This is a genomic window from Bradyrhizobium sp. URHA0013 (genome assembly GCF_000518345.1).
Classification (GTDB): Bacteria; Pseudomonadota; Alphaproteobacteria; order Rhizobiales; family Xanthobacteraceae; genus Bradyrhizobium.
This window is the reverse complement of the sequence record NZ_JADK01000003.1, coordinates 546,152-1,455,277: the sequence shown is the minus strand read 5'-3', so window position 1 is coordinate 1,455,277 and position 909,126 is coordinate 546,152. Positions and strand designations below refer to the sequence as shown.

Genomic DNA, 909,126 nt, shown 5'->3' with positions numbered 1-909,126 from the left:
CGCGGCAGGATTTCGCCGGCGTATTTGAACGTCATCTGGGTCTGCGGATGCAGCGCGGTGCGCATGTCGAGCGGAGAATTGTAGCCGTCCTTGTCGGCGCACTGGAACCAGACGTACTTTGCACGGGTGTCGGCGCCGATCAGCTTGAGGAAGTCGCGCATGGGCGTACCGGTCCAGCTGCCGATCGCGCTCCAGCCCTCGACGCAGATGTGACGGGTGATCTGCGTGACCTGCGGGAGCTTGTACAATTCCGGAAGCGTCCACGACTTCTTGTTGTCGACGAGGCCGCGGACTTCGAGCTTCCAGTCGGCACCGTCAACGTCCGGCGCGTCGTCGAGATCGTAATAGGCGTTGAACGGGAACGGCTTTGTGATCGCGCTCTCGGGAAACGTCGGCGCCAGTGCGTCGGGATTGAAGATGAAAGCCTGCACGGCATCGTTGAATTTCGAAACCGACTTCAGCATCTCCTCGGCGGAGGACGAGTCGATCACGTCGCAGCCGGTGAGCAGCGTCAGTGCGCCGAGGCTGGCGCCGCCCGCGATGAAGCGGCGGCGGCTGACCTCTGGCATCGTCTTGATGGAATCCTTGATCAGCAGCCGCTTGTCGACGCCGGGAATCAGGAATGAGCGCTTGGCCATGGTTCTTACTCCGCTCTAGCGGCCGATGATCATCGCGCGCAGGCTCTTCGGCACCAGCAGCGCGAGTAAAACGTGAATGACGAGGAACGCGCAGATCGCGGCCATGCAGAAGAAATGGATGTAGCGTGCGGTCGGATAGTCGCCGAACAGGGACACGAGCCAGTGCAATTGCACCGGCTTCCACATTCCCAGCCCCGACAGCACGATGATCACGCCGACCAGGATGATGCCGGCATAGAGCACGCGCTGGACGTAATTGTAGACGGTGAGATCGGCATGGCCGAGCTTGAAGGTCAGCGCAGCCCTGACATCGTGGAGCACGCCGGACGGGGTGATCGGCAGCAGTTTTTTCCGGAAGCGGCCGGTGGCAAAACCGGTGACGAGATAGGCAAGGCCGTTGATCATCAACAGCCACATCGCCGCAAAGTGCCAGAGCAGGCCGCCACCGAGCCAGCCGCCGAGCGTGTAGTCGCGCGGAAAGCTGAAACCGAACAGCGGCGAGGCGTTGTAGATCTGCCAGCCCGACAGGATCATCAGGATCATGGCGAGGGCGTTGACCCAGTGCATGACCCGGACCCAGGCCGGCTGGATTACTTTGGCCGGGGTGGCGCTGACCTGCTCGTCGGTGACTGTGAGGCTCGACATGGCGGTTCCGTCCTGAACATCGTCTGACAGCAATTATACGCCGATGCTTCCGCTTTCGTTACGCCCTGCCCGGCATCGAATCGATACCGGCGGGCTATCATGGTCACAATAAAGCGAGCCGGGGACCCCCGGCTCGCCATTTCGTCGCATCCGGTTCGGGGATGAAGCCGGGCAGCGCGGTGTTAGGTCGCCGGCATCAGCACGGTGTCGACCACATGGATCACGCCGTTCGACTGGTTGACGTTGGAGATCGTGACCATCGAGGTGCCGCCCTTGGCATCGACGATCCAGACCTTGCCGTCCTGCTTCTTGACCGTCAGCTCCTCGCCTTCGGCGGTCTTCATCTTCTTGCCGTCGGTGAGGTCGGAAGCCTCGAGCTTGCCGGGCACCACATGATAGGTGAGGATCTTGGTCAGCGTCGCCTTGTTCTCAGGCTTGACCAGGGTATCGACGGTGCCGGCCGGCAGCTTGCCGAAGGCGGCATTGGTCGGCGCGAACACCGTGAACGGGCCCTTGCCTTCCAGCGTCGGCACCAGGCCGGCCGCCTTCACCGCCGCCACCAGCGTGGTGTGGTCCTTCGAGTTGACGGCGTTCTGGACGATGTTCTTGGACGGGAACATCGCGGCGCCGCCGACCATGACGGTCTTTTCCTCGGCGCGGGCGGGCGCGACGACGGTCGCGGTGATGGCCAGCGCGCTGAAAGCTGCAGCGGTGAGATAGGCAATACGCTTCGACATGGAGGGTCTCCCGATTGGATTGTGACCGGCGATTGCCGGCGTTCGAGTTGGGCAACAACGGTGGCTGCGACCTGTGAGCGTGAAGCAGCAGCGACGTCGTTGGCTCGAATTACGGGAGGGTTTGCGAAGCGGTTTCGAACAAAACTTCTTTGTGATGGGTGAAACTAAGTGCGGGTGTGTTCGTGGGGGGCGTCATTGCGAGGAGTGAAGCGACGAAGCAATCCAGGCTGCCACCGCGGATGCATCGCTGGATTGCTTCGCTTCGCTCGCAATGACGAGCCTCGACGATCTACCTGCCGCTCAATCCCTGTTGTGCGGCGTCTGAATGAACCCGCGGTTATGCGTCGGGCTGATCAGCAGTTCGTTGATGCACACTCGCGCCGGCATGCTCGCGATGAACGCGATGGTGCGGCCGAGATCTTCGGATTGCAGCATCCTGGCCTGCTCCTCCTCGCTCGGCACCACCGGGCGCAGCTTCAGGATCGGGGTCGCCACCTCGCCCGGCATCAGGCAGCAGGCGCGCAGGCCGTTGACGCATTCGTCCATGTTGAAGGAATGGGTCAGCGCCAGCACCGCGTGCTTGGTCGTGGTGTAGGCCGGGCCCGGCATTTTCGAGACGTGGCGGCCGGCCCAGGACGAGACGTTGATGATGGAGCCGTCCTGCTGCTTGCGCATCGTTGGCAGCACCGCGCGCATGCAATAGAGCACGCCGTTGAGATTGACCTGGACCAGCTGGTCCCAGCCCTCCAGCTCCATGTCCTTCCAGCTCCGCTTGGGGACATTGATGCCGGCATTGTTCACCAGCAGATCGATCCGGCTGTGCTTCGCGACAATCTGATCGGCCGCCTTCTGGGCTGCGGCGGCGATCGACACGTCCAGCGTGACGGCCTCGGCGGCCCCGCCTGCCTTGGTGATCTTTGCGACCACTGTATCCAGGGCATCCTTGCGCCGGCCCGAGACCACCACCGTCCAGCCGTCGGCTGCCAGCGCCTCGGCGCCGGCCTCCCCGATCCCGCTGCCCCCGCCTGTCACCCAGGCCACGCGTTTCCCGTTTTTGGTCATGCAAACTGTCTCCGTTGCTTCATCGGGGCGGTTTTTGCTAATCCAGCCCTCGGTTTTGACCGGCCTTGTCTGACGAGCCTTGTGGTCAAGCCTTGCGGTCGAGGAAATCTTGCATGAACCAAGCTGCCAACGCCAATTTGTTTTCCCGCCTGTTCGACGGACTGGATGATCCGAAGCGCCTCGCCATCGAGACGCATGACGGAGGGCGCATCAGCTATCGCGATCTGATCGCCCGGGCCGGGCAAATGGCCAATGTGCTGGTCGCGCGCGGCGTGAAGCCCGGCGACCGCGTTGCGGTTCAGGTCGAGAAATCCGTGGCCAACATCGTGCTGTATCTGGCCACCGTGCGGGCCGGCGCGGTCTACCTACCGCTCAACACCGCCTATACGCTGAACGAGCTCGACTATTTCATCGGCGATGCCGAGCCCTCGCTGGTGGTCTGCGATCCCTCCAAGGCGGAGGGCCTCGCCCCCATCGCGGCCAAGGTGAAGGCGAAAATCGAGACGCTCGGGCCTGACGGCAAGGGCTCGCTGACGGACGCCGCCGACAAGGCGAGCAGCGAATTCACCACGGTGTCGCGCGCAAACGACGATCTCGCCGCGATCCTCTACACGTCGGGCACCACCGGCCGCTCCAAGGGCGCGATGCTGACCCACGACAATCTGGCGTCGAACTCGCTCTCGCTCGTCAGCTTCTGGCGCTTCACCGACAAGGACGTGCTGATCCACGCGCTGCCGATCTATCACACCCACGGCCTGTTCGTGGCGACCAACGTGACGCTGTTCGCGCGCGCGTCGATGATCTTCCTGCCGAAGCTCGACCCCGATCTGATCATCAAGCTGATGGCGCGCGCTACGGTGCTGATGGGCGTGCCGACGTTCTATACCCGCCTGCTCCAGAACGCTGCGCTGTCGCGCGAAACCACAAAGCACATGCGGCTGTTCATCTCGGGCTCGGCGCCGTTGCTCGCCGAAACCCATCGCGAATGGTCGGCGCGCACGGGGCATGCCGTGCTCGAGCGCTACGGCATGACCGAGACCAACATGAACACGTCGAATCCCTATGACGGCGAGCGCGTGCCCGGCGCAGTCGGCTTTCCGCTCCCCGGCGTTTCCGTGCGCGTCACCGATCCTGAGACCGGCAAGGAGCTGCCCCGTGATGAAATCGGCATGATCGAGGTCAAGGGCCCCAACGTGTTTAAAGGCTATTGGCGCATGCCGGAGAAGACCAAGGCGGAATTCCGCGACGACGGCTTCTTCATCACCGGCGACCTCGGCAAGATCGACGCCAAGGGTTACGTCCACATTCTCGGCCGCGGCAAGGATCTCGTCATCTCGGGCGGGTTCAACGTCTACCCGAAGGAAATCGAGAGCGAGATCGACGCCATGCCCGGCGTGATCGAATCCGCCGTGATCGGCGTGCCCCACGCCGATTTCGGCGAGGGCGTCACGGCCGTGCTGGTCTGCAACAAGGGCGCGGATGTGACCGAGGCCGCGGTGCTGAAGGCGCTCGACGGCCGGCTGGCGAAGTTCAAGATGCCCAAGCGCGTCTTCGTCGTCGACGAGCTGCCGCGCAACACCATGGGCAAGGTGCAGAAGAACGTGCTGCGCGATACGTACAAGGATCTTTACGCGAAGAAATAGGGGCTGTGTTTCGCAGCACTCTCGTCGTCATTGCGAGGAGCTCTTGCGACGAAGCAATCCAGAGTGCCGCCGCAGAAAGACCCCTGGATTGCTTCGCTTCGCTCGCAATGACGGAGTTTGGGGCGGTCACTGTCCGCCTAACAAACTCATCACAAACCGGCTGCCGACGATGAACAGATAGCACCCGAACGCGACCTCCAGCGTCCGCTTCGACATTGCATGCGCAGCCTTCACACCGAGCGGTGCTGTCACAAGGCTCATCGGCATCACCAGCACGGCGCCGATCAGGGAGACGTAGCCAAGCGCGAATGGGACTTGCAGGGCTGCAACGTCGGGATAGTGCGCGGCCGCAGGCCAGCCGGCATAGATGTAGCCGAGCGCGCCGGGGATCGAGATTAGCACCGCGAGCGCCGACGATGTCGCCACGGCCTGATGGATCGGACGGCCGTAGAACGTCATCAGCAGATTCGAAAACAATCCACCGCCGATGCCCATCAGCGTCGACAAAATGCCGACGCAGAAGCCGTAGAATCGCATCAGCGGCCCCTTCGGTAAATCATCGCCGAGCTTCCAGCTCTCGCGCGCGAAGATCAGCCGTACCGCGGCCGACCAGGCGACGGCGACGAACACGATCTTGAACAGCCGCTCCGGTGCGTAGCGCGCGACCACGCTGCCGGCGACGACGCCGACCAGGATCGGCAGCCACCAGACCCGAAGGATCGCAAGATCGACGGCGCCGCGTCTGTAGTGCGCCTGGAACGAACGGATCGAGGTCGGGATGATCACGGCGAGCGAAGTGCCGATGCAGAGCGGCATGCGCACCTCGAGCGGCACACCGGCGATGCGGAAGCACTCGTAGAACACCGGCACCAGAATTGCGCCGCCGCCGATGCCGAACACGCCGGCCAGAAATCCGGAGAGCGCGCCGGTTGCGATCAGCAACAGCGCGAGCTCGACGATCTCCTTGATATCGAGTCCTGCAATCACCCCTGACCTGCCCCGGCGGTGGGTCGCAGCTTCTCCGATGCATCGCTCGGACAGCTGCCCGCAATGCTCTAGGCGATCTGATTTGCCGGGTCGACCGCCGCATCGGCGGTCTGGGGTGGGATGCGGGTTGCGCATATCCGCCCGTCTCGCGAAAAATCGGTGCGCTTCGCGGAAATTGAAGATTGCTCGCCGATCATCCCTGCCGGTTCGAATGTCTTGGATGACTGGTTCGAACCCTGGTTGGCCTGCGGCGGCTTAGAGCCGTTCCAATAGTAATTTCAATGCGCCGCAGCTCTGCGGCAAGACATGAATTTGTGTTCGTTCTTTAGCCGGTGCGCCATGGCCCTGGTATACCAAGCCGCCGATTGGCCTTGTTACATCAAGGGCCTAGAGCTGAACCGAAGTTCGATCTATGGCGATTTGGTGATTGCGCAGGTGAAATCGACTCCGTAAATAGAGCCGACCTTTCGCGATCCCCGCGCGCCCATGCTGGGCCGCAATAAAGCAATCGAAGCCCATGACCGCACGGATCGAACGACCGCTTTCGCCGCACATGCAAGTCTACCGCTGGACGCTGACGATGGCGCTTTCCATCGTCCATCGCGCCACCGGAATTGCCCTCTACGCCGGAACGCTGCTGCTGGCCTGGTGGCTGATTGCGGCGGCCTCCGGCCCTGCCGCCTATGGCCACGTCCAGGCCTTCACCGGCAGCATCATCGGCCGGCTGATCGTGTTCGGCTACACCTGGGCGCTGATGCACCACATGCTCAGCGGCATCCGGCATTTCGTCTGGGACCTCGGCTACGGCTTCAAGGCCAATGAGCGCGAAGCGTTGACCTGGGGCGCGTTGATCGGCGGCATCGTGCTCACGGTCCTCGTCTGGATCATCGCCTACGCGATCGGAGGCGGCCGATGAGTTTTGACGAATCCCACGGCGCTCCGAAGGGCTCCTCCATGCGCACCCCGCTCGGCCGCGTGCGCAATCTTGGCGCTGCGCATTCGGGCACGTCCGATTTCTGGCGCCAGCGCATCACCGGCGTCGCCATGACGCTGCTGATGATCCCCGTGATCGTGATCGTGATGATGCTGCTCGGCCGCAACCAGGCCGGCGCCGCGCAGATCCTCGGCTCGCTGCCGATCGCGGTGATCCTGCTGCTCTTCATCTTCGCCAGTGCCTGGCACATGAAGATCGGCATGCAGGTCGTGATCGAGGACTACATCCATAACGAGAAGCTCAAGCTCATCTCGATCATGCTCAACAACTTCTTCTCGTTCGCCGTGGCGCTCGCCTCGACCTACGCGATCCTGAAACTTTCCTCCGGAGTCTAACCCATGGCCACAGAGACCAATGGCAAGGGCAACGGCGCTCCCGCCACCAACGGCAAAGCCTATCCGATTGAAGACCACACCTATGATGTCGTCGTGGTCGGCGCCGGCGGCGCGGGCCTGCGCGCCGTGGTCGGCTGCAGCGAAGCCGGTCTTCGGACCGCCTGCATCACCAAAGTGTTTCCGACCCGCTCGCACACCGTCGCGGCGCAGGGCGGCATCTCGGCGTCGCTTGGCAACATGCACAAGGACGACTGGCGCTGGCACATGTACGACACCGTGAAGGGGTCGGACTGGCTGGGCGACCAAGACGCGATCGAATACATGGTGCGCAACGCGCCCGAGGCGGTCTACGAGCTCGAGCACTGGGGCGTGCCGTTCTCGCGCACCGAAGACGGCAAGATCTATCAGCGTCCGTTCGGCGGCATGACGATGGACTACGGCAAGGGCCAGGCGCAGCGCACCTGCGCCGCCGCCGACCGCACCGGCCACGCCATGCTGCACACGATGTACGGCCAGTCGCTGCGCCACGCGGCCGAGTTCTTCATCGAGTTCTTTGCCATCGACCTGATCATGGACGACCAGGGCACCTGCCGCGGCGTCATCGCGCTCAAGCTCGACGACGGCACGCTGCACCGCTTCCGCGCCCAGTCCGTAATTCTGGCGACCGGCGGCTATGGCCGCGCCTATGCGTCCTGCACCTCGGCGCACACCTGCACCGGCGATGGCGGCGGCATGGTGCTGCGCGCCGGCCTGCCGATGCAGGACATGGAGTTCGTGCAATTCCACCCGACCGGCATCTACGGCTCGGGCTGTCTCGTCACCGAAGGCGCGCGCGGCGAAGGCGGTTATCTCGTCAACTCCGAGGGCGAGCGCTTCATGGAGCGCTATGCGCCCTCCGCCAAGGATCTGGCTTCGCGTGACGTCGTCTCGCGCGCGATGACCATCGAGATTCGGGAGGGGCGCGGCGTCGGCAAGAAGAAGGACCACATCTTCCTTCATCTCGACCATCTCGATCCCGCGGTGCTGGCCGAACGCCTGCCGGGCATCTCGGAATCCGCAAAGATCTTCGCCAATGTCGACGTGACGCGCGAACCGATCCCGATCGTGCCGACCGTGCACTACAACATGGGCGGTATCCCGACGAACTATCACGGCGAGGTCCTGACCAAGAAGGACGGCGACGACAACGCCATCATCCCGGGCCTGATGGCGATCGGCGAGGCCGCCTGCGTCTCCGTGCACGGCGCCAACCGCCTCGGCTCCAACTCGCTGATCGACCTCGTCGTGTTCGGCCGCGCCGCTGCGCTGCGCCTCGCCGAGAAGCTCACGCCAAACGCCAGCCAGCCGGAATTGCCGGCGAACTCGTCGGATCTGGCGCTCGGCCGGCTCGACCACTACCGCTACGCCTCCGGCGGCACGCCGACCGCGAAGCTGCGCGAAGGCATGCAGCACGTGATGCAGAACAATTGCGCGGTGTTCCGCACCGGCGACATCCTGAGCGAAGGCCAGAATCTGATCGAGAAGGTCCATAGCGGCATCACCGACATCGCCGTGTCCGACCGCTCGCTGGTGTGGAATTCCGACCTGATCGAGACGCTCGAATTCGACAATCTGATCGCGCAGGCGGTGGTGACGATGAACTCGGCCGCCAACCGCACCGAGAGCCGCGGCGCACATGCCCGCGAGGACTTCTCCGAGCGCGACGACAAGAACTGGATGAAGCACACGCTCGCCTGGCTGGAAGATTCCGGCAAGGTCAAGATCGAGTACCGCCCGGTTCACGACTACACCATGACCAACGACGTCCAGTACATCCCGCCGAAAGCTCGCGTTTACTAAACGGCGCGCGTGTACTGAACGAACAGCGAAAGCTTTATCGAAATGGTTGAATTCGCACTTCCGAAGAACTCCAAGATTTCAGGCGGCAAGACCTGGCCGAAGCCCGCGGGCGCGACTGAAACTCGCGAATTCCGCGTCTATCGCTGGAACCCGGACGACGGCAAGAATCCCAGCGTCGACACCTATTACGTCGACACCCATGATTGCGGGCCGATGGTGCTGGACGGCCTGATCTGGATCAAGAACAACATCGACCCGTCTCTGACCTTCCGCCGCTCCTGCCGCGAAGGCGTCTGCGGCTCCTGCGCGATGAACATCGACGGCCAGAACACATTGGCCTGCACCCGCTCGATGCACGACGTCAAGGACGGCGCGGTGAAGATCAATCCGCTGCCGCACCAGCCTGTCGTGAAGGACCTCATCCCCGACCTCACCAATTTCTATGCGCAGTACGCTTCGGTCGAGCCGTGGCTGAAGACGACCTCGCCGACGCCGCAGAAGGAATGGAAGCAAAGCCACGAGGACCGCGAGAAGCTCGACGGGCTCTACGAGTGCATCCTCTGCGCCTGCTGCTCGACCTCTTGCCCGAGCTATTGGTGGAACAGCGAGCGCTATCTCGGTCCTGCCGCGCTGCTGCAGGCCAACCGCTGGGTGTCGGATTCGCGGGATGAAGCCACCGGCGAGCGGCTCGACAATCTCGAGGATCCGTTCCGCCTCTATCGCTGCCACACCATCATGAACTGCGCCAAGGCCTGCCCGAAGGGCCTCAACCCGGCGGAAGCCATCGCCGAGCTCAAGCTCAAAATGGTCGAGCGCCAGATCTAGGCGTCATTCATGCTGCGATCCCCGGCCGGAAAGGCCGGGGCATTCTACGGCGGGCGCGTATTCGAGCAGATTTTGCCTCCGCCCCTGCGCGGGCAAGCCGACGGGTTGCAACCTCTGGTTCCCGCCACAAGCCGCTTCCTTCCCGGCGAGAAATTCAAGTAAGCTCTCCGGTGTGGGACCGGAGCGACCGTGCAGGGCGCACAACGCAATTCGCTGAGATTGCTGCAGTGGATGATGGCTGCGTCCCTGGCGCTGCCCATTGCACTGTTCGCGATCGCCGCCTCGATCTCCTACACCTCGACCAAAGCCATCGCCGACCGCGAGATCGAGCGCACCCTCGATGTCGCGCACGAGCACGCGCTCAAGGTGTTCGAGACCATCGACCGCAGCCTCGCCGAGATCAACGAGGTGGTGCGCGGCATGCCCGACGACATCATCCGCGCGCGCGAGCCGGCCCTGCACCGCCGCCTGAAGCAGCTGACCGATTCGCTGCCGCAGCTGAAATCGGCATGGATCTTCGATGCGGACGGAAAGTCGCTGGTCAACAGCCTGGCCTCGCCGCCGCCGGCACAGAGCTTTGCGGACCGTGACTATTTTGCGGCCCACGTCGACCAGAGCATCGGCAGCTACATCGGCGTTCCCCTGACGCCGCGTCAGCCCTATCAGGGCGCGCGCTTCTTCGGGGTCAGCCGCCGCCGCGGCTCCGACGACGGCAGCTTCATCGGCGTGATCCAGGCCTCCGTGCTGCCGGAATATTTCGAGAGCTTTTACGCCAGGATCGGCTCCGATGCCGGCAGCTTCCTCGCCATGGGACGCACCGACGGCGTGGTGCTGGCGCATCTTCCACGGCTGGACCGCGACCTCAGGCTCGATCCTAACGGGCCGGTCGGCCGGAGCATCGCAGCTCATCCCGAGCATGGCCTCATCACCATCGCCTGGCCATCGGACGAGGTCGAGCGGCGCATCGGCTACCGACGCATCGCCGAATATCCGATCTATGTCAGCGCGGGGTTGGAGACCTCGGCAATCCGCGCGCGCTGGTTCGCCACCATGGGCCAGCATCTGGTGTTCGGCATTCCGGCCACCGCGCTGCTGTTTCTGCTGCTGGCGTTCGCGTTCCGGCGCACCCAGCATCTCCAGGCTGAGGCCGCCGCGCGGCGCGAAGCCGAGGAGGCACTCAAGCACAGCCAGCGCCTTGAGGCGCTCGGCCAGCTCACCGGCGGCGTCGCGCACGACTTCAACAACCTCCTGACTGTGATTCGCGCCTCGGTCGACCTGCTGAACCGGCCGCAACTGAGCGAGGAGCGGCGCCAGCGCTACATCACCGCCATCGCGGACGCGGTCGGGCGCGCGGCCAAGCTGACCTCGCAGCTGCTCGCATTCGCGCGGCGCCAGACCTTGAAGCCGGAAGTGTTCGACGTCGGCGCGCGGCTGCAGTCGCTGCACGACATGCTCGCGACGCTGCTCGGGCCCGCAATCGAAATCGCGATGCGGCTGCCGGCCGAGCCCTGTCTCGTCAATGCCGATGCAAGCCAGTTCGAGACGGCGTTGATCAACATGGCGACCAATGCGCGCGATGCGATGCACGGCAAGGGCAGAATCGTTTTCGAGGTCGAGAACGCGGCGACCGTTGCGGACACGCGGGCTCCCGTCTCGGGCAACCCTGATCTTTCAGGTCACCATGAGCTTCCTGGCAAACATGGCTTCGTCGGCATTGCCGTCAGTGACACCGGCATCGGCATACCGGCTGCGCGGCTCGAGCGCATCTTCGAGCCGTTCTTCACCACCAAGCAGGTCGGCCACGGCACCGGTCTCGGCCTGTCGCAGGTGTTCGGCTTCGCCCGGCAGTCCGGCGGCGAGGTGACAGTCACCAGCGAGGTAGGCCACGGCAGCACCTTCGCGCTCTATCTGCCGCGCGTGGCGCCGCATTTGCTGCCGCAGCGGCAGGCACCGAACACGGCCCCCGCCGTGGCCGGCAGCGGCATGTCGGTGCTGCTGGTCGAGGACAATATCGAGCTCGCCAATTTCGCGGCCGACGGCCTTACCGAGCTCGGCTACAGCATCACGCTGGTCGACAATGCGACCGATGCACTTGCCGAGCTGGTCATGGATGCCGATCGCTTCGATGTCGTCTTCTCGGACATCGTGATGCCCGGCATGACCGGGCTCGATCTCGCGCAGGCGGTCCGCGACCGCGGTATCGGCGTGCCGGTGGTGCTGACCACCGGCTACAGCGAGGCGCTGTCCCAGGACGGCAAGGTCGATTTCGAGCTCGTGCAAAAGCCCTACGCGATCGATCAGCTATCGCGCGTGCTGCACCGGCTCGCACGTCGCCGCCGGGTCCGCAACGGCGCCGCCGAATGAACCGACACCTGGAACTCGCGGGAACCTTTTGATTTAGCTCGCGTTATCCGGCCATGCAAAAGCCGGCCGGAAAGCGCGAATCGGGCAAGAAGCCGCCCATTGTCGAAATCGTCGGCGAGACCGGCGAGGAAGTGGCTCCGCCGCCGCCCGAGCTGGTCGAGCCCGACCCGGCGCTGTCGCCCGAAGAGGCCGAGCAGGCCCGCAAGGACTATCTCCTCACCCGCTTCTGGATCAGCGGGCGCGGCTTCTGGGGCCGCAACGGCGACCGGCTGGCATGGCTCTACTCCATCGGCCTCGGCGTGCTGATCGTCCTGACTGTCGGTTTCCAATACGGCATCAACGTCTGGAATCGGGCGATCTTCGACGCGATCGAGAAGCGCGAGGCGTCCACCGTCTTCCATCTCACCGCGGTGTTCTTCCCGCTCGCGATCGGCAGCATCTTGCTCGGCGTGGCACAAGTGTTCGCGCGCATGGGCATCCAGCGGCGCTGGCGAGCCTGGCTGACGGCAAGCGTGCTGACGCGCTGGCTCGGCAATGGCCGCTATTACCAGCTCAATCTCGTCAGCGGCGACCACAAGAATCCGGAATACCGGATCGCGGAGGATCTGCGCGTCGCGACCGATTCGCCGGTGGATTTTCTCGCCGGCGTGACGTCCGCGCTGCTGTCGGCCGTGACCTTCATCGTCGTGCTCTGGACCATCGGCGGTGCGCTCACCGTCACGCTTGCGGGATCGTCGGTGACCATTCCCGGCTTCCTGGTGATCGCCGCGATGCTTTATGCGGGGATAGCCTCGGGCTCGATCCTGGTGATCGGCCGCCAATTCGTGCAGGTCTCCGAGGACAAGAACCAGGCCGAGGCCGATTTCCGCTACACGCTGACCCGCGTGCGCGAGAACGGCGAGAGCATCGCGCTGCTCGGCGGCGAGGAGGAGGAGCGCGACGGCATCGACCGCAATTTCACCAACGTGCTGCGGCAATGGGCGCGGCTCGCGGGTCAGCACATGCGCACCACGCTGGTGTCGCAGGGATCGAGTCTTGTTGCTCCCGTGGTCCCTCTCCTGCTCTGCGCGCCAAAATTCCTCGACGGCAGCATGACGCTGGGTCAGGTGATGCAGGCGGCTTCCGCCTTCACCATCGTGCAGAGCGCGTTCGGTTGGCTGGTCGACAATTATCCGCGGCTCGCCGACTGGAATGCCTGCGCTCGCCGCATCGCATCGCTGATGATGTCGCTCGACGGTCTCGAGCGCGCCGAGCAGGGCGACGGAATCGGCCGCATCAAGCGCGGCGAGACCAGCAACGACGCCATGCTGGAGCTGAACGATCTCTCCGTCACGCTCGACGACGGCACCGCCGTGGTCGGCGAGACCGAGGTGGTGGTCGAGGCTGGCGAGCGGCTGCTGGTGGCCGGCGAATCCGGCACCGGCAAGAGCACGCTGGTGCGCGCCATCGCCGGGCTCTGGCCGTGGGGCGGCGGCAGCGTCAATTTCCATCCCGACCGGCGGCTGTTCATGCTGCCGCAGCGACCCTACGTGCCGTCAGGCTCCTTGCGCCGCGCGGTCGCCTATCCCGGCGCGGAAGACGACTGGACCGTGGAGGAGATCGGCGAGGCCCTGCACAAGGTCGGTCTCGACCATCTCAAGGAGAAGATCGAGGAAGACGCACCGTGGGACCAGACGCTGTCCGGCGGCGAGAAGCAGCGCCTGGCCTTCGCGCGACTGTTGCTGCACAGCCCTGACATCGTCGTGCTCGACGAGGCGACCTCGGCGCTCGACGAGAAGAGCCAGGACAAGATGATGAAGATGATCACCGACGAGCTGCCGAAGGCCACCATCGTCAGCGTCGCGCATCGCGTCGAGCTGGAAGCCTTCCACAGCCGCAAGATCGTGCTGGAGCGCCGCAAGGGCGGCGCAAAGCTCGTCAGCGACATCGAGCTGATCCCGCGCAAGGGCAAGCGCAAGCTGCTCGGCCGCTTCCTGAGGCAGCGCAAGCCGCCGAAAAAGGCGGCGTGAGGTTCGGTCTCTTTTCTTCGTCGTCCCGGCGATTGTCGTCCGGATCGAGCGTTGGAGTCCCCGGCAAAACCGGCTATGCATGCGCCGCTTGCAACGAGGACTTTGACTTGGCGACCGACAATGCCCCTTCGTCCGCGCCGTTCGGCGCGTTTGCGCCGAACGCGGCGCAGGCCGCGATCATTCGCCTCGCGACACAATCGCGGCTGAAGCGCGGCGCGTTCCGGCCCTGGCTGTCGCGATTGGTGAACCTGCTGCGCGGTGGCCCCGTCGACGTGCAGTACCAGGGCGCATCGTTCCGCTTCTATCATCAGGGCAGCGCCACCGAGCGCGGCGCGCTGTTCAATCCCGATTACAATCTCGACGAGCTCGATTTCCTGCGCCAGCACACCGCGGAGGGCGGCGTGTTCGTCGACGTCGGCGCCAATGTCGGCACTTTCGCGCTGGTGATGGCGCGACAGGTCGGGCCATCGGGGAAAGTGGTCGCGATCGAGCCGCATCCGACGACGTTTGGACGGCTCTCGTTCAACCAGGCCGCGTCGCAGGCGACGCAGGTGCGCCTGGTGCAGGCGGCCGCCGGCGACAGCGACGGCGAGCTGATGATCGAGAGCGGGGGCGGCAATCTCGGCGCTACGCATGTCGTCACCGGCACGGCCAGCGCGGAGGCGATCAAAGTGCCCTCGCTGCGGTTGACGCGCATTCTCGATGAAGCCGGCGTCACCAAGGTGGACGCGTTGAAGATCGACGTCGAGGGGTTCGAGGATCGCGTGCTGATCGGCTTCTTCCGCGACGCGCCGCAATCGCTATGGCCGCGCGCGGTGGTGATCGAGCATTTGTCACAAAAGGATTGGCGGGAAGATTGTATCGCTGACATGGTCGCGCGCGGTTTTGTGGTTGCGCGCAAGACGCGGAGCAATACGTTTCTGTCGCGTTGACGAGACGAACGACGGAGGTTACGATGATCGACCATATGGGCTTCCCGGTCTCCGACTATGAGCGCGCCAAGGCGTTCTACGCCAAGGCATTGGCCCCACTCGGCTACAGCCTGATCATGGAGGTCACGCAGGAGCAGACCGGACATGATCCGGCCGCCGGCTTCGGCGCCGACGGCAAGCCGGATTTCTGGATCGGCGGCGAGGGCGCGCTGAACAAGCCGGTGCATGTCGCGATCCTGGCAAAGGACCGCGCCACGGTGGATGCGTTCTACAAGGCGGCGATTGCGGCGGGTGGGCGCGACAACGGGCCGCCCGGCATTCGGGCGCATTACCATCCGACCTATTACGGCGCCTTCGTGCTCGACCCTGATGGACACAACATCGAGGCGGTTTGCCACGCGCCGGAATAGATAAGTTCCATCTTCCGGCCGGAACCTCGTTCCGCGCGCGCCGTTGTCGTCCCTTGCAAGAAGGAGCACGACATGGCCAACGACAATGCCCGCGACGTCGATCGCGTATGGGATCTGATGAAGACGATCGGATTCGCGATGCTGGTGACGCGCGATGGCGACAAGCTCCGCGCGCGGCCGATGAGCGCCTATCTCGACCGCAACGCGGACACGATATATTTCCTCACCGACGCGCGGCGTCACAAGGACGAGGAGATCGCGCGCAATCCGTCCATCAACCTGTCGTTCGCGGATGCAGGCAGCCAGAAATACGTGTCGCTGACGGGCACCGCCGTCGTCTCCAACGACCGTGCGAAGATCAAGGAGCTGTTCTCGACACCGGCCAAGGCATGGTGGGACTCTGCGGAAGATCCCAACATCCGCGTGCTCAAGGTCACGCCCGACGATGCCGAGTTCTGGGACTCGCCCGGCACCGTGATCTCCTATGTGAAGATGGCGGCCGCGGCAGTGACCAACACGCGGCCCGATCTCGGCGACAACCGCAAGGTCTCGATGTAATGCCGATTGAACCGCCCGAGATTCCGCCGTCGACGCCGGGCACACCCACCGAGCCGCCGCCGGGGATTCCGCCGGGCAATCCGCAGCCTGAAATCGCGCCGCCAGTGCGCGAGCCCGGCTCGCCAGCGCCGCCCGACGAATTGCCGGGCCGCATGCCTGAAGAGATTCCATCACGCGGACCGAACGGACCGCTCACGCCGAATCCCGCGACGGATGCAAGTCCGCCGCGGGATCGCGCATGAGGCGACGCATCACATCCGAGGCAATTGCAACCTGCGTCTGAATGCGCAATGAACGTCACCATAGTGAGGTGATTTGCGTGCAGAAATAAATCGGGCCGCGTCCGCTTCGTCCGCCACAATCCGGCCTAACGCGTAGCTGTTCATCCCAACACTTCGTCAAAGAACCTTCCGGGGAAGTTCACCACATGACCAACCTTCGTTTCGTGCTGCTTGCCACCACGGCTCTGACCGCGATGCAATTCGCAAGCTCCGCATCGCATGCACAAGGCGCGCCGCCGCTCGTCGTCGCGCAGGCGCAGCCACAAGAGACCGGCCCTGACGGAAAACCGAAGCAGCCGCCGAAGGGACCGCCAGCGGCCGCGCCGCCTGCGGCGCCCGCCCGCCCGGCCGCACCGCCGCCCGCAGCTGCACCGCCCCATCCGCCCGCGGCACCTCCGCCGGCTGCCGCACCGCCGCGCCCAGCAGCTCCGCCGCCACCTCCGCCGCCACCTGCGGCCCGTCCGGCACCGCCACCGCCCCCACCGCCGCCTGCGGCCCCGAAACCGCCTTCGCCGCCCCCGGCTGCGGCTCCGCAACAGCATGCGCCGCCTCCTGCACCGCCCGCAGCACGCCCGGCTCCCACGCCCCCGGCACCGCCGCCCGCCGCGGCTCCGCAGCAGCACGCACCCACACCTCCGCCTCCGACGCCGCCCGCGGCTCGTCCGGCTCCCACACCACCGCCCGCTCCCGCTCCGCAGCAGCACGCACCGACACCTCCGCCGCCTCCTGCGGCCGGTCCTTCGGGACGGCCTGCGCCTGCGCCGACAGCAACGCCTCCGGCATCTGCTGCTCCCGCAGCGCGCCCGGCAACGCCTGCTGCCCCGACCGCCACGCCTGCTCCGACAGCAACGCCTGCACCGACCGCAACGCCAGCTCCGGGAAGCACGCCGCCGACTGGCCGCCCCGGTGCGCCGCCCCCCGGCGGACGTCCCGGCGCGCCTCCGGCTGCTGGATCAGCGACACCTGCTCCGGGCGCCACGCCCGCGCCGACGACTACCCCGACCCCCGGTGGCGCTCCGACGCCCCTGCCCGGACGTCCCGGTGCGGGACCCACGCCCGCTCCTGGCGCGACCCCGGCTCCAGCCGCGACGCCAACGCCAGGCCAGCAGGGAGGAACGCCTCCTGCCGGCGCGCCCGCTGCCGGAGCTCCGCCGACCCAGCCGCAGGCAGGCGCCCCGCCCCGGCCGCCGGCTCCCCCCGCTGGCGCGGCGGCACCGAGCACCGTCCCGGGCTCGGCGGCTGCGACCCCGCCACCCAACAGGGCACAATACGCGACGCCCACCGTTGCGCCGGCCTTCCGCGCCGCCCCGACCACGACCACGCCCCTGCCGCCACCGCCGCGTCCGCCGCAGCGTGACCTGACGCCGATCGCGATCGGTGCAGGTGTCGTCGCCGGTGCCGTGATCGGCGCCACCATCGCCGATTACCGCAACCAGCGCCGCGAAAGCATCGAAGGCGGTCGCACCGTCTACACCGAGCCGGACCGCATCATCATCCGCGATCCGGGCGGGCAGACATACGTCCGCGGCAACGATCTCTATCGCTTCCGCTATGGCGCCCGCGACATCCGCACCGAGACTGTCGGTGCCGATACCCGCACCGTGGTGATCCGTCCCGACGGCAGCCAGATCATTACGGTTGTCGGTCAGGATGGGCGGCTGCTGCGTCGAATCCGCAGGGACCCTGCCGGGCGCGAGCTCGTCATCATCGACAACAACTACCGCGATCCGCGGTCGGTCGGCGGCTTCTATGTCGACGCGCCGCCTCCGGTCGTCAACATGCCCTACGATCGTTATATCGTCGACGCCCAGGAAGCGTCGCCGGACGTGATCTACGAGACGATGGTGGCGCCGCCGGTGCAACGGGTGGATCGTCGCTACACGCTCGACGAGATCCGCTACAGCCCCAATGTTCGCATGCAAATGCCGAGCATCGACCTCAACACGATCAACTTCGAGACGGGATCGTGGACCATCCCACCGGACCAGGCGGCGAAGCTGCAGTCGATCGCCGACGGTCTCAACCGTGCGATCCAGGCCAATCCGCGCGTGGTGTTCCTGATCGAAGGTCACACCGACGCAGTTGGCAACGACGTCGACAATTTGTCATTGTCGGATCGTCGTGCGCAGTCCGCGGCCGAATTGCTGACCCAGCAATTCGGTGTGCCGTCTGAGAACCTGACGTCGCAGGGCTATGGCGAGCAGTATCTGAAGGAGCAGACGCAAGGGCCGAGCGCGATCAACCGCCGCGTCACCGTCCGCAACATCACGCCGCTGCTCAACGGTGGCCAGGCCTCGCTGCCGCCGCCCCCGCCCGGCACCGCGCCGCCGCGCTGAGGCGAAGCACAAAATGAAAATGGCCGGGAGCAATCCCGGCCATTTTTGTTTCTGTCATTGCGAGGAGCGAAGCGACGAGGCAATCCAGACTGTCGCTGCGGAAAGACTCTGGATTGCTTCGCTTCGCTCGCAATGACGAACGAGGCAGCAATCCCCGGGCGCGTCAGCCCTTGTCATTCTCCAGACGGAAGATCTGCGAGCCTTCACTGCCCGACAACAGGCCCGTGTCGCTGTAGAGCTTCAGCTTGGCGCGGGTGTCGTTGATGTCGAGGTTGCGCATGGTGAGCTGACCGATGCGATCGGCCGGCGTGAACGCAGCGTCCTCGACCTTCTCCATGCTAAGCCGCTCCGGCGCATAGGTCAGGTTCGGGCTTTCCGTGTTGAGGATCGAGTAGTCGTTGCCGCGGCGCAGCTCCAGCGCCACCTCGCCGGTGACGGCGCGGGCGACCCAGCGCTGCGCGGTCTCGCGCAACATCAGGGCCTGCGAATCGAACCAGCGGCCCTGGTAGAGCAGGCGTCCGAGGCGCATGCCGCTGATGCGGTATTGTTCGATGGTGTCCTCGTTGTGGATGCCGGTGACGAGGCGCTCATAGGCGATGTGCAGCAGCGCCATGCCGGGCGCTTCATAGATGCCGCGGCTCTTGGCTTCGATGATGCGGTTCTCGATCTGGTCGCTCATGCCGAGGCCGTGGCGGCCGCCGATCGCGTTGGCTTCGAGGAACAGTGCGACGGGATCAGAGAAGGTCTGGCCGTTCAGCGCGACCGGCTGGCCTTCCTCGAAACGCACCACGACCTTCTCGGCCTTGACGTTGCAGTCGTCACGCCAGAACGGCACGCCCATGATCGGGTTGACGATCTTGATGCCGCTGTCGAGGCTCTCGAGATCCTTGGCCTCGTGCGTCGCGCCGAGCAGATTACTGTCGGTCGAATAGGCCTTCTCGGCGCTCATCTTGTAGGCAAAACCCTGGGCGGTCATGAACGCCGACATCTCGGCGCGGCCGCCGAGCTCGTCGATGAACTGCTGGTCGAGCCAGGGCTTGTAGATGCGCAGGCCCGGATTGGTTAGAAGGCCGTAGCGATAGAAGCGCTCGATGTCGTTGCCCTTGAAGGTCGAGCCGTCGCCCCAGATGTTGACGCCGTCCTCCTTCATCGCCGCGACCAGCATCGTGCCGGTGACGGCGCGCCCCAATGGCGTGGTGTTGAAATAGGTGATGCCGCCGGTGGAGATATGGAAGGCGCCGGACTGGATCGCGGCGATACCTTCATGGACGAGCTGCGTGCGGCAATCGACCAGCAGCGCTTTCTCCGCGCCGAACTCCATCGCCTTGCGTGGGATCTCGTTGTAATCGGCTTCGTCGGGTTGGCCGAGATTGGCGGTATAGGCGTAGCAGCGCGCGCCCTTCTGCTTCATCCAGAGCAGCGCCGCGCTGGTGTCGAGACCGCCCGAAAAAGCGATGCCGACTTTCTCACCCTTGGGCAGGCTTTTCAGGATCGTGGTCATGGGGCTTCCAATCGGTCTCGAAGGGCGGGTGTCGTTTCACGGGGTTGACCGCGCGAATATCAAATTTCGCGGGGCTCGGCACCCCTTTAATGGCTCAAACTGACGGCTCGGCACTCGACTTGCTGCCGAACAGGCGCTGGCGCAGCCGGTAGGCGGGCATGTTCAGCCGGGTCAGGGCGGCATCGACCGCCTCGTCCGAAAACCGGGTCCGCGGCCAGCGGTAGATCAGCGCGTAGGCAAACCAGATCACGACGAAGGTGACGAGGCCAGCGATCGACACGTCGGTGAAGAAGTGGCCGCCAAAGGCCATCCGCAGCCCGCTGGTCACGAGGCCGAACACCACGGCTCCGGCATAAGCGAGCGGCCGCCACGGCGCCGGTGCCAATGCGGCCGGCGCCAGCGTCCAGAATGCGGTCGCGCCCTCGCCCGAGAAGAACGAGCAGTTGCGCGCGCAGCCGCCGCGCGGATCCCACCACGGCACGAATTGCTGGTCGCCGGCAAACTGCGTCACCACCACCGGGCGCGGCCGGCCCCAATAGGACTTGAAGGCGAGATTGGTAAGGATGCCGGCTGAGAGGATGATCGTGACCAGCAGGAAGACGATCGCGCGCCCGGATACCATCAGCGGGCGGTCGGGCCGGACCATCTTGACCACGAGCGCGACCAGCGCAGGCAGCACGAACGCCCAGGCGACCCACATCGCGGCGTCGCGCGCGAAGCCGGCCCAATCGTTCAACTTGAGCGGAAACGACTTGGTATCAGGGTCGAAGAACAGCGCAGCGAGCTTGAGATCAAGCTCGGGATAGAGGCCGAAAACGACGCCGATCACGAGCCACAGCGCCAGGGCAATGAAGAGTCCAGTCCGGTTCATGGCGCGCGGTTTAGCCGAGTGGGAAGGGGATGAAAACCCCGGGGCAAGTCAGAAACTCACCGCACGTCCGGTCTTGAATTCGACGGCAGCGGCGGAGGCGGCTGGCGCGGCAGCGGCGGATTGCGCCAGGCGCCGGCGTTGCGGCCGGCGACCAGCCAGTAGACGACACCGGCGACGATGCCGGCGCCGGTCATGATCTCGAGATGGCGGCGCACGATGCCTTCGAATTGCAGCGTGTCGGAATGAAACGGGACCAGGCCGAGATAGCAGGCGAGTCCCACGACGCCGCCGCCCACGGCATAGGCAAGCGCGCTGCGGATGTAGAGCGCCTCGGTGATCGCGACGATCACCGCCGCCGGCACCAGCGCAAAGCCGGAGACGAAGATGAAGCCGAACCCGAGCACGATATCGATCGTGCCCTGATCGACGGGACCGGCGCCGAGATCGGCGAATTCCGGAAACAACAGCGCGACGACGACGATCATGCCGCCGATGAAGCAGGCGGCGAGAAAGCCGATGAAGATGACGATGAGGCGGCCGATCAGGGACATGCAGAGGAAGCCAACGTTACCGTCATTGCGAGCGAAGCGAAGCAATCCAGAGATGCGTCCGCGGAGGCAGTCTGGATTGCTTCGTCGCTGCGCTCCTCGCAATGACGGGGAAGCAACACAGTGCACCTACCAAGCTAATCCGTCATCGCCATGGCTCGCAGCGTCTGGCGTTCCCTGGCGGAAAGCTTTTCCGTCTCCGACTTGAGCTGGCCGCAGGCGGCCAGAATGTCGCGGCCGCGCGGGGTGCGCACCGGCGAGGAATAGCCGGCGTTGAAGACGTATTCGGAGAATTTTTCGATCTGGTCCCAGTCCGAGCATTCATAGGCGGTGCCGGGCCAGGGGTTGAACGGGATCAGATTGATCTTGGCGTGAATGCCCTTGAGCATCTTTACCAGCAGCTTGGCATCGTCGAGCGAATCGTTGACGCCCTTGAGCATCACGTATTCGAAGGTGATGCGGCGCGCGTTCGAGGCGCCGGGATAATCGCGGCAGGCCTGCAGCAATTCCTTGATCGGATATTTGCGGTTGAGCGGCACCAGCTCGTTACGCAGCTCGTCGCGCACCGCATGCAGCGAGATCGCGAGCATCACGCCAATCTCCTCGCCCGCGCGCACGATGTTCGGCACCACACCCGAGGTCGACAGCGTGATGCGGCGGCGGGAGATGCCGATGCCTTCGTTGTCGCCGACGATCAGCAGCGCGTCGCGCACCGCGTCGAAATTGTAGAGCGGCTCGCCCATGCCCATCATCACGATGTTGGTGACGCGACGCGTACCGTCTTCGCGATCGGCCCAGTCGTTCAGACGATCCCGCGCGACCATCACCTGTCCCACGATCTCGCCGGCAGTGAGGTTGCGCACCAGGCGCTGCGTGCCGGTGTGGCAGAAGGAGCAGTTCAAGGTGCAGCCGACCTGCGAGGACACACACAGCGTGCCGCGATCGGTTTCGGGGATGTAGACGCACTCGACTTCATGCGCCTTTTCGACATTGTCGCCGCTCGGCAAACGCAGCAGCCATTTGCGGGTGCCGTCGTTGGAGATCTGCTCGGCCACGACTTCGGGCCGGTCGACGGTGAAATGTTGCGCGAGTTCGGCGCGAATGCCCTTCGAGACCGACGTCATCTCTTCGAAATTCTGGGCGCCACGGAAATACATCCAGTGCCACAGCTGCTGCACACGCATCTTGCGCTGCGCCGGTGCAACGCCGATCTCGCCGAGACGATCGGCAAGCTCGGTGCGCGACAGGCCGATCAGCGAGGGCCTCGCCGGCGGCACATAGGTTTCGAGCGGAGTCTTCTCCACCAGCGTTGCGTTGTGCGGCTCGGTCATCGGTTGCATTGAATAGACCTGGAATTTGTGTTCGTCGTTCCGGGATGGTCCGAAGGACCGGACCCGGAACCGCGAGATTCCAGGTTCGATGTTGCGCATCGGCCCGGAATGACGGGAGAAAACCTGGAACGCGCCCTATATAGCAACCGGAACCGCCGATTGCGACCTTATCGACCGCAGGCTTAACGCCTGCAATCCTGGGAGATCCGGTCAAGCGCCTGGGCGAGGCCCTTCAGCGAGAAGGTGTCGGTCGTCTCGGTCCCCTTGGACGAGATGCCCTTGACCACGAGATCGGCGGATTTGCGCATGGCCTCGACCATCCGCTCTTCCTCGGCCGCGTTCTTGATCCAGAGACCATCGCCCTGCGAGTACATGGCGAACGCGGCGCCGCCGACCTCGACCGAGGATTCAGAGCCCGGCTTCAGCGCGTAGCCGATCATGACCGAGACTTCGTTGTTGACCTTCTCCGCCGGGCGGGTGGAGACGAAGGCATAGGCAGGATCGCGCGGCCGGTTCGGCGGGTTGGTCTTCGACGACGACGGCTTGGCCAGCGCGAAGCAGACCTTTTTGCCATTGGGCGCGGCCGAATAGGCGCCCCAGGTGCCGAACTGACCGATCAGGGCTGGCTCGGCGCCGCCCGCAACCGCCGCGTGCGGGGCCGCCGGCTTGCTCTCGGGCTTGGCAACCGTCTTTCCGGTGGTATTGGCCACCGGCGCGGCCGGTTTCGGCGCGGGCTCTTTCGGTGCAGCCTTGGGCGCAGGTTGCGCCGTCTGCGCCCGCGCGGAATCGGTGATCCCACAGGCCGCCACGCCCGTCATCAAAGCTAAAATCAGCACCCGCCACATGCTGGAGTGGTTCCCTCAATATTGTGACTGGAAGATGGCCCGGTCGCGCATTGTCCCGGGGGCAGGGATAGCCGGGAAAGTCCAATTTGGGAAGGCAGTTAGCGAAGCTCGCGGCGACTAGGCCCTGGATCGCGCGGCACGCTGCTCCGCCCATTGCGCATCGGTCCAGCGCAACAAATCCTCGGCGCCGGAGCTGCGCAAATGCGCGCCACCGTCGATCACCACCATCTCGCCGTTGATGTAGCCGGCACGGTCGGAGACCAGGAAGCTGGCGAGGTCGGCAAGCTCGCCGTGCTCGCCGGCGCGACCCATCGGGTTGCGCGCGGCCCACCCTTCGTCGCGACCCTCGGGGCGGAGCTGACCCGAGGCGCCGGCGGTCGGGAACGGTCCCGGCGCGATCGCGACGGTGCGGATGCCCTTCGGGCCCCATTCCACGGCGAGACTTTTGGTCATCGCCAGCACGGCCGACTTCGCCATCGCCGACGGGACGGTGAAGGCGCGGCCGGTGATGGTCGAGGTCGAGAGGATAGAGAGCACGACGCCGCCATGCTTGGCGTCGATCCAGCGCTTGCCGACGGCAAGCGTGCAATACATCGCACCATGCAGCGTCGGGGCGAGGATCGCATCCGCGGCGCGGAATGAGAGATGCTCGCTCTGCGCAATGAAAGTCGCAGCCGCGTTGTTGACGAGGATATCGAGCGGCGCCTCGCGCCAGATGGCCTCCATCATGCTCTCGACGGCGGTGCCGTCGCGGATATCACAGGCGATCGTCGTGACCTTCCCGCCGGTCTCTTCGCGCATCTCGCTCGCCGCCGCCTCGAGCCGATCGACCTTGCGGCCGCAGATCACGAGGTCGGCGCCGAGCGCGAGGAAGCGGCGTCCTATCGCAGCGCCAAGGCCCGAACCGCCACCAGTGATGAGGATGCGCTTGTCCCTGAGCAGGCCTGTTTCAAACATGGTTTGAATCCTCCCTTTTCTTCTTCCGTCATTGCGAGCGAAGCGAAGCAATCCAGGCTATTTCCGCGGCACGGATTCTGGATTGCTTCGCTGCGCTCGCAATGACGAGAGGATAGGCCGGTGCGGTCCAATAGCCAAAGAAACCGGATTGTCGCCCGTCCCTAAATCCGGCAGAACCAGCCCAACTATAATTCTGCCTCGAAACGCCAAGTGCTCTCAAGAAGGTGCCGCCATGAAAGCCATCCTCTGCTCGCAATATTGCCAGCCCGACGATCTCGTTCTGGCCGACGTGCCGGATCCGGTGGCCGGTCCCGGCGAAGCCGTGATCGCGATCAAGGCTGCGGCGCTGAATTTTTTTGACATCCTGATGATCCAGGGCAAGTACCAGATCAAGCCGCCGTTCCCGTTCTCGCCGGCCGCCGAGGTGGCTGGGGTGATCGAGAGCATCGGCCCCGGCGTGACCGATCTGAAGGTCGGCGATCGCGTCGTTGCCTCCTGCGGCCACAACGGGGCGCGCGAAAAGATCGCGCTGCCGGCAGCATCGATCGTGAAGATCCCGGACAATCTCGATTATGACCGCGCGGCTGGCATCATCATCATCTACGGCACCGCGCTGCACGCGCTGGAAGATCGCGCGAGCCCGAAGCCGGGCGAGACGCTCGCGGTGCTCGGCGCCGCCGGCGGCACCGGACTTGCCGCGTGCGAGCTCGGCAAGCTGATGGGCCTGAAGGTGATCGCCTGCGCCTCGTCGGACGAGAAGCTCGAATTCGCCAAGGCGCACGGTGCAGAACTCACGCTCAATTACGGCAAGGAAGATTTAAAGGAAGGCTTGCGAAAGCTTACCGGCGGCAAGGGCGTCGACATCATCTTCGATCCGGTTGGTGGTACGTATGCCGAGCAGGCGCTACGCTCGATTGCCTGGGAAGGCCGCTTCCTCGTGATCGGATTTGCCGCCGGCGACATCCCAAAGATGCCGCTGAACCTCGCGCTGCTGAAGGGCTGCGATATCCGCGGCGTGTTCTGGGGCGCCTGGACCCGGCTCAACCCGGAAAAGAACCGCGCCAATCTCGAGAAGCTCGTGAAGTGGACAGCGGAAGGAAAGATCTCCTCGCATGTCGACCGCGTCTTCCCGCTGGCGCAGACGGCGGATGCGCTCAAGGTGCTCGCGGGACGTCAGGCCATGGGCAAGGTGATTTTGCGTCCGTGAGGGTGTCGGCGCGTAGAGTGTCGCGACATTGTCACCACACACTCAGCTGTCGTCGCCCGACTTGACCGGGCGACCCAGTACTCCGTCACGAGTGTTGTTGAATCGATAAGCCGCGGCGTACTGGATTCCCCGCCTTCGCGGGGAATGACAGTGGAGGATGCGGCAACAGCTACTGCGCGGCTTCCGCGTCCACCTCATCCACCCCGCGCTTCAGCACGGCGCGGGCGGCTTCGCGATGCTCGTTCGTGATGTGGCTGGCGACCATGCGGATCGCAGTGGCGAGCACGGCGGCGTCATCGGTGAAGCCGAGAATCGGCATCACGTCGGGAACGAAGTCGAACGGCAGGATGAAATAGGCGATCGCCCCGAGCAGCGACGCCTGGATATGGCGCGGCGTCTGCCGGTCGAAGGCGCAGTAATAGGCGGCGAGCAGATCCTCCGCGAACGGCAGTTGCGCGGCGACACGCTTCAGCTTGCGCCAGAAGCGGCGGCGCACGCTCTCACGATCTTCCGCGAGCCGGTCGGCCGGCTCGAAACCAACGCTGTGTTCGGCAGCCATGGTCGACAAACTCCCCGTTCAGCCAAGGGTGGCAGATCGCCGCATCCCGTGCTGAACACAAGATGGGGAGGCGGCAGCGCCTCGCAAGGCGTCAGCCTGGTGTCAGCTTGGCGATGGCGTTCATCGCCCTGGCGAGCTCGATGTCGAGCGCGGTGACGCCGCCGGCGTCATGGGTCGACAGCGCCACCTCCACCGTCTTGTAGACATTGCGCCATTCGGGGTGGTGGTCCATCTTCTCGGCGACCAGCGCCGCACGCGTCATGAATCCGAACGCCTCGTTGAAATCCTTGAAGACAAAGGTTTTCCCGATCGCCTCGCGTCCCTGAACCTCGGTCCAGCCAGATAGTCCGCCCAGCGCCTGCCTGCGCGCCTCCGCCGAGAGCCGTTCTGCCATCGTCGCCTCCGTCCTTTCAGGGGAACTTTACCCTAACACCGCACTGACGCCCCGGGTTCATACGGGATTAGACCCCATCCGCTAACCATGACGGAGATGTAACCCTGCCGGACAAGAAATTTGCTACACTTGCGGGCGTAAATCGCCGGCCAAGATGAAACTGAGCCTCAAGCGACTGTTCGGGAGATCGATGACCGGGGGATTGGACCTGGCCGAAGCGCCCACCCCGCCTTCGCCGCGATCAGCGGCGCGGAAGACGGCGCTCGTGTCTCTGGCACTCGTGCTTGCGATCGTGGGCACGCTTGCCGGCGGCTATTATTTCGCGATGCGGCCGGTGACGCTGAAGATCGCGGTCGGTCCCGCCAACAGCGATGACCTCAAGGTCGTGCAGGCGCTGACGCAGGCTTTCACTCAGAACAAAAGTCTTGTGCGGCTACGGCCGATCCAGACCGACGGCGCCACAGCCAGCGCCGAGGCGCTCGCGGAGGGCAAGGTTGATCTCGCCATCGTGCGCGGCGACGTCGACGTGCCTAAGAACGCGCAGGCGGTCGCGACCCTGCGCAAGAACGTCGTGGCGCTGTGGTCCGTGCCCGGCAAGGGCAAGAAGAAGGGCGCGAAGATCACCAAGATCGCGCAGCTCGCCGGCCATCGGGTCGGAGTGATCGGCCGCACCCAGGCCAACGTCAATCTGCTCAAGGTGATCCTCCAGCAATACGGCGTCGATCCTGCCAAGGTCGAGGTCATACAGTTCCCCGCCAATGAAGCCGCCGAGGCGATCAAGGCCCAGAAGGCCGATGCCTATCTCGCAGCCGGCCCTGTCAACAGCAAGATCACGTCGGACGCGATCGCCGCCACTGCCAAGGAGGGCGGGACGCCGGTCTTCCTCGCGATCGATTCCGCGGATGCTATCGCGCAGAACCATCCGGTTTATGAAGCCTCGGAGATTCCGGCCGGCACCTATGGCGGCTCACCCGTTCGCCCCGACGACGAGGTCAAGACGATCAGCTTTTCACACCACATCGTGGCGCGCAAAGGCGTATCCGAAACCAACATCGCCGCGTTCACGCGCCAGCTTTTTGCCGTGCGCCAGCAACTGGTGACGGAATTCCCGCTGGCGGCGAAGATCGAAACACCCGACACCGACAAGGACGCGGTGATCCCGGTGCATCCCGGCGCGGCCGCCTTCGTCGACGGCGAGGAAAAGACCTTCCTCGACAGATACAGCGATTACATCTGGTGGACGCTGATGGCGCTCTCGGCCATGGGCTCGATCGGCGCCTGGTTTGCGGGCTATTTGAAGAAGGACGAGCGCGACAACAACAACCATCAGCGTGAACGTCTGCTCGACATGATCGCGGCGGCACGCAAGAGCGAGACGACCGAAGACCTCGACCAGATGCAGACCGAGGCCGACGACATCCTGCGCAATACACTGCGCTGCTTCGATCACGGCGCGATCGAGGAAGCCGCGCTCACCGCCTTCAACATCGCGCTCGACCAGTTCCACGCGGCCGTCGCCGATCGCAAGGCGGTGCTATTCAGCCTGCCGCAGAACCTGCAGCGCGCCGGCGCACAGTTCAGGGCCGCCGGCAGCGCGTAAAAGCTTCCGCGCGTAATCGCGGCGTCACATTGTCTCAATATAGCGTCGGACTTCACCGTGCGGTCGCCTGAGCGATCGTCTCACGCGATATCGAGTCCGTCCCATGAACATCAAATTCTCCCGTCGCCGTTTCCTGACGACCAGTGCCGGCGCGCTTGGCGCGGTCGCAATGCCGCATCTCTCCCGCGCGGCCGACCGGCCGGCCGTGACCCATGGCGTGCAGTCGGGCGACGTCACCGTCGACGGTGGCGTGGTCTGGGCGCGCGCCGACCGTCCCGCGCAGATGCTGGTCGAAGTGGCGACGACGGAGTCGTTCAGGGATGCTCGCGCGCTGCCGCCGATCGCAGCGCTGCCCGAAAGCGACTTCACCGCGAAGATGCTGATCGAAAACCTGCCGGGCGGACAGGACATCTTTTATCGCGTCCGCTTCCGCGACCTTTCGCACACCGCGGTGGTGGGCGAACCGGTGACCGGCCGCTTCCGCACCGCGCCCGCCGACCGCCGTGACGTCAGCTTCGTCTGGGGCGGCGACGTCGCCGGCCAGGGCTGGGGCATCAACCCCGACGACGGCGGCATGTTCACCTTCTCGGCGATGCGCAAGCACCGTCCGGATTTCTTCCTGCACTCCGGCGACACCATCTATGCCGACGGTCCCATCCAGTCCGAGGTGAAGCTCGCCGACGGCAAGATCTGGAAGAACGTCACCATCCCCGAGAAGGCCAAGGTCGCGGAGACGCTGGACGAGTACCGCGCCGCGCACAAATACAATTTTACTGACGACAATCTTCGCGCCTTCAATGCCGAAGTGCCGATCTTCGTGCAGTGGGACGACCATGAGGTAACCAACAACTGGTCGCTTTCGAAAGAGCTGCCGGCGACCTACAAGGAGCGCGACATCGCACTGCTTGCGGCCCGCGCGGGCCGTGCCTTCCACGAGATGTATCCGATGCGCGAGAGCATCGTCGAGCCCGGCCGCGTCTATCGCCAGATCTCCTATGGTCCTCATCTCGACGTGTTCGTGCTCGACGAGCGCAGCTATCGCGGCCCGAACGGCCCCAACCTCGAAACCGCTTACGACCCGGCCAGCTATTTCCTCGGCCCCGACCAGATCGCCTGGCTCAAGCGCGGCCTGTTGAATTCGCGCGCGACCTGGAAGGTGATCGCCTCCGACATGCCGCTCAGCCTCGTCGTGTCAGATACGGCAAAGGGTGGATCGGAAGCCATTGCGCAGGGCGACGGCCCGGTGCGCGGCCGCGAGTTCGAGATCGCCGACATCCTGCGCTTCATCAAGATGGCGCCGGTCAGCAACACCGTATGGCTGACGGCGGACGTGCATTACGCCGCCGCGCACTATTACGATCCGAACAAGGCCCAATTCCAGGACTTCGAGCCGTTCTGGGAGTTCGTGTCGGGCCCGCTTCACGCAGGCACATTCGGTCCGAACGCGCTCGACAATACGTTTGGGCCGGAGGTGCGTTTCGTCAAGGCGCCGGGGAAAGACAACCAGAACCTGCCGCCGTCCGCCGGCATGCAGTTCTTCGGTCACGTCAAGATCGACGGCGCTTCCGGCCAGATGACGGTGACCTTGCGCGACCGCGCCGATGTCGCGCTGTGGTCGACCACGCTCGATCCGAAGCAGGCGTGACGCCGTATCGCTAGTCCGCCGCGCGTACCTGGAGCGCCGCCTCCAGCGCGTCGCTCGAACACGGCTTCTGCAATCGCGGTTGCCCGGCGAATTCCGGCGGGATGCGCGCGTCAGCGCCGTAGCCGGTGACGAAGACGAAGGGAATCTTCAGGGCCGCGAGCCGTTCGGCGACCGCAAAACTGTTTTCGCGACTTAATCCCACGTCGAGCAAGGCGAATTCGGGGGCATGCGCCGCGATTGCGGTCAGCGCCTGCGCGACTGAACCTACCGTGCGCACGCTCTTCACACCAAATCCGAGCAGGCGATCCTCGAAGTCGATCGCGATGATCGGATCGTCCTCGACGATGAGGACATCGGCGGGACAGTTTGAACCATCGGAAACAGCGGGTGCCATCATCGTAACTTGGAGCATGAGGTTCTCTGACTGGGATACCGGGTCACGACGCCTGTACCTAGCGCGAAGGGTTCCCGGAACGAAACCACCACATCACAGTTGTCAGGTCTGTCTACTTGTGCACACAGGACCTCGTCGGAACTCGCTAATGTGGAGGCGGATGGGAGTTTAAGATGGACGCGCGGACCAGCAACGCCACCGAGATCGATAGCCGGCCGACCAACAATCTGCTGCGGCGCTTGAGCCACGCCGACTACGCGCTGCTCGCACCGCACATTACCGTCGACACGGCCGGGGCGAGCGAGCTGCTCTACAATCCCGGCGACGACGTCCAGGTCGTCCATTTCCCCTGCGGACCATCGCTCGCGACTTTCCTCGTTCCCAATGAGGACGGCCGTGACGTCGAGACCATCCTAGTGGGCCGCGAAGGCGCAGTGGGCGGTATCGTCAGCGAGGGCTATCTGCCGGCCTATACCCGGATCTGCGTGAAATTCGGCGGACCGTTTGCGCGAATTCACGTCAGCAAGCTGGAGGCCGCCAAGCAGCGATCGTCCTCGTTGCGCCATGTCTTCGCTCGCTACGCCGACTGCATGCTGGCGCAGATCTTCCAGTCCACCGCCTGCAACGCCATTCACTCGATCGAGCAGCGCACTGCCAAATGGATGCTGGCGGCGATGGAGCGGACCGGCGACGAGAGCAGCGTGCCGCTGACCCATGAACAGCTCGCGACACTGCTCGGTGTCGGCCGCAGCTATGCCAGCCGCGTGCTCCAGTCGTTCAAGGCGGAAGGTGTGCTCGACACCCGGCGCGGATCGATTCTGGTCCGTAACCGCGAGGGCCTGCGCCTGCGCGCCTGCCGGTGCAACGAGGCCGTGAAGATGCACTTCGAGGAAGTGCTGCGCGGCGTCTATCCGACCGAGGAGCGGCAAGCCGGCTAGCCGCCCGCCTCGCTCCTCTTCGGGGATAAGAAGGGGCCGCACTATCCCGCCGGGCGGGAACCTGGGCTAATGTCCCCGCATGAGCGGGGCTTTCCTTCACACTCTCTTCGACGTGGCAGCATGGCTGGCTGCGGCCGTGGCGCTCTATTGGCTGTCGCGACAGGGCTTGCAGTTTCCGACGCAATCCTTCGAACGGTCCTACCTCGCCGCTTTGGTGTTCGGTGCAGGCCTCGGCGCCTATCTGTTCGGCTCCGCCAATCTGTGGCTGTCGGGCCAGAGCGGCATCGCGCGCTCCGTGGAAGGTGCACTCGCCGGGGGCATCGTGGCGATCGAGCTCTACAAATGGTCCGCAGGGATCACCGTCCGAACCGGCGCCCGTTTTGCGCTGCCGCTGGCGATCGGCATCGCGATCGGCCGGCTCGGCTGCTATTTCGCGGGCCTCGACGATTTCACCTACGGCACGCCGACGGCATGGCCCTGGGGCCACGATTTCGGCGACGGCATTCTTCGGCATCCCGTGCAGCTCTACGAAAGCGCCGCGATGGGCGTATTCGCGCTGCTCTACGTGCTGGCGGTCTTGAACCGGAGCGCGTTTGTGATCACCAATGGTTTCTACCTCGTCCTCGTCTACTATGGCGCACAGCGCTTCCTGTGGGAATTCCTCAAGCCCTACGGCACGCTGATCGGCCCCTTCACGCTGTTTCACCTGCTGTCGCTGTCCATCCTGCTCTACGCCGTCGTCATGCTGGCGACGGCGCCCAAAGCGAGACCCATGCATGAACGCGCCGTTGCGTAAGTCGCGCCCCTATATCTTCTGGGGCCAGACCCAATCTCTCTGCGAGACCTGCCTGAAGCTGGTGCCGGCCAAGATCCAGATCCTCGACAACGAGGTCTGGTACGAGAAGCGCTGCAAGGAGCATGGCGTCCAGTCCACGCTTGTGTCGACGGACGCAGCCTATTGGCGCCTGTGCAAGGATTTCATCAAGCCCGGCGACCGGCCGCTGGCCTTTCAACGGCATACCGAATTCGGCTGCCCCTATGATTGCGGCCTGTGCCCCGACCACGAGCAGCATTCCTGCCTGGCGCTGATCGAGATCACCGAGCATTGCAATCTGACCTGCCCGGTGTGCTTTGCCGATTCCTCGCCGGCGCGGACCAGCTTCACGCCGCTGGCCAAGGTCGAGCGAATGCTCGACGCGCTGGTCGCGAGCGAGGGCGAGCCTGACCTGGTGCAGATATCCGGCGGCGAGCCGACGCTGCATCCGGACTTCTTCGCGATCCTCGATGCCGTGCGCGCCCGCCCGATCCGCCATGTCATGATCAACACCAACGGCCTGCGCATCGCCCGCGAAAAGGATTTCGTGGCGCGGCTCGCCGAGAACAAGCGCGGGCTCGAGGTCTATCTCCAGTTCGACTCGCTCGAACGCGACGCGCTGATCAATCTGCGCGGCGCGGATTTGCGCAAGATTCGTCAGCAGGCGCTGGAAAATCTCGAGCATTACGGCGTGTCGACCACGCTGGTCGCGACCATCAAGCGCGGCGTCAACGATGCCGAGATCGGCGACATCGTTCGCCACGCGCTGACCTGGAAATGCGTGCGCGGCGTCACGCTGCAGCCGGTGCAGGATGCCGGCCGCAACGAGAATTTCGACAAGAACACCGACCGCATCATGCTGTCGGAGATTCGGAAACGCGTGGTCGAAACCGGCGTATTCGGCGACAAGGACATGATCCCGCTGCCCTGCAACCCCGAAAGCATCTCGATCGGTTACGGCCTGCGCAACGGCGAGAAAGTGCTGCCGCTGACCTCGCTGATCCCACAGGAGCAGCTCGTCGCATTGTTGCCCAATACGATAAGCCCGGAGAAGCATCCGGCGCTGAGAGAGAAATTCATCGACCTGTTTTCGCTGTCCTCGGGACCGCTGAACACGAGCGAGCGCGTCTGCGAATTGCTGTGCTGCCTGCCGAGCTTCGAGGTGCCGCAGGGCATCACTTACGAGAACGTATTCCGCGTCACCATCGTGCAGTTTCTCGACCGCTTCAATTTCTGCGTCGGCAACGTCAAGCGCAGCTGCATCCATTTCGTCACCGAGAACGGCGCGATCATCCCGTTCGACACCTACAATCTGTTCTACCGGAACGGAAAGATCGACGGCATCCGCGCCGAACTGGCGGCGCAGTCAACCGAAGGAGCCCTGCAGGCATGAGCATCAGCGACACGCCTTCACCAGCCCCGCCGGGACCGCCTCCTGCCCCGCCGAACAAGCGCAGCGGTTGCCTGACCGCGCTCATGGCGATCTTCGGGATCATCCTGCTGCTGCCCGGCGCCTGTGCACTCCTGTTCGGCGGAATCTCGATATCCGACAGAGGCCGGATCGATTCCGACGTCGCGCCCCTGGTGTTCCTGGGCCTGGTCGTGGGGCTGGGCGGGGTCGCCCTGATCTGGGCCGCCATCAAGGGCCGGCGCGGCTGAGCCCGGCTTTTTGCCTAACCCCCGGGAATCCCCGGACAAAATTCAATCAACCAACGGCCAAAGAACACATTGTTTTTTGGCCGTTTTTGCCTATATTGCGCCGCAACGCGTAGGGTGCCCGGTCGATATGCCGGGCTTTCCCTTTTGGGCGGAAAGCGCCCCGTTTCCAGTCTTCAAGCGTTGTTTCGAGAAGAGGTCCCGGTCTGACCGGCGAGATCGCGCTTAACCCATTGTCCGACCGCAAAGAAGCTCACTCATGAACCTTCGCAACATCGCCATCATCGCCCACGTCGACCACGGCAAGACAACGCTCGTCGACCGCCTTCTCCAGCAATCCGGCACCTATCGCGAGAACCAGAAGGTGACCGAGCGCGCCATGGACTCCAACGATCTGGAGCGCGAGCGCGGCATCACCATCCTGGCCAAGGCGGCCTCGGTGCAGTGGAAGGACACCCGCATCAACATCGTCGACACCCCCGGCCACGCCGATTTCGGCGGTGAGGTCGAGCGCATCCTCAACATGGTGGACGGCGCGCTGGTGCTGGTCGACGCCGCCGAAGGCCCGCTGCCGCAGACCAAATTCGTGGTCTCCAAGGCGCTCAAGGTCGGTTTGAAGCCGATCGTCGTGATCAACAAGGTTGACCGTCCCGACGCGCGGGCGACCGAAGTCATCAACGAGGTGTTCGACCTGTTCGCGGCGCTCGACGCCAGCGAGGAGCAGCTCGACTTCCCGATCCTCTATGGGTCGGCCAAGCAGGGCTGGATGGCCGAGAGCCCGGACGGGTCGCACGAAGCCGGCATGCAGCCGCTGTTCGACCTGATCGTGCGCCATGTCGCGCCGCCGACCGTCGAGGAAGGCCCGTTCCGCATGATCGGCACCATTCTGGAAGCCAACCCCTATCTCGGCCGCATCATCACCGGCCGCATCTCTTCCGGTTCGATCAAGCCGAACCAGGCCGTGAAGGTGCTGGGCGCCGACGGCAAGACCATCGAGACCGGCCGCATCACCAAGATCCTCGCCTTCCGCGGCATCGAGCGCACCCCGCTCGACGAAGCCGAGGCAGGCGACATCGTTGCGATCGCCGGCCTGACCAAGGGCACCGTCGCCGACACCTTCTGCGATCCGTCGGTCGATACCCCGCTCGTGGCGCAGCCGATCGACCCGCCGACCGTGTCGATGTCCTTCATCGTCAACAACTCGCCGCTCGCCGGCACCGAAGGCGACAAGGTGACCAGCCGCATGATCCGCGACCGCCTGTTGCGCGAGTCCGAGGGCAACGTTGCGCTGCGGGTGGTCGAAGCCTCCGACAAGGACGCGATGGAAGTTTCGGGCCGCGGCGAATTGCAGCTCGCGATCCTGATCGAGACCATGCGCCGCGAAGGCTTCGAGCTTTCGGTGTCACGTCCGCGCGTCGTGCTGCAGAAGGACGAGGCCACCGGCGCCACCCTGGAGCCGATCGAGGAAGTCGTCATCGACGTCGACGAGGAGCATTCCGGCGTCGTCGTGCAGAAGATGAGCGAGCGCAAGTCCGAGCTGATCGAGATGAAGCCGTCCGGCGGCAACCGTTTGCGCCTTGTGTTCTACGCGCCGACCCGCGGCCTGATCGGCTACCAGGGCGAGTTGCTCACCGACACGCGCGGCACCGCGATCATGAACCGCCTGTTCCACGGCTACGCGCCGTACAAGGGCGAGATCCAGGGCCGCCGCAACGGCGTGCTGATCTCCAACGACCAGGGCGAAGCGGTGGCTTACGCCATGTTCAAGCTGGAAGATCGCGGCCCGATGATGATCGAGCCGGGCTGGAAGGTCTACAAGGGCATGATCGTCGGCGAGCATACCCGCGACAACGACCTCGAGATCAACGTGCTCAAGGGCAAGCAGCTCACCAACATCCGCACCACGTCGAAGGATGAAGCGGTGCGCCTGACCCCGCCGATCCGCATGACGCTCGAAAAGGCGCTGGCCTATATCGAGGACGATGAGTTGGTGGAGATCACGCCGAAGTCGATCCGCCTGCGCAAGCGGCATCTCGATCCGAACGAGCGCAAGCGCGCGGAAAAGTCCAAGGAAGCGGTGGCTTAAGCTACCGCTCGCAACTCTGTCATGCCCCGGCTCGACCGGGGCATCCAGTACGCCGCGGCTCATCGGTTCGACCACAAATGTCTCTGGAATACTGGATCACCCGCCTGCGCGGGTGATGACAGCTGTTCTTGAGGCGGCTTCAGCACTCTTCGCGAACGTGCTAGAGCCCGCGCATGAGTTCCCTTCCCTCCTCGGTCGACGTCGCGATCATCGGTGCGGGCGCCGCCGGCCTCGGCGCGGCGCATGCACTGGCAGGCTCCGGCCTCTCCGTGATCGTGCTGGAGGCGCGTAACAGGCTCGGCGGCAGGGCCTGGACGGTGCAGGCCTCGCCCGAAGTCACCTTCGACGTCGGCTGCGGGTGGCTGCACTCGGCAGACAACAACTCCTTTGTCGCGGTTGCAAAGCAGCTCGATTTCGAGGTCAACAAGGACCTCCCGCCCTGGCGCGAGCGCGCCTATGGCAATGCGTTTCCGAAAGCCGAGCGCGATGATTTCATGCGCGCAATGGACGCCTTCTATGAGCGGCTGTGGAAGGCCGCCCAGAAGGGCAAGGACGTCCCCGCGAGCTTGAGCCTGGAGCCCGGCAATCGCTGGAATCCCATGATCGACGCGATCTCGACCTACATCAACGGTTGCGAACTGAAGGACATGTCGACGCTGGACTGGGACGCCTATGAGGACAGTGACCTCAACTGGCGCGTCCGCCGCGGCTACGGCGCTCTGATCGCGGCCTATGGCGCGCCATGCCCGATTGCGCTGAACTGCAGCGTCACGCTGATCGATCATTCGGACAAGCGCATCCGCATCGAGACATCGCAGGGCACGCTGACCGCGGACAAGGTGATCGTCACCGTGCCGACCAATCTTATCGCCAATAAGGCCATCCGCTTCTCGCCACCTCTCCCCGCCAAGGTCGATGCCGCGGCCGGCCTGCCGCTCGGGGTCGACGACAAGGTGACGTTGGCGCTCGAGGACGCCGAAGCCTTCCCGAAGGAAGGTAATTTGCGCGGCGCCACGATGCGCACCGACATGGGCACCTATCATATCCGCCCGTTCGGCCAGCCCTGCATCGAAGGCTTTTTCGGCGGCAGCTTTGCACGCGAACTGGAAGACGCGGGCGACGGCGCCATTGCCGCGCAAAGCATCGAGGAGATCGCAGGCTTGCTCGGCAACGACATCAGGCGAAAGCTGAAGCCGCTCTGCGAGTCGCGCTGGGCGCACGACCCGTTCGCGAGAGGCTCCTACTCGCACGCGCTGCCGGGCCACGCCGGCGACCGCGCTGTGCTGGCGGCGCCGGTGGACGGACGGCTGTTTTTTGCAGGAGAAGCGACATCGCCGAATTTTTTCTCGACGGCGCATGGGGCGAGGGATTCAGGGGAGCGGGCGGCGAGGGAAGTGCTGGGCGTTCTGGGCAAACCGTAACCGCACGCTCGTCATTGCGAGCGCAGCGAAGCAATCCAGAATCTTTCCGCAGCGGCAGCCTGGATTGCTTCGCTGCGCTCGCAAAGACGAATTACTCGATCACCCGCGCCCGCAAGTCGGCATCCGGTACGACGCACGAATCATACTTGCCGAAGATGCGGTAGCGGTTGCGCGCGACGAGGTTGTAGAGCGGGTCGCGCAACGCTTTCGGCACAGCGAATAGCATGCTCACCCAGCCCCAGCCGGGGAGCTGCGACAGCACCGTCAGCGCAGCGTCGGATTTCATGAACACCGCGCTGCCATGAACCACGGCATTGGTGTCGGGATCATCCGGATCGATGTCGAACGTGCGTGCGAGCCGGGCGCCATAGTCGGACTGGATCGGCGTGAAGCGAAATCGCTTCGCCCTATCACGTTTGGCGACGAAGCGGACCCAGCGCGAGCAAAAAATGCAGACGCCGTCGAACAGGATCACGTCGTCGTCAAGCCATTTGGGCATCAGCGATTGTCCAACATCAAAAACGCGACAAGCATCAGCACGATCGCCGGCCCAGTCTTCACCAGTGCGCCGAGCGGCTCGATCCAGAGGTCCGGCGTCAGGATCGCGGCACCAAACATATAGCCCAGCGAAGCCAGGATGCCCCCGACGAGTCCGATCGCAGCGGTGCGACGGACGGCAATCAGCACGCCAAGGCTCATATCCATCAGGCTGGTGCCGATGGTGATGGGATCGACCAGCGCCGACGGAAAATTGTGCGCAGTCAGGATCCCGGCGGCGGCGCGATAGGACACGAACAGCGCGATGCAGCCGGAGACGCACCAGAACACGACAAGGCTTGCGAAGATCAGCGTCTTGACCAGGAACAGCCGCGCGAACCACTTATCCTGGATCGTGGCGGGGTGGCGGCCGACCGTCTGAGCCAGTGATTTCGGCACGATGCCCGTGGCGGCGATCCATGCCGAGGGATCGCCGCGCACGCCGCGGCGCAGCTCGGCGATGGCCGTGGAGCGCATCGGCGGCATCCAGCCAAGATAGTTGGCGACGTCGCCGCCTTTCGCGCCGAGATCGAGCATGAAGGACAGCATCGCGACGCGCAACCAGCCGGCCGTGCCGAACGCGATACGAAACTGCTCGATGACGCCAGCCATTGTGATCGGTTCGACCTGCATCAGGTCCCAGTTCACAGCCTTCACCGAAGCGTCATCGATATCGCGCGCGGCAAGCCAGGCAATGGTGGCGGAAATATCCTCGACAGCAACGGGCTGGAACGGCGTCGCCATCTCCTTCTCCGGCAGGTCGAGCGGAAAGGCCGCAAGCGCGCGGAGCATCGCACTGCCGCCATAGGCCGACGGCGCGACCACGAAACCGGGCCGCAGGATGGCGTGGGGAAGGCCGGAAGCCGCGATCAAACGTTCGGCCTCACGCTTCGTTGTTGCGAACGCGGTTCGATCCTCGCCCGCGGTCCCGGGAATCGAGATGTGCACCAACCGGATCGCACGGCCGCTGCCGCCAATCGCCTGAAGCAATCGTGCGACGAGATCCCGATGCACCGCGTTGGTGTCGCTGCCGGGTCCGTCCTGGAGCACACCGAGGCAGTTCACGACGACATCGACCGCGTGCTCACCGAGGAGGTGCGTCAGAGCCGCCGCATCGAGGGAGAGGATCGGCAGCTCGATGTCCAGCGCGCTCATCTTCTGGGCGGGCGACAGGCTGCGCGCCACCCCGACGACGCGAAATCCCTGCGCGCGAAGATCGTCGGTGACGTAGCGGCCGATCAGGCCGGAGGCGCCGAGCACGAGAATGGTTCGCTGGCTCATGACCCTCCTCAAAACGGTTTTGCGATCATCAGCCAGAGAATCAGCATCGTGGCGCCAAAGCCGGGAAAGCCGAATGCGAACCAGCGGCGGAACAGAACAAAATAGCGCTCCGGAAGCGCGCCACGCTGCTCGGCGGCCTTCCGCGCGAGATCGCGCATCTCGATCTGCATGAAGATCACGGGGATCCAGAACAAGCCAGCAATTGCATAGAGCGCAAGGGAGGCGAGCAGCCAGCGCTCGGCGACCGACGTTGCCGAGAGCATCATCAGCAGGCCGCCCGTGACCGGCTGGAGGATCACGGCGGACAACGTGAAGATCGCGTCGGCGATCACGACTACCGAAGCGGTGCGCGCGATGAACGCCACGTCGTTCGTGCGATGTGCCATCAGCATGAAGAAGGCAATACCGGTTCCGGTGCCGAGGATGACGATAGCTCCGAGCACGTGCAGATATTTGATGAGGAAATACAGCGTCATGGCTTCTTGGTCACCACGGGCTTGGGCAGGTTCAACCCACGCGCAAGCTCGGCACTCGCGGCTTTGACGCCGGCCTCGGTTTCGATCATCCAGTGGCCCTCGCTACCGACGGCCGGCGTCGTCCGGAAGTCGACCTTGCCACCGCCACCGCGAAACGCATCGACCAACGCACGCGAAAATGCCGGTGCAAAGTAGCTGTCATTGGCGGCAACGAGCCACGTGATGGGGATGCGCGCGGCCTTGCCGAATTCAGCCGCCGCGGCGAGAAGCGTATGCGGCGCGCAGATCCGGTTCGGCTCGTCGTTGGCATGGCCGCCGCGGCCCGGCGCAATGGCGATGATGGCGGAGATCGCCTTCGGATCGGCATTCGCGAGCGCCAGCGCGCCCCAACCGCCGGCGGAATGTCCGATCACGAGCGCGGCGTCGTTCCGGATAAAATCCTGCTTTCGCACATAGTCCAGCGCGAGCGCGATTTCGTCGGCCGTTGCGCGGCCCGAGCGCGCATAGTCCGCCTCGTCGCAGCCACCCTGGTCCTCGACATAACGGCCGCCTGTTACGCCATGGCCGAGCCGTTCCGGCACCAGCACGGCGAAGCCGCGCGCGATGAGGAACGCAGCGAGCGCGCGGTATTCCGGCTGAGACATTTGCGCGCGCCGCAACCCATTTTGCGTCGAAGCATGCGCGATCACCGCAAGCCGGAACGGGCCGGCACCCGGCGGGCGAAACAGCAAGGCATGAGCGGCGATGTCGGTATCCGGCGACGGCACGTGCCATTGCTGACGGCGAAACGGATCGCCCTCCGCTCCGGACGAACCAAAAATGACCTGAGCGCACACAGGCGGCGCAGTCAGCAAGGCCAACAGAGCCAGGAGCACGAGAATGTTGAGGAGCCGCATGAATGGCCGGAGGCGAGAACAGCGACAGTTAGACTAGTAGGAACGAATCAATATCGGCAGACTTTCTGCGTTGCCATTGCCGTTCATTCGTTGCCGCAAAGCAGTTTTGCACCGACGCAGAGCACCCCGGTGCCATTCGAATCGGCGTCTTGTCTTTTTTCGGTACAACATGGTTCAAATACTGATGCAGAAAGTCCACAGGTTAACCGATAATTAAGGATAGGTCTTGCCGCCGGCGCGGCGACTTGGTTTGATCACGTCCATGAGCACAACCCTGATCGAGGTCCGGCCGGCCAAAGCCGCAGATGCAACTGCGGTGGCGTCCACCCATGACGAAGCCTGGCGCTCCGCCTATCAGGGCATCATTCCCGGCGCCGAACTGGAAAAGCTGATCAACCGCCGCGGTCCGCAATGGTGGGACAGCGCGATCCGCAAGGGCAGCCGCGTCAGCGTGCTGGTGTTCGGCGACAAGATCGCGGGCTACGCCAACTACGGCCGCAACCGCGCCCGCAGCCTGCATTTCGACGGCGAGGTCTACGAGCTCTATCTGCGTCCCGAATTCCAGGGGCTGGGCTTCGGCCGCCGCCTGTTCACCGCGGCTCGCCGCGACCTGATGCAGAGCGGCCTGAAGAGCATGGTGGTGTGGGCGCTCTCGGACAACGATCCGGCCACCGAGTTCTACCGCGCCTTGGGCGGCCGCATGGTGGCACGCTCCTCGGAGCGTTTCGGGCCGAAGTCGCTCGACAAGGTTGCCTTCGCTTGGACCAATTGAGCTGCTGAAGTCCGGCCGGCAGCATTTCCCTTCCGTCGATACCGCTGCCTTTTGAGCCGGTGATCGCCGGATTCATTATTTCACAAAAACGCGATGGATCAGCGGGCCAAGCCCGCGTATGACAGCGCCAAAATCGCTGCCGGGTGCGATTTAACCTCGGCAACAACGGAGCCTTGAATGCGTATCGATGCGATCTCGATCGGGAAAAACGTCCCCCACGACATCAACGTCATCATCGAAGTCCCCGTGGGCGGCGAACCGATCAAATACGAGATGGACAAGGAAGCCGGCACGCTGGTGGTCGACCGCTTCCTCTACACTCCGATGCGTTACCCCGGAAACTACGGCTTCATTCCGCACACGCTGTCCGATGACGGCGATCCCTGCGACGTCCTCATCATCAACACCCGCGCCATTATCCCAGGCGCGGTCATGAGCGTGCGCCCGGTCGGCGTGCTGTTCATGGAAGACGAAGCCGGTGGCGACGAGAAGATCTTGGCGGTGCCCTCGTCCAAGCTCACCCAGCGCTACGACAAGGTGAAATCGTATTCCGACCTGCCGGACATCACGCTCCAGCAGATCCAGCACTTCTTCGAGCACTACAAGGATCTCGAACCCGGCAAGTGGGTGAAGATCCTGCGCTGGGGCGGCCCCGAGGATGCGCACAAGCTGATTCTCGAAGGCATAGATCGCGAGAAGAAGAAGAACGGGTAGGTCTTGTGTCCCGGACGCAGCGCGGCATGAAATGACGCGACGCTGAGCCGGGATCATGGCGCCACCGTACTGGGCCCCGGCTCAGCATCGCACTGCGCTGCGTCCGGGACACGAGAGTGGCGTTACACCGCCGGTTTCGGCAGCCCTGCAATCGCGCAGGCCGCGCGCAACGTGTTCACGAGCAGGCAGGCGACTGTCATCTGACCGACGCCGCCCGGCACCGGCGTGATGGCGCCAACAACTGCGAGCGCTTCCTGATAGGCAACGTCGCCGACGAGACGCGTCTTTCCGTCGTCCTTCGGGATCCGGTTGATGCCGACGTCGATCACAGTCGCCCCCGGCTTCAGCCAGTCGCCGCGCACCATCTCGGACTTTCCGACCGCGGCGTAGACGAGGTCTGCGCGCTTGACGAGCCCGGGCAGGTCGCGCGAGCGCGAATGCGCGATGGTCACCGTGGCGTTCTCGTTCAGCAACAACTGCACCAGCGGACGGCCGACGAGGTTGGATCGGCCGATGACGATGGCGTTCATGCCTTCGAGCGAAGCATGCACGCTCTTGGTCAAAATGATGCAGCCGAGCGGCGTGCAGGGCGACAGCGCCTCGAAACCGCCGGCGAGGCGGCCGGCATTGTTCGGATGCAGCCCGTCGACGTCCTTGGCGGGATCGATGGCATTGACGACGGCCTCGGTGTTGAGGCCCTTGGGCAGCGGCAATTGCACCAGAATACCGTGCACGGCGGGATCGCGGTTGAGTTTTGCGACCAGCGCCAGGAGATCCGCTTGCGAGACGTCGGCCGGCAGCTTGTGCTCGAACGAGGCCATGCCGGCGGCCTGGGTCTGGGTGTGTTTCGAGCGGACATAGACCTCGCTAGCGGGGTCGCTGCCGACCAGGACCACCGCGAGGCCCGGTACCAGATTGTGCTCGCGTTTGACGCGTGCGACCTCGTCCGCGACGCGGGCGCGAAGTTCCGCGGCGATGACTTTTCCGTCGATGATCTTGGCGGTCATGTCAGTTCCCTCAATCCGTCGATTTGGCTGATGCGAGCTGGCGCAGGGCTTCGCCGAGCCGCGCCGGATCGCCGTCGACCGCGATCTGCTTCAGCCGCGAGGTCGCTCCCGACAGGAGTTTGACGCTGGCCTTGGGCACGCCCAGCGATTTCGCCAGCAGCACCAGAACGGCCTTGTTGGCCTCGCCGCCATCGGCGATGGCGCGCACACGCACCTTGAGCACGCTGCGGCCATCGGAGAGCTGCTCGATCCCGTCGATGTCGTCGCGGCCGCCGCGCGGCGTTACCCGCAGCGCGATGCTGATTCCTGCGGCCCCGTAACGCCAAGGTTCCTTGATGACAAGGTTCTTTGGCAACCCGGGGCGCTCCAGCCTGCTTAGATCACGTTCGGGTAGATGTAATACAGGATCACCCGCTCGATGAACATGATGAGCAGGATCAGGATGATCGGCGAGATGTCGAGGCCGCCGAGGCTGGGCAGGAAATTGCGAATCGGCGCCAGGACCGGCTCCGTGATTCGATACAGGAACTCCGCCACCGCCGACACGAACTGGTTGCGGGTATTTACGACGTTGAAGGCGATCAGCCAGGACAGGATCGCGGACGCGATCAGCAGCCAGACGTAGAGGTCGAGCACGATGATGACGATGTCGAGAACGGCACGCATGGCTTTTAAAAACTCTGGCTTCGGTCGGGATTGACGTCTTTTGCTAGATATCGGTTCCCCCCGGTCCAAACAAGGGAAGTCGGTGCCGGGATGGCTAAAACCGGGTTACAGCCGTCCTTGACTTGACCTTGGCGGGGACTTAAATGGCGCCCGGTTGTCGGCCGCATTGACCAGAGCGGCCTACAAAAGGGGCCATAGCTCAGCTGGGAGAGCGCGTCGTTCGCAATGACGAGGTCGGCGGTTCGATCCCGCCTGGCTCCACCAGCCTTCGCTCGCTTCGCGAGTTTCGGCTCGGCAAGCCCGTAAGGTCTCTCGCAGCGAAGTAAGCGAAGGCTGCCGCGGCGTAGCCCGAAGGGCGAAGCCGGGCTCCATCCGCCCCCCTACTTCCCCGTAAATCTCGGCGGCCGCTTCTCCATGAAGCTTGCGACCCCCTCCCGGAAATCGCTGCCGTTCAGCGCCACCATCATGTCCCGGTTGGCCGCGATCGTCGCCTCCGCCAGCGTCTGGAACGGCACCTCGTAGAGCTGCCGCTTGATCACGGCCATCGCGCTCGGCGAGACGAAATCGGCGAGGTCGCGCGCATAGGCATAGGTCTCCTCGCGGAGTTTCTCCGGCGAGCAGAGCCGGTTGACCAGCCCGATCCGCAGCGCCTCGTCACTCGAAACGCGCCGCGCCGAGAGCAACAGATCCATCGCGTTGGCGTGGCCGACGATTCGCGGCAGCATCCAGCTGATGCCGTGCTCTGCGATCAATCCGCGCCGCGCAAAGGCTGTCGTGAACACCGTGTTGTCGACGGCAAAGCGCAGGTCGCAATAGAGCGCGTGGACGAGGCCGATGCCGGCGGTCGCGCCGTTGAGCATGGCGATGACGGGCTTTCCGATCGACGGATAGAAGCCATAGCGCGTCTGCCAGTCGGGCCGCCGGTTCATGTCGAAGGGCGGCAGGTTCGACGCGCGCCTGACATCATCGGGATCGAGCCCCTTCAATGCGTCCATGTCGGCACCGGCGCAAAAGGCACGGCCCGCGCCGGTGATCACGATGACGCGGACATTGTCATCGGCGCTCGATGCTTCCATCGCATGGCGCACGTCGCGCTCCATGATCGGCGTCCACGCATTCATGCGGTCGGGACGGTTGAGCGTGATGGTCGCGACCTTGTCGCTGACCTCATAGAGAATGTGTTCGTAGGCCATGGCGCTCTCCCTTTGCTTGCCGGCACGCGTTCGCGCGCGCTCGTTGACAATGAGCCTAGCATACAAACGGATGAGAAGAGCTTGCGCTAAGGCGCGATCACTCGGCTGCTTGCGCCAGAACCGGTCGGCGCGTCAGCCAGCCGTCCATGAAGTGATCGAGCCAGGCGCGTTCGGCGGCATCGTAGACGGCACGATCCGCGAAATGATGATGCCGCTGCCGCGCGCCGGGCGCGCTGAGGCCGTCATAGCCGCGCGTGGTCCAGCAATGCATCATCGCGTAGGTCACGTCAGGATGGAACTGCACGCCGAAAGCGTTGCCGGTGCGGAACGCCTGCACCGGAAAATCATCGCCTTCCGCAAGCAGTTCAGTGCCGACCGGCAGTTCGAAACCTTCGCGATGCCAGTGATATACCCGCGCCGGCCAATTCGGGCAGAGCCGGTGTCCCGCTTCTGTCGGGCGGATCGGGTAGTAGCCGATCTGGGTCAGCGCATCGGCATGCGGCGCGACGCGAGCTCCTAATTGCCTTGCGAGCATCTGGGCGCCGAGGCAGATGCCGAGGAACGGCCGCTGTTCGCGGAGCGGAATTTCGATCCAGTCGATCTCGCGGCGGATGTAGTCGTCTGGATCGTTGGCGCTCATGGGACCGCCGAAGACGACCGCGCCGGCATGCTGGTCGAGGGTCTCGGGCAGCGGATCGCCGAAGCGGGGACGGCGGATGTCGAGGCGATGGCCGAGCGCGCGCAGCGCATTGCCGACGCGGCCGGGTGCCGAGGATTCCTGATGCAGGATGATCAGAACCGGCAACCGGGTTTCGGAGGCGGCAACGTTCGGCGTCCTTCTGGGGAAGGGCACCACTTCTGCGCCACCAAACCTGTTCGTCCGGAACGACATGGTCTCTGCGAGTGCTATCGGTTCAGACCGCCAGCATAACTAAGCGATCGTTAATTTCGTGTGAGTTTGCGCACACACACGCCCGATAGAAAGCAAGCTCCGGGCCACGACCGACCGAGAGCTCTCTTTACTGTCTTTGCCTCTGAAACCGGCTGGTAGCAGACAGGATGAAGCCGCGCGGGAAGAAGCGCAGCGCAAATGGCACGATCTTGATGCCCATACCAGGGAGCACTGCCCGCTTGTTGGCCATCAGGCCGCGATAGGCCTGCCGTGCGACATCGGCGGCAGGAACATTGAGAAGGGCCGTATCATGGCCGGACCCAACGCCGGCGCGCGCCTGGAATTCGGTGGGCACCGGGCCCGGGCAAAGGACGGTGACGCGAACGCCGTGCGGTGCAAGCTCCGCCCGCAAGGCCTCGGTGAAGGAAATGACATAGGCTTTGGACGCGTAGTAGACGGCCATGCCGGGTCCGGGCAGAAAGCCGGCGACCGATCCGACGTTGAGAAGACCGCCCTTGTTCTTGATGAGCTGATCGGCAAAGCGCAGCGACAGGTCCGTCAGGGCCCGGACATTGACATCGACGATGCCGAGCTGCTCGACGCGGTCTCGCTCGATTGCGTCACCGAATACGCCGAAGCCGGCATTGTTGACGAGATTGTCGAGCTCGACGCCTTCGGCGACGAGTGCGGCCGCGATCTTCTCGCCGGCATCCGCATCCTCGAGATCGCAGGCGATCACGATCGGCTTCTTGCCGCCCTTGGCGGCGAGCTCGTTCGCGAGCGCCTCGAGCCGGTCCGCGCGTCGCGCCGTCAGCGCAAGACGATGTCCGTTCGCGGCGAACACACGCGCCAGCTCCGTGCCGATGCCCGCCGAGGCACCGGTGATCAAGGTTACCCGCTCAGTCACGATCGAGATCTCTTCAATTGAAGTTTTTTGGCCCCGCAATGCTGGAACGAGAGCATAGGCCGAGCGCGACAGGCAAGCGGCGCTGGCAGCATGGCCACTTGAGCCGGTGACAGGGGGCGCAAAACCCCGGGATTTTACGGACGAATCCGGAGTCGAGACGGCCGGGGGCTACATTAAAGTTTCGTCATGTGTCGCCACAACCGCCAATTGGTTGTGCTGACGAGATCACCCACCGAGTGCGCTGTCCTTGACCTGACCACCGGCACGATCTGCGACCGCGTGCTTCAGGTCGATCCGGTCGCGCTGGGCGATCCCGAGCAGGTCGGAGGCGCGCCAGACCACATTATCCTCGAACTCGGTGACCTGGCCGTCGGCGTAGACCAGCTCCCACATCATCTGGACGACCCGCTTGCGGCCCTCTTCGTCGAGCGAGCGCATCATGATGCTGGTGAAGTGATAGAGGTCGACCGCCTCGCCCTCGACCTCCGTCGCATCCGCGATCAGACGATCGGCAGTGCCGCGATCGAGCCCGAAGTGGCTTTCGATCAGGCTATGCAATTTGCGCTGCTCGGCAGCCGTCGGCTGGCCGTCCAGCGAGATCACGTGAACCAGCAGCGCGGTCGCCGCCAGCCGGTAATCACTGTCACCGAATGCGCGGTCCTGGGCATGGGGAGCAACAATGTCGGCGATGAATTGGCGCAGGCCGTCGAGCATAAGGTCCTACCGAATCGATGAAGCCGCGGAGCGCGGCCGCTACCAGCATTATATGAGCAGGAAACTCAACCGGCGCAACGTGCGTCAGTTCCGCGCGACGCATTACGTTTCGGCAATCTGGAGCGTTTGCCGGGCTGACGACAGAGGTTTGGCGCAAATTGCCTCCACAACGTCATTGCGAGCGCAGCGAAGCAATCCAGGATCTTTCCGCGATGACAGTCTGGATTGCTTCGTCGCAAGTGCTCCTCGCAATGACGCAGACCATGGTGATCGCCGCCCCTCACGGTATCTCGTACACCACCATCTTGTCGGCGATGCCGCGCAGTGCGGCCTGCTTCTGGATCGGCCTGATCTCGCGCTGCTTGAGGACTTCGGCGACCGCCGGTGCATCCAGCACCGGGCCGGTGATGTGGATCTCCTGCGCGGTCGAGAGGCTCTGCACGCGGGCGGCGATGTTGACGGTCTGGCCGAAATAATCCTGCCGCTCGTTCAGCATCACCGCGAGACACGGACCCTCGTGGATGCCGATCTTCACGATCAGATCGGCAGTGCCGCGCTTTTTGTTGAGCTCGTCCATCGCCGCGCGCATCCGCAAACCCGCTGCGATCGCATGCTCGGGACGGACGAAGGTCGCCATCACGGCGTCGCCGATGGTCTTCACCACCGCGCCTTTCTCGGAGGAGATGATCTCGAGCAGCGCATGGAAATGCGCGCGCACGAGGTCGAAGGCGACTAGATCGCCGACGCGCTCATAGAGCGCGGTCGAGCCCTTCAGATCGGTGAACAGGAAGGTCAGCGAGGTGATCTGGAGCCGCTGGTCGAGACTGAGATTGTCCGCCTTGAAGACGTCGCGAAACGTCTGGTTCGACAGCATCCGCTTGGCGGTAAGAAACGGTTTGCGCTTGCCGATGAGGTGATGGAGTGCCTCGGCCGCGATGAACACCGACGGCAGCACGCGCACGCCGGCCTGGTTTTCCAGCGACAGCCGCAGCGGGCCCGGCCGCATGGTCGTGGTTCCCGTCGGCGCCTGCACCTTGTTGTACATGATGGCGAGCTGCTGACGGTCCTTGGTCGGCTCGCCCTGCACGTCGATGAAATGGGCGGCGTGCGTCACCGGTTCGAAGATGATGATGAAATCGTTCGGCAGTTGTAGCGACATGGTCGCCTTCTCGCCCGCCGGCAGCTCCATCGTATCCAGCGTCACCTCGTTGGCGAGCGTCGCAAACGATTCCTTGTTGAAGTCGACGCCGGAGCTCCAGAACACCTGCTTGAAATACTCCCACACCGGCAGCGTATCGGGATCATGCGCCGCAATGCGCCGGACACGTGAATTGACGGTGAAGGAGACTTCGACCTGATCGTCGACCGAGGTCTTGTAGCCGCAGGCGCAGAGCGCGCAGTGATACTCATCTGGCTTGAGCGCCTTGAGGGTCGAATGCGCGCCCAGCACGCCGCCGCAGCCCGGGCACAACACGTTCCAACCGAGATCGAACAGGCCGAGCCGCGCCGAATGCAGGAACGCCGAGATCACGCGCTCTTCGTCGAGATTGTGCTCTCTGGAGAAGTCCAGGACATTGACGCGGTTGAGCTCGTGATCCTCACCGTCTTCGATGAGGCGCGTGATCGCGTCGACCACTTTCGCATCGGCGGTCTGCTTCAGAACGGAAAACTGGGCCTGGATGTCGCTCATGGCGTAACTCTATCTGGTGTGGATCACGCCGTCGGCCAGGCGAATGCCTGTCACCGACGCGTGATGCGGAACAGGGGTGAACGGTCCGGCTGGGTCGTGACGACGCCGAGCGGAATGACAGGGCTGGTATCGGCAAGCTCGACACGGAACGCGCCGATCAGCCGGGCCAGCGCCAGCACGGATTCAGCTTGCGCGAATGGTGCGCCGATGCACACGCGCGGACCCGCGCCAAAGGGCAGATAGGCAAACCGATCGGGCGCTTCCGTCGACATGAAGCGTTTTGGAATGAACGCGTTCGGCTGATCCCACAGTTTCTCGTGCCGGTGCAGCAGCCACGGCGCGATCATGATGATGTCGCCCTTGCTGATCTCGACGCCGGCCGCGTTGTCCTTCTCGCGCGCGGCCCGGGCGATCAGGAAGGCCGGCGGATAAAGCCGCATGGTCTCCTCGATCGCGGCGCGGGTGAACTTCTGGCGATCGATGTCGGCCATGCTGTCGAGGTGTTCGCCACGGGTCTCGGAGGCGATTTCTTCCTGCGTGTCCGGGTCGAGCGCGAGCAGATAGAGCGCCCAGAATAGAGCGGTCGCCGTGGTCTCGTGGCCCGCGAGGATCATGGTCGCGACTTCGTCGACGAGTTGCTCGTCCGAAAAGCCCTTGCCGGTCTCAGGATCGCGCGCCTCGTCCATGAGATCGAACAGATCGCGCGGCGGCGCGCCGTCCTTTTTGCCCATCTCACGCCGCTCGGCGATCAGCATCGCGACGAATTCGGTCCAGCGCTTGCGGAAACGGGCGCGGGCAAAATCCATCGGGCTCGGCCAGGACAGGGGCAGCACCATGTCGAGCAAGTACGGCCGTCCGAGTCGGGCTCCATACTCCATGACGAAGTTGCGTAATGTCGGACCATGGCGGTCCATGCCGAACGAGAACATGGTGCGTCCGGCGATCTCCAGCGTCATCCGCTGCATGATCTCGCGCAGATCGACCGGCTCGCTCGTTTGCGCGTCGAGCTTCGCGATGGTCTCGTCGAGCACCGCCGTCATGTGCGGAACGAGATTTGCCGTCGCACGCGGCGTGAACGCCGGCGCGAGGGTGCGGCGCTGAAACGTCCACGAATGGCCCTCCGCAATCAGAAGACCGTCGCCGAGCACGGGACGAAGCATGCGGATGCCCGCCGGGGTGCGCGAATAATTCTCGTAATTGCTGAGCAGGACATGCCGGATCGCATCCGGCCGGTTCAGGATAAAACTGTTGCGGAAGAAAAAGCGGCCCTCGATGACGTCTTCCTCGTAGGCGCGCTGCCCCCAGGTCGCGATCATGTTCCGCTTGATCACGGCAAGCCGGCCGAGGAACGACATGTCGTCGGGCGCACGCGGCGGGGTCGGAGGGACGATGGGCCGACGCACGCTGGCGATGTTCATGGCTCGCTCCCGCAGAGGTGACGCAGGCAATTAGCTAATAAGTCAGCTCGGCAATCGCAATCCTGTTCTCGGAGGCAGGCCAGGCGCGTGCCACAATTCGTTCTTCGCCAAATTGGGCCACGATGTTACGCCCGACCTCGCCGGCCGAAAGGCGCAGTGTTGCTGTCGAATCCGTGGGCACACCCGATTTGACGTCCGCCGGCTCCTTGCCGTCGAGCAGCACCACGTCCCGTGGCAGGCCGAAATAACCGCGCGGGCGCGACATGATCACGACAGCCCCGGCGTCCTTGTCCGCGGGCCCGAGCGGACGCGCAGCACGCAGATGCACCAGGTCGGACGAGCGCGGGAAGGGCGAGCGGTAGATGTGCGTGGTCGGCGCATCCGGCGCTACGAGGGCGAATTCGAGCGACCAGGAAGGCTCGACCTGCGCCGGTCCCCAGCGGCCGTCGGCGCCGGTCTTCGCGCTGTACACGGCGCTACCCTTGCGCTCCCCGGTTTCAGGATCGACGCGAAAGACATCGACGGTTGCGCCGGCCACCGGCCGATTGGTCGGCGCGCCTCCCGGTGTGCCCGTCACGAGGCCGCTCAGCCTGACGCTCTGCTCCGGCACAATCGCGATCCGCGCGGGCTCGCGAGCGGCGATGAACTTATAGATCTCGCGGAAGGCCCGGGGGTGAAATGCCACCTCGCGATGATCGAGGGCGCCGAGCACGAGGTTGGTGGCCCCCTTCAACTCCGGACCTTCGACGCTGACGCCCGTTGGCGTACCGGGCTTGCCGATGAAACGGCCATCGGCCTGCGCGTATTTGTCCATGCCGTCACTGCGCAAGGTGAGGAAGGCAACACCCGGTGTCACTTCGCTCTCGCCCTCATTGAGGCTGCGCAGGAACGCGCCGCGACCGTTGAACTCGCTGTTCGGCTGGTCGTCGGTCGCGAACACGCCGTGATTGGGCGTGCCGCACAGCACGGCATGGCTGACATCGCCGGCGCCGCCGTTCTTGATCGCGTTTCGGATCGCGTAGCCGCCGCGCGAGCTGCCGACCAGTGCCACGCGGGCCGCGCCGGTGCGGCGCTTCAGTTCGGCTATGGCGGCGGCGAGCTCGCGGCGCTGGTCCTCGGTCGAGGAGCGGCCCGCCTGTTCGACCTTGTCGTCACTTCGTGCATTGGGATCGGTGAAATTGATCGCCGCCATGCGGTCGCGCGCGATACCGTTGGATTCCATCCGCCACAAGGTCGTCATCCAGAGCGCGTCGTAGTCGCCATTGCCGTGGACGAACAGGATCGGAGGCACCTCGCCCGGCCCGGCAGGTGAAGGTTGAGCCAATGCGCCCGTCCGCAGGCTCGCAACTGCGAAGGGCAAGCTGCCGGCCCCCTGCAAGATCATCCGTCGTGACAGCTTCATCTGTTCCTCCCCGGCAAAACCATCTCTTTGCACCGCTTATACCGGCCTAACCACTGGACAGCGAAGGACTTTCGCAGGCATCACTGAACTTGCCGGAATCGCCCAAAGACCGCTCCAAGACAACTTCAAGACCACTTCTGCCAGCCAATTTTGGAAGGGGACATGACCGAGCAGACGAACCGCCAGAAAATTGCGGCCGACGGCATCATGGCGCCGCTGCGGTACACCGTGTTCCGGCGCATCTGGCTCGCAAGCCTGCTCTCCAATCTCGGCCTGCTGATCCAGGGCGTGGGCGCCGCCTGGGCCATGACGCAGATGGCGGCCTCGGCGGACAAGGTGGCGCTGGTGCAGACCGCTCTGATGCTGCCGATCATGCTGATCTCGATGCCGGCCGGCGCCATCGCCGACATGTATGACCGCCGCATCGTGACCCTGATCGCACTCATGATCGCGCTGACTGGCGCGACAGCGCTCACGGTCCTGGCCTGGCTCAACTACATTTCGCCGGAAACGCTGCTCGTCTTCTGCTTCGTCGTCGGCAGCGGCAACGCACTGTTCGGTCCGGCCTGGCAGTCCTCGGTCAGCGAGCAGGTGCCGCCCGATGCCCTGCCGTCGGCCGTCGCGCTGAACGGCATCAGCTACAACATCGCGCGCAGCTTCGGCCCGGCGGTCGGCGGTGTCATCGTCGCCGCACTCGGTGCGGTGGCGGCATTTGCGTGCAATGCGATCCTCTATTTGCCGTTGCTGGTGGTGCTGCTGCTCTGGCGGCGCAACACCGAACCCTCGCGCCTGCCGCGGGAGAAGCTCAACCGCGCCATGGTGTCGGGCTTCCGCTACATCACCAACTCGCCGCCGATCAAGATCGTGCTGTTGCGCACGCTGGTGATGGGCTTGATTGGCGGCGCCATCATGGCGTTGATGCCGCTGGTCGCGCGCGATCTGCTGCATGGCGGCGCGCAGACCTACGGCATCATGCTCGGTGCCTTCGGGATGGGCGCCGTGGTCGGTGCGCTCAACATCCACGAATTGCGCAAGCGCATGAGCGGCGAAGCTGCGATCCGCGCCTGCACCATCTCGATGGCGTTTGCGATGGCCGCTCTTGCCGTGAGCACTGAGCCGGTGCTGACCGCGGCTGCACTGGTGCTCGCCGGCGCGGTCTGGATGGCCGCCATTGCGCTGTTTAATATCGGCGTGCAGCTCTCGGCGCCGCGCTGGGTCGCGGGCCGCTCGCTCGCGGCGTTCCAGGCCTCGATTTCCGGGGGCATCGCGATCGGCGCCTGGGGTTGGGGTCATCTCACCGACTATGCCGGCGTCGAGGTCGCGCTGCTGACGGCCGCCGGGCTGATGCTGATCTCGCCGGTGCTGGGGATCTGGCTCACGATGCCGCGCGTCGGCGCCCGTAACGAAGACGCCGACGTGCTGGCCGATCCTGAAGTCAAGCTGTCGCTCACGGCACGCAGCGGGCCGCTGGTGGTCGAGATCGAATACCGCGTCGCCCAAGAGAACGCGCGCGCCTTTCACAACGTGATGCAGGACGTGCAGCTCTCTCGGCAGCGCAACGGCGCCTATGGCTGGTCGATCGCGCGCGACATCGCCGATCCCGAATTGTGGACCGAGCGCTATCATTGCCCGACCTGGCTCGATTATCTGCGCCAGCGCAACCGTTCAACCCAGTCCGAACGCGCGCTGCATCAGGAGGCGATCGATTTCCACGTCGGCCCCGATCCGGTGCGGATCCGCCGCATGCTCGAGCGTCCGTTCGGCTCGGTGCGCTGGAAAGAGGAGACGCCGGACCAGGCCGCAAGTGAGGTGCTGCCCGTGGTCGCCACTGCGGCGGGAAGCAGCACGTAGGATTTTGCGAGTCCGTAACGACGCCTTATTGCCCGTGATCCGTCAGCACCTTGTCGCAGCCTTTGGTGAGCCGCGTACGGTTCTGCTTGAGGCAGGCGAGCACAGCCTGATCGCCATTGTTCATCACCGGGCGGCAGAAGCGCGTGACGTCGCGTGCGCAGGCGTCGTGACCGGGCTGCTGCGCTGACGCAGCCGATGCAAACAGGATCAATGGAATGATGAAAAGAAATCTGGTCATCGCGTAATGCCTCTTACCCGGAAGATGTGCGGGGGAAGCTAGAGCGACGATCCCGAAGCCGCAACGGCTTTATTGACAGGCGGGCCTGCGCCGCCGCGTGGCTCCGGCATTCACGCCGGGGCACATCGCGAGGGGAGCTAACCGACGCAACGAGCGATCGTTGCTGTTACTGACTGTCCTGGGCGTCAGCGACCTTGCGTGACGCGCCGCCCTTGGCGAGTTCCTTGTCCATCACGGTGCGGCAACCGGCGCTCAGATCCGAACGATGCTTCATCATGCACGCCGTGATCTTCGGGATGTTCGGGATTTCCGACGAGCACAGACGGAAGGCGTCGCCAGTGCACTGCTGCTGCGCTTCGGACGAGAAGGCGAAGCTCGAGCCGGTCGAGGCGATCGAGAGGATGGCGGCAAAGCCCAGAGCCAGGCTGATGTCGCGGATCTTGCTACTCGAGGACTTGGCGTTCAGAGACTTGGTGTTCAGAGACTTGGTGTTCAGCGAGTTGGTCATTTGAAGCTCCCATTGGCACCGCTGGAAGCGGGCCCGTTGTTGATGGGATCGATCATGCTCCAGCAAAACAGTTTCCACTGTGATGACGGTCACGGGAGGCCCACCCTCTGTGACTATGGTCACGTTGGCGCACCTCGCTGAAATTCCTTCGTATCCGCTGCCGTGTTGGTGTCACGTTAACTGTTCCTTCGCATTAATGGCTCGGCGAGCGGGAAATTCCGCCGGTTTGGTTGCGTAATTGGAAAGAATGGCGATGCGTAATGCGTTGGGCCTGATGCTGGCCAGTGTAGTTGCGGCGGTCGTGATTGCCGCCGGCGGTTGGTTTTATTATTCCTCGCGCGCCGACCAGGCCGCTCCCAAGACAATTGCCGCCCGTGCCGCCGATCCATTGCCGGCACAGGCGAAGCTCGCCGCCAAGGACGACGTCGCGACCACGGCGGCGATTGCGGCCAAGCCGGCAGCCGCCCCGGCGCCCGCACCCGCGCCGATGCCGGTTCAGCAGAAATCGACCTGCGCCAATCCCAACGCGCTCGGCGTCTCCCGCGTGGTCGAGATCGACACCACCGGCGGTCCGGGCTTCGGCTTCGATCATTTCAAGCAGTTCGACTTCCTCACCGACAAAGAGGTCGTGCTGACCTTCGACGACGGCCCCTGGCCGGTCAATACGCCCGCCGTGCTGAAGGCGCTCGCGGATGAATGCACCAAGGGGCTATTCTTCTCGGTCGGCAAGCATGCGACCTACCATCCGGAAATCCTGCGTCAGGTGCTGGCCCAGGGCCACACGGTCGGCGCGCACACCTGGTCGCACGTCAATCTGAACGGCAAGAAGATGACGGAGCAAATGGCCAAGGACGAGGTCGAGAAGGGCTTCAGCGCAGTGAGGTTTGCGCTCGGCACCAATCCCGCACCGTTCTTCCGCTTCCCGCAGCTTCAGCACAATCCGGCGATCGTGAGCTATTTCGGCACTCGCAACGTCGCGATGTTCTCGACCGACATCGACTCCTTCGACTTCAGGAAGGGCGCGACGCCGGAGAAGATCATCGAGACCGTGATGACCAGGCTCGACAAGCTCGGCAAGGGCATCATCCTGATGCACGACTTCCAGAAGCACACCGGCGAAGCCATGCCGGCGCTGCTCGCGCGTCTCAAGGCCGGCGGCTACAAGATCGTGCAGATGAAGGCCAAGACGACCTTCCAGACGCTGCCGGAATATGACGAGGCGCTGCTGAAGGACCTGAAGGTGCCGACCTCGAGCGCGCGTCCGATCGGGAGCGTGGTGCAGACGGTTTCGCAGTAACGCGTCAGTCCGATCCAAACTCTTGCGTCATGGCCGGGCTTTTCCCGGCCATATGCTTTTTGAGAGCAGGCATCTTACCAGTAGATGCCGTGGCGATGCAGCTCGCTGATGATGCGGCCTTCGGTCCAGGCGCGCTTGTGCTTCGGTTTATCCGCCTTGGCCGTCGTCTTCGCGGCGGGCTGGGTCGTCGTCGCGGGCGCTGAGGTCGTGGTGGTCGTCGGTGTGGGTGTGGCGGCCGCCGCAGGCGGAGTGAGCGAAACCGCCGGCGGGCGATCGAGATATTTCGGAGCTTCGGCGACTGGCGCTGCTTCGCTCACCTGCGTCGGCGCGGCAGCAAGCGCCGGCGCCGTTTGCTGAACCGAAGCCGGCTCGCTCACCGCGGACAGCGACAGGCTGCGCGGGCCTCCGGCCTGGGCAGAGGCAGAGACCAGCACCATGGTGGCCACCAGAATGATCTTGCGCATATGAAATCTCCCCGTGTTTGGCGTGAGCTGGACACTAGGGGAGCCGCGCTCGGGGTAATGTGACGCGAATCACGCCGGCGGCATCCCTCGCATCTTCATCGGCTACCGCCGAACGCTCAGCTCCCGGATCGCAAAACCGAGACCACGGGGATCGCCCGGAAAATGCGTGACGGCGTTGGTGTCCAATTCGACCACGAGCGTCTCGTCGCTTGCGAATCGATCCAACGGAAATGACAACGGGCCTGCGGGCACGACGCCTTTGTAGATCTCACGTCCATTGATCTTGACCAGGAATTCGTTTCCGGAGATCGGCATGGGCCACAATTCGAGCTTCAACGTGCGCGCCGGTATCAAAGGCTTGTTCGGAATCTCGAGGCGCGCGTTCGGCGATGCCCATTGAAGCGCACCGCCAGGGGTCATTTCCTTGCCGAAAAGGCCGCGCGTTGCGATCCCCGGCGGAGCTTCTGCGCCGACCTCAAGCACATTGCGTTGCCCATCCATGAATTCGCGCGAAGACCGGTCTGTGGCCACGGATATCAGCCGCTGCCCCGGATTGGCCGTGAGCCGTCCGGACGCCACCAGACAGTCGAACTTTTCAAAGCCTTCGGGAAAATACGGCCGCCCCGCGCTGTCGGGCCAGGACATGATTCGCGGCGCCGCCCAAGGCACACGAAGCTCCGCTGCGAGCCGGCGCAACAAATTGTGCATCATCGGATTCGCAACATCGATGACGAGTCCGTTGCAGCTCTTGATGTCCGCCGACAGGCGATTGTAGTCCCAGTCGAGAGACGTCGCCTTTTGCGCGTTGACCTGCGCGGCGGCGGTCGGAAGACCCGGAAGACCCGCGCCCACCGCTTGCATCACCAGCAGCGGCCGCAATATGCCGAGGCCGAGGTGAACAGCCACGACGACGGCAACGGCGGCAACGGCGCTTGGATTCCACTGCTTCGCAGCCAAGGGAGCCAAGGGAGCAACGACAAGAGTGAAGAGCATCGGCATCGCCATGGCCAGGCCCTTGCCCGCGGCCCAACCATGACCGGCCGCGAGGATGGCAATGGGTACGAGGCATCCGGCAAGGCTGCCTGCCAGGAGTCGAGCAGCGCTTCCGTCCGGATCGGCGCGCCAGATCGTCCACGCTGTTCTTGCAATCCCCCTCAACAGCACGAACAGAAAGCCATAGAGCAGCAATTTCCACGCGACCGCCACCGCGGCGGGCCAACCCGCCGACGGCAGCACCGCATAGAGGCCGAGACCCGCAAGCGCGGATTCGACGGGCAATGAGAACCAGGCGTTCGCCAGTTCTCCGATACGACTGTCGGGACTGGCGATGACAGCGAGAAAGTTCGCGTCGCTGCCAAATAGGTAACGCTGATAGTACTTCCACCAGTCGGGCGGGTTGATCGCTGCATGACTCAGCTGGCGGACGACATAGGCAACCGTGCCGGACCAGAGCGGGATGCACGCGAGCAGCGATATTCCCACACCCGCCGCCAAGCCTGACGCAGCCACGGGCAAGGCCTTGCGCGAGGCGCGTTGCCAGGAGCCCATCGCGGCCGCAACCGCCGCGGCGGGACCGTAGATCGTCAGCGATTCCGGGTAGAGAAAGAACGCGCCTGTCATCAAGGCCGCAAAGACCGCTCCCAACCGCATGATCGAGCCGGGCATCTGCCCAAAGCGATTGTGGTCGAAGGCGAAAGCCACGAATGCGAGCAGCAGCAGGAAGATCGGCTGCGTCGCAAGCTGCGACCAGGCGTTGATGTCGAAGACGTACTGCTCGAAGAATCCGATCGTAAGCGCCGCGGCGCACGCAAACCCCAGCCAGCGCCGCATCGAGAGCGCGTTGACAAAGACGAACAGCGCCGCAAACAGCATGTTGAGCTGCATGCCGACCATATACGGATAGGCGCAATCGACGACATCGCCGCGACTGATGGCGGCGATTGCCGCATGGATCATCGACACGGCGCCGCGATAGTCGACGAACTTCAGCGCCATCACTGAAATTGGATTGGAGTTGGCCTCGTCGGCGCCCTGGACTGCCAGGGTTGCGTGGTCGAGCACCCGATACGAAACCGAGGAGCCCACGTACAGCATGTGATCGTAGACGTTGGCCTGGAAAACGCGGAAGCGCGCGCCTCCGGTCCAGCCGGGAGCAAGACACACCATCGCAATCGCCGCGACCGCTATCGCCATCGCAAGCCGGCGTCCGAACGATGGCTCGGGCCGCCGACGCAGCGCCGGAAAGCGCATTGCGGCGGCAATGACAAGACCGGCGATTGCCATCGCAAGCAGCGTCACCCATGGAGCGACGCCGGAGAGATACAGGACCGCGGTTCCTGCGGCGAGAAGGCCGAAGCCAAGCGGCGGCGCGAGCGCCCAGCGCACAGCAAACTGGTCCGACGGCAGAAGCAGGGAGAACGGAAGACCAATGGCGCCGCTCGTGAGCGCGACGAGCCCAACCACCAGGATATCGTGCATGCTGCCTCGCGCCGCCGCATTGCCTTTAGTTTCGGCCGTCCGGACGCGCTGTCAATCCAAGGCAAATGACCAAAGCGCGCGGCACGCGGGCCGCGAAGCATTGTCAGCTTCATGCATGATTTGGGATATTTCGACCTGGAACAGAAAACCCTGCAACGTCTCGACTTAGGTCCGTTCCGCCACCAAAATCTTCGGGCCGGACGCTGGGGCGCTGGTGCCGCAAGAGGGATTCGAACCCCCGACCCCGTCATTACGAATGACGTGCTCTACCAACTGAGCTATTGCGGCGAACCTTGCCGGGGCCTGCGCGAGGCCGGTCCCGTTACGCGCGCTCCTGATATCGGGCATGGCCCGAATTGGCAAGGTGGCGCCGGCTCCCAAATGCCGCTCACCCGCCCCAGCGAGACCAGAATCCGCGCCAGCCGCCGGCCTGGGCCTTCGCGTGGTCCCTGGGCGTGCCGATTTGTTCCGTAAATTCATCGCTCGGACCCTCGTCGTCGATCCCTGGATCATCAGGGGCGCGGACGATCGGGATAACGGCGGGAATAGGTGCTGGTGTGGGCTTGCCGAGGTCGGCGCGGGTCCGGAACACCGGCGGTGCCGCCGCCGGCAATGATTCGACGATCTCGGGGGCCTGTTGGACCGGCTCGGCGGGCGTGACGACCGGCTCTTCCTTGGCTGTTTCCTTGACAGTTTCCCCGGCGATTTCCTTTGAGATTTCCTTGTCCTCAAGGGGCGGCGAATTGTCCTGCGGGGCAGGCACCGGATCCGGCGCCGTGACAACCGGTTCCGCCGGGCCTTCGCTCGGGGCCGCCGTCACCCGCTTCGGCGGCGGAGCCGCAAGCATGGCTTCCTCGAAGGCTGAGGATTCGATCATCGCGCCCCTGTCGGAAGGAAGACTAGCGACCGGCGTCTGCCACTGGAACGCGTCGAGCCGGCCGGTGACCGGGGACACCGGACGCCAGCGGTCGCTGACATAACCGTCCGCGGTCCAGGCCGGATCATGGCGGGCGCGCACCGCGCGCAAGGTCCAGGCGCGGGCCCGGCCGCCGTCACCATGCTCGGTACGCTCGATCTCGGCCATCAGCAGCGCCACGCGCTGGGTCGGATCGTTGACGTAAGGCGCCAGCACCGCGCGCGCACGGGCGAACTCGGACGCATCGATCGCGGCGCGCGCGATCGCCAGCTGGCCTTCGACATAACCGGCCTTGTCGGCAGGAATTTTGGCCGCAAGCGTCTCGACCCGCTGCAGACGCTGCCGCGCGGAATCGCCGAGCTTCACATGCGCATAGGCATCCGCGAGATCAGGATGCGGATTGGCGAGCCAGGCGGTTTCCACCAGCTTCATGGCGCGGCGTACCTGGTGCGCCTCGCTCTCGAATTTTGCGGCGAGCACTGCGGCCGGGACCAGGGTAGGCGCGAGCTTGACCGCCTGCATCACGCTCTCGCGCGCGACGTCGCGGTCCATCGTTTCCAATTCCAGCGCGCGTGCGGCGAGCAGCACGCCGCGCTGGCGGCGATAGGCCTGCTTGTCGATCAGACCCGCGGACAGATTCGAATCGAGGATCGCGAGCGCGCCGCTCCAGTCGCCGCGCGCGCAGCGGAAGCCGAGCACCGCATGCGAGGCCCAGGTCGAAGACGGCGACAGCTTGATCGCTTCCTCGGCGATCATCACCGCGCCGACCGCGTCGTCGGCGCGCTGCGCCTCGATGAACAGACCGCGCAGGCCGAGCAGGCGCGTGTCCTCGCGCTCGGCCATGGCACGGAAGACCCGCTGGGCCTCGTCGCGATTGCCCTCGAGCTGCGCCGATTGCGCATGCAAGAGAAGCGCGAGCGGATCGTTTGCGGCCAGCCGCCGCGCGGTATCGGCGTGACGACGGGCAAGCGCGGTGTCGCCATGGCCGATCGCAAGCAGGCCGTGGGTGATGGCGTGGCGACCGCGATCATGACGCTTTTCGTGACGACGGCGGCGCAGACGCCCCGGAGCGCGCCAGGCCATCGTCAGCAGGCTCCAGACCAGCACGACTGCCGCGGCAAAGAGGCCAAGCATGAACACGAATCTGGGAAGCGTCGTCGTGGCGCGGAAACTGCCTGCGGTCAGGACGAGATCGCCGGGCTGATCGGCAACCCAGGCCGCGCCGGCCGCCGCCAGCGCGATCAGGACGAGGAAGAGGACGATGCGAAGCATGACGATCCCTATACGCGCTGATTGTTGCGCGAACCTTTATTGACCAGGCTTGACGAGATCCGCCATGGCGGCGTCGGCGAATTTGCGTGAGGCGGCGAGCGCGGCGTCACGCGCATCGGCCTTGTCGAGCCAAGCTTGCGCCGGTGCACGATCGGCCTCCGGCAGCGTCTTCAACTCGCGCCGTGCCTCGACGAAATCGTTGCGCAGCGCAGCAGCCGTCACCCGCGCGACGATGGCGCCGCGATCATTGCCGACCCCGTCGGTACGCTCGATGCGGACGAGTTTCGACGCCCCTGCCTGAAGGCGCTCGACGATGCCGGTGCCGCTGGCCGGAGCTTCCGCCGGCGGCGACAATTTCGGCACGATGTTGAGGAGCTCGCGACTGAGCGCGACCGGCGTCGGAATGCCTGACGAAGCAAAGGTGTCGAGCGGCTTCAGCATATCCGGCTTTGCTGCCAGCGACCGCGCGGCGGCGAGCTGCGATTCGTAGGCGTCGCCGTGGCGAACGGCGACGTCGAGCAGGGCCGCCGCCACCACGTGGCGCAGCGGCTTGTCGTCCATCGTCTTCGCTTCGACGATCTTCTCGCTTTGCTGCGCGAGTTCCGCACGTTCGGTCTTGCTGGCACGCTCGAGCTGCGCGAGGCGGTCGTTGAGAGCGGCAAGATCGGGCGCGGCAGCGCGCGGCGCCGATGTCGCGTCGTTCAGGGCGCTCGCAGTCTTGTCGGATTGTGCGCGCAGATTGGCGATGTCGCTGCGCAGGATCGTTGCCGATTTCTCCAGCGCATCGATCCGCGCCACCATGGCCGGATCGGCGGCAGGCTTGCCCGCCTTGGCTTCGACCGCGGCCACGCGCCCGCTCAGCGCCTCGACGGTTGCGCCCGTCACTTGTGGAGCAGCCGGCGGCGCCTGCACCGCAGGCCAGCCCAGCATCCAGCCGACCGCGATCACAATGGCGGCTGCCACGGCGCCGGAGAACGGAGCGATAACCCAGGGTGAAATTGACGGCGATACCGACGCGGACGCAACGGAAGATTCTTCCTCGGCAGGCTCGGGCTGCGGCTCGGCATGAGCTTCTTCGGACTTTGCCTCTTGAGACTTCTCTTCTTGAGACTTGCCCTCTTCAGATTTGGCTTGCTCATGCGCGGCCTGTTCGGTCGCTGCCTCAGGCTCGCCCGCCACCTCCTGCGGCTGGGTCGAGACCTCGGTTGCCTGGAGGTCGATGGTGGGCGGGATGCGCTTGGCGCGGCCGGACTCGGGAGCCAATCCTGCGTCTTCAGGCTTGTCGTCGGCCATCGTGACGGTTCCTCACACTTACATGCCCTGAACGAACGGATCCGATTGCGTCGGATTCGGCCCGACCTCTTACGCCAAACGGGTGCGCAAAGCACGCTCCAAGGTGTCGAACAAGGCATTTTCGTCCGGCGTCGCCGCCACCAGAACCTGCGAGGCACCCGCCTCGCGCAGCACGCCCGCGACCGTCTCGGACAGGCAGCATTGCGGGATCGCCAGAGCCGAGATTTCGACACCTTCGGCGCGCGCGGCCTCCAGGAAAGCCCGCGCGCTGCGCCGGGAGTAATGCAGCACCGCCTCGATCCCATGGGCGGCAAAGCCCTCACAGACATCGCGCGGCAACAGCTTGACCGGCGCCATGCGGTAGGTCGTCTGCGTGACGACGTTGAAGCCTTCGGCGCCCAGCTCACCGCCGAGGTCGCGCGACAGGTCCGCGCCCGCGAGATAGAGCAACGTGCCCTTTTTCTTCAGCCGCTTGTCGCGCGCGCTCTGCATCACCTTGTCGCGCAGGGCAGCACCGTCGCCACCGGCGACGATCACCTCGGCAAAGCCAGCATCGCGCCCGGCGGCGGCCGTGTGCTCGCCGACCGCGAACAGCGGCAGCTCCAGGAGACCAAGGTCCGGCAATTGCGGCGCGACGGCACGGATTGCATTGGCCGACGTGACAATGACGGCGCTGTAGCTCGTTTCACTCTCGGCACGGAAGGCGACCGGCTCGAACTTGAGCACCGGCGCGAGCAGCACCGCATGCCCCCGTGCACGCAGATTTTCCGACGTCGCCTCATTGTCGGGATGCGGCCGTGTGACAAGAATGGACATCGCTTGTGTTCCCGAACCACGTGGCGGTGGCGCTTTCACGAGGAACGGCCGCGCGTGACGATTGCGTTGGCCGACCCCGGAATGCTACCGGACGTACCAGAACTCTGCTTTGCGGATGAGCGCAAGGGGCGAGAGAAGGGCGCAAATTGAATAACAATTCGCCAATGCTGGTACTGGGCATCGAAACCACCTGCGACGAGACCGCCGCGGCGGTAATTGAGCGTGCGCCTGACGGCAGCGGCAAGATCCTGTCCAATATCGTACGGTCGCAGGTCGAGGAGCATGCCCGTTTCGGCGGCGTGGTACCGGAGATCGCTGCCCGCGCCCATGTCGACCTGCTCGACGGCATCATCGACCGCGCCATGACTGAGGCCGGCATCGACTTCGCCCAGCTCGACGGTGTCGCGGCCGCCGCAGGCCCGGGACTGATCGGCGGCGTCATCGTCGGGCTCACCACCGCGAAGGCGGTCGCGATGGTGCACGACACGCCGCTGATCGCGGTGAACCATCTGGAAGCGCATGCGCTGACACCGCGCCTGACCGACGCACTCGAATTTCCCTATTGCCTTTTTCTCGCCTCTGGCGGCCATACCCAGATCGTTGCCGTCACCGGCGTCGGCCAGTATGTGCGGCTCGGCACCACCGTCGACGATGCGATCGGCGAGGCCTTCGACAAGGTCGCGAAAATGCTGGGCCTGCCCTATCCGGGCGGGCCGCAGGTCGAGCGTGTGGCAGTCAGCGGCGATCCCGCGCGATTTGCGTTTCCGCGGCCGCTGCAGGGACGCCCCGACGCCAACTTCTCACTATCGGGATTGAAGACGGCGGTGCGCAACGAAGCGAGCCGGTTGGCCGAGATCACACCGCAGGACGTCAGCGATCTCTGCGCGAGCTTCCAGGCCGCCGTGCTCGACTCCACGGCCGACCGGTTGAGCGTCGGTCTGAAACTCTTCCGCGAGCAGTTCGGTGCGCCACGTGCGCTGGTGGCGGCCGGCGGCGTTGCCGCCAATCAGGCGATCCGCGGCGCCTTGCATGAGGTTGCGAGCAAAGCCGGTACACAATTGATCATGCCGCCGCCGGCGCTCTGCACCGACAACGGCGCGATGATCGCCTGGGCCGGCGCCGAACGTCTCGCGCTCGGCATGATCGACACGATGGAAGCACAGCCTCGCGCGCGCTGGCTGCTCGATGCGAACGCGACGGCACCGGCCGGATACGGCAAGACACGCGCGGGATTTTAGCAATGACAGCGTTCCGATCTGTCGCGGTGATCGGCGCGGGCGCCTGGGGCACGGCCCTGGCGATGGTGGCGGCGCGGGCCGGACGGAACGTGACGCTGTGGGCGCGCAATCCCGAGCACGCGACGCGGATCGCATCGAGCCGCGACAATCCGCGGCTGCCCGGCGTGCGGCTTGCTCCGGAGATCATCGTCACGAGCGACCTGGCGCTCGCCGCGCGCGCGGATATGCTGCTGATCGCAGTGCCCGCGCAGCATCTGCGCGGTGCTGTCAACATGCTCGCCTCGCATCTGGCTAGACCGGTGCCGATCATTGCCTGCGCCAAGGGCATCGAGCACGGCACCCATAAATTCATGACCGACGTGATCGTCGAGGCCGCGCCTCACGCGCAGCCGGCGATCCTGTCGGGCCCGAGCTTTGCCGACGATGTCGCGCGTGGCCTGCCGACCGCGGTCACGCTGGCGGCGAGGGAAGAAACGCTGGCCAACCATCTGGTGCAGGCGCTGGGCTCGCCGACGTTCCGGCCCTATCACTCCACCGATGTCCGCGGCGTCGAGATCGGCGGCGCCGCCAAGAACGTGCTCGCGATCGCGGTCGGCATCGCGGTCGGGCGCAAGCTCGGCGCTTCCGCCCAGGCCGCACTCACCACCCGCGCCTTTGCCGAGCTGACACGCCTCGGCCGCGCGCTCGGCGCACGCAGCGAAACACTCACGGGCTTGTCTGGCCTCGGCGATCTGATCCTGACCTGCTCGAGCCCACAATCGCGCAATTTCGCGCTCGGCCTGGCGCTTGGCCGCAGCGAGCAGCCGCCCGCCGGCAAGCTTGCCGAAGGCGAATTCACCGCGCCGGTATTGATCGAGCTCGCGGCTTCACAAAGCATCGAAATGCCGGTATCGGAGGCCGTCGCATCGATCCTGACCGGCAGAAGCACGATCGACGCTGCGATCTCGGGGCTCATGACGCGACCTTTCAAGGCAGAGGAATGAACATGGCGTACTGGCTGGTGAAATCCGAGCCATCGGTGTGGTCCTGGGACCAGCAGGTGGCGAAAGGCGCCAAGGGCGAAGCCTGGACCGGCGTGCGCAATTACACCGCGCGTCAGAATCTCGTCGCCATGAAGAAGGGCGACAAGGCGTTCTTCTATCATTCCAACGAGGGCAAGGAAGTCGTCGGCATCGCGGAGATCGTCAAGGAAGCCTATCCGGATCCGACCGACAAGACCGAAAAATTCGTCTGCGTCGACATCAAGGCCGACAAACCGTTGAAGAGTCCGGTGACGATGGCCGCGATCAAGGCCGAGAAAAAGCTCGCCGACATGGCACTGGTGAAATATTCGCGCCTGTCGGTGCAGCCGGTGACGGCCGAGGAATGGAAGCTCATCTGCAAGATGGGCGGGATGTAGGCTTAGGTGCTGTAGCCCGGATGAGCGAAGCGATATCCGGGACTACTGCTGCGATCCCGCATGTCGCTACGCTCATGCGGGCTACGATATCGGAGCTTGTTTCTCCGGCAGCGCAAACACCTCGCAAGGCGCGGCGATGCCGCGCAGCGAATGCGATCCGAGCGCAACAAGAGGCATGTCGGTCTCCACGGCGAGCGCGCCCGACACCAGCACGGTTCTGCCGAGCGGCTTGCACAATCCTTCGAGCCGGCTGGCGAGATTGACGGCGGGGCCGATCGCCGTGAAGTCGAGCCGATTGGCCGCGCCGATATTGCCCCATAGCATCTCGCCAAGATGCAGCGCCGCGCCGAACGCGAGCGGCGGCAGATTTTGGGCACGGCGCTCCGCGTTGAGATACGTCATTCCGGCTTCGGCTGCGCTCGCGGCGCGCAGAGCCGCATCGCATGCTTGGCGCGCTGACGCCCCGACCACCGGAAAGATCGCGAGCACGCCGTCGCCGATGAATTTCAGCACCTCGCCGCCGAAAGCGTGAACCGCGCCGGCGATGCGATCGAACCAGGCATCGAGCGCCGCGATCACGCCGGCAGGCGGCGTGGTTTCCGACAGGAGCGTGAAGTTGCGCAGATCGGCATAGAGCAGCGCGGCCTGAATGGTCTCGCCGAGATCGCGCCGAAGGGGTGCCGCCAGCACCCGCTCCGCGCTGCGCTTGCCAAGATATGCATCCAGCGTCGCGCGCAAGGTTGCACGCGCGGCAAGCACCGCAAGAGGTGTCGCGGCAAAGCGCGCGGCCTGGCGCAATTGCTCGGTCTCGTCCGCGGTGAACGGACGCGGCCCAATCCAACCGAGCAACGGCCCGCCGGGCCGTCCGACCAAATCTTCGTGCACCTCACCGCCCGCGATGTCACGCAGCCAGCGGCGGCCGGCATCGTTGGGCGGGTCGGGCGCGAGGCCGCCTGGTGCGAAGCCGAGCGCCTCGATCACCCGGCCGTTCTCCGCGCGCCACAACCATGTCCGCTTCGCGATCAGCGGATGCGGCACCTCGAGTGTCAGGCTGCCTGCCGCAAGCGGCACGCCGTCGGCGACCAGATGTGCGCCGAGATCCGCGAGCAGGCGGTCGGCCCCGGTGCTATCGGCGGCGGCATCGATAAGCCAGGCGAGCGTCGGCGAGAGGTGCATGGCCCGATCATGACGAACGCAGGCGGTCTTTGTCACGGGCAATCCTTGACGGGCCGCTCGCGCGCCGCCATGTCCCAGCGTCAGCCCAGGATGATCGCCGATGACCGAACCGTTCATAGTGCGACGCGAGACCCAGATCGCCGCCCCACGCGCCACCGTTTTCGCTTACCTGACCGACCCCGAGAAGATTCTGAGCTGGATGGGTTCCGACGCGACCACGGAGCCACATCCCGGCGGGCTGTATCTGCTCAAAGGCATCGGCCCCCGCGGCGGCGTTGCCCGCGGCGCGTTCCGCGAAGTCGTGCCGGTGCATCGTCTCGCCTACACGTTTGGATGGGAGGGCGGCCAGGAAGTGCCGCCCGGCTCGAGCCTGATCGAGATCGACCTGATCGAACACGACGGCGGCACATTGCTGCGCATGACCCATAGCGGGCTGCCGACCGAGGAACAGGCTGCCGCACACGCGACGGGATGGGCGCATTATCTGGGACGACTCACGACCGCAGCCGCGGGCAGCAATCCCGGTCCCGACAACGGCGTTTCCACCAAGGCGTAACGACGCCAGGTCAGACCGCCGCGGTCGCCACCACCTGCTGCAAAAGTTGCTCGCGCCTGGCCTGCGAGCGCTGGCCCTTCATGGTCGCGGCGAAGCGTTCGAGGATGCCGTCCTCGAACGCGGTGACGATGGTATCGTGAACATAACTCTTGCGGCAGATCGCCGGCGTGTTGGAGAGCTGATCGGCCGCGCCGCGGATCGCCTCCAGCACCTGCTTCTTGCGGCCGCGCTGGCTGGTCGCCGGCGTGATCCGCGACAGCGATTCCACGACGACGGCAGAGGCCATCAGCGTGCGGAAATCCTTCAGCGAGATCTTGATGCCGGCGATCTCGCGCAGAAACGCGTTCACCTGCGTGGTGCTGACCGCGCGCACGATGCGATAGGGATCGCGATACTGGAACATGCGCTTGCCGGGAACGCCCTGCAAAATCCCGATGGCGCGCACGAGCTTGGCCGCGTCGCACTCCTTGCGCACCGCCTTGCCGCCCTTCGCCTTGAAGGTCAGCACGAAGCTGTCGTCTTCCAGCGAGACGTTGGACTTCAGCAGCGTGGTGGCGCCGCGGGTGCCGTTGAGACGGGCATAGGATTCGTTGCCGGGGCGGATCGCGGTGCGCGCAATCAGTTCGATGACGGCGGAGAGCGCGAACTCGCGGGTCGGCTCGTCGCCCGAGAGGAACGCCGAGACCTTGCGCCGGATCTTGGGCAGCGCGCCGACGAGCTTCTCCAGGCGATGCGCCTTGCGTTGCTCGCGGACCTTCTCCCAATCGGCGTGATAGCGATATTGCAGCCGGCCCGCGGCATCGCGTCCCACCGCCTGGAGATGCGTGCTCGGATCGGCCGAGTAGCGCACCTCGCGATACGCCGGCGGCACTGCCATTGAATGCAGCCGCCGAATGGTGCGGGCATCGCGGATGTGGACGCCGTTGGGCCGCACGAAGGAATAGCCCTTGCCGCGCCTGATGCGACGAATGGTCAGCTCGTTCTGGTCGCCGAGCCGCAGGCCCAGTTCCTTGGCGAGGGCCTCGACCGTCGCCGCAGGCGCCGTGTCGAACGCTTTTTTCGGGCTGGGACGGCCGGAACCGGCTGGTTTCGGCCATTGTCCGAGGGCTTTGGCCAGCGCAATGGCTGCAGGATCGGCTGAAGCGGGCCGCAAAGTCCCGAGATTCTGCTGATCCATCATAGTCTTATGCCTTAGCCCTGTCTGTTATCGGTCAATGCCGCTGTTCTGATTTTTGTTCCAAGGGGTCTCGTTGGGCCCGGGTTGGCCATTTAGGGTGTTCCGAACCGCATTGCGAGTCCCGAATCAGTGAGGGCGGTTTCTAAATACCGCTGCCGGGAGCATGGCGCTCTGCGCCGGCCCATTCCGAGGAGCTCGGTAAAGACCCGAAAGCCCCCGTCGTCCTGTTTCAAAACTGCGACAGTCGCACGAAGCGGCTTGATCCTCCGCATGGCCGACTGCTCGCCGAAGGTCCAGCTTGTGCACCTTGTCGGGTCCGGTTAGCCCGACGCATAATCGGTTCAACGATCAAGTCGGCTCGCCCGTGGTCTGTGCTCGGCTTGCCGTATGTGGAGGGAAACATGTCCGAGAAGATCTACGACGTCCCCGCGGAATGGGCGAAGCGCGCCTGGGTCGACCAGGCCAAGTACAAGGACATGTACGCCCGCTCGATCTCGGACCCGAACGGTTTCTGGGCGGAGCAGGCCAAGCGCATCGACTGGATGCACGCTCCGACCAAAATCGAGGACGTCTCCTTCGCGCCCGGCAACATCTCGATCAAATGGTTCGAGGACGGCATCCTCAACGTCGCCCATAATTGCATCGACCGGCATCTCCACAGCCGCGCCAACCAGACCGCGATCATCTGGGAAGGCGACGATCCCTCACAATCCCGGCACATCACTTACAAGGAGCTGCACGACGAGGTCTGCCGGATGGCCAACATCCTGCGCACCCGGAACGTCAAGAAGGGCGACCGTGTCACCATCTACCTCCCGATGATTCCGGAGGCGGCCTACGCGATGCTGGCCTGCGCGCGGATCGGCGCGATTCACTCCGTGGTGTTTGCCGGCTTCTCGCCCGACAGTCTCGCCCAGCGCATCAACGACTGCCAGTCCAAGGTGATCATCACCGCGGATGAGGGCCTGCGCGGCGGCAAGAAGGTGCCGCTGAAGGCCAATGTCGACGCGGCGCTCGCCAAGGCAGACGGCGTCGACTGGGTCGTCGTGGTCAAGCGCACCGGCGGCGCGGTCGAAATGAATCCCTCGCGCGACCTCTGGTACCACGACGCCGCCAAAATGGTGACGACGGAATGCCCGGTCGAGCACATGCACGCCGAGGATCCGCTGTTCATCCTCTACACCTCGGGCTCGACAGGCCAGCCCAAGGGCGTGCTGCACACATCCGCCGGCTATCTCGTGTTCGCCGCGATGACGCATCAATACGTCTTCGACTATCACGACGGCGACATCTACTGGTGCACCGCCGACGTCGGCTGGGTCACCGGCCACAGCTACATTCTCTACGGACCGCTAGCTAACGGCGCGACCACACTGATGTTCGAAGGCGTGCCGAATTACCCGGATAATTCGCGGTTCTGGAACGTCATCGACAAGCACAAGGTCAACATCTTCTACACTGCGCCGACCGCGATCCGCGCGCTGATGCAGAGCGGCGACGTGCCCGTGAAGAAGACCTCGCGCGCCAGCCTCCGCCTGCTCGGCTCGGTCGGCGAGCCGATCAATCCGGAAGCCTGGGAGTGGTATCACCGCGTCGTGGGCGACGACCGCTGCCCGATCGTCGACACCTGGTGGCAGACCGAGACCGGCGGCATTTTGATCACGCCGCTGCCCGGCGCCACCAAGCTCAAGCCGGGCTCGGCGACGCAGCCGTTCTTCGGCGTGGTGCCTGAGATCGTCGACGCCGACGGCAACGTGCTGGACGGCGAGACATCAGGCAATCTGTGTCTGACGCGGTCATGGCCGGGCCAGATGCGCACGGTCTATGGCGACCACGCCCGCTTCGAGCAGACTTACTTCTCGACCTACAAGGGCAAGTATTTCACGGGCGACGGCTGCCGGCGCGATGCCGACGGTTATTACTGGATCACCGGCCGCGTCGACGACGTCATCAACGTCTCCGGCCACCGCATGGGTACCGCCGAAGTCGAAAGCGCGCTGGTGGCGCATGAGAAGGTCTCGGAAGCCGCCGTGGTCGGTTACCCGCACGACATCAAGGGTCAGGGCATCTACGCCTATGTGACCCTGATGGCCGGCATCGAGCCGACCGAGGATCTGCGCAAGGAGCTCGTCACCTGGGTGCGCAAGGAGATCGGCCCGATCGCTGCGCCCGACCAGATCCAATTCTCGCCCGGCCTGCCCAAGACCCGCTCCGGCAAGATCATGCGCCGCATCCTGCGCAAGATCGCCGAGGACGAGCCGGGCAGCCTGGGCGACACCTCGACCTTGGCCGATCCCGGCGTGGTCGACGACCTCGTCAAGAACCGGCAGAACAAGAAGTCGGCGTAAGGCAGTCTCGTGCCCCCGGACGCAGCGCAGCGCTCTTTAGCGGTGCGCTGCTGAGCCGCGGCCCACGCAACAGCAGACTCTGTGGCGTCCTGGATCCTGGCTCTGCGTCGCACCTCTGCGCCGCGTCCGGGACACGAGACCGCATCGCCGCGTTAGCGTCTCCGGCATCAACCGCCGTTCACATCCTCACGCACTTGTCAGGCCGCGACCCGGCGCCCGGGCATCTTTCCGGCTGAGTGTTGTTTTCAGGTCATTTACTTTGTTTCGAACATTTCCTTTGTTCCCCCTGCTGGCCGGCCCTTGGCGGCCGTGCGTGGAAACCATCCGGTTAACAGGCGCGGTTAAGAATGTTCCCTGACAAGGACCTGTAACAAGGACTTGCAACAAGGACTTGGCGGGCCGGCGATTGCCGGTTTTGCGTAATTTTGGACGGTCCGTTCGGGGCAAGGGGAAAATCGATGTCGATGAGGATTGCTGTGGCGCTGGCCGCCACCGTCGGGGCTGGGGTCTTGATGTCGACGGCGGCGCAGGCACGGCCGGAAATGGTGGGGACGCACCTGGCTGACTATTCGCCGGGCACCATCGTGGTCAAAACCAACGAGCGTCGGCTCTATCTCGTCCTCGATAACGGCCACGCCGTGCGCTACCCGGTCGGCGTCGGCAAGTCCGGCAAGCAGTGGGCCGGCACCACCCGCATCGACGGCAAGTACCGCAATCCGGCCTGGGCGCCGCCTGCCGAAGTGAAGCGCGACAAGCCGAGCATCCCGGACGTCATCCCGGGCGGCTCGCCGCGCAATCCGATGGGCGTCGCGGCGATGACGCTGTCCGGCGGTGAATATGCCATCCACGGAACCAACGTGCCGGGCTCGATCGGCGGCTTCGTCTCCTATGGCTGCATCCGCATGCTCAACGACGACATCACCGATCTCTACAGCCGCGTCTCGGTCGGCACGACGGTGGTCGTGACGCGCTGATCGCCGGCATCAGGGCGAGACAACAAGAGCCGCGTCTTTCGACGCGGCTTTTTCGTCACCAGAAGCGCCAGCTCCGCGCGCACCAGCCGTCGCGATGGCCGCCATTGTAGCTCCGTGCGTAACCGCCCGCGAGCAACGCCGCCGAAACGTTGTCGGTTCGACTGGTCGCGACGTCGGCGAGAACGCGGCCGTATTTGTCAGGTCCGAGATTGGTGATCGTCACGCCACCTTGGCCGAGCAGGTCGCGGAGCGCGGCAGCGGCGGCTTCAGCCTTGTCGAGTTCTTCCTGGCAGGAGGCTTTCATCTCAGGTGCATCGATGCCGCGCAGGCGAACGCGCGCGACGAGATCGCGGCCATCGCGTTGATGCACGCGCGCAAGGAAGGTGTCGCCGTCGATAGTCCGGATGACGTCGACCGGCTCGCGACGATCGGGATGGCCGGCCTGCCGGAGCACGATCTCGGCATCGCCGGTGCGACCGTCGTCTACGTGCGGGACAAGCCAGTTCGTTCCGTCGCGGAAGGTGAGCACAATCGCCGCGACAACACCGACCACGAACATCCACGGCAACAGCCCCGAGAAACGGCGACCGAACGGCGAGCCGCTGTATGAAGGCCGATATGGGTGGCTTGGATCGAAACGCGACATCCGCGCACGCTAGGGCTGAGTCGGGCAGTCCGGCAAGCGAGCCTCAAAAGACAAGCTTCAGAAGTCGGAAGCGATGCCCTTGCGCTCCCAATCGCCATAGCGGGTCGGCTCGGGTCCTTTTGGCCCCTGCAACTCCTTTGGCGCCGCCTGGGCGTCGTTTTTGGCTCGGACTGCCGCAGCCTGCCGTCGCGCTTCGGCCTCGGCCAGCGCACGCTGGGCGGCCGGCGTGAGCTGCTTGCGGTCGGGAACGGAAGGCTGGTCACTCATCGTCGGCTTTCTAGCGCGGGGCGGCCCGCGACGCGACGCCCAATAACGCATTCCTGAAATGGCTCTGAAAGGGCTGAAAAACCCGGAAGCGATTCTTACATTTGGCATATTCGCGTGCCAGAGATCACCTCCTCAAGGCATGCGCCCATTACGGCGAACTGCCGCTCGCTCAGAACCTTGTTTCCGCATGCCTTCTCAACGTTTCGCTCCTCCATCCGAAGTGCCCGGTCTCGCGGCGCGGCGGATTGCCGCCGACATCGTCGACGGCGTGCTGCAAAAGCACCGCACGCTTGACGAGCAGCTCGACGGCAGCGGCGCCCATCCCGGACTGAAGACGCTCCCCGACCGCGACCGCGCGCTGATGCGCCGCCTGGTCGCCACCGTGCTGCGCCGGCTCGGCACGCTCGGCCATGTGCTGTCCCGCCTGCTCGACAAGGGCATTCCCTCCGACGCGCCGCGCGCGCAGAGCGCGCTGTTGATCGGCGCCGCCCAGATCCTCTGGATGGACGTGCCCGATCACGCGGCCGTCGATCTCTCCGTTCGCCTCGTGCAATCCGACCGGCGCGCCGCGCGCTATGCCGGCCTCGTCAACGCCGTGCTGCGCCGTTGCGCCCGCGAGGGCAAAGCGCTGGTGGACGAGGTTGCCGCACAATCGCTGGACCTGCCGCCCTGGATGGTCGCGCGCTGGCGCGCGCACTACGGCGAAACAGTCGCAAGAGACATGGCGCTCGCGCTCAGCCACGATCCTTCGCTGGATCTGACTGTGAAGTCGGACGCCGCGCAATGGGCGAGCCGCCTCCATGGCGAAGTCCTGCCGACCGGATCGGTTCGTACGGTGCTGCACGGCGCAGTGACCATGCTTCCCGGCTTCGCCGAAGGACAATGGTGGGTGCAGGACGCCGCCGCTGCGCTGCCGGCCCGGCTGTTCGGCGACATCAAGGGCAAATCCATCGCCGATCTCTGCGCCGCTCCCGGCGGCAAGACCGCGCAACTGGCGCAAGCCGGCGCCTATGTCACCGCCATCGACCGCTCGCCCGCCCGGGTGGCGCGCCTGCGCGAGAATCTGACGCGGTTGTCGCTCCAGGCCGAGACCGTCGTCGCCGACGCCGCGGAATGGTCCGGCCCTGCCGATGGCTTCGACGGCATCCTCATTGATGCGCCTTGCACATCGACCGGGACGATCCGCCGCCATCCCGACGTATCCTGGCTTCGGCAGGAATCTGACATCGCCGCAATGACCGCGCTCCAGCGGCGGCTGCTGCAAAAATCGGTCTCGCTGCTCAAGCCCGGCGGAACGCTGGTCTACTGTACCTGCTCGCTGGAACCCGAAGAGGGCGAGCATGCGGTCGCCGCGCTGCTGGCAGCAGAGCCTGGGCTTCGCCGGGTTCCGATCGATGCGTCCGAGGTGTCGGGACTCAGCGAGATCGTCACCGCCGAGGGCGATCTGCGCACTCTGCCCAGCCATCTGCCAAACGCTGATCCCAAGCTCGGCGGGCTCGACGGATTTTTCGCGGCCCGGCTCGTTAAATCCTGATTTTGCACTGGATTTTGCAACCACGGCGCTGATTCGCGTCGTTCAAGGTGGTGTCGGCCGTCCGATTTTGGGATTAATAAGGATTCGTCGGAATCCTCTCCCCCATCAAGGCAAGGCGTGTCGGTCGCTCAACGCAGACGTATCTCGACGCTGGTGATGAACCGCTTCGCGCGGAACATGCTCGCGCGCGCGAGCGGCGGTTCCGTCGCCCTGTCGCGGGTCTGGCCCGGCCGCGCCGACCGGTTGATCATCGCGCCGCATGATCTGCGCACCGCGGATGCGACCCGCGCCGCCGAGATCTATGCCGGCCGCTTCGTCTTCGCCGGCAAGATCGTCAATTGCCACGGCCGCTCGATCTTCGATCTCGAGCCGCCGTCGGAGGATTGGGAGGTTGCGCTGCTCGGCTTCGGCTGGCTGCGCCATTTGCGCGCCGCCGACACCGCGCTGACGCGCGCGAATGCGCGCTCGCTGATCGAGGACTGGATCGGCAACCCCGCCAGCAAGCGCCGTCCCGTCGCGCGACGCGCCGACGTGCTGGCGCGACGCGTGATCTCCCTGCTGTCGCAGGCGCCGCTGGTGCTCAACGATACCGATAACAAATTCTATCGTCGCTATCTGCGCGCGCTGGCACGCGAGATCCGCTTGCTGCGCTACACCATGGTCAACATTCCCGACGGAGTGCCGAAGCTCCAGGTGCTGATCGCGCTGTGCTATGCGGCGCTGTGCCTCGCCAACCAGGCAAGTCACATCCGCAGCACCTCGAAAAAGCTCTCGGATGAATTGCAGCGGCAGATCCTGCCCGACGGCGGGCATGTCTCGCGCAACCCGGGCGCGCTGATCGAGCTGTTGATCGACCTGTTGCCGCTGCGGCAGACCTTTGCCGCGCGCAACATCGCGCCGCCGCCCGCGCTGCTCAATGCGATCGATCGCATGATGCCGATGCTCCGCTTCTTCCGCCACGGCGACGGCAATTTCGCGCTGTTCAACGGCATGAGCGCGACGCCCTCGGACCTGCTCGCGACGCTGCTTGCCTATGACGACACCCACGGCGCGCCGATGTCGAACATGCCGCATACCGGTTTCCAGCGCCTCGATGCCGGCCAGACCACGCTGATCATCGACACCGGCCCGCCGCCGGCGGCCGGCGTCAGCCATGACGCCCATGCCGGCTGCCTGTCGTTCGAACTGTCCTCCGGGATCAGCCGCATCGTCACCAATTGCGGCATGCCGACCACGGGCCGCGACAATTGGCGGCCGTTCGCACGCGGCACGGCGGCGCATTCGACGCTGACCTATCACGACACCTCGTCATGCCAGTTCGTGGAGATGTCGGCGATGAAGCGGCTGCTGCACGGTGCTCCGGTCACCAGCGGCCCCGTCGAGGTCGAGAGCTATCGCGAAATCGTGCAGAATGGCACGCTGCTCACGACGTCGCATGACGGCTACCTCACAAAATTTGGCGCGATCCACCGCCGCGTGCTGATGATCGCCGATGACGGCGCACGCATCGACGGCGAGGACACGCTGTCGCCGCCGCAAGGCGGACGCTTCAAGGGTCCGGATGCCGATTTCGCGCTGCGATTCCATCTGCACCCGGCGGTGAAGGCGAGCCGGCTGTCCGACGCCCGCGGCGTCATGCTGGTGCTGCCGAACCGCGACGTCTGGACCTTCGAGGCGCTCGACGACAAGGTCGAGCTGGAGGACAGCGTATCCCTGGCCGGCAATGACGGCCCGCGCCGCACCGCGCAGATCGTGATCCGTCAGGATGCGCGGCAGGCGCCCTCGATCCGCTGGAGTTTTGTCCGCTCCACCGCCTCGCCGGCGATCACGAATGCCCGCAGAAATGCGCGGCGGGAGCCGGAACTTCCGCTGTAGACGCATGTGATTCGGCCCGATCTGAACGTTGTGAAAGCGACCGAAAACTGCTATCGAGCCCTCGCTCGCGCGACTGGCGACCTTGGATGGAGCACCATCGGGAAGCGCGAGACTGAGAAGCCGCGCGCCTGGGCATAGACACTCCTTCAGACAGAGGATCTTGCTCATGACTGACCATCCCCGCCGCGTCACCCGCGCCCTTCTCTCCGTTTCCGACAAGACTGGCCTGATCGAATTCGCGAAGGCGCTTGCCGCGCACGATGTCGAGCTGGTCTCGACCGGCGGCACCGCGAAGGCGATCGCCGCGGCCGGCCTCAAGGTGAAGGACGTCTCCGAACTGACCGGCTTCCCGGAAATGATGGATGGCCGGGTCAAGACGCTGCATCCGAAGGTGCATGGCGGCCTGCTCGCGATCCGCGACAACAAGGACCATGCGGACGCGATGACGGCGCATGGCATCGCGCCGATCGATCTCCTCGTCGTCAATCTCTATCCGTTCGAGGCGACCGTCGACAAAGGCGCGGGCTTCGAGGATTGCATCGAGAACATCGATATCGGCGGCCCCGCGATGATCCGCGCCGCGGCGAAGAATCATGACGACGTCGCCGTCGTGGTCGAGGCGCAGGACTATCAGGCCGTGCTCGACGAGCTCGCCGCCAACAAAGGTGCGACCACGCTGAAGTTGCGGCGGCGCCTTGCCGCCAAGGCTTACGCGCGCACTGCCGCCTATGACGCCGCGATCTCGAACTGGTTCAACCGCCAGCTCGAAATCGACGCGCCCGATTTCCGCGCCTTCGGCGGCCGGCTGATCCAGTCGCTGCGCTATGGCGAGAATCCGCACCAGACCGCGGCGTTCTATGCGACCCCCGACAAGCGGCCGGGCGTCTCCACCGCGCGGCAGCTCCAGGGCAAGGAGCTCTCCTACAACAACATCAACGACACCGATGCCGCCTATGAATGCATCGGCGAGTTCGACGCCAAGCGCACCGCGGCCTGCGTCATCGTCAAGCATGCCAATCCCTGCGGCGTCGCGGAGGGCTCCGACCTGGTCAGTGCCTATCGCAAGGCGCTGGCCTGCGATTCCACCTCGGCGTTCGGCGGCATCATCGCGATGAACCGCGCGCTCGATGCCGACACCGCGCGCGAGATCACGAAAATCTTCACCGAGGTGATCATCGCACCTGACGCAAGCGAGGAGGCGATCGCCATCATCGGTGCGCGCAAGAACCTGCGCCTGCTGCTCGCCGGCAGCCTGCCCGACCCGCGCGCGCCGGGCCTCACCGCCAAGACGGTGGCGGGCGGTCTCCTCGTGCAGAGCCGCGACAACGCCGTGGTCGACGACATGACCTTCAAGGTTGTCACGGAGCGCGCGCCCACTGATGCCGAGATGCGCGACCTGAAGTTTGCTTTCCGTGTCGCAAAACACGTCAAGTCCAACACCATCATCTACGCCAAGGATCTCGCCACCGTCGGCATCGGCGCCGGCCAGATGAGCCGGGTCGATTCAGCGCGGATCGCGGCACGCAAGGCTCAGGATGCGGCCGCCGAGCTGAAGCTCGCCGAACCGCTCACCAAGGGCTCGGTGGTGGCGTCGGATGCGTTCTTCCCGTTCGCCGACGGCATGCTCGCCTGCATCGAGGCCGGCGCCACCGCCGTGGTGCAGCCCGGCGGCTCCATGCGCGACGACGAGGTCATCAAGGCCGCCGACGAGCACGGCATCGCCATGGTGTTCACGGGCACGCGGCATTTCAGGCACTGATGGATTGGCATACGGGCCATTCGATCGAATTCGTCATTGCGAGCGCAGCGAAGCAATCCAGAATCTTTCCGCGGAGAAAACCTGGATTGCTTCGTCGCTTCGCTCCTCGCAATGACGGGAATGAATCGCGGTAGCGTGGCTACTCCCGCACCCGCATCAATAGCGCCAACCCCGCGACGAAGAACACCACCAGAACGGCCATGCCGGCCTTCTGGCTCGCCGTCACCGCGGTGATTACGCCGATCAGCAGCGGGCCGATGAAGGACGTCACTTTTCCCGTCAGTGCGAACAGACCGAAATACTGCGCGATGCGGTCCTTCGGTGCGAGACGGACCAGGAGCGTGCGTGAGGCGGCTTGCAGCGGGCCGCCGGCTGCACCGATCAAGCAGCCCAGCACCAGATAAGCGCGCTCAGCCGCAGCGGCGAACAATGCACCGCCGGGCGCGGGCGGCGCGACCTTGATGAAGAAGATCGAATCCTTGTCGACCAGCAGGATCGCCGCCAGCGCCAGCAGCAGGATCAGCATGCTGCCGGCGATCACGCGCTTCGGCCCGAAGCGATCGTCCAGCTTGCCGCCAAACCAGGCGCCAAACGCGCCGGCGATCGCGAGCATGATCCCGAACGTGCCGATCTGGATCGTGTGCCAGCCGAACGTGCCAGCCGCATAGATGCCGCCGAAGGCAAACAGCGACACCAGACCGTCGGTGTAGATCATGTTGGCGAGCAGAAACGCGGCAAGCGATTTCTGCTGCGGCAGCCCCTTGATCGATTGCTTCAGCTCCGACAGGCCTTCGTGCAGCGCCTCGCGCACCGGGCGCTTCGCCGGATAGTCGGGTGTGAACAGGAACATCGGCGTCACGAAAATGATGAACCAAAGCCCGGTCAACGGTCCGGCGGCGCGGTCGCCCTGATGGCTGACGGGATCAAGCCCGAACAGAGGCGTGAGACCGAGCAGCGTGCGGCCGGTCTCGGGATTGGCTGCGAGCAGGCCGAGCACGATGACCAGGCTGACGATGCCGCCGACATAACCCGTCGCCCAGCCGGTGCCGGAGAGCCGGCCGATCCGCTCCGGCGGCACCAGCGTCGGCATCATCGCATTGTTGAAGAGAGTGGCGAATTCCGCGCCGACGCTGGCGAGCGCGACCGCGGTGAGCAGTGGCGGAATGATCGAGGGATCGCCGGGCTTGCCGATCCACAGCGTGCAGGATGCCAGCACCAGCACTGCACCGAATCCGGCGATCCATGGCTTCCTGCGGCCCGAAGCATCGGCGATAGCCCCCAACACCGGCGACATCAGCGCGATCGCGAGGCCCGCGGCAGCCATCGCAAAGCCCCACAGCGATTGCCCGGTGGCGGGATTCGGCGCAATGCCGGTGGCGAAATAGGGCGCGAACACGAAGGTCGTGATCAGGGTGAAATAAGGCTGCGCGGCCCAGTCGAAGAAGATCCAGCTGACCACGGCGCCGCGCGGCGGATAGGTCCGCTGCGCGCCGGCGATGCGCGCATCCGGGGCGATCGTCGTCACTCCATAATCCTCATCACGAACAGTTTTGCCTCTGTCGGGGCAAACCGTATAGATTGCCGCGCTGCATGTGAACTGCCCATGGCCATTGCGGAAGTTTGATGATGTCGTCTTTCTCGACACGGCGGACATTTTTCGCCTTCCTTGCCACTCTGGCGTTCGGACTTCCGGCCGCGACTGCGCAGGATGCGCGGCGGGCCTATGTGCCGCCCGCGCTCGGCACGGTGCATGCCGTTCCCGCCGAACACGGCATGGTGGTGGCGCAGGAGAAAATCTCCGCGCAGGTCGGCGCCGACATCCTGCGGCGCGGCGGCAACGCCGTCGATGCCGCGGTCGCGACCGGCTTTGCGATGGCCGTGACCTATCCGCGCGCCGGCAATATCGGCGGCGGCGGCTTCATGGTGATTCATTCGAGCGAGCGCAACGAAGACATCACGATCGATTATCGCGAGACCGCGCCGGCTGCGACCACGCCGCAGATTTTCCTCGGCGCCGACGGCAAGCCCGATGCGGCGAAGTCGCGGGATTCCGCGCTCGGCGTCGGCGTGCCCGGCACCGTCGCGGGTCTTGCGCTGGCCCTGGAAAAATATGGCTCGGGCCGGTTCACGCTGGCGCAACTGCTCGAGCCCGCGATCGGGCTCGCCCGCGATGGCTTCCTCGTCGGCGACGACATTGCCGACACGCTGCCGGGCTGGCACAAGCGGCTGGTGCGTTGGCCCTCCTCGGCCAGGATCTTCTCGCGGCCCGATGGCACGCCGCTCGGCGAAGGCGACAGGCTGGTGCAGAGCGATCTCGCCGAAACGCTGTCGGCCGTCGCCGCACAGGGCCCGCGCGGTTTCTATGAGGGGCCGGTCGCGGAAAAACTCGCCAAGGCCGTGACTGACGCGGGCGGCATCATGACGCCGGCCGATTTGAAATCCTATCAGGCGGTCATCCGCGCACCGGTGCGCGGCACTTATCGCGGCTATGACATCGTGTCGATGCCGTTGCCGTCGTCGGGCGGCGTGGTGCTGGTGGAGACGCTCAATATTCTCGAAGGTTTTCAGCTCGCTGATCTGAAGCAGGGGTCGCCGGCCTCGCTGCATCTGCTGATCGAGGCCATGAAGCGCGCTTATGCGGACCGGGCGCGCTATCTCGGCGATCCCGCCTTCGTCAACGCGCCGATCGGGACGCTCACCGCCAAAGACTACGCCGCGAAGCTGCGGGCAACCATCTCCGCCGATCGCGCCACGCCGTCGAAACAGCTCGTTTCCACCGCGACCTCACCGCATGAGGGCAGCAACACCACGCATTTTTCCGTCGTCGACGGCAGCGGCAACGCCGTCAGCAACACCTATACGCTGAACTTCAGCTACGGCGTCGGCCTCGTCGCCGACGGCACCGGCGTGCTGCTCAACAACGAGCTTGACGATTTCACAGCGGCGGTCGGCGCTTCCAATGCCTATGGCCTTGTCGGCTTCGAGGCCAATTTGCCCGGGCCGGGCAAGCGGCCGCTGTCCTCGATGTCGCCGACCATCGTCCTGAAGGACGGCAAGCCGGTTCTGGTGACGGGCTCGCCGGGCGGCAGCCGGATCATCTCGACCGTGCTCCAGGTGATCGTCAACGTCCTCGATTACAAAATGGACGTCGCGGCTGCCGTGGCCGCACCGCGGCTGCATCACCAATGGTTGCCCGACGAGGTCCGGGTCGAGGGCGGCTTCCCCGATCATGTGCTGCTCGAGCTGAAGGCGATGGATCATCTCATCGTCGCGCCGATGGGGCAGACATCGGCGAATTCGATCGCGGTGACCGCCAATGGTCCGCTCGGCGCGCCTGATCCGCGTAGCCGAGGTGCGGAAGCAGCGGGGCAGTAACTCTGTCCTTGCATGGCGCGAAGGCCGGTGGCCGGCTTGCGCGCGCCGCCGCGCGTGCTACCACCGCGAGGCCAAAGAAACTACGAAAGAAAACACTGTCGGGAAACGCACATGACCACAGTTGATCCGAACCAGCGCATCGAACGCGCCGAGATCGAGGACACCAGCCTTCTTGCCTTCTACCGCGACATGAACGCGCCGGAGCGGCGGACGTTCTGGGCCTGCGCCGCAGGCTGGGCGCTCGACGGCATGGACTTCATGATCTATCCGCTGGTGATCGGCACCATCATCGCGCTGTGGAAGGTCGATGCGGGATCGGCCGGGCTCGCCGGCACCGTGACGCTGCTGGCCTCCGCCATCGGCGGCTGGCTCGGCGGCTATCTCTCCGACCATATCGGCCGGGTCAGAACGCTCCAGATCACCATCATCTGGTTCTCGTTGTTCTCGCTGGTCTGCGCGGTCGTGCAGAATTTCGAACAGCTCCTGATCGCACGCGCGGTGCTGGGCCTCGGCTTCGGCGGAGAGTGGGCGGCGGGCGCCGTGCTGATGGGTGAAGCGATCCGGCCGCAATATCGCGGGCGTGCGGTCGGCTCGGTGCAATCGGGCTGGGCGGTCGGCTGGGGCCTTGCAGTGCTGTCGCAGGCGATCCTGTTCTCGGCTTTGCCGGCGGAGACAGCGTGGCGCTGGATGTTCGTGATCGGCGCGCTGCCGGCGCTGCTGGTGTTCTACATCCGCCGCTCCGTGACCGAGCCGGAGATCGCGGCTGAGGCCCGCGCCAAGCAGGCCGCGAGCGGCAATCGTCCGGCGCTCTGGGAAATTTTCTCGGGCCCGATCCTGAAGACCACGATCCTGGCGTCGCTGATGGCGACGGGCTGCCAGGGCGGCTACTACGCCGTCACCTTCTGGGTACCGCAGTTTTTGACCAAGGAGCGGCATCTGTCGATCGTCGGCTCGACCGGCTATCTCTCGACGCTGATCATCGGCTCCTTCATCGGCTATCTCACCGGCGCCTGGCTCGCCGACCGGATCGGACGACGCAATCTCTTTCTGACCTTCTCGATCGGCGCGATCGCGGTTGTGCTGCTTTACACGCAGCTGCCGCTCACCAACGAAATCCTGTGGGTGCTCGGCTTCCCGCTCGGCTTTTTCGCCTCGGGCTATTTCTCCGGCGTCGGCGCGTTCCTGACCGAGCTTTATCCAACGCGACTGCGCGGCTCTGGCCAGGGGTTCTGCTACAATTTCGGCCGCGGCATCGGCGCGCTGTTTCCGTTCCTGGTCGGAGCGTTGTCGGCGACGACGTCGCTTGCGAATGCGATCGCGATGTTCGCGGTGGTGGCTTACGCGCTGTTCTTCATCGCCGCCTTCGCGCTGCCGGAGACGCGCGGGCGCGTGCTGCACGCGGACTGATGCAGGCTAGCTATCGTCCGACCTGATACGGCCCGCCCTTTTCGAGGGCGCGGCTGTATGCTGGCCGCGCATGAATGCGCTCCAGGAACGCCATCGCCTTGGGATGGCCGAGCTCGAGCCCGCCGCGCGCCTGGGCTGCTTCGAGCGGAAAGCTCATCTGGATGTCGGCGGCGGTGAACTCGTTGCCGGCGAACCACTCGCTCTTCGCAAGCTCGCCTTCCCAATAGTCCATGTGCTGCTTGAGCTGCGGATTGACCAATGCTGTGAGCGCCTGGTTCGAAACCTTGCGCACCAGCGGGCGGAGCAACGCCGGCGCGCGCTTCGGCATCAGGGTGAACAGCAGCTTGAGCAGCAGCGGCTGCATCGCCGAGCCTTCCGCATAGTGCAGCCAATAGGTGAAGCGCAGCCGTTCCGGCGTGTTCGGCGGCGGGACCAGCCGGCCGTTGCCGTAGGTGGCGATGAGATATTCGATGATCGCGCCTGACTCGGCGATAGTGTTGCCGTTGTCGGTGATAACGGGCGACTTGCCGAGCGGATGGATGGCGCGGAGCTCCTTCGGCGCGCGCATGTCCGGCTGGCGCTGATAGCGCACGATCTCGTAGGGCACGCCCAACTCCTCGAGCAGCCACAGCACGCGCTGCGAGCGGGAATTGTTGAGGTGATGAACGGTCAGCATTCGCATGGTCCCCGGGGCTAGGCATGGTCGATCGGCCGCGCGTTCGTGCCAGCCCGGGAACACAATGTCGAGCCATCCGGTCGGATATTTTCACCCGGGTATATTGACCTTTGTAATTCACCCGGATATTAAAGTCGCCACCGTGACCAATATGGCAATGATTCCAATGCAGAAGACTTTCACCGCTTTCCAAGGGCATCGCCGTCTGGTCTCCGGGCCAGCCGGAGAGGTCGCGCTGGTCATCAAGCGGATGGCGGAGCGGCCGGACGAGCCCATCGTCATCTTCGAGGACGCTACAGGCCGGTCGATCGACTTCGATCTGCGCGGCGGAGATCGCGAGGTGCTGGCGCGGTTGGCGAAGCTTGTCCCGCCCCCGGTCGAGGAGACCCCATCGCCGAGCGAACCGCGCGGCCGCGGCCGGCCGAAGCTCGGCGTGGTCGCGCGCGAGGTGACGCTGCTGCCGCGGCACTGGGAGTGGCTCAGCGCGCAGCCAGGCGGCGCTTCGGTCGCGCTGCGGAAACTCGTCGAAGAGGCGCGGCGCGCCAGCGGCGCCAAGGACCGCGAGCGGCAGGCGCGCGATGCGGCCTATCACTTCATGTCGACCATGGCCGGCAATCTGCCGCAGTTCGAGGAGGCATCGCGCGCGTTGTTTGCGGATGACCGGCGGCGTTTCACCGGACTGATCGCAGATTGGCCCGCCGACATCCGCGACCACATCGTCAAGCTCGCCTATAGTGATCGCGCTTAGGCGCGCGCCTTCTCCCAACCCCATCGACGGCCAGGCCACGCGCACTTCGCGTGGCGACAGTTTCGCACGCCCTGATGAAAGGCCAATCCATGTCCGCCGCCAAGCCGCTCTGGAAAAGTTTTCTGCGCTTCCTCGCACCGTTGATGCTGAGCAACGCGCTGCAATCGCTGTTTGGCACCGTCAGTAACGTCTATCTCGGCCAGATGATCGGGATCGACGCGCTCGCATCGGTCTCGGTGTTCTTTCCGGTGATGTTCTTCCTGTTCGCCTTCGTCATGGGGCTGAGCACCGGCGCCACGGTGCTGATCGGCCAGGCCTATGGTGCGGGCGAGCAGGGCCGGATCAAGCTCATCGTGGGCACGACGCTCGCGATCGGCCTGCTGCTCTCGATTGCAATTGCACTGATCGGCGGGATCTTCAGCCGCCAATTGATGACGATGCTCGCAACGCCCCCGGACATTCTCGACCAGGCCAGCGCCTATGCCCGCGTCATGCTGCTCACCATGCCGCTCGGCTTCGTCTTCTTGCTGACGACGGCGATGATCCGCGGCGTCGGCGACGCGCTTACGCCGCTGCTGGCGCTGGCCTTGTCGACTGCGATCGGCTTGATCCTGACGCCGATTCTGATCCGCGGGTCGTTCGGATTGCCGGCGGCCGGCATCACCAGCCCGGCCTGGGCCGCGGCGATCGCCAACGTTCTGACGCTGATCGCGCTGGCGGCCTATCTGCTGCGAAGAAAACATGCGTTGGCACCGGACGCTGCACTGCTGCGCCATCTGCGGCTCAATCGTGTGGTGCTGGGACAGATCCTCGGCATTGGACTGCCGAGCGCGATCGGTATGGTGGTGATGGCGATCGCCGAGCTGGTGCTGCTCGGCCTCGTCAACGGCTTCGGCTCGAACGCAACCGCAGCCTATGGCGCGGTCAACCAGGTGATGGGCTACACGCAGTTCACGGCGATGTCGATTTCAATCGCGGTCTCGATACTCGGTGCCCAAGCGGTCGGCCGCGGCGACAGAGCGGGGCTCGACGGCATCGTGCGCACCGGACTGGCGTTCAACATCGTCCTGACGGGCGGGCTGGTGGCGCTGATCTATCTCGCGCCGCGCGCCGTGCTGGGCATCTTCATCACTGACGACACCGTGCTCGATCTGGCGAAGGGCTTGCTCAACATCGCGCTGTGGAGCTCGGTGCCGTTCGGCCTGGCGACGGTGTTTTCCGGCGCGATGCGCGCTGCCGGCGTGGCACTGACGCCGATGCTGCTCGCGATCTTCGCCATCGGAGCAATCGAACTACCGTCCGCGGTGATCCTGAGCCGCACGATCGGCCTTGAGGGTGTGTGGGCCGCCTATCCGATCGTATTCTGCGCCATGTTCCTGTTGCAGATGGGCTATTACCTTCTGGTGTGGCGCAAGCGGACGATCCGGCGTCTGTTCTGACGAACATCAAGAGATTATGACCGTCATTAAAAGGTGGACCCACGGGCCGCGCTACGCCACAATGCGAAAAAGCGATGTCAGGGAGAATGATTTTGACCCGCACAGCCCCGCAATTCCTGTTCGATTTCGGCAGCCCGAACGCCTATCTCAGTCATCTCGCGATTCCGGCGATCGAGCAGCGCATCGGCGTCAAATTCGAGTACGTGCCGATCCTGCTCGGCGGCATCTTCAAGTCGACCAACAACAAGTCGCCGGCCGAGACGCTTGCCGGCGTCAAGAACAAGCGGGAATTCCAGGCGGTCGAGACCGAGCGCTTCGTCAAGCGCTTCAAGGTGCAGCCCTATGTCTGGAATCCGTTCTTCCCGGTCAACACACTGAACCTGATGCGCGCGGCAATCGCGGCGCAGCTCGAAGGCGTGTTCGAAACATACGTCGAGGCCGCCTTCCATCACATGTGGCGCGAGCCGAAGAAGATGGACGATCCGGAAATCGCGGCGAAGGCGCTGGCGTCCTCCGGCCTCGACGCGCAAAAGCTGTTCACCCGCGCCGGGGAACCCGAGGTGAAGGGCAGACTGATCAAGAACACCGAGGACGCCGTCGCGCGCGGCGCGTTCGGCTCGCCGACCTTCTTCGTCGGCGACGAGATGTTCTTCGGCAAGGAGCAGTTGCGCGAGGTCGAGGAGATGGTGTCGGGGAAGTGATTTTCGTAGGATGGACAGATCGAGCCATCATCTCCGATGTCGTCCTGGCGAAAGCCAGGACGACGGCAAGAAACAACGACGACGGCAAGAAACAATAAGGACGATCCCATGCGTATCCTCGTGGTCGGCGCTGGCGCCATCGGCGGCTATTTTGGTGGCAGGCTGTTGCAGGCCGGCCGCGACGTCACCTTCCTGGTTCGGCCGCGGCGCGCCAGCGAGCTCGCGAGCGCCGGCCTCGTCATCAAGAGCCCGAACGGCGACGTGACCTTGAAAAATCCGCCGACCGTTCAGGCCGACGCGCTCAAGGACAAGTTCGACGTCGTGCTGCTCAGCTGCAAGGCCTTTGACCTCGACGACGCCATCAAGTCGTTCGCGGCAGCAGTCGGGCCGAATACCGCGATCATCCCGATGCTCAACGGCATGAAGCATCTCGACATCCTCGACGACAAGTTCGGCAAGGAGCGCGTGCTCGGTGGCCTCTGCGCCATCGCCGCAACGCTCGACGAGAAGCGCGAGGTGGTGCAGCTCCAGCCGATGCAGTCGATCAATTACGGCGAGCGCGATGGCAAGCTGTCGGATCGGGTCAAGGCGATCGACGAGGCCTTCAAGAACGGCATCAATGGTGCCACGGCCAGCCAGAACATCATGCAGGACATGTGGGAGAAGTGGGTGTTCCTCTCCTCGCTGGCGGCGTCCACCAGCCTGATGCGCACCTCTGTCGGCAACATCCTCGCCGCTCCCGGTGGCAGGGATTTCCTGCTCGGCATGCTGGACGAGACCAGCGCGATCGCCGCCGCGTCTGGCTACACGCCGGGCGGGCCGTTCTTCGAGCGCGTGAAGGGCAACCTCACCACCGAGGGTTCACCGATGACGGCCTCGATGTTTCGCGACGTCAAGGCGGGTCTGCCGGTCGAGGCCGATCACGTCATCGGCGACCTCATCGCGCGCGCTGACGCCGCCAAGGTGCCGGTCCCGAAGCTGCGCATCGCCTACACGCATTTGAAGGCGTATGAGAAGCAGCGGGCGGGGTAGGCGCACCTTCCGCTATTTGAAGTACGCGAGATAGTGCGAGACCGCGGTGATTTCCTCATCACTCATGTGATAGGCGACATCGGCCATCGCAGCGCCTCCACCGCCGACGCGCTGGCTGCTCTTGTAGTCGTGCAGCGCCTTGACCAGGTATTCCTCGCGCTGGCCCGCGAGCCGCGCGACGGCCTTGGTGCCGGCAAAATTATCCGTATGACATGAGGCGCAGCGGCGGCCGACGGCAACTTGCGCGCCCTTTTTCGACAGGTCCGGATCCTTGTCTTCCGCCGCAGTCGGCGGCGTCAGCGCGGCGAAATAGGCGCCCAGATTGCGGACGTCCTCGTTGGTGGTCTCCTCGGCGATCGGCTGCATCTGATCGTTCTTGCGCGAGCCGGCGCGAAAGAACACCAGCTGCCATTGCAGGTATTGATCGGGCTGGCCGGCGAGCGAGGGAATGTTCTCGGTCTGCGAGATTCCGTTCTCGCCGTGACAGCCGGCGCAGACGGCGGCCTTCTCCTTGATCGCGGCATTGTCGGCGGCGCTTGCGGGGAGAGAGCCGAGTGCGAGGAGCGCAACCGCGCTGATTGCGTGCGAGATGAACTGCCGGCGCATGATTGGAATTTCCGATCTGTCGAACGCTCATTCCGGGGCGGCGAAGCGCGTGCCCGGAGTTCGATAACCCCCGTTCGTCACTATGGGTTCCGGACTTCTACGTAAGCAGGAACGACCGCGTGCGAAATTGAAATGAGAAAGGCTGCGGCGCCCCTCGGCACCGCAGCCTCGTGTCGTCTTAGGCTACTTCTTGCTGTAGCTGATGCGGTAGATCGCGCCGGCCCAATCGTCGGCGACGAGGATCGAGCCATCCTTGGCGAGGATGATGTCGTCGGGACGGCCGAGATAGCCCTGGTCACCCTCGATCCAGCCGGAGGCGAACACTTCCTGCTTGGCGTTCTTGCCGTCGGGACCGACGATCACGCGCATGATGCGGCCGCCCTGGTACTTGTGACGATTCCAGGAGCCATGCTCGGCGATCAGGATGTTGTTCTTGTACTCGGCCGGGAATTGGTCGCCGGTATAGAACTTCATGCCGAGCGGAGCGACGTGAGCGCCGAGGTTCAGCACGGGCGGCGTGAACTCGGAGCATTTGTGGCCCATCGCGAACTTGGTATCCGGCAGGTCACCCTGGTGGCAGTAGGGATAGCCGAAGTGCTCGCCGATCTTGCTGATCATGTTCAGCTTGTCCGAGGGCAGATCGTCGCTGATCCAATCGCGGGCATTCTCGGTGAACCAGAACTTGCCGGTGCGCGGATCGACGTCGCCGCCGACCGAGTTGCGAACGCCGAGCGCATAGATTTCCGCATTGCCGGTCTTGGGATCGACGCGGCGGATCTGCGACACGCTGGTCGGGGGAACGCCGATGTTGAAGGGCGGTCCGAACGGAATGTAGAACCAGCCTTCCTTGTCGACCGCGATGTACTTCCAGCCATGCGCGGCATAGGACGGCATGTCGTCATAGACGACCTTGCCCTCGCCGGGATTGTCGAGCTTGTTTTCGATGTCGTCGTAGCGGATCAGCTTGTCGACCGCGATGACGTAGAGCGCACCGTCCTTAACGGCCAGACCCGTGGGCATGTTCAGCCCCTTGAGGATGGTCTTGACCTCTTTCTTTCCGTTGTTGTCCTTGATGGCGTAGACGTTGCCGAGGCCGAACGAACCGACGAACAGCGTGCCCTTGTCACCCCAGGCCATCTGCCGCGCGGCCAGCACACCGGAGGCGTAGACCTCCATCTTGAAGCCCGGCGGCAGCTTGACCTTCTTGACGATGTTGGCGAGCTCGGAATCGGACGCGCCGGTCGGCGGACCGGACGGCGGCGCCAGGCCCTTCTGCGCCTCGGTCTCGTCGCCGAGGAACCAGTCGTCCGGCGGATGGGTCCAGAACTCCTTGGTGCCGGATTCGTATTTCTTCAGCGGCTTGTTCTTGTCCTGCTGCTGCGCGTGACCGGCGCTTGTCCCCGCGAGAAGGGCAACCGCTGCAAGCGCCAGGACGGATTGAAAGACGGATCGATGGAATTTCATCGCGTCACTCCCCTAAGGCAGCCGTCAGGGCTGCACATTTATTTTATTTTGCTATCGAGAGGCGAAGTTCGGACTCTGTCGAGAGGACAGACGCAGAAGGTTAGCACATCTGCGAGCGGTGAGAAGCGCGCCGCGTGCGCCGCGATAGCGCTCAGTAAAAATTGAGACGTAAAGTCAATGATGGCGAATGCCGCGACGACACCGCTCTCGCTGCAGCGCGGAATCAAGATCACGCGCGGCTAATTTGCAGGCAGCAGGAGGTCCGGAACAAAAAAACGCGAAAACAACCCCATGCACAGTAGAAATGCTCTGGCCGCCTTGCTGCCGGTGACGCCGGGTAGACATTTGACGCGTCGAGCGAATTCGCGAAGGTGGCGGCTAAGAGGCGACGGGGTAGGGACCATCGTCGAAAATCGTCTCATGATAGCCTTTCGAGCCGACATCGCGCGCGAGCGTGCTGCGAAAATCGCGCTCATCGCGAAGACAGTTCAGGACATGCGCGAAGTCGAATTCGGGCCGCCAGCCCAGTTCGCGCCGCGCACGCTCATTGACATAGACGCGGTCGATCGCAGGGAACAGCCGCCAGCCGCGCGCAGCAAAGAGCTCCGCACACTCCGGATAGAGCTCGCGCACGACACCGGCCGCGTCACGTGCCAGCGCCGCGAGATGGCGTTGCTCGAACGGGCTCGTGGCCGACAGGATGTAGCGGGCAAACCCGATGTCCGGCGCGCGCTCGGCGGCGAGGAGATCGGCGTTCACCGCGTCCGCGATATCCAGCCGGCGATAGAGCAGCTCGTTGGCCTGCGCGTTCTCCGGCGCGTAAGCCGACCGCATCGCCGGATCGTCATCGACTTCCGGGAAGAAGCGCGAGGTCCTCAAGACCACGACGGGCAGGCCGCGCTCGCGACAGAACAGCTCGCAGAGAGTTTCGGCCATCAGCTTGGTCGTGCCGTAGATGTTCTTCGGGATCGGGGGCAGATCCTCGGTGACCCACACCGCGGCTTGGCCCGCGTCGGAGCGGAGCTGCGAGCCGAACGCGCTGGTGGTGCTGGTGAAGACAAAACTGCGCACGCCGGCGGCCATGGCTGCTTCAAGCAGGTTGAGCGTGCCGGTGACGTTGGTGTCGATGAAGGCTTGCTTGCTGTGGGTCGCCACATGCGGCTTGTGCAGCGTCGCGGTGTGGATCACGGCGGTGACACCGTCCATCTGGCCCCGCACGAAATCGGGATCGACGATCGAACCGACGGCGTCGGTGAAGGGCGACGCCTTCAGGTCGATGCCCCGCGCAGGCGAACCGCGCCGGCGGAGCGTGCGGAGAAGGGCCTCGTCAAGATGGCCCGCGCTGCCGGTAACCAGAATCGTCATTCGTGACCCAATACAGCCGCCAGCGGCGTGGAAAACCACGTGCCCGTCCGGTCCGGCTGGATGCTTTGGGAAAAATTGGAGCGGGCGAAGGGGCTCGAACCCTCGACCCCGACCTTGGCAAGGTCGTGCTCTACCACTGAGCTACACCCGCATCCTGTGTCGGTCGCATGACTGCGCCGGCAACGGCTGTCGTATGCCAAAAGCGGGAGGGGAATGCAACAGCTACCGGCGGCATAGATTTGCAATCGGAGGCCGGATATGGACCCGAACGCGGCCAAATGACCCAAAAAGGTCCCGGAACCGCCGAATCGGCCCGCATGGATTGAAATTCGGCCGGCCCGGCCCAATTTAGGGCCAACAGCGAAGCATATGAAATGGCGACGTGCTAAAGACCCGCCAATTTCAGACATCAGACGAGGGGATCCCGTGACGATCATCGACCAGGGTAACGGAGCAGCGGGCCCGGCTGCCGCCGATCTGATCAAGGACACGACCACCCAGACCTTCGTGAAGGACGTCATCGAGGAATCGAAGCACCAGCCGGTGCTGATCGACTTCTGGGCGGAGTGGTGCGGCCCCTGCAAGCAGCTCACGCCTTTGCTGGAAAAAGCGGTCAAGGCCGCCAAGGGCAAGGTCAAGCTGGTCAAGATGAACATCGACCAGCATCCGGCGATCCCGGGCCAGATGGGCATCCAGTCGATTCCGGCGGTGATCGCCTTCGTCAACGGCCAGCCGGCCGACGGCTTCATGGGCGCGGTCCCGGAGAGCCAGCTCAACGCCTTCATCGAGAAGCTGACCAAGGGCGTGACCGCGCCGGGTGAGCCGAATGTCGCGGAAATCCTCCAGGAGGCCGAGGCCGTGCTCGCCGAGGGCGATGCCGCCGCGGCCGCCCAGATCTACGCGGAAGTGCTGCAGCACGAATCGACCAACATCGCAGCCCTCGCCGGGCTCGCGAAATGCTACGCCGTATCGGGCGCGATGGAGCAGGCCAAGCAAACGCTCGCCATGGTGCCGGAATCCAAGCGCAACGACCCGGCTGTGAAAGCCGTGCAGACCGCGATCGATCTCGCCGAGCAGGCCGAGCAGCTCGGGCCCGTCGCCGAGCTGGAACAGAAAGTCGCCGCAGACCCGCTCGATCATCAGGCCCGATTCGACCTCGCGATCGCGCTCAACGCGCAAGGCAACCGGGCCGCGGCCACCGAGCAGCTGCTCGCGATCGTCAAACGCGACCGCAAATGGAACGACGACGGCGCCCGCAAGCAGCTGGTGCAGTTCTTCGAGGCCTGGGGCGGCACCGACGATGCAACCGTCGAGGGACGCAAGCGCTTGTCGATCATCCTGTTTTCCTGACGATGATTGATCCATCACAGCCGGCGGAGCGTTAGGCATCATGACTTGATGCGGACAATGGGGACCAGATGCCGATCAACATCGAATATCGCGGGCCCGCCGACCTTCCGGAGATCCTTCCGGTGTTTCCGCTGCCGGGCGCGCTGCTGCTGCCGCGCGGGCAGATGCCGCTCAACATCTTCGAGCCGCGCTACCTCGCGATGATCGACGATGCCTTCCGCGACGGCCATCGCCTGATCGGCATGATCCAGCCCGACATCGCGCATTCGGCCAAGAACTCCGACAAGCCTTCGCTGTTCAGCGTCGGCTGTGTCGGCCGCATCACCCAGCTCGCCGAATCCGGTGACGGCCGCTACATCCTCGAGCTCACGGGTGTCTCGCGCTTCAAGGTGCTCGAGGAGCTCGAAGTGCTCACCGCCTACCGGCAGTGCAAGGTGGATTTCTTTGCCTTCGTCGACGACTTCACGCCGCGCATGGGCGAGGACGAGGTCGATCGCGAGGCACTGCTGACGGTGCTGGCGGATTTTTTGAAGGCCAACAACCTCAAGGTCGACTGGGAGGGCGTCGAGACCGCCCCCAACGAAGCGCTCGTCAACGCGCTGGCGATGATGTCGCCCTATGGCGTGGCCGAGAAGCAAGCGATGCTGGAAGCGCCCGACCTGAAGACCCGCGCCGAAATTTTGATCGCGGTGACCGAGATGGACCTCGCGAAGAAGCGCACCAGTGGCGATCCGCCGCTGCAGTGACAGGTGCCTGCGCGCCTGCTCAGGAATGATGCCGGATGCGCTTGCGTCCGGTGATCATCGCGCTGATCAGGTTCTCCCGCTGAAGACGCCCCATCATCAGCACGCCCAGGACGTGCAGCACGACCAGGACGATAACCGCGTCGGATGAATAGTGGTGGGTGTCCTCGACCCACCAGACGCCGAAAAAGGTCACGGTCACCGACATCGCGCCTGATATCGTCGAGACCGCGAGCGAGACCAGCAGCGCCACCAGCATCAACGTGCCGGCGGGATTGAGCCCGATATAGCGGCCGGTGATGCCGCGGCGCAGATTCCAGAGATAATTCGGCGCGGCCCGAAGCCTGACGCCGACCATGCGGAAGCGCGAATAGCGGCTTCCCCAAAGACCCCAGACCAGACGGAAGGCAACAAGCCCGAGCACCGTATAACCGATGATGCGGTGAAGTCCGTCATAGACGGTCGGCGTGAACCACGCCGCCAGAACGCAAGCCGCGAGCGCCCAGTGCCAGAGCCGCAGCGGCAGGTCCCAGACCGCGACTGTCCGCGAAACGGTTCGATCCGCGGGGGTCCGGTTGGACTCCCCGCGTGCGTGCGGCACCGTTTCTTCGATCAAGCGAGGACCACCCTCAGGCATGACTTTGCGCAGACCATTTGCGCGCAGACCATCTGGCGCGGTCTACTTCGCAATCGTGTGCTTCAGGCTGAGATCTTCGGGGCTGTAGAACAGCTCGTAAAGCTTGCCTTCCTTGACGCCGTAGACCTCGTAGCACGAGCCTTCGATCTTGGAGCGCCGCACTTCGTAGCCGAGCGCCTTGGCCTTGGCTTCCGCTTCGCTCGCCGGCTTCCACGACGCCTTGTCGAGCTTGGTGCAGTCCTTGAAACCGTCGGCCGAGGCGGCCGATCCCATCCCAATCCCGATCGTCAATGCAACGGCAACAACACGAATAACCTTCACGAACGTCTCCTCTTCTGTCGTGGGCGCTACGCCCTGGGGCGAAGCGGGACCGAAGGAAGCAAAGCACATGATGAAGTCAATGCGGTTCGCGGCCGGCTCGCTTTAGAGTTATTCTAACGATCCGAAAAAGATCAGCGGTCTCCGTATGCAGCGCGCATTCGAGACGACACTGCGGCCTTACGTCTCACGGTTTGCGCGCAGCCAATCCGACCAAGAGAGACGTCCTCTCACGCCGCGGCTGACGACAAAACCCATGCCCCGCGCCTTCGCATCCGAAAGGCCTATCGGCAGGATCCTTCGATGCAGTTTCCTCGCATCCTGATATTGGCGGGCGAAGGTAACGAGATCGAGCGCTTCGGGGCCGCCAATCTCCGTGCGCTCGTCGCGCAGCCCGTCGAACGCGCAAGTCACGACATGAGCGGCCACATCGGACGTGTCGACGGGATCGAACGTCGTGGTCGGCACCGGCCAGAGCGGAAGCCAGGCGAGGCCCGAGAGGAACTTGTCGAGCAAATAGTAGAACGGCATTGCGCGAACCACGGACCATGACAGGGCCGACGCACGCACCAGCCGCTCGCCGGCCAGCTTGACGCGGGCGTAAGGCAACGTCGCCTCTTCGAGGCCGACGATCGAGACGTGAAGGAAGTGCTGTACCCCGGCCCGCCCGCAGAGCTGCAACAGCCGCTCGGTGCCCTCGACGTCCACGGCAGAGGGCGACCTGTAGAAGTCTATCGGGCGAACGCCGCCACGCCGCGCGATCGGCGAATAGGTCGCCGCATTGATGACCGTGTCGACCTCCCTCAACGCCTCTCGCAGTCCCGCGCCTGTCGCGAGGTCTCCATTCGCCCATTCCACATCCGGCCGCGCGCCCGGCGTTCGCGCAAAAACCCGGACGCGTCGCCTGTCCTGAACGAGACGATCGACGATATCACGACCCAGGTGACCCGTGCCTCCGGTGACCAGCGTGACCGCCATATGTCAGCCCCCGCCAATCTTGCGCGGCGGCTCGCCGGTCGGAATGAGGACGGTCTCGCCCGTTGCGACGAGCGACAGTTCGCCATGCTCATCTGCTGCGAACAGCTCGGCACGGGCGAACGCCTGCCTGCGCCCGGCACGAAGGGTCATTCCCTTGGCGATGAAAAGGCGACCGATGGCCGGTTTGAGGCAGTTCATGGAAAAATGAGACGCGGTGACCGAGCCCGCCAAGGTCGCGGCAGCAAAGCCGCAGGCGGTGTCGAGCAAGGCTGCAATCAGGCCGGCGTGCAGATGCCCGGAATATTGGGTGAAGTCGTCACGCCATGTCATGCGGATGGTCGCTTTGCCGTTGCCGGCCGCAACCACTTCAAGGCCAGCGAGGCCGTTGAATGCCGCGGATGCGTTCACGGCGCCGAGCGTTGGCAGATCAAATCCGAAGCTTTCGCTCACGTCATGCTCCATCGTGGAGCCCGGTTGTCGAGATTGCTCGCCACGGCCTCTAAATGGTTGGCAGATCCGAGCAGGGCTGCCTGCTCGGCGGTCTCCGCAGCAAGCCCCGTCGCCACGTCGGAGGCCGCAGAAGGATTGAGCAGCCGCTTGGCCGCGCGGATCGCAGCGGGGCTGCGCCGGGCAATTTCATGCGCCGTTGCCAGCGCGGCCCCGACAGGATCTTCGGCGAGCTGCGTCGCAAAGCCATACGCAAGCGCCTGTTCGGCCGAGAAGACGCGGCCCGTATAGGTCAGCTCGCGAACAACGTCGTCGCGCGCAAGGTGACGCATCAATTGCGTGCCGCACATATCGGGCACGAGGCCCCATTTCGTCTCGATGATAGCGAGTTTCGTTGCGGGTGCGAGATAGCGGAGGTCTGCACCGAGCGCGAGCTGGAAGCCGCCGCCGAAGGCGACGCCATGCACCGCTGCGATCACAGGCACCGGCAACTCACGCCAGAGCCAGACCAGATGCTGGGCATAATTGGCGATGCCATGCGTTCGCCGCGTCAGGTCGATCGACGGAATCAGCGCTTCGCCGTTCGCGGTGGCGACGAGCCGATCGAGGTCGACGCCCGCGCAGAATGCACGCCCTTCGCCGGACAGGACGACGGCACGGATGTCGTCGCGCGCACCAAGCTGCGTACCGGTCTCGATGATCGCCGCGAACATCGCCGGGTCTAGCGCATTCATCTTGTCGGGGCGATTGAGCCGGACATGGGCGACGCCGATATCGATGGTCAGCCGGACACGATTTTCCATGACACTGCTCCGGTGGGTCCGTGGCTTGTCGGCGCGTCGCTCAGTAGCCGGCGACCGCCATGACGACGACGGCGCTGAGCGCCATCCATCCAAAATGCCGGCCGCGGGTGGCCCATGCGTTGGCGAGAGCAGAGAAGCCGAACACTCCGGCCATGGTGACGACGATCCAGTGGCGCGCCGACTCCGATTGCATCCAGGGCGCCGCGATCAGGAGCACACCGCCGCCAATCCAGGCGACGGTAGAGGCCTGCCAGACCAGGCGGATCAGGGTGCGGAGCCGTTCCGGCTCGATGCGAGCGCGGGCAAAGACCTTGGTCTCGCCGAGAATGCCATGAACGAGGGCCACGGCAATGGTCACGACCCCGGCGCACTGGAGCAAGAGATCACGCATCGTCAAAGCTCCCTGCAAATCTGATCCATACAGTTATGTATGGTGAGATAGGCGCTGGCCTGCCGGCTGTCAATACACTAGTGTATGGTTTGCACCCGGAACCCGACATGACCGAACAGCTGACCGCCGACGACTGGATCAAACAGGGCCTGAAGGCGCTCGCGCGAGACGGCTTCACCGCGGTGAAGGCCGATCCGCTGGCGAAAGCCATGGGGGTCTCGCGCGGCAGCTTCTATTGGCATTTCGCCGATCTCGGCGCGTTCCATGCTGCTCTCTTGAAGCGCTGGCGCGAGATCGCGGCCGAGCAGATCATCGCCGATGTCGAGACGGACAGCGACGAGCCGCTGAAAGCGCTGCTGCGCAGGACCTTTGGCGCGCGGCTCGAACTCGAGCGCGCGGTGCGGAACTGGGCGGCCTTCGATGCAGCGGCACAATCGGCGGTGCGTGCCATCGACCGGCGCAGGTTTGACTATATCGAGGAGCTGCTGAAGAAGCGCGGGTTCGAGGCGGCGACGGCGCGAGCCCGCGCCCAAATCCTGTACTGGACGTTTCTCGGCTTCGCCCTGTCGGGGCCGCCATTGCCCGCCGCACGGCTCGAGGGCCTGCTCGACGAGATCCTGCGGATGGTTTCCGCTTGAGGCGACGCGATGGGCTGCCACGATTTTTTATGCTAGAGGCAACCGACCGCCGGAGACCCCCATGAACGCGCCCACCGAACGCCCCGAAGCCAGCGTCGATCCGAAATTGCTGGAGATTCTGGTCTGCCCGCTGACCAAGGGTCCGCTGGAGTTCGATTCTGCAAAGCAGGAGCTGATCTCGCGCAGCGCCAGGCTGGCCTATCCGATCCGCGACGGCATCCCGATCATGCTGCCGGAAGAGGCCCGCAAGATCGATTGAGAGACTTGTGGCCCGTTGAGAGACTTGTAGCCCGGATGGAGCGCATCGAAATCCGGGCTACCAAAAATTCTACAGCGCTTCGCCCTTCAACAACCGCGGTATCTCACCGGTCAAACCCGCGGCCTGGCGGATGAACAGGTTCTTCAGCGGCGGGGCGCGATCGACCAGGCCGAGGCCGATGTCGCGCACAGTGCGCAGCAGCGTCGATTGGTTGGAGAACAGGAAGTTCAGCGAGTTGGTGGCAACGCCCATCGCCATGGTGTCGAAGCGGCGCCAGCGCTGGTAGCGCTCGAGCACGTCGGCGGCGCCGAGATCCATGCCGAGCCGCGCGGCATCCACGACGACCTCGGCCAGCGCGGCGACATCCTTCAGCCCCATGTTGAGACCCTGGCCCGCAATGGGATGGATGACGTGGGCGGAATCGCCGACCAGCGCGAGGCGCTGGGCAATGAAGGAGCGTGCCACGAAATAGGACAGCGGAAACGCGCGCGGCTTGTCGAGCGCCTTCACCTCGCCGAGATGCAGGCCGAAGCGCTGCTCGAGCTCGCCGTGAAATTCCTCGTCGCTCAACGCAACGATACGCGCGGCTTCGCTGCGGCGCTCGGTCCATACCAGCGAGGAGCGCTTGCCCGAAAGCGGCAGGATCGCGAACGGCCCCGCCGGCAGAAAATGCTCTTCGGCGCGGCCCTCGTGATCGCGCTCATGGCCGACGGTGACGACGATGCCGGATTGATCGTATTCCCAGCCATGGGTGGCGATGCCGGCGCGCTCGCGCAGTTTCGACTTCGCACCGTCGGCCGCGACCAGGAGGCTCGCTGCAATCACGCTGCCGTCGCCGAGCGTCACGTCGATACCTTCGGCCCGCGCGTCGTAAGACGACACGGTGGTTGCGCGGAGATCGATGCCCTCGGCCTCGGCGCGCACCACCAGCGCATCGATCAGGCGCCGGTTCTCGACCATATGCGCGAAGGGCTCGCCCGGCGCGACATCGCCGGCAAAGTTGAGGAACGCCGGGCGGGTGGCGTCTTCCAGCTTGGAATCGGTGACGACCATGTCGAGGATCGGCTGCGCCTCGCCCCTGACGTCGTCCCAGGCGCCGATTGCCTCGAACAAGCGGCGGCAGGCCGCCACGATCGCGGTCGCGCGCGGGTCCCGGCTCGGACGTGTCCCGAGCGCCGGGTCGGCGACGATGACGGGGATCTCGGGGCCGAGCCCCTGGCGCAGCGCCAGGGCTAGCGCCAGGCCCGCAAACGCGCCGCCACCAATGACAATGCTACCCTGTACCGACATACCCAATTCCCGGCTAAGTCTTTCGCGTTTTCTTGGTCTTGCTACCAGACTTGAGGTGGGCGAAACAGTGCGGTGAAACAAGGGCGGAACGCCCCCATTGTGTCGTTCCGGAGCAGCGAAGCCGGGGCGGCAAGGCGAAAGCTGAATTCCATGTCCAAGAGCCTGATCGACCTCATCTCGATCCTCGACCTCGAACAGCTCGAGGTGAACCTGTTCCGTGGCAACAGTCCGAAGACCAGCTGGCAACGGGTATTCGGCGGCCAAGTGATCGGGCAGGCGATGGTTGCGGCGTGCCGCACCGTCGAGGGCCGGCTGCCGCATTCGCTGCATTGCTATTTCATCCTGCCGGGCGATCCGCAGATTCCGATCATCTACCAAGTCGAGCGTCTGCGCGACGGCAAGAGCTACTCGACGCGGCGCGTCACCGCGATCCAGCACGGCAACGCGATCTTCTCGATCATGGTGTCGTTCCATGCCGAGGAAGAGAGCGCGTTCGATCACCAGGACAAGATGCCCGACGTGCCGCCGCCGGAGAAGCTCACGGCCGAGGAGGTCGCGAAGCAGCCGATGTTCAAGGAGATGCCGGAGTTCATCCGCCGCTACTATGAATCCGACCGTCCGATCGAGCTGCGCCCGGTCGAGCTCGGCCGTTATTTCGGTGACAGGATCGAGGACGGCCGCATCCATGTCTGGATCAAGACCGCGGCGACGCTGCCGGACGATCCGGCGCTGCACATGTGCGCGCTGGCCTACGCGTCCGACTTCTCGCTGCTCGATGCGATCATGGCGCGCTACGGCCGTACCCTGTTCGACAAGCGCATGATGCCGGCGAGCCTCGACCACGCGATGTGGTTTCACCGCCCGTTCCGCGCCGACGAATGGCTGCTCTACGCACAGGATTCGCCGAGCGCGCGAAGCGGCCGCGGCTTGACCCGTGGTTCGATCTTCAAGCCCGACGGCACGCTGGTGGCTTCCGTCGCGCAGGAAGGCTCGGTGCGCGAGCGGAGAGCCTAGGAGGCATAAGCACGATCGCCTCTCGCGGTCAGGCCCGGAGCGATCCCCGCGGAGCCAGGACGGTCTCCGACGCGAACCAGTTCATGATCCAGCGATACACCCACGGGATCGGGATGATGAAGCCGCACAGGAATGCGGCCACGATGCCGCGCCAGAGAATCCCGAGACCGCTGCCGTTGAAGACGATCTCGCGCCGCGTGCCTTCGATGCTGCGGCAGAACCAGCGGATCTGAGCCGCGGCGACCCAGGCCCAGCCGATGATGGTGATGATGGAGATCGCGAACAGCAGGCTCCAGCCGACATAGGCCCAGACCGTGCCGGTGAAGCTCAGGCCGAGCGGCTGCCCGTTGGAGGCGAGGTTCGCGACCATCCATTTGATCAGGAGCCAGTAGAGAGCGATCTGGGCGATGAACAGCAAATTGCTCAGCAAGGGGACACCGATCAACCCGATCACGATCGCCAGAACGATGAAGCCGAAATACCAGGGCACCAGCGCCATCGCATTCCCGGTGAAGCTGAGATTGGGCCGCCCGGGGACCTTCACGCAGGACACGATCCATTTCGTGTACCAGACGAACACCCACGGCACCGGGATGATGAAGCACATGCCGATCAGCATCACGATGCTGCGCCACGTGAACTCGAGGATGCCGAAATCGACCGCCAGCGATCCTCCGCCGCCACCGCCGCCGTAGCCTCCGGAGCCCATCATCGGCGGGCCGCCAGCGGGCATCATCGGGGGCGCACCGCCGCCGCCGATCAGGCCGGGGATTTCGGCGGCCTTCTGCCAGCCGGCCATGCCTTCCGACCACACCAGCGTATCCGGACGCACGACACCCTGGGCAACGAGATCGCGGAATTGCCCCTCCTGATAGGGTCCCTGCTGCTTACCCTCGGATGCGTAGAACCAACTCGCCATGAGACGTCCCCCTCGAACATAGTTTTGTACCGGCCGCGACGCTTGGGTTCATCGCATCCATTCCAAAAACGCATTGTGGAGGATGAACGGCTGCCCTGTACAGAGGCGGTCGTTCACATCGCCCAACGATTTTCCGCTTCAATCTGCAAGTTTTTTATGCCATTTGCCCGGAAAGATGCCAGATTGACGCTGCGCCGGGGACATACGGCGCAGCGCATCCCGGGGAATAGGCCTGACCATGAAACTCGTCGTCGCGATCATCAAACCCTTCAAGCTCGATGAAGTCCGCCAGGCGCTGACGGCGATCGGCGTCCACGGCATGACCGTGACCGAAGTGAAGGGCTATGGCCGCCAGAAGGGCCACACCGAGATTTATCGCGGCGCCGAATATGTCGTGAATTTCCTGCCGAAGCTGCGGATCGAGATCGCGGTTGCCTCCGATATCGCCGAGAAGGCCGTCGCCGTCATCACCGCGACCGCGCGCACCGGCCAGATCGGCGACGGCAAGATCTTCGTCACGCCAATCGACCACGCGACCCGCATTCGCACCGGCGAGACCGACAGCGACGCGCTCTAGATTTTTGCTTTGACGCGTTTTCTTTTCGCGAACCGGTATCCGCTTCGCTCGAAAACGCTCTTCTTCGATCGCACCGGGCAACGGCGCCACAGCGTGCGACGCAATCAATAGCTGGGGGAAACGACATGGCGGGATTGTTGCGCCGCGCGGCTGCTATCGCCGCGCCGATCGGACTTGTGTCGATCATGGCTTCGCCGGCGCGTGCCGCGGGCTCCGAGATCAACACTGCCGACACCGCCTGGATGATCGTCGCCACCGCGCTGGTGCTGATGATGACGATCCCGGGGCTCGCGCTGTTCTATTCCGGCATGGTGCGCAAGAAGAACGTGCTCGCGACCATGGCGCAGAGCCTCGCCGCGGTGACGATCATCTCCATTCTCTGGGTCGCGTTCGGCTATTCGCTGTGCTTCGTCGGCGACGGCCCCTGGATCGGCACGCTCGACCGCTGGTTTCTCGCCGGCATGACCATGGACAGCGTCAACCCGGCCGCGAAGACGATCCCGGAAGCGCTGTTCATGCTGTATCAGATGACGTTTGCGATCATCACGGTGGCGCTGGTCGCGGGCGCGGTGGCCGACCGGATGCGGTTCTCCGCTTATCTGCTGTTCTCCGTGGCATGGTTCATCTTCGTCTACATTCCACTGGCGCATTGGGTCTGGGGCGGCGGCTTCCTCGCCAGCATGGGCGTGCTGGATTTCGCCGGCGGCCTGGTGGTGCATCTGTCGGCCGGCACCGCCGGCCTCGTCGCGGCGAAGGTGATGGGACGCCGTCATGGCTACGGCACCGAAAATCTCTCGCCGTTCGATCTGTCGCTTGCGGTGATGGGCACCGGCCTGTTGTGGGTCGGCTGGTTCGGCTTCAACGGCGGCTCGGCGGGCGCAGCCAATTCGCGCGCGGTGCTGGCGATCATCGCGACCCATCTCGCAGCCTGCTCCGGCGCGCTGACCTGGGGTGCGATCGAATGGTCGACGCGGCGCAAGCCATCCGTGCTCGGCATGATCTCCGGCGCGGTCGCCGGCCTCGGCACCATCACGCCGGCCTCGGGTTTCGTGGCGCCCTGGCACGGTATCGTCATCGGCGTGATCGCAGGCCTCGTCTGCTATTGGGCCTGCACCTGGCTGAAGCACCGCTTCGACTATGACGATTCGCTCGACGTGTTTGGCGTCCACGGCATCGGCGGGATGACCGGGACCCTGCTGGCCGGCGTGTTCGCAACCAGCGCGATCGGCGGCACCGCCGGCCTGCTCGAGGGCCATCCGCAGCAGCTTCTGATCCAGCTGTACGGGGTCGCCGTCACCTTCGCCTGGTCGGCCGGCGTGAGCTTCGTCCTGCTCAAGCTGGTCGGCCTGTTCGTGCCATTGCGCGTCTCCCGCGAGCACGAGCTCGAAGGACTGGATATTTCGCAGCACGGCGAGGCGCTGCAGTAATTGGGCTTGCGCGACACATAAGCACATGCTTATGTGTCGCCATGATCGAAGCCGATATCTTCAAGGCGCTGGCCGACCCGACCCGCCGCAAGGTCTTTGAAAAGCTTGCCGGCGGAAGCCTGAATGCGAGCGCCTTGCGCGACGGATTGGAAATCAGCCAACCGGCGATGTCGCAGCATCTTGCGGTGCTGCGCGGGGCGGGCCTGGTGCGCGAACAGCGGCAGGGCCGCTTTGTGAATTACGAGGTCGATCCCGAAGGAATCGTCGCCATCGGGGCCTGGCTTGCGCGCTACCGCGCCTATTGGCCGAAACGCATGGATGCCCTCGCCGATCTCTTGAAGGAGATGGATCAATGAGTGACGCCGTGAAGCCTGATCCCTCCGACGCGGCGCTCGTGCTCGAATATGAATTCGAAGCGCCGCCGGCCAAGGTCTGGCGCGCGGTGACCATTCCGGCTTTGCGCGAGCGCTGGCTGCCGGATTGCGATCTTGCGGGCGCCGAGCCGGAGACATCGATCCCGGGTCAAGAGGTGCGCTATCGGCTTCGCGATTCCGAACCGCCGTTTCGCGAAAGCCATGTCATCTTCCGGATCGAGCCGAACGAGGACGGCGGCACCCGCTTTCGCATCATCCAGCAAGCCTGCGATATCGGCATGAAGCTGCCGCAGCCGGCCAACAGCAATGGCTGCCTGATGCGCGCGGCCGCCTAACACCGACACGACTTCATCACCCCGCAGAAACGGAGGTCGCCGATGCGCGACATGCTTCAGCTCGTCCCTATGGTCGTCGAACAATCCGCCCGCGGCGAACGATCCTTTGACATCTATTCGCGCTTGCTGCGCGAGCGCATCATCTTCCTCAACGGCGAGGTCAACGATGCGATGTCCGGACTGGTCTGCGCGCAGCTCTTGTTCCTGGAGGCGGAGAATCCGAACAAGCCGATCAATCTCTACATCAATTCCTATGGCGGCGTGGTCACCGCTGGCCTTGCGATGTACGACACCATGCAATTCATCAAGGCGCCGGTGCATACGCTGTGCATGGGTACCGCGCGCTCGATGGGCTCGTTCCTGCTGATGGCCGGCGAGGCCGGTCACCGCGCCGCCCTGCCCAATGCGAGCCTTCACGTTCATCAGCCGCTCGGCGGCTTTCAGGGCCAGGCGTCCGACATCCTGATCCATGCCACCGAAATGCAGGAAACCAAGCGGCGCATCATCCGGCTCTATGCCCAACATTGCGGGCGCTCCGAGCCGGACGTGGAACGGACCCTGGACCGCGACCACTTCATGACCGCGCAGCAGGCGGTCGACTGGGGGCTGATCGACCGGGTGTTCGCGGAACGCAGCGCCGCCTGACGGTCTCTGCCGGCGACCGTCCGGCAAGCCTCGCCTGGCCCAAGCTGGTTGGCCGGTTGCGCGTATTCCGTGAGCACAAGTGCGAAGGAGCCGATATTTCGCAGCACGACAAGCCCTGCAATAGGCGCCCGCCTTACGGAAATACCTTTTTGCTGCCCGACGCATGAGCACCAATGTGTCGGCAGCTTGACGTGCCTTTATTTTAATCAGCCGTGGTCAGGTATTGAGCGCGGCGTAATAGCGCACTGCACCGCAATACGCGTCGAGCGCGAAAACACCCGTTTTCATAGTCCGTTAGGCAACACGCCCGATCTGGCACGGCATTTGATTCTATGGGACCTGGCTGTGCCCGCGTAGTGAACTTTCTCCCTCGTGGCGAACCAGTCGAGAAACGCCCGGCCACGTCCGGACCGGGCCCAAGCGGGGATAGGACCCATGAAAATTGTTATGGCGATTATTAAGCCATTCAAGCTGGAAGAAGTCCGTGACGCCCTGACCGCCATCGGCGTTCACGGTCTCACGGTGACGGAAGTCAAGGGATATGGCCGCCAGAAGGGCCATACGGAAATCTATCGCGGCGCCGAATATGCCGTGAGCTTCCTGCCCAAGATCAAGATCGAGGTCGCTGTCGCCTCCGACCAGGTCGACAAGACCATCGACGCCATCACGACCGCCGCGAAAACCGGACAGATCGGCGACGGCAAGATCTTCGTCATCAATCTCGACCATGCGGTTCGTATCCGCACCGGCGAGGCCGATGCTGCGGCCCTTTGATTTCGCGCTCAATCAAAATTCAATCAGGAGTAAATGAAATGACGTTTAAGCGTCCCTATGGCGCGGGATTGGCGGCTCTCGCAGTCGGCCTGTTCGCTGCGACCGCAGCCTACGCCGAGCCAACGGTCAACAAGGGAGACAACGCCTGGATGCTGACATCGACAGTGCTCGTGCTGTTGATGACGATCCCCGGCCTCGCGCTGTTCTACGGCGGCCTCGTCCGCTCCAAGAACATGCTCTCGGTCCTGATGCAGGTGTTCTACACCGTCTGCGTCGTCACCGTGATCTGGGCCGTGTACGGCTACAGCCTCACCTTCACCGGCGGTTCCGACTTCATCGGCGGCTTCTCCAAGGCCTTCATGATGGGCGTCACCACCGACTCGAAGGCCGCGACCTTCTCGGTCGACGCCAACATCTCGGAGCTCATCTATATGTGCTTCCAGATGACCTTCGCGGCGATCACGCCCGCCCTCATCGTCGGCGCCTTCGCCGAGCGCATGAAGTTCGCGGCGCTCGCGCTCTTCGTCCCGCTCTGGGTCACCCTGATCTACTTCCCGATCGCGCACATGGTCTGGTACTGGCCCGGCCCGGACATGATCCAGGACGCTGCCAAGGCTCTGGCTGCTGCGGCTGATGGCGCGGCGAAGACCGCGGCGCAGGCCAAGCTCGACGAGATCAACGCCGACGCAGGCTGGATCTTCAAGAAGGGCGCGATCGACTTCGCCGGCGGCACCGTGGTGCACATCAACGCCGGCATCGCAGGCCTCGTCGGCGCCCTGCTGATCGGGAAGCGCGTCGGCTACGGCAAGGAGCTGATGGCTCCTCACTCGCTGACAATGTCGATGATCGGCGCCTCGCTGCTCTGGGTCGGCTGGTTCGGCTTCAACGCCGGCTCCAACCTCGAAGCCAACGGCGGCGCGGCGCTTGCAATGACCAACTCCTTCGTCGCCACCGCAGCCGCAGCGCTGTCGTGGATGTTCGCGGAGTGGATCATCAAGGGTCACCCGTCGGTGCTCGGCGTCATCTCCGGCGCTGTCGCGGGCCTCGTGGCCGTCACGCCTGCCGCCGGCTTCTCCGGCGTGATGGGTGCGATCGTCCTCGGCCTCGTGGTCGGCGTGGTCTGCCTGTTCTTCTGCACCGTCGTGAAGAACGCGCTCGGCTACGACGACTCCCTCGATGTGTTCGGCGTGCACTGCGTCGGCGGCATTGTCGGCGCCCTCGGCACCGGCATCCTCGTCAATCCGGCGCTGGGTGGTGCGGGCATCATCGACTACACCGCGATCCCGCCGAAGGTTGCCGATTACGACTTCGCGGCGCAGATGATCTCCCAGGTCTGGGGCGTCGGCACCACGCTGGTGTGGTCGGGTATCGGTTCGGCGATCCTCTACAAGGTCGTCGATGTGATCGTTGGCCTCCGCGCCAATGTCGAGAGCGAGCGTGAAGGCCTCGACATCACCGAGCACACCGAGCGCGCCTACAACATGTAAGTCTCCTCCCGGGCGCGGCCTCCTCGGGGGGCGCGCCCACAACTACGGTTTGGGGCACATACCCGGCAATGTCCCGACCGTTGAGGGGCTCCAGCGCAAGTTGGAGCCCCTTTCTTTTTGATTGGCGGAGCCGAAGAAAAAGATTGCCATTCCAGGTCGCCGGCGCAGAAATGTCGACCTCAAGAATAACAAATCGGGAGGTCGTCATGCGTTTGGAAGGCGGATGCTATTGCGGCGAGGTGCGCTATGTCGCCGAGGGCGACCCGATGATGCAGGCGCAGTGTCATTGCCGCGAGTGCCAGTACATCTCGGGCGGCGCGCCCAACACTTTCATCGCGATGCCGGCGGCCGGCTTCAGCTACATCACCGGGCAGCCCAAGCAATTCGCGCGCAAGGACCTGGAACGCGCCGTCACGCGCGAATTCTGCGGCGAATGCGGCACCCATCTGGTGACCAAGGTTCCCGGATTGCCGGCCGCGATCCTGAAGGTCGGCACGCTGGACGATCCCAAACAGTTCCATCCGCAGATGGCGATCTACACCTGCGACAAGCAGGACTTCCACGCGATCCCCGCAGGCATGGCGACATTCGAGAAGCTGCCGGCGCACTAGGTCTCGATGATGGCGCGCTCCCTCCCCCCATTGCGGGGGAGGGCTGGGGGAGAGGGTGTCTCAACATCGGGACAGTCCCTGGATGGAGAGAACCCTCACCCGGCGCTGCGCGCCGACCTCTCCCGCAAGCGGGAGAGGTGCAAGAACCAGCTCCGCCCCGTGGCCATGCATCCCGTTGTTATCCGGCCTCATTATTCCTGCTCTGGACGGAGCCGACGACCGATGGTTAATCGCGTCTTAACCTCGCCCTATCTATGGTGAACTGAACCGCTTCCCGCCGGCGCGTTGGTCGCGACCGGCTGTTCCAAGAGTGCTGGCGTCCAGAATGGCTATGACCGCTTCATCCCGTGCGCCGCAGGACAGCGGAAGCTCCGATAGCGAACGCTCTCCCTTCGTTCGGCTGAACGAACTGCTGGCGCCGCATCAGCCCGGCAAGCCTTTGATTTCGCTTGCCGTCGGCGAACCGCAGCATCCGGTGCCCGACTTCGTCGGCCCGGTGCTGGCCAAGCACATCGCCGATTTCGGCCGTTACCCCGCGAACAAGGGCACCGACCCGTTCCGCAAGGCTGCAGGCGCCTGGCTGTCGTCGCGCTTCAAGCTGCCGCGCACCCTCGATCCCGAGAGCGAGATTCTCGTCCTCAATGGCAGCCGCGAAGGCCTGTTCCTCGCCGCGATCGCGGCCGCGCGCTATGTCGGCCCGCGTCCCGGTAAGCCCGCGATCCTGATGCCGAACCCGTTCTATCCGGTCTATGGCGCCGGCGCCCGCGCCGCCGCTTGCGAGCCGGTCTACCTGCCGACCACGGCCGAGAACGGCTTCCTGCCCGATCTCGACGCCATCGACGAGGCGACGCTCGCGCGCACGGTGGCGTTCTATCTGGCTTCGCCCGCCAACCCGCAGGGCTCGGTCGCCTCGCGCGGTTATTTCACGCGCTTGAAGCAGCTCGCCGACCGCTACGGCTTCGTGATCCTCAGCGACGAGTGCTATTCGGAGATCTACACCCGCGAAGCGCCCGGCAGCGCGCTTGAATGCGCCGGCCCTGATTTCACCCGCGTGGTTGCGTTCCAGTCGCTGTCGAAGCGCTCCAACCTGCCGGGCTTGCGCGTCGGCTTCGCCGCCGGCGACAAAAAACTCATCGGCATGTTCCTCGAGTTGCGCAACATCGCGGCGCCGCAGGTGCCGGTGCCGCTCCAGCATGTCGCGACCGTCGCTTACGGCGACGAGGCGCATGTCGAGGAGAACCGCAGGCTCTACCGGATCAAGTTCGATCTCGCCGACCAGATCATCGGCGGTCGTTACGGCTATCGCCGGCCCGATGCCGGCTTCTGCGTCTGGCTCAACACGTCCGAAATCGGCGACGACGTGTCCGTGTGCCTCAAACTCTTCAAGGAAGCAGGCGTGCGCGTGGTGCCCGGCAGCTATCTGGCGCGGCTCCAGCCCGACGGCTTCAATCCCGGCGCAGGCTACATTCGCCTTGCGCTGGTGCAGGATGGCGAGACCACGGCGCAGGCGCTGCACCGCCTGGTCGAGACTCTGGGTTAGGCGGGGCCCGTGAGCATGTCGACAATCGAACGTGTCATTCCCCTGGTCGGCCATCTGCCGCCCTCGATCCGCGAGGGGCTGGCGCGGCGCGTGCGCGAGCTCGGCGGTCTCGGCCTGATCGCATTGTCGGGTGTCGCCTCGGCGGCGCTGATGACCTGGTCGGTGCAGGATCCCAGCCTCAGCCACGCAACGTCGCGGCCGATCCGCAACATTCTCGGCTATGCCGGCGCGATCGGCGCCGACCTTGCGATGCAGATTCTCGGGCTCGGCGCGATCATGCTAGTCCTGACGGTCGCGGTCTGGGGCTGGCGCATGCTGACCCATCGCCCGTTCGACCGCGAGGCACTGCGGCTCGGCTCCTGGATTCTCTGCACGGTGATCGCGGCGGGCTTCGTCAGCTGCTGGCCACATGGCGGCGCCTGGCCGCTGCCGACCGGCCTCGGCGGCGTTGTCGGCGATGCGCTGGTTCGCGCGCCTGCGGTGATCTTCGGACCGCCAGGCATGATCTATCGCATGGTGCTCGGCACGATCCTGTTCGCCGCGATGGCGGCGACCTTCCTGATCGCCTGCGGCCTTGGCGCACGCGAGCATGACGACGAACTCGCGGAGATCGAGGACGACGACAAGCCGCTCGACCAGGAAGATGAGAGCGATCGCGGTTCGGTATCGCTGGGCTGGCTGTTCCACGCATTGATGAGCACGAAGGCGCGGCTGATCTGGTTGCTTGGCGCGGCCTACCGCTCGCTGGTCTCGAGCGGGCCGAAGACCAAGGCCGTTGCATTCAGCCGCCAGGAGCCGAAGCTCGGTGGCGGCCGCGCCGCGCCGTCGATCTCGCCGCAGGCCCAGGACGAGGACTACGACGACGAGCACGAAGAGGTCGAGGAAGACGAGGAAGAGGAGGAGGAGCCCGCCGCCCGCGCGCCGCGCAAGAAGGCTGCGCCCAAGGCCGCTTCCAAGAAATCCTCCGACAAGTTCGAGCTTCCGTCCGTATCGGTGCTGGCCGCGCCGAAGGCCGGCGATCGCCAGCCGCTCAGCAAGGCCGAGCTGGAAACCAATTCGCGCGCGCTCGAAGGCGTGCTGCAGGATTTCGGCGTTCGCGGCGAGATCGTGAAGGCCCATCCGGGTCCCGTGGTCACGCTGTACGAGCTGGAGCCGGCGCCGGGTATCAAGTCGTCGCGCGTGATCGGCCTTTCCGACGACATTGCACGTTCAATGAGCGCGCTGTCGGCGCGCGTCGCCGTCGTGCCCGGACGCAATGCCATCGGCATCGAGCTGCCGAACGCGCATCGCGAAAAGGTCTATCTGCGCGAGCTGCTGGTCGCCAAGGAGACCGTCGATTCGGTTGCGAAACTGCCGCTCTGCCTCGGCAAGACCATCGGCGGTGATCCCGTCATCATCGACCTCGCACGCACACCGCACATGCTGATCGCCGGTACCACCGGCTCCGGCAAGTCGGTCGCCATCAACACCATGATTCTCAGCTTGGTCTACCGGCTGCGTCCGGACCAATGCCGCTTGATCATGGTCGATCCGAAGATGCTCGAACTCTCCGTCTATGACGGCATTCCCCATCTGCTCACGCCCGTCGTGACCGACCCGAAGAAGGCGGTGGTCGCGCTGAAATGGGCCGTGCGCGAGATGGAAGAGCGCTACAAGAACATGGCCAAGCTCGGTGTGCGCAACATCGACGGTTACAACACGCGCCTGCTCGAATTGAAGGCCAAGGGCGAAGAGCCGACGCGCACGGTGCACACCGGCTTCGACAAGGAAACCGGCAAGGCGATCTACGAGGAAGAGAAGCTCTCGCTCGACCCGCTGCCCTACATCGTCATCATCGTGGACGAAATGGCCGACCTGATGATGGTCGCCGGCAAGGACATCGAAGGCGCGGTGCAGCGCCTCGCGCAGATGGCGCGTGCCGCCGGCCTGCACGTGATCCTCGCAACGCAGCGTCCATCGGTCGACGTCATCACCGGTACCATCAAGGCGAACTTCCCGACCCGCATCGCCTTCCAGGTGACGTCCAAGATCGACAGCCGTACGATTCTCGGCGAGATGGGTGCCGAGCAACTCCTCGGCCAGGGCGACATGCTCTACATGGCCGGCGGCGGTCGCATCAGCCGCGTGCACGGACCTTTCGCGTCGGACGAGGAAGTCGAGAAGGTGGTGCGCCATCTCAAGACGCAGGGACAGCCGGAATATCTCGAAGCCGTCACAGCCGAAGAACCCAGCGAGGACGAGGACGGCGCGGTGTTCGACGCGTCCGCCATGGGCGCGGATGGCGGCGGCGATTTGTTCTCGCAGGCTGTTGCGATCGTCAAACGCGACCGCAAGGCCTCCACCAGCTACATCCAGCGTCGCCTGCAGATCGGCTATAACCGCGCCGCATCGCTGATGGAGCGCATGGAACTGGAGGGTATCGTCGGACCCGCCAACCACGCCGGCAAGCGCGAGATTCTGGTCGAGGAAGAAGACAGCCATATGTGAGGCGAACCGCCTCAAACCATCATTTCACGCAAAAACGTTATCTGCTTTCGGCCGAAATCACGCTAAAAGGGCGCCCAGCCACACAGGACGACGCGTTGATCAGACATCCGGACATTCGATTCGCTGCCATTGTCGCCGCGCGGAGCGCGCGCATGGCCGGCGTGATTCTCGTCACCGCCGCGATGGTGATCACGGCGTCGTTCGCGCAGACCGTTCCCGTGCCGAAGCCTGCGCCGAAGGGCCGCGATGGCGGTCCGGCCGGTGGAGGGCCCGCGGTCACCGGCGCGACCCAGACGCCGCCGAATCCGGTGATTCCGGATCCGCGCCGCAACGTGCCGAGCAGCATCTTCCAGACCTTCGATGCCAACCAGAAGGCCCAGGCCGCCAAGGTCAGCGCCTATTTGTCCTCATTGTCGACGCTGGTCGGGAATTTCGTCCAGGTCGGCCCCGACGGCAGCAAGACGCAAGGCGACTTCTACATCCAGAAGCCGGGCAAGGTGCGCTTCGAATATGACGCGCCGAGCCCGATCGACATCGTCGCCGACGGTTCGTCGCTGGTGGTGCGCGACCGCAAGCTCGCGACGCAGGACGTCTATCCGCTGTCGCAGACACCGCTGCGTTTCCTGCTGTCCGACCGCATCGACCTGATGAAGGACACCAACGTCGTCAACGTCTCGGCCGACGACGTCTTCGTCAGCGTCACCATCGAGGAGAAGCAGGCCCTGGTCGGCACCAGTCGCCTCCTGCTGATGTTCGGCGCCAAGGACGGTCAGTTGAAGCAGTGGACCGTCACCGACCCGCAGGGCTACGACACCACGATCGCGGTCTACAATCTCGACACGAGCAAGAAGCTCGATCCCGGCATGTTCAAGATCGATTTTACCAATTACGGCCCGTCGCCGGGCTGAGTGCCGTAGGGTGGGCAAAGGCGCACTTGCGCCGTGCCCACCATCTCTCATCCTCACGCCAGCTATGATGGGCACGCTTCCGCCTTCGCTCTTCGAGCTACGGCGGACAAGTCGCTTTGCCCACCCAACGAGACCTGTGGACACGCATTTGCGTACGCCCAATCCATGCTAAGACGCATCCCTCATGCGTTTTTCCCTGACAACCTGGAACATCAATTCGGTGCGGCTGCGCATCGATCTGGTCGCAAAATTTCTCAAGAGCGCGCGGCCGGACGTGCTGTTTCTCCAGGAGACCAAGTGTATCGACGACGCCTTTCCCCTGAAGCGCTTCAAGCGGCTCGGCTACGAGCATGTCGCGCTGAATGGACAGAAGGGTTATCACGGCGTCGCCATCGTCTCGAAGATACCGTTCGAGTCGAAGGACATCCGCACCTTCTGCGACAAGGTGGATTCACGCCACATCTCGGTATCGTTCGGCGAGAAGGCCGGGATCGCAAAGCCATTGGTGGTACATAATTTCTACGTGCCGGCCGGCGGCGACATTCCCGATCCCGCGCTGAACGAGAAATTCGAGCACAAGCTCCGCTTCCTCGACGAGATGAAGGCGTGCGAGCCGCTGCATCCGCGCGGCGAGGATCGCCACATCCTGGTCGGCGATCTCAACGTCGCCCCGCATGAGAACGACGTCTGGTCGCACAAGCAGCTTCTGAAGGTGGTGTCGCACACGCCCATCGAAACCGAGAAGCTGCAAGCCGCGCTCGCCGCCGGCGAGTGGGTCGACGTCGCGCGCGAGCGCATTCCGATGTCGGAAAAGGTCTACACGTGGTGGAGCTACCGCTCCGCCGATTGGACCGTCGGCGACCGCGGCCGCAGGCTCGACCACATCTGGGTCTCGCGCGCGCTGAAAGATGCGGTCAGTGATTTCAAGATTCTGCGCGAGGCGCGCAGCTGGGAGCGGCCGTCGGACCATGTGCCGGTTACGGTGACGCTGGATCTATGATCGTTGCCCTGGCGAAGGCCAGGGCCCATTACCACCAGTCTTCGTTGTTGCGCGAGGACGCCGGTAATCGCACCAGGCCGGAAACATTTGGGGTAATGGGTCCTGGCTTTCGCCAGGACGCCGTCAACTCGTCAGCTTCGCACCGGCCATCAATATATCGCTGGCGATCTGGCTGGAGCGCACCGCGAATTCATCGCGCAGACGAACGGCGGCGGCGGGGTCGCTTTCGAGCACGCGCTGAAACAGGCTGCGCGCGACGCGGATGACGGAGGCGTGCTCGATCGCAATCGCGCTCGACGGCCGCTTCATCGGCACGATCAGCGCGAGCTCGCCGATCAGCGCACCGGGACTCGCGATCATCTCCGCGCCGGCGCCGTCGTCGACCCGGAAGGCGCCGCGCTGGACCACGAAGCCGGCATCGGCATCGTCGCCGAGATTGAACAAGACGTCGCCGCGGACGAAGTCACGCTGCTCGGAGCCGATCGCCAGCATGCGCAAGGAAGCGTCTCCCAACAGGCGCAGTGTCGGGACACGCTCGAGAAGCGCTACATCGTCGTCGATTGACATTCAGGTCCGGGGCTCAAGGGCATGCAATCTCAAACGATTCGCACGCCCCAGAAGCGTATCACGGCACCAGCTTGTAGCCACCGGCTTCCGTGACCAGGATTTCCGGGTTGGCGGCGTCCTTCTCGATCTTCTGGCGAAGCCGGTAGATGTGGGTTTCCAGCGTGTGGGTGGTGACGCCGGAATTGTAGCCCCAAACCTCCTGGAGGAGGGTCTCGCGCGAGACCGGCATCTGGCCGGCCCGGTAGAGGAAGCGGAGGATCGCGGTTTCCTTCTCCGTCAGCCGGACTTTGCGCGCGTTGGCGGCGGTCAGCATCTTGGAGCCGGGCCGGAAAGAGTAGGGGCCGACCGAGAACACGGCGTCCTCGCTGGCTTCGTGCTGCCGGAGCTGGGCGCGGATGCGCGCCAGCAGAACGGCGAAGCGGAAGGGTTTTGCGACATAATCGTTAGCGCCGGATTCCAGCCCCAAAATCGTGTCGGAATCGGTGTCATGCCCGGTGAGCATGATGATCGGAGCCTTGAACCCGCCCTTGCGCAATGAACGGACCACTTCGCGGCCATCCGTGTCGGGCAGGCCAACATCCATCAGGACGAGATCGGGGGCATTGGCCTTCGCGGCGCTCGCGCCCTTGGCGCCGGTATCGACCGCGGAGGCTTCAAATTCTTCGTGCAGCGACAATTGCTCCACCAACGTATCGCGCAGATCGGTATCGTCATCCACGATCAGGATCTTGCGGGCATTGGCCATAGGGGGTCATCCTTTTGGGGTCCGGCGCGGCGCGCATCCATGCTGCACCCAGCCGAGAGGGAAGTTTAGGGGTCGCCGTTATTATTATTGTTCGTCTTGAAGTAGTGGGCTGTTACCGATTCACAAGCCAGAACCACTCTAACCCAGAATAGCAGGCCGTTTTGATGAATGTCCTGTAATGAATTCGACATCGCACGTTCACATGAAAACTAAAGCTGCTTCAGCTAGTTACACCATGAACCGAAGCGCCGGGCCGCTCTCGGCGATCCGCGTTAAGGCTGCCGCCGGGAATCCGCGCCGGGGCTGGCTAACCGCCGGGGCGCTGACGATTCCGGTGGCGCTCGGACGCGGCGGCATTCTGGCGAACAAGCGCGAGGGCGATGGCGGCACCCCGAGGGGCAGCTTCCGTCCCAGGCGATTGTGGTGGCGGGGCGACCGGCACAGCCGCCCGCAGACCTTTCTGCCGGCCCGGATCATCACCGGCGAGGACGCCTGGTGCGAGGATCCCAAAGACCGTCATTACAATCAGGGGATCCGGCTGGGCGAGGGGCAGGGCGGTGACCGGCTCAAGCGGGCCGACCATCTCTATGACTTCATCATCGAAATCGACCACAACACGAGGCCGCGGATCGCCGGCCGGGGCAGCGCGGTGTTCTTGCATCTCGCGCGCGACAATTTCGGTCCGACCGCAGGCTGCGTCTCGATGACCAAAGCGGCGATGCGACAATTGCTGCGGCGGCTGGGACCAAAAACAAAAATCATCATCGGGTGAGGACACATGCTCGACAGGGATCAGATCGCCGCTGCTTCGCAGGTCCTGATCAAACATTGGCGCGACGGCACCAAGCTTGACGCGCTGGAGCCGCGGTTGCAGCCACAGAGCCGCGCCGAGGGGTATGCCGTGCAGGCCGGGCTCGGCGGGACCTTGTTCGGCTGGAAAATTGCGGCAACGAGCGAGTCCGGACAGAAGCACATCAATGTCGCGGGACCGCTGGCCGGCCGGATCATGAGCGACACCGTGATCGCCGATGGCGGCACCGCCTCAATGAAAGGCAACGCGATGCGCGTCGGCGAACCCGAGTTCGCTTTCCGCATGGGACGCGATCTGCCGCCGCGCGCGGCGCCGTATACTGTCGACGAGGTGCTCGCCGCCGTGGACAGCTTGCATCCTGCGATCGAGATTCCCGATTCGCGCTTTGCCGATTTCGCCGGCGCCGGCGAGGCGCAGCTGATCGCCGACAACGCCTGTGCGCATCTGTTCGTGCTGGGCGCAGCAACGCATGCGAACTGGCGCGCCATGGATCTCGTCGAGGAGCGGCCGCAGATCACGTTGCGCGGCCAGCGCTATCTCGGCCACGGCAAGAACGTGCTCGGCGATCCCCGAATTGCCCTGGTCTGGCTGGCCAACGAGCTGTGTGGCCTCGGCATCACCTTGCGGGCAGGGGAGGTGGTGACCACAGGCACGTGCCATCCGCCGCTACCGATCCAGGCGGGTGATCATTTCACAGCGGATTTCGGCGTGCTGGGGAAGGTGTCGGTGAGTTTCTCTTGAGCCGCCCCATACACCGCCGTCATTGCGAGCGAAGCGAAGCAATCCAGAGTCCCTTCGCGGAAAGATTCTGGATTGCTTCGCTGCGCTCGCAATGACGAATTCGAGAGTTCGTAGGGGGCCCCGCCAACAATGACGGCTCTCACCGGTGCCCGAAGATCGCACTTCCCACGCGCACATGGGTGGCGCCGAGCATGATCGCGGTCGCATAATCCGCGCTCATGCCCATCGAGAGCTTCTTCAATCCATTGCGCGCGGCGATCTTGGCGGTCAGCGCGAAATGCGCCGCCGGCGGCTCGTCCACCGGGGGGATGCACATCAATCCCGAGATCGTCAGCCCGTAGGTGTCTCGGCAGCTCGCGATGAAAGCATCGGCCTCGCCGGGGGCGATGCCGGCCTTCTGCGGCTCCTCACCGATATTGATCTGGACGAACAATTCGGGGTGCTTGTTCTGGGATTCGATTTCCTTGGCTAACGCCTGGCAAATGCTCGGGCGGTCGACCGAATGGATGGCACCGAACAGCGCGACCGCCTCTTTCGCCTTGTTGGATTGCAGCGGCCCGATCAGATGCAGCGCGATATCGGGGTAAACAGAAGTTAACGCGGGCCACTTGCCTTTGGCCTCCTGCACGCGATTCTCGCCGAATACGCGCTGTCCGGCGTCGATCACCGGGATAATTGCATCCGCGGCGAAAGTTTTCGACACCGCGATCAGCGTCACGGAGGCACGTTCGCGCCGCGCATCCTTGCAGGCGCGCGCGATTTCGGCTTCGACCGCGGCGAGCGCGTTTGGTGAATGGCCGGTTAGCGGTGCGGCGTTGGCTTCGGTCATGATGTCGCATCGGAGCTGATTGTTGCGGAGCTAGTTCTAATTTTACCGAGTTCAAGAAAGAGTTTTTGAACCCTTTGCTTTACCTTAGCCGCGGGGTGGGCAGCGAAGATGGCAAACGTCAGTTTCAACCGCAAACGAGCGAAACTCAAGCAGGTTCTCGGAATCCGGGCGCGGCTTGCGTTGCTCGCGGTAATTCTGGTGACGCCTTTGATGTTCGAGCGCATCCGCTCGCTCGAAGACACGCGCACGCGGCAGATCGCGCAGGCCACGACCGAATTCACCACCGTTGCAAGACACAGCGCCGATGCGCAGCGCGAGGTGATCTCGTCGGTCGAGACCATCCTGAAATCGGAAGCTTTCATCCGCGCCTCCGCGGGCGGCATCAGCAAGAGCTGCGACGTCCTGCGCGCGAGCCTGCCGTCGAATCTCCCCTGGATCCGTACGCTTCTGATCGCCGGCCAGGACGGACGCATCCAGTGCGCCACCAACAACATGTATGTCGGCCTCGACCTCAGTGATCGGCCGTACTTCCAGCAGGCGCAGGAAACCGGCCGCTTCGTGTTGAGTGACTTCATCCTGTCGCGCCCCGTGCCGACACCGACCGTCATGGCGGTTTACCCGGTGTCCGCCTTCAGCGGCGTAGCGGATGCCGTCGTGCTCGCCACCGTCAACCTCGACTGGATGTCGAAGGTCATGAGCAATCTGGGTGGTCGCGCCGGCATCACGGCCGTGCTGGTCGACAGCGCGGGTACCGTGCTGGCCGCACCGGCCGACCAGCACAGCGCGATCGGACGTCCGCTCGACAACATGCCGCTGATGTCCGCGATCGCCGACAAGGCGCTGAGGTCTGACCAGGACGAAGGCTCACTCTCTTTCCTCGCAGCCGACGGCTCCCGCCGCGCGGTCAGCTTTATCCGCATCGCCGGGACCAATGCCCGCCTGATCGCCAGCATCGACGAGGACAAGGTGTCCGCCGCCGTGAGCCGCGACATCCGCACCGCCTATCTTCAGCTCGCTTTCGTCGTGCTGTTCGTGCTGCTCGGGGCACTGATCGCAGCCGAGAAATTGGTTATCAAGCCGATCAGGATGCTCGCCGACATGGCCAAGCGTCTGGGCGAGGGCGATCTGTCGGCGCGTGCCGCGCGCAATCGCCTGCCGTCCGAATTCGTGCCGCTGGCCCGCGCGTTCAACGCGATGGCCGCGCAGCTCAGCCAGCGCGAACGCGAGCTGATGGCGAGCAATGACCGGCTCACGGTGATGGCCTCGATCGACATGTTGTCGGGGCTTGCCAACCGCCGCGGCTTCCAGAGCCGCCTCGATTTCGAATGGATGCGCGCGCAGCAATATGGCAGCGACCTCGCACTTCTGATGATCGACGTCGACCACTTCAAGCTGTTCAACGACACCTATGGCCATCTCGAAGGCGATTCCTGCCTGACCAGGCTCGGCGAGTCGCTGTCCGGCATCGCCGCCGACACGATGGGCTTCGCGGCCCGCTACGGCGGCGAGGAATTCTGCTTGTTGCTGCCGAACACCGACGTCGCGCGCGCCGTCGAAATCGGCGAACAGGCGCGCGCGGCCGTGCTGAAGCTGTGCCTGCCGCACATCACCTCCGACCACATGATCGTCACCGTCTCGATCGGCGTTGCCGCGACCAAGCCCAACGAGAGCTTGCGTCCAGGCGATTTGATCGAAGCCGCCGATGCCGCGCTCTACGCCGCCAAGCACCGCGGCCGCAACAACGTCGTCGAGCACGGCATCACGGTGATCGACAACGGCGCGGCGGAAATGATGATGGCGGGTTGAGGGCTAACCCGCAGCCCCGGTGCAATCGAGTTCGCTCTCGGTGACCACGCGATTGCGGCCGCTGTTCTTGGCGAGATAGAGCGCGCGATCGCAGCGCTCGATGAAATCGGTGATCGCTTCGCCGGGCCGGTACTGCGCAACACCGATCGATACGCTGATATGGGGCAGGACCTCGCCGGTCGACCGGCGCGTGATCCTGCATTCCGCGATCGCGTGCCTGATGCGCTCGGCGATCTCGGCGCAGGCGGCGAGATCGGCATCCGGCAACACCGCGATCAGCTCCTCGCCGCCATAGCGGGCCGACAGGTCCTGCTCGCGGACCTTTTCGCGCAGCACCTTCGCCATCAGGCGCAGCACCTGGTCGCCGACGCCATGGCCGAAACTGTCGTTGAAGGTCTTGAAGTGGTCGATGTCGAGCATCAGCATGCTGAGCGGCTCGCCCCAGTCCGCAGTCGCCTGCGCCTTGCGCAGGAATTCATCGAGCGCCCGGCGGTTGGCGAGGCCTGTGAGCGTATCGGTCCGGGCACGCTCCTCGGATTTGGAAAGGGAGGCGCGGATCACGTCGAGCTCGCGGGCCTTTTCCGCAAAGCCTGCCTCGAGCCGCGTCGCACGGGTGGCGGCGCGTCCCAGCTCGTTCATGAGCTGGGCGACCAGCGTTTTGGGATCGACACCGGCCTTGCCCTGGTCCGCGACCTCGTTGATCGCCTGCATCTGGGAGTGATTGTCGGCAATCGCAGTCGCAAGAAAATCCTTCGCCGTGCCCATAAGGGTGTGGAGCCGCTCGGACGTGTCGACGACGACGGCACTCACCTGGGGCGCGACGTAGGTCTTGAACAGATCCTGATTGGTCCTGACGTCGAAGGGCCGATTGTGATCGATCAGGAGATCGATCGCGTTGCGCAGATCGTCGTGGCTTCCCGCGAAATACTGGAACCAGGCGGCGAAATTGGCCGGCGTGGCAGGGATCCGCTGTTCGGCCATGGTCCGCATCGCCCGTTCGGCAACGGACGCGGCATAGTCGTAATCGGGATCGTCGAAGCTGGCGTCCATCACAAGTCTTGAGAATTCTGGTTGGCCGCAAACTCGCATCGACCCCTTAATCACGCCCCAACGCGGCCTCAGTAGTTATGCGGTGCAGCGCTGAAGGTTCCCAAATTGCGGCAACCCATTGACCCCTTGAGGACTTCTATGGCCTAGTCCGCCGTCTTTAGACGGCCAGATCCACCAAAACCCAACGATTCCATGACCTCCGAACGCTACAACGCCCGCGACGCCGAACCGCGCTGGCAAGCCGCCTGGGACCAACAGGCGATCTTCGTCTCCAGGAACGACGATCCGCGGCCGAAATACTATGTGCTGGAGATGTTCCCCTACCCGTCGGGGCGCATCCATATCGGCCATGTCCGCAATTACACGCTTGGCGACGTACTGGCCCGCTTCATGCGTGCCAAGGGTTTCAACGTGCTGCACCCGATGGGCTGGGACGCTTTCGGCCTGCCGGCCGAGAACGCCGCGATCGAGCGCAAGGTGGCGCCGAAGGCCTGGACCTACGACAACATCGCCGCGATGAAGAAGCAGCTCCGCTCGATCGGGCTGTCGCTGGACTGGAGCCGCGAGATCGCGACCTGCGATCCCAGCTACTACAAGCACCAGCAGAAGCTGTTTCTGGACTTCCTGCGCGAAGGCCTCGCCGAGCGCGAAAAGCGCAAGGTGAACTGGGACCCCGTCGACATGACCGTGCTCGCCAACGAGCAGGTGATCGACGGCAAAGGCTGGCGTTCGGGTGCCGTTGTCGAGCAACGGGAAATGAACCAGTGGGTCTTCAAGATCACGAAGTACTCGCAGGAGCTGCTGTCGGCGCTGGATACGCTGGATCGCTGGCCCGACAAGGTGCGGCTGATGCAGCGCAACTGGATCGGCCGGTCCGAGGGGCTGTTGATCCGCTTCGCGCTCGACGCGGCGACGACGCCGTCCGGCGAGAGCGAGCTGAAGATTTTCACGACGCGCCCCGACACGCTGTTCGGCGCGAAATTCATGGCGATCTCGGCCGATCATCCGCTGGCGCAAGCGGCCGCCGCCAAAAACCCTGCGCTCGCCGCGTTCATCGGCGAGATCAAGCGGATGGGCACGGCGCAGGAGATCATCGACACGGCCGAGAAGCAGGGCTTTGACACCGGCATCCGCGCGGTCCACCCCTTTGATCCCTCCTGGAAGCTGCCGGTCTACGTCGCCAACTTCGTGCTGATGGAATACGGCACCGGCGCCATTTTCGGCTGCCCCGCCCACGACCAACGCGACCTCGATTTCGTCAACAAGTACGCTCTCGGCAACACGCCGGTGGTGTGCCCCGAAGGCCAGGATCCCAAGAGCTTTGTCATTACCGATACCGCCTATGACGGTGACGGCCGCATGATCAATTCGCGCTTCCTCGACGGCATGACCATCGATCAGGCCAAGGACGAGGTGGCGAAGCGTCTCGAGACCGAGCTGCGCGGCAACGCGCCGGTCGGCGAGCGTCAGGTCAATTTCCGCCTTCGCGACTGGGGCATTTCACGCCAGCGTTATTGGGGCTGTCCGATCCCCGTCATCCACTGTCCGAAGTGCGACGTGGTGCCGGTGCCGGATGCCGACCTCCCCGTGGTGCTGCCGGAGGATGTGAGCTTCGACAAGCCAGGCAACGCGCTCGATCATCACCCGACCTGGAAGCACGTGACCTGTCCGCAATGCGGCGGCAAGGCGCAGCGTGAAACCGACACCATGGACACCTTCGTGGATTCGTCCTGGTACTTTGCGCGCTTCACCGATCCCTGGAACGAGAACGCGCCGACGACGCCAGAGGTCGCCAACCGGATGCTGCCGGTCGACCAGTATATCGGCGGCGTCGAGCACGCGATCCTGCATCTGCTCTACAGCCGCTTCTTTACGCGCGCGATGAAGGCGACCGGGCACATCGCACTGGACGAGCCGTTCGCCGGCATGTTCACGCAGGGCATGGTGGTGCACGAGACCTACCAGAAGGCCGACGGCACCTACGTCCAGCCGGTCGAGGTGAAGGTCGAGACCGGCGCCAATGGCCGCCGCGCGACGCTGCTGACGTCAGGCGAAGACATCCAGATCGGCCCGATCGAGAAGATGTCGAAGTCGAAGAAGAACACGGTCGACCCCGACGACATCATCGAGACCTACGGCGCCGACGTCGCGCGCTGGTTCATGCTGTCGGATTCCCCGCCCGAGCGGGACGTGATCTGGAGCGATGAGCGCGTCCAGGGCGCCTCGCGCTTCGTGCAGCGGCTGTGGCGGCTGGTGAACGATTCCGTGGAACCCGGCAAGAGTGCGCCGGCGGCCCGGCCGGCCAGCTTCGGCCCGGACGCCATCGCTTTGCGCAAAGCCGCCCATGGCGCGCTGGACAAGGTCACCACCGGAATCGAGCGGCTGCACTTCAACGTCTGCCTCGCCCATATCCGCGAATTCAGCAATGCGTTTGCGGACGTCTTGCAGCGTCCCGGCCAGCCGGCCCCAGATTTGGCCTGGACGATCCGGGAGGCCAGCCAGATCCTGGTCCAGCTGTTCTCCCCGATGATGCCGCATCTGGCCGAGGAGTGTTGGCAGGTTCTCGGCCACAGCGGGCTGGTTTCCGAGGCCGATTGGCCCCAAATCGAACGCGATTTGCTGGTTGAAGACAGTGTGACCCTGGTGGTTCAGGTCAACGGCAAGAAGCGGGGCGAGGTCACAGTTGCAACAGCGGCCGAGAATCCGGAAATCGAGGCTGCCGTTTTGGCCCTCGATGCGGTAAAACTGGCCCTGGACGGCAAGCCCGTCCGCAAGGTGATTATCGTCCCCAAGAGGATCGTGAATGTTGTCGGCTAGGATCCGCATCGCAGCCCGCTTGCTGGCGGTCGCCGCACTGGCGGCCATGACGGCCGGCTGCTTCCACCCGATGTATGCCGAGCACACCGACGGCACGCCCGGCCTGCGCGAGAAGCTGATGGGGGTCGATCTGCCCCCGATCGCCAAGTCCAATGCCTCGCGCGAAGCCCGCGTCGGCGTCGAGGTTCGCAACGCGCTGGCCTTCAGGCTCTATGGCACCGCCACCGGCATGCCGCCGACCCACCGCCTGGAGATCCGCTTCACGAGCGGCAAGTCGTCGTTGATCGTCGACCCCAACACCGGCCTGCCGAGCAGTGAAAACTACGGCCTCGACGCCCAGTACAATCTGATCGAGGTCGTCAGCGGCAAATCGGTGATGACCGGCACCACCTTCTCCCGCGTGACCTACGACATGCCCGGCTCCTATCAGCGTTTCAGCCGCAACCGCGCGGTACGTGATGCCGAGGATCGTGCCGCCAACGAGATCGCCGAGAACATCACGACTCGACTCGCCTCGTTCTTCACCGCGGGCACTTAATTCACCCCGTCATCCCGGTTCGCCCGGACTGACGAATCCCAGGCACCATGGTCGCGCTGCGCGGAAAAGAGATCGACGCCTATCTCGCCCGCCCCGATGCGGGCCGTCCGATCATCCTGCTCTACGGTCCTGACGCCGGACTGGTCCGCGAACGCGCGGATGCGCTGATCGCCTCGGCTGTCGACGATCCCAACGATCCGTTCTCGCTAGTCAAGGTCGATGGCGACGAGCTCTCCGCCGAGCCGTCGCGCCTCGTCGACGAGGCCATGACGGTGCCGCTGTTCGGCGGCCGCCGCGCCATCCGCGTGCGCGCCGGCTCGCGCAGCTTTGCCAGTGCTATCGACACGCTGGCGGAGATGGGCGTCAGGGATTGCCGCATCGTGATCGAGGCCGGTGAGCTGCGCCCGGAATCGCCGCTGCGCAAGGCCTGCGAACGCGCCAAGACGGCCGTCGCGATCGCTTGCTATCCCGACACCGAGCGCGACCTCGCCAAGCTGATGGAAGACGAGCTCCGCATCGCCAATTTGCGCATCGCGCAGGACGCCCGCGCGGCGCTGATGTCGTTCCTCGGCGGCGACCGGCAGGCCTCGCGCAACGAACTGCGCAAGCTCACGCTCTATGCCCACGGCAAGGGCGAGATCACGCTGGATGACGTGATGGCCGTGGTCGCCGATGCGTCGGAGCTGAAACTCGATCCGATCGTCGATGGCGCCTTCGCCGGCCGGCCCGAGATCGTCGAGAACGAGTTTGCCAAAGCCATGATCGCCGGCACCTACCCCGGCGTGATCATCTCCGCGGCGCAGCGCCAGGCGGCGTGGCTGCACAAATCGGCGCTCGCGATCGCCGACGGCACCCCCGCTTCCGCCGTGCTCGACAGCGGTTATCCGCGCCTGCATTTTTCGCGAAAGCCCGCGGTCGAAACCGCACTGCGTAATTTCAGCGTGGCGCGGCTCGCCGTCATCATCGAGCAGCTCGCGACCGCCGCGCTCGACACCCGCAAGCAATCCACCCTCGCCGCCGCCATCGCCCAGCGCACGCTGATGGCGATCGCCGCAAACGCGAAGCGGCGGGGCTGAGCTTCCCGCTCTGTCCGCTCGTCATTGCGAGGAGCCCTTGCGACGAAGCAATCCAGAATCTCTCCGCGGAAAGATTCTGGATTGCTTCGCTGCGCTCGCAATGACGTGTGGATCGGCATGAGGTCCTGGCTTTCGCCAGGACGACACCAAGCGGCTACAGCGCGCCCTTCGCCAGCCGCCGCATCACCTCGTCGAGCTGATCGAGGTTACGGTAGTTGATCTGCACGGAGCCACCGGGGTCGCGGTGGCTCACCGTGACCTTGAGCCCGAGCGCGTCGCTGACGCGCTTCTCGAGGTCTACCGTGTCGGGGTCCTTTTCCTTCGCCCCCGTGCGTGCCTTCTGCGGCTTGCGCTCCGGCACGCCCTCTTCATGCGCCAGCGCCTCGGTCTGGCGGACGTTGAGGCCTTCGTCGACGATGCGCTTGGCAGCCGCGAGCGGATCAGGCACGCCGATCAGCGCGCGGGCATGACCTGCGGTCAGCTCGCCGCTCGTGATCAAGGCCTGCACCTCGGCTGGAAGCTTCGTCAGCCGCATCATGTTGGCGATGTGGCTGCGGCTCTTGCCGACGACTTTGGCAATGTCGTCCTGGCTGCGTTTGAACTCATTGGCGAGCGCGTGATAGCCGAGCGCCTCTTCCATCGGGTTGAGGTCTTCGCGCTGCACGTTCTCGACGATCGCGAACTCCAGCGCATCGCTGTCGCTGATGTCGACGGGAACGATCGGCACTTCGTGCAGGCCGGCCATTTGCGACGCGCGCCAGCGCCGCTCGCCGGCGATGATCTCGAAGCGGTCCTGCGCCCCCTTCACCGGGCGGACCACGATCGGCTGGATCACGCCGTGCTGCTTGATCGAATCGCTGAGCTCCCTGAGCTCGCCTTCCGAAAAGGTGCGGCGCGGGTTGCGCGGATTGGGCTTGATGAACTCGATCGGCACCTTGCGTTGCGCGCGCGGGCGATCGACATGCTGAGCCTCGCCGCCGACGTCACCGATCAGACTCGCAAGACCCCGGCCCAGTCGCGAACGCGCTTCGTCGGCCATCGCCAGCTCCCTTGGATTCACGGTGCAGCACTCCAGAACTGAATTGTCGCAGGGTGGGCAAAGCGAAGCGTGCCCACCAGTTAGTCATGTGCGGAAGATGGTGGGCACGGCGAAGACGCCTTTGCCCACCCTACGCACCTCTAATGCGTCGTCCGCAGCTCGCGCTCGCGCTGGATCACTTCGGTGGCGAGCCGCAAGTAAGCTTCGCTGCCGACGCATTTGAGATCGTAGACCAGCACCGGCTTGCCGTAGGACGGCGCCTCCGAGATGCGCACGTTGCGCGGGATCATGGTCTTGTAGACCTTCTCGCCCATGAACTGCCGGACGTCGGCCACGACCTGGTTCGAGAGATTGTTGCGCGAGTCGAACATGGTCAGCACGATGCCGTGGATCGACAGGTTCGGATTGAGCGTCGAGCGCACCTGCTCCACCGTCTGCAGCAATTGCGACAGACCTTCGAGCGCGAAGAACTCGCACTGCAGCGGCACCAGGATTGCGTCCGAAGCCGCCATCGCGTTCACGGTGATCAGATTGAGCGAGGGCGGACAGTCGATCAGCACGTAGGTGTAATCGGCGTCGGGAGAGACGTTGTTGTTGAGCGCGCTGATCGCGTCACGCAGCTTGTACGCACGACCGGGCGTGGTGCCGAGCTCGAGCTCGAGGCCGGAGAGATCCATAGTCGAGGGCGCGATATGCAGCCGCGGCACTGCCGTCGGCACCACCGCTTCCCGCAGGCTCGCCTCGCCTACCAGAACGTCATAGGTCGAGCAGGAGCGGTTGCGGCGATCAATGCCGAGGCCGGTCGAGGCATTGCCCTGCGGATCGAGATCGACGATCAGGACACGTTCGCCGATCGCAGCGAGCGCCGTGCCGAGATTGATCGCCGTGGTTGTTTTTCCCACGCCGCCCTTCTGATTCGCCAGCGCCAGGATGCGCGGATGGCCCTGCGGGACGGCGGCGGTCTGTTCTTGCTGCGGTTCGTCAATCACGCTCATCGCAAATTCCCCACTCGGCCCCTGACGCCTCACCCGCGCCGTTCGACGGAAGCCAGCTCAACGATCCAACCGTCGCCTGTACGGCTTTGGTGGAGCTGCGGCTGAATATTCCAATATTTAGTAGCTTCGGTCAATTCAGACTCTACATCTTGACCCTTGAGAAACAACGCTTTTGCGCCCTGGCGCATCAGCGGCTCCGCAAAGCCGATGAGTTGATGTAGCGGAGCCAGTGCACGCGCGGTGACGCAATCGACCGGGCCGGTGATTCTATCCACATTATCCCCGATCTCAGCGAGATGTACGACTCCCGGAGATGTAGTGACGCGGATGGCTTCGCGCAGGAAGGCTGCCTTCTTGGCGATTCGCTCGACCAGATGGACGCTCGTTCCGGCCGTCCCCGCCATGGTGCAGGCCAGGACGACGCCCGGAAAGCCGCCGCCGCTGCCGAGGTCAGCCCAGCGTTTGGCCGAGGGGGCGAGAGCGACGAGCTGAAGCGAATCGGCGATGTGCCGGGTCCAGAGATGCGGCAATGTCGAGGGCGCGACGAGGTTGGTCTTGGCCTGCCACTCCCGCAGCAGCGCGATGTAGCGATCGAGCCGGAGCTCCGTTTCATGTGAAACGGGTGCGAGCTTGAGTGCCGCAACCTTGTCGGCCGCGATGACGGCGTCCAACGATCGATCGTTGGCGCTGGCCTTGTCGATCTTCGGTCTGGTCGGCGCCGGTTCGGAGCGACGACCGGCGCCCTCACCCGCCGAAGGTTTTCCTGATGACGATCTGTCGCCGCCCGGCTCGCGCTGTTTCACGTGAAACCTATGCGATTGCTTTGGAAGTCTTCCGCGCTTCGCGGCGGAGATAGGCCGCAAGGATGCCGAGCGCGGCCGGCGTCATGCCGTCGATTCGACCGGCCTGGCCAACGGTGAACGGCCGCGCCTTCTCCAACTTGGCCCTCACCTCGTTGGAGAGACCGGGGACCTGCTGGAAATCGACCTCCGACAGCACCATCCCCTCGTCCCGCCTGAAGGCTTCAACGTCGGCGCTCTGTCGCTCCAGATAGACATCGTACTTCGCGTCGATCTCGAGATGGGTGGCAATGACGGGATCAATGGCAGCGAGCTCCGGCCAGATCGCACGGACCTGACTCCAACCGATGTCGGGATAGGCCATCAGCTCGAAGGCCGACCGCCGCTGACCGTCCCGGTTCAGGGTGAGACCCTGCTTGATGGCCTCGTTCGGGGTGATGGTCAGCGACTTCGAGAGCGCTTGAGCCGCATTCAGGGCGTCCATCTTGGCGCGATGATGCGCGGTCCGGGCGCTGCCGACGCATCCCAGTGCGATGCCCTTCTCGGTCAAACGCTGATCGGCATTGTCCGCCCGCAGTGTCAGACGATACTCAGCCCTGGAGGTGAACATCCGATAGGGTTCGCTGATGCCGCGGGTGACGAGGTCGTCGATCATGACGCCAAGATAGCCATCGGCGCGGTCGAACACCGTCAGCGCGGCGCCGCCCGCAGCCAATGCTGCGTTCAGCCCTGCAACGATGCCTTGGCCCGCAGCTTCCTCGTATCCGGTCGTGCCGTTGATCTGCCCGGCCAGGAACAAGCCGCGCAGACGCTTGGTCTGGAGGGTCGGATCGAGCTCACGGGGATCGATGTGGTCGTATTCGATGGCATAGCCCGGCCGGACCATCTGCACCCGCTCCAGGCCGGGAATGGTTGCGAGGATGGCGAGCTGGACTTCCTCCGGCAGCGAGGTCGAGATGCCGTTGGGATAGACGGTGCTGTCGTCGAGCCCTTCCGGCTCCAGGAAGATCTGGTGACCGTCGCGATCGCCGAAGCGAACGATCTTGTCCTCGATTGAGGGGCAATAGCGCGGTCCGGAGCTCTTGATCTGACCCGAGTACATCGGAGAGCGATGGACATTGGCCCGGATCACGTCGTGGGTGGCGGAATTGGTCCGGGTGATCCCGCACTGGATCTGTGGCGTCGTGATCCGCTCGGTCATCACCGAAAACGGCTCCGGAGGCTCGTCCCCCGGCTGCATCTCGACCGCCGTCCAGTCGATCGTCGTGCCATCCAGCCGCGGCGGGGTCCCTGTCTTGAGCCGCCCAAGGGTAAACCCGGCGCGCTCGAACGAGATCGAAAGGCCCATCGCAGGCGCCTCGCCAACCCTGCCGGCCGGCCAGTTCTTCTCGCCAAGATGGATCAGTCCGCGGAGGAAGGTGCCGGTGGTGACGACGACAGCCCCTGCCCGAAGTTCGCGGCCATCCGCCAGGCGCAGGCCGATCACCCGTCCCTCGACCACGATCAGCTCGTCCGCCTCGCCTTCGACCACGGAAAGACCCTCGGTCTCCCGGATCGCAGCCTGCATAGCGGCGGCATAGAGCTTCCGGTCCGCCTGCGCGCGCGGACCACGCACCGCCGGTCCCTTACGGCGATTGAGGACGCGAAACTGGATGCCGCCGGCATCGCCGACCCGGCCCATCAGGCCATCGAGCGCGTCGACCTCCCGAACCAGATGACCCTTGCCCAGACCGCCAATGGCGGGATTGCAGGACATGGCACCGACCGTGGAGAAACGGTGCGTGACAAGAGCGGTCGCCGCGCCCATCCGGGCAGAGGCAGAAGCGGCCTCACAGCCGGCGTGGCCGCCGCCAATCACGATGACGTCGAAGCTCTCTCGCTCTGTTCGCATGGGCGGACTTCTAACTCACAGGCAGGGAAGCCGGAAGCGGAAACTGGAAAGGCAGTTGTTTCACGTGAAACGGTGCAAAGCGGACCCAAGGTCTTTTCGCGAAAACAACCCCATGCACAGTAGAGTGGCCCTTGGAAACGTTGTCGTTTCTTGTGAGAGGAAAAGGGGTCACGAGGGGAAAAGGGTGGTCCGAAGGCCAAGACGGGTCGGCGCTCGGACCGCGACGGCAGGACCGTGCCCCAAGGCCTTGCGACCGGACAGACGCAATCCAGGACTTTTCCGCGCACCCGGTCCCAAGGTGTTACCGCTTGCAGCGGGCCCATGCGCAAACCAGCGACTAGTCGATGAGTGTTTCACGTGAAACATCTTGAACCGAGCCGGCTCTGTTTCACGTGAAACACAAGAAGTGGAACGAAGGCTAGTTCTACAATGAAGAACTAGGGCTACTTTCCAACACAGAATTTCTGGAAAATCGCCCCCAGGATGTCCTCGACATCCACCCGACCCAGCAGCCGGCCCAAGGCATAGGCCGCAGCGCGCAGCTCTTCGGCGGCAAGCTCCTCGCCCTCTTCTACTAGCTCAAGACTCCGGCGCAAGCTGTCCGCTGCGCGGCGCAGCAGATCCCGCTGCCGGGCCCGGGTCACCAACGCGCCCTCGGTCGTTCCGAAAAACTCGGCGGCGAATTTCACCAGGGCATCGACCAGCTCGGGAATGCCGTCACCCCGGCTGGCCGCGATTCCGAACTCACCACCCGGTCCGATACCCTCGACCCCGCCGAGATCGATCTTGTTGCGCACGATCCAGACCGAGCCGCCGGAGCGACTGCCTGCGTTGCCGGACTTCCCCTGCAACGGCATCGCGACCGGATCGACAACGCGCCCCGCCTCCACCAGCCACAACACGAGGTCGGCGTCTTCGGCTCGGGCTCGCGCCCGGCGAACACCCTCCTGCTCCACCGGATCGTCGGTCTCGCGAATGCCGGCGGTGTCGATCACCGTGACCGGATAGCCATCGAGATCGAGCTGCACCTCGATCACATCGCGTGTCGTGCCGGCATGCGGCGAGACGATCGCGACGTCGCGGCGCGCGAGCTGGTTGATCAGCGTCGACTTGCCGACGTTCGGCTCGCCTGCGATCGCAACCACCAGGCCGTCGCGCAAACGTTCAGCTTGTCCCTGTGCCGCAAGGACTTCTGCGATTTCGTCGTGCAGCGCATTGATCGCCTTGACCGCAGGCGCCATCAACTCGGCCGGCACATCGCCCTCATCGGAGAAATCGATGCCGGCCTCGATCAAGGCCGAAGCCTCGATGATGCGCTCGCGCCAGTCGCGCGCGCGATTGCCGAGGAGACCCTGCAACTGCCGTAACGCCTGGCGGCGCTGGCGGTCGGTGTCGGCATGAATGAGATCGTCGAGGCCCTCCGCCTCAGTCAGGTCGAGCTTGCCGTTCTCGAAGGCGCGCCGGGTGAATTCGCCGGGCTCGGCAGCTCGCATATTCGGAATTACGGAAATGGCGGCAAAGAGTGCGGCCAGCACCGCGCGGCCGCCATGGACGTGAAATTCGGCGACATCCTCGCCCGTCGCGCTGCCCGGCCCCGGAAACCACAACACCACCGAATCGTCGATCGGCTGGCCCACGCCGTCATGAAGGAGCCGGCGGCTGGCCTGCCTCGGCGCCGGCAGCTTGCCCGCCAGCGTCGTCAACACCACGCTGGCGCCTAGCCCGGAGACGCGCACCACCGCGAGCGCGCTTGGCGGACGGCCGGACGACAGCGCAAAGATGGTCTGGTCTCGCGGATGCATGACCTATTTGTCCGGCTGAAAGCGAAAAGGCAAACATCCGTTTCGGCAGACAAATCGCGCGATTTGCTGCATCAATTCCCGCAGCAAACCGTTGCTGCGATGCAATAAATTCGCGAACATCTGCTGCAAGAACCGCTTCCAACGGAATAAGCGACGTCCATCGATCACCATATTCGTAAATTATATCAAGATTTTATGCGACGTCCGCTCCAAGCGACAGACGCCCCACAATGCTGCATCTTCGCTGCAGCAGAGCCGCACAACGAAAAAGGGCGCCCGAAGGCGCCCTTTGATCATGCTGCACTGCAATCAGGTGTTCATCGAGTCGAAGAACTCGGAATTGCTCTTGGTCGAACGCAGCTTGTCGAGCAGGAAGTCGATACCATCCATCGTCCCCATCGGATTCAGGATGCGGCGGAGCACGTACATCTTCTTCAGGACGACCGGATCGGTGATCAGCTCTTCCTTGCGGGTGCCGGAGCGCGAAATGTCGATCGCCGGGAAGGTCCGTTTGTCCGAAACCTTGCGGTCGAGGATCAGCTCGGAGTTACCGGTGCCCTTGAACTCTTCGAAGATGACTTCGTCCATGCGGCTGCCGGTATCGACCAGCGCGGTCGCGATGATCGTCAGCGAGCCGCCTTCTTCGATGTTGCGGGCAGCGCCGAAGAAGCGCTTCGGCCGCTGCAGCGCGTTGGCATCGACACCGCCGGTCAGCACCTTGCCCGATGACGGCACCACGGTGTTGTAGGCGCGGCCGAGACGCGTGATGGAGTCCAGCAGGATCACGACGTCGCGGCCATGCTCGACCAGACGCTTGGCCTTCTCGATCACCATCTCGGCGACCTGGACGTGGCGCACCGCCGGTTCGTCGAAGGTCGAGGAGACGACCTCGCCCTTCACCGAGCGCTGCATGTCCGTGACTTCTTCCGGACGTTCGTCGATCAGAAGCACGATCAGATAGCACTCGGGATGATTATGCGCGATCGAGTGCGCGATGTTCTGCATCAGCACGGTCTTGCCCGTGCGCGGTGGCGCGACGATCAGCGCGCGCTGGCCCTTGCCGATCGGCGCGACGATGTCGATCACCCTTGCAGACAGGTCTTTCCGCGTCGGATCGTCGATTTCCATGCGGAAGCGCTGATTCGGAAACAGCGGCGTGAGGTTGTCGAAATTGACCTTGTGCTTGGCCTTTTCCGGGTCCTCGAAATTGAGCGTGTTGACCTTCAGCAGCGCGAAATAGCGCTCGCCCTCCTTCGGGCTGCGGATGTGGCCTTCGATTGTGTCGCCGGTGCGCAGGCCAAAACGGCGGATCTGCGAGGGCGAAACGTAGATGTCATCCGGGCCCGGCAGATAATTCGCATCGGGCGAGCGGAGGAAGCCGAAGCCGTCGGAGAGAACCTCGACGACGCCTTCGCCGACGATGTCGGTCTCGGCCAGCGCAAGCTGCTTGAGGATGGCGAACAGCAGCTCCTGCTTGCGCATGGTGCTGGCATTCTCGACCCCATTCTCTTCCGCGAACGAGACGAGCTCGGCCGGCGTCTTCGACTTGAGGTCCTGGAGTTTGATTTCCCGCATTGGGGTGGTCCTGTGGGGTAACCTGGGAGGGGGGTGCGAGGAGGCTCTGAAATGCGGACGCGAAAAGGTAAGGTCCGCAGGTCTGGCAAGGAGAGCGCCGGTGAGGCTTCAAACCTGATGGGGTGTCCGGCCTCTGGAAAGCTCAGACACGACCACATCCGCCTGCGTTGGGTGGGATATCGCTAATATAGAAAATCGCCTCACACTCCGCAAGCAGAAGCACTGAGCGATTGTTCGCGGCCGCTGCCTAGAACGGCTTCACGATCACCATGATGACGATCAGAATCATCAAGGCAGTCGGTACCTCGTTGATAATCCGATAGAATTTCTGGCTCCGGGGGCGCCGGTCCGCCGCGAAATCCTTCAACCAGCGCGAAAAAAAGCCGTGGACCGCGGACATCGCCAGGACCAGTGCCAGTTTTACGTGCAGCCAGCCGAAAGTGAACCAGTGGCCAGCCCAGGCGAGATAGAGCCCGGCGAGCCAGGTCACGATCATGGCGGGGTTGATGATCGCCTTGAACAGCCGCCGTTCCATGGTCTTGAACGTTTCCGACTGCTTCGAGCCGATTTCGGCCTCGCAATGATAAACGAACAGCCGCGGCAAATAGAGCATGCCCGCCATCCAGGAGATGACGGCGATCACATGCAGCGCCTTGATCCAGAGGTAGACGTCTTCAAACATGTCTGGGGTCCGGATTCCTGCCCAGCCGAGGGGAACGCTGGGGATAGTAAGGAGTCGTTAAGGTCTTGCCTGCACACATATCCGTCCGTAGCGCTCTTCTCCAATAAGAATCTTAGATTCTTAAGGTTTGAGTCTATGTGACGGTGAATTGGACTCACACATTTCCGTCCGCCCGTTCACACGCGCTTGTTCACATCCATCAACATATCCCTGATCGCTTTGGCGGCTTTCGATAAGTCGGTCAGCTTCAAAGGCTTGCGCGTTTCTGTCGGCAGCTTATCAAGAGGGTTATCAACGCAATCCCGTTTCCCTTTCGGCAGGGCATCGAAGTTGTTCTCAGGGGCAGTGGTGTGAAGAAAATTGGCACTTGTCCCGCCCCCGGTGTCGCACATCCCTTTCCAAGGGGTTAAGCTCCACAGAAATCCACAAACCACACCGGTTTCATACAAAGGGCTTTTGTGCCGACCTCGAGCAATTATTTCCATCTGCACCTCGTCTCCGACTCCACCGGTGAGACGCTGATCACGGTGGCGCGCGCCGTTGCCGCTCAGTACGCCAACGTGACCCCGGTCGAGCACGTCTATCCGTTGGTGCGCAGCCAGAAACAGCTTGATCGCGTGCTCGACGAGATCGAGGAAGCACCGGGAATCGTGCTGTTCACGCTGCTCGAGAAGGATCTGGTCGCCAGGCTCGAGGACAAGTGCAAGGGGATCAATGTTCCGAGCCTGTCGATCATCGGCCCTGTGATGCAGTTGTTCGAGGCGTATCTCGGAGCTGCCACGACCGGCCGGGTCGGCGCCCAGCACGTGCTCAATGCCGAATACTTCAAGCGCATCGACGCGTTGAACTACACGATGATCCACGATGACGGCCAGCATGTCGAAGGGCTCGATGATGCGGACGTGGTGCTCGTGGGCGTTTCCCGCACCTCCAAGACCCCGACCTCGATCTACCTCGCCAACCGCGGCATCCGCACTGCGAACGTGCCGCTGGTTCCAGGCATTCCGGTGCCCTCGCAACTGGAAACGTTGACGCGACCGCTGGTGGTGAGCTTGCATGCGACGCCGGAACGCTTGATTCAGGTGCGCACGAACCGCCTGCTCTCCATGGGCGCCGATTCCAGCAGCGACACTTATACCGACAAGCAGTCGGTCGCCGAAGAGGTCGCATTTGCCCGCAAGCTGAGCGCCAAGCACGATTGGCCGCTGCTCGACGTCACGCGGCGCTCGATCGAGGAAACCGCCGCGGCGATCATGAAACTCTACAGCGATCGCCAGCGTAACCGGCCTTCTGAATAGTTTGGGGAATAGTTCGCGATGAGTCTGTGGCTCGGCAAATCTTCGTTGATCCTGGCCTCGCAGAGCAGCGCGCGAAAGATGCTGCTGGCCAATGCCGGGCTCGAGTTCAAGGCGATCACGGCTGATATCGACGAGCGCGGTATCCAGGCCGCCTCCGGGCTTTCTGGTCCGCGCGAGATTGCGTTGCTGCTGGCGCGCGAAAAAGCCAAGGCAGTCTCGGCCCATCACGCTGGAAGCACCGTCATCGGTGCGGATCAAACGCTGGCGCTTGGTGATCGCCTCTTTAACAAGCCTGCGGGCCGCGCCCAGGCGTTGGCCCAACTGCGCGATCTCTCCGGCCATAGTCATGAGCTGAATTCCGCGGTGGCGATAGCACGTGACGGTGAGATCATCTTCGAGGACGTCTCGGTCGCGCGCCTCGCCATGCGGCAGATGACCGAGGCCGAGCTTTCGGCCTATCTCGACATCGCCGGCGATGCCGTCACCACCAGCGTCGGCGGCTATCAGCTCGAAAGCCTGGGCATCCACTTGTTCGAGCGGATCGAGGGCGACCACTTCACCATTCTCGGTCTGCCACTGCTGCCGCTGCTTGCGTTCCTGCGGCGCGAGCGGTTAGTTGCGGTGTGAATAGCAGAGATGGCTGGGCGTTGATGCGGATCCTGGGACTAACCGGCTCGATTGGGATGGGCAAATCCACCACCGCGAAATTATTCGCGGAGGCTGGCGTCCCCGTCTACGATGCCGATGCGGCCGTCCATCAGCTCTATGAGGGCGAGGCTGCGCCCGCGATCGAGGCCGCCTTTCCCGGCACCACCGCGAACGGCAAGGTCGATCGGCCAAAACTGTCGGCGCGTGTGGTGCATGACGCTGCCGCCATCAAGCAGCTCGAGCAGATCGTTCATCCGATGCTCGGCGCTTCCCGGAAAAAATTCTTCGCCGACGCCGAAGCCGCCGACGCGCCGGTTGTGGTGCTGGACATTCCGCTGTTGTTCGAGACGGGTGGCGAGACGCGGGTCGATGCCGTGGTCGTGGTGACGACGTCTCCGGAACTGCAGCGCGAGCGGGTGCTGGCGCGCGGCACGATGGACGAGGCCAAGCTCGACGCCATCATCGCCAAGCAGACACCCGATGCGGAAAAGCGCCGGCGTGCCGATTTCGTGGTGGATACGTCGCATGGACTCGATCCAGTGCGCGCCCAAATCGCGCACATCCTCGCCGAGGTCGTTAAGATGCCGCAGCGGCGCGCCTGATTCGCCGCCTGACACGGCTTATTTGATCATGCGCGAAATCGTTCTCGACACCGAAACCACCGGCCTCGACCCGCTGCGGGGAGATCGCCTGGTCGAAATCGGTTGCGTCGAGATGCTCAATCGCATGCCGACGGGGCAGAGCTTCCACGTCTACATCAATCCTGAAAGGGACATGCCGGCAGAAGCCTTTGCCGTGCACGGGCTGTCGGCCGAGTTTCTGGCGACCAAGCAGCTGTTCCATGAGGTCGTCGACGATTTTCTGGAGTTCATCGGCGACGCGCCGCTGGTGATCCACAATGCCTCGTTCGACATCAGCTTCATCAATGCCGAGCTCGACCGGATCAAGCGCCCGGCGATCCCGCGCGAGCGGCTGGTCGATACGCTGCTGCTGGCACGGCGCAAGCATCCCGGCGTGTCGAACCGGCTCGACGATCTCTGCTCGCGCTATGCGATCGACAATTCACGCCGCACCAAGCACGGCGCGTTGCTCGACGCCGAGCTGCTTGCGGAAGTCTATGTGGATCTGGTCGGGGCGCGGCAATCGCAGCTGCTGCTGGCATCGGAATCCGAGGAGACTCGCGCCAATGGGGCTGCCGATGCGCCTCGGCGGCAACGGCCGGCGCCGCTCACCCCGCGGATTTCAGACGCCGAGCGCGAGGCCCACCGGGCCTTCATCGCAACGCTCGGCGACAAGGCGATCTGGAACGAGTTTCTGCCCGCTCCAGCTGCCCCTTTGGCTGGTTAAGCCTGGCCGCTCGGCTGAGCGGCCATTTGCCGCTCCATGTTCTGGCGATAGAGGCCGACAAAATCGACCGGATCCAGCATCAAAGGCGGGAACCCGCCGTCACGCACGGCAGTGGCGATGATCTCACGGGCGAACGGGAACAGCAGGCGCGGGCATTCGATCATGACCAGCGGATGCAAATTATCCTTCGGCACGTTGGAGATGCGGAATACGCCGGCATAAGCGAGCTCGAACGAGAACATGATCTTGCCGGCGGTCTCGGCCTTGCCCTCGACCGACAACGTCACCTCGAACTCCTGTTCGCTGAGGTTGTTGGCGCTGACATTGATCTGGATGTTGATCTGGGGCGGCTGGCTCTGCTGCTGGAGCGAGCTGGGCGCGTTCGGATTTTCGAACGAGAGGTCCTTGGTATATTGCGCCAGGACGTTGAGCTGGGGAGCCTGGGCCGCCTCGGGAGGGGTGCCGTTACCGTTGGTCATAAGAGTGTCTCCTTACCCGATTGGGCTGAATTTCGCGGCGGTTGGCTAACATAGGGCTACCTCGTTCCACAAGGACGAACGGTCCTGGATGGGGAATTCCGGCCACGCCCACAACTATGGCGTTCACCCCGTCGATCCCGCGCAACTGCGGCTTAAACGATTGAAGATGCGCGATTTCCGGGCAGGATCGGGTTTCCCCTTAAGCATAAAACGCGCTACACTCGGTGCTGTGCCAAAAGGCGCCATTGGCCGGGCAAGATTTCGTGCCTACATCCCACGGACCTGACGCGCGGACCCGAAATGGTGATGTAGACTTGCCGTTCCGGTATGGAACGGTCTACTGGCCGGATCGATTTTCCCGGCACGACCCTTTCGAACGGCCCCTTCTACAGACGACCAGAAAGCGAATACGACGTGGACATCTACACCATCATCTTCCTGGCGCTGGCGGTCTTCATCTTTCTGAGGCTGCGCAGCGTGCTGGGGCAGCGCACGGGCAACGAGCGGCCGCCGTTCGACCGCAACGCGCTCCAGGGTGCCCAGGACAAGAACGTCGTCACCATGCCGGGCAAGGTCATCGACCAGGCCCCCTTGGCGCCGACGGCCGAGCCGACCCCGCCCTCCGACCGCTGGAAGGGCCTGACCGAGCCGGGCACCGTGCTCGCCCAAGGTCTCGACTCCATTGTCGAAAAGGATTCCACCTTCGATCCGCGCCATTTCATCTCCGGCGCCCGCGGCGCCTATGAGATGATCGTGCTGGCCTTTGCCAATGGCGACCGCCGCGCGCTGCGCGACCTGTTGTCGTCGGAGGTCTATGAAAGCTTCGATGCCGCGATCAAGGAGCGCGAGAAGAACGAGCAGAAGACCGAAACGCGCTTTGTCTCGATCGACAAGGCCGAGCTCGTCGGCGCCGAGCTGCGCGACCGCACCGCCCAGCTCACGATCCGCTTCGTCTCGCAGATGATCTCCGCCACCCGGGACAAGGCCGGCAACATCGTCGACGGCAGCGCCGACACGGTCGCCGACATCACCGACATCTGGACTTTCGCCCGCGACATCACCTCTCGCGATCCGAACTGGAAGCTGGTTGGCACCGGAAGCGCGAATTAAGGCTTTCCTGAAGACCAGCGCGACGGCGCTTTGCGCAGGTGCCGTCGCGCTGTCGTCGTTTTCACTCGGCGCCGAGGCGGCGCGGCGCCACTATCGCAGCCAGCACCATCATCTCCCGGAATTGCCTGCCGCGCCGCCGCGCGCCTTGCCGTATCCGCAGCTCCCCCTGCCGTTCGAGATTCCCGGCGCGCAATATCTGCCGCTGGCCTGGGCCGAGGTGAAGGGCTGGGGCGACGACAATCATCTTGCCGCCTACAAGACGTTTCGCGCCAGCTGCCGTCCGATCAGCGCGCAGACCGGCGCTCCCGAACCCAAGGCTTTGGGCGCCTCGCTGGCCGAACCCTGCCGGGTCGCCAAATCGCTCGAGGCTACCGACGACGCCAGCGCCAAAACCTTCTTCGAGGAGAATTTCGCGCCGCTGCGGATCTCTCGTCTCGGCGAGCCCGATGGTTTCGTCACCGGCTATTACGAGCCGGTGCTGGAGGGATCGCGCACGCAGACCGACGTCTACAACGTCCCGGTCTATCGCCGCCCGTCGAACCTTTTCGTGCGCGGCTACAAGCAGGATTCGGTCAGCCTGCCCAACAAGGGCCCGGTCTATCGCAAGATCGGCCGCCGCAAGCTCGTGCCCTATTACGACCGCGCCGAGATCGAGGACGGCAAGATCGCCGGCCGCGGACTCGAGATTGCTTGGCTGAAGGACCCGACCGATCTGCTGTTCGCTCAGATCCAGGGCTCGGCGCGGATCAAGTTCGACGACGGCGGCACGGTCCGGCTCAACTACGATGCCTATAACGGCTATCCCTATACGGCGGTCGGTCGCATCCTGATCGAGCGCGGCATCATTCCGAAGGAAGAGATGTCGATGCAGAAGATCAGGGAGTGGATGGCGCAGACCCCTGACGGCGCCAGGGAGCTGCGGCGCCAGAACCGCTCCTACATCTTTTTCCGCGAGGTCAATCTGTCCGACAAGGAGGAGGCGGTCGGTGCGCAAGGTATCCCTCTGACGGCCGGCCGCTCGATCGCGGTGGACAAATCGCTCCACGTCTACGGCACGCCGTTCTTCATCGAAGGCGAGCTGCCGATCGATTCCGAACGCGCGAAGACGCCGTTCCATCGGTTGATGATCGCGCAGGACACCGGCTCGGCCATCATCGGGCCCGCGCGCGCGGATCTCTATTTCGGCGCGGGTCAGGAGGCCGGCCGCGTCTCCGGGCGGCTGCGCCATGCCATGCATTTCGTGATGCTGGTGCCGAAGGGCGTAGATCCTACGGCGCGCGCCGCGCGGCTCCCCGTGCCGGACCCGCGGCCTTCGGAGAAGATCGCAAAACTGTTTCCGCAAACGGAGACCGCGAAGGACAAGCCGGCGGCAGCCGTGGCGCAAAGCACGAGCGAGACCGTCGCTGTCGCCGGTCCAGTCCCGCTACCGGTGCCGCGTCCCGTGATCGAGCCAGTTCAGGAGCCGCGGCGGCCGGTGAAAAATCGTTCCCATCGACAGCAATGAAGCGATCGTCCCGTCCGCCCGTGCTGGAGCCTCGTCCCTCGACGCGCCGTCGCGCGCTGAGCGAGGAAGAGCGCGCGCTGTGGGACAACGTCGCAAAGCAGGTCAAGCCGCTGAGGAAGCATCGTGTCGCCAAGGTGCAGCCCGCACCGCGCCCCGAGCCTTCGCTGCCCGCGCCCGCCACGCGGCCTGCGCACTCGCCACGCCCGATTGCCGCTGCCCCGGCACCGCGTGCAGCGAAGCCGACGGTGCCGCCGCTGGCACCGCTCGGCAAGCGCGAGCGCACAAAGCTGTCGCGCGGGCGCAGCGAGATCGAGGCGCGGCTCGATCTGCACGGCATGACCCAGATGCGCGCCCATCGCGCACTGACCGGCTTCTTGCACCGCGCCCATCATGACGGCCTGACCTTCGTGCTCGTCATCACCGGCAAGGGCCGAAGCGGCGGCGAAAGCGGCGTGCTGCGCCGTCAGGTGCCGGAATGGCTGAGCCTGCCGGAATTCCGCGCCTTCGTCGTGGGGTTCGAGGAAGCAGGCATCGGCCACGGCGGCGAGGGCGCGCTTTACGTGCGGATCAGGCGGGCGAGATATTAGGGAGCATGATCCCCGGAAAAGTGGGCCCCGGTTTTCCGACCGGATCATGCTTGGCTAGAAAGGCCGCACGATTCCGACGCGCGGGATCAGCGTGAGGATCAGGCCAAAGATATTTGTCTTCCGATCTTCCGCCGGAATCAGCGGCGTCTCGCGCGCGGCGGGCAGCATCTTCACCGCGTGCAGGATCAGGAACATGCAGACGGCCCAGTTCGAGATCCAGCGCGAATAGTCGAACACCATCGCGAACATCACGAGACAGCCGAGGCTGACGCCGGCGAGCGCCGCAACCACGAGACGGCGATGCGTGTCGTTTGCGAGTGCGCCGATCAAATTCGCAAAATAGCGCCACAGCGGTGTGTGCAGCCAGATCAGCAACACGAACACGGGCACGCCGAGGATGTTGTGCGGCAGGCGGCCCCAGGTGTCGGAAATCTCCCTCGCCAGCGGCTGATACCAGATGTAGGCGAACTGCAGCAGGTCGGCCCGCGACGGATCGGCCATCCGGCTCTTCAGGTAGGCAACGAAATCCGCCTCCGGGATCGGCATCGTTCCCCAAAATTGCGCGGCGAAGAACAGCGCGGAGACGGCAACCAAGGCAATGATGCCGAACGCGACATTGGTGCGACCGCAGCCGTGCGTCAGATAGTGCCTGATCACGACGATGGTGACGATGGTCGGCACATACATCAGGAGATGGATGTGGTGGATCAGGACGAGAATGATCGAGAACAGCGCAGCGAGCGCCACGAACAGCAGCGAGCCGGCCGGCACCAGCAGCAGGATGATCGCCAGCGCGCAGCCATAGATGTCGAAATGGCCGAGCGTGTGCATGAAATTCTTGAGGAAGAACGGCGAGCCCGCGATGAAGACGAACAGCGGCAACGTCTTCGCGGTGAAGCCGAACGTCCTCTCGAATAGCCTTACATAAAGCCAGAGCGTCGCCAGCCATGTCGCGCCGCCGAGCGCGAACACCAGCCATAGCGGCACCTTGTCGGTGAACAGGGCGACGATGGCCCCGATCAGCGCGCGCTTGATGAAGCCGAAATGATAGTCGACGAGGAGGTGGATGTAGGGGACGTAAGGCGGCAGCTGGATCTTGTGAACGAAGACGCCGACGATGGCCGCCGCGTTGATCGCGAGCAGGAGACGCCAAGGGTTTTGCAGGATGCGTGCGGTCACGCCGCATCCATAGCGCGGCCGCCCGGATTTACAAAATGAACCGGCTCAAATCCGCGTTCTTGGCGAGGTCGCCAACGTGCTTTTGCACGAAATCGGCGTCGACCCTGACGGTCTCGCCGCTGCGGTCGGGGGCGGTGAAGGAGATCTCGTCCAGCACCCGCTCCATCACGGTCTGCAGACGCCGCGCGCCGATGTTCTCGACGGTGGAATTCACGGCCACAGCGACGTCCGCAAGCGCGTCGATCGCGTTGTCGGTGATGTCCAGCGTGACGCCCTCTGTCTGCATCAGCGCGACATATTGCTTGATCAGCGAGGCCTCGGGCTCGGTCAGGATGCGGCGCATGTCGTCGCGGGTCAGCGCCTGCAGCTCGACGCGGATCGGCAGGCGGCCCTGCAGTTCCGGCAACAAATCGGACGGCTTGGCGACGTGGAAGGCGCCTGAGGCAATGAACAGGATGTGGTCGGTCTTCACCGCGCCGTGCTTGGTCGAGACCGTGGTGCCCTCGATCAGCGGCAACAGGTCGCGCTGCACGCCCTCGCGCGAGACGTCGCCGCCGGCGCGGCCTTCGCGGGCGCAGATCTTGTCGATCTCGTCCAGGAACACGATGCCGTTGTTCTCGACCGCACTGATCGCCTCCAGCGTCAACTGATCGCTGTCGAGCAGCTTGTCGGATTCCTCGTTGATGAGGATCTCGTGCGAGCTCTCCACCGTCAGCCGCCGCGTCTTGCTGCGTCCGCCGAGCTTGCCGAAGATGTCGCCGATCGAAACCGCGCCCATCTGCGCGCCGGGCATGCCGGGGATCTCGAACATCGGAAAGCCGCTGCCGCCGCCTTGCGTCTCGATCTCGATTTCCTTGTCGTTGAGCTCGCCCGCGCGCAGCTTCTTGCGGAAGGAGTCCCTCGTTGCGGCGCTGGAATTGGCACCGACCAGGGCATCGAGCACGCGCTCCTCGGCGGCGAGCTGCGCGCGTGCCTGCACGTCCTTGCGCTTGCGCTCGCGGACCTGGGCAATCGCGACCTCGACGAGATCGCGCACGATCTGCTCGACATCGCGGCCGACATAGCCGACCTCGGTGAATTTCGTCGCCTCGACCTTCAGGAACGGCGCGTTGGCAAGCTTGGCGAGCCGCCGCGCGATCTCGGTCTTGCCGACGCCGGTGGGGCCGATCATCAGGATGTTCTTCGGCAGCACCTCTTCGCGCAAGGAGCCTTCGAGCTGCTGCCGCCGCCAGCGGTTGCGCAGCGCGATCGAGACGGCGCGCTTGGCATCGGCCTGGCCGACGATGAAACGGTCGAGTTCGGAAACGATTTCGCGGGGAGAAAAGTCTGTCATGGGACCTTAGCTAGGGACAGATGCGGGGCGGGACAAGCCGCTTTTTTTGCCGTCAGATGATCGGCGGACCCGATTGCCATTGTTTCACGGCCTCGATCGGATGGATCAGCATCAGGATATTGAGCGTCAGATTGTCGCGAATATGGAGCGCCAGCATGATTTCGAAGGCGAGCCCGAGCAGGACGGTCACCGACACGGGCAGCAGGCGCGCCGCGAGGAAGCCCAGCATCATGGACAGATTGTCAGAAACCGAATTGACGATGCTATCGCCGAAATAATCCAGCGAGATCGTTCCGGCGCGGTAGCGTTCGATGATGAAAGGCGAGTTCTCGACGATCTCCCAGGCACCCTCGATCAGCATCGCGATGATCAGCCGCGCGGGCCAGGAAAGAGACACGAATGGCAGCCGCGCGAACAGCAGCCAGGTCAGTCCATAGAACAGGAAGCCGTGCAGGATGTGCGAGAAGCTGTACCAGTCGGCGATGTGCTGCGAATTTTCGGAGCTGTTCACCACGCCATGCCACAGCTTGACATAGCCGCAAGTGCAGATCGGCACCCGGCCCATCGCAAGCAGGATCGAGGCCTGCATCGCCAGCAGCAGCAGCGCGATGCCGACCCAGGCGAGCGGTGGAAACGCGGCCTTGGTTTCGTATGTGCTTGTCAGCGTCATGCCTCGCGCACCATCAGCAGCGCTGCTCCGTCGGGCGTCTCGACCATGCGGTCGCGGATAAAGCCGGCCTTCTCATAGGCACGCACGGCGCGCGCGTTGAGCGGATCAGGATCAGTGACGATGCGCGGCAGACCGTCTCGTAACTGCGCGTCGGCGAATTGGCGGATGAATGCCGAACCGTGACCGCGCGCGATCATGTCGCTTTCGCCGATGAACTGATCGATGCCACGGGTGGCCTCCGGTTGCGGCCCAAGGCCCGTATTCCAGGCGGTCAGGCGGTAGCATTGAAGATAGCCGAACGGCTTGCCGTCGGCCAACACGATGAACTGGTCCATGTCCGGCTCATCCAGATCGCCGCTCACGAGCGCGAACTGCTCGTCCGGATCGCCCCACCAGTCCCGCACATGAGCTTCGCCGAGCCATCGCCGGATTAGCGGCAGATCGGCCGCGGTCATCGGGCGGAAGGTGTAGGCGGGGGCCATGGCCTACCCGGCCGACAGCGCTTCGACAGTGACATTACGGTTGGTGTAGACGCAGATGTCGGCAGCGATGTCGAGGGAGCGGCGGACGATGGTCTCGGCGTCCTTGTCGGTGTCGAGCAAGGCGCGTGCGGCCGCCAGCGCGTAATTCCCGCCCGAACCGATCGCCATGACGCCGGCTTCGGGCTCCAGCACGTCGCCGGTACCTGTCAGCACCAGGGAAACGTCCTTGTCGGCGACGATCATCATGGCCTCCAGCCGTCGCAAATAACGGTCGGTGCGCCAATCCTTGGCGAGCTCGACGGCGGCCCGGGTCAATTGCCCCGGATATTGCTCGAGTTTGGCTTCCAAACGCTCGAACAGCGTGAAGGCGTCGGCCGTGGCGCCGGCAAAGCCGCCGATGACGTCGCCCTTGCCGAGTTTCCGGACCTTCCTGGCGTTGTGCTTGATCACGGTCTGGCCGATCGAGACCTGGCCGTCGCCGCCGACCACCACCGTGCCGCCCTTGCGGACCGTCAAAATCGTGGTGCCGTGCCAGACCGGCGAGCTGTTTGGGGAGTCCTGCATGAATGATCCTCGTTGTCCGGCCTGATTTAGGCGGTCGGGGCCAAGGGGACAACTGGCCCACAACGGGCCGCTCCGGGCCCAATTTCGCTCACCATAGGCAGAAGTAGAGGCCCGGCCAGCCGTTCCCGCAGTAGCGAAGGCGTCATTTGGCTGTTAAAAGACCGGCGTTTTCGGCCCCGAACGAGGATGAAAGCTAGTTTTGATGCGCACCGCGACGATCAAGCGCAAGACCAAGGAAACCGACATCGAGGTCACCGTGAACCTCGATGGCACCGGCGTGTCCAATATCGCGACCGGCATCGGCTTTTTCGACCATATGCTCGATCTCCTCGCCCGCCATTCCCGCATCGACCTCACGGTCAAGGCGGTCGGCGATCTGCACATTGATCATCACCATACCACCGAAGACACCGGCATCGCGCTCGGCCAGGCCGTCAGGCAGGCGCTCGGCAACATGGCGGGCATCACCCGCTATGCCGGCGTGCACATGCCCATGGACGAGACGCTGTCGCGCGTGGTCATCGACATCTCGGGCCGCCCGGTCCTGGTGTTCAAGGTCGACTTCCCACGCGATAAGATCGGCGAGTTCGACACCGAGCTGGTGCGCGAGTGGTTCCAGGCCTTCGCCATGAACGCGGGCGTGACTCTTCACGTCGAGACCCTATATGGCGATAACAGCCACCATATCGCCGAGTCCTGCTTCAAGGGTCTGGCACGGGCGCTGCGCACCGCCGTCGCGATCGATCCGAAGGCTGTGGGCGAAATCCCGTCCACCAAGGGCTCGCTCGGCGGCTGACATCTTTCGGCCCGCGGCCCGCGCCGTTTGCGGTATCACTGAATTCCTAGGGAACGGGGCATCGCCATGTCCGTCTACACAGTTCATGCTCCCTCACCTGCCGGAGCCGATCTGCGCGCGACCGACAAGTTCGTCTTCGTGCGCGACGGCTTCCATTTCTGGGCGATGATCTTCGGACCGTTCTGGCTGCTGTGGAATCGGCTGTGGCTGGCGCTGGTCGGCTGGCTGATCTTCGTTGCCGCCTTCAATGTCGGGCTGTCCAGCCTCGGCGTCGGCCGGTCGTCGATCTTCTTCGCCGACATCATCGTCGCGCTCCTGATGGGATTCGAAGCCTCCAGCCTGCGCCGCTGGACGCTGTCGCGCGGAAAATGGCGGCAGCTCGACGTGGTGATTTCCGACGACGAGGACACCGCCGAGCGCCGCTTCTTCGAGCGCTGGAGCCAGAAGCAGCGCGGCATCGTCAACGATCAATGGGCCGTCGATCGCGGCGGCCCGCCGCCGACCCGCAACGTGCCGGGTCAGCAATTTTCCAACCCGCCGCCAATGCCGGCGGGTGGCATCATTGGTTTGTTTCCAGAACCGGGAGGGTCAAGATGAGCGTCGCCATCATCGATTACGGTTCCGGCAATCTGCATTCGGCCGCCAAGGCGTTCGAGCGCGCCGCGCGCAGCATGGAGAACCCGCAAAAGGTCTTCGTCACCAGCGATCCGGACCAGGCCTACAGCGCCGACCGTCTGGTGCTGCCGGGCGTCGGCGCCTTCGCCGATTGCCGACGTGGGCTCGATGCGGTCAACGGCATGGTCGAGGCGATCACCGAAGCGGTGCGGGTCAAGGCGCGGCCGATGTTCGGCATCTGCGTCGGCATGCAGCTGTTCGCCACCCGCGGCAAGGAGCATGTCATCACGCAAGGCCTGAACTGGATCGGCGGCGACGTCGAGAAGATCACGCCGCGCGACGAGAGCCTGAAGATCCCGCACATGGGCTGGAATACGCTCGATGTGCTGCGCGAGCACCCGGTGCTGGACAAGCTGCCGCTCGGCCCCAAGGGCCAGCACGCTTACTTCGTGCACTCCTACCACCTCAACGCCGCCAACGAGGCGGACGTGCTCGCGCGCGCCGATTACGGCGGGCCCGTTACCGCGATCGTCGGCAAGGACACGGCCATCGGGACGCAGTTTCACCCCGAGAAGAGCCAGCGCTTTGGTTTGGCCCTGATCTCGAACTTTTTGCGATGGAAACCGTGATTCTCTTTCCCGCGATCGACCTCAAGAACGGCCAATGCGTGCGCCTCGAACAGGGCGACATGGCGCGCGCGACCGTGTTCAACCTCAATCCCGCCGCGCAGGCCGAGAGTTTCGTCGCGCAGGGCTTTGAGTATCTCCATGTCGTCGATCTCGACGGCGCGTTTGCCGGCAAGCCGGTGAATGCGCAGGCCGTCGACGCGATGTTGAAGACGATCACGATTCCGGTGCAGCTCGGTGGCGGCATTCGCGATCTCGCGACTGTCGAGGCCTGGCTCGAAAAAGGCATCACCCGTGTCATCATCGGCACCGCCGCGGTGCGCGACCCTGAATTGGTGAAGGCGGCTGCCAGGAAATTCCCCGGCCGCGTCGCGGTCGGGCTCGATGCACGTGACGGCAAGGTCGCGGTCGAAGGCTGGGCCGAGACCTCGCAGGTGACGGTGCTGGAGATTGCACGGCGTTTCGAGGATGCCGGCGTCGCCGCCATCATCTTCACCGACATCGCGCGCGACGGCCTCCTCAAGGGCCTGAATCTCGACGCGACCATCGCGCTTGCCGACGCCATATCCATCCCCGTCATCGCCTCCGGTGGCCTCGCCTCGATCGAGGACGTCAAGGCGATGCTGACCCCGCGCGCGAAAAAGCTCGCCGGCGCGATCGCAGGCCGCGCGCTCTATGACGGTCGGCTCGAGCCGGCCGCCGCCCTCACCTTGATCCGCAACGCGCGCGCCGCCTAGGAGCTGACACATGTTCAAGGTGCGCGTGATCCCCTGCCTCGACGTCAAGGACGGCCGCGTCGTCAAGGGCGTCAACTTCGTTGACCTGCGCGACGCCGGTGACCCCGTCGAAGCGGCGATCGCCTATGACGCTGCCGGCGCCGACGAACTCACCTTCCTCGACATCACCGCGACCCACGAGAATCGCGGCATCATGCTGGACGTGGTCCGGCGGACCGCTGAAGCCTGCTTCATGCCTGTGACCGTCGGCGGCGGCGTGCGTGAGGTCAACGACATCAGGACCCTCCTGCGCGCCGGCGCCGACAAGGTCTCGATCAACAGCGCCGCAGTATCGCGGCGCGAGTTCGTCAAGGAAGCCGCCGAGAAATTCGGCGGGCAGTGCGTGGTGGTCGCGATCGACGCCAAGCGAGTCAAACGCGCCGGTGGCGGAGAGCGCTGGGAGATCTTCACCCATGGCGGCCGCAACTCGACCGGCATCGACGCCATCGAATATGCCCAGGAGGTGGTCTCGCTCGGCGCCGGTGAAATCCTGCTCACCTCAATGGACCGCGACGGCACGCGGCAGGGTTTTGACATCCCGCTGACCCGGGCGATCGCCGACAGCATTCCCGTTCCCGTGATCGCTTCGGGCGGCGTCGGCAATCTCGACCACCTCGTCGACGGTATTCGCGATGGCCACGCCACCGCCGTGCTGGCCGCCTCGATCTTCCATTTCGGGGAATTCACCATCCGCGAAGCCAAGGAGCACATGTCCCGGCGCGGGCTGCCCATGCGCCTCGATGCCTGACGACTCCCGTCCATAAAAATGCTACATAATTGGCGGGGACCGGCTTATCCCGCCGGATAGACAGCCAATACCGGCCAAGGCGCGTTTTCCGAGTATTTTGTATGCCGCGTTTCACGATCCACGACCTGGCCGAGACCATCGACGCCCGCGCGGCAGCGGGTGGCGAGGCGTCCTATACCCGCAAGCTCCTCGACAAGGGCGCCGAACATTGCGCCAAGAAGTTCGGAGAGGAAGCAGTCGAAACCGTAATCGCAGCAGTCGAAAACGATCGCGCGCATCTGATCGCGGAAGGCGCCGACCTGCTCTATCATTTCCTTGTGCTGCTCAAGGCCCGCGGCGTAAAGCTGGAAGAGGTCGAGGCCGCATTGGACAAGCGGACCAATATGTCAGGGTTGGAAGAAAAGGCGTCGCGCAAGGGCGGCAGCTAGCCGAGGTGGAGAGTCGCGTCATGGATATCCGCGCACCCGAGCAGCAGTATAACCCGTACCGCGTCTATACGCGCGAGGAGTGGTCGCGACTGCGCGACGACACGCCGATGACGCTGGAGCCGGGCGAATTCGACCGGCTGCGCTCGCTGCACGACCGCCTCGACTTGCAGGAGGTCGAGGACATCTACCTGCCACTGTCGCGCCTGCTGTCGATCTATGTCGATGCGATGCAGCGGCTCTATTACGCGGAGCGCCAGTTTCTCAATATCCGCGACCGCAAGATGCCCTACATCATCGGCGTCGCCGGTTCGGTCGCGGTTGGAAAATCCACCACGGCCCGCGTGCTTCAGGCGCTGCTGGCGCGCTGGTCGCCGCGTCCCAAGGTCGAGCTGATCACCACCGACGGATTTCTGTATCCCAACGCCGTGCTGGAGCGGCAGGGCATCATGCAGAAGAAGGGTTTTCCGGAGAGCTACGACCTGCCGCTGCTGCTCAGCTTCCTCTCCGACATCAAGGCCGGCCGCCGCCATGTGCGCGCGCCGGTCTATTCGCATTTGACCTACGACATCGTGCCGAACCAGTGGGCCGAGATCGACCAGCCCGACATCCTGATCGTCGAGGGCGTCAACGTGCTGCAGACCGGCAAGCTGCCGCGTGACGGCAAGGCCGTGCCCGTCGTGTCCGACTTCTTCGATTTCTCGGTCTATATCGACGCCGATGAGGCCGCGCTGCGGCAGTGGTACATCAGGCGCTTCCTGTCGCTGCGCGACACTGCGTTCACCAATCCGAAATCCTACTTCAACCGCTACGCGCTGTTGTCGGACGAGGAAGCCACCGCCACCGCGATCGCGATCTGGGAACGCACCAACCTCGCCAATCTCGAAGACAACATCCTGCCGACCCGCCCCCGCGCGACCCTGATCCTGAAGAAGGGCGCCGACCACACGGTGGCAAGCGTGGCGCTCAGGCGGCTGTAACCGCTGCGGTCGACGGCTCTAGCCCGCGCGCGCAAAGTATCTTTTGTTGCAGACCGACAAAGGGTATTCGGCTATGAGCTCCGTAAACGCGAGGGACCCATGGTTGATCGTCTCAGAAACGCCGCCGAGCATCTCGAAGCACCGACCTGCCCGGACTGCCATATCGAGATGAAGTGGTTCCGTTCCGAGCTGCTGGCGGACGAGCCAACCCCGGTCATCGCGCATCTCTTCGTGTGTCCGCATTGCAAGCGCGCGGCCCAGGCAGATACTAAATTCAAGGGCACCGCGACGCCGCCGGCCAAGCTGTCCGCGCCGCGGTTTGCTGCTCACGCCTCATAGCATTCGGGGGGAACGGATTCGGCGCTCGGCTGACCGCCGGATAGTAACTCGACATGACGATCATTTCCGGACCTCCTGTCGCGCTTTCGAAGCGATGAAGATGTGCCACGCCGTGAGAAACATCGCGGCGACGAGTGGGCCGATGACGAACCCGTTCACTCCGAACGCCGCAAGGCCGCCTACGGTAGCGAGCAGCACGACATAGCTCGGCATTTGGATCGACTGGCCGACCAGGATCGGACGGAGAAAATTGTCCGCAAGACCGATCACGAAGATCCCGAAGGCGAGCAGGATGATCCCTTTCGTGACTGAGCCTGCCACAAGCAGGTAGAGCGCGACCGGAACCCAAACTAGCGCAGAGCCGAGCACGGGCAGAAGCGAGAGCAGCGCCATCAGGGCGCCCGCCAGCAGTGGGACAGTCAAGCCGAGCACCCAGAAAATCAGCCCGCCAAGCGCTCCCTGAATTAGCGCAACGAGAACGATCCCCTTGATCGTCCCGCGAACCGCCAGGGTGAACGCATTCAGAATCTCGCTGGTGTGGCTCGGCCGCAGCGGGAGCGCGTCGCGGATCCGTACGTTGAGCTCGTCACCATCACGGAGCAGGAAGAACAGCAGGTACAACATCACGAGCAAGCTTGCGACGAACTCCAGCGTCAACTGACCGATGTTAATGGCGTGTCCCGCCAGCTGTTGGCCGGCAGGGACGACCAGACTCGACAGACGTTCCTTCAGGGCCGAAAAATCGATGCCAGCCAGGCGATCCGACAGGGAAGTAGCCCAGGCGGGCAACGCGGATTTCAGCTGCTGCAGGGGATGAGCGAAACTGATCTCCCCACTCTGAGCGCGCTGATACAGCTCCCCACCCTGGTCGATGAGCGAGGCGATGACGACCGCCACGGGGATGAGGACCATGACGATCACGACGACGACAGTGAACGATGCGGCGAGGTTGCGCCGTCCCGGAAGCGTTTCGAGAGCGCGGCGATAGAGTGGCGCGAAGATGATCGCCAGAAGCGTGGCCCACAACAACGCGCCGGAGAACGGCCAAAGTACCCACCCGAATGCCAGCGAGATCGCGGCAAGCAAGACGAGGAATGAGCGGTCTTCCGACGTTCTCACGTGTTCCCTAGCCCTTCTGTTGCCAGAGCATGATCCGGACCCGATGTCCGGCCGTCACTTGTCTGCTTTCGCGGTCCAGTCGGCGAGCTTGATGCGTCCTGCAAGGGTTGCGGGACCCGAGCTGCCGGCCTTGTAGATGAAAGCTTCGCCCTCCTGCACGTCCCCGGCATCCTTGCCGAAGGCATCGGCGATGTTGGTCTTGTGGGTGACCAGGACCGTGTTGGTGCCGGCCTGGGGCGGCGCGTCGACGAGCTGCCGCACGGCCTGGCCCGCCTTTGCATTTGCACCGGTCGGATTTGCCATGCCCGACGCACTCGCGTTGCTGCTGTCCGTCAAGGCGTCGACCGGCTTGACCTCGCGGCCGGAGATCAGTCTGCCCGCCTCGATCGCGCGGTTCAGCCGGCTGGTGTAGACGTCGCCGATCGGGATCGCGAGTTCCTTGATGGCCGTTCCGATCTGGCGCGCCATGTCCCGGCCCTTTTCACTGAGCTGACGCTGGGCGCTCATGTCGTCGAATTTGAAAGGGTAGACATCTTTTTGACTGTCGTCGGTGGCGCTATGGCGAAACACCAGCACGTAGCCGCCTTGCTTGAGCGAGGCGATCAGTTGCGAGCTATCGGCCGCGGCGGCTTGAGTGGAACCACAGAGAAGGATCACGAAGGCGAGACGGCACAGCACGTTCATGCGAAGTCCTCTGCTTAAATGCCCCTGAGGATGGTGACGCGCGACGCGGTCGATTTCAATTGTCGATTGCCGTCCGAGATCGGGTTCCTATGGAATCCGGATCAAACCGCCAGCTGCCGCGCCGCCGCCAGTCCGGCCAGCGCCTCTTCCAGCTTCTCGCGATCGAGCGGCTTGATCAGGAACCCGTTCATCCCTGCTTCAAAGCAGGCGTAGCGATCCTCCACCAGCGTATTGGCGGTGAGCGCGAGGATCGGCGTGTGGTGGCCGCCTTTGGCTGCTTCATGCGCGCGGATTCGTTTTGTCGTTTCGATGCCGTCGAGCTGCGGCATCTGGATGTCCATCAGCACGAGATCATAGGGCGTGCCGGCCGATGACGCGCCGAGCCAGGATTCCAGCGCGGCCTCGCCATTGATCGCGATGACCACGCGGTGGCCGAGTTTCGTCAGCAGCGAGCGCATCAACAGCGCGTTGATCTCGTTGTCCTCGGCGACGAGAATCGACAGGCCTTTCGCCGGTACCGCGCCGGCGGGTTGAGCCGATGGCTCCGGCGCGAGATCGGGCGAGGCGACCTCCGGGGGCAGCGCGAGGCGTGCGGCGAGTGAGGCCGCGCGCAGCGGCTTCACCAGGAAGCCGGTGAAGGCCGGCGAGAGTTTCTCGTGGCGCGAGCCCGACGTCAGCAGCACGAGGCGTTGCGTCGCATGGCTGCGTGCGGCTTCGCCGAGGCGGTCGGCGATGGCAGCGCCGAGCGCGCGATCGATCAGCACCGAATGCCATGAGCGTTCCGGAAGCAGCGCTTCCGCCACCGCGGCGTCAGTCACCATGCAGGTCTGGCCGCCCCAGCGCTCCAGCCGCCGCGCGATCAGGGAGGCCTCGATGCCGTCGGCGATCAGCAGGATCGACTTGCCGGCGAGATCGGGGCTCGGGAATGTCGTCTGTTCGACGCCGGCGAGGGATGACGCCAGCGGTACCGCGACCTCGAAGGTCGCGCCCTTGCCCGGCTCGCTCGTAAGTGTGATGCGGCCGCCCATGCGCTTGACGATGCGCTCGCTGATGGCGAGACCGAGGCCGGTGCCGCCATGGGTGCGGGCGACGCGTTCGTCGGCCTGCTCGAATTCGCGGAAGATGCGCTGTTGCGCGTCGGCTGCGATGCCGATGCCGGTGTCGCGCACCAGAAAACTGATCTCGTTCGGCCAGATGCCGGGCTCGACGATCAGCGCGACGCCGCCGCTCGCGGTGAACTTGATGGCGTTGCCGGCGAGGTTGAGCAGCACCTGGCGCAGCCGTGCGGCGTCGCCGACCACTTCAAGCGGCAGCCGCTCGTCGACATAGGCGGCGATCTCGAGCTGCTTTGCCTGCGCGCGCGGCGCGAGCAGCTCGGTGATGTCCTCGATCAGGGCCGAGAGCGCAAACGGACGCTGCTCGAGATCGAGCTTGCCGGCTTCGATCTTGGAATAGTCGAGCAACTCCTCGATCAGCGCCATCAGCGCTTCGCCGGAGGTCTTCACGGCCCTGGCGTAGGTCGACTGCTCCGGCGTCAGCGTGGTGTCGAGCAGCAGCCCGCCCATGCCGATGATGCCGTTGAGCGGCGTGCGGATCTCGTGCGAGGCCATGGCCAGGAAGCGCGATTTCGCCCGGTTGGCGGCGTCGGCCTGGTCGCGGGCATCGGACAGCGCACGCTCCGTCTCGGTGCGGTCGGTGACGTCGCGTCCGACGCTCTGCAATTCGGCGGGCTGGCCGGCGTCGAGGCGGACATAGCCTTCGCGCCAGGCGATCCAGCGCGCGCCGAGCGGAGTTGCGATCTTCTGGTCGTGAATGCGCGTGCCGTTGCTCTCGCGGGCGCTGTCGCCCTGCTCCAGCACGTCGAAATCAAAGCGCGTGCCGACCAGCGCGCCGCGCGCCTGCCCGGCAAGCGCGCAATAGGCGTCGTTGGCGAAGGTGATGCGGCCGCTTGTGTCGCGCAGCACGATCAGATCGCCCTGCTGTTCGAACAGGCTGCGAGCGCGTTCTTCCGCTTCCTTCAGCTCCCAATTGCGGTCGATCAGCGTTTCGTTGTGGGCAGCCAGCGCACGCATCCGCTTGTTGACGAAGCGCAGGCGCATGCTGAGCGTGGCGAGGCCGAGGCAGGCGAGCGCGAACAGGAAGCTGACGCCGATCGCAAACGCATTGGGATCGTAGCCGGACGTCTCGGACCGGCTGCCGGAGACAAATCCATAGGCGCCGCCGAAGGTCGCCGAGAAGATCATGATGGAGCGGATTGCGAAGGCGATTTTTGGGTACTGTCGCCTGAAGCGGCGCATGCGCACCTTGATCCGGAACGTCCGATCCATCGCCACCGACCCGACTCTTTTTTTAAAACGCTGTGCTCGCTGTCAACGACGATGTGCCGTCGACCTTGCGAACAGTTTGAGGCCCTGCGACCGCCTCCAAACAGGGTTGACGAGGTGTTAACGGCGCAGAGCGAGGCGGTTCAAAGCGAAGCGGCCTGGAGATGGCGGTGGCCGCCGCGGGCGCCGACGATCAGCGCCGCCGCCTCGCGCTGGGAGAAGGTCTTCGAGCGCACATAGACGCGGTAATCCGCCGGCCCCTCGCTGGAGAGATAGATCACCTGACCGCCGTCGACGGGCTGCGCCGCAATCGAGATCAGGCGCGTCGAGGGGTTGGCCTGGCAGGACTCCAATTCCGAACCGGGGCCGTCGTCGACGACGGCGAAGTCGGCAGCGTCCGCATCCTCGGTAATCTGAACCCGCACCGTGGCGCGCGCGGGATCATCAGTGAAGGCGACATGCACGCCGGCGGTCCAGAACAGCGACGTCAGCTCGACGGAGGTGTCGCCGAGGGCGATGCAGGGATGCGAGACCGATCCGATCTCACTGCGGGCAAACACCGCGGCCGCCAACAGGGGAACAACCGAGGCCAGGATCTTGAAACGCAACATGACACGCTACTCGCCAGGCCCTGTACGGGAACTGATGGGCCTTATGGTTTGCAGAGCGTAAAGGAAACTCGTTACCGCCGGGTTGATGCCGGTATCGGGGGATGAGAGTCTCGGTTGGTTAGGCGCTTTTGTTGGTTTTTCGCTCGACTTCAGTGAGAACCAAATAGCTGTTCTTGCCAAAGCTGATCGCCCAAAGCGCCGCCCAGGCACCCCACCGGTTCCTGACCTCGATCTCGACGGTTTGGCCGGGACTGCTGCGAACGACGAGCGGCTGGCTCCTGCCCCAATCAATGCTCGCATCGATCGTGCAGGTGCCGGCCGGCAGCGTGATCTCCAACACGTCGTTGCGTGCAAGCTTCCCAACGCTGGTCCCGTTGACCCACAGCTCGTACGACCTCAGCCAATCGGCATATTGGGACGCACGAACAAATCTGATGGTGCAGGCATTCGCATCGGTCATGATCAATCTCGGGCATGGTGATGTTGTCGAGAAAGCTGCGGCGGCGCATCGCTCACGCCAGCTGCCGCACATCTTCCGCGAGCGCGCGGTAGGACAGCGCCTCGGCGAGGTGCAGACGGCCGATTTTGTCGGCGCCGTCGAGATCGGCGAGCGTGCGCGCCACCCGGAGCACGCGGTGATAGCCACGCGCCGACAGCCGCATGGTCTCGGCGGCGTCGCGCAGGAGCTTCTGGCCTTGCGCATCCGGCTTGGCGATCTCCTCCAGCACCGAGGCCGGCGCTTCGGCATTGGTGCGAACCTTCGGCAGGCCGGCATTCGCGTAGCGTGCGAGCTGGATGTCGCGCGCCGCCGCCACGCGCGCGGCGACTTCGGCTGAGCCCTCTGCCGGCGGCGGCAGGATCAGGTCGGCGGCGGTCACCGCGGGAACCTCGATGCGCAAATCGATGCGGTCCATCAGTGGTCCCGAGATGCGGGCCTGGTAGTCGCCGGTGCAGCGATCGATGCGGCCGCGCTTGCAGGCATAGCCGGGCTCGAACGCATTGCCGCAGCGGCAGGGATTCATCGCGGCGACCAGCATGAAGCGCGCGGGATAGGTGACGCGGTGATTGGCGCGGGACACCGAGACCTCGCCGTTCTCCAGCGGCTGGCGCAACGAATCCAGCACGCGCGGATCGAATTCGGGGAGCTCGTCGAGGAACAGCACGCCCTGATGCGCGAGCGAGATCTCGCCGGGCCGGGCGCGCATGCCGCCGCCGGTGAGTGCGGCCATGCTGGCGGAATGATGCGGCGATCGGAACGGCCGCCGCGCCGTCAGCGCGCCGCCCTCGATCTCGCCGGCAACAGAGGCGATCATCGAGACCTCGAGCAACTCGCCCGGTGACAGCGGTGGCAGGATCGAGGGCAGGCGTGCCGCCAGCATCGATTTGCCGGCGCCCGGCGCGCCGATCATGAGCAGGTGATGGCCGCCGGCGGCCGCGATCTCCAGCGCCCGCTTGGCGCTCTCCTGTCCCTTGATGTCGCGCAGGTCGAGCGGCGAGGCAGCGGCTTCATGCACCTTCGGCACAGGCCGCGACAGCACCTGCGTTCCCTTGAAGTGGTTGGCGATCTGGATCAGCGAACTCGCGGCGATGATCTGGATGTCCGGACTCGCCCACGCCGCTTCCGAGCCGCAAGCCGCCGGACAGATCAGCCCCTCCTCGCGCACATTGGCGCCGATCGCGGCGGGAAGAACACCGGCCACCGGCGCGATCGATCCGTCGAGGCCAAGCTCGCCCAGAACAGTGAAGCCGGTCAGCGCATCCGGCGGGATCGCGCCGATCGCCCCCATCAGCCCAAGCGCGATCGGCAGGTCATAATGGCTGCCCTCCTTGGGCAGATCGGCGGGCGCGAGATTGACGGTGATCCGCCGCGCCGGCAGCGCCAGCCCCGAGGCGATCAGCGCCGAGCGGACCCGCTCGCGCGCCTCCGACACCGCCTTGTCCGGGAGACCGACGATCGCGAAGGCTGGAAGACCCGGCGCGACCTGCACCTGCACGTCGACCGCGCGGGCCTCGATCCCCTCAAAGGCGACGGTAGAAACCCGCTGAACCATGCCCGAACCAGCCTGCCTTTTTGCACAATTAGGGGTAGCAGAGCGGGCCGGTTCTTGCAAGAACAATACAGGAACATGCTCAGGGGCCGGGAGGTCCTAACTGATCGTAAACACGACGAAGACACTACGCCTCGAATGCAAGCTGCTCTGCTCAGCACATCCCAACGAATGTCCGCTACTCCTAGGGGTGCGGGATGGGCCGTGGTCTAACGGGTGAACAATTCAAATGCTTGCAAATCGCCGGAGAAGCGAACGACGGATGTGCACGCGGCTCGCCAAGATTCACTTTGGCGCGGGTTCGCTGCCGCGGGACTGCACGATCACGGATATTTCGGATGGCGGCGTGAAAGTGGTGGCGGAGTTCCTGGAAGTGCCGCCGCAATTCACCATCATCTTCGCGCCCGACTATTCCCGGCAGTGCCGCCTGCGCTGGCGCATCGGCTGCGAGTTCGGCGCTGAATTCACCGACTGAGCCGCGCAAGCGCCCCGCCTTAACGGGACTTTAGCGTTAATCGGTAAGCATCTCTGATCAGTCGCCGAGTGATCAGAGTATGTCCAAGCGTTTGTCCGTCGCCTCTCCTCCGGCGAGATATCTGTTTTCCGCGCTTCTGATCCTGGCTCTTGGCGGCTGCCAGACCACTGGCATCGAGGACATCACCGGCGCGCTCGGCGGAAAGTCGGAAACGGCTGGCAGGGCCGACACCAAGCCGGACGTGAGGCCGGACATGGACGCGCTGCGCGAGCGCTATCGCGCCAAGCCTGGTGATCCCAACGTCGCGCTCGAATACGGCAAGGCGTTGCGCCAGACCGGCCAGCGCGCGCAGGCGCTCGCGGTGCTGGAGCAGGCCGTGCTCGCCCATTCCAGCAACAAGGCGCTGCTCGCAGGCTACGGCCGCGCGCTCGCCGACAGCGGCAGTTTCCAGCAGGCGTTCGACGTTCTCGGCCGCGCGCATTCGCCCGAGGATCCCGACTGGCATATCCTGTCGGCGCAGGGCGCCGCGCTCGATCAACTCGGCCGCAACGAGGAAGCGCAGCAATATTACGCCGCCGCGCTCAAGATCGTGCCGGACGAGCCGTCGGTGCTGTCCAATCTCGGACTGTCCTACATGCTGCAGAACAATCTGCCGCGGGCAGAGGAAACGATGCGCCGGGCGCACGCGCGCAATCCCGCCGATTCGCGTGTGCGCGCCAATCTCGCGCTCGTGCTGGGACTGGAAGGAAAGCAGGCCGAGGCCGAAACCATGGTGAAGGCGGACCTGCCGCCGGATCAGGCGGCGGCAAAGGTCACGGCGCTGCGGCAGTTGCTGGTGAAGAAGCAGCAGCGGGCGGAGAAGTAACCCGCCCTCGCGCGTCAGGAAGCCTTGCTCAGGATGCCTTGCGATGCGGGGGTGACCCGCGCCCCGAACGGCCCTTCAGCTTCTTCAGCAGCGGTCCGAGCAGCGAGCGCTTCGGCTTCTTCACCTCGCCGCGCCCGGCAAGGCGGTTCGCCATGTTCTGGAACAGTTCGGTGGTGCGGTGGCTCTTGGAGACCTCGGCGATCATCTGGCCGTTGTTGGCCGCGGTCGAGAACAGCTTCGAATCGAACGGGATAACCGCGATCGGCTGGCTCTCCATGGTCTTGGCGAAGGCCTTGACCTCGATCTCCGCACGCTTGGGCATGCCGACCTGGTTGATGCAGTAGAGCGGTGGCCGGTCGTTCGGCCGCGCCGCCTTCAACACGTTCAGCATGTTCTTGGTGTTGCGCAGGTTCGCAAGGTCGGGCTCGGCCACGATCACGATGTCGTCCGCGTTGACCAGCGCACGCCGCGTCCAGCCCGACCATTGATGGGGAACGTCGAGCACGATGCAGGGCGTGGTCATGCGCAGCGTGTCGAACACCGCGTCGAAGGCCTCCGCGCCGAAATCGTAGACGCGGTCAAGGGTGGCAGGCGCGGCAAGGAGGCTGAGACGCTCGGTGCATTTGGAGAGCAGACGCTCCATCAGGGCCGTGTCCGGCCGATCCTGCGACAGCACCGCATTGGCGATGCCCTGCACCGGGTCCTGGTTGTAGTCGAGACCCGCGGTGCCGAAGGCGAGATCGAGATCGATCACGACGGAATCGAGTGCGAGGTCGCGGGCGATGGTCCAGGCCACATTGTGCGCGACGGTGGAGGCGCCGACACCGCCCTTGGCGCCGACCACCGCGATGACGCGGCCGGTGATGATGGTTTCGGACGCCGAGAACAGGCTGCAGATCGAGCGGACGACGTCGAGCGTCTCGACCGGTCCCACCACATAGTCGTTGACGCCGCGGCGGACCAGCTCGCGATAGGGCGCGGTGTCGTTGGGATTGCCGATCACGACCACACGGGTGCCGGGATCGCAGACACCGGCGAGGTCGTCGAGGCCCTCGAGGATGTCGCGGGTGCCGTCGGATTCGATCACGATGACGTTCGGCGTCGGCATCGTTTCATAGACTTCGATTGCCGCAGCTAGGCCACCGTCCTTGGCGGTGAGATGCGCCTTGGCGAGGCGGCGATCCTGCCCGGCCGCGGTCACCGCGGCGAGCGTCTGCTCGGTCTCGCAAAAGGCCTGCACGGAGATGCGAGGAACCGGCGCAATGTGTTCCTCGGGGTGCTGCGGATCGTCCGCTTCTTCGTCGTGGACGCGTGTCATCTGCCTGTATCGCTGAGTTTGGCCTTGTCGGCGTCTGGATTCATGGTCGCGATCGGCGTGCCCTTGCGATAGCGCTCGAAGGCCACGTCACGCCGTGCGTTATAGGCCGGCGTCTCGGACCGCGGCTGCTCGAGGTCGGCCGGATTGTCGATCATGGCCGCGAGGTTGCGCTGGCTGGCGCAACCCAGATTGAAATAGGGCCGGTTCTCGTTGTAGCCGGGGTCGAGGATGGAGGGGCCGAGATCTTCCGGCCACAGCCCGCAGGGGCCCGCGACCGCGGCGATCCGGGAATAGCTCAGACGGATGGTGGGCAGCAGTCCGGGATCCTCGGGCCGATAGGGATGCTGGACGATGGCACGCGCGGGTACGCCGCCGGAGGCGAGCACGGAACGGATTTCGTGATAGGTCGCTGCCGCCGCGCGCGAATTCGCGGCGTTGACGGGGACGTCGACGACGACCGAGCCGGTACCTTCGCGCACCCAGTCCCGGGCAATGCCGGCGACGTCCGCGTGCTGCGCGGCCGAGAGGCCGCCGCGAGCCTTGCCGACGAAGATCACGATCGACTTCTTGGCTTCCTCGACCGCGATCGGGTGACGCTGGCGATAGTCGGTCGGCACCGTCTGGGTGACGACCTCGCCGGTGGTGTTGCAGGCGCCCAGCATGACGGAGAGCCCCGTCAGTGCCAGCGCGACGCTCAACTTGCGACGTCGATCGGCCATGGTCTTCGTCATCGCTTCATCCCCTCGTGCCCCGTCTCTCGCCGTCTCTCGCCGTCTCTTGCCCCGTTCCCCGAGCCGTCCGTTCGTCATCAGTCAATGATGAAGCCGAAATCACCGGGCGTGCCCGCGATCGGATCGACGCGGCGCGCGATGCCATAGAGGCGGTTCATGCGGCCGAGTAGCGCGGTCTGGGCATCGGACGCCGGCGCGAAGCCGTCGTCGGGTCGGGACAGCTCCTTCTGAGCCACCGCGCGCACCACATAGGGCGTCACGATCACCATCAGCTCGGTCTCGTTGTTGACGAAGTCCTGGCTGCGGAACAGCGCGCCGATGATCGGCACCTGGTCGACGCCGGGCAGGCCGTTGATCGCCTGTTTGGTCTGCTGCTGGATCAGGCCGGCCATCGCCATCGAGCCGCCCGAGGGAATTTCCAGCGTCGTTTCGGCGCGGCGGGTCTGGATCGACGGGATTGTGATCGAGTTGGTCGAGTTCGAGGACAGCGCCTGGGTGACCGTGATGGCGCTCTGGTTCGACAGCTCGGACACCTCCGTCATGACGCGCAGGCTGATCCGGCCCTCGCTCAATACCACCGGGGTAAAGTTCAGGGAGATGCCGAACTTCTTGTAGGTGATCTGGGTGGTGCAAACGTGGGTGACGGGATCGCAGGCATAGCCGGACGGAATGGGGAATTCGCCGCCGGCGATGAAGGTGGCGGATTCGCCGGAGATCGCGGTCAGGCTCGGCTCGGCGAGCGTGCGCATGACACCGGCACTTTCCATCGCGCGCATCGTGGCGCTGACGGTCGCGAAGCCCTTGGTGAGCCCGGCGACACCTAATCCGTTGTTGCTGACGATCGGTCCGCCGCTGACCGAGAACGGGTTCGAATTGTTGAAGTTCACCACCGCGGTGCCGGCATTCAGGCTGGCGCTGAGATCGACGCCCAACTGCTTGACGATATCGCGGCGCACTTCGCCGACGACGACCTTGAGCATCACCTGGTCGCGGCCGCGCACGACGATGTTGTTGACCACCTTCTCGGAGCCGCCGACCAGTTTGGCGGCGACGTCGCCGGCCTGCTGGGCCTCGACCGGGCTCGACACCGAGCCGGTGAGCATCACGCTGTCGCCGACACCCTCGATCTGCACGCCCGGCAGCGACTGACGCAGCGCCGTGCGCATGCCGTTGAGATCGCGCTTCACCGCGATGTCGTAGGCGGCGACCTGCTGGCCATCGGCGGCGAAGAACACGACGTTGGTCTGGCCGACCTGTCCGCCGATGATATAGGCGCGTTGGGCCGAGCGGATCACGGCATTGGCGATCTTGGGATCGGCGACCAGCACGTCCTTGACGTCGCGCGGCAGGTCGATGACGGCGGACTTGCCGACGCCGAGCGACAGGAAGCGCGTCTTCGCCGGTGCAATCGTCCCGACCGGGGACACATCGAGATCCGCTGCTTGCATGGGCGCCTGGTCGCCGACCGGCGCATCCGCGGCGCTGACGACATCGGGGGCTGCGAGCAGCCCCAGGATCAGCATCGTCCCCGTCCAGACCGAGCGCGCGCGATTCCCCCGAATGCGCATGCCCGTCCGATCATCCCCAAAGTTCATCATATCCCCATCACTTCTGTGACGTCAGTTGTCGCGCCTGTACGCCGTAGCGGATCACGTTGACCCCGCCGGACCGCTTGCTCGCCTGGTCCTCAGGCGCGCTGTCGACCGAGTTGACATCGACGATGCTGCGCAGCGCGAGTGTCAGCGTGCCGCCCTGGCGCGCTGCCGATAGCGTGGCGACCTGGTCGGGCCTGAGCTCGAGCGTGACGGTCCTGCCGACGACGGCGTTCTGGCCGTCCTTTTCCTTCGGCGCCTGGTCGATCGCGAGCACGCGGATATTGGTCAGAATCGCCTCTGACAGGATGAGGTCGTTACCGGCGGCCCCGTCGGGATTCTTCAGGCGGCGGGTCAGCACGATGTCGACGCGGTCATTCGGCAGGATGAAGCCGCCGGCGGCAGTCTCGGCTGAAATCTCGGTGGAGACGGCGCGCATGCCAGACGGCAGGATCGCGGCCATGAAGCCGGAGCCGTCGGCCTTGACCAGCTTCTGCTCGCGGATCGGCTCGCCCTGCATCAACGGCACGCGTGCGATCGAGCCTGCGATCTGGATCTGCGCCTCGGGCCTGTTGTCGCGGCGGATGAAGGCGCTGCTCGCGGTCGCCGCCGGCCAGACCTGCCATTGCAGGTCCTCGGGCTTCACGGCTTGACCGAGCTGGATGTCGTTCTTGGCGACCAGGACCTCGACCGTCGGCAGTTTTTCGGCGACGGGGAGAACGGGCGCGGGCTTGTTGTCATAGCCGCTCGCCAGATACGCAGCGACGCCGCCGGCGCCCAGTGCGATGACGAGAACGACAATGCGTGCGGTGTTCATACGCTTCTACTCTTACGCGGGGCACTCGAACCGCACCTGGCGGGTTCCCCGTGTCGATGAGTAGGCAGTAAAAGTATAAGCGGTGTTGCGAGGCCGAATGCGATCGACGGCCGCGCTGTGGTCTTTCGGCAGATGGTGAACGTCGCGTTAGCCGGTCGGCCACTGGCCCCGTAGTTTCACGCAGTTGCGGCCCGTGCGTTCGAATGATGCGCGCCGCGTCATGGTGAATGCGTGGTTAGTGATGTGGCGACGATGACATCGCGCCATCATTCCAGTGAGACGCAACGCAATGCCGCACATCTCCGGTGTCGTCCAGGCCTGGTGCGCAATTGCGCACGGAGGGGCCGGGACGACGCGGGAGAGATCGCCGACTACAAGAACGCGGTCATACAAACGCGGTTACTTCGCCCGCTTCTGCTCGATCACATCCCAAAGCTTTGCGGCAACGTCCGGTCCGCCGAGTCGTGCGATGGCGCGGATGCCGGTCGGCGAGGTTACGTTGATCTCGGTGAGGTTGCCGTTGATGACGTCGATGCCGACGAACAACAGCCCGCGCTCGCGCAGCGCCGGGCCGACGGTGGCGCAGATCTCGCGCTCGCGCGGCGTGAGCTCGGTCTCCTGCGCTGCTCCGCCGCGCACCATGTTGGAGCGGAGGTCGTCGGCGGCCGGCACGCGATTCACCGCGCCGGCGAACTCGCCGTTGATCAGGATGATGCGCTTGTCGCCGTGCTTGACCTCGGGGATGAACTGCTGGATCACCCAGGCTTCCTTGAATGTCACCGAGAACATGTCGAACAGCGAGCCGAAATTCATGTCCTGCGGCATCACGCGGAACACCGCCGCGCCGCCATGGCCGTGCAGCGGCTTCATGACCACGGCGCCGTGCCTGTCGCGAAATGCGTTGATCTCGTCGAGGTCGCGCGAGATCAGCGTCGGCGGCATCAGCTGCGGGAAGTTCATCACGAACAGCTTTTCCGGCGCGTTGCGCACCGAAGCGGGGTCGTTGACGACGAGCGTCTTCGGATGGATGCGTTCGAGAAGGTGCGTCGAGGTGATGTAGGCGAGGTCGAACGGCGGATCCTGGCGCAGCAGCACCACGTCGAAGCCGTTGAGCGCCTCGCGCCTGGGTTCGCCCAGGGTGAAATGGTTGCCGGGCTCGTCGCGCACGGTCAGCAGCTGGACGGGAGCGACGATCTCCTCGCCGACCATCGAGAGCTTGTCGGGCGTGTAATAGGACAGGCCGTGGCCGCGCTTCTGCGCCTCCAGGAGCAGCGCAAAGGTGGAATCGCCCTTGATGTTGATGCGGGCGATGGGGTCCATCTGGACGGCGACGTTCAGTTTCATGGTCTGCCTTTCAGGTCGAGGCGTCGAATGCCGCCAACACATGGCGTGGAAGTGACCGCGGCGCAATCAGCATGGCATCGAATCGCATTTCAAATTCCGCATGCTCGGGATGCGCAACGAGCCAGCCTTGCGCGGCGTCGATGATGCGCTGCTGCTGGCGCGGCGTCACCGCGAAGGCGGCGTCGTCCAGGGTCGCGCGCGCCTTGACCTCGACGAAGGCAATCAAATTGCGGCGGCGCGCCACGATGTCGATCTCGCCATGCGGCGTGCGGAAGCGCTTGGCGAGAATGCGGTAGCCCTTGGCCATGAGATAGGCCGCGGCGCGGCTTTCCGCGGAGATGCCGGTGCGAAACGCGGCGATACGCTCGGGCGATGCGATTTTCGGTTCCGCCGGCGTCTCAGTCTTCGCCATCGCCGCCCCGCAGATCTTTGGCAAGCTCGAGCGCGCGCGCATAGACCTCGCGGCGCGGCCGGCCCGAGAGCGCGACCGCATGTGCCACCGCATCCTTGACGCTGTTCGCGGCGAGCTGCTCGCGCAGGAGGTCGTCGAGCGCGTCCGATGTCAGCATCTCGGCATCGGCCGCAGGCGGAGCGATCACCAGCACGAATTCGCCGCGCGTCTCCAGCGTGTCGGCACCGCGCGCGAGCTCACGCAGCGTCGCGCGCGAAATCTGCTCGTGCAGTTTGGTCAGCTCGCGGCAGATCGCGGCTTCACGGGTCCCCATGATCTCGGCGAGCTCGGCGAGCGTGTCCTGCACGCGATTGCCGGAGTCGAACATCACCAGCGTCGCATCGATGCGCGCAAGCTCGGCCAGGCGCGACTTCCGCGCGGCTGATTTGGAAGGCAGAAAGCCTTCGAAGAAGAAGCGGTCGGTCGGCAGCGCTGCGACCGACAGCGCCGCCAGCACCGAGGACGGGCCGGGCAGCGCGTAGACCGCGTGGCCGGCGGCGCAGACCTCGCGCACCAGCTTGTAGCCGGGGTCCGAGATCAGCGGCGTGCCGGCATCCGACACCAGCGCGATCGAGTCGCCCTGCGAAAGCCGCTCCAGGATCCTCGGACGGGCCGCTTCAGCGTTGTGCTCGTGATACTGCTTCAGCTGCGCGGAGATGTCGTAGCGCTCGGTCAGACGCCGCGTGATCCGGGTGTCCTCGCAGGCGATGACATCGACCCCGGCGAGGGTCTGCAGTGCTCGCAGCGTGATGTCGCCGAGATTGCCGATGGGGGTCGCGACCAGGTGCAGGCCAGGCGCGGCCTTCGGCGCGACAAGCCGATGGGCGTCGATGGAGAAACCGCGCGAGGCGGGCTCCGTCGTCTCAGGTGTATTTATCGGGGACGGCTTTGCGCGCATAATCAGACGAACTTAGGCATGATCCCCGGGACTGGGAACCGGTCCCCGGAAAAAGATCGTGCCTGGGCAAGGGGCGAGGCAAGGAAGGACTGGAATGTGATCCATTCGGCATCACATTCCCCAGGGAATGAAGCGTCAGCGCCATATTCGCGGCGGAAACGCCGCCTTGATGCTAGGTGACGGACGGCGGACAGCTAGCCAGAACTTGAGAGGAAGCCGCGTTAAGCGGGCATTATCCTTTTGTTTGAGTTAACTATTTGCCGACAATATGCCTGAATTCACGACTGGTGTCGTGGAGTATCGTGAGCGGCTGGCGACGGTCGGTCAGAAGAGAAACTGTCATGACGGGCCCGCGTGATCCCAGATCTTCCCTTCCGGAGGAGTCTCCCGTTCCGGGGCCCCTGATATCAGGGGCGACCCGGCGAAGCGCGCTCGGCCTGTTGCTCGGCGCTCCGCTGCTGTCGGCCTGCGCCGGCGTGCAGCAGAGCCTGAGCCAGTTCTCCAATCCGTTCAGCAGCTCCTCCCCGCCTCCGGCCCAGCCGGCCGGCCCGCCGCAGCAGGCGACGACGGCCGGCACCGGCGGGGTGAAGGTTGCCGTGATCCTGCCGCTCTCGGCATCCGGCAATGCCGGCCTCGCCGCGCAGTCGATGCGCAATGCCGCCGAGATGGCGCTGGCCGAGTTCCAGAATCCCAACATCCAGCTCCTGATCAAGGACGACAATGGCAGCCCGCAGGGCGCGCAGGCCAGTGCGCAGCAGGCGGTCGACGAAGGCGCCGAGATCATCCTAGGTCCGCTGTTCGCGCAATCGGTGCCTGCGGTGGCGCAGATCGCGCGCACGCGCGGCATTCCGGTGATGGCGTTCTCGACCGATTCCAGCATCGCCGGCCGCGGTGTCTATCTCCTGAGCTTCCTGCCGGAGTCCGACGTCAACCGCATCGTCGAATATTCCGCCAGCATCGGGAAGCGCTCCGTCGCCGTGCTCGTGCCCGACAATGCCTATGGCAACGTGGTCGAGGCCGCGGTGAAGGCGGCGGTGCCGCGTCGCGGCGGGCGCATCGTCGCGTTCGAGAAATACGGCGCCGATCGCGCCACGCCGGCCCGGACCGTGGCGCAGCAGCTCGGCAGCGCCGATGCGCTGTTCATCGCCGATGATGGCGACGCCGTCGTCTCGGTCGCCGATGCAATGAGCGCGGCGGGTGCGAATCTGCGCAATATCCAGCTGCTCGGCACCGGCCTGTGGGACAGTCCGCGCGTCTATGCCAGCTCAAGCTTGCAGGGCGGCCTCTACGCCGCGCCCGATCCGGCCGGCTTCCGCGCCTTCTCCGGCCGCTATCGCACCAAATACGGCGCCGAGCCGATCCGTACGGCCACGCTCGCCTATGACGCCGTCGCCCTGGTCGCCGCGCTGGCGCGCACGCAGGGCACCACGCGCTTCTCGTCCGACGTGCTCACCAATCCTTCCGGATTCGCCGGCATCGACGGCCTGTTCCGCTTCCGCGCCGACGGCACCAACGAGCGGGGCCTTGCGGTGATGAAGGTCACGACCGGCGGCGGCGTGGCCGTGGCGGGCTCGCCGAAGAGTTTTGGAGCGTAGCTGTTTCCTCGACGTCGTCCTGGCTTTCGCCAGAACGACGATGGAGAGACCTTACGCCGCGAGATCGGCGACCACCGCGTCCAGCACCGGAAAACCGCTGCTGGTCACGCGCAGGCGGCCGGTTGCATCCACCGTGATCGCGCCTTCTTCGCGCAGCAGCGTGATGCGCTTGGGATCAAGCGAGCGGCCTGACAGCGCGCGGTAGCGCTCGGGGTCGATGCCCTCGACGAGGCGCAACCCCATCAGCAAAAATTCGTCGGCGCGTTCTTCGCTGTTGAGGAGATCGTCGGTGACGACGCCGTGGCCGTTGGTCTCGACCCGCATCAGCCAGGCTTCGGGACGCTTCTCGGTGGCGGTGGCGTGCCTGATACCGTCGATGTCGAGCCGGCCATGGGCACCGGGGCCGATGCCGGCATATTCCTCGCCGCGCCAGTAGACCAGATTGTGCCGGCACTCGGCGCCGCGCCGCGCGTGATTGGAAATCTCGTAGGCGGGCAGGCCGAGTCTGTCGCAGGTCTCCTGGGTAACGTCGTAGAGCGCGCGTGCGACCGCCTCATCCGGCGTCTTCAGCTTGCCGGCCTGATGCAGGCCGAAGAACGGCGTGCCTTCTTCGATCGTCAATTGATAGAGCGACAGATGTTCGGCCGCCTCGCCGATCGCGAGATGCAATTCATCGGCCCACATCGCCGGCGTCTGGTCGGGACGGGCATAGATCAGGTCGAACGAATAACGATCGAACGAGCGGCGCGCGATGGCGACCGCGTCGAGTGCCTCGCGCGCGCTGTGCATGCGACCCAGCGCCTTCAGCGAGGCATCGTCGAGCGCCTGCACGCCGAGCGAGACGCGATTGACGCCGGCGGCGCGATAGCCCGCGAAGCGCGTAGCCTCGACACTGGTCGGGTTTGCCTCCAGCGTGACTTCGACGTCTTTCGCCACAATCCAGTGCTTGCCGATGGCATCGAGCACAGCGCCGACGGTTGCGGGCTGCATGAGCGAGGGTGTGCCGCCGCCGAGAAAGATCGAGGTGACTTCGCGGCCGGGCGCGCGTTCGGCGGTCGCAGCGATCTCGCGCGCGAAAGCCGACGCAAACCGCGCCTCGTCGATCGCGGCGTGGCGGACATGGCTGTTGAAGTCGCAATAGGGGCACTTCGACAGGCAGAACGGCCAGTGCACGTAGACGCCGAAGGCTTCGGATTCTTGTTTTGACGCGTTTTCCTGGCGCGAACCGGTATCCACTTCGCTCGAAAACGCTCTAGCGCGGCTCAAGGCAGATCTCCGCCAGTTTCACGAAGGCGCGGGCACGGTGCGACAGGCCGAGACCGAGCGGCGGCAGGCCATGCTTCTCGATGCTCTCCATCTCGCCGAAGGTGCGGCTGTGGCCGTCGGGCAAAAACATCGGGTCGTAGCCGAAGCCGGCGGTGCCGCGCGGCGGCCACACCAGCGTGCCGTCGACGCGCGCCTCGACCTCTTCGAGATGATCGTCGGGCCATGCGACGCAGAGCGCGGAAACGAAATGCGCCTTGCGCTTGGCGGGCGTGGTCGCGCCGCGCTCCTGCAACAGTCGTTCGATCTGCGCCATTGCCGCGGCAAAATCCTTGTTCGGCCCGGCCCAGCGCGCCGAGTAGATGCCGGGCGCGCCGTCGAGCGCGTCGACCACGATGCCGGAATCATCGGCGAAGGACGGCAGCTTGGTCGCCTGCGCTGCCGCGATCGCCTTGATCGCGGCGTTGCTGCGGAAATCGTTTCCGGTCTCTTCCGGCTCCGGAAGGCCTAATTCGCCGGCCGACACCGCCTCGATGCCGTAAGGCGCGAGCAGCTCCTTCATCTCGGCGAGCTTGCCGGGATTATGGGTCGCGATGACGAGCTTTCCGGTGATTCGGCGATGCATCGGCCTATTGACTACGCTACCGCCAGTTTCTGCAAGTCCACGAGACGCGCCACGCCCTTGCGCGCCAGCGCCATCAGCGCCAGGAACTCGGCTTCCGTGAACGGCTCGCGTTCCGCGGTGCCCTGGACTTCGATGATGCGGCCATCGCCCGTCATGACGAAATTGGCGTCGGTATCGGCTTCGGAGTCCTCGGCATAGTCGAGGTCGAGCACGGGCGTGCCCTTGTAGATGCCGCAGGAGATCGCGGCGACGTTGTCGCGCAACACATTGGCTTTGACCATGTTGCGCGCCTTCATCCAGGTGATGCAATCGGCGAGGGCGACCCAGGCGCCGGTGATCGAGGCCGTGCGGGTGCCGCCGTCGGCCTGGAGCACGTCGCAATCGACCGTGATCTGGCGCTCACCGAGCGCTTCGAGATTGATGATGGTGCGAAGCGAGCGGCCGATCAGGCGCTGAATTTCGACGGTGCGGCCGCTCTGCTTTCCTGCCGAGGCCTCGCGGCGGGTGCGTTCCGAGGTCGCGCGCGGCAGCATGCCGTATTCGGCGGTGACCCAGCCACGGCCCTGGCCCTTGAGCCACGGCGGCAGGCGGTCTTCCAGCGTGGCGGTGACCAGCACGTGGGTGTCGCCGAATTTCACCAGGCACGAGCCTTCCGCATATTTGACCACGCCGCGCTCCAGCGTCACGGGGCGCAATTCGTCGGGCGCACGGCGGCTTGGCCGCATGGGAAATCCTCCAAAACTCTCGGAAAAGGGCTGTTGGCGGTGCTTGTAGGGGGGGTGAGGGTGGGCGGCAAGGGGGAAGATCGAGGCCTTATTCACCCCCGATTTTCAATCCGCGAACGCCACGCTTGTCAGAAGCCCCAGGGATAGACAAATTAGCTGTATCTGAGAGGAGTTACGGTCTGTGGCCCATCACGATCCGATCCATCTGATCGCGCCGCGCGCGGGCCTCGCCCAGCTCAACGAGCGTTCCCGAGACATCTTTCGTCAAATCGTCGAAAGCTACCTCGCGACCGGGGAGCCGGTGGGCTCGCGCAATATTTCGCGCCTGATCGCCATGCCGCTGTCGCCCGCTTCCGTCCGCAACGTCATGGCCGACCTGGAACAGCTCGGCTTGATCTACGCCCCGCACACCTCCGCCGGCCGGCTGCCGACGGAACTCGGCCTGCGCTTCTTCGTCGATGCCCTGATGCAGGTCGGCGACCTCAATGACAGTGAACGGCAGGCGATCCAGAGCCAGTTGACCTCCGTGGGCCACGCGCAATCGGTGGAGGCTGCGCTCGAGGAGGCATTGACGCGGCTCTCCGGCCTGACCCGCGCTGCCGCGGTCGTGCTGACGCCGAAATCCAATGCGCGGCTGAAACATATCGAATTCGTCCGCTTGGAACCGGAAAAGGCATTGGTGATCCTGGTCGGCGAGGACGGGCAGGTCGAAAACCGCGTTTTGACGCTGCCGCCGGGAGTTCCATCCTCGGCGTTGACCGAAGCCGGCAACTTCCTCAATGCGCGGATCCGGGGCCGGACCCTGGCCGAGGCGCGGCTGGAACTCGAGACCGCGCTCGGAGAGGCGCGCACCGAGCTCGATCAGCTGACGCATAAGGTGATCTCGGCCGGGATTGCCAGCTGGTCGGGCGGCGAGAACGAGGATCGGCAGCTCATCGTCCGCGGCCACGCCAATCTGCTCGAGGATTTGCATGCGCTGGAGGATCTCGAGCGCGTTCGCCTGCTGTTCGACGATCTCGAGACCAAGCGCGGGGTCATCGACCTGCTCGGGCGGGCCGAGACTGCGGAAGGCGTGCGGATCTTCATCGGCAGTGAGAACAAGCTGTTCTCGCTGTCGGGCTCGTCCACCATCATCTCGCCCTATCGGGACGCTGCCGGCCATATCGTCGGCGTTTTGGGTGTGATCGGGCCGACGCGGCTGAATTATGCCCGCGTGATCCCGACCGTGGACTACGCTGCCCGCATCGTCAGCCGGCTCCTGGGGGGCTGACCGGCGTCTCCCCCGATCACGGGAGCTTGATTTTCGGCGCCCGAAGCACGATATGCGGGCCAGAAACCCCCTGAGACGAATGCGAAAAGAGAGCCGATGACCGATCGAGACCGGCAACCCGAAGACACGAGTGCTGCGGCCGGCGAGCCCGTGGTGTCAAAACCCTACATCATGCCCGACGATCCCGAGCCGGGCTCGGTCGAGCTTCTGCAGAAGGAAGTCGCCGAGGCGCGCGACCGCATGCTGCGGACGCTGGCCGAGATGGAGAATTTGCGCAAGCGCACTGCCAAGGAGGTCGCGGACTCCAAGCTCTACGGCGTCACGGGCTTTGCCCGCGACGTGCTCGACATCGCCGACAACCTCCAGCGCGCGCTCGATGCCGTTCCGGCCGAGGCCCGTGCGGCGGCCGATGCAGGCCTCGCCTCGCTGATCGAGGGCGTCGAGCTGACCGAGCGCTCGCTGCTCAGCGCGCTGGAAAAACACGGCGTGAAGAAGTTCGACCCCCTTGGCCAGAAGTTCGACCCGAACTTCCAGCAGGCGATGTTCGAGGTGCCCGATGCATCGGTGCCCGCGGGCACCGTCGTGCAGGTCATGCAGGCCGGCTACACCATCGGCGAGCGCGTGCTGCGTCCTGCCTTGGTCGGTGTCGCCAAGGGCGGCGCCAAGGCCGCGCCCGCCAACAGCAACGAGCCGAACGGCGCGGCGAACTGATCGATCCTCATGGTGAGGAGGCGCGCTAAGAAGCGCGCTCCTCGGGATGAGGGTCTTGCAGTTCGGTCGCGCCTCTTACGCGCTCGCCGCGATATCCGCGGACTGAATCCGCTTCACGCCGGCCTTGGCCATATCGGCCCAGGCTTTTGCGAGCGAACCCTGATTGTCGATGCCGCGGCAGGCGTCTTCCACCACATAGACCTCGAAGCCCGCCTTGCGCGCGTCGAGCGCGGTCCAGGCCACGCAGAAATCCGTCGCCAGCCCCGCGACGAAGACACGCTTGATCTTGCGCCCCTTCAGATAGCCGGCAAGGCCGGTCGAGGTCTTGCCATCGGCTTCGAGGAAGGCCGAATAGCTGTCGACGTCCTTGTGAAAACCCTTGCGGATGATGAGCTCGGCGTGCGGGATCGCAAGGTCTTTCGACAGCGCGGCGCCGTCGGTGCCCTGCACGCAATGGTCGGGCCACAGCACCTGCTTGCCGTAGGGAAGATCGACGGTCTCGAACGGCTTCTTGCCGGCGTGGACTGATGCGAAGGAAACATGGCCTTGCGTGTGCCAGTCTTGCGTCATCACCACGTTCGAAAACGCTTTCGAGATCTTGTTGATGACCGGCACCACCTGCTCGCCTTCCTTCACGGCAAGGCTGCCGCCGGGCAGGAAGCAATTCTGCACGTCGATCACGAGCAGCGCGGATGCATCGTCCGGCTTGATCGATGTGGCCGCAAGAATCGCGGTTGGCGCGAGCGCCACGAGCGCGCTCGTCCCGAGCGCCGCCAAGACTTGTCGCCGATCCAGCATCATTCGCCTCCCTCCAGGATGAACTCAACGGAAGGGGAGCCTAGTTCCGTTCGTATACGAACAGAAGCCCGAAAATGCAGCCGGCTTTGGCGAGTGGTTGGGCTGCTGACCGGATCCTTCGCCGGGACGACGATGAGTGTCGGGCTAGCCCTTCGGCTGGATGCCGTCGCGGACCGCGCGGAAGCGGGTGAAGGCGGCCGGCCATTGCTCGCGCGGGGCGCTGGCGATGATGCGCAGCGAGGCGCCGCCGCTGCTGAAGCGGATCCACTGCACCACAGTCACCGGCGTCTTGTCCTTGCCACTGACGCCGTCGATCCGGGTCTCGAAACCCTGCTGGCCGCTGATGCGGATCGGCTCGGACATGGTGACGCGCGACTCGCGCACGCCGGGAATCTGGAGCGCCGCCTCCTGGGCGAAGCGGGCGCGGTCGTCGGCGGCTTGCGGGGTGGCGCCAATCACGCCGAGGATGATGAACGGCTTCGATTCATAGCCGGAGCTCTCGTCGCCGTCGGCCAGGATGATGCTCGAGCCCGGCGCCAGCGTGCGAACGTCCTTGAAGTCGGCGAGATCGGTGATCTTGAACGGCATCAGCGCGATCTGCTCTTCGGCCGAGACCTGCTTGCGGGTGACGACGCTCGCAAACATCTGCCGCACCGCCTCGTCGGTGTAGATCTTGATCGCATTCTCCGGGATCTGCACCGCGACATAGCCGGAGAAGCCGGCCCCCGGCACGATCATCGAATAGCGCCGCACCGGGGTCTCGCCGGCCTTGCCGCTCTCGGTCGTGAAATAGGCAAGACCCGCGGGCGTCTCGATCTTGTCCTGCTTGACGCCGTTGGCTCCGGCTGGATTGGAGTTGAAGGCGCTCACGACCTCGCCATAGGCCGCCGGCGGCAGTTCTGTGATCAGCACCTTGACGTTGCCGTCCTCGCTCTCGAAGCCGGGAAAGGTCTTGGCCGTGTTGAGACCGACCAATGGCACCATGCCGAGGCGCAAGCCGGGTGGGAAAACGGCGTCGGCAGCCAGAGCCGGAAGCGCAGAGGCAACGAGGAGGGCGAGCGCAGCAAGGGGGCGGATCAGCTTCATGGGCACTCTGATTGGTTCACATTGAGGCCGTTCGATGGTCGGCCACCGGGCCGCTTTGTCGCGCGACGCAGCCCGATGACGAGCCCGCCCGGCCGCCCGCCTTTTAGCGGGTTTGGTCTTGCCGCAACAGGGCAGGGCGGAACGCGGTAGCGGATGCCGGCCGATCGCGGGACCTGTTAATAATTCCTCACCCGCAAGGCGGTTCAGCCCGGATATGATCTTCCAAAACCCAATGTTTTCACGGCCGAAACTTGCGTTCGGTCCTTGCGGGCCCCTCCCCCCCTCCTATATGAGCGTCAACCATCGCAATATCGCGAATGTTTGATCTTAGGGGGTTTCGGTTCGGGTGCCTTCTGGGCCCAGCCAACCTGCCGCAAAAACAAGGATACAGGACCATGGGAAAGGTCATCGGGATCGACCTCGGCACCACGAATTCGTGCGTCGCCGTAATGGATGGCAAGAACGCCAAAGTCATCGAGAATTCCGAAGGCATGCGCACGACGCCTTCGATCGTCGCCGTGACGGACGACGGTGAGCGCCTCGTCGGCCAGCCTGCCAAGCGCCAGGCCGTCACCAATCCAGAGCGTACGTTCTTCGCAGTGAAGCGCCTGATCGGCCGCCGCTACGACGACCCGATGGTCGAGAAGGACAAGAAGCTCGTTCCGTACAAGATCGTGAAGGCTTCCAACGGCGACGCCTGGGTCGAGGCCGACGGCCAGACCTACTCGCCCTCGCAGGTCTCGGCGTTCATCTTGCAGAAGATGAAGGAGACCGCGGAAGCCCATCTGGGCCAGAAGGTCGACCAGGCCGTCATCACCGTGCCCGCCTACTTCAACGACGCCCAGCGCCAGGCGACCAAGGACGCCGGCAAGATCGCGGGCCTTGAAGTGCTGCGCATCATCAACGAGCCGACCGCGGCCGCGCTCGCCTATGGCCTCGACAAGACCAAGACCGGCACGATCGCCGTGTACGATCTCGGCGGCGGCACGTTCGATATCTCGATTCTCGAAATCGGCGACGGCGTGTTCGAGGTGAAGTCGACCAACGGCGACACCTTCCTCGGCGGCGAAGACTTCGACATGCGCCTGGTCGGCTATCTGGCCGACGAATTCCAGAAGGAGCAGGGCATCAACCTGCGCAACGACAAGCTCGCGTTGCAACGCCTGAAGGAAGCTGCTGAAAAGGCCAAGATCGAGCTGTCGTCGACGACGCAGACCGAGATCAACCTGCCCTTCATCACCGCGGACCAGACCGGCCCGAAGCATCTGACGATGAAGCTCACTCGCGCCAAGTTCGAGGCGCTGGTCGATGACCTCGTCCAGAAGACCGTCGAGCCCTGCCGCAAGGCGCTGAAGGATGCCGGCCTCACTGCCGCCGAGATCGGCGAAGTGGTGCTGGTCGGCGGCATGTCGCGCATGCCGAAGGTCCAGGAAGTCGTGAAGCAGCTGTTCGGCAAGGAGCCGCACAAGGGCGTCAACCCGGACGAAGTCGTGGCGATCGGCGCCGCGATCCAGGCCGGCGTGCTTCAGGGCGACGTGAAGGACGTGCTGCTGCTCGACGTGACCCCGCTGTCGCTGGGCATCGAGACGCTGGGCGGCGTGTTCACCCGCATCATCGACCGCAACACCACGATCCCGACCAAGAAGAGCCAGGTGTTCTCGACCGCCGAGGACAGCCAGAACGCGGTCACCATCCGCGTCTTCCAGGGCGAGCGTGAAATGGCGGCCGACAACAAGATGCTCGGCCAGTTCGACCTGATGGGCATTCCGCCGGCCCCGCGCGGCATGCCGCAGATCGAGGTGACCTTCGACATCGACGCCAACGGCATCGTCAACGTCTCGGCCAAGGACAAGGCCACGTCCAAGGAGCAGCAGATCCGCATCCAGGCCTCCGGCGGTCTGTCGGAAGCCGACATCGAGAAGATGGTCAAGGACGCCGAGGCCAATGCCGAGGCGGACAAGAAGCGCCGCGAGGCCGTGACTGCCAAGAACGACGCGGATGGACTGGTGCATTCGACCGAAAAGGCACTGGCCGAGCACGGTTCGAAGGTCGCAGAGACCGAGCGCCGCGCGATCGAGGATGCGGTCAGCGACCTCAAGGAAGCGCTGAAGGGCGACGATGCCGAAGCCATCAAGGCCAAGACCCAAACGCTGGCCCAGGCGTCGATGAAGCTCGGCGAGGCCATGTACAAGCAGCAGGCCGAGGCCGACGCCAAGAAGGATGCGGCCAAGGACGACGTCGTCGACGCGGAGTTCACCGAAGTCGACGACGACAAGAACAACAAGAAGTCCGCCTGAACCCCGCGAGGGTGATGATGCGGACGGCTTGGACCCCACACGCGCCAACGGCCTCCTCCCTCGCGGGGGAGGCCATCGTGTCGGGCTCGACGGGGCAAGGCCTTGCTAAAATCGGCCCCGTTACGATCGATCAATTCCCAGCCGTTATTCTGAATGCTGCCGTGCAATCCTCTGCCGCGAGGCGGAAGGCTGCCTATATCGTTGCATGGCGACGTTGCTTCGCTCCGACTTGAATCGCGATCGGATAGACTGAGCTCATCATGTCCACGTCCACCAAGCGCTGCTATTACGAAACCCTCGAAGTCGAACGCGATGCCGACGATTCCGTCCTGAAATCGTCGTTCCGCAAGCTGGCGATGAAGTTTCACCCCGACCGCAATCCCGGGGACGACACCAGCGAAGTCAAATTCAAGGAAATCAACGAAGCCTACGAGGTCCTGAAAGACAAGGACAAGCGCGCCGCCTATGACCGTTTCGGTCATGCCGCCTTCGAGCAGGGCGGCGGCGGTGGCGGCCCCGGTTTCGGCGCGGGCTTCGCCTCCTCCTTTTCCGACATTTTCGAAGATTTGTTCGGCATGGCCGGACAGCGCGGCGGCCGTGGCGGCCGCGAGCGCGGCGCCGACCTGCGCTACAACATGGAAATCACGCTCGAGGAAGCTTTTGGCGGCAAGACTGCGCAGATCGAGATCCCGGTCTCGGTCACCTGCGAAGCCTGCTCGGGCATCGGGGCCAAGGCCGGCACCAAGCCGAAGACCTGCTCGACCTGCGGCGGCGCCGGACGCGTACGGCAGTCGCAGGGCTTCTTCACGCTGGAGCGCACCTGCCCGGGCTGCCAGGGGCGCGGCCAGATGATCGAAGACGCCTGCCCGTCCTGCTCGGGTCAGGGGCGTGTCACCCGCGAGCGGAATCTGTCGGTCAACATTCCCCCTGGAGTCGAGGATGGCACCAGGATCAGGCTCGCCGGAGAGGGCGAGGCCGGGGTCCGCGGCGGCCCGCCCGGCGACCTCTACATCTTCCTGTCGCTGGCCCAGCACCAGTTCTTCCAGCGCGACGGCGCCGATCTGCATTGTCGTGTGCCGATCTCGATGGTGACGGCGGCGCTTGGCGGCGAATTCGAGGTGCCGACCATCGAGAAGGGCAAGACCAAGGTGAAGGTCCCCGCGGGGACCCAGTCCAGCCGCCGATTCCGCATCGCATCAAAAGGCATGCCGGTGCTGCGCTCGCGCCAGATGGGCGACATGTATGTTCAGGTCGTGGTCGAGACCCCGCAAAATCTCACCAAGAAGCAGCAGGAATTGCTGGCCGAGTTCGAAAAACTCTCCTCCGGCAACACCCAGCCGGAATCCGAGGGTTTCTTCACCAAGGTCAAGGATTTCTTCGGTAATCGCGCGAGTTGACGCGTCTTGACCGTGCCGCCTTCGGCCTATACGTCTTTATGACCATTTTCTGACACGCCGCGGTCACGCGGTCCCGGCCGGTCCCGACATGCCATTGCCATCGTCCGCGCGTGCGTTGAAGAAGCCCCGTCTCGATGACGAGGTGCGTTTTCTCCGGTCATGGATCGAAAAGCCCCTCCACATGGGCGCGGTGATGCCGTCGGGCAAGCTGCTGGCCCGGACCATGGCCCACTACGTCGACGTCAATTCGGACGCACCGGTGGTCGAACTCGGGCCCGGCACCGGCGCCATCACCTCGGCCCTGGTCGAGCGCGGCGTCGACCAGAAGCGCCTCGTCCTCGTCGAATACAATCCAGGCTTCTGCGCCCTGCTGCGCGACCGCTATCCGCAGGCCAAGGTGGTGCAGGGTGATGCCTATCGCCTGCGCGACACGCTCTGGAACGTGCTGAGCGCGCCGGCCTCCGCGGTCGTCTCTGGCCTCCCGCTGGTCACAAAACCGATGCTGACGCGGCTGCGGCTCATTCGCGACGCCTTCACGGCGCTGGCGCCCGGTGCGCCCTTCGTCCAGTTCACCTATGCGGTGGTGCCGCCGATTCCGAAATCGCTGCCCGGCGTGTCCACAGAGGCCTCGGAACGGATCTGGATGAACCTTCCGCCGGCCCGCGTCTGGGTGTATCGCAAGGACTAATTCCGCCGGCATTCCTGTTTGCGTGGCGGGCTCGTTTCGCCGAACGCATGGAAGCGGATGTCCGCACCGAAAGTCCTGATCATTCCCGGCTCACTGCGCACCGGCTCGCATAATGCGAAGCTGGCAGCGGTCGCCGCCTATGCATTCGACCAGGCAGGCGTCGACGTCACCCGCATCTCGCTCGCCGATTTTCCGCTGCCGATCTATGACGGCGATCTGCAGGCCAAGTCGGGTGTGCCCAAGCACGCGATCAATCTCAAGCGCATGATCGGCGCGCATCACGGCGTGCTGATCGTCTCGCCCGAATACAACGCCTCGGTGCCGCCGCTGCTGAAGAACGCGATCGACTGGGTCAGCCGCGTGCATGAGCTGCACGAGCCCCGTGGCGAGGTGTTCCGCAACCGTGTCTTCGCACTCGCCGGCGCCTCGCAGAGCCGGCTTGGCGCGGCTCGCGCGCTGCAGGCGCTGCGGCTGATCCTGACCTCCTGCCACGCCAATGTGATTGCCAGCCAGCTCACGCTCGCCTTTGCCGACCAGGCCTATGACGATATGGACAGGCTGAAGCACGAGGGCGATATCGCCGCGTTGAAGGAACTGGTGCGGCAGTTGATCGACATTTCCCAACGCATGATGTGAGGTGACATGACGCCAGCCGAGATTGCCCCGAAAGACCGCCTGATCGTCGCGCTCGATCTGCCCGGCATTGATGCCGCGGAAGCGATGGTCAACCGGCTCGGCGACAGCGTCACCTTCTACAAGATCGGCTATCGGCTGGCTTATGCCGGCGGCCTGCCGCTGGTCGGCAAGCTCGCCGACAAGGGCAAGAAGGTCTTTCTCGATCTCAAGCTGCACGACATCGGCAACACCGTGGCGCAGGGCGTCGACAGCATCACAAGACTCGGCGCGACCTTCCTCACGGTCCACGCTTATCCGCAGACCATGAAGGGTGCCGTCGAAGGTCGCGGCGGCTCGAACCTGAAGATCCTCGCCGTCACTGTTCTGACGTCCTACAACGAGGACGATCTGCACGCGGCAGGCTTCCGGCTCGGCGTCTCCGAGCTCGTCGAAGCGCGCGCGCAGCAGGCGCAGGTGCTCGGCATCGACGGGCTGGTATCGTCGCCCGAGGAAGTCGGAGCCTTGCGCAAGATCGTCGGCCACCAGATGAGCCTCGTCACCCCCGGCATCCGGCCGGCCGGCGCGGCGAGCGGCGACCAGAAACGCATCATGACGCCGGGCCGCGCGATTGCGGCCGGCGCGGACCACCTCGTCGTCGGTCGGCCGGTGGTGGAAGCCACGGACCCCAAGGCGATTGCCGAGGCCATCCAGGCCGAGATCGCGCAAGCGCTCGGCTAATCAACAACACAGGGAGAAGAACAATGGCAAAAGGCTACTGGATCGGACGCGTCGATGTGAGCAGCGACGAGGGCTACAAGCCCTATGCCGTCGCCAATGGTCCGATCTTCAAGAAATGGGGTGGCCGCTTCGTCGTTCGCGCCGGCAAGTTCACCACCGTCGAAGGCGCCAGCCGCACCCGCAACGTCGTGATCGAATTCCCGGACTACGAGACCGCGATCGCCTGCTACAACTCGCCGGAATACCAAGCCAACATCAAGGTGCGCCAGCCGCACTCCGTCGCCGACCTCATCATCATCGAGGGCTATGACGGCCCGCAGCCGTCAGACGGCTGAGGCGCGCTCAGCTCCGTCATGGCCGGGCCTGACCCGGCCATCCACGTCTTCGGTCTCATATGCGTGGCCGTTCGTGGATGCCCGGGACAAGCCCGGGCATGACGGTGGCGTTTGCCCCTCGGTTGCCGGAACTGCCTCCCCCCGCTACAACGACCGTGAGAGGATCGCACCATGTCCGACATGCGCTTGATTGTTGCTGGAGCCGGCGGCCGGATGGGCCGGGCGCTGACGCGGGCGATTGCCGAAAGCAAAGGCGCGGTGCTGGCCGGCGCGCTGGAGGCACCGGGCTCGGAGCTGCTCGGCAAGGATGCCGGCGTGCTCGCAGGCCTGCCGGCCAACGGCATCAAACTCTCCGGCGATCTCTGGGCGTTGTCAAAGGACGCCGACGGCATTCTGGATTTCACCGTGCCCGCGGCGACCTTGGCCAATGTCGCGATCGCCGCCGAGCGCGGCCTCGTGCACGTGGTCGGAACGACCGGGCTGTCGGGCTCCGACAACGCCGTGATCAAGAGCGTCACCAACCGCGCCGTCGTGGTGCAGTCCGGCAATATGAGCCTGGGTGTCAATCTGCTCGCCGCCGTGGTCAAGCGCGTCGCCAAGGCGCTCGACGAGAGCTTCGACATCGAGATCGTCGAGACCCATCACCGCATGAAGATCGACGCGCCCTCGGGCACGGCGCTGATGCTGGGCCAGGCGGCCGCTAGCGGCCGTGGCATCGCGCTCGACGAGCATGCAGATCGCGGTCGCGACGGTATCACTGGCGCGCGCAAGCCCGGCGACATCGGCTTTGCGTCGCTGCGCGGCGGCACCGCGGCCGGCGATCACAGCGTGAGCTTCCTCGGCGCGTTCGAGCGGCTGACGCTGTCGCATCACGCGGAGGATCGCATGCTGTTCGCCCATGGCGCGCTGAAGGCCGCGCTCTGGGCGCATGGCAAGAAGCCGGGGCACTACTCCATGGCCGACGTGCTCGGCCTGTCTGACATCTGAAGCATGATCCGGAAAAGTGTGAAGCGGTTTTCCGACACGATCATGCTTAGCCAACGAACGAAACGGAAAGCAGTCAATGAGCGAACGTCTTCTCGTGCTGGTGCGGCACGGCCAGAGCGAATGGAATCTGAAGAACCTGTTCACGGGCTGGAAGGATCCTGACCTCACCGAACTCGGCGTGAAGGAAGCCTCGGAAGCCGGCCGCAAGCTGAAGGCGCAGGGCCTCGTGTTCGACGTTGCCTACACCTCGGTGTTGACGCGCGCACAGCACACGCTCGATCTCATTCTCGGCGAGCTCGATCAGAAGGGCCTGCCGACGACGAAGAACCTTGCGCTGAACGAGCGCGACTATGGCGATCTTTCAGGCCTCAACAAGGACGACGCCCGCAAGAAATGGGGCGAGGACCAGGTGTTGATCTGGCGCCGCTCCTACGACGTGCCGCCGCCCGGCGGCGAAAGCCTGAAGGACACGCTCGCGCGCGCGCTGCCGTATTACGTGCAGGAGATCCTGCCCGGCGTGCTCAACGGCAAGCGCACGCTGGTCGCCGCCCACGGCAACTCCCTGCGCGCGCTGATCATGGTGCTGGAAAAGCTCTCGCCCGAAGGCATTTTGAAGCGCGAGCTCGCCACCGGCGTGCCGATCATCTACCGTCTCAATGCGGATTCGACGGTGGCCTCGAAGTTGGATCTGGCGGGTTAAAGACGTTCGCGCGCGGCGGAGCCGGCCAAACACTGGGCGTCGTCCTTGCCTTCGCCAGGACGACGATGTGGGGCAGTTTACGCGTAGTAACTATTACTGCATCCCGAGCTGCCCAGCCTCCCAGCCCAGCATCGCTTGCTTGCGGGTGATGCCCCAGTGGTAGCCGGTGAGCGTGCCGCTCTTGCCGAGCGCGCGATGACAGGGCACGACGAACGACACCGGGTTCTTGCCGACGGCAGCGCCGACGGCGCGTGAGGCTTTCGGGCTGTTGATGTTGCAGGCGATGTCCGAATAGGACACCGCGCGGCCCATCGGGATCTTCAGCAACGTCTCCCACACCCGGACCTCGAAATCGGTGCCGATCATCACCACGCGCAGTGGCTGGTCCGGCCGCCACAGTTTTGTGTCGAAGATGCGCTGCGCCAAGGGCGCGGTGCCTTCGTGATCCTCGACATAGGTTGCGTTGCGCCATCGCCGCGTCATGTCGGCGAGCGCCACCTGTTCCTCACCGGGATCGGCGAAGGCGAGTCCCGACAATCCGCGATCGGTCGCGATCACGATCGCGGTGCCGAACGGCGAGTGATGGAAGCCGTAGCGCAGGATGAGCCCCGCGCCGCCGTTCTTCCATTCGCCCGGCGACATCGCCTCATGGGTGACGAAGAGATCATGCAGCCGGCCCGGACCCGACAGACCGGAATCAAGCGCGGCGTCGAGGATGCTCGCGGAGTCCCTGAGCAAGCCCTTGGCGTGATCGAGCGTGAGCGCCTGCATAAAAGCCTTCGGCGTGATCGAGGCCCAGCGGCGGAACAGATGGTGCAGCTCGTCCGGCGTGACGCCGGCCGCATCCGCCATCGCCTCGATGGTCGGCTGTGCGCGCCAGTTTTCGGAGATGAAGGCGATCGCCCGACGCACGGAATCATAGTCGCGCATCGCGGCGTTCTGGGTGCCCGGCCCGGCCAGGCGCTGGTCATGTATCGCGAGTGTCATCATGATTGGAAATGTAGGAGAGGGCGGGGTGCGAAACCACCCGATTTCCGATCCGCAAATCAGGTGACCGGATTGTAGGTCGGGCCGCGCCGGGCGGCATTTAACGCCTCAACCAAACCTTTGTAAAAACGTGCCTTTTCGTCCGGTCCCAAGAAGCGGGCGATCTGGATCTGGTGACCTCGCGAGATCAGATAGAGGTGCTCGATGCCAAAATCCTCGTCGATTTCCATGTCGAGACGGACCCAGAGCGGGTTGAAGGTCCACTCGACCACCTGGCCGTGCTGGCTGACGCGACGCACGCGCAATTCAGATGGTGTGACCACGATCTCCTCGCTGGCCCGCGCCGCGCGGAAATTGGCTTTAAAGGCCCACCAGATCACCAGCACATCGAGGCCGAAGAAGCCGAACACCGGCCAGGCGCCCATCATCAGGAAGACCAGGCCGGTGACGAAGCTGACGGCGCTCAGGAACAGCATCACGGCGAGGAAGCCGGTGCGGTTCAGCGAGCGGTGCGGTGTCAGGCGCGCGGAAAAGATCTGAGGCTCGGCCTCGCTTCCGGATCGTTCGCGCTCAATTTCGTTGCCTGTGGTCATCGTCCCTCAGTATATCCCGATCATGGCGAAAATCACCCGCAAGCCGGTCCCGCGTAAAACGTCCGTGCCGAAGAAAAAGGCAAAGCCGGTCGCGGCCAAACCGAAGGGACCCGCGAAGAAATCGCTTAAGGCCATGAAGCCCTGGACGCCGCCCGAGGTCCACGAGGCCTTCAGCCGTTTCCGCAAGGCCAACCCGGAGCCGAAAGGCGAGCTCGAGCACGTCAATCCCTTTACGCTGCTGGTCGCCGTGGTGCTGTCGGCGCAGGCGACTGACGCCGGCGTCAACAAGGCGACGCGTGCGTTGTTTGCGATCGCCGACACACCGCAGAAGATGCTCGACCTCGGCGAGGAACGCCTGCGCGAGTACATCAAGACCATCGGCCTCTACCGCACCAAGGCGAAGAACGTGATCGGGTTGTCGGCGAAGCTGCTCAGCGAGTTCGGCGGCGAGGTGCCGCGCACGCGCGCCGGCATCGAGTCGTTGCCGGGTGCCGGGCGCAAGACCGCCAATGTCGTGCTCAACATGGCCTTCGGCGAGCACACCATGGCGGTCGACACGCATGTCTTCCGCGTCGGCAACCGGACCGGCCTCGCGCCTGGCAAGACGCCACTGGAGGTCGAGCTCGGTCTCGAAAAGGTGATCCCCGCCGAGTTCATGCTGCATGCCCATCATTGGCTGATCCTGCATGGCCGCTATACTTGCCTCGCGCGCAAGCCGCGCTGCGAGGTATGCCTGATCAACGATCTCTGTAGGTGGCCGGAAAAGACGGTCTGACTGGCGTTCGGAAAAGTGGTTTGGAGTCTATCGTGAGTCAGCAGGAACAAATCCCGTCGTCGCCACCTGCTGCCACACCGGCGCCGCCACCGAAGCCAACGCAGCGACCGGCGAGTTCGCTGTGGAGCCGGCTCGCGATTCCGCTGTTCGCGGTGATCGTCGCGCTCGGCTTCGTCGCGCTGGCAACGCAGCGCTTCGACGAATGGGTCGGCAATTCGGTGGTCCAGACCACCAACGACGCCTATGTGCGCGCCGAGCTGACGCGGCTCGCCAGTCGCGTCTCCGGCGAAGTGCTGAGCGTCGGGGTCACCGACTTCCAGCGCGTCAAGGCCGGCGATCTCCTGATCCAGATCGATCCTGCCGACTATCAGACGCAAGTCGCGCAGTCCGAAGCGGCGGTCGCCGCCGCGCAAGCCGTGCTCGACAATCTGGCCAACCAGATCGAGCTGCAATATGCGACGATCGCGCAGGCGCAAGCCGCGCGGCTCTCGGCCGAAGCCGTGGAGGTCGAGGCGCGGCAGGAGCAGGAGCGTCAGCAGTCCCTATCGCAGACCGAATCCGGTACGCGGCAGCGGTTCGAGCAGGCGGTCGCAGGCTACGCCAAGGCGCAGGCCGACGTGCGCGCGAGCCGCGCGGTGATCGCGGCCCAGCAGCACCAGCTCGAAGTCCTGCAAGGCACCAGGAAACAGCGTGCCGCCGATCTCGAAGCGACCAAGGCGACGCTGGCGAGTGCGAAGCTCAAGCTCGGCTACACCAAGATATCGGCGCCGTTCGACGGCGTCGTCGGCGAGCGCCAGGTCCAACCCGGCGACTACGTCAACATCGGCACCAACCTTATCAACGTCGTGCCGTTGCCGAAGGTCTACGTGATCGCGAACTACAAGGAGACCCAGCTTACCCACGTCGCACCGGGCCAGCCGGTCGAGATCACCGTCGATAGTTTCCCGCGTGAGAAGCTGCGCGGCCGGGTGGAGCGCATTGCGCCCGCAACCGGCGCGCAGGTCGCGCTGCTGCCGCCGGACAACGCAACAGGCAATTTCACCAAGGTCGTGCAGCGCATTCCCGTGCGCATCCAGTTCGACGACAACCAGCCGCTGCTGGCGCGGCTGGTGCCGGGCATGTCGGTCGTCACCAGCATCGACACCAAGGCCGGTAATGGCGGAAAATGACGATTCCAGCCGCGGGCCGCTCTCGCGCGGCGGCGTCGCCCCGCAGCCGCTGTTTGCGGTGGCGGCAGTGCTGCTCGGCTCGTTCCTCGCCAATTTCGACAGCCGCCTGACCACGATTGGCTTGCCGGACCTGCGCGGCGCGTTCTCGCTTTCGTTCGACGAAGGCGCATGGCTCTCCACGGCGGGCATCGGCTCGCAGATCTTCATCGCGCCCGCGGTGGCCTGGCTTGCCACCGTATTCGGTCTGCGCCGCGTGCTGGGCATCCCCAGCCTCGTCTATGCCGCGGTCTCGCTGATCATCCCGTTCGTGCACGATTATCCGACATTGCTCGCGCTCAGCGTCGTGCATGGCCTCTTGCTGGGCACCTTCGTGCCTGCGACGCTGATGATCGTGTTCCGCAATTTGCCGATCCGCTGGTGGCTCCCGGCGATCTCGATCTATTCGATCCGCGTCGGCTTCGCGCTGGACACCTCGAGCTCGCTGGTCGGCTTCTATGTCGACCATCTCGGCTGGCAATGGCTGTACTGGCAGAGCGTCGTGATCGCGCCCCTGATGGGCCTGATGGTTTATTGGGGCACGCCGAACGAGCCGGTGAATCGCGCTTTGCTGCGCGAGGCCGATTGGGGCGGCATGCTGCTGCTCGGCGCCGGCGTCTCGATGATCTATGCTGGGCTCGACCAGGGCAACCGGCTGGACTGGTTGGGGTCGGGAACGGTGATGGCGTTGATCATTGCCGGCGCGGTGCTGGTCGCGGGCTTCCTCGTCAACGAGGCCCTGGTGCGACAGCCATGGGCGCATATCAACGTGCTGTTCTCGCGCAATATCGGCCTGGGGCTGGTCCTGATTCTGCTCTACACGCTGACCAGCCTCTCCAACGCGTCGCTGGTGCCGAATTTCCTCGCCACCATCGCCCTGCTCAGGCCGGAGCAGAGTGGCTTGCTGCTGCTTACCTACGGCGCGTTGCCGATGTTCGTGCTGGTGCCGCTTTCGATCTGGCTGCTGCGGCATTTCGATACGCGGACGGTGGTGGTCGTGGGATTTGCCTGCTTCGCCGCCGCCAATCTCTGGGGCACGCAGCTCAGTCATGATTGGGCGCGCGAGGATTTCGCCGGCATCGTGCTGCTCCAGGCCATCGGGCAATCGCTGACCTTGCTGCCGCTGATCATCACGCTGCTGTCCAACTCCGATCCGAGCCGTGCCACCTCGTTTGCCGCCTATATCCAGATCATGCGGCTCGGCGGCGCCGAGATCGGCGTGGCGTTGATGGGGACGTGGCTGCGCGTCCGCGAGCAGATCCATTCCTTCTATCTCGGCCAGAATCTCGGCGTCGGTGACGTCGACGTGGTCCGCATGCTGAAACAGCTCGCCGACCATTTTGCGGCCCATGGTGCGGGTTCGGCCCAGGCCCGCGCGGTCGGCACGCTCGCGGGCTTGGTTCAGCGCGAGGCCAATGTGCTCGCCTATATCGACGGCTTCTGGCTGTGCTTCTGGGTGGCGATGGCCGCGCTCGGCGTCGTCGCGCTGGTCACCCGTGCGCCGCCCGGCCCGTTCACGCCAGCGCCGTTCGGCTTCGCCAGGATGCTGTTGCGCAAATGCGGGCTGTCGCTGACGTAGACGCCGTCACCGCATCTGCCGCGCTGGCTCGATCAGCTCTGGCCGCGGGCCTGAGAGCCGCTTGTGCATGTGGACCATGAAGGCCATGGCGAAGATCGGCGTCGCCAGGTTTACGATCGGGATCGAGACGAAGGCTGCGATGAACAGGCCCGCGGTGAAGATGGTTGCGGCATTGTCGCGCCGCATCGCCTTGGCTTCTTCCGGCGAGCGAAACCGCATCGCCGCGAGCTCGAAATATTCGCGGCCGAGCAGCCAGGCGGTGGCGAGGAAGAAGACCAGGAAACCGGCGCCCGCGAAAAGCACCAGCGGCAAGGCGATCAGGTAGACCAGGATCGTCAGCAGCGCGGTCTTGACACCCTCGTAGATCGCCTGGCTGAACGGCAGCGCGACGCCCGGCCGCTCGGCCGGATAGTGCTCGCGCTCGACGATGTCGGCGACGTCGTCCACGAACAGGCTCGCCACCACCGAGGTAATCGCGGGCATCAGGAACACAGCCCCGAACACCACGCCGAGGCCCGCGGCGATCGAAATGATCCAGGACAACACCTCGAGCGATGAGTGCCAGCCCGGACCGAGCAGGCCTTCCAGCCAGGCCTCGCCATAGGTCGCAAACCAGCTCAGGAGCCGCTGCAAGCCGATCGCCAGCACGATGATCAGCACCAGTGCGACGCCGATCGACCGCCACAGGATCGAGCGCATCGGCGGCGAAATCATTTGCGACAGCGCCTTGACGGCGGCATCCAGCATGGGAGTTCCTCTCACGACATCACCCGCGAGAGGTAGACACCCCGGGCCACTTCGGCAAGGGAGATCGGCGGCACCGCTTATGGCCGGATTGACCGCTCGCATCAACGAAGCCACGATGAATTCGGCAAGACCGTTGCTTCACCAACCCGGTTGACAGCACGCGGAACCAGCCGCGCAAAGGAACAGGCTTATATGGCGATGGAAGAATCGGCGGCCGGATTGCCGCTTGCAGGCGTCCGCGTCGTCGAGATGACCCACATGGTCATGGGCCCGACCTGCGGCATGATCCTGGCACAACTCGGAGCCGACGTGATCAAGGTCGAGCCGCCCGCGGGCGACAAGACCCGAAGCCTGGGGGGCATGGGCACCGCCTTCTTCCCGTTGTTCAACCGCGGCAAGCGCAGCGTGGTGCTGGATTTCGAGAAGCCTGAGGATCGCGACACCATGCACCGGCTGCTGGCGACGGCCGACGTGTTCCTTGAGAATTTTCGCGACGGCCAGCTTGAGAAGCAGGGGCTTGGCGCCGACGAACTGCGCCGCCGGCATCCAGAGCTGATCATCGCCGGCCACAAGGGTTTTCTCTCGGGTCCCTACGAGCACCGCCCCGCGCTCGACGAGGTCGTGCAGATGATGGCGGGCCTTGCCGCCATGACCGGCACCAGCGAAAAGCCGCAGCGCGTCGGCTCGTCCGCCAACGACATCATGGGCGGCATGTTCGGCGTGATCGCGATCCTCGCGGCGCTCTATCAGAAGCGCGGTGGAAAACGCGATGGCGCCGACATTCGCATCGGCCTGTTCGAGAACTGCCTGTTCCTGGTTGCCCAGCACATGGTCGAATACGAGATGACCGGCAACAAGCCGCGCTCGATGCCGGAGCGCGAGCATGCCTGGCCGATCTACGACATCTTCGAGACCGCCGGCGGCGAGCGCATCTTCATCGGCGTCGTCACTGAAGGCCATTGGCAGAGCTTTTGCCGCGAGTTCGGCCTGACTGAATTCCTCGATGATCCCGCCTTGCGCACCACGACCGATCGCATCCTGGCGCGCGGGCGGATCATTCCGCGCGCCGCCGGGATCATCAGGCAATGGGACGTGACAAAACTGTCGCAGAGGCTCGATGCGCTCAACATCTGCTTCTCGCCGATCAACCGTCCCGAGGATCTCTTCACCGACCCACATGTGCTGCGGCCGGGTGGGCTCGTCAACAATGTCACCGCCGACGGCAAGCCGTTCCGGGTGCCGGCGCTGCCGATCGAATGGAACGGCAGCCATATCGGCGAAGGCCTGAAGGTCGCGCCGCTCGGCGCCGACACTGCGGCCGTTCGCGCCGAGATCGACACCGAAAGCGAAGACGTCACGTCAAAAACAACAGGGAGGCGCGGATGAGCCGGATTCAGGGGATTTACCCCGCAGAGCGCGTCAGCCTGCGCGAAGTCGGCCTGCGCGACGGGCTCCAGCTCGTGAAGAAAATTCCGTCGACCGACGCCAAGCAGCGCTGGGTGCGCGAGGAATATGCCGCCGGCGTGCGGCATTTCGAGGTCGGCTCGTTCCTGCCGGCAAAGACGTTTCCGCAATTCGTCGATGTTCGTAATGTCATCGCGACCGTCGCTTCATTGCCCGGCGCGCATGGCATCGCGCTTGCGCTCAACGAGCGCGGCGTCAACGAGGCGCTGGAATCCGGCGTCGGCGAGATCGCCTCGGTGGTCTCGGCAACGGAAGAGCACAGCCAGGCCAATGCGCACCGCTCGCGCGAGTCCGCGATCGCCAATCTGAAACGCCTGTGCGAGCTGCGCGATGCCACCAGCCACAAGCCGCTCGTCAACGCGGCGATCTCGATGGCGCTGGGCTGCTCGATCACCGGGGCGGTTGACCCTGCGGAGGTGCTGCGGCTGGTCGACAAATGCCTGGAGGCTGGTGTCGATTTCGTCGGCATCGCCGACACCGTCGGTTATGCCGGGCCGAAGCAGGTGGCGGAGCTGACGCGCGCCGCCGTGAAGCTTGCAGGGTCAAAGCCGATCTGCATCCATCTCCACGACACCCGCGGCATGGGCATCGCGAACGCGGCCGCCGCGCTCGACGAAGGCGCGCGTATCCTCGACGGCTCGCTCGGCGGCCTCGGCGGCTGCCCCTTCGCGCCCGGTGCGACCGGAAATGTCGTGTTCGAGGATCTCGTCTTCCTGTGCGAGAGCAAGGGTTTTCCGACCGGCATCGACTTGGAGAAGTTGATCGCGGTCCGCAGGATCCTGCGCGAGGAGATGCCGAACGAAACGCTGTATGGCGGCATCGCGCGGGCCGGGTTGCCGGGCGGGAGTGCGAAAGCGGCTTAAATCCGCAAGCGGAATGCTCTTCCCTTCTCCCCTTGTGGGAGAAGGTGGCGCGAAGCGCCGGATGAGGGGTTTCTCTCTGCGGGCTCGAAGAGGAGTAGTCGCGGAGACATACCCCTCACCCGTCTCGCCGCTTCGCGGCGAGCCACCCTCTCCCACAAGGGGAGAGGGGAACGCACCGTCTATGCGGCAAATCTACTCATGCCGGTGCGCCTGCTTCCGCGCCTTCGCCTGCTTACCGTCCCCCGTCGGGATCATCACCACACGTCCATAACGCACGCCGCGTTCGGCGATGATGTGGTCGGCGAAATGTCTGACCTCACCAGCGTCGCCGCGCAGTGCCGTCATCTCCATGCAATTGTTGTCGTCGAGATGGACATGCAGCGTCGCCAGCGCGAGGTCGTGGTGACCATGGAATTCCTGCACCAGGCGTTTTGAGAGATCGCGGGCGGCGTGGTCGTAGACATAGACGAGACCGGCGACGCAGGGCCCGGCCTGTGCGGTGTCCTCGCTGCTCTGTTGCAAGCCGGCGCGCGCGAGATCGCGGATGATCTCGGAGCGGTTCTGGTAGCCGCGCGCTTCCGCCGCAGCGTCGATCTCCGCCAGCAGATCGTCTTCGATCGTGATCGTAATTCGCTGCATCAAGATGCTCCCTCCCGCGCTCGATGCCATTTTACACGGATTCCGCGACGCTCACAGCCGCGTTGCCCGCAGCCGCAGCGCGTTCCCGACCACGCTGACCGAGGACAGCGCCATCGCGGCCGCGGCGATGATCGGCGACAGCAGCACGCCGAAAGTTGGATAGAGGATGCCGGCCGCGATCGGAATGCCTGCGGCGTTGTAGATGAAGGCGAAGAACAGGTTTTGCCGGATGTTGCTCATCGTCGCCTGCGACAGTTTTCGCGCCCGCACGATGCCGGTGAGATCGCCCTTCAGCAGCGTGACGCCGGCGCTCTCCATCGCCACATCAGTGCCGGTGCCCATGGCGATGCCGACTTCGGCAGCGGCCAGCGCCGGCGCGTCGTTGACGCCGTCACCGGCCATCGCGACGCTGCGGCCGGCCTTCTGCAGCTTCGTCACCACCGCGCTCTTCTGGTCCGGCAGCACCTCGGCCTCGACATCGGCGATGCCGAGCCTGCGCGCCACGGCTTCCGCCGTGGTGCGGTTGTCGCCGGTCAGCATGATGACCTTGATGCCCTCGGCCGCCAGTGCCTTCAGCGCCTCCGGGGTCGAAGCCTTGACCGGATCGGCGATCGCGAACAGGCCGGCAAGCCGGCCGTCGACGGCCATGTTGATCACGGTCGCGCCATCGCCGCGCAGCCGTTCGGCCTCGCCATCGAGGGTTTTGGTGTCGACGCCGATCGACGTCAGATATCGGGCATTGCCGAGCACGATGGTTTTGCCATCGACCTTGCCGGTCGCGCCCTTGCCGGTCGGCGAATCGAATTGCTCGACCTGGCCCAGCGCGAGCTGCTTCTCCTTCGCCGCGCGCATGATCGCGTCGGCCAGAGGATGCTCGCTGGCGCGCTCGACGCTGGCGGCCATGCGGAGGATGTCGTCTTCCGCAAAACCGGCGGCCGGCACGATCGCGACCACCTTCGGTTTGCCCTCGGTCAGCGTGCCGGTCTTGTCGACCACCAGCGTGTCGATCTTCTCCATCCGCTCCAGCGCCTCGGCGTTCTTGATCAGGACGCCTGCTTGCGCGCCGCGGCCGACGCCGACCATGATCGACATCGGGGTCGCCAGGCCAAGCGCGCAGGGGCAGGCGATGATCAGCACGCTGACGGCGGCGACGAGGCCAAAGGCCAGCCGCGGCTCCGGCCCGAACCAGGTCCAGGCCGCAAAGGCAGCGACCGCGACCGCAATCACCATCGGCACGAACCAGCCCGCGACCTGGTCGGCGAGACGCTGGATCGGCGCGCGCGAGCGCTGCGCGTCCGCGACCATCTGCACGATCTGCGACAGCAGCGTCTCACGGCCTACCTTGTCGGCGCGCATGATGAAGCTGCCGGACTGGTTGAGCGTGCCGGCGATCACCTTCGCGCCGGTCTCCTTGGTGACCGGCATGGATTCGCCTGTGACGAGCGACTCGTCGAGCGAGGAACGGCCTTCCAGAATGACGCCGTCGACCGGCACTTTCTCGCCCGGACGCACGCGCAGGCGGTCACCGGCATGAAGTGCGTCGATCTCGACCTCGTGCTCGCTGCCGTCAGCATCGACGCGGCGCGCGGTCTTCGGGGCGAGCTGCAGCAGCGCCTTGATCGCACCCGAGGTCGCGTCGCGTGCGCGAAGCTCCAGCACCTGCCCGAGCAGCACCAGCACGGTGATGACCGCCGCGGCCTCGAAATAAACCGCGACCGCGCCTTCATGGCCGCGGAAGGTGGCCGGGAAGATCTGCGGCGCGATGGTGCCGATCAGGCTGTAGACATAGGCAACGCCCGTGCCCATCGCGATCAGCGTGAACATGTTGAGGTTGCGCGTCAGCAGCGACTGCCAGCCGCGGACGAAGAACGGCCAACCGGCCCACAGCACCACAGGCGTGGCGAAGACGAGCTGGATCCAGTTCGACAGCGTCGCATCGATCCAGTTGTGCGGGCCCGCGAAATGGCCGCCCATCTCCAGCACCACTGCCGGCAAAGCCAGCGCGCCGCCGATCCAGAACCGCCGCGTCATGTCGGCCAGCTCGGGATTGGGGCCGGTCTCCAGGCTCGCCACTTCCGGCTCCAGCGCCATGCCGCAGATCGGACAGCTTCCGGGCCCGGCCTGGCGGATCTGCGGATGCATCGGGCAGGTGTAGATCGTGCCCGCCGGCATCTCGGGCTCGGGCGTCTTGTCCTTGGCGAGGTACTTTGCGGGATCCTCGGCGAATTTGGTGCGGCAGCCGGCCGAGCAGAAATGGAAGGTCGCGCCGTGATGGTCGAAGCGGTGCTTGGACGTCGCGGGATCGACGGTCATGCCGCAGACGGGATCGCGGACCTTTGCCGCGGCGCCGTGGTCATGCGCGTGATCGCCGTGCGCGCCGCAGCAGGAGGCAGCGGCGGGCTTGTCGACCGGGGCAACTTTACTGGAACAGCCGCATCCGGAATGTGTTTCCGGCTTGTGATGGTGTTCGTGTTCGGCGTCGTTCATTGCCACGCTCCGGCCTTGCAAGTTATACCCTGGGGGGGTATATAGTCCGCATGCGCAAGGACATCAAGGCATCCGTCGGAAAACGGCTCGGCCGGATCGAGGGGCAGGTTCGCGGCCTCTCGAAAATGGTCGAGGAAGACCGCTATTGCATCGACATCGTCACGCAGATCTCGGCGGTGCGCGCCGCGCTGCGCCGGGTAGAGGAAGAGGTTTTGAAGGATCACGTCGCCCATTGCGTCGAGCATGCGATCGCGAGCGGCGACAAGGCCGATCAGCGCGAGAAGATCGCGGAGCTGATGGCGGTGATCGGGCGGGCGGAGCGGTAGGTCGCCGTCATTGCAGGGAGCGTAGCGACGAAGCAATCCAGACTGTTCGGGCAGAGACGGTCTGGATTGCTTCGCTGCGCTCGCAATGACGATGTTGGAGGGACGGCTAAGCCGCCATCTCCAACGCGTGTCCTCGCGCGCGGTACTTTGCGAGATCGTTCAGCAGCACAAAATGCTCGGAGAAGGCAACGCTCATCTCCGAAGCCGCCTCACGCATCACTTCTTCAGCCGAAACCGGCGCCTCTTCGTCAAACGCTTCAGGAACGAGCGGCGGCGCACTGAACGTTTCTGGAAACACACCGAAGGTGCCGGCTACCTCCTCGAGCGGCTTCTGCTTGTCGGCCCAGTGCAAGGCGGTGTAGTCGAAGCCGTGCACGATGGTGGGTTTGACGACTTCGAAATAGGGCGAGATGTCGAAGTCGCGGGGCATGTAGAGCGAGGAATCGCGGATGTGCAGGATCTCGCGGCGAGCAGCACGGCTGCCCGCCTTGGTGATCTTCGGCAGGATCGGATAGCGCACGGCGTCGAACGCCTGCGCGATTAGCGCCGAGCAGATGATCTTGGTGGGATCGCCCGAGCCGATCGAGATCATGCGGCGCCGCCAGCGCTGCGGGATCGGCAGCGGAAACAGAAAGCGCATCAGGTCGACGATGTTCTTGGTGTCGTAGCCGAAGCCGATGCGGTTGATCGCATAGCGGCAGACCGTGGTGCGGTCCTCATAGGACAGCCCGACCGGGCGGCAGACGCGGGTGTGATAGGGGAAATATTTCGATAGCGGCGCGGAGGTGACGCCTTCGCCGATATTGGCCTCGATCAGCACGTGCGGCTCGCCGTCGGGCTCTTCCGCGCCCTCGATCGGGCCGACATAGAGTGCGCCGTGGGACCAGGTCGACTGCGTCAGATATTTGATGATGCCCGAGATGCGGTTGTTGCCCTCGACCAGCAGCACGTCGCCCGGCTCGATGACGCCGCGCAGATGCTCGGGGTCGCTCGGCGTGAACGGCTCATAGCCCGGCACCTCCTTCGAGAGGTACGCGGCAATCAGCTTGCCGACTGAATCAAGGACCGTCCCCATTTCAAAACTCCCCCACGGCCTTTTCCGGCCGTCTTTTTCTCTTCTCTACCATGGTCTGAACGTGTTGCAATTCGGTTCATCGCTCTGTGACATCAAGCACGATTGATTCACCATGATGGTTGCCGCGCAACATCAGATACGGCAAGGTTCGCTAGCTGTTCCCGTTTGCTGCAAGTCTCCGGAAACCATGCCATGACAATCACGCGCCGCAGCTTCCTATCGGCATCGGCGGGCCTTGCCGCGACGCCGGTCCTGCGCGCAACCGCCGCAACCCTGCCGCGCGAGGCTGACATCGTCGTGATCGGTGCGGGCGCGGCCGGAATTGCCGCGGCGCGGCGCATCATGGCGGCCAATCGCAAGGTCGTGGTGGTGGAAGCTGCGTCGCAGATCGGCGGCCGCTGCATCACGGATACGACCACCTTCGACACGCCGTTCGATCGCGGCGCGCGCTGGATGCACAATCCCGACACCAATCCGATGATCCGGCTGGCGCGCAGCGCCGGGCTCGACGTTCTGCCGGCGCCGTCAGGCCAGAAGATGCGCATAGGTCGCCGCAACGCACGCGCCGGCGAGACCGAGGAATTCCTGGCGGCGCTGGTGCGAGCCAACCGCGCCATCGACGAGGCCGCGCGCGGCAAGCTCGATACCGCCTGCGCCTCGGTGCTGCCGAAGGACCTCGGCGACTGGGCCGGCGCGGCCGAGTTCATGCTGGGTGCGGGCTTCGCCGGCAAGGACCTGAAGGAGCTGTCTGCGATCGACAAGGCGCGGGCACAGGATCGCAACGCCGCGATCGCCTGCCGCCAGGGCCTGGGGACCCTGATCACCAAACTCGGTGAGCAGGCGCCGGTCGCGCTGTCGACGCCGGCGAGCCGGATCGTCTGGAGCAATCGCGACGTCAGCGTGGAGACACAGGCCGGCAGGATCGCCGCACGCGCCGCCATCATCACGGTCTCGACCAATGTGCTGATTTCGGGCGCGATCAAGTTTGGGCCTGACATTCCCAAGCGTACGCTCGATGCCGCGTCAAAGCTTACGCTCGGAAGTTATGATCACATCGTGCTGCAACTGCCGGGCAATCCGCTCGGCCTGTCGCGCGACGACATCCTGATCGAGCAGAGCAATTCGACGCGCACGGCGCTGATGTTCGCCAATATCGGCGGTTCCTCGCTATGTTCGATCGATGTCGGCGGCTCGTTCGGCCGCGATCTCACCCAGCAAGGCGAGAAGGCGATGACGGCCTTCGCCAGAGAATGGATCACGAAGCTGTTCGGCAGCGAGGTCGCCGCCGCCGTGCAGAAAGCCAGCGTGACGCGCTGGAACGCCTCGCCGTTCGTGATGGGTGCGATGTCGGCGGCCTCGCCCGGCGGTCAGCTCTCGCGAAGAATCCTTGCCGAGCCGATCGGCAACATGTTCCTCGCCGGCGAAGCCACGCACGAGACGCTGTGGGGCACCGTCGACGGCGCCTGGGAAAGCGGCGAGCGGGCCGCGGACGCGGCCTTGCGCAAGATCGGCGCGCTCAAGGACGAGCCGGCCGATGTCCCGACGCAGTCGACGAAGAAGCGCAGAGCGCCGCAGTCGCAGAGGAATTGATTAGTCGTCGTCCTGGACAAGTGCAGCGAAGCGAAGCGTAGATCCAGAACCCATTACGCCAGGGATTGGTTTGGCGGAGATTCTTGGTCACCTGCTCGCGCTACAAACGCTGACCGGGGTAATGGGCCCTGGCTTTCGCCAGGACGACAATGGATGGCTTACCGCAAAATTCCATCGAGCGCCGGCAGTCCCGCAATCACGGCTATCGCGATCAGCGCGTAGCAAATGGCGCGAAACACTTTCTCGCTGGCGCGGCCGAACAGCGACGCGCCAAAGGCGACGCCGATCGCATAGACCGGACCGACGATGAGCGAAAGCACCAGCGATTCGCGGCTGATCAGGCCGGTGGTCGCGTAACTGATCATCGAGAAGAAGTCCGACGCGCCGAAAAACAGCAGGATGTTGGCGCGCGCGACGATCGGGGCGATGGGGCGGCCGAGCCAATAGCCGACGATCGGCGGGCCGCCGGTCTGGGCGAGGCCGCTGCAGAAGCCGGAGAGGCTGCCGATGCCGACCGAAAGCCAAGCGTGGTCCTTGCCGCGATAGCGCCAGCCCGACAGCAACAGAAGCAGCAGCGCGGCGACGAAGCAGGAGATGATCCATCTCGTCGTGACGGGTTCGAGCACGCTGAGGAAATAGGTGCCGACGGGGACGCCGACCAGCGCGCCCAGCACGATCACGGCGGTGGCCTTGCGGTCGGCCTTGCGCCAGGCGTCGGGCAGCAGCGGCGCGGCCGCGACGAAGTCGATCACGAGGAGCAGCGCGGCAACCAAACGCGGCGCCGCGATGCTGCTCGCCAGCGGCATGAAGATCAGGGCCGAGCCGAAGCCGGAGAAGCCGCGCGCGGTGCCCGAAACGAAAGCGACGGCGCAGAGTGCCATCGCAACGGTGAGGCTGACGTCCTTTGGAAGAAAGTCAGTGAGACTCATGCTCTAGATTTCTCGAGCATGATCATGCTCTCAAAGTGCCGCCGGTCTTCTTCGTCACCTCCGCCACGATCTTCGCGGCGACGGCCTCGATCTCCTGGTCGGTCAGGGTCTTTTCGCGCGGCTGGATCGTCACCGCGATGGCGATCGACTTCTTGCCCTCGTCGATGCCCTTGCCTTCGTAGACGTCGAACACGTTCACGGCGGTGATCAGCTTCTTGTCGACGCCCTGAGCCGCGCGCACGATCTCGCCGCTCTTCACGGTGCGGTCGACGATGAAGGCGAAATCGCGTGAGACCGGCTGGAATGCCGACAGCTCGATCACGGGCTTGGCACGGGTCGGCTTCTTCTTCGCCTCGGGGATGCGGTCGAGGATCACCTCGAATACCATCAGCGGGCCGCCGGCACCGAGCGCCTCGAGTGCGCGCGGATGCATCTCTCCGAAATAACCCAGCACGTTCTGCGGCCCGATCTGGATCGTACCGGATCGCCCGGGATGCAGCCAGGACGGGCCGCCCGCGACGATCTGAAGCGCCTGCATCGGTGCCCCTGCGGCGGCGAGCACCGCGAGCGCATCGGCCTTGGCGTCGAACAAGTCAGCCTGCGCCGAGCCCGACCAATGCCGTCCCAGACCTTGCGACGACGCAAAGCCGCGGCGGGCGCCGCTTGCCGCCATGAACTGATCCTGCGGCCGATCGCCCTTGAACACCTGCCCGACCTCGAACAGCGCGACATCGCCAAAGCCGCGATCGGCATTGGCCTGCGCCGCCGCGATCAGGCCCGCCAACAGGGTCGGGCGCATGTCGGACAAATCCGACGCGATCGGGTTGGCGACCTCGAGTTCGCGCTGGCCGCCGCCGAACAGCTTTGCGGCGGACTTGGTGATGAAGGACCAGGTCACCGCTTCGATGATGCCGCGGCTCGTCAGCGCGCGCCTGGCGCGGCGGGTGCGGAGCTGGAGCGGGGTCAGCACGGGTTTGCGTGCGTCCTCGCCGCGCTCGAACGGCGTCATCGGCACCTTGTCGACGCCGTGGATGCGGACGACTTCCTCGACGATGTCGGCCTTGCCGTGCACGTCGGTGCGCCACGACGGCACCGCGACCTTCACGACCGGGCCCGGGCCCGCCATCATGAAGCCGAGATGGGTCAGGATGCGCTTCATCTCCGGCATCGGCACTTCGATGCCCGAGAGCCGCTTGACCTCGGTGACCGGAAAATCGATCACGCGGTCGTCGCCGAAGGTCTTGCCGACAACGACGTTCTCCGACGGCGTGCCGCCGCACATCTCCATCACCAGTTTCGTCGCGAGCTCCAGCCCCGGCACCATGAACGCCGGATCGACACCGCGCTCGAAACGATAGCGCGCATCCGAATTGATGCCGAGCTTGCGGCCGGTCTGGGCGATGTTGATCTCGTTCCACAGCGCCGATTCGATCAGCACGTCGGTGGTGGTCTCGTCGCAGCCCGAGGCCTCGCCGCCCATGATGCCGGCGAGCGATTCGACGCCGTGCTCGTCCGCGATCACGCAAATCGCGGGATCGAGATTGTAGCTGCGGCCGTCAAGCGCGAGCAGCGTCTCGCCGTCACGGGCGCGGCGCACCACGAGATTGCCCTTCACTTTCTTCGCGTCGAACACGTGCAGCGGTCGTGCACGGTCGTAAGTCATGAAGTTGGTGATATCGACCAGCGCGTTGATCGAGCGCAGGCCGATCGCGGTCAGCCGCTTCTGCAGCCATTCCGGCGACGGTCCGTTCTTCACGCCACGCACGAGCCGTAGTGCAAAGCCCGGGCACAGCGCGGCGTCCTCAACCGTGACATTCACCGGGCAGGGGAATTCGCCCTTGATCGGCTTGATGGTGGGGTCCTTGAACTTGCCCATGTCGGCGGCGGCAAGATCGCGCGCGATGCCGTGCACGCCGGTGCAGTCCTGCCGGTTCGGCGTCAGATTGATCTCGACCACGGGATCGCCGAGGCCGGCCCATGCGGCGTAAGCAGCGCCGATCGGCGCATCCGCGGGCAATTCCATGATGCCGTCATGGTCGTTGGAAATCTGCAATTCAGCCGCCGAGCACAGCATGCCGCGGCTCTCGACGCCGCGGATGGTGCCGACCCCGAGCGTGATGTCCTTGCCGGGAATGTAGGTGCCGGGCGGCGAAAACACGCTGACGAGCCCCGCACGCGCATTCGGCGCGCCGCAGACGACCTGCACCGGCGCGCCACCGTCGCCGGTATCGACCATGCAGACGCGCAGGCGATCCGCATTCGGATGCTGCTCGGCGGATATCACCTTCGCGATGGTGAAGGGCTTCAGCGCCTTCGCCTTGTCCTCGATGTTCTCGACCTCGAGTCCGATCATCGTGAGCTTCTCGGCGAGCTTGTCCAAGGGCTCGTCGGTGTCGAGATGTTCCTTCAGCCAGGAGAGGGTGAATTTCACGAGCTCAGCCCTCCCGCGAGCGTCGGCACTTCGAGCGGCTTGAAGCCGTAATGGGACAGCCAGCGGACGTCGCTGTCGAACAGCTGGCGCAAATCGGCGATGCCGTATTTCAGCATGGCGATGCGGTCGATGCCCATGCCCCAGGCGAAGCCCTGGTACTCGTCGGGATCGATGCCGCAGGCGCGCAGCACGTTCGGATGCACCATGCCGCAGCCGAGAATCTCGAGCCAGTCCTCGCCCTCGCCGAAGCGGATCTCGCCTTTGTCGCGGCGGCACTGGATGTCGACTTCCAGCGACGGTTCGGTGAACGGGAAGAACGAGGGCCGGAAGCGCATGTTGATGTGATCGACCTCGAAGAACGCCTTGCAGAACTCGTGCAGGATCCATTTGAGGTGGCCGAGATGGGAGTGCTTGTCGATGACGAGGCCTTCGACCTGATGGAATTGCGGCGTGTGGGTCGCATCGGAATCGATGCGATAGGTGCGGCCCGGGCAGATCACGCGGATCGGCGGCTTCTGGCTCAGCATGGTACGCACCTGCACCGGCGAGGTGTGGGTGCGCAACAGCATGCGGGAGCCGTCCTCCTTCGGATGGAAGAAGAAGGTGTCGTGCATCTCGCGCGCGGGATGGCCTTCCGGAAAATTCAGCTTGGTGAAGTTGTAGTCGTCGGTCTCGATATCGGGGCCTTCGGCGACCGAGAAGCCCATGTCGGCAAAGATCGTGGTCAGCTCGTCCCAGACCTGGCTCAGCGGATGGATGCGGCCGGCCTCGGCCGGCGCATCGCGCAGCGGCAGGGTGACGTCGATGGTTTCCGACGCAAGCCGCGCGTCGAGCGCCGCCGATTTCAAGACGTCGCGCCGCGCGGCGAGTGCCTCGGTGACATTGTCCTTGGCCTGGTTGATCGCAGCGCCCTGGGTCTTGCGCTCGTCCGGCGACATTTTTCCGAGCGTGGCAAGCAGCGCGGAGATCGAACCCTTTTTGCCGAGGGCAGCGACGCGCACCGCTTCGAGGGCGGCCTCGTCGCCGGCGGCGGCGATCTGGTCGAGGATGGATGTTTCGAGCATTGCGAGGTCGGACACGGTCAAATCCCTGCTGCCAAATTCGGCTGGGTTGTCGCCGCCCGAAGGCCGTAACGTCAAGCGAAAAGCCGGTCATTCGGGCTGACGAGCGGCTGGGTTGAACCTCGCGCGGGAGGCTGGCACCAAGGGGGATACGAGGAGGCTTTCGCGATGCTCTCAAGATCCGGTCTGGCTGCTCTCGCCGTCGTTCTCTTGGTCGCGAGCACCCCGGCGCGCGCCATGGTCTGCATGGAGAAGTCCATGACGCTGGACGAGGTCGTCGACAGCATCGCTGCCCAGAAGGGCTGCGAAAGCGCGATGAAGGTGTTTCAGGATTGCCAATTGACCGCGAGCGGCGATGTCCAGCTCGGCACCGCCGTCGAGAAGAAATGCGAGGCAGACTTCATGCCCGGCCTCAACATTGCGCGGAAACGGGCTTACCAACGCGAGATGCGCGTGTGCGACCGGAAGTACCGGAATAAATCCGGCACCATGTATCTGTCGTTCACAGCATTCTGCCGGGCGGAGATCGCCCAGCGCTACTCGCAACGCGCGCTGAAAGCCGGCGGAGCCGGCCGTTAGCGCGGGCGTGCTCAGGCCGCCAGAGCGGCTTTGGCCTTCTCGGCGATCGCCTGGAACGACGCGGGCTCGTTGATCGCGAGATCCGACAGCACCTTGCGGTCCACGGTGATCCCGGACTTGGCCATGCCGTCGATAAAGCGGCTGTAGGTCAGGCCGAACGGACGCACGGCAGCGTTGATGCGCTGGATCCAGAGCGCGCGGAACGTCCGCTTCTTGCGCTTGCGATCACGGAAGGCATACACGAGAGCCTTCTCGACCGCCGGCTTGGCGGTGCGGATCGTGTTCTTGCGGCGGCCGCGGAAACCCTTGGCGGCCTTGTAGACTTTCTTGTGCTTGGCGTGGGCGGTCACACCGCGTTTGACGCGAGCCATGACAAATATCCTTCGAAAGATGACTTGATGTTCGGATCGCCGCGAAAGCTGCGGCGCGGGTGGCAATGATCGTGGACGCGATCAGGCGTTCGGCAAGAAGTACTTCTTGACGTTGTCGCCGTCGGTCTTGAACAGCACGGCGGTGCCGCGCAGCTGCCGGATCTGCTTCTTCGTCCGCTTGATCATGCCGTGACGCTTGCTGCGATGAGCGAACATCACTTTGCCGGTGGCAGTCACCTTGAAGCGCTTTTTAGCGCCCGATTTGGTCTTCAGCTTGGGCATTTGGCTCTCCTAATGGCCATAGAAATCCGCCCGCGAAGGCGGCTGGCCGTCAAAATGCTCGTTAGAGCGTTGATTGTGCTCAGGTTTTGCGAACAAGCGCGAAACCCGCACGGACACCGCCACGGCAGCCCTTAATCAGCCGGGCAATGAAGGCTGGGCTTATGACAGAGGACGGGCGAATTGGCAACGATGAACCGGTGGAACCTAGCCGCCGACTATCCGGAATTGCTAACCTCATGTCCGAGCCGTGTCGCCCGGAGCAGGATTAAAATGCCCTATTTTTCCCAATCGCTTCCGTCTTTGACGGATGTCGCTCGTCCGCGCCGCCTGGCGCTGTTGGCTGTGCTCGCCATGGCTGCGTTTCCGTCGACTGCCGATGCTCGCATCCGCGGCTATGACGGCGTCTGGAACGTCACCTTCGCCACCACCCGTGGCAATTGCAGCTCCGGCTACAGCGTTCCCTTCACCGTCGCCGGCAGTCGGGTGTCGTCCGCCGGCGGTGGCCGGGTCTCCGGCAAGGTCAATCGCAGCGGTGGCGTCGCGGTCGAGGTTTCGGTCGGGGCGTCCCATGCCAGCGGCGGCGGCCGGCTCGCCGGCGCGGCCGGGACCGGCTCCTGGCACGGCATCATCTCCGGCGACCGCTGCAGCGGCATCTGGCAGGCGACAAGGACGTAACTCGAGCGAGCCATCTCCGCGATGGAGGTGCGCTCCCTCTCCCGCAAGCCGGAGAGGTCGCAGCGGTGCTCGCGGCTCGAATATCCGACAAAAAACAAAACGGCCCGCCGGAGATCCGGACGGGCCGTTGAATTCTTCAGCCTAAAGAACCGGCGTCAGCGCGGCGCCAGAACCATGACGACCTGACGGCCCTCGAACCGCGCGTCCTGCTCCACCTTGGCGAGCTCGGCGACGTCGGTCTTGATCTTGTCGAGCAGCTTGGTGCCGATCTCCTGGTGCGCCATTTCGCGGCCGCGATAGCGCAGGGTGATCTTGACCTTGTCGCCTTCTTCGAAGAACCGCTGCATGGCGCGCATCTTCACTTCGTAATCGTGGTCGTCGATCATCGGGCGGAGCTTGATCTCCTTGATCTCGACGATCTTCTGCCGCTTGCGGGCTTCAGTGGCTTTTTTCTGCGCGGCGTACTTATACTTCCCGTAGTCCATGATCTTGCAGACGGGAGGGCTGACGTTCGGCGAGATCTCGACCAGATCCATGCCGGCTTCCTGGGCCAAGCGGATAGCCGCGACGGTCTCGATGGTGCCCTTGTTGTCACCGGTCTGATCGATCAGCTGGATCTGCGCATTGCGAATATCGTCATTGATGCGCGGCCCGTCTTTGGCGGCAGTGGGCGGGGCTTTATTTGGACGGCGAATGGGTGGTTCTCCAAAGTTATGAAAAGAGGCGGCTATTTTGCAGGAAGATACGGTTGCCGGCAAGCAATCGCTCGTGCGGCGGTCGAAAAAGCCTCAAATGCGAGGCATTTTGGCCACGGCGGGGCACGCAGAGGGACATAGACACCTTGCTTCTGTTCCGCAAGCGTCCCAAAGGGCCAATGACGACGTCCAGCTGCGCTGCGGAGCACGTCCGGACAGCTCAAACCGCACAGCCAGAGTAAACGTTCCATGAATCACCCGATTCCCGATGCCGTGCTCGACTTCATCGATGTGGGCGAAGGCCCCTCCGCACGCCGGATCGCGGTGCGCCGCCGCGCGGCCCAAAAATCTGGTCAAGAATCTGATCAAGAATCTGGTCCAGAACCTGGTCAAGGACCGGGACTGGTCTGGCTCGGCGGGTTCAAATCGGACATGCGGGGCAGCAAGGCCGTGGCGCTGGACGAATGGGCCCGGGACCACGGCCGCGCCGTGGTCCGTTTCGATTATTCCGGCCACGGCGAATCCGGCGGCGATTTCGCCGACGGAACCATCGGGCGCTGGCTCGAGGAAAGCGTCGCGGTATTCGAGCGATTCTGCGCCGGCCCGCAAGTCCTGATCGGCTCGTCAATGGGCGGCTGGATGGCGCTGCTGCTCGCGCGCGAGATCAAAAAGCGTTCTGGCAAGGCCTCGCTGGCGGGCCTGGTGCTGATCGCGCCGGCGCCGGACTTCACCGAGGAGCTGATGTGGAAGAATTTTCCGGCCGCGGTGAAGAAAGAAATCGAGACCAAAGGCGTCTGGCTGAGACCATCGGATTATGGCGACGGCTCGCCCTATCCGATCACGCGAAATCTGATCGAGGAGGGGCGCAACCACCTCGTGCTCGGCAGCGCCATCGATCTCGGCTGTCCCGTCCGCATCCTGCAAGGTGCGCAAGATCCTGACGTGCCCTGGCAGCACGCGTTCGCGCTGACCCATCGCCTGCCGGCCGACGACGTCGTGCTGACCATGATCCAGGACGGCGATCACCGCCTCTCGCGCCCGCAGGACATCGCCCGCATTCTTGCCGCCGTGGCCGAGATCGGGTGAAATCGCCACCTAGCACTCGGTGTCATCGCCCGACTCGATCGGGCGATCCAGTATTCCAGAGGCGCTCGTGCTCAAGCCGAGAAGCCGCGGCGTACTGGATGCCCCGGTCAAGCCGGGGCATGACTGAGAATGGGAGGGGAGAATCGCCGATGACCACCACCGCCATGCTGCGCGCGTTCTGCGACGCCGTCGAACAACGCAACGGAAAAGCCTTCGCGGATCTCTTCACCGAGGACGGCGTCTATCACGACGTGTTCTATGGCGCCTTCGCCGGCCGCGAGGAGATCGCCGCGATGATCGACGACTGGTTCTATCGCACGGCAACCGACTTCCGCTGGGACATGCACGATCCCGTGTCGAACGGCACCACGCTCTATGCGCGCTACACGTTCAGCTATCGCTCGACCTTGCCGGAGGCCGATGGCGCGCGGGCGATGTTCGAGGGCGTGGCGATCATGACGCTCCGCGACGGCAGGATCGTCAGCTATCACGAGGTCGCCAACACCGCGCCGGCGTTTGTCGATCTGAAGTTTGCGCCGGAACGGATCGCGAAGATCGTCGCCAGGCAGGGCGCGGAGCTCAAGGCACGGCCGGAGATGCAGCGGCATTTTGGCTAGCCGTCGTTCTTGCGCACCTACCGCTTCGACGGATTTACCATCGGCTTGCGCTGCGCCAGCGCGGCGACCGTGGCTGTGCCGATCGGGCCCGCTTCGTCGTAGAGCCAGCATTCGCCGATCGCGACACCGTCGGTGGCCTGGTGGTTCACCACCTCGAAGCCGATCCAGCTCGTCACCGGCAGGCGGTGCAGATAGATCGTAACGTCGCTGTTGATGTAGCCGAGCCCCTTGTCGCCGGCGTTCGCGAACGGACTGGCGAAGTCGGCGCCGGTGGCGACATGGACGAACGGCGTCATCGGCACGCCCGCGACCAGCTCGCGCACCTCGCTCATCCAGAGCTTTCGCGGCCCGAGCGAGCCCATCTGGCCGACAATCGGTCGCGTGGTCCATTTGCCGTTCATGCCGAGCCTGGGATCGGTCGGCTTGGGAATGTCGGCCGGCTTCGGCACGTCCCAGTTCGGCGGCGACCAGACATTGCCGTCCGGATTCTGCGTTCGACGCAATAGCTGGCACGAGGCGCGCGCCATGCCGACGCCGCCGGAAAAGAACTCCGCTTCCACGACGCGGATGCGCATCCCGTCGCGCACCAGCCGTGTCGTCACCTCGATCGGCTTGTCGATGGTCGGCAGCCGAAACATATCCACGGTCAGCCGCGCCGGCACGAATTCGGGGCCGGAATGGCGCTCCTCGATGGCGAAGCCGAGAAGGCCGACGATGACGCGTCCGTGCAGCGATTTCGGATCCCACGGGCCGTTGGCGACTTCCGTCGGGTGGAATGTGTCGCCGTCGCGGGTGAAGAAAGGCATGTTTGTCATGATGCGCGAGCTTGAAGGAACGTGTGGGGAAATCAAGGGTGGCGAGAGCGTGCCTGCTCGCCACAACAACAGGTGTCATCGCCCGGCTTGACCGGGCGATCCAGTACTCCGAGCTGGCAGTGATTGAATCGATGGGCCGCGGCGTACTGGATGCCCGCTTTCGCGGAGCATGACAGCGGAGGATTAGGGGGCGGTGCGCCACTCCTCACGCACGCTTTCGTCGCTCTCGCCAGCAATCGCATTCGTCCTCATCGCCTCGAACTCGTCTCGCGGCACCAGCTGCCCCAGCGCCCACACCGCAGCCCCGCGCACCAGCGCGCTCTCATCCTCCAGCAACCGCCGCGCCTCGTCCGCCAGTGCCGCATCGCCGGAGTTGCCGATCGCGATCAGCACGTTGCGCAAAAAGCGGTCGCGGCCGATGCGCTTCACCGGAGACTTCGTGAACAGCGCACGGAACGACGCGTCGTCGAGCCGCGCGAGCTCGGCGAGACCTGGCGCGCGCAAAGCGTCACGTGCGGCGAGCTTGGCCTCACGGCCCTCCTGCGCGAACTTGTTCCAGGGACAGGCGGCGAGGCAATCGTCGCAGCCATAGATGCGGTTGCCGATGCTTTTGCGAAATTCGCGCGGGATCGGTCCCTTGTTCTCGATGGTGAGATACGAGATGCAGCGCCGCGCATCGAGCTTGTAGGGTGCGGGGAAGGCCGCGGTCGGGCAGATGTCGAGGCACGCCCGGCACGAGCCGCAATGATCGATCTCGGCGTCGTCGCGCGGCAGCTCCAGCGTGGTGTAGATCGCGCCGAGAAACAGCCACGAGCCGAATTCGCGCGAGACCAGATTGGTATGCTTGCCCTGCCAGCCCAGACGCGCGGCTTGCGCCAAGGGTTTCTCCATCACGGCCGCGGTGTCCACGAACACTTTCACTTCGCAAGGCGTCACCTCACGAGTTGCGGTCGCGACCAGCCATCGCGCCAGTGCCTTCAGGCGCTTCTTGATGAGGTCGTGATAGTCGTCGCCTTGCGCATAGACCGAGATCGCCGCGCGCGTGCGCTGTTGCAGGATCGCGAGCGGATCCTGATCGGGGCCGTAATTGACGCCGAGCATGATGACGCTGCGCACGTCCTGCCACAGCCCGCGCGGATCGACCCGGCGCTCCGGCTGCGCGGCGAGCCAGTCCATGTCGCCATGGCCGCCGGATGCGATGAATTCGAGAAAATGTTGTCCGGCGCTCTCGATCGTGCCGGGCTCTGTGATGCCGATGCAGTCGAAGCCGAGCGCGCGGGCCTCGTTTGCCAGCGCCGTCTTCAGTTCGGTCGGATCGGAGTTCAGAAGTCGAGGTCCACGTAGGTCCGCGACGCCGGCACTCCGGCCAGCCATTCGCTCAAGAGCGGACGGAACGACGGGCGGGATTTCACCCGTGCGTACCACGCCTTTGCCGCGTCGTCCTCGCTCCATGGCACGTCGCCCAGATAGTCGATCGCCGAGAGGTGCGCCGCGGCGGCGAGATCCGCGTAGCTGAGCCGGTCGCCGGCGAGGAAATTACGCGTCTGCGCCAGCCAGCCGATATAAGCCAGATGATAGCGCACGTTGGCCTTGGCGGCGCGCATCACGTCGGCCGAGGGCGGGCCGCCACCGTTGTCCTCGCTCATGAAGCGCTTGTAGATGCGCTCCGTGACGAGCGGGTGGGAGACTTCCTCGAAGAACTTTTCGTTGAACCAGGCCATGAGCCGGCGGACCTCGACGCGCTCGCCGATCGTGTCCGGCATCAGGCGCTTCAGTCCCATCTCGGAGCCATAGGCCTCGTCGACATATTCGGCGACGATCGCCGCGCCCGGGATCGGCGGCTGCTCGTCGTCCACCAGAACGGGCGTCGTGCCCGCCGCATTGAGCAGCAGAAACGCTTCGCGCCGCTCCCAGCTGCGCTCTTCGATCAGCTTCAGCTCAAGCCCGTATTCTCCCGCGATCAGGCGGATGAACCGCGAATGCGGGCAGAACGGATGATGAAACAGCGTAAACATGAAGCCTTTGACTATGTGATGGTGCTTAAGAATCCATCAATGTTTGTGCGGCGCCACACTAGTCATTCAAAACCGCGAAGCAAGGGCGCGCCGCCGCATTTTGCGATTGCAGCAAGGGAGCGGATGGGCGAGAAGAGCCCCGCTTTTCCAGCCGAAATGGACCGTAAATATGTCAGATGCAATACGGGCAGTGATCCTCGGCATCATCGAGGGTGTGACCGAGTTCCTTCCCGTGTCCTCGACCGGCCATTTGCTGCTCGCGGAGCGCTTCTTCCATCTCGGCGAGGGCGCGTTCTGGGATTCGTTTACGGTCCTGATCCAGCTCGGCGCGATCCTCGCGATCGTCGTGTTGTACTTCAAGAAATTGTGGGACGTCGCGATCGGCATGTTCACGGGCGACGCCTACGCACGCCGCTTCGTGATCGGCGTGCTGGTGGCGTTCCTGCCCGCTGTCGTCGTCGGTCTCGTCGCCGGCAAGTACATCAAGAGCATGCTGTTCAATCCGTGGGTGGTGTGCTTTTCGCTGATCGTCGGCGGCGCCATCCTGCTCTGGGTCGACAAGCTCGATCTCAAGGCGCGCGAGCACGACGCCACCCGGTTTCCGCTGCTGATGTATCTCTATATCGGCATCGCGCAGTGCATCGCGATGATCCCGGGCGTGTCGCGCTCCGGTGCCAGCATCGTCGCGGCTATGTTCCTCGGGGCCGACAAGCGCGCGGCGGCGGAGTTCTCGTTCTTCCTCGCCATTCCCACCATGATCGGCGCGTTCGCCTACGATTTCTACAAGAACCGCTCCGAGATGACGATGGACCACATGGGCATCGTCGCCATCGGCTTCGTGGTGTCGTTCGTCACCGCGATCATCGTGGTGAAGACGTTCCTGGAATACGTCACCCGCCACGGCTTCGTGGTGTTCGCGTGGTGGCGCGTGATCGTCGGCACGCTGGGCCTGATCGCGCTGGCGCTGGGGCGGTAGACCCGAACGTCAAACAACGGCAGTCCGGACGCTGAAGTTCGTCATGCCCGGATGACGGCGGGGATGGTTACGCGCTCTTGCGCTGGAATTGCCCGGCGGCGCGGAAGCGCCAGAGATATTGCGGGGCGATCGCTTCAAGCGAGTCGGGCGTGATGCCCAGGCCTTCCAGTGTCAGGCCTGCGGCCTTCGCCGCGTCCGACACGACATTGTCGCGCGCGAGCAGCGTGACCTGGTCCGGCGTCAGCTTCAGCGCGCCCGGCGCGAATTGCAGGAAGTTGGCCTTGAAGCGGGCGAGGCCAAACGGCAGCGGCATCAGCATCGGCTTGCGATCGGCAATCTCGAGAATGGCCTCGATGATCTCGCGCATGGTCAGCACTTCCGGGCCGCCGAGCTCGTAGGTTGCGCCCGCCTTGGCCTTGCCGTCGACGGCATCCGCGACCGCGGTGGCGACGTCGCCGACATAGACCGGCTGCATCTTGGTGTCGGCGCCGATCAGCGGCAGCACCGGTAACATCCGCGCCAGCGCCGCGAAGCGATTGGTGAACTGGTCCTCGGGGCCGAACATCACGGAGGGGCGGAAGATCGTCGCCGACGGCACCGCGGCCAGGACCGCGGCTTCGCCGGCCGCCTTGGCTCTGGCATAACGCGAGGGCGATTCCGCGTCGGCGCCGATCGCCGAGACATGGATCAGCTGTGCCCCCGCGGCCGCGGCCGCCTTGGCGATGGTCTCGGCGCCCTTGGCCTGGACGGCGTCAAAACTCTGCGCGCCACCCTCGGCGAGGATGCCGACCAGATTGACCACGACATGCGAATCACGCAGTGCCGCCTCGATCGAGGCCGGATAGCGCACGTTCGCCTGCACGGTGTGGACCTGCCCGACCTTGCCGGAGGGCTGGAGGTATCCGGCCAGCTCCGGCCGCCGCACCGCGACCCGGACCCGGTAGTCGCGCCGGCACAGTGCGCGGACCACATTCCGGCCCAAAAACCCCGATCCGCCGAAAACCGTGACGAGCGTGTCCAGATTCGATGCCATGGGATCCATTCCTGGGTCATTCCTGCGGGAAGAGTGCGTCTCGTCAGGCTTGTATCGGGCCGGTTTGCGATGCGCAATCCGCATCCCGAAGCGGGGTTCAAGCATGAATTGACAACCGCGTCACCGAACCGTAGTAACCGCCTCCGTGCCTAACCGGCATGCCCAGGTGGTGGAATTGGTAGACGCGCTGGCTTCAGGTGCCAGTGGCTTAACGGCCGTGAAGGTTCGAGTCCTTTCCTGGGCACCACCTCCTACTCAAGCGATTGAAATCGCTTTTGCAGGGAATTTGAGCTGCTGACCGGTACACAAAACCGAGGCACGGCGCTCATGGCTTACCGAATGGCCTACATCGCTTGTCGGGTCGGCTCGGATCGCAGGCGATCTGGAGGCGGCTGGCTTCAGTCGTTCAGGCAAGCGCTCCGCGCCGAAAGCCATTGCCCGGATGCTAGGTGAGCTATGAACGACGTCCACCGCGCTCGCGGCCGAAGCCGTCGTCGCTATGTGGGAAAAAGTCGGCAAAGCTGATGACCCCAACCGCCTAAGAGGTCTCAGTGCTCGTTGACCGCAGCGCCGAGCTTGATCAGGCTCAGCGAGCGGTTCGCGGTCTCGCGCAGCCGGCAGTAGCTCGCGCTGCCCCGGTACATGCCGGGATCGACTTTGTCGAAGACCGCGCAGAAGCCATCACGCGACGCGGCGAAAGTTTTCTGCGACTCATTGACCGCCTTGATCACGTCGGCGAACCCGCCGGCCTGAACCTTCTTTAGCGCCTCATTGGTTTTCTGCGTCCAAATGGCGAGTTCGCGCGCCGCGCAGGCTTTCCATTTGGCGACATCGTCATTCGCGCCCTCTGCCGCTTTGATGCAGGGGTCGGCGACGAGCCCGACGCACGCGCCGCCGAAACCGCCGGTTTTCTCCGCGGTCTTCAGGCAGCCATCGATCACCGCAAGTTCGGCTGGCGCGATGCCTTGGGCGAAAGCCATCGATGCGAGCGGGAGGCTTGCGGCGAGCATCGCGGCGGCAAGTTTGAGCTTCATTGGAGATCTCCGTTCGGCGCATCGAAAATATGGAACACAATACCACTGCGAGCACATGAAGCTCAGCGAGACGGTAGACCGGCGGCTGTGGCGGAAGGGCCGGACGGCGAGGGCGAAGGGAAAACGAGGGGGTATGCGGCTTCGGCTACGCCCTCTCCAATCAATGCCTTTGAATGCGCCTTGACCTGACTTACGAGATTTTCAACCAATAGGTGATACATGCAACTTTGGTCATCGAAGGCCCAGCGTTGGTTCACCTGAATGTGGAACAGGAGCTACGCTGAGGAATAATGACGGCGCGACCGGTTACGGCACGCACGGGCTCTGCCTCTTGGGTGTTAAAATTTTCAAGTCGGAACAGCCGCTTGGAGGCTTTCGAAGCCGGCCGTCGGGCCGATTTTCATTCCGCAAAACCCCATCGATTGCACCGTCGGAATTTACCCGACTTTAGACAAACTGGCCCTAAGTCAGCGGGCAGGCTGGCATCCGGCCGTCGGCGAGCACGGAGCCATCGGGCTCGCTTTGTCGTGAGGGAAACGGTGGATCAGCACCAGGTCTGGCACGAGCCGGCATTCGACAAGGTTGCGAACGCGATCAGCCCGTTCTTCCTGAGATCGGGAATTTATCTGTTCCTGATCTCGTTCATTTGTCTGTTCTACGTCTTGAACGCGCCGCTTCTGCTCGGTCATTACGATCTGGGCTGGCATCTCGCGGCCGGAGATCTCATCCGGGAACGCAACGCCATCCCGCTCCACGACCCCTGGTCGTTCACCCACGGCGACAAGCCGTGGCTCAATCTATCCTGGCTCTGGGACGCGCTTGCCAGTGCGACGCTTCAATACGCGGACTTCGGCGGCCTCGTCCTGTCGACGGTGGCCTGTGGTGCAGCGATTGCCGGCATCCTGACTGCGATCTCTCTCGGCTACGGTGCGTCGGCGATTGCGGTTTGCGTGGCAGTCTTCCTGGCCTGCCTGCTCTATCCCGCCTACGAAGTTGCGCCGAACATGTATCTCGCGGTCGCGCCGAATACATGCACGATGCTGTTATGCGTCGTCTTCTATCGCGAATGCCTGCGACGTACGCGATGGTTCGTGCTTCCCGTGTTGATGGCGTTTTGGGCCAATCTGCACGGCGGTTTTCTGCTCGGGTTTTTCGTGATTGGCGTCTTCTGCGGCGCCGCCTTCCTCAGAGGCGCCTGGGCCGATCTCAGGGTCCTTGCTCTCGCGGCGATCGGGTGCCTCGCTGCGACATTCGTCAATCCGCTCGGCTGGAATATCTATGCCGGTGCCGCCGCGACGATGGGGCACTTCGTCCAGGGTAATATTACCGAATGGCGGTCCTACTACGACAACATTGAAATACCCGGCAGCATTCCGGGCATCCTGTACATGCTGGCCTTCGTCGCGCTCGAGCTTCGCTACAGAAACTCCAGGCCAGTCCCGCTCGAACCGAGATTGATGTCCTGGCTGTTCCTGATTCTGGGACTGTGTCAGTTCAGGTACATCGCGTTCTTCTTCATCTTCTCGACTGTGCCGATGGCGCTTCACCTCAGCCGCTTGCTGCCTCGGCGTCTCACCGCTGTTGACGCGCGTGGAGCGTTGCTGGCCGCCGGCATCGTCGGTCTCGGCAGCCTGCCGCTGGCCTATTTGCGCGTTGCGCCCGCGCTCGCACTTCCGACGATGCTGTCGAGCGAAGATGCCGGCTATCTGCAAAAGCATCTCGCCGATGCGCGGGTCCTGAACCATTGGAATATCGGCGGCTACCTGATTTTCGGGACGCACGGCACCGTTCGCCCGTTCGTCGATGGCCGCGCCGCGACAGCCTATCCGGACGATTTGCTGCGCGATTATTTCAAGCTGGTGAGCTGGGAAATCGACGAGTCCGCGTGGGACATGGTGCTCGACAAATACCGGATTGACGCCGTGCTGTGGGTCAAGGCGCACGAACAGCTGCGGCAGTTCCTGGTGGAGCGGCGAGGCTGGCGCGAGCAATACACCGGCGCTTACGTGATCGTTTACGTCAGGCCCCAATCCAGTTTGGCTGGCGAAACCAAAACACAATGACGACCAGCGCCGCAGCTCTGCCCGCGATCGCGCCCGCCGCCAAAGCCGAAAGCTTCGCGACGCGGTACGGCGCCTTGTGCGCATTGCTGCTACTGGCTGCGGCAGTCCGGCTGCCGCTCGCCTTTTGGCCGAACATCGTTCACGTCGACGAGCTGTATCAATATCTGGAGCCGGCCTGGCGCCTGCTTGGCCACCAGGGTGTCGTCACCTGGGAATGGCGCGACGGCATCCGGAGCTGGTTTCTGCCGACCTTGTTCGCAGGGCCGGTCGCTCTCGGCGACTGGCTTGCGCCGGGCGGGTGGGGTGCCTTCGTCGTCCCTCGCCTGGCGGTCGGGCTTGCCTCGCTGTCGATCGTCGTCACGGCCTGGCATTTCGGCGAACGCATCTCGCGGTCGCATGCCGTCGTTGCGGCGTTTGCCGCCGCGGTCTGGTTCGAGCTGGTCTACTACGCGCCCCACACGCTGAGCGAACCACTGGCGACGGCCGTGATCCTGCCGGCGGCTTATCTGCTGACGGGCGAGCTCGCGCGCAACCGACTCTTCACCGCGGGCGCATTGCTTGCTCTCGCCTGCGTCTGGCGCTTTCAATATGTGCCGGCTTGCGCGGTGTTTGCGTTGGCGGCGTGCTGGCGCGACCTGCGAAACACGATCCCCCTTGTCGCGGGCGGATGCCTGGTCCTGGTGCTGTCCGGCGCCCTCGACCTGGCCCACGGCTCAGCGCCGTTTGCGTGGCTCGTCCGGAATATTCAGCAAAACCTCCTGCATGACCGCGCATCGGAATTCGGTGACGCGCCGGCGGCCGCCTACGTTCTGCAGGCTTCAATTCTGTGGTCGGGCACGACGCTGCTGATGCTGGTGGCGCTCTGGCGGGGCTGGCGACATGCCCCCCTTTTGATCGTCGCGGCCGTCGTCAACGTCGCGTTTCACAGCATGATCGTGCACAAGGAATACCGCTTCATTTTCCTGTCGATCGCCCTGCTGATCATCGCGGCGGGGCTTGGCTCCGCCGATTGGGTCCAGATGATGCGCCGGCAGAACCCGTGGCGCTCACTTGCCGTCGTATGTGGCGGCTGGCTGCTGCTCTCGCTCGGTCTGTCGGGCGCAACGCTCATCATGCGTGACAACTGGATGCGCGGCATCGGCGTGGCCCAGCTGATGGCGGAGCTCGAGGCCGATCCTGAATTTTGCGGTCTGGCCCTGTACGCGATCAACTATCCCTTTGTGCCCGGACGCGGGCAGCTCGCGGCCCGCCGACCGATCTATTCCCTTTATCGGGACGACCCCCTGGCCAAGGGGCGACTTCCGGCTGTGGTGAAGACGCACCAGGCCGGGTTCAACCGCATCATCGGCCCGGCGAGCCTGGCCAGCGAATTGCCGGCGGATTTCTCGCCACGAAGTTGCGCAATGATGAGCGATGACAAGCCGGCCTGCGTCTTCGCGCGACGCGGGGCTTGCGATACGCCCGCCAGCCCGTTCGGCGTCAACGACGTACTCGTGCGCCTGAACTACTAGCCGCGCCTGATGCTTGCGCCGGCGGCTGCCAGCGGATACATCGCGGCCGGCCCTCGCCAGCATCTGTCCCGGGGATTAGCCTGCAAAAGCGCACCGATTCGATTGAGGTTTGAAACGCCATGACCGTACGCCTGCACCGCGGCGACCTGCCCGATCTGTCCCGCTACACCGGAGCGGTCGCGATCGACACCGAAACCATGGGCCTGAACCCGCATCGCGACCGGCTCTGCGTGGTGCAGCTCTCGCCCGGCGACGGCAGCGCGGACGTGGTGCAGATCCCCAAAGGTCATACCGACGCGCCGAACCTGAAGGCGCTGCTGGCCAATCCCGCGAACACGAAAATCTTCCACTTTGCGCGGTTCGACGTCGCGGTGCTGTATCAGACGTTTGGTGTCATGACCGGGCCGATCTACTGCACCAAGATCGCCTCCCGCCTGATCCGCACCTATACCGACCGCCATGGCCTCAAGGACCTCGTGCGCGAGGTGCTCAATGTCGATCTCTCCAAGCAGCAGCAATCGAGCGATTGGGGTTCCGACAGCCTGACCGAGCCGCAGCTCGCCTACGCCGCCTCCGACGTGCTGCATCTGCACGGCTTGCGCGAGCGGCTCGATGCCATGCTGGCGCGGGAAGGCCGCACGGCGCTGGCCAAAGCCTGTTTCGACTTCCTGCCGACCCGCGCCTTGCTCGATCTCCAGGGCTGGGCCGAAGAGGACATTTTCGCGCATTCCTAGCGTTTCGCGTAGCGGCCGGGTGGGGCGGTCGCCCCGTTTCAGACACTTTCGTAACAGCCTGTCGCTGGCTGCATATTTTGGCGTTGCCGGCTACAATGGGGCGCCCGCCAGCCGGACAAGGCGGGCGACACCTCAGGAGCCCAGGTGAATTCGGCCCACAATGTCACCTACGACGCCGCGCTTGCGGCGAAGTTCGCCAGCGCGGCGCGCCACAGCCGCCTGGTGCGGATTCTGCGCGTCGCGGTGCCGGCGACGGTGGCTGCGGCAATGGGCCTGCTCGTCCTCATCTCGACCATCTTCAACCCGTTCCAGATCCCCGTGAAGCTCGACTCCGGAAATCTCGTGGTGACAGGCACCAAGATCACGATGGAATCGCCGCATATGTCCGGCTTCACGCCCGACCAGCGGCCCTATGAGCTCTGGGCCAAGACCGCGACCCAGGACATCACTGATCCCGATCATGTCGATCTCCATGATCTGCGCGCGAAGGTGCTGATGGAAGACCAATCGACCCTGTTCCTCGATGCCCGCACCGGACGGTTCGACAACAAGCAACAACAGCTCGACCTGCACAAGGACATCTTCCTGCGCACCTCGACCGGCTACGAGGCGCGGCTGAACTCGGCCTTCGTCGACATGGGCAAGGGTACGGTTTCGTCGGATGAGCATGTCGACGTCAAGCTGACCAACGGAACGCTGACCGCCGATCGGCTGCGGATCACGGAGGGCGGCGACGTCATCCGCTTCGAAGGCAATGTGGTGATGCACCTCGACAAGCTGGACGATCCCGCCGCCGCTCAGCCTGCGCCGGCCGAACCCGCGCCGGCGGCGAAGACACGTACGCCCCAGAACAAGTCCGCCAATTCAAAGTGATTTTCATGATCAGGTTTTTCCCGCGCAACGACGACAAGCGGCGCGTCATCCCCGGTGCGGCCGCGCTCGCCGTCGGCATCGCACTGATTGCAACGGGTGTGGCAAGCGCGCAGAGCACGATGCAAGGCGTGCCCAACGCGATGCAGGGCTTCTCGCAGAACCGCGATCAGCCGATCCAGATCGAAGCCGCCTCGCTGGAGATGCGCGACAAGAAAAAGGAAGCGACCTTCTCCGGCAATGTGAAGGTCATCCAGGGCGACACCACCATGACCTCGAAGACGCTGGTGGTGTTTTACGATTCGGGCGGCGACAAGCCGGCCACGCCACAGCCTGCGGCAAAGGCGGCAAAGGGGGCGCCGATGCAGTCGGCGACGCCGGGGCCGGGGGGGAACTCCTCGATCAAGCGGCTGGAGGCGCGCGGCAATGTCGTGGTCACCCAGAAGGACCAGGTGGTGACGGGCGAGACCGCCGTGTTCGACACCCGCACCAACCTCATCACCATGCTTGGCGGCGTCGTCTTGACGCAGTGCAAGAACGTGCTGCGCGGCGACCGGCTGGCGGTCGACATGACCACGGGCGTGTCGCGTGTGGAATCCGACAGCGGCCGGGTGCAGGCGCTGCTGCCGCAGGGCGGCAATGATTGCGGATCCGGAGGCGCGGGCAAGCCCGGCGCGGGACCTCTGCAATTGCCTGGTGCAAATAAGCCCAAATAAGCCCAGTTAAGTTCAAGCCAGGCAAAGTAAATTTGAAGAATGATTTCAGTTGCTTGGCTCGATCACTCCCGATCCGAGGTTGAAGCTTGCCCGTCGAGACTGTATCTAGCGCAAAGGGCTTCCGAAGCGGGGTTCGCCGCTTTTCGGGCGTGTTTCACTGGGCATGAGACATCCCTTCATTCATGCTGCGTCGGCGAATCCTGAGGCCGGCGCGGCAGATCGCGCGAAGACCGCGCAGGATCGTCGCGCAGAATCGTCGCGAAAGGCTAGAAGGCGGGGATGGTCGATCTCTTCAGCATGTTCCGTCGGCGCCCCGCCAAACGCGGCCGGCCAGGATTTGCGCGCCAGGACATCACTGCGCTCGGTGACAGCGTCGGCGGTCTCGTGGCCAGCCCGGTCAGGGACGCGCCGCCGATCGCCCGTAACCAACCGATGCATGCACCCGATCAATTCCAGGGCGACTATCAGGCCGAGCCGCCCCGGGCTCAGGCGGTTCACCCCGTGAGGGCTGCCAGCAGACCTACCGGTTCCGGCGGGCCTCAGCTCTTGAAGCGCCCGGGCTTTCTGGCTGTGCATAGCGTGGAAAAGAGTTTTGGCAGCCGCCAGGTCGTGCGCGGCGTCAGCATCTATGTGCGCCGCGGCGAAGCGGTCGGCCTGCTCGGGCCCAACGGCGCCGGCAAGACCACCGTGTTCTACATGATCACCGGCCTGATCAAGGCCGATCGCGGTGCGATCGAGCTCGACGGCCACGACGTCACCAAGCTGCCGATGTATCAGCGTGCGCGGCTCGGCATCGGCTATTTGCCGCAGGAAGCCTCGATCTTCCGCGGTCTCACCGTCGAGCAGAACATCCGCGCCGTGCTCGAAGTGGTCGAGCCCTCGCGCAAGAAGCGCGAGCAGCAGCTCGACTCGCTGCTCGACGAATTCAACATCACGCGCCTGCGGAAATCGCCGTCGATCGCGCTGTCCGGCGGTGAGCGGCGCCGCGTCGAGATCGCACGGGCGCTGGCGACGCGTCCGAACTACATGCTGCTCGACGAGCCCTTTGCCGGCATCGATCCGATCGCGGTCGGCGACATCCAGGACCTCGTCCGCCACCTCACCAACCGCGGCATCGGCGTGCTGATCACCGACCACAATGTGCGTGAGACGCTAGGCCTCACCGATCGCGCCTACATCGTCTATGCCGGTGAAATCCTGACCGAGGGGAGCCCGGATGAGATCGTGGCCGATCCGGACGTGCGCCGCCTTTACCTTGGCGAGGAATTCCGCCTCTAGCCCGTTTTTCCAATTCGTCAAGACGTGTACATCGGGCTTGGACTAGGATAAGCAAAAATCGGACCAACTTTTTGGGATCGGTTCTTGCTTCATGGCGCTTTCGCAGAGATTAGAGTTCCGGCAATCGCAGTCGCTGGTCATGACGCCGCAGTTGATGCAGGCGATCAAGCTGCTGCAATTGTCCAACCTCGATCTCACGACCTTCGTCGAAGAGGAACTCGAGCGTAACCCGCTGCTGGAGCGGGCCAATGACGAGCCGCCCGCGGGCGAGGGCCCGGCCGAGACCGGCCAGTTCAATGACAGCGACGGCGGCCATAACGACGAGCCCGGCGGCGGCCCGGGCGAAGCCTTCGAGCCCGGCCAGGAAGAGTGGATGAGCAAGGATCTCGGCACCCGCGCCGAGATCGAGCAGACCATGGACACCGGGCTGGACAACGTCTTCTCCGAGGAACCGGCCGAGGCGGCCGCCCGCACCGCCCAGGATGCGGCGCCGACCACCTATACCGAATGGGGCGGCGGCGCCTCCGGTGACGAGGACTACAATCTCGAAGCCTTCGTCGCCGCGGAGATGACGCTCGGCGACCATCTCGCCGAGCAGCTCTCGGTTGCCTTCACCGGGGCCGCGCAGCGCATGATCGGCCAGTATTTGATCGACCTCGTCGACGAGGCCGGCTATTTGCCCCCGGATCTCGGCCAGGCCGCCGAACGGCTCGGCGCATCGCAACAGGACGTCGAGAACGTTCTTGCCGTCCTGCAAAAATTCGATCCGCCCGGCGTCTGCGCGCGCAATTTGAGCGAATGCCTGGCGATCCAGCTCCGCGAGCTCGACCGTTACGATCCGGCGATGCAGGCCCTGGTCGAGCATCTCGACCTCCTCGCCAAGCGCGACGTCGCGGCCTTGCGCAAGCTCTGCGGCGTCGACGACGAGGACATCGCCGACATGATCGGCGAGATCCGCCGGCTCAATCCCAAGCCCGGCATGAAGTTCGGCACGGCCCGGCTCCAGACCATGGTGCCCGATGTCTATGTCCGTCCGGGTCCCGACGGCGGCTGGCATGTCGAGCTCAACAGCGACACCTTGCCGCGCGTGCTGGTCAACCAGACCTACTATTCGCAGCTCTCGAAGAAGATCGGCAAGGACGGCGACAAATCGTATTTCACCGACGCGCTTCAGAACGCGACCTGGCTGGTGCGCGCGCTCGACCAGCGCGCCCGCACCATCCTGAAAGTCGCAACCGAGATCGTGCGCCAGCAGGACGGCTTCTTCACCCATGGCGTGGCGCATCTGCGACCGCTGAATCTGAAGGCCGTCGCCGACGCCATCCAGATGCATGAATCCACGGTGTCGCGCGTCACCGCCAACAAATACATGGCGACCAATCGCGGCACGTTCGAGCTGAAATATTTCTTCACGGCCTCGATCGCCTCGGCCGATGGCGGCGAGGCACATTCGGCCGAAGCCGTGCGTCACCACATCAAGCTGCTGATCGATGCGGAGGCGCCGTCCGCGATCCTGTCCGACGACACCATCGTGGAACGCTTGCGCGGCTCGGGCATTGATATCGCCCGCCGCACGGTCGCGAAGTACCGCGAAGCCATGCGCATTCCTTCCTCGGTGCAACGCCGTCGCGACAAGCAGAGCGCTCTTGGTAACGTCCTCTCCACCGCCATGGCCGATCGCTCCCGCAATCCCGAACCGGCCTGATTGCGCCGGCGCCAAATCGCGCTACTCTCGATCTGCTATCGGGCCCGATCCTGGCCAGGCACGAACCAAGTGAGGTTCACATGACTCTCCGCATCTCGGGAAAGAGCGTCAACGTCGGCGAGGCCCTGCGCGGCCGTGTCACCGACCGGACTGAAGAGGTCCTGCGCAAATATTTCGACGGCAATTATTCCGGCCACATCACACTGAGCAAGGACGGCTTCGGCTTCCGCACCGACTGTGCGCTGCATCTTGATTCGGGAATCACGCTCGAAGCCGATTCGAACGCACCGGATGCCTATGCCAGTGCCGACCAGGCGCTGGTGATGATCGAGAAGCGGCTCAAGCGCTACAAGAGCCGGCTCAAGGATCGCTCCGCCCGCAAGGCCCATGTCGCCTCCGCGGCGCTAGCCGCGATGGATGCCACCAGCTACGTGCTGGAAGCCCCGGGCGAGGGTGAGGACGAGGACGAGATCACCGGCTACAGCCCCGTCATCATTGCCGAGGCCACGACCTCGCTGAAGCCGCTGTCCGTCAGCGAAGCGGTCATGGAACTCGACCTCAGCGGGGCGCCCTGCCTGGTGTTTCAGCACGGCTCCTCGGGCCGAGTGAACATCATTTACCGCCGGGCCGACGGCAATGTCGGCTGGATCGATCCCCCGGGGGCCAAGGCGGATGGCAAGGCCTGAGGCCGCGGGCGACGCCCTGGGGCCCCCGCGCCGGGGGCCCCTTTCCGCCTTAACAATGACCGGGGCAAAGCTGCACGCGGGAGTTGGCACCGGGATTGCGTTGGAGTAGAAGCCCCCCACATCAGGGGCGAGCTAAGTCCGCCTCCTGCTTCAACTTCTTGACGTCGGCCCGCCCAGGTTCTTTGTCCAGGCTGGCCAATTCGGAACCTGACGTTTTCATTCACCTCGGAAGACTTCCATGCCGATTACCGATCTGGTCGCGCCCGAGGCGATTCTCCCGGCATTGAAGGTCAACAGCAAGAAGCAGGCGCTTCAGGAACTGGCGGCCAAGGCCGCCGAGCTGACCGGGCAGAACGAGCGTTCCGTGTTCGAGGTGCTCCTGCAGCGTGAAAAGCTCGGCACCACAGCGGTCGGCTACGGCGTCGCCATTCCCCACGGCAAGCTGCCCAAGCTGGAAAAGATCTTCGGCCTGTTCGCGCGCCTCGATCGTCCGATCGATTTCGAATCGATGGACGGCCAGCCGGTCGACCTCGTCTTCCTGCTGCTCGCCCCCGAAGGCGCCGGCGCCGATCACCTCAAGGCGCTTGCCCGCATCGCCCGTCTCCTCCGCGACCAGGACATCGCCAAAAAGCTCCGCGCCTCGCGCGACGCCCAGGCGATCTATTCCGTGCTGGCGCTGCCGCCGGCGACGGCGGCGTAACCCTTTCTCTCTCGAACCGACGCAGCGCCGTCTGCGACTTATTGGGCAGCCGGGTGCTGCGATATTTCGTCTCCGGCACGGTTTCGGCGCGGGGATTTTGCGAGATGATTTGCGGTTCGATCGGCCGAGTTTTTGGTCTGCTTTGCTCCATCACCATTGTCGCCACCGCCGTGGCCCGCGCCGACGAGGCGTCCAACGACCGCGTCATCGCGGAGAAGACCGAGATCATCGCAGCCGACGCAACCAATGCGGTCGCTTACGAGCTGCGCGGCGAAGCCTACTACATCAAGCACGACTGGAATCGCGCCTTCGAGGATTGCAGCGCCGCGATCCGGATCGATCCGAATTTCGGGCGGGCCTATCACTGCCGCGGTCGCGCCTATTCTGCCAAAGGCGATCGCGAGCACGCCATGATCGACTACAACGAGGCCATTCGCCTCGACCCAAATTATGGGGCGTCCTACACCTCGCGCGCCGAGGCGTATTTCAACAGGGGCGATTTCGATCGCGCGATCGCAGGCTTCACCGAGGCCATCGAACGCAGCCCCAAGCAGGCTTACCGTGCGCTCGTCATGCGAGGGGAGGTGTATGCAGCGAAGGGCGACACCGATCACGCCGTCGCCGATTACAGCGAGGCGATGCAGCGCAATCCGGCCGCCGCCTGGCCCTACGAGTTGCGAAGCACCGTCCGCCTCAACAAGGGTGAGATCGATGCAGCTCTGGACGACTGCGACAGCGCCGTCCGCCTGGAGCCCGGAAGTGCCGGCGGCCACTATTGCCGGGCCATGGTGTTCCTGAAGAAGGACGATGCCGACAGCACCATCCGGGAGCTGGATGACGTTACCAGGATTAGGCCGTCTTTCGAAAAGGCCTATCTGGTTCGCGGCGTCGTCCTGCACGGGAAGGGCGACGACAAACGCGCCCTTGCCGATTTCGACGAAGTGATCCGATTACGGCCGGGGAATTCGGAGGCCTACAGCAGTCGCGCTGGTCTGTTTCGGGACATCGGACAGCACGATCGCGCGCTCGCCGACTACAACGAGGCGATCAGGCTCGATCCGAAAAGCCAGCTAGCCCTGGTCAACCGCGCTCTCCTCTACATGATGATGTCCGACGCCAAACATGCGCGCGCGGATTTCAACAGCGTGCTCGCGCTGCCACTGAGCGACAAATGGGCCGTGGACACAGCGCGCGAAGGACTTGGTTTTGTGAAGTGACGGCGGAGCCGCGCGCTCTCGACTCCGTCATTGCGAGGAGCTCTTGCGACGAAGCAATCCAGACTGCCTCCACGGAAAGATTCTGGATTGCTTCGCTGCGCTCGCAATGACGACGTGAAACTTCATCAGCCGAAATAAAAACGGGCACACCTTCCTGCGAAGGCATGCCCGCTTGAAACCCTATTCGTGCGACGTGCGACGTGCGTGCGCTCAGTGCACGCTCACCGCTTGCAGCTCGTTGCTCCAGGCGTTGGCGATCGCGGCTTCGCGGCTGTCGGTCAGCATAATCGGCGTGCCGTCGGCGGCGTGGAGCGCGAAGAGCTTGAGGCCTGGCGCGATCTTCGGCGCTTCGGGAAACAGGCCCGGCACATCCTCGGAGCGGATCTGCTTCACATAGGCGATATGGCCTTCGCCGAGGGTTGCCAGCGTCTCCGGCGAGACGTTCTTGGCTTCGTATTCGAACGCAACGTGACCTTCACTCATGGTCTCGACTCCTTCACAGAAACTAAGCGGTCGAGTCCGCTACTCGTTCCATTATTCGTGCTCATTGATAGCGATTGTCTTAACGATCCTCTCCGGTTCCGGCCGGGCAAGATCGATCGCCAGCAATCCGTTCTTCAGATCCGCACCCAGCACCAGCATCCCCTCCGCCAGCACGAAAGTGCGCTGGAAGTGGCGCGCGGCAATGCCGCGATGGATGTATTGCCGGGACTTGTCGTCCTGCTGCCGCCCGCGAATGACGAGCTGGTTTTCCTCAATGGTTACATCGAGTTGGTCGCGGGTGAATCCGGCGACCGCCAGCGTGATTCGCAACCGCTCGGGCTGGCCCTCCGACCGGTCGCACCTCTCGATATTGTAGGGAGGGTAACCGTCGGCGCCCTTGACGACCCGATCGAGCACGCGCTCGATCTCGTCGAAGCCCAGAAGAAACGGACTGGAAAGCGTGGGAACACGAGACATAGTTTACAAAGTCCTCTCGAAGCGACTTTGGTGCATCAGGGCCCGTACAGGCACCCCTTGATCAGCAATATGGGCATATCCGCGTGTGGGTTCAAGGACGTAGCCGGGGGCTGTGGATTGGTAGCTGACCCGCTCTGCCATGCAGAAAGGCTGACTTGCCGTCATGGCGCGAAACGCCTGCGACAAGCCCGGCACGACGAAATTGCGGCGCGATTTTTCTCAACGAAAACAAACCCCCTTCTACTGTGCATGGGGTTGTTTTCGCGTTTTTTTAATCGACGGCTCCGCGGAGCCCGGTCAGGCCTCGATCCGCGTCCGGCCGTCGCCGCTGAACAGATGCAGCTTTTGGCGCATCGCCGCGACGCGGATCTTCGCGCCGATCGGCGGCGCCTCTGAGCCGGGGATGCGGACGATGACCTCGCCGGGCGGCAGCTCGCCGGGATTGGCGGCGATGCGCTGCTCGTCCTGAGCGCGCGTGCCGTAGACGAAGGTTTCGGCGCCGACGCGCTCGATCGCTTCAACGGTGAGCGGGAGCGCGACGCCGCCGGCCGGGGTCTGGTCGGTGATCACGAAATCTTCCGGGCGAATGCCGAGGATGCCGGCGTCGGTGCTGCCGAGCTGCGACTTGATCTCGTCGGCGCGGATCGACATCAGATTCATCGGCGGTGCCCCGATGAAGGAGGCGACGAAAGTCGTCGCCGGCTTCTCGTAGATCGCCAAGGGATTGCCGACCTGCTCGACCTGGCCGCCATTCATCACCACGAGAATGTCGGCGAGCGTCATCGCCTCGAGCTGGTCGTGGGTGACGTAGATCGACGTGGTGTTGAGCCGGCGCTGCAATTTGCGGATCTCGACCCGCATCGCGATGCGGAGTTTTGCGTCGAGGTTGGACAGCGGCTCGTCGAACAGAAACACTTTCGGCTGGCGCACGATGGCGCGGCCCATGGCGACGCGCTGGCGCTGGCCGCCGGAGAGCTGGCGCGGCTTGCGCTCCAGCATCGAGGTGAGCTCGAGCACGCGCGCGGCTTCGTCGACGCGGGTCTTGACCTCGGCCTCCTTCATGCCGCGGTTGCGCAGGCCGTAAGCCATGTTGTTGAAGACGCTCATATGCGGATAGAGAGCGTAGTTCTGGAACACCATCGCGATGTCGCGATCGGCAGGCTCGATCTGGTTGACGATGCGGCCGCCGATGTCGATCTCGCCGCCGGTGACGGTTTCGAGCCCTGCGACCATGCGCAGCAATGTCGACTTGCCGCAGCCGGAGGGACCGACCAGCACGCAGAACTGGCCGTCGCCGACGTCGACGTTGACGCCCTTGATGGCCTCGAAGCCGCCGGGATAGGTCTTGCGGACGTTGCGCAGGGTGACGTTAGCCATGGGATCTACTTTTCCGTCTCCACGAGTCCGCGCACGAACAATTTCTGCATCACGACGACGACGAACACCGGCGGCAGCATCGCGAGCACGGCGGTCGCCATCACGATCGGCCATTCGGTTAGCGCGTCGGTGGTGGTGATCATCTTGCGGATGCCGACCTGGATGGTCTGCATGTCGTCGCGGGTGGTGATCAGCAGCGGCCAGAGATATTGATTCCAGCCGAGGATGAAGAGGATCACGAACAGCGCCGCCATGTTGGTGCGCGACAGCGGCAGCAACGTGTCCCAGAAGAAGCGCAAGGGGCCGGCGCCGTCGATGCGGGAGGCCTCCAGCAGCTCGTCCGGCACGGTCATGAAGAACTGGCGGAACAGCAGCGTCGCGGTGGCCGAGGCGATCAGCGGCAGTGAGAGGCCCGCATAGCTGTCGAGCATGTGCAGATCTGCGACGATCTTGTAGGTCGGATAGATGCGGACCTCGACCGGCAGCATCAGGGTGATGAAGATGATCCAGAAGATCGGCATCCGGAACGGAAAGCGGAAATAGACGATCGCGTAGGCCGAGATGATCGAGATCGCGATCTTGCCGACCGCGATCAGCAGCGCCATCACCAGCGAGTTCAGCATCATGTTGCCGACGGGCTCGCGGGTCGATCCGCTCGTGCCGACGAAAATGGTCTGGTAGTAGACCTCGAAGAAATGACCGCCCGGCAGCAGCGACATCTGCCCGTTGGCGATCAGCGCGTTGTCCTGGGTCGAGGCGACGAACGCGATGTAGACGGGGAAGGCGACGATCGCGATCCCGATCCAGAGGATGATGTGGGCGATGTAGCGCCGGAAGCCCTCTTCCTCGACCATCAGTAGGTCACCTTGCGTTCGACAAAGCGGAACTGGATTCCGGTGAGCACGATGACCATGACCATCAGGATCACCGACTGCGCCGCCGAGCTGCCGAGATTGCCGCCGAGCAAGCCGTCGGAATAGACCTTGTAGACCAGCGTGACCGTCGACGTTCCGGGACCGCCGCGGGTCATGGTGTCGATGATGCCGAACGTGTCGAAGAAGGCGTAGACGATGTTGACCACCAGCAGGAAGAAGATGGTCGGCGACAGCAGCGGGAAGGTCACGGTCCAGAACCGCCGCATCGGACGGGCGCCGTCGATCGCGGCGGCCTCGAACACGCTCTTCGGGATCGCCTGCAGGCCGGCGAGGAAGAACAGGAAATTATAGGAGATCTGCTTCCACGCGGCGGCGAGGATGATCAACGCCGCGGCCTGGTCGCCGTCGAGCAGCGGATTCCAGTCGATGCCCATGTTGCGAAGATAGCGCGAGAGCACGCCGAGCGAGGGATGCAGCATGAAGATCCAGAGCACGCCGACCACGGGCGGCGCCACCGCATAGGGCCAGATCAGGAGCGTGCGGTAGAGCATCGAGCCACGCAGCGGCTTGTCCGCCATCACGGCGAGCAGCAGCGCGAAGGACAGCGACGAGACGGCGATGGCGAACGAGAACAAGAAGGTTCGGACGATCGCCTCGAAATAGGCCGCGTCCTTGAACAGCTCGACGTAATTCTCGAACCAGACAAAGGTGGTCGACAGCCCGAACGCATCCTGGAGCAGGAAGGACTGGATCACCGCCTGCAGGGCCGGCCAATAGAAGAAAATCAGGACGATCGCGAGCTGCGGCGCAACCAGCGCGTACGGTAACAGCCTTGACTGGAAAATGGCTTGCTTTTGCATGATGCCAGCAGAGCGGCAGGCCGGGTCGCGGCCTGCCGCTCATTGCCTCACTTGACGGCGGTCTTTTCGAACTGCCGCAGCATCGTGTTGCCGCGCTCGACGGCGGCATCGAGCGCCTGCTTGGCGGTCTTCTTGCCGGCCAGCGCCTGCTCGATCTCTTCCGACCAGACGTCACGCAGCTGCACCATGTTGCCGAGGCGCAGGCCGCGGGAGTTCTCGGTCGGCTCCTTGTTGGTCAGCTCGAGCAGCGGGGTCTCGAGATAGGGCTGATCCTTGTAGAAGCCCTCTTCCTTCGCCTTGGCATAGGCCGCCTTGGTGATCGGCAGGTAGCCCGAGGCCTTGTGGATATAGACCTGGCGATCGGTGTCCGAGAGGAAGGTCAGGAACTTTGCGACGCCCTTGTATTCCTCGGCCGACTTGCCGCCCATCACCCACAGCGAAGCGCCGCCGATGATCGAGTTCTGCGGCGCGCCCTTGACGTCGGGATAATACGGCATCGGCACGGCGGTGAAGGCGAACTTGGCCTGCGCCTTGACGTTGCCGAAGAACGCCGACGATGTCAGGTAGATCGGGCACTCGCCGGAGGTGAAGCGACCCTCGCCGGTGTTGGTGCGGCCGGCGTAGTCATAGGTCTTGGTCTTCTGCAGCTCGACCAGGGTTTCGAGATGCTTGACCTGAAGCGGTCCGTTGAACTCGAGCACGGTGTCGAAGCCGTCGAGGCCGTTGGCCTTGCTGGCGAGCGGCACGTTGTGCCACGCCGAGAGCTGCTCGAGATTGACCCAGGTGATCCAGGAGCCCGAGAAGCCGCAGGTGTCGTGACCGGCAGCCTTCAGCTTCTTGGCGGCCTCGAACGTTTCGGGCCAGGTCTTCGGAATCTCGACGTTCGCCTTCTTCAGCTCGTCGAGGTTGACCCACATCACGGTCGAGGACGAGTTGAAGGGGAAGGACAGCATCTCGCCCTTCGACGTCGAATAATAGCCGGTGATGGCGGGCAGGTAGATCTTGGGGTCGAATTTCTCGCCGGCGTCGGCCATCAGCTTGTAGACGGGCTTCACGGCGCCGGTCGCGGCCATCATGGTCGCGGTGCCGACTTCGAACACCTGCATGATATGCGGGGCGTTGCCGGCGCGGAACGCCGCGATGCCGGCGTTCATCGTATCGGGATAGTTGCCCTTGTAGGTCGGGATCACCTTGTAGTCGCTCTGCGACGCGTTGAAGTCGGTGGCGAGCTTGACGATAACGTCGTTGTTGGCGCCGGTCATCGCGTGCCACCACTGGATTTCGGTCACGGCCAAGGCCGGTGAGGCCGATAGTCCAACCGTGAGTGCAATAGCGGCAGCCGCTCCAAAGTGTCGAAGAGCCATCAAGTAAACCTCCCTTGGGCCGTCAAAAATGATCGCTTGCGCTAGCAGCGCCATATGACGTTCACATGACTGTGTAAGCGGCCGAAACGAAAGCGGCAAGCGCTGGAAAAGGGAAGCTGTCAAATAGGCGAATGCCGCGCGCGCAGCGTCCTCCGTTCGCGATGCACAGAGCGCCCGCACCGCAGTGCGGCATTGCCGTCGGATGAGGAAGGCGAGGCGCTAGCGCTTGCGCTCGGGTCCGCAGACCGTGCCCTGCTCGACCATCGCGTCGATCTCGGACCTGGAGTAGCCGAATTCGCCCAGCACCTCGGCCGCGTGCTGGCTGAATTTCGGCGGCAGGCGCCGCAGGCTCGGCTTGCTGCGATCGAGCCGGATCGGGGATGCCACGCCCTTGTACCAATCCTTCTCGATGATATCGCCGCGCGCGATCGTGTGCGGGTTGGTCAACGCCTGGTCGATCTTCTGCACGGGGCCTGCGGGCAGGCCCGCGGCGAGCAGGCGATTGCACAGCGGCTCGGCCTCGTGCTGGCAGAACACCGCGGCGAGCTCGGCCCGCAGTGCCTCGCGATTGGCGATGCGGTCCTTGTTGCGCGCAAAGCGCGGATCGGTGCCGAGCTCGGGCTTGCCGATCTCCTTGGCGAGCTTGCGGAAGGTGCCGTCATTGCCGACGCCGATGAAGATGTTGTCGGTCTTGGTCGGGAAGATCGCATAGGGCACGAGGTTGGGATGCTCGTTGCCGGTGAGCGACGGCGGCTTGCCATGCATGAAATAATTCGCGGTGTGCGGATGCATGATGGCGAGACCGGTCTCGTACAGCGTGGTCTCCAGGAACTGGCCCTGGCCCGAGCGCTGCCGCTCCGACAGCGCCATCAGGATGCCGATCGCCGCATAGAGGCCGGTGCCGATGTCGACCAGCGGCACGCCGATGCGCATCGGTCCGCTCTCGGGCGAGCCGGTCGCCGCGATCATGCCGGTCATGGCCTGGATGATGGCGTCATAGCCGGGGTTGCCGCCGCGCGGGCCGTCGGCGCCGAAGCCGCAGATCCGGCAATGCACGAGGCGCGGGAATTTCTTGCTGAGCACCTCGTTCCCGATGCCCCATTTCTCCAGCGTGCCCGGCTTGAAGTTCTCGATCAGGACGTCGGCGCTCTCCAGCATCTTGAGCAGCACGGCCCGGCCGCCCTCGGAGGCGAGGTCGAGGCCGATCGAGCGCTTGTTGCGGTTGATGCCGATGAAATAGGCCGCGTCTTCTTCGTGGAAGGGAGGGCCCCAGTCGCGCACCTCGTCACCTGCGGGCGGCTCGACCTTGATCACGTCGGCGCCGTGGTCGGCGAGGATCTGGGTGCAATAGGGACCGCCGAGCACGCGCGTGAGATCGATGACGCGCAGGCCGCTCATTGCGCCCGTGGCAGCTCCAGAACTGGCGGCTTCAGTCATGCGTTCGCGTCCCTGTGTCGATGTGATCACAGGCCTAACGAGGTTCGTCCGGGCCGGCAATGGCTTCCCGCGTGGGGCGTCATGCAGGCCGCTCGCCGCAATCCCGCGGGATGGCAAATCAAGGGAAGCGGCCGGCCCGGGGGGGATCCCGGGCCAGCCGCTTCAGCTACCCGATCAGACGACCGTCAGGCGAACGTCGACATTGCCGCGCGTCGCGTTGGAATACGGGCACACCTGGTGCGCCTTCTCGACCAGCGCCTCAGCTTCTGCGCGGGCGAGGCCCGGCAGCGAGACGGCAAGGTCGATGTCGAGACCGAAGCCGCCGGCCGCGCGCGGGCCGATGCCGACGGTCGAGGTCACGGAGGCGTCGGGCGGAACCTTGGGGCCGCCCTGCGAGGACACGAACTTCATCGCGCCGATGAAGCAGGCGGCATAGCCAGCCGCAAACAGCTGCTCGGGATTGTTGCCGGCACCGCCGCCGCCGCCGAGTTCCTTCGGCGTGGTGAGCTTGACGTCGAGCGCGCCGTCGAGGGTCGCGGCATGGCCGTCGCGGCCGCCGGTGGCCTTTGCGCTGGTCTTGTAGAGGACGTTCACTGACATTTTCGTCTCCCTGTGTTTCTCGGGTGGGGTGCGATCCTTATCGCAAGCAATTAGATTGTGCGCAATTTAAATTACGGTGCCTCACATTTAATTGTTCGCAATTGAATATGCCGCCGGCCGGCCCCAGAATGGAGCAAGTCCCGTGAGATTCTCGATGCCCCGGAAACATTCGGCAGCGGACGCGCCGCTTCGCCTCGATAACCAGATCTGCTTCGCGGTCTATTCGGCCGCGCATGCCTTCAACCGCGTCTACAAGCCGCTGCTGGACCGGCTCGGCCTGACCTATCCGCAATACCTGGTGATGCTGGTGCTGTGGGAGCGCGACGACGTGCCGGTGAAGAGCATCGGCGAAAAGCTGCACCTGGATTCGGGCACGCTGACGCCGCTGCTCAAGCGGCTCGAGGCGGCCCACCTCGTCAAGCGCACGCGCTCGAGCGAAGACGAGCGTCAGGTGCTGATCGCGTTGACGCCGCAGGGCCACGCCTTGAAGGACAAGGCGCGCGCCGTGCCGCAATCGATCCTGGCGGCGACGGACTGCTCGGTCTCGGAACTGGTCGCGATGAAGGACGAGATCGTGGCGCTGCGCGATCGGTTGAATGCGGTGATTGGGGAGTAGGGGTTAGGTTTGCGTGCTTAGGACAGCCGCTTCTTTGTGAACGCCCGGCCGGAGTGAGACTTCAGGTACGCTTCAAAAGCGAGCGCTTTGTGCTTGTCAGGGAAGGCGCAGTACCAGATCAGCTTCCAAGGCCTGAACTTGGCGGTGTGGGTGGATTTGCCAGCATTGTGCTCTGGAATCCGGCGCTTCAGATCTTCCGTAGCCCCAACGTATTCCTGCTCAGGAAATTCGATGCTGCGGAGGATGTAGACGTACCACATTGACGATTATCGCCTGGGCAGCCGCTGTGTCGGAATCTCACCAGTCCGTCTTCGCCCTTCGGGCTTCGCCGGACACCACGCTTCGCCCTTCAGGCTGTGCGCGGCTGCGCCACGCGTAGCCCGAAGGGCGAAGCGTGGTGGAGCCAGGCGGGATCGAACCGCCGACCTCTTGCATGCCATGCAAGCGCTCTCCCAGCTGAGCTATGGCCCCTTAACCGTCCGACGCGCCTTGGGCGACGCGTCGGGAAAGACCCAGAACCACAGTTCTGGAATTATCTCAAGTCTCTTCGTCACCGCCGACATCACCAATGATGTCGGTCACGTCCTCATCGCCTTCCTCGTCGTCGGCGATAAAGGTCGAATCGTCGTCGTCATCGTCCTCGATGGTCTCATCGACTTCGATGTCGTCCTCGGATTCGGGTACGACGGCCTTGACCTTGCCGGTGTTCTCCTCGGCATCGGCCTCCTCGAGCGAGACCTCCTCGACCTCCGCCGGCTCCGGCGTGGCGTCGGCGGCAGCGGCTGCGTGGCGGGCTTCGGCGCCGCGGGGAGCGCGAGCCGGCGCGATGGGCGCGATCGGCACGACTTCACCGGTATAGGGCGAGATCACCGGATTCTTGTTGAGGTCATAGAACTTTTTGCCCGTGGTCGGGCAAATACGTTTAGTTCCGAGTTCGGACTTGGCCACGGCAGAGGAATCCTGGAAATGTCTGAAAAGCGGTGCTTCACTTGGCTAGTTGGCGGCCCGCTGTCAATAGCGCATTGCGGGAGAACGACATGCCCGTGACGGCGGGGAGACCATGTGATACCTGCCCCGCGAGTCCCGCAGGGATGTTCCGGGCCTATCCAAGGACACAAACTTGACCGATTCCGACAAGCCGACGCCGCTCCAGTCGCGCGCCAGCGGTCCCCTGACCGGGAAAGTACGGGTGCCCGGAGACAAGTCGATCTCCCACCGTGCCCTCATCCTCGGCGCGCTCGCGGTCGGAGAGACGCGGATTTCGGGCCTCCTGGAGGGCGAGGACGTCCTCAACACCGCCAAATCCATGCAGGCGCTTGGCGCCAGGGTCGAGCGCACCGGAGATTTCGCCTGGAAGGTGAACGGTGTGGGTGTCGCGGGCTTCGCGGAGCCCAAAGTGCCGCTGGATTTCGGCAACTCCGGCACCGGCTGCCGGCTCGTCATGGGCGCCGTCGCCGGCTGCCCGATCTCTGCGATTTTCGACGGCGATGCCTCGCTGCGCACCCGGCCCATGCGCCGGATTCTGGACCCGCTGGAAAAGATGGGTGCGAAGGTCGTCTCCGGCGGCGAGGGCGGCCGCCTGCCGCTGACCGTCCAGGGTGCGCGCGATCCGCTGCCGATCACCTACAAGACCCCGGTCGCCTCGGCCCAGATCAAATCCGCCGTGCTGCTCGCGGGTCTGGCCGCGCCGGGCACCACGACCGTCATCGAGACCGAGGCCAGTCGCGACCACACCGAACTGATGCTCAAGCATTTCGGCGCCGAGATCACCTCGGTGCAGGAAGGTCAGCACGGCCGCCGTATCACGCTCGTGGGGCAGCCTGAGCTGCATGGCGCCAATGTCGTCGTGCCCGCCGATCCCTCATCGGCGGCGTTCCCCATCGTTGCTGCGCTGATCGTCGAAGGTTCCGACCTCGTCCTGTCCGATGTCATGACCAATCCGCTGCGCACCGGTCTTTTCACCACCCTGCGCGAAATGGGTGCCTCGATCGAGGAAAGCGAAGTTCGCGGCGACGCCGGCGAGCCGATGGCGAAGCTGCGCGTACGCGCCTCGAAATTGCGCGGTGTCGAAGTGCCGCCGGAGCGCGCGCCGTCGATGATCGACGAATATCTGGTGCTGGCGGTGGCGGCCGCCTTCGCCGAGGGCACGACCATCATGCGCGGCCTCCAGGAGCTCCGCGTCAAGGAATCCGACCGTCTCGAAGCCACCGCCGCCATGCTCCGCGTCAACGGCGTCAAGGTCGAGGTCTCCGGCGACGATTTGATCGTCGAAGGCCGCGGCCACGTTCCCGGCGGCGGCGTTGTGGCCACCCACATGGACCATCGCATCGCGATGTCCGCGCTGGTGATGGGCTGCGCGTCGGACCAGCCGGTGACCGTCGATGACACCGCCTTCATCGCCACCAGTTTCCCGGATTTCATCCCGATGATGCGTTCGCTTGGGGCCGAGTTTTCATGATCATCGCCATCGACGGGCCCGCGGCGTCGGGCAAGGGCACGCTCGGCAAGCGTCTTGCCCACCATTACGGCTACCGTCATCTTGACACCGGCGTGATCTATCGCGCGGTGGCCTATTCCCTGATGCAGTCCGGTCATGATCTCCGGGACGAGGCAGCCGCGGTCGCTGCGGCGCTGGAACTCGATCCCGAGAAGTTCGGCAATCCCGCCCTGAAGACCCAGAAGGCCGGCGAGGGCGCCTCCATCGTCTCGGCGATCCCAAGGGTGCGCGAGGCCCTGGTCAGCTTTCAGCGGCAATTCGCCGCCGATCCGCCCGGCGCCGTGCTCGACGGTCGGGATATTGGAACGGTGATCTGCCCCCATGCCGACGTGAAGATCTTCGTCGTGGCCGACCCCAAGGTCCGCGCCCGCCGCCGGACCATGGAGGCCAAGGCGCGGGGCGAGGAGGCTGACGAGGCGGCCGTGCTCGCCGACATCATCCAGCGTGACGAACGCGACAAGAACCGGGCGATCGCGCCCCTGAAGCCGGCCGCGGATGCTTACTTGCTAGATAACTCCCAACTGGATATAGAAGGCGGCGTCCGGGCCGCCATCGACATTATCGAGGCCGTCCGAGCGGGCCGGTCGCGGGGTTAAGCCGCTGCCGTCATTGGAGGAAGCGCCCGCTCCCGCTCTTTGAGGTCGATACTCTCGGTCCCTGCTTGGGGCCGACGCGATCCAGGTTCCGGACAAAAGATTTCCACGTATCGAATGCGCGGGCCTCAGCCGGCCCGCTTCCGCTGTTCCGCCCTCCAGGTCGGAGCAGCGAGCGGTCGCTCGAAGGTTCTGCGGACCTTCCGACACTGCGCGTACGGTGCGCCCAAGAACCCAACGGCCGGCATGACATCCGCAACTGGAGAACAAATGGCTTCGACTTCTGCTGATACCTATAGCCCGTCGCGCGACGATTTCGCCGCGATGCTCGACGAGTCCTTCGCAGGCGGCAACCTGCAGGAAAGCTCAGTCATCAAGGGCAAGGTTGTTGCAATCGAAAAGGACATGGCCGTCATCGACGTCGGCCTGAAGACCGAGGGCCGCGTTGCCCTGCGCGAATTTTCCGGCCCCGGCCGCGACAGCGAGCTCAAGGTCGGCGACGAGGTGGAAGTGTTCCTCGACCGGATCGAGAACGCCCTCGGCGAAGCCGTGCTGTCGCGCGACAAGGCGCGCCGCGAAGAGAGCTGGGGCAAGCTCGAGAAGGCCTTCCAGAACAACGAGAAGGTCAACGGCGTCATCTTCAACCAGGTCAAGGGCGGCTTCACTGTCGACCTCGACGGTGCCGTGGCCTTCCTGCCGCGTTCGCAGGTCGACATCCGTCCGATCCGCGACGTTGCGCCGCTGATGAACAACTCGCAGCCGTTCCAGATCCTCAAGATGGACCGTCGCCGCGGCAACATCGTCGTGTCGCGCCGCACGGTTCTCGAAGAGACTCGCGCCGAGCAGCGTCAGGAGCTGGTGCAGAACCTCGAAGAGGGTCAGGTCATCGACGGCGTGGTCAAGAACATCACCGATTACGGTGCGTTCGTTGATCTCGGCGGCATCGACGGTCTGCTGCACGTCACCGATATCGCGTGGCGCCGCGTCAACCATCCGACCGAAGTGCTCTCGATCGGCCAGACCGTGAAGGTCAAGATCATCAAGATCAACCACGAGACGCACCGCATCTCGCTGGGCATGAAGCAGCTGTTGGACGATCCGTGGCAGGGCATCGAAGCCAAGTACCCGCTGGGTGCCCGCTTCACCGGTCGCGTCACCAACATCACCGACTACGGCGCGTTCGTCGAGCTCGAGCCGGGCATCGAAGGCCTGATCCACGTCTCCGAGATGTCGTGGACCAAGAAGAACATGCACCCCGGCAAGATCGTTTCGACCTCGCAGGAAGTCGAAGTGCAGGTGCTGGAAGTGGATTCCGTCAAGCGCCGCATCTCGCTCGGCCTCAAGCAGACCATGCGCAACCCGTGGGAGGTCTTCGTCGAAGGTCACCCGACCGGTTCGACGGTCGAGGGCGAAGTCAAGAACAAGACCGAGTTCGGTCTGTTCCTGGGCCTCGAGGGCGACGTCGACGGCATGGTCCATCTCTCCGACCTCGACTGGAAGCAGCCGGGCGAGCAGGTGATCGACAACTACAAGAAGGGCGACATGGTGAAGGCCGTGGTGCTCGATGTGGACGTCGAGAAGGAGCGTATTTCGCTCGGCATCAAGCAGCTCGAAGGCGACCCCTTCGCCGAGCCGGGCGATGTCAAGAAGGGCGCGGTCGTGACCTGCGAAGTGATCGAAGTGAAGGAGAGCGGCATCGAGGTGAAGATCACCGGTACCGACTTCACCACTTTCGTGAAGCGCTCGGAGCTCGCCCGTGACCGCAACGATCAGCGCGCCGAACGCTTCGCCGTCGGCGAGAAGGTCGATGCCCGCGTGATCCAGTTCGACAAGAAGGCCCGCAAGGTCCAGGTGTCGATCAAGGCGCTCGAAGTCGCCGAAGAGAAGGAAGCCATCGCGCAGTACGGCTCCTCCGATTCGGGGGCGACGCTCGGCGACATCCTCGGCACCGCGCTCAAGAACCGCGACACCAAGTAAGCGAAACGCAGGTTTCGCTGCATCAAGGCCCCGGCGCAAGCCGGGGCTTTTTTGTTGGGCTTCGCCGGGACGACGAGGAGCGTGTGGCAATGTCCCAGTCCTTCAGGGAAGACCGGCCAGCCGGCCTTGTTTTCTTCTAATTGCGCCGCAATTGATGTATCCAGATAAGCCAATGCTGACGCTGCGACGGCACAACGCGCTTGGCCTTTCATTTGGAGATATTGAGATGTCGCTCGATTCGGACATCATCGTCGATCGCCGCAGGATCCGCCGCAAGCTGACGTTCTGGCGCGTATTGGCCGCGCTGATCGCGGTCGCGGCGATCGCAGGTTTCGCGCTGGTCGCGACGCCGGGTGCGCGCGGCACGTTCGCGTCCGCCGGCTCGATCGCGCGGGTCCAGATCGACGGCCTGATCCGCAGTGATTCCGATCGCACGCAGGCGCTGGAACGGCTGGAGAATTCGCAGGCTGCCGCCGTCATCGTTCACGTCAATTCGCCGGGCGGCACCACCGCCGGCTCCGAGCAGCTCTATGATTCGCTGGTACGGCTGAAGGCAAAGAAGCCGCTCGTCGTGGTCGTCGAAGGCCTCGCCGCCTCCGGCGGCTACATCACCGCGATCGCGAGCGATCACATCATCGCCCAGCAGAGCTCGCTGGTCGGCTCGATCGGCGTGCTGTTCCAATTCCCGAACGTCTCGGAGCTGTTGAAGACCGTCGGCGTCAAGGTGGAGGAGGTAAAATCCACGCCGCTGAAGGCCGCGCCCAACGGTTTCGAGCCGACCAGCCCGGAGGCACGGGCGGCGCTCGATGCGCTGGTGAAGGATTCCTATGCCTGGTTCAAGGGATTGGTGAAGGAACGGCGTGGCATGGATGACACGCAGCTCGAGAAAGTGGTTGATGGCCGTGTCTTCACCGGACGCCAGGCCATCGATCTCAAGCTGATCGATCAGATCGGCGACGAGAAGACCGCGGTGACCTGGCTGGTCGAGCAGAAGGGCGTCAAGAAGGGGCTCTCCGTGCGCGATTACAAGCTGCAGCCGCGCTTCAGCGATCTGCCGTTCCTCAAGACGGCGGCCGCAGTGACGCTGGGAGCACTGGGTTTAGGCTCGATTGCGCATCAAATCGCGCAAACCGGCGTCGTGCAGGCGGTTGATCGGCTCGGAATGGATGGAATGCTCGCCTTGTGGCAGCCGGCGGCGTCGAACTGACCGGAACCGGGCGAGCCCCAGAGGTTTTTCCCGTTCGGCGCGTGCAGGGCCAGCCTGCTTTTTCGGCATTTGTCACGTATTTTCACGACGCTCAACCTTCATTTAGCGTCTTGACAGATCACGGTATTTTCACGGAAATGGTCGTCCGCACGCTCCCGGGTCCTATCTCTCGATGATCAAATCCGAACTTGTTCAGCGTATCGCCGAGCACAACCCGCATCTGTACCAGCGGGATGTCGAGAACATTGTGAATGCGATTCTCGAAGAGATCGTAGCGGCTCTCGCGCGCGGTGATCGCGTCGAGTTGCGCGGCTTCGGTGCCTTCTCGGTCAAGCATCGCCCTGCACGCGCAGGGCGCAATCCGCGCACGGGCGCCCATGTGCCTGTCGATCAGAAGAGCGTTCCGTTCTTCAAGACCGGCAAGGAAATGCGCGAACGGCTGAATCGCGACCATCCGGATCCAGGCGCGCCAGACTGAGGTCCACCTCAGGGTTTCCCGCGGTCGCGAGCGATGCGGCCGCAACCTTGATTCAAGGCGAGCGAGCCGTGATGCGAAAATTCCTGACCGCGCTGGTCGTGATTCCGCTGGGCCTGATCCTGATGGTCTTTGCCGTCGCCAACCGGCATTTCGTCACGGTCTCGTTCGATCCCTTCGTTTCCAACGACCCGTCATTCTCGGTCACGCTGCCGCTGTTCCTCCTCCTGATCGTGGTGGCTGCGCTCGGGGTGGTCGCGGGTGGTTGTGCCGTCTGGTTGGGCCAGCGGCACTGGCGGCGTGCGGCGCGCCGGCATGACGCGGATGCCCGGGCCGCGCGAGGCGAGCTGGCTGATCTGCGGGCCCAGTCTGCCGCAGCAAGGCCCGAGCCCCAGCGCCTCCCCGTTCCCTCCGGGGTGGGGCTTTACGGGTCCGTCGGGCGAGACAAGCAGCGCGCGACGTTGTAGAAGCGGCCGCAACCGAAAAGCCCGTTTTCCGGCCGCGGACCTGCGGCCTCCATTTGCTTTGAGCCCATATCCGTCGAGAACATGTCCTTGCTCGTCAAAATCTGCGGCCTGTCCACGCCCGAGACGCTCGAAACGGCGCTCGAGGCGGGTGCCGACATGGTGGGTTTCGTGTTCTTCCCGCCGTCGCCGCGACATTTGTCGCTGGAAGCCGGCCGGGAGCTCGGCCGGCAGGTGAAGCGGCGCGCGCTCAAGGTGGCGCTCACCGTCGATGCCGACGATGCCACGCTCGACAACATCATGGACGCGCTGTCGCCGGACATGTTCCAGCTTCATGGCACGGAGAGCGTTGCCCGGCTGCGCGACATCAGGCAACGGTTCGGTCGTCCGGTGATGAAGGTCGTGCCGGTCGCAACATCAGCCGATCTCGCCGTGCTGCCCGGTTACGCAGAGGTTGCCGAACGCATCCTGTTCGATGCGCGCGCACCGAAGGACGCAACGCGGCCGGGCGGCCTCGGTGCACCGTTTGATTGGCATCTGCTCGGAAACCTGGAGCTCGCGGTGCCGTATATGGTCTCGGGCGGCCTCAGCGCCGACAACGTCGCCGAAGCCGTTCGCGTCACCCGGGCCGGTGGCGTCGACGTCTCCTCCGGTGTCGAGAGCGCCCCGGGCGTGAAAGACCCCGAGATGATCAAGGCCTTCATTCGCGCCGCGCGCGCAAGCCAAGATGCAAGTCAAGAGTTGAGCGTCCGATGAATGTTGTAAAACCCAATTCCTATCGCAGCGGCCCCGACGAGCGCGGCCATTTCGGCATTTTCGGCGGACGCTTCGTTGCCGAAACCCTGATGCCGCTGATCCTCGATCTGGAGAAAGCCTACACCGAGGCCAAGGCCGACCCGGCCTTCCAGACCGAGATGAACGGCTATCTCAAGAATTATGTCGGCCGGCCCTCGCCGCTCTATTTCGCCGAGCGTCTGACCGAGCATCTCGGCGGCGCGAAAATCTACCTCAAGCGCGAAGAACTCAACCACACCGGCTCGCACAAGGTGAACAACGTGCTCGGCCAGATCATGCTGGCGCGACGCATGGGCAAGAAGCGCATCATCGCCGAGACCGGCGCCGGCCAGCACGGTGTCGCCACCGCGACGCTGTGCGCGCGCTTCGGCCTCGAATGTATCGTGTACATGGGCGCCGTCGACGTCGAGCGGCAGCAGCCCAACGTCATCCGCATGGAGATGCTGGGCGCAACGGTCATTCCAGTGCAGTCGGGCACGCGCACGCTGAAGGACGCCATGAACGAGGCGCTGCGCGACTGGGTCACCAATGTGCACAACACGTTTTACTGCATCGGGACGGTCGCGGGTCCGCATCCCTATCCGACGCTGGTGCGCGACTTCCAGTCGATCATCGGCAACGAGACCAAGGCGCAGATGCAGGAGATCGAAGGCCGCCTGCCGGATTCGCTGGTCGCCTGTATCGGCGGCGGCTCCAACGCGATGGGCCTGTTTCATCCGTTCCTCGACGATTCCACCGTCGAGATCTTCGGCGTCGAAGCTGCGGGCCACGGACTGACGCAATTGCATGCGGCATCGATCGCCGGCGGCCGTCCGGGCGTGCTGCACGGCAACCGCACCTATCTCCTGATGGATGCGGACGGCCAGATCCAGGACGCGCATTCGATCTCCGCGGGCCTCGACTATCCCGGCATCGGCCCCGAGCATTCCTGGCTGCACGAGATCGGCCGCGTGAACTATCTCTCCGCGACCGACGACGAGGCGCTCGCAGCGTTCCAGTTGCTGTCAAAGCTGGAAGGCATCATCCCCGCGCTCGAGCCGGCACATGCCATCGCCAAGGTGATCGAGCTCGCGCCGAAGCGGACAAAAGATCACCTGATGGTCGTCAACCTCTCCGGCCGCGGCGACAAGGACGTCCCGCAGGTCGGCGACATCCTGAGGGGCAAGAGCAAGTGACCACGCGTATCGACACCCGTTTCGCCGAGCTGAAGAAAGCCGGCCGCGCGGCCTTTGTCACTTTCGTGATGGCCGGCGATCCCGATCCGGCGACCTCGCTCGAGATCATCAAGGCGCTACCGAAAGCGGGCGCCGATGTGATCGAGCTCGGCATGCCCTTCACCGATCCGATGGCCGACGGTCCGTCGATCCAGGCGGCAGGCCTGCGCGCGCTCAAGGCCGGCATGACGCTGAAGAAGACGCTCGATCTCGTGCGCGGCTTCCGCAAGGACGACAGCACCACGCCGATCGTGCTGATGGGCTACTACAACCCGATCTACATTTATGGCGTCGACAAATTCCTGGTCGATGCGAAGAGCGCCGGCATCGACGGCCTCATCATCGTCGACCTGCCGCCGGAAGAGGACGACGAGCTCTGCCTGCCCGCGATGAAGGCCGGCCTCAATTTCATTCGGCTTGCAACGCCGACGACCGACGACAAGCGTCTGCCGGCGGTGCTCGCCAACACCTCGGGCTTTGTCTACTACGTTTCGATCACCGGCATCACCGGCGCTGCGGCCGCTGACTCCACGGCCGTCGGCGAGGCAGTTGCCCGCATCAAGCGGCACACAAAACTGCCGGTCTGCGTCGGCTTTGGCATCCGTACACCGGAGACCGCCCGCTCCATTGCCTCGCATGCCAATGGCGCCGTGGTCGGCACCGCGCTGGTCGATGCCCTCAAGAACAGCCTCGATGCGGACGGGCACGCCACTGGCAAAACCGTCAACGCCGTCGCCGAGCTGACGGCCGCACTGGCCCAGGGCGTCAAAGGCGCGCAACAGGCGGCGGAATAGGCCATAATTCCGCTGCCAAATCCGACGAGCAAGTCCGACGAGCAAGGCGGACGATACGGCGGCTTGCCGGGCCGGGTCCCGGCCGCCATATATCCCTTCAGGCGGTCCCCAGGCGGGATCGCACATCGGAGCAAACCATGAACTGGCTTACCAATGTGGTCCGGCCGAAGATCCGCAACATGCTGCGGCGGGAGACGCCGGAGAATCTGTGGATCAAGTGCCCGGATTCCGGACAGCTCGTGTTCTACAAGGACGTCGAAGCCAACCAGTTCGTCATTCCCGGCTCGAACTACCATATGCGCATGAACGCGGTGGCGCGTCTGAAGTCGGTTTTCGACAATGAGACCTGGTACGACGTCGCGCTGCCTGACGTCACGCCCGATCCGCTCAAGTTCCGTGACGAGAAGAAGTACGTCGATCGCATCAAGGATGCCCGCGCGCGGACCAATCTGAACGACGCGATCAAGGTCGGCTACGGCAAGCTCGAAGGTGCCGCCGTCGTCGTCGCCGTGCAGGATTTCGACTTCATGGGCGGCTCGCTCGGCATGGCCGCGGGCGAAGCCATCGTGCGCGGGCTCGAGCTCGCGGTCGAGAAGAAGTCACCCTTCATCGTGTTCGCCGCCAGTGGTGGCGCGCGCATGCAGGAAGGCATCCTGTCGCTGATGCAGATGCCGCGCACCACGGTCGCGGTGCAGATGCTGCGTGAAGCAAGACAGCCCTACATCGTCGTGCTGACCAATCCGACCACCGGCGGGGTCACCGCATCCTATGCGATGCTCGGCGACGTGCAGATCGCCGAGCCCGGTGCGCTGATCGGTTTTGCCGGCGCGCGCGTGATCGAGCAGACCATTCGCGAAAAGCTCCCCGAGGGTTTTCAGCGCGCCGAATACCTCAAGGAGCACGGCATGATCGACCTGGTCGTGCACCGCCACGAATTGCGTCCGACCCTGGCGCGGCTCTGCCGACTGTTGACCAGGGCGCCGGCGCTTGAGACCGCGTCAAAGCCGGTGCAGCCGGTCGTCAGTCCGGCGCAGATCGTATCGGCTCCCGAAACGGCGCCGGCCGCGCCGCACGCGTGAACGCTTCCTCCGACCGCGCAAAGCCGCCGCTCGACGAATTGATCGGGCGGCTGTCGGCCCTGCACCAGAAACGCATCGATCTCGGGCTGGAGCGGATGCACCGCCTGCTCGACCGGCTCGGTCATCCCGAGCGCAAGCTGCCGCCGGTGATCCACATCGCCGGTACCAACGGCAAGGGCTCGACGCTCGCTTATCTGCGCGCGACGCTGGAGGCCGCCGGCCTGCGCGTCCACGCCTACACGTCGCCCTATCTCGTTCGCATCAACGAATGTTTCCGGCTCGGCCGCGTCGGTGGCGGTGTGCTGGTCAGCGACGACGAATTGCGCGCGGCGCTGGAACAGGTCGAGCGTGTCAATGCCGGCGAGCCGGCCACCGTGTTCGAGCTCAAGACGGCGGCGGCATTTCACCTGTTCGCGCAGAACCCGGCCGATGTGGTTCTGCTGGAGGTCGGCCTTGGCGGCCGGCTCGATTCCACCAACGTGGTTGACGCGCCGGCGGCCTGCGTGATCACGCCTGTCAGCATGGACCACATGGATTTCCTCGGCGACACCTTGACCTCGATCGCCGGCGAAAAGGCCGCGATCATCAAGCGCGGCGTGCCGGTCGTTTGCGCGGAGCAGCCGGCTGAGGCGATGGCCGTGATCGAGGCGCAGGCCAAGCGCATGCGCGCCCCATTGTTTGCCGCGGGCGAGAGCTGGCACGTCAACGTCGAAAACGGGCGGCTGGTTTATTCCGATGAGCGCGGCTTGATGGATCTCACCGCGCCGCGCCTGTTCGGGCGCCACCAGTTCGACAATGCCGGCCTCGCCATCGCGACGTTGCGGGCCACCAACGCCTTCAAGGTCAACCAGGCGGCGTTCGAGGCCGGGATCGTCGGTGCGGAGTGGCCGGCGCGGATGCAGCGCATTGCGTCTGGAGAGCTGCTCGCTTGGGGGCCGCAGGGATCGGAGATCTGGCTCGACGGCGGCCACAATGCGGAAGGCGGCCGCGTCGCGGCGGCCGCACTCGGCGATCTCGAAGAGCGGGTGTCGCGGCCGCTGGTCGTGATCGCCGGCATGATGGCCAACAAGGACGCGCAGAGTTTTCTCGCCAATTTCGCCGGTCTGACCCGCCACATCATCGCGGTGCCGATTCCCGACACCGACAACGCCATGCCGGTCGACCGCCTCACGGATGCCGCCCGCAGCCTCGGCATGCGCGTCGAGCCCGCGCCCGGCGTCGAGGCCGCACTGCGCGCCCTGGCGAAGCTCGCCTACGAAGTGCCGCCGCGCATCCTGATCACCGGCTCGCTCTATCTCGCCGGCCACGTGCTCGCCATCAACGGCACGCCTCCTGTATAGTCTTCGTTCCATCCGGGCTACAGGAAGACCCATGCGTTTTGCCGCGATTGCCGACGTCCACGGAAACTACCTCGCGCTGGAAGCTGTGCTCGCCGACATCCGCGCGCAAGGCGTCTCCGACATCGTCAATCTCGGCGACATGCTGAGCGGCCCGCTCGATGCGCGCCGCACGATCGAGATTCTGATGAAGCTCGACGCCGTGCACGTGCTCGGCAATCATGACCGCTATCTGCTCGACCGTCCCCCGGAGAAGATGGGCTCGTGGGATCGTCCGGCCCATGCAGCGGTCAATGCCGCGCAACTCGACTGGCTGCGCGCGCAGCCGATGACGCGCGTGTTTTGCGCGCAAGTTTTCATGTGTCATGCGACGCCCGACAATGACGAAGTCTATTGGCTCGATGCCGTGCATCCCGACGGCGCGGTGGCGCTGTCGCCGCTCGATCGCATCGAAGAGTTTGCGCAAGGTATCGCGCAATCGCTGATCCTGTGCGCCCACACCCATCTCGCCCGTGCCGTACGACTTCGGGACGGAAGGCTGATCGTCAATCCTGGCAGCGTCGGCGGCCCAGGTTTTCGTGACAAGCATCCTTTCCCGCATGTCGTCGAGGCCGGCACACCGCACGCGCGCTATGCGATTCTCGAGCTAACCGATGGCGCCTGGCAGGTCACGTTCCGCCATGTCGTCTACGATCACGAGATGATGGCCGCGCTCGCTCGCCGCAACGGCCAGCCGGAGTTGGCGAACGCGCTGGCGACGGGATGGCTCGGATAGTTGTCGCTCCATCTGGGCTACCGGCTACAGCTGTTTCAACAGCTTTATCGGGTCCACCACCTTCTGCTTCAGCTGCTCGAAGCTGCATTGCCGCGGGGCCTTGTCGGGGCGCCAGCGCAGGATCGAGGTACCGTGGCGAAAGCGGTCGCCGCTGAAATGATCATAGCAGACCTCGATCACGAGTTTCGGCTTGAGCGGACACCACTTCGCAGACCGCTCGGTGGACCAGCGGCTCGGCCCGCCCGGCGCGTTGCCGGTGAAGCCCGGCTCGCCGATCAGCGCCTCCAGCCGATCGGTCAGGTCAGGCTTTTCCGTCGCCTTGATTGCCGAGGTGAAACCGACATGGTGCAGGAGACCTCCGTCGTCATAGAGTCCGAGCAGCAGCGACCCGACCACCTTGCGGCCGGCGATCTTGTTGGTGGCATAGCGGAAGCCGCCGACCACGCAATCGGCGCTGCGGAATTTCTTGATCTTCTGCATGCCGTCGCGATTTCCCGCCTGGTAGGGCAGGTCGACGCGCTTGGCGATGACGCCGTCCGAGCCGCCACCGGATTGCGCCAGCCACTTTTTCGCAATGGCGTAGCTCGTCGTCGCCGGTGAGAGGCGGAAGATGCTGCCTTTCAGATTGGCTTTGGCAAACGCTTCCAGCGCCGGCCGTCGTTCGCTCAGCGGCTGCTCGGCAAGCTGTTTCTCCCTGGTCGTCGCAAGCAGATCGAAGCCGAGATACAGCGCTGGCGTTTCCTCCGAGAGCTTCTTCACACGGCGCGCCGCAGGGTGAATGCGTTGCAGCAGCGCGTCGAAGGAAAACCCCTTGCCATGCGGCACGACGATCTCGCCGTCGAGCGTGAAGCGATCCGCCTTCAGCTTCAGCGCTGCGGCGACGATCTCGGGGAAATAGCGCGCGAGGTCTTCGCCGGATTTCGAGCGCAGGTCAATGCTGCCGCCGTTGCGCGACAGCAGGCAGCGGAAGCCATCCCATTTCGGCTCGTATTGCCACTCCTTGCCGCGCGGGATCGCATCGACCGAGCGCGCCTCCATCGCCACGAGAGATGTCGATTTTCGCGCGCGTCTTGCAGGGGGAGGCACAGGCAGGACTCGTCTTACGCTGGAACTGTCCCATCAACGCAAAACGGCCGGCTTTCGCCGGCCGTTTCCAAAAATAATTTCGTGCGAGGCGGATCAGACCGCGGAGGTGATCCACTGCTGCAGCTTTGCCTTCGGCGCCGCGCCGACCTGGCGGGAGGCCATCTCGCCGCCCTTGAAGATCATCAGGGTCGGAATCGACATCACGCCGTATTTCGACGCCGTCTTCGGGCTCTCGTCGACGTTGAGCTTCACGATCTTGACCTTGTCGCCCATCGCGCCGGCGATCTCGTCGAGCGCGGGTGCGATCATGCGGCAGGGGCCGCACCATTCGGCCCAGAAATCGACGACCACCGGGCCGTTTGCCTTGAGCACTTCGGCTTCGAAATCGATGTCAGAAACCTTACCAACGGCCATGGGAGTACCTCGTACCTGAGAGAAGGGCGCGACGGGAATCGCGCCCGAGATCATGGCGTCAACCTATGAATGGCTCCTTGCCGGGTCAAGGACGCTCACACCGAGATGAAGAGATGCCAGCGCCGCGTCCAGCGCGGGAGCCGAAATCTCCATATATTCAAGGGCCTCGGTCCAGAGCAGGACGGCGCGAACCGGCTTTTGGGGATAAAGCTTCGAAAGCACCGCCCGGTACAGCGCAAGCTGCCGGACATAGGCGGCGGGCGCCGCGGCGGCGCTCTTGGGAGCCGCCTGATTGGTCTTGAAATCGACGATCAGGACCTCATCCGGCCGAACGACCAGCCGGTCGATCTGGCCGGACACCAGTGCCGGGGCGTGGCCCGGCCGTTCCAGCCGGCCGACGATCGCGACCTCCGCCCGGCTGCCGGCGGCAAACACCGGCGCAAACCGCGGCTCGGCGATCAAGGCGAGCACCTTGTCGGCCAGCGCGGTCCGGTCGGCCTCCGCCCAGTCCGCGGCATTGCGCGCCATGAAGCCGAGCGCGGCCTCGCGCCGGCGCTCAGTGGCGATGTCGGGGAGCGATTGCAGCAGCCGATGCACCAGCGTGCCGCGTTGCAGCGCGAGCGCGCGGGACTGCACTGATTCGCCCGACAGCACGGCGCGGCCGTCCCCGGACGGCTGGCCGGAGGGGCGCACCGGATCGTCGTCGATGGTCTCGCGCGGTGCCCGTGTCCGCAGCCAGTCCGGAAGCGCGGTCCCCTGGTCCAAGGACGCCGCGGGCGTGCCCAGCGCCACGACATCCTCCGGTCGGGAGAAGCGCGTCACCTTTCCCAGCGGCGTCTCGATCGTCTCTTTCGCCAGGCCCGAGCCGGCGAGCCCGGTGTCGACCAGATCGTACCAGCTCAGCTTGCGGACCGTCTTCATGTTGCCGGGCATGCAGCCGCCGACGATGAGCCGGTCGGCGGCGCGCGTCATCGCAACGTAGAGCAGGCGGCGATATTCGTCCTCGGTCTCCTCGAGCATCGCCTTGCGGGCGTCGGCGACGGGCTTGGGATCGTCCGCCTTGCGTCCGGCCCAGACCACCACCTCGCCGCCATTGCCGCGCGGGACCTGGATCAGCCGCAGCCGCTGCGAATCCGCAGGCGACGATGTGGTGTCGACCATGAACACGACCGAGGCCTCCAGGCCCTTGGCGCCGTGCACGGTCATCACCCGCACCTCGTCGCGCGAGATCTCCATGTCGCGCTTCACCTCGGTATCGGCCGAGCGCAGCCAGGCCATGAAACCCTGCAGCGAGGCCGGCGCCTTGCGCTCGTAATTCAGCGCCAGCTCCAGGAATTCGTCGAGCGCGTCATTGGCCTCATGGCCGAGCCGGCGCAGCATGCGCGCGCGTCCGCCGTCGCCCCCGAGCAGCCAGGCGTAAAAGGCGAACGGCGTCTCCTCGCGGGCTCGGGTTTCGCAGGCTTCGAGGCGTCGCAACGCCGCGGTAAATTTTTCGCTTGTCGCGGCATGCTCGCCAAGCGCGCGGCGCAGCGATCCCTTGCGATCCCAGGCCAGCTGGAACAGATCGTCGTCGTCGAGCCCGAACAGCGGGCTCTTCAGCGCCACCGCGAGCGCGAGATCGTCCTGCGGCAGCAACAGCGCGTCCGCGAGATTCATCAGGTCGATGATTCCGATGTGCTCGGTGAGCTTGAGCCGATCGGCGCCGGCGACCGGAACATTGGCGTGCTTCAGCGCCTGGATCACCGCGTCGAAGGCATTGCCGCGCCGGCGCACCAGGATCAGCATGTCGCCATAGCGGAGCGGACGCCGCTCGCCTTCGTGCCCGGTCAGCGTGCCGCTCTCGACCAGCCGCTTGATCTCGGTCTGGATGCGGCGCGCGAGCTTCACCTCGGGGCTGGTGGCGGCGACGCCGTCGAACGGCGCGCGCCAGCCCTCGATCTCCTGCCTGTCGTCGGCCTCCGCAAGGTCCCACAGCTCGATTACGCTGGGGCCGGCATCGCCGAGTGCATTGTGCAGGGGATGACCGGTCTCGACCGAATGGATGCTCTTGTAGATCGCGGGCTCGCGGAAGACGTGGTCGACCGAATGCAGGATCGCGGCGCCGGAGCGGAAGGAATAGGTGAAGGCGACCGGATCGAATTTCAGTCCGGCGGCCGTGAACTTGCGGTGCAGCTCGCGCCGGCGCGCGTCGAATTCTCGGGGCTGAGCCCCCTGAAAAGAGAAAATCGACTGCTTCTCGTCGCCGACAGCGAAGACGGTGCGGTTCAGGCCCTCGCGCGCACCTTCGCCGGCAGTGAACTCCGAGATGATGTGCGCGACGATGTCCCATTGCCGCGGACTGGTGTCCTGGGCTTCGTCGATCAGCACGTGATCGACGCCGCGGTCGAGCTTGTAATGCACCCAGCCGGAGGAAACGCGGTCGAGCATCGCGAGCGTCTTGTCGATGAGATCGTCATAGTCAAGCAGACCGCGCTCCTGCTTTTCGCGGCGGTAGTTTGCGGCAGCCGCCGTCGCGATATACAGCAGGGCGGCGGTGCGGTCCCGCATGGTCACCGCACGGCGCTTCTCGACCAACCCACTGACGCGCTGCGCCTCGTTCTCGAACAGGCGGGCGACGGACGGGTTGTGATCGCAGAACTTCTTGGTCAGCACCGCCTTGCGCGGCAGCTTTTCGTCGGTCAGGAAAACGCTGAGATAGGCATCGACCTGCGCGCCGCCGGAAAACACCTTTGCCTCGCGAAGCCGGCAGGCCTGGTCGTTGTCGGACTTGCTGCCGTCCTCCAGTGCAAAAGCGATGTCATCCCAGCGCGATCGCGGCAGGAATGGACCGTCGACAACCTCGGTCTCGACGTCCTCGATCCGATCGCTCGCGTCCACGCCCAGCGCGGCCGCCATCTGCGCAGCAGCCAGCTCCGCGCTGCCGGCTTCATCGGTCCAGGCCATGAAGTGATCGCGGCTCAGGCAAGCCTCGCGCACCACTTCCTTGAAGGTGACATCGGCGGCGCTCGCCATCGCGGTCAGCAGCGCGCGGCCGGTGACGCTGTCAGGGTCGCGCGCGGCCTCCAGCAGCACCTTCAGATTGGCGCGTTCCATCATGTCGGTCTGGTCGCGCTCGTCGATCACGGCGAAGCGCGCTGGCACGTTGGCCTCGAACGGAAACTGCTGAAGCAGGCGGGTGCACAGCGCGTGGATGGTCTGCACCTTCAGCCCGCCCGGCGTCTCCAACGCACAGGCGAACAGCTTCCGTGCGTCGCGCCGCAATTTTGCAGTGGGGTGCGGGATGCCGACCGCGCGGATCGCCGCATCGAGTGCCGTGTCGTCGAGCGTCACCCAATGCCCGAGCGTGGTGAACACGCGCTCGGCCATGTTGGCGGCAGCCGCCTTGGTGAAGGTGATGCAGAGGATCTTTTCCGGCGGCACGCCCGACAGCAGCAGGCGGATCACGCGCTGCACCAGCACATGCGTCTTGCCCGAGCCGGCATTGGCCGACACGAAGGCCGACGCGGTCGGATCCGATGCGCGCGCTTGTCGCGCGCGCACTTCATCCGGGATAGGGCGCGGTGCCTTCACCATTCCTCGATCCCCAATCCGCCGGCCGCGGACCATTCCTTGATCCGGGCAAGATCGTCATAGGCGCCGTAGCGGTTGGTCCACATCGGCAGGTTCAACGAGGTGTAGGGCTGGTTCTCGTCCTCAAAGGCGCGAATCAGCGCCTCGAGCTTGGCCCTGGCCTCGGCAGCCGCGGTGTCCGGCGGCTGTGGCTCATCACCTTGCCTATACCTAAGCTCGAGAATGCGTTCTTCGCCCGGCGGATTGTTGCCGCTCAGGCGAACATAGACGAGCTGGCTCACGGACGCGCCGGCGTCGATGTCGGGAAAGCCGCCCTCGCGCAGGATCGCGGCTTCCAGCGTGAGCTGCGGTGACAGGCCCATGCGGACCTGCTTGCCGGTCGGTGGCTGGCCGGTCTTGTAGTCGAGGATGGCGTAGCCGCCGCCCCGGCGCCGCTCGATGCGGTCGGCGCGCGCGGAAAGGATAAAGCTGCGCTCACTGTCGAGCTGAATTGAGATCTTGCCCTCGGTCTCCGCGGCGATCGACTCGACCACATCCCGTCGCGCCGTCTCCCATTCGCCAAACCAGCGTGCGATGCGCTGGAAGCGTGGCCACCACAGCGCCCGCGCCTCGGGCCGCTCCATCAGCGGCTCAAAATACTTTTTACCAATCGCGAGCAGCACGCGGGCGGGATCGTCGGGCAGACGCGTCGCATAAGCCTCGGTGAATTCCCCGAGCGCATCGTGGATCGCCGAGCCGCGATCGGCAGCCGACAGCGGCATGTCGACGGGATCGAGCGCGTCGAGCCGCAGAATGCGCTTTGCGTAGATCGTATAGGGATCGCGCAGCCAGTCCTCGATCCCGGTCACAGACATCCTGAGCGGCCGGGTCGCGCGCGGCGGTCGGGGCTCGGGCTGCTTGATCGGTCTGACCTCGTCGGGCTGGTCCAGCGCGGCGGCGAACTGCACGTATTTTTCGCCTGCGCGAATCGCCGCCTTCCAGTGCGCATCGCCCGCGACCGCCTCCAACCGATGCAGGAAGCGCGAGGCGACCGCCGGCGCGCCGCCAGCCTTGGCGGAGTGGGTGAGGATGACCTCGTCGCCGCCGAGCAACTGCGCAAAATCATGCGCGGAGAGGCCGATACGGCGTTCCGGCAGATCGAGGCCCAGCTGGTGCCGCATCGGCCGGCTCAGCCACGGATCGATGCGCGGCGCCGGTGGCCAGACCCCCTCGATCAGCCCGCCGACGATGATGCGGTCGGCCTGCATCAGGCGTGATTCCAGCGGGCCGTAGATCTGAAGCCGCGCGCCCGGCCTGTCCCGCCGCCGCACCGCGCGATCGCTGAATGCCGTCTGGAACACGTCCGCGTAGTCGGGCAGCGTGACCATCAATCCGCTGGTCGTGCCGCCGCGCAGGAGATCGTCGAAGGCGCTCGCGAGCGCGAGGCCTTCGCGCTCCTCGAACGCCAGCGGGATGCCCTGCTCGTCGCGCGACAGCTCGATCATGATCTCGCGATGCCGATGCGCGAGCTCGGCGAAGTCATACGGTTTTGATGACGCAAGACTCTCGATCGGCGCCAAGGCTTGTCGCAAGCTATCGATCAGCGCCTGAATGCGATCGAGGTCTTCCGTCTTGAGACGTGCGCGCGGCTCGGCCTTGTGCAGCGCGGAGACTTCGCTGCGCCACAGCTTGGCCAGCTCCTCGCGGAATCGATTGAACTCGCGCAGCAGGCCGGCGGTGCCCGCGGGCGGCCGCGTTCCGCGCAACAAAGCGAGCTCCAGGCCTTCGATCGCCGTCTTCCATGCGCCGGGCCCCCGGCCGAGTCGGCACAGCGGATGCTTCAGCATCGCGAGCAGCGTCGGCGGCTCCAATCCCTTGGTCGCCGCCTCCGCTGTCAGTCGCGCAAAGACGCCGGCGGAGGTTTCCATCAGGACGTCGCCGCCGGAATCATCGAATGCGAGATCCCATCGGCTCAGCGCGGCCATCACGCGCCGCGCCAGGGCGCGATCGGGCGTAACCAACGCTGCGGACTTGTCGAGATGCCGCGCCTCGCGCATCGCAATGGCGATCGCGAGCGCTTCCATTTCAGGATTGGGAGCTTCGACAACCGCGAGGTTCTTCATGCCCCCGGTGATCTTTAAGGCCACATCCGGCTGCTTCAGCCGGTCGTGCCAGATCTCGGTCTTGGCCGACGGCCGCATCGATTCCGACGCCAGCAGATCGCGGCCGCCTTCCGCCGGAGGCTTGAGGACATCGACGTCGCTGCGCTTGATGCCAAAACGATCCAGCAGCGCGTGCATGGCGTATTGCGGATGGTTCGAGACCGGATGCTCCGCGAACTTGCCGAGCGAGTCGCGGACGCCGCCGATGCTGCGCCAGGCATCGTCGTCGAGATTGGTGTCGAGGCCGGGCAGCACCACGGCACCATGCGGCAGCGAGGCGACTGCGTGGAGAAATCTTGCCGTGGCCGGCATCGAGCCGGTCGAACCGGCCGCGATCACGGGGCCATGGGGATGCGCGGTCAGCCGCTTGGCTTCGGCATCGATCAGAAGGTCGCGGCGGGCAGCGGGCTCGATCCGGTTGATCTCGGCGAGATGACCGGGCCAGGCGATGCGCGCGATGCGCAAAAATTCAAGCGAGTGCTGCCAATACCGATCGAGCATATCGGGCACGAGGCCGTCGAGCGCGCTCCAGTCGACGCCGCGCGTCACCATGTCGTCGATCAGCCGCGCGAGATCGGACGCCAGTGCCAGCGTCGAGGCGGGGCCGCCGACGACCAGCGGAGACAGCACCGGGCCCTTGGCCCAGGCCGCGACGAGCTGCGCCAGTGTCAGCCGCCGTTCGAGCTCGCCGAGCCGCGGCGGAATATCGAGCGGCGTTGCGCCGGAAAACTGTTCGCCCTCATCGGCGAATGCGAGCTCATCCTCGTCGATGTCGCCGAGCGCGACGATGCGCGGCAGCACGACGGCGTCCGCCTTCATCTCGTCGAGGAAAATCTCGCGGACGACGCGCATGGCGCGTCGTGTCGGCAGGTACAGCGTGGCATCCGCCAGCCGTGCCGGCTCCTTGCGCGCCTCAAAGCCGTCGACCAGCCGACCGTCGAGCAAGCTTGCGACGACGGTGCGCAGAAACGGAACTGAGACTGGAACGCTGAAAACGCGCATGAGCTGCCTGATTCGGGAATCAGGCGCCAATATAGGGAGGCGGACTCAAATGGATATGGGCGGAAGGGAGATAGTCCCCGCTGTTCGCCGGACCAATACAGGTGAGGTAGGGTGGGCAAAGGCGCGACGCGCCGCGCCCACCATGTTTCCGCGAGCAGCTTAGATGGTGGGCACGCTTCGCTTTGCCCGCCCTACGGCACCGCGTCCGGGACAATAGCGCAGCCCTACGCCACGCTCTCCAGAAACGCCTCTTCCGCCGCGTGCACGGCATCGGGCGTGCCGACATGCATCCAGACGCCGTCGAGGCGAAGGCCGAACAGCCGCTCCTGCTCGTTGGCACGGTCGAACATCTTGGTCAGCGAGAACTCGCCCGTGGGGGCATCGGCGAAGATCGACGGCGACAGGATCGCTGCGCCGGCATAGACGAACGGAACGACTTCTTTTTCCTTGCGCTTGCGCAGGGCGCCGTCGGCCAGCATGCCGTAATCGCCGCGGCCGCTATAGCCGATGCTGGTCGCCGTCGGCGCCATCAGCAGCAAAATGTCCATCCGCGCGGGATCGAAGTTTTCGGCGAGCCGCGTCAGGTTCGAGCGCACGCCGTCGATCCATAGCGTGTCGGAATTGACGTGAAAGAACGGTGCGTCCCCGAGCAGCGGCAGTGCCTTGACCACGCCGCCGCCGGTGCCGAGCACCTGGTCGCGCTCGTCCGAGATGGTCACGCGCGGATGCTGGCGGGATGCGGTGTGATCGATGATCTGGTCCGGCAGGTAGTGCACGTTGACCACCGCCTCGCTCACGCCGGCCTGGCCGAGCTTGTCGAGCACGTGGTCGAGCAGCGGCTGGCCGGCCACCGGAACCATCGGTTTCGGCATCTTGTCCGTCAACGGACGCATGCGCAGGCCGAACCCTGCGGCGAGCACCATGGCTTTGGTCGGTTTGACGGACATCCTTCGCTTTCTCAGATCTACTGATTTCGCGTTCGCAGCAATCCTAACACGAGGTTCGACTGACCGCACCGCGTCTTAACCGCCTTAACCACCTGCCATGACGCTTGTACGACGGGTGTTGCCGTTACGCCCCGATGGATGTGGAACGCGCCTTTTTCTTCTTGTCGCCGAGCTTGAGAAAGTTGACGCCGATCTGGTCGCCATTGACCCAGGCAAGCTCGCAGCGTCGGTACGCAAGTCCGGTGGACGACAGCAGCAGAAAAAACTCCTTCAGATGCAAGCCTTCGACCGAGCCGTCGATGGTCAATTTGGCGCCGCTGTCGGAGACGTCCTCCATGGTGCAGTCGCGCCGCCAGGTGCCGTCGATACCCATCATCTGGGCCGCGATCCCGCGCTCGAAAACAACCCGGCTGTTGCCGCGCTGGTCCGTCTTCACCGCCATCTGCCCTGCTCCAGCCCCGTAATCATCCGGCTGCTCCGCCGCCAGATTACCGGCGTCTTGGCTAACAGTCGGTAAATCGGGTTCCAAATCAGCCGTTTCAGCCTTTACTAGCCTTTCAGCCTTGGGCCGGGCCTTGGGGCGGCGGGACGTTGGCGACATACCAGTCGCGCAGATGGGCGAGCGCGGGATGCGCCAGGGAGCGCTGGAGATAGGTCCAGATCCGCGGCTGGTGACGCAGATAATGCGGCTTGCCGTCGCGGCGGTTGAGGCGGGCGAAGGTGCCGAGCAAGCGCGTGTTCCGCTGCGCCGACATGATGGCGTAGAGCTCGGCGAAGCCGGCCGCGTCGAAGCTTGCGTCGCTCGCGCGGCGTGCCTTGATGTAGCGCGACAGCAGCGTCAGTTCGATCGCCTCGGGCACGTCGATGCGGGCGTCCTGGAGCAGCGACACCACGTCGTAGGATTGCGGCCCCAGCACGGTGTCCTGGAAATCGATCACGCCGACGCGTTCGATGCCGGTGCGATCCCCGAGCCAGATCAGGTTCGGCGAGTGATAGTCGCGGATGATCCAGGTCTTCGGCGAGGCCTGCGGTTTCTTCAGCAGCTCGCGCCACATCGCGAAAAATGCGGCGCGCTTCTCGTCGTCGAGCGGCGCATTGCGATCGGGCAGGTACCATTCCGGCATCAAGCTGATTTCGATCAGCAGCGCTTCGGTATCGAAGACGGGAATGGCGTAGGTCTGCCCGCCGAGCGGCAGCGTTTCCGGCAGCGTCTTGCCGTGCAGCACGGCTAGTAAATCGGCCGCGGCTTCGTAGCGTTCGACGATCGGGCGCGGCGGATCGCCCTCGATCACGCCTTCGCTGCCGAAGTCCTCGCTGATCAGGAATCCGTGGTCGAGGTCGGAATGATGGATCGCGGGCGCGGAGATTCCCTGCGCGCGCAGGCCCTCGTCGATGGCGACGAAGGGTTTGATGTTTTCGGCGAGATGCACCGCGGCGCTGTAGGATTTTCCGTTGTACATGGCAGCACCATCCGGGCGCTGCGGAGAATTCATGAGGATGACGATTTCGTCGTCGCGGAGCAGCCGCGCATAGGAGCGGGTCGAGGCGTCGCCCGCCATGCGCTTGCGCGTTGCCTCCATGTAGCCGGATGCATCGAGGAATTCGCGCAGCGCCTGCAGCCGCGCGACGGTGGCGGCAGCCTTGCCATGGCCGGTGACGTCGGCGGCGCGTGCATTCGAGCCTAATGCCGGCCGGTGCGTCAGCGCGATGTCGATGCGGTCTTGAGGCATCGCCGACGGTGCGCGCTCCGGCCATTCGATCAGGACGAGGGTTGCTTCCGGCAGCGGCGCCAGCCCGATCTCTTCGAGCTCGCTCTCGTCCTCGACGCGGTAGAGGTCGGCATGCATTACCGGGAATGGCGGCAGCTCGTAGCCCTGCACCAGCGTGAAGGTCGGGCTCGGCACTTCCAGTGCATCGTCGCCGGCGAGGTAGCGGATCATGGCCCGCGCCGCCGCGGTCTTGCCGGCCCCGAGATCGCCGGTGAGCGTGATGACATCGCCGGGGCCGACCAGCAGCGCGAGGTCGGCCATCAGTTGCGCGGTGGCCGTCTCGTTGTGGAGCGCGACGGAGAATGTGGTTGGCGCAGTCATTCGGCGGCGTCGCGATGCGCCGCCTGGTCGGTCGGGAAGTCACAGATCACGACCGTGCCCCTGCCCACGATCGAATCGACCCGGATATTGCCGCCATGCAGCTCGACGAAGGAGCGCACCAGCGACAGGCCGAGACCGGCGCCGCGGTGACGCGAGCCTTGCGAGCGGCTTTCGAACCAGTTGAACACCTTGTCCTTCATGTCGGCAGGTATTCCAGGCCCGGAATCTGTCACAGTGAAGACCACACTGCGTTCGGTGCGGCGAGCGCTGATGCCGACGGTGGAATCCGGTGGAGAAAACCCGACGGCGTTGGCGAGGAGGTTATAGAGCACCTGCACCACGCGCTTCTCGTCGCCGGTGAAGTTGCCGACATCGGGCGCGATCTCGACCTTGAGGCGGATGCGGTCGGTGGCGAGCCGGTCCTGGAGACCCTCGGCCGCGAGCTCGATGGTCTTGCTGACGTCGACCGGGCCGAGTTCCAGCTTCATGGCGCCGGCGTCGATGGTGGCGAGATCCAGGATGTTGTTGGTCAGCGCCAGCAGCGCATTGGTCGATTTGGTGACGTAGTCGAGATATTCGGCCTGTTTCGGCGTCAGCGGCCCGGTCGAGGGATCGCTGAGGAAATGCGCGAAGCCGATGATGGTGGTGAGCGGCGAGCGCAGCTCGTAGGAGACGTGGTGGACGAAATCCACCTTCATCTGGTCGGCCGCCTCCAGCGCCTCGTTGCGCTCACGCAGCGCGCGCTCGACGTTCTCGGTGTCGGTGATGTCCTGGAAGGTCAGCATCGTGGCGCCGTCGTGCAGGGGCCGGATCATGCCGTCGAGCACGCTGCCGTCCTTGCGCTCCAGCTTCAGCGGAATGTCGGCGCGGCTCTCGATCGAGGTGACGGCCTCGCGGATCTGTCGCCAGACGACCGCGTCGTCGAACAGCTGATGGCACCAGCCCTCGACCGTCTGGATGTGCGGCTCGTCGCGCATGGCGTCAACGGACAGCTTCCACATCCGGACGAAGGCCGGGTTGAACAGCTGCGCCTTGCCGTTGCTGCCGAACACCGCGACGCCCTCGGCCAGGCTGTCCAGCGTTTCGCGCTGGACCCGGATCATGCCGTCGAAGCGGCGGGCGAGCTCGAGGCTCTCGGTGACGTCGTCGAACAGATAGGTGACGCCGCCTTCGGGGTTCGGCGTGGTGACGACGGAGAGCGCGCGGCCGTCGGGCAGGTACCAGGTGTCCTTGGCAGCCTCGACCGCGCGATAGGCCTCGTGCAGCTTGGCCTTCCAGGCGCGGAAGTCCGGCTGTTCCGGCAATTTGCGCGCGGCGCGGAGCTTGTCGAGCACGCTGGAATCATCGGGGTTGGCGTCGAGAAAGGTACGGTCGAGGTCCCACAGCTGGCGATAGGAATCATTGTAGAAGGCGAGCCGGCGCTGGCCGTCGAACACGGCGACGCCGGAGGAGAGCTGGTCGAGCGTGCGGCGATGCGCTTCCGCCATCCGCACCAGCGCCGAGCTCAACGCATCCGCCTCGCTGGCATCGATGGCAACGCCGACATTGCCGCCGCCGACATTGACGGCGCGCACGTCATAGATGCGCCGCTCGCCGCCGATCACGATCGGCAGGCGCGAGGTGAAATTGGCCGCTTCCTTCAGCCCCCGCTCCATCGCGCTCCGGTCGGCGCTGTCGAGCAGCTCGAGCTTGCGCTCCTGGGCGTCGGTGATGCTGGCCGCCTCGGTCGCACGGACATAGGCGGGGTTGGCGTAAGCCAGCGCGCCGTTCTCGCCCTTGGCCCAGATCGGCCAGGGTGCGGCGGTCGCGAAGCCGCGCAGCATCTCCGTCTCGTCGGAGAGGGCCTTGTAACGCAGATTGGTTTCGGCCAGATCGCGGCGCAGCCCTGAGAGTTCGCGAATCCTGACGATGGCCTGGCCGCCGATGGCGCGGCCGATGGCCTCCAGCGTGTGGCCATGCGCGGTGGTGAGCGTCAGCTGGAACCCGTCGCCGCGGTCGCGCAGCGCGTCGACGGCGTGGTCCATCCGGAGCGCCGGTTCCGGCGGCAACCAGGTTCCAAACGCCAGCACGCGCTGTGGAGAGGAGTCGCGCGGCAGCACCATGGAGGTGTCACCGGAGATCTGCGCGCGATTGTCGCCGGCCGGCCAGGAGATCAGGATCTGCGGCTCGGCAAACAGCAGTGCGCCGAAGCGGTCGGCCTGGAGCTGGAGTTCCCCGATCCGTGCGCGCAGCCGCGCCTCGTTCTTCGCGGTGCGAACGCGCGTGCGCATCAGGAGGATCGCGGCCACCACCGAGAAGCCGAGCAAGGCCAGCGCGGTGGCCAGCACCGCGAGCTCCTGCCGGTTGAAATCCAGCAGCGTTGAGAGTGTGTCGACGAGGTCGGCGGCCTCAGCCGGCGCAGCCGGCAGCAGCGCTGCGAGAGCGCTTCCCAACAAGCCGTTGCGCACGAGCGATGTGCACGACAGCAGCGTCCGACGCATCGACACGATCACGCCTGACATAGTTGCCCCAAGATCGCACGAATTTGCGCGCGGCGACCCCCGTCGCGCGCGAATCAAACGACAATACCCTCACCGTGACTCCACCGGTAAGAGTCCAGATCGTGAACGCAAAGGCGGTCCCAAAAAAATGCGGGGCGCGGTGTTCCAATTCACGTAGTTCCTCGGGTGATTCGGCCGGATGTGCCGCGCCTAGCGGCCGGTCGAGCCGAATCCGCCGGCGCCGCGGTCGGTCGCCGACAATGTCGCCACGGGAATGAGCGTAGCCTGCACCATTGGCGCGATCACCATCTGCGCGATGCGCTCGCCGCGCTTGACCACGAAGGCGGTCTGGCCGTGATTGATCAGGATCACCTTGATCTCGCCGCGATAGTCCGCGTCGATCGTGCCCGGCGAGTTCAGCACGGTGACGCCGTGCTTGGCCGCAAGCCCAGAACGCGGCCGCACCTGCGCCTCGTAGCCGGGCGGCAACGCGATCGCGAGGCCCGTCGGCACCAGCGTGTATTGGCCGGGCGCGAGCGTCAGGGGCTCGTTCTCGGCTACCGCCGCCATCAGGTCGAGACCGGCGGCATCATTGGTCTGATAGGCCGGCAGCGGCAGCCCCTCCGCATGGGGCAGGCGTTGCAGTTCGACGGTGACTTTGGTGCTCAAGATGCGGGCTCCCGGGATTTGCCGGTCACGCTTTTTGCGATATGCGCGACCAGTTCAATGGCGACCTGTTCCTTGGTCATCACCGGCCAGGAATCAACTGCAATCTCGCCATCCTTCTCATCGTTCTTCTCACTGTTCCTGCGACTGATGAGGTGCACGGTGTTGCGGTCCCCGCCCATCACCCCGGTTGCGGGGGAGACGTCGTTGGCGACAATCCAGTCGCAGCCCTTGCGGGCAAGCTTCGACTTGGCGTTGTCGATGAGGTGCTCGGTCTCGGCGGCAAAGCCGATCACCAGCGGCGGCCGCTTGTCGGTCAGTTTCGAGATCGTCGCCAGGATATCGGGGTTCTCGACCAGCTGGAGCGGCGGCATGCCGGCCGAGGTCTTCTTCAGCTTCTGCTCGCCTTCGTTGACGACCCGCCAGTCGGCGACGGCGGCGGCGAAGATCGCGATGTCAGCGGGAAGCGCGGCCTGCACCTGCTCCAGCATCTGCCGTGCCGATTCCACATGCCTGACCGTCACGCCCTGGGGATCGCTAAGCTCGACCGGGCCGCTGACCAGGATCACCTCGGCGCCTGCGGCTTGTGCGGCGGCAGCGATCGCAAAGCCCTGTTTGCCGGAGGACCGGTTGGCGATGTAGCGCACCGGATCGATCGGCTCGTGGGTCGGACCAGCCGTGATCAGCACGCGCTTGCCGGCGAGGGGGCGCGGCACTGGCGGCCGCAGCAGGCGCTCGGCGGCGGCCGCAATTTCGATCGCCTCGGACATGCGGCCAATACCGGCTTCACCTGCTTCCGCCATCTCGCCGGAATTCGGCCCGATCAGCATCACGCCGTCGCGTTGAAGCTGCGCGACGTTGCGCCGCGTCGCCGCGTTGTTCCACATCAGCGGGTTCATCGCCGGCGCGAGCAGGACCTTGCGGTTGGTCGCGAGCAGGATGGCGCTGGCGAGATCGTCGGCATGACCGTTGGCGATCTTGGCCATCAAATCCGCGGTCGCGGGCGCCACCACGATCAGGTCGCACTCGCGCGCGAGGCGGATATGGCCGGCGTCGAACTCGCTCTGGGGATCGAACAGGTCGGTGTAGACGCGCTCATGCGAGAGCGCGCTCACGGCCAGCGGCGTGATGAATTGCTGCGCCGCCTTGGTCAGCACGCAACGCACCTCGATCCGCCGCTCCTTGAGCCTTCGGATCAGGTCGAGCGATTTGTAGGCCGCGATCCCGCCGCCGATGATCAGGGTGACGCTGGCTTCTGGAGCGGCGCCGGTGCGTTGGGGCAGCGGCGTGGCCGAGGCCGCGGGCGGCGCCGTGAATGGCGTCAGGGGCTCCTCGCGGCCCTCGATCAGCTCCCCGAGGATGACCCGGACCTCTTCCTCGACCGACCTGCGGTTCTTGGCCGAGCGCAGGCGGAGGAAGGTTTTGACGTTCTCGTCGAGCTTGCGGATGGTCAGACTTGCCATGGCACTCTCCGGCGCGAAATGATAGCGATGCTATCATTCGCATGATTGCACTGCAATCAAAGATTCCGGACGGCGATCAGGATGCCGATGAAGGTCGCGGCGATGATCCAGAGCGCCACGGTGCGCCAACGGTTCTTGCGGCCTTCGATGCGGCCCATCGCCGCGATGCTCTCCGGCGATAGCCGGATGCCCTCCCGTGTCATGGTCTCCAGCTGTTCGAGCACCGCAACCGAGCGCGCGGCGATATCAGGCAGACGCATCAGGATGCGCGCGAGATCGCCGGTGCCGGAGATCGCGCCCTGGACCCGGCCGATCGGACCGAGATTGCGCTCGATCCATTCCCGCACCACGGGGTCGGCGACCTTCCAGATGTCGAGCTTGGGATCGAAGCCGCGTGCCACGCCCTCGACCACCACCATGGTTTTCTGCAGCAGGATCAGCTCGGGCCGCGTGGTCATGTCGAACAGGCCGGTGACCTCGAGCAGCAGCGTCAGCAGCCGCGCCATCGAGATCTCTTCCGCCGTGCGGTTGTGAATGGGCTCGCCGATGGCGCGGATCGCTTGCGCGAAGTTCTCGACCGAGTGATGCCCGGGCACATAGCCTGCCTCGAAATGCACTTCCGCGACACGACGATAGTCGCGGGTGATGAAGCCGAGCAGGATTTCCGCGAGGAAGCGCCGCTCCTTCATGCCGAGCCGGCCCATGATGCCGAAATCAACCGCGACGAGGCGGCCCGCGTCATCCAGGAACAGATTGCCCGGATGCATGTCGGCGTGGAAGAAGCCGTCGCGCAACGCGTGGCGCAGGAAGCTCTGAATCACCTTGCGGCCGAGATCGGGCAGGTCGACCTGCGACTCGGCCAGGCGCTTGTGATCGTTCAGCGCGATGCCGTCGATCCATTCCATCGTCAGCACGTTGTGCGTGGTACGGTCCCAGTCCACGGTCGGCACGCGGAAATCAGGATCGTCGCGCGTGTTCTCCGCCATCTCCGACAGCGCCGCGGCCTCGAGGCGCAGGTCCATCTCCATCGCGACCGAGCGCGACATGGTGTTGATGACTTCGATGAGGCGCAGGCGCCGCGCCTCGGACGAATAGGATTCGGCCTTGTAAGCGACGAAGAAGAAGTCGGAGAGGTCGCGGCGGAAGCGAGCGGCCACGTTGGGGCGCAGCACTTTCACGGCGACCGCCTTGCGGATGCCGTCGCGCAGGACTTCGCCGCGATGCACCTGTGCGATCGAGGCCGCTGCGACCGGCGCGCTGAGGCTCACGAACACATCGGTCAGCGGCCGCTCCAGCGAAGTCGCGATCGCAGCCTCCGCTTCGGCTTGCGAAAACGGCGGCAAGCGGTCCTGGAGGCTTTCGAGGTCGCGCGCCATGATGACGCCGACGACGTCGGGACGGGTCGCCAGAAATTGACCGAGCTTGAGATAGGCCGGGCCCATCCGGGTCAACGCGCGCGACAGCCGCGGGCCCTGCTTCGGACCGCGCCGCTCGATGATGCGCGCAAGTTTCAGCGCGAGCTGTCCGTGCGGCGGTACCAGACTCGGATCGACGGCGCCGAACACGCCCTCGCGCGCGAATACGAACGCGGCGCGCATCAGGCGCGCACTATGGGTTATGGCAGAGATCACAAACGCCAGCCCGAATGCAGTGCGACGATGCCGCCGGACAACATCTGCCAGTTCACGCGGGCGAAGCCGGCGTTGCGGATCATGTCGGCGAAGGCGTTGGGTCTTGGAAACTTGCGGATCGACTCGACCAGATATTGGTAGGACTCGGCGTCACCCGTGATCATGCGGCCGAGCGGCGGGATCACCTTGAACGAGAACAGGTCATAAAGGCGATCGAGCCCGGGCATCTCGACGGTGGAGAATTCCAGACAGAGGAAGCGGCTGCCTGGCTTGAGCACGCGATAGGCTTCGGCCAGCGCAAGGTCGATCCGCGGCACGTTGCGAATGCCGAAAGCGATCGTGTATGCGTCGAAGCTGCGGTCGGCGAAGGCGAGCGCTTCGGCATTGCCCTCGACGAAATCGACCTGGGTCTCGAGATGCCGCTTCGCGGCGCGCTCGCGGCCGACCTCCAGCATCCCGGAATTGATGTCGCAGACGGTGGCATGGAAGCCCGCGCCTGCGGCCTTGGCGGCGCGGAACGAGATGTCGCCGGTGCCGCCGGCAACGTCGAGCAGCGCGAACGGCCGGTCGCCTCTGGGTGGGTCGAGCGCGGTGATCATGATGTCCTTCCAGACCCGGTGCAGGCCACCGGACATCAAATCGTTCATCAAATCATAGCGCGACGCCACACTGTGAAACACATCGTTCACCAGCGTCTGCTTGTCGCCCAGGGGAACGTCCCTGAAGCCAAAATGCGTGGTTTCGCCCGGCCGATCCATTACTCTACTCCACGAGGCGGACCATAGCGCGCCCGCCGCAATGGCGCTATCACACCGCCCTCATAAGGTGAATGCCTGACCATGCCCGAATTGCCCGAAGTCGAGACCGTCCGCCGCGGCCTTCAGCCTGTCATGGAGGGTGCGAAAATCCTGGTCGCGGAGGCCCGCAGGCCCGATTTGCGCTTTCCCTTCCAGCCCGACTTCGTGGCCCGACTGAAGGGGCAGGTCGTCACTGGGCTCGGCCGCCGTGCAAAATATCTCCTGGCCGATCTCGCCTCCGGCGACGTGCTGTTGATGCATCTGGGCATGTCGGGCTCGTTTCGCGTCATCAAGCCGGACAACGAGGTAGCGCCCGGCGAGTTTCACTATCCGCGAGCCAAGGACTCCACGCACGATCACGTGCTGTTTCGGATGTCCTCCGGGGCCGACATCATCTTCAACGATCCGCGCCGCTTCGGTTACATGAAAGTGATCGCGCGCAGTGCCCTCGACGAGGAGCCGCTGTTGCGCGGGCTTGGCCCCGAGCCGCTCGGCAACGAATTCGACGCCGCGATGCTGGCGCGGTCCTGCGCTGGCAAGACCACGAGCCTGAAAGCCGCGCTGCTCGATCAGCGCGTGGTCGCCGGGCTCGGCAATATCTATGTCTGCGAAGCCCTGCATCGCTCGCATCTGTCGCCGCGCCGGATCGCCGCGACGCTGTCGACCAAGAAGGGCGAGACCACCGACCATGCGAAGCGACTGGTCGACGCGATCCATACCGTGCTGAACGACGCCATCAAGGCCGGCGGCTCCAGCTTGCGCGATCATCGCCAGACCTCGGGCGAGCTCGGCTATTTCCAGCACTCGTTCAAGGTCTATGACCGCGAGGGCGAGAAATGCACGACGCCGCGATGCGGCGGCGCCGTGAAGCGTTTTACGCAGAACGGCCGGTCGACCTTCTGGTGTCCGAAATGTCAGAAGTGAAAATCAGGCTCGTAACCGAGAGGCCGTAAGCTTCTGCGAGAGTGACGAGCCCACCACGACCGTCATTGCGAGCGCAGCGAAGCAATCCAGAATCTTGCCGACGAAACAGCCTGGATTGCTTCGTCGCAAGGGCTCCTCGCAATGATGGCGGCGATAAAGTTTCCCAAAAGCGAAGCAATCCGGCCGGGCTGGTGGCCGGATTGCTTCGTCGCTAAGGCCCCTTCCGGATGGTGAAGGGCCGGCTGCCGTCTGAGCGATTGCCCCGCTCAGGACGCCACTATCGTGGTCTCGTCGGCTGAAAGCTCGGCGGCGACGTGTAACATTCCGTCCGCGGCCGCGATGACCTGGTCGATCAAGACATTGGTGGTGGCGGCGAGCTCGAGCCGGGTCTCGATCCAATGCCAGAGGCCGCGGATCTCCTCGGTCGACTTGCCGTTCGGGGCGAATTCGCTCACCGCGAGGCCGCTTGCGAGCGAGTCCTGGTGGTCGTTGCGCATTACGATCAGGGGCCGCGCGAGCACCTCAGCGAGATCGAGCGCGGCTTCCTCGGCAAGGGTGTTGGCGGCGTTATCGATACGCTGGCCGCGGATCGGCGTTTGGTTCAGCACGAAGCTGTAGGGGCGCTTCCAGGCGCGCGCGACGCTAAGCGTGGAGACGGTGGCTTCGATGTCGGCGACGCTCGGGCGGGCCGGGATCAGGCAGAGGTCGGAATGGCGGATCGCGGCGGTGGTCGCGGCGCTGAGGCCGGCGGCGGTATCGACGATCGCGATCTGGAGGCCGCTGTCGGCCAGCATCTTCAGGCGCGGCTCGATGTCGGCGGCGTGATAGATCGGCTCGACGATGAGATCATCGGTGGTGCGGCGGCGCTGCCAGTTGGACAGTGTGCCCTGCGGGTCGGTTTCGATCAGGCGAACGGTGAAGCCGGCCTGCTTGGCTGCCAGCGCGAGGCCGATGGCGAGCGTGCTCTTGCCGCTGCCACCCTTTTGGGTGGCCAGTGCGATCGTGTGCATTGAAGATCAATCCTTTGGAGTGCTTGGGCCAGGGAAACGCCACGCGAACGTGCATCGATCTCGATGCTGAGCTCTTCTCGCTCAGGACGTGCCGGCCCGATCCAAAGGGGATCGCGGAGGTCCGAATCAGCAGTCACGATGATGGCGGAATCGGGAATACCAGCGAATCCGTACCATTACTGGACCCGTACTCGTACGTGTGCTGTGCTTGCTGCCGTGAATAAGAAGGACAAGAGGCATGGGCGGAAACTGGCGCGACCGGACGGCGACGAAATTCGAATGCCAGAAGATGCCCGCGGTATCGAGCCGCGGCATGGTGGTCAGCAACCATCCACTGGCCTCCAGCGCCGGCGCGGAGATGCTGGCCGCCGGCGGCAACGCCATCGACGCCGCGATAGCGACCCTGTTCACGCTGACCGTGGTCGAGCCGATGATGGTCGGCATCATCGGCGGCGGCATGGCGCACATCCGGCTCGCCGACGGCAGCCACCGTTTTATCGACGGGCAGAGCACCGTGCCCGCGGCGGTGCTTGACACCAGCTACACCCCGACGCCGGGTTCCGCGCACGACGTGTTCGACACCGTCGGCAATGAAAATCTCAACGGCCCAAAGGCGGTCGCCACACCGGGTTCGCTGAAAGCCTGGTGCGAGACGCTGCGCCGCTTCGGCACCATGAGCCTCGCCGACGTCATGCAGCCCGCGATCAAGCACGCCGCGCGGGGCTATGCGGCGACACCCTATCTGCACGAATGCATCAGCGAGAGCGCCGCCGAGATGCGCAAGGACAAGCCGATCGCGGCGATTTACTTGCCTGATGGAGAGCCGTTGAAGGTCGGCGAGCGCGTGGTACAGGCCGAATATGCCGAGACGTTGCGGCATATCGCCGACCACGGTGAAAAGGCGCTCTATGAGGGGCCGCTTGGCGACATCCTGGTCGATTACATGGAAAAGGCCGGCGGCTTCATCCGGCGCAACGACCTCACCAGCTACAAGACCGTCGAACGGCAGCCGATCCGCGCCGATTACCGCGGCTGGACTATCTTTGGCCCGCCGCCGCCCGCGGCCTCCGGCGTGCATATCGCGCAGATGCTGAACATCCTGGAGGGCTACGACATCGAAGGCCTAGGCTTCGGTACGCCCGAGACCATCCACTATCTTGCCGAGGTCCTGAAGATCGCATTCGCCGATCGCGCCGCGGCCAGCGGCGATCCTGATTATGTCGGCGTCCCCGTGGAGCGGCTGACCTCGAAGGCGTATGCCGAGGAGCGCCGCGCTGCGATCGATCCGGCGCGGGCGCAGACCTGGGGCGCCGGCGTGTCGCAGCTTGAAGGCGCTCACACCACGCACATGACGGCGGCGGATGCGTTCGGCAACGTGGTTGCGACCACGCAGACCATCAACAATCTGTTCGGCGCCAAGATCATGATCCCGGGCCTCGGCGCCATCGCCAACAATTACATGAACCTGTTTGATCCGCGTCCAGGCCACGCCCTGTCGCTGGCGCCGGGCAAGCGGGTGACGACCTCGATGTCGCCGATGATGGCGCTCCGTGACGGAAAGCTGCGCTATGCGCTGGGCCTGCCCGGGGGAAAACGAATCTTTCCGAGCGCAATGCAGGCGCTGGTCAATCTGATCGACCACGGCATGAGCTTGCAAGAAGCGGTCGAGGCGCCGCGGGTCTGGACGGAGGGCAATGCGCTCGAAGTCGAACAGAACGTACCGGAGAGCGTGCGCGCGAAGCTCGAGAGCCTCGGTCACAAGGTGCAGCCTGTCGCGACAGTCGCCGGCGGCATGAACGGTATCGCCTTCCACGACGACGGCACCATGAGTGGCGCCGCTTGCTGGCGTGCGGACGGCACGCCGGTCGGGATCTCGGGTGGCCTCGCGAAGGCCGGGATCAGGTTCAGGCTGAGCTAATGGCACGCTGGGTCGCGAGCTCGGTCAGCTCTTCCGCTTGTGGAGAGGTTGCGCGCCTTCGGCGAGCTTACTTCCGCACGCAGATCACGCGCACGACGGCGGCTTTCGTATCCGTCGAGGTGCCGTTCGCGGTGACACCGTTTGTCTTCAGGAAATCGCGCACCGTCTCCGCGGAGACCATCACCGCCTGCGACGCCGGTACCGACGTCGCGGCGCCCGCAACCATCGCCGGCTTCAACAACGCGATGCCGGCGAACTTGCCGTCGCCGTCGATGGCGGCGCTGCCGGAAAATCCGACCGCGGGCGGTGGTGACAGCGCTGAATCACTGCCACCGACGGATGCCAGCGCGGCCTTGAGGCTCGACGCAACGGCGGCTCCGCCCTGGCTCTGCGGATCCGCGATACCGATGATATCGACGCTCGTCTTCGCCGCGCCGCTGTCGAGGCTGAACGGCTTCAGGCCGCGGGCGCCGTAGATGTGGAGCAGCGCGAGGTCGTGTTCCCGGTCTTCGGCGAGACGGTCGGCACTGCCATAGCCGGCGATCGTGATCGCGAGACAGGAATCGGTGACGAGGCGGTCGGTGACGATCGCGCCGTCGTCGCTGACGACGAGGCCGGTGCCATATTCGACCGTCTTGCGCGGCGGCGGCCCGACCTGTGGCCCCGACGGGAATGCATTGAACGCGCTCGACATCGCGATCACGACCGGCTCGACCGTGTTCTCGGTCGCCTGATCGTAGAGGATCGTCATGATGCGAACTTCATCACCCCGAGAGGTGCCGCGCATGTAAAATTTCTTCAGACCCTGCAGACCCGACAGCACGAAGAAGTCGGGCTTCACCACGGTGTAGTCGACCTTGCGACCCGGCTCTTTCTTCTCCGCTTCGGCAAGCTTGGCTGTGGTCGGGTTCGCCTCCTTGCGGCGGCTGAGCAGCACCTGCACCGTTCCAGTGGGAGAGGTCCATTTCGAGCCGTTGGCGTCGGTCGCCTGCTGCGGCACCAGTTTTGAGGGAATGCCGAGCCGCGCGCCGCTGGTCATCTCCGTCACAATCTTCCAGCCGACGCTCTCCTGTTTGCGGCGCGCGGTCTCGGCGAGAGCGGCGCGTTCCTGCGGATTGAGGACGCCGGTCGGCTTGCCGCCCTTCGCCTTCTGATACTCCTTGATCGCCTCGACCAGGCGCGCGCTGACGTCGCCGGTGATGGCGCCGTTATATTGGCCAACCCAGGCGAGGTCGGACTGCAGCGACAACCGCTCCGCCTGCGCCATGGCATCGGCCGTCGCAGCCGGCGTCTGCAATGCAGGAGGCCGGATCGGAACGGTCTGAACCGGCTTCGGCTTGGTGCCGGGGATCTGCGGTGTCGTCATCTGGGCGTGTGCGCCTGTCGCAGCCGCAAACATCAGTGTTGCCGCAAGCATCGATCTCATGACAAATCCAGCCAGCCCATTGAACGCAATGCCATTGAAGCACATCTCGTTGGTCGCGAACAATCTCGGGGTGGTTCAGCCGGGCGATAGAGGCCACGGACTCAGGCCCTCATCCTGAGGAGCGGCCTCAAGGCCGCGTCTCGAACGATGGCTCCGGGCGATATGGGGCCAGCATGGTTCGAGACGCGCGTTCCGCGCTCCTCACCATGAGGGTTGAGAGAACGAAGGATAACGATGCTGAGCCCGGACGAACTCGAACGTTATGCCCGCCATATCGTGCTGCGCGATGTCGGGGGTCCCGGCCAGGCAGCGCTGAAGCGGGCCTCCGTGCTGGTGATCGGCGCTGGCGGGCTTGGTGCGCCCGCCTTGATGTACCTTGCGGCCGCCGGCGTCGGTACGCTCGGCGTGGTCGATGACGACGTGGTATCGCTGTCGAACCTCCAGCGCCAGGTCATTCACACCACGCCCGATATCGGCCGGCACAAGGTCGAGAGCGCGGCCGAACGGATCACGGCGCTCAATCCGCATGTCCGCTTCGTCGGCCACGCCACCTGGCTCAATGCCGACAATGCGCTGGCGCTGATCGGCGACTATGACCTCGTGCTCGACGGCTCCGACAATTTCTCGACCCGCTATCTGGCCTCGGACACCTGCTTCTTCGCGAAGAGGCCGCTGATCACGGCGGCGCTCGGCACCTTCGATGGCTCGCTCACCACCATCCGCGCGCATGAGAAGAACGAGCAGGGCGAATTCAATCCGACCTATCGCTGCCTGTTCCCGGAGGCGCCGCCGCCCGGGACCGTGCCGGCCTGCGCGGAAGCCGGCGTCATGGGCGCGCTGGCGGGCGTGATGGGCTCGATGATGGCGCTGGAGGCGATCCGCGAGATCGTCGGCTTTGGCGACGGCCTGGTCGGCCGCCTGCTGATGATCGATGCGCGCGCGATGCGCTTCGAGACGCTGCGTTACGCGCGCGATCCGGCCAATCCGCTTAATGGCGATGGGCCTGTGATCACTGACCTCAGCGCCCATCGCACCTGATCGCAGCCGCTACGCCTTGGCCGGCTTCTCGCTGTCGAGATGCGCCATCTGCTCGGCGGCGTAACGCGTACCGGCGGCGACATCGGGCGGGAAGGCCTTTGCCAACAGCGCGAGATGAGCCGGCGTCAGCGTGACCTTGGCCGCACCAAGTGCTTCGCTGAGGCGGTTGCGGGTGCGGGCGCCGACCAGCGGCACGATCTCTTGACCGTGCTCTTGGCCTTGCGCCGCCACCCAGGCGATCGCGACCTGTGCCGGCGTCGCGCCAATCTCGGCGGCGATGGCGCGCAGCTGCTCCACCAGCGCCAGATTGACGTCGAGATTCGATCCCTGGAAGCGCGGCGTCATCAGCCGGTAGTCCTTGCCTGTCTTGCCGGAGTCCTTCGACCAATGGCCGCTGATCAGGCCGCGTGCCAACACGCCGTAAGCCGTGATGCCGATGCCGAGCTCGCGGCAGGTCGTCAGGATGTCGCGCTCGATGCCGCGCTCGATCAGCGAATATTCGATCTGGAGATCGGCGATCGGGTGCACGGCATGCGCGCGGCGGATGGTGTCGGAGCCGACCTCGGACAGGCCGATATGTTTGATGTAGCCGGCCTTCACGAGATCGGCGATGCCGCCGATGGTTTCCTCGATCGGAATGTTGGGATCGAGCCGTGCCGGACGGTAGATGTCGATGTAGTCGGTGCCGAGCCGCTGCAGCGAATATGCCAGGAAGTTCCTCGTTGCGGCCGGTCTCGTGTCCATGCCGGTGAATTCGCCGGCAGGACCGCGCAGCGCACCGAATTTGACGCTGATCTGCACCTTCTCGCGCGGCACGTCCTTGAGCGCTTCGCGCACCAGCATTTCATTGTGGCCCATGGCGTAGAAATCGCCGGTGTCGACCAGGGTGATGCCGGCATCCAGCGCCGCGTGGATCGTGGCGATGCTCTCGCCGCGATCGGCGGGGCCGTAGACCTCGGACATGCCCATGCAGCCGAGACCGAGAGCGGAGACGGTGGGGCCGGTTGAACCGAGTTTGCGCTGTTCCATGATGGCTCTCCTCGAAAAGGCGCTGACTGCGCCGCGTGACGAGGCCTGATATGCGCCTGATCGATTGCGCCGATAAGCTGGACAATCGAGAATGGCTTGTTCACATTAGCGAACAATGGCTGAGCCCGACCTGCGTGATCTCGACGTCTTCGTGGCGGTCGCCCGCACCCGCAATTTCCGACGCGCGGCGGTCGAAATTCGCGTGTCGGTGTCGAGCCTTAGCCAACGATTGCGGGATCTCGAAGAGCGCCTCGGCGTCCGCCTGATGAACCGCACCACCCGCAGCGTCGCCCTGACCGAGGCGGGCGAGCTGCTGCTGTCGCGCGTGGCGCCGGCGCTGCGCGATGTCGGCGACGCCCTCGATCAAGTCCGCGGCCTGCGCGAGGTGGCCTCGGGCCGGCTACGCATCAATGCACCGCCGCCCGCGGTCGATCTCGTGCTGGCGCCGATGATCGGGCCATTCCTCAAGGCCTATCCCCAGGTCGACCTCGACGTCGTCTCCGAGAGCGGGTTCGTCGACATCGTCAGCGCGGGCTTCGATGCCGGCGTGCGCTATGGCGAGCATCTCGCGCAGGACATGGTGGCGATCTCGCTCAGCGGCCCGCAGAGCTATGTCGTGGTCGCTTCGCCCGATTACCTCGCGCGCCGCGGCAAGCCTGAGCATCCGAAGGATCTGCTCGACCACGATTGCATCCGCGCCCGCTACTCCAGCGGTGTCATGCATGATCTGGAGTTCGAGAAGGCCGGTCAGCTGGTGAAGGTCGATCCGCCGGCAAAGCTGATCTCGACCAACATGGGCCTTTCCATGCGCGCTGCGCTCGACGGCGCCGGTGTCTGGGCGACGCTCGATGGATATGTCGGCGAAGCCCTGAAGTCCGGCGCGCTGGTCAGGCTGCTTGAAGACTGGTGCGAGCCGTTTCCGGGCCCGTTCCTGTATTATCCAAGCCGGCGCCAGACGCCGCCGGCACTGCGGGCCTTCATCGATTTCGTTGCCGACTGGCGCAAGCGCAACGCCCGGGGATAGCAGACCCTCATGGTGAGGAGCGCGGAACGCGCGTCTCGAACCATGAAGGCCCGGATCTCGCCTGTGGCCATCCTTCGAGACGACCGCTACGCGGTCTCCTCAGGATGAGGCAAGAGCGCTTGTCGCGCAGTCAGTTGAACTCAGAGCATGCTCGGCAGCACGCGATCCGGCGGCTTGTGGGCGTCGAGGAAGGTGCGGATGTTGATGATCACCTTCTCGCCCATCTCGACGCGGCCCTCGATCGTGGCCGAGCCCATATGCGGCAGCAACGTCACCTTGCCGGCCTTGGCGAGCCGCACCAGCTTCGGGTTCACCGCGGGCTCGTGCTCATAGACATCGAGGCCGGCGCCGCCGATCTCGCCGCCTTCGATCAGCTTGATCAGCGTGTCCTCGTCGGTGACCCCGCCGCGCGCGGTGTTGACGATGTAGGCATCCTTGCGGATCAGCTTCAGCCGGCGCGCCGACAGCAGATGGTAAGTCGCCGGCGTGTGCGGACAGTTCACCGAGATGATGTCCATCCGCGCCAGCATCTGGTCGAGGCTTTCCCAATAGGTCGCGCCCAGCTCTTCGGCGATCTTCGGCGCCACCGGCCGGCGGTTGTGGTAGTGGATCTGCAAGCCGAAGGCGCGGGCGCGGCGTGCGACCGCCTGGCCGATGCGGCCCATGCCGATGATGCCGAGGCGCTTTCCGCCGATGCGATGGCCAAGCATCCAGGTCGGCGACCAGCCCGGCCAGGGTTTTCCCTCCGTCAGGATCGAGGCGCCTTCGATCATCCGCCTGGGCACGGCGAGGATCAGAGCCATGGTCATGTCGGCGGTGTCTTCGGTCAAAACTTTGGGCGTGTTGGTGACGGTGATGCCGCGGGCATGCGCGGCCTCGACATCGATGTTGTCGACGCCGTTGCCGAAATTCGCGATCAGTTTCAACCTGCAGTCGGGCTGGTTGACGATATCGGCGGAGATGTGATCGGTCACGGTCGGGACCAGTACGTCGGCGGTACGGGCGGCTTCCGCGATCTGCTCGGCCGACATCGGCGCGTCGTCGAGGTTGATCCGCGCGTCGAACAGCTCGCGCATCCGGGTCTCGATCGAGTCCGGAAGTTTGCGCGTCACGACGACGAGGGGCTTTTTCTTCACCGACATGTCCTGCCCTCATGAGGCGTTGCGAGCCGCCTCTGTCGCCAAAGGCCGGCCGTTGAGGCCTCATTAACCCGGTTGTTCGACACTGCCTTTGCCGTGTCGTCCCCGGCGTTTCCTTCAAGCTCTCCCGACATTTCCGGCCGGAAAATCGGGACAAACCGGTTGTTCAGACGTCCGTCCTCTCTAGCAGAAGGCCGGGCCAAGACAAGAACCACGGGCAAAGGGCTCGGGAACACCCGCGTGGGGCGGGTCAGGGGCGACAGCGGCCTGGTTTTGGAATTTTGGGGTGAGGGCCCGGCTCGGCCGGACCTTCGACAGGAGACGGGTTGATGGCGTTGGGGCGTTTTTGTTCGGTGATGGCGCTCGTTTGCACTTGGTTGAGCGCTTCGGTCAGTCCCGGGCATTCGGCAAAGGACAGCACACCCCAGACGGCCTCGGGCCTCCCGGTGCCGCGCTACGTCAGCCTGAAATCGGATCACGTCAACGTCCGCGCCGGCCCGACCAAGGACAATGACGTCGCCTGGGTCTACACCCGCTCCGGCCTGCCGGTCGAAATCACCGCCGAGTTCGAGAACTGGCGCCGGGTCCGCGATTCCGAGGGCGCCGAGGGCTGGGTCTATCACTCGCTGCTGTCGGGCCGCCGCACCGCGGTCGTCACGATGAAGCACAAGGACGAGCTCGCGCCGATCTACGATCGCGCCGATCCCGACAGCGCGGTTGCGGCCAGGCTCCAGGCCGGTGTCGTCACCCAGGTGAAAAAGTGCAGCGCAAACTGGTGCCGCGTCAGCGGTAACGGCTTTGACGGCTGGATCCAGCAGGAACGCCTCTGGGGCGTGTATTCGGACGAGCAGGTGAACTGACGTTGGGCCGGAGCGGAGCTGTTGCTCCACCGTCGTGCCCGGGCTCGTCCCGGGCATCCACGTATTTTGACGCCTGACCGAATAACGTGGATGGCCGGGACAAGCCCGGCCATGACGATCAAATCAGCAGTTCAGGATAGATCTCAGCGCTTCTTGCGCAACCGTACGACCATGTCGATGCGGGCGATCTCGTAACCCGCCGGCACCTCCGGCATCTTGGACAGCGCCAGATGCGGATCCTCGATGTCGACCAGCTCGTGGCTGTTCTCGAGGTAGTAGTGATGGTGGGTCGTGACGTTGGTATCGAAATAGGTCTTGGTGCCGTCGACGCTGACCTGACGCAGCAGACCGGCGTCGGTGAGCTGGTTCAGCGTGTTGTAGACGGTCGCCAGCGAGACCGGCACCTTGGCCAGCGTCGCTTCTTCGTAGAGCATTTCAGCCGTGAGATGACGTGCACCCTTGCCGAACAGGAGCCAGCCGAGCGCCATGCGCTGGCGGGTCGGGCGAAGGCCGGCGGACTGGAGCATTTCGTTGACGTCGTGCCACGGGCAACCGGTCAAAGCCGGCTGGCGGCCGGACATAAGAGCCGCCGCATGGGCCTCTTCGTCGCGATGGGGCGCGTTATTTTCGTTCATTTCCAGCTTCGGGCACGCGTGAACACTGTCGTTCTCCAACATATATGGAGAGATAGGTGCAGATGCAAGTTTCTCGCAACTAGAGTGGTTCTAATCAGGCAGGGAACCGGCGTGGCCGCCCGTCATTTTACCTTCATGAGAGCGCTTTGCTACCCGAAATGGCCTGTGTTAGAGAGCCCGCGGTTCCGCTTAACCGATTTTGGCGCGACCCGGCATTGAAGCCGCTCGCTATCCATCCGGGGTCCTTCGGTATTCTCGTCTGACAATGGCAACAGATGTTGCTTTTCGAACAGGATGGGGCCCATTTTCGCCGGAAACGCCGCTCAGTCGGGGTTAGAACACAAAGGCTTCCGCATGCTGAACAGGCGCAACGGTTACGAATATGAAGATCTGCTGGCGTGTGCCCGCGGCGAGATGTTCGGCCCTGGCAATGCGCAATTGCCGTTGCCGCCGATGCTCATGTTCGACCGCATTACGGACATCAGCGAGACCGGCGGTGAATTCGGCAAGGGGGTGGTGCGCGCCGAGCTCGATGTGAAGCCCGACCTCTGGTTCTTCGGCTGCCACTTCAAGAACGATCCGGTGATGCCCGGCTGCCTCGGGCTCGATGCGCTGTGGCAAATGGTCGGCTTTTATCTGGGCTGGAGCGGCGGTGAAGGTCGCGGTCGCGCGCTTGGCCTGAACGAGCTGAAGTTCAGCGGCCAGGTGCTGCCGGAGGCCCGCAAGGTTGTGTACAACATCGATATCAAGCGCGTGATGCGTTCAAAGCTGGTGCTCGGTATCGCCGACGGATGGCTTTCGGTCGATGACCAGATTATCTATCGCGCGAAGGATTTGAAGGTCGGCCTGTTCAAGCAGGGCACGAGCCTGGGCTGAGCGCATCACCACGAAGACAACGATTGAGGCGAGGCTGTCATGAGGCGGGTTGTGGTCACCGGGATGGGCATTGTCTCCTCCATCGGAAACAACACCCAGGAAGTGCTTGCGAGCCTTCACGAGGCAAAGTCGGGCATTTCGCGGGCTGAGAAATATGCCGAGCTCGGCTTCCGGTCGCAGGTGCAGGGTGCGCCGACGCTCGATCCTTCGACGGTAGTCGACCGCCGCGCCATGCGTTTCCTCGGTCAGGGTGCGGCGTGGAATCACGTCGCGATGGAACAGGCGATCCAGGATTCCGGGCTCTCGCCTGACGACATCTCCAACATTCGCACCGGCATCATCATGGGCTCCGGCGGCCCATCGGCGCGCACCATCGTCGAGGCCGCCGACATCACCCGCACCAAGGGACCGAAGCGCGTCGGGCCGTTTGCAGTGCCGAAGGCGATGTCCTCCACGGCCTCCGCGACGCTTGCGACCTGGTTCAAGATCAAGGGCGTGAACTATTCGATCTCGTCGGCCTGCGCCACGTCGAACCATTGCGTCGGCAACGCCTATGAGACGATCCAGATCGGCAAGCAGGACGTCATCTTCGCCGGCGGCTGCGAGGAGCTGGACTGGTCGCTGTCGGTGCTGTTCGACGCCATGGGCGCGATGTCCTCGAAGTACAACGACACGCCTGCCACGGCTTCGCGTCCCTACGACGTCAACCGCGACGGCTTCGTGATTGCCGGGGGCGCCGGCGTGCTGGTGCTGGAAGAGCTCGAGCACGCCAAGGCGCGCGGCGCGCGCATTTACGGCGAGATCGTCGGCTATGGCGCGACGTCCGACGGCTACGACATGGTCGCACCATCAGGCGAGGGCGCCGAGCGCTGCATGCGCATGGCGATGTCGACCGTGAAGACCAAGGTCGACTACATCAATCCGCACGCGACATCGACCCCGGCCGGCGATCCGCCGGAGATCGACGCGCTCCGCAGGGTGTTCGGAAGTGGCGAGAAGTGCCCGCCGATCTCGGCGACCAAGGCGCTGACCGGTCACTCCCTGGGCGCAACCGGCGTGCAGGAAGCGATCTATTCGCTGCTGATGATGAACAATGGTTTCATCTGCGAGAGCGCCCACATCCAGGAGCTCGACCCCGTGTTCGCCGACATGCCGATCGTGCGCAAGCGCATCGACAACGTCAAGATCGGCACCGTGCTGTCGAACTCCTTCGGCTTCGGCGGCACCAACGCCACGCTGGTGTTCAGCCGGCTGGATGCGTGAGGTCCTTGCGGACGCGCTGGTAATTTTCTCGTCATGGCCGGGCTTGTCCCGGCCATCCACGTCTTGGCTCACGTCTTGGCCACCGGCTTCGAAGGGCGTGGATGCCCGGGACAAGCCCGGGCATGACGAAAGCGGAAAGCGATCGAAACGATGCAGGAATTGATGAAAGGCAAGCGCGGTCTGATCATGGGCATCGCCAATGATCATTCGATCGCCTGGGGCATGGCGAAGACGCTGCATGCCCATGGCGCCGAGCTCGCCTTCACCTTCCAGGGCGAAGCACTGGGCAAGCGCGTCAAGCCGCTGGCGGAGCAGCTTGGCATCGACATGGTGCTGCCCTGCGACGTCGAGGACATCGCGAGCGTCGACGCTACATTCACGGCCTTGCGCGAAAAGTGGGGCCGGCTGGATTTCGTGATCCACGCGATCGGCTTCGCCGACAAGAACGAGCTCAAGGGCCGTTACGCCGACACCAGCCGCGAGAATTTTTCGCGCACCATGGTGATCTCCTGCTTCTCCTTCACGGAAGTGGCAAAACGCGCCGCCGAGCTGATGACGGAGGGCGGCAGCATGATCACGCTGACCTTCGGCGCCTCGGAACGCGCGATGCCGAACTACAACGTGATGGGCGTGGCCAAGGCGGCGCTGGAAGCCTCGGTGCGCTATCTCGCCTCGGACTTCGGACCGCGCGGCATCCGCGTCAACGCGATCTCCGCAGGCCCCATCCGCACGCTCGCCGGCTCCGGCATCGGCGAGGCGCGCGCGATGTTCGCCTTCATGCAAAAACATTCGCCGCTTCGCCGCGGCGTCACGCTCGACGAGCTCGGCGGCTCGGCGCTGTATCTGCTGTCGGATCTCTCCGGCGGCGTGACCGGCGAGATCCACTATGTCGATTCCGGCTACAACACCGTCCTGATGCCGCGGCCGGACGATTTGAAGGCGCAGGATTAGCTCTCGTAGAATGGGCAAAGGCGCGCAAGCGACGTGCCCACGATTTCTTAAAATTGGGCCACGAACTTTTGCCGCGAGCGACGTGTCGATCAGCGCGCGTCGCTGTTGCGTGTCGCTCGTTGAAACCCGAGCAAGAGCGGCAGCGTCTTGTCGAGGCTTTCCGCCAGCATGGCGCGCACGCCGTCGCGCAGTGCTGCATTGTCGGCGGCATCTTCAGGGCGGGTTGGAAACGATTCTGCGGGTAGTTCGCGATAGGGGCCGCCGATTTGCACGCCCAGAAGCCTCTGCACCGTAAGGGAATGATGCGTGTTGATCAGCGCAGAACTCTGTCTGACAACAGAAAAGTCGCGCCCATCGAAGATGCGGACAAACGCCAGGGCGTAGAGATAGATGCGACGCCCGAGCACCGCATCATGGTTGAGGATGCCGAAGCCGCGGACCGTATAGTTGGATGACCCGAAAGGGCTGATTGAATTGAGGATCTGGATGTAGTGCCGGCAATTCGTTCCTTTCACGACGTCGCGCATGTATTGGGCCAGCTCCGCATTGAGATCGCGGAACAACCTGTCCTTCAATGTGTCCTTGGACTCATCGCGGCGAGGAAATTTCGCCGGGTTATAGGGGATTCTCAGAACGGATACGCCGGCAGGGATCGCGGCGCGAGTCCGCGCGAAGATCAGATCATTGAGTCCCCAGCCCGGGATCGGGACGACCGTCTTCTTGTTCTGAAATACGGTCAGGCCGGTCGTCAGCACGGTGAACTCATCGCCGGTGGTGACGACGACCCCGAAGTCGCACGGGCCGCCGACCACGGAAGCAGGCTTGGCCGTCCGCGTGGTCGTCTTGCCGTTGGCTTGCTTGACGGCTGGTCCTGTCGTCTCCGTCTCTGGTGGTCCCGATTTGGTCTGCGCCCAAGCAGATGTCGAAAAGCACCACACGACGGCCGCCACCACGAGCAGCCGAGCCATGACCACAAATGCAGCCCAGCCGCAGGAAGCGGACGAGCGATAGCCTTTGTCGCGTCCCCTCGGCAAAGGCGCTTACTCGCCCTTGATATACGCAGGTAGATACTTGTCCAGCTGGGCCGTGAGCAGGCTGCGTGTGCTGTCACGCAACAATGCACTGCTGGTCACCTGTTCCGGAGTCTTGGGAAATTCGAGATTGTTGAGGATTTGCATATTGTCGTTCTTGTTGGAGAAACTCGAAGCAATCACATCGCCGAAGCCGCGGGTAGGCGCCCGATGGATGTCGAAAGTCCGTCCGTCAAAAACGTTGATGCGGAAATAGGAAACCACGACGCCGCGCCCGGAAGGGCTCGCCCAATTCTTGTAGACCCCGAGGCCCTCGATTGATTGATTGGTGCCATCAACCGAAACGCGGGCTTTCGTGGCTACGACGTAACGTTCGCAATTTGACGTTCCGGCGATCTGCCGCACCAGCGCCGTCAGGTCGTCGCGGTCATTGCGGAACAGTTTCGCTTCCGGATGATAGTACGGCTTGAAGGCTCCGCTTGCGTAAGCGATCTTTCGGACAGCTGCGCCGGGAGCCGCGGCGCGAACCCTCGCGACGAACAGATCATCGATACCCCACGTCTCGATCGGCGCCTCCATATACTCGTTGCCGAACATCGTGAGGCCGACATGTTGCGCCGAGAACTGGTCTCCGATGGCGGAAATGACGCCGATCTGACAGGGGCCGCTCTCCGCCGCGGCTGGCTGTTGTGCAGCCGGTTTGGCTTTCGGCGCCGCCTTCTTGACTGCCTTCTTGGCTGGCGCCGCCGTCTGAGCGGGAGGCGCGCTGGTTGCGGGAGGGGTTTGCGCGGCTGCCGCAGTGAGCAGGGACAGCAACGCGATCAGCGAGACAGCAATTCGAAACATCGATTCCGGGAAATTAGGGGCAAGAGGACGGCGGATACGCCACACTAAATTGGAACCGTGACAACCGCAAGCTGCACCAGGCGACCACTGCCTATCCGGCGGGCCCCTGCCGCCGCCACCGATAATACTTCATCATGAACCCGTTCGAGGGCTCGACCTCTTCCTTCTCGAACACAAAGCCCTCGCGCTCGTACCAGCGCCAGGCTTTTTCGTTCTCGCGGACGCAGCGCAGATACATCTCGTCGGGCATTTGTGTGCGCGTGAAGCCGAGCAATTTGCGGCCGAGCGATTGGCCCTGATAGGCGGGCGCGACGAACAGCATGTCGAGATAGAGTTTTGGCAAATGCAGCGCCAGCATTGCGGCGATCGTGCCGTTGTCGTCGGCGACGAACAGGCTCCAGCCGTCGTCGATCTCGCGCCGGATGCGTGCGCGCAGGTTTGCGAGCAGGAATTCGCTCGCCTCGCCGAGCCCGGTCGAGACCCAGCTCTCCATCCAGACACGGCCGATCTCGTCGTATTCGTCCGCGCGGGCCGGGCGGATGAGGGGATGCGACATCGAGGCCTCAGGTCGGCTTGCTGCGCACGGATGGGCGTGCGCGTACCTTGCCCGCCGACAGGCACACCACCTCGGAGATTTGCAGAAGTTGCCGCGCCAGCGGGCTGGTCTTGCGCCAGACCATGCCGATGGTGCGCGACGGCTGCGGGTCGCGGAAGCGCGCGAGCGAGACCGAGGCCGATCGCGTCTCCACCGACACGGCCATCTCAGGGATCAAGGTGACGCCGATGCCGGCGCTGACCATCTGGACCAGCGTCGACAGCGAATTGGCATCCAGCATCTCGCGCGGCGGTGCCGATTGCATGTTGCAGAATGACAGCGCCTGATCACGGAAGCAGTGCCCCTCTTCGAGCAGCAGCAGCCGCATCTCGCGCATCATCTCCCGCGATGGCGCCGGCGTTCCCTCATCCGCGCTCGGCCGCACCAGCAGGAATTTTTCCTCGAACAGGGCGACCTCGGTGAGCGAAGGCTCGGACACCGGCAACGCCACGATGGCGGTATCGAGCCGGCCTTCCACCAGTTCCTGGATCAGCCGCGGCGTCATCGTCTCGCGCACGCGGATGTCGAGCTCCGGATGCATGCGCGTCAGATTCTTGGTGATTGTCGGCAGCAGATAGGGCGCGATCGTCGGGATCATGCCGATGCGCAGCCGTCCAGAGAACCGGTCTTGCGAGGCGCGGGCGAAATCGCCGAGTTCGTCGACCGAGCGCAAGATGTCGCGGACGCGCTGCGCGAGCTCCTCGCCAAACCGGGTCAACGCCACCTGCCGGGCGCTGCGCTCCAGCAACAGGCCGCCGAGCGCCTCCTCCAGCTCCTTGATTTGCATCGACAGGGCGGGCTGCGAGATCGAGCAAGACTCAGCCGCGCGGCCGAAATGACTGTGACGCGCCAGGGCGTCGAAATACCGAAGCTGGCGCAGGGTGAGGTTTAGCATCAGAAAATCTTATCGCTGCGATCATTAAAGTCAACTTCCCCTGATCGAACGTGAAGCTTAGAGTGCTTCTACCTGGTCAAAGGCGCGAGTTCGACGCCACCAGAGGAGGTATTCATGGACGACACTTCAAAGTGCCCGTTTTCGGGTGGAAAACGTGTGCCGGCGAACCGCGATTGGTGGCCGACCCAGCTCAGCATCGAGATGCTGCACAAGAATTCCCCCAAGTCCGACCCGATGGACAAGGACTTCGACTACGCCAAGGAATTCAAGTCGCTCGACCTGAACGCGGTCATCAAGGACCTGACGGCTTTGATGACAGACTCGCAGGAATGGTGGCCCGCCGACTTCGGTCACTACGGCGGCCTCATGATCCGCATGGCCTGGCATAGCGCGGGCACCTATCGCACCACCGACGGTCGCGGTGGCGCCGGCGCCGGACAGCAGCGTTTCGCGCCGCTCAACAGCTGGCCCGATAACGCCAATCTCGACAAGGCCCGCCGTCTGCTCTGGCCGATCAAGCAGAAATACGGCCGCAAGATCTCCTGGGCCGATCTGATGGTGCTGGCCGGCAACGTCGCGCTGGAGTCGATGGGCTTCAAGACCTTCGGCTTTGCCGGCGGCCGCGTCGACGTCTGGGAGCCGGAAGAACTGTATTGGGGTCCCGAAGGGACGTGGCTGGGCGATGAGCGCTACAGCGGCGAACGCCAGCTCGCCGAGCCGCTGGGCGCGGTGCAGATGGGCCTCATCTACGTCAATCCGGAAGGCCCGAACGGCAAGCCGGATCCGGTCGCCGCGGCCAAGGACATTCGCGAGACCTTCGCCCGCATGGCGATGAACGACGAAGAGACCGTCGCGCTGATCGCCGGCGGCCACAGCTTCGGCAAGACCCATGGCGCGGGTGATCCGTCGCTGGTCGGACCGGAGCCGGAAGCGGGCGCGCTCGAGGATCAGGGCCTCGGCTGGAAGAGCAAGCACGCGTCGGGTCACTCGGGCGATTCCATCACCAGCGGACTCGAGGTGACGTGGACGACGACACCGACCAAGTGGAGCAACAACTTTTTCGAGAACCTGTTCAATTTCGAATGGGAGCTGACGAAGAGCCCGGCCGGTGCGCAGCAGTGGACGGCCAAGAACGCCGATGCCATCATTCCCGATGCCTTCGACAAGTCCAAGAAGCATCGCCCGACGATGCTGACGACCGATCTCTCGCTGCGTATGGATCCGGCCTATGAGAAGATCTCGCGCCGCTTCCTGGAGAATCCCGATCAGTTCGCGGACGCCTTCGCCCGTGCCTGGTTCAAACTCACCCATCGCGACATGGGTCCGGTCGTGCGCTATCTCGGCCCGCTGGTGCCGAAGGAAACGCTGATCTGGCAAGACCCGATCCCCGCCGTGAATCACGAGCTGGCCAGCGAGCAGGATATCGCCTCGCTGAAGACCAAGATCCTGGCCTCGGGTCTGTCGGTCTCGGAGCTGGTCTCGACCGCATGGGCGTCGGCCTCGACGTTCCGCGGCTCGGACAAGCGCGGCGGCGCCAACGGCGCACGCATTTGCCTCGCCCCGCAGAAGGACTGGGAGGTGAACGAGCCGGCTCAGCTCTCGAAGGTCCTGGGCAAGCTCGAAGCCATCCAGAAGGACTTCAACGCGTCATCCGGTGCGAAGAAGGTCTCGCTGGCGGACCTGATCGTGCTCGGCGGCACCGCCGCGGTCGAGAAGGCGGCGAAGGATGCCGGCGTCGACGTCAAGGTCGGCTTCACGCCGGGCCGCATGGATGCCTCGCAGGAGCAGACCGACGCCGCTTCGTTTGCTCCGCTGGAGCCGCGGGCCGACGGCTTCCGCAACTTCATCGGCAAGCGGCAGCAATTCATGATGCCCGAGGAGGCTCTGGTCGATCGTGCGCAGCTGCTCCGCCTTACCGGCCCGGAGATGACGGCGCTCGTCGGCGGTCTGCGCGTGCTCGGCGCCAATGCGAACGGTTCGAAGAACGGCGTCCTCACCTCGAAGGTGGGAACGCTTAGCAACGACTTCTTCGTCAACCTGCTCGACATGAGCACGCAGTGGACGCCGGCCGGCACCGACGGCGCCTATGAGGCCCGCGACCGCAAGACCAACGCCGTCAAGTGGACCGGCACGCGCGTCGACCTGATCTTCGGCGCGCACTCGCAGCTTCGCGCCTACGCCGAGGTCTATGCCACGTCGGATTCCAAGGAGCAGTTCGTCAAGGACTTCGCCAAGGCCTGGACCAAGGTGATGAACCTTGACCGGTTCGACATCGCGGCCTGATTCCAAAGCTCGGCAAGCGACAAACAAAAAGGGCGGCCGCGAGGCCGCCCTTCGTGTTTCTGGCAGGTGGCGAGATTTACTCGCCGGCCGCTTCGCGCGCGGGCTGCTGGCTCTCGCCCTTGCCCTCGAGGTCTTCGCCGGTCTCCTGGTCGACGACCTTCATCGACAGGCGGGTCTTGCCGCGGTCGTCGAAGCCGAGCAGCTTGACCTTGACCTTGTCGCCTTCCTTGACGACGTCGGAGGTCTTCTGCACGCGCGCCGAGGCGAGCTGGCTGATGTGGACGAGACCGTCCTTGGAGCCGAAGAAGTTCACGAAAGCGCCGAACTCCATCACCTTGACGACGGTGCCGTCATAGATCTGGCCGACTTCCGGATCGGAGGCGATCGACTTGATCCACTTGATCGCGGCCTTCATGGCCTCGCCGTCGTTGGAGGCGACCTTCACGGTACCGTCGTCCTCGATATTGACCTTGGCGCCGGTCTTCTCGACGATCTCACGGATCACCTTGCCACCGGTGCCGATCACTTCGCGGATCTTGTCGGTGGCGATCTTGAAGGTCTCGATGCGCGGCGCGTATTCGCCGAGCTCGGCACGGGCGTTGGTGAGCGCCTTCGACATCTCGCCGAGGATGTAGATACGCCCATCCTTGGCCTGGCCGAGCGCGACCTTCATGATCTCCTCGGTGATGCCCTCGATCTTGATGTCCATCTGGAGCGAGGTGATGCCCTGCTCGGTACCGGCGACCTTGAAGTCCATGTCGCCGAGATGGTCCTCGTCACCGAGGATGTCCGAGAGAACCGCGAAGCGCTTGTCTTCGAGGATCAGGCCCATCGCGATGCCGGCGGTCGGCCGCTTCAACGGCACGCCGGCGTCCATCAGCGCGAGCGAGGCGCCGCAGACCGATGCCATCGACGAGGAGCCGTTGGATTCGGTGATCTCCGACACCACGCGCGTGGTGTAGGGGAATTCGTGGTGCGGCGGCAGCACCGGGTGGATCGCGCGCCAGGCGAGCTTGCCGTGGCCGATCTCGCGGCGCTTGGTGCCGCCGAGGCGGCCGGTCTCACCGACCGAGTAGGGAGGAAAATTGTAGTGCAGCAGGAACGTCTCTTTGTACGTTCCCGACAGCGCGTCGATGTACTGCTCGTCCTCGCCGGTGCCGAGCGTGGTCACGACCAGCGCCTGGGTCTCGCCGCGGGTGAACAGCGCCGAGCCGTGGGCGCGGGGCAGCACGCCGACTTCGGCGACGATGTTGCGCACGGTCTTGGAATCGCGGCCGTCGATGCGCTTGCCGGTGTCGAGAATGTTCCAGCGAACGATCTTGGCTTCGAGCTCCTTGAACACGCCGCCGATGCGCAGCTTGTCGTATTTGGGCTCCTGGCCTTCCGGGAAGTAGTGAGCGATCACCTTTTCCTTGACCTTGCCAACCGCGGCGTAGCGATCCTGCTTGACCGGAATGGCGTAGGCGGCGCGCAGTTCCTGCTCGACCATGCCGAGCATTTCCTTTTCGAGCGCCGAATTGTCGATCGTGGTGACCTCGCGGGGCTCCTTCGCAGCCTTTTCGGCGAGCTCGATGATCGCGTTGATCACGGGCTGGAAGTGGCGGTGACCGAACATCACGGCGCCGAGCATGATCTCTTCGTTCAGCTCCTTGGCTTCCGATTCCACCATCAGCACCGCGTCTGCGGTGCCGGCGACGACGAGGTCGAGCTGGGTGTCGACCATCTCGTCGAGAGTCGGGTTGAGGATGAACTCGTCATTGGCGAAGCCGACGCGCGCGGCGCCGATCGGGCCCTTGAAGGGAGCGCCCGACAGGGTCAGCGCAGCCGATGAGGCCACCAGCGCGACGATATCGGGATCGTTCTCCATGTCGTGCGAGAGCACGGTGACGATCACCTGAGTCTCGTTGCGCCAGCCGTCGACGAACAGCGGACGGATCGGACGGTCGATCAGGCGGGAAACCAGCGTTTCCTTCTCGGTCGGACGGCCTTCGCGCTTGAAATAGCCGCCGGGAATGCGGCCGGCTGCGTAGGTCTTCTCCTGGTAGTCGACGGTCAGCGGCAGGAAGTCGACGCCTTCGCGCGGCGACTTCGCCGCAACGACGGTGGCGAGCACCACGGTCTCGCCGTAGGTCGCGACGACTGCGCCGTCGGCCTGGCGGGCGATCTTGCCGGTTTCGAGCTTGAGAGGGCGTCCACCCCAGTCGATCTCGACTGAATGCTTATTGAACATAGAGGTCTTCTTTCATGGGTTCTCGAAAGAAGGACGGGTCGAAAAACAAAAACCATGCGCAAGATTGCGGGACGTTGATCGAAGCGGGCGATCAGCGTCCTGCGATCCTGCCATGGTTTTTGGATTTCGGATGGCGTCCATCCCTTCGGGTCATACGGGCGCCTTGCCCGTTGTGCCCAGCCGCCGGATTGCTGCTGGACTGTCAGTCGGCACGAACGCGAACACCGAAGCGCGGTGTTCGCCCATCATGCCCCGGATGCTCGCCGTCAACGGCTCGCATCCGACGCGCACGCAGCCTCGACGAAAAACCTTTAAACAAACGCTTTCGTTCGAAATCACGCGCGAAAACGCGCGCCGTTTGGCGCGCGTAAGAACTCTTAACGACGAATGTTGTGCTTCTCGAGCAGCGCCTTGTAGCGCGCCTCGTCCTTCTTCTTCACATAGTCGAGGAGCGAGCGGCGGGTCGAGACCAGCTTCAAGAGACCGCGACGCGAATGGTTGTCCTTCACGTGGGTCTTGAAATGGTTCGTGAGGTTGGCGATGCGTTCCGACAGGATCGCGACCTGAACCTCTGGCGAGCCGGTATCGCCGGCCTTGTTGGCATTCGTCTTGATGACTTCCGCTTTGCGTTCTGCGGCAATCGACATCGGTCAATTTCTCTCGTTGCGATCGGCGCTGGCAGTCAGGCCGGTCAGGTTGAACACACGCTTGGGGATGATTTCGCCATTGCCGACTTCGGCAAGCGCGAGAAGCCGGCCTGCCACCGTGACATAGACAGTGCCGCTACAAGTGGGCGCATCCCGTCCGCGCAACAAAACGGCTTGGCCCCGATGGAGCCTTGCCGCATCAGCCCGAGTGACGGCCAGTGCCGGGATGTCGTCCAGCGCGGTCTCAACGGGCATAAGCGCGTCGGCGAGGCTACCCTCGCCGGACGCGGCTCTATCGCACAAAGCCTCCAACTGATCCAGCGGAATCATGTCGTTCTCGCCAAATGGGCCGACCAGGGTCCGCCGCAGCGCGCAGATATGGCCGTAAGTGCCGAGAATCCGGCCCATATCGCGGGCCAGCGCGCGAACATAGGTGCCCTTGCCGCACTCGGCCTCGAACACGGCATGGTCGCTATCCGGTTGATCTACAAGGCTTAAACGGTGAATCTCGACCGGACGGGGGGCTAGTTCCACGATCTCGCCGTCGCGGGCGAGGTCGTAGGCGCGCTCGCCCTGGACCTTGATCGCGGAATAGCGCGGCGGGATCTGCTGGATCACCCCGGTGAAACAGGGCAGCAGGGCCTCGATGGCCTCCCGGGTCGGGCGCTGGTCCGAGGTTGCGGTCGCCCGGCCCTCAATGTCGTCGGTGTCGCGCTCCTCGCCCCAGCATACCGTGAATCGGTAGCGCTTGCGGCCATCCATGACGAAGGGAACGGTCTTGGTGGCCTCACCCAGCGCGATCGGCAGGCCGCCGGAGGCCAGCGGATCCAGCGTGCCGGCATGGCCGGCGCGCTTGGCGTTGAACAGGCGCTTGAGCACGGCAACGGCCTGCGTCGAGGTCATGCCGATCGGCTTGTCGAGCACGACCCAGCCGTGAACGTCGCGACGGTCGCGGCGCGGCTGGTTGCCCTTCTGCTTGTTGGCGCGCGGATCGTTGTTGACGCGGCGCGGCTCCTGAGGCGGCTGAGAATTGCCGCTCATGTCCGCAAAATTATTTTTCTGCACGTCGAGCTGATCGGCCTCTTCGCCGCCGATCGTGCCGTGAGCCGGGTCCATCGTCATCGTTCTTCTTCCCGATCCGAATCCGGATCCTGTTCCAGGTCCTTCTGCACCGCGGGTGTTCGCAAAAGCTTCTCGATCCGTTCCGCTTCGTCGAATCGTTCGTCGACGCGGAAGCGAAGGTCAGGTGCAAATTTCAGGTTAACGCGCCGCGCGACCTCGCCGCGCAGGAATTTCTTGTTGCGCTCGAGCGCAGAGAGGACGACCTCGGTGTCGCGGCCACCGAGCGGCATCACATAGACTGTCGCGAGCTTCAGGTCGGGCGACATCCGCACCTCCGGCACGGTGATGATGTGACCTTCGAGGTCTGCATCATGCACGCTGCCTTGCGCCAGAATCTCGGCTATCGCATGGCGAACCTGCTCGCCGACCCGCAACTGACGTTGCGAGCCGCCGGACGCGGAACTCTTTTTCTGATGATGGCGGGGCATGGTCTGAAAATCACCTCGTCATGCCCGCGTTTGGGGCACTGGCACTGTCATTTGTCTTGTTGAAACGAAGAGGGGTGGATGGCCGGAAAAAAATCCGGCCATCGCACTCCCGCAATTCAGTTCAAAAAAAGATTCAGGCGCTTCGGTAAGATTTGGACTTACAGGGAGCGCTGGATCGTCTCCACGCGGTAACACTCGATGACGTCACCGGCGCGCATGTCGTGATAGTTCTCGAAGGCCATGCCGCATTCCTGACCGGACTGGACTTCCTTCACTTCGTCCTTGAAGCGCTTCAGCGTCGACAGCTTGCCTTCGTGCACGACGACGTTGTCGCGGATCAGGCGCACGTTGGCGCCGCGTTCCACGGTGCCGTCGGTGACGCGGCAGCCGGCGACCTTGCCGACCTTGGAGATGTTGAAGATCTCAAGGATCGCGGCATTGCCGAGCATGGTTTCCCGCAGGGTCGGCGCGAGCAGGCCGCTCATGGCCTTCTTCACGTCGTCCACGAGGTCGTAGATGATGTTGTAGTAACGGATCTCGATGCCGTTGCGCTTGGCGGCCGCAGCGGCCTCCTTGTTCGCACGAACCGAGAAGCCGATGATCGCGGCGTTGAAGCCTTCCGCGAGCGTCACGTCCGATTCCGAGATGCCGCCGACACCGGCATGCAGGATGCGCGCGGCGACTTCGTCGGTGCCGAGCTTCTCCAGCGAGCCGAGGATCGCTTCCAGCGAGCCCTGCACGTCGGCCTTGATGATCAGCGGGAATTCCTTGCGGCCCGCCGTCTTCAACTGCGACATCATCTGCTCGAGCGAGCCGCGCATGCCGGAGATCGAGGCAGCCGCGTTCTCGCGCTTCTGGTGCGCGCGGTAGCTGGTGACCTGACGGGCGCGGGCTTCGTTCTCGACCACGGCGAGACGATCGCCGGCTTCCGGCGGACCGTTGAAGCCGAGCACCTCGACCGGCACCGACGGACCTGCCTCCTGCACCGTCTCGCCCTGATCCGAGATCAGCGCGCGGACGCGGCCCATTTCGGCGCCGGCGACGATGATGTCACCGACACGGAGCGTGCCGCGCTGGACCAGAACGGTCGCGACCGGACCGCGGCCACGATCGAGCTTGGCTTCGATCACGGTGCCTTCGGCCGGACGATCCGAATTGGTCTTGAGGTCGAGGATGTCGGCCTGAAGCGCGATCATCTCGAGCAGCTTGTCGAGATTGGTCTTGTTCTTCGCCGACACTTCGACATCGACGACTTCGCCGCCGAAGGATTCGACCTGCACCTCGTGCTGGAGCAGCTCGGTGCGCACGCGCTCGGGCTTGGCGTCGGGCTTGTCGATCTTGTTGATGGCAACAATGATCGGCACCCGCGCCGCCTTGGCGTGGTTGATGGCTTCGATCGTCTGCGGCATCACGCCGTCGTCAGCCGCAACCACCAGCACGACGATGTCGGTCACCTTGGCGCCGCGGGCGCGCATCGCGGTGAACGCGGCGTGGCCGGGCGTGTCGATGAAGGTGATCTTCTTGCCGCTTTCGGGCGACAGCACCTGATAGGCGCCGATATGCTGGGTGATGCCCCCGGCTTCGCCGGAGACGACGTTGGCATGGCGGAGCGCGTCGAGCAGCGAGGTCTTGCCGTGGTCGACGTGACCCATCACGGTCACCACCGGCGAGCGCGGCTCGGTGTCGGTGGAATCGTCGATGGCGTCGAACAGGCCTTCTTCAACGTCGGACGCGGCAACGCGCTTGACGGTGTGACCAAGCTCCTCGGCGATCAGCTGCGCAGTGTCGGCATCGATCACGTCGGTGATCTTGTGGATCGCGCCCTGCTTCATCAGCATGCGGATGATTTCCACCGCGCGCTCCGACATGCGGTTGGCGAGCTCCTGGATGGTGATCGCTTCCGGAATGACCACCTCGCGGATGAGCTTTTCTTTCGGCTCGTTCGCGGCATGGCCCTTCAGACGCTGGGTGCGGCGGCGGAACGAGGCGATCGAGCGCTCGCGGACGTCGTCGGCATTGAAGGCGGTGACGACCGTCAGGCGGCCGCGCTCCTTCTGCGGGCCGGGCTTGTGGGTGGGCTTGGGAGCGACCACAGGCCGCGCAGCGCCGCCGGGGCCGCGACGGATCTGGCGCGGACCCTCGTCCTCGTCGGGTCCGGCTGCGACAGCGGGGGCGCGGCCCACCGGGCCTCCCGGCCGCTGCGTGGTCGTTCCCGGCCGCGCGGTCGTTGTTCCCGGGCGTGCCGTGGTGGTTGTGCCGGGGCGCGCCATGGGCGCACCGGGGCGCGCTGCAGGAGCGGCCGAGGTCGCCGTTGCGGGGCGCGCGGCGGATTGCGGTTGCTCGCCTTCGCCAAAACGCTTCTTGGCCTCGGTTTCGGCCTTCCGCTTGGCTTCCTCTTCGTGACGGTGACGCTCCTCCTCGGCCTTGCGGCGGGCTTCGGCGGCCTCGCGATCGGCACGCTCGGCGCTTTCGCGGACCGCGCGGCGCTGGGCCTCTTCCTCGGCATGGCGGCGCTCTTCGACTTCGCGCACCTTGGCATCGGCCAGCGCGCTGGCGCGGGCGGAACGTTCGTCCTCGGTCAGCGTACGCAGCACCACGCCGGAGCCGGCGTTGCGCGGCGGCGCGGGGCGGGCCGGAGCAGGCTTGGGCGCGGCGGCCGGCGCGGGCTTCGCCACCTCGGCCACCTGTGGCTCGGGGCTGCCGTCGATGCGGCGCTTGCCCCGCTTCTCGACCACGACCTGCTTGCTACGGCCATGACTGAAGCTCTGGCGCACGGTGCCCGTTTCGACGCGCGGCTTGAGCGATAGCGTCTTGCTCGGAACGCTCAGCTTCTTGTCGCCAGGGGTCTTGGTATCAACCATTAAGCAGTCCTAATCCTGATCTTGTTGTCGTTGTGCGTTGCCGCACCGTGCTATCGGGTGGTCGTTGTCTCTCAGAAATCCTGGCCGGGCTTTTCGGCAGTCCTGTCAGCGTCCGCCATCCGGTATCGGACCAGCATCTGGCTACGTGACAGGAATGACTTGCTCGCCGGGCCCGCGAGCAGGGCAGCATGTATCACATTTGACCGGGTAAGTGCCAAATCCAATTCTGTCGATTTTAGTGCGGTGACGACGGGAATCTGCGGCTTGGCGCCGCGATTTCCCTCATTTTGACGCGCCAGCATGTCCAATTTGCGGATTCCGTCCGCGGCCCCGTCGCTGGCATGGATCAGGACCTCGACCGTACCTTCCCGAAGCGCGCTTTCGACCTTGCCGAAACCGGCGACGATCTGGCGCGCCTTGGCCGCAATCCCAAGGGCTTCGACCACGCTCCGGACCAGGAGCGCCTCGAGGTCGGCGGGAAGCGTCTGAGGGATTCGCAGCTCGCGCTTGAAGGCTTTCGTAAAATGGTGACGCCGAACGGCTTCCGCAACCACCTCGCGCGAGGCGGTGACCCACATGCCGCGTCCGGGCAGCTTGCGCTTGAGATCGGGAACTATGTGCCCTTGGGGAGAGACGACGAAGCGGATCAGCTCGTCGACCGGCCGGACCTCGCGGCTGACCGCACACATCCGCACGGTCGCGGACCTTTCGGTCCGCGGTCCATGGTCGAGTTCGGGGTCAGTATCGGCGAGCATCCGGGTGACATCCTCCTTCGCCTTAAGCCGGCTGATCTTCGGTCGCCTCGGCCTCTTCGGCGGGCTTGGCGAGATCGGCCTCGGTGATCCAGCCGGCCTTGACACGGGCCTGCATGATCATCGCTTCAGCATCGTCACGGGAAATTTCGAGGCCATCGAGCGCGCCCGGATATTTGGTCTGCTCGCCGCCCTCCTTGCGCTCGGTCCAGCCGACCAGATCGTCCGTGGCGCAACCGGCGAGGTCGTCGACCGTCTTGATGTCGTTCTCGCCGAACTTCACCAGCATCTTCGAGGTGACGCCGGGCACGTCCTTCACTGCGTCCTCGACGCCGAGCTCCTTACGCCTGGCCTCGATCTCGGCTTCCAGCTGTTCGAGATATTCACGAGCGCGGTTCTGGAGTTCCTGCGCGGTCTCCTCGTCGAAACCCTCGATGCCGGCAAGTTCCTTGATGTCCACCATCGCGAGTTCCTCGACCGAGGTGAAGCCTTCGGACGCCAGCAATTGGCCGACAACTTCGTCGACATTGAGCGATTCCATGAAGACGCGGGTGGAGTTCTCGAAATCCGCTTGGCGGCGCTCCGATTCCTCCTGCTCGGTCAGGATGTCGATGTCCCAGCCGGTGAGCTGCGAGGCCAGACGCACATTCTGGCCGCGGCGGCCGATCGCCAGCGAGAGCTGGTTGTTGGTGTCGGGCACGACGACCTCGATGCGCTCGCGGTCTTCGTCGATGACGACCTTGGAGACCTCGGCCGGCGCCAGCGCGTTGACGACGAAGGTCGCGATGTCGGGCGACCAGGGGATGATGTCGATCTTCTCACCCTGTAATTCGTTCACCACCGCCTGCACGCGCGAACCGCGCATACCGACGCAGGCGCCGACCGGATCGACCGAGGAATCACGGGAAATCACGCCGATTTTTGCGCGCGAGCCGGGATCGCGGGCGACCGCCTTGATCTCGACGATGCCATCATAGATCTCGGGCACTTCCTGCGCGAACAGCTTGGCCATGAACTGCGGATGGGTGCGGGAGAGGAAGATCTGCGGGCCGCGGGTCTCGCGGCGGACGTCGAAGATATAGGCGCGGACCCGGTCGCCGTTCCGGAATACTTCGCGCGGCAGCATCTCGTCGCGGCGGATGATGGCCTCGCCGCGGCCGAGATCGACGATCACGCTGCCATATTCGACGCGCTTGACGACGCCGTTGACGATGTCGCCGATGCGGTCCTTGAATTCCATATATTGCCGGTCGCGCTCGGCTTCGCGCACCTTCTGCACGATCACCTGCTTGGCGGATTGCGCGGCGATGCGGCCATATTCCAGCGGCGGCAGGGTGTCAGCAATGGTGTCGCCGACCTGGGCACCGGGATTGGCGCGCTGCGCATCCACCAGCGAGATCTGGTTGGAATGGTTTTCGACCGTCTCGACCACCAGCATGTGGCGCGACAGCCGAAGCTCGCCCTTCTTCGGGTCGATCTCGGCGTGAACGTCGGTCTCGCTGCCGTAACGGGCCCGCGCCGCCTTGGCGATGGCATCCTCCATCGCCGCGATGACGATACCGCGGTCGATCGATTTCTCGCGCGCAACGGCGTCGGCGATCTGAAGCAATTCAAGTCGATTGGCGCTGACTGCCATGGCTAGTCTCCTTCGTCAGGATCGATCTCGCCCCGTCGCGCGCGTTCGGCGGCCAGGCGATGTTTCTTGGTATTGGTCGGAGCCGGCTTCTTTGTAGGGGTCGGCGCCGGCTTCTTTATCGGCTTCGTGTTCTTGGTCGTTTTCTCGCTGATGCTGGCGTGCGGTGCCGCCGGCGGCTCCAGGCCGAGATTGCGGCGCATTTCGCGTGCCTGGGCCTTGCCGCGGCGCATGGATTCCGCGATCAGCTCGTCCGTCAGCACCAGCCGTGCCTCGGCGATGTCTTCCATCGTCAGGAGAACGTCGGCAGCCTCGCCCGCCTTGATGTCGTCGCGATGCAGATGCACGCGGTCGCCTTCGACGGGGCCGATCGTGCCGCGGAACCGCTTCCGCCCCTCATGGGCGACCGCCATCTCGATCTTCACCAGGTGGCCGACATAACGCTCGAAATCGGAGCGGCGCACCAGCGGGCGGTCGATCCCCGGCGAGGAGATTTCCAGCCGATAGGCGCGATCGACGGGGTCGGCGACGTCGAGCACGGGCGACAGTGCCCGCGAGATCGCCTCGCAATCCTCGATCTGCATCGAGCCGTCCGGCCGCTCGGCCATAACCTGCACAGTGCAGCCGGATTCCCCGGAAATGCGGATCCGCACCAGGCGGTAGCCCATGCCTTCGAGCACCGGCCCCGCGACCGCGGACACCCGTGCCGCGACGCCCGGCTCGACTACGAGCCTCGGCTCGGCCAGCAATTCGGCATCCGTGGAACCAGGGTTCGGTTCGGTCATGTCAGAGGTCAAGGCGCTCGATATGGTTAAGGCTTGGTTTAAGATCTCAAAGCTCGCTTCGGAACTCGCCCGACAGATCGCCGGGCCGCACATCTTCCACCAAGCCGCGTTCAGGTAATAAAAAAGAGCGGGTCCTTTCGGGCCCACTCTCACTACGCGGATCGTATGAGAAGATGAATTGGCGCTGATATAGCCCTTTCCGTCTTCCCGGACAAGGCCCATGCAGGGCAGGCCGGGCTTTTTGCGCCCGGCCTGCGGCCCCACGCAACGCTTCCTTCACCTCCGAGGCCTAAATTCCTTGCTTGTGGGGCGGCTTGGACCAAGGGCGCACCCGCGGCGTGCCCCGTACGAGTTTGCGTTTTCATGACCGTTGCCACGTCGCTCATTCCCGGACTGGACGATATCGTCAAACGCGGCGACCCGCGGCGTCGCGGCGAGATCGCGCACGCCATCTCCCAATTGTTCTTTCAGGACGCCGAGAACCTCCGTCCCGATGTCATCGATCTCTTCGATAATTTGCTGATTGATCTCGTCCCGCATGCCGAGCTCGCCTCGCGCGTCGATCTCGCCGAACGCTTCTCGCGCCTGAACAACGCGCCCCGGCATCTCGTGAGTCAGCTCGCGCACGAAAACGAAATCGCGGTGGCGGGCCCCGTGCTGCGCCATTCGCCCGTGCTCGACGACGCCGCCCTCGTCGAGATCGCGCGACTGAAGGGCCATGGCCATCTGCTGGCGATGAGCGAGCGCCCCACGCTGTCGGCTGTCGTCACCGACGTGCTGGTCGAGCGCGGCGATCGTGACGTGGTACGCCGCGCCGCGGGCAATTCCGGCGCGGAGTTCTCGCCTGGCAGCTATTCGGAGCTGATCAAGCGTGCCGCGCAGGATGGCGTGCTGACGCTCAGGATCGGACAGCGCAGCGATCTTTCGGGTGAGAACCTGAAACAACTTCTCGACGGCACGCTCGACGTCATCCGCCGTCGCCTCTCGAGCGTGGTCAATCCCGTGCGCCAGGTCGAGATCAAGCGCGCCATGGCGGCCATCGAGGAAGCCACGCTGCCGCCGGGCCCGCGTCGCGATTTCTCGGGAGCGCAACGTACGGTTCTGGCCTTGCATCGCGGGGGCCATCTTGGCGAGAGCGCGCTGCTTGGCTTTGCCAAGGCCCACAAATACGAGGAGGCGATCGCTTCGCTCTCGGCGATGTCCGGCGTCCGCCTCTCGGTCCTCGACCGCCTGATCACAGGTGACCGCTACGATCCAATTCTGGTTCTGGGGCGGATGCTGAATCTCGGCTGGCCGACAGTGCGTGCACTGATCCTGATGTGGTACGGCCCGAATCGCACGCCAGCCGACGCCGATCTCGAGCAGGCGCGCGCGAATTTCACGCGGCTGATGCCGACGACCGCCGAGCGCGTCGTGAATTTCTGGCGCAACCGGCAGACGATCTAGACCCGTCGAAACCGCAGATACGCCGCCTTGCGGCCTTCGCGCGTGGCCTTTCGGCCGTAGCGCGTCATTGTGTATCCGTCCCACGGCAGGCGAAAATCATCGGCGCGCTCCGCGAGCCAGACAAAGTCCTGCGAGCACGACAGATGCGACAGCGTCCAGGCGCAGTAATCGTCGATGTCGCAGACGAAACGAAATTCGCCGCCGGCTTTCAACACGTGCGCCATCGCGGCGATGGTCCGGTCCTGGACGAAGCGCCGCTTCCAGTGCCGCCGTTTCGGCCAGGGGTCGGGATGGATCAGGTCGATCCGCGACAGCGAAGCCTTCGGCAGCCAGGCCAGGAGCTCGGCGGCATCGCCTGCGAACAGGCGGACGTTGCCGATGTCGGCGGCCTCGATCTGCGCGAGGATCTTCGCCATGCCGTTGACGTAAGGCTCACAGCCGATGAAGCCGGTTGTGGCGAAGCTTTGCGCTTCCGCCGCAAGATGCTCGCCGCCGCCGAAGCCGATCTCGAGCCGCAAATCGTCGACTGCGGGGGCGAAGATCTCGCGGGCATCCGCCGGTGCTTCGCGGTCGATGGCGAGCGCAAGACGCGGCAGCAGATGATCGATCAGCTCGGCCTGGTGCTGCCTGAGCTTGTGGCCCTTGCGGCGTCCGAAGAAAGCGCGCTCGCTGTCCTCGCGATCGGGATCTGATTTGCGCTCACTCATCGTAGCGTCTGGTACAGGCGATGGAGCAGCCGCGCGCGCGGTTCGAGCGACGAGACATAGAGCTGCTCGTAATGTGTGTGCGCGCCCTTGCCGTCGACGCCGAGCCCGTCGAGCGTCGCGGTGTGGGCGGCGGTGAAATTACCGTCCGAGCCGCCGCCGGTGTGAACGTCGACCAGCTCGAAGCCGATCTCCGTGGCAACCGTCTTTGCATGTTCGTACAGCGAGGCGCCGGCATTGCTCTTCTCGTAAGGCGGACGATTGAGTCCGCCCGTGACCTTGACGGTGACGCCATCCGTCCTCGATGTCAGGGCGAGGATCTTGCCGACGAATTCATCCGCGTCCTTGAAGCTCAGCACGCGCAGATCGACTTCGGCGTGGGCTTCTTCCGGCGTCACGTTGGGCCGCGTGCCGCCGCGCACCACGCCGACATTGACGGTGACGCCGCGCGCGAGATCGTTCATCGCTTCCAGCGCCAGGATGACATTGGCGAGCTCGCGGATCGCGCTGCGCCCATCCTGGGGCCGCGTGCCGGCATGCGCGGGCACGCCCTTGATGAACACTTCGAATCGCCCGACGCCCTTGCGGCCGGTGACGATCTTGCCGCCATCGCGGGCCGGCTCCGTCACCAGGACGTACTTCGCCTTGCGCCCTTCGGTCTCGATGAGTGCGCGAGAGGTGGGGCTGCCGATCTCCTCGTCGGAGGTGAATAGGTGGGTGATGCCGAGCGGCGAGCGATCGGCCGTGGCACAAAGCGCGCGAAAGGCGTGGTGGGCGATGTAGGCGCCGCCCTTCATGTCGTAGATGCCGGGACCGAACGCGCTGTCGCCTTCGACCTTGAACGGCAGGCGCTCGATAAATCCCATGGGGTGAACGGTATCGAGGTGGCTCAGCACCAGGATGCCCGGCAGGTCCTGGCCCCAGGTCGAGCGCGCCACGAGATGATCGCCGCAACCATCGACGCCGGCGATGCGCTCAAGCGTGACAGGGAGATCGCGGTATTGCTCCGCGACCATCGAGACCAGCTTGTTGACCTGTTCAGGCGCGTCCGTTGGCGTCTCGACCTCCACCCAGCGGCGGATACCATCGAGAATAGTTTGAGAATCGAACCAATTGGAGCCGGTCATGAGCGCATCTGTGCCTTTGAATCGCATCATCGAGGGAGACGCGCATCAAAGCGCGGCCGCAAATGACGACATAGGCCAGATTTGACGCAGCCTCAAATCGGATTGAGATGGCGCGTCAGCGCTTGTCGGGGCCTTCGCGGGCCGCGATCTGCTCGACGAGATCGACGATCGAGCGGCGCATCTTCGAATCGGTGATTCGGGTGAACGCCTTGGTCAAGGCGAGTCCTTCGGAAGTCGCGAGGAAATCCGAGACGTAAGACGGCGATGCGCCTTCTGCGAAGCCGTCCGGCCCCGCCACGCCGCTCGGACCGCCCTCGAACAGGAACGACACAGGCACCTGGAGAATTTCGGCAATTTGCTGGATGCGGCTCGCGCCGACCCGATTTGTGCCCTTCTCGTATTTCTGAACTTGTTGGAAGGTCAGGCCCAAAGCTTCACCGAGCTTTTCCTGGCTCATGCCCAACATGATGCGGCGCATCCGCACGCGACTGCCGACATATTTGTCAACAGGGTTGGGCGCTTTCGACATTTCCTCAGCCCTCCAAACATCACCTTCGGCGCAATCAGGAATGCCTCAGGTGTAAGCAACGTCAAAATCAGACCCTGTTATTGGAAAACATTGCGGAGAAATTTAGCAATGCCCACTGTCTTTTGCAGCCGGTGCAGAATGAGGAGGCCGCGTGCAGTCTGTCAACCGTGGGACTACGGTTGTCAAAAGTTATCGGCCGCGGCTGCGTGATCAGGGATGCCGTTTGGCAACACGTCGGCGGACCGCCCAAAACACGGCGAGCGCGACAAGCATGGCCGCGGGTACATCGCCCACGCGCGCATAGATGGTCGGCGGGATCGCGGCGGGCAGATTTGCATCCAAAATGCCTTCGATCCCGAGACCGAGGCTGGCGACGATGCGTCCCACCGGATCGATCACTGCGGAAACGCCGGTATTGGCGGAGCGAACCAGCGGCAATCCGAGCTCGATCGCGCGCATTCGCGCCTGTTCGAGGTGTTGGTAGGGGCCGGTCGAGATTCCGAACCAGCCGTCATTGGTGAGATTCACGATCCAGCCTGGACGTTCATTGCGTCCAGCCACCTCGCCGGGAAAGATTGCCTCGTAGCAGATCAGCGGCAGCGCGGAGGGCGCGCCGGGGACCGCCAGCGCATGCCGCACGGTGCCGGGAATGAAGCCGCCGCGCACACGCGTGAGTTGCTCGAAACCGAGCTTCTCCATCAGGCCCTGGTAGGGAAGAAATTCGCCGAACGGCACCAAATGCAGCTTGTCGTACACAGAGAGCACGCCGCCGTCGTGGTCGATCACGTAGATCGAATTATAGGCGCGGGTGATCGGCGTGCCCCGCGGCAGGTCGGGCGCGCGGACCGAGCCCGTGATCAGCACCGTGCCCTTGGGCAGAAGCTCCGCGATTAGCGCCATCGCATCGGCTTCGCGCGTCAGGAAGAACGGAAAGGCGGATTCCGGCCAGATCAGGATGGTGGCATCGCGCACGCCGGTCGATTGCGGTCCGGAGGCGCGGTCCGACAAGGCCAGATATTTCTTCATCACCTCCGCCTTGGCGGCGTAGTTGAATTTCGCGTCCTGCTGGAGATTCGGCTGCATCAGGCGCAATTTGGTGCCGGCGACCATCGTGGTCGGATGGAGCGACAGGCGGATCGCGCCGAAGATACCCATGACCAGCAGGAGCGCCAGGGCTGCGGCCGGTGCGCGCCACGCCAGGCGGCGATCGGGCGTGCGGTCGATCAGCGCCGCGGGGCTCGCGAAGATCGCAACCGTCAGGAACGTCATGCCCCACAGGCCGATCAGCGACGCCGTTTGTGCCAGCGGCAGCGGCTCGGACAACGCATAGCCGAACGCGTTCCAGGGGAAGCCGGTCAGCGCATGGCCGCGCAGCCATTCGGTGATGGTGAGACTTGCCGCGAGCGCAAGCACGCGCGTGGCGTTCTTGGTCCAGAGCAGGCGGGCGAGCGCAAAGCCCATTGCCGTGAAGATGGACAGATAGGCCGGCAGGCCCAGCACGGCGAACGGCGTCAGCCAGGCGAACACATCGGCATCGACGAAGAAGGCGTAGCCGATCCAGTAGAGGCCGGGCACGAAATAGCCGAGGCCAAACCAGTAACCGGTCAGCGCCGCGGCGGGGACGCCGCGATATCGTCCGGCGCCGGCGCCGTCGATCAGCCAGACCAGCACCGGGAAAGTGATGAACAGCACCGGGAAGGCGTTGAACGGCGCCAGCGCCAGCACCGAGAGCGCACCGGCAGCCATCGCGACGAGCGCGCGCTTCCATCCCCAGGTCAGGATGATGGCAAGCGCGATCTGGCGAAATCGCTGGAAAGGGCTCACTGCGGACCAGTCCCGTCGCTTGGCGGCGGGGTGGGCGTGTCGCTGGCCGTCGGCTGGCTGCCATCCGGCGCAGCCTCGCGGCGCCGGCTCTCGCGCTGGGTGCGCGGCGCGGGACGCTCCTTCCGTGTCGAGATCCGCAGCCGCTTGACCCGGCGTGGATCGGCATCGAGCACCTCGATCTCGTAATGGCCGGGGCCCGAGATCACCTCGCCGCGCACCGGCAGGCGCCCGACGAAGCTGACGAGGTAGCCGCCCAGCGTCTCCACTTCCTCGCCGGCCTCCCCGGTGACGAAGTCCTCGCCGATCACGGTGCGGACGTCGTCGAGGCTGGCGCGGGCGTCCGCGATGAAGGCGTTGTCGGGCAGCCGCACGATCGAGGGCGGCTCGTCGCTGTCATGCTCGTCGTCGATCTCGCCGACGATCTGCTCGACGATGTCCTCGAGCGAGACCAGCCCGTCGCTGCCGCCATATTCGTCGACCACCAGCGCCAGATGGATGCGAGTGGCCTGCATCTGCGCGAGCAGGTCGATCGCCCGCATCGACGGCGGCACGTAGAGCAGCTTGCGGATGATGCGCGCTTCTTCGAGCGGCAGCGCGAGATCGACCGTACGCAGATCGAGCCCGGCCGGCAGCGGTTTCTTGCGCTTGGTTTTCGTGACCCCCGACACGCGCGCACGCGCGGTCATGAAGGCGAGCAGATCGCGGATATGGACGATGCCGACGGGATCGTCGAGCGTCTCGTTGTAGACCACAAGGCGCGAATGGCCGGCGCTCTCGAAACGGTCCATCAACTCGCCGAGCGGGATGTCGCGCTTCACCGCGACGATGTCGGCGCGATGCACCATGACGTCGGCGATGCGACGCTCGTGCAGGCCGAGGATGTTGCGCAGCATGGTGCGCTCGACCGTCGAGAAGCCGGTGTCGTCGGGAGTCGTGGCGTCGAGCACGACCTGGAGGTCGTCGCGCACCGAACCCGCCTTCCAGCCGAACAACGTCCGGATGGCGCGCAGCAGCCAGCCATCGGCGGTCGGGCGCATCACCTCGCCTGAGGTCACCACGACCGGTAAATTGGCCGTGTTGCGCGGATTGTCCTGAATCGGGTCGGAATCCGGCATCTCAATGCGTCCCTGGGCGGTCGGCATAGGGGTCGGGAATGCCGAGATGAGCCAGGATCTCTCGTTCGAGCGCTTCCATTTCCTCGGCGTCGTCTTCGTTTTCGTGGTCGTAGCCGACCAGATGCAGGAAACCGTGCACGGCGAGATGGCTCAAATGATGATCGAACGGTTTTTGTTCCTCGTCCGCCTCACGCCGCATGGTCTCGTAGGCGATCGCAATGTCGCCCAGCATGCGCGGCGCATCGCCTGGCTTCCAGTCGCCTTCCGGCTGCAGCGCGGGAAACGACAGCACGTTGGTCGGCTTGTCGATGCCGCGCCAGTTGCTGTTCAGCGTGCGGATGCCGGCATCATCGGTCAGCATTACCGCCACTTCCGCCTCCGCAACGTCTTCGTCGACATTCTCGGCGGCGGCCGCCACGGCGCGCTGGATCACGGCTTCGGATTCGGGCTCCCGCTGCCAGCAATCGGCGACGACGAGGACCTCGGTGATGGGAAGGTTGGGGTGTGACATTGTCCTTGTTCCGAACGAAGGGGCGCCGTGTCCGCGCCCATATGGTCCGGTTGCTGCCTCGTCAGGATTTACCGGCGGCCGGCCGCTGCGGCGACCCTTCGTAGGCGGAGACGATCCGCGCCACGAGCTCGTGGCGGATCACGTCTTCGGCCTTGAAATGAACTTGCGCAATGCCTTCGACGCCGCTCAGCAGGCGCGTCGCCTCGGCGAGGCCCGAGGTCTGGCCGTTCGGCAAGTCGATCTGCGAGGGATCGCCGGTGACGATCATGCGGCTGTTTTCGCCAAGGCGGGTCAAAAACATCTTCATCTGCATCGACGTGGTGTTCTGCGCCTCGTCCAGGATGATGGCCGCGTTGGTGAGCGTGCGACCGCGCATGAAGGCGAGTGGCGCGATCTCGATCTCGCCGGTCTGCAGCGCGCGCTCGACAATGCGCGCGTCCATCAGGTCATAGAGCGCGTCGTAGATCGGGCGAAGATAAGGATCGACCTTCTCGCGGAGATCGCCGGGCAAAAAGCCGAGCCGCTCGCCGGCTTCCACCGCCGGGCGCGACAGGATGATCTTGTCGACTTCCTTGCGCTCGAACAGCTGCGCGGCATGCGCGACCGCGAGCCAGGTCTTGCCGGTGCCGGCGGGGCCGATGCCGAACACCAACTCGTGGCGCTTCAGCGCGCGGATGTAGGAATCCTGCGCCGCCGTGCGCGCACGCACCGGGCGCTTGCGCAGATTGATGCTGTCGAAGGTGGATTTGGCCGACTTGGCGTCGAACTCGAACAGCGAGCCCTGCGCGATCACGGCACGGATCGCGCCCTCGACCTCGCCCTGGTCGAGATCCTGTCCCTTCACGGCCTGGGCGTAGAGCGTCTCCAGCACCCGGCGCGCGGCATCGCAGCCGTCGCGCGAGCCGCCGATGGTGATGTGGTTGCCCTTGGAATCGACGACGACGCCGAGCCGCCGTTCGATCTGTGCCAGATGCTGGCCATAAGGGCCAACTAGCGCGGACGCGGCGCGGTTGTCGTCGAAATCGATGACGACCTGGGTCTCGGGCGGAACCTGCATGTCGCGGTCAAATTTGCGGCTGGGAGCGATGGAAGAAGACGAATCCGATGCGCTTTTGGGCAAGGGTTCAGGCTCCAGTGGCGATGGGTGATAAAGCGGGCTCGTGCGCCATGGCGAGCTCACCGAGGAAGCTGTAGCGTTCAAGGCTGTCGATCCGGACCGGCAGGATTTGTCCGATGATGTCGGGCGAGGCCATCACATGCGCGGGCTGGAGGAATGCGGTGCGGCCGACGATCTGGCCGTCCTTGCGGGCCGGACGCTCGAACAGCACATCGACCGTTGAGCCAATCGCAGCCTTGTTGAAGGCCGATTGCTGGCTGTCGATCAGTTCCTGGAGCCGCTCCAATCGCTGGTCCATCTCGGAAGGGGACACCGTCTCCTGCATGTCCGCGGCCGGCGTTCCCGGCCGGGCGGAGTATTTGAACGAATATGCCGCAGCGTAGCCGATTTGCGTGACGAGCGCGAGGGTGGCGAGAAAATCTTGCTCGCTCTCGCCCGGGAAGCCGACGATAAAATCTGATGAAAAAGCAATGTCTTGGCGTGCGGACCGGAAACGGTCGACGACACGCCGATAATCATCGGCGGTATGTTTCCGGTTCATGGCGGCCAGAATCCGGTCCGAGCCCGACTGCACCGGCAGGTGCACGAAGGGCATCAGCGCGCCGAGATCGCGATGGGCTGCAATCAAGCTGTCATCGACATCGCGCGGATGGCTGGTCGAATAACGCAGCCGCGCGACGCCCGGGAGCGCCGCGAGGTGCTCCAGCAGCCTGCCGAGCGGCCAGCTTTTTCCGTCCGGTCCCTCGCCGTGATAGGCGTTGACATTCTGTCCTATCAGCGTGAGCTCGCGCACGCCGTTCTCGGTGAGCCGCTTCACGTCGTCGACGATCTTTGTCACCGGCCGCGAGACTTCCGAGCCACGCGTGTAAGGCACGACGCAGAAGGTGCAGAACTTGTCGCAGCCTTCCTGCACCGTGACAAAAGCGGAAATGCCGCGGGCGCGGATCGCGCCGGGCTTGGGCGGGGCGAGGAAGCCGAACTTGTCTTGAGCCGGGAATTCGGTCTCGATGGCGCGGCCCTCATTGCCGGCGCGCTTCAACAGCTGCGGCAAATGATGATAGCTCTGCGGACCGACGACGACATCGACCGCGGGTGCACGGCGCACGATCTCCTCGCCCTCGGCCTGTGCCACGCAGCCCGCGACCGCGATCTGCATGGTGCGCCCATCGCGCGCGGCGGCGTCCTTGGCGACGCGCAGGCGGCCGAGCTCCGAATAGACCTTTTCTGAGGCCTTCTCGCGGATATGACAGGTGTTGAGGATGACGAGATCGGCGTCATCAGCGCTGGCCGTCTCCACGAATCCTTCCGGGGCCAGCGTGTCCACCATGCGCTGGGCATCGTAGACGTTCATCTGGCAGCCATATGATTTGATGTGCAGCTTGCGCGGCGGCGTCATGGAACCCGGAATTGAGGTGGGAGGACCGCCCTCAGATATAGGCTGGGGCCGCGGAAATCCAGCGATTGGGGGTCTTTCGGTCGTCATTCCGGGGCGCGACGTAGTCGCGAACCCGGAATCCAGAGGTTTGGCACGAGATTCCGGGTCGATCCTGGCGCATCGCCCCGGAATGACGCCGAGAGGAGGGATTCAGCCCGCCACAGTGTTCGCCGCGACCCGCCGGACCAGCTCCGGCAATTGCCGCATATCGTCGAACGTCAATCCGGCCCCGGCGGCCCGTAGTCTTTCCGCGTGGCCTGGTGGGCAATGGCTGCCACCGTGAAAGCCCAGCACGGTCATCCCGGCGGCATGCGCGCCAGTCACCCCGGGGACGCTGTCCTCGATCACGAGGCACCGCTCCGGCACGACCTTCATCTGCGCGGCGGCGAAAAGAAAGAGATCGGGCGCGGGCTTGCCGCGCGCGACCTGGCTCGCCGAAAAGATGTTCGGAGCGAGCAGATCGTAGAGACCGGCGCAGGTCAGGCCGTGGTGGATCTTCTCCGGCGTGCCGCTCGACGCAACGCATTTGGGCAAATCGATTGCGCCAATCGCTGCGGCCACATGGGTGATCGGCTGCAAATCGCTGGCATAGAATTGCAGCGTCGCCGCATTCACTTGGCTTTCGAGATCATCGGGAAGATTGCGGCCGATCTCCTGTTCGACCATTCGCCGTGCGTCTTTCTCGGATACGCCGAGAAAGCGGACCAGCACCTGCTCCGATGTGATCGGATAGCCGTGCCTCGACAGCACATCCGCATGCGCGCGACAGGAGATCACCTCGCTGTCCACGAGCACGCCGTCGCAATCGAAGATGACGAGATCGATGGCCACTAACTTGTGGGTTTGTCGTCGTCGAGCGGGACGCAATAGAGTTCGAGCCGATGATCGACCAGCTTGTAACCGAGCTTGCGGGCGATCTCCGCCTGGAGCTTCTCGATCTCCTCGGAGGTGAACTCTATCACCTTGCCGTCGCGCAGGTTGATGAGGTGGTCGTGATGGCTGTCGCGCATCTGCTCGTAGCGCGCGCGGCCTTCGCGGAAGTCATGGCGCTCGATGATGCCCGCATCCTCGAACAGTTTGACGGTGCGATACACGGTCGAGATCGAGATCTTGTCGTCGACGGCGACGCAACGGCGATACAGTTCCTCGACATCGGGATGATCGACCGCCTCCGCGAGCACGCGGGCGATGACACGGCGCTGCTCGGTCATGCGCATGCCGGTGGCGGCACAGCGCGCCTCGATGCCGGATGCCTTGGAAGCGGGGGAAGGTTTAAGACCAGTCATGTGATGTCCGCCTGACGGGGCGCTTTCTGCCATCAATGTTACGACAAGTCACGTCGCATCAGAAGTGCGTTCAATTGTTCCCCGTTCGGCTGCTTATAGTAGCGTTCGCGGCGTCCGACCACCATGAATCCGGTTCGGTCGTAGAGCCGCCGCGCCGGCTGGTTATTTTCCTCGACTTCGAGAAATATTGTGCGCACGCCGCGGCCTGCCAGGTGGCCGAGATGGGTCATCAGCAACGTGCGAGAGAGGCCGCGTCCGCGATGGGCCTGGTCGACCGCGATCGAGAGGATCTCCGCTTCGTCCGCGCCGATCCGCGACACCGCGAAGCCCACGGTGTTGCGGCCGAGGCGCAACCGATGCACCAGCGTGTTGCGCTCGCTGAGCATGCTCTCGAACTCGCCTTCGCCCCAACCGCGCGCGAACGAGGCGCCGTGGAGTTGCGCGAGCCGTGCGACGTCGCGCGCGACAGCCGGCTCGACGACGGCCGTATCGCCGCGCCACCATTCCGAGAACCATCTCATCATGAGCTTGCGGCTTGTGCTGCAAGCGGCAGTTGTGTGGACGGCTTTGCGTCGGGCGCTCGCAGGTAGAACGGCCGCGCCGGATTTGTCGCGGGATCGGCCGCGGCGCCAAGCCATGCGACCCAGCCGATGTCGGGCGCGGGCTGCGCGTCGACCGCGACCGGCTGCGGCACATCTTTCGGCCAGCGCTCGGCGAGGATCTTCGCGGCATTGCCGACCAGATGCGGCGCGCCGAATTGCGACGCCGCGATCGCTTCGTCGATGGGAGCGACGGCTGGCCGTACCAGCTGGCTGCCGTCACCAGCCACGATCTGGAAGTAGACGTGATCATGCCGCGCGTCGATCGCCGAGATCACCGGCGCCGCTCCGCTTTGGCCGACGACGGCGGCGGCATAGGCCGACAAGGTGGTCAGGCCGACGGCGGGCCGCTTCGCAGCAAGCGCAAGGCCGCGAGCCGCCGAAATGCCGACACGCAGGCCGGTGAAACTTCCGGGGCCCATGGTGACCGCGATGCGGTCGAGCGCGGTGAAGGCGAGATTGGCTGAGTGCATCACGCGCGCGATCATCGGCATCAGCGCTTCGGCGTGGCCGCGCTTCATCAGAAGCTGCTCCTGTGCGAGGAGCTGGCCGGAATCGGTGTCGAGAACGGTAACCGCGCACGCTTCCAGCGCGGTATCGATGGCAAGGATCAGCATAAGGCGATCATAGCATTGGCAATCGCATGATGCCCAATGTTCTTGCCATCATGGCCGGGCTTGTCCCGGCCATCCACGCCTTTGCGCTACAACAACGTGAATACCGCGTGCCCGGTCAGACCTCGTCGGACATGGTGGGCACGCTCGCTTTTGGCCGCCCTAAGGCAGCTCGCTTACATCGGCCGGACTTCGACCACGTCGGGGACGAAGTGCTTGAGCAGGTTCTGGATGCCGTGCTGGAGCGTCGCGGTCGACGACGGGCAGCCGGCGCAGGAGCCCTTCATGTTGAGATAGACGATACCATCCTTGAAGCCGCGGAAAGTGATGTCGCCGCCGTCATTGGCGACCGCGGGCCGCACGCGGGTCTCGATCAGATCCTTGATCATGTCGACCGTCTCGGCATCGGCCTCGTCGAAGAATTCGTCCTCGTCGTCGAGATCGGAATCGCTCGCGGCGGCACCGTCGGCGAGCAGCGGCGCGCCGGACATGTAGTGCTCCATGATGGCGCCGAGGATCGCGGGCTTGAGCTGCTGCCATTCACCGTCCGCCTTGGTCACGGTGATGAAGTCCGATCCGTAGAACACGCCGGTGACGCCGGGGACCTTGAACAGCTTTTCGGCAAGCGGCGAGCGTGCGGCCGATTCGCGGCTCGCAAATTCCATCGGACCGCCGTCGACCACGGCGCGGCCGGGAATGAACTTCAGCGTGGCGGGATTGGGGGTGGCTTCGGTTTGAATGAACATGGTTTTCTCCAGACGTCGCCGGTTCAAGGCCGGCGCGTGCTCTATCCACTAGCAGATGGCGACGGCGAACGCACGGTCAAGAGGTAAGTTCGCCGTTCACCTGTTAAATCAGCGGGTTAGGGCGCCCGCTTATCCCTCTCCCGGCCAACGAGGCGAGGCGAAAGAGCAGCCGTCTAGGACAGCGAATCCACGCTCTGGTCGCTCAGCGCGCCGGAAATGACCGTCACCGGCACCGGGAACGTGCCCAGCGCGTGCGCGAGCAGCGAGACCAATGGCCCCGGGCCTTCCGCGCCGGGATTCGCGGCGAGCACCAGCATGGCGATGTCGGGGTCCTCGTCGATCACCGCCAGCAGCTGTTCCATTGCGGCGCCTTCGCGGATCACCCGTTCCGGCGTGATCGCGGCGATGCCGTTGGCGCGGCCGGCGGCACGGTCGAGCGCGGCTTCTGCCGCCTCCTGCGCCTCGGCGCGCATGATGTCCGCAACTCCAAGCCATTCCTGGCTCTGCTGCTCAGGCTCGATGATGCGGAGCATCACCACGCCGCCGCCGGCCCGGATCGCCCAGCGGCTGGCGTAATAGACCGCGCGATCCCATTCGGCGGTGTCGTCGACGATGACGAGGCATTTGGGCTTGTGACCCGGCTCGAAGCAAAGTCGCTTGCTGGTCATGCATGTCCCGGAATGTGCACGGCTGACATGCTGCCACACTCCGTCGTGCTTGGGGAGAGCAGAAGCAGCCGGCGCCGTGACGTCGGCCGCGGTTTCGCGAACGCGCCTCAGCGCCGGCGAATGAAGCCGACGATGTCCTTCGAGAGCTTCATGGTCTCGTCGGCGATCGCACGCGCGCGGTCGGCGCCGTCGTTCAGGATCGCGTCGATATGGCCGGGGTCGGCGACGAGGCGCTTCATCTCGCCGGCGATCGGCGCGAGTTTGGTGACACACAAATCCACCAGCGCGTTCTTGAAGCTGGAGAACTGGCCGCCGCCGAAATCCCTGAGCACGTCAGCCTTGGAGCGGCCGGAGAGCGCGGCGAAGATGCCGACGAGATTGTCGGCCTCGGGGCGCGCTTCCAGACCCTTCTCTTCGGTCGGCAGCGGCTCCGGGTCGGTCTTGGCCTTGCGCACCTTCTGCGCGATGGTGTCGGCGTCGTCGGTCAGATTGATGCGCGAATTATCCGAGGCGTCCGACTTCGACATCTTCTTGGTGCCGTCGCGCAAGCTCATGACGCGCGTCGCCGGGCCCGTGATCAAGGGTTCCGGCAGCGGGAAGAACAGGCCGTCATTGGCGCCCTGGCTGCGGATCGAGTCAGCGAAGTCATTGTTGAACTTCTGCGCAATGTCGCGCGACAGCTCGAGATGCTGCTTCTGGTCCTCGCCGACCGGCACGTGGGTGGCGCGGTAGAGCAGAATGTCGGCCGCCATCAGCACGGGATAGTCGAACAGACCGACGGACGCGTTCTCGCGGTCCTTGCCGGCTTTCTCCTTGAACTGGGTCATGCGACCAAGCCAGCCCATGCGCGCGACGCAGTTGAAGATCCAGGCGAGCTCGGCGTGGCCCGAGACCTGGCTCTGGTTGAACACGATGTGCTTGCTCGGATCGATGCCGCTGGCGATGAACGCCGCGGTGACCTCGCGGGTGTTGCGCGCGAGCTCGACCGGTCCACCCCAGACGTCCACGCTCTGCGTGATCGCGTGCATGTCGACGACGCAATAGATGCAGTTGTGGGTTTCCTGCATCTTCACGAAGTTGACGATCGCGCCGAGATAATTGCCGAGGTGCAGATTGCCCGTCGGCTGGACGCCCGAAAAAACCCGTTCAACGAATGCCATGGCAGCTTCCCTGCAAGATACGGGGCGTCGTTTCCAACAGCGGCGCTGCCCCGTCAAGGGAATTTCGCTAAACTCAGGCGCCGGGATCGGGCTGGGCGGGGCGCTTCAAGGCACCGGCGGCCTCGCGCCAGGACGCGACGCCGAGGATTTGCAGAAGCAAGCCATAGACGATGATTCCGGCGGCGATCTGTGAGCCCAGCGCAATGAAGCGGATGAACCCATGGGCCTGTGCAGGCAAGAGACCCGCGGTCAGCCACAGCAGGCCGCCCATGGCGAGCGCGGCGAGCACGATTCGCGGCAGCCGGTTGCGGGCGGCGGCATCGACCGAGAAGCCGAATTCACGCGTGCCTTTCCGGAGCAGCGAGATCGCACTGCTCCAGGCGCCGGCGGCAATGCTGGCGGCGATCCCGCTCGCGCCGAAAAAGTGACCGAGCAGGATCGCGAGTACGACCGCGACCAGGAACCCTTTCGCGGTCGCCAGCAGCGGCGTCATCGTGTCGCTGCGGGCAAAATAGGCCGGGGACAGCGCCTTGATCAGCACATGTGCCGGCAGTCCCAGCGCCAGCCACACCAGTGCATGCGCCGTGGCCGCGCTGTCCTCCGCGCCAAAGGCGCCGTGTTCAAACAGCAGCCGCACGATCGGCTCGGCCAGCACGATCAGGCCGAGCGTCGCCGGCAATGCCAGCCCGGTCGCGAGTTCCAGCGCACGCGATTCCGCATAGGCAACCGCGTCGCGGTCACCGCTCCTCACCGCGCGCGTCAGCTCCGGCACCAGCACCGTGCCCATGGCGACCCCGACAATACCGAGCGGCAGCTCGATCAGGCGGTTGGCGAAATAGAGCCAGGAGACCGCGGCGGGCGTGGCGGAGGCGATGATCGCGCCGGCAACCATCAGCCATTGCGGGCCGGAGCTCGCGATCATGCCCGGGATCGCCTTGGCGAAGAAGCCGCGCATGTCCTTGTCGAAGCTCACGCGCAACGGTGTCGCCAGACGCGCGCTTCGCTGCGACAGCAGCATCAGGAGCTGTAACAGGCCGGCGATGCCGACGGTGGCCGCCAGCATCCACGCGGCGACGGTTGGATCGGCGTGCCCCAGCAGGAGTGCCGTGATCGCGGCGATCAGGGCGATGTTGAACAGCAGCGGCGAGAACGCGGTGAGTGCAAAGCGCCCCTGCGCGTTGAGCAGGCCCATCAGCACCGTGACGGGTCCCGCGAAGGCGAGATAAGGCAGCATCAGCCGCGCATTCTGGACGGCGAGATCGAGCGATGCGCTTCCGACGAAGCCCGGCGCGATAATCATGACGATCAGCGGCATCAGAAGTGCAATCGCGATCGAGCTCGCGATCAGGCCCGCGCTGACCGTACCCAGCACGCGTCCCGCGAACGCCGACGCAGCTGCCTCGCCTTCGCGGTCACGAACGCGCAGCCAGGCCGGGATCAACGCCGCATTCAGGGCGCCCTCGCTGAGCAGGCGCCGCACCACATTGACGAGCTGAAATGCCGCCAGAAACGCGTCCGCCACGGCGCCGGTGCCGAGCAGCGCCGCGATCAGGGAATCGCGTGCGAAGCCCAGCAGCCGTGAAGCCAGTGTCCCCGTCGAGACGGTCAGGAAGGAGCGGATCATCGGAACTGCATAATACCGTTGCTTGCCCGCGAAGGGCCGGTCGTGATAGGCCGCGAGCCAGATTTCAGACCGACAGGAAGCGGATTTCCGCGGGTATCGCAATCCGCCAAACAGGATCAAGGTGAATGGCTGACGTGAAATATGACGTTCTCGGCATCGGCAACGCGCTGTTCGACGTGTTGGTCAAGACCGACGAAGCCTTTCTGGGCAAGCACGGCATGACCAAGGGCAGCATGTCCCTGATCGACGAGGCGCGGGCCGCCGCCATCTACAAGGACATGGGCCCGGCGACGGAAGTTTCCGGCGGTTCGGCTGCCAACACCATCGTCGGCATCGGCAGCCTCGGGGCGCGCGCCGCCTATGTCGGCAAGGTCAAGGACGACCAGATCGGGAAGCTCTACGTCCACGACATCCGCGCGGCCGGCGTCGCCTTCAACACGCCCGCAGCGAAGGACGGCCCTGCCACCGGCTGCTCCTACATCCTGGTGACCGATGACGGCGAGCGCACCATGAACACCTATCTCGGTGCCGCACAGGATTTGTCGCCCGCCGACATCGACCCGGCTGAGATCGCAGCGGCCGGCATCGTCTACCTCGAGGGCTATCTCTGGGACCCCAAGAACGCCAAGGACGCCTTCGTCAAGGCGGCCAAGATCGCCCATGATGCCAAGCGCAAGGTGGCGCTGACGTTGTCGGATTCCTTCTGCGTCGATCGTTATCGCGACGAGTTCCTGGGGCTGATGCGCAACGGCACCGTCGATATCGTGTTCGCCAACGAGTCCGAGTTGCATTCGCTCTACCAGACCTCCGATTTCGACACCGCACTCAAGCAGTTGCGCAACGACGTCAATCTCGGCGTGGTGACCCGCAGCGAAAAGGGCTGCGTGGTGGTGACGCCAACTGATGCAGTCGCAGCGCCGGCGTCTCCGATCGCGAAACTCGTGGACACCACCGGCGCCGGCGACCTCTTCGCTGCCGGCTTCCTGTATGGCCTGGCGCGCAACCTGTCCCACAAGCAGTGCGGCGAGCTCGGCGCGCTCGCAGCCGCCGAAGTGATCCAGCACATCGGCGCGCGTCCGCAGGTGTCGCTGAAGGAACTCGCAGGGCAGCGCGGCCTGACCGTGTAACGCGGTCTCTCTCCCCGTCATTACGAGCGGCACTCTCCGCTGTCGTCACCCGGCTTGACCGGGTGACCCAGTATTCCAGAGCCGTTAGTGGGCTACGGAGAAGCCGCGGCGTACTGGATGCCCCGCCTTCGCGGGGAATGACAGGCAACCTACGCAGTCTTCGCGGCCTTCAGCCCAAGCCGTTGCTCCACCTGGTCGCGCATCAGGAATTTCTGGATCTTTCCGGTCACGGTCATCGGAAACTCGTCGACGAATTCCACGTAACGCGGAATCTTGTTGTGGGCGATCTGGCCGTCGCAGAAGGCGCGCACCTCTTCCAGCGTCAGCGTCTCGCCGGACCTGACGCGGATCCAGGCGCAGAGTTCCTCGCCGTAGCGGGTATCGGCAACGCCAAAGATCTGCACATCCTGGATCTTGGGATGGCGGTACAGAAATTCCTCGATCTCGCGGGGATAGAGGTTCTCGCCGCCGCGGATCACCATGTCCTTGATGCGGCCGACGATGTTGCAATAACCCTGGTCGTCGATGACGGCGATGTCGCCGGTATGCATCCAGCCGTTGGCGTCGAGCACATCGGCGGTCTTCTCCGTTTCCTCCCAATAGCCCAGCATCACGCTGTAGCCGCGGGTGCAGAGCTCGCCCCGTTCGCCGCGTTTGACGATTCTGCCGTCGAGATCGACGGCCTTGACCTCGACATGCGGATGGATTCGCCCGACCGTCGAGACGCGGCGATCGAGCGGATCGTCGACGGCGCTCTGGAAGCTGACCGGGCTCGTCTCCGTCATGCCATAGGCGATCGTGACCTCGCCCATGTTCATCTCGCTGTTGACGCGCTTCATCACTTCGATCGGGCAGGGTGCACCGGCCATGATGCCGGTGCGCAGCGACTTCAGATTGAAATTTGAGAATTCACCGTGGTCGAGTTCGGCGATGAACATCGTCGGCACACCGTATAGCGCGGTGCATTTTTCCTGCTCGATCGTTCGCAGCGTCGCGAGCGGATCAAACCCCTCGCCGGGATAGACCATCGTCGTGCCGAGCGTGACGGAGGCGAGGTTGCCCATCACCATCCCGAAGCAATGATAGAGCGGCACCGGAATGCAGATGCGGTCCTGTTCGGTGAGGCGCATGGCGCGGCCGACGAAATAGCCGTTGTTGAGAATGTTGTGATGGGTCAGCGTCACGCCCTTGGGCGATCCCGTCGTTCCGCTGGTGAACTGGATGTTGACGGCATCGTCGAATTGCAGGGAGGCACCGAGCGCGGCGAGCTGCTCGCGGTGCAAGGGTCCGCCCATGACGGCGGCCTCCTCGAACGGAATCGTGCCCGGACAGGCGGGGCCGCCGATCTGGATCACGATGCGCAAGGCCGGTAGCCGCGCGGCGCGCAATTGCCCGGGCTTGGCGGTCGCAAGCTCGGGCAACAGCGTGTTGAGCATGTCCATGTAGTTGCTGGTCTTGAACGCCGTCGCGGTGACGATGGCGCTGCATGCGACCTTGTGCAGCGCGAATTCCAGTTCGCTCAGCCGGTAAGCCGGATTAATCGTCACCAGGATGAGGCCGGCCTTGGCGGCGGCGAATTGGGTCAGCGTCCATTCCGGCCGGTTCAGCGACCAGATGCCGATCCGTTCGCCGCGTTCGAGGCCGAGCGCGACAAAGCCGGCGGCGAGCGCGTCGACCCGCTCGGCAAACTCCTTCCATGTCCATCTCACGCCGTGGCTGGGCGATACCAGCGCCTCGCGATCGCCCCAGCGCCGCGCGGCCTGATCGAGGCTGCGCCCGATGGTGTCGCCGAGCAGCGGCGTGTCGGAGATGCCGCAAACGTAACTGTCGGCCTTGTCTGCCAAGATCGTGTCCTCCAGTCAGGTGCGTGGACGGCCGGGACAACAAGCCCGGCCGTGACGCCTCGTGAGAGTCAGGCGGCGCCTTACGCCGCCTTCTGCCCGCTGCCGGCATCGAGCCCGGCATAGACGCCGCGCTCGAAGCCGGCAAAAGCCTCGAGACACTTTGCGTCGGCGAACGGCAGCAGCTGCATCAGGATCACGCCGGTGACGTCGCGCGCCGGGTCGATCCAGTAGTAGGTGTTGGCGAGGCCGGCCCAGGCGAGGCTGCCCGCGCTACGCCCCTCGGCGGTCTTGGCGGTGTTGATCATGAAGCTGAGGCCCCACTTCTTCACCTGCTCGGGATAGAGATCGACGTCATTGGTGTACATCGGCGCCGCCGTGGTCATCTTGCCCATGGCGAGATCGCCGATGTGATTCTGCCCCATCGTCGCGATGGTCTCGGCCTTCAGCACCTGATTGCCGTTGCCGCGGCCCTTGTTCAGGATCATCTGGGTAAACCTGATATAGTCGGCCGCGGTCGAATAAAGGCCGCCGCCGCCCATGTGGAATTCCGGCTCCTGCTCGAGCTCGAACGGGATCGCGGCGAGCTTGCCGTCCTCGCCGCGCGCATGCATGCCGACCAGGCGCTTGCGCATGTCGCCGGTGATCTTGAAGGCGGTGTCGCTCATGCCAAGCGGTGCGAACAGATTGTCGCGCAGATAGGCATCGAGGCGCTTGCCGCTGGCGGCTTCCACGGCCTTGCCGACGAAATCGATATTGGTGCCGTATTCCCAGCGCGTGCCGGGGTCGGTCATGATAGGCGTCTTCAATGCCGCGTTCTGGCAGGTGGTGATGGCGGGGATGCCGTTCTTGTCCAGATAGACCGCGAGATCGCCGTTCCACATGTTGTAGCAGAAGCCTGCCGTGTGGGTCATGAGCTGGCGCAGCGTGATCGGCCCCTTGGCCGGCCGCAGCTTGGCTTCGCCCTTGGCGTCAAAGCCTTCGAGCACCTGCGGCTTGGCGAGATCGGGCAACACCTCGCCGATCGGTGCATCCAGCGACAGCTTGCCCTGCTCGACGAGCTGCATCGCGCCCGCTGATGTCACCGCCTTCGTCATCGATGCGATCCAGAACACGCTGTCGGCGGTCATCGCATCCGGCTTGGACAGGTCGCGTTTGCCGAACGCGCCCTGATACAGCACGTCGGTACCGCTGGCGGCGATGGCGACGACGCCGGGAATTTCCCCGGCCTCGCTCTTCTGGCGCAGAATCTGGTCGATCTCAGCTTTGCCTTGCATCCGCGTTTCCTCCGGTTTGATTATTGTTGGAAGCGATCGATTGTCCTCCCGCGTGCGCCGCGCGGCAAGCGCATCCGCGTACCTGCCGCGGTCGCGATGTCGTGACTTGACGGTCGGCTCCCCGCGCACGACGACAAGGCGCTGAACTGCAATACCCCGTCACAATCTGCGGTGGATGGCCGCAACCAGCTGTGACCGTGGATGGCTGCTGGCGCTATGTTTCGACTGTTTTGACGCACTTGAAACATTTTGTGAGCTGCGGCGTTCAGCTCTCGGCCGATCGACGGCCAACGTTAAGACTTGATGCAAATTTAGCGGCCGCCCACCGGCCGCGAGGGGGACCTCAGATGATTTCGACCTGGAGCGAATGGAAGCGCTATCCCCGTCCCGGACGGGGCGAGAATCTTGAGGCGCCGATCTCGCCCGGCATCTACGAGGTTCGCATCGCCGGCACCGGCGCGCTCTATTCATTTGGCGCGGTCGACAATCTGGCGCAGGCGCTGGCGCTACTGCCGGTCGGTTCAAAGTCCTGGTTCGGCCGCCGCAACGCGTCCGACGTCCCTGATCTCGAATATCGGACCTGCGCGACCTCCTCGAAGGCCGACGCCAAGGCCGCCGCCGAGCGCATGATCGGGCGGCGCGAGACCTATCTGAGCGGCGCGGCGTAAGTCCGCCGCTCCGAGCCTGGCTCCCAGCAGATGTGCGTTGCGGGACGGTGCATTGCGCGCCGCTTCTCCCTATATTCCGGCCGAACCGGAACAGCCCGCAAAAGCCCCGCAGGAGCAACGCCATGACCCCGACCGCCGCCGCACGTGCTCAGCACGCCACGTCCAATCTGCGCGACCGGTTGAAGGACCCGTCGCTTCTGAAGGAGGCTTGCTACATCGATGGCGCCTGGGTCGGCTCGCCGGTCTTCGCCGTCAACAATCCCGCGACCGGCGTCGAGCTCGCAAAGGTTCCGCAGCTTTCGGCCGATGACGCCACCAGGGCGGTCGAGGCCGCCGAGCGCGCCTTTCCGGGCTGGGCCAAGCACACCGCCAAGCAGCGCTCCAATATCTTGCGCAAATGGTTCGAGCTGATCATCGCCAACCGCGAGGACCTCGCGCTGATCCTCACCTCCGAGCAGGGCAAGCCGCTTGCCGAAGCCCTCGGCGAAGTCGACATCGGCGGCGCCTATGTCGAATTTTTCGCCGAGGAGGCCCGCCGCGTCTATGGCGAGACGATTCCGACGCAGCGGCCGGATGCGCGCTTGCTCGCGATCAAGCAGCCGATCGGGGTCTGTGGCGCAATCACGCCGTGGAATTTCCCGAACTCGATGATCACGCGAAAGGTTTCGCCGGCGCTTGCGGCCGGGTGCACCGTGGTGCTGAAGCCCGCCAATGAAACGCCGCTGTCGGCGCTGGCGCTGGCCGCGCTCGCGGAGAAGGCCGGCGTGCCCAAGGGCGTGTTCAACATCATCACCGGCGATGCAGCGCCGATCGGCAAGGTGCTGTGCGAGCATCCGGCCGTGCGTTTCGTCGGCTTCACCGGCTCGACCGCGGTCGGCAAGATTCTCTACCGGCAGGCCTCCGTCGGAGTGAAGCGGCTCGGGCTCGAGCTCGGCGGCAACGCGCCGTTCGTGGTGTTCGACGACGCCGATATCGATGCGGCGGTCGAAGGCGCGATCGTCTCGAAATACCGCAACATGGGCCAGACCTGCGTCTGCGCCAACCGCATCTATGCCCAGGACAAGATCTACGACGAGTTCGTGCAGAAGCTGTCGAAGAAGGTCGCGGCGATGAAGATCGGCGACGGCACGGAAACCGGCGTCACGCAGGGCCCGTTGATCAATTTGAAAGCGGTCGACAAGGTCGAGCGCCACATTGCGGACGCCGTCAAGCGTGGTGCCAAGGTCGTCACCGGCGGCAAGCGCAGCGAGCTCGGGCGCTCGTTCTTCGAGCCGACGGTGCTTTCCGACGTCAGGCCGGACTCGCTGGTGGCACAGGAGGAAACCTTCGGCCCGCTCGCGCCGGTGATCCGCTTCAAGGACGAAGCCGACGTCATCGCGATGTGCAACGCTTCGCCGTTCGGTTTGGCGTCGTACTTCTACTCCCGCGATCTCGGCCGCGTCTGGCGAGTCGCCGAGGCGCTGGAGTCGGGCATGGTCGGCGTCAACACCGGCCTGATCACCACCGAAGTCGCACCCTTCGGCGGCGTCAAGGAGAGCGGCCTCGGCCGCGAAGGCTCGCATCACGGCATGGAAGAATATGTCGAGATCAAATACGTGATGATGGCGGGGGTTTAGGTCGCCGTCATTCCTCCACGTCATTGCGAGCGAAGCGAAGCAATCCAGAATCTTTCCACCGAGACAGTCTGGATTGCTTCGTCGCAATAGCTCCTCGCAATGACGAAGCTACGCGCCAATCAACGTCGCAACACCGCGATCGTGCGGTTCGCAAAGGTCAGCCGCTCCGCCATCACAGACACGAAATAGGTCAGCAGCTTGTGGCTGAGTGCGGGATCCTCGGTCTTGATGGCGTCGAATTGGTGCGTGTTCAGCACGTAGAGCACGCTGTCGACCTCGGCCTGGATGGTGGCGCTGCGCGGTGTCTGTGATACCAGCCCCATCTCGCCGATCGTGGTGTAACGGCCGAGGCTGCGCACGCGCGTGCTGCGGTCGTCGTCGGCCGGGATCATGATGCCGACGCGGCCGTCGAGGATGAAATGCATGGAATCGGCGGGGTCGCCGGCTTGCACGATGACCTCGCCGGCTTCGACCTCGATGCGCTGGCAGCGGCGGATCAGCTCGTCGGCGCCGTCCTCGCTGCCGAGCATGCGCGTGAACCAGTCGCGCAGGCTGGCTTCTTCCTGCGCCAGCTCCTGATGCTGCGAGATGAGCTCGTTCTCGCACCATTCCAGCGCGCGATCGAGCTCGGGGATGATGGTGACGCCCTCGCCGACGAAGTCGCTGGAGCGCAGCACCTTCTCGGCCGTGGCCGACAGATGCACCAGGATCAGCTCGACGCCGAGTTCGCCGGCGCTGCGCTTGATCTGGGCAAAGCTATAGGCGGCCGATGAATCGACGCCAGTGACGAGCTTGAAGTCGAACAGCAGATAGCGGCATTCGGGGCGTTCCTGCAGCAGCTGCTTGACGTGCTGATAGAGCCGGTTGGCGGAGCCGAAGAACAGATAGCTCTGGAGATTGAGGCCGCGGATCTTGCCGCCATGGGCCAGCAGCACCTCCTGGTCGTCGCGCGAGCGATCGAGCGAGGAGCGGTACTCCGAGCCGTCGAAACTGTATTTGATCGACTCGACCCGCGCGGCGCTGAACGCAAAGGTCGTGCAGCCGATGATGACGCCGATCAGGATGCCCGGCACGAAACCCCAGGCGACGATGATCGCGATGATGGCGATCAGCGAGAGATATTCCAGCTTCGACAGCCGCTTGCGCGACTCGATGATCCATTTGTGCAACTGGTCGGCGCCGAGATAGAGCAACAGGCCGCCGAGCACGAATTTGGGGATGAAGCCGAGCAGCTCGGGTGCGACGGCGAGCACCAGCAGCGACAGCGCTGCGGCCGTGAGGCCGGACAGGCGCCCGCGGCCGCCGCTGGAGAAATTAAGCATCGAACGGCTGGTCGAGCTGCAGCCGGGGTAGCCGCCCAGCATGCCGGTCAGGATATTGGCGGCGCCGGTGACGTTCAGCTCACACTCCAGGTTGGCTTCGCGATGCGTGGCCACCTCGATGCCGGTGGTGTTGAACAGCGTGCTGGAGGCGGTGACGAAGATGACCGCGACGACGTTGCCGAGCAGGTCCGGTATGGCAAACCAGGGATAGCGGGCGAGATCGTCGGTGTGCCAGGGCAGCACGAAGACCGCTTGCGGTGGGGACTGAAAGGTCCAGCCCAATGTGTGCGCCTCATCGGAGGAGACGCCGGTGATCCAGAACGCCAGATGCGCGGTGAGCACGCCGCCGACCAGGATGATCGGCAGTCCGAACGGGCTGCGCGAGCGGTGCCAGGTGAGATACAGCACCAGCGCCATCGCGCAGGCGGCACCGAGCTCCAGCAGGATGGTGCGGTTGGCGAAGTGCGACAGTGTCGCCAGTTGCAGCGGGTGGTCGGTGATCACCCGGACCGCACCCATGACGATGAGAAGTCCGGTTGCGCCCAGGAAGCCGCCGACCACCGGATAAGGCACGTAGCGGATGGCGCGGCCAAGCCGCGTCAGGCCCAGCCCACACAGCACCAATCCCGTCAGCATCGTCGACAGGCCGAGCGTGATCAGGATTGGTGACAGCAACGGCGCCGACAGGTGCGCCGTCTCGATGCGTTCGACCACCGAGGCTGCCAGGATACCCGTCACCGCGGCGGTCGAGCTGTCAGGGGCTGCAATCGCGAAGGGCAGGGAGCTGCCGAGCCCGACGACGGCCGCAAGCACCGCGGAGCTGACGAAAGTTGCCGTGATGCCGTAGGACAGATAGGGCGACAGCGGCCCCGCGAAGATCAGGAGCGAGTAGGACAGTCCGAACGTGACGGTCAGGACGCTGGCGGCGCTCCCGCCTAATATATCAGTCAGCGCACGCTTGAGGGCCGGAGTGAGCCCGGCCGACGGAGTGAAGCCAATTGCTGGATCTGTCACGCCGTAACACTCGCTCGTGAATATTTCCCTCCGAGAGGTAGACGACTGCGAGGCTAGTGCAACAGGATTCTTGCAAGCCGGATGGAAGAAACCGAAGCGCCCGCCATTCGTCGTCGTCCTGGCGAAAGCCAGGACCCATTACCCCAGGGAGCAGTTTGGCGAAGTTTGCGCATTCGGGATTTGCACCGAACGCACGCGATAAACCTCGCGGTATGGGTCCTGGCTTTCGCCAGGACGACGCAGGGGAGGCATCGAGCCGGCCGGCAATGACGGAGCGAGAGGTGCCGAGTGGGGCTAGATCTTCAAATCCTGCCCCGTCACGCGGCGATATGCTTCCAGATACCGCTTGCTGGTCGCGTCCACCACGCTTGCGGGTAAAGGCGGCGGCGGGGCGTCGCCATTCCAGCGGCCGGCGCGGCGCTCGACGTCGAGATAGTCGCGCAAGGGCTGCTTGTCGAAGCTCGCCTGCGGCTGGCCCGGCTTGTAGGCGTCGACGGCCCAGAAACGCGAGGAGTCCGGCGTCATGACTTCGTCGATCAGGATGATGCGGCCGTTCTTGTCGCGGCCGAATTCGAACTTGGTGTCGGCGATGATGATGCCCTGCTCGCGGGCGAGCTCCTCGCCGAGCGTGTAGATCGCGCGCGTCATGCTCTCGAGCGTGTAAGCCGTCTCGTCGCCGACGACCTGGCGCATCTTCGCGATGGTGATGTTCTCATCATGGCCGGTCTCGGCCTTGGTCGCGGGGCTGAAGATCGAAGGCTCCAGCTTCTCGCTCTCGACCAGACCTGCTTTCAGCTTCTCGCCGGCCAGTGTGCCGCTGGCTGCATATTCCTTCCAGGCCGAGCCCGAGAGGTAGCCGCGGATGACGCATTCGATCGGAAACACCGTGGTGCGGCGGCAGAGCATGGCGCGGCCGAGAATTTCGGCGCGATGCGGCTTCAAGGCCGGCACGGCGGCGATGATCTCGTCGGTGTCGGCGCTGATCATGTGATGCGGCACCACGCCTTCAAGCTCGTTGAACCAGAACGCGCTGATTTGCGTCAGCACCGCGCCCTTCATCGGAATGGTCTCGCCCATCACAACGTCGAAGGCGCTGATGCGGTCGGTGGTGACGAGCAGCAGGCGGTCGTCGTCGACGGCGTAGATATCGCGCACCTTGCCGCGCCCGATCTTGGGCAGCGGCAGGTCGCTGGAGAGCATGGTGGTCATCGGCAGAACTTTCGGAGCAAGGCCTTGCGACAGGACATCCGGCCGCGCCTGATCGCGCGACCGGAAACCGGGATAGCCTATTCCGGCAGCGGAATGAACTCATGTTCCTGCGGAACCGCAGCGAAGCGGCCGGTTTTCCAGTCCTGCTTGGCCTGCTCGATCCGCTCCTTGCTGGAGGAGACGAAATTCCACCAGATGTGGCGCGGGCCCTCCAGCGCGTCGCCGCCCAGAAACATCATCCGCGTGGCTTTGAGCGCCTTCACCGTGATGCGGTCGCCCGGACGGAAGATCAGGAGCCGCGGCCCCTCGTAGCGCTCGTTCGCGATCTCGACCTCGCCGTCGACCACGTAGATGGCGCGCTCCTCGTGATCGGGGTCGAGCGGCACGGTCGCGCCCGCGGCCGCCGTGACCTCAGTGTAGAACCAGGGCGACACCATCGAAACAGGGGAAGTGACGCCGAAGGCCGAGCCCGCGATCACCTTTGCGGTGAAGTCGCGCTCGGCGACCATCGGCAGGTCACCCGCGCCATAGTGCTGGAACGAAGGCGCGATTTCTTCCGATCCTGCCGGCAGCGCGATCCAGCTTTGCAGGCCCAGCATCTTCTGCCCCGAGGCGCGTTGTACGTCCGGCGTGCGCTCGGAATGCGCGATGCCGCGGCCGGCCGTCATCAAATTCATCGCGCCGGGCTGGATCTCCTGGATGTTGCCCTCGCTGTCGCGATGCATGATCGCGCCGTCGAACAGATAGGTGACGGTAGCAAGCCCGATATGCGGGTGCGGCCGCACGTCCATGCCCTTGCCTGAGACGAATTGCACCGGCCCGAAATGGTCGAAGAAGATGAAGGGTCCGACCATCTGCCGCTTGCCGTGCGGCAACGCGCGGCGTACCGCGAAGCCGTCGCCGAGATCGCGCGTGCGCGGCACGATGACGAGATCGAGCGCATCGCAGGACATGGGATCGCCGAGCACGGGATCGTTCGAGGGTTGCCAGCTCATGGTGGACTCCTTTTGGTTTCTTCGAGCTAAATCGTAGCAGGATTTTGTGCGGCCGTCGCGGCTAAGCCTGGACCACATACTCCGCCGTCATCGCCCGCGAAAGCGGGCGATCCAGTACGCCGCGGCCTATCGATTCAATCATGACCGTCTCGGAGTACTGGATCGTCCGGTCGAGCCGGACGATGACAGTGTGCGCGGCGAGCGATGGTCCTTGAAAAAACAGGCGCAACGAAGGATGTTCGGCTGATGTCAACCGCGACCCATTGCATCACCCGATGACCCTTGCCGCAACCGAACTCGCCTTTCGCGCCGCTTCTGTGGCGCTGCTGCTGGTGTTGGCAGCGTCATTGCTCTCGGATTTCCCCAATGTGCTGGCAGCGCGGCTCGGTGCGGCCTTTGCGCTCGGCTCGGCCGCGCATGCTGTGAGCTATTCTGTCGGAACATCATCGCTGGTCCCGGCTTGGCATACGCCGCTGATCGCGGTGTCGACCGGCAATATCGTGGTGTTCTGGCTGTTCACGCGCGCGCTGTTCGACGACGAGTTTCGCCTGCGCCGGTGGCACGGATTGACCTGGGCGTTGGTGGCAGCCTTCAGCTTCGTCAGCTGTCTCTGGCTCGCACCTGGCGGACATGTCCGGGTCGCCGTCACCGCGGTGAACCTGATTGTGCTCGGCTTCATTGCGCTCGCGATCGTGCAGACAATCGGCTCATGGTCAGCCGATCTGGTCGAGCGCCGCCGCCGTGTTCGCGTCTTCATCGTCTGTGCCGCCGCGCTCTATGGCGGATTGAACGCGCTGCTCCAGATCCTTGTCGGCGGCAGTGACGTCGGCGATGTCGCCAACACCGTCAATACAGGCGTGCTCGCCGGCATCGTCGCGGCCATCGCCTATGCGATGATGCGGGTCGATGGCGCCGACCTGTTTCCAGCCGCCGCGGAGGCTGCGCCCGCGATCGCGGCGAGCCAGCCTGTCGGCGAGGATGCCGCCGACCAAAAGCTGATCGACGCCATGATGCGGCTGATGGCGGACGAACGGATCTATCGCCAGGAGAACATCAGCATCGGCGTGCTGGCGGGCCGGCTGAAGATTCCCGAATACCGGCTGCGCCGGCTGATTAACCAGCGACTCGGCTACCGCAATTTCAATGTGTTCCTGAACAACCACCGGATCGAGGAGGCCAAGGCCGCGCTGGCCGATCCCGCCCAGGCCGAGGTCCCCGTCATCACCATCGCGATGGATTCCGGCTTCCAGTCGCTCGGCCCGTTCAACCGCGCCTTCAAGGCCGTGACCGGCGTAACGCCGACGGAGTACCGGCGGCTCAAGGTCAATGCCGTCTAAGCTTTAGTGTACTGAAATATTTAGGTTATTTTGGAATCGGCGAGCGTCTCGCGGTTTCGGCTAGGCCGCTTTCCAACTCCGGCGAGCAGGCATCGCGTGAATGCCGCTTCGTCTCCGGCACACGCCTCAAGCCGGAGCAAGCCCGTGACCCGCTGCCGCAAGATCGTCCTTCTCACCACCACCATCGCCCTTGTCGGCTTCGCGCTCGGCGCGGTTCGCGCCCATGACGTGCCCAAGGTCGCCACCGGCTTCATCGCCGACGTGCTCTGCTCGGAGACGTTTGTCTCGGGCCTCGATGTCAGGCGTAATTTGACCGAGACCGCCGATGCGATGCCGGGTGCCGGTCTGCTCACCTGGGCGATGGACTATCAGGTAGATCGCATGCGCAAGGACGTCACGGTGACGCTGTTCGGCATCGGCCGCAGCCACGCCGTCTATCGCGAGGGACTCGGCTGCACGCTTGAGCACGGCGGAGGGATCACCGACGTCACGTTGCCGCCGGACGACAGGCAGCCGGCGTTGCTGCCCGAGATCGCCGGCCCCGCGGTCGTGTCGCCACAGAGCCCGGAGCTGTCAGCCGCGCTCGGCCGCGCCTTTGCCGAGCCGCCATCGCCGCCATTCCGCCGCACCCGCGCAATCGTCGTCATGAAGTCGGGCCGTATCATCGCGGAGCGCTATGCGGACGGCATCGGACCGGAGACGCCGCTGCTCGGCTTCTCCATGACGAAGTCCGTGATCTCGGCTCTCACCGGGATCCTCGTGCGTCAGGGCAGACTGAAACTCGACGGGACCGCACCGGTCGACGCCTGGGCAAATCCGGACGATCCGCGTCACGCCATCACCGTCGATCAATTGCTGCGCCACACCGCGGGCCTGGCGCTCGGCAGCTCGCTTCAGGCCTCGCTCGGCTCCGCGTTCGAGCCGGTCAATCGCATGAAATTCACCGAAGACGACATGGCCGCCTATGCCGCGAGCATGCCGCTTGCGACCGCGCCGGGCACCGTGTGGAATTATCACGATGGCAACACCATCATGCTCGCGCATCTGATCCGGAACGCTGCGGGCGGCAATCCGGCGGATGCGCTTGCCTTCGCGCGCCGCGAATTGTTCGCGCCGCTCGGCATGCGCCACGTCACGCTCCAGCTCGACGGTGCCGGCACGATCAAGGGGTCGAGCGAGATGCTCGCATCCGCGCGCGACTGGGCGCGCTTCGGCCAGCTCTATCTCAAAGACGGCGTCGCCGGCGGCAGGCGCATCCTGCCCGAGGGCTGGGTGAATTACTCGGCGTCGGCGACGCCCAATGCATGGGTCGGCATCGGCGCCGGCTTCTGGACCAACCAGGGCGACAGCTTTGGCGCGAAATTCCGCGTCGAGCACGGCTGGCCGCGCGACACCTTTTTCGCCAAGGGCACGATCGGGCAATACACGATTGTGATTCCGTCGGAGCGTCTGGTGATCGTGCGGATGGGCCGCTCGCCGAACTGGCCGCCGGAAGCGGATGGCGTGTTCGATCTGGTGCGGGATGTCGTGGCAGCAGCGCGCGACAAAGGGAAAGTCGCGGGGGTGGATTAGGAGCTTTACCTTCCCAGCTCGGTCGCCTTCGCCACGCGATCGAACCGCTCCAGCGTCATGATCGCGTCCGCGAATTTCTCCGCGCGCGCATTCAGCACCGGACGGGCCAGCGTCAAGAACTTCTGCTGCATCGCCTGCGCGTCGGGGAAGGAGGTCGGCTCTCCCGAGGGATCGGCATACAGCCGCTCATGCACGCCGTCGTCCGTTGTGATGCTCACGCGGGCGCCGAAGGGGTGGGTGCGGCCGACTTCGAGCCGATCGTCCTGCACCACGTCGAACTTATCGGCGAGCGCGTCGATGGCGGCGTCGCCGAGGCGGGTGTAGTCGTCCCAGCCAAATGAGCCCTGGTCGAGCGCGAGCGCGCCGGTGAAGAACATCGAGAACTGGCCGCCGACGATCGAGGTCGGGTGCCGCTTGGTCGCGGCGTCGCCGGTGAGCGTGATGCCGTTGCGATGCAGGCCGATCTCGACGCGCTTGACCTGGTCGGGCGTCAGATTGTGCTCGCGCCGCATCGCGATCAGTGCGTCGATCGCGGCATGGGTATAGCGGCAGCTCGGATACGGTTTGACGCCGATCTTCATGGTCTCGTAGGTCTTGCCGAGCTCGGCGACCGCTTTGTCGGGATGCGCATCGTCGGTGTAGCCGGCGAGCAGGCCGTGCTTGCCCTCGACCGATTCCGTCGCGCCGACGAAATCGTTGCGCGCCAGCGTCGCGGCGATCACGCCGTTCATCGCGGCGGCGCCGACCTGATAGCGCTTGTTCCAGGCGCCATTGACCAGGAATTGCAGCGAGCCCGCGGCCTGGCTGCCGGCGACGCCGAAGGCGGCGATGAGCTGTTGCTCGGAGAGGCCGAACAATTTGCCGGCGGCCGCGGCTGCGCCATAGGTGCCGGCGGTGGCGGTGGGGTGAAAGCCGCGGGCGTAATGCGAGGTCGGGTCGAGTGCGTTGCCAAGCCGGCAGCAGACCTCATAGCCCGCAACGATCGCGGTCAGCACGTCGCGCCCGGAGGCGCCGACCATCTCGCCGATGGCGAAGGCGGCCGGAACCACCGGCGCGCTCGGGTGCAGCGAGGAGTCCGCATGGGTGTCATCGAAGTCGAGGGAATGGCCGAGGGCGCCGTTGAGCAGCGCCGCGACCGCCGGCGTCCAGGTCTTGCTATCGCCGAACACGGTGGATTCGCCCTTGGTGTCGAGCGCGAGCGCCTCCAGCATCTTCAGGATCGAGGGGGTCGATTCCGCTTCGCTGCGGGCCCGGATCGCGCTGCCGAGGAAGTCCAGCGTCAGCACTTTCGCCCGATCCAGCACTTCCGCCGGAATATCCTGGAATTTCAGGTTGGCGACATAGGCGGCGAGCGTTGCGGTTTCGTGAGCCATCGTGTTTCCTCGTTTTGGCGCGCAAGTTAGGCGGGCTGATTTGGCCTTTCAAGCGGCCTGGGGGCCGCGGGCATCAGCTATGCTTTTGGCTGGCTTTACGAGAGTTGGACCGGGATACGCGACCATGGCATTCGCAGGAGAGCTGTTCGACCGGGTCTGGTCGCGAAAGACCCAATTGGGATTGGCGATCCGGGTCACGGTGGCGGCCACCGGCGCCTACGCGCTCGCCACCGCGCTGCATCTCTTGTTACCGCTCTGGGCCGTCCTCACCTCCATCATCGTCACCCAGATGAGCGTCGGGCGCTCGCTGAAGGCGACGCGCGACTACATGCTCGGCACCATCGGCGGCGCGATCTATGGCGGCGCCATCGCGATCCTGATCCCCTATTCCGGTGAACTGGGCCTGCTGGGTCTGCTGGTGCTGGCCGTGGCGCCGCTTGCCTTTGTCGCATCGATCTATCCGAATCTGAGCTCTGCAACGGTGACGGCCGTGATCGTGCTCGTGCTTCCCTCGATGCATCATGCCGATCCCATGGCCTCGGCGATCGATCGCGTCAGCGAAGTTACGGTCGGCGCGGTGACGGGGCTGCTCGTCTCGTTCCTGGTGCTGCCCTCGCGCGCGGTCCGGCAAATCCGCGCCAGCGCGGCAAAACTGCTCGAATTGATCGCAGAGGCCTTCACCGAATTGCTCGCGGGCCTGACGCGCGGCCGGGACAACGACGCGCTGCACCGGATTCAGGACGGTATCGGCACCGCAATGGTCGGCATGAATACCATTGGCGCCGAAGCCGAGCGCGAGCGCTCTGCGCGATTGTCGAGCGGGCCGGACACCGGCCCGTTGTTGCGCACGATCTTGCGGCTGCGCCATGACGTCGTGATGATCGGCCGCTCGACCGTGGTGCCGTTGCCGGCCGAGGTGCAGACACGGCTTGCCGCGCCGCTGACGGAAGTCTCGACGGTGATCGCACGCTTCCTGCGTTCGGCCGCCGCGGCGTTGCGCGAAGGCGCCGGCGCCCCGCCGATCCACCCCGTGCATGTCGCGCTCCAGCATTATGCCGAGGCGGTCGCCGCCGTGCGCCAGGACGGCCTAATCCGGGGCCAGCCCAGCGACACCGCGGAGCGCTTCTTCGCGCTCGGCTTCTCGCTGGAGCAGATGCACCAGAATCTCTGCGATCTCGATCGCGTCGTCGGCGAATGGTCCGAGGCCGCGACCGACAAGCCCGCGCGCGTGGCGGAGTGAGCTAGCGCCGCATCAGGCCCTTGCTCTCCATGCGCCAGACCAGCAAATCGATGCGGTCCTGACCGAAGAACGGCTCGTTGTCGAACGCGAAGGTCGGCACGCCCCAATGGCCGGAGGCGGCGTGGTCCTTCTCGTTCACAGTGATTACCTGCTCGTAGCGATCCGGGTCCGCGGTGATCGCGGCATCCATCGCGACGAGATCGAAGCCGGCCTTGGCGGCGGCGCGCACGAGATGATCGCCTTCGTTCCAGCCCGCCACCGAGCCGTCCCACAGCACGCGGGCGATCGCATCGGTGAATGCGAGCGAGCGTCCTTCGAGCTGCGCCATGGCACCAAGCCGGGTCAGACGGTGGATGTAGGGCTGCTCCGCCGCGACGTCGAACGTGACCTTGTCCTGCACGATCGGATCGGGCCTGGGAAAGCGGAACGGAATGCCCTCGTGCTGCGCGACGCGCGTGCTGTCGAGCACCACATAGCGAATGAAGTTCGGGCTGGCCTTCTTGAAAAACCCGGGCACACGGACTGCGAGCGGATAGACCGGCCGCACATTGACCGCCAGATCGTAGGTTTCGACGAGCTTGAGCGTCTTGGGCAGCGCCAGATAGCTGAACGGACTGCGAAAGGAGTAGAAGAGGTCGATGGAGAGCGTCATCGGGCCGGCTCCGCGAGCCGCCCCATCATGCTCCGGGCCACAAGCTTGTGGAAGGGCGTGATGAGCGCGAGGTAGGCGCGGCCCAGCCGATTGTTGGTCCGCACCAGCGTGGTCAAGGTGACGTGGCGCGGCACCGCTTCGCCGACCACATCGACCACGATGCGGAAATCGAGATGATAATCATTGAAGCCGGCGACCAGCTGCTCGGGCGTTTCACTCAGCACCGGAAACAGGCCGATCAAACCGCCCGGCGCCGGCGCACCCTCGCCCGATGTCTTCAGGCCGAACGGCGTCACCAACACGTTGCGCAGGCGTGTCAGTGCACCGACCCAGCGCGGCCCGTCCAACACCATCCTGGTGCAGGCCTCGCGGGCATTCACCGGTGCCGTGCCGATCTCCACGCGAAAGGCGTCGATGAATTGCGCACCGGCCAGCAGCGCGCCGGTGTCGACATCGGGGGTGACTTCGCGGACGGTCCCGTTCATTCCGTCAGTCTGCGCGTCAGCATCCGGAAGCGCAAGATCAGAAGTCCGGCATAGACGAACGATCCGATCGACAATCCGATCCAGACACCGACCGCGCCGAGATCGGCGTGAAAAGCGAGCCACCAGGCGATGGGAAAGCCCACGCACCAATAGCCGATCGCGGCGAATACCAACGTCATCCTGGTGTCATTGATGCCGCGCAGCGCGCCGCCCATGATGGTCTGGATGGCATCGGCGATGAAGAAGGTCGCGCCGACCAGCAGCAGCTTCGCGGTCAGCTCGACGGTGGCCATGCTCGCCACGTCGCTGCCGAAGAACAGTCGGCCGAGCTGATAGCGGCCGAAGATGATCGCGACGGTCAGGGCCGAGACGAACGCGATCCCGATCACGGCTGCGGCGAGACCTGCGCGCTTCACCGCAAGCGGCTCGCCCCGGCCGAAGGCGTGACCTACCCGCACGGTGGCCGCCATGCCGATGCCGAGCGGGACCATGAACAGCACGGCGGTGACCTGGAGCGCGATCTGATGCGCCGCGAGCGCCGTGGTCGAGATCAATCCCATCAGCAGCGCGGCCGAAGAGAACAGGCCATATTCCAGCAGCAGCGAGAACGAGATCGGCGCGCCGATCGCGATGAGCTTGCGCATCAGGGGCCAGTCGATCCGCCAGAGATGGGCAAGCGGACGATAGTCCGCGAACGGCTTGCGCAGCCCCGCAATGGCGAGCGTGGCGGCGAACGAGCCGAGATTGACCAGCGTGGTCGCAAGCCCCGCGCCGAACAGGCCGAGCTCCGGCAGGCCGAACAGGCCGTGGATCAGGACATAGACCAGCGCGGCATTGACGGGGATCGCCGCGAGCGTGATCCACAGCGGCGCCTGCGGCCGGTTCACCGCGCTCATCATGCTGCGCAGCGCGATGAAGCCGAGCGCCGGCGCGATGCCCCAGGCGAGGCCATTCAGATAGCGCTGGGCGAGCGCGGCCGAGTGCGGCGCCTGACCGAGTGCAACCAGGATGTGCTCGCCATAGAGCGGCGAGGCCATCATCGGCAGCGAGATCAGCAGCGCGACCCACAGGCCGACGCGTAAGGAGCGGCGGATGCGCCTGACATCGCCGGCGCCGAACGCCTGCGCGACCAGCGGTGATACCGCCGCCATCAATCCGAGCCCGAACGTGAAGCTGACGAAATAGACCGTATGCGCCAGTGCCGCTGCTGCCACCGCGCTCTCGCCGAGCCGGCCGATCAGCGCAAGATCGGTCGTGATCATCGCGATCTGCCCGAGTTGCGTCAGCGTCATCGGCACGGCCAGCCGCAGCGTCTCGACGAATTCGTCGGCGAGAGGATTTAGCGGCGCGCCGGCTTGCGGCTGCGAACGAGGCTGGACGGTGTCAAGCATGGCGGGTCAATAGCACGGCCGGGCGACGAAAACATGGCTTGGTCTTCTCCCTCTCCCTTGCGGGAGAGGGTGGCTCGCCGCGTAGCGGCGAGACGGGTGAGGGGTATCTCTCCGCGTACGGCCCTCAAGCAGCAGGACTCGCTGAAGCAACCCCTCATCCGGGGCCATAGCCGATGCGAAGCTTCGGCGTTCTTAAAAACGGCGGCGAAGGCCGCTTATGCCACCTTCTCCCACAAGGGGAGAAGGGAAGAAACTCTCAGCCCTTCCGTTCTGGCACGCGCCTGATCTTCGCGCCGAGCGCATTCAGCCGTTCGTCGATGCGCTCGTAGCCGCGCTCGATCTGGTCGGCGTTGTTGATCGTGGAGGTGCCCTCGGCGCAGACGGCCGCGAGCAGCATGGCCATTCCGGCGCGAATGTCGGGTGAGGTCATCGTCGCGCCGTGCAGCCGGCTTGGACCGGCGATGATGGCGCGATGCGGGTCGCACAACACGATGCGCGCGCCCATCGCGATCAGCTTGTCGACGAAGAACATCCGCGATTCGAACATCTTCTCGAACATCAGGATCACGCCCTCGCATTGCGTGGCGGTGACGATCGCGATCGACATCAGATCGGCCGGGAAGGCCGGCCAGGGCTGGTCTTCCAGCTTCGGCACGTGGCCGCCAAAATCGTCATGGATCTTCAGCGTCTGGTTCGAGGGCACGATGAGATCGTCGCCCTCGATGCGGCAGACGATGCCGAGCCGCTCGAATCCCATGCGGATCGAGCGCAGATGCTCGACGCCCGCGCGCACGATGCGAAGCGGCGAACGCGTCACGGCGGCAAGCCCGATCAGCGAGCCGACCTCGATATGGTCGGGCTGGATCCGGTAGGTCGCGCCACCCAGCGTCGCCGGACCGTGCACGATCATGGTGTTGGTGCCGATGCCCTCGATCCCAGCGCCGAGCGCGACCAGGAAGTTGGCGAGGTCCTGCACATGCGGCTCGGACGCGGCGTTGCGCAAATACGTGGTGCCTTCGGCGGCGACGGCTGCGACCAGCGCGTTCTCGGTCGCGGTCACGCTGGGCTCGTCCAGGAACACGTCGGCGCCGGTCAGTTTCGAAGCGCGGAATTCGAGCCGGTCGGTCGCGGTGACCTTGGCTCCCAATTGCTCGAGCGCGAGCACATGCGTGTCGAGCCTTCGGCGGCCGATGACGTCGCCGCCGGGCGGCGGCAGCATCACTTCGCCGCAGCGGGCGAGCAGGGGGCCCGCGAGCAGGATCGAGGCGCGGATGCGCACGCATAGCTCAGGATCGAGATCCGCGGCGCGGATGCTCTTGGCGTGAATATGAAGCGTGTTGCGGGCGGTCCATTCCGCCGCCGCGCCGACCGAGCGGATCAGCTCGACCAGCGTCTCGGTGTCGCGGATCCGCGGCACGTTTTCCAAGGTCACCGGATGCTCGGTGAGCAGGGCTGCCGCGATGATCGGCAGGGCCGCATTCTTGTTGCCGGAAGGCTCGATCGAGCCCGAGAGCCGGTGACCGCCCTCGACGATGTACTGGATGGGCGCCACGGGGTCTCTCGCTGTCGTGTTGAGTGGGGGGCGGGTTTTCGAGGCGGAAGCTACCGAGAATTGAGCGCGGGAGCAATTCTGCACTTGTTGCGAGGGCGGGGGGAGGTTCAGCCGAGGTGTCTCTACGTCATGGCCGGGCTGTCCCGGCCAATCCACGCCTTTGCCAGATGCACGGAGAACGTAGATGCCCGGGACAAGCCCGGGCATGACGACCGTCCAAAGCCATCCGATCTCAGATATCGATCGTCGCGCTCAGCGAATGTTCCTGGATGAAGTCGCGGCGCGGCTCGACCACGTCGCCCATCAGCTTGGTGAAGATGTCGTCGGCCTCGTCGACCTCCTTGACCTTCACCTGGAGCAGTGATCGCGCATTGACGTCCAGCGTCGTCTGCCAGAGCTGCTCCGGATTCATCTCGCCCAGCCCTTTGTAGCGCTGCAGCGAGACGCCCTTGCGGCCGGCGTCTGTGACGGCTTCGAACAGATCGACCGGGCCGTAGACCATGTGCTCGGTATCCTTGCGCCGCAGCTTGCCGGGGCGGGCATAAACGTCCTGGAGCTTGACCGTGTACTCGTCGAGCTTGCGGGCTTCGACCGAGCCCAGGAACGCGTCGTCGATGAGGGCGACGTCCTTGACGCCGCGCACCGTGCGCTCGAACTGGAAACCATGGCCTTCGACGTATTGACCGATCCAGCCGCGCTCGACCTCGTCGGCGAGCGTGTCGAGGCGGGCGGCGATGTATTGCGCGGCCGCGGCGGCTTTCTCCCGATCGCCGTAGATCGCCTTGTTGAGCACGCCGGTGATGGCAGCCTGCTCGATCACCTTGCGATTGTAGCGGGTGTGCAGGCTGCGCAGGACGCCGCGAACGGCACGGGCGTCGTCGACCAGCGAGCGCAGGTCGCGGCCGGTGCGATCGCCGCCGGTGCCGGGAATGTAGACGCAGTCGTCGAGTCCGGTATCGATCAGATAATCTTCCAGCGCCCGCTCGTCCTTCAGATATTGCTCGGACTTGCCGCGGTTGACCTTATAGAGCGGCGGCTGGGCGATGTAGAGATAGCCGCCGTCGATGATCTCGCGCATCTGCCGGTAGAAGAAAGTCAGCAGCAGCGTGCGGATGTGGGCGCCGTCGACGTCGGCGTCCGTCATCACGATGATCTTGTGATAGCGCAGCTTCTCGATCGAGAATTCGTCGCTGATGCCGGTGCCGAGCGCGGTGATCAGCGTGCCGATCTGCTCGCTGTGCAGCATCTTGTCGGGACGCACGCGTTCGACATTGAGGATCTTGCCGCGCAGCGGCAGCACGGCCTGGAATTCGCGGTTGCGGCCCTGCTTGGCGCTGCCGCCTGCCGAGTCACCCTCGACGATGAAGAGCTCGGATTTCGCCGGATCCTTTTCCTGGCAGTCGGCGAGCTTGCCGGGCAGCGAGGAGACCGAGAGCGGGCTCTTGCGCGTCAGCTCGCGCGCCTTTCGCGCGGCTTCGCGGGCAGCTGCCGCCTGGATCACCTTGCCGACGATCATCTTGGCTTCGGAAGGATGCTCCTCGAACCAGGCTTGCAGCGCCTCGTTGAGCACGTTCTCGACCACGGGGCGCACTTCCGAGGACACCAGCTTGTCCTTGGTCTGCGACGAGAATTTTGGGTCCGGCACCTTCACCGACAGCACGGCGGTGAGGCCCTCGCGGCAATCATCACCGGTGAGCGCGATCTTTTCCTTTTTCGCGTTGGCCTCGGCATAGCCGTTGACCTGGCGCGTCAGCGCGCCGCGGAAACCGGCGAGATGGGTGCCGCCGTCGCGCTGCGGGATGTTGTTGGTGAAGCACAGCACGTTCTCGTGGTAGCTGTCGTTCCACCACAGCGCGGCCTCGACGCCGATGCCGTTGGCTTCCGCGCGCACCATGATCGGCGCCGGCACGATCGCCTTCTTGTTGCGGTCGAGATATTTGACGAATTCCTCGACGCCGCCGGAATAGTGCATCTCCTCGCGCTTCTCGACGGCGTGACGCATGTCGGAGAGAGCGATGTTGACGCCGGAGTTGAGGAAGGCGAGCTCGCGCAGCCGGTGCTCCAGCGTGGCGAAATCATACTCGATGTTCTTGAAGGTTTCCGTCGAGGCCTGGAACGTCACCTCGGTGCCACGCCTGCCGGGCGCATCGCCGACCACCTTGAGCGGCGCGACCGCATCGCCATGGGCGAATTCGATGTAGTGTTCCTTGTTGTCGCGCCAGATGCGCAAGCCGAGCTTGCTCGACAGCGCGTTGACGACGGAGACGCCGACGCCGTGCAGGCCGCCGGAAACCTTGTAGGAATTCTGGTCGAACTTACCGCCGGCATGGAGCTGGGTCATGATGACCTCGGCCGCCGAAATACCTTCGCCCTTATGGATGTCGACGGGAATGCCGCGGCCGTCGTCGCGCACGGTGACGGAATTGTCGGAATTGAGGATCACGTCGACGCGCGTGGCATGGCCCGCGAGCGCTTCGTCGATCGCGTTGTCGACGACCTCGTAGACCATATGATGCAGGCCCGAGCCGTCATCGGTGTCGCCGATATACATGCCCGGGCGCTTGCGTACGGCGTCGAGACCCTTGAGCACGCGGATCGATTCCGCCCCGTAATCGCTCGGATTTGAGGGTTCGTTTTCGGCAGGCGTCTGCCGAGCAGGTTCTGTCATGAGAGGCCTTCGAGATGTCGCCCGAATCAGCGGCGCAAAAGGCGCTGATATGCGGGCTATTTGTGCCATGAAAGACGGATTGCGCCTAGCGCAAAGTATCTCCCGGCAAGTCTTTGATTAGATGGGATTTTTCGGCCGATTTTCAAGGCCTTCGAAGGCCGATTCGGCGGCTTGGAAAAAGCGCGATTCGAGACGCCGTTTCGGGCTCTGGAAGGCCGGGATTTTGCGGGGAGGAGGGGCGTTCCGAGGCGCGTGGAACGCCGCCGGAACGGTCTTGCAGCTCAATACATCTGAAGCGGCAGCACGTCTCCGCTTGGCCCCACCAGGAGGCCCCAGGCATCGCCGGCGGCCACGGTGAGGGTCTCGGTGCGAGCAGGGCGTCCCGGCAGACGCACTGCGTACTGGTACTTGCCGGGCGGTAGATCGAGCATCGGACCCTTCGGCGATTGCGGACCGCCGGCGCCGGCCGCGATCTTCACGGTTTGATTGTTGATCGTCAGCGATGCTTCCTTCGATCCCATATTGCCGAGCATCAGCCTCGCCTGTCCCGCCTTCGGCATGATGTCAGCCTTGGCCGCGGCCTGCGGATTCCGCTGCATCAGGCTGACAATCGTCTCGTCCCTGGCGCGGCCAAGCTTCAGCACGGCCGGTCCCTCCGGCGAGGTAAACGCGAGCTCCGCGCGCTCGGCCGTGACGATCGCGCCGTCGGCCTTCTCCTGCCAGCCCCGCTTGGTCAGCTCCGCGCGATAGAACGCGAGGACCTCGCCAAGCTCGGCGGGGATGCTGGCTTCGAGCTCGGTCCGGAACGACTGGTCGCTGCCGGGGAATTTCGTGGAGCTGATGCCGGTCGAGCTGTGCTGTGTCGGCACCGGCAGGGCGACATCGGGATCGAGCGTGAGCGGCTCCTTCGATTTGGCCTGGGCCGCTTTGGCTTGGTTCGATTTGGCCTCGACGGGCTTCGCCGCTGCGATAACAAGACCGGAGCCGTTGGCGCTAACGTTCACCTTCGGCCCCATCTGCATCACGGTCATCGAGATCGACTTGCCGCTCTTGGAGAATTCCATCACCGCCATGTTGGGCTGGTTGATGACGGAAGGTTGCTCCTTCCAGCCCGCTGGCTTGAGCGATGCGCGATAGAACGCGGTGAGCGCCTTCACGCTCGACGTCGAGGAGAATTCGAGCTGGCCGTCGTCGCCCTCGAACTTCACGCCTTCGGCGTTTTCGGGCAGCGGCACCGGCGTCTTGCTGTCGGCCAGCGCATTCAGCGGCGCGTCGGACAACGCGGCCGCCTGCACCTTGCGCCTTGCTTCGTCGGCAGTGATGAGCTGCTTGGCCGCACCTAACGCATCCCCAAGGAACTTCTCGTCCGCCTCTTTCTTCGCCTTGGCACGGGCGGCAAGCGCGGAGTCCTTCACCTGCGCGGTCAGGCTGACCATGGTGAAATCATATTTGCGGCCAAGTCGCAGCACGCCGGTTTCCTCCGCCGAAGAGATCTTGATCGCGACCTCGTCACCGGGTGCGAGCGGCGCGCTGCCGTCCTCCTGCCAGCCGCGCGCGGCGAGCTCGCGGTGATAGAAGGCGAGCACGGCCGGCAGCTCGGCCATCGCGGCGGCCGACATTTCGCGCTTGTTGTCGCTCGCGCCTCCGAGGCCCCTGGCCGTCTTGGTCGGGCTCGGCCGCGGCAGGCCGGCCAGATCGCTATCGGCCCTGAGCTCGCTGGGCAGCGCGAAGGGCGCGACCCGGATATCGATATTGGTGCGGCCGTCGTCGCGGCGCGTCAGCGTCAGCATCACGGGCTTCTGCTGATAGAAGCCGGTCTCCTTGCTATCGGCGTGCGCGTAGAACGCGCGCAGGCCGTTGGGAACGGTTTCATCCAGGCTGGTCGCCCAGCGCGCGGCGGTTTCCGGCGTGAGCTTCTGCCAGCCGATCGCAGCCATCTGGCTGGCATAGAAATCCGACGTCGCATCGAGCGTCGTCGGTGCGACGCAGCCGAGATAGGGCCTCGTCCCGTCGAACACGATGTCGCTTGCACCTTCCGGAAACGGCACGTTGCCGTAGATCCGGTCGGTCGTGTAGTAAACCACGGACTGGTCGGGCCGGCCGGGCGCCTGCGTGAAATGAACGGAAAGGCCCTGTCGCCCCTTCCTGAACTTCAGCAGGCTACTTTTTTCCTCAAGCGGCATCACATAGGGCACCCAGCCGTTGTCGCTCAGGAGCTTTTGGACGGCGGGCAGTGTCACGGCCTGCCGCGTCGGCACGCGATATTCGACGCGATAGGGATCGGGGCGCGAAATGTCTTCCACCGCACCTTCGAGCTGCGGCAGCGCGTGGACGTCGACGACACCCTCGTCTGCGCCGGCCGCGATCGAGCAGCTCGCCATCAGGAAGAGACCGCATGCAAGCAGCCGCCATCGTGCCGGGACTTGCATCCCGCGCGGGATCATCGCCATCGTTACGTCTCCAGGATGCCGCGCGGCGCTTTGGCGCGCGCGATTGCAACGGCTGCAACGCCGTCGGCGGACCTCAGACCAGAAGTCGCGGCAGGAACCGGGCAGGTTCAAAGATCCCGAACTGGTCAATACAGCTGGAGCGGCGACCATGCCTCGCCGTCGCGCCCGACGGTGAGCTCCCAGGCGTCACCGGCTGCGACAGTGAGGATGTGGGTGTAGGCTGGACGGCCGGGTACGCTCAGTTCGTAGGGATATTTGCCGGGCGCCAGATCCAGCGATACGGCGTTGGCGCCGCCGGCGCGCTTGATGATCCGCGCGTCGATCCCGAGCACGGCTTCCGTCTCGCCGATATTGCTGAACACCAGCTTCGCCTGGCCCGGTTCGGGCATGACGTTCGCCCGGGTTGCAGTATCCGAGTTCTTCTGCACGAGATGAACCAAGGTGCTGCTGTCCTTGCGGCCGAGCTCCAGCATGGCCGGCCCGAACGGAGAGACGAACGCGAGCTGGACGTGATCGGCGGAAACGACGGCGCCATCATGCTGCTCCTGCCAGCCGAGTTTTCCGAGCTCGCTGCGGTAGAAGGCGAGAACGTCGTTGAGCTCGGCGGGCACGGTGGCTTCGAGCTTGACGCGAAGCGGCGCTTCGACGCCCCGCATCAGTGTGGTGTGGATTCCCCTAAAGCTGTAGCGGGTCGGTGCGGGTAGCTTGGCATCGGGATCGGGTATGAGATCGGCCGAAAATAGCGGCTGCGGCATCCAAGCGCCGGCGCTTGCCGCGAGCATGCACGTCGCGAGCAAGACGAGGCCGCACGCAAACGCCTGCCATCGTGCCGGGACTCGCGCCCCGGACCTTGCCGCCCGCATCTCACTCTCCAGGGTTCGCGCGTGATGTCATTGCGCGATTGCAAATCGGCCGCGACGCCGTCGGCGCCGCCTCCGGCAACTAGTCGCGGCGGAAATGGGGCCGGTTCAACGGCTGCGACTACCGCCGAGCCGATACCTGTCCGCTTTCGACGTCAAAGATCTCGCCCCCGGCGCCGATCTCGGCGAAGGCGGCGGGGTCTGCGCCGGTCAGCCACACCTGCGCGCCGAGCTTGCGCAGCTCGTCGAACAGCGCGGCGCGCCTGCCAGGATCGAGGTGCGCGACGACCTCGTCGAGCAGTAGCAGCGGCACGATGCCCGTCATCTCGGCGACCAGGCTCGCATGCGCCAGCACCAGCCCGATCAGCAACGCCTTCTGCTCGCCGGTCGAGGCATCGCGCGCCGGCATGCTTTTCGGCGCGTAGATCACCTGCAGATCGGTGAGATGCGGACCATCCGTGGTGCGACCCGCGATGGCGTCACGCGGACGGTTGTCGCGCAGGATCTGGCGGTAGCGATCCTCGACCGACGTCGCGGTCTCCGTCAGCAGCGCGTTCTCCATCCAGCCGTCGAGCGCGATCTGCGCCGAGGGGAAGGCGGAGGCTTGCGCGCGCGCGTTGAGCATGCCGGTCAGCCGCGCCGCGGTCTGGCCGCGGGTTGCGGCGACCGCGACCGCAAGCTCTGCGGTCTCGCGCTCGATCGCGTCACACCAATGGTCGTCGTAATTGCGGGTCTCGAGCAGGCGGTTGCGCGAGCGCAGGGAACGTTCGAGCGCGGAGATGCGGCTGGAATGGTCGCTGTCGATGGCAAGCACCAGGCGGTCGAAGAAGCGCCGGCGCTCGGACGCCGCTCCCATGAACAGCCCGTCCATCGCCGGCGTCAGCCACACCATGCGGATGTGGTCGCCGAACGACGCCGCCGAATTAACCGGTTCGCGGTCGATGCGGCAGCGCCGGCTGACCGCGGCGTCTGCGCGCGGCGGATCGATGCCGGTGCCGAGCGTGGCAAGGCCCAGCGCGCCTTCGACCTGTGCCGACACCGCCCAGGAGCCGTCGCCCTGGTTGTCGGCGACGTCGTCCAGCGTCGCGCGCCGCAAGCCGCGTCCCGGCGACAGGAACGAGATTGCCTCGATGCAATTGGTCTTGCCCGCTCCGTTCGGCCCGACCAGCGCCACCATGTCAGCCTTCGCCTCGAGCCCCGCCGCCCGGTAATTACGAAAATGCGTCAGCGTCAGGCGATGAATGCGGGAGAGGGTCATGTTGTCTTTGTCATTGCCGGGCATCCACGTTTTGTCTCCAAAGACGTGGATGGCCGGGACAAGCCCGGCCATGACGGATGTAGTCGATGCGAAGGGGCGCCGGTAGCCCTCACACCCGCATCGGCATCAGCACGTAGAGCGCGCTCTTATCGTCGCGGTCTTGCACCAGGGTCGGTGAGCCCGGGTCGGCGAGCCGGAGCGTTGCGACGTCGCCTTCGATCTGGGCGGCGATGTCGAGGAGATAGCGGGAGTTGAAGCCGATATCGAGGGCGTCGGAGGCGTATTCGACTTCGAGCTCTTCGGTCGCGCTGCCGGAATCCGGATTGGTCACCGACAGCACCAGCTTGCCCGGCGATAGCGAGAGTTTCACGGCTCGGCCGCGCTCGCTGGAAATCGTCGAGACGCGGTCGACCGCGTTCTCGAAATCCTTCTTGTCGACGACGAGCTCCTTGTCGTTGCCCTGCGGGATCACGCGGCCGTAATCGGGGAAGGTGCCGTCGATCAGCTTCGAGGTCAGCACCACATTGCCGATGGTGAAGCGGATCTTGGCCTGCGACAGCTCGATCGTGACCTCGGCCTCGTTGTCCTCGATCAGGCGCTGCACCTCGCCGACGGTCTTGCGCGGCACGATCACGCCGGGCATGCCCTCGGCGCCCTTGGGCTGGACCAGGTCGAGCTGGGCGAGGCGGTGGCCGTCGGTGGCGACGCCGCGCAGGGTGGCGGCTTTGGCCGAGCCCGCGGCATGCAGATAGATGCCGTTGAGATAATAGCGGGTCTCCTCCGTGGAGATCGCGAACTGGGTGCGGTCGATCAGCCGCTTGACGTCCTTGGCGGCGAGGCTGAACGAATGCGACATGTCGCCGGCCGCGAGATCCGGAAAATCATTCTCCGGCAAGGTCTGCAGCGTGAAGCGGGAGCGGCCGGCGCGGATCGCCAGCACGGCGCGGTCGCCGTCGGCTTCGAGCACGATCTGCGAACCGTCCGGCAGCTTGCGCACGATGTCGTAGAACATGTGCGCCGGCACGGTGGTGGAGCCCGCGGTCGCGGTTTCCGCCGCGAGCGTTTCCGTGACCTCGAGGTCGAGGTCGGTCGCCTTCAGCGACAATTTCGCATTCTCGGCCCGGACCAGCACGTTGCCGAGGATCGGAATCGTGTTGCGGCGCTCGACCACGCGGTGGACGTGGCCCAGCGACTTCAGGAGTTGCGCGCGTTCGACCGTAACCTTCATTGCACTACTCGCCCGATCCCCAAGGAAACACAAATCTGGAAAAGCCGGGCGGCGGGACGCGCGCCACGGCACCGAAGACCCCGGAAAGCCGGATCATCCAGCCGATATGACCAAAGCCGTCAGGGTCGCGCAAGGTGGCGCGTAAAGTCATCCGTTTCAAGGGATTGCGAGACAGTTCCCCACGATTTACCCGCAAAGACGGGGGCCGCCGCCTAGGCAGAGGAAGGCCGCCGCCCAGGCAGGGCCGGGGCGGCGGGGAGAGAAGGGAAAGGCCTAGGCGTTTATTCCTGAAGCTGGCGCTTGAGCGATTCGACCTCGTCCGACAGCGCCGTGTCCTTGGAAACCAGGGCCTCGATCTTGCGAACGGCGTGCAGCACCGTGGTGTGATCGCGCCCGCCGAAGCGGCGGCCGATCTCCGGCAGCGATCGCAGGGTCAGCGTCTTGGCGAGATACATCGCCACCTGGCGCGGACGGACCACGTTGGCGGTCCGGCGCGAGGACAGGAGGTCGGAGCGGCTGACATTATACTGCCGCGCCACCACGCGCTGGATGTCCTCGATCTTGATCCGCTTCGGTTCCTGCGGCCGGATCAGGTCGCGCACCTCGTGCTCCGCCATCTCCAGCGTCACCGGCCGGTTGTTGAGTTTCGAATGCGCGAGCAGGCGGTTGATCGCGCCTTCGAGATCCCGGCCGTTATGGGTGATGGCGCGGGCCAGATAGGTCAGCACCTCCTCCGGCACCTCGAAGGTCGCATGATGGGCGCGGGCCGCGGCGACGCGCGACTTGAGAATGCCGTGTCGCAGCTCCTCGCCGAGCGAGGCCATCTCGACCACGAGGCCGCCGGCCAGCCGCGAACGCACGCGGTCGTCGAGGCTTTCGAGATCGGACGGCGGACGGTCGGCCGCGATCACGACCTGGCGGCCGGCATCGATCAGCGCGTTCAGCGTGTGACAGAACTCGGCTTGGGTCGACTTGCCCTGCAGGAACTGGAGATCGTCGATCACGAGCACGTCGATGCCGCGCAACGCTTCCTTGAAGGCGAGCGCCGTCTGCGTCTTCAGCGCGGCGACGAAGCCGTACATGAATTTCTCGGCGGTGAGATAAAGCACCTTGCGCTCGTTGCCGGAATTGCCGGCCCAGGTCACCGCCTGCAAGAGATGCGTCTTGCCGAGGCCGACGCCCGCATGGATGTAGAGCGGATTGAACATGACGGGATCGCCGCGACGACCCTCGGCGACCTGACGCGCAGCCGCATGCGCCAGCGTGTTGGAACGGCCGACGACGAAGCTTGCGAAGGTCAGGCGCGGATCGAGCGGCGAACCGCCGAGCGCATCGTGATTGGCCGAGACCGGCGCGGTCGCGGTCGAGCGCAACTCCGGCGCAGGCGAGCGGCGCGTTTCGACCGGCGCGGGCGCTTCCTTCTGCTGAACCACGGGGCGCACGGCCGAGCGCACGGTGAGATCGATGCGATGCACTTCCGGCATCTCGGCCTGCCAGCACGACAGCACGCGCTCGGCATAATGGGCCTGGATCCAGCTCTTCAGGAAGCGGGTCGGCACCGACAGACGCACGCTCTCGTCCTGGACGCCTTCCAGATCCATGCGCGCAAACCAGCTCGTATAGACGTCTTCGCCGACGTTCGAGCGCAGCCGACTCTTCACGCGTGACCAGCGATCCTGTTCCGGGGTTGTCATCATTTGAGAACTTTTCTTGAGAGATAAGGTTGCGTGGTGAGCGCCATGCAGAGTTCCTGCCAGCAATACCTGCCCAGGATTATTTGCAATGGCGGGACCTCAAGCGATTTCACCTGCAGGCATGGCTCGACCGCTCGGCGGAAACGCCGCGTCCGATCAGCAATGTCTAGAGATGGAGGGGTCGCGAGGTCAGCGCGTACTCGGCGCTCCGTGACACGCGGGAGGCTTGGTGTCCGACGAATCTAAAACGGCATCGCTGGAAGTCGAAATGCTGGAAGTCGAAATGTGTTTCAATACCGCGTTGAGTTCGTAAGACATGATACCTCCCCGTCCTGCCGTGATTGCTCGCGACAAGGTCCTGCGTGTCCAAACGACACCCGCGTCGTCATCGGATGCCTGCCCGTGTACTAGTCCGCTCGGCCTCGCCATCATGCCTGTCGGGGCAGCTTTCAAGATGTCTCTTAAGCGCGAGAGAAAGATCCCGCTTGGAGACATTCAGACAAAGAGCTACCGTTCCCACATTGCTGTGGGTTTTGATCCGACAATCGCTTGTTGAAGCGCCGCCTACGTGCACATCGCCGCCGATTTGCACGCTCGCCCCGTTTCCGATACCGCGCTGGTCTCAAGATCGTGGGCGCCGCTGACGTCTTAAGGAATACACTATGCGGAAAGACTCGCAACGGAATTGATTCACACTTGAGGCATCAAAAATCTTGATCTGCGTTAACGCCACGCGGACTTGTGCACAGGCTTCAGAGCAAGTTTTTGGATTCGTGCACAGAATCGAAGACGCCACGTTTCATGTGACAATTCTCCGCCACCGCCAAAAATTTTTTACAAAAGCGTCACGCGCGCGACGCGCGGACGAGTTTTCCAAATGCTTGGCCTCACTATGTCGATAAGTGGTTAGCTAGCCATCGTTTTTTGAGTCTCGTTTCACAGGGTAACTCCATCGCGTGACGCGATCCGGGGAAACTACGGTGTGCAGAACTCGCAGGCGCGCGAATTCAACTTGCGCCCGCCTCGCAAGGGTCTTTTGCACCGCGGTGGAAGTTTCCGCTGTTGCAAAATCATTCGCAGGTAGAACTACGGGACATCATGGTGCAAACGCCGCAATCCTCCGATCGAACGTCGCTCGGCGCGTGACTGCTTGCGTGGATATGGCAGGCAACAAAAAAGCCCGGCGTGATGCCGGGCTGTTTGACGTATGCGATGTGCGACCGGATCGTCCGATCGAACGAATGCTGCTAGATCACTCGCGAGCTTACTTGGCGAGCTTGGCGATCTGCGCGGTGAGCCGCGAGACTTTGCGGCTGGCATTGTTCTTATGAATGATGTTTCGCTGCGCGGCGCGCATCAAGGCGGGCTCGGCGTTCGCCAGCGCCGTCACGGCTGCGGCGCGGTCGCCGGTCTTGATCGCTTCTTCGACGTTACGCACGGCACCGCGCATCTGGGTGCGGCGCGACTTGTTGACGGCGGTGCGGCGGGCGATCTTGCGCGTCGCTTTCTTGGCGGAAGTGGTATTGGCCATGGTCTCAATGTCCTTTGCGGGTACCGGTCGCGTCTTGGTCGGGTAGCGCCGGCTTGCTTGACCGCGTAATCGACGCTCGGAATTAGGGTGTTCGGTTGCTAGGCTGTTCCTGGAACAAGAGCGACGGCCTTGCGGCTGTCTCTGAGGCCCAAAGAGCCTCTCAGCTCAAGGAGCCTCTAAGCCCCAAAGAGCCTCTAAGCCCAAAAGAGCCTGCAACTGCTCAAAGAACAGCGGCGGCAGGATTGCGCCCGCCGCCAGTTGGCGCCCTTATAGAGAGGGTCTTTGGCACCGTCAACGCTTTCCCGGGCTGGACAAGCAGCCTCTTGGGGTGGGGATGAATGCCGTAACGCCCTGAAGAGGTTGAATTTCTGCCGTCTCCCTTGTATTGGCTGGCGGCGTTCCGAGGGTCGTCCGATCGGACGACTATAGAGGGTGAGGCATGATCCGCGGCTTTTTCCGACTGATTGGGCTGCTGCTGCTCGCCGGCGGGTTCATCTTCATGGTCTACGACGGCGCCCGCTGGGTCGCCGACCAGACCCTTCGGTTCACCCGCTTCGGCCAGTTCTGGAACGACATCAATCAGGCCAGCCAGACGGCATTCCGGACCTGGGTCGAGGCCAAGGCGCCCTGGCTCTGGACCTCGGTGATCCGCCTGGTGCTGGATCAGCCGGTTTTCGCCGTCCTCGGCATTCTCGGCATCCTCCTGATGATCCTGTTCCGCCCGCGCAAGCCGCTGATCGGCTATTCCCGGGATTGAGCTTTCAATTCGCGCGCCTCGAACCGGCGCGCGGACGGCGTAACGGGGCTGCCCCTTTGCGCGTAAAGACCTATATTCCCAACTGATCGCGAGCACGCCGCCTGAGCGCTTGGCTCATCGCCTTGGCTCAGGCGAGGCACAGCTCGTTCCCGGAGATCCGTCCATGCTGTTCATGCGCAAGACCACCGCATTGCCGAGCGCCACGGAAGCGCTGCCCGGCCGTGCGCAAGCCATTCCGACCGCGACCACCCATTTCGTCAACGGCACGAAGTTGCAGCCGCCTTATCCCGCCGGCCTCGAGCAGGCGGTGTTCGGGCTCGGCTGCTTCTGGGGCGCCGAGCGCAAGTTCTGGGAGCTAGGCGAGGGCGTTTACACAACTGCCGTCGGCTATGCCGGCGGCCACACGCCGAACCCGACTTATGAAGAGACCTGCTCGGGCCGCACCGGTCACACCGAAGTGGTGCTGGTCGTGTTCGATCCGAACAAGGTGTCGTACGAGAAGCTGTTGAAGACGTTCTGGGAGAGCCACAACCCGACGCAGGGCATGCGTCAGGGCAACGACGTCGGCACGCAATATCGAAGCGCGATCTACACCTATTCAGACGCGCAGAAGAAAGCGGCCGATCAATCGAAGGCGCTCTATCAGAAGGCGCTTGCTGCAAAAGGTCTCGGCACCATCACCACCGAGATCGCATCCGCCGGCGAATTCTACTTTGCCGAGGACTATCATCAGCAATATCTGGCCAAGAATCCCGCCGGTTATTGCGGACTGGGCGGCACCGGCGTGTCCTGCCCGATCGGCGTCGGCGTGAGCGCGTAAGCCAGCCGCGAAGGTGGTGCACCTCTCCCGCTTGCGGGAGAGGTCGGCGCGTCCCCGGGCGATGCGAAGCATCGTCCCGCCCGCCGGGTGAGGGTTCTATCCTCTGGGGGACAGTCCCATCGTGGAGACACCCTCTCCCCAACCCTCTCCCGCAAGCGGGAGAGGGAGCGCACATGCCCCGTTGCTCACGCTGCTGTCGCGCCACGCGGCCCTCAACGCTTTATTAACCATAACCGGTGCATCACTGGATCTGTCTCGTTTCGAGGGATAAGTCCGGTGCCGGTTGCACGCGCGTTTCGATTGTCGATCTCGGCAGCGTCCCTGGCAGCGTCCGCCGCGCTGACCCTTGGCGGCTGCATGCAAACCGCTGGTCCCGTCGCCTATGTGCAGCCGCGCGCCGATCTCGATTCGATGGCCTATGGCCAGCCGTACAACGCGCCGCAGCCGGTCGTCGTCGGCAGTGGCGGCGGTGCCATCGCAGCACTCAGCAATTCCTTTGCCTCGCCTGCGCCCATGCCGGTTGGTTATGCCGCACCGATGGCGGCGCCGGTCCGGTACGATTCCTCCTACCATCTCGACGCTGGCGACAGGCTGCGCGTCGTGGTCTATGGCCAGGAAGGTCTCACCAACAGCTACGCGATCGACGCCGGCGGCTCCATCACGATGCCGCTGATCGGCGGCGTGCCGGCACGCGGCCGTACCCCGGCGGGCCTTGCCGGCGAGATCGCCGCGCGGCTGCGCAACGGCTACATCCGCGAACCCTCGGTCGCCGTCGAGATCGAGGCCTATCGCCCGTTCTTCATTCTCGGCGAAGTCTCCGCGCCCGGCCAGTATCCGTATGTGCCGAACATGACGGTCGAAAGCGCCGTCGCGATTGCCGGCGGCTTCTCGCCCCGCGCCAAACGCGACGTGGTCACCGTCACACACACTGAAGCCGGCGGCGCCATGCGCGCCGTGGTGCCGCTCGGCACGCCCTTGAGCCCCGGCGACACCGTGTTCGTCGGCGAGCGCTGGTTCTAGAGCGCTTTCGAGCGAAGCTCTAGCTCACCGCCTGAAATCCAGCCGCCCGTTCGGAAAACATCCGTCGATCCTGGTGGCGTCGACCACCAGCCCAACCCATGGCCGTGTAATCACCGGATTGGTTAGGTTGATATATTTCCCGACCAGGCGATCCCCGCCGTCGCGCGCCGCATCGATCAGCCCGTGCCGGCGGCCATGGTCCCAGTCGAAGCGCAGGAAGATGCGCTCGCCTGTGACCCGCACCTCAGCGCGTCCTTCTTTCCAGGCTTGCGGCGTATCGCCGGCAATGGTCGGATCTGCGCCGCCATTCCAGCGGCTGGCCCAGATGCCGTCGAGCGGGTCTGACTGTGCCGCGATTTTTGCCCACGCCGCCGCGTTGACGTCGGCGGCATCGCCGGCAAGCCCTGCGATTGCGGCATAATCCATGACGTCGCGATCATCAGGCGCGGGCACGTCCATGGTGCCGAACGGATTGCGGATGACGATGTTCGTATTGGCTTGCTGCATCACGATCTCCCGGCCGTGGGTTGGCTTGATCAGCCAGCTCTATCGCCGTGCGGCAGGATGCAGCCACCCGATTCCTGCTCTCTTCATCATTCCGGGCTTGCGCCCGTCGGCGCATCCCGGAATGACAGAGAGCCGCGCGCGCTACGATTTCAAATGCTTGGCGAAAAATTCCATGCTGCGCGGCCAGGCGATGTCGGCGCTGGCCTTGTCGTAACTCGCCCGCTCGTCGCAGTGAAAGCCGTGCTGCGCGCCCGGATAGACGAAGACCTCGACGTCCGGCCGCTTCGCCTTGATGGTCTCGACGTCGGTCAGGGGAATGCCGGCATCCTGCTCGCCAAAATGCAGCTGCGTCGGCACTTTGGGTGTCTCGTCGGCAAAGCGCACGACGGCGCCGCCGTAATAGCCGATCGCGGCCTTCAGGCCCGACAGCCGCGTCGCCGCGACGAAGGCGACGCTGCCGCCCAGGCAAAAGCCGATGATGCCGACCGGGCCGACGCTCTTCACCGCATCGATCGCCGCCTGGGTGTCGCGCAGCATCGCGTCCCAATCCGGACTGGCGACGAACTTGCGCGCCTCCGCGATCTCATCGGGCGTGTAGCCGGACTGGAAGCCCGGCGAGGTCCGGTCGAAGATCGACGGGGCGATCGCGACATAGCCTTCCCCGGCGAGGCGATCGCAGACCGAGCGGATGTGATGGTTGACCCCGAAAATTTCCTGGATCACCACCACCGCGCCCTTCGCCGTGCCCGCGGGATCAGCGCGATAGGCACTGAGCTGGAAATTGTCGGAGGCCGTCAGCTTGATGTCTTGTCCCACGCGGGTTGTCCTTGTTGGTTGTCACGAATTCACTCCTCCTCATCCTGAGGAGCGCGCTCTTGCGCGCGTCTCGAAGGATGAAAGGCCGAGCTGCGAGAGGCGGGCCTGCATGGATCGAGACGGCGCTTCGCGCCTCCTCACCATGAGGAGAACCACCTATTCCCACATCCAGTTCTCGCCGTAATCCTCCTTCCATCCTGCCAACCGGCCATGACGGAACTGCAGGAACAGGCGGTGACGGTAGGGGATCAGTCCGCTGCCGCCGATGTTGCGAAGCGCGAGATAGATCTCGTTGCCGGGACGCCCGCGCACATATTGCAGCGGTTGCCCCAGCGCCCGCGCGGTCTGCCCGGCATCCATGCCGAAGGCGAGCGGCGTGTTGTTCGACAAGGTCGCGACGAAGGGCAGGCGGGGTGGTGTCCCGCCGAACTGCTCGGCTTGCGCGGATACCGACAGCAACACCGCGCTCGCAGCCAACATCGCTCGCTTCATCGCCTGTGTTCCCGTCCGATCGTCTATTCCGGCAAGTTCTTCAGGAAAGGCAGCACCGCGTCAACAAAAGCCTGCGGCTGGTCGATGTTGACGGCGTGTCCGGCGGCGGGAATCACGACCTTTTGCGCGCCGGGAATTTTCGCGGCCATGTAGTCCGACGCGGCGAGGAACGGCGTGTCGTCGGCACCGACCACGATCAGGCTGGGCACCTTGATCTCCGGCAGCAGCTCGATCACCTTCGCATCGCGCTGGGTCAGCATGCCGCGTGCGGCGAGCGCCAATCCCGTGGCATTGCGATGGCGCGCGGTGGCGCGCTCGCGCGTCGCCGCCTTCAGCACGTCGAGCCCTTCGCGGTCGAACTTGTCGGCGGTGGCGAGCGCCCGCGCATTCCAGGCCTCGCGTGCATCGTCCTTCTTGAAGCCCGGGCCGGTGTCGATGATCAGCAGCGCGCGGACGCGCTTTGGATGCGCGCGAGCAAAGGCAAGCGACATGTAGCCGCCGAGCGACAGCCCGCCGATGATGGCGCGCTCAGTGCCGACCACATCGAGAATCGCCGCGATGTCGCCGACCGTGAGCGCTTCGCTGTAGGCGGCGGGATCGTCGGGATAATCCGACTGGCCGTGACCGCGCATGTCCCACAGGATCAGCTTGTGATCCCTGGCAAGCGCCTCGACCTGCCCATGCCACATCGCCGAGGTCGATGAGTAGCCGTGGGTCAGCAGCAGCGGCGGCCCGTCGCCATGGACCTCGTAGTAGATTTTGACGCCGTCCCGATCGATCCCAGCCATTGCATGCCTCTTGTTATCTCGTTTCTTCACCCATCCTAACGCGCCGGGTTACTCGGAGGAAACCGCCGTGCCGCGATGGCCTGCATGTTTGGCGTGCACTCTGTTGCGTTCAGTCGCTGCATCATCGCTGTTCTTGCAACGCACAAGATGCGCGCGCCGCGTTTGTTCGATCGATTCCAAATTGCATTTGCCTCCGCGCTCGAACGCGATCATTCTTGCGGCCAAAGCTGGCGCCGGCCCGGTGGGCGTCCGCCAATACAAGTTGCCGCCGTAAGCGGCTTCATGCACCGGCAGGGGAAGACGCCTATGCCAACTCTCACCATCAACGGGCGGAGTTTGTCCGTGGATGCGGCGAACGACACGCCGCTCCTCTGGGCGATCCGCGAGCAATTGCAGATGACCGGCACCAAGTTCGGCTGCGGTGCCGGCCTGTGCGGGGCCTGCACCGTGCACGTCAACGGCGAAGCCGTGCGGTCGTGCCAGACCATGGTCGGCGATGTCGCCGGCAAGAAGATCACCACTATCGAAGGCCTCGCCGCCAAGGGCGACCATCCCTTGCAGAAGGCATGGATCGCCGAGCAGGTGCCGCAATGCGGCTACTGCCAGTCCGGTCAGATCATGCAGGCGGCGTCGCTGCTGGCGAAAAATCCCAACCCGACCAAGGAAGAGGTCGTGGCACATATGGACGGCAATCTCTGCCGTTGCATGACCTATTCGCGGATCCAGAAGGCAATCATGCGCGCCGCAACCGAGATGCGCACCGCATCCGCCTCCGGCAACGAGCGGAGGCCCACATGAATAAGCACATCAAGAGCGTCACAGCCGAAACGACAGATCTCAGCCGTCGCTCCTTCCTGGTCGGCACCGCGGCCACCGGCCTCGTGCTCGGTTATGCCGGCGTGCCCGGCATCGGTGAGGCGCTTGCGGCGCCTTCGAACTTCGAGCCTAGTGTCTGGTACGCGATCGCGCCCGATGGTCTCGTCACCGTCACCTGCGGCAAGGCCGACATGGGCCAGCACATCGCCTCCACCATGGCGCAGATCGTGGCCGAAGAGCTGGGCGCCAAATGGAGCGACATGCGTGTTCAGCTCGCCTCCAATGATCCGAAGTTCAACGATCCCGTGCTCGGCGCGCAGATCACCGGCGGCAGCTGGTCGACCATGATGAACTTCGAGGCCATGAGCCGCGCCGGCGCCGCCGGACGGATGGCGTTGACGGAAGGCGCGGCCGCCGCGATGGGCGTGCCTGCATCGGAACTGGTGGTGCGCGATTCCATGATCTCGCATCCGAAGTCGAAGAAGGCGATGTCGTTCGCCGATGTCGTCAAGAGCGGCAAGGCGACCAAGTCCTTCACGCCGGACGAGCTCAAGGCAATCAAGCTGAAGACGCCGGATCAATACACCATGATCGGCGTGTCGGTGCCGCAGCTCGACATCCCCGCCAAGACCAATGGCACGGCCAAATACGGCATCGACGTGATGATTCCGGGCATGGCCTATGGCGCGGTGGTGACGCCGCCGGTGCGCTTCGGGGCCACGGTCAAGTCGGTCGACGACAGTGCCGCCAAGAAAGTGCCGGGCTTCATCAAGGCCGTCACCCTCGACGACAAGACCGGAACGACCTCGGGCTGGGTCGTCGCGGTCGCCAGCACCTATGCCAATGCCAAGAAGGCGGCGCAGGCGCTCAAGATCGCCTATGACGGCGGTCCGAACGCGAAAGTGTCGAGCCAGTCGCTGCTCGACGAGGCCATGCGGCTTCAGAAGCAGGAGGATTCCGGCCAGTTCTTCGTCAAGGACGGCGATCCCGCGGCGGCGTTCGGCACGGCGGCCAAGGTGCTGGAGGCGGAGTACACCACCAGTATCAATATCCATGCGCCGATGGAGCCAATGAACGCCACGGCGGAGTTCAAGGGTGAGATCCTGCACATCTATTCCGGCAACCAGTTCGCGACGCGCTCCGGTGCGATCGCGGCGGGTGCGGCCGGAATCGATCCAAAATTCGTCGTCATGCACCAGATGTGGCTCGGCGGCGGCTTTGGCCGCAGGCTCGATGCCGACATGATGATTCCGGCGGTGCAGGCAGCGAAGGCCATCCGCAAGCCGGTGAAGGTGATCTACACGCGCGAGAACGACATGACGATGGATTTCTCGCGTCCGCTCACCTATCAAAAAGTAAAGGCGGCCGTGGACGGCGACGGCAAGCTCGTCGCGCTCAGCCACGACGTGGTTTCGGCCTGGCCGACCGCGCGCTGGGGAATCCCTGATTTCCTGACGCCGTCGGTGGACAAGAAGGGTCCGCTCGACTCCTTCACGGTGAACGGGGCCGACTTCTTCTACACCGTGCCCAACCATCATGTGCGCGCGATCAAGAACGAGATGGCGCACAACGCGACGCCGTCCGGCCAGCTCCGCTCGGTCGCGCCGGGTTGGACCTTCTGGGCGGTCGAGAGCATGATCGACGAGATCGCGGCGGCGGCGGGCAAGGACCCCGCACAGTTCCGCATCTCGCTGCTCGACGGCGCCGGCAAGAACGACGGCGGCGCGCAGCGACTGCGCAACACGTTGCTCGCCGCGATGGGCCTTGCCGGCTACGGCAGCAGGAAGCTGCCGAAGGGTGAGGGCATGGGCGTGGCCTGCGTCTCGTCGCAGGAGCGCGCGACCGCGAGCTGGACGGCCTGCGTCGCCCATGTCGCCGTAGCGCCCTCGGGAGAGGTGACCGTGAAGAAGCTCACGGTCGCCACCGACGTCGGCACGCAGGTGCATCCCGACAACATCCGTGCCCAGGTCGAGGGCGCGGCGCTGTGGGGCCTGTCGCTGGCGATGTACGAGAAGGCGACGCTGAAGGACGGTGGCATCGAACAGACCAATTTCGACAGCTACACGCCCTTGCGCATGAGCCAGGTGCCCGAGGTCGCGATCGCCGTGATCGCCAATGGCGAAAAGGCCACCGGTGTCGGCGAACCCGCGGTGACGGTGATCGCACCCGCGATCGGCAATGCCATCTTCAACGCCTCGGGCGCCCGCGTCCGGGCCCTGCCGATCACCGCCGAAGCCGTGAAAAGCGCGATGAAGGCGTAAGGCTGGTTGCGATTGTGACCTGACATGATCCGCCGGGGGGCAGCCCCCGGCGGATTTGTCGTTAAAAAAGCTCTGCGTTTGCAAGCACATCCCTACTGTGCATGGGGTTGTTTTCGAGGTTTTGATTGGAACCGCTCGGAGAGGCGAACTCCGTAAAATTGTCCCTGATTTCGCAGGGTTCCATTGAGCACGCCTCTTAAGGGCCGGAGAACCTGATCCGGCTTAGGCTTTGGCCCGAAACACGCCCGTGCTCTTGGGGAAGTCATGAACGCCTCAGCCAAACCCGCCGCCAAACGCCGGCTTCTGCTCGCCTCCGATCGAAGCGACGAGAGCACCGAACTCGCCAGCATCCTCAAGGCGGTTGGCGACGTCGCGACAGTGACGACGCAGGAGATCCCCGAGCAGCCCTCGCGCGATCTCTCCGGCCTCGTAGTCGACATCAATCTGCGCTCGCCCGAGAGCGTGCAGCGGGTGCGCAACAAGCTGCGCGGCGATGCCTATCGCGCGATGCCTCGTCTGTTCGTGCTTGCCGACGCCCTGCATCACGGCACCATGCAGGCCTGGGCCTTGGGCGCCACCGACACCATCTCGCGGCCGCTTCAGCCCGAGGACATCCTGCAGCGCATCCGTGCGGCGTTCCCCGACACCGCCGTCTACGACGCGACCGATCGCGGCAAGACGCTCAATCGCGGCGTCGAGGCCGCGCATGCGGTGCTGAAGAAGATGTTCGAGAAGCTGCCGCTTGGCGTGCCCCTGACCTTCGACGACGTCATCGCCGCCGAGAGCAAGATCCTGAAGGCGATCAAGCACTCCTCGCTGCGCGAGTGGCTCACCACGGTGGGCTGCCACCATGTCGGCAGCTACCGCCACTGCCTGTTCGTGACCGGATTTGCGGTCTCCTTCGCCCAGCACCTCGGCATGCGCGAGGACGACCAGCGCCGGCTGACCCGTGCCGCGCTGCTGCACGACGTCGGCAAGGCGTTCGTTCCCTCCGCACTGCTCGACAAGCCCGGCAAGCTCACCGACGAGGAAATGGCCGAAGTCCGCCAGCATCCGCGCCGCGGCTATGACGCGCTCGCAGCCCAAGGCGGCTTCCCGCCGGAGATGCTCGACGTCGTGCTGCATCACCACGAATTCCTCGACGGCTCCGGCTATCCCAACAATCTCTCGTCGAACCAGATCAGCGATATCGTGCGGGTCACGACGATCGTCGACATCTACGCGGCACTCGTGGAGAAGCGCGCCTATCGCATGCCCTTCACCCACTCGCGCGCGTTTACGATGATGGAAGGCATGGGCGGCAAGCTGGACCAGCAGCTGTTGCAGGCGTTCCGCCCGGTGGCGCTGGGGTCGTTCTGAAGTCGGTGTCGCGAATCTTGCGGCGCTAGCACAACACGCTCGGTGTCGTCCCGGCGAAGGCCGGGACCCATAACCACAGGGAGTGGTTTGGCGACGACTCGTCGTTTGGTACAGGCACTGCCCGTCCTTGTTAGATCACGCGGTATGGGTCCCGGCCTTCGCCGGGACGACGATGTGCCCTCACCCCACCATCTTCCTCAGCTCCGCCTTCGCGACCTTCTCCAGCGTCGAGCGCGGCATGTCGTCGACGAAGCGGATCTCACGCGGCACCTTGAAGTCGGCGAGGCCGGCGCGGCAGGCGGCCATCACGGCCTCGTGCAGATCAGGCCGCGCACCGGCGACGCCACCCTGCGGGATGATGAAGACGACCGGCACCTCGTCCAGCATCGGATGCGTCTTCGCCACCACGGCGGCCTCGCGCACGCCGGGGACGAGCGCGACCACCTGCTCGATCTCGGACGCGGCGACGTTCTCGCCGCCGACCTTGAGCATGTCCTTGCTGCGGTCTGCGAAGCGAATGTAGCCGTTCTCCAGTCGCACCACGCGGTCACCGGTGAGAAAGAAGCCGTGCTCGTCGAAGCTCTCGCGCGTCGCCTTCTCGTTGTGCAGATATTCGGCGAACAGCGACAGGCCGACAATGCCCTTGATCGAGAGATTTCCGGTGCCGCCGATTTCGGTCGGCCGCCCGTCGTCGTCGGTGATGCGGATTTCATATTCCGGTGCGGCGCGGCCGATCGACATCGGGATGTTGGGCTGGTCGATCTCGCCGACGATGCCGTGGGTGATGGTCTCGGTCATGCCCCACCAGCCGATGATCTTGACGCCGAAGGCGGCGAAGGCCGGCGGCTCGTTGATCGCGGTGCCCCACAGACGGAATTTGTGATCGCGCGGGATGTCCTGCTCGAGCAGCGCCTTCATGCAGAACGGGATCGTCGAGGTCCAGGTCGAGCCGTGCTCGCGCGCGGCGCGCCAGAACCGGCTGGCGGAAAAGCGCGGCTGGATCACGCAGGTGGCACCGACCCATAGCGTCGCCAGCATCGAATAGGCCAGCGCGTTGGTGTGGAACAGCGGCAGATAGGCCTGATGCACGTCGCTTGCGTGCAGGTCTTCGTGCGCGGCGTTGATCTTGGCGCCCCACAGCGCGTTGGCGTGGGTCCACAGCACCGCCTTGGGGCGCGATGTCGTGCCCGAGGTGTATTGCACGCTGCACGGCGCGCGCGGATCGATCGCGCGCCTGGGACGGTCGGCGCTGTCGGCGAACAGCTCCTCAAAGCTGTCGCCGCGTGAGACCGGGTTCGCGGGCGCCGCGCCCGAATCGTGCGAGGTCACCGCCATCCGTCGAATGTTGCGGCAATTCTGCGCGACGATCTCGGCATAGGCCGGCTGCGTGATCGCGGCAACCGCGCCGCAATGATCGGCAAAATAGTCGAGCTCGGCCGGTGCCGAGCGCGTGTTGGTGGTCACCGCGATGGCGCCGAGTTCGACACAGGCAAACCAGGCCAGCAGCGCCTCGATGCAATTGTCGAGATGAATGAGCACATATTCGCCCGGCTTGACGCCGCGCTTGGCCAGTCCCGCCGCGAGCGCGCCGACCCGCTCGTGAAACTCGCCATAGCTCCAGCGCCGCGCAGGCGCGTCGAACGGCGCCCAGATCAGGAACGGATGTGAGCTGCGCACCTCAGCCCGCATCTTCAGCAGCCAGGGCACGTCGAGCCCGTCGAACGGGCCCACGATTCCGGCGGCGGCTTGCGAATTCGGCATATGTCCTCCCGTGCAGCCTGCATCTTGCTGGCGGCTGCGTTTTGATATTGCGTCTTCCTGCTCTCTCCGCCGTCATTGCGAGTGGAGCGAAGCAATCCAATCCCTCCCCGGAGGCAGTCTGGATTGCTTCGTCGCAAGGGCTCCTCGCAATGACGATGCGTGGGGCAGGCGGCTTGGCCTTACCGGCCTCCGTCCTCATACGACGAAATCTCGATCAGGCTGCCATCCGGATCCCTGCAATAGACCGAGCGCAGGGTGCCGCGGGCGCCCTGCTTGGGAACCGGGCCCTCTTCGATCGCGACGCCATGTGCCTTCAAATGCGCCACCACCTCGTCGGGACTCGCGGAGGTGAGGAAGCACAGATCCTCGCTGCCGGCGGTCTGGTGGTCCGCGGTGAACCACTCCACCTTGTTGGCATCGCGCGGCCGGACGTTGATCTTCTGGTTACCGAATTGCAACGAAGTCCGCGGCGCTTTGCCGCCGCCGGGGTCGAACACCTTGACTTCCATGCCGAGAATCTTGCCGTACCACGCGGCGGTCACTGCGACGTCCGCGACGTTGATCACGAGATGATCGAGGGATTCGACCTTGACCGCCATGCCTTATCCTTTCGTCGTGATGCGCCCCGTGCACTTTCCGCCTGCGGCAAGCTTTGTTACAACCGCGCCGACGCCATTTTCAAGCTATCTGGCTTCAAGAACAACACGTTGGGAGAACCCTTGAGATGATCACTCGCCGTACCGCGCTGAGCCTGCTCGCCGCCAGTCCGCTTGCAGCCAGCCCGCTGTCGAAGGCCCTTGCCGCCGATTACCCGACCCATCCGGTGAAATGGGTGGTCGGTTATCCGCCGGGCGGAGCCACCGACATCCTGGCGCGGCTGATCGGTCAGCGACTGTCGGAGAAGTTCGGCCAGCAATTCGTGATCGAGAACAAGCCGGGTGCCGGCAACAATATCGCCACCGAATCGGTCGTCAACGCCGAACCCGACGGCTACACGCTGCAACTGGTCAATCCGGCCAACTACATCAACGCCTCGCTCTACACCAACCTGAAGTTCAACTTCGTGCGCGACATCGCGCCGGTCGCCTCGTTCCAGCGCGTACCGAACGTGATGACCGTCAACAAGGACGTGCCGGCCAAGACCGTCGCCGAGTTCATCGAATACGTGAAGGCCAATCCCGGCAAGGTCAACATGGCCTCCTCCGGCAACGGCACCTCGGTGCATCTGTCCGGCGAGATGTTCATGGCGCTGACGGGCTGCAAGATGCAGCACGTGCCCTATCGCGGCGCCGCGCCCGCGATCACCGACATGCTCGGCGGCCAGGTGCAGGTGATCTTCGACAACATGCCCTCGATCATCCAGCACATCCGGTCCGGCTCGCTCCGCGCCATCGGCGTCACCACGGCGGAGCGCTCGCCGCAGCTGCCCGACGTGCCGGCGATCGGCGAGACGGTGAAGGGCTACGAGGCGAGCGCGCTGTTCGGCATGGGTGCGCCGAAGAACACGCCCAAGGAGATCATCGCCAAGCTCAACAGCGAGATCAACACGCTGATAAAGGAGCCGGACATGGCCAAGCGCCTGGTCGAGCTCGGCGGCGAGCCGCGGGCGCAGACGCCCGAGGCGTTCGGCGAGGAGATCAAGGCCGAGACCGAGAAATGGAAGAAGGTCGTCGAGTTCGCCGGCCTGAAGGTCGAGTAGCGATCTCGTGATGTCCGTGATGGAGCCCTGCCCGTTCGGCAGGGCTTTTTTCTTGCGCATCAAGGTTTCTTGCGTGTCAGCGCCCGTCGATCTGGAATAAAACGGCGTGGCGAAACCTGATGTTATATGGCGCGTATCTCGCGCTGTGAGGATAGGAGTTGGGATCATGCGCAAGACGCAATTGGCTCTGCTGGGCCTCGGCGCGACACTCCTTGCCGGCTTCTCCGCCGTCACTCCCGCCGCGGCGCACGACTATCCCTGGTGTGCCCAGGGCGGCGGCTACGAGTATCCCGGCGATTGTACCTACAGCACCTATGGACAATGTCAGGCCAGTGTGTCCGGCCGGCTCATGGCCTGCGGGCCCAATCCGCTCGTCGCCTACGGCCAATCGTCCGTGCCGCAACCGCGGCAGCCGCGGCGCACGCGTCCCGTCGCGCCGTATTGAGGAACTCGCGGTTTGACTGGCAGCCCGGATCGCGTTCGCGCCATCCGCGGCCGCGCAGACGCCGTGCGCGTTGCCGCTACCGCTTCGCCTCAGCCTGCTCCGTGCCATTGCACGAGATCAGCATCGTATACGGCCGCGCATTGCCGGCGATGTCGGTGGTCTTGATCTCGCCCTTCGGTTCGGCAGTCTGGTAGGGCACCACGGAGTTGTCGAGGAAGTCGCGCAGCGCGCCGGTCTTGATCGCGAAGTTGATGTTCTCGGGGATGTTGCCGGTCGCAGCGGCGACCCGTAATCCGTCCAGCTTTCCCGTAACGACGCCGACGATCTGCCCGGTGGTGTCGAACAGCGGGCCGCCGCTATTGCCGGGCTGCACCGGCGCACTGATTTGCAGGAAACGCGAATCGTTGCGCATGCCGCTGAGCGAGCTGACGATGCCAGTCGTCACGGTGAAATCCGAAGTCAGCAATCCATGGAAAGGAAAGCCGATCGCGACGACGGAATCGCCGGAGCGAATCGAGCGGTCGCGGATCCGGGCGAACTCCTTGAACGTGGTCGTCGACGGCGCCTGCAGCAACGCGAGATCGTTGTTGGCGTCGCTCGACACCACGCGCAAAACCATCCCGGCTTCACCCGTGAGATTGCCCCTGATGTCGCCGACGCAGCCATTGATCACATGATTATTGGTGACGACATGTCCGCTGGCACTCACGACAAAGCCCGTACCGCTTTTGGCTTTGGCGGACTTGCTGGCCGGCGGTGATGCCTGCTTGTCCGGCGCGGCCTGCGGCTTTGCCGCGACCTTCGTAAAGTCTCCGGCCTTGTTCAGGCCGTCGGCCTTCACCTTGGTGACGCAATTGGCCAATGCCGCAATCACGGGCCCAGCCGAGGTCAGGTCGAAATTCAGCACGGTGCGGCCGCTCGTCGCGACCATCAGGCTTGCCTTCTGAAACGCTCGTACCACGTTGGCAGGCATGACGGAGCTGAGCATGTTCGTCTGGTTGGCCGTGGCGAACAGTCTGGCCTGCTCCTGTCCGTCAAAGATGACGTCGATCGCGGCGTTCTCGCCCTGCTTGAAGTGGTAGCTGGGACTCGCAAAGCTCAATATCCACGAGCCCCCAGTATTCTGGCCGACGACGAGAACGACGCCGTTGGCATAAGGCGCCGTCGCGGCACAATGCGAGAAGGCTCCCGTTTCGTCATTGCTGAACGCGCCGCCAACCCAGTTGCCGATTTTGACGCTGCCGAATGGCCCGGCCGCTTGCGCAACGCTGCCAACGCTCAGCTGCAATAATGACGCAACGATGAATGACTTAAGCCACATACTTTCCCCCCGGAGCGCATTCGCGCGCATCTTATCTGTGGGAGCAGGTGTCGCGCAACCGACAGTTGTTCGGCGAGGTCCGGCGTCAAGAGGCGACGTTCGGGACTTGCCTTTACTTTGCAGTCCGATATACTTTGCGATACAAAGTAGCGGGATCGATAGTCCCGGCAAGCATGGGCGGAACGAGGTTTTGGCGTTGCCAATGCGCGATCTCGACAAGGCGCTGGCTGACATCGTGGCGATCCGCAGCCAGATTGCGGCCGGCACGGCGTTCCGCGGCTACGGCCCGGCGACGATGGCGGCGACCGGTGCGGTCGCGCTTCTCACCGCAATCCTGCAATTCTGGTTGCTCGATGATCCCACCGGCGAGCCGCTCGGTTTCTTCTTCGGCTGGTTCATTGCCGCCGCGCTCTCCGGCCTGACGATCGGTATCGAGATGCGCGCACGTTCGCGCCGCCATCATTCGGGCCTCGCCGATGCGATGATCCACCAGGCCGTCGAGCAGTTCCTGCCCGCAGGCGTTGCCGGTGTTCTCCTTGCGGTAGTGATGTGGAAGTTCGCGGGCGAAACGCTGTGGTTGCTGCCCGGTCTGTGGCAGATCCTGGTGTCGCTCGGCATTTTCGCCTCCGTCCGCTCGCTGCCGCGCACCGTGGCGCTCGCCGGCGCCTGGTATTTCATGTCCGGCTTTGCGGTGGTGGTGCTCGCGAGCCAAACCCACACGCTGTCGCCCTGGACCATGGGCCTGCCCTTCGTGATCGGGCAGTCGGTGATGGCGGGCATTCTGTATTTCGCATCCGGAGACCATGATGTCGAAGATTGACAGCGCACCCTTCTCTTATGAAGGACTGGACCGCGTGATCCACGAGAAGGCGAGGCTCGGACTTCTGACCTCGCTGATGGCGCATCCGAAGGGTCTGGCGTTCGCCGATCTCAAGCAACTCTGCGGCCTCACCGACGGCAATCTCAGCCGGCATCTCGCCGTGCTCCAGGAAGCCGGCCTCGTCGAGGTGACCAAGGGCTACGAGGGCAATCGCCCGCACACGACCTGCCGCCTGACCAAGGCCGGCCGCCGCCGCTTCCTCGACTATCTCGCCGTGCTCGAACGCCTGGTGCGCGACGCCGCCAAGGCCGCCGGCCGCGAGGCGGCGCCGCTCGGCCGCCTCGGTATCGTCTCGACCTGATCCTCCCCTTTTTTGACCGGAGACTTTGCAATGCAAAGTGAACTTGTGTCCTCGCGCAACGAAAAGCTTCACGTCGGCATCATCATGGACGGCAACGGCAGATGGGCAACGCGGCGCGGTCTGTCGCGCATGCGCGGCCATGAGGCCGGCGTCGAGACGATCCGCCGCATCGTCGAAGCCGCGCCCAAGCAGGGCATCGGCACGCTGACGCTCTACGCCTTCTCGACCGACAATTGGCGAAGGCCGAAGGCCGAGGTCGCGGCGCTGATGACGCTTCTGCGGTTTTACCTCGCCAACGAGGTGCAGAGCCTGGTCAAGAACGGCGTGCGCCTCACCGTGATCGGCCGCCGCGACCGTCTGCCCGACGGCATTGCCAATGCGATTGCGCGAGCGGAAGACGCCACCGCGCACGGCAGCACGCTTCATCTGCGCATTGCGGTCGACTATTCCGCGCGCGACGCCATCCTCAACGCGGCGGCAAAGGCAGCGGCGCTGACGAGTCTCACCCGCGAGGCGTTCTCGCAGCTCGTCACCGGGGAAGCTGGTTTGCGCGACGTCGACCTCATCATCCGCACCTCGGGTGAGAAGCGGCTGTCGGACTTCCTGCTCTGGGAAGGCGCCTACGCCGAGTTGCACTTCACCGAGCGGATGTGGCCCGAATTCGACGCGGGCGATCTCGCCGCGGCCCTGGTCTCCTTCCACGGCCGCGAGCGCCGCTTTGGCGGCCTCCAGGCGATCGTGCCCGAGGAGGTGCCTTCACTCTCGCGCGTGTGACGCACGGCACCGAGGAACGAAACTGTTCGTTTTCGGCCGCAAGATTGGCAGCACCGTCCAAGCGTTAAGCGCGCGGTCTCGGCTAGGTCTGCATTCGATGCAACCTGCCGAAAGCCTCGCGGATGTCACAGTCGTTGCTGGATGCCATTGTCGAGTCAGCCGAAGCCCACGCCACGGTCCGTATCAGGCCCGCCAGCGCGTCCGACGTCGAGAGCCTCTCGATCTATTTCACGAGCCTCTCCGCGACATCGCGCAACAAGCGCTTCATGGGCGCGCGGGCGGACATTGCCGTGGTCGCGGCCGAGTGCGTCGCCAGGACCAGCCATCCCGGTCATTTCACCCTGCTCGCCGAGATCAGGCAGGAGGGGCAAGGCACGATCATCGGCGAAACCAGATACGCCTACGATGCGGCTGCGCGGCATGGTGATTTCGCCATCTCTGTTGCCGATGGCTTTCAGCGCCAGGGCGTCGGCCTCCAGATGATGACGGCGATGGAGAGGCGCGCGAGCGATCTCGGTCACGAGATGATTGCAGCCGAGACCGCGCGCGTGAACGCCGAGATGCGCGGCCTTGCTAAGAAAGCGGGGTTGGAGGACACCGGTCTCGGAGACTGGCAGTCGGTCCATCTCGCCAAGCGTCTATCGCGGGTGCGCGGCTTGCCACAAATTTGAGCAAGCGCGCGACGCCGATCGTGCCCTAGTATCTCCCTGCGACGGAGCTTTGGTCGGATGCGCGCTGTTCTGGATTATTGCACCGGTGGGACGGAGCGGCAGGTTGCGGCCGGCACGCTGATCGTCGCCGAAGGCGGCACTACCGGTCATCTCTATGTGCTGATGCAGGGCAAGCTCGAAGTGCTCAAGGGCGAGATGGTGGTCGCCACGGTAACCGAGCCCGGTGCGGTGCTGGGTGAAATGTCTGTGCTGCTGGGGCAGCCGCACACTGCGACCGTACGGGCCTGCTCCGATTCCGTCGTCTACGAATTCGAGGACGCCGCCTCGTTCCTCAGGCAGGAGGCGGGCGTGGCACTTCTGATCGCCAAGATGCTGGCGCAGCGGCTCAATGTTGCCAACACCTATCTCGCCGATCTCAAGCAGCAATATGCCGGCCATGGCACGCATCTGGCCATGGTCGGCGAGGTGCTCCAGAGCATGATCAACCTGCCGCCGCTCGAGGTCTCGCCAGGCTCGGATCGGCAATCCGATCCAAGAATGTGAGCCAGTCGGGCGGCGCCTCGATCGGAGCGCCGGGCCGCTGCAGCGGCGCGCCAAGATCGATCCATTGCGCCTCGCCGGCCGCAAGCCAGAACGCCCTGTCGGCATCGAGGTCCAGCACGATGTATGTCGGCGGGCGGCCGGGTTGCAAACCGGTGTTGAAGACCCAGGTCTGGCCGAGCCGGTCGAACCACGAGCCATCGGTAATGAACGGCGATTGATGCACATGGCCCGAGATCACCATCGAGGGCTGGTACTGCATGATCCATTGCACCAGCTCGACGTCGCCGAAGAAACGCTTGCCGCCCCAGCTCGTCGGTGAATTCGCCGGCGGCGCGTGATGGATCCAGATCCAGCGCTGCGGCCGGCCGGCGGCGGCGGCGGCGAGCTGCGCGACGAGGCGTTGCTTGACCAGCGGCCCATCCCACCATGGGCACACCGTGAACAGCGTGTCGCCGACGGTGAGGCTGTCACCGTCGCAGGCAATCCCCAACTCGCGCACCTCCGAGATCCAGCGCGAGATCTTTTCGCCTTCCGCATTGCGCTCGTCGAGGTCGTGATTGCCGGAGCAGAGGATCACGCGGGTCTTCGCGGCGAGCAGGGCGAGGTACTTCTTCACCACCACGATCTGCGCGCGAAAATCCACCATCGAGCCGATGTCGAGCGCATCGCCGGCGAAGATCACGAGGTCGAATTGCGGAGCGGCGCTGACGAGCCAGTCGAGCTGAGGCAGCGAATAGTGCAGGTCGGCCACGACCAGGCAGCGCATCGGAAATCCAGGGGTGAGACGTCAAAATGCTCAGGGATTGCAAAATATCTGAACGCAAGAAGCAGACCAGCCGCATCTCTCGCCAATTCAATGCGGGCAGTATGCTGCGGCGCATTCGCGGGTGCAAGTATCGAAGCGTCGCCGGGCTGGACCGGATCATCGAATTCTGATGTCGTGGCGTATCCTCAACAACTCCTGTCCCCAACAGCTCGTCTTCCCATGACCTCCTTCAAGACCATTCGTGCGCGCGCCGAAAAACGCAAAGGCGGGCCCAAGGCGCTCGAAAAGCTGATGCCCGGAAAGCCCGACCTGAAGGGCCTCGCCAAACGCGGCGACGACCGTATCCTCGCGGAGATGACGAAGCGTGTGTTTTGTGCCGGCTTTGCCTGGAGCGTGATCGAGACGAAATGGGAGGGGTTCGAAGACGCCTTCCTGCGTTTCCAGCCGGCCAAGCTCACCTTCCAGCCCGAGGATTATTGGGAGGGCCTGATGCGCGACGCGCGCATCGTGCGCAACGGTGCCAAGATCATGTCGGTGCGCGACAACGCGGCCTTCGTCCAGGAGATCGCAAAAGAGCACGGCAGCTTCGGCAGGTTTCTGACGAAGTGGCCGCCGTCGGACCAGATCGGCCTGCTCGATCTCCTGAGCAAGCGCGGCAGCCGGTTGGGTGGCAATACCGGCCAGATGCTGCTGCGGTTCGTCGGCTGGGACGGCTTTGTGACGTCCAGGGACGTTGTGGCCTGTCTGCGCGATGCCGGTCTCGACATCGCCGAAGAGGTCAAGTCGAAGGGAGATCTGGCAAAAGTGCAGGCGCAGTTCAACGCCTGGGCCGAGGAGACCGGACTGTCCTACACATATCTGTCACGCATCTGCGCGCTGTCGGTTGGCGAGAACAGGAGCGAGTAGCGAATTCAGCTCTTGGAATTCAGCTTGGAATTCGGCTCTTGGGATGTCGAATCATGTGCATCCTGTGGCGATCTGGTGCCGCAAGCGCGGCAGACGCGACGCGCGATCACGAAATGCATTTCTCCGGAACATTTGTGCGCAGCACCTGTTCGGGAGATTGGGCCAGGCGAACATAGGCGCAGGGAACGTTCGCTTTGGCTTAGCTCAATGAAACCGACGTGACAAAAAACGGAGCAGCTCATGAAGCTCACATCCGAACAGGTGAAGCAGACCGTCAATCAGCTCGGCGCTCAGGTGCTGCCCGACGAGCATCCCGCCATGCCGCAGCTCAACAGCATGTTCGGCGAGCACACTTTCTTCGTCGATGAGACCGGGCTGAAGGTCGTCGAGCCTACGGCGCCCCCCGGCACCGAGCGCCAGAGCGGCGAAGTCGTCAGCCTCGCCGATTGGGGCGATTCCGAGCTGACACGCCTGATGGCGCACGAGCCCGAGCCGACCGGCGTGATCGTGGTGTTCGAACACGTGAGGCATTGATCGGGCCCAGCGGATCGACCTTCGGCGGCGAGTCTGAAAACCAGCCACCGTAGATTCGCGTGGCGAGCGCGCTCTACGTGGCTGTCTGCGTCCGCCGAAAGCCCGTCAGTTTGGTTCAGATGCCGAGAGTCAGCTGCGGCGGCTCCGCATCGTTCCCGGCCTGGAGGGACGACAGCGAGACCCCCAGCAGCCTGACGCTCTTGAGCAGCGGCATCTCGACTTCGAGCAGGCCGCAAGCCAGCCGCTCAACATCGTCCCGGCCTGCAATCGGCGAAAGAGCGGACCTGCTGCGCGTGATGATCTCGAAGTCGGCAAACTTGATCTTCAAGGTTACGGTGCGGCCACGGCTGCCCGTCGCCTCGCAATGGCGCCACACCTTGTCGACCAGCGGCTTGAGCTCGAGGACCAGCGCGTCGAATTCGGTGAGGTCGCTTGAGAACGTCGTCTCCGCGCCGATGGACTTGCGGACCCGGTTGGCCCGGACCGGCCGTTCGTCGACACCGCGCGAGATCCAGTAGTAATAGGCGCCCGACTTGCCGAAATTGGCATTCATGAACTCCAGCGTCTGACGACGAATATCGAGACCGGTGAATATGCCGAGCGCGTTCATCTTCGCGCCCGTGGCCGGGCCTATCCCATGGAATTTTCCGACGGGCAGCGTCTCGACGAAGGCCGGTCCCGTCTCCGGTGAGATCACGAACTGACCGTTGGGCTTGCGATGATCGGAGGCGAGCTTGGCCAGAAACTTGTTGTAGGAGATGCCGGCCGAAGCGTTGAGGCCCGTCTCGGCCTTGATCTTCTCGCGGATCTTGAGTGCAATGTCGCGCGCCAGCGGGATGCCTTGCAGGTTTTCGGTCACGTCGAGATAGGCCTCGTCGAGCGACAACGGCTCGATGGTGGGCGTATGCTCCGCGAAGATGTCGCGGATCTGCCTAGAGATTGCCTTGTAGACCTCGAAGCGCGGTTTGACGAAGACCAGATCGGGACATTGCCGCTTCGCCGTCACCGATGGCATGGCGGAGCGAACGCCGAACTCGCGGGCCTCATAGCTGGCGGCCGCGACGACGCCACGTTCCGCGGAGCCTCCGACCGCGACGGGCTTGCCGCGCAGGTCCGGATTGTCGCGCTGTTCCACGGACGCGTAGAAGGCATCCATGTCGATATGGATGATCTTGCGGACGGGCGAGGCCTCGCCGGCCACCGTGTCGGATTCGCTCATGGAAAGATGATACAATTGAGGGATTAGAAGCGCGAGGTGATGTGTGATTCACCGAGCAATCTCAGGCTTGTGAGTGGCAAGCATGGGCATGCGATCTAATATGAGGTCGCGGAGGACAGCCCATGCAATACAGCTCCGAACTCATTCGAACGATGCGTCAGGCGCTGGAGGCCGTGATGGCCAGCGTGCCGCCCGATCAGTCGGTCTTCGGCCTGAAGGCGGCTGTAGCCGAATGCATCCTGAAGGCGGCCGCACACGGCCAGACGTCGTACGATGGCCTGGTCACGTCGGCTTCCGACCAGGTCCAAGCGATCATCTCGATGCTGACATAAGCATGGGCTTGCGCTGAGCAGGCGATGATTCCGGCATCTTCGCGCCCGTGGCCGGGCCTATCCCATGGAATTGCCGACGGGCAGCCTCTCGACGAAGGCGGCTCCCATCTCCGGTGAGATCACGAACTGACCGTTCTTGCGATGATCGGAGGCGAGCTTGGCCAGAAACTTGTCGGGGATGCCGGCCGAAGCGTTGAGGCCGGTCTCGGTCTTGATCCTCTCGCGGATCCGGAGCGCAACGTCCCGCGCAAGCGGGATGCCTTGCAGGTTTTCCGTCACCTCGAGATAGGCCTCGTCGAGCGACAAGAGCATTCCGAGGCGGTTCACCGGTTTCTTCACTGCTGGCAGGGTAGCAACCTCACTCCGTTCCAGGAGGTTCCGGCGGGCGCGCTTGTCACCGAGGTGCTCGGGCAGCCCTCCTACGGGCCACCGCGACTACGATCCGCGTTTTCGCTCAATGACGAGTGGGACGATCTGTCGAGCAAGCCACGACGATCCCAGTTGCGTGAGATGTCCTTCGTCGAAATAGTACGGCGCTTCGTCCTCTCCTGCGAGGACGCAGACTCCCTTGGGACAGGATAGCTCCATCAAAGGCACGTACTTGACGTTGCCTGGAAGCCCCTGCGCAAACATCTCGCTCATCTTCCGCTCTGTCTCTGAACGATCCGACATCCGGATTGGCACCGACTTGTCTTCGCGGGCCAAGAATCGCGGCACCGGCTCGGCAAATATCGGAGTGTTCCCCAGCACCACAACTGTGCCGGCACTGGCACTTATCCTGATGAGGGTTTGCTTCAATAGATCCGGGTGAAAGACTTTCCAGAATGATGAGAGAATGACGATGCTAGGTTTGCGTGCCTCGATTAAGGCCACTATGCGGTCGTTGATGTCCCTGCAATATGGGCGTTCCTTAACGACATAACCGAGAATGGGCGGGCACGCCGAAGCGGTCAACTGCGACAACGAATATCCGGCAGCCTCGATCTCTCGGTTTAATCCGGCAAAGTGGTGTGCAGCGTGACTGTCGCCCCACAACAATGCCATGGGTCGATGGTAGCTCAGGCACTTCTGCATGGCGAAGTCTGCGTAACTCTGCTCGGGGTCCAGGAAGCATTCTTTGTGTCGGAATGACGCCAAAGGATCCTGTCCCTTTAGGTCGAGAATGTCGCGGGCCGCCTGTCGATAGCGGCCTTCAAAGCCGGCAGTCGCGAGAGCGGATATAGGGCCAAGGACAAAAAGGACAGCAGCGGCCGCAACGTAGGCCAGCCCGGATCGCCACCGTCCGAAGCGGATAGGTTTTTCAATCAGATGATAGGAAATAACCGCCAGCAGGATCGAGGTCGCGACGCTCGGCGCCATCAGCCAAGCGTCGCTCTTCGCAGGAAACGCCATTTTAGCAAAGACGATGACGGGCCAATGGGCCAGATACAGCGGATAAGAGAGCTTGCCGATGTAAACCATCACCGGTTGGCTCAATAGGCGCGAAAGCCGAGTGCCGGCATGGCCCGACCAGATGATCGCCGCGGCGGCGGCGCAGGGGAGCAAGGCCAAAAGCCCCGGGAATGGCGTTTGATCATTAAATAGAAAGAGGGTGGCGAAGAGCAGCGCGGCGCCAGACCAAGCCACGCGTTCCGCCGTTACCGGTGTCAGAATGAACGCGCGAAGCTGTGACAACAGGATGCCGATGATGAGTTCAAACATCCGGCTGTGGATCAGATAGAAGGCAGCTTCGGGCTTACTACTCAATTCAATTTGGGACCACGCGACGGAGCCGAGACCGAGCGCGGCAAGCGCGATCACCAGCCATCGCCAGGAGAGCCGGGCGAGGATCAGTGCCAGCACCGGGAAGCCAATATAGAACTGTTCTTCGACACCGAGCGACCACAGGTGCAGCAACGGTAGTTCGCTAGCCTGTTGCGCGAAATACTCGTTGGACTGATAGAAAAAGACGTTGGCAGCAAAGAGCAGCGACGCCATTGCCGATTTCGCAAACGCGACCATATCGCGTGGCGTCAGCAGGATGGACGCCACAGCAAAGGTCCAGAACAGGGTAAACAGCAGCGACGGCAGTATGCGCCGGGCCCGACGCTGATAGAACGCGGTAAAACTGAAGCTTCCGCTTGAAATTTCGTCCAGTACCATCCGTCCGATGAGAAAGCCGGAGATCACAAAGAAGACGTCAACGCCTATATAGCCACCAGGCAGAGCCGAGTTGAGATGGAATCCAATCACGGCCAAGACAGAGAAGGCTCTTAGGCCGTCGATGTCAGCCCTGTAGTTCGACACAGGCACCTCCAATGGCCAGGCTGGCGGATCAGTCGATTCTGCGCATGCATAGTGAGCTTCGTTTCAGATTGCTAGCCGTAAAGGATCTTTGGCAGATCAAAATCCCGGCCAACGTTCTGTCGATCGCGCCGTCGACTGTTCAATCGGCACGTAGAACTACAGATCGCCGTCCATAGAAGGCCGTAAATCGGCAGACGTCTGGCCGGTCCGTCAAATCAGCTACCATCAGCACAGACGGACGGGCGTGCCCCTCGGGCGACAGCACCATGCTTCCCGGGGGTGATCTTGGGGTAAACCGTCGGGACAAGTTCCTGCAGCTCGTCTCTCGGGCGAGCGAGCGGTATTGAATTTTTGAACGGCGGGTCTCGTCTCACGTCGTGTATCGCGCGCCTTATGAACAAGGCGCTCAAGTTTCTCGTCGTCTCTAAAGCGACCCTGGCGCGCCACAGTGCGGCGACCTGCAATGCAATCGAAAGCAGCTGCCTTCATCACTGTCGATGTGCGAGTCAAGGAGCGCGAGTAGATGCCTTGTCGACACGGCCGCCCCCTTTCCGCTGACGTTGCGCCGCTGCCCGTAAACGGGCAGAATCCTGCACTCCTGTTTACGTTGTAGCTGAGCGTCGCCGGCGGGCACCACCATTGGCACATGCTTCGCCTCGGAGATCCACCATCAGCCGCCGCACACGCGCTCGACCGCGGGAGGCTTCAAGCTGCAAAGTGTCGGTGCGCCTGTGGGGCTGACATGTAAGAGCAATCCTAAATCGACTAAGCCAATGATATTGTGGCGCACCCGACACGATTCGAACGTGTGACCTTTGCCTTCGGAGGGCAACGCTCTATCCAGCTGAGCTACGGGTGCTAGTCGAGGTTCATTTAGCCGATTGGCGAGGGGCGGGCAACCGCTTCCACCGTCTTCTGCGAGGCTGATTTGGGCTAGGCTGATTTACGGGCCGCGCGGCAAGGAACCGGTACGCCGTCTCGCCCGCGCTTGGCGAACTCGGCGAGCAGCCGTTCGGCACACATGATGCGGTTGCGGCCGAGCCGTTTGGCCGCATAGAGCGCCTCGTCCGCCGCGCCCAGCAGCCGGTCGGGGCTGTCGTCGGTTTCGTCCGGAATGTGGCTGGCGACGCCGACACTCAGGGTGACATGGTCGCCGGCCCCGATGGCGCCGTGGGTGACCCGCAAGGCCATCACGGCGCAGCGGATCTCGTCGGCGATGACGCAGGCGGCATCGCAATCCATGTCCGGCAGGATCAGCGCGAATTCCTCGCCGCCATAGCGGCTGGCGAGATCGAGCGGGCGCACGGCATGCCGGCTGACGACGGACGCGACCGCGCGCAGGCATTCGTCGCCGCTCTGATGGCCGTGGCGGTCGTTGAACAGCTTGAAATGATCGACGTCGACGAACAGCAGCGCCATCGGCTTCTGCGTCCGCTGGGCGCGGGCCCATTCGCTCATCAGCATCTGGTCGAACGCGCGACGGTTCGACAGGCCGGTCAGCCCGTCCTTGGTGGCAAGCTCCTTCAGGGCCATCTCGGCGCGCTTCTGGTCGGTGAGGTCGCGCAGCGTCTCCACCACCGCAATCAGATGGCCGGCTTCGTCGTGGATCGGGCCGGCGTCGATGGCGAGATAGAGCTGGCTGCCGAGCTTCGGCATCACGCACCAGTTCTCGGCACTGAAGCCGAGCCCGTTATGGCCGCGCGCGCCATACTCCGAATAGAACTCCGGAAGCTGTTCAGGGCGGTCGAGCGCGACAAGGTCGGCGAGGCAAGGGCGCCTGGTCTCGTAGAAAGCCTGCCAGTGCTTATTGGTGCCGATCACCTCGGAGGCGGCGACGCCGGTCAGCCGCTCGCAGGCTCTGTTCCAGATCACGACGCGGCGCCTGGGGTCGATCACGAAGGTCGGCACCACCAGATGCTGCATCAGCCGCACGGCATAGGAATCCGCAACGTCGACTGTCTTGGCTGACGTTTTCCCCGGCTTCGCCATGTCAGGCCACCGCCGCCACCGGCAAGGTATGGCTCGGGCCGAACAGCTTCCGCACTTCGCTGGCCGGCTTCGGTCTGCTGAAAAGATAACCCTGCATCTCCGTGCAGCCGAGCGCGCGCAGCATCTCGCGCTGCGCCTCGGTCTCGACGCCCTCCGCGACCGTGGTCATGTTGCTGGCGGCGGCGATGTTCACCACCGCCTGCACGATCACGGGCGCGCCGCTCGTCTCGGCGATATCGGCGACGAAGCAGCGGTCGATCTTGATCTTGTCGAACGGAAAGCGCTTCAGATAGCTGAGCGAGGAGTAGCCGGTGCCGAAATCGTCGAGCGCGATGCGCACGCCGATGGCGCGGAGCTGGTGCAAGATCGAGAGCGCCGCCTCGTCGTCGCGGATCAGCACGGCCTCGGTGATCTCGAGCTCGAGCCGGCACGGGGCAAGTCCGGAATCCGCGAGCGCGCCGGCGATCCGCAGTGCCAGCGTGTCGCATTTGAGCTGTACCGGCGAGACATTGACCGCGACGCGCACATGCGCCGGCCAGGTCGCGGCCTCGTTGCAGGCCGTGCGCAGCACCCAGTCGCCGAGCTCGTTGATCAGGCCGGTGTCCTCGGCAATCGGGATGAACTCCGCCGGCGACACCATGCCGCGCTCGGGATGCCGCCAGCGCAGCAGCGCCTCGCAACCCGTGACATCGTTAGTGCGCAGGTCGACCAGCGGCTGATAGTGGATATCGAAGCCGCCGTTCACCAGGGCCTGGCGCAGATCCTGCTCCAGGCTCAGGCGCGCCTTGGCGCTCGCATCCATCTCCGGCTCGAAGAAGCGGTGGGTGCGGCGTCCCTCGGCCTTGGCGCCGTACATCGCGAGGTCGGCATTCTTGATGAGCTGGTCGAGATCGGTGCCGTCCTGCGGCGCCATCGCGATGCCGATGCTGGCGTCGGTCGAGAGCTGATGACCGAAGCAATGATAGGGCCGGCGGATCGCCTCGAAGATTCGCGTCACGAATGACACCACGTTGGCGGACGACTCGATCCCGGTCTGGATCACCGCGAATTCGTCGCCGCCGAGCCGCGCGATCAGGTCGCCCTGTCCGAGGCAGCCGCGGATGCGGGCCGCGATTCCCTTCAACAGTTCGTCGCCGACGTGATGACCGAGCGAATCGTTGATGCCTTTGAATTCGTCGACGTCGATATAGAGTAGCGCGAACTGGCTGCCGCCGCCGACCTTCTCAAGTTCGCGCTCGATCTGCTCGCGGAATAGCGTCCGGTTCGGCAGGTCGGTGAGCGCATCGTAATGCGCCATATGCGCGATCTTCTCGTCGGCGCGCCGCCGTTCGGTGACATCCTCGACGACGTTGATGAGGTAACGCGGCTCGCCGGATTCGTCGCGGATTCGGATCCGGGTCGAGGTGATGTAGCGTAGCCCCTTGGCCTGGCTCTGCCAGGCATGTTCGTCCTTGAACAATCCCTCGGCCGCCTTCAGCGCCTTGCTGTCGTCGTCGGTGACGACCCTGGCGGTAGCTTCCGGGTACATGTCGAACGGAGTCTTGCCGACGATGTGATCACCTGATTGGCCGAATTGCTCTTCGGCGGTCCGGTTGACCAGCAGATATCGCCGCGTTTGAGCATCCTTCACCGTGATCTGCGACGGGATGTGATCGATGATCTCGCGCAGGAACATGTAGTTGCGGTCGCGTTCCTGCTCCAGCTTGCGGCGCTCGGTGATGTCTTCGATCGTGGCCACCCATCCGCCCTGCGCGAGCGGAGTGTTGATGACCTGAAAGGCGCGGCCACTCGGCAAGTGATGGCTTCTGGTGGAGACCGTGCCTTCCGCGACGATCCTCATGACGTCGGCGCAAAATGCCTCGACATCGCCGTCGAACGCGCCGCGCTCCTTGCGATGATGCATCGCCTCGCGGATGTGACAGCCGGGCTTGATGACATCGTGAGAGAGGCCGAACATGTCGGCGTAGCGGCGGTTGCAGGTGACGATGTAGCCGGCGGCGTCGTACAGGATCAGCCCCTGCGACATGTTGTTCAGGGCGGTGTCGAGCCGGCCCCGCTCCGCTTCCAGCCGCTGCTGCGCCTCGCGGTTCTGCCGGTTGATCTGGCGAACGATCAGGAACAGGATCAGCGCAATCACTGAGGCCGAAAGCGCGGCGGTGGTGACCATGAAACCGGTCTGCTGCCGCCAGTCGGCCAGCGCGGAGCTCGTGGTGTTGGTCGCGACGATGACCAGCGGGAAATGCGAAAGCGAGGCCCCGGAGCCGAGGCGATCCTCGCCGTCGATCGGGCCCTTGACGCGCAGGGTGTGCCGGCCGCCTTCGGCCAGCATCTTGCGCATCAGCGGCGCGTCCTTGAAGTCCCTGCCGATCAGCTCTTCGACATGCGGATAGCGCGACAGCATCTTGCCATTGCGGTCGAACAGCGAAATCGCCGTGCCCTCCGCAAGCGCAACGGATGCGAAATAGTTCTGATAGCTGTCCGGATCGATCCGGCGGACCATCGTGCCGAAGAAGCTGCCGTCCACGCCGTTCAGCCGGCGCGCGACGACCGTGGTCCATTTGCCGATGATGAAGCTGCGAACCGACTCCAGAATCACTGGTTCGGCCATCGGATTCGATTTGAAGGTCTGAAAATAGGCGCGCGAGGAGACGTTGATCTTGGGCAGCGGCTGGGCCCGCGACCAGTTGATCAGTTCGCCGTCGGCATCGTAGATCGCGATGTCGCCGAGGTAAGACACGGAGCTGATCTTGCTCCGCAGCATCTGGTTCGTCGCGGGTCCGGACATGCGCTCGCGGAACATCGCGGCCGAACTGATCTCCGGCAGGTTCATCTGCCCGATCACGTCGGCGGCGACGACGTCGGAATCTTCAAATTGCTGATCGAAGTGCCGCGCGATCAGCTGCACCGTATTTTCCAGCTCGCGCTCGCGGTTGGCCAGGGTACGTTCGCGAAATTCGCCGACGGCCATGGCGGTCACCGCGAAGATCCCCGCGACCAGCAACACGCCGCACAAAGTGAGCCACAGCACCGGTCCGCGCCGAATCGCTGCCTCCCAGCCGTGCTTCGCGGCTAGGAACATTCCGGCTGCAATCCTTGCAAAGACCTGGCGCATTCCCCCTCCCTGAAGGGACAGGGATACACCACACAAATGGCGTAAAGCTTAGGAAAGCCAGTTACCTGAGCGTTAATCTCGTTGCGTGATCGCAGTCGCGTCCAGCGAGTTGCCGCGCTGCATCATGAATCGTGCGTTAATGCGAGCTGCCCGCGCTCTTGTCGCCGCCGAGATTGCGCAGCCGTCCGACCACGCCGGTCGGAAAGAAGTAGACGCTGGCGATGAAGAGCAGCCCGAGCCACAGCAGCCAGCGGTCCGGATGCAACAGCCCCGGCAGCAGCGGCAGACCGGCTTCCGACGCCGCCTTGGAGGCGACGCCCATCAGCGCCTGCAGATAGTTCTGGGCGAGAATGAAGATGGTGGCGCCGATGATCGCGCCGTAGATCGTGCCCATGCCGCCGATCACGACCATCAGGAGAATGTCCAGCATGATCGAGAAGCTGAGCGAGGTATCGGGGCCGGCATAACGCAGCCACAATGCATTGAGAATGCCGGCGCCGGCGGCGACCAGTGCGGCGATGCAGTTGGCGTAGCTCAGGTGGAAGACGGTGCGGAAGCCGAGCGCCTCGGCGCGGAAGCGGTTCTCGCGGATAGCCTGCAGCACGCGCCCGAACGGCGAATTCACCACCCGCAGCAATGCGAGGATCATCAGGGCCGAGACGGCGAACACCAGATAGTAGGTCAGGATGCGGCCGTTGACTTCGAATCCCAGCACGTTCCTGGAGATCAGCACCGTGCCGGGCCTGAGCAGCTCGGGCAGCTGAAAGCTGCGGCCATCTTCGCCGCCGGTCAGCCAGGACAGCTGCGAGGCCAGCACCTGGAAGGCGGATGCAACCGCGAGCGTGATCATGGCGAAAAAGATCGCGGCGACCCGCAGCGAGAACAGTCCGATCGCAAGTGCAAGCAGTGCGGCAAGCGGCAGGCCGATCACGATGCCGGTTGCAACCGCACCCCAATTCGGGCCCATCCCGTACAGCGCGATCGCGATCGCGTAGCTGCCGATCCCGTAGAACATGGTGTGTGCGAACGACACCGAGCCGGTATAGCCGAGCAGCAAATCGTAGGAGGCGACCAGCGCGGCGAAGACGCAGATCTTGGCCGCGACGTTCAGCGCCTTCGCCCCGGGGAACAGGAACGGCGTCGCCACCAGCGCCAGGATGATGAGGACGAGAACGAGCGTGAGCACGCGGCTGCGCGGCGGATCGCCTGACAGGATCATCATCGGCTGGTCACCGCATAAAGGCCGCGCGGCCGCCACATCAGAATGGCGACCATCAGCAGGATGTTGGAGACGAGGGCGAGCTTCGGCACCAGGAAGCCACCGTAATTGGCAATCATCGCCACCAGGATCGCGCCGATGAAGCAGCCGCCGATCGAGCCGAGGCCGCCGATGATGACGACGATGAAGATCAGGACGGTGAGGTCGTCGCTCATGGAGGCGTGAACCTGCTCGCGATACAGCGCCCACATCACGCCGCCGAGGCCGGCCAGCGCCGACCCCGTCATGAACACGCCGAGGAACAGGCGGCGAATGCGATAGCCGAGCGCCTCGACCATCTCGCGGTTCTCGACGCCGGCGCGGATCAGAAGCCCGAGCTTGGTCCGGTTGAGCACGAGCTGGATCGCGATGAAGACGGCAAGGCCGATCAGCGTCGCCAGCACGCGGTATTTCGCGATCGCGACGTCGCCGAGGATGAAGGAGCCGCGCAACGACGTCGGCAGGGGCGTCGGGATGATCTGCGGCCCCCACACCGCATACAGCGTCTGCTCGGCGACGATCAGGCCGCCCGTCGTCATCAGGATCTGCTTTAGATGCTGGCCGTAGACGGGCAGGATCAGCACCCGCTCGACAATCAGGCCGAGCGCGCCGGAGACCGCCATCGACAGCAATGCCGCCGGCGCCAGCACCGCGAGGTTGATCCACAGCGAATCCGCCTGGAGGGAAGCGGCGAACGGCGCCAGCACCAGGGTCGCGACGTAGGCCCCGACCGCGATGAAGGCGCCATGGCCGAAATTGAGCACGTCCATCAAGCCGAACACGAGCGTGAGCCCGGAGGCCATGATGAAGATCATCATGCCCATCGCGAGGCTCGCGGCCGTCAGCGTCAGCCAGGTGCTGGGGGAGCCGATCAGCGGGATCATCACGAGGGCGACGGCGATCGGCAGCAGGATCGGCGCGATGTCGCGCTTCGGCTTCGGCAGCGGATCGGTTGCGGCGAGCTCGGTCATTGATGCGTCTCCAGGCTCAGGCCGAGCAGCCGCTCCTGCAGCGGCACGTCGGAGGCCAAGGCCGCCATCTCGCCGCGATGAACGATGGTGCCGTTGTCCATCACCAGCACGTTGTCGCCGAGCTCGCGGGCGGCAAAGAAATTCTGCTCGACCATCAGGATCGTGGCGCCCTTGCGCTTGATCTCCTTCAGGCACTCGATCAGCGCCATCACGATCGCTGGAGCCAGTCCCTTGGTCGGCTCGTCAATCAGCAGGAGCTTGCGCGGTTCGACGATGGCGCGGGCAATCGACAACATCTGCTTCTGTCCGCCCGAGAGACTTCCCGCGCGCGACAGCCAGAACCGGCGCAGCGCCGGGAAGAAGCCAAAAATCCAGTCGAGCTGGGCGTCATCGAGCGGCCCGGCGCGCGCCGCCAACACCAGGTTCTCCTTCACCGTGAGGTCGGAAAACACTGCCATGCTCTCCGGCACGTAGCCGACGCCGAGCCGCGCGATGTCGGGCGTCGCACGGCTCTCGATGCGCTCGCCGGCGAGGCTGATCTCGCCGGAGGAAGCCTGCCAGAGGCCCATGATGGTGCGCAACGTCGTGGTCTTGCCGGCGCCATTGCGGCCGAGCAGCATCGTGGTCTGCCCCTGCGCGACAGCGAGGTCGATGCCCTGGAGGATGTGATAGCGGCCGATATGGGTGTGCACGCCGGAGAGCCTCAACAGATCGGTCATGCTGCGCCCCCTGCAACTTTATTCCCTTCAGATGTCTTGGGCGCGACACCGAGATAGGCTTCCTGCACGATCGGTGACGCGATCACTTCGGCCGGCGGACCGTCGGCCACGAGCTGCCCGTTATGCAGCACGATGATGCGGTCGGCGAGCGATCGGACGACGTCCATCTTGTGCTCGACCAGGAGAATGATCCTGCTCTTGTCCTGCTTGAGCTGCGCGATCAGGTTCAGCACGACCGGGACCTCGTCGATGCTCATGCCTGCGGTCGGCTCGTCGAACATGAAAATCTTCGGTTCGAGCGCCATCATCAGCGCGACCTCGAGCTTGCGCTGATCGCCATGCGACAGTGCGGTCGCGGCGACGCCACGGCGGCCGCCGAGCGCGACCTGATCCAGGATAGCATCGGCGCGGGCGATCAGATCGCGGCGGACCGTCCAGGGCCGCAGCATGTCGTAGTGAGTGCCGTTGGCGGCCTGCACGGCAAGGCGCACGTTCTCCTCCACCGAGAGGTTCGGAAAGAGGCTTGTGAGCTGGAACGCGCGCCCGAGGCCCGCGCGCGTCCGCATCGGCGCGGAATGTTGGGTGATGTCGGTGCCATCGAACAGAATGCTGCCGCTCGATGCGCGGAGCTGGCCGGAGATCAGGTTGAAATAAGTCGTCTTGCCGGCGCCGTTCGGGCCGACGATCGCGGTGAGCTCGCCCGGGCGGAAGCTGCAGGTGACGCTGTTGACCGCGACATGGCCGCCGAAGCGGATGGTGAGGTCGCGGGTTTCGAGAGTCAGCGTCATGGGTCTGGCAATGATGAGAGGAGAACTTGTCCGCGATCACGCTGCGCTGCCTCCCCCGCTTGCGGGAGAGGCACAGGCGGCCTACGGCCGCCGTTCTTGAAAGAACGCCGATGCGGAGCATCGGCTACTGCGAGGGTGTCTCCGCAATCGAGAACCCCCAGAAGGACAGAGCCCTCTCCCGGCCTCTCCGGCAAGCGGGAGAGGTGGAGAAGCACCTAGCGCTTGTTCTTGATCGGAACGTTCATGTCCTCGATCTTCAGCTCGCGCACCGGCTCGAGCACGGCCCAGGCGACGTTCGGATCGACCTTGACCTTGAAGTGATACATGCTCTGGAGCGCCTGATGGTCTTCCTTGCGGAACATCATCTTGCCCTTCGGCGTGTCGAACTCCAGGCCTTCCATGGCCGTGATCAGCTTCTCGGTGTCGGTCGACTTCGCCTTGGTGACGGCGGCGACGACGGACATCGCGGCGGCGAACCCGCCCGCGGTGAAGAAGTCCGGCGGCGCGTTGAAGCGCTTCTGGTGCTCGGCGACGAACCAATCATTCACAGGGTTCTTCGGGATCGCGTAGAAATAATAGGTCGCGCCTTCCATGCCGGGCAGGCCCTTGTAGGCGGCGAGCGCCGGCAGGATGTTGCCGCCGGTGGACAGTTCGATGCCGTAGCGCTTCGGATCCATGTCCTGGAGTTTTGCCAACGGATTGCCGGCGCCGGCCCAGATCACCCAGATCACCTTGCGGCCCGGCTTGTCCTTCAGCGCGTCGAACAGGCGCTGGCCAACCGCGGTGAAGTCGGTGGTGGAGGTCGGGGCATATTCTTCGGCGGCGAGCGTCGCGCCGGTCTTGCCGAGCGCCTCCTTGAAGGCGGCGACGCCGTCGCGGCCGAAGGCGTAGTCCTGCGCCAGCGTCGCGACGGTGACGCCCTGCTTGCCGATCGCGACCGCGTTCGAAATCGCGTCCTGCGACGAGTTGCGCGCGGTGCGGAAGATGTAGCGATTCCACTTCTCGCCGGTAATCTGGTCCGCGACCGCGGGCTCGACGATCAGGATCTTCTTGTTCTCCTCGGCGACGGGCAGGATCGCGAGTGCCGCGGCCGACGAGGTCGTGCCGATCGCGATGTCGGCCTTGTCGTCCTGATAGGCTTCCGCGAGAGCGGCCTTGGAGAGATCCGGCTTGCCCTGGTCGTCCTTGGTGATGACGACGATCTTGCGCCCGTCGAGCGTCATGGTGCCCTTGGTGGCGTATTCAAAACCCATCTGCAGGCCGGTCTCGGTCTGCTTGGCATAGGCCTCGAGCGGGCCGGTCTTGCCGTAGATCAGCGCGACCTTGAGATCGTCTGCCTGTGCGGAGGTGCCCACGGCGAGGGCGAGGATGGTTGTTGCTAAGATGAGCGATCGACGCACGGTGGTCCCTCCTGATGAATTCTTTGGCCATAGCGATTTGCACAACCGTGCGGACATTGCAATTCCACCTTCCGGCAGACCACGCGACGGGCATGTGTGACATTGTCCCGGCCCGGCCGCGCCGGATCGCTTCTGCCGAGGAAATCGGCAGATGCAATTATGACCTCACCCGTGGAACGGGTTGCTCAGGCTTTGCAAAGTAACGATCAGGCCCGGGGTTACCGCCGATATCCGTTCGCGCGGGAATAGCCCTGCCGGTTCTGTTGCGTCGAGCGGTTTGTGACGCTGGCGCGTGCTTCGCTGGAGATGGGCGTTGCGAGCTTCAGCTCCTCCAGGAAGATCGGCCGGGAAAAATAATAGCCCTGCGCGTAACGGATCTTGGTCGCAGCCTGGAGGTAGGCGAGCTCCTCGTAGGATTCGATGCCTTCGGCAATCACGGTCATGCCGAGCGCTTCGCTCAGGGATTCGATCGCGCGCAGGATGCCCTGGTTGCGCGGGCGCTTATGGATATCGGTGATGAAGGAGCGGTCGATCTTGATCTCGTCCGCGGTGATGTCGGCCAGCGCCGAGAGAGAGGAATAGCCGGTGCCGAAATCGTCGATCGAGATGGCGACACCGAGCTTGCGGAACATCGGCAGGATCTCGGCCTGGAAATGATTCTTGGCGACGAAGGCGTCTTCCGTCACCTCGATCATGAAGCGCTGCGGAAAGCCCGTGTCGTCGAGCGCCTGGGCAAAGCTGCGCATGAATTCGGGGTTGCCGGCCTGCTTGGCCGCGACGTTGATGCTGATGGTCGCTTCCGCACCGAACGTCTCGTTTATCAGGTCGATCGACTTGACGATCTCGGCGAGCACGAGATGGGTCAGCTCGTCGATCAGCCCGAGTTCGGTGGCAAGATTGATGAACGAGCCCGGCGCCTGGATCACGCCCTCGTCGTCGCGCAGCCGCACCAGGGCCTCGATGCCCTTCACGTCCTGCGTGCGGATGTCGACCTTGGACTGGAAGGCGCAGCAGAAGCGTTTCTCGAGGATGGCCTGCCGCAGCGACTGCTCGATCTTCATGCGCGCCAGCGCCTCGCGCTCCATGCTGGAGTCGAAGAAGGCCGCCGATCCCTTGCCGTCATTCTTGATGCGGTACATCGCGATGTCGGCGTTCTGACGCAGTGTCTCGAAGCTGCTTCCGTGATCGGGGTAGAGGCTGATGCCGACGGAGGTTGAGGCGAACAGTTCCGAATTGTCGATGAAGAACGGCGCGGTCAGCCGCTCCAGCGTCGACTGCATGAACTCGGCGACTTCCTCCTGGCTCTGGATCGGTGACAGCAGCAGCAGGAATTCGTCGCCGGAGATGCGCGACAGCATGTCCGAGTCGCGCAAGCCGCGTCCAAGCCGCTTCGACAGCTCGACCAGCAGGGCATCGCCCACCGCGTGGCCGTAATAGTCGTTGATGTGCTTGAAATTGTCGACGTCGAGAAAGGCGAGCGCAAAGCGCTCGCCGGCGCGACCCTGCGCGAGCAGGCTGGTGGCGCGATGTTCGATCACGCGCCGCGAGGGCAGGCCGGTCAGCTCGTCGAAATAGGCCGAGCGGAACAGCTGGTCCTCGAAATTCTTCTGCTCGGTGATGTCGGAGGAGGCCGAGATCAGCAGCTCACGTCCGTCGAAGCGGACCGGACGGTGGGTGGTCAGCAGCACCTGGCGTGCGGCTCCGTCGTGGAGCGCTTCCTCGGCGACGACCGCACGGCCGGAGCTCAGAGCCTGCCGGCAGGCTTCCTGCCGGGGCGCGAGATCGCGCGAGGGGCGGCTGCCGTCCATGCCGAGCTGGGCGGCCGCGACATCGTTGACCAGGAGAAGTTCGCCTTGCGCGTCCTGCACGGTCAGGCCGGCAGGCAGCATTCTAACGATTTCCTTGAGGAATCCGAGTTCGGCTTCGCTCGCGCCGGAATATTTGTTGTCGTTCATAGAAGTCATGAATCTTGTTGTTTCAGCGCGCTTTTGCAATGGCCGCGATCTTGCGCGGTTCCCTCTTAAGTTTGGTTAAGGGGTCCGGAGAATTACGGTGGTGTTTTGCGGCGATGCGACGCGCGCAGCCCATCGTCATTAACAGGGCGTCAACGCGTCCGGCGAAACCGCGAACGACGCGCGCGAACGGCTTTCGGTTGCGCCGTGTCTAACCGTCCTTGGGGATGCGGCATTGCATGGTGCAATGAAGTCCGGTCCTGAGATAGGAGACCTCCGTCTTGCCGTCGAAGGCCGACAGCGCGGACTTCAACAGCTTGGTGCCGAAACCCGGCTCGGAGACCTTGTCGACGCTCGGGCCCTCGGTTTCATCCCAGGTCACGGTCAGACGGTCGTCGCTGACGGTCCATGACACCTGCAACAACCCGCGTGGCGCGGAGAACGCGCCATATTTGCCCGCGTTGGTGGCGAGTTCGTGAAACATCAGGGACAGCGTGACCGCAAGCTTCGGCGGCAGGAACAGCCGGTCGCCGTTCAGCGTGAAGCGGACATGGCCATAAGGGCCGAGCTCGGAGATCAGGAGGTCGCGAATGTCGCAGCCGGCCTTGTCGATCCGCGAGATCAAATCGTCGGTCGCGGCAAGCGACCGCAGTCGCGGATCGATCCGTGCCCAGATTTGCGGCTGATCGTGCAACACTTGATGCAGCACCGCATGCACCGTCGACAGCTTGTTCTTCAGCCGGTGCTGGAGCTCGTCGACCAGCAGCTTGCGATAGTCTTCCTCCTCGATCAGGCGTCTGGAAATCCGGCGCTGCTCGACAAGGAGCGAGCGATAATGCTCCACGCCCCAGATGGTGAGGGCGCTGACCGCCCAATAGAGCGCCAGCAGGGCGAATCGCGCGTTATCGGCAAGGGCATCGCCAAAATTCACGACGACGCCGAGCACGCCGCCGACCAGCGCCGTGATGATGCCGATGCGGAAGCCGCCGAACGCGGCCGCAAAGAATACGGCCGGGAAATACGGCGTGAAATAGACGTCGGGCCGCACATGGGCGAGAGCCCAGCGCGCCAGCGTCGCAACCAGCAGGCAGGCGACCGCAAACGCGAGGCTCAGGCCGAGCGATGGCGGTGCCACGCCCTGCCAGCCCTTGCGGAATTCGTCTATCAGCTTCCCCATGCGCGATCCGGTGGCGATACGCGTTCGACAATCGAGCGGTCGCCAGGAATGTTACGCATGTCGCCGGCCCCAAGCAAAGCTTGCCTTGTCGGAAGCCGGCAGGAATAGTGCCTGCTGCGGCGCCAACTGTCGCGGCGCCGTCGTAGATCGGTGTCCGCCATTTGGCGTCAAGGGGTTCGAAAACAGGGACATTCCATGGGCAGGTTGGATGGCAAGGTCGCGGTGATCACGGGCGCGACGAGCGGGATCGGGTTGCGCACTGCTGAAGTCTTCGTTGCCGAAGGTGCCAAAATTGTGATCGCGGGCCGGCGCATACCGGAAGGCGAGGCGCTGGCGAAGCAGCTCGGGCCGAATTGCGTCTTCCGCCAGACGGATGTGACGGTCGAAGCGCAGATGCAGGCGCTGATCGCGCTCGCCGTGGACAAATTCGGCCGCATCGACTGCCTGTTCAACAATGCCGGCGGCCCGGCGCAGACTGGCGGCATCGAAGGCCTCGAGGTCGAGCGCTTCGACGCGGCGATGGCGACCTTGGTGCGCAGCGTCATGCTCGGCATGAAGCACGCCGCGCCCCACATGAAGAAGCAGGGCTTTGGCAGCATCATCAACAATGGCAGCATCGCCGGCCGTCTCGCCGGCTTCTCGTCGTCGATGGTCTATGGTGCGGCCAAGGCGGCGGTGATCCACCTCACCAAATGTGTGGCGATGGAGCTCGGCGAATCCAACGTCCGCGTCAACTCGATCTCGCCCGGCGCGATCGCGACCGGCATTTTCGGCAAGGCGCTCGGGCTTTCGACCGACGCGGCGGAGAAGACGCCGGCGGTGATGCGCGAGGTCTACAAGACCGCGCAGCCGATCCCGCGCGCCGGCCTTCCCGATGACATCGCCCACGCAGCGGTGTTCCTGGCCAGCGACGAATCCAGCTTTATCAACGGCCATGACCTCGTCATCGACGGCGCGATGACCGGCGGCCGCAACTGGAGCCAGCAGCAGCAGGGCTACGTGGCCCTGCGCAAGGCGTTCGATCAGGGGGCCGGATAGTTTCGTCATTGCGAGGAGCGAAGCGACGAAGCAATCCAGGCCGCTTCCGCGGACGCAGTCTGGATTGCTTCGCTTCGCTCGCAATGACGACTGCGATGCTCACACCGCCTTCACCCGCACCCGCAATCCGTCGCGCGGTTTCGGGATCGGCCACATCTGCCAGTCCGGCTTGCAGCCGGGCTCCAGCGACACCTCGATGTTCTGCAAGAAGTGCCGCGCGAAGCATTTGGCCTGCATGTAGGCGAAGTGCAGGCCGAGGCACATATGCGCGCCGCCGCCGAACGGGACCCAGGCGAAGCGGTGGCGGTTGCGCTGGGCCTCCTCGGTGAAGCGCAGCGGATCGAAGCGATCCGGCTCCGGCCAGATGTCCTTCATGTGGTGGGTGTAGAGCGGATTGACGCCGATCGCGGTGCCGGCCGGAATCGAAAAGCCCTTGAAAGTGAAATCGCGCATGGCGCGGCGCGGCATCGAGGGCACCGGCGGCTTGATCCGCAGCGCTTCCTTGAACGCCATCTCCGACAGCGGCATCTTTTCGAGATCGTCGAAGCTGCTCGGCGCATCGGGGGCGAGCCCCAGCGCCATGACCTCCGCGCGAAGCTTGTCCTGCCAGTCGGGATTTGCCGCGAGCTCGCCGATGAACGAGGTCAGTGACGAGGTCAGCGTGTCGTGCGCCGCCATCATCAGAAAGCTCATGTGGTCGATGATGTCCTGTTCCGAGAGCAGCGCGCCGTCCTCGTGGGTTGCGCGGCAGAGCTGCGAGAACAGGTCATCACCGCCGTGATTGCCGCGTCGCAGCGGAATCTGCTCGCGGAAATAAGCGACGATGCGCTTGCGTCCCCTGACGCCGGCCGCCATCTGCGTGCCGGGCAGCGGTCGGCGGATCGGGGCGACGGCGGCGGCGACCATGTCGACGAAAGCGCGGTTGATCTCGTCGACCTCCGGCCCGATATCGGCGCCGAGAAAAGACGCGGCGGCGAGATCGAGCGTGAGCTGCTTCATCGCCGGATAAAGCTGCATCTCGCCGGGCTTTGCCTTCCACTGCGCGACGCGGGCGGCGATGCCGCGGTCGAGATCGCTCAGATACGATTTCATCGGTCCGGACTTGAATGCGACCGACAGCGCCTTGCGGTGCAGCCGGTGCTCCTCGAAATCCAGCAGCATCAATCCGCGCGGAAACAACAGGCCGAGCACCTTGTTCCAGCCATGGGTCGAGGAGAACAGCTTTTGCTGGTCGAACAGCACGAGTTCGTTGGCCTCGGGGCCAAGCAGCACGACATTGGTCTCGCCGAAGAAATGCGTGCGATAGACCAGGCCGTATTTGGCACCATTCGCCTCGATATGCCCCTTGGGGTCGGCGAGCACCTGGAAGGTCTTGCCGATGATCGGCCAGCCTTCGTCGCCGGGGATGTGGGTCAGCTCGTTGCGCTTGGGCGGAGTGAAGCCGAGCGCAGGCGCGGCCACATTCTGCATCGACATGACGATTGCTCCGGTTGGCGAGACCCGGCCAACATAGCACAATCCGTGACGAGGACTCTGCGCTACCGCTTCGCCGCTTCCTTCTGCAAATCCGGCGCATTGACGGCTGGAATCGCCACACGGCCGGCGCCGGTCACCTTCAACGCCTCGGCGGCCTTCTCGTTTTCCATGATCTTGGCCATCACGGCTTGGCCCGCGCGTTCGAAGATCGCGCGGTTCTCGATCACGAATTTTTGCGACTTGCGCAAGCCGTCGATGTAGCCGTTGATCTCGGGCACGACGTAGCGCGCGACAAGGTCCCAGCTCCGGCGCGTGTTCTCCGGGTTGGCCCAGTCGTGCACGAAGCCGATGACGGCGCCGACACCGCCGGAGACCTGCATCACGTTCTTGATCATCTTGACGAGGTCGTCGGGCGTGCCGATGACGGAGGCCGCGCCGTCGACGAAAGCGGTCTTGTCCACGGCCTCGTCGGGTGAGGCGAACGCGGTCAGGCCCGGCCGCTGTAGCGTGCCGACATTATATTCGTTGTGCCAGCGCATCAGCCCGGCGCCGGCCTCGCGGCGGGCCTGCTCGCGGGTCTCGGCGATGTGCCAGGTCAGCAGCACGCGCCAGTTCGCGCGATCGACTTTGGTGCCGTGCTTTTTCGCCGCGTCCTCGGCGAACTGCCATTGCTGCTGCAGCGACATCAGCCCCTGCGTCGTCATCGAACCCAGCGAGATGATACCGATGCCGTATTTGCCGGCGAGCGTCATGCCGGAGGGCGAGATCTGCGAGGCCACCACGAACGGCATTTCCTCCTGCAACGGCAGCAGCTGCAGCGCGGCGTCGTTCATGGTGAACCAGTCACTTTTCGCGGTGACGCGCTCGCCATTGAAGAGGCGGCGGATCACCCCGATCGCCTCGTCCTGGCGGTCGCGCTGCGTCATCGGATCGATGCCGAGCGTATGCGCGTCGGAGGCGAGCGCGCCGGGGCCGGAGCCGAAGATGGCGCGGCCGCCGGTCATGTGGTCGAGCTGCACCATGCGCTGCGCGACGTTGTAGGGATGGTGATAGGGCAGCGACACCACGCCGGTGCCGAGCTTGATCCGCTTGGTGCGCTCGCCGGCCGCCGCCAGGAACATCTCCGGCGAGGCGATCATTTCCCAGCCGGAGGAATGATGCTCGCCGCACCAGAACTCGTCATAGCCGAGGCTATCCAACTGCTCGACCAGGTCGAGATCGCGCCGGAACTGGAGCATCGGATGCTCCCCGATCGGATGATGCGGGGCGAGGAAGGCTCCGAACTTCAGGCGCGCCATGGCGTTCTCTCCGGCTTGATTTTTTGCTTGTTTGTGGCGCGAAGCTACGTGCTGGAGACAGCGAACGCAATCGCGCGATGTCCCGCGTGGCGGAATGCAGCCATGCGTGTGTCGTCTCCCTCTCCGTGGCACGCAGAGAGTGGCGGAACGCGCGGGCATCCTACCTTCGAGGTAATCGCGGCACCGCATTAGGCCTGCGATGATCGGCAACGACATCCGAAGGGTCGCGCGCCGATGCATCAAACCGTCACAAAGCAGATCGATACGTCGCGTCGCTGGTGGGTGCTGGCGATCGTCGTGGCCGCCCAGTTCATGTTCGGCGTCGATGCTTTCGTGGTCAACGTCGCCATTCCGACCATCGCGGTCGAGTTGAAGGCATCGCCTGCGCAGATCGAATCCGTCATCGCGATCTACCTGATCGCCTATGCCACGCTGGTGGTCACCGGCGGCCGGCTTGGCGACATTCACGGCACCAGGAACGTGTTCCTGGCTGGCCTGCTCGGCTTCACCCTGACGTCGCTGTGGTGCGGACTGGCGCAATCCGGTGCGGAATTGATCGTCGCGCGGTTGACGCAGGGTGCTGCCGCCGCGCTGATGGTGCCGCAGGTGCTGGCGACGCTGCATCTCCTGTTCACCGATGGACAGCGCAACCGCGCCTTCGCCATCTACGGCATCGTGCTGGGACTCGCGGGTGCCGCGGGCTTTGTGCTCGGCGGTCTTCTGGTCACGATCGATCTCGCCGGCACCGGCTGGCGCTCGGTATTCTTCGTCAATGTGCCGTGCGGTCTCGTCATCGCGGCTGCGGCCTGGCGCATCATGCCCTCGGTGCCGCGTCGCGCCGGCACGCGGCTCGATATCGCGGGCGGCATCGTCCTGTTCGCCGGATTGCTGTGCATGATCGGTCCACTGCTGCTCGGTCACGATGTCGGCTGGGCGCCGTGGCTGTGGCTGGTGATGGCGATCGGCGCCGTGATTCTCCTGGCATTCCCGAAACTGGAGCATGCGGTCGCACGCGCCGGCGGCATGCCGCTGATAGATCTCTCGCTGCTGGCGGACGCCGCTTTCCTGCGCGGCCTTGGCGCGGCGTTCTTTTTCTTCTGTGCCAATCTCTCGTTCTATTTGGTCATGACGTTGTTCATGCAGCGAGGGCTGAACATCCCGCCGCTCGCGGCCGGCATGGCCTTCATTCCGCTCGCGCTCGCTTTCGTCGTGGCCTCGCGCCATAGTGGCGCACGGGCGCGCCATCGCGGCACCAGGGTCTTGATCGAAGGCTGCGCGCTTCAGATCGCGGGCCTCGCGGCGCTTGCGCTTGTCGCGTTCTCTGTCGATGCGCCGTCCGCGCTCCTGCTCGCGCTCACCATGATCGTCTTCGGCTACGGTCAGGGGCTGGTGATGGCGCCGCTGTCCGGCGCGGTGCTCTCGACGGTGAAGCCTGTGGCCGCAGGTTCTGCCTCCGGCATTTACGGCACCACGGCGCAGATCGGAAATGCGGCCGGAGTGGCCGCAATCGGCGCCGTGTTTTTTGCCGCCGAAGCCGTGCAATCAGCGCGCGCAGGATTTCTCGTCTCGCTCGCGCTGTTCGTGACATTAATCATGATCTGCGCCGCATTCCTGGCGTGGATGCGCCGCGCATCTGCACGAAGTTGAGGCATTGCGGTTAATACGTGCGGATTTCTGCAGGTTTTGCTGCGATTTAGCGCGTCATCGACAGCACACGGTCTTTTTATTTTGCGCTGCAGCAACTATTTGGTTTGGGTGGACGTTGAACGTCGCCTGCCAGGAGTTGCCGTGTCGTTAACCAGAAATGTCGATCTCTTGAGACGTCTGCCAAAGCTGGACGGATTGCGCTTCGCCGAGTTTGGCAGGAGCGCCGATGCGTCCAGTCCGTTGCAAGAGGTTACGGGCTTCGGCGACAATCCCGGCAATCTGCGCCTGTTCGCGTTCGTGCCGCCGCAACTGCAGAAGCCGCGCGCGCTCGTCGTCGTGCTGCACGGCTGCGGCCAGACGGCGGCAAGCTACGACCTCGGTGCTGGATGGTCGACGCTCGCCGAGCACTACGGCTTCGCGCTGTTGATGCCCGAGCAGCAGCGCGTCAACAACAGCAACACCTGCTTCAACTGGTTCAATCCGGAAGACACGGCGCGGAACAGCGGCGAGGCGTGCTCGATTCGCGAGATGATCGCGCATATGACCGAGACGCATCGCATCGATCCCCGCCGCATCTTCATCACGGGCCTGTCGGCCGGCGGCGGCATGACGTCGGTGATGCTCGCGACCTATCCCGAAGTCTTCGCGGCCGGTGCGGTCATCGCGGGACTTCCCTACGGCATCGCGACCAATCTGCGCGAGGCGCTCGACGGCATGTTTCATTCCCCGGAGCGGCCGGCGCGCGAACTTGGCGATCTGGTGCGGCGGGCCTCGGATCATCGCGGGCCCTGGCCCAGGATCTCGGTGTGGCACGGCAGCGCCGATCGCACCGTCAACCCCGGCAATGCCAACGAGATCGTCAAGCAATGGCTCGACCTGCACGATCTGCCTAAGGCGCCGATGGCGGAAACTGACATCGACGGCTATCCGCGCCAGGCCTGGTGGAACAAGGACGGCGAGACTCTCGTCGAGTCCTACGCCATCACCGATATGGCCCACGGCACGCCGCTCGGCCTTGCCGACAACGACCAGCGCTATGGCGTGGAAGGCGCGTTCCTGATCGAGGCCGGCATCTCCTCGTCCTATCACATCGCCAAATTCTTCGGCCTCACCGGCTGGATCCCCGACGTAGCGAAGAAGGCCGAGCCGACGCCGGCCCGCTCGTCCGCGCCGCATCTGGCCCGCTCGATCCGCGCCGCTGTCGCCGAAGAGCCAGCCGAGCCGAAGCGCGAGGACGCCCGCGGCTTCGATCTCGGCCAGATCATCACGCGCGCGCTCACCGCCGCGGGATTGATGAAATAAGTCAGGCCGTCGCGCCGATCCATTCGATCGGAGTCGCCGTCACCTCGCCGCCGGCGACCTTGCGCGTCATCTCCTGATAGGCCTTGAAGAAGTCGCGCGATTGCAGCGCCTTTTGCGCGGCTTCGTCGCTGACGCTGGCGAGATGGAAATAGCTGCCATTGTCGCGGTTCTTCAGGACGCGATAGCCGATCCGTCCTTTCAGCTCCGGATCGCCGTCGATCGCCTTGATCAAGCGGCCGACCTCCTGGTGCCAGGCCTCCGTCGTGCCGTTCTTGAATTCGTATCGGATCATGAAGTGCTTCATGTGACGCTCCCTGTTGGCGTTGTGCGTCATCATCTGCGTGCTGGATGCGATCCTGCAAGTATGGACAAAATTGATAGTATGGACTTTTTCGGCGTCGCTCCTATGCTCGGCCAAAGCGTTTTCGAGCGAAGTGGATACCGGTTCGCGTGAAGAAAACGCGTCAAAACAAAAAAGCTCGCACATGGAGGAAACGACATGGCCAGGGAAAGGACAAAGACTGTCCCCGCGCGCAACTGTCCGGTCGCGGCCTTTCAGAAGATGATCAGCGGCAAGTACAAGCTGCGCATCGTCTGGGACCTCAAGGACGGCCCGCGCCGCTATGGTGAAATCCGCAGCGGCCTGCTGCGCGGCACGGAAGGCAGCGCGGAGATCACCCCGCGCGTGCTGAGCCGCGAATTGAAGGCACTGACGGCGAGCGGCCTGATCGATCGCAAGGATTTTGGTGAGGTGCCGCCGAAAGTCGAGTATCGCCTCACCCGCAAAGGCAAGAGCTTTGTGCCCGTCGTCGCCGCGATCCGTGACTGGGGCGACCGTAACCTGAGCCAGCCCGCAGCGTTCGCAAACGCCGCGGAATAGGCGCTCACATCTCGCCGGTGATGAACGGATTGGTCATCCGCTCCTGGCCGATGCTCGAGCCGGCGCCGTGGCCGCAGATGAAGCCGACATCGTCGCCGAGCGGAAGCAGCTTGGTTTTGATCGAGTCGATCAGGGTCGCATGACTGCCGCCGGGCAGATCAGTGCGCCCGACCGAGCCGGCGAACAGGACGTCGCCGACATGGGCGAAGCGCAAGTCCTTGTTGAAGAACACCACGCTGCCGGGCGAGTGGCCGGGGCAATGATAGATCTCGAACTGGAGATCGCCGATCGCCACGCTGTCGCCTTCGTCGAGCCAGCGGTCCGGCTCGAAATTGCGCACCCCGCTCATGCCGAAGCGGGCGCCGCTCTCGACCACGTTGTCGAGCAGGAATTTGTCCGCGACGTGCGGGCCCTCAATCGGCACCTTCAGCGCGTCGCGCAGTTCAGCCGCGCCGCCGACATGGTCGATATGGCCGTGAGTGAGCCAGATCTTCTCCACGGTGACGCCGGTCTGCTTGATGGCCTCCAGGATCTTCGGCACGTCGCCGCCGGGATCGATCACCACGGCCTTCTTGGAAGGCTCGTCCCAGATGATGGTGCAATTCTGCTCGAACAGCGTCACGGGGACGATGATCGCGCCCGCCTTCGCGCCTGCCTGGGCTTGTGTCTCGTTTTGCTCTGTCATGGCGCCACAATGCCGATTTTTGCCATGCCGCCAAGCGAAAGATTTGCCCCCGGGGTTCGGGAACAGCCGCGGACGTCGTCACACGGCCGTCCCAATCGCCTGCTGTTTTGAACCGGGGCGCTCCTTCCGCGTTCTCCCGCGCGAGAAGCAGCTTTTGGATGGATTTCGCATGGCTCAGGGCGGCAGCAATTGGTGGCGCGACGGCATCTTCTATCAGGTCTACCCGCGCTCCTTTCAGGATTCAAACGGCGACGGGGTCGGCGATCTCGCCGGCATTTTGCAGCGGCTGCCTTATGTGAAATCGCTCGGCGTCGACGCGATCTGGCTGTCGCCGATCTTCCCCTCGCCAATGGCCGACTTCGGCTACGACATCTCCGACTACACCGGCATCGAGCCGCTGTTCGGCACGATGGCGGATTTCGATGCGCTTCTTGCCGCCGCGCATGACAACGGCCTTAAGCTGATCCTCGACCTCGTGCCGAACCACACCTCTGACCAGCATCCCTGGTTCGTCGAGAGCCGCTCCTCGCGCGACAATCCCAAACGCGATTGGTACATCTGGCGCGATCCGGGCGAGGGTGGCGGCGTGCCGAACAATTGGCTGTCCGAGTTCGGCGGCAGCGCGTGGCAGTTCGACGAGACCACCGGCCAATACTACTATCACGCCTTCCTCGCCCAGCAGCCGGACCTCAACTGGCGCAATCCCGATGTCCGCGCGGCGATCTATGATGTGATGCGGTTCTGGCTGGAGAAGGGCGTCGATGGCTTTCGCGTCGACGTGATCTGGCACCTGATCAAGGACGCCGAGTTCCGCGACAACCCGCAAAATCCGCATTATGTCGAGGGCCGGCCGCCCAACGAAACGATCCTCACGCAATATTCCACCGACCAGCCGGAGGTGCACGACGTTATCGCCGAGATGCGCCGCGTCACGGATGCTTATGATGCCCGCGTCCTGATCGGCGAGATCTATCTGCCGCTGCATCGCCTGATGGCCTATTACGGCAACGATCTCACCGGCGCGCAGATGCCGTTCAATTTCGCGCTGCTCCAGACCTTCTGGAGCGCGCGCTCAATCGAGAAGATCGTCGAGGATTACGAGAAGGCGCTGCCGAAGGGCGCCTGGCCGAATTGGGTGCTCGGCAATCACGATCGCCCGCGCGTCGCAAGCCGCGTCGGGCCGGAGCAGGCCCGCGTCGCCGCCATGCTGCTGCTGACGCTGCGCGGCACGCCGACGCTCTATTACGGCGACGAGATCGGCATGCATCAGCTCGCGATCGCGCCTGAGGACGTGCGCGACCCCTTCGAGAAGAACGTGCCCGGCATCGGTGTCGGCCGCGACGGCTGTCGCACGCCGATGCAGTGGGATTCGTCCAACTTCGCCGGTTTCTCGGACGTCAGGCCATGGCTGCCGCTGCCGGAGGATCACATCCTCAACAACGTCGTCGATGTCGAAGCCGATTCACGTTCGATCCTGACGCTCTACAAGCGCCTGATCGCGTTGCGCAAGGGCTGTCCGCCGCTGGTCGCGGGCGACTATCATCCGATCGCGGCGCAAGGCGATCTCCTGGTCTATCGCCGCGAGGCCGAGGGCAGGGCGGTGATCGTGGTGCTCAATCTCGGCCCTGAGCCAATCGTGGTCACCACCAGCGCGATCAGATTTGGCAGCGAGATTCTGCTGTCGACATTTCTGGATCGCGAGGGGGAGCGGATCGAAGGCGTGCTGGATTTGCGTGGCAACGAGGGGGTGGTGGTTACTCCGCCATCTTAGCCTTCGCCGGGACGACGCGGTGGCACCTACCCCGGATGCTTGTTGCCCCGCACCGTCTTGTCGATGTCGCTCCGCTTCAACAGATAATCCAATCCGCCGACGCGGTACCAGCGATAGCCGTAGGGCTCCAGCACGACGCGATGCTGCCCGCGCTTGTCGGCGTGGCTGTGGTCCTCCGCGAGCAGATTGATCAGGTGCTCGCCGGCCTCGCCCGGCAGCCCCGCCGAGAACGCGATCTCGCGCGGCTTCTCGTCGAGATTGTGCACGAACAGCACGGAATTGTTGCGCCAGTCGTAGCGCATGATGAACACGGCGGGATCGCGCGTCGCGATGATCGAAAAATCGCCCCAGCCGATCTCCGGCACCTCCTTGCGCATGCGGACGATGCGCTCGGTCCAGTTCAGCATCGAGTTGGGATCGCGGCGCTGCTTGGCGACGTTGACGTGCGGATAGCCGTACGGTCCTTCGTCGATGACGGGCAAGGCCGGCTTGTCGCTGGTGGTGAAGCCGCCATGCGGCTCCGTCGACCATTGCATCGGCGTGCGCGCGCAATTGCGTTCCGGCAGCGAAAGATCATCGCCCATCGCGATCTCGTCGCCATAGCGGATGACCGGCGTTCCCGGCAGTGTGCACATCAGGCTGTAGGCGAGCTCGAGCCGCCGGCGGTCGCCGCCCAGCATCGGTGCCAGCCGACGGCGAATGCCGCGGTCGTAGAGCTGCATGTCCTTGTCAGGACCGAAGCTTTTGAACACGGTGTCGCGCTGCGCCTTGGTCAATCGCCCGAGATCGAGTTCGTCGTGATTGCGCAGAAACAGGCCCCATTGCGCCGAGGCCGGCCGCGGCTTGGTCGCCTTCAGCGCTTTCCCCAGCGGCCGGGAATCGGACGAGGCCAGCGCATAGAACAAATGCTGGTTGACCTGGAAATTGAACATCATATGCATGCGGTCGGCATCGCGGCCGAAATATTCCATGTCCGTCTTTGGCAGCACGTTGGCCTCGGCGAGGATGATGGCATCGCCCTGCCGCCATTGCAGGAATTCACGAAACGTCCGCAGCATGTCGTACTGCTCGGCCGGCTTTTTCACCTTGGCGCCTTTGGTGGAGATGACGAAAGGCACGGCATCCATGCGGAAGCCTGAGACGCCGAGTTGGATCCAGAAACCCATGATCTTCAAAATCTCGGCCTGCACGTGCGGGTTCGAGGTGTTGAGATCGGGCTGGAAATCGTAGAAGCGGTGGAAGTACCAGGCGCCGGCTTCCTTGTCGCGTGTCCAGGTCGATTTCTGAACGCCGGGAAACACCATGCCCTGATTGGCGTTGGCCGGCTTCTTGTCGGACCAGACATACCAGTCGCGGTAGGGCGAATTCCTGTCGCTCCGCGCCGCCTTGAACCAGGGATGCTGGTCGGAGGTGTGGTTCACGACGAGATCGATGATGACGCGAATGCCGCGCTGCTTGCAGCCATGGGTGAACTCGACGAAATCGCCGAGCGTGCCGTAGCGGGCATCGACACTGTAATAATCCGCGACATCGTAGCCGTCGTCGCGGCCGGGCGAGGTCTGGAACGGCATCAGCCAGATCGTGGTGATGCCGAGGCCGTGCAGATAATCGAGCCGGCGCAACAGGCCCTTGAAATCGCCGATGCCGTCGCCGTTGGCGTCCATATAGGTGCCGACGGACAGGCAATAGATGATGGCGTTCTTGTACCAGAGATCGTCGATCATGCGCGCGCAGCCTCGGTGGTTCCGCCGAGTGCGGCGGCTGCGTGATAAGTGCGTAGGGGAGGGGAGGTTCCGCGCTACAGGGTCGTCCCGGCCTAGTGCGCAATTGCGCACGGGGGGCGGGACCCATACCGCGTGATCTATCGATTGGGTTGGCAGAAGTACCGAACGACGAATCTTAGCCAAACGCCGCCCTGTGGCTATGGGTGCCGGCCTACGCCGGGACGACAGTGATGACGGAATCGGCTATCCTCCCGCCATGGACAACACCGCTCGCATTGCCATCGTGCCGCCACCGGACCGCCGTCAATCAGAGACGGCGCTGGCGATCGCGCGCGGCACGGCGCGGTTGTTGCGCTCGCTCGGCTTCACCTGCATCAGCGAATTGCCGCTGCCCTCGGGGCGGCGCGCCGATCTCGTCGCGCTGAACGAGCGTGGCGAGATCTGGATCGTCGAGATCAAATCCTCGGTGGAGGATTTGCGTGCCGATCAGAAATGGCACGAATATCGGGCGCATTGCGACCGGCTGTTCTTCGCCTTCACGCAGGACCTGCCTTGCGAGATCTTTCCGCAAGATACCGGCCTGATCATCGCGGACGCCTATGGCGCGCATCTGCAGTGCGAGGCGCCCGAGCACAAGCTCGCTGCGCCCACGCGCAAGCAGATGACGGTGCGGTTCGCGATGGCGGCGGCATTGCGGATCAACCGGCTGGTCGATCCGCAGGGGCATGCGGAGTTTTGGGAGTAGGCTCCGTCCGGATGTCTTTCCAGGCCACCATGCCTGGAAGAGGTACCCGGTAAAATTTGAGAAACTTCGGGACGATTTCGCTCAGACTGGAAACATTAGCGGTCGTTGGCGCCGAACTCTTGTTCGGCAACACTAAGATCAAGCAGCGACGTGGACGCTTCGTTCTTTCATGAGCGGCAGCGGACGTGACGGGCCGCACATACTTCAGGCCTACGGCACGGTACCGCTTGTTCCGCAACTAACCGGCCACAAGGAATGTGCCATGAAAACCTTCCGCACCGCTCTCTTAACCTTTGCCGCACTAGCTGGACTGACTTCGTTCGTGACGTCGACGCAGTCTTCCTATGCTGGCGGACTCGGCCTCGATTGGCTTTCCAACAAGCCCTACGTAGAGTGTCTTAAGAACGTCCGAATGCTCGCCGACGTTGGTAGCATTCTGAAAGGGCCCGCGGACCGAGAGGCGAGTTACGAGCGGGGCCGCCACCAATGCAACCAGCGCTACTATGGTCATGAATAGACCGCCCGCGCTTCCGCCGAACTGCGATGCTGCCAGATTCAGCTCGTAGTCTCGGTCCAGTCACAACGTGCAAAAGCGACGTTGCGGGCTGCTCCGGCAAATGGCTGTCCCGGGTCACCGTCTTAGCCTCGGGGCCGACATCTGCGCGCCATGAGTAAAACGCCAAGGATTACCGCGGCGCGCGCTTGGCCAGAATCCGCTGCAACGTACGCCGGTGCATGTTGAGCCTGCGCGCCGTCTCCGAGACGTTGCGGTTGCACATCTCGTAGATGCGCTGGATGTGTTCCCAGCGCACGCGGTCGGCCGACATCGGGTTCGCCGGCAATTCGGACTTGTCCGAGCCGGTCGACAGCAGCGCCGCGACGACGTCGTCGGCGTCCGCGGGCTTCGAGAGATAATCGACCGCACCCATCTTCACCGCGGTGACGGCGGTGGCGATGTTGCCATAGCCGGTCAGCACGATCGCGCGGGCGTCGGGGCGCTTCTTCTTTAGCGCCGAGACCACGTCGAGACCGTTGCCGTCACCGAGCCGGAGATCGACCACGGCGAATGCCGGCGCCGCCTTGCCGATCTGCGCCAGACCGTCCGAGACGGTGTCGCATGACGTTACCGCAAAGCCGCGCGTTTCCATGGCGCGCGACAGCCGCTCCAGAAACGGCTTGTCGTCCTCCACGATCAGGAGCGAGCGGTCGGTCTGTTCGTTCAGTTCGGCGATGGCGTTCAAGGTTTCGTCCTCTCTCCAGCGCTTCTACATATGGCGGCGCAATCGGGCGGTGCCAAGGGCGCCAATAGTCGATCGGCCCCGTTGTGCGACGCAAGGTCGCGGCCTATCCTATTGTTTCTTCGAAGGTCTCGATAGCCTCAAAACGCTCTCTCGGCCACGTGATCTGGACCACTGCGCCATGGTCCGGAAAGGTGCGGTTGGTGAACGAGACCTTGGCGCCGGTGCGCTCCAGCAAGGTGCGCGCGATGAACACGCCGAGCCCGAGGCCGCCGCCTTCGTCCTGGCTGCGCCGCCGCGACAAATAGGGCTCGCCGATCCGGTTCAGGATGTCAGGCGGAATACCGGGACCATCGTCGGAAATCACGAGCTCGATCGTGTCCTTGTTCCACCACGCATTCACCTCGACGGTGGTGCGGGCGAAATCGACTGCGTTCTCGACGATGTTGCCGACCCCGTAGAGGATCGCCGGATTGCGCGAGCCGACCGGCTCGGCCACGATGGCGACGGCGATGCGCACCTTGATATCTACGCCGAAATCGCGGTGCGGCGCCACCACCTCCTCGATCAGCTCCGAGAGCTTCATGCGGTCGAACGGCGCCCCGGTGGAGGAGAGCTGGGTGATCTTGCTCAATATGTCGCGGCAACGCTGCGTCTGCTCGCGCAGCGTCTTCAGGTCAGCGGCAAAGTTCGGCTCCTTCACCGTCTTCTCCAGCTCGCGCGAGATCAGGAAGATCGTCGCGAGCGGCGTGCCGAGTTCGTGCGCTGCGGCCGCGGCCAGGCCGTCGAGCTGGGTCAGATGCTGCTCGCGCGTCAGCACCAGCTCGGTCGCGGCCAGCGCGTCGGCGAGCTTGCGCGCCTCTTCGGTGACCTGGAACGAGTAGAGGCTGGTGACCCCGATCGCGAGCGCGATCGAGAGCCAGACGCCGACGAGATAGATCGGCGGCAGCACCAGCGGATCGTCGGAATCCCAGGGCAGCGGCAGATGGAAAAAGAACAGCACCGAGGCGCAGGCGACAGCCAGCACGCCGAGGCCGAAGGTGAAGCGGGCCGGCAGCGCGGTCGCCGAGATCAGCACGGGCGCGAGGAACAGGAACGAGAACGGGTTCTGGAGTCCACCGGTGAAGAACAGGAGACCCGCCAGCTCCACGATATTGAGCGCGAGCAGTCCGGCCGCCTGCATCGGCTCCAGCCGCTGCAGCGGATTGGACACGCTCTGGAGCCCCAGATTGAGCGCTGCCGACAGCGCGATGATGCTGACGCAGGGGACGATCTCGACGTTGAATTCCAGCCCCTGCGCCACGATGAAGATCGCGGCGAGTTGGCCCAGCACCGCGAGCCAGCGCAGGCGCAGGATGGTATCCAGGCGGATATGCCGCTGCGCGGGGCGAAAGTCGGAAGCGGCAAGTTCGGTCATTTCGGCCAATGGGGCGGTGCCTTCTCGATCACAAGCGCGCGGCTCACGGAACCACCGGATTACAAGCCTTGCGCTCTCCGCTGCAATAGCAGAAGAACGCCCACCATGACTGAGAATGACAAGGCTTCAAGCTGGCCGACTGTCGCGGATCGCAGCCTCTCCGCGGCAATCGCGGTCGATCACCTCGTCAAGGTGTACAAGCAGACCCGCGCTGTCGACGACATCTCCTTTTCGCTTCCGCGTGGCAGCATCACCGGGCTGCTTGGCGGCAACGGCGCCGGCAAGACCACGACAATCGCGACGATCATGGGCCTGGTGCTACCGACCTCCGGCCGCGTGCAGGTGCTCGGGCATCGAATGCCGGAGGACAGCGCCTCCGTGCTGGGGCGGATGAATTTCGAGAGCCCCTATGTCGACATGCCCATGCGGCTCACGGTGCGTCAGAACCTCACCGTGTTCGGCAAGCTCTATGCGGTGAAGAACCTCTCCGACCGCATCGCTGAGCTCGCCTGCGACCTCGATCTCACCGAGTTCATCGACCGCGCCAACGGCAAGCTCTCCGCAGGACAAAAGACGCGCGTTGCGCTTGCCAAGGCGCTGATCAACCAGCCCGAGCTTCTGTTGCTGGACGAACCGACCGCCTCGCTCGATCCCGACACCGCCGACTGGGTCCGGGGTCATCTGGAGCGCTATCGCAAGGCGAACAACGCCACCATCCTGCTGGCCTCGCACAACATGCTTGAGGTCGAGCGGCTCTGCGACCGCGTCATCATCATGAAGCGCGGCCGGATCGAGGACGACGATACGCCCGAAGCCATCATGGCGCGCTACAACCGCACCACGCTGGAAGAGGTGTTTCTGGACGTCGCGCGCGGCCGGGTGAACGGTGCGCAGGAGGCGGTGCGATGAGTGAGGCCTCCCTCCATCGCGGCATCTCGCTCCATCGCATCGGCGCGATGATCCTGCGCTATTGGTACCTCTTGCTGTCGTCCTGGCCGCGGCTGCTCGAGCTGCTCTACTGGCCGGCGCTGCAGGTCATCACCTGGGGCTTTCTTCAGCTCTATATCGCGCAGAATGCAAATTTCTTCGCGCGCGCCGGCGGCACCCTGATCGGCGCCGTCATCCTCTGGGACATCCTGTTTCGCGGGCAGCTCGGCTTTTCGATCTCGTTTCTGGAAGAGATGTGGGCGCGCAACCTCGGCAATCTCATGATGAGCCCGTTGAAGCCAATCGAATTCCTGCTGTCGCTGATGATCATGAGCCTGATCAGGCTCGCGATCGGCGTCATTCCGATGACGCTGCTCGCGCTGTTCCTGTTTCACTTCAACGTCTATGCGCTCGGCGTCCCGCTGATCGCGTTCTTCTGCAACCTGATCTTCACGAGCTGGTCGGTCGGCATCTTCGTCTCCGGCCTGGTGCTGCGAAATGGCCTCGGCGCCGAGAGCATCGTCTGGACCTTGATGTTCGGCATCATGCCGCTCGCCTGCGTCTACTATCCCGTCAGCGTGCTGCCAGTCTGGTTGCAATATATCGCCTGGACGCTGCCGCCGACCTATGTGTTCGAAGGGATGCGGGCGCTGTTGATCGAAAACACCTTCAGGACCGATCTGATGCTGAGCGCGTTGGCCATCAACGCGGTGCTGTTGGTTGCATCTTTTGGGGCATTCCTTGCCCTTTTGCGCAGCGCCCGGATGCAGGGCTCGCTGCTGTCAGGCGGCGAATAACGTCACTTTCTCGTGGATTCAGCCCGGTTTGGGCACCTGGGCCACGTAGATGTACGGAACCATGCATTGACGCAATATTACGCATTCGGCAGTATGCTGCGATGCGAAGAGGAATATAGCGATGCCGATTGGTGAGTTTGGTGGCGCGCCGCCCCTGGTGGCCGAAGGCAGTCCGGTCCTGACGACGCCGATGTACTGGATGTACGAGATGGGGCAAGCCTCTCTCAATCCGGCGCGCGCGATCACGGACGCAACCAAGCTGCTGTTTCAAAATCCCCTCAATCCATGGGCACGCACCGAGGTCGGCAAGTCGGTTGCCGCGGCCTGCGAGTTGTTCGAACGCACCACGCGGCGTTACGGCAAACCGGAATGGGGCCTCAACGACACCGAAGTCAACGGCATCCGCGTCCCCGTCGAGGTCCGCTCGGTCTGGGAAAAGCCGTTCTGCCGCCTGCTCTACTTCGATCGCAAATTCACCCGTCCGCTGCGCAGCCCGCAGCCACGCGTGCTGATCGTCGCGCCGATGTCCGGCCATTACGCGACGCTGCTGCGCGGTACGGTCGAGGCTTTCCTGCCTGCGCATGAGGTCTACATCACCGATTGGGCCGATGCCCGCATGGTGCCGCTCAGCGACGGCCGCTTCGATCTCGACGACTACATCGACTACGTCATCGAGATGCTGCATGTCCTCGGCGGCAACACCCATGTGCTGGCGGTGTGCCAGCCCTCGGTTCCCGTCGTCGCGGCCGTTTCGATCATGGAAGCGCTGCGTGATCCCTTCGTGCCGACCTCGATGACGCTGATGGGTGGCCCGATCGACACCCGGCGTAATCCGACCGCGGTGAACAATCTCGCCCAGGAGCGCGGCATCGACTGGTTCCGCAACCACGTCATCACCAAGGTGCCGTTCCCGCATCCGGGCATGATGCGCGACGTCTATCCGGGCTTCCTGCAGCTCAACGGCTTCATCAGCATGAATCTCGACCGGCATATGGATGCTCACAAGCAGCTGTTCGCCAATCTGGTGAAGGGCGACGGCGATCTGGTCGACAAGCATCGCGACTTCTACGACGAATATCTCGCGGTGATGGATCTCTCGGCCGAGTATTACCTGCAGACGGTCGACACCGTGTTCGTGAAGCATTCGCTGCCGAAGGGCGAGATGACCCATCGTGGAACACGCGTCGATCCCTCCAAGGTCACGCGCGTCGCGTTGATGACGGTCGAAGGCGAGAACGACGACATCTCCGGCATCGGTCAGACCGAAGCAACGCACACATTGTGCAGCTCGATTCCCGATCACCGCCGCGTTCATTACGTCCAGAAGGGCGTCGGACATTACGGCGTGTTCAATGGCTCGCGCTTCAAATCGGAAATCGTGCCACGCATCCACGACTTCATGGTCTCGGCGGCGAATCCGAGCTCATTGCAGGCGCTCGCAGCCGAATAATCGCGTTTTTCGGCTTTCCCGCTGAAAATCGACGCCCTGTCGGAGGCTCCGACAGGGGCAAGTTCCCGCCAGATTCGCGGTATTTAGGTAGCTTTGTAGGAGTGAGTCCAACCTCACCCCTTGGGGGTGCCGCATGCGCTTGGCGGGGGCGAAAAAAGCCGGTTCCAACCCCAGTCTGTAGGGTCTCCCGGACGCCAGACCCCTGTATATTGGGCAAATGATTTGTTTTTGCGCCGAGCGCTTTCCCTGGCGGCGGTTATGGCAGAATCCGGGCGCTCTCCTGCCCCCCGGACTGACAGACATGGCCACTCGCGCACTCCTCTATCGTCGGCCCCACGAGCCGAAGACCCTCCTGATCACCCATGGATCGCAATATTTTGCGATTCGGCTGCGCCGGCATCGCCGCGCGCGCCGTTACACGCTCAGAATTCATCCGAGCGATCGCGAAGCCATCCTCACCATGCCGCCGCGCGGCACTCTCGCCGAAGCAAAAGACTTCGCGCAGCGCCACGGCGCGTGGATCGCGGCACGTCTCGGCCGTTTGCCGAAGGCCGCACCGTTCCAGCCTGGCACAGTGATACCGCTTCGCGGTGTTTCTCATCGCATCGTTCATCGCGCCGGCACCCGCGGTACGGTGTGGACGGAAGTGCGCGATAGCGGGGAACGCATTCTCTGCGTCGCCGGCGGCGTCGAACATGCGGACCGTCGCGTCAGCGACTTCCTCAAGCGCGAGGCGCGCCGCGATCTTCAGCGTGCCGCGGAATCCTATGCCGCCGAGCTCGGCGTCAAGGTGAAGCGGCTCTCGATCCGCGATCAATCCAGCCGCTGGGGCTCCTGCACCTCGGCCGGCTCGTTGTCGTTCTCCTGGCGCCTGATCCTCGCGCCGCCCTATGTGCTCGACTATCTCGCCGCGCACGAGGTCGCCCATCTCGTCGAGATGAACCACTCGGCGCGATTCTGGCGCGTCTGCGGCAAGGTCTGCCCGTCGATGGAGCGCGCCAAGAAGTGGCTCGATACATACGGCAACGATTTGCACCGGTACGGGGTCGAGGATTAAGGCTCGTTGATGCCTCATGTGACGCTGTCATCGCCCGCGAAAGCGGGCGATCCAGTATTACAGAGGCGGCTATTGTTGAATCGAGGAGCCGCGCCGTATTGGCTTCCCCGCGCCCGCGGCGAATGACAGCCGCGCGCGCGATTCAAGCGTCTGTGCTGCCCGCGCAAGCCGTTGATTTCGTTATCCTCGGCTACTGTGCATGGGGTTGTTTTCGCGCTTTTTTGTTTTGAGGTCACCAAGACCTCAGGTCGGCGCTAGCGATTTCCGCCGAACAGCCGGTCCATCAACCAGCCATCGAGTCCTGCGGCTGCCTCCGGACGCGCATTGGCACGCGTCGGCGGCGGACGATAGCCGCCGTTGTTGGCAGGTGCCGGCGCGGGCGCTGCCGCTGTCGGCGGCGACACCTGCGATGTCGCCTGCGCGAGGTTCGACAGACCCCAGCCACCTGGAGAGCTCGGCAAGGCTGCCACCGGCACGCCTTCGTGCGCCGTCTTCATGAAGCGCGACCAGACTTCGACCGGCAAGCCGCCGCCGGTTGCTTTCTTGGTCGGCGAGTTGTCGTCATTGCCGAGCCACACGCCGGTGACGAGGTTGGCGGTGTAGCCGATGAACCAGGCGTCGCGGTAGTCCTGGCTGGTGCCGGTCTTGCCGGCCGCCGGCCAGCCCGGGATCTCCGCCTTCTTGGCGGTGCCGCTGATCAGCGTTTCCCGCATCATCGCGTTCATCATGCCGACATAGCGCGGGTCGACCACCTGGTTGTGCTCGTCCGCCTGGCGCATGTAGAGCAGCTTGCCACCGAGCGTCCTGATCCGCGTGACGACATGCGGCGTCGCCGTGAAGCCGCCATTGGCAAAGGGTGCATAGGCGCCGACCAGCTCGACCATCGAGACTTCGGAGGTGCCGAGCGCGATCGAGGCGTTGGGCTCGAGCTTCGATGAGATGCCGAGCCGGTGCGCGGTGCGCACCACGTTCTTCGGGCCGACCTCGAGGCCGAGGCGGATGGCGACCGTGTTGAGCGACATCGCGAGCGCCTGGGTCAGCGACACCGCGCCGAAATATTCGTGGGTGTAGTTCTCGGGTCTCCAGCCCTTGACCTCGATCGGCGCGTCCTGCCGGAGGGTGTCGGGCGTCAGCCCCTGCTCCAGCGCGGTCAAGTACACGAACGGCTTGAACGAGGAGCCCGGCTGGCGCCTGGCGGTGACCGCGCGGTTGTACTGGCTCTCGGAATAGTTCCGGCCGCCGACCATGGCGCGCACTGCGCCGTCAGGCGTCATCGCCACCAGCGCGCCCTGGCTGACGTTGAACTTCACGCTCTTGGCTGCCAGCTCGTCGATGATGGCGGCTTCCGCCACGCTCTGGAGCTTCGGATCGATCGTGGTCTCGACCTTGATGCTCTCGTCGATCTGGCCGACCAGATCGTCCAGCACCTCGCCGATCCAGTCGGCGACGTAGTTGATCGTGCCGGCGCCGACCGGCTTCACATTGTAGGAGGGTTGGCCGATCGAGGCCTGCGCCTGCGCCTCAGTGATGAATTTGGCATCGGCCATCGCCGTGAGCACGATTTTCGCGCGTGCTTCCGCGCCCTCGGGGTTGCGGTTCGGCGCCAGCCGCGAAGGCGACTTGACGAGGCCGGCCAGCATCGCTGCTTCCGCGACGGTGACGTTCTTGGCCGACTTGCCGAAATAGCGTTGCGCGGCGGCCTCGACGCCATAGGCGCCGGAGCCGAAATAGACGCGGTTGAGATAGAGCTCCAAGATCTCGTTCTTGGAATGTTTGCGCTCCAACCAGATCGCGAGCTCCGCTTCCTGCAGCTTGCGCGCCATGGTGCGCTCCTGGGTCAGGAACAGGTTTTTCGCCAGTTGCTGCGTCAGCGTCGAGCCGCCCTGCGACACGCCGCGATGGAGCACGTTGGTGACGAGCGCGCGCAGGATGCCGACGGGATCAATGCCGAAATGCGAATAGAAGCGGCGGTCTTCGATGGCGATGAACGCCTTGGGCAGATATTGCGGCAGATCCTTCAGCGAGACGTTGGCGCCGGCCATCTCGCCGCGCTGTGCCAGCATGCTGCCGTCGATGCCGACGATCTGGATCGTCGGTGGCCGCTTGGGGATTTCCAGCGACTGGATCGGCGGCAGATGAGCGCCGACATAGATCACGACGCCGATCACGGCGATCGCGCCCCACAGGCCCAGCACCGCGCCCCAATAGACCAGGCGGCCAAGGCTTGCGCCGATGCGTGACTTGGATCGGCGCTTGGCACTGCCGCGGCCGGCCGGCGCCTTCCGCTCGCGCGGCGGCTCGTCGCCGGCATCCTCGCTCTTGCGCTTGGCGGATGATTTCGTTGATTTCTTCGGCTTGTCATCGCCGCCAGGAATCCGGTCGGCGGCGGTCAGGCGCAGATCGGCGAGTGCTGCAGGCAAGCCGAACAGCGGCTCCTTGCGCCCACCCTTTTTCTTTCCCAACCCCATACGCAAACGCCCGGTCAGCCCGCCCCGCCGCACGCTAGCGGTCGCTGTTTAAGGCCCGGTTACCCAGAGCTTAACGCGTGATTAGGAGGTGCGGCATTCGATGGCCGCAGTTCCGCTGGGAGGTCGGCAGAGCTAGGATCGCCGGCATAAAACAAGAGGAAACTCAGATGGGCCACATCGATCCGACCAAGGAGATTTTCGCGCAGTTCCGGGACAACGACCGCCCCGGCCCGATCCACATGCTCAACCTGGTGCGCTTGCGCGAGGAGGGGGCCTATCCGGATGGCCGCAAGGCGAGCGGCGCGGAAGCCTATGCGGCTTATGGCCGCGAGAGCGGCCCGGTGTTCGAACGCCTCGGCGGCCGCATCGTCTGGCAGGGCAAATTCGAGTTGATGCTGATCGGCCCGGAGACCGAGCGCTGGGACCATTGCTTCATCGCCGAATACCCAAGCGTCGCCGCCTTCGTCGAGATGATCCGCGATCCCGTCTACCGCGAAGCGGTGAAGCACAGGCAGGCCGCGGTGGAGGATTCACGGCTCATTCGGCACGCGGTGCTGCCGGTCGGAAAGAACTTTGGCGAGGTGCCGGATTGATTTGCCGTCACGGCCGGGCTTGACTCGGCCATCCAGGCCTTCCTTTGCTTGCCGCAAGAACGTGGATGCCCGGGACAAGCCCGGGCATGACGACGTTGAGGCAGTTGCCTACGAGAACTAACCCGCCGGACTCGCATCCTCAATGATCGGGCCGAACAGCTCCCAGCGTTCGCCGTTGAACTTCATCATCTGAAGCTGCTTGTTGACCCGGTAGTCGGTCGGTGAGGTGTTGGCCTTGATGCCGGGCAACGCGGTGTCGCTGGTCACGTCCTTCAGCGACGCGGCCTGCTTCATCACGTTCTCGCGCGTCAGGTCGTCGCCGCACTGCTTCAGCACATGGACCAGCAGCTGCGCCGTGCTGTAGCCGTAGGTGTTGAAGTTCGAATCCTTGTCGCCATCCGGATAATACTTGGCCATGAAGTCGAAATACCTCTTGAGGCCGGCATCGTCCTTCCAGGTCGGATCGAGCGGTTCCTTGCCGTAATTGACGCTGATCAGGCCCTTGGCGGCGTCGAGGCCGGCCGGCTTCAGCACCGCGCCGACCGAGGTGGCGTTGATGTCGACGATCTGCACCGGATGCCAGCCCATCTCGGCGATCTTCTTGATCGCCTGCGCCGCCTGCTTCGGCGTGGTGGCGCTGAAGAACAAATCGGCGCCGGCATCCTTGATCTTGAGGATCTGCGAGTCGACGGTCGGATCGGAGACTTCGTAGGAAGCTTCAGTCACGATCATCTTGGCAGCCTTGTCGCCGAGGCCGGCCTTGATGCCGTTCAGATAGTCCTTGCCGAGGTCGTCGTTCTGATACAGCACGCCGATCTTGGCGTTCGGATGCTCCTTCAGGATGTACTGTCCGTAGATGCGGCCTTCGACGAAGTAGTTGGGGTTGAAGCCCATCGTCCACGGGAAGTTCTTCGGATCCGTGAACCTCGAGGCTCCGGTCGCCGCGAACAGTTGCGGCACCTTCTTCGAATTGAGATATTTCTGCACGGCTGCGTTCACCGGCGTGCCAATGATCTGGAAGGTCAGCAGAACCTCGTCGCTTTCGACCAGCTTGCGAATCTGCTCCACGGCTTTCGGCGGCGAGTAGGCGTCGTCATACTGGATCAGATTGATCTTGCGGCCGTTGACGCCGCCCTGGTCGTTGATCATCTTGAAATAGGCGGCCTGGGTCTTGCCGATCGACGAATAGGCCGACGCCGGTCCAGAAAACGGCATCGTCTGGCCGACCTTGATCTCGGTATCGCTGGCACCCGGATCATATTTCTTCTGGGCATTGGCCGCCGAGACCGACAGCGCCAGGGTCAGCGCCGTTGCCGTGGCCAGATGCAGAATTCCATTCCTCATTCGCATTTCCTCATTGTTTATTGCCGGTGATCAATCGGGAGCGCTCATGCGCACGGGGCGTCACCGCTGAGGTCGAGTGTGAATGAGGCATTGCTGCAACGCAAGGTGGGCGTGCACCCGCAGTTCGTAGGATACGCAACGTCTCAGCAAGTTCGTTAAGGTGGGCCCAGCCCCGGCGGATGCGCGAAGTGCAGTCCGCCGGGCGTAGCCCACCCTATGAAATCTCCGAGAGACTAACCCGCTGGACCCGCATCCTCCATGATCGGGCCGAACAGCTCCCAGCGTTCGCCGTTGAACTTCATCATCTGCATCTGCTTGTTGACGCGGTAGTCGTTCGGCCCGGTGTTGATCTTGATGCCGGGCAGCGCGAAGCTCGGGGTGAAGTCCTTGATATTGGCGACCTGCTTCATCACGTTCTCACGCGACAGGTCGTCGCCGCACTGTTTCAGAACTTGCGTCAGCAATTCGGCGACGGAATAAGCATAGGTGTTGACGGTGTTGAGCTTGTCGCCTTCGGGGAAATACTTGTCCATGAAGGCGAAGAACGCTTTCACGCCCGGATCGTCCTTCCACTGCGGATCGCCGGGCTCCTTGCCGTATTGGGTCGATATGATGCCCTTGGAGATATCGAGGCCGGCCGGCTTCAGCGTCGCCGAGATCGGGCTCGCGTTGATGTCGAGAATGTGCACCGGCGTCCAGCCGAGCTCGGCGACTTTCTTGATCGCCTGCGCCGCGAACTTGGGTGTCGAGGCATCATAGAAAAGATCGGCGCCCAACGACTTCAGCTTGACCACCTGAGAGTCCACCGTGGGATCGGTGACCTCGTAGGAGACTTCGCCGACAATCATGCCGGCGGCCTTGTCACCGAGACCGCTCTTGAGGCCGGCGAGATAGTCTCGGCCCATGTCGTCGTTCTGATAGAGCACGCCGATCTTGGCGTTCGGATGCTCTTTGAGGATGTACTTGGCGTAGATGCGCCCCTCGGACACGTAGTTGGGATTGTAGGCGATGGTCCATGGATAGTTCTGCGGATCGTTGAAGCGCGCGGCGCCGGTCGAGGCCAGCAGTTGCGGGATCTTCTTGCCATTGAGATACTTTTGCACGGCGGCGTTCGCGGCCGTGCCGATGATCTGGAAGGTGAAGAGCACCTCGTCGCCCTCGACGAGCTTGCGCACCTGCTCGACCGTCTTCGGCGGCGAATAGGCGTCGTCATACTGGATCAGATTGATCTTGCGGCCGTTGATGCCGCCCTGATCGTTGATCATCTTGAAGTAGGCGGCCTGGGTCTTGCCGATATTGGCGTAGACGGAATAGGGCCCGGAGAACGGCACGGTCTGGCCGATCTTGATCTCGGTGTCGCTCGCGCCGGTGTCGTATTTCTTCTGGGCGAGAGCTTGGTTGGCGGAGAACGCGAAGGCGAGCGCCGCCGTGGCAGTGATGAAGGCTCTGCGATTGCTCATGTGGGGTTGTTCCTCCTGACGGAATTTCCGACCGACGGTCTTGTCCCGTTGATTGCCAACGGTCGCCATCGCTGTCGGAGATTGTGGAGGAACGGCAGGCGACGCGCAAGGATCGCGGCGCCGCGCTATGGCGTCTCAGGTCAGGAACAAGACTAGCAGAGCGAGCGCCGCCGGCAGGGCCTGCACCATCAGGATGCGCGTGCTGACGGTCGCTGCACCATAACCGCCGGCCACGATCACGCAGAGCAGGAAGAATGCCTTGATCTGGAACGCGAAGGCCGGATTGCCGTGCACCAGCCCCCAGACCAGGCCGGCGGACAGGAAGCCGTTATAAAGCCCCTGGTTGGCGGCCAGCACCTTTGTGGTCGCTGCCTTCTCCGGCGTGTTGCGGAAAACCTTCAAGCCCTGCGGCTTGTCCCAGAGAAACATCTCCAGGATCAGAAAGTAAGCGTGCAGTGCGGCGACCAGCGCCACCAGGATATTCGCGATCCAGACCAAGTTGAGCTCCCCCAGCGTCAGCTTTCGGGTGGACGCTAGCACGGCCGGCGTGGCAATTGCGATGGCGTGTTTCGATGCCATGGTGCGCAATGCCCGCGCGACCGACCAAATCACCTGCAAGCTTCGGCCTCGATCGGCTGGCGACCCCGATCGGGATTGCGCTGCTGGTCACCGACGCTGCGGGCACCTTGCGCGCGCTCGACTGGGCGGATTACGAGCACCGCATGCGCGAGCTCTTGCGCCTGCATTACGGTGTGGTGGAGTTGCGTGACCAGCCCGCGCCCGCAGCCATGCGGACTGCGCTATCGGATTATTTCGATGGCGATCTCGGCCAGCTCTCAGGCATCGCCTGGCGCATCGCCGGCACGCCGTTCCAGCAGAAGGTCTGGAATGCGTTGGCGCAAATTCCTGCCGGCACCACGATGAGTTACGGCGCGCTCGCCGCCAGGATCGACATGCCCAAGGCCATTCGCGCCGTCGGCCATGCCAACGGCTCCAATCCGATCAGCGTGGTGCTGCCGTGCCACCGTCTGATCGGCGCCGATGGTTCTCTGGTGAAGTACGGCGGCGGCCTCGAGCGCAAGCGTTGGCTGCTGCGGCACGAAGGCGTGGCGGTCTAAGAGCCCGCCTAAGAATGTGTTGAGCAATCGGTGGCGCTGTGCCTCAAGCTTCGGATGTGGACCCGGGCGAGCCCTGGCTGACTTTCAACGTCATCACTTTCTGCACGATCTTCCAGGTCCCGTTCACCTTCAGGCAAGACAACAGGTCCGTGAAGCGACGCGGCGGAATGTGCAATTTCACCTTCAAAAGCGCGAGCTCTCCTTCAACATCCGTTGACAGGATCTGATCATCTCGCTCGAATCCCTGTTGCTTTGGAGCTTCCATGTTGCGGACCGCTGCCAGCCAGATCGCAATTGGCGTCACGCCCACGTTGCCGTCCTCGGCGACCTTCGTCACGGAACTCAAGGGATGAAATATGGATGCAAATTTCTCGGCATCCATTTCATAGGCAGCATCGAAATAGGTCTGCGCAAGGGAGCGCAAGGCGGAAATGTCCGTATCCATTGTCATCCTCAAAGCTGGTACACCGAAATCGTTCATGCGGCCGGGCGAGCTGTGCCGAGCGTCAACCTGCCACCACATGCAGGAAAGCACTGCACGGCGCTTTCTTGGTCGCGCAAGCCTACGGCGTCGTGGCTTATGAAACTAGACGCCTTGTGTGGCGCAGCCTTATGAGCGATATTCATCAATATGACAAACGACATGAACGAACTCGCGACGTTTGCAATCGTAGCCAGTGAACGAAGCTTTACGCGCGCTGCGATAAAGCTGGGTGTGTCTCAGTCTGCCTTGAGCCACACGATCCGGAGGCTCGAGCAACGGCTTGAGCTGCAGCTGCTCGCTCGAACAACCAAGAGCGTTGCGCCAACCGCCGCGGGGGCAGCTCTTTTGGAAGACTTGTCTCCGGCACTTGAGCAAATTCGTCACGCCCTCGACAGGGCCCGAAGCGTTCGGCGCCGGCCTGAAGGTCGCCTTCGAATTGTAATGTCACGATCAGCTGCCGTGATGGTATTGTTGCCGCGGTTGAGAGCTTTCGCCGAAGCCTACCCGGACATCGTTCTGGACGTTGTCACCGTCACTGGCCCCGTGGACCTTGTTGCAGGCGAGTTCGATGCCGGTATCCAGCTTGGCGAGTACATTCAAAAGGACATGATCGCGGTTCGCGTCACGCCGGAGCTGCGATTGGCGGTCGTGGGGTCGCCACGCTATTTCGCTTCACGAAGCATTCCCAAAAGGCCAAAGGATCTCAACGATCATCGGTGCATTACGCTGCGCCTTGCGGGCGGTCCATATCGGTGGGAGTTTGAGCAGGGACGAAGGTCGGTCACGATCAACGTGAACGGCCCGCTCATCATTGACGATACTCACCTAGTGATTCAGGCGGCGCTCGCCGGGGTTGGTATCGGATTAGCCTATGAAGAGCAGGTCGCCGAATATGTCGCGAAGCGCCGCCTTGTTCGGGTGCTGGAAGATTGGACTCCGCCCATTCCCGGCTTCTTCATGTATTACCCCAGTCGTCAGCATCAACCGGCCGCGCTGTCGGCACTGGTGAACGCGCTGCGATTCCCTGAACAAAAGTCGGCGCGCTGATTCAGCCCGAAATGACGAGAGAAAGTCACGCCGCCGGCTGAACCGCCTTGTCGCCGGCCATCACGTGCGTCAGCGCGCTCTTGATCGCGGCCTGGCGTGTCGGCGCGCTGATCTGTGCGCCCAGGAGATCGGTGACGTAGAACACGTCGCGGGCGCGCTCGCCGAAGGTCGCGACATGGGCTGAGGCGATGTTGAGGTTGAGCTTCGAGATCGCGGTGGTCAGCTCGTAAAGCAGGCCGGGCCGGTCGAGGCCGGACATTTCGATCACTGTGTAGCGGTCGGACCATTGGTTGTTGATGGTCACTTCCGGCTCGATCACGAACGGCCGCGCCTTGCCGCGCACGGTGCGCCGCGCCACCACCTCGGGCAGACGCAGCTTGCCTTCCAGCACGTCCTCGATCATCTCGCCGATGCGCGTCGCGCGTCGGCCCTCGTCCTCGTCCCGGTCGTATTCCCTGGAGATCGAGATCGTGTCGAGCGCGCGCCCGTCGGTCGTGGTGTAGATCTGGGCGTCGACGATGTTGGCGCCGGCCGAGGCGCAGGCGCCGGCGATGATCGACAGCAGCCAGGGATGGTCGGCGGCGAAGATCGTCAGCTCGGTGACGCCGCGCACCTCGTCGAAGCCGACATTGATCGCGAGCTTGTGGCCGGCCTGCTCGCTGGCACGGACGAAGCGCGCGTGCCGGATCTTGCGCGGCAGCTCGACCTTGAGCCAATAGGCCGGATAGTGCCGGCCGATATAGGCGTCGAGCTCCTCCGCCGGCCATTCCGCGAAGGCGTTACGGAATTCGGCGTATGCGGCCGTGAGGCGCTTGCCGCGGTCAACCTCCGAGAAGCCGCCCGTCAGAACCGGCTCCGTCTCGTAGTACAGCGAGCGCAAAAGCTGCGCCTTCCAGCCATTCCAGACGCCTGGACCGACGCCGCGGATGTCGGCGGTGGTCAGGATCGTCAAGAGCTTCATCTGCTCGACCGACTGCACCACGGCGGCGAAATTCTCGATGGTCTTGCGGTCGGAGAGATCGCGCGACTGCGCGACCGTGGACATCGTCAGATGCTCCTCGATCAGCCAGGCCACGAGTTCGGTGTCGGCCGGACTGAAGCCGAGCCGTGGGCAAAGCCGTCGCGCCACCTTGGCGCCGGCGATCGAGTGGTCCTCGGGCCGACCCTTGGCGACGTCGTGCAGCAGCGTCGCGATGTAGATCACGGAGCGATGCTCCGGCCGGATCTTGCGCATCAGGTCGCTTGCCACCGCGAATTCCTCGATGCCGCCGCGCTCGATGTCCTGGAGGAAGCCGACGCAGCGGATCAAATGCTCGTCGACGGTGTAGTGATGATACATGTTGAACTGCATCATCGAGACGATCTTGCCGAAGGCGCGGATGAAATGGCCGAGCACGCCGGTCTCGTTCATCCGCCGCAGCACGATTTCCGCGTTGTCGGATGTCAGGATCTCCATCAACAGCCGGTTGGCTTCGGGATTCTCGCGCATCTGCGCGTTGATCAAGCCGAGCGAGCGCGTCACGTCGCGCATCGCGTCCGGGTGGAAGGCGAGATTGTTCTTCTGCGCCAGGCGGAAGATGCGGATCAAATTGACCGGATCGTGCTTGAAGACGTCGGGCGCGGCGACGTTGATGCGGTTGTTGTCGACGATGAAGTCGTCGCTGTCGGGCACCCGCCGCTTCACCGCGGTGGGGCGAAGCCGCGCCATCATCCGGCTCAGCACCGGCGCGGGCTTGGCCTGCTGGTCCTCGAGCTTGGCGCAGAGGATGGCGGTGAGATTGCCGACTTCCTTGGCGACCAGGAAGTAGTGCTTCATGAAGCGTTCGACGTCCTGCATGCCGGGATGCGAGGTGTAGCCGAGCCGGACCGCGATCTCGCGCTGGAGGTCGAAGGAGAGGCGCTCTTCAGGGCGGCCGGAGTAAAAGTGAAGATTGCAGCGCACCGACCAGAGGAAGTCGGCGCAGCGGCGGAAGGTGCGGTATTCCTGCGCGTCGAACACGCCGCGGTCGACCAACTCGTCGGTGTCGCTCACGCGGTAGACGTATTTCGCGATCCAGAACAGCGTGTGCAGGTCGCGCAGGGCACCCTTGCCGTCCTTGACGTTGGGTTCGACCAGATATCGCGATTGACCGCCGCGGCGATGCCGCTCCTCACGCTCGGCGAGCTTTGCGGTGACGAATTCGGACGCGGTGCCTTGCACGACCTCCTTGTCGAAGCGGGCGACCAGCTCGTCATAAAGCGGCCGGTCGCCGGTAAGGAAGCGCGTCTCCAGGATCGCGGTGCGGATGGTCATGTCGCCGCGCGCCTGCCGGATCGACTCGTCGACCGAGCGCGTGGCGTGACCGACCTTCAGCCCCATGTCCCAGAGGCAATAGAGAATGGCCTCGGCGACCTGCTCACCCCAGGCGGTCTGCTTGTAGGGCAGGATGAAGAGCAGATCGATGTCGGACTCGGGAGCCATCAGGCCGCGGCCATACCCGCCGGTCGCCACCACTGCCATGCGCTCGGCACCGCTCGGAATCGGCGAGCGGTAGAGATGACGAGTTGCCGCCGAATACAGGATGCGGATGATCTCGTCCTGCACGTGGCACAGCCGCTCGGCGCAGCGCCGGCCGTGACGGTCCTTCAGCAGGATCGTCTGTGCCGCAGCGCGCGACGCAATCAGCTCGGCCTTGAGCAGTTGCGCCATGGCCGTGCGGAACGCGTCCTCGCGTCCCTGGTGCTTCTCGGCAAGCGCATCGACCGCGGCGGTGATCCGCGCGGTGTCGAAGCGATCGTCCACCTCGGCCTTCTGCTCAGTCGCAACGCTGTCCATGTCTCACCGGATATAAGAGGCGGCCGGCGCTGTCACCCGCCATTCTCTCGCAATAGTCGTTCCATGCTGGAAAGGTGCGGCTTTGGGCAAAGCTGTTCTCAGCCGGCGCGCTTTCGAGGGATGGATTTTCTCGTTGATTTCTAGATATAACTCATTGAAAAACAATGAAATTTTGAGGAGGCCGGGCATGACCAGGATTACACGACGCATACTGTTGGCGGGAGCGGTCGCTCTTGCCATGTCCCCCCCGGCGCGGGCGGCGGATCCGCTCAAGGAAATCCGGATCGACTGGGCGACCTATAATCCGGTGTCGATGGTCCTGAAGCAGAAGGGGCTCCTGGAAAAGGAGTTCGCCAAGGACGGCATCACCGTCACCTGGGTGCAGTCGGCCGGCTCCAACAAGGCGCTCGAATTCCTCAATGCGGGCTCGATCGACTTCGGCTCGACCGCGGGCTCGGCGGCGCTGGTCGCGCGCATCAACGGCAACCCGATCAAGTCGATCTACGTCTATTCGCGGCCCGAATGGACGGCGTTGGTGACATCAAAGGATTCCAAGATCGCTAATGTCGCCGATCTCAAGGGCAAGCGGGTCGCGGTGACGCGCGGCACCGATCCGCACATCTTCCTGGTGCGCGCATTGCTTGGCGCAGGTCTCACCGAAAAGGACATCACGCCGGTGCTGCTCCAGCACGCCGACGGCAAGACCGCGCTGATCCGCGGCGACGTCGATGCGTGGGCCGGGCTCGATCCGATGATGGCGCAGGCCGAGGTCGAGGAGGGCGCGAAACTGTTCTACCGCAAGGCCGACGCCAACACTTGGGGCATCCTCAATGTGCGCGAGCAGTTTTTGAAAGACTATCCGGACGCCGCCCGCCGCGTGCTCGCGGTGTACGAAGAGGCGCGCAAATACTCGCTGGCGAATTACGACGAGCTCAAGAAGACCTTCATCGCCGTGACCAAGCTGCCGGAACCTGTCGTCGACAAGCAGCTCAAGGAGCGCACCGAGCTGACCCACAGCCGCATCGGCGCGCCCCAGCGCGAGTCGATCCTCGCCGCAGGCCTCGCCCTGCAACAGGCCGGCGTGGTCGATGCCAAGGTCGATGTGAAGGCGACGCTCGATGCTCTGATCGATGACCAGGTCCCGCTGCCGACGAATTAAGGTGCTCTTTCCCTCCCCCCTTTTGGGGGAGGGTGCCTCGCGAAGCGAGGCGGGTGAGGGGTATCTTTCCTCACGATCGGTATTGCGAGCCGAGAGAATCCCTCATCCGGCGCCATAGCCGACGCGAAGCGTCGGCGTTCTTTTAAGGACGGCGGCTGAAGGTCGCCTATGCCCACGTTCTCCCACAAGGGGAGAAGGGAAAAGCAGCGGAGGGCGCGGCAAGAGTAGTGTTGCATTCCCTGACGAGACGCGCTTCCTACCGGCCATGATCTCTGAGGCGCCAGTCCTGCAACAGACCACGGAACCGGCCGAAAGCGCCGCCGCGCCTTCGTGGTTGTCGCGTTATGCGCGTCCATTGCTGGGTGTGTTGCTGCCGCTGACCCTCGCGCTCGGTTGGGAGTTCCTGGTCGGGCGCGGCTGGTCCAATGGCCGGCTGGTGCCGCCGCCCTCGCGCGTGTTCGCCACCATCGTTGATCTTGCCCGCTCCGGCGAGTTGGTCCGTCACATCGCCGCGACACTGTGGCGCGTTGGTCTTGGCTTTGCGTTCGGCGTGGTCGCGGGCACCTTGCTCGGCGCCATATCCGGCTATTGGTCGCTGGCGCGGCGGCTGCTCGATCCGACCGTGCAGGCGCTGCGCGCTATCCCCTCGCTGGCCTGGGTGCCGCTGTTCATTCTCTGGCTCGGCATCTTCGAGACCTCGAAGATCGCGCTGATCGCGGTCGGCGTGTTCTTCCCGGTCTATCTCGGCGTGATGGGCGCGATCCTCATCGTCGATCGCAAGATCGTCGAGGTCGGTCGCACCTTCCGTCTCTCTGGACCTGCCATGATCCGGCGGATCCTGCTGCCTGCGGTGCTGCCGGCCTATGTCGTGTCCTTGCGCGTCGGTCTTGGTCTGGGCTGGATGTTCGTGGTGGCGGCCGAGCTGATCGGCGCGTCCGAAGGCCTCGGCTATCTCCTGCTCGACGGCCAGCAGCTCGGCAAGCCCGCGCAGATCCTCGCCGCCATCGTGATCTTCGCGATCCTCGGCAAGCTCACGGACTGGTTAATCGAGATCGCGGCTGCGCCCTTCCTGCGCTGGCAGGACGCCTTCGGGCGTACGGTGGGAGCATAAGGCGATGCTGGCGCTCGACCGGGTCAGCAAGACCTATCCCAACGGCGTGCAGGCGCTGGCGCGCTTTTCCGCCGAGATCAGGCAAGGCGAGATCGTCGCCATCATCGGCGGCTCGGGCTGCGGCAAGTCCACGCTGCTGCGCGCCATCGCCGGCCTCGACCGCGCAAGCTCGGGCGCGGTGACGCTCGACAACGAGGCGATCGCCGCGCCGCATGCCAAGATCGGCATCATCTTCCAGGAGCCGCGGCTGCTGCCCTGGCTCAGCGTCGCCGATAATATCGGCTTCGGTCTTGCCGATGGGCCCGCGACCGAGCGGCGTGAAAAGGTGGCGCGTGCGCTCGAGCGTGTCGGGCTGGCCGAAAAGGCGCAGGCGTGGCCGCGCGAGCTCTCGGGCGGGCAGGCACAGCGCGTCGCGATCGCCCGCGCGCTGGTGCCGCAGCCCGAGGTGCTCTTGCTCGACGAGCCGTTCTCGGCGCTCGACGCTTTCACCCGCCGCGACCTCCAGGATCATCTGCTCGATCTCTGGGCCGACACGCGGCCGACGCTCATCCTCGTCACGCATGACGTCGACGAGGCCGTGGTGCTGGCCGACCGCGTGCTGGTGATGCGGCCGCGGCCGGGCCGGCTGTTCGACCAGATCGAGATCAATCTCGGCCGGCCGCGCGACCGCAATTCGCCGCTGTTCGAGAATTTCAAGCGGAGTGTGCTGACGTCACTCGACCGTTCGCTCGACCGCAGCGTGCCCGACCGTGACGCAACCCAGGGTCCCGGTCAGGCCATGTGGTGGTGACAATTTCGCTCCGAGCCGGTACATCGCAAGCCGGTACTTCGTAGAGAAGATTTTCCCGGGAGAGACAAAATGGACGCCGCAGCACTGCGCCAGATGCAGGCCCCGATCAAGGAGCGCTACAAGACCGACCCCAAGACCGCGATGATCACGTTGAAGGCCAAGGGCTCGACCGACAGCGAGGGCATCGCCTGCAAGGTCGAGACCGGCCGCGCCATCGCAATGGCCGGCCTGCATCCCGCGACCGGCGGCTCCGGCCTGGAGCTTTGCTCCGGCGACATGCTGCTGGAGGCGCTGGTCGCCTGCGCCGGCGTCACGCTGAAATCGGTCGCGACCGCCATCGAGGTGCCCTTGAAGACCGGCAACGTCTACGCCGAGGGCGATCTCGATTTCCGCGGCACGCTCGGCGTCGACAAGGAGACGCCGGTCGGCTTCGCCGAGATACGCCTGCGCTTCGACGTCGACACTGATGCGCCGCAAGACAAGCTCGACCTGCTGCTCAAGCTCACCGAGCGCTATTGCGTGGTCTATCAGACCATCAAGAACGGCCCGAAGGTCTCGGTGTCGATGCAGCGGATGTAGCGAGCGAAGGCCGCTCGCTCGCCCAACAATTCGTGTCGTCTCGGCGAAGCCCGGGACGACAAAAGAAAAAAATGTCCCCCGAGCTCCACTTCATCCTCATCCTCGTTCTGCGCATGATGGTCGCGGCGGCGTTCGTCGTGACGGCTTCGATCATCACCGAGCGCTCAGGGCCGGTGATCGGCGCGCTGGTCGCGACCCTGCCGGTTTCGGCCGGACCATCCTACGTCTTCCTCGCCCTCGACCACGATGCCGCCTTCATCGCGCAGGGCGCACTGTCGAGCTTGCCGGTCAATGCAGCGACGATCTTCATGTGCGTTATCTATGTGGTGCTGGCACAGCGGCGCAGCCTTCTGGTGAGTTGCGGAAGCGCGGTCGCGGTCTGGATCGTATTCGCATCGATCATCAAACAGTTCGAATGGTCGCTCACCGCCGGGCTCGCCGCCAATCTTATCGCGTTCGGCATCTGCATTCCGCTGCTCGCGGGCTATCGTCACGTGAAGATGCCGCTGGTGACGCGGCGCTGGTATGACGTGCCGATGCGGGCATTGCTGGTGGCGACGCTCGTCGCCATCGTCGTCTCGACATCGAGTTCGGTCGGCCCCCGCATCAGCGGCATCATCGCGCTCTACCCGGTCGTGTTCACCAGCATCATGGTGATCCTGCATCCGCGCATCGGCGGCCCTCCGACTGCTGCGGTGCTGGCCAACTCCGCCTGGGGTCTGCTCGGATTCGGCATGGCAATCGCGGTGTTGCACGTCGGCGCCGCCAATTTCGGCTCCGCGATCGGGCTCTGCATGGGGCTTGCGACCTGCGTCGTTTGGAATCTGACGCTGTGGTGGAACGGGCGAAGGAAGCGATTGGCGCACTAGGCTCATCATTGCGAGGAGCGAAGCGACGAAGCAATCCAGACTGCCGCCGCGAAGAGATTCTGGATTGCTCCGCTCCGCTCGCAATCACGATTGCGGAAGGACCGCTCACTGCTTCGGCAGCTTGGCCTTCAAAGCATACAGCGCATCGAGCGCTTCGCGTGGCGACATCTCGTCCGGATGTAGCGCCTTCAGCGCGTCCATCAGCAGTTCGGCCTCGCTCAGTGGGGCGGCTTCTGCGGCGGCGCGCGAGGGCACTGCGAACAGCGGCAGATCGTCGGCGAGCGCGCGTGCGGTCTGGCCGCGGTCCTGAGCTTCCAGCTTCGCCAGTACCGATTTGGCGCGCGTGATCACGGCCGGCGGCAGGCCTGCGAGCTTGGCGACCTGGATGCCGTAGGAGCGATCGGCCGAGCCCGGCAACACCTCGTGCAGGAACACGACATTGCCCTGCCATTCCTTCACCCGCACGGTCGCGTTGAACATCCGCGGCAGTTTTGCGGAGAGGGCGGTCAGTTCGTGGTAATGCGTCGCGAACAGCGTGCGGCAACGATTGCTCTCGTGCAGGTGCTCGATCGCGGCCCAGGCGATCGAGAGGCCGTCGAAAGTCGCGGTGCCGCGGCCGATTTCATCGAGGATCACGAGCGCACGCTCGCCGGCCTGGTTGAGGATCGCGGCGGTCTCGACCATCTCGACCATGAAGGTGGAACGGCCGCGGGCGAGATCGTCGGCGGCGCCGACACGCGAGAACAGGCGGTCGATGATGCCGATCCGCGCGCGTGTCGCCGGCACGAAGCTGCCGATCTGGGCAAGCAACGCAATCAGCGCGTTCTGGCGCAGGAAGGTCGACTTACCGGCCATGTTCGGACCGGTCAGCAGCCAGAGCTGGCCGGATTTTTGCGCAGGGCCCGGCGAGAGGTCGCAGGCATTGGCGATGAACGGCTCGCCATTGCGCTTCAAGGCCTGCTCGACCACCGGATGACGGCCGGCCTCGATGGCAAAGCCGAGAGACGAGTCCACCTCGGGCCGCACATAGGTCTCGTCGATCGCCAGCTTGGCAAGCGACGTCGCGACGTCGAGCAGCGCAAAGGCGTGGGCGGCGGCGCGCAGCTCCTCGCTAATTGCCAACGCCTTGGTGCAGAGCCGCTCGAAAATTTCGAGCTCGAGCCCGAGTGCGCGGTCGCCGGCATTGGCGATCTTGGCTTCGATCTGCCCCAGTTCCGAGGTGGTGAAGCGGACCTGGCCGGCCAGCGTCTGGCGGTGGATGAAAGTCGCGTTCAGCGGCGCCGACATCAGCTTGTCGCCGTGCTGCGCGGTAACTTCGACGAAATAGCCGAGCACGTTGTTGTGCCGGATCTTGAGACCCTTCACACCCGTGTTGTCGGCGTAGCGTGCCTGCATCGAGGCCACCACCAGGCGCGAGGCGTCGCGCAGGTTTCGCGTTTCGTCCAGCGCAGGCTCATAGCCCTGGCGAACGAACCCGCCGTCGCGCTTGATCAGCGGCAGTTGATCGTCGAGCGCCCGGGCGAATTCCGCCGCGAGCTCGCGCGACGGTCTTTGCAGCGCCGCCGTCACCGCGGCGATCTCCTGCGGCGGCTGGTCGAGTTCGTCAAGCCGCGTCAGCACCTGGTCGGCGGCGATGATGCCGTCGCGCAGGCCGGCGAGGTCGCGCGGCCCGCCGCGGCCGACGGATATACGGGCCAGCGCCCGCGACATGTCCGGAGCGCCGCGCAGGATGCTGCGGATGTCCTCGCGCGCGGCCGAGTCGGCAACGAAGCTGCCGACGGCATCGAGCCGCCGCGCAATCGCCGCCGCATCGGTCAGCGGCGCGGCAAGCCGCTGCGCCAGCAGGCGCGAACCGGCCGAGGTCACCGTGCAGTCGATCGCATCGAGCAGTGAGCCGCGGCGTTCTCCGGCCAGCGTCCGCGTCAGTTCGAGATTGGCGCGAGTGGCGGGATCGATCGCCATGGTCGCACCCGAGGCTTCACGCGCTGGCGGCGAAAGCGGCGGATGCTTGCCGACCTGGGTGCGGTCAACATAGGTGACGGCGGCGGCGGCAGCAGTGGCTTCCAGCCGCGTGAGCTGCGACAGTCCGTCCATGGTCGCGACGGCAAAATAGTCGCACAGCCGCTTCTCGGCGGTGGCGCCGTCGAAGACGTCGCGGGTCAGCGGCGTCACCGCCGGCAGCTCGCGCAGGGTCTGTCCGAGCTCGCTATCGTTATAGAGTGCGTCGGTGACGATCACCTCGTTCGGATTGATGCGCGCGAGCGTGGCGGCGAGTTCGCCGCCCGAACATTCCGTCACCATGAATTCGGCGGTCGAGATGTCGATCCAGGCGAGGCCAAAGCGGTCACCGCCCGCCGATGAGCGCGCGCGCGCGAGCGCCAGCAGGTAATTGTTGGCGCGCGCGTCGAGCAGCGTGTCCTCGGTCAGCGTGCCCGGCGTGACCAGGCGCACCACGCCGCGGCGCACGACGCTCTTGTTGCCGCGCGCCCTGGCGGCGGCGGGATCCTCGGTCTGCTCGCACACTGCGACCCGGTGGCCGCCGGCGATCAGCCGGTGCAGATAATCCTCGGAGCGCTCGACCGGCACGCCGCACATCGGGATATCGGCGCCTTGATGTTTGCCGCGCTTGGTCAGCACGATGCCGAGTGTCCTGGAGGCGATCTCTGCGTCCTCGAAGAACAGCTCGTAAAAGTCGCCCATCCGGTAAAACAGCAAGAGGCCCTGATGCGCCGCCTTGATTTCAAGGTACTGTTCCATCATCGGCGTGACGCGCGCGGCGGCTTCCGCCTGCGGGGCGGCCGCTTCGTCGGGGGGCGGCACTGGGATCGGCTGTTGCATCGTCATGGGCGGCGCAACCTACAAAATTTCACCCCGCGCTCCTATCGCTTTGGCCGGGGAGGGGAGGTTTTCCACGTTGTCCGCACCGCGGCATGCGCAACTCGCGTGCGCACCCCTCGGAACACGGGCGTATCGGTCAATTGACCTGCTGCGGGCGCCCTCCTAAAACTCCGTCGACATTGAAGAATTTAGGCCGGATCGCGGCATTCAGGGAGAACAACGATGCGTGACGTCTTTATCTGCGATGCCGTGCGGACCCCCATCGGTCGTTTTGGCGGCTCGCTCGCCAAGGTGCGTGCCGACGACTTGGCTGCGGCCCCGATCAAGGCTCTGATGGCCAAGCACCCCAATCTCGATTGGGCACAGGTTGACGAGGTCTTCTTCGGCTGTGCCAACCAGGCCGGCGAGGACAACCGCAACGTTGCACGCATGGCGCTGCTGCTTGCGGGTCTGCCGGATTCGGTTCCGGGCCAGACCCTGAACCGGCTCTGTGCCTCCGGCCTCGATGCGGTCGGTGCCGCCGGCCGCGCCATCCGTTCCGGCGAGATCGAGCTTGCGATTGCCGGCGGCGTCGAATCCATGACGCGCGCGCCCTTCGTGATGGGCAAGGCGCAGGAAGCGTTCTCGCGCTCGGCTGAGATCTTCGACACCACGATCGGCTGGCGCTTCATCAATCCGCTGCTGAAGGCGCAGTATGGCGTCGACGCGATGCCCGAGACCGGCGAGAACGTCGCCGAGGAATTCCAGGTCTCGCGCGCCGATCAGGACGCCTTCGCGATCCGCTCGCAGCAGCGCGCGGGTGCCGCGATCGCGGCCGGCTATTTTGCGGAGGAAATCACCCCGATCACCATTCCCGGCGGCAAGGCCGGCCCTGTGACCGTCGACAAGGACGAGCACCCCCGCCCCGAGACAACGCTCGAAGCCCTGACGAAGCTCAGGCCGATCGTGCGCAATCCCGGCACGGTGACCGCCGGCAACGCCTCCGGCGTCAATGACGGCGCTGCCGCGATGATCCTGGCGTCCGAGGCTGCCGTGAAGAAGCACGGCCTGACGCCGCGCGCGCGCATCCTCGGCCTCGCCTCGGCCGGCGTGCCGCCGCGCATCATGGGCATCGGCCCGGTGCCGGCCACCCGCAAGCTGATGGAGCGTCTCGGCAAGAAGATCAGCGATTTCGACCTGATCGAGCTCAACGAAGCCTTCGCCTCGCAGGGTATCGCCTGCATGCGCCAGCTCGGCGTTGCCGACGATGCCGACTTCGTCAATCCGCATGGCGGCGCGATCGCACTCGGTCATCCCCTCGGCATGAGCGGCGCGCGCCTTGCGCTCACCGCCGTGCACGGCATGGAGAAGCGCGGCGGCAAGCTGGCGCTCGCCACCATGTGCGTCGGCGTCGGCCAGGGCGTTGCCGTCGCGATCGAGAAGCTGAACTGACGGGACGGGTAGCGTTCCGTCATCCCGGAGCCGGGTGCCCCAGACTCGTCATGGCCGGGCTTGTCCCGGGCATCCACGTTCTTGGTGCCGCGAGAAGAAGGTCGTGGATGGGCGGGGCAAGCCCGGCCATGACGCAAGGTGAGGGGAGCATCCCATGATCATCGCGCGCGAGCAGGACGTCACGGCCGCGGCATTGGCGGTGATGGAGCAGACGTCCGATCCCCGGCTGCGCCAGATCATGGTCTCCCTGGTCAAGCATCTGCACGGTTTTGTTCGCGACGTTCGCCTGACCGAGAAGGAATTCCGCGACGCCACGGCTGTGATCGCCGAACTCGGCAAGCTCTCGACCGACACGCATAATGAGGTCGTGCTGATGGCAGGCTCGCTCGGCGTCTCGCCGCTGGTGTGCCTGCTGAACAATGGCGATGAAGGCAACACGGAAACCGACCAGTCGCTGCTCGGACCGTTCTGGCGGTTGAACTCGCCGCGGGTGGAAAATGGCGGTTCGATCGTCCGCTCCGAGACACCGGGCGCGCCGCTGTTCGTCAACGGCCGCGTCGTGGACAAGGACGGTCGCCCCGTCGCCGGCGCCGAGGTCGACGTCTGGCACGCGTCGCCGGTTGGTCTCTATGAAAATCAGGACCCCGAGCAGGCCGACATGAACCTGCGCGGCAAGTTTACGACCGACCAGGACGGAGCCTTCTCTTTCCGCTCCGTGATGATGGTCGGCTATCCCATTCCGACCGAGGGCGTGGTCGGCCGCCTCCTGGAGGCGCAGAGCAGGCATCCCTATCGTCCAGCGCACCTGCACGCGTTGGTCTTCAAGCCCGGATTCAAGGTGCTGATCTCGCAGGTCTACGACCCCGCCGATCCGCATATCGATAGCGACGTGCAGTTCGGCGTGACGAAGGCACTGGTCGGCAAGTTCCTGCGCCGTGACACGCCACATCCGACCGAGCGCGACGTCGCGACGCCCTGGTATTCGCTCGACCATGTCTACCGGCTCGAAGCCGGCGAGGCCGTCCTGCCGCGTCCGCCGATCAAATAGGGCGCAAAGCCGCTTCCCCCAATTAGTTATATCCTATAATGATTGGCGGAAGCGTAGACCGGTCGGAAAAGGGCCGGGGGAGGAGTTCGCCAATGACATTCATCTATCCCGTCGACAGCAACACGGCGCATCCGTTGCCGCTGTCGCCCCAGTACAAGAGCTCGATCAAGCGCGCGCCGAACAAGCCATTGATCCCGATGCGCCATACGCTGTCGGAGCTGACCGGCCCGGTCTACGGCCACGAGACCGTGCGCAAGGGCGACAACGACCTCACCACCCAACACACCGGCGAGCCGCTCGGCGAACGCATCATTGTGCACGGCCATGTGCGCGACGAGGACGGCCGGGGCGTGCCGAACTCGCTGGTCGAGATCTGGCAGGCGAATTCCTGCGGCCGTTACGTTCACGTCCGCGACCAGCATCCGGCGCCGCTCGATCCGAACTTTACGGGCGCCGGCCGCACCGTGAGCGACGCCGCCGGTTACTATCGCTTTGTCACGATCAAGCCTGGCGCCTATCCCTGGGGCAACCATCACAACGCCTGGCGTCCCGCACACATCCATCTCTCGGTGTTCGGCCATTCCTTCGTCACGCGTCTCGTGACGCAGATGTACTTCCCAGCCGATCCGCTGTTCCCGTTCGATCCGATCTTCAATTCGGTGCCGGACGAAAAGGCGCGGGCGCGGATGGTGTCGTCGTTCGATCTCGAGAACACCCAGCCCGAATGGGCGCTGTGCTACCGCTTTGACATTGTGCTGCGCGGCAAGAACGCCACCCCTATGGAGAACCATTAAGTGCAGGACAATGGGATCACGCCGTCGCAGACCGTCGGCCCGTTCTTCAAATACGGCCTGACGCCGACCGGCGAGTATGCCTGGAACGATGCGTTCACCAACTCGACCCTGACGCCCGACGTCACCGGCGATCGCGTCCGGATCGAGGGCCGCGTGTTCGACGGCGATGGCGTCGTTGTGCCTGATGTCATGCTGGAGATCTGGCAGGCCGACGCGCAGGGGCGCTTTGCCGATCCGCAGGACAAACGCGCGCTGCCGAATGCGAGCTTCCGCGGCTTTGCCCGCTGCGGCACCGACAAGGACGGCAATTATTCCTTTGAAACCATCAAGCCGGGTGCGGTGCCCGATCCCGACGGCAAGCCGCAGGCACCGCATATCCTGCTTGCGGTGTTTGGTCGCGGCATGCTGCGGCATCTCTACACCCGCATCTATTTCAGCGACGAGGCCGGCAATGCCGCCGATCCCGTGCTGGCGGTGGTGCCGGCCGACCGTCGCGCCACGCTGACCGCCGTGCGCGAGGCCGGCAAGCCGGTTTACCGGCTCGACCTGCGGCTTCAGGGCGACAACGAGACGGTGTTTTTCGACGTGTGATCCCAGCCTCGTCCCGGACAGGCGGAGCGCCGATCCGGGACGACAGCGGAGGACGGGCCTGATTTCGCTGCCCGAAACCGTTCACCTGACGCCGTTTCCCGTATTTTTCCGGAGTTCGTGCGATGCAATTTTCGCGCGATGCAATCCCGTGTTTACCGTAATCCTTTAGGGTCCGTGGGATTCAGCGCGGCCCATTGGATTGTTCCATGAAAATTCGCCTTTCGCTTTCTTCCGCAATCATTGCTTTCGGCATCGTTCTGGCGATCGGTTTCACCGCCGTGGTCTCCACCAGCCTTTACGCCTTGAAAGAGCTCAAGGTCGGCGGCCCGCTCTATTCCGACATCAAGCTCGGCAATGATCTCATCGCGGACATCCTGCCGCCGCCGGAATATGTGATCGAGGCCTATCTCGAGGCCACGCTCGCCATGCGCGAGCCCGACCAGCTGGCGGCCCATGGCGAACGCCTGGTCCAGCTCCGCAAGGACTACGACGAGCGCAAGGCATTCTGGGTCACCTCCAGCCTCTCGGCCGACCTGAAAACGGCCCTGGTGTCGAAATCCGACGCCGAGGTGCAGAAGTTCTGGAAGCTGTTGTCCGACCAGCTCCTTCCCGCACTCAAGGCCAAGGACACGGCCGCTTCCGAGCGCGCCTACGCGCAGCTCAAGGACGCCTACACCGCGCACCGCGCCGTCATCGACAGCATCGTCGAGAGCGCCAACAAGCAGAATGCCGACATGGAGAAGCTGGCCGCGGACCGCGACAGCTCCATGCTTTATATCCTCCTCGGCGTCTCCGCCGCCGTCCTCGCCTTCATTGCGGCGGGCCTGCTCGGCGTCGCCCTCGGCGTGATGCGCCCGATCGTGCGCATGACCAGCACGATGCAAAAGCTCGCAACCGGCGATCTCGCCGCCGACATCCCTTTCGCGCACCGGCAGGACGAAGTCGGTTCGATGGCGGGCGCGCTCCTGGTGTTCAAGCAGGCGGCGGTCGAGAATTCCCGGCTGCGCGAGGAGCAGTTGCAGAAGGCGCAGGAGGCGGCGCTCGCCAAGCGCGGCGCCCTGCACCAGATGGCCGAAACCGTCGAGCGCGAGACCGGCCGCTCGGTCGACACCGCGAGCGCCGCGACGCAAGGCGTGGAGCGTGCCGCCTCCAGTCTGTCCGAGATCGCAAGGTCGCTCTCGACACAATCGCAGGCGGTCGCAGCCGCCTCCAACCAGGCTCTCGGCAGCTCGCAGACCGTCTCGGCCGCGGCTGAAGAACTCAGTGCTTCGATCCGCGAGATCGCAACCCAGGTCGCGCGGACCAGCACGGTGACGAAATCGGCGGTCGCCGGTCGGGAACAGGCGCGCTCGACCATCCAGACGCTGGCCGGATCGGTGAAGAAGATCGCAGAGGTCTCCGACCTCATCGGCGGCATCGCCGGCCAGACCAATCTGTTGGCACTCAACGCCACCATCGAGGCGGCGCGCGCCGGGGAGGCCGGCCGTGGCTTCGCGGTGGTCGCCGCCGAAGTGAAATCCCTCTCCGACCAGACCGCCAAATCCACCGAGGAGATCGCGCGGCTGATTGCCGAGATCCAGGCCTCGACGCAGGCCGCAGTCGATGCCGTCGAAACCATGGGAGGCCACATCGTCGAGATCGACGGCGTTGCCACCTCGGTTGCCGCCGCGATGGAAGAGCAGGACGCGGCGACGCGAGAGATCACGCGGTCGATCTCCGAATCGGCTTCCGCGGCCAAGGAGGTCTCGGCCAAGATCGGTGATGTCAGCCGCGACGCCGCCTCCGTGAACGAGCGCGCCGCGGAGGTCAGACAGGCGATCGCCGGCATGGCGGCCAATCTCGAACAGCTCCGGTCGGTCGTGGTCCGGACGGTGCGCGACTCGACAGCGGCGGCTTGAGTCGGGGCGCGGGGTCGTTCGCTGGCGCCTGCGGCCGTGATCGTGCAGTGTGACGCGGGACAGGGGCATCGTGGTTATGACACCTCCACAATTGCCAGCGGTCGTTGAGCCCGCCCAGCTGACGGCAGCGCTGCGCAGGAGTGGCGTACTGGACGCTGGCGCAGTGCGCGAAGTGAAGGTGCTGCATCAGCACCCGGCCATGGTGTCGCAGGTCATCCGCCTTGGGCTGCGCTATGTCGGGGAATCCGCCGGGGCACCGCCCTCCGTCATCCTCAAGATGCCGCATCCGACCTACGCCAAGGCGTTGGCCAATTCCGGTCGGCAGGAAGTGACCTTCTACACTCATCTTGCGCCGAATTTGCCGTCGCACATCGTGCCGCGCTGCTACGATGGTCATTTCGACGAGGAGAGCCAGGACTGGCATCTTCTGCTCGAAGATCTCACCGACAGCCATGACGTTGCAGCTGACTGGCCATTGCCGCCCTCACGCGATCAGGCGATGGCGATCGTAACGGCGCTCGCCCGCTGGCATGCATCTTGGTGGGACCATCCGGGTCTCGGCGACACCATCGGCACCTGGATGAGCCTTGATGATACGGCGAGTCTGATAGAGACATTCGCCGGCCATTACGACCGCTTCGCCGATTTGCTTGGTGATCGCCTCAGTGAGGAGCGGCGGACCCTGTATCGGCGCTTCATCGACAAGGCTGAGCAACTGTTGCAACGCTACCATTCACATCGCCACGTGACCATCGCTCACGGCGATGCCCATGCCTGGAATTTCCTGCTGCCACGCGCGGGCATCGCTGACGCTGTGCGCATTTTCGATTTCGATCATTGGCGCATCAACGTTCCTACCCACGACCTTGCCTATATGATAGCGACGCAATGGTATCCAGAGCGCCGGCAGGCGCTCGAACGCCCGCTGCTCAATCGCTATCACGAGATGCTGATGGCGCACGGTGTCAGCGGCTACACGCGCGGCGCGCTCGACCAGGACTATCGGCGGTCGGTGTTGTGGCACATCACCAAGCCAGTCTGGCAGTGGAGCATCAACATCCCGCCGGTGATCTGGTGGAATAATCTTGAGCGGGTGATGATGGCGGTCGAGGATTTGGGCTGCGAGGAGTTTTTGTAACTGCTCGCGTCACAGCGTTACTCCATCACCGCATGTTCCGGCCCGGCCGCCTGCTTGCGCAGGGTGGCCTTGGTCGAGCCGATCAGCAGGGCGAGCGGGATGGTGCAGAGGATGAAGAACATCACCAGCTCGTAGTCGTGCGCGAAGGCGATGATCTGCGCCTGCACGCTGACCATGCGATCGGCCATGGCACGGCCGGCGTCGGTGGAGAGATTGATCATGCCGCTGACGCTGGGCATCTGGAGCGCGTGGTTGAACGGGTTGATGTGCTCGGACAGGATCGCATAGGTCCGCCGCGTGCCCTGCGTCAGCTGGGCGATGACGACGGAAATGCCCACCGAGCTCGCGACGTTGCGCATCAGGGTCAGCATCGCGGTGCCGTCGGTGCGCAGCTCGTTCGACAAGGTCAGGAACGCCACCGTCGATAGCGGCACGAAGACGAGGCCGAAGCCGAAGCCCTGGATGACGCTGACGGTCACGATCTCCGGCACCTGGGTCAAATCGGTCCAGCCGGTCATCTGGAACAGCGATCCCGCGGTGAGCGTCAGGCCGGTGATGATCAGCGTGCGGGCCTCGATGTAACGCATCATGCGCCCGACCAGCATCATGGCGAAGAAGGTGCCGAAGCCACGGCTCGCCAGCAGCAGGCCCGCGGTAATGATGGGATAGCCGATCACGTTCTGCATGTAGGGCGAGGCCAGCGCCATGGTCGAGAACAGCACGAGACCCATCACGACCATGAACATGCAGCCGGTGACGAAGTTGCGATCCCTGAAGAGCGCGAAGCGGATGAACGGCGTCGAGGTCGTGAAAGAGTGCGCGATGAAGAAGTAGAAGGCGACGGCCGAGACGATGAACTCCGCAAGGATCTCACCCGATTCGAGCCAGCCCAATTGCTCGCCGCGGTCGAGCGCGAGCTGAAGCGAGCCGATCGCGACCGCCAGCGCCGCGAAGCCGAACCAGTCGAACCTGAGACTGAGATCCTTCCGGGTCTCGTCCATGAAGATGATCAGCCCGATCACGGTGATGGCGCCGAACGGCAAATTGACGAAGAACACCCAGTGCCAGGAATAAGTCTCGGTCAGCCAGGCGCCGAGCGAGGGACCCATGATCGGCCCCATCATCACGCCCATGCCCCAGATCGACATCGCCTTGGCGCGTTCCTGGAGCGTGTAATAGTCGAGCATCACCGATTGCGACAACGGCACCAGGGCCGCGCCGAACACGCCTTGCAACAGGCGGAACAGCACCATCTGGTTGATGTCCTGCGCAAGCCCGCACAGCACCGATGCCATGGTGAAGCCGGCCGAGCAGATGATGAAGATGCGCTTGCGGCCGAAGCGGTTGGCGATCCAGCCCACCGGTGCCGTCATGATCGCGGCGGCGACGATGTAGGAGGTCAGCACCCAGTTGATCTGGTCCTGCGAAGCCGACAGCGTGCCCTGCATATAGGGCAGGGCGACGTTGGCGATGGTGGTATCCAGCGCCTGCATGATGGTTGCCGTCATGGCGCAGATCGTCACCATGTTCCGGCGCAGGCCGGGAACCATCAAATGGGCATTGGGGCCGGACATCGGATCAGTTCCTGTCTCAGTCTTTGTCCGAATCTTTGTCCTGGCTCGCGGTCGCCGACAGGCCGAGCAGGCCGGCGAGCGAGCGCCGGTGGCCGGTGTCGATGGTGGCGTAGACGCTCATGCCGGCCTTCAGCTTGCGCACGTATTTGTCGGTCTCGTCGAAATAGATGCGGATCGGCACGCGCTGCACCACCTTGACGAAATTGCCGCTGGCGTTCTGCGGCGGCAGAATCGCGAATTGCGCGCCGGTGCCGGGCGAGAGCGAGCCGATCTTGCCCTTGAAGAGATGGCTCGGAAAGGCATCGACCTCGAGCGTGACCGGCTGTCCTTCGGTGACGTAGGTGAGGTCGCTCTCCTTCGGATTGGCGTCGACCCAGGGATGGGCGACGTCGATGATGGAGAACACCGGCGTGCCGGCGGCGACGTAGCGGCCGAGCTGAATCTGCTCGACTTGTGTTGCCACGCCATCCATCGGCGCGCGCAGCACGGTGTGGTCGAGGTTGCGCTGGGCATCGTCCAGCTTGGCTTTCGCTTGCGCGTAGGCGGGGAATTGCTCGAGCGGCAACTCGCGATTGCCCAGCAACTGGGTCTTGGCATTGGAGAGTTGCTGCTTGATGTATTGCGCCTGCGCGCCGGCGGTCACCAATGCATTCGACGCGTTGTCCAAATCGAGCTGCGAGCCGTAATTGTTCTTCACCAGCGACTGCTTGCGTTCGACGTCGCGCTGCTTCAGGTCCATGCCCTGCTGGGCGAGATTGAGCATGTCGCCGTAGATCTTGATGTTGGCAACGAGATTGTCATAGGTGATGCGGGCTTGGGCGAGTTGCGCTTTGGCTTCTTCCAATGCGTGACGGAACGGAGCGGGGTCGATCTCGAACAGCTCGTCGCCGTGCTTGACGATCTGGCCCTCCTTGACGACGACCTTCTGGATTTTGCCGGAGATATCGGGGGTCACCAGCACTTTCTGCGCGCCGACATAGGCATCGTCGGTGCCGACATAGCGGCCGCCATTGAGATAGAAGGTGAAGCCGGCCACCGCGACGACGATCGGCAGCACGACCAGAAGCAGCACGCGGCGGTAGCGGCGCAGGCCCGCCAGCAGGCGGCGGCGCGGATTGGTGCCGGCTTTCTTGGTGGGCTTGCCGCCGTCGATTTTCTGCTCGGGCTGGAACTTGAGAACCTGATCAGCCATAGCGCTGCTCCTTACGCGCTTGTTCCGCTCCGCTGGTCTGGATCGCGGACCGCACGTTTTCCTTGATTGTTTCGAGTTGGGTGAGGAGGCGGTGGGCGTCCGCCGGAGTGATGCCGTCGAGCGCGTTGGCCGTGAGCTCGGATTTCAGCCCGCTCATCCGCCCGAGCAATTGCCGCCCGGCCTTCTTCAGGTACAGCCGCTTTACGCGGCGGTCCGACGGATCGTTGCGTCGCTCAATCCAGTCGCTGTCACAGAGCTTGTCGATCAGGCGTGTCAGCGTGATCGGCTGCACCTCGAGAAGCTCGGCGAGCTCCGACTGCTTCATGCCTTCGCTGCGCTCGACCTTGGCCAGCACCGCCCATTGCGCGCGGGTGATGCCGAAGCGCGAGGCTTCCTTGTCGGCATAGACCCGGAGCAGGCGATAGAGCTCGGCGAGCGTAAACAGGAAGTTCTGGTCCACGGGCCCTGGGCTCATGAGCTTGGTCTCCAATAAGCTTGGAATATAATAAGCAAGCTTATGATTATTTCATGGCGGGTTTGCGGGACACTGTCCCGCAGGCCGAGCATGGCTGATGGCCGCATCGCCGGTGCCGCTTTGGGTTCCCCTTTCGAAATGCTAGAACGCCGGTCGCATGACCCTCGCAAAACCGGCATTTCCCGCGCCCGACCACGATCACGGCCGCTGCACCGCGGATGCGCTGGCGCATGCCGAGGCCGTCTGCGGAGAGCGCGCGCAGAAATTCACGCCGATACGCCGCCATGTGCTGGGGGCGCTGCTCTCGAGCCACCGGCCGCTCGGCGCCTATGAGGTGATCGACGAGCTGGCAAAGTCGATGCCGCGGCCGGCGCCGATCACGGTCTATCGTGCTCTCGATTTCTTGATGGCCAACGGCCTCGTGCACCGCATCGAAAGCCGCAACGCCTATCTCGCCTGCGCCGCTCACGACCACGACGCGACCTCGGCGGTGACGTTCCTGATCTGCGAGCGCTGTGGCCTGGTCGGTGAGATTCCGTCGGCTTCCTTCGCCAGGGACCTCAACGCCGCCGCGCGCAACTCAGGCTTCGCTCCCAAATTGTCCGTGGTGGAAATCACGGGCGTCTGTGCGCATTGTCAGAAAGCTGCATAGAGCAACAACGGCGCAAAGCCGGTTTTTCAGGAAGAAATGTCCTCACCTCAAATCATACCGTCCGCCGGTCGTCCCCTCAGTGCCGGCGCCATCGCCCTGATGCTCATGCTGTGCCTGACCTGGGGATTCAACCAGATCGCGGTGAAACTGGTGCTGCCGGACATCCCGCCGATGCTTCAGGCCACGTTCCGCTCGATGGGCGCGCTGCCGGTGCTGTTCATCATCGGCACCTTGCGCGGCGTTAAATTCTTCGAACGCGACGGCACCTGGAAGCCGGGCGTCATCGCCGGACTGATGTTCGGCATCGAGTTCGTGCTGATCTTTCAGGGCCTGCGTTTCACACCGGCATCGCGGGCGGTCGTGTTCCTCTACACCGCGCCGTTCTTCGTCGCGCTCGGCTCCTACCAGGTGCTCGGCGAGCGACTGGGCGGTACGCAATGGCTGGGGCTGGCCATCAGCTTTGCCGGTGTCGCACTCGCGATCGGTGTGCCGCAGCCCAACGTCGATTCGCATGTTCTGCTCGGCGACCTCATGATCGTCGGCGGCGCCGCGCTGTGGGCGGCGACCACGCTGGTTGCCAAGGGCACCCGGCTGCGCTTCGCGGCGCCCGAGAAGGCGCTGGGCTATCAGGTCGCGACCTCGATCCCGATCCTGGGGCTGGCGGCCTGGCTGTTCGGGGAGACCATCCCCCACACTCCGTCGCCGCTGTCGCTGGGCCTGATGGCCTTCCAGGCGATCTGGGTCGTGGGAACCACGTTCACGCTTTGGTTCGCGCTGGTGAAGACCTATTCGGCCAGCAAATTGTCGGCTTTTACCTTCATCACCCCTTTGTTTGGCGTGGTGGGTAGCTATTTCATCATGCACGACACGCTGAACCTGACATTCGGGGCTGCCGCCGTCCTTGTCATTGCTGGGCTTTTTCTGGTTAACCGTCCCAGTCAATCCGCTGCGGCGCCGCGCGATGCATTGCTGAACGTCACCAAAACCTGATATTTGGACGCCATGAACAAGCTCGAAAACACCATCGATTCCGACATCGCGGGGCCTGCGCCGCGTCATCACACCACCAAGGTCAAGGTCGGCGACGTTACCGTCGGCGGCGGTGCGCCGATCGTCGTGCAGTCGATGACCAACACCGACACAGCCGATATCGACGGCACCATTGCCCAGGTCGCAGCGCTCGCCCGCGCCGGTTCCGAGCTGGTCCGCATCACCGTCGACCGCGAGGAGGCGGCAGCTGCCGTTCCGCATATCCGCGACGGCCTGCTCAAGCTCGGTCTCACCACGCCCCTGATCGGCGACTTCCACTATATCGGCCACAAGCTGCTCGCGGCCTATCCGGCCTGCGCCGAGGCGCTCGCCAAATATCGCATCAATCCCGGCAATGTCGGCTTCAAGGACAAGCGCGACACCCAGTTCGCCGACATCATCGAGATCGCCAACAAGAACAGCAAGCCGGTCCGCATCGGCGCCAATTGGGGCTCGCTCGACCAGGAGCTGCTGACCAGGCTGATGGATGAGAACACCGCCTCGGCCAATCCGCGCGATGCGCGCGCGGTGATGCGCGAAGCCATGGTGCAGTCGGCGCTGCTCTCGGCGGCACGCGCCGAAGAGCTCGGCATGCCCAAGGACCGCATCATCCTGTCGGCCAAGGTCTCGGCGGTGCAGGATCTGATCGCGGTCTACGAGGTTCTCGCCAGCCGTTCCGATTACGCCATCCATCTCGGCCTGACCGAGGCCGGCATGGGCACCAAGGGCATCGTGGCGTCCTCGGCCGCGCTCGGCATCCTGTTGCAGCAGGGCATCGGCGACACCATCCGCATCTCGCTGACGCCGGAGCCCGGCGGCGACCGCACCCGTGAGGTGCAGGTCGGCCAGGAGCTCTTGCAGACCATGGGCTTCCGCACCTTCGTGCCGCTGGTTGCGGCGTGCCCCGGCTGCGGCCGCACCACCTCGACCACGTTCCAGGAGCTGGCCCAATCGATCCAGGGTTTCATCCGCGACGAGATGCCGACCTGGAAAACGAAATATCCCGGCGTGGAAGAGCTCAACGTCGCGGTGATGGGCTGCATCGTCAACGGCCCCGGCGAATCCAAGCACGCCAATATCGGCATCTCGCTGCCGGGCACGGGCGAGGCGCCGGCTGCCCCGGTGTTCGTCGACGGCAAGAAGTTCCGCACCCTGCGCGGGCCGACCATCTCCGCCGACTTCAAGGCGCTCGTGATCGACTACATCGAGCAGCGCTACGGCCAGGGCGCCAAGGTGCCGGTAACCGCGGCGGAGTGATTTAGCTCCGCTCGCCGCGCTTTGCGCTGCAATGTAGCCCGGATGGAGCGAAGCGAAATCCGGGGCCCGTCAGATCCTGACAAGCCGTTCCCGGATTGCGCTTCGCTCCATCCGGGCTACCATGCCTCCAATCAATAATGATTGGGAGCAGCGCCCATGAGCTCACTCGCCGGCAAGCAGGGTCCGCGCTATCGCCACGCGGCCGAGGATGGTGCGCCGTATGAAACCATCGCGGTCGAAAAGCTGACCCCCATCATCGGCGCGGAAATCTCCGGCGCCGACATCGGCAAGCTGGTCTCGGACGATGCGCGCTCCAACCGCCAGATGGACGAGGTCCATCGCGCGCTCGCCGAAAACCTCGTCATCTTCTTCCGCAACCAGCACATCACGCCACAGCAGCATCTCGCCTTCGGCCGCAAGTTCGGCGAGCTGCATTTCCATCCTGCCGCGCCGCATGAGGATGAAGACCCGGCGCTGATGAAGATCTATGCGGATGCGAATTCGCCGCGCGCCAACGGCGAGGGCTGGCATTCCGATGTCTCCTGCGATCTCGAGCCGCCGATGGGCTCGATCCTCTACATCAAGCAGTGCCCGCCGCGCGGCGGCGACACGCTGTTTGCCAACATGTATGCCGCCTACGAGGCACTATCGGATCGGATGAAGGCCTATCTCGACGGGTTGACCGCGCTGCATGACGGCGAGCCGATCTATCGCGGGCTCTACGCCAATTACGGGGTCGCCGACCGCCCGTCCTATCCGAGCGCCGAGCATCCCGTGGTGCGCACGCATCCCGTCACCGGCAAGAAGGCGCTCTACGTCAACCGCGGCTTCACCCGCCACATCAACGGCATCCCGCGCGACGAGAGCGACGCGATGCTCGCCTATCTCTATCAACATGCGGAAAACCCGCTGTTCCAGTGCCGCTTCCGATGGACCGAGAACGCCATCGCGTTCTGGGACAACCGCTGCGCCCAGCACCGCGCGATGTGGGATTACTGGCCGCACACACGCTCGGGGACGCGCGTGACGGTGAAGGGAGAGAGGCCGGTGTGAGAGGCATTTTTGTGGTCGCACTCGTCGTTGTCACGAGCTGCGCGATTGCCGGGGACAAGGTGGCGACCGGCGCTGAAGGCACGGTGACGACTGCTGATGCGGCCGTCGAGATCGCACGTGCGGCGGCCGTTAACCGCTACGGTGAGGTCGTTATTCGAAGCGAGGAGCCTCTAACCGCTGAGCTCAACCAACGTAACAATTGGATTGTGACAGGCATGTTGCCGCACGGCGCAGTTGGCGGAGTAGTTGAAGTTGAAGTCGCCCGCCGTGACGGCAAAGTTCTTCGGATGGTTCACGGTCAATAACTCAACGTTGACGTCCTCCCGCGCCCGCGCCAATCTCTGCGAAAATAGTCGGGAGAGCCTGCCATGCTCCGCGCCGAGGACAACAAATTCCTGACCGAGGCTGATGCAGGCACCGGCATGGGCGAGCTGCTGCGCCGGTTCTGGATCCCCGTGCTGCTGTCGGAAGAACTCCCCGAGCCCGACGGCGAGCCGAAGAAGATCATCGTTCTCGGCGAGGAGCTGCTCGCCTTCCGCGATACCCGCGGCGTTGTCGGATTAATCGACCAATACTGCCCGCATCGCGGCGCCAATCTCTGGCTTGGGCGCGTTGAGGAATGCGGTATCCGCTGTGTCTATCACGGTTGGAAGTTCAATACCGACGGCCGGTGCGTCGACATGCCGACGTCCTATCCCGACCTCAACGCCAAAGACCTCATCCGCATCAAATCCTATCCGGTGCGCGAATGGGGCGAGATGATCTGGGCTTATATGGGCCCGGCTGACGCGATGCCCGAGCTGCCGGACCTCGAAATGGCGCTGCTGCCGCCCTCGCACCGCTATGTCAGCAAGAAATGGCAGGACTGCAACTGGGTGCAGGCGCTGGAAGGCTCGATCGACACCGCGCATTTCACCTTCGCCCATCTCTCCTTCGACAAGGAGGAGAACGAGATCCTGGACATCAAGAAGCATTTTGTGAATCCGATCGCGCGGATGTCGAGCGATCACATGCGCTGGATCGCGGAGGATCCGCGCCCGGTGATCAAGATCGCCCCGCACGAAGCAGGCCTCACCATCGCCGGCGGGCGGCTCACCGGGGGCGACAACATCTACTGGCGCATCGCGCAGTTCCTGATGCCGTTCCACGCCTATGCCCCGAGCGCGATGCCCGGCGAGAACATCTTTGGCCAGACCTTCGTGCCCGTCACCGACACCAATTGCTGGATCTACACCTATGCCTGGAATCCGGAGCGGCCGCTGACGCAAGCCGAGCGTGACGCCTTTGACCGCGGCAATGGCGTGATCGCGGAGGTCGACGACAATTACGTGCCGCTGCGCCACAAGGGCAACGACTATCTGATCGACCGCAAGCTGCAGAAAACCAGGAGCTACACCGGTATCAAGGGTGTCTCCGAACAGGATGCGGCCGTGCAGGACAGCCAGGGCCCGATCGCCGACCGCACCCGCGAGCATCTCGGTCCGACCGATCTCGGCATCATGCATTTCCGGAAAGTCGTGTTGGAGCTGGCGCGGGCACTTCAGCAGGGCGAGCCGCCGCCGCACGCCGCGCATCAGGATCGCTACGCCGTGCGCTCGGGCGCCTGCGTCACCGGCAAGGCCAAGGACCTTTCCGCGGTGATGCTGGAGCGTTTCGGTGACGTCACAGGCTTTGTCGGCCGACCGCGAATCGCGGCAGCGGAGTAGCGCTTGGGGCAGCCGCGCAGCATCATCGCAAGTCTCGTCCGGACGCTCGTCGCGTCGATTTTGCTATGGTCGCTGGCGCTTGCAGGCACCGGTCATGCTGCTCTCGCGCGCAAAATCGCGAGACCCAAGCCGCCGCACGCGCCGGTCAAATGCGAGATGTCGAAATTCCGGATCATCGTGGATGTCGGGCACACCCCTGACTCCTACGGCGCATTGAGTGCACGCAACGACACGGAGTTCGGCTTCAACTTCCGGCTTGCAAGTCTGATCACGGCGAAGCTCAAGGCCGAAGGCTTTGCCGCGGCCCGCCTGCTCGTCACGGACGGCAAGGCGCGGCCGAGCCTGCTCAAACGCGTCGGTACCGCGAATGACGCCCGGGCCGATCTCTTCCTGTCGATCCATCACGATTCGGTGCCGGACAAGCTGATCGAGACCTGGGAGTTCGACGGTGCGAACAGCTATTTCAGCGACCGCTTTTCGGGCCACTCTCTGTTTGTGTCGCAGCGGAATCCGCACTACGCTGCGAGCCTGATGCTGGCTCGGATGATCGGCCGGCAGCTGAAGGATCAGGACCTGCATTATGCCGGCCAATATGCCCTGCCGGTGATGGGCCGCTACCGGCGCCAATTGCTCGACAAGGATGTCGGCGTGTACCGCTATGACGGGCTCGTTGTGCTCTCGCAAACCCGCAGCGCCGCAGTGCTGCTCGAAGCCGGCTCCATCATCAACCGCGACGAGGAGATGACGATGAACTCGCCGGAGCGGCAGGAGATCATTGCGGACGCCGTGGCGGTGGCGATGAGGGAGTTTTGCGAGAGGCGGTAGATCGCTACGCTCGCAATGACGAGAATCTATAGCGGCCCGCCCCGATACTCCCGGTTCGCCAAACTCGCCTCCTCCAGGTCCAGATCCCGCTCGATCCTCCGGCGCGTCTCGTCGGTGATCTGGCCGTCGCGCAGCAGGTCGTGGATGAATTTGCGCTCGGCGGCGATCAGGTCCCGAGTCAGGGCGGTGCCGGCGGCGGAGACGTCGTGGTGGGTGGGATCGAGCGAATCGGGCAGCTGGTTGACCCGGATCTCGTGTCGCGCGCGCAGGAGCCGCATTACCTCGTCCGACACGTCCTTCTCCTCGGTCAGCGCGTCGAGTGACTTCAGGGCGGCATCGAGGGCCTGGCGCCGTGCTGCGATCTCGGACTCGTGCTCGGCGGCATGCTCGTTGCGACCGGCTTCGGCGACACCGAGCCAACGCACCACCGGAGGCAGGGTGAGGCCGACGCCGATCAACGTGATGAAGATGACACCGAAGGCAACGAACAGGACCAGGTCGCGAAACGGAAAGGCCTCGCCGCCCGGCAGCGTGAACGGCAGCGCCAGCGCCGCCGCCAGCGACACCGCGCCGCGCACGCCGGTGAACGCAAGCACGAACGGCCATTGCCATGGTGGTGACGGATCGCGCGCGCGCAGCGACTTGCTGAGCATCCGCGGCAGATAGGTCGCGGGATAGAGCCAGGCGAAGCGCGCGATCACGACGACCGCCAGCACCACGGCAGTCGCAATCATGATGTCGTCGAGCGGAAACGCCTTCGACTTCTCGTACAGCGCGCGCATTTGGAAGCCGGTGAGCAGGAACAGCAGGCCCTCGATGAGATAGATCACGAGGTCCCAGAAGAAGATTCCTTGCAGGCGCGTCGATGCCGAGATCAGCAGCGGCCCGTTCCAGCTCACATAGAGACCACAGGCGACGGTGGCGATCACGCCGGAGCCGCCGAGATGCTCGGGCAGCCAGTAGGACACGTAGGGCGTGATCAGCGACAGTGTCAGCTCGACCTGCGGATCCCCCGACCATTTGCGGAACCGCAGGGAGAGCCAGCCGACACCGATGCCGAAGGCGATCTCGCCAGCGACGATGAGCAAGAACTCGCCGCCTGCCAGGGGCAGCGAGAAATGCCCGACCATGATCGCGGCGAGCGCGAAGCGGTAGAGGATCAGCGCGGTGGCGTCATTCGCGAGCCCTTCGCCTTCGAGGATGACCATGAGCCTGCGCGGCAAGTGCAGCCGGCGCGCGATCGCGAGCGGCGCCACCACGTCGGGCGGCGCCACGATGGCGCCGAGCAGGAAGCCGATCGTCCAGGGCAGGCCGATGAAATAATGCGTGGCAGTTGCGACCAGCGCTGTGGTGAAGATCACCGCGCCGACCGCGAGCAGCACGATGGGGCGAAGATTCTTTTTGAATTCGCGCCAGCTCATCGCGACGCTCGCCGAGTAGATCAGCGGCGGCAGCACCATCAGCAGCACCAGTTCCGGCGGCAGCTCGACCGGCGGCATGCCCGGCACGAAGGCGAGGCCGACGCCGGAGAGCATCAGCAGAATGGCAGGCGCGATGTTGAAGCGGCGGGCGACAAGCGCTGTGCCCGCCAGCACGGCGAGCAGGATGAGAAAGGTCTGAAATTTCGCTTCCATGATGATCTGTCTTCACCCGGAAGCGGTCGCAACGTCAATGCGTGCGGCTTACACCAGCCGCTCGGCCACGATGCGGCCGATGCGTGCGAACACGGTTTCGATCTGCGCCGCGGTCGGCGTGCCGCCCTGAGTATAGGCCGCGATCAGGATCGGTGCATCGGGCTTCGTGTCGATTTTGGGCCAGGCCACTGCGACGTCGCCGGAGGCGTCCTTGCCGTTGTTGCCGGTCTTGTCGCCGATCTTCCAGCTTGCGGGGAGCCCGCCACGCAGCCGGTTCGCGCCGGTCTTGCAACCCACCAGCCACTCCGTGAGCTGCGCGCGCGAGGTGGCCGACAGCGCCTCGCCCGTGAGCAGCCGGCGCAGATTGCCTGCCATCGCCGCCGGCGTCGTGGTGTCGTGGGGATCACCGGGCGGTGAGCGGTTGAGCTCGGGCTCGTTGTGGTCGAGCCGCGAGGTGGTGTCGCCGAGTGAGCGCCAGAATGCCGTGAGCGCGGCGGGGCCGCCGATCCGTGCCAACAGCAAATTGGCGCAGGTGTTGTCGCTGAGCTCGACGATCGCCTTGCACATCTCGGTGACCGACATTGCGCCGGCGGCAATGTTCTGCCTGGCGACCGGTGCGTACTCCAGCAGGTCGGCCTTGCCGTACGGGATCATGGCCGCAAGCTGATCCTCGCCACGATCGACCCGCGCCAGGACGCAAGCCGCCAGCGAAGCCTTGAATGTCGAGCACATGACGAACCGTTCGTCAGCGCGCCAGGCGAGCTTTGCGCCGGTCGCGAGGTTTTCGGCATAGACCCCGATCCGGCCGCCACTCTCGCGCTCATAGGTTTCGAGCTCAGGCTGCGCGTCCGCGGCGAGCGCAGGGGAGGCGGCCATCCAGCACAGCGAGGCGAGCAGCGAACGGCGGTCGAGAAGCATGGGGAACTCTTGGCGAGACGGGGCGGGGTGGAGATGCGGCATGCACTCCATCCGCATCGTCATTGCTTCGCTGCGCTCGTAATGACGGAGGATGTGGGACGAGTGCGCCCGATTTCGGGCAGCGGATGGTCGCGCCCCTCACTCCCGCAGGTCATACCGATAGGATTTCGACACGATCTGCCAGCCGTCGGCGAGCTTCATCGCCACCAGATAGTCGGTGAAAAAACGCGGCGGCAATTGGCACCGGACCTTGATGAAGGCGGTCTTGTCGTCCGAACGGTCGATGGTGACGATGAAATCCTCGCGCGCCTTGCCTTCGGCCTTGCCGGAGGGACGCTCGCGCACGCGGTCGAGCCAGTCCGGCACGGTCAGCACCTGCAGTTCGCCCTTCTCGACCCAGCGCAAATCGGCGGAGGGGTGGAAGATGGCGCCGAGTTTTTCGGCATCGCCCTCGTAAAGTCCGTCGAAGTAAGATTGCACGACGGCTTCGACGCTCGAACGGTTCTGGCTCATGGTCATCCCTTTGAATGATGGCTCAGGGCGAACTTAGTCGTACACATCAAAATGCGCTATGGTGTCCGTACCATTGGCGCAAGGACGCTGTGATGACCGGATCAGAGAATTCGAACGCTTCCTTCCTGATCGGCGAATGCTACTGCCGCACCGTGCGCTACGAGGTGGCGGACGCGTTCTCCTATGCGATGAACTGCCACTGCTCGGATTGCCGCCGCACCACGGGCGCCGCCTTCAAGCCGTTCGCCGGCATTGAGCAGAGCAAGCTCCGCATCGTCAGGGGCGAGAACCAGCGCACCATCTACGGTGACGACACCACCCACGACGCCCACTGCGCCCGTTGCGGCTCGCTGCTTTATTCCCGGGTGCGCGAGGGAAAATGGGTCCATGTCGCCATGGGAACCCTGGTCGATGTCCCCTCCATCCGACCGAGCGCCCACATTTTCGTGGGCTCGAAGGCGCCCTGGCACGAGATTACGGACAATCTGCCTCAATATCGGGGCCACATCGGGGATGCCTGAGGGAACCTGCTGCGCACCTGTTTCGCGGCGAACCGCGGCCGGACTGGCGCGACAAACAAAAGGGGTCTTTCGGCCCGCCGCCGGCGCCACCTTCGTGACCTCCGTCACAAGCGTCCGCGACGGACCCTGCTAAAGCCGTCCCAAAGGGGCTCGAACTGCCCTGAACTCGGAAGTCGTGTCATGCGCCAATTGCTCAGACTTTGCCCACTTCTCCTCGTCGTCGCGCTGCTATTCGGCACCGGGCCCGCTTTCGCCGGGAAGCGCGTCGCGCTGGTGATCGCCAACTCCGCCTATCAGCATGCGCCGTCGCTTACGAACCCCGTCAATGACGGTTCGGTGATGGCCAGGACGCTGAAGGAGGCCGGGTTCGACATCGTCGATTCCCGGCGCGATCTGACGGCGCAGGAAACCCGGCGTGTGCTGCGCGAATTCGCCGACGGGACCCGCGATGCCGATATCGCCGTAGTCTATTATGCCGGCCACGGCATCGAGGTCGAAGGCTCGAATTATCTGATCCCTGTCGACGCCAGGCTGGAGCGTGACACCGACGTCTTTGACGAGGCGCTCTCCCTCGACCGCGTCCTGGTCGCGGTCGAACCGGCCAAGCAGCTTCGCCTGGTGATCCTGGATGCCTGCCGTGACAATCCGTTCGGCAAGACCATGAAGCGCACGGTCGCCTCGCGCGGCATCGGCCGCGGCCTCGCCCAGGTTGAGCCGACCAGCTCCAACACGCTGATCGCCTATTCGGCCAAGGCCGGCTTCACGGCGCAGGACGGCGACGGTGCGAACAGCCCCTTCACCGTGGCGCTGTCGAAGCATCTGACGACGCCCGGCCTCGACGTCCGCCGCGCCTTCGGCTTCGTGCGCGACGACGTGCTCAAGTCGACAGGTAACAAGCAGGAGCCGTTCGTCTATGGCTCGCTCGGCGGCGAAGACGTTCCGCTGGTGCCGGTCAAGGTGACCGCTGCGGCTGCCGCTGCGCCCGCGCCGAATCCTCAGGCTGACATCCGCCGCGATTACGAACTCGCGCTCCAGGTTGGCAACAGGCCGGCGTGGGATGCCTTCCTTGCCCAGCATCCCGACGGCTTCTATGCGAGCCTCGCCAAGCTTCAGGTCGAAAAAATCGGCGCCGAACAGGCTCATGCGGCGGCCACCGAGAAGGCCAAGCAGGCCGAGGCCGAGCGCGATCGTCTTGCCGCACTTGGCGCGCAGAAGGATACGCAGGCCAAGGCAGCCGCCGATGCGAAGGCCGCAGAGCAGGTACAGCTTGCCGCGCAAAAGGCCAAGGAGCAGGCGCAGCAGCAGGCGGCCGCCGCCGAGCAGCAGCGCGTCAATCTCGCCGCCGCGGCGCCAAGTGCAGCGCCCGCCAGCACGGCGAGCCCAGCCGGCACCAACGTCGCGTCGCTGACGCCGGCCATCGCGCCGGCCGATCTCAGCCGCTCGGTGCAGACCGAGCTCGGCCGCGTCGGCTGCTTCTCCGGCGCCGCCGACGGCAACTGGACCCCGTCCGCACAGCGCTCGTTGTCGCAGTTCAACCGTTATGCCGGCACCAAGCTCGACGTGAAGGTGGCGAGCACCGATGCACTCGACACGGTCAAGTCGAAACAGTCGCGCGTCTGTCCGCTGGTTTGCGAGCACGGCTTCAAGGCCGACGGCGACAAGTGCACCAGGATCGTTTGCCGTGATGGCTATGCGCTCAACGACGACAACGAGTGCGAGAAGCAGCGTGCCGCCAGGCCCGCCAAGCCTGCGACTGCAAAGCGTGACGACGGCGACGAGCGTCCCGCACGGCAGCGTCGTCAAGCCGGCGGTGAAGCTGCCGGAGCAGCTGGCGGCTTTGGCGGCGCTGCCGGCATTGCTGCTGCTGCTGGCGCCAGCCGCCCCTCGAGTGGCGGACAGCTATTCTGCAATAGCGGCGGCTGCCGTCCGGTCAACCGCGGCTGCCATCTCGAATATCGCGGCGGCGGCGGCCCCGGCAATGATGCCAATGCCGAGGTCTGTAATTAGGATTGCGGAAGTGAGTTCAAGTTGAGATCGCGCTGGCCGCGATGTTGACGGTCAGCGCCAGCAAGGCCGTATTGTAGATGAATGAGACGATGCCGTGTGCGGTGGCGGTGCGGCGGATGGTCTTGTCGGAGATGCCGACATCGGAGACCTGCGCGGTCATGCCGATCACGAACGAGAAGTAGACGAAGTCCCAATAATCCGCGTGGTCTTCCTTGTCGCCGCTGGGAAACTGAAGGCCGCCCGGCGTGGCGTGCCGGTAATAATCATGCGCGTAATGCAGGGCGAAGATCGTGTGCACGGCGGCCCATGACAATACGATGGTGGTGATTGCGATGCTCAGCTCCAGGACGCCGCGATGCGGCGTTCCAAGCTCCGAGACGATCGCGGCGATGCTGGCGAAGGCGCCGATCGCCGTCACCAGCAGGATAACGAAGCGACCGTCGTCCTGCATCGCTGCGGCGCGGCGGATGTGCTGGTGGTCGTTGCACAGCATCATCGCGTAGACCAGCACCAGATAAACGGCGATCAACGCATCCCAGCCGAACAGAAGCCGCGTGACCAGCCGGTGCGAACCCGGGATGAGCAGGCAGACGAGAATACCAACGGCAAGCGACATGAACGTCCGCGGACGCGCATAAATCAGCCGCATCGGCCGCGACATCTTGCGAAAGCGGGCGAGGGCGGGGTCTTCCTTGTTGCCGCCCGCCATCGCGCTATCAGCTCTTCCGTTCGGCCACGAACCGCGCAGCCGCTTGCAGCACGGCGGCGCGATCGCCGAAAATCGAGACCGCGCTGTCGGCGCGCGCGAGCAGGTCGCGCACGCGCTGCTTGGCGCCTTCGATGCCGAGCTGGGTGACAAAGGTGGTCTTGCCGAGAGCTGCATCGGCGCCGGCAGGCTTGCCGAGCGCGGCGGCATCGCCTTCGACGTCGAGCAGGTCGTCGGCGATCTGGAAGGCTTCACCGAGCGCGCGGCCGTAATCGTCGAGCGCCTGATATTCTTTTTGCGAGGCCTGACCGAGGATCGCGCCGGCGATGCAGCCGTAGCGCAGCAGCGCGCCGGTCTTCATCTGCTGAATGCGGGCGACGTCGATCGGCTCGTTGCCGCCAAAGCGGCCTTCGCCGGCAAGGTCGAGAATCTGGCCGCCGACCATGCCGCCGATGCCGGCGCAGCGCGCCAGTGCGCGGGTCAGCAAAAGCCTGACATTGGCGTCGCGATGGATCTCGTCGCGGGTGATGATGTCGAAGGCGAGCGTCAGGAGGCCGTCACCGGCGAGGATCGCGGTCGCGTCGTCGGTCTTCTTGTGCAAGGTCGGACGGCCGCGGCGCAGGTCCGAATTGTCCATCGCCGGCAGATCGTCGTGGATCAGCGAGTAGCAGTGGATGCATTCGAGCGCCGCACCGACGAGCAGCGCGGCTTCGCGCGGCACGCCGAACACGGCCGCGCTCTCGACCACCAGGAAGGGCCGCAGGCGCTTGCCGCCGTTGAGGCTCGAATAGCGCATTGCGTCCATCAGTCGCTTGGGCCGGGCGATCTCATCGGGCAGGATGTCGTCCGACAGCAGGCGCCCGAGCAGCGCCTCGGTGTCATCAGCGGTCTTGTCCAGACGTTTGGCGAAATCGGACGGGGACGTGCCGGTCATCAAGAAGGGCTCCAGAACTAAAATTCGGCGGGACAATCCTTTATGCGCCCGCCTCAGTCAATCGTTTGGAAGGCCTAAAAAGTGCTGGAAAAGGCCCGAATTATCACAGACTTAATGCCGGGCCCGTGGCCGCGTTTCGTTCTGCGCCGGAAAGGTTGATTTGCGCGTCGTCAAAATCCTTCTCCTGGTGCTCGCGGTCGCGGTTCTCGCGCCCTATGTCGTCGCGCCGTTCTACCGCGCCGGCCATCCCGTTTCGACGCTGATGATCTGGCGCTCGCTTCGGGGTGCGCCGATGCAGCGGGAATGGATCGATCTGGCGGCGATGTCGCCCTCGCTGCCACGCTCGGTGGTGGCGGCCGAGGACGCCCATTTCTGCAAGCATCACGGTATCGACTGGGGGGCGCTGCGTGAGGCGGTCGACGATGCCCGGGAGGACGGCACCCCGTTCCGGGGCGCTTCCACCATCACCCAGCAGGTGGCGAAAAACCTGTTCCTCTGGCAGGGGCGGGACTTCGTCCGCAAGGCGCTGGAATTCCCGCTGGCGCTGTGGATCGATCTCGTGCTGCCCAAGGCACGGATCCTGGAGATTTACCTCAACATCGCTGAGCTGGGACCACAGGGCCAGTTTGGGGCCGAGGCGGGCAGCGCCTATGCCTTCGGCAAATCGGCGGCGAACCTCTCCCCCCGGGAGGCGGCGCTTCTGGCCTCGATCCTGCCGAATCCGGTCAAACGCAGCGCCAGGACGCCGGGACCGGGTGTCCGGCGGCTGGCCGGGACCTATGTGGCGAGGGCGCAGGCGAGCTCGCTTTCGACCTGCTGGCGGGAGAATCGCTGATTTCCGGTCCTTTTCGGGCGCATTTTCCGGCCCAGAGCCCTAGATTTAAGGCAGGCCTTCCTCTATAAGCCCGGCCTTGACCGGCATTCAGCTCGCCTCGGTTTGCGGGTGCTGAGCCGTCCCCTCGCGGACGATGCCCTGATGACACCAATCCCTAGAGGATACTGAAATGGCCGTTCCGAGAAGAAAAACCTCGCCGTCGCGCCGCGGCATGCGCCGCTCGGCCGACGCCATCAAGAAGCCGACCTATGTGGAAGACAAGGACTCCGGCGAGCTCCGTCGTCCGCATCATCTCGACCTCAAGACCGGCATGTACAAGGGCCGTCAGGTCCTGAAGAAGAAAGAGTCCTGAATTCAGGACCTTTCCCAGGCAGGATGATTTCGCCTGCCTGATTTCGGCCAATCCATGAGATATGACAGTGACGGCGGCGGAGCGAATGCTTCGCCGCCGCATTGTCCTGTCTGGATTTCTTGATCGAGAAGGCATTTCGCCGATGGTCGGTTTCCCGCTGCTCCTGATCCCGCTTGCGGTCTACAACATCATCGCCTTCCTGATGCCCAGCGTGTCCTTTACGGACGTGCTGTTCAGGGTGCCGATGATCACGGGCGAGGCCTGGCCGGTCACGCTTGCCGACGTGATGCTCGCGCTAGGTGTCGTGCTGCTGCTGCTCGAGGTGGTCAAGGGCGCGCGGCCCGGGTCGAAATTCCTGATGGATCATTTGCTGTCGCTGATTGTGTTCGGCGCGGCTGCGGCCGAATTCGTGATGTGGCCCAAATTCGGCAACTCCACCTATTTCCTTCTGGTGCTGCTGGCGATGGCCGATTTCCTCGGCGGCATCGCCCAGCGCACCCGCCGCCGCGTCGCTTATGTCGCCGAAACGACAGTGCCGGCGCCTCGCAAGGCCAAGCGCCAAGCCGAGACGCCGGCGGATGAAGGGACGTTCGAGCCCAAGTTCGAGCCGGTCGTTGCGCCGCCCGCATCCGCGCAATCCGCGCAATCGGTCGCCGAATCCGTACTGATGGATCATCCCGCGCCGAAGCCTGTGAGTACGCCCTCGCCGGAAATTCCCTCGCCGCATTTGCAGCCGGGCAACGGCACCCAGCCGTCTCCCGACGCGCCGCGCTGATTCAAGCCACCTGGCGCGTGCGCGCGGTCACGCTCGGAAGCGGGCGCTTGCTGCCATAGGCGACCTGCGCATCCTCAGAAGACACGCGGCGAAGTCGGCTCGCTTGGGGCAGGTGCTCGGCATTGGCGATGAGCTGGGCGACGAAGCTCGGATCGGGGCGCGGCAGCGGTGCCTTGTGGACCCACTGCAAAACCGGCATCAGCGGCACCACAGCCGAGCCTGTGCCGTTGTCCGCCATGTCCACTTGATCAGTACTCAACATCGCGATCACCGTTGACCCGGCCTGGATTGTCGCGTTTCGAGACGCTGGCGCCGGTGCGTGTGATGTACTCGCAAGGCCTATGCCGGACGGGCCGGTTTGGTTCCTGCACGAGAACAAACGTGGTTTCCAAATTGTTTATCAACTTTGCCTAGGGTCAATGGCGAATCTGGCTTTATCCTGTGCCGACTCAGGACTCCCCGCTGTCCCGAAACGAGGCGATTTTGACCCCCGCATTGCCGCAAGCCTCCGACATCCTGGCTGCCCTTGGCCAGGCTGTGTTCGCCTGGGACATCGCCAGCGATGCCATCGTCTGGGGTGAGCAGGTCGGCGCCATCTTCCCCGGGATTCCCACCGAACGGCTGGCCACCGGCGCCGAATTCGCAAAGCTGATCGAGCCCGCGCAATCGCTGCGGACCGCCGCGCTGGCGCAGACCTCAGCCGTGCATGGCGCCGACGGCACGCCCTACCGGGTCGAGTACGGCGTGCGCATGAGCGCCGCCGATCCCGTGGTCTGGATCGAGGAGACCGGCCGGTGGTTCGCCGGCCCCGACGGCCGCCCGGTGCGTGCGATCGGCTCCGTCCGCATCAACAATGAACGCCATGCCCGCGACGAGGAATTGACGAAGCTCGCCCGGCTCGATCCGCTGACCGGCGAGCTCAATCGCTCGCATCTGATCGCCGCGCTGGCCGAGGCCATCGAGGAGACGACCCGTTTCCGCTCGACCGCGGCCTTCATGCTGGTCGGCATCGATCATCTCGCGCGTGTCAACGAGGCCTTCGGCTTCGACGTTGCCGACGCCGTGATCCTCGACGTCGCCACGCGCATTCGCGCGCGCTTGCGCGGCGGCGACGTGCTCGGCCGCTTCTCCGGCAACAAGTTCGGCCTGATCCTGAAGAACTGCACCGTCGACGACATGAACGTCGCCGCCGAGCGCTTCCTCGCCGGCATCCGCGACGAGGTGGTGCCGACCAAATCCGGCCCGGTGTCGGTCACCGCCTCGATCGGTGCGGTCAGCGTGCCGCGCTATGCCCGCAACACCGATGAAGCCGTCAATCGCGCCCACGAGACCCTGGACACCGCGAAACAACGCCGAGTCGGCTCGTTCGCAGCCTGGCGCCCGGATGCCGCGCGCGACGCCCAGCGCCGCGTCAACATCCGCGTCACCGACGAGATCGTCACGGCGCTGAACGAGCGCCGCATCAAGCTCGCCTATGAGCCGGTGGTTGCCGCCCTCTCGCGCGAGTGCTCTTTTCACGAATGCCTGGTGCGGATGGACCAGGGCGACGGCCAGGTGCTGCTCGCGCCCGATATCGTGCCGGTCGCGGAACGGCTCGGCCTGATCCGCCTGGTCGATCACCGCGTGCTCGAGCTCGTGGTCGCCGAGCTCGCCGCCGCGCCCGACATCTGCCTCAGCCTCAACATCTCCCCGGACACCACCATGGACCCGGATTGGTGGGCCGGAATCGAATCGCTGATGCGTGCCCATCCCGGCGTCGCCGAGCGGCTGATCGTCGAGATCACCGAAACCGTCGCGATCCAGGACATCGACGATGTGCGCGGCTTCGTCACCCGGCTGAAGAATTTCGGCAGTCGCATCGCCATCGACGATTTCGGTGCCGGCTACACTTCGTTCCGTAATCTGCGCAAGCTCGGCGTGGACATCGTGAAGATCGACGGCGCGTTCGTGCAGAACATCACTCGCTCCGCCGACGACCGCGCCTTCGTGCAGACCTTGATCGACCTCGCTCGCCGCCTCGACATCAAGACGGTGGCCGAATGGGTGCAGGACGAAGAAGCTGCGAACATGCTGCGCGACTGGGGCTGCGACTACATCCAGGGCCGCCTGATCGGGCTCGCCTCAGCCGACCGCCCCTGGGGCGCGCCGCCGGACAGCGCGCTGCCCGCGGCAAGCTGAGACCCTGCCAAACCCTCATGCCCCCTCATCCAGCGCCACGAGCTCGCGCTTCTTACGCAAGGCGGGCAATAACGGGGCTATCAGCAGCACCAGCGCGAGCGCCAGACACGCTGCCGAGATCGGGCGCTGCACGAAGGTCCAGAGGTCGCCCTGCGACAGGATCAGCGACTTGCGCAGATTGTTCTCCATCATCGGTCCCAGCACGAACGCCAGCACCAGCGGCGCGGGCTCGAAGCCGAGCTTGCGCATGAAATAACCGATGATGCCGAACGCGATCATCACATAGACGTCGAACACGTTGTTGCTCGAGCAATAGACGCCCAGGATCGTGAACAGGATGATCAGCGGGAAGAGGATGTTGTAGGGCAGCTTGAGCAGCTGCACCCACATGCCGATCAGCGGCAAATTGAGGATCAGCAGCATGACGTTGCCGATATACATGCTGGCGACGATGCCCCAGAACAGGCCGGGGTTCTGCGTGATCAGCAGCGGCCCCGGTTGCAGGCCATGGATGACGAAGGCGCCGAGCAGTAGCGCCATTACCACGTTCGGGGGGATGCCCAAGGTCATCAGCGGAATGAAAGCGCCTCCGGCCGCCGCGTTGTTGGCGGATTCGGGACCCGCTACGCCCTCGATCGCGCCATGGCCGAAACGCTCCGGCGTTTTCGACAGCCGCTTCTCCAGGGCATAGGACGCGAACGAGGCGACCACGGCGCCGCCGCCCGGGAGAATGCCGAGCAGGAAGCCGAGGAACGTGCCGCGAGCCACCGGGCCGGCGCTCGCCTGCCAATCGGCCTTGCTGGGCAGCAACTGCGTGATCCTGGCGTTGATGATATCGCGCTTGATCGCCTGCTCGGTATTGAGCAGCACCTCGGCGACGCCGAACAGGCCCATCACGACGGGCACGAGTCCGATGCCGTCGATCAGCTCCATGCGGCCGAACGTCAGCCGCGGCTGCGCCGTGATGCTGTCGAGGCCGATCAGTCCGAGCACGACGCCGATACATGCCATCAGGAGCGCCTTCGGCATTGATCCCTGAGTGAGGAACGTGAGCACGATGAGGCCGAGCACCATCAGGCTAAAATATTCGGCAGGGCCAAACGCGATGGCGATGTTGGCGAGCCGAGGTGCCACCAGCATCAGCGCAACGAGCGAAAATGTGCCGGCGATGAAGGAGCCGAAGGCGGAGATGCCCAGCGCAGGGCCGGCACGGCCCTGCTTCGCCATCTGGTGGCCGTCAATACAGGTCACGACTGAAGCCGCCTCGCCCGGGATATTGACCAGGATCGAAGTGGTCGAGCCACCATACATCGAGCCGTAATAGATCCCCGCCATCATGATGATGCCGGATTCCGGCGTTCCTGACAGTGTCACCGGAAGCAACAGAGACATCGCCGAGATCGGCCCGATGCCTGGCAGTACACCGACCAGCGTACCGATGAAGACGCCGATGAAACAGTAGAGCAGGTTGATCGGCAGGAGCGCGACGCCAAACCCGTGCGCGACGTTGACGAGCGTATCCATGCGATCAACCGATCCCGAACAGGCCCGAGGGTAGCTGGATCAGCAGCAGCCGCTTGAGTACCCACCACATTCCGAGCGGCACCAGCGCGGCGATCGGGATCGCCAGCGTCCAACGCACGGGATCGATCAAGCGCAGCAAAAGCAACATGAGCGGAATCGATGACAGCAGGAATCCCAGCGGCTCGAGGGCAAAGGAGAACGCAGTGAGGCAGGCGATGACGAGAAGCGGCTTGCTCCAGCTCACATTGTCCCAGCGCGAAGCCAGCGTTGGCCCGCCCTCGGTGATGGCCGAGATGATAATGCTGGCCGCGAACACGCACATCAGGATGCCCGTGTAGAACAGTACGTAGCCGGAACCGGGATCGTTGATGGTGCCGAGCTTGAGCCTAACGCCCTGCCAGATCACGAAGCCGCCCAGCGCGAGCCCGATCAAGCCGCCCCAGAGTTCGGAGTTGTTGAAACGGAGTTTGACGGTGGTTTGGTCGTTCATCGATACCCTCTCGGTCGTGCCCCGGACGCTACGCAGCGCGACGCGGTGTGCTGCAGATCCGGGACACGAAAGTGGCTCAATCCTACTTCTTCGCAAGCCCGAGCGTGTCGATCACCTTGCGCTCTGACTCCGTGACCTCGACGACGAACTTTTTGTAGTCCTCGGTATTCTTGTAGCTCGGCACCATGTCGTATTTGGCGAGCGTGGCGATCACCGCGGGGTCCTCGACCGCCTTCTTGAAGGCGTCGTGCAGCTTGGCGACGATCTTGGGATCCATGCCCTTGGGGCCGGCGATGCCGAACGGGGAATCATAGACCATGGGATAGCCGAGTTCCTTCAGCGTTGGCACGTCAGGATAATTCGGCGATCGCGCGCCGGTCCACACCATGAGAAGCTTCAGCTTACCGGCGTCAACCAAGGGCCGCCAACCGGTGGAGTCGGCCTGCAGCATGGTGTGTTGGCCGAGTACCGCGGCGTTGGTCTCCGCCCCGCCCTTGAACGGCACCTGCGTGAGCTTGATGCCGGACATCGCGGCGATTTGCTCCATGCCAATATGAAGCGAGGTGCCTGTGCCCGGCGTCGCGTAGGTCACCTTGCCCGGATTTGCCTTCGCGAACTCGACCACGTCTTTCCAGGACTTGAATTGCGACTCGGCGCTGGTGGTTACGCCGAAGGTGTAGCCGGTGAGGTGAACGATATAGGTGAAGTCCTTCGCCGGATCCCAGGACACCTCCTGCATCAGGGGCAGGCGGAAGACGGTGATCGGAAGCTGTGAGATGGTGTAGCCGTCCGGCTTCGCAGCTGCGGCCATGGTGGCAGGTCCAACAGTGCCGCCGCCGCCGGCCTTGTTGTCGATCACGATCGGCTGCCCCAGGACCTTAGACGCACTGTCGGCGATCGCGCGCATCGAGATGTCGGTCGATCCGCCGGCGGGCCATGGCACGATCAGCGTCACCGGTTTGGTGGGATAATCCTGCGCACCGGCGGCGGTTGCGAGCAGCGCGCTCACAGCGGCATGCATGGCGGCAAAGGCGATTGTCTTCAGCCCGTATCGCGACATCGAAACTCCTCCCTCGCGGTGGCCTGGTTCGGGCCGCCGTTTCTCATTGTTATGACGGGATTGTCCCCGAATTCATGGGAGAAGAAAAGCGCATTGCGCGGGCGCGATACGGTGATCCCGCCGAAAAGCGCACGTGCGACAATTGGTCGTTTGAAGGCGTGCCGAGATACGGAATTTGCCTTCGGTGGGGCCCTTACGCCACGCGGCGTACTGCGCTCAGCGTCTCGATCACGCGTCCGACCTCCGCGGCCGGGGAGGGCTTGCCGAAATAATATCCCTGCACGGCGGTGCAGCCGCATTCGCGGACGAAGTCGAGTTGTTCAATCGTCTCCACACCCTCCGCCGTGGTCTCGACGCCGAGCACCGAGCCGAGGCTGGCGATGGTGCGGACGATCGCCACACTCTCCGGGCTTTCACTGATCGTGCCGACGAAGGAGCGGTCGATCTTGATGCGGTCGAACGGAAATCTGCGCAAATAGCTCAGCGAAGAATAGCCGACGCCGAAATCGTCGAGGCTGACGCGCACCCCCAACGCGCGGAGTTGGTGCAGGATCTCGATCGTCGATTCACTGTCGTCGAGCAGCGCCGTCTCGGTGAGCTCGAGCTCGAGCCGATGCGGTGGCAGGCCGGCCTCCGCAAGCGCGCTCGTCACCATCGTCACCAGACCGCGCGAGCGGAATTGCACCGGCGACAGGTTCACGGCGACGGTGAGATCGGGCCATGTCGCGGCGGTCGCGCAGGCCGTGCGCAGCACCCACTCGCCGATCGGAACGATCAGGCCGTTCTCTTCCGCAATCGGAATGAATTCCGCCGGTGAGACGAGGCCGCGCGAGGGATGTTTCCAGCGCAGCAGCGCCTCGAAGCCGGTAAGTTCGGTGGTGTCGAGCCGCACCTGCGGCTGGAATGCCAGGTGGAATTCACGGGCCTCCAGCGCGCCGCGCAGGTCGTGCTCGAGCGCGTGCCGGCTGCGAGCCTCTTTCTCCATTTCGGGCTCGAACAGCTGATAGGCGCCGCGCCCCTTGGCCTTGGCCTGGTACAGCGCGAGGTCGGCGCATTTCATCAGCTCGTCGGCGTCGAGCCCATGATCGGGCGCGATTGCGATGCCGACGGAGACGCCAACATGCATCGACTGGTGCTCCAGCGGCGGCGGGTGACCGATGATCTCGACCAGGCGGCGCGCGAGCCTTTCCGCCGATTGCGGCTGCGGCCCGCGCTGGAGAACCGCGAACTCGTCGCCACCGAGCCGCGCGACGGTGTCGTGCTCGCCGACATTCTCCTTCAGCTGCGCCGCGACCCAGCGCAACAGCCGGTCGCCGGCCGCGTGGCCGAGGCGATCGTTGACGGTCTTGAAATTGTCGAGGTCGAAGCACAGCACGGCCATCGCGCCGCCGGCGATCGCGACCTGGTTCAGTCCCTCGCCCATCTTCTCGCGGAACAGAGTGCGATTGGGCAGGTCGGTGAGTGAATCGTGCCGCGCCATGTGCGCCACGCGGGCCTGGGCCTTGTGGCGTTCGGTGACATCCTCATAGGTGACGACCCAGCCGCCATGCTCCATTCGCTTGTGATTGAGCTTGATGATGCGGCCGTCGCCCAAATAGCGGTGCAGCGTGTGCTCGCCCTCGCGCAGCCTCTCGACATAGTCGGCATAGAGCCGCGCGGCGGTGGTGTTTGGATGGATGCCGAGCTCGCAGCTGTGCTCCATGATCTCGCGCATCGACACACCCGGCCTCACCAATTCGGGTGACAGTCCGTACATCTCGATGTAGCGCCGATTGCAGACGATGACGCGCAAGCTCGAATCGAGCATACACAGGCCCTGGCTCATGTTGTTCAGGGCCGCGTCGAAGCGCCGATACTGCTCGCTCAGCTCCTCGACTGCGTGCTCGCGTTCGGTGATGTCCTCGTAGGTGGCCACAAAACCACCCTCGGCCAGAGCGCAATAGCGCACCGAGATCGTGGTGTCGTTCGACATCCGCCGGCGTATCGGCGAGGAGTTGCGGTCGGCAATCCTTGCGCTGGCGGCTTCCAGGAGTTGTTGCGGACTATACTCGGAGGAGAACGCGCCGTTTGCCATCGAGCGTTCGATCAGTTCGCCGAGATGCGTGCCCGGCTTGGCTTCCTCCGGCGAGAGCCGATAGATCTTCCGGTAGGTGGTGTTGCAGACGCGCAGGCGCATCTCGCTGTCGTAGAAGGCGAGTCCGTGCGCCATGTTCTCCAGCGCCGCGTCGAGCATGAAGTTCTGCTGCCTCAGCATCTCCTCGTATTGCAGCCGCTCGGTGACGTCTTCGTGCACGGTCACCCAGCCGCCGTCGGGCAGAAAACGGGAAGCCACCTGCACCATCCGTCCGTCATAACGCATCACCAGCAGGTTTTTCGCCTTCCTGGTGCGCACGTCCTCCAGCCTGGTGTCGTGGAATTCGTCGGCCGACATCCCCGGCAGGTTGCCGCGCGACATCCAATGCTCGATGACCGTACAATGCGAGACGCCCGGCTTCACGATTTCCGGGTCGAGATTGTAGAGCTTCAGGAAACGTTCGTTGCAGACGACGACGCGGCTGTCGGCATCGTACATGATCAATCCGTGCGCCATGTTGGCGAGCGCGTGCTGGCTGCGCTCGGTCTGCACGCGCAGCTCCGCCTCTACCCGGGCGAGGCGGCTGACGTCGTCGCAGATCGTCATCCAGCCGCCGCCGGGGAGCGGTTTTAGCTCGAGCGCCATGACCAGGCCGCTCGCGAGCGTCTGCTGAGTCCGGAACGGCTGGCCGGCTGCGATCCGCGCCATGCGCGCGGCATAGAGTGCGTCGACTTCCCCCGCAGGGATGTTGCCGAGGGCCACGCTGTGGGCGAGCACGTCACGGTAGCTCGTGCCGACCCGCACGATTTCGGCCGACATGTTGAACAGGCTGAGGTAGCGCTGATTGACCAGCACGATCCGGTTGCCGGCATCGTAGACGCAGACGCCTTGCTCCATGTGGTCGAGCGCAAGCTGGCTCAGCCCGACCAGGGCCTTCGGGCCCTGCTCGCGGCGTGCATCAAGCTCGTTGTCGCGGATCGACGTCATGGGGCGGCGGGGTCTCGGCGGGCAATAGACTTAACGCGATGTAATTCAGCCGCCGAGGCTAGCGAAGAGGCGGGAAAATTCCCTTAAGCGCCGTAGTTTACGGAGGGTGACCGACGATGCAGGATGCTGCCAATGTGAAGGGGGCAAGGTACCGTCGCGCCGGTCGACCTGCGCAATTGCGCGTTAGGCCCGGATGACATCGAATGCCCGGCCCAAACGGGGCCTACGGCCCGTACAGCACGAGTTCCGTATCCGTGAGATCGGCGAGCTGCGGCCGGTGTGGGCCCTTGAAATATTTGCGGCCGCGACGCTCGGTGTAGATGCCGACGAGGCCGGAAACCGGGCCGTTGGAATCGACGGCGACCGCGATCTTGCCGAGCCGCAGCAGCAGCCGGCCGATGCGGCCTGCGCATTCGGTGTATTCGGCCGCGTTGCGGCAGTAGATCAGCTTCATCGCGGGCGGCGCAATGATGCCACGGCGGATGCGCACCGGTTGCAGGATGAAGGGGAACGTTCCCTTCGGCGTGCGGCAGACGAGGCTGAGGCAATTGTAGCGCGCATGCCGCGTCAAGAGATCGGTCTCGGCATCGGAAAGCCCGTCGATCGTCTTGGCGTGCTGCGAGATGACCTCGATCTTGCTCCAGCGTGGGACGCGCGCCAGCGCTGGCACCGAGAAGAAGATGCCACGGCAATAGGCGCGAAAGCCCTGCGTCTCGATGATCGGCCAGGTCCACGGCGCCGGGCTGATGTTGAGATAGGTGACGTCCTTGTGGCGCTGCGCGATCTTGGTCAGGAGCGGGGCGTAGTTGCGGTAGGCCGGGTCGACGTACCAGCTCGACAAATTGCACTGGATGGCGGTCTCATCGCCGTCCCTCCGCGCCGTGTAGATCAGCAGCAGCACGCCGACCGGCGTGCCGTCATTGTCGAGCATATAGCCGAAGCGCGGGTAGCCTTCCGGTACGGGCCTGAAGGCCTGCCGGCGCAGGCCCTGGATCCAGTAGCCGCGCGAGCGGCCGACGAAGCCGCGCGTCAGCAAGTCCGCGACCGCATCGACGTCGGACTCGGTGATCTCGCGGCATCGGACCTTGGTATGGATCACGCTCGTCTTTCCCGTGGAAATGGCCGGCCTCGTTCCGTTAGCGCCAGCCTTCGCCGTGGGCATCGGCCGCGATCTGCGGCTGCAGGCCCATGATCTCCCGCACCTTGGCGGGCCAAGCGGAAGGATCGGTGCCGTGGGTGTGGAACATGGCGACAGCCAGGCGGTCCATGCCGAAGGCGACGCAGCCGGTGTGGGCCGGCTCGCCATTGGCGTCCTTGATATCCCAGGTCGTGCCGAAATGCTCGCGGTGATAATTGAAGCTCATGCAGGCCGTCGGCTGCTCTTCCGAGCGCAGCGGGATCAGCAGTTCGAACTTGAGCTGCTGCTGCTTTTGGCTCACCGCCTTCATCTGACCGACGCGGCCGAAGAACGGATCGCTGGCATAATCGACGCGGAAGGTGAGACCGAGATCGGTCGCAATCGCCTGCGCGCGCACCATCCAGCGCTCGCGGAAATCGGCGACGTCGTCGGGGCTGCCGATGCAGACATATTCCCGCATCCGGAACGATTGCAGCCGGTCGAGATGTTTTGACGGTTCACGCCGGAAGCAGTCGGCGGCGACGTCGAAGCGCAGGCCGCCTTTCGGCAACTGGCCGCGGCTCGCCGCGATCGGATAGACGGGATAGCAGGCCGCCGGCGACAGCACGAGGTCTGCCGGCGAGAGCGAGCTGGTCCAGTCACCGCCGGCATCGAAGCGGCTGACCGCGGCGTTGATCTCGCGCTCGGTGCCGTGCAGGCCGCAGACGCAACCGAGCAGGTTCGGAAAGCTCTTGAGATACCCGGACTTCTCGAGCTGTGAACGGCTCATCACCGGCGGGAAGCGCATCACCTCGGTGCCGGCCTCACGATGGCTCGTGATCAGCGCGGCGAGCTTTTCGACGATGCCTTCATAAAGCGCGGTGCGGGCGTAGACGCCGTCCGAGCCCATGGGATGGAACAGCTTGTCGGCGAGATGATCGAGCGGATCCGCGATTTGCGGGGCGGTCTCGGGCGAATTGGGAAGGACGGCAATGTTCATGGTTCGATGTCCTGCTATCTCAAAATTGTTCTTGTTGGTTTGGTCGCCAAGGCGCGTCAGTTAGGAAAAGGACGTCAGTCGTGAAGGCTCAATGGCACGCCGCTCATCAGGGTCGATGTTGCGGCATTGGCCAGAATGCGGTCGTTGTTGATCATGATCGGCGACGACAGCACGTCGCGCAGGTGGCGGCCCATGGTGAACTCACCGTCGTTGCGGTAGCCGGAAAGGCCTGCGGTGCGCATCGCATGCATCACGGTCTCGACCGCGAGCTCCGAGGCCTGCACCTTCAGAAGCGTGATCGAAGACTGGAAGTCGAGCGAGCCGAGCGCGCGTTCGTCGTGTTCGGCGCGAGCAAAGGCGTCGATATTGGCTGATATCAGTGCCCGCAGCTTGGCCAGCGACATCTTGGCGGCGGTGAAATGCGCGGCCGCCGGCGGCATCTGGCCGCCTGAGGTGCGGGCCGCCTTGCGAACGAAGGCCTGCGCACGGGTGACGGCGGCTGCAGCGATACCAGCCCAGGCCGAGGACCAGCACAGATGCGCGAACGGCGTCATGGTCTGGGCGTGGATCTTGTCGTAGGATTCCGGGAAGACGCGGTCGGTCGGGCAGTCGACCTTCAACTCGAAACCGGTCGAGCAGGTGCCGCGCATGCCGAGCGTTTCCCAGCCCAGCGTCCGCTTCAGCGAATAATCGTCCCTGGCGAGCGCCAGAAGAACCTGGTCGGACGCAGAAGCGTCGGTGGCGCGGCGGGCGATGGTCACGAGGCCGTCGGCCTCGGCGCCGTAGGAGATCACGGTGGCATCGCGCAGCAGCGAGACGGTGTCGCCGGCGACGTCGACGGCGGCGGCGCTAGCGCGGATGTTTCCGCCGTTCTGGCCTTCGGTGGTGGAGGAGGCGAGCAGCCACTGGTCGCGCGCGACCCGGCGCATCATGGTTTCCATCCAGGGGATGCCGTGGCCGTGCCTGACGACGCAGGCGACCTTTGTCGTGTGCATGGCGTAGATCATCGCCGTGGAGGCGCAGGCGCGTCCGAGCGTGTAGCAGACGTCGGTGACGTCGTGGATCGAGGCACCGAAGCCGCCGAACTCGGCCGGGATCATGACGCCGAGCAGCTTCTGCTCACGCGCAACCTCGAAAGCCTTGTGAGGGAAGCGGGCATCGCGATCGACCCCGTCGGCGTCGGCTGCCGCCACGGTGGCGGTCCGGGCGGCGCGTTCGACGAGGGAGGGACCATGCTCAAGAAAGCTCGTCTGCGTCTCGTCGACAGTGAGGACTGCTTCACGCACGTTCATACTCGTCCGCCTCCGGTTTGCCGTTCAGGATCGCCGGCATCATTCGCGATGCCGCTTGAGCGATCCTTCGACCATCTTTGCTTATGAGATGAGGCTACGGATTTAATTCAAATTCGTCGATGAAATAGAGGGTAAACAAAGCCCAATTCCGAACGAACAGTTAAGTTCGGGTTGTTTGCATCGTCCGGATTCCCGCGATCGCGTTAGGGATCTGTAAGAAGCCGGAAATCCAGACAATCTGAGTCGTCGTTTACTAAGAAACGCGAAGTAATGGTGGTGTCCATTGCGGGATCGGCCCGCCGTGCCCATCGTAGCCGGCAACCAGTCCGACCTTTGTCGACAGATGGGAATTTACCGATGCAGGCTTTCGATACCGAGTTGCGCAATCGCATCATCAAGCTGGTGAAGGGCATCCTCGCCCAGAACTCGCTCTCCGCCGAGGTCACGCCGCAGGCCAAGCTCGTCGACGTCGGCCTGACCTCGATGGACATGGTCAATCTGATGCTCGGCGTCGAAGCCGAGTTCGACTTCACGATTCCCCAGTCCGAGATCACACCGGAGAACTTCCAGTCGGTCGAGACGCTGGAGCGTATGGTCGCGACCCAGCTGCAGTCGGCGGCCGCGGCATAATCAGGCGCGCTGGCGCGCATCCTCCTGACGGCACTTCTTGACCCCATCACCCGTTCCAAAACCGACGTAAAACTGGCATAGCTTCCCCACGGGATTGCGAAGGCGCGAACGGGGTGGAGCAGGTATGACGCAGGCGGTATTGGGCATCATCGGCGGCTCCGGCATCTACGATCTGCCGGGGCTGGAGGACGCTCGCGAAGAGGTGATCAAAAGCCCCTGGGGTGAGCCGTCGGCGCCCCTGCGGCGCGGCTCAATTGCCGGCTTGCCGATCGTGTTCCTGCCGCGCCACGACAAGGGCCACCGGCTGTCGCCCTCCGACATCAATTATCGCGCCAATATCGACGTCCTCAAGCGCGCCGGGGTCACCGACCTGATCTCGCTGTCGGCCTGTGGCTCGTTCAGGGAGGAACTGCCGCCGGGAACCTTCGTTCTCGTCGATCAGTTCGTCGATCGTACCCACAAACGCGAGAGCTCGTTCTTCGGGAGGGGATGCGTCGCGCATGTGTCGATGGCGCACCCGGTCTCGCCGCGGCTGCGCATCCATCTTGCCATGGCGGCCGAAGCCGAGGGCATCGCGTTTGCGCGCGGCGGCACCTATGTCTGCATGGAGGGACCGCAATTCTCGACCTATGCGGAAAGCACGACCTACAAGACGCTTGGTTATTCCGTGATCGGCATGACCAACATGCCCGAGGCGAAACTCGCGCGTGAGGCCGAGCTTTGCTACGCCACCGTCGCGATGGTGACGGATTTCGATTGCTGGCATCCCGATCACGACGCCGTCACCGTGCAGGACATCATCCGCGTTCTGAACTCGAACGCCGACAAGGCAAAAGCGCTGGTGGCCCGGCTGGCGAAAGACTTCCCGCGCGAGCATGAGCCGTGCCCGATCGGCTCGGACCGCGCGCTCGATACCGCACTGATCACCGCGCCCGAGGCGCGCGATCCCGAGCTCTTGAAGAAGCTCGATGCGGTGGCCGGGCGCATCCTGCAAACTTGATACGAAAGGCAGAATGCCATGAAGGTCGACGGCAAGCATTTCCGTAGCATCTGGCGCGAGCGCGACGGCTGGTCGGTCGGAGCGATCGACCAGCGCCGGCTGCCGCACGAGTTCATCGTTGCGAAGCTGATCTCATGCGAGGACGCGGCCCTCGCCATCCGCGACATGCTGGTGCGCGGTGCGCCGCTGATCGGCGCAACCGCAGCCTACGGCATGGCGCTGGCGATGCGCGAGGACGCCTCCGACGCCGGCCTGAAGCGTGCCTACGACACGCTCGTGGTGGCGCGGCCGACCGCGATCAATCTGAAATGGGCCCTGGACGAGATGCGCGCGAGCCTCGCGCCGATCGATCCGCTAGAGCGGGCCGAAGCTGCCTATGCGCGCGCCGACGAGATCGTCGAGCAGGACGTCGAGATCAACCGCGGCATCGCCGGCAACGGCCTGAAACTCATCGAGGCGATCGTCGCAAGGAAGAAGCCGGGCGAGACGGTCAATTTGCTGACCCATTGCAATGCCGGCTGGCTTGCGACCGTCGATTGGGGCACGGCGACGGCGCCGATCTATCTCGCGCACGAGCGCGGCATCAAGGTCCATGTGTGGGTCGACGAGACGCGTCCGCGCAACCAGGGCGCCTCGCTCACGGCCTGGGAGCTCGGCCATCACGGCGTGGCGCATACGGTCATACCGGACAACACCGGCGGGCATCTGATGCAGCACGGCATGGTCGATCTCGCCATCGTCGGCACCGATCGCGTTGCCGCCAATGGCGACGTCTGCAACAAGATCGGCACATATTTGAAGGCGCTCGCCGCTCACGACAATAACGTGCCGTTCTATGTCGCGCTGCCGTCGCCGACGATCGATTTTGCCGTTGATGACGGCGTCCGCGACATCCCGATCGAGCAGCGCAGCGGCAAGGAGGTCACCGACATGACCGGCCGCACCGCAGACGGAAGGCTTGAGACGATACGCATCGTGCCGGAGGGCTCGCCGGTCGCGAATTATGCCTTCGACGTGACCCCAGCGCGGCTCGTCACCGGCCTCATCACCGAGCGAGGCGTGTTGAAAGCCGATCGCGCGTCACTTGCCGCGGCGTTTCCGGAGCGGATCGCAGCCGCGGCGGAGTAGGTCTGGTTCGGCGATAGCTCGCAATTACGGAGAATGACGCTCTAGCTCAGCTTCAATCCCGTCGCGGCCTCGAGCTCGGCGATCGCCTGGGCGCCGCTGGTCACCTTGACCTTCGTCATGCCCATCTCGCGCGCGGGCTTCAGATTGACGCCGAGATCGTCGAGATAGACGCAATTCTTCGGATCAACCTTCAGTGTCTCGACCATCAGCTGATAAATGCGCGGGTCCGGCTTGCGCAGGCCGATCTTGGCGGACTCGATCACATGGTCGAACAGCACCATCACCTCGGCGACATAGAGTGAGCGGCCGGTCATGCTGCCGATCGCATTGGCCGGCAGATTGTTGGTAATGCAGCCGGTCTTGAATTGGGCCTTGATACGCTTCAGCGCTTCCGCCATCTCGGGGCGCAGATCGCCCTGAAGCAGCGGGAGCACATCGCGGCCGCGCACCTCCGCGCCGAGCGCCAGCGACTCCGTTGCGAACAAATGATCGAACGTGTCGATATCGACCTCGGCGCGCTCGAACTTGGCCCAGGCATTTTCCAGATGATTGGCGGCGTTGGTGCGCCGGATGATGTCGATGGGCAGGCCACGCTCTGTCTCGAACCGCGTGAACGCCTCAAACGGCGAACTCGTCAGCACGCCGCCAAAATCAAAGATCACAGCCTCGATCGTCAAGATCCCGCCCTCGTCAATTCCTTTCCAAGAGCGCTAGCATGCGCTATCGGCAAGAGCCAGTCCGAAGCCATCCCGCCGCCGTCACCGATGCCGAAGCGTGTTCCCATGAAAAAGCTTGCAACGATCATTACAGCGGCGCTGCTGCTGGCCACGCCCGCTTATGCCATCGTTGGCGGCGGCACGCCGCAGGCCGATGGCGTCGCGCGCGCCGTCGTCACCATCGTCGGCTCGCGCGGCAATTTCTGTACCGGCACCCTGGTTGCGCCAAAGCTGGTGCTCACCGTTGCCCACTGCGTGCAGCCCGGCGCGGACTACAAGATCGTCGACCGCGGCACCGACGGGCAGCCGCAACTGCTGAATGTCCGCACCGTCGCGATCCATCCGAGTTTCAACATGCAGGCGATGCAAGGGCATCGCGCTACCGCCGACCTGGCACTGCTGCAGCTGGAAATTCCATTGAAGGGAAAATCGACGGTACCGGTCGGTGCGCCGAATATTCCGATCCAGGTCGGCAGCCGCTTCGTCATCGCCGGTATCGGCGTCACCGTGCGTGGCGACGGCAAGAGTGGCGGCGCGACGCGTGTTGCCGGCCTCGTTGCGACGGGGCAGCCCGGCACGCTCCAGATCCGGTTGGTCGACCCCGTAACCAACGGTGTTCGCGACGGAATTGGCGCCTGCACCGGTGATTCCGGCGGTCCCGTGTTCGAGGACAAGCCGGCCGGAGCCGTGCTCGTCGGCGTGATCAGCTGGTCCACGGGGCCGAACGGAGCCGCCGGCTGCGGCGGGCTGACAGGCGTCACGCCGCTCACGCTCTATCGCGACTGGATCTTGCAGACCGCGCGGAGCTGGGGTGCGACGCTGTGATTTGACCGCGTCCTGATCTATGTCATCTTGAAGCGGAAGCGCGCCGGGCAAGCATGTCCGTCGCGGAGGAAACGCGCCGCCCAGTCAAGGGCGACCACAAAAACAAGCAAGGCATAGAAGCAACAATGAATGTCGCTGTTCGCAGTCACGCCACGGCCAAACAGGCTTCTGAACATTTCGACGTGCTGATCGTCGGCGCCGGTATCTCGGGCATCGGCAGCGCCTATCACATGACCAAGCAGCTTCCGGATGCGAGCTTCGTCATCCTGGAAACGCAGGCGACGTTCGGTGGCACATGGACCACTCATCGCTATCCCGGAATTCGTTCGGACAGCGACCTCCACACCTTCGGGTATAGCTTCAAGCCCTGGGTCGGGCCGCCGATCGCGACCGCCGACGAAATCCTCGCCTACATGAACGAGGTGATCGACGAAAACGATATCGCGCGGCATATCCGCTACAAGCACAGGATCAATTCGGCGAGCTGGTCGAGCGAGCAGAACCTCTGGACCATCGAGGCGGTGACGACCGACACCGGCGAGCCAAAAACTTTCACGGCGAACTTCCTCTGGATGTGCCAGGGCTATTACCGCCATTCGGAAGGCTATACGCCGGAATGGAAAGGTACCGATCGCTTCAAGGGCCGCATCGTTCATCCGCAGACCTGGCCTGATGATATCGACCTCGCGAACAAGAAAGTCGTCGTGATCGGCTCCGGCGCGACGGCGGCGACGCTGGTGCCGAACATTGCCGACAAATGCGCGCATGTCACGATGCTGCAGCGTTCACCGACCTATTTCCGTCTCGGCCGCAACGCCATCGAGATCGCGGAGGAGCTGCGCCGGCTGCAGGTCGACGAGGCCTGGATCCACGAGATTGTCCGGCGAAAGATCCTGTTCGAGCAGGATGCCTTCACGAAACTCTGCATCTCCAAGCCCGAGCAGGTGAAGAATGAGCTGATCGGCCAGATCAGCGCGGTGCTCGGTCCGGAGTACGATGTCGACACCCATTTCACGCCGAGCTACCGGCCATGGCGGCAGCGCATCGCCTTCGTGCCCGATGCCGATCTGTTCAAGGGCATCGCCAGCGGCAAGGCGTCCGTCGTCACCGACGAGATCGAATGTTTCGTCGAGAACGGTATCCAGCTCAAATCCGGCAAGCTGCTCGAAGCCGACATCATCGTCACCGCAACCGGCTTCAATCTCGCGGCGCTCGGCGACATCGCCTTCGAGGTCGACGGCAAGCCGCTCGCCTTCGGCGACACCGTCACCTATCGCGGCATGATGTTCACGGGCGTGCCGAACATGGTCTGGGTGTTCGGCTATTTCCGCGCCAGCTGGACGCTGCGCGTCGACCTCGTTGCCGACTTCGTCTGCCGTCTGCTCGGTCACATGAAGGCCAAAGGCAAGAAGAAGGTCGAGGTGAGCTTGCGCGCCGAAGACCACAACATGCCGATCCTGCCCTGGATCGATCCGGAGAACTTCAACCCCGGCTACATGATGCGCAACATGGACCTGCTGCCCAAGCGCGGCGACAAGCCGGAATGGCAGCACAGCCAGGACTACTGGACCGAAAAGGACGAGATCCCGAAGACGGATCTGGATGGCGGGGAGTTTGTGTACGGGTGAGGGCCGCTAGGCGCTAACCAAGCATTGCAATGTAGTCCCGGCCTAGTGCGCAATTGCGCACTAGGCCGGGACGACATCTTTTGTTGGGCAGGAGTGTTTCAACTCACTCGCAGCAAGACTACGAATTCCTTCTTGTCGCATTCGTCGCAATCGCCGCAGCCGCTGTCCGGTTCTCGACGCCGAGCTTGGAGTAGATCTGCTCGAGATGCTTGTCGACCGTGCGCGGGCTCAAGCCCAGAATCTGCGCGATGTCGCGGTTGGTCTTGCCCTTGCTGAGCCAGGCCAGCACCTCGCCTTCGCGGGTGGTGAGGCCAAGCTCGCTGGTGAATTCGGGTGGCGGCGCGGTGCCGGACTCCCGGGAGAGTCGCAGCAGGAACTCGTTCGGCGCGGTCTCGCCCATGTAGTACAGGCGGAGCTGAGGACTGTCGGGCAAGGAAGCCGCCTGAGACTTCGAGCTGCCCTTGCCCTTCGCCTGCTCCAGCCATTGCAGCAATGGTACTGGCAGGATGAAGTCGTCCTCGGCCTGCGCGCCGTGGTGGTCCGCCAGCAGCTTTTGCGCCTGCGGGGTCGCCCACAACAATTTGCCCTGGCGGTTGACCGCGAACAAGAATCGGCCGGAGACGTCGAGCGCGGCGCGCGCACTCTGCGTCAGCCGCGCATTGCCGAGATGAACGCGGATCCGCGCCAGCATCTCCTCGATCACGATCGGCTTGGTCACGTAGTCGACGCCGCCGGCCTCCAGCCCGCGCACGATGTGCTCGGTCTCGGCGAGCCCTGTCATGAAGATCACCGGGACATTGGCAAGGCCCGCATCACGCTTGAGGCGGCGGCAGGTCTCGAACCCGTCCATGCCCGGCATCACCGCGTCGAGCAGCACGATGTCAGGCGTGATCTGGTCGACGATACGCATCGCGGCCGCGCCGTCGAGCGCCACCATCACCGTCATTCCGGCGCTGTCGAGCGCGTCGGTAAGCAGCCGCAGCGTCTCCGGGGAGTCGTCGACAACGAGCGCGACGTCGCGCTTTTTCGACTCAGTGCTCATACGCATGCAACGTCTTCAATGTGGCCATGTACTGGTCGAGATCGAAGCGGTCGATCAGCGAGCGCATTTCCGCGACGAAGTCGGCATGTTCAGGGTGCTCGCTGCCGATCTCGTCCAGCTTCAACTGGATAGCCTTGACGTAGCCGATCTGACCAAGCCCGATCAGCGCCTCGATGTGTCGTGCAGGCGGCCGCGAGCCGCTCTCCGCCCGCCAGAGCGGCACGGCGATCTCCTCCGAGCCGTATTGCCATTCGACCTTGAGAAGCTGGCGGATGCCTTCCAAAAGCCTGGGAATGTCGATCGGCTTCATCAGATAGCCGTCGTGGAAGGGCTGCGCCAGCGGTGTGCCGTGGGCCTCGAGCGCGCTGGCCGACACCATCAGGATGCGCGCCTGATGGTGGCCGTTGGCGCGTAGCGTCTCCGCGACCGTCCAGCCATCCATGCCCGGCATGGAAATGTCGAGCAGGAACAGATCGGGCCGGCAGTGCTGAGCCAGCGCCAGGCAGCCGGGTCCGTCGGGCGCGCTGAGCAGGATGAAGCCGAGGGGTGTCAACACCTCGCGCAGGAGGTCACGATGCACGGGATCGTCGTCGGTGATGAGGATGGTCTTGCGCGCGCCGTGATAGCCGGAGATCGGGGCCTCTACCGGCGCAATGCGCTGCGGATTAGTGACTTCCGAGAGCAGCATCTTGACCTTGAACGTGCTGCCGCTGCCGACCGTGCTCGAGACCTTGATGTCGCCGCCCATGACACCGGCGAGCAGTCGGCTGATGGTCAGGCCCAGCCCGGTGCCGGTCTGCGGCTGCGAGACACCGAGCGCACCGCGTTCAAAGGGTGCGAAGATGCGTTCGAGATCATCGCCCTGGATGCCGGGGCCGGTGTCGATCACCTCGAACTCCGCGACCGGGCTGCGATAGTGCACCACGAAATGGACGCTGCCGGTCTGGGTGAATTTGATCGCGTTGGACAGCAGATTGATCAGAACCTGGCGCAGCCGCTTCTCGTCGGCATAGACTACGACCGGCAAATGTGCCGGCCGCCTGAACACGAAGTCGATGCTCTTGGCAGCGGCTTGAAGGCGGAACATGCCGACGAGCTGGTCGAGGAACTCGGTCAGGCGCACCTCGTCGCGCGACAGGTACAGCCGCCCCGCCTCGATCTTGGAGATGTCCAGAATGCCGTCGATCAGGCCGGAGAGGTGATCGGCGCTGCGGCGGACGACGCGGACCTGGTCGCGCGGCTTGGTGTTGAGCGTGGTGTCCTGCTCCAGGAGTTGGGCATAGCCGCTGATAGCATTCAGCGGCGAGCGCAGCTCGTGGCTCAGGCCCACCACGTAGCGGCTCTTGGCGAGGTTGGCGGATTCGGCGATTTCCTTGGCGCGCTGGAGCTCGGCGTCGGTGCGCTTGTGCGCGTCGATCTCCTGGATCAGCAGCGTGGTCTGGCGCCGGGTCTCGGCCTCGGCGGCCCGTCGGCTCTGCTGCGCCAGCACGAACAGCCAGGCGACCACGCCGATGATGATGCTGAGCGAGAAGAACACCTTCCAGAGCACGTTGGAGACGAGCATGTTCTCGCCGGGCACGCTGACCGAGGTCTGGAGGTAGATCAGCCCTAGTACCAGCGCGACGAGGCCCGCGGAGACCACGAACACACCGATGTAATGGCCGAACTGCGAGTTGATCCGCTGATAGATCGCCTGCGGCAAGATCCTGGCGAGCGCGTCGGCGAACTGCACCTGCGCGCGCGCATGCGGTTTGCACAAATCGTGGCAGCGCGCGTCGAGCGAGCAGCATAGCGAGCAGATCGGGCCGGCATAGGCAGGACAGGAGGTCATGTCCTCCGGCTCGAAATGGTGCTCGCAGATACAGCACTGGATCGATTCGATATTGGCCCAGCTCCTCTTCGGCTTGCGCGCGATGTAGTATTTTCCGTCGGTGAGCCAGGCAATGACGGGCGCGGTGACGAAGGCGACCGTCAGTGCGACGAAGGCCGCGAGCGCTTTCATGGTCGAGCCGAACAGGCCGTAGAATGCCGCGATCGAGACGATGGTCGCGATCGTCATCGCGCCGACGCCGACCGGGTTGATATCGTAGAGGTGGGCGCGCTTGAACTCCATCTGCGGTGGGCGCAGGCCGAGCGGCTTGTTGACCACGAGATCGGACACCAGCGCGCCGACCCAGGCGATCGCGACATTGGAGTAGAGCGCGAGCGTCTGCTCCAAGGCCTTGTAGACGCCGATCTCCATCAGCAGCAGCGCCACCATCACGTTGAACACCAGCCAGACGACCCGGCCGGGATGGCTATGCGTCAGACGCGAGAAGAAGTTCGACCAGGCGATCGAGCCTGCATAGGCATTGGTGACGTTGATCTTGAGCTGCGACAGGATCACGAACGCGCCGGTGAGTGCCAAGGCCATGTCAGGCTGCGACAGCACGTAGCGAAACGCTTCGAGATACATGTGCGCAGGCTCGGCCGCCAGCTCGCTGGAGAGACCGTGGCTCAGCGCAAAGAAGGCGAGAAACGAGCCCAGCAGCAGTTTCAGCGCGCCGAAGATGATCCAGCCGGGGCCGGCGATCAGCAGGGCGGCCCACCACGACGTTCGCGACGTGCGGCGGTCGCGCGGCAGGAACCTGAGGAAGTCGACCTGCTCGCCGATCTGGGCCACCAGCGAAAACACCACGGAGGATGCGACACCGAACAGCAGAAGATCGAAATGTCCGCTGGCGTCGCCGTGCTCGCCGGCGAATTTGCGCCACTCCGTGAATGAGTAAGGGTTGGCCCAGGCGATCGCCGCGAAGGGCAGGATGTGCAGGATGATCCAGATCGGCTGCGTCCAGAGCTGGAAGCGGCTGATCAGCGTGATGCCGTAGGTGACAAGCGGGATGATCGCGACCGCGCTGATGAGGTACCCGATCGGGCGCGGAATGCCGAAGCACATCTCGAGCGCGGTCGCCAGGATTACCGCTTCGATGGCGAAGAAGATGAAGGTGAAGGAGGCGTAGATCAGCGAGGTGACGGTCGAGCCGATATAGCCAAAGCCGGCGCCGCGGGTAAGCAGGTCAATGTCGATGCCGCATTTGGCGGCATAATAGGCAATCGGGACGCCGCAGCAGAAGATGATGGTGGAGACGACGAGGATCGCGGCGGTGGCGTTGGTAACGCCGTAGTTCAGGGTGATGGTGCCGCCGATCGCCTCCAGCGCGAGAAAGGAGATGGCGCCCAGTGCAGTGTTGGCGACGCGGGCGGCGGACCACCGGCGCGCGCTCTTGGCGGTGAAGCGCAGCGCGTAGTCTTCCAGCGTCTGGTTGGCGACCCATTGGTTGTACTGGCGCCTGACGCGATCTATTCGCTGCCGCCCTGCCACTTCAGCCCCACTCCTACTCCCGAACGCGCCGGACCCCTCGCAAAACCTGTACCAAAAGCCTACGTCGTCATTTTGCGGTGCAGTATACGCGATCTTGCGTATGCTTGCAGTGCACAAATTCGAGCCATCCTCACGGCACCAATCGCGTGTCCTCGAACAACAGTGGGGTGCTCATGTCAGACGAAGCGAACAAGGGCCTGTTATCGCCGCTCCGGCGCAAATTATTGATGGGAATGGCGGCCGTGCCGGCCATCACCATGCTGCCGCGAGCATCTTTTGCGCAGGCCCCGGCGACCTCGGCGGTCAATACCACGGGCCTCGCGGTTACCGACACCGAGGTGACGGTCGGCATCCTGCATTCGGCGACCGGCACCATGGCGATCTCCGAGACCGGCTCGATCGAGGCCGAAAAGCTCGCCATCGAGCAGATCAATGCCATGGGCGGCGTGCTGGGGCGCAAGATCAAGTTCATCCAGGAAGACGGCGCAAGCGACTGGCCGACCTTTGCCGAAAAGGCCAAGAAATTGCTGGTCAACGACAAGGTCGCGGCGATCATGGGCTGCTGGACCTCGGCGTCCCGCAAGGCCGTGCTGCCCGTCATGGAGCAGTACAACGGCATGCTCTACTATCCGACCTTCTACGAAGGTCTTGAGCAGTCCAAGAACGTGATCTATACCGGCCAGGAAGCCACTCAGCAGATCCTCGCCGGCCTGAACTGGATCGCCAAGGAGAAGGGTGCGAAGTCGTTCTTCTTCATCGGCTCCGACTACATCTGGCCGCGCACCTCGAACAAGATCGCGCGCAAGCACGTCGAGAACGTGCTGAAGGGCAAGGTCGTCGGCGAAGAGTATTATCCGCTCGGCAACACCCAGTTCAATTCGGTCATCAACAAGATCAAGCTGACCAAGCCAGACGTGATCTTCACCGACGTGGTTGGCGGTTCGAACGTCGCGTTCTACAAGCAGCTCAAGGCGGCCGGTATTGATCTCTCCAAGCAGGCGCTGCTGACGATCTCGGTGACGGAAGACGAGATCGACGGCATCGGCGGCGAGAACATCGCGGGTGCCTATGCCTGCATGAAGTACTTCCAGTCGCTCGACAATCCGAACAACAAGACCTTCGTCCCGGCGTTCAAGAAAATGTGGGGCGAGAAGACCGTGATCGGAGACGTCACCCAGGCTGCCTATCTCGGCCCGTGGCTGTGGAAGTTGACGGTGGAGAAGGCGGGCTCCTTCGACATCGACAAGATCGCGGCGGCATCGCCAGGCATCGAGTTCAAGGGCGCTCCGGAAGGCTATGTGCGCATCCACGAAAATCATCACCTCTGGTCGAAGACCCGGGTGGGACGCGCCAAGCTCGATGGCCAGTTCGAACTGATCTACGAGACCGCTGATCTGGTCGAGCCGGATCCGTTCCCCAAGGGCTACCAGTAAGACGAGAGCCTATCAGTCAGTCACGGCGTTCGTCGCCGTTTCCCTTTCAGACAAAACCTCTCCCTGGCGTGGACCGCAAATCCACGCCCAAGACCCCCGCGTCGCGAACCTGCTCGCGACGCGCGACGGAGGACATCGATGTTCGGCGACTACTCGCTTGGTGACCTTGGCTCCATCTTCGTCATGCAGGGCTTTGCAGGACTGATCCTGTTCTCCGTCTACGTCTTGATGGCGCTGGGACTTGCGATCATCTTCGGCCAGATGGGCGTCATCAACATGGCCCATGGCGAGTTCATGATCCTTGGGGCCTACGTCACCTGGATGACCTCGAGCTTCTTCCAGTCCTATTTGCCGAGCCTGTTCAGCGGCTACTTCTTCCTCGCGATGATCCTGGCCTTTGTCGCATCCGGTGCGTTGGGGATGCTGGTGGAATGGGTGCTGATACGGCACCTCTACAAGCGCCCGCTCGACACGCTGCTTGCGACTTGGGGCCTCAGCCTGATCCTGCAACAGGCCTATCGCTCCGTGTTCGGCGCGCGCGAGGTCGGCGTCGAGCTGCCGCAATGGATGCTTGGCTCGCTGCACGTGACCGACAGCATCGAAGTGCCGATCAACGGCGTCTTCGTGATGTGCCTCACCGTCCTGATCACCGTGGGCGTCGCCTACGTAATGTACAAATCGCGCTGGGGCCGGCAGGTGCGCGCCGTCGTGCAGAACCGCATCATGGCCGGAGCCGTCGGCATCAACACCGAAAAGGTGGATCGCTACACTTTCGGCCTCGGCTGCGGCATTGCCGGTGTCGCCGGGAGCGCCTTCACGATGATCGGCTCGACCGGGCCGACCTCCGGACAGCTCTACATCGTCGATACGTTCCTCGTGGTCGTGTTCGGCGGCGCGGCAAGCCTGCTCGGCACCATCGCATCGGCCTTCTCGATCTCGCAGACCCAATCCACCCTCGAGTTCTTCCTGTCGGGCTCGATGGCCAAGGTGCTGACGCTGCTTGCCGTTGTCGGAATCCTGATGCTGCGGCCGCAGGGTCTCTTCGCCCTCAAGGTCCGCAAATAACAAGAAGCAGGCAAGTCATGGTCATCAACTCACGCTTCTTCAATCGATCCGAGCTCATGGGCTTCCTCGTGCTCGCCGCTGTGCTGTTCGTGATCCTGCCGCTCTCGCTGGATGTGTTCCGTCTCAACCTCGTCGCGAAATATCTGACCTACGCCTTCGTCGCGCTCGGTCTGGTGCTGTGCTGGGGTTACGGCGGCATTCTCAGTCTGGGGCAAGGCGTGTTCTTCGGCCTCGGCGGCTATTGCATGGCGATGTTCCTCAAGCTGGAGGCCTCCAGCGTCGAGAATACCAAGATCCAATCGACGCCAGGCATCCCGGACTTCATGGACTGGAATCAGATCACGTCACTGCCACTGTTCTGGCAGCCGTTTCACAGTCTCGCCTTCACCATCCTCGCCATCATCCTGGTCCCTGGCATCTTCGCGCTGATCATCGGCACTGCGATGTTCAAGCGCCGTGTGGGCGGCACCTACTTTGCCATCATCACCCAGGCGGTGGCGGCCATCCTCACCATCCTGATCGTGGGCCAGCAGGGCTACACCGGCGGGATCAACGGCATGACCGACCTGCGCACCCTGAAGGGTTGGGACATCCGTCCCGACCACGCCAAGGTCATCCTGTACTTCGTCGAAGTGGTGCTGCTGTTTGCCTGCATCGGCATCGCGCAGTTCATCCGCCTGACCAAGCTCGGCCGCATCCTGGTGGCTATGCGCGAACAGGAAGACCGCGTCCGCTTCTCCGGCTACAGCGTCGCCAACTTCAAGATCTTTGCGTTCTGTATGGCCGCGGTTTTCGCCGCGATCGGCGGGGCCATGTTCGCGCTCAATGTCGGTTTTATGTCGCCGTCCTTTGTCGGCATCGTGCCGTCGATCGAGATGGTGATCTACACCGCGGTCGGCGGACGGATGTCGATCTTCGGCGCGATATGGGGGGCCATTCTGGTGAACTTCGCCAAGACCAGCCTGTCGGAATCCTTTCCGCAACTCTGGCTGTTTGGTCTCGGCGCGCTGTTCATCGCGGTCGTGCTCGCTTTCCCGAACGGTCTGTCGGGGCTCTGGGCCGACTATGTGCAGCCGCGCATCGACCGCCTGTTCGCCTCGCGCAAGAAGCCGGGCTGGACCGACAATTCGGTTGCCGACGGCGCACCCGCAGAGTGAGGAGACCATCATGCTCGTCGGTCATCACGATGCCGATGCCACGCTGGCAGTGAGGAGATAGATCATGCTCGTCGGTCATCGCGATGCCGATGCCATGCTGGCAGTGAGGAGATAGATCATGCTCGTCGGTCATCGCGATGCCGATGCCATGCTGGCAGTGAGGAGATAGATCATGCTCGTCGGTCATCACGATGCCGATGCCATGCTGGCAGTGAGGAGATAGATCATGCTCGTCGGTCATCAGCCCAAGGAATTCCTGCTCGCGGTCTCCGGACTGACGGTTTCCTTCGACGGCTTCAAGGCGGTCAACGATCTCTCGTTTTATATCGAGGAGAACGAGATCCGCGTCATCATCGGCCCCAATGGGGCCGGCAAGACCACGGTGCTCGACCTGATCTGCGGCAAGACCAAGGCGACCGAAGGCTCGATCCAGTTTCGCGGTACCGAGCTGACCAAGCTGAAGGAGAACGAGATCGTCAAGGCCGGCGTCGGCCGCAAGTTCCAGACGCCGTCGGTGTTCGAAGACCTCACCGTGTTCGAAAATCTCGAGATCTCGTTTCCGCGCGGCCGCACCGTATTCGGCTCACTCACTTTCCAGCGTGACCAGCCGGTGAGGTCACGCGTCGGAGAGGTCGCCGAGATGATTTTCCTCAAGGACAAGCTCAACACCTATGCCTCCGAGCTCAGTCACGGCCAGAAGCAATGGCTCGAAATCGGCATGCTGTTGATCCAGGATCCGGACCTGCTGATGCTCGACGAGCCCGTCGCCGGGATGAGCGTGTCCGAACGCGCCAAGACCGCCGAGCTGCTCAACCGCATCATCAAAAACCGCTCGGTGCTCGTCATCGAGCACGACATGAAGTTCGTCGAGGACATCGCGCACAAGGTCACCGTGCTTCACCAGGGCCAGATCCTCTCGGAAGGGACCATGGAGAAGGTGAAGAACGACCCCAAGGTCGTCGAAGTTTATCTCGGTCACTAAGGAGCGCGACGATGCTGGCTATCTCTGATCTTCACGTCGCCTACGGCCAGAGCGAGGTGCTGCACGGTCTCAACGTCAAGGTCGCGCCCAACGAGATCGTGGCGATCATGGGCCGCAACGGCATGGGCAAGACCACGCTGATGAAATCGCTGATGGGCATTTTGCCTACGAAGAGCGGCTCGGTGACCATGGAGGGCGCCGAGCTCGGTGCCTTGCCGAGCTACGCGCGCGTCGCCAAGGGCCTCGCCTACGTGCCGCAGGGCCGCATGATCTTCTCCACCATGACGGTGAAGGAGAACATCGAGACCGGCCTCGTGGTCTCCGGCGGAACCGAGGTGCCCGGCGACATCTACGAACTGTTTCCGGTGCTGCTGGAGATGAAGGACCGCCGTGGCGGCAATCTCTCCGGCGGACAGCAGCAACAGCTCGCGATCGCTCGCGCGCTGGCGACCAAGCCAAAAGTGCTGCTGCTGGACGAGCCGACCGAAGGCATCCAGCCGTCGATCATCAAGGAGATGGCGCGCACGCTCAAGCGCATCCGCGACGAGAAGGGGCTTTCGATCGTCGTGTCCGAGCAGGTCCTGAGCTTCGCGCTCGATATCGCGGACCGCGTGCTGGTGATCGAGAACGGCGAGATCGTCCGCGATGATCCGCGCGACGCCGTCGATGCCGCGCAGGTTTCGAAATATCTGTCCGTCTAACCAACCGTGTAAAAGGGGAGCATCTCGATGCCAGAGACACTGATCAAGGTCGATCTCACCAAGTCGGCCTATGAAAATGACATGGTGCATAACCGCTGGCACCCCGACATTCCGATCGTAGCCTGGGTCAATCCCGGCGACGATTTCATCATCGAGACTTACGACTGGACCGGCGGCTTCATCAAGAACAACGATTCCGCCGACGATGTGCGCGACATCGATCTGTCGATCGTGCACTTCCTGTCCGGACCGATCGGCGTCAAGGGCGCGGAGCCCGGCGACCTGCTCGTCGTCGACCTGCTCGACGTCGGCCCGATGAAGGAGAGCATGTGGGGTTTCAACGGCTTCTTCTCCAAGCAGAACGGCGGCGGCTTCCTCACCGACCATTTCCCGCTGGCGCAGAAGTCGATCTGGGACATCAAGGGCCTCTACACCTCGTCGCGGCATATTCCGGGCGTCAACTTCGCCGGCCTGATCCATCCCGGCCTGATCGGCTGTCTGCCCGATCCGAAGATGCTGGACACCTGGAACAAGCGCGAGGCCGAGCTGATCGCGACCAACCCGACCCGTGTGCCGGGCCTTGCCAATCCGCCGTTCGCGCCGACGGCCCATGGCGGCCGCGCCAAGGGCGAGGTCAAGGACAAGATCGGCGCGGAAGGCGCGCGCACCGTGCCGCCGCGTGAGCATGGCGGCAATTGTGACATCAAGGACCTCTCGCGCGGCTCGAAGATCTACTTCCCGGTCTACGTGCCGGGTGCCGGTCTCTCAATGGGCGATCTGCACTTCAGCCAGGGCGACGGCGAGATCACGTTCTGCGGCGCGATCGAGATGGCCGGCTGGCTGCATCTGAAGGTCGAGGTGATCAAGGACGGCATGGCGAAGTACGGCGTCAAGAATCCGATCTTCAAGCCGTCGCCGATCACACCGAACTACAAGGACTATCTGATCTTCGAAGGCATCTCGGTCGACGAGGCCGGCAAGCAGCACTATCTCGACGTCACCATCGCCTATCGCCAGGCCTGCCTGAATGCGATCGAATATCTGAAGAAGTTCGGCTACTCCGGTGCCCAGGCCTATTCGATCCTTGGCACCGCACCGGTTCAGGGCCACATCTCCGGCGTGGTCGACGTGCCGAATGCCTGCGCCACACTATGGCTGCCGACGGAAATCTTCGACTTCGACGTGATGCCGTCCTCGGCGGGTCCGATCAAGCACATCAAGGGCGATATCCAGATGCCGATATCGCCGGACAAGTAATCCCTGCGCGACGGCATGCGGGACGGCGTAGCTGCTGCCCCGCATCCGCCGCGGCAGTTCTCTCACAGACAACAGCGTAGGGATGATGCGATGCCGGTCTATGAATATCTCTGTGACGATTGCGGTCCGTTCAAGGATATGCGCCCGATGGCCGAATGCGACGATCCGCAGGTCTGTCCGCAATGTGAAATCATGGCGCCGCGCGTCATTCTGACCGCCCCGAACTTCTTCTGCATGCCGTCGGAAAAACGAAAAGCTCACGCCGTCAACGAGCGCAGCACCCACGCGCCGCAGACGCTGGCGCAATACAAGGCCTCGCACGGTCCCGGTTGCGGCTGCTGCTCCACGGGAAAGAACTCGTCGGGCAGGAGCTCATCGGACAAGAAAAAGCCGGCGCGGCTGGTAAGCAAGACCAGAAGCGGCGCCAAGGGTTTTCCGACCGCGCGGCCCTGGATGATCAGTCACTGATTCACGCGGCAATCTCAAACAGGGTAGAGGAGCAATTCAAATGCTTCACGGCGACATCTCCAGCAGCAACGACACCGTCGGCGTCGCGGTGGTCAACTACAAGATGCCCCGCCTGCACACCAAGGCCGAGGTGCTCGACAACGCCCGCAAGATCGCCGACATGGTGGTGGGCATGAAGGTCGGCCTTCCCGGCATGGATCTGGTAATCTTCCCGGAATACTCCACCCAGGGCATCATGTACGACTCCAAGGAGATGTACGAGACCGCTTGCGCGGTGCCCGGTGAAGAGACCGCGATTTTTGCGGAGGCCTGCCGCAAGGCCAAGGTGTGGGGCGTATTCTCGCTCACCGGAGAGCGCCACGAGGAGCATCCGCACAAGGCGCCCTACAACACCCTGATCCTGATGAACGACAAGGGTGAGATCGTGCAGAAGTACCGCAAGATCATGCCGTGGGTGCCGATCGAGGGCTGGTATCCCGGCAATTGCACCTATGTCTCCGACGGCCCGAAGGGGATGAAGGTCAGCCTGATCATCTGCGACGACGGCAACTTCCCGGAGATCTGGCGCGACTGCGCCATGAAGGGGGCCGAGCTGATCGTACGCTGCCAAGGCTACATGTATCCGGCCAAGGAGCAGCAGATCCTGATTTCAAAGGCGATGGCGTGGGCCAACAACGTCTATGTCGCGGTCGCCAACGCTGCCGGCTTCGACGGGGTCTATTCTTATTTCGGTCACTCCGCGATCATCGGCTTCGACGGCCGCACCCTCGGCGAGTGCGGCGAGGAGGACTACGGCATTCAATATGCCCAGCTGTCGAAACATCTGATCCGCGATGCGCGCCGCAACGGCCAGTCGCAGAACCATCTCTACAAGCTGGTCCATCGCGGTTACACCGGCATGATCAATTCCGGCGAAAGCCCGCGGGGCGTCGCGGCCTGCCCCTATGATTTCTACAAGAACTGGATTGCCGATCCCGAGGGCACAAGGGACATGGTCGAGGCGATGACGCGCGCGACGCCCGGGACCGCCGAATGCCCGATCGACGGCATCCCGAATGAAGCGGCGCCGTCGAATTACTGAGCCACGATGGCTCTGACATCGGCGTCGATGTGAACCACCATACACGTGCGTGGACACTCTGACGCAGGCCCATGTGCGTAGAATGCGAATTGTGTCTCGCAAAAGCGTGGCGCGGTTGCAACATCACCCGCTGAATCAACCCCGGTTGTGTCCCCGACGGCCGATTCCATGGATTCCGTAGTTTCACGGAGGGAACTGGTCGCCTAATTTGGCGGCGGCGCGGCTGGGAGCGCCGGTGACAAGGGGCGTTGGGGTGGAATTTCGATCGCCATCGAGCGGGCAGAGCCGGCTGCGCGTGGGTGCGGCCGCGTCGTCCGTCGTTGCGATGCTGTTCGGCCTCTGCCTGTCGACGGACGCCGTCCAGGCGCAGCAGGTATTCAACGGATCGCAGACCACGCCGAACGGCGTCGTCAACGGCGGCGGCGGTGTATGGGACAACACCACGACCAACTGGACGGATCGGTTCGGTCAGTACGGCCTATGATCCCTTGTCAGCCGGCACGCTGTTCGGCAGTAGCGTTCCCTCGACGCCCGCAACGGGCGGCACGGTGACGGTTACGCCGAGCGGAGTGCAACTCACGAGCCTCGTGGGCTTTGACCTCACCGGCGACGGTTCGGTCTACACCATCCAGGGCGGCGACCTCCGGCTGGCCTCGGGCGGCACTACATTTGATACCAACGATGTCACCGGCACGGCGGACCCATCGGCCGTGATCAGCTCACGCATCGTCGGCAGCGGCGGGATCAACGTTCAGGGACCCGGTATTCTAGCGTTGCTCGGCGCCAACACCTATACCGGCGGCACCTTCATCTGTTCGTGTGCGGCGTTGCAGCTTGGCGACGCGACGCATACCGCGAGCATCGTCGGCGCGGTCGTCAATGACGGGCTCTTCAGCGTCGTCAATGCCGATACGTCGGGCATCACGTCGCTCTCGAACAGTTTCTCCGGCACGACGCAGTTCCTCAACGCGACCTCCGCCAGCTCGATGGTGATCACAAACAACGGCCTGATCTATTTCGGAGATCCATTGGGGGGTGGGACCGACACCGCCACGGCCGGCCGCGCGACCATCGTCAATGATGGCGGCTTGATCGGCTTCTTTGGCCGGACCAATGCGGGCACGGCCACCATCACCAACCAGAATAACGGAGGCACCGCGTTTGCTGAGCAATCCTCGGCCGCGTCAGCTACGATCCTGAACAAGGATTTCGGTGCCACCGTATTTGGTACGCCGTTCGGAACCGACACGGCGACCGCGGGCAGCTCAACGATCATCAACGAGGCTGATGGCCTCGCCAATTTCGCGGCGTTCACGACGGCCGGCAATGCCACGATCATTACCAAGGACGGTGGCGAGACCGATTTCTATGACAATTCCACCGGTGGTAACGCACGCTTCATCACCACAGGCACGGGCATCGTGGACTTCGGCAACAGCATCGGACCGAACAGCGACGGCCGCATCACCGCCGGATCGATCGAGGGCAGCGGCTTCTATTACATCGGCGGCGGCAACACCCTGGTCGTCGGCGGCAACAATCTTTCGACGGAGGTCAGCGGCGTCATCGGCGATTTCAATCCCTGCGGTTGCGGTCCCGCAGGCCCCGGCTCACTTGAAAAGGTCGGCAGCGGCACCCTGACCCTTTCGGGTACAAACACCTACACCGGTACCACGACGGTGAATGGCGGCATCCTGCGGGTCGATGGTGATATCTCCCAATCGATCCTGACCACGGTGAACGCGGGCGGCGCGCTGTTCGGCGCCGGAATCGTCGGCAACACCACAATCGCTGCTGGAGGCATCTTCGCGCCCGGCGACGGCAGGCCGGGTTCGAGCATGCTGGTTCTGGGAGACCTCGCCTTTCAGTCCGGTGCGGCCTACGTCGTGCAGGTCGGCAGCGGAACTACCGCGAGCTTTGCCAATGTTTTCGGCAACGTCACCCTGAGCGGCACCGTCGGCGTCTCGCTATATGCTGGCAGCACCGTGTTACCGCAATACAAGATCATGCAGTTTTCCGGCTCGGCCACCGATAACTTTGCCGGTGTCGCCGCTCCCGGGGGCCTTATCGGCACGACGACCGTCGATCCCGCCGGCGCTGTCTATCTCAATTTCACACTGGACTATGGTGCGAAATACGCTCTCAACGTCAATCAGAAGAATGTCGCCACGACTCTTCAGAACTTCTTCAATGCCAATGGCGGCCTGAGATCCGAGTTTGCGGGCCTCGGTCCTAACGGCCTGACGCAGGCCTCCGGCGAGTCGGCGACGGGCACGCAGCAGACGACCTTCAACGCGATGAACCTGTTTCTCAGCCTGCTCACCGACGTGTTTGGCGCGGGGCGCAACGGGACGCCGGTTGCGACGCCCTTCGCCGACGAGACGAGCGCGAATGCGTATGCGGCGACCGGCAAGGGCACACGCGACAGGAACGCACGCGACGCTCTTGCCTCGATCCATAGCAAGACGCCGCCGACGAGTTTCGAACAACGCTGGGACGTGTGGGCGGCCGGCTATGGTGGCTCGCAGACCACCGACGGCAATGCCGGCCTCGGCTCAAACAACACCAGCAGCAGCGTCTACGGCACGGCCGTCGGCCTCGACTACCGCTTCTCGCCGTCCACGATCGCCGGCTTCGCGCTTGCGGGCGGGGCGACCGGCTTCAACGTCAACGGACTCGGCTGGGGTCGCTCCGACCTGTTCCAGGCCGGCGCCTTCGTGCGTCACAACGCAGGACCGGCCTACATAACGGCCGCGCTGGCCTATGGCTGGCAGGACGTCACGACCAACCGCATCGTCACCGCCGCCGGCGTCGACCAGTTGCGTGCGCAGTTCAGCGCCAACGCGCTCTCGGGCCGTATCGAGGGCGGCTATCGCTATGCCTCGCAGTGGATCGGCCTCACGCCCTATGCGGCGCTCCAGGCCACCGTGTTCAGTCTTCCGAGCTATTCGGAGTTCGCTGTGGTCGGCAGCAACGTCTTCGCGCTGAATTATGCCGCCAAGGACGCGACCAGCACCCGCACTGAGCTCGGCCTGCGCGCGGACAGGTCATTCGCCGCTGCCGGCGGCCTGATGACCCTGCGCGGCCGCGTCGCCTGGGCACATGACTACAATCCGGATCGCACCGTCGGTGCGGTCTTCCAGACGTTGCCGGGATCCGCGTTCGTGGTGAACGGCGCCGCCCAGGCGCACGATTCCGCGCTGACCACAGCGGCAGTGCAGATGAGCTGGATGAACGGCTGGTCTGCGTCGGCGACTTTCGAGGGGGAGTTCTCGAATGTCACCCGCTCTTACGCCGGCAAGGGCGTCGTCCGCTACGCCTGGTAGGCGCTACCGTTTCTGCTGCGCCGGCTTGCGCGGCGGGCGCGGAGCGGCGGCCGGTGTGGGTGTCCCGCTCATCTTGTTGGCGGCCTCGCTGACGTCGAGCAGCGAGCGACGGATGTCTTCGAGGAAGTTCGCCGATTTCTTCCTCATGGTATCGGCGAGCTCGTGCAATCCCTGGATCTTTTCGAACAGTTCATCCGCCTTGCCGTCGGCAAAGCCGGGCACTACGCCTTCGATCTTTGTGACCGCCTTGTCGAAGCCCGCGAAGGCGCTGTCGACCTTGGCCATGACGGAGTCGATTTCGCCGCCCTTGCTCCGGAGATCAGCGGTGTAGTTCTCGAACGTGCGCAGGCCCTCCTTGATCGCCGGGGCGTTGCTGACGATGGTGCGGTCGACACTATGTAGGGTGTCGACGATCGATTCGGCGTCGCTGAGATCGGCGGTCAGCACGGGGACGCCGTCCGAGTCCAGCGGCACTGGCGGCGCCGAGGGCGCGCCGCCGATCAGCGAGACCGCGGCGACGCCGGTGAGACCCTGAAACTCGATGCCCGCGACCGTGTCCTTGCGGATCGGCGCGGTATTGTCGAGCATCACCAGCGCCACGACCTTGCGCGGATTGTCCAGCTTGATCGACAGGATCTGGCCTGCGGGGACGCCGTCGAAATTGACCGGTCCGCCGCGACGCAATCCGCTGGCGGAGCCGCCCTCGAATACCACGCGCAACTGGCTGCGGCTCTGGAGGGTGCGCCATTTCTGCACGCCGAGCACGCCGCCGAACGCCACGGCGATCACCGCCAGCGTCGCCGTTCCGATCACCAGATTGCTCGCGCGTGCCATGCCGGGTGATTTTACGGCCAAAACGGGGAAGTTGGAAGCAGCCCGGAAGAGGCTGTCGGCGGCAATGTTAGGCTTGGCGGGTTAACGACTTATCCGGTGTTGCTCGAAGAGCGAAGGCGGAAGCGCAACGACGAACCGCCCTACGCGACATCAATGCCCAGCGGCGCGCTTGGCCGCAGCATTGTTCAGCACGATCAGGGCATCGACGGCGACGCCTGTTTTGGCATTGATCAGGAACGGATTGACGTCGATCGAGGCGATCCGGTCGCCGGCATCCGCGATCAGGTTGGAGAGGCCTACCAGCGCCTTCACCGCGGAGGCCTCGTGCAAGGCCGGCTTGCCGCGATAGCCGCGCATCTTGATGCCGGCCTTGGTGCGGCCGATCAGAAGCCGCGCCTCGTCCTCGTCCAGCGGCGCACCGGCGAGCGCGACATCCTTCATCAGCTCGATGTCGATGCCGCCGGTGCCGAACAGCACGACCGGGCCCATCTCGGCATCGAGGGAGGCGCCGACCACGAGTTCCAGATCGGCCTTGACCTGTTGCGCGATCAGGATGCCGTCGAGCTTCGGCTTGCCCTTCAGCTTGTTCACCCGCGCGGTGATGTCGGCGAACGCCTTTTTCACTTCGGCCGCGCTGGTGAGATTCAGCACCACGCCGCCGATATCTGATTTGTGCAGGATCTCGGCGCTGACGACCTTGGCCACGACAGGGAAGCCGATCTGCTTGGCGATCTTCACGGCCTCGGCTGCCGTCTCTGCGATCGCCTCCTTCGAGATCGGGATGCCATAGGCCTTCAGCAGCTTCTTGGAGGCGACCTCGTCGAGCGCGGCGCCGGTTGCCGATTTCAGCGCCTTCTCCAGCACGGCACGCGCGGCGGGCTTCGAGCTGGAGACGATGTCGGGCACTTCCTTGCGCAGCTTGGCGTAGTCGAGCAGCGACTTGATCGCAGTCACCGCGCGATCCATGCCCTGCATGACCGCAAGATGCGGCAGCGATTTGCGCAAGCTCTTGGTGAACTCGGTAAAGCCGATCGACATCGCGCTGATATAGATCACCGGCTTGCCGGCCCGGCTCGCCATCTCGTCGACGATGCGCAGATTGCGCTCGCGCAGCTCGTGCGGCGCTTTCGGCAGCTCGGCATCGATGATGACGATGTCGATATCGGGGTCGTCGATCATGAGTCCGATCGTTTTCATGTAGACGGAGGGATCGACCACCGCGGCAAAACCAGCGTCGAGCGGGTTGCCGACGATCGAGCCCGGCCCGAGCATCTTTGCCAGCTCCGAACCGACATGCGAGCTGAGTGGTGCAAAATTCAGGCCTTCTGCATCGAAGGCGTCGATCAGCATGCCGCGCTTGCCGCCGGATAGCGTCACTGCGGCGAGCCGGTCGCCCCTGGGCACAGCGGCGTGGACGAAGCATTCGGTGGTCTCGATCAGTTCGTCGAGCCCGCCGACCCTGATGACCCCTTCGCGCGTTGCAATGGCGTCGAATGTCTCGATCGAGCCCGCGAGCGCGCCGGTGTGTGCCATCGCCGCCGCGCGCCCCCCCTCGGACGCCCCGAGTTTGAGCGCGATCACCGGTTTGCTCGCGGCGCGCGCCGCCTTGCAGGCGTCCCGGAACGCCTTGGTGTTGCGCACGCCTTCGAGGTAGACCACGATCACCTTGATGCTCGGATCCTCGGCGAAATAGCGCATCAGGTCCGGGGTCTCGAGCCCGGCCTCGTTGCCGGTCGTCACCATGTAGCCAACCCCGACGCCGCGATCTTCCAAAGCCTGGCGGATCGCCATGACGATGGCGCCGGATTGCCCTGCAATCGCCACCGCGCCCTGTTCCATGGTGACGATACGGTCGTCGATATTGGTGAAGAGCTTTTCGCCGGCGCTCAAATTGCCGAGGCAGTTCGGGCCGGTGACCGCCAATCCCGTCTCGCGCACGGCCGCTTGCAGTTCGGCGGCGAGCTTCTGGCTTTCCTCGTCCTGCAACTCGCTGAAGCCCGAGGTGACGATGGTGGCCGAGCGCGCGCCGGCCGCGGCGGCATCGCGGATCACCTGCACGGCAAAGCGCGCCGGGACCAGCACCAGCACGTGGTCGGGCTTTTCCGGGAGGCTTGCAAAGTCCTTGTAGCAGGGGACACCCCAGACGGTGTCGCGTTTGGCGTTGACCGGATAGAGCCCGCCTTCGTAGCCGTATTTGACCAGATTGTTCCAAATGCGCTCGGCATAGTTGCCGGGCTTGTCGGTCGCGCCCACCAGCACGATGTTGCGCGGATGCAGCATGGCGTGGATGCCCTTGACGATGTCGCTGGCATCGGGCGGCGGAGACCATGGGCGCGATGAAGCGGAGGCGGCAGATACGCGAGCTTCCATGGTGTGACCTCACCTGTTGTTCTTGTTGGCGGTGCGTCGCTCTGTTCTATGGCGAGTTCTTCGGACTGGCAACCGCGTGGGCGGGTATGCCGTGCGGTGGAATGAGCGCGCGTCAAGCCCTGGAGATCGACATCCTCGGATCACTGCTTGCGCGGTCGTTCAATATCTCAGCATGCCGAGCTTGTAGGCGTAGTGATAGGCCAACTGCTTCGCCAGATAAGGAGCGATGGCGCGCCGGATCTGCATCTGTGTCGGTTCGAAGCCGAGAATGCGTCGCCGCAGGATGCCCATCTCCCTGACGCCGACCGCATAGGTGGATGCCGTCTTTTGTGCGTCATGGATTCGGAAGCAGGCGAGAAATCGCGGCAAGCGTGCGAATTTGAATCCTGCGGCCTGCGCTCGCAGGATGAAGTCCCAGTCCATCGCGTAGTGCAAGCTCTCGTCGATCGGCCCGATCCTGTCCCACACGCGCTTGCGCCAGAACATTGTCTCTTGCGGAATGTAGTCGGCATATCGCAACGCCTTGCCGTCATGGGGCGGCAACACGGCGCGGCCGACCTCGAGTCCCTCGCGATCGATGAAGACGCGATGGCCGTAGACGACGTCGACATGCGGATGTGCGATGAAGTAATTTGCGACATAGGCAAGTGTCCCGGGCAGCAGCACGTCATCGCTGTTGAGATAGGCCATGATCTCGCTCTCGACGCCGGCGAAGCCGAGATTGATCGCGCTGGATTGCCCCTTGTCCGGTTCGCTGCTCCAGCTCAGGCTATCGCCTCGGCTCTTCAGGAGATCGAGCGTGCCGTCGATCGAGGCGCCGTCCTGCACGTGATAATACAGGTCCGGATAGTTCTGGCTGACGATGCTGTCGATCGTGGCGCCGAGATATTGCACATGGTTGTAGCTCGGCGTGACCATCGCGATTCGTGGCGCGCCCGAATGGATCGCAGGTGCTGGCAGGAAAGCCGTCAGGTTGAGCAGGCGCGGCGGATATTGCTCGAAGGTCCACATCGGCGGGCGGCGCCAGAGGCTCCGAAGCGAGGAACGTCTTTGCCCGGCGGCAATGAGATCCTGATTCCTCTCCAGGAGCGCGACGCGATTTTCGAGCTGTTCGAGACGATGCCTGAACTCCTCGTCCATCCCCGGTCTTCTCGCAATGCAGCGCAAAATATTCAATCCGCTATTCTTATAGGTCTCTGGCCAACGACGCCAGTTCAGCGGTTCCATCAAGCGTGTGCTCTTGGACAGAACCGATTGCGAACCGCTATTCATCGGCTCTGATCAAGGTGGCATGCAGGATGTAGCGCTCGGGGCCGGACGTGATGGCGTCGAACGGCCAGCAGGTCGCGAGCACGAGTTCGACATCCCGTACCGCAGCATCGATGCCCGACGCATCGAAGCGAACCACAGCGGAGGAATCCGCGCGATAGCGAAAGTGTTTACCGTCACTGCGTGTGACATCGATCACATCACCAATGGCAACATTCCGTAGGAAACGGAAATGAGTGTCGCGATGCGCTGCATATACGGCAACACCCCGTTCGCCCGCGTCAGCCGTTTGGCGGATATGGCCGGGCCCGAAAGCGAGCGCCTGGCCGCTCGCGCCTTCCAGCACGATCGCGCTGGCGCCGATCCGCTTCACCTCGATTCGCGCGACCGGCAAGGTATCGGCCCATGACCATGGCCTGACCACTTCGCCGGTTGCAACGCTCCGGTCGAACGCGCGCTCCAGCAGCACCTGCGCGAGCCACGCTTTGGCATGGATGTAGGCGCCGTCGCCGAAAAGGATGATGCCGATCAGGGCGAGAGCCAGGGGAGAGATGAAGCGGGGCATGGCACATCTTCCCGTCATTGCGAGGAGCGAAGCGACGAAGCAATCCAGACTGCCTCCCTGGAGGGATTTCTGGATTGCTTCGCTTCGCTCGCAATGACGAATTCGGTTGAGGCGGCGTGTTCAAAAAAGGCGCGCGCGGCCGTTGGTGTGGGACGGGCAGCCGCGCGCGCTAACAGAGGAGTTAGGGGGACTCCTCTCTCAAGCGGCGTCAGTGAGCAAGGTCTGACGCCGGTTGAACACGAACAGGAACAGGGCGAGCACGATCAGGATCAGGCCTGCGGTCATTTTCAGCTCTGCTGAGGTCGCGGTCTTGGGCAGGCGGATCGTATCCGGTGCAGCGGGCGTCGGCCGCCTCGTGGCCGGCTGGTTGCGAGCATCGGCGTGACGCTCGCGGAGCTGCGCCGGGACCTGCTGTCGTTCGCCAAAGACCTTCGCGAAATCCCAACCGGCCGGCAGGTTGATCGGCAACTCGCTGGGCTTGAGCGGCTCGCCTTCGGGACGGCTCGGCGTCTTGTCGACCGCGACGAGGCTGGTGAGCCGGGTGACGATCTGATGGTCGAGTGCCAGTGCCAGGATCGCCTTGTCGGAGTCTTCGGGCGTCATCTCGCGCAGGGTGCGCGCCACTTCGGCATCATTGATCTTGCGCTTGGCCCAAAGCTTCGACAGGCCTTTGCCTTCGGCCGCATTTTGCAGCGGCAGCGTCACCGACCATGGGCGGTCGCCGACGCGGCCCTTGATCTCGACCGAGCCCGCCAGCGTGTCGAGCTTTGCCGCCAGCACCAGCGGCTCGTCGCGATAGACGTCGGGAATGATCGTCGGTGTGACGTCGGCCTTGGCTTCGGAGAACTTGGCGCTCAGCCCGGTCACGGCCGGGTTCTCGAGCTTGGCAAACAGGCCCCGCATGCGCTCCTCGACCTGCTCGACGGAGCCGATATGGGTGAAGGCACCGCGGCCGAGCTCAGCGGCGCGCGTCATCAGATAGGTGTTGGGCGCCGACCCGATGCCGACCATGAACACGCGCGAGCGGCCGCGCATCGCCGTGATCGTTTCGAACAATTGCTGCTCGTTGCCGATCGCACCATCGGTCAGGAATACGACCTGGCGAACCATGCTGGCGTCGCCGAGCTTGTCGGTCAGAGCGGCCCGCATCGCCGGCACCATCTCGGTGCCGCCACGCGCCTGCAGCGCGCTGACGAACGAGGTGGCTTCACCGACACGCTCGGCATCCGCCGCCACGGAAGCCGGAAACAGCACGTCCATGGTGTCGTCGAAACGGATGACGTTGAAACGGTCGGTCGGCTGGAGACGGGAGAGCGCGTAGGTGAGGCTCGCCTTGGCCTGAACGATCGACGTGCCGCCCATCGAGCCGGAATTGTCGATCACGAACACCACCTCGCGCGGCCGTGGCTTCTGCATCGCCTGCTCGGCGGCGGGCGGGGTGACGAAGGCGAGCAGATAATCGGCGTCGCCGACGTGCTCGCGGAACAAGCCGACCGACGGCGCCTTCACGGCAGCCGGCTTCCAGGTCAGTTCAAAATCGCGGTCGGCAGGCACGGCACCGTCGGCAAGCGTGACAATTCGCGTCGTATTGTCCGGGCTCTCGACCTTGAAATTATGGTGGAGGCTCTTGACCTCGCCGAGCGCAAAGCCGGCGTTCAGGCGCACCGTGATGCTGGTCGGATTGACCGGCGCATTCCGGGCGGGATCCAGCACGGGCGACGAGATGCGGTCGCGGTCCGGCACCGGGTCCGAATTCGTCGCGCCCCAGCCGGAACCGTCGTTGCGGAAATCGACGCTCTGGACGATCGGCGCCGGATTGTAGCGCGGCCCCACTACCAACGGCAGGCGCAGCGAATATTCGTTGCCGGATTGGTGCACCGGTTCCTGATATTCGATCTGCACCAGCACGGTTTCTCCGGGACCGATATTGGCGACCGAGTTGGTGAAGATGTTCGGCCGTTCCTGTTCGGTGAGCGCGGCCTTCTGGCCGGCCCGGCGCGCCTCTTCGTAGATCACGCGCGCCTGCTGCCGCTCCTTGATGTCGCCCACGATGACGCGGTTGCCGACCACCATCTTCAGCGAATCGACGGCACCGCCGGCGGGGAGCGGATAGACATAGGTCGCCTCGACCCAATCCTTGGTCGGATTGCGGAAGATCTGGGTGACGCGGGCGCGCAGCGTCGGGCCTGATACCGTGATGTCGACGTCGATGCCGAGGCGGATCGCTTCCGTGTAGGCGCCGTCCTCCTTGAGGAGAAGAGACCCGGATTTGGCATCGCCGGGCTGGAGCAGGCTGGCCTGCTCCGTCGTCGCCGACCAGCCCGGCTCCAAGCTCACCAGCAGCGCCACGAAGGCGACCAGCATCACCGCGATGCCCTGCGCCAGAAGGAACAGTCCGACCACGATCAGTCTGCCCAGCCAAGGGTGTTCGTTGCTGTCCATCGTGTCGTAGGTATCCATTTTGCCTGCTCCCGAGGATGTTTGCTGGCTATGAGCATCCGCCGGGACGGCCCGATTGCGCGAGCAGAATGATCGGCAATGATCCGTCGCGGCCGGCCCGCGCGGGCCGCCGCCGGGGGGGCGAAGTGCGGTTTTGTGCTGGTTTGTCCGCCCTGCTAGGATGTCGTCCTGGAGCAGGGCCACGATGCAGACGCAGGACAAATTCACCGACAAGCAGCTTTCGGACGAGCAAAGTCGCGAGATCGCAGAGACCATTCGCGAGGAGCTCGCCAGGCGCCGGATCTCCCGGCAGGCGCTGGCCGAGCAGGCCAAGCTCAGCCTGTCGACTCTCGAGAAGGTGCTCGGCGGCCGACGGCCGTTCACCCTGGCGACCACGGTGCGGCTGGAGCAGGCGCTGGGCGTTTCCCTGCGCAGAAGCGCCGCCGTGGTGACGCCTCCGGCCGCAAACGATGTCGCGCCCGACAGCCTCGGCTCCTATGCCCATCGCGCGGTGACCTGGCTCGAGGACGTCTACATCACGTTGCGGCCGTCGTTCGGCGACAAGGACGCGATCTTCGCCTACCGCACCGAGATCGTCTGGGAGCCGAAAGTCTCTGCACTGGTGTTCCGCGAGGGGGAACGGACCGATGCCGCCTATGAACACACCGGCGAGGTCGCCGTGCCGCATCAGTCCGGCTTCATCTATCTCGTCATCATCAAGCACGGCCAGCATCGCGTGATCACGGTGTCGCGGCCGACGGTCGCCGGCGAAATGTACGGGATCATCTCGACACTCCGCGCCGGCCCCGGCTCGCAGCTGACGCCGATCGCAGCGCCGATCGCCTATGTGCCGCTCCGAAACTTCGCGAAGCCCTCGCTGGGTCGGGTCGCGCCCGGCGATGCCAACCACGAACTGTACCAACAGCATCTGCGCCGAACGGTGGAAGAATCGTTCGCGCTGTTTCTGTCGGTATAGTCCGCAAGAAATTAGCCGGAATGACGCAGCATGCGTCTATAAGGGGACATGCAGGACGCGCCCGCACTCGACGACGGCGAATCTCCGCTGTTCTCAATCATTATCCCGCTCGAATCTCACCGCGGGCAGTGGGAGCTGTCCTGGCTCGGCTGGACGTCGCAGACTGCCGACAAATCGCTCTACGAGATCATCTTGGTCGTGCCGCCGGATTTCACGGCACGCGAACAGTTGAAGGCGTTGGCCGGCAACAGGGCTCGCCTCGAATTCGCCGATTCCGAACACGACATCGGGCTCTGCGCATTCGGCGCGACGAAGGCGCGCGGCAGCTATCTGTTCTTCACGGAATCGCACTGCCGGCCCGAACCCGACGTGATCGAACTCTGCATTCGCGCGATCGATGCTCATCCCGACTGGGCCGGCTTTTCCTGCCGTTCGATCCCGATCTGCCATAACCGGCTATCCGTGGCAGAGGCAGCCATGTACCAGGCCGACATCGAGTTCGGTATGAAGCAGCATCCCTGGCGCAAGATCCTGGATCAGTGTTTCGTGACGCGGCGCGACGTCTACCGGGAATGCGGCGGCCTGCGCGAGGAGTTCGGTCATTTCGCCGAATGGGTGCTTGCCGCCGCCTATCACGCGAGAGGCTATTCCCTCGGCTATCTCGAGGAGGCGCGCTTCCATCACTACTATGTCGGCGAGCTCGACGAGCTGAAGCAATTCACGCTCGACTTCGTGCAAGGCGAGATTCGCTATCTGAGCGAGGCCCGCAACGATCCCGGCAGCGAGCTGCTCGACATTCCGATCGAGTGGAGCTCGCGGAGCGAGGCCGGCACGTCGCTCGCCCGCAATGCATTGAACGCGCTCCTGCGCTACAGCCTCGCTGGCGGCGGCTGGAGACGGCCTGGCGAGAAATTGCTGGCGTTGTGGCGTTGGTCCGTGCCGGCGCTGCTCGGCGATCTCGGCGCGCGCGGCTTCGCGCGGCTGGGGGCATGGCACGCGCGGGCCGTGCTGGTCGTTCTGACGGTCGCCGGATCGAGCGAGGCGATCGCGCGATGGATGCGGCGATACATCGCCGCGCTGATCCGGCATCAGAGACTCGATTGCATTCATCGTCTCGGGCGAGATGCGCGGTCTGCTGGCGGGCTTCTTGGGGAGCAGATTATCGCGCAGACCGGATTCCATGCCGAGGAGTTCTCCGCCGGTCACACGTTCCGCTGGAGCGAACCGGAGGCTGCCGTGCGGATCAAGGGGATGCCCGGCCGCACCATCGTCCGCGTTCGAAGCCCGGCGCTTCGCGCGCCGCTGCATACGATCGACGCGCGATTCTATCTCGACGGCAAGCCCGTCGCGCCCGAGGCGGTCGTGACCAGTTATGATGGCTACACGCTGAGCCTCGATCTGCCGCCGTCAGGCATCGTCACCCTCGCCTGGGCATGCCCCGGGTTCAGAGGCGTCGGCGATTCGCGTCGTCTCGGCCTGTCCGTCGCAGGCATCGACGTCGGCCACGACATGATCGAGGTCGAAAGCGCGGGAATAGCGTCGTCGCTCGCTTGAAAAGAATAGCGGCCCTTCGGCCGCTATTCGGTAGTTTTCAGTCGACTAGCCGCCGGTTTCGGCGCTGATGATGTCGCCGAACAGCTCCCACTGGCCCTTCTTGAATCGCCACATCTTGAGCTGCTCGATCGGCGCGAAGTCCGTGGCCGAGGTGTTGACCTTGATCCCCGGGATCAGGGTGTCGGGGACGAAGTCTTTGAGGCTCGCTGCCTGCTTCATCACATTCTCGCGGGTCAGATTGTCGCCCGCCTGCTTCAGCACCTGCACCATGGTCTGGGCTGCGGCATAGGCGTAAACCAGATTGGCGTCCGAAATATTTGCGCCGGGTATGTATTTGTCGACGAAGACCATGAACTTCTTCATGCCCTCATCATCCTTCCACTGCGGGTCCGACGCGTCCTTCAGATAACCGGCCGACAGCACGCCTTCGGATGCCTCGAGGCCGGCCGGCTTCATCACCGCGCCGATCGAGACCGAGACATCGGTCATGAGATGCATCGGCTTCCACTCCAGCTCGGCAATCTTCTTGATCGCCTGCGCCGCAAATTTCGGGGTCGCGATGTTGACGAAGACGTCGGCGCCGGTCCCCTTGAGCTTGACGATATGGGCGTCGATCGAAGGCTCCGACGTCTCGTAGCTCTCTTCCGCCACGATCATTTTCGATGCCCTGTCGCCGAACACGTCCTTGATGCCGGCGAGGTAGTCCTTGCCGAAATCATCGTTGGCATAGAAGATCGCAACCTTCCCGTCCGGCTTCTCCTTCAAAATATACTTGGCGAAGATCTGTGCCTCGACGCGGTAGCTGGGCTGGAAGCCCATGGTCCAGGGAAAATTCTTCGGGTCGTTCCACTTGCTGGCGCCTGTGGCGAGGAACAGCTGCGGCACCTTCTTGGAATTGTGATACTTCTGCACGGCGGTCTGGGTCGGCGTGCCCAGCGCGTTGAACACCAGGAAGACCTCGTCGCTCTCGATCAGCTTGCGGATCTGCTCAACCGTCTTCGGCGGCGAGTAGCCGTCATCGTAGGAGATCCAGTTGATCTTGCGGCCGTTGATGCCGCCCTGGTCGTTGATCATCTTGAAATAGGCTTCCTCGGTCTTGCCGATGACGCCGTAGGCGGAAGCCGGCCCGGAATAGGCCTCGACATTGCCGATCTTGATCTCGGTGTCGGTGACGCCGGTGTCGTACGCTTTTTGGGCATACGCGGAGTGGGTCGCAAACAGCGTCATCGCCGTTGCCGCGGCAAACAGGGAGAGTTTCTTGTTCATGTAAATTCCTTGGGGCTTCTTTGGGGTTTCTTCTGACTTTGGCACTTCAAAAAAGAAAAGCGCCCGCGAGGGGCGCTTTGATCAGGCGTTGGCGGCTTTCTTGTCGACTTCGGAAGTGATCGAGAATTCCTTGCGCAAGGTCGGCTTGTGGATCTTGCCGGTGGCGTTGCGTGGTAACGCATCGACGAAGCGGACCTGGCGCGGACATTTGAAGCGCGCGAGATTCGCCGCGCAGTGCGAGAAGACATCGGCCTCGGTCAACCGCTGGCCCGGCTTCGCCGCGACGATGGCGAGGCCAACCTCGCCCCATTGCGGATCGGGAATGCCGATCACGGCGGCTTCCGCGATGGCGTCGAGTTGGTGCAGGACGTTCTCGACCTCAGCCGGATAGACGTTCTCGCCGCCGGAGATGTACATGTCCTTCCAGCGGTCGACGATGTAGTAAAAGCCTTCCTCGTCGACGCGTGTCGCGTCGCCAGTGTGCAGCCATCCGTCGGTGAACGACGTCTTGTTCGCCTCCGGCCTGTTCCAGTAGCCGGGCGTGATGTTCGGTCCCTTGACCCAGAGCTCACCAAGCTCGCCGATATCGGCGTCGCTGCCATCGGGACGCACGATGCGCACTTCGGTGTGCAACACCGGCTTGCCGGCGGAGCCGGCTTTCCGTGCAGCATCCTCGCGGTCGAGCACCAGCACGGCCGGCGAGGTCTCGGTCATGCCGTAGCCCTGCTGAAGCGCGACGCCACGCGCCTCCCACACCTTGAGCAGCGGCACCGGCATTGGTGCACCGCCGACACCGCCGACGATCAGCCGGCCGAGGTCGGTGGTCGCGAAGGCCGGATGCTGGGCCATGAACTGGTAGATCGCGGGCACGCCGAAGAACACGTTGATGCCCTGCGCGGGATCGTTGATCAGGCCGAGCGCCGTGCCGGGATCGAAGGCGCGCATGATCATCACGGTGCCACCGGCATGCAGCACCGGATTGGTGTAGCAGTTCAGTCCGCCGGTGTGGAACAGCGGCAGCACGGTGAGCAGCACCGAGGATGGCCCGATGCAGGCGGGGCCGCCGAGATTGACGCAATTCCAGAAGGTCATGCCATGGGTGATGGTGGCGCCCTTGGGATGACCCGTCGTGCCGGAGGTGTACATGATGGTCGAGGCATCATCGAGGGTGACCTCCTCGATTTTCCCCAGTGGCTTTGCGGCGGCGATGCCGGCCTCGTAAGTCCCGCCGGGACCAAGCAGCAGGCTCGTCTCAATGCCGCAGAGCTTCGCCACGGCAAGTGCCGTTTCGGCGAGATCGGTGTCGTGGATCATCACCTTCGGGGCGCAATCGCCGGTGATGAACTGGAGTTCGGGAACGGTGAGCCGGGTGTTCAGCGGCACGAAGATCGCACCTAATCGCCCGCAGGCGAATTGCACCTCCAGCGTATCGGTCGTGTTCAGCGCCAGCACCGCGACCCGCTCGCCGCGCGAGACCTCCAGCGTATGACGCAGAAATGAGGCGAGACGAGAGATGCGCGCATCGAGCTGCGCATAGCTGAAGCGGCGCTCGCTCGCGAGGTCGATCACCGCGACCTTGCTCGGCGTGCGGCGGCCATGGTGGGCGATCCAGTCGTAGTAACGAACGGCCAAAAATTCCTCCCTCGGCGGTCTGGTGCCGCCCGCGTCCCTATTGCCATGCACCATGCCCGGCATGGCCCTGGGGCCAGCCGGAGTTTGTGCACCACGCCTTTTTTTGATCCGGAGTTGGCGCGCGAGCGATGAAAATCGTCTTGCGTTGAGTTGCTAGAGCGAGCCTGCTCGGAGGGGAGCCTTGGCCAGCCACTCCGCGCAAGTGAGCCGTCAAAGTTCCGGCCATGTTGCACGAGACGAATCCGCCAGCAGGGCGAGAGTGCGATGATGAGCCCGTTCTATACCGCCGAACATGACGCCTTTCGTGACGTCATGCGCCGCTTTGTCGACAAGGAGATTGCGCCCTTCGCCCACGAGTGGGACGAGGCCGGCGAATTCCCCCGCGCGCTCTATCGCAAGGCGGCCGAGATCGGGCTCTTGGGGCTCGGTTTCCCCGAGGAATATGGCGGGATCGCCGCCGACCAGTTCATGAAGATCGTCGCCAGCCAGGAGCTGGCGCGTGCTGGCGCCGGTGGCGTCAGCGCCAGCTTGATGAGCCATACGATCGGTTCGCCGCCGGTCGCGCGGGCCGCGCGCCCGGAGGTTAAGGCGCGCGTGCTGCCTCAGGTGCTCGCGGGAGAGAAAATCTCGGCGCTCGCGATCACCGAGCCGGGCGGCGGGTCTGATGTTGCGAGCCTCCGGACCAAGGCGCGGCGCGACGGAGATCACTACGTCGTGAGCGGCGAGAAGACCTTCATCACCTCGGGTATGCGCGCCGACTATCTGACCGTTGCGGTGCGTACCGGGGGTGAGGGCGCCGGCGGCGTCAGCCTGCTCCTGATCGAGGGGGATACGCCGGGCCTGTCCCGGACAAAGCTGAAGAAGATGGGCTGGTGGGCCTCTGACACCGCGACCCTGCATTTCGACGAGTGCCGCGTACCGGCGGAAAACCTGATCGGCGAGGAAGGCCAGGGCTTCAAGATCATCATGCGGAATTTTAACAGCGAGCGCATGGGCATGGCGGCGGGCTGCACCGCGTTCGCGCGCGTCTGCCTCGACGAAGCCATTGCCTACGCCAAGGAGCGCAAGACATTCGGCAAGCCGCTCGCGCAGCACCAGGTGATCCGCCACAAGATCGTCGACATGGCGCAGAAGGTCGCCGCGTCGCAAGCGATGCTGGAGATGCTGGCCTGGCGGCTGGAGCAGGGTGAAAGCCCGGTCGCCGAAATCTGCATGATGAAGAACCAGGCGACCCAGACCATGGCATTCTGCGCCTCTGAAGCCGTGCAGATTTTTGGCGGCGCCGGCTTCATGCGCGGCATCAAGGCCGAGCGCATCTATCGCGAGGTCAAGGTCAACGCCATCGGCGGCGGCACCGAGGAGATCATGAAGGATCTGGCGTCGCGGCAGATGGGGTTGTGACGACGAGAGGAAGCAATGCTGTTTACCGCCGACCACGACGAGATCCGTCGTTCCTTACAGAAATTCATTGCCAACGAGATCAATCCGCACGTCGATGAATGGGAGCAGGCCGACATCTTCCCGGCGCACGAGCTGTTCAGGAAGATGGGCAGCCTCGGCTTTCTCGGACTGAACAAGCCGGTCGAATTCGGCGGATCCGGCCTCGACTATTCCTACGCGCTGATGATGGCGGAGGAACTCGGCGCCATCAATTGCGGCGGGGTGCCGATGGCGATCGGGGTGCAGACCGACATGGCGACGCCGGCGCTGGCGCGGTTCGGCTCCGACGAGGTGCGGCGCGAATTCCTGGCGCCCTCGATCTCTGGCGACTATGTGGCCTGCATCGGCGTCTCCGAGCCCGGCGCGGGCTCCGACGTCGCCTCGATCAAGACCAATGCGCGCTCCGACGGCGACGATTACGTCATCGATGGCGGCAAGATGTGGATCACCAACGGCACTCAGGCCGACTGGATCTGCCTGCTCGCCAACACCGGCGACGGACCCGTTCACCGCAACAAGTCGCTGATCTGCGTGCCCATGAAGATCAAGGGCGTCACTGTCGCGCGCAAGCTCGACAAGATGGGCATGCGCTCGTCGGATACCGCACAAATCTTCTTCGACAATGTCCGCGTGCCCAAGCGCAACCGGATCGGCGAGGAGGGCAAGGGCTTTACCTATCAGATGATCCAGTTCCAGGAGGAGCGCCTCTGGGGCGCGGCCGCCTGCCTGAAGGCGCATGAATACATCATCAACGAGACCATCGAATACACCCGCAACCGTAAGGCTTTCGGGAAGTCGATCCTCGACAACCAGGTCGTCCATTTCAAGCTTGCCGAAATGCAGACCGAGGTCGAGCTGTTGCGCGCGCTGATCTACCGTGCCGGCGAGGCGCTGGTGGCGGGCGAGGATGTCACAAAACTGGCGACCATGGCCAAGCTGAAGGCCGGCCGGCTCGGCCGCGAGCTTACCGACGCCTGCTTGCAATATTGGGGCGGAATGGGCTTTACCAACGAGACGCCGGTCAGTCGAGCCTATCGCGACAGCCGCCTGACATCGATTGGCGGCGGCGCCGACGAGGTCATGCTGATGGTCCTGTGCAAGATGATGGGCACGCTGCCCGGCAGCAAAGGAAGTTCCTGATGGTCACGCTCTATCACTGCGACGGCGCGCGCTCGTTCCGTCCGCTCTGGATGCTGGAGGAAATGGGGCTTTCCTACGAGCTCAAGATGCTGCCGTTCCCGCCCCGGGTCTTCGCCAAGGAATACCTCGCGCTCAATCCGTTGGGCACGATTCCCTTCATGGTTGATGGCGAGACCAGAATGACGGAATCGTCCGGCATCTGCCACTATCTCGGCGTCAGACATGGACCGACGCCACTGATGGTCGGGCCGGAGGATCCCGCCTATGGCGCGTTCTTGAACTGGATGTATTTCAGCGACGCCACGTTAACCTTCCCGCAGACGCTGGTGCTCCGATACACCCAGCTCGAGCCGGAAGAGCGCCGCAATCCGCAGGTCGCCGGCGACTATGCCAAATGGTTCTTGGGCCGGCTGCGCGCCGTCGAGGCAGCCACCGCAAATACCGAGGCCTTGTGTGCTGGCCGCTTCACCGCCGCCGACATCGTGATCGGATACGCGCTCCGCCTCGCCGATACTATCGGGCTTGCCAAGGATTTTGGGCCAAATGTCGCAGCTTATTGGACGCGCTTGCAGCAGCGCGATGGTTTCAAGCGCGCGGTTGCTGCGGAGCAACAGGCCGGCGTCGAGCAGAACGTGGCGCCAAGAGTAAGGGCTTAACTGTCGTCCTGGCGAAAGCCGGGACGACGATATTGCCAGGAGTTCCGTCTCGTCCACCACCCTCGCGGGCTGCCGACCTCTTGCGCTTCATGATAGCGCTATCCCGCCGTGACAGCGCCCAGATTTCCGCTAAGGTGACCTCCGTCCGCAGCGGCCAAAGAGCCGCGCGAGGAGGATCCCAATGGAAGATAACGGTCGCGAATCCGACCATTTGATGCTGATCACGCCGGAGCGGGTATTCTATGCCGGCCTGCTCGGCCGCCCCCGCAAGCGGACCCCCGGCTGCTGTCACGTCTATGTCGCGGTCAAGGGCAGCCTGCATCTGACGATCGATGATGCCCTCGCCACTGGCGAGCTGTTCGTCACCCTGCCGAACCAGCGGCATTCCATTGCCAGCGACTACCGCACCGCGATCAGCGTCACGCTGGAGCCGGAGAGCATGCCTGATGGCGTGATCGAGGTCCTGGCCGAGCGGCTCACCGGACCCGACAAGGCCGTCTATGCCCGCAAGATCCTCGCCGCCTACACGCTGATGCGCCAGCGCCGCTACGGCGACATCACCACCGCCGAATTCGACGAGATGTGTTTTGGCGAAGCGCTGCCGCGCCGGGTGCTCGACCCCCGCGTGACGCGTGCGGTCGCCCGTATCGGCCGCTTCACAGGTGAGCCCGTGACGGCGGACACGTGCGCGGCGGACGCCGGACTTTCCGCTTCGCGTTTCCTGCATCTGTTCAAGGAAGAGACCGGCATCTCGTTCCGCTCCTTCCGCGCCTGGAAGCGCGCGCGGCATCTGCTGCACTTCGCCAACCAGGACCTCAACCTCGCCCATCTCGCGCAGGACATCGGCTATCCCGATTCCACCCATTTCAGCCATTCGATCCGCCGCTTCTACGGCCTGAAGCCGCGCGCGATCTTCGTCGGCTCGCGTGATCTTGCGATTTATCGCAGCACCGAGACGGTGAGGCTCGCGGAGGCATCGTAGGATGCTCTCGTAGGGTAGGCAAAGCGCAGCGTGCCCACCATCTTCGATCCACGCTGAGACATGGTGGGCACGGCGCAAGAGCGCCTTTGCCCACCCTACGACATCTGGCCCATTCCAGCTTCTCCGCGCAAGAAGCCGCATGCCGCCCATCACATGATCGCAAGCGTTGAATTATCAACGTGCGAGACATTCAAGGCATGAGCGACAAGGCCGTCATCACCTGCGCGCTGAACGGCGTGCTCACCGACCCGAAGCAGCACAACGTGCCTGTGACGCCCGAGCAGATGGCGCGCGAGGCCAAGGCTGCGTTCGATGCCGGCGCGTCCATCATGCACATCCATCTGCGTCAGCAGGCGCCGGACAAGGGGCATCTGCCGTCCTGGGAGGTCAGCGTCAGCAAGGAGATCCAGCAGGCGATCCGCGAAGCCTGCCCCGGCGTGATCATCAACCACACCTCCGGCGTCTCCGGGCCGAACTACAGCGGTGCGCTGGATTGCATCCGTGAGACCAGGCCGGAGATCGCCGCCTGCAATGCAGGCTCGCTGAACTATCTCAAGGTGAAGGCCGACAACAGCTGGGCCTGGCCGCCGATGATGTTCGACAATGCGGTCGAGAAGGTGAAGGACTATCTCGACGTCATGAACGCGGTCGGTACCATCCCCGAATTCGAATGTTTTGACGTCGGCATCGTCCGCTGCGTCGGCATGTACCGCCAGGTCGGCATGTACAAGGGCCCGCTCGAGTATAACTTTGTGATGGGCGTCGCCTCCGGCATGCCGTCGGATCCCGATCTGCTGCCGATCCTGATCAAGCTGAAGCGTCCCGAGGCGCAATTTCAGGTCACCGCGATCGGCCGCGAAGAGATCTGGCCGCTGCACCAGCGCTGTGCGGAGCTCGGCGGTCATCTGCGCACCGGTCTCGAAGATGCCTTCTATCTCGCCGACGGCAAGAAGGTGACGTCGAACGGCCAGCTGATCGAGGCCATCGCCGCCTGCGCCCGCCGTGCGGGCCGCGAGATCGCGAGCCCGGCGGAAGCGCGAAAGATTTTTGGGACGAATAGGTAAATTATCGCCTCAACCGTCATCGCGAGCAAGCGAAGCAATCCAGAATCTCTCGGTGGATGCAGCCTGGATTGCTTCGTCGCTTCGCTCCTCGCAATGACGAGCAGGATTGAGTTATGTCCATTCTCGAAAACGCCATCTCCCCCGGCAGCGCCGCCTACCGCGCCAATCGCGACGGCATGCTTGGCCTGATTGACCGCATGCGCGCGCTGGAAGAGCGCACGCGTGCGGCATCAGCCGCGGCGAAAGACCGCTTCCACAAGCGCGGCCAGCTGTTGCCGCGTGAACGCGTCGCGCTGGTGCTCGATCCCGGCGCGCCCTTCATCGAGCTGTCCACGCTCGCCGGCTTCATGTTCGACGTATCGGATCCGGACAAAAGCGTGCCCGGCGGCGGCGTCATCGCCGGCATCGGCTTCGTCTCGGGCATCCGTTGCATGGTCAGCGCCAACGATTCCGGCATCGATGCCGGCGCGCTCCAGCCCTACGGCCTCGACAAGACGCTGCGGGTGCAGGAGCTCGCGCTGGAGAACAAGCTGCCCTATGTCCAGCTGGTCGAAAGCGCCGGTGCCAATCTGTTGCGCTATCGCGTCGAGGATTTTGTTCGCGGCGGCAACATCTTCCGCAACCTCGCGCGGCTCTCGGCGGCGGGGCTGCCCGTCGTCACCGTGACGCATGGCTCCTCGACCGCCGGCGGCGCCTATCAGACCGGCCTGTCCGACTACATCGTCATGGTCCGTGGTCGCACCCGCGCCTTCCTCGCCGGCCCGCCGCTGCTGAAGGCCGCCACCGGCGAGATCGCAACCGAGGAGGAGCTTGGCGGGGCCGAGATGCACACGCAGGTGTCGGGACTTGGCGACTACCTCGCCGAGGATGACCGCGACGCCCTGCGCATCGCGCGCGAGATCATGGCGGCGTTGGAATGGGAGCGGCCGGGCAGGGCGAGCGCGGAATATAAGCCGCCGCGCTACGACCAGGACGAGCTGCTCGGCATCATGCCGATGGACCACAAGCGCGCCGTCGACATGAAGCAGGTGATCGCACGTATCGTCGATGATTCCGACTTCACCGAGATGGCGCCGAACTACGGCCCGGCCACCGTCTGCGGCCATGCCCGCATCGAGGGCCAAGCCATTGGCATCATCACCAACAACGGTCCGCTCGATCCCGCGGGCGCCAACAAGGCGACGCATTTCATCCAGGCTTGCTGTCAAACCCGTACGCCGCTGCTCTATCTGAACAACACCACAGGCTACATGGTCGGAAAAGCTTACGAAGAAGCCGGCATGATCAAGCATGGCTCCAAGATGATCCAGGCAGTGACGTCGGCGACGGTGCCGCAGATCACCATCTATTGCGGCGCCTCGTTCGGCGCCGGCAATTACGGCATGTGCGGGCGCGGCTTCCATCCGCGCTTCTGCTTCTCCTGGCCCAACGCCAAGACTGCCGTGATGGGCGGTGAGCAGGCCGCCGAGACCATGGCAATCGTCACCGAAGCCGCCGCCGCGCGCCGCGGCAAGCCGGTCGAAAAGGAAAAGCTCGATGCCATGAAGGCGCAGATCGTCGGCGTGTTCGACGGCCAGATGGACGTGTTCTCGACCAGCGCGCGCGTGCTCGACGACGGCGTGATCGATCCGCGCGACACCCGCGCGGTGCTGTCGGAAGTGCTCGCGATTTGCCGCGAGGGCGATGCGCGCACGCCCCAGCGCATGCAGTTTTCGGTGGCTCGGCCATGAGGAACGGATCAACGCAGCACCGACCGTTCTTCAGGGTCTTGATTGCCAATCGCGGCGAGATCGCGTTACGGGTGATGCGCAGCGCGCGGAAGCTCGGGCTCGGTGTCGTCGCGGTCTATTCGGATGCGGATCGCGACGCGCTCCATGTGCAACAGGCCGACCAGGCCGTGCGCATCGGCGAGCCGCTGCCGACGCAATCCTACCTCAACATTCCCGCGATCGTTGCGGCCGCAAAGGCCAGCGGCGCGGATGCCGTTCATCCCGGCTATGGCTTCCTCGCCGAAAACGAGGAGTTTGCGCAGGCCTGCAAGGATGCCGGCCTCGTCTTCATCGGCCCGTCGCCGCAGGCGATCGAAACAATGGGCAACAAGGCCGGTGCCAAGGAGATCATGAAAAAGGCCGGCGTTCCCGTCGTGCCCGGCTATCAGGGCGCCGATCAGGGCGATGAGGTCATGCTCGCGGAGGCGAGAGAGATCGGCTTTCCCGTGATGATCAAGGCGGTCGCCGGCGGCGGTGGACGCGGCATGCGGCTCGTGACGGACGCGTCGTCGTTTCCTGATGCGCTGCGTAGCGCGCGGTCCGAGGCCAAGGCGGCGTTTGGCGATCCGACCGTGATCCTCGAACGCGCCATCCAGAATCCCCGTCACATCGAAATTCAGGTGTTCGGCGACAGCCATGGCAACGCCATCCATCTCGGCGAACGCGATTGCTCGGTGCAGCGGCGCCACCAAAAGCTGATCGAGGAGGCACCGTCGCCCGCTGTGACGCCGGAACTGCGCGCGAAGATGGGCGACGTCGCGGTCGCCGCGGTGAAGGCGCTGCGCTACGAGGGCGCCGGCACGCTCGAATTTCTGCTCGATGCGAGCGGCGAATTCTACTTCATGGAGATGAATACGCGGCTCCAGGTCGAGCATCCCGTCACCGAGGCGATCACCGGGCTCGATCTCGTCGAATTGCAGCTGCGCGTCGCGCGCGGCGAGCCGTTGCCTGTGAAGCAGCAGGACATTCGCTTCACCGGCCACGCCATCGAGGTGCGGCTGTGCTCGGAGGACGCCGCGCATGATTTCATGCCGCAGTCCGGGCGCATGGCGTGCTGGCAGGTGCCGGATGGCATCCGCGTCGAGCATGCGCTGCAATCCGGCTCGGAGATTCCGCCGTTCTACGATTCCATGATCGCCAAGGTGATCGGCCATGGCGCGAACCGTGAGGAGGCGAGGGGGAGGCTGATCGTCGGCCTCGAACAATTGGCCGGATTCGGCGTGACCACCAATCAGGCCTTCCTGCTGTCGTGCCTGCGTCATCCCGGCTTCGCCAAAGGCGAGGCGACCACGGCCTTCATTGGCGCGCATCGCGACGAGTTGCTGGCGCCGGGCACGGACGCCGCATTCGATGTCGCTTTGGCCGGCCTGCTGCTCTACGTCACAAACCCGCAGGCACCGTCGTGGCGCCGCGGACGGAGCCTCGCGGCAACGTTCCCGCTACCGGCGAAGATCGAGATCGCAGGCCAGGCGTATGAGCTAGAAGTCTGGCGCGAACGCGATGGCAGCTACATTGTCGCCAGCGACGACCGGCAAGGCAAGTTCGAGATCGACCGGCTCGATCTCGACGTGATCCGCTTCCGTCATGACGGCGTGATGGACAGGGCCAAATTCCTGCGCGATGGCGACCGGCTCCACCTCCAGCGCCGCGGCATCCCGCTCGCGGCGTCCGATCTCACGCTCGCCGCGCCGAAGGCCGCCGCAAGCAGCGGCGGCGACGGCAAGGTTCGTGCTGCCATGAACGGCCGCGTCGTTGCCGTCCTGGTCCAGCCGGGCGACCGCGTCAGTGCCGGTCAGCCGGTGATGACGCTGGAAGCGATGAAGATGGAGCACGTCCACAAGGCCGGCATCGACGGCGTGGTCGCCGCGATCGACGTCGCCGAGGGCGAGCAGGTGACGACGGGCCGGATCGTGGCCGAGATCGGGCCGAAGTAGAGCGGCAATCGTAGCTATCGTAGGATGGGCAAAGGCGCGCAGCGCCGTGCCCACCATCGTGCGGTAATTGCGATTGAATGGTGGGCACGCTTCGCTTTGCCCACCCTACGGCATCTCATTTGGTCGCCCCGTCCCGTCATTGAGCAAACACGCCACCTGGTGCCCGTCGCCCGCATCCACCAGCGCCGGCCGCTCCGTCCTGCATCGCTCCATCGCAAACCGGCAGCGGGTGTGAAACGCGCATCCCGGCGGCGGATTGACCGGGCTTGGCACGTCGCCGTCGACCAGCGGAACGAGCTTCTTCGCAAGCGGATTGGCGACCGGCACCGAGGCGAGCAGCGCCTGCGTGTAGGGATGGCGCGGATTGCGAAACAGCTCGTCCTTGCCGGCGATCTCGACGATGCGGCCGAGATACATCACGGCGACGCGGTGACTGATATGGGCGACCACCGCGAGGTCATGCGCGATGAAGAGATAGGAGAAGCCGTGCTCGCGTTGCAGATCGATCAGGAGATTGATCACCTGCGCCTGGATCGAGACGTCCAGCGCGGAGACCGGCTCGTCGCAGACGATCAGCCGCGGCCCCAGCGCGAGCGCGCGGGCGATGCAGATGCGTTGGCGCTGGCCGCCGGAGAATTGGTGTGGGAAGCTGCGCATTTGGTCGGGCCGCAGGCCGACCTGCTCGAACAGGTTTGCGGTACGCGCCTCCAGCGCCTTGCCGGTCGCGAGCCCGTGCACGAACAGCGGCTCGCCCACGATGTCTCCGGCAGTCATCCGCGGATTGAGAGAGGCGAACGGATCCTGGAACACGATCTGCATCGAACGACGATGTGGCCGCAACGCGAACTTGGACAGATGCGTGATGTCTTCGCCTTCGAGGCGGATCTGGCCCGAGGTCGGCTCGACCAGCCGCAGCACGCTGCGCGCCACCGTGGACTTGCCGCAGCCGGATTCGCCGACGAGGCCCAGCGTCTCGCCCACCCCAACCGAAAATGAGACGCCGTCGACTGCATGCACTGTGCCGATTTGTCGGCGCAACACACCGGCGCGCACCGGATAGTGCTTCTTGAGATCGGTGACTTCAAGCAGCGCCTCGGTCATGCCACCTCCGCCACTTCGGCCGCCCGCCAGCATGCCGCGAGATGGCCACCGCCCCAATCGGTGAGCGGCGGATATTCGGCCTCACAGCGCTTGATCGCGAGCTTGCAGCGAGGCGCAAACGCGCAACCCTTGGGCAGCCGCACCAGCGACGGCACCGTGCCGGGAATTTCGTTCAGCCGTGCTGGCGCGGCGACGCCCGGCGCCGGCACCGCCGGGATCGAGGCCATCAATCCGCGCGTGTAGGGATGCTTTGGAGCGGCGAACAGTGCCTCGACGCTCGCTTCCTCGACCTTCCGTCCCGCATACATGACGATGACGCGCTGCGCGGTCTGCGCGACGACGCCGAGATCATGGGTGATCAGCACGAGGCCGGTACCGAGTTCCTTCTGAAGGTCCAGGATCAGCGCCAGGATCTGCGCCTGGATGGTGACGTCGAGCGCGGTCGTGGGCTCGTCCGCGATCAGCAGCACCGGCCGGCACGCCAGCGCCATCGCGATCATGGCCCGCTGGCGCATGCCGCCGGACAGCTGATGCGGATATTCCCGCGCGCGCCGAGCCGGTTCAGGGATGCGCACCAGGCGCAGCATCTCGATCGCGATGTCCCGGGCCTCCTTGCTCGACATGTTCCGGTGCAGCCGCACGGCCTCGACGATCTGGTCGCCGATCCGCATCACCGGATTGAGCGAGGTCATCGGCTCCTGGAAGATCATCGAGATGCGGTTGCCCCTGACGGCGCGCATCTCTGCTTCGTCCAGCGTCAGAAGATCGGTGCCTTCAAGCGTGACGGAGCCGCCGACGATGCGGCCGGGCGGATCCGGCACCAGCCGCATCAGGGATAGTGCAGTGACGCTCTTGCCACAGCCGGATTCGCCGACGATCGCCAGCGTCTCGCCGCGCTTCACCGTGAAGGACACATCATCGACGGCCTTGAACAGACCGGAGTTGGTGAAGAACACCGTCTTCAGGTTCTTCACCTCGAGCACGAGATCGGATTTGTCAGCCATCAGCCGCGCTGCCGTGGATCGAGGATGTCGCGCAAGGCGTCGCCGAACAGATTGGCGCCGAACACCGCGAGGCAGATGGCGATGCCCGGGAAGATCACCAGCCAAGGCGCGGTGCGGACATATTCGGCGGCGGATTCAGAGAGCATGCGGCCCCACGACGGGTACGGCTCGGGTATCCCGAGGCCGAGGAAGGAGAGCGAGGCTTCGGTGAGGATGGTCGAGCCGAGCTGGGCGGTCGCAAGCACGATCAGCGGCGCCAGCGTGTTCGGCAGCACGTGACGGAGCGCGATGCGTACCTCGCTCATGCCGATCGACTTGGCGGCCTCGATAAATGGCAGCTCGCGCAGCGCCAGCGTGTTGGCGCGGATGACGCGCGAGACGGTCGGGATCAGCGGAATGGCGATCGCAATAATGACGTTCGGCAAGGACGGCCCAAGCGCCGCGGTCATGATCAGGGCCAGCACCAGCAGCGGCAGCGCCTGCAGGACATCGGAGACACGCTGAAACACGAGATCGACCCAGCCGGAGAGATAGCCGGAGGTGAGGCCGACGATGACGCCGATCGAGCCACCGAGTGCGGTCGAGCCGATGCCGACCGCGAGCGAGATCCGCGCGCCATGAATGATGCGGCTGAAGACATCGCGGCCGAAGGAATCCGTCCCCATCCAGTGTGCCAGGCTTGGACGCGCCAGTGCCCGGGCGGCATCGATCGTCAGCGGATCGTAACGCGCGATGAAGTCGGCGAAGATCGCGGTGAACACGAACAGGGTCATGATGACGAGCCCGGCCGCGCCCAGCACATGCCGCTGCGCCAAAAACAGCACGCGCCGCCAGCCGACGGTCGCGTGCGCCCCGGCGCGCCTCAGTTCAACGTCATAGTCGATTGCGGCCAACAGGTTCTCCTAATCCGTGTACCTGATGCGCGGGTCGAACACGGCGTACAGCATGTCGACGATGAAGTTCGCGCTTACCACGACGATGGCAATCAGCATCACCAGGTTCTGCACGATCGGATAATCGCGCCAGCGAATCGCCTCGACCAGGAAGCGCGCGACGCCGGGGATGTTGAACACCGTCTCTGTCACGATGAGGCCGCCGATCAGGAACGCCGCCTCGATGCCGATCACGGTGATGACGGGCAGAATCGCATTCTTCAGCGCATGCTGATAGTTCACGGCGGCATCCGATGCGCCCTTGGCACGCGCGGTGCGGATATAGTCCTGCCGCAGGACCTCCAGCATCGAGGACCGCGTGATGCGCATGGTCAGCGCCGCGCTGCGGAAGCCGACGGCGGCGGCGGGCACGGCATAGGTCGCGAAGGCTTCCAGCCAGGTCGCCGGATTCGGGTTGAAGATCGGCATCTGGTTGAACATCGCGACCGAGGCGGTGAGGATAAGCAGGCCCAGCCAGAACGATGGCAGCGACAATCCGCTGAGGCTCACCACACGTAACGCGTAGTCGAGCCTCGTTCCCTGCTTCACTGCGCTGATCACGCCCAGAGGAATGCCGATGGACGCCGAGAACAACAGCGCCAGCCCGGCGAGCCGTGCGGTGATCGGAATCCGTGGCAGGATCTCCTGGAGCGCCGGCTTCTCCGAGACGTAGGAGTAGCCGAAATCGCCGCGCAGGAAGCCGCTGATCCAGTGCCAATATTGCACCACCAGCGGCTGGTCGATGCCGAGCTCTTTTTCCAGATTGGCCTTGTCGGCGGGATCGACATAGCCGGCCGCGGCAAACAGGATGTCGACGATGTTGCCGGGGACGATGCGCAGCAGGAAGAAGATGACGATCGAGATCCCGAACAGGGTCACGAGCATCAGCAACAGGCGCCGCACCAGATAGGCAAACATGCATCGCCTCCCGTCGAACCCGTCAGTCGCCCGCGCTACTTGTCCATCCAGACATCCTCGTAACGATAGCCATTGTAGGAGCTGTTGGACATCACCGTCACGCCCTTGACGTAAGGTTGCCAGCAACTGCCGGTCCGTGCGTGGAAGATGATCGGGCGGGCGACGTCCTCCTGCAACTTCTTGTCGATGTCCCACACCAGCTTCTTGCGCTTGTTGATGTCGGTCTCCTGGGACTGCACATCGAACAGCTTTTCGATCTCCTTGTTGCAGTAATTAGTGTAGTTGCGCTCGGAGCCGCAGGAATAATTCTCGTAGAAGGACTGGTCGGGATCGTCGACGGCATTGCCGGTCAAATTGAGCCCGAGCATGTAGTCCTTGCGCGCGATCTTCGGGAACCAATTTGCGGTCTCGACCACGTCGAGCTCCCCGTCGATATAGATGCTCTTGAGCTGGTCGATCAGGATCACGGCGGGATCGCGATAGACCGGGATGTTGCGGGTCGAGACCTTGACCGCGAGATGCTTGTCCGGTCCGTAACCGGCCTTCTGCATCAGCTTCTTGGCCTCTTCGCGGTTGGCGTTGATGTCGGGGCCGTAGCCCGGAATGGTCTCGAGCATCTCCTTCGGCATGCCCCACAGCCCATTCGGCGGCGGCAGCATGGTCCCGCCGACGTCGCCCTGGCCCTCGAACATGATCGAGATGAAGGCCTTGCGGTCGAGCGACAGCGCCATGGCGCGGCGGATGTCGATATTGTCGAACGGCGGCGCAGACGAATTGACGATGATGTTGGTCGCGACATTGTTGGGTTCGACCACGCAGACCGCGTTCGGCGCCTGCGATTTGACGTCCTTGAGAAGCGGGATGCTCACTTCGGTCGGGAAGGCCATGTCGAACTTGCCGGCGACGAAGGCGAGAATGGCGGTCGAGCGGTTCGGGATGATGGTGAACTCGATGCCGTCGAGATAGGGCCGCCCCTTGCGCCAATAATCGGGATTGCGAGTCAGCTTGATCGATTCATTGGCCTTGAACTCGACGAACTTGAACGGGCCAGTGCCGATCGGGTGCGTGCGCATGTCGCCGGGTGAGACGTGGCAGGGATAGACCGGCGTGTAGCCCGAGGCGAGCAGTGCAATTAGCGAAGGCTGCGGCCGCTTCAGGTTGAAGGAGACCTCGAGATCGCCGTTGGTGGAGACATCGTTGACCTGTTCGTACCAGCTCTTGCGCGGGTTCTGCCGGAACTTCTGCTGCGACTTGCCCATCAGCATGTCGAAGGTGCATTTGACGTCCGCCGAGGTGAACGGCTTGCCGTCGTGCCACTTCACGCCCTGGCGCAATTTGAAGGTCAGTGTCTTGTTGTCGTTGACCCAGGCCCAGCTCTCGGCGAGTTCGGGCACGATCGTGTCCATGCTGTTCTGCGCCACGTCCTGCTTGTAGATGACGAGGTTGTTGAACACCGGCATGAAGGGAACGTTGAGCGAGTAGGTCGCGCCTTCGTGGATCGAGGCGTTGCCGGGACTGTCGCGGTGGTACATCCGCAAAATGCCGCCCTGCTTGGGCTCGCCGGCGAGTGCAATGGTCGAAAACGCAAGCAAAGATAGCGCCGCCGTCGCGGCGAGCGCTCGTACGCTCCGCATCCTCGTCCTCCCTGGACATCTTGTCTTCTAGGCCTTTTGCGGCCTGTTTGGGGGGACGATAGCGACGCGCGCGCGGTGAGGCAACCGGCAAGGTCTGCTACTCTCTCGGCAATTCGGATGACGGAAGGCCGCAGGGGTTTTCTCTCACAAAGTGAGGGAGCCCAATCTCTGGCCACTAACTCCACCGTCGTCCCGGCCTAGTGCGCAATTGCGCACTAGGCCGGGACGACACCAAGTGTGTGGCGCGCGTCGGCCAAGCCCCTCACACGATCCTGGACGCCTTGTTCCCCCAATAGCGGTCCCGCAGCAGCCGCTTGTACAGCTTCCCCGTCGGAAGCCGCGGCAACTCCTTCTCGAAATCGACCGAGCGCGGCACCTTCTGCCGCGACAGCGACGCCCCGCAGAACGCGATCAGCTCTGCGGCGAGCGCCTCGCCCGGCACGATGCCGGGTATCGGCTGCACCACCGCCTTCACCTCTTCGCCGAGGTCGGGATTGGGCACGCCGAACACCGCGGCGTCCGCAACCTTTGGATGGGTGATCAATAAATTCTCGCACTCCTGCGGATAGATGTTCACTCCGCCGGAGATGATCATGAAGGTCGCGCGGTCTGTTAGATGAAGGAAGCGGTCCTCGTCGACATAGCCGACGTCGCCGACCGTGCTCATGCTGCCGTCGGTCGATCGCGCTTCCTTGGTCTTCTCCGGGTCGTTGAAATATTCAAAGGGCGAGGCCGTCTTGAACCAGACCTGTCCTGGCGTGCCGGTGGGGCATGGTTTCATGGTCTCGTCGAGAATATGGAGCTCGCCGAGCAGCACCTTGCCGACGGTGCCGCGATGGGCGAGCCATTCCGCGCTGTCGCAGGCGGTGAAGCCAAGGCCTTCGGTCGCGCCGTAATATTCGTGGATGATCGGTCCCCACCATTTGATCATGTCGTCCTTCACCAGGGCCGGGCAGGGGGCGGCGGCATGGATCGCGATCTCGAGCGAGGAGAGGTCATAGTGCTTTCGCGCCTCCTCCGGCAGCTTGAGCATGCGCGAGAACATCGTCGGCACCAACTGGGTATGAGTGATACCCCACCGCTCGACCAGCTGGAGGTACCGCTCGGGATCGAAATTCTCCATGATGATGACGGTGCCGCCCATCCGGATCGTGAGGTTCACGGCGGCCTGCGGCGCCGAATGATAGAGCGGCGCCGGCGAGAGGTAGATCATCCCCTCGCGGTATTGCCAAAGCTTGGTCAGGAAATCGAACAACGGCAGATTGTGCTTTGGCGGCTCCTCCGGAAGGGGTCGCAGAATCCCTTTTGGCCGTCCCGTCGTGCCCGATGAATACAGCATGGCGGTGCCGAGCCATTCGTCCGGGATCGGCGTCTTCGGCAGATTGGCGGTCACCTCGGTGAGGCCGACGATGCGCTCGCTCTCGCCCGGGCCGTCGGCGACGATGCACAGTTTGATGTCGGGGCAGACCTTGATCGCCTCACGCGCGATCTCAAGCTTCGCAACCGACGTGATCAGGATTTTCGACTGGCTGTTGACCAGGAGATAAGCGAGCTCGCCCGGCGTCAGGAACGAGTTGATGCAGGTGTAGTAGAGGCCGCAGCGCTCGCCCGCGCCGCAGGCTTCGAGGTAGCGCGAATTGTTCTCCATGAAGATCGAATAATGGTCGAGCCGCTTCAAGCCGTGCTTGCGGAACAAATGCGCCAGCCGATTGCTGCGCGCATCGAGCTCGCGATAGGTGACGGCCTCGCCAGTCGCCGCCATGATGAAGGCGGGCTGGAGCGGGCGCAGGCGGGCATGCTGACCTGGGTACATCGGTCCTCCGGCTTTAGATTATGCGGCAAGAAGCAGGATTTCGCGCACCTGCGCGGGGCCGTCGATCTTGCGCGGGTTGCGCGGAATCCAGTTCGTGCGCATCGCAGCGTCCGCGATGGCGTCGAAATGCTCCGGCGAGACGCGTACATCGGCGAGGCTGCGCGGCATGCCGAGCGAGCGGATGAAGGCATCCAGCACATCGGCCGCCTTGTGACCCGGAAAGCCCATTGCAGCCGCGACGATCATCTGGCGCTCGGCATTGTCGGGCGCATTCCAGCGCATTACGGCCGGCAGCATGATGCAGGAGGTGTAGCCATGCGGCACGTCGAAGGCTGCACCCAGCACGTAGCCGATGCCGTGGCTCGCCCCCATCGGCACGCCGGCGGCGAGCGCGCCCATCGACAGCCAGGTGCCGATCTGCGCATCCATGCGCGCGTCGAGATCGCCAGGGTCGGCCTTCACTCGCGGCAGCGCGTCGGCGAGCATGGCGAGGCCCTTCACCGACTGCGCGTCGGCATAGGGATGCGTTTCGCGCGAGCAGATCGCCTCGACGCAATGATCGATGGCGCGGATGCCGGTCGAGAGGAACAGCCATTCCGGCGTGTGCACGGTGATGGCAGGATCGAGGATGGTCGCGCGCGGAACGCTGAGCGGATGCCGCAGCATCTGTTTCACATGGGCGGTGCGGTCGGTGACGCCTGCGATCGAGCTGAACTCACCGCCGGCGATCGTGGTCGGGATGCTGATCTGACGCACGGTCGGCGCATTCATCTCGGGCGCGACGCCCTTGTGCACGCGGATACGCTCGATGCCGTCGACATCGTCGATGCCGTTGGCGAGGCAGAGCTGCACCGCCTTGGCCCCGTCGGTGATCGAGCCGCCGCCCACGGTGACGATCAGGTCGGCGCCCGCGTCGCGCGCCGCATTGGTGGCGGCGATCACCGCCTCCCGCGGGGTGTGCGCCGGCATGGCATCGAAGACGCCCGCGCAATTTGTGCCCAGGGCCTGTTTGATCTTCGTGATTTCGTCGGTCTGGCGGTTGAGCGTCCCCGAGACCATCAGGAAGGCGCGGCGCGTCCCCAGCCGGTCCATCTGCGCGACCACGGCTTCGGCCGCGGGAGGGCCGAACACGACTTCCTCGATCGCGCCGTAAACGACACGTCCCTGATGCACGCCTGTCCCTCCCCGGACAATTCGTCTTGTTCTTGTGGGGGGTAGTCTAACCGCGCTGGCGGCATTCGTCATGCGCGAAGACGCTGGCCGAGAGGTCGTCATGCCCGGGCTTGTCCCGCCTGCACGGCCGAAGCCGCTTCGGCGAGGCGAAGGCCCGGGCATCCACGTTCTTTGCGCCACGGGGCAAGACGTGGATGGCCGGGACATGCCCGGCCATGACGCTGTGGAAGCGCTAATGCCCCAAGCTTTTTGTCAGATGCAATAGCTCTCGCCGCAGGCGGGGAGAGGCGAAGAAGGATCTGTCAACCCATCATCCGGCTAGGGCATCTCGCCGAGCCTTGCGCGCGCTTTGGTCTTGAAGAGTTCACCATTGCGACCCATCTTGTGGCGCCCGCGGGTACAGGCGTACCCTGCTATTTCCGCGGTTTTTATGCGAGGACCTGGGATGACTGGACCGGACGGAAGCGAGCAGTTTGTCAAAAGGCACGATTTCGTTTCGCCTCGACCTCGCGTGATCGCGGGGCTTCTCGCCGCGGCATTCGGTCTTGCGGGCTGTGGACAGCCGACCCCGCAAGCGGCCGCCCCGCCGCCCGCGCCGGTGACCGTCGCCCAGCCGGTCAAGCGCACCGTCACCGATTGGGACGAGTTCACCGGCCGCTTCGAGGCGATGGAGGAGGTGCAGGTCCGCCCGCGCGTCGGTGGGTTTGTCAACTCTGTCGAATTCCAGGATGGCGCCATCGTTCGTCAGGGCGATCTGCTCTATGTCATCGACCCACGTCCGTTCGAGGCGGTGGCCACGCAGGCGGAGGGGCAGCTTTCCGATGCGCGTGCCAAGGTGGAGCTTGCAAAGCGGGAGCTCGATCGCGGTTTGAGCCTGGTGCAGACCAGCGCCGTCTCCGAGCAGGTTGTCGATCAGCGCCGGCAGGCCTTGCAGGCCGCGCATGCTGCCGAAACACAGGCCGAGGGTGCGCTCAAAGTCGCCAAGCTCAATATCGAATTCACGCATGTGACGGCGCCGCTGACCGGCCGCGTCAGCCGCCATCTCGTCAGCCCTGGCAATCTCGTGCAGGGCAGCGATACCGGAACGTCGACGCTGCTCACCTCGATCGTGACGCTCGACCCGATCTATATCTATTTCGACATGGATGAGGCGACCTTCATCAAATACAGCAAGCTGTGGTTCGAAGGCCGCCGCCCGAGCTCGCGCGATACGGCGAACCCGGTGCAGGTGACGCTCGCCGGCGAGACGAAACCATCCCGTGAAGGCAGCATCAATTTCCTCGACAACCGCCTCGATGTCTCCACCGGCACGCTGCGCAGCCGCGCCGTGATCAAGAACACCGATCTGTCGATCCTGCCGGGTCAGTTCGGTCGCGTCCGCCTGATCGGCAGCGCGCCATATGAGGCGCTGCTGATTCCCGACGTCGCGGTTGCGACCGACCAGTCGCGCAAGATCGTGTTCGTGGTGAAGCCGGACGACACTGTCGAGGCGCGTCCCGTGACGCTAGGGCCGCTCGATGACGGCTTGCGCGTGATCCGCGAAGGGCTGAAGGCTGATGACCGCGTCATCGTCAACGGCATCCAGCGCGCCCGTGTCGGCGCGAAGGTCGCCCCGCAGACTGCGCCAGCACCAGCCGGTGGCAAGCCCGGTGACAAGTCATGAATCTTGGCCGCCTCTCCATCAATCAGCCCATTCTCGCGATGGTGCTGTCGATCGTGCTGCTGATCGTCGGCGCGCTCGCGTACACCACGCTGCCTGTCTCCGAATATCCGCAAGTGGTGCCGCCGACCGTCGTCGTCACCACGCAATATCCTGGCGCCTCCGCGCAGACCGTGTCCGACACGGTTGCAGCTCCCATCGAGCAGGAGATCAACGGCGTCGAGGACATGCTGTATCTCTACAGCCAGGCGACCTCGAACGGCCAGCTCACCATCACCGTCACCTTCAAGCTTGGCACCGATCTCGACAAGGCCCAGGTGCTGGTGCAGAACCGCGTCGCGATCGCGCAGCCGCGTTTGCCTGAAGAGGTTCAGCGCAACGGCGTCACCACACGCAAGAACTCGCCCGACATTCTGATGGTCGTGTTCATGCTGTCGCCCGACGACACTTTCGACCAGCTCTACATCTCCAACTACGCGCTGCTCCAGGTCCGCGACCAGCTGCTGCGGATCGACGGCGTCGGCGACATCCAGATCTTCGGCGCACGCGATTATTCGATGCGGCTATGGCTCGATCCTGACCGGATCGCCAATCTCGGCCTGACGTCGGCCGAAGTGCTCGCCGCGATCCGTGCGCAGAACGTGCAGATCGCGGGCGGCCAGATCGCCGAGCCGCCGATCGCGGATCGCGCTTTCCAGCCGAACCTCACCTTTACCGGGCGATTGAAAGACCAGAAGCAGTTCGAGGACATCCTGATCAAGGCCGGCTCCGACGGCCGCACGGTGCGCCTGCGCGACGTCGCCCGTATCGAGCTCGGTGCTCTCGCCTACTCCACCAACAGCTTCCTGCTGCGCAAGTCGGCGGTCGCCATGCTGGTGACGCAGCGGCCGGGATCGAACGCGCTCGCGACCGCGAAGAACATTTCGGACACGATGACGAAGCTGAAGGAGACCTTTCCGAAGGGCCTCGACTTCAATATCGGCTACAACCCGACCGAGTTCATCGCGCAGTCCGTCCATGAGCTGATCAAGACCATCTACGAGGCCATGTTGCTCGTGGTCATCGTGGTTCTAGTGTTCCTGCAAGGGTGGCGACCCGCGATCATTCCGATTATCGCGATCCCGGTTTCGCTGGTCGGCACCTTCGCGGTGATGGCGGCGCTCGGCTTCTCCATCAACAACCTCACGCTGTTCGGCCTCGTTCTCGCCGTCGGCATCGTGGTCGACGACGCCATCGTGGTGGTCGAGAATGTCGAGCGGCATCTCGAGCATGGCATGAGCCGGCGCGATGCCGCGCTGAAGACCATGGAGGAGGTCGGCGGCGCACTGGTGTCGATCGCGCTGGTGCTCTGCGCGGTGTTCGTTCCGACTGCGTTTCTGGGCGGCATATCCGGGCAATTCTTCCAGCAATTCGCCGTCACCATTGCGGTCGCGACCGCAATCTCCTGCTTCTGCTCGTTGACGCTATCGCCGGCGCTGGCCTCGCTTCTCCTCGTCCCGCACGAGGAGAAGCAGCCGCCGGCGCGCTGGAATATCCTTGCACGCGGCTGGAACGCTTTTACGGGCGTCTTTAACCGCGTGTTCGACCGTCTGGCGCATGGCTATGCGGGCCTCGCCAATTTCGTGATTCGGCATTCGGCGGTGATGATCCTGATCTACGTCGTGCTGATCGGCAGCGCCGGCTGGCTGATCGCCACCACGTCGCAAGGCTTCATTCCGGCGCAGGACCGCGGCTACGTCATCATCTCCGTGCAATTGCCGGGCGCCGCTTCGCTGGCACGCACCACCGAGGTCGTGCGCGAGATCGAGCGGATCGCGCTGGATACGCCGGGTATCATCCGCGTCGCCGCTTTCGCCGGCTTCTCCGGCGCGACGCGGACGCAGGCCGGCAACGCGGCGGCGCTCTTCCCGGTGTTCGACGAGCCCGAGGCGCGGATCAAGAAGGGATTGTCTGCGAACGCCATCACGGTCGAGCTGCGCAAACGCCTGGCCGCGATTCAGGGTGCCTTCATCATCGTGATTCCGCCGCCGGCCGTGCCCGGCATCGGCACCGGTGGCGGCTTCACCATCCGCATCCAGGACCGCCAGGGCCGTGGGCCGGAGATGCTCGCCGCAGCTACTGACGAGCTTGTCGCCGCGGCGCGCAAATCGCCCTCGCTGCTCGCTCCCTCCGTGTTCTCTCCGTTCTCGGCCAATACGCCGCAGCTCTTCGTCGACATCGACCGCACCAAGGCGCAGAAGCTCGGCGTTCCCATCGCCGGCATCAACGACACGATCCAGACCTATTTCGGATCGACCTATGTCAACGACTTCAACCTGTTCGGTCGCACCTATCACGTCACCGCACAGGCGGACTTCCCGTTCCGGAAAGAGCCGAGCGACCTGTCGCGCCTGCGCACGCGGAACGCCTCCGGCGACATGGTGATGCTCGGCAGCGTGGTCGAGTTCAAGGACGTCTCGGGCCCCGACCGCGTTGCGCGCTACAATCTCTATGCGGCGTCCGAATTGCAGGGCGAGCCGGCGCCGGGCACCAGCTCGACCACCGCGCTCAACACCATCAAGAAGCTCGCCGACGATACCCTGCCGAGCGGCTTCACCTTCGAATGGACCGACCTGTCGTACCAGCAGATCACGGGCGGCAATGCGGGTCTCTACGTGTTCCCGATCTGCGTGCTGTTCGTCTATCTCGTGCTCGCTGCGCAATATGGCAGCTGGACCTTGCCGTTCGCGGTGATCCTGATCGTGCCGATGTGCCTGTTGGCCGCCACCATCGGAGTGCGCATCATGGGGCAGGACGTCAACATCCTCACCCAGATCGGTTTCGTCGTGCTGGTGGGGCTGGCGGCAAAGAACGCGATCCTGATCGTCGAGTTCGCCCGCGACATCGAGAAGGAAGGCAAGCCGCGGCTGGAGGCCGTGATCGACGCCTGCCGCCTGCGCCTGCGGCCGATCCTGATGACGTCCTTCGCCTTCATTCTCGGCGTGCTGCCGCTGGTGATCTCGTCCGGCTCCGGTTCGGAGATGCGGCAAGCCGTCGGTGTCGCCGTGTTCTTCGGCATGATCGGCGTCACCCTGTTCGGGCTGTTGTTCACGCCGATCTTCTACGTGGTGGTGAGGAACCTGGCCGAGGGGAAGAACGAGGGGAAGCCGAAGGCGGTGGCTCCATAAGTATCAGTGGCAGCAACCGACGCTCCAATATTCACGCTGTCGTCCCGGCGAAGGCCGAGACCCATAACCACCGAACGTGGTTTGGCGAAGACTCGTCGTTCGGTGCTCCTGCCGGATGCAACCGATGGATTCCGCGGTATGGGTCCCGGCGTTCGCCGGGACGACAGCATTGGGTTGGACGCCGATCTTTCCTACTAACGGCCTAGGCCGAAATGGATGGGCACCGCCGGGGTTCTTCACTAGTATCCGCGCGATTTCAAAACAGAAAACTGCTGGGAGCAACCTATGAAATCAGCACTTTTGGCCGCTGTCGCAATTTCGGCCTTGCTGCTGGCCGCGCCGGCCTCTGCGCAAGGCGTCAAGATCGGTATCCTCAACGACCAGTCCGGCGTCTACGCCGATTACGGCGGCAAATGGTCGGTCGAGGCAGCCAGGATGGCGATCGAGGATTTCGGCGGCGAGGTGCTGGGCCAGAAGGTGGAACTCGTCACCGCCGACCACCAGAACAAGCCGGATCTCGCGACCTCCATCGCGCGGCGCTGGTACGATGTCGAGAACGTCGACATGATCACGGAGCTGACGACCTCATCGGTCGCGCTCGCGATCCACGAGCTCTCCAAGGAAAAGAAGAAGATCGACATCGTGGTTGGCGCTGCGACCTCGCGCCTCACCGGCGATGCCTGCCAGCCCTATGGTTTCCACTGGGCCTATGACACCCGCGCGCTCGGCGTCGGCACCGGCGGCTCGCTGACCAAGGCCGGCGGCGACAGCTGGTTCTTCCTCACTGCGGACTATGCCTTCGGCTACGCGCTGGAGAAGGACACCAGCGAGATCGTCACCGCCAATGGCGGCAAGGTGCTCGGTTCGGTGCGCGTGCCGCTCAACTCCTCGGACTTCTCCTCCTTCCTGCTCCAGGCGCAGAGCTCGAAGGCGAAGATCGTCGGCCTTGCCAATGCCGGCCTCGACACCACCAACTCGATCAAGCAGGCGTCCGAGTTCGGCATCGTCTCCGGTGGCCAGAAGCTCGCGGGCCTCTTGATGACGCTCGCCGAAGTGAACGGTCTCGGCTTGCAGGCCGCGCAAGGCCTGGTGCTGACCGAGGGCTATTACTGGGACATCAACGACCGCACCCGCAATCTCGGCGAACGCTTTCTCAAGCGCACCGGCCGGATGCCGAACATGATCCAGGCCGGCACCTATTCGGCGACGCTGAGCTATCTCAAGGCGGTCAAGGCCGCTGGCACCAAGGATCCGGATGCGGTCGCCAAGAAGCTGAAGGAGTTGCCGGTCGACGACGACTTCGCGCAAGGCGGCAAGGTGCTCGAGAACGGCCGCATGGTCCACGACATGTATCTGTTCGAGGTCAAGAAGCCCTCCGAATCGAAGAAGCCCTGGGACTATTACAAGCAGCTCGCGGTCGTTCCCGGCGAGAAGGCGTTCTTCACGGCCAAGGAGAGCGGCTGTCCGCTGACGAAGTAGGGCCAGGACCGCGCCAATAACTCCGATGTCGTCCCGGCGAAAGCCGGGACCCATAACCCCAGGGAGAAGTTGTGGGCGCGAACTGGTAACTCCGAGTCATCGTCAAACCACATCCCGTGGTTATTGGTCCCGGCCTTCGCCGGGACGACTCTGAGTGTGTGGCGGTTGCCCGCCCCTCACACCAGCCGCAGCACCACCGCGCCCAACGCCCCCGCCCACAGCGCAATCGCCGCGACCCCCTGGATCATGAAGCCCGGGCCGCGTTTTGCGGCGGCCTTCGAATAGCCGATGAAATAGACAATGCGGCCGATGATCCAGACCGCGCCGATGCCGGCCGCGATGGCGTCGCCGATATAGATCGCGAACAGCCACAGCGCCGGCAGGACGATCGGCATCCATTCCAGCGTGTTCATCTGAATGCGAAACGCGCGCTCGAAATCCGGATGGCCTGACGTGGCCGGCACCTTGACACCGGTCCTGGTCCGCGCCCGCGAGACATTGATGCAGGTGAAGAAATAAAATGCGATCGCCAGCAGCGTGACGAGGGCGGTGAGACGATACATCGTTGGTTTCCCCAAAGCGTTTTCGAGCGAAGACGACACCCGGTCCGCGTAGAGAAAAACGCGTCAAAACGAGGATCTAGACAGGTCGCGCTTCTTCAATACCCGGTCAGCTCGAGATAGCCAACGCCGTCATGCGTGCCGGCAAAGCTGATCGGCCCTTCCCAATAGGAAAAACCGGTCCCCATCCAGGCCTTCGGATTGAGCGGCTTGCAGGAAATCGAGAACGACCGCGAGGGAATCGCGATCTGCCATTCCACCGGCAGCTTGTGTCCCGCGACCTCGGCGGTTGCCTTCGGACTCATCTGGATGTCGTCGCCCGCAATCATGTGCGTGTCGCCGGCGGCGGAGATCCAGTTCCCGAACGGATGATTCTGGCCGTCCTTCTGGCGCAGCCGGTACAGCATCAGCTTGTCGCCGGATGACAGGTGCAGCGAGAGCCAGTCCCATCCGGTCTGGTCGGTGTCGAGCGGCTGGCTGCTCCATTCGCGGTCCATCCAGGCCTGGCCGGAAACATCGACCGGCCGGTCGTCGATGGTGAGCGTGCCGCGGGCGCGATAGAACGGCTGGCTGTAATAGTAGGAGGCCTGCCCGCGCTCCGACTTGCGGCTGTAGCCGCCATCGCCCTGCAACACCACGGGACGATCGGCCTCCAACGTCAGCGCATAACTGAAGTCGGCACCTGAGGCCTTCAGCGTCAGCGGCGCCAGGGTGCGATCCTCGGTGCGCTCAGCCCCCGTCATCTCCCAATCGTCGATCCAGACCGCAAACGGTTTCGCCGTGACGCCGGCCTGCCCCACGCCGCCGCGGGAAAACAACTCGTTGAAGCGGTGGGTGTCGGCGCCCGTCACCGCGGCGTGGGCCATCCACACCTGTCGATTGGCCCAGCCCTCGCCTTGCGGTCCCGGCTGCGTCGCCTGGCGGAACAGCGTCCATTGCAGGCCGCAAGCCGCGCCGGTGCTATCGATGAGATTCGCCGTGAGATACCACCATTCGATGCGAAACTCCGGATGCGGCCCGTGATCGGCCGGAAAGGCGAACGTCTTCCCGGGCGTGACCTTCGCAAAGCCATCGGCGGTCTCGCCGAGTCCGGCATAGCCTTGCGCGCCCGCACGGCGTGCAAGCGCGATCGCAGCGATACCGCCAAATAGAGCGCGCCGTGAGATCCTGTCAGCGCTCATTGGCAAACACCTTGACGAGGTTCGCCGGCTGCATCCGCGCCAGCCGTATCATCGGCAGCAGCGCGGCAAGCAACGAGGCGACCAGCGCGACTGCGACCAGCTCGACCAGTTGCAGCGGAAACACGTGGAATGGCAGTCGCCAGCCGAACGCCTTTACGTTGACGATCGCGATCAGGCACCACGCCACCAGCAGCCCGAGCGGCACGGCCAGGAGCGAGGTGAACAGCGCGACCGACAGCGTCTTGGTCAATTCGATCGCGGCGAGGCGCGGCCGCGTGATGCCGATCGCCCAGAGCGGCGCGAGCTGCGGCAGGCGCGAGTTCGCCAGCGTGAGAAGGCTGGTCAGCAGCGCGATCCCGGCGACGCCGAGCGTAAACGCGTTCAGCGCCGACGTCACCGCAAAGGTGCGATTGAAGATCCGGATCGACTCCGCCTTCACCGTCGCCTGGTCGGCAACGCTGCGGTCGTCGAGCGCAAACTGCTTCTGCAGCGCAGCGATCAGGCCGGGGATATTCTCCTTCGCGACAATGAGGCCGATGCGCGTTTGCGGCGTCTGCGGAAATTGCCGGATCAGCGCTGCGACATTCACTGCAAGCTGGCCCTTGGGATTGCCGTAGTCGGCATAGATGCCGACGATGTCGAGCTCCCAGGTCCCGCCCGGCGCCGGGACGTCAACGACGTCGCCGACGCGGACGTTGAGGCGGCGGCTCAGCTGCTCGCTGATGAACGCGGCATTGCCGGGTATGAGCTGGGTCCAGGCACGGGGCGCGGCTTCGAGCAGTGGCCAGCGCTCGCGATAGAGTGCGTGATCGGGCAGGCCGAGCAGCTCGACCGGCTGGCCCTGCACCTGTGCCTCGGCGCGTCCGCCCGACAGGATCGCCTGGACATCACCGCGCTCCTTCAGCCAGTTGCGGATTGCGACACCTTTCGCATTGTCGGAGGCGCTGATGTAGACGTCGGCCGCGAGCCGCCCGTCGAGCCAGCCGATGAAGGTGCGGCTGAACGTTTCCACCATGGTGGACACTCCGACATTGACGGCGAGCGCGAGCAGCAGCGCCATCAGCGCCAGCGACAAACCCGAGAGCTGCTGCCGGCTGTCCGCCCAGAACCACAGCGCGAGCGGTTTTCGCGCGAAACGCTGCCCGGTCCGCAGGATGATGTCGAGGAAGGCCGGCAGGATCAACGCGGCGCCGAGCATCAGCGCCGCCAGCACGCCAAAGCCCGCGATCAACGATTGCCCGTACTGGAGCAGCAACAGCGCGACCGCGAACACGGCGCAGGCAGCTCCGCTTTGCAGGATCAGCCAGCGGCGCTGCCGCTGTTGCCAGGCGCGCGGCTGCGCGGTCGCCAGCACCGGCATCCTGACGGCCTTGATCAGGCTGGTCACCGCGGCAACAAGCGCGCCCACAATGCTGATGCCGATCCCGGCGAGCCACCATTCGGGACGCAAGCTGAGCTGCCCCGGAATCTGCGCGCCATAGAGTCCACGCAAGGACGCCGCGACGTCGGGCAAGAGCGCGGCCGCGATGAAATAGCCGCAGGCAAGCCCGATCAGGCCTGCGACCAGCGACAGCGCCACGAGCTCGACCACCAGCACGGTGTTGACCAGCCGCGCCGAGGCACCGCAAGCCCGCAAGGTGCGGAGCATCGGCAGCCGCTGCTCGAAGGCGAGGCCGACGGCGGAATTGACGATGAAAAGACCGACGAAGAACGACAGCAGGCCGAACGCGGTGAGGTTGAGATGAAAGCTGTCGGTGAGGCGCTCCAGCTCGGTCTCGGCATTCGGTTCGACCCGCTGCAAGCGGTCGCCGACGACGCTCGCCAATGGCGCGGGCTTGCCCTTCGGTTTGCCGATCAGAAGTCGCGAGATCTGGTCCGGCTTGTTGAGGAGCCGCTGCGCCACGCCGATGTCGACGACGAGCACGTCGGGCACCAGCTGCGGCTGCACGCGCAGTGGTGGCAGTTTTGCGCCGCTGCTGATCGCTGGTGCCGCGCCTTCCTGCTCCTGCAAATCGTTCAGCGTCTCCCGTGCCACCAGCGTCTGGCCCGGCGGCGCGACGAAGTTGCTCAGATCGGCGGCGCCGAGGCGCGGTGCGTTGCCGACATCGACCGGCAGCGTCACGGGCTCGATGCCGAGCAGCCGGACCGAGCGCCCGTTGACCTGGACCCGGCCCTCCAGCATCGGCGAGACCGGCCAGCCGGCGCGACGGAGCTTGACGAACAATTCCTGCGGAAAGGTCGCGGCATCGGGCGCGACCAGCATCGGCGTGCGCGCGCCGCCGAAGGTTGCCGCGGCGCGGTCATAGGCGTTGCGGGCCTGCTGGTTGATCGCCTGCACGCCGCTCCACAACGCGGTCGCCGCGATCAGCCCGATCAGGAGCGTCGCGAACTGCATCTTGTGGCGCCGCCAATGGCTGAGCAGCACGGCGAGGACCCAGAGCGCGCGCCTCATGCGATCCGCCCGGCATGCAGGTTGACGTGGCGATCGAGTGCCGCGGCCAGATGCAGGCTGTGCGTCACCATCAGAAAGCCGCAGCCGGTGCGCGTGACGAGGTCGCGCGTCAGCGCCAGCACGTCCTCGGCAGTGGCTTCGTCGAGATTGCCGGTCGGCTCGTCCGCCAGCAGCAACGACGGCTTTATCGCCAGGGCCCGGCCGATCGCGACCCGTTGCTGCTGGCCGCCTGACAATTGTTCTGGATAACGCTTGAGCAGGCCGCCAAGCCCGAGACGCTCGATCAGCTCCTTGTACCAAGCTGCGTCGTAGCGGTCGGCGATCCGTGCCTGAAAGACCAGATTATCCCCGACCGACAGACTCGGGATCAAATTGTACTGTTGAAACACCAGGCCGATCCGGTCGCGCCGCAGGCCCGCGCGTCCCGCATCGGACAATTTGGTGACCTCGGTGTCTTCCAGTCGGATCGTGCCGCCATCGGCGGCATCGAGCCCTGCGATCAGGTGCAACAGCGTGCTCTTGCCGCTGCCGGACTCGCCGGTCAGCGCGACGCGTTCGCCGGCCTTGAGGTCGAGATCGACGCCACGCAGCACATGGACCGGCTCACCGGCCGAAGAGAACGTCTTGGAGAGGTTTCGGATGCTCAGCACGATGAATGGCGCCGGACGGAATTAGCGGAATTGCTGCGTAGCACACTTGCTGCGGAAATGCCGGGTTGCGTTGGTCTTGAAGCCGTTGTTAGCTCCTAAGAGGACCAAATCAAAAAAGTGCCAAAAAGGGACGACGGGGAGAACGATGAGCGCTCAGGCAACGCAGCCCGCGGCGGGCAAGATGACGGGGATGTCCAAGGAAACGTCCAAGAAAACGTCCGAGGAAACGCCAAAGGGTGCCTGGACCGTTACATTTCTCCTGTTTCTTTTCATGCTGGTGAACTTCGCAGACAAGATCGTCGTCGGTCTCGCGGGCGTTCCGATCATGACCGAGCTGAAGCTCGAGCCCGAGCAGTTCGGTCTGCTCGGCTCGTCGTTCTTCTTCCTGTTCTCGATCTCGGCGATCGTGGTCGGCTTCATCGTCAACAAGGTACCGACCCGCTGGGTGCTGTTGACGCTCGCGGTGATCTGGGCGCTGACGCAGTTTCCGATGGTCGGCACCGTCTCTTTCACCACGCTCCTGATCTGCCGCATCGTGCTCGGCGCGGGCGAAGGCCCGGCGGCCTCGGTGGCGATGCACGCAGTCTACAAATGGTTCCCTGACGAGAAGCGCACGATGCCGACCGCAATCCTGTCGCAAGGTTCGGCCTTTGGCGTGATCCTGGCGGTCCCGGCGCTGAACTGGATCATCGTCAATCATTCCTGGCACTATGCGTTCGGCGCGCTTGGAATCGTCGGCCTGATCTGGGTCGCCGCCTGGCTCGCACTCGGCAAGGAAGGCCCGCTGGACACCCACGCATCGGCCGTGATCGAGCCGAAAATACCCTATCTCCAGCTCCTGACATCGCGCACCTTCATCGGCTGCGTGACCGCGACCTTCGGCGCCTATTGGGCGCTGTCGCTCGGGCTCACCTGGTTCACGCCCTTCATCGTCAAGGGCCTCGGCTTCTCGCAGTCTCAGGCCGGCTTCGTCTCGATTCTTCCCTGGGTGTTCGGGGCGACCATCGTCATTCTCACGGGCTGGATCTCGCAGGTGATGCTGGCACGCGGCTACACGTCGCGGATCTCCCGCGGCGTGCTCGGCTCGGTGCCGCTGATCGTCGGCGGCCTGATCCTCGCGATGATGCCGCACGTCCAAGGCGCCGGCCTTCAGATCGCCCTGCTCGTGGTCGGCTCGGGCCTGTGCGGCGCGATCTACGTCGTTTGCCCGCCCATGCTTGGCGAGTTCACGCCGACGTCGCAGCGCGGCGCGGTTCTCGCGATCTACGGTGCGCTCTATACGCTTTCGGGCATCATCGCGCCGCTGGTGATGGGCAGCGTGATCCAGCGTGCCGGCAGCATGCTCGACGGCTACATGACCGGCTTCACCATCAACGCCGCGATCATGATCGGCTCCGGCCTCCTCGGGCTGCTCCTGCTCTGGCCCAACACGGAAAAGGCCAGGCTGACCGGTGGAGCTACGCCGCAGGCCGCGCCGCTGAAGAGCGCGGTGTCGCCGACGTAAGGGGCGGGCTCCGCCAAACCCAATTACAATCGTCGTTCTGGCCTGGCGCGCAATTGCGCTCCAGGCCGGGACACGATTAGGTTTGCGGCCGCCGCTTCCGCTCCGTGAACGGCGACAGCACCACCGTCGCGAGCATGAAGATCACGGACGCCCCGAACACCCAATGCGGCGCGCTCTGGTCCATGATCCAGCCGAACAGCAGCGGGCTGACGATGCCGCCGAGATTGAAGCCGGTGGAGACGATGCCGAAGGCGCGGCCGGCCGCGCCGGGAGGTGCTGCATTGCGCACCAGCATGTCGCGCGAGGGCGCGATCACGCCGGAGAGGAATCCCGCGGTCGCCATCGTGGCGATCAGCGCCCAGCCCGGCAGCGTGACCAGCGCGATCAGCAGCACGATCGCCGCGTTCGCGGCAAAGCAGGCGGCGGCGACATAGCCGTGGCGCTCGGTGTGGTCGGCAAGGAAGCCGCCCGCGAGCACGCCGGCGGCGCTTGCACCGAGGAAGGCGGTGAGCGCGACGTTGGCCGCGGAATAGGTGACGCCATAGCCACTCATCAGCGCTACCACGCCGAAATTGTTGATGCCGGCGACCGACAGGCTGAGCAGCATGAACAGCGCCGTCAGCGTGATCAGCGCCGGCGTGATCACGGCTTGTTTAGGTGCGTTCTCGGTGCCCGGCTTGGTCTTGTGCGCGCCGGCATCGGGAATGTTCATCGTCACCAGCAACAGCGCGACCAGAACGCCGATCGCGCCCGATGCGATCAGCGCACCGGCGCCGCCGGACACGATGACCATCGCGGCGACGATCGCGGGCGCCACCGCGCCGCCGAAATAGCCGGCAAAAGTATGGATCGAGAAGGCGCGGCCCATCCGCGCTTCGTCCATGTGCGCGGCAAGGATGGCGTAATCGGCGGGATGGTAGACGCTGTTGGCGAGCCCAAGCAGCACGGCGCAGGCGATCAGCGAGGCGTAGCTGAGATGCAGGCCGAGCAGGATCAGCGCGAAGCCGCCGAGGGTGAGACCGCCCAGCAGGATCCGTCGCGCGCCAAAATGGTCGACGAGATAGCCGGTCGGCGCCTGCGTCAGCCCCGACACCACGGCCGACACGGTGAGCGCAAAGCCGAGCTCGACATAGCCGACGCCGAGTTGATTCTTGAGGAACGGAAACAGCATCGGCAGGACCAGCAGATGGAAATGGCTGACCCAATGCGCGATCGAGATTCCCGTCAGCGTGCGTAGCGCGCTGTCCGCCTTGCCTTGCTGCGGTGCGGCGAGAACGTCGACCATTGCAGTTCCGTTTTATGTCCTTTGGAGACGCGCAAACTATCGGGCAGAGCGGTTATTTGTCCATGAACGCAGGCCCATGGCTGGTAGTGGGGGCGGGGCGAGAGGGGGTCATGAGAATGGCGAGGACGGTGGCTCCACATTGTCGTCCTGGCTTTCGCCAGGACGACAGTTGAGAGCGTGGCAAGAGCCGAGCCCCTCAAAACGGCTCGTCATCCGGCCCGTAGCGGTCGCGCTTCGGGGTCGCCATGTCGCCGTCCTCGTAATCATCGTCGTCGGTGTCGAGCGGAGGCGGAGGCTTCTTCGCCTTGTCTTTTGCTGGCGTGTCGTCCGCAATTTTCGGCGGCGCGCTCGGCTTGCCGATCTTGGCCATGGCTGGTCCCGGATGGTGATGCTGCATCCGTCTAGCCTGAATATATGGGCAGCTGCTGATTTATCTCAAGAACGGCGGCAAGACGGTCAGTGCACCACCGGCCCGCCGGCCTTCTTCCAGGCATCGATGCCGCCGGCGATGTGGGCGGTGTTAGTGAGCCCGGCCTCCTTGGCGGCGGCGACCGCCATCGCAGAGCGTTCGCCGAAGGCGCAGAAGAACACGACGCGGCGGCCGGTGGCGGCCGCGACCTCGCGCAGCATGCCGCCGGGCTTGAGGCTGTCCTCAACGGACGGATAGGGCGTATGCAGCGCGCCTTCAAGCATGCCGTGCTTCATCCGCTCGTTGGTCTCGCGCAAATCGACCAGCAGGATATCGGGACGGCCGAGGCTGCGGATCGCCTCGACGGCGCGGAGCGCGCGGCCCTCTTTCTCCAGCTCCTCCTGGTGCAGGCCGACATGCATGTTGGCGGGCACCGCGACGTCCATCATCTTCGGATTGGGCAGCTTCAGATTGGCCATCAGCTCGATATAGTCGTCGACCGAGCGCACCTGGAGCCGCGGATTGTAGCGCTTCTCCTCGCCGATGGTGGAGACGGTGTCGCCCTTGTAGTCATGCGCCGGGAACACCATGGTCTCGTCCGGCAGCTTGAGCAGGCGGTTGAAGATCGAGTCGTATTGCGCGCGCGACGAGCCGTTCTGGAAATCGGTGCGGCCGGTGCCGCGGATCAGCAGCGTGTCGCCGGTGAAGACGCGGTCGCCCATCAAATAGGAATAGGAATCGTCGGTGTGGCCGGGCGTGTACATCACGTCGAGCGCCAGGCCCTCGATCGTCACCTTGTCGCCGTCGGCGACCCGCATCGCCACCACGTCGGCCTTGGTCTGGTCGCCCATCACGGTCATGCAATGGGTGCGGTCGCGCAGCTCGCCGAGGCCGGTGACGTGGTCGGCGTGCAGATGGGTGTCGACGGCCTTAACCAGCTTGAGGTCGAGCTCGCGCAGCAGCTGGCAGTAGCGGTCGACCTTCTCCAGTACGGGATCGAGGATCAGCGCCTCGCCGCCGGGGCGGCTCGCCAGGAGATAGCTGTAGGTGCCCGAAACACTGTCGAAGAGCTGGCGGAAGATCATGGCAAGGCCCGGCGTGAATTACCCGGAGATTCTACTACATTTCGGGCTCACAAGAGAAGCAATTCACTGTGTAAGCAAGAAAATTTGGAAGATTTTTATTCCTGTGAGGGGCGAGTGGGTGTCACCTGGCCACCGCTGTCATTCCCCGCGAAGGCGGGGAATCCAGTACGCCGCGCCCCTTCCGTACCCCTCGCCGTCTCGGAGTACTGGATCGCCCGCCTTCGCGGGCGATGACACCGGCTGTGCCGCGACGCCTTGCCCCGACAAAAGGCTCAGGGCCTCACCAATGTGTACCCGTTCTCGCTGAGAAACAGGATCTGCCCGACCCCGACCTGCACCGGCGTGGCGGCGGGGATGAACTCCGGCCGCTTGCCGGTCTCCCGCTCGATCGTGTCGACGGTGTTGAGGCAGATGTCGAAGCGTACGCCTTGCGCGATCAGGCTTTCGACCTGCTTGCGGCGCTCGCTGCCTGACAACAGGAGATCGATGCCGGGACCGAACGCCACCACCTCGATCGCGACTTTGTCGGGGTCGTAGGCCTTCAGCAAATTGTTGGCGACGCTGAGCACCAGAGCCTGCTTCCTGGCATCGCCATCGGAGAGCTGCAGCACGATCTTGTGCTCGGCGAAGGGCTTGTCCTGGAGCGGCACCTGCTGCGCAAAAGCGTGCGGCATCGCCGCCCAGGCGAACAGCGCCAGCAGCATCGCGGATAGGGTTTGCGACCGCATCATCCCTGTCCTGCAATGCCCGGATTACCCTCGACGCCCTTTAGCGTGACGCCGGAGCCGAGCCGCTCCTGAAACATCCGGCCCGAGCGCAGATATTTTGCCACCACATCCCACACCGGCGCGCCTTGCTGGCTGTTGACCGAGGCCCAGCCCGCGACCTTGTAACGGTGGCTGGCACTGAGCGCCTTGCCGCCATTGAGCTTCAGCTCCGAGATGCGGCCGCCGATCGGCGCTGTCGGCATGCAGGTGTAGCTGAGCCCGCCGGCGCGCACCATGTCGCCGCCCTGCTGGTAATAGGGATCGGTGTTGAAGAGATTGTCGCAGACGTCTTCCAGCACGTCCTTGATCTGGGCTCCGGTCATCTCCTGCACATAGGTCTCGGGATAGCTGATCGCGGTTTCCGCGAGCAAATCCTCCATCGTCAGCGCCTGGCCGGAGAGCCCGGTGACGCCCCAGCGGAAGCCCGGCGACAGCGCGATCTCGGCGTTGAGCTCGGTGCGCAGCGCGCTGCAGATCAGCTCGTCGACTGGGCCGGCGAAATTGTCGCGGCGATACAGCAGGCGATCGGGCGTCGCGATCTTCTCCAACCAGTCGGTGACGAAGGGCGCCCGCAACCGGCCGATCAGTTCCGCCATTGCGGGATCGGGCTTCAACAGCTCGGAATAGACCGGCAGCAGATGATATTTGACGTCGCCGACCTTGCCCTTGTCGAGCGCGAGATCGAGCACGGCAAGGAATTTTCCGTTGGAGCCGGCATTGGTGACCAGCGTCGTCCCGCTCGCATTTTTCACTGCGATGGGCTGCGGGATCGCATCATGGGTATGGCCGCCGAGGATGACGTCGATGCCGGTGACGCGGCTTGCGAGCTTGAGGTCGACGTCCATGCCGTTGTGCGACAGCAGGATGACCGCATCGACCTTGTCGGCGCCGCGCAAGCCGTCGACATGCTTCTGGAGTTCCTCCTCGCGGATGCCGAAGGTCCAGTCCGGCGTGAACCGTTTGGGATGCGCGATCGGCACGTAAGGGAAGGCCTGGCCGACGATCGCGACGCGATGGCCGCCGAGCTCCTTGATCACGGAGGGCTTGAACACGCGCCCCGTCGCCTTGTCGAAGGCGGCGGCGTCGTTGAATGCCGCTTCCTCGGTCAGGAAAACGTTCTGCGCCAGAAACTCGCCCTTGAAGCGCGCGAGATTGTCGCGCAGCGCCTGCTCGCCGTAGGTGAATTCCCAATGCCCGGTCATCGCCTCGATACCGAGCAGGTTTGCGGCCTCGACCATGTCGCGGCCCTGCATGATGTTGGCGAGTCCCGAGCCCTGCCAGAGGTCGCCGCCGTCAACGAGCACGGAGTGTTTTTCGCCGACATCGCCGCGCAAGCGGTCGATCAGCGTCTTCAGATGGGCGAAGCCGCCGAGCTTGCCGAAGCGGCCTGCGGACTTCTCGAACTCGAAGCAGCTGAAGGCATAGGCGTCCGCGCTGTCGGGCCTGATGGCGAAACGGTCGAGGAAGGCGCGCCCGACCAGATGCGGCGGCCGTCCGGCCATCTCGCCGATCCCGATATTGACGCTGGGCTCGCGAAAATAGACCGGATTGAGTTGCGCATGCGTGTCGGTGAGGTGAAGGATGCGCGCATTGCCGAACCGTTCGAGGTCGTAAATGCTCGCGGCCTCAGCACCGCGCGCAAGCCGTGGCAGGCTGAGCGATGCGGCAGCAAGGCCTGCATTCTTCAGGAAATCGCGGCGGCGGATCGCCATCCAGAAATTCTCCGCGCCCTCTCATGGCCGCAAGGCTGTTGCACAAGCGAACAGTCTAGCGGATTTCCATCGCCTTCCAGGCTTCTTTTTCGGAAATCGCCTGGAAGATCGACGCCTTCGCCAGCGCCTCGGCCTCCCTGGCTGCAGCCACGGCGCGGTCGAAATCGCCGCCATCGGCCGCCTTCTTCGCGGCGGCCAGCGCCGAGACGGTCACGGTCCATTGGTGGCGCAAGCCGGCAGCCTCCTTCGCGGCAGCTTCGGCGGCGGAATAGGCGGTCTTGTAGTCTGCCTCATTTGCCGCGTGGGCCGCCGGCGCGAGGCTCAGGGCAAGCAGCATGGCGAGAGCAAGTGACCGCTTCATGGCCGCGCTCCCGGTCCCGATATCGGCAGGCCATTGGCGACGTAGGACAGGAAATATTCGACGTCGCGATATTCATCCGCCTGCGGCTCCAGCGGAACCGCGCGGGTCTGGCTGTTGCAGGTGACGAAGCGGCGGCTGGTCGTTCCCATGCCGCTCCATTCGGAGCGGTAGATCGGCATCGCGTTCAGAATGCCGAGCGCCGGCGCCAGGATCTCGGCGCGGATGCGCTCGCCCGGGCTCTGCACATGGCAGCTCGCGCAGGAGAAGTTCAACTGGCCGCGGCGGGTGTAGAAATAGCGCTTGCCGTTCTCCAAGGCCGCGAGCGCGCGCGGATCGTCGGGGATCTTGATGTCCATCGGCTTGCCGCGCGAGGTGAAGGCCATGTAGGCGGTGAGCGAGGCCATCTCGTCCTTGACGTAGGAATAGGGCGCCTCGCCATTGGCCTCGCGGCAGCGGTTGAGCGCCAGCTCCAGCGTGACGACCTTGCCGTCCTTCTCGTCGAAATAAGGATAGTTCTGGCGGATGCCGATGCCGCCGTTCGGGAAACAGTCGGCATAGGTCTTGCCGTTCTTGAACGGGGTGGCGAACATCTCCTTGCCGGCGTCGAGCGCGAACTCGTAGGGCGGGAATTCCTCCTTCTCCTGCCACTGCCGCTTCATGTCCTCGTTCATGGAATAAGGACCGTTGACGAAGTCCTCGTGCTTCACGGTCGGGAACTTCTGAAAGAAGAAGTTCTGGAACGCCTTGGCATCGGCGACGGGATCGACCTTGTCGGCCGCCACCACGCGCGGAGAGGTGAGGGCCAACGCGACGAGCGCGGCGCTCAACGAACCAAGCAGGATGGAGGTGCGGGCCTTCATCACGAGATCTTCGCGGTGGTGGTGTCCGACGTACCCTTGTTATCGGTCCAGGAGACCTTGAGATCGTCGCCCTTCTTGGCGCCCTTGAAGCTGAACTTGACGTAGGGGTCCTTCGAGACCGCGGTGCCCCAATCGGCAACGAAGACGTCCTTGCCGTTACATTCGAATTTCAGCTGCTGGATGTAATGCGCCGGGATCAGCTCGCCCTTGGCGTCCTTGACGAAGCCGGTATCCATCGGGTGCTGGATCAGCGCCTGCACCTCGGTGATATCGCCGTTGGCGGTGGCGCGAACGCGAATGCTGGATGCCATATCGGTCTTCCTCGCTTAGCCGCCGCAACCGCCGACGGTGACCTTGACCTCTTTGGTCGCGCTGTAGAGCTTGCCGTCGGCCTCCACGATCGCGACCACGTTGGTGGTCTTGGCCATCTTCAGCCGGTTGGCGACAGCAGGGATCGTGCCTTCGGGAATCCTGTAGGACGCGGCCAGCGCGCTGGGATTTTCGGCCACGAAGAACGAGATCGAGCTGACCTTGTCGAGCGTCGTCGTCACCGAGATCGGCACCACGCCGCCGTTCTCGGCGATCTCAGGGGCGTCCAGCTTGACCTTGTCGGACGGCTCGGCGGTTTTGCCGTAGAGCGCCTTGATGGCGTCCGCCTCGCTCTTCTGCCTGAAGGCCTCTTCCGGATATTTGTCGTTGGCCGCGGCGCGCGCGGGCGCGGCGCCGAACGGCAGATTGCCGAGGCCGAGCAACGCGACCGAAGCTGCGCCCTGAAGGATCAGGCGCCGCGTCGCGCTTGGGCCGGTGAGTATGGTCATCTCGGGTCTCCCAACCAAATCTCGTGGCGTGCCTGAAGTCACAGGGTCTGCAGGAAATCAACGATCGCGCTGATCTCCTGTTCGGTTAAAATCCGGTTCCGGCCGAACGGCGGCATCATCGTCTGCGGATTGCGCTTGGTCTCGTCGAAGATGATCGCGGCCAGCTCGTTGCGATCAGGGTACTTGGCCTTGAGGTCCTTCAGTTCCGGCCCGATCGTTCCCGGCAGGTCGCCACCCTTGATCACGTGGCAGGTCAGGCAATTGCCCTTGCCGCGGTCGAAAGCGAGTTTCTGGCCGTCGGCCACAGCGGACTGCGCCCACGCCGGGCTGGCGAGGCCGGCGGCAATGACCAGCAAGATGAACAGAACGGGCGTCCGGGAAAGGGCGGTCAAGGCGTCATTCCGAGGCGTTGTATCGATGGTCTCGATCGCGAAATAGAAGCGTTCCAAAGCACAAAGGGCACCGCCTGACAATCAAGACTATGCACGCGACAAAATGAAGTTAATATCTTCCCCATTGCAACTAATGAGATTATTTGTTCAGCCGATTTGGCTCGAGAGTTAAGAGCCGTGGCGCGGGCGGGCTGTTTCCTGAGCGTTTGGGCGCTCATCCTGTTTTCAATGCGTTCTCGTTTTTCAAGGGGACCTCACTTGGCTGAATATGTCGTCGAATTCGGCAGGGATGGCGGTCGGGTCGAGTCCGACGGGCGGCTCGACGCACCGGCATTTCATCGCAATCACGAGCCGCTCTGGGCGGCACTCGAAAAGCATCTCGCCGGCTGCACCGGCAACGTGGTCGAGCTCGGCAGCGGAACCGGCCAGCACGTGGTCTACTTCGCCCGGCACACGCCCGGCCTGATCTGGTGGCCCAGCGATCTCAACCAGCGCCACCTCAAGAGCATCGAGGCCTGGCGCGTTCATTCAGGCCTGAAAAACATCCGCTCGCCGCTGCGGATCGATCTCACCGATCCCGATTGGTGCCCGGAGATGAAAAGCGGGCAGGCGCCGTCAAGTCTTGCCGCGTTGTTCTGCGCCAATGTCATCCACATCGCGCCATGGAGCGTCGCCGAGGGCCTGTTCGCCGGCGCCGGCCGCTATTTGCGAGCCGACGGCAAGCTGTTCCTCTACGGCCCGTTCAAGCGCGGCGGCAAGCACATCGCGCTCAGCAATGCCGTGTTCGACACGTCGTTGCGTGAAGGCAATCCCGACTGGGGCGTGCGTGATATCGCCGACGTCGAGGCGCTCGCGCGCGGCGCAGGTCTTCGCCTCGTCGATACGATCGACATGCCCGCGAATAATCTGACCTTGGTATTCGCGCGTTAAGCCGCAACGGCGATGCGCTCCCTCTCCCGCAAGCGGGCGAGGTGCACCCGCCTGCTGCGCTCCACTGATTCATCAAGAGGCCGTCAGCCCTCGCCGTCCTTCCACCCGATCTTCTCTTTCAAAAACCGAAAGCCAATCACCTCGAAGCCGGCGCGTTCCTTGTTGTCCTTGCCGTAGCCGTGGCCACCCGCTTCAGGCTCGTAGAACCAGGCCTCGTAGCCCATGGCCTGGAGCTTTGCGGCCATCTTGCGCGCATGCCCGGGATGGACACGGTCGTCACGCCGCGTGGTGGCAATCAGGATCGGCGGATAGGGTTGGCCGGCTTTGACGTTGTGATAGGCGGAGTAGGTCTTCAGCCAGTCCCACTCCTCCGGCTTGTCGGGATCGCCGTATTCCGCGATCCAGCTCGCGCCGGCGAGCAGCTTCGTGTAGCGGCGCATGTCGATCAGCGGGATGGTGCAGAACAGCGCGCCGAAACGTTCGGGGTAGCGCACCAGCATGTTGGTGATGAGGATGCCGCCGTTCGATCCACCCTGCGCGGCGATGCGCTTTGCTTTGGTCACGCCGCGGCGGACGAGATCGGCGGCAACGGCTGCGAAATCGTCGTGCGACAGTTTCTTGCCGGCGAGCCGGCCGGCATCGTGCCAGCGCGTGCCGAATTCGCCGCCGCCACGCAAATTCGCCTGCACTGTCGTGCCGCCGCGCTCCAGCCACAGCTTGCCGAGCGATGCGTTGTAATACGGCTTCACCGAATGGGCGAAGCCGCCATAGGCGCTCATATAGACCGGTGCATCGCCGGTCTCGCCGCTGGGGCCGGTCTGCACATAAGGGATGCGCTCGCCGTCGATCGAGATCGCCTCGTGCTGGGTCACCACGAGGCCGTCGGCGTTGAATGTTTTCGGCGCCTGCTTCAGCACGGTCGGGCTCGCGACGCCGCGCTCCATCAGCAGCAGCGACGGCGGCGTCAGCGGATCCTGCACATTGGCAAGCAGGTCGCCATTGCTCTCGGAGGGATGGCGATCCAGCGGCCAGATGTCGACCACGCCGATCTGCGGCAGGCCGCCGAGTGACGCGCGGCTCCAGCTCGTGGCGGACGGCGTGCAGATCTCGAATTGCGGCTGGAGCTCGTCGAGGATCGACAGCACCAGCCTGCCTCCGGTCCAGAACAGACCTTGCAGGGCGCGGCGAGATTCCGGCTCGAACAGGACTGCGAAATCGCGGCTGCCGGCGAGGAAGGCCGAGAGCGACATGCCGAGCACGGTGTCGGCGGCATAGGTTTTCCCCTCGATCGACCAGGCTTCGCGCAGCTTCATCGCGAACCAGTCGCCATGCGCCTGCAACCAGATGCCGGTCGGCAGATCGAGCTTTGTCGTCGTGCCGTCCGCGCCGCGCAGCCAGAGCGCATGATTGAAGAAGTCGATCTGGTCGACGATCCAGCTGCGCGGCGCCGCCGCGGTGTCGTCGACGATGCCGGAGATCGCCATATGATCGGCCGTGGTCTCGATGATTACCTGCGCCTGATCGATAGGCTGGCCGCGTCGCCACAGCCGAACCGTCCGGGAATATCCCGAGCTCGTCGCCATGCCTTCGCCATAGGCGCTCGACAGCAGCAGCGTGTCGGCATCGAGCCAATCGGCGCCGCCCTTGGCTTCCGACAGCGCAAATCCGTCCGCGACGAAACTCTTGGTGTCGAGGTCGAATTCCCGCAAGGTCACGGCGTCGCTGCCACCGCGCGACAGGCCCAAAATGGCGCGCGCGCTTCCCTTCTGTGTGGTGATTCCGCTCAGCAGCCAGTCCTCGCCTTCGCTTGCGGCGAGCTGGTCGACATCCAGCATGATCTCCCACGTGGGATGCGGTTTGCGAAACTCCGCGAGCGAAGTCTTCCGCCACAGGCCGCGCGGGTTGGTGGCGTCCTTCCAGAGGTTGTGCAGTTCGTCGCCGCGCCGGCTGACATAGGGAATGTTGTCGGGACGATCGTAGATCGCCGCGAGGATGTCACGGTCGCGCGCGAAGGCCGCTCCGCCGAACGCCTCGAGCGTCAGGCTGTTCTGCCGCGTGACGAAATCGAGCGCCTGCTTGCCTTCGATCTCCTCCAGCCAGAGCCAGGGATCGTCGTCGGGAGTGCTGAGCGTAGGCCTGTCGTCGACGGACATGAACGAAACTCCGGAAGGTCGCGGCGGATAGGATTTGATCGAGCGCAAACCGTCAAGTGCGCGGCCCATTATCATCGGCCCGATTGCGTCAGAGACATGGCCTGCGCCCGTTTGCGCCGGTTGCCCGGCCTCCCGCGCCCCGCCATAGTGCCGGGAATCAAGCGAGCCCTTGAAAGCCTTTAAAAGCCCCTCGAAAGCCCGTTGGGGCGGAAATGCCGATGCTGGATGTGACTGCAGCCAATGAGATCGCCGCCGACACCCGCGTGCGCGCCAATGTGGTGCGCCTGGCCGCCGCGCAGGCGCTGACCGGCGCCAACTCGGCGGTGATCTTCGCCACCGGCGCGATCGTCGGCGCGACGCTCGCGCCCGACGTCTCGTTCGCGACCGTGCCGATCTCGATGTACGTGCTCGGCCTCGCCGCCGGCACGCTGCCGACCGGCGCGATCTCGCGCCGCTTCGGCCGCCGAATGGCTTTCATCGTCGGCACAGGTCTGGGCGCGCTGACCGGTCTGCTCGGCTCGTTCGCGATCCTGCACGCTTCGTTTCCGTTGTTCTGTCTGGCGACTTTTCTCGGCGGCCTCTACGGCGCGGTGGCGCAGTCCTATCGCTTCGCTGCGGCCGACGGCGCCAGTGTTGCCTATCGACCCAAGGCGGTATCCTGGGTGATGGCGGGCGGCGTGTTCGCCGGCGTGCTCGGTCCGCAGCTCGTGCAATGGACCATGGATGTCTGGCAGCCTTATCTGTTCGCTTTCAGCTTCCTGGTCCAGGCTGCCGTCGCGCTCATCGCGATGGGCATCGTCGCCGGGGTCGACATGCCGAAGCCAGCACCGGCCGATCTTCACGGCGGGCGGCCGCTGCTCGAGATCGTGGCCCAGCCGCGTTTCATTGCGGCGGCGCTGTGCGGCGTCATCTCCTACCCCATGATGAATCTGGTGATGACCTCGGCGCCGCTCGCCATGAAGCTGTGCGGCTTGAGCGTTTCCGATTCAAATTTCGGCATTCAATGGCACATCGTCGCCATGTACGGGCCGAGCTTCTTCACGGGCGCGCTGATTGCCCGCTTCGGCGCGCGCAAGGTCGTTGCCGCCGGCCTGCTGCTGGAGGCTGGCGCAGCCTGCATCGGCCTGTCCGGCATCACCGCGATGCATTTCTGGGCCACGCTGGTCGTGCTCGGTGTGGGGTGGAATTTTTCCTTCATCGGCGCCTCCGCGCTGGTCTTGGAGACGCACCGGCCGCAGGAGCGCAACAAGGTGCAGGCCTTCAACGATTTCCTGGTGTTCGGGATGATGGCGATCGGCTCGTTCTCGTCCGGCCAATTGCTCGCCAGTTACGGCTGGTCCGCGGTGAACATGGTGGTGTTCCCGCCGGTGCTGCTCGGCCTCGCCGTGCTCTCGCTGGCGTCCTTTGCCCGCCGTCGCAAAGCGCGACTGGACGCGGCGATGGGCGAGTTCCCGGATGCGATCTGAATTGGCGGGAGGCTGTCAGCAGCGTTGATAGTTCGATCCAGGTCGAAGTGATTTCCGGGGCTTGGGTTGTTACATGATGCTCGTCATGAACAGGCGAGCGTGAAGCACGGCGCTCGCGGGGGAAACGAAGGACAAGCGCAAATGCTCGACAATCCCCGGCACGACGCATCCATCGACGAATCCTCCCTCCGCTACGAAGGTTGGCGCATCGTTGCGGTCTGCTTCCTGCTCGCGACCTTCGGCTGGGGGCTCGGCTTCTACGGCCAGAGCGTCTATGTCGCCGAGCTCCAGCGCGCGCACGGCTGGTCGGCCTCGCTGATCTCGTCCGGCACGACGTTCTTCTATCTGTTCGGCGCGCTGCTCGTCGTCTTCGTCGGCGAAGCCGTCAACAAATACGGCCCGCGCCTTGGCCTGATCGCGGGGACGCTGGCGATGTCGGCCGCGGCAGTCGCGATCGGCGCGGTGCGCGAGCCGTGGCAACTTTATCTCGCGAACGCCGTGCTCGCCTTCGGCTGGGCCGGCACCAGCCTCGCCATGATCACCAACACGATCAGCCTGTGGTTCGACCACAAGCGCGGCATGGCGATCAGCCTCGCGCTGAATGGCGCAAGCTTCGGCGGCATCGTCGGCGTGCCGCTGCTGGTGACCTTGATCGGCCACATCGGCTTCGCCAGCGCGATGTTTACCGTCGCCGGCGCCATGCTGGTGCTGCTCGTGCCGGTGATCCTGATTGTCGTCGGCCACCCGCCCGATCTCCATGGCCGGCGCGCCGCGACGAAGGCGAAGCCGCAATCATCCGCGCAAATTCGCAGCCAGGCCTTGCGCGACGTCGGCTTCCTCACTGTGACCATTGCCTTTGCCTTGGTGCTGTTCGCGCAGGTCGGCTTCATCGTCCACCTGATCTCGTTCCTCGATCCCGTGATCGGGCGCGAGCGCGCGGCCGTCGCGGTTGCGGCGCTGACCGCGATGGCGGTGATCGGGCGGGTGCTGTTCTCTCTGGTGATCGACCGCCTCAACCAGCGGCTCGCCTCGGCGCTGTCGTTCCTGAGCCAGGCCGTGGCGCTTCTCGTCGTCATCAATTTGCACAATGATTACGTGCTGATCGCGGCCTGCGCATTGTTCGGCTTCTCGGTCGGCAATCTCATCACGCTGCCGTCGCTGATCGTGCAGCAGGAATTCGATTCCGCCTCGTTCGGCGTGCTGATCAGCCTCAACACCGCGATCAACCAGGTGACGTATGCGTTCGGCCCCGGCGTGGTCGGCCTTCTGCGCGATTTTTCCGGTGGCTATGAGCTGCCGTTCTATCTGTGTATTGCGCTGGAGCTGGCGGCGGCGGCGTTGATCATGGTGCGGGGGAAGCCGCATGTGAAGACTGCGTAGAGGCGCGGCGTCGGTTCAACATCCTCCGTCATTGCGAGCGCAGCGAAGCAATCCAGACTGCTACTGCGGAAAGATTCTGGATTGCTTTGTCGCTTCGCTCCTCGCAATGACGAGGAGAGAGTTGAGTTTAAGCCTCGCGCTGCTTCAGCAGCTCCTCCACATCCAGCCGCTTCGTAAACATCGCGAGCTTGCCGTCCGGCCCGAACGGCCATTGCTCCCGCGGCTTGTCCCAGTACAGCTCCACGCCGTTCTGGTCCGGGTCGCGCAAATACAGCGCCTCGCTGACGCCATGGTCGCTGGCGCCGTCGAGCGCAATGCCGGCCGAGAGCACGCGGTGCAGCGCATCCGCCAGCGCCGGCCGCGTCGGATAGAGGATCGCGGTGTGATAGAGCCCGGTCGTGCCCGCCGGCGGCGGCGAGCCGCCCTTGCTCTCCCAGGTGTTGAGCCCGATGTGGTGATGATAGCCGCCGGCCGAGATGAAGGCCGCGCCGGAGCCCATGCGCTGCATCAGCTCGAAACCGAGCACGCCGCAATAGAAGCCCAGCGCGCGATCGAGATCGGCGACCTTGAGGTGAACGTGGCCGATCCTGGTGCCGGCGGCGACGGCTTGGTTCTGCGACATGCGGCTGCTCCGTTGATGAACTCCACATAAGTGCGTGCTTGGGACAGTGCTACCGGCCTATCCAGAAACCCAGCGTTTCCGGATAGGCAACTTACGACAGCTCCCGCACCTCGCCCTCCGGCAGCTCGAACTCAAACGTGTTCAGCGTCATCGACACCAGCGTGTAATAGCCGCAGAGACCAATCACCTCGACCACGCCGCGCTCGCCGAGCAGCTTCACCGCCTCGTCATAGAGGCCCTTCTCGACGCCGTGGCCCTCATGCAGCGACTTTGCGACGTCGTAGATCATCTTGCCCTTGGGATCGTCGAAGACGGGCGTGCGGCGGTCGCGGATGGCATCGATGATGTCAGGGGCCATGCCGCCGGCAAGCGCGAGGCGCTTGTGCGCGTACCATTCGTAATGCGCGGTCCAGTGCCGCGCCGTCACCAGGATCGCGATCTCCGAGAGCTTCGCGGGGAAGATCGTATCGTAGCGCAGGACCTCGCCGAGCCGCGTGGCGTGGCGGGCCATGTCGGGGCTGTTGAGCCAGGCCATCATCGGCGCCGGCGGCTTGCCGCGCTTGCCGGCAATCGACTCGTCATAGGTCTGCCGCTGGCTCTCGTTCATTTCGCCAGGCGAAAGAAGTTTCAGGCGCATTGTTGTTTCCTCTTTGTTTTCTAGCTTCGCCGTCGCGGCGACTATAGCGGATGCGTGACACGGAAGTGGTTGAATTCCGCGGGAGCTTGGCCCAGAGTCGCGGCCAACAAGCCGATTTAGATTGATGGAAACGACCAATGACTGACGCCAGGGCCAGCGAGACTGAGACCGCCGATCTCGAAACATTCCGCAGCGAAACGCGCGCCTGGCTCGAGGCCAATTGTCCGCCGGAGATGCGCAAGCCTGCAACGTCCGATGCCGACGTGTTCTGGGGCGGACGCAATGCAAAATTCTCGTCCGAGCCGCAACGCATCTGGTTCGAGCGCATGCGCGACAAGGGCTGGACCGTACCCGATTGGCCGAAGGAGTACGGCGGCGGTGGCCTGAGCGCCGCCGAGCACAAGGTGCTGCGCGCGGAGATGGCACGAATCGGCGCGCGGCCCCCGCTGTCGAGCTTCGGCATCTGGATGCTCGGGCCGGCGCTGCTGAAATACGGCAACGATGCCCAGAAGAAGGAGCATCTGCCGAAGATCGCCGCGGGCCTGATCCGCTGGTGCCAGGGCTATTCCGAGCCGAACGCCGGCTCCGATCTCGCCTCGCTGCAGACCCGTGCCGAGAGCGACGGCGATGATTTCGTCATCACCGGGTCGAAGATCTGGACGTCCTACGCCAACTACGCCGACTGGATCTTCTGCCTCGTCCGCACCGATCCCGCCGCGAAGAAGCATGACGGCATCAGCTTCATCCTGTTCGACATGACATCGAAGGGCGTGACGACCAAGCCGATCCTGCTGATCTCCGGCTACTCGCCGTTCTGCGAAACCTTCTTCGACAATGTCCGCGTGCCGAAATCGCACGTGGTCGGCACCGTCAATCGCGGCTGGGACGTCGCAAAATATCTGCTCCAGCATGAGCGCGCGATGATATCAGGCATGGGCGAGCGCGGCGTCGGCCGTCCGCTCGGCCAGATCGCGGCCGATTCCGTCGGCACCGATTCGCTGGGACGGCTCGACGATTCCATGCTGCGCGGCCGGATCGCCAGCTTCGACGTCGATGAAGCCGCCCTTGCAGCCTGCGCCGAGCGCGCGGTCGATCTCGCCAAGGCGGGGCAGGCGCATCCCGCGTTCTCCTCGGCGATGAAATATTACGGCACCGAGCTCAACAAGCGCCGTTACGAGATCCTGATGTCGGCCGGCGGCGTCGATGCACTGGAATGGGAGAGCGAGCGTTCGAAGCAAGGCGCCCGTCCACGCGCCTGGCTGCGGACCAAGGCCAACTCGATCGAGGGCGGCACGACCGAGGTCATGCTCGGCATCGTCGCCAAGCGCATCCTCGATCTGCCGGGGGCGTAGACTTCCCGTCATTCCGGGGCGCGCGAAGCGCGAGCCCGGAATCCATTTCACCGCGTATATGCCCCCTGATGGATTCCGGGCCTGGCCCTTCGGGCCATCCCGGAATGACCAAGACAAAACAGATTTCGAATCGGAACGCACCCATGGCCCTCGTCCTCACCGAAGAACAATCGATGCTCCGCGACAGCGCGCGCGGGTTGATCAGCGACAAGGCGCCGGTGTCGCATTTGCGGCTTCTGCGCGACAGCAAAGACCCCACCGGCTTTTCCAAGGAGTTTTGGCATTCCTTCGCCGAGATGGGCTTTGCCGGCTTGCTAGTGCCGGAAGAGTTCGGCGGCAGCGGCCTCGGCTATGTCGAGGCCGGTGTGGTGATGGAGGAGATCGGCCGCACGCTGATGCCGTCGCCCTTCCTCGCCACCAGCGTGGTCGCGGCCTCGGCGCTGAACCGTGGCGGCAATGCCGCGCAGAAGTCGGAATATCTGCCGAAGATCTCCAACGGCTCCCTGCTCGCGACGCTTGCGGTCGACGAGGGCGCAAAACATCGCCCGCTTCAGACCAACCTTCAGGCCGTACGCGCCGGCAACGGTTTCAGGCTCTCCGGCGCCAAGGCGCTGGTGGTCGACGGTCACGTCGCCGATCTCCTCATCGTCGCTGCGCGCACCGCCGGCTCGGCCGGCGAGCACGAGGGGCTGACGCTGTTCCTGGTCAATCCCAAGGCCAAGGGCGTTGCGATCGAGCGCACCATCATGGTCGACGCGCACAATGCGGCGCGGATCGAGCTTGCCAATGTCGAGGTCGATGCCGACAGCGTGCTCGGCGAGATCGACCAGGGCGCCACGCTGCTCGACGGCGTGCTCAATATCGGGCGCGGCGCTGTGGCCTCCGAAATGGTGGGCCTGAGCGAAGAGGTGTTCAACCGCACCGTCGAGTACCTGAAGAGCCGCAAGCAGTTCGGCAAGCTGATCGGCGAATTCCAGGCGCTGCAGCACCGCGCCGCCGAGCTCTATGTCGACATCGAGATCACCCGCGCCGCCGTGATGAAGGCGCTGCAAGCGCTCGATGCGGACGTCGCCAAGGCCGCATCAAGCGTCGCAGTGGCAAAAGCCCGCGCCGGCACCACCGCCACGCGCGCGGTGCAGGAAGGCGTGCAGATGCATGGCGGCATGGGCATGACCGACCAGTTCGACATCGGCTTCTTCATGAAGCGCGCGCGCGTGTGCGAGGAGTTGTTCGGCGACGCCAACTACCACACCGAGCAGTTGGCGCGTGCGCGGGGGTATTGAGGCGCACCGTCGCGTCGCATTCGGTGTCATCGCCCGCGAAGGCGGGCGATCCAGTATTCCAGAGACGGCAGAGATCTACCGAGAGGCTGCGGCGTACTGGATCGCCCGGTCAAGCCGGGCGATGACAGTTGAGAGTGTGGACAGCGCTTGCCCCAAGCTCGTCATTGCGAGGAGCACTTGCGACGAAGCAATCCAGACTGCCTCTGCGGAAGATCCTGGATTGCTTCGCTTCGCTCGCAATGACGGCGGAAAGACCCCTTACCGCACCGGCGGTGCATACTGCACGCCGCCTGCATTCCACAGCTGGTTCATGCCGCGCGGGATCTTCAGCTTCGACTTCTCGCCGATGTTGCGCTCGTACATCTCGCCGTAATTGCCGACGTGGCGGATGATGCGGACCACCCAATCCTTGGTGAGGCCGAGTTGCTCGCCGTAATTGCCCTCGGTGCCGACCAGCCGCATCACTTCCGGCTTCTTCGACTTCAGGGCCTCGTCGATGTTCTCCGAGGAGACGCCGAGCTCCTCGGCGTTGATCATCGCGTACAGCGTCCACTTCACGATCATCATCCAGTCGTCGTCGCGCTGACGCACAACGGGGGCGAGCGGCTCCTTGGAGATCATGTCCGGCAGGATCATGTGGTCGCCGGGCTTCGACAGGTTGATCCGCAGTGCGTAGAGTTGGGAGACGTCGGCGGAGAGCGTATCGCATTTGCCGGTGTCGTAGGCTTTCACGACGTCGTCCAGCTTGTCGAACTTCACCTCTTCATACTTCATGTTGTTGGCACGGAAGTAATCCGCGACGTTGAGCGCCGTGGTGGTCCCGGTCTGGACGCAGACCTTGCTGCCGGTCAGGTCCAGCGCAGTTTCCTTGTTGCGCGCGCGTGGCAGCATGAAGCCTGCGCCGTCGTAATAGGCGACCGCGGGGAAATAGAGGTCGTAGTCGAGCTCGCGCGCCATGCTCCAGGTCGAGTTGCGCGAGAGGATGTCCACCTTTCGGCTCTGCAATTCCTTGAAGCGCTCGTTGGCATCCAGCGCGACGAACTTCGCCTTGCTCGGGTCGTTGAAGATCGCGGAGGCCACCGCACGGCAGAAATCGACGTCGAAGCCGGTCCAGTTGCCCTTGTCGTCGGGGATCGAGAAGCCCGGCAGGCCCTTGTTGACGCCGCACAGCACTTCGCCGCGGCGGACGGTGCGCTTCAGCGTGCGGGTGTCGTAGAATTCATAGATGATGGCCAGGACGGCGACCAGCACGGCGACTGCGAGCCCGATCAGCAGGCCGCCACGAAAAGTGCGCATCATGTTGCTCTCTCGAAATAATCGGGAAAAGGAATATTCGCTAAGGCGAGGAGATCAGAGCTCGGGCTTCTGCCGGATGACAACCTTGGTGCCGACCGGGACGCGATCGTAGAGATCGGCGACGTCGCGGTTGACCAGCCGGAAGCAGCCCGAGGAGACCTTGGTGCCGATCGTGTCGGGCCGATTGGTGCCGTGGATGCGGTAGACCGTGGTGCCCAAATACATGGCGCGCGCGCCGAGCGGATTGCCGGGCCCGCCGGCCATGAAGCGCGGCAGATAGGGCTGGCGCTGGATCATCTCCGCCGGCGGCGTCCAGTCCGGCCACTCCTTCTTGTTGGTGATGTTCACCAGCCCCTGCCACTGAAAACCGTCGCGGCCGACGCCGATGCCGTAGCGGATCGCGCGACCGCCAGGCTGCACCAGATAGAGATGCCGTTCGGCGGTCGAGATGATGAGGGTGCCGGGCGCTTCGGTGGTACGGAAGTAGACGACCTGCTTCTGCCACTCCGGATCGAGTTCGAAGGCATCGTCGGCGACCAGGCCCGGCTCGTCGCCGCGGTCGGGCTGCTGGGCGTAGGCATGGGGCGCGGACAGGATCAGGCCGATCGCAGCCACAAACATCCCGGTCAGACGACGAAAATCCGTCATTTCAAGCTCTCCCCCACGGCCAAGGCCAAAACCATCTGGAACCATCAAATCTGAGGGCCCTCTTCATGGCAAGTTCAAGGCACACTTAGCCGATATGTCACGAGAATGCTTTGGTTTTTTGACGAGGCCGGGCAATGCCACAAACAGGGGATGGCGCGAAAAGCAGTAGCCACGGCCTCGCTTGGGGCGGGGCGACCAAATTTGCATTCACAAACGCCGTCATGCCCGGGCTTGTCCCGGGCCTGCACGTTCTTGGCGCTATGGGTAAAGACGTGGATGGCCGGGACAAGCCCGGCCGTGACGATGTGGAAGCGACGCGATATCAGATCTGGTTATTCTCAGCCGCGATCCCGAGCCGCCGGACGATTTCGGCACCTACGGCCCGGGCCTCAGGCCTCGACCCGATGCGAGGGCTGCGAAACCGCCGTCCCGACTGCAATCGGATCACCACGATACAGTGCTCGTCCTCGGACCGGCCGCGGCGCTCGACCGTGATCGTCTTGACGTCGCGCCCTTCGATGTGGTCGGCGCGCAACGTGCCGTCGCCCCACAGGCGTTCGACGCGGATATCACCTTGCCGGATGATCCAGAAGGCGCCGGTCACAAGATTGGCATAACGGGACACCCCGAAAGCGGCGATCGCGCCGACCGGCAGCAGCATGATGTCGACCGGCCCGGGCGACAGGCCACGCCAGAGCCTGTAGGCGTAGGGAACGGCGCACAATGCGACGACGATCAGTGCGACGATCCTGATGTCTCTCTTCGAGAACGGCTCGAGCGGGTCGCCGAGACGCATCTCGGGATTGCTGGCATCGAGCGGATTGACGGGAGATTCGACGTCGGGAACGTCGAATTGCGCGGCGATCCGCGCCACCGTGTCGTGCACGTGGGTGACATCGGCGATCGGCGGCGATGTCAGGCGCTCACCGGAGGCCAAGGTGAAGGCGAGCTGGAAGCGGGCTTTCGCCCTCTTGCTGCCGGGAACCTGCAATCCCCTGATGTCGTCCTTGGCAACGACCCGCGTCCGAAGTTTTCCGAACGGACGCTGCTCCCCGATCAGGATCTCATCCGGCGTGATGATCCACACCACCGCCGGCGCCAGCATGATGATAGCGACGAACGCCGCTCCCACCAGCAGCGCGACCACGGAGATGATGACCTCCAGAGTGTCGTGCGTGAACAGGCCCGGCGTGAAGCATAGCGCAACGGCGGCCGCAAAGCCGGACATGACCAGCCGCTGCGCGATCGAGGCGCCTTCACGAAGGCGAATGTCGGTGCTGCTGGTGACGTCGTCCATCGCGGGCGGCTGATTACGTGGCCCGCGAAACTCCACGGACCGGTCCGTGGAGTCAAGCAACAAGGGCGTGGCGCGCCAATCCGGCGTCAGCTATTGGCGTTCAGCAGCTTTGCCACGGTGCGGTCGATCTCGTCATAGCGGCCTTCGCCCTCGTGCTGGAACACGATCTTGCCGTTCTGGTCGATGATGTATTGCGCCGGCCAATATCGGTTGCGGTACGCGTTCCAGGTCCTGGAATCATTGTCCTGTGCCACCGGATAGGTGATGCCGTGGCGCTTCAGCGCCGCCTGGACGTTGGAGGCCGAGCGCTCGAACGGGAATTCCGGTGTGTGCACGCCGACCACGACGAGGCCCTTGTCCTTGTACTTGGCATAGAGGTCGGTGACGTGCGGCAGCGTGTTGACGCAGTTGACGCAGCCATAGGTCCAGAAATCAACCAGCACGACCTTGCCGCGGAGATCGGCAATGTTCAGCGGTTTCGAGTTGAACCAGTTGTTGATGCCGACGAAGTCAGGCGCGGTGTCCTGGCTGGCGGCCGCTGTCACGACAGGGACGGCGCGCGCGGCCTCGTCGCAGATGCCGGGGATGACGGCGCCGGTTACGGCGATGCCGACCAGTGCGGCGGAGACGGCGAGCAGTTTGAAAGTCATGGACAAGTCCTCCGGTGAAGATGAGGGATGATCACAGGCCGATCTGGCCGGTGGGATAGAAGCCGGTGAGCCACGCCACGATCAGCGTGTCGTATTGGAAATAAGCGGCGAGCGCGAAACCGATCACGACAACGCCAAAGCCCTGCTGCAGCCGCGGCGAGATCCGCGCGAGACTGCGCACCCGCGTGGTGGCGGCCTGCCCGCCATAGGCGATCGCCAGCATGGGAATGGCCGCACCGATGGCGTAGGCGATCAGCAGCGTACCGGCCCAGGTCGCGTTCTCAGTGGTCGCGACCAGAGTCAGGATCGAGCCGAGCACCGGGCCGGCGCAGGGCGTCCAGACCAGGCCAAGCGTGGTGCCGAGCACGAGCCCGCCGAGCGCGCCCTCGCGCTGCGTGGCGCCGGAGTTGCCGAGATCGAGCCAGCCGTTGAGCCGGATCGACAGCCATTCGAACGGCGCCGGCCACAGCATCAAGAGGCCGAAGCCGAGCAGCAGGATCGATGCCACTTCGCGCAGCACGTTCGGATCGAAATTAAACAGCCGCGTGATGGCGCCGAGCAACAGCGCGGTCGCAGAGAACGAGATGACGAAGCCGAGCGCGATCATCGCGGGGCGCAGATGCGAGCTGCGGCCGATCGAGGCCCCGAGCAGGATCGGCAGCATCGGCAGCGTGCACGGCGCGGCGATGGTGAGGATGCCGGCGAGGACGGCGAAGGTGAGTTCGAGCATCGGGGCACTCGTGAATGGGGTCACGAGGGCTGTTCGGGATGAGAGAGGCAGTCGTTACCCCGCGTCACGCCTTCGTGACGGGAGTGCTGCAGCGGGCGTCTCGAACCATAAGTCCGGCACCTGAACCAAGCCCAAATACAAAACGACCCGGAGGGGGGGCATCCCGTCCGGGTCGTTGGAGGTCTTGGGAGGTTTAACGAAACCGTATGTGAGTTTTATAGGAGGGAAGTTTTTCCGCCTGATGTTGTGCTTTGTTTCAATTGTTTCGTCGGCGGTAACACTTCCGTGTCCGGAGTTAGGCCAAAACCAACGGCCTATCCCCTTGAAATATCTGAACTTCAGGCGGCGAAGCGCTCGACGCCGCAGCCCTTAAGCAATTCGGCGAGTTGCTTGCGGGCGTAGAACATCCGGGTCTTCACCGTGCTCTGCGGGATGCCGATGATCTGTCCGACCTCCTCCACCGACTTCTCATGGTAGTAGACGAGGGTGATGATTTCGCGATGCGCGGGTGACAGCTTCTGAACGCAGGCACGCAGGATGGCGCTGGTGTCGCTGCGGTCGAGCGAGGTCTCCGGCGTGTCGCAACCGTCGGCGATCTGGCGCACGTCTTCCTGGTCGATGTCCTCGAAGCGACGCTGGCGCATCGCGGTCAGCGCCTTGAAGCGGGCGATCGAGAGCAGCCAGGTCGAAACCTGCGAGCGGCCCTGGAATTGGCCGGCGGTCCGCCACACGTCCAGAAACACCTGGCTGACGAGGTCTTCCGCCGTGGTGGCGTCGCGCACGATCCGCAGGATAAAGCGGTAGACGCGCACATTGTGACGGCAATAAAGGATGTGCATGGACGTCCGGTTGCCGTCGGCAATGCTTTCGAGAAGCATGTCGTCCGAGGTCGCCTGAGCGGCAATGATGCTCTGGCTGGCTTGGGCGTTGATGGCGATGACGTTCGGCATTGACTTGGCTCCCCGTAGCGCCGCAACCGAGCGGCGTTTCCTTGGACCAAAGTGTTAATGAGCCAACGTTTCGGGACGTCTGCACGAAAAGGGGAAAATGGTTTCGTGCGCCATCAAATTGTTTCGTCGGATTAGCCGCGACGAAACATTCGGGGCAAAAAAGCGTGGAATTTCAATGTACGGAAAATACGGGGGTGGTGAATGGAGGCGGACGGAGGCGCCGGGAACGTATTTCGGGCCTTTGCGTTCGATGTCGCCTCAATCCCAGCTGTCGTCCCGGCGAAGGCCGGGACCCATAACCCGAGGGAGAAGTTTGACGAAGGCTGGCAGTGGAGAGGTCTTCCCACCGTACTAGAACCTGCGCCCACGATGCATCACGCGGTATGGGTCCCGGCCTTCGCCGGGACGACACCGTGGGTGGTGCGTGATCTACGCCTTCTCGCCCGCCGGCGAGAACAGATAGCCGCCGCCGCGGATGGTGCGGATCACGGCGGGTTTTGCCGGATCGGGCTCGATCTTGCGGCGGATGCGCATGATGCGCAGGTCGACGGCGCGATCGAAGGCTTCGGCGTCGCGCGCGTTGGCCAATTCCAGCAGGCGCTCGCGCGACAGCACGCGCTTTGGATTGGCCGCGAACACCTTCAAGAGCCCGAACTCGGATGCGGTCAGCGGGTGCTCGTTGCCCTCGTCGTCGCGCAAGGCCTGAGCTTCGAGATCGAGCCACTTCGTCCCGAACCGTACCAATTGCTCCTTGTCCGATTTCGCAGCCGCCGTTTCCGCCACGGCTTTCGCCGGCGCGCTCCGGCGCAGCACCGAGCGGATGCGCGCCATCAGCTCACGCAGCTCGCACGGCTTGGCCACGTAATCGTCGGCGCCGAGCTCGAGGCCGACGACGCGGTCGATCGGGCTCGCCGTCGCCGTCAGCATGATCACCGGCACGTTGATGCGGCTCTTGAGGTCGCGGATGATCGAGAGCCCGTCTTCCTCCGGCATGTTGAGGTCGAGCACGACGAGGTCGGGCATGCTGCCGTCGATCGCCGTGCGCAACGACTTGCCGCCGTCGCACAGCGTCACGGTGAAGCCGTGCATCTTGAGGTAATCGCCGACCATCTCCCGGGCCGGGGCCTCGTCGTCGACGATCATGATGTGCTGGCTTTGGGTCATGGTGCTGAGATCACGGGATTTCGGTCGCGGGGAGGGTGATGGTGAAGGTCGAGCCCTTGCCGGGGCCCTCGCTCTCGGCGGTCACCTCGCCGCCGTGCATGTCGATAATACGCTTGACGATGGACAACCCAAGCCCGGTCGAGCTCTCGCCGGCGGTCGGTTTCGCCGACAGCCGCTGGAACCGGCCGAACAGGCGGCCGAGATCCTCCGGCGACAGGCCCGCGCCCTCGTCGCTGACGCGGATGATTGTGTCGCCGCCTTCATGGCTCACGATGACGCCGATCTTGCCGCCGATCGGCGAGTATTTGATGGCGTTGCTGATGAGGTTGTCGATCGCCTCGCGGATCCGGTCGGTGTCGCACATGGTGACGATGTTGACGGGTGCGGTGACGCTGATCGCCTGCTGCTTGTTGATGGCGAGCGGCTGGTTGGCCTCGGCGACTTCCTTGACCAGGGCCGCGACGTCAACCGGCTCGCGGCGGATGGTGATGTCGAAGGCATCGGCCATCGCGTCCGAGATCAGATGATCGACCATCGAGGTCAGGCGCTTGGTCGCATCGCGGATGTGATCGACCTGGGCGACCACGCCGCCTGACGACGCGCCGGTCGAGATCAGCTCCTTCAGCATCTCGGTGCGGCCGAGGATGACGCCGAGCGGGTTCTTGAGATCGTGGGCAACGGTGCCGAGGATCTCGTTCTTGAAGCCGTTGGCGCGCTGCAGCCGCAGCCATTGCGCTGAGAGGCGGCGGTTGGCCTGCATCAGCGCGCGGGTGCGCTGGGCGACGCGGTCTTCCAGCTGGGTGTTGGCAGCCTGCAGCTGCTGGTAGAGGATGACGTTGTCGAAGGCGATCGAGAGCCGGCTGGAGAAGATCTCGACCAGCGAGCGGTCGGTCTCGGACAGCTCGCGCTCGGCCTGCAGCAGCACCACGACCTCGCGCCCGCTTCCGGTGCGCAAATAGATGACGCTGCGGTGGTCCGCGAATTCGTTCTTGCGGCCCTGGAACGCGGCTTCCACCATCGCGCGCAGATCGGGGTCGAGCGCCTTCGACGAGGTCGTGCCGATGAAGCGGCTGTAGCAGCCGCTGCCGGCGAGCACCGAGAGCTCGGGGTCGAGGCCGCCATTGTCGCGCAAGACCAGTATGCCGGCGCAATCGACGTTGAGCAGCGAGGCGAGCTGGGTCAGCACGCCCTCGGCGAGCCGCTGCATCGACTTGAAGTCGTACAGCGTCGAGGCGGCGTCGATGATGATCTCGAGCCCGCGCCTTGTCTGCAGCATGCGCTCGAGCTGCTGGTAAGAGCGCAGCGCCGCGGTCAGCGAGGTGAACAGCTTGTCGGCGGTGAGCTCGGTCTTGGCCTTGTAGTCGTTGATATCGTACTGGACGATTACGCGCCGCTCGGGCGCCTGGCCGGGCTGTCCGGTGCGCAGGATGATGCGCACGGTCTCGTTCTTGAGCTCGTTGCGGATGTACTCGACCAGCTCAAGGCCGGCGACGTCCGTCTCCATGATGACGTCGAGCAACACGGCGGCGATGTCGTTGTGCGCCGCCATCAGCTTGCGACCTTCGGCCGCGGAATGGGCGGAGAGGATCTCCAGGCCCTGGCCGTTGAGGGAATAGTCCGAGAGCGCAAAACGCGTGCCGTCATGCACGGCCGGATCGTCGTCGATGACGGCGATCTTCCATTTCCGGGCGTCAACATCCTCCGATGCGGTACCGGTGTCGTCGATCAGGTGGAGGACATCGTCCTGTTCGGCCATTGAGAAGTCCCGTCAGTCTCTGTGCTTTGCCCGCCGCCCCTGGCGACCCGGGGCATGATAATGCGAAATGTAGTGCCTTGTCCCAGCTTGGATTCCAGCATCATGCGACCGCCGAGCTGCTGGGTGACGAGGTTATAGACGATATGGAGGCCGAGTCCCGTGCCACCTTCATTGCGCCTGGTGGTAAAGAATGGGTCAAAGGCCTGGCGCTGCACGTCGGAGGTCATGCCGGCCCCGTCATCGGTGAAGATGATCTCGACGTCGTCGGCCCCGCGGGGCCGCGCCGAGATCGTGATCGTGCCGGCGCGGCCGTCGGCAAAGGCGTGGTTGGCGGCGTTGAGGAACAAATTGGTCAGGATCTGGCCGTAGGAGCCGGGATAGCCGTCGAGCAGCAGCCCCTCGGGCATGTCGACATGGAGCGTGATCGGCGACCGCTTCAGCACCGGGCGCAGGCTCGCGATGATCTGGTCGGTGGCTTCGCTCAGTGAGAACTGCCGCCGCTCGGCATGGGAGCGGTCGACCGCGACCTGCTTGAAAGACTGGATCAGTTCGCCGGCGCGCTGGAGATTGGCGACGAGCTGCTGCGAGGCGTCGCGCGAGGACTGCACGAATTCTTCCAGCTGCGAGCGGCGTAGGCCGCCGTCGCCCTTGAGCTGGGCCTCGAAGATCTCGGTGCGCCGGGCAAAGCTCGACGCAACGGTGAGGCTGATCCCGATCGGATTGTTGACCTCGTGCGCGACACCGGCGACGAGGCCGCCGAGGGCTGCGAGCCTCTCGGCATCGATCAGATTCTGCTGCGCGGCGTTGAGCTCGAGCAGCGCGCTCTCGGCCTTCTCCTTGGACGCGCGCAGCTCGTCCTCGGTCTGGCGCTTTGCGATGGCGTTTTCGCGGAACACTTCCACCGCGCGCGCCATGGCGCCGACCTCGTCACGTGCACGCGTGCCCTGCACCTCGCGGCCGAGGTCGCCGAGCGTGATCGCGCGCATCGCCGCCATGATCTGCTGCAGCGGCAGCCGGATCGACAGCGCGATCAGCACGCCGGCGGTGAGGATGATGCCGAGGAAGATCACGGCGATGGAAAGAACGCGGCGGGAAATGTCCGCCAGCGTGCGGTCGAACGTCTCCTGCGCCTTCTGCTCGCGCTGGCGCATCTTGGTGGAGAGATCGTCGATGGCGCCGATGGCCTCGGCCTGGTTGGCGTCGATGGTGTTGCGCAGCAGTTCGGTACGGTTCGTGAGCTGCTCGGAGAGCTTTGCGAAGCCCTCGCGCAGCGCGGCGGTCCGGGCCGCCAGCCGCCGCAGCGCCATGCGCTGGAGGTCGTTGTCGGCGAGATCGATCATCACGGGGATGGTCTTCTCGATGGTTTCGGTATTGCGGCGGGCGTCGTCGGCCGCACCCGATGACAGCGAGAGATAGTAGGAATTGGCCGCGACCAGCATCGCGGTGAAGGCTTCGCGCGACTTGCCCAGCGAAGGCCAGATCAGCGCGTCGCGGTGGCCGGTGGCGCCTTCGATGATGGAGTAAAGCCCGGCCATGTCCCTGGCCGGTCCCTGCACCTGATCCTCATAGGTCTTCGCGATGGTGGCCTGCACGCCGCGCAGCTCGCCGAAGCCGTTGAGGAAGCGGTCGGTGGTGCGCTCCAGCTCCTCGACCGAGCCCGACAGCATCGGGTCCTTGGCTGCGCGGTTGGTCAGCGTCCCCAGCACCGCCTCGCGCAGCAGCAGGATCTCGGCGAACAGGTCGGGGCTCGGCTGGTTGATGTAGCGGTGGATCAGATTGTGCAGCCGCCCGGTCTCGCTTTCGAGCAGCGCCAGAATCCGGTCGGATTCGCGCACCTGGCGCACGTCCTCCCAGGCCGAGCCGAGCACCTGCGAGCCGTTCCAGATCAGCCCGACCAGCACGATGACCACGGCAGAGTTCAGCGCCGCGATCGACAGGATGCGCCAGCGGATCGGCACCGCCCGGAGCACGCCGACCAGCCGCGCGCGCAGCCGCCCCATCGGGCCGGGCGACCTGTCTGCATGCTCGCTGTGTCCAAGCCCGGGCAAGAGGCCTCACTCCACCTTGCGAATGCGTTCGATCAGCACGGCCGCGGCCGGATCTTGCCCGGCCTTGGTGTAGATCGCGACCATCGCGTCCTCGAACGGCTTGCGGTCGATATCCCTGACGATGGTGACGCCCGCTTCTTCCGCCTTGCGCTGCGACTGCTCCTCGAGGTCGCGCCATTTCTCGCGCATGAATCGGCTGGAGCGCTGCGCGGCTTCCCGGAAGATGGTCTGGTCGTCGGCCGACAGGCTTTTCCACGCCTTCAGCGAGATCACCAGCACTTCGGGGCTCATCGTGTGCTCGGTGAGCGCGAGATAGCCGGCATGCTTGTAATGGTCCGTCGTCACGTAGGAGGGCCAGTTGTTCTCGGCGCCGTCGATCAGATGGTTGGCAAGCCCGGCAAGCACCTGTCCATAGGGCATCTCGACCGGCTCCGCGCCGAGCGCGCGGATCATCTGGCTCATCAACTCCGACTGCTGCACCCGGATCCGCAATCCCTTGAGGTCCGCGACGTTTCTGACCGGGCGGGCGCCGTTGTAGATCGACCGCGCGCCGGAATCGTAGAAGGCGAGGCCAACGAAGCCATAGGGCTCGAAGCTGCCGAGGATCTCGCCGCCGATCGGCCCGTCCAGCACCTTCTGCATGTGCTCGATGGACCGGAACAGGAACGGCATCGCCAGCACGTTCATCGCCGGGACGAAGTTGCCGATCAGCGCCACATTGGTCCGGTTGAGATCGATCGCGCCGACCCGGGTCTGCTCGATGGTCTCCTTCTCCTCGCCGAGCTGGCGGGAGTGGAACACCTTGACCTCGTGCCGGCCGCCGCTGCGCTCGGCGATCAGGGCGCCCATGTAGCGCAGCGCCTGCACGGTCGGATAATCCTCGGTCTGGGTGTCGGCGGCGCGGAATTCCCGCGCAGCGGCCCCCGTCGCGCAGATGGCGATCAGAAGCGCGACGAAAATCACCCCGGTCCGCGAGCGTTCGGCACGGTTCAACACTGGCACACTCAACCCCTCAGTGGTGGAGTCTATGGCGGGAGCAAAAGGTTCAATGCAATCTAGCAGATGGTCGGGGGAAGGCCATCCCGCCCGGGGCTTCGGCGGGATTGTGCGGCGCGGCCGGCGCTCATTCCCGGTTGAAACCGCAAATGCCGCGCCTTAAGCAGGGACGGTCGCCGTCGTCGCGCGATACGGAAAGAGCCATCGTGATTTCAGCATTGCGCTTCTTGCAGGTCATCGCCGCCCTTGCGGCCCTTTCCTTGGCCGCGCCGGTGCGGGCCGCGACCGACATCGCGTGGTGGCACGCCATGTCCGGCGAACTCGGCCGCCAGCTCGAGAAGCTCGCCTCCGACTTCAACGCCTCGCAGCCGGACTATCGCGTCGTGCCGACTTACAAGGGCAGTTACACCGAGACGGTGACGGCCGCGATCTTCGCCTTCCGCTCGCGCAGCCAGCCCGCGATCGTCCAGGTCAACGAGGTCGCCACCGCCACCATGACCGCGGCCAAGGGCGCGATCTATCCCGTGTTCAGCCTGATGCGGGACATGAACGAGCCGTTCTCGCTCAATGACTATCTTCCCGCGGTCTCCGGCTACTACACCGATGCGGCCGGCAATCTCTTGTCCTTCCCGTTCAATTCGTCGACGCCGATTCTCTATTACAACAAGACCATGTTCCGCGACGCAGGGCTCGATCCGGAGGCGCCGCCGAAGACCTGGCCGGAGCTCGGTGCTGCCGCTAAACGCCTGCGCGATCGCGGCGCGGCGTGCGGCTTCACCACGTCCTGGCCGTCCTGGATCCATGTCGAGAATTTTTCAGCGTTTCACAATCTGCCGCTGGCGACGCGGACCAACGGCTTTGCCGCGCTCGATGCCGAGTTGACCATCAACAATCCGTCTCTCGTGCGTCACGTCGCCGAGCTCAGCGAGTGGCAGAAGACGAAGGTGTTCGACTATAGCGGCCGCGGCCAGTCGGCCGAGCCGCGCTTCCAGAACGGCGAATGCGGCATCTTCATCGGCTCCTCGGCGACGCGCGCCGACATCAAGGCGAACTCGAAGTTCGAGATCGGCTACGGCATGATGCCGTATTGGCCCGACGTGAAGGGCGCGCCGCAGAATTCGATCATCGGCGGCGCCACGCTGTGGGTGCTGCGCGACCGCCCGCGCGAGGAATACAAGGGCGTGGCGCGATTCTTCGCCTATCTGTCGCAGCCCGGCGTGCAGGCCGCCTGGCACCAGAACACCGGCTATCTGCCTGTCACCCGCGCCGCCTTCGAGCTGACGCGCGCGCAAGGGTTTTACGAGCGCAATCCGGGCTCGGCGATGTCGTTCGAGGAGATCACGCTGCATCCGCCGACGGAGAATTCGAAGGGCATCCGGCTCGGCTCCTTCGTGCTGATCCGCGGCGCGATCGAGGACGAGCTGGAGCAGGCCTTTGCCGGCCGCAAGAGCGCGCAAGCCGCGCTCGATGCCGCCGTCGAGCGCGGCAACAAGATCCTGCGCCAGTTCGAGCGCGCCAGCCCGGATCGGTAGAGTTCTCAGATTGGACCTCTCTTTAACCGCGAAGGAAGTGCGCTCCCTCTCCCGCTTGCGGGAGAGGGTTGGAAAGAGGGTCTTTCCGCAAAGGGACAATCCCCTAGAGGAGAGAACCCCCACCCGGCGCTTCGCGCCGACCTCCCCCGCAAGCGGGAAAGGTGCACCGTCTGCTTGGCGCGCATCAAATCAACCAAACCTGCTTGCCTGATCGGGCGCGCATGACCAGCGTTCCATCGCAAATCTTGCCGACTTTCACCGACGCTGCTGCCTTTCGCGCCTTTCGCGCCGACCCTCCGCGATGGCTGCCGATCGCCATCGACATCGCCCGCAGCCACGGTCTCGATGTCAGCGCGCCGCACGTGTTTGCCACCGGCACCAATCTCGTCGTCGGCTTCGGCGATCACCTGATCCTGAAAATCTTCCCGCCGCTGCTCCGCGCGCAATTCGTCTCCGAGCACGGCTCGCTGACCCAGCTTGCCGGCCGCCTCCATTTGCCGATCCCCGAGATCGTCGCGGAAGGCGAGCGCGACGGCTGGCCTTATCTCGCAATCACACGCCTTGCCGGCACGCTCGGTTCGGAGGTCTGGCCGTCGTTGGCGGAAGCGCAGAGGGAGCGCGTGCTGCGCCAGATCGGCGAGACCATCGCCACCGTGCAGCGCGCGCCGCTCGGTCCGCTCGCGCAGATCGAGCCGCGCTGGGCCGACTTCATGCGGGCCCAGATGCAGGGCTGCAAGGCGCGGCACACGCGTCTCGGCCTGGCGCCAAAATTCCTCGCCGGCCTCGACGATCTCCTGCGTGACGCGGCCGCGCTCATTCCCATCGATGCGCCGCCGGTGATCTTGATCGGCGAATACATTCCGGAGAACTTCCTGCTCGCCTGCCATAATGATCAATGGTCGCTCGCCGGCCTGTTCGACTTCGGCGACGTGCTGGCGGGATGGCGCGACTACGATCTGCTCGGCCCCAGCGCCTTCATGGCAGCGGGCCGGCCGGGGAGGGTACGCAGCCTGCTCGAAGGTTTCGGCTATGCGAAGCTCGATTATTCACTCAAGCGCCGCCTGATGGTCCTGATGCTGCTGCATCGCGCCAGCGACCTCAATAACCACATCTGCATCGAGGGTTGGCAGGACCAGGCCGACGATCTGGTCGAGCTCCAGGAGCTGATCTGGCCGGGGTAATTGCCGCGGATCAGTAGCCGAGTGACTTGGGACGAGATGCGCCCACGCAATGAGCGAGCGTTCCAGAAAGCCCATTTTATATGCAAATCTGCTTCTTTGTATGCAACGCGCTGGAGATCGGCTTCTGATCGACAATCGAAGCAATGGCCATTTTTCGCGGTTATATCAGTGGCTTATGTTGTTTTAAACTCTCATTAAGCCTTGGCACGAACCTTGCGAATCCAGTTCCAACCAGAAAACTTTGTGTTGGAGCCATTTCATGAAGCGCCGCGATTTCCTCAAGTCCGTTTCCGGATTGGCCGCAGGCGCGGCGCTTCCGGCCATGCCCTCCGTGATCTCGTCGGCGATGGCCGATGCGCGCTCGGAGACGCTGCTGATCGTCTCGGAAGGCGGCCCCAACAATCTCGACATCCACGGCGTCGGCACCAACGTGCCCGGCTATGAGGTGTCCTGGAATTGCTACGACCGCCTGCTCAGCCACGAGATGAAGACCGGCCCCGGCGGGGTGCCCTATTACGACCGCGACAAATACAAGGGCGAACTCGCCGAGGAGTTCAAGATCGACGATATGTCGGTCACCTTCAAGCTGAAGAAGAACGCCAAATTCCACGACGGCGCGCCCGTCACCGCCAAGGACGTGAAGTGGTCGCTCGACCGCGCCGTCAGCGTCGGCGGCTTCCCCACCTTCCAGATGAGCGCGGGCTCGCTGACGAAGCCCGAGCAGTTCGTCGTGATCGACGACTACACGGTGCGTGTCGACTTCCTGAAGAAGGACAAGCTGACGATCCCCGATCTCGCGGTGATCGTGCCCTGCATCATCAACTCCGAGCTTGTGAAGAAGAATGCCAGCGAGAAGGATCCCTGGGGTCTCGAATTCACCAAGCAGCAGACCGCGGGCTCCGGCGCCTACAAGGTGACGAAGTGGACCGCCGGCACCGAAGTGGTGATGGAGCGCAACGACGATTGGGTCGGCGGCCCGCTGCCGAAGATCAAGCGCGTGATCTGGCGCATGGTGCCGCAGGCCGGCAATCGCCGCGCGCTGCTGGAGCGTGGCGACGCCGACATCTCCTACGAGCTGCCGTTCAAGGATTTCCAGGAGATGAAGGCGAGCGGCAAGCTCAACGTGGTGTCGCTGCCGTTCTCCAACGGCATCCAGTATATCGGCATGAACGTGACCAAGCCGCCGTTCGACAATCCCAAAGTGCGTCAGGCGGTCGCCTACGCGATTCCCTATCAGAAGATCATGGACGCGGTGATGTTCGGGCTGGCCAATCCCATGTTCGGGGCCGCCAAGGACAAGCCGATCGAAGTCGCCTGGCCGCAGCCGCACAAATTCAACACCGACATGGACAAGGCGAAGGCGCTGCTGGCTGAAGCCGGTTATCCCAACGGCTTCGAGACCACGATCTCGTTCGACCTCAACTTCGCCGGCGTCAACGAGCCGCTCTGCGTGCTGGTGCAGGAGAGCCTGGCCCAGATCGGCATCAAGACCACCATCAACAAGGTGCCCGGCGCCAACTGGCGCACCGAGTTGAACAAGAAGGAGATGCCGCTCTTCACCAACGTGTTCTCGGGCTGGCTCGATTACCCCGAATACTTCTTCTACTGGTGCTATCACGGCAATAATTCCGTCTTCAACACCATGAGCTACAAGTCGGCGGAGATGGACAAGCTGATCGACGGGGCGCGGAATGCTGCCGCGACCGGTGACACCGCGACCTACGACGCCGACGTGAAGGGCTTCGTCGACCTCGCCTACAGCGACATCCCGCGCATCCCGCTGTATCAGCCCTTCGTCAACGTCGCGATGCAGAAGAACATCAGCGGCTACCAATACTGGTTCCACCGCCGCCTGGATTATCGCGCGATGGCGAAGGGGTGAGGGGATGGCGGGCGAGATGGTCGCGTCGTCGACTCTCTTTCTGAGTGAGGCGGCCACCGCTCTCTCATTCCCTCTCCCCTTGTGGGAGAGGGGCAGGGTGAGGGGTAGCCACGAACTCCGACCTCGCTTGGGACTAACCATCACCCCAACCCTCTCCCATCGCAAGTCGGGCCTGCCCGGCTTGCGCCAATCACCAATGCGCAACGGGGGTAGACCCCGGTTGCGTGGGAGAGGGGGCGCAGCGGAGCAGGTGGCGCGAACCCGCCCACAAACGCAGAGCAGCAGGAGCGCAACCCCATGCTGACCATGATCGGCAAGCGCCTGATGTTCGCGATTCCCTCGCTGATCGGGGTCGTCATCGTCACCTTCCTGCTGACCCGCGCACTACCGGGCGATCCCGCCGCCTATTTCGCAGGGCCCGCCGCAACGAAGGAAGCCGTCGAGCAGATCCGGAAAAAACTCGGCCTCGACAAGCCGCTGATCGAGCAGTTCTTCCGCTACACCAACGATCTCGCCCATGGCGATTTCGGCAATTCGCTCACGACGGGCCAGCCGGTCGCAGCCGAGATCCGCAACCGCCTGCCGGCCTCCGCCGAGTTGACGCTGCTCGGCCTCATCGTCTCGGTCGTCATCGCCATCCCTCTCGGCGTGCTGGCGGCGACGCGGCCGGGATCGTGGGTCGACCATCTCTGTCGCGTGACGACGACGGCCGGCGTCTCGCTGCCAGTGTTCTTCACAGGTCTGGTGCTGGTCTATGTCTTCTATTTCCGGCTCGGCTGGTCGCCTGCGCCGCTCGGTCGACTAGATGTGTTCTACAGCGCGCCGCCGACGGTGACCGGCTTCTATCTGATCGACACCCTGATCGCGCGTGACTTCGAGGCGTTCCGTTCGGCATGCAGCCAGCTGATCCTGCCGGCGACGACGCTTGCGATCTTCTCGCTGGCGCCAATCGCGCGCATGACGCGCGCCTCGATGCTGGCGGTGCTGTCGTCCGAGTTCGTGCGCACCGCGCGCGCCAGCGGCCTGTCCCCGGCAACCGTCATCGTCACCTATGCCTTCCGCAACGCGATGCTTCCGGTCATCACCACGCTGAGCATGGTGTTCTCGTTCCTGCTCGGCGCCAACGTGCTGGTGGAGAAAGTGTTCGCCTGGCCAGGCATCGGCTCCTATGCGGTCGAGGCGCTGATCTCGTCGGACTTCGCGCCGGTGCAGGGTTTCGTGCTGACCATGGCGGTGATGTACGTGCTGCTCAATCTCGTGATCGACATTCTCTATGGCGTGATCGATCCGCGCGTGCGCTTGGAGGGCTAATCATGAGCACCGTTGCGCCTGCTGTTGAACCTGTCGGTCCCGCGCGGACCTCAGGGTTCGTCGCGCTGCTCGACCAGACCCGCTACGTGCTTGGCGAGAACAAGGTTACGGGCTTTGCCTTCGCGCTGCTGATCGTGATCCTCCTTGCCGCGATCTTCGGCCCCTATGTGGTGCCGTATGATCCGCTGGCGTCCGACACCGCGGCGTCGCTGAAGCCGCCCTCGGCCGCGCACTGGTTCGGCACCGACCAATTAGGCCGCGACATCTTCAGCCGGGTCGTGGTGGCGACGCGGCTCGATACGTTCATCGCGGTCGCCTCCGTCGCGCTGGTGTTCCTGATGGGTGGGCTCGCCGGCATCGCGGCCGGCTATTTCGGCGGCTGGACCGATCGCATCGTCGGCCGCATCGCCGACACCATCATGGCGTTCCCGTTGTTCGTGCTCGCGATGGGCATCGTCGCAGCGCTCGGCAATACCGTGCAGAACATCATCCTCGCAACGGCCATCGTGAACTTCCCGCTCTATGCCCGCGTCGCGCGCGCCGAAGCCAATGTCCGCCGCAATGCCGGCTTCGTGCAGGCCGCGCGTCTGTCCGGCAACGGCGAGTTCCGCATTCTTCTCGTGCATATCCTGCCGAACATCATGCCGATCATGATCGTGCAGATGTCGCTGACCATGGGCTACGCCATCCTCAATGCCGCCGGCCTCTCGTTCATCGGCCTCGGCGTCCGTCCGCCGACGGCGGAATGGGGCATCATGGTCGCCGAAGGCGCCGGCTTCATGGTGTCAGGCGAATGGTGGATCGCGCTATTCCCGGGCCTCGCTCTGATGATCGCCGTGTTCTGCTTCAACCTCCTCGGCGACGGCCTGCGCGACATCGTCGACCCCCAGCGGAGGACGTGATGGCGGGATTAGGCGTGAATTTTCGCTCAAAATTCTCCAATGATTTCAATCCCGTTCTACTGTGCATGGGGTTGTTTTCGATGTTTTTGTTTGGGAGGTGCCCATGACCGCCCAGCCGCTGCTCGATGTCCAGGACCTCACCGTCGAATTCACCACCCGCCGCGGCATCGTCAAGGCGGTGCAGCACGTCAACATCTCCGTTGCCAAGGGCGAGACGCTCGCGATCGTCGGCGAGTCCGGCTCCGGCAAGTCGGTGACGTCGTATGCGGTGATGCGCATCCTCGACCGTGCGGGGCGGATCGCCGAAGGCTCGGTGATGTTCTCGGGTATCGACGTCAAGGCCGCGACCGAAGACCAGATGCGCGATTTGCGCGGTCGCGAAGTCTCGATGATCTTCCAGAACCCGCGCGCCGCGCTCAACCCGATCCGGAAGGTCGGCGACCAGATCGAGGACGTGCTGCGCACCCATGTGCAGCAGGCCATGGTTTCGGACCGCGGCGAAAAGGCGATCGAGGCGCTGGAGCAGGTCAAGATCGCCCGCCCGCGCGAGCGCTATCATGCCTATCCGTTCGAATTGTCCGGCGGCATGTGCCAGCGCGTCGTCATCGCGCTCGCGCTCGCCTGCAATCCGCAACTGCTGATCGCGGACGAGCCGACGACCGGATTGGACGTCACCACGCAGAAGGCGGTGATGGATCTGATCGTCGAGCTGACCAAGCGCAAGGCAATGTCCACCATCCTGATCACGCATGACCTCGGCCTCGCCGCCGCCTATTGCGACCGCGTGGTGGTGATGGAGAAGGGCCGGGTGGTCGAGACCGCAAAGGCGGCCGACATCTTCGCCAACCCGCAGCACCCCTACACGAAGAAGCTGATGCGCGCGACGCCGCGCCTCGGCGTGAGCCTGCGGGATCTGTTGCCGGAGGAGGAAGGCTCAGCACTCGCCGCCACGAGCGCAGCATCCGCGGAATTGGCTCCGATCGTCCCGTCCGGCAAGACGCCCCTTCTCCTCATCGACAAGCTCGTCAAGGAATATCCCCGTCAGGGCGCCACTGCCACGCTCGGCAAACTGTTCGGCCGCAAGCCGCCGGTGGAGCCGGATGTGTTCCGCGCCGTCGACGGCATCAGCTTCTCGGTCGGTCACGGCGAGAGCGTCGGCCTGGTCGGCGAGTCCGGCTGCGGCAAATCGACCACGTCGATGATGGTGATGCGGCTCCTCGACCAGACCTCGGGCCTGATCCAGTTCGACGGCGAGGACATCGGCGCCATCGCGCCCGCCGGCTTCGCGCGTCTGCCGCAGCGCAGCCGCATCCAGATGGTGTTCCAGGATCCGACCGACAGCCTCAACCCGCGCTTCACCGCCGTGCGCGCCATCGCCGATCCCATCATGCAGCTCGGTGACATCAGGGGGCGCGACGCGCTCCGCGCTCGCTGCGAGGAGCTCGCCACCATGGTGGGCCTGCCGCACAATCTGCTGGATCGCTTTCCGCACCAATTGTCGGGCGGCCAGAAGGCCCGCGTCGGCATCGCCCGCGCCATCGCCCTGCACCCGAAACTCGTCATCCTGGACGAGCCGACCGCCGCGCTCGACGTTTCGGTCCAGGCCGTGGTCCTCAATCTGCTCCAGGACCTCAAGGCGCGGCTAGGTATGAGTTATCTGTTCGTCTCGCATGATTTGAACGTAGTGCGCTTGTTGTGCGATCGTGTCATTGTCATGCGGTCGGGTCGAATCGTCGAGGAAGGCTCTTCCGAGAGGGTCTTGAGCGATCCGCAGGACGATTACACCAAGGAGCTGCTGACGGCGATCCCGCATCCGCCGCTGCAGACACAGGGCGCACACTGAGAGCTTGTTTGGGAGCGTGATGGCCGAACCGCTGGACGATTATATCGACGCTGTCACCAAAGCGTTGGCGTTGCCCGTCGAGGAAGCATGGAGGTCGTCCATACGCGCCAATCTTGAGGTCTCGCTGCGGCTCGGCCGCCTCGTCGACGAATTCGCGCTGCCGGACGAGACCGAGCCGGCGCCCGTGTTCACGGTCTGACGCCGCCATGACGACCAAGCCAGAGATGACGGCCTCCGAGATCGCGAGCGCGGTTGCCGGCCGCAGGATGTCCGCGCTCGATGCCACCGAAGCCGCGCTTGCGCGCATCAAGCAGCACGACACCATCCTCAATGCGTTCACCGACGTCACCGCCGATCGCGCCCGCGCCAAAGCGCGCGCGATCGATGCCGATATCGCCGCCGCGAAGACCGTCGGCCCATTGGCCGGCGTGCCCTTCGCGGTCAAGAATTTGTTCGACGTCGCGGGCCTCGCCACCCGCGCAGGCTCGAAGATCAACCGCGATCGCGCGCCCGCCAGCCGCGACGCCACGCTGATCGAGCGCATGGAAGCGGCCGGCGCCGTGCTGGTCGGCGCGCTCAACATGGGCGAATACGCCTATGACTTCACCGGGGAGAACGTCCATGACGGTCCCTCGCGCAATCCGCATGACACCACGCGGATGAGCGGCGGCTCCTCCGGCGGCTCGGGCAGCGCCGTGGGCGGCGCGCTGGTGCCGATCGCGCTCGGCTCCGACACTAATGGTTCGATCCGCGTGCCGTCCTCGTTCTGCGGCATCTTCGGCCTGAAGCCGACTTATGGCCGGCTCTCGCGTGCGCGTTCGTTCCCGTTCGTCGCGAGCCTTGATCATCTCGGCCCGTTCGCGCGCTCCGTCACCGATCTCGCGCTGGCCTATGACGCCATGCAGGGGCCGGATGCCGACGACGCCGCCTGCACCACCACACGTGGTCTGGAGCCGACGCTGCCGTTGCTTGCCAATCCGGTTTCGGACCTGCGCATCGCGATCGCCGGCGGCTACTTCCAGACCAATTTGTTTCCGGAAGCAGTCGAAGCCGTCAGCCGTGTCGCCAAGGCGCTGGGCGCAACGCGCGTGGTGGACGTGCCCGAAGCCGCGCGCGCCCGCGCGGCGGCCTACGTCATCACCACCACCGAGGGCGCCTCGCTGCATCTCGATCGGCTGCGCAAACGCCCGAACGATTTCGATCCCGCCGTGCGCGACCGGCTGATCGCGGGCGCCATGGTGCCGGCGCCGCTGGTCGACCGCGCGCAAAAATTCCGCCGCTGGTATCGCGCGCAATTCGCGGAGATTTTCAAATCCGTCGACGTGCTGATTGCACCGGCGACGCCATGCACCGCGCCGAAGCTTGGCCAGGTCAATTTCAATCTTGGCGGCGTCGAGCTGCCGGTGCGCGCCAATATCGGCATCCACACCCAGCCGATCTCCTTCATCGGCCTCCCGGTAGTCGCCGTGCCAGTGCCGCTCGAGCCGCTGCCGATCGGCGTGCAGATCATCGCCGCGCCCTGGCGCGAGGACATCGCGCTGCGCGTCGCGTACGCGTTGGAGAAGATGGGCGTCGCCGCCGCGCCCAGCCCAAAAGGATTTTGAGATGGAGATCGATCTTCCCGACGTGATCGCGGACGTCAAAGCCGCGTTCGAGCGTTATGAGCAGGCCCTGATCACCAACGACGTCGCGGTGCTCGGCGAGCTCTTCCGCAACGATCCCCGCACGCTGCGCTATGGCATCGGCGAGAACCTCTACGGCTATGAAGCGATCTCCGGCTTTCGTGCCGGGCGCTCGCCGGTCGGCCTCAATCGCCGCACCGCGAAAACCGTGATCACCAGCTATGGCCGCGACACCGCGGTCGCCTCCACCCTGTTCTATCGCGACACGATGCCGGGCAAGGTCGGCCGGCAGATGCAGACCTGGGTAAAGTTCCCGGAGGGCTGGCGCGTCGTCGCCGCCCATGTCAGCATCATCGACGAGTCGAAAGAGACCTGACCGTATGACGCTTGACGATCTTCCGCCCGGAGCGCTGCCGGCCGAACCGGCGGTGCCGCGTGTCGACCGGGCGTCGCCATCAGCGCACAAGGTCACGCGCGCCGAGGAGCTGCGCCTGCAACTCGCCGACGAGATCGTGCGCGGAGCTTTGCCGCCTGGCGCGCCGCTTGACGAGACCGACATCGCGCGCCGCTTCAGCGTTTCGCGCACGCCGGTGCGGGAAGCACTGCGCCAGCTCGTGGCAAGCGGCCTGGTCGAAGCGCGCGCCCATCGCGGCGCGGTGGTGGCGCAGCCCTCGTTCGAGCGGCTGACGGGCATGTTCGAGGCGATGGCGGAGCTGGAAGCGCTGTGCGCGGGGCTTGCCGCCGAACGCATGTCAGCCGCCGAGCGTCACGGCCTGGAAGCCATCCACGAAGAGCTGCGGGTGTTGAGCTACGCCGGCAACCCCGATCGCTTCCACGAAGTCAACGAGCGCTTCCACAATGCGATCTATGCGGGATCGCAGAACGGCTACATCGCCGAGATCACGCTGGCGACGCGCGTGCGCGTGCAGCCGTTCCGCCGCGCCCAGTTCCGCAATCTCGGACGTCTCGCCAAGTCGCAAGCGGAACACGATCGCGTCGTCGTCGCCATCATGCGCGGCGACAAGCAGGGCGCCGCCGCTGCGATGCGTGCGCATATCGAGCTGGTGCGCGGGGAGTACGAGATCTACGCGGTGTCGGTTTAGGGCCGCGCGCACGGTGCCGTAGGGTGGGCAAAGGCGCAAAGCGCCGTGCCCACCATCTACCCAAGCTGACGGTGATGGTGGGCACGCTTCGCTTTGCCCGCCCTACGAGACCTACGCTGTCGCAGCTTCCGCCATATACTTCCGCCAGCCGCCATACGCGGTGATGTCGCGAGCCTCGCCCAGCACCTCGGGCTCGACGAGAAATCCCTTCACGCTGCGGCCATCCGCCAGCCGCACGGTGCCGATCGCCATCGGCGCGGGAATCGCGTTGACGAACTTGCCGAAGGCGGACGACGACAGCGACCAGATCTCCAGCTCGATCGACGCGCCCTTGCCGGCCTCGACGCGCAGCATGCCCGGCTTCGGCGGCGTGGTCTTCAATGCGTAGAGCTTGTAGTCCGCCGCGGTCCTGGTCGCCTCGATCAGCTGGCCGTTCAGCGCTTTCAACTCGCTGTTCAGCACCATGCCGGACAGATGCGCGCCGACTACGGCGATGGGAATCTCGTCGCTGCTATCAGCGGCAAGCGGCGCCAGCGCGGGTTGCGCCACGCCCTTTGCGCCAAGCGTCAGTTTGGTATCGGCATGGAACACGCGCCCGATGCTGGCGAGCAGCGCATCGTGTCCGGTGGGAGCAAGGAGCGTGATGCCGAACGGGATGCCGTCGGCACGCATCGCCGCCGGCAGCGCGAGACCGCAGAGATCGAGCAGATTGACAAAATTAGTATAGGTGCCGAGCCGGCTGTTGAGCTCGACCGGATTGGCCAGCACTTGCGCGGTCGTATAGGCCGTCGGCGCCGTCGGCAGCACCAGCGCGTCGATATTGGTGAAGGTGCGTTCGGCGATCTTGCGCAGGCCCTGCAGACGATAGAGCGCGGAGAAGGTGTCCGCCGCCGTCAACCGCGCACCGGCCGCGGTGATCTCACGCGTCACAGGATGGATGGCATCCGGCGCGGATGCCAGCAGGTCGCGGATCACGAGATAGCGCTCCGTGACCCACGGTCCCTCGTAGAGCAGTCGGGCCGTCTCATAGAACGGCTCGAGGTCGAACTCGACGAGCGTTGCGCCAAGCGCGGTCCAGCGCTTCAGCGCCTCGGCGTAAGCCGCTTCCGCCTTCTTGTCGCCGAAGAAGATCAGCTGTCCGCTGCGCGGCACGCCCAGGCGCAGGTTTGCCGGGAGCGGGGTGATCGCGCCGAGCGGCCGGTCGCGCGAGAACGGATCGGCCTGATCGGGACCTGCCATCACGGAGAGCGCCAGCGCGGCGTCGTCGACCGTCAAAGCGAACACCGAGATACAGTCCAGCGTCCGGCAGGCCGGCACCAGGCCAGCGGTCGAAATCATGCCGAGGCTCGGCTTGAGACCGACGATGTTGTTGAGCATCGCCGGCACGCGGCCGCTGCCGGCGGTGTCGGTACCTAACGACAGTGGCACCAGCCCAGCGCCGACGGCGGCGGCCGATCCCGAGCTTGATCCGCCGGGAATGAGGTCATCGCGGATCGCGTTCCTGGGGATGCCGTAGGGCGAGCGCACGCCGACAAGGCCGGTCGCGAACTGGTCGAGATTGGTCTTGCCGATGATGATCGCGCCGGCGGCGCGCAGCCGCGCAACGGCGGTCGAATCGTGTGTCGGGATGTACGAGAAGGCCGGGCACGCCGCGGTGGTCGGAAACCCCAGCGCGTCGATATTGTCCTTCACCACCACCGGCACGCCATAGAGCCGCAGGCTGGCGGTCTCCTTGGTGGCGAGCTTCTCGGCCTCGGCGATCGCGTCCTTTTCGTCGCGCAGGCTGATGAAGACGGCGGGATCATTGTGGTCGCGGATGCGCTGATAGGTGCGTGCGACCGTCTGCGCCGGCGTGAGCGTGCCCGCGCGATGCGCGGCCACGATCGCGGCGATCGTTTCAGGCTGCTCAGCCCCCATTTCAGCCTTCATGGCGACAAATCTCCGGCAACGTCTCTTCACCCCGATCGAAGCAAGCGATGTGCCATTGTGTACAGAATCCGGGCAGGACAAGTGCTGCGGATATTACCGAGAGATCAGTGGCTTGTGGGATATTTCGAGCGCTGGCGGAGCTTCGTGTCAGCGCCCTGTTACGAGCATTTGCGCAAATAATGGGCAGCTCAACGGGCCTGAGCTTGCGCCCCAACAATTGTCATGGCCAACATGCAGGCCAACGTGGTCCGCGACGAGGCTGCGGCCGATCCCGGCTTCCGGGCGAGGAGGAAACCATGACAACCGCCCCTCGCGGTGATGCTGCGAGCCTGTTCGCGACACCCAGAACCGTTGCCGAGCATCGCGCCGACGGTAGCATCGTGCTGCGCTCGCCCGAGCCGCTGCGCGATGGCGCGCGCTGCATCGGCGACTGGCTGGAGCAATGGGCGCGGCAGAGGCCCGATGCGACTTTCCTCGCCGAGCGCAGCAGTGCCGAATTGCCATGGACCACCGTTACCTACGCGCAGGCGCTGCGCCAGGTGCGCGCGGCAGCGTCGTGGATTCTGGCGCAAGGTCTCAGTCCGGAGCGCCCGCTCGCGATCCTCTCCGACAACAGCATCGATCATGCGCTGCTGGCACTGGCGGTCCAGCATGTCGGCGTGCCCTCGGCGGCGATCTCGCCGGCCTATTCCCTGATGTCGAAGGATTTCGACAAGCTCAAGAGCATGATCACGCTGCTTGAGCCCGCCGCAATCTATGTCTCTGCGACCAAGCCGTTTGCGGCGGCGCTGGCCGCGATCAAGCCTCTGCATAGCGCGCAGATCATCAGCGGCAATGCAGACGATGCCGATGCGCTGGCTTTCCGCACCATCGCGGCAACGCCCGAGAGCGCCGACGTCGCAAAGGCCTTCGCCGCGGTGACGCCCGCGACGATCGCAAAGCTCCTGTTCACTTCGGGCTCGACCGGCACGCCGAAGGCGGTCATCAACACCCAGCGCATGCTGACGTCCAGCCAGCAGGCCAAGGCCCAGACGTGGACCTTTCTCGAACAGGCGCGCGAGGATCTCGTCATTCTCGACTGGCTGCCCTGGAGCCACACGTTCGGCGCCAACCACAATTTCAATCTCGTGCTGCGCAATGGCGGCTCGCTCTATATCGACGGCGGCAAGCCGGCGCCCGGCCTGTTTGCGACGTCCCTTGCCAATCTCAAAAGCGTGATGCCGACGGTCTATTTCAACGTGCCGCGCGGCTTCGACATGTTGATCACGGCGCTGCGTGCAGACGAGGAGCTATGTCGCCGCTTCTTCAGCGAGGTGAAATTCGCGTTCTACGCAGGGGCTGCGCTGCCGCAGAATCTCTGGGACGCGCTGGAAGAACTTTCCGTCAAGACCGTTGGCCGCGCGATGCCGATGGTCTCGGCGTGGGGCTCGACCGAGACGTCGCCGCTGGCGACCGACTGCCATTTCCTCGCGGAGCGCTCGGGCAATATCGGCGTGCCCATCCCCGGCACCGAATTGAAGCTCGTCACCTCCGGCGACAAGCTGGAGGTGCGCGTGCGCGGCCCCAACGTCACGCCGGGCTATTGGAAGGCGCCGGAGCTGACCAGGCAGGCGTTTGACGACGAGGGCTTTTATCTCATTGGTGATGCCGTGAAGTTCGCCGATGCGAACCGGCCTGAGCGCGGCCTGTTCTTCGATGGCCGTGTCGCGGAGGACTTCAAGCTCAATTCCGGCACTTGGGTCAGCGTCGGCACGCTGCGCCTCGCCGGCATCGCCGCGCTGGCGCCGCTCGTGCAGGACATCGTCGTCACCGGCCATGGCGGCGACGAGGTGCGTTTCCTGGTGTTCCCGAACATCGCCGCGTGCCGCGCGCATGCCGGCTTGCCCGAGACCGCAGCCGTGAACGAATTGCTCGCGCATGACAAGATCAGAGCCGCGATCGCGCAGGGTCTGGCGAAACTCAAGCAACACGGCGCCAACTCCTCCGGCCACGCCACGCGCGCCCTGCTGCTCGTCGAGCCGCCATCGGTGGACGGCGGTGAGATCACCGACAAGGGCTACATCAATCAGCGCGCCGTGCTGACGCGGCGCGCCGATGCGCTGGCGCGGTTGGATGACGATGTCTCGGGTGAGTGGATCGGTCTGTAGCAATTGAAACGGCAGCTCTTCGCGTTAGGTGGGCGGCCGTAGGCCTCCTCTCGCAACGACGGCGCTGAAACAGCTCGCCGTTAGGCCAGCTGCCCTGCCGCATTATCCTGCATGATTCTTTTGTTGCCTAAGCAACTAATTTATGCGAACCGTTCCAGACAAGGATGACGGCGGGAGGAACCGCCGCGTGGGATCGGAGGAAGCTATGCTCGGCAGAGAGAGTGCCGCCGGCGAATGCTGGCGCATGCCTGGACATGAGAGAGGTCCGCGTACCGCGCGTGCTCCGTCAGGTCTCGGTGCTGCCGGTCACCGCGCCGAGATTTTCGTGCAGGCGGCGCAACAGGTCGATCAGCACCTCGCGCTCGTCCTTGTCCAGGCAGGACAACAGGCGCCGTTCGCGCTCGAATGCAGCGACGATCACCTTGTCATGGATGGCGCGGCCCTTCGCCGTCAGCGCGATCGAATGGGTGCGCCCGTCGTTGGGATCGGTGCGGATCGAGATCAGCCCCCGCTTTTCCAAACCGGCGAGCGTCCGGCTCACCGGGCCCTTGTCGAAACCGATGACGTGGCAGATGCGCGAGGCGGGAATGCCGGGCTCGATCGCCAGCAGCGACATAATCCGCCATTCCGTGACGTTGACGCCGAACTCCCGCTGATAGAACGCGGTGGCGCTGTTCGAGAGCTTGTTGGCGATGAAGGTGATGAACGCGGGGACGTAGCGGTCGAGATCGAGCGTCGGTCCCGTCTCGGTGGACGCAGGTTTTTGGCGGGCTCTGGTCGAAGACGGCGGCATGTCGGGATTCTGTCTCGCGGCGTGTCTGGAGACCTAAAGGTAAGCGCGGCCCTTTCACAAGATCAAAATGAGGGAGGACTTCCATGAGCACTTCCAGCTCCCCGGAAATCAACGGTTCGTCGGCCGTCCCGCATCTCGACGTCGATCCCTTCGCGATGGATTTTTTTGCCGACCCCTATCCCACGCATGAGCTGCTGCGAGAGGCGGGACCGGTCGTCTATCTCGACAAGTGGAACGTCTATGGCGTGGCGCGCTATGCCGAAGTTCATGCCGTGCTGAACGATCCCGCGACCTTCTGCTCGAGCCGCGGCGTCGGCCTGTCCGATTTCAAGAAGGAGACGCCGTGGCGGCCGCCAAGCCTGATCCTCGAAGCCGATCCACCCGCGCACGCCCGCACCCGCGCCGTGCTCTCGAAGGTGCTGTCGCCGACGGTGATGAAGGGGCTCCGCGACCGCTTTACCGCGGCAGCGGAAGAGCGTGTGGACGCTTTGCTGGAGAAGCGCAGCTTCGATGCCATCACGGACCTCGCCGAAGCCTATCCGCTGTCGATCTTCCCGGATGCGCTCGGGCTGAAGCCTGAGGGACGCGAGAATCTCATTCCCTATGCGAGCGTGGTGTTCAACGCCTTCGGCCCGCCGAACCAGTTGCGCAACGAGGCGATCGCGCGCTCGGCGCCGCACCAGGCCTATGTTACCGAGCAGTGCCAGCGGGACAACCTCACGCCCGGCGGCATCGGCGCCTGCATCCACGCTCATGTCGACGAGGGTGCCATCACCGCGACCGAAGCGCCGCTGCTGGTGCGTTCGCTGCTGTCGGCGGGCCTCGACACCACCGTCAACGGCATCGGTGCAGCGGTCTACTGTCTCGCGCGCTTCCCGGAGCAGTGGCAGCGCTTGCGCGGCGATTTCACGCTGGCGCGCAACGCTTTCGAGGAGGCCGTCCGTTTTGAAAGTCCGGTGCAGACCTTCTTCCGCACGACAACGCGCGAGGTCGATCTGTCAGGCGCGACCATCGGTGAGGGCGAGAAGGTGTTGATGTTCCTGGCGGCTGCCAATCGCGATCCGCGGCGCTGGGACAAGCCGGACAGCTACGACGTCACCCGCCGCACGTCGGGCCATGTCGGCTATGGCTCAGGTATTCACATGTGCGTCGGTCAGCTGGTCGCGCGGCTCGAAGGCGAGACAATGCTCGCGGCTCTGGCCCGCCGGATCGCGAAGATCGAGATCACGGGCGAGCCACAGCGCCGTTTCAACAACACGCTGCGCGGGCTCGACAGCCTGCCTGTAACCATCACGCCGGGCTGACGCTGCCGGCATCGGAAATAATCAATACGACAGGGGAGGGACCAATGAAGAACTTGAAGTGGACGCTTGCGCTGGCCGCGAGCCTGATTGGCGGCGCGGCAAATGCCGAGATCTCCGACAATGTCGTGCGCGTCGGCGTGCTCAACGACATCTCCGGCATCTTCCAGGATACCAACGGCATGGGCTCGGTCGAGGCCGCGCGGATGGCCGCTGAGGACTTCAACGGCGGCGGCAAAGGCATCAAGGTCGACATCGTCTACGCCGATCACCAGAACAAGGCCGATGTCGGCAACGCCATCGCGCGCAAATGGCTCGATGTCGAGGGCGTCGACGCCATTGTCGACGTGCCGAATTCGGCGGTCGGCCTCTCCATCAACACGCTGCTGCGCGGCAGCCGCATGACGTTTCTCGCATCATCTACCGCGAGCTCCGATCTCACCGGCAAGGCCTGCTCGCCCAACACCATCCAGTGGGTCAACGACGCCTGGGCGACCGGCAACACCACGGCGGCCGCGATGATGTCGCGCGGCGGCAAGGACTGGTATTTCCTCACGGTCGATTACGCGCTCGGCAAGGGCATCGAGGCGGAAGCCCAGAAATACATCGAGGCGCATGGCGGCAAGGTGTTGGGCTCCAGCAAGCATCCGCTCGGCACGTCCGACTTCGCGTCGTTCCTGTTGCAGGCGCAGGGCTCCAAGGCCCAGGTGATCGGGCTCGCCAATGCCGGCGGCGACACCATCAACGCGGTGAAGCAGGCGGCCGAGTTCGGGATCCAGCAGGGCGGACAAAAGCTCGTCGCCTTCCTGCTCTTCATCAACGACGTCCACGGCATGGGCATCAAGGTCGCGCAAGGGCTCCAACTCATGGAGGCCTTCTACTGGGACATGAACGACGATACCCGCGCCTTCGCCAAGCGGTTCGCGGCGCGGCCCGGCATGAACGGCAAGATGCCGAGCGGCAACCAGGCCGGGGTCTATGCCTCCACGCTCGCCTATCTCAACGCGGTCGCCGCCACCGGCAGCGACAATGCCAAGGATGCCGTGCCCGAGATGAAGAAGTTCAAGGGCAAGGACAAACTGTTCGGCGACACCACGATCCGCCAGGACGGCCGCGTCGTGCATCCGATGTATCTGTTCGAGGTGAAGAAGCCGGAGGAGTCGAAATATCCGTACGATTATTACAAGCTGGTTTCGACGATCTCTGCGGAGCAGGCGTTCCGCCCGCTGGCGGAAGGCGGCTGTGAGCTGGTGAAATAGGGGCGGCGAGCGCGCCTCACTTAACCTCTCCCCGTAAGAACGGGGAGAGGGAGAAGAAGCCCTACACCACCTTACTACTTCCCTGCGTGATCAGCCGGGCGGCGCGCTGGTCGCGGGCGTAGATCCAGAGCCAGCTCAGCGCGACGCTGAGGCGGTGGCGCAAGCCGATCAGGAAGTAGATGTGGGCAATGCCCCAGATCCACCACGCGATGGTGCCGCGCAGTTTTACCTTGCCGAAGTCGATCACCGCGAGCCGCTTGCCGATCTGCGCGAGGCTGCCGGAGTGCTTGTAGCGGAACGGGCCGGTCGGCTCTTTGCGCAGCCGGGCCTTGATGGTCTCGGCCACGTGACGGCCCTGCTGCTTGGCGGCGGGCGCGATGCCGGGCACGGGCTTGCCGTCCCAGGCGTTGATCAAAACGGTATCGCCGATCGCAAAGATTTCGGGATGACCGGGGATCGTAAGATCGTCTTCGACCTGCACGCGCCCGGCACGATCGGCCGGTGCGCCCAGCCACTCGGCCGCGGGCGAGGCGCGCACGCCGGCGGCCCAGATTCGTGTCTTGGCTTCGAGCAGCTTGCCGCCGAACACCACGCCCTCGCGATTGATCTCGGTGACGGCCTGTCCGAGCACGACCTCGACACCGATTTTCTCCAGCGAGGCCTGCGCGTAGGCCGAAAGGTCATCGGGGAAGCCTGCGAGCACGCGCGGACCCGCCTCGATCAGCACCACGCGCGCCTTGTTGGTGTCGATGTTGCGGAAGTCGGCGGGCAGTGTGTGATGCGCCATCTCCGCGATGGTACCGGCGAGCTCGACGCCGGTGGGGCCGGCGCCGACGATGACGAAAGTCAGCCGCGCCGCGCGCTTTTCCGGATCGGTCTCGCGCTCGGCGCGCTCGAACGCCACCAGGATGTGACGGCGCAGCGTCGTCGCGTCCTCCAGCGTCTTCAGGCCCGGCGCGAACTGCTCCCATTCGTCGTGGCCGAAATAGGCGTGCCGCGCACCGGTGGCGAGCACCAGCGTGTCGTAAGGCACCTCGCTGCCGTCGTCGATCAGCACGCAGCGCCTGTCGGCATCGACGCCGCTGACGGTCGCAAACAGCGTCGTCACATCGCGCCGGTCGCGCATCAGGTGCCGGACCGGCCATGCGATCTCGCTGGTGGCGAGCGAGGCGGTCGCGACCTGGTAGAGCAGCGGTTGGAACAAATGATGGTTGCGGCGGTCGATCAGCGTGATCTCGACCGGGCTGCCGGCGAGTCGGTAGGTCGTCTCCAGCCCGCCGAAGCCGGCTCCGACGATGACGACGCGATGCGGTGTCGTGGTCATGATGCGCCCCTCCGAATCTCGCGGCTCTATCCTCATCTAAACGCTGATCGGGCGCCGCGGTCCAATAGCCGTCATCAATCGCTGGATAGGCCTGACGTATCGATATCCCGCGAAAAAGCGCCGCAGCCCTCGCCGAAGTGAGTAGAACTATATTTCTTGCCATTAACGATCGGGGCGAAATATGGTGCAGGGCGGGCGCTGAGCCATTGGCGGCGCGACAGATTTTGCGTTCAATAGAGATGACCCGGGGCGGCAATCACCCCGTTTCCGGGCATAATAATATGGAGGGGAGTGGTTATGAGGACGGCATTCTGGCTGGCGGGCGCAGCGGCGCTGGTGCTGGCAGGCCCGGCATCCGCCGGCGACACTATCAAGATCGGATTCGTTTCGACCTTCAGCGGCCCGACCGCCGTGATCGGCAACGACATGCGCAACTCGTTCGAACTCGCGCTGGATCACATCGGCCGCAAGATGGACGGCAAGCCGGTCGAGGTGATTTACGAGGACGACGGACAGAAGCCCGACGTCGGCAAGCAGAAGACCGAGAAGCTGGTGCAGTCCGACAAGGTCGACTTCATCGTCGGCTACATCTGGTCGAACGTGCTGCTGGCCTCGCTCAAGACCGCCGTGGATTCGCAGACCATCCTGATCTCGGCCAATGCCGGTCCGTCGCAGCTCGCCGGCGAGCTCTGCTCGCCTTATGTGTTCTCGACCTCCTGGCAGAACGACCAAACGCCGGCCGCCATGGGCCTCTACATGAACCAGAAGGGCGTCAAGAGCGTGTTCCTGATCGGCCCGAACTACGCCGCCGGCAAGGACATGCTCGCGGGCGTGAAGAGCACGTTCAAGGGCGAGGTCAAGGGCGAGGAATACACGGTCTGGCCGAGCCAGCTCGACTTCTCCGCCGAGCTCTCCAAGGCGCGCGCCTCGGGTGCCGAGTCGATCTTCGTGTTCTATCCCGGTGCAGCCGGCGTGCAGTTCCTCAACCAATATGCGCAAGCCGGGCTGAAGAGCACGATGCCGCTCTACACGGCGTTCACCGTCGACGAGCTGTCGCTGCCGCTGCAAAAGGAGAACGCGCTCGGCGTTCCCGGCGCGCAGGAATGGGTGAATGATCTGCCCAACGAGCAGAACAAGCGCTTCGTCGCCGACTACCGCAAGAAGTACCCCGGCCTGCGCCCGACCTATTACGGCGCGCAAGCCTATGACGCGGCCCAGCTCATCAACAGCGCGGTGGTCGCGGTGAAGGGCGACACCAGCAAGAAGGACGCGATGAAGGCCGAGATGGAGAAGGCCAACTTCAAGTCGCTACGCGGCCCCTTCAAGTACGGCAGGAACCACATCCCGGTGCAGAACTTCTATCTCCAAGACGTCGTCAAGGACGGCGAAGGCCAGCTCTCGCTGAAGACGGTCGCGACCATCGTTGAAAACGACCAGGATCGCTTCCACGACAAATGCACGATGAAGTGAGCTGATTGCTTCTCCCTCTCTCCGTTCTTGCGGGGAGAGGGAACGGGTCAGGGGCGGCCTTTACGAGTTGTCCTGTCGCCGCACACTCACAGTCCCTCCACGTCATTGCGAGCGCAGCGAAGCAATCCAGAATCCTTCCGTGGAAAGACTCTGGATTGCTTCGTCGCTTCGCTCCTCGCAATGACGGCTCTCGGTAGAGACTACACCCGCGGCATGCTCACAGGCCGCACCTCGCGCGCTTGCGCCGCGAGCCTGATCCCGGCATTGGCCGCGCCGAAGCCCTGATAATCCCGTCGCTCCACGATCTCGAAGAAGAAACGCTCGTCGAAGATGTGGGTGTAGACCTGAAAGAACTCCCCGTCGCCTTCGCGGTCGTAGAGAATGTGGTTGGCGCGCAGCTGCGCCATCAGCTCGGGCGCGAGGTCGTATTTGGCTTCGATGTCGTCGTAGTAATTATCCGGGATATCCAGGAAATCCGCGCCGCGCTTGCGCATCTCCGCGACCGCCGCAAAAATGTCCCGGCACGTGAACGCGACGTGCTGCACGCCCGAGCCGAAAAACTCCGAGATGAAACGGGCCGGCAGCGTGCGGTTGGCGGATGAGCCGTTGAGAACGAAGCGCAGGCTCTGGTCGCCGTTGACGACGGCCTGGCTTTGCACGAGCCCTCTGGGATCGGCGATCTCCATCTGCGGCAGCCGCTCGAGGTCGAGGATGCCGGTGTAGAACAGCAGCCAGGACAGCATCTCGTCATAGGGCATCGACTGCGCGATGTGATCGACGGCCAGCAGGGCGTCCGCGCGAGCGTCGCTCGGGACTTGTTCGAAATCCGTGTCCCAGTTCTTGCCGGCTTGGTCGAGGAAATACAGCAGGCTGCCGCCGACGCCGTGGATTGCGGGAATCTCGAGCTCGCCCGGTCCGACCGGCTGGTAGAAGGTGCGCGCTTTCAGTGTTTCGGCGCGCTGCATGACGAGGCCGGCATTGTCGACGTCGAGCGCAATGGCGCAGACGCCGGGGCCGTGCGTCACGTAGTGCGAATGCGCAAAGCCGTCGGTCTCGGAGTTGACGACGAGCTCGACCTTGCCTTGCGACCAGCGCTCCACCGCCTTGCTGCGATGCTTGCCGGTCTTGCGGAAACCGAGTTGCGCGAGCAGGCGGGCGAGTTCGCCGGCCTTGGTTTCGTTGACGGCAAACTCGATGAAGCCCGTGCCGCGACTTCTGGGCTTCGGCGCCAAGGGCTCGCTGATGAGCTTTGGCCAATCCGGTGCAAGCTGGTCTTCCAGCAGGATCAGCGAACGCAGGCCGTCGACCGCGGTCTGCACGGCCGAGCCGGCGCGGAATTGGTCGTTGAAGATCTCCAGCGACAGCGGTCCGGCATAGCCGGTTGCCGCGATCGCCGCCATGAACTCGCCGACCGGCAGGTCGCCCTGGCCGGGAAAGGAGCGGAAGTGCCGGCTCCACGACAAGATGTCGAGCTCGAGCTTCGGCGCGTCCGCAAGCTGGACCAGGAAGATCTTGTCGCCGGGGATCGAGGCCATCGCGCGGACCGGAAAGCCGGGGGCCAGTGCGTGAAAGCTGTCGAGGATGACACCGATCGCGGGGTGATCGGCGCGCCGCACGATTTCCCATGCATCGCGGTAATCGTTGACGTGGCGTCCCCAAGCCAATGCCTCGTAGCCGACCCGCAAAGACCGTTTGGCCGCGCGCTCGCCAAGCTCGCGAAAATCATCCGCGGCGCGGTCGATGCCCCCGAGCGAGGCCGGTGACACGTTGGAGCAGATCAGCAGCAGGTCAGTGCCGAGCTCCTGCATCAGGTCGAACTTCCGCTCGGCGCGGGCAAAGTTGCGCGAACGCTGCGGCTCCGGCATGCCCTCGAAATCGCGGAACGGCTGAAACGCGCAGATCTCGAGATTGAGGTCCTTGCAGAGTTTTGCGATGTCGCGCGGGCCGGCGCCGAACGACAGCAGATCGTTCTCGAAAATCTCGACCGCGTCGAAGCCTGCAGACGCGATGGCGCGGAGCTTCTCGTCAAGGGCGCCGGAGAGAGAGACCGTTGCGATCGAGCGTTTACTCATGCTGCGTTGTCCTCCATCGCGCCGCCCAGGAACAATTGTCCGATGCGGGGATCATTCAATATGCGCTTCGCGCCGTCGATCATCCGGGTCTGGCCGAGCTCGAGCACGATGCCGATGTCGGAAATCTCCAGTGCCGAGCGTGCGTTCTGCTCGATCATCAGAATGGTGACACCGCAGTCGCGCAGGGATTTCAGGATGTCGAAAGTCTGCTGCACCATCAGCGGCGACAGGCCGATCGAGGGCTCGTCGATCAGCACGAGCTTCGGTTCGAGCAGCAGCGAGCGGGCGATTTCGAGCTGTTTCTGCTCGCCGCCGGACAGCGTGGAGGCCTGCTGCGTCGATTTCCGCCGCAGCGCCGGGAACAGGTCGAGCGCGGCCTCGATCCTGCTCCGCAGGTCGATGCCCTTGCCGGCGGAAACGCCGCCGAGCTCGATATTGTGGCGCACCGACAGTTCGGGAAAGATATTGCGGCCCTGCGGCACGTAGCAGATGCCGGCGTTGAGCAGCGCGCGCTGGCCCAAATGGGTGACGTCGCGGCCGGCGAAGTTGATCTTGCCCTCGCGCAGCTTGAGCAGGCCGAAGATCGCCTTGAACACGGTGGACTTGCCGGCGCCGTTCGGGCCGATGATGGTGGTGATGGTGGCCTGCGGCACGGCGAAGGTGGTGCCGTTCAGGATCGTCATCTTGCCGTAGCCGCCGACGAGATTGTGAACCGAGAGGATCGGATCGCTCATGGCTGGTTCCTCAATGTCCTAGATAGGCTTCGATCACGGCGGGGTTCTTTCGGACCTCGTCGGGCCGTCCCATTGCCAGCACCTTGCCTTCCGCCATCACCATCACGCGCGAGCACAGCGACATCACGAATTCCATGTTGTGCTCGATCACGACGAAGGTGGCGTTCTTCTCGCGGTTGATCGCGACCAGGCGGTCCTTCAGGTCAGCGAGCATCGACGGGTTGACGCCGCCGGCTGGCTCGTCGAGCAGCACCAGCCGCGGTCCGCCCATGAAGGCCATGGCGGCGTCGAGCAGTTTTTGCTGGCCATAGGAGAGCCCGCCGGCCGGCTCGTCGGCGAGATGATCGAGCTTGAAAAATCCGATCATCTGGTTGGCGGCCTCCGTCAGTCCGGCATCGGAGCGGCCGACCAGGCGCGAGGCCATACTGCCCTGGTGCTCCTGTCCCGCGAGGATCAGGTTCTCGCGCACCGAGAGTTTTGGGAACACCTGCAGGAGCTGGAAGGTGCGGCTGACCCCGAGCTTGTTGAGCTCGGCGGGGCGCAAGCCCGTGACGACCTTGCCGTCGAGCTTGACCTCGCCGCCGCTCGGCGTGAGCTGGCCGAGGATGCAGTTGAACAGGGTCGACTTGCCGCAGCCGTTCGGTCCGATCAGCCCGAGGATCTCGCCCTCGCGGACGTCGAAAGAGACGCCGCCGACGGCGCTGATGCCGCCAAAGTTCTTCTTGATGTCGGTGACTTCGAGGACCGCGCTCATTGCACCGTCTCTAGCCGGGACTTTGCGACGGCGCGCTGGGCGGAGGCCACCTTGGTACGGCGTTCGGCGAGATAGCGGTCGAGGATTCCCAAGATTCCGGTCGGCGACCAGATCAGCAGCCCCATCACCGCGATCGCGTAAAGCATCAGATAATAGCCCTCGGTGAAACGCAGCCATTCCGGCAACAACACGGCGATCATCGCGCCGAGGAACGGACCGAGGAAGAAGCCGGCACCGCCGACGATCACCATCATCAGGAGGTCGAGCGAGAGCGACAGGTTGAACGGCACGGGATCGATATATTGCGTCAGCGGCGCATAGAGCGCGCCGGCGACCCCGCCGAGCGCCGAGCCGATCGCGAACGCCATCAGCGTATAGCGGCGCGTGTCGACGCCCAGCGACTGCGCCCGCAGCGGGTTTTCGCGCAGCGCCATGAAGGCGCGGCCCCAGGGCGAGCGGATCAGCCACCACACCGCCAGCGATACGATCGCGAGCGAGCCGAGGCAGACATAGTAGAACGGCAGCGGCTTGTTGGTTGCGATGCCGAAGATGTGCGGCCGCGGAATGTTGGAGATCCCGTAGATGCCGCCGGTGAGCCAGCTCTCGTTGCGAAACACCAGGAAGGCCAGCGTGGAGAAGGCGAGCGTGACGAAGGCCAGGTAATGGTGCTGCACCCGCAGCGCGGGATAGCCGAGCATCCAGCCGACCGCGAAGCTCAAGGCGATCGCAACGACGATCGCCGCCGGCAGCGGCCAGCCATGGGTGGTCATGATTGCCGCGGCGTAGGCGCCGATGCCGACGAAGGCGCCCTGTGCCAGCGAGACCTGGCCGGCATAACCGAGCGTGAGGTTGAGGCCCATTGCGGCGATGGCCATCACCGCCCATTGGCTCAGGATGAACAGGCCATAGCGGTTGAAGTTCATGGGGACGACGATCAGCGCAGCGATGACGATGAGGCCGAACGCGATCTTGAGAGGTTTGGCGAAGCCACTCATACGGTGCGCTCCTCGGCGCGACCGAGCAGGCCCTGCGGCCGGAACAGGATGACGGCGATCAGGAAGATCATCGGCACGGCGGCGCGGTACTGCGTCGAGACATAGGCGGCCGCGAGATTGTCGAGCACGCCGATCAGGAGACCGCCTGCGATCGCGCCGCGCACCTGATTGAACCCGCCGACGATCGCGGCGATGAAGGCAGCCTGGCCCAGCACCTCGCCGGACGTGAATTTCGCGAGATAGATCGGCGTGATCAACAGCGAGGCGAGAGCGACCAGGAACGCGTTGATCAGGAAGGTCAGGAGAATCATCCGCTCGACCGGAACGCCGATGATGCGCGCCACGGTCGGATTCTGCGCCGCCGCCTGCATCTGGTGGCCGAGCGAGGTGCGGTTGAGAAGCGCGGTCAAGCCGAAGACGGCAACGATAGCCAGGACGAGGACGCCGATGCTTTGCAGCGAGACGGCATGGCCGAGGATGGAGACGTCCCCGGTCGGCACGATTGAGGGGAAGGGTGAGGCTTCGGCGCTGAAGAACTGTTTTACGGCCTCCTTGAGGCCGATCGCGAGCGCCATGGTCGCGATCGCGAGCGGCAGCACACCATGGCGCATCATCGGATCCACCAGCAGCATCTTGAAGGCGAGGCCGAGCAGGAGCATCGAAAGCAGGATACCGAGGATGATCGCGAGCCAGAACGGCGCGCCGGCATGCATCGCCGCCAGCATCAGGAACGCCGGCAGCATCACGAATTCGCCTTGCGCGAAATTGATGGTCTGCGAGGTCTGCCACAGCAGCGTGAAGCCGACCGCGACCAGCGCATAGATCGCGCCGGTGGCAAGTCCGGCGACCAGAAGATCGAACAGATTGGACATTTTCCCCTCTCGGCGCGCTGTCTTCTCCCTCTCCCCACTCTCTTTCTTCTCCCTCCCCCCATTCTTACGGGAGAGGGAGACGAAAGATCTCGCTCCGCAAGAAGCGGGCGAAGGGCAAAGACCTCACTTCACCTTCGGCAGCACCTGTTTCACGACCTGCTTGCCTTCGACCACTTCGACCAGAAAGCTCTGGCGATCGATGTCACCGGTGTCGCTGAAGGAGACGTCCATCAAGATGCCCGGCTCGTCCGCGGCCTTGATGGTCAGGCCATGCAGATTGTCGGCGAACGCCTTGGAATCGACCTTGCCCATCTTGTCGGTCGTGGCCTTCACCATGTAGACCGCGAGATAGCCTTTCAGGCCGTTATGGTCGGGCACGTAATTGTACTTCTTCGCGAACTTGTCGCGAAAGGCCTTGATCAGGTCGACCGGCGCATCGGTGGTGAGGCCGACATGGCCGCGCGCGCCGTTGGCGGCATCGCCCGCAAGCTCGATCACCTTCTGGCCGATCAGCGTGGTCTCGCCCATCAGCGGCGCGGTGACGCCCTGGCGCTTCAGCTCCTTGAGGATGCGCGCGCTCTCTTCCTCGTTCAAATAGACAAACACGGCGTCGGGATTGGCAGCCTTGATCTTGCCGACGTCGGCGGCGAAATCGGCCTGGCCCGCCTCGGTGGAGAGATCGGCGACGACCTTGGAGCCGAGCCGGTCGAGCTCCTTGACGACGACATCGCGACCGCCGCGGCCAAAGTCATTGTTGACCCAGACGACGGCGACCGACTTCGCCTTCATGTCGTCGTGAATGTATTTGGCGACCTTCGGCATCGACGATTGCTGGCCGAACGAGGTGCGGAACAGGAATTTGTTTCCGCCTTGCGTCAGCTCGGCGGCTTCGCCGCCCATGATCTGCGCGATGCCGGCCTCGGCCGCCAGCGGCGCCGTCACCTTCACGGACCCGGAATAGCCGGGTCCGAGCAGCACATAGGGCTCGGCGTCGAGTGCCTTTTGAACCTGCGCGCGCGCGACGCCCGGGTTGGATTGCGAGTCCGCATGAGTGACTTCGAGCTTGCGGCCGAGCACGCCGCCCTTGGCGTTGATCTCCTCGATCGCGAGGTCGATGCCGTTCTTCCAGTTGGTGCCGACGGTGGCGCCGCCGCCGGACAACTCGGCGACGTCGGCGAGCTTGATCGCCTGGGCGTGGACACCGGTTGCGGTCGCGAATGCAAGCAGGGCGCCTGCCAGAATGGTCGATTTCATGGTCTATCCTCCGATTTCTTTTGATCTTACGCGCGGCCTTGTGTCCGGCCGCTTCGGTTACGCTGCGTGATAGGCCGGGCTTCGTGCCGCCATCACCTCGTCGAATGCCTCTCCCATGATCTCGGTGGATGGGGCAAGGCCAGTGAACAGTTCGAAAGCGTCGGCGGCCTGGTAGATCGCAAGCTCCCGGCCGGTCATGATCCGTGCGCCCTTGGCTTGGGCAGCCGCCAGCAGCGGCGTGATCAGCGGCGAATAGACTGCGTCGGCGACCCACAGGTTTTGACGCAACAGCGTCGGCGCGACCGGCGTTTCCCGGTTCGGCAGCATGCCGACCGGCGTGCCGTTGACGAGGCCCGTTGCGCCGTCGAGCGCGTCCTCGACGCTCGCGGCGACCCTGGCGCCACCCTGCTTGACGAGCAGTGCGGCGAGTTTTTCGGCGCGTGCCGGCTCGCTGTCGAAGATGCGGATGTCGGCCACGTCAAGGCTCGCCAGCGCAAAGGCGATCGCCTTGCCGACGCCGCCGGTGCCGATCACGGCGACCGCGTTTCCAGAGGCCGTCAGCAGCGGCGCGACGGCGCGCGCAAAGCCCGTCGTGTCGGTGTTGTGGCCGATCAGCCGGCCGTTGCTGGCGACGACGGTGTTGACCGCCCCCATCGCGGCCGCACCCGGTGCCAGTTCATCGAGCAGCGGGACCACTGCCTCCTTGTAGGGAAAGGTGACGTTGACGCCGGCAAAGCCGAGCCGCCGCACGCCTTCCAGCATCAGCCGGAGCCCGGCCGCATCGGCGCCGGCCACTTCGATGAGCTGGTAATGTCCCCGCAGGCCAAGCCCCTCCGCGGCGCGCTCATGCATGGCAGGGGAGGCGGAATGCGCGATGGGTGCGCCGATCAGGCCGGTCAGGAGTTTTTTGGATGCGGCAGGTCCGCGCTTTGACATGGTTCGCTATCGTCTCGTTGGGAGCGTTTGGTCCCGGCCATTAGCGGGGAAATCCGCCCAATTCCAAGGGGCTTCCACCACGGACGATAGCCTTTCCTCGGCCTAACACAATTACCCTCTTGTCCTGCAAACCTAACGTAATGTTATCTCTTCCGCCGTGGCGGCGCGGCCCTGCTTTTGCCCCGCGACGGCTCGACCGCGCGCATCTCCGCGCGCAGGGCCTCGATGAAATACTCGACATGAAGCGACAGCGGCGCGCCGCGCTTCACCGCGATATAGGTGTCGAATCGCGTCGGCTCGGTGATCTTGATCAGCTCGATGCCGGGATAGCCGCCATGGGCCACCGTGAACTGGTCGATGATGGCGATGCCGAGACCCGCCTTCACCAGCGCGCAGACCGTGGTGCCGAAGCGGGCGCGGATGGTGATGTTGTACTCGAGGCGGTGGCGCGCGAAGATCTCGGCCATGATCCGCCCGTAGGGATCGTTGGGATCGATGCCAATCAGCGGATAGCGGGTGATCTCGGCGGCGGAGACCTGCTTGCGGCCGGCGAGCTCGTGGCCCGGCGGCACGATGCAATAGAGCTCGCCGGAGGCGAGCGGCATGAAGTCGAGTCCGGAATGCTCCAGGCGGTAGCTCATCGCCACGCACTCGCCGCGGCCGAGCATGAGATAGTCGATGGCTTCCTCGAGCTTGAGGATGTTGATGTCAATGCCCAAATCCGGATAGCGCCGCCGGACCCGCTCGATTGCGCGCGGCACCATGACTTGCGAAATGCTCGGCACCGAGCCGATGCGCAATTCCGACAATCCGCCGCGTCCGATCTTGGAGATGATCTCGGAGAGGTCGTCGACCTTCTTGTAGACGCCGTTGATCTGCTCGAAGATGTTCTCGGCTTCCGGCGTCGGGAAATAGCGGCCGTTCTGGCGCTGAAAGAAGCGGATGCCGAGCGAGCGCTCGGTGTATTTGACGAGGCGGCTGATGCCCGGCGCCGAAACGTTCAGCAGCTTCGCCGCGCCGCCGATCGTGCCCGTCACCATCACGGCACGGATCACTTCAACCTGGCGCAGCGTCATCATGTCTTGGGCATCCAAAAGATAATCGTCGTCGGCGCTGCCTTTCCCTCTCCCCTTGTGGAGGCGGGTGGACCGCCGCGATAGGGCGAGACGGGTGAAGGGTTCTCTCCCCGCGCGAGCCTCGCGCGTTTGAACGCGTGGAAACAACCCCTCATCCGGCGCCATAGCCGATCCGAAGCATCGGCGTTTTGTTTTAAGAACGGCGGCCGAAGGCCGCCTACGCCACTTCTCCCACAAGGGGAGAAGGAAGGAAACATTCGCGTTCGGTTGTTCGGTTCAGATCAGAGCAAGCCATGGCACCGAACGGACCGTTCGTGCGCTCACAGCAATTGCGTGCTAGCTCGCCGGTCCGTCCGGCGAGGCGCTCTCGGCCGGCTTGCTGCGTTCGCTTTGTAGCACCCCGCGCGCGAACTCGATGATCTTCTGCTTGTTTGCCGTTTCGCGGACGGCGAAAAATACGCGGTTGAGTTCCAGGCCGAGCACGCTGTTGAGGGCGATGTCCTCGTCTTCCATCGTGGTTTCCCCGCTTCAGACATTGTAGGTGTAACTTGACGTCACTTCTTCCACAAGTAGATTAAGCCTTCGGGGTCAATGGGATACCGGGAAACTACGGAAGCGCTGAATTGAGGCAGTCGCCAGGACGTGCTATAGCGATAACGAGGGTCAGGAAACGCACCGATGTCCGCCGTGGATTATGGCCGGGAAGCGCTCGACTTCATTGAGGGGCTTGGAGCCTATACCAAGGTTCCGGACGCCATGGATGCGCTTGCGGCCGCGTTCGGGCGCTACGGCTTCGAGCACATCATCGTAACCGGCTTGCCGAATCCCGATCAGCGTTTTTCCCAGATGGTGCTCGCCAAGAAGTGGCCGGCGGAGTGGTTCAGCCTCTATACCCAAAAAGGCTACGACCGCGTCGATCCCGTGATCCGCAAATGCCGGCAGACGGTGAACCCTTTCGAGTGGTCCGAGGCGCCGTACGATCCGGAGCTGGAGCCGGGCGCGGTGGAGGTGATGCGGCGCGCTGCCGATTTCCGTATGTCGCGCGGCTTCGTCGTGCCGATCCACGGATTGACCGGCTACGAGGCCGGCGTCTCGCTCGGTGGCGTTCACCTCGATCTCAATGCGCGCAGCAAGCCGGCGCTGCACCTGATCGGCATGTACGGCTTCGATCACATTCGCCGCTTGCTCGATCCGGCGCCGCATCGATCGATGCGCCTTACCCCGCGCGAGCGCGAGGTGCTCGCCTGGGCCTCGCAGGGCAAGTCGGCTTGGGAAATCGGCGAGATCCTGCACATCACTCAGCGCACCGCCGAAGAGCATCTCGCAACTGCCGCGCGCAAACTTGGTGCCGTCAACCGGACGCATGCGGTTGCGATCGCAATCCGCCACAGAATCATCACCCCCTAAAATCCGCGCCTACTGGGAAATTTCCCAATAGTCGCTTTGGCCGTTTTCCGTGAGTGTTCCCCTTATTTCGAACAATGGGGGAATAAATGATTCATGTAATTTCTGCCGCCAACCGGCACCTCTACGAGGACGTTCTCGAGCAACATTTCAGGGTGCGTCACGAGATTTTTGTCGAGGAGCGGAAATGGGAGGCGCTGCGCAAGCCCGATGGCCGCGAGGTCGATACCTACGACAATGAGGACGCGGTCTACCTGCTGGCGCTCGAAAATCGCCGGGTGCTCGGCGGCTCCCGCCTCTATCCTACCACCAAGCCGACGATGATGAGCGAGGTCTTCCCGCATCTCGCCGCGGTGCGCGGTTGCCCCTCCAACCCGCTGGTATGGGAGTGGTCACGTTTCTTCGTTTCGCGCGAGCGCCGCGACGGCGCGTTCAATTGGCAATTGATGGCAGCGGCGCAGGAGTTCTGTCTCGATCAGGGCATCGAGCGTCTCTCTCTTGTGATGGAGACCTGGTGGCTGCCGCGCTTCCACGAGATCGGATTCATCGTCGCGCCGCTGGGATTGCCGGCGCTGGTCGAAGATTCCTGGACGATGGCGGCCACGATCGAGATCCGTCAGGAGTCGCTGGATGCCGTGTGTGACCGTATCGGGACGACAAACGTCGTCCAACAGGACGGTCCGCGTATCGATTGCATCGCCCTTGCCAACCTCTGCGGCCTCGCTGCCGCGCAACGAAAGAGCGCCTGAGATGTCGAACATGATGCGGGACAGCCAGATCATGGCGCAGATCAAGGACGAAAATCTCGGCTACATGTCCGACATGGCGCTCGAGCTCGCGCAGATGGCGGAAGACACCGGATTGGCGACGCTCGCCTATCTGTTCCGGATGGCGGCGCTGGAGGCCTCGACAGCCAATAGCGTGCTTGCCGAGCCGGATGACCTTCCCCGGCAGATGACGTCGCACTAGGCGTCTCCATCCATACGTTGCGACGAATTTCACACCCTCTCTCCGGGAACGGAGGGAGGGTGATCCGTTTGGGTGCGGCAGGTTGACCCATCCTGCGCGGCAGTCTTCTTGCAGGGCAAATTACAGGGCCAGGATCGATCGGATGCATCGGCATGCAACAAAGTGCATGTTGGGTGTCGAATCGCTCTTGCCTCGGAACGATACTGCCATTACCCATTTTCCCGCCTTGTACAGGCAGGGGGAGCTCTTTCACTGATGGCGACCGTGTTCGAACATCGGCGCGAACCTGCGTGCGCCTGAAAGAGTTTTGATGCTGCTCGTCGTCGAACAGTTCTTGAACGGTTTGCAGTTCGGCCTGCTGCTGTTCCTGCTCGCCGCCGGCCTGACGCTGGTGTTCGGGATCATGGATCTCGTCAACCTCGCGCACGGCTCGCTCTACATGATGGGCGCCTATTTCGCCGCGACCTTCGCAGCCTGGACCGGCAGCTTCCTGCTCGGTGCGCTTTTGGCGCTCGGCGCGACGCTCGTGCTCGGTATCGTGCTCGAGATGACCGCGCTGCGGCACCTCTACGGACGCGACCATCTCGACCACGTGCTCGCGACCTTCGGCCTGATCCTGTTCTTCAATGAAGCCGTGCGGCTGATCTGGGGCCCGGCCGGGCTTGCATTGCCGCTGCCGGCTTGGCTCACCGTGCCGGTGCCGATCCTGCCCGGCATTCACTATCCCGCCTATCGCCTCGCCATCATCGTCGTGGCGCTGCTGGTTGCTCTGCTGCTCTATCTCGGCGTGATGCGTACCCGCATCGGCATGCTGATCCGCGCCGGCGCCTCCAATCGCGAGATGATCGGCGCGCTCGGCATCAACATCAAGCTGCTCTACACCCTGGTGTTTGGCCTCGGTGCCGCGCTCGCTGGTCTTGCCGGGTTGATGCAGGCGCCGATCCTCACCGTGCAGATCGGCATGGGCGAGAACATCCTGATCCTTGCCTTCGTCATCATCGTGATCGGCGGTATCGGTTCGATCCGGGGCGCGTTCCTGGCCGCGATCTTCGTCGGCATGATCGACACGCTCGGCCGCGCCTTCTTGCCGAATTTGTTGCGGCAGGTGCTGAGCGGCGCTGCTGCTTCCACTGCCGCGCCCGCGCTGTCGTCCATGCTGATCTATCTGCTGATGGCGATCGTGCTGGTGGTGCGGCCGGAGGGGCTGTTTCCGGCCAACCGCCGATGAAGTCATTCACTGTGAGCAAGGCCGTCACGGCCCTGATGCTGGCGGGCCTCGTGCTGCTGCCGCTCTATTCGCAACTCTCCGGCAACATCTTCATCCTGACGCTGTTCACGCGCATCGTCATCCTGGCGCTGGCGGCCGCGAGCCTCAACCTCATCATGGGTTTTGGCGGCATGATGAGTTTTGGCCATGCCGCCTATCTCGGCATCGGCGGTTACGCGGTCGGCATGCTGGCGCAGGAAGGCGTGGGAAGCGGTTTCATCCAGTTTCCGGTCGCGCTCGCGGCCTCCGCGACTTACGCCGTCGTGATCGGCGCGCTCTCGCTTCGCACGCGTGGCGTTTACTTCATCATGATCACGCTCGCTTTCGCGCAGATGGCCTATTACGTCGCCTCGGGGCTGGCGCGTTACGGCGGCGATGACGGCCTCACCGTCTACAAGCGCAGCGACTTCTCCGGGCTGATCAACCTGTCGAACCGCACGCAGTTCTACTATCTCTGCCTCGCCTGCCTGTTCGGCGTGGTCTTCCTGATCTGGCGCATTGTCAATTCGCGCTTTGGCCTCGTCCTGCAGGGCCTGCGCTCCAACGAGCAACGCATGCAGGCGATCGGCTTTCCCTCAAAACGCTACCAGTTGGTCTGCTTCGTCATCTCCGGCATGATGTGCGGCCTTGCCGGCGCGCTGCTCGCCAACAACACCGATTTCGTCAGCCCGGCCGCGATGTACTGGACCCGTTCCGGCGACCTTATGGTGATGGTGATCCTCGGGGGCATGGGCACGCTGTTCGGTCCGGTCATCGGCGCGGTGGTATATTTGCTGCTGGAAGAGTTCTTGTCGCAGCTCACCGAATACTGGGCGCTGATCATGGGCCCGCTGCTGCTGCTGATCGTGCTGTTCGGCCGCGGCGGCATCATGGGCCTGCTCGGGAGGCTCAACCGTGGCTGAGCCGCTGCTCCGTGTCGACAAGCTGGTGCGCCGCTTCGGCGGCATCGTTGCGACGGACAACGTCTCGCTCGACGTTGCGGCAGGCGAGCTGCATGCCATCATCGGCCCGAACGGCGCTGGCAAGACCACGCTGATCAGCCAGCTCACCGGGCATCTGGAGCCGCATTCCGGCAGCGTCTCGCTGGCGGGGCGCGACATCACCTACCTGCCGGCCTATCGGCGCTGCGCGCTGGGCCTGGCACGTTCGTTCCAGATCACCTCGCTGCTGCTCGATTTCACCGCCGCCGACAATGTCGCGCTCGCGGCGCAGGCGCATGCCGGCACCTCATTCCGATTCTTCGCCGATGCACGCAAGGAGAAGGGCCTGCGCGATGCCGCGCATGCCGCGCTCGACCGCGTCGGTCTCGCCCATCGTGCCGACGTCCTGGTGTCCAGGCTCAGCCATGGCGAGCGTCGCCAGATCGAACTGGCGGTTGCGCTGGCAAGCAAGCCGAAACTTTTGCTGCTCGACGAGCCGATGGCGGGCCTCGGCGTCACCGAGTCCCAGCGCATGGTGCAACTGCTGCAGGAGCTGCGCAAAGAGGTGTCGATCGTGCTGGTCGAGCACGACATGCCGGCGGTGTTTGCGCTCGCCGACCGTATCTCGGTGCTGGTCTATGGCCGCGTCATCGCCTCCGGCGATCCGGCCGCGATCCGGGCGAACGAGGACGTCAAGCGCGCCTATCTCGGCGAGGCGCATGTGGTGACGCACCATGTCTGAAAAAGGGATGGGTGACACGCTGCTCGAGGTCGACGGCATCGAGACCTGCTACGGCCTGTCCCAGGTGCTGTTCGGCTTGTCGCTGTCTGTCAAATCAGGCGAGATGGTCTCGCTGATGGGCCGCAACGGCATGGGCAAGACCACGACCATCCGCTCCATCATGGGCCTGACGCCGGCGCGCGCAGGCAGCATCCGCTTCGCAGGCTCGGAGGTGCGGACGCAACCGTCCTACAGGATCGCGCAACTCGGTGTCGGCCTCGTCCCCGAGGGGCGGCAGATCTTCCCGAATCTTACCGTGCGCGAAAACCTGGTCGCGGCCGCCGCCGATCGTTTCGACAGCAGCAATCCCTGGACGCTGGCGGCGATCTACGTGATGTTTCCGCGCCTGGCCGAGCGCGCCTCCAACATGGGCAACCAGCTCTCCGGCGGCGAGCAGCAGATGCTCGCCATCGGCCGCGCGTTGATGACCAACCCGAAGCTCCTCATCCTGGATGAAGCGACCGAAGGTTTGGCGCCCCTGATCCGCGAAGAGATCTGGAGCTGCCTGTCGCTGCTCAAGAGCCGGGGACAATCGATCCTGGTCGTCGACAAGAACGTCGACCACCTTGCCCGCATCTGCGACCGCCACACCATCATCGAGCGCGGCAAGACGGTGTGGAGCGGCACCTCGGACGAGCTATTGGCTGAGCCGGATCTGCAGCACAAATATCTGGGGATTTGAGGCTGGGCGGTGAGGTGGGATACGCCTTGGCCGCTTCCCTTGCTGTCGTCCTGGCGAAAGCCGGGACCCATGCCGCGAGATCTATCTATTGTGGGCAGTATAAGTACCGAACGGCACTCTTCGCCACGCCTTCTTGGGGTAATGGGTCCTGGCTTTCGCCAGGACGACATTGGCAATCACCAGTAAATCCCATGACGATGCAGTTCGCGGATCACGCGCGCCTCCGTGGACGGCTGGCGATGTTTCGGCTTCGTCGTTTCTCTTGTGCTGGCAACCGGCGCGGCACTGGACTGAGTTGCGGCCGGAGTGATCGCGGATGTTGTGGCGGTCGCTGCTGGAGGCGTTGAAGTTGCGGCGGTGGTCGCCGTCTGGACATTCGTGGGCGCTGCCGCCGGAGCTTGTGGCGACGTGGCTGCTGTCGTTGCCGGCTCGGCGGTCTGCTGGCTCGCATTTGTCGCCGCAAGGCTAAGGCTCCGTGGTCCACCGGCATAGGCCTGGCTTGCCAGCAGCGACATTGCCGCGATCAGGATCAGCTTTCGCATGACACCCTCCGTTACTTGGTCAATCCGTCTTACCTAATTCGCTGGGTCTCTATCGCGACGAGCGGCCCATCCCGATTTCGATCAAGGTGGCACGGCAGGACAGGCGATAGATCAGGCTGAACAATTGACCCCACATGACCGAACTCCATCGTTGATCACGGCGCCAATCTACATCGCCGGTCTTTCCGGCGGTTTTCGCGGGCCTTGGAATATGGCTTCGTCGGGAGCGGTGAAATGTCGTCGGAACAGAGCGGACGAAGTCGCCTCACGGGGAGGTGAGGGCGCATCTGGCTCAAAACACCTCGAAGTATTCCTTGTGCTCCCAGTCGGTCACCTCGGACAGGAAGCGGTCGATCTCGGCATTCTTGATGTGGGTGTAGTAGTCGACGAACTCAGCCCCGAGCTTTTCCCGGAAGAACGGATCGTCCTTCAGTGCGCTGACCGCATCGCGCAGCGACTTCGGCAAGAGCGGCGCCTTGGTTTCGTAGGGCGTGTCGGCCGACGGGCCGGGATCAAGCTTGCGGTCGACGCCGTCGAGGCCGGAGAGAATCTGCGAGGCCATGTAGAGATAGGGATTGGCGGCGGGCTCGCCGATGCGGTTTTCCAGGCGCGTGGCGGCGTCGCCGGCAGCGCCGAGCACGCGGATCATCACGCCGCGATTGTCGCGGCCCCAGATCGCGCGGTCCGGCGCCAACGAATAGGAGCGGTAGCGCTTGTAGCCATTGATGGTCGGGGTGGTGAACACGGTCGACGCGCGGGCGTGGTCGAGCAGGCCGGCAAGCCAGGCGCGGCCGAACGCGCTGAGCGGCTCGCCGCCGTCTTTGGCCATGAACTGGTTCTCGCCGCTCGCGCGTGAGACCACCGATTGGTGCAGATGCCAGCCGCTCGCGAACAGGTTCGGCAGCTTCGGCCGGCACATGAAGGTGGCGTGATAACCGTGGCGGTGCGCGATCTGCTTCACGGCGCTCCGAAACAGCACCATGTTGTCCGCGGGCTCCAGACCCTTCTTCGGGGCGAAGGTGAATTCGCACTGGCTCGGCCCAAACTCGACCTCGACCGAGCGCAAAGGCAATCCGAGCGCAACGATGTCACGCCGCAGGATTTCCAGCACCGGCTCCATCTGGTCGAAGCGCTGCTCGGTGAGATATTGATAGCCGTGGCTGAGCAGGCTCACCGAAGGCGGCGTGCCGGGCTGGCCGGCATCTTCCGGGCGCATATGCGGATCGTCGAGCTTGAAGATGTGGAATTCGACCTCGAGCCCCGCGACGAAATCGTGGCCGCGCGTGCCGAGCTCGTCGAGCACCTTGCGATAGAGCCCGCGTGTCGCGAACGGCACGGGACGGCCGTCGTTGAAATAGAGGTCGCAGAGAACCCAGCCGGTGGTCGGCGCCCAGGGCAAAACGCGAAACGTCGTGGGATCGGCGACCATCAGCACGTCGGCCGCGCCCTCCATTTCCTTCATGCCGAAGCCGCCGCCCGACGTGAACACCGGAAACACCGTGCGGTGCGAGGTGTCCTTGGCGAGCATCGTGGTGGTGATGGAGCAGCCGCTTTCGAGCGAGGCGATCGCCTCGGCCGCGATGATGGTCTTGCCGCGCAAGATGCCGTGCTGGTCGGGGAAGGCGAGGCGGATGACCTCGAGGTTCTTCTCCTCGACGATGCGGCGCATGCGCGTCGCCGCGTCCCTCTGCTCATCCGACCACAGCGCATGACGCGCGACGAAAGTCACTTTTTCACTCCTCTATCCGTGAGAGGCGAAGCATGCGCTACATTCTCCGTCATTGCGAGCGAAGCGAAGCAATCCAGGATCCCTCCGCAGAGACAGTCTGGATTGCTTCGCTTCGCTCGCAATGACGAAGGAGGGACCTGCATTCTGCGCTACTCCGCCGCCGTCAGCCGATGCACGTTGTCCGCGATCTCCTTCGGCACCGGCGCCGTCCACGGCGCGTTGCGGCGGCGCTTGACGTCGACTTCCATCCAGTAGATCTCCCAGCCTCGTGTCGGCCCGATGCCGTCCATGGTCGCCGGGCCCTGGATCGAACGTGCGGTGGCCTCGTCGAGATGCAGCATCGGCTTCTCGCCGCCTGCGACCTTCTCGATCTCCTGCCGCAGCAGGCGGCGGTATTGCACGATGGCCTTGTCGCTCGTGCCGAGGTGCTCCCTGGTGCGGTCCTGGATCGCGCCCATCGATTCCACCGCCCACTGGTCGTGGACGTTGATGTCGGTGCCCATGCCGGTATAGGTCGCCGTCTGCTGCTCGTGCGGGTCGAAGCCGTAATCGTTGGTCCTGTTCTTGCGCGATTTGTAGTCCGGCAGCTCATAGAGCTCGAGCCGCTGGTCGCGCATCTTCTTCTTGTCCACGGCATTCGTGTAGCTGGTGAAGATCGCGTACCAGTAGCAGTTCTCGTCGTCGACCGGCACGTGCCACTGCGTGATCGTCATCTCCGTGCTCATGGGGATGACGAATCCGTGCGGGAAGAGCTGGTTGGTGACGCGCACATGGGTGCGCTCCTCGTCGATCTCGCGCAGCGCGATCAACCGGAGGCCGTATTCGGTGTGCTCGACATTGATGATCGGGCGGTCGTATTCGCGCAGGATCTTCGTCATCGGCAGGTCGGAGCCTGCCGATGCGCCGCGGAACTGCTTGCCGTAGGCGGTGGAGGTGTCCTCGTCCTCGAAGAAGCGATGCAGGTAGGAGGCGTGCGCGGGATCGATGCCGACTTCGAGCGCCTGGAGCCAGTTGCAGGCCATGTGGCCTTTGAACGCGAAGGTGTGCGTGCCGGGCGCGACGAAACAGTCGAGCTCCGGAAAGGCCGGCGGCTCACCCTCGCCGAGATAAGCCCAGAGGATGCCGCTCTTCTCCACCACGGGATAAGAGCGCTGGCGGATGTTCTGGCAGAGCTTTGAGTCCTTCGGCTCCGCCGGCGTCTCGATGCATTGCCCAGTGGCGTCGAACAGCCAGCCGTGGAAGGCGCAGCGCAGGCCGCCATGCTCGAGCCGTCCGAAGGCGAGATCGGCGCCGCGATGCGCGCAGTGCCGATCGATCAGGCCGTAACGCCCGGTCTCGTCGCGGAACAGCACCAGGCTTTCGCCGAGCAATCTGACGGGGCGGATCGGTCGCTCACCTTCCAGCTCATCCACCAGCGCCGCCGGCTGCCAGTAGCTCCGCATCAGCGTCCCGCAGGGGTCCTTTGGACCAGTGCGGGTGATCAGGTCGTTCTGCTCCTGGCTCATCATGGCGAGTGCATCCTTTGTGGAGTGGCGTTTGTTCGCCTATTGAACGAATGGGCGAATTATGACATGCCTTGATCTGGCAGCAAGCATTATTTCGCAGGAATGACCCGACACTATGCCCAAGCTGAAGCGAAGCGAGAGCGACGATCGCGCGACGGATTTCGTCGAGAGCCTCGATCGCGGGCTGCGCCTGCTGCAATGCTTCGGCACCACAGCAGGGCCGATGACGCTGAGCGATCTCGGCCGTGCCGCAGAGCTTCCACGCGCCACCGCGCGGCGCATGCTGTTCACGCTCCAGCGCGGCGGCTTCGTCAGCGGCGATGGCAAGCTGTTCTCGCTGACGCCACATGTGCTGACACTGGCCGCGTCCTATCTGCGGTCCAGCCAGCTCGTCACCGTCCTGCAACCGGTGCTCGACCGCGTCGCGACAGCGGCCAACGAAATCGCCTCGCTCGCGGTGCTCGACGGCGATGAGGTCGTATTCATAGCGCGCAGCAGTCCGGCGCGGATGTTTTCAGGTGGGCTGGACATCGGTTACCGCCTGCCGGCCTTCTGCACCTCGGTGGGCCGCGTCATGCTCGGTCAGCTCGACGATGCCGAGCTTGCAGCGCGCCTGACGGCGACGAAGCGCGAATCGCTGACGCCGCAGACGGTAACCGATCCCAAGGTGCTGCTCGCGCGCATCGTTGCCGACCGCGCGCAAGGTTACGCGCTGGTCGATCGCGAGGCCGAGCCGCATTTCCGCTCGATCTCGGTCCCCGTCCGCCGCTACGACGACGTGATCGTCGCTGCGATCAACATGGGCGCCCATGTCGACCGCGTGCCGGCGCAGGAATTGATCGGTCGCTTCCTGCCATTGTTGCGTGAGGGCGCGGAGGCGGTGCGGTCGCAACTGTTGTAGCCTGGCTACCGGTTGCGCATCCAGTCGGCGAGGCCGGACAACGCCTTGTCGAGGTCCTGCCGCGCCGCGGCGTCCACAACGGTCTCCTCGAGCGCGCCGCGCATGCAGAGCATCCACGCGTCGCGCTCGGCATCGCCGATGGCAAAGCCGATGTGGCGCTGGCGCAGCCGTGGATGGCCCTTCTCGACCGAGTAGAGTTTCGGGCCGCCGGTCCACTCAGTGAGATAGCGCTTCAGCACATCCCTGATGAGGCCGAGGTCGTCCGCATGCATTGCGCGGATGATCTTCGCCTCCGGCAGCGTATCCATCCGCTCATAGAAGCGATCGACCAGTCGGTTGATCGTGGCGCTGCCGCCGATCCGCTCGAACATCGAGATTACGACGTCGCTGTCGGTCATGGGAGTTCGGACCTACAGCGCCACGCTGCGCAGGCCGAAGCTGCGCGCTTCGTTCTGCAGCACCGGCCGCACCGCATCAACCAGGCGCGCCGCGGCGGCATCGACGGAGAGTCCCGCCGTGTCTACCACCGCCGTCGCGCGCGCATACAGCGGCTCGCGGCTCAAGAGGATGTTGCGCAGCTCTGCCATCGCGGAGCGGTCGTCGGCCATCGGGCGCAAATCGCCTTGGCGGCGGACGCGGGCCATGTGCTCCTCGGGCTCGGCCTTCAGCCAGATCGTGTAGAACGACGACAGGATCTGGTCGAAGGTCAAGGGCTCCGAGACGATGCCGCCGCCGGTCGCCAGCACCATCAGCTCGTTGCGCGCGAGCAGCTGTTGCAGCGCCGCCTGCTCCATGCGGCGAAAACCTTCCTGGCCGTAGAGCGCGATGATTTCGGCGACCGAGAGGCCGTTCTGCTGCTCGACCTCCTTGTTGAGCTCGACAAAGCTCCAGCCGACCTTCTTTGCCAGCATCCGCCCAAGCGTCGATTTGCCGGCGCCGCGCAGGCCGATCAGCGCGATGCCGCAGAACGGCGCGCGCCGCGGCGCCGAGGCGCTGCCGCCCGCGAGCAGGTCCTTGGCTTGCGCGATCTGCGCCGGTGTCGCCTTGCGCAAGAGATCGCGAAACACCTGCCAGTCCGGGGTCGGATCGGCCGAGGGAAGCAGGTCTTCCAGATGCGCGCCCATCGCGTCAGAGACGCGGCGCAGCAGCACGATGGACACATTGCCCTTGCCGCTTTCGAGCTGCGCGATGTAGCGCTCCGATATTCCTGATACCTTGGCGAGCACCTTGCGCGACATGCCGCGTAGCGCGCGCATGTTGCGCACGCGCTGGCCGAGCTGTTCGAGAAATCGGGATTCGGCGTCGGGACTGTCAGTCATGGACTACGGATCATGGGCCTGCTTGAGCGGATGTCTTCTTTTAAAGAGGTCCTGCGGCGCGTATTAATGAAACATAGTGCCTGCTGGCATTGACAGCAAGCCGATGCGGTGTCTTTCTATGAATTATAATTCTAAATTCAGGGGAGAAGTCCGTGAGCGAGGGATCCTATAACGCGGTGACCTGGCTGCTCGACCGGAACGTCGATGAGGGACGCGGCAACAAGCTCGCCTTCGACGACATCGTCTCACGGCTCACTTATGGCGAGCTCCAGCGCGAAACGCGGCGCGCCGCCAACATGCTGCGCCGGCTCGGCGTCCGCCGCGAGGAGCGCGTGGCGATGATCATGCTGGATACGGTCGACTTCCCGATCGTGTTCTTGGGCGCGATCCGCGCCGGCATCGTGCCGGTGCCGCTCAACACGCTGCTGACACCGGATCAATACGCCTACATCCTCGCAGACTGCCGCGCGCGCGTGCTGTTCGTCTCGGAAGCGCTCTATCCCGTGATCAAGGACGTCGTCGGCCGCATGCCGGATCTCGAGCATGTCGTGGTCTCCGGCGCCAAGCAGAATGGCCACAAGCAGCTTGCCGAGGAGATTGCGGACGAGAGCGACCGGTTCACCACGGCTGCGACGCATCCGGATGAACCGGCGTTCTGGCTCTACTCGTCAGGCTCGACCGGCATGCCCAAGGGCGTGCGGCACATCCATTCGAACATGCAGGCGACCGCGGACACTTATGCGAAGCAGGTGCTCGGCATCCGCGAGAACGACGTTTGTCTTTCCGCGGCAAAGCTGTTCTTCGCCTATGGTCTCGGCAATGCGTTGACCTTTCCGATGTCGGTCGGCGCCACCGTGGTACTCAACGGCGAACGGCCGACGCCGGCGCGCATGTTCGATCTGATGAACCGCTACAATCCCTCGATCTTCTACGGCGTGCCGACCCTGTTCGCGGCGATGCTCAATGACGAGGCGATGAAGAGCGAGCGCGGCGGCCGCGCCTTGCGCATCTGCACCTCGGCCGGCGAGGCGCTGCCGGAATCCGTCGGCAACAGCTGGAAAGCGCGCTTCAACGTCGACATCCTCGATGGCGTCGGCTCGACCGAGCTGTTGCACATCTTCCTGTCGAACGCGCCCGGCGACATCAAGTACGGCTCCTCCGGCAAGCCAGTGCCGGGCTACGCGGTGCGGCTCGTCAACGAGGCGGGACAGGATGTCGCCGACGGCGAGGTCGGCGAGCTCCTGGTCGATGCGCCCTCCGCCGGCGAGGGCTACTGGAACCAGCGCCACAAGAGCCGCCGCACGTTCGAGGGACCATGGACCCGCACCGGCGACAAATATGTCAGGGATGCCGAGGGCCGCTACACCTTCTGCGGCCGCGCCGACGACATGTTCAAGGTCTCCGGCATCTGGGTCTCGCCCTTCGAGGTCGAGAGCGCGCTGATTACGCATCCAGCCGTGCTGGAAGCCGCGGTCGTGCCCGAAGCCGATCCGGAAGGTCTGCTGAAGCCGAAGGCCTTTGTCGTGCTGCGCCCCGGCGCGACGACGACGGGCCTGCAGGAGATGCTCAAGGACCACGTCAAGCAGAAGATCGGCCCATGGAAATATCCGCGCTGGATCGACGTGGTGGACTCGCTGCCGAAGACGGCGACGGGCAAGATCCAGCGGTTCAAGCTGCGGGACGGGACGAATTGACAACAGGTCGTCATGGCCGGGCAAAAGTGCGAAGCGCGTCTTGAGCAAAGCGTCCCGGCCATCCACGCGCGACCGCGATTGAGGAGTGACGTGGATGCCCGGGTCAAGCCCGGGCATGACGACCGAGAAGGACGGACGAAGAAATGACTCTCACTCCCACCGGCTTCCTCAGCATCGGCAACGCCAGCCTCGAATACAAATGGCTGGCGCCGCAATCCGCCGATGCACCCACCATCGTCATGCTGCACGAAGGCCTCGGCTCCGTCGGCCTCTGGGGCGACTTCCCCGAGAAGCTGCAGCAAGCCACCTCCGCCGGCATCTTCGCCTATTCTCGCGCGGGCTATGGCCAGTCGAGCAAGGTCGCGTTGCCGCGCCCGCTCGACTACATGCAGCGCGAGGCGCTGGACGTGCTGCCGAAGATCCTCGATTCCATCGGCTTCAGGCGCGGCCTGCTGCTCGGCCATTCCGACGGAGCCTCGATCGCGACGATCTATGCAGGCGCGCATCAGGATCATCGCCTGAACGGCCTCATGCTGATCGCGCCGCATTTCATCGTCGAGGACATCTCGGTGAAGTCGATTGCGGACATCAAGACCACCTTCGAGACCACCGACCTGAAGGCAAAGCTCGCGCGCTGGCACAAGGACGTCGACAACGCCTTCTACGGCTGGAACGCCGCCTGGCTCGATCCGAAATTCCGCGACTGGGATATCTCGGAATGTCTCGCCTATATCCGCGTTCCTGTCCTGATCTTTCAAGGCGTGGACGACCAATACGGCACGCTGCGTCAGGCCGAGATCGCGCAGCAAGAATGCTATTGCCCGGTCGATTTGAAAGTCATTTCAGGCGCGGCGCATTCTCCGCATCGCGAAGCTCCGGCAGCGACGCTTGATGCGATTGAGCAATTTGCAGCAGCGGCCTTACGAGATGACATGCAACAAAATGCATGTATGGGCCGTTAAGGACTAGACGTGCGCAATAATATGCACTATTGTGCATCTAACGGTAAAACCAAGACGAACTCAAGGGTGGCCCATGGCCGGGGAAGATCGGCGCCTCGCAGGCGGCGCGACATTCATCGATTTCCAGACCGAGCCGTCCCGCTACCGGCACTGGAAGCTCGCGGTCGACGGTGACGTCGCCACCCTGACCATGGACGTCGATGAGAACGGCGGCCTGTTCGAGGGCTATCTGCTCAAGCTCAATTCCTACGATCTCGGCGTCGACATCGAACTTGCCGACGCGGTCCAGCGCCTGCGCTTCGAGCACCCCGAGGTGAAGGCCGTGGTGATGCGCTCGGCCAAGAACCGCGTGTTCTGCGCCGGCGCCAACATCCGCATGCTCGCGGGCTCGACGCATGCCCACAAGGTCAATTTCTGCAAGTTCACCAACGAGACCCGCAACGGCATGGAAGACTCGTCGGAGAATTCCGGCCAGCGCTTCATCACCGTCGTGAACGGCTCGGCCGCCGGCGGCGGCTATGAGCTCGCGCTCGCCACCGACTACATCATGCTCGCCGATGACGGCGCGTCCGCCGTCGCCTTGCCCGAAGTGCCGCTGCTCGCCGTGCTGCCGGGCACCGGCGGCCTCACGCGTGTGGTCGACAAGCGCAAGGTGCGCCGCGATCACGCCGATTTCTTCTGCACCATCGAAGAAGGCGTGAAGGGCAAGCGCGCCGTGCAATGGCGCCTGGTCGACGAGATCGCGCCGAACAGCAAGCTCGAAGGCAAGGTTGCCGAGCGCGCGAGGGAATTCGCCGACAGCTCGAAGCGCAAGGGCAGCGGCAAGGGCATCGCGCTGACGCCGCTCAAGCGCATCATCGATGAGACCAGCATCCGCTATGGCTTTGTCAGCGTCGATATCGACCGCGCGGCACGCATCGCCACGATCTCGATCAAGGCGCCTGAAGCCGCGCCGCCCGCTGACATCGACGGCATGATGGCGCAGGGTGTCGCGTTCTGGCCGCTCCAGGTCGCGCGCGAACTCGATGACGCCATCCTGCATCTGCGCATCAACGAGCTCGAGATCGCCATGCTGGTGTTCAAGAGCCATGGCGACCGCGCCCATGTGCTCGCCTGCGACGCCTTCCTCGAAGCCAACAAGGCGCACTGGCTGGTCAACGAAATCAGGCATTACTGGAAGCGCGTCTTGAAGCGCATCGACGTCACCTCGCGCACGCTGGTGACGCTGGTCGAGCCCGGCTCCTGCTTCGCCGGCACGCTCGCCGAACTCGTCTTCGCCGCCGACCGCTCCTACATGCTGATCGGCACGCGCCAGGGCGACAACCGCCCGCCGCCGTCGATCGAACTGTCAGCGCTGAATTTTGGCCCTTATCCGATGAGCCATGGCCTGACGCGGCTTCAGTCGCGCTTCCAGGCCGATCCAGCCGATGTGGAACGCGCGGAAGCCACGATGGGCACCGCGTTGGACGCCGAGCAGGCCGAAGAGCTCGGTCTCGTCACCTTCGCGCTCGACGACATCGACTGGGACGACGAGGTTCGTGTGTTTCTGGAGGAACGCGCCAGCTTCTCGCCCGACAGCCTCACCGGCATGGAAGCCAACCTGCGCTTCGTCGGCCCCGAGACGATGGAATCGAAAATCTTCTCGCGCCTCACCGCGTGGCAGAATTGGATCTTCCAGCGCCCCAACGCGGTCGGCGAGGAAGGCGCGCTGCGCCGCTACGGCAGCGGGCAGAAGCCGAAATTCGATATGACGCGGGTGTGACGACATTTGCTGCGTCGTGGCCGGGCAAAAGCGCGAAGCGCGTCTTCGTACAGATGTTCCGGCCATCCACGTCCTTGGCTGAGCAAGCAAGAACGTGGATGCCCGGCAAAGGCCGGGCATGACGAAAGAAATCCAAGGAGCACGGCCATGAACGCGAACATCATGAACGTCGACTACTCGACCAAGATTCCGAACAACGTCAATCTGGCCGAAGACCGTCAGGTGCTCAAGGCGCTGGAAGGCTGGCATCCCGGCTACATGGACTGGTGGAAAGACATGGGGCCAGAAGGCTTCCAGGAATCGCTGGTGTACTTGCGCACCGCTTATTCGGTCGATCCGCGCGGCTGGGCCAAGTTCGACTATGTGCGGATGCCCGAGTATCGCTGGGGCATTCTCCTTGCTCCCCAGGAAGAGAACCGCGTCGTGCCGTTCGGCGAGCATTTTGGCGAGCCGGCCTGGCAGGAAGTCCCGGGTGAATATCGCGCCATGCTGCGCCGTCTGATCGTGATCCAAGGCGACACCGAGCCTGCCTCCGTGGAGCAGCAGCGCCACCTCGGCAAGACCGCGCCCTCGCTATACGACATGCGCAACCTGTTTCAGGTCAATGTCGAGGAAGGCCGTCACCTCTGGGCGATGGTGTACTTGCTGCAAAAGTACTTTGGCCGCGACGGACGTGAAGAGGCTGACGATTTGTTGCGCCGCCGCTCGGGTGACGCTGATTCGCCACGCATGCTGGGCGCCTTCAACGAGGCGACGCCGGACTGGCTGTCCTTCTTCATGTTCACCTATTTCACCGACCGCGACGGCAAGATGCAGCTGCACTCGCTGGCGCAGTCCGGCTTCGATCCGTTGTCGCGCACCTGCCGCTTCATGCTGACGGAAGAAGCGCACCACATGTTCGTCGGCGAGACCGGCATCACGCGTGTCGTGCAGCGCACCTGCGATGCGATGCGGGAAGCCGGCATCACCGATCCCACCGATATCGCGAAAGTCCGCGCGCTTAGTGTGATCGACCTGCCGACCATCCAGAAGAAGCTGAACCTGCACTATACGCTGTCGCTCGATCTGTTTGGCTCGGAAGTCTCGACCAACGCGGCGAACGCCTTCAACACCGGCATCAAGGGCCGCTATCACGAGACCCAGATCGACGACGATCATCAGCTCAAGAACGCGACCTATCCGGTGCTGAAGTTCATCGACGGCGAGATCAAGCTGGTGGACGAGCCGGCGCTCACCGCGCTCAACATGCGCCTGCGCGACGATTACAGCCAGGATTGCGTCAAGGGCATGCTGCGCTGGAACAAGGTGATCTCGACCGCGGGCTACCAATTCCAGCTCAAGCTGCCCAACGTCGCCTTCCATCGCCATATCGGCGAGTTCAAGAGCATCCACGCGACGCCGGATGGTCTCCTGATCGACGACGCCACCTGGACGAAGCGCAAGGATGAATGGCTGCCCTCGACCGCCGACGGCGACTTCATCACCTCGCTGATGCAGCCCGTCACCGAGACCGGCCAGTTCGCCTCCTGGATCTCGCCGCCGAAAGTCGGCATCGACAACAAGCCCGGCGATTTCGAGTATGTGAGGATCGAGTCGTAGGCCGGGACGACCCCTGGACCGTGAGTGAGGGCGTCGTGCTGACGCGCCCCCGCCTACCCCGCGATCTCCAGGCCCGCGTTCGCGTACACCACGCCGCCATCCACCGCGATGGTGTTGCCGACCACGTAGTCACCCGCGCGCGAGGCGAGATAGATCGCCACGCCGGCCATGTCCTCGTCGGTTCCGATCCGCCGCGCCGGAATGCGCTTGGCGACCTCGTCCGAATGGTCGCGCGCAGCCCGGTTCATGTCGGACTTGAACGCGCCGGGCGCGATCGCGGTGACGTTGATGTTGTCCTTGATCAGTCTCGTCGCCATGCGCCGCGTCAAATGGATCACCGCGGCCTTGCTCGCGGCATAGGAGTAGGTCTCGCCGGGATTGACGAAGATGCCGTCGACCGAGGCGATGTTGATGACCTTGGCGGGCCGCTCATGCGAAGCCGCCGCGCGCAGCGGCTTGGCCAGCGCCTTGGTCAGGAAGAACAGCGACTTGACGTTGAGGTCCATCACCTTGTCCCAGCCGCTTTCGGGGAATTCATCGAACTCCGCGCCCCAGGCAGCCCCGGCATTGTTGACGAGGATCTCGAGCTTCGGCTCCAGCTTGATGATTTCGCCAGCGAGCCTGTCGCAGCCGTCGACGGTCGAGATGTCGATCGGCAGTGCGATGCATTCTCCGTCATACTGTGCGGAGAGCTCGTTCGCGGTCGCCTCGCAAGGCCCGGCCTTGCGCGCGGTGATGTAGACCTTCGCGGCCCCTGCGCTGAGAAATCCCGCCGCGATCATCTTGCCGATGCCGCGCGAACCGCCGGTCACCAGCGCGACGCGGCCTTTAAGCGAGAACAGATCGTTGAACATGGTGCCTCCCTTGGTTTGCGCCGGTTGTGAGCGGGGTGGGGAGGGGAGTCAAGGAAGGCGAGCGTGTGATTGGTGCAGCCATTCGACCGACTCAGTGTCGTCCCGGCGAAGGCCGGGACCCATAACCACAGAGAGACGTTTGGCGGAAGCCGGTCGGTCGGGATTGATACCGATCGCAATCGAAAAATCACGGGGTATGGGTCCCGGCCTTCGCCGGGACGACAGGGGAGAGCGCGGCTACGCCGCCGCGATCCTGCGGAAGCCGTTCCACATCGCGGTCGCGGCGCCCGAGGTCAGCACCGGCAGAATCCGCGTGTCCTGGTAATTGCCGTTGAGCGAGACCCGCGGCAGCGCGGTCATGTGGCCGGCGTTTTCGGCGAACAGCATGCCGGGTCGCGTCGTCACCGCGGTCTTGAAACCGGCGGATGCAGCGAGCACGAATTCACGCTCGCCTGCCGCCTCGCGATCGCCATAGGGATAGGCAAGATGCTGGACATTGCGGCCGAGCGCCTGCTCGATCCGGGCGCGGCTCACGGCCATCTCCTGCGTGGCGATCGCTTCGCTTTGCTTGGCGAGATTGCAATGGCTGACAGAATGCGCGCCGATCGTGACCAGGGGATCGGCGGCAAATGTCTTCACCTCGTCCCAGGACAGGCAGAGGCTGCGGCACAGCGCGGCCATGTCGACACCGTACTTCGTGCAGAGCGCCTCGATCTCGCGCTTGAGATCGTGCTCGCCGGGCAATGCGCGCAACCAGTCGTGCAGGCGGTCGAACGCCGCCTGCTTGGCGGCTGGCGTCGTCGCATCGAGCCGCAGCGCGGCATTGCCGATTGTCACCTCGATCTGCTCGGCCTTGGCGATCACAGCCTCCAGCGCCTCCCACCACAGCCGACCCGTGCCCTCCGCGAAGTCGCTGGCGACATAGACCGCCAGAGGCGCGTCAAATTCGCGCAGAACCGGCAGCGCAAAATCGAGATTGTCGCGATAGCCATCGTCGAGCGTGAAGGCGGCGAAGCGGCGGTCGAACCGGCGCCGCACCAGCCGCTCATGCAGCTCGTCCATGCTGACGATGTCGATCTCACGCGAGCGCAGATGGCACAGGGTCGCGCGCAGGAATTCGGGGGTGACTTCGAGATGCCGGTTCGGCTGAAACGCCGCGGCGCGGGCCGGCCGCACGTGATGCAGCATGAAAATGGCGCCGACGCCCGACAAAAGCGGGCGCAACAGGTGGTGGGCGCCGCTGAAATAGAGTGCTTCCAGCCCGGCGCGGATGACGTTGTTACGAAGTTGTTTCATGACCCGCTGGCGGACTTTGGCATTCCGCCTTCAACTTACGGAAGAACCCTTGAAGAAAAAGTTATTCCAATTGTCCACGCCCGGCCTTCGGAAGGGCGTCATTTCCGGTTTGACAGCCCGCCAAGGGTTTGTTTTGTCTCCGGTTCCAGAGTTCGGGTCGTCGAATGCAGAAGCTTTTCAGGTGGGCCAGCAAATGGTGGCCGGGGCTCATCCCCCTGGCCGTCATGTGGGGATTTGCGGCCTGGAATAACACTTTGCCGGTCGAGGCGGACCTTTCCGCCCGCAGCTCGGCGGCGCTAAAGGATACCGTTCTGGACAAGACCCGGATCGCGGTGGACGGCCGCGACGTCAGCCTGGCTGCGGAGGCCTTTTCCGAGGAGGGGCGCCGCGACGCTGTTGTGGCGGTCGAGACCGTGCCCGGCGTGCGCCTGGTCGACGACCGGACCCGCCTCGTGCCCGAGGCAAAGCCCTTCGTCTGGAACGCCGAACGGGACGTGGTGCGGGTGACGCTGTCAGGCTCCGCGCCCCTGCCGTCGATGAAGGGCCGCCTGACCGAGGCGGCCCGCAAGGAGGTGGCCGGTACCGAGGTGGCCGATCAGATGGGTTTGGCCCGCGGCGCACCGCCGCGGTTCGAGGCGGCTGCGATGCTGCTGCTCGACCAGATCGGCAAGCTCAAGGACGGCAAGATCACGATCACAGACACCAAAGTCACTCTGTCGGGCATGGCGCGCGATCTCGGCGGCCGCGAAGCCGTCGCAGCGGCGCTGAAAAACCTGCCCGAGGGCTTTTCGATCGCCGCCAACGACGTCAAGGCGCCGCCTTACGTCTTCCAGGCCTACAAGGATCCGGTGGCCGCGACGGTGACGCTGACCGGCTATGTTCCCGACAACGATGTCCACGCCGCCATCGCCACCAGCGCGTCGCGGAAATTCTTCAACGAAAAGGTCGTCGACAATCTCAAGGCCAGCGTCGGCGCGCCCGGCTCGTTCAGCCCCGCCGTGGTCGCAGCGTTCGGCGCGCTGTCGCGACTGTCGACCGGCACGCTCGTCGTGTCCGACCGCGAGGTGAAGCTGTCGGGCGATGCGCTCTATGAAGGTGCCGCCAACGACATCCGCGCAGGCCTTGGCAAGGACTTTCCGAAAAACTGGCAATACAAGCCGGAAATCACGGTGAAACCCGCAGCCGGTCCGGTCGACGGCACCGTGTGCCAGCAATTGTTCTCGGAGCTTTTGGCCAAGGCCAAGATTCGCTTCGGGGCGAAGCGCGCCGACATCGATCCGGATTCCGCCGGCATTCTCGATCATCTGATCGAGACGGCATTGCGATGCCCCACCACCAATATCGAGGTCGCCGGGCATACCGATGCCGACGGCGAGGATTCCTTCAACCAGGCACTCTCGGAGAAGCGCGCGCAGGCGGTGATCGACTATCTGGTCAAGGCCGGCCTGCCTGCCAGCCGCTTCACCGCGGTCGGCTACGGCAGCACGCAGCCGGTCGCCGGCAATGACAGCGAAGACGCCAAGGCGCAGAACCGCCGCATCGAATTTCTGGTGAGGTGACGATGCCCTATCTCGTCTCGTTCCATCTGGGCTGGCTGATCGGCTCGCTGCTGCTCGGCTTCTGCATGGGCTGGATCTCGGTGGTCCAACGCGGCAACGGCACCTCGAAGGTGACCGCGCGCTGGCTCGCCGTGCTTGTTGCCGGCTTGGTCGCGGCCTCGCTCGCGCATGTGGTCCCCGGCCGCTTCGGCTACTGGCTCGACCTCGGCCTGACCATGTTCGCCTGCTATCTCGTCGGCGGCGCCATCGGCGCCTGGCTGCGCGACCGGGTGGTCGCGCGCAGCATGCCGCCGGCCTGAGTTCGAATCCGCTGGGCCTCAAACTCCGATAATTCATCGCTCGGCAGGTGAAACGCGAAGAGGCGTCGTGGGCGCTTGACATGCCGATCGCAGGCGAGCCCGCTGACGTTTATCAGGCGCTCCAGTCCGCGCATGCAGTGCTGGCCGCGTCGTCCTATCCAAAGCTCCTGTTCACCGGCGAGCCCGGAGCTCTGGTCGCACCGGAATTTGCCGAACGGTTCGCAGCCTCCCTGAAGCACTGCGCGCTGGTTCGTCTCGGCGCCGGCCTGCATTTCCTCCAGGAGGATCACCCCGAGGCGATCGGGCGCTCCGTCGCCGGCTGGATCGCGGGCATCGAGGCGGTGCGCCCGCAGCTTGCGGCCTGAGCAGAACGCTACCTCCGAACGACGTGCTCATCGCGGCCGCTGGCGGGCGGCCGCAATGACGTCTGTGATGTCGCAGTGCAACCGGATGATCGAGTGCGAGCCGTCGGCCACGTAATCGTGCGCGCCGCAGCGGCCCCGCGCGGCGTGACCCTCTTTCAACAGCGGAATCCCGCCCATAGATTGATTTCGACTTAAGCCGTGACGGAACATTGTACGGCCGAAATCATCAAAACTTCATGGCGTCTGCGCAGGATTGCCATGGAGATTCGCGTCAGGCTTGCCGCCGAAAGCGCCAAACCGTGCATCAGGAGCCCGCAACCTGCCTAAAACCTTGAAGCCACGACTTTTTGTTCGAATTGTCGAATTCCACTCCGCCCCAAAACGCGCTAGTGGAGGGGCAGGGGGCATGCGCGATGCCGGAGCCGCCGGCGAGGATTCGTCGGGTGCCTGCGTGTCGTCCGCCTGTTCGCCGGCCACCCTGGCCGCTGAAGCGTTGTTCGAGGTTTAGATGCTGGAAGCCATACGCAGGGCGATGTCGTTTCTGCGCCAGAAGCAAATCCTGCATAAGCTTGGAGTTGTGATCAGCGTCGCGGTCATCGGCATCGCTTGCTATGTGCTCTACCACATGCTGCGCGGCATCGATGTCAACGAAGTCCTCGAAGCGATCAAGAGCACCGAGCCGAGCCAGATTGCGATGGCGGCGCTGTTCGTCGCCGCGGGCTATTTCACGCTGACCTTCTACGACCTGTTCGCCGTGCGCGCGATCGGCCACCCCCACGTGCCCTATCGGATCAACGCGCTCGCCGCCTTCACCAGCTATTCGATCGGCCACAATGTCGGCGCCAGCGTCTTCACCGGCGGCGCGGTGCGCTACCGCATCTATTCCGCCTACGGCCTGAACGCGATCGACGTCGCAAAAATCTGTTTCCTCGCCGGCCTGACCTTCTGGCTCGGTAATGCCGCGGTGCTGGGCCTCGGCATCTCCTATCATCCGGAGGCCGCGGCCTCGATCGACATGCTTCCGCCCTGGCTCAACCGGATGCTGGCGATGATGATCATCGTCGGACTGGTCGCTTACGTGGTCTGGGTCTGGACCCAGCCGCGGATGGTCGGCCGCGGGCCCTGGACCGTGATGCTGCCGGGCGGCCCGCTGACCCTGCTCCAGATCGCGATCGGCATCATCGATCTCGGCTTCTGCGCGCTCGCGATGTACGTGCTGGTCCCGGACGAGCCCAATCTCGGCTTCGTGGTGGTCGCGGTGATCTTCGTCTCGGCCACGCTGCTCGGCTTTGCCAGCCATTCGCCCGGAGGCCTTGGTGTGTTCGACGCGGCGATGCTGGTCGGGCTCTGGCAGATGGACCGGGAGGAGCTGCTGGGTGGGATGCTGCTGTTCCGCGTCCTCTATTATCTGTCCCCTTTCGTCATTTCTGTAATCTTGCTGACGTTTCGCGAAGTTATCATCGGCGCGCGATCGAAACGCCTGCAGCAGGCGGCGCTCAAGCTCGACCCCGGCCCCGCACCTGAAGCCGCTTACGTGAGAAAGCGCAGCGACAGCGGCGCCTGACCGGCGCAAAGTCCTTTGGAGAAGCCCGCCCCGATGGCGATCGACGCCCCATCTTCTCCCTCCTCCCAGCCCTGGTCCGACCGGCTGCGGCACTCGACCGTCATCCTGATCGCCGCGGCGCTGGCACTGTCGGTGGTGGTCTCGCTGGGCGAATTGTCGGCACTGCATGCGATTGCGGTGTTCGTCTGCATCGCGGCCGCAGCGCTGATCCCGTGGCGCCTGCACGATACCGCCGCCTCGCGCGAAGAGACCCGCCGCGTCAACCCGGTCGAGAGCGCGGCAGTCGCCGCGGTGGTCGCCGGCATGCCAGATCCCGCGGTGCTGCTCGATCGCGCCGGCCGCGTCATCCATCTCAACGCTGCGGCTGCCCAGCTCGCGCCGGCGCTGCGCCGGAATGAGCTCGCCCAGTTCGCGCTGCGCTCGCCCGAGATCATCACGGCCCTGCGCGAGTCGATCGCGACCACCGAGCCGCGGCGCGCGACCTATCTCGACCATGTCCCGGTCGATCGCTGGATGGAGCTGACCATCACGCCGGTGCCGGTGCCGACCACCTTCGGCGGCGCCGACAAATGCATGCTGATGACCTTCCACGACCAGACGCCGCTGCGCCGGGTCGAGGAGATGCGGGCCGATTTCGTCGCCAATGCCAGTCACGAGCTGCGCACCCCGCTGGCCGCGCTGTCCGGCTTCATCGACACGCTCCAGGGCCAGGCCAAGGACGATCCCAAGGCGCGCGAGCGCTTCCTCGGCATCATGCACAACCAGGCCACCCGGATGGCCCGCCTGATCGACGATCTCTTGTCGCTGTCGCGGGTGGAGCTGTCGGCCCATGTGCGGCCCGACACCCTGGTCGACCTGCTGCCGATCATCTTGCAGGTCGCCGACGGGCTCGAGCCGCTGGCCCGGGAACGCCAGGTCGAGGTCGAGACCCAGCTGCCTGCGACCCCGGTGCTGATCGCGGGCGACCGTGAGGAGCTGCTCCGCCTGTTCGAGAATTTGATCGAGAACGCGCTCAAATACGGCGCCTCGGGCGGTCGTGTCATCGTGTCGCTGACGTCCAGTTCCGCCCCTGATGGAGCTCAGGAAACCCGGGTCCTGGTCCGGGATTTCGGCCCCGGCATTGCGCCGGAACATTTGCCGCGGCTGACGGAGCGGTTCTACCGGGTCGATGTCGGCGACAGCCGCTCGCAGGGCGGCACCGGCCTCGGATTATCGCTGGTGAAACATATTCTTAACCGCCATCGCGGCCGGCTTTTGATCGAAAGCGTGCCCAAGCAGGGCGCCACTTTCGCTGCCTGTTTCCCCCAGGGCAAGCCTGCGGCTCTGAGCTAAATTCCAGCGATTTCAGCTGCTTAACACTGTCATCCGACTGTCACCAAACCTTCGTAAAAGCTCAGCTGTCCGCTCCTAAAGGGGCGGCACGGGGAGCGCGATCGGGCGCGGATGGCGCTTCGCTCCCCTGTATGGAGACCAGCATGAATTTCCTCAAAACACTCGTCGCTGTTGGCATGGTCGCCGCATCGACGACGGCGGCCTTTGCTGCCGACATCACCGGTGCCGGTGCGACGTTCCCGTTCCCGATCTATTCCAAATGGGCCGATGCCTACAAGAAGGAGACCGGCAACGGTCTGAACTACCAGTCGATCGGCTCCGGCGGCGGCATCAAGCAGATCCAGGCCAAGACGGTGACCTTCGGCGCCAGCGACGCGCCGCTCAAGGCCGAGCAGCTCGAGAAGGACGGCCTCGTCCAGTGGCCGATGGTGATGGGTGCCATCGTTCCCGTGGTCAACATCGAGGGCGTGAAGCCCGGTGAGATGGTGTTCGACGGCGAGACGCTGGCCAGCATCTATCTCGGCAAGATCACCAAATGGGACGACGCCGCGATCAAGAAGCTCAACCCGAACGTGAAGCTGCCCTCGGAAGCCATCACCGTGGTCCGCCGTTCGGATGGTTCGGGCACCACCTTCAACTTCACCAACTACCTCGCCAAGGCCAGCGCGGACTGGAAGAGCAAGGTCGGTGAAGGTACCGCCGTCGAGTGGCCGGTCGGCGTCGGCGCCAAGGGCAACGAAGGCGTGTCGGGCAACATCAGCCAGACCAAGAACTCGATCGGTTACGTCGAGTACGCCTATGCCAAGCAGAACAAGCTGACCTACACCGGTCTCGTCAACAAGGCCGGCAAGCCGGTGCAGCCCACCGTCGAAGCGTTCCAGGCAGCCGCCGCCAACGCCGACTGGGCCAAGGCTCCCGGCTACTACGTCATCCTGACCGACCAGCCCGGCGAGAAGTCCTGGCCGATCACGGCGGCGACCTTCATCCTCATGCACAAGGACGCCACCGACAAGGCGGCCTCGCAGGAAGCCATCAAGTTCTTCCGCTGGGCCTTCAAGAGCGGCGGCAAGGCGGCTGAAGAGCTCGACTACATCCCGATGCCGGACCCGGTCGTTCAGCTGATCGAGAAGACCTGGGCTGCCGACATCAAGAGCTAGGCTCGCGACGCTCGTGCCCCGGATGCGCTGCGCCGCATCCGGGGCACGGACCAACAAAAAACGTATACTATTTGGTACAGGGGACCGGCGTGGCAGAGATGGCCGTTCAGAGCGATGTAATCGACGACGCCGGACCGTATGATCGCGCCAAGGCCTTGAGCGCGTTCAAGCTCGGCGACGTCACCTTCTACTGGATCACGCGGCTCTCCGCGATCTCGGTGCTTCTGATCCTTGGCGGCATCATCATTTCGCTGATCGTCGGCGCCTTCCCGGCGATGAAGGAATTCGGGATCTCCTTCCTGTGGACGCAGCGCTGGGCGCCGTCCGCCGATCCGCCCGTGCTCGGCGCGCTCGGGCCGATGTACGGCACGCTCGTCACCTCCTTCATCGCGATGCTGATCGCCATTCCCGTGGGTCTCGGCATTGCGATCTTCCTTACCGAGCTCTGCCCGCAATGGCTGCGCCGCCCGATCGGCATGGCGATCGAGCTGCTCGCCGGCATCCCCTCGATCATCTACGGCATGTGGGGCTTCTTCGTGTTGGGTCCGTTCCTCGCCAACACGTTCCAGCCCTTCATGATCAAGATTTTCGACGGCGTGCCCGTGCTGGGCGCGATCTTCGCGGGTCCCCCGTCCTATCTCAGCCTGTTCAATGCCGCGTTGATCCTCGCCATCATGGTGCTGCCCTTCATCACCTCGATTTCGGTCGACGTGTTCAAGACGGTGCCGCCGGTGCTGAAGGAAGCCGCCTACGGCGTCGGCTGCACCACCTGGGAGGTCGTCCGCAGCGTGGTGATCCCCTACACCCGCGTCGGCGTCATCGGCGGCGTCATGCTGGCGCTGGGCCGCGCGCTCGGCGAGACCATGGCGGTGACCTTCATCATCGGCAACTCGTTCCGGATCTCGTCGTCGATCTTCGCCCCCGGCACCACGATCTCGGCGGCGATCGCATCCGAGTTCGCCGAGAGCGACGGCCTGCACCAGTCCGGCCTGATCCTGCTCGGCCTCCTGCTGTTCGTGCTGACCTTCTTCGTGCTCGCGGCGGCGCGGCTGATGCTGATGCGGCTGGAAAAGAAGGCGGGGAACTGACGTCATGAATCCGATCTATTCACGCCGCCGCCGCAAGGATATCGTCGTCCGCGGGCTCTGCATCGCCGCAACCGCCTTCGGTGTGACCTGGCTCGCGCTGATCCTGATCACGCTGCTCTACAACGGACTGGCGGGACTCAATGTCCAGCTGTTCACCGAGAACACGCCGCCACCGGGATCGAACGAGGGCGGCCTGCTCAACGCCATCGTCGGCTCGCTGATCATGACCGTGATCGGCGTCGGCATCGGCGCGCCGCTCGGCATGTTCGCCGGCACCTATCTCGCCGAATACGGCCGTAACGACCGGCTGACCTCGGTGATCCGCTTCATCAACGACATCCTGCTCTCGGCACCCTCGATCATCATCGGCCTGTTCATCTACGGCGCGGTGGTGGTGCCGATGCGCGGCTTCTCCGCGATCGCAGGCTCGCTCGCGCTCGCGGTCATCGTGATCCCGGTGGTGCTGCGCACGACCGAGGACATGCTGCTGCTGGTGCCGAACGCGTTGCGCGAGGCGGCCTCGGCGCTCGGCCTGCCGCGTTCGCTGGTGATCAAGCGGATCGCTTATCGCGCTGCCCGTTCGGGCCTCATCACCGGCGTGCTGCTCGCGACCGCCCGCGTCGCCGGTGAAACCGCGCCGCTGCTGTTCACCGCGCTGTCGAACCAGTTCTTCAGCCTCGGCCTGAACAAGACGATGGCGAACCTGCCGGTGACCATCAACAACTTCGTGCAGAGCCCCTATGCCTATTGGAAGCAGCTGGCCTGGAGCGGCGCGCTGCTCATCACCCTGACCGTTCTTGCCCTTAATATTTTCGCGCGCATCCTTGGCGCCGAGAGGACCGCAAAATGAGTGATCTTTCCGTATCGATGAGCGCGTCAGGTGGACTGCCGCACGCGGCAGTGCTGCCGGAGGCGCCCCCCAAGGTGACCGTGCGCAACCTGAACTTCTATTACGGCGAGCACCACGCGCTGAAAAACATCAACCTGACGCTCGGCGCCAACCGCGTCACGGCGTTCATCGGTCCGTCGGGCTGCGGCAAGTCGACCCTGCTGCGCATCTTCAACCGGATGTACGACCTCTATCCCGGTCAGCGCGCCACCGGTCAGCTCATGCTCGACCAGACCAACATCCTCGACGGCAAGCTGGACCTCAATCTGCTGCGCGCCCGCGTCGGCATGGTATTCCAGAAGCCCACGCCGTTCCCGATGACGATCTACGAGAACATCGCGTTCGGCATCCGTCTCTATGAGAAGATCTCGAAGTCCGAGATGGACGGCCGCGTCGAGAAGGCGCTGCGCGGCGGCGCGCTGTGGAACGAGGTCAAGGACAAGCTCAACGCCTCCGGCCTGTCGCTCTCCGGCGGCCAGCAGCAGCGCCTCTGCATCGCCCGTACCGTCGCGGTGCGGCCCGAGGTGATCCTGTTCGACGAACCCTGTTCGGCGCTCGACCCGATCTCGACCGCCAAGGTCGAGGAGCTGATCCAGGAGCTGTCCGAGGATTACACGATCGCGATCGTCACCCACAACATGCAGCAGGCGGCGCGCGTCTCCGACAAGACCGCCTTCATGTATCTCGGCGAGTTGATCGAGTTCGACGACACCAGCAAGATCTTCACGTCGCCGTCCGACCGGCGCACGCAGGATTACATCACCGGCCGGTTCGGCTAGGAGACGCGACATGGGTTCTGAACATACCGCAAAGGCCTTCGACACCGACCTCCAGGAACTCACGCGCCTGGTCGCCGAGATGGGTGGCATCGCCGAACGCATGATCGTCGAGTCCGTCGACGCATTGATCCGCCGCGACGTCCCGCTCGGCCAGCGCGTCGTCGCCATCGACACCGAGCTCGACGCGCTGCAGAAGCGCATCGAGGAGCGTGCGGTGCTCACCATCGCCCGGCGCCAGCCGATGGCAGTCGATCTGCGCGAGATCGTCGGCGCCATGCGCGTCGCGACCGATCTCGAGCGCATCGGCGACCTCGCCAAGAACATGGGCAAGCGCGTTGCGGCGCTGGAGACGGACTTCCATCCGCTCAAGCTGTTCCGCGGCCTCGAGCACATGACCGACCTCGTGCAGCAGCAGGTCAAGTCGGTGCTGGACGCTTATGCCGCGCATGATTTGCCGGCGGCGATGGCGGTGTGGAAGGGTGACGAGGAAGTCGACGCCATCTGCACCTCGCTGTTCCGCGAGCTCCTCACCTACATGATGGAGGATCCGCGCAACATCTCGTTCTGTATTCACCTGATGTTCTGCGCCAAGAACATCGAGCGGATCGGCGACCACGCCACCAACATCGCCGAGACCGTGTTCTACATGATCGAGGGCCAGGCGATCACCGACAAGCGGCCGAAGGGCGACATGACGACCTTCGCCAACACGGTACCGAACACCTGAAGACTTAAGGGAGCGACGACCCGATGGGCGCACGCATTATGGTGGTTGAGGACGAGGAAGCCCTGACCGAGCTTCTCCGCTACAACCTCGAAGGCGACGGTTATGACGTCGAGACGGTGATGCGCGGCGACGACGCCGACACCCGCCTCAAGGAGCACATCCCCGATCTGATCGTGCTCGACTGGATGCTGCCGGGCCTGTCAGGCATCGAATTGTGCCGGCGGCTTCGCACCCGTCCCGAGACCAAGCAGCTGCCGATCATCATGCTCACCGCGCGCGGCGAGGAGAGCGAGCGGGTGCGGGGTCTTGCGACCGGCGCCGACGATTACATCGTCAAGCCGTTCTCGGTGCCGGAGCTACTGGCGCGCGTGAAGGGCCTGCTGCGGCGCGCAAGCCCGGAGCGGCTCGCCACCGTCCTCGCTTTTGGCGACATCGAGCTCGACCGCGACAAGCGCCGCGTGGCGCGCTCCGGCCGGCCGATCGATCTCGGTCCGACCGAATATCGCCTGCTGGAGTTCTTCCTGGAGCACCCGGGACGGGTGTTCTCGCGCGAGCAACTGCTCGACAGCGTCTGGGGCCGCGACATCTATATCGACGAGCGCACTGTCGACGTGCATATCGGCCGCCTGCGCAAGCTGCTCAATCTCGGCCGCGAGCAGGACCCGATCCGCACCGTCCGCGGGGCCGGTTACGCGCTGGATGATCGGTTTGCGAAGGCGGAGCAGGTGTAGGGTTGCAGCTTTGTTTCTTGGCAAGCTGTCCCCGAATTCTTCGACGTCGTCCCGGACAAGCGAGCGCTGATCCGGGACCCATAATCACCGAACGTGGTTTGGCGAAGACTCGGAGTGACCTCTTTCGCGCAACAACTGCGCGCTCCGAGTATGGGTCCCGGCCCCCATGCGCAATTGCGCACTAGGCCGGGACGAGACTGAAATCGTTGAGCCGTCTTCGCGCGACGACTTGCCGTAATTACCGCGGCCCCGGCTTCACCGGTGCACGCCGCCGATCCGACGCCGGCTGGTACGCGACGCGCGAGTGCTGGGCGCAATAGGGCAGGCCGGACAGCGCCCGTCCACCGCAGAAGAAGAAGTCCGGGCTCGAGGGATCGCCGACCGGCCAGTGGCAGGTCGCCTCGTTCAATTCCAGCAGTGACAGCCGCTGGCTCATCGGCACCACGTTGTCATAGGTGACCGGATCCGGCTCAGCCTCGACCTCGAAGGCCTGCGCCAGCGCGGTGTTGCCGCGCGAGATCGGGCGGCTCACCCGCATCATGTGCTGCGCGGGGCGCGCCTTGCGCGGCCGCGGCGCTGCCGACGAAGGGCTCTTGGCGCGGCCCGAGAGGCCGAGCCTGTGCACTTTGCCGATCACGGCATTGCGGGTCACATTGCCGAGCTCCGCCGCGATCTGGCTGGCCGAAAGTCCGGCCTCCCAGAGCTTTTTCAGCTGCTCGACGCGATCATCGGACCAGGTCAAAACCGTCATTGCACCCTTTCCCTCGCTGCGCGCCAGCCATCCTGGGGCCTCGCAGCGAATGCCTAAGCCTTCAAAAACCCGTGCCGCCAGAATCCCTTAAGGCTCGCCGGGCGCGTCTTGAACGCCCGAACGTTTACGCCGGTACATAAGGACTTAAAGATCAGAACCACTGCACGAGATGTCGTATCTGACAATCCAAACGCTACAATATGGCGTGACTCCCGCGCAAGAGTCCGCCGACTCGCTTCCACATGTTCCGTGACTAAATCCCGCAAAATCGGCACCGCAAGACTACGGATTCAGCGTTTCGCGAGGCTTTCCGGGCGGCATTGACACCCGTTTCACCAAGCCTAAGATAGTCGCACGTGCCGCCCGCAAGAGGCGGCACGTTTCGTTTTCCGGGCCGGTCGATGGTGCGTTGCGCAATGCACGCTCACACCGTCCGCAACATTCAAGTGACCGTCATGACTAACAGCGCAGCGCCGCATTTGCTCCCCGTTTTCGCCAGGTCCGACCTCGGTTTCGAGCGTGGCGAAGGCTGCTGGCTGATCGCGACCAATGGCGAGCGCTATCTCGATTTCACCTCCGGGGTGGCGGTGAATGCGCTCGGCCATGCCCATCCGGCGCTGGTCGCGGCGTTGCAGGAGCAGGCCACGAAGCTCTGGCACATGTCGAACCTGTTCCAGAGCCCGGACGGCGAAAAGCTCGCCGCGCGCCTGTGCAATGAAAGTTTTGCGGATTTCGTGTTCTTCTGCAATTCCGGCGCCGAAGCGCTGGAATGCGTGATCAAGGTGGTGCGCCGTTATCACGCCGCGAAGGGCCATCCCGACCGCTATCGCATGATCACCTTCGAAGGCGCGTTCCATGGCCGCACGCTGGCGACGCTGGCCGCGACGGGTTCGGCAAAATATCTCGAAGGTTTCGGCCCCCCGATGGAGGGCTTCGACCAGGTTGCGCATGGCGATCTCGAGGCGGTGAAAAAGGCGATCGGTCCGCAGACCGCCGGAATCCTGATCGAGCCGATCCAGGGCGAGGGCGGTGTCCGTTCGGCAACGCCTGCCTTCCTGAGGGCGTTGCGCCAGCTCTGCGACGAGAAGGGTCTGTTGCTCGCCTTCGACGAGGTGCAAACCGGCATGGGTCGCACCGGCGATCTGTTCGCGTACCGCCGCCTTGGCGTCGAGCCCGACGTGATGTCGCTGGCCAAGGCGCTCGGCGGCGGCTTCCCGATCGGCGCGTGCCTTGCGACCGCGGAAGCGGCATCCGGCATGACACCGGGCTCGCACGGCTCGACCTTCGGCGGCAATCCGCTCGCGATCGCGGCTGCGAACGCCGTGCTCGACGTCATGCTCAAGCCCGGCTTCTTCGACCACGTGCAGAGGATGTCGCTGTTGCTGAAGCAGAAGCTCGCTTCCGTGATCGACCGCCACTCTGATGTCGTCAGCGAAGTGCGCGGCGAGGGCCTCCTGATCGGCATCAAGGCCGTGGTGCCTTCGGGCGATCTCGTTGCCGCCTTGCGCGCCGAAAAGCTGCTCACCGTCGGTGCCGGCGACAATGTCGTGCGTTTCCTGCCTCCTTTGATCGTCACCGAAGCCGAGATCGAGGACAGCGTCGGGCGGCTCGAGCGCGCCTGCACCGCGTTATCCGGCAACAAGCGGGCGGCAAGCTGATGAGCAAGTCGCCCGATAATACACCCAAGAAAACACCGAAGCACTTCCTCGATATCAACGAGCTGCCGCTGTCGGAGCTCAAGCGCATGCTCGCCGCGTCCACCGCGATGAAGGCGAAGCAGAAGGCGCATCAGCCGGTCAGGCCGCTCGAAGGCAAGACGCTGGCGATGATCTTCGAGCGCCCCTCGACGCGGACGCGGGTGTCTTTCGATGTTGCCATGCGCCAGCTCGGCGGCGAGCCCATCATGCTCACCGGTGCCGAGATGCAGCTCGGCCGCGGCGAGACCATCGCCGACACCGCGCGGGTGCTGTCGCGCTATGTCGACGCCATCATGATCCGCATCCTCAATCACGATGCCCTGCTGGAGCTTGCGGCGAACGCCACCGTACCCGTCATCAACGGCCTGACGCGGCGCTCGCATCCCTGCCAGGTGATGGCCGACCTCATGACCTACGAGGAACATCGCGGCCCGATCGAGGGCAAGACGGTGGCCTGGACCGGAGACGACAACAACGTGCTGGCGTCCTGGGCGCACGCCGCCGAGCGTTTCAAGTTCCAGCTCAATGTCGCGACGCCTCCGGAGCTCGCCCCGAAAAAAGCCATGCGCGACTTCATCAAGGCGACCGGCGCGCCGATCATGCTCGGCACCGATGCCGAAGCCGCCGTGCGTGGGGCCGATTGTGTCGTGACCGACACCTGGGTGTCGATGGGGGACAAGGAAGGCGAGCACCGCCACAACGTGCTCAAGCCCTATCAGGTCAATGCCCAGCTGATGTCGCTGGCCCAGCCCGATGCATTGTTCATGCACTGCCTGCCCGCCCATCGCGGCGAGGAGGTCACCGACGAGGTGATCGACGGTCCGCAATCCGTCGTGTTCGACGAGGCCGAAAACCGCCTGCACGCGCAGAAGGGCATTCTGGCCTGGTGCTTCGACGCGGTGAAGTAGATCGACGCGGGCGAGCTAACTTTCCGTCGTCCCGGCGAAGGCCGGGACCCAGACCGCGGAATCTCTCTTGTGGCAGATCGGCGGAGGCAACGAGTTTTCGCCAAACCAATATTCGTGGTTATGGGTCCCGGCCTTCGCCGGGACGACACCGAATTTGCCGTATCATGATCAAACCAGTGTCCAGATGAGCTGCTCCGAACCCCTTCCAATTCCGCCTTCCGACCCCAGATAAAGCGCCATGGTTTCCCAATCCCCTGACATGAAAACCGGGCCCGAAGGTCCGGTTCGCGCGCCATCCGCGGTTCCGATCGATGACGCCGTGCTGCCTTACGAGGTCGACGCGCTCGATGTGCGCGGTCGGCTGGTGCGGCTTGGTCCGGCGCTCGACGAGATCCTGACCAAGCACGATTACCCGGCGCCGGTCGGCAAGCTGCTCGGCGAGGCCATCGTGCTGACCACGCTGCTCGGCTCGGCGCTGAAGTTCGAGGGCCGCTTCATCCTCCAGGCCCAGACCGACGGTCCGGTGTCGTTCCTGGTCGTGGACTATCAGGCGCCGGATCGTCTGCGCGCCTATGCGCGCTACGACGCCGCGCGCCTCGGCGATGCAAAGGATTCCGGCGCGCTGCTGGGGCACGGTCATCTCGCCATGACCATCGACCAGGGCCCCGACATGAGCCGCTACCAGGGCCTGGTCGCGCTCGACGGCGGCAGCCTGGAAGACGCCGCTCACGAATATTTCCTGCGCTCCGAGCAGATCCCGACCCGCGTGCGTCTCGCCGTCGGCGAGGAATGGCGCTCGAACGACGGCGGTAAGCATCGCTGGCGTGCCGGCGGCATGCTGATGCAGTTCCTGCCGAAGGCGCCCGAGCGCGCGCGGCAGGCCGATCTGCATCCCGGCGATGCGCCCGAAGGCGTCGAGGTGCATGCCGTCGCTGAAGACGATGCTTGGGTCGAGGCGCGCTCGCTGATCGAGACCGTCGAAGATGTCGAGCTGATCGATCCGGAGCTGTCCGGCGAGCGGCTGCTCTACCGTCTGTTCCACGAACGCGGCGTGCGCGTGTTCAATCCGCTGCCCTTGAAGGCGCAATGCTCCTGCTCGCGCGACGCGGTGGCATCGATGCTGAAGAGCTTTTCGTCCGACGATCGTGCCGCGATGGTCAAGGACGACAAGGTCGTCGTGACCTGCGAGTTCTGCAGCTCGGTGTACGAGTTCACACCGGACGAGGCGGGCGTCGAGGACGCGTAGCGCGGTGCTGTAGTGCCGGAGGGCGGGTAAAGCGAAGCGTGCCCACCATCTCAGACCCTAATTCAACACCCGCTTGTTGTCCGGGCTGTCCAGCGAGAACGTCGGCACGTCGATCTCGAAGCGCTCGCCGGTTGCGCTGACCATCTGGTAGCGGCCGGTCATGAAGCCCGAGGCGGTCGTGAGCGGCACGCCGGAGGTGTATTCGAAGCGTTCGCCGGGGGCGAGCGTCGGCTGCTCGCCGACGACGCCCTCGCCCTTCACCTCCTGCTGCCGGCCGGTGGCGTCGGTGATGATCCAGTGCCGCGTCTTGAGCTGCACGGTCTCGTCGCCGGAATTGGTGATGACGATGGTGTAGGACCAGAAATAGCGGGAGCGGTCGGCCGACGACTGCTCCGGAACAAAGTTCGGCTCGACGGTCACTTCGATCTGGCGGGTCACGGCGCGGTACATGATTGCCATCATACCGAAATCTGCTCGGGAACCAAACGCCGGAGGCGGTTCTGGCGACATCGTCCCGCCAGAATTCGCAGGGAAGTACACGTCCAAGTGTCTTTGCATGTGATCCGGGCGCTTTGCGAGATGACGGCCGGACCGGTACACTCCTTGCCACGTCGCGATTTGCGGAAGGGTTTTTAGCCCCCGATGACCATTGCCGACCAAGTGACGGGATCGACGATCGCGGGAACCGCCAAACCTGTGGAGGTCAAATCCGCGGGTGCGAAGCCGCGCGCGGCATCGCCGGCCATTTCGCTGCCCGCCATCGGCGAGCGCGAGCTCCGGCTCGACCTGTTCCGCGGCCTGGCGCTGTGGCTGATCTTCATCGACCATTTGCCGCCGAGCCTTCTGACCTGGTTCACGATCCGCAATTACGGCTTCAGCGACGCCACCGAGATATTCATCTTCATCTCCGGCTATACCGCCGCCTTCGTCTACGGTCGGGCGATGCTGGAGTCCGGCATCGTCGTCGCCACCGCGCGCATCCTGCGGCGCGTCTGGCAGATCTATGTCGCCCACGTCTTCCTGTTCACGATCTTCCTTGCCGAAATCTCCTACGTCGCGACCAGGTTCGAGAACCCGCTCTACACCGAAGAGATGGGCATCATGGATTTCCTCAAGCAGCCCGACGTCACGATCGTGCAGGCGCTGCTGCTGCGCTTCCGTCCCGTCAACATGGACGTGCTGCCGCTCTACATCGTGCTGATGCTGGCGCTGCCCTTGATCCTGTGGCTGATGAAATGGCGCCCCGACGTGACGCTCGGCCTCTCCGTCGCGCTCTACGCGGTGACCTGGGAATACGATCTCTACCTGTCGGCCTATCCAAACGGCTTCTGGGCCTTCAATCCCTTCGCCTGGCAATTGCTGTTCGTGTTCGGGGCATGGTGCGCGCTCGGGGGTGCGCGACGGATGTCGCACATTCTCGCTTCGCGGGTGACGATGTGGATCGCGATCGCCTATCTGGTCGCGGCATTCTACGTGACGCTGACCTGGTATGTGCCGCAGCTCTCCCACTTCATGCCGAAGCGGCTCGAGCAGTGGATGTATCCGATCGACAAGGCCGACCTCGACGTGCTGCGCTTCACGCATTTCCTGGCGCTGGCCGCGCTCACCGTGCGCATCCTGCCCCGGGACTGGCCGGGCCTGAAATCGCCCTGGCTGCGGCCGCTGATCCTGTGCGGCTCGCATTCCCTGGAGATATTCTGTCTTGGCGTCTTCCTAGCCTTTGCCGGCCATTTCATCCTGGCCGAAGTCTCGGGCGGCCCGGTGATGCATGCGCTAATTAGTCTCTCCGGAATCCTGATCATGTGGGCCATGGCCTGGCTGATTTCGTGGTACAAGCGGGTGGCTGACAAGAGCGGTTCGAAAACCAAAAGCGCCGTCGGCAGCGCCGATATGGCGGGAGGGGGCTGATGAAGGCGAAGGTTTTCCTGAGCCTGATCCTGCTGTGCGGTGGTCTCGCCGCGCCTCCGGCGCGCGCGGACGATGCTGCGCCTGCTGCTTCGGCGGCACCTGCTGCTTCAGCCGCGCCCGCAGCCTGCGAATTGCCGTCCTATCTGCTCACCAGCGAAAGCCAGCTTCCCAAGGTCGCCGATGCCATCAAGGCCGGCAAGCCGCTCGAAATCCTGGTCATCGGCAGCCGCTCTACCACGATTCCGGCCTCCGAGGACGCTTCTTATCCGGCGCGGATGCAGGACATCCTGAAGGAGAAGCTGCCGCCGACCGAGACTGTGCACGTCTCCGTAGAAATACAGAGCAAGAAAACGGCTGAGGAGGCGGCCGCCAGCTTCGTTAAGCTGATGGAAGCAAAAGCGCCTACTTTGGTCATCTGGCAGACCGGGACCGTGGATGCTATCCGAGCCATTGATCCCGACGATTTTCGTGGCGCGGTGACCGAAGGGGTTGTTGCGTTGCAAAAGGCAGGGGCTGACGTCGTCTTGATGAATCTGCAGTACAGTCCGCGTACCGAAACCATGATCTCGGTGCCGCCATACCTCGACAATATGCGGGTGGTGGCGCAGGAGCACGATATTCCGCTGTTCGATCGTTTCGCGATCATGCGGCAGTGGAATGACCAGGGGCAGTTCGACCTGTTCAGCCCGTCGCGCGGGCCTGAGCTGGCGAAACAGGTCCATGATTGCCTTGGCCGGGCGTTGGCACAGTTCGTGATCGACGCTGCCCATCTGGAGCCGGCCCAGCAGCAAAATTGAGGTCTAGCGTTAATGAGTTCTCTCCGCCCTTTTTGCCTGACGGCATGGCTGGCTGTGCCCGCAGCAGCGGTGCTTCTGTTGCTGAGTCCGGCCTCGCAGTCGCGCGCGCAGACGCAGGCCGCGCAGGCAACACCGGCCCCGCAGCAATCGGCTGATCCGGCTCCCGCTTCACCGTCCCAGACCACCGTCGCAGCGACGTCCCCCGACCAGCGCGGCATCACGGCGCGCGCCATCGACAAGGTGAAGCAGGTCGCGAAATCCGCCGGCGACATCTTTAGCCGCGTCCCCTGCCTGTCGCCGAAGGGCGGCGCGAAGGCAATGGGCTCGCTGCCGCATGTCGCGGGCAAGCTCGTCGCCGGCCAGCCCGTCGTCATCGTCGCATTCGGCTCGTCGTCGACCGCGGGATTCGGCGCGAGCTCGCCGGAGTTCAACTATCCCAATCGCCTTGCCGCGCAGCTGCACCGGCACTATCCGACTGCCGACATCACCGTCGTCAATGCCGGCGTCGGCGGCGAGGACGCACCCGAGATGATGAAGCGCCTCCAGAAAGAGGTGATCGACGTGCATCCGGATCTGGTGATCTGGCAGGTCGGCACCAATGCCGTGCTGCGCAATCTCGATCCCGGCGATACCGCCAAACTGGTCGAGGACGGCATCAGCCGCATCCAGGCTGCCGGCGGCACTGACGTCGTGCTGGTCGATCCGCAATATTCGCCCGCCGTCAACCAGCGCGCGGACAGCGCCGGCAAGATGGTGAAGTTGCTCGGCAAGGTCGCCGAGCTTCGTCATGTCGGCATCTTCCCGCGCTTCGAGGTGATGCGCGACTGGCACGAGAAGCAGTCGATTCCGGTCGAGAGCTTCGTGATCGCCGACGGCCTGCACATGAACGATTGGGGCTACGCCTGCTTCGCCCAGCTCCTCGGCGACGACATCATCCGCTCTGTCGGCCAGATCAAGCTCGGCGTCAACGTGCCCGCGGACGTGCGGACCTATCGGCCGATGTAAGCATCGGTGCGTAGGGTGGGCGAAGGCGCGCTCTTCGCGCGCCGTGCCCACCATCCATCGGCGCTGCCATCGTGAATGGTGGGCACGCTTCGCTTTGACCACCCCACGATGTCGAATGCGTGGCTACGCCTTCTCCAGCGCCGCGGTCAGATCCTCGATCAGATCGTCCGCGTGCTCAAGCCCCGCCGAGAAGCGGATGAAGCCCCCGCTGATGCCGAGCGCGGCGCGGTCCTCCGGCTTGAGGCGCTGATGCGTCGTCGTTGCCGGATGCGTGACGAGGCTCTTGGCGTCGCCGAGATTGTTCGAGATCTTGGCGAGCTTGAGCTCGTTGAGCACGCGGAACGCCGCCTGCTTGCCGCCCTTGACCTCGAGGCCGACCAGCGTCGAGCCGCCGCGCATCTGCTTCTTCACCAATGCGGCCTGCGGATGATCGGCGCGGCCGGGGAACACCAGCCGTGAAATCTTCGGATGGCTCGCCAGCACGTCCGCGATGCGCGCCGCCGTCTCGGTCTGCGCGCGCACGCGCACGGCGAGCGTCTCCAGGCCCTTGAGCAGGACCCACGCGTTGAACGGCGAGATCGACGGGCCGGTCTGGCGCATGAAATTGTGGATGTGCTCGGCGATGAACGCTTCCGAGGACAGGATGATGCCGCCGAGACAGCGGCCCTGGCCATCGATGTGCTTGGTCGCGGAATAGACCACGACGTCGGCGCCGAGCGCGAGCGGGCTCTGCCAGATCGGAGTGGCGAACACGTTGTCGACGACGAGCCGCGCGCCGCCGCTGTGCGCGATCTCTGCGATGCCGGGAATGTCGAGTACATCCAGCGTCGGGTTGGTCGGGCTCTCCAGGAAAAACGTCTTGGTGTTCGGCTTCATGGCGCGCTGCCACTGGTCGAGATCGAGGCCGTCGACCAGCGTGGTCTCGATGCCGTAGCGCGGCAGCAAATCCTGCACGACGTAGAGACACGAGCCGAACAGCGCGCGCGAGGCCACGACGTGATCGCCGGCCTTGAGCGGCGCCAGGATCGCGGTCGTCACCGCGGCCATGCCGGTCGCGGCGGAACGTGCCGCTTCGGCGCCTTCGAGCTCGATCATGCGCCGCTCGAACATCGAGATGGTCGGATTGGAGTAGCGTGAATAGATGAAGCCGGGGTCCTCGCCCTTGAACCGCGCCTCGCACTCCTCGGCGCTGTTGTAGACGTAGCCCTGGGTCAGGAACAGCGACTCCGACGTCTCGCCATATTGCGAGCGCAGGGTGCCGGAATGGACCAGGCGGGTTTCGGGACGGTAGGACGCGGTGGACGCCGGGGACTTCGACATAGGACCTCCTGAAGTGACCATCGAAAATGGTCACAAAAAAACCGGCCTGGAATATCTCCACGGGCCGGGATCACAGAGGTCCCCGGCCTGTTTAGCGACTTATTTAACGTGGCTGCAAGCCGGCCGGCTCAAATCACCACGGGATAAGTCATGCTCATATTCCGCAATGCCCTTTCCGTCAAGACGTCCATCGGATAGCCGTAAAACGCTCATATTTCCCGCATGTCGGGATGTGTTTGATCCCTGATGAGGACCCCGGGTTGACGTTCACGGTCGCCGCCGACGCCAATGGTATCCTGCCCGACCGCATGATCGCGGCGATGGCGGAGGGTGGTCTCATCCTGCCCGCTTACGACTTCGTCGAAAGCCAGATCCAGCCGGCGAGCCTCGATTTGCGCCTCGGCGACATTGCCTATCGCGTTCGCGCCAGCTTCCTGCCCGGTCCCGGCGCCACCGTCGCCGAGCGCATCGACGAGTTGAAGCTGCACGAGTTCAGCCTCGCCGACGGCGCCGTGCTGGAGACCAACTGCGTCTACATCGTGCCGCTGCTCGAAAGCCTTGCGCTGCCGCCGGAGATCGTCGCGGCCGCCAACCCGAAAAGCTCGACCGGCCGGCTCGACGTCTTCACCCGCGTGATCGCCGACGGCACCCGCCGCTTCGACATGATCGGTGCCGGCTATCACGGTCCGCTCTATGCCGAGATCAGTCCGAAGACGTTCCCGGTGCTGGTCAGCGAGGGCTCGCGCCTGAGCCAGGTGCGCTTCCGCACCGGCGATGCCATCCTCAACATCGACGACCTCGAGGCGCTGCATGCGACCGAGCGTCTCGTCGATATCGATGACGCCGATCTCACCGGCGGCGTCGCCGTCTCGGTTGATCTTTCCGGCGAAAAGAGCGGCGGCTTCGTCGGCTACCGCGCCAAGCGCCACACCGGCGTCATCGACGTCGATCGCCGCGCCGGCTATTCCGTCGAGGAGTTCTGGGAGCCGATCTCGGCCCGCCCCGACGGCAGCCTGATCCTCGATCCCGGCGAGTTCTATATCCTCGCGTCGAAAGAGGCCGTGCAGGTGCCGCCCGATTACGCCGCGGAGATGGTGCCGTTCGATCCGCTGGTCGGCGAGTTCCGCGTGCACTACGCCGGATTCTTCGATCCCGGCTTCGGTTATGCCGGCGCTGGCGGGCTGGGGTCGCGCGCCGTGCTCGAAGTGCGCTCGCGCGAGGTGCCGTTCATCCTCGAGCACGGCCAGATCGTCGGCCGCCTCGTCTACGAGAAGATGCTGGCCCGTCCCGACGCGATGTACGGCCAGCGCATCGGCTCCAACTACCAGGCGCAGGGCCTGAAGCTGAGCAAGCATTTCCGGGTGTAGCGATCACCCGTCGCCCGGATGGAGCGCAAGCGTCATCCGGGAAAGTCTCACTTGTGGCACGATCCCGGCTTACGCTGTGCTCCATCGGGGCCACCAGGTGCTGACATGACCAATCCATCCCAACTCGACGCAAACATCCTCGACGGCGTCGCCGATGCGCTGATCTATTCGGATCGCTCCGGCACCATCATGCGCTGGAATCGCGCATCGTCCGCACTGTTCGGCTTCTCCGCGGACGAAGCGCTGGGCCAGAATCTCGACCTGATCATTCCCGAACATCTGCGCGCCGCGCACTGGAAGGGTTTCGAGGCCGCACTAGCCAGCGGCGCGATGAAGCTTGCGGGCAAGCCGACACTGACCCGCGCGCTGCACAAGGACGGGCGCAAGCTCTACATCGAGATGACCTTCGCGCTGGTGCGGGACGCCGCTGGAGTGGTGCAGGGATCGGTGGCGATGGCACGCGACGTCACCGACCGCGTCGAGCGCGAGCGTGCCGCCAGAGTTGCGCAAAATTCGTGATGCGGAATTGGCGAGCCGGCGTGCAGGGCGCCCTGCATGCGGCTCAGCTTGTCCGTCGCCGGCTGCAGTGACACACTCCAATCAAAACAACGATCGGGAGCAAACATGACCGCCGCATCTGACCCCGCGCAGGAAGCTCAATGGAAACGCTGGCGCGCGGTTGCCGATCTCTATCACGCCTACTTCACCGGCCTGATCCTCACCGTGGTCACGCGTCGCGGCACGGCAGATGCCGCGGAGTTCGTCTTTCGCGTGTTCCGCCGCCAGCAGCAGGAGCGCTTCCTGCTGGGGCTGGAGAAGCTCGGGCTGAGCCATCTGCCGCCAGCAGTCGCCGCCGCGCAATATCACTACCTCTCGAACTGGATCGGCGGCGTGCACGTCGAATACATGTATGAGAGCGACCGCAAAGCCTGGATCCGCTATCCGCCACCGCGCTGGATCTGGAAAGGCACTGCCATCTGCGGCGTGCCGGGCGAAGTCTCGCGCGCGATGCTGCGCGGCTGGCACGCCAACAACGGCGTGGCGCTCGGCGATACCAGATTGGGGTTCGTCTGCACCAAGCAGAGCGTCGACGGCCAGGACGGGCTCGAAGGCTACTATTATCAATATGACCATCCCCTCGAGCTCGACCAGCGCCTCGTGTTCGCGCGGCATCTCGAAGCGCCGCTGTTCGATGCTGCCGCGGCTCCGGCATTGCCGGTCGCAAGCTGGCCAAGACCGCGACTGGAAAAAGCCTATCGCAACTACGCGATGGAATATGTGCGCACCGCCGCGCCCGTGATGGTGCAGCTGTTCGGCCCGGAGGATGCCGGCTATATCCTGCACCTCACGGGCAAGCTGATCGGGATGCAATATTTTGACGAGATCGCTGCGGCGCTGTCGGTGGGCCGCGGCGGTGCGAGCGAATTCGCGACGTTCCTCAACGCGCTGTTTGTCGCGCAGGACGATGTGGCTGAGACGACGCAATCCGAAGGCACGTTCGAAATCCGTCAGCAGAGCTGGAAGTTGATGGACGGCATCGCCGATCACCACCCCGCTTGCGCCAAGGTACTGGCGGGGTTGTTCGAAGGGCTCGCGGCCGGATGCGGGCGGCACATCGGCGTGCACCTGTCCCCGACAAGGCGCGGCCGTCCGCCATTGCTCTGGACGATTGGGTAATGCCGCGCGTGCGTTGGCCTCGTGGTCTCGAAGGATGGCCACACGGAGACTGAGAGCCGCAATTCCACGGGTTGAAATGCGCTGCCGCAGGGCACGCCTGCACCTGGCGCAGGAGGAATCGCTGCGTGTCGTGCTAACAAGCCTCTCGTTGCGCCCTGCGCGCGAACCAATTCATTGGCACACCTAAGCATTGCTGCGCCGCAAATGGCGCTTTCGCCCGGAGAGGACATGTCAGACATCGCCGAAATTCCGGTCGATGAACAGGAGCGTCCGCTGCCGCCGCCTCCGCGCCCCGTCAGGAGCGCGCTGATGGACGGGCCGATCCTGCGCACGCTGCTCGGACTGGCCTGGCCCAACGTCGTCGCGCTCTCCGCCGGCACTTGCACGGTGATTGCGGAGACCTCCTATATCGGACGTCTTGGTGTGGAAGCGCTGGCCGCGATGGCGCTGGTGTTTCCGACAGTGATCCTGACCATGACCATGTCGGGCGGTGCGATGGGCGGCGCGGTGGCCTCCGCCATCGCGCGCGCGCTCGGCGCCGGCGATCGCGAGCGTGCCGGGACGCTCGCCGCGCACGCGCTCTTGATCGGCATCAGCTTCGGCCTCGTCTTCATGCTGGGCATGCTGATCTTCGGGCCGCGCGTTCTGGAAATGCTCGGCGGCCGCGGCGAGGTGCTGACGCATGCGATCGCCTACACCCAGGTGTTTTTTAGCGGCGCCGTGCTGCCCTGGCTGCTCAACACCATGGCCGGCGTCTTGCGCGGCACCGGCAACATGAAGCTGCCGTCGCTGTTGATCCTCAATTCCGCGGCCTGGCAGATCGTGCTCGGCGGCACACTTGGCCTCGGCCTCGGTCCGGTGCCGCAATTCGGCATGCGCGGCGTCGCCGCCGGCGCGCTGATTGCCTATTGCATGAACATCGGTGTGATGGGCTGGTACCTGTTCTCCGGCCGCGCCCGCGTGACGCCGAAGCTGCGCGGGCTGCGCATCCAATGGGCGATGTTTTTCGACATCCTCAAAGTCGGCGCCATCGCCTGCTTCTCGCCGCTGCAATCCGTGCTGACGATCTCGATCTTCACCCACATGCTTGCGAAATTCGGCACCGCGATCCTCGCAGGGTACGGCATCGGTGCGCGGCTGGAATTCCTGCTGACCTCGATCGCGTTCTCGTTCGGCATCGCCTCGGTGCCGATGATCGGCATGGCGGTTGGCGCCGGCCGCATCGCCCGCGCCCGGCGCATCGCCTGGATCGCGGCCGCGAGCGCCTTCGTCGCCGTCGGTGCACCGGCGTGCCTGGTTGCGATCTTCCCCGATCTCTGGGTCAACATCTTCACCGACAGCGCGATCGTGCGCGCCACCAGCCATCAATATTTGTCGACGGTGGCGCCGTTCTACGCCTTCATCGGCCTCGCCTCGACGATGTATTTCTCGTCGCAGGGCGCAGCCAAGGTGATCGGACCGGTGCTGGCGCAGACTGCGCGGCTGATCTACATCTCGGCGGTCGGCTGGTGGCTGTCGACGCATGATGCCACCGCGCAAAGCTTCTTCTGGCTGGCGGCGAGCTCGATGGTCGTGCTCGGCCTGCTCTCGTGCTCCAGCGTGGTGCTGACGCGCTGGGGACCACGCCAAACCAAACCTGCGATCAGGCCGGCTCTGTCGGCCGCTGCGGACTAGCGATGCCTGTGGCGGCGATGGCCGCCACTGCCGCCGACATTGGCGAGCCGCATCAGTTGCGGAATCATCGCCATCATGTCGCCGCCGCCGGCGCCGCCGAGCATGCCCATGATATCGCCGACGCCCATGCCGCCCATGCCCGTCGGCATGGTGCCGCCTCCGGCCATCGGCGCGTAGCCGCCGTAATTGGGCGCACCGACACCGCCGCCGAGATTGCCGCCGCCGAGGCCGCCAATTCCGCCGCCGCCCATCATGCCACCAAGACCACCACCGCCATTCTCCATCATGCGGCTCATCATCGGGCCCATGGTCTGCATCATCATGCCGAAGCGGCGCTTGCCCATCTTGGCCTTCATCATCTCCAGCATCGGCGCCATCTGGGTCATCATGTCCTCGCCGCCGGCACCTCCGCCGCCGAGGAACTGGGCCTTTGCCGGTCCGCTCGAAATCGAAAACATCAGCAGCACGGCGGCCGCCTGGCAGATCACCTTGTCCGCACCTCTCATGGCCTGCTCCTCGCGTGCGGGGCGCCGCCGGGAGAGCGGAGCCAACCGGACGCACGCCGCCATGGTTATTGCGGACGAGGGCTGGGCTCTGTGAGAAAGATCACGCAGCTGCGGCTGGAAACGCTCGGTGTATGGCGGCGACGGCATCCTTGGTCTGTCCCTGCACATAGGGCGCGAGCTCGTTCGGCAGCATGTCGATGATCCAGACCAGGCGGCATCTTCCCTCGCCCTCGGCGATCACCTGCACCGAGGCGCTGTAATGCTTCAGACGCTCGTTGTTGATCGCGTAGACCAGCCGCCGCCCGGCATCGTCGCAATCGACCAGCACCTCGCGCGCCACCGATCCGTTGGCGAAGGTGACGATGCGCGCGTCGCCGTCGAGCGTGCAGGCCGTGACGAAGCCCGGCGCCAGCCGCCGATGCAGCGCGCCGAAATCGCGAACCGCATCCCAGACGTCGTGAGCCGGGGCGGGGAGGGGAATGTCGTTGTGGATGGAGGCCATGAAGGTGTCCTTGGTTGCGTTAGATTTTGGTCGAGGACTCCGTCATTGCGAGCGCAGCGAAGCAATCCAGCGATGTTTCCGCGGTTGGAGTCTGGATTGCTTCGTCGCAAGTGCTCCTCGCAATGACGGAGCGAGCTCACGTGCAGACCGCCTCGACATTGTTACCATCGGGATCGATCAAGAACGCCGCGTAGTAAGTCGGGCTGTAATCCTTGCGCGGGCCGGCACCGCCATTGTCGCGACCGCCGCTCTTCAGGCCTTCGCTATGGAATGCCTTGACCGAATCATGATCCCCAGCGCGAAACGCGATATGCGCGCCATCCGCCTTGCGCCCCTTGTTCAGGTGCAGCCACAGCGCCGGCTCGCCCTTCGGCCCGAAGCCGGCATAACCATCGCCGCTCGAGCACAGGACATAGCCGAGCGGCGCCAGCACCGCGGTGTAGAAGCGCGTGGCGGCGTCGAGGTCGGCAACGCGCAATCCGATATGATCGTACATGGTCGTCTCCATTTCCAAAGCGCGCCGCAATCGGCGCGCGCCGGAGACGAACCTAGTCAGTTGAGCGCAAGCTGCTCTTGGAGAATCTTGCGCTCCCCCTTCGAGGCCTGACGGAACTTGGTTGGCGAGACGCCGGCCGCCCGGTGGAAGGTGCGGACGAAGTTGGAGAGATCGCCGAAGCCGACGTCATAGGCGATGTCGGTGACTGCGATGTCGTCGTCGGTCAGCAGCCGCGCCGCATGCCGCAGCCGCGAGCGCACCAGATATTGATGCGGGGTGACGCCGAGCACGGCGGAGAACAGCCGCAGGAAGTGGAAGGGGCTGAGGCCTGCCTGCCGCGCCGCCTGTTCGAGGTCGACCTCGGCATGCGAATTGGCGTCGATCCACAGCGCGGCTTCCACGGCGCGGCGGCGATCACGCGCCGTCGGTGTCGTCGGCTTGCGCGTCTTGCCCGACACGACATCGACGAAACGACCGGCGAGGATCTGCCCGAGTTCGTCGAGACCGAGGTCGCTGTTGCCATCTGCCGCCGTCTGGGCGAGTTCGCCCAGCACCATCAGCTCGGGCAGCGGCGGCGTCGCGCCGACCTGCCAGACGTCGCGCCGGCCGCCGAGCGCGTCGACCAGATCGTCGCTGAGGAAAAAGGACAGGCAGACGTCGCCGGCGACATGCTCATGCGTGCAGGTGTATTCCTCGCCCGGCGCGCCGACCAGCATCGAGCCCGCGACCAGATCGAAGAAGCCGGCGCGGCAATGACAGCCAAAGCTGCCCGCGCGGACATAGGCGATGGAATGGCCGGTGCGGCACTCCGCAAACGGGCTGTCGTCCGGTCCCGCGTCGCAGCGAAACTCGGAGACCGTCATCGAAGGGGTGGTCAGCAGCGTGGTTGCGTCCATCCCGCCTATCTAGGTGGGCGCTCGGGGAGGGGCAACGGGCAGCAGGACGTCGAACAGCGTCTTGCTGGCGATCGGATGGGCGCCCTCCAGCGACAGCAGCCGCCGCTTGGAGATCACCCCGCCATAGGGCGAGAGGCGGTCGGTGTAATTGCCGGCCTCCAGCACCCGGTGGCAGGGCACGATCAGCATGTAGGGATTTCTCGCGATCGCCTGTGCCACCGAATGCGCGGCGCCGGAGGCGCCCAGCGTCTTGGCGATCTCGTGATAAGTGCGCGTCTCCCCGCGCGGGATGGCGCAGGCGGCTTCGTAGACCCGCCGGTTGAAGCCGGGCACCCCGCTCGCGTCCAGGCTAACCTCGGAAAAATCGGCATCGCTGCCTTGCAGCAAGCCCACGATGCCCTCGATCGCGAACTCGGCGTTCGCGGAAGGCCGCTGCTCGCGCGCCTCGGGATGGACCTGGAAAATCCGGCGGCGGGTGTCGATCTCCCGCGCCTCCGGCAATTGCACGGCAACGATACCGGTGCTGCGCCAGATGATGCCGCAGCGCCCTATGGTCGTGTCGAATATCGCGTAGCCACGCCCCACCATGCACACGCCCCACTCAGTGCACGTCTCCCCAGACAGTCGATCATAACACCGCCACAATCCGCCGCACCCAAAATCTTACCGGAAACTTAAGAAGGGTCAGGCGGGCTGCGCCAAAGCGCTTGGCGAGATGCGCCGTCTCGGCTAATCAGAGCGGGCGCAGGCTGCGCATCCGCGGGCGTAGTTCAATGGTAGAACGGCAGCTTCCCAAGCTGCATACGAGGGTTCGATTCCCTTCGCCCGCTCCATCCTGCTTCGCGTCAAGGCGCTTCGCAGGACTTTGATATCTCGGCAACGCGAAGCAGGATGCCTTTCGAAGCCTTGGCGAAGAAGGGCCGATGTTCTCTCGCGTGCGCCAGACCAAGTTTCCAATATATTAGCTCGTCGTGACCGGCACCCGGCGCGCTCTCGGTTAAGCTCTCTCGCCTGGTGGCTTGCGGTCACCGCGCCGGGCCATGTTCGGATGAAAGTCAGGACCTACAAGCAATGGACCAGCAAAAGCTCGATCGCGCGATCGGTCGTCGCTTGAAGACGCTTCGGACGCAGGCCGGCATGACGCTGAATGAGCTCGCAGGCCGCTCCGGCGTCAGCCGTGCGATGATCGGACGGGTAGAGCGGGCGCAGAGCAGTGCGACGGCTGCGCTGCTGGGTAAACTTTGCGCCGCGCTCGACGTGTCGCTCAGCGACGTCGTCGCGTTGGCCGAAAAGCCGCCGGAGCGGTTGGTGCGGCTCGCCGACCAGCCGCACTGGCGCGATCCCGACAGCGGCTATCGCCGCCGCCACGCTTCGCCGACGGACGCGGCGAGCGGCATCGAGATCATCGTCGTCGATTTGCCGGCCGGTGCGCGGGTGCCGTACAGCCCCTGGGGGCGCAATGCCTTCACCCAGCAACTGCTGATGCTGGAGGGTGCGATCGCGGTGCACATCGACGCCAAGGCGGTTCGCCTGCGCGAAGGCGACTGTCTCGATTTCGACGTGATGCGCGCGGTTATCTTCGAGAACGAGACCAGACAGGATGCGCGCTACGTCATCATCACGCGCCGCGGCGCGTCCTACGGCAAGATGTGAGCCCTGACGATGCAGATCCGCACCGGCGACACCTTTGATCCACGCGTCATCGCGCTGCTCGACCATCACGTTGCGGCGGCGCGAGCACAGACCGCGCCGGGCAGTGCGCATGCGCTTGATCTCGCCGGGCTTCGTGCCCCGGAAGTCGCGTTCTGGACCGGCTGGGACGGCGACACGCTGGTCGCCACCGGTGCGCTGAAGTCGCTGTCAGCCGAGCATGGCGAGGTGAAGTCGATGCACACGCTCCAGACCACGCGCCGGCGCGGCTTTGGCGGTGAGATGCTCCGCCACATCATCACGGAAGCCCGCGCGCGCGGCATGGCGCGGCTCAGCCTCGAGACCGGCTCGTGGGACTATTTCAAGCCGGCGCACGCGCTCTACCGGGCGCATGGCTTTGTCCTCTGCGGCCCGTTCCAAGGCTATGTCGACGATCCCAACAGCCTGTTCCTGACCTTGGATCTGTCGGCGAGCCGATAGCTCAGGAACGCGTCTGCTCGATCCTATCGAGCACGCGCTCGGGGGCGATGTCGCGGCTTGCCTCCTCCAGATCCCGCTTCGAGTCGGGCTGGACGTCCAGCCGCTCGGCGATCTGCGTGAGGAGGCGGGCAACCTTGGTCAATTCGTGCTCGGCGAGCAGGCTGATCTGGAGATCGAGATCGGCGCGCTTGTCCGCTGCTGCGCTCATGCGGTTCTGCGAGATCAGCACGAATGTCGACAGGAAGATCGCCTCGACCGAAGCAATCATCGCCAGCACCACGAAGCTCTCGTCCCAGGCCGGAATTCCCGGCAGCCAGTGCAGATTGGCGATGATCCAGAAGCCGAACACCGCGACATGGAGGTAGACGAACGCCATGCTGCCGGTGAACGCCGTGATCGCATCGGCGACCTTTTCCTGACCCTTGGCCGCGCGCTGCTCGCGGCGGCGGCGCTCGACCAACGCCTGGATGTTCCGCTCGAGAGTCGGACTCAATCCCTCGCCGGGATCATGGGTGATATCGTTACGCACGGGGCAGCAACGGCGGACGGGAAAGGCTGTTCCTAGGCCCAGCCGCGGGAAAATGCCTACTGCCCCTCAAAATGAGTTGCGCACCTCAAAACACCTCTGCTAGCCTTCAGCCATGGCCGAGACGCTCACCACGACCGCGCTGACGCTGAAGGACATCGCCCGCCAGGCCGGGGTCAGCCTCGCGACGGTGGACCGCGTCCTGCACAATCGCCCGGGCGTGCGGCCGGATACGGTCCGGCGCGTCAAAGAGGCGATCGAGCGCAATTCGTTCCAGCCTCACGTGGCCGCCGCCGAGCTCGCCCGCGGCCGCGCCCGCCGTTTCGCCTTCGTGATGCCGTCGGGACCGAACCCGTTCATGCAGCAGATCCAGGATTATCTCGGCGAGATGTCGGGCTGGTTGTCGTCCCGCCGCCTCGGCGTCGAGACCGTCGCAACCGACGTGTTCGATCCGTCCGTGCTCGCGGCTTCCCTGGAAGGGCTCTCCGACGATTACGACGGCATCGCCGTGGTGGCGCTGGACCATCCCGGCGTCCGCGCCGCCATCGACGATCTCGTCGATGCCGGCACCAGTGTCGTGACGCTGGTCTCCGACGTGCCGTCGTCGCGCCGGCACCATTATGTCGGCATCGACAACATTGCCGCGGGGCGCACCGCCGGCGCGTTGGTCGGACGGCTGGTCGGCCAAAAGTCCGGCAAGGTCGCGATCGTCGCGGGCTCGCAGGGCCTGCGCGATCATGCCGAGCGCATTTTTGGCTTCAACCAGGTGATGGCCTCTGAATTCCCCGGCCTCAACGTGCTGCCGGTGCTCGAAGGACGCGACGAGGACGCGCGTTCGGAACAATTGTTGGCGCGGCTGTTGAGCAGGCATGCCGACATCGTGGGTCTTTATAATGTCGGCGCCGGTACGCAAGGCGTCGCCAACGCGTTGAATGAAAAGGCCTTGGGCGATGCCAGCCGCGACAAGCAGGTGGTGTTTGTCGGACACGACGTCACTGCGCTGACGCGCCGGCTGCTGCTGCAGGGCGTGATGCATGCCGCGATCTCGCAGAACCCCGGACATGAAGCGCGCGCCGCCGTGCGTGTGCTGCTCGCGCTCGCCCGTGGCGAGCCGATCTTGCGCGAACAGGAGAAGATCAGGATCGACATCGTGATGCGGGACAATCTGCCTTAGCGGCAGGTGGAATTCAAAATGACCCGTTGCGGATAAGGCGACTTTGAGTTCGCGCACCGCAACAGGCGAAAGGGAGGACGGCGTGTATCTCGGAATCGACATCGGCACATCAGGTGTGAAAGCGGTGCTCGTCAGCGAAGCCGGCGCGGTTGTCGCGACGGCGGCGCGCGAGCTTGCGCTATCGCATCCCGCGCCGCTGTGGTCCGAGCAGGATCCCGATGGCTGGGTCGATGCGGCGGTCGGCGCGGTCGACGATCTTGCCGCCCGCCATCCGCGCGAGGTCGCGCGGGTGCGCGGCATCGGGCTGTCGGGCCAGATGCACGGCGCGACGCTGCTGGACGAGGACGGACGGCCGCTGCGTCCCGCGATCCTATGGAACGACGGCCGCTCGCACGCCGAATGCGTCGCGCTGGAGCGGCGCTGCCCGTCGCTGCACACGATCGCCGGCAATCTGGCCATGCCCGGCTTCACCGCGCCGAAGCTGCTCTGGGTCGCCAGGCACGAGCCAAAAATCTTCGCGCGTGTCGCAAAGGTGCTGCTGCCGAAGGCCTACGTCCGCTATCGCCTGACCGGCGAGATGGTCGAGGATATGTCGGACGCGGCCGGCACCCTGTGGCTCGACGTCGGTCTGCGCCGCTGGTCGCCCCTGCTGCTGCATGCCACCGGGCTCGATCTCCATCACATGCCACGCCTCGTCGAGGGCAGTGAGGTCAGCGCGACGCTCGCGCCGGACTACGCGCAACGCTGGGGCATGGCTAGGAATGTCGTGGTCGCCGGCGGCGCCGGCGATAATGCCGCGAGCGCGATCGGGCTCGGCGCCATCGCGCCGGGCGATGCTTTCCTGTCGCTTGGCACATCCGGTGTAGTGTTCCGCGTCACTGATCGGTTTGCACCGGCGCCGGCCTCGGCCGTCCATGCGTTCTGTCACGCACTGCCCGGCCGCTGGCATCAGATGGGCGTGATGCTGTCGGCGGCGGCGTCGCTGGCCTGGCTCGCGAGCGTGATGGAGGTTCCGGCCGCAGCGCTGCTGGCGCCGCTCGGCGAGCGCGTCGATGGACCGAGCCCGGTCAAATTCCTGCCCTATCTCGACGGCGAGCGCACGCCGCACAACGATGCCGCGGCCAGCGGCGCCTTCGTCGGCCTGCGCGGTGCGACCGGCCGCTCCCAGATCGTTCAGGCCGTGCTCGAAGGCGTCGCCTTCGCCGCGCGCGACAATCTGGCGGTGCTGAGCGCGGCCGGCGGACCGCTTCCCGAGGTCGATCTCGTCGGCGGCGGCTCGCGCTCGCCGCTGTGGGCGCAGATCTGCGCCGATGTGCTCGGCATTCCCGTCCACCGCGTCGAGGAGGGCGAGGTCGGGGCGGCGCTCGGCGCCTCCAAGCTCGGACGGCTCGCCGCCACCGGCGAAGACGCGGCTGCGGTTTGCACTCGTCCGCGCCGGCTCGCGAGTTTTACGCCCCGCGCATCCGTGGCTGCGGCCTATGACGAGGCCTATCGCCGCTGGCGCGAGCTTTATCCTGCGTTGAAGGAGTGTGCCTGAGTGAACGCGTCTGTGAAATTCTTTGATATAACCGCACCTGTCGCCTTCGCCGGCAAGGATGCGGGAAACTCGCCCGCCTTCCGCTGGTACGACAAGGACCGCCTCGTCCATGGCCGCAGGATGGAGGACCATCTGCGTTTTGCGGTCTGCTATTGGCACTCGTTGTGCTGGCCCGGCGGCGATCCTTTTGGCGGCGAGACGTTCCTGCGGCCCTGGCACCACGGCGCCGATGCGATGGCGCAGGCGCGCGCCAAGGCCGACGTTGCCTTCGAGCTGTTTCGCCTGCTCGACGTGCCCTTCTTCACCTTCCACGACGTCGATGCGGCGCCGGAAGGGAACTCACTCGCGGAATCCGTCGCCAACCTCAATGCCATCGCCGATCTGTTCGAAGCGAAGATGGCCTCGAGCAAGGTACGCCTGCTCTGGGGCACCGCCAATCTGTTCACGCATCGGCGCTACATGGCGGGCGCGGCCACCAATCCAGATCCCGAGATATTCACCTATGCCGCCGGCCAGGTCCGCGCCGCGCTGGAAGTGACGCACCGTCTCGGCGGCCAGAACTATGTGCTGTGGGGCGGGCGCGAGGGCTATGAGACGCTGCTCAACACCGATCTCAAGCGCGAGCTCGACCAGCTCGGCCGCTTCGTCTCGCTCGTCGTCGAGCACAAGCACAAGATCGGCTTCAAGGGGCCGATCCTGATCGAGCCGAAGCCGAAGGAGCCGACCAAGCACCAATATGATTTCGACGTCGCTACCTGCTACGGCTTCCTCGCGCGTTACGACCTGCTGAAGGACGTCAAGCTCAACATCGAGCAGAACCACGCCATCCTCGCCGGCCACTCCTTCCATCACGAGGTCGCGCTCGCGGAGGCGCTGGGTGTGTTCGGCTCGCTCGACATCAACCGCGGCGACGATCTGCTCGGCTGGGACACCGACCAATTCGCGATGAACGTGCCCGAGCTTGCCCTGGTGTTCCACGAGCTCCTGAGCCGCGGCGGCTTCAGCTCCGGCGGGCTCAATTTCGACGCCAAGATCCGCCGCCAGTCGATTGATCCCGACGATCTGATCCATGCCCATGTCGGCTCGATGGATGCCTGCGCGCGGGCGTTGCTCGCCGCCGCGGACATGCTCGACGCCGGCGTGCTCACTGCGCCGCTTGCGAAACGTTACGAGGGATGGGCCGGGCCCGAGGGCCGCGCCATTCTCGGCGGGCAGCGCTCGCTTACCGAACTTGCCGACCGCGCGCACGGCCCGGGCTTTGACCCGCAGCCGCGCTCGGGCCGGCAGGAATATCTGGAATCGCTCGTCAACCGCTACGTCTGAGGAAGGCCGCTGATGACAAATGCACAAGCGACACCGGTCCTCGAGTTGACCGGCATCGGCAAGGAGTTCGGCGCGATCCGCGCGCTGCATGACGTCGACATGCAGGTCCTCCCCGGCGAGGTCGTCGGCCTGATGGGCGACAACGGCGCGGGCAAGTCGACGCTGGTCAAGATCATCGCCGGCAATTTCCGCCCCAGCCACGGCGAAATCCGCTTCGCCGGCAGCGCGGTTCATTTCAACCGGCCCGTCGATGCCCGCGGCGTCGGCATCGAGGTGGTCTATCAGGACCTTGCGCTCGCCGACAATCTCACCGCAGCGGCCAACGTCTTTCTCGGCCGCGAGCTGAAGCGCAGGATCGGGCCGTTCGCGTTGCTCGACCACAAGGCGATGGCGGCGCGTGCGCTGGAGCTGTTCGGCGAGCTGCGCTCGGAGACGCGCCCCGACGATCTCGTCAAGCAGATGTCGGGCGGGCAGCGCCAGGCGGTTGCGATCGCGCGGACGCGGCTCTCCAACGCGAAGCTGGTCATGATGGACGAGCCCACGGCCGCGATCTCGGTCCGCCAAGTCGAGCAGGTACTCGGCCTGATCCACCGGCTGAAGGAGCAGGGCGTTGCCGTGATGCTGATCTCGCACCGCATGCCTGACGTGTTCGCGGTGTGCGATCGCGTCATCGTCATGCGCCGCGGCGAAAAGCGGGCCGACAAGCCCATCCACCAGACCTCCCCCGAGGAAGTCACCGCCCTGATCACCGGCGCGAAGGAGGCGGCGTGATGGCCATGCCCATGGAATCCCCGATCACCTTCTCGAATGTCGGCAAAATCAGATGGTGGCAGCGCGGCATCTTCGCGTCCCAGACCGGCTATGTCCTGCTCGCGCTGGCAGTGCTGCTGGTGGTCATGCATTTCGCCAGCCCGTACTTCTTCACCGAAGGCAACATGCAGAACGTGGCGAAGAATTTCTCCTTCATCGCCATTGCGACGCTCGGCGTCACCTTCGTGATCATCACCGGCGGCATCGATCTGTCGGTCGGCTCGATGATGTGCTTCTCCGCCATGGTCACCTCGATGGTGATGACCGAGCTGTCGGCGCCCGGCTCGCCGGCGGGCTCCCTGTTCGTGCACATGGCGGCCGACGGCAAGACCGTGCTTGCCAATGTCCCCGGCCTGATCCTGGTGGTCTCGCTTCTCGCCGGCCTCGGCGTCGCGCTGCTCGCCGGCCTCGTCAACGGGTTCTGTATCGCGGTGCTCGGCCTGTCGCCGTTCGTCACCACGCTCGGCATGCTCTCGATCGTACGCGGGCTCGGCTATGTCGTCTCGAACGGACGCGGCAGCTTTCCAGGTGGGCCGGATGCCGATTATTTCTACGCGCTCACCTCGGGCGACGTGCTCGGCGTGCCCGTGCCGTTCATTTATCTGATCGTCCTCGCGCTGGCGATGGCCGTGGTGCTGCACCACAGCTCGTTCGGCCGTCACGTGTTCGCGCTCGGCGGCAACGAGAAGGCGGCCGAACTCACCGGCATCCCGGTCGTGCGGGTGAAGATCGAGGTCTATGTGATCTGCGCGCTCGCCGCAGGCCTCCAGGGCATCATCATCTCGGGCTGGCTTGGGTCGGCGCCGGCCAACATGGCGACATCCTACGAGCTCAACGTGATCGCTGCGGCCGTCATCGGCGGTGCCAATCTCGCCGGCGGCATCGGTGGACCGCTTGGCGCCATCGTCGGCTGCGTGCTGCTCGAGGTGATCCGCAACGGCCTCGTGCTCGCCCAGGTCAGCTCCTACTGGCAGCAGACGCTGGTGGGCGTGATCATCATCCTGGCCGTATTGGTCGACCGCATCCGCTCGCGGATGATCTGAAACGACGTCGTTCCGGGACGGCAACGAAAATGCCGCCTGTCCACTTCCCGGACGATCTTGAGAGGACAGGCGCCAAAGAAGGGTGGAGGAGACGATGAGGAAATATCTACTTGCCGGCATCGCGGTCGCGATGATGGCTACGCCGGCGTTTGCCGCAAACTACCGGTTCGTGATCGTGCCCAAGGCGATGAACAATCCGTTCTTCGACTTCGCGCGCGACGGCTGCCTGAAGCGTGCGAAGGAGCTCGGCAACATCGAGTGCATCTACAAGGGGCCGGTCGAGCACGAGCCGGCGACGCAGGCCCAGATTATCCAGGACTTCGTCACTCAGAAGGTCGACGGCCTCGCCATTTCGGTTGCCGACGTCGCGGCAATGACCAAGTCGATCGACGCGGCGACCGCGGCCGGCATCCCCGTCATCACCTTCGACGCCGATGCGCCCGGCGCCAAGCGCATCGCTTATATCGGCACCAACAACAAGGAGTTCGGCGTCGCCCTCGGCAAGCAGCTCCTGAAGCTGCGGCCCGACGGCGGCAAATATGCCATGGTCTCGGGTGGTCCCGGCGCCAAGAACCTCGCCGAGCGCGTCGACGGCGTCCGCGAGGCGCTGAAGGGCTCGAAATGGACCGAGGTCGCGGGCTCGCCGACGTTCTGCAACGACGATCCCGCGCTGGCGGTTCAGCAGATGACTGACATGCGTACCGCGACGCCCGACCTCGCTGCGATCGTTCCCATCGGCGGCTGGCCGATGTTCGCCCCCGAAGGCTTCAAGGCCTTCGCGTCCAGGTACAAGAAGGATATCGATGCCGGCAAGTTCACGCTTGTCGTGGCCGATACGCTGAAGATGCAGCTCGAGCTGTTGCGCGATGGCTATGCCAATGCGCTGGTCGGCCAGCGTCCGTTCGAGATGGGCGAGAAGGCGATGGACACGCTGCTCGCCATCAAGAAGGGCGAGAAGGTGCCGGAGATCGTTTATACCGGCCTCGATCTCGTGACCAAGGACAACGTTGCGCAGATGTTGAAGTAGGAGCGTCGCCAGCCCCGCGCTCCTGCGTGCCTCTCCCGCTTGCGCTTTTCGCAAGCGGGAGAGATGATTTGGCTGTTGGGGAAGACTGTTGAGGCAATGGGAATGAAAAGGTCGCGGCTCGGCTCTCTCGATGTCACCTCACTCGGCCTCGGTTCCGCCCCGCTCGGCGGATTGTTCACCCCCGTCAGCGACGCCGATGCGGAGGCGACGATCGCCCGCGCCTGGTCGCTCGGAATCCGCTTCTTCGATACCGCGCCGCTCTACGGCTTTGGCCTTGCGGAGCGACGCCTTGGCGCATTCCTGCGGCAACAGCCCCGTGACTCCTACGCCATCTCGACCAAGGTTGGCCGCCTGCTGCGCGTGCCCGATGGCGCTGCCGCCGAGGACGAGCATTACAAGGGCACGTCGCGCGAGCGGCCGGTGTTCGATTTCAGCTATGACGGCGTGATGCGTTCGGTGGAGGAAAGCCTGGCGCGGCTTGGGCTCGATCGCGTCGATGTCCTGCTCGTGCATGATCCCGACGATCACTACGACGACGCCGTCGCCGGCGCCTTCCGCGCGCTGCAGGGCCTGCGCGCGGACGGCACCGTCAAGGCGATCGGTGCCGGCATGAACCAGTCGGACATGCTGGTCCGGTTTGCAGAGGCCGTTCCGGTCGACTGCTTCCTGCTCGCCGGCCGCTACACGTTGCTCGACCAGGGCGCGCTGGATGCGCTGTTCCCGGTCTGCGCCGCGAAGAATATCGGCATCCTGCTCGGCGGCATCTACAACAGCGGCATCCTGGCCAGTCCGCACACCGGCGCGAAGTTCAACTATCAGGACGCCGATGCGGCACTCGTCGCCCGCGCGCTCGCGCTGGACGAGCTCTGCCGCAAGCACGGCACCGAGCTGAAAGCCGCCGCGCTGCAGTTCTGCATGGCCCATCCGGCAGTCACGGTCGCCGTGATGGGCGCGCGCAACGCCGCGGAAGTTGCTGACAACATCGCGATGTCGGAGACGCCGGTGCCGGCGGCGTTCTGGCAGGAGCTGCGTGGGCGAGAACTCGTCGACGCCCGCGCGCCATTGCCGGACGGAGCGTAAGGCATGATCATCGACGCTCACCAGCATTTCTGGGATCCCGTGCGCGCCGATTATCCCTGGATGGACGCGCCCGAGCTCACGCCGATCCGGCGTGCCTTCGGTTCGGCCGATCTCGCGCCGCTCTTGAAAGCCAACGGCATCGACGCGAGCATCCTGGTACAGTGCCGCTCCGCGCTGGCGGAGACCGAGGAATTCCTGCGGATCGCGCATGCGACGCCCTCGGTGATCGGCGTCGTCGGCTGGGCCGATCTGACCGACGCTGCACTTGGCGAGACGCTGGACCGGCTACGCGCTTCGCCCGGCGGCGACAAGCTGGTCGGCATCCGCCATCAGGTCCATGACGAGGCCGATCCGGATTGGTTGTTGCGCGAGGACGTCCAGCGCGGCCTCACGGCCGTGTTCGCGCACGATCTCGCCTACGATTTCCTGGTCCGCACCCGCGAGCTGCCGGCCGCCATCGCAACCGCACAGGCGTTCCCGCATGCGCGCTTCGTGCTCGACCACGCAGCCAAGCCGCCGATCGCCGACGGTGGAAGCGACGAATGGTCCAATGGCATCGCGGCACTCGCGGCCTGCGGCAATGTCTGGTGCAAGGTCTCGGGGCTGGCGACGGAAGCGGTTTGGAGCGACTGGAATGCGGAGCGGCTGTTTCCGTTCGTCGCGCACGCCGCGACATGCTTTGGCGAATATCGCTTGATCTTCGGCTCGGACTGGCCGGTATGTTTGCTCGCGGGGAGCTATGGTGAGATCAAGGGCGCGCTGGAGGCCTGCCTGATGAAGCTCGGTCCGCAGGCGCGTGAGAAGGCGTTTGGCGTGAACGCGAAGGCTGCGTATCGGTTGGCGGTCGGTTGAAGCCGACAGCGCGCGTGTTGCTCAGCGTTCCCCAAACACCCGATCCAGCGCTGCATCGTACGTCGTCTGCACCAGCGCCGGATGCAGCTTCGCCAGCGTCTCCATCATCACGCCGGAATTGATCTCGAGCACGCGCCAGACGCCGGTGACGTGCACGAGGTCGATCGAGGCGAAGGCGATGCCGAGGGCATTGGCGGCGTCGATGGCGAGCTTTGCGCAGGCTGCGCGAAGATCGCAATCCTGCATCAGCACGGGCTTTGCACCCGCATCGAGATTGTGCCGCCAATCCGAGCCGCGCTGCTTGCTGTAGACGACGAGTGGCACATCATCGAGCAGGACCACGCGAACTTCATCCTCGATCACGAGATAGGGCGAGATCACGAGTCCGGCGCTCATAGAAAAGGCTTCGCCAACCGCATGATCGAGTTCTGTTTCCGTCGTGACCCTGAAGACGGATCGTCCCGACGTCCCCTCGTTCGGCTTCACCACCACGCCTTGCGGATTGTCGTGAAGCAGCGCCAGCATTGCCTCTCGCCAGGCGACGCCGGCAACCTTCTCGCCCAACTTCGGATTGAGGAACAGGCGATGGGGAATGCAGGGCACGCCCTCGAGCGCCAGCACCTCGGCGGTGGCCGATTTGTCGTTGGCCAGGCGGTGCGCGATGGCGCTGTTGAGGCCGATGTCGTAGCCGAACGCGAAGCGGCGCTGCTCGCCCCGGCGCATCGCGAGCAGCCAGCCATCGGCGCGGACATCGAGCGCGATGCCACGGGTCGCGCAATAGCGCCTGATCGCTTGGACGAAGATCCGCTCGCCGTTCACCATGTGTCTTGTCGCCACTCGCAGCCGTCAGTTCCAGTCGAGCTTGGCGCCAAAAGCCGCAAAAATGCGGGAAACGGCGCCAAACGAGAGTGAAATCAGAGCTATTCTTAATGAAATTCTCGCGAGCGCCACGGAAATTAAGTGCTGTATTCGGGCCCCGGAGGGAAAAGAAATTGCCCTCCGCGCGCGCCGGACAGCAGATCCATTAATGATGCGACCATTTCCGCCGCAAATGCCGGTTTGACCGGCATCAATTGCATCCGGAACGAGGTTGATTATTGGTCTCAATGGCGTAGATCACACACGCGAAATCCTCCGCCATGGCAATGGTGTCCGCTCCGCTTTCAGGGGCCGGGCAACGCTTTTGCCCTAAAACCGCAATTATTCGGAATATCGAAAATCATGAGCGCGTTTTACCGAGAGAAGGTTCTTTCCGTCCAGCACTGGACCGACACCCTGTTCAGCTTTCGCGCAACCCGCGATTCCGGCTTCCGCTTCCAGAACGGCCAGTTCGCGATGATCGGCCTCGAGGTTGAGGGCCGCCCGCTGCTCCGCGCCTACAGCATGGCCAGCGCCAACCACGAGGAAGAGCTCGAGTTCTTCTCGATCAAGGTTCAGGACGGCCCGCTGACGTCGCGTCTCCAGAAGATCAAGGAAGGCGACACCATCCTGGTCGGCCGCAAGGCGACCGGCACGTTGATCACCGACAATCTCATTCCCGGCAAGCGGCTGATGCTGCTCTCGACCGGCACGGGCCTGGCGCCCTTCGCCAGCCTGATCAAGGACCCCGAGGTCTACGACCAATTCGACAGCATCGTGCTGGTGCATGGCTGCCGTCAGGTCTCCGAGCTCGCCTATGGCGAGAAGCTCGTCGCCGGTCTTCGCGAGGACGAACTGTTCGGCGAGTTGCTCGCGGACAAGCTCATCTACTATCCGACCGTGACCCGCGAGCCGTTCAAGAACCGCGGCCGCATCACCGATCTCATCAGCTCCGAGCAGATCTTCAACGACATCGGCCAGGGCCCGCTCGACATCGCGACCGACCGCATCATGATGTGCGGCAGCCCGGCGATGCTCGAAGAGCTGAAACTGATGTTCGAGGGCCGCGACTTCGTCGAGGGCTCCGGCAACAAGCCCGGCCACTTCGTGATCGAAAAGGCGTTCGTCGAGCGGTAGGCCCTCTCGTGTCGTCCTGGCAAAAGCCAGGACGCTTGCATTGGTAAAGCGCCTTGACCGGTTAATTCCGTCCCTCCCGGGCCCTGCTGCACCGCAGCAGCCCGCCCATCGGGCTGATTGATTTGTCCCCGTCGAATTCGCTAGCGTGAAACAACCGCCGCGTCATATCCGTATGACAGGCGCGGGCGTATCGTACCGCCTCATGCTGGCGAGAGGATGGGAATCGTGGCCGACGAGAACAAAACGCAGGAATCGCCCAGCTTATCGCCCAACCCATCGGCCAAACGGCTGCCGCTGGCGGAAGAGGGGATCATGGAAACCCTGCTGCTGCCATTCTCTCCGCGCTTCATCGTCCTGACGATCTGCGCGGTGGTCACGGCGCTGCTGACCGGCATCGGCTTCGCCGATGGCAAGATCTTCGACATCCTGCTGATCCCGATCCTGATCTTCGGCGCGCTGACGGCGCTTGGCGTCCGCGACCTCATGCAGAAGGGCCACGCCGTTCTGCGCAACTACCCGATCTCGGCCCATATCCGTTTTTTGCTCGAAGAGATACGCCCGGAGATGCGGCAGTACTTCTTCGAGAGCGAGAAGGACGGCATGCCGTTCTCGCGCGACATCCGTGCGGTGGTCTATCAGCGCGCCAAGATGCAGCTCGACAAGCGTCCGTTCGGCACCCAGGAGGACGTCTACCGCCAGGGTTATGAGTGGATGCATCACTCGGTCTCGCCGAAGACGCATGCCGAGGAGAAATTCCGCGTCATCATCGGCGGGCCGGATTGCGCCAAGCCGTATTCGGCTTCGGTGTTCAACATTTCCGCGATGAGTTTTGGCGCGCTCAGCCCGAACGCCGTGCGCGCGCTGAATGCCGGTGCCAGGAAGGGCGGCTTCGCGCACGACACCGGCGAGGGCGGCTTCAGCCCCTATCACGCGGAGATGGGCGGCGACATCATCTGGGAGATCGGTTCGGGCTATTTCGGCTGCCGCCATCTCGACGGCACCTTCGATCCCGAAGCCTTCGCGCGCGTCGCGCGCCAGGACCAGATCAAGATGGTCGAGCTCAAGATCAGCCAGGGTGCCAAGCCCGGTCATGGCGGCGTGCTGCCGGCAGCGAAAGTCTCGGAGGAGATTTCCAAGATCCGCGGAGTCGCCATGGGCGAGGATTGCATCTCGCCGGCCTCGCATCGCGCCTTCTCGACGCCTGTTGGCATGATGCAGTTCATCGGCGAGATGCGAAAGCTCTCCGGCGGCAAGCCGACCGGCTTCAAGCTGTGCATCGGCCACCCCTGGGAATTTTTGGCGATCTGCAAGGCGATGATCGAGACCGGCATCTATCCCGACTTCATCGTCGTCGACGGCAACGAGGGCGGCACCGGCGCCGCGCCGCTGGAGTTCATGGATCATCTGGGCATGCCGATGCGGGAGGGCGTCAGTTTCGTCCACAACGCCCTGATCGGCATCAGCGCGCGCGACCGCATCAAGATCGGCGCCTCCGGCAAGATCGCCACCGCCTTCGACATGGCGCGCGCCATGTCGATCGGCGCGGACTACTGTAATTCGGCGCGCGGCTTCATGTTCTCGCTCGGCTGCATCCAGTCGCTGAGCTGCCACACCGACCGCTGCCCGACCGGCGTCGCGACCCAGGATCCGACGCGGGCGCGCGCACTCTACGTGCCGCTCAAGATTGACCGCGTGCACAATTATCACCTTGCGACGCTGCACTCGCTGACCGAGCTGATCGCCGCGGCCGGTCTCGAACATCCGCAGCAGCTGCGCCCGATCCACTTCTCCCAGCGTACCTCGACGACGGACGTGAAATCCTTCGCGCAGCTCTATCCCTCGCTGCGTCCGGGCGAGCTGCTCGAAGGCACCGAAGACCCGCGCTTCCGAGACGCCTGGCGGATGGCGCGGACCGAGACGTTCCAGCCGGCGCTGTAGGGCGTCGGCCGCAGGCCCCCCGTGCGTAAAGGCATCGCGACGAGGGTCGCGTTTAACGCTTGGTTCAACTTTGGGTGTAGATTGTCCCTATGGACGAGCGGCGCGACAAGGCAAGGCATCGCGTGCTGAAGGCCGGAACGATCGAGTTCGGCGGCGGCGGCGCGATCGACTGCACTATCCGCAACCTGTCCGATACCGGCGCCGCGCTCGACGTCAGCAGTCCCGTCGGCATCCCCGACCATTTCAGCCTGTTCGTCCAGGCCGACGGAAAACATCTCGCCTGCACCGTGATCTGGCGCAAGGAAAAGCGGATCGGGGTGAGGTTCGGGTGAGGGCCGGGACGACACGTGGTGAGTTCAGCACCACCTCACGTCGCCGCTCGCTCACCCCGTCTCTACTTCGCTCCGCCGGCTCGCGAGAATCTTGTCGATCCTCCGTCCGTCGAGATCGACCACCTCGATGTGCCAGTCGCCGAAGTCGAAGGCATCGCCGACATCAGGCAGCACGTTGAACTGTTGCAGCACGAGGCCGGCGACCGTGTTGTAGCGGTGCGGCGGCAGTTCGACGCCGATCAGCTCGCCGAATTCGTCGACTGGCATCCAGCCTGAGACCAGCAGCGAATCATCCGCGCGCTTGACGTAGGCCGGTTCCGGCGGGCCTTCCTCGGAATGGAAGGCGCCGACGATCGATTCCAGAATGTCAGCCGTCGTCACGATGCCTTCGAAGGCGCCGTATTCGTCGTAGACGAGGCCGACATGCACCGGCGCAGCCTTGAGGATCGCCAGCACGTCGCGGGCATCAGCTGAGGCGGGAATGCCGGGCGCCTCGCGGACCAGCACGCGCAAATCCGGCGTACGCTCGTTCATGAAGGCGACCAGCAGGTCCTTGGCCTGGAGCACGCCGATCGGCTTGTCGCGGTCGCCGTCGGACACGGGAAAGCGTGAATGCGGACTCTTGGCGATGGTCGCTTGAATGCTCTCCGGCGTATCGTTGAGGTCGATCTCGTTGACCTCCGTGCGCGGCGTCATGATCGCGCCGACCGGCCGATCGCCGAGCCGCATCACGCCCGCGATCATCTCCTTTTCACCTGACTCGAGCACGCCCGCGCTTTCGGCCTCGCTGACGAGATGATGGATCTCGTCTTCCGAGACCTTCTCTTCGGACTTGCCGCCGTGGCCGAGCAGCGTGAGGATCAGCTTGCCGGAGAGATCGAGCAGGAAGACCAGCGGCAGCGAGACCTTCGCAAGCACGTGCATCGCGGGTGCAACCCTGACCGCGATGCTCTCGGGGTCGCGCAGCGCCACCTGCTTCGGCACCAGCTCGCCGACGATCAGGGTGGCGTAGGTGATGAGCGTGACGACCAGGCCCACTCCGACGATGTCGGCAATTCCTGCGGACAGGCCGAGCTCGAGCAGCCATTGCGTCAGCCGCTGTCCGAGCGTCGCGCCCGAGAACGCGCCGGAGAGCACGCCGACCAGCGTGATCCCGATCTGCACCGTCGAGAGGAATTTGCCGGGGTCGGCCGCGAGCGTCAGCGCCCGCTCGGCGCCGCGGACGCCCTTGGCGGCGAGCATCGACAGCCGGGCCGGGCGTGACGAGACCACGGCGAGCTCGGACATGGACAGCAAGCCGTTGATGACGATCAGGACGACAACGATGGCGAGTTCGGCGGAGAGCATTGACGTTCCGAGGTAAGGGAGTGTGGCCGGATGGCGGCCCAGACATTGATATAGGTATTCGGGGAAGAAATGCCGATGATTCTGTCGCATCCGGCATCGCGAAGGAACTTCGGCGACACCGTCGCGGAAGGCACTCGAAGCCCAATACCCCGCGGAACTACGGGCATGCCGTTGCTTAACGGGCTCTTAGCGGCCACCCGGCTAGGTTCTCGACATTTGCAGGAATGTATTCGGGGGACCAGGATGCGGATCGGGAAGCTCTTTGCGCTGTCGATGCTGACGGTGACGGTTTTTGCAGTCATCCTCGGCGCCGAGGTTCTGATACCCCAGGCGCGCATCTTCACGAACCGCTCCGACGCGATCAAGACGGTCGACGCCTTTGGTGCGACCTTGATGGTCAGTCAGCACGTTGCCGGCCTTCGTGCCCCCTACATTTCGCCGATTTTCCAGGAGAACCCTGCCACGCAGGCCCAGATCGAAGGCGCCGCGAAGGCCGCGAAAGCAGCCGATGCCGCATTTGAGGGGGCAAGGCGCGCCATCCTTGTGCTGGATGATTCCGGACCGATGATCGAAAATCTGGACCGTACCGCCCGGCGGCTCAAGGATATCTACACCGCTGCAGACCGCGCGATGAGCGTTCCCTTAGCGGCGCGCGACAGCGCTGTGGTCAAGGGCTTCCTACCTGGCGTTGCAGAGGTCATCGGCAATATCGAGCCGATCATGAACCGGCTCGAAGCCAAGGTCATCAATGCCGATTCTTCGCTTGCGGCGCTGTTGAGCTTGGCGCGAACGGCGCAGGACCTGCGCGTCTCGGCCGGCAGCCGCGCCGCCACGCTGTCGCCGGCGCTGAGCGCGCGCCGCCCGCTCACGGCTCCCGAATTCTCGCTGATGGATCGTATGCAGGGGCGTGTCGAGGCCGACCGCGAGCGCATCGAGGCCGGCATCGACCAGCTCGGAAGCCCGCCCCGCATCGCCACCGCGCTGAAGGCGGCGACGGATTCCTATTTCGGAAAAGCAGCCGCTGCCGTGGACAAGGAGATGCCCGCGGCTCGTGGCGACGGCAAATACGGCATCAACGCCGAAGAGCTGGCCACCGTCATTGTCCCCGCCATCCAGATGTTCTACGGCGTGCGCGATGCCGCGCTGACGGAAGCTGCCGAGCGCGCCTCGGCCGCGCGCGATGGCGCGCTGGTGATGCTCGCGCTCGCGGGCGTGGCGGTGCTGGCGCTGCTGGGGACACTCGGTGGTGTGACCATGATGCTGCGCCGGCGCGTGGTGACGCCGCTGAGCCGGCTCGCGGACGTGATCGCAACGCTTGCCGCCGGACAGCACGAGGTCGAGATTCCCGTGACGGGCCGCAACGACGAGATCAGCCAGGTGGCGGGCTCGCTCCAGCACTTCAAGGATTCGCTCTCCGCCAAGAAGGCTGCCGACGAGGCCGCCGCGGTGGAAGCCGAGGCGCAACTCCGGCGCAGCCAGCGCATGGACCAGATCGCGCGCGATTTCGAAGCGTTGATCGGCGACGTCATCAACACCGTGTCGTCGGCATCGTCGGAGCTGGAAGTGTCGGCGGGAACGCTGACGAGCACCGCCGATCAATCGGAAAAGGTCACCGCGACGGTGGCGGCCGCCTCCGAGCAGGCCTCCAGCAACGTGCAGACCGTTGCCGCGGCCGCGGAGGAAATGGCGTCTTCGGTCGACGAGATCGGTCGACAGGTCCAGGACTCCGCGCGGGTCGCCAGCGAAGCGGTGCAGCAGGCGGCGCGGACCAACGACTATGTCGGCGAGCTCGCCAAGGCTGCCGGCCGGATCGGCGACGTGGTCGAGCTCATCAGCCAGATCGCGGGCCAGACCAATCTTCTGGCGCTCAATGCAACGATCGAGGCGGCGCGCGCCGGCGAGGCCGGGCGCGGCTTCGCCGTGGTCGCCTCCGAAGTCAAGGCGCTCGCCGAGCAGACCGCCAAGGCCACCGGCGAGATCAGCCAGCAGATCACGGGAATCCAGAGCGCGACGGAGGATTCGGTCGGCGCCATCAAGTCGATCGGCGACACCATCACCCGCATGTCCGAGATCGCATCGGCGATCGCCTCCGCGGTCGAGGAGCAGGGCGCTGCGACGCGGGAGATTTCCCGCAACGTGCAGCAGGCGGCGCGCGGCACCCAACAGGTCTCCGCCAGCATCGTCGACGTGCAGCGCGGCGCGAGCCAGACCGGATCGGCCTCCTCCACCGTGCTTGCGTCAGCGAAGTCGCTGTCCGGCGAGAGCAGCCGCCTCAAGGTCGAGGTCGGGAAGTTTCTGGACGCGATCCGGGCCGCGTAACATCGTCATTGTGGAAGGAAGCGGCTTCACCTAGGCTTGCAGCCTTGGGGGTGTCGCAGCCTCCCCGTGAAGTGGGTGATCCCACGCAAGCGCTGCTCGCTGATGTTTGGAGCGAGCAATGGACGGGATCACAATCGAGCTTACCCTTTTCCTGACGGCCACCTTCGCCGGCGCGTTCGTCGCCGGCCTCTCCGGCTTTGCCTTCGGCTTGGTGGCGGCATCGCTGTGGCTTTACGTGCTGACGCCGCTTCAGAGCGCCAGCCTGATCGTCGGCTTCGGCCTCCTGGTGCAGGGCTACTCGGTCTGGAAGCTGCGCAGCGCGCTCGACTGGTGCCGGCTATGGCCCTTCATGATCGGTGCCGTCGTGGGCGTGCCGGTCGGCGTGTCACTCCTGACCTCGGCCGATCCCAAGAGCGTCCGCATCGCGGTTGGGGCGATCCTGATCGTCTATAGCCTCTACGCGTTCTTCAGGCCGCAGCTCAAGGTCGCGACAATCGTGCCCCCGGCCGCAGACATGACAATTGGTTTCGTCAACGGTCTGCTTGGTGGGCTGACCGGCCTCGCCGGCATCATCGTCACCATCTGGTGCAATCTGCGCGGCCTGCCGAAGGATGTTCAGCGCGCCACGTTCCAGCCCGTCGCGGTTGTGGTGTTTGCCATTGCGGCACTGCTGCTGGGCGCCAAGGGGGCGCTCACGTTCGACACCGCAAAGCTGTTCGCGCTCGGCCTGCCGTTTCTCTTTGCGGGAACGTGGCTCGGGCTAAAACTGTTCGGCCGGATCGATGAGGCGATGTTCCGTAAGATCGTGCTCGCGTTGCTGTTCGTCTCCGGCGTCGCGCTGCTGTTCTGAGCCGCGGTCAGAACTCCCCGTGCAGCCGACCTGAGAATACCGACACCGGGCCGCGATCAGCGTTGTAGGCGGGGTTGACGATGAGCTGGTAGTCCGCGGTGAAGGTCAGCGCCTTGTTGAGCGCGTAGGCGTAATAGGTCTCCAGCACGCGTTCCCTGCGGTAGTTGAGCTGGCCGTCACCGATCAGCGGACCGAGACCGCCGGCGGCGATGAAGTCGCGATGGTCCTGCGACAGGCCGTTGATCGCGCCGGCAATGGCGACGACGTCGTCGGGTCGGCCCCATTTCGCTCCCTTGACCGAGACACCGCCGGACAGACTACGGTCGATGTCGGTGAAGGCCATGATCTCGTTGCGGCCATCGTTCCAACTCCAGCGGCCGAACACGCCGATATCGTCGGTGATCGCCTGTTCGACATTCAAAGCGTAGCCGTATTTGAGCCGGCCGCGGCGGGTCTGGCTGATGTCGAGGTTGAGCAGCGGATTATCCAGCGTCTCGCGATAGCTGCCGGAATAGGCGCTGTTGACGAAGCCGAGAGTACGCAGCTTGCCGGGCTGGCCGAACAGCGAGTAGCGCATCTCGAGCTCCGCGACATATTCGCCGCGGCGGCCGATATTCATGTCGAAATTGTTCGAGTTGGACTGGGCGTCCATCAGGAAGTAGCCGGCGCGCAGCGCCCATTGCTTCTGATTCAATTCGGCCGTTGCACCATAGCCGAGGCCGAGCTTGTCGGCGGCGTAGTCGAAGGCGCCGGATGCCCAGATCGACCAGTTCATGAAATCCTTGCGCGGATCGTGCGCGTAGGAATTGCCGTCGAAGACGTCGACCACGGAGAGCTTTCCGACCTGCAAAGTCAAACGCGACACGTCGGCCTTGCCGGCAAGCTGAAACTGGCCGCTGGCAAGCTCCTCCTGCTCGCCGCCGAAGCCGAAGGTGTGGCGCACGAACAGCCGCGAGGCGTTGAAGTGCGGATAGGGAAAGCCGGACTTCTGCGCTTCGCCGTTGGGGAAGCCCCCCGCGCCGGTCGTGTTGTTGAAGCCAAAGCCCTGCAGCAGCTCGGGATTGAAATAGACCTCGCCGCCGTCCCACAGCCGCGCATTCAGATAGAGCGAATTGCTCCAGGTCTGCTGCAGATCCGGCGAGGGGGTGAAGCTGTTCGGCCCGGTATAGGGCGCTCTGAACGAGGGATGTCCCTGGGCCAGCGCTGTCGACTGGCCGTGGATCTCCCAGCGGCTGGACTCGGTATCGGTGATGTCAGACTTCGGATTGTAGGTCGGCAGGCCCGGCCAGTCGATCTTGCGATTGAGGCCGATCCGCAGGCTCTGGAAATCCATCGAGGACGAATATTGCGCGCCCGAGGGGAAGGTGACGCGGGCGTTCTCGAACTTGCTGTAGAGATATTCGAGCCGCGCGCTCCAGTGCGGCGCGAAGGCATATTCGACGCCGCCGCCGGCGGTCCAGCCGAACCGCGTGTTCAACACCTTCTCCTCATTGCCGCCTGCCGGTGTCGAGAGAAAGCGCTCGCCGGCAAAAGCGGCGCCACCAGTCGCGTAGAACAGGAATGCGCCGGTGGTGTAGCCGAGCCGCGCGCGCAGGCTCGCGACGTAATCCCAGCGCTCCTCCGCGCTCGACAGCGCCGTGGTCGTCGACGACACCACGTGGTTGGAGGGCAGATAGTTCGGAAAGGAGATGTCGCCTTCGACGCCGAGCAGAAGCCCTGAGTTGAGGCGCCAATTGTAGCCGGCCTGCACGCCGCCGGTCGCGCCGGTGAAGACATGATTATCGGTCGCGACCGCGGGATCGGTCAGCATGGCCGAGGACGTGCCGCGGGTGAAACCGGCGTGTGCACCGATATAGAGGCCCGTCCAGTCGTAGACGGCCCTGAGCGCAGGTGCCTTCAGCGGCAGATCAGCCGCGCGGCTGCTGGCGGGCAAAGCCAAGACGCCCGAGGCAATCGCCGCGGCCGTCCGCAAATACCTGTAACGGTGACCCCTCAACGTCAAAATGCACGCCCCCAAAAGCGAGTGTGTCCACTCGCCGCACTATCCCTGCCGATTCGCGGCGACCCTGTCATCAGGCTTAGGTGCTCCGCGATCGGACCTGATGATCTCAGTCCGGCGCGACTTCTTCCCAAGCCCCTGAGCCTGTTGCAAACCGTATTGCGATTAATTCGCAATAGCAACTAGTGCAGATTGCCGCAGGGGATGGTTCGCACCGCTGTGTGACGGGGCTGCAACAAAATCCCGAGGCCCCAAAACAGTTGACCCCGCCCGGGGGGACATCCGGGCGGGGTCGGGGGCACGACACGGGGTGGATGAGGCGCCCGTGTCGGACGCAGGATCCACGTGAGATCGGCCTCAGGGACTCAAATCAGAAGCAGGTACGAACGCGGCCAACGTACTGGCCAAAGGCGTTGTACTGGGCGGCCCAGCCGCAGCGGTGATAGCCGTTGTAATAGGGGTCGTTGCTGGCGGCGATCGCGGAGCCGACGACGGCGGCGGTGGCGATGCCCAGGCCGACGCCGACGCCCCAGCCGAGCGGCTTGGCTTGCGCCTGCGAGGTGGTGGCGACGACGCTGCCGGTCAGGGTGAGCGCGGTGAGAGCAACTGCGAAAATCTTGGTCTTGATCGACATGTGAAACTCCATCCGGGTTGAGGCGGTCCGTTGTGGCCGCGTACCGAGTTGGACGGAGGCTCCGCGCGTCCGGTTCGAAACCGGCAAAAGCGGAGGTCGAGTCTGGCTCTTTTCAGAATGATTCCAGGAGGATAAGCGCTAACCGAGCGGGCCTTTGGCGAGCCTGTTCACGTCGAAGTTATCAACCTCGGCAAGCAGCTCGCAAAAAGCGCGGGCGCCCTGGTCGATCAGCCGCTCGCCTTTCGCGGCGACGGCTAGCGTCGCATTGCCGACGGCGCCGCTGGGGTTGAGATCCTGCGCCTGCCAGGCGAACGGTGCGGGTCGCTGCGTCGACAGCCAGCGATATTGCTGCTCCATCGCGATGCTGCTCGCGGGAAAATCCGCGATCGCATCACCGCGCACCCGATCGGGATAGCGCGCCAGCATGATTGAGGTCTCGACTGCACCCCCGTGGATGCCGTGGCGTACTTCGTCGGCCGGGAACAGCTGGTCCGCGCCCGACAGCCGCGACCACGACGTGGTCACCACGAACAGCTTCTGATGCGCGCGAAGATCTTGCGCGATCAGCATCATGGCCGCGCTGTTGCCGCCATGGCTGGTGATGATGACGAGCTTCTTCAATCCGCGCCGCGCGATGTCTTCGCCGATCGCGGTCCATTTTTTCAACGCGACTTCAGTCGCTAGCGTCTGCGTGCCCGGATAGTCGATATGCTCGGTGGAAATCCCGATCGGTTCAACGGGCAGGAAAGTGGCCGGAACGCTTTCGGGCAGGAGCTCGCGCACCCGCGCGAGATAGGCGTCGGCGATCAGCACGTCGGTCTCGAGCGGCAGATGCGGGCCGTGCTGCTCGGTCGCCGCCAGCGGCAGCACTGCGATCCAGCGCGAAACCTCGGCTGGGCTGGCATCGGTCCAGCGGATCTCGGTCCAGTCGCGGGAAGGCGTCATCAAGGTTTCTTTGCCCGAATTTGTCGCGTAATTTGGGTTATCAGGGGACGCGGGCCAGGCCGGCTCGCGTCCCTGAATGTCTTGCGGTTTTATCGCGTTGCTTGGACATCGGCTAGAAGCGATCGACGGAGTCCCATCATGAGCCCCTCTCATCTGCGGCGAGCCTTAACGGCGGGCCTGATGGCCGCTTTGGTCTCGGTCGTTCCGGCGCGCGCCGAAACCCTGGACAAGGTCATGTTCGGCACCAATTGGGTCGCCGAGGCCGAGCATGGTGGCTTCTTCCAGGCGGTCGCCGACGGCACCTACAAGAAATATGGGCTGGACGTCACCATCGTCCCCGGCGGGCCCAACGAGAACAACCGGATGCTGCTGATCGCCGGCAAGATCGATTTCTTCATGGCCGCAAATACGCTGATGTCGTTCGACGCGGTCGCCAACAACGTCCCGGTCGTCACGATCGCCGCGGTGTTCCAGAAGGATCCGCAGGTGATGCTGACGCAGCCCGATGCCAAGGTCGCCAAGATCGAGGACCTCAAGCCGCTGACGCTGTTCGTCTCCAAGGAGGGCATGACCAGCTATTTCCAGTGGCTGAAATCCGAATACGGTTTCAGCGAGAAGAACGTTCGCCCCTATAATTTCAATCCGCAGCCCTTCATCGCCAATCCCAAGAGCGCGATGCAGGGTTACGTCACCTCCGAGCCCTTCGCGGTCGAGAAGGCCGCCGGCTTCAAGCCCAACGTGTTGCTGCTCGCCGATTACGGCTTCAACACCTATTCGACCCTGATCGAGAGCCGCCGCGACGTGGTCGAGAAGAAGCCCGACCTGGTGCAGCGCTTCGTCGATGCCTCCATGGTCGGCTGGTACAATTACATCTACCGCGACAATTCCGCGGGCAACGCCATGATCAAGAAGCTCAATCCGGAGATGACCGACGAGCTGCTCGCCTATTCCGTCGCCAAGATGAAGGAATACGGCATCGTCGATTCCGGCGATTCGCTGAAGAACGGCATCGGCGCGATGAGCGACGAGCGCTACACCTCCTTCTTCAACAAGATGGTGAAGGCAGGCGTCGTGAAGGCAGACCTCGATTTTCGCAAATCCTATACGCTGCGTTTCGTCAACAAGGGCGTCGGCGCCGAGCTGCGCCCGAGCAAGCCGTAGCGCAAGGCCGATGTCATCAGTCCAAACGTTGGCGGGGGTCGAGACCAGCCTGACGGCCCTGGCTGTCAGCCTGCGCGGCGTGACGAAGACCTATGACAACGGCGTGCTGGCGCTCGGCCCGCTCGACCTTGCGGTGCGCAAGGGCGAGTTCATTTCGTTGCTAGGACCGTCAGGTTGCGGCAAATCCACCGCGCTGCGGCTGATTGCCGAGCTCAGCGCGCCGTCGTCCGGCATCGTGAGGCTGGCGCGTCGCGAGGGTGGTGCGCAGTCAGGTCATGCTCCGCCAGGTCATATTCAACCAGGTCATGGCATCGGCTTCGTGTTTCAGGAGCCGACCCTGATGCCCTGGACCAGCGCGCGCGAGAACGTGCGGTTGCCGCTGAAGCTCGCAGGCGTTCCGAAGGCGGAAGCGCGCGCGCGTGCCGATCAGGCGTTGGCAAGCGTGGGGCTTGGCGATTTCGCCGACGCCTTTCCCCGCGAGCTCTCCGGCGGCATGAAGATGCGGGTGTCGCTGGCGCGCGCGCTCGTCACCGATCCTGATGTCCTCCTGATGGATGAGCCGTTCGCGGCGCTCGACGAAATCACGCGCTTCCGCCTCAACGACGATTTGCTCGCGCTGTGGCGCAGGCTCGGCAAGACCGTCATCTTCGTCACGCATTCGGTGTTCGAATCCGTCTATCTGTCGCAGCGCGTGGTGGTGATGACGGCGCGGCCGGGCCGCATCCAGGCCGACTTCCGCATCGAGACGGTCGAGCCGCGTGGCGAGGAGTTTCGCACTTCAGTCGCCTATTCCGATTATTGCCGGAAAGTGTCGGCGGCGCTGGCGCCGTCCTATGCAGGGCAGTCGACGCTATGAACGCGCAAGCTTCCGTCACTGCGAAGCCGTCCGGCGCGCAAACCGCGGTGCGCTTCGCGCTGCCCGTCATCGTGTTCGCGGCGGGACTGCTCGCCTGGGAGCTCGTGGTTCGGATCAAGGACATCCCGCCTTACGTGCTGCCGGCGCCCTCCGTCATATTCGTGACACTGATCAAGGATTGGTCGGTGCTGTCACAGTCGCTCGCCGCGACGCTGCTGACCACGCTCGAAGGTTTTGTCGCGGCCAGCATCGGCGGCATCGCGCTGGCGCTGCTGTTCAACCAGTCCAGATGGGTGGAAGCATCGCTATTTCCCTATGCCGTGGTGCTTCAGGTTACGCCTGTCATCGCGATCGCGCCGCTGCTGCTGATCTATCTGGAGCAGCAGACCGCGGTCGTGGTCTGCGCCTTCATCGTCGCCTTCTTCCCGGTGCTGTCGAACACCACGCTTGGGCTCAATTCAGTCGATCGCAACCTCGCCGGCCTGTTCCAGCTCTATGGCGCCTCGCCGCAGCAAACCCTGCGCTTTCTCAAGCTGCCGGCGGCGCTGCCTTACATTCTCGGCGGCCTGCGCATTGCCGGCGGCCTGTCGCTGATCGGCGCGGTCGTGGCCGAGATCGCGGCGGGAACGGCCGGGGCCGGCTCCGGGCTCGCCTACAGGATCGCAGAATCCGGCTACCGCTTGAACATACCCCGCATGTTCGCAGCGCTGCTGCTGTTGTCGCTGGCCGGGATTGTCATCTATGGGGTGCTGGCGCTAGTTTCCCACCTCGTTTTACGGCGCTGGCACGAAAGCGCGCTTGGAAAGGACAACTGATGACCACCGGTTCGATTTCGTCCGAAAAGATCGACCTCCTGATTTATGGGCCGGTCCGGCCGATCCTCGAGAACGGGTTTTCCGATCATTTCGTCGTGCACAAGGCGGAGACGCGGGGCGATCTCGAGCGGCTGACGCCGGCAATCCGCGAAAAGATACGCGGCGTGGCGGTGACCTATCACACCGTGCGCGCTGACCGGGATTCGCTGTCGCAATTGCCCAAGATCGAGATGGTGGCGAGCTTCGGCGTCGGCTACGACCACGTCGACGCCAAATACGCCGCCGAGCACAACATCATCGTCACCAACACGCCCGACGTGCTGACCGAGGAGGTCGCCGACGTCGCGATGGGCCTTCTGATCTCCACGGTGCGTGAATTCATCAAGGCCGATCGCTATGTGCGCTCCGGTCTCTGGCAGACCCAGAACTATCCGCTCAGCGTCGGCTCGCTGCGCGATCGCAAGGTCGGCATCGTCGGCATGGGCCGGATCGGACAGGCGATCGCGCGCCGGCTCGATGCCTCGCTGGTGCCGGTGGTCTATCACACCCGCAATCCGTCCAAGGACGTCTCCTACAAGCACTACCCCGACCTGATCGAGATGGCGAAGGCGGTGGACACGCTGATGGTGATCGTGCCCGGTGGCGCCAGCACGAACAAGATGATCAACGCTGAAGTGCTGAAGGCGCTCGGCCCGCGCGGTGTGCTGGTTAACGTCGCGCGCGGCTCGGTGATCGACGAACCGGCGCTGGTCCAGGCGCTCAAGTCCGGCACCATCCTTGCGGCCGGTCTAGACGTGTTCGCGGCCGAGCCGAGCGTGCCGGACGAACTCAAGACCATGCAGAACGTGGTGCTGCTGCCGCATATCGGCTCGGCCTCGGTGGTGACGCGCAACGCGATGGATCAGCTCGTGGTCGACAATCTCAAGTCCTGGTTCTCAGGCAAGGCGCCGTTGACGCCGGTCGCGGAAACGCCTTTTAAGGGGCGCTGATGAGAGTTCTTGGGGTCGTTGCATTCACCGTCGCGGCCTACTTGGCCGCGATCGGCCTTGCGTTGGCGCAGGATACGACGACCCTGAAGAAGGAAATGCCCGGGCAGTGGGAGCTCTCCACCACCGAGCGCAGCAAGACCTGCGTCGTCACGCTCAAGGCCGACGCTGCGGCTCAAGGCTTCAAGCTCGAGCTGGAGCCGGCCTGCAAGGCCGCGCTGCCCTTCACCAAGGATATCGTCGCCTGGAGCGTCAGGGGTCTCGACATCGTCCGCCTGCAGGATTCGAGCGGTGAAGCCGTGATCGACTTCACCGAGGTTGAGGCCGGGATCTTCGAGGGCCTGCGGCAGGGCGAGGGCGTCTACATCCTGCAAGATCTCGCCGCCGCCCGCTCGATGGCGAAGTCGATGGACCAGATGATCGGCGACTGGTCGATCGTGCGCGGCAACGGCCAGCCTGTCTGCGGGCTGACGTTGACCAACACCGAAGCCGGGCCGGACAATTTCCAGGTCTTCCTCAAGCCGAAATGCGATGCGGCCATTGCGCAGTTCAACCCGACGCAATGGCGGCTCGAGCGCGGCCAGATCATCCTGCTGTCGAAGGCCGGTGAGGCCTGGCAGTTCGAGGCCGACGACAACGCGCAATGGCGGCGCGTCCCCGATACCGCCGATCCCCTGATCATGCTGCGCCAGTAGGCGCCGCGAAACGCGAGCTTATCCTGAGCGCCCGCCATAGGCGGGCGTCTCGAAGGGACGGCCGCAGGCTACGTCGTCGGCTTGGGCGGCGGCGCGGTGCCCTGGGCCCACTTCTCCATCTTGCCGAGCACGCCCCAGGCCGTGAGCGCCAGCGAGATCGGCATCGCGAATTGGCCGAGGCCCGGCACCGCCGACACCAGCGTCCCGAGCAACCCGGCAAGACCGCCAGCGTTGGGGCTCGCCGTCACCGAAGAGAGCAGCGCTGTGATCAGCGAGCCGCCGATGCCGAGCGCAGTCTTCTTGCCGTCGAGCATCTTGCCGATGGTATCGCCGAGCGCGCCATTGACCTGGCCGAGGACAGGCTTGCCATCCCGGTTGAGCAAGGTGCCGAGCAGGTCGACGACCTGCTTCAACTGATCGACGGGGGCGGGGCTGGTCGGGGTGAGGGGTCCTGGCATGGGGGCCGTCTTGTTGACGAGGGAAAATAGCCGTTCGAACAGGCTGATCGGATCATTGGTGGCGGGCAGCGTGTTGCCCGATGCCGTCGTTGCCGGGATCACGGCGCCGACCGGCGGCCGCAGCAATTGCGCGAGGTCCTCCAGCCGCTTCATGATCCTGGACACATCGCCGCTCGATCCGGTGGGGCCCGACTGCACAGCGCGCGTGAGGGCGGCGACCGTGGCGCCGTCGAGAAGTCCGGTATCCCTCAGGCCGTTCTGCTGCTGAAACTGCGACACCGCGGCCCTGGTCTTCGGTCCGCTGACGCCGTCCTCGGCGAGCGGCGGATTGGCGCCGAGCTTGTTGAGCGCCTGCTGCATGAGAACGATCGTCGACGCGGCGTCGTCCTCCGGTTCGGCGCGGCTCGCGAATTGCGGGCTGCCGTCGAGGGTGATCGAGGAATCCAGCGACATCATTGCATGCAGGATCACCGCGGTGCCGAGCTGGGAATCGACGTGACCCGAATCGAACACATGATCGCGGACGAATTTGCCGGCTCTTGCCTCGGGCGGGCCATACAGCGTCGAACCGCCATAGAGATAGGGCGAATTGCAGCCCTTAGCGTGATAGCCGAAGCCGTTGAACCCTTCGAGCCGGAACAGAATCCGCGCGATCCCCCAATCGTGAGCGCCGACGAAATTCTCGATTCTGAAGGCGTCCACGGCGCCGTCCACGAACGTGGCAAACGGACCGCGCCCCTTCGGAACGAGCGTCGTCACGCGATGAAGCGTTTCGCCGTTGCCGAGATAGGTGTCGAAATCGAAATTGGACTCGCGGTAGTGGCAGAGGGCAGCGAAATACCAGGGGACGCCGGTCAACCGCTCGATCTGCTGATAGGTCGCCTTGCCGTTGACGGCCTTGCGTGCGACCGCGTTCGCGTCGGAGAGGCGTGCAGGCCGGATCTCGAGATTGGCCCAATTCTGCTCGTATTCGCTTTTCAAACTCTCGAATGAAATCATTTTCCGCTCCCGCAATGAATGGATTTTGCAACCGCGCGTCAGTCGAAATGAACCAGGTGCCGTGATCAGGGCGTGAGACCAGCGTGATCTCCCGCAAGTCTGGCAGGCCGCCGGGGCGCCGCGTGTGAAGTGGATTACAACCTCGCCGAGAAAATGAGCGGCAGGACGGGGATCAGGGCGGCAGCCCGCGAGGGAACCGAAAGGGCCGCTGCTCGGTTAGCGACGCGAGACAGTCCGGCAACGGAGCCCTGCATGACCACGCGCGTCCTCGCGATCGGCATCGAACCCGGCAACGCGGACTACAGTGCATTCCCGCAGCTCACGCCGGCGCTCGTGCGCGACTATATCGATGCGCAACTGCTGCGCTTGCGCGATCTCGGTTACGAAGTCACGAGCTGCCTGATCGATCTCGATGCCGCGGCGGAAGCCGCCGTCACGGCAGCGCTGCGCGAGGAGAATTTCGACTGCATCGTGATCGGCGCGGGCCTGCGCGAGCCCAGGGAGCGCCTGCTGCTGTTCGAGAAGGTGCTCAACCTCGTCCACCGCCTGGCGCCCGACGCCGCGATCTGCTTCAACACCACGCCGGCCGACACCGCCGAGGCGGTGCAGCGCTGGGTCGATGCTTGAGATGAATGGGGACGGCCCGCGCTGCACACGGGGCGTGGCCTGAGCCGCCTTCGAGCCGAGCCTCCGACGCCATCGCGAGAAAGTGCCGGGTCCCGGCATGGTGATTTGTCTGGTCCGAATCCGGCTGCGGCGCTATGACTCGTCTGACCACAGGGGAGGGCGAGCATGCTTCGAGGTCTTCGCATTGGAAGTTTCGCTATCGTGTCCTGTCTGGCGGTCGTGATCGCGATGCCGGCTCATGAGGCGGCGGCGCAGGACGCCATTGGCGGTGCCATCCTCGGCGGCGTCGGTGGAGCGATCGTGGGGGGCGCCATCGGCGGAGGCCGTGGCGCGGCCATCGGCGCTGTCGTCGGTGCCGGCACGGGCGCTGCGATCGCCTCCGAGGGCGAACGCCGCCGCTCCGGCTATTACGCCTATCAGCGCGGCTGCTACATGCAGCGCCGGGACGGCTCCTACGTCCCGGTCGATCCGCGCTATTGCTACTAGATCAGCCGCATCCCGCGCAAACTCGCATGCCCGCTCTTGCCGACGATGATGTGGTCGTGCACCGCAATCCCGAGCGGCTTTGCGATGTCGATGATCGCCTTGGTCATCTGGATGTCGGCCTGTGAAGGGGAGGGATCGCCTGAGGGGTGGTTGTGCACCAGGATCAGCGCCGTCGCGGACAATTCCAGCGCGCGCTTGATCACCTCGCGCGGATAGACCGGGGTGTGATCGACGGTGCCGGTCTGCTGCACCTCGTCGGCGATGAGTTGGTTGCGCTTGTCGAGGAACAGCAGGCGAAACTGCTCCTTCTCGGCGAACGCCATGCTGGTGCGGCAATAGTCGATCACCTCGTTCCAGGACGACAGCGCGTTGCGGCTGTTGACCCCGCCCTTGGCGACGCGATGCGCCGCCGCCGCGAGCAGCTTGAGCTGGTGGATCGCGGATTCGCCGATGCCGTCCACCTCGCGCAGGCGCGCCACCGGCGCATGCACGACCTCGGCAAACGAGCCAAAAATCTTGATCAGCGACTTCGCCAGCGGCTTGGTGTCACGCCGCGGCAGCGCCGGAAACAGCGCCATCTCCAGCAGCTCGTAGTCGCTGAGCGCGTCCGCTCCGGCGCTGTAGAAGCGCTCGCGCAGCCGTTCGCGATGGCCGAGATAGTGCGGCGCTTCTTCGGGCTTGCTCTTGTCGTGGTCGGGCTTGGCGGGCATCGGCCGCCAGCATTGCCGCGGATAACCGTTTTTGCAACCGTCAATTGCGCCGGCAAATCCGGTTCACGTCAGCCGGCGATCCCGAAGGTCAGCCGCCAGCCGCCCTCACCCGATCTGCTTCTCGCCGTGCCGCTCCGACAGCGTGAAGATCTCGACGCCTGTCGCGGTGACGCCGACGGAATGCTCGAACTGCGCCGATAGCGAGCGGTCGCGGGTCACGGCGGTCCAGCCATCGGAGAGGATCTTCACATGCGGCTTGCCGAGATTGATCATCGGCTCGATTGTGAAGAACATGCCGGGCTTGAGCTGCACGCCCTCGCCGGGCCGGCCGATATGGATGATGTTCGGCTCGTCGTGGAACATGCGCCCGAGGCCATGGCCGCAGAAATCGCGCACCACGCTCATGGCCTGCGGCTCGACGAAACTCTGGATGGCATGGCCGATGTCGCCGGTGGTGGCGCCGGGCTTCACCGCGGCGATGCCGCGTATCATCGCCTCATAGGTCACCTCGATCAGCCGCTCGGCCTTGCGGGCGATCGGGCCGACTGCATACATCCGGCTGGAATCGCCGTACCAGCCGTCGACGATGAAGGTGACGTCGATGTTGACGATGTCGCCCTCTTTCAGCGGACGGTCGCCGGGCATGCCGTGGCAGACCACGTGGTTGAGCGAGGTGCAGGTCGAATAGCGGTAGCCGCGATACATCAGCGTCGCCGGATAGGCATTGTTGCTGAAGGCGAAGTCGCGGACGAACTGGTCGATGCGGTCGGTCGGAACGCCGGGCCCGACGATGTCGGTGAGCTCGTCGAGGCACTTCGCCACCAGCGCTCCCGCCTTGCGCATGCCGGCAAAGGCGCTTGGTCCATGCAGCTTGATCTGCCCGGTCTTGCGGAGCGAGGTATCGGTAGCTTCGACGTAGCTCATGCGGATGCGGTCTTCTCGGCACGGGGCCGGTATCGAGGTGGGCGCAAGGGTCTGATTTAAGGCCCTAATTTAATGATCGCGAGCCTGCATGCAAGCCAAGCTTGGCGGGCATGCGCCCGAAAACCGGTTCAATTCGGGACTTCTACGGTGGTTTCCACCGGCAGCGCACCGCCGCGGATGCGGATTTCGCGGACGGGGTAGGGAACCCGGATGCCCTCGCGCTTGAAGGCGTCCCACAGCGCCAGCATCACGTCGCTCTTGACGTTGTCCATGCCGTCGGGGTCGGCGATCCAGAAGGTCAGCGAGAACTTCATCCCGGCTTCGGCGAACTCGGTCAGGATGGAATTCGGCGGCTTGCCCTTCTGCGCGCGCGGATGCGCGGCCGCGGTCTCGGCGGCGAGCTTGCAGACCAGCCGCGGGTCCGCGTCGTAATTGGTGCCGAAGGCGATTTTCACCAGCGTGTTCTTGTCGGTGTAGGTCCAGTTGACGACTTTTTGCGTCACCAGATCCTCGTTCGGCACCAGGAATTCGCGGCCATCGCCTGCGGCGACGGAAATATAGCGCGTCTTCATCGCGCTGATTCGCCCGGTGTTGTCGCCGATGGTGACGAGATCGCCCGGCTTCACCGATTTGTCGGCGAGCAGGATGATCCCCGAGATGAAATTGGCGACGATCTTCTGCAGGCCGATACCGATGCCGACACCGACCGCGCCTGAGAACACCGCGAGCGCCGAGAGATCGATGCCGACCGTGCCGAGCGCGATCACGATCGCGACCGCAAGCAGGCCGATGCGGATGATCTTGACCAGCAGCACCTGCACCGATGGCGTCAGATCGGTGGTCGAGTTGATCCGGCTCTCGGCGAAATTGCTGGCGATGTTGGTGAGCCAGAGCGCGATGAGCAGCAGCGCACCGGCCTTGATCACCAGCAGCGGCGTCAGCCGCAGGCCGCCGAACACGATGGCGAAGGAGTCGAGCAGGTCGACCGTCGCATCGAGTTGGCCGAGGATCGAGAGCGCCGCGACGAACCAGGCCGTGATCGACACCAGCTTGACGATGAAGGCGTTGCGCAGCACCGAGGTCAAGAGCCGGATCGCGAGCCAGGCCAGGCCCAGCTTGGCGGCGACCATCAGGAGATAGCTGCGGCTCGGCCAGGTCGCGTGGTACATCACCACGCGGGAGACGATCACGAGCAGGGTGAACGCGGCCGTCGAGGCGCTGGAGACCATCACCCGGACGAAGTGCCGGAGCGGCAGCGGCCAGCGCATCGCCAGCGAGGTCATGTCGACCCGGCTGCGAACGGCGGCTTCCGCGGCATAGGCGATGCCGGCCGCGGCCAGAATGAGCCCGAATTGCAGGTAGAACCAGGGCGAGGAGATTTCCGCCCCGACGCTGCGCGCGGTGGTCCGCACGAACTCCATGAAGTCTTTGAGGTCCATGTCTATCGGTCTCGTCGGGGAGCGGGCGGGAGGCATTGATTCGAGCGCGCCGGAGAATCCCACAAAGGGCGCGGCCGGACCACCGATACACCGCCAGGTGAAGTGCGTTAAGGCCGCAAAATGCGGGCAGATTGCCGCGAGCGGGAGAAAATGGGTTGGCGTGGGAGTCTGCCGACGATAAGGATGCAATTCCAGCGATTTCGTACCCGGAAGGTGGATGGCTTCCCTCGACAGTGTCAGCCTCGCCATATTGCTCGGCGCCGTCCTGGTGTTGGCCGGGATCCTGTCAAGCCTGCTTGCGCTGCGCTTCGGCGCGCCCCTTCTGCTCGTCTTCCTCGCGATCGGCATGCTCGCGGGCGATTCCGGTCCCGGACAGCTGCAGTTCGACGACGTCCGAACCACCTATCTGGTCGGCTCGGTCGCGCTCGCCCTGATCCTGTTCGACGGCGGCTTGCGGACCCGCTTTGCCAGCATCCGCACCGTGCTCGCGCCTTCCATGGTGCTCGCGACCGTCGGCGTGCTGCTGACCGCGCTGATCACGGCGCCGTTCGCGAAATATGCGCTCGACCTCAACTGGACGGAGTCGCTGCTGGTCGGCGCCGTGGTGGCCTCGACTGACGCGGCCGCAGTGTTCCTGCTGGTGCATACACAGGGCCTGCGCCTGCGCCCGCGCGTCGGCGCGACGCTGGAGGTGGAATCCGGCACCAACGATCCCTTCGCGATCTTCCTGACCCTGATGCTGGTCGAGTACATCTCGCTGGGAACAGGCACGGCCGCGCATGTGCTGATGGAGTTCGCCCAGGAGGCCGTGCTGGGCGCCGTCGTGGGGGTGATCGGCGGGCGTCTGGTCGTCATCGCGCTCAACAAGGTCGCGCTGCCGCAGGGCCTCCACGCGCCGTTTGTCACCACCGCCGCGCTCGTCATCTTCGGCGGCTCGCAGATCATGCACGCCTCAGGCTTCCTCGCGGTCTATCTCGCCGGCATCATCATCGGCAACCGCCCGACGCGCGCGCATAATTCGGTGGTGGCCTTCCTGGACGCCGCGACCTGGCTGGCCCAGATCGTGATGTTCGTGCTGCTCGGCCTGCTGGTCTCGCCGAGCCGGCTTGGCGGCAGCGTGCTGCCGGCGGTGGGGGTCGCATTCGTCCTGATGCTGGTGGCGCGGCCGATCGCGGTGTTCGTGTGCCTGGCGCCGTTCCGCTTCAACTGGCGCGAAAAGATCTTTATCGCCTGGACCGGCCTACGCGGCGCGGTCGCGATCTTCCTGGCCTCGATCCCGATGCTGGTCGGGCTGTCGAAGGCCTATCTCTATTTCGACGTCGCCTTCGTCGTCGTCATCATCTCGCTCCTGCTGCAGGGCTGGACCCTGGGGCCGGCCGCGCGCAAGCTCCATGTTGCGCTCCCGCGCGCCGAACGCGGCCCGCGCCGTGTCGAACTGGATCTGCCTGGGCAGCTCGAGCAGCAGCTCGTCGGCTATCCGGTGCGGTCCAAGAGCCTGTATTTTCGCCGCGGCCTGATCCCGTCCTGGTCGAAGCCGACGCTCGTGATCCGCAAGGAGAACATCTTGACGCCGGCGGAAGCCGAGCCGATCGCGCCCGGCGATTACATCTATCTGCTGGCGCCGCCGGAAAAGGCCGAATCGCTCGACCGTTTCTTCGTCGACATGCAGCCGAGCTCGGCGCCGGACCCGCATCTGCTGGGCGACTTCATGGTCTCCGGCGAGCACACGCTCGCTGAGCTCGCGGAGATCTACGGCGTGAAGGCCAGCGAAGACGAGAGCAAGCTGACTTTGGCCGATTATTTCGACGTCCATCTCGACCGCGCACCGAAAGAGGGCGCCGAGCTCGTGCTGGATCCGATCGTACTTGTGGCGCGCTCGATCTCCGGCGGCCGCGTCAATGTCGTCGGCCTGCGCCTTCCGGAAGACGAAGAAACGCCCGCGCCGTTGACCCGCAGGCAGGCCCTGCGGCGCAAGCTGGCGGAGCTGTGGACGTCGGTGGCGGGGGTTTAGGGCTCGCGAGAGTGAGAGCTGCCACCATACCCTCACTGTCATCGCCCGCGAAGGCGGGCGATCCAGTATTCCAGAGACAGTCGTGATAGAGCCGAGACGCCGCGGCGTACTGGATGCCCCGCCTGCGCGGGGCATGACACCTTCCGTGTGGCGAAGGCCGCCGCAGATCACACCCCCGTCGGCACCACCTGCATCCAATGCCGCGCGATCGCCGCGCGCGGCGCGATCCACGCGGCGCCGCTTCCGGTGATGTGTGCGAGGATCCGCTCCAGCGCACCGATGCGGCCGGGGCGGCCGATCATGCGCAAATGCAATCCGACTGACATCATCTTCGGCGCTGCCTCGCCCTCGCGCCTGAGCCATTCGAAGGCGTCAATGACATAGTCGGCGAAGTCGTCTCCGCTGAAACGCGCGGCGTTGTAATACTGCATGTCGTTGGTGTCGAAAGCGTAGGGCAGCACCAGATGCTGTTGGCCTGCAACCTCCCTGTAATAGGGCAGGTCGTCATTATAGGCGTCGCTGTCGTAGAGGAACCCGCCGTCTTCGACCAGCAGGCGCCGCGTGTTCGGTGAGGTCGCCGAGCGTGTGTGCCATCCGACCGGGCGCTGCCCGGTGGCGCGTTCGATCGTCGCCACCGTCTTCGCGATGACCTCGCGTTCGCTCGCTTCGTCCATGTCGGCGTGGCTCTGCCAGCGCCAGCCATGGGCCGAGACCTCGTGGCCGCGGGCAATGGCATCGCGCGCCAGCTCCGGCGAACGTTCGACCGCGCGGCCACAGGAGCTTACCGTCGCCTTGACGCCGTAGGCGTCGAACAGGTCCATGATGCGCCACCATGCGGCGCGCGTGCCGTATTCGAAATGACTGTCGATGCAGGAATCCGGGCCGTCGAGCTTGTGGACCACTTCGTAGATCGCCTCGTTGTCCACATCGCCATCGTTGACGGAAAACTCCGAACCCTCCTCGAAATTCACCACCAGCGACACCGCGACGCGCGCGCCGTTCGGCCAATGCGGATTGGGCGGCTTGCCGCGATAGCCGACGAAGTCGCGTTGTGAGACGGGTTGATTTATTTCGCTCATGGATCAGTCCGAGGTTCCGGCCATGCGATGCAGGCCGACGACGCGGTCGCTGACGAACAGCAGGATCACCGTGCCTAGGAGGATGAGGGTGGAGAGCGCAGCTAACGTCGGATCGGGCGCTTCCTCGATATATTGCAGCATGCGGATCGGCAGCGTCTTGGTGCGGACGTCGGCGAGGAAGATCGACACCGGATAATTGTCGAACGAGGCCAGGAACGAGAAGATCCCGGCGATCAGGAATGACGGCGCCAAGGCCGGCACCATCACCCGCAGCACGCTGCCGGGATAGGTGCAGCCGAGCGTGCGCGCCGCCTCGATCAGCGTGAAGTCGAATCGCGAAAGACCCGCGATCATCGTGCGCGCGACGTAGGGCAGCGTGATGACGAGATGCGCGACCAGCAGCGTCGCCCAGGGCGCGGTGAACCCGACTGCGCGAAAGCCCTGCAGCAGCGCGATGCCGAGCACGAGGCCCGGCATCATCAGCGGCGACACCAGCGCGGTGGCGAAGATGTTTGCGCCCGGCAGCTTTCCGCGCGCGATCGCGATCGCGGCGAACGTGCCTGAGATCAGCGAGATTACGGTCGACAGCAGCGCGATCTGAAGCGACAGCAGCAGCGACGGCCAGAAGCCGTCGAGCCGGCCGATCTTGCCGTACCAGCGCGTCGATGCACCCGTGAGCGGCAGGTCGAACACCGGCGTCGGCGAGAAGCTTGCCGCCGCGATCACCAGCAGCGGCGCGATCAGGAACAAGGCCAGCGCGACGGCCATCATCCAGCAGACGGCGATTGCGGCGCGCGCCATCACTTCGGCTCCCGCGATAGTCGCGCGCTCAGCGTCACGATGGCAATCGCAATCGCCAGCAGCACGACGCCGGCGGCGGCGCCGAAGCCGGGCTCGCGCGCCAGCAGATAGGCTTTTGCAATGGCGGTCGCGAGCGTCGGATATTTCTCGCCGATCAGCAGCGTCGGCACCACATAGGCGGAAACCGAGAGCGAGAACACCAGCGCCACGCCGGCGATGATGCCGGGCAAGGTCAGCGGCAGGATGACGCGGACAAACGTCACGACCGGCGAGGCGCCGAGCGTGGCGGCGGCTTCGGCGTAGCGGGAATCGAGCTGGGCTACGATCGCGTAGATCGGCAGGATCATGAAGGGCAGGAAGATGTTGACGGCGCCGACGATCAGCGCGGTCTCGGTGAAAATCATGCGGATCGGATCTTCGATGATGCCGAGTGCCATCAGCGTCTCGTTGACGATGCCGTCGCTGCGCAATAGGATGGTCCAGGCGAACGCCTTGACGATGACACTGGCCGCCAGCGGCAGGAACAGCGTCGCCAGCAGCACGGAGCGCAAGGCGCCGCGGGCGCGCGCCAGCGCGAAGGCGGCGGGATAGCTGATCAGGAAGGCGATCAGCGTCGTCAGCAGCCCGAGCCGCAAGGAATTCCAGACCACGCCGAGATAATAGGGCGTGCCGAGCAGGCGCTTGTAGTTCGCGAAGGTCAGCCCGTTGGCATCGACGATGCTGACGCCCAGCAGCAGCACCAGCGGCAGCGCGAACACGCCGGCGATGATGACGAAGGACGGTAGCACGAATCCGATCGCGGCGAGCCGCTCGCGATCGACCGAAGGCGCGGCCACTGGCGCCGCAAGGGCCGCCTCGGTCATGCCTGCGCCTCCATCGGAAATGCAAAGGTCTCGGTCACCGGCCAGCTCAGGCGGATCTCGTCATGCACGACAGGGATCGCGCCGTCGCGCCCGGAGAGCTCGGCGAGCAGGCTTTCACCGGCCCCGGCATCGACGTCGACCAGTGTGCGTGAGCCCTGGAACACCACGGAGCGGACCCGGCCGGCGGCCGTATTCGCTTCGCTTTGCTCGCCGATCCGCAACTGCTCGGGGCGTGCTGCGACGATGACAGGCGAACCCGCCTGGAAATTGCCGAGCGCCGACAAGCGGCCGACCCTGGTCTCGACCTCGACCTTGCCGTTGCCGGCCGCCAGCACCGTGCCGGCAATCCGCGTCGAGAGCCCGACGAAGTTGAGTGCGAACAGGCTTGCGGGCCGCAGATACAGCTCGCGCGGCTCGGCGAGCTGCTCGATGCGTCCCTTGTTCATGACCGCGACGCGGTCGGACATGGTCAGCGCCTCGTCCTGGTCGTGCGTCACGAAGATCGCGGTTGCCTTCACGTCCTGGAGCAGGCGGCGCAGCTCGACCTGCATCTCCTCGCGCAATTTCCGATCGAGCGCGGACAGCGCCTCGTCGAACAGCAGCACGTCAGGCTCGACCGCGATGGCGCGCGCCAGGGCCACGCGCTGCTGCTGGCCGCCGGACAGCGCCGAGATGCGCCGGCCGGCGAGGTGGCCGAGCTTGACCAGCGACAGCGCGCGCTCCACCGCGGCGTCGATCTCGCGCCTGGCCGCGCCGCGCACCTTGAGCCCGAATGCGATATTGCCGGCGACGGTGAGATGCGGAAACAGCGCATAGCTCTGGAACACCACGCCGACATTGCGCTTGTGCGGCGGCACGTGGGTAACGTCGCGCCCGGCGAGTTCGACCTTGCCGGTGTCGGGTTGCGCCAGGCCGGCAATGGCACGGAGCAGCGTGGTCTTGCCGCAGCCGGACGGGCCGAGCAGCGTCACCAGCTCGCCGCGGCGGATGGTCAGGTCGATGTGGTCGAGGACCGTCGTGGGTCCGTATGTCTTGGAGACGCCGCGAACGACGAGATGCGGGGCGGCTTCGCTCATGTCATCTCCTTGCTCCAGCGGTCGACCCAGGAGGCGCGGTTCTTGGCGACGAACGCCCAGTCCGGCGCGAACAGCGAGGCTGGGTCCGGGAAGCCCGCCGGCGTGGGCGTGCCCTTGTTGGTCGGGGCGACGAAGGCCTTGTCGGCGAGGATGATCTGCGCTTCCGGGCTGAGGAAGAAGTCGATCACGGCATCGGCGAGATCGCCGGCCGGTGCGCCGTTCACCTTCGCTATTCCCGACGGCATCGCAAAGCCGCCGTCCTGCGGCACGGCGAGATCGACCGGCGACCCTTCCGCCTTGCGGATCAGCGTGTAGGCCGAGAACTGGCCGCCGATCATCCACGCCTCGCCCTGCTCCATCAGATTGATGGCCTGCGGCGCGTTGGTGTAGACGTTCAAGAGGTTCGCCTTCAGCTCCTTCACCTTCTTGAAGGCGGCGTCGATCTCGTACTGCGCCTCCTTGTAGGGCTTGCCGGTCTCGAGATGGGCGGCTGCGAGCAGCGTCCAGAAACCTTCGGTGTTCGACAGCGACGGCACGATCACCCTGGAGGCATATTTCGCATCCCAGAGGTCGGACCATTTGCCAGGCGCCGTCTTCATGCGTTTGGTCGAATAGGCGATGCCGGCCCAGGGCCGCTGATAGTTCGCCCATAGTCCGTCCTGATGCACCGCGCCGTCGACCAGCTTGCCGAGGTTGGCGATGGACGATGCCGACATTTTGGTGATCAGGCCGTCGCTGGCTGCCGGCAGCATCACCGGATCGTCCATGATGACGACGGAGATCTTCGGCGCGGCCTTGTCGGCCTGCATCTTCTGGAGATTGGTCAGCGAGTTTGTGCCCTCGTAGAGCACCTTGCAGTCGAGCTTCTTCTCCAGCACGGGAAACAAATCGGCATTGAAATATTTCGCGGCGCCCGCGGGGCCGCCGATGACGATCTCCCTGGGCGCGGCGCGCAGCCGCGCCGGAGCGGCGATGATCGCGGCCAGGGCCGCGCCGGAGGTCAAAACGCTGCGTCGGGAGGGGGTGTGCATGGGCATGTCCCGTTTGTTGTGCGTAAAGCTTGCAGCGGAGACGCAGCAAGCGCCATGCCAAATGTGCACATTTTCATAATTGCGATGTACATCAGTCAGTTAGCTGGATGATGGTTTTGGCGCCTGCGCGGCGCCTGCATGCCGGCGCAGCAAATGTGCACATTTTTTGGAGGTGACGCTGCGCATCCTTTGGGCCTAGCTACCGCCATGACGACGCAGCGCGGGCGAGACGGCAAAGAAAGCGGCAAGAGAAGCGGCAAAGGGCTCGGCAAGGCCAATCCGGCGGAGGACGAGGCGGTCTACCAGGCCATCCTGCACGCGTTGCTGGAGGGCAAGCTGAAGGCCGGGGCGAAGCTGGCCGAGCCGCCGCTCGCCGAGATATTTGGCGTCTCGCGCGAGCGCATCCGCAAGGTGCTGCATCGGCTCGGTGCCGAGCGGCGGCTGGAGATGATTCCCAACCGCGGCGCTCGCGTGCCGCGCCCGACGCTCGACGACGTCCGCAGCGTCTACGAGGCGCATCGCGTGCTCGAGGCCGGCGTGCTGACGCAGCTCGTGCGTCATGTCGACGACGCCCTGATCGAGCGGCTGACGGCGCATCTCGCCGAGGAGCGCGCCGCGGCAACGCGCGGTGACCGCGCCGCGTCGGTGCGGCTGTCGGGCGCGTTCCACGTTCATCTGGTGGAGGCGCTCGGCAATGCAGAGCTCTCGCGCTTCCTCGCCGATCTGCTCAGCCGCTCCTCGGTGATGGTCTCGGTCTACGAACCCGCCACCGATTCGATCTGTGCGGTGGACGAGCACGGTGCCATCGTCGAAGCGCTGCGTGCCCGAGACGTCGCGCGTGCGATTGCGGTGTCGCGCGAGCATTTCCTGCATGTCGAGAGCCGCCTGCATCTGGATGACGATGCGGCGCCGGTGAGTGAGGATTTGACGAGCGTGTTTGGCGCGGTGAAGCCGAAGCGGCGGAAGGCGTGTTAGCCCCACTGTCTCCCCAACGTCGTCCCGGCGAAGGCCGGGACCCATAACCACAGGAAGTTATTTGGCGAAGACCGCCTGCTATTCTTCGCCGGTACTCCCACTGCCGCCTACCGATAAAGCACGCGGTATGGGTCCCGGCCTTCGCCGGGACGACGGCGGTGGGTGCGACGGCCAGTATGGCTACGTCAGCACCTTCACCCCGCCGAACGACGTCACCCGGCCCTGCTTCAGCATCACGATCTGCGTCGCGAGCTGGCGCAGCTCGGCGACGTCGTGGCTGACATAGACCATGGGGACATTAGCCTCGTCGCGCAGCCGCACCAGATAGGGCAGGATCTCCAGCTTGCGGCCTTCGTCGAGCGCGCCGAGCGGCTCGTCGAGCAGCAGCAGGCGCGGCCTCGACAGCAGCGCGCGACCGAGCGCGACGCGCTGACGCTCGCCGCCGGAGAGTTTTCCGGGGCGGCGACCCTGCAGCGCGCCGATGTCGAGCAGCTCGATGACGCGCTTGTGCTGCGCCGGATCGGGCGCGAGGCCGTTCATCCGCCTGCCATAGTCGAGATTTTGCGCGACGTTGAGATGCGGAAACAGCCGCGCATCCTGGAACACATAGCCGATGCGGCGGCGCCAGGTCGGCACATGAATGCCGGCCGCGCTGTCGTCGACCGTCTCGCCGTCGATCACGATGGTGCCGCGGTCGGGCCGCAGCAGCCCCGCGATCATGTTGACCAGCGAGGTCTTGCCGGCTCCCGACGCTCCGAACAGGCCGATGACGCGGCCTTCGCTTTCGAAGGATGCGGACAGCGAGAATTCGCCGAGCTGCTTTTCGATGTCGACGCGCAGCATGGTCAATTCCCGTGCAAGCGCGCGGTGGCGCGGCGGGCGAACCATTCGGCCGCGATCAGCGCGCCGAGCGCCAGCACGATCGAGACGATCACGAGCCGTCCCGCGGCGGCGTCACCGTCCGGGGTCTGGATCAGCGAATAGATCGCGGACGAAATCGTCTGGGTCTCTCCGGGAATGTTGGAGACGAAGGTGATGGTGGCGCCGAATTCGCCGATCGCTTTCGCAAAGCCGAGCACCATGCCGGCGAGCACGCCGGGCAGCGCCAAGGGCAGCGTCACCGTGAAGAACACTTTGAAAGGAGTGGCGCCGAGCGTCTCGGCGGCCTGCTCGAGCCGGCGGTCGATCGCCTCGATCGACAACCGCATCGGACGCACCAGCAGCGGAAACGCCATCAGGCCGCAGGCAAGCGCAGCACCGGTCCAGCGGAAGGCGAAGACGATGCCGAGAGTATCGGCCAGAAAACCGCCGACGAGGCCGCGGCGGCCGAAGGTCAGCAGCAGCAGATAACCGGTGACGACAGGCGGCAGTACCAGCGGCAGATGCACCAGCGCATCGAGCACCGACTTGCCCCAGAAATCACGCCGCGCGAGCAGCCATGCCAGCGCAATGCCGAACGGCGTTGCCACCAGCGTCGCGATGACGGCAACCCTGAGCGAGAGCAGGATCGCCGTCCATTCGGCGGGAGAGATGTCGAGCATCAAATCGCAAATTAAGTGGAGGGGCTGGTCAGGAACTTGAAACCGTATTTTTCCAGAATGGTCTTGGCGGCGGTCGAGCGCAGGAAGGCGAGATAGTCGCTGGTCTCGCCCTTTGCTGTCGTGGTCGCAGCGACGGGATAGATGATCGCGGGATGCGAATCCGCCGGGAAGGTGCCGACGATCTTCACGCCGGGCTCGACCTTGGCATCGGTGGAATAGACGATGCCGAGATTGGCCTCGCCACGCGCGACCAGCGTCAGCGCGGCCCGCACGCTCTCGGCCATGGCGAATTTCGGCTCCGCAGCCTGCCAGGCTCCGAGGCTCGTCAGCGCCGCCTTGGCATACTTCCCAACCGGCACGGATTTGACGTCGCCGGTCGCGATCCTGCCGTCGCCGGCGAGCTTTGCGAGGTCAAAACCCTGCGCGATGGGCACGTTGTCGAGCCTGGAATCCTTCGGCGCGATCAGCACGATGCTGTTGCCGAGCAGATTGACCCGGGTCGGCTCGTTGATGGTCTTCCTGGAGATCGCATAGTCCATCCAGTCGGTGTCGGCGGAGACGAACACATCGGCCGGCGCGCCCTGCTCGATCTGCCTGGCGAGCACGGAGCTTGCGGCATAGCTGACGCTGAACTTGACGCCGGTCCTGGCGGTGTAGGCGGCGTCGACCTCGTCGAGCGCGTTCTTCATCGAGGCTGCCGCGAACACGGTGATGGTCTTGTCTTCGGCTCCAGCAGGCGAAAGGCTCGCGGCCAGAAGGAACATAGCCGAAAGCAGCACGGAAAGGCGGGACATCGGAAGCGCTCCATGCGCGCGTTCAGGGCACGCAAGGCGGCGCGCGCAAGACGGCGTTGGTTGAATTAGGCTTGCGACCGGCGGAAGCGCTGTTCCGGCAAGCCTGACGGACTTACGGTCCGGCAAGCGATCGCTGGGTCATCATAACAGGGTGGCCGAACAGGTCAAAGGCGACGGTTCGCATGGCGCCAACCAGGAATTCGTCATCGCGGCCTAGTGCGCAATTGCGCACTAGGCCGGGATGACCGCGGAGGCTTTACCGTTTCGCGTCGCCCGCGTGCAGCACGGCCTTGCACGCCGCCGGCATCTGCGCCAGCGTCATCGGCGGCTTCGGCTTCGGCGGCTCCGGTGGGGGGTTGGGGTGCAGCACGCCGTCGCTGAACCAATAGGCGAGATCGGAGGGCTTGCAGCCTTCGTCCTCGGATTGCGACGGCTGGCCCTCGCAGTCGCTCGCGCCCGCCGGGCAGTGCATGCGGATGTGGAAGTGATAGTCGTGGCCCCACCACGGCCGGATCTTCGACAGCCAGGAACGGTCGCCCTTGGCCTCCCGGCACAGCGCCTTCTTGATCGCGGCATTGACGAAGATGCGCTGCACCGCCGGCTCCTGCGCCGCGTCGCGCAGCACCAGCACATGGCCCGGCGTGAACACCTTCGGATCGATGTCGAGCCGGTCCGGGCGCACCATCATCACCGCCGACATGTCCTCGCGCTCCTCGCGCGAGAGCCGATGGTCCGGCATCGGCGTCAGCCAGATGTCGGCATCGAGGCCGATCTGGTGGCTGGCATGGCCGGACAGGGCCGGCCCGCCGCGCGGCTGGGCGATGTCGCCGACCAGGATGCCCGGCCATCCCGCGTCCTTGTGCGCCCTGGCGGCAAGCCGCTTGATCAGCGCGATCATCGCGGGGTGACCATAGCTGCGGTTGCGCGACAACCGCATCACCTGCCAATTGTCGCCGTTGAGCGGCATCTGCTCGGCGCCGCCGATGCAGCCTTTCACATAGGAGCCGATGACGTGCGCCGGTCCCTTCGACGGCAGCAGCTTGCGCGCGAACAGTTCCTTGGCGCCAATACTGGGATCGTTCGGATTGGCGAGCGGCGGCAGCGGCTTTGGGTTGACGCTGCCCTTGTCCTGGGCCAGCGCGTCGCCGGCGGCCAGGAGCGTCATGACGAGCAGGAGAGGGGCGAGGCGGCGGGGACTCATGTTGACATTCTTATAGCCCAACACCGCGTCAGGGTTAAGAAACAGTCCCTCCGCTGAAATATCGTCTCGAAGTCGTAGTTCCCGGTGCGTCGGCCGGCCGATTTTTAACAATGCGATAACCCTCTCATGCATTGACCAAAATTCGTGCGCGGGACGCGTACTCACCCCCTTCTGCATGCAAGCGCGCGCGATCCCGGAAATAATTCAAGGCAGCGCGCAATTTTGCGCCATCTCGTTCTCCGATGACGACAATGCGATGCGCCTGGAGCGCCCATCGGCGCTGTCGCGCCTTGCAAACGGGCAATGAGGGCTGTTTTTTCGAGAGTGCCAGACCTGCCTCCCATCGCCATACTACCCAAGATTACCTTTCTTTCAGACACTTGCCCCAAGAGTTGCGGTCGCTGGGCGCGACTGGGACGAGTGAAGTTGAGTTTGGGGTTTCGAAAGCCAAAAAAGCGAAAGGGAAGCGTGCTTGGCAGGTCCGGCCTGCACCCGCGCAAGCCGCGCTTTGCGCGCGCCCCTCATCCTCCGTCCGAACGCGACGAAGGTCTGCGCGGCCGCGCCGAGGCCGCGATCGCGGAAGCGCGCAAATCCCATGAGCGCCTGCGCCAGGCCATCGAGATCCTGCCGCAGGGCATCGTGTTTCTCGATGCCGAGGGCCGCTACGTCCTCTGGAACAAGCAATACGCGGAGATCTACAGCAAGACCGCCGATCTGTTCGAGGAAGGCGCGCGCCTCGAGGACACGCTGCGCATCGGCGTCGCCCGCGGCGACTATCCAGAGGCTGCCGGCCATGAGGAAGAATGGATCGCCGAGCGGCTGCAAAAGCTCTATCAGCCCGGCGCGCGCCACGAGCAGAAGCTGGCGGACGGCCGCGTCATCCTGATCGACGAGCGGTTGACCGACGACGGCGGCGTCGTCGGCCTGCGCGTGGACATCACCGAGTTGAAGCAGCGCGAAGCCTCGTTCCGCCTGCTGTTCGACGGCAATCCCGTCCCCATGATCGTTTGCGCACTCGACGACGAGCGCATCCTCGGCGTCAACGATGCCGCGGTCGCCCATTACGGCTACAGCCGCGCCGAGTTCGAGCTGCTGACGATCCGTTCCCTTCAGGCCTTCGACAGCGAGCCGCCCTGGACCACCGATTCGGCCGGCGAGGAGCAGGCCGGGCGCACCTGGAAGCACGTCAAGGCCGATGGCGCCCTGATCGACCTTGCGATCTATTCGCGCGAACTGACCTATGCCGAGCGGCCCGCGGTGCTGCTCGCGCTGATGGACATCACCGAGCGCAAGCGCGCCGAGGCACGGCTCGCCTTCATGGCCCAGCATGACGGGCTGACCGGTCTGCCAAACCGCAATCTGCTGCGCCAGCAGATCGACGAGATGCTGCTGCATACGAGGCGCAGCACCGACAAGGTCGCGCTGCTGATGCTGGGGCTCGACAATTTCAAGGCGGTCAACGACACGCTGGGACACGCGATCGGCGACAAGCTGCTGCGCGGTGTCGGCAAGCGGTTGCGTTCGACCTTGCGCGAGGAGGACGCGCTGGCGCGGCTGAACTCGGACGAGTTCGCAATCGTGCAGAGCGGCCTGACGCGTCCCGAGGATGCGGTGCTGCTGGCCAAGCGCCTGCTGGAAGCCATCGCCGATCCTTATCTGCTCGACGGCCATTCCGTGGTGATCGGCGCCTCCATCGGCATCGCGATGGCGCCGGGCGACGGCGACGATTCCGAAAAGCTGCTCAAGAGCGCCGACATGGCGCTGTCGCGCGCCAAGCTGGATGCGCGCGGCTCGTTCGCGTTCTTCGAGGCGGCGCTCGATGCGAAAGCGCAGACCCGCCGCAAGATCGAGGTCGAGCTGCGTGATGCCATCCAGAACGACGTGCTGCGGCCGTACTACCAGCCGCTGATCGACCTCCAGAGCGGCCGCATCACCGGCTTCGAGGCGCTGGTGCGCTGGCCGCATGCCGAGCGCGGCATGGTCTCGCCGGCCGAGTTCATTCCGGTCGCGGAAGAAACCGGGCTGATCAATCCGCTCGGCGGCCTGATGCTGCGCCGGGCCTGTCACGATGCCGCGACCTGGCCGGACGACGTCCGCGTCGCCGTCAACCTGTCGCCGCTCCAGTTCCGCAGCGGCAATCTGCTTTCGGTGGTGACGGATGCGCTGAAGCATTCCGGCCTGCCGCCGCGGCGGCTCGAGCTCGAGATCACGGAAACGCTGCTGCTGGAGAAAAGCGCCCAGGTGCTGGCGACGTTGCACGCGTTGCGCGCGCTCGGCGTGCGCATCTCGATGGACGATTTCGGCACCGGCTATTCCAGCCTGAGCTATCTGCGCAGCTTCCCGTTCGACAAGATCAAGATCGACCAATCCTTCGTGCGCGATCTCGGCGCCAATCGCGAGGCCCAGGCGATCATCCGCTCCATCGTCAGCCTCGGCAAAGGCCTCGGCGTCACCATCACCGCCGAAGGCGTCGAGACCGAAGCCGAGCTGAGCTGTCTGCGCACTGAGGGCTGCGACGAAGGCCAGGGTTTTCTGTTCAGCAAGGCCCGGCCGAATATCGAGATTATCAGTCTACTCGCCGCGCAACGGGGCATCGATGGCGCCGACGAGGACGCCGCAATGGTGGCCTAGGCTGCGGGATGCCGGCTTGCGTCTTGAGTTGGGCACAGTTGCAATTCAGTGGCCGACAAATGTTACGGCCTCGGCAGGAGCGGTTTCATGGGACCGCACGAATACGAAGCGGGATGCCGCGGGAATCTGAGCATCGGCGCTGCCATCCTGGCCGATGAGGATGAGTCCCGCGCCGCCATTGGCTACATTCAAGATGACGGGGGCGCCCTGCCAAGTCCTGATTGGCTCCATTCCGATGATGAGAAATTCGCCGATCGGCTGGTCGAAATATTGAAGCCTCAGTTGTGGTCCGACTTCTGCAGCCGCAAGGCCGAAGCCCAGCTGTTTGGCGCGCGCATAGATGTCCGCCAGCAACGCAGTGTCGGTCCGAAAGCCCAATTCGGCCGCCGACACCGCGAAAAGCTCCACGCTTGTTGTCGTGGCGCTGACGGTAAACGTCGGTCGCGCGAGAATTTCGCCAGCCGAGTTTCCGATGCCGCAACCTGCCGCATCCAACGCGTTACCGAGGGCGAAGACATTTGCAAACGTCCCGATCCTGATCGTCTTCCACGCCGGGACATCGACGGCGGATCTGATTGGGATTTGCGGCCCGTCAGAGCGCGCTTGCTTGAGCTTCAGGTGATTCCGCAGGACGTCTCGTGCCGAGCATTGCGCCAGGGCTTCGCTCGCGAACAGGACAGTGCATGCGATGCAGAGGATGGCAACAATGAAAATGCTACGTTGGTGCCATCCCGGCGAATGATGCCGTATGGAATGGCAACTGACTTTCTTGCCAGCTGTTCGGCCCATAACGGACCTCTCTTGCGCAAAGGCAGCGCGCTAGAAACAATTCAGAATTATCACTTCCAAATGGTCGGCGCGGTCACAGCGGAAAAGCTGTTGTTTTTGTAGCTATAGAAATTGGTCCGGCAAAATCCACAAAGGTTCAGCGACAAAGACGCCGGTTGGCGAACTCAATATAGGTCAGCGTGCGTGCACTGTCGCAACTGGTCGACGTCAGCAGTCTCCGGAAAGGATCATCTTACCGACGTCTTCGTAATGCGTGTCGCGCGCCTGGATCTGCTGCGCGATAGCATGAATGTCGCGAAACCGTCGTTCGAACGGATTGCTGCGGAATACGGCCGTGGCGCCGGCCATGTGATAGGCGGTGTCGACCACCCTGGCCGACTGGTGAATGGTCCAGGTCGCGGCGAGGCGAACCGAGCTCCGATGCGCCGCGCTGAATTCGCCGGTCGCGCAGAGATCGCGCCACATCGCACTTGCCGTCGCATAGAGATAGGCGCGCGCGGCCCGCAGGTCGCCCTCGGTGCGGCCGATCAGGCCTTGGACCGCTCCGTTGTCGCGCATGGCGCTGGCCGCCAGCGACTGATGCTTGCCGCGCGCCAGCGCGATCGCGGCATCCAGTGTGGCGCACGCCACGCCGAGCGACACCCCGGCAAAGCCGAGGCTGAAGGTCGAGCCGGTGCCGATCCTGTAGAGCGGCCCCTTCTCGCGTAGCGCGGACGGGACGTCACGAAACGCGGTGAAGCGCTCGGGGATGAAGAGGTCGGCGACCTCGTAGGAATCGGTGCCGGTGCCCGCGAGCCCGATCGCCTGCCAGACGTCGTGCAGCACGGCGCTCGCGACCGGAAACAGGATGGTGCGCACCTCCGCCGAGCCGTCGGCATTCTTGCGCGGCGTGCCGTCGGCGCCGACGATGCGGACATGTGCCCCGAGCCAGCTCGCCTGCCGCGAGCCCGAGGCAAAATCCCAGCGCGCCGTGACGCGATAACCGCCCTTGACGATGCGCGCCTCGTGCGCGATCGCGCCCCAGGCGAGGATGCCCGGCGCCGTGTTGAAGATCTCCTGCGCGGTGTCGTGGTCGAGCGAGGCCGCGATCATCGCGCAGACCGCGCATTGACCAAGGCACCAGGCGGTGGAGGCATCCGCTTTCGCGATCTCCTCCAGCATCTGCATGAAGGCTTCCGGCGGCGCTTCGCCGCCGCCAAGACTTTGCGGCAGCAGCGCGCGATAGAGCCCATTCTCGATCAGCGCAGAGACGACGGCCGGCGTCAGCCGCCGCGTCCGCTCGATCTCGTCAGCCTCGCTGGCAATGAGCGGCGCGATGGCGCGGGCGCGTTCGACCAAGCCAACCCCGGGAGTTGCGTTCATGTCAGCGTTTCCTCGCCCATTCTTGGTGTGAGCGGTAAGTGGCGCGATGGTGGTCTATTTGGTGGGGACGATCAAGATCGTATCCCGGCGCTTGGCTCCGACCCGTCACCCAGAGGCGCGAGCTTAGCGGCGCGAATGCGCCGCTGGGCGAGCCTCGAAGGGCGACGGCCCGGCTGCATCGGGGCCGTTCATCCTTCGAGGCTTGGCCTGCGCTGCATTCGCATCGCATGCCGCGCGCCTCAGGATGACGGATAGCAAGCGCGTGGTTCAGTGATCGGCTTGTCGCGCAACCAGACTTAATGTTACCATCTGTAGCATATTCGAGGTCGCCCATGAGGCACGCGATGAAGAGGCCAATCCGCCGCGCTGCGGCCGCCGCCGAAGCGCCGAAGCTGACGCTCGCGCACGCACCCAAGCTCGCGCATGCGCCCATGAGCGACATCATCGATGCTCTGGCTGACGGGCAGATCACCTCCACGGCGCTGACCCAATTCTATCTCGGGCGCATCGAGGCTTATGACCGCGATGGTCCGATGCTCAACGCCGTGCGCGCGCTCAATCCCGATGCGCTCACGATCGCGGGCAAGCTGGACGAGACTAGGCCGTCGGCTAAACGACCATTGGCCGGCGTCCCGATATTGCTGAAGGACAATATCGCAACCGGCGACAAGCAGCCGACGACGGCGGGCTCGCTGGCGCTGGAGGGCGCACGCGCCAGGCGGGACGCCACCATCGTCAAGCTGCTGCGCAAGGCCGGCGCGGTGATCCTGGGCAAGGCGAACTTGACGGAATTCGCCAACATCCTCGCGATCGACATGCCCTCGGGCTATTCATCGCTGGGCGGCCAGGTGAAAAACCCGTACGTGCCGACGCTGATGGACGATCGTGGCATCCCGGTCGTAGACCCGGGTGGCTCAAGCTCGGGCTCGGCGGTCGCCGTGGCGGCGGGCCTGTGTGCGGTCTCGATCGGCACCGAGACCTCGGGCTCGCTGCTGCATCCTGCCAGCCGCAATGGCCTCGTCACGGTCAAGCCGACCGTCGGGCTGATCAGCCGCACCGGCATCGTGCCGATGGCGCATAGCCAGGACACTGCGGGGCCGATGACGCGCACGGTGCGCGACGCGGCAATGCTGCTGAACGTTCTGGCCGTCAGCGACCCGTGCGATCCCGTGACGGAGCGGCAGCGCAGGCCGGCCGATTACACGGTCGACCTCGTACGCGATGCGATGAAGGGTGCGCGCATCGGTGTGCCGAGCGATCCCGCCGATCCGCTGAACGATTGCTTCTACGGCAAGCTGCCACCCGACGGGGCCAAGCTGATGGCCGAGGTCATCAAGGTGATGGAGGATCTGGGCGCCGTCATCGTGCGCGCCAACATGCCGACACGCGGTTGGATTGCCGGGCCGGGCACCGGCATGGCCGTGCTCAACCGTAATCCGCTCAGCCGCAACAAGGGCAATCCGACCGGCTCGCCGATCGTGTTTCTCTACGAGCTGAAATACGGGCTCAATCTCTATCTCAGGGATTGGGCAACCAATACCGATATCAAGACTATGGCCGATATCATTGCCTTCAACGCGGCGAATGCGGACAAGGCGCTGCGCTTCGGCCAGGACCTGTTTCTCGCCGCCGATCTCACCAAAGGCGATCTGAGCGAGCGCGAATACAAATCGGCCCGTGCCATGGACTTGCTCGCCGCCAAGACGTGCGGCATGGACGCCTATATGAATCAGCACAAGCTGGACGCTGTCCTGTTCCCGGGCGCGACCGGCGCAGCGATTGCGGCTAAAGCGGGCTATCCCAGCGTCATGGTGCCGGCCGGCTTCCTCTCGGAAGCGGGCGACAAGGATACGCCCGACTATCCGCTCGGCGTCAGCTTCGCCGGCCGTGCCTGGAGCGAGCACAAGCTTTTGCGTCTGGCTTATGCCTACGAGCAGGCATCGCAGATGCGCAAGCCGCCGCCCGGTTTGATCGCGCTTTAGAATCTGGTGCTGGTTCGATCAGCAGCCCCGGCAAATGCCGGAGATCTTGCGGTCGACGTTGGCATCCTCCCTATCAAGGAAAATCCTCCGGTCCTATGGTTGTCGTGGGAGCGTCGGCAGCGTGCGGCTGACGGTGGCCGACCGGCGCCGTCCAGGGCCTCGTGGTCGTTTCCTTTCCGGGCAGCGATGGATGGGAAGATTGCGCCGAGACTGTGCCTATCGTTGATACGATCGCGACCACAACCAGCATCCTTGAGGTGATCATAGGTGTCTCCAAATGATTCCCGCATGCATGCGCGGTTCTGACGTCTGATTTGGATCGGATACCCGTTATTCCCCGTCGTAGCGCAGGCGTGATGACGCCCTAGCCCAGCGTGGGAATGAAATGCGGCAATTGACGTCGGAGGGCCGCCAAAGCTCGCGCTGGCGCCAGGAAACAAGTCCCGCTGCCCGGGCGTTATCTTCCTTCGGAAGAACGTGGTATTCCCACAAAGCAGGCAGCGATTTTTGACCTCCAACCGGCAGCGCCAAATGTCCTCGTCTGAGCCCCCGATGATACGCAGTGACGCAGCCCGCCGAGGGCGGAGACAGACGAAGACCCTGCTGCTGATTTTGGCCGTCGGATTTCTCGTTTTCGGAGCCGCTGCGGGTATATTGTATTACGCGCTGCGGCCGATAACTCTCCGGATTGCCGTCGGACCGCCGGGAAGCAACGATCACAAGGTGATCGAGGCGATGACCGAGGCCTTTGCCAGCGAAAGCAGGACTGTAAAGCTGTCTCCGATCGTGACCGCCGGGGCGGCCGAAGCTCTCGCTCTGCTCGGTGCCGGCAAGGCCGACCTCGCGGTCGGTCGCGGCGATCTGGAAATGCCGGCGGACGCGCAAACAGTCGTCATCTTGCGCAAGAATTTCGTCGTGCTGTGGTCTTCTTCGGGAGTTGCGGGCAAGGGCTCCAAGCGGAAACCGGCGCCGAAAATCAAGGAGGTCGCCGATCTCGAAGGCCGCAAGGTGGGAGTGATCGGCGGGACGCCGGCGAACGCCGCATTGCTGAGGGTCATCCTGAGCGCCGCCGGGGTGGCAGCGGACAAGGTCACGATTAGCCAGTTCGGCACGGGCCAGATTGAGGAGCTGGCGCGCGACCCGAGCCTTGACGCCTACATGGCGGTCGGTCCGCTCGACAGCAAGATAACCGCCGACGCGGTCGCCGCGACGGCGCGGACACGTGGCGAGCCCAAATTTCTCGCGATCGACGCATCGGAAGCCATCGCCTTGAAGCATCCGCGTTATGAATCGGAGGAAATTCCACCAAGCATTTTCAATGCGAGTCCGGCCTGGCCCGATGACAAGGTGGAGACTGTCAGTGTCAGTCATTTGATCGTCGCACGGAATGCCTTGTCCGAAACGACAGTGGCGGCGTTTTACCGCCAGCAATTCGCCCTCCGGCAGGCGATTGCCAGGCAAGTGCCTGGCGCTGCGCAAATCACCAAGCCGGACACCGAGAAAGAAGCCGAGCTGCCAGTACACCGGGGAGCGGCGGCCGTGATCGACGGCACTGAGCGCACCTTCCTCGACAGATACGGCGACTACTTCTGGTTTGCGCTCCTGCTTCTCTCCGGCATTGGTTCGGCCGGCGCCTGGCTGCGTCAATATCTCAATCGGGATGAAAGGGACGAGAACACCGGCCATCGCAACAGAATTCTGGCCCTGGTTTCCAGGGTGCGCACCGCGGAGTTCGACCACGAACTGCTGGCTATGCAGCAGGAGGTCGACGCCATCATCGAGGAAACGCTTGGCTGCTACGATGACGGCGCCATCGAGGAGGAGGAGCTGGCAGCCTTTGGCCTGGTGCTCGAACTGTTCGATCATGCCCTCAGCGAGAGGCGCGCAGCGTTGCAAACGGCTCCTTCGAACGTGCTCGCCGCGCGGCGGTAGCGATACGATAAGCCCGCTGGCCGATGAATCCTGGAGAACAGCCAAACCCTACATCGAATCCTTTAGCAGGCGCTCCATGATGATCGTGCGTTCGTCACCATGATAGCTGTCGTGCACCGCCTTGAACCCGAGCCGCGCGTAGAAAGTCTCGGCGGTGACGGAAGAAGGGACGGTCAGCGAAGCGACGTTTCGTGCGCGCGCCGTGCGCTCGATCTCGGCCATCAGCAGCTTGCCGATGCCCCCGGCCTGAACATCGGGAGCCACGAAGACCATGCGGACCACGTTTCCGTCGAGGCTTGCTGTTCCAACTATGCGGCTGCGGATCGTGGCGACAAACACGGTGCGTTGTCCGATCAGCCGCCGCACGGCATCGGGACTGAAACTATGCGCGATCCTTTCGATGATCTCGTCCGCATAGTCCTTCGCGTTCGTTTCCCGCAGCGCCCGCAAGATGATAGCACTGATCCCATCGGCATCATTCGCGAGTGCGGGCCGGATTGTGCATTCCATGGGGCGCTCCAACCGTCGCTGTAGGTCCGCGGCCGTAAACAGCCAATGCCGTTCGGCCGTCCCGCCATGCCTCGCAACTGCAAGCTATTGCAGTCCCAGACCGCTGCAGTACCACGCCATATCTTCGTGTCTCCAGCCGCGCTTGACGCCTGACTCCTTGCATTCGTTGTAGGTCTTGAAGTTTGCTCCGTTTCGGCAGCCTGACGGGTAGCTCCCAAAGCCGCCACCCGAGGTGGAACATGCGACCGAGCTGGCCGCCGTGGTCGGGGCGGCCATCGCTTTGGGAGCTGCGTTCGCTGATGTGATCGACAGAATCATCAAGCCCCCCAGCGCAAAAACCGAAGCTTTCATTGCCTTCTCCTGATTGGCGGATGCCTGATACGATCTAAGGATGTGTTGTAGCAGTAAATGCAACCTGAATGAAAGAGCCCGCGCGGCAGGCGCTTTCTGGTTTTTTCCGTTCGACAGCAAACCGCGACTGCGTTGTTCCTCGAAAGGAACGGTCGGGAGCTCAAGGCGTTTGAGGTAGCGAAAGGACACTCCCATGACCGAAAAATTCGATCCGGCACCGCCGGACAAGAACGCGGAAGATCTCAAGCGTGGCATCCGACGCGACAAGGCCAAGGACGACGAGTTGGACAAGGGCTTGAAGGACAGTTTCCCGGCGTCGGACCCGGTGAGCAGCACCCAGGCGTCCAAGGCAACACCGGACGCATGAAGGAGGGATAGACTATGGGCCTCGCAGCCTATGATATTGTTGGCAGGGACGGTGCCTGGCACGTCGACCACGATGGCGAAGTCCGGAACACTTACCAGACCAAGGAAGCCGCTTTCGAGGCGGCCGTTGCGGCGGCATCGCTCGCCATGCGGCAGGGGCACTCCGTCCGGCTGACGGTGCCGGAGAGCGAGAACGCCGTCGGCGCAGAAAATTCGGGCGGATGACCTTCGAGGGCATTCTGATTCTACACGGCCGCCAGCAAATGGGCGGGCGCGAACGGCTTGTGCAAAAAGGTCGTGTTGGGCGGGAGGGGCGCCATCACCGTCCCGGACATCAGCACGATGTTGAGCCCGGGATGCGCACTGCGAGCGTACTCCGCGAGCTCGAGCCCGGTCATTCTCCCAGCGAGGTTGTGATCAGTGATGAGCGCCCGTAGCTCATTGCCAGTAGACGCCACGATTAGCTCCGCCGCTTCTGCGGTGGCACATTCGACGACTTCGAACCCTTCGTCCTTAAGAAGGTCGGATAGAACTTCGCGCTGGAGCGAGTCGTCCTCGACCAGCAGCATGACGAAATTCGACATGCGGTCATTCCCAACTTATCGGATGTTAATGCGCTTCTTCGAGGATTGTTCGGTTGTGGTGTCTTCGTTCGGCGCTCCCGTTCGCCACGGCATGATCAGTCGAACATGTTGCATTCTCGTTGAGGTTTCGACGGAGGCGCCGAAGCGGGGATCGAACAGGAGTGGCCATGGCAATCGTCTTCATCACGGGCAGCACGGACGGTTTGGGACGCGCAGCTGCCCAGTCTCTCCTCGAACAGGGCCACCAAGTCGTCCTGCACGCGCGATCGGTGGAACGTGCGGCGGCAATCGCCGGGCTTGAATCGCATTCCGCACGGGTCGTGATCGGCGATCTCAAGAGGGTCGCCCAGACGAGGCACGTGGCAGACCAGGTCAACGCAATCGGACGAATGGACGCGGTCATCCACAACGCCGGGGTCTATACCGAGCGCAGCCGCGGCCCGACGCCCGAAGGCCACGCCACCACCCTGGCGGTCAACACGCTCGCGCCCTATTTGCTCACCGCCCTGATGAAACGCCCCGATCGGCTGGTGTATCTCAGCAGCGGACTCCATCGCGGCGGAGAGGGATCGTTGGGCGATCTCGACTGGACGAGGCGAACCTGGGATCCGGCCAAGGCGTATGCGGAGAGCAAGCTGCACATGGTCGCATTGGCCTTTGCCTTGGCGCGGCGTTGGCCGCAGGTGCTGAGCAACGCCGTCGATCCCGGCTGGGTCCGCACCAAAATGGGCGGTGCCGGAGCGCCGGTCGGCGTGGCCACCGGACAACGGACGCAGACCTGGCTGGCGGTGAGCGATGATCCCGCCGCCCTGGTCAGCGGTCGTTACTGGCATGACCTCCGGCAACAAAAGCCGGCGCACGAAGCGACCGATCCCGATTTTCAGGAGAGACTTCTCGACAGGCTGGGCGAGTTGACCGGGGTGACGTTGCCTCCGGCATAGAAGCGATTCGCCCGAAGCGCGTAGGATGGGTAGAGCGGAAGCGAAACCCATCAAACTTCTAGACTGCGTTCGTCGGCGATGGGTTTCGCAAGAGCTCAACCCATCCTACGAGCTGATCGGGCGTTGGTCCGAATGACCGGAATGTGCACCGATGCCTTGTCGATCCGGTGTTTCCTCCGAAGACCTCGCGTGAGGTCCGTCAGACGTCCGTCATCGGAAGCACTTCCAGCTTCGCTGCTGATTTTTCCAACAAGGAGGCCTGACCCGTCCGCCGAGGGTCATTCCGATAGTTTTGAAAGTCTGCATCGGATGCGAAGCTGACGATGTGCATCTCGATGGTGCCATCAGGATTTCGAAGCCGCCGCTGCAGACGTCCGTTGAACTCGGGCAAGAGCGGCAGAACCGCATCCTCGTAGGCTCGAAAGTCCGCGACCCCCTCTGCCGGTATTCTGGCCATGAGTACGAGCGTGATTGGGTTGGTTTGATGGGACATCGCCGCCTGTCGATCGCACCGCTGCCATGGTCCCATCATGCGCCTGTTTTGCCCGACGGGTCAAATCCGATTCGTAAAATCGAAAGTTCAAAAAAAGCCCAATGTCAACAACGTGCCGGCTACTGTGCATGGGGTTGTTTTCGCGTTTTTTAATTGTCCGGCCCCAAAATACTTCGCCGGCCCGCCTAATCCTCCCCGAGATGGCCCGGCCGCTCGCCTCAGCTGTCCACCTTCAGCGCGGCGATGAAGGCTTCCTGCGGGATGTCGACCTTGCCGAACTGCCGCATCTTCTTCTTGCCTTCCTTCTGCTTCTCCAGAAGTTTGCGCTTACGCGTGATGTCGCCGCCGTAGCACTTTGCGGTGACGTCCTTGCGCAGCGCGCGCACCGTTTCGCGCGCGATCACCTTGCCGCCGATCGCTGCCTGGATCGGAATCTGGAACATGTGCGGCGGGATCAAATCCTTCATCTTCTCGACCATGGCGCGGCCGCGGCCTTCGGCGCGGGTGCGATGCACCAGCATCGAGAGCGCGTCGACCGGCTCGTTGTTGACGAGGATCTGCATCTTCACCAGATCGGCCGGCTTGTAGTCGGTGAGATGATAGTCGAACGAGGCATAGCCCTTGGAGACCGACTTCAAGCGGTCGTAGAAGTCGAACACGACCTCGTTGAGCGGCAGATCGTATTTCACCATGGCGCGGGAGCCGACATAGGTCAGCTCCTTCTGCGAGCCGCGGCGGTCCTGGCACAGCTTCAGCACGCTGCCGAGATATTCGTCGGGGGTGAGGATCGTGGCCTCGATCCAGGGCTCCTGGATCTCCGCAATCTTGACCACGTCCGGCATGTCGACAGGATTGTGAATCGAGATTTCCTGCCCGTCGGTCAGACTCATCTTGTAGATCACGCTCGGCGCGGTCGCGATCAGGTTGAGATCGAATTCCCGCGACAGACGCTCCTGGATGATCTCCAGATGCAACAGCCCGAGGAAGCCGCAGCGGAAGCCGAAGCCGAGTGCGGCCGAGGTCTCCATCTCGTAGGAGAAGCTCGCATCGTTGAGGCGCAGCTTGCCCATCGCCGCGCGCAAGGTCTCGAAGTCATCGGCGTCGGCGGGGAACAGGCCGCAGAACACCACGGGTATGGCCGGCTTGAAGCCCGCCAACATCTCGGTGACAGGCTTCTTGTCGTCGGTGATGGTGTCGCCGACGCGGGTGTCGGCCACTTCCTTGATCGCGGCGGTGATGAAGCCGATCTCGCCCGGGCCGAGTTCGTCGACCTGCGTCATCTTCGGGGTGAAGAAGCCGACGCGCTCGATGTCATAGGCCGCGCCCGTGCCCATCATGCGGACCCGGCTGCCCTTCTTCATGACGCCGTCGACGACGCGGATCAGCACCACCACGCCGAGATAGACGTCGTACCAGCTGTCGACCAGCAACGCCTTCAGCGTCGCCTCGCGGTCGCCCTTCGGCGGCGGCAGGCGGGTGACGATCGCCTCCAGCACATCGGGCACGCCGAGGCCGGTCTTGGCCGAGATCATCACGGACTCGGAGGCGTCGATGCCGATGACGTCCTCGATCTGCTGCTTGACCTTCTCCGGCTCTGCGGCGGGAAGGTCGACCTTGTTCAGGACCGGAACGATCTCATGCCCCGCATCGAGCGCGTGGTAGACGTTGGCGAGCGTCTGTGCCTCCACGCCTTGACTGGCATCGACCACCAGCAGGGAACCCTCGCAGGCCGCCAGCGACCGCGAGACTTCGTAGGCGAAGTCGACATGGCCGGGCGTGTCCATCAGGTTGAAGATGTAATCCTTGCCGTCCTTGGCGCGGTAGGCGAGGCGCACCGTCTGCGCCTTGATGGTGATGCCGCGCTCGCGCTCGATGTCCATGGAATCGAGCACCTGCTCCTTGCCCGCCATTTCACGGTCGGTGAGGCCGCCGGTCATCTGGATCAGGCGGTCGGCCAGCGTCGATTTGCCATGGTCGATATGGGCGACGATGGAGAAATTGCGGATGTTGGAAATGGGGACGGTCGTCATGGGCGCGGGATACCACTCACACCCCCGTGCGGCAACCATATTGCTGTAATTTCAGGGCCTTTGTTCACGCCAAGCTGATTCCACGAAGGCCCGAAACGCGCTACGCAACGCCTGATGTCCAGGCCCATGTCCACGACCTCGATCCCGTCTGCCCGAGCCCGCGCGAAGACCCGGGTGAGCTATGCCCGCTTTCGGGCCTGGCTGGTTGCCAGCGCGACCCGCCCGGAGGCACGCCTCTGGCTGGTGATCCAGCTTGCCATCCTGCATGCGGTGCTCTGGACCTTCATCCTGATCAATCTCAAGGCAGCGCAGGACGTTCACATGGACGTCGCGGAAGCCTGGGGCTGGGGCCAGAAATTCCTCTGGGGCTATGGCAAGCACCCGCCGCTGTCGGGCTGGGTCGCCGGCCTCTGGTTCACAGTGTTCCCGCCGACAGACTGGGCGACCTATGCGCTGGCGATGGCGACCGTCAGCACCGGTATGGTGATCTGCTGGCTCATCGCGCTGCGCGTCGTGGATGCGCGGCGCGCGTTCCTGGTCGTGGTGATGGTCGCGCTCTACCCGATCTTCAATTTCAAAGGATTCAAGTACAATCCCGACCTGCTCCAGCTCGTCACCTTGCCGCTCCTCGTGCTCGCTTATCTCAATGCGTTCGAGAAGCGGAGCTGGCAATCCGGAGTCCTGCTCGGCCTTGCCGGCGCGCTGTCGCTGATGACCAAATACTGGGTGCTGACCATGATCGGCGCCATCGGGCTTGCCGCGCTGATCCATCCGGAGCGAATGAGGTTCTTGTCGTCACCGGCGCCATGGGCTGCGATCGCGACGATGGTGGTGGCGATGATTCCGCACATCGTCTGGCTGGCGGACGCGCATTTCGTGCCGCTGACCTATGCCGGCGATACCTACAGCCTCGAGGACAGCGGCCAGGTGCATCAGCTCGTGGCCGGCTATGTCCTGCATAATGTCGCGCTGCTGGCGTTGCCGGTGGCGCTGGCCGCGCTGGCGATGGCGCTGGTGCCGCCTTGGTTCAGGCTGCTCCTGCGTGCGCCCTGGCGCATCGTCACGCGGGCCTGGGCGCGCGGCGCGAATGCGAGCGTGAACCTTTCGCAGGCGCGCAACGTCTGGCTCATTCAGATCATCGTCGCGGTCGGTCCCGCACTCGGCGCGCTGGCTTTCAGCATCTACATGAAGACCGATTGGGGCATCTCGCTGTTCTTCCTGGTGCCGCTCGCGCTGGTCGCGATCCCGGCCTTGCGGGTGCAGAGTGCTGCGGTGTTCAACATTGTCGCGATCTGGCTCGTGCTCAGCGTCGCCACGCTCGCTGCCTCGCCCTGGATCGCCGCGCGCGAGATGGCGGCCAATGCCGGCAACACGGCGACCTATGGCGCGCGCTCGGATCTCGCGCGCGAGCTGACGCAGGCCTGGCACGCGCGCTTCGCCTCGCGCTGGGCGGTCGTCGCCGGCACCATGGAGTCGATCCAGCCGATGGTGTTCTACAGCCCGGATCATCCGGCCGCGTTCACGCCGCTCGAGGCCTGGGGGTCCGGGTTGATTTCGCCCGATGACGTCAAGAGATTCGGCTTCATCGGCGTGTTCGATCCGGCCGACGGTCGCCTGCCGGCGTTCGAGAAGTGGGTGTCCGAGGTTGCGCCGAACGCCGAGCGCATCGTGATGACGACGCGCCGTTTCACCCACGGCAAGGCCGGTCCGTCGATGAGCTGGAACATCTACATCGCGCCGCCGGGGAAGTGATCGAGGCGACGCCGCCTAAATCCCTTCCTCGTTGAATTTGCTTTCAACGAGTTCGGTGATCGCCGCCAGCGCGGCTTCGGCATCATCGCCGGAAGCGGCGACCGTGATGGTGGTGCCGGGACCGGCGGCGAGCATCATCAGGCCCATGATCGAGGTGCCGCCGACGGTTTCGCCGCCGCGCGTCACCCAGACCTGCGCGCTGAAGCGCTCCACGGCCTGGACGAACTTGGCGGAGGCCCGCGCGTGCAGGCCGCGCTTGTTGATGATCAGGAGGTCCTTGGAGATCGCGCCCGCGGGCACGCCCGTCCCGGCTTGCGGCGCCTCGTCGCTCATTTGCCGGCGAGGACGCGGCTGGCGATGGTGACGTATTTGCGGCCGGCTTCCTGAGCCATCGCGATCGCGTCCGGGAGCGGACGCTCCTCGCGCACCTTGGCAAGCTTCACCAGCATGGGAAGGTTGATGCCCGCGAGCACTTCGACCTTCGGCCGGCTCATGCAGGATATTGCCAGGTTGGACGGCGTGCCGCCGAACATGTCGGTGAGGATCGCGACGCCGTCGCCGGAATCGACGCGGTTAACCGCCTCGATAATGTCGCTTCGACAGAGATCGGAATCATCTTCGGCGCCGATCGTGATCGCTTCGATTTGCTTTTGTGGGCCCATGACATGTTCAAGCGCTGCCTTGAATTCGTCGGCAAGGCGCCCGTGGGTCACAAGTACTAGACCAATCATCGGAAAACTCCTCGCGGGCGCTTTTGGTGCACCGCACGAACGCGCCACTTTGACCATCCAGAGCCCCTGCGCAAGAGGGGATGTTGCGTATCTCCCTGAATCTAGACGGATGGATAAGGGGAGCTGCGCCGGTCTATTCGGTCGCGAGTGTGGGGTTCATATGGTTACCATTTCCCTTCAAACAATCGCCTGAAGGGTTAGCGGAAGATGAACTCTTGGTAGTGGTCAAGGCCGCGACAACCAGAGGAAGGGGCGAATAGTCGCGGCCGATAGGGATTCGCGGTATTTCGACACCTAAAACGGCTGTTTTCAGGGATTCGGCCGCCGGCAGCCGCTCCGCATCCGCGGCGTCCAGATCGACCACGAGGCCGACGGTCGCATGCTCCACAAAGTCGCAGCGCCGGATTCCGAGCCCCCGGATCTCGATCAGGCCGGCCAGGACCGGAGCGGGGCGGACCTCAATTTCGCGGCCGAGTGTCGCCAGATGGACACGGTCATCACCGACCAGAACGGCCCTTTCGAGCACGCCGCTACGTCCCGCCATGATTAAATCGAAGGCAAGGCGCGACTTGCCGGAGCCCGAGGGCCCGCGGATCAGCACCGCCAGATCTCCAACCTTGACCGCCGAGGCGTGAATGCTGGGGCCGCCGTCGCTCATAGCGCCGGCAGCCTCACCACGAAGCGCGCGCCGACAACACTAGGCGCTCCGTCCTCGTCCGCCGGGCCGGGACGGTTCTCCGCCCAGATGCGTCCGCCATGCGCGTCGACGATCTGCTTGGAGATCGACAGGCCGAGGCCGGAGTTCTGGCCAAAGCCCTGATGAGGGCGGTCGGTGTAGAAGCGCTCGAAGATGCGCTCCAGCGCGTCGTCGCGGATTCCGGGGCCGTCGTCGTCGACCACGATCTCGATCTCGCCGCGCACGCGGCGGCAGGTGAGGCGCACCTTGTTGCCGGGTTCGGAGAAGGACTGTGCGTTCGAGAGCAGGTTGGAGACGATCTGTCCGAGCCGCGAATCGTGGCCCGTCACGGCGAAATTGTCGGTCGGGCCGCGGCCCTCGAAACGCATTTCGACCGCGACCTCATGGCCGAGCTTGGTTTCATTGGCGACGGACGCGAGCGTGGTCAACAGGCGGCGCAGATCGACCGGGATCGCATCCTGGCGCTGCAGTTCTGCATCGAGACGGCTGGCGTCGGAGATGTCGGAGATCAGCCGGTCGAGCCGCTTGACGTCATGCTCGATCACCTCGAGCAGGCGCGCGCGGCTGTTCTCGTTGCGCGCCAGCGGCAACGTCTCGACCGCAGAGCGCAACGAGGTCAACGGGTTCTTCAATTCGTGCGCGACGTCGGCGGCGAACATTTCGATCGCTTCGATGCGGCTGTACAGTGCACTGGTCATGTCGCGCAGCGCACCGGAGAGATGGCCGATCTCATCGCGACGACGGGTGAAGTCGGGAATCTCGACCCGGGTCCTGATGCGGCGGCGAATCAGCTCGGCGCTGTCGGCGAGCCGGCGGACCGGACCTGCGATCGTGCTGGCGAGCAGCAGCGACAGCATGATCATGACCGCGGCGGCGACGCCGCCCACCTTGAGGATCGCGAGGCGCTCGGCGGTGACCATCTGGTCGATGTCGTCGCCCTGCGTCGACAGCATCAGCGCGCCGTGGATGGCGCGCGAGCGCAACACGGGGACCGCGACCGAGACGATCACCTCGCCGCGCGCATTGACCCGCACCATCGAGCGCTTCTGGCCCTGGAGCGCGTCGCCGACCTCCGCATAGCCATTGCCGTTCTCGGGGCCGAGCTCGCGATAGAGCGGCAGGTCGCCGCGATTGAGCCAGGTGCGGACCGCGACCATGCCGCGTTCGACCATGCCCGGCTTCTCGGCGGCGACCGACGGCAGGGGGAAGCGCACCACGGTATCGAGGCTGCGGCTGTCGACCAGCAGGCTGCCGTTCGGGTCGTAGATGCGGGCGCGCGTCTTGGTCGGCGAGATCAGCGTGCGCAGCACCGGCGCCACGCGCTCCGGATTGATCGGGAAATCCAGCGGGGAATACTCGTCCGAGCCGCCATAGGTCTCGCCCGGCTTGAGGTCGAGCAACCGGTCGGGGTCGATGGTGATGGCGTTGGTCTGCACCGTCGCGGAGGCTGCGATCGCGCCGGCGATGATCTCCGCCTGCACCAGCAGGCTCTGCGCGCGCGCGTCGATCAGACCGGCGCGGAATTGCGACAGATAGAGGATGCTCGCCACCAGCGCGACGAGGCCGGCGAGGTTGAGCGAAACGATGCGGCGGGTCAGGCTCGAAAAGGACAGCGCGAAGAAGAACTGCCCGGCGCGCTTCAGCCAGTTCAGCGGACGCCAGCCCAGTACGGCCGGCTTGTCCTCGGCCAATTGATCCGGAGCGCCGTGGGCGGTGACGTCCTCGGCGTTCTGGTTCTCGTCAGGCTGCGTTCGGTCAAGCAATGCTCACGCCCGCGTTAGGACAGCTCGTGCGAAGGTCCCCGCATCCTAGAGCCATCCCGGTCCCGATGGAATCAGAACCGGCGATGCTCTCGGTCTTTCGTGGAGGCGCGCGCGCCTCAGGCTTCCTTGAAGCGGTAGCCGACGCCGTAGAGCGTCTCGATCATCTCGAACTCGTTGTCGACCACCTTGAACTTCTTGCGCAGCCGCTTGATGTGGCTGTCGATGGTGCGGTCGTCGACATAGACCTGGTCGTCATAGGCGGCGTCCATCAGCGCGTTGCGGCTCTTCACCACGCCGGGCCGGGTCGCGAGCGCCTGCAGGATCAGGAATTCGGTGACGGTCAGCGTCACCGGCTCGTTCTTCCAGGTGCAGGTGTGCCGTTCAGGATCCATGCGCAGCAGGCCGCGGTCGAGCGCCTTGGCGTCGTTCTCCTTCGGCGTGACGGTCGGGTCCTTCGGCGCCGAACGGCGCAGCACCGCCTTGACGCGCTCGACCAGCAGGCGCTGCGAGAACGGTTTGCGGATGAAGTCGTCGGCGCCCATCTTGAGGCCGAACAGCTCGTCGATCTCTTCGTCCTTGGAGGTCAGGAAGATCACGGGCAGGTCGGATTTCTGCCGCAGCCGGCGCAACGTCTCCATGCCGTCCATGCGAGGCATCTTGATGTCGAGGATGGCAAGATCGGGTTGGGTGGTGCGGAAACCGTCGAGCGCGGAGGCGCCATCGGTGTAGGTCATGATGCGGTAGCCTTCGGCCTCCAGCGCGATCGAGACGGATGTGAGAATGTTGCGGTCGTCGTCGACCAAAGCGATTGTGGGCATGAGCCTCTGCTTTCTGCTTTCCGTTTGGGTCGTGGCTTGAAACGGCGAGCAATCCACTGATGCGCCGCATACATGGGTGCCGATGTTGGCATTCGAACCTTGTCACCGAGCAATGCAAGCTAGGCTGAAGTGTGACCAAGTTCCACGAAACACGGCAGATTCGCCGCATCTCGACCCATAACCGGGCCCCGGTTTACCCGAAAAAAGGCCCTCCATGCAACCACCTGACCCGAGAAAGCCGATGCAACCGACCCCCGATTTCGACCCCGGAAGGCTCGCCAAATCGCTGCTGCGGCGGTCACGGCAGGGGGCCCTGGCGACATTGATGGCCGGCAGCGGCGATCCCTATTGCTCCCTGGTCAATCTGGCCAACCATCCGGATGGCTCTCCGATCCTGCTGATCTCGGCATTGGCGGTGCACACCAGGAACATCCTGGCCGACAGCCGGGTGTCCCTGATGCTGGACGAGCGGGCGGCGGGCGATCCGCTGGAAGGCGCCCGGATCATGCTGTCCGGCCATGCCGAGTCGGCCGATACGGACAAGGATCTGCTCCGGCGACGGTATCTCAATGCTCATCCCTTAGCGGAAACCTTTGTTTCCTTTAAGGATTTCTCCTTCTTTCGGATTCGGCCCACGGGAACTCATCTGGTCGCCGGCTTCGGTCGGATCGTCGACCTCAAGCCGGAGCAATTCCTGACCGACCTCACGGGGGCCGAGGACTTGCTGGCGGCGGAGGAGGGCGCGGTGGAGCACATGAATGCCGACCACCGCGACGCCATGGGGCTCTATGCAACAAAACTGCTGGGCGCTGCTGCCGGCGACTGGCGCTGCACAGGCTGCGATCCGGAGGGCCTCGACATGCAGGACGGCCAGACCGTCTTGCGGCTGGACTTCCCGGAGCGCGTCGCTGATGGCACGGCGCTGCGCAAGATGCTGGTTCGCCTCGCCGGCGAAGCGCGCACCAGGATGAACCAGAGCGCAACACATTGAACGCTGCTGCCCATCGCCGCGACCCAAGTTCGTTACCGGTCAGAAGGCGGCGGCGAGAGCGTCATGGCAGAATGGAATAAACTGACGCTGGTTGCGGGTTTGACGCTCGCGATCACTGCATCGCTTATCACGCCAAGCCTTGCCCAGAAAGGTCTCGCCGCGGAGAGCGCGCGTATCAACGCACTGATGAGCGCCGGCAGATATTCGGAAGCACTGCCTGTGGCGCAAGGTATGGTCGCGAACCTGGAGAAGAGCGACACAGGTCGCGAACTCGCCGCCGCGCTGAACAACCTCGGCCAGGTTCATGCCGGTCAGGGCCACGACGATCTGGCTGAGCCGCTCTACAAGCGCGCCATCATGCTGATGGAAAAGTCGCTCGGTCTCGAAACCCCGTTGATCGGAGCCGAACTGAGCAACCTCGCCGCGCTCTACCAGCGGCAGAGCCGCTTTGCCGAGGCCGAACCTCTATTCAAGCGCGCGCTCGCCGTTCGCGAGAAGGGATTGTCGCGCGAGCATCCCGATGTCGGCCAGTCGCTCAATAATCTCGCCACGCTCTATGTGAAGCAGCAGCACTATGCCGAAGCCGAGCCGCTGTTTCAGCGCGCGCTCGCGATCTACCAGAAGGCCGGCGGACCCGAGCATCCGGCGGTGGCCACCGTCCTGAACAATCTCGGCCAGGTCTATCGCGATCTCAACCGCGATACGGACGCGGAAGCGCCGATCAAGCGCTCGCTCGCGATCCGGGAGAAGGTGCTGGGACCGGATCATCCCGACGTTGCCCGCTCGCTGAACAATCTCGCCGGCCTCTACGAGCACCAGCAACGCTACGGCGACGCCGAGCCGCTCTATCGCCGCGCGCTGCTCATCCGCGAAAATGCGTTTGGGCCCGATCATCCTGACGTCATGACCTCGACCAGCAATCTCGCTTATTTCCTCTACGTGGCCGGGCGCACCGCGGACGCATTGCCGTTCGCGGAAAAGACGCTTCGGGGCGATCACGCCCAGCTGCGCGTCGTGTTGCCGGTCCTGTTTGCCGCGCGCCAACAGGATCTGCTGCCCGGCGACAAGGCGCTGGACGAGGCCCTCGCCGCGATCCAGCGCGGCACACAATCGTCCGCGGCGACCGCCGTGAACAAGCTCGCGGTGCGGCTTGCCGCCGGCAGCGACCGCCTCGCCGAGCTGGTGCGCCGGGACCAGGATCTCGCGGCTGAGTCCGAGGCACTCGACAAGGCGATCGTCACGGCGGTGTCGAAGCAATCCGCGCAGCGCGATCTCGCAACCGAGCAGCGCAGCCGCGCGCGGATTGCAACGATTGCCAACGAGCGTACGGGCTTGCAGAAGACGCTCGCGGTCGAGTTTCCCGACTACGCGTCGCTCTCCAATCCTCTGCCGTTGACGGCAAAGGACATCCAGCTGCTGCTGTCGGCCGACGAGGCGATGGTGCTCTACTCCGTCGTCGACAAGCAGAGCTATGTCATCGCGATCACGCGCGAGGGCGTCGACTGGAAGGCTATTCCACTCGGCGCGGATGCGCTGACGCAGAAGGTGACGGCATTCCGCAAGGGACTCGATGTCGGCAAAGCGCGCGATGCCGCCGGCAAATCCGGATTGTTCGATCTCGCGCTCGCCAACGAACTCCATGTCGCGCTGCTCGGTCCGGTCGAGGCGTTGACAAAGGACAAGCGCAGCCTGCTGGTGGTGCCGTCGGCTGCGCTGACCGCATTGCCGTTTCATCTGCTCGTCACCGAGAAGCCGCAGGCTGCTATCCCGGATACGCTCGAAGGCTATCGCGGCGCCGCCTGGCTGCTGCGGCGTCAGGCCGTCTCGGTGCTGCCGTCGGTGGTCAGTCTGAAATCGCTGCGCGCCTTCGCGCGTCGGGATCAAAGCGTGAAGCCGATGACAGGCTTTGGCGATCCCGTGTTCAATCCCGCAGTGGAAGCGCCCGCCGAGCGGCGCGCCGCCAACGGCAAGGTCGCCGCGCGCAGCATCGCGACCATCGCCTATAGCGACTTCTGGCGCGGTGCCGGCGTCGATCGCACGCGGCTCGCGCAGGCGCTGCCGCAACTGCCCGACACCGCCGATGAGTTGAACGCGGTAGCCAGGGATGTCGGGGCTGCCGAGGCCGATATTCATCTCGGCCGCGACGCCAGCGAGACGACGCTCAAGCGTGCAGCGCTTGCTCAATACGGCATCATCTACTTTGCCACCCACGGCCTGGTTGCCGGCGACATCAAGGGACTGGGTGAGCCCTCGCTCGCGCTCTCCATTCCCGATCAGCCCACTGAGCTCGACGACGGTCTGCTCACCGCAAGTGAAGTCGCTCAGCTCAAGCTCAATGCGGATTGGGTTGTGCTGTCGGCCTGCAACACCATCGCGGGCGACAAGCCCGGCGCCGAGGCCCTGTCGGGACTGGCGCGCTCGTTCTTCTACGCCGGTGCGCGCGCACTCCTGGTCTCGCATTGGGCCGTGGATTCGGAAGCTGCCACACGTCTGACCACGATGACTTTCGAGCTGCTCAAAAACGAACCAAAAATCGGTCGTGCCGAAGCGTTGCGCCGCGCGATGTTAACCTATGTTGACGACACCTCGTCTCCGCGCAACGCCTATCCTGCGATGTGGGGGCCCTTCGCGCTCATCGGCGAAGGCGAGGTACGATAGGGTGGTCTTGGAATCTTCACCGAGACTCTTCGGCATTGTGCGTCGCAATAACTTCAGGAAACGCCGAAACGCGCATTTGGTTGCGCGATCATTGTTGATTTTTTAATGCGCCTGCTCAGAGCTGACATGCGCGACGTTTGGCGCGGTCCTTGAATAAACCAAATCCTAAGGGATCAGCTTGGCAACGCGAGCGTTCATCAGTATTAGGTCGTTCCAACCGAGGCCGGACGGCCTGTAATCACGGTGACCGCGGCGGCGCCAAGCATGATCGCGCTGAGTGGGTTCTAGGAGGATTTTTCGTGCAAGAGACGGGCGTGCGCAACGGTGCCTTCGGCGCCGACAAATTCGGCTTAAAGAATCTCAAGCAGGTTCACTGGAACCTCGGTGCGCCGCAACTCTATCAATACTCGCTCTCCGCGGGCGAGGCGGTGCTGTCGGCCGATGGCGCACTCTGCGCCGACACCGGCGAGTTCACCGGCCGCAGCCCCAAAGACAAGTTCACGGTGCGTGACGCCACCACCGACAAGAAGATGTGGTGGGCCGGCAACCAGTCGATCACCGCAGAGCAGTTCGAGACGCTCTACCAGGACTTCCTCAAGCACGCCGAAGGCAAGTCGCTGTTCGCGCAGGACCTCTATGGCGGCGCCGATCCGGCCTACCGCATCAAGACCCGCGTCTTCACCGAGCTCGCCTGGCACTCGCTGTTCATCCGCACGCTGCTGATCCGCCCCGAGGCGGTCGAGCTCTCGGCGTTCGTGCCCGAGCTCACCATCATCGACATGCCGAGCTTCCGCGCCGATCCGAAGCGCCATGGCTGCAAGTCGGAGAACGTCGTCGCGATCGATTTCGCCCGCAAGATCGTGCTGATCGCCGGCTCCTACTATGCCGGCGAGATGAAGAAGTCGGTCTTCACCACGCTGAACTACTATCTGCCCGAGCGCGGCGTGATGCCGATGCATTGCTCGGCCAATGTCGGCGCCAAGGGTGATGCCGCGATCTTCTTCGGCCTTTCCGGCACCGGCAAGACCACGCTGTCAGCCGATCCGAACCGCACGCTGATCGGCGACGACGAACACGGCTGGGGCCCGAACGGCATCTTCAATTTCGAAGGCGGCTGCTACGCCAAGTGCATCAAGCTGTCGCAGGAAGCCGAGCCCGAGATCTACGCCGCCTCGACGCGCTTCGGCGCGGTGCTCGAGAATTGCGTGCTCGACGAAGACACCCGTGTGGTCGATTTCGACGACGGCTCCAAGACCGAGAACACCCGCTCGGCCTATCCGCTCGAATTCATTCCGAACGCCTCACGCACCGGCCGCGCGCCGCAGCCCAAGAACGTGGTGATGCTCGCCGCCGACGCCTTCGGGGTGCTGCCGCCGATCGCCAAGCTCTCGCCGGCGCAGGCGATGTATCATTTCCTCTCGGGCTACACCGCCAAGGTCGCGGGCACCGAGCGCGGTCTCGGCAATGAGCCGCAGCCGGAATTCTCGACCTGCTTCGGTTCGCCCTTCCTGCCGCTCGATCCCTCGGTCTACGGCAACATGCTGCGCGACCTGATCGCCCAGCACAATGTCGATTGCTGGCTGGTCAACACCGGCTGGACCGGCGGCAAGTACGGCACCGGCTCGCGCATGCCGATCAAGGTGACGCGCGCGCTGCTGACCGCTGCGCTCGACGGCTCGCTTCGCAACGTCGAATTCCGCACCGACAAATATTTCGGCTTCGCGGTCCCGACCGCGCTGCCGGGCGTGCCGAGCGAGATCCTCAACCCGGTCAACACCTGGAAGGACAAGGACGAGTTCGACAAGACCGCCCGCGCGCTCGTCGGCATGTTCCAGAAGAATTTTGCTAAGTTCGAAGCCCAGGTCGACGCCGAGGTCCGCGCCGCTGCACCGGACGTGAAGCTCGCGGCGGAGTAAGCTTGCGTCGTTTGAAATTCGAAAGGGCGGCCGCGAGGCCGCCCTTTTGCTTTTCGAGATGTCTCTCCACCGTCATTGCGAGCGCAGCGAAGCAATCCAGAATCCCTCTGCGGAAGCAGTCTGGATTGCTTCGCTGCGCTCGCAATGACGAACTTGCGGAAGCAGCTACACCTTGAAATAGGCGATCTGCGTGCTCGTCGCGAGCAGTCTTCCGTTCGGCGACCACAGCTCGGCGTTCTGGTCGGCGTAGCTCTTGTGCATGATCTTCGAATCGGCGGTCGCCAGCACGCGGGTGATGTCCTCGGTCGCGAGCTCTTCGCTGTCGGTGTGGAAATACGTCGTCAGCGACACCGTGCCGAACGGCACCAGCTCGCGCCGTGCGTGGAAGATGCGGCCGAAGAAAGCGTCCGACATCGACATCAGCGACGGCATGTCGAGCTTGCGCGGCTCGCGATCGCTGATCCAGAGCTTTGAGTAAGTGCTGGCGAGCTCGGGCTTGGGCGGGCCGATCCGCATCTCGCCCTCGACGAAGCGGAATTCGTACTGGTTGGCCCAGGACGCCGCGATCTTCGGGAACGGCATCGTCTCTTCGAACGGCTTTGCATCGGGACATTGCGCCACCCTGTGCTCCCAGGACGGCCGGCGTTCGGCGAATACGGCGGTGGCGAGCGTTGCGACCTCGCCGCCGCCTTGCGACAGTTCGACGCTCCAGTGCTGGCTGGAGCGATTGGCCTTCACCAGCCGCACGTCCAGATCGAACGGCCCCTTCGCGATCGGCGCGCAGTAATTGACGGTGAGCGCCAGCGGATCGCCGGCACATTCCGGATGCTCGATCAGCGCCCGCAGGATGGTCGCGGCCGTAACGCCGCCGAACGGGCCGACAAAGGCCCAATAGTCGTCGCTGGTGTGCCCCTGCCAGCTCGAGTCGCCGGCGGTGACGCGGGTGGCGTCGTCGAAGGGGTGCGGGAGCTTGGTGTGCATTGTTCGATCCGGCGTTCAATGACGGACGTCATATCACGTCCGCCGCCGGCTTGTGCAATTACCTCGTGAGTAACCGATTTCACGTCGCGGAAATTCAGCCCGCGACGTCGCGCAAGGTCGGCAGCAACGGCGTGGTCGGGTTGACCGGCACGTTCCAGATCTCCTCGGCGTATTCGCGAATCGTGCGGTCGGAAGAGAACCACGCCATGCGCGCGACGTTGAGGATCGAGGCGCGGGTCCAGGCCGGCGCCACCTGCCAGCGCGCATCGACGCTGCGCTGCGCCTCGTAATAGGAATCGAAATCGGCGCTCACCATGTAATGGTCGAGATAGCGCAGCGCGTGCGCGATCGATTCGAAGCGGCCGGGATCGCCTGGCGAGAATTCGCCGGCGCCGATCGCATTGATGGCGCGCTGGAGCTTCGGCGAATTGCGGATCACGTCGGAGGCGTCCAACCCCTGCTTGCGCCGGATCATCACATCGCCGGCTTCCATGCCGAAGATTGCGATGTTCTCCGCGCCGACATGGTCGCGGATCTCGATGTTGGCGCCGTCGAGCGTGCCGATCGTGAGGGCGCCGTTCAGCGACAGTTTCATGTTGCCGGTGCCGGAGGCTTCCATGCCGGCCGTCGAGATCTGCTCGGACAGGTCGGCCGCGGGAATGATCACCTCGGCGAGGCTAACATTGTAGTCGGGCAGGAAGACAACCTTGAGCTTGCCGCCGATCGCGGGATCGTTGTTGACGACTTCCGCGACGTCGTTGATCAGCTTGATGATCAGCTTGGCGTAGCGGTAGCTCGCCGCCGCCTTGCCCGCGAAGATCTTCACCCGCGGCACCCAATTGCCGTTGGGGTCGTCCTTGATCGCCTGGTACAGCGCGACCGTCTCGATGATGTTGAGAAGCTGGCGCTTGTATTCGTGGATGCGCTTGATCTGCACGTCGAACAGCGCGGTCGGATCGACCTTGATGCCGAGCCGCTCGCCGATCAGGCGCGCCAGCGCCGTCTTGTTGTGAAGCTTGACTGCGCGGAACCTCTTCTGGAATTCGACGTCGCTGGCGCGGGCCTCGATCAGGCTGAGCTGCGTCGGATCATCGAGCACGGCGTCGCCGCAGGTCTCGCGCAACAGATCGGTCAGCTTCGGGTTTGCCAGCATCAGCCAACGGCGGAAGGTGATGCCGTTGGTCTTGTTGGTGATGCGGCCGGGGTAGAGATGGTTGAGGTCGTGGAACACGGTCTCGCGCATCAGGTCCGAATGCATCGCGGAGACGCCGTTGATGCGGTGGGAGCCGACGAAGGCGAGCTGGCCCATGCGCACGCGCCGGCCACTCCGCTCGTCGATCAGCGAGACCGAGGCGCGGAAGTCGATGTCGCCGGGAGCGCGCGCCTCTGCGAGCGCGAGGTGCTGTACGTTGATGCGGTAGATGATCTCGAGATGCCGCGGCAACAACCGTTCGAACAGCTCGACCGGCCAGGTCTCCAGCGCCTCGGGCAGCAGCGTGTGGTTGGTGTAGGACAGCGTGGCGACCGTGATCTTCCAGGCCTCGTCCCAGCGGAAATTGTGGTCGTCGATCAGGATCCGCATCAGCTCGGTGACGGCCAGGCTCGGATGGGTGTCATTGAGCTGCACCGCGACCTTGCTCGACAGGCTGCGGAGCTGGCCGTCGGATGCAAGGTGTCGCTTGATCAGGTCCTGCAGCGAAGCCGAGACGAAGAAATATTCCTGGCGCAGGCGCAGCTCGCGGCCCGCCGGGCTCTCGTCGTTCGGGTAGAGGAATTTACAAATGGCTTCTGCGCGCGACTGCTCGGCGCTGGCGCTGACATAGTCGCCGGTGTTGAAGGCATCGAGCTTCAACGGATCGGGCGAGCGTGCCGACCACAGCCGCAGCGCGTTGACGTGCTGGCCGCGCCAGCCGACGATCGGCGTGTCATAGGCCATTGCCTGCACGGTCTCGGACGGATGCCAGATCGCGCGATCGCGACCCTTGTCTTCGACATGCTCGACACCGCCGCCGAAGCGAATGTCGTAGATCACTTCGGGCCGCTGCAATTCCCAGGGGTTGCCGAAGCCGAGCCATTCGTCCGGATATTCCTGCTGCCAGCCCTGATTGATGATCTGGCGGAACAGGCCGTAATCATAACGGATGCCGTAGCCGATCGCGGGGATCGACAGCGTCGCCATGCTTTCCATGAAGCAGGCGGCGAGCCGTCCGAGGCCGCCATTGCCGAGCGCCGCGTCTGGCTCGCATTTGCGCAGCTCCGGCAAGGAGACGCCGAGATCGCCGAGCGCGACTTCGAAGATCTTCAATAGCCCCATATTGTTCAGCGCGTCGCTGAAGAGGCGGCCGATCAGGAATTCGAGCGAGAGATAGTAGACGCGCTTGCGCCCCGCATCGTAGCTGTGTTTCTCGGCCGTGAGCCAGCGATGCACGATGCGGTCGCGCAGCGCCAGCGCCGCGGCCTGGTACCAGTCGTGCTTGGTCGCCATGCCCGCATCCTTGCCGATGGCAAGGCGCAGCTTCGCCAGGATCGCGCCCTTGATCTCAGCCAGCGCGAGTTCGTCGATGGGCTGGTTGGGGGCGGGGAAATTGGGCTGGAACGATGAATCTTGCAAAGTCGTCACTTCCTGGTCGCGAGAACACTACTGACCCTACGCATCTTGCCTCTGTACCGGAACCATTGCTGGTGCGACCGTGCACTGCGTTGGCGTAAAATTATGCAAGGAACGGGCCGATTTGGGAACCCGGATGCATACGGGGAAACGTGGATTTGGTGCTAAAATGGCGGCCAATTCAGCCATCAGTGTGGAAGAGGCGCCCCATGAACTCTCCGATGAAAGCTCTGATGAGACGGCTGATCGAAATCGCCGCCGCCACCTTCCTCGTCGTCTGCATCACTGCGTCCAGCGCCGCCTTCGCCGCCGGCAAGACGGGCCGCAGCGCCGACGGCCTGAGCTGCGCGGTCTCGCTCCCGCAAAACGCTACGCCCGCCGCCCGCTGCGCCGCAATCAAGCGCCAATGCGGCGGCAAGTTTTATGCAAGCGCGTGCGGGGATAGGTTGATGTCGGCGATGTGAGGCTTGCTTGGCAAATCTGATTCACGAAATCTGGGAAGTGATCGACGATCGCGGCCAAGTGCTGCCGTCGCTCGTACTTGCTGGTCCTGACGGTGACGCTGCTCGGAAGCTTCTGCGTGAAGAGGCCGGCGAGGACAATCAAGCCGCTCCACGTTGTGTTCTTCGCTTCGAAGCGGAAAGCCACGACGAGGCAATGCAGCTCTACTACCGCCATTATGGTAGGGGCCAGTATGTGTCCGAATTCGTCTGCGACCGCGAGCCTTACCCCGAAGAATGGGCGCAACGGCAGCGCCAGAACAAATTAAGAACACTTTAGCAAGTCTTTGATATATCATTGTGATTCGGCGCGTTGCCGACACAATATCTAGCGTCAGCCAGACTTCGCGAGGACTACATGTCCACCATTGCCTTCGATCAATTTGCCCTCACCAGGATCGCCGATTTCGCGCGCTCGCTGTCGCGGCTGCATCAGGCGGCGCGGCGCTACGCGGTCGACGACGACCAGTTCGACCGCGAGTTCAACGCGGTGTGCCAGTCGATCTGGGGCTACACCATCGACGACGTGAGCGACCATCTGTTCTCGGCCGAGGACCATCTGTTCTTGGACACGCTGGACGAAGCGCATGCCCGCATCTTCGCCGCAGAGCAGGGCTATGACCTCGTCGACGATCAGGGCATGCTCACCGACTGGTGGGGTTTTTGCTGGATGATCCTGGCCGAAAAACGCGGCCTGCTCACGGCAGACAACCGCGCCGCAGCGCGCGCGGCGATCGAGGAGAAATATCTGGCGGCGCCGAACGTGATCGGCGTGATCATCGGAAGGTGACGGTCTCGTGCCCCGGACGCAGCGCAGCGCTTCTGAGAGGCTACTCCAGCCCCGCCCGCTTCGCCGGCTTCTGCGTTTTCGGCACCGTCACCTCAGGCAGCGTCTCGCGCACGATCTCCGCGGCCGGGCTATCCGCCGCCACCGTCTCGGCGCGCACCGGCGCCACCTTCATCTCGCCGAGCCGCGCGCGGACCTGCGCGGTGAGACCGGGATAGGAGGCGACCGGGGTGAAGTCCGCGGCCTGGTCGGTGCCGACGCGGATGCCGGTATAGGCAACCAGACCGTCGCTGGTGGCGATCACGTCGCCGGGCTTCAGCGACGAATCCAGCGCCAGATCGACCGGAGCGAGGCCGACCGGCTCGCGACCGTTGCAGGTGCAGTCGGCGCGCAGCGCCTTGCGATAGGCGAACGCATTCTCGCTATCGGCATAGCGCTCGCCGGTCTGCGAGGCAGCACCGTCGATCGAGGAGCCGAAATAGATCTTGGTGGCGCTCGCAGGACAGAAGGCCTGACACATCTGCGCCGGCGAGACGAGGCCGCGCATCAGCGGAAAATATTTTCCGTCGCAGCTGCGCACGCAGAACGCCGGTCCCGAGCCGCCGGCCGCGGCCGAACGTGTCGGCGGCACGTATTGCGGGGATGCGGCATTCTGCTGGCCGGTGAAGGGGTCGGCGTAGGAACTCCCCTGCTGCGGCACCTCACGCTGCGGCCGCTGCTGCTGCTGCATTCCGCCGAAGAAGAAGTCGAACAGGCCTTCGGCCGAAACCGGGGCCGGAGCCGCAAGCAGCGGTGCTGCCAGTGTGGCGGCTACGAGCATCGCGCGATTCCGGCGCGCATGGGACATGACTGTACGCAAACGCTTACTCCACCCGACGCAACCCAACCGGCCGGGACCCTCAGGCCTCAGCACATGATTCACCATAAGGCGGGATGGTAAATGAGCGGTTGAGGGGGAGGAGCGGTGTCGCCGGACGGGGGGACCTCGTCATGGCCGGGCTTGTCCCGGCCATCCACGATCTCTGGTGCGGCAAAGACGTGGATGCCCGGGTCAAGCCCGGGCACGACGGCGGAGAAAGTTTAGCCCCTCAAGCCTTCAAAAACTCCGACGCCTTGTACAGCGAGCGGAATGGCAGGCCGGCCGTGCCAAAGGTGTCGTCGGCGCCTTCCTCGCGGTCGACCATGGTCAGCACCAGCACCACTTCAGCGCCGGTCTCTCGCACCGCCTCCACCGCCTTCATCGCCGATCCGCCGGTGGTGGTGACATCCTCGACGATCACGACGCGCTTGCCCTCCAGCGTCTCGCCCCTGGGCAGCCCCTCGATCGCGAGCTTCGCGCCATGCTCCTTCGGCTTCTTGCGCACGAAGAAGGCCGCGATGGGATGGCCCTTGATCCAGGATATCTGCGCCAGCGCGCCGGCCAGCGGCACCGCGCCCATCTCGAGCCCGCCGATGAAGTCGAGCTGGTCGTCCTTTAGCGCCTCATAGGTCAGCTCGGCGAGCAGCGTCGCACCTTCCGGGTCGAGCATGGTCGGCTTGAGGTTGAAGTAGAAGTCGCTCTTGCGGCCCGACGCGAGCGTCACCTCGCCGCGGCCGAAGGAGCGCCGGCGGATGATCTCGAACAGGCGGGCGCGGGAGGCTGATTTAGACACGGCGGGCCCTCGGGAGCGTTTTTGGAGGTGGCGGAATTTATCCGCGACGGCCCCGACATTCCAGAGGGGGCTTCCCCCGTCAACAGGGATCGGCCATCCCGGCCCGTCGGTTGTGGGGGTGCAACGTTCTGGAGTAGGTGGATGCCGGATATCCCCGGGAAGGACACGCGACAAATGACCATCGAGCTGCACACCTGGAACACGCCGAACGGCCGCAAGATCTCGGTTGCGCTGGAGGAAATGGGGCTGCCCTACAAGGTGATCCCGGTGAATATCAGCAAGGGCGAACAGATGGCGCCGGAGTTCCTGAAGCTCTCGCCCAACAACAAGATTCCCGCGATCCTCGACCCCGAGGGGCCGGACGGCAAGCCCGTCAGCATCTTCGAGTCGGGTGCGATCCTGCTGTATCTCGGCGAAAAGACCGGCAAATTCCTGCCGAAATCGCTTTCGGGCCGCATCCCCGTCTATGAATGGCTGATGTGGCAGATGGGCGGCTTCGGGCCGATGCCGGGCCAGGTGCACCATTTCATCGCGCTCGAGAACGAGCAGGAGCGCGCCTACGGCCTCAAGCGCTACATGGCGGAGACGCGACGGCTCTACGGCGTCCTCGACCGCCGGCTGGAGGCCCGCGATTTCGTCGCCGGCGAGCTATCAGTTGCCGATTTTGCCATCCTGGGCTGGGCCTGGCGTCACCCTCGCCACAAGGTTGACCTGGCCGACTTCCCCCACGTCAAGCGCTGGTACGAGGCCCTGATGGCCCGTCCGGCGGTGAAGCGGGGCATGGAGGCGAAGCTGGATTGAGGGTGGCTCTTCTCCCTCTCCCCGTTCTTACGGGGAGAGGTGAAAATCACACCTTCCGCGCCTCGACCGCCATCCGCACCGCAAGCCCGGCCAGCACCGTGCCCATCAGCCAGCGCTGGACCAGCATCCAGCTTGGCCGGCTTGCGAGAAACAGCGCGATCGATCCTGCCGCGAGCGCGATCATGGCATTCACGCTGACACTGATCGCGATCTGGATCGCGCCGAGCACCACCGACTGCGCCAGCACGCTGCCGGCGGCGGGGTCGATGAACTGCGGCAGCAGCGCGAGGTAAAGCATCGCGATCTTCGGGTTGAGCAGATTGGTGACGAACCCCATTGCGAACAGTTTGCGCGGGCTGTCGATCGCAAGCTGCTTGACCTGGAATGGCGAGCGACCGCCCGGCTTTACCGCCTGCCAGGCCAGCCACAGCAAATAACCGGCGCCGGCGAAGCGCAACGCGTCATAGGCAAAGGGAACGGCGAGCAGCAGCGCCGTGATGCCGAACGCCGCGCACAGCATGTAGAACACGAAGCCGAGCGCCACGCCGCCGAGCGAGACGATGCCCGCCGCCGGCCCTTGCGTGATCGAACGCGAGATCAGGTAGATCATGTTCGGCCCGGGCGTGAGCACGAGGCCGAGGCAGACGAGAGCGAAGCCGAGCAGGGCGGATGTGTGGGGCATGGCTGAACCGGTGCGGGAGACGGCACGATTCTAATGTGCGGGCGATCGCGCCGCCATCGCGCAATTGCTCGGAGGACAATTCAGCTTGTGCGTGTCCCTCCAGCGTCGTCCCGGCCTAGTGCGCAATTGCGCACTAGGCCGGGACGACACTGTAAGTTCGGAAGAGCGAAGCGAAGACGTAGCTTCAATGCGCCTCGTCCCAATTGTTGGCGGCGCGTGCATCGACATGCAGCGGCACCGAGAGCAGCACGGCCGGGAACGGCGCGTCCTGCATGACGTGCTGCACGACGGGCAGCGTCGCCTCGACCTCCGCGTCCGGCACCTCGAAGATCAGTTCGTCATGTACCTGGAGCAGCATCTGCGCCGAGAGCTTCTTCTCGGCCAGTGCAGCCTCCATCCGCGTCATGGCGCGGCGGATGATGTCGGCGGCGGTGCCCTGGAGCCGGGCGTTGATCGCGGCGCGCTCGTTGAAGGCGCGCACCGAGGCGTTCGAAGCCTTGATGTCGGGATAGTACATCTTCCGTCCGAACAGCGTCGTGACATAGCCGCGGCTCCGACAAAAGTCGCGCGTCTCGTCCATGTAGGCGCGGATGCCGGGGAAGCGCTCGAAGTATTTCTTGATGTAGGCGGAGGCCTCTTCGCGCGCGATGCCGAGCTGGTTGGCGAGGCCGAATGCCGAAATGCCGTAGATGATGCCGAAATTGATCGCCTTGGCGCGGCGCCTGATTTCGCTCGGCATACCCTTGATCGGCACGCCGAACATTTCCGATGCCGTCATGGCGTGAATGTCGAGACCGTCGCGGAACGCCTGCTGCAGCACGGGAATGTCGGCGATCTCGGCGAGCAGCCGCAGCTCGATCTGCGAGTAGTCGGCGGAGACCAGCTTGTGCCCCGGCGTCGCGATGAAGGCGCGGCGGATTTTTCTGCCGTCCTCGGTGCGCACCGGAATGTTCTGCAGATTTGGCTCGTTCGACGACAGCCGGCCCGTCGTGGTCGCGGCGAGCGCGTAGGTCGTGTGGACGCGGTGAGTCTGGGGATTCACATAGGTCGGCAGCGCGTCGGTGTAGGTCGATTTCAGCTTGGAGACCTGGCGCCACTCCAGAATTTTCTTCGGGAGGTCGTGGCCCTGCTCGGCGAGCTCGTCGAGCACCTGAGCGGTGGTGGACCACGCGCCGGTCTTGGTCTTGGTGCCGCCGGACAGTCCCATCTTGCCGAACAGGATGTCGCCGATCTGCTTCGGGCTGCCGACATTGACGGGCTCGCCCGCGATCTGCTGGATCTCGGCCTCGACGCGCGCCGCGGTCTGGGCGAAGTCGCCGGAGAGACGCGACAGCACCTGGCGGTCGATCGAGATGCCGCGCCGCTCCATGCGCGCGAGCACCGAGACCAGAGGCCGTTCCAGCGTCTCGTAAACCGTGGTCATGTGCTCGGCGACGAGGCGCGGCTTCAGCACGCGCCAGACGCGCAAGGTGATGTCGGCGCCTTCCGCCGACAGCGCCGCGGCCTTGTCGATCGGCACCTGGTCGAACGTGATCTTGCCCTTGCCGCTGCCGAGCAGCTCGTTCTCCTTGAGCATGGCGTGACCGAACCAGCGCTCGGACAGCTGCTCCAGCGCATGCGAGCCGCGGCCGGCGTCGAGCACGTAGGAGATCAGCTGGGCATCATCGGTGTTGCGCAATGTGATGCCGTGCTGCGCCAGCATCACCGCGGTGAATTTGACGTCGAAGCCGATCTTGAGAATGCCTGGTGATTCCAGTACCGGCCGCAGCGCCTCGATCGCCTCGGCATGCTTGACCTGGTCGGGCGCGAGGCCCGCGTCGAACAGCCCGGCGCCGCCGCCGGACTGCTTGTGCGCCAGCGGCACGTAGCAGGCCTCGTTCGGCGCCAGCGCCATCGCGATACCGCAGAGATCGGCCTGCATCGGATCGATCGAGTTTGCCCGGATCTCGACCGCGACATGGCTGGCATCATGGATGCGCGCGATGAACGCGTTCAGTTCCGCGAGCGTCTTGACGGCCTGGTACTTGCTGCGGTCGACCGGGAGCTTCCGCAAAGCCTCTTCGCGCGCGGCGGCGAGAGAGATCGGCGCGCCCTTCGGGCTCGCGGCCTTGTCCTCCTTGGTCGCCGATGCATTGCGCTGGCCCACTGGCACTTGCGCCGGCGCGCCGGTTCCCGGGGCCGGCACGACGTCCGAAGGCGGCAGCGGCGAGAAGACGCTGGCGCCGCTGGAATAGCCCGGATCGGCATCGACGTTGGCCGGATCAATCTGCGAGAACTCGGCGACGCGGCGCGTCAGCGTGGAAAATTCCATCGCCTTCAGGAACGCGATCAGCTTGCGCGCATCGGGCTCGTGGACGGCGAGATCGTCCAACGGGACGTCGAGGTCGACCTTGTCGTCGAGCAATACGAGCTGCCGCGAGATGCGCGCCTTCTCGGCGTTCTCGATCAGCGCCTCGCGCCGCTTCGGCTGTTTGATTTCGGTGGCGCGGAATAGCAGTTGCTCGAGATCGCCATATTCGACGATCAGCTGCGCCGCAGTCTTGATGCCGATGCCGGGCACGCCAGGAACGTTGTCGGTGGAATCGCCGGCCAGGGCCTGCACTTCCACCACCTTCTCCGGCGGCACGCCAAACTTCTCGATCACCTCGGGGATGCCGATGCGGCGGTCCTTCATGGTGTCGTACATGGTGACGCAATCGGTGACGAGCTGCATCAGGTCCTTGTCGGAGGACACGATCGTCGCGCTCGCGCCGCGCTCGCAGGCTTGCCGCACATAGGTCGCAATCAGATCGTCGGCCTCGAAGCCGACTTGTTCCAGGCAAGGCAGGTCGAAGGCGCGTACCGCTTCGCGGATCAGCGCGAATTGCGGGATCAAATCGTCCGGGGCCGGCTGCCGGTGTGCCTTGTACTCAGGATAGATCTTGTTGCGGAAGGTGATTTCCGACTTGTCGAAGATGATCGCCAGATGCGTCGGCCGGTTGTCCTCCGGCATCTCCCGCAAAAGCTTCCACAGCATGTTGCAGAAGCCGAGCACGGCATTGGCCTGCAAGCCGTCGGACTTGCGGTTCATCGGCGGCAGCGCATGGTAGGCGCGGAAGATGTAGCCGGAACCGTCGACCAGGAAGACATGGTCGCCCTTGCCGGCCGCCTTCGCGGCGACGGGCTTGGCAGCAGCTGTCGCGGCAGCGGGCTTGGTTTCGGCGGCCTTGGGCGCGGCAGCCTTGGTGTCAGCTTGGGCGGTGGTCTTCGGGGAGCTCTTGGGCATGGCCGCAATGTATGAATTTTTGCGGGATTTGACAGCCTCGGGAGGTGGATTTTTGGCTTGCTGGAGCCGCTATCCCCACTGTCATTTCCCGCATCCCCCGCTGTCATTCCCCGCGAAGGCGGGGAATCCAGTACGCTGCGACTTATCCGTATACGACTGCTGCCTCTGGAATACTGGATCCCCGCCTTCGCGGGGATGACAGCAGAGTATCACTCCGCCGCCTGCAATCGCGGCCCTGTTTTCTTCGGCGCGATCCAGAACGCATCAGGCCGCTCGAACAGGAAATTGCCACCTAGGCGCAGTGCGATCTGCCAGACCGCGAGCGAGCCGATCACGCCGGCGATGGTCACGATCAACGACACCGCACCGATGTCGGGAATGATGCCCGTGCGCAAGAGCAGCGTTCGTGTCGCCGCCATCGGCAGGAAGAAGGCGAGATAGATCACGATCGAATGCTCGCCGCAGAAGCGGAAGACGTTCAGCCATTGCACGCGCGCGAGCAGCGTGCCCATCGTGATGATGGCGCAGGCGCCGGCGAAGCCGAGCACGAGCGATACGAATTTCCACTCGCTGGCGCCGAGCATAACCAGACCGCCATTGACCAGCGTCCAGGTCGCGAGCGCTGCCAGCGCCCACGCAGGATGATTGCGCGCGCGGTCCGACAGCGCGAACACGTAGGGCGCGAACAGATAACCCGAATAGAAATAGACGAAACGCGCGCAGATCTCGTCGATCGCAGTCCAGCCGGTTGCGACACGAGCCGTCTCCAGTGCGGCCGCGATCAGCCAGATCGCGAGCGGCGGGATGCGCCGTGTCAATTTTGTGATGACGAAGAAGATCGGCAGGAGGTAGATGAACCACAGCGTGCCGAACGGCTCGACGAAGGATTCCAGATAGAGCAAGCCGGCGTCGCGCCAGCTCGTTTCCGCCGCGAATGCGGGGGCCTTGAAGCCGAACTGGATTGTCACCCAGACGACATAGAAATAGGCGAAATGCACCACCTTGCGGTCGAGATAGGTTCGCCAATCCCGGTCGATCACCAGTGGCAGGAACAGGCCCGAAATCAGGAAGAAATCCGGCATCCGGAACGGTTTCGCGAAGGCCACCAAAACATGCATGAAGCCGGTCTCACCGGCGGCGAGCTCGACCCCCAGCACCGAATGCATCATCACGACCATGACGATGCAGATGCCCTTGGCGTAATCGATCCAATCGACACGCGCAGCATCCGGGGCCTTGAGTCCCCCGCTCGCGGCGATTGTGCCTGATGGTGCCATGGTGTCTCTTTTCGAGGCGTGTTCCGCCAGGATCTGTGTGAACGCGGAGCAGTTTGGCGCCTTGCGGCTTACGATTTCTTAACCGATACAATTGCCGTGCCGTTTTTTGCACGCGGGCTGTTCCCTCACCACGGGAAAATGCTAAACCGCCTTGGAATTGCGGTTTCGTTAACCAAGCCAAACAGGGTTTTTCATGCGCATTGCTATGATTGGCACGGGCTATGTGGGACTGGTGTCCGGGGCCTGCTTTGCGGATTTCGGTCACGACGTCATCTGCGTCGACAAGGACGAGAAGAAGATCGCGGCTCTTCATCGCGGCGAGATTCCGATCTACGAGCCCGGGCTCGACGAACTGGTGGCGACCAACGTCAAGGCCAAGCGGCTGGAGTTCACAACGGACCTGTCCAAGCCGGTCGCGGATGCCGATGCCGTCTTCATCGCGGTCGGCACGCCGTCGCGCCGCGGCGACGGCCACGCTGATCTTTCCTACGTCTACGCCGCCGCGAAAGAGATCGCGCAATCGCTGTCCGGCTTCACCGTCGTGGTGACCAAGTCGACCGTACCGGTCGGCACTGGCGACGAGGTCGAGCGCATCATCCGCGAGACCAATCCCAAGGTTGACGTCGTCGTCGCCTCGAACCCCGAATTCCTGCGCGAGGGCGCGGCGATCCGCGACTTCAAATTCCCCGACCGCATCGTCGTCGGCACTTCCGACGAGCGCGGCCGCAAGGTGATGAGCGACATCTATCGTCCGCTGTCGCTGAACCAGGCGCCGCTGATGTTCACGGAACGCCGCACCGCCGAGATGATCAAATACGCCGCCAACGCCTTCCTTGCGACCAAGATCACCTTCATCAACGAGATCGCGGACCTCTCCGAAAAGGTCGGCGCCAACGTGCAGGAAGTCGCGCGCGGCATTGGCCTGGACAACCGCATCGGCACCAAATTCCTGCATGCCGGCCCGGGCTTCGGTGGCTCGTGCTTTCCGAAGGACACCAAGGCGCTGATCAAGATCGCGCAGGATTACGACGTGAGCTTGCGCATCGTCGAATCCGTGCTGGCGGTCAACGAGAACCGCAAGCGGGCGATGGCGCGAAAAGTGAGCCAGGCGCTCGGCGGCTCGCTGCGCGACAAGACCATCGCGGTGCTCGGCCTCACCTTCAAGCCGGATACCGACGACATGCGCGACGCGCCGTCGATCCCGTTGATCACCGGCCTGATCGACATGGGTGCGAAGGTGAAGGCCTTCGATCCCGTCGGCATGGAGCAGGCGAAGAGTGAGCTGCCCAGCATCACTTATTGCGAGGATGCCTATTCCTGCGCGGAAGGCGCCGATGCGATCGTGATCGTCACCGAGTGGGTGCAGTTCCGGGCGCTCGATCTCGATCGGCTGAAGGCGACCATGGCGCAGCCCGTCATCGTCGACCTCCGCAACATCTACCGCCCCGAAGAAATGGCTGCGGCTGGCTTCGTATATGAGAGCGTCGGACGGCCATCGGTGCAGGGCTGATAGCGGCAAATGATTGTCATACCCCGCGAAGGCGGGGTATCCAGTAATCCGCAATCTTCGTAATAACCGGGATTCGAGTTTACTGGATCACCCGCATGCGCGCGTGATGACGGAAGCGAGCTTTTGCCCCGCAGTTTCGACACGCCCCTCCCGATCGATGCCGTGCTCGACGAGCTCTCGCGCACGCTGGAGGCGCATCATGCAGCCGTGCTGGTGGCGCCCCCGGGCGCCGGCAAAACCACGCGCGTGCCACTGGCGCTGCTCGATGCCCCCTGGGCCAAAGGCATGAAGATCATCGTGCTGGAGCCGCGGCGCATCGCGGCGCGCGCCAGCGCCGACCGCATGGCCAAATCGCTGGGCGAGCGCACTGGCGAGACCGTCGGCTATCGTGTCCGCTTCGGCTCGAAGATCTCGCGCGCGACCCGCATCGAGGTGGTGACGGAGGGCATCTTCACCCGCCAGATCCTCGACGATCCCGAGCTGTCGGGCATCGCCGCCGTCCTGTTCGACGAATTCCACGAGCGTTCGCTCGATGCCGACATGGGCCTCGCGCTCGCGCGCGATGCGCAAACCGGCCTGCGCGAGGATTTGCGCATCCTCGTGATGTCGGCAACGCTCGATGGCGCCCGCGTGGCAAAATTGCTCGGCGAAGCGCCCGTCGTCGAAAGCGAGGGCCGCGCCTTTCCGGTCGAGACGCGCTATCTCGGCCGCAAGGCGGACGCGCCGATCGAGCGGCAGATGGCGGATGCGATCGCCTCGGCGCTGCGGGCCGATGCCGGCTCGGTGCTGGCGTTCCTGCCGGGCGCCGCTGAAATCCGTCGCACCCAGAATCTCCTCGGCGAACGCATACAGGATTCCAGCATTGAAATCGTGCCGCTGTTCGGGGCGCTCGACGCCGCCGTGCAGGACCGTGCCATCTCGCCGGCGCCCAAAGGCACGCGCAAGGTGGTGCTTGCGACCTCGATCGCGGAGACCTCGCTGACCATCGAGGGCGTGCGCATCGTGGTCGATTCCGGTCTTGCCCGCGTGCCGCGCTACGAGCCCGACATCGGCCTGACCCGGCTCGAGACCGTGCGCGTCTCGCGCGCGGCAGCGGACCAGCGCCGCGGCCGCGCCGGCCGCACCGAGCCCGGTGTCTGCTACCGGCTCTGGGACGAACCTCAGACAGCCTCGCTCGCGCCCTACACCCAGCCCGAGATCCTCAGCGCCGATCTGTCCTCGCTGGTGCTCGATCTCGCGCAATGGGGCGTCGCCGACCCTGCCGCGCTGTCGTTTCTCGACCCGCCGCCGCAGCCGGCCTGGAAGGAAGCAAAAAGCCTGCTCGCCGAGCTCAATGCGCTCGATGGCGATGGCCGCATCACCGCGGAAGGCAAGAGCCTGCGCGCGTTGGCGCTGCCGCCGCGGCTCGCGCGCATGATCGTGGATTCGCATCGTGCCGGCGAGGGCGAAGCCGCCGCCGAGATCGCCGCCATCATCACCGAGCGCGGGCTCGGCGGCGACAGTGTCGATCTCGAGCACCGGCGGGATCAGTTCCGCCGCGACCGTTCCCCGCGAGCCGCAAGCGCGCGCGACCTCGCGCGGCGCTGGGCCTCGCAGGTGGCGGCGTCAGAGAAGATGGCGACCGGCGAAGGTGACCTCTCGACCGGCCTGATGCTCGCCTACGCCTTCCCGGATCGCGTCGCGCGCAACCGCGGCAATGGCAGCTTCGTGCTCGCCAACGGTCGAGGCGCTGCCGTGGATCAGACCTCGTCGCTCGCCCGCGCGCCCTATATCGCGATCGGCGAGATGATCGGCACGGCGGCGAGCGGGCGCATTCTGCTCGCAGCGCAAATCTCGCAGGACGAGATCGAGCAGCATTTCGCCGAGCATATCGAATCCGTCGAGGAGATCTCGTTCGATCGCGGCGCGATGGCGCTGCGGGCGCGGCGCAAGCGAGCGCTGCACGCGATCACGCTCTCGGAGGCGACACTTGCCGTGTCGCCCTCGGAGGACACTGCGCGCATCTTCGCAGACGGGCTGATCGCCGCTGGCCTCGACCGGCTGCCCTGGTCGAAGTTAGCCAAACAATGGCGCGATCGCGTGATGTTTTTGCGCAAGGCCGAAGGCGACAGCTGGCCAGATCTGTCGGACGATGGGTTGATCGCGCGGCGCGACGATTGGCTGGTGCCGGCGCTCTACGACAAGATCGCGCTGAAGGATATCGCAGCCGGCGATCTCTCCGACGCGTTGATGGCGTTGTTGCCGTGGGAGATGCGCGCGCGGCTCGACCGCGAGGCGCCGACGCATTTCGAGGCGCCGACAGGCAGCGTGCTCGCGATCGACTATGAAGCCGAGCAGGGGCCGACCATCGCGGTGCGGCTCCAGGAATTGTTCGGCCTCAACACCCATCCCTCGATCGCCGCCGGCAAGGTGCCGCTGGTGCTGGAGCTGCTGTCACCGGCGCAGCGCCCGGTGCAGGTGACGCGCGATCTCCCCGGTTTTTGGCGCGGCAGCTACAGTGCAGTGCGCTCCGATTTGCGCGGCCGCTACCCGCGCCATCCCTGGCCGGAAGATCCGGCGAATGCGCTGCCGACCCGCCGGGTCAAGCCGCGCGGGACGTGAGCGTTACGAACACGCATTAACCGTCTGCTCATCCTTTTCGTCAAAATAGCACAGCTCTGGCCGCAGCGTCGCTCGCGGAGTGGCCTGCCGCGTGGTGAAATCGAGCTTCGGCTTCGAGTGGTGTGATGCGTAACATAATGATCTTCGCGGCGATCATGATCGGCCTCGGCACCTTCATGGCGCAGATGGCGGACAGGATGAGCTCCGCTTCGGCGACGTCGGTGCCGCGTACGGTAGCAGTCGCGTCCACCGCGCCGGCCGGCGGCCGCAGCCTCAACATCCCCCGCGACGGCCGCGGCCACTTCCAGACCGAGGGCCGGATCGAAGGTCAGCGCATCGGCTTCATGATCGACACCGGCGCCTCCGTGGTTGCGCTGAACGAGACCTCGGCCGCCCGTTTCGGCCTGCGTCCCTCGCGCGGCGATTACAACGCCACCGTCTCCACCGCCAACGGCACCATCAAGGCCGCGCGCACCCGCATCGCCATGCTCGATGTCGGCGGCCTGATCGTGCGCGACGTCGATGCCATGGTGCTGCCCGACGAGGCGCTGTCCGAGAACCTGCTCGGCCTCTCCTTCCTCTCCCGCCTCAAGCGCTTCGAATACGCCAACGGTCAGATGGTGCTGGAGCAGTAAGGGTCTCCCAATGGCTCCAGCGATCACATATTTCAAGTAAATCTCTATTCCGGCCGCTCTCGCGGCCAGATTTCCCCGTTACCAAACTGCCGCAATTATCGTCCATAAGCTGCCATTCCCGCCTTCCGCTGCGGCCCGGCATTCGCTAAGGCTGCATTAAATCTGGCTCTTTTTCACGAGACCGTCTCAATGTTCCCCAAGCCGAAATCCGTGTTGCTGCCCAACACCTATGCCTTCGAATCCGAGCCGATGGTGAAGGCCACGGGCTTTCGCGAATACGACGCGCGCTGGCTGTTCCAGAAGGAAATCAACCTGATGGGAATCCAGGCGCTCGGCATGGGGCTGGGCGCGCTGATCGCGGAGCTCGGCGTCAGCCAGGAGATCGTCACCGGTCATGATTTCCGCGGCTATTCGGCCTCGATCAAATATGCGCTGATCTCCGGCCTGATGGCAGCCGGCTGCAAGGTGCACGACATCGGGCTGGCGGTGACGCCGATGGCCTATTTCGCCCAGTTCGACCTCGACGTGCCCTGCTGCGCCATGGTTACGGCCTCGCACAACGACAATGGCTGGACCGGCGTGAAGATGGGCGCCAACCGCCCGCTGACCTTCGGCCCCGACGAGATGACGCGGTTGAAGGAGATCGTGCTGGGCGCCGAGTTCAAGAACAAGGCCGGCGGCTCCTATCAATTCCACGAGAATTATCCGGCGCGCTACATCGCCGATCTCACCAGCCGTCCGAAGCTCAAGCGCAAGCTCAAGGTGGTCGCGGCCTGCGGCAACGGCACCGCCGGCGCATTCGCGCCGCAGGTGCTGGAAGCGATCGGCTGCGAGGTGATCCCGCTCGACACCGAGCTCGACCATACCTTCCCGAAATACAATCCGAACCCTGAAGACATGGAGATGCTGCACGCGATCCGCGACGCGGTGCTGCAGCACAAGGCCGATGTGGGTCTCGGCTTCGACGGTGACGGCGATCGCTGCGGCGTGGTCGACAACACCGGCGAGGAGATCTTTGCCGACAAGGTCGGCGTGATGCTGGCGCGCGACATGTCCGCGATCCACAAGGATGCGCAGTTCATCGTCGACGTGAAGTCGACCGGACTGTTCATCACCGATCCGGTACTGCAGAAGCAGGGTGCAAAAACCACCTACTGGAAGACCGGCCATTCCTACATGAAGCGCCGCACCCATGAGACGGGTGCGCTCGCCGGCTTCGAGAAGTCCGGCCACTTCTTCTTCAACAAGCCGTATGGACGCGGCTATGACGACGGTCTGGTGTCGGCGCTTGCGATCTGCGACATGCTCGATCGCGCCCCCGGCAAGTCGATGGCCGATCTCAAGAACGCGCTGCCGAAGACCTGGTCGTCGCCGACCATGTCGCCGCATTGCGCCGACGAGGTCAAATACGGCGTGATCGACAAGGTGGTGAAGCACTTCGAGGGCTTGCAGGCCAAGGGCGCCAAGATCGGCGGCCAGTCGATCCGCGATCTCGTCACAGTCAACGGCGTCCGCGTCACGGTTGAGGACGGCAGCTGGGGCCTGGTGCGCGCCTCCTCCAACAAGCCCGAGCTCGTCGTCGTGGTCGAAAGCCCGGTCTCCGAGCAGCGCATGCACGACATGTTCGAGATGGTGAACAGCGTGCTGCGCACCCATCCCGAAGTTGGCGAGTACAATCAGAAGATCTGAGGTGCGAGGCTAGCCTCACTTGCTGTCATGCCCCGGCTTGACCGGGGCATCCAGTACGCCGTGGCTTATCCGTATCCATCGTCGTCTCTGGAATACTGGATCGCCCGGTCAAGCCGGGCGATGACAGTTTGCGTGTGGTGAGCCCTACGCCGCCACCACCGCCGGGATCGGCAGCGCGGTGACCGACTTGATCTTCTCCATCGCGAAGCGCGAGGTGACGTTCTTCAGCGGCACAGCGCTGATCAGCTTTTTGTAGAACACGTCATAGGCCTGCATGTCCGCGACGACGACGCGCAGCATGTAGTCGACGTCGCCGGCCATGCGATAGAACTCCATCACCTCCGGCATGGCGCTGACGGCGTCGGCGAACTTCTTGAGCCAGGCGTCGGAATGGTCGGAGCTCTCGACCGACACGAACACGGAGATGCCGAGCCCGATCTTGTTCTGGTCGACCAGCGCCACCCGCTTGGTGATCACGCCGTCGGCCTCCAGGCGCTGGATGCGCTTCCAGCAGGGGGTCGAGGACAGGCCGACGCGGTCGCCGATCTCGGCGACGGAGAGGGAGGCATCATCCTGCAGCACCATCAGAATCTTACGGTCGATGGCGTCGAGGCGGCGGCTGGTCTCGGGGAGCGGGATGGCGAGATCGGTCATTTGAAGAACTTTGTTCCATATCGATGGTCGATTTCCCTGATATAGAGAAAATCCTTCTATAGCAAGTCTATAATCTCGGCATCCGCTCAAGCGTCGCCGCCGGCGACATGTTCAAAAACTCTTCGACTTCAATACGTTGCGGGGCAGCCAGGCCACCGCCGTGGCGGGTGCATTTCAGCGCCGCGGCGGCCGCGGCGAATTGCAGCGCCTGCCGCACGCCGCCGCCTTCGGCGAGGCGAAGCGTGAAGGCGCCATGGAAGACGTCGCCGGCGCCGAGCGTATCGACGGCCTGAACCGGGAAGGCCGGCGTCTGCTCCAGTTCGCCGCTCTCGTTCAGCCAGATCGTGCCGCGCGGGCCGCGGGTCGCGGCGAGGAAGGCGGGCGTGAGCGCGGCCAGGCGCTGCAACGCCTCGCCGTCGTCGGCGATGCCGGCGGTCTCCTGCACCTGTTCGCTGGCGAACAGCAGGTGCGAGGCGGCCGTGAGCAGGCCGTCCTGCAACGACATCGCGCGATCGACGCCGACGATGACGGCAATGCCGCGCCGGCGTGCCTCAGTGCAGAGATCCGTGCAGAACGATGCGCAGCGGCTCTCGACGAGGACCGCCTGACAATCGGCGAGCAGCTTGTCGGCGTCCGGCAGCTGCACGGTGGATAACGCGGGATCGCGATAGATGGTGAGCGTTCGTTCGCCCGAGGGCTCGATCATGATCGCCGACACCGGCGTCTTGAGCCCCGGCATGCGGACGATGTGCGTGGTCTCGATAGCCTCAGCTTCCATCCGCTCGAGAATGAAGCCGCTCGACGTCTCCTGCGCATCGCCCATCGGACCTGCGAACGAGACGCGGCCGCCGAGCCGCGCGATGGCGATCGCGGCATTGAGCGCATTGCCGCCGCAGATCTCCGCGAGATGGCTGGCATTCGCCTTGCTGCCGCGCGCGGGCACGGCCTCGACACGAAAGGTCAGGTCGCGCACGGGAATGCCGATGCAGAGGATGCGCGGCGCGATCACAGAGTGCGCCATCGGCGGTCAGCTCTTGTCGTGCACCCAGCGGCCGAGCAGGTGATGCGCAATCGCAAACGGGTGCGGGCCGGCGAGCCCGTCGGGATGCGTTCGCGTCAGCATCAGAGCGGCCTCCTCACGCGTGAACCAGCGCGCATCCTCCAGCTCGGAGTGATCGACGACGATGTCCTCGCTCACGGCCCGCGCGCTGCAGCCGATCATCAGCGACGACGGATAGGGCCAGGGCTGGGTCATATAATATTGTACGTCGGTGCAGCGAATCCCGGATTCTTCGAGGATCTCGCGGCGCACCGCGTCCTCGATGGTTTCGGCCGCCTCGACGAAGCCGGCGAGACACGAATACATCCCCGGCGGAAACTGCTTCTGGCGGCCGAGCAGGCATTTGTCGCCGGCGGCGACGTGCATGATCACGACAGGGTCGGTGCGCGGGAAATGCTCGGCCTTGCAACTGGGGCACTCCCGCTTCCAGCCGCCTTCCTTCATCCCGGTACGCGTGCCGCAATTGGCGCAATAGCCGTGGCGCTGATGCCAGCTCACCATCGACTTCGCCATCGCGATCGCCGACAGCTCCTGCGGCGGCACCGCGCCCTGCATCGCCATGCCGCGCAGCTCACTGAGGGCGTAGTCTTCACGCCCGATCAGCTTCTCGGACGCGGCCTGCGACAGGCCCATCCCGAATATCGCGGCGCCGTCGCGCAAGCCTAAGAAGATCGTGCCGGGATTGGCGCCGCATTTCAGCGCCTCGTCGATTCCGAGCAGCGCGCGCACTTTTTCGCCCTCGCGCTTCACCAGCAGCGAGTCGCGGTAGACCACATAGGCGCGCGAGGCCGGCTTCTGCTCCAGCGCGAACAGCTTTTCGTCATCGCGGCGCAGATGCGCGGCACGGTCGAGAATGTTGGTGACGAAGGCCGGCTGCCCCAGCGGAAACGAGTCGAATGCTGACATGTCTTGTTCTTTCAACCCAACCAGATTTTGCGGCGAAGCGCGCTGATGAAAGTCTGCACCTCTGTGGCGTCGTGCGCCAAGGGCTGCATCACGCCCCAGACCGGCCGCGGCCAGGCGGCGTCACTGGTGCGGCGCGCGATGATGTGCACGTGAAGCTGCGGCACGAGGTTGCCGAGTGCCGCGATGTTGAGTTTGTCGCATCTGGTGATCTCCTTCAGCGCACGCGAGACGCGGGAGATCTCCGTCATCAATTGCGCCTGCTGCACCTCGTCGAGATCGATGATCTCGACCGCATCCGCGCGTCGCGGCACCAGCAGCAGCCACGGATAATGCGCGTCCTTGATGACCAATACCTTGGACAGCGGCAAATCGCCGATGTCGATGGTGTCCTCTTTCAGACGGGAGTGCAGCGACCAGGCGGGTTCGGACATATGCGTATCCAGATTGCCCGATGGGGTCGGGCGCGTTTGGCCGGACCATACGATACGGAGTTTGATTGGGGAAGGATGAGCCTCCGCAGGGGCCGCATGCACCCTTGTCGTCCCGGTGAAGGCCGGGACCCATACCGCGAGGTCTATCGTTTGCGGTTGGTGCTAATCCCGAACGACCAATCTTCACAAAACATCCCCCTGTGGTTATGGGTCCCGGCCTTCGCCGGGACGACAGCGAATGTGTGGCGACGTCTTACCCCTCCGCAAGCATGCGCGCATTGGCGCGGACCGAGGCTTCGCTGACGCGAATGCCGAGGCCGGGGCCGTCCGGCACCACGACGTGGCCGCCGCGATTGGCGACGCGCTCTTCCAGCACGTCCTCGGTCAGCACGTGGTGCGGCATGTAGAATTCGCAGCCGAGCGAGATTCCCGGCGTCGCCGCGATCAGCTGCGTCCCGGCGGCGAGCCCGATGCCGCCCTCCCACAGCGTGCCGCCATAGCCCGGCAGGCCGGCGATGTCGGCGATCGCCATGATCGCCTGCGCCTCGAATAGGCCGCCGGCCTTCATCAGCTTGATCGAGACGGCATCTGCCGCCTCGCGGCGCACCACCTCCATCATGTCGCGGCGGTCGAAGCAGCTTTCGTCCGCGAGCACCGGCGTTTCCAGCGCCGCGGTGAGCTGCGCCATCACGTCGAGAAATTTGCGCGGCACCGGCTGCTCGATGAAAGTCGGCGCGAACTGCTCGACGTCGCGCAGGATCTTGATGGCGCCGAACGGCGCCAGCGCCTGGTTGTAGTCGACGCGAAGGTCGACCTTGTCGCCGAACTCCTTGCGGATCGCCGCGAGATGATCGAGGTCCTCGCGATGCGGCTTCACGCCGGTCTTGACCTTGTAGATGACATTGCCGTCCGGAATCATCTTCCGCATGCGTTCGAGATCGGCGGCGAAATCGGGATCGGCGATCGAGAACGACAGCGGGATCGTGTCGCGCACGCGGCCGCCGAGCAGGTCGGCGACCGACAATCCCGACGACTTGCCGACGATGTCGAGCAGCGCCATTTCGATCGCGACCTTGGCTTCGGCATGTCCGACCAGCGCGCGATCGAGCTCGGCCATCAGCGCGCGGATGCGACGCACCGGTTTGCCGAGCACGATTGGCCGCAAATAGATGTCGAGCGCGGAGAAGGCCGCTTCCGGCGTTCCCGTGAACACTTCCCACGGTGCCGCCTCGCCCCAGCCGATCACGCCGTCGCTCGACGTCAGTTCGAGCAGCACGCGCTTCACCGTGCCCTTGACATTGCCGACGCCTTGCAGGCGCGCCATCTTGATCGGGCTTTCGATCAGGAACAGCCTGATGCGTTCGACGGTTGCTTCGGTCATGTCAGGCCTCCATTGACGTGCCAGACTTGGCCGGTGACGTAGGATGCTTTCGGGGAGGCCAGGAAAGCGATGATCTCGGCGACCTCTTCCGGCCGCCCGCGGCGACCCATCGGGATCAGCGCCTCGGTCGCGGCGATCTGCTCAGGTGACAGCCGGCTTTCGCTGGGTCTGTCCTTGACGATGAGGCCCGGCGCGACGGCGTTGACGGTGATGCCCTCCTTGGCGAGTTCGACTGCGGTGAGGCGCACCAGCGCTTCGAGCGCGGCGCGGCTCGCGGCCGTCGCTGCGAAGGGCGCGAACTCTGGCCGGATCGCGTGCGCAACGAACGACGACACTGCCACTATCCGCGAATCCTGCCCCGCACGGAGCAGCGGGAGCGCCGCGTCCACCAACCGTGTGAACGCCAGCGCCGATTCGTCCATCGCCTTGCGGAACTGATCCGTCGGCGTACCGATCGCGCTGCCGCGGCGGGCATGGCCGCCGACCAGGATCAATCCATCGAGTCGGCCGAAGGCGCTTTGTGTAGCGGCGACGGCGTCGGTGACCGCGGCCTCCTCGGCGAGGTCGCCGAGGCATTTCGCGACGATCGCGCCTTGCGCTTCGGCTTCCGCCGCGGTGGCGTCGAGGCCGGCTGCGTTGGAGCGCGTGTGCAGCAGCAGCGCGGTGCCGGGCCCCGCGAGCAGTTTTGCAGTGGCGCGGCCGATGCCGCTGGCGGCGCCGGTGATGAGATAGACGCGATTGATTTCGGACATCACGATGCTGCGTTGGCCGGCGGCAATGCGCCGGTTCGGTGGAAATGGCTGAGGAAGGCGCGCGTCGCGGCTTCCTGCGGATGATCGATGACCTGCCGCGCCGGTCCTTCCTCGACCACGACGCCGTCGCGCATGAAGATCAGACGGTCGGCGACTTCGCGGGCAAAGGCGATCTCGTGGGTCACGATCACCATGGTCATGCCCTCCGACGCCAGCTGCTGAATCACGGCGAGCACCTCGCCGACAAGCTCGGGATCGAGCGCGGAGGTGGCCTCGTCGAACAGCATCACGTCCGGCTCCATCGCGAGCGCCCGCGCAATCGCGACGCGCTGCTTCTGTCCGCCGGAGAGCGTTGCCGGATACTGGTCGGCCTTCTCTGCAAGGCCCACTTTCGCGAGTTGGGCCCGCGCCAGCTTCTCCGCGTCAGCCCTCACCATGCGCCGCACGGTGACCGGTCCCTCCATCACGTTCTGGAGCGTCGTCATGTGCGGGAACAGATTGAAATGCTGAAACACCATGCCGGTGGTGGCGCGGAATTTGGCCTGCGTCTTCACGTCAGGCAGCTTTGTGCCTTCTCCGAAAGCAAAGCGCGTGTCGCCGACGCGAACGCTGCCGCCGTCGGGCGCCACCAGGAGGTTGATGCAGCGGAGCAGCGTCGACTTGCCGGAGCCGGACGGGCCGATCAGCGCCACGACACCGCCCTTGGCGACGTCCAGGCTGATGCTCTTCAAAACCTCGTTGCTGCCAAAGCTTTTGCGCAAGCCACGGATCTCGATCTTGGAGGTGTTCTTGGAAGCGTCCTTGGAAGTCTCGCTCATTCGCCGACCGCCAGTCGCTTCTCGCCGCGCCGGACCATGATGGTCAGGGGAATCAGTATGGCCGCATACGCGACCGCGACGGCGGTGTAGGTTTCCAGCGGACGGTAGCTGTCATGGGCGGCGACCTGGCTCTGATAGACCAGATCAGGCACCGCCAGCACCGAGACCAGCGAGGTGTTCTTGAACTGGATGATCGACTGGTTCATCAGCGCCGGGATCATGCGCTTGATCGCCTGCGGCAGCACGATGCGCCGCATGCTCTGTCCCGGCGTCATGCCGAGCGCGGCGCCGGCTTCGGACTGGCCGCGGTCGATCGAAATGATGCCGCCGCGGATGATCTCCGAATAGAACGAGCCGCCATAGAGCGACAGCGCGAGCGCCGAGGCGGTGATCGGCGTCATCTCGACACCGGCCAGGATCGGCAGCGCGTAATAGAACCAGATCAGCTGCACCAGGATCGGCGTGCAGCGGAACGCCTCGATGAAGGTGAGCGCGATCAGGCGCACCGCGCGAAAGCGCGACAGGGTGCCGAACGCGCCGAACAGGCCGAAGACGAGCCCGAGCACCACGATGACCAATGTGAAGCCGACGGTGACGCCGAGCCCGTTGAGAAAGAGCCAGCGATAGCTCCAGAGGATGCCGAAGTCCCACTGATACATGCGTGTGTCACTCGTCGTACGGCTTGACCGCCGGCATTGTCGTTCCGGGGCGATGCAGAAGCATCGAACCCGGAACCTCGAGATTCCGGGTTCGCCCTTCGGGCGCCCGGAATGACAGTGGAAGACTACAACGACACGCCCGGCGGGATGTCCGCCTCGGTCACGCCCACCAGCTCCATGTTGGTGATGATCGCGTTGCGGATGAAGCCGAGGCCCTTGTTGAAGTCGATCCAGGTGTTGACGTAGTCGCGCCAGGTCTTGTCGGTCTCGCGGCGGAAGCCGGCGTTCGAGGTGGTGGCGAAGATTGGCGTCGGCAGCACGAACTGGCCGAGCGAGGGATTCTTCTTCAGCACGGTCAGCGACAGCATGGTGATCAGGCACTGCGCGTCGACGCGGCCGGTCTGCAGCGCGGCGGTGGCGTCGTCGGCGGTCTTCAGCCGCGAGATCTGCGCCTTCGGCGTCAGGCGGCTGACGACCTGGTCGTGCGAGGAGCCCTGGTCGACCGCGATCTTGACGTCGGGCGAGTTCAACTCGGCCCAGCTCTTCGGCTTGAAGTCCTTCTTGCAGAGGATGCCGAAGGCGTTGTTGAAGACCGGCACCGAGAAGTCGACCACCAGCGCGCGCTTCGGGGTCGGGTTGAGGCCGAAGAAGATGTCGATCTTGTTGGACTGCAGGTCGAGCACCGAATTGCCCCAAGTGGTCTCGGTGATGTCGAGCTCGGCCTCCATGTCCTCGGCAAGCGCCTTGGCGATGTCGACGTAAAATCCCTTCCACTGGCCGGTCGAAAGATCCTTCATGTAATAGGGTGCGCCGCCGCCGACCGCGCCGATCCGCATCTTCTTGGTGCGGCGGATGCGGGCGAAGGTCGATTCGTTGGTATCGGCGGTCTGCGCCACGGCCGGGGAGGCCAGCGTCGCCGCGCCAATCGCGCCAAGTCCGACAATCGATGCAACATCACGACGTGTAACCATTGGGATCAATCGCTTTTCTGTTGGAAGGAGTTCCGGCAGCGTTCTTACCAAGGCGCCTCCGGCAGTGAAAGCACAGCCTATCGGCTGGGCAGGCCGGGAATTGCCCGGATGCTGGGCAAACCATCATGAAGCCCAGCCTGTTCAAGCGGATACCCGCTTGCTTTCCGGTCCTTTTGGCCCCAAATAGGGACCGGGAGATTGGCGGTGGACGAGCCACTCGCCAACCGGGTCAGGTCCGGAAGGAAGCAGCCCTAACGAGGTCCGGATCGGGTCGCTCGTCAGTCTCCTACCTGTTTTTCCGAGCGAATTGCGCCGGCGGCTCGGGCCGCCAGCGCGCTCCTTTCCGCAAAAGCCGGCCGAAAGACACTTCATTGCGGATCGACCGATGACCGACGCTGGCGCCCCTCCCAACCCTGACAGCGCCGGCCAGGCCAGCACGCCCTACCGGGTGCTGGCGCGGAAATACCGTCCTTCCAGCTTCGACGATCTGATCGGCCAGGAGGCCGTGGTCCGCACCGTCTCCAATGCGTTCGAGACCGGCCGCATTCCGCAGGCCTGGATTCTCACCGGCGTCCGCGGGGTCGGCAAGACCACCACCGCGCGCATCCTTGCCCGTGCGCTCAACTACGAGATGCCGGATGGCTCGGTGAAGGGCCCGACGGTCCAGATGCCGACGCTCGGCGTGCATTGCCAGGCGATCATGGAAAGCCGGCACATGGACGTGCTGGAGATGGACGCGGCCTCGCATACCGGCGTCGACGACGTCCGCCAGATCAATGACAGCGTCCGCTACGCGCCGGCCAGCGCCCGCTACAAGGTCTACATCATCGACGAAGTCCACATGCTGTCGACGGCGGCGTTCAACGCCTTCCTGAAGACGCTGGAGGAACCGCCGGAGCACGCCAAGTTCGTGTTCGCCACGACGGAGATCCGCAAGGTTCCGGTGACCGTGCTGTCGCGCTGCCAGCGTTTTGACCTGCGCCGCGTCGAGGCCGACGTACTGATGAAGCATCTCGCCAACATCGCGGCCAAGGAAAACGTCGAGATCGAGCCTGAAGCACTCGGCATCATCGCGCGCGCCGCGGAAGGCTCGGTGCGGGATTCGCTCTCGCTGCTCGATCAGGCCATCGCGCATGCGGCAGGCACCGTGAAGGCCGATGCCGTCAGACAGATGCTGGGGCTCGCCGACCGCACCCGCGTCATCGATCTTTTCGATTCTCTGGCGCGTGGCGACATCGCGTCCGCGTTCAGGGAGTTCCGCGACCAGTACGACGTCGGCGCCGATCCGATCGTGGTGCTCTCGGATCTCGCCGAGTTCGTCAATTTCGTCACCCGCGTGAAGATCGTGCCGGCGACCGCCGACAACGTCGCCTATGGCGAGACCGAGCGCGTGCGCGCGCGGGATTTCGCCTCGAAGATCTCGATGCGCGTGCTGTCGCGGATGTGGCAGATGCTGCTCAAGGGCATCACCGAGGTGCAGGCCGCGACGCGGCCCGCCGCGGCCGCCGAGATGGTGCTGGTGCGCATTGCCTATGTCGCCGACCTGCCGACGCCGGACGAAGCGATCAAGATGCTGGAGCAGAACGGCGGCGGTTCGCCGGTCGTGAGCGGCGGCAGTGCCGCGCGCAACGCGCCGGCGGGGCCGGTGGCGTCCGCAGCGCCAGTTCGCATGCCGACATCGTCACCGTCCTCGTTCGGCGGCGGCGGTGCCCGTCCGCAGATGGCAACGCCCGCGCCGGATCCGCAAGCTGCCGCGCCCGTGTTGCGCGTCACGAGCTTCACCCAGCTCGTTGCGCTGGCCGGGCAGAAGCGCGACCTCCTCACCAAGGGCGCGCTCGAAGGCGACATGCGCCTCGTTCGTTTCGAGGAGGGCCGGCTGGAAGTTGCGCTCGAGCCCAATGCCTCCAAGACCATGATTTCCGATCTCGCGCGCAAATTCGAGCTTTGGACCGGGCGCCGTTGGACCGTGATCGTCTCCAACGAGCCGGGCCAGCCGACGCTGCGCTCGGTGAGCCAGGCGGCCAAGCAGGAACATGCGCGCACCGCCGAGGCCGATCCGCGCGTGCGCGAGGTGCTGTCGCGTTTTCCGGGCGCGAAGGTCGTCGAGGTCCGCAGGCTTGCCCCCGAGGCGCCGGAATCCGATATTAACGCCGACTACGGCAGTGACGATCCGCCCGACGGTTCCGACGGCGACGATCTCTAGAGCCAATTTTCCAAGGACAGCACCGATGGTCGATATTTTCGGCATGATGAAGCAGGCGCAGCAGCTGCAATCCAAGATGCAGGAGATGCAGGACCAGCTCGCCAACGTCGAGGTCGAGGGCATCTCCGGCGGCGGTCTCGTCGCTGTGCGCATGACCGCGAAGATGGACGTCAAGGGCGTCAAGATCGATCCTTCGCTGATGAAGGCGGAAGAGCGCGAGGTGCTCGAGGATCTGCTTGTCACCGCGTTCGGCGAGGCCCGCCGCAAGGCGGAAGCCGCCATGCAGGAGAAGATGCAGTCGCTCACCGGCGGGCTCGGCTTGCCGCCGGGGCTGTCGGGGCTGTTCGGCCAGTAATATGGGCGCTGTTGCGGGTCCTGAGATCGAGCGGCTGGTCCAGCTTCTCGCGCGGCTGCCGGGCCTCGGCCCGCGCTCGGCGCGGCGCGCGGCGCTGCATCTGATCAAGAAGCGCGAAGCGCTGATGATGCCGCTGTCCTCGGCCATGCAGGTCGCGCTTGAGAAGGTCCAGGTCTGCAAGACCTGCGGCAACATCGACACGCAAAGTCCCTGCACAGTCTGCACCGATCCGCGGCGCGATCCCTCGATCATCGTCGTCGTCGCCGATGTTGCCGATCTCTGGGCGCTGGAGCGGGCCAATGCCACTCAAGGGCGTTATCACGTGCTGGGCGCGACATTGTCGCCGCTCGACGGCGTCGGCCCGCAGGACCTCACCATCGAGGCGCTGGTCGCGCGCGCGCATGAGGCACAGGTGCATGAGGTCATTCTGGCGCTGAATGCCACCGTCGACGGCCAGACCACGGCACATTACATCACCGACCTGCTTCAGGACGCCAACGTAAAAGTAACCCGGCTCGCCCATGGTGTGCCGGTCGGCGGCGAGCTTGATTATCTCGATGAAGGTACGCTATCGGCCGCGATGCGGCAGCGTACCCTGTTCTAGACATCCAGACTTACGGAACGGACGACATGACGAAACTTTTCGCCACACGATGGGCTTTGGTTGCGACGATGGCGATGCTGGCGACGCCGGCTATCTCCGCGCAGCAGGACGACGGGGCTCCGCCGCCGTCGAAGCCCGGCAAGCCGATCAACGCCGGCGAGGTGCTCTCGGGCGAGCTGAACACGATGAAAGTGCGCGACGTCAAGAACGTCGGCAAGCGGGTTGCGACCTACCAGATCACCTCCGAGCCGCGCCGGCTGCCGCCACCGAACGGGTTGTGCAATCTCGAGACCGGCCCCGAAACCTTCCAGCTCGTTCCCAGCGGCGATGCGCAGGCCGCACAGCTGAAGACGTTCGCCGGCAAGGAGATCTCGGTCAAGGTCGACGAAGTCGCCTGCGCCAGCGACCCCGGCCAGATGAGCGAGGCCGTGATCACGAAGTGGAGCCTGATCAAGAAGCAGTAGAGGCGATTCGCTCTGCTCTCTCCGTCGTCATTGCGAGGAGCACTTGCGACGAAGCAATCCAGACCGTCTCCGCGGCGGCAGTCTGGATTGCTTCGCTTCGCTCGCAATGACGAAGGTGAGAGAGCCGGTCTAAACCCTACACCGGCCCCAGCGCATCAAAATGCCCGCGCTTCTGCAGCCAGGCCAGCAGCACCAGGCTTGGGATCGCCACCAGCATGCAGATCACGAAGAACAGCGGCCAGCCAGTCGTATCAGCCACGAAGCCGGCGCCTGACGAGAGATAGGTCCGCCCTACCGCGGCAAGAGCGGTGAGCAGCGCATATTGCGTCGCCGTGTGCAGCGGGTTCTGGCAGAGCGCCGAAAGATAGGCGACGAAGATCACCGTGCCGATCGCGCTGGTGAAGTTCTCACAAGTGATGGCGAAGGCGAGCGCCCATTGGCTGGTGCCGACGAAGGCCAGCCAGGAGAAGGAGAGATTCGCGAGCGCCTGCACCACGCCGCCGATCCAGAGGCTGGTCGCAAGCGAATAGCGCCGGGCGACGAAGCCGCCGGCAAAGCCGCCGATCAGCGTCGCAGCAAGGCCCACGCCCTTCACGATCGCCGCATAGTCGTTGCGGGAGAAGCCGAGGTCGATCACGAACGGCGCGGTCATCGTGCCGGAGAAGGCGTCGGTGAACTTGAACAGCACGACGAAGGCGAGTGCCGCAAGCGCGTCCTTGCGCGTCAGGAATTCCGAGAAGGCTCCGACCGCCGCGTGCAGCACGCGCGCGAACGCGGTTTGCGTCTGCGTCGCGGCTTCCGCCCGCACCGACTGCTCGGGCTCGGTCGCAACCAGCGCCGTGATCGTCCCGATCAGCACCATCGCCGCCATCACCACATAGCCCCACATCCAGGCGGACGTGCGGGTGATGCCGGTGCTCTCGAAGCCCGAGACGATGAACAGCGCGCCGGCGGTCGAGACCAGCATGCCGATGCGATAGGCCGCGACGTAGGACGCCATGCCGGCGGCCTGCTCGCTCTCCGGCAGGCTCTCGACACGGAAGGCGTCGACCACGATGTCCTGCGTCGACGAGGCCGTCGCCACCAGCAATGCGCCGAGCGCGACGTAGAACGGCGAGCGCGCGGGATCGGTCAGCGCCAGCAGCAGGATGGCGACGATCAGCAGCAATTGCGAGAACAGCAGCCAGCCGCGCCGCCGCCCGAACGCGCGCGTGAACAGCGGCACATGCATCGCATCCACCAGCGGCGCCCACAGGAATTTCAGCGTGTAGGGCGTGCCGACCAGCGCAAACAGCCCGATGGTCTTGAGATCGACGCCGGATTCCCGCATCCACACCAGCAGCGTCGAGCCCGACAGCGCCAACGGCAGCCCGGACGAGAAGCCGAGGAACAGCACGATCAGCACCCGCGGCTGCAGGTAAACGGCAAGGCTGTCACGCCAGGAGGTGGGGGCCGTGCCGGGGCCGGCAGGCGAGGTCGCGTCGGGTGCGGTCATGGGGTGGTGTTAGCAGATTCTGGCGGCCACAAGTGAGGTGTCGCTCCTGCCGGCCAAAGAGGAGGTGTCGTCGCCCCCTCCGCTGTCATCGTCCGCGAAGGCGGACGATCCAGTACCCACCAGCATTTCGGTTCAATCGCGGCCGCCGCGGCGTACTGGATGCCCCGCCTTCGCGGGGCATGACGGACTCATGGTGGGCCGGCTATCCCGGGATAAAGGTCGTCCGAATTCGGATTGCTCTTCTCAATCAATCGAACCTTCCAGGCCCTGTTCCACTTTTTCAGCCGCTTCTCCCTTTTGATAGCATTCTCGGGATCGTCGAACTGCTCGAAATAGACGAGCCTTGCGACATCGTACTTCTCCGTAAAGCTCTCGATGACCTTGGACTTATGTTCCGCCACGCGACGAATGAGATCATTGGTCACGCCGATGTACAGCGTTCCGCCGATTTTGCTGGCGAGGATGTAAACGTAGTAGTGGCGTGTGCCCAACTGCTACCTCTCCCTCCGCTGTCATCGTCCGCGAAGGCGGACGATCCAGTAATCACCAGCGTCCCGGTTCAATCATGACTGCCGCGGCGTACTGGATGCCCCGCGTTCGCGGGGCATGACAGTGTGCCACAATCTCACTCCCCCGCCTGGAGCTTCCGCGGGAACAGCTCGGCAGCGCCGGTCGCTACGAGATGCGGCGCTTCCGGCGCATCGCTCTTGCTGAAATCGAGCTCCTCGATGCGCCCGGCGCGTTTCTCGATCTTGTCGGCGGAGATCAGCACCTGCCGCACGTCCTCGTTCGCGTCGGCAAAATGCTTCTGGAGCTTCAGCACGCGATCGCGCAGGCGGCCGAGGTCGTCGCCGAGCTTGATCACCTCGGTGCGGATCTGGTCGGCGGCGTCGCGCATGCGCGCGTCCTTCATGATCTGCTGCATCACCTGGATCGCCAGCATCAAAAGCGACGGCGACACCAGCACGACACGGGCGCGATACGCCTTCTGGATGACGTCGTCGAAACCGTCGTGGATCTCGGCGTAGACCGATTCCGACGGCACGAACATCAGCGCCATGTCCTGGGTCTCGCCGGCGACGAGATATTTCTCGGCGATGTCGCTGACATGCTTCATGACGTCGCCGCGCAGCCGCTGCGTGGCGATGCGCTTCTCCTCGTCGGTGCGCGCGTCATGCAGCGCGGTCATCGCTTCCAGCGGAAACTTCGCGTCGATGCAGAGTGGCCGCTGGTCGGGCAGGAACACGACGCAGTCCGGACGCTTGCCGGTCGAGAGCGTGAACTGGAACTCGTAGGCGCCCTTCGGCAGACCATCATGGACGATCGCTTCCATCCGCGCCTGACCGAAGGCGCCGCGCGACTGCTTGTTGGCGAGCACATCGCGCAGGGTCGTCACCTGCGTGGTGAGGTCGGTGAGGTTCTTGTGCGCGCTGTCGATGATGCCGAGCCGCTCGTGCAGCGCGCGCAGGCTCTCCATGGTGTTGCGGGTGGTGTGCTCCATGGACTGGCCGACGCGGTGGGTCACCGAATCCAGCCGCTCGTTGACCGCGCGTGCCATGTCGGCCTGGCGGCCGGCCAGCGTCTGGGTCATGGCGTCGACCCGCCCCGAAGCCTCGCTCTGGGCATGCAGCATCTGGCTGATGCGCTCCTCGAGTTCGTCGGCGCGGATGGCGTTGGCCATCGCGAGTTCCGCCCCGCGCCGCCCGGAGCGCGCGATCACGACGGCGATCACCACCATCAGGATGAGGACCAGGGCACCGAAGCCGATCAGCGCGTCCACGGTGCGCACCGGCCAGTCGCCGAGCATGAAAATGATCTCGTTCATGCCCCTGCTTCTAGCCGATTCGCTCGGCGGCACGAACGAATAGCGAACATTTAGTGTAAATGCCCCGTTAATTTTTATGGTTAACGAAACCCGAAGTTTTATGGTTAGCGGAGGGTTAACGGGGTTCCCGGCCGCATTGACCGCATCGAACGCGCGGCTTAAATCGCGGCCATGGCCCTCAGAGAAATCATCATCCTGCCCGACAAGCAGCTGCGTCTGGTCTCCAAGCCGATCGAGAAGGTCACGCCGGAGATACGAAAGCTTGCCGACGACATGTTCGAGACCATGTACGACGCGCCCGGCATCGGGCTCGCGGCGATTCAGATCGCGCGGCCGTTGCGGCTGATCACCATGGACCTCGCCAAGCCCGACCAGGACGGCGAGACCAAGCCCGAGCCGCGCGTCTTCATCAATCCGGAAATCATCGCCTCCTCGGAGGACCTGTCGGTCTACGAGGAAGGCTGCCTCTCGATCCCCGAATATTACGAGGAGGTCGAGCGTCCCGCGAAGGTGCGGGTGCGCTACACCGATCTCGACGGCAAGGTGCACGAGGAGGACGCCGAAGGCCTCTACGCCACCTGCATCCAGCACGAGATCGACCATCTCAACGGCGTGCTGTTTGTCGACTATCTGTCAAAACTCAAGCGCGACCGCGTGCTGAAGAAGTTCGAGAAAGCCGCCAAGCGCGCGGAGTGAGCCGGGTTCTCTCTCGTCGTCATGGCCGGGCTTGACCCGGCCATCCACGCCTTGCTTGCTTTGTCGCCAAGACCGTGGATGCCCGGGACAAGCCCGGGCATGACGGAGAAACAAGCCTTACCGAGCGCCGCCACATGCCCCTCCGCCTGATCTTCATGGGCACGCCCGATTTCTCCGTGCCGACGCTGCTCGAGCTCGTCGCGCACGGCCACGAGATCGCGGCCGTGTATACGCGCGCGCCCAAGCCCGGCGGCCGGCGCGGCCTGCAATTGCAGCCGACCCCGGTGGAAGAGGCCGCGCGAAAGCTTGGCGTGCCCGTGCTGACGCCGAAGACGTTGAAAACGCCGGAGGCGCTGGAAGAATTCCGCGCCTTCGACGCCGATGCCGCCGTCGTCGTCGCCTATGGCATGATCCTGCCGCAGGCGATCCTCGATGCGCCAAAGCTCGGCTGCTACAATCTGCACGCCTCGCTGCTGCCACGCTGGCGCGGTGCGGCTCCCATCAACCGCGCGATCATGGCCAGCGATGCCGAGAGCGGCGTGATGGTGATGAAGATGGATGTCGGCCTGGACACCGGTGACGTCGCCATGGCCGAGCGTCTCGCGATCACGGACAATATGACGGCGCTCGATCTGCACGATCGTCTGTCCCGGCTCGGTGCCGACCTGATGGTGCGCGCCATGGCCGCGCTCGACCGCGGCGGGCTCCAGCTCAAAAAGCAGAGCGAGGACGGCGTCACCTATGCCGCCAAGATCGACAAAGCCGAAGCGCGGATCGACTGGACCAGGCCCGCGCGGGAGGTGCTGCGTCATATCCACGGACTGTCGCCGTTTCCCGGCGCCTGGGCCGAGCTTGAGAATGCGCGGGTCAAGATCCTGCGTTGCGAGCTGGCGAAAGGCGCGGGCGCACCCGGCGAGGTGCTCGACGATCACCTCACCATCGCCTGCGGCGAGGGCGCAATCCGCCTGATCGAGCTCCAGCGCGAAGGCAAGGCGCGCATGCAGGCCGCGGATTTCCTGCGCGGCGTGCCGTTGAAGCCGCCGATGCGGCTGGCCTGATGCCCCGCTACAAGCTCATCATCGAATATGACGGCGCACCGTTCTTCGGCTGGCAGGTGCAGGAGACGCTGCCCTCGGTGCAAGGCGCGCTGGAAGCGGCGGTGAAGGCGATGACCGGCGCGGATGCGCGCGTGCACGGCGCCGGGCGCACCGATGCCGGCGTGCATGCGCGTGGCCAGGTCGCGCATGTCGATATCGACAAGCAGTTTCCGCCGGGCCGTTTTCGCGACGGCTTGAATGCGCATTTGCGCCCGCATCCGATCGCTGTGCTCGAGGCGGACATCGTGCCTGATAGTTTCGAAGCGCGCTTCTCGGCCGTGAAGCGCCACTATCGCTATCGCATCGTCAACACCCGTGCCAATCTCGCGCTCGATGCCGGCCACGCCTGGCGCGTGCCGCGCCGGCTCGATGCCGATGCGATGCATGCGGCGGCACAGCGCCTGCTCGGCAAGCACGATTTCACCACCTTCCGCGACACCGAGTGTCAGGCCAAATCGCCGGAGAAGACGCTCGACCAGCTCGACGTGCTGCGCGACGGCCGCGAGATCGTTATTCTCACCTCGGCGCGCTCGTTCCTGCACAGCCAGGTGCGCTCCATGGTGGGGTCGCTGATGTGGGTCGGTGAAGGCCGCTGGACCGCCGACGATCTCTCCGCAGCGCTCGCCGCGCGCAACCGCGCCGCCTGCGGCATCGTCGCCCCGCCGGACGGGCTGTATCTGATGCAGGTGGATTATTAGAACGCGAGGCTGGAAACTCTCGCCACGCCCACCACTGTCATTCCCCGCGAAGGCGGGGAATCCAGTACGCCGCGGCCCCTCGGATCAATCACTGCTGTCTCGAATTACTGGATCGCCCGGTCAAGCCGGGCGATGACAGCGGAGTTTGGGCAGGCAATCGCGCCCTACCCAAAATACCTCGCCAAAATCCCGCGATACACCTTGGTCAGCTGCTCCAGATCCCTGACCGGCACGCGTTCGTCGACCTGGTGCATGGTCTGGCCGACCAGGCCGAATTCGATCACCGGGCAATAGCTCGAGATGAAGCGCGCATCCGAGGTGCCGCCTGAGGTCGACAGCTCCGGCTTGCGGCCCGTCACCTCCTCGATCGCGGACACCGCGAGTTCGGTGAACGGTCCGGGCTTGGTCACGAACACGTTCGAGTTTGAGGGCTCCCAGACGATGCGGGCGCGGATGCGGTTGCCGCAGGCTTTCGTCAGCCGCGTCTCGACCAGCTCGCGCAGGCTTGCCTGGGTGTGGTTGTCGTTGTAGCGGATGTTGAATTTTGCGCGGGCTTGTCCCGGGATGACGTTGTTGGCGGTGTTGCCGACGTCGACCGAGGTGAATTCGAGATTGGAGGCCTGGAACTGCGCGCTGCCATGGTCGAGCGGCTCGTCGGAGATGGCCACGATCAGCCGCGAGATATCAGGCACCGGATTGGCGGCGCGGTGCGGATAGGCGACGTGGCCCTGCACGCCGTCGACATACAGCGTGCCGGATTGCGAGCCGCGGCGGCCGACCTTGATGGTGTCGCCGAGCGTCTCGACATTCGAGGGCTCGCCGAGCACGCAATGGTCGAATTTCTCGCCGCGCTCCGCCGCCCACTTCAGCAGCTTGATGGTACCGTTGATGGAGACGTCTTCCTCGTCGCCGGTGATCAGGAACGAGATCGAACCCGAGCCCGATTTTTGGCCGTCGCTGCGCGGCTTGCCGTCGTTCGCGGCGAGATGCCCCAGCACCGCGGCGACCGAGCAGGCGATGCCGCCCTTCATATCGACCGCGCCGCGGCCATGCAGAAAGCCGTCTTTCACCTCGCCCGAGAACGCGCCGACGCTCCAGGCGCTCTCGTCGCCAGGCGGCACCACGTCGGTGTGGCCGGCAAAGGTGATGTGCGGCCCGTCAGTGCCGATCCGCGCATAGAGATTGTCGACGTCGGCGGTGCCGGGCTCGCTGAAGGTCACGCGCTGGCATGTGAAGCCTGCCGCATTGAGGGCTTTTTCAAGCACACCCAGCGCACCGGCATCGGCCGGAGTTACCGAGGGGCAGCGGATGAGATCGCGGGCAATCGAGAGAGCATCGGTCATGCGCCCCGCTTAACATGCATGCCGCCGGGTGGGCTAGCACTGGGCGGGACAAATTCGATCTCGCTCTGCTGGTCCCAGCTTTTCGCCGCAGGCGGGGCGGGCGCGGAGCCATCCTCAACGTCGGCCAATGGATCGGGGCCGAACCGGTTGTCGCCGGAGGTGCCGGGCACAATGAACATTTCCACGAGGCCCCAAAACCACGGAATGTGCATGGCCCAGGCGAGGGCAAGAACCCAGTTGGATTCGGTGGGCAGCAGGTCCGAGAACTGGTCGAACAACGCGGGTACGACGAAGAACGGAACCAGCCACCAGCCGCTCCGGTCGCGATCATGCAGCCGCTTGGTCGCGGTCGCGAGATAGATCCACAGGAATAGCGAGCTGCCGAGCACCTTGAGGATGAGGGTCGCGCGATCCGTGGTTGCCAGCAGACGGTAGGCCCTGGGATCGACCAAGTTGAAGATGTCGTCGACACCGAAATCGAAGTCGAGCTTGAAGTTGAAGGCGAAAGTTGCGGCCCCATTCAGCACCTTGATGGCCTGGTCGATCATCCCGAGCATGCAGGCCAGCACCATGACGATCAGCAGCGCCTGCCACAGCAGTGCGCGGTTGATGCGGCCGTCGAAGCGGAACAGATACCAAGTCCAGTCCATGCCAAAGGCTCCGGGCGGGAGAGGTCGCCCGGATGTTGGTCGCGGTGGGGGGAGGGTGGGTTCGACGGAGCTGCCAGACCCGTCATCCTGAGGTGCGAGGCCTGCGGTGCAGAGCACCGCAGGGGGAGCCTCGAAGGATGAGCGGCCACGATTCAGCCGGCAGCCGGGCCGTCGCCCTTCGAGGCTCGCCGAAGAGGCGAGCACCTCAGGGTGACGGTGAGAGAGTTAGACTCTCAATCCCGCAGCAGCTCGTTGATGCTGGTCTTGGAGCGCGTGCGCTCGTCGACGCGCTTGACGATGACGGCGCAGGCGGTGCTCGGGCCGATCTGGCCGTTCTTCATGGGCTTGCCGGGCAGCGCGCCGGGAACGACGACCGAATACTCGGGCACTTCGCCGATAAAGATCTCGCCGGTATCGCGGTCGACGATCTTGGTCGAAGCACCCAGGAACACGCCCATCGACAGCACCGCGCCCTTGCGCACGATCACGCCTTCGGCGACCTCGGAGCGCGCGCCGATGAAGCAATCGTCCTCGATGATGACAGGCTCGGCCTGCAGCGGCTCGAGCACACCGCCGATGCCGACGCCGCCGGAGATGTGCACGCGCTTGCCGATCTGCGCACAGGAGCCGACGGTGGACCAAGTGTCGATCATGGTGGATTCATCGACATAGGCGCCGAGATTGACGAAGGACGGCATCAGCACGACGTTGCGGGCGATGAAGGCCGAGCGGCGCACGATGGAGCCGGGGACGGCGCGGAAACCGGCGTCGCGAAAGCGGTTCTCACCCCAGCCGTCGAACTTCGAGGGCACCTTGTCCCACCAGGCCGCCTTGCCGGGGCCGCCGGGAATGGCGCCCATGTCGTTGAGGCGGAACGAGAGCAGCACCGCCTTCTTCAGCCACTGATTGACCTTCCACTTGCCGTCGGCCCCGCGCTCGGCAACGCGGGCCTCGCCCTTGTCCAGAATCTCCAGCGCGTGATCCACGGCGTCGCGGACCTCGCCCCTGGTCGAGGTCGAGACGCCGTCGCGCGCGTCGAAGGTGCCGTTGATGGTGGATTCGAGGGCGGACAGGGACATCGGGATTTCCTCAGAGGCGGGCGGGAATTTGCGGTGATTTGGAGCGCTTTTTCGGGATTTGGGGGGACGGAGTCAAGGCATACTCAGTGTCGCCCCCGGCGAAGGCCGGGACCCATACCCGCAGGGTCAAGTTTGGCGAAGACTCGGAGTTACCAGTTGCGCGCTACAACCGCGTGTTGGAGTTATGGGTCCCGGCCTTCGCCGGGACGACGTGGGGAGAGAGAGGACAGCCTGCCCAAAAACCCCGCCAGATCGTCGGTGACGTGGTCGACATGGGCGGCGCTCCGGCCTTCCAGCTCCCAGTCCTCGCGCACGACCTCTTTCGTCCCGTCCGGTATTACCAGCACAGTGGTCATGCCGAGCTCGTGCGGGACCGTGAGGTTGCGGGCGAGGTCCTCGAACATCGCGGCGCGGGTCGGATCGACCGAATGGTCGGCGAGAAACTTGCGGTAGGTCTGCGGCGCCGGCTTCGGCTCGAAGTCGGCGGCGATGATGTCGAACACGCCGTCGAAATGCGTGGCAAAGCCGAGCCGCGCCAGCACCGCATCGACATGATCGACCGAACCGTTGGTCAGGATCAGCTTTCGTCCCGGCAGTTTTGCGATGGCCTCGCCCAGCGCCGGGTTCGGCTCCAGCGGCGAGTGGTCGATCTTGTGGACGTAGGCGAGATAGTCGTCGGCGCGGACGCCGTGCAGGGTCATCATGCCGCGCATGGTGGTGCCGAAGCGCTGGTAATAATCCTTCTGGATCTTGCGCGCTTCCGCCGGTGTCAGGTTCAGCCAGTTGCAAACGAACTCGGTAATCCGCGCATCGACCTGCTGCCAAAGATTGACGTGGTGCGGATAGAGCGTGTTGTCGAGGTCGAACACCCAGGTGTCGACATGGCCGAAGGCGCGGGGTGAGGTCATAGCGGCTCTCTATTCGTTATCGGAGAGGGGCCCCAGCTTTCCGTCGTCGTCCCGGCGAAGGCCGGGACCCATACCGCGTGATCTATCAATGGGGCACCCTGATCGTTGTTCGTCGTAAAACCAATCCTGGGGTTATGGGTCCCGGCCTTCGCCGGGACGACGATGGTGTTTGTTCCGTCATCACAAAAGCAATCACGGCATCGCAAACCGCAGCGTTTTGCCGCCGCTCGACATGTCCACCGCGCCGAAGCCCGTCGCCGCGAATCCGCGCGCGCCGCAGTCGGTCTGCTCGTTGGTTTCGAACTTGGTCTCGCGCGTGCAAAGCTGCTTGTCGCCGCCCCAATTCAGCGGCTTGTCCTTCAGCTTGACGATTCGGTTGTCGGCGTCGATGGCTTCCGCGAAGCTGAAGATCTGCTTCGGCTGACCGCTCACATCAGGGTGCAGGCAGGTCTTGGGGTCGATGCGATACCAGCCGCGGCTCGTCACCGCCTTGCCGTCGTCGGTGGCGACCGCCGCCATCACCTTGTGCGTGGTGTCGTTGCACCAGGTGAGGCCGGTCGCAGACGGCGTCTGCACGGCATCGACCATGGTCTTGAAGAAGTTCGGCGACGACAGGATGTCGGACGACAATCCGCGGCTCTTCAGGAAAGCGGCCAACGCGCCTTGGGTCTTCGGTCCGTCGACGCCGTCGATCGGCGCGGCGTCGTAACCTGCGATCACCAAAAGCCGCTGGATGCCGGCAAGGCGGGCCTGCTCGTCGTCATATTCGGAGTCCTCGGCGAGATAGGCGACGAAATTGCCGTCCGCGCCTTGCGTCGGCGTGATCTGGGTGAAGGCGGCCTGGGTCTGGCCGCTGCGGCACTGTCGCGCGGCCGCGATGACGAAATTGTCCTGCGCGACGCACAGCGTGTCGCTGCCGTTCTGTGGGATCGGGGATGCGCCGTAGACGCCGAGCGCGCGGGCGTTGAGCAGGATGCGGTCGGCGGAGAGCGTGCCCTGCACCACCACGCGGCAGGTGGCGGGGTCGATCCTGAACCAGCCGCGCGTGGCGGTCGCCGCCTTGTCGTCGATGCCGATCGCGGCCTCGACGACATAGGACATGCGATTGCAGATCTTGAGGTCGGCGAAGGCGGGCGCGGAGGAGAAGACGAACGAGACGGCTGCGGCGGGGAGCGTCATCAGGAAGCGGGTGAGAGTGGAGCGTCGATGCCGCCTCGCGCTCCGCTCGTCATGCCCGGGCTTGTCCCGGGCATCCACGTTCTTGGCGCGGGACGAAAGATCGTGGATGGCCGGGACATCTTCGCGAAGACGCGCTTCGCGCTGTTGCCCGGCCATGACGGCTTTCATACGTGGCGCCTCTCGCATCACTTGTGGATCAGCGTTCCCGTGCCGGTGTTGGTGAAGAGCTCGAGCAGCACCGCGTGCTGCATCTTGCCGTCGATGATGACGACACCCTCGACGCCCTGTTCGAGCGCGTAGATGCAGGTCTCGACCTTCGGGATCATGCCGCCGGAAATGGTGCCGTCGGCGATCAGCTTTCGCGCGTCCTTCACCGAAAGCTGCGGGATCAGCTTCTTGGACTTGTCGAGCACGCCCGGCACGTCGGTGAGCAGCAGCAGCCGCTTTGCCTTCAGCGCGCCGGCCACGGCGCCGGCGAAAGTGTCGGCGTTGACGTTCAGCGTCTGGCCCTCTTTCGAGGTCGCGAGCGGCGCGAGCACGGGGATCAGCTCGTAGCCGATCAGCTGGTTGAGCAGCGTGAGATCGACTTTCTCGGGATCGCCGACGAAGCCGAGATCGACCGCCTTCTCGATGTGCGAGTCCGGATCCATGATGGTGCGCGTCGTCTTCGACGCCTTCACCATATTGGCGTCCTTGCCTGATAGCCCCACCGCCTTGCCGCCGGCCTCGTTGATGTAGCCGACGATCTGCTTGTTGACGGAGCCGGCGAGCACCATCTCGACGATCTCGATGGTGGCGGCGTCGGTGATGCGCAGGCCGGCTGCGAATTCCGAGACGATGCCGAGGCGCTTGAGCATGGTCGCGATCTGCGGGCCGCCGCCATGCACCACCACCGGATTGATCGCGGTCTGCTCGAGCAGCACGATGTCGCGGGCAAAATTCTTCGCGGTCTCCTCGTCGCCCATGGCATGGCCGCCATACTTGATGACGATGGTTTCCTCATCATACTGCTGCATGTGCGGCAGCGCTTCGGACAGGATGCGGGCCTGGTCGAGCGGGGAGATTTCGGTCATGAGGCGGATCTCGCTGGCGGGATACTCGGGCCGCGTTCTATCCGATTGGCGGGCGGGGCGCAAAGTGGTCTTCGTCCCCGGGCTACGGACTGCGCTTCACCACCACCGCCCCGAGCGTCACCGCCACCCAGCTCAGAATCATCACCGATCCACCGGTCGGCGCCGCATAGGGAAACAGCGAATGGCCGGCATATTGCCGCAAGGTCAGATCGCCCGCGAACAGCGCGGCGCCGGCTGCGAAGCCGGACGCGGCGACGATGCCAATTCCGCCGTGCAGAAGGTCGCGGCCGAGCAGGGCGACGGCCGCTAGCACGGCCGTTGCATGAAACAGCAGCATGGCGCTTGCGGCGGCGAGCCGGCTCGCATCGCCGCCATGCGCGGAAGCGGCGGCCAGCGCGACGCCGGCGGCGCCCATCAGACCGGCAAGCCCGATCAACAGGCGGAATGCCGCCATCACGAGGTCCGCTCTTCCAGCAGCTTTGCGATCGCGGCGCGCAGCTCGGCCATGCCGGTCGCGCTGCGCGACGAGGTCGCGAGCACGTTCGGGAACGCGGCCGGACGCTTGGCGAGCGCGGCCTCGGTCTCGACGATGCGCGATTGGAGCTCAGTGGCCTTGATCTGGTCGGCCTTGGTCAGCACGAGCTGGTAGCTGACCGCGGAGCGATCGAGAGTCTTCAGGACTTCGAGATCGACGTCCTTGAGGCCGTGCCGCGCGTCGACCAGCACGTAGACGCGCGCGAGACTGGCGCGTCCGAGCAGGAATTTGTGGATCAGCTCGGTCCAGGACGCGACCTGACTCTTCGGCGCCTTGGCATAGCCGTAGCCGGGCATGTCGACGAGGCGCAGCTCGCCTTTCCCGGGGACCTCGAAGAAGATCAGCTCCTGGGTGCGGCCCGGCGTGTGCGAGGTGCGCGCGAGCGCGTTGCGGCCGGTCAGCGCGTTGATCAGGCTGGACTTGCCGACATTGGAGCGGCCGGCAAAGGCGATCTCCAGCCCCGCCATCGGCGGCAGCGTTTCAGTCGAGGGCGAAGCCCAGATGAACTGCCAGTCGCGCGTGAACAGCTTTCGCCCGACCTCGATCAGCTTCGCATCTTTGTCGTCGGTCATGCGAAAGCTTTCTGTCTGTCCGCGTCATTGCGAGCGAAGCGAAGCAATCCAGAAATGCATCCGCGGAGGGACTCTGGATTGCTTCGTCGCTTCGCTCCTCGCAATGGCGACCGCTACGTCGCCTTCTTCGCGAACGTCGCCTTGAGATTGTCGAACAGCTCCACCTTCACGCCGTTGCGGCGCATGATGAAGCTCTGCTGCAGCACCGAGAGCGTATTGTTCCAGGCCCAGTAGATCACGAGGCCCGCCGGGAAGCCCGCCAGCATGAAGGTGAAGATCAGCGGCATCCAGTTGAAGATCATCTGCTGCGTCGGATCCGGCGGCGTCGGGTTCAGCTTCATCTGGAACCACATCGTGATGCCCATGATGATCGGCCAGATGCCGAGCGCGAGGTAGTGGCCGAACAGCGGGATCGTGGTCGGGTCGAACGGGATCAGCCCGAACAGGTTGAACAGATTGGTCGGGTCCGGCGCGGACAGATCCTTGATCCAGCCGAAGAACGGCGCGTGCCGCATCTCGATGGTGACGAACAGCACCTTGTAGAGCGAGAAGAACACCGGGATCTGGATCACCACCGGAAGACAGCCGGCGACCGGATTGATCTTCTCCTTGCGGTAGATCTCCATCATCTCCTGCTGCTGCTTCACCTTGTCGTCGGGGAAGCGCTCCTTCAGAGCCTGAAGCTGCGGCTGGACCGACTTCATCTTCGCCATCGAGGCGTAGGACTTGTTCGCCAAGGGGAAGAACAACAGCTTCACGATCACGGTCACGAGCAGGATCGAGATGCCGAAATTGCCGAAGAAGCGGTAGAAGAAGTCGAGGCCGAGGAACATCGGCTTGGTGATGAAGTAGAACCAGCCCCAGTCGATCAACAGGTCGAAATGGTTGAGGCCGAGCTCCTTGTTGTAGCCGCCATGGCCAGCGAGCGGGAAGTTGATGCCGACCACGCCGGCTTCCTTGGCGCCCGCGAACAGCCGCGCGTTCGTTGTCGTCGTGCCACCGATCGGGACGGTCTGCTCGCTTTGCAGATAGTCGGTCTGGTATCGGATCTGGGTGCCGGGTTCGGCGACGAAACGGGCCTTGAGCGTTGCCGACGTGTCGGGAAGGAGCGCTGACGCCCAATATTTGTCGGTGATACCGAGCCAGGCATTGGTGACGTTGTTGAATTCGAACCCGTGTCCGCCGTTGCCGATCGCGGGTGCTTCGCCGACAGCCTTATAGGCCTTCTCCTGCAAGCCCTGCTCGCCCAGGTAACCGATCAGGCCTTCATGCAGGATGTAGTAGCCCGAGACCTGCGGCGTGCCGTGGCGCGAAATCAGTGCGAAGGGAAAGAGTTTGACCGGCGCGTTGCCGACATTGGTCACCTCGTCCTTGATGCTGAAGAGGTAGTGGTCGTCGATCGTGACGGTGCGGCGGAAGGTGAGGCCTTCGCCATTGTCGTATTTCAGCATGACCGGCGTGGACGGCGTCAGGCTGTTGGTGCCCTCCTGCTGCCAATCGGTGGTCCGGTCGGGCACCTTTGTGCCAGCCGTTCCGGCTACCCAGCCAAATTCGGCGTAATACGGCTCCGCGGTGCCCGACGGCGAATAGAGAATGATCGGCGGCGACTTCGGGTCGACCGTTTCGCGATACTGCACCAGCGCAAGATCGTCGATGCGCGCGCCCTTCAAGGCAATGCTGCCGGTCAAGCGGGGCGTATCGATCTTGACACGCGGAGAGGCGGCAATCGCCGCCTCGCGGCTGACGGTCGGCTGGGCCGGTTGATTGGCGATCTGGGGAGCGGAGGGCGCGCCTGCGCTGCCGGGCTGCGGCGTGGCGCTCGGCGTCCCGGAAGCCGTCGGCTGCGGCGTGGTCTTATGCAGTTCGGCCTGCGTCTGTTGCAGGGCGCGTTGCTTCTCCATCGCCGGCATGTTGTAGAAATATTGCCAGGCGATCAGCACGAAGCCCGACAGAATGACGGCGAGGATGGTATTGCGGTTGTCAGTCATCATTCTCTCGTCATCAATCCGGTTTGCGGCTGGTCGCAGGAGCGGGGCCGGGCTTTGAGCCGTCGGTTCTTGAGTTGGTTTTTGGGCCGCGTCCCTTGTGCGTATGCCGCGCGGGCTTCGCGAACGCCATGCGCAGATCGTCGAGCATGGTGGCGAAGCCGCGGGAGAGCGCGTCCCTTCGGCCGACCAGCACATAATCATGATGGGGCTGCATCGACATCGGATCGAGCCGCTTCACCAGTTCGCGAAGCCGGCGCCGGATGCGATTGCGCTCGGGGGCGTTGCCGTTCTTTTTGGTGACGGTGAAGCCGATCCGGATCGGGCCGCGATCGTCGTGGTCAAGGCTTTGGCGGTCAAGGCGTTGCAGGACGAACGCAGGACTATTCACCCGCGCGCCATTGGCAACGGCGAGGAAATCCGCCCGCTGCCTCAGCCGATCCATGATGAAATCCCAAAAAGGGGGTCCGGCTCAGGCGCTCAGACGCTTGCGGCCGCGGGCGCGGCGGGCGGCGAGCACCTTTCGGCCGCCGGCCGTGGCGAGACGGGCACGGAAGCCGTGACGGCGCTTGCGCACCAGTTTGCTGGGTTGATAAGTCCGCTTCACGGGTTTTTCTCCGCTGACCGGGCAATTTGCCTGTAGAATTGATGATAAAGTCCGGAAGATGCTGCCCAAAACGGGCCTTTTTCGGCCCCAAGAGAGCCGCTCCCGGCGGTCACACCGGGTCATCGCGGACAATTGGCCGGCTTATAAGCGAGCGCCTTCTTTTCGTCAACGCCGCACAAGCGCTCAATTCCAGCGAATATCGCTGTTTGTGCGGGGTTTTTAACCCTTGAGGTGGCGACTCGCCAAATCTGCGCTTACATCCGACCTTGGCAGATTGACGATCTGTAATTTGACCGCGCTGGGGGCGGGCCGCATCTTGATACGCGCCAAGACCCTTCACCCGGCGACATCTTTAATCCGGTAAAGGCAGCGAGGGCGATTTCGTGGCAGCGACAGACCTCCAGCCGATCCAGGATGGGGATCAGCGGGACCCGCCGACGGCGCTGCCGCGGGGGACGCGCGGGCTTGGGCTGTCCGGCAAGCTGCTGCTGCTCACCGTCCCCTTGGTGATGATCGCGGCCATTCTGCTCTACGTGCCCGCCATCGCCAATTTCTGGGTCAACCGGCTCAACGACCGCGTCGCGGCGGCCAACACGGCGGCGCTGGTGCTCGATGCCGCGCCGCTCGGCATGGTCCCCGATTCGCTGTCGCGCCAGATCCTGAAGAGCATCAATGCCCGCGCCGTCGCCATCAAGATGGGCCAGCAGCGCCGTCTGCTCGCCAGCGACAATCTGCCCGCGGCGATCGAGCACGACATCGACCTGCGCGACATGACGGCGTGGGAGGCGATCACCGGCTCGTTCCGGATGATGCTGGAGACCGGCAACCAGGCCATCCGGATCGTCGGGCCGGGCGTCGGCAACGCCCAGTTCATGGAGATCGTCACGGACGAGCTGCCGCTGCGGCAGTCGATGTACCGCTTCTCGCGCAACGTCGTGGTGGTCGCGCTGATCATCGCGGTGCTGACCGCCGGCCTCGTCTATCTCGCGATGCATTATCTCTTCGTGCGCCCGATGCGGCGGCTGACCGCGAGTCTGGTCGGCTTCCACGAAAATCCCGAGAGTTCGGCGGGGATCATCGTGCCGAGCCAGCGCAGCGACGAGATCGGGGTCGCCGAGCGCGAATTGTCGGACATGCAGCGCGACCTGATGTCGATGCTGCATCAGAAGAGCCGACTCGCCGCCCTCGGCCTCGCGGTGTCCAAGATCAATCACGATCTGCGCAATCTGCTGGCCTCGGCGCAACTCCTGTCGGACCAGCTCGCCAGCGTGCCGGATCCGCGGGTGCAGCGCTTTGCGCCAAAGCTCGTGCGCTCGCTCGAGCGCGCCATCGCCTTCTGCCAGTCGACATTGTCCTATGGCCGCGCCCAGGAAGCCGCGCCCGACCGGCGCATGATCATGATCGAGCCGGTGGTGCTGGAGGTGCGCGAGACCGCCGGCCTTGCCTCCGACGCGTCGATCTCCTGGGTCGCCGCAATCGAGCGCGGGCTCGCGGTCGACGCCGATCCCGACCAGCTGTTTCGCGTGCTGCTCAACCTCGTCCGCAACGCCGCCCAGGCGCTGGAAAGCCATGCGTCGGCCGAGGGCGGCGCGCAGCAAATCCGGATCACGGGAAAACGCGAGGGCGCGGTCGCCATCCTCGAGGTCTCCGATACCGGCCCCGGCGTGCCCCAGAGGACCCGCGATCACCTGTTCGAGGCGTTCCAGACCTCCGGCCGCCCCGGCGGCAGCGGCCTCGGCCTTGCCATCGCCGCCGAGCTGGTCCGCGCCCATGGCGGCGACATCCATCTGGTCGAAGGCACCATCGGCGCCACCTTCCGGATCGTCATCCCCGACCGCCCCGTGGAACTGCTCTCCGTCCGTAACGAGCGGGCGCGGGCATAGTCGGCTCGCGGTTGAGTGCGGAAACTCTCATTTCCCAGCAAAATCTCCCCAATCCGGACCTTGCCAATCGGGGCAAGAGCGGTTAGTCAGAGCGCTCTTTCGCACCCCTCCGGCGTCGCCGGGGGCTGCCTGCGGGCCACGCCCGCACTGTCAGCGAAAAACGCGCCCGTAGCTCAGCTGGATAGAGCATCAGACTACGAATCTGAGGGTCGGACGTTCGAATCGTTCCGGGCGCGCCATTTCGGTACCGACTGTCGCCTGGTCACGCGGACCGAAGCCATCCTTCCGCGGTGAAGCCATCCTTCCGCGGTCAAGGCTGCCAGCTCGGCGAAATAAGCCTCGTTCAGATCCTGCTCGGACCTCGTATCGAGGTCGCCGCCGCCCGACCTGAGTCCGCGCATCCGGTCGTTCAAGTATCCGACCAGCACCGAGCCGATCGCATGGATGGCTTCGTGACAATCGAGCCCTTCAGACATCAGTCGCTGCGCCGTGCCTCGCACCGGTAGTTCGGCATCAGCAAGCTGGTTCTCCATGATGGCGTGAATAACGGCGTGCAATGTCGCTCGCGGGAGGCGGATCCGCGCGCGCCGATGATACTCCGTCACGAGATCGATACGTTCTTGTTCGTCCAGCGCGAGCCACTGCTCCGGGTCCGCTCCGTGAATGGATCATAGGCTCGGATCTCTTCATTCCCTTGGTCGCGTACTGATCGGGCGAAGACGAATGCGATTTCCGAAAACCGAGGGCTACATTCCGCAGATCAGTCTCTATCCAATCGGCCGGCGCGCCGACGATGCCCTGCTCGCACCGCTCACCGAAGCCGCTGCAACTCGCTGCACTGCTTCCAGGATTCCGCGTGCCGTAACAAAGCCCGCTTTAGCGCCGCGCAACATCACGCGCCGCGGGATCCGAACCAAGCCCCCTGCTCGCCAGCAAACGGTTGAACTGATCGGCTGAAAAAAGCTGCCCGTCCGGAGCCGTGATCGAAACCACAAAACCATTCACCGCGTGCTTGCGGGCCAGGATCACCGCAACGATCGCGCTGTCACGGAAATCCACGGTGCGGCAGTCGTCTCTAATAGCTTCGATGATAAATGTCATTTGGTCCATGACCACAATTGACACGCGCCAATTGCGCGCCCGGCAACTCAACCTCGTATCGGTGAAAATGATATTGCCGACAAGCCAGCTATTGACCCGATGGAACCGCGACCATACCCATATTGGGGGAAACAGCAGACCGGTCCTGCCTCACGCGCGGTGCGCCACGGATACATAGAACCGGCTTGTGGGCGTCGAACCGGACATCCGTAGAAGCAGGCACTGGCCATGGTTGGTACGACTGAAGGAGAGGACATCGCGGCGGATTTGATCCGAACCGTCTCTCGCCACTCGTTGGCCTACATGCTGTGCGCAGCCAGCGAAATGTTCCGCCACTACGATTTCGATCCGCTGGACTTGATGATCATTCATGCGGTCTTGAACGCCAACGTTCTCAAGATCATGAAGAACCCCGAACTGGACCGGCAATTTGGCAGTATCCAGGCGGTTGAGCCGGATAAGATCAAGCAGGGCGTTTCCCGTGCCGCCCTGTCCCGCTTTTTCGGTCTGCCGATCGAAACCGTCCGGCGGCGCGCCGATCGCTTGAAGAAGCAAGGCATTTTCCGCGAGACCGACCAGGGACTGATCGTAACCGAAGCCAACCAGTTCAAGTTCGGCAACAATCACGAGCTGCAGAGAACCAACATGCTCCTGGTGCGGAAATTCCTCCGTGACCTGACCGAAGCGGGCGTTGAGCTTCCCGGCGGGATTTGACGGCCCGATCCAGCGTTTGTTTGCCCGGGGTATCGCGGCGCAAAGGCGAGACGATCCGGTGGGATTCTTCTTCGCACGTCGCCGCCGTGTGAGCTTCAGCACGCAACATCACCTGTAATCTGCTTCACACGCAAATGCGCCCAATGACGCTAGACAAAACAGGTCGCGCCTCCGCGCGGCCTGTTCGGAGCTTGCAATGATGGCCGCACTGGCAAAGGCGATATCCCGCGCGACGAGAACCAACGTCGATGTCGAAACTCTGAAAGTTGTCGTGATTTTCTCGGGCGCGGGTTTGCTGCTCTCTCTAGCGGCCGCAATGATCTACGGACAGGCTGCCAGCGCCGCCTTGTTTTGAGATCCGGCGCAGAACAATCCGGTGCGCCCGGTCGCCGAAGCGCAGGAAAGTCTTTCGCAAGCGTCCGCGCCAACCCATAGCGGACTTTATGCATTCGGTGTGGCGGTATCCGGACGCGCGGAACCCCTCTCCGCGCAGGGCTGTGGGTCGTCTCCTTAACGATCCGTTTACAGAGCTTCGCGGCAACCGTAACCGCGGGTTAACCATGGATATTTACGGTGTAGCAAGTCTCTAGGCTGTGCCTGTTAGTTGATTTCGAGTCCAACCCCATGGCGTTCGGTAGAAGCGCATCTCCGCGAAGCATCGCCCCGACGGAGCCCGCGGCTTCGTGGGAAGCGCCGCGGGCTGCGGCGGCGACGCCCGACAACACCGCCCCCGCGCTGATCAAGGGATCGCTGACCCTGCCCGGCGCGTTCGCTTTCCTGCGCGAGAACGGCCGGCGCATCCTGATGCTCGCGCTGGCACTGTTCGCGCTCGGCGTCGCCGTGCTGATGGTGCTGCCGGTCCGGTATGCCGCGACGGCGCTCGTCGTGGTCGATCCCCGCGAGCTGCGCGTGACCACGGACCAGGACGTGTTGCCTGGCATCGGCCAGGACGCCGCTGCGCTTCAGAGCCAGATCGAGATCGCCAAGTCGGACGGCTTTCTCCGGCCCCTCATCGAGAAGCTCAAGATCGCCGACGACGAGGATATTGCAGGGGGTCATACCGACATGACGCGCCTGCTCGAAAAGCTCCGCAACCGTCTCGATATCTCGCGTCGCGGCCTGACTTACGTCATCGCCATCTCGTTCACCTCGAACAGTGCGGAGCGGGCGGCGTATTATGCCAATGCCATCGCAGAGGCGTTCGTCGCGACCCAGAGCCGCGTCCGCAGCGATGCGACGGACGTGGCGGCCGACTGGCTCAAGGACCGGCTGAAGGAGCTGAACGAGCGCCTGCGCGTCTCGGAAGACGCCGTTGCAGCCTTCCGGCTCGAGCACAAGATCCTCAATGCCGGCAAGGATTCCACCACCCAGCAATTGCGGGTGACTGACCTGAACCAGCAGGTCTCCGCGGCCCGCGCGCGCACCGAGGAAGCCAAGGCGCGTTACGACCAGGTGCAGCGCGATCTCAAGGCCAATGTCGAAGGTCCGGTGAAGCAGGATCTCCTGAGCATGCTGCGCGCGCAGCGCTCGACCCTGAACGACCAGATCGCACAGAAGAAGGCGGTGTACGGCGAGCGCCATCCTGATCTTGCGATCTCCTACAGCCAGTTGGCTGACATCAACAGGCAGATCGAGGTCGAGCGGAAGAAGAACATCGACACCGCGAAGTCCGAATACGAGGCCCAGCTCGAGCAGCAGGCCGCGCTGGAAAAGCAGCTCAAGGCGGTCGAGACGCAGATGTTGGTGGACGGCCAGGCGCTCGTGAAGCTGCAGGAACTGCAGCGCGATGCCGACGCCAACAAGAACATCTACGAGCAGTTTTTGTCGCGGTTCAAGACGACCAACGAGCAGCGTCAGCTTCAGAGCTCGCAGACCAAGATCGCCTCGCCCGCGATCCCGCCGCTGCGCTCGACGCGTCCGCCGCTCGCCCTGTTGCTCGCCGCGCTCGCAATCGGCTCGCTGCTGACGTCAACCGCTACGGTTGCGGCCATGACGGGCATGTCCGACAAGTCCGATCCGGCCGAGGCTCCGGCTCGAACGCACGTGCATGCGGAGGCGAGGGAGACGCCCAAGCGGCAAGCCCAGCGTCCGGCTCCGGCCGTGCAGCAATCCGAGGCGATGCCGAACCTTCCAGTCTGGTCCCGCATTCCCGAACTGGCGTCGGGAGCGGCGCCCAACACTGTCTGGCAACGACCGATTGCCGCCACAGCCGAGCTCGATCTCGGCGCTTATTTGCGTCCGCTGCTCGAGCGTATCGATCGTGCCCCGGTGCGTGGTTGCAAGGTCGCCCTCGTGCTGTCGGTCGGCAAGAGCGCCGGCGGCAACACCGTTGCGCGCTCGCTCAACCGCGCGGCCGTCAATCGCGGCATGATGAGCGTGCTGATCCGGCTGCAGCCGGAATTCGCGGGCGCCCAGCCGCCGGTGACTGAATGGCAGGACGGCTCCACCACGGCAGGACTCCAGTCGATCGACGAGCTGCTGAGCGCCGGCAGGAAGGCCGATGCGCGGCCGGAGGACGATATTCGCTCGGAGTTCGACCTGATCATCATCCATGCGAACAATCTTGCCTTGCAGCCAGATGCGATCGCGCTCGCCGCGCACGCGGACCTGATCATCCCGGTGGTGCGCGCCGGCGAGCTCGGTTCGGCGGCGATGCGACGGGTGACCGCCGCGCTGTCGAAGTACGACACCGTGTCGACCGGTTTCGTCGTCAATCACGCACCCGCGGGCTCTGCCGCGCCTCACCCTGACGGCGGCGCGCTTAGCAGGGCGGTTTGACAATGGCGACGCCGTGCCGTCGTCTGCTCCTTGCCGCGATCTTGCTGTCCACGATCTTGCTACCAACGTCGCTCGCCTCCGCGGCATCGGCCGAAACTTGCGTGCCTGTCCCGCAGACCGTCGCGCGCGACAGGCTCGCCGCGCTGTCGCGCGGGTTCAATGCCGACGGCTGGATCAACGGCGAAAAATCCGCGCCTCCAACTCGCGAGTTGCTGCAGCAACTTCGCAAGGCCGGGATGAGTCATGTGCGCTTGCCGGTGTCGGCCGAGCGGGTGATGCTTCGTTTCGCCTCGAAGGCGGAACGCGATGAGACGCTGCGGGCGCTCGACAAGGCATTGAAGCTGCTCATCTCGCTCGGCTATTCAATTTCCGTCGATCTTCATCCCGGCGATCGTTTCAATCGCCTGCACAAGGACGACGCGGACGCGTCGCTGCGCGAGCTGGAGGATGCGTGGGGCACGCTCGCTCAGGTCATTCAATCTTTTCCGGCCGACCGCGTCTTCGCCGAGCTGCTCAATGAGCCCGACATCGAAGCCGACAGATGGCAGAAGCAGGTCGAAACGCTCGCCGCCTTCGTTCGCCAATTGCTTCCCGCGACCACGCTGATCGTCGGCCCGGTCGACTGGCAACGCGCGGACTCGCTGCCGCGGTTTCGCCCGTTGCCGGATCCAAACGTCGTCTACGCCATCCATTTCTACGATCCCATGGTGTTCACACACCAGGGCTATTGGGACGTGCAGGATCCACTGCACGACATCACGGATCTGCCTTATCCGATCAACGCGGGCGATCCCGGGGTTCAGGCGCTCCGCCGGGATTTGCAGGACAGAGGCGCGACGAAGGCGCTCGGCATGCTCGACACGGCGATTGCCGCCGCCAGGGACAAGCCGGATGTCAGCCGCTGGCTCGAGCCCGCGGTCGCGTGGCAGCAGCAATTTTCGCGGCCGATCATCATCAACGAATTCGGCGTGTTGAAAGCCGCGGCACCCCGGGACAGCCGCGTGCGCTGGCTCGCGGCCGTGACCGCATATGCGCGGGCGCATTGCTGGGGCTGGGCGCATTGGGAGCTGGCGCAGGGATTCGGCCTGCTCGAAAACGGCACGGGCAAGCCCGATCCCGACGTCATGCGCGCGCTGCTCGGCGCGACCAAGCCCGGCCGGCGCTAAACCCGTGCGCCATCGTTAACGAATCCTTGCGCTTCCTGCCGCTATCGTTGCCGCCGCGCTGTGCCAAAGGACGAGTCATGAGTGGCGGGACCTCACCGCATCTTCAAGCCGTGCAGGGGGGCTGTCGCGAGCCTTCACGTTCGCCTTGGCGCGAGCTGATCCCGACGCTCTGCATCGCCATCGCAGTCATCGGCTTTGTGCCGGTCCTGCACGTGGCGAGCCCGGTCCTGTCTCTGACGGTCGAAGTTCTCGTCGCCGTCGCCATCGTGGTTGCGGTTCCTACCTACGCGCCGGCCATCGCGATCTTTGTGCTGTTCTTCCAGAACCTGTTCGTCTCGATCCTGTCGCCGCTGATTTCGGCGCCGTCCGACCTGGACTTCATCAAAGGCTATAATTTTCTCGTCTGCTCCGTGATGTGGCTGACGACATTTGGGCTCTACGTCGCCGGCCAAAGGAACCGCTCGACTGAGATCAACCAGATCATGCGCTGGGGCGCCGTGACCCTCGCGGTGGTGTCGTTGTATTTCGCGATCGGCTTCGTGCAGGATGGCCAGGCGGCGACGGTCTATCTGCGCAACATCGTGCTGCCGCTGTTCCTGTTTCAGCTCTCGCTGCTGACGGCGGCGACCTATGAGGTTCGCGCCACGCCGTTCCTGGTGACGCTTGGAGCCATTCTGATCCTGTGCGGATACGTCGAGTTTGCGTTTCGGGATTTCTGGCTGGCCATCACCAACGGCTACACGTTCTGGGGTTTCGACGAGCTCAAGGCGGCCCGCTCCGGCGTTTGGGAAGCCGAGATGCGCGCCACCGGCAATGTGCCGGTCGATCTGAAGGATCGTTTCAGCTTCGACTTTCTCAATACGCCCCTGCTCGAAGGGTTCGGCCTGTCGAAGATCCTCCGTATCCACGGACCGAATATGCATCCGATCAGCTTCGCGTACGGGATCGGTTTTTTCGGGCTTTTCCTGTTTTCGGTAGGGCGTCCGTTTCTGGCCCTCGTGGCGTTGCCGCTGCTGATCGTTTGCAGCGTGAAGGGGGCGCTCATCGTGGTGGTGTTCGTCGCCACGGCCTGGATATCGACCCGTCTGCTCGGCGCCGTGGTGACGCTATGGCTCGGCTTCGTGGCCTTGATCATGTTTGCAATTGTCGCGATCCGCGTTGGCTTGCAGATCGGCGACTATCACGTTCTTGGCCTCATGGGAGGCTTGAACGGATTTCTCGAAAGGCCGTTTGGGCGCGGCTTGGGAGTTGGCGGAAATCTATCGGACGACTATTTCTCGATTGACTGGAGCGCCGCGCAGGCTGCCGGAACGACCAACGGCGCCGTCGAGAGTGCGATCGGCGTCCTGCTGTACCAGATGGGCATCGCAGCCCTCGTTCCGTTGGCGTTTCATTTCGCGGTGGCGCTGAAGGCCTGGCGTCTTTATGCATTCTCCGGATATTTGACGCAGGGGCTCGCGGGCTTCGGCGTCATGGTCGTGCTGCTGAATGGATTGTTTCAGGAAGAGGCCTTGTTCGCGCCGCTGGCGCTTGGGCTCATGCTCTCGCTCACGGGCCTCGTGATCGGCAGCCACATCAGGATGCAGACGGTCTCCGTCCCGGAGGCCGAGCCAGAGCGGCTGACGCACTATCAGGCCGCGACGTAGCCTTTAAGAGACGTAACCTTCAAAAATTGTGTGGCGGTCCAGGCGTCACCGCCACCCAAGCGCAGGCGCCACGTGCGTGAGGATCGCCTCGATGGCGTGCGCGCAATAGTCGACACCGAGCTGGTTCGGGATCGTCAGCAGCAGCGTGTCCGCCTCCGCAATCGCCTCGTCCGCTCGGAGCTGCTCGATCAGCACATCCGGCTCCGCGGCATAGGAGCGGCCGAAGATCGCGCGGGTGCGCGGGTCGATGAAGCCGACCTGGTCCTCGCTGCCGCGCTCGCCGCCGAAATAGGCGCGGTCGCGATCGTCGGCCAGCGCGAAGATGCTGCGGCTGACGGACACGCGGGGCTCGCGGGTATGGCCGGCCTCTTTCCACGCGGCGCGATAGGCGCGGATCTGCGCGGCCTGCTGCACATGGAAGGCTTCGCCGGTCTCGTCGTTCTTCAGCGTCGAGCTCTGCAGATTCATGCCGTGCTTGGCGGCCCAGACCGCGGTCGCGTTGGAACCGGCACCCCACCAGATCCGTTCGCGCAGGCCTTCCGCATGCGGCTCGAGCCGCAGGAGGCCCGGTGGATTTGGGAACATCGGCTGCGGGTTGGGCTTTGCAAAACCTTCGCCGCGCAAGATGTCGAGAAAGACCTCGGCATGACGCCGGCCCATCTCGGCGTCGCTCTCGCCCTCGGCCGGCTGGTAGCCGAAATAGCGCCAGCCGTCGATCACCTGCTCGGGCGAGCCGCGGCTGATGCCGAGCTGCAGCCGCCCGCCGGCGATGAGGTCGGCGGAGCCCGCGTCCTCCGCCATGTACAGCGGATTCTCGTAGCGCATGTCGATCACGGCCGTGCCGATCTCGATCTTGCTGGTCCTGGCGCCGACAGCGGCCAGCAGCGGAAAGGGGGAGGCGAGCTGCCGCGCAAAATGGTGCACGCGAAAATAGGCGCCGTCGGCGCCGAGTTCTTCGGCCGCAACCGCAAGCTCGATCGATTGCAGCAGCGTGTCCGCGGCCGAGCGGGTTTGCGATTGCGGCGAGGGCGTCCAATGCCCGAAGGAGAGGAATCCGATCTTTTTCATGAAGGCAACATATGGACGACGGGCGGAGTTTGCGACACCTCGGCCGTAGGAAAGACGGCAAACGTGAAAAGGCGTGTGCTCGTATGTGATGCCGCCCGGGGGAAGCACACTAAGCGGACAAAGCAGCAAGCACGCCATGCTTTGCACCGCTCAGACTGAGCGATTTAGCTAATTCACGAGCGAGGCTAACTCCTAAGCCGGCCGCGGTCTCGGCAAGTGATCTTGCCGATCTGGGCGCCGTTCCACCAGGCTTGTTTTACCACATCATCAGCGAGGAGTGGGTTGGTTTCCTTGACCAAGCGCGTACCCGTTAGGGCCCGGCTTCTCTTCAATTCATATGTCCGCTTCTAGCCCACCGCTGACTTGCCGCGCGCAGCCGGCCGCGGACCGCTGTTGCCCGTAGCTGACATCAAGTAGTTTCTGGAGAGCTTCGTAAAAACGCAAGCCGCCAACTCGCGCCAGCCATTCCGTCTTAGCAGAAGGGGCCAGCCCGTATGGCTGGCCCCTGGAGGATATTATGTAAGCCGTCAGTAACGAGAAGCCGACGCGGCGCCCCAATTGAACCGGTAGTTCAGGCCGGCCTTGATGGTGTGCTCGTCATTGCGGAAGCCGACGGCGGTAACAACACCGCCGGCGCTGGTGAAGAGAGCGTTCCGCGTGCCGAAGTCGTAGTACTGGTATTCGACCTTGCCCGACCAGTTCTGGGCGAACATGTATTCGAGACCACCGCCCACGCTGTAGCCGTCGCGACCACCGCCGTTGTTGGTGAAGGTGCCGCCGCCGAAACCGTTCGTAAGGCGGGAGTCAGCCCAGGCGTAACCGCCTTTGACGTACAGCAGCGCCGGACCCCAGGTGTAGCCGAGGCGACCGGTGACCGAACCGAGCCCACGGTTGACGAAGGGATTGTTGTTGGTGTCGAGGAAGCTGTAGTTCGCTTCAATGCCCAGCACCCAGTTCGGCGAGAACTGATGGTCGTAACCGACCTGCGCGCCGCCCATGAACACACCATCGTTGCTGCTGGTGCCGGTGAAGCCGGGGGCCAGAATGTTGTTGCTGCCGCCGAATGCGCCGCCGACGTGACCGCCGATGTAAAAGCCGGTCCAGTTGTAAATCGGCGAGGCGGCCATCGGTGGGGCTTTGGTGTAAGGACGCGCGGCCATATCAGCCGCCGATGCTGTACCCGCTAAGGCGGCGAAAGCGACAGTAGCGAGAAGGAACTTTTTCATTTCGAGTCTCTCAGGTTTAAAGAATGTGTGCCAAACGCTAACTCAACTCACCGAATTTGCTGTAGCGCGCGAGACACACGTCGCCGATCTACGTGTGGAACGCTCTGGTCATTTGTTAATTGAGGAACCGTGTTGACCCGGAACCGGGCGTCTGAGCGACGAGTTCCGCGGTTCCGCCATCGCGAAGGATTTATCATTGTGCATTCCAAAGCTCTGGCATGATTCAGAACTTTTGCCGCTCATACTGGAAGCTCATCGACCCGGGATGTCGCATCTTGTCCGCTAGCTGACCTGCCGCACGCAGCCGGTGGAGGACCGCCGGTGACCATTGCGGACTTCCGAATGCCGGCCGATGATGTCGCATGACAGGCCGTCCACCAGCGCTGATAGTCTTTGGTGGCCTTCCCGGCACGGGCAAGACAACAGTTTTCCGGGAGCTGACCAGACGTCTCGCGGCCACGTACCTTCGTATCGATGCCGTTGAGCAGACGCTACGGACCGCAGGTCATAGGGTCGGCGCGATGGGCTATGTGGTAGCCACCGCACTCGCGGCTGAAAAACTCGAGCTTGGTCGTGTCGTTGTCGTAGACTGCGTAAATCCAGTCCTGGCAAGCCGCGTCGGATGGCGACAGGTCGCCGCTCAGAAGTCGACATGCGTCGTTGAGATTGAAGTGGTTTGCAGCGACCTGATCTTGCATCGACAACGAGTGGAAACACGCACCTCAGACATCAGCGGTCTCAAGCAGCCAACGTGGGCTGAGGTAGTGAACCGAGACTATGAACCGTGGGATCGAGAACACCTGGTGCTCGATACGGCCGTTAGCTCGCTCGATCACCTGCTCGAAGAAGCGGAGACGTATGTTCGCGCTCAGACTGGTTAGTCTCCTCTTGGCCCACAGCTGACCTGCCGCGAGCAGCCGGTGCAGGTCCGCTTGTGACCCAAAGCGGCCTTTAAAGTGGCCCGAAAATCATCTGCCAGCCCTTTCGGGTGTCCATGTATTCGCGAACCAGTTTGATCCGCTCGCCCGAAAGGACAAAAGCGAAGCAATAGTCATTCTCGTAGGGCTTGCCTCCAGGAAGAGTGGCTCGCATCCGCTCCTCGACGATCACAGTATCACCATCGGCATGAATGCCCCGAAACGAGATGTCGACGTTCGAGAACAGATGATGCATTTCCGAGGCAATAAAGTGTGCGATTTGGTCCGGTCCAATCATGTGGTCGGTGTGCTTGAGAGCGACCGCCGTGGCATTTCCGGCCGGTGCGATCCATTCGGCATCGGGAGTAAACAGCTCGGCGATTAGCCTCGCATCCCGGGTTTTAAAAGTCTTCCAGGCATTGATCACGACCTCTTTAGGATTCGTGCTGTCCATTTTTTGCTTCTCCGAGTGCTCAGCGAATCTGGACCTTATCTATAAGAAGGGCGCACCGATATCGCTGGCCGGAATCGGACCTGATCATCTCGGGACTGTTATTCTGGCCACCCCCTGCGGTAAGATGAGTCATGCTCAGTTTTGAGGTTTGCAACACCGCGCGCTTGCAGCGCGATCCGCGCTATGACGGCCGTTTCTACACGGCAGTGAAGACCACGGGGATCTACTGCCGCCCAGTTTGCCCTGTGAAGCAGCCGTTGACCTGTAACGTGGCCTACTATCAAACTGCGGCGGCCGCCGAGGCTGCGGGATACCGGCCTTGCCTGCGTTGCCGTCCGGAGACCGCTCCCTTCTGTGCTGCCTGGAATGGCACGCGTTCGACAGTCGCGCGGGCCCTGAAATTGATCGATGGTGGCGCGTTGGATGGCGGTTCGGTTGCCGCACTGGCCGATCGGCTCGGGGTAAGCTCGCGCCACCTTGGGCGTCTGTTCGAGCGGTACGTCGGGGCCAGCCCCCAACAGGTCGCAAAGACCAGGCGTGTACAGCGGGCGAAGCGGCTACTTGACGAGACGACTGAACCATTGGCCCAGATCGCCTACCGAGCTGGCTTCGGCAGCGTTCGCCGATTCAACGCCGTCTTTCGCGAACTCTATGGGCGCGCGCCCTCCAGCATTCGCCACCGCCGCAGAGTATTCGCCTGAGATCGGGCATCCCAAAGTTGATCCGCTGTTGGCCCGTGGCGGGCCTTCGCTCCGAGGGCTGTGAAGTCGGCGTTCGGGAGGTGAGCCGACCGGCATCATGCGAGCGGCCGAAGGCAGCCTTTGACCCTGAGCGGACGTCGCTGGGAAGATCGGACGACGCCTTTACACCTTATCGTTCGGTTTCGTATTGCTCCGGATCTACATCAGACCACGCTTCTGCGAGAGACTAGCGACCTCGTTGATCCGTGAATGGACGCACATCGAACGCGTTAACAAACTTGACTAGGTCTTCCGCCCCTTCCGACACAAGCACTCGGCCATCCGCAAATTGCACGATCAGAAACTCTCGACCTGCTGCGCCATCGCTGGCGGTTGCCAGCCACAGCGATCGCCCCGAGGCTACGTCGCATAGCTTGATCGACATGTTCGAAGTCGAGCGCAAATCCGCACATGGGTCGAATCCGTAAGCTGACTGAACGACCTCGCCCTTGCCGCTTGGAGATTCGTTCGATTGACGTCCTAGGATGGTTTCATCGGGAGCGGGAGGAAGGACAAAAGAGGACAGCTTGGTGCTGCTCGCTGCGTCCCAGGCCGACCAACCAGCGTTCGTTCGTGCAAAGAGCTTGCTTCCGTCTTTGCCGAGGCGAATCTCAAGAACCTCCGCATCCGTCCGGAAGAACAGCTTCTTGGCCGATCGGACGACCGCGACCCCGTATCTGTGCCCCTCCTTCATAGTCCGCTGTTCATGAAATCCGACTGCGAATGTCGTGAGGTCATTGGACCAGGCGAGGACGTCGCTGTCGTATATATCCTCGAGATGGATAACGCGGCGTGCTGTCGCCGGGTCCCATATCGTAACCTGATCTGGCGTTGCTCGAACGATGATCAGCCCGCGAGAAAACCCAATGCCCGAAACCTGGGTGTCCTGACAGGGCCAGCTCCAGTTGAGCGCCGGCGGCGCTGCGCTGACGTCAACTAGCAACGCATTTACGTTCGAACTGCTGGCATCAAGTTCAGTTGGCGCAAGCAAGAGATGTTGTCCGTCGAATGCGAAAGCACCATGCGGCCGACCGCAGAAGGTGCGTAGCGTCTTTCCGGAAACGTCGGCGACGATCTCCTTCCTAGTCACGTCGATGAAATACACATGGTAGGACCAGCCTGGTTCGGCGTTATAGTCAAATGGGTCAAAACCATCCTGCCTCTCGTCTGCGGTCGTCACTTGAATGAAGTCTTGCCGATCGGTTGATTCGACGCTTGCGACTTTCTCTAGATCGATCAGAGAAGCCAATTTCTGATCGACGAGGTATTGTTTCTCGGTTGCCAGATCGATTGGCCCGTCCGGATCGCGCGACCAAGAAGAGGGCCATTTGTGCTCGATCCAGGTCCAGTTGTTCGCCTCAAGAGATGGGACAAGCATCCCCGCATTCTCGATCCGCAGGCCAGTTTCTGGGGACCACGCGGCGGTCTCCACCTCATCGGTGTCCCGCGCAACCCGTGCGAAAACGACACGCCCGTCACCCGAAATGGCCATGCGCGTAAACCGGGTGCCCTCGCTGGCTACCAGATTGCGGAATATGTTTCCGGTGTTCATGTCGCGGACAGTGACCTCGCGCTGGGTTCCCGTGAGAAACCATTTTCGGTCAGGGGCAATCATGATCGCGGAGGTGCCCTCGGGACCGATCTGCACGACGGCGTTAAAACCGGGCGGAGGCTCGGCCGCGCTGCCGATCTGTGGTGCAATTGCTGAGATGAGGCCCAGGACGGCAGCGGCAAAAGACGATAGCGATGACACTGATCGTATGCTGCGTTTCATTGTTACGAGCACCTTCGGCGGGGGTTAAAGCGCACAATCCTCCGCCGCATATATGAATAATGTTTTCTGCAGCAGAGTTCAAATTCTCAGGATTCCGCCGGGTGGCCGCCGCACTGCGCAACGACGTGCGGCGAGCCAGCTCATTGAAGCACAATTGGACAAGGGCGGAGCGAACATGTGGGGGTGATTGACAACGCCATTTCCGCTGTTGGGCCCAAAGCGGACCTCGCTCAAAAGCTGTAGGCCATTGACACAGCACGCTGCTTGGCTCAATGTTACGCGCCGTAGCATTCGCGGTGAGGAGCAGTTGGCCCCTCTCCAGCGATTTCAAGGTCGGATGGGCCAAGTTTGCGAAGGCGCGATTTTATCGCTCTTGCAAGCGGCGTAGCGGTAGCTTGGAACAATGAGCAATGAGAAGGCCTTTAAAGTCCGATACCAGCGCCGGGAATGCACTCTCGCGACGCTCTATGCTGACCGGACTGGCGGCAACCTGCGTTGCGGCGCCGGCGAAATGGAGTTGGGCTGCCGAAATCGGTGGTGGTCCGTCCTTTTTCCCCGATGGCCCGGACGCCGAACTTTACGGCGCGGCCGAGAACTACCCGATCAAGGACCGGTGGAGGATCTTCCAGCCCGGCAATCCGGCCTCGCCAAAATACCGCGTCGGCGCATTCAGTCATTACGATGAGATATTCCCGACACGCCACGTCGATCGCGCGGCCACATCCTGGCCATTCAAGCGAACGCCGGCGGATGTCAGCTACCAGTACAAGGGAAACCGCGCTTCGCTTGCGGATTATCTGTCGCGCAATCCGGTGACGGGCCTGTTGATCGCTAAGGACGACCGGATTCTGGTTGAGTGCTATCAGTACGGCCGCACCGATCGAGACCGGCTGATATCGCAGTCGATGGCAAAATCTATCACTGGCATGCTGGTAGGGATCGCGACCGCGGAAGGCGCGATCAAGTCGATCGACGATGCTGCGGAGACCTATGTTCCCGGCTTGAAGGGCACGGAATACGGTGCAACGCCGATCCGCGCGCTGCTGCACATGTCGTCTGGCGTGAAGTTCGGTGAAGAGAACGATGAAGCGAAAGGCAGCGGAGACGACCTCGATCGCCTGTGGGGCGACATGGTGCGCAAACACTGGTTTTCCCAAAAAGGCACCGTTGCCAGCATCGCGCAATTCAACCAACGGATCGCGCCGCCGGGGACGCGATTCCATTACGCCAGTATCGAGACGGACGTGCTTGGTCTCGTGCTGCATTACGCGACCGGTCAATCAATGTGCGGCTATCTCCAGGAAAAAGTTTGGCAGCCGATCGGCACGGAAGCGGATGCCAAATGGCTGATTGATGCGGATGGCCGTGAGGTAGCGCACGGGTTCTTCAATGCGGTACTGCGCGATTACGCGCGGCTCGCCCGTCTGCTGGCCCACAACGGAGCGTGGGAAGGCAAACAGATAATACCGGCACAGTGGATGATTGATGCGACCACGGTGCTTGCCTCCGAGACGTATCTGGCAAAAGCCGAGGGAGGGTTCGGGTACGGCTATCAGGTCTACCTGTTTCCCGGCAGCAGACGGCAATTCGCGCTCTTGGGGCACCTCGGGCAGCGCATCCTCGTTGATCCGCCCTCGAAGCTGGTCATGGTGCAGACCGCCGTCGATGAAAAGTCCCCCGAAATCTGGCGTCTGTGGTCGGCCGTGGTCGCGCAGTTCGGGTGACGCCACCTTTTCTCCCAGGGGAAGAGAGGTCCACTCCGCCCTCGACGTCGGAATAGAAAGCCCAATGAGCTGCGAGGTCTGCTTCTGGCCATTGCGACAATCTTGACCCAGCGCCTTGTTGTCGGCATGACGCAACTTTCAAACCGAAAAGGACTCCAATTGTTTCCTGATTCCACTATCAAATGGCGGCCCTACCCTTCGATAATTGATGGCATCGAACGCCCACCTTTTGTTTTCGATCAAGGCCTTTGGCGCGGCGTTCTCTATCTCATCGTGGTGGCACCGAACCCCGGCCTTCGCGCTTACGGCATCGAAATGTCCTGCGAGATCTATTCGGGCATCGAAGAAATGATCTATTCGGTCGCCGATCACGGGGACAAAACAACTGGCCGCTACGACGGCGGAGTCTACGTTAAAGAAGCTGAGAACTCGGCATTGCTGAAAGCCTACGCTGCGACCGATCCGGTCGGTCGGAAGCCGCGGCACTTCTCCTTTGTCGGAGGCGACTACTGCTACGAGGTGCTTGGCTTCTCCGAACCCATCATACGAGCGTTTAGCAGCCCCGAAGAGGCATATGCTTGGGGACCTTCTAGGTCCGATGAGAAAGTAAACTAGGTCAGCAGCAACGCAGAGCCAGCACTTCCGCTGCTGGCCCGAAGCTGACTCACAAAGCCGGACTGGCCATGTCCGGTTTCGCGGACAGAGCGGACACCGGCTACCCCGCGAGCTAGCGCGTTTACGACTACGCTCCCCAGCGCATCCGGGCGCGCACCGAGTCTGCTGTGTTGAATGGATTCAAGTCTGAGGACGATTGTTTCGAGCCTGCGCGCGAGGTGGTGTGAAGCTCGAGGATATCGATCCGGAGTAGCGGTTGGGCTCGCCCTGTCACGCGTGCCGCGACAATGGCATCGTGCGCCTGTTTTGCCCGACGAGTCAATATTTCGCCAAAACCTAATTTTCGTTTTTCGCTATCTTGCCCGGCGGATTCAACGGATTCGCAAAGCACCTAAGTCATTGATCCCGCTCATGCCGGCTACTGTGCATGGGGTTGTTTTCGAGGTTTTTGTTTTGAGAGCACGACAGTGCGAGGATGAATCGGACCTGGCCCGGCTCGCCCGCTACTTCATCACCCGCAGATTCTTGGTCGTGAACCGCTGGGTCTTGCCGTCTGGACGAACCGGTCGCCGCGTGCCGGCGGCCTTGCCGGTGCCGGGCGGCTGGTGCGCGGGGACCAGCTGGTCGGGGCGCGAGCCGATCAGGTCGGCGCGGCCCATCTCTTTCAGGGCTTCACGCAGCACCGGCCAATTGTCGGGGTCGTGGTAGCGCAGGAACGCCTTGTGCAAGCGGCGCTGGCGCAGCCCCTTGATGGCCTCGACCTTGTCGCTGCCGCCGCGCCGCACGCCGCGCAGCGGGTTGACGCCGGTGTGGTACATCGCCGTCGCGGTCGCCATCGGCGAGGGCAGGAAGGTCTGCACTTGATCCGCGCGGTAGCGGTTCTTCTTCAGCCAGAGCGCGAGGTTCATCATGTCCTCGTCGGTCGTGCCCGGATGCGCCGCGATGAAATACGGGATCAGATAATATTTCTTGCCGGCCTGTTCGGCCGCGGCATCGAACATGCGCTTGAACTGGTTGTAGGCGCCGATGCCGGGCTTCATCATCTTGTCAAGCGGCCCGCGCTCGGTATGTTCGGGCGCGATCTTCAGATAGCCGCCGACGTGATGGGTGACGAGCTCCTTGATGTATTCGGGGCTTTCGACCGCGAGGTCGTAGCGCACGCCGGAAGCCACCATCACCTTCTTGATGCCCTTGGTCTCGCGCACCTTGCGATAGAGCCGGATCAGATCGTCATGCGAGGTGTTGAGGTTCGGGCAGATCTCCGGGAAGACGCAGGAGGGCCGCCGGCACGCCGCCTCGACCTTGGGATCCTTGCATGCCATCCGGTACATGTTGGCGGTGGGACCGCCGATGTCGGAGATCACGCCGGTGAAGCCGGGCGTCTTATCGCGGATCTTCTCGATCTCGCGCAGGATCGAGCCCTCGGAGCGGTTCTGAATGATGCGGCCCTCGTGCTCGGTGATCGAGCAGAAGGTGCAGCCGCCGAAACAGCCGCGCATGATCGTCACCGAGAATTTGATCATGTCCCACGCGGGGATCTTCGCGTCACCGTAGGACGGATGCGGGGCGCGCGCGTAAGGAAGATCGTAAACCGCGTCCATCTCCTCGCTGGTCAGCGGGATCGGCGGCGGGTTGAGCCAGAGATCGCGATCGCCGTGACGCTGCACCAGCGGCCGCGCATTGCCGGGATTGCTCTCACGATGCAGCACGCGTGACGCGCGCGCATAGGCTTCCTTGTCCTGCTCGACCTGCTCCAAAGCGGGCAGCCGAATCACGGTCAAGCCTTTGGTGCGCGAAGCGCCTTCGTCGGCGGAGTCGAGATCGTCGGCGTGCAGCTCGACATAGTCCTCAGGGACCCGGCGGAACAGCGCGACGCCCCTGATGTCGTCGAGCTCGCGCGGCGCTTCGCCGGCGGCAAGACGGTTGGCCACTTCGACGACGGCGCGCTCGGCATTGCCGTAGAGCAAGAGGTCCGCCTTGGCGTCCGCCAGCACAGAGCGGCGTACCTTGTCGGACCAGTAATCGTAATGCGCGATCCGGCGCAGCGAGGCCTCGATGCCGCCGAGCACGACCGGGACGCCCTTGAACGCCTCGCGGCAACGCTGCGCGTAGACCACGGTGCAGCGGTCCGGCCGCTTGCCGCCTTCGCCGCCCGCAGTATAGGCATCGTCATGGCGCAGGCGGCGGTCCGCGGTGTAGCGGTTCACCATCGAATCCATGTTGCCTCCGGTGACGCCGAAGAAGACTTTTGGCTTGCCCAATGCCTTGAACGGCTCGGCCGAATGCCAGTCCGGCTGCGAGATGATGCCGACGCGAAAACCCTGCGCCTCCAGCAGGCGGCCGATGATGGCCATGCCGAAGCTGGGATGGTCGACATAGGCATCGCCCGTCACCAGCACGATGTCGCAGACGTCCCAGCCGAGCGCATCCATCTCGGCGCGGCTCATCGGGAGGAATGGCGCCGGCTTGTGCGGGCGTGCCTGCGCCATCAGGGGCTTTTCGGCGGCGATGATCTGGATGTCCATGGCGCCTACGCATAGGACTCCGGGACGGCGAATACAACCGACAGGCGCGTGAAAGATGCGGTTCCGTGGCCGGCAGCCCGGGCGTGCGAACGCGTTAACCGTTCGCGAGCGCCGCCATCAGCTGTGTGACGCCGTCCACATACCGCCCAGCCTGCACCGCGTCATGCTCTGCCTCGTTTCAAGGGAGAGATCGATGTTTGTGGTCGACATGCTGCTGATCCTGGCGATGATGTTTTTCCTGTTCCTGCCGATCACCGATCGCAGGACAGTGCGGATGAGACTCTGCATGCTGTGCGCGCTGCTGGCGCTGTTCTCGGTCTCCGTCACCCGTACCCAGATCGCACCGGTGCAACTCGCGGGCGTAGGCTCGACCCATTAAGCGCGCCAGCGGATCCATGTTTCGGATCACGCGCAGGAACCAACTGCCCTCGCGAACATTCTGATGCAGGGTTTGCGCCGGCCCGGCTGGCGCGCGCTCGCGCCCGGGGTTTAGTATCGCCTCGATGTTCGCCTCTGGCGGATGGGGGAGCCGTGAGTACAGTCATAGAGAACTTGCTGCTTCGAAAGCAGAAGCTGGTTGAGCAGCTCGAGAAGGCGCCCACGGTCGAGGACCGCGACAAAATCGAACACCAGCTCGAACAGATCAACACCGCGCTGGATTTTCTGGACAGGCCCGGCACGAAAAATGCGCGGTAGCAGCGCTCAATCCACCTGCAGCGCTTTGGCGTAGACCACGCCCGAATTGGTGACGTGCGTGGTCATCAGCGTCGCGAAGGCGGCGAACTCGCCGCGGGCGAACAGATCGAGCAGCTTGCGATGCTCGTCGAAGGACGTGCGTGTGCGCACGTCGATCGGCGAAGTCAAATTGGTGCGCAGTGCTGCGACGCGGCTGGATGCGAGCTGATAGGATTCGGCGAGATAGCGGTTGCCGCAATGGGCGAACAGCGCCTCGTGAAAAGCGGCATCGGCGCGCCCGTAGGCGATATTGTCCCTGGCTGCGATCGCCGGCTCCATCGCCGCGATCGCATCGCTCATCGTCGCGATCGCACCGGCGCGATCATGGTGGAAGGCTAGCTCGGCTGCCTTGGGCTCCAGCGCGATTCGGAACGTGCAGAGCGCGGTGATGTCTTCGGCGCTTGGCGTAAAGACAAAACTGCCGACCTGCGGGCGGATCACCACGAGGCCCTGCGCCTGCAACTGACCCATCGCCTCGCGCACCGGGGTGCGGCTGACGCCGAAGGAGTTTGCCACCATCTCCTCCGAGATGGCTGCACCCAGCGCGAACTCGCCGTCGATGATGGCCTGGCGCAGCCGCTGCACGACCCGTTGCGACAGCGATTTCGGTGCATCGAGCTTCAGCGATCGCATCGGATCTCTCAGATCACCTTGCCGGGGTTGAGCAGATGATCGGGATCGAGTGCGGCCTTCAGCGTCCGCATCAGCGCGATCTCGGCCTCGCCGCGGGCATGACCCAGCCACTTCTTCTTCAGCGTGCCGATGCCGTGCTCGGCGGAGACGCTGCCGCCCATCTCACGCACGAGACCGTAGATGATCGCGTCCATCGCTTCCTTCGGCTGCTGCTCGACGGCAAGGCCGGTCACCCAGGAGACGAGATGCAGATTGCCGTCGCCGATATGGCCGTAATAGACGCTCTCGCATCCCTCGATGCCCTTTGCGAGCGCCGCCTTGCAGCGCGTGACGAACTCGTCCATCCGCGCCACGGCAAGGCCGATGTCGTAGGAGATGTGCGGCCCCAGCACCTGGCCGAACTCGGCACAGATGTCGCGCACGCGCCAGAAGCTTTGCGTCTGCGCCAGCGATTGCGCCACGGCGGCGTCGGCGAGCAGCCCGCGCTCCATCAGCTCTTCGAGCCAGCTTTGGAAGCGCGGCGCGTCGAGGCTCTCGTCGGTGCCCTGCGCTTCGACCAGCACGTAGAGGCCGTGGCCTGCCGCGACCGGCGGCTTGACGCCGGCGCGATTGGTGATCACGTCCCAATAGTCCGGCCACATCACCTCGAATGCCGACAGCAGCGGGCCGAGCCCGCTTCGCGCGGCGCCGAGCAGCGCGATCACCGCGGCATAGTCCTCGAGCGCGCAGAGCGCGGCCATGGTCGAGCGCGGTTTTGGAAATAGCCGCAGCACCACGCGGGTGATGATGCCGAGCGTGCCCTCCGAGCCGATGAACAGATGCTTCAGATCATAGCCGGCATTGTTCTTCATCAGCTTGTTGAGGCTGGTGATGATGGTGCCGTCGGGCAGCACGACTTCGAGCCCGAGCACCAGCTCGCGCGTCATGCCGTAGCGGATCACGCGGTTGCCGCCGGCATTGGTCGAGAGATTGCCGCCGATCGCGCAGGAGCCGCGCGAGCCGAGGTCGAGCGGAAAGAAGAACCCGGCTTTGTCGGCCGCCATCTGGATCGTCTGAAGCGGCGTACCTGCTTTCACCGTCATCGTCATCGAGGCATGATCGATCTCCTCGATGCCGCTCATGCGCTCCAGCGAGATCGCGACCCAGCCTGCTTCAGGCGATGCGCCGCGGCACAGCCCGGTCAATCCGCCCTGCGGCACGAACGGCAGATGCGCCTGCCGGCAGGTCAGAATCGCGTCGGCCACGCCTTGCGCGTCGACCGGGCGGATCACCGCCAGCGGCGTTTGCGGCAGGCTCGCGCTCCAGTCGTTGCAATTGCGCGCGGGCACGTCGGTGCCGACAAGCACAGCAGCCGCGCCGAGCCTGTCGCGCAGGACGCCGAACAGTTGGTCGGGCCGCTCGATGGGGGTCACCATGTTCATGCGAGACCTCCTCGGAATCTGGCTGCGTGTTATGTCCGCCATGACGGCGGAAAGGGTTTGCGTGTTTGTTGTATGTAAGGTACAAGGCGAAAAGTAAAGCAAAAACAAGGCTGGTGTGATGAACGAGGCAATTCGCGGGTTCTGGGTGGCGTCGGCGACGCCGCTGGCGACGGACGGCAGCGTGGACTCCGCAAAGCTCGTCGCCCACGCCAAGCAACTCTTCGATAAGGGCGTCGACGGTGTCGTGCTGTTCGGCACCACCGGCGAGGGCACCTCGTTCAATGTCGCCGAACGGGTCGCGACCATCGAAGCCGTGCTCAAGGCCGGCGTTGCGCCGGACCGCATCGGAATCGGCGGGGGCTTCCCCGCGATCAGCGACAGCATCGCATTGACGCGTGCCGTGCTCGGACTCGGCCTGCGTCACGTGCTGTATCTGCCGCCTTACTTCGACCGCAGCGTCACCCCTGAAGGTATCGAGGATGCGTTTGCGGCGATCCTCGACCGCGTCGCCGACGATCGCCTGCGTGCCTACCTCTATCATATCCCGCAGATCTCGGGTGTCGCGATCCCGACCGGCGTCGCCGCGGATTTGCGCAAGCGCTACGGCAAGGTCGTTGCGGGCCTGAAAGACTCCAGCGGCGACTTCAAGCAGTTCCAGGCGTTCCGTGCCGCCGCTCCCGAGCTCGCCATCACCGTCGGCAACGAAGTTGACATCGCCCGCGCGATCGCCGCCGGCGGTGCCGGCACCATCTGCGGCATGGCCAACATCGCGCCGGAGCTGGTCAAGGCGATGATCGACGGCAAGGATGTCGAAGCACGCATGCAGGCTGCCGTGGACATCGTGGTGAAATCACCATCCTTCCTCACGACGTTGAAAGCCATCCTCGCGGCACAGACGGGCGATGCGAGCTGGCTGCGCGTGCGGCCGCCGCTCCGGGCGTTGTCCGACGGCACCGCGCTCAAGCGGAAGCTCGACGAGCTGACGGCTCCCGCTATCGCGTGAGAACGCGCAAAACCGTGACAAGTTGCCGCGAATTCGCGCGCTGCGTGTCGCGACCGCTGCGCAATCAATCGAGGATTGCCGAATAGCGCGACTAGAGCCTAGAACCATTCAACACTAGAGCGATTCAAGTCCGCTTGCGGTTCTCTTCACGCACAGCGGCTGTTAGACGCGCCAGCTTCTGCGTCTGACCTGGAAGTGAATCGAAAGTGCGTGTCTATCTGGACGGCCAGCGCGTCAGCGGCCGTCGAAGGCCTGCCGGCGACAGCCGCGCGGCTCTTCTCATCGGAGCGGCCGTGCTGCTCGCCGAATTTTTCTCCAGCTCGGCGACCGCGCAGGCCCAATCCGCACTGTCGCCGGTGACGGTGGAAGCGCCGGCGCCGCGGCCGAAAACGGCGCGCGCATCGGAAACATCTCAACGCCGGACGCAAGCGGCCGCACGTCAGCGCAGCCGCAATGCCACCACCCCCGCGGCTCCGACGCCATCGGAACGCGCCGCGGCTGATGCCGCCGCGCAACAAGCCGCAAAGCTCGGCTACCGCGCGATGCCGAGCGCGACGACGTTGCGCAGCGGGGCCTCTCCGCTCGACACCTCGCAATCCGTCAATGTCGTGCCCGCGCAGGTTCTGAAGGACCAACTGCCGCGCAATATCGACGACGCGCTGGTCAACATCAGCGGGATCACCCAGACCAACACGCTCGCCGGCACCCAGGATGCCGTGATCCGCCGCGGCTTCGGCGACAACCGCGACGGCTCGATCATGCGCAACGGCATGCCGCTGGTGCAGGGGCGCAGCCTGAACGCCGCGGTCGAAAGCGTTGAGGTGCTGAAGGGGCCAGCATCGCTACTTTACGGCATCATGGATCCCGGGGGCATCGTCAACACCATCAGCAAGCGTCCGGAGCTCTACCAGCACGGTTCGGTCACGCTGCTCGGCTCGACATTCGCGAACAATCGCAACGGCGCCGACGGCACGCTCGACATCACCGGTCCGATCGGCGACCAAGGCCTTGCCTATCGGTTCGTCGGTTACGGCGTCAGCGAGGACTATTGGCGCAATTTCGGCCGCCACAGGGAAATGCTGGTGAACCCGTCGCTGGCCTGGTACGGCGACACCACGACGGTCCAGCTCACCTATGAGCACCGCGAATTCATCTACCCATTCGACCGCGGCACTGCCTTCGTCAAGGGCGCTCCGCTGGCGATCCCGAAGACGCGCCGGCTCGACGAGCCCTTCAACAACATGTGGGGCATCTCCGACCTGGTGCAGGCCTCGGTCGAGCAGAAGCTCGACGACAATTGGAAGGTCACCGCAGCCTACAGCTACAACACCGAGACGTTCAGTGCCAACCAACTTCGCATCACCGGCGTCAACGCGACGACTGGCGTCGAGACCCGCAGCAACGACGGCACGCGTAACTCGCTGAGCAACGCCAGCTACGGCACCTCCTATTTGCAGGGTGACGTCTGGGTCGGCGGCTTCCGAAACGAGATCTTGTTCGGAGGCGAGGCGCTCTATCGCACGATCGACCGCCACGATTTGATTCGGCAGGCGACGGCGAGCTTCAATTTCTACAACCCGATCTACGGGCTGGTCGTGCCGGGCACGACCGTTTCGCCAGTGGACAGCGAGCAGACGGACAAGCTCGGCACCCGCGGTTTCTTCGCCCAGGACACCTTCCATCTGACCAACTGGCTGTCCGTGGTCGGAGGCGTGCGCTGGATGGAATACGAGCAGTTCGCGGGAAAAGGCCGGCCGAACTTCATCACAAACACCAATTTGGCGGGTGACAAGGTGCTGCCGCTAGGCGGCGTCATCTTCAAGCTGAACGATCAGCTCTCCTATTACGTGAGCTATACGCAGTCGCTGAAGCCGACATCGGTCATCGCGGCGTTCACCACCGGCTTTGTCGTCGACTCCACCATCGCGCCTGAAGAAGGAACGCAATGGGAGACCGGTCTGAAGTTCGATGTCAACAAGCGGCTGTCGGGCACCCTGGCCGTCTACGACATCCAGAAGAAGAATGTGCTGGTGCTGGATGACATCGGCGGAGGCAAGTCGGCGGCGCGTGCCTCCGGCGCGGCCAGGTCGCGCGGCGTCGAATTGGACGTGACCGGCAAACTGACCGATCAATGGAGCCTGATCGGAAGTTATGGGTATACCGATGCCCGGCTGATCAATGATCCCGCTGTCGGTAACGCCAAGCTCCTGAACGCCGCCATGAACACGGCTTCGCTCTATCTCGTCTACGATTTCGCCGATGCGCTGCCCGGACGTCTGCGGCTTGGCGGTGGCGCGCACTACGTCAGCGACCGGCCGGGCGACGCCGCCAACACGTTCTTCATGCCGGCCTATACCGTCGCGGACATCTTTGCGACCTACGACACCAAGGTCGACAATCTGCCGGTGACCTATCAGTTCAACGTCAAGAACCTGTTCGACAAGGTCTATTATACGTCCACCACCGGGAACGCCTTAAACGTCGCGATCGGCGACGCGCGCAGAGTATCCCTATCGGCGACGGTGAAGTTCTAGCGATGACAGTGTGGCGCGAGCAAGCCGATTTCCCGGTCGTGCAGACCAGAAGGACCGGCGCCGATGCGTGAGTGCTGGCGCGCGATCAAGGCCGCCCTCCACCAGGTCCATTCCATCGCCGGCCTCGTGCTCGCGCTGCTGCTTGCTGTGATCGCGTTGAGCGGCGCGATCATGAGTTTTGAGGATGAGATCGTCGATCATCGCAACGCCGGCATCATGCAGGTCGCGCCGCGCCAGTCACCGGCGCTGATGCCGGACGAACTGGTTGCGCGCCTGACTGCGGCGCAGGATGTCGGCAAGGTCTCCGCCGTGACGCTAGCAAGTGATCCGTCCGCCGCGGTGCATGTGCGCTTCGCCCGCGACGAACGAGGCGCGCGGCCGTCCTCGCTCTATGTCGATCCCTATGACGCGCGCGTGTTGGGCGCACCTCGCGGCGAAGAGTTTTTCGCGACCGTGCGCAAGCTGCATCGCTGGCTGTTGATTCCCGGCGACGCCAAGGGCTGGGGGCGTCAGATCACGGGCGTGGCCGCGCTCGGCTTGATCGTGATGCTCATCTCGGGCCTCGTGCTGCGCTGGCCGCGGCGTGCAGGCAGCGCGAAGATGTGGCTGAAGCCCAATCTCGCCCTCAGCGGACGCGGCCTCCATCGCTCGCTGCACGCGGTGATCGGCACTTGGGTCCTGCCGGTCTATCTGGTGATGACGCTGACCGGGCTGTGGTACTCGTTCGACTGGTACAAGGACGGTGCCGTCTGGTTGCTGTCGCGCCCGCAGGCCGCCTCGGCGAAGATGCAGCCGAAGATGCCTGCAGGCGCCAGCGAGACGGCACAGCCGATCGGCTTTGATCGCGCGTGGGGCGCCTTCCTGCACGAAGAGGGCAGCCGCTTCTCCAAGGCGTTGCTGACGTTGCCCGCCGGTCCGGGCACGGTGATCCGGATCCGCTCCTGGGGGAAAGACTCGACCCTCGACACCACCCGCGACGAATTCCGCGTCGATGCCGTCACCGGCCAATTCGTTTCTGCGGAACGCTACGCCGACAAGGTGTTCGGTGAGAAGATCATTGCGAATGTGCTCGACATCCACCGCGGTGCGATTCTGGGTTGGCCCGGCAAACTTGCGTTTATGATCGCGGCCGCGCTGATGCCGCTGTTCGTGGTCACCGGCATTTTGCTTTATCTGTCGCGCCGCAAGCTGCGGCGCCCTGCGGAGCCGCGGCTCGGGCGGCTCGTGCCGGGCGAGTGAACGGGCGGACTGCTTCGACAGGGCTTGGTGTTGCCCGGGTGAACCGCCGTCGTCGTATCACTTCGCCTGCATGCGCCGTTCGTCGAGGACGATGTCGTTGTTGATGGCGTAGACGAAGCAGCCGCCATCCCGGCCGTTCCGCGCGGGATCGCTGTTACATTTCGCAAGCGCGGAGGTCTGGGCGTCTTTAAGGCTGGGGTCCCCTGCCGAGATGAACAGCTTACCCCAGGGATGGATCGCGATCGCCTTGGGCTCCATGGCCTTGTCGTAGTTCTGCACGTCAGGGCGCTGTCGCGTGATCCGCCGGATGATTGGAATCTGCGACAAGCCGTACTTGCCTGCATAATGCAGCCGCGGCATGTCTCTCGACGCGAGCTCGCCTTCAGCGACGATTTCCTCGTTGACCGCCAGCAGGGCGCATGGCTTGCCGTAGCGAAGCTGACAGGATTCCAGTGCACGGTCTCCCGTCGCCGAAGCGTCGTCCTGTTCGCGCGTCCGAAGGTAGCTCGCATTGACGAGCTCCACGGCCTGTCCCTTGTTGGGTTTGCAGGCGAGATAGTCCTTGATCAGCGTGTCGCGAAGCGTTGGGTGTACGGCCGGCGTCGCTGCGGCCATGATCGAGGCCATTGCCCGCTCGAATTGCGATTTGCGTTCGGCATTGGTGAGCGCGGCCATGGCGACGCCCGGAAGCGCCAGAAACACCACCAGGAATTTTAGCACTTTCATATTGCGCCCCCCCAGACGATTCGGAACTTTAGCCCTCAAGCGCGGCATACGAAACGATTTTCAGCCGGGGACCACGGTGGGCGCGCCCGCCGGTCGGAGCCATACCCCCCGGATCGGGCTGGCCAACCGGCCGGCAATCATTCAAGAACCAGTCCCGTTCAAGTCTCCCAAGGTTGCCTGTCTCATGAAGCCTTCGACCGTCACACCCGCCGATATCCGCCGTGCACTGCTGCTCCGCGCGGAGATCGCTCTGCTCGATCTCAGGCACGAGGCTGGTTTCGCGACGGGACATCCGCTGTTTGCTGCCAACATGGCCGCGGACCGGATCGGGATCGAAGCCGAGGTGCGGCTGCCGCGCAAGGAAGTGGCGATCGTGCTCTATGATGACGGCGAGGGCCTCGTCACTGCCGGCGCCGAGCGGTTGGCCGCGCTCGGCTATACCAATGTCCGCGCGCTCGATGGTGGGCTGAAGGCCTGGCGCGACGCCGGCTATCAAATCTTCGAGGACGTCAACTCCTACTCAAAAGCCTTTGGCGAGCTGGTCGAATCGCGCCGGCACACCCCGTCGTTCAGTGCCGACGAGGTGGCTAAACTCATCGCGGACAAGGCCAACATCGCGATCCTCGACGTTCGCCGCTTCGACGAGTATGCCACCATGAACATCCCGGGCTCGGTCAGCGTGCCCGGCGCGGAGCTGGTGCTGCGGGCAGGGCAGGCGGCACCCGATGTCGACACCACCATCATCGTGAATTGCGCCGGCCGCACCCGCTCGATCATCGGCACCCAATCGCTGATCAATGCCGGCGTCCCGAACAAGGTCCGGGCGCTGCGCAACGGCACCATCGGCTGGACGCTGGCGCGGCATACGCTCGACCACGGTGCCGACCGGCGTGGCGCGATCGGGCCGTTCGAGGGCGGCCCGGCCAATGCGCGCGACGTCGCCTATCGCGCCGGTGTGCGCCACATCGGTGCGAGCGAGATGGCTGCGCTTGTCGCGCAGGCCGATCGCACGCTCTATCGCTTCGACGTGCGTGACGCCGAGGAATATGCCGCCGGCCATCTCCCGGGGTTTCGTCACTATCCCGGCGGACAGCTGGTCCAGGAAACCGATATGGCCGCACCGGTGCGCGGCGCGCGCATCGCGCTGACCGACGACAAGGGCGTCCGCGCCGACATGACGGCGTCCTGGCTCGCGCAGATGGGCTGGGAGGTCTATGTGCGGGAAGGTGGCTATGACGGCGCGCTCGAAATCGGTCCGCCGCACGTCCTGCCCAAGGCCGACCCCGCCCACCGTTACCGCCGCCCCTATGAAGGCACCGGTGTCGACGAGCGTGCGATGCAGGCCTATCTCGATTGGGAGTATGGCCTGGTCGAACAATTGCGTTTGGACGGCACGCACGGGTTTTACGTGATCTGACGAGCGCCCGCCATCTTCTCCCCGTATCCGAACCCTATTGTGCTGCGCATCCCCCGCGGTCTATGAGCTGCGGCGAAGCTGTGACCCACGGAGATTTCATGTCAGTCCCAGGCCAAAGCCCTGAGCGGAGCGCGAAGGCGCTGCTGCTTGAAGGCGTCAACGACAGCGCCGTGGACCTGTTCAGAACGGCGGGTTTCACCAATGTCGAGCGCCTGACCAAGGCGCTGGACGGCGAGGATTTGCGGCGGGCGCTCAAGGGCGTGTCATTGCTCGGCATCCGCTCGCGCACCCAGATCACCGATCAGGTGCTGGAAGCGGCCGACCAGCTTCTCGCCATCGGCTGCTTCAGCGTCGGCACAAACCAGGTCGATCTGCTGGCGGCGCGCAAGCGCGGCATTCCGGTGTTCAACGCGCCGTTCTCCAACACGCGCAGCGTCGCCGAGCTCGTGATCGGTGAGATCGTGATGCTGCTGCGGCGCATCTTCCCGCGCTCGGTGTCGGCCCATGAGGGCGGCTGGGACAAGTCGGCGACCGGCAGCCGCGAGGTGCGCGGCCGCACCCTCGGCATCATCGGCTACGGCAATATCGGCTCGCAGCTCTCGACGCTGGCCGAGGCGATCGGCATGCGCGTGATCTATTTCGACCGCACCGACAAGCTCCGCCACGGTAACACCGAGCCGGTCGAGAAGCTGGAAGAGCTGCTGGCGCAGAGCGACGTCGTCAGCCTGCATGTGCCGGAAACGCCGGAGACATCAGGGATGATCGGCGAGAAGGAGCTGCGGGCGATGAAGCCCGGCTCCCTCCTGATCAACAACAGCCGCGGCACCGTCGTCGATCTCGATGCGCTGGCGGGAGCTCTGCGCGACGGTCACCTCGCGGGCGCCGCCATCGACGTGTTTCCGGTCGAGCCGTCCTCGAACTCCGATCGCTTCAAGAGCCCGGTGCAGGGCCTCGGCAATGTCATCCTCACCCCGCATATCGGCGGTTCGACTGAGGAGGCGCAGGAGCGCATCGGCGGCGAGGTCGCGCGCAAGCTGGTCGACTTCTTCATCACCGGCTCGACCACGGGGGCGGTGAATTTTCCGGAGGTGCAGCTGCATCTGCGCCCCTCCGGCGCGCGCTTCAGCCACGTCCATCGCAACGTGCCCGGCATGCTGCGCCGGCTCAACGAAGTGTTCCTGCAGCGCGACATCAATATCGCCGCGCAATATCTGGAGACCTCCGGCGACCTCGGTTACGTCGTGCTCGACGCCGACCTCGGCGGCCAAGATTCAGGCGCGCTGCTGCAGCAGATCCGCAGCCTCGAGGGCACCGTCGGCGCGCGGCTGGTGTTTGAGCACTAGCGTCATTGACGGCCGGTCGGAAGGCGCCTTGAATACGGCCTGCTGGCGGAACGAACGAGAACAGAAAGTGCAGGGGGAAACGATGGCGCAAGGGCGTGCGAAGCTGTGTGTATTGCTCGTGGGCGCAGTGACTGCACTGGGCGCGAACTCCGCTGCAGCGGTGACGCTGGCCGAGGATGCGGACGCCGTCTGCAAGGGCCTGGTCGGCGGCACTGACGCCGTGAAGATCGATTCGGCGACGTTGCTGGCGCCGTCGCAACTGGCCGTCGCCGAACGCGGCCCGACGCCGTCGGGGCGCGTCACGCCCGCCAATCCCGGCTTCTGCAAGGTGCTCGGCCATATCGATCCCAGCGATCCCAAGGCGCCGCCGATCAGATTTCAGGTCAATCTTCCCGTCGAATGGAACGGCCGCTCGCTGCAATATGGCGGGGGCGGATTCAACGGCGTGCTGATCACGGGCCTGACGCTGCCGCCGGCCTATCCCTTCGACAAGCCGTCGCCGCTCGCGCGCGGCTTCGTCACCTACGGGACCGATTCCGGTCATGAGTCCAAGCCGGGCGAGCCGCCGCAACTGTTCGCGCTCAACGACGAAGCCTTCGAGAATTTCGCCCATCGCGCCTACAAGAAGGTACGCGATGCCGCCGTCGCGCTGATGCAGCGCGCCTACGGCAAGAGGCCTGAGAAAATGTACTTCATGGGGTCGTCCGAAGGCGGCCGCGAAGGCCTCACCATGGCACAGCGCTATCCCGATGATTTCGACGGCATCTTTGCCCGCGTGCCCGTCATCAACTGGGTCGGCCTGCAGCATGCCGGCACCCGCTCGGGTCTCGTGACCATGGGCGATGGCTGGATCAATCCGGCGCAGGTGAAGCTCGTCGGCGACGCCGTGCGCGCGGCTTGCGACAAGGCCGACGGCTCCGACGACGCGCTGGTGCAAGATCCCGTGTCCTGCAAGGCGGCGTTCAAGGCGGAGACGCTGCGTTGCGCGAGCGGCAAGACGGGCGATCAGTGCCTCACCGACGCGCAGATCAAGGCGATCGACACCCTGCATGCGACCTACAAATTCCCGTTTCCCCTCGCCAATGGTCTCGATGATTATCCGGGCTGGGGCGTGTCGGGCGAGGACACGCCGGCGGTTGGGCCGACCGGCGGCTGGGTCGCATGGTGGCTCGGCACGGCGTCTCCTGCGCAGCCGCCTGCGCCCAACAACGGTATCGCCTGGATCTACGGTGCCGGCGGCATCCAATATGTGTTCGCGCGCGATCCCAAGCTCGACGTGACGACCTATAAGCCCGAAGAGCACAAGGGGCGGCTGCTCGAGGTCTCCAGCCTGATGGATTCCACCGATCCCGACCTCAGCCGCTTCCGCGCTCGCGGCGGCCGGCTGATCATGCTCGAACACATGGCGGACTACGCGCAGAGCCCCTATGCCGGCATCCGCTATTTCGAGAGCGTCGAACGCAAGCTCGGCAAGGCCGAGACGGCCGAATTCGCGCGGCTCTACACCGCGCCCGGGGTCGACCATGTCGGCTCCGGCGCGCCGGCCAATGTCGACATGCTGAGCGCGCTGGTCGACTGGGTCGAAAAGGGCAAGGCGCCCGGCGATTTGGAAGTCGCCGAGCAGAAGGTCGAAGCGCCGTCCTTTGCGACGCTTCGCGCGCTGCCGCTGTGCCGCTGGCCGGCCTGGCCGCACTACAAGAGCGGTCCGGTGACGGAGGCAGCGAGCTTCACCTGCGCGCCGTAGCCGGCGCGCCACTTCGGAGCGTCACCCGGCGGCCATTGCCTGCGCGCCGCCGAGCAGCTGCGCGTTGAGCCGGCCGCCGGAGAACAGCATGTCGTCAAGGGCTTCGTCGATATCGGCGGAGATCACGGTGTTGCCGCCGTCCCGTGCGATGCTTCCTTGCGCCAGCCGCCGCATCAGCTCCTTGATGAAGGCGCAACTGGTGCCCTCGCTGCGTCGGGCAGCCTCCGCGATCACCGCCCCCTCGAGCGGCAATCCCCTGCCGTAGAGCCGGACGAGCTTGCCGCGGCCGGTCTCGTCGGGCAGCGGCACTTCGATGGCTTGATCGATGCGGCCGGGGCGACCCGCGAGAGCTCCCTCGAGGTCCTCCGGCCGGTTGGTGGTCAGGACGAACAGGATGTCGGCGTCTTCCTTCAGCCCGTCCATCTCGTTGAGCAGCTTGTTCAGCATGGATTCCGCACACGGCCCCATGTCATCGCGGTCGCGGGCGATGAGATCGACATCCTCGATCACCACCATCGACGGCTGGAGCAGGCGTGCCAGGCTCATATAGGCGCCGAGCAGACCGATCTGCTCGGCCGTGATGATCAGCGTCGTATGCCCGGGCAAATGCGTTGCGAGATAGCGGATCGTGTGGGTCTTGCCAGTGCCCGGCGGCCCGTACAGCAAGATGCCTTTGCGTGTCGATTGACCCAGCCGGCGCAATTGGACTCGGGTGTTGACGAAGGTCAGAACGTTGCGATCGAGCAGCCGCAGGGTCTGCTCCGGCAGGATCACCTCGTCGCGCGCGACCTGCGGCAAGCGATGCACCGTGATGCCGCGCGAGCGACCGCGATAGTCGGAGTCGGCATCGAGCGACAGGATCTTGCCGCGATAGGTCCGCGCAGCCTGTACGGCTTCTTCCAATTCATTGAAGCATCGCTGGACGAGAGCCGCGCCTGCGGAACCTGAAGGCACCAGGATCTCGATCCGAATTCCGGGCTCGCGACTGTATTCGCGGTGTGCGCAGAGCAAAACCGCATAGCGGAGATGATCCTGCTCACACAGCCATAGTCCGTTATCCAGACACTTGACCGGGCTCTTCTCGCCTACATCGACGTCGGAATATTGCAGCGGGGCAATCGCGATCGCATAGCGGCCCTCCTTGAGCAGTCGTGGGATCGACAGCGTTTCATAGCGCTGCTCCTCGTTCTGTCCCACCAGCCGGATGGCCTTGCCGAAGAGCCGGTCGACCGCGGCTTGAAGATCGACCCGCATGTGGCCGGGAAATTGGCGGATCGTGGTCACGAGTTTGCTGCGCGCGGTGCTGGCAAGGTGCCAATCGAGAACGTCGCAAGCAAAGTCGAAATCTTCCTCTTGTTCGTTCGAGGGTTCATCCGCCGCACGCATGCAGTCGCTGCACAGCCAGACCGTTCGGTCGCCGATACGAACGTCGGTCTGTCCCTCAGGCTTGCCACAGAGTTCGCAAGGAGTCTTGACCGCCTCTAGCGTGACCTGCAGTTGGTGGCCGGCCAATTCGATGGATAGTTGCGCAGATTTGAAAAGGGCTTCGGCAACCGATTGCGGGTAAGGCCCGCAAACCGCCTTGTCCTTCTGCTCGATCTGAGTGATGAGCGCGGTCGCTTCACGGTCTGATTTGCCGAAAACCTGCCGAAGCAGATCCATCACGAATCGGTCCGGCGTATCATCGTCATTATGAATTACGAGCTGGGTCGGCTGGTTCTCGCCACGCATACTGTTCATTACGAAAGGTCTCCCGGACAATCTATGATTGAATAGAACGAATAGGGAACACAAAAAGAAGCAACCGTCAAGCTGGGCGGCGGCGAGTAATTGCGATTGGTGGGTGAGGTTCTGGTGCGCCGGTGCGGCCCTGTTGCTCGACGATGCCGCGGCACATCGATCCAGCTGCCGTCCTTTGACATCCCGGGCCGCCTCGACTATATATTTCGCATGCGAAATAAAGCGGCCGGCTCGGGGCATCATCGGCTGATCTACCTGTTGAGCGTGGCCCAACGCCGCGTGCAGCGCTGGATGGCGGGGCAGCCTTCGAGCGAGGTCACGCCGGCGCAGGCAGGACTCCTGTTCATCCTCGGCAAGCAGGACGGCGTCCTGATGGGCGAGGCCGGCGCGGCGCTCGACATGGGGCCGGCCGGCATCTCGGGGCTGGTCGACCGTACGGCGGCGGCTAAACTGGTCGAGCGGCGCGCGGATCACGAGGATGGTCGCGCCTGGCGCGTCTGGCTGACGCCGAAGGGGCGAACGGCGCTGGCGCAGGCGAAGGCCAGCGCAGCAAAGGTCAATGCGGCATTGACGGAAGGATTTACCGGCGCGGAGATCGACGTCGTCGCGCGCTGGCTGACGAGCATTCAGGATAAATTCCCAAGAGGAGCGAACGAATGACTGACCAAGTCCGGATCGAGAACAACGGCGGAATTCTCACGCTCACGCTGGCGCGCCCCGACAAGAAGAACGCGCTGACGGATGCGATGTACGGCATACTTGCCGACGCCATCGAATCCGCCGAGTCGGATGCGTCGGCCCGCGTGATCCTGATCCGCGGCGAAGGCGACATGTTCACTGCCGGCAACGACGTCGGCGAATTCGCCGCGGTCGCAGCGGGCAAGTCGGAAGGAAGCCGCAACGTCGTGCGCTTCATCCAGTCGCTGGCGCGCTGCACCCGGCCCTTGGTTGCGGCGGTGCAGGGCCGCGCCGTCGGCGTCGGCACCACGATGCTGCTGCATTGCGATCTCGTCGTGCTTGCCGACAACGCGCAATTGTCGACGCCCTTCGTCAGCCTTGCGCTGGTGCCGGAAGCCGCCTCCAGCCTGCTGATGCCGGCGCGCATCGGCTACGCGCGGGCCTACGAGATGTTCGCGCTGGGCGAGACCGTGCCGGCCAAATCCGCTCTGGAATGGGGGCTCGCCAACCGCGTGGTGCCGCTCGACAAGCTCGACGCCGAAGCGCTCGCGCTGGCGCAGCGTCTTGCCCGTCAGCCGGCCGGCGCGCTCACCGCCACCAAGAAGCTGATGCGCAATGGCGAGGCGCTGGTCGCGCAGATGAATGCCGAAGGCGAGCAGTTCGGACTGCGCCTGCGTACCGCCGAGGCGCGCGAGGCCTTCACGGCATTTGCGGAGCGCCGCCCGCCGGATTTCACCAAGGTTGCGTGATATCCGGGGCTGTACTGAGGCTCGTCGGGCCGGAACTTCAAGCCCATTCGATTAAAACCTTAACGGAACATTGGCATGTCGCGGGCAAGGTGGCGCTCGAAAGAATAGGCCCCGACACCATGGCAATGTTTAAGAAATCGGTAAGTTCGCTCCTCCTGACCTTGATGGCCCTGCTGGCCGCGGGTGCGCTGGCCTCCACGGCGATCCAGATGGTCGGGGCGTTCGGCCGCTATAGCGACAGTCTCGAGACCGCGCGGCTTGCCGCGGCCGACAAGGCGATCTTCCATGGCGTGCTGGCGCTGCGCAACAATCGCGGCGATGCCCAGAGCGCGATTCTCGGCGAGGATGATCCGCGGGCAAAACTAGAGGCGGCGGAGAAGGCCGAGCAGGGCGGCTATGACGCGATCGGCGCCGCGCTTGCCACCGTCGACTTCGCCCGCCGCGATGAACTCGCCGGCACATTGAAGCAGGGCTGGAGCGCCGCGGCGCCGCAATTCCAGCTGTTCTACGATGAAGCCAAGCGTCCGCGTGCCGAGCGCAAGATCGAGCGCACCAACTCCTGGTATGACGCCGTCACGAAGGTGATCGACACGGCCAACCTCGCCTCCACCGCGGTGTCGAACCGTGCCTGGATGGACGACCCCTTCATTGCACGCATGATCCAGGTCCGGCGCTTCGCCTGGCAGGTGCGCGATCGCTATGGAATCCATTGTTCGTCGCTGCGCTCCAACGTCAACGGCAGCAAGCCGCTCGACGACGCTCAGAAGCGGTCAGTGGCGCAATGGGATGGCACGATCACCTCCGGCTGGGCGGGCATGGCCGAGTTGCTGGCTGCGCCGGGCGTGGCGGCGGAGCTGGTGACGGCAGCGACGGAGGCGAAGGCCAAGACCGACGGTGCCCTCAAGCAGATCGGCGACCTCACCAAGAATTTCGACGGCAGCGGCAAGCCCGCGATGCCCGCCGCGGAATGGAATACGCTGTGTCAGTCACCCTTCGCGTCCATCGTCGCGGTGGCGAACAAGGCGCTCGACCAGTCGATCGTCCGGGCGGAGACGGTGCAGGCTAGGGCGCTCACCAATCTCGTCGTGCAGTCGCTCGCGTTCCTGCTCGCGCTCGCCGTGACCCTGGCCGGCGTGTACGTGATCCGCAACCGCCTCATGCGCCCGGTGCGTGCCATCCTGGATGCCATCGCCAAGATCAGCGCCCGCGACTACGCGACACCCGTCCCGCAATCCAGGTATCCCGACGAGTTCGGCACCATGGCCGCCGCGCTCGAAAGCTTGCGCGAGAGCGCGGCGACCGCGGAACGCCTGGGCCGGGAACGCGAATCGCAGCAGGCGCTGCAGCTCGCCCGCTCCGGTACCGTCGATGCGGCTTGCCGCAGTTTCGACGACACCGTGCAAGCCGTCATTCACAGCGTTGCGGCGTCGACGAAGGAGCTCGATGCCACCGCGACCGACGTGCGCTCGCTGGTGTCAGAATCGAGCAGCCAGACCGCGGCGGTCTCGTCCTCCGCCGAACAGGCCACCAACAATCTCGAGACCATCGCGGCCGCGACCGAAGAACTCTCCGCGTCCGTCGGCGAGATCTCCGCGCAGGTGCAGGCCAGCGCACGCGAGGCCCGTGAAGCCGTGTCGCAGGCAGCGCAGACCAATGCGACGGTCGAGATCCTCGATCAGACCGCTGGCCGCATCGGCGAGGTCGTGAAGATGATCAACGCCATCGCAGGACAGACCAATCTGCTGGCGTTGAATGCCACCATCGAAGCTGCGCGCGCGGGCGAGGCCGGCCGCGGCTTCGCCGTGGTCGCCGGCGAGGTCAAGAGCCTCGCCTCGCAGACGGCGACGGCGACGGAAGAGATCTCCCGCCAGGTCGCGGAGATCCAGGGCGCGACCGGCCAGGCGGTCACCGCCATCCGCGCGATCGGCGGCGCGATCAGCGGCATCGACGAGAAGATGACGGCGATCGCGGCCGCGGTCGAACAGCAGCGCGCTGCCACCACCGAGATCTCCCGCAACTTCCAGCAGGCCGCGCAGGGAACCCGCGAAGTCACCGACACCATCGGCAGCGTCGCCAGACTCAACCAGGAGACAGGCAATGCCGGTTCGGTGCTGTCGGTGTCCGTGTCGAAAATGTCCGCCGACGCCGATCGTCTCCGCGTGGCGGTCGAGGGCTTTTTGGGCGCGGTGAGGACCGCATAACTTCGACGATCTTCCGTCCCACCGTCGTGCCATCGGCATTGCCGCCGATGCACGCGGCGGGTACATCTGTGACGCTGCGCGAGCGTTGCGGCAGGTGTAAGAGATATCAGGGATGGAGAGTTCGATGCCGGTCACGCCCCAACACAAGGCCCAGCGCCCCTATCGCGGCGTGTTCCCGGTTGCACCCACCATCTTCGACGAGCGCGGCGAGCTCGACCTCGAGGGACAGCGCCGCTGCATCGATTTCATGATCGACGCAGGCTCGAATGGTCTGTGCATTCTCGCCAATTTTTCCGAGCAGTTCGTGCTCACCGATGCCGAGCGCGAGACCGTGATGCATGCGGTGCTGGAGCATGTCGCGGGCCGCGTTCCCGTGATCGTCACGACCACGCATTTCAGCTCGGTCGTCTGCGCCGCGCGGAGCCAGCAGGCCGAGGCGGCCGGTGCCGCCATGGTCATGGTCATGCCGCCCTATCACGGCGCAACCTTCCGCGTGCCCGAGAAAGGCGTGGTCGAATTCTTCAAGGTGCTGTCGGGCGCGATCAAAATTCCGATCATGATCCAGGATGCGCCTGTCGCCGGCACGCCGCTGTCGGTAGAGCTGCTCGCGCGGCTGGCGCGTGATTTCTCCAACATCCGCTATTTCAAGATCGAGGTTCCAGGCGCTGCGTCAAAGCTGCGCAGCCTGATCGACGCCGGCGGCAGCGATATCGAGGGTCCCTGGGACGGCGAGGAAGCGATCACGCTGCTCGCCGATCTCGATGCCGGCGCCACCGGCGCGATGACCGGCGGCGGCTATCCCGACGGCATCCGCCAGATCGTCGATCCCTATTTCGCCGGCAAGCGTGAAGAGGCCAAAGCCGCCTACGAACGCTGGCTGCCGCTGATCAACTACGAAAACCGCCAATGCGGCCTGATCGCCTGCAAGGCGATGATGCAGGCCGGCGGCGTGATCAAGTCGGACACGGTGCGGCATCCGCTGCAGCCGTTGCACCCGGCGACGCGGGCCGGGCTGCTGGAGCTCGCGAAGGAGCGCGATGCGCTGGCGTTGCGGTGGGGGAAGTAACTCACTCATCGTCGTTGCGAGCAGCGAAGCGACGAAGCAAGCCAGGCCATTTCCGCGGACGCAGTCTGGATTGCTTCGCTGCGCTCGCAATGACGGAGCTTGAGGAAGCTATCTCGCCAACGCCCACTCGCCTACAATGCGAAACCTTGCTCCCGCATCATCCTGCTTGAACAATGCAATGCGATCGATCGCCAGCGCATCAAGCCGGAGCGCCGCGAACCGCGCGCGCAGCGTCTCCAGAATTGGCCTGCGGCGCTCCGCGTCCAGCCGCCCCGTCAACGTCATGTGGAAGCGGAATTCCTCCATCACGTAGGGGTAGCCCCAGCGGTCGAGATAGTCGCGCTGCCGCTCGCTGAGCTTCTCGGGCTTGCGCCGCGCGCGATCTTCCGCCGTCAGGGCGGTGCGAAAGCCATCGAACGCGCGGACGCAATCGGCGGCGAACTCTTGGAGCGCATCGACCGGCTCGGCCGGAATGACCGCGATGAAGCCGCTGATGGCATCGACAATCGGGCGGATCACCGGGATCGACCGCGCCTCGCCGGCGAAGGCCACGCAGGCCGCCAAAAGCTCCGCCTCCGTCCTGCCAGGCGCGAGCGCCATCGGCGCTTTCAGCGTGCCATGAAAACCGTATTTGCGAGGATCGGCGGTGATGTCGCGCCAGTCCGGCGCGAGATGCGATGCGTCGGCGGGAAAGGGCAGCTCGTTGCCGGTATAGACATCGTAACCGAGCAGCTCCGCGCCGAAGCGGGAGAGGGCGCTGTCGCTGCCTGCGGCAAAATAGATCGCGTAGCGGGGGAAACTTGTCATCGTCCGAGCATAGCGGGTTTATGCCGCGACGACAGCTTCGCGCGGGGTAGCTGCCATGCCAAGCAACCGCGTCGCGTCGGTGAGATGCACGAGCTTGCCGCCCGATATCACGGCGATCAGCCGCGGCCGCAGCGGCACGCTGTCGTCGACCAGCAGAATGTCCGCGCGTCGGCCTTCCGCGAGCACGCCGCGATCGGCAAGGCCGGTCGCGCGCGCCGGCGCGGCGGAGACCAGGTTCCAGGCTTCGGTCAGCGGCAGCACGCCATCGGCGGCGAGGCGGAACGCAGCGAGCAGCTGCGCGGGATAGTAATAGTCCGAGGCCAGCACGGAGCAGAGCCCCTTGGCGATCATGTCGGATGCTTTGGTCCAGCCCGTGTGGCTGCCGCCGCGCACGACGTTCGGTGCGCCGTAGACGATGTCGTCGCCGTGGCTTGCCGCCGCCCGCGCCGTCTCCTCGTTGATCGGAAACTCCGCGAGCGCCACGCCCATGGCGCGAAAGCCCTGGCGCATCGCCGGCGTCGCATCGTCATGCGAGAGCATCCGCACGTCGGCGGCGCGCGCCGCCGCGGCGAGCCGCGACACGGAAGCTGGCACTTCACTGGCGCTGGAGAGCACACGCTCGACGAGGCGATCGAATTCCTCGCTCGACAGGCCGGTGCGCTCCACCATGCGGTTGCGCTTGCGGGGCTTGGCCATGTCCCCAACCGTGCCGTCCATGTGGTCGTTGAAGGCGAAGAGGTCGACGCGGCCATCGCTGAGCCACTGGCTGATCTCGGTTTCGGCGTCGAGATTATAGGTCTCGTGGCGCAGGTGAAAGCGGGTGTCGGCCGCGAATTGCGGGCGCTGCCGTTCGATCGCCTCCATCAGGCCGCGCGCATTGTCGGCGCTGCGCAGGCCCGGCTCCCACGAACAGGTCGTGGCGTGAAACACCGTGGTGATACCGTTGCCGATCGCTTGGCGGTCGCTATCGGCGAGCGCCACGTCGATCGGAAAATCGACCCCGGCGCGCGGCATCATCTGCCGCTCGAAGGCATCGCCATGCAGATCGACGATGCCAGGCAGGACCAGCAGGTCGCGCGCGTCGATCGCAAGCCGCGCCCGGCCGCGAGAGGCATCGATCTCTGCGATGTCCGTTCCGGACAGGGCAAGAGAAGTTTCGACGAGCTCGGAGCCGATCAGGCTTCGGCCGCCCTCAAGGAAAATGTCTGTCACGCGACTGCGCTTGGTTTGCTGCTAACAGAATTGTTGAGAGAACTTGCGTGCTTCGTATGTCGAGAGAAAATCTTCAATCCCGAGCTTGCGGAAATCGGGCAGTGCTGTACGCAATTTGTCGTGATCCCAATCCCACCAGGCGAGGGTGGCGAGCCGTCCGGCAAGCTCTTCCGAGAACCGCCGGCGAACGATGCGCGCCGGATTGCCGGCGACGATGGTGTAGGCCGGAACGTCCTTGGTGACGATGGCGCCGGCCGCGATCACCGCGCCGGTGCCGATGTTGCGGCCCGGCAGCACGATCGCGCCATGGCCGATCCAGACGTCATGCCCGATATGGACGTGATGCTGGCGCCGCCAGTCGAAGAATTCCGTGTCGTCGCTCTCGCCTTCGAAATAGGCGCTCGAACGATAGGTGAAGTGCGCCTGCGTGGCGCGGTGCATCGGGTGGTTGCCCGGATTGATCCGTGTCATCGCCGCGATCGAGCAGAACTTTCCGATGGTGGTGTAGGTGATCTGGGCGTCGTTCACGACATAGGAGTAATCGCCCATCGTCACCTCGTGTAGCATCGTGCGCGCGCCGACCTCGGTATAGGCGCCAAGCCTGGCGTCGTGCAGCTTCGCCGAGGGATCGATGGTCGGCTGGACCGAAAGAGCTTTGGCGGCCATGTTGCATCCGAACGAGAGGGCGGGCGTTTCTCTTCGAGCGGCTTGATGACAATGTCATGACGACGCGATGACAGGGGATGAACAGGGGATGAGGTGTGTAGGATCGCCGCACCGCAACGTCCGTGTCACACAAGTGTCAAGCGCCGGCGTTAGCGGTGGGTCCCAGCTACTCTGGAGCCCTGCATGCTGGTGGTTGAAGGTCTGACGTGTCGCTTCGGCGTGAAAGCCGCGGTGGACGACGCCTCGTTTCAAGTCTCTCCCGGCGGCTTCGTCGGCGTGATCGGACGGTCCGGCGCCGGCAAGTCGACCCTGCTGCGGACCATCAACCGTCTCGCGGCCCCTTCGCAGGGCCGCATCCTGTTCGACGGCCTCGACGTCACGGCGCTGCGCGGCAAGGAGCTGCGGCAGTGGCGGGCGCGCTCGGCGATGATCTTTCAGCAGTTCAATCTGGTCGGCCGGCTCGATGTTCTCACCAACGTCCTGATGGGACGGCTTGCGACGGTGCCGGCCTGGCGCTCGCTGTCGCAGACCTGGCCCGAGCAGGACAAGGCGCTGGCGATGTCCGCGCTTGAGCAGTTCGACATCGCCCCGCTAGCAGCCCAGCGCGCCGACCAACTCTCCGGCGGCCAGCAGCAGCGCGTCGCGATCGCCCGCGCGCTGGTGCAGCAGCCCGACATCATCCTCGCCGACGAGCCGATCGCTTCGCTCGATCCGCGCAACACCAAGATCGTCATGGATGCGCTTTTGCGCATCAACAAGCATTTTGGCATCACCGTGCTCTGCAATCTGCATTCGCTCGACCTGGCGCGCAGCTATTGCGACCGCCTGATCGGCATGGCGCAGGGACGCGTGGTGTTCGACGGCGCGCCGGCTGAGTTGACCGAGCACGTTGCGCGCGAGCTCTACGATCTCGAAGCCGCCGATGTCATGGGCGGCACGCTCGCACCGGTGCGACAGGGCATTCCGGTGCTTGGAACGGCGGCCGCCGCCTGAGCGGCGCCGCATCAGGACCCACCAGTTTTGCGTCAACCGACCTGAACCAATGAAGAGGCTATCATGATCACTCGCAGATTGATTCTTGCCGGCGCCGCCGCGCTCGCGTTCACGACCTCGGCTTCCGCCGAGGACTGGAAAGCTAGATATCCCGAACTGACCTTCGCGGTCATTCCGGCGGAAAACGCCTCGGGCGTCACCGAGCGCTGGGCGCCGTTCATGAACTATCTCTCCAAGGAATTGGGCGTGAAAGTCACGCTGCGCATCGCCAACGACTACGCGGCCGTCATCGAAGGTCAGCGTGCCGGCAACATTCATATCGCAAGCTATGGCTCAGCGTCGTTTGCCCGCGCCCGCCTGACCGGCGTCAAGACCGACGCCTTCGCGAACGACATCAACTCCGACGGCTCTACCGGCTACTACTCGGTGTTCTTCGTCAAGGCGAGCAGCCCCTACAAGAGCATCGACCAGCTCAAGGGCAAGAACCTCGGCCTGGTCGACCCGAACTCAACCTCCGGCAACAACGTGCCGCGTTTCGAGCTCGACAAAATGGGCATCGCGGACGCCGACACCTATTTCAGCAAGGTCGTCTTTACCGGCAGCCACGAGAACGCGATCCTGGCGCTGGCGCAGGGCACGGTCGACGTCGCGGCCAACCAGTGGACCAGCGACGACGATTCGACGCTGGCGCAGATGCTGACCAAGGGCATGCTGAAGAATGCCGATGGCTCGGCGATGAAGAAGGATGATTTCCGCATCATCCACAAGTCGGCGCCGATCATCAACGGCCCCTATGCCTACAATTCCGATCTGCCGGAAGAGGCCAAGGCCGCGATCGCGAAGGCGTTCTTCGACGCGCCGGCCAAGGACAAGGCTGCCTTCGACCGCCTCCAGGACGGCCAGAAGAAGGGTTTTCATCCCGCGACCACCAAGGATTGGGATGGCACGATCGAGCTGATCAAGTTCGTCGATGCGCTGCGTAAGAAGAAGGCGTCCTGAGTTTCGGGACGATGCCACTGGAGCCGGGTCGATGGACCCGGCTCTTTCTCTTTGATTGACCATTTTTCCTGGCCAAGATGACCGTCGCGGTTTCGATCCTCCCGGAGCAGCAGCTCGCCGTGCTCAACGCCGCCTATCGCCAGGCGGTCGCGCGCAGGCGAGGGCGCCTCCTGTTCGGAGCCGTGGTGTTCGCCGCTGCGCTGCTTCTGGCGGCGATCGGCGCGGAAGTGAATCTGCGGACGCTGTTCGCCCATTACGGCAACTTCATCAGCTATTTCGACCGCATCCTCACACTCGACAGCGGACAGCGGGTCTGGACCGATGTCGGCGAGTGGCTCTGGGGCTGGCGCAAATGGCTGAGGATGCTGGGCGAGACCCTGCTGATCTCCTATGTCGGCACGTTGATCGGCGCGACTTTTGCCTTCTGCCTGAACTTCTTCGCGGCTGAAAACACCTCGCCCGCGCCCTGGCTGCGGTTCGCGGTGCGGCGCCTGCTTGAATTCGCCCGCACGGTGCCCGGCATCGTGTTTGCGCTGATCTTCGTGATCGCCTTCGGGCTCGGACCGATGGCGGGCGTACTGGCCATTGCGATTCACTCCACCGGCGCGCTCGGAAAGCTGTTCTCCGAGACCGTCGAGAACGTCGACATGAAGCCGGTCGAAGGCGTCCGCTCGACCGGCGCGAGCTGGCTCTCCTGCATGCGCTTCGCCATCCTGCCGCAGGTCACGGCGGGCTATGCCAGCTACGCGCTGCTGCGTTTCGAGATCAACGTCCGCGAGGCCTCCGTGATGGGATTCGTCGGCGCCGGCGGCATCGGCCAGGAGCTGGTCGTCGCCATCCGCAAGTTCTATTACTCCGACGTCAGCGCCATCCTGCTCACCATCATCGTCACGGTCTTCATTATCGACATCAGCACCGGCTGGCTGCGCGGCCGCCTGTTCGGCAGGGAGACGCGGACGTGACGGGGCCGCAGGAGATCGACATCGCCGCGCTTCGCGCGCGCTACCCCGATGTGTTCGACCGGCCGGCCTCGGCGCGGCTCGCCATGCCGGGGATGATCGTCGCGGCGCTCGCGATCCTGATTTATGGCCTCGTCGATCTCGACTTCTCGCCCTCGCGCTTCGTCGCCGGCCTCAGCCAGCTCGGCTGGATCAGCCTGATGATGATTCCGCCGGATCCCGGTTCGTCGCTGCCGATCTATCTGAAGGCGCTGGGCGAGACGCTGTCGATCGCGCTGCTCGGCACGACGCTGGCTGCGGTGTTCGCGCTGCCGATCAGTCTTCTTGCCGCGCGTAACGTGGTGCCGTCGAGCATTTTGCGCTTCCCGATTCGACGTTTCCTGGATTCGATCCGCGGCGTCGATACGCTGATCTGGGCGCTGGTTTGGATCAACGTGGTCGGGCTCGGCCCGTTTGCCGGCGTGCTCGCCATTGCCGTGTCCGATTTCGGCGCCTTTGGAAAGCTGTTCTCGGAGGCGATCGAGGGCGCGGACCAGAAGCAGGTCGAGGGCATCCGCGCCTCCGGCGGCAGTGCGCTGCACGAGATCCGCTTCGGTCTGCTGCCGCAGGTTTTGCCCGTGATCGCCGGCCAAGTGCTCTATTTCATCGAGTCGAACACGCGTTCGGCTACCATCATCGGCATCGTCGGTGCCGGCGGTATCGGCCTCCAACTCGCCGAGCAGATCCGCGTGCTGGAATGGCAGAAGGTGTTGTTCCTGATCCTGATGATCCTGGTCGCGGTCGCCGCGATCGATTTCGTCTCGGGAAAACTGCGCTTCGCGATTATTGGGCGAAGGGCGGTGGCCTGATCACGATTTCGTAGGGTGGTAAAGCGCCGCGTGCGCACCAGTTCAATCGCAGTACTGGATGGATGGTGGGCACGGCGCAAGTGCGCCTTTGCCCACCCTACGACTCCACCAAAAATTCCACCCGCTCCGCCGCAAAGCGCGAATGCTTGGTGACCAGCGGCTTGCCGTCGAGATCGTGATCGGTGGCGTCGACCACCAGGATCGGCCGTCCCAGCGCCAGATCGAGCCGTGCGGCGTCGGTTGCGTCAACGATGCCGGCGGTGATCCGGGTCGCGCCGCGGCGATAGTCGCGGACGCCGTAATGCTCGAGCAATTTCGTCATCGAGCGGGTCGCGGCAAAGACGTCGCCCGCACCCGGAAACAGCTGCGCCGACAGCCACGTCGTGGAGACGCAGATCGGCGTGCGGTCGGCGAGGCGCATCGCCTCGATCCGCACCAGCGGTGCACCAGTCTTGAGGCCGAGTTCCCGCGCGAGTTCGCGGGTCGCGACATCATCGGACGCCTCGATCAACCGGCCATGCGGTTCGCGGCCGTCCGCGCCGACGATCTCGGAGAAACGAGTCCGCGATCGCAGCGGATAGGCGAGCTTCTGCGTCTCGACATAGGTTCCGCTGCCGCGTTCGGCCCGCACGATGCCGCGCTCGGCAAGCGCGGCCAGCGCGCGCCGCACGGTGTGGCGGTTGACGCGATAGGTTTCGGCGATCTCCACCTCGCCCGGCAGCTTGTCGCCGGCCGCAAAGCGGCCATCGGCGATACCGCGCTCGATGCCGTCGGCAACGAGGCGCCACAATGCGACGCCGGAGGAAGCTGTGTCTTGCATGCTCATGTGGCCGGGAAGCTACTCCAGAAATCACGCCCTTGTCACGAAACAGTCATGGCGCTCCGCTATCAAGTTGTCTAGTATCATAGACAACTTGGATTCGGCAAGTTCTGCAGAAAAGTCGGTGGATGTGGTGACCCAGCACAACAATCAGCAAGCCCAGCGCAAGGCCGCAATGGCCGTGCTGGCGCACGCGGAGGCGGGCGAGATCGCCGCTCGCCTCCGCGCTCTCGCTTTGCCGGCGCATCAGGATCTGCGCGCGCCGGAAAACGGCCTCGTCATGCTGCGCGGCCGGGTCGGCGGCGACGGCGCGCCGTTCAACCTCGGTGAAGCCACCGTGTCGCGCGCCGCGGTGCGGCTTGCGAGCGGCGAGGTCGGTTTCGGTTACACGCTCGGTCGCGACGGCGAGAAGGCGCGGCTGATCGCGCTGTGCGATGCGCTGGTGCAGTCCAGCGATTTCGGCGCCGCGGTGGAGCGGGATATTATCGCGCCGTTGCGTGAGCAGCTGATGGCCAAGCGCAAACAGGTGGCGGCCGAGACCGCCGCGACGAAGGTTGATTTCTACACCATGGTGCGCGGTGAGGGGTGAGATCATGACCACGATTGCGGAACTGCCGCCGGGGTTCGCCGACAAGGTGCTGTCGGCGCAATCGACCTTTCGCTCGGTCATGGACGCGATGGCGCGGCCGGGATCGGTCCAGCGCATCGTGCCGACATCAGGAGCGCCTCAAACGATGATGCGCGGCACGGCCGCGATCGCGCTGACGCTGTTCGACCACGACACGCCGCTCTGGCTCGATGCGCGCATGTCGGAAAGCACCGACGTGACAAAATGGCTGAAGTTCCACACCGGCGCACCGGTGGTGCAGGATCCCTCGATCGCCAGCTTCGCGCTGATCGGCGACGGCGGAGTGCTGCCTTCGTTCGAGCGCTTCGCGCTCGGCACCAGCGAATATCCGGATCGCTCGACCACATTGATCGTCCAGGTCGATAGCCTTGACGCCGGACGCAGCTTCGAGCTGCGCGGCCCCGGCATCGACGGTGTCGCCACGCTCCAGGCGTCGATCAAGCCGTTCGACCTGTTCGAGCGACTTCGTATTAACGAGGCGCTGTTTCCGCGCGGCGTCGATGTGGTGCTGGTGGCCGATGACGCCGTGGTTGCGATCCCGCGCACCACGCGTGTCGTGAGCAAGGGAAGCTAAGCATGTATGTCGCAGTCAAAGGCGGCGAACGCGCCATCGAGAACGCCCATCGCCTGCTCGCCAGTGCGCGGCGCGGCGATCAAAGCGTGCCGGAAATTTCCCTCGACCAGATCTCGGAGCAGCTTGGTCTCGCCGTGGACCGCGTCATGAGCGAAGGCTCGCTCTATGACCGCGAGCTCGCGGCGCTCGCCATCAAGCAGGCGCGCGGCGATCTGATCGAGGCGATCTTCCTGGTCCGTGCCTTCCGCGCCACGCTGCCGCGCTTCGGCGCCAGCGAGCCGGTCGAGACCGGCGCGATGCGGGTGCAGCGGCGGGTGTCCTCGACCTTCAAGGACATTCCCGGCGGCCAGATTCTCGGGCCGACCTTCGACTACACCCATCGCCTGCTCGATCCCTCGCTCGCCGAAGGCTTTGTGCCGGAAGCGCCAGCGACGGCCGAAGCATCGACAGTGCCCACACCGCGGGTGACGGATATCCTCGGCCGCGACGGCCTGATCGAGCCCTCGCCGCAAGCGGAAGAGGGCGCCAGCGTCGGCGACCTCACCCGCGAGCCGCTGAACTTTCCGGCGGATCGTGACCTGCGCCTGCAAAATCTCGCGCGTGGCGACGAAGGGTTCTTGCTGGCGATGGGCTATTCCACCCAGCGCGGCTACGGCCGCAACCATCCCTTCGCTGGCGAGATTCGCTTCGGCGAGGTCGATGTCGAATTTTCGGCGGAAGACGTCGGCTTCGCCGTGCCGCTCGGATCGATCGAGCTCACCGAGTGTCAGATGGTCAACCAGTTCAAGGGCTCCGCGACCGAAGCGCCGTGCTTCACGCGTGGCTATGGCCTCGCTTTTGGCCAGAGCGAGCGCAAGACCATGTCGATGGCGCTGGTCGACCGCGCGTTGCGCGCGCGCGAGCTGGGCGAAGAGGCGCTCGCCCCTGCGCAAGATGAAGAATTCGTGATGTCGCATTCGGACAACGTCCAGGCGACCGGCTTCGTCGAGCATCTCAAGCTGCCGCACTATGTCGACTTCCAGTCCGAGCTCGGCCTGTTGCGCAAGCTGCGCAAGGAATTCACTGAAGCCAATGCGCCTGATGCCATGAAGGAGGCCGCGGAATGAACGCGCCCGCCTACAATTTCGCCTATCTCGACGAACAGACCAAACGGATGATCCGCCGCGCAATCCTCAAGGCGATCGCGATCCCCGGCTATCAGGTGCCGTTCGCCAGCCGTGAAATGCCGATGCCCTATGGCTGGGGCACCGGCGGCGTACAGGTCACCGCGGCGATCCTCGGGCCCGAGGACGTGCTGAAGGTGATCGATCAGGGCTCCGACGACACCACCAACGCGATCTCGATCCGGAAGTTCTTTGCCAAGACCGCCGGCGTCGCCACGACCACGGCGACGGAAGATGCGACCGTGATCCAGACCCGCCACCGCATTCCGGAGAGATCGCTGCACGAGAATCAGGTGCTGGTCTATCAGGTGCCGATCCCGGAGCCGCTGCGCTTCCTCGAGCCGCGCGAGACCGAGACGCGGCGCATGCACGCGCTCGCCGAATATGGCCTGATGCATGTCAAGCTCTATGAGGACATCGCCCGCTTCGGCCACATCGCGACGGCTTATGCCTATCCGGTGAAAGTCAACGCGCGCTATGTGATGGACCCGTCGCCGACGCCGAAATTCGACAATCCCAAGATGGACAATTGCCCGGCGCTGCAACTGTTCGGCGCCGGCCGCGAGAAGCGCATCTATGCGATCCCGCCCTATACGCAAGTTGTGTCGCTCGACTTCGAGGATCATCCCTTCGAGCCCTATCGCTTCAACGCGCCTTGCGCGCTATGCGCCGCGGAAAATTCCTATCTCGACGAGATCGTCACCGACGACAAGGGCGGGCGCATGTTCGTCTGCTCCGACACCGATTATTGCGAGGGACGCCAGGCCGCGGGCCACCACGGCAGCCTCAGCGCGGCGCCGTACAAGGACAAGGCGGGCTCACATGGTTGATCAAGACATGGTTGATCTCGACATGCTGGAAAACGACCAGCCGCTGCTCGTTGCCGAGTCTCTCAGCAAGTCCTATGGCCGCATCGCCGCGTGCCGCGACGTGTCGTTCTCGCTCTATCCCGGCGAGGTGCTGGCGATCGTCGGCGAATCCGGCTCGGGCAAGTCGACGCTGCTCCAGCTCCTGTCGGGTCAGCTCGCGGCCAGCGGCGGCCAGGTGTCCTATCGGATGCGCGACGGCGTCACCCGCGATCTTGCCACGCTGGGCGAGGCCGAGCGGCGCTTCCTGTTCCGCACCGATTGGGGTTTCGTGCACCAGGATCCCGCGCAAGGCCTGCGCATGGCGGTCTCGGCCGGCGCCAATGTCGGCGAGCGGCTGATGGCGGTGGGGTGGAATCACTACGGCCGCATCCGCGATACCGCGTCGGACTGGCTGACCCGCGTCGAGATCGACATCGCACGCATCGACGATGCGCCGCGCACCTATTCCGGTGGCATGCGCCAGCGTCTCCAGATCGCCCGCAACCTCGTCACCGAGCCGCGGCTGGTGTTCATGGACGAGCCGACCGGTGGCCTCGACGTCTCCGTGCAGGCCCGGCTGCTCGACCTCGTGCGCAGCCTCGTCGCCGAACTGCATCTCGCGGTCATCATCGTCACCCATGATCTCGCGGTCGCGCGCCTGCTGTCGCATCGCGTGATGGTGATGAAGGGCGGTCGCGTCATCGAGACCGGCCTCACCGACCAGGTGCTCGACGATCCCCGCGAGCCCTACACCCAGCTCCTCGTCTCCTCGATTCTGCCGGCATGAGTTTTCCAAGAAGAGTTTTCCAATGACCGCCATGATCGACGTCACCGACGCCAACAAGACCTTTACGATGCACCTGCAAGGCGGCATCGAATTGCCTGTGGTCAGCGGCGTGACCTTCAACGTCAACCCGGGCGAATGCGTCGTGCTGTCCGGCCCGTCGGGCGCCGGAAAATCGTCGATCCTGAAGATGATCTTCGGCAATTATCGCTGCGATTCCGGCCGCATCGGCATCCGCCATCGCGGCGCGCTGGTCGATCTCGCCACCGCCGAGCCGCGGCAGGTCCTCAACATTCGTCGCGCGACCATCGGCTATGTCAGTCAGTTCCTGCGCGCGGTGCCGCGCGTCGCGACCGTCGACGTGGTCGCCGAGCCGCTGATCGTCAACGGCCTGGCGCGCGCGGAGGCGCAGGCCCGTGCTGGCGAATTGCTGCATCGGCTCAATATCCCCGAGCGGCTTTGGCAGCTTCCGCCCGCGACCTTCTCCGGCGGCGAGCAGCAGCGCGTCAACATCGCGCGCGGCTTCATCTCGGATCTGCCGATCCTGCTGCTCGACGAGCCCACCGCCTCGCTCGATGCCGCCAACCGCGCCGTCGTGGTCGAGCTGGTCGCCGAAAAGAAGCGCCGGGGCGTCGCCATGGTGGCCATTGTCCATGACGACGAAATCCGTCATCTGATTGCCGACCGCATCGTCGATGTCACCAGCTTCGCCGCCGCGGCCTGAAGGAAATGGACATGAACGCCAAGTCAAAGGTAACCGTGATCGCCAACGCCAGGATCGTGCTGGCGGACCGGGTGATCGAGCAGGGCTGGCTCGCTCTCGCCGATGGACGCATTGCCGAGATCGGTGAGGGCAGGGCGCCTGCGGGGGCAGAGGATGCCGGCGGCGATTTGATCATGCCGGGATTGATCGAGCTCCACACCGACCACCTCGAGGCGCATTACGTGCCGCGGCCAAAGGTGTTCTGGAATCCGGTCGCGGCCGTCGTCTCCTATGACGGCCAGCTCGCGACATCGGGCATCACCACGGTGTTCGATTCGCTCCGGGTCTGGCGTGAGGACGGCGCCGAGGAAGTCGACGGCCGCGCCGGCACGCTCGCCGCCGCGATCACGACCGCGCGCGATGCCGACCTGCTGCGCGCCGATCATTTCCTGCATCTGCGCTGCGAAATCCCGATGCCGAGCGTGGTCGAGGAGGCCATGGAGCTGATCGACCGTCCCGACGTGCGGCTGATGTCGCTGATGGATCACACGCCCGGCCAGCGCCAGTTCCGCGACGAAGGCAAGCTGCGCGACTATTACCGCGGCAAGGGCGGCGGCAAGACCGATGCCGAGCTCGACCAGCTGTTCGCGAAGCGTTTCGAGTATCAGAAGGCCTATGCCGCGACCAATATGCGCGAGATCGTGGCGCTGGCACATAAGTACAAGATCCCGCTGGCGAGCCATGACGATACCACCGAGGAGAACGTCGTGGACGCCGTGCGCGATGGCGTTTCGGTCGCGGAATTCCCGACCACGCTGGAGGCCGCGCGCGGCCTGCACGAGGCCGGCATCGACATCTTGATGGGCGCGCCGAACGTCGTGCGCGGCGGCTCGCATTCCGGCAACATCGCCGCGGTCGATCTCGCCCGCGAAGGCCTGCTCGATATCTTGTCGTCGGATTACATCCCCTCGAGCCTTCTGATGGCCGCGCTGCATTTGCCCGAGCACGTGCCCGCCATCAGTCTTGCGGCGGCGATCCGCACGGTCACGAAGGCGCCCGCGGAGGCGGTCGGCCTGTCCGATCGCGGCGAGATCGCGACCGGCAAGCGTGCCGATCTGATCCGCGTGCATGTCGCGGGCCACGTCCCCGCGGTCCGCAGCGTCTGGCGCGAGGGGAGCCGTGTCGCATGAGCGAGGCCGTCACCGTGGCGGAAGAAACGACGGGTGCGATCGGGCCCGGACGGCTCGTGCTCGTGGTCGGTCCCAGCGGTGCCGGCAAGGACACGCTGCTGCGGCTCGCGCGGGCAGCGAACATCGAGGATCACGACATCGTCTTCCCGCGCCGTGTCGTGACGCGGGAATCCTCCGCCGACGAGGACAATATCGCGCTGAGCTCTGACGAATTCCGGCGCGCACTCGATCACGGGGATTTCGCCGTGCATTGGGAGGCGCATGGGCATTCCTACGCGCTGCCGCTCGACATCGACGACGATATCCGCGCCGGCCGCGCCGTCGTCGCCAATGTCTCGCGCACGGTGATCGGCGCGCTGCGCGAGAAATATGCAAACGTCGTGGTGGTCGCGATCACTGCGCCCCCGGATGTGCTGGCGCAGCGGCTTGCCGCGCGCGCCCGGCACAGTGACGGCAATATCGCGGAACGGCTGACGCGCAGTGTCGACGACGCATCGGCGCAGGCCGATGTCACCATCCTCAACGCAGGCAGCGCGGAGTACCACAGTCGCCAGCTGCTGCGCGTGATCAGGAATCAGGGCTGGCACGAATAGCCCGCACAACAAGGAGACTGGAATGTCGGTGATCGAAACGGTCGAGCAGCTGGAGGCCATCTACGGCGTCACCAACGATGCCTCGACCGTGAAAGTCGCCGACCACGTCACCCCGCTCTATCGCGTCTTCATCGAAAAGGCGCCGTTCGCCGCGCTCGCCACCATCGGGCCCGAGGGGATCGACTGCTCGCCGCGCGGCGACCTTTCCGGCTTCGTCCGCATTCATGACCCGAAGACGCTGATGCTGCCGGATCGCCGCGGCAACAACCGGGTCGATTCCTTGCGCAACATCGTGCGCGATCCCAGGGTGTCGCTGATGTTCCTGATCCCCGGCTCCGGCAACGCGGTCCGCGCCAATGGCCGCGCGCATCTTTCCATCGACCCGGAGTTGCTCACTTCCTTCGAGGTCGAAGGCAAGGCGCCGCGCAGCGTCATGGTGATGACGGTCGACGAAATCTATTTCCAGTGCGCCCGCGCCATCGTCCGCTCCGACCTCTGGAATCCCGACAAGCGCATCGATCCCAAGACGCTGCCGACGCCCGGCCAGATCCTCGCCGAGATGAGCGAGAACAAGGTCGGCGGCGCCGAGTATGATCGCGCCTGGCCGGCGCGCGCCGCCGCGACGATGTGGTGATGCCTCTTCCTCTCTCCCCCTGCGGGAGAGGGTGGCTCGCCGCGACAGCGGCGAGACGGGTGAGGGGTTCTCTCCGCGCGCGACTCTCTTGCATCAGGATTCGCTGAGGCAACCCCTCATCCGGCGCTTCGCGCCACCTTCTCCCGCAAGGGGAGAAGGGAAGAGGAAGCGAGCCGCGCCCCTAATTAAACGCCATCCCGCCGCTCAGCGCGATCGTCTGGCCGGTCATGTAGGCGTTGTCGACCAGCAGCATCACGGCTTTCGCAACTTCGTCCGCGGTGCCGAAGCGGCCGAGCGGAATGCGGCTGACGAGTTGCTGCTGGCCGCTCATCATGTCGGTCTCGATCAGCGACGGCGCCACCGCGTTGACGGTGATGCCTTCCTTCACCAGTCGCGCCGCATAGCCGCGCGTCAGGCCCTCCATGCCGGCCTTGGATGCATTGTAGTGCGGTCCGATCGAGCCGGCGCCGCGCGCCGCTCCCGAGGAGATGTTGACGATGCGGCCCCAATTCCGCGCGCGCATCGACGGCAGCACGGCCTGGGTGCACAGGAAGACGGATTTCAGATTGACCAGGATGGTGCGGTCGAAATCGTCTTCGCTTAAGTCATCGACGCCGCGCGTGATGGCGATGCCGGCATTGTTGACGAGGATGTCGATCGGCCCGAGTTCGTTCGTGACTCGTTTGATCATGCTGGCCACGGCCTCGCGCTGTGATACGTCCGCAGCAACGGCAATGGCGCGGCCGCCGCGCTTGCCGATCTCATCCGCGAGTTGCTCGGCCTGTCCGATTCGCTCGCGGCAGTTGATCGCCACGGCCGCGCCGGCCTCGGCCAGCGCGCGGCAGACCGCAGCGCCGATCCCGCGCGATCCGCCGGTGACGAGCGCCGTGCGTCCCTTCGAGTCATCCGCCATGACTGGGCCCCCTCTCATTTGTCGCTTATGGAGCGGATTATACCACGGCCGGCTGCGCACTGGCGTTGAACTCATCGCGAGATGAATCCGTCTGTCAGTGCTTGCGGCGGGAGAAGCGCCCGAGCGCGACGTCCGCAAATATGGATAGCCATTTCATTGACCAATCGGGTCAATCGCTCGATATTCGCAGCATCGAAAATGCTCCTCGAGCCGAAGCCGCGACATGAGAACCGATCATCAGCGCAATCAGAACGACATGCAAGCGTGCATGACGCGGCGCTGTTTCTCGGCGGCGACCGGCGCCTGTTGTTGTTGCTGACCGCCGCCTCCTAGCAGCACGCCACCCAGCAAATCCCGAGACAGGAGCGCCGAGACCCCGGCGAATGAGCAGTCATGTCCCGAATTCAATCGAACGCTTACATCATCGAAATCCACGACCGCGCCGCCGGCATCGTCACGAGGGATACGCGCGGCTTCCGCTTCTTCTCCTCCGAGCGTCTGTTCGACAGCCTCGAGGGTCGCCAGTTCCGCTCGGCGCGCGAGGCGGAGCGCGCCGCACGCGCGGTGTTCTCCGAGCGGAGCCGGCGCGCGAACTGATCAACTCCGGCGGCGCGCCCGGGTGCGTGCCGCCTTCTTTGCGGCGGCGGAGCGAACCTTGGCGCCCTTGGTGCGGCTCGCCTTGCGCGCGGTGGCTGAACGCGACGCGGCGGATCGCTGGCTCGCGGCACGCTTGCCCTGTTTCGACAGTGCGTCGCGCGATGCGGTCGAGCGCGGCTCCTTCTTCAAGACTTCTTCGACCGCCCGCGACACGCGCGGCCGGCGTTTCGGGGTGCGCTTGCCCTGACCGACCTCATAGGCATATTTGGCGCTGCGTCGCGTCGCCTTCTTGACGCGTCCTTTTCGCGGCGGCGGGAGATCGACGCCGGCGCGGCGCGCTTCGGACAGACCGATGGCGATGGCCTGTTTCGTTGAGCGCGCGCCATGCTTGCCCTTGCGGATCTTGTTGATCTGGTCCTTGACGAATTCGCCGGCCTGCGTGGTTGCCGATTTCCCGGCACGCTTGTCTTGCCTGGCTTTGCGAATGACTTCCTGTCTTGGCATGGTCCAGTTCCCTCTGCAATTCACAGGGATGTCTGACCGCAACGCGCAAGACGGACGATTGATCCTGTCAGCTCCTGAGCGCAGCCAGCAGTTCGTCCGGACGTTCGGCCATGATCATGTGGCCGGCCCCCGGCACCACGACGGTCTTCGCATGCGGGATCGCCGCGGCAAGTGCCTTGCCGGCCTTCACCGGAGTCATCATGTCCCGCTCGCCGAGGATGAGCGTCGTGGGCACCGTCACGCTCGCGGCTGCTTGAAGCGCATTCGCGTAAGCATTGCAGGCTGATAAATCCCTGAACAGCACGCCCGGCTCGCAATGCTTCAACACGGCCTGTGCCCCGCCATGCATCCACAGGCCCGGCGCCAGGCTGCCGCCGAGCTCGGCGTTGAAGCCGAGGCCCCAGATCGAGACCATGTCGTTTGCATCCTGCGAATTGGCTTCGGCCGCCTTGAGCAGATCCGGGCCGACCGTCATGGTCGCCGCCGTGCCGATCAGGCTGAGCGCGGACACCTTGTCGGGATGCCGTGCCGCCGTCTCCAGCGAGATCAGCGATCCCATGGAGTGGCCGATCAGATGCGCCTTTGTAGCTCCGGCCGCATCGAGCAGGGCGGCCGTCCAGTCTGCCATCTCGGCGATGCTTGCTAGCGACGGACCGGGCGAACGACCGTGACCGGGCAGATCAGGCGCCAGCACGCCAAAACCGTGATGGGCGAACCAGCGCGTGTGCAGCGCCCAGGTCGAATGGTCGAAGCCGGCGCCATGGAGGAAGACGACCGCGGGCAGGGATATGTCGAAGTCGCGGCCGCCGGTTGCGACCAGCACCTCGGCGCCGTTGACGGAGAGTCTCATGGTGTCAGACCTTTTGCGAGATGCGCAGCGCCTGCGCGAGATCGTCGATGATGTCGCTTGCGGTCTCGATGCCGACCGACAGCCGCACCAGCTCCTCGCCGATGCCGGCGGCCTTGAGCTGCTCGGCGTCCATCTGCTGGTGCGTGGTCGACGCCGGGTGGATCACCAGCGTCTTGGCGTCGCCGACATTGGCGAGATGACTGATCATGCGCAGCTGCTCGATGAATTTGCGGCCCGCGGGCCGGCCGCCCTTGATGCCGAAGGAGACGATCGAGCCGGCGCCGCGCGGCAGCAGCGTCTTTGCAAGCTGGTAGTCCGTGTGGTCCTCCAGCGATGGATGCAGCACCCAATCCACGGCCTTGTTGGCCTTCAGTGCTTCCAGCACGAGGTGGGTGTTCTGGATGTGGCGGTCCATGCGCACGCCGAGCGTCTCGACGCCCTGCAACAGCTGAAACGCGTTGGTCGGCGACAGGCAGGCGCCGAAATCGCGCAGGCCTTCGGTGCGCGCGCGCATGATGAAGGCGGCGGTGCCGAACTGCTCGTCGAAGACGATGCCGTGATAGCCGCCATAGGGCTCGGTCAGCACGCCGAACTTCCCCGACGCGCGCCAGTCGAAACGGCCGCCGTCGACGATGGCGCCGCCGATCGCGATGCCGTGGCCGCCGATCCATTTGGTTGCCGAATGCATGACGATGTCGGCGCCGAGCTCGATCGGACGGCTGAGATAGGGCGTGGCAAAGGTGTTGTCGATCAGCAGCGGAATCTTCGCGTCATGCGCGATCGCCGCGACCTTCGGAATGTCCAGCACCTCCAGCCCGGGATTGCCGATGGTCTCGCCGATCACCAGCTTCGTGTTCGGCTTGATCGCCGCGCGGAAGGCGTCGAGATCGCGCGGTTTCACGAACGTTGTGGCGATGCCGAAGCGCGGCAGCGTGTGCGCCAGCAAATTGATGGTGCCGCCATAGAGCGAGCTCGACGCGACGATATGGTCGCCGGCGTTCAGGAGCGTCGCGATGGCGAGATGCAGCGCGGCCATGCCGCTCGCGGTGCAGATCGCGCCGACGCCGCCTTCCAGCGCCGCAAGCCGTTCCTCGAGCACACCCGTAGTCGGATTGGAGATGCGCGTGTAGATGTGGCCGGCGCGCTCGAGGTTGAACAGCGCGGCGGCGTGATCGGAATCCTGGAACACGTAGGACGTGGTCTGGTAGATCGGCACGGCGCGGGCGCCGGTCGTGGGATCCGGATGCTGGCCCGCATGCAGGCTCAGGGTCTCGAAGGCGGGCGGTTTTGGCGCGGGCATGCGTGGCCTCGTTGCTCGGTCGGCGGAGGCGGCTCTTGTGCCACAAAAAGGCGCGCTGCGTCAGCCCATTGACAGCGGCGCCTAGCCGCGAATGGCCTGCTCGATGATGCGCGCTTCCCGCAGCAAGATCTCCGCGACCTCCTGTTCGCGGCGCGGGCCGAGCCTCGTCCGAACGGCGGAGACGGTCATCGCGGCAGCGGGGCGGCCGTCGGGCGTCTTGATCCAGGTCGAGATCGATTTCGTGCCCTGCACGAGACCAATTTCCCTCATGCCGTATCCCAGCCGTCTTGCGGCGGTGACCTGGCCCAGCACCGTCGCAGCGTCGGTGCGGTAGGCCTCCAGCCTCTTCTCGTTGGCCGCGACGATTTTTCGCGCGTCCTGCGCCGGCATCGCGGCGAGGATGGCGACGCCCGCGCTGGAGACGCCGAGCGGTCGGCGCGCGCCGACCTCGATGGACAGCACCTGGATCGGATAGACACCGATCCTGCGATCGACGCACAGCGTGTCGTTGCCGGTCCGCACCGTCAGGAACAGCGTGTCGCCGATCTCGGTCGAGGCGCGTTGCAGCGACGGATTTGCGGCGATCAGCAGCTGCGACGGCCGGGCCCGTGCGAGTGCGAGCTCCGGCACCTGATTGCCGATCGCGTAGCGGCCGGTCCTGTCATGCCGTTCGACGATGCCTTCCTCGATCAGCACGTGGACGATGCGATGCACGGTCGGGCGGGTGAGGCCGGTCGCCCGCACCACCTCGGCCAGTGGCACGCCCTCTTCGCGGCCCGCGGCCAGAATGCGCAGCACCGCGAGCGCGCGCCGGATTGCCTGCGCGCCCTGTCGCGGCTCGGTCATGCGGCGGGTGGATTTTGCGGAAGAGGCCTTGTCCATAATATGGACAAGAACGCCACAATTTCCTCGACAGGTAAAGCGCGCATCTGGAGATTGCGCTCCGAATCGAGATGCCGTGTACGACGTCAGGCAAATCGACGTAAAATTGGAAGCGCCGCCGGGAGGTTAACATGAGATTAATCTGGATTGCCATAGCTGCCGCAGCGGCGATGTTGACGGGACCGGCGTCGGGCCAGCAATGGCCGTTGCGCAACGTCAAGCTGATCGTGCCCTATCCGGCCGGCGGCAATGTCGACAGCGCCGCGCGCATCATCGCCGACAAGCTTCAGGAAAAGCTCGGCCAGCCCTTCATCATCGAGAACAAGGCGGGTGCCGGCGGCATGATCGCGGGCGAGGCCTTCGCGAAATCCGCGCCCGATGGCTACACGCTGTTCGTCGGCGCCAACGGCCCGGTGCTGTTCGCGACCGAAATCAACAAGCGCGACGCCTACAATTGGAAGAAGGACTTCCTGCCGATCACGACGATCTCGATGACGCCGCTGGTGCTCGAGGTGCATCCGTCGGTGCAGGCGACGAATTTCAAGGAGTTCATCGATCTCGCCAAGCGCGAGCCCGGCAAGCTGACGATGGCCTCGCCCGGTCCCGGCACCACCAACCATCTGCTCAGCGAGCTGATGCAGTCCAGCCTCGACCTGCAATGGGTCACCGCGCACTATCGTGGCAATGCGCCCGCGGTCAACGATCTCCTGGGCGGGCAGGTGCAGTTCGCGTTCGACCAGCTCACGGTCAGCCTGCAGCACATCAAGGCCGGCCTGTTCCGGGCGCTGGCCGTCACCAGCCCGCACCGCCTGAAGTCGCTGCCCGACGTGCCGACCTTCGCCGAGCTTGGTTACAAGGATTTTGACGGCCAGACCTTCACCGGCCTGTTCGCGCCGGCAGGCACGCCGGCGCCCGTGATCGACAAGCTGCACGAGGCGCTGACCGCGATTCTGAAGGATCCCGCCGTGGTCGACAAGTTCGAGAAGCTCGGCGGGGAAGCCGTCGCGATGACGCCCGACGAATTCAAGGCTTATCTCGCGCGCGAGGACGCCAAATGGATTCCGATCGTGCGCAAGGCCAACATCAAGGCGGATTGATCGATGCGGATCGACCCCACCGAGCTCGGCGCCGAGCGCATCTACCGGCTGATGACCGGCATCGTGGTGCCGCGTCCGATCGCCTGGGTGACGAGCCTGTCGCGCGCGGGCGTGCTCAACCTCGCGCCGTTCAGCGCCTTCACCTTCGTTTCGCAGAAACCGCCGATGTTGGCCATCAGCGTCGGCCGCAAGGGCGCGGACTACAAGGACACCGCGCACAACATCCTCGACACCGAGGAATACGTCATCCACATCGCCGACACCCCGCTGATGCAGGCCGTGCACGACTCATCGGTCGAGCATCCGCCTGAGATCAGCGAGGTCGCGGAGCTTGGCCTTGAGACGATCGCGAGCGAGCGCATCAAGGTGCCGCGTCTTGCCATTGCACCCGTCGCGATGGAATGCCGCTTCCGGCAGTGCCTCGAATTCGGCGATGCCCGCAGCCGCCTCATCGTCGGCGAAGTCGTGATGTTCCACCTGCGCGACGGCCTCGTGAACGACGGCAAGGTCGAGACTGCGGCGCTCGATCCGATCGCGCGCATCGGCGGCCCGCGTTACGCCCGGCTCGGCGAGATCGTGACGCTGCGTGGCGTGTTCCAGACTCCCAAATCGAAAGACTGAACGCGCTGCCCCGGCCGCACCTCAAGACCATTGGAGAACGACCATGCGACTCATAAGCTATCTCCTGGACGGAGAGCCGCGCTATGGTGCCGCCATCGAAGGCGGTGTCGTCGATCTGACCCGGCGGATTGGCCGCGACTTCTCCGATGTGAGGGCGCTGATCGCGGCCAATGCGCTGGCCGACGCGCAGGAGGCCGTCGCCGGACAAAAGCCGGACTACGCGCTGGACAATCTCATGCTGCTTCCGCCGGTGCTGGCGCCGGAAAAGCTCTGGTGCATCGGCGTCAACTACGCCGAGCGCAATGCGGAGTATAAAGACAGCTCCGACCTGCCCAAATATCCCAGCCTGTTCGTGCGTAGCATGTCCTCGATGACGGGCTCCGGCCAGCCGCTGGAAAAGCCTCATGTGTCCGACCAGCTCGACTACGAAGGCGAGCTCGTCATCGTAATCGGCCAGGGCGGCCGCCACATCCCGCGCGAAAAGGCCTGGGCCCACATCTTCGGCATGACCTTGTGCAACGAGGGCACGATCCGCGACTGGCTGCGTCACGGCAAGTTCAACGTCACGCAGGGCAAGAATTTCGACCGCTCCGGCAGCATCGGTCCCTGGATCGTCACCGCGGACGAGCTCGATCCGCGCGGGCCTCATGACATCGTCACGCGCGTCAACGGCGAGGTGCGACAGCAGGACACCACCGAGCGGCTGATGTTCCCGTTCGACTTTCTGATCTCCTATCTCTCGACCTTTGCGACGCTGAAGCCCGGCGACATGATCGTGACGGGCACGCCGACCGGGGCGGGCGCCCGCTTCGACCCGCCGCGCTGGCTGAAAGTCGGTGATGTCGTCGAGGTCGAATCCAGCCGCATCGGCGTGCTGCGCAACACCGTCGCGGCGGAGAGTTAAGCCATGCTGGATACTGCCACGATCGAACGCCTTGCCGCGCGCCTCGACGAGGCCGAGCGCACCAAGACGCTGATCACGATGTTCACCAAAGACTATCCCGATTTCAGCATCGAGGATGCCTATGCCGTTCAGCGCGCCTGGACAAAACTCCAGCTCGGACGCGGCCGGGTCATCAAGGGCCACAAGATCGGCCTGACCTCGAAGGCGATGCAGAACGCGGTCGGCATTTCGGAGCCGGACTACGGCGTGCTGTTCGCCGACATGTTCTATGCCGATGCCACGCCCATTCCGTTCGACCGCTTTCACGCGCCGCGCATCGAGGTCGAGCTCGCCTTCGTGCTGAAGGCGCCGCTGCGTGGGCCCGATTGCACCATCTTCGATGTGCTCAACGCCACCGACTACGTCACGCCCGCACTGGAGATTCTGGAGACGCGCATGCACCGCGTCGATCCCGAAACGGGCAAGGCGCGAAAGGTCATGGACACGATCTCGGACAATGCGGCGAACGCCGCGCTGGTGCTCGGCGGCCGGCCGTTCCGTCCGATGGACGCGGACATGCGCTGGATCGGCGCGCTGCTGTTCCGCAACGGCGAGGTCGAGGAAACCGGGCTGGCCGCCGGCGTGCTCAACCATCCCGCCAACGGCATCGCCTGGCTCGCCAACCGCCTCGCGCCGCATGACGAGCATCTCGCCGCCGGCGAGGTGGTGCTGGCGGGATCATTCACGCGTCCAGTCGACATCCGCCGCGGCGACACTTTTCATGCCGATTATGGCGCGTTCGGCTCGGTGTCGTGCCAGTTCGTCTGAACCAACACATGAAAGGGAGCGCATCATGACCGGTCACACGCGGCGCAAGAGCATCCATATCGGCGGCTTCAAGCACGCCAACCCGATTCCGAACGCCTGCCGCATCGGCAATCTCGTGATGTCGGGCGTCATCCTCGGCCGCGACCGCGCGGGCGCGATGCCTGAGAGCCTCGACGCGCAATGCGCCAACATGTTCGCGCATATGAAGGCGACGGTTGAGGCCGCCGGCGGCACCACTGACGACATCATCAAGATGACGGTGTGGCTGAAGGATCGCACGCAGCGCGGGCCCGTGAATGTCGAATGGCTGAAGATGTTTCCGGACGAGCATTCACGCCCGGCGCGCCACGCGCTGCCGATGGACAACATGGATGGCGGCGCGCTGGTGCAGTGTGACTTCACCGCCGTAATCGACTGAGGGAGTTTCGCGCATGCCGACCTATCTGCCGTTCGACCCGAACCCGCGCCGCCCTGTCAACGCGCCGCCGCCCAAAACCGTCGACAGCCAGTTTCATGTGCTCGGCCCCATCGACAAATATCCGGAACGACCCGGTGCGGCCTATCGGATGCCGACGGCGACCTGGGAAGCGGCGCTGCGCGTGCACAAGACGCTCGGCATCGACCGCGGCATCATCGTGCAGACCACCACCTATGGCGCCGACCATGCCGTCGTGCTCGACGGTCTCGCCGCGATGGGCCCGAACTATCGCGGCTGCGCCAACGCGCTGGTGTTTGCCGAGGCGAACGATTCGTATCTCGCCAAGCTGCATGATGCTGGGGTCCGCGGCGCGCGCTTCAGCTTCCGCCAGGAGCTCGGCGCTGTGCTGTCGGATGCCGATTTCGCCCGCGCCATTGCGCGCATCCGCGAGCTCGGCTGGTACGTCAAGATCCAGCCGGAGAAGGACGGCATCATGTCGAGCGTCGCCAAATACGAGAATCTCGACGTCCCCGTGCTCATCGACCACATGGCACGGCCCGATCCGGAAGCCGGCAGGAACGATCCGAACCTGCGCAAGATGCTCGAGCTGCTCGCCAAGGGAAATTTCTGGGTGATGCTGTCGCTCGGAGAGAAGACCTCGAAGCTTGGGCCGCCCTACGACGACGTCATCCCGATCGCGCGCGCCTATATCGAGGCGGCCCTCGACCGCTGCGTCTGGGCCAGCGACTGGCCGCATCCGGTCTCGGTGAAGCAGCCGCCCAACGACGCCGATCTGCTCGAGCTGATGTACCGCTACGCGCCCGATCGGGCGGAGCTGGAGAAGATATTGGTGCACAATCCGGCAAGGCTGTTCGGCTTTCCGGATTAGGGCGACCCGTCATTGCGAGGAGCGGAGCGACGAAGCAATCCAGACTTGCTTCCGCAGAAGCACTCTGGATTGCTTCGCTGCGCTCGCAATGACGGACGCGCCATTGCCAAGTCGACCGTGCCAGACTCTGCGCTTACACCGCCAGCCGATCCCTTACCCCGGCTGCAATCTCGAACGAGCGCAGCCGCGCGGCGTGGTCGTAGATCTGCCCCGTGGTCATCAATTCGTCAGCGCTTGTCTCAGCGATCAGCGCCTTCAGCTTCTGCTCGACCGTTTCAGGCGAGCCGACCGCCGAGCACGACAGCGACTGGCCGACCATCGCCTTCTCCGCCGGCGACCACAGCGCGTCCATGTCGTCGACCGGCGGCGGCAGCGGGCCGGGCGTGCCGCGGCGCAGATTGATGAACTGCTGCTGCAGCGAGGAGAACATGCGCTGCGCGTCCGCGTCGCTGTCGGCGGCGAACACGTTGACGCCGACCATCGCGTAGGGCTTGTCGAGCTGTGCCGAGGGCTCGAACCGCGCGCGATACTCCCGCAGCGCCGGCATCATCATCTGCGGCGCGAAGTGTGAAGCGAACGCGAACGGCAGCCCGAGCATGCCTGCGAGCTGCGCGCCAAAGGTGCTGGATCCCAGGATCCACAGCGGCACCTTCGTCCCCATGCCCGGCACGGCCCGGATGGCCTGGTTCGGCTGCACGTCGCCGAGCAGCGCCTGCAGCTCCAGCACGTCCTGCGGAAAATTCTCGGAGCTGGTGGCGAGATCGCGCCGCAGCGCCCGCGCGGTGAACTGGTCGGTGCCGGGCGCCCGGCCGAGCCCGAGATCGATCCGTCCGGGATAGAGCGAGGCCAGCGTGCCGAACTGCTCGGCGATGACCAGCGGCGAATGGTTCGGCAGCATGATCCCCCCGGACCCGACCCGGATCGTCTTGGTGCCGCCCGCGACATGCCCGATCACCACCGACGTCGCCGCACTCGCGATGCCCGTCATGTTGTGATGCTCGGCCAGCCAGAAGCGCTTGTAGTCCCAGGCTTCCGAATGCTGCGCGAGATCGAGCGAGTTACGGAACGCTTGTGATGCGTCGCCGCCCTGTCGGATGGGGGCGAGGTCGAGCACGGAGAAGGGGATCATGGGCGGGTCCGGATGGAGCATGCGATGGGAACGTGACTCGACATGTAGGAGCCGGCACCGGGAATACCAGCCGAAACGATCATGGTGCTGCGCCGGCGGCTCCATTGCGTGGAGGCGAAGCCATCGCTGCGCTGAGGCATGCGGCAAATTCGCCTGCATGGAAACCGCGGGCCGCATTGCGGCGTTGCCGGCCGGTTTGATCAACGGCTACGATTTTCATTTCGGGGGCTTCCTTTGGACACATTCAACATCGGCGTTCATGTCGTTGCGCTGGCTGCGGCCTTCGCGCTCGCCGTTCCCATTGGCTGGGACCGTGAGAAGCGGGCGCGAAGCGCGGGCTTGCGCACCTTTCCGCTCGTTGCAATGGCAAGCTGCGGCTTCGTGCAGGCCAGCGAAAGCCTGCTCGTGCACTCGCCTGACGGGATGGCAAAGGTGATCGAGGGCCTCATCACCGGCATCGGCTTCATCGGCGGTGGCGCGATTCTCAAGCAGGGGAATTCGGTGCAGGGCACTGCAACGGCCGCGAGCCTCTGGGCGACCGGCGCCATCGGCGTTTCCGTCGGGCTCGGCGCTTTTGATGTCGCGGTGACGGTCGCCGTGTTCACGTTCCTGACCCTTCGCTTGTTGACGTTGGTCAAGGAAGACGACGATCACTGATGCAGGTGCGAGCGGTCCTGCGCCCGTTCACAACACCGTCATTGCGGCCCGTTGCGCCCCCCGGCCCAACTGGGCGTCGGGCGCCTGTTGTTGTACACTCACTGAGCCATTGGACGCTCGCCAGGAGGAACCGACATGACCACGGTCGTACTCAATCGCCGGAGCCTCCTCGCCGCGGGCGGCTCGATCGTCGCAACCGGCCTTTTGGCAACCGGCGTTCCCGGCCTGCTGTTGCCTGCCCGCGCGGACGGCCTTGCACCGACCGAGACAATGTCTGGCGGCGCGAACAACTACCGCAAGGGCGCGGCGATCGTGGAGCGGATCGGAAAGGGCGGCTTCTGGATGAGCGGCACCGTGCGCCGCGCCGGCGACGGGGCGCCGCTCGCAGGTCAGCGCATCCAGATCTGGGCACACACCACCGAAGGGCAGGAGCACGAGCCGCAGAGCCATGGCGCCACCCTGACTGACAAGGACGGCAAGTTCCGGCTCGAGATGCCGCAGATCATTCCCATCTTCGGCCAGCCGCATGGCCACCTCGCCTATGACAGCGGTGAGTTCAAGACGGTCTTTCTGCGGCCGATCATGCGGAGCGCAAAGGAAACCAGCCTCGAGGCGCACTTCGTCCTGCAGTCGGCCTGATCGCATTGGAGATGAAGGGGCGAAGATCGGCAAGAGCGCCCCTGATCTGGGTCGCCCTTGCCTTGGCCATTGGGGTGCCGATTGCGCTCGCTGCGGGAAGCGAACAGCTCGCATGGCGCGGCCCGGTCTACATCCTCGCCGGCTTCGCGGGGATCGTCGCGCTCGGTCTCGTGCTGGTTCAGCCTCTGCTGATCGGCGGATACCTGCCGGGACTGTCGGCCTATCGTGGCCGGCGCGCCCATCAGTGGATCGGTGGCACGCTGGTTCTGGCCGTCATGGTCCACGTCGCCGGCCTCTGGATCACCAGCCCGCCCGACATGATCGACGCCCTGACCTATACGTCACCGACGCCGTTCTCCCCCTTCGGCGTGACCGCCATGTGGGCCATCTTCACCGTCGCGCTTCTGGCGCTACTGCGCCGGCGCTTGGGATTGCGGCTGCGCAACTGGCGCATCGTCCATCTTCCCCTCGCGGTCGTCATCGTCGCAGGCAGCGTGGCCCATTGCCTGCTGATCGAGGGAACGATGGAGACGATCTCGAAGGCGGCGCTGTGCGCAGCTGTGCTTGCGGCGACCGTCAAGGTGCTGGTTGACCTCTGGAGAAGGCGAACGTTGCGCGGCGAGAGTGCGTAGGATGGGTAGAGCGAAGCGAAACCCATCGCACTTGGTCTAGGCGGAAGCATGATGGGTTTCGCAAGTGCTCTACCCATCCTACGAAAATTTCGCCGACCGCCTTGTTCCAACACGTTGAGCATCGTCAGCGCCGATCTGCTCTGCTTGCCGCAGATGGCCATGAAGATTATCCTCACGAGATGGCCGTCAGTGTCCCCGACGTGAAGGCATTCCTGCTCGCCACACCGTTCTTCGGCGGTATTCCGGATCAAAGTCTCGACCTCCTGATGTCGATGCTGGTCGAGTGCCGATTTGATACCGGAGCAACCGTCGTGACGGAGGGCGAGCCTGGACGCTCGCTGTTCATCGTCAAATCCGGTCGCCTTGCGGTCAGCAAGCGGGCGAATTCTGGGAGCATCATTCCGATTTCAGTTCTGGAGCCCGGCGATTTCTTCGGTGAAATGACGCTGATCGAAATGCAGAATCGTTCTGCCACGGTGATCGCGGAGAGTCCGACCGTGCTCTACGAGCTGACCGCCCAGAAGCTCTACGCCTGCTACAAGGCGGACATCCACGCCTATGTGATCGTCCTGCAGAACATCAATCGCGAACTCTGCCGGCGGCTTCGCCGTTCCGACGATCGCTTCACCGGACAGAAATTGGGTGAGGACAGTGCGTAGGATGGGTAGAGCACTTGCGAAACCCATCATGTTTCGCCACCGCACGATACTTCGATGGGTTTCGCTTCGCTCTACCCATCCTACGAGTTTGCGATCAAGCATGCTTGGCCACCGAACAATTCCTTAGCTGCGCCAGGACTTGACGAGGCGGGTGGCGCCTTTGGCCCCTGCAACTCCACCCAACGAGGATTCCAAGGAGCACAACGAGCGTCCAATCGCTGTGAAATGCCTCCCTGTACGCCACCTAGAAACGAGGTCCCGATCAGCATAGCCGCGAATCCGAGAACGGCTCCGCCAAGCGTGAAGCCCACCAATCGCGCGAGCAGGGCGATCAATGACGTCCGTTTCACGTCACTCATTTTTTGCGATGCCCCATTTTGTGCCCGGCTCCGGGATGATTCGCATTTGGCCAAGCATCCCTTTCCATCCACAGTTCGGACATAGAACCGCGGCTCTTTCGTCGTCGTGAGGATTTGCGCCTCCTTGATAGTCAAAGCCAGGGCTTTGACATTCTGGGCAACAACCCCCCCAATTCGCTTGACGATCTTTTCCCACGCCATTTCGACTATTCCAGATTGTCGAATTTTTGTTGCTCGCAGTGCGCTGAGAAATTCCTGTCCCAGGATTGCGTCACCGATAATGGCGAAAGGAGTACGCGCAGCCAAGGGCGACCCGTCGGGCAACACACCCGCTTCCCATAAAATCCCGTCAACCCTCCTCCATAAAAATATTCCACTTTACCGAAATTCGGAATCGCAGTATCAATCCGTCATCCCGGTCCAGGGAGAGGGGCGATCGTCCGTCGTAACGAACGTGGATTGGGGTGCGGTGGACGCGGCTGCGTCGGGCACGCGAAGGCGGGACCAGGGCGAGATAAACCTCGTGAGGCCCTGTTGCGTGCGGACGAACGGCGCCTGTGTCCGGCGAAGCCTTCGGGCGAAGCCGGATCGCTGCGTACGGCAAAATCGTGTGGTCCTGGCCGTCGTTGCTACGGTCAAGCCTTGCGGAGATGGATCGGGGCTCAACCGGGTCTTCGGCCATCGCCAATTCGCAAGGCGACGGTGACAAAAAGGAACTCGTCGCCGGGGAGAGCGCGGCATAAGCCGTCAACCCGCTGCGCAGGGAAGGCCGAGTGTTCGGCGTCACCTGTATGCTGCTGTGCGGTCTTTTGCGCTACACCTTCGCGCAGCGGACCGCGGGTACCAGCCGGCACCCGGTCTTCCCTGCGCCCTCTTCACAGAGGAGGGTCAAGGTAGAAGCAAAACTCGGGCAGCTCATGCCGCGAGAAGGCTGCTTCACGTGCGATTTGACCCAGGGAATGGTGCTGCCAGACAGGATTGAACTGTCGACCTCTCCATTACCAATGGAGTGCTCTACCACTGAGCTACGGCAGCATGTGCTGGGGTAAGAATCGGCCGCCACGAGGGGCCTACCAAGCGCGCCGATATCTGCCACAAGCCCCCCTCCTGTGCAAGCTTGCTAGCTCCGCCAAAGCGATAAAATCGGGTCGATATCGGGGCCAAAGTGCCTGTTTTGGCTCGATATGGCCGACTTTCCGCGGGTTCGGTTCCAATATCCCCACCCAACTGGCCAGTTGCCCGACGCGCCGGGTTCGATCCATTTCGATTTTCGCACGATCGGATCGCGCGGGCCTCTTGAGCTGCCTTATTCCTCGGGCATGTTATCGCCGATCGCTGTAATGGACCCCGATGGCTGACGAGAACGACAAGAGCGAGCGACAGGATTCGAGACAGGACTCGCAGCAGGCGAGGGCGTCCCGCGACGACCGGCTGAAATCGGCGCTGCGCGAAAACCTGAAGCGGCGGAAGGTGCAGGCGCGCGAACGCGCCACAAGTGTCGACCCCTCGCAGAATGAAGATGGTTCCCTAGATGAGGGGACCGCCGACAAGACCGGCGGCTAGAATCCGACGGCTGGAATTTCTTTGGAGAGCATGGACGTGGCAATGGGGCAGGACGAATCGCAACGACCCGAGAGTGACGCGCAGATGTCGCGGTTCACCCGCCCTGAACAGACCTTTCCGACGCTGACATCGGCCGAGATCGAGCGTGTCAGGCATTTCGGCGAGGTCCGCAACTATGCCGATGGGGAATTCCTGTTCGAGACCGGCAAGCCGGGGCCCGGCATGTTCGTCGTGCTGAAGGGCCACGTCGCCATCACCCAGCGCGACGGCCTTGGCCATGTGACCCCGTTGATCGACCAGGGGCCGGGGCAATTTTTGGCCGAGCTGAGCCAGCTCTCCGGACGGCCGGCGCTGGTCGACGGTCGCGCCGAAGGCGATGTCGAGACGCTGCTGTTGCCGCCGGAGCGGCTGCGCGCGCTGCTGGTCGCCGAGGCCGAGCTCGGCGAGCGCATCATGCGCGCGCTGATCCTGCGCCGGGTCAATTTGCTCCAGGGCGGCGTCGGCGGCGTCGTGCTGATCGGTCCGTCGCATTCGGCAGGCGTGGTGCGGTTGCAGGGCTTTCTCACCCGCAACGGCCAGCCGCATCATCTGCTCGATCCCGCGCGCGATCGCGACGCCGCCGACGTCATCGCGCGTTATTCGCCCAAGCCGGACGACTGGCCGCTGGTCGTCACTCCCGACGGTGCGGTGCTGCGCAATCCCGGCGAAACCGAGCTTGCGCGCGCGATCGGCATGATCGGCGGCCCGCGCAACGACCGCATCTACGACGTCGCGATCGTCGGCTCCGGGCCGGCTGGACTCGCCACCGCCGTCTATGCCGCGTCCGAAGGCCTATCGGTCGCCGTGCTCGACACCCGCGCCTTCGGCGGCCAGGCCGGAGCCAGCGCGCGCATCGAAAACTATCTCGGCTTTCCGACCGGAATTTCCGGCCAGGCCCTGACCGCACGCGCCTTCAACCAGGCACAAAAGTTCGGCGCGGAGATCATGATCCCGGTGACGGTGAAGTCGCTCGACTGCACGCGCAAAGATGGCGCATTTTCGGTGGCGCTCGACGGCTGCGACCCCCTGCATTCGCGCGCGGTGGTGGTCGCCAGCGGCGCGCGCTATCGCCGGCCCGAGATCGAGAACCTCGATAAATTCGAAGGCCGCGGCGTCTGGTATTGGGCCTCGCCGGTCGAGGCGAAGCTGTGCGCCGGCGAGGAGGTGGCGCTGGTCGGTGCCGGCAACTCGGCGGGGCAGGCCGCCGTGTTCCTCTCGGGGCACGCCAAGAAAGTGCTGATGATCATCCGCGGCGGCGGTCTCGGCGCCAGCATGTCGCGCTATCTCATCGAGCGCATCGAAGCCACGCCGAACATCGAACTGATGTTCAACACCGAGATCACGGCGCTCCAAGGCGACGAGGCCTCGCTGCTGCGGCGTATCCGCTGGAAAAGCCGGCTGTCGGCCGACGAGGACTTCGCCGACATCCGCAATCTCTTCCTGTTCGTCGGCGCCGATCCCGCCACCAACTGGCTCGACGGCTGCGGCGTGACGCTCGATCGCGGCGGCTTCGTCGTCACCGGCGCGCAGTCCGAGCAGAACCAGGGCCGGCTGGTTGCACCGCTGGAGACGTCGGTGCCCGGCGTCTACGCGGTCGGCGACGTCCGCTCCGGCTCGGTCAAGCGCGTCGGCGGTGCCATCGGCGAGGGCGCGCAGGTCGTGGCCTCCCTGCACGGCTATCTCGGCGACGCCGCAAAGCCGGCGCTTTAGTCAAGTAGAAGACACGCAGATGGCAAGGCGAATGTGACTTGCCATCCCGACGTGTCCCACGGACTATCCCCTCGTCGCGAGGCCAAACGCCCGTGGAAGAACAAAGACTCAAATGGGAGGAACCAAATGGCTGAAATCGTCGTGCTGTATAAAACGCCCACGGATGCTGCGGCCTTCGACAAGTATTATGCCGAGACCCACATTCCGCTTGCCAAGAAACTTCCCGGCCTGAAGAAGTACGCCATCAGCAAGGGGCCGGTCGGCTCCCCCGCCGGACCGTCCGGAATCCATCTGGTCGCCATTCTCACCTTCGACAGCGCGGCCGACATCCAGGCGGCATTCGGCAGCCCGGAAGGCAAGGCGACCGGCGCTGACGTGCCGAAATTCGCCAGCGGCGGCGCCGACCTGCTGATCTTCGACACCAAGGAAGTGTGAGACGTGTGCAGGGGCGCTCGCACCTCGCGAGCGCCCCCGCCTATTCGATTCAACTTTCGTTGAAAGCCTGCCGTCGTTTATGACAGCGATGCAAATAATTCAGCCATGCGTTTTCGATTCGCACGATGACGCATGGCTGCGCACGCATGTGTGACGCCAGCGCGTGTGGCAATCTGATGAGGGCCGTAATATCAATCTCCCGAACTCGATGCAGAGAATAGGAGAGATGTCATGGTTCTTGGGTTGAGCTTGCCCGCCTTCACGCTGGTTCATGTCGTCATCAGCCTGATCGGCATCGCCGCCGGCCTCGTCGTGATGTTCGGCCTGCTCGGCTCGAAGCCGATGCCGGGCCTCACCGCGATTTTCTTAGCGTTCACGATCCTCACCAGCGCCACCGGCTTCCTGTTTCCGTTCAAGGAGCTGCTGCCGTCGCATATCATCGGCATCATCTCGCTGGTCCTGCTCGCGATCGCCTGCCTCGCGCTCTACGGCATGAAGCTCGCGGGCGTCTGGCGACCGGTCTACATCGTGACCGCGATGATCTCGCTGTATTTCAACGTCTTCGTGCTGGTGATCCAGTCGTTCCTGAAGGTGCCGGCGCTCGCCGCGCTCGCGCCCGCCGTGGCGCCGGCGCCGCCCGGAGGCCCAGTGTTCGCCGTGGTGCAGGGCCTCGTGCTGGTGTTCTTCGTGGTGCTCACCATCGGCGCCTGGCGCCGCTTCAAACCGATGGCGTTCGCCTGATCATTCAAGGAGCCTGACAATGCCCACCATCACCACCAAGGACGGCGTCGAGATCTTCTACAAGGATTGGGGAAGTGGTCAGCCGATCGTTTTCAGCCATGGCTGGCCGCTGTCATCAGACGACTGGGACGCGCAGATGATGTTCTTCGTCACGCGGGGCTATCGCGTCGTCGCGCATGACCGTCGCGGCCATGGCCGTTCGTCGCAGGTCGCCGACGGCCACGACATGGATCACTATGCCGATGATCTCGCGGCCGTGACGGCCCATCTCGACCTCAAGAACGCGATCCATGTCGGCCATTCCACCGGCGGCGGTGAAGTCGTGCACTACATCGCGCGCCATGGCGAGAGCCGGGTGGCGAAGGCCGCGATCCTGTCCGCGGTGCCGCCGCTGATGCTGAAGACGGACGCCAATCCCGGCGGCCTGCCGAAGAGCGTGTTCGACGATTTCCAGGTACAGCTCGCTGCCGGCCGCGCCAGCTTCTACCGCGACATCGCGGCCGGCCCCTTCTATGGCTACAACCGTCCCGGCGCGAAGCCCTCGGAAGCGGTGATCCAGAACTGGTGGCGCCAGGGCATGATGGGCGGCGCGAAGGCCCATTACGACGGCATCGTCGCGTTTTCGCAAACCGACTTCACCGAGGATCTGAAGAAGATCAATGTGCCGGTGCTGGTGATGCACGGCGACGACGACCAGATCGTGCCTTACGCCGACTCCGCGCCGCTGTCGGCCAAGCTCTTGAAGAACGGCACGCTGAAGACCTACAAGGGTTTTCCGCACGGCATGCCGACGACGCACGCCGAGACCATCAACGCGGACCTGCTGGCGTTCTTCAAGGGGTGAGTGGCCTCACTCCAGTATCGCCCTGATCGCGTCGAAGGTGCGCTTGACGAAAGCTTCCGGCTTCTCCCGCGCCCCTCCGCCGATCCAGCTCTCGCCGCCGACGCGCATCGCGCCGGTGGCGATCATGGCGACGAGGCGTGCCTTCAACTGGTCCGATTTGGTTCTGGCGCGGTGGGCGAGCCCTTCGGCCAGCGCCCGCTCGAGCTTCTCGTATTTGAGTTGATCGCGCGCCCGAAGCGCGGGATTGTCGCGCTTGAGCCGCGACATTGCCGCGGCCTCCGCCGGATCGATCCGCTTGAGCGCCGCCGCGATCGCGTTCTCCGCCGCGGTCAGCATGGTTTCGCCCGCCGGCCGTGCAACGACCTCCGCGACCAGCGCGGCGGCGGCGCCTTCCTGCCAGGCCGCGACGACGTCCTCTTTCGAGGCGAAATAATGGAAGAAGCTGCGTCGCGACACGTCGGCAGCGGCCGCGATGTCGTCGATGGTCGTGGCCTCGAAGCCGCGCTCCAGGAAGAGTGCCATCGCCCCGCGGGTCAACCGCTCGCGGGTCGCCTGCAGCTTGCGCTGGCGCAGGCCGGTGCCAGCGGCGGATTTTGCTCCTGCCGGCAATGGCTTGGTGCGCTTGTTGACCGATTTCCCGGCGAGCTTCGAGAGCTTCAAATCATTTCACCACTTGCAAAGTTGCACCCAGTGCACATTTAGACCCGTCGCGGGCCGTTTCCCAGCCCCGACGGAGCTATGGCATGACCGACTGGACCACGGCAGACATCCCCTCCCTCAGCGGCAAGACTGCCGTCGTGACCGGAGCGACGGGCGGCCTCGGCTACGAGACGGCGATGGCGCTGGCGGGCGCCGGTGCCATTGTCATACTCACGGGGCGCAACGACACAAAGGGCCTGCGCGCGATCGATGGCATTTGCGAGCGCTTTCCCAATGCGCTGATCGCCTACGAGCATCTCGACCTCGCCAGTCTAACCTCCGTTGCCGATTTCGCCAGGCGCTTCGCGGCCGGCAACGAGCAGCTCGATCTGCTCGTCAACAATGCCGGCGTGATGGCGCTGCCGAAGCGGCAGCAGACGGCGGACGGTTTCGAGATGCAGCTCGGCACCAATTATCTCAGTCATTACGCGCTCACGGCGCAGCTGTTGCCGCAGCTTCGTCGGGCGAAGGCGGCTCGGGTCGTCAACCTCTCGAGCCTTGCGCACCGCTCCGGTTCGATCAATTTCGACGATCTGCAGGCTAAGCATTCCTATCGTCCGTGGCGGGCTTATTGCCAGTCCAAGCTCGCGATGCTGATGTTTTCGCTGGAGTTGCAGCGTCGCAGCCTCGCCGCAGGCTGGGGTCTGACGAGCCTTGCCGCACATCCCGGCTACGCGCGGACCGATCTGATTTCGAACGGGCCGGGTGGGAACACGTTCCAGTCGCGCGTGAGCCGCTGGCTGCAGCCCTTCATCAGCCAGTCTGCCGCGGAAGGCGCGCTGCCCACCTTGTTGGCGGCGACCTCGCCGGCCGCGGAGCCCGGCGGCTATTACGGTCCGAACGGGTTCTACGAATTGAAAGGGCCACCGCGTCCGGCGAAGATCATGCCGAAGGCAAAGGATTTCGCCTCGGCAGCCATGCTGTGGGATGTCTCGGCGACTTTGACCGGTGTATCCTTCGACGAGATCGCGGCCGCCGCATGAGCCCCGGGCCTGTCGGGGAGGTCCCGATGCAGATCATCATCTTCGGCGCGACCGGCATGGTCGGGCAGGGCGTCTTGCGCGAATGCCTGGTCGATGCCGGCATCGGCCGCGTGCTCGTGGTCGGCCGCAGCCCGACCGGCGTGCGCAACGCCAAGCTCACCGAGATCACGCACGGCGATTTCATGGACTACTCGGCGATCGAAACGCAGCTCACCGGCTTGGACGCATGCTTCTTCTGCCTCGGCGTCTCCTCGATCGGCATGAGCGAGGAGCGCTACCGTCAACTCACCTATGACCTCACGCTCGCAGCGGCGACCGTGCTGGCCCGGCTCAATCCACAGATGACATTCGTCTATGTCACGGGCGCCGGCACCGATTCCACCGAGCGGGGTTCGCGAATGTGGGCGCGGATCAAGGGCAAGACCGAGAACGATCTGCTCAAGCTTCCGTTCAAGGCGGCCTACATGTTCCGGCCCGGTGCGATCCAACCGCTCCACGGTGCTTGCTCCAAGACCGCGTGGGTGCAGGCCGTGTATGCGGCAACCTGGCCACTGTGGTCGGTGCTGCGCCGACTCTCGCCGCGGCTCGTCACCTCGACCGAGCAGATCGGCCGCGCCATGATCCGGGTTGCGCGGGAGGGGTATCCGCGAAAGGTGCTGGAGATGGAGGATATCAATAGCCTCTAGTCCGGTGGGGCGTTAGTTCTAGGGAAATTTCGTCGGCCGCCCGCGTTGAGCCCCGTCCGCCCGAAGCAGAAAGCGCCGTCGATGTCTCCCCAGCTCAAACTGATCGCACTCGACGCCGACGACCTCTCCGTGATCTCGGCCCACGTCCAGGACGCCCGCGTGCAGCCCTCGGACATCATCTGGCGGCAAAGCGAAAAGCGGCTGGTTGTCGGCATGAGCCGGTTGGACTGGGAGCAGACGCTGGACGGCGATGCCGAGCCGCGCAGGCTAGTGGCCGCCCTCCGTTTCGACCGCGTGCTCGCCTGCAAGTCGCGCAACATCGACCTCGACGCGCCGGACACGATCATGGACCTCGTCGGCATCGAATTCCACGGCCAGGACGCCCCCGGCGGGAGCGCGCTGCTCCTGTTTGCCCAAGGCGGCGCCATCCGCCTCGACGTCGAATGCCTGGAATGCGAGCTGACTGATCTGGGAGCGGATCAGCTGGGGACGGGGTTGGAGGCTGAAGGGGAGGGGTGAGGTGGCATGCCAAGGCCACGCATTCCGCTGTTGCCAGGATGACGCCGGAGGGGAACGGCCCGGCCCAAGGGTTGACGCAGCTTCCCCGCCGCGCCATTGAGCAGGGGCCTGGTGAGCCAAACCGCGCCCCCAAAAACCAGTTAGAACCCAAGATGCCCGTTCGTCTCGACCGCAGCAGCGCCGATTTTGACCAGCGATTCGGGGCCTTCCTCGCCGCCAAGCGCGAGGCCTCGGCCGACGTCGAGGCCGCCGCGCGCGCTATCGTCGACGACGTGGCGAAGCGGGGCGATGCCGCCCTGCTCGAGGCCACGGCAAAGTTCGACCGGTTGACGCTCGATGCATCCGGCCTGCGCGTCACGGCCGCCGAGATCGAGGCCGCGGTGAAAGCCTGCGATGCCGCGACGCTGGATGCGCTCAAGCTCGCGCGCGATCGCATCGAGACCTATCACAGCCGCCAACTGCCGAAGGACGAGCGCTTCACCGATCAGCTCGGCGTCGAGCTCGGCTGGCGCTACACCGCGATCGAATCCGCCGGCCTCTACGTGCCCGGCGGCACCGCGGCCTATCCGTCCTCGGTGCTGATGAATGCGGTGCCGGCAAAGGTCGCGGGCGTGGCGCGTCTCGTCATGGTGGTGCCCTCGCCCGACGGCAAGCTCAATCCGCTGGTGCTGGCGGCGGCAAAGCTTGGCGGCGTCACCGAGATCTATCGCGTCGGCGGCGCGCAGGCGATTGCCGCGCTCGCACATGGCACCGCGACGATCGCGCCTGTCGTCAAGATCGTCGGACCCGGCAACGCCTATGTCGCCGCGGCAAAGCGGCTGGTGTTCGGCAAGGTCGGCATCGACATGATCGCCGGTCCCTCCGAGGTGCTTGTCATCGCCGATGACACTGGCAATGCCGACTGGATTGCCGCCGATCTGCTGGCCCAGGCCGAGCACGACACCAGCGCGCAGTCGATCCTGATCACCGATTCGGCGCGCCTTGCCGCCGATGTCGAAAAGGCCGTCGAGGCGCAGTTGAAGACGCTGCCGCGCGCCGCGATTGCCAGCGCCTCGTGGGCCGATTTCGGCGCCATCATCATGGTGAAGAACCTCAACGACGCCATTCCGCTCGCGGATGCGATTGCCGCCGAGCATCTCGAGATCATGGCGCAAGATCCCGACGCGCTCGCCGCAAGGATCCGCAACGCCGGCGCCGTGTTCCTCGGGCCGCATACACCGGAGGCGATCGGCGACTATGTCGGCGGCTCCAACCATGTGCTGCCGACGGCGCGCTCGGCACGATTCTCGTCGGGTCTTTCGGTGCACGATTTCCTCAAGCGCACTTCGATCCTGAAATGCGGCCCGGATCAGCTGCGTGCGCTGGGTCCGGCCGCGATGATTCTCGGTAAGGCGGAGGGGCTAGATGCCCATTCGCGCTCGATTGGATTGCGCCTCAATTTGTCATGACCCAGCCGCCCGAACAGGACGACTCGACCAATCGCATCGTCGGCGTCACGCTCGACGAGGACTCGATCGGCCGTTCCGGGCCCGACATCGAGCATGAGCGCGCGATCGCGATCTACGATTTGATCGAGCAGAATTTGTTCGCGCCGGAGGGCGCCGACGGGAAGGGGCCGTTCACGCTGCATATCGGCATCACCGGCAGCCGGCTGATGTTCGACATCCGCCGCGAGGACGGCACGCCCGTGGTCGCGCATCTGTTGTCGCTGACGCCGTTCCGACGGATCGTGAAGGACTATTTCATGATCTGCGACAGCTACTACCAGGCGATCCGCACGGCGACGCCGGACAAGATCGAGGCCATCGACATGGGCCGCCGCGGCATTCATGACGAGGGATCGCGTACGCTGCAGGAGCGGCTGAAGGGCAAGGTGCGGGTCGATTTCGAGACCTCGCGCCGGCTGTTCACGCTCATTACTGTCCTGCACTGGAAGGGTTAAGCGCGATGGCGGGTCCGCCACGCGCACGCGATCCGCAATCGGTGCTGTTCGCCTGCGCCATGAACAGCGTGCGCTCGCCGATGGCGGAGAGCCTGCTGCGGCACATGTTTCCGCAGGGCCTCTACGTGAAGTCGGCCGGTGCCAGGCGCGGCGAGCTCGATCCGTTCGCGGTGTCCGTGATGGCCGAGCTCGGCCAGGACATCTCCACCCACAAGCCGCAGACCTTCGAGGAGCTGGAGGACTGGGAGGGGCTGAATTTCGACCTGATCATCACGCTCTCGCCGGAGGCGCACCACAAGGCGCTGGAGCTGACCCGCACGCTCGCCGCCGACGTCGAATACTGGCCGACGCAGGATCCCACCACCATGGAAGGCAGCCGCGACCAGAAGTTGGCTGCCTATCGCGACGTCTGCGACCAGCTCCTGCTGCGCATCCGCCGGCGATTTTCGAAGGTGGGCGCGGCGAACGGCTAGCATTCGGCGCCCGTAACACCCGCGTCACAGACTGCGGGCACACGCATCCTGTACCCGTCGAATCAGTAAAGTCCGGGTTCCCGGGTTGTGAAATCAGCCCCCGTCCGATAGGTTCCGCGCGCAATTCACCCCCTGCTTCATTCCCCAAATCACCTGATGCTCGGCCGCCCCAAATTCGTTCTCGCCTCCGGTTCGCCGCGGCGCCTGTCGCTGCTCAACCAGGCCGGCATCGAGCCGGACGCGCTCCGGCCCGCCGACGTCGACGAGACGCCGAAGCGGGGCGAGCTGCCGCGCGCCTGCGCCAATCGGCTGGCGCGGGCCAAGGCGGATGCGGCACTCAAATCGGTGCAACTCGACGACGAGCTGCGCGGCGCCTTCATCCTCTCCGCCGACACGGTGGTGGCGGTCGGCCGCCGCATCCTGCCCAAGGCCAATCTCGTCGACGAGGCCGCGCAGTGCCTGCGGCTGCTGTCGGGCCGCAACCACCGCGTCTACACCGCCATCACTCTGGTGACGCCGCGCGAGGCCTTCCGCCAGCGCCTGGTCGAGACCCGCGTCCGCTTCAAGCGCCTCTCGGAAGACGACATCCAGGCCTATATCGGCTCCGGCGAATGGCGCGGCAAAGCCGGCGGCTACGCCGTGCAGGGCATCGCCGGGTCGTTCGTGGTCAAGATGGTGGGGTCCTACACCAACGTGGTCGGCCTGCCGCTCTACGAGACCACCACGCTGCTTGGCGGCGAAGGTTTCCCGATCCGCTTCGGCTGGCTCAACGCCACCGCCATCTGAGCCGACAAGCCGCTCCTGCAAAAAATCTCGAAAACAACCCCATGCACAGTAGAATTGCCCCGCGGAGATCTGGCCGGGACGCCTGCGCCTTCGCCGGAGGAACCCCTTTGGCGACAGGCTCTTGAACTGGCTCGCATGTGTAAGCTGAGCACCTCATGGACGACCCGGTGAAAAAGCCCGCAAGCTCCCTCAAAACCTGCCCGATCTGCGGCAAGCCGCAGTCCGAGGCCACCCGCCCGTTCTGCTCCCCGCGCTGCCGCGACGTCGATCTGAACCGCTGGCTGAAAGGCTCCTATGTCATTCCAGGCCGGGATGACGAGGCAGATGGGGAAGAATAGCCCTGTTCTATCAAGTATTTAAATTGTCGATGCACCGCCACGCGGCGTTGCCTCCGAGCCACGTGCCGCCTTGTGCACAGCCGGGCCGCGCCCGGCGAAGCCACTTGGCGAAGCCGGGTGGACAGGCAGCCTTCGGCCCACTATAAACCGCCCGCTCGATGGGCTTTGGCCCCTCTTTGGAGCACGCCCAGGTAGCTCAGTTGGTAGAGCATGCGACTGAAAATCGCAGTGTCGGTGGTTCGATTCCGCCCCTGGGCACCATTCGCTCTCCACGGGCAACACTTCCCTAGCGCCAAGCCTTGACCAGCCGGCTCGCGCGGCAATCCATTCCGGAGCCAGATCTCGCCCGCCCGTTGCTGGCACTCTGCTTGCTCAGCCAGGACCAAAGTCTGGCCTCGGAAGAGAGGCCGTTTCAGGTTGAGGCAAGTGATGCAAGACATGTCCCGTTCTGGTGCTGCCGGCGAACTCCGGCTCGATGCGTTGGTCGCCGATTTGTGGTGGCGCGTTCGGCTCATCAACACCGACATTCTCGAGGAAGAGGCGAGAGCAGGGGTGTTTGACCCGCTTCAGCCGACATACCCGCTTCTTGCGCTCAATCTTCGCGCGCGACGCGACAATTTGGTCTCGACGATCGGCGTGCTCGAGCAGCGTGCGCGATCAGCGTCGGAAGCGGCTTGAGGGTTCGTTCACATCGGAAACGTCAGCGACGTCAGCTTCGGCGCGCGAATACCAGCTGACGGACGTCGATCTTTTCGGCCCTGAAACCTGCCTCGCAGTAGCACAAATAATATTCCCACAGCCGTCGGAACGGCTCGTCGAACCCGAGTGAGGTCAGGTCCGTCCAAGCATGGCCGAAGCTCGTTCGCCAGACCGCGAGCGTCTTGGCGTAGTCCTGTCCAAAGACCCGTTCGCGGATCAGAGGCATCTGCACGCGTTCGCCGAGCGAGCGCAGGACATTCGGCGAAGGCAGCATCCCGCCCGGAAAGATGTATCTCTGGATGAAGTCCACGCGCCGCCGGTAGCTGTCAAAGAGCTCGTCGCGGACGGTGATCGCCTGGATGCCGGCAAGACCGCCCGGCTTGAGCCGTTGATGCAGTTGATTGAAGTATGTCGGCCAGAACGGCTCGCCGACCGCCTCGATCATCTCGATCGAGGCGATACGGTCGAACTGTCCGTCCTGATCGCGGTAATCCTGCAACCGGATTTCGACGTTGTCGCCGAGCCCGGCCTCGTGGATTCGCCGGCTGGCGAAAGCGTGCTGCTCCTTGCTGATGGTGAGCGCCAAGACCTTGACGCCGCAAGTCTTGGCGGCATATTCGGCGAAGCCGCCCCAGCCGCACCCGATCTCGAGCAGGGTATGGCCGGGCCGCAGCTCGATCGCCTTCGCCAGCTGTTCGTATTTGTGCCGTTGAGCGGCGAGCAGGTCGGTCGCATCGGGCGAGAACAATGCCGACGAGTAGGTCATGCTCGGATCGAGCCAGGCCGCAAAGAAAGCGTTGCCGAGATCATAATGGGCGTGGATATTCAGCCGCGATCCCAGTCGCGTGTTTCGGCGCAACCGATGCAGCGCGCGCCGGCAAAGCCGGACCAGTGCATTGCCGGCGAAGGCGCTGTCGACGAGATCGTCGTTCAGACAGAACACGTAAAGCAGCTGGGAGAGATCCGGTGTGCTCCAATCGCCTCGAATGTAAGCCTCGGCCATGCCGATATCGCCGCCCAGGACCAGGCTTCGCGCGAAGGCGTAGCTGTTGAGCTCGATGGTCGCCGACGGCCCCGGATGCGTTCCCCGCAACACCACCGTTCTGCCGTCGGGAAGGCGAACATCCACGGTGCCGAGCTTGAGCCGCGAAGCGAGCCGCAGCGCGAGCCGCGCGAGCAAGGGAACGTCATCGAAACGAGCAGTCTGGTGAGTGGCTGCGAGGTCCATGGCTTCACATTCAGCGTTGGTTCGGACGGGGAACGTAAGGAACATTTTTCAGCCAAAGCCGGATCGCTTCCCAATGGATGGCCGCGACGACCTTGAAGGTGAGAAGTGGCAGCGCGACGAGCGTCGCCAACAGCGAGCGGCTGGTCAGCGGGCGACGTTGCCCGGAGAATGCGGCCGTAAATATCGCACCGTGCTCATCGGTCTGCACGATTCTGACCTTCACTTGCTGTCCGGGCGGGGCAATGCTGAAGCGATACTTCGTGTGCATCTCCATGAATGGCGAGACGTAGAACTCCTTCGCCTGACATTGTCGTATGGCACCGCCGGCAGCAGCGTCCTCCACCGGAAGGATGTAGGAATGGATTTCGCCAAAAGTGTTGCGGACTTCGTAGATCAGCAGCGCAAGATTGCCGCAGCTGCCATAGCAGAAGTAGATCGAAAGCGGATTGAATACGTAGCCGAAGAGCCGCGGATAGCACAAAAGGAGGATGCGCCCGCCCGACAGATCGATATCGCGTTGTTCGGCCAGGCGTCGCACATGGTTGCTCAAGGATGCGCCGTCACGCTTGCCGTGATCGGATTCGTGGAAGCTGAAGACCGACGCGCGATTGATGCCGAACAGGCGAGACTGGCGATCCGCTTCATCAAGCCGGTCGAGGTCGATGAGCAGGTTCATGACCCGGTAAGCGAACCTGTGGCGCACGGGTCGCATGCGGGCGTGCATCACCCTGCCCAGGTAGAGCGCGGCCGCAGATGACGTCGCCGTTCGTTCTGGGGCACCCGGTTGCGACATGTTCTACTCAGCAGCCTGCGCCAGCAACGCGCCGGACTGCCGCCACGGCACTGCACTGCCAAGTGCCTCGGCGACGGCGATGCCGGAGCGCAAGCCGTCCTCATGGAATCCGTAGCCAGTCCACGCGCCGCAAAACCAGGTGCGGCGGCGTCCCTGGATTTCGGGGAGATTCCTCTGCGCGGCGAACGCGCCCGCGTCATATTGTGGATGCGAGAATGTGAACTTGCCGAAAGTGAGATGAGGCGCCGGCTCGCAAGGGGGATTGAGGCTGACGAACAGCGGCTTGCTGTCGTCGATGCCCTGCAGCCGGTTCATCCAGTAGGTCACGGCGACGTCGTTCTGGGCAGGCGTTTCGCGTTGCCAGCGCAAGAAGTTCCAGGATGCCCATGCATTGCGGCGTTTCGGCATAAGATTGATGTCGCGGTGCAGATAGGCCGTGTTTGGAGCGTAACGGATCGCGCCGAGAATGGATCTCTCGCGTGGGTCGGCATCCGACAGCATCGCCAGGGCCTGATCGCTGTGACAGGCCATCACGACAGCGTCGTAGGATTCCCGATGGCCGTGACTGTCGCCGATCGTTACGCCGTGCTCTGTGCGATGGATTGATGTGACCGCGCAGCCGAGCCGGATGCCTGCCTTGAACCTGGCGGTGAGCTTCTCGACATAGCGCCGGCTGCCGCCCTGGACGGTCCGCCAGAACGGCCGATCCAGATGCAACAGCCGGTGATTGTCGAAAAAGGCGATGAAGTTTTCCGCGGGAAAGGCGAGGATCTCGGCCGAGGGCGACGACCAGATGGCGGCCCCCATCGGTCCCAGATAATCGCTGAACAGGCGCGGGCTGAACGCTTGCTTGCGCAGATATTCGCCGAGTGTGAGGTTCTGGAGCCGGCCAGCCCGCAAGTCGGAGACGCTTTCCTTGTTGAAGCGCCGGACCTCGGCCAGCATGCGAAAATACGACGGGGAGAAGAGGTTACGCGGCTGGGCAAACAGGCCGGAGGCGACCTGCAGGAAGGTCTCGCCGCCGCCCCGCCACTCGAATCGGCCATGGTCGGCCGACATCGCGAAGCTCATGCATGTCTCCTCGGTCTTTACACCCAGGTGCGCGAACAGAGACGTCAATTCCGGGTAGTTCGGCTCGTTGAACACGATGAAGCCGATGTCGACGTCGATCTCTTCGCCATCGTAGTCAACGCGCACTGTATGACTGTGTCCGCCCGGTCGCAATTCGCGCTCGTAGACGGTCACGGCATGACGTTCGGACAGGAGCCACGCGGCGGCATTGCCGGCAATTCCCGTCCCGATCACCGCCAAACGCATGCTTTATCGCCCCCAATACCACCAGCGACGGCCGGAACATCCGGTTTCGGGCCAATGTCGTCCGCCGCCCGGCTCAGGACAGCTCCAATATCTGACCTGTCCACCCGCGCTTGAGGAAACGTTCCAGCGGACAGCGTGGATCACCCGCGAAACCGGGGCACGGGACGGACGTAAGGATCCGAGTTTGGGTATGGTGAGGCATGGATTTCCTGCAAATACTGATCGTCGCCGGCATCGCGCTTGCGCTTTCGCTGTTGATGGGGCTGGCCTGGATCGTTCAGCAGCGAACCGGCAATTCCGGGTGGGTCGATACGATCTGGACCTATTCCGTCGGCCTGGTTGGGGCGGTGGCGGCCCTTTTGCCATTCGGCGAGGCTCTGCAAGTGCGTCAGATGCTCGTAGGCGGGCTCGTGCTGCTTTGGTCGGTGAGGCTCGGGACGCATATCGCCCGGCGCGCCGCGGCGGGTATCGACGATCCGCGCTATGCAAGCTATGCGCAGGAATGGGGCTCACAGGCGCCGCTTCGCATGTTTGCTTTCCTGCAGTCGCAGGCCTTCGCCTCGGTGCCGCTGCCATTCGCGGTCTTCCTGGCTGCACACGCTCCACGGGCCGCCCTGGGCGTTCAGGACTATGCGGGCGCCGCCATCATGCTTGCGGCCGTCGCAGGCGAGGCGATCGCCGACGAGCAATTGCGAAGCTTCAAGCGCAACAAGGCAAACGCGGGCCTGGTCTGCAACATCGGGCTTTGGCGCTGGTCGCGTCATCCGAATTATTTCTTCGAATGGCTCGGATGGCTCGCCTATCCGATGATCGCGCTGTCGCCGGGCTACGCATGGGGCTGGGCGAGCCTGATCGCGCCGGCGATCATGTACTGGATACTCGTGCACGTGACCGGAATACCCCCGCTAGAAGTCCAGATGCTGCGATCCCGCGGCGGCCGGTATCGGGACTATCAGGCACGCACCAGCGCTTTCTTTCCACGGCCCGCCCAAGAAGGTGCCGGAATGATCGGAGTTCCGGCCGCACGATCTGGTTCAAGGGCGTGACAGGGGTGTGCGGCAAGGCGGAACGACCGCGCCGCGTGATCCAGCGAGGGCTTCACGTCGTTTACAGCCGATGCCTTTGTTAAACCGGTTGCGACACCGGAGGGAGACCGGACATGAGCCTGCTTTTCACATATCTGTCGGTGGCTGCGACCTTCGTTGCGCTCGACATGATCTGGCTCAAGACCATGGTCGAGAGACTTTACCGGCCGGTGCTGGGCGACATGTTGCGGTCGCAGCCCGACCTCGCCGCCGCTGCAGTGTTTTATCTGGCGTATCCCGTCGGCCTGATCTGGTTCGCGGTGCTGCCGGCTCAGCAGGATGGGGGCGCGCTGCGTGCCTTCATGTCCGGCGTGATGCTGGGCTGCTTCACCTATGCGACCTACGATCTGACCAACCAGGCCACGCTGAGGAATTGGTCGACGGCACTCACTGTTGCGGATGTGGGCTGGGGATCCGTCCTCGCCGGTGTCAGCGCCTGGACCGGATTCCTCGTCGCTCAAAAAATAGCGCATTGATCATGGACGGGACGCGCAACGGGGCGCTGCGGCACGATGGCGACCGTAAGCGCGGCAGATGGTACCGATGCGCCGGTTTCCTGTTTCTGGTTCCTGCCGCGGGGATTCTGATCGGGGTCCTGAACCGTCCGGGAGCGTGGTACGCGGCGCTCAACAAGCCATCTTTCAATCCGCCGGATGCGGTGTTCGCACCGGTCTGGACGGCCCTGTTCCTGATGATCGCCGTGGCGGGATTCCGCACCTTCGAGGCGGAGCCGCGCGGAACGACGATGAGAATATGGGGCCTGCAGATGATCTTGAATTTTGCATGGGCTCCCATTTTCTTTTCGCTTCATCGCATGGACGTGGCGCTCGGCGTCATTGTTGCGCTGTTTGCTGTGATCCTTGCCTTTGTCTGGCGTCAATGGGCGAACGATCGGCTGGCAGCGGCGCTTTTCATTCCCTACGCCGGCTGGGTGGGTTTTGCGACCTTGCTGAACATCTCGCTGCTCCGCCTCAATTAGGATCGGCGCGCAGAACTGACTTCACGCGTCGAACGGACGAGCGTGGCGCCGAATCAGGGATCCGTCGCTCCATCGCACTCGTCAAAGGCCTCTCTGGTCGCCGCGATCTTGTCGGAGAGCGATGTGAATGCGATCTGGACACTCCGCTTGGCATCGTCGTCAAGCACGAGGTGCGCAAGATCGACCAGTCGATCGCCGAAGCGCTCCATGACAGCGAGCAAATGATCGAGATCTTCCGCGGGCTGGTTGGCCGCCAGACCGTCGACCTCTCTCACCATCTGCTCGAGTCTCGCAACGGAGGACACAAGCGGATCCTGGTGTCCACGGATGGGGAATTCGATGATCTCTGCGGCCACGCGCGGGTTCCTTGCCTGCTTCAGGCTGCAGCCGATGCGGCAAGGCAGTCCTTGCGTACCGCCAGAAGGGTTCGGTGCAACCAGGTCTTGATGGTGCCGACCGGCACACCGAAGCGCCGCGACAAGCTCGCACGGCTCTCACCCTCGAGATAGGCCAGCGCCACCAGCCTGCGGCGGTCTTCCGGCAAACGAGCCAGCACGCTGCGTGCGATCGGTTCGGCGCGGGCGTAGTCGAAATCGTCGATCGCCGGCTGATCAGCACTTGTTGGAACCAGCAGCGCCTCGTCCAGCTCGTGAGTCGGCAGTCTTCTGACCCGCAGATGGTCGATGGCGGTATTCCGCGCGATGGCGGACATCCAGGTCATCGCCGAAGCACGGTCGCCGTCGAACCGACCCGCGTTGCGCCAGATCTTCAGATAGGCTTCCTGAAGAATGTCCTCGATGTCGTGGGGCGGAGTTCCGACGGCGAGCGCAGTCCTGCGCAGCCTGCTCCGCGTCAGCATGTGCAGCGCTGCGAAGGCTTGTGCGTCGCCTGCCGAAACGCATGCCAACAATTCGGGCAATGTTTCGCTCTGCGCCTGCGTCAGGCTTAAGCCGGCCATGACCTGTCTCCCTTGCGTTTCCTTCGAAACGCTCCGGGCGGGCGTTCGGATCACCCGGCGGAAGAAGGAGGCGAGCGGATCAAAGCCGCACGAATGGCCCGATCAGCCTGCCGAGCAGGCCGTTCATGCGCAGGTCGCCCGTCATTGCGACAAGGCAAACACATGGGCCCTCGTCGCCCACCAAAGGCCGATGGTCGATCTCGTCGTCGCCATAGTCGAAATCACCCGGACCAAACCGGCCGCCCTGGTGGCTGAAGCTGCCCTCGAGCACGAGGGTCAATTCGGTTCCGGTGTGCGTGTGTTCGAGCATGCGCGTCCCCGGCGCGGAGCGAAGCAGAAATGCCCGCGCCGTGCCCGATCCGGACAACTCGATCGGTCGCATGCTCAGACCCGGAGCGATGCGCCTGCGCTTGCCGATGCGGTAGTTTCGCAGCGCCGCCGGAATATCCTGCTCGCTGCCGCGAGCGGCCTCGGAAGTCCGCGCCGCTCGCTCTTCAGGAGCGTCGTGAATGCGCGACATCACCTGCTCGAACGCATCCGATGCGACCGGCACCGGCTCGACATCTTCAAGAGCCAAGCCGCCAAGTTGCTCGATGGCCTGCGCGAAACGGCCGCACCGAGCGCAACCCGCAACGTGCACCCCCACCACCAATTGATGGGCTTCTTCCAACCTGCCGGCCGCAAAGTCGGCCAGAAGATCTTCCGGTGGATGATGGCTGATCGTCATGCTTCTTCGTCCAATATGTCTCTCAGGCGGTTCATCGCCAGCCTGATCCGCGACTTCACCGTTCCGAGCGGAATGCCGAGCAGGCTCGCGATTTCCGGGTGCGGCCTCTCCTCGATGAACGACAATCTCACCACCATGGATTGCTCCATCGAGAGCTGCCTGACGGCCGAATTGATCCGCGCCGCGTCCTGCACGCGGGACATAACGGCGTCCGCGGGTTCCGCAGGATCCGGCGTCTCGGGAAGCTCAGAGGTGCCCCGCAGGCGGTCTGCCCGCGCTCTGCTGCGGAACAAATCGATGCGCAAATTGCGCGCGATGGTGAATATCCATGCCGCTGCCCCGGCCGTCGTAGGATCGAACTGGCCTGCCTTCCGCCAGACGGCGATCAGGGTATTTTGAGCAATCTCCTCCGCCTCGTCCGAACTGCACCCGGCCTTCAGCATCAGTCCCTTGATGCGCGGCGCGAAATGCTCGAACAGGCGCTTGAAGGCCTCCCGGTCTCCGGCCGAGGCGACGCGTCCGATCAGATCAGCCCAATCCACCTTTGTGTTCGGCCCTTTGTTCGCGCCAGTCGACAGCCGCGCTTCGATCCTCCGGGGAAAACCAGCCTTCGCCCGGAATGGCGCATCTAAAGCTCGGATAGCAGCGATCATAGCGCCTCGACAAGCGACCTGTGGGTCTGGGAACGAACGAGGACTGGCCTTGGATCACCGCGGAATGGTCATTCCGACAGGTTCCGGGGCCGTCCGCGCCCAGGTCCGGCCGACCGTGCGCCGTCTCGCCCCCGCGCCTTACACCGGGAACGTCAGCGATTTCGCGAGCCTGACCAGATCGACCTGGCGCCGGCAGCCCGTCTTTTCGAAGACGTGAATGAGATGGCTCTTCACAGTGCTGACGGAAACGCCGAGCAAGGCCGAGATCGCGTCTCGCGTGTGTCCCTCGCAGATGAGCTCGAAGATGCGAATCTCGGCCGGCGTCAGGTCATAGAGCTGGTTGAGCGCATCGTGAGGCAATCGCGGCGGCCCGGAGGCGGACGTCACGAACACGGCGGCAGCGGCGCTCTGGATCAGACCGGATCGCGTGTGGCTGCGTCGCAGCGGCAGAACGTGGATGACGAGAGGGTCATCGCCTTGGCGCGGGATCGGGATGCCGATGCCTTTTTGCCCGAGCGTCGCCTCGTCCTTTGCCGCCTGCGCGACGGCTGATTGCAATGCGGCCGTGGTCGCCGCGGATTGAACCGCGATCCGGCCATGCCTTGCCACGATCGGATCGCCGGCCGCAAGCATCGCCGCGGCTGCGGCGTTGGTGTGAACGATGTTCGAATCCTCGTCGGCCAGGACGACGCCGACCGTCAGGGCCTCCACCGTCGCGGCGAATGTGTTGGCTTCCACCGTCTTCATGTCGAACAGATTGCTGATCGTCACGGCGCGGCGGATGTGAGGCGCCAGAAGGCGCAATCCGTCGACCTGCGCATCGTCAATGCGGCCTGCCGACTCATGCTGGCTGAATATCGCATTTCCAACCATCGTCCTGTCGCGTACGAGGCCGACGGCAACGGCGTCGAACAAGCCCTTGGGCAGGGCCCATTCGCGATAATAGCGGTTGCTGGAAATGACGTCCGGCCGGACCGCCTGGGATTGAACGATCGGCTCGCCGAGCGGGTATTGCTGAATGCGCTCGGCGCCGCCCCAGAGCTCGATGATATCGGGGCCGTAGCCGACCCCGTTCTGGGCCATCTGGGCCAGGTCGGACCCGGACACCGCGTTGACGACGGCCTTCATGTTGGTGAGGCTGGCGACCGAGAGCGCGCCGGTGGCAAAGCCGAACTCGGCGCAAATCTCATCCAGAACGGCGGTCCAGCGTTCAGGCGCGATCACACAATCGTAGACCGCGCCGATGAGGTCCGAGAACTTCTCGACCGAAGCCTGCTGCATTCCAAACCACTCACTTCAAAATCACTGGACGACAAAGCGTACCGTCACCCCGAGCTTCCCTACACCGGAAACGTCAGCGACCTTGCCAGCCTGACCAGGTCGACTTGGCGCCGGCAACCTGTCTTTTCGAAGACGTGCAAGAGGTGACTCTTCACGGTGCTGACCGACACTCCGAGTTGCGACGAGATCGCGTCGCGTGTCTGTCCATCGCAGATGAGCTCGAAGATGCGAATTTCGGCTGGCGTCAGATCGTAGAGCTGGATGAGAGCATCGTGAGGCAGCTGCGGCGGACCGGAGGCCGATGCCACGAACAGAGCGGCGGCGGCGCGCTGGACCAGGCCGGCCCGCATGTGGCCGCGCCGCAGCGGCAGAACGTGAATGACGAGAGGATCTCCGCTCGAGCGGGGGATTGGGATGCTGATGCCTTTTTGGCCGAGTGTCGCCTCGTCCTTTGCTGCTTGCGCGATGGCCGATTGCAACGTGCTGGTGGTGGTCGCCGATTGAACGGCGATCCGGCCATGTCGAGCCAGAAGTGGATCGTTTGCCGCGAGCATGGCTGTGGCTGCGGCATTGGTGTGAACGATCTTCGAATCGTCGTCCGTCAGAACGACTCCGACCGTCAGGGCCTCCACTGTCGCGGTGAATGTCGCGGCTTCCACGGTCTTCATGTCGAACAGATTGCTGATGATCACGGCGCGGCGGATGTGAGGTGCGAGAACGCGCAATCCGCTAACCTGCGCATCGTCAATGGCCCCGTCCGACTGATGCTGACTGAATGTCGCATTGCCGATCATTGTTTTTTCGCGAACGAGGGCGACGCCGACGGCGTCGAACAAGCCCTTGGGGAGAGCCCATTCCAGGTGATAGCGATTGCCGAGGACTATTTCCTCCGGGACCGCTTGGGATCGAATGATCGGTTCTCCAAGCGGATATTGCCGGATGCGCTCAACGCCGCCCCAGAGTTCGACGATATCAGGCGCATACTCGATGCTGGTCTGGGCCATCGTCTGGACAGGGTCGGTCCCGGAGGCGGCATTGACTCCGATCCTCATGTTCGTGAGGCTATATGCCGATAGCACGGCGGTCGCGAAGCCGAGCTCCGTGCGAATCTCGTTTAGAACGCCCGTCCAGCGTTCCGGCGCGATCACGCAGTCGTAGATCGCGCCGATGAGGTCCGAGAACTTCTCGACCGAAGCCTGCTGCATTCCAAACCACTCACTTGAAAATAACGGACGTCACGTGAACGCTAGTTTAGGAGTGGCTTCATCGCCTATGGTGTATTTCACAATCCTGAGGCCGTGATCTTATCACCGTGATTCCGTGGCGCAAACGGGAAGACCGAACACAAATGCTTATGGCGTGATTAAAACTGCGGCAGACGCGACGTTGATTGCAAACCGGCAGGGCGTATCAAGTATGCTGGGATTCGACGATGCAATGATATTGGGCGCGAGATGTCCTCGTCTCGAGGCCGCGGAGGCCCGTCCGCCGGGACGTAGACGAATCATAATAGATCGTGAGGGTCGCCGTCCGCCTCTCCTGCGATTGGACGATGGCACGGCTGACAGCGCATCGATCATCGCCGGGTGATCGACGACACATATCATTCGAGCTGATCAATCTAGCTTGGTGTCAGGTGGCTCGCAGTGATCCACCAAGCAAAGGCAAAACTCATGCGCAACTACATCCTCGTGGCTCTTGCAGCGATCGCACTGGCGAACGTGATGACGCCTTCGAACGCGACGACCATCGTCCGCGACCATCGCGACCCGCCCGTCGTGCGCGACCATCGCGATCAACCCATCGTCCGGGATCACCGGACTCACCCCGAGGTCCGCGACCACCGCCACTAAGCATCCTGGCGGCGGAGCCGAACTGAGGAGGTTCGGCTCCGTTTCGCATCATGGATCGTCTGCGCGTGGCGCCTACGTCCATTCGCGATTGTGAGGCTTGAGACCGAGCCACGCCCGCGCTCTCATGCTATTGCTGCCTCGCAACGACGCGAGGACACCCATGCTCCCCCTTCCCGCCGATATCTTCACCGAGCCCGAGGACGTCTCGCCCGACGGCCTTGCCAATCTCGGCCCGCTCCGCCGTCTCGCCGGTGTCTGGCAGGCCGACAAGGGTATCGACATCAATCCGAAGGCGGAAGGGCCGGAGCGGCGGACCTTCATCGAGCGCATCCGGATGGACCCGATCGATCCCCAGGCCAACGGCCCGCAGCTGCTCTATGGGCTGCGCTATCACATCCATATCAACACGCCTGAGGAAGACATCACCTTCCATGACCAGGTCGGCTATTGGTTGTGGGAGCCCGCGACCGGGTTGATCATGCAGACGCTGGCGATCCCGCGTGGGCAGGTGCTGCTGGCGTCGGGCAAGGCCGGGCCGGACGACAAGGAGATCTCTGTCACGGCCAAGCGCGGCGACACCGCTTACGGGATCTGCTCGACTGATTTTCTGGAACAAGCGTTCCGCACCGACGCTTACCGCTGCGACATCACCTTCAACGACGACTGCAGTTGGACCTATCTGATCCAGACCGAGTTGTTCGTGCGCGGCGCGCCGTTCAACCATCGCGACACCAACACGCTCAAACTCGTCGCGCCGCCAAAGCTCAATCCCCTCGCGGTGATCGTGAACAAACGCGCCACGGGGAGTGAGAAGGGCAATGAGCCGGCCGCCTGAGCGCGGCCCGGAGATGCGCATGAAGCCTTACGTCATCTGTCTGATGCATTCGAGTCTGGACGGCCGCACCCATCCGAGCCGCTGGCGCCCGAAGGGACCAGGATCGGACTGGTTCGAGAAGATCCACGACGAGCTCGGCGGCGATGCCTGGGTGATCGGCCGCGTCACCGGCTCGGAGTTCGCCAAGCGCGAGCCTTATCCGGCGACGACGGACGCGAAATTTCCGCGCGAAAACTGGTTCGCGCGACGTGACGCGAAAACCTATGGCGTCGTGCTCGATGCGAAGGGCAAGATCGGCTGGGGCCGTTCCGATATCGGCGGCGATCCGATCGTCGTCGTGCTGACCGAGAGCGTCTCCGATTCGCATCTCGCCGGACTCCGCGGCGAGGGCGTGTCCTATATCTTTGCCGGCAAGTCCGAGATCGACCTCGCACTGACGGTGGACATTCTCAACCGCGAGCTCGGCGTGAAGCGCCTGCTCGTGGAGGGCGGGGGCGTCGCCAACGGCGCGTTCCTGCGTGCCGGCCTGATCGACGAGTTCAACCTGATCCTCAGTCCCGCGATCGATGGCGCCAGGGGCGCGCCCTTCGTGTTCGATTCCACGGACTCCGACGGCGACCGGCGTGCACCGCTGACTGCGATGAGGCTGGAGAGCACGCGGGATCTCGGCGGCGGTGTCCTGCTGCTGCGCTATCTGATCCAGAACGATCCGCAGGCCGTGGGCAAGTAGCAGCACCGAGATGTCGGCAACATCAGAGCATATCGTCATCGTCGGTGCCGGCGCGGCCGGCCTGATGGCGGCGCGCGAGCTGGCGCGCGCGGGCAAGTCAGTGACGATCCTGGAGGCGCGCGAGCGCTGCGGCGGCCGTATTCACCCGCTGTCAGCTTCGGAGTTCGGCTACCCCGCCGATGGCGGCGCCGAATTCGTCCACGGCGAGGCGCCGGTCACGCGCGCGCTGCTGCGTGAGGCCGGGTTGTCCCTTCAGGAGATCGAAGGCGAGCGGTGGGGCTTTGACGGCGCAGACATCGTGCGCGAGGATCGCCACGATCCGCATGAGGCTGAGCTGCACGCCGTGGTTCGGGAATTGAACGACGACCTCACCGTCGCCGATTTCCTGCGCCGGCATTTTGCCGGCGATGAGCACGCGCGGCTGCGCCATGCGATCGAGCGAATGGTCGAGGGCTACGATGCGGCCGATCCCGAGCGCGCTTCGACGCTGGCGCTGCGCGAGGAATGGATGGCTGGCGGGCACTCTCCGCAGGCGCGGGTCAAGGGCGGCTATGGTGCGATGATCGAGTTCCTGACGGCCGAGTGCCGCAAACTTGGCGTGATTCTTCGCTTCGGCTGCGTGGTGTCGGCGATCGAGGAGGAGGGCGGCGCGCTCGCCGTTCGCTGTGTCGGCGGCGGGGTGCATGGCTGCGATCGCGTGATCCTCACTGTTCCGTTGCCGTTGCTGCGCGAGATCGCCCTCCCGGAGAGCGCGCGCTTGAAGGCGGCGTCTGCCGACGACATCGGCTTCGGTAACGTGATAAAAATCCTGCTGCACTTCAGGCGGCCATGGTGGCGCGAGCGCAAGGAAGAGCTTGCGGACATGAGCTTCCTTTTGACCGACCAGGCCATCCCGGTGTGGTGGACGCAATACCCGGACCGGCATCCCGTGCTGACCGGATGGTTCGGCGGCCCGCGCACGGCAGCGCTGACGCAGCTCGACCCGCAAGCGCTGATCGACGCCGGGCTCGATTCGCTTGCGACCGTCTTCGGCCTCTCGCGCGAAGATCTCGCGCACGAGCTCATCGCGGCCGTTGCGACAAACTGGGCGCACGATCCCTACGCCCGCGGCGCCTATTCCTGGGCGACGCCGCGAACGCGCGAGGCGCAAACGATCCTCGCGCGCGCCGACGGGCCGGTGCTGTTCTCCGGCGAGGCGCTCTATCGCGGAGCCGACATGGGCACGGTCGAAGCGGCGCTGGCGAGCGGCCAACAGACGGCGGGGAGGATCTTGCGGAGATAGGCTGACGAGCAAAAAAGGCCCGCATTTTGCGGGCCTTTCGTGTTGCTGCCTCTCGTCTTACCAGCGACTGCCGCCGAAGCCGAACGTCACGCTGGGACCGCCGCCGCCATAATATCCGTACGGTCCGCCGCCGTAATATCCGTGGTGCCGCGGATAATAGCCGTAGCTTCGGTAGTGCGGACGATGAAATCCGTGATGGTGGTGAGGACGCCAGTGATGGCGATGGCCGTGATGGTGGTGCCTGTGCTGCGCGCTGATGTCGGTTGATTGGGCGGCTGGCGCGTTCTGTTTCGCGCTTGAATGATTGGCCGCGTTCGCCGCGGATCCGCCTGCAAGCGCCGCAGCACCGACGGCCATCGCGACAAAGAGATACTTCATGTCATCACTCCAGTTGAATGTCGTGTGACAACACATGGTCATCCGGCGCGTTCCGGCCAGTGCGGGCGTCGAAACGACGCAGTTTCATCGGCGCCCGATTCGCGCGGCTGCGTGCGTCTGGTGAGATTTATTGTCGCATCACCAGCGTCGATTGCAACCCTGCCATCACTCTGCCGCGAATGACGCAATCACGTCATCGGTGGTGGCAGGGACCCAATGCCGCACAAGATCCCCTAGAGACATGGGCTCCGGCTCTGCAGCGCACCGTTGAAGAGACGCTGCGCTACGCCCGGGGCACGAGAGTCACGCGAACGCTCTCCCCTCACGGATGCGGATCGGGAAAGCTGTGACGTTCGGAGAGTGCGCCCAGGATGGCGTCCTTGTCGGCAATGAACGCGCGGCCCTGATGGCTGCCGGTCTGGTGCGGCGAGGTCGCTCCAACCGCCAGCACGAGCAGCGGCAACGACTGGTTCTCCTCGCCAGCCAGCGCAATCACGGCGTGCCGCGGGCGTGGCCACGCGATGCGCTCGACGTCGAGCTTGTCGGCGAGCTGCGGAAACGAGACCAGCAAGCCCTCGATCAGCGCGCAATGCCAGCAATAGAAACGGCGTCCAGGAAAGGCCGGGTCCTCGAAACCAGGGCGCAGCAGAAACAGGCGATCGCGCGTCATGGGTCGCTCCGAGGTACGGCCGCAATGTCAAGACGTGATTCGATGATGTCGCGAAAGGACGGCATGCCGGAGCTGATCAGTCAAACGCTCAACTCAACGTGATCCTCACGCGCGTTGCGCTTAATCCAGCGCAACTCCGGCCAGTGTCTCGCCATGCAATGTCGCCGCGACAATTCGAATTGCAGATCGAGGCAAGACATGAAGGCGTATTTCATCGGTGGCGGCGTTGGATCGCTCGCGGGCGCGGCGTTCCTGGTTCGTGACGCGCAGCTGCCGGGGCGGGACATCGTGATCTACGAGGCGCAGCCGCTGGTCGGCGGCAGCCTCGACGGCGCGCTGCTCGCGAACGGCGCTTATTCGCTGCGCGGCGGACGCATGCTCACGACCGATCACTACGAATGCACCTGGACCTGCTGTCGACCATTCCCTCGCTCGAACATCCCGGCCTCAGCGTGCGCGAGGAAACCGTCGCGTTCAACACCGAGAACCCCGCGCATTCGCGAGCGCGGCTGGTCGATCGCAACCGCTTCAAGCTCGATGTCTCGCATATGGGATTTTCAGGGCGCGACCGGCTCGAGTTGCTGCGGCTCACGGAGGCCTCGGAGCAGACGCTCGGCAACAGCCGCATCACCGACTGGCTGTCGCCCAAATTCTTCGAATCCAATTTCTGGTACATGTGGCAGACCACTTTCGCCTTCCAGGCCTGGCACAGCGCGGTCGAGCTGAAACGCTATCTGCATCGCTTCATGAACGAGTTCCCGCGCATCGAGACTCTCGCCGGCGTCAAGCGCACCGTCTACAACCAGTATGACGCGATCGTGCGGCCGCTTGCCGACTGGCTCAAGGGGCGGGGCGTTCAGTTCGTGCGCGGCACTGCCGTCACCGACATGGCGATCGAGAGCGAGGACGGACGCTTGCGGGTGCGCCAGCTCGTACTCGACCGCGACGGCCGCACCGCCAATGTCCAGCTCGAGGACGGCGATCTCGTGTTCTTTCAGAACGGCTCGATGACGGACGCCTCGAGCCTGGGCTCGATGACCGAGCCGGCTCCGCGCCTGACCAAGTCCGACAGCCGGGGTTGGGCCTGTGGGAGAAAATCGCGAAGGGCCGTCCAGAATTCGGCAAGCCGTCCGCGTTCAACGCGTCGATCCCGGAATCCTATCGGCAGTCATTCACTGTCACCTGCCGCGATCCGCGCTTCTTCGACAAGATGGAGGCGTTCTCCGGCAACAAGGCCGGCACCGGCGGTCTCGTCACGTTCAGGGACTCCAATTGGCTGATGTCGGTGGTGCTGTATCATCAGCCGCATTTCGCCGGACAGCCGAACAACGTGCAGGTGTTCTGGGGCTATGCACTGCATCCCGACCGCGTCGGCAATTTCGTGGCCAAGCCGATGTCCGATTGCGGCGGCGCCGACATCCTGAAGGAGCTTTGCGGTCACCTGAATTTCGACCCTGCCGTGTTCGAGGATGCGATCTGCGTTCCCTGTCGCATGCCCTACATCACCAGCATGTTCATGCCGCGCACCGCTGACGACCGGCCGCTGCCGGTGCCCAGGAATTCCGTCAATCTCGCCTTCGTCAGCCAGTTCGTCGAAATCCCCGATGACGTCGTGTTCACCGTCGAATATTCGGTGCGCGCGGCGCAGATGGCGGTCTATCAGCTGATGAAGATCGATCGCCCGGTGCCGCCGGTGACGCGGCACGACAAATCGCTTGCGGTGATCTTCGCGACGCTGGAAAAGGCGTTCACGTGACGGGCGGAGCGACTTGAACGGCAGAGGGCCTCGACTTACGACCGTGCCACAGCCAGCGGCAGGCTGATATGAAAGACGGCACCTCCCGTCGGCGCGTTCTCGGCCCAGATGCGCCCGCCATGTGCCTCGATGATCGTGCGCGTGATCGAGAGGCCGATGCCCATTCCCTGCGTCTTGGTTGTGAAAAACGGCTTGAAGATTTCGGTTACCTTTTCTGTGCAGATGCCGTCGCCGGCATCTGCGATCGAGATCATGGCCTGATTGTTCGCAAGGCTGGTTCGACCGACGATGCGTCGCCGATCCTCCGGCAGATCGGCCACCGCTTCGATGGCATTCATGACCAGGTTCAGAATAGCCTGCTGGAGCTGCACTTTGTCGGCAGTTACGCGAATATCCAAGGACGATCGATCCGTCGCGAGCGCAACGTCGTAGGTCAGGGCCTGAATGGAAAGGAACCTAAACACATCGCTGACCGTCGCGTTGAGGTCGAGCTCGATCCGCTCTGTGCGGGCCCTCTTCAAAAATGAGCGCACCTGAACGACGATCTCGTTAGCGCGCTTATCGTCTCGGCGAATGTCACCCAGTATCTCGCTGATCACGCCGAGGTCAGGTGCCGGTGTCTGCAACACCTGCTCGGCGGTCTCAGCATTGATCAGAATGGCGGCGAGCGGCTGGCTCAGCTCATGCGCGATCGTGGCGGACATCTCGCCCGCGGTCGCAAGGCGATTCATGTGGGCTAGCTCCGACATGCGTTGGCGTGCCTCGACCTCCGCCTGGAATCGCAGCCTGCGCTCGCGCAGGAGGATGCCGATCATCATCGCCTGCACCAGCACCACGCCGGCGCTGATCATGACACGCCAGTAGTACTGCTCCCAGAAGCTCGGTTCTCGGAAACGCACCTCGCTTCCGGGAGGCAGATGGGCTTCGTCCACATTCCAGAGCTTGAGCTGTCGCCAGTCGAAGATCGGCTTCACGTTATCCCCGGCAACGGGCGGGATGTTCGACGGCGATTCGCCGCCGAGAATCCGCATTGCCAACTGGCCGGCTTCCTGTCCGATGGTTTCGGGCAGCAGCAGGAAGCCGCCAACCCCGGTTCGCCCGAGAAATGTGTCGGAGGTGATAATGATCGGGCGGTTCGCGCGCTCGGCGACGCGCGCAAGCGCCGCGGCCGGCAAATAGTGGGTGCCTTCGCCGTCGGAATACATCGCCGAGGTCAGAATCGCAGAACGAGGGGGCAAGGAGCCGACCCGTTCGCGCACCTCCCGCAGCACCATGCCGGACAGATCGATGATTTCGAGACCCGGCATCGTGGTCGCGAATTCCTGTTTCCAGTGGCCATATATCAGCGGATTTTTCCATGCATCGCCAACGAGGACGACGCCAGTCAAGTCGGGAACGACCGCGCGTGCCGCAGTCAGTATCTGCGCCGGAGACACCTTGGCAAAGATGGCGGTCGTGCCGGGCAGGAACAGCGCGCGCGTCTCGGGCAGATCGGGCACGAAGCCGTAAACCACGGGGGCGGCGGGCCAGATGTCGTGCTTGCGCGCCTGAAGGAATTTCGCCGACGCGACGCCGATCGAGACGATGATGTCGATCGGCCGATGCGCGTATTTGGTCTTGAGATGACCGACCAGGCTCTCCTCGTAGTCCGGTCCCGGGAAACGGGCGAGATCGAGGCTTTCGCCGTAGATCACGGTGTGGATCTGCCCATTTTCCTTCGCAGCCGTGCGGATACCGGCGAAAATCTCCGAATAGAATGGCGAACGAAAGTCGGCGTCTTCCAGCACCAGGATAGAGCGCTGCCCCGGACTGTCGGCTGCAGGGCATTCATGTGCCAGGATTGCGAACAGGCAGGCGATCAGGAGCCGTTTGATCGCGATGACCATCCTCATTGCTGACTCTGTGCCTGGCCTGTGTTTGCAACGGGCGCCTCCTCGGTGAGGACGCATCCGAGCATACCTGCCGGTTCCGAAGTTTCAACGAAAGGATTTGATCCGGCTGTGCCGCGCAGGCGGCGGTTCACCTGGCCCCGCATGCAGAGCGAAGAAGGACCGCTATTTGAACGGATCCTGGATCGACGGCGCCGACTGCCTGATACGACGCACGCTCACGGGCGTGCCGTCGGAGACGAACAGCAGTTCGTAGCGACGGCCTTCGCTGTCGGTGGCAGAGCAGGTGACGTCAGTCACCTTCTTGGCGGCGAAATTGCCGGTCTGGCGGCAGAGGCCGGTGGAGGTCTGCTCGGCCGGCACCGGCAGGCCGTCGACCTTGGGACGGTCCTTGGAGTTGAGCAGCATGCGGTCGATCGGCAGCTCATAGGAGTTGTCGTCGGCGCGCTTGCCGTTCTCGCCGGAGAACGACACGACGTGATTCTCGTCGGCGGGATCGTCGACCGCGACCGTGAAATTGACCCGGCCCCCGTCGCCGTGGGCGTAGGCCACCGTCTTGCAGGCGAAGGTGCGGCCGGCGACCTTCAACGTCTTGCAGTGGCCGGACATCAGCGCCAGCAAGTCGATAAAGGCGGTCTGCTGCCCGGGTGGATTGTTGACGGGAATCGGCGCGGAAGACTCGGCAAAACAAGGGCTTGCCAAGAGGACGAAGGTGGGGACGAGGGCGACAGCGAGGATGGGTCGGCAGAGGCGCATCGGAAGGCTCACATGCCAAGGAACCACGGAAAAGTTCCGTCCGACAACCAGCGAACCGCAAATTGGTTGCGATCCCGTTTGCTCAGCCAAGTCCGTCTGAAATACCACCGCGCCACCCCAACGGCGATTCGCCCAGATCGCCCAACCCATTCCCGGCCGGCACTTGCCGCTCGGCCGGTGTTTTTTTCGTGGCGGGGCTATCCCATCGCCGCCTGCCAGCGCGTATCGCGCAGGGACGGGCGGCGGTGCAGGCGGGCGTCGAGCAGCGCGCGGGCGCGGGGCAGGTCGCCGCTGCGCATCAGGGCAACGACAAAAGTGTCCTCGATCAACTCGCGCTGGGCGTGGCTGCCGCCGAGACGCACGACCTCACCGAGAATCGGCGTGAGCGTTTGCACGCATGCCGCGTAGTCCTCGTTGGCAAAGGCCGCCAGTGCGCGGCAGACCGCGGGCACCACGGGACCGGCCGGAAGCTTGCCATCGGCGAGCCTTTGCTCGATGGCGGCAAGACGTGTGGCGAGCGCCTCGCGATTTTGCGTCGCAGCCGCGAACAGCGCCATGTGGATATCGGCGAAGGGCAGGCTCGATTTCGGAAACAGTTTTTGCGCGGCGCCGTCGGCTTCGAGCCAGAGCGCTCTCGGCACGGCGTGGCCGTAAGCCGACAGGCGCCAGAGCAGTGACGCACCGTCAGTGACGAGATTGAGCGGTGGCGCCTGCGTGGCGTTTGGCTGCAGCACGTCGGCATAGATCGCGAGCGCCCGCGCGGCATCGCCATGCTCCAGCGCGCCGAGCGCCTGATGCCAGCGGATGTGGCCGTGCAAGATTCCGGCGCGATGGTAAGAGGGGATCCAGTCGTCGACGAGCCGGTCGGCCGCTTCGATCGAACCGTCCTCGAACATCGCATGCAGCACGGCGTGCGCGGCATGGGCATTCTGCCGGCGCAGGTCGAAGCCGCGCTCGGTGACGCCGCGGCCGCGACCGACATTGCCGTTCTCGGTCATCGCCCAGCCGTACATAGTGAGGAACCACCAATCCTCGCCATAGTGATGCGCGACGCGCTCGCACAGCTCCTGCCGCGCGCGGTCGTGATCGGCCATGCCGGAGAACGCGTACAGGCCGAACGCGCCGAGCGGCAGCGACAGCACCAATGCGTCGCGCGGCCACGCCTCGACGTGCGTCATCGTTGCCGCGATCGCCTCGGGCAGCCGGCCCTCGATTGCGAGCGCCAGCGTTTCGACATGCGAGCGCTCGCGTTCCGTGCCGCGTTTCGCCACGAGCTCGCGCGCGAGCGCCGCCTTCTGCCGAGCCAGATCGCCTTGCTGATAGAAGCCATGCACGCGGGCGCGGGCGATATGGGGGAGCGCAAAATCCGGATCGAGCGCAATCGCGCGCTCCAGCGTTTCCGCCGTGTCGGTCCAGCCCGCGAGCATGAGGTCGACGCCCTCGCGATAAGCGGATGCCGCCTCTGGCGAAGAGGTGGAGAGCGGCAGGCCGTAGCGATCTTCGAGGGCCATTCCTGTCTCCGGCTCAGGCCGTCCGCGCGCGGCGTCCTTCGATCGGATAGGCCGGGTCGTTGTAGCCCGGCGTCGAGGGATGACCCGGCACGACCAGTCTGTCGATCAGCGCCTCGTCCTCGGCAGAGAAGCGATAGTCGAGCGCGCCGGTGTAGCCTTCCCATTGCTCCTCGGTGCGCGGACCGGCAACGATCGAGGAGACAAAAGCGGAGTTCAGCACCCAGGCGACCGCAAACTGGCCTGCGGTGATGCCCTTTTTCTCGGCGTGGGCCTTGATCTCCTGCGCCAGCTGGAGCGATTCCGGCCGCCATTCGGTCTGCATCATGCGCGTATCGTTGCGGCCTGCGCGGGTCTCCTTGTCGGGAGCCGCGTCGGGCTTGTATTTGCCGGTCAGCACGCCGCGCGCCAGCGGGCTGTAGGGCACGATGCCGAGGCCGTAATAGGAGCAGGCCGGGAAGTGCTCGACTTCGGGCATGCGATTCATGGCGTTGTAATAGGGTTGGCTCACAGCGGGACGGTCGATGCCGAGCCGGTCGCAGATGTTGCAGATTTCGGCGACGCGCCAGGCGCGGTAGTTCGAGACGCCGAAATAGCGCACCTTGCCGGCGCGGATCAGGTCGCCCATCGCGCGCACCGTCTCCTCCAGGGGCGTAGAATGGTCTTCCTTGTGCAGATAATAGATGTCGATGTGGTCGGTGCCGAGCCGCTTCAGGCTCTCATCCGCCGCTTGCAACACCCAGCGGCGGGACAGGCCGACACGGTTGGGATCCTCGCCCATGGGGTTCGCAAGTTTCGTCGCGAGCACCCAGGCGTGACGGTTGTTGCCGATGGCGCGTCCCACGACCTCTTCGGATGCGCCCTTCGAATAGGCGTCCGCGGTGTCGATGAAGTTGATGCCGGCCTCGTGCGCCTTCGCGATGATCCGCTTCGATGTCGCTTCATCGGTCGGCCCGCCGAACATCATCGTGCCCAAGCAGATCGGCGACACTTTGAGGCCGCTGCGGCCGAGTTGGCGGTATTGCATGGGGCGCGTCCTTGCTGCTTTTTCGGGCGACAGCATAGCCGTCTCACTCCGTCATTGCGAGCGCAGCGAAGCAGTCCAGAGATGCGTCTGCGGCGGCAGTCTGGATTGCTTCGCTGCGCTCGCAATGACGACGTTGGCGGAGATGCTTGCTACGCTCTCAGCTGTCATCGCCCGGCTTGACCGGGCGATCCAGTATTCCGAGAGGGCTGTAGTTTAATCGAGAAGCCGCGGCGTACTGGATTCCCCGCCTGCGCGGGGAATGACAGCGGTGGGTATCGCTCCTACCCCGGCCCCTTCAAAATCTTGAACACACCATTTGCCATCACCACGCAACGATCGTCCACCGTCACCTCGGTGCTCATGAAGATCAGGCTGCGCGTCGCGCGCACCACGCGCGGGCGGGAGATCAGGATGTCGCCGATCTGGCCAGCTTCGACGAAATGGGTGTCGAGCTGCACCGTCGCCATGAACTCCTTGCCGGAGACGTAGCGGGCGGTCATGCCGCAGGTACGGTCCGCGAACGTCATCATCACGCCGCCCTGGACCATGCCGCGGCGATTGTGGTGCTTGTCCTCGGTCGCGAGTGCGAATTCGTATTGGCCGTCGATCTTGCGCTCCCACAGCGGGCCGATCAGATGCATGAAGCCCGTGGTCTCCAGAATGGTCCAGCCTTCTGCCTTCAGCCGTGCGGCTGTCTTATTGGTCATGTCGTCCATTCCTGAGCGGGTCGTGCGATTTCATTTCATCGGGGCCGGACGTGGTGTAGTCAAGCATCATGAGACCGTTCGACGATGCCACACGGCGGAATATCGCGGCCGCCTGCGCGGCCTTCACGCGGCTGCCGGAGGACGAAGCGCCGGCGGCGTTGAAGCGCGCCGCGGTGGCAGTTGCGCTGACTGCGGCCAGCGAGAGCGATGACACGGCGTTGCTGCTCACGCTGCGCGCATCGCATCTGCGCGCCCATCGCGGTCAATGGGCCTTGCCCGGTGGACGCTGCGATGCCGGCGAGACGCCGGTCGAGGCGGCGCTGCGCGAGCTCGACGAGGAGCTAGGCCTCCACCTCACCAGCGCGGAGGTGCTCGGCACGCTCGATGATTATCCGACCCGCTCGGGCTATCTGATTACGCCAGTCGTGGTCTGGGCCGCCGATAGTGCCGCGATCAAACCAAACCCGGACGAGGTCGCTTCCGTCCATCGCATCGCGCTTGCGACGGTCGAACGCTCCGACGCTTTCGATTTCGTCGCGATCCCCGAGAGCACGCGCCGCGTGATCCGCTTTCATCATCAGTCGAGCCTGATCCACGCGCCGACGGCGGCCCTGATCTACCAGTTCCGCGAGGTGCTGGCGGGGCGGCACACCCGCGTCACCGAGCTGGAACAGCCGGTATTCGCCTGGAAGTGACGCGAGGCGAAAACGAGGTAAACGACGTGTTAACGTGACGGTTACCGGATGCCTGCTAAGAGGGCAGCATGCATCAATCGATTCGAAATGCCGTGAGACTGGTTCCACTCGCGCTCGTCCTGCTCGCGCCCGCTGCGCGCGGTGGCGAATCCGACGCGCTGCCGCCGGCCGTCCGGAATGCCAAAGCCCAGCTGTTGTCGCAATTTTTCGCGCAAGGCGGTGCGTCGCCCGCCGTGCTGGAATATCGCCGCAAGCTGCAGGAGTATCAGGCGGCGCGTGCGGCCTTCGACGAGGAAGCTGGCGCCTATTGGAGCCAGATCTCCGAGAAGCGGAAAGGTCGCAACGCCAAGCGGCGCAGCGGGCAGCAGATCACGCTCGACGATTACGTGCTGGAGCATCCGCCGCTTTATAACGGGCCGAAACGGCCAGTGAATCCGGAGCCGGAGGAAACCCCGGACCGCCCGACGAAAAAGCCGATCCCCGTGGTCGCCGATCTGCTGCGCGCGGCGCAGGAACTCTACCAGTTCACGCCGCAGCGGCCGTCCAACGAAGTCGAATTCAAGCGCGTCTATGCACGCTACGCGCTGGCCTCGGGGCTGACGCGCGAGCAGGCGGTGCGGGTCTATGCGTTCGAGACCGGCGGCACCGGCAGTTATGACGTGCAGGCGGGAATCGAGCATGGCGGCAAGCGCGCCATTTCGACCGCGATGGGCTACAACCAGCTGCTGACGACCAACAGCGTCGAGCTGCTGGCCGAGCAAGGCCATGAGTTCATCCGCGCGCTCTCCGATAAGGTCGCGCGGACCTCGGGCCCGGCGCGCCAGTCGCTCGAGCACAAGCTCACCGTTCTCAAGAAAATGGTGGCGCACGCCAAATCGGTGCCCGACACTTGGTCGGAGCACGAGAAGATCGGCAACACCGCGCAGGGCTGGGCCATGCATGCCATGGTGCTCGACATCGATATCGGGCCGATGCTGCAGACCCACAAGCTGCTGACGTCGGTGCTGTTCGCGCGCGCCAAGGGCTATAGCCGCCCGCTCAGCGCGGCCGAGCTCGAGATGATGAACCTCACCGGCGACGGCACCGGCCTCGACATGGTGACGATGCCGCAGGCGATGCGCGAGCAGGTGCCGACGTCGAACTTCTTCCAGCGCGGCGGCTACGAGCGCAACCCGGTCGCGATCCGCCACAACACGGTGGCGAAGCTGCTGGCGGTGACGGATACGAGGATGGACAGCAACAGCAACAATGCCGGCGCGCGGGAGCTCGCGGGGGCGTTTTAGGCGGCGGTAGCTGTCATGCCACGCGCAGGCGGGGCATCCAGTACGCCGCGGCGTTTCGGTTTAAGCACAACCGCCTCTGGAATACTGGATCGTCCGCCTTCGCGGACGATGACACCGAGTGTGGCGGCGCTGTCGCCCGCCGTCCCGTCCCTACTGATCCGACCCGAACTTGAACTTGCCGTCGCCTTCCAGATACGGGCCGCTGCGCATGTAGAGCTGGCCGTTGTGGCCGATGAAGAACAGCGTGCCTTTCGGTACCTTCTTGGCGCCCTTCAGAAGTTCACCGGCATTGCTGGTGCCCATCTTGTAGGAAAAGGTCTTGCCGTCCTTGTCATAGGCGTAGCCGGTGTCGGGCTTGAGCTCCCAAGGTGTCGCAGCGGTCTGCGCCAATGCGGGCGCAGCAAACGCGCCGAGCACGGCCGTCACCAAAAAGATCTTTGTTGAAATTGCCATCACCCTATCCTCCCCATCGAGGCGCCCGGCTTGAACAAATCACGAACGATGCATCCGGGTCAATTTGCGAAAGCGCCGCAGCGCATCACGTCTTGCCCAGCAGTTTGTGATTTTCCCTTCGTCCCCGCGCGACTATGTTCCGCTTTCCGTCTAGAACGCAATTCGACAAAAACATTGGGTAGGGGATGATTCGAATGAACCTCGTCATGAAAGCTTGCTGGGCCGCCGGCCTGTTGCTGACGGCGCTCACGCCGGCCGCCCGGGCCGATGATTACCAGCTCAGCCACAACCAGCGGATTTCGTGCAGCCGCGGCCTGGCCCCGGGCAAGCTGAACACCGCGACCTGCAAGTCCTACACTTATCTCTTCAACACCAAGACCTCGGAATATTTCCGCTGCCAGGTCTCGCTGGCGCTGACCCGCGACAACAAGGAAGTCATCAACGTCCAGACCGACGGCGCCTGCACCAAGAAGCCGCGCATCTTCGAGACCGACGGCCATTACGATTTCGACGCCACCGAGACCGAGCCACCGAACACCAATTCGTTCTTCGGCCCCGGCGGCTACTCGGTCTGGGCTGCCGACGTGGGCGCGCAGAAGGTGCGCGGCTGCATCATCATCTCCTCGGGCCTCGGCTCCGACATCTCCAAATGCCTGGACATGACCTTCCAGTGAGGGGGCTGTCCCGACCTGGCTGCGCCACCTCGCCGCACCCGCCGAGTTCCCCAAAAATCGAGCCAGCACAGCCATTTACCGCAGTCCTGTTTTGACTTTTGGATGGGTTGACCCGCTCCCTTCATCCGGCCAACTTCCCGGCCGGTTTGGGGAGTGGAAAGATCATGAAACGGACGATTTTCGGCGTCGCCGCGGCTCTTGCGCTGGCGGCCTCCGCGCCTTGCGCGCAGGCGCAATCCTTCATCAACGTGCTGACCGGCGGCACCTCCGGCGTCTACTATCCGCTCGGGGTCGCGATCGGGAAGATCTACGGCGACAAGATTCCGAACGTGAAGACGCAGGTGCAGGCCACCAAGGCGTCAGTCGAGAATCTGATCCTGCTCCAGCAGGGCCGCGGCGAGATCGCGTTCACGCTGGGCGACTCGCTGAAAGCGGCCTGGGACGGTGACGAGGAGGCGGGCTTCAAGTCCAAGCTCGACAAGCTCAGGACCATCGGCGCGATCTATCCGAACTACATCCAGATCGTCGCGACCGCCGAGAGCGGCATCAAGACGCTGGCGGACCTCAAGGGCAAGAGCCTGTCGGTCGGCGCGCCGAAATCGGGCACGGAGCTCAATTCGCGCGCGATCCTGGCAGCGGCCGGCATGAGCTACAAGGATCTCGGCAAGGTGGAGTATCTGCCGTTTGCCGAATCCGTCGATCTCATGAAGAACCGCCAGCTCGGCGCGACGCTGCAATCGGCCGGCCTCGGCGTGGCCTCGCTGAAGGATCTGTCGACCTCGAGCCCGATCACGGTGGTGTCGGTGCCGAAGGAGACCGTCGACAAGATCGGCCTGCCCTTCATCGCGGCGACCATTCCCGCCAACACCTACACCGGGCAGGACAAGGATGTGCCGACCGCCGCCGTGGTCAACTACCTCGTCACCAGCTCGGCGGTGTCGGACGATCTCGCCTACCAGATGACAAAACTGGTCTACGAGTCGCTGCCCGAGCTCGCCAACGCGCATGCGGCCGGCAAGGAGATCAAGCTCGAGACGGCCGCCAGCGGCAGCCCGGTTCCGCTGCACCCCGGCGCGATCCGCTATTACAAGGAAAAAGGGCTGATCAAGTAATCAGCTTTCGTTATCGGGCGTCATGGCCGGGCTTGTCCCGGCCATCCACGTTCTAGGAGCAGGCGAGAAAGTCCGTGGATGCCCGGGACAAGCCCGGCCATGACGGTCTGGAGGCGTCGTGCAATGTTATAAGCGCTGGACGGTTGGGGTCATATCGATGTTGCAGGCAGAGGGCAGCGAAGCGCCCATCAAGGTCGAGTTCGACAATTTCGAGCACGGTTTTCCGGAAGGTTTTGGCCCGGGCTGGTGGGGCACGCTCGCGTACTGGATCGGCATCGCCTTCGCGACCTTCCAGCTTTATGTCGCGGCCTTCAACTATCTGCCGAGCCAGGTGGTGCGCGGCGTCCATGTCGGCTTCCTCATCCTCCTCACCTTCGGCCTGATCGGCAATTTCACTGCCAAAAGCGATGTCGGCCGCGCGATCGGCTGGCTGATCGGCGGCGCGGGCTTTCTGTGCGGGCTCTATCAATGGATCTTCTATGCGGATCTGATCGCACGTGACGGCGATCCGACGCGCCTCGATCTCGTGGTCGGCACGCTGCTCGCCGTCCTGATCTTCGAAGGCACGCGGCGGCTCATGGGCGCGGCGCTCCCGCTGATGTGCGGCGCCTGTCTCGTCTACTGGTTTTTCGGCCAGTATCTGCCGTCGCCGCTCAACCATCGCGGCTATGATTTCGACCAGATCGTCACGCATCTGTCGTTCGGCACCGAGGGCTTCTACGGCGTGCCGATCTACGTCTCGGCGACCTACATCTTCCTGTTCATCCTGTTCGGCTCGTTTCTGGAGCGCGCCGGCATGATCCAGCTCTTCACCGACGTTTCCCTTGGATTATTCGGCAGGACCCGCGGCGGCCCGGCCAAGGTCGCGGTGTTCGCCTCGGGCATGATGGGCACGATCTCCGGCTCCGGCGTCGCCAACGTCGTCACCGTCGGCCAGTTCACGATTCCGCTGATGATCAGGTTCGGCTATCGCCGCGCGTTCGCGGCCGGCGTCGAGGCGACGGCCTCGATGGGCGGACAGATCATGCCGCCGGTCATGGGCGCGGTTGCCTTCATCATGGCGGAGACACTCGGCGTCCAGTATTCGGAGATCGTGAAAGCCGCCGCGATTCCCGCGATGCTCTATTTCGCCTCCGCCTTCTGGATGGTGCATCTGGAAGCCGGCAAGCACGGCCTCACCGGCATGAAGCGCTCGGAGATTCCAAGCGCCTGGAAGGCGCTGGTGACGCGCTGGTACCTCGTGCTGCCGCTCGCGGCGCTGGTCTACATGCTGTTCGAAGGCTTTACGCCGCTCTATGCCGGCAGCATGGGCCTTGCGCTGACGGTGGCGCTGATCCTTGGCACCGCCATCACGACGGGCGCGCCTTCGATGGCGATCCGCTATATCTTCTGGATCGGGCTCGCGCTCGTCGTCGCCGCGCTCTCGCGCGACGGCCTTCAGATCGTGCCGGTCGCCTGCGTCGTCGTCGCGCTGATCGTGGTCACTGCGTTCGTGCGCGGTGGATTTTCCGCCCTGCGCGCCTGCCGCGATGCGCTGGCTGAAAGCGCGAAATCCGCCATCACCGTCGGCATGGCTTGCGCCATTGTCGGCGTCATCATCGGCATGATGTCGCAGACCGGCGTCGGCACCATCTTCGGCGGCTGGGTGATCGGCCTCGGCGAGAAGAGCCTGTTCCTGGCGCTGATCATGACCATGCTGCTGTCGATCCTGCTCGGCACCGGCATCCCGACCATTCCGACCTACATCATCACGGCAGCGCTCGCGGCGCCCGCGCTGGCCAAGCTTGGCGTGCCCCTGATCGCGAGCCACATGTTCGCGTTCTATTACGGCATCATGGCAGACCTCTCGCCGCCGGTGGCGCTGGCGGCGTTAGCCGCAGCACCGATCGCGAAGGAGAATCCGGACAAGATCGGTTGGGAGGCGATGCGCATCGCGCTCGCCGGCTACGTCATCCCCTTCATATTCGTCTATTCGCCGGCGCTGATGCTGCAGGGCGGCGATCCCATGGCGGCCAAGCTCGGCTTCTACGGCGCGGTGGCATTGGCGACTCTCAAGGCGATGGTGGCGATCGCGCTGTTCGGCATGGTCGCGATCGGCTTTTTGTTCACGCGCCTGACGTTCCTCGAACGTCTGGTCGCGCTCGGTGCTGCGCTCTGCCTGCTCGGGGACTTCCCGTTCAGCGACACCGCGGGCTTCCTGCTCGCAGCGGCCATCGTGCTGTGGCAGTGGCGTCGGCGTCCGCCGGCGCCGGTCGAGGCGGTGTGAGCCTCTGCTTCGTCACAGCCTCAGGCGTGAAGGCGCTGGCGCTGTCCGCGTTCACGCTGGTGTGGACGCATTCGATCGCGAAGGTCGACTGGCAGGAAGACTGGCGCGTCACCCCCGCCGGGCTCGAACTGACGCAGGCACGCGTGAAGGGCACCGGCCCCGGCATGGAGCCGCCGCCCGAGGCGCGCCTCGTCGACGGCTGGTTTCAATGGAAGCCTGCGCGCGCGCCGATGCCGGAGGTCGTGCTGGGCAATTCCGGCGCGGCTGGCGAATGGCGGCTATGCCATGACGGCAAGTGCCGGACGTTGTCCGAGATTGCCGGTCATCCCATTGGTGCTAACGTCACAAAGATGAGCGTCTGCGAACCCTAATTCGATTGCCTAGGGTTCACCGCATCTGATTTGCTGGAAACGAGACTCAAAAAGCGGTGTCTCGCTAATCACTTATCGACATAGTGACGCCATGCATTTGGAAAAATCGCCCGCGCGTCGCGCGCGTGACGCTTTTGTAAAAAATTTTTGGCAGCGGCTGAGAATTGTCACACGAGGCGCGGCACCTTCGATTCTGTGCACGAATCCAGAAACTTGCTCTGAAGCCTGTGCACAAGTCGCGCGCGGCGTTAACGCAGATCAAGTTTTTTGATGCCTCAAGTGTGAATCAATTCCATTGCGAGTCTTTCCGCATGGTGTATCCCTTAAGTCGTTCGCGGCGCCCACGATTTGAGACCAGCGGGGTCTTGAAAACGGAGCGAGCGTGCAAATCGGCGGCGGTGTGCACGTAGGCGACGCTTCATAAAGCGATTGTCGGTTCGAAACCTACAGCGATGTGGGCAGGGCGGTCTTTTGCCTGGCTCCGAGAGTGAAGCGGCGAGCGAGTTCTGATGCAGATGAGAGCCAATAGCTCGCCACAGCAGGTGGCGCGCGAAGGAGAGCCCATGCCTAGGACTTCCAAGACCAAGCCTGCCGTGCAGGTCCGCAGGAAAAAGCTGACGAATAAAGGTGAGGCGTTCGAGAAATCGTCGCTTCCGACTACGGGAAATGTGTCAGTGACCGTCAATTTTGTTTGGCCAAGCGAGATGAGTGCGGCACCGAAAGAACTCCCGAGCCCGATCAGTCCTTGGATAGCGAAGATAGCCCGCTATTGCCTTGACAAGATCTGGACGATCTTTCGTTCATAGTGCGGCGCTTGAATGCAATCGTCCGTAGCCGGATGGAGCGAAGCGTAATCCGGGAACAGTCGCCCCGGATTGCGCTGCGCTCCATCCGGGCTACAAGAACAGCAAAGGAGAAATGCGATGGATCGGCTCAAGGGCAAGGTTGCGATGGTGGTGGGCGCCGGCTCGATCGGACCGGGTTGGGGCAACGGCAAGGCCACCGCGGTCACCTTTGCGCGCGAGGGCGCGCAGGTGTTTTGCGTCGATCGCAACGGCGCAGCTGCCGAGGAGACCGCGAAGATCATCACGGACGAAGGCGGCAAGGCGAACGCGTTTACGGCCGACGTCTCGCGTGCGCGCGAGGTCGAGGCGATGGTCGCGGCGTGCCTGAAGGCCTACGGCCGCATCGACGTCCTCGACAACAATGTCGGCATCGCCGAGATGGGCAGCGTGGTCGAAGTGACCGAGGAGAGCTGGGACCGCGTCTTCAGCGTCAACCTCAAGAGTGCCTATTTCGCCATGAAGCACGTCATCCCCGTGATGGTGAAACAGGGTGGCGGCTCCATCATCAACATCTCCTCGATCGCCTCGATCCGCCACATGGGTATCTCCTACGTCACTTACGGCACTTCGAAAGCGGCGATGAACCAGATGACCCGCACCACCGCGATCGAGTTTGCGCACCACCATGTCCGCGTCAACGCGATCCTGCCCGGCCTGATGAAGACGCCGATGGTGGAACATTCCGCAGGTCTTGCGAACAGCTATGCCAAGGGCGACGTCGAGGCGATGTGGCGCGCGCGCGATGCGCAAGTGCCGATGGGCCACATGGGCGACGCCTTCGACGTCGCCAACGCCGCGCTGTTCCTGGCCTCGGACGAAGCGAAATATGTGACGGGGATCGAGCTCGTGGTGGACGGCGGGATCACGTGCAAGGCGGGGGCGTAGCTCCTTGCTCGCCGCCCTGGCCTTCGCCAGGACGACGGCTGAACCTTATTGCGCCAGCGCCAGGATCCCGCCGGCAAACGAATGCCACGCCGCGGTCTCGCTGACCGGCCAATTCAGGACCTTCACCGCCAGCATCGCGAGCGTGCCGGTGATGTAGACCGGATGCACCCGGCCTTCGGTGCGCCAGTCGCGTACCATGGCGACGACGAGCAGCAGCGAGGCGACCACGGCCGGCGCGATGGTGACGGGCACCGGCGGCGGCCCGGGCGGTCCCGAAGGCGCGAGGAAGGTGAGAAACCAGCGCGCGATCGCGGCATCGAGGATGGAGACCGCGGCGAGCAGCATCAGGCGTTTGTGAATCTCCGGCTTTCGCGTGTTCATGATCGCGAGCACGAATACACCAGCGAAGAACGCGATCCCGCTCATCGGCACGATCGCGAAGGCGATGCCGGCCTCTTTCTGTCCGAGCGCCGCGGAATGCTGCATCACATGGACGGAGGCGAGGAAGCCGAAGATCGTCATCGCGGTCGCGAGCGAAACGCCGGCGATGCCGAGCGCACGGTGATTGACCACGCGGCCTGAGGCGGCGAGCCAGGTCTGGATCACGAAATAGAGAGACCAGGTGAAGAACAAGAGACCGTGGAAATGAATGACGGGGCTTGCGGACAACGTCCGTTGCGCCAGCGGCACAAAATAGGTCGGTGCGAAGCCGAGAAAAGCGGTGACAGCGCAGGCCAGGGACATGTGGAGATAGAAATATCGTGCGGGCGACGCATCTCGCGCGCGCACACGACGGTCGTCGATCAGGGTCGTCATGAGGGATGAGTCTGGAGAGGCGGCGTTTGGTTCAAGCCCCTAGCCACCTGTGCGGGGCTCTTGTTGGGGGATTGGGATTTAACCCCCTGCGCTCAATTCTGCGCGATCGAGCTCTTCCTCGATCCGATGGAACGCATCGTCGCCGATCACTTCCCTGGCGCGAAGGTCGAAGATCGATTTGCGCGCGGCCGCGATACCTCGGCGGCGCAGCGGATCGGCGGGCAGTTCGCCGTTGGTGATGCCGCCATGGGGATCGTCGTCCGCCTGCATCAGGATGGCGCGATATTCGAGTCGCAGGATTTCAGCCTCCTCGGATGGATCGTCCTCGATCGCGTCGAGCGCCGCGCGATAGGCGACGGCCCGGGCGCGCGCGACCTCGATGCCGACGGGATCGTCATCTTTGAGGCCGAACGCCAGGATCAGCGGCCGCAGCGTCAGGCCCTGAACGACCAGCGTGCCGAGCACGACGGCAAACGCCGAGAAGACGATGAAGTCACGATGCGGAAAGTTTTCCGGCAAGGCAAAGGCGGTGGCGAGCGTGACGAGGCCGCGCATACCGCACCAGGAGATGATGAGGCCGCCCTTGGGCGAGGCGACCTGCTTCGGATCCTTGGGGTGATAGATCCCGTGCGCGATCAGCGCGCGCAGCGTCGTGCGGTAGAATGTGATCCAGGCCAGGCGCACCAGGACCACGGTGAGCAGGATCCAGGCCGCGGCCACGCAATATTCCCAGCGCACGTCTGCATCGAGCCGCGTCCAGATCGGCCGCATCTGCATGCCGATCAGCATGAAGGCGAGCACGTTGAGCACGAACACCATAGTCTCCCACACCGCATAGGAAGGCACCCGCAGCCGCGCCGGCATGCGTGCCCCCGCCGTGCGCGCGATGGTGATGCCGTAGACCACGATGGTGAGGATGCCGGAGAGACCGAGATGCTCGGCGGCAATCCAGACCATGAAGGTGGTGGCGAACTGCACGATGATCGCGCTCGGCGCTTCCTTCACGCGTTCCATGAACAGCGGGATGATGCGGCCTGCGACCAGGCCCGCGACGACGCTGCCGACCAGCGCCAGCGCCATGGTCGGCGCGACCTGGCTCCATGCCAGATGCTCGGTGGCAACCGTCCCGACGGCGATGCGATAGATCAGGAGCGCGGTCGCGTCGTTGAGCAGGCTCTCGCCTTCCAGGACCTTCACCATGCGATGAGGCAGCTTGACCTGGCTCAGGATCGCAACCGCGGCGGCCGCATCCGGCGGGGCCACGATGGCGCCGAGCGCAACCGCGGCGGGCCAGGGCATATCAGGCATCAGCCGGTGCGCGACGTAGGCCACGCCGGCCGTGGTCAGGCCGACGGCGGCGACGACCAGGGTGGCGACTGGAACCCAATTGTTGCGGAGATCGCGCAGCGAGGTGTCGAAGGCGGCATCGAGCAGGACCGGTGCGACAAAAAGAGCCAGTGCCAGGTCGGGCTCCAGCGTCCAGGACGGGCTCGACGGCACAAAGGCGATCAGTGCACCCCCGATCGCGAGAAAGGTCGGGTAGGGGACCTTGATCCGCCGCGCCAGCGCCGATAATCCAACGGCGCCGAGCAGAAGCACGATGATCCATTCGAATGTCGACACGTTGATCCCCGAAACCGATTTGAGCGGCGCCACAAGCTAGCACCAATCCGGCCGTATGATGGATAGTGCAGCCCCAAGGCAAGACCTCAACCCGGACCTTAACTCAAGACTTTCCGACTGTGACGAGCATGCGTTTTCTCATTCAATGGTCCGGCGCCGCGGTGCTCTTCGCGCTCTCGTTCGTCGTGGCTCATGCCGCGACCGGCGGCGAACCGGCCGCGGTCCCGCAGGTCGACATCGCGCCGTGCCTCGCGGCCGCCGCAGCCGACGATATTGACAAGGCCGTCACGGCCTGCGCCGCCGTGATCGACAATGAGAAGACGGCGAAGGCCGACCTGATCAAGGCGCTGATCGCGCGCGGCGCGCTGTTTGCCCGGCATGATCAGGTCGACCGCGCAATCGCTGACGACAGCCGCGCCCTGGAGCTCGATTCCGGTCTCGCCGATATCTTCAACGCGCGGGGCGAGCTCTGGCTGAGGAAGGGTGACAAGCCCAAGGCGGTGCAGGATTTCGGCGCGGCATTGAAGATCGATCCGAACCACGAGAAGGCCAAGGTCAACCACAAGGCGATGGCACGCGAGATCGAGCGGATCGGCGCGCAGATGGCGGTCGCGGGCAAGCCCAGCTTCATTTGCAAGGGTGCGCGCCGTCCCGTCGAGAAGGCGATCTGCGCCAACCGCGAGCTCGCCGATCTCGACCGTGAGGTCTTTGCCGCCAACGCGCGCGTGTTGCGCGAAGCCCGCAATGCAGGCGAAGCGAAGGCGCTTCAGCGCGAGCAGGACGATTTCATCGCCCGCCGCAACGCCGGGTTCGGCCGGCCGGGGTACGATTTGAAGAAGGCAATGCAGAAGCGGCTGCAGCGGCTCAACGGGGTGGACGGGTATTGAAGCTTTAGGGCCTCCGCAACCTCAAGCCCGGGCATGACGACTTCTCGTGAAAAGGGCGCTGGTGCGCCCCTGACTGGCTCAATTTTGAACCCATCGCGTCCCCGCCGCGACAATGGTGAAAGCCTGATGTCCCGGAGCCCTATGCCATGTGCGGCACGCATCCTTCCGCGCAAATGCTCTCGTTTGCAAAAATCTCGTTTCTCTCGCTCCTGCTCAGCGCGGCAATGAGCGTCGTCCTCGTCGCCCCTGCCTCGGCTGGCGTCGATTGCGTGATGGGGAGCAAGGCCGCTCCGGCTGAGCTGATCCCGGCCTGCAGCGCCACCATTGACCAGACCTCAATTCCATCCTCCGATCGCGCCGCGGCGTTGCTGGTGCGCGCCGACGCCAATGCGCGGACCTCGGGCGGCCTCACGCAGGCGCTGCGAGATATCGATCGCGCCATTGCGCTCGATGGCAAGAACGCAAAAGCCTGGCGCCTGCGCGGCGATCTCCTCCGCGAGGCCGGCGGCGATCTCAACCGCGCCGCGGCGGACCTCAGCAAGGCCATCGAGCTCGATCCGCAGGATTCGGAATCTTACGAGCTGCGCGGCGTCGTCTACACCAACCAGCGCCGGCTCGACCGCGCGCTTGCCGATTACGATCAGGCGATCAAGCTAAAGCCGGACAATGCACAGGCCTGGTCAGACCGCGGCGTGACCTATTATCTCGGCGGCGACAACGAGAAGGCGGTCCGCGATCTCAGCGAGGCGTTGCGGCTCGATCCGAACCGGCCGCGCAGCTACACCAATCGTGGCGCCGCCTACAAGAAGCTCGGTCAGCTCGACAAGGCGGTTGCCGACGACGGCGAGGCGATCAGGCTCGATCCGAAGGTGCCCGAATATTACGACAATCGCGGGCTGTCGCTGGCCGCGATGGGCGAGTACGACAAGGCGATTGCCGATTACGATCAGGCGCTGCGGCTGGCACCGCGGCCGAATTTCTTCACAAACCGCGGCGATTCCTACCACCTCAAGGGCGAGCTTGGCGCGGCGCTGAGCGATTACGAGGCCGCGCTGAAACTCGATCCGAATTTCGCGCAGACCTACAATAACCGCGCCGTGCTCTACAAGAAGATGGGCGAACGCAAGAAGGCGCTGGCCGACTACGAGACCGCGCTGCGGCTCGATCCCGGCAATGACAACGCCGCCGCCGGACGCAGCGCCATGATCGCGGAGATCGCGAAATTCGGCGGCGAGCCGCTGCGGCCGCTCGCTGCGAATTCCGGCAATGGCCCGTCGTTCGATTGTGCCACTGCGAAGCGCGAGGTCGAGAAGGTGATCTGTGCCGTTCCGCAACTGGGTGTGCTCGACCGCCAGATCGCCGAGACTTACGAGCGCGTGCTGAAATCGGCCGGGTCCCGCTCGGCCGGCGACCTCCGTCGCACCCAACGCGACTTCCTCGCCACCCGCAATACGAGCTTCGGCCGCCCGGGCTATGATCTCAGGAAGGTCATGCAGGAGCGGCTGCAGCGGCTCAATGCGATGGATAGCTGAGCACTGTTCTTTTCAGCTTGAACCGCGGCCCGTTCCCGGGAAAATACCCCTCAAACATGGCCGGTACTTGATCCCTGTCATGGCGGGACGTTTGTCCTGCCACAAGGTCAAGCCTAGGCGAATAAAGGGAACGGGAGCGCGGGAATGAACGTCCGAGGGAACGTCGACGGAAAGAGCCTCTATCACGAGGTTTATGCGCGCTCGCTGGCCGACCCTGAGGGCTTTTGGGCCGAGGCGGCCAAGGAAATCGACTGGATCGAGCCGCCGAAAAAGATCTTCGATCCCTCGCAGGGCGTCTACGGTCGCTGGTTCAGCGGTGGTGTCGTCAATACCTGCTACAACGCGCTCGACCGCCATGTCGAACGCGGCCGCGCCGACCAGATCGCGCTGATCCATGATTCGCCGCTGGCAAATAACGTCACCAAATTCACCTACGCGGAACTGCTGGCCGAAGTGCAGGCGCTCGCCGCCATCATGCAGGATTTTGGTGTCGTCAAGGGCGATCGCGTCATCCTCTATATGCCGATGGTCCCGGAGGCCGTCGTCGCGATGCTCGCCTGCGCGCGCATTGGCGCGGTGCACTCCGTGGTGTTCGGCGGCTTTGCCGCGAAAGAGCTCGCCACCCGCATCGACGATGCGCAGCCAAAATTGATCCTGTCGGCGAGCTGCGGCATCGAGCCCGGCCGGATCGTGCAGTACAAGCCGCTGCTCGACGAGGCGATCAGGCTTGCGGGCGCAAAGCCGAAGGCCTGCATCGTGCTGCAACGTTCGCAGCTCGTCTGCGCCCTGACGCCCGGCCGCGACTATGATTGGGCGGGCCTGCGCCGCAAGGCGATGAACGACGGCAAGAAGGCGCCTTGCGTGCCCGTCGCCGCCACCGATCCGCTCTATATCCTCTATACGTCAGGCACGACCGGCATTCCCAAGGGCGTCGTGCGCGACAATGGCGGCCACCTCGTCGCGGTGAAATGGTCCATGTTCAACCTTTATGGCGTCAAGCCGGGCGAGGTCTGGTGGTGCGGCTCCGACATCGGCTGGGTGGTCGGCCACAGCTACATCGTCTACGGCCCGCTGCTGCACGGCGCGACCTCGATCATGTATGAGGGCAAGCCGGTCGGCACGCCCGATGCCGGCGCATTCTGGCGTGTGATCAGCGAGCACAAAGCTGTCGCCTTCTTCACTGCGCCGACCGCATTCCGCGCGATCCGGAAAGAAGATCCGGAAGGAAAATTCATCCGGCAATACGACCTCTCGACCTTCCGTACGCTGTTCCTGGCTGGCGAGCGCGCCGATCCGCCAACGGTGGAATGGGCGGAGCAGCAGTTGAAAGTGCCTGTGATCGACCATTGGTGGCAGACCGAAACCGGCTGGTGCATCGCCGGCAATCCGGTCGGCTTAGGCCAGCTGCCGGTGAAGCACGGCTCGCCGACGGTGCCGATGCCGGGCTATCAGGTCGATGTGGTCGACGAAGCGGCAAAGCCGGTCGGCCCGAACACCATGGGCTCGATCGTCATCAAGCTGCCGATGCCGCCGGGCTGCCTGCCGACGCTTTGGAATCAGGACGAACGTTTCAAGGAAGCCTATCTCACCGAATTCCCCGGCTACTACAAAACGTCGGATGCCGGCTACAAGGACGAAGACGGCTATGTCTTCGTCATGGGACGCACCGACGACATCATCAACGTCGCCGGCCATCGGCTCTCCACCGGCGGCATGGAGGAGATCCTGGCTTCGCATCCCGATGTTGCCGAATGCGCCGTGCTCGGCGTCAAGGACGCGATCAAGGGCGAGGTACCCTGCGGCTTCCTGGTGCTCAAGGCGGGCGTGAAGCGGGCCCCCGCCGAGATCGAGAAGGAGATCGTCGCGCTGGTGCGCGACAAGCTCGGTCCCGTTGCCGCGTTCAAGCTCGCCATCACCGTCGGCCGCCTGCCCAAGACGCGATCCGGAAAGATCTTGCGCGGCACCATCAAGAAGATCGCAGATGGTGAAGCCTGGACCATGCCGGCGACGATCGAGGACCCCAAGGTGCTGGACGAGATCGGCGATGCGCTGAAGGGGCGGGTGTGAGGTTTGCAATGGGGCTTGAATAGGCCGCATTTTTCCGCTCAATCCTCATCCTGAGGAGCGCGCTTGCGCGCGTCTCGAAGGATGAAAGGCCCCGCTGCTGCAGCTTGGCCTGCATGGTTCGAGACGCCCGCTGCGCGGGCTCCTCACCCTGAGGATGAAGGGCCTGCCATGAATTCGAAGCCGTTTCTAGCGATTGCATTTGCGGGCCTCATTCTCTCCGCCTGCTCCGCGCGCTACCAGACGCCGGTGGCCATGGGCGGCGACGATGACGACGCGGTCTGCCAGAGCCGCGGCTATGCGGCCGGCTCGCCCGAATACGTAGCCTGCCGCAAGGACCGCGACGTCCAGCGCAGTTCCGCGACCACCCGCGCCGACCGCCGCCAGCGCGACCTCGGCGAATACATGCTGAACCATCCGGACCGGCCGTAGAGGCTGCTTTCCACTTATCCGTCATTGCGAGCGCAGCGAAGCAATCCAGGATCTCTCCGTCGAGACAATCTGGATTGCTTTTCGCTGCGTTCGCAATGACGCGGTTGCTGAAGCTTCTTGCGTCACACAAAAAAAAGCGGCGGGTTTCCCCGCCGCGCTTGCATTCGATGACGACTGAAGGCGAAGGATTACTCCTCCTCCTGGTCCTGCTTCTTGCCGCCGAGCGTCTTCAGCTTGGCGAACACGGCATCGACGTTGAGATCGTCGCTGGACCTCTCCGCGGGTTCGTACTCGTCCTTCTTGGTGGTTTCGGAGGCCGGCAGCAGGGTGGCGCCGCCATAGGCCGCGTCGATCGGCTTTTCCTTGGCCGCGCGCGCGACCTCGAAATCGAGTTCGATCTGCGAGCAGAGGCCGAGGGTGACGGGATCAATCGGCGTCAGCTGGGAGGTGTTCCAGTGGGTGCGATCACGGACGCTGGCGATCGTGCTCTTGGTCGTGCCGACCAGGCGCATGATCTGGGCGTCCTTGAGCTCGGCATGGTTGCGCAGCAGCCAGAGGATGGCGCTCGGGCGTTCGTGGCGGCGCGAGACCGGGGTGTAGCGCGGGCCCTTGCGCTTGGGCTGCGGCGGCAGCACCACCTTGCTCTCCTGGAGGCGGAGCCGGTAGTCCGGGTTGTTCTCGCCCTTCTCGATCTCCTCGCGGGTCAGCTGGCCGTTGGAGAGGGGATCCATGCCCTTGATGCCCTGGGCGGCGTCGCCGTCGGCGATCGCGCGCACCTCGAGGGGGTGCATTTTGGTGAAATCGGCGACCTGATCGAAGGTCAGCGCGGTGTTGTCGAGCAGCCAGACGGCGGTCGCCTTGGGCATCAGAGGTGCGTTGCTCATGGCAAATCTCCTTTGTGCTTCGCCCACCCCTTTGGAGGCGAAACCGGTGGTCATCAGCGATGACTGGGAATTCGCGCTATATAAGCCCGGAGGGGGTAGCCACGCAATGGTTCTGCTATAGATAGTGCCTTGACAGCGCCCGAAAGGGGGCCCAATTCCCTCTGAAGTCGCTGTAAGACCGCACCCAAGCCCTATTCATTCATCGACCGCTTCCCGCCCCTCTGGCGAGGTGATTCGGTCCCGAGATCGCTCAATGTCAGCCAAACCAGACCTCAAGATCGTGCTTTGTTCTCCCCGTGGCTTCTGCGCCGGGGTGGTCCGGGCGATCGACACCGTGGAACGGGCGCTCGATAAATACGGTGCCCCCGTCTATGTTCGCCATGAGATTGTGCACAATAAATACGTCGTCGATGGGTTGAAGAAGAAGGGCGCGATCTTCGTCGAGGAACTCGCCGAGATCCCGGAAAACACCACCGCGCCGGTGGTGTTCTCGGCCCATGGCGTGCCGAAATCGGTTCCAGCCGACGCCACGTCCCGAAATTTGTTCTCGCTGGATGCGACCTGTCCGCTGGTCACCAAGGTGCACCGCGAGGCCGCGATCCATTTCAAGCGCGGCCGCGAGATCTTCCTGATCGGCCATTCCCATCATCCGGAGGTGGTGGGCACGCTCGGCCAGCTCCCGACCGGCGCCGTGACCCTGATCGAGACCGCCGAGGACGCCAAGACCATTGCCCCGAAGGACCCGAACAACCTCGCCTTCGTGACCCAGACCACGCTGTCGATCGACGACACCGCGGAGATCGTGGCGCTGCTGAAGGAGCGCTTCCCGAACATCAACGGGCCGCACAAGGAAGACATCTGCTACGCCACCACCAACCGCCAGCTCGCGGTGAAGAAGGTGGCGCCGGTGGTGGATGCCCTGATCGTGGTCGGCGCGCCGAACTCGTCGAACTCGCAGCGCCTGCGTGAGGTCGCCGAGCGCGAGGGCTGCCCGATCGCCGTGCTGGCGCAGCGCGCGACGGAAATCGACTGGAAGCGGTTCGAGAACATCACCAGCCTCGGCATCACCGCGGGCGCCTCGGCACCGGAAGTGATCGTCGAGGAGATCATGGACGCGTTCGCCGAGCGCTTCACGCTGCATGTGGAGACGGTCTCGGCCGCGGAAGAAAACGAATTCTTCCCGCTCCCGCGTCAGGTGCGCCCCGAAGCCGCCGCCGAGTAGACCTTCATGGCGGTCTACACCGACGTTGCCGCCGACGAGCTTGCGGACTTCCTCAACCAATACGATCTCGGCGAGTTGCTCTCCTACAAGGGCATCGCCGAGGGCGTCGAAAATTCCAACTTCCTGCTGCATACGACCAAGGGGTCGTTCATCCTCACGCTCTATGAGAAGCGCGTGGCGAAGAACGATCTGCCGTTCTTCCTCGCGCTGATGACGCATCTGGCCGAGCACGGCGTCAACTGCCCGCTGCCGGTGAAGGGAACGGACGGCGAGGCGTTGCGCGAGCTGTCGGGCCGGCCCGCCGCCATCATCACCTTTCTCGAAGGCGTCTGGCCGCGCAAGCCGAGCGCGGCCCATTGCGCCGGCGTCGGCGAGGGGCTCGCCAGGATGCATCTGGCAGGTGCGAATTTCGCGATCAGGCGTGCGAACGCGCTGTCGGTCCCGGGCTGGCGGCCGCTGTTCGATGCCGCGTCACAGCGGGCCGACGAGGTGCAGCCCGGCCTGCGCGCGTTCCTGGGCCACGAGCTCGACTACCTCGAGAGTGGCGTCTGGCCGACGCAGCTGCCCGAAGGCGTGATCCACGCCGACCTCTTCAACGACAACGTCTTCTTCCTCGGCGACAAGCTCTCGGGGATCATCGACTTCACCTTCGCCTGCAATGATTGGCTTGCCTATGACGTCGCGATCTGCCTCAACGCCTGGTGCTTCGAGCCGGATCATTCCTTCAACGTCACCAAGGCGCGGGCCTTCCTCAATGCCTATGGCCGCGTGCGAAAGCTGTCCGAGGCGGAAGAGGCGGCGCTGCCGCTGCTCGCGCGCGGAGCTGCGATCCGCTTCCTGCTGACGCGGCTGGTCGACTGGCTCAACGTTCCGCCCGGCGCGCTGGTCAGGCCGAAGGATCCGTTGGAATATGTCCGCAAGCTGCGCTTCCACCAGAGCGTTTCCAGCGTGCGCGACTACGGGCTGATGTCGTCGGGGCTGATGGCGTGAGCGAGCTTCCGATTGTCACGATCTACACCGACGGCGCCTGCTCGGGAAATCCGGGGCCCGGCGGCTGGGGCGCGATCCTGAAGTTCGGCGACAAGGAAAAAGAACTGAACGGTGGTGAGCGCCACACCACCAACAACCAGATGGAATTGATGGCGGCGATCTCCGCGTTGGAAGCGCTGAAGAAGCCGTGCACCGTCGATCTCTATACCGACAGCCAATATGTCCGTCAGGGCATCACCGGCTGGATCCACGGCTGGAAGCGCAACGGCTGGCGCACCGCCGACAAGAAGCCGGTGAAGAATGTCGAGCTATGGCAGCGCCTCGATGCCGCGCTGAAGGCTCATGACGTGCGCTGGCACTGGGTCAAGGGCCATGCAGGGCATCCCGAGAACGAACGCGCCGATCAGCTCGCGCGCGACGGGATCGTGAAGGCGCGGTTGCAGGCACGGGTGGCGGAGTAGCGCGCGGTCGGCGCTCCAGTCTCAACTGTCATCGCCCGCGAAGGCGGGCGATCCAGTACGCCGCGGCCTCTCGATTTAACAACAACTGTTTCTGGAATACTGGATGCCCCGCTTTCGCGGGGCATGACAGTGTCGTTTGTGGCTGAAAGCGATGGCCGCTTACAGCTGCCCGAGCAGAGTATCGCCGCCGGACACCTCGACCTTGCCAGGCATCGCCTCGAGGTTCAGCTTCTTGACCACGCCGTCCTCGACCAGCATCGAATAGCGCTTGGAGCGGATGCCGAGACCGTTGCCGGAGGCGTCGAGCTCCATGCCAATCGCCTTGGCGAAGTCGGCATTGCCGTCGGCGAGGAAGATGGCCTCGTCGCGCTGGTCGGTGTCGCGCTTCCACGCGTTCATGACGAAGGCGTCGTTGACGGAGACGATGGCGATGGTGTCGACGCCCTTGTCCTTCAGGGCGTAGGCGTTGAGGAAGATGCTCGGCAGATGCATCTTGTGGCAGGTGCCGGTATAGGCGCCGGGCACCGCGAACAGCGCCACTTTCTTGCCTTTGAAGATATCGTCGGTGGTCTTCACCTGCGGGCCTTCCGCCGTCATCACGCGGAATTTCGCCTCGGGCAGCTTGTCGCCAGTCTGGATCGCCATCGTCAGTCTCCCTGAAAATCGGTCCCGCTTTTTAGACCGTGCGGCGGGCCTGCACAATATTGCCGGCACGGATAGTGACCCGGAGGCGGTGAGGGCGGGACCTTCACCTTTATGTCATCAGCCGGCGAACCCGCCGCCGTCGAGGAAGGCCTGCTCGTCCGGCGTGGTGTCGCGGCCGAGCAGACGGTTGCGGTGGGGGAAGCGGCCAAACCGCCGGATGATATCCGCGTGCTCCCGCGCGTATTTCAGGTTTTCGGCATTGTCGGTGTTTTGAAACAGCGCGACGCAGTGCAATTGATCGGGCAGGTACTCGGAATGCATGAAGGGCAAATAGAGGAATTCGAGCAGGACCGGGTCCATCCTTTGATCTGCACCCCGCGCAATGGCGCGGCGGGCGACGTCGCGCGCCAAAGCGTCGCTGGCAAAGGCCTGCGACGTGCCGCGAAACATGTTGCGCGGAAACTGGTCGAGCACGATGACGAGCGCGAGTGCGCCCTCGTCGGTCGCCTCCCATGACAAGAGCTCGCCGGCGACCGCCTTCTGCCACAGCGCGAGAAAGCGGCGCCTGACCTCAACGTCGAATGCGTGATTGCGCTCGTACCAGGCATCGCGGCCGGCCTCGCGCCAGAAGGCGAGGACGCCGGCCGGACTGATGTTGCTGTCGTCGGTCATGAACGAAAGAGGCGCTTACGCCGCTTCCGCCTTCTTCTCGTCGCGCAGCTGCCGGCGCAGGATCTTGCCGACGTTAGTCTTCGGCAGGTCGGTACGGAATTCGATGTGCTTGGGCACCTTGTAGCCGGTCAGCTGCTCCTGGCAGAACTTGACCAAGGCCTCCGCCGTGAGGTTCGGGTCCTTCTTGACCACGAACGCCTTCACCGCCTCTCCCGACTTGGAATCGGGAATGCCGATGACGGCGCATTCGAGCACCCCGGGGTTGCTCGCGATCACTTCCTCGATCTCGTTCGGATAGACGTTGAAGCCGGAGACCAGGATCATGTCCTTCTTGCGGTCGACGATCTTGGTGTAGCCCCTCTCGTCCATGATGCCGATGTCGCCGGTGCGGAAATAGCCGTCCGCAGTCATCACCTTGGCGGTCTCCTCCGGCCTGTTCCAGTAGCCCGACATCACCTGCGGGCCTTTGGCGCAGATCTCGCCGGGCTGGCCGAGCGGCATCTCGTTGCCGTCGTCGTCGCGGATCGAGATCCAGGTCGAGGGCACGGGGATGCCGATGGTGCCGTTGAACTCGGGATCGGTCGTGGTGTTGCAGGTCAGCGTCGGAGATGTCTCCGACAGGCCGTAGCCTTCGGCGATGGAGCAGCCCGTGATCGCCTTCCACTGCTCGGCGACCGGACGCTGCACCGCCATGCCGCCACCGTTGGAGATCTTCAGCTTGGAGAAGTCGAGCTTCTTGAAGTCGGGATGGTGCATCAGGCCGTTGTAGAGCGTGTTCACGGCCGGGAAGTTGTTGACCTGGTACTTCGCCAATTCCTTGATGAAGCCCGGGATGTCGCGCGGATTGGGGATCAGGAGATTGCAGCCGCCGGCGCGCACCGCGAGCAGGTAGCAGGCCGTCAGCGCGAAGATGTGATAGAGCGGCAGCGCGCAGACGACCATCAGTTGATCGACATGTGGCGGCGCGGCCATCGCTGGCTGCAGCCAGGCGTCGTTCTGCAGGACGTTGGCGACGATGTTGCGATGAAGCAGGGTGGCACCCTTGGACACGCCGGTGGTGCCGCCGGTATATTGCAGGAAGGCGACGTCGCCGGGCGACAGCTTCGGCTTGTTGAAGGCCAGAGAGCGGCCGGCGGAGATCGCGTCGTTGAAGGACACCGCGCCCGGCAGCGACCAGGCCGGCACCATCTTCTTGACGCGGCGGACGACCAGATTGACGATCACGCCCTTGAAGCCGAGCAGGTCGCCCATGCTGCCGACGATGACGTGCTTGACTTGTGTCTTCGCGATCACCTGCTCGACGGTGTGGGCGAAATTCTCCAGCACGATGATGGCTTCGGCGCCGGAATCCTTGAGCTGGTGCTCGAGCTCGCGTGGCGTGTAGAGCGGATTGACATTGACCACGGCGAAACCGGCGCGCAGCACGGCCGCGGTCGCGACCGGATATTGCAGCACGTTCGGCATCATGATCGCGACGCGGGCGCCGCGTTGCAGGCCTCGTCCTTGCAGGTAGGACGCCATCGCCAGCGACATCTGGTCGAGATCGCGATAGCTGATCGACTTGTCCATGCAGATGAACGCCTTGCGGTCGGCGAACTTGGCGAAGCTCTCCTCCAGAAGGTCGACCAGCGATGAATATTGCGTCGGCTCGATATCGGCGGGGACGCCGGGCGGATATTGCTTAAGCCAGATGCGCTCCATGGAAACTCCCCTCATTGACCAGAGCCCGTTGTGTCTCGAGCTTGCCTCATTGCCGTCAGTATCGAGCCTGCCGGAACGGGTGGCAAGCGGTCGAGCCTTAGGACAAACGTCAGGGAGTGGCTACCGGAATCCTCGCAATGGCGCTGCCGCAACTGCGAAGCGGTCTCGCCTCGCGTCGGCCGTTAACTGTTGTTGGCCGGCTTGGCGGGCTTGGTCGCGGCCTTGGGTTTGGCGGGCTTGGCCGCCTGCTCGCCGCTGGCCGCAGGCTTTGCCGCCGCATCGGGCTTGGCTGCGGCATGCTTGGTACCGGCCGGCTTGGTTGCGGATTTGCCGTCGGCCGGCTTGGCGGCCGCCACCGGCTTGCTGTCGGGCTTTGCCGCCGCCGTCTTGGCATCCTTCGGCTTGTCTGCCGCGTCGGGCTTTTTGGCGACGCGCGACTTCTTGCCACGCGGCTTTGGCGTGGCCTGCTGGTCGGCATCGGCCGCGACCGCCGCGATCAGGGCGGTCCCGGTTCGGGTCGGGCCGGTATAGACCAGCACGGGCTCGGCCGCCGCCGGGGCCGAGGCCATCAGCTCGGAGGCCTTCATCAGCGGCGGCTGAAGCCCGGCCGTGAAGAAGGTGACCTGAGCTTCGCCGCCCGTGGCCGAGGCGGACCCGGACGTGCCGCCATTGGTCGCGATCAGTGCGTCGTCATCGTCGCTGGCCGGCCGCTTGCGATGGCCGCCGCACATGTCGTCACGCAGGTTCGGCGGCGAGGCGTCGACCGGCACCAGCTTGTCCACGGTGCCGAGCGAGGGCCGGAGCCAGGTGAGATTGTCTTGCGAGAAGCCGCGCTCCAGCAGCTGCGCCGCCTTCACCGCGCGCGCGGTCCCGGAGTTGGCGCCCAGCACGACGGCGATCAGCCGGCGGCCGTTGCGGGTGGCTGATGCGACGAGGTTGTAACCGGAGGCGCAGATGAAGCCGGTCTTGAAACCGTCGGCGCCGGGATAGCGGCCGATCAGCTTGTTGAAATTGCCGGTGACGCGCTTGCCGAAGCGGATTGCCGGAATATGCACGAAATACTCGTACTCGGGCAGGTCGCGCAGGAACGAGCGCGCGAGAATGCCGAGATCCCGTGCGGAGGTGATCTGTCCGTCGGCGGGCAGGCCGTTCGGATTGACGTAGCTCGTCTGCGTCATGCCGAGCTTCTGCGCAGTGTCGTTCATCAGCGCCGAGAAGCCGTCGATTGAACCGCCGACGCCTTCGGCGAGCACGACGGCCATGTCGTTCGCCGATTTCACCATCATCATCTTGAGTGCGTTGTCGACGGTAAGCTGCGTTCCTGGGCGGAACCCCATCTTCGAGGGCGACTGCGAGGCTGCGGTCGGCGACACCGTGAGGATGGTGTCGAGCGTGAGCTTGCCGTCCTTGACCGCCTTCAGCGTCACATAGGCGGTCATGATCTTGGTGACGGAAGCCGGATACCAGGGAATGGTCGCGTTTTCCGCCTGCAACACCTTGCCGCTATCGGCCTCGATCAGAAGCAGCGCTTCGGCGCCCGCCGCGCGCGGCGCGAGCAATGCGCCGCAGGCGAGTGTCGCGGCGAACAGGTTGAACAGGGATTGACGAAGCAGCGGGCGAAGAGCGTGCACTATCCGATTCCGGTCCTTGGAGACCCGCCGGTTCCGGTCGGCTCTCGTGATCTGATGTTCGGTTCTGAAATCCAGCGCCGCCGCTTGCGGCGCCGCAAACCTATACCGGCTGGTGCGTCGGGAATAGGGGCATCAGCGGGGTATTCCGCAATGAAATGGGCCGAATTTCGACGATATGATGGGGACTTGCCAAGGCGACTTGCTAAGATGACTTGGCGGCCGTCGCGGCAGCCTCAGCCGCTGTCACGCTGGCCCGTGCGTTCTCCTGAACCATGAACTGAGCCCTGGCGAGGTCGGCGAAATGGCCGCCTTTGGCCACGAGTTCATCGAAAGTTCCGCTTTCGATCACACGCCCGTTCTCGAACACCAGGATGCGCGTGGCATTGCGGATGGTGGAGAGACGATGGGCGATCACGAAGGTGGTGCGGCCCTTCATCACTTCGTCGAGAGCGGTATTCACCTTCGCCTCGGTGACGGCGTCGAGTGCGCTGGTCGCCTCGTCCAGGATCAGAATCGGCGGATCCTTCAGCAGTGCGCGGGCGATCGACAGCCGCTGGCGCTCGCCGCCGGACAGCATGCGGCCGCGCTCGCCGGCATTGGTCTCGAAGCCGCCGCTGCGCTCGATGAATTCGAGCGCCTGCGCGCGCTCCGCCGCCTTGCGCATCTCGGCCTCGGTGGCGTCCGGCTTGCCGACGCGCAAATTCTCCGCGATCGAGCGGTTGAACAGCAGCGCCTCCTGAAAGACCACGCCGATGTTCCGCCGCAGCGATGTCAGCGTCACCCCGCGCACGTCCATGCCGTCGATCCTGATGAAGCCGGACTGTGGATCGAAGGCGCGATGCAGCAGCGCAATCGCCGTCGACTTGCCGGCGCCGGTTGCGCCGACCAGCGCGATGGTCTCGCCGGGAAGCGCGGTGAAGGAGAGGTCCTCGACCGCCGGCCGCTTGCCATCATAGGAGAAGGTGACGTCGTTGAATTCGACGAGACCAGAGAGCCGACCCGCATCGATCGCGTCGTGCCGGTCGTGCACCGCAGGCACCGCATCGAGCACGTTGAAGAACTCGCGCAGGCGCGGGGCTTCCATGAACACGTTGTTGATGAAGCTCACGACCTGCTCCAGTTTCTGGATCAGAAGCGTCGCGAAGCTCACGAACATCACGATCTCGCCGACCGAGGTCAGCCCCTGGTCGTGCAGCGCGATGCCGAAAGTGAAGATCGCGAGCACAGTGATCGTGGTGGAGGCGCGCGTGATGACGGTGACGAGGGCCCACCACGACAGCACCGGCATTTGCGCCGCTAGCAACTCGTCGGCGACGGAGCGCAGGCCCTTCACCTCGGAATCGATGCGCACGAAACTCTGCACCAGCGCGACATTGCCAAGGGCGTCGGAAGCGCGCGCGGAGAGCTCGCTGTAGTGCTCCTCCACCTCCATCTGCATGCCGAAAGTTCTGCGCACCACGAAGGTGGTCAGCGCGGTGAAGACGATGCAGAGCACGAACAGCAGGATTGCAAGCCGCCAGTTCAGGTAGAGCGACAGCGGCAGCAGCACCACGACCGAGAGGATCGCGGCAAAATGCTCTCGAAAGAAGCCGACCCATAATCGCCACAGCGCATCTGTGCCGTTCAGCATCACCTTCATCAACCGGCCCGAATGGGTGCCCGAATGGAAGGTCAGCGGCAGCTGCATGATGTGCTCGAAATAGTCCGTCAGGACCGCCTGCCGCTGGCGGTGGGAGAGCCGGTCGGCCTGCAACGCTACGACCGCGCTGCAGGCGATGGTGAACAGCCCGAACGCGACCCATGCAACCAGGAACGGCCAGGCCGAGTCGGAGCCGGCGACCGTCTTGCCCGAGAGCACATCGACGATCCGGCCGAACAGCACCGGTTCGGCGAATTGCGAGCCCGCAAGCAGGAGATTGACGACCGCGAGCAGCCAGCCCAGTCGTGCCTCCTTGCCGAGCAGCTCGAGAACGCGGGTGTAAAGGCGGAGAATGGGCATGGGCGGGGAGCTCGGGCGGTCGAACGGAGTGAGCCCATACTCTAATCAGGGATCGGATGCGAGATATAGCGGAAGCTGTCGGTTTTGCTCAGTTGATCAACCGCCCTGCAACGGGCGGCAAGAACCCGCCGTCGAAGATGTCGCCCGCCGCCGGCCGTTTGCGGAATTTGAAATCCTGCCCGATCTGGTTGATCGCGCGATCCATGCGCGCCGGGTCGATGTCGCCGAGGCCGTTGCGACGGACCTCGTCGGTCAGGATGTTGTCGATGAGGACGGTGCGCAGGCGCTCCAGCTCAAGATCGCGGTCGCCGTCCTCAATGCGGCTCGCGGCCTCGTCCGCCGCACGCGCCGGCTCCTTGACGGTCGCGTTGATGCCGGCGATCAATGCGCGGACGAAGCCCTTCACGGTGTCCGGCTTGGCCGCGGCGAAAACCGGGTTGACCACGACGGCAAAGCCATAGGCCTCGCAACCATAGTCGGCATAGCGAAGCGCGACGAGATCGCCGCCTGGTACGCCGCGGTCGCGCAGGTTCACTGCCGAGAGATAGCTGAAGCCGGCGACGGCATCGACCTGTCCCGCGGAGAGGATCGGCTCGCGCACCGCGGCGCTGATCTTGTGGAATTTCACGTGAGCCGTGTTGATGCCGTTCTGCTGCGCCAGTGCCGGCCACAGCCGCATCGACAGATCGCTATCGGCAACGCCGACGGTCTTGCCGTCCAGGTCGGGCAGGAGGTGGATGCCACGGCTCCTGCGGGCGACGATCGCGTAGGGCGCGCGGTTGAACAGCACGAACACCGCCTTGACCGGTGTCGCATCCTTGTCGCGAAAGCGGATCAGCTCGTTGATGTCGACGAGCGCGAGCTCGCTGTCGCCCTTGGCGACGCGCGCAAGCGCCTCCGGCGATCCGGCGGCGCTGCTAAAGGAGACGTTGAGACGCTCGGCTCCGAAGCTGCCGTCCTTTGCGGCAAGAAAGAACGGCGCCATGCTCGCATCGATCGGGCGGTCGAAGGTGAAGTGGATTGCAATGGAGGGCGCGGCGGTTTCGGCCGCGGTAGCATCGCGCGCAGTCAGCGCCGCAAGAGAAATTGCAGCGGCCAGCAGGCCGCGAAGAGCGATTGTCGCGAATTCGAACATCAGTGGCGCCGGTCCGGTGTTATGATTTGGTGACGCTCGGAGCGCCGGCTGGCGACAAGCTTGTCCGCGTCAATATGAACGGCGGATGAGCGGCGGTTGCGTCACGATCACGCAACCCCGTTCAGCTTGTGTTGGGGTTGGGGAACCCAACATGGGATGCGGGTGTTTGAGAGACACGAGCCTGTCATCAGGCACCATTCGAGGTCCCAAGGAGGGTCCAGGACATGTTTGACAGATTTTCAGGATTTGCCGGCCGTAAGGCCGTTCTCGCTACCGCCGCGGTGCTGGCGCTGACCGCAATGACCCCGACCGCTTCGTACGCGGGCGGCCGTCATTGGCATGGTGGCGGCGGCGGTGCCGCCTTTGCCGGCGCGGCCATTGCCGGTGCTATCGGCACCGGCCTCGCAATCGCCGCGACCCGTGACGCCTACGCCTATGATGCTCCTGCCTATTACGGCGGCGGCCCGGTCTACTACGACGACGGTCCGGTCTATTACGGCGGCGACTCGTATATCGGTCCGCGCCCGTATCACCGTTGCGGCGGCCCGTACCAGTCCGCGCAGGGCGGCCAAGGCAACCTTTCGACCTGCTACTAGCTTTGGCTAGCAAATGTTGGCCGGCCGTCGCGCTCGCTGCGACGGCCGGCTTTTTTACTTTTGCTGCCGTGCGTTAACGTCCCCGCCACGGGTTTAGAGTAGCTTCGCGTACATGAGTGATTCGCTTGAGCGGCTATATCTGGCTGTGCTCGCGGCCAGGGACCTTGATCCGGCAACATCGCGCACCGCGCGGCTGTTTCAGCGCGGCCCGTCAAAAATGGCGAAGAAGCTGGCTGAAGAGGCTATCGAGGTCGTCATCGACGCGGTCAACGGCGATAGCGAAGCCGTGATCCGGGAAAGCGCCGACCTGCTCTACAATCTGACCGTGCTCTGGGCCTCGGCCGGCGTGCGCCCTGAGGACGTCTGGCGCGAGATGACGCGGCGTGAAGACATGCTCGGCATCGCCGAGAAGCTGCCGAAATCGGCGATGAAACTGCCCAAAGGTGCATCACCGCGTGTCGCCGCCAGGCGGCCAATCGTCGCGCTCGAAGGCCGTACCGCGCGCAAGCGCCACTAGTATTGGCACGAATCGGTCCCATCTCGGCATGGACAAATCCGTCCCATGGTGCTTCATCGCGGCGCCATGCTGAAACGTATCTACGACTGGTGCATCGACGCCGCTCACAAGCCTTACGCGCTCTGGATCATGGGCGCCGTGGCTTTCGCTGAAAGCTCCTTCTTTCCCGTCCCGCCGGACGTGATGCTGATCCCCATGTCACTGGCGCGCCCGCAACGCGCCTGGGTCTATGCGGCGATCTGCACTGCGACGTCGGTGCTGGGTGGCCTGTTGGGCTACGCCATCGGTGCGCTGCTCTTCGACTCGGTCGGCCATTGGCTGATCGAGGTCTATGGCCTCGGCGGCAAGGTCGACGCTTTCCGCGCCTCCTATGCCGAATGGGGCGCCGTGATCATCCTGCTCAAGGGCCTGACACCGATCCCCTATAAGCTCGTGACCATCACGTCCGGCTTTGCCGGCTACAATATCGGGCTCTTCATCCTGTGCTCGATCGTGGCGCGTGGCGGGCGCTTCTTTATCGTGGCGATTCTGCTCAACCGCTACGGCGATTGGATCCGGGTCAAGATCGAGAAGCATCTCGGATTGGTGGTGGCAATCGGCGCCGCGGTGCTCGTGCTCGGCTTTGTCGTCGCAGTCAAATTGATCTAACCCCGAAGGCGCTTTGCCGCTGCGTCTCGTTCGGCTACGGTTGCCGTCATGATGCTTCGATCCGGCAATCCGGTCCTGCGACTGGGCAGGCTGATATTTTCGGCGCTTTCGGTCCTGCTCCTTGCCGGCGGTACCGGATGGCCGCAATCCGCACCGCCGGCGCTCGGCTTGCAGGAGCAAGGACCGCAGGCCGCACCGGCGCCCTCGACAGCCCCTCCGTCGCCGCCGGTGCATGAGGAAAATCCCGGGCTGATCAACGAAATGGGCAAGCTGTTCGACAAGCTGCCCTCGATCCTGCCGCCGATCAAAAGCCCGAGCGAGACCATGAACGATTTGTCGCGCCTGGCGAAGCCGTCGACCATGGTGTCGGGGCGCGTGGCCTGTCCGGCCTCGTCGAACGGCGCGCCCGACTGCAAGCTCGCCGCCGACAAACTCTGCCAGAGCAAGGGCTACACGGAAGGCAAGAGCCTGAATGCCGACTCCGCGGAAAAGTGCTCGGCCAAGGTTCTGATTCCGGGCAGGCAACGCAAACCGGATGACTGCCGCACCGATACCTTCGTCACCAGCGCGCTGTGCCAGAACTGAGGACGTCGCGCGAGCAAGCAAGGAGCGCCCATGAGTCGCACGGAGCAGGACTTCCTCGGACAGCGTGAGATCGCCGACGACATCTATTACGGCGTCCAGACCATCCGCGGGAAGGAGAACTTCCACATCACCGGCATTCCGATGAACCAGGAGCCTTACTTCGTAAAGGCGCTTGGTTACGTCAAGAAGGCCGCCGCCATGGCCAACCGCGATCTCGGGGCGGTGGACACCAAAGTCGCGGAAGCCATTATCGTGGGCTGCGACCGCGTCATTGCCGGCGATATGATGGACCAGTTCGTCACCGACTTCATCCAGGGCGGGGCCGGCACCTCCACCAACATGAACGCCAACGAGGTGATCGCCAATCTCGCGCTGGAATCGCTCGGCTTTGCCAAGGGCGATTACCAGCACGTCAGCCCCAACGATCACGTCAATTACGGCCAGTCGACCAACGACACCTATCCGACGGCCTTTCGGCTGGCGCTGATCCTGCGGCTCGAGAGCTACATGACGGCGCTGCGTCAACTCCAGGAGGCGTTCTTCGCCAAGGGCAGGGAGTTCGATCGCGTGCTGAAGATGGGCCGCACCCATCTACAGGACGCGGTGCCGATGTCACTCGGCGCCGAATTCCGCGGTTGGGGCACCACCATGGGCGAGGAGGTCGATCGAATCTCCGAGGCCCGCGCGCTGCTGCGCGAGATCAATCTCGGCGCGACCGCGATCGGCACCTCCGTCACCGCTGCGCAGGGCTATCCCAAGCTAGCGGTCCGGCATCTGAGCGCGCTCACCGGCGTCGACTTCATCCTTGCAGGCGACCTCGTCGAGGCGACGTCGGATACCGGCGCCTATGTGCAGCTCTCCGGTGTCCTCAAACGCACCGCGAGCAAGCTGACCAAGATCTGCAACGACATACGCCTGCTCGCCTCGGGCCCGCGTGCCGGCTTCAACGAGATCAACCTGCCGCAGCTTCAGCCGGGCTCCTCGATCATGCCGGGCAAGGTCAATCCTGTCATCCCCGAGGTCGTCAACCAGACCAGCTTCCTCGTGATCGGGCTCGACACCACCGTGACGCTCGCGGCGTCCGCGGGTCAGCTCCAGCTCAATGTGATGGAGCCGGTGATCTCGTTCGCGCTGTTCTTCTCCATCCGCACCATGGAGCGCGCGGTCAACAGCCTGCGCGAGAATTGCGTCGTGGGCATCACTGCCAACGAGGAGCATACCCGCAACATGGTGCTGAACTCGTTGGGTATCGTTACGGTGCTGAAGCCGTTGCTCGGCTACAAGCAATGCGCCGAGATCGCGCGCGAGGGCTACAAGAGCGGCAAGTCACTGCACCAGATCGTCGTGGTCGAGCGTAAGCTGCTGACGCAGGAGAAATGGGACGAGATGTTCTCGTTCGAGCGGCTGATCAATCCGGACCTGATTGCGTGATGGCGTCGTCCCGCGCTGAATTCCGCGGCTTGGAATTGCGGTAACGCCGTCCTCCACGGCACCAAAACGCAATACTTGACAGTGGAAAGATTGCCTTGTTGGTATGGCTCCCAGCTTCGATTTGACGCCAACAGAGGATCGTCTCGCAATGTCCATGCCTGCCTTGTTCAAGGGACGCCTGTCGATCCCGGTGATCGGTTCGCCGCTCTTCATCATCTCGGTGCCCGATCTCGTGATCGCGCAGTGCAAGGCGGGCGTGGTCGGCTCGTTTCCGTCGCTGAACGCACGGCCGCCGGAGCTGCTTGACGAGTGGCTGGCGCGCATCACCGAAGAGCTCGCGGCGTATGACCGCGCGCATCCCGACAAGCCGTCGGCGCCGTTTGCGGTCAACCAGATCGTGCACAAGTCGAACAACCGGCTCGACCATGACATGCAGCTCTGCGCCAAGTACAAGGTGCCGATGATCATCTCGTCGCTGGGCGCGCGCGAGGAGCTCAATCAGGCCGTGCACGGCTGGGGCGGCATCGTTTTCCACGACGTGATCAACCAGAAATTTGCGCACAAAGCGATCGAGAAGGGTGCCGACGGCCTGATCCTGGTCGCGGCGGGCGCGGGCGGCCACGCCGGCACGATCTCGCCGTTGGCGTTCGTCGCCGAAACTCGAAAATGGTTCGACGGCCCGATCGCGCTGTCGGGCGCGATCGGCAACGGCAAGGCGATCCGCGCCGCGCGCATTCTCGGCGCCGACTTTGCCTATATCGGCTCGGCCTTCATCGCCACCAAAGAAGCCAATGCGGTCGAGAAGTACAAGGAGATGATCGCGGGCGCGACGGCCGATGACATCGTCTATTCCAACCTCTTCACCGGCGTGCACGGTAACTATCTGAAGCCGTCGATTCTTGCCGCCGGTATGGATCCGGAGAACCTGCCGACGTCCGATCCCTCCAAGATGAACTTCGGCACTGATGCCTCCGGCGAGCGTGCCAAGCCAAAAGCCTGGAAGGAAATCTGGGGTTCAGGCCAAGGCGTCGGCAGCATCGACGGCATCGTGCCCGCCGCCGAAATGATCGCGCGCTTCAAGAGGGAATACGACGAGGCGGTTGATCCGCCGTTGTGATCTTAGTCGTCCGGCTAGTACGCAATTGCGCACTAGGGGCCGGGACGACATTTTTTGCTGAACTCCGCACATGCATCACGGAGAACCGATGACCCCCATCTACCGCGTCGACGGCGACAGCGTCGTCACCAGCCCGGATGCTGCGGGCCCGTGGGACCGGCGTATGCAGCACGGTTCGGCGCCGGCCGCGCTGGTGACGTGGGCGGCGGAGCGCATTCCAACGCCTGTCGCGATGGACATCGCGCGGGTCACCATCGACCTGATGCGCCCGGTGCCGGTGGCGCCGCTCACGATCGCGACCGAGATCTTGCGCGAGGGCCGCAAGATCCAGCTCTGCGGGGTCAAGCTGTTCGCCGACGGCGTACAGGTGGTCGCCGCCACCGTGCTCAAGATCAAGCGCCAGCCGCTGACGCTGCCCGAGGACGTCAAGGCGCTGCCGGTTACGCTGCCGTCCCCGGAGGACTCGCTGCTCGAGGACGGTCATGCCGCCACCAGTCCGTTCGTGCGATCGGTGTCGATGCGTGCCGCGCGCGGCCGCTTCGGCCAGGCCGGCGCCGGTGCGATCTGGTTTCGCGTCGACCATCCCCTGATCGCAGGCGAACCGCTCTCGCAGGCGATGCGCGCCGTGGTCGCGGCCGATTTTTCCAACGGCACCGCCTCGTCGCTCGATTTCCGCGCCTGGACCTATATCAACGCCGACCTCACCGTGAGCTTTTCGCGCCAGCCGATCGGCGAATGGATCCTGCTCGACGGCGATTCCTGGATCGGTCCCGATGGTGCTGGGCTTGCGATGTCGCGGCTCGCCGACCGGCAGGGCTATTTCGGCCGCGCCGTGCAAAGCCTTGTGATCGAGAAGCGGTAAGGCACCTTTTCTATCCCACCATCCGGCCCCGCCCGCTCCAAAAGCTCGCGCGCAGCACCTTCTTGTCGACCTTGCCGACACCCGTCATCGGGAGTTGCTTGACGAACTGGATCTGCTTCGGCGCATGGGCCGAGCCTTTTCGCGTCTTCACCAGATTGATCAGTTCATCGGCGTCAGGTTTTGCGCCTTCGCGCAGGACGACGACAGCCGTGACGGCTTCGCCCCATTTCTCGTCGGGGATGCCTACGACCGCCACCATGGCCACGTCCGCATGCTGCGACAGCACGTCCTCGACCTCGCGCGGAAAGATGTTGAAGCCGCCGGAGACGATCATGTCCTTCTTGCGGTCGAGGATGAACATGTAGCCGCGATCGTCCTTGCGAGCGATGTCGCCGGTGTGCACCCAGCCGTTCTTCAGCGTCTCGGCGGTGATGTCCGGCCGCTTCCAGTACTCCGCCATGACGTGTGGAGCGCGCACGCAGATTTCGCCGGCTTCGCCCGTCTTCACTTCCTGGTCGTTGTCGTCGAGGATCTTGACCTCGCACGCCGCGATCGGGAAACCGCATGACAGGAACAGCTCCGGCCTGTTGGGATCGTGATCCGCCTTGCGCAGCACCGAGATTGGATAGCATTCGGTCTGGCCGTAGAGCTGCGAGAACACCGGCCCGATCCGCTCGATGCCCTCGATCAGCCGGCTCGGTGACATCGCGGAGGCGCCATAGAGCACGAGCTCAAGCGAGGAGAGGTCGGTTTTGTCGAGCGCGGGATGATCGAGCAGCACGTAGATCATGGTCGGCACGAACAGCGTGAAGTTGATGCGCTCGCGTGCGATCGTCGCCAGTACCGCCTCGGGATCAAAACCCTTCAGCATGTGCACGGTGCCGCCCCGCATCAAGGTCGGCAGCACTTTCGTGCCGGCGACATGGCTGATCGGTGCCACCGCGAGGTAGCGCGCGCCATCGGGGATCTCGAAGTCGGCAAGGATCGCGGCCGCGGCTCCGGCATTTTCGCGGTGGTAGCGCAACGCGCCCTTGGATTTGCCGGTCGTGCCACCGGTGTAATTCAGGGTGGAGAGATCGTCGGGGCCGGCGAGGCAATGCGCGCTGGCATGGCCTTCGCTCTCGACCACCTGCAACAGGTCGACGCCGTAGTCAGCCGGTCCCGTGGTGAACACCGCCTTGAGCCAGGCCGCCTGTGCGGCGAGCTCGCCGCCGCGCTCGCGGAAGAAGCCCGCATCGACCACCAGCATTTCGGCCCCGGAATCCTCGAGCTGAAACAGCTGGTCTCCCCGCGATCCCAAAGGATGCAGCCAGGTGACGCAGAGCCGCGACAGTTGCGCGGCGACGCCGGCGCACCAGGTGTCGGCGCGATTGGCGGTGAGGAATGCGACCCGCGCGCCGGGCTGCAATCCAAGGCGCATGAATACGCCCTGGATGCGTCCGATCAGATCGAGCGTGCCCTGATAGCTCAGCGATCCGCCCGGCCAGGCGAAAGCGGTGCGGGCGGGATAGCGCGACAGTGCCCGTAGCGTCTGCGCACAAGTCGGCGACGATGCATGGAGCGGATCGGACATATGTTTCCTCGCTGCTTTGTCATCGGCTTCCGGCGTGCCAATGTTTACCGCGACGCTAGCACAGGGAATGCGGGAGGGAACGACTAAGCCCGCGCGAGGGAGGCATGCGTGACGTCAGATCGGCTGCAACGTTTCCACGGTCGTCTCGCCCTGCCGCTGATCGCCGCGCCGATGTTTCTGGTGTCGGGCGTCGAACTCATGGTCGGCGTCTGTCGCAACGGCGTGATCGGCAGCTTCCCCAGCGCGAATTGCCGTAGCGCCGAACAACTCGATGAATGGCTCACCAACATCGAAGCGCGGCTGCTGCGGCATGAAGATCAAACCGGCCGCAAGGCCGCGCCGCTTTGCCCAAACCTGATCGTGCACCGCTCCAATGCACGACTGGAGCAGGATCTCGCCGTGTTGCTGCACCACAGGCCGGAGATCGTCATCACCTCGGTCGGCTCGCCCATGCCGGTGCTCGAGCCGCTGCATGACGCCGGCGCATTGGTGCTTGCGGATGTTGCCTCGATCCGCCACGCCGAACGCGCGGCGGAAGCAGGTGCCGACGGGCTCGTGCTGCTCACTGCGGGCGCGGGCGGCCAAACCGGCTGGCTCAACCCGTTCGCCTTCGTTCGCGCGGTGCGCGCGTTCTACGATGGCATCATCGTGCTCGCGGGGGGCATCAGCGACGGCCACGCGTTGCGTGCGGCCGAAGTGCTCGGCTGCGATCTCGGCTACATGGGCACAAAGTTCATAGCGACCCACGAGAGCATGGCGGATGATCGTTACAAGCGGCTTCTGGTCGAGAGCAGCGCCGACGATATCCTGCTGACCACCGCGTTCACGGGACTTCAAACCAGCATGCTAAAGCCGTCGATCGTCGCCGCGGGTCTCGATCCCGACGACCTGCCGGCGCGCGGGGCCATCGACATCGCCAAGGACATCGACGTTGCCGCACGGGAGAACCGGCCAAAGCGCTGGCGCGATATCTGGAGCGGTGGGCACTCGACATCCGGCGTGACCGACGTGCTCGCGGTTGACGATCTCGTCGCAGGGGCGGTCGCCGAGTATCGAGGGGCGGGTGGCCGCGTCTCCCCGTGAAAATGTGCAGGCCGACAGGGCCCGTCGTCCCATCACAGTTAATCGAGCGTTCCTCCGAAGCGCCCAATTAACGGCAGATTAACCAACGCCCGGCAAGAATCCCTCTCACGGCCGCCAATCCGGACCGAGAGGGACAGGCGATGGACTTCGACTTTCTGAACGCCAAGACGGCGGCTTCGCTGGACGAGATTCGTGTTCGCGTAGCCCATGCGCTGGCCCGCCACCCGCTGTGCCGCAATGTGCGCTTCGACATCGTCAGCGTCCCTCGCACCCGCCGGGGCGGCAATTGGACGGTGGCGCTGCAATCGGTCGAGCCGCGCGGAGTCTGGGAGGCCTCGGAGATCGTGGCCGACATCCAGGACGCCTACGATCTTGCGATAGCTGCCTGATTTTGTTGAGCTTTCTAGGCAATGTCGCCGTAGTCCGCGCGATTGCCGTCGCAATGGCACGGTTAAGCCTTAATTTTCGCCCAGTTTCCGGGCAGTGATCACGTGGACTTGAAGCCGGTTGCGGAGAGACGTTTGTCGAAAGCCATCACCATCGTCGTGCTGACCTGCTTCCTCGTCCTCGGCGCCGCCACCACCGCCATTCTCGGCCGCGACAGCGTGCCCAGCGTCAGCGCCGAAATGATCACGCAGGCGCCGGCACCCAAGCCGCTTGCAACCAATCGGGCCGCCAAGGCCGATCGTCTGGTTCCGACGTTGGCACTGGCCTCGGCCGCGTTCGACCCGGTCCAAGTTCCTGCCGACAAGCTCTCGCAGATGCCCGTGCTGACCGAGCCGCTGCGCCAAGCGTTTGCCGCCGCCACGCCATCCGATTTCCCGATGCCCAAGGCGAGCGTGAACGAGGCTCCGGCCGCTGCAGACATTCCTGCCGTCGAAGTCCCGGCCAAGCCGAAGGTCGTCGCCAAGCCGCAGCCGCAGAAATCCTATTCGCTGCTCTCCGACGTGCAGATCGCGGGCATCAGGGACCGTCTGAAGTTGTCGTCGTCGCAAGAATATTACTGGCCCTCGGTCGAAACCGCGCTGCGCAATGTTGTCCGCAAGATCTCGGCAAACAAGCTGTCCAATCCGAACGTGCAGGGTGTTCCGATCGATCCCAATTGCGACGAGGTCCAGCAGTTGAAGTCGGCGGCGATGCCGCTGCTGTTCCAGCTGCGTGACGACCAGAAAGAGGAAGTGCGCAAGCTCGCCCGCATCATCGGGCTCGAGAAGGTGGCGCAGCAGATCTAAGGCGCAAGTTTCTTCCGGAAATCAAGTTCCTCCCGGAACTGCGCCTGTATCGGGAACATCCGGCAATCGACAAGCGTTGCCCGCTCCAAAGAGGGAGTGGACCAATGCGCGCCTCGACAGCCTATTTCGTCGGTGCAGGAACCATCGTCGCAGCCATCGCCATTGGTCTCGGCGGCGGCATTGTCGCCGGCAATATCATGAATCCGGTCTCGCCCAAGCAGGGGCCGGATACCAGCAAGATGGCGCAACGCGCTGACGCCAAGCCCGGCACGACGGATGCGCCATCCGAGCGCCTGCAATATCTCACCGGCTCGCAAGCATTTGGCGCCATGGTCGCCGCGCCAGCGCAGGCCGAAGCGAAATTCGACGCTAAACCCGAATCCACGCCTGAAGCAAAATCCGAAGCCGCGAAGCCCGGCACGCAGACCACTCAGGCCAACGCTGAACAGCCAGCGCAACAGCCTTCGCAAGCGGCTGCGGTAGAGCCGCCCAAGCCAGCGCCGGCATCGCCTCCGCAACTCGCGAAGCCTGCTGCACAGCAGGCGTCGACAGAGCCGTCATCCCCACCCGACAACGCCTTTGCCAAGGCCAGAGATTCTGACGTCAAGCGGGCCACGTCTGAACGGCGCCGGACGGAGCGCCGTGAGCGTTGGGCCGAGCGCCGTCATTACGATTCCCGCGAGCCGCGTGGGATGCGCGACCGGACCGATTGGGACGACGTCGCGCGCAACATCCGCGAAGATGCCGACGCGCGCGAGGTCCCGAGCCGGCCGCGCGGCGGCTTTCCGCAGATCAGGCTATTCGGCGACGACGATTAGGTCCGTCCTCGCCGTCGCGCGCGATCTATGACGGGCGCATCGACGGCTATGGTCTGACGCAACACCCGCGAGATTTGTGCTGCGGACGGCGACCACTCACCCGCCGTGCGACTCCACGACCTTGCGGCAGCCGTCCGAAAGCTTCGACTTGTTCTCGCGCAGGCAGGCATTCATCTCCGGCGGCTTGCCGATGTGTTCGGCGCAGAATTTGCTCGCGTCGCTTCGGCAGGTCATCTGCTCCTGCGGGGTCGGACCGGATTGCGCAGCGGCGGTCTGGGCGGTCGCGGCGAGCAGCAGCACGGCAAGAACCGAAATCTTCATAAAACACCTCCTTGGGAATGTCGTTGGTCCCGCCTGGGATCAAGCGGGCCGGACCATCTCGCGACCGCCGGGCGCAGGTCCATGCCATGTTCATGGCATCGGCTAGCCCGTCCCGCCGCCGTACCCCCATTTTCATGGCATGTATCAGCGCGCCGTCTTTTGTCATTCAGGCTGCACGTCGGCTGCGAGACCCGGTGATTGCATCGGGACGCCGAACGGCAAGCAGGAGAGCAAGATGTCGAAAAGAGCGGGAGCGCTGAGCGCCGGGTTGACGATTTTGGCGCTGGCAGGTTCGGCGATGGTGTCGCTGGGCACGAGCCCGGCGCAAGCGGTGGTCTATTGCAAGACGGTCGGCATACCCAAAGGCTGCGTGGTGCGACCGGCGGCTGCGGTGAGGGTAGCGCCGGCCGCCGCGGTCGCCGTGGCGACACCCGGGGTCGGTGCGCCCGGTGTCGGCGTGCGCGCGGGCACGCCGATGAATCGCGGTGGTCCGGTCAATCGCGTGGGCGTGCGCTGAGAACAACGAAAGAGTTCGGGCGAAGGAGCCGTGCGGACGAACCCCCCGTCCTCCGCAGGGCAAACCATCCGGCCCGTCCCTCTCTCCGCGCGTCCCACACGTTCGGAGAGGGGGCTTTTCAGCCGACGGCGGCATCGCTGTCGGGGAAAATCTGCGGCAATTGCAGCCGCACGCGTGTGCCTGAGGAATCCGAACCGAGATCGAGCATCGCCCCGCAGCGCGCGGCACGGCTCCTCATGTTGCGAAGGCCCCGCGCGGTCTGGCTCGCGTCGGTGGCCCCGCCGCTGCCGACCGGCGCACAACCGTTCGCAAAGCCCTTGCCGTCATCCGCGACCCTGATCACACCGTAGGGTCCCTGACCTCCGTCGACCGTCTCGATGGTGACCGCGATGCGGCGGGCCTCTGCGTGCTTGACCGCATTGGTCACGGCCTCGTCGAGGATGCGCACGATCTGGATGACATGCCATGGCCTGAGCTCGGGATGCAGCGGCAGCCCTTGTGGCGTCGCCACGTGCCAGTCGAGTGCGATGTCGTGTGGTCGCAATTGTGCGGTCGCGCGCTCGCGCCAGGAGCCGAGTGCGAGCATCAGGTCGCCGCCGATGTCGTCCATGGAGTCGATGACGAGGCGGAGGTCTTTCAGCGCCGCACGGGCGGCGTCAGTGATGGTCGCGCCCTCGTGCCCGCGCTCGGACAGTGCCACGATGCTGATGAGCTGGCCGCCGAGGCCGTCATGCAGGTCGCGCATCAGTCGCGTGCGCTCATTGGCAAGCGCGGCGGCCCGCGCACGCTCCTCCTCGCGGGCAAAGCTCGCCTTCAGCCGCTCCTCGGCCTCGCGTACGCGCGTTACGAGCTGGCCGGCAAAGCTGTCGACCTGGTTCAGCGCGCGCGCGAACCGCCAGGTCAAGCCGGCGCCGATCGCGACCAGCATCGCCGAATAGGACAGGCGCGAGAGGAAGATGCGCTCGTCGGTCACGATCTCGAACACCGACAGCATGTCGTGGACCCAGCAGATCAGCACGATGGTCACCGCGCAGCCGAGCGTGAAGCTTGCCGCGTCCTGCCGCCGCACCACTGCGGCAGCTGTGACGCAGGCCATCAGCAACAGGCAGATCCCGACGGTCGGAATCCCCAACAGGAGAAACAGAATGCGCGGCAACGGCGGGCCGGCGATCAGCCCGACACTGAACACGACGAGCCCCGGCGCGAACAGCAGCATGCCGTAACGCGGCCAACGCCAGCCGAAGAACAGCACGCCGAATACGACGACCAGGGCGCTCTCGATCGGTGCGGACGCGAGCAACACTGCGGCGAGCCGGGACGTGTTGACGGGGGGCACCGGTGGTGGCGCGAAGGCCTGCACCACGCCGAGTACCATCGCTACGGCCAGCACGCCGTAAACCGGCTCGCGGCGGCGCATCAGCCACATGATAGCCAGGATGACGGCGAGGATCGATTGCCAGGCGGAGAACACCACGGGCAACGTGACGAACATCAGCGTGCGTGTCTCGTAGGCCGGCCGCAAGGCCGCATCCGGCCCGACATAGACGGTGTCGAGAAAGCCCTTGAGCGGTCCCCAAACCAACAGCCGCACCGTGATCTCGTTCGCGCCCTCGCGCAGCAGCGAGGACGGGATCGACCCGATCTGCGGAGTGTTGCGGTCGGGCCGGTTGGCGTTGGCATCGCGTCGGGAATCCAGGATGATGACGCCGTTGATTGAGACCTCCACCGCGTTGCTGAAGCGCGGCAGGAATACCGACCATCCCGACGCCACATCGCCGCGGCGGAACGTGAAGGCGCCGCTGTAGAGCGGCGGGTCGGCCAGGGAATAGCGTGACGACGTGAAATGCGGCAGCGTCACGGGGCGCGCCACGCCGTCCTCGCGCAGCGAGAATTCGCTCAGGGCAAAGTCGTCGGGGTCGCTGGGCTGGAGCAGCCGCAGCCCGAGGACAGTTGCGACCAATATCAGTGCCTGGAGCAGCAGATAGGGCACGAGGCGCGAGACCAGCAGCCGGCGCCGCGCGGGTTTGACCGGTGCCTTCGCCGCGATTTCGCTCACAGCTTGATCAGGCCCTGCTGCACTGCTTCGAACACCGCTTCGCTGCGGGTGTGCACTTCGAGCTTGCGATAGATGTTCTTGATGTGGCCGGGCACGGTCTGCCTGGACAGGCCGAGATGGCTCGCGATCTCGGCGTAGCTGAAGCCCTTGGCGATGCCCCAGAGGATGTCGATCTCGCGTGGGGTGAGCCTTGCGGTGTTGAGCGCGGGACCGGGCGGAGGCTCGGCCGCATTCTGCGCGGTACCCTGCGTTCTGCGCACGATGAAACGGGCGATCGAGGCCGAGATTGGCGAATGGCCGGCGACTAGATCGCGCACGGTGGTGGCGATGTCCGTGGGGAACGCATCCTTCAGGAGATAGCCGGTGGCGCCCACCGTGATCGCGGAGATCACACTCTCTTCGTCGCCAAGCGCCGAGATCACCATGATCTCGGTGTCGGGAAAGCGTTGCCTTGTCTCGCGGATCAGCTCGACGCCGTGGCCGTCGGGCAGCCGCAGATCGGTGAGCAGCACGCGCGGCGCCCGGTCGCCGAGCCCGGCGCGGGCCTCTGCGAGCGTGCCGGCGCTGCGCACCTCGTAACCGGCCTTGACCAGCGCGTCGTGGAGCCGCCAGCAGGTCGGCGCGTCGTCCTCGACGAGGAGGATGGTGATGGCTTCACCCGTCTCGCCCTGTTCGGTCATGATCATCGTCCTGCACCGCGTGTCCCCCGCGGCGCAGGGCCAAGTTTAGCTGCGGTGCGGGCGCCGCGACACCCATAATCATGGGGGCGCTTTGTCACTCTTCCGCCGTTGCGGACGCCGCCTATCGCTTTGCTGCGGCCGATGGCGTCGGCGGCACTGGCAGACGCTGCACCGTGATTAGCGCCGTGCGGCGTTGCTCGCCCTGGGTTGAGGGGCTGGCGAGATCCTTGCCTCCGTCCAGGATGGCTCCTCTACGAAGCCTCTCCCCGCGGCGGTGGGTATCGCCGGGCCAGCGCCGACAACGGCAAGTGTTGCTCGCCCTCCGGCAGCTCCAGATAGGCGAGCACGAGCGGCCGCTTCCAGTCACCGACGCCGAAATCCATCGCCATCCATTTCTGCGGTTCGGCGCCTTCGAGGCCCCGGACCCAGACGAAGAAGCGGGGGAGGTCGTCGGCGTCCGCTTCGGTCGCGCGTCTCCTGGCCATCGAAGCTGCTCGCTGCATCAACATAGGTTGCCCCACGATATAGGGACTGGCTCTGCGAAGTCGAACCCGTCGAGGGAGGCTCGTGCAGGGAAGCACGGCCCTCTCCTGGCGAAGTGTCCCGGGGATGCGGATGCGGGCCGTATGGCGGCCCGCTCTCGTCACTGCCAGAGCTCGCAGGTCGCAACCCGGTTGATGTCCGCGAGCCGCCGACTGGTGTCGCCCGCGAGGTCGAGGCTTGCGACCAGCGCCAGCAGGCGATGATAGGCTCCGTCAGCGACCTCGACGGGCAGCGGGGCCTCATCGAACGTCTCGACATAGCTGCCGACCAGACCGCTCAACAGACGGCACAGGCCGCGCTGTTCGGGGTCGTCGCGGCCGAGCGTCTCGAGCTTTTGCTGAAAGATCCGGAAGGTGCGCAGGCCGTGGTGCTGTTGCGAAAGCCACGTGTGCAGGTCGTTCATATGAGCTCCTTCGAATTGCGGAAGAAGCTACCGGTTTATACAGGTGGCATGTGACGATTGCTAGGGAGGGGGAAAGCCGAGACAGTCGGTCTTCGCCAAGAGGCTTCGCCGGACACGCTTCACCCTTTCGGGCTTGGCGCGGGCTGCGCCACACGAAGCCCGAAAGGGCGAAGCGTGGTGCCCCTGGCCGGAATCGAACCAGCACTCCTTGCGGAACTCGATTTTGAGTCGAGCGCGTCTACCAGTTCCGCCACAGGGGCCCTCGGTCAGCCCTAACAGGGCGTCGCGAAGCCGGCGGACTATAGCCATGGACCAAGCGGGGTCAACCCGCGCCAAAGTGATCCCGGCCGTTCTCGACAGCCGCATGAGCCGGGGTTACAGCCTTGGAAAGCGACCCATCGAAAAGAGGCTGCCGTGACGACCCAGAGTGCCGCAATACCTGCATTCAAACGGGCGGCCACGAGCCCCGCGCTGGTCGCTTCGCTCGCGGTCACGCTGATTGCAGCCGCGACGATCGCAGGCGCCTGGTTCTTCCAGCTGGTGCTCGGGATCGTGCCCTGTCCGCTCTGCCTGGAGCAGCGCTACGCCTATTACCTCGCGATCCCGCTGGGCCTGCTCATCGCACTCGCGGCGCGGGGCAGTGCGCCGAGGCCGCTGCTGTTCGCGGGCCTCGCGATCCTTGTGCTGGCGAGCCTCGCCAATGCCGGGCTCGGCACCTTTCACGCCGGCGTCGAATGGGGCTTTTGGAAGGGACCGACCGACTGCTCCGGTCCCGTCGTCAATCTCGGCAGCGCCACCGACCTGCTGTCGCGACTCGACACCGTGAAGGTGGTCCGCTGCGACGAGGTGCAGTGGCGCTTCCTCGGCCTCTCGCTTGCCGGCTACAATTTGCTGATCTCGCTCTTGATGGCTGCGATCGCCGCGTGGGGATTCGTTGCGACGGCGAAGCGCTAAGGCTCAATCATCCACATCGTCCTGCGTCCGGCCGAACAGGTGCACGATGCCCGGCGTCGCGATCGTCACGAAGACGAAACGCGAGAGGTGATGGGCGCCGACGAAGATCGGGTCGATGTGCAGCGTCAGGGCCAGCGCCAGCATGGCGTCCATCGCGCCCGGTGCGTAGGCGACCACGACGTCGGAGAATTTCACCTGCGTGGTGAGCGCCACGATGCCGACGAAAATTGCGGAGACGGCGATGGCGACGGCAAACGAGCCCAGCGCCGCGTTGATGTGGCCGGCGAGCGTCTTGATCTGCATCCGCGCGAAGCGGCTGCCGATCAGGGCGCCGATGCCGATCAGCGCCACGCCGCGTACCCAGTCCGGCAGGCCGCCCTCGACCCAGCCTGCGCCATGCAACACGCTCGAGCCGATCATCGCGCCGAACATCCAGCTCGCCGGAAACCTGATCAGCCGCAGGACGAGCGCCGCGGCCAGCGAGGCCGCGACCAGTTCGACGAGGTCGAGCGGCGAGGCAATCGTCGTCGTCAGCGACGGCGCGACGGAGGGTGCGACGCCGGCGAACGCCAGCACCATCGGCAGCGCCGCGGTGAGGATGATTACGCGCATGGTCTGCACCACCGCGATGCCCGGCAGGTCGGCGCCGCGCTCGACCGCCAAAATCGTGATCTGCGACAGCGCGCCGGGGCTGCCGGCGAGGAAGGCCGAGGTGCGGTCCCAGCCGTGGATGCGCTGGAGATAATAGCTCGAGCCGAAGGTCGAGCAGAAGGTCGCGAGCGCGAGCAGCCCGATGGTGAGCGGATAGGCACTGACCTGTTGAAGCAGGTGGCGCGAGACGACTGATCCTAACGAAATGCCGAGCAGCACCAGCACGGTCTGGGTCAGGATCGGCGGCAGCGTCAGCTGGCGACCGGCGATCGCGGCGATCCCGACTGCGATCATGGAGCCCGAGATCAATCCCCCCGGAAGGCCCGCGAGCAGAAACACGAGGCCCCCGGCGGTGCCGATGACAAGCGTTTCCACCGTGCTCAAGATCTTGGCACGGCTCGGCCATTCGAACGGCAGGGAGGCGGTGATTTGCTTCACACCGCCTTATCGCAAATCAGCGAGAGGCGCACAATTGCGGTCACGTCATGCCGCAATGCGCGCGCCTCTCCCGAAGCCGCAGGCAGAGGGAAGGACTTACTTCTTGTCCGCAGCCGGCGCGGCCATGCCGGCCTTGGCGGTCTTGATGCATTCGGAGCGGAATTTCTTGCGCTCCTTGCCGTGCAGGCCCTTGGCGTCGGCCTGCTTGGAGCATTCGAGCGACTCGGCCGAGTGCTCCTTCGGTGCCTTCTTGTCCATGGGGGCGGCGGTTGTGGTCTTGGTGTCGGTCTTTGCTGCCGGCGCGGCGGTCTGCGCGAAGGCAGTGCCGGTGGCGAGCAGGGAGGCGAGAGCGACGACGGCGAGGCGAGATGTGAAGGTCATGATGCTGCACTCTTCTTGCGGGAATTGCGAAGGGCGCGAAAGTCGGCTGGCCTTGCTGAACGCGACATGAATAATTCGAACGTGGAGGATCACTATATTTTGGCGGCAGCAGCCATCGCTTCCTTGTCGCGAGCCGGCGGCACGCTAGGATAGCAATCCTCGGTTCACTTCCCTCGGGGGAAGATCAAGGAGGAGACCAAGGATGACCATGCAATCAAAGTTGCTGTGTGCAGTTGCGCTGTCGGGCTTTGCCGCGCTGGTGGTGAGTGCGCCGGCGCAGGCGCTGACCTCGCAGGAGTGCAGCGCGAAATACCAGGCCGCCAAGAAGGACGGCTCGCTCGGCACCACGAAGTGGAATGACTTCCGCAAGGCCCAATGCGGCGCGGATGCGACGCCAGCGGCTGCGCCGACCGCGGCCGCTCCTGCTGCGGCCGCCGCTCCCGCCGAGCCGAAGCAGGCGAAGAAGGAGGCCGCCCCGGCTGCCGCGCCGACCCTGCCGGCCGGCCCCGCGATCTATCCGAACGCCGTTGATCCGAAATACGCCAAGGAGACCCCCGGCAAGGGGCGCCTGCACACCTGCGTCGACCAGTACAACGCCAACAAGACCACCAACGGCAATGGCGGCATGAAGTGGATCGAGAAGGGCGGCGGCTATTACAGCGAATGCAACAAGAAGCTGAAGGGCGCCGCCTGACGCTTCAAGACGACGCAGAGGCCGGAGCCAAGCTCCGGCCTCTTGCTTTAATCCAGTAGCTTCTCGGCCGATTTCGCCACGAGCTGCGATCGCTTGCGCGGGCCGCGCTCGACGAACAGCAGGCTCTGGCCGAAGATGAAGCAGTAGAACAGGAAGGCCTGCGCTTCGGCTGCCTCGGTCTCGAGGCCGGTCGCGCGATAGAGTTCGGCGACGTGCTTCAGCCGCGCCGCGTCCACATTCGCCACCGCTGCCGCGGCGCCCTCGTCCGAGCGGGCCCATTGCCGGATCGCAAGCTCGATCGCCATCCCGTCCGGATTGAGCCGCTCGGAATAGAGCTGGATCACCGCCCTCAGCCGCTCACGGGGCTCTTGGCCATCGAGACTCGTCTGCTGCGCGATCGCCGTTGAGCGCCCCTCGCGCCAGCGCTCCAGCATGGCACCGAGCAGCGCGGCACGGTCGGCGAAGCGGCGGTAGAAGCCGCCCTTGGTGACGCCCAGATTCTTGGCGAGCACCTCGACCCGCACCCCCTCGACCCCCGATCGGGCGAGTTCGGTGAACCCTGCCTCGACCCAGACATCGCCTTTGCCGTCACTCATGCAGGCAGCCTCGCCGATTCTTGATACGGTACCGTATTGCTAACGCGGGAGGAGGTTGATACGCTACCGTATCAACAATCAAAGCCAGAAAAGGTCAGGGAGAATTGCGATGGAGCAGGAGGCGACCTATCGCGGCACGGTCTATCCGTGGCAGTGCGATCACGTCGGCCACATGAACATCATGTGGTATGTCGGCAAGTTCGACGAAGCCAACTGGAATCTGTTCGCCCGGCTCGGGCTGACGCCGAGCTATCTGCGCGGCTCCGGGCGCGGCATTGCCGCCGTGCAGCAGAACATCACCTACAAGCGCGAGTTGCTCGCCGGCGACATCGTCGAGATACGCAGTCACCTGCTCGAGATCCGCGACAAATCGATCCGCTTCCGGCACGACATGATCAATGCCGATACCGGCGAGATCGCCGCGTTCTGCGAGATCACGGGCGTGCACACGGACCGCAGCCTGCGCAAATCGGTGCTGTTCACGGACGACATTCGCGAGATCGCCTTGAGACATCTCGCCGAGCCGGCGGAGGCCTGAGCCATGGCCGCATACGAGCCGAAGAACCCGGGCTACCGCGCGGCTGCCATCGCCATGTTCGATCGCCAGCCGGCAATGCACACGCTCGGCATCGCGATCGTCCGCCTTGCGCCGGGCGAGGCTGAACTCGCCATGCTGCATTCGCCGGCCCTCACACAGCAGAACGGCTTTGTCCACGCCGGCATCATTACCGCAGGACTAGACAATGCCTGTGGTGTCGCTGCCTTCACCCTGATGCCGTGCGCGGCCGATATCCTCACCGTCGAGTTCAAGACCACGTTGCTCGCGCCGGCACGGGGCGAGCGTTTCGTCTTCAAGGCCGAAGTGGTCAAGCCCGGCCGCACGCTGACCTTTTGCGAGGCCAGGGCGTTTGCCGAGCACGAGGGCAAGGTCACGTTGATCGCCATGATGACCGGGACGCTGATGGCAATGCTGCCGCGCGTTGCGGCTGCGCAAGCGCCGCGCACGACCGCTGCATAGCGGTGATTGACAAGACTGCCGGCGCATCCCTTGATGCCTAAGTCATGCTTGCAAGCCTTGGTCTCATTCTGCTCTGCCAGTTGATCGGCGAAGCCGTCGTGCGCGGCCTCGGCCTGCCGATGCCGGGCCCGGTGCTTGGCCTCTTGCTGCTCCTCATCCTGCTGCTCGCGCGCGACCGCTTTGCGCTTCTCGCGCGCGGGCCGCTGCGTAATGATGGCGTCGAGACGGCGAGCAAGGGTCTGCTCGCGCATCTGTCGCTGCTGTTCGTGCCGGCCGGGGTCGGCGTCGTGCAGAAGCTCGATCTGCTCGCGTCCCACGGCATCGCCATCATCCTCGTGCTCGCGCTGTCGGTGGTCGTCACCCTGCTCGCAACCGTACTCACTTTCCGCCTGGTCAGCCGCCTGTTGAGGCAACAGGACGCGCGATGAAGGACAATCCGTTCTCGCTCTGGGTCTATCTCTCGCAGTCGCCGCTGCTTTGGTTGACAGTGACGCTGCTGGTCTATGCCGGTACGGACGCGGTGTCGCTGGCGACGCGGCGCCATCCGCTCGCCAATCCCGTGCTGCATGCGATGTGGATCGTCGGCGCGTTCCTGCTGCTAACCGGCACCTCCTACACGACCTATTTCGCCGGCGCGCAGTTCGTGCATTTCCTTTTGGGGCCCGCGACGGTCGCGCTGGCTGTTCCCCTCTATGAGAACCGCAAGCGCGTCGTCGCCTCGATCGTGCCGATGCTGGTGGCGCTGGTCGCGGGATCGGTCACGGCCGTGGTGTCCGTGGTGTTACTGGCCCAACTTGCCGGTCTGCCGCACGAAGTGGTTTTGTCGCTCGCGCCGAAATCCGTCACGGCCGGTGTTGCCATGGGCATCGCCGAATCCCTGCACGCCGATCCCTCGCTGGCTGCGGTTGCGGTTATCCTTACGGGCATTATGGGCGCGATCATCGTGACGCCGCTGATGAACCGCACCGGCATCAGCGATTTCCGCGCCCGCGGCTTTGCCGCCGGCCTTGCCGCGCACGGGATCGGTACCGCGCGAGCGTTCCAGGTCGACGAGATCGCCGGCGTCTTCTCCGGGATCGCCATGAGCCTGAACGCCTTGGTGACCTCCTTCCTGGTACCCTTGGCGGTCACGCTGCTGGTGCGATGACATCGGCGCCGCGACACTCTATATGAGCTGTAACAATTCCCAGTCTCGAACCGTATCGACGGAGATGGGACCGAAATGGAACGAGATATGGCTGGATTCAGGAATAAAGCCCTTGTGCCGACGCGGCGCGCGGCGCTGACGCTGATTGGGGCGGGCGCCCTTGTCGCGGGTGGAATCACCTCGGCGCGCGCGGCGACCGACGAAGACGAGGTGCTGACCGAAGCCAAGGTGCTGCGCGACCCGGATGTTCCCGTCGCCGGTAATCCCGACGGGAATATCAGTATTATCGAATGGTCCGACTATAACTGCCCCTATTGCCGCAAGCTCGAGCCCGAGTTGCGTCAGGTCATCCAGGACGACGGCAAGGTCAGGCTGGTGATGAAGGACTGGCCGATCCTCGGGCCGGTCTCGGTCACCGCCGCGCGGGCGGCGCTCGCGGCGAAATTCCAGGACAAATACCACCAGGCCCATGACGCCATGATGGGCGTCAGCTCGCGCCTGACCGAGCCACGCATCAACGAGTTGCTCGCGGCCGCCGGCGTCGACATGGATCGGTTGAAGCGCGATCTCGCCGACCACGCCAAGGACATCGACGCTCTGCTCAAGCGCAACAACGAGCAGGCCGAAGCCTTCGGTTTCCGCGGCACCCCGTCCTTCATCGTCGGCAAGTACCGCGTGCCGGGCGTGCTCAGCATGAACGAGTTCGAGCAGGTCATCGCCGACGCCCGCAAGGCCAAGATGAACTGAGCCGAGCGATATTCACCGCGCAAGACGAAGGCGCCGCCGCGGACCCGCGACGGCGCCTCATTTCATTCATGATACCACGTCGTTACTTCGAGGAGATGCGGACCCAGTCCTTGTGCGCGCGATCGCGCAGCGCGTCCCAGTCGGCTTTTGCGACATCCCAGTTCACGATGGTGCGATTGGTCGTCGCGACCTCGCCATTAGCAACCGACGACGTCTGCATGGAGTCATAGACATACACGCCGCAGCCGAGCAGCAGCGCGCCCAAAATCATTCCAAGAAACATCCGCATCGCGAAACCTCCAATGACGGGCGATAACGTCGACCCGGATCGATTGTTCCGCGACAGTGCGGCGCAGGTAAGGAGAGGTCGTTCATTCTCCATTCAGCCACTGCACCAGCTCCGCGTTGATCTCGCGCGGATAGGTATGGCTGAGATCGTCGATCTCGCGATAGGTGACATTCGCGCCGGCGGCGGCGAGGGCTGCCTGCGTCTGCCGCGCGGTCTGCACCGGAAACATCCAGTCGAGCTTGCCGTGCGTGATGAAGATCGGCAGGCGCTGCAGGCGTGTGGCGTCGGCCATCTCCGCCATCAGCGGGTGGAAGGTCGCCGAGACTGGCGCGAGATGCGTGAAGGGCGAGGCGCCGTCGAGCCCGGTGACGTAGCAGAAGGTGCCGCCGTCGCTCATGCCGGTCAGCAGCATGCGCGAGGCGTCGATGGTCCAGCGGCTGCGCACCGTTTCGAGAATGCGCGTGAGGTTGGGCGTGTCGGAATCGTCACCCATCAGGGCCCAGGTCGGGCCGGTCGCGGTCGGCGCCACCAGGATTGCACCGAGACTGCGGGCGTCGCGCAGCCAGCTCCACAGAAACCCGCGGCCGTTGCCGCTGCCGCCATGCAGCGCCACCACCAGCGGCATGGCGCGATCGGGCGTATAATATTCGGGCACGTAGACCGAAAAGCCGCCGCGGCTGCCGGGCTCGTTGTGATCGTGGATGATGCCGGTGTGCGCGTCCGCGCCGGCTTCGAGCCGCGACAACAGGTCGGCATTCTCGCGCATGGCGGCGTTGAGGAAGAAGCTGCTGACCGGCGGAAACTGCACGGCCAGCGGATAGAGTGCCTCCTGCGCGCGCGGCACATGGCGCAGCGCGCGGAACACCGCGACGAGGTCGCCATTGCCACGCTCAACCTCGCGCAGGCTGGCAAAGGCGGCGAGCGTTTCGTCGCAGGCACGATCGAGCCGCTCGCGCAGTCCGGTGAACTGCCCCGGCCATTCCCCGATTGCCGCGCGTGCCGTTTGCAGCGCCTCGTCGGGAACACCGATCGCGTTCATCACGGAGCCGAAGGCCGGCGGGTGCAGGTTTCGCTGAAAGAATGCGAGCGCTTCCAGCGCATTGAGCAGCGGCGGCAGCACGGCCACGATGTCGTCAACGACGGCCTCGCTCATCGTCGTTTCCCTGCGTCAGTTCGCCTTGTCAGTGCAGCTTCGGCGCCTTCAAGAGCTTGAAGCGATCGGTCGAGGTCACCGTGACGTCGAAGGTGACGCCTTCATGATGTACCGTCAGCGGCACGTCGACCCCGGCGGCGCCGAGGCCCCACAGCTTCTTGTAGAAGCCGGTCTGGCTTGTGACCTTCTCGCCGTCGACCGCGAGGATGACGTCGCCGGTCTTGAGCTCGGCGCGGGCGGCGGGACCATTGGCGGAGATTCCGATCACCACCACGCGGTTGTCGATCTCGGTCGAAAAGAGTCCGAGCCATGGCCGTGCCGGCTTGTTGACGCGACCGAACTTGCGCAGATCGTCGAGGATCGGTTTCAACAGGTCGATCGGCACGATCATGTTGACGTGCTCGGCCTTGCCGTCGCGCTCGCGTTCGAGCTGCAGCGAGCCGATGCCGATCAGCTCGCCGCGCTCGTTGAGGAGCGCCGTGCCGCCCCAGTTCGGGTGCGCGGGATGGGTGAAGATGGCCTCGTCCAGCAGATATTCCCAGTAGCCGGCGAATTCCTGCTTGGCCACGATCTGGCTCGCGACCGAACGCGTGCGTCCCCCGGCGCCGCCGACCACGACGCGGTCGCCGAGCCGGGTCTCGGCCGAGACACCGAGCGGCAAGGGGGCGACGTCGAGCTGGCCGAGCGCCTGCACCAGGCCAAAGCCGGTGACGGCGTCGAAGCCGAGCACATGTCCTTCCACCACGCGCCCGTCTCCGACATGCAGCCACACGGACTCTGCTTCGGTGATGAGATAACCGATGGTGAGCACCAGCCCATCGTCGATCACGACGCCGTTGCCGGCGCGTTCGGTCCCCAGTGTCTCGGCGCTGAAGGCGTCCGGCGGGATGATGGCATGCAGGCCGACGACGGAGGCGAGCGCGCGGTCGAGATCGAAATCGTAATCGCTCGCACGCGGTTGATTGGCCGGCGGCACTCTCCATTCGGTCAGGGCGGGCATCGAGTTCTCCTGGCTGAGAGCATCGCTCCGCCGTGGCTAGCGGAACGACGCACGAAGCACGCATAATTTAGGCCGGAGGAGGCCGTCTTGAAAGCCTCGTTCCTAATTATTCCAGAGAACGCCGTGTGAAATCTTTGAAAGGCACAGGACCGGTTATGCACGGTCGGTCGGTCGGGCGGCTCTCCGGCATTGACCGCATGGCTGCTGTCCGGCGAGGTGCTAGGCGCCGTACAATGAAGCTGCTAACCATTGCCGCTTCGTTTGACCTAGAGATCACGGACCGAAGCATGGACAACCGCAGCGACATCTGGCGTGGCATCGACACGATCAAGGCACGTTTCATCGACCTCAGCGACAAGGTCTGGGGCATGCCCGAAGTCTGCTACACCGAGGCGCGGTCCGCCGCCGAGCATCTTGCCGAGCTGTGTCATCAGGGCTTTCGCATCACCGAGCAGGTCGCGGGCATTCCGACCGCGGTGATGGGCGAATGGGGCGAGGGCGGACCGGTCATTGCCTTCATGGGGGAATATGACGCGCTGCCGGGCCTCAGCCAGGAGGCGGGCGTCGCGGAGCATCGTCCGGTCGAGACCGGTGGCCACGGCCATGGCTGCGGTCACAATCTGCTCGGTTCCGCAGCTCTCCTCGCCGCGACGGCGGTGAAGGACTGGCTTGCCGAGAACAAGGTGCCGGGTCGCGTGCGCTATTACGGCTGCCCCGCGGAGGAGGGCGGCGCGGCAAAAGCCTTCATGGTGCGCTCCGGCGCATTTGAAGACGCCGACATCGCCATCACCTGGCATCCGCACAGCTTCTGGGAAGTCGCGGTGACGCCGTCACTCGCCAACACCCGCGCCGACTTCATCTTCACCGGCCGCACCTCGCATGCGGCGGCCTCGCCGCATCTCGGCCGCTCCGCGCTCGACGCCGTGGAGCTGATGAATGTCGGCGTGAACTATATGCGCGAGCACATGCCGAGCGACGCGCGCGTGCACTACGCGCTGCTCGACACCGGTGGCATCGCCCCGAACGTGGTGCAGGCGCATGCGCGCGTGCGTTATTCGATCCGCGCCCGTGATCTGCCCGGCATGAACGAGCTGGTCGGACGCGTGAGCAAGATCGCGGACGGCGCGGCGCTGATGACCGAGACTAAGGTCGAGATGAAGATCATCTCCGCGGTCTCCAACATCCTGCCGAACACGCCGCTGGAGCACGCGCTGCACCGGGTCATGGAAGAGCTCGGACCGCCGCATTTCGACGACGCAGACAAGGGCTTTGCCACGGAGATCCGCGCGACGCTGAGCGACAAGGACATCGAGTCGGTCTATTACGCGATCGGCATGGAGCCGACCGACCGGCCGCTGGCTGACTTCCTGGTGCCACTCGATGCCAAGCGCAATCCGCTGGTCGGTTCGACCGACGTCGGCGACGTGAGCTGGGTGGTGCCGACCGTGCAGGTTCACGCACCCACGGTTGCAATCGGTACGCCCTTCCACACTTGGCAGGTGGTCGCGCAGGGCAAGAGCGCGCATGCCCACAAGGCCATGGTGCAGGCCGCCAAGGCGATGGCCGGCATCGGCATCAAGGCGCTGACGGACCCGGAGCTGATCAAGGCTGCCAAGGCTGACCTTAAGAAGCGGACGGCCAAGACGCCTTACGTCTGTCCGCTGCCAGACCACGTCGCGCCGCCGCTCGACATGTCCGTGGCGTAGAATTTCGCCTCGATACTTCGTCTGATCCGGCGATCAAATTTTCTGCAGTGCAGCGCGGAATTCAGCGTGTTTTGATGCTGGATTGCCGAACGGATGGGCTGCGGAATATGATTTTGCCCAACAGACAGTCAGAAGACCGTTTGCATACACACGGTCCCGGTTGACGCGCGGCCCATTCGGTGTGCCATCTACCGCCAGCCAACTTGGTGGTCGCCCCGCGCGACCGCCTGCATCCATACGGGAACCAGACGGGGACAACCATGCTGGATAAAGAACTGCGTTCGATGATCGGTGACGTGAAGGACGGGCGGATGGATCGCCGCGGCTTCATTCAGCGCCTGGCTGCCGTGGGTCTCACCGCGCCTTTGGCCAACCAGATCCTCGCGCTTGGCGGCGTCGCGATGGCGGAGGGCGCCTCGACGTACAAGCCGACCAAGCGCGGCGGCGGTGGTGCGCTCAAGCTGCTGTGGTGGCAGGGGCCCACCCTGCTCAATCCGCATTTTGCCACCGGCACCAAGGACCAGGACGGCGCGCGCCTGTTCTACGAGCCGCTCGCCTGTTGGGATCCCGACGGCAACATGAAGCTGGTTCTGGCCGCCGAAACTCCCTCGATCCAGAACGGTGGCCTCGCCGCCGACGGCAAGTCGGTGACCTGGAAGCTCAAGCCCGGCGTCAAATGGCACGACGGCACGCCGTTCACGGCCGACGACGTCGTCTTCAACTGGGAATATGCCAAGGATCCGGCGACCTCCGCGCTGACGATCGCGACGCTCCGCGACATCACGGTCGAGAAGGTGGACGACCTCACGGTCCGCATCCTCTTCAACAAGCCCACGCCGTTCTGGGCCGACGCTTTTGTCGGGGCCCCCAATACCATCATCCCGAAACATCTGTTCAAGGACTATATGGGGTCCAAGTCGCGGGAGGCGCCGACCAACCTCTCGCCGGTCGGCACCGGCCCCTACAAGTTCGTCGAGTTCAAGCCGGGCGATCTTGTCCGCGGCGTGATCAATCCCGATTATCACATGGCGAACCGGCCCTATTTCGATTCGATCGAGATGAAGGGCGGCGGCGACGCCGTCTCTGCCGCGCGCGCGGTGATCCAGACCGGCGAATATGATTTCGGCTGGAACATTCAGGTCGAGGACGACGTGCTGCTGCGCCTGGAGAAGGGCGGCAAGGGAAAGACCGTCTACGCCGTGGGTGGCGACACCGAATTCATCGCGCTGAACTTCACCGATCCCAACACCGAGGTCGATGGCGAACGCTCCTCGATCAAGACCAAGCACCCGCTGTTTTCTGATCCAGCGGTGCGCAAGGCGCTCTCGCTGCTGATCGATCGCGAGTCAGTCAAGAAGGCGATCTACGGCCGCGCCGGCCGCACCACCGCCAACTTCCTCAACGGGCCCGAAAAATTCGTGTCCAAGAACACCTCGTGGGAGTTCAGCGTCGAGAAGGCCTCGAAGATCCTCGACGACGCCGGCTGGAAGCCGGGCGCCGACGGCATCCGCGAGAAGGACGGCAAGAAGTTGAAGCTCCTCTACCAGACCGCGATCAACGGGCCGCGCCAGAAGACGCAGGCGATCGTCAAGCAGGCGTGCCAGAAGGCGGGCATCGACGTCGAGCTGAAATCGGTCGTCGCCTCCGTGTTCTTCTCCTCCGACGTCGGCAATCCCGATACCTATTCCAAGTTCTACGCCGACATGGAGATGTTCCAGATCCCGCTGAGCCAGCCCGATCCGTCGCAGCACATGCGTCGCTACCTTTCGAACCTCGTCGCCACCAAGGAGAACAAGTGGCAGGGCACCAACTTCCCGCGCTGGGTCAACAAGGAGTACGACGCGACCATCCTGGCCGCGGACGGCGAGATGGATCCGGTCAAGCGCGCGGCGTTCTACATCAAGGCCAACGACCTCATGTACCAGGACATCGTTTTCATCCCGGTACAGCACCGCCTGAAGGTCGAGGCGGCCGCCAACAATCTGCGCCCGGTCGTTTCCGGCTGGGCCAACGAGACCGACAATTTGTTCGACTGGTACCGCGAAGAATGATCACGCACGCCTAGAGCGGTCCTTCTTCATGAGCCAGTATGTCCTGCGTCGCCTCCTGATCGCGATTCCGAGCCTGCTCGGAATCTCGCTGGTGCTGTTTGTCGTGCTCGCACTCGCCCCGGGCGATCCCTTCTCGGAGCTGGCGACCAATCCGAACGTGCCGCCCGAAGTCGCTCTCGCGCTTCGGGCGAAGTTCGGCCTCGACGATCCGATCTACCTTCGTTACCTGCATTGGCTCAACGCCATGCTGCACGGCGACTGGGGTTTCTCCTTCGTCAGCCGGATGAACGTCGACACGCTCATTCTCCAGCGACTGCCCACGACGCTCTACGTGATCGGCTCGGCGCAGATTCTGGCGCTCCTGATCGCGATCCCGGTCGGCGTCTATGCCGCGACGAAACCTTATTCGCTGTTCGACCAGGTCGCCAACACGCTCGCCTTTGTCGGCTTCTCGCTGCCGACCTTCTTCACCGGCATCCTGTTCATCCTGATCTTCTCGGTCACGCTGGACTGGCTGCCTTTCGTCTACACGACCGACATCAAGGGCACTGGTATTCACTGGGTGCTGGAGATGATCCGTCAGGCGATCATGCCGGTGGCGGTGCTCGGCCTGTTCCAGGCGGCGTCGATGACACGTTTCGTGCGCTCGGCGATGCTCGACGTCATCCGGCTCGACTATGTCACCACCGCGCGCGCCAAGGGCATCGGTCAGCGGCGGGTGATCATCAAGCATGTGATGCGTAACGCGATGATCCCGGTCGTCACGCTGATTGCGTTGCAAATCCCGGCGGTGTTCGGCGGCGCGATCGTCACCGAGCAGATTTTCCGCATCCCTGGCATCGGCTCGCTGCTGATCTCCTCCATCCTTTCCAACGACACGCCGGTGGTGATGGCCGTCACCTTCGTCTTTGCGTGCCTGGTCGTGCTGTTCAATCTCATCGCGGACGTTCTTTATGGCTGGCTTGACCCTCGCATCTCCCTCCGCTGAGCGGCGCGTCTACTCGCCCTGGCGCGAGACGTGGCGGCGCTATAGCCGGCACAAGCTTGCCGTGGTCAGTGCGTTCCTGCTCCTCGTTCTGATCCTGGCGGTGGTGGTCGGCCCCTTCGTCTGGCGGGTCAAGATCGACGACATCGATATCGTGGCGGGCATGCAGGGGCCGTCGCTGGCCCATCCCTTTGGCACCGACGATCTCGGGCAGGATATCCTTGCCCGCATGATCTATGGGGGGCGCATCTCGCTCGCGGTCGGTCTCGCCGCGATGCTGGTCTCGGTCTTTGTCGGCGTGTTGATCGGCGCGCTCGCTGGCATGTCGCGCGGCGCGCTCGGTCATGGGCTGATGTGGCTCACCGATCTCTTTCTGTCGCTGCCGCAATTGCCCCTGCTGCTGCTGCTGATCTATCTCTTCCGCGACGGGCTGAAGGCCGCTTTCGGCCCCGAGGGCGGCATTTTCATCCTGATCGTGCTCGTGATCGGTGGCTTGCGCTGGATGCCCGTCGCCCGGCTCGTTCGGGCGCAGTTCCTGTCGATCCGTGAGAAGGAATTCGTCGAAGCCGCGCGCGCGCTCGGGGCAAGCCCGGTGCGGCAGGTAGTGCGCCATATCCTGCCTAATGCGCTGGGTCCGGTGATCATCGCCGGCACCATCGACGTGGCCGCCGCCATCATCGCGGAATCGACGCTGTCCTTCCTCGGCCTTGGCTTCCCTCCGGATACCCCGACCTGGGGCCGGCTGCTCTATGATGCCAAGGATTTTCTCGACATCGGCCCGCACTGGGCGCTGTTTCCGGGCGGCGCGATCTTCATCGCGGTGGTCGCCATCAACTTCATCGGCGACGGCCTGCGTGACGCGCTCGATGCGCGGCGGGTGATCTGATGGCGCCGCTGCTCGAGATCAAGGGACTGAAAACCCACTTCTCCACCGACGACGGCATCCTCCAGGCCGTCGACGGTGTCGACATCTCCATCAATCGCGGCGAGACGCTCTGCGTTGTCGGCGAATCCGGCTGCGGCAAGACCGTCACCGCGATGTCGATCCTCAAGCTGATCGCGATGCCGCCGGGCCGCATCGCGGCGGGCGAGATCATCTTCGAAGGCCGCGATCTCGTGCCGCTGACGAGCAGTCAGCTCGACGAGATCCGCGCCAAGGAGATTGGCTTCATCTTCCAGGAGCCGATGACCTCGCTCAATCCGGTGCTGACCATCGGCGAGCAGATCGCCGAAAGCCTGCGCCGCCATGAGAACGTCACCAGGAAACAGGCGCTCGAGCGCACCATCGAGATGCTCAAGCTGGTGCAGATTCCCAATGCCGAAGGCCGGGTGCACAACTATCCGCATCAGTTCTCCGGCGGCATGCGCCAGCGCGTGATGATCGCGATGGCGCTCGCCTGCAAGCCGAAGCTGATCATCGCCGACGAGCCCACCACGGCCCTCGACGTCACCATTCAGGCGCAGATCCTCGACCTGCTCCAGGACATGAAGGAACGTTTCGGCATGGCGGTGATGCTGATCACCCATGCCATGGGCGTCGTCGCCGAGACCGCGCAGCGCGTCGTCGTGATGTATGCCGGCAAGGTGGTGGAGGAGGCGTCTGTCGACGAGCTCTTCGGCAATCCCGGCCATCCCTATACCCAGGGACTGATCCGCTCGATCCCGCGCATCGATCTCGCCAGCGAGCACAAGGTGCGGCTGGAGGCGATCGGCGGCTCGGTGCCGATCCTGATCAATCCGCCGGTCGGCTGCCGCTTCGCGCCGCGCTGCCGCCACGCCATGAGCGTCTGCACCGAGATGGAGCCGTTGCTGCGCGAGATCGCGCCCGGCCACCGCATGGCCTGTCATCTGGGAGATACGCAGTTGGGAGGCGCAGCATGACCGAGCCCTTGCTCCGCGTCAGCGGCCTGAAGAAATATTTTCCCGTGCATGGCGGCCTGTTGTCGCGTCAGGTCGGCAGCGTTTATGCGGTCGACGGGGTCTCGTTCTCGGTCAATCGCGGCGAGACGCTCGGCCTCGTCGGCGAATCCGGCTGCGGGAAGTCGACGACGGGACGCTGCGTGCTGCGCCTGATCGAGCCGACCGACGGCGAGGTCGTGTTCGACGGCCAGGATGTCGGCCAGCTCGGCGGCACCGATTTGCGCGCGATGCGGCGGAACATGCAGCTCGTGTTCCAGGATCCGTTCGCCTCCCTCAATCCGCGCATGACGGTCGGCGCCATCCTCGGCGAGGCGCTCGTCATCCACAAGCTCGGCTCATCGGCCAAGGAGCGCGAGGATCGCGTTGCGAGCCTGCTGGTGAAGGTCGGTCTCAAGGCCGAGCACATGCGCCGCTATCCGCATGAGTTTTCCGGCGGCCAGCGCCAGCGCATCGTGATCGCGCGCGCGCTCGCGGTCGAGCCGAAACTGATCGTCTGCGACGAACCGGTGTCCGCGCTCGATGTCTCGATCCAGGCGCAAGTCATCAACTTGCTGGAAGATCTCCAGGCTGAATTGAACCTCACCTATCTCTTCGTCGCACACGATTTGTCGGTGGTCGAGCACATCTCCGACCGGGTCGCGGTGATGTATCTTGGCCGTATCGTCGAGCTCGCCAAGGCCAGCGACCTCTATCGCAATCCGCAGCATCCATACACGAGGGCGCTGTTATCAGCGGTGCCGGTGCCCGATCCCAAGCTCAAGCGCGAGCGCATCCGCCTCAAGGGCGACGTTCCGAGCCCGATGAAGCCACCGTCGGGCTGCCATTTCCACACCCGCTGTCCTATCGCCCAGCCGCGTTGCGCGGAAAGCGCACCGGAGCTGAAGGAGGGAGCGGGCGGGCACTTTGTGGCGTGCCATCTCGCATGACGCCGGGAAAAGCGAAGCGCGCATTCATGCGTAAAGCAGGCCGTACTCCGAAAGGGCTCGGCTGAAAGCCTCAACCGAGGTGTGGTGATGCACGAACAGGCCCGCCTCTCGCGCGCCGGCGACATTGACCATGAGATCGTCGACGAACAGGACGCTCTCCGGTGTGACGTCGAGCTCCGACAGACAGAGGCGGTAGCAGCGCGGGTCCGGCTTCGCCGTCTTGAACCGGGCCGAGGCGTAGATTCGCTTGCCGAACAGCGGCGGCAATTCCGGCAGCAGCGCAGCGATATTGTCGGCGACCAGCGTGGTGTTGTTGGTCAGGACGGCAATGTCGACGGTTTGACGCAAGCTGCCGGCAATCTCCAGCATCGCACGATCGGCCTGCATTGAACGGCGTCGCGCCTCGATCCACTCGTCCAGTGACAGCGGATAGCCGATGCGCTCGCCGAAACACCGCAAATAGTCCGCGGCGTCGAGAGTGCCGGAATCGCCGAGCAGCTCGAAGCCGCTGTCCCAGATCGCCTTGTGGACGGATTCGTTCGTGGTCCCCGCAAGCTTCGCCAGCCATGCGACACGCTTTGCCCTGTCGTAGTCGCAGAGGACATTGTCCATGTCGAAGAGGACGAGTTTGATTCTACCAGTCACAGCGGCACTCTCGGATTGGCCGAACATCCGGCCGTGATCCAAATCATAACGCGCTGGGGCGCAGGCGACAAATCCGGCGCAACGGTCGATCCGTCACGCGCTCTTGGCGGGCCAGGGAACGACCTGTCCCGACATCACCAGCCGGTCACGGCCGTTGTCCTTGGCGGCGTAGAGCGCGCGGTCGGCGGCGGCGACCAGCGTGCTGCAGTCCGCCGTGGTTTGGGATGGCAGACTCGTCGCGCCGCCGACGCTTGCGGTCACCAGGCGCGAGGGGGGACTTTGCGCATGCAGCATGGCGAGAACGTGCAGCGCCTTGCGAATCCCATCGCCGACCTCGGCGCAGCCCTCGGGACCGGTGTTCGGCAACAGCACGGCGAATTCTTCGCCACCGTAGCGCGCCGCGAGGTCGGCCGGGCGCTTGGTGTGCGCTGACAGAATCCGGCCCAGCGCGCGCAGGCATCCGTCGCCCGCCAGATGGCCGTAATGGTCGTTGAACTTCTTGAAATAATCGACATCGATCAGCAGGAGCGAGAGCTGCGTGCCGTCGCGCCTGGCGCGCGCCCATTCGTCCGCGAGACGCTCGTCGAATGTGCGCCGGTTGGCGAGGCCGGTAAGGCCGTCGGTCGTTGCGAGTGAGGCGAGCTTGTCCTGAAGATCCTTCTGCTCCGTCATGTCGCGCACCACCGCGACGACGCCGTCGATCTCGCCGCTGTCCGACGCCAGGGTCACGTGCAACGCCGCCTCCGCCCAGATCTCGCCCTTGTCGCGGTGACGCTGGCGATAGACGAACCGCGCCTCCTCGGCCTCGCCATTCCTCAGCGCGGCGATAGCCTGCTCGACCCGCTCCATGTCGTCGGCGTGAATGCCGGCCAGGGCCGAAGTGGACAGCAGTTCGTCGGACGACCAGCCCGTGATGCGTACGCACGAGGGGGAAACGTAGAGCAGCCGGTTGTCCAGCCCGATCCGGGTCACCATGTCGCTGGATTGCTCGGCTAACAGGCGGAAGTTTGCTTCGTTGACGACGAGGGCCTGGGCCATGCGCTGCCGCTGTACGAGCTGACGGACCAGGTAGAAGCCGATCACCGCGATCAGCAGCACGAGGCCGAGGACGAAGGTGGTGCGCGCTGCCGCGGCTTGCCGCCAGGGTGCCAGCACGTCGTCCCGCGACTTGCTCGCCAGCACCATCAGGGGATAGCGGCTGCTGCGTTGGTAATAGCTAAGCCGCTGGACGCCATCGAGCGGCGACTTGAAATAGTAGACTGCTGCGGCGGGACGACTTTCCCATCCCTTGAACAAGGGCGCGTTGGACAGGTCGCGTCCGACAAAGGCGCCGCTGTCGTCGCGGCTGCGCGCCAGCATGATGCCGCTATCGTTGAGCAGCGACGTCGAGCCGTTCGGACCGATGTCAAACCGCTCGTAGAACTTGACGAAATAGCTGACGTCGATCGTGAGCAGGGCAACGCCGGCGAAGCCGCCGTCGGCATCGTTGATCCGGCGGGACGCGGTGACGACCCATTGGCCGCCGGCTCGACTCTTCACGGGCGCTCCGATCAACGTGCCCATCTCGGGCGAGTCGCGATGACGCTGGAAGTATCCGCGGTCGCTGTTGTTGAGCTTGGAGAAGTCGAGCCGCTCGGTCGTGGCAAGCCACTGCCCGGTCGCGTCATAAACGAAGATGCCGCGGATGCGGTCCGACGATTTCCGTGTCGGCAGATAGGCCTGAAGCTTGGTAATCGTGTCCGGACCCGTGCCGTCGATTTCGAGCCGATGGACCAGCCCGACGAGGATCGTATCAACGAGTTCGAAGGTGTCGTCCGCGTGCTGGATCAGCGAATGCGCCAGATTGGCGACGTCGATCTCGGCGTTCTTGAGATCTGCATCGCGTGTTTCCCATTCACGCCAGGCGCTCAAGCCGAGGATGGCGAAGCAGGTCAGGATGACGAAACCCGCCGCCCAGAGCGGAAGGCGAGTCTTTCCGAGTTCGCGACCCGTGGTCATCAGGCTTGCTCCATTTCGGCGCAAACCTCTCACTTTGGCCTTAACGGGCTGTTGCAACATCCGCGCGGATTGTGCGCTTCCGGTCGGAACAGTCCTCGACAATTAACGGGCTATTGTCGAGCTAACCAGGCTGGCCTCGGGCGTCGGCTTCGCCCGGCCTTTCTGCCTCACTCATCCAGCGTGAAGCCGACGCGCAGCGTCACCTGGTAGTGGCGCACGGCGCCGTTCTCGATATGGCCGCGCGTTTGCACCACCTCGAACCATTTCATCTCGCGAACGGTCTTGGCGGCCCGGCTGACCGCGTTCTTGATCGCATCCTCGATCGAAGTCTCGGACGATCCGACCAGTTCCAGGATCTTGTAGACGTGATCCGTCTCGCTTGTGGCCATCACTATTCTCCCCTTGTGCTGTGGCGGGGCCGGATATGTCTGTCGCGGACAACTGGCGTCCGCGCGACATCCGGCCTCGACTCTGAACGGATGCCGGCGCTTCGAGTTCCGTCCCCGAGGGAGACCCGCCGGTCGCCTGCCGCGCGCGGTGCTCCATTTTTTATTAATGCACGAAAATCTGGATGGCGTGGGCGAGTGGCGCTCCCGAATTGGCGCGCGGTCGCGGGCCCGCTCTTGCCCGTCCCGATATGGGCGAGCTAACTTCAGCTCTTCCTCGGGCATCTTCGAAGAGTGGTGATGATCGCGCGTTGGACGAGGGGCGCTCTGGCTGCGATCGGTCTCTGCGTAGTGCCTGCGCCGGCCATCGCGCAGGACGATCTCGACGGTGCCCCGGTGAGCATGTCGCTGCAGGTCACGACCGATCCCTCCACCATCGAGTGCCGTCGGCTGGAGGAGGTCAATCCGGCCTCGCTGGTCTTCTTGCCGCTACGCCGGACCTTCAATGAGGATTTTGACGAGCATCCGCTGGCGAACGGACGCTGGGTGCCGCATTACGCTGGCGGTGCGGCCTGGCCGGAGGCGCGCTATTGGGGCGGCGACGGCTCCGAGTTCAAGCGCAAGACCAGCGCCAATGGCGAGCAACAGATCTATGTCGATCCGCGCTACGCCGGGCGCGCGGCGGCGCCGCTCGGGCTCGATCCCTTCAAGGTCCAGGACGGCGTGCTGTCGATCGTCGCCAGCCGCACGTCGCCGGGCTTGAAGCAGGTGCTGTTCGACAACGAGTACATCTCCGGGATACTGACGACCCAGGGCACGTTCGCGCAGAAGCACGGCTATTTCGAGATCCGCGCCAAGGTGCCGGTCGGACATGCGGTATGGCCGGCGTTCTGGATGCTGGCGGATGACGGCGGCTGGCCGCCGGAGGTCGACGTGCTGGAAGGCCGCGGCGAAAAGCCGGGTGATCTCGTGATGACGACACATTGGCGGATTCCCTCGACCCAGAAGATCCAGTCCTGCGGCTTCGACTTCGCGGTCGGCGACGCGTCGAGCGCATTCCATACCTACGGCGTGCTGTGGGAGGAGGATCGCTTGGTCTATTTCATCGATCGCAGGTCGGTGTCCGACATCAAGGTGCCGATCGGTTTCGACGATCCCATGTACATGATCGTCAATCTCGCGATCGGATCGAAATTCTTTCTCGGCGTCGGTCCGGTCGACGCGGAGTCGCCGCCTACCGTCGCATTCGAGATCGACCGGATTTCTGTCTATCAGATCGATCTGGAGCAGGCGCGCAGATAGCGAAGCTCGCTGATCTCTCCCGGCGTTGAGCGGCGCGAGTCGACGATGGACTGCCGAGGGCCTGCACGCCGACGCTACGGATCCAGCTCCGTATCCCAGTAGAGATAATCCAGCCAGCTGTCGTGCAGATAGTTCGGTGGGAACAGCCGGCCGTTACGGTGGAGCTGGTGCACGGTCGGCGCGAACGCGTGCTGGCGTGGAAACATCTTGGCCTGCACCGGCGTCAGATTGCCCTTGCGCAAATTACAGGGCGAGCAGGCCGCGACCACGTTCTCCCAGGTGGTCTGGCCGCCTTTGCTGCGCGGGATGATGTGGTCGAAGGTGAGGTCTTCGGGCGAGCCGCAATATTGGCAGGCGAAACGATCGCGCAGGAAGACGTTGAATCGGGTGAAGGCAGGGTGGGTGGTCGGCTTGACGAAGGATTTGAGCGAGACGACGCTCGGTAGCTGCATTTGCAGCGTGGGGCTATGGACCGCCTGATCGTAATGCGCGACGATGTTGACGCGGTCGAGGAATACCGCCTTGATCGCGTCCTGCCACGACCACAAAGACAGTGGGTAGTAACTCAGCGGCCGGAAGTCCGCATTCAGCACCAACACCGGCCAATGGCCTTGCGAGACATGTGCGTTCAAGTAACGCTCCTGGCCTCCAATGTACGCTGCGAAGCAGCACGTAACTGACATACTACATGCAGCGTGACGGGATTGTGAAGCCCGTTGAGCGACTTATTCCGGCGCAAGCAATGCGGCCGGGGGGTGGCAAAGCGCGAAAAACGCCGTGATTTCCAGGTCCGAGGCCGCGGAGGCAGCGTCGTCCTGACAGCGCGATGTGGATGTGCCGAGGCAGCTACTCCCGCACCCGCTCCAGCTTCTGCAAACATCGCGTCGCGCGCACCGCGGCCGGCATCTCCTCATCCGGAAAGCTGGTCTTCCAGTCGGTGACGCCGACCTCGCCGACATAGATGTCGCCCCTGGAATCCAGTGCAATGCCGTGCGGTGCCAGGAATTTTCCGCTCGCAACGCCCGGACCTGCCTCGCCGCCGAGCCGCGCGATGCGGTTGCCCTTGGCGTCCACGATCGACAACCGCGGGCCGAGATTGGGTACCTTGCGGTTGACCGCCAGGCCGGGGCCGAGTTCCCCGATAACGAAGGTCGGGCTCTTAGCCCCACCGCAACAGCATAGCGCACAAGGGCGGTGCAGATTGTTCCACTGCGTCTCGTACTTGCCGTTGCCGTCGAACACCTGAACGCGATGGTTCTCGCGGTCGGCGACATAGACAAAGCCGTCGGCATCGGTGGCGATGTTGTGCACGATGTTGAACTGGCCGGGGTCGGTGCCGGGCTCGCCCCAGCTTGTCATCAGCTTGCCGCCGGGCGTGAACTTGTGCACGCGCGCATTGCCATAGCCGTCGGAGACGTAGATTTCGCCCTTCGGCGACAGCGCGGTGTGGGTACAGCGGTGAAAGGGATCGCCGCTCATGAACGGCGACGGTTTCTCGGGAATGCCGATCGTCAGCAGCACCTTGCCGTCTGTGCTGCACTTGCGCACGGTGTGGTCGCCGTCATCGGTGCAATAGAGATTGTCGTCGGCATCGATGTGCAGGCCATGGGCGCGCGAGAACAGGCCTTCGCCCCAACTGCGCAAGAAATTGCCCTCGCGGTCCAGCACCACCATCGGATGGGCCCCGCGGTTGAAGACGTAGACGCGGTCCTTGCTGTCGACGGCGACCGAAGCGACGTCGGTGAGCTGCCATCCGTCCGGCAGCTTTGCGAAATTTTCAACGACGCGGTAGCGGTGCTCGCCGGTGCCGAGAATGGCTGGCATGGGTGTTCTCCTCTTATTGGTGTCGGCGATGCGCGATCGTTTCCACACTGTCATTGCGAGCGCAGCGAAGCAATCCAGACTGTGTCCGCGGAAAGACACTGGATTGCTTCGCTGCGCTCGCAATGACGAGGAGGCTCAAATCGCGCCCGCCTCACGCCCCAAAATCCCTTCCTCGATCGCCTTGATCTGGAGCGCTAGATATTTCGAGTTGATCCGGCATTGCGCGAGGCTGCCGGCGATGAACCAGAGGCCGGGCTGCCTGGTGCGTGCATACATGTTGCGCAGCTCGAGGCCGTCGCCAAAGCCCCAGATAGGGCCGACCCGGTCGACGACGCCGTCGCCGAACAGTTTCCGCACCAGATATTCCTGCGTCTTGTAACCGGTCGAGAGCACGATCAGATCGGCGGCAATAGTCGCGCCGTCCTTCATCCGGGCGCCCTCGGTGACGAAGCCCTCCATCTCGGAAAACTGCCTGAGCTTGATCGCGCCCTCGACGATGAGGTTGGAGCAGCCGACGTTGAAATAATAGCCGCCGCCACGGGTGAGATATTTGAACTGCCAGCCGGTGCCGGCCTCGCCGAAATCGAGCTTGAAGCCGACGCGCCGCAAGCCGTCGAGCAGCTCCTTGTCGAGCT

854 protein-coding genes, 11 tRNA genes, 1 other RNA gene, 3 pseudogenes and 2 riboswitches (2 of these 871 only partly in view) are annotated in these 909,126 nt (G+C 64.4%); of the genes and pseudogenes, 439 read left to right on the top strand and 430 right to left on the bottom strand.

The features are described 5' to 3' along the window. The 4 genes from N551_RS0107100 to N551_RS0107085 form a co-directional block, all read right to left on the bottom strand. Window positions 1-638 carry the 5' portion of a molybdopterin-dependent oxidoreductase gene (locus N551_RS0107100; RefSeq protein ID WP_027566359.1) on the bottom strand. It extends 145 nt beyond the left edge of the window, so the window shows 638 of its 783 coding nt (coding positions 1-638); its start codon is at window positions 636-638; its stop codon lies off the left edge, out of view. Window positions 639-653: 15 nt separating this feature from the next. Then, window positions 654-1,283, bottom strand: a complete 630-nt coding sequence (locus N551_RS0107095) for a cytochrome b/b6 domain-containing protein (protein ID WP_027566358.1) — start codon at window positions 1,281-1,283, stop codon at window positions 654-656. Window positions 1,284-1,465: 182 nt separating this feature from the next. Beyond that, complete coding sequence (locus N551_RS0107090; RefSeq protein WP_027566357.1) at window positions 1,466-2,020, bottom strand: fasciclin domain-containing protein; 555 nt, start codon at window positions 2,018-2,020, stop codon at window positions 1,466-1,468. A gap of 300 nt (window positions 2,021-2,320) precedes the next feature. Further along, the gene (locus N551_RS0107085) at window positions 2,321-3,082 is read right to left on the bottom strand and encodes an SDR family oxidoreductase (RefSeq protein ID WP_027566356.1); all 762 of its coding nucleotides are present in this window, start codon (window positions 3,080-3,082) and stop codon (window positions 2,321-2,323) included. A gap of 113 nt (window positions 3,083-3,195) precedes the next feature. On the opposite strand from N551_RS0107085, the gene N551_RS0107080 reads away from it, so the two are divergent. Then, window positions 3,196-4,725, top strand: coding sequence for a malonyl-CoA synthase (locus tag N551_RS0107080; protein WP_027566355.1), 1,530 nt, complete (start codon window positions 3,196-3,198; stop codon window positions 4,723-4,725). A 126-nt stretch (window positions 4,726-4,851) separates the two neighbouring features. Here N551_RS0107080 and N551_RS0107075 read toward each other — a convergent pair whose 3' ends face one another. Next, entirely contained in the window at window positions 4,852-5,712 is an 861-nt protein-coding gene (locus tag N551_RS0107075; protein WP_027566354.1) for a sulfite exporter TauE/SafE family protein, read from the bottom strand. Window positions 5,713-6,229: 517 nt separating this feature from the next. Between N551_RS0107075 and sdhC the strand changes: the two genes are divergently transcribed. From sdhC to N551_RS36810, 11 genes are all read left to right on the top strand, one after another. After that, the gene (gene sdhC, locus N551_RS0107065) at window positions 6,230-6,628 is read left to right on the top strand and encodes a succinate dehydrogenase, cytochrome b556 subunit (protein ID WP_027566353.1); all 399 of its coding nucleotides are present in this window, start codon (window positions 6,230-6,232) and stop codon (window positions 6,626-6,628) included. Further along, window positions 6,625-7,041, top strand: a complete 417-nt coding sequence (gene sdhD / locus N551_RS0107060) for a succinate dehydrogenase, hydrophobic membrane anchor protein (protein WP_007598776.1) — start codon at window positions 6,625-6,627, stop codon at window positions 7,039-7,041. The genes sdhC and sdhD overlap by 4 nt, the downstream gene beginning before the upstream one ends. Before the next feature lie 3 nt (window positions 7,042-7,044). After that, the gene (gene sdhA / locus N551_RS0107055) at window positions 7,045-8,880 is read left to right on the top strand and encodes a succinate dehydrogenase flavoprotein subunit (RefSeq protein ID WP_027566352.1); all 1,836 of its coding nucleotides are present in this window, start codon (window positions 7,045-7,047) and stop codon (window positions 8,878-8,880) included. Between the two features lie 42 nt (window positions 8,881-8,922). After that, window positions 8,923-9,705: a succinate dehydrogenase iron-sulfur subunit gene (locus N551_RS0107050; protein ID WP_027566351.1), complete on the top strand. Its 783-nt coding sequence runs from the start codon at window positions 8,923-8,925 to the stop codon at window positions 9,703-9,705. Between the two features lie 189 nt (window positions 9,706-9,894). Then, entirely contained in the window at window positions 9,895-12,069 is a 2,175-nt protein-coding gene (locus N551_RS0107045; RefSeq protein WP_027566350.1) for a hybrid sensor histidine kinase/response regulator, read from the top strand. A 53-nt stretch (window positions 12,070-12,122) separates the two neighbouring features. After that, entirely contained in the window at window positions 12,123-14,078 is a 1,956-nt protein-coding gene (locus N551_RS0107040) for an ABC transporter ATP-binding protein/permease (protein ID WP_027566349.1), read from the top strand. A gap of 107 nt (window positions 14,079-14,185) precedes the next feature. Further along, entirely contained in the window at window positions 14,186-15,010 is an 825-nt protein-coding gene (locus N551_RS0107035; protein WP_027566348.1) for an FkbM family methyltransferase, read from the top strand. A 23-nt stretch (window positions 15,011-15,033) separates the two neighbouring features. Next, window positions 15,034-15,420, top strand: a complete 387-nt coding sequence (locus N551_RS0107030; protein ID WP_007598770.1) for a VOC family protein — start codon at window positions 15,034-15,036, stop codon at window positions 15,418-15,420. Between the two features lie 72 nt (window positions 15,421-15,492). Further along, entirely contained in the window at window positions 15,493-15,978 is a 486-nt protein-coding gene (locus N551_RS0107025; protein ID WP_027566347.1) for a pyridoxamine 5'-phosphate oxidase family protein, read from the top strand. Further along, window positions 15,978-16,220, top strand: a complete 243-nt coding sequence (locus N551_RS39200; protein ID WP_007604217.1) for a hypothetical protein — start codon at window positions 15,978-15,980, stop codon at window positions 16,218-16,220. The genes N551_RS0107025 and N551_RS39200 overlap by 1 nt, the downstream gene beginning before the upstream one ends. Before the next feature lie 185 nt (window positions 16,221-16,405). Continuing rightward, complete coding sequence (locus N551_RS36810; protein ID WP_081747796.1) at window positions 16,406-18,595, top strand: OmpA family protein; 2,190 nt, start codon at window positions 16,406-16,408, stop codon at window positions 18,593-18,595. A gap of 163 nt (window positions 18,596-18,758) precedes the next feature. Here N551_RS36810 and argG read toward each other — a convergent pair whose 3' ends face one another. From argG to N551_RS0106975, 6 genes are all read right to left on the bottom strand, one after another. Then, window positions 18,759-20,096 (bottom strand): argininosuccinate synthase, encoded by a 1,338-nt coding sequence (argG, locus tag N551_RS0107005; protein ID WP_027566344.1) that lies wholly within the window; start codon window positions 20,094-20,096, stop codon window positions 18,759-18,761. Window positions 20,097-20,190: 94 nt separating this feature from the next. Next, complete coding sequence (locus N551_RS0107000) at window positions 20,191-20,967, bottom strand: phosphatase PAP2 family protein (protein ID WP_027566343.1); 777 nt, start codon at window positions 20,965-20,967, stop codon at window positions 20,191-20,193. 56 nt (window positions 20,968-21,023) lie between these two features. Next, window positions 21,024-21,518: a hypothetical protein gene (locus N551_RS0106995; protein ID WP_027566342.1), complete on the bottom strand. Its 495-nt coding sequence runs from the start codon at window positions 21,516-21,518 to the stop codon at window positions 21,024-21,026. A gap of 134 nt (window positions 21,519-21,652) precedes the next feature. Continuing rightward, a complete protein-coding gene (gene rlmN, locus N551_RS0106990) occupies window positions 21,653-22,855 on the bottom strand; it encodes a 23S rRNA (adenine(2503)-C(2))-methyltransferase RlmN (RefSeq protein WP_035961124.1) in 1,203 nt (400 codons plus the stop codon). Between the two features lie 173 nt (window positions 22,856-23,028). Further along, entirely contained in the window at window positions 23,029-23,691 is a 663-nt protein-coding gene (locus N551_RS0106985; RefSeq protein ID WP_027566340.1) for an invasion associated locus B family protein, read from the bottom strand. A 117-nt stretch (window positions 23,692-23,808) separates the two neighbouring features. Further along, a complete protein-coding gene (locus N551_RS0106975) occupies window positions 23,809-24,648 on the bottom strand; it encodes an SDR family oxidoreductase (RefSeq protein ID WP_027566339.1) in 840 nt (279 codons plus the stop codon). 232 nt (window positions 24,649-24,880) lie between these two features. On the opposite strand from N551_RS0106975, the gene N551_RS0106970 reads away from it, so the two are divergent. Then, a complete protein-coding gene (locus tag N551_RS0106970) occupies window positions 24,881-25,855 on the top strand; it encodes an NADPH:quinone oxidoreductase family protein (RefSeq protein WP_027566338.1) in 975 nt (324 codons plus the stop codon). 169 nt (window positions 25,856-26,024) lie between these two features. Here the strand turns inward: N551_RS0106970 and N551_RS0106965 are convergent, their stop codons facing one another. Both N551_RS0106965 and N551_RS0106960 read right to left on the bottom strand, forming a co-directional pair. Then, window positions 26,025-26,414 (bottom strand): YkvA family protein, encoded by a 390-nt coding sequence (locus N551_RS0106965; protein WP_027566337.1) that lies wholly within the window; start codon window positions 26,412-26,414, stop codon window positions 26,025-26,027. 91 nt (window positions 26,415-26,505) lie between these two features. Continuing rightward, window positions 26,506-26,808, bottom strand: coding sequence for a 4a-hydroxytetrahydrobiopterin dehydratase (locus N551_RS0106960; protein ID WP_027566336.1), 303 nt, complete (start codon window positions 26,806-26,808; stop codon window positions 26,506-26,508). A gap of 154 nt (window positions 26,809-26,962) precedes the next feature. Here N551_RS0106960 and N551_RS0106955 point away from each other — a divergent pair, with 154 nt between their 5' ends. Both N551_RS0106955 and N551_RS0106950 read left to right on the top strand, forming a co-directional pair. Continuing rightward, window positions 26,963-28,408 carry a TAXI family TRAP transporter solute-binding subunit gene (locus N551_RS0106955; RefSeq protein ID WP_027566335.1) on the top strand — a complete coding sequence of 482 codons (1,446 nt, stop codon included), beginning with the start codon at window positions 26,963-26,965 and terminating at the stop codon, window positions 28,406-28,408. Between the two features lie 103 nt (window positions 28,409-28,511). Then, window positions 28,512-30,053: an alkaline phosphatase gene (locus N551_RS0106950; RefSeq protein WP_027566334.1), complete on the top strand. Its 1,542-nt coding sequence runs from the start codon at window positions 28,512-28,514 to the stop codon at window positions 30,051-30,053. A 10-nt stretch (window positions 30,054-30,063) separates the two neighbouring features. On the opposite strand, the gene N551_RS0106945 is transcribed toward N551_RS0106950, so the two are convergent. Then, a complete protein-coding gene (locus tag N551_RS0106945) occupies window positions 30,064-30,465 on the bottom strand; it encodes a response regulator (RefSeq protein ID WP_027566333.1) in 402 nt (133 codons plus the stop codon). A 155-nt stretch (window positions 30,466-30,620) separates the two neighbouring features. On the opposite strand from N551_RS0106945, the gene N551_RS0106940 reads away from it, so the two are divergent. The 6 genes from N551_RS0106940 to N551_RS0106915 all read left to right on the top strand — a co-directional run bounded on the left by N551_RS0106940 (window position 30,621) and on the right by N551_RS0106915 (window position 37,362). Continuing rightward, entirely contained in the window at window positions 30,621-31,385 is a 765-nt protein-coding gene (locus N551_RS0106940) for a Crp/Fnr family transcriptional regulator (protein WP_027566332.1), read from the top strand. A gap of 79 nt (window positions 31,386-31,464) precedes the next feature. Further along, on the top strand, window positions 31,465-32,181 hold the full coding sequence (locus N551_RS0106935; RefSeq protein ID WP_027566331.1) for a prolipoprotein diacylglyceryl transferase: 717 nt from the start codon (window positions 31,465-31,467) through the stop codon (window positions 32,179-32,181). After that, a complete protein-coding gene (locus tag N551_RS0106930; RefSeq protein WP_027566330.1) occupies window positions 32,162-33,592 on the top strand; it encodes a radical SAM protein in 1,431 nt (476 codons plus the stop codon). Before N551_RS0106935 ends, N551_RS0106930 begins: the two co-directional genes overlap by 20 nt. Next, window positions 33,589-33,858 (top strand): hypothetical protein, encoded by a 270-nt coding sequence (locus tag N551_RS0106925; protein WP_027514926.1) that lies wholly within the window; start codon window positions 33,589-33,591, stop codon window positions 33,856-33,858. The genes N551_RS0106930 and N551_RS0106925 overlap by 4 nt, the downstream gene beginning before the upstream one ends. 256 nt (window positions 33,859-34,114) lie before the next feature. Continuing rightward, complete coding sequence (gene typA, locus N551_RS0106920) at window positions 34,115-35,941, top strand: translational GTPase TypA (RefSeq protein ID WP_007598731.1); 1,827 nt, start codon at window positions 34,115-34,117, stop codon at window positions 35,939-35,941. Window positions 35,942-36,114: 173 nt separating this feature from the next. Further along, a complete protein-coding gene (locus tag N551_RS0106915) occupies window positions 36,115-37,362 on the top strand; it encodes an NAD(P)/FAD-dependent oxidoreductase (RefSeq protein ID WP_027566329.1) in 1,248 nt (415 codons plus the stop codon). A 91-nt stretch (window positions 37,363-37,453) separates the two neighbouring features. Here N551_RS0106915 and N551_RS0106910 read toward each other — a convergent pair whose 3' ends face one another. From N551_RS0106910 to N551_RS0106895, 4 genes are read right to left on the bottom strand one after another with little or no spacing between them, the layout of a single operon-like run. Beyond that, window positions 37,454-37,861: a thiol-disulfide oxidoreductase DCC family protein gene (locus N551_RS0106910; RefSeq protein WP_027566328.1), complete on the bottom strand. Its 408-nt coding sequence runs from the start codon at window positions 37,859-37,861 to the stop codon at window positions 37,454-37,456. After that, window positions 37,861-39,180 (bottom strand): SDR family oxidoreductase, encoded by a 1,320-nt coding sequence (locus tag N551_RS0106905; RefSeq protein ID WP_027566327.1) that lies wholly within the window; start codon window positions 39,178-39,180, stop codon window positions 37,861-37,863. Before N551_RS0106905 ends, N551_RS0106910 begins: the two co-directional genes overlap by 1 nt. Window positions 39,181-39,188: 8 nt before the next feature. Continuing rightward, window positions 39,189-39,656, bottom strand: coding sequence for a DUF2269 domain-containing protein (locus N551_RS0106900; RefSeq protein WP_027566326.1), 468 nt, complete (start codon window positions 39,654-39,656; stop codon window positions 39,189-39,191). Beyond that, complete coding sequence (locus N551_RS0106895; protein ID WP_027566325.1) at window positions 39,653-40,552, bottom strand: dienelactone hydrolase family protein; 900 nt, start codon at window positions 40,550-40,552, stop codon at window positions 39,653-39,655. Before N551_RS0106895 ends, N551_RS0106900 begins: the two co-directional genes overlap by 4 nt. Window positions 40,553-40,814: 262 nt before the next feature. Between N551_RS0106895 and N551_RS0106890 the strand changes: the two genes are divergently transcribed. Beyond that, window positions 40,815-41,324: a GNAT family N-acetyltransferase gene (locus N551_RS0106890; RefSeq protein ID WP_007598725.1), complete on the top strand. Its 510-nt coding sequence runs from the start codon at window positions 40,815-40,817 to the stop codon at window positions 41,322-41,324. Window positions 41,325-41,501: 177 nt separating this feature from the next. Further along, window positions 41,502-42,038 carry an inorganic diphosphatase gene (gene ppa / locus N551_RS0106885; protein ID WP_027566324.1) on the top strand — a complete coding sequence of 179 codons (537 nt, stop codon included), beginning with the start codon at window positions 41,502-41,504 and terminating at the stop codon, window positions 42,036-42,038. Between the two features lie 122 nt (window positions 42,039-42,160). Here the strand turns inward: ppa and folD are convergent, their stop codons facing one another. The 3 genes from folD to N551_RS0106870 are packed head-to-tail and all read right to left on the bottom strand — an operon-like array spanning window position 42,161 to window position 43,711. Next, the gene (gene folD, locus N551_RS0106880) at window positions 42,161-43,045 is read right to left on the bottom strand and encodes a bifunctional methylenetetrahydrofolate dehydrogenase/methenyltetrahydrofolate cyclohydrolase FolD (protein ID WP_027566323.1); all 885 of its coding nucleotides are present in this window, start codon (window positions 43,043-43,045) and stop codon (window positions 42,161-42,163) included. Window positions 43,046-43,055: 10 nt separating this feature from the next. Further along, complete coding sequence (locus tag N551_RS0106875; RefSeq protein WP_027566322.1) at window positions 43,056-43,400, bottom strand: DUF167 domain-containing protein; 345 nt, start codon at window positions 43,398-43,400, stop codon at window positions 43,056-43,058. A gap of 20 nt (window positions 43,401-43,420) precedes the next feature. Beyond that, complete coding sequence (locus N551_RS0106870) at window positions 43,421-43,711, bottom strand: YggT family protein (RefSeq protein ID WP_007598721.1); 291 nt, start codon at window positions 43,709-43,711, stop codon at window positions 43,421-43,423. A 188-nt stretch (window positions 43,712-43,899) separates the two neighbouring features. Between N551_RS0106870 and N551_RS0106865 the strand changes: the two genes are divergently transcribed. Then, window positions 43,900-43,975 (top strand) — tRNA-Ala (locus N551_RS0106865). A 116-nt stretch (window positions 43,976-44,091) separates the two neighbouring features. On the opposite strand, the gene N551_RS0106860 is transcribed toward N551_RS0106865, so the two are convergent. From N551_RS0106860 to N551_RS0106830, 7 genes are all read right to left on the bottom strand, one after another. Then, entirely contained in the window at window positions 44,092-44,904 is an 813-nt protein-coding gene (locus N551_RS0106860) for an enoyl-CoA hydratase (RefSeq protein WP_027566321.1), read from the bottom strand. Window positions 44,905-45,001: 97 nt separating this feature from the next. Then, window positions 45,002-45,796: a glutamine amidotransferase gene (locus tag N551_RS0106855; RefSeq protein ID WP_027566320.1), complete on the bottom strand. Its 795-nt coding sequence runs from the start codon at window positions 45,794-45,796 to the stop codon at window positions 45,002-45,004. Between the two features lie 127 nt (window positions 45,797-45,923). Further along, window positions 45,924-46,703: an SDR family oxidoreductase gene (locus N551_RS0106850; protein WP_027566319.1), complete on the bottom strand. Its 780-nt coding sequence runs from the start codon at window positions 46,701-46,703 to the stop codon at window positions 45,924-45,926. A gap of 225 nt (window positions 46,704-46,928) precedes the next feature. Further along, window positions 46,929-47,417, bottom strand: coding sequence for a TerB family tellurite resistance protein (locus N551_RS0106845; protein WP_027566318.1), 489 nt, complete (start codon window positions 47,415-47,417; stop codon window positions 46,929-46,931). A 280-nt stretch (window positions 47,418-47,697) separates the two neighbouring features. Next, window positions 47,698-49,107 carry an adenylate/guanylate cyclase domain-containing protein gene (locus tag N551_RS0106840; RefSeq protein WP_027566317.1) on the bottom strand — a complete coding sequence of 470 codons (1,410 nt, stop codon included), beginning with the start codon at window positions 49,105-49,107 and terminating at the stop codon, window positions 47,698-47,700. Window positions 49,108-49,157: 50 nt separating this feature from the next. Continuing rightward, the gene (locus N551_RS0106835) at window positions 49,158-50,525 is read right to left on the bottom strand and encodes a cytochrome P450 (RefSeq protein ID WP_027566316.1); all 1,368 of its coding nucleotides are present in this window, start codon (window positions 50,523-50,525) and stop codon (window positions 49,158-49,160) included. Between the two features lie 34 nt (window positions 50,526-50,559). Beyond that, window positions 50,560-51,927 carry a hydrolase gene (locus tag N551_RS0106830; RefSeq protein ID WP_027566315.1) on the bottom strand — a complete coding sequence of 456 codons (1,368 nt, stop codon included), beginning with the start codon at window positions 51,925-51,927 and terminating at the stop codon, window positions 50,560-50,562. A gap of 162 nt (window positions 51,928-52,089) precedes the next feature. On the opposite strand from N551_RS0106830, the gene N551_RS0106825 reads away from it, so the two are divergent. After that, window positions 52,090-53,778, top strand: coding sequence for an MFS transporter (locus N551_RS0106825; protein ID WP_027566314.1), 1,689 nt, complete (start codon window positions 52,090-52,092; stop codon window positions 53,776-53,778). 25 nt (window positions 53,779-53,803) lie between these two features. On the opposite strand, the gene N551_RS0106820 is transcribed toward N551_RS0106825, so the two are convergent. After that, window positions 53,804-54,016, bottom strand: a complete 213-nt coding sequence (locus N551_RS0106820) for a hypothetical protein (RefSeq protein ID WP_007604145.1) — start codon at window positions 54,014-54,016, stop codon at window positions 53,804-53,806. 166 nt (window positions 54,017-54,182) lie between these two features. Further along, window positions 54,183-54,524: a hypothetical protein gene (locus tag N551_RS0106815; protein ID WP_027566313.1), complete on the bottom strand. Its 342-nt coding sequence runs from the start codon at window positions 54,522-54,524 to the stop codon at window positions 54,183-54,185. Window positions 54,525-54,777: 253 nt separating this feature from the next. On the opposite strand from N551_RS0106815, the gene N551_RS0106810 reads away from it, so the two are divergent. Next, complete coding sequence (locus tag N551_RS0106810; RefSeq protein ID WP_027566312.1) at window positions 54,778-55,821, top strand: polysaccharide deacetylase family protein; 1,044 nt, start codon at window positions 54,778-54,780, stop codon at window positions 55,819-55,821. A 74-nt stretch (window positions 55,822-55,895) separates the two neighbouring features. Here the strand turns inward: N551_RS0106810 and N551_RS0106805 are convergent, their stop codons facing one another. After that, window positions 55,896-56,285 (bottom strand): hypothetical protein, encoded by a 390-nt coding sequence (locus N551_RS0106805; RefSeq protein WP_027566311.1) that lies wholly within the window; start codon window positions 56,283-56,285, stop codon window positions 55,896-55,898. A gap of 102 nt (window positions 56,286-56,387) precedes the next feature. Then, window positions 56,388-58,169 (bottom strand): hypothetical protein, encoded by a 1,782-nt coding sequence (locus tag N551_RS0106800; protein ID WP_210164559.1) that lies wholly within the window; start codon window positions 58,167-58,169, stop codon window positions 56,388-56,390. A 165-nt stretch (window positions 58,170-58,334) separates the two neighbouring features. Between N551_RS0106800 and N551_RS37755 the strand changes: the two genes are divergently transcribed. Then, complete coding sequence (locus N551_RS37755) at window positions 58,335-58,832, top strand: hypothetical protein (RefSeq protein WP_155809507.1); 498 nt, start codon at window positions 58,335-58,337, stop codon at window positions 58,830-58,832. A gap of 143 nt (window positions 58,833-58,975) precedes the next feature. On the opposite strand, the gene N551_RS0106795 is transcribed toward N551_RS37755, so the two are convergent. From N551_RS0106795 to N551_RS0106780, 4 genes are all read right to left on the bottom strand, one after another. Continuing rightward, a tRNA-Thr gene (locus N551_RS0106795) sits at window positions 58,976-59,051 on the bottom strand. A 100-nt stretch (window positions 59,052-59,151) separates the two neighbouring features. Beyond that, window positions 59,152-60,951: a heme biosynthesis protein HemY gene (locus N551_RS0106790; protein ID WP_027566309.1), complete on the bottom strand. Its 1,800-nt coding sequence runs from the start codon at window positions 60,949-60,951 to the stop codon at window positions 59,152-59,154. A 36-nt stretch (window positions 60,952-60,987) separates the two neighbouring features. Continuing rightward, on the bottom strand, window positions 60,988-62,244 hold the full coding sequence (locus N551_RS0106785; protein ID WP_027566308.1) for a COG4223 family protein: 1,257 nt from the start codon (window positions 62,242-62,244) through the stop codon (window positions 60,988-60,990). 69 nt (window positions 62,245-62,313) lie between these two features. Continuing rightward, complete coding sequence (locus N551_RS0106780; protein WP_027566307.1) at window positions 62,314-63,060, bottom strand: uroporphyrinogen-III synthase; 747 nt, start codon at window positions 63,058-63,060, stop codon at window positions 62,314-62,316. Between the two features lie 164 nt (window positions 63,061-63,224). On the opposite strand from N551_RS0106780, the gene tsaD reads away from it, so the two are divergent. From tsaD to N551_RS0106765, 3 genes are read left to right on the top strand one after another with little or no spacing between them, the layout of a single operon-like run. Beyond that, entirely contained in the window at window positions 63,225-64,298 is a 1,074-nt protein-coding gene (gene tsaD, locus N551_RS0106775; protein WP_027566306.1) for a tRNA (adenosine(37)-N6)-threonylcarbamoyltransferase complex transferase subunit TsaD, read from the top strand. 2 nt (window positions 64,299-64,300) lie between these two features. After that, window positions 64,301-65,281: an NAD(P)H-dependent glycerol-3-phosphate dehydrogenase gene (locus N551_RS0106770; RefSeq protein ID WP_027566305.1), complete on the top strand. Its 981-nt coding sequence runs from the start codon at window positions 64,301-64,303 to the stop codon at window positions 65,279-65,281. A 2-nt stretch (window positions 65,282-65,283) separates the two neighbouring features. Next, complete coding sequence (locus N551_RS0106765) at window positions 65,284-65,697, top strand: EVE domain-containing protein (RefSeq protein ID WP_027566304.1); 414 nt, start codon at window positions 65,284-65,286, stop codon at window positions 65,695-65,697. An 81-nt stretch (window positions 65,698-65,778) separates the two neighbouring features. On the opposite strand, the gene N551_RS0106760 is transcribed toward N551_RS0106765, so the two are convergent. Next, a complete protein-coding gene (locus N551_RS0106760; protein ID WP_027566303.1) occupies window positions 65,779-66,873 on the bottom strand; it encodes an adenylate/guanylate cyclase domain-containing protein in 1,095 nt (364 codons plus the stop codon). A 100-nt stretch (window positions 66,874-66,973) separates the two neighbouring features. On the opposite strand from N551_RS0106760, the gene N551_RS0106755 reads away from it, so the two are divergent. Next, window positions 66,974-67,429 (top strand): SRPBCC domain-containing protein, encoded by a 456-nt coding sequence (locus N551_RS0106755; RefSeq protein WP_027566302.1) that lies wholly within the window; start codon window positions 66,974-66,976, stop codon window positions 67,427-67,429. Window positions 67,430-67,439: 10 nt separating this feature from the next. On the opposite strand, the gene N551_RS0106750 is transcribed toward N551_RS0106755, so the two are convergent. Further along, the gene (locus N551_RS0106750) at window positions 67,440-68,609 is read right to left on the bottom strand and encodes a DNA topoisomerase IB (protein WP_027566301.1); all 1,170 of its coding nucleotides are present in this window, start codon (window positions 68,607-68,609) and stop codon (window positions 67,440-67,442) included. Between the two features lie 398 nt (window positions 68,610-69,007). On the opposite strand from N551_RS0106750, the gene acs reads away from it, so the two are divergent. Then, on the top strand, window positions 69,008-70,954 hold the full coding sequence (gene acs / locus N551_RS0106745) for an acetate--CoA ligase (RefSeq protein WP_027566300.1): 1,947 nt from the start codon (window positions 69,008-69,010) through the stop codon (window positions 70,952-70,954). 458 nt (window positions 70,955-71,412) lie between these two features. Then, a complete protein-coding gene (locus tag N551_RS0106740) occupies window positions 71,413-71,928 on the top strand; it encodes a L,D-transpeptidase (protein WP_027566299.1) in 516 nt (171 codons plus the stop codon). 55 nt (window positions 71,929-71,983) lie between these two features. On the opposite strand, the gene N551_RS0106735 is transcribed toward N551_RS0106740, so the two are convergent. Both N551_RS0106735 and N551_RS0106730 read right to left on the bottom strand, forming a co-directional pair. Further along, window positions 71,984-72,574 (bottom strand): thermonuclease family protein, encoded by a 591-nt coding sequence (locus N551_RS0106735; RefSeq protein WP_027566298.1) that lies wholly within the window; start codon window positions 72,572-72,574, stop codon window positions 71,984-71,986. A gap of 57 nt (window positions 72,575-72,631) precedes the next feature. After that, window positions 72,632-72,841: a DUF1674 domain-containing protein gene (locus N551_RS0106730; RefSeq protein ID WP_027566297.1), complete on the bottom strand. Its 210-nt coding sequence runs from the start codon at window positions 72,839-72,841 to the stop codon at window positions 72,632-72,634. Between the two features lie 187 nt (window positions 72,842-73,028). On the opposite strand from N551_RS0106730, the gene N551_RS0106725 reads away from it, so the two are divergent. The 3 genes from N551_RS0106725 (at window position 73,029) to purH (ending at window position 78,009) form a co-directional block, all read left to right on the top strand. Beyond that, window positions 73,029-74,375: an RsmB/NOP family class I SAM-dependent RNA methyltransferase gene (locus N551_RS0106725; protein ID WP_027566296.1), complete on the top strand. Its 1,347-nt coding sequence runs from the start codon at window positions 73,029-73,031 to the stop codon at window positions 74,373-74,375. Window positions 74,376-74,531: 156 nt separating this feature from the next. After that, entirely contained in the window at window positions 74,532-76,250 is a 1,719-nt protein-coding gene (locus tag N551_RS0106720) for a heparinase II/III family protein (RefSeq protein WP_027566295.1), read from the top strand. A gap of 59 nt (window positions 76,251-76,309) precedes the next feature. Beyond that, window positions 76,310-76,391: riboswitch (ZMP/ZTP riboswitch) on the top strand. A gap of 25 nt (window positions 76,392-76,416) precedes the next feature. After that, window positions 76,417-78,009: a bifunctional phosphoribosylaminoimidazolecarboxamide formyltransferase/IMP cyclohydrolase gene (gene purH, locus N551_RS0106715; RefSeq protein ID WP_027566294.1), complete on the top strand. Its 1,593-nt coding sequence runs from the start codon at window positions 76,417-76,419 to the stop codon at window positions 78,007-78,009. A 139-nt stretch (window positions 78,010-78,148) separates the two neighbouring features. Here the strand turns inward: purH and N551_RS0106710 are convergent, their stop codons facing one another. Next, complete coding sequence (locus N551_RS0106710) at window positions 78,149-79,534, bottom strand: MFS transporter (RefSeq protein ID WP_027566293.1); 1,386 nt, start codon at window positions 79,532-79,534, stop codon at window positions 78,149-78,151. Window positions 79,535-79,632: 98 nt separating this feature from the next. On the opposite strand from N551_RS0106710, the gene ggt (N551_RS0106705) reads away from it, so the two are divergent. Together ggt (N551_RS0106705) and N551_RS0106700 are read left to right on the top strand one after the other, a co-directional pair. Beyond that, window positions 79,633-81,384, top strand: coding sequence for a gamma-glutamyltransferase (gene ggt / locus N551_RS0106705; RefSeq protein ID WP_027566292.1), 1,752 nt, complete (start codon window positions 79,633-79,635; stop codon window positions 81,382-81,384). Window positions 81,385-81,495: 111 nt separating this feature from the next. Further along, on the top strand, window positions 81,496-82,791 hold the full coding sequence (locus N551_RS0106700; protein ID WP_027566291.1) for an MFS transporter: 1,296 nt from the start codon (window positions 81,496-81,498) through the stop codon (window positions 82,789-82,791). A 10-nt stretch (window positions 82,792-82,801) separates the two neighbouring features. On the opposite strand, the gene N551_RS0106695 is transcribed toward N551_RS0106700, so the two are convergent. Continuing rightward, on the bottom strand, window positions 82,802-83,467 hold the full coding sequence (locus N551_RS0106695) for a glutathione S-transferase family protein (protein WP_027566290.1): 666 nt from the start codon (window positions 83,465-83,467) through the stop codon (window positions 82,802-82,804). Between the two features lie 151 nt (window positions 83,468-83,618). On the opposite strand from N551_RS0106695, the gene N551_RS0106690 reads away from it, so the two are divergent. The 4 genes from N551_RS0106690 to panE all read left to right on the top strand — a co-directional run bounded on the left by N551_RS0106690 (window position 83,619) and on the right by panE (window position 87,387). Beyond that, a complete protein-coding gene (locus N551_RS0106690; protein WP_027566289.1) occupies window positions 83,619-84,215 on the top strand; it encodes a DUF2239 family protein in 597 nt (198 codons plus the stop codon). Window positions 84,216-84,304: 89 nt separating this feature from the next. After that, window positions 84,305-85,654: an MATE family efflux transporter gene (locus N551_RS0106685; RefSeq protein ID WP_027566288.1), complete on the top strand. Its 1,350-nt coding sequence runs from the start codon at window positions 84,305-84,307 to the stop codon at window positions 85,652-85,654. Between the two features lie 86 nt (window positions 85,655-85,740). Next, window positions 85,741-86,355, top strand: coding sequence for a 2-hydroxychromene-2-carboxylate isomerase (locus tag N551_RS0106680; protein ID WP_035961073.1), 615 nt, complete (start codon window positions 85,741-85,743; stop codon window positions 86,353-86,355). Between the two features lie 108 nt (window positions 86,356-86,463). After that, window positions 86,464-87,387, top strand: coding sequence for a 2-dehydropantoate 2-reductase (panE, locus tag N551_RS0106675; protein WP_027566286.1), 924 nt, complete (start codon window positions 86,464-86,466; stop codon window positions 87,385-87,387). Between the two features lie 12 nt (window positions 87,388-87,399). Here panE and N551_RS0106670 read toward each other — a convergent pair whose 3' ends face one another. The 4 genes from N551_RS0106670 to N551_RS0106655 all read right to left on the bottom strand — a co-directional run bounded on the left by N551_RS0106670 (window position 87,400) and on the right by N551_RS0106655 (window position 90,973). Further along, window positions 87,400-87,993 (bottom strand): cytochrome c, encoded by a 594-nt coding sequence (locus N551_RS0106670; RefSeq protein WP_027566285.1) that lies wholly within the window; start codon window positions 87,991-87,993, stop codon window positions 87,400-87,402. Between the two features lie 183 nt (window positions 87,994-88,176). Next, the gene (locus N551_RS0106665) at window positions 88,177-89,457 is read right to left on the bottom strand and encodes a sorbosone dehydrogenase family protein (protein WP_027566284.1); all 1,281 of its coding nucleotides are present in this window, start codon (window positions 89,455-89,457) and stop codon (window positions 88,177-88,179) included. A 378-nt stretch (window positions 89,458-89,835) separates the two neighbouring features. Then, entirely contained in the window at window positions 89,836-90,822 is a 987-nt protein-coding gene (locus tag N551_RS0106660; RefSeq protein ID WP_027566283.1) for an NAD(P)-dependent oxidoreductase, read from the bottom strand. A gap of 76 nt (window positions 90,823-90,898) precedes the next feature. Next, window positions 90,899-90,973 (bottom strand) — tRNA-Gly (locus N551_RS0106655). A 275-nt stretch (window positions 90,974-91,248) separates the two neighbouring features. Here N551_RS0106655 and trxA (N551_RS0106650) point away from each other — a divergent pair. Both trxA (N551_RS0106650) and N551_RS0106645 read left to right on the top strand, forming a co-directional pair. Further along, window positions 91,249-92,172, top strand: coding sequence for a thioredoxin (trxA, locus tag N551_RS0106650; RefSeq protein WP_027566282.1), 924 nt, complete (start codon window positions 91,249-91,251; stop codon window positions 92,170-92,172). A 68-nt stretch (window positions 92,173-92,240) separates the two neighbouring features. Continuing rightward, window positions 92,241-92,918 (top strand): LON peptidase substrate-binding domain-containing protein, encoded by a 678-nt coding sequence (locus N551_RS0106645; protein ID WP_027514858.1) that lies wholly within the window; start codon window positions 92,241-92,243, stop codon window positions 92,916-92,918. Between the two features lie 19 nt (window positions 92,919-92,937). On the opposite strand, the gene N551_RS0106640 is transcribed toward N551_RS0106645, so the two are convergent. The 6 genes from N551_RS0106640 to N551_RS0106615 form a co-directional block, all read right to left on the bottom strand. Continuing rightward, entirely contained in the window at window positions 92,938-93,531 is a 594-nt protein-coding gene (locus tag N551_RS0106640) for a cytochrome b/b6 domain-containing protein (protein WP_027566281.1), read from the bottom strand. Window positions 93,532-93,594: 63 nt separating this feature from the next. Beyond that, window positions 93,595-93,873 (bottom strand): PepSY domain-containing protein, encoded by a 279-nt coding sequence (locus N551_RS0106635; RefSeq protein WP_027566280.1) that lies wholly within the window; start codon window positions 93,871-93,873, stop codon window positions 93,595-93,597. 177 nt (window positions 93,874-94,050) lie between these two features. Next, window positions 94,051-94,848, bottom strand: coding sequence for an SDR family oxidoreductase (locus N551_RS0106630; protein WP_027566279.1), 798 nt, complete (start codon window positions 94,846-94,848; stop codon window positions 94,051-94,053). 3 nt (window positions 94,849-94,851) lie between these two features. Further along, window positions 94,852-95,298, bottom strand: coding sequence for a PaaI family thioesterase (locus tag N551_RS0106625; protein ID WP_027566278.1), 447 nt, complete (start codon window positions 95,296-95,298; stop codon window positions 94,852-94,854). Beyond that, a complete protein-coding gene (locus N551_RS0106620) occupies window positions 95,295-96,098 on the bottom strand; it encodes a crotonase/enoyl-CoA hydratase family protein (protein WP_027566277.1) in 804 nt (267 codons plus the stop codon). Before N551_RS0106620 ends, N551_RS0106625 begins: the two co-directional genes overlap by 4 nt. Before the next feature lie 40 nt (window positions 96,099-96,138). Continuing rightward, complete coding sequence (locus N551_RS0106615; protein WP_027566276.1) at window positions 96,139-96,489, bottom strand: hypothetical protein; 351 nt, start codon at window positions 96,487-96,489, stop codon at window positions 96,139-96,141. 107 nt (window positions 96,490-96,596) lie between these two features. On the opposite strand from N551_RS0106615, the gene N551_RS0106610 reads away from it, so the two are divergent. Both N551_RS0106610 and N551_RS0106605 read left to right on the top strand, forming a co-directional pair. Next, window positions 96,597-97,127: a TetR/AcrR family transcriptional regulator gene (locus N551_RS0106610; protein WP_027566275.1), complete on the top strand. Its 531-nt coding sequence runs from the start codon at window positions 96,597-96,599 to the stop codon at window positions 97,125-97,127. Between the two features lie 61 nt (window positions 97,128-97,188). After that, window positions 97,189-97,386 carry a Trm112 family protein gene (locus N551_RS0106605; RefSeq protein WP_027514851.1) on the top strand — a complete coding sequence of 66 codons (198 nt, stop codon included), beginning with the start codon at window positions 97,189-97,191 and terminating at the stop codon, window positions 97,384-97,386. A 69-nt stretch (window positions 97,387-97,455) separates the two neighbouring features. Here N551_RS0106605 and N551_RS0106600 read toward each other — a convergent pair whose 3' ends face one another. Then, window positions 97,456-98,676 carry a ubiquinone biosynthesis hydroxylase gene (locus N551_RS0106600; protein WP_027566274.1) on the bottom strand — a complete coding sequence of 407 codons (1,221 nt, stop codon included), beginning with the start codon at window positions 98,674-98,676 and terminating at the stop codon, window positions 97,456-97,458. 150 nt (window positions 98,677-98,826) lie between these two features. Here N551_RS0106600 and tesB point away from each other — a divergent pair, with 150 nt between their 5' ends. Continuing rightward, window positions 98,827-99,690 (top strand): acyl-CoA thioesterase II, encoded by an 864-nt coding sequence (gene tesB, locus N551_RS0106595; RefSeq protein WP_027566273.1) that lies wholly within the window; start codon window positions 98,827-98,829, stop codon window positions 99,688-99,690. 28 nt (window positions 99,691-99,718) lie between these two features. On the opposite strand, the gene N551_RS0106590 is transcribed toward tesB, so the two are convergent. Continuing rightward, complete coding sequence (locus N551_RS0106590; RefSeq protein WP_027566272.1) at window positions 99,719-100,609, bottom strand: DUF4339 domain-containing protein; 891 nt, start codon at window positions 100,607-100,609, stop codon at window positions 99,719-99,721. A gap of 238 nt (window positions 100,610-100,847) precedes the next feature. Here N551_RS0106590 and N551_RS0106585 point away from each other — a divergent pair, with 238 nt between their 5' ends. From N551_RS0106585 to N551_RS0106530, 12 genes are all read left to right on the top strand, one after another. Further along, entirely contained in the window at window positions 100,848-101,186 is a 339-nt protein-coding gene (locus N551_RS0106585; RefSeq protein ID WP_007598647.1) for a P-II family nitrogen regulator, read from the top strand. A gap of 125 nt (window positions 101,187-101,311) precedes the next feature. Further along, a complete protein-coding gene (locus N551_RS0106580) occupies window positions 101,312-102,613 on the top strand; it encodes an ammonium transporter (RefSeq protein WP_027566271.1) in 1,302 nt (433 codons plus the stop codon). A gap of 41 nt (window positions 102,614-102,654) precedes the next feature. Beyond that, on the top strand, window positions 102,655-102,969 hold the full coding sequence (locus N551_RS0106575; protein WP_027566270.1) for a helix-turn-helix transcriptional regulator: 315 nt from the start codon (window positions 102,655-102,657) through the stop codon (window positions 102,967-102,969). After that, the gene (locus N551_RS0106570) at window positions 102,966-103,322 is read left to right on the top strand and encodes an SRPBCC domain-containing protein (RefSeq protein ID WP_027566269.1); all 357 of its coding nucleotides are present in this window, start codon (window positions 102,966-102,968) and stop codon (window positions 103,320-103,322) included. Before N551_RS0106575 ends, N551_RS0106570 begins: the two co-directional genes overlap by 4 nt. 42 nt (window positions 103,323-103,364) lie before the next feature. After that, a complete protein-coding gene (locus N551_RS0106565) occupies window positions 103,365-103,967 on the top strand; it encodes an ATP-dependent Clp protease proteolytic subunit (RefSeq protein WP_027566268.1) in 603 nt (200 codons plus the stop codon). A gap of 435 nt (window positions 103,968-104,402) precedes the next feature. Further along, window positions 104,403-104,741, top strand: a complete 339-nt coding sequence (locus N551_RS0106560; protein WP_007598642.1) for a P-II family nitrogen regulator — start codon at window positions 104,403-104,405, stop codon at window positions 104,739-104,741. Between the two features lie 38 nt (window positions 104,742-104,779). Then, window positions 104,780-106,228: an ammonium transporter gene (locus tag N551_RS0106555; protein WP_027514843.1), complete on the top strand. Its 1,449-nt coding sequence runs from the start codon at window positions 104,780-104,782 to the stop codon at window positions 106,226-106,228. Window positions 106,229-106,434: 206 nt separating this feature from the next. Further along, window positions 106,435-106,839, top strand: a complete 405-nt coding sequence (locus N551_RS0106550; RefSeq protein ID WP_027566267.1) for a GFA family protein — start codon at window positions 106,435-106,437, stop codon at window positions 106,837-106,839. Between the two features lie 325 nt (window positions 106,840-107,164). Continuing rightward, a complete protein-coding gene (locus N551_RS0106545) occupies window positions 107,165-108,379 on the top strand; it encodes an aminotransferase class I/II-fold pyridoxal phosphate-dependent enzyme (RefSeq protein ID WP_027566266.1) in 1,215 nt (404 codons plus the stop codon). A gap of 9 nt (window positions 108,380-108,388) precedes the next feature. After that, window positions 108,389-110,866: a DNA translocase FtsK gene (locus N551_RS0106540; protein ID WP_027566265.1), complete on the top strand. Its 2,478-nt coding sequence runs from the start codon at window positions 108,389-108,391 to the stop codon at window positions 110,864-110,866. 152 nt (window positions 110,867-111,018) lie between these two features. Further along, window positions 111,019-111,774 (top strand): outer membrane lipoprotein carrier protein LolA, encoded by a 756-nt coding sequence (locus N551_RS0106535; protein WP_027566264.1) that lies wholly within the window; start codon window positions 111,019-111,021, stop codon window positions 111,772-111,774. A 184-nt stretch (window positions 111,775-111,958) separates the two neighbouring features. Further along, window positions 111,959-112,774: an exodeoxyribonuclease III gene (locus tag N551_RS0106530; RefSeq protein ID WP_027566263.1), complete on the top strand. Its 816-nt coding sequence runs from the start codon at window positions 111,959-111,961 to the stop codon at window positions 112,772-112,774. 123 nt (window positions 112,775-112,897) lie between these two features. Here N551_RS0106530 and N551_RS0106525 read toward each other — a convergent pair whose 3' ends face one another. Continuing rightward, window positions 112,898-113,341: a cyclic nucleotide-binding domain-containing protein gene (locus N551_RS0106525; RefSeq protein ID WP_007598631.1), complete on the bottom strand. Its 444-nt coding sequence runs from the start codon at window positions 113,339-113,341 to the stop codon at window positions 112,898-112,900. Window positions 113,342-113,399: 58 nt separating this feature from the next. Next, window positions 113,400-114,086, bottom strand: coding sequence for a response regulator transcription factor (locus N551_RS0106520; protein WP_007598630.1), 687 nt, complete (start codon window positions 114,084-114,086; stop codon window positions 113,400-113,402). 235 nt (window positions 114,087-114,321) lie between these two features. Here N551_RS0106520 and N551_RS0106515 point away from each other — a divergent pair, with 235 nt between their 5' ends. Together N551_RS0106515 and N551_RS0106510 are read left to right on the top strand one after the other, a co-directional pair. Then, window positions 114,322-114,858, top strand: a complete 537-nt coding sequence (locus tag N551_RS0106515) for a L,D-transpeptidase (protein WP_245286341.1) — start codon at window positions 114,322-114,324, stop codon at window positions 114,856-114,858. 6 nt (window positions 114,859-114,864) lie between these two features. Continuing rightward, on the top strand, window positions 114,865-115,638 hold the full coding sequence (locus N551_RS0106510; RefSeq protein ID WP_027566261.1) for a 2-keto-4-pentenoate hydratase: 774 nt from the start codon (window positions 114,865-114,867) through the stop codon (window positions 115,636-115,638). Window positions 115,639-115,777: 139 nt separating this feature from the next. Here the strand turns inward: N551_RS0106510 and N551_RS0106505 are convergent, their stop codons facing one another. After that, window positions 115,778-116,467, bottom strand: a complete 690-nt coding sequence (locus tag N551_RS0106505; RefSeq protein WP_027566260.1) for a YggS family pyridoxal phosphate-dependent enzyme — start codon at window positions 116,465-116,467, stop codon at window positions 115,778-115,780. 108 nt (window positions 116,468-116,575) lie between these two features. Between N551_RS0106505 and N551_RS0106500 the strand changes: the two genes are divergently transcribed. Beyond that, window positions 116,576-118,273 carry a diguanylate cyclase domain-containing protein gene (locus N551_RS0106500; protein WP_027566259.1) on the top strand — a complete coding sequence of 566 codons (1,698 nt, stop codon included), beginning with the start codon at window positions 116,576-116,578 and terminating at the stop codon, window positions 118,271-118,273. A 3-nt stretch (window positions 118,274-118,276) separates the two neighbouring features. Here the strand turns inward: N551_RS0106500 and N551_RS0106495 are convergent, their stop codons facing one another. Beyond that, window positions 118,277-119,323 (bottom strand): GGDEF domain-containing protein, encoded by a 1,047-nt coding sequence (locus N551_RS0106495; protein WP_027566258.1) that lies wholly within the window; start codon window positions 119,321-119,323, stop codon window positions 118,277-118,279. Between the two features lie 192 nt (window positions 119,324-119,515). Here N551_RS0106495 and leuS point away from each other — a divergent pair, with 192 nt between their 5' ends. From leuS to holA, 3 genes are read left to right on the top strand one after another with little or no spacing between them, the layout of a single operon-like run. Then, window positions 119,516-122,140, top strand: coding sequence for a leucine--tRNA ligase (gene leuS / locus N551_RS0106490; RefSeq protein ID WP_027566257.1), 2,625 nt, complete (start codon window positions 119,516-119,518; stop codon window positions 122,138-122,140). Then, entirely contained in the window at window positions 122,127-122,678 is a 552-nt protein-coding gene (gene lptE / locus N551_RS0106485; protein WP_027566256.1) for an LPS assembly lipoprotein LptE, read from the top strand. The genes leuS and lptE overlap by 14 nt, the downstream gene beginning before the upstream one ends. A gap of 47 nt (window positions 122,679-122,725) precedes the next feature. Then, complete coding sequence (gene holA / locus N551_RS0106480) at window positions 122,726-123,754, top strand: DNA polymerase III subunit delta (RefSeq protein ID WP_027566255.1); 1,029 nt, start codon at window positions 122,726-122,728, stop codon at window positions 123,752-123,754. Window positions 123,755-123,908: 154 nt separating this feature from the next. On the opposite strand, the gene N551_RS0106475 is transcribed toward holA, so the two are convergent. The 8 genes from N551_RS0106475 to N551_RS0106440 form a co-directional block, all read right to left on the bottom strand. Next, a complete protein-coding gene (locus N551_RS0106475; protein WP_027566254.1) occupies window positions 123,909-124,793 on the bottom strand; it encodes a ParB/RepB/Spo0J family partition protein in 885 nt (294 codons plus the stop codon). 140 nt (window positions 124,794-124,933) lie between these two features. Beyond that, window positions 124,934-125,788: a ParA family protein gene (locus tag N551_RS0106470; protein WP_027566253.1), complete on the bottom strand. Its 855-nt coding sequence runs from the start codon at window positions 125,786-125,788 to the stop codon at window positions 124,934-124,936. A 29-nt stretch (window positions 125,789-125,817) separates the two neighbouring features. Next, entirely contained in the window at window positions 125,818-126,459 is a 642-nt protein-coding gene (gene rsmG / locus N551_RS0106465) for a 16S rRNA (guanine(527)-N(7))-methyltransferase RsmG (RefSeq protein WP_245287735.1), read from the bottom strand. Between the two features lie 139 nt (window positions 126,460-126,598). After that, complete coding sequence (mnmG, locus tag N551_RS0106460; protein WP_027566251.1) at window positions 126,599-128,479, bottom strand: tRNA uridine-5-carboxymethylaminomethyl(34) synthesis enzyme MnmG; 1,881 nt, start codon at window positions 128,477-128,479, stop codon at window positions 126,599-126,601. Window positions 128,480-128,922: 443 nt separating this feature from the next. Further along, complete coding sequence (gene mnmE, locus N551_RS0106455) at window positions 128,923-130,281, bottom strand: tRNA uridine-5-carboxymethylaminomethyl(34) synthesis GTPase MnmE (protein WP_027566250.1); 1,359 nt, start codon at window positions 130,279-130,281, stop codon at window positions 128,923-128,925. A gap of 309 nt (window positions 130,282-130,590) precedes the next feature. After that, a complete protein-coding gene (rho, locus tag N551_RS0106450) occupies window positions 130,591-131,856 on the bottom strand; it encodes a transcription termination factor Rho (protein WP_007598612.1) in 1,266 nt (421 codons plus the stop codon). 247 nt (window positions 131,857-132,103) lie between these two features. Beyond that, window positions 132,104-132,538, bottom strand: a complete 435-nt coding sequence (gene hemJ, locus N551_RS0106445; RefSeq protein ID WP_027566249.1) for a protoporphyrinogen oxidase HemJ — start codon at window positions 132,536-132,538, stop codon at window positions 132,104-132,106. A 176-nt stretch (window positions 132,539-132,714) separates the two neighbouring features. Further along, window positions 132,715-133,023: a hypothetical protein gene (locus tag N551_RS0106440; protein WP_245287734.1), complete on the bottom strand. Its 309-nt coding sequence runs from the start codon at window positions 133,021-133,023 to the stop codon at window positions 132,715-132,717. On the opposite strand from N551_RS0106440, the gene N551_RS0106435 reads away from it, so the two are divergent. Genes N551_RS0106435 through dnaQ form a run of 4 tightly spaced genes read left to right on the top strand, consistent with a single transcriptional unit; the run spans window position 132,997 to window position 135,831 of the window. Beyond that, window positions 132,997-133,836, top strand: coding sequence for a pyruvate, water dikinase regulatory protein (locus N551_RS0106435; RefSeq protein ID WP_027514822.1), 840 nt, complete (start codon window positions 132,997-132,999; stop codon window positions 133,834-133,836). The genes N551_RS0106440 and N551_RS0106435 overlap by 27 nt on opposite strands. A gap of 18 nt (window positions 133,837-133,854) precedes the next feature. Further along, entirely contained in the window at window positions 133,855-134,463 is a 609-nt protein-coding gene (locus tag N551_RS0106430) for a Maf family nucleotide pyrophosphatase (protein ID WP_027566247.1), read from the top strand. Window positions 134,464-134,486: 23 nt separating this feature from the next. Further along, window positions 134,487-135,086 (top strand): dephospho-CoA kinase, encoded by a 600-nt coding sequence (gene coaE, locus N551_RS0106425; RefSeq protein ID WP_027566246.1) that lies wholly within the window; start codon window positions 134,487-134,489, stop codon window positions 135,084-135,086. A gap of 28 nt (window positions 135,087-135,114) precedes the next feature. Further along, window positions 135,115-135,831, top strand: a complete 717-nt coding sequence (gene dnaQ, locus N551_RS0106420; RefSeq protein ID WP_018459637.1) for a DNA polymerase III subunit epsilon — start codon at window positions 135,115-135,117, stop codon at window positions 135,829-135,831. Here the strand turns inward: dnaQ and secB are convergent. Beyond that, window positions 135,828-136,310: a protein-export chaperone SecB gene (secB, locus tag N551_RS0106415; protein ID WP_007598595.1), complete on the bottom strand. Its 483-nt coding sequence runs from the start codon at window positions 136,308-136,310 to the stop codon at window positions 135,828-135,830. The genes dnaQ and secB overlap by 4 nt on opposite strands. Window positions 136,311-136,724: 414 nt before the next feature. Here secB and N551_RS0106410 point away from each other — a divergent pair, with 414 nt between their 5' ends. From N551_RS0106410 to N551_RS0106400, 3 genes are read left to right on the top strand one after another with little or no spacing between them, the layout of a single operon-like run. Next, entirely contained in the window at window positions 136,725-137,420 is a 696-nt protein-coding gene (locus tag N551_RS0106410; protein WP_027566245.1) for a Tim44/TimA family putative adaptor protein, read from the top strand. After that, window positions 137,398-138,924 carry a murein transglycosylase A gene (locus tag N551_RS0106405; protein WP_027566244.1) on the top strand — a complete coding sequence of 509 codons (1,527 nt, stop codon included), beginning with the start codon at window positions 137,398-137,400 and terminating at the stop codon, window positions 138,922-138,924. Before N551_RS0106410 ends, N551_RS0106405 begins: the two co-directional genes overlap by 23 nt. After that, window positions 138,921-139,511, top strand: coding sequence for a Smr/MutS family protein (locus tag N551_RS0106400; protein ID WP_027566243.1), 591 nt, complete (start codon window positions 138,921-138,923; stop codon window positions 139,509-139,511). The genes N551_RS0106405 and N551_RS0106400 overlap by 4 nt, the downstream gene beginning before the upstream one ends. Before the next feature lie 54 nt (window positions 139,512-139,565). Here the strand turns inward: N551_RS0106400 and N551_RS0106395 are convergent, their stop codons facing one another. Genes N551_RS0106395 through hslV form a run of 5 tightly spaced genes read right to left on the bottom strand, consistent with a single transcriptional unit; the run spans window position 139,566 to window position 143,739 of the window. Next, window positions 139,566-140,690, bottom strand: coding sequence for a hypothetical protein (locus tag N551_RS0106395; protein WP_027566242.1), 1,125 nt, complete (start codon window positions 140,688-140,690; stop codon window positions 139,566-139,568). A gap of 28 nt (window positions 140,691-140,718) precedes the next feature. Further along, the gene (gene hslU / locus N551_RS0106390) at window positions 140,719-142,023 is read right to left on the bottom strand and encodes an ATP-dependent protease ATPase subunit HslU (protein ID WP_027566241.1); all 1,305 of its coding nucleotides are present in this window, start codon (window positions 142,021-142,023) and stop codon (window positions 140,719-140,721) included. Between the two features lie 52 nt (window positions 142,024-142,075). Next, window positions 142,076-142,693: a DUF2585 domain-containing protein gene (locus tag N551_RS0106385; protein ID WP_027566240.1), complete on the bottom strand. Its 618-nt coding sequence runs from the start codon at window positions 142,691-142,693 to the stop codon at window positions 142,076-142,078. Continuing rightward, entirely contained in the window at window positions 142,690-143,175 is a 486-nt protein-coding gene (locus N551_RS0106380) for a GNAT family N-acetyltransferase (protein ID WP_027566239.1), read from the bottom strand. The genes N551_RS0106385 and N551_RS0106380 overlap by 4 nt, the downstream gene beginning before the upstream one ends. A gap of 3 nt (window positions 143,176-143,178) precedes the next feature. Continuing rightward, complete coding sequence (hslV, locus tag N551_RS0106375) at window positions 143,179-143,739, bottom strand: ATP-dependent protease subunit HslV (RefSeq protein WP_027566238.1); 561 nt, start codon at window positions 143,737-143,739, stop codon at window positions 143,179-143,181. Window positions 143,740-143,941: 202 nt separating this feature from the next. Between hslV and hisB the strand changes: the two genes are divergently transcribed. From hisB to N551_RS0106335, 8 genes are all read left to right on the top strand, one after another. Next, a complete protein-coding gene (hisB, locus tag N551_RS0106370; protein ID WP_027566237.1) occupies window positions 143,942-144,535 on the top strand; it encodes an imidazoleglycerol-phosphate dehydratase HisB in 594 nt (197 codons plus the stop codon). A 66-nt stretch (window positions 144,536-144,601) separates the two neighbouring features. Further along, window positions 144,602-145,132: a DUF2628 domain-containing protein gene (locus N551_RS0106365; RefSeq protein WP_027514810.1), complete on the top strand. Its 531-nt coding sequence runs from the start codon at window positions 144,602-144,604 to the stop codon at window positions 145,130-145,132. After that, a complete protein-coding gene (hisH, locus tag N551_RS0106360) occupies window positions 145,129-145,779 on the top strand; it encodes an imidazole glycerol phosphate synthase subunit HisH (RefSeq protein ID WP_027566236.1) in 651 nt (216 codons plus the stop codon). The genes N551_RS0106365 and hisH overlap by 4 nt, the downstream gene beginning before the upstream one ends. Beyond that, window positions 145,767-146,513, top strand: coding sequence for a 1-(5-phosphoribosyl)-5-[(5-phosphoribosylamino)methylideneamino]imidazole-4-carboxamide isomerase (gene hisA, locus N551_RS0106355; RefSeq protein WP_027566235.1), 747 nt, complete (start codon window positions 145,767-145,769; stop codon window positions 146,511-146,513). Before hisH ends, hisA begins: the two co-directional genes overlap by 13 nt. Window positions 146,514-146,523: 10 nt before the next feature. Beyond that, a complete protein-coding gene (gene hisF / locus N551_RS0106350) occupies window positions 146,524-147,300 on the top strand; it encodes an imidazole glycerol phosphate synthase subunit HisF (RefSeq protein ID WP_027566234.1) in 777 nt (258 codons plus the stop codon). Window positions 147,301-147,401: 101 nt separating this feature from the next. After that, window positions 147,402-147,728, top strand: a complete 327-nt coding sequence (locus N551_RS0106345; RefSeq protein WP_007598445.1) for a phosphoribosyl-ATP diphosphatase — start codon at window positions 147,402-147,404, stop codon at window positions 147,726-147,728. 20 nt (window positions 147,729-147,748) lie between these two features. Continuing rightward, a complete protein-coding gene (gene coaA, locus N551_RS0106340) occupies window positions 147,749-148,705 on the top strand; it encodes a type I pantothenate kinase (protein WP_007598451.1) in 957 nt (318 codons plus the stop codon). A gap of 99 nt (window positions 148,706-148,804) precedes the next feature. After that, entirely contained in the window at window positions 148,805-149,044 is a 240-nt protein-coding gene (locus N551_RS0106335) for a hypothetical protein (RefSeq protein ID WP_027566233.1), read from the top strand. Window positions 149,045-149,104: 60 nt separating this feature from the next. Here the strand turns inward: N551_RS0106335 and N551_RS0106330 are convergent, their stop codons facing one another. The 6 genes from N551_RS0106330 to N551_RS0106305 all read right to left on the bottom strand — a co-directional run bounded on the left by N551_RS0106330 (window position 149,105) and on the right by N551_RS0106305 (window position 155,833). Beyond that, entirely contained in the window at window positions 149,105-150,163 is a 1,059-nt protein-coding gene (locus N551_RS0106330; protein WP_027566232.1) for an AI-2E family transporter, read from the bottom strand. A gap of 54 nt (window positions 150,164-150,217) precedes the next feature. Further along, entirely contained in the window at window positions 150,218-150,847 is a 630-nt protein-coding gene (locus N551_RS0106325) for a histidine phosphatase family protein (protein WP_027566231.1), read from the bottom strand. A gap of 101 nt (window positions 150,848-150,948) precedes the next feature. Beyond that, window positions 150,949-153,174: an ATP-binding protein gene (locus tag N551_RS0106320; protein WP_027566230.1), complete on the bottom strand. Its 2,226-nt coding sequence runs from the start codon at window positions 153,172-153,174 to the stop codon at window positions 150,949-150,951. A gap of 140 nt (window positions 153,175-153,314) precedes the next feature. Further along, window positions 153,315-153,782: a hypothetical protein gene (locus tag N551_RS0106315; protein ID WP_027566229.1), complete on the bottom strand. Its 468-nt coding sequence runs from the start codon at window positions 153,780-153,782 to the stop codon at window positions 153,315-153,317. A gap of 118 nt (window positions 153,783-153,900) precedes the next feature. Further along, window positions 153,901-154,242: a hypothetical protein gene (locus N551_RS0106310; protein ID WP_027566228.1), complete on the bottom strand. Its 342-nt coding sequence runs from the start codon at window positions 154,240-154,242 to the stop codon at window positions 153,901-153,903. Window positions 154,243-154,294: 52 nt separating this feature from the next. Further along, window positions 154,295-155,833, bottom strand: coding sequence for a YifB family Mg chelatase-like AAA ATPase (locus tag N551_RS0106305; protein WP_027566227.1), 1,539 nt, complete (start codon window positions 155,831-155,833; stop codon window positions 154,295-154,297). Between the two features lie 226 nt (window positions 155,834-156,059). On the opposite strand from N551_RS0106305, the gene N551_RS0106300 reads away from it, so the two are divergent. Together N551_RS0106300 and N551_RS0106295 are read left to right on the top strand one after the other, a co-directional pair. Next, window positions 156,060-156,305 carry a PilZ domain-containing protein gene (locus N551_RS0106300; RefSeq protein ID WP_007598461.1) on the top strand — a complete coding sequence of 82 codons (246 nt, stop codon included), beginning with the start codon at window positions 156,060-156,062 and terminating at the stop codon, window positions 156,303-156,305. A 79-nt stretch (window positions 156,306-156,384) separates the two neighbouring features. Beyond that, window positions 156,385-157,170 carry a tetratricopeptide repeat protein gene (locus N551_RS0106295; protein WP_027566226.1) on the top strand — a complete coding sequence of 262 codons (786 nt, stop codon included), beginning with the start codon at window positions 156,385-156,387 and terminating at the stop codon, window positions 157,168-157,170. Between the two features lie 28 nt (window positions 157,171-157,198). On the opposite strand, the gene N551_RS0106290 is transcribed toward N551_RS0106295, so the two are convergent. From N551_RS0106290 to rsmI, 7 genes are all read right to left on the bottom strand, one after another. After that, window positions 157,199-158,488, bottom strand: a complete 1,290-nt coding sequence (locus tag N551_RS0106290) for an AAA family ATPase (RefSeq protein ID WP_027566225.1) — start codon at window positions 158,486-158,488, stop codon at window positions 157,199-157,201. Continuing rightward, entirely contained in the window at window positions 158,485-159,219 is a 735-nt protein-coding gene (locus N551_RS0106285; RefSeq protein ID WP_027566224.1) for a CpaD family pilus assembly protein, read from the bottom strand. The genes N551_RS0106290 and N551_RS0106285 overlap by 4 nt, the downstream gene beginning before the upstream one ends. A 77-nt stretch (window positions 159,220-159,296) precedes the next feature. Further along, window positions 159,297-160,814 (bottom strand): type II and III secretion system protein family protein, encoded by a 1,518-nt coding sequence (locus N551_RS0106280; RefSeq protein ID WP_027566223.1) that lies wholly within the window; start codon window positions 160,812-160,814, stop codon window positions 159,297-159,299. A gap of 10 nt (window positions 160,815-160,824) precedes the next feature. After that, entirely contained in the window at window positions 160,825-161,628 is an 804-nt protein-coding gene (gene cpaB / locus N551_RS0106275; RefSeq protein WP_027566222.1) for a Flp pilus assembly protein CpaB, read from the bottom strand. Window positions 161,629-162,027: 399 nt separating this feature from the next. Further along, window positions 162,028-162,972 (bottom strand): glutathione synthase, encoded by a 945-nt coding sequence (gene gshB, locus N551_RS0106270; RefSeq protein WP_027566221.1) that lies wholly within the window; start codon window positions 162,970-162,972, stop codon window positions 162,028-162,030. A gap of 10 nt (window positions 162,973-162,982) precedes the next feature. Next, window positions 162,983-163,384, bottom strand: a complete 402-nt coding sequence (locus N551_RS0106265; RefSeq protein ID WP_027514794.1) for a YraN family protein — start codon at window positions 163,382-163,384, stop codon at window positions 162,983-162,985. Then, the gene (gene rsmI, locus N551_RS0106260; RefSeq protein WP_027566220.1) at window positions 163,371-164,321 is read right to left on the bottom strand and encodes a 16S rRNA (cytidine(1402)-2'-O)-methyltransferase; all 951 of its coding nucleotides are present in this window, start codon (window positions 164,319-164,321) and stop codon (window positions 163,371-163,373) included. Before rsmI ends, N551_RS0106265 begins: the two co-directional genes overlap by 14 nt. A 341-nt stretch (window positions 164,322-164,662) precedes the next feature. Between rsmI and N551_RS0106255 the strand changes: the two genes are divergently transcribed. Then, the gene (locus N551_RS0106255; RefSeq protein WP_027566219.1) at window positions 164,663-165,916 is read left to right on the top strand and encodes a penicillin-binding protein activator; all 1,254 of its coding nucleotides are present in this window, start codon (window positions 164,663-164,665) and stop codon (window positions 165,914-165,916) included. A gap of 51 nt (window positions 165,917-165,967) precedes the next feature. Here N551_RS0106255 and hemW read toward each other — a convergent pair whose 3' ends face one another. Genes hemW through rph form a run of 3 tightly spaced genes read right to left on the bottom strand, consistent with a single transcriptional unit; the run spans window position 165,968 to window position 168,529 of the window. Continuing rightward, window positions 165,968-167,152, bottom strand: coding sequence for a radical SAM family heme chaperone HemW (hemW, locus tag N551_RS0106250; RefSeq protein WP_051462611.1), 1,185 nt, complete (start codon window positions 167,150-167,152; stop codon window positions 165,968-165,970). 16 nt (window positions 167,153-167,168) lie between these two features. Then, window positions 167,169-167,804: an RdgB/HAM1 family non-canonical purine NTP pyrophosphatase gene (rdgB, locus tag N551_RS0106245; protein WP_027514790.1), complete on the bottom strand. Its 636-nt coding sequence runs from the start codon at window positions 167,802-167,804 to the stop codon at window positions 167,169-167,171. 11 nt (window positions 167,805-167,815) lie between these two features. Further along, window positions 167,816-168,529, bottom strand: coding sequence for a ribonuclease PH (gene rph, locus N551_RS0106240; RefSeq protein WP_027514789.1), 714 nt, complete (start codon window positions 168,527-168,529; stop codon window positions 167,816-167,818). A 181-nt stretch (window positions 168,530-168,710) separates the two neighbouring features. Here rph and hrcA point away from each other — a divergent pair, with 181 nt between their 5' ends. After that, window positions 168,711-169,799 (top strand): heat-inducible transcriptional repressor HrcA, encoded by a 1,089-nt coding sequence (gene hrcA / locus N551_RS0106235; RefSeq protein ID WP_007598483.1) that lies wholly within the window; start codon window positions 168,711-168,713, stop codon window positions 169,797-169,799. A gap of 96 nt (window positions 169,800-169,895) precedes the next feature. Beyond that, window positions 169,896-170,510, top strand: a complete 615-nt coding sequence (gene grpE / locus N551_RS0106230; RefSeq protein ID WP_007598484.1) for a nucleotide exchange factor GrpE — start codon at window positions 169,896-169,898, stop codon at window positions 170,508-170,510. Window positions 170,511-170,585: 75 nt separating this feature from the next. On the opposite strand, the gene pncA is transcribed toward grpE, so the two are convergent. Together pncA and N551_RS0106220 are read right to left on the bottom strand one after the other, a co-directional pair. Further along, entirely contained in the window at window positions 170,586-171,308 is a 723-nt protein-coding gene (pncA, locus tag N551_RS0106225; RefSeq protein ID WP_027566217.1) for a bifunctional nicotinamidase/pyrazinamidase, read from the bottom strand. Between the two features lie 144 nt (window positions 171,309-171,452). Further along, on the bottom strand, window positions 171,453-172,394 hold the full coding sequence (locus N551_RS0106220; protein WP_027566216.1) for a hypothetical protein: 942 nt from the start codon (window positions 172,392-172,394) through the stop codon (window positions 171,453-171,455). A gap of 395 nt (window positions 172,395-172,789) precedes the next feature. On the opposite strand from N551_RS0106220, the gene dnaK reads away from it, so the two are divergent. The 8 genes from dnaK to N551_RS0106180 all read left to right on the top strand — a co-directional run bounded on the left by dnaK (window position 172,790) and on the right by N551_RS0106180 (window position 180,151). Continuing rightward, window positions 172,790-174,691, top strand: a complete 1,902-nt coding sequence (gene dnaK, locus N551_RS0106215) for a molecular chaperone DnaK (protein WP_027566215.1) — start codon at window positions 172,790-172,792, stop codon at window positions 174,689-174,691. A 260-nt stretch (window positions 174,692-174,951) separates the two neighbouring features. Next, window positions 174,952-176,088, top strand: a complete 1,137-nt coding sequence (dnaJ, locus tag N551_RS0106210; protein ID WP_027566214.1) for a molecular chaperone DnaJ — start codon at window positions 174,952-174,954, stop codon at window positions 176,086-176,088. 88 nt (window positions 176,089-176,176) lie between these two features. Next, on the top strand, window positions 176,177-176,776 hold the full coding sequence (locus tag N551_RS0106205) for a class I SAM-dependent methyltransferase (protein ID WP_007598495.1): 600 nt from the start codon (window positions 176,177-176,179) through the stop codon (window positions 176,774-176,776). A 57-nt stretch (window positions 176,777-176,833) separates the two neighbouring features. Further along, window positions 176,834-177,412, top strand: a complete 579-nt coding sequence (locus tag N551_RS0106200) for an NADPH-dependent FMN reductase (protein ID WP_027566213.1) — start codon at window positions 176,834-176,836, stop codon at window positions 177,410-177,412. A 6-nt stretch (window positions 177,413-177,418) separates the two neighbouring features. Further along, the gene (gene pyrF / locus N551_RS0106195; protein ID WP_027566212.1) at window positions 177,419-178,129 is read left to right on the top strand and encodes an orotidine-5'-phosphate decarboxylase; all 711 of its coding nucleotides are present in this window, start codon (window positions 177,419-177,421) and stop codon (window positions 178,127-178,129) included. A 23-nt stretch (window positions 178,130-178,152) separates the two neighbouring features. Then, the gene (locus tag N551_RS0106190) at window positions 178,153-178,464 is read left to right on the top strand and encodes a DUF1330 domain-containing protein (RefSeq protein ID WP_027566211.1); all 312 of its coding nucleotides are present in this window, start codon (window positions 178,153-178,155) and stop codon (window positions 178,462-178,464) included. Window positions 178,465-178,635: 171 nt separating this feature from the next. Next, the gene (gene dapB / locus N551_RS0106185; protein ID WP_027566210.1) at window positions 178,636-179,451 is read left to right on the top strand and encodes a 4-hydroxy-tetrahydrodipicolinate reductase; all 816 of its coding nucleotides are present in this window, start codon (window positions 178,636-178,638) and stop codon (window positions 179,449-179,451) included. A 76-nt stretch (window positions 179,452-179,527) separates the two neighbouring features. Next, entirely contained in the window at window positions 179,528-180,151 is a 624-nt protein-coding gene (locus N551_RS0106180; protein ID WP_007598504.1) for a 2,3-bisphosphoglycerate-dependent phosphoglycerate mutase, read from the top strand. 93 nt (window positions 180,152-180,244) lie between these two features. Here the strand turns inward: N551_RS0106180 and N551_RS0106175 are convergent, their stop codons facing one another. Both N551_RS0106175 and N551_RS0106170 read right to left on the bottom strand, forming a co-directional pair. Further along, a complete protein-coding gene (locus tag N551_RS0106175) occupies window positions 180,245-181,141 on the bottom strand; it encodes a bifunctional helix-turn-helix domain-containing protein/methylated-DNA--[protein]-cysteine S-methyltransferase (protein WP_027566209.1) in 897 nt (298 codons plus the stop codon). Between the two features lie 56 nt (window positions 181,142-181,197). Further along, window positions 181,198-181,731, bottom strand: a complete 534-nt coding sequence (locus N551_RS0106170; RefSeq protein ID WP_027566208.1) for a DUF2244 domain-containing protein — start codon at window positions 181,729-181,731, stop codon at window positions 181,198-181,200. A gap of 22 nt (window positions 181,732-181,753) precedes the next feature. Between N551_RS0106170 and nth the strand changes: the two genes are divergently transcribed. Genes nth through N551_RS0106155 form a run of 3 tightly spaced genes read left to right on the top strand, consistent with a single transcriptional unit; the run spans window position 181,754 to window position 185,290 of the window. Further along, on the top strand, window positions 181,754-182,506 hold the full coding sequence (gene nth, locus N551_RS0106165; protein WP_027566207.1) for an endonuclease III: 753 nt from the start codon (window positions 181,754-181,756) through the stop codon (window positions 182,504-182,506). 32 nt (window positions 182,507-182,538) lie between these two features. Then, a complete protein-coding gene (locus N551_RS0106160) occupies window positions 182,539-183,675 on the top strand; it encodes an HlyD family secretion protein (RefSeq protein ID WP_027566206.1) in 1,137 nt (378 codons plus the stop codon). Continuing rightward, entirely contained in the window at window positions 183,662-185,290 is a 1,629-nt protein-coding gene (locus tag N551_RS0106155) for an MFS transporter (protein ID WP_027566205.1), read from the top strand. The genes N551_RS0106160 and N551_RS0106155 overlap by 14 nt, the downstream gene beginning before the upstream one ends. A 6-nt stretch (window positions 185,291-185,296) precedes the next feature. On the opposite strand, the gene N551_RS0106150 is transcribed toward N551_RS0106155, so the two are convergent. Further along, the gene (locus N551_RS0106150; RefSeq protein WP_027566204.1) at window positions 185,297-186,037 is read right to left on the bottom strand and encodes a sulfate transporter family protein; all 741 of its coding nucleotides are present in this window, start codon (window positions 186,035-186,037) and stop codon (window positions 185,297-185,299) included. A gap of 192 nt (window positions 186,038-186,229) precedes the next feature. On the opposite strand from N551_RS0106150, the gene N551_RS0106145 reads away from it, so the two are divergent. Then, window positions 186,230-187,423: a CoA transferase gene (locus N551_RS0106145; protein ID WP_027566203.1), complete on the top strand. Its 1,194-nt coding sequence runs from the start codon at window positions 186,230-186,232 to the stop codon at window positions 187,421-187,423. Further along, window positions 187,420-188,364 (top strand): hydroxymethylglutaryl-CoA lyase, encoded by a 945-nt coding sequence (locus tag N551_RS0106140; RefSeq protein ID WP_027566202.1) that lies wholly within the window; start codon window positions 187,420-187,422, stop codon window positions 188,362-188,364. The genes N551_RS0106145 and N551_RS0106140 overlap by 4 nt, the downstream gene beginning before the upstream one ends. Window positions 188,365-188,556: 192 nt before the next feature. On the opposite strand, the gene nikR is transcribed toward N551_RS0106140, so the two are convergent. Continuing rightward, on the bottom strand, window positions 188,557-189,003 hold the full coding sequence (nikR, locus tag N551_RS0106135) for a nickel-responsive transcriptional regulator NikR (protein ID WP_027566201.1): 447 nt from the start codon (window positions 189,001-189,003) through the stop codon (window positions 188,557-188,559). Between the two features lie 51 nt (window positions 189,004-189,054). Continuing rightward, complete coding sequence (locus N551_RS0106130; protein WP_027566200.1) at window positions 189,055-191,490, bottom strand: heavy metal translocating P-type ATPase; 2,436 nt, start codon at window positions 191,488-191,490, stop codon at window positions 189,055-189,057. Window positions 191,491-191,540: 50 nt separating this feature from the next. On the opposite strand from N551_RS0106130, the gene N551_RS0106125 reads away from it, so the two are divergent. Next, window positions 191,541-191,816, top strand: coding sequence for a metal-sensitive transcriptional regulator (locus N551_RS0106125; protein ID WP_007598521.1), 276 nt, complete (start codon window positions 191,541-191,543; stop codon window positions 191,814-191,816). A gap of 106 nt (window positions 191,817-191,922) precedes the next feature. Here N551_RS0106125 and N551_RS0106120 read toward each other — a convergent pair whose 3' ends face one another. After that, window positions 191,923-192,891 carry a YiiX/YebB-like N1pC/P60 family cysteine hydrolase gene (locus N551_RS0106120; protein WP_027566199.1) on the bottom strand — a complete coding sequence of 323 codons (969 nt, stop codon included), beginning with the start codon at window positions 192,889-192,891 and terminating at the stop codon, window positions 191,923-191,925. A gap of 192 nt (window positions 192,892-193,083) precedes the next feature. Here N551_RS0106120 and N551_RS0106115 point away from each other — a divergent pair, with 192 nt between their 5' ends. Next, window positions 193,084-194,481 carry an FAD-dependent oxidoreductase gene (locus N551_RS0106115; RefSeq protein WP_027566198.1) on the top strand — a complete coding sequence of 466 codons (1,398 nt, stop codon included), beginning with the start codon at window positions 193,084-193,086 and terminating at the stop codon, window positions 194,479-194,481. Window positions 194,482-194,639: 158 nt separating this feature from the next. Here the strand turns inward: N551_RS0106115 and N551_RS0106110 are convergent, their stop codons facing one another. From N551_RS0106110 to pheS, 3 genes are read right to left on the bottom strand one after another with little or no spacing between them, the layout of a single operon-like run. Further along, window positions 194,640-195,410: a sulfite exporter TauE/SafE family protein gene (locus tag N551_RS0106110; protein WP_027566197.1), complete on the bottom strand. Its 771-nt coding sequence runs from the start codon at window positions 195,408-195,410 to the stop codon at window positions 194,640-194,642. A gap of 22 nt (window positions 195,411-195,432) precedes the next feature. Further along, window positions 195,433-197,841 carry a phenylalanine--tRNA ligase subunit beta gene (gene pheT, locus N551_RS0106105; protein ID WP_027566196.1) on the bottom strand — a complete coding sequence of 803 codons (2,409 nt, stop codon included), beginning with the start codon at window positions 197,839-197,841 and terminating at the stop codon, window positions 195,433-195,435. Continuing rightward, complete coding sequence (gene pheS, locus N551_RS0106100) at window positions 197,838-198,920, bottom strand: phenylalanine--tRNA ligase subunit alpha (protein WP_027566195.1); 1,083 nt, start codon at window positions 198,918-198,920, stop codon at window positions 197,838-197,840. The genes pheT and pheS overlap by 4 nt, the downstream gene beginning before the upstream one ends. A gap of 150 nt (window positions 198,921-199,070) precedes the next feature. Between pheS and N551_RS0106095 the strand changes: the two genes are divergently transcribed. After that, window positions 199,071-199,481 (top strand): hypothetical protein, encoded by a 411-nt coding sequence (locus tag N551_RS0106095; protein ID WP_027566194.1) that lies wholly within the window; start codon window positions 199,071-199,073, stop codon window positions 199,479-199,481. Window positions 199,482-199,492: 11 nt separating this feature from the next. On the opposite strand, the gene rplT is transcribed toward N551_RS0106095, so the two are convergent. Both rplT and rpmI read right to left on the bottom strand, forming a co-directional pair. Further along, window positions 199,493-199,852: a 50S ribosomal protein L20 gene (rplT, locus tag N551_RS0106090; protein ID WP_007598538.1), complete on the bottom strand. Its 360-nt coding sequence runs from the start codon at window positions 199,850-199,852 to the stop codon at window positions 199,493-199,495. 81 nt (window positions 199,853-199,933) lie between these two features. Then, a complete protein-coding gene (rpmI, locus tag N551_RS0106085) occupies window positions 199,934-200,134 on the bottom strand; it encodes a 50S ribosomal protein L35 (RefSeq protein WP_007598540.1) in 201 nt (66 codons plus the stop codon). 270 nt (window positions 200,135-200,404) lie between these two features. Between rpmI and N551_RS0106080 the strand changes: the two genes are divergently transcribed. After that, the gene (locus N551_RS0106080) at window positions 200,405-200,809 is read left to right on the top strand and encodes a hypothetical protein (RefSeq protein ID WP_027566193.1); all 405 of its coding nucleotides are present in this window, start codon (window positions 200,405-200,407) and stop codon (window positions 200,807-200,809) included. Between the two features lie 155 nt (window positions 200,810-200,964). Here the strand turns inward: N551_RS0106080 and infC are convergent, their stop codons facing one another. After that, window positions 200,965-201,504: a translation initiation factor IF-3 gene (gene infC, locus N551_RS0106075; protein ID WP_155809540.1), complete on the bottom strand. Its 540-nt coding sequence runs from the start codon at window positions 201,502-201,504 to the stop codon at window positions 200,965-200,967. A 249-nt stretch (window positions 201,505-201,753) separates the two neighbouring features. Between infC and N551_RS0106070 the strand changes: the two genes are divergently transcribed. Both N551_RS0106070 and N551_RS0106065 read left to right on the top strand, forming a co-directional pair. Further along, on the top strand, window positions 201,754-202,590 hold the full coding sequence (locus N551_RS0106070; protein WP_027566191.1) for a carboxylesterase: 837 nt from the start codon (window positions 201,754-201,756) through the stop codon (window positions 202,588-202,590). Window positions 202,591-202,739: 149 nt separating this feature from the next. Next, complete coding sequence (locus tag N551_RS0106065; RefSeq protein WP_027566190.1) at window positions 202,740-203,207, top strand: nuclear transport factor 2 family protein; 468 nt, start codon at window positions 202,740-202,742, stop codon at window positions 203,205-203,207. Between the two features lie 17 nt (window positions 203,208-203,224). Here the strand turns inward: N551_RS0106065 and N551_RS0106060 are convergent, their stop codons facing one another. From N551_RS0106060 to N551_RS0106050, 3 genes are all read right to left on the bottom strand, one after another. Next, window positions 203,225-204,022: an acyl-CoA thioesterase domain-containing protein gene (locus N551_RS0106060; protein ID WP_027566189.1), complete on the bottom strand. Its 798-nt coding sequence runs from the start codon at window positions 204,020-204,022 to the stop codon at window positions 203,225-203,227. 183 nt (window positions 204,023-204,205) lie between these two features. Then, window positions 204,206-205,396 (bottom strand): tRNA epoxyqueuosine(34) reductase QueG, encoded by a 1,191-nt coding sequence (gene queG / locus N551_RS0106055; RefSeq protein WP_027566188.1) that lies wholly within the window; start codon window positions 205,394-205,396, stop codon window positions 204,206-204,208. Then, window positions 205,345-206,037 carry a glutathione S-transferase family protein gene (locus N551_RS0106050; protein ID WP_007598553.1) on the bottom strand — a complete coding sequence of 231 codons (693 nt, stop codon included), beginning with the start codon at window positions 206,035-206,037 and terminating at the stop codon, window positions 205,345-205,347. Before N551_RS0106050 ends, queG begins: the two co-directional genes overlap by 52 nt. 169 nt (window positions 206,038-206,206) lie before the next feature. Here N551_RS0106050 and N551_RS0106045 point away from each other — a divergent pair, with 169 nt between their 5' ends. Next, window positions 206,207-207,013: an undecaprenyl-diphosphate phosphatase gene (locus tag N551_RS0106045; protein ID WP_027566187.1), complete on the top strand. Its 807-nt coding sequence runs from the start codon at window positions 206,207-206,209 to the stop codon at window positions 207,011-207,013. A gap of 67 nt (window positions 207,014-207,080) precedes the next feature. Here N551_RS0106045 and N551_RS0106040 read toward each other — a convergent pair whose 3' ends face one another. After that, window positions 207,081-208,046: a complex I NDUFA9 subunit family protein gene (locus tag N551_RS0106040; RefSeq protein WP_027566186.1), complete on the bottom strand. Its 966-nt coding sequence runs from the start codon at window positions 208,044-208,046 to the stop codon at window positions 207,081-207,083. Window positions 208,047-208,206: 160 nt separating this feature from the next. Here N551_RS0106040 and N551_RS0106035 point away from each other — a divergent pair. After that, window positions 208,207-208,293, top strand: a tRNA-Leu gene (locus N551_RS0106035). 301 nt (window positions 208,294-208,594) lie between these two features. On the opposite strand, the gene N551_RS0106030 is transcribed toward N551_RS0106035, so the two are convergent. Further along, complete coding sequence (locus N551_RS0106030) at window positions 208,595-209,080, bottom strand: lysozyme inhibitor LprI family protein (protein ID WP_027566185.1); 486 nt, start codon at window positions 209,078-209,080, stop codon at window positions 208,595-208,597. A gap of 290 nt (window positions 209,081-209,370) precedes the next feature. On the opposite strand from N551_RS0106030, the gene N551_RS0106025 reads away from it, so the two are divergent. The 10 genes from N551_RS0106025 (at window position 209,371) to N551_RS0105980 (ending at window position 220,560) form a co-directional block, all read left to right on the top strand. Then, on the top strand, window positions 209,371-211,143 hold the full coding sequence (locus N551_RS0106025) for a hypothetical protein (protein ID WP_371180052.1): 1,773 nt from the start codon (window positions 209,371-209,373) through the stop codon (window positions 211,141-211,143). Next, on the top strand, window positions 211,140-212,654 hold the full coding sequence (locus N551_RS0106020; protein WP_027566183.1) for a 4-amino-4-deoxy-L-arabinose transferase: 1,515 nt from the start codon (window positions 211,140-211,142) through the stop codon (window positions 212,652-212,654). Before N551_RS0106025 ends, N551_RS0106020 begins: the two co-directional genes overlap by 4 nt. A 119-nt stretch (window positions 212,655-212,773) precedes the next feature. Then, the gene (locus tag N551_RS0106015) at window positions 212,774-213,388 is read left to right on the top strand and encodes a ribonuclease D (RefSeq protein ID WP_007598566.1); all 615 of its coding nucleotides are present in this window, start codon (window positions 212,774-212,776) and stop codon (window positions 213,386-213,388) included. Between the two features lie 144 nt (window positions 213,389-213,532). Continuing rightward, window positions 213,533-214,261, top strand: coding sequence for an LPS export ABC transporter periplasmic protein LptC (gene lptC / locus N551_RS0106010; protein ID WP_027566182.1), 729 nt, complete (start codon window positions 213,533-213,535; stop codon window positions 214,259-214,261). A gap of 5 nt (window positions 214,262-214,266) precedes the next feature. Continuing rightward, window positions 214,267-214,974, top strand: a complete 708-nt coding sequence (locus N551_RS0106005) for an LptA/OstA family protein (protein ID WP_027566181.1) — start codon at window positions 214,267-214,269, stop codon at window positions 214,972-214,974. A gap of 279 nt (window positions 214,975-215,253) precedes the next feature. Next, complete coding sequence (gene lptB / locus N551_RS0106000) at window positions 215,254-216,252, top strand: LPS export ABC transporter ATP-binding protein (protein WP_027566180.1); 999 nt, start codon at window positions 215,254-215,256, stop codon at window positions 216,250-216,252. Window positions 216,253-216,343: 91 nt separating this feature from the next. After that, window positions 216,344-217,957, top strand: coding sequence for an RNA polymerase factor sigma-54 (rpoN, locus tag N551_RS0105995; RefSeq protein ID WP_027566179.1), 1,614 nt, complete (start codon window positions 216,344-216,346; stop codon window positions 217,955-217,957). A gap of 80 nt (window positions 217,958-218,037) precedes the next feature. Next, window positions 218,038-218,643, top strand: coding sequence for a ribosome hibernation-promoting factor, HPF/YfiA family (hpf, locus tag N551_RS0105990; protein ID WP_027566178.1), 606 nt, complete (start codon window positions 218,038-218,040; stop codon window positions 218,641-218,643). Between the two features lie 238 nt (window positions 218,644-218,881). Then, complete coding sequence (gene ptsN, locus N551_RS0105985; protein ID WP_027514736.1) at window positions 218,882-219,343, top strand: PTS IIA-like nitrogen regulatory protein PtsN; 462 nt, start codon at window positions 218,882-218,884, stop codon at window positions 219,341-219,343. Between the two features lie 104 nt (window positions 219,344-219,447). After that, window positions 219,448-220,560 (top strand): tetratricopeptide repeat protein, encoded by a 1,113-nt coding sequence (locus tag N551_RS0105980; protein WP_027566177.1) that lies wholly within the window; start codon window positions 219,448-219,450, stop codon window positions 220,558-220,560. Between the two features lie 210 nt (window positions 220,561-220,770). On the opposite strand, the gene N551_RS0105975 is transcribed toward N551_RS0105980, so the two are convergent. From N551_RS0105975 to N551_RS0105940, 8 genes are all read right to left on the bottom strand, one after another. Further along, window positions 220,771-221,043 (bottom strand): DUF1150 domain-containing protein, encoded by a 273-nt coding sequence (locus N551_RS0105975; protein ID WP_007598581.1) that lies wholly within the window; start codon window positions 221,041-221,043, stop codon window positions 220,771-220,773. A gap of 51 nt (window positions 221,044-221,094) precedes the next feature. Further along, a complete protein-coding gene (locus N551_RS0105970; protein WP_027566176.1) occupies window positions 221,095-221,520 on the bottom strand; it encodes an Hsp20 family protein in 426 nt (141 codons plus the stop codon). Between the two features lie 297 nt (window positions 221,521-221,817). Further along, window positions 221,818-222,897: a sn-glycerol-3-phosphate import ATP-binding protein UgpC gene (locus N551_RS0105965; RefSeq protein ID WP_027566175.1), complete on the bottom strand. Its 1,080-nt coding sequence runs from the start codon at window positions 222,895-222,897 to the stop codon at window positions 221,818-221,820. 5 nt (window positions 222,898-222,902) lie between these two features. Continuing rightward, the gene (ugpE, locus tag N551_RS0105960; RefSeq protein ID WP_007598587.1) at window positions 222,903-223,751 is read right to left on the bottom strand and encodes a sn-glycerol-3-phosphate ABC transporter permease UgpE; all 849 of its coding nucleotides are present in this window, start codon (window positions 223,749-223,751) and stop codon (window positions 222,903-222,905) included. Beyond that, window positions 223,751-224,632 carry a sn-glycerol-3-phosphate ABC transporter permease UgpA gene (ugpA, locus tag N551_RS0105955; protein ID WP_027566174.1) on the bottom strand — a complete coding sequence of 294 codons (882 nt, stop codon included), beginning with the start codon at window positions 224,630-224,632 and terminating at the stop codon, window positions 223,751-223,753. Before ugpA ends, ugpE begins: the two co-directional genes overlap by 1 nt. A gap of 47 nt (window positions 224,633-224,679) precedes the next feature. Next, on the bottom strand, window positions 224,680-225,996 hold the full coding sequence (ugpB, locus tag N551_RS0105950; RefSeq protein WP_027566173.1) for a sn-glycerol-3-phosphate ABC transporter substrate-binding protein UgpB: 1,317 nt from the start codon (window positions 225,994-225,996) through the stop codon (window positions 224,680-224,682). 219 nt (window positions 225,997-226,215) lie between these two features. Continuing rightward, window positions 226,216-227,433 carry a CaiB/BaiF CoA-transferase family protein gene (locus N551_RS0105945; protein ID WP_027566172.1) on the bottom strand — a complete coding sequence of 406 codons (1,218 nt, stop codon included), beginning with the start codon at window positions 227,431-227,433 and terminating at the stop codon, window positions 226,216-226,218. A gap of 174 nt (window positions 227,434-227,607) precedes the next feature. Further along, window positions 227,608-228,033 carry an organic hydroperoxide resistance protein gene (locus tag N551_RS0105940; protein ID WP_027566171.1) on the bottom strand — a complete coding sequence of 142 codons (426 nt, stop codon included), beginning with the start codon at window positions 228,031-228,033 and terminating at the stop codon, window positions 227,608-227,610. A 154-nt stretch (window positions 228,034-228,187) separates the two neighbouring features. Here N551_RS0105940 and N551_RS0105935 point away from each other — a divergent pair, with 154 nt between their 5' ends. Beyond that, on the top strand, window positions 228,188-228,649 hold the full coding sequence (locus N551_RS0105935; protein WP_027566170.1) for a MarR family winged helix-turn-helix transcriptional regulator: 462 nt from the start codon (window positions 228,188-228,190) through the stop codon (window positions 228,647-228,649). Window positions 228,650-228,666: 17 nt separating this feature from the next. Here N551_RS0105935 and N551_RS0105930 read toward each other — a convergent pair whose 3' ends face one another. The 3 genes from N551_RS0105930 to N551_RS0105920 form a co-directional block, all read right to left on the bottom strand. Beyond that, a complete protein-coding gene (locus N551_RS0105930; protein ID WP_027566169.1) occupies window positions 228,667-228,909 on the bottom strand; it encodes a GIY-YIG nuclease family protein in 243 nt (80 codons plus the stop codon). Window positions 228,910-229,044: 135 nt separating this feature from the next. After that, window positions 229,045-229,120, bottom strand: a tRNA-Ala gene (locus tag N551_RS0105925). Window positions 229,121-229,186: 66 nt separating this feature from the next. Next, window positions 229,187-229,597 carry a TIGR02300 family protein gene (locus N551_RS0105920; RefSeq protein WP_007598417.1) on the bottom strand — a complete coding sequence of 137 codons (411 nt, stop codon included), beginning with the start codon at window positions 229,595-229,597 and terminating at the stop codon, window positions 229,187-229,189. A gap of 172 nt (window positions 229,598-229,769) precedes the next feature. On the opposite strand from N551_RS0105920, the gene aroA reads away from it, so the two are divergent. From aroA to N551_RS0105860, 12 genes are all read left to right on the top strand, one after another. After that, window positions 229,770-231,107, top strand: a complete 1,338-nt coding sequence (gene aroA / locus N551_RS0105915) for a 3-phosphoshikimate 1-carboxyvinyltransferase (RefSeq protein ID WP_027566168.1) — start codon at window positions 229,770-229,772, stop codon at window positions 231,105-231,107. After that, on the top strand, window positions 231,104-231,742 hold the full coding sequence (gene cmk, locus N551_RS0105910; protein WP_027514724.1) for a (d)CMP kinase: 639 nt from the start codon (window positions 231,104-231,106) through the stop codon (window positions 231,740-231,742). Before aroA ends, cmk begins: the two co-directional genes overlap by 4 nt. A gap of 267 nt (window positions 231,743-232,009) precedes the next feature. Next, entirely contained in the window at window positions 232,010-233,716 is a 1,707-nt protein-coding gene (gene rpsA / locus N551_RS0105905; RefSeq protein WP_027566167.1) for a 30S ribosomal protein S1, read from the top strand. 226 nt (window positions 233,717-233,942) lie between these two features. Beyond that, window positions 233,943-234,923, top strand: coding sequence for a signal peptide peptidase SppA (sppA, locus tag N551_RS0105900; protein WP_027566166.1), 981 nt, complete (start codon window positions 233,943-233,945; stop codon window positions 234,921-234,923). A 172-nt stretch (window positions 234,924-235,095) separates the two neighbouring features. After that, window positions 235,096-235,401 carry an integration host factor subunit beta gene (locus tag N551_RS0105895; RefSeq protein ID WP_007598410.1) on the top strand — a complete coding sequence of 102 codons (306 nt, stop codon included), beginning with the start codon at window positions 235,096-235,098 and terminating at the stop codon, window positions 235,399-235,401. Between the two features lie 71 nt (window positions 235,402-235,472). After that, window positions 235,473-235,865, top strand: a complete 393-nt coding sequence (locus N551_RS0105890) for a lipopolysaccharide assembly protein LapA domain-containing protein (protein WP_027566165.1) — start codon at window positions 235,473-235,475, stop codon at window positions 235,863-235,865. Between the two features lie 81 nt (window positions 235,866-235,946). Further along, the gene (locus tag N551_RS0105885; RefSeq protein WP_027566164.1) at window positions 235,947-236,618 is read left to right on the top strand and encodes a phosphoribosylanthranilate isomerase; all 672 of its coding nucleotides are present in this window, start codon (window positions 235,947-235,949) and stop codon (window positions 236,616-236,618) included. Further along, window positions 236,615-237,832: a tryptophan synthase subunit beta gene (gene trpB / locus N551_RS0105880; RefSeq protein WP_027566163.1), complete on the top strand. Its 1,218-nt coding sequence runs from the start codon at window positions 236,615-236,617 to the stop codon at window positions 237,830-237,832. The genes N551_RS0105885 and trpB overlap by 4 nt, the downstream gene beginning before the upstream one ends. Further along, window positions 237,829-238,665, top strand: coding sequence for a tryptophan synthase subunit alpha (gene trpA, locus N551_RS0105875; RefSeq protein WP_027566162.1), 837 nt, complete (start codon window positions 237,829-237,831; stop codon window positions 238,663-238,665). The genes trpB and trpA overlap by 4 nt, the downstream gene beginning before the upstream one ends. 137 nt (window positions 238,666-238,802) lie before the next feature. After that, entirely contained in the window at window positions 238,803-239,744 is a 942-nt protein-coding gene (gene accD, locus N551_RS0105870; RefSeq protein ID WP_027566161.1) for an acetyl-CoA carboxylase, carboxyltransferase subunit beta, read from the top strand. Beyond that, window positions 239,741-241,084, top strand: coding sequence for a folylpolyglutamate synthase/dihydrofolate synthase family protein (locus N551_RS0105865; protein WP_027566160.1), 1,344 nt, complete (start codon window positions 239,741-239,743; stop codon window positions 241,082-241,084). The genes accD and N551_RS0105865 overlap by 4 nt, the downstream gene beginning before the upstream one ends. A gap of 31 nt (window positions 241,085-241,115) precedes the next feature. Continuing rightward, window positions 241,116-241,856, top strand: a complete 741-nt coding sequence (locus tag N551_RS0105860) for a metallophosphoesterase (RefSeq protein WP_027566159.1) — start codon at window positions 241,116-241,118, stop codon at window positions 241,854-241,856. Window positions 241,857-241,880: 24 nt separating this feature from the next. On the opposite strand, the gene N551_RS0105855 is transcribed toward N551_RS0105860, so the two are convergent. The 12 genes from N551_RS0105855 to ubiE form a co-directional block, all read right to left on the bottom strand. After that, the gene (locus tag N551_RS0105855) at window positions 241,881-242,894 is read right to left on the bottom strand and encodes an ATP-dependent DNA ligase (RefSeq protein WP_027566158.1); all 1,014 of its coding nucleotides are present in this window, start codon (window positions 242,892-242,894) and stop codon (window positions 241,881-241,883) included. A gap of 141 nt (window positions 242,895-243,035) precedes the next feature. Beyond that, a complete protein-coding gene (trxA, locus tag N551_RS0105850; RefSeq protein WP_027566157.1) occupies window positions 243,036-243,356 on the bottom strand; it encodes a thioredoxin in 321 nt (106 codons plus the stop codon). Window positions 243,357-243,419: 63 nt separating this feature from the next. Beyond that, entirely contained in the window at window positions 243,420-246,929 is a 3,510-nt protein-coding gene (gene addA, locus N551_RS0105845; protein ID WP_027566156.1) for a double-strand break repair helicase AddA, read from the bottom strand. After that, window positions 246,923-250,069: a double-strand break repair protein AddB gene (gene addB, locus N551_RS0105840; RefSeq protein ID WP_027566155.1), complete on the bottom strand. Its 3,147-nt coding sequence runs from the start codon at window positions 250,067-250,069 to the stop codon at window positions 246,923-246,925. Before addB ends, addA begins: the two co-directional genes overlap by 7 nt. Before the next feature lie 224 nt (window positions 250,070-250,293). After that, complete coding sequence (locus tag N551_RS0105835) at window positions 250,294-251,016, bottom strand: nucleotidyltransferase family protein (RefSeq protein ID WP_027566154.1); 723 nt, start codon at window positions 251,014-251,016, stop codon at window positions 250,294-250,296. Between the two features lie 124 nt (window positions 251,017-251,140). Next, complete coding sequence (locus tag N551_RS0105830) at window positions 251,141-251,458, bottom strand: PilZ domain-containing protein (RefSeq protein WP_018455771.1); 318 nt, start codon at window positions 251,456-251,458, stop codon at window positions 251,141-251,143. A 115-nt stretch (window positions 251,459-251,573) separates the two neighbouring features. After that, window positions 251,574-253,106, bottom strand: a complete 1,533-nt coding sequence (gene tsaE, locus N551_RS0105825; RefSeq protein ID WP_027566153.1) for a tRNA (adenosine(37)-N6)-threonylcarbamoyltransferase complex ATPase subunit type 1 TsaE — start codon at window positions 253,104-253,106, stop codon at window positions 251,574-251,576. After that, window positions 253,103-255,607: a PAS domain-containing sensor histidine kinase gene (locus N551_RS0105820; protein WP_027566152.1), complete on the bottom strand. Its 2,505-nt coding sequence runs from the start codon at window positions 255,605-255,607 to the stop codon at window positions 253,103-253,105. Before N551_RS0105820 ends, tsaE begins: the two co-directional genes overlap by 4 nt. A 189-nt stretch (window positions 255,608-255,796) precedes the next feature. Next, on the bottom strand, window positions 255,797-256,255 hold the full coding sequence (gene dut, locus N551_RS0105815) for a dUTP diphosphatase (RefSeq protein ID WP_027566151.1): 459 nt from the start codon (window positions 256,253-256,255) through the stop codon (window positions 255,797-255,799). Continuing rightward, window positions 256,252-257,715 (bottom strand): bifunctional phosphopantothenoylcysteine decarboxylase/phosphopantothenate--cysteine ligase CoaBC, encoded by a 1,464-nt coding sequence (gene coaBC / locus N551_RS0105810; RefSeq protein WP_027566150.1) that lies wholly within the window; start codon window positions 257,713-257,715, stop codon window positions 256,252-256,254. The genes dut and coaBC overlap by 4 nt, the downstream gene beginning before the upstream one ends. A 56-nt stretch (window positions 257,716-257,771) precedes the next feature. Next, complete coding sequence (ubiB, locus tag N551_RS0105805; RefSeq protein ID WP_027566149.1) at window positions 257,772-259,346, bottom strand: 2-polyprenylphenol 6-hydroxylase; 1,575 nt, start codon at window positions 259,344-259,346, stop codon at window positions 257,772-257,774. Further along, entirely contained in the window at window positions 259,343-260,104 is a 762-nt protein-coding gene (ubiE, locus tag N551_RS0105800; protein WP_027566148.1) for a bifunctional demethylmenaquinone methyltransferase/2-methoxy-6-polyprenyl-1,4-benzoquinol methylase UbiE, read from the bottom strand. The genes ubiB and ubiE overlap by 4 nt, the downstream gene beginning before the upstream one ends. Before the next feature lie 81 nt (window positions 260,105-260,185). Between ubiE and mutM the strand changes: the two genes are divergently transcribed. Then, entirely contained in the window at window positions 260,186-261,067 is an 882-nt protein-coding gene (gene mutM, locus N551_RS0105795) for a bifunctional DNA-formamidopyrimidine glycosylase/DNA-(apurinic or apyrimidinic site) lyase (RefSeq protein ID WP_027566147.1), read from the top strand. Between the two features lie 266 nt (window positions 261,068-261,333). Here the strand turns inward: mutM and N551_RS0105790 are convergent, their stop codons facing one another. Beyond that, window positions 261,334-262,077 (bottom strand): ParA family protein, encoded by a 744-nt coding sequence (locus N551_RS0105790; RefSeq protein WP_027566146.1) that lies wholly within the window; start codon window positions 262,075-262,077, stop codon window positions 261,334-261,336. 238 nt (window positions 262,078-262,315) lie between these two features. On the opposite strand from N551_RS0105790, the gene ggt (N551_RS0105785) reads away from it, so the two are divergent. Further along, window positions 262,316-263,995 (top strand): gamma-glutamyltransferase, encoded by a 1,680-nt coding sequence (ggt, locus tag N551_RS0105785; protein ID WP_027566145.1) that lies wholly within the window; start codon window positions 262,316-262,318, stop codon window positions 263,993-263,995. Window positions 263,996-264,062: 67 nt separating this feature from the next. Here the strand turns inward: ggt (N551_RS0105785) and N551_RS0105780 are convergent, their stop codons facing one another. Then, a complete protein-coding gene (locus N551_RS0105780) occupies window positions 264,063-265,421 on the bottom strand; it encodes a serine protease (RefSeq protein ID WP_027566144.1) in 1,359 nt (452 codons plus the stop codon). Between the two features lie 234 nt (window positions 265,422-265,655). Here N551_RS0105780 and N551_RS0105775 point away from each other — a divergent pair, with 234 nt between their 5' ends. Then, window positions 265,656-266,459, top strand: coding sequence for a molybdopterin-synthase adenylyltransferase MoeB (locus N551_RS0105775; protein WP_027566143.1), 804 nt, complete (start codon window positions 265,656-265,658; stop codon window positions 266,457-266,459). Between the two features lie 9 nt (window positions 266,460-266,468). On the opposite strand, the gene N551_RS0105770 is transcribed toward N551_RS0105775, so the two are convergent. Beyond that, the gene (locus N551_RS0105770; RefSeq protein WP_027566142.1) at window positions 266,469-267,488 is read right to left on the bottom strand and encodes an aldo/keto reductase; all 1,020 of its coding nucleotides are present in this window, start codon (window positions 267,486-267,488) and stop codon (window positions 266,469-266,471) included. A 115-nt stretch (window positions 267,489-267,603) separates the two neighbouring features. Here N551_RS0105770 and N551_RS0105765 point away from each other — a divergent pair, with 115 nt between their 5' ends. Continuing rightward, window positions 267,604-268,512, top strand: coding sequence for a LysR family transcriptional regulator (locus N551_RS0105765; protein WP_027566141.1), 909 nt, complete (start codon window positions 267,604-267,606; stop codon window positions 268,510-268,512). A gap of 140 nt (window positions 268,513-268,652) precedes the next feature. Here the strand turns inward: N551_RS0105765 and N551_RS0105760 are convergent, their stop codons facing one another. Next, window positions 268,653-269,654 (bottom strand): D-glycerate dehydrogenase, encoded by a 1,002-nt coding sequence (locus tag N551_RS0105760; RefSeq protein ID WP_027514698.1) that lies wholly within the window; start codon window positions 269,652-269,654, stop codon window positions 268,653-268,655. A 326-nt stretch (window positions 269,655-269,980) separates the two neighbouring features. Here N551_RS0105760 and N551_RS0105755 point away from each other — a divergent pair, with 326 nt between their 5' ends. Further along, the gene (locus N551_RS0105755; RefSeq protein ID WP_007603917.1) at window positions 269,981-270,511 is read left to right on the top strand and encodes an SH3 domain-containing protein; all 531 of its coding nucleotides are present in this window, start codon (window positions 269,981-269,983) and stop codon (window positions 270,509-270,511) included. Window positions 270,512-270,654: 143 nt separating this feature from the next. Here N551_RS0105755 and irrA read toward each other — a convergent pair whose 3' ends face one another. Then, window positions 270,655-271,146, bottom strand: coding sequence for an iron response transcriptional regulator IrrA (gene irrA, locus N551_RS0105750; RefSeq protein ID WP_018455787.1), 492 nt, complete (start codon window positions 271,144-271,146; stop codon window positions 270,655-270,657). Window positions 271,147-271,500: 354 nt separating this feature from the next. On the opposite strand from irrA, the gene fabA reads away from it, so the two are divergent. The 3 genes from fabA (at window position 271,501) to fabI (ending at window position 274,236) form a co-directional block, all read left to right on the top strand. Then, window positions 271,501-272,022, top strand: coding sequence for a bifunctional 3-hydroxydecanoyl-ACP dehydratase/trans-2-decenoyl-ACP isomerase (gene fabA, locus N551_RS0105745; protein WP_007603915.1), 522 nt, complete (start codon window positions 271,501-271,503; stop codon window positions 272,020-272,022). A 39-nt stretch (window positions 272,023-272,061) separates the two neighbouring features. After that, complete coding sequence (gene fabB / locus N551_RS0105740) at window positions 272,062-273,285, top strand: beta-ketoacyl-ACP synthase I (protein ID WP_027566140.1); 1,224 nt, start codon at window positions 272,062-272,064, stop codon at window positions 273,283-273,285. 150 nt (window positions 273,286-273,435) lie between these two features. After that, a complete protein-coding gene (gene fabI / locus N551_RS0105735; protein WP_027566139.1) occupies window positions 273,436-274,236 on the top strand; it encodes an enoyl-ACP reductase FabI in 801 nt (266 codons plus the stop codon). 89 nt (window positions 274,237-274,325) lie between these two features. On the opposite strand, the gene N551_RS0105730 is transcribed toward fabI, so the two are convergent. The 4 genes from N551_RS0105730 to N551_RS0105715 form a co-directional block, all read right to left on the bottom strand. Beyond that, entirely contained in the window at window positions 274,326-275,204 is an 879-nt protein-coding gene (locus N551_RS0105730; protein ID WP_155809490.1) for a hypothetical protein, read from the bottom strand. A gap of 72 nt (window positions 275,205-275,276) precedes the next feature. Then, a complete protein-coding gene (locus N551_RS0105725) occupies window positions 275,277-276,158 on the bottom strand; it encodes a hypothetical protein (protein WP_245287733.1) in 882 nt (293 codons plus the stop codon). A gap of 46 nt (window positions 276,159-276,204) precedes the next feature. Beyond that, window positions 276,205-276,669 (bottom strand): GNAT family N-acetyltransferase, encoded by a 465-nt coding sequence (locus N551_RS0105720; protein WP_027566136.1) that lies wholly within the window; start codon window positions 276,667-276,669, stop codon window positions 276,205-276,207. A 7-nt stretch (window positions 276,670-276,676) separates the two neighbouring features. Further along, entirely contained in the window at window positions 276,677-277,603 is a 927-nt protein-coding gene (locus N551_RS0105715; protein WP_018455793.1) for a hydrogen peroxide-inducible genes activator, read from the bottom strand. Window positions 277,604-277,717: 114 nt separating this feature from the next. On the opposite strand from N551_RS0105715, the gene katG reads away from it, so the two are divergent. Continuing rightward, window positions 277,718-279,886 carry a catalase/peroxidase HPI gene (katG, locus tag N551_RS0105710; protein ID WP_027566135.1) on the top strand — a complete coding sequence of 723 codons (2,169 nt, stop codon included), beginning with the start codon at window positions 277,718-277,720 and terminating at the stop codon, window positions 279,884-279,886. A gap of 76 nt (window positions 279,887-279,962) precedes the next feature. Here the strand turns inward: katG and pnp are convergent, their stop codons facing one another. From pnp to rimP, 8 genes are all read right to left on the bottom strand, one after another. After that, entirely contained in the window at window positions 279,963-282,116 is a 2,154-nt protein-coding gene (gene pnp, locus N551_RS0105705) for a polyribonucleotide nucleotidyltransferase (protein ID WP_007598347.1), read from the bottom strand. Between the two features lie 377 nt (window positions 282,117-282,493). Then, complete coding sequence (gene rpsO, locus N551_RS0105700) at window positions 282,494-282,763, bottom strand: 30S ribosomal protein S15 (RefSeq protein ID WP_007598346.1); 270 nt, start codon at window positions 282,761-282,763, stop codon at window positions 282,494-282,496. A gap of 3 nt (window positions 282,764-282,766) precedes the next feature. After that, window positions 282,767-283,885: a tRNA pseudouridine(55) synthase TruB gene (gene truB / locus N551_RS0105695; protein ID WP_027566134.1), complete on the bottom strand. Its 1,119-nt coding sequence runs from the start codon at window positions 283,883-283,885 to the stop codon at window positions 282,767-282,769. Further along, window positions 283,882-284,313 carry a 30S ribosome-binding factor RbfA gene (gene rbfA, locus N551_RS0105690; RefSeq protein ID WP_027566133.1) on the bottom strand — a complete coding sequence of 144 codons (432 nt, stop codon included), beginning with the start codon at window positions 284,311-284,313 and terminating at the stop codon, window positions 283,882-283,884. Before rbfA ends, truB begins: the two co-directional genes overlap by 4 nt. Before the next feature lie 158 nt (window positions 284,314-284,471). Beyond that, on the bottom strand, window positions 284,472-287,174 hold the full coding sequence (infB, locus tag N551_RS0105685; protein ID WP_027566132.1) for a translation initiation factor IF-2: 2,703 nt from the start codon (window positions 287,172-287,174) through the stop codon (window positions 284,472-284,474). A 71-nt stretch (window positions 287,175-287,245) separates the two neighbouring features. Then, window positions 287,246-287,929, bottom strand: coding sequence for an RNA-binding protein (locus tag N551_RS0105680; RefSeq protein ID WP_027566131.1), 684 nt, complete (start codon window positions 287,927-287,929; stop codon window positions 287,246-287,248). A gap of 22 nt (window positions 287,930-287,951) precedes the next feature. Then, on the bottom strand, window positions 287,952-289,562 hold the full coding sequence (gene nusA / locus N551_RS0105675) for a transcription termination factor NusA (protein WP_027566130.1): 1,611 nt from the start codon (window positions 289,560-289,562) through the stop codon (window positions 287,952-287,954). Between the two features lie 2 nt (window positions 289,563-289,564). Further along, window positions 289,565-290,344 carry a ribosome maturation factor RimP gene (gene rimP, locus N551_RS0105670; protein ID WP_027566129.1) on the bottom strand — a complete coding sequence of 260 codons (780 nt, stop codon included), beginning with the start codon at window positions 290,342-290,344 and terminating at the stop codon, window positions 289,565-289,567. Between the two features lie 363 nt (window positions 290,345-290,707). Here rimP and N551_RS0105660 point away from each other — a divergent pair, with 363 nt between their 5' ends. After that, a complete protein-coding gene (locus tag N551_RS0105660) occupies window positions 290,708-291,790 on the top strand; it encodes a DUF2336 domain-containing protein (RefSeq protein ID WP_027566128.1) in 1,083 nt (360 codons plus the stop codon). Here N551_RS0105660 and N551_RS0105655 read toward each other — a convergent pair. The 16 genes from N551_RS0105655 to murJ all read right to left on the bottom strand — a co-directional run bounded on the left by N551_RS0105655 (window position 291,787) and on the right by murJ (window position 306,849). Continuing rightward, window positions 291,787-292,497 carry a tRNA (guanine(46)-N(7))-methyltransferase TrmB gene (locus N551_RS0105655; RefSeq protein WP_027566127.1) on the bottom strand — a complete coding sequence of 237 codons (711 nt, stop codon included), beginning with the start codon at window positions 292,495-292,497 and terminating at the stop codon, window positions 291,787-291,789. The genes N551_RS0105660 and N551_RS0105655 overlap by 4 nt on opposite strands. Continuing rightward, complete coding sequence (locus N551_RS0105650; protein ID WP_027566126.1) at window positions 292,494-293,651, bottom strand: M20 family metallopeptidase; 1,158 nt, start codon at window positions 293,649-293,651, stop codon at window positions 292,494-292,496. The genes N551_RS0105655 and N551_RS0105650 overlap by 4 nt, the downstream gene beginning before the upstream one ends. An 85-nt stretch (window positions 293,652-293,736) precedes the next feature. Beyond that, complete coding sequence (locus tag N551_RS0105645) at window positions 293,737-294,150, bottom strand: helix-turn-helix domain-containing protein (protein ID WP_007598327.1); 414 nt, start codon at window positions 294,148-294,150, stop codon at window positions 293,737-293,739. Window positions 294,151-294,360: 210 nt separating this feature from the next. Then, on the bottom strand, window positions 294,361-295,974 hold the full coding sequence (lnt, locus tag N551_RS0105640; RefSeq protein WP_027566125.1) for an apolipoprotein N-acyltransferase: 1,614 nt from the start codon (window positions 295,972-295,974) through the stop codon (window positions 294,361-294,363). Beyond that, window positions 295,971-297,089, bottom strand: coding sequence for a hemolysin family protein (locus tag N551_RS0105635; RefSeq protein WP_027514682.1), 1,119 nt, complete (start codon window positions 297,087-297,089; stop codon window positions 295,971-295,973). The genes lnt and N551_RS0105635 overlap by 4 nt, the downstream gene beginning before the upstream one ends. A 1-nt stretch (window position 297,090) precedes the next feature. Next, window positions 297,091-297,600, bottom strand: a complete 510-nt coding sequence (gene ybeY, locus N551_RS0105630) for an rRNA maturation RNase YbeY (RefSeq protein WP_018455806.1) — start codon at window positions 297,598-297,600, stop codon at window positions 297,091-297,093. A 61-nt stretch (window positions 297,601-297,661) separates the two neighbouring features. Next, entirely contained in the window at window positions 297,662-298,720 is a 1,059-nt protein-coding gene (locus N551_RS0105625; RefSeq protein ID WP_081747794.1) for a PhoH family protein, read from the bottom strand. Between the two features lie 4 nt (window positions 298,721-298,724). Next, window positions 298,725-300,113 carry a tRNA (N6-isopentenyl adenosine(37)-C2)-methylthiotransferase MiaB gene (miaB, locus tag N551_RS0105620; RefSeq protein WP_027566124.1) on the bottom strand — a complete coding sequence of 463 codons (1,389 nt, stop codon included), beginning with the start codon at window positions 300,111-300,113 and terminating at the stop codon, window positions 298,725-298,727. A gap of 189 nt (window positions 300,114-300,302) precedes the next feature. Then, window positions 300,303-300,983 (bottom strand): HAD family hydrolase, encoded by a 681-nt coding sequence (locus tag N551_RS0105615; RefSeq protein ID WP_027566123.1) that lies wholly within the window; start codon window positions 300,981-300,983, stop codon window positions 300,303-300,305. Beyond that, complete coding sequence (locus tag N551_RS0105610; RefSeq protein ID WP_007598312.1) at window positions 300,983-301,438, bottom strand: Fur family transcriptional regulator; 456 nt, start codon at window positions 301,436-301,438, stop codon at window positions 300,983-300,985. Before N551_RS0105610 ends, N551_RS0105615 begins: the two co-directional genes overlap by 1 nt. Before the next feature lie 38 nt (window positions 301,439-301,476). Then, a complete protein-coding gene (gene rimI / locus N551_RS0105605) occupies window positions 301,477-301,962 on the bottom strand; it encodes a ribosomal protein S18-alanine N-acetyltransferase (RefSeq protein ID WP_027566122.1) in 486 nt (161 codons plus the stop codon). Continuing rightward, window positions 301,959-302,654 carry a tRNA (adenosine(37)-N6)-threonylcarbamoyltransferase complex dimerization subunit type 1 TsaB gene (gene tsaB, locus N551_RS0105600; protein ID WP_027566121.1) on the bottom strand — a complete coding sequence of 232 codons (696 nt, stop codon included), beginning with the start codon at window positions 302,652-302,654 and terminating at the stop codon, window positions 301,959-301,961. Before tsaB ends, rimI begins: the two co-directional genes overlap by 4 nt. Window positions 302,655-302,827: 173 nt before the next feature. After that, window positions 302,828-303,397 (bottom strand): NifU family protein, encoded by a 570-nt coding sequence (locus tag N551_RS0105595; RefSeq protein WP_027566120.1) that lies wholly within the window; start codon window positions 303,395-303,397, stop codon window positions 302,828-302,830. Between the two features lie 173 nt (window positions 303,398-303,570). Continuing rightward, on the bottom strand, window positions 303,571-304,065 hold the full coding sequence (locus N551_RS0105590) for a universal stress protein (protein WP_007598307.1): 495 nt from the start codon (window positions 304,063-304,065) through the stop codon (window positions 303,571-303,573). A 107-nt stretch (window positions 304,066-304,172) separates the two neighbouring features. After that, window positions 304,173-305,225: a tryptophan--tRNA ligase gene (trpS, locus tag N551_RS0105585; protein ID WP_027566119.1), complete on the bottom strand. Its 1,053-nt coding sequence runs from the start codon at window positions 305,223-305,225 to the stop codon at window positions 304,173-304,175. Window positions 305,226-305,298: 73 nt separating this feature from the next. Then, entirely contained in the window at window positions 305,299-306,849 is a 1,551-nt protein-coding gene (gene murJ / locus N551_RS0105580) for a murein biosynthesis integral membrane protein MurJ (RefSeq protein ID WP_027566118.1), read from the bottom strand. Between the two features lie 125 nt (window positions 306,850-306,974). On the opposite strand from murJ, the gene N551_RS0105575 reads away from it, so the two are divergent. Continuing rightward, the gene (locus N551_RS0105575) at window positions 306,975-307,976 is read left to right on the top strand and encodes an adenosine kinase (protein ID WP_027566117.1); all 1,002 of its coding nucleotides are present in this window, start codon (window positions 306,975-306,977) and stop codon (window positions 307,974-307,976) included. A 149-nt stretch (window positions 307,977-308,125) separates the two neighbouring features. Here the strand turns inward: N551_RS0105575 and N551_RS0105570 are convergent, their stop codons facing one another. Together N551_RS0105570 and N551_RS0105565 are read right to left on the bottom strand one after the other, a co-directional pair. Continuing rightward, the gene (locus tag N551_RS0105570) at window positions 308,126-309,820 is read right to left on the bottom strand and encodes an AMP-binding protein (protein WP_027566116.1); all 1,695 of its coding nucleotides are present in this window, start codon (window positions 309,818-309,820) and stop codon (window positions 308,126-308,128) included. A gap of 80 nt (window positions 309,821-309,900) precedes the next feature. Next, complete coding sequence (locus N551_RS0105565) at window positions 309,901-311,094, bottom strand: serine hydrolase (protein ID WP_027566115.1); 1,194 nt, start codon at window positions 311,092-311,094, stop codon at window positions 309,901-309,903. Window positions 311,095-311,441: 347 nt separating this feature from the next. On the opposite strand from N551_RS0105565, the gene N551_RS0105560 reads away from it, so the two are divergent. Both N551_RS0105560 and N551_RS0105555 read left to right on the top strand, forming a co-directional pair. Next, entirely contained in the window at window positions 311,442-311,762 is a 321-nt protein-coding gene (locus tag N551_RS0105560) for a hypothetical protein (RefSeq protein WP_027566114.1), read from the top strand. A 122-nt stretch (window positions 311,763-311,884) separates the two neighbouring features. Next, complete coding sequence (locus tag N551_RS0105555) at window positions 311,885-313,378, top strand: NAD-dependent succinate-semialdehyde dehydrogenase (protein WP_027566113.1); 1,494 nt, start codon at window positions 311,885-311,887, stop codon at window positions 313,376-313,378. 119 nt (window positions 313,379-313,497) lie between these two features. Here the strand turns inward: N551_RS0105555 and N551_RS0105550 are convergent, their stop codons facing one another. From N551_RS0105550 to N551_RS0105540, 3 genes are all read right to left on the bottom strand, one after another. Further along, on the bottom strand, window positions 313,498-315,714 hold the full coding sequence (locus tag N551_RS0105550) for an SLC26A/SulP transporter family protein (RefSeq protein ID WP_027566112.1): 2,217 nt from the start codon (window positions 315,712-315,714) through the stop codon (window positions 313,498-313,500). Between the two features lie 294 nt (window positions 315,715-316,008). After that, window positions 316,009-316,923 carry a phosphoribosylaminoimidazolesuccinocarboxamide synthase gene (locus N551_RS0105545; RefSeq protein WP_027566111.1) on the bottom strand — a complete coding sequence of 305 codons (915 nt, stop codon included), beginning with the start codon at window positions 316,921-316,923 and terminating at the stop codon, window positions 316,009-316,011. Window positions 316,924-317,000: 77 nt separating this feature from the next. Continuing rightward, window positions 317,001-317,918: a pirin family protein gene (locus tag N551_RS0105540; protein ID WP_027566110.1), complete on the bottom strand. Its 918-nt coding sequence runs from the start codon at window positions 317,916-317,918 to the stop codon at window positions 317,001-317,003. 275 nt (window positions 317,919-318,193) lie between these two features. Here N551_RS0105540 and N551_RS0105530 point away from each other — a divergent pair, with 275 nt between their 5' ends. Both N551_RS0105530 and N551_RS0105525 read left to right on the top strand, forming a co-directional pair. After that, window positions 318,194-319,255 carry a helix-turn-helix domain-containing protein gene (locus N551_RS0105530; protein ID WP_027566109.1) on the top strand — a complete coding sequence of 354 codons (1,062 nt, stop codon included), beginning with the start codon at window positions 318,194-318,196 and terminating at the stop codon, window positions 319,253-319,255. Between the two features lie 144 nt (window positions 319,256-319,399). Next, window positions 319,400-320,827 carry a serine hydrolase gene (locus N551_RS0105525; RefSeq protein WP_027566108.1) on the top strand — a complete coding sequence of 476 codons (1,428 nt, stop codon included), beginning with the start codon at window positions 319,400-319,402 and terminating at the stop codon, window positions 320,825-320,827. 5 nt (window positions 320,828-320,832) lie between these two features. On the opposite strand, the gene N551_RS0105520 is transcribed toward N551_RS0105525, so the two are convergent. Then, window positions 320,833-322,200 carry an MmgE/PrpD family protein gene (locus tag N551_RS0105520; protein WP_027566107.1) on the bottom strand — a complete coding sequence of 456 codons (1,368 nt, stop codon included), beginning with the start codon at window positions 322,198-322,200 and terminating at the stop codon, window positions 320,833-320,835. Between the two features lie 124 nt (window positions 322,201-322,324). Here N551_RS0105520 and N551_RS0105515 point away from each other — a divergent pair, with 124 nt between their 5' ends. Next, window positions 322,325-323,440, top strand: a complete 1,116-nt coding sequence (locus N551_RS0105515; protein WP_027566106.1) for an aromatic acid exporter family protein — start codon at window positions 322,325-322,327, stop codon at window positions 323,438-323,440. Window position 323,441: 1 nt separating this feature from the next. Here the strand turns inward: N551_RS0105515 and N551_RS0105510 are convergent, their stop codons facing one another. From N551_RS0105510 to rpsT, 11 genes are all read right to left on the bottom strand, one after another. Beyond that, entirely contained in the window at window positions 323,442-324,092 is a 651-nt protein-coding gene (locus N551_RS0105510) for a 2-hydroxychromene-2-carboxylate isomerase (protein WP_027566105.1), read from the bottom strand. Further along, window positions 324,089-324,577 carry a DUF2867 domain-containing protein gene (locus N551_RS0105505; RefSeq protein WP_027566104.1) on the bottom strand — a complete coding sequence of 163 codons (489 nt, stop codon included), beginning with the start codon at window positions 324,575-324,577 and terminating at the stop codon, window positions 324,089-324,091. The genes N551_RS0105510 and N551_RS0105505 overlap by 4 nt, the downstream gene beginning before the upstream one ends. Further along, window positions 324,574-325,968 carry an MATE family efflux transporter gene (locus tag N551_RS0105500; RefSeq protein WP_027566103.1) on the bottom strand — a complete coding sequence of 465 codons (1,395 nt, stop codon included), beginning with the start codon at window positions 325,966-325,968 and terminating at the stop codon, window positions 324,574-324,576. The genes N551_RS0105505 and N551_RS0105500 overlap by 4 nt, the downstream gene beginning before the upstream one ends. Window positions 325,969-326,224: 256 nt before the next feature. Next, window positions 326,225-327,520: a UDP-N-acetylglucosamine 1-carboxyvinyltransferase gene (gene murA / locus N551_RS0105495; RefSeq protein ID WP_027566102.1), complete on the bottom strand. Its 1,296-nt coding sequence runs from the start codon at window positions 327,518-327,520 to the stop codon at window positions 326,225-326,227. Window positions 327,521-327,752: 232 nt separating this feature from the next. Beyond that, window positions 327,753-330,188, bottom strand: coding sequence for a DNA topoisomerase (ATP-hydrolyzing) subunit B (gyrB, locus tag N551_RS0105490; protein WP_027566101.1), 2,436 nt, complete (start codon window positions 330,186-330,188; stop codon window positions 327,753-327,755). Between the two features lie 281 nt (window positions 330,189-330,469). Beyond that, window positions 330,470-332,638 (bottom strand): hypothetical protein, encoded by a 2,169-nt coding sequence (locus N551_RS0105485; protein ID WP_027566100.1) that lies wholly within the window; start codon window positions 332,636-332,638, stop codon window positions 330,470-330,472. Window positions 332,639-332,763: 125 nt separating this feature from the next. Further along, window positions 332,764-333,501, bottom strand: coding sequence for a hypothetical protein (locus tag N551_RS0105480; protein ID WP_027566099.1), 738 nt, complete (start codon window positions 333,499-333,501; stop codon window positions 332,764-332,766). Window positions 333,502-333,619: 118 nt separating this feature from the next. After that, window positions 333,620-334,756, bottom strand: coding sequence for a DNA replication/repair protein RecF (gene recF, locus N551_RS0105475; protein WP_027566098.1), 1,137 nt, complete (start codon window positions 334,754-334,756; stop codon window positions 333,620-333,622). 109 nt (window positions 334,757-334,865) lie between these two features. Beyond that, window positions 334,866-335,984 (bottom strand): DNA polymerase III subunit beta, encoded by a 1,119-nt coding sequence (gene dnaN / locus N551_RS0105470; RefSeq protein WP_007598262.1) that lies wholly within the window; start codon window positions 335,982-335,984, stop codon window positions 334,866-334,868. A 281-nt stretch (window positions 335,985-336,265) separates the two neighbouring features. Further along, window positions 336,266-337,678, bottom strand: a complete 1,413-nt coding sequence (gene dnaA / locus N551_RS0105465; RefSeq protein WP_026233035.1) for a chromosomal replication initiator protein DnaA — start codon at window positions 337,676-337,678, stop codon at window positions 336,266-336,268. A 1,264-nt stretch (window positions 337,679-338,942) separates the two neighbouring features. Next, the gene (gene rpsT / locus N551_RS0105460) at window positions 338,943-339,209 is read right to left on the bottom strand and encodes a 30S ribosomal protein S20 (protein ID WP_007598259.1); all 267 of its coding nucleotides are present in this window, start codon (window positions 339,207-339,209) and stop codon (window positions 338,943-338,945) included. 439 nt (window positions 339,210-339,648) lie between these two features. On the opposite strand from rpsT, the gene N551_RS0105455 reads away from it, so the two are divergent. The 3 genes from N551_RS0105455 (at window position 339,649) to N551_RS0105445 (ending at window position 341,806) form a co-directional block, all read left to right on the top strand. Further along, the gene (locus N551_RS0105455; protein WP_007616084.1) at window positions 339,649-339,966 is read left to right on the top strand and encodes a hypothetical protein; all 318 of its coding nucleotides are present in this window, start codon (window positions 339,649-339,651) and stop codon (window positions 339,964-339,966) included. A 163-nt stretch (window positions 339,967-340,129) separates the two neighbouring features. After that, window positions 340,130-340,786, top strand: a complete 657-nt coding sequence (msrA, locus tag N551_RS0105450) for a peptide-methionine (S)-S-oxide reductase MsrA (RefSeq protein WP_027566097.1) — start codon at window positions 340,130-340,132, stop codon at window positions 340,784-340,786. Between the two features lie 276 nt (window positions 340,787-341,062). Further along, a complete protein-coding gene (locus N551_RS0105445; RefSeq protein WP_027566096.1) occupies window positions 341,063-341,806 on the top strand; it encodes a polysaccharide biosynthesis/export family protein in 744 nt (247 codons plus the stop codon). 24 nt (window positions 341,807-341,830) lie between these two features. On the opposite strand, the gene N551_RS0105440 is transcribed toward N551_RS0105445, so the two are convergent. From N551_RS0105440 to N551_RS0105425, 4 genes are all read right to left on the bottom strand, one after another. Further along, window positions 341,831-342,313, bottom strand: coding sequence for a hypothetical protein (locus N551_RS0105440; protein WP_027566095.1), 483 nt, complete (start codon window positions 342,311-342,313; stop codon window positions 341,831-341,833). Window positions 342,314-342,454: 141 nt separating this feature from the next. Next, window positions 342,455-343,129 (bottom strand): dienelactone hydrolase family protein, encoded by a 675-nt coding sequence (locus tag N551_RS0105435; protein ID WP_027566094.1) that lies wholly within the window; start codon window positions 343,127-343,129, stop codon window positions 342,455-342,457. Between the two features lie 156 nt (window positions 343,130-343,285). Then, a complete protein-coding gene (locus N551_RS0105430; RefSeq protein ID WP_027566093.1) occupies window positions 343,286-343,621 on the bottom strand; it encodes a hypothetical protein in 336 nt (111 codons plus the stop codon). Between the two features lie 23 nt (window positions 343,622-343,644). Next, complete coding sequence (locus N551_RS0105425) at window positions 343,645-344,409, bottom strand: alpha/beta fold hydrolase (protein WP_027566092.1); 765 nt, start codon at window positions 344,407-344,409, stop codon at window positions 343,645-343,647. Between the two features lie 306 nt (window positions 344,410-344,715). Here N551_RS0105425 and N551_RS0105415 point away from each other — a divergent pair, with 306 nt between their 5' ends. The 3 genes from N551_RS0105415 to N551_RS0105405 all read left to right on the top strand — a co-directional run bounded on the left by N551_RS0105415 (window position 344,716) and on the right by N551_RS0105405 (window position 348,845). Further along, window positions 344,716-345,207 carry a (2Fe-2S)-binding protein gene (locus N551_RS0105415; RefSeq protein ID WP_007616069.1) on the top strand — a complete coding sequence of 164 codons (492 nt, stop codon included), beginning with the start codon at window positions 344,716-344,718 and terminating at the stop codon, window positions 345,205-345,207. Continuing rightward, entirely contained in the window at window positions 345,204-347,486 is a 2,283-nt protein-coding gene (locus N551_RS0105410) for a molybdopterin cofactor-binding domain-containing protein (protein ID WP_027566091.1), read from the top strand. The genes N551_RS0105415 and N551_RS0105410 overlap by 4 nt, the downstream gene beginning before the upstream one ends. Before the next feature lie 264 nt (window positions 347,487-347,750). Beyond that, window positions 347,751-348,845 carry an HD-GYP domain-containing protein gene (locus N551_RS0105405; RefSeq protein ID WP_027566090.1) on the top strand — a complete coding sequence of 365 codons (1,095 nt, stop codon included), beginning with the start codon at window positions 347,751-347,753 and terminating at the stop codon, window positions 348,843-348,845. Window positions 348,846-349,025: 180 nt separating this feature from the next. Here N551_RS0105405 and N551_RS0105400 read toward each other — a convergent pair whose 3' ends face one another. Both N551_RS0105400 and N551_RS0105395 read right to left on the bottom strand, forming a co-directional pair. Further along, complete coding sequence (locus tag N551_RS0105400) at window positions 349,026-350,606, bottom strand: ATP-dependent acyl-CoA ligase (protein ID WP_027566089.1); 1,581 nt, start codon at window positions 350,604-350,606, stop codon at window positions 349,026-349,028. A 179-nt stretch (window positions 350,607-350,785) separates the two neighbouring features. After that, the gene (locus N551_RS0105395; RefSeq protein WP_027566088.1) at window positions 350,786-351,205 is read right to left on the bottom strand and encodes a VOC family protein; all 420 of its coding nucleotides are present in this window, start codon (window positions 351,203-351,205) and stop codon (window positions 350,786-350,788) included. Between the two features lie 125 nt (window positions 351,206-351,330). On the opposite strand from N551_RS0105395, the gene N551_RS0105390 reads away from it, so the two are divergent. Both N551_RS0105390 and N551_RS0105385 read left to right on the top strand, forming a co-directional pair. After that, entirely contained in the window at window positions 351,331-352,305 is a 975-nt protein-coding gene (locus N551_RS0105390; RefSeq protein WP_027566087.1) for a tripartite tricarboxylate transporter substrate binding protein, read from the top strand. A gap of 166 nt (window positions 352,306-352,471) precedes the next feature. After that, complete coding sequence (locus N551_RS0105385; RefSeq protein ID WP_027566086.1) at window positions 352,472-352,750, top strand: DUF3551 domain-containing protein; 279 nt, start codon at window positions 352,472-352,474, stop codon at window positions 352,748-352,750. Between the two features lie 76 nt (window positions 352,751-352,826). On the opposite strand, the gene N551_RS0105380 is transcribed toward N551_RS0105385, so the two are convergent. Further along, on the bottom strand, window positions 352,827-354,071 hold the full coding sequence (locus tag N551_RS0105380; protein WP_027566085.1) for a S1C family serine protease: 1,245 nt from the start codon (window positions 354,069-354,071) through the stop codon (window positions 352,827-352,829). Between the two features lie 202 nt (window positions 354,072-354,273). Here N551_RS0105380 and N551_RS0105375 point away from each other — a divergent pair, with 202 nt between their 5' ends. The 5 genes from N551_RS0105375 to N551_RS0105355 all read left to right on the top strand — a co-directional run bounded on the left by N551_RS0105375 (window position 354,274) and on the right by N551_RS0105355 (window position 357,240). Beyond that, a complete protein-coding gene (locus N551_RS0105375; RefSeq protein WP_027566084.1) occupies window positions 354,274-354,891 on the top strand; it encodes a hypothetical protein in 618 nt (205 codons plus the stop codon). Continuing rightward, window positions 354,878-355,252 (top strand): transcriptional regulator, encoded by a 375-nt coding sequence (locus N551_RS0105370; RefSeq protein ID WP_007616058.1) that lies wholly within the window; start codon window positions 354,878-354,880, stop codon window positions 355,250-355,252. The genes N551_RS0105375 and N551_RS0105370 overlap by 14 nt, the downstream gene beginning before the upstream one ends. Before the next feature lie 30 nt (window positions 355,253-355,282). Beyond that, window positions 355,283-356,026 carry a di-trans,poly-cis-decaprenylcistransferase gene (locus tag N551_RS0105365; protein WP_027566083.1) on the top strand — a complete coding sequence of 248 codons (744 nt, stop codon included), beginning with the start codon at window positions 355,283-355,285 and terminating at the stop codon, window positions 356,024-356,026. Between the two features lie 122 nt (window positions 356,027-356,148). Then, window positions 356,149-356,697 (top strand): GNAT family N-acetyltransferase, encoded by a 549-nt coding sequence (locus N551_RS0105360; protein WP_027566082.1) that lies wholly within the window; start codon window positions 356,149-356,151, stop codon window positions 356,695-356,697. A 57-nt stretch (window positions 356,698-356,754) separates the two neighbouring features. Then, window positions 356,755-357,240, top strand: coding sequence for a Crp/Fnr family transcriptional regulator (locus N551_RS0105355; protein WP_027566081.1), 486 nt, complete (start codon window positions 356,755-356,757; stop codon window positions 357,238-357,240). Here the strand turns inward: N551_RS0105355 and N551_RS0105350 are convergent. Next, window positions 357,179-358,006: a metallophosphoesterase gene (locus N551_RS0105350; protein WP_027566080.1), complete on the bottom strand. Its 828-nt coding sequence runs from the start codon at window positions 358,004-358,006 to the stop codon at window positions 357,179-357,181. The two genes, N551_RS0105355 and N551_RS0105350, sit on opposite strands and share 62 nt — an antisense overlap. Window positions 358,007-358,225: 219 nt before the next feature. On the opposite strand from N551_RS0105350, the gene N551_RS0105340 reads away from it, so the two are divergent. Both N551_RS0105340 and N551_RS0105335 read left to right on the top strand, forming a co-directional pair. Then, the gene (locus N551_RS0105340) at window positions 358,226-358,912 is read left to right on the top strand and encodes a DNA-3-methyladenine glycosylase I (RefSeq protein WP_027566079.1); all 687 of its coding nucleotides are present in this window, start codon (window positions 358,226-358,228) and stop codon (window positions 358,910-358,912) included. Between the two features lie 240 nt (window positions 358,913-359,152). After that, the gene (locus tag N551_RS0105335) at window positions 359,153-359,446 is read left to right on the top strand and encodes a hypothetical protein (protein ID WP_007598221.1); all 294 of its coding nucleotides are present in this window, start codon (window positions 359,153-359,155) and stop codon (window positions 359,444-359,446) included. A 115-nt stretch (window positions 359,447-359,561) separates the two neighbouring features. Here the strand turns inward: N551_RS0105335 and dinB are convergent, their stop codons facing one another. Continuing rightward, the gene (gene dinB, locus N551_RS0105330; RefSeq protein ID WP_027566078.1) at window positions 359,562-360,665 is read right to left on the bottom strand and encodes a DNA polymerase IV; all 1,104 of its coding nucleotides are present in this window, start codon (window positions 360,663-360,665) and stop codon (window positions 359,562-359,564) included. 122 nt (window positions 360,666-360,787) lie between these two features. Here dinB and N551_RS0105325 point away from each other — a divergent pair, with 122 nt between their 5' ends. Then, window positions 360,788-360,997 (top strand): hypothetical protein, encoded by a 210-nt coding sequence (locus N551_RS0105325; protein WP_007616043.1) that lies wholly within the window; start codon window positions 360,788-360,790, stop codon window positions 360,995-360,997. 34 nt (window positions 360,998-361,031) lie between these two features. Here the strand turns inward: N551_RS0105325 and N551_RS0105320 are convergent. The 12 genes and pseudogenes from N551_RS0105320 to N551_RS0105265 all read right to left on the bottom strand — a co-directional run. Beyond that, window positions 361,032-361,303: pseudogene (locus N551_RS0105320) on the bottom strand (DNA polymerase IV); the annotation flags it as partial. Window positions 361,304-361,432: 129 nt separating this feature from the next. Further along, on the bottom strand, window positions 361,433-363,283 hold the full coding sequence (locus N551_RS0105315; protein WP_035961115.1) for an acyltransferase family protein: 1,851 nt from the start codon (window positions 363,281-363,283) through the stop codon (window positions 361,433-361,435). 782 nt (window positions 363,284-364,065) lie between these two features. Beyond that, window positions 364,066-364,142, bottom strand: a tRNA-Arg gene (locus N551_RS0105310). Window positions 364,143-364,216: 74 nt separating this feature from the next. Beyond that, window positions 364,217-365,272, bottom strand: coding sequence for a diguanylate cyclase (locus tag N551_RS0105305; protein ID WP_027566075.1), 1,056 nt, complete (start codon window positions 365,270-365,272; stop codon window positions 364,217-364,219). A gap of 1 nt (window position 365,273) precedes the next feature. Continuing rightward, window positions 365,274-368,384 carry an EAL domain-containing protein gene (locus N551_RS0105300; protein WP_027566074.1) on the bottom strand — a complete coding sequence of 1,037 codons (3,111 nt, stop codon included), beginning with the start codon at window positions 368,382-368,384 and terminating at the stop codon, window positions 365,274-365,276. A 136-nt stretch (window positions 368,385-368,520) separates the two neighbouring features. Then, window positions 368,521-369,606 carry a branched-chain amino acid ABC transporter permease gene (locus tag N551_RS0105295; RefSeq protein ID WP_027566073.1) on the bottom strand — a complete coding sequence of 362 codons (1,086 nt, stop codon included), beginning with the start codon at window positions 369,604-369,606 and terminating at the stop codon, window positions 368,521-368,523. After that, window positions 369,603-370,613 carry a branched-chain amino acid ABC transporter permease gene (locus N551_RS0105290; protein WP_027566072.1) on the bottom strand — a complete coding sequence of 337 codons (1,011 nt, stop codon included), beginning with the start codon at window positions 370,611-370,613 and terminating at the stop codon, window positions 369,603-369,605. The genes N551_RS0105295 and N551_RS0105290 overlap by 4 nt, the downstream gene beginning before the upstream one ends. Beyond that, window positions 370,610-371,332: an ABC transporter ATP-binding protein gene (locus N551_RS0105285; protein WP_027566071.1), complete on the bottom strand. Its 723-nt coding sequence runs from the start codon at window positions 371,330-371,332 to the stop codon at window positions 370,610-370,612. The genes N551_RS0105290 and N551_RS0105285 overlap by 4 nt, the downstream gene beginning before the upstream one ends. Then, window positions 371,329-372,120: an ABC transporter ATP-binding protein gene (locus N551_RS0105280; protein ID WP_027566070.1), complete on the bottom strand. Its 792-nt coding sequence runs from the start codon at window positions 372,118-372,120 to the stop codon at window positions 371,329-371,331. Before N551_RS0105280 ends, N551_RS0105285 begins: the two co-directional genes overlap by 4 nt. 215 nt (window positions 372,121-372,335) lie before the next feature. Continuing rightward, a complete protein-coding gene (locus N551_RS0105275) occupies window positions 372,336-373,520 on the bottom strand; it encodes a substrate-binding domain-containing protein (protein ID WP_027566069.1) in 1,185 nt (394 codons plus the stop codon). Between the two features lie 218 nt (window positions 373,521-373,738). Beyond that, complete coding sequence (locus tag N551_RS0105270) at window positions 373,739-375,475, bottom strand: bifunctional diguanylate cyclase/phosphodiesterase (RefSeq protein ID WP_027566068.1); 1,737 nt, start codon at window positions 375,473-375,475, stop codon at window positions 373,739-373,741. Window positions 375,476-375,683: 208 nt separating this feature from the next. Continuing rightward, window positions 375,684-376,649: a sensor histidine kinase gene (locus N551_RS0105265; RefSeq protein WP_027566067.1), complete on the bottom strand. Its 966-nt coding sequence runs from the start codon at window positions 376,647-376,649 to the stop codon at window positions 375,684-375,686. Window positions 376,650-376,844: 195 nt separating this feature from the next. Between N551_RS0105265 and N551_RS0105260 the strand changes: the two genes are divergently transcribed. Next, window positions 376,845-377,687, top strand: a complete 843-nt coding sequence (locus N551_RS0105260) for an SDR family NAD(P)-dependent oxidoreductase (protein ID WP_027566066.1) — start codon at window positions 376,845-376,847, stop codon at window positions 377,685-377,687. A 99-nt stretch (window positions 377,688-377,786) separates the two neighbouring features. Here the strand turns inward: N551_RS0105260 and N551_RS0105255 are convergent, their stop codons facing one another. Together N551_RS0105255 and N551_RS0105250 are read right to left on the bottom strand one after the other, a co-directional pair. Beyond that, the gene (locus tag N551_RS0105255) at window positions 377,787-379,163 is read right to left on the bottom strand and encodes a cytochrome P450 (protein WP_027566065.1); all 1,377 of its coding nucleotides are present in this window, start codon (window positions 379,161-379,163) and stop codon (window positions 377,787-377,789) included. 62 nt (window positions 379,164-379,225) lie between these two features. After that, window positions 379,226-380,461 carry an LLM class flavin-dependent oxidoreductase gene (locus tag N551_RS0105250; RefSeq protein WP_027566064.1) on the bottom strand — a complete coding sequence of 412 codons (1,236 nt, stop codon included), beginning with the start codon at window positions 380,459-380,461 and terminating at the stop codon, window positions 379,226-379,228. 234 nt (window positions 380,462-380,695) lie between these two features. Between N551_RS0105250 and N551_RS0105245 the strand changes: the two genes are divergently transcribed. Together N551_RS0105245 and N551_RS0105240 are read left to right on the top strand one after the other, a co-directional pair. Next, on the top strand, window positions 380,696-382,108 hold the full coding sequence (locus N551_RS0105245; RefSeq protein WP_027566063.1) for an MFS transporter: 1,413 nt from the start codon (window positions 380,696-380,698) through the stop codon (window positions 382,106-382,108). A 141-nt stretch (window positions 382,109-382,249) separates the two neighbouring features. Continuing rightward, window positions 382,250-383,410 carry a PHB depolymerase family esterase gene (locus N551_RS0105240; RefSeq protein WP_027566062.1) on the top strand — a complete coding sequence of 387 codons (1,161 nt, stop codon included), beginning with the start codon at window positions 382,250-382,252 and terminating at the stop codon, window positions 383,408-383,410. A 1-nt stretch (window position 383,411) separates the two neighbouring features. Here the strand turns inward: N551_RS0105240 and N551_RS0105235 are convergent, their stop codons facing one another. Then, entirely contained in the window at window positions 383,412-383,714 is a 303-nt protein-coding gene (locus N551_RS0105235) for a hypothetical protein (RefSeq protein ID WP_245287732.1), read from the bottom strand. Window positions 383,715-383,909: 195 nt separating this feature from the next. Here N551_RS0105235 and N551_RS0105230 point away from each other — a divergent pair, with 195 nt between their 5' ends. Further along, the gene (locus N551_RS0105230; protein ID WP_027566060.1) at window positions 383,910-384,290 is read left to right on the top strand and encodes a helix-turn-helix domain-containing protein; all 381 of its coding nucleotides are present in this window, start codon (window positions 383,910-383,912) and stop codon (window positions 384,288-384,290) included. A 4-nt stretch (window positions 384,291-384,294) separates the two neighbouring features. Here the strand turns inward: N551_RS0105230 and N551_RS0105225 are convergent, their stop codons facing one another. After that, window positions 384,295-384,975: an MBL fold metallo-hydrolase gene (locus N551_RS0105225; RefSeq protein WP_027566059.1), complete on the bottom strand. Its 681-nt coding sequence runs from the start codon at window positions 384,973-384,975 to the stop codon at window positions 384,295-384,297. A gap of 169 nt (window positions 384,976-385,144) precedes the next feature. On the opposite strand from N551_RS0105225, the gene N551_RS0105220 reads away from it, so the two are divergent. Further along, on the top strand, window positions 385,145-386,746 hold the full coding sequence (locus N551_RS0105220; protein ID WP_027566058.1) for an alpha-amylase family glycosyl hydrolase: 1,602 nt from the start codon (window positions 385,145-385,147) through the stop codon (window positions 386,744-386,746). A 26-nt stretch (window positions 386,747-386,772) separates the two neighbouring features. Here N551_RS0105220 and N551_RS0105215 read toward each other — a convergent pair whose 3' ends face one another. Further along, window positions 386,773-388,470, bottom strand: coding sequence for an alpha-amylase family protein (locus N551_RS0105215; RefSeq protein WP_027566057.1), 1,698 nt, complete (start codon window positions 388,468-388,470; stop codon window positions 386,773-386,775). Between the two features lie 256 nt (window positions 388,471-388,726). Between N551_RS0105215 and N551_RS0105210 the strand changes: the two genes are divergently transcribed. Next, window positions 388,727-389,215 carry an MmcB family DNA repair protein gene (locus N551_RS0105210; RefSeq protein WP_027566056.1) on the top strand — a complete coding sequence of 163 codons (489 nt, stop codon included), beginning with the start codon at window positions 388,727-388,729 and terminating at the stop codon, window positions 389,213-389,215. A gap of 686 nt (window positions 389,216-389,901) precedes the next feature. On the opposite strand, the gene N551_RS0105200 is transcribed toward N551_RS0105210, so the two are convergent. Both N551_RS0105200 and N551_RS0105195 read right to left on the bottom strand, forming a co-directional pair. Next, window positions 389,902-390,456, bottom strand: a complete 555-nt coding sequence (locus N551_RS0105200) for an ActR/PrrA/RegA family redox response regulator transcription factor (RefSeq protein WP_007598178.1) — start codon at window positions 390,454-390,456, stop codon at window positions 389,902-389,904. A gap of 103 nt (window positions 390,457-390,559) precedes the next feature. Further along, entirely contained in the window at window positions 390,560-391,870 is a 1,311-nt protein-coding gene (locus tag N551_RS0105195) for an ActS/PrrB/RegB family redox-sensitive histidine kinase (RefSeq protein ID WP_027566054.1), read from the bottom strand. A gap of 105 nt (window positions 391,871-391,975) precedes the next feature. Between N551_RS0105195 and N551_RS0105190 the strand changes: the two genes are divergently transcribed. From N551_RS0105190 to N551_RS0105175, 4 genes are all read left to right on the top strand, one after another. Then, window positions 391,976-392,779: an ABC transporter ATP-binding protein gene (locus N551_RS0105190; protein WP_007616003.1), complete on the top strand. Its 804-nt coding sequence runs from the start codon at window positions 391,976-391,978 to the stop codon at window positions 392,777-392,779. Then, a complete protein-coding gene (locus N551_RS0105185) occupies window positions 392,776-393,594 on the top strand; it encodes an ABC transporter permease (RefSeq protein ID WP_007616001.1) in 819 nt (272 codons plus the stop codon). The genes N551_RS0105190 and N551_RS0105185 overlap by 4 nt, the downstream gene beginning before the upstream one ends. A gap of 121 nt (window positions 393,595-393,715) precedes the next feature. Next, on the top strand, window positions 393,716-395,044 hold the full coding sequence (locus N551_RS0105180) for a polyhydroxyalkanoate depolymerase (RefSeq protein ID WP_027566053.1): 1,329 nt from the start codon (window positions 393,716-393,718) through the stop codon (window positions 395,042-395,044). Between the two features lie 217 nt (window positions 395,045-395,261). Continuing rightward, window positions 395,262-396,101: a M48 family metallopeptidase gene (locus N551_RS0105175; RefSeq protein WP_027514588.1), complete on the top strand. Its 840-nt coding sequence runs from the start codon at window positions 395,262-395,264 to the stop codon at window positions 396,099-396,101. Window positions 396,102-396,355: 254 nt separating this feature from the next. Here the strand turns inward: N551_RS0105175 and N551_RS0105170 are convergent, their stop codons facing one another. Continuing rightward, the gene (locus N551_RS0105170; RefSeq protein WP_027566052.1) at window positions 396,356-398,569 is read right to left on the bottom strand and encodes a transglycosylase domain-containing protein; all 2,214 of its coding nucleotides are present in this window, start codon (window positions 398,567-398,569) and stop codon (window positions 396,356-396,358) included. A gap of 167 nt (window positions 398,570-398,736) precedes the next feature. Here N551_RS0105170 and N551_RS0105165 point away from each other — a divergent pair, with 167 nt between their 5' ends. After that, entirely contained in the window at window positions 398,737-399,162 is a 426-nt protein-coding gene (locus tag N551_RS0105165; RefSeq protein ID WP_027566051.1) for a DUF1330 domain-containing protein, read from the top strand. Between the two features lie 117 nt (window positions 399,163-399,279). Here the strand turns inward: N551_RS0105165 and N551_RS0105160 are convergent, their stop codons facing one another. From N551_RS0105160 to N551_RS0105150, 3 genes are all read right to left on the bottom strand, one after another. Further along, window positions 399,280-400,506 carry an ABC transporter substrate-binding protein gene (locus N551_RS0105160; protein ID WP_007615994.1) on the bottom strand — a complete coding sequence of 409 codons (1,227 nt, stop codon included), beginning with the start codon at window positions 400,504-400,506 and terminating at the stop codon, window positions 399,280-399,282. A 233-nt stretch (window positions 400,507-400,739) separates the two neighbouring features. Beyond that, on the bottom strand, window positions 400,740-401,966 hold the full coding sequence (locus tag N551_RS0105155) for an ABC transporter substrate-binding protein (RefSeq protein WP_007598163.1): 1,227 nt from the start codon (window positions 401,964-401,966) through the stop codon (window positions 400,740-400,742). Window positions 401,967-402,101: 135 nt separating this feature from the next. Further along, a complete protein-coding gene (locus tag N551_RS0105150) occupies window positions 402,102-402,545 on the bottom strand; it encodes a DUF1304 domain-containing protein (RefSeq protein ID WP_027566050.1) in 444 nt (147 codons plus the stop codon). A gap of 8 nt (window positions 402,546-402,553) precedes the next feature. Here N551_RS0105150 and N551_RS0105145 point away from each other — a divergent pair, with 8 nt between their 5' ends. Continuing rightward, entirely contained in the window at window positions 402,554-403,084 is a 531-nt protein-coding gene (locus N551_RS0105145) for a methylated-DNA--[protein]-cysteine S-methyltransferase (RefSeq protein WP_027566049.1), read from the top strand. Window positions 403,085-403,127: 43 nt separating this feature from the next. Here N551_RS0105145 and N551_RS35190 read toward each other — a convergent pair whose 3' ends face one another. Then, window positions 403,128-403,529, bottom strand: coding sequence for a nuclear transport factor 2 family protein (locus tag N551_RS35190; RefSeq protein WP_035961060.1), 402 nt, complete (start codon window positions 403,527-403,529; stop codon window positions 403,128-403,130). Between the two features lie 198 nt (window positions 403,530-403,727). Between N551_RS35190 and N551_RS0105135 the strand changes: the two genes are divergently transcribed. Continuing rightward, the gene (locus N551_RS0105135; RefSeq protein ID WP_245287731.1) at window positions 403,728-404,615 is read left to right on the top strand and encodes a LysR family transcriptional regulator; all 888 of its coding nucleotides are present in this window, start codon (window positions 403,728-403,730) and stop codon (window positions 404,613-404,615) included. Window positions 404,616-404,640: 25 nt separating this feature from the next. On the opposite strand, the gene N551_RS0105130 is transcribed toward N551_RS0105135, so the two are convergent. Next, the gene (locus N551_RS0105130) at window positions 404,641-407,430 is read right to left on the bottom strand and encodes a [protein-PII] uridylyltransferase (protein ID WP_027566047.1); all 2,790 of its coding nucleotides are present in this window, start codon (window positions 407,428-407,430) and stop codon (window positions 404,641-404,643) included. Between the two features lie 187 nt (window positions 407,431-407,617). Here N551_RS0105130 and N551_RS0105125 point away from each other — a divergent pair, with 187 nt between their 5' ends. The 5 genes from N551_RS0105125 (at window position 407,618) to N551_RS0105105 (ending at window position 411,938) form a co-directional block, all read left to right on the top strand. After that, complete coding sequence (locus N551_RS0105125; RefSeq protein ID WP_027566046.1) at window positions 407,618-408,589, top strand: aliphatic sulfonate ABC transporter substrate-binding protein; 972 nt, start codon at window positions 407,618-407,620, stop codon at window positions 408,587-408,589. Between the two features lie 265 nt (window positions 408,590-408,854). After that, entirely contained in the window at window positions 408,855-409,700 is an 846-nt protein-coding gene (locus N551_RS0105120) for an ABC transporter permease (protein WP_027566045.1), read from the top strand. A gap of 4 nt (window positions 409,701-409,704) precedes the next feature. Then, window positions 409,705-410,490: an ABC transporter ATP-binding protein gene (locus N551_RS0105115; protein WP_027566044.1), complete on the top strand. Its 786-nt coding sequence runs from the start codon at window positions 409,705-409,707 to the stop codon at window positions 410,488-410,490. Between the two features lie 69 nt (window positions 410,491-410,559). Beyond that, entirely contained in the window at window positions 410,560-411,069 is a 510-nt protein-coding gene (locus tag N551_RS0105110; RefSeq protein ID WP_027566043.1) for an OsmC family protein, read from the top strand. Between the two features lie 71 nt (window positions 411,070-411,140). Continuing rightward, on the top strand, window positions 411,141-411,938 hold the full coding sequence (locus N551_RS0105105) for a hypothetical protein (protein WP_027566042.1): 798 nt from the start codon (window positions 411,141-411,143) through the stop codon (window positions 411,936-411,938). A 105-nt stretch (window positions 411,939-412,043) separates the two neighbouring features. On the opposite strand, the gene mutS is transcribed toward N551_RS0105105, so the two are convergent. Further along, a complete protein-coding gene (mutS, locus tag N551_RS0105100; RefSeq protein ID WP_027566041.1) occupies window positions 412,044-414,782 on the bottom strand; it encodes a DNA mismatch repair protein MutS in 2,739 nt (912 codons plus the stop codon). Between the two features lie 216 nt (window positions 414,783-414,998). On the opposite strand from mutS, the gene pcaF reads away from it, so the two are divergent. The 6 genes from pcaF to N551_RS0105070 all read left to right on the top strand — a co-directional run bounded on the left by pcaF (window position 414,999) and on the right by N551_RS0105070 (window position 421,676). Next, window positions 414,999-416,207, top strand: a complete 1,209-nt coding sequence (pcaF, locus tag N551_RS0105095) for a 3-oxoadipyl-CoA thiolase (protein ID WP_027566040.1) — start codon at window positions 414,999-415,001, stop codon at window positions 416,205-416,207. A 154-nt stretch (window positions 416,208-416,361) separates the two neighbouring features. Continuing rightward, window positions 416,362-417,255, top strand: coding sequence for a dioxygenase (locus N551_RS0105090; RefSeq protein WP_027566039.1), 894 nt, complete (start codon window positions 416,362-416,364; stop codon window positions 417,253-417,255). 92 nt (window positions 417,256-417,347) lie between these two features. Next, window positions 417,348-418,049, top strand: a complete 702-nt coding sequence (pcaH, locus tag N551_RS0105085) for a protocatechuate 3,4-dioxygenase subunit beta (RefSeq protein WP_027566038.1) — start codon at window positions 417,348-417,350, stop codon at window positions 418,047-418,049. Beyond that, a complete protein-coding gene (gene pcaG / locus N551_RS0105080) occupies window positions 418,050-418,640 on the top strand; it encodes a protocatechuate 3,4-dioxygenase subunit alpha (protein ID WP_027566037.1) in 591 nt (196 codons plus the stop codon). A 206-nt stretch (window positions 418,641-418,846) separates the two neighbouring features. Beyond that, window positions 418,847-420,538: a methyl-accepting chemotaxis protein gene (locus tag N551_RS0105075; protein ID WP_027566036.1), complete on the top strand. Its 1,692-nt coding sequence runs from the start codon at window positions 418,847-418,849 to the stop codon at window positions 420,536-420,538. Between the two features lie 49 nt (window positions 420,539-420,587). Beyond that, window positions 420,588-421,676, top strand: coding sequence for a phosphotransferase (locus N551_RS0105070; RefSeq protein WP_027566035.1), 1,089 nt, complete (start codon window positions 420,588-420,590; stop codon window positions 421,674-421,676). A 17-nt stretch (window positions 421,677-421,693) separates the two neighbouring features. Here N551_RS0105070 and N551_RS0105065 read toward each other — a convergent pair whose 3' ends face one another. From N551_RS0105065 to N551_RS0105055, 3 genes are read right to left on the bottom strand one after another with little or no spacing between them, the layout of a single operon-like run. Continuing rightward, a complete protein-coding gene (locus N551_RS0105065; protein WP_027566034.1) occupies window positions 421,694-423,250 on the bottom strand; it encodes an MDR family MFS transporter in 1,557 nt (518 codons plus the stop codon). Between the two features lie 16 nt (window positions 423,251-423,266). Further along, entirely contained in the window at window positions 423,267-424,442 is a 1,176-nt protein-coding gene (locus tag N551_RS0105060) for an HlyD family secretion protein (protein WP_027566033.1), read from the bottom strand. Next, on the bottom strand, window positions 424,435-424,917 hold the full coding sequence (locus N551_RS0105055) for a MarR family winged helix-turn-helix transcriptional regulator (RefSeq protein WP_007598134.1): 483 nt from the start codon (window positions 424,915-424,917) through the stop codon (window positions 424,435-424,437). The genes N551_RS0105060 and N551_RS0105055 overlap by 8 nt, the downstream gene beginning before the upstream one ends. A gap of 157 nt (window positions 424,918-425,074) precedes the next feature. Here N551_RS0105055 and N551_RS0105050 point away from each other — a divergent pair, with 157 nt between their 5' ends. The 7 genes from N551_RS0105050 to N551_RS0105020 all read left to right on the top strand — a co-directional run bounded on the left by N551_RS0105050 (window position 425,075) and on the right by N551_RS0105020 (window position 431,439). Beyond that, window positions 425,075-425,569 (top strand): Fur family transcriptional regulator, encoded by a 495-nt coding sequence (locus N551_RS0105050; protein WP_027566032.1) that lies wholly within the window; start codon window positions 425,075-425,077, stop codon window positions 425,567-425,569. A gap of 36 nt (window positions 425,570-425,605) precedes the next feature. Next, the gene (locus N551_RS0105045; protein WP_027566031.1) at window positions 425,606-426,559 is read left to right on the top strand and encodes a DMT family transporter; all 954 of its coding nucleotides are present in this window, start codon (window positions 425,606-425,608) and stop codon (window positions 426,557-426,559) included. Window positions 426,560-426,571: 12 nt separating this feature from the next. Next, window positions 426,572-427,855, top strand: a complete 1,284-nt coding sequence (gene ispG, locus N551_RS0105040; RefSeq protein ID WP_027566030.1) for a flavodoxin-dependent (E)-4-hydroxy-3-methylbut-2-enyl-diphosphate synthase — start codon at window positions 426,572-426,574, stop codon at window positions 427,853-427,855. A gap of 156 nt (window positions 427,856-428,011) precedes the next feature. Further along, complete coding sequence (locus N551_RS0105035) at window positions 428,012-428,908, top strand: TauD/TfdA family dioxygenase (RefSeq protein WP_027566029.1); 897 nt, start codon at window positions 428,012-428,014, stop codon at window positions 428,906-428,908. Window positions 428,909-428,919: 11 nt separating this feature from the next. After that, window positions 428,920-429,213 carry an NTF2 fold immunity protein gene (locus tag N551_RS0105030; protein WP_027566028.1) on the top strand — a complete coding sequence of 98 codons (294 nt, stop codon included), beginning with the start codon at window positions 428,920-428,922 and terminating at the stop codon, window positions 429,211-429,213. A 63-nt stretch (window positions 429,214-429,276) separates the two neighbouring features. Next, window positions 429,277-430,614, top strand: coding sequence for a Rieske 2Fe-2S domain-containing protein (locus N551_RS0105025; RefSeq protein ID WP_027566027.1), 1,338 nt, complete (start codon window positions 429,277-429,279; stop codon window positions 430,612-430,614). Window positions 430,615-430,617: 3 nt separating this feature from the next. Next, entirely contained in the window at window positions 430,618-431,439 is an 822-nt protein-coding gene (locus N551_RS0105020) for an N-acetylmuramoyl-L-alanine amidase (RefSeq protein ID WP_027566026.1), read from the top strand. A gap of 26 nt (window positions 431,440-431,465) precedes the next feature. On the opposite strand, the gene N551_RS0105015 is transcribed toward N551_RS0105020, so the two are convergent. From N551_RS0105015 to N551_RS0105005, 3 genes are all read right to left on the bottom strand, one after another. After that, the gene (locus N551_RS0105015) at window positions 431,466-433,073 is read right to left on the bottom strand and encodes a Na+/H+ antiporter (RefSeq protein ID WP_027566025.1); all 1,608 of its coding nucleotides are present in this window, start codon (window positions 433,071-433,073) and stop codon (window positions 431,466-431,468) included. Between the two features lie 48 nt (window positions 433,074-433,121). Next, entirely contained in the window at window positions 433,122-433,991 is an 870-nt protein-coding gene (gene bla, locus N551_RS0105010; RefSeq protein ID WP_027566024.1) for a class A beta-lactamase, read from the bottom strand. Window positions 433,992-434,129: 138 nt separating this feature from the next. Further along, on the bottom strand, window positions 434,130-434,504 hold the full coding sequence (locus tag N551_RS0105005) for a nuclear transport factor 2 family protein (protein ID WP_027566023.1): 375 nt from the start codon (window positions 434,502-434,504) through the stop codon (window positions 434,130-434,132). A gap of 92 nt (window positions 434,505-434,596) precedes the next feature. On the opposite strand from N551_RS0105005, the gene N551_RS0105000 reads away from it, so the two are divergent. Together N551_RS0105000 and N551_RS0104995 are read left to right on the top strand one after the other, a co-directional pair. Beyond that, window positions 434,597-435,025, top strand: coding sequence for a GFA family protein (locus tag N551_RS0105000; protein WP_027566022.1), 429 nt, complete (start codon window positions 434,597-434,599; stop codon window positions 435,023-435,025). A 180-nt stretch (window positions 435,026-435,205) separates the two neighbouring features. Then, a complete protein-coding gene (locus tag N551_RS0104995; RefSeq protein WP_027566021.1) occupies window positions 435,206-437,032 on the top strand; it encodes a caspase family protein in 1,827 nt (608 codons plus the stop codon). Window positions 437,033-437,048: 16 nt separating this feature from the next. Here N551_RS0104995 and N551_RS0104990 read toward each other — a convergent pair whose 3' ends face one another. Both N551_RS0104990 and N551_RS0104985 read right to left on the bottom strand, forming a co-directional pair. After that, window positions 437,049-437,741 (bottom strand): DUF1345 domain-containing protein, encoded by a 693-nt coding sequence (locus N551_RS0104990; RefSeq protein ID WP_027566020.1) that lies wholly within the window; start codon window positions 437,739-437,741, stop codon window positions 437,049-437,051. 7 nt (window positions 437,742-437,748) lie between these two features. Beyond that, window positions 437,749-438,672: a polyprenyl synthetase family protein gene (locus tag N551_RS0104985; RefSeq protein ID WP_027566019.1), complete on the bottom strand. Its 924-nt coding sequence runs from the start codon at window positions 438,670-438,672 to the stop codon at window positions 437,749-437,751. A gap of 160 nt (window positions 438,673-438,832) precedes the next feature. Here N551_RS0104985 and mtgA point away from each other — a divergent pair, with 160 nt between their 5' ends. From mtgA to N551_RS0104970, 3 genes are all read left to right on the top strand, one after another. Next, window positions 438,833-439,507 carry a monofunctional biosynthetic peptidoglycan transglycosylase gene (gene mtgA / locus N551_RS0104980; RefSeq protein ID WP_027566018.1) on the top strand — a complete coding sequence of 225 codons (675 nt, stop codon included), beginning with the start codon at window positions 438,833-438,835 and terminating at the stop codon, window positions 439,505-439,507. Between the two features lie 169 nt (window positions 439,508-439,676). Further along, a complete protein-coding gene (gene rpmF / locus N551_RS0104975; protein WP_007598106.1) occupies window positions 439,677-439,859 on the top strand; it encodes a 50S ribosomal protein L32 in 183 nt (60 codons plus the stop codon). Window positions 439,860-440,001: 142 nt separating this feature from the next. Further along, complete coding sequence (locus N551_RS0104970) at window positions 440,002-440,634, top strand: hypothetical protein (RefSeq protein ID WP_027566017.1); 633 nt, start codon at window positions 440,002-440,004, stop codon at window positions 440,632-440,634. Window position 440,635: 1 nt separating this feature from the next. On the opposite strand, the gene N551_RS0104965 is transcribed toward N551_RS0104970, so the two are convergent. Beyond that, window positions 440,636-440,896 carry a hypothetical protein gene (locus tag N551_RS0104965; protein WP_027566016.1) on the bottom strand — a complete coding sequence of 87 codons (261 nt, stop codon included), beginning with the start codon at window positions 440,894-440,896 and terminating at the stop codon, window positions 440,636-440,638. 221 nt (window positions 440,897-441,117) lie between these two features. Between N551_RS0104965 and N551_RS0104960 the strand changes: the two genes are divergently transcribed. Then, window positions 441,118-442,812, top strand: coding sequence for a bifunctional diguanylate cyclase/phosphodiesterase (locus tag N551_RS0104960; protein ID WP_027566015.1), 1,695 nt, complete (start codon window positions 441,118-441,120; stop codon window positions 442,810-442,812). 15 nt (window positions 442,813-442,827) lie between these two features. Here N551_RS0104960 and N551_RS0104955 read toward each other — a convergent pair whose 3' ends face one another. From N551_RS0104955 to N551_RS0104925, 7 genes are all read right to left on the bottom strand, one after another. Next, complete coding sequence (locus N551_RS0104955; RefSeq protein ID WP_027566014.1) at window positions 442,828-444,336, bottom strand: tripartite tricarboxylate transporter permease; 1,509 nt, start codon at window positions 444,334-444,336, stop codon at window positions 442,828-442,830. 4 nt (window positions 444,337-444,340) lie between these two features. Beyond that, entirely contained in the window at window positions 444,341-444,826 is a 486-nt protein-coding gene (locus N551_RS0104950; RefSeq protein WP_027566013.1) for a tripartite tricarboxylate transporter TctB family protein, read from the bottom strand. A gap of 82 nt (window positions 444,827-444,908) precedes the next feature. After that, window positions 444,909-445,886 carry a tripartite tricarboxylate transporter substrate binding protein gene (locus tag N551_RS0104945; protein WP_027566012.1) on the bottom strand — a complete coding sequence of 326 codons (978 nt, stop codon included), beginning with the start codon at window positions 445,884-445,886 and terminating at the stop codon, window positions 444,909-444,911. Between the two features lie 193 nt (window positions 445,887-446,079). Then, on the bottom strand, window positions 446,080-448,947 hold the full coding sequence (locus N551_RS0104940) for a PAS-domain containing protein (RefSeq protein WP_027566011.1): 2,868 nt from the start codon (window positions 448,945-448,947) through the stop codon (window positions 446,080-446,082). 223 nt (window positions 448,948-449,170) lie between these two features. Further along, entirely contained in the window at window positions 449,171-450,046 is an 876-nt protein-coding gene (locus tag N551_RS0104935; RefSeq protein WP_027566010.1) for a hypothetical protein, read from the bottom strand. 37 nt (window positions 450,047-450,083) lie between these two features. After that, window positions 450,084-451,064: an amino acid--[acyl-carrier-protein] ligase gene (locus N551_RS0104930; protein ID WP_027566009.1), complete on the bottom strand. Its 981-nt coding sequence runs from the start codon at window positions 451,062-451,064 to the stop codon at window positions 450,084-450,086. A gap of 74 nt (window positions 451,065-451,138) precedes the next feature. Then, window positions 451,139-452,356: an acyl-CoA dehydrogenase family protein gene (locus tag N551_RS0104925; RefSeq protein WP_027566008.1), complete on the bottom strand. Its 1,218-nt coding sequence runs from the start codon at window positions 452,354-452,356 to the stop codon at window positions 451,139-451,141. Window positions 452,357-452,713: 357 nt separating this feature from the next. Here N551_RS0104925 and N551_RS0104920 point away from each other — a divergent pair, with 357 nt between their 5' ends. From N551_RS0104920 to mtnA, 3 genes are all read left to right on the top strand, one after another. Then, window positions 452,714-452,986, top strand: coding sequence for a phosphopantetheine-binding protein (locus N551_RS0104920; protein WP_027566007.1), 273 nt, complete (start codon window positions 452,714-452,716; stop codon window positions 452,984-452,986). A 124-nt stretch (window positions 452,987-453,110) separates the two neighbouring features. Beyond that, entirely contained in the window at window positions 453,111-453,986 is an 876-nt protein-coding gene (locus N551_RS0104915) for an S-methyl-5'-thioadenosine phosphorylase (protein ID WP_027566006.1), read from the top strand. 18 nt (window positions 453,987-454,004) lie between these two features. Beyond that, complete coding sequence (gene mtnA / locus N551_RS0104910; protein WP_027566005.1) at window positions 454,005-455,114, top strand: S-methyl-5-thioribose-1-phosphate isomerase; 1,110 nt, start codon at window positions 454,005-454,007, stop codon at window positions 455,112-455,114. 41 nt (window positions 455,115-455,155) lie between these two features. Here the strand turns inward: mtnA and N551_RS0104905 are convergent, their stop codons facing one another. Continuing rightward, entirely contained in the window at window positions 455,156-455,791 is a 636-nt protein-coding gene (locus tag N551_RS0104905) for an HAD-IA family hydrolase (RefSeq protein ID WP_027566004.1), read from the bottom strand. A 105-nt stretch (window positions 455,792-455,896) separates the two neighbouring features. Here N551_RS0104905 and N551_RS0104900 point away from each other — a divergent pair, with 105 nt between their 5' ends. Together N551_RS0104900 and N551_RS0104895 are read left to right on the top strand one after the other, a co-directional pair. Further along, complete coding sequence (locus N551_RS0104900) at window positions 455,897-456,655, top strand: trypsin-like serine protease (protein ID WP_027566003.1); 759 nt, start codon at window positions 455,897-455,899, stop codon at window positions 456,653-456,655. Between the two features lie 125 nt (window positions 456,656-456,780). After that, a complete protein-coding gene (locus N551_RS0104895; protein WP_027566002.1) occupies window positions 456,781-458,283 on the top strand; it encodes an NAD(P)/FAD-dependent oxidoreductase in 1,503 nt (500 codons plus the stop codon). A 118-nt stretch (window positions 458,284-458,401) separates the two neighbouring features. On the opposite strand, the gene N551_RS0104890 is transcribed toward N551_RS0104895, so the two are convergent. Both N551_RS0104890 and N551_RS0104885 read right to left on the bottom strand, forming a co-directional pair. Beyond that, a complete protein-coding gene (locus N551_RS0104890; protein ID WP_035961056.1) occupies window positions 458,402-459,331 on the bottom strand; it encodes a response regulator transcription factor in 930 nt (309 codons plus the stop codon). Beyond that, a complete protein-coding gene (locus N551_RS0104885) occupies window positions 459,315-462,686 on the bottom strand; it encodes an ATP-binding protein (RefSeq protein WP_027566000.1) in 3,372 nt (1,123 codons plus the stop codon). Before N551_RS0104885 ends, N551_RS0104890 begins: the two co-directional genes overlap by 17 nt. A gap of 173 nt (window positions 462,687-462,859) precedes the next feature. Here N551_RS0104885 and urtA point away from each other — a divergent pair, with 173 nt between their 5' ends. The 10 genes from urtA to N551_RS36790 all read left to right on the top strand — a co-directional run bounded on the left by urtA (window position 462,860) and on the right by N551_RS36790 (window position 474,156). Next, window positions 462,860-464,119 carry an urea ABC transporter substrate-binding protein gene (gene urtA / locus N551_RS0104880; RefSeq protein WP_018455941.1) on the top strand — a complete coding sequence of 420 codons (1,260 nt, stop codon included), beginning with the start codon at window positions 462,860-462,862 and terminating at the stop codon, window positions 464,117-464,119. 138 nt (window positions 464,120-464,257) lie between these two features. Then, window positions 464,258-465,184 carry an urea ABC transporter permease subunit UrtB gene (gene urtB, locus N551_RS0104875; protein WP_018455942.1) on the top strand — a complete coding sequence of 309 codons (927 nt, stop codon included), beginning with the start codon at window positions 464,258-464,260 and terminating at the stop codon, window positions 465,182-465,184. 17 nt (window positions 465,185-465,201) lie between these two features. After that, window positions 465,202-466,341, top strand: coding sequence for an urea ABC transporter permease subunit UrtC (gene urtC / locus N551_RS0104870; protein WP_027565999.1), 1,140 nt, complete (start codon window positions 465,202-465,204; stop codon window positions 466,339-466,341). Between the two features lie 226 nt (window positions 466,342-466,567). Next, window positions 466,568-467,323 carry an urea ABC transporter ATP-binding protein UrtD gene (gene urtD, locus N551_RS0104865; protein WP_027565998.1) on the top strand — a complete coding sequence of 252 codons (756 nt, stop codon included), beginning with the start codon at window positions 466,568-466,570 and terminating at the stop codon, window positions 467,321-467,323. Between the two features lie 11 nt (window positions 467,324-467,334). Further along, window positions 467,335-468,024, top strand: a complete 690-nt coding sequence (gene urtE, locus N551_RS0104860) for an urea ABC transporter ATP-binding subunit UrtE (protein ID WP_027565997.1) — start codon at window positions 467,335-467,337, stop codon at window positions 468,022-468,024. Between the two features lie 27 nt (window positions 468,025-468,051). Next, window positions 468,052-469,281, top strand: coding sequence for a formamidase (gene fmdA, locus N551_RS0104855; protein ID WP_007598072.1), 1,230 nt, complete (start codon window positions 468,052-468,054; stop codon window positions 469,279-469,281). A gap of 90 nt (window positions 469,282-469,371) precedes the next feature. Then, on the top strand, window positions 469,372-469,749 hold the full coding sequence (locus N551_RS0104850) for a zinc ribbon domain-containing protein (RefSeq protein WP_027565996.1): 378 nt from the start codon (window positions 469,372-469,374) through the stop codon (window positions 469,747-469,749). 40 nt (window positions 469,750-469,789) lie between these two features. Next, complete coding sequence (locus N551_RS0104845) at window positions 469,790-470,830, top strand: aliphatic amidase (RefSeq protein ID WP_027565995.1); 1,041 nt, start codon at window positions 469,790-469,792, stop codon at window positions 470,828-470,830. Between the two features lie 253 nt (window positions 470,831-471,083). After that, the gene (locus N551_RS39195; RefSeq protein WP_245287730.1) at window positions 471,084-471,314 is read left to right on the top strand and encodes a hypothetical protein; all 231 of its coding nucleotides are present in this window, start codon (window positions 471,084-471,086) and stop codon (window positions 471,312-471,314) included. A gap of 4 nt (window positions 471,315-471,318) precedes the next feature. Next, window positions 471,319-474,156 carry an autotransporter domain-containing protein gene (locus N551_RS36790; protein WP_245287729.1) on the top strand — a complete coding sequence of 946 codons (2,838 nt, stop codon included), beginning with the start codon at window positions 471,319-471,321 and terminating at the stop codon, window positions 474,154-474,156. A gap of 3 nt (window positions 474,157-474,159) precedes the next feature. Here N551_RS36790 and N551_RS0104830 read toward each other — a convergent pair whose 3' ends face one another. The 5 genes from N551_RS0104830 to N551_RS0104810 all read right to left on the bottom strand — a co-directional run bounded on the left by N551_RS0104830 (window position 474,160) and on the right by N551_RS0104810 (window position 481,654). Further along, window positions 474,160-474,990 carry an MlaD family protein gene (locus tag N551_RS0104830; protein ID WP_027565993.1) on the bottom strand — a complete coding sequence of 277 codons (831 nt, stop codon included), beginning with the start codon at window positions 474,988-474,990 and terminating at the stop codon, window positions 474,160-474,162. A 150-nt stretch (window positions 474,991-475,140) separates the two neighbouring features. After that, a complete protein-coding gene (locus N551_RS0104825; protein WP_027565992.1) occupies window positions 475,141-477,360 on the bottom strand; it encodes an acetate--CoA ligase family protein in 2,220 nt (739 codons plus the stop codon). 159 nt (window positions 477,361-477,519) lie between these two features. Further along, a complete protein-coding gene (locus tag N551_RS0104820; RefSeq protein ID WP_027565991.1) occupies window positions 477,520-478,500 on the bottom strand; it encodes a glycosyltransferase family 2 protein in 981 nt (326 codons plus the stop codon). 124 nt (window positions 478,501-478,624) lie between these two features. Next, a complete protein-coding gene (locus tag N551_RS0104815) occupies window positions 478,625-479,194 on the bottom strand; it encodes a class GN sortase (RefSeq protein ID WP_027565990.1) in 570 nt (189 codons plus the stop codon). 198 nt (window positions 479,195-479,392) lie between these two features. Then, the gene (locus N551_RS0104810) at window positions 479,393-481,654 is read right to left on the bottom strand and encodes a marine proteobacterial sortase target protein (RefSeq protein WP_027565989.1); all 2,262 of its coding nucleotides are present in this window, start codon (window positions 481,652-481,654) and stop codon (window positions 479,393-479,395) included. A 184-nt stretch (window positions 481,655-481,838) separates the two neighbouring features. Between N551_RS0104810 and N551_RS0104805 the strand changes: the two genes are divergently transcribed. Further along, window positions 481,839-482,609, top strand: a complete 771-nt coding sequence (locus N551_RS0104805; protein WP_027565988.1) for a helix-turn-helix transcriptional regulator — start codon at window positions 481,839-481,841, stop codon at window positions 482,607-482,609. A 48-nt stretch (window positions 482,610-482,657) separates the two neighbouring features. Next, entirely contained in the window at window positions 482,658-484,163 is a 1,506-nt protein-coding gene (locus tag N551_RS0104800) for a glycosyltransferase family 2 protein (protein WP_027565987.1), read from the top strand. A 45-nt stretch (window positions 484,164-484,208) separates the two neighbouring features. On the opposite strand, the gene N551_RS0104795 is transcribed toward N551_RS0104800, so the two are convergent. Together N551_RS0104795 and N551_RS0104790 are read right to left on the bottom strand one after the other, a co-directional pair. Beyond that, the gene (locus tag N551_RS0104795) at window positions 484,209-485,429 is read right to left on the bottom strand and encodes an ABC transporter substrate-binding protein (RefSeq protein ID WP_027565986.1); all 1,221 of its coding nucleotides are present in this window, start codon (window positions 485,427-485,429) and stop codon (window positions 484,209-484,211) included. Between the two features lie 81 nt (window positions 485,430-485,510). Next, window positions 485,511-487,061: a long-chain fatty acid--CoA ligase gene (locus N551_RS0104790; RefSeq protein WP_027565985.1), complete on the bottom strand. Its 1,551-nt coding sequence runs from the start codon at window positions 487,059-487,061 to the stop codon at window positions 485,511-485,513. 264 nt (window positions 487,062-487,325) lie between these two features. Between N551_RS0104790 and N551_RS0104785 the strand changes: the two genes are divergently transcribed. The 7 genes from N551_RS0104785 to N551_RS0104755 all read left to right on the top strand — a co-directional run bounded on the left by N551_RS0104785 (window position 487,326) and on the right by N551_RS0104755 (window position 496,046). Next, window positions 487,326-488,462, top strand: coding sequence for an acyl-CoA dehydrogenase family protein (locus tag N551_RS0104785; protein ID WP_027565984.1), 1,137 nt, complete (start codon window positions 487,326-487,328; stop codon window positions 488,460-488,462). Between the two features lie 15 nt (window positions 488,463-488,477). Next, window positions 488,478-489,641, top strand: coding sequence for an acyl-CoA dehydrogenase family protein (locus tag N551_RS0104780; RefSeq protein WP_027565983.1), 1,164 nt, complete (start codon window positions 488,478-488,480; stop codon window positions 489,639-489,641). Further along, window positions 489,641-490,297 (top strand): glutathione S-transferase family protein, encoded by a 657-nt coding sequence (locus N551_RS0104775; RefSeq protein ID WP_027565982.1) that lies wholly within the window; start codon window positions 489,641-489,643, stop codon window positions 490,295-490,297. The genes N551_RS0104780 and N551_RS0104775 overlap by 1 nt, the downstream gene beginning before the upstream one ends. A 181-nt stretch (window positions 490,298-490,478) precedes the next feature. Further along, window positions 490,479-491,279: an AraC family transcriptional regulator gene (locus N551_RS0104770; RefSeq protein ID WP_027565981.1), complete on the top strand. Its 801-nt coding sequence runs from the start codon at window positions 490,479-490,481 to the stop codon at window positions 491,277-491,279. Between the two features lie 197 nt (window positions 491,280-491,476). After that, complete coding sequence (locus N551_RS0104765; protein WP_027514515.1) at window positions 491,477-492,343, top strand: 3-keto-5-aminohexanoate cleavage protein; 867 nt, start codon at window positions 491,477-491,479, stop codon at window positions 492,341-492,343. A gap of 113 nt (window positions 492,344-492,456) precedes the next feature. Beyond that, window positions 492,457-494,073 (top strand): acyl-CoA carboxylase subunit beta, encoded by a 1,617-nt coding sequence (locus N551_RS0104760; protein WP_027565980.1) that lies wholly within the window; start codon window positions 492,457-492,459, stop codon window positions 494,071-494,073. Next, entirely contained in the window at window positions 494,070-496,046 is a 1,977-nt protein-coding gene (locus tag N551_RS0104755; RefSeq protein ID WP_027565979.1) for an acetyl-CoA carboxylase biotin carboxylase subunit, read from the top strand. Before N551_RS0104760 ends, N551_RS0104755 begins: the two co-directional genes overlap by 4 nt. A gap of 105 nt (window positions 496,047-496,151) precedes the next feature. Here N551_RS0104755 and N551_RS0104750 read toward each other — a convergent pair whose 3' ends face one another. The 7 genes from N551_RS0104750 to N551_RS0104720 all read right to left on the bottom strand — a co-directional run bounded on the left by N551_RS0104750 (window position 496,152) and on the right by N551_RS0104720 (window position 504,621). Next, window positions 496,152-497,147, bottom strand: coding sequence for an ABC transporter ATP-binding protein (locus N551_RS0104750; protein WP_027565978.1), 996 nt, complete (start codon window positions 497,145-497,147; stop codon window positions 496,152-496,154). Continuing rightward, window positions 497,144-498,151, bottom strand: coding sequence for an ABC transporter ATP-binding protein (locus tag N551_RS0104745; RefSeq protein ID WP_027565977.1), 1,008 nt, complete (start codon window positions 498,149-498,151; stop codon window positions 497,144-497,146). The genes N551_RS0104750 and N551_RS0104745 overlap by 4 nt, the downstream gene beginning before the upstream one ends. After that, entirely contained in the window at window positions 498,151-499,044 is an 894-nt protein-coding gene (locus N551_RS0104740; protein WP_027565976.1) for an ABC transporter permease, read from the bottom strand. Before N551_RS0104740 ends, N551_RS0104745 begins: the two co-directional genes overlap by 1 nt. 9 nt (window positions 499,045-499,053) lie before the next feature. After that, complete coding sequence (locus N551_RS0104735) at window positions 499,054-500,001, bottom strand: ABC transporter permease (protein ID WP_027565975.1); 948 nt, start codon at window positions 499,999-500,001, stop codon at window positions 499,054-499,056. A 35-nt stretch (window positions 500,002-500,036) separates the two neighbouring features. Next, entirely contained in the window at window positions 500,037-501,635 is a 1,599-nt protein-coding gene (locus N551_RS0104730; RefSeq protein ID WP_027565974.1) for an ABC transporter substrate-binding protein, read from the bottom strand. A gap of 262 nt (window positions 501,636-501,897) precedes the next feature. Next, window positions 501,898-503,448: an AMP-binding protein gene (locus N551_RS0104725; RefSeq protein ID WP_027565973.1), complete on the bottom strand. Its 1,551-nt coding sequence runs from the start codon at window positions 503,446-503,448 to the stop codon at window positions 501,898-501,900. An 18-nt stretch (window positions 503,449-503,466) separates the two neighbouring features. After that, window positions 503,467-504,621 carry an iron-containing alcohol dehydrogenase gene (locus N551_RS0104720; RefSeq protein WP_027565972.1) on the bottom strand — a complete coding sequence of 385 codons (1,155 nt, stop codon included), beginning with the start codon at window positions 504,619-504,621 and terminating at the stop codon, window positions 503,467-503,469. Window positions 504,622-505,066: 445 nt separating this feature from the next. Here N551_RS0104720 and N551_RS0104710 point away from each other — a divergent pair, with 445 nt between their 5' ends. From N551_RS0104710 to N551_RS0104700, 3 genes are all read left to right on the top strand, one after another. Continuing rightward, a complete protein-coding gene (locus N551_RS0104710; RefSeq protein ID WP_027565971.1) occupies window positions 505,067-506,284 on the top strand; it encodes an efflux RND transporter periplasmic adaptor subunit in 1,218 nt (405 codons plus the stop codon). Continuing rightward, entirely contained in the window at window positions 506,281-509,448 is a 3,168-nt protein-coding gene (locus N551_RS0104705; protein ID WP_027565970.1) for an efflux RND transporter permease subunit, read from the top strand. Before N551_RS0104710 ends, N551_RS0104705 begins: the two co-directional genes overlap by 4 nt. Before the next feature lie 285 nt (window positions 509,449-509,733). Then, the gene (locus N551_RS0104700; protein ID WP_027565969.1) at window positions 509,734-510,927 is read left to right on the top strand and encodes an ABC transporter substrate-binding protein; all 1,194 of its coding nucleotides are present in this window, start codon (window positions 509,734-509,736) and stop codon (window positions 510,925-510,927) included. Window positions 510,928-511,103: 176 nt separating this feature from the next. On the opposite strand, the gene N551_RS0104695 is transcribed toward N551_RS0104700, so the two are convergent. The 4 genes from N551_RS0104695 to N551_RS0104680 all read right to left on the bottom strand — a co-directional run bounded on the left by N551_RS0104695 (window position 511,104) and on the right by N551_RS0104680 (window position 515,770). Then, window positions 511,104-511,490: an MAPEG family protein gene (locus N551_RS0104695; protein WP_027565968.1), complete on the bottom strand. Its 387-nt coding sequence runs from the start codon at window positions 511,488-511,490 to the stop codon at window positions 511,104-511,106. 95 nt (window positions 511,491-511,585) lie between these two features. Then, window positions 511,586-512,668 (bottom strand): lipocalin-like domain-containing protein, encoded by a 1,083-nt coding sequence (locus N551_RS0104690; RefSeq protein ID WP_027565967.1) that lies wholly within the window; start codon window positions 512,666-512,668, stop codon window positions 511,586-511,588. Further along, complete coding sequence (locus N551_RS0104685; protein ID WP_027565966.1) at window positions 512,658-515,120, bottom strand: ABC transporter permease; 2,463 nt, start codon at window positions 515,118-515,120, stop codon at window positions 512,658-512,660. Before N551_RS0104685 ends, N551_RS0104690 begins: the two co-directional genes overlap by 11 nt. Further along, complete coding sequence (locus tag N551_RS0104680) at window positions 515,117-515,770, bottom strand: ABC transporter ATP-binding protein (protein WP_027565965.1); 654 nt, start codon at window positions 515,768-515,770, stop codon at window positions 515,117-515,119. The genes N551_RS0104685 and N551_RS0104680 overlap by 4 nt, the downstream gene beginning before the upstream one ends. A 145-nt stretch (window positions 515,771-515,915) precedes the next feature. Here N551_RS0104680 and N551_RS0104675 point away from each other — a divergent pair, with 145 nt between their 5' ends. Then, complete coding sequence (locus N551_RS0104675) at window positions 515,916-517,274, top strand: MFS transporter (RefSeq protein ID WP_027565964.1); 1,359 nt, start codon at window positions 515,916-515,918, stop codon at window positions 517,272-517,274. A 76-nt stretch (window positions 517,275-517,350) separates the two neighbouring features. Here the strand turns inward: N551_RS0104675 and N551_RS0104670 are convergent, their stop codons facing one another. The 10 genes from N551_RS0104670 to soxX form a co-directional block, all read right to left on the bottom strand. Then, the gene (locus N551_RS0104670) at window positions 517,351-518,559 is read right to left on the bottom strand and encodes an MFS transporter (protein WP_027565963.1); all 1,209 of its coding nucleotides are present in this window, start codon (window positions 518,557-518,559) and stop codon (window positions 517,351-517,353) included. A gap of 196 nt (window positions 518,560-518,755) precedes the next feature. After that, the gene (locus N551_RS37740) at window positions 518,756-518,929 is read right to left on the bottom strand and encodes a hypothetical protein (RefSeq protein ID WP_197031101.1); all 174 of its coding nucleotides are present in this window, start codon (window positions 518,927-518,929) and stop codon (window positions 518,756-518,758) included. Between the two features lie 86 nt (window positions 518,930-519,015). Next, a complete protein-coding gene (locus N551_RS0104660; RefSeq protein ID WP_027565962.1) occupies window positions 519,016-520,053 on the bottom strand; it encodes an MBL fold metallo-hydrolase in 1,038 nt (345 codons plus the stop codon). Between the two features lie 272 nt (window positions 520,054-520,325). After that, entirely contained in the window at window positions 520,326-520,784 is a 459-nt protein-coding gene (locus N551_RS0104655) for a hypothetical protein (protein ID WP_027565961.1), read from the bottom strand. Then, window positions 520,781-522,532 (bottom strand): thiosulfohydrolase SoxB, encoded by a 1,752-nt coding sequence (soxB, locus tag N551_RS0104650; RefSeq protein ID WP_027565960.1) that lies wholly within the window; start codon window positions 522,530-522,532, stop codon window positions 520,781-520,783. Before soxB ends, N551_RS0104655 begins: the two co-directional genes overlap by 4 nt. Window positions 522,533-522,587: 55 nt before the next feature. Beyond that, on the bottom strand, window positions 522,588-522,893 hold the full coding sequence (locus N551_RS0104645) for a hypothetical protein (protein ID WP_027565959.1): 306 nt from the start codon (window positions 522,891-522,893) through the stop codon (window positions 522,588-522,590). Continuing rightward, window positions 522,890-523,753: a sulfur oxidation c-type cytochrome SoxA gene (gene soxA / locus N551_RS0104640; RefSeq protein ID WP_027565958.1), complete on the bottom strand. Its 864-nt coding sequence runs from the start codon at window positions 523,751-523,753 to the stop codon at window positions 522,890-522,892. Before soxA ends, N551_RS0104645 begins: the two co-directional genes overlap by 4 nt. Then, the gene (gene soxZ, locus N551_RS0104635; protein ID WP_027565957.1) at window positions 523,753-524,064 is read right to left on the bottom strand and encodes a thiosulfate oxidation carrier complex protein SoxZ; all 312 of its coding nucleotides are present in this window, start codon (window positions 524,062-524,064) and stop codon (window positions 523,753-523,755) included. Before soxZ ends, soxA begins: the two co-directional genes overlap by 1 nt. 15 nt (window positions 524,065-524,079) lie before the next feature. Continuing rightward, window positions 524,080-524,571, bottom strand: coding sequence for a thiosulfate oxidation carrier protein SoxY (soxY, locus tag N551_RS0104630; protein ID WP_027565956.1), 492 nt, complete (start codon window positions 524,569-524,571; stop codon window positions 524,080-524,082). 38 nt (window positions 524,572-524,609) lie between these two features. Then, complete coding sequence (gene soxX, locus N551_RS0104625) at window positions 524,610-524,963, bottom strand: sulfur oxidation c-type cytochrome SoxX (RefSeq protein WP_027565955.1); 354 nt, start codon at window positions 524,961-524,963, stop codon at window positions 524,610-524,612. 258 nt (window positions 524,964-525,221) lie between these two features. On the opposite strand from soxX, the gene N551_RS0104620 reads away from it, so the two are divergent. Next, entirely contained in the window at window positions 525,222-525,893 is a 672-nt protein-coding gene (locus N551_RS0104620) for a DUF938 domain-containing protein (protein ID WP_027565954.1), read from the top strand. Between the two features lie 83 nt (window positions 525,894-525,976). Here the strand turns inward: N551_RS0104620 and N551_RS0104615 are convergent, their stop codons facing one another. Further along, on the bottom strand, window positions 525,977-528,046 hold the full coding sequence (locus N551_RS0104615; protein WP_027565953.1) for a prolyl oligopeptidase family protein: 2,070 nt from the start codon (window positions 528,044-528,046) through the stop codon (window positions 525,977-525,979). A gap of 218 nt (window positions 528,047-528,264) precedes the next feature. Between N551_RS0104615 and N551_RS0104610 the strand changes: the two genes are divergently transcribed. Both N551_RS0104610 and N551_RS0104605 read left to right on the top strand, forming a co-directional pair. Then, window positions 528,265-529,512, top strand: a complete 1,248-nt coding sequence (locus N551_RS0104610) for an MFS transporter (protein WP_027565952.1) — start codon at window positions 528,265-528,267, stop codon at window positions 529,510-529,512. A gap of 141 nt (window positions 529,513-529,653) precedes the next feature. Beyond that, window positions 529,654-530,892, top strand: coding sequence for an MFS transporter (locus tag N551_RS0104605; protein WP_027565951.1), 1,239 nt, complete (start codon window positions 529,654-529,656; stop codon window positions 530,890-530,892). 127 nt (window positions 530,893-531,019) lie between these two features. On the opposite strand, the gene N551_RS0104600 is transcribed toward N551_RS0104605, so the two are convergent. Both N551_RS0104600 and N551_RS0104595 read right to left on the bottom strand, forming a co-directional pair. After that, window positions 531,020-531,514, bottom strand: coding sequence for a VOC family protein (locus tag N551_RS0104600; RefSeq protein WP_027565950.1), 495 nt, complete (start codon window positions 531,512-531,514; stop codon window positions 531,020-531,022). Window positions 531,515-531,605: 91 nt separating this feature from the next. Further along, on the bottom strand, window positions 531,606-532,151 hold the full coding sequence (locus N551_RS0104595; RefSeq protein WP_027565949.1) for a carboxymuconolactone decarboxylase family protein: 546 nt from the start codon (window positions 532,149-532,151) through the stop codon (window positions 531,606-531,608). A 137-nt stretch (window positions 532,152-532,288) separates the two neighbouring features. Between N551_RS0104595 and N551_RS0104590 the strand changes: the two genes are divergently transcribed. Both N551_RS0104590 and N551_RS0104585 read left to right on the top strand, forming a co-directional pair. Beyond that, window positions 532,289-533,503: an acyl-CoA dehydrogenase family protein gene (locus N551_RS0104590; protein ID WP_027565948.1), complete on the top strand. Its 1,215-nt coding sequence runs from the start codon at window positions 532,289-532,291 to the stop codon at window positions 533,501-533,503. Window positions 533,504-533,646: 143 nt separating this feature from the next. Continuing rightward, window positions 533,647-534,786, top strand: coding sequence for an acyl-CoA dehydrogenase family protein (locus N551_RS0104585; RefSeq protein ID WP_027565947.1), 1,140 nt, complete (start codon window positions 533,647-533,649; stop codon window positions 534,784-534,786). 258 nt (window positions 534,787-535,044) lie between these two features. On the opposite strand, the gene N551_RS0104580 is transcribed toward N551_RS0104585, so the two are convergent. The 10 genes from N551_RS0104580 to N551_RS0104535 form a co-directional block, all read right to left on the bottom strand. Further along, window positions 535,045-536,082, bottom strand: a complete 1,038-nt coding sequence (locus N551_RS0104580; RefSeq protein ID WP_027565946.1) for an amino acid ABC transporter substrate-binding protein — start codon at window positions 536,080-536,082, stop codon at window positions 535,045-535,047. Between the two features lie 54 nt (window positions 536,083-536,136). After that, window positions 536,137-536,730: a L,D-transpeptidase gene (locus N551_RS0104575; protein WP_027565945.1), complete on the bottom strand. Its 594-nt coding sequence runs from the start codon at window positions 536,728-536,730 to the stop codon at window positions 536,137-536,139. A 322-nt stretch (window positions 536,731-537,052) separates the two neighbouring features. Further along, window positions 537,053-538,027, bottom strand: coding sequence for a hypothetical protein (locus N551_RS0104570; protein WP_027565944.1), 975 nt, complete (start codon window positions 538,025-538,027; stop codon window positions 537,053-537,055). A gap of 86 nt (window positions 538,028-538,113) precedes the next feature. After that, entirely contained in the window at window positions 538,114-538,677 is a 564-nt protein-coding gene (locus N551_RS0104565; RefSeq protein WP_027565943.1) for a thioredoxin family protein, read from the bottom strand. A gap of 31 nt (window positions 538,678-538,708) precedes the next feature. After that, window positions 538,709-539,407 (bottom strand): cytochrome c biogenesis CcdA family protein, encoded by a 699-nt coding sequence (locus tag N551_RS0104560; protein ID WP_027565942.1) that lies wholly within the window; start codon window positions 539,405-539,407, stop codon window positions 538,709-538,711. 338 nt (window positions 539,408-539,745) lie between these two features. After that, window positions 539,746-540,357: a sigma-70 family RNA polymerase sigma factor gene (locus tag N551_RS0104555; RefSeq protein WP_018456005.1), complete on the bottom strand. Its 612-nt coding sequence runs from the start codon at window positions 540,355-540,357 to the stop codon at window positions 539,746-539,748. Window positions 540,358-540,786: 429 nt separating this feature from the next. Beyond that, entirely contained in the window at window positions 540,787-541,521 is a 735-nt protein-coding gene (locus tag N551_RS0104550) for a response regulator (RefSeq protein ID WP_007597984.1), read from the bottom strand. 10 nt (window positions 541,522-541,531) lie between these two features. Next, window positions 541,532-543,277: a DUF3369 domain-containing protein gene (locus N551_RS0104545; RefSeq protein WP_027565941.1), complete on the bottom strand. Its 1,746-nt coding sequence runs from the start codon at window positions 543,275-543,277 to the stop codon at window positions 541,532-541,534. Then, the gene (locus tag N551_RS0104540) at window positions 543,247-545,277 is read right to left on the bottom strand and encodes an ATP-binding protein (protein ID WP_027514477.1); all 2,031 of its coding nucleotides are present in this window, start codon (window positions 545,275-545,277) and stop codon (window positions 543,247-543,249) included. Before N551_RS0104540 ends, N551_RS0104545 begins: the two co-directional genes overlap by 31 nt. 54 nt (window positions 545,278-545,331) lie before the next feature. Next, window positions 545,332-546,327, bottom strand: coding sequence for a TRAP transporter substrate-binding protein (locus N551_RS0104535; protein WP_027565940.1), 996 nt, complete (start codon window positions 546,325-546,327; stop codon window positions 545,332-545,334). 143 nt (window positions 546,328-546,470) lie between these two features. Between N551_RS0104535 and ugpB (N551_RS0104530) the strand changes: the two genes are divergently transcribed. From ugpB (N551_RS0104530) to N551_RS0104485, 10 genes are all read left to right on the top strand, one after another. Continuing rightward, window positions 546,471-547,853: a sn-glycerol-3-phosphate ABC transporter substrate-binding protein UgpB gene (ugpB, locus tag N551_RS0104530; protein ID WP_051462636.1), complete on the top strand. Its 1,383-nt coding sequence runs from the start codon at window positions 546,471-546,473 to the stop codon at window positions 547,851-547,853. Between the two features lie 221 nt (window positions 547,854-548,074). Next, the gene (locus N551_RS0104525; protein ID WP_027565938.1) at window positions 548,075-549,034 is read left to right on the top strand and encodes a phosphotransferase; all 960 of its coding nucleotides are present in this window, start codon (window positions 548,075-548,077) and stop codon (window positions 549,032-549,034) included. 259 nt (window positions 549,035-549,293) lie between these two features. After that, entirely contained in the window at window positions 549,294-550,916 is a 1,623-nt protein-coding gene (locus tag N551_RS0104520; RefSeq protein ID WP_027565937.1) for an ABC transporter substrate-binding protein, read from the top strand. Between the two features lie 297 nt (window positions 550,917-551,213). Next, window positions 551,214-552,227, top strand: coding sequence for an ABC transporter permease (locus N551_RS0104515; protein ID WP_018456013.1), 1,014 nt, complete (start codon window positions 551,214-551,216; stop codon window positions 552,225-552,227). Between the two features lie 2 nt (window positions 552,228-552,229). Continuing rightward, window positions 552,230-553,129 carry an ABC transporter permease gene (locus tag N551_RS0104510; RefSeq protein ID WP_027565936.1) on the top strand — a complete coding sequence of 300 codons (900 nt, stop codon included), beginning with the start codon at window positions 552,230-552,232 and terminating at the stop codon, window positions 553,127-553,129. A gap of 103 nt (window positions 553,130-553,232) precedes the next feature. Then, window positions 553,233-554,972 carry an ABC transporter ATP-binding protein gene (locus N551_RS0104505; RefSeq protein ID WP_027565935.1) on the top strand — a complete coding sequence of 580 codons (1,740 nt, stop codon included), beginning with the start codon at window positions 553,233-553,235 and terminating at the stop codon, window positions 554,970-554,972. A 19-nt stretch (window positions 554,973-554,991) separates the two neighbouring features. Beyond that, window positions 554,992-555,171, top strand: coding sequence for a DUF4089 domain-containing protein (locus tag N551_RS0104500; RefSeq protein ID WP_007615797.1), 180 nt, complete (start codon window positions 554,992-554,994; stop codon window positions 555,169-555,171). Window positions 555,172-555,178: 7 nt separating this feature from the next. Continuing rightward, window positions 555,179-556,576, top strand: a complete 1,398-nt coding sequence (locus N551_RS0104495) for an AtzE family amidohydrolase (RefSeq protein ID WP_027565934.1) — start codon at window positions 555,179-555,181, stop codon at window positions 556,574-556,576. A gap of 1 nt (window position 556,577) precedes the next feature. After that, window positions 556,578-556,970: an oxalurate catabolism protein HpxZ gene (gene hpxZ / locus N551_RS0104490; RefSeq protein ID WP_007615793.1), complete on the top strand. Its 393-nt coding sequence runs from the start codon at window positions 556,578-556,580 to the stop codon at window positions 556,968-556,970. A 4-nt stretch (window positions 556,971-556,974) separates the two neighbouring features. Next, window positions 556,975-557,697, top strand: coding sequence for a GntR family transcriptional regulator (locus tag N551_RS0104485; RefSeq protein WP_027565933.1), 723 nt, complete (start codon window positions 556,975-556,977; stop codon window positions 557,695-557,697). A gap of 111 nt (window positions 557,698-557,808) precedes the next feature. Here the strand turns inward: N551_RS0104485 and atzF are convergent, their stop codons facing one another. After that, window positions 557,809-559,626 (bottom strand): allophanate hydrolase, encoded by a 1,818-nt coding sequence (gene atzF / locus N551_RS0104480; RefSeq protein ID WP_035961053.1) that lies wholly within the window; start codon window positions 559,624-559,626, stop codon window positions 557,809-557,811. Between the two features lie 296 nt (window positions 559,627-559,922). Here atzF and N551_RS0104475 point away from each other — a divergent pair, with 296 nt between their 5' ends. Next, entirely contained in the window at window positions 559,923-561,773 is a 1,851-nt protein-coding gene (locus N551_RS0104475; RefSeq protein WP_027565931.1) for a feruloyl-CoA synthase, read from the top strand. Window positions 561,774-562,059: 286 nt separating this feature from the next. Here the strand turns inward: N551_RS0104475 and N551_RS0104470 are convergent, their stop codons facing one another. Continuing rightward, window positions 562,060-562,566 (bottom strand): MarR family winged helix-turn-helix transcriptional regulator, encoded by a 507-nt coding sequence (locus tag N551_RS0104470; RefSeq protein WP_027565930.1) that lies wholly within the window; start codon window positions 562,564-562,566, stop codon window positions 562,060-562,062. 83 nt (window positions 562,567-562,649) lie between these two features. Between N551_RS0104470 and N551_RS0104465 the strand changes: the two genes are divergently transcribed. After that, entirely contained in the window at window positions 562,650-563,870 is a 1,221-nt protein-coding gene (locus tag N551_RS0104465; protein ID WP_027565929.1) for a cytochrome P450, read from the top strand. A 44-nt stretch (window positions 563,871-563,914) separates the two neighbouring features. Next, the gene (locus N551_RS0104460) at window positions 563,915-565,126 is read left to right on the top strand and encodes an ABC transporter substrate-binding protein (protein ID WP_027565928.1); all 1,212 of its coding nucleotides are present in this window, start codon (window positions 563,915-563,917) and stop codon (window positions 565,124-565,126) included. Between the two features lie 61 nt (window positions 565,127-565,187). Here the strand turns inward: N551_RS0104460 and N551_RS0104455 are convergent, their stop codons facing one another. Continuing rightward, the gene (locus N551_RS0104455) at window positions 565,188-566,450 is read right to left on the bottom strand and encodes an NAD(P)/FAD-dependent oxidoreductase (RefSeq protein WP_027565927.1); all 1,263 of its coding nucleotides are present in this window, start codon (window positions 566,448-566,450) and stop codon (window positions 565,188-565,190) included. A gap of 297 nt (window positions 566,451-566,747) precedes the next feature. On the opposite strand from N551_RS0104455, the gene N551_RS0104450 reads away from it, so the two are divergent. Further along, window positions 566,748-567,920, top strand: coding sequence for an ABC transporter substrate-binding protein (locus tag N551_RS0104450; RefSeq protein ID WP_027565926.1), 1,173 nt, complete (start codon window positions 566,748-566,750; stop codon window positions 567,918-567,920). Between the two features lie 200 nt (window positions 567,921-568,120). Here N551_RS0104450 and N551_RS0104445 read toward each other — a convergent pair whose 3' ends face one another. From N551_RS0104445 to N551_RS37735, 9 genes are all read right to left on the bottom strand, one after another. After that, complete coding sequence (locus tag N551_RS0104445) at window positions 568,121-569,992, bottom strand: bifunctional sugar phosphate isomerase/epimerase/4-hydroxyphenylpyruvate dioxygenase family protein (RefSeq protein WP_027565925.1); 1,872 nt, start codon at window positions 569,990-569,992, stop codon at window positions 568,121-568,123. Further along, window positions 569,989-570,726, bottom strand: coding sequence for an ABC transporter ATP-binding protein (locus tag N551_RS0104440; protein WP_027565924.1), 738 nt, complete (start codon window positions 570,724-570,726; stop codon window positions 569,989-569,991). Before N551_RS0104440 ends, N551_RS0104445 begins: the two co-directional genes overlap by 4 nt. Before the next feature lie 10 nt (window positions 570,727-570,736). Further along, the gene (locus tag N551_RS0104435; RefSeq protein ID WP_027565923.1) at window positions 570,737-571,480 is read right to left on the bottom strand and encodes an ABC transporter ATP-binding protein; all 744 of its coding nucleotides are present in this window, start codon (window positions 571,478-571,480) and stop codon (window positions 570,737-570,739) included. Continuing rightward, window positions 571,477-572,475: a branched-chain amino acid ABC transporter permease gene (locus N551_RS0104430; protein WP_027565922.1), complete on the bottom strand. Its 999-nt coding sequence runs from the start codon at window positions 572,473-572,475 to the stop codon at window positions 571,477-571,479. The genes N551_RS0104435 and N551_RS0104430 overlap by 4 nt, the downstream gene beginning before the upstream one ends. After that, window positions 572,472-573,347 (bottom strand): branched-chain amino acid ABC transporter permease, encoded by an 876-nt coding sequence (locus N551_RS0104425; protein ID WP_027565921.1) that lies wholly within the window; start codon window positions 573,345-573,347, stop codon window positions 572,472-572,474. Before N551_RS0104425 ends, N551_RS0104430 begins: the two co-directional genes overlap by 4 nt. 123 nt (window positions 573,348-573,470) lie before the next feature. Next, entirely contained in the window at window positions 573,471-574,601 is a 1,131-nt protein-coding gene (locus N551_RS0104420) for an ABC transporter substrate-binding protein (RefSeq protein ID WP_027565920.1), read from the bottom strand. Window positions 574,602-574,658: 57 nt separating this feature from the next. Continuing rightward, window positions 574,659-575,537 (bottom strand): shikimate dehydrogenase, encoded by an 879-nt coding sequence (locus N551_RS0104415; protein ID WP_027565919.1) that lies wholly within the window; start codon window positions 575,535-575,537, stop codon window positions 574,659-574,661. 143 nt (window positions 575,538-575,680) lie between these two features. After that, complete coding sequence (locus tag N551_RS0104410) at window positions 575,681-576,616, bottom strand: LysR family transcriptional regulator (RefSeq protein WP_027565918.1); 936 nt, start codon at window positions 576,614-576,616, stop codon at window positions 575,681-575,683. A gap of 333 nt (window positions 576,617-576,949) precedes the next feature. After that, the gene (locus N551_RS37735) at window positions 576,950-577,126 is read right to left on the bottom strand and encodes a hypothetical protein (protein WP_007597932.1); all 177 of its coding nucleotides are present in this window, start codon (window positions 577,124-577,126) and stop codon (window positions 576,950-576,952) included. A 165-nt stretch (window positions 577,127-577,291) separates the two neighbouring features. Here N551_RS37735 and N551_RS0104400 point away from each other — a divergent pair, with 165 nt between their 5' ends. From N551_RS0104400 to N551_RS0104370, 7 genes are all read left to right on the top strand, one after another. Beyond that, the gene (locus N551_RS0104400; protein WP_027565917.1) at window positions 577,292-578,020 is read left to right on the top strand and encodes a LuxR family transcriptional regulator; all 729 of its coding nucleotides are present in this window, start codon (window positions 577,292-577,294) and stop codon (window positions 578,018-578,020) included. 86 nt (window positions 578,021-578,106) lie between these two features. Then, a complete protein-coding gene (locus N551_RS0104395; RefSeq protein ID WP_027565916.1) occupies window positions 578,107-578,766 on the top strand; it encodes an acyl-homoserine-lactone synthase in 660 nt (219 codons plus the stop codon). Between the two features lies 1 nt (window position 578,767). Then, the gene (locus N551_RS0104390; RefSeq protein WP_027514447.1) at window positions 578,768-578,986 is read left to right on the top strand and encodes a hypothetical protein; all 219 of its coding nucleotides are present in this window, start codon (window positions 578,768-578,770) and stop codon (window positions 578,984-578,986) included. A gap of 310 nt (window positions 578,987-579,296) precedes the next feature. Next, window positions 579,297-580,214: a branched-chain amino acid ABC transporter permease gene (locus tag N551_RS0104385; RefSeq protein ID WP_007615745.1), complete on the top strand. Its 918-nt coding sequence runs from the start codon at window positions 579,297-579,299 to the stop codon at window positions 580,212-580,214. Further along, entirely contained in the window at window positions 580,211-581,155 is a 945-nt protein-coding gene (locus N551_RS0104380) for a branched-chain amino acid ABC transporter permease (RefSeq protein ID WP_027565915.1), read from the top strand. The genes N551_RS0104385 and N551_RS0104380 overlap by 4 nt, the downstream gene beginning before the upstream one ends. Then, window positions 581,148-581,915 (top strand): ABC transporter ATP-binding protein, encoded by a 768-nt coding sequence (locus N551_RS0104375; protein WP_027514445.1) that lies wholly within the window; start codon window positions 581,148-581,150, stop codon window positions 581,913-581,915. Before N551_RS0104380 ends, N551_RS0104375 begins: the two co-directional genes overlap by 8 nt. Beyond that, window positions 581,908-582,636 (top strand): ABC transporter ATP-binding protein, encoded by a 729-nt coding sequence (locus tag N551_RS0104370; protein WP_035961051.1) that lies wholly within the window; start codon window positions 581,908-581,910, stop codon window positions 582,634-582,636. The genes N551_RS0104375 and N551_RS0104370 overlap by 8 nt, the downstream gene beginning before the upstream one ends. Window positions 582,637-582,812: 176 nt before the next feature. On the opposite strand, the gene N551_RS36775 is transcribed toward N551_RS0104370, so the two are convergent. The 3 genes from N551_RS36775 to N551_RS0104360 form a co-directional block, all read right to left on the bottom strand. Continuing rightward, window positions 582,813-583,178: a hypothetical protein gene (locus N551_RS36775; protein ID WP_081747788.1), complete on the bottom strand. Its 366-nt coding sequence runs from the start codon at window positions 583,176-583,178 to the stop codon at window positions 582,813-582,815. A 292-nt stretch (window positions 583,179-583,470) separates the two neighbouring features. Then, window positions 583,471-584,907, bottom strand: a complete 1,437-nt coding sequence (locus tag N551_RS0104365; protein ID WP_027565913.1) for a glutamine synthetase family protein — start codon at window positions 584,905-584,907, stop codon at window positions 583,471-583,473. Window positions 584,908-585,056: 149 nt separating this feature from the next. After that, a complete protein-coding gene (locus N551_RS0104360; RefSeq protein WP_027565912.1) occupies window positions 585,057-586,415 on the bottom strand; it encodes an aromatic ring-hydroxylating dioxygenase subunit alpha in 1,359 nt (452 codons plus the stop codon). Between the two features lie 112 nt (window positions 586,416-586,527). On the opposite strand from N551_RS0104360, the gene N551_RS0104355 reads away from it, so the two are divergent. Then, window positions 586,528-587,313: an IclR family transcriptional regulator C-terminal domain-containing protein gene (locus tag N551_RS0104355; RefSeq protein WP_027565911.1), complete on the top strand. Its 786-nt coding sequence runs from the start codon at window positions 586,528-586,530 to the stop codon at window positions 587,311-587,313. A gap of 5 nt (window positions 587,314-587,318) precedes the next feature. Here N551_RS0104355 and N551_RS0104350 read toward each other — a convergent pair whose 3' ends face one another. Next, window positions 587,319-587,711: a group II truncated hemoglobin gene (locus N551_RS0104350; protein ID WP_027565910.1), complete on the bottom strand. Its 393-nt coding sequence runs from the start codon at window positions 587,709-587,711 to the stop codon at window positions 587,319-587,321. A 12-nt stretch (window positions 587,712-587,723) separates the two neighbouring features. Then, window positions 587,724-588,632, bottom strand: coding sequence for a helix-turn-helix transcriptional regulator (locus tag N551_RS0104345; protein WP_027565909.1), 909 nt, complete (start codon window positions 588,630-588,632; stop codon window positions 587,724-587,726). Between the two features lie 152 nt (window positions 588,633-588,784). Here N551_RS0104345 and N551_RS0104340 point away from each other — a divergent pair, with 152 nt between their 5' ends. From N551_RS0104340 to boxB, 4 genes are all read left to right on the top strand, one after another. Further along, complete coding sequence (locus N551_RS0104340) at window positions 588,785-590,326, top strand: benzoate-CoA ligase family protein (protein ID WP_027565908.1); 1,542 nt, start codon at window positions 588,785-588,787, stop codon at window positions 590,324-590,326. A gap of 143 nt (window positions 590,327-590,469) precedes the next feature. Further along, on the top strand, window positions 590,470-591,288 hold the full coding sequence (locus N551_RS0104335) for an alpha/beta fold hydrolase (protein WP_027565907.1): 819 nt from the start codon (window positions 590,470-590,472) through the stop codon (window positions 591,286-591,288). Window positions 591,289-591,361: 73 nt separating this feature from the next. Continuing rightward, complete coding sequence (boxC, locus tag N551_RS0104330) at window positions 591,362-593,050, top strand: 2,3-epoxybenzoyl-CoA dihydrolase (RefSeq protein WP_027565906.1); 1,689 nt, start codon at window positions 591,362-591,364, stop codon at window positions 593,048-593,050. Window positions 593,051-593,197: 147 nt separating this feature from the next. After that, window positions 593,198-594,649, top strand: coding sequence for a benzoyl-CoA 2,3-epoxidase subunit BoxB (boxB, locus tag N551_RS0104325; RefSeq protein ID WP_027565905.1), 1,452 nt, complete (start codon window positions 593,198-593,200; stop codon window positions 594,647-594,649). A 53-nt stretch (window positions 594,650-594,702) separates the two neighbouring features. Here the strand turns inward: boxB and N551_RS0104320 are convergent, their stop codons facing one another. Both N551_RS0104320 and N551_RS0104315 read right to left on the bottom strand, forming a co-directional pair. Further along, entirely contained in the window at window positions 594,703-595,503 is an 801-nt protein-coding gene (locus tag N551_RS0104320) for an SDR family oxidoreductase (RefSeq protein ID WP_027565904.1), read from the bottom strand. 237 nt (window positions 595,504-595,740) lie between these two features. Continuing rightward, window positions 595,741-596,799 carry a polysaccharide deacetylase family protein gene (locus N551_RS0104315; protein WP_027565903.1) on the bottom strand — a complete coding sequence of 353 codons (1,059 nt, stop codon included), beginning with the start codon at window positions 596,797-596,799 and terminating at the stop codon, window positions 595,741-595,743. Window positions 596,800-596,963: 164 nt separating this feature from the next. On the opposite strand from N551_RS0104315, the gene N551_RS0104310 reads away from it, so the two are divergent. From N551_RS0104310 to phoB, 11 genes and pseudogenes are all read left to right on the top strand, one after another. Further along, window positions 596,964-598,358, top strand: coding sequence for an OmpA family protein (locus N551_RS0104310; RefSeq protein WP_027565902.1), 1,395 nt, complete (start codon window positions 596,964-596,966; stop codon window positions 598,356-598,358). A 2-nt stretch (window positions 598,359-598,360) separates the two neighbouring features. Next, the gene (locus N551_RS0104305; protein ID WP_027565901.1) at window positions 598,361-598,657 is read left to right on the top strand and encodes a membrane protein; all 297 of its coding nucleotides are present in this window, start codon (window positions 598,361-598,363) and stop codon (window positions 598,655-598,657) included. Between the two features lie 80 nt (window positions 598,658-598,737). Further along, a pseudogene (locus N551_RS0104300) lies at window positions 598,738-599,022 on the top strand (haloalkane dehalogenase); the annotation flags it as partial. 508 nt (window positions 599,023-599,530) lie between these two features. Further along, entirely contained in the window at window positions 599,531-600,586 is a 1,056-nt protein-coding gene (locus N551_RS0104285; RefSeq protein WP_018456061.1) for a lysylphosphatidylglycerol synthase domain-containing protein, read from the top strand. Between the two features lie 33 nt (window positions 600,587-600,619). After that, window positions 600,620-601,918: an ATP-binding protein gene (locus tag N551_RS0104280; RefSeq protein WP_027565899.1), complete on the top strand. Its 1,299-nt coding sequence runs from the start codon at window positions 600,620-600,622 to the stop codon at window positions 601,916-601,918. A 143-nt stretch (window positions 601,919-602,061) separates the two neighbouring features. Beyond that, entirely contained in the window at window positions 602,062-603,075 is a 1,014-nt protein-coding gene (pstS, locus tag N551_RS0104275) for a phosphate ABC transporter substrate-binding protein PstS (protein ID WP_027565898.1), read from the top strand. 98 nt (window positions 603,076-603,173) lie between these two features. After that, window positions 603,174-604,163, top strand: a complete 990-nt coding sequence (gene pstC / locus N551_RS0104270) for a phosphate ABC transporter permease subunit PstC (protein WP_027565897.1) — start codon at window positions 603,174-603,176, stop codon at window positions 604,161-604,163. A gap of 4 nt (window positions 604,164-604,167) precedes the next feature. Further along, the gene (pstA, locus tag N551_RS0104265; RefSeq protein ID WP_018456065.1) at window positions 604,168-605,013 is read left to right on the top strand and encodes a phosphate ABC transporter permease PstA; all 846 of its coding nucleotides are present in this window, start codon (window positions 604,168-604,170) and stop codon (window positions 605,011-605,013) included. Beyond that, on the top strand, window positions 605,010-605,831 hold the full coding sequence (pstB, locus tag N551_RS0104260) for a phosphate ABC transporter ATP-binding protein PstB (protein WP_027565896.1): 822 nt from the start codon (window positions 605,010-605,012) through the stop codon (window positions 605,829-605,831). Before pstA ends, pstB begins: the two co-directional genes overlap by 4 nt. A gap of 10 nt (window positions 605,832-605,841) precedes the next feature. Beyond that, window positions 605,842-606,558 (top strand): phosphate signaling complex protein PhoU, encoded by a 717-nt coding sequence (gene phoU, locus N551_RS0104255; RefSeq protein WP_018456067.1) that lies wholly within the window; start codon window positions 605,842-605,844, stop codon window positions 606,556-606,558. Between the two features lie 23 nt (window positions 606,559-606,581). Further along, entirely contained in the window at window positions 606,582-607,289 is a 708-nt protein-coding gene (gene phoB / locus N551_RS0104250; protein ID WP_007597871.1) for a phosphate regulon transcriptional regulator PhoB, read from the top strand. A gap of 238 nt (window positions 607,290-607,527) precedes the next feature. Here phoB and N551_RS0104245 read toward each other — a convergent pair whose 3' ends face one another. After that, window positions 607,528-608,040, bottom strand: coding sequence for a GcrA family cell cycle regulator (locus N551_RS0104245; protein WP_007597869.1), 513 nt, complete (start codon window positions 608,038-608,040; stop codon window positions 607,528-607,530). A 455-nt stretch (window positions 608,041-608,495) separates the two neighbouring features. Between N551_RS0104245 and N551_RS0104240 the strand changes: the two genes are divergently transcribed. The 3 genes from N551_RS0104240 (at window position 608,496) to N551_RS0104230 (ending at window position 611,891) form a co-directional block, all read left to right on the top strand. After that, window positions 608,496-609,698, top strand: a complete 1,203-nt coding sequence (locus N551_RS0104240; protein WP_027565895.1) for an aspartate aminotransferase family protein — start codon at window positions 608,496-608,498, stop codon at window positions 609,696-609,698. Beyond that, window positions 609,698-610,645, top strand: coding sequence for an ornithine carbamoyltransferase (gene argF, locus N551_RS0104235; RefSeq protein ID WP_027565894.1), 948 nt, complete (start codon window positions 609,698-609,700; stop codon window positions 610,643-610,645). The genes N551_RS0104240 and argF overlap by 1 nt, the downstream gene beginning before the upstream one ends. Window positions 610,646-610,883: 238 nt before the next feature. Beyond that, window positions 610,884-611,891 (top strand): Hsp33 family molecular chaperone, encoded by a 1,008-nt coding sequence (locus tag N551_RS0104230; RefSeq protein ID WP_027514423.1) that lies wholly within the window; start codon window positions 610,884-610,886, stop codon window positions 611,889-611,891. A gap of 57 nt (window positions 611,892-611,948) precedes the next feature. On the opposite strand, the gene apaG is transcribed toward N551_RS0104230, so the two are convergent. Continuing rightward, entirely contained in the window at window positions 611,949-612,341 is a 393-nt protein-coding gene (gene apaG, locus N551_RS0104225; RefSeq protein ID WP_027565893.1) for a Co2+/Mg2+ efflux protein ApaG, read from the bottom strand. Between the two features lie 192 nt (window positions 612,342-612,533). Between apaG and N551_RS0104220 the strand changes: the two genes are divergently transcribed. The 3 genes from N551_RS0104220 to N551_RS0104210 are packed head-to-tail and all read left to right on the top strand — an operon-like array spanning window position 612,534 to window position 615,601. Continuing rightward, window positions 612,534-613,799 (top strand): OpgC domain-containing protein, encoded by a 1,266-nt coding sequence (locus N551_RS0104220; RefSeq protein WP_027565892.1) that lies wholly within the window; start codon window positions 612,534-612,536, stop codon window positions 613,797-613,799. Continuing rightward, entirely contained in the window at window positions 613,799-614,596 is a 798-nt protein-coding gene (locus N551_RS0104215; RefSeq protein ID WP_027565891.1) for a lipolytic enzyme, read from the top strand. The genes N551_RS0104220 and N551_RS0104215 overlap by 1 nt, the downstream gene beginning before the upstream one ends. Window positions 614,597-614,608: 12 nt before the next feature. Next, complete coding sequence (locus tag N551_RS0104210; protein WP_027565890.1) at window positions 614,609-615,601, top strand: SGNH/GDSL hydrolase family protein; 993 nt, start codon at window positions 614,609-614,611, stop codon at window positions 615,599-615,601. A gap of 123 nt (window positions 615,602-615,724) precedes the next feature. Here N551_RS0104210 and N551_RS0104205 read toward each other — a convergent pair whose 3' ends face one another. Then, entirely contained in the window at window positions 615,725-616,921 is a 1,197-nt protein-coding gene (locus N551_RS0104205) for an O-succinylhomoserine sulfhydrylase (protein WP_027565889.1), read from the bottom strand. A gap of 70 nt (window positions 616,922-616,991) precedes the next feature. Continuing rightward, a riboswitch (SAM riboswitch) is annotated at window positions 616,992-617,071 on the bottom strand. An 80-nt stretch (window positions 617,072-617,151) separates the two neighbouring features. On the opposite strand from N551_RS0104205, the gene N551_RS0104200 reads away from it, so the two are divergent. The 4 genes from N551_RS0104200 to N551_RS0104185 all read left to right on the top strand — a co-directional run bounded on the left by N551_RS0104200 (window position 617,152) and on the right by N551_RS0104185 (window position 621,639). After that, the gene (locus N551_RS0104200; protein WP_155809444.1) at window positions 617,152-618,288 is read left to right on the top strand and encodes a 2'-deoxycytidine 5'-triphosphate deaminase; all 1,137 of its coding nucleotides are present in this window, start codon (window positions 617,152-617,154) and stop codon (window positions 618,286-618,288) included. A 105-nt stretch (window positions 618,289-618,393) separates the two neighbouring features. Continuing rightward, on the top strand, window positions 618,394-618,807 hold the full coding sequence (locus N551_RS0104195; protein ID WP_027565887.1) for a PAS domain S-box protein: 414 nt from the start codon (window positions 618,394-618,396) through the stop codon (window positions 618,805-618,807). Window positions 618,808-618,912: 105 nt separating this feature from the next. Next, window positions 618,913-619,965 (top strand): hypothetical protein, encoded by a 1,053-nt coding sequence (locus N551_RS0104190; RefSeq protein ID WP_027565886.1) that lies wholly within the window; start codon window positions 618,913-618,915, stop codon window positions 619,963-619,965. A gap of 228 nt (window positions 619,966-620,193) precedes the next feature. After that, on the top strand, window positions 620,194-621,639 hold the full coding sequence (locus tag N551_RS0104185) for an MATE family efflux transporter (protein WP_027565885.1): 1,446 nt from the start codon (window positions 620,194-620,196) through the stop codon (window positions 621,637-621,639). Here the strand turns inward: N551_RS0104185 and N551_RS0104180 are convergent. The 5 genes from N551_RS0104180 to N551_RS0104160 form a co-directional block, all read right to left on the bottom strand. Then, window positions 621,636-622,145 (bottom strand): hypothetical protein, encoded by a 510-nt coding sequence (locus tag N551_RS0104180; protein WP_027565884.1) that lies wholly within the window; start codon window positions 622,143-622,145, stop codon window positions 621,636-621,638. The two genes, N551_RS0104185 and N551_RS0104180, sit on opposite strands and share 4 nt — an antisense overlap. A gap of 100 nt (window positions 622,146-622,245) precedes the next feature. After that, window positions 622,246-622,647 carry an SRPBCC family protein gene (locus tag N551_RS0104175; RefSeq protein WP_027565883.1) on the bottom strand — a complete coding sequence of 134 codons (402 nt, stop codon included), beginning with the start codon at window positions 622,645-622,647 and terminating at the stop codon, window positions 622,246-622,248. Window positions 622,648-622,783: 136 nt separating this feature from the next. Beyond that, window positions 622,784-623,143, bottom strand: a complete 360-nt coding sequence (locus tag N551_RS0104170) for a VOC family protein (RefSeq protein WP_027565882.1) — start codon at window positions 623,141-623,143, stop codon at window positions 622,784-622,786. A 56-nt stretch (window positions 623,144-623,199) separates the two neighbouring features. Further along, window positions 623,200-624,039 (bottom strand): helix-turn-helix transcriptional regulator, encoded by an 840-nt coding sequence (locus N551_RS0104165; RefSeq protein ID WP_027565881.1) that lies wholly within the window; start codon window positions 624,037-624,039, stop codon window positions 623,200-623,202. A 9-nt stretch (window positions 624,040-624,048) separates the two neighbouring features. Next, entirely contained in the window at window positions 624,049-624,627 is a 579-nt protein-coding gene (locus tag N551_RS0104160) for a methylated-DNA--[protein]-cysteine S-methyltransferase (protein ID WP_027565880.1), read from the bottom strand. A 171-nt stretch (window positions 624,628-624,798) separates the two neighbouring features. On the opposite strand from N551_RS0104160, the gene N551_RS0104155 reads away from it, so the two are divergent. The 3 genes from N551_RS0104155 to N551_RS0104145 all read left to right on the top strand — a co-directional run bounded on the left by N551_RS0104155 (window position 624,799) and on the right by N551_RS0104145 (window position 626,169). Next, a tRNA-Gly gene (locus tag N551_RS0104155) sits at window positions 624,799-624,872 on the top strand. A gap of 238 nt (window positions 624,873-625,110) precedes the next feature. After that, window positions 625,111-625,692: a helix-turn-helix domain-containing protein gene (locus N551_RS0104150; protein WP_018460106.1), complete on the top strand. Its 582-nt coding sequence runs from the start codon at window positions 625,111-625,113 to the stop codon at window positions 625,690-625,692. A 9-nt stretch (window positions 625,693-625,701) separates the two neighbouring features. Then, window positions 625,702-626,169 (top strand): GNAT family N-acetyltransferase, encoded by a 468-nt coding sequence (locus N551_RS0104145; protein WP_027565879.1) that lies wholly within the window; start codon window positions 625,702-625,704, stop codon window positions 626,167-626,169. 1 nt (window position 626,170) lies between these two features. Here the strand turns inward: N551_RS0104145 and N551_RS0104140 are convergent, their stop codons facing one another. Beyond that, window positions 626,171-626,698 (bottom strand): DUF1003 domain-containing protein, encoded by a 528-nt coding sequence (locus N551_RS0104140; protein ID WP_027565878.1) that lies wholly within the window; start codon window positions 626,696-626,698, stop codon window positions 626,171-626,173. A 112-nt stretch (window positions 626,699-626,810) separates the two neighbouring features. Here N551_RS0104140 and N551_RS0104135 point away from each other — a divergent pair, with 112 nt between their 5' ends. From N551_RS0104135 to N551_RS0104100, 8 genes are all read left to right on the top strand, one after another. Beyond that, complete coding sequence (locus N551_RS0104135) at window positions 626,811-627,869, top strand: LacI family DNA-binding transcriptional regulator (RefSeq protein WP_027565877.1); 1,059 nt, start codon at window positions 626,811-626,813, stop codon at window positions 627,867-627,869. An 82-nt stretch (window positions 627,870-627,951) separates the two neighbouring features. After that, window positions 627,952-629,406 (top strand): xylulokinase, encoded by a 1,455-nt coding sequence (gene xylB / locus N551_RS0104130; RefSeq protein ID WP_027565876.1) that lies wholly within the window; start codon window positions 627,952-627,954, stop codon window positions 629,404-629,406. Then, a complete protein-coding gene (gene xylA, locus N551_RS0104125) occupies window positions 629,407-630,729 on the top strand; it encodes a xylose isomerase (protein ID WP_027565875.1) in 1,323 nt (440 codons plus the stop codon). A 12-nt stretch (window positions 630,730-630,741) separates the two neighbouring features. Next, window positions 630,742-631,500, top strand: a complete 759-nt coding sequence (locus tag N551_RS0104120) for an ATP-binding cassette domain-containing protein (protein WP_007597833.1) — start codon at window positions 630,742-630,744, stop codon at window positions 631,498-631,500. Further along, the gene (locus N551_RS0104115; RefSeq protein ID WP_027565874.1) at window positions 631,500-632,582 is read left to right on the top strand and encodes an ABC transporter permease; all 1,083 of its coding nucleotides are present in this window, start codon (window positions 631,500-631,502) and stop codon (window positions 632,580-632,582) included. The genes N551_RS0104120 and N551_RS0104115 overlap by 1 nt, the downstream gene beginning before the upstream one ends. Window positions 632,583-632,676: 94 nt before the next feature. Continuing rightward, the gene (locus N551_RS0104110; RefSeq protein ID WP_027565873.1) at window positions 632,677-633,609 is read left to right on the top strand and encodes a sugar-binding protein; all 933 of its coding nucleotides are present in this window, start codon (window positions 632,677-632,679) and stop codon (window positions 633,607-633,609) included. Window positions 633,610-633,711: 102 nt separating this feature from the next. After that, window positions 633,712-634,689 carry an aldo/keto reductase gene (locus N551_RS0104105; protein ID WP_027565872.1) on the top strand — a complete coding sequence of 326 codons (978 nt, stop codon included), beginning with the start codon at window positions 633,712-633,714 and terminating at the stop codon, window positions 634,687-634,689. Window positions 634,690-634,692: 3 nt separating this feature from the next. After that, a complete protein-coding gene (locus N551_RS0104100; RefSeq protein ID WP_027565871.1) occupies window positions 634,693-635,541 on the top strand; it encodes an amidohydrolase in 849 nt (282 codons plus the stop codon). A 21-nt stretch (window positions 635,542-635,562) separates the two neighbouring features. On the opposite strand, the gene N551_RS0104095 is transcribed toward N551_RS0104100, so the two are convergent. Further along, window positions 635,563-636,363: a RimK family alpha-L-glutamate ligase gene (locus N551_RS0104095; RefSeq protein ID WP_027565870.1), complete on the bottom strand. Its 801-nt coding sequence runs from the start codon at window positions 636,361-636,363 to the stop codon at window positions 635,563-635,565. A 399-nt stretch (window positions 636,364-636,762) separates the two neighbouring features. Here N551_RS0104095 and N551_RS0104090 point away from each other — a divergent pair, with 399 nt between their 5' ends. The 3 genes from N551_RS0104090 to N551_RS0104080 all read left to right on the top strand — a co-directional run bounded on the left by N551_RS0104090 (window position 636,763) and on the right by N551_RS0104080 (window position 639,806). Continuing rightward, a complete protein-coding gene (locus tag N551_RS0104090) occupies window positions 636,763-637,536 on the top strand; it encodes a ferredoxin--NADP reductase (protein ID WP_007597827.1) in 774 nt (257 codons plus the stop codon). 216 nt (window positions 637,537-637,752) lie between these two features. Beyond that, window positions 637,753-639,474, top strand: a complete 1,722-nt coding sequence (locus tag N551_RS0104085; RefSeq protein ID WP_197031100.1) for an FMN-binding glutamate synthase family protein — start codon at window positions 637,753-637,755, stop codon at window positions 639,472-639,474. Window positions 639,475-639,563: 89 nt separating this feature from the next. Continuing rightward, window positions 639,564-639,806: a PilZ domain-containing protein gene (locus N551_RS0104080; RefSeq protein WP_027565868.1), complete on the top strand. Its 243-nt coding sequence runs from the start codon at window positions 639,564-639,566 to the stop codon at window positions 639,804-639,806. Between the two features lie 51 nt (window positions 639,807-639,857). Here the strand turns inward: N551_RS0104080 and N551_RS0104075 are convergent, their stop codons facing one another. Continuing rightward, the gene (locus tag N551_RS0104075) at window positions 639,858-641,153 is read right to left on the bottom strand and encodes a hemolysin family protein (RefSeq protein WP_027565867.1); all 1,296 of its coding nucleotides are present in this window, start codon (window positions 641,151-641,153) and stop codon (window positions 639,858-639,860) included. Between the two features lie 243 nt (window positions 641,154-641,396). On the opposite strand from N551_RS0104075, the gene N551_RS0104070 reads away from it, so the two are divergent. Together N551_RS0104070 and N551_RS0104065 are read left to right on the top strand one after the other, a co-directional pair. After that, window positions 641,397-643,472 carry a methyl-accepting chemotaxis protein gene (locus N551_RS0104070; RefSeq protein WP_027565866.1) on the top strand — a complete coding sequence of 692 codons (2,076 nt, stop codon included), beginning with the start codon at window positions 641,397-641,399 and terminating at the stop codon, window positions 643,470-643,472. A gap of 118 nt (window positions 643,473-643,590) precedes the next feature. Next, complete coding sequence (locus tag N551_RS0104065) at window positions 643,591-644,322, top strand: sulfite exporter TauE/SafE family protein (RefSeq protein ID WP_027565865.1); 732 nt, start codon at window positions 643,591-643,593, stop codon at window positions 644,320-644,322. Window positions 644,323-644,329: 7 nt separating this feature from the next. Here the strand turns inward: N551_RS0104065 and N551_RS0104060 are convergent, their stop codons facing one another. The 3 genes from N551_RS0104060 to N551_RS0104050 form a co-directional block, all read right to left on the bottom strand. Then, window positions 644,330-646,294, bottom strand: a complete 1,965-nt coding sequence (locus N551_RS0104060; protein ID WP_027565864.1) for a carbohydrate porin — start codon at window positions 646,292-646,294, stop codon at window positions 644,330-644,332. A gap of 397 nt (window positions 646,295-646,691) precedes the next feature. Beyond that, on the bottom strand, window positions 646,692-646,955 hold the full coding sequence (locus N551_RS0104055; RefSeq protein WP_007597808.1) for a hypothetical protein: 264 nt from the start codon (window positions 646,953-646,955) through the stop codon (window positions 646,692-646,694). Between the two features lie 138 nt (window positions 646,956-647,093). Beyond that, window positions 647,094-647,900 carry a creatininase family protein gene (locus tag N551_RS0104050; protein ID WP_027565863.1) on the bottom strand — a complete coding sequence of 269 codons (807 nt, stop codon included), beginning with the start codon at window positions 647,898-647,900 and terminating at the stop codon, window positions 647,094-647,096. A gap of 138 nt (window positions 647,901-648,038) precedes the next feature. Here N551_RS0104050 and N551_RS0104045 point away from each other — a divergent pair, with 138 nt between their 5' ends. The 5 genes from N551_RS0104045 to N551_RS0104025 are packed head-to-tail and all read left to right on the top strand — an operon-like array spanning window position 648,039 to window position 652,413. Continuing rightward, window positions 648,039-649,061, top strand: a complete 1,023-nt coding sequence (locus N551_RS0104045) for an ABC transporter substrate-binding protein (protein ID WP_027565862.1) — start codon at window positions 648,039-648,041, stop codon at window positions 649,059-649,061. A gap of 10 nt (window positions 649,062-649,071) precedes the next feature. Further along, window positions 649,072-649,917: an ABC transporter ATP-binding protein gene (locus N551_RS0104040; RefSeq protein ID WP_027565861.1), complete on the top strand. Its 846-nt coding sequence runs from the start codon at window positions 649,072-649,074 to the stop codon at window positions 649,915-649,917. Continuing rightward, entirely contained in the window at window positions 649,914-650,732 is an 819-nt protein-coding gene (locus tag N551_RS0104035; protein ID WP_027565860.1) for an ABC transporter permease, read from the top strand. The genes N551_RS0104040 and N551_RS0104035 overlap by 4 nt, the downstream gene beginning before the upstream one ends. Continuing rightward, window positions 650,732-651,721, top strand: coding sequence for a 2-hydroxyacid dehydrogenase (locus tag N551_RS0104030; protein WP_027565859.1), 990 nt, complete (start codon window positions 650,732-650,734; stop codon window positions 651,719-651,721). Before N551_RS0104035 ends, N551_RS0104030 begins: the two co-directional genes overlap by 1 nt. Beyond that, window positions 651,721-652,413, top strand: coding sequence for an AprI/Inh family metalloprotease inhibitor (locus N551_RS0104025; protein WP_027565858.1), 693 nt, complete (start codon window positions 651,721-651,723; stop codon window positions 652,411-652,413). Before N551_RS0104030 ends, N551_RS0104025 begins: the two co-directional genes overlap by 1 nt. 68 nt (window positions 652,414-652,481) lie before the next feature. Here the strand turns inward: N551_RS0104025 and N551_RS0104020 are convergent, their stop codons facing one another. Then, the gene (locus tag N551_RS0104020) at window positions 652,482-653,870 is read right to left on the bottom strand and encodes a peptidoglycan-binding protein (RefSeq protein ID WP_027565857.1); all 1,389 of its coding nucleotides are present in this window, start codon (window positions 653,868-653,870) and stop codon (window positions 652,482-652,484) included. Between the two features lie 252 nt (window positions 653,871-654,122). On the opposite strand from N551_RS0104020, the gene N551_RS0104015 reads away from it, so the two are divergent. After that, the gene (locus tag N551_RS0104015; protein ID WP_027565856.1) at window positions 654,123-654,497 is read left to right on the top strand and encodes a hypothetical protein; all 375 of its coding nucleotides are present in this window, start codon (window positions 654,123-654,125) and stop codon (window positions 654,495-654,497) included. Window positions 654,498-654,662: 165 nt separating this feature from the next. Continuing rightward, entirely contained in the window at window positions 654,663-654,983 is a 321-nt protein-coding gene (locus N551_RS0104010; RefSeq protein ID WP_027565855.1) for a glycine zipper domain-containing protein, read from the top strand. Here N551_RS0104010 and radC read toward each other — a convergent pair. From radC to N551_RS0103995, 3 genes are all read right to left on the bottom strand, one after another. Beyond that, a complete protein-coding gene (gene radC / locus N551_RS0104005; protein WP_027565854.1) occupies window positions 654,980-655,693 on the bottom strand; it encodes a DNA repair protein RadC in 714 nt (237 codons plus the stop codon). The genes N551_RS0104010 and radC overlap by 4 nt on opposite strands. A gap of 105 nt (window positions 655,694-655,798) precedes the next feature. After that, entirely contained in the window at window positions 655,799-656,617 is an 819-nt protein-coding gene (gene map / locus N551_RS0104000; protein ID WP_027565853.1) for a type I methionyl aminopeptidase, read from the bottom strand. A gap of 128 nt (window positions 656,618-656,745) precedes the next feature. Next, window positions 656,746-658,056, bottom strand: coding sequence for a mechanosensitive ion channel domain-containing protein (locus tag N551_RS0103995; protein ID WP_081747787.1), 1,311 nt, complete (start codon window positions 658,054-658,056; stop codon window positions 656,746-656,748). A 217-nt stretch (window positions 658,057-658,273) separates the two neighbouring features. On the opposite strand from N551_RS0103995, the gene N551_RS0103990 reads away from it, so the two are divergent. After that, window positions 658,274-660,067 (top strand): potassium/proton antiporter, encoded by a 1,794-nt coding sequence (locus tag N551_RS0103990; protein ID WP_027565851.1) that lies wholly within the window; start codon window positions 658,274-658,276, stop codon window positions 660,065-660,067. Between the two features lie 167 nt (window positions 660,068-660,234). Here N551_RS0103990 and N551_RS0103985 read toward each other — a convergent pair whose 3' ends face one another. From N551_RS0103985 to N551_RS0103965, 5 genes are read right to left on the bottom strand one after another with little or no spacing between them, the layout of a single operon-like run. Next, complete coding sequence (locus tag N551_RS0103985; RefSeq protein WP_027565850.1) at window positions 660,235-661,146, bottom strand: polysaccharide deacetylase family protein; 912 nt, start codon at window positions 661,144-661,146, stop codon at window positions 660,235-660,237. A 3-nt stretch (window positions 661,147-661,149) separates the two neighbouring features. Next, on the bottom strand, window positions 661,150-661,947 hold the full coding sequence (locus N551_RS0103980; protein ID WP_027565849.1) for an ABC transporter permease: 798 nt from the start codon (window positions 661,945-661,947) through the stop codon (window positions 661,150-661,152). Then, on the bottom strand, window positions 661,947-662,810 hold the full coding sequence (locus N551_RS0103975; RefSeq protein WP_027565848.1) for an ABC transporter permease: 864 nt from the start codon (window positions 662,808-662,810) through the stop codon (window positions 661,947-661,949). Before N551_RS0103975 ends, N551_RS0103980 begins: the two co-directional genes overlap by 1 nt. Further along, window positions 662,807-663,886 carry an ABC transporter ATP-binding protein gene (locus N551_RS0103970; protein WP_027565847.1) on the bottom strand — a complete coding sequence of 360 codons (1,080 nt, stop codon included), beginning with the start codon at window positions 663,884-663,886 and terminating at the stop codon, window positions 662,807-662,809. Before N551_RS0103970 ends, N551_RS0103975 begins: the two co-directional genes overlap by 4 nt. Next, window positions 663,883-664,917 (bottom strand): extracellular solute-binding protein, encoded by a 1,035-nt coding sequence (locus tag N551_RS0103965; RefSeq protein WP_027565846.1) that lies wholly within the window; start codon window positions 664,915-664,917, stop codon window positions 663,883-663,885. The genes N551_RS0103970 and N551_RS0103965 overlap by 4 nt, the downstream gene beginning before the upstream one ends. A gap of 207 nt (window positions 664,918-665,124) precedes the next feature. Here N551_RS0103965 and N551_RS35180 point away from each other — a divergent pair, with 207 nt between their 5' ends. Then, window positions 665,125-665,892 (top strand): GntR family transcriptional regulator, encoded by a 768-nt coding sequence (locus tag N551_RS35180; RefSeq protein WP_051462604.1) that lies wholly within the window; start codon window positions 665,125-665,127, stop codon window positions 665,890-665,892. A 180-nt stretch (window positions 665,893-666,072) separates the two neighbouring features. Here the strand turns inward: N551_RS35180 and modC are convergent, their stop codons facing one another. The 4 genes from modC to mepA form a co-directional block, all read right to left on the bottom strand. Then, window positions 666,073-666,735: a molybdenum ABC transporter ATP-binding protein gene (gene modC, locus N551_RS0103955; protein ID WP_027565845.1), complete on the bottom strand. Its 663-nt coding sequence runs from the start codon at window positions 666,733-666,735 to the stop codon at window positions 666,073-666,075. Between the two features lie 2 nt (window positions 666,736-666,737). After that, the gene (gene modB / locus N551_RS0103950) at window positions 666,738-667,433 is read right to left on the bottom strand and encodes a molybdate ABC transporter permease subunit (RefSeq protein ID WP_027565844.1); all 696 of its coding nucleotides are present in this window, start codon (window positions 667,431-667,433) and stop codon (window positions 666,738-666,740) included. 11 nt (window positions 667,434-667,444) lie between these two features. Beyond that, a complete protein-coding gene (modA, locus tag N551_RS0103945) occupies window positions 667,445-668,227 on the bottom strand; it encodes a molybdate ABC transporter substrate-binding protein (protein ID WP_027565843.1) in 783 nt (260 codons plus the stop codon). Between the two features lie 256 nt (window positions 668,228-668,483). Further along, window positions 668,484-669,428 (bottom strand): penicillin-insensitive murein endopeptidase, encoded by a 945-nt coding sequence (gene mepA, locus N551_RS0103940; protein ID WP_027565842.1) that lies wholly within the window; start codon window positions 669,426-669,428, stop codon window positions 668,484-668,486. Between the two features lie 468 nt (window positions 669,429-669,896). Here mepA and N551_RS0103930 point away from each other — a divergent pair, with 468 nt between their 5' ends. Beyond that, window positions 669,897-672,059: an EAL domain-containing protein gene (locus tag N551_RS0103930; RefSeq protein ID WP_027565841.1), complete on the top strand. Its 2,163-nt coding sequence runs from the start codon at window positions 669,897-669,899 to the stop codon at window positions 672,057-672,059. Window positions 672,060-672,104: 45 nt separating this feature from the next. On the opposite strand, the gene N551_RS39190 is transcribed toward N551_RS0103930, so the two are convergent. Further along, a complete protein-coding gene (locus tag N551_RS39190) occupies window positions 672,105-672,848 on the bottom strand; it encodes a hypothetical protein (RefSeq protein WP_027565840.1) in 744 nt (247 codons plus the stop codon). Between the two features lie 207 nt (window positions 672,849-673,055). Next, window positions 673,056-674,210: an acyl-CoA dehydrogenase family protein gene (locus N551_RS0103920; protein WP_027565839.1), complete on the bottom strand. Its 1,155-nt coding sequence runs from the start codon at window positions 674,208-674,210 to the stop codon at window positions 673,056-673,058. A gap of 344 nt (window positions 674,211-674,554) precedes the next feature. On the opposite strand from N551_RS0103920, the gene N551_RS0103915 reads away from it, so the two are divergent. Together N551_RS0103915 and N551_RS0103910 are read left to right on the top strand one after the other, a co-directional pair. Continuing rightward, window positions 674,555-676,192, top strand: a complete 1,638-nt coding sequence (locus N551_RS0103915) for an amidase family protein (RefSeq protein ID WP_027565838.1) — start codon at window positions 674,555-674,557, stop codon at window positions 676,190-676,192. 552 nt (window positions 676,193-676,744) lie between these two features. Next, window positions 676,745-678,124 (top strand): TAXI family TRAP transporter solute-binding subunit, encoded by a 1,380-nt coding sequence (locus N551_RS0103910; protein ID WP_245287727.1) that lies wholly within the window; start codon window positions 676,745-676,747, stop codon window positions 678,122-678,124. Window positions 678,125-678,172: 48 nt separating this feature from the next. Here the strand turns inward: N551_RS0103910 and N551_RS0103905 are convergent, their stop codons facing one another. Then, the gene (locus tag N551_RS0103905) at window positions 678,173-678,634 is read right to left on the bottom strand and encodes a GNAT family N-acetyltransferase (RefSeq protein WP_027565836.1); all 462 of its coding nucleotides are present in this window, start codon (window positions 678,632-678,634) and stop codon (window positions 678,173-678,175) included. Between the two features lie 84 nt (window positions 678,635-678,718). Continuing rightward, entirely contained in the window at window positions 678,719-679,174 is a 456-nt protein-coding gene (locus N551_RS37730; protein WP_155809428.1) for a hypothetical protein, read from the bottom strand. Between the two features lie 4 nt (window positions 679,175-679,178). Between N551_RS37730 and N551_RS38635 the strand changes: the two genes are divergently transcribed. Both N551_RS38635 and N551_RS0103890 read left to right on the top strand, forming a co-directional pair. Next, on the top strand, window positions 679,179-679,352 hold the full coding sequence (locus N551_RS38635) for a hypothetical protein (RefSeq protein ID WP_167552273.1): 174 nt from the start codon (window positions 679,179-679,181) through the stop codon (window positions 679,350-679,352). Window positions 679,353-679,366: 14 nt separating this feature from the next. Next, on the top strand, window positions 679,367-679,576 hold the full coding sequence (locus N551_RS0103890; protein WP_027565835.1) for a hypothetical protein: 210 nt from the start codon (window positions 679,367-679,369) through the stop codon (window positions 679,574-679,576). A 20-nt stretch (window positions 679,577-679,596) separates the two neighbouring features. On the opposite strand, the gene N551_RS0103885 is transcribed toward N551_RS0103890, so the two are convergent. Then, window positions 679,597-679,935, bottom strand: coding sequence for a response regulator (locus N551_RS0103885; RefSeq protein ID WP_027565834.1), 339 nt, complete (start codon window positions 679,933-679,935; stop codon window positions 679,597-679,599). Window positions 679,936-680,102: 167 nt separating this feature from the next. Between N551_RS0103885 and N551_RS0103880 the strand changes: the two genes are divergently transcribed. Continuing rightward, complete coding sequence (locus N551_RS0103880) at window positions 680,103-680,876, top strand: SDR family NAD(P)-dependent oxidoreductase (protein WP_027565833.1); 774 nt, start codon at window positions 680,103-680,105, stop codon at window positions 680,874-680,876. A gap of 199 nt (window positions 680,877-681,075) precedes the next feature. On the opposite strand, the gene N551_RS0103875 is transcribed toward N551_RS0103880, so the two are convergent. Both N551_RS0103875 and lepA read right to left on the bottom strand, forming a co-directional pair. Beyond that, complete coding sequence (locus tag N551_RS0103875) at window positions 681,076-681,369, bottom strand: hypothetical protein (RefSeq protein WP_027565832.1); 294 nt, start codon at window positions 681,367-681,369, stop codon at window positions 681,076-681,078. A gap of 218 nt (window positions 681,370-681,587) precedes the next feature. After that, the gene (lepA, locus tag N551_RS0103870; RefSeq protein WP_018460061.1) at window positions 681,588-683,399 is read right to left on the bottom strand and encodes a translation elongation factor 4; all 1,812 of its coding nucleotides are present in this window, start codon (window positions 683,397-683,399) and stop codon (window positions 681,588-681,590) included. Window positions 683,400-683,525: 126 nt separating this feature from the next. Here lepA and N551_RS0103865 point away from each other — a divergent pair, with 126 nt between their 5' ends. Next, window positions 683,526-685,151: a glycosyltransferase family 39 protein gene (locus N551_RS0103865; RefSeq protein ID WP_027565831.1), complete on the top strand. Its 1,626-nt coding sequence runs from the start codon at window positions 683,526-683,528 to the stop codon at window positions 685,149-685,151. 15 nt (window positions 685,152-685,166) lie between these two features. Here N551_RS0103865 and N551_RS0103860 read toward each other — a convergent pair whose 3' ends face one another. The 5 genes from N551_RS0103860 to N551_RS0103840 all read right to left on the bottom strand — a co-directional run bounded on the left by N551_RS0103860 (window position 685,167) and on the right by N551_RS0103840 (window position 689,160). Then, window positions 685,167-685,484: an HPr family phosphocarrier protein gene (locus tag N551_RS0103860; RefSeq protein ID WP_018460059.1), complete on the bottom strand. Its 318-nt coding sequence runs from the start codon at window positions 685,482-685,484 to the stop codon at window positions 685,167-685,169. Beyond that, window positions 685,481-685,882, bottom strand: coding sequence for a PTS sugar transporter subunit IIA (locus N551_RS0103855; protein WP_007597752.1), 402 nt, complete (start codon window positions 685,880-685,882; stop codon window positions 685,481-685,483). Before N551_RS0103855 ends, N551_RS0103860 begins: the two co-directional genes overlap by 4 nt. Before the next feature lie 133 nt (window positions 685,883-686,015). After that, on the bottom strand, window positions 686,016-686,540 hold the full coding sequence (locus tag N551_RS0103850) for an HPr kinase/phosphorylase (RefSeq protein ID WP_027565830.1): 525 nt from the start codon (window positions 686,538-686,540) through the stop codon (window positions 686,016-686,018). Further along, window positions 686,537-688,342 (bottom strand): sensor histidine kinase, encoded by a 1,806-nt coding sequence (locus tag N551_RS0103845; RefSeq protein WP_027565829.1) that lies wholly within the window; start codon window positions 688,340-688,342, stop codon window positions 686,537-686,539. Before N551_RS0103845 ends, N551_RS0103850 begins: the two co-directional genes overlap by 4 nt. Window positions 688,343-688,458: 116 nt before the next feature. Beyond that, window positions 688,459-689,160, bottom strand: a complete 702-nt coding sequence (locus N551_RS0103840) for a response regulator transcription factor (RefSeq protein WP_007597749.1) — start codon at window positions 689,158-689,160, stop codon at window positions 688,459-688,461. 241 nt (window positions 689,161-689,401) lie between these two features. Here N551_RS0103840 and N551_RS0103835 point away from each other — a divergent pair, with 241 nt between their 5' ends. From N551_RS0103835 to N551_RS0103825, 3 genes are all read left to right on the top strand, one after another. Continuing rightward, complete coding sequence (locus N551_RS0103835) at window positions 689,402-690,151, top strand: HugZ family protein (RefSeq protein ID WP_027565828.1); 750 nt, start codon at window positions 689,402-689,404, stop codon at window positions 690,149-690,151. Between the two features lie 63 nt (window positions 690,152-690,214). Then, window positions 690,215-692,809 (top strand): CHAT domain-containing tetratricopeptide repeat protein, encoded by a 2,595-nt coding sequence (locus N551_RS0103830; RefSeq protein ID WP_027565827.1) that lies wholly within the window; start codon window positions 690,215-690,217, stop codon window positions 692,807-692,809. Between the two features lie 299 nt (window positions 692,810-693,108). Continuing rightward, window positions 693,109-694,725 carry a phosphoenolpyruvate carboxykinase gene (locus N551_RS0103825; RefSeq protein WP_027565826.1) on the top strand — a complete coding sequence of 539 codons (1,617 nt, stop codon included), beginning with the start codon at window positions 693,109-693,111 and terminating at the stop codon, window positions 694,723-694,725. A gap of 165 nt (window positions 694,726-694,890) precedes the next feature. Here N551_RS0103825 and N551_RS0103820 read toward each other — a convergent pair whose 3' ends face one another. Beyond that, complete coding sequence (locus N551_RS0103820) at window positions 694,891-695,706, bottom strand: acyl-CoA thioesterase II (RefSeq protein WP_027565825.1); 816 nt, start codon at window positions 695,704-695,706, stop codon at window positions 694,891-694,893. Window positions 695,707-695,800: 94 nt separating this feature from the next. Continuing rightward, window positions 695,801-698,317, bottom strand: a complete 2,517-nt coding sequence (locus N551_RS0103815; RefSeq protein WP_027565824.1) for a glycogen/starch/alpha-glucan phosphorylase — start codon at window positions 698,315-698,317, stop codon at window positions 695,801-695,803. 230 nt (window positions 698,318-698,547) lie between these two features. Between N551_RS0103815 and N551_RS0103810 the strand changes: the two genes are divergently transcribed. The 3 genes from N551_RS0103810 (at window position 698,548) to N551_RS0103800 (ending at window position 699,604) form a co-directional block, all read left to right on the top strand. Then, window positions 698,548-698,778, top strand: a complete 231-nt coding sequence (locus N551_RS0103810) for a hypothetical protein (RefSeq protein WP_245287726.1) — start codon at window positions 698,548-698,550, stop codon at window positions 698,776-698,778. Between the two features lie 7 nt (window positions 698,779-698,785). Further along, window positions 698,786-699,094 carry a hypothetical protein gene (locus N551_RS0103805; RefSeq protein WP_027565822.1) on the top strand — a complete coding sequence of 103 codons (309 nt, stop codon included), beginning with the start codon at window positions 698,786-698,788 and terminating at the stop codon, window positions 699,092-699,094. Window positions 699,095-699,172: 78 nt separating this feature from the next. Beyond that, window positions 699,173-699,604, top strand: coding sequence for a hypothetical protein (locus tag N551_RS0103800; protein WP_027565821.1), 432 nt, complete (start codon window positions 699,173-699,175; stop codon window positions 699,602-699,604). 40 nt (window positions 699,605-699,644) lie between these two features. Here the strand turns inward: N551_RS0103800 and N551_RS0103795 are convergent, their stop codons facing one another. Together N551_RS0103795 and pyrE are read right to left on the bottom strand one after the other, a co-directional pair. Next, on the bottom strand, window positions 699,645-700,421 hold the full coding sequence (locus tag N551_RS0103795) for a DUF2865 domain-containing protein (RefSeq protein WP_081747798.1): 777 nt from the start codon (window positions 700,419-700,421) through the stop codon (window positions 699,645-699,647). A 268-nt stretch (window positions 700,422-700,689) separates the two neighbouring features. Further along, window positions 700,690-701,253 (bottom strand): orotate phosphoribosyltransferase, encoded by a 564-nt coding sequence (gene pyrE / locus N551_RS0103790; RefSeq protein ID WP_027565819.1) that lies wholly within the window; start codon window positions 701,251-701,253, stop codon window positions 700,690-700,692. Between the two features lie 174 nt (window positions 701,254-701,427). Here pyrE and N551_RS0103785 point away from each other — a divergent pair, with 174 nt between their 5' ends. After that, window positions 701,428-702,054 carry a glutathione S-transferase family protein gene (locus N551_RS0103785; RefSeq protein ID WP_027565818.1) on the top strand — a complete coding sequence of 209 codons (627 nt, stop codon included), beginning with the start codon at window positions 701,428-701,430 and terminating at the stop codon, window positions 702,052-702,054. 46 nt (window positions 702,055-702,100) lie between these two features. Here N551_RS0103785 and N551_RS0103780 read toward each other — a convergent pair whose 3' ends face one another. The 3 genes from N551_RS0103780 to N551_RS0103770 all read right to left on the bottom strand — a co-directional run bounded on the left by N551_RS0103780 (window position 702,101) and on the right by N551_RS0103770 (window position 707,278). After that, window positions 702,101-702,736, bottom strand: a complete 636-nt coding sequence (locus tag N551_RS0103780; RefSeq protein ID WP_027565817.1) for a LysE family translocator — start codon at window positions 702,734-702,736, stop codon at window positions 702,101-702,103. Window positions 702,737-702,920: 184 nt separating this feature from the next. Further along, on the bottom strand, window positions 702,921-706,001 hold the full coding sequence (gene polA, locus N551_RS0103775; RefSeq protein WP_027565816.1) for a DNA polymerase I: 3,081 nt from the start codon (window positions 705,999-706,001) through the stop codon (window positions 702,921-702,923). Between the two features lie 209 nt (window positions 706,002-706,210). Further along, window positions 706,211-707,278, bottom strand: coding sequence for an acyltransferase family protein (locus N551_RS0103770; RefSeq protein ID WP_027565815.1), 1,068 nt, complete (start codon window positions 707,276-707,278; stop codon window positions 706,211-706,213). A gap of 193 nt (window positions 707,279-707,471) precedes the next feature. Here N551_RS0103770 and N551_RS0103760 point away from each other — a divergent pair, with 193 nt between their 5' ends. From N551_RS0103760 to N551_RS0103745, 4 genes are all read left to right on the top strand, one after another. Continuing rightward, a complete protein-coding gene (locus N551_RS0103760; RefSeq protein WP_027565814.1) occupies window positions 707,472-708,788 on the top strand; it encodes a UDP-glucose/GDP-mannose dehydrogenase family protein in 1,317 nt (438 codons plus the stop codon). 123 nt (window positions 708,789-708,911) lie between these two features. Further along, on the top strand, window positions 708,912-711,389 hold the full coding sequence (hrpB, locus tag N551_RS0103755; protein WP_027565813.1) for an ATP-dependent helicase HrpB: 2,478 nt from the start codon (window positions 708,912-708,914) through the stop codon (window positions 711,387-711,389). 125 nt (window positions 711,390-711,514) lie between these two features. Further along, entirely contained in the window at window positions 711,515-712,024 is a 510-nt protein-coding gene (locus N551_RS0103750; RefSeq protein WP_027565812.1) for a TIGR02281 family clan AA aspartic protease, read from the top strand. Window positions 712,025-712,213: 189 nt separating this feature from the next. Continuing rightward, entirely contained in the window at window positions 712,214-713,713 is a 1,500-nt protein-coding gene (locus tag N551_RS0103745; protein ID WP_027565811.1) for a phosphomannomutase/phosphoglucomutase, read from the top strand. 144 nt (window positions 713,714-713,857) lie between these two features. On the opposite strand, the gene N551_RS0103740 is transcribed toward N551_RS0103745, so the two are convergent. The 9 genes from N551_RS0103740 to N551_RS0103700 all read right to left on the bottom strand — a co-directional run bounded on the left by N551_RS0103740 (window position 713,858) and on the right by N551_RS0103700 (window position 721,345). Then, complete coding sequence (locus tag N551_RS0103740) at window positions 713,858-714,367, bottom strand: Lrp/AsnC family transcriptional regulator (protein WP_027565810.1); 510 nt, start codon at window positions 714,365-714,367, stop codon at window positions 713,858-713,860. A gap of 67 nt (window positions 714,368-714,434) precedes the next feature. After that, entirely contained in the window at window positions 714,435-715,388 is a 954-nt protein-coding gene (locus tag N551_RS0103735; RefSeq protein ID WP_027565809.1) for a sugar kinase, read from the bottom strand. 6 nt (window positions 715,389-715,394) lie between these two features. Then, a complete protein-coding gene (nudC, locus tag N551_RS0103730) occupies window positions 715,395-716,333 on the bottom strand; it encodes an NAD(+) diphosphatase (RefSeq protein WP_027565808.1) in 939 nt (312 codons plus the stop codon). An 11-nt stretch (window positions 716,334-716,344) separates the two neighbouring features. Then, on the bottom strand, window positions 716,345-716,764 hold the full coding sequence (locus tag N551_RS0103725; RefSeq protein WP_027565807.1) for an HIT domain-containing protein: 420 nt from the start codon (window positions 716,762-716,764) through the stop codon (window positions 716,345-716,347). Between the two features lie 253 nt (window positions 716,765-717,017). Continuing rightward, entirely contained in the window at window positions 717,018-718,145 is a 1,128-nt protein-coding gene (locus tag N551_RS0103720) for a muconate cycloisomerase family protein (protein ID WP_027565806.1), read from the bottom strand. Further along, window positions 718,142-718,897: an SDR family NAD(P)-dependent oxidoreductase gene (locus tag N551_RS0103715; protein WP_027565805.1), complete on the bottom strand. Its 756-nt coding sequence runs from the start codon at window positions 718,895-718,897 to the stop codon at window positions 718,142-718,144. The genes N551_RS0103720 and N551_RS0103715 overlap by 4 nt, the downstream gene beginning before the upstream one ends. Next, window positions 718,897-719,715, bottom strand: coding sequence for an amino acid ABC transporter ATP-binding protein (locus tag N551_RS0103710; protein ID WP_027565804.1), 819 nt, complete (start codon window positions 719,713-719,715; stop codon window positions 718,897-718,899). The genes N551_RS0103715 and N551_RS0103710 overlap by 1 nt, the downstream gene beginning before the upstream one ends. Next, window positions 719,712-720,374 (bottom strand): amino acid ABC transporter permease, encoded by a 663-nt coding sequence (locus tag N551_RS0103705; RefSeq protein ID WP_027565803.1) that lies wholly within the window; start codon window positions 720,372-720,374, stop codon window positions 719,712-719,714. The genes N551_RS0103710 and N551_RS0103705 overlap by 4 nt, the downstream gene beginning before the upstream one ends. Before the next feature lie 125 nt (window positions 720,375-720,499). Further along, window positions 720,500-721,345, bottom strand: a complete 846-nt coding sequence (locus N551_RS0103700) for a transporter substrate-binding domain-containing protein (protein ID WP_027565802.1) — start codon at window positions 721,343-721,345, stop codon at window positions 720,500-720,502. 193 nt (window positions 721,346-721,538) lie between these two features. Here N551_RS0103700 and ffs point away from each other — a divergent pair. From ffs to N551_RS0103680, 5 genes are all read left to right on the top strand, one after another. After that, an RNA gene (gene ffs, locus N551_RS36765) (signal recognition particle sRNA small type) lies at window positions 721,539-721,635 on the top strand. 95 nt (window positions 721,636-721,730) lie between these two features. Continuing rightward, window positions 721,731-723,548 carry a DNA polymerase III subunit gamma/tau gene (locus tag N551_RS0103695; protein WP_027565801.1) on the top strand — a complete coding sequence of 606 codons (1,818 nt, stop codon included), beginning with the start codon at window positions 721,731-721,733 and terminating at the stop codon, window positions 723,546-723,548. Window positions 723,549-723,573: 25 nt separating this feature from the next. Next, window positions 723,574-723,903: a YbaB/EbfC family nucleoid-associated protein gene (locus N551_RS0103690; RefSeq protein ID WP_007597704.1), complete on the top strand. Its 330-nt coding sequence runs from the start codon at window positions 723,574-723,576 to the stop codon at window positions 723,901-723,903. 1 nt (window position 723,904) lies between these two features. Further along, the gene (gene recR / locus N551_RS0103685; RefSeq protein ID WP_007604678.1) at window positions 723,905-724,507 is read left to right on the top strand and encodes a recombination mediator RecR; all 603 of its coding nucleotides are present in this window, start codon (window positions 723,905-723,907) and stop codon (window positions 724,505-724,507) included. Window positions 724,508-724,533: 26 nt separating this feature from the next. Further along, complete coding sequence (locus tag N551_RS0103680) at window positions 724,534-724,971, top strand: hypothetical protein (RefSeq protein ID WP_027565800.1); 438 nt, start codon at window positions 724,534-724,536, stop codon at window positions 724,969-724,971. A 136-nt stretch (window positions 724,972-725,107) separates the two neighbouring features. On the opposite strand, the gene N551_RS0103675 is transcribed toward N551_RS0103680, so the two are convergent. The 3 genes from N551_RS0103675 to N551_RS0103665 form a co-directional block, all read right to left on the bottom strand. Beyond that, window positions 725,108-726,466 (bottom strand): MFS transporter, encoded by a 1,359-nt coding sequence (locus N551_RS0103675; protein WP_027565799.1) that lies wholly within the window; start codon window positions 726,464-726,466, stop codon window positions 725,108-725,110. Between the two features lie 188 nt (window positions 726,467-726,654). Next, complete coding sequence (locus N551_RS0103670) at window positions 726,655-726,957, bottom strand: GIY-YIG nuclease family protein (protein WP_027565798.1); 303 nt, start codon at window positions 726,955-726,957, stop codon at window positions 726,655-726,657. Window positions 726,958-727,091: 134 nt separating this feature from the next. Further along, window positions 727,092-728,291: a DNA recombination protein RmuC gene (locus tag N551_RS0103665; RefSeq protein ID WP_027565797.1), complete on the bottom strand. Its 1,200-nt coding sequence runs from the start codon at window positions 728,289-728,291 to the stop codon at window positions 727,092-727,094. Window positions 728,292-728,462: 171 nt separating this feature from the next. Here N551_RS0103665 and def point away from each other — a divergent pair, with 171 nt between their 5' ends. The 3 genes from def (at window position 728,463) to truA (ending at window position 730,782) form a co-directional block, all read left to right on the top strand. Further along, window positions 728,463-728,987 (top strand): peptide deformylase, encoded by a 525-nt coding sequence (gene def / locus N551_RS0103660; protein WP_027565796.1) that lies wholly within the window; start codon window positions 728,463-728,465, stop codon window positions 728,985-728,987. Between the two features lie 134 nt (window positions 728,988-729,121). Next, window positions 729,122-730,045 (top strand): methionyl-tRNA formyltransferase, encoded by a 924-nt coding sequence (gene fmt, locus N551_RS0103655; protein WP_027565795.1) that lies wholly within the window; start codon window positions 729,122-729,124, stop codon window positions 730,043-730,045. Continuing rightward, entirely contained in the window at window positions 730,045-730,782 is a 738-nt protein-coding gene (gene truA, locus N551_RS0103650) for a tRNA pseudouridine(38-40) synthase TruA (protein WP_027565794.1), read from the top strand. The genes fmt and truA overlap by 1 nt, the downstream gene beginning before the upstream one ends. 164 nt (window positions 730,783-730,946) lie before the next feature. Here the strand turns inward: truA and dapE are convergent, their stop codons facing one another. From dapE to rpmH, 11 genes are all read right to left on the bottom strand, one after another. Next, a complete protein-coding gene (gene dapE, locus N551_RS0103645) occupies window positions 730,947-732,125 on the bottom strand; it encodes a succinyl-diaminopimelate desuccinylase (protein ID WP_027565793.1) in 1,179 nt (392 codons plus the stop codon). Next, window positions 732,122-732,775, bottom strand: coding sequence for a DUF805 domain-containing protein (locus tag N551_RS0103640; RefSeq protein WP_027565792.1), 654 nt, complete (start codon window positions 732,773-732,775; stop codon window positions 732,122-732,124). Before N551_RS0103640 ends, dapE begins: the two co-directional genes overlap by 4 nt. Window positions 732,776-733,008: 233 nt before the next feature. Continuing rightward, window positions 733,009-733,854 carry a 2,3,4,5-tetrahydropyridine-2,6-dicarboxylate N-succinyltransferase gene (gene dapD / locus N551_RS0103635; protein ID WP_027565791.1) on the bottom strand — a complete coding sequence of 282 codons (846 nt, stop codon included), beginning with the start codon at window positions 733,852-733,854 and terminating at the stop codon, window positions 733,009-733,011. A 182-nt stretch (window positions 733,855-734,036) separates the two neighbouring features. Next, window positions 734,037-734,762 carry a pyrimidine 5'-nucleotidase gene (locus N551_RS0103630; RefSeq protein WP_027565790.1) on the bottom strand — a complete coding sequence of 242 codons (726 nt, stop codon included), beginning with the start codon at window positions 734,760-734,762 and terminating at the stop codon, window positions 734,037-734,039. Window positions 734,763-734,954: 192 nt separating this feature from the next. Continuing rightward, window positions 734,955-735,941: a DUF1036 domain-containing protein gene (locus tag N551_RS0103625; RefSeq protein ID WP_027565789.1), complete on the bottom strand. Its 987-nt coding sequence runs from the start codon at window positions 735,939-735,941 to the stop codon at window positions 734,955-734,957. 185 nt (window positions 735,942-736,126) lie between these two features. Beyond that, complete coding sequence (argB, locus tag N551_RS0103620) at window positions 736,127-737,014, bottom strand: acetylglutamate kinase (RefSeq protein WP_007597683.1); 888 nt, start codon at window positions 737,012-737,014, stop codon at window positions 736,127-736,129. Window positions 737,015-737,096: 82 nt separating this feature from the next. Further along, window positions 737,097-737,468 carry a DUF423 domain-containing protein gene (locus N551_RS0103615; RefSeq protein WP_035961039.1) on the bottom strand — a complete coding sequence of 124 codons (372 nt, stop codon included), beginning with the start codon at window positions 737,466-737,468 and terminating at the stop codon, window positions 737,097-737,099. Further along, window positions 737,468-738,121, bottom strand: a complete 654-nt coding sequence (yihA, locus tag N551_RS0103610) for a ribosome biogenesis GTP-binding protein YihA/YsxC (protein ID WP_027565787.1) — start codon at window positions 738,119-738,121, stop codon at window positions 737,468-737,470. Before yihA ends, N551_RS0103615 begins: the two co-directional genes overlap by 1 nt. A 113-nt stretch (window positions 738,122-738,234) precedes the next feature. Continuing rightward, a complete protein-coding gene (gene yidC / locus N551_RS0103605; protein ID WP_027565786.1) occupies window positions 738,235-740,109 on the bottom strand; it encodes a membrane protein insertase YidC in 1,875 nt (624 codons plus the stop codon). Window positions 740,110-740,122: 13 nt separating this feature from the next. Continuing rightward, on the bottom strand, window positions 740,123-740,551 hold the full coding sequence (gene rnpA, locus N551_RS0103600; protein ID WP_027565785.1) for a ribonuclease P protein component: 429 nt from the start codon (window positions 740,549-740,551) through the stop codon (window positions 740,123-740,125). 27 nt (window positions 740,552-740,578) lie between these two features. Then, window positions 740,579-740,713 carry a 50S ribosomal protein L34 gene (gene rpmH / locus N551_RS0103595; protein ID WP_008542748.1) on the bottom strand — a complete coding sequence of 45 codons (135 nt, stop codon included), beginning with the start codon at window positions 740,711-740,713 and terminating at the stop codon, window positions 740,579-740,581. Window positions 740,714-741,096: 383 nt separating this feature from the next. Between rpmH and N551_RS0103590 the strand changes: the two genes are divergently transcribed. Together N551_RS0103590 and N551_RS0103585 are read left to right on the top strand one after the other, a co-directional pair. Further along, window positions 741,097-742,596 (top strand): ATP-binding protein, encoded by a 1,500-nt coding sequence (locus N551_RS0103590; RefSeq protein WP_027565784.1) that lies wholly within the window; start codon window positions 741,097-741,099, stop codon window positions 742,594-742,596. Between the two features lie 162 nt (window positions 742,597-742,758). Further along, window positions 742,759-742,835 (top strand) — tRNA-Arg (locus N551_RS0103585). 637 nt (window positions 742,836-743,472) lie between these two features. Here N551_RS0103585 and N551_RS0103580 read toward each other — a convergent pair. Continuing rightward, window positions 743,473-743,697 (bottom strand): hypothetical protein, encoded by a 225-nt coding sequence (locus N551_RS0103580; RefSeq protein ID WP_245287725.1) that lies wholly within the window; start codon window positions 743,695-743,697, stop codon window positions 743,473-743,475. Window positions 743,698-743,925: 228 nt separating this feature from the next. Between N551_RS0103580 and N551_RS38630 the strand changes: the two genes are divergently transcribed. From N551_RS38630 to N551_RS0103555, 5 genes are all read left to right on the top strand, one after another. Continuing rightward, a complete protein-coding gene (locus tag N551_RS38630) occupies window positions 743,926-744,411 on the top strand; it encodes a hypothetical protein (protein ID WP_007597670.1) in 486 nt (161 codons plus the stop codon). 196 nt (window positions 744,412-744,607) lie between these two features. Continuing rightward, window positions 744,608-744,766: a hypothetical protein gene (locus N551_RS38625; RefSeq protein ID WP_197031098.1), complete on the top strand. Its 159-nt coding sequence runs from the start codon at window positions 744,608-744,610 to the stop codon at window positions 744,764-744,766. A gap of 269 nt (window positions 744,767-745,035) precedes the next feature. Next, window positions 745,036-747,189 carry a GumC family protein gene (locus tag N551_RS0103565; RefSeq protein ID WP_027565782.1) on the top strand — a complete coding sequence of 718 codons (2,154 nt, stop codon included), beginning with the start codon at window positions 745,036-745,038 and terminating at the stop codon, window positions 747,187-747,189. A 2-nt stretch (window positions 747,190-747,191) separates the two neighbouring features. Beyond that, window positions 747,192-748,355 carry a glycoside hydrolase family 5 protein gene (locus N551_RS0103560; RefSeq protein ID WP_027565781.1) on the top strand — a complete coding sequence of 388 codons (1,164 nt, stop codon included), beginning with the start codon at window positions 747,192-747,194 and terminating at the stop codon, window positions 748,353-748,355. A 77-nt stretch (window positions 748,356-748,432) separates the two neighbouring features. Beyond that, window positions 748,433-750,001 carry a hypothetical protein gene (locus N551_RS0103555; RefSeq protein WP_027565780.1) on the top strand — a complete coding sequence of 523 codons (1,569 nt, stop codon included), beginning with the start codon at window positions 748,433-748,435 and terminating at the stop codon, window positions 749,999-750,001. A gap of 45 nt (window positions 750,002-750,046) precedes the next feature. On the opposite strand, the gene N551_RS0103550 is transcribed toward N551_RS0103555, so the two are convergent. Next, the gene (locus N551_RS0103550) at window positions 750,047-751,069 is read right to left on the bottom strand and encodes an LLM class flavin-dependent oxidoreductase (RefSeq protein ID WP_027565779.1); all 1,023 of its coding nucleotides are present in this window, start codon (window positions 751,067-751,069) and stop codon (window positions 750,047-750,049) included. A 527-nt stretch (window positions 751,070-751,596) separates the two neighbouring features. Beyond that, entirely contained in the window at window positions 751,597-752,295 is a 699-nt protein-coding gene (locus tag N551_RS0103545; RefSeq protein ID WP_027565778.1) for an outer membrane protein, read from the bottom strand. 362 nt (window positions 752,296-752,657) lie between these two features. On the opposite strand from N551_RS0103545, the gene N551_RS0103540 reads away from it, so the two are divergent. Next, complete coding sequence (locus tag N551_RS0103540) at window positions 752,658-753,176, top strand: AAA family ATPase (RefSeq protein WP_027565777.1); 519 nt, start codon at window positions 752,658-752,660, stop codon at window positions 753,174-753,176. 70 nt (window positions 753,177-753,246) lie between these two features. Here the strand turns inward: N551_RS0103540 and N551_RS0103535 are convergent, their stop codons facing one another. Beyond that, on the bottom strand, window positions 753,247-753,666 hold the full coding sequence (locus N551_RS0103535) for a nuclear transport factor 2 family protein (RefSeq protein ID WP_027565776.1): 420 nt from the start codon (window positions 753,664-753,666) through the stop codon (window positions 753,247-753,249). 131 nt (window positions 753,667-753,797) lie between these two features. Here N551_RS0103535 and N551_RS0103530 point away from each other — a divergent pair, with 131 nt between their 5' ends. Next, on the top strand, window positions 753,798-754,367 hold the full coding sequence (locus N551_RS0103530; protein WP_027565775.1) for a bifunctional transcriptional activator/DNA repair enzyme AdaA: 570 nt from the start codon (window positions 753,798-753,800) through the stop codon (window positions 754,365-754,367). Window positions 754,368-754,593: 226 nt separating this feature from the next. Here the strand turns inward: N551_RS0103530 and N551_RS0103525 are convergent, their stop codons facing one another. Then, window positions 754,594-756,180, bottom strand: coding sequence for a hypothetical protein (locus N551_RS0103525; protein WP_155809410.1), 1,587 nt, complete (start codon window positions 756,178-756,180; stop codon window positions 754,594-754,596). A 467-nt stretch (window positions 756,181-756,647) separates the two neighbouring features. Here N551_RS0103525 and N551_RS0103520 point away from each other — a divergent pair, with 467 nt between their 5' ends. Next, on the top strand, window positions 756,648-757,904 hold the full coding sequence (locus N551_RS0103520) for a serine hydrolase (RefSeq protein ID WP_027565773.1): 1,257 nt from the start codon (window positions 756,648-756,650) through the stop codon (window positions 757,902-757,904). A gap of 102 nt (window positions 757,905-758,006) precedes the next feature. After that, a complete protein-coding gene (locus N551_RS36525; protein ID WP_155809408.1) occupies window positions 758,007-758,519 on the top strand; it encodes a hypothetical protein in 513 nt (170 codons plus the stop codon). A 503-nt stretch (window positions 758,520-759,022) separates the two neighbouring features. Here the strand turns inward: N551_RS36525 and N551_RS0103510 are convergent. Beyond that, on the bottom strand, window positions 759,023-761,044 hold the full coding sequence (locus tag N551_RS0103510) for a YgiQ family radical SAM protein (protein ID WP_027565772.1): 2,022 nt from the start codon (window positions 761,042-761,044) through the stop codon (window positions 759,023-759,025). A 193-nt stretch (window positions 761,045-761,237) separates the two neighbouring features. Between N551_RS0103510 and N551_RS35170 the strand changes: the two genes are divergently transcribed. Both N551_RS35170 and N551_RS38620 read left to right on the top strand, forming a co-directional pair. Further along, a complete protein-coding gene (locus tag N551_RS35170) occupies window positions 761,238-761,423 on the top strand; it encodes a hypothetical protein (RefSeq protein ID WP_035961037.1) in 186 nt (61 codons plus the stop codon). A 152-nt stretch (window positions 761,424-761,575) separates the two neighbouring features. Continuing rightward, window positions 761,576-761,740 carry a hypothetical protein gene (locus tag N551_RS38620; protein WP_197031097.1) on the top strand — a complete coding sequence of 55 codons (165 nt, stop codon included), beginning with the start codon at window positions 761,576-761,578 and terminating at the stop codon, window positions 761,738-761,740. Window positions 761,741-761,746: 6 nt separating this feature from the next. Here N551_RS38620 and N551_RS0103495 read toward each other — a convergent pair whose 3' ends face one another. Together N551_RS0103495 and N551_RS0103490 are read right to left on the bottom strand one after the other, a co-directional pair. After that, complete coding sequence (locus N551_RS0103495; RefSeq protein ID WP_027565771.1) at window positions 761,747-762,412, bottom strand: GntR family transcriptional regulator; 666 nt, start codon at window positions 762,410-762,412, stop codon at window positions 761,747-761,749. Between the two features lie 8 nt (window positions 762,413-762,420). Continuing rightward, a complete protein-coding gene (locus N551_RS0103490; protein ID WP_027565770.1) occupies window positions 762,421-763,833 on the bottom strand; it encodes an FAD-binding oxidoreductase in 1,413 nt (470 codons plus the stop codon). Window positions 763,834-763,951: 118 nt separating this feature from the next. On the opposite strand from N551_RS0103490, the gene N551_RS0103485 reads away from it, so the two are divergent. The 3 genes from N551_RS0103485 to N551_RS0103475 all read left to right on the top strand — a co-directional run bounded on the left by N551_RS0103485 (window position 763,952) and on the right by N551_RS0103475 (window position 768,609). Further along, window positions 763,952-764,836, top strand: coding sequence for a dihydrodipicolinate synthase family protein (locus tag N551_RS0103485; protein ID WP_027565769.1), 885 nt, complete (start codon window positions 763,952-763,954; stop codon window positions 764,834-764,836). A 206-nt stretch (window positions 764,837-765,042) separates the two neighbouring features. Continuing rightward, window positions 765,043-767,370 carry a TonB-dependent siderophore receptor gene (locus N551_RS0103480; RefSeq protein ID WP_027565768.1) on the top strand — a complete coding sequence of 776 codons (2,328 nt, stop codon included), beginning with the start codon at window positions 765,043-765,045 and terminating at the stop codon, window positions 767,368-767,370. Window positions 767,371-767,433: 63 nt separating this feature from the next. Then, window positions 767,434-768,609: a PepSY domain-containing protein gene (locus tag N551_RS0103475; protein WP_027565767.1), complete on the top strand. Its 1,176-nt coding sequence runs from the start codon at window positions 767,434-767,436 to the stop codon at window positions 768,607-768,609. Between the two features lie 57 nt (window positions 768,610-768,666). Here the strand turns inward: N551_RS0103475 and N551_RS0103470 are convergent, their stop codons facing one another. Then, window positions 768,667-769,335, bottom strand: coding sequence for a hypothetical protein (locus N551_RS0103470; protein WP_027565766.1), 669 nt, complete (start codon window positions 769,333-769,335; stop codon window positions 768,667-768,669). 184 nt (window positions 769,336-769,519) lie between these two features. On the opposite strand from N551_RS0103470, the gene N551_RS0103465 reads away from it, so the two are divergent. The 3 genes from N551_RS0103465 to N551_RS0103455 all read left to right on the top strand — a co-directional run bounded on the left by N551_RS0103465 (window position 769,520) and on the right by N551_RS0103455 (window position 773,839). After that, on the top strand, window positions 769,520-770,752 hold the full coding sequence (locus N551_RS0103465) for a rhodanese-like domain-containing protein (protein WP_027565765.1): 1,233 nt from the start codon (window positions 769,520-769,522) through the stop codon (window positions 770,750-770,752). Between the two features lie 98 nt (window positions 770,753-770,850). Then, window positions 770,851-772,095 (top strand): phosphoglycerate dehydrogenase, encoded by a 1,245-nt coding sequence (serA, locus tag N551_RS0103460; protein WP_027565764.1) that lies wholly within the window; start codon window positions 770,851-770,853, stop codon window positions 772,093-772,095. An 82-nt stretch (window positions 772,096-772,177) separates the two neighbouring features. Further along, a complete protein-coding gene (locus N551_RS0103455; RefSeq protein ID WP_027565763.1) occupies window positions 772,178-773,839 on the top strand; it encodes a tannase/feruloyl esterase family alpha/beta hydrolase in 1,662 nt (553 codons plus the stop codon). A gap of 21 nt (window positions 773,840-773,860) precedes the next feature. Here N551_RS0103455 and N551_RS0103450 read toward each other — a convergent pair whose 3' ends face one another. Next, window positions 773,861-775,819, bottom strand: coding sequence for an ATP-dependent Clp protease adaptor ClpS (locus N551_RS0103450; RefSeq protein WP_245287723.1), 1,959 nt, complete (start codon window positions 775,817-775,819; stop codon window positions 773,861-773,863). Here N551_RS0103450 and N551_RS0103445 point away from each other — a divergent pair. From N551_RS0103445 to N551_RS0103430, 4 genes are all read left to right on the top strand, one after another. After that, window positions 775,790-776,239, top strand: a complete 450-nt coding sequence (locus N551_RS0103445) for a MarR family winged helix-turn-helix transcriptional regulator (protein WP_027565761.1) — start codon at window positions 775,790-775,792, stop codon at window positions 776,237-776,239. The two genes, N551_RS0103450 and N551_RS0103445, sit on opposite strands and share 30 nt — an antisense overlap. Then, window positions 776,236-777,006: an enoyl-CoA hydratase gene (locus N551_RS0103440; protein WP_027565760.1), complete on the top strand. Its 771-nt coding sequence runs from the start codon at window positions 776,236-776,238 to the stop codon at window positions 777,004-777,006. The genes N551_RS0103445 and N551_RS0103440 overlap by 4 nt, the downstream gene beginning before the upstream one ends. Window positions 777,007-777,125: 119 nt before the next feature. Further along, window positions 777,126-779,207, top strand: coding sequence for a methyl-accepting chemotaxis protein (locus tag N551_RS0103435; RefSeq protein WP_027565759.1), 2,082 nt, complete (start codon window positions 777,126-777,128; stop codon window positions 779,205-779,207). A gap of 124 nt (window positions 779,208-779,331) precedes the next feature. After that, window positions 779,332-780,273, top strand: coding sequence for a dihydrodipicolinate synthase family protein (locus N551_RS0103430; protein ID WP_027565758.1), 942 nt, complete (start codon window positions 779,332-779,334; stop codon window positions 780,271-780,273). Window positions 780,274-780,381: 108 nt separating this feature from the next. Here the strand turns inward: N551_RS0103430 and N551_RS0103425 are convergent, their stop codons facing one another. Genes N551_RS0103425 through N551_RS0103415 form a run of 3 tightly spaced genes read right to left on the bottom strand, consistent with a single transcriptional unit; the run spans window position 780,382 to window position 782,958 of the window. Continuing rightward, on the bottom strand, window positions 780,382-781,080 hold the full coding sequence (locus N551_RS0103425; RefSeq protein ID WP_027565757.1) for a DUF1045 domain-containing protein: 699 nt from the start codon (window positions 781,078-781,080) through the stop codon (window positions 780,382-780,384). Window positions 781,081-781,098: 18 nt separating this feature from the next. Then, entirely contained in the window at window positions 781,099-782,292 is a 1,194-nt protein-coding gene (locus N551_RS0103420; RefSeq protein ID WP_027565756.1) for an alpha-D-ribose 1-methylphosphonate 5-triphosphate diphosphatase, read from the bottom strand. Between the two features lie 21 nt (window positions 782,293-782,313). Continuing rightward, window positions 782,314-782,958, bottom strand: coding sequence for a chloramphenicol acetyltransferase (locus tag N551_RS0103415; protein ID WP_027565755.1), 645 nt, complete (start codon window positions 782,956-782,958; stop codon window positions 782,314-782,316). Between the two features lie 183 nt (window positions 782,959-783,141). Between N551_RS0103415 and phnC the strand changes: the two genes are divergently transcribed. The 4 genes from phnC (at window position 783,142) to phnE (N551_RS0103395) (ending at window position 786,757) form a co-directional block, all read left to right on the top strand. Continuing rightward, window positions 783,142-783,951, top strand: a complete 810-nt coding sequence (phnC, locus tag N551_RS0103410) for a phosphonate ABC transporter ATP-binding protein (RefSeq protein WP_027565754.1) — start codon at window positions 783,142-783,144, stop codon at window positions 783,949-783,951. A gap of 63 nt (window positions 783,952-784,014) precedes the next feature. Further along, complete coding sequence (phnD, locus tag N551_RS0103405; protein ID WP_027565753.1) at window positions 784,015-784,950, top strand: phosphonate ABC transporter substrate-binding protein; 936 nt, start codon at window positions 784,015-784,017, stop codon at window positions 784,948-784,950. Window positions 784,951-785,027: 77 nt separating this feature from the next. Next, entirely contained in the window at window positions 785,028-785,912 is an 885-nt protein-coding gene (gene phnE, locus N551_RS0103400) for a phosphonate ABC transporter, permease protein PhnE (protein WP_027565752.1), read from the top strand. Beyond that, entirely contained in the window at window positions 785,909-786,757 is an 849-nt protein-coding gene (phnE, locus tag N551_RS0103395) for a phosphonate ABC transporter, permease protein PhnE (RefSeq protein WP_027565751.1), read from the top strand. The genes phnE (N551_RS0103400) and phnE (N551_RS0103395) overlap by 4 nt, the downstream gene beginning before the upstream one ends. Window positions 786,758-786,854: 97 nt before the next feature. Here the strand turns inward: phnE (N551_RS0103395) and phnF are convergent, their stop codons facing one another. Beyond that, a complete protein-coding gene (gene phnF, locus N551_RS0103390; RefSeq protein ID WP_027565750.1) occupies window positions 786,855-787,583 on the bottom strand; it encodes a phosphonate metabolism transcriptional regulator PhnF in 729 nt (242 codons plus the stop codon). 118 nt (window positions 787,584-787,701) lie between these two features. On the opposite strand from phnF, the gene phnG reads away from it, so the two are divergent. The 9 genes from phnG to N551_RS0103345 are packed head-to-tail and all read left to right on the top strand — an operon-like array spanning window position 787,702 to window position 794,694. Next, the gene (gene phnG, locus N551_RS0103385) at window positions 787,702-788,166 is read left to right on the top strand and encodes a phosphonate C-P lyase system protein PhnG (protein ID WP_027565749.1); all 465 of its coding nucleotides are present in this window, start codon (window positions 787,702-787,704) and stop codon (window positions 788,164-788,166) included. A gap of 4 nt (window positions 788,167-788,170) precedes the next feature. Further along, entirely contained in the window at window positions 788,171-788,779 is a 609-nt protein-coding gene (phnH, locus tag N551_RS0103380) for a phosphonate C-P lyase system protein PhnH (RefSeq protein ID WP_027565748.1), read from the top strand. A 2-nt stretch (window positions 788,780-788,781) separates the two neighbouring features. Next, entirely contained in the window at window positions 788,782-789,885 is a 1,104-nt protein-coding gene (locus N551_RS0103375; protein WP_027565747.1) for a carbon-phosphorus lyase complex subunit PhnI, read from the top strand. Continuing rightward, complete coding sequence (locus N551_RS0103370) at window positions 789,882-790,772, top strand: alpha-D-ribose 1-methylphosphonate 5-phosphate C-P-lyase PhnJ (protein ID WP_027565746.1); 891 nt, start codon at window positions 789,882-789,884, stop codon at window positions 790,770-790,772. Before N551_RS0103375 ends, N551_RS0103370 begins: the two co-directional genes overlap by 4 nt. 7 nt (window positions 790,773-790,779) lie before the next feature. Continuing rightward, window positions 790,780-791,577 (top strand): phosphonate C-P lyase system protein PhnK, encoded by a 798-nt coding sequence (gene phnK / locus N551_RS0103365; RefSeq protein ID WP_027565745.1) that lies wholly within the window; start codon window positions 790,780-790,782, stop codon window positions 791,575-791,577. Window positions 791,578-791,599: 22 nt separating this feature from the next. Continuing rightward, complete coding sequence (phnL, locus tag N551_RS0103360; protein WP_027565744.1) at window positions 791,600-792,298, top strand: phosphonate C-P lyase system protein PhnL; 699 nt, start codon at window positions 791,600-791,602, stop codon at window positions 792,296-792,298. 11 nt (window positions 792,299-792,309) lie between these two features. Beyond that, complete coding sequence (locus N551_RS0103355; protein WP_027565743.1) at window positions 792,310-793,467, top strand: alpha-D-ribose 1-methylphosphonate 5-triphosphate diphosphatase; 1,158 nt, start codon at window positions 792,310-792,312, stop codon at window positions 793,465-793,467. Then, entirely contained in the window at window positions 793,464-794,060 is a 597-nt protein-coding gene (gene phnN / locus N551_RS0103350; protein WP_027565742.1) for a phosphonate metabolism protein/1,5-bisphosphokinase (PRPP-forming) PhnN, read from the top strand. The genes N551_RS0103355 and phnN overlap by 4 nt, the downstream gene beginning before the upstream one ends. A gap of 22 nt (window positions 794,061-794,082) precedes the next feature. Further along, complete coding sequence (locus N551_RS0103345) at window positions 794,083-794,694, top strand: pyridoxamine 5'-phosphate oxidase family protein (RefSeq protein WP_027565741.1); 612 nt, start codon at window positions 794,083-794,085, stop codon at window positions 794,692-794,694. A gap of 181 nt (window positions 794,695-794,875) precedes the next feature. Here the strand turns inward: N551_RS0103345 and N551_RS0103340 are convergent, their stop codons facing one another. Then, window positions 794,876-795,607: an SDR family NAD(P)-dependent oxidoreductase gene (locus tag N551_RS0103340; RefSeq protein WP_027565740.1), complete on the bottom strand. Its 732-nt coding sequence runs from the start codon at window positions 795,605-795,607 to the stop codon at window positions 794,876-794,878. A 393-nt stretch (window positions 795,608-796,000) separates the two neighbouring features. Between N551_RS0103340 and N551_RS0103330 the strand changes: the two genes are divergently transcribed. Then, window positions 796,001-796,204 carry a hypothetical protein gene (locus N551_RS0103330; RefSeq protein WP_027565739.1) on the top strand — a complete coding sequence of 68 codons (204 nt, stop codon included), beginning with the start codon at window positions 796,001-796,003 and terminating at the stop codon, window positions 796,202-796,204. Here the strand turns inward: N551_RS0103330 and N551_RS0103325 are convergent, their stop codons facing one another. The 4 genes from N551_RS0103325 to N551_RS0103310 all read right to left on the bottom strand — a co-directional run bounded on the left by N551_RS0103325 (window position 796,205) and on the right by N551_RS0103310 (window position 799,740). Beyond that, entirely contained in the window at window positions 796,205-796,708 is a 504-nt protein-coding gene (locus N551_RS0103325) for a DUF6496 domain-containing protein (protein WP_027565738.1), read from the bottom strand. Between the two features lie 67 nt (window positions 796,709-796,775). After that, the gene (locus tag N551_RS0103320) at window positions 796,776-797,558 is read right to left on the bottom strand and encodes an alpha/beta fold hydrolase (RefSeq protein WP_027565737.1); all 783 of its coding nucleotides are present in this window, start codon (window positions 797,556-797,558) and stop codon (window positions 796,776-796,778) included. Between the two features lie 4 nt (window positions 797,559-797,562). After that, a complete protein-coding gene (locus N551_RS0103315; RefSeq protein WP_027565736.1) occupies window positions 797,563-798,858 on the bottom strand; it encodes an O-acetylhomoserine aminocarboxypropyltransferase in 1,296 nt (431 codons plus the stop codon). Window positions 798,859-798,939: 81 nt separating this feature from the next. Beyond that, window positions 798,940-799,740 carry an IclR family transcriptional regulator gene (locus N551_RS0103310; protein WP_027565735.1) on the bottom strand — a complete coding sequence of 267 codons (801 nt, stop codon included), beginning with the start codon at window positions 799,738-799,740 and terminating at the stop codon, window positions 798,940-798,942. 131 nt (window positions 799,741-799,871) lie between these two features. Between N551_RS0103310 and N551_RS0103305 the strand changes: the two genes are divergently transcribed. From N551_RS0103305 to N551_RS0103280, 6 genes are read left to right on the top strand one after another with little or no spacing between them, the layout of a single operon-like run. Next, a complete protein-coding gene (locus tag N551_RS0103305) occupies window positions 799,872-800,837 on the top strand; it encodes a tripartite tricarboxylate transporter substrate binding protein (protein ID WP_027565734.1) in 966 nt (321 codons plus the stop codon). Window positions 800,838-800,840: 3 nt separating this feature from the next. Continuing rightward, the gene (locus tag N551_RS0103300) at window positions 800,841-801,458 is read left to right on the top strand and encodes a flavin reductase family protein (protein WP_027565733.1); all 618 of its coding nucleotides are present in this window, start codon (window positions 800,841-800,843) and stop codon (window positions 801,456-801,458) included. 43 nt (window positions 801,459-801,501) lie between these two features. Further along, on the top strand, window positions 801,502-802,362 hold the full coding sequence (locus tag N551_RS37710; RefSeq protein ID WP_027565732.1) for a fumarylacetoacetate hydrolase family protein: 861 nt from the start codon (window positions 801,502-801,504) through the stop codon (window positions 802,360-802,362). 3 nt (window positions 802,363-802,365) lie between these two features. Further along, on the top strand, window positions 802,366-803,169 hold the full coding sequence (gene hpaH, locus N551_RS37705) for a 2-oxo-hept-4-ene-1,7-dioate hydratase (RefSeq protein WP_027565731.1): 804 nt from the start codon (window positions 802,366-802,368) through the stop codon (window positions 803,167-803,169). Between the two features lie 25 nt (window positions 803,170-803,194). Continuing rightward, window positions 803,195-803,587 (top strand): RidA family protein, encoded by a 393-nt coding sequence (locus N551_RS0103285; protein ID WP_027565730.1) that lies wholly within the window; start codon window positions 803,195-803,197, stop codon window positions 803,585-803,587. A gap of 13 nt (window positions 803,588-803,600) precedes the next feature. Further along, the gene (locus N551_RS0103280) at window positions 803,601-804,476 is read left to right on the top strand and encodes an amidohydrolase (protein ID WP_027565729.1); all 876 of its coding nucleotides are present in this window, start codon (window positions 803,601-803,603) and stop codon (window positions 804,474-804,476) included. 133 nt (window positions 804,477-804,609) lie between these two features. On the opposite strand, the gene N551_RS0103275 is transcribed toward N551_RS0103280, so the two are convergent. Further along, window positions 804,610-805,605 (bottom strand): LLM class flavin-dependent oxidoreductase, encoded by a 996-nt coding sequence (locus N551_RS0103275; RefSeq protein ID WP_027565728.1) that lies wholly within the window; start codon window positions 805,603-805,605, stop codon window positions 804,610-804,612. A 234-nt stretch (window positions 805,606-805,839) separates the two neighbouring features. Here N551_RS0103275 and N551_RS0103270 point away from each other — a divergent pair, with 234 nt between their 5' ends. The 4 genes from N551_RS0103270 to N551_RS0103255 all read left to right on the top strand — a co-directional run bounded on the left by N551_RS0103270 (window position 805,840) and on the right by N551_RS0103255 (window position 808,192). Beyond that, entirely contained in the window at window positions 805,840-806,262 is a 423-nt protein-coding gene (locus tag N551_RS0103270) for an MgtC/SapB family protein (RefSeq protein WP_027565727.1), read from the top strand. A 135-nt stretch (window positions 806,263-806,397) separates the two neighbouring features. Next, a complete protein-coding gene (locus N551_RS0103265; protein ID WP_027565726.1) occupies window positions 806,398-806,901 on the top strand; it encodes a twin-arginine translocation pathway signal in 504 nt (167 codons plus the stop codon). 11 nt (window positions 806,902-806,912) lie between these two features. Beyond that, window positions 806,913-807,533 (top strand): ferric reductase-like transmembrane domain-containing protein, encoded by a 621-nt coding sequence (locus tag N551_RS0103260; protein WP_027565725.1) that lies wholly within the window; start codon window positions 806,913-806,915, stop codon window positions 807,531-807,533. Window positions 807,534-807,712: 179 nt separating this feature from the next. Beyond that, window positions 807,713-808,192: a Crp/Fnr family transcriptional regulator gene (locus N551_RS0103255; RefSeq protein ID WP_027565724.1), complete on the top strand. Its 480-nt coding sequence runs from the start codon at window positions 807,713-807,715 to the stop codon at window positions 808,190-808,192. A gap of 1,319 nt (window positions 808,193-809,511) precedes the next feature. Here the strand turns inward: N551_RS0103255 and N551_RS0103250 are convergent. Next, window positions 809,512-809,586: transfer RNA gene (locus N551_RS0103250), tRNA-Thr, on the bottom strand. 315 nt (window positions 809,587-809,901) lie between these two features. Here N551_RS0103250 and N551_RS0103245 point away from each other — a divergent pair. The 5 genes from N551_RS0103245 (at window position 809,902) to N551_RS0103225 (ending at window position 813,883) form a co-directional block, all read left to right on the top strand. Continuing rightward, the gene (locus N551_RS0103245) at window positions 809,902-810,114 is read left to right on the top strand and encodes a hypothetical protein (RefSeq protein WP_027565723.1); all 213 of its coding nucleotides are present in this window, start codon (window positions 809,902-809,904) and stop codon (window positions 810,112-810,114) included. A 42-nt stretch (window positions 810,115-810,156) separates the two neighbouring features. Further along, entirely contained in the window at window positions 810,157-811,863 is a 1,707-nt protein-coding gene (locus N551_RS0103240) for an FAD-dependent oxidoreductase (RefSeq protein WP_027565722.1), read from the top strand. A 126-nt stretch (window positions 811,864-811,989) separates the two neighbouring features. Continuing rightward, window positions 811,990-812,298, top strand: a complete 309-nt coding sequence (locus tag N551_RS0103235) for an EthD family reductase (protein ID WP_027565721.1) — start codon at window positions 811,990-811,992, stop codon at window positions 812,296-812,298. A gap of 231 nt (window positions 812,299-812,529) precedes the next feature. Beyond that, entirely contained in the window at window positions 812,530-813,039 is a 510-nt protein-coding gene (locus N551_RS0103230) for a hypothetical protein (protein ID WP_027565720.1), read from the top strand. A gap of 19 nt (window positions 813,040-813,058) precedes the next feature. Further along, entirely contained in the window at window positions 813,059-813,883 is an 825-nt protein-coding gene (locus tag N551_RS0103225) for an alpha/beta fold hydrolase (RefSeq protein ID WP_027565719.1), read from the top strand. A 6-nt stretch (window positions 813,884-813,889) separates the two neighbouring features. Here the strand turns inward: N551_RS0103225 and N551_RS0103220 are convergent, their stop codons facing one another. Further along, window positions 813,890-814,543 (bottom strand): TetR/AcrR family transcriptional regulator, encoded by a 654-nt coding sequence (locus tag N551_RS0103220; RefSeq protein WP_027565718.1) that lies wholly within the window; start codon window positions 814,541-814,543, stop codon window positions 813,890-813,892. 83 nt (window positions 814,544-814,626) lie between these two features. Here N551_RS0103220 and N551_RS0103215 point away from each other — a divergent pair, with 83 nt between their 5' ends. The 10 genes from N551_RS0103215 to N551_RS0103170 all read left to right on the top strand — a co-directional run bounded on the left by N551_RS0103215 (window position 814,627) and on the right by N551_RS0103170 (window position 820,987). Then, on the top strand, window positions 814,627-815,565 hold the full coding sequence (locus N551_RS0103215) for an SDR family oxidoreductase (RefSeq protein ID WP_027565717.1): 939 nt from the start codon (window positions 814,627-814,629) through the stop codon (window positions 815,563-815,565). Window positions 815,566-815,591: 26 nt separating this feature from the next. Beyond that, window positions 815,592-816,251 (top strand): NAD(P)H-binding protein, encoded by a 660-nt coding sequence (locus tag N551_RS0103210; protein ID WP_027565716.1) that lies wholly within the window; start codon window positions 815,592-815,594, stop codon window positions 816,249-816,251. Window positions 816,252-816,332: 81 nt separating this feature from the next. Then, a complete protein-coding gene (locus N551_RS0103205; RefSeq protein ID WP_027565715.1) occupies window positions 816,333-816,770 on the top strand; it encodes a DUF2948 family protein in 438 nt (145 codons plus the stop codon). A gap of 152 nt (window positions 816,771-816,922) precedes the next feature. Next, window positions 816,923-818,218, top strand: coding sequence for a histidinol dehydrogenase (gene hisD, locus N551_RS0103200; RefSeq protein WP_027565714.1), 1,296 nt, complete (start codon window positions 816,923-816,925; stop codon window positions 818,216-818,218). Next, window positions 818,215-818,712: a UPF0262 family protein gene (locus N551_RS0103195; RefSeq protein ID WP_018453111.1), complete on the top strand. Its 498-nt coding sequence runs from the start codon at window positions 818,215-818,217 to the stop codon at window positions 818,710-818,712. The genes hisD and N551_RS0103195 overlap by 4 nt, the downstream gene beginning before the upstream one ends. Before the next feature lie 5 nt (window positions 818,713-818,717). Continuing rightward, the gene (locus N551_RS0103190) at window positions 818,718-819,185 is read left to right on the top strand and encodes a low molecular weight phosphatase family protein (protein ID WP_007615472.1); all 468 of its coding nucleotides are present in this window, start codon (window positions 818,718-818,720) and stop codon (window positions 819,183-819,185) included. A gap of 156 nt (window positions 819,186-819,341) precedes the next feature. Continuing rightward, window positions 819,342-819,971: a Maf-like protein gene (locus N551_RS0103185; RefSeq protein WP_027565713.1), complete on the top strand. Its 630-nt coding sequence runs from the start codon at window positions 819,342-819,344 to the stop codon at window positions 819,969-819,971. A gap of 155 nt (window positions 819,972-820,126) precedes the next feature. Continuing rightward, window positions 820,127-820,309, top strand: coding sequence for a DNA gyrase inhibitor YacG (yacG, locus tag N551_RS0103180; protein WP_027565712.1), 183 nt, complete (start codon window positions 820,127-820,129; stop codon window positions 820,307-820,309). A 185-nt stretch (window positions 820,310-820,494) separates the two neighbouring features. Then, window positions 820,495-820,570: transfer RNA gene (locus N551_RS0103175), tRNA-Phe, on the top strand. A 168-nt stretch (window positions 820,571-820,738) separates the two neighbouring features. Further along, complete coding sequence (locus N551_RS0103170; protein ID WP_027565711.1) at window positions 820,739-820,987, top strand: hypothetical protein; 249 nt, start codon at window positions 820,739-820,741, stop codon at window positions 820,985-820,987. Between the two features lie 31 nt (window positions 820,988-821,018). Here the strand turns inward: N551_RS0103170 and N551_RS0103165 are convergent, their stop codons facing one another. Genes N551_RS0103165 through N551_RS0103155 form a run of 3 tightly spaced genes read right to left on the bottom strand, consistent with a single transcriptional unit; the run spans window position 821,019 to window position 824,346 of the window. After that, window positions 821,019-822,236: a cyclopropane-fatty-acyl-phospholipid synthase family protein gene (locus tag N551_RS0103165; protein WP_027565710.1), complete on the bottom strand. Its 1,218-nt coding sequence runs from the start codon at window positions 822,234-822,236 to the stop codon at window positions 821,019-821,021. A gap of 10 nt (window positions 822,237-822,246) precedes the next feature. Beyond that, complete coding sequence (locus N551_RS35165) at window positions 822,247-823,029, bottom strand: DUF1365 domain-containing protein (protein WP_035961034.1); 783 nt, start codon at window positions 823,027-823,029, stop codon at window positions 822,247-822,249. 3 nt (window positions 823,030-823,032) lie between these two features. Next, window positions 823,033-824,346 carry an NAD(P)/FAD-dependent oxidoreductase gene (locus N551_RS0103155; RefSeq protein ID WP_027565709.1) on the bottom strand — a complete coding sequence of 438 codons (1,314 nt, stop codon included), beginning with the start codon at window positions 824,344-824,346 and terminating at the stop codon, window positions 823,033-823,035. Window positions 824,347-824,546: 200 nt separating this feature from the next. Here N551_RS0103155 and N551_RS35160 point away from each other — a divergent pair, with 200 nt between their 5' ends. The 3 genes from N551_RS35160 (at window position 824,547) to N551_RS0103140 (ending at window position 826,410) form a co-directional block, all read left to right on the top strand. Further along, window positions 824,547-825,392, top strand: coding sequence for a DUF1295 domain-containing protein (locus N551_RS35160; RefSeq protein ID WP_051462597.1), 846 nt, complete (start codon window positions 824,547-824,549; stop codon window positions 825,390-825,392). 113 nt (window positions 825,393-825,505) lie between these two features. Next, complete coding sequence (locus tag N551_RS0103145; protein ID WP_027565708.1) at window positions 825,506-825,907, top strand: DUF2177 family protein; 402 nt, start codon at window positions 825,506-825,508, stop codon at window positions 825,905-825,907. Window positions 825,908-825,909: 2 nt separating this feature from the next. After that, window positions 825,910-826,410 (top strand): TspO/MBR family protein, encoded by a 501-nt coding sequence (locus N551_RS0103140; RefSeq protein ID WP_081747785.1) that lies wholly within the window; start codon window positions 825,910-825,912, stop codon window positions 826,408-826,410. A gap of 53 nt (window positions 826,411-826,463) precedes the next feature. On the opposite strand, the gene N551_RS0103135 is transcribed toward N551_RS0103140, so the two are convergent. The 6 genes from N551_RS0103135 to N551_RS0103110 form a co-directional block, all read right to left on the bottom strand. Further along, window positions 826,464-826,766, bottom strand: coding sequence for a hypothetical protein (locus N551_RS0103135; RefSeq protein ID WP_027565706.1), 303 nt, complete (start codon window positions 826,764-826,766; stop codon window positions 826,464-826,466). 20 nt (window positions 826,767-826,786) lie between these two features. Next, window positions 826,787-827,368 carry an RNA polymerase sigma factor gene (locus tag N551_RS0103130; protein WP_035961032.1) on the bottom strand — a complete coding sequence of 194 codons (582 nt, stop codon included), beginning with the start codon at window positions 827,366-827,368 and terminating at the stop codon, window positions 826,787-826,789. A gap of 79 nt (window positions 827,369-827,447) precedes the next feature. Next, window positions 827,448-828,095, bottom strand: coding sequence for a ChrR family anti-sigma-E factor (locus tag N551_RS0103125; RefSeq protein WP_027565704.1), 648 nt, complete (start codon window positions 828,093-828,095; stop codon window positions 827,448-827,450). After that, window positions 828,092-828,637: a sigma-70 family RNA polymerase sigma factor gene (locus N551_RS0103120; protein ID WP_027565703.1), complete on the bottom strand. Its 546-nt coding sequence runs from the start codon at window positions 828,635-828,637 to the stop codon at window positions 828,092-828,094. Before N551_RS0103120 ends, N551_RS0103125 begins: the two co-directional genes overlap by 4 nt. Before the next feature lie 249 nt (window positions 828,638-828,886). After that, window positions 828,887-830,029, bottom strand: a complete 1,143-nt coding sequence (locus tag N551_RS0103115) for a helix-turn-helix transcriptional regulator (RefSeq protein ID WP_027565702.1) — start codon at window positions 830,027-830,029, stop codon at window positions 828,887-828,889. 59 nt (window positions 830,030-830,088) lie between these two features. Beyond that, window positions 830,089-831,234 carry a helix-turn-helix transcriptional regulator gene (locus N551_RS0103110; protein ID WP_027565701.1) on the bottom strand — a complete coding sequence of 382 codons (1,146 nt, stop codon included), beginning with the start codon at window positions 831,232-831,234 and terminating at the stop codon, window positions 830,089-830,091. A 468-nt stretch (window positions 831,235-831,702) separates the two neighbouring features. Between N551_RS0103110 and N551_RS0103105 the strand changes: the two genes are divergently transcribed. From N551_RS0103105 to N551_RS0103090, 4 genes are all read left to right on the top strand, one after another. Then, on the top strand, window positions 831,703-831,882 hold the full coding sequence (locus N551_RS0103105; RefSeq protein ID WP_027565700.1) for a hypothetical protein: 180 nt from the start codon (window positions 831,703-831,705) through the stop codon (window positions 831,880-831,882). A 160-nt stretch (window positions 831,883-832,042) separates the two neighbouring features. After that, window positions 832,043-832,717 carry an FABP family protein gene (locus tag N551_RS0103100; protein WP_027565699.1) on the top strand — a complete coding sequence of 225 codons (675 nt, stop codon included), beginning with the start codon at window positions 832,043-832,045 and terminating at the stop codon, window positions 832,715-832,717. Between the two features lie 19 nt (window positions 832,718-832,736). After that, window positions 832,737-833,447: a dihydrofolate reductase family protein gene (locus N551_RS0103095; protein WP_027565698.1), complete on the top strand. Its 711-nt coding sequence runs from the start codon at window positions 832,737-832,739 to the stop codon at window positions 833,445-833,447. Window positions 833,448-833,457: 10 nt separating this feature from the next. Beyond that, on the top strand, window positions 833,458-834,729 hold the full coding sequence (locus N551_RS0103090; RefSeq protein ID WP_027565697.1) for an NAD(P)/FAD-dependent oxidoreductase: 1,272 nt from the start codon (window positions 833,458-833,460) through the stop codon (window positions 834,727-834,729). Between the two features lie 57 nt (window positions 834,730-834,786). Here the strand turns inward: N551_RS0103090 and N551_RS0103085 are convergent, their stop codons facing one another. Both N551_RS0103085 and N551_RS0103080 read right to left on the bottom strand, forming a co-directional pair. Then, window positions 834,787-835,107, bottom strand: a complete 321-nt coding sequence (locus N551_RS0103085) for a hypothetical protein (RefSeq protein ID WP_027565696.1) — start codon at window positions 835,105-835,107, stop codon at window positions 834,787-834,789. Between the two features lie 322 nt (window positions 835,108-835,429). Further along, a complete protein-coding gene (locus N551_RS0103080) occupies window positions 835,430-835,777 on the bottom strand; it encodes a DUF3088 domain-containing protein (protein WP_027565695.1) in 348 nt (115 codons plus the stop codon). Window positions 835,778-835,930: 153 nt separating this feature from the next. Between N551_RS0103080 and N551_RS39635 the strand changes: the two are divergent. Beyond that, a pseudogene (locus N551_RS39635) lies at window positions 835,931-837,533 on the top strand (oleate hydratase). A 35-nt stretch (window positions 837,534-837,568) separates the two neighbouring features. Here the strand turns inward: N551_RS39635 and N551_RS0103070 are convergent. The 5 genes from N551_RS0103070 to N551_RS0103045 form a co-directional block, all read right to left on the bottom strand. Beyond that, a complete protein-coding gene (locus tag N551_RS0103070) occupies window positions 837,569-839,419 on the bottom strand; it encodes a sensor histidine kinase (RefSeq protein WP_245287721.1) in 1,851 nt (616 codons plus the stop codon). Window positions 839,420-839,587: 168 nt separating this feature from the next. Next, complete coding sequence (locus N551_RS0103065; RefSeq protein ID WP_027565693.1) at window positions 839,588-840,178, bottom strand: hypothetical protein; 591 nt, start codon at window positions 840,176-840,178, stop codon at window positions 839,588-839,590. 197 nt (window positions 840,179-840,375) lie between these two features. Then, window positions 840,376-841,689, bottom strand: coding sequence for a tetratricopeptide repeat protein (locus N551_RS0103060; RefSeq protein ID WP_027565692.1), 1,314 nt, complete (start codon window positions 841,687-841,689; stop codon window positions 840,376-840,378). A 13-nt stretch (window positions 841,690-841,702) separates the two neighbouring features. Further along, window positions 841,703-842,713 carry an aldo/keto reductase gene (locus N551_RS0103055; protein ID WP_027565691.1) on the bottom strand — a complete coding sequence of 337 codons (1,011 nt, stop codon included), beginning with the start codon at window positions 842,711-842,713 and terminating at the stop codon, window positions 841,703-841,705. A gap of 281 nt (window positions 842,714-842,994) precedes the next feature. After that, on the bottom strand, window positions 842,995-843,420 hold the full coding sequence (locus N551_RS0103045) for a PaaI family thioesterase (RefSeq protein ID WP_027565689.1): 426 nt from the start codon (window positions 843,418-843,420) through the stop codon (window positions 842,995-842,997). Between the two features lie 65 nt (window positions 843,421-843,485). Between N551_RS0103045 and N551_RS0103040 the strand changes: the two genes are divergently transcribed. Both N551_RS0103040 and N551_RS0103035 read left to right on the top strand, forming a co-directional pair. After that, the gene (locus tag N551_RS0103040) at window positions 843,486-844,115 is read left to right on the top strand and encodes a CoA pyrophosphatase (RefSeq protein WP_027565688.1); all 630 of its coding nucleotides are present in this window, start codon (window positions 843,486-843,488) and stop codon (window positions 844,113-844,115) included. Between the two features lie 68 nt (window positions 844,116-844,183). After that, the gene (locus N551_RS0103035) at window positions 844,184-845,398 is read left to right on the top strand and encodes a hypothetical protein (RefSeq protein ID WP_027565687.1); all 1,215 of its coding nucleotides are present in this window, start codon (window positions 844,184-844,186) and stop codon (window positions 845,396-845,398) included. Window positions 845,399-845,548: 150 nt separating this feature from the next. Here N551_RS0103035 and N551_RS0103030 read toward each other — a convergent pair whose 3' ends face one another. Continuing rightward, window positions 845,549-845,851 carry a hypothetical protein gene (locus tag N551_RS0103030; RefSeq protein WP_027565686.1) on the bottom strand — a complete coding sequence of 101 codons (303 nt, stop codon included), beginning with the start codon at window positions 845,849-845,851 and terminating at the stop codon, window positions 845,549-845,551. A 194-nt stretch (window positions 845,852-846,045) separates the two neighbouring features. Between N551_RS0103030 and N551_RS0103025 the strand changes: the two genes are divergently transcribed. The 5 genes from N551_RS0103025 (at window position 846,046) to N551_RS0103005 (ending at window position 852,004) form a co-directional block, all read left to right on the top strand. Then, a complete protein-coding gene (locus N551_RS0103025; RefSeq protein WP_027565685.1) occupies window positions 846,046-846,525 on the top strand; it encodes a hypothetical protein in 480 nt (159 codons plus the stop codon). A 164-nt stretch (window positions 846,526-846,689) separates the two neighbouring features. Then, entirely contained in the window at window positions 846,690-847,637 is a 948-nt protein-coding gene (locus N551_RS0103020; protein ID WP_027565684.1) for a TAXI family TRAP transporter solute-binding subunit, read from the top strand. Window positions 847,638-847,794: 157 nt separating this feature from the next. Then, window positions 847,795-849,903 carry a TRAP transporter permease gene (locus N551_RS0103015; protein ID WP_027565683.1) on the top strand — a complete coding sequence of 703 codons (2,109 nt, stop codon included), beginning with the start codon at window positions 847,795-847,797 and terminating at the stop codon, window positions 849,901-849,903. Next, window positions 849,864-850,274: a DUF1850 domain-containing protein gene (locus tag N551_RS0103010; RefSeq protein WP_035961029.1), complete on the top strand. Its 411-nt coding sequence runs from the start codon at window positions 849,864-849,866 to the stop codon at window positions 850,272-850,274. The genes N551_RS0103015 and N551_RS0103010 overlap by 40 nt, the downstream gene beginning before the upstream one ends. A gap of 923 nt (window positions 850,275-851,197) precedes the next feature. Then, the gene (locus tag N551_RS0103005) at window positions 851,198-852,004 is read left to right on the top strand and encodes an SDR family NAD(P)-dependent oxidoreductase (RefSeq protein WP_027565681.1); all 807 of its coding nucleotides are present in this window, start codon (window positions 851,198-851,200) and stop codon (window positions 852,002-852,004) included. Between the two features lie 45 nt (window positions 852,005-852,049). On the opposite strand, the gene N551_RS0103000 is transcribed toward N551_RS0103005, so the two are convergent. Together N551_RS0103000 and N551_RS0102995 are read right to left on the bottom strand one after the other, a co-directional pair. After that, window positions 852,050-852,820: a hypothetical protein gene (locus N551_RS0103000; RefSeq protein WP_027565680.1), complete on the bottom strand. Its 771-nt coding sequence runs from the start codon at window positions 852,818-852,820 to the stop codon at window positions 852,050-852,052. Between the two features lie 78 nt (window positions 852,821-852,898). After that, window positions 852,899-854,476: a sodium:proton antiporter gene (locus tag N551_RS0102995; protein WP_155809396.1), complete on the bottom strand. Its 1,578-nt coding sequence runs from the start codon at window positions 854,474-854,476 to the stop codon at window positions 852,899-852,901. Between the two features lie 95 nt (window positions 854,477-854,571). Here N551_RS0102995 and N551_RS0102990 point away from each other — a divergent pair, with 95 nt between their 5' ends. From N551_RS0102990 to N551_RS0102975, 4 genes are all read left to right on the top strand, one after another. Next, window positions 854,572-855,330, top strand: a complete 759-nt coding sequence (locus N551_RS0102990) for a tetratricopeptide repeat protein (RefSeq protein ID WP_027565678.1) — start codon at window positions 854,572-854,574, stop codon at window positions 855,328-855,330. A gap of 146 nt (window positions 855,331-855,476) precedes the next feature. Next, the gene (locus tag N551_RS0102985) at window positions 855,477-856,862 is read left to right on the top strand and encodes a tetratricopeptide repeat protein (RefSeq protein WP_027565677.1); all 1,386 of its coding nucleotides are present in this window, start codon (window positions 855,477-855,479) and stop codon (window positions 856,860-856,862) included. Between the two features lie 144 nt (window positions 856,863-857,006). Beyond that, on the top strand, window positions 857,007-858,929 hold the full coding sequence (locus N551_RS0102980) for a propionyl-CoA synthetase (protein WP_027565676.1): 1,923 nt from the start codon (window positions 857,007-857,009) through the stop codon (window positions 858,927-858,929). A gap of 168 nt (window positions 858,930-859,097) precedes the next feature. Then, complete coding sequence (locus N551_RS0102975; protein WP_018453135.1) at window positions 859,098-859,358, top strand: hypothetical protein; 261 nt, start codon at window positions 859,098-859,100, stop codon at window positions 859,356-859,358. Between the two features lie 188 nt (window positions 859,359-859,546). Here N551_RS0102975 and N551_RS0102970 read toward each other — a convergent pair whose 3' ends face one another. Beyond that, the gene (locus N551_RS0102970; protein ID WP_027565675.1) at window positions 859,547-860,242 is read right to left on the bottom strand and encodes a DUF1013 domain-containing protein; all 696 of its coding nucleotides are present in this window, start codon (window positions 860,240-860,242) and stop codon (window positions 859,547-859,549) included. Window positions 860,243-860,495: 253 nt separating this feature from the next. Here N551_RS0102970 and ispH point away from each other — a divergent pair, with 253 nt between their 5' ends. From ispH to rnhA, 3 genes are read left to right on the top strand one after another with little or no spacing between them, the layout of a single operon-like run. After that, complete coding sequence (ispH, locus tag N551_RS0102965) at window positions 860,496-861,464, top strand: 4-hydroxy-3-methylbut-2-enyl diphosphate reductase (protein WP_007597506.1); 969 nt, start codon at window positions 860,496-860,498, stop codon at window positions 861,462-861,464. A gap of 6 nt (window positions 861,465-861,470) precedes the next feature. After that, window positions 861,471-862,454, top strand: a complete 984-nt coding sequence (locus tag N551_RS0102960) for a homoserine kinase (protein WP_027565674.1) — start codon at window positions 861,471-861,473, stop codon at window positions 862,452-862,454. Then, window positions 862,451-862,915: a ribonuclease HI gene (gene rnhA / locus N551_RS0102955; protein ID WP_007597503.1), complete on the top strand. Its 465-nt coding sequence runs from the start codon at window positions 862,451-862,453 to the stop codon at window positions 862,913-862,915. Before N551_RS0102960 ends, rnhA begins: the two co-directional genes overlap by 4 nt. Before the next feature lie 159 nt (window positions 862,916-863,074). Here the strand turns inward: rnhA and N551_RS0102950 are convergent, their stop codons facing one another. From N551_RS0102950 to N551_RS0102925, 6 genes are all read right to left on the bottom strand, one after another. Continuing rightward, entirely contained in the window at window positions 863,075-863,560 is a 486-nt protein-coding gene (locus N551_RS0102950) for a peroxiredoxin (protein ID WP_027565673.1), read from the bottom strand. Window positions 863,561-863,677: 117 nt separating this feature from the next. Beyond that, a complete protein-coding gene (locus tag N551_RS0102945) occupies window positions 863,678-864,232 on the bottom strand; it encodes a DUF924 family protein (protein WP_027565672.1) in 555 nt (184 codons plus the stop codon). A 15-nt stretch (window positions 864,233-864,247) separates the two neighbouring features. Beyond that, window positions 864,248-865,933, bottom strand: coding sequence for a long-chain fatty acid--CoA ligase (locus N551_RS0102940; protein ID WP_027514214.1), 1,686 nt, complete (start codon window positions 865,931-865,933; stop codon window positions 864,248-864,250). A gap of 182 nt (window positions 865,934-866,115) precedes the next feature. Then, entirely contained in the window at window positions 866,116-867,564 is a 1,449-nt protein-coding gene (locus N551_RS0102935; protein ID WP_027565671.1) for a D-alanyl-D-alanine carboxypeptidase family protein, read from the bottom strand. 202 nt (window positions 867,565-867,766) lie between these two features. Continuing rightward, a complete protein-coding gene (locus N551_RS0102930; protein ID WP_027565670.1) occupies window positions 867,767-869,563 on the bottom strand; it encodes a glucan ABC transporter ATP-binding protein/ permease in 1,797 nt (598 codons plus the stop codon). An 88-nt stretch (window positions 869,564-869,651) separates the two neighbouring features. After that, window positions 869,652-870,698 (bottom strand): ABC transporter substrate-binding protein, encoded by a 1,047-nt coding sequence (locus tag N551_RS0102925; protein ID WP_027565669.1) that lies wholly within the window; start codon window positions 870,696-870,698, stop codon window positions 869,652-869,654. A gap of 224 nt (window positions 870,699-870,922) precedes the next feature. Here N551_RS0102925 and N551_RS0102920 point away from each other — a divergent pair, with 224 nt between their 5' ends. From N551_RS0102920 to N551_RS0102890, 7 genes are all read left to right on the top strand, one after another. Beyond that, window positions 870,923-871,294, top strand: a complete 372-nt coding sequence (locus N551_RS0102920; RefSeq protein ID WP_027565668.1) for a hypothetical protein — start codon at window positions 870,923-870,925, stop codon at window positions 871,292-871,294. 112 nt (window positions 871,295-871,406) lie between these two features. Beyond that, window positions 871,407-871,811, top strand: a complete 405-nt coding sequence (gene hisE / locus N551_RS0102915; protein ID WP_027565667.1) for a phosphoribosyl-ATP diphosphatase — start codon at window positions 871,407-871,409, stop codon at window positions 871,809-871,811. Window positions 871,812-871,856: 45 nt separating this feature from the next. Next, a complete protein-coding gene (locus N551_RS0102910) occupies window positions 871,857-872,459 on the top strand; it encodes a YqaA family protein (RefSeq protein WP_081747784.1) in 603 nt (200 codons plus the stop codon). A 48-nt stretch (window positions 872,460-872,507) separates the two neighbouring features. Continuing rightward, complete coding sequence (locus tag N551_RS0102905) at window positions 872,508-873,044, top strand: hypothetical protein (protein WP_027565666.1); 537 nt, start codon at window positions 872,508-872,510, stop codon at window positions 873,042-873,044. A gap of 30 nt (window positions 873,045-873,074) precedes the next feature. Then, window positions 873,075-874,475: an aspartate ammonia-lyase gene (locus tag N551_RS0102900; RefSeq protein ID WP_027565665.1), complete on the top strand. Its 1,401-nt coding sequence runs from the start codon at window positions 873,075-873,077 to the stop codon at window positions 874,473-874,475. Window positions 874,476-874,623: 148 nt separating this feature from the next. Continuing rightward, on the top strand, window positions 874,624-875,592 hold the full coding sequence (locus tag N551_RS0102895) for a nitronate monooxygenase family protein (RefSeq protein ID WP_027565664.1): 969 nt from the start codon (window positions 874,624-874,626) through the stop codon (window positions 875,590-875,592). Between the two features lie 88 nt (window positions 875,593-875,680). Then, the gene (locus N551_RS0102890; RefSeq protein ID WP_027565663.1) at window positions 875,681-876,454 is read left to right on the top strand and encodes a thioesterase family protein; all 774 of its coding nucleotides are present in this window, start codon (window positions 875,681-875,683) and stop codon (window positions 876,452-876,454) included. A gap of 10 nt (window positions 876,455-876,464) precedes the next feature. Here the strand turns inward: N551_RS0102890 and N551_RS0102885 are convergent, their stop codons facing one another. After that, on the bottom strand, window positions 876,465-878,027 hold the full coding sequence (locus N551_RS0102885; RefSeq protein ID WP_027565662.1) for an AMP-binding protein: 1,563 nt from the start codon (window positions 878,025-878,027) through the stop codon (window positions 876,465-876,467). A 108-nt stretch (window positions 878,028-878,135) separates the two neighbouring features. Here N551_RS0102885 and N551_RS0102880 point away from each other — a divergent pair, with 108 nt between their 5' ends. The 4 genes from N551_RS0102880 to N551_RS0102865 all read left to right on the top strand — a co-directional run bounded on the left by N551_RS0102880 (window position 878,136) and on the right by N551_RS0102865 (window position 881,160). Then, the gene (locus N551_RS0102880; RefSeq protein ID WP_027565661.1) at window positions 878,136-879,110 is read left to right on the top strand and encodes a nitronate monooxygenase family protein; all 975 of its coding nucleotides are present in this window, start codon (window positions 878,136-878,138) and stop codon (window positions 879,108-879,110) included. A 140-nt stretch (window positions 879,111-879,250) separates the two neighbouring features. After that, window positions 879,251-879,499 carry a hypothetical protein gene (locus tag N551_RS0102875; RefSeq protein WP_027514201.1) on the top strand — a complete coding sequence of 83 codons (249 nt, stop codon included), beginning with the start codon at window positions 879,251-879,253 and terminating at the stop codon, window positions 879,497-879,499. 132 nt (window positions 879,500-879,631) lie between these two features. Next, the gene (locus tag N551_RS0102870; protein WP_027565660.1) at window positions 879,632-880,342 is read left to right on the top strand and encodes a hypothetical protein; all 711 of its coding nucleotides are present in this window, start codon (window positions 879,632-879,634) and stop codon (window positions 880,340-880,342) included. Between the two features lie 104 nt (window positions 880,343-880,446). After that, entirely contained in the window at window positions 880,447-881,160 is a 714-nt protein-coding gene (locus N551_RS0102865; RefSeq protein WP_027565659.1) for a hypothetical protein, read from the top strand. A gap of 96 nt (window positions 881,161-881,256) precedes the next feature. On the opposite strand, the gene N551_RS0102860 is transcribed toward N551_RS0102865, so the two are convergent. Continuing rightward, window positions 881,257-881,481, bottom strand: coding sequence for a hypothetical protein (locus N551_RS0102860; RefSeq protein WP_027565658.1), 225 nt, complete (start codon window positions 881,479-881,481; stop codon window positions 881,257-881,259). A gap of 235 nt (window positions 881,482-881,716) precedes the next feature. On the opposite strand from N551_RS0102860, the gene N551_RS0102855 reads away from it, so the two are divergent. Then, window positions 881,717-881,998, top strand: coding sequence for a hypothetical protein (locus tag N551_RS0102855; protein WP_027565657.1), 282 nt, complete (start codon window positions 881,717-881,719; stop codon window positions 881,996-881,998). Window positions 881,999-882,116: 118 nt separating this feature from the next. Here N551_RS0102855 and N551_RS0102850 read toward each other — a convergent pair whose 3' ends face one another. The 5 genes from N551_RS0102850 to N551_RS0102830 form a co-directional block, all read right to left on the bottom strand. Next, window positions 882,117-884,054 carry an ATP-binding protein gene (locus tag N551_RS0102850; protein ID WP_027565656.1) on the bottom strand — a complete coding sequence of 646 codons (1,938 nt, stop codon included), beginning with the start codon at window positions 884,052-884,054 and terminating at the stop codon, window positions 882,117-882,119. Continuing rightward, a complete protein-coding gene (locus N551_RS0102845; protein ID WP_027565655.1) occupies window positions 884,051-884,734 on the bottom strand; it encodes a response regulator transcription factor in 684 nt (227 codons plus the stop codon). Before N551_RS0102845 ends, N551_RS0102850 begins: the two co-directional genes overlap by 4 nt. Window positions 884,735-884,985: 251 nt before the next feature. Next, window positions 884,986-885,219: a hypothetical protein gene (locus N551_RS0102840; RefSeq protein WP_027565654.1), complete on the bottom strand. Its 234-nt coding sequence runs from the start codon at window positions 885,217-885,219 to the stop codon at window positions 884,986-884,988. Between the two features lie 158 nt (window positions 885,220-885,377). Continuing rightward, entirely contained in the window at window positions 885,378-885,680 is a 303-nt protein-coding gene (locus N551_RS0102835; RefSeq protein ID WP_027565653.1) for a hypothetical protein, read from the bottom strand. 175 nt (window positions 885,681-885,855) lie between these two features. Continuing rightward, window positions 885,856-885,940, bottom strand: a tRNA-Leu gene (locus tag N551_RS0102830). Window positions 885,941-886,094: 154 nt separating this feature from the next. Between N551_RS0102830 and N551_RS0102825 the strand changes: the two genes are divergently transcribed. Then, the gene (locus N551_RS0102825) at window positions 886,095-886,634 is read left to right on the top strand and encodes a disulfide bond formation protein B (RefSeq protein WP_027565652.1); all 540 of its coding nucleotides are present in this window, start codon (window positions 886,095-886,097) and stop codon (window positions 886,632-886,634) included. 3 nt (window positions 886,635-886,637) lie between these two features. Here N551_RS0102825 and N551_RS0102820 read toward each other — a convergent pair whose 3' ends face one another. After that, the gene (locus N551_RS0102820; RefSeq protein WP_027565651.1) at window positions 886,638-887,723 is read right to left on the bottom strand and encodes an AbrB family transcriptional regulator; all 1,086 of its coding nucleotides are present in this window, start codon (window positions 887,721-887,723) and stop codon (window positions 886,638-886,640) included. A 96-nt stretch (window positions 887,724-887,819) separates the two neighbouring features. Beyond that, on the bottom strand, window positions 887,820-888,104 hold the full coding sequence (locus tag N551_RS0102815) for a PsiF family protein (RefSeq protein WP_007597424.1): 285 nt from the start codon (window positions 888,102-888,104) through the stop codon (window positions 887,820-887,822). 202 nt (window positions 888,105-888,306) lie between these two features. Between N551_RS0102815 and N551_RS0102810 the strand changes: the two genes are divergently transcribed. After that, the gene (locus N551_RS0102810; RefSeq protein WP_027565650.1) at window positions 888,307-888,798 is read left to right on the top strand and encodes a hypothetical protein; all 492 of its coding nucleotides are present in this window, start codon (window positions 888,307-888,309) and stop codon (window positions 888,796-888,798) included. Between the two features lie 47 nt (window positions 888,799-888,845). On the opposite strand, the gene N551_RS0102805 is transcribed toward N551_RS0102810, so the two are convergent. Next, a complete protein-coding gene (locus tag N551_RS0102805) occupies window positions 888,846-889,394 on the bottom strand; it encodes a TetR/AcrR family transcriptional regulator (RefSeq protein WP_027565649.1) in 549 nt (182 codons plus the stop codon). Between the two features lie 109 nt (window positions 889,395-889,503). Here N551_RS0102805 and N551_RS0102800 point away from each other — a divergent pair, with 109 nt between their 5' ends. The 5 genes from N551_RS0102800 (at window position 889,504) to N551_RS0102780 (ending at window position 892,306) form a co-directional block, all read left to right on the top strand. After that, window positions 889,504-889,932, top strand: coding sequence for a thioesterase family protein (locus N551_RS0102800; RefSeq protein ID WP_027565648.1), 429 nt, complete (start codon window positions 889,504-889,506; stop codon window positions 889,930-889,932). Between the two features lie 3 nt (window positions 889,933-889,935). Continuing rightward, complete coding sequence (locus N551_RS0102795) at window positions 889,936-890,412, top strand: PaaI family thioesterase (RefSeq protein WP_027565647.1); 477 nt, start codon at window positions 889,936-889,938, stop codon at window positions 890,410-890,412. A 44-nt stretch (window positions 890,413-890,456) separates the two neighbouring features. After that, a complete protein-coding gene (locus tag N551_RS0102790; RefSeq protein WP_027565646.1) occupies window positions 890,457-890,840 on the top strand; it encodes a CidA/LrgA family protein in 384 nt (127 codons plus the stop codon). Continuing rightward, window positions 890,837-891,559 (top strand): LrgB family protein, encoded by a 723-nt coding sequence (locus tag N551_RS0102785; RefSeq protein WP_027565645.1) that lies wholly within the window; start codon window positions 890,837-890,839, stop codon window positions 891,557-891,559. The genes N551_RS0102790 and N551_RS0102785 overlap by 4 nt, the downstream gene beginning before the upstream one ends. Window positions 891,560-891,646: 87 nt before the next feature. Continuing rightward, a complete protein-coding gene (locus N551_RS0102780) occupies window positions 891,647-892,306 on the top strand; it encodes a DsbA family protein (protein ID WP_027565644.1) in 660 nt (219 codons plus the stop codon). 82 nt (window positions 892,307-892,388) lie between these two features. Here the strand turns inward: N551_RS0102780 and N551_RS0102775 are convergent, their stop codons facing one another. The 3 genes from N551_RS0102775 to N551_RS0102765 form a co-directional block, all read right to left on the bottom strand. Further along, complete coding sequence (locus N551_RS0102775) at window positions 892,389-892,595, bottom strand: hypothetical protein (protein ID WP_027514183.1); 207 nt, start codon at window positions 892,593-892,595, stop codon at window positions 892,389-892,391. An 82-nt stretch (window positions 892,596-892,677) separates the two neighbouring features. Continuing rightward, window positions 892,678-893,748 carry a phospholipase gene (locus tag N551_RS0102770; protein ID WP_027565643.1) on the bottom strand — a complete coding sequence of 357 codons (1,071 nt, stop codon included), beginning with the start codon at window positions 893,746-893,748 and terminating at the stop codon, window positions 892,678-892,680. A 28-nt stretch (window positions 893,749-893,776) separates the two neighbouring features. Next, window positions 893,777-894,748, bottom strand: a complete 972-nt coding sequence (locus N551_RS0102765) for a S1C family serine protease (protein ID WP_027565642.1) — start codon at window positions 894,746-894,748, stop codon at window positions 893,777-893,779. A 287-nt stretch (window positions 894,749-895,035) separates the two neighbouring features. On the opposite strand from N551_RS0102765, the gene N551_RS0102760 reads away from it, so the two are divergent. The 6 genes from N551_RS0102760 (at window position 895,036) to N551_RS0102735 (ending at window position 902,336) form a co-directional block, all read left to right on the top strand. After that, window positions 895,036-896,454 carry a M20 family metallopeptidase gene (locus N551_RS0102760; protein ID WP_027565641.1) on the top strand — a complete coding sequence of 473 codons (1,419 nt, stop codon included), beginning with the start codon at window positions 895,036-895,038 and terminating at the stop codon, window positions 896,452-896,454. A gap of 260 nt (window positions 896,455-896,714) precedes the next feature. After that, complete coding sequence (locus N551_RS0102755) at window positions 896,715-898,505, top strand: peptide ABC transporter substrate-binding protein (RefSeq protein ID WP_027565640.1); 1,791 nt, start codon at window positions 896,715-896,717, stop codon at window positions 898,503-898,505. A gap of 28 nt (window positions 898,506-898,533) precedes the next feature. Then, complete coding sequence (locus tag N551_RS0102750; RefSeq protein WP_007597394.1) at window positions 898,534-899,493, top strand: ABC transporter permease; 960 nt, start codon at window positions 898,534-898,536, stop codon at window positions 899,491-899,493. Continuing rightward, entirely contained in the window at window positions 899,459-900,376 is a 918-nt protein-coding gene (locus N551_RS0102745; protein ID WP_007615333.1) for an ABC transporter permease, read from the top strand. The genes N551_RS0102750 and N551_RS0102745 overlap by 35 nt, the downstream gene beginning before the upstream one ends. Then, on the top strand, window positions 900,376-901,371 hold the full coding sequence (locus tag N551_RS0102740; RefSeq protein WP_027565639.1) for an ABC transporter ATP-binding protein: 996 nt from the start codon (window positions 900,376-900,378) through the stop codon (window positions 901,369-901,371). Before N551_RS0102745 ends, N551_RS0102740 begins: the two co-directional genes overlap by 1 nt. Beyond that, window positions 901,368-902,336: an ABC transporter ATP-binding protein gene (locus tag N551_RS0102735; RefSeq protein WP_027565638.1), complete on the top strand. Its 969-nt coding sequence runs from the start codon at window positions 901,368-901,370 to the stop codon at window positions 902,334-902,336. The genes N551_RS0102740 and N551_RS0102735 overlap by 4 nt, the downstream gene beginning before the upstream one ends. Window positions 902,337-902,360: 24 nt before the next feature. Here the strand turns inward: N551_RS0102735 and N551_RS0102730 are convergent, their stop codons facing one another. From N551_RS0102730 to N551_RS0102720, 3 genes are all read right to left on the bottom strand, one after another. Continuing rightward, a complete protein-coding gene (locus N551_RS0102730) occupies window positions 902,361-903,008 on the bottom strand; it encodes an HAD family phosphatase (protein WP_027565637.1) in 648 nt (215 codons plus the stop codon). Window positions 903,009-903,074: 66 nt separating this feature from the next. After that, the gene (locus N551_RS0102725) at window positions 903,075-904,979 is read right to left on the bottom strand and encodes a sensor domain-containing diguanylate cyclase (protein WP_027565636.1); all 1,905 of its coding nucleotides are present in this window, start codon (window positions 904,977-904,979) and stop codon (window positions 903,075-903,077) included. A gap of 167 nt (window positions 904,980-905,146) precedes the next feature. Beyond that, window positions 905,147-905,368, bottom strand: coding sequence for a dodecin (locus N551_RS0102720; protein WP_018453224.1), 222 nt, complete (start codon window positions 905,366-905,368; stop codon window positions 905,147-905,149). Between the two features lie 297 nt (window positions 905,369-905,665). Here N551_RS0102720 and N551_RS0102715 point away from each other — a divergent pair, with 297 nt between their 5' ends. After that, the gene (locus tag N551_RS0102715) at window positions 905,666-906,667 is read left to right on the top strand and encodes a family 16 glycosylhydrolase (protein ID WP_027565635.1); all 1,002 of its coding nucleotides are present in this window, start codon (window positions 905,666-905,668) and stop codon (window positions 906,665-906,667) included. A gap of 74 nt (window positions 906,668-906,741) precedes the next feature. On the opposite strand, the gene N551_RS0102710 is transcribed toward N551_RS0102715, so the two are convergent. The 3 genes from N551_RS0102710 to N551_RS0102700 form a co-directional block, all read right to left on the bottom strand. Continuing rightward, window positions 906,742-907,299 (bottom strand): HNH endonuclease, encoded by a 558-nt coding sequence (locus N551_RS0102710; protein ID WP_007597381.1) that lies wholly within the window; start codon window positions 907,297-907,299, stop codon window positions 906,742-906,744. A 214-nt stretch (window positions 907,300-907,513) separates the two neighbouring features. Next, complete coding sequence (locus tag N551_RS0102705) at window positions 907,514-908,491, bottom strand: peptidyl-alpha-hydroxyglycine alpha-amidating lyase family protein (RefSeq protein ID WP_027565634.1); 978 nt, start codon at window positions 908,489-908,491, stop codon at window positions 907,514-907,516. Window positions 908,492-908,626: 135 nt separating this feature from the next. Further along, window positions 908,627-909,126, bottom strand: the end of a protein-coding gene (locus N551_RS0102700) for an NAD(P)/FAD-dependent oxidoreductase (RefSeq protein ID WP_027565633.1). 1,276 nt of this gene lie beyond the right edge of the window; 500 of the gene's 1,776 nt are visible here — the last part of the coding sequence; its start codon lies beyond the right edge, outside the window; it ends in the stop codon at window positions 908,627-908,629.

Bases quoted from the DNA above. Each gene is read 5' to 3' on its own strand.
- N551_RS0107095 (WP_027566358.1), bottom strand. From the start codon at position 1,283: ATGTCGAGCCTCACAGTCACCGACGAGCAGGTCAGCGCCACCCCGGCC.
- N551_RS0107090 (WP_027566357.1), bottom strand. From the start codon at position 2,020: ATGTCGAAGCGTATTGCCTATCTCACCGCTGCAGCTTTCAGCGCGCTG.
- N551_RS0107085 (WP_027566356.1), bottom strand. From the start codon at position 3,082: ATGACCAAAAACGGGAAACGCGTGGCCTGGGTGACAGGCGGGGGCAGC.
- N551_RS0107080 (WP_027566355.1), top strand. From the start codon at position 3,196: ATGAACCAAGCTGCCAACGCCAATTTGTTTTCCCGCCTGTTCGACGGA.
- sdhC (WP_027566353.1), top strand. From the start codon at position 6,230: ATGACCGCACGGATCGAACGACCGCTTTCGCCGCACATGCAAGTCTAC.
- sdhD (WP_007598776.1), top strand. From the start codon at position 6,625: ATGAGTTTTGACGAATCCCACGGCGCTCCGAAGGGCTCCTCCATGCGC.
- sdhA (WP_027566352.1), top strand. From the start codon at position 7,045: ATGGCCACAGAGACCAATGGCAAGGGCAACGGCGCTCCCGCCACCAAC.
- N551_RS0107050 (WP_027566351.1), top strand. From the start codon at position 8,923: ATGGTTGAATTCGCACTTCCGAAGAACTCCAAGATTTCAGGCGGCAAG.
- N551_RS0107040 (WP_027566349.1), top strand. From the start codon at position 12,123: ATGCAAAAGCCGGCCGGAAAGCGCGAATCGGGCAAGAAGCCGCCCATT.
- N551_RS0107030 (WP_007598770.1), top strand. From the start codon at position 15,034: ATGATCGACCATATGGGCTTCCCGGTCTCCGACTATGAGCGCGCCAAG.
- N551_RS0107025 (WP_027566347.1), top strand. From the start codon at position 15,493: ATGGCCAACGACAATGCCCGCGACGTCGATCGCGTATGGGATCTGATG.
- N551_RS39200 (WP_007604217.1), top strand. From the start codon at position 15,978: ATGCCGATTGAACCGCCCGAGATTCCGCCGTCGACGCCGGGCACACCC.
- N551_RS36810 (WP_081747796.1), top strand. From the start codon at position 16,406: ATGACCAACCTTCGTTTCGTGCTGCTTGCCACCACGGCTCTGACCGCG.
- argG (WP_027566344.1), bottom strand. From the start codon at position 20,096: ATGACCACGATCCTGAAAAGCCTGCCCAAGGGTGAGAAAGTCGGCATC.
- N551_RS0107000 (WP_027566343.1), bottom strand. From the start codon at position 20,967: ATGAACCGGACTGGACTCTTCATTGCCCTGGCGCTGTGGCTCGTGATC.
- N551_RS0106995 (WP_027566342.1), bottom strand. From the start codon at position 21,518: ATGTCCCTGATCGGCCGCCTCATCGTCATCTTCATCGGCTTTCTCGCC.
- rlmN (WP_035961124.1), bottom strand. From the start codon at position 22,855: ATGCAACCGATGACCGAGCCGCACAACGCAACGCTGGTGGAGAAGACT.
- N551_RS0106985 (WP_027566340.1), bottom strand. From the start codon at position 23,691: ATGTGGCGGGTGCTGATTTTAGCTTTGATGACGGGCGTGGCGGCCTGT.
- N551_RS0106975 (WP_027566339.1), bottom strand. From the start codon at position 24,648: ATGTTTGAAACAGGCCTGCTCAGGGACAAGCGCATCCTCATCACTGGT.
- N551_RS0106970 (WP_027566338.1), top strand. From the start codon at position 24,881: ATGAAAGCCATCCTCTGCTCGCAATATTGCCAGCCCGACGATCTCGTT.
- N551_RS0106965 (WP_027566337.1), bottom strand. From the start codon at position 26,414: ATGGCTGCCGAACACAGCGTTGGTTTCGAGCCGGCCGACCGGCTCGCG.
- N551_RS0106960 (WP_027566336.1), bottom strand. From the start codon at position 26,808: ATGGCAGAACGGCTCTCGGCGGAGGCGCGCAGGCAGGCGCTGGGCGGA.
- N551_RS0106955 (WP_027566335.1), top strand. From the start codon at position 26,963: ATGAAACTGAGCCTCAAGCGACTGTTCGGGAGATCGATGACCGGGGGA.
- N551_RS0106950 (WP_027566334.1), top strand. From the start codon at position 28,512: ATGAACATCAAATTCTCCCGTCGCCGTTTCCTGACGACCAGTGCCGGC.
- N551_RS0106945 (WP_027566333.1), bottom strand. From the start codon at position 30,465: ATGCTCCAAGTTACGATGATGGCACCCGCTGTTTCCGATGGTTCAAAC.
- N551_RS0106940 (WP_027566332.1), top strand. From the start codon at position 30,621: ATGGACGCGCGGACCAGCAACGCCACCGAGATCGATAGCCGGCCGACC.
- N551_RS0106935 (WP_027566331.1), top strand. From the start codon at position 31,465: ATGAGCGGGGCTTTCCTTCACACTCTCTTCGACGTGGCAGCATGGCTG.
- N551_RS0106930 (WP_027566330.1), top strand. From the start codon at position 32,162: ATGAACGCGCCGTTGCGTAAGTCGCGCCCCTATATCTTCTGGGGCCAG.
- N551_RS0106925 (WP_027514926.1), top strand. From the start codon at position 33,589: ATGAGCATCAGCGACACGCCTTCACCAGCCCCGCCGGGACCGCCTCCT.
- typA (WP_007598731.1), top strand. From the start codon at position 34,115: ATGAACCTTCGCAACATCGCCATCATCGCCCACGTCGACCACGGCAAG.
- N551_RS0106915 (WP_027566329.1), top strand. From the start codon at position 36,115: ATGAGTTCCCTTCCCTCCTCGGTCGACGTCGCGATCATCGGTGCGGGC.
- N551_RS0106910 (WP_027566328.1), bottom strand. From the start codon at position 37,861: ATGCCCAAATGGCTTGACGACGACGTGATCCTGTTCGACGGCGTCTGC.
- N551_RS0106905 (WP_027566327.1), bottom strand. From the start codon at position 39,180: ATGAGCCAGCGAACCATTCTCGTGCTCGGCGCCTCCGGCCTGATCGGC.
- N551_RS0106900 (WP_027566326.1), bottom strand. From the start codon at position 39,656: ATGACGCTGTATTTCCTCATCAAATATCTGCACGTGCTCGGAGCTATC.
- N551_RS0106895 (WP_027566325.1), bottom strand. From the start codon at position 40,552: ATGCGGCTCCTCAACATTCTCGTGCTCCTGGCTCTGTTGGCCTTGCTG.
- N551_RS0106890 (WP_007598725.1), top strand. From the start codon at position 40,815: ATGAGCACAACCCTGATCGAGGTCCGGCCGGCCAAAGCCGCAGATGCA.
- ppa (WP_027566324.1), top strand. From the start codon at position 41,502: ATGCGTATCGATGCGATCTCGATCGGGAAAAACGTCCCCCACGACATC.
- folD (WP_027566323.1), bottom strand. From the start codon at position 43,045: ATGACCGCCAAGATCATCGACGGAAAAGTCATCGCCGCGGAACTTCGC.
- N551_RS0106870 (WP_007598721.1), bottom strand. From the start codon at position 43,711: ATGCGTGCCGTTCTCGACATCGTCATCATCGTGCTCGACCTCTACGTC.
- N551_RS0106860 (WP_027566321.1), bottom strand. From the start codon at position 44,904: ATGGCCTACGAACACATTCTCTATGAGGTCAGCGACAAGGTCGCGACC.
- N551_RS0106855 (WP_027566320.1), bottom strand. From the start codon at position 45,796: ATGTCGTTCCGGACGAACAGGTTTGGTGGCGCAGAAGTGGTGCCCTTC.
- N551_RS0106845 (WP_027566318.1), bottom strand. From the start codon at position 47,417: ATGCTCGACGGCCTGCGCCAATTCATCGCCGACATTGTTGCTCCCCAT.
- N551_RS0106840 (WP_027566317.1), bottom strand. From the start codon at position 49,107: ATGAGCGACATCCAGGCCCAGTTTTCCGTTCTGAAGCAGACCGCCGAT.
- N551_RS0106835 (WP_027566316.1), bottom strand. From the start codon at position 50,525: ATGAACATCGCCAGCGTGCGTCGGCCCATCGTCCCTCCGACCCCGCCG.
- N551_RS0106830 (WP_027566315.1), bottom strand. From the start codon at position 51,927: ATGAAGCTGTCACGACGGATGATCTTGCAGGGGGCCGGCAGCTTGCCC.
- N551_RS0106825 (WP_027566314.1), top strand. From the start codon at position 52,090: ATGACCGAGCAGACGAACCGCCAGAAAATTGCGGCCGACGGCATCATG.
- N551_RS0106820 (WP_007604145.1), bottom strand. From the start codon at position 54,016: ATGACCAGATTTCTTTTCATCATTCCATTGATCCTGTTTGCATCGGCT.
- N551_RS0106815 (WP_027566313.1), bottom strand. From the start codon at position 54,524: ATGACCAACTCGCTGAACACCAAGTCTCTGAACACCAAGTCTCTGAAC.
- N551_RS0106810 (WP_027566312.1), top strand. From the start codon at position 54,778: ATGCGTAATGCGTTGGGCCTGATGCTGGCCAGTGTAGTTGCGGCGGTC.
- N551_RS0106805 (WP_027566311.1), bottom strand. From the start codon at position 56,285: ATGCGCAAGATCATTCTGGTGGCCACCATGGTGCTGGTCTCTGCCTCT.
- N551_RS0106800 (WP_210164559.1), bottom strand. From the start codon at position 58,169: ATGCAGCTCAACATGCTGTTTGCGGCGCTGTTCGTCTTTGTCAACGCG.
- N551_RS0106790 (WP_027566309.1), bottom strand. From the start codon at position 60,951: ATGCTTCGCATCGTCCTCTTCCTCGTCCTGATCGCGCTGGCGGCGGCC.
- N551_RS0106785 (WP_027566308.1), bottom strand. From the start codon at position 62,244: ATGGCCGACGACAAGCCTGAAGACGCAGGATTGGCTCCCGAGTCCGGC.
- N551_RS0106780 (WP_027566307.1), bottom strand. From the start codon at position 63,060: ATGTCCATTCTTGTCACACGGCCGCATCCCGACAATGAGGCGACGTCG.
- tsaD (WP_027566306.1), top strand. From the start codon at position 63,225: ATGCTGGTACTGGGCATCGAAACCACCTGCGACGAGACCGCCGCGGCG.
- N551_RS0106770 (WP_027566305.1), top strand. From the start codon at position 64,301: ATGACAGCGTTCCGATCTGTCGCGGTGATCGGCGCGGGCGCCTGGGGC.
- N551_RS0106765 (WP_027566304.1), top strand. From the start codon at position 65,284: ATGGCGTACTGGCTGGTGAAATCCGAGCCATCGGTGTGGTCCTGGGAC.
- N551_RS0106760 (WP_027566303.1), bottom strand. From the start codon at position 66,873: ATGCACCTCTCGCCGACGCTCGCCTGGCTTATCGATGCCGCCGCCGAT.
- N551_RS0106755 (WP_027566302.1), top strand. From the start codon at position 66,974: ATGACCGAACCGTTCATAGTGCGACGCGAGACCCAGATCGCCGCCCCA.
- N551_RS0106750 (WP_027566301.1), bottom strand. From the start codon at position 68,609: ATGATGGATCAGCAGAATCTCGGGACTTTGCGGCCCGCTTCAGCCGAT.
- acs (WP_027566300.1), top strand. From the start codon at position 69,008: ATGTCCGAGAAGATCTACGACGTCCCCGCGGAATGGGCGAAGCGCGCC.
- N551_RS0106740 (WP_027566299.1), top strand. From the start codon at position 71,413: ATGTCGATGAGGATTGCTGTGGCGCTGGCCGCCACCGTCGGGGCTGGG.
- N551_RS0106735 (WP_027566298.1), bottom strand. From the start codon at position 72,574: ATGTCGCGTTTCGATCCAAGCCACCCATATCGGCCTTCATACAGCGGC.
- N551_RS0106730 (WP_027566297.1), bottom strand. From the start codon at position 72,841: ATGAGTGACCAGCCTTCCGTTCCCGACCGCAAGCAGCTCACGCCGGCC.
- N551_RS0106725 (WP_027566296.1), top strand. From the start codon at position 73,029: ATGCCTTCTCAACGTTTCGCTCCTCCATCCGAAGTGCCCGGTCTCGCG.
- N551_RS0106720 (WP_027566295.1), top strand. From the start codon at position 74,532: ATGAACCGCTTCGCGCGGAACATGCTCGCGCGCGCGAGCGGCGGTTCC.
- purH (WP_027566294.1), top strand. From the start codon at position 76,417: ATGACTGACCATCCCCGCCGCGTCACCCGCGCCCTTCTCTCCGTTTCC.
- ggt (WP_027566292.1), top strand. From the start codon at position 79,633: ATGATGTCGTCTTTCTCGACACGGCGGACATTTTTCGCCTTCCTTGCC.
- N551_RS0106700 (WP_027566291.1), top strand. From the start codon at position 81,496: ATGACCACAGTTGATCCGAACCAGCGCATCGAACGCGCCGAGATCGAG.
- N551_RS0106695 (WP_027566290.1), bottom strand. From the start codon at position 83,467: ATGCTGACCGTTCATCACCTCAACAATTCCCGCTCGCAGCGCGTGCTG.
- N551_RS0106690 (WP_027566289.1), top strand. From the start codon at position 83,619: ATGGCAATGATTCCAATGCAGAAGACTTTCACCGCTTTCCAAGGGCAT.
- N551_RS0106685 (WP_027566288.1), top strand. From the start codon at position 84,305: ATGTCCGCCGCCAAGCCGCTCTGGAAAAGTTTTCTGCGCTTCCTCGCA.
- N551_RS0106680 (WP_035961073.1), top strand. From the start codon at position 85,741: ATGATTTTGACCCGCACAGCCCCGCAATTCCTGTTCGATTTCGGCAGC.
- panE (WP_027566286.1), top strand. From the start codon at position 86,464: ATGCGTATCCTCGTGGTCGGCGCTGGCGCCATCGGCGGCTATTTTGGT.
- N551_RS0106670 (WP_027566285.1), bottom strand. From the start codon at position 87,993: ATGCGCCGGCAGTTCATCTCGCACGCAATCAGCGCGGTTGCGCTCCTC.
- N551_RS0106665 (WP_027566284.1), bottom strand. From the start codon at position 89,457: ATGAAATTCCATCGATCCGTCTTTCAATCCGTCCTGGCGCTTGCAGCG.
- N551_RS0106660 (WP_027566283.1), bottom strand. From the start codon at position 90,822: ATGACGATTCTGGTTACCGGCAGCGCGGGCCATCTTGACGAGGCCCTT.
- N551_RS0106645 (WP_027514858.1), top strand. From the start codon at position 92,241: ATGCCGATCAACATCGAATATCGCGGGCCCGCCGACCTTCCGGAGATC.
- N551_RS0106630 (WP_027566279.1), bottom strand. From the start codon at position 94,848: ATGGCGGTCACGCTGGTCACCGGAGGCACGGGTCACCTGGGTCGTGAT.
- N551_RS0106620 (WP_027566277.1), bottom strand. From the start codon at position 96,098: ATGGAAAATCGTGTCCGGCTGACCATCGATATCGGCGTCGCCCATGTC.
- N551_RS0106615 (WP_027566276.1), bottom strand. From the start codon at position 96,489: ATGCGTGATCTCTTGCTCCAGTGCGCCGGGGTCGTGACCATTGCCGTG.
- N551_RS0106610 (WP_027566275.1), top strand. From the start codon at position 96,597: ATGACCGAACAGCTGACCGCCGACGACTGGATCAAACAGGGCCTGAAG.
- N551_RS0106605 (WP_027514851.1), top strand. From the start codon at position 97,189: ATGAACGCGCCCACCGAACGCCCCGAAGCCAGCGTCGATCCGAAATTG.
- N551_RS0106600 (WP_027566274.1), bottom strand. From the start codon at position 98,676: ATGTCGGTACAGGGTAGCATTGTCATTGGTGGCGGCGCGTTTGCGGGC.
- tesB (WP_027566273.1), top strand. From the start codon at position 98,827: ATGTCCAAGAGCCTGATCGACCTCATCTCGATCCTCGACCTCGAACAG.
- N551_RS0106590 (WP_027566272.1), bottom strand. From the start codon at position 100,609: ATGGCGAGTTGGTTCTACGCATCCGAGGGTAAGCAGCAGGGACCCTAT.
- N551_RS0106585 (WP_007598647.1), top strand. From the start codon at position 100,848: ATGAAACTCGTCGTCGCGATCATCAAACCCTTCAAGCTCGATGAAGTC.
- N551_RS0106580 (WP_027566271.1), top strand. From the start codon at position 101,312: ATGGCGGGATTGTTGCGCCGCGCGGCTGCTATCGCCGCGCCGATCGGA.
- N551_RS0106575 (WP_027566270.1), top strand. From the start codon at position 102,655: ATGATCGAAGCCGATATCTTCAAGGCGCTGGCCGACCCGACCCGCCGC.
- N551_RS0106570 (WP_027566269.1), top strand. From the start codon at position 102,966: ATGAGTGACGCCGTGAAGCCTGATCCCTCCGACGCGGCGCTCGTGCTC.
- N551_RS0106565 (WP_027566268.1), top strand. From the start codon at position 103,365: ATGCGCGACATGCTTCAGCTCGTCCCTATGGTCGTCGAACAATCCGCC.
- N551_RS0106560 (WP_007598642.1), top strand. From the start codon at position 104,403: ATGAAAATTGTTATGGCGATTATTAAGCCATTCAAGCTGGAAGAAGTC.
- N551_RS0106555 (WP_027514843.1), top strand. From the start codon at position 104,780: ATGACGTTTAAGCGTCCCTATGGCGCGGGATTGGCGGCTCTCGCAGTC.
- N551_RS0106550 (WP_027566267.1), top strand. From the start codon at position 106,435: ATGCGTTTGGAAGGCGGATGCTATTGCGGCGAGGTGCGCTATGTCGCC.
- N551_RS0106545 (WP_027566266.1), top strand. From the start codon at position 107,165: ATGGCTATGACCGCTTCATCCCGTGCGCCGCAGGACAGCGGAAGCTCC.
- N551_RS0106535 (WP_027566264.1), top strand. From the start codon at position 111,019: ATGGCCGGCGTGATTCTCGTCACCGCCGCGATGGTGATCACGGCGTCG.
- N551_RS0106530 (WP_027566263.1), top strand. From the start codon at position 111,959: ATGCGTTTTTCCCTGACAACCTGGAACATCAATTCGGTGCGGCTGCGC.
- N551_RS0106525 (WP_007598631.1), bottom strand. From the start codon at position 113,341: ATGTCAATCGACGACGATGTAGCGCTTCTCGAGCGTGTCCCGACACTG.
- N551_RS0106520 (WP_007598630.1), bottom strand. From the start codon at position 114,086: ATGGCCAATGCCCGCAAGATCCTGATCGTGGATGACGATACCGATCTG.
- N551_RS0106515 (WP_245286341.1), top strand. From the start codon at position 114,322: ATGAACCGAAGCGCCGGGCCGCTCTCGGCGATCCGCGTTAAGGCTGCC.
- N551_RS0106510 (WP_027566261.1), top strand. From the start codon at position 114,865: ATGCTCGACAGGGATCAGATCGCCGCTGCTTCGCAGGTCCTGATCAAA.
- N551_RS0106505 (WP_027566260.1), bottom strand. From the start codon at position 116,467: ATGACCGAAGCCAACGCCGCACCGCTAACCGGCCATTCACCAAACGCG.
- N551_RS0106500 (WP_027566259.1), top strand. From the start codon at position 116,576: ATGGCAAACGTCAGTTTCAACCGCAAACGAGCGAAACTCAAGCAGGTT.
- N551_RS0106495 (WP_027566258.1), bottom strand. From the start codon at position 119,323: ATGGACGCCAGCTTCGACGATCCCGATTACGACTATGCCGCGTCCGTT.
- leuS (WP_027566257.1), top strand. From the start codon at position 119,516: ATGACCTCCGAACGCTACAACGCCCGCGACGCCGAACCGCGCTGGCAA.
- lptE (WP_027566256.1), top strand. From the start codon at position 122,127: ATGTTGTCGGCTAGGATCCGCATCGCAGCCCGCTTGCTGGCGGTCGCC.
- holA (WP_027566255.1), top strand. From the start codon at position 122,726: ATGGTCGCGCTGCGCGGAAAAGAGATCGACGCCTATCTCGCCCGCCCC.
- N551_RS0106475 (WP_027566254.1), bottom strand. From the start codon at position 124,793: ATGGCCGACGAAGCGCGTTCGCGACTGGGCCGGGGTCTTGCGAGTCTG.
- N551_RS0106470 (WP_027566253.1), bottom strand. From the start codon at position 125,788: ATGAGCGTGATTGACGAACCGCAGCAAGAACAGACCGCCGCCGTCCCG.
- mnmG (WP_027566251.1), bottom strand. From the start codon at position 128,479: ATGCGAACAGAGCGAGAGAGCTTCGACGTCATCGTGATTGGCGGCGGC.
- mnmE (WP_027566250.1), bottom strand. From the start codon at position 130,281: ATGCATCCGCGAGACCAGACCATCTTTGCGCTGTCGTCCGGCCGTCCG.
- rho (WP_007598612.1), bottom strand. From the start codon at position 131,856: ATGCGGGAAATCAAACTCCAGGACCTCAAGTCGAAGACGCCGGCCGAG.
- hemJ (WP_027566249.1), bottom strand. From the start codon at position 132,538: ATGTTTGAAGACGTCTACCTCTGGATCAAGGCGCTGCATGTGATCGCC.
- N551_RS0106440 (WP_245287734.1), bottom strand. From the start codon at position 133,023: ATGGAAATAATTGCTCGAGGTCGGCACAAAAGCCCTTTGTATGAAACC.
- N551_RS0106430 (WP_027566247.1), top strand. From the start codon at position 133,855: ATGAGTCTGTGGCTCGGCAAATCTTCGTTGATCCTGGCCTCGCAGAGC.
- coaE (WP_027566246.1), top strand. From the start codon at position 134,487: ATGCGGATCCTGGGACTAACCGGCTCGATTGGGATGGGCAAATCCACC.
- dnaQ (WP_018459637.1), top strand. From the start codon at position 135,115: ATGCGCGAAATCGTTCTCGACACCGAAACCACCGGCCTCGACCCGCTG.
- secB (WP_007598595.1), bottom strand. From the start codon at position 136,310: ATGACCAACGGTAACGGCACCCCTCCCGAGGCGGCCCAGGCTCCCCAG.
- N551_RS0106400 (WP_027566243.1), top strand. From the start codon at position 138,921: ATGAAGCGATCGTCCCGTCCGCCCGTGCTGGAGCCTCGTCCCTCGACG.
- hslU (WP_027566241.1), bottom strand. From the start codon at position 142,023: ATGACAGACTTTTCTCCCCGCGAAATCGTTTCCGAACTCGACCGTTTC.
- N551_RS0106385 (WP_027566240.1), bottom strand. From the start codon at position 142,693: ATGACGCTGACAAGCACATACGAAACCAAGGCCGCGTTTCCACCGCTC.
- N551_RS0106380 (WP_027566239.1), bottom strand. From the start codon at position 143,175: ATGGCCCCCGCCTACACCTTCCGCCCGATGACCGCGGCCGATCTGCCG.
- hslV (WP_027566238.1), bottom strand. From the start codon at position 143,739: ATGCAGGACTCCCCAAACAGCTCGCCGGTCTGGCACGGCACCACGATT.
- hisB (WP_027566237.1), top strand. From the start codon at position 143,942: ATGCGCACCGCGACGATCAAGCGCAAGACCAAGGAAACCGACATCGAG.
- N551_RS0106365 (WP_027514810.1), top strand. From the start codon at position 144,602: ATGTCCGTCTACACAGTTCATGCTCCCTCACCTGCCGGAGCCGATCTG.
- hisH (WP_027566236.1), top strand. From the start codon at position 145,129: ATGAGCGTCGCCATCATCGATTACGGTTCCGGCAATCTGCATTCGGCC.
- hisA (WP_027566235.1), top strand. From the start codon at position 145,767: ATGGAAACCGTGATTCTCTTTCCCGCGATCGACCTCAAGAACGGCCAA.
- hisF (WP_027566234.1), top strand. From the start codon at position 146,524: ATGTTCAAGGTGCGCGTGATCCCCTGCCTCGACGTCAAGGACGGCCGC.
- N551_RS0106345 (WP_007598445.1), top strand. From the start codon at position 147,402: ATGCCGCGTTTCACGATCCACGACCTGGCCGAGACCATCGACGCCCGC.
- coaA (WP_007598451.1), top strand. From the start codon at position 147,749: ATGGATATCCGCGCACCCGAGCAGCAGTATAACCCGTACCGCGTCTAT.
- N551_RS0106335 (WP_027566233.1), top strand. From the start codon at position 148,805: ATGGTTGATCGTCTCAGAAACGCCGCCGAGCATCTCGAAGCACCGACC.
- N551_RS0106325 (WP_027566231.1), bottom strand. From the start codon at position 150,847: ATGAACGTGCTGTGCCGTCTCGCCTTCGTGATCCTTCTCTGTGGTTCC.
- N551_RS0106320 (WP_027566230.1), bottom strand. From the start codon at position 153,174: ATGGATCGGACGTTCCGGATCAAGGTGCGCATGCGCCGCTTCAGGCGA.
- N551_RS0106315 (WP_027566229.1), bottom strand. From the start codon at position 153,782: ATGTTGCGTTTCAAGATCCTGGCCTCGGTTGTTCCCCTGTTGGCGGCC.
- N551_RS0106310 (WP_027566228.1), bottom strand. From the start codon at position 154,242: ATGACCGATGCGAATGCCTGCACCATCAGATTTGTTCGTGCGTCCCAA.
- N551_RS0106305 (WP_027566227.1), bottom strand. From the start codon at position 155,833: ATGGTTCAGCGGGTTTCTACCGTCGCCTTTGAGGGGATCGAGGCCCGC.
- N551_RS0106300 (WP_007598461.1), top strand. From the start codon at position 156,060: ATGCTTGCAAATCGCCGGAGAAGCGAACGACGGATGTGCACGCGGCTC.
- N551_RS0106295 (WP_027566226.1), top strand. From the start codon at position 156,385: ATGTCCAAGCGTTTGTCCGTCGCCTCTCCTCCGGCGAGATATCTGTTT.
- N551_RS0106290 (WP_027566225.1), bottom strand. From the start codon at position 158,488: ATGACACGCGTCCACGACGAAGAAGCGGACGATCCGCAGCACCCCGAG.
- N551_RS0106285 (WP_027566224.1), bottom strand. From the start codon at position 159,219: ATGACGAAGACCATGGCCGATCGACGTCGCAAGTTGAGCGTCGCGCTG.
- N551_RS0106280 (WP_027566223.1), bottom strand. From the start codon at position 160,814: ATGAACTTTGGGGATGATCGGACGGGCATGCGCATTCGGGGGAATCGC.
- cpaB (WP_027566222.1), bottom strand. From the start codon at position 161,628: ATGAACACCGCACGCATTGTCGTTCTCGTCATCGCACTGGGCGCCGGC.
- gshB (WP_027566221.1), bottom strand. From the start codon at position 162,972: ATGAAACTGAACGTCGCCGTCCAGATGGACCCCATCGCCCGCATCAAC.
- N551_RS0106265 (WP_027514794.1), bottom strand. From the start codon at position 163,384: ATGGCGAAGACTGAGACGCCGGCGGAACCGAAAATCGCATCGCCCGAG.
- rsmI (WP_027566220.1), bottom strand. From the start codon at position 164,321: ATGCGCGCAAAGCCGTCCCCGATAAATACACCTGAGACGACGGAGCCC.
- N551_RS0106255 (WP_027566219.1), top strand. From the start codon at position 164,663: ATGACGGGCCCGCGTGATCCCAGATCTTCCCTTCCGGAGGAGTCTCCC.
- rdgB (WP_027514790.1), bottom strand. From the start codon at position 167,804: ATGCATCGCCGAATCACCGGAAAGCTCGTCATCGCGACCCATAATCCC.
- rph (WP_027514789.1), bottom strand. From the start codon at position 168,529: ATGCGGCCAAGCCGCCGTGCGCCCGACGAATTGCGCCCCGTGACGCTG.
- grpE (WP_007598484.1), top strand. From the start codon at position 169,896: ATGACCGATCGAGACCGGCAACCCGAAGACACGAGTGCTGCGGCCGGC.
- pncA (WP_027566217.1), bottom strand. From the start codon at position 171,308: ATGCTGGATCGGCGACAAGTCTTGGCGGCGCTCGGGACGAGCGCGCTC.
- N551_RS0106220 (WP_027566216.1), bottom strand. From the start codon at position 172,394: ATGAAGCTGATCCGCCCCCTTGCTGCGCTCGCCCTCCTCGTTGCCTCT.
- dnaK (WP_027566215.1), top strand. From the start codon at position 172,790: ATGGGAAAGGTCATCGGGATCGACCTCGGCACCACGAATTCGTGCGTC.
- dnaJ (WP_027566214.1), top strand. From the start codon at position 174,952: ATGTCCACGTCCACCAAGCGCTGCTATTACGAAACCCTCGAAGTCGAA.
- N551_RS0106205 (WP_007598495.1), top strand. From the start codon at position 176,177: ATGCCATTGCCATCGTCCGCGCGTGCGTTGAAGAAGCCCCGTCTCGAT.
- N551_RS0106200 (WP_027566213.1), top strand. From the start codon at position 176,834: ATGTCCGCACCGAAAGTCCTGATCATTCCCGGCTCACTGCGCACCGGC.
- pyrF (WP_027566212.1), top strand. From the start codon at position 177,419: ATGACGCCAGCCGAGATTGCCCCGAAAGACCGCCTGATCGTCGCGCTC.
- N551_RS0106190 (WP_027566211.1), top strand. From the start codon at position 178,153: ATGGCAAAAGGCTACTGGATCGGACGCGTCGATGTGAGCAGCGACGAG.
- dapB (WP_027566210.1), top strand. From the start codon at position 178,636: ATGTCCGACATGCGCTTGATTGTTGCTGGAGCCGGCGGCCGGATGGGC.
- N551_RS0106180 (WP_007598504.1), top strand. From the start codon at position 179,528: ATGAGCGAACGTCTTCTCGTGCTGGTGCGGCACGGCCAGAGCGAATGG.
- N551_RS0106175 (WP_027566209.1), bottom strand. From the start codon at position 181,141: ATGATGACACTCGCGATACATGACCAGCGCCTGGCCGGGCCGGGCACC.
- N551_RS0106170 (WP_027566208.1), bottom strand. From the start codon at position 181,731: ATGACCACAGGCAACGAAATTGAGCGCGAACGATCCGGAAGCGAGGCC.
- nth (WP_027566207.1), top strand. From the start codon at position 181,754: ATGGCGAAAATCACCCGCAAGCCGGTCCCGCGTAAAACGTCCGTGCCG.
- N551_RS0106155 (WP_027566205.1), top strand. From the start codon at position 183,662: ATGGCGGAAAATGACGATTCCAGCCGCGGGCCGCTCTCGCGCGGCGGC.
- N551_RS0106150 (WP_027566204.1), bottom strand. From the start codon at position 186,037: ATGCTGGATGCCGCCGTCAAGGCGCTGTCGCAAATGATTTCGCCGCCG.
- N551_RS0106145 (WP_027566203.1), top strand. From the start codon at position 186,230: ATGGCGATGGAAGAATCGGCGGCCGGATTGCCGCTTGCAGGCGTCCGC.
- N551_RS0106140 (WP_027566202.1), top strand. From the start codon at position 187,420: ATGAGCCGGATTCAGGGGATTTACCCCGCAGAGCGCGTCAGCCTGCGC.
- nikR (WP_027566201.1), bottom strand. From the start codon at position 189,003: ATGCAGCGAATTACGATCACGATCGAAGACGATCTGCTGGCGGAGATC.
- N551_RS0106130 (WP_027566200.1), bottom strand. From the start codon at position 191,490: ATGAACGACGCCGAACACGAACACCATCACAAGCCGGAAACACATTCC.
- N551_RS0106125 (WP_007598521.1), top strand. From the start codon at position 191,541: ATGCGCAAGGACATCAAGGCATCCGTCGGAAAACGGCTCGGCCGGATC.
- N551_RS0106120 (WP_027566199.1), bottom strand. From the start codon at position 192,891: ATGGGGACGGTCCTTGATTCAGTCGGCAAGCTGATTGCCGCGTACCTC.
- N551_RS0106115 (WP_027566198.1), top strand. From the start codon at position 193,084: ATGACAATCACGCGCCGCAGCTTCCTATCGGCATCGGCGGGCCTTGCC.
- N551_RS0106110 (WP_027566197.1), bottom strand. From the start codon at position 195,410: ATGAGTCTCACTGACTTTCTTCCAAAGGACGTCAGCCTCACCGTTGCG.
- N551_RS0106095 (WP_027566194.1), top strand. From the start codon at position 199,071: ATGCTCTCAAGATCCGGTCTGGCTGCTCTCGCCGTCGTTCTCTTGGTC.
- rplT (WP_007598538.1), bottom strand. From the start codon at position 199,852: ATGGCTCGCGTCAAACGCGGTGTGACCGCCCACGCCAAGCACAAGAAA.
- rpmI (WP_007598540.1), bottom strand. From the start codon at position 200,134: ATGCCCAAGCTGAAGACCAAATCGGGCGCTAAAAAGCGCTTCAAGGTG.
- N551_RS0106080 (WP_027566193.1), top strand. From the start codon at position 200,405: ATGCCCTATTTTTCCCAATCGCTTCCGTCTTTGACGGATGTCGCTCGT.
- N551_RS0106070 (WP_027566191.1), top strand. From the start codon at position 201,754: ATGAATCACCCGATTCCCGATGCCGTGCTCGACTTCATCGATGTGGGC.
- N551_RS0106065 (WP_027566190.1), top strand. From the start codon at position 202,740: ATGACCACCACCGCCATGCTGCGCGCGTTCTGCGACGCCGTCGAACAA.
- N551_RS0106060 (WP_027566189.1), bottom strand. From the start codon at position 204,022: ATGACAAACATGCCTTTCTTCACCCGCGACGGCGACACATTCCACCCG.
- queG (WP_027566188.1), bottom strand. From the start codon at position 205,396: ATGGCTGGCCGGAGTGCCGGCGTCGCGGACCTACGTGGACCTCGACTT.
- N551_RS0106050 (WP_007598553.1), bottom strand. From the start codon at position 206,037: ATGTTTACGCTGTTTCATCATCCGTTCTGCCCGCATTCGCGGTTCATC.
- N551_RS0106045 (WP_027566187.1), top strand. From the start codon at position 206,207: ATGTCAGATGCAATACGGGCAGTGATCCTCGGCATCATCGAGGGTGTG.
- N551_RS0106040 (WP_027566186.1), bottom strand. From the start codon at position 208,046: ATGGCATCGAATCTGGACACGCTCGTCACGGTTTTCGGCGGATCGGGG.
- N551_RS0106030 (WP_027566185.1), bottom strand. From the start codon at position 209,080: ATGAAGCTCAAACTTGCCGCCGCGATGCTCGCCGCAAGCCTCCCGCTC.
- N551_RS0106025 (WP_371180052.1), top strand. From the start codon at position 209,371: ATGACGGCGCGACCGGTTACGGCACGCACGGGCTCTGCCTCTTGGGTG.
- N551_RS0106020 (WP_027566183.1), top strand. From the start codon at position 211,140: ATGACGACCAGCGCCGCAGCTCTGCCCGCGATCGCGCCCGCCGCCAAA.
- N551_RS0106015 (WP_007598566.1), top strand. From the start codon at position 212,774: ATGACCGTACGCCTGCACCGCGGCGACCTGCCCGATCTGTCCCGCTAC.
- N551_RS0106005 (WP_027566181.1), top strand. From the start codon at position 214,267: ATGATCAGGTTTTTCCCGCGCAACGACGACAAGCGGCGCGTCATCCCC.
- lptB (WP_027566180.1), top strand. From the start codon at position 215,254: ATGGTCGATCTCTTCAGCATGTTCCGTCGGCGCCCCGCCAAACGCGGC.
- rpoN (WP_027566179.1), top strand. From the start codon at position 216,344: ATGGCGCTTTCGCAGAGATTAGAGTTCCGGCAATCGCAGTCGCTGGTC.
- hpf (WP_027566178.1), top strand. From the start codon at position 218,038: ATGACTCTCCGCATCTCGGGAAAGAGCGTCAACGTCGGCGAGGCCCTG.
- ptsN (WP_027514736.1), top strand. From the start codon at position 218,882: ATGCCGATTACCGATCTGGTCGCGCCCGAGGCGATTCTCCCGGCATTG.
- N551_RS0105980 (WP_027566177.1), top strand. From the start codon at position 219,448: ATGATTTGCGGTTCGATCGGCCGAGTTTTTGGTCTGCTTTGCTCCATC.
- N551_RS0105975 (WP_007598581.1), bottom strand. From the start codon at position 221,043: ATGAGTGAAGGTCACGTTGCGTTCGAATACGAAGCCAAGAACGTCTCG.
- N551_RS0105970 (WP_027566176.1), bottom strand. From the start codon at position 221,520: ATGTCTCGTGTTCCCACGCTTTCCAGTCCGTTTCTTCTGGGCTTCGAC.
- N551_RS0105965 (WP_027566175.1), bottom strand. From the start codon at position 222,897: ATGGCTAACGTCACCCTGCGCAACGTCCGCAAGACCTATCCCGGCGGC.
- ugpE (WP_007598587.1), bottom strand. From the start codon at position 223,751: ATGGTCGAGGAAGAGGGCTTCCGGCGCTACATCGCCCACATCATCCTC.
- ugpA (WP_027566174.1), bottom strand. From the start codon at position 224,632: ATGCAAAAGCAAGCCATTTTCCAGTCAAGGCTGTTACCGTACGCGCTG.
- ugpB (WP_027566173.1), bottom strand. From the start codon at position 225,996: ATGGCTCTTCGACACTTTGGAGCGGCTGCCGCTATTGCACTCACGGTT.
- N551_RS0105945 (WP_027566172.1), bottom strand. From the start codon at position 227,433: ATGACTGAAGCCGCCAGTTCTGGAGCTGCCACGGGCGCAATGAGCGGC.
- N551_RS0105940 (WP_027566171.1), bottom strand. From the start codon at position 228,033: ATGTCAGTGAACGTCCTCTACAAGACCAGCGCAAAGGCCACCGGCGGC.
- N551_RS0105935 (WP_027566170.1), top strand. From the start codon at position 228,188: ATGCCCCGGAAACATTCGGCAGCGGACGCGCCGCTTCGCCTCGATAAC.
- N551_RS0105930 (WP_027566169.1), bottom strand. From the start codon at position 228,909: ATGTGGTACGTCTACATCCTCCGCAGCATCGAATTTCCTGAGCAGGAA.
- cmk (WP_027514724.1), top strand. From the start codon at position 231,104: ATGATCATCGCCATCGACGGGCCCGCGGCGTCGGGCAAGGGCACGCTC.
- rpsA (WP_027566167.1), top strand. From the start codon at position 232,010: ATGGCTTCGACTTCTGCTGATACCTATAGCCCGTCGCGCGACGATTTC.
- sppA (WP_027566166.1), top strand. From the start codon at position 233,943: ATGTCGCTCGATTCGGACATCATCGTCGATCGCCGCAGGATCCGCCGC.
- N551_RS0105895 (WP_007598410.1), top strand. From the start codon at position 235,096: ATGATCAAATCCGAACTTGTTCAGCGTATCGCCGAGCACAACCCGCAT.
- N551_RS0105890 (WP_027566165.1), top strand. From the start codon at position 235,473: ATGCGAAAATTCCTGACCGCGCTGGTCGTGATTCCGCTGGGCCTGATC.
- N551_RS0105885 (WP_027566164.1), top strand. From the start codon at position 235,947: ATGTCCTTGCTCGTCAAAATCTGCGGCCTGTCCACGCCCGAGACGCTC.
- trpB (WP_027566163.1), top strand. From the start codon at position 236,615: ATGAATGTTGTAAAACCCAATTCCTATCGCAGCGGCCCCGACGAGCGC.
- accD (WP_027566161.1), top strand. From the start codon at position 238,803: ATGAACTGGCTTACCAATGTGGTCCGGCCGAAGATCCGCAACATGCTG.
- N551_RS0105860 (WP_027566159.1), top strand. From the start codon at position 241,116: ATGCGTTTTGCCGCGATTGCCGACGTCCACGGAAACTACCTCGCGCTG.
- N551_RS0105855 (WP_027566158.1), bottom strand. From the start codon at position 242,894: ATGGAGGCGCGCTCGGTCGATGCGATCCCGCGCGGCAAGGAGTGGCAA.
- trxA (WP_027566157.1), bottom strand. From the start codon at position 243,356: ATGGCCGTTGGTAAGGTTTCTGACATCGATTTCGAAGCCGAAGTGCTC.
- addA (WP_027566156.1), bottom strand. From the start codon at position 246,929: ATGGTGAAGGCACCGCGCCCTATCCCGGATGAAGTGCGCGCGCGACAA.
- addB (WP_027566155.1), bottom strand. From the start codon at position 250,069: ATGCGCGTTTTCAGCGTTCCAGTCTCAGTTCCGTTTCTGCGCACCGTC.
- N551_RS0105835 (WP_027566154.1), bottom strand. From the start codon at position 251,016: ATGTCCGTCAAACCGACCAAAGCCATGGTGCTCGCCGCAGGGTTCGGC.
- N551_RS0105830 (WP_018455771.1), bottom strand. From the start codon at position 251,458: ATGGCGGTGAAGACGGACCAGCGCGGCAACAGCCGGGTTGTTTTCGAG.
- tsaE (WP_027566153.1), bottom strand. From the start codon at position 253,106: ATGACTGCGCCAACCACATTCTCCGTCGCGCTCCACAACGAGACGGCC.
- N551_RS0105820 (WP_027566152.1), bottom strand. From the start codon at position 255,607: ATGTCAGGCGTGATCGTGTCGATGCGTCGGACGCTGCTGTCGTGCACA.
- coaBC (WP_027566150.1), bottom strand. From the start codon at position 257,715: ATGGCAAGTCTGACCATCCGCAAGCTCGACGAGAACGTCAAAACCTTC.
- ubiE (WP_027566148.1), bottom strand. From the start codon at position 260,104: ATGGATCGGCCGGGCGAAACCACGCATTTTGGCTTCAGGGACGTTCCC.
- mutM (WP_027566147.1), top strand. From the start codon at position 260,186: ATGCCCGAATTGCCCGAAGTCGAGACCGTCCGCCGCGGCCTTCAGCCT.
- N551_RS0105790 (WP_027566146.1), bottom strand. From the start codon at position 262,077: ATGCACACGATCGCACTGGCCACCCAAAAGGGTGGCAGCGGCAAGAGC.
- ggt (WP_027566145.1), top strand. From the start codon at position 262,316: ATGGGCGGAAACTGGCGCGACCGGACGGCGACGAAATTCGAATGCCAG.
- N551_RS0105780 (WP_027566144.1), bottom strand. From the start codon at position 265,421: ATGAGATCGATGCTTGCGGCAACACTGATGTTTGCGGCTGCGACAGGC.
- N551_RS0105775 (WP_027566143.1), top strand. From the start codon at position 265,656: ATGCTGAGCCCGGACGAACTCGAACGTTATGCCCGCCATATCGTGCTG.
- N551_RS0105770 (WP_027566142.1), bottom strand. From the start codon at position 267,488: ATGGAACAGCGCAAACTCGGTTCAACCGGCCCCACCGTCTCCGCTCTC.
- N551_RS0105765 (WP_027566141.1), top strand. From the start codon at position 267,604: ATGGCTGAGCCCGACCTGCGTGATCTCGACGTCTTCGTGGCGGTCGCC.
- N551_RS0105760 (WP_027514698.1), bottom strand. From the start codon at position 269,654: ATGTCGGTGAAGAAAAAGCCCCTCGTCGTCGTGACGCGCAAACTTCCG.
- N551_RS0105755 (WP_007603917.1), top strand. From the start codon at position 269,981: ATGGCGTTGGGGCGTTTTTGTTCGGTGATGGCGCTCGTTTGCACTTGG.
- irrA (WP_018455787.1), bottom strand. From the start codon at position 271,146: ATGAACGAAAATAACGCGCCCCATCGCGACGAAGAGGCCCATGCGGCG.
- fabA (WP_007603915.1), top strand. From the start codon at position 271,501: ATGCTGAACAGGCGCAACGGTTACGAATATGAAGATCTGCTGGCGTGT.
- fabB (WP_027566140.1), top strand. From the start codon at position 272,062: ATGAGGCGGGTTGTGGTCACCGGGATGGGCATTGTCTCCTCCATCGGA.
- fabI (WP_027566139.1), top strand. From the start codon at position 273,436: ATGCAGGAATTGATGAAAGGCAAGCGCGGTCTGATCATGGGCATCGCC.
- N551_RS0105730 (WP_155809490.1), bottom strand. From the start codon at position 275,204: ATGGCTCGGCTGCTCGTGGTGGCGGCCGTCGTGTGGTGCTTTTCGACA.
- N551_RS0105720 (WP_027566136.1), bottom strand. From the start codon at position 276,669: ATGTCGCATCCCCTCATCCGCCCGGCCCGCGCGGACGAATACGACGAG.
- N551_RS0105715 (WP_018455793.1), bottom strand. From the start codon at position 277,603: ATGCTAAACCTCACCCTGCGCCAGCTTCGGTATTTCGACGCCCTGGCG.
- katG (WP_027566135.1), top strand. From the start codon at position 277,718: ATGGACGACACTTCAAAGTGCCCGTTTTCGGGTGGAAAACGTGTGCCG.
- pnp (WP_007598347.1), bottom strand. From the start codon at position 282,116: ATGTTCAATAAGCATTCAGTCGAGATCGACTGGGGTGGACGCCCTCTC.
- rpsO (WP_007598346.1), bottom strand. From the start codon at position 282,763: ATGTCGATTGCCGCAGAACGCAAAGCGGAAGTCATCAAGACGAATGCC.
- truB (WP_027566134.1), bottom strand. From the start codon at position 283,885: ATGACGATGGACCCGGCTCACGGCACGATCGGCGGCGAAGAGGCCGAT.
- rbfA (WP_027566133.1), bottom strand. From the start codon at position 284,313: ATGCCCCGCCATCATCAGAAAAAGAGTTCCGCGTCCGGCGGCTCGCAA.
- infB (WP_027566132.1), bottom strand. From the start codon at position 287,174: ATGGTTGATACCAAGACCCCTGGCGACAAGAAGCTGAGCGTTCCGAGC.
- N551_RS0105680 (WP_027566131.1), bottom strand. From the start codon at position 287,929: ATGCTCGCCGATACTGACCCCGAACTCGACCATGGACCGCGGACCGAA.
- nusA (WP_027566130.1), bottom strand. From the start codon at position 289,562: ATGGCAGTCAGCGCCAATCGACTTGAATTGCTTCAGATCGCCGACGCC.
- rimP (WP_027566129.1), bottom strand. From the start codon at position 290,344: ATGACCGAACCGAACCCTGGTTCCACGGATGCCGAATTGCTGGCCGAG.
- N551_RS0105660 (WP_027566128.1), top strand. From the start codon at position 290,708: ATGACCGTTGCCACGTCGCTCATTCCCGGACTGGACGATATCGTCAAA.
- N551_RS0105655 (WP_027566127.1), bottom strand. From the start codon at position 292,497: ATGAGTGAGCGCAAATCAGATCCCGATCGCGAGGACAGCGAGCGCGCT.
- N551_RS0105650 (WP_027566126.1), bottom strand. From the start codon at position 293,651: ATGATGCGATTCAAAGGCACAGATGCGCTCATGACCGGCTCCAATTGG.
- N551_RS0105645 (WP_007598327.1), bottom strand. From the start codon at position 294,150: ATGTCGAAAGCGCCCAACCCTGTTGACAAATATGTCGGCAGTCGCGTG.
- N551_RS0105635 (WP_027514682.1), bottom strand. From the start codon at position 297,089: ATGCCGGATTCCGACCCGATTCAGGACAATCCGCGCAACACGGCCAAT.
- ybeY (WP_018455806.1), bottom strand. From the start codon at position 297,600: ATGTCACACCCCAACCTTCCCATCACCGAGGTCCTCGTCGTCGCCGAT.
- miaB (WP_027566124.1), bottom strand. From the start codon at position 300,113: ATGACGCCGCCGCGCAAGCTGCACATCAAATCATATGGCTGCCAGATG.
- N551_RS0105610 (WP_007598312.1), bottom strand. From the start codon at position 301,438: ATGACTGGTCTTAAACCTTCCCCCGCTTCCAAGGCATCCGGCATCGAG.
- rimI (WP_027566122.1), bottom strand. From the start codon at position 301,962: ATGATGAGATGGTTCTCGGAATGGTGGCGCGGCGATACGGCCGTCGTC.
- tsaB (WP_027566121.1), bottom strand. From the start codon at position 302,654: ATGCTGATCCTTGCCATCGATACCGCGCTGGAAGCGTGCGCGGTTACC.
- N551_RS0105595 (WP_027566120.1), bottom strand. From the start codon at position 303,397: ATGTTCATTCAAACCGAAGCCACCCCCAATCCCGCCACGCTGAAGTTC.
- N551_RS0105590 (WP_007598307.1), bottom strand. From the start codon at position 304,065: ATGACCAGCAAGCGACTTTGCTTCGAGCCGGGTCACAAGCCCAAATGC.
- trpS (WP_027566119.1), bottom strand. From the start codon at position 305,225: ATGGCATTCGTTGAACGGGTTTTTTCGGGCGTCCAGCCGACGGGCAAT.
- murJ (WP_027566118.1), bottom strand. From the start codon at position 306,849: ATGATCCGCTCCTTCCTGACCGTCTCGACGGGGACACTGGCTTCACGG.
- N551_RS0105575 (WP_027566117.1), top strand. From the start codon at position 306,975: ATGGCTGACGTGAAATATGACGTTCTCGGCATCGGCAACGCGCTGTTC.
- N551_RS0105565 (WP_027566115.1), bottom strand. From the start codon at position 311,094: ATGCAAGGCAAAGCTGAGATCGACCAGATTCTGCGCCAGAAGAGCGAG.
- N551_RS0105560 (WP_027566114.1), top strand. From the start codon at position 311,442: ATGATTTCGACCTGGAGCGAATGGAAGCGCTATCCCCGTCCCGGACGG.
- N551_RS0105555 (WP_027566113.1), top strand. From the start codon at position 311,885: ATGACCCCGACCGCCGCCGCACGTGCTCAGCACGCCACGTCCAATCTG.
- N551_RS0105545 (WP_027566111.1), bottom strand. From the start codon at position 316,923: ATGACCACCATGCTCTCCAGCGACCTGCCGCTGCCCAAGATCGGGCGC.
- N551_RS0105540 (WP_027566110.1), bottom strand. From the start codon at position 317,918: ATGAGCTGGCAACCCTCGAACGATCCCGTGCTCGGCGATCCCATGTCC.
- N551_RS0105530 (WP_027566109.1), top strand. From the start codon at position 318,194: ATGACCCTTGCCGCAACCGAACTCGCCTTTCGCGCCGCTTCTGTGGCG.
- N551_RS0105520 (WP_027566107.1), bottom strand. From the start codon at position 322,200: ATGGCTCACGAAACCGCAACGCTCGCCGCCTATGTCGCCAACCTGAAA.
- N551_RS0105515 (WP_027566106.1), top strand. From the start codon at position 322,325: ATGGCATTCGCAGGAGAGCTGTTCGACCGGGTCTGGTCGCGAAAGACC.
- N551_RS0105510 (WP_027566105.1), bottom strand. From the start codon at position 324,092: ATGACGCTCTCCATCGACCTCTTCTACTCCTTTCGCAGTCCGTTCAGC.
- N551_RS0105505 (WP_027566104.1), bottom strand. From the start codon at position 324,577: ATGAACGGGACCGTCCGCGAAGTCACCCCCGATGTCGACACCGGCGCG.
- N551_RS0105500 (WP_027566103.1), bottom strand. From the start codon at position 325,968: ATGCTTGACACCGTCCAGCCTCGTTCGCAGCCGCAAGCCGGCGCGCCG.
- gyrB (WP_027566101.1), bottom strand. From the start codon at position 330,188: ATGACAGAACCTGCTCGGCAGACGCCTGCCGAAAACGAACCCTCAAAT.
- N551_RS0105485 (WP_027566100.1), bottom strand. From the start codon at position 332,638: ATGGCGATGATCCCGCGCGGGATGCAAGTCCCGGCACGATGGCGGCTG.
- N551_RS0105480 (WP_027566099.1), bottom strand. From the start codon at position 333,501: ATGCGGGCGGCAAGGTCCGGGGCGCGAGTCCCGGCACGATGGCAGGCG.
- recF (WP_027566098.1), bottom strand. From the start codon at position 334,756: ATGACCCTCTCCCGCATTCATCGCCTGACGCTGACGCATTTTCGTAAT.
- dnaN (WP_007598262.1), bottom strand. From the start codon at position 335,984: ATGAAGGTTACGGTCGAACGCGCGCAACTCCTGAAGTCGCTGGGCCAC.
- dnaA (WP_026233035.1), bottom strand. From the start codon at position 337,678: ATGACAACCCCGGAACAGGATCGCTGGTCACGCGTGAAGAGTCGGCTG.
- rpsT (WP_007598259.1), bottom strand. From the start codon at position 339,209: ATGGCCAATACCACTTCCGCCAAGAAAGCGACGCGCAAGATCGCCCGC.
- N551_RS0105455 (WP_007616084.1), top strand. From the start codon at position 339,649: ATGATCCGCGGCTTTTTCCGACTGATTGGGCTGCTGCTGCTCGCCGGC.
- msrA (WP_027566097.1), top strand. From the start codon at position 340,130: ATGCTGTTCATGCGCAAGACCACCGCATTGCCGAGCGCCACGGAAGCG.
- N551_RS0105440 (WP_027566095.1), bottom strand. From the start codon at position 342,313: ATGCAGCAAGCCAATACGAACATCGTCATCCGCAATCCGTTCGGCACC.
- N551_RS0105430 (WP_027566093.1), bottom strand. From the start codon at position 343,621: ATGAAGCGAGCGATGTTGGCTGCGAGCGCGGTGTTGCTGTCGGTATCC.
- N551_RS0105425 (WP_027566092.1), bottom strand. From the start codon at position 344,409: ATGGCTGGGATCGATCGGGACGGCGTCAAAATCTACTACGAGGTCCAT.
- N551_RS0105415 (WP_007616069.1), top strand. From the start codon at position 344,716: ATGCCAACTCTCACCATCAACGGGCGGAGTTTGTCCGTGGATGCGGCG.
- N551_RS0105410 (WP_027566091.1), top strand. From the start codon at position 345,204: ATGAATAAGCACATCAAGAGCGTCACAGCCGAAACGACAGATCTCAGC.
- N551_RS0105405 (WP_027566090.1), top strand. From the start codon at position 347,751: ATGAACGCCTCAGCCAAACCCGCCGCCAAACGCCGGCTTCTGCTCGCC.
- N551_RS0105400 (WP_027566089.1), bottom strand. From the start codon at position 350,606: ATGCCGAATTCGCAAGCCGCCGCCGGAATCGTGGGCCCGTTCGACGGG.
- N551_RS0105395 (WP_027566088.1), bottom strand. From the start codon at position 351,205: ATGGCGGTCAAGGTCGAATCCCTCGATCATCTCGTGATCAACGTCGCG.
- N551_RS0105390 (WP_027566087.1), top strand. From the start codon at position 351,331: ATGATCACTCGCCGTACCGCGCTGAGCCTGCTCGCCGCCAGTCCGCTT.
- N551_RS0105385 (WP_027566086.1), top strand. From the start codon at position 352,472: ATGCGCAAGACGCAATTGGCTCTGCTGGGCCTCGGCGCGACACTCCTT.
- N551_RS0105380 (WP_027566085.1), bottom strand. From the start codon at position 354,071: ATGTGGCTTAAGTCATTCATCGTTGCGTCATTATTGCAGCTGAGCGTT.
- N551_RS0105375 (WP_027566084.1), top strand. From the start codon at position 354,274: ATGCGCGATCTCGACAAGGCGCTGGCTGACATCGTGGCGATCCGCAGC.
- N551_RS0105370 (WP_007616058.1), top strand. From the start codon at position 354,878: ATGTCGAAGATTGACAGCGCACCCTTCTCTTATGAAGGACTGGACCGC.
- N551_RS0105365 (WP_027566083.1), top strand. From the start codon at position 355,283: ATGCAAAGTGAACTTGTGTCCTCGCGCAACGAAAAGCTTCACGTCGGC.
- N551_RS0105360 (WP_027566082.1), top strand. From the start codon at position 356,149: ATGTCACAGTCGTTGCTGGATGCCATTGTCGAGTCAGCCGAAGCCCAC.
- N551_RS0105355 (WP_027566081.1), top strand. From the start codon at position 356,755: ATGCGCGCTGTTCTGGATTATTGCACCGGTGGGACGGAGCGGCAGGTT.
- N551_RS0105350 (WP_027566080.1), bottom strand. From the start codon at position 358,006: ATGCGCTGCCTGGTCGTGGCCGACCTGCACTATTCGCTGCCTCAGCTC.
- N551_RS0105340 (WP_027566079.1), top strand. From the start codon at position 358,226: ATGACCTCCTTCAAGACCATTCGTGCGCGCGCCGAAAAACGCAAAGGC.
- N551_RS0105335 (WP_007598221.1), top strand. From the start codon at position 359,153: ATGAAGCTCACATCCGAACAGGTGAAGCAGACCGTCAATCAGCTCGGC.
- dinB (WP_027566078.1), bottom strand. From the start codon at position 360,665: ATGAGCGAATCCGACACGGTGGCCGGCGAGGCCTCGCCCGTCCGCAAG.
- N551_RS0105325 (WP_007616043.1), top strand. From the start codon at position 360,788: ATGCAATACAGCTCCGAACTCATTCGAACGATGCGTCAGGCGCTGGAG.
- N551_RS0105305 (WP_027566075.1), bottom strand. From the start codon at position 365,272: ATGGCGAAGCCGGGGAAAACGTCAGCCAAGACAGTCGACGTTGCGGAT.
- N551_RS0105300 (WP_027566074.1), bottom strand. From the start codon at position 368,384: ATGCGCCAGGTCTTTGCAAGGATTGCAGCCGGAATGTTCCTAGCCGCG.
- N551_RS0105295 (WP_027566073.1), bottom strand. From the start codon at position 369,606: ATGATGATCCTGTCAGGCGATCCGCCGCGCAGCCGCGTGCTCACGCTC.
- N551_RS0105290 (WP_027566072.1), bottom strand. From the start codon at position 370,613: ATGACCGAGCTCGCCGCAACCGATCCGCTGCCGAAGCCGAAGCGCGAC.
- N551_RS0105285 (WP_027566071.1), bottom strand. From the start codon at position 371,332: ATGACCGATCTGTTGAGGCTCTCCGGCGTGCACACCCATATCGGCCGC.
- N551_RS0105280 (WP_027566070.1), bottom strand. From the start codon at position 372,120: ATGACGCTGACTCTCGAAACCCGCGACCTCACCATCCGCTTCGGCGGC.
- N551_RS0105270 (WP_027566068.1), bottom strand. From the start codon at position 375,475: ATGAACGACAACAAATATTCCGGCGCGAGCGAAGCCGAACTCGGATTC.
- N551_RS0105265 (WP_027566067.1), bottom strand. From the start codon at position 376,649: ATGGGGAAGCTGATAGACGAATTCCGCAAGGGCTGGCAGGGCGTGGCA.
- N551_RS0105260 (WP_027566066.1), top strand. From the start codon at position 376,845: ATGGGCAGGTTGGATGGCAAGGTCGCGGTGATCACGGGCGCGACGAGC.
- N551_RS0105255 (WP_027566065.1), bottom strand. From the start codon at position 379,163: ATGTCGATGCAGAATGTGGCCGCGCCTGCGCTCGGCTTCACTCCGCCC.
- N551_RS0105250 (WP_027566064.1), bottom strand. From the start codon at position 380,461: ATGGCGCGCCTGAAGTTCGGAGCCTTCCTCGCCCCGCATCATCCGATC.
- N551_RS0105245 (WP_027566063.1), top strand. From the start codon at position 380,696: ATGCATCAAACCGTCACAAAGCAGATCGATACGTCGCGTCGCTGGTGG.
- N551_RS0105235 (WP_245287732.1), bottom strand. From the start codon at position 383,714: ATGAAGCACTTCATGATCCGATACGAATTCAAGAACGGCACGACGGAG.
- N551_RS0105230 (WP_027566060.1), top strand. From the start codon at position 383,910: ATGGCCAGGGAAAGGACAAAGACTGTCCCCGCGCGCAACTGTCCGGTC.
- N551_RS0105225 (WP_027566059.1), bottom strand. From the start codon at position 384,975: ATGACAGAGCAAAACGAGACACAAGCCCAGGCAGGCGCGAAGGCGGGC.
- N551_RS0105220 (WP_027566058.1), top strand. From the start codon at position 385,145: ATGGCTCAGGGCGGCAGCAATTGGTGGCGCGACGGCATCTTCTATCAG.
- N551_RS0105215 (WP_027566057.1), bottom strand. From the start codon at position 388,470: ATGATCGACGATCTCTGGTACAAGAACGCCATCATCTATTGCCTGTCC.
- N551_RS0105210 (WP_027566056.1), top strand. From the start codon at position 388,727: ATGGACAACACCGCTCGCATTGCCATCGTGCCGCCACCGGACCGCCGT.
- N551_RS0105195 (WP_027566054.1), bottom strand. From the start codon at position 391,870: ATGACCGAACTTGCCGCTTCCGACTTTCGCCCCGCGCAGCGGCATATC.
- N551_RS0105190 (WP_007616003.1), top strand. From the start codon at position 391,976: ATGACTGAGAATGACAAGGCTTCAAGCTGGCCGACTGTCGCGGATCGC.
- N551_RS0105185 (WP_007616001.1), top strand. From the start codon at position 392,776: ATGAGTGAGGCCTCCCTCCATCGCGGCATCTCGCTCCATCGCATCGGC.
- N551_RS0105180 (WP_027566053.1), top strand. From the start codon at position 393,716: ATGCCGATTGGTGAGTTTGGTGGCGCGCCGCCCCTGGTGGCCGAAGGC.
- N551_RS0105175 (WP_027514588.1), top strand. From the start codon at position 395,262: ATGATTTGTTTTTGCGCCGAGCGCTTTCCCTGGCGGCGGTTATGGCAG.
- N551_RS0105170 (WP_027566052.1), bottom strand. From the start codon at position 398,569: ATGGGGTTGGGAAAGAAAAAGGGTGGGCGCAAGGAGCCGCTGTTCGGC.
- N551_RS0105165 (WP_027566051.1), top strand. From the start codon at position 398,737: ATGGGCCACATCGATCCGACCAAGGAGATTTTCGCGCAGTTCCGGGAC.
- N551_RS0105160 (WP_007615994.1), bottom strand. From the start codon at position 400,506: ATGAGGAATGGAATTCTGCATCTGGCCACGGCAACGGCGCTGACCCTG.
- N551_RS0105155 (WP_007598163.1), bottom strand. From the start codon at position 401,966: ATGAGCAATCGCAGAGCCTTCATCACTGCCACGGCGGCGCTCGCCTTC.
- N551_RS0105150 (WP_027566050.1), bottom strand. From the start codon at position 402,545: ATGGCATCGAAACACGCCATCGCAATTGCCACGCCGGCCGTGCTAGCG.
- N551_RS0105145 (WP_027566049.1), top strand. From the start codon at position 402,554: ATGCCCGCGCGACCGACCAAATCACCTGCAAGCTTCGGCCTCGATCGG.
- N551_RS35190 (WP_035961060.1), bottom strand. From the start codon at position 403,529: ATGGATACGGACATTTCCGCCTTGCGCTCCCTTGCGCAGACCTATTTC.
- N551_RS0105135 (WP_245287731.1), top strand. From the start codon at position 403,728: ATGAACGAACTCGCGACGTTTGCAATCGTAGCCAGTGAACGAAGCTTT.
- N551_RS0105130 (WP_027566047.1), bottom strand. From the start codon at position 407,430: ATGGACAGCGTTGCGACTGAGCAGAAGGCCGAGGTGGACGATCGCTTC.
- N551_RS0105125 (WP_027566046.1), top strand. From the start codon at position 407,618: ATGACCAGGATTACACGACGCATACTGTTGGCGGGAGCGGTCGCTCTT.
- N551_RS0105120 (WP_027566045.1), top strand. From the start codon at position 408,855: ATGATCTCTGAGGCGCCAGTCCTGCAACAGACCACGGAACCGGCCGAA.
- N551_RS0105115 (WP_027566044.1), top strand. From the start codon at position 409,705: ATGCTGGCGCTCGACCGGGTCAGCAAGACCTATCCCAACGGCGTGCAG.
- N551_RS0105110 (WP_027566043.1), top strand. From the start codon at position 410,560: ATGGACGCCGCAGCACTGCGCCAGATGCAGGCCCCGATCAAGGAGCGC.
- N551_RS0105105 (WP_027566042.1), top strand. From the start codon at position 411,141: ATGTCCCCCGAGCTCCACTTCATCCTCATCCTCGTTCTGCGCATGATG.
- mutS (WP_027566041.1), bottom strand. From the start codon at position 414,782: ATGACGATGCAACAGCCGATCCCAGTGCCGCCCCCCGACGAAGCGGCC.
- pcaF (WP_027566040.1), top strand. From the start codon at position 414,999: ATGCGTGACGTCTTTATCTGCGATGCCGTGCGGACCCCCATCGGTCGT.
- N551_RS0105090 (WP_027566039.1), top strand. From the start codon at position 416,362: ATGATCATCGCGCGCGAGCAGGACGTCACGGCCGCGGCATTGGCGGTG.
- pcaH (WP_027566038.1), top strand. From the start codon at position 417,348: ATGACATTCATCTATCCCGTCGACAGCAACACGGCGCATCCGTTGCCG.
- N551_RS0105075 (WP_027566036.1), top strand. From the start codon at position 418,847: ATGAAAATTCGCCTTTCGCTTTCTTCCGCAATCATTGCTTTCGGCATC.
- N551_RS0105065 (WP_027566034.1), bottom strand. From the start codon at position 423,250: ATGTCCGGCCCCAATGCCCATTTGATGGTTCCCGGCCTGCGCCGGAAC.
- N551_RS0105060 (WP_027566033.1), bottom strand. From the start codon at position 424,442: ATGGCTGATCAGGTTCTCAAGTTCCAGCCCGAGCAGAAAATCGACGGC.
- N551_RS0105055 (WP_007598134.1), bottom strand. From the start codon at position 424,917: ATGAGCCCAGGGCCCGTGGACCAGAACTTCCTGTTTACGCTCGCCGAG.
- N551_RS0105050 (WP_027566032.1), top strand. From the start codon at position 425,075: ATGACCCTCGCAAAACCGGCATTTCCCGCGCCCGACCACGATCACGGC.
- N551_RS0105045 (WP_027566031.1), top strand. From the start codon at position 425,606: ATGTCCTCACCTCAAATCATACCGTCCGCCGGTCGTCCCCTCAGTGCC.
- ispG (WP_027566030.1), top strand. From the start codon at position 426,572: ATGAACAAGCTCGAAAACACCATCGATTCCGACATCGCGGGGCCTGCG.
- N551_RS0105035 (WP_027566029.1), top strand. From the start codon at position 428,012: ATGAGCTCACTCGCCGGCAAGCAGGGTCCGCGCTATCGCCACGCGGCC.
- N551_RS0105025 (WP_027566027.1), top strand. From the start codon at position 429,277: ATGCTCCGCGCCGAGGACAACAAATTCCTGACCGAGGCTGATGCAGGC.
- N551_RS0105015 (WP_027566025.1), bottom strand. From the start codon at position 433,073: ATGGAAGCGAAATTTCAGACCTTTCTCATCCTGCTCGCCGTGCTGGCG.
- bla (WP_027566024.1), bottom strand. From the start codon at position 433,991: ATGCTTCTCGACCGCCGTTCGCTGCTCGCCTCGCTGTGCTGGATGGCC.
- N551_RS0105005 (WP_027566023.1), bottom strand. From the start codon at position 434,504: ATGAGCCAGAACCGTTCGAGCGTCGAAGCCGTCGTGCAATCTTACTTC.
- N551_RS0105000 (WP_027566022.1), top strand. From the start codon at position 434,597: ATGACCGGATCAGAGAATTCGAACGCTTCCTTCCTGATCGGCGAATGC.
- N551_RS0104995 (WP_027566021.1), top strand. From the start codon at position 435,206: ATGCGCCAATTGCTCAGACTTTGCCCACTTCTCCTCGTCGTCGCGCTG.
- N551_RS0104990 (WP_027566020.1), bottom strand. From the start codon at position 437,741: ATGGCGGGCGGCAACAAGGAAGACCCCGCCCTCGCCCGCTTTCGCAAG.
- N551_RS0104985 (WP_027566019.1), bottom strand. From the start codon at position 438,672: ATGACCGGCACGTCCCCGTCCGATTTCGCCAAACGTCTGGACAAGACC.
- rpmF (WP_007598106.1), top strand. From the start codon at position 439,677: ATGGCCGTTCCGAGAAGAAAAACCTCGCCGTCGCGCCGCGGCATGCGC.
- N551_RS0104970 (WP_027566017.1), top strand. From the start codon at position 440,002: ATGGTCGGTTTCCCGCTGCTCCTGATCCCGCTTGCGGTCTACAACATC.
- N551_RS0104965 (WP_027566016.1), bottom strand. From the start codon at position 440,896: ATGTTGAGTACTGATCAAGTGGACATGGCGGACAACGGCACAGGCTCG.
- N551_RS0104955 (WP_027566014.1), bottom strand. From the start codon at position 444,336: ATGGATACGCTCGTCAACGTCGCGCACGGGTTTGGCGTCGCGCTCCTG.
- N551_RS0104950 (WP_027566013.1), bottom strand. From the start codon at position 444,826: ATGAACGACCAAACCACCGTCAAACTCCGTTTCAACAACTCCGAACTC.
- N551_RS0104945 (WP_027566012.1), bottom strand. From the start codon at position 445,886: ATGTCGCGATACGGGCTGAAGACAATCGCCTTTGCCGCCATGCATGCC.
- N551_RS0104940 (WP_027566011.1), bottom strand. From the start codon at position 448,947: ATGACGTCGATCCGCGACAACGAGCTTGATGCACGCCGCGAGCAGGGC.
- N551_RS0104930 (WP_027566009.1), bottom strand. From the start codon at position 451,064: ATGAACATTGCCGTCCTTCCCAATTCGCCCGAGACCGCCCCGCAAATC.
- N551_RS0104925 (WP_027566008.1), bottom strand. From the start codon at position 452,356: ATGAACGTGCGTGAAGCAGTCCTCACTGTCGACGAGACGCAGACGAGC.
- N551_RS0104920 (WP_027566007.1), top strand. From the start codon at position 452,714: ATGCAGGCTTTCGATACCGAGTTGCGCAATCGCATCATCAAGCTGGTG.
- N551_RS0104915 (WP_027566006.1), top strand. From the start codon at position 453,111: ATGACGCAGGCGGTATTGGGCATCATCGGCGGCTCCGGCATCTACGAT.
- mtnA (WP_027566005.1), top strand. From the start codon at position 454,005: ATGAAGGTCGACGGCAAGCATTTCCGTAGCATCTGGCGCGAGCGCGAC.
- N551_RS0104900 (WP_027566003.1), top strand. From the start codon at position 455,897: ATGAAAAAGCTTGCAACGATCATTACAGCGGCGCTGCTGCTGGCCACG.
- N551_RS0104895 (WP_027566002.1), top strand. From the start codon at position 456,781: ATGAATGTCGCTGTTCGCAGTCACGCCACGGCCAAACAGGCTTCTGAA.
- N551_RS0104890 (WP_035961056.1), bottom strand. From the start codon at position 459,331: ATGCGTATGAGCACTGAGTCGAAAAAGCGCGACGTCGCGCTCGTTGTC.
- urtA (WP_018455941.1), top strand. From the start codon at position 462,860: ATGTCAGACGAAGCGAACAAGGGCCTGTTATCGCCGCTCCGGCGCAAA.
- urtB (WP_018455942.1), top strand. From the start codon at position 464,258: ATGTTCGGCGACTACTCGCTTGGTGACCTTGGCTCCATCTTCGTCATG.
- urtC (WP_027565999.1), top strand. From the start codon at position 465,202: ATGGTCATCAACTCACGCTTCTTCAATCGATCCGAGCTCATGGGCTTC.
- urtD (WP_027565998.1), top strand. From the start codon at position 466,568: ATGCTCGTCGGTCATCAGCCCAAGGAATTCCTGCTCGCGGTCTCCGGA.
- urtE (WP_027565997.1), top strand. From the start codon at position 467,335: ATGCTGGCTATCTCTGATCTTCACGTCGCCTACGGCCAGAGCGAGGTG.
- fmdA (WP_007598072.1), top strand. From the start codon at position 468,052: ATGCCAGAGACACTGATCAAGGTCGATCTCACCAAGTCGGCCTATGAA.
- N551_RS0104850 (WP_027565996.1), top strand. From the start codon at position 469,372: ATGCCGGTCTATGAATATCTCTGTGACGATTGCGGTCCGTTCAAGGAT.
- N551_RS0104845 (WP_027565995.1), top strand. From the start codon at position 469,790: ATGCTTCACGGCGACATCTCCAGCAGCAACGACACCGTCGGCGTCGCG.
- N551_RS0104830 (WP_027565993.1), bottom strand. From the start codon at position 474,990: ATGGCACGCGCGAGCAATCTGGTGATCGGAACGGCGACGCTGGCGGTG.
- N551_RS0104825 (WP_027565992.1), bottom strand. From the start codon at position 477,360: ATGGAAGCTCGCGTATCTGCCGCCTCCGCTTCATCGCGCCCATGGTCT.
- N551_RS0104820 (WP_027565991.1), bottom strand. From the start codon at position 478,500: ATGGACGAGGAGTTCAGGCATCGTCTCGAACAGCTCGAAAATCGCGTC.
- N551_RS0104815 (WP_027565990.1), bottom strand. From the start codon at position 479,194: ATGCCCCGCTTCATCTCTCCCCTGGCTCTCGCCCTGATCGGCATCATC.
- N551_RS0104810 (WP_027565989.1), bottom strand. From the start codon at position 481,654: ATGGATACCTACGACACGATGGACAGCAACGAACACCCTTGGCTGGGC.
- N551_RS0104805 (WP_027565988.1), top strand. From the start codon at position 481,839: ATGCAGACGCAGGACAAATTCACCGACAAGCAGCTTTCGGACGAGCAA.
- N551_RS0104800 (WP_027565987.1), top strand. From the start codon at position 482,658: ATGCAGGACGCGCCCGCACTCGACGACGGCGAATCTCCGCTGTTCTCA.
- N551_RS0104795 (WP_027565986.1), bottom strand. From the start codon at position 485,429: ATGAACAAGAAACTCTCCCTGTTTGCCGCGGCAACGGCGATGACGCTG.
- N551_RS0104785 (WP_027565984.1), top strand. From the start codon at position 487,326: ATGATGAGCCCGTTCTATACCGCCGAACATGACGCCTTTCGTGACGTC.
- N551_RS0104780 (WP_027565983.1), top strand. From the start codon at position 488,478: ATGCTGTTTACCGCCGACCACGACGAGATCCGTCGTTCCTTACAGAAA.
- N551_RS0104775 (WP_027565982.1), top strand. From the start codon at position 489,641: ATGGTCACGCTCTATCACTGCGACGGCGCGCGCTCGTTCCGTCCGCTC.
- N551_RS0104770 (WP_027565981.1), top strand. From the start codon at position 490,479: ATGGAAGATAACGGTCGCGAATCCGACCATTTGATGCTGATCACGCCG.
- N551_RS0104765 (WP_027514515.1), top strand. From the start codon at position 491,477: ATGAGCGACAAGGCCGTCATCACCTGCGCGCTGAACGGCGTGCTCACC.
- N551_RS0104760 (WP_027565980.1), top strand. From the start codon at position 492,457: ATGTCCATTCTCGAAAACGCCATCTCCCCCGGCAGCGCCGCCTACCGC.
- N551_RS0104755 (WP_027565979.1), top strand. From the start codon at position 494,070: ATGAGGAACGGATCAACGCAGCACCGACCGTTCTTCAGGGTCTTGATT.
- N551_RS0104750 (WP_027565978.1), bottom strand. From the start codon at position 497,147: ATGACCGAGGCGCTGCTTGAAGTCACCGATCTCAAGAAGCACTATCCG.
- N551_RS0104745 (WP_027565977.1), bottom strand. From the start codon at position 498,151: ATGGCTGACAAATCCGATCTCGTGCTCGAGGTGAAGAACCTGAAGACG.
- N551_RS0104735 (WP_027565975.1), bottom strand. From the start codon at position 500,001: ATGTTTGCCTATCTGGTGCGGCGCCTGTTGCTGATGCTCGTGACCCTG.
- N551_RS0104730 (WP_027565974.1), bottom strand. From the start codon at position 501,635: ATGCGGAGCGTACGAGCGCTCGCCGCGACGGCGGCGCTATCTTTGCTT.
- N551_RS0104725 (WP_027565973.1), bottom strand. From the start codon at position 503,448: ATGTACCCAGGTCAGCATGCCCGCCTGCGCCCGCTCCAGCCCGCCTTC.
- N551_RS0104710 (WP_027565971.1), top strand. From the start codon at position 505,067: ATGACTGGACCGGACGGAAGCGAGCAGTTTGTCAAAAGGCACGATTTC.
- N551_RS0104705 (WP_027565970.1), top strand. From the start codon at position 506,281: ATGAATCTTGGCCGCCTCTCCATCAATCAGCCCATTCTCGCGATGGTG.
- N551_RS0104700 (WP_027565969.1), top strand. From the start codon at position 509,734: ATGAAATCAGCACTTTTGGCCGCTGTCGCAATTTCGGCCTTGCTGCTG.
- N551_RS0104695 (WP_027565968.1), bottom strand. From the start codon at position 511,490: ATGTATCGTCTCACCGCCCTCGTCACGCTGCTGGCGATCGCATTTTAT.
- N551_RS0104690 (WP_027565967.1), bottom strand. From the start codon at position 512,668: ATGAGCGCTGACAGGATCTCACGGCGCGCTCTATTTGGCGGTATCGCT.
- N551_RS0104685 (WP_027565966.1), bottom strand. From the start codon at position 515,120: ATGAGGCGCGCGCTCTGGGTCCTCGCCGTGCTGCTCAGCCATTGGCGG.
- N551_RS0104675 (WP_027565964.1), top strand. From the start codon at position 515,916: ATGAGCGCTCAGGCAACGCAGCCCGCGGCGGGCAAGATGACGGGGATG.
- N551_RS0104670 (WP_027565963.1), bottom strand. From the start codon at position 518,559: ATGGTCGACGTTCTCGCCGCACCGCAGCAAGGCAAGGCGGACAGCGCG.
- N551_RS37740 (WP_197031101.1), bottom strand. From the start codon at position 518,929: ATGGCCAAGATCGGCAAGCCGAGCGCGCCGCCGAAAATTGCGGACGAC.
- N551_RS0104660 (WP_027565962.1), bottom strand. From the start codon at position 520,053: ATGATCTTCCGCCAGCTCTTCGACAGTGTTTCGGGCACCTACAGCTAT.
- N551_RS0104655 (WP_027565961.1), bottom strand. From the start codon at position 520,784: ATGATGCGGTCGCAAACCCTATCCGCGATGCTGCTGGCGCTGTTCGCC.
- soxB (WP_027565960.1), bottom strand. From the start codon at position 522,532: ATGGCGATCCGCCGCCGCGATTTCCTGAAGAATGCAGGCCTTGCTGCC.
- N551_RS0104645 (WP_027565959.1), bottom strand. From the start codon at position 522,893: ATGAAGCGGTCACTTGCTCTCGCCATGCTGCTTGCCCTGAGCCTCGCG.
- soxA (WP_027565958.1), bottom strand. From the start codon at position 523,753: ATGAAGGCCCGCACCTCCATCCTGCTTGGTTCGTTGAGCGCCGCGCTC.
- soxZ (WP_027565957.1), bottom strand. From the start codon at position 524,064: ATGGCATCCAGCATTCGCGTTCGCGCCACCGCCAACGGCGATATCACC.
- soxY (WP_027565956.1), bottom strand. From the start codon at position 524,571: ATGACCATACTCACCGGCCCAAGCGCGACGCGGCGCCTGATCCTTCAG.
- N551_RS0104615 (WP_027565953.1), bottom strand. From the start codon at position 528,046: ATGTCCGTCGACGACAGGCCTACGCTCAGCACTCCCGACGACGATCCC.
- N551_RS0104610 (WP_027565952.1), top strand. From the start codon at position 528,265: ATGCTGGATGTGACTGCAGCCAATGAGATCGCCGCCGACACCCGCGTG.
- N551_RS0104605 (WP_027565951.1), top strand. From the start codon at position 529,654: ATGCTCGACAATCCCCGGCACGACGCATCCATCGACGAATCCTCCCTC.
- N551_RS0104600 (WP_027565950.1), bottom strand. From the start codon at position 531,514: ATGTCGCAGAACCAAGCCGTCGCCGCCGGCACCAGGATCGGCCACGTT.
- N551_RS0104595 (WP_027565949.1), bottom strand. From the start codon at position 532,151: ATGCGCCTGAAACTTCTTTCGCCTGGCGAAATGAACGAGAGCCAGCGG.
- N551_RS0104590 (WP_027565948.1), top strand. From the start codon at position 532,289: ATGACTGACGCCAGGGCCAGCGAGACTGAGACCGCCGATCTCGAAACA.
- N551_RS0104585 (WP_027565947.1), top strand. From the start codon at position 533,647: ATGGCCCTCGTCCTCACCGAAGAACAATCGATGCTCCGCGACAGCGCG.
- N551_RS0104580 (WP_027565946.1), bottom strand. From the start codon at position 536,082: ATGCGCACTTTTCGTGGCGGCCTGCTGATCGGGCTCGCAGTCGCCGTG.
- N551_RS0104575 (WP_027565945.1), bottom strand. From the start codon at position 536,730: ATGACGGATTTTCGTCGTCTGACCGGGATGTTTGTGGCTGCGATCGGC.
- N551_RS0104570 (WP_027565944.1), bottom strand. From the start codon at position 538,027: ATGGACGACGTCACCAGCAGCACCGACATTCGCCTTCGTGAAGGCGCC.
- N551_RS0104565 (WP_027565943.1), bottom strand. From the start codon at position 538,677: ATGACTTTCAAACTGCTCGCCGTCTCCGCCGCACTGGTCGGCATCGCC.
- N551_RS0104560 (WP_027565942.1), bottom strand. From the start codon at position 539,407: ATGCTCGAACTCACCTTCGCCGTCCTCGCCGGCATCCTCACCATCGCC.
- N551_RS0104555 (WP_018456005.1), bottom strand. From the start codon at position 540,357: ATGCCGAACGTCATCGCCATCAACGCCCAAGCCAGCCAGAGCATCATT.
- N551_RS0104550 (WP_007597984.1), bottom strand. From the start codon at position 541,521: ATGACCCAAAGCCAGCACATCATGATCGTCGACGACGAGGCCCCGGCC.
- N551_RS0104545 (WP_027565941.1), bottom strand. From the start codon at position 543,277: ATGGCCGAACAGGACGATGTCCTCCACCTGATCGACGACACCGGTACC.
- N551_RS0104540 (WP_027514477.1), bottom strand. From the start codon at position 545,277: ATGGGGCGGCTGCGCGCGCGGCTGGTCGGCGTGCTCCGGGCGGTGCCG.
- ugpB (WP_051462636.1), top strand. From the start codon at position 546,471: ATGCCGCGCCTTAAGCAGGGACGGTCGCCGTCGTCGCGCGATACGGAA.
- N551_RS0104525 (WP_027565938.1), top strand. From the start codon at position 548,075: ATGACCAGCGTTCCATCGCAAATCTTGCCGACTTTCACCGACGCTGCT.
- N551_RS0104520 (WP_027565937.1), top strand. From the start codon at position 549,294: ATGAAGCGCCGCGATTTCCTCAAGTCCGTTTCCGGATTGGCCGCAGGC.
- N551_RS0104515 (WP_018456013.1), top strand. From the start codon at position 551,214: ATGCTGACCATGATCGGCAAGCGCCTGATGTTCGCGATTCCCTCGCTG.
- N551_RS0104510 (WP_027565936.1), top strand. From the start codon at position 552,230: ATGAGCACCGTTGCGCCTGCTGTTGAACCTGTCGGTCCCGCGCGGACC.
- N551_RS0104505 (WP_027565935.1), top strand. From the start codon at position 553,233: ATGACCGCCCAGCCGCTGCTCGATGTCCAGGACCTCACCGTCGAATTC.
- N551_RS0104500 (WP_007615797.1), top strand. From the start codon at position 554,992: ATGGCCGAACCGCTGGACGATTATATCGACGCTGTCACCAAAGCGTTG.
- N551_RS0104495 (WP_027565934.1), top strand. From the start codon at position 555,179: ATGACGACCAAGCCAGAGATGACGGCCTCCGAGATCGCGAGCGCGGTT.
- hpxZ (WP_007615793.1), top strand. From the start codon at position 556,578: ATGGAGATCGATCTTCCCGACGTGATCGCGGACGTCAAAGCCGCGTTC.
- N551_RS0104485 (WP_027565933.1), top strand. From the start codon at position 556,975: ATGACGCTTGACGATCTTCCGCCCGGAGCGCTGCCGGCCGAACCGGCG.
- atzF (WP_035961053.1), bottom strand. From the start codon at position 559,626: ATGAAGGCTGAAATGGGGGCTGAGCAGCCTGAAACGATCGCCGCGATC.
- N551_RS0104475 (WP_027565931.1), top strand. From the start codon at position 559,923: ATGACAACCGCCCCTCGCGGTGATGCTGCGAGCCTGTTCGCGACACCC.
- N551_RS0104470 (WP_027565930.1), bottom strand. From the start codon at position 562,566: ATGCCGCCGTCTTCGACCAGAGCCCGCCAAAAACCTGCGTCCACCGAG.
- N551_RS0104465 (WP_027565929.1), top strand. From the start codon at position 562,650: ATGAGCACTTCCAGCTCCCCGGAAATCAACGGTTCGTCGGCCGTCCCG.
- N551_RS0104460 (WP_027565928.1), top strand. From the start codon at position 563,915: ATGAAGAACTTGAAGTGGACGCTTGCGCTGGCCGCGAGCCTGATTGGC.
- N551_RS0104455 (WP_027565927.1), bottom strand. From the start codon at position 566,450: ATGACCACGACACCGCATCGCGTCGTCATCGTCGGAGCCGGCTTCGGC.
- N551_RS0104450 (WP_027565926.1), top strand. From the start codon at position 566,748: ATGAGGACGGCATTCTGGCTGGCGGGCGCAGCGGCGCTGGTGCTGGCA.
- N551_RS0104445 (WP_027565925.1), bottom strand. From the start codon at position 569,992: ATGAGTAAACGCTCGATCGCAACGGTCTCTCTCTCCGGCGCCCTTGAC.
- N551_RS0104440 (WP_027565924.1), bottom strand. From the start codon at position 570,726: ATGAGCGATCCGATCCTCTCGGTTCACAATCTCGTCGGCGGCTACGGC.
- N551_RS0104435 (WP_027565923.1), bottom strand. From the start codon at position 571,480: ATGAGCGCGGTCCTCGAAGTCACCGACATCAAGAAGAACTTTGGCGGC.
- N551_RS0104430 (WP_027565922.1), bottom strand. From the start codon at position 572,475: ATGAGTGGCTTCGCCAAACCTCTCAAGATCGCGTTCGGCCTCATCGTC.
- N551_RS0104425 (WP_027565921.1), bottom strand. From the start codon at position 573,347: ATGTCCAATCTGTTCGATCTTCTGGTCGCCGGACTTGCCACCGGCGCG.
- N551_RS0104420 (WP_027565920.1), bottom strand. From the start codon at position 574,601: ATGAAATCGACCATTCTGGCAGGCGCCCTGCTTGCATTCGCGACCGCA.
- N551_RS0104415 (WP_027565919.1), bottom strand. From the start codon at position 575,537: ATGTCAAAGCGCGGACCTGCCGCATCCAAAAAACTCCTGACCGGCCTG.
- N551_RS0104410 (WP_027565918.1), bottom strand. From the start codon at position 576,616: ATGATGACGCTGCGCCAGGTTGAAGTGATCCGTGCCGTGATGGTGACG.
- N551_RS37735 (WP_007597932.1), bottom strand. From the start codon at position 577,126: ATGGAAGACGAGGACATCGCCCTCAACAGCGTGCTCGGCCTGGAACTC.
- N551_RS0104400 (WP_027565917.1), top strand. From the start codon at position 577,292: ATGTCCGCCGTGGATTATGGCCGGGAAGCGCTCGACTTCATTGAGGGG.
- N551_RS0104395 (WP_027565916.1), top strand. From the start codon at position 578,107: ATGATTCATGTAATTTCTGCCGCCAACCGGCACCTCTACGAGGACGTT.
- N551_RS0104390 (WP_027514447.1), top strand. From the start codon at position 578,768: ATGTCGAACATGATGCGGGACAGCCAGATCATGGCGCAGATCAAGGAC.
- N551_RS0104385 (WP_007615745.1), top strand. From the start codon at position 579,297: ATGCTGCTCGTCGTCGAACAGTTCTTGAACGGTTTGCAGTTCGGCCTG.
- N551_RS0104380 (WP_027565915.1), top strand. From the start codon at position 580,211: ATGAAGTCATTCACTGTGAGCAAGGCCGTCACGGCCCTGATGCTGGCG.
- N551_RS0104370 (WP_035961051.1), top strand. From the start codon at position 581,908: ATGTCTGAAAAAGGGATGGGTGACACGCTGCTCGAGGTCGACGGCATC.
- N551_RS36775 (WP_081747788.1), bottom strand. From the start codon at position 583,178: ATGCGAAAGCTGATCCTGATCGCGGCAATGTCGCTGCTGGCAAGCCAG.
- N551_RS0104360 (WP_027565912.1), bottom strand. From the start codon at position 586,415: ATGATGAGCCAGGAGCAGAACGACCTGATCACCCGCACTGGTCCAAAG.
- N551_RS0104355 (WP_027565911.1), top strand. From the start codon at position 586,528: ATGCCCAAGCTGAAGCGAAGCGAGAGCGACGATCGCGCGACGGATTTC.
- N551_RS0104350 (WP_027565910.1), bottom strand. From the start codon at position 587,711: ATGACCGACAGCGACGTCGTAATCTCGATGTTCGAGCGGATCGGCGGC.
- N551_RS0104345 (WP_027565909.1), bottom strand. From the start codon at position 588,632: ATGACTGACAGTCCCGACGCCGAATCCCGATTTCTCGAACAGCTCGGC.
- N551_RS0104335 (WP_027565907.1), top strand. From the start codon at position 590,470: ATGACTCTCACTCCCACCGGCTTCCTCAGCATCGGCAACGCCAGCCTC.
- boxC (WP_027565906.1), top strand. From the start codon at position 591,362: ATGGCCGGGGAAGATCGGCGCCTCGCAGGCGGCGCGACATTCATCGAT.
- boxB (WP_027565905.1), top strand. From the start codon at position 593,198: ATGAACGCGAACATCATGAACGTCGACTACTCGACCAAGATTCCGAAC.
- N551_RS0104320 (WP_027565904.1), bottom strand. From the start codon at position 595,503: ATGTTCAACGATCTGTTCTCGCTTAAAGGCCGCGTCGCGCTGGTGACC.
- N551_RS0104315 (WP_027565903.1), bottom strand. From the start codon at position 596,799: ATGAAACAACTTCGTAACAACGTCATCCGCGCCGGGCTGGAAGCACTC.
- N551_RS0104310 (WP_027565902.1), top strand. From the start codon at position 596,964: ATGCAGAAGCTTTTCAGGTGGGCCAGCAAATGGTGGCCGGGGCTCATC.
- N551_RS0104305 (WP_027565901.1), top strand. From the start codon at position 598,361: ATGCCCTATCTCGTCTCGTTCCATCTGGGCTGGCTGATCGGCTCGCTG.
- N551_RS0104285 (WP_018456061.1), top strand. From the start codon at position 599,531: ATGCTGGAAGCCATACGCAGGGCGATGTCGTTTCTGCGCCAGAAGCAA.
- N551_RS0104280 (WP_027565899.1), top strand. From the start codon at position 600,620: ATGGCGATCGACGCCCCATCTTCTCCCTCCTCCCAGCCCTGGTCCGAC.
- pstS (WP_027565898.1), top strand. From the start codon at position 602,062: ATGAATTTCCTCAAAACACTCGTCGCTGTTGGCATGGTCGCCGCATCG.
- pstC (WP_027565897.1), top strand. From the start codon at position 603,174: ATGGCCGTTCAGAGCGATGTAATCGACGACGCCGGACCGTATGATCGC.
- pstA (WP_018456065.1), top strand. From the start codon at position 604,168: ATGAATCCGATCTATTCACGCCGCCGCCGCAAGGATATCGTCGTCCGC.
- pstB (WP_027565896.1), top strand. From the start codon at position 605,010: ATGAGTGATCTTTCCGTATCGATGAGCGCGTCAGGTGGACTGCCGCAC.
- phoU (WP_018456067.1), top strand. From the start codon at position 605,842: ATGGGTTCTGAACATACCGCAAAGGCCTTCGACACCGACCTCCAGGAA.
- phoB (WP_007597871.1), top strand. From the start codon at position 606,582: ATGGGCGCACGCATTATGGTGGTTGAGGACGAGGAAGCCCTGACCGAG.
- N551_RS0104245 (WP_007597869.1), bottom strand. From the start codon at position 608,040: ATGACGGTTTTGACCTGGTCCGATGATCGCGTCGAGCAGCTGAAAAAG.
- N551_RS0104240 (WP_027565895.1), top strand. From the start codon at position 608,496: ATGACTAACAGCGCAGCGCCGCATTTGCTCCCCGTTTTCGCCAGGTCC.
- argF (WP_027565894.1), top strand. From the start codon at position 609,698: ATGAGCAAGTCGCCCGATAATACACCCAAGAAAACACCGAAGCACTTC.
- N551_RS0104230 (WP_027514423.1), top strand. From the start codon at position 610,884: ATGGTTTCCCAATCCCCTGACATGAAAACCGGGCCCGAAGGTCCGGTT.
- apaG (WP_027565893.1), bottom strand. From the start codon at position 612,341: ATGTACCGCGCCGTGACCCGCCAGATCGAAGTGACCGTCGAGCCGAAC.
- N551_RS0104220 (WP_027565892.1), top strand. From the start codon at position 612,534: ATGACCATTGCCGACCAAGTGACGGGATCGACGATCGCGGGAACCGCC.
- N551_RS0104215 (WP_027565891.1), top strand. From the start codon at position 613,799: ATGAAGGCGAAGGTTTTCCTGAGCCTGATCCTGCTGTGCGGTGGTCTC.
- N551_RS0104210 (WP_027565890.1), top strand. From the start codon at position 614,609: ATGAGTTCTCTCCGCCCTTTTTGCCTGACGGCATGGCTGGCTGTGCCC.
- N551_RS0104205 (WP_027565889.1), bottom strand. From the start codon at position 616,921: ATGTCGAAGTCCCCGGCGTCCACCGCGTCCTACCGTCCCGAAACCCGC.
- N551_RS0104200 (WP_155809444.1), top strand. From the start codon at position 617,152: ATGTGTTTGATCCCTGATGAGGACCCCGGGTTGACGTTCACGGTCGCC.
- N551_RS0104195 (WP_027565887.1), top strand. From the start codon at position 618,394: ATGACCAATCCATCCCAACTCGACGCAAACATCCTCGACGGCGTCGCC.
- N551_RS0104190 (WP_027565886.1), top strand. From the start codon at position 618,913: ATGACCGCCGCATCTGACCCCGCGCAGGAAGCTCAATGGAAACGCTGG.
- N551_RS0104185 (WP_027565885.1), top strand. From the start codon at position 620,194: ATGTCAGACATCGCCGAAATTCCGGTCGATGAACAGGAGCGTCCGCTG.
- N551_RS0104180 (WP_027565884.1), bottom strand. From the start codon at position 622,145: ATGAGAGGTGCGGACAAGGTGATCTGCCAGGCGGCCGCCGTGCTGCTG.
- N551_RS0104175 (WP_027565883.1), bottom strand. From the start codon at position 622,647: ATGGCCTCCATCCACAACGACATTCCCCTCCCCGCCCCGGCTCACGAC.
- N551_RS0104170 (WP_027565882.1), bottom strand. From the start codon at position 623,143: ATGTACGATCATATCGGATTGCGCGTTGCCGACCTCGACGCCGCCACG.
- N551_RS0104165 (WP_027565881.1), bottom strand. From the start codon at position 624,039: ATGGACGCAACCACGCTGCTGACCACCCCTTCGATGACGGTCTCCGAG.
- N551_RS0104160 (WP_027565880.1), bottom strand. From the start codon at position 624,627: ATGGTGGGGCGTGGCTACGCGATATTCGACACGACCATAGGGCGCTGC.
- N551_RS0104150 (WP_018460106.1), top strand. From the start codon at position 625,111: ATGGACCAGCAAAAGCTCGATCGCGCGATCGGTCGTCGCTTGAAGACG.
- N551_RS0104145 (WP_027565879.1), top strand. From the start codon at position 625,702: ATGCAGATCCGCACCGGCGACACCTTTGATCCACGCGTCATCGCGCTG.
- N551_RS0104135 (WP_027565877.1), top strand. From the start codon at position 626,811: ATGGCCGAGACGCTCACCACGACCGCGCTGACGCTGAAGGACATCGCC.
- N551_RS0104120 (WP_007597833.1), top strand. From the start codon at position 630,742: ATGACAAATGCACAAGCGACACCGGTCCTCGAGTTGACCGGCATCGGC.
- N551_RS0104115 (WP_027565874.1), top strand. From the start codon at position 631,500: ATGGCCATGCCCATGGAATCCCCGATCACCTTCTCGAATGTCGGCAAA.
- N551_RS0104110 (WP_027565873.1), top strand. From the start codon at position 632,677: ATGAGGAAATATCTACTTGCCGGCATCGCGGTCGCGATGATGGCTACG.
- N551_RS0104105 (WP_027565872.1), top strand. From the start codon at position 633,712: ATGAAAAGGTCGCGGCTCGGCTCTCTCGATGTCACCTCACTCGGCCTC.
- N551_RS0104100 (WP_027565871.1), top strand. From the start codon at position 634,693: ATGATCATCGACGCTCACCAGCATTTCTGGGATCCCGTGCGCGCCGAT.
- N551_RS0104095 (WP_027565870.1), bottom strand. From the start codon at position 636,363: ATGGTGAACGGCGAGCGGATCTTCGTCCAAGCGATCAGGCGCTATTGC.
- N551_RS0104090 (WP_007597827.1), top strand. From the start codon at position 636,763: ATGAGCGCGTTTTACCGAGAGAAGGTTCTTTCCGTCCAGCACTGGACC.
- N551_RS0104085 (WP_197031100.1), top strand. From the start codon at position 637,753: ATGGGAATCGTGGCCGACGAGAACAAAACGCAGGAATCGCCCAGCTTA.
- N551_RS0104080 (WP_027565868.1), top strand. From the start codon at position 639,564: ATGGACGAGCGGCGCGACAAGGCAAGGCATCGCGTGCTGAAGGCCGGA.
- N551_RS0104075 (WP_027565867.1), bottom strand. From the start codon at position 641,153: ATGCTCTCCGCCGAACTCGCCATCGTTGTCGTCCTGATCGTCATCAAC.
- N551_RS0104070 (WP_027565866.1), top strand. From the start codon at position 641,397: ATGCGGATCGGGAAGCTCTTTGCGCTGTCGATGCTGACGGTGACGGTT.
- N551_RS0104065 (WP_027565865.1), top strand. From the start codon at position 643,591: ATGGACGGGATCACAATCGAGCTTACCCTTTTCCTGACGGCCACCTTC.
- N551_RS0104055 (WP_007597808.1), bottom strand. From the start codon at position 646,955: ATGTCGATCAAGACCAAGATTTTCGCAGTTGCTCTCACCGCGCTCACC.
- N551_RS0104050 (WP_027565863.1), bottom strand. From the start codon at position 647,900: ATGACGCCTTCCCGCGACTGGACCGAGATCCGCTGGACCGATGCCAGC.
- N551_RS0104045 (WP_027565862.1), top strand. From the start codon at position 648,039: ATGAGCCCCTCTCATCTGCGGCGAGCCTTAACGGCGGGCCTGATGGCC.
- N551_RS0104040 (WP_027565861.1), top strand. From the start codon at position 649,072: ATGTCATCAGTCCAAACGTTGGCGGGGGTCGAGACCAGCCTGACGGCC.
- N551_RS0104035 (WP_027565860.1), top strand. From the start codon at position 649,914: ATGAACGCGCAAGCTTCCGTCACTGCGAAGCCGTCCGGCGCGCAAACC.
- N551_RS0104030 (WP_027565859.1), top strand. From the start codon at position 650,732: ATGACCACCGGTTCGATTTCGTCCGAAAAGATCGACCTCCTGATTTAT.
- N551_RS0104025 (WP_027565858.1), top strand. From the start codon at position 651,721: ATGAGAGTTCTTGGGGTCGTTGCATTCACCGTCGCGGCCTACTTGGCC.
- N551_RS0104020 (WP_027565857.1), bottom strand. From the start codon at position 653,870: ATGATTTCATTCGAGAGTTTGAAAAGCGAATACGAGCAGAATTGGGCC.
- N551_RS0104015 (WP_027565856.1), top strand. From the start codon at position 654,123: ATGACCACGCGCGTCCTCGCGATCGGCATCGAACCCGGCAACGCGGAC.
- N551_RS0104010 (WP_027565855.1), top strand. From the start codon at position 654,663: ATGCTTCGAGGTCTTCGCATTGGAAGTTTCGCTATCGTGTCCTGTCTG.
- radC (WP_027565854.1), bottom strand. From the start codon at position 655,693: ATGCCCGCCAAGCCCGACCACGACAAGAGCAAGCCCGAAGAAGCGCCG.
- map (WP_027565853.1), bottom strand. From the start codon at position 656,617: ATGAGCTACGTCGAAGCTACCGATACCTCGCTCCGCAAGACCGGGCAG.
- N551_RS0103995 (WP_081747787.1), bottom strand. From the start codon at position 658,056: ATGGACCTCAAAGACTTCATGGAGTTCGTGCGGACCACCGCGCGCAGC.
- N551_RS0103990 (WP_027565851.1), top strand. From the start codon at position 658,274: ATGGCTTCCCTCGACAGTGTCAGCCTCGCCATATTGCTCGGCGCCGTC.
- N551_RS0103985 (WP_027565850.1), bottom strand. From the start codon at position 661,146: ATGAGCGAAATAAATCAACCCGTCTCACAACGCGACTTCGTCGGCTAT.
- N551_RS0103980 (WP_027565849.1), bottom strand. From the start codon at position 661,947: ATGGCGCGCGCCGCAATCGCCGTCTGCTGGATGATGGCCGTCGCGCTG.
- N551_RS0103975 (WP_027565848.1), bottom strand. From the start codon at position 662,810: ATGACCGAGGCGGCCCTTGCGGCGCCAGTGGCCGCGCCTTCGGTCGAT.
- N551_RS0103970 (WP_027565847.1), bottom strand. From the start codon at position 663,886: ATGAGCGAAGCCGCCCCGCATCTCGTCGTTCGCGGCGTCTCCAAGACA.
- N551_RS0103965 (WP_027565846.1), bottom strand. From the start codon at position 664,917: ATGCACACCCCCTCCCGACGCAGCGTTTTGACCTCCGGCGCGGCCCTG.
- N551_RS35180 (WP_051462604.1), top strand. From the start codon at position 665,125: ATGACGACGCAGCGCGGGCGAGACGGCAAAGAAAGCGGCAAGAGAAGC.
- modC (WP_027565845.1), bottom strand. From the start codon at position 666,735: ATGCTGCGCGTCGACATCGAAAAGCAGCTCGGCGAATTCTCGCTGTCC.
- modB (WP_027565844.1), bottom strand. From the start codon at position 667,433: ATGCTCGACATCTCTCCCGCCGAATGGACGGCGATCCTGCTCTCGCTC.
- modA (WP_027565843.1), bottom strand. From the start codon at position 668,227: ATGTCCCGCCTTTCCGTGCTGCTTTCGGCTATGTTCCTTCTGGCCGCG.
- mepA (WP_027565842.1), bottom strand. From the start codon at position 669,428: ATGAGTCCCCGCCGCCTCGCCCCTCTCCTGCTCGTCATGACGCTCCTG.
- N551_RS39190 (WP_027565840.1), bottom strand. From the start codon at position 672,848: ATGGGCCGAACAGCTGGCAAGAAAGTCAGTTGCCATTCCATACGGCAT.
- N551_RS0103920 (WP_027565839.1), bottom strand. From the start codon at position 674,210: ATGAACGCAACTCCCGGGGTTGGCTTGGTCGAACGCGCCCGCGCCATC.
- N551_RS0103915 (WP_027565838.1), top strand. From the start codon at position 674,555: ATGAAGAGGCCAATCCGCCGCGCTGCGGCCGCCGCCGAAGCGCCGAAG.
- N551_RS0103910 (WP_245287727.1), top strand. From the start codon at position 676,745: ATGATACGCAGTGACGCAGCCCGCCGAGGGCGGAGACAGACGAAGACC.
- N551_RS0103905 (WP_027565836.1), bottom strand. From the start codon at position 678,634: ATGGAATGCACAATCCGGCCCGCACTCGCGAATGATGCCGATGGGATC.
- N551_RS38635 (WP_167552273.1), top strand. From the start codon at position 679,179: ATGACCGAAAAATTCGATCCGGCACCGCCGGACAAGAACGCGGAAGAT.
- N551_RS0103890 (WP_027565835.1), top strand. From the start codon at position 679,367: ATGGGCCTCGCAGCCTATGATATTGTTGGCAGGGACGGTGCCTGGCAC.
- N551_RS0103885 (WP_027565834.1), bottom strand. From the start codon at position 679,935: ATGTCGAATTTCGTCATGCTGCTGGTCGAGGACGACTCGCTCCAGCGC.
- N551_RS0103880 (WP_027565833.1), top strand. From the start codon at position 680,103: ATGGCAATCGTCTTCATCACGGGCAGCACGGACGGTTTGGGACGCGCA.
- N551_RS0103875 (WP_027565832.1), bottom strand. From the start codon at position 681,369: ATGTCCCATCAAACCAACCCAATCACGCTCGTACTCATGGCCAGAATA.
- lepA (WP_018460061.1), bottom strand. From the start codon at position 683,399: ATGACGACCGTCCCCATTTCCAACATCCGCAATTTCTCCATCGTCGCC.
- N551_RS0103865 (WP_027565831.1), top strand. From the start codon at position 683,526: ATGTCCACGACCTCGATCCCGTCTGCCCGAGCCCGCGCGAAGACCCGG.
- N551_RS0103860 (WP_018460059.1), bottom strand. From the start codon at position 685,484: ATGAGCGACGAGGCGCCGCAAGCCGGGACGGGCGTGCCCGCGGGCGCG.
- N551_RS0103855 (WP_007597752.1), bottom strand. From the start codon at position 685,882: ATGATTGGTCTAGTACTTGTGACCCACGGGCGCCTTGCCGACGAATTC.
- N551_RS0103850 (WP_027565830.1), bottom strand. From the start codon at position 686,540: ATGAGCGACGGCGGCCCCAGCATTCACGCCTCGGCGGTCAAGGTTGGA.
- N551_RS0103840 (WP_007597749.1), bottom strand. From the start codon at position 689,160: ATGCCCACAATCGCTTTGGTCGACGACGACCGCAACATTCTCACATCC.
- N551_RS0103835 (WP_027565828.1), top strand. From the start codon at position 689,402: ATGCAACCGACCCCCGATTTCGACCCCGGAAGGCTCGCCAAATCGCTG.
- N551_RS0103830 (WP_027565827.1), top strand. From the start codon at position 690,215: ATGGCAGAATGGAATAAACTGACGCTGGTTGCGGGTTTGACGCTCGCG.
- N551_RS0103820 (WP_027565825.1), bottom strand. From the start codon at position 695,706: ATGCACACCAAGCTCCCGCACCCCTTCGACGACGCCACCCGCGTCACC.
- N551_RS0103810 (WP_245287726.1), top strand. From the start codon at position 698,548: ATGAGACGGCTGATCGAAATCGCCGCCGCCACCTTCCTCGTCGTCTGC.
- N551_RS0103800 (WP_027565821.1), top strand. From the start codon at position 699,173: ATGTCCACCATTGCCTTCGATCAATTTGCCCTCACCAGGATCGCCGAT.
- N551_RS0103795 (WP_081747798.1), bottom strand. From the start codon at position 700,421: ATGCTCGTAGCCGCCACACTGGCAGCACCGCTGCTTGCGGCTCCGGCC.
- N551_RS0103785 (WP_027565818.1), top strand. From the start codon at position 701,428: ATGACCATCGAGCTGCACACCTGGAACACGCCGAACGGCCGCAAGATC.
- N551_RS0103780 (WP_027565817.1), bottom strand. From the start codon at position 702,736: ATGCCCCACACATCCGCCCTGCTCGGCTTCGCTCTCGTCTGCCTCGGC.
- polA (WP_027565816.1), bottom strand. From the start codon at position 706,001: ATGCCCAAGAGCTCCCCGAAGACCACCGCCCAAGCTGACACCAAGGCT.
- N551_RS0103770 (WP_027565815.1), bottom strand. From the start codon at position 707,278: ATGGCACCATCAGGCACAATCGCCGCGAGCGGGGGACTCAAGGCCCCG.
- N551_RS0103760 (WP_027565814.1), top strand. From the start codon at position 707,472: ATGCGCATTGCTATGATTGGCACGGGCTATGTGGGACTGGTGTCCGGG.
- N551_RS0103750 (WP_027565812.1), top strand. From the start codon at position 711,515: ATGCGTAACATAATGATCTTCGCGGCGATCATGATCGGCCTCGGCACC.
- N551_RS0103745 (WP_027565811.1), top strand. From the start codon at position 712,214: ATGTTCCCCAAGCCGAAATCCGTGTTGCTGCCCAACACCTATGCCTTC.
- N551_RS0103740 (WP_027565810.1), bottom strand. From the start codon at position 714,367: ATGACCGATCTCGCCATCCCGCTCCCCGAGACCAGCCGCCGCCTCGAC.
- N551_RS0103735 (WP_027565809.1), bottom strand. From the start codon at position 715,388: ATGGCGCACTCTGTGATCGCGCCGCGCATCCTCTGCATCGGCATTCCC.
- nudC (WP_027565808.1), bottom strand. From the start codon at position 716,333: ATGTCAGCATTCGACTCGTTTCCGCTGGGGCAGCCGGCCTTCGTCACC.
- N551_RS0103725 (WP_027565807.1), bottom strand. From the start codon at position 716,764: ATGTCCGAACCCGCCTGGTCGCTGCACTCCCGTCTGAAAGAGGACACC.
- N551_RS0103720 (WP_027565806.1), bottom strand. From the start codon at position 718,145: ATGACCGAAGCAACCGTCGAACGCATCAGGCTGTTCCTGATCGAAAGC.
- N551_RS0103715 (WP_027565805.1), bottom strand. From the start codon at position 718,897: ATGTCCGAAATCAATCGCGTCTATCTCATCACCGGCGCCGCCAGCGGC.
- N551_RS0103710 (WP_027565804.1), bottom strand. From the start codon at position 719,715: ATGAGCGAGACTTCCAAGGACGCTTCCAAGAACACCTCCAAGATCGAG.
- N551_RS0103705 (WP_027565803.1), bottom strand. From the start codon at position 720,374: ATGTATCAGTGGGACTTCGGCATCCTCTGGAGCTATCGCTGGCTCTTT.
- N551_RS0103700 (WP_027565802.1), bottom strand. From the start codon at position 721,345: ATGGTTACACGTCGTGATGTTGCATCGATTGTCGGACTTGGCGCGATT.
- N551_RS0103695 (WP_027565801.1), top strand. From the start codon at position 721,731: ATGACCGACGCTGGCGCCCCTCCCAACCCTGACAGCGCCGGCCAGGCC.
- N551_RS0103690 (WP_007597704.1), top strand. From the start codon at position 723,574: ATGGTCGATATTTTCGGCATGATGAAGCAGGCGCAGCAGCTGCAATCC.
- recR (WP_007604678.1), top strand. From the start codon at position 723,905: ATGGGCGCTGTTGCGGGTCCTGAGATCGAGCGGCTGGTCCAGCTTCTC.
- N551_RS0103680 (WP_027565800.1), top strand. From the start codon at position 724,534: ATGACGAAACTTTTCGCCACACGATGGGCTTTGGTTGCGACGATGGCG.
- N551_RS0103675 (WP_027565799.1), bottom strand. From the start codon at position 726,466: ATGACCGCACCCGACGCGACCTCGCCTGCCGGCCCCGGCACGGCCCCC.
- N551_RS0103665 (WP_027565797.1), bottom strand. From the start codon at position 728,291: ATGAACGAGATCATTTTCATGCTCGGCGACTGGCCGGTGCGCACCGTG.
- def (WP_027565796.1), top strand. From the start codon at position 728,463: ATGGCCCTCAGAGAAATCATCATCCTGCCCGACAAGCAGCTGCGTCTG.
- fmt (WP_027565795.1), top strand. From the start codon at position 729,122: ATGCCCCTCCGCCTGATCTTCATGGGCACGCCCGATTTCTCCGTGCCG.
- truA (WP_027565794.1), top strand. From the start codon at position 730,045: ATGCCCCGCTACAAGCTCATCATCGAATATGACGGCGCACCGTTCTTC.
- dapE (WP_027565793.1), bottom strand. From the start codon at position 732,125: ATGACCGATGCTCTCTCGATTGCCCGCGATCTCATCCGCTGCCCCTCG.
- N551_RS0103640 (WP_027565792.1), bottom strand. From the start codon at position 732,775: ATGGACTGGACTTGGTATCTGTTCCGCTTCGACGGCCGCATCAACCGC.
- dapD (WP_027565791.1), bottom strand. From the start codon at position 733,854: ATGTCCCTGTCCGCCCTCGAATCCACCATCAACGGCACCTTCGACGCG.
- N551_RS0103630 (WP_027565790.1), bottom strand. From the start codon at position 734,762: ATGACCTCACCCCGCGCCTTCGGCCATGTCGACACCTGGGTGTTCGAC.
- N551_RS0103625 (WP_027565789.1), bottom strand. From the start codon at position 735,941: ATGACGCTCCCCGCCGCAGCCGTCTCGTTCGTCTTCTCCTCCGCGCCC.
- argB (WP_007597683.1), bottom strand. From the start codon at position 737,014: ATGACCGAAATCTCCCCGCTCGACCAGGCCCGCATCCTGTCCGAAGCG.
- N551_RS0103615 (WP_035961039.1), bottom strand. From the start codon at position 737,468: ATGGCGGCATTCCGCCTGTTGATCGGGCTTGCCGGTCTGATGGGCGCC.
- yihA (WP_027565787.1), bottom strand. From the start codon at position 738,121: ATGACCGACGACAAAGATGCGAAGCTGATCGAGGTCGGGCGAAAGCTG.
- yidC (WP_027565786.1), bottom strand. From the start codon at position 740,109: ATGACTGACAACCGCAATACCATCCTCGCCGTCATTCTGTCGGGCTTC.
- rnpA (WP_027565785.1), bottom strand. From the start codon at position 740,551: ATGGATCGGCTGAGGCAGCGGGCGGATTTCCTCGCCGTTGCCAATGGC.
- N551_RS0103580 (WP_245287725.1), bottom strand. From the start codon at position 743,697: ATGACATTTATCATCGAAGCTATTAGAGACGACTGCCGCACCGTGGAT.
- N551_RS38630 (WP_007597670.1), top strand. From the start codon at position 743,926: ATGGTTGGTACGACTGAAGGAGAGGACATCGCGGCGGATTTGATCCGA.
- N551_RS38625 (WP_197031098.1), top strand. From the start codon at position 744,608: ATGATGGCCGCACTGGCAAAGGCGATATCCCGCGCGACGAGAACCAAC.
- N551_RS0103565 (WP_027565782.1), top strand. From the start codon at position 745,036: ATGGCGTTCGGTAGAAGCGCATCTCCGCGAAGCATCGCCCCGACGGAG.
- N551_RS0103560 (WP_027565781.1), top strand. From the start codon at position 747,192: ATGGCGACGCCGTGCCGTCGTCTGCTCCTTGCCGCGATCTTGCTGTCC.
- N551_RS0103555 (WP_027565780.1), top strand. From the start codon at position 748,433: ATGAGTGGCGGGACCTCACCGCATCTTCAAGCCGTGCAGGGGGGCTGT.
- N551_RS0103550 (WP_027565779.1), bottom strand. From the start codon at position 751,069: ATGAAAAAGATCGGATTCCTCTCCTTCGGGCATTGGACGCCCTCGCCG.
- N551_RS0103545 (WP_027565778.1), bottom strand. From the start codon at position 752,295: ATGAAAAAGTTCCTTCTCGCTACTGTCGCTTTCGCCGCCTTAGCGGGT.
- N551_RS0103540 (WP_027565777.1), top strand. From the start codon at position 752,658: ATGACAGGCCGTCCACCAGCGCTGATAGTCTTTGGTGGCCTTCCCGGC.
- N551_RS0103535 (WP_027565776.1), bottom strand. From the start codon at position 753,666: ATGGACAGCACGAATCCTAAAGAGGTCGTGATCAATGCCTGGAAGACT.
- N551_RS0103530 (WP_027565775.1), top strand. From the start codon at position 753,798: ATGCTCAGTTTTGAGGTTTGCAACACCGCGCGCTTGCAGCGCGATCCG.
- N551_RS0103525 (WP_155809410.1), bottom strand. From the start codon at position 756,180: ATGAAACGCAGCATACGATCAGTGTCATCGCTATCGTCTTTTGCCGCT.
- N551_RS0103520 (WP_027565773.1), top strand. From the start codon at position 756,648: ATGCTGACCGGACTGGCGGCAACCTGCGTTGCGGCGCCGGCGAAATGG.
- N551_RS0103510 (WP_027565772.1), bottom strand. From the start codon at position 761,044: ATGGACATCCAGATCATCGCCGCCGAAAAGCCCCTGATGGCGCAGGCA.
- N551_RS35170 (WP_035961037.1), top strand. From the start codon at position 761,238: ATGTTTGTGGTCGACATGCTGCTGATCCTGGCGATGATGTTTTTCCTG.
- N551_RS0103495 (WP_027565771.1), bottom strand. From the start codon at position 762,412: ATGCGATCGCTGAAGCTCGATGCACCGAAATCGCTGTCGCAACGGGTC.
- N551_RS0103490 (WP_027565770.1), bottom strand. From the start codon at position 763,833: ATGAACATGGTGACCCCCATCGAGCGGCCCGACCAACTGTTCGGCGTC.
- N551_RS0103485 (WP_027565769.1), top strand. From the start codon at position 763,952: ATGAACGAGGCAATTCGCGGGTTCTGGGTGGCGTCGGCGACGCCGCTG.
- N551_RS0103475 (WP_027565767.1), top strand. From the start codon at position 767,434: ATGCGTGAGTGCTGGCGCGCGATCAAGGCCGCCCTCCACCAGGTCCAT.
- N551_RS0103470 (WP_027565766.1), bottom strand. From the start codon at position 769,335: ATGAAAGTGCTAAAATTCCTGGTGGTGTTTCTGGCGCTTCCGGGCGTC.
- N551_RS0103465 (WP_027565765.1), top strand. From the start codon at position 769,520: ATGAAGCCTTCGACCGTCACACCCGCCGATATCCGCCGTGCACTGCTG.
- serA (WP_027565764.1), top strand. From the start codon at position 770,851: ATGTCAGTCCCAGGCCAAAGCCCTGAGCGGAGCGCGAAGGCGCTGCTG.
- N551_RS0103455 (WP_027565763.1), top strand. From the start codon at position 772,178: ATGGCGCAAGGGCGTGCGAAGCTGTGTGTATTGCTCGTGGGCGCAGTG.
- N551_RS0103445 (WP_027565761.1), top strand. From the start codon at position 775,790: ATGCGAAATAAAGCGGCCGGCTCGGGGCATCATCGGCTGATCTACCTG.
- N551_RS0103450 (WP_245287723.1), bottom strand. From the start codon at position 775,819: ATGCCCCGAGCCGGCCGCTTTATTTCGCATGCGAAATATATAGTCGAG.
- N551_RS0103440 (WP_027565760.1), top strand. From the start codon at position 776,236: ATGACTGACCAAGTCCGGATCGAGAACAACGGCGGAATTCTCACGCTC.
- N551_RS0103435 (WP_027565759.1), top strand. From the start codon at position 777,126: ATGGCAATGTTTAAGAAATCGGTAAGTTCGCTCCTCCTGACCTTGATG.
- N551_RS0103430 (WP_027565758.1), top strand. From the start codon at position 779,332: ATGCCGGTCACGCCCCAACACAAGGCCCAGCGCCCCTATCGCGGCGTG.
- N551_RS0103425 (WP_027565757.1), bottom strand. From the start codon at position 781,080: ATGACAAGTTTCCCCCGCTACGCGATCTATTTTGCCGCAGGCAGCGAC.
- N551_RS0103415 (WP_027565755.1), bottom strand. From the start codon at position 782,958: ATGGCCGCCAAAGCTCTTTCGGTCCAGCCGACCATCGATCCCTCGGCG.
- phnC (WP_027565754.1), top strand. From the start codon at position 783,142: ATGCTGGTGGTTGAAGGTCTGACGTGTCGCTTCGGCGTGAAAGCCGCG.
- phnD (WP_027565753.1), top strand. From the start codon at position 784,015: ATGATCACTCGCAGATTGATTCTTGCCGGCGCCGCCGCGCTCGCGTTC.
- phnE (WP_027565752.1), top strand. From the start codon at position 785,028: ATGACCGTCGCGGTTTCGATCCTCCCGGAGCAGCAGCTCGCCGTGCTC.
- phnF (WP_027565750.1), bottom strand. From the start codon at position 787,583: ATGAGCATGCAAGACACAGCTTCCTCCGGCGTCGCATTGTGGCGCCTC.
- phnH (WP_027565748.1), top strand. From the start codon at position 788,171: ATGACCACGATTGCGGAACTGCCGCCGGGGTTCGCCGACAAGGTGCTG.
- N551_RS0103375 (WP_027565747.1), top strand. From the start codon at position 788,782: ATGTATGTCGCAGTCAAAGGCGGCGAACGCGCCATCGAGAACGCCCAT.
- N551_RS0103370 (WP_027565746.1), top strand. From the start codon at position 789,882: ATGAACGCGCCCGCCTACAATTTCGCCTATCTCGACGAACAGACCAAA.
- phnK (WP_027565745.1), top strand. From the start codon at position 790,780: ATGGTTGATCTCGACATGCTGGAAAACGACCAGCCGCTGCTCGTTGCC.
- phnL (WP_027565744.1), top strand. From the start codon at position 791,600: ATGACCGCCATGATCGACGTCACCGACGCCAACAAGACCTTTACGATG.
- N551_RS0103355 (WP_027565743.1), top strand. From the start codon at position 792,310: ATGAACGCCAAGTCAAAGGTAACCGTGATCGCCAACGCCAGGATCGTG.
- phnN (WP_027565742.1), top strand. From the start codon at position 793,464: ATGAGCGAGGCCGTCACCGTGGCGGAAGAAACGACGGGTGCGATCGGG.
- N551_RS0103345 (WP_027565741.1), top strand. From the start codon at position 794,083: ATGTCGGTGATCGAAACGGTCGAGCAGCTGGAGGCCATCTACGGCGTC.
- N551_RS0103340 (WP_027565740.1), bottom strand. From the start codon at position 795,607: ATGGCGGATGACTCGAAGGGACGCACGGCGCTCGTCACCGGCGGATCG.
- N551_RS0103330 (WP_027565739.1), top strand. From the start codon at position 796,001: ATGTCCCGAATTCAATCGAACGCTTACATCATCGAAATCCACGACCGC.
- N551_RS0103325 (WP_027565738.1), bottom strand. From the start codon at position 796,708: ATGCCAAGACAGGAAGTCATTCGCAAAGCCAGGCAAGACAAGCGTGCC.
- N551_RS0103320 (WP_027565737.1), bottom strand. From the start codon at position 797,558: ATGAGACTCTCCGTCAACGGCGCCGAGGTGCTGGTCGCAACCGGCGGC.
- N551_RS0103315 (WP_027565736.1), bottom strand. From the start codon at position 798,858: ATGCCCGCGCCAAAACCGCCCGCCTTCGAGACCCTGAGCCTGCATGCG.
- N551_RS0103310 (WP_027565735.1), bottom strand. From the start codon at position 799,740: ATGGACAAGGCCTCTTCCGCAAAATCCACCCGCCGCATGACCGAGCCG.
- N551_RS0103305 (WP_027565734.1), top strand. From the start codon at position 799,872: ATGAGATTAATCTGGATTGCCATAGCTGCCGCAGCGGCGATGTTGACG.
- N551_RS0103300 (WP_027565733.1), top strand. From the start codon at position 800,841: ATGCGGATCGACCCCACCGAGCTCGGCGCCGAGCGCATCTACCGGCTG.
- N551_RS37710 (WP_027565732.1), top strand. From the start codon at position 801,502: ATGCGACTCATAAGCTATCTCCTGGACGGAGAGCCGCGCTATGGTGCC.
- hpaH (WP_027565731.1), top strand. From the start codon at position 802,366: ATGCTGGATACTGCCACGATCGAACGCCTTGCCGCGCGCCTCGACGAG.
- N551_RS0103285 (WP_027565730.1), top strand. From the start codon at position 803,195: ATGACCGGTCACACGCGGCGCAAGAGCATCCATATCGGCGGCTTCAAG.
- N551_RS0103280 (WP_027565729.1), top strand. From the start codon at position 803,601: ATGCCGACCTATCTGCCGTTCGACCCGAACCCGCGCCGCCCTGTCAAC.
- N551_RS0103275 (WP_027565728.1), bottom strand. From the start codon at position 805,605: ATGATCCCCTTCTCCGTGCTCGACCTCGCCCCCATCCGACAGGGCGGC.
- N551_RS0103265 (WP_027565726.1), top strand. From the start codon at position 806,398: ATGACCACGGTCGTACTCAATCGCCGGAGCCTCCTCGCCGCGGGCGGC.
- N551_RS0103260 (WP_027565725.1), top strand. From the start codon at position 806,913: ATGAAGGGGCGAAGATCGGCAAGAGCGCCCCTGATCTGGGTCGCCCTT.
- N551_RS0103255 (WP_027565724.1), top strand. From the start codon at position 807,713: ATGGCCGTCAGTGTCCCCGACGTGAAGGCATTCCTGCTCGCCACACCG.
- N551_RS0103245 (WP_027565723.1), top strand. From the start codon at position 809,902: ATGGCTGACGAGAACGACAAGAGCGAGCGACAGGATTCGAGACAGGAC.
- N551_RS0103240 (WP_027565722.1), top strand. From the start codon at position 810,157: ATGGGGCAGGACGAATCGCAACGACCCGAGAGTGACGCGCAGATGTCG.
- N551_RS0103235 (WP_027565721.1), top strand. From the start codon at position 811,990: ATGGCTGAAATCGTCGTGCTGTATAAAACGCCCACGGATGCTGCGGCC.
- N551_RS0103230 (WP_027565720.1), top strand. From the start codon at position 812,530: ATGGTTCTTGGGTTGAGCTTGCCCGCCTTCACGCTGGTTCATGTCGTC.
- N551_RS0103225 (WP_027565719.1), top strand. From the start codon at position 813,059: ATGCCCACCATCACCACCAAGGACGGCGTCGAGATCTTCTACAAGGAT.
- N551_RS0103215 (WP_027565717.1), top strand. From the start codon at position 814,627: ATGACCGACTGGACCACGGCAGACATCCCCTCCCTCAGCGGCAAGACT.
- N551_RS0103210 (WP_027565716.1), top strand. From the start codon at position 815,592: ATGCAGATCATCATCTTCGGCGCGACCGGCATGGTCGGGCAGGGCGTC.
- N551_RS0103205 (WP_027565715.1), top strand. From the start codon at position 816,333: ATGTCTCCCCAGCTCAAACTGATCGCACTCGACGCCGACGACCTCTCC.
- hisD (WP_027565714.1), top strand. From the start codon at position 816,923: ATGCCCGTTCGTCTCGACCGCAGCAGCGCCGATTTTGACCAGCGATTC.
- N551_RS0103195 (WP_018453111.1), top strand. From the start codon at position 818,215: ATGACCCAGCCGCCCGAACAGGACGACTCGACCAATCGCATCGTCGGC.
- N551_RS0103190 (WP_007615472.1), top strand. From the start codon at position 818,718: ATGGCGGGTCCGCCACGCGCACGCGATCCGCAATCGGTGCTGTTCGCC.
- N551_RS0103185 (WP_027565713.1), top strand. From the start codon at position 819,342: ATGCTCGGCCGCCCCAAATTCGTTCTCGCCTCCGGTTCGCCGCGGCGC.
- yacG (WP_027565712.1), top strand. From the start codon at position 820,127: ATGGACGACCCGGTGAAAAAGCCCGCAAGCTCCCTCAAAACCTGCCCG.
- N551_RS0103170 (WP_027565711.1), top strand. From the start codon at position 820,739: ATGCAAGACATGTCCCGTTCTGGTGCTGCCGGCGAACTCCGGCTCGAT.
- N551_RS0103165 (WP_027565710.1), bottom strand. From the start codon at position 822,236: ATGGACCTCGCAGCCACTCACCAGACTGCTCGTTTCGATGACGTTCCC.
- N551_RS35165 (WP_035961034.1), bottom strand. From the start codon at position 823,029: ATGTCGCAACCGGGTGCCCCAGAACGAACGGCGACGTCATCTGCGGCC.
- N551_RS0103155 (WP_027565709.1), bottom strand. From the start codon at position 824,346: ATGCGTTTGGCGGTGATCGGGACGGGAATTGCCGGCAATGCCGCCGCG.
- N551_RS35160 (WP_051462597.1), top strand. From the start codon at position 824,547: ATGGATTTCCTGCAAATACTGATCGTCGCCGGCATCGCGCTTGCGCTT.
- N551_RS0103145 (WP_027565708.1), top strand. From the start codon at position 825,506: ATGAGCCTGCTTTTCACATATCTGTCGGTGGCTGCGACCTTCGTTGCG.
- N551_RS0103140 (WP_081747785.1), top strand. From the start codon at position 825,910: ATGGACGGGACGCGCAACGGGGCGCTGCGGCACGATGGCGACCGTAAG.
- N551_RS0103130 (WP_035961032.1), bottom strand. From the start codon at position 827,368: ATGGCCGGCTTAAGCCTGACGCAGGCGCAGAGCGAAACATTGCCCGAA.
- N551_RS0103125 (WP_027565704.1), bottom strand. From the start codon at position 828,095: ATGACGATCAGCCATCATCCACCGGAAGATCTTCTGGCCGACTTTGCG.
- N551_RS0103115 (WP_027565702.1), bottom strand. From the start codon at position 830,029: ATGCAGCAGGCTTCGGTCGAGAAGTTCTCGGACCTCATCGGCGCGGTC.
- N551_RS0103110 (WP_027565701.1), bottom strand. From the start codon at position 831,234: ATGCAGCAGGCTTCGGTCGAGAAGTTCTCGGACCTCATCGGCGCGATC.
- N551_RS0103105 (WP_027565700.1), top strand. From the start codon at position 831,703: ATGCGCAACTACATCCTCGTGGCTCTTGCAGCGATCGCACTGGCGAAC.
- N551_RS0103100 (WP_027565699.1), top strand. From the start codon at position 832,043: ATGCTCCCCCTTCCCGCCGATATCTTCACCGAGCCCGAGGACGTCTCG.
- N551_RS0103095 (WP_027565698.1), top strand. From the start codon at position 832,737: ATGAAGCCTTACGTCATCTGTCTGATGCATTCGAGTCTGGACGGCCGC.
- N551_RS0103090 (WP_027565697.1), top strand. From the start codon at position 833,458: ATGTCGGCAACATCAGAGCATATCGTCATCGTCGGTGCCGGCGCGGCC.
- N551_RS0103085 (WP_027565696.1), bottom strand. From the start codon at position 835,107: ATGAAGTATCTCTTTGTCGCGATGGCCGTCGGTGCTGCGGCGCTTGCA.
- N551_RS0103080 (WP_027565695.1), bottom strand. From the start codon at position 835,777: ATGACGCGCGATCGCCTGTTTCTGCTGCGCCCTGGTTTCGAGGACCCG.
- N551_RS0103070 (WP_245287721.1), bottom strand. From the start codon at position 839,419: ATGGTCATCGCGATCAAACGGCTCCTGATCGCCTGCCTGTTCGCAATC.
- N551_RS0103065 (WP_027565693.1), bottom strand. From the start codon at position 840,178: ATGCGCCTCTGCCGACCCATCCTCGCTGTCGCCCTCGTCCCCACCTTC.
- N551_RS0103060 (WP_027565692.1), bottom strand. From the start codon at position 841,689: ATGGCCCTCGAAGATCGCTACGGCCTGCCGCTCTCCACCTCTTCGCCA.
- N551_RS0103055 (WP_027565691.1), bottom strand. From the start codon at position 842,713: ATGCAATACCGCCAACTCGGCCGCAGCGGCCTCAAAGTGTCGCCGATC.
- N551_RS0103045 (WP_027565689.1), bottom strand. From the start codon at position 843,420: ATGACCAATAAGACAGCCGCACGGCTGAAGGCAGAAGGCTGGACCATT.
- N551_RS0103035 (WP_027565687.1), top strand. From the start codon at position 844,184: ATGCATCAATCGATTCGAAATGCCGTGAGACTGGTTCCACTCGCGCTC.
- N551_RS0103030 (WP_027565686.1), bottom strand. From the start codon at position 845,851: ATGGCAATTTCAACAAAGATCTTTTTGGTGACGGCCGTGCTCGGCGCG.
- N551_RS0103025 (WP_027565685.1), top strand. From the start codon at position 846,046: ATGAACCTCGTCATGAAAGCTTGCTGGGCCGCCGGCCTGTTGCTGACG.
- N551_RS0103020 (WP_027565684.1), top strand. From the start codon at position 846,690: ATGAAACGGACGATTTTCGGCGTCGCCGCGGCTCTTGCGCTGGCGGCC.
- N551_RS0103015 (WP_027565683.1), top strand. From the start codon at position 847,795: ATGTTGCAGGCAGAGGGCAGCGAAGCGCCCATCAAGGTCGAGTTCGAC.
- N551_RS0103005 (WP_027565681.1), top strand. From the start codon at position 851,198: ATGGATCGGCTCAAGGGCAAGGTTGCGATGGTGGTGGGCGCCGGCTCG.
- N551_RS0103000 (WP_027565680.1), bottom strand. From the start codon at position 852,820: ATGACGACCCTGATCGACGACCGTCGTGTGCGCGCGCGAGATGCGTCG.
- N551_RS0102990 (WP_027565678.1), top strand. From the start codon at position 854,572: ATGCGTTTTCTCATTCAATGGTCCGGCGCCGCGGTGCTCTTCGCGCTC.
- N551_RS0102985 (WP_027565677.1), top strand. From the start codon at position 855,477: ATGTGCGGCACGCATCCTTCCGCGCAAATGCTCTCGTTTGCAAAAATC.
- N551_RS0102980 (WP_027565676.1), top strand. From the start codon at position 857,007: ATGAACGTCCGAGGGAACGTCGACGGAAAGAGCCTCTATCACGAGGTT.
- N551_RS0102975 (WP_018453135.1), top strand. From the start codon at position 859,098: ATGAATTCGAAGCCGTTTCTAGCGATTGCATTTGCGGGCCTCATTCTC.
- N551_RS0102970 (WP_027565675.1), bottom strand. From the start codon at position 860,242: ATGAGCAACGCACCTCTGATGCCCAAGGCGACCGCCGTCTGGCTGCTC.
- ispH (WP_007597506.1), top strand. From the start codon at position 860,496: ATGTCAGCCAAACCAGACCTCAAGATCGTGCTTTGTTCTCCCCGTGGC.
- N551_RS0102960 (WP_027565674.1), top strand. From the start codon at position 861,471: ATGGCGGTCTACACCGACGTTGCCGCCGACGAGCTTGCGGACTTCCTC.
- N551_RS0102950 (WP_027565673.1), bottom strand. From the start codon at position 863,560: ATGGCGATCCAGACTGGCGACAAGCTGCCCGAGGCGAAATTCCGCGTG.
- N551_RS0102945 (WP_027565672.1), bottom strand. From the start codon at position 864,232: ATGACCGACGACAGCAACATCAGTCCGGCCGGCGTCCTCGCCTTCTGG.
- N551_RS0102940 (WP_027514214.1), bottom strand. From the start codon at position 865,933: ATGGAGCGCATCTGGCTTAAGCAATATCCGCCCGGCGTCCCCGCCGAT.
- N551_RS0102930 (WP_027565670.1), bottom strand. From the start codon at position 869,563: ATGCCCATTCTCCGCCTTTACACCCGCGTTCTCGAGCTGCTCGGCAAG.
- N551_RS0102925 (WP_027565669.1), bottom strand. From the start codon at position 870,698: ATGTTCGAATTCGCGACAATCGCTCTTCGCGGCCTGCTGGCCGCTGCA.
- N551_RS0102920 (WP_027565668.1), top strand. From the start codon at position 870,923: ATGTTTGACAGATTTTCAGGATTTGCCGGCCGTAAGGCCGTTCTCGCT.
- hisE (WP_027565667.1), top strand. From the start codon at position 871,407: ATGAGTGATTCGCTTGAGCGGCTATATCTGGCTGTGCTCGCGGCCAGG.
- N551_RS0102910 (WP_081747784.1), top strand. From the start codon at position 871,857: ATGGTGCTTCATCGCGGCGCCATGCTGAAACGTATCTACGACTGGTGC.
- N551_RS0102905 (WP_027565666.1), top strand. From the start codon at position 872,508: ATGATGCTTCGATCCGGCAATCCGGTCCTGCGACTGGGCAGGCTGATA.
- N551_RS0102900 (WP_027565665.1), top strand. From the start codon at position 873,075: ATGAGTCGCACGGAGCAGGACTTCCTCGGACAGCGTGAGATCGCCGAC.
- N551_RS0102895 (WP_027565664.1), top strand. From the start codon at position 874,624: ATGTCCATGCCTGCCTTGTTCAAGGGACGCCTGTCGATCCCGGTGATC.
- N551_RS0102890 (WP_027565663.1), top strand. From the start codon at position 875,681: ATGACCCCCATCTACCGCGTCGACGGCGACAGCGTCGTCACCAGCCCG.
- N551_RS0102885 (WP_027565662.1), bottom strand. From the start codon at position 878,027: ATGTCCGATCCGCTCCATGCATCGTCGCCGACTTGTGCGCAGACGCTA.
- N551_RS0102875 (WP_027514201.1), top strand. From the start codon at position 879,251: ATGGACTTCGACTTTCTGAACGCCAAGACGGCGGCTTCGCTGGACGAG.
- N551_RS0102865 (WP_027565659.1), top strand. From the start codon at position 880,447: ATGCGCGCCTCGACAGCCTATTTCGTCGGTGCAGGAACCATCGTCGCA.
- N551_RS0102860 (WP_027565658.1), bottom strand. From the start codon at position 881,481: ATGAAGATTTCGGTTCTTGCCGTGCTGCTGCTCGCCGCGACCGCCCAG.
- N551_RS0102855 (WP_027565657.1), top strand. From the start codon at position 881,717: ATGTCGAAAAGAGCGGGAGCGCTGAGCGCCGGGTTGACGATTTTGGCG.
- N551_RS0102845 (WP_027565655.1), bottom strand. From the start codon at position 884,734: ATGACCGAACAGGGCGAGACGGGTGAAGCCATCACCATCCTCCTCGTC.
- N551_RS0102840 (WP_027565654.1), bottom strand. From the start codon at position 885,219: ATGGCCAGGAGACGCGCGACCGAAGCGGACGCCGACGACCTCCCCCGC.
- N551_RS0102835 (WP_027565653.1), bottom strand. From the start codon at position 885,680: ATGAACGACCTGCACACGTGGCTTTCGCAACAGCACCACGGCCTGCGC.
- N551_RS0102815 (WP_007597424.1), bottom strand. From the start codon at position 888,104: ATGACCTTCACATCTCGCCTCGCCGTCGTCGCTCTCGCCTCCCTGCTC.
- N551_RS0102810 (WP_027565650.1), top strand. From the start codon at position 888,307: ATGACCATGCAATCAAAGTTGCTGTGTGCAGTTGCGCTGTCGGGCTTT.
- N551_RS0102805 (WP_027565649.1), bottom strand. From the start codon at position 889,394: ATGAGTGACGGCAAAGGCGATGTCTGGGTCGAGGCAGGGTTCACCGAA.
- N551_RS0102800 (WP_027565648.1), top strand. From the start codon at position 889,504: ATGGAGCAGGAGGCGACCTATCGCGGCACGGTCTATCCGTGGCAGTGC.
- N551_RS0102795 (WP_027565647.1), top strand. From the start codon at position 889,936: ATGGCCGCATACGAGCCGAAGAACCCGGGCTACCGCGCGGCTGCCATC.
- N551_RS0102790 (WP_027565646.1), top strand. From the start codon at position 890,457: ATGCTTGCAAGCCTTGGTCTCATTCTGCTCTGCCAGTTGATCGGCGAA.
- N551_RS0102785 (WP_027565645.1), top strand. From the start codon at position 890,837: ATGAAGGACAATCCGTTCTCGCTCTGGGTCTATCTCTCGCAGTCGCCG.
- N551_RS0102780 (WP_027565644.1), top strand. From the start codon at position 891,647: ATGGCTGGATTCAGGAATAAAGCCCTTGTGCCGACGCGGCGCGCGGCG.
- N551_RS0102775 (WP_027514183.1), bottom strand. From the start codon at position 892,595: ATGCGGATGTTTCTTGGAATGATTTTGGGCGCGCTGCTGCTCGGCTGC.
- N551_RS0102770 (WP_027565643.1), bottom strand. From the start codon at position 893,748: ATGAGCGAGGCCGTCGTTGACGACATCGTGGCCGTGCTGCCGCCGCTG.
- N551_RS0102765 (WP_027565642.1), bottom strand. From the start codon at position 894,748: ATGCCCGCCCTGACCGAATGGAGAGTGCCGCCGGCCAATCAACCGCGT.
- N551_RS0102760 (WP_027565641.1), top strand. From the start codon at position 895,036: ATGGACAACCGCAGCGACATCTGGCGTGGCATCGACACGATCAAGGCA.
- N551_RS0102755 (WP_027565640.1), top strand. From the start codon at position 896,715: ATGCTGGATAAAGAACTGCGTTCGATGATCGGTGACGTGAAGGACGGG.
- N551_RS0102750 (WP_007597394.1), top strand. From the start codon at position 898,534: ATGAGCCAGTATGTCCTGCGTCGCCTCCTGATCGCGATTCCGAGCCTG.
- N551_RS0102745 (WP_007615333.1), top strand. From the start codon at position 899,459: ATGGCTGGCTTGACCCTCGCATCTCCCTCCGCTGAGCGGCGCGTCTAC.
- N551_RS0102740 (WP_027565639.1), top strand. From the start codon at position 900,376: ATGGCGCCGCTGCTCGAGATCAAGGGACTGAAAACCCACTTCTCCACC.
- N551_RS0102735 (WP_027565638.1), top strand. From the start codon at position 901,368: ATGACCGAGCCCTTGCTCCGCGTCAGCGGCCTGAAGAAATATTTTCCC.
- N551_RS0102730 (WP_027565637.1), bottom strand. From the start codon at position 903,008: ATGTTCGGCCAATCCGAGAGTGCCGCTGTGACTGGTAGAATCAAACTC.
- N551_RS0102725 (WP_027565636.1), bottom strand. From the start codon at position 904,979: ATGACCACGGGTCGCGAACTCGGAAAGACTCGCCTTCCGCTCTGGGCG.
- N551_RS0102720 (WP_018453224.1), bottom strand. From the start codon at position 905,368: ATGGCCACAAGCGAGACGGATCACGTCTACAAGATCCTGGAACTGGTC.
- N551_RS0102715 (WP_027565635.1), top strand. From the start codon at position 905,666: ATGATCGCGCGTTGGACGAGGGGCGCTCTGGCTGCGATCGGTCTCTGC.
- N551_RS0102705 (WP_027565634.1), bottom strand. From the start codon at position 908,491: ATGCCAGCCATTCTCGGCACCGGCGAGCACCGCTACCGCGTCGTTGAA.